This window comes from Mucilaginibacter sp. GW822-FHT03E02 (assembly GCF_058801545.1).
Genome location: NZ_JBXANJ010000001.1, coordinates 3,112,794 through 4,035,539, shown reverse-complemented (window position 1 = coordinate 4,035,539; position 922,746 = coordinate 3,112,794). Strand labels below are relative to the sequence as shown.

Below are 922,746 nucleotides of genomic sequence, written 5' to 3'. Positions count from 1 at the left end.
GGGCCTTAATGTCCGATGCGCACAGCGGTTATGGCTTGCCCATTGGGGGAGTACTGGCCACCCGCAACGCGGTGATCCCCTATGGAATAGGGATGGATATTGGCTGCCGTATGGCCTTAACTATTATTGATGCCGATGAAAAGTTCATGAAAAGGTATGACCATCAAATTAAACAGGCGATAGGCAAATGGACACATTTTGGCATGGAAGGCAGCCTGGCTGTACCGCAGGAGCATGAAGTACTGGACAGCCCAATGTTTAATGAAACACCACTGCTTAAAAAACTGCGCGGTAAGGCCATGCAACAGTTAGGTACATCGGGCGGCGGCAACCATTTTGTGGAGTTTGGTGTGATAGAACTGGCCGAGAATAATGCAACGGGCTTACCGGCAAAAACCTATATGGCTCTGCTTACCCATTCGGGCAGCCGCGGGTTGGGGGCAACTATTGCTCGTCATTATACACAGGTGGCTATGAATACCTGCAAGCTTCCGCGCGAAGCGCAGCCCCTGGCCTGGCTTGATCTGGATACCGAAGCCGGGCAGGAGTATTGGTTAAGCATGACCCTGGCCGGCAATTATGCCAAAGCCTGTCACGACCGGATACATAGCAACCTGTTAAAAGCCCTTGGATTAAAAGCCCTTTGTAAGATAGAAAACCATCACAATTTTGCCTGGAAAGACAAACTTACAGATGGCACCGAAGCCATCATTCACCGTAAAGGGGCAACGCCTGCTCATGTGGGCGAGTTGGGCGTCATCCCCGGCAGTATGGCTACTCCTGCCTATTTGGTAATGGGTAAGGGCAATGCCGATGCCTTATACTCGGCATCGCATGGTGCCGGCCGGGCTATGAGCAGGCATGATGCCAGGGGCAGCACCACCAAATCGGCAATGAAAAAAATGCTGGCCGGGGCTGATGTAACGTTGATTGATGGCAGTATCGAGGAGAACCCGGCAGCTTATAAGGATATTGAATTGGTAATGCAGGCGCAAACCGAACTGGTTGCCATACAGGGCAAATTTTGGCCGCGCATTGTACGCATGAATAAAGAATAGTAAAATGAAAAAATTAATCATACAAATAACAGCAGGCAAAGGCCCGCTGGAATGTTGCCTGGTGGTAGCCAAAGTACAGGATTTGATGCTGAAACAAGCCTCCGGTGCCGGGCTGGACTTATCGGTGATAGAAAACAAAAAAGCGGAATTGGCCAACACGTTATTATCATCAACCCTCCTGTTACAAGGCGATAATACAGATGGTTTTATAAACGAGTGGAACGGCCCTGTACAATGGATAGCGCAAAGCCCTTATCGCAAATTTCACAAACGTAAAAACTGGTTTGTTGGGGTTGGCATTTTTAGTATTGAGGAGCAGGTGAAGTTTAATCCCGGTGATATAAAGTTTGAAACCATGCGGGCATCGGGCCCTGGTGGCCAAAATGTTAACAAAGTAGAAACAGCCGTAAGAGGGACACATACCCCCACAGGATTGCAGGCATTAGCAATGGACAGTCGTTCGCAATTACAAAATAAAAAACTTTGTATTGAGCGCCTGGAGGCAAAGCTAACAGCCAAGCAAGCCGAAAAACAAATAGCCCTGCTGGAAAGCCAGTTGATAGCGCACCATTCGTTAGAGCGGGGCAATGCGGTGAAAGTAATCAGGACGGCATTGTAATTCTTGCAACCAACCGAAGAGGTTAAACCCAAATAGCCTCGCACAGATTTACGAAGTTTCAAAAACTTCGTAAATCCACTTTTCGCGAATTACTTTCCTCCCATCAACCCAACCATAAAATCTAAGGCTGCCTTATCAGGTAGCGACTTGGCTGCCGGCATTTCGCTCAATATCATTATTTGAGCATCAGTGGCATTATAGCTGGGCCATAGTGGTAACCCATTCCCATTGGGATCACCGGTTTTGGCAAAATTTGCCCAGTAGGTGGATATGGTTGTGGCCAATTGCTGGTCGATAGGTTCCCAGGGGCGATTGAGGAATTTAAGGTTGTCATAAGCATAAGCCACCTCGCCGGTATGGAATGCGCCGTATTTTACAAAATCGGGCGTGGCGGGCAGGCGGCGGGTAAAACGGTAAACATATACTTTTGCCTGCTTTTTATCGCTCTGCACATTTGCCCAGGTATAGTTTTGAATACCGAAGATTTGATCGCGGCTGATGTTTATTTGCGACCTCGCAGCTTCAGCGTCTGTCTTACCGGGATAATGCTGTAAAAAAGCCGCGGCTTTCCCTCCGTATTGTTCCGTTATCTGCTTGTTATATTCTTCGGCGGTTTTTAATTTGCCCACAAAGGCATCATCTTCATTCCAGCCGGTAAGTAAGGCTACTGGGTTTTCTTTATTCGCGGAAAAAGTACCTGCAATGGTTTCAGGCAATACATAGCCGTCAATAATGGGGCGTGCCTGCCATTTATTAAGCAAATCGGCGGCGGGAATATTCCGCATATCGGCAATGGTGTTTGCTTTTAATTGCTGTGCTAATTTTATTCCGCTTTGTTCGGCCTCCTGTAATGTTGGCGATCCGAACGGGCCGCTAATAAACATGGCCCCACTTTCGGCGATAGCCTTTTGAAACAATCCTTTTGCTAAAGGAGAGGCTACCAAACAATTCACACTCATGGCGCCAGCCGACTGACCGGCTATGGTGACATTGCCAGGATCGCCGCCAAAATTTTTAATATTTTGTTTTACCCACTTCAGCGCAGCCAGCTGATCCATCAAACCATAATTACCTGCGGCATCATGGCCCGATTCTTTACTCAGCTCCGGATGGGCGAAAAAACCAAAAATCCCCACCCTATAATTAATCACTACAAAAACAACCCCTTTTTTGGCTGTTGCTTCGCCATCGTAAATAGGGCAAGCCGCTCCACCCGATCCAAAACCGCCTCCATAAATATACACCAGCACCGGCTTTTGATCGGCGGATGATGTGGCGTTGGTCCATACGTTCAGGTACAGGCAATCCTCGCCGATGGGCTGATAGGGAATCAAAAACTCGCGGGTATAAACACCAAACTCATCGGGCCTGGCCTGCATAGGGCTGGCCGAAAACGCTGTGCAATGTTTAACACCCGCCCATGGTGTTACGGGCTGAGGTTCTTTCCAGCGCAAACTGCCAACCGGTGGGGCGGCAAAGGGGATACCTTTGAATATATGAACGGAGCCATCGCTATTAGCACTGCCGGATACTATCCCGGCATTGGTTTTTACTGTGTTGAGGCTATTGCTTTGTGCATAGCATAAGGCGCTACTTGCTAATATCAATAAAAGCAATGCAAAGTGGTTTTTCATATAGATTTTATTTATATTATGTTTTCAGCGCTCACAACTCCGTCATTGCGAGGTACGAAGCAATCTCCTACATGCTTGTAAGCAATTGCTATCAAATTCAATATCCGTCATTGCGAGGCACGAAGCAATCCCAGACATGCTAAGTCCCATATAGTTCGGGATTGCTTCGTACCTTATAATGACGCGCCTGTAAGCCACTGACTATCAACATCAAATATCCGTCATTGCGAGGCACGAAGCAATCCCCGACATGCTAAGTCCCATATAGTTCGGGATTGCTTCGTACCTCGCAATGACGGATGGAAGGTAGAGCGCCCCAATTACGGCTTTGCACTCACCTTATATTTTGCTGTGCGGGCATCGCTAATAACACCTTTCCAGTTTAAACCGTAACCAAAATCATAAACATGGCCCTGATCGTCGGTATAGCATTTCATATCATGGGGTACATCTTCAAACTGCTGCTCTACGGTTTTCATATCTGCAGGCATTTGCAGCGGTAATAATGCCGATGGTTCGGTTTTGCCGGTGAGGATATCTAATGTAGCCTGGCCCTGCACACCAAAATCTACCAGGATAGCATTCGCGTTTTTTTCAAATTCAGAAAACACCATTGGGTTGGCCATATTTATCGATACAATAACAGGCTTGCCTTTCATTTTTGCATAGGTATCATTCACCATAGCCAGGTCGGTAACGTTAATGGCTGTTGCTGATTTATCCTTGTAGGTCCGGTTGGTAAATTTTTCTAACGGGTCGCCGCCGGCTATGCTTGTGGCGCGGGCATCAACCGCTTTGTATTCGCCATATTGCAGGCTGATTGGCACATAGCCCGTGCCGCCGTTTTTGGCATCCTGGCTATTGTAGCCACCACCGCTATTGGGGCTGTTGATGAATACCAGGGCATAATCTGCTTCTTCGGGATTTTCGGTTACCTTGAAATATTTTTTCACAGTTTCCATATTAACCGGGTATTCTAATTTCTCGGGAGTTTCCATTCCCAGGAAATTGCGCCCGGCCGGCGTGAATTTTTTAGGTACGTAAACGGTTTTACCTGTTTGCAAGGGCAACACATTCCCTTTATTTTTAAGCATAACTATTGATTTAAGCTGAGCAGCATAACCCGCATTCATAAATTCGGGATTGCCTACCGCAGCTTTGGTGGCTTCGGGATCCAAATATGGATTTTCAAACAAGCCTGTTCTGAATATATTGCGCAACAAGCGAACGGCCGATTGCTCAAACCTTGCCCGCATAAATGCTTCTCCGTGGTCTTTCACGCCCATTTGGTAAGCTGCAATCACGGGTGCAACCTCGTTGTTGCCACCAAACTGATCAACACCCGCCATCAATATTTTGTAATGGCGCTGTGCAACCGACAAGCCCTCTACGCCCCACGATTTTCCCGAAAGGAAAACATCTACAGCTGTTTCGTCGCCGGTAACCAGCCAATCGGTACAAACCACGCCGTCGAATTTGTATTTTTTGCGCAGCAGGTCGTTTATAATATACGAGTTATAGTTGTTGGCAACGTTCTCTTTATTTTTGGTATCCTGATTAAAAGATATGGTATAGTAGGGCATAACAGAGGCAGCCATCCCCGTTTTGCCATTTAGTTTAAATGCCCCTTCGGTAAAAGGGATTAAATGCTGTTTAAAATTGTTACCGGGGTAAACCGCGTATTTACCATACCCATAATGGGCATCGCGGCCACCTTCACCCGCGCCGCCACCAGGCCAGTGTTTTACCATGGCATTAACGCTGCCATAGCCCCAGCCGCCATTAATTTCTTTATCGCCTGCGGATGTCTGGAAGCCATCAATGTAACCCCGGGCCATATCGGCGGATAACTGCGGATCTTCGCCAAACGTACCGCTCACTCTGGACCAGCGTGGCTCGGTAGCAATATCAACCTGTGGCGATAACGCGGTAGCAATTCCTAAAGCCCTGTACTCCAAAGCGGCTATATGCCCAAAGTTTTCAACCACTTTGGGGTCAAATGTAGCCGCAAAGCCCAACGAGCCCGGCCACATGGAAATGGCACCGCCTGCACCTGCATTATACTCGGCAGTGGCAACGGTACCATGGCGCGGGTCGGAACTGTTATTGTTGGGTATACCAAGCCCCAAACCCTCAACAAAAGCCTGGGCCTTATTATTCCATTGCGCTGCAATTTCGGGGCTTTGAACCGATGTGATGAGCACATGGCGTACATTATCTTTTTCTAAAAACTGTTTCTGCTGATCGGACAGGTCATAGGGGTTAGCACCGCTTTCGGCAAATACTTTACCGCCATAAGTACCTTTAAATGGCCCTGCGGGTGCTGCCGGTATGGGCTGGTGCCTGCTATATAACATTAACCCGGCAATTTGCTCCACACTCATTTGCGATGCCAGATCTTTGGCCCGCACATCAACAGGCAAGCGCCAATCTTCATACTTATCCAGCTTGCCGTTTTTATTCAGATCTTTAAAGGCCAGGCCATCAACTGTCAATATCTTTACGCCCGATGTGGTGGCATAACCCAGCTGTTGCCCGTCCGTATTGCTTACAAAAACAATATCGCCCGATTTTTTCTCCGTCCATTTTGTTTGGGCCATAGCGGCGGTTGCCGGCAGCAGCCAGAGCAACGCGATAAATTTGAATTGTTTTGCCATGAAGATTGTAATTGTTTGGTTTGTATTTATAATTGCCTTGTACCTGTAAAAGCCATTGCAACACGAGATTGCAATGGCATAGTTTAGATAGTTATTATGTGTGAAAAAACGTCATTGCGAGGCACGAAGCAATCCCCGACATGCTTAGTCCCACATAGTTCGGGATTGCTTCGTACCTCGCAATGACGGGAATATACCGCTATTTCAGCTTCAGCTCATTGATAGCAACCTCGGGCACCAAAGCCTTAACCACTTTTTCAACAGTGATATCTTTGGCCAGTTTAAACGAGGCTTTTTCTTCAATCTGTCTTGATGATGAACCAATCCTTACTTCATATTTACCGGCGTCGGCTATCCAGGCTTCGCGGCTGGTGTAAAAAGATGCCAGGTCGGCTGCTTTGATGGTGAAACTTAGTGTTTGCGATTCGCCGGCTGCAAGCAGGCGGGTTTTGGCAAATGCTTTTAACTCTTGCTCTGGTTTATCAAGGTCTTTTTTAGGCGCGCCCAGGTATAATTGCACAACTTCCTTGCCGGCAATATCTCCTGTATTTTTAACTGTCACGGTAGCGGTAATGCTGTGCATAAAGTTAGGAGCGCTTAGCTTTAAGTCGCTAAATTTAAATTTAGTGTATGACAGGCCGTAACCAAACTCATAGGCCGGTTTTACTTTGGCGGCATCATAATAACGGTAGCCAACATAAATTCCTTCTTCGTAAGTAACGGTTTCTGGTTTAGCTGCTGGTGTACCCGGGAAATTACCGGCCGATGGCACATCCTTATAATCCATTGGGAAAGTGGTAGCCAGTTTGCCCGATGGGTTAACCATACCGCTTAACACATCGGCAATAGCGTTACCTGCCTCAAGGCCTGGCTGCCAGGCCAATAAAACACCATCAACCTCATCGCGCCAGCTGGCAACATCAATAACGCCGCCAATATTTAACACAACAACAACCTTTTTTCCTTTGGCGTGGAAAGCATCGGCCACTCCCCTAATCAGGCCTTTTTCGGCATCATTTAAGTAGTAATCGCCTTCCAGTTTTCTGTCGGCTCCTTCGCCGGCATTTCTGCCGATGGTGATGAGTGCTTCATCGGCACCTGCAGCTTCGTCGGCCACAATGCTATTTACATCCATCTCCGGAATAGGGGCAGGGTGATCAAAGAAATTTTTAGGTTTTGGCTGTTTCAGCTTCATATCGGCCAGGTAAGCAGCGTAGCTGCCTGATAGCTTTTCCTGTACTTTAAAACCGGCGTTTGTTAAACCTTGCATCAGCGAAATGGTGTAAGCCTTATTAACATCGCCGCTACCTGTACCGCCTGCAATCATATCATAGCTGGTGTTGCCAAATACAGCTATCCTTTTTGCAGGATAAAATGGCAAAGCATGGTCATCATTCTTAAGCAAAATCATACCCTGGGCTGCTGCTTCGCGTGCTACTTTAGCATGGGCCGCCAAATCAGGAGCATCTGAGTATTTGTATTTGGTAAACGATGGCGACTTAACAATCACATTCAGCATCCGTTCCACATTGGCATTCAGTTGTTTGATGCTCAATGATCCAGCCTTAACAGCAGCCACTATAGCTTCTGACTGGCTTGGGCTGCCCGGCATTATCAAATCATTACCGGCTTTCATTTGCGCCACGGGATCTTTGCCGCCAAACCAATCGGTCATTACAAAGCCTTTCAGGCCCCATTCGTCTTTTAAAACGGTGGTTAACAGGTCGCGCCTTTCAGAAGTATAAGTTCCGTTTAATTTATTGTAAGACGACATTACGGTCCACGGTTGTGATTTTTTCACAGCAATGCCGAAACCTTTAAGGTAAATCTCGCGCATGGCCCTTTCGCTTACAATGGTATTGATAGAGTTACGGTTGGTTTCCTGGTTGTTGGCTGCGTAGTGTTTGATGGATGTACCAACACCGTTTGATTGTACGCCATTTACAATTGCAGCAGTCATGTTGCCTGCTACCAGCGGGTCTTCTGAGTAATATTCAAAATTACGGCCGCCCAGCGGATTACGGTGGATGTTCATGCCTGGCGCCAATAATATATCCACGCCGTATTCACGCACTTCGTTACCAAAAGCAACACCTACTTTGTTTACCAACTGGGTATCCCAACTGCTGGCTAATAAAGTTGCCACCGGGAAAGCTGTTGCGTAATAAGTTTTTGACTTATCACCATCGCGAATAGGTTCGATACGTAAACCTGCCGGACCATCAGAAACTGTCATGGATGGAATCCCCAAACGCGGTATAGCATGGGTACGACCAGCCGCCCCCGGAACTTTTTCGGGAATATTATAAGCATCAGGATCAGACGGAGGCAACTTAAACCCGCCAATATCTATGGCCTCGGGCTTTTTGCCTTTTACCGGCGGGGGCATTCCGGGCATTTTAAAGCCCATACCTACTACCAGTTTTGATTTTTCTTCCAACGTCATCGCAGCTACTATCTGCTTTACGTTGTTTGCCCGCAATTGCAGCGGTTGTTTTTTGGTTTGAGCTTGTACCGACGAGTTTAAACTCCCGGCCGCCCACATAATTACAATAGCAACACCAGATCTGTAGCTTATTTTCATGATTAAGGGTTAAAAAAGAAGGTGCGTAATAATTGGTTATAACTTGTTTATTAACAGCAAATAACAACATTGTGTCAATATTACACAATAGTATATATTATGTTTTGAAATAACAAGAGGCTACCCAAAGATTTTTCGAGTAAAAAAAAGGAAGTAAGTATTACTATGCAGGTTTAGGTTGCTTTGGATTGGAAAACCCGGAAAGTAAAAAAGACACCCGTTAGAGTATCTTTTCTTTAATTCTTATTCCTTTTTTTGAGATTTGATTCGTCGAAAGCACAATCCCACTTTTTTATTCGTCAATTTTTACCATTAAAAAAGAAGCTTGTTTTTCAACGGGGTATCAAACATCAGTTTCTCCAGGTAAGTGGTGCGTAAGGCATCTTTAAGGGCCATGGCGTGCCTTTCGTGGTGCATATCACTTGATATAAAATCTATCAGTTGATTATCTATCAGCGATTCTGCTTTTCTTTTTACATCGCTGCCGTAGTACCCTGTTAACGATATGGTGTTCAGTTGCATACTACAACCCCAGCCCTGAATGTTTTTGTATTGCTCCAAATCCATGTAAGGGTATCTTTCGGGATGTGCTAAAATGGGTTTATATCCCAAATCGTTCATTCTTTGCAAAACGGGTACAACATTGGGCGGCTGGTTGATAAATGAAAACTCAAACAGTACGTAATTATCGCCCATGGTCATTAACCTGCCCTCATTTACACGTGCCTCAAACGTTTCATCAAAATAATGTTCGGCGGCCGTTTCTATGGGGATATCTATATTTTCTTTTACCAGTTCGGCTTTCAATAACTCCAGCGATGCAGCAATTGTTTCGGGCGTGTTGCGATAAAAATCGATCATGACATGTGGCGTGGCTATAATCTTTTTTATGCCCAGGTCCATCATTTTCCGAATCAGGATTACCGAATCCTGTGGCGTTTGCGCGCCATCGTCAATTCCCGGCAAAACATGCGAGTGCATATCAACCATGATAGATTCATAGTTGAATGTTATCTCTTTTTTCCCTTTTTTACTTTTAAAAAAACCAAACATAGTTAACGGTTATTGTACTGCCCCTTGTAATATTGCTGGTAGCTACCCGAAGTTACGTGGTTAAGCCACTCCTCATTTGCAAGGTACCAATCTACGGTTTTTTCCAGTCCTTCTTCAAAAGTAATACTTGGTACCCAGCCAAGCTCCGTTTTCAATTTGGTGGCATCTATGGCATAACGCAGATCATGCCCCGCCCTGTCTGTAACATAGGTAATCAATTTGGCCGATTCTCCTTCGGCCCTGCCCAGTTTTTTATCCAGTATAGTGCAAAGCAAATTAATCAGGTCGATGTTTTTCCATTCATTATGGCCGCCAATATTATAGGTTTGGCCTGCTTTTGCATTGTGGAATATTACATCAATGGCCCTTGCATGATCCTCTACCCAAAGCCAGTCGCGAATATTCTCGCCTTTGCCATAAACAGGTACAGGTTTACTTTGTTTAATGTTGTTGATGGCCAGCGGTATCAGCTTCTCCGGAAAATGGAATGAGCCGTAGTTATTTGAGCAGTTGGATATTACGGCATTCATGCCATAAGTATCCTGGTAAGCGCGTACAAAATGATCTGAACTGGCTTTAGATGCCGAGTACGGCGAATGAGGATCATACGCTGTTTCTTCGGTAAACATCCCATCTTCGCCCAAAGTACCATACACTTCATCGGTTGATACATGGTAAAAACGGGTTTGATCATAGCGTCCTTGCCAGCTTTCACGGGCGGCATTCAGCAAATTTACGGTACCTACCACATTGGTCATTACAAACTCCAAAGGGTTGGTAATCGAACGGTCAACATGTGATTCAGCTGCAAGGTGGATTACGGCATCGGGCTTCTCGGCATTAAAAAGATTATTTATAAACTCAAGATCAACAATATCACCTTTAACAAAGCTGTAATTAGGCTCGTTTTCGATATCTCTTAAATTTTCGAGGTTACCGGCGTATGTCAGCTTGTCTAAATTGATGATCTTATAATTTGGATACGTTTTCACAAAGCGGCGCACCACGTGCGATCCTATGAACCCTGCGCCACCCGTAATAATGATTTTTTGCATTTGCTGAAATTTTAGTTTATAACGGGTTTTGAGCTATATACTTTTCCCATTCCCAGGCCGATGACATCATGGTTTCTAAACCCAATTCTGTTTTCCAGCCAAGTTTATTGGTCGATTTGGTTACATCGCCCCAAACCTTTTCCACATCACCTGCACGGCGCGCACCAATCTGGTAGTTTACCTTTACACCGGTCGCTTTTTCAAACGCGTGGATCACTTCTAATACGGTACTTCCCTGGCCTGTGCCCAGGTTAAACACATCGTATCCCTGGTAATCGTCGCGTTCGGCCAATTTCAGCGCGGCAACATGCGCCTTGGCCAAATCAACTACGTGGATATAGTCGCGTACACAGCTGCCATCCGGGGTGTCATAATCATTGCCGAATACCGTTATTTTTTCGCGTTTGCCAATGGCGGTCTGGGTAATAAACGGCACCAGGTTTTGAGGTACCCCAATGGGCAATTCGCCTATAAGCGCGGTTTCATGCGCACCAACCGGGTTAAAATATCTTAACGATACTACTTTATAACTGCTGGTGCCAGAAGCTATCATATCTTTCAAAATCTCCTCGGCTATTTGTTTGGTATTACCGTAGGGCGATTGGGCCGGCTGCACAGGCGCTTCTTCGGTTACCGGCAATTGCGCCGGCTGGCCGTAAACAGTGCAGCTTGATGAGAACACAAAATTCAATGGTTTGCTATAATAAGCATCCAGTAAATTGATAAGCGAGTAAAAATTGTTACGATAGTATTTCAATGGTTTTTCAACCGACTCACCTACTGCTTTGAATGCAGCAAAGTGAATGATACCGGCAACATCGGGCTCGGCAATGGCCAGGGCCTTTACACCAGCTTCGTCACATAAGTCAAGCTTATGAAAAACCGGTTTGTAGCCGATGATTTTGGCAAGCTGATCTAAAATTTTAGGGTCTGAGTTTGATAGGTCGTCAACAATAACAGGTTCGTAGCCTGCATTTACCAGTTCGACAACGGTATGGGAGCCAATAAATCCGAGGCCACCGGTCACTAATATCTTCATTTTTAAGTAGGGTATATAGTAAGCCATAAAGGTAAACAAATGGATGAATTTACATACCTCCTTTTACTAAACAACCACCTTTTACTTTACTAAAAGGTGGTTATCCGGATATTGTTTGTAGAAAGGACATCCTTTACTACTTATTATAGTAAGTAAAATCCTTATGATTTATTTCGGTTTCGGGCAACGATTTGAAGTAATCCAAAGTGATCTTTAAACCTTCGCTTCTTGATACCTTTGGCTCCCAGCCTAAAATAGCTTTTGCCTTGGTAATATCCGGGCGGCGCTGTTTCGGATCATCGGTAGGCAGCGGCAGGCTAATCAATTCCTGGTCGGTGCCGGTTAATTTGATAATCTCTTCGCCAAATTGTTTTATGGTGATCTCATCCGGGTTACCAATGTTCATAGGCTGTGCATAATCGCTGTGTAACAGGCGGTAAATACCTTCAACCAAATCATCTACATAGCAAAATGACCGGGTTTGCGATCCATCGCCAAACATGGTTAATGATTCGCCCCTTAGCGCCTGCCCAATAAAAGCGGGCAACACGCGGCCGTCGTTCAGCCGCATCCTTGGCCCATAGGTATTAAAAATACGCACGATACGGGTTTCCAAACCGTGGAAGGTATGGTAAGCCATGGTAATAGCTTCCTGGAAACGCTTGGCTTCGTCATAAACACCCCTTGGACCAACCGGGTTTACATTGCCCCAGTATTCCTCGGGCTGCGGGTTTACGTTCGGATCGCCATAAACTTCAGACGTGGATGCAATCAGCATCCTTGCGCCTTTTGACCTTGCCAAACCCAGCAGGTTATGCGTTCCTAATGATCCAACCTTTAAAGTTTGGATAGGGATCTTCAGGTAGTCTATCGGGCTTGCCGGCGAGGCAAAGTGCAGGATATAATGCAACTCGCCCGGAACAAATACAAACTTGGAAACATCATGATTGTAAAATTCAAAATTTTCAAGTTTGAACAGGTGCTGTATATTGCGTAAGTCGCCGGTAATCAAATTATCCATGCCTATTACATGGTAATCTTCTTTAATAAACCTGTCGCAAAGGTGCGAGCCTAAAAAGCCCGCCGCCCCGGTAATTAAAATTCTTTTACGTTCTGTCATTAACTAACTACTTTACGTCCGATGCTGCTGTAATAAAAACCATAATCTTTCATCCTGTCCAGGTCATATAAATTACGTCCGTCAAATATAACAGGCGCGTTTAACTTTTCTTTCATGAAATCAAAATCCGGGGTACGAAAAACCGGCCATTCGGTAACAATCAATAAAGCATCGGCGTTTTCAAGTGCCGAGTACCTGTCTTTAGCATACGCAATTTTATCGCCGAGTAATTTTTTAACATTTGGCATCCCTTCAGGGTCATATGCGGTTACCGTAGCTCCGGCCGCAATAAGGTCATCAATGATGTATAAAGCCGGTGCTTCGCGGATATCATCGGTCTCGGGTTTAAATGCCAATCCCCAAAGAGCGAAGTGTTTGCCTTTCAGCCCGTCAGCCCCATAATACTCGCGCAGCTTAACTACCAAACGCCTTTTTTGTGTTTCGTTAACTTCCATCACCGAGTTCAGGATCTTGAACTCATATTTATTTTCCTCTGCTGCTTTTGAAAGCGCCTGCACATCTTTAGGGAAACAGCTGCCGCCATAGCCAACGCCAGGGAACAGGAAGCGCTTACCTATACGGGCATCGGCACCCACGCCTTTACGCACCATATCCACATCGGCGCCTACCAATTCGCACATGTTGGCAATCTCGTTCATGAAGGTTATTTTGGTGGCCAGGAATGAGTTTGCGGCGTATTTTGTAAGCTCAGACGAGCGTTCATCCATATAAAGGATAGGGTTACCCTGGCGTACGTAAGGGGCATATAAATCGCCCATAATCTGGCGGGCTTTCTCGTCCATGGTACCAATAACTACCCTATCTGGTTTCATAAAATCTTCAACGGCCACACCTTCGCGTAAAAATTCGGGGTTTGATACCACGGCGAATGGCACATCGGTATTGGCTTTTAGCACTGCGGTTACTTTATCAGCTGTACCTACGGGCACAGTTGATTTGGTTACGATAACCTTATACTCGGTAATAAGCTTTGCAATATCTTTTGCGGCACCAAGCACATAGCTCAGGTCGGCAGATCCGTCGGCACCCGGAGGGGTAGGCAAGGCTAAAAATATAACCTTTGCAGGGGCTATAGCTTCGGCAAGGTTGGTGGTAAAGGTTAACCTTTCCTGGTTTATGTTCCTGTTAAATAACAAATCAAGCCCGGGTTCATAAATCGGCATTTCGCCCGCCCGCATCTTGTTCACTTTTTCTTCTACAATGTCAACACATATAACTTCGTTTCCGGTTTCGGCCAGGCAGGTTCCGGTTACCAATCCAACATAGCCTGTTCCGATTACAGCAATTTTCATAGTTTATTTTGTTTTTAAGTGTTTAGTATTTTGTTCCCGGGATAATGTGAAAGCAGACTTTAATAGCACGGGGTTATTAATTATTACAGTATTAGTTTTTGTTGTTAATTTTAACCTTTGCTAAGATACAATTCATACGCTAAAATGATATTATTATATACTATAGGATTACGGCTTTATTTTGTAACCGTTTACATGGCTTCGCTGTTTAATCAAAAAGCAAGCCAATGGATAAACGGCCGGAAAAATCAAAAGCTTATACGTATAGATAGCAGTATTTGGTTTCATTTTGCTTCATTAGGCGAATTTGAGCAGGGCAGGCCGATATTAGAGGCGATAAGGGCCTTATATCCGGGCAAAAAGATAGTGATTTCTTTTTTTTCGCCATCGGGGTACGAGATCAGGAAAAACACACCACTTGCTGATTTTGTGTACTATTTACCATTGGATACGCCCAAAAATGCCAAACAATTTATTGATGCCATACAGCCCGAAATGGCCATTTTTACCAAGTACGAGTATTGGTATCATTTTTTTAAAGAGTCGCATAAAAGACAAATTCCCCTGTACATCATATCGGGAATTTTCAGGCCGAAACAGATTTTTTTTAAATGGTACGGCGGCCTGCATCGCAAAATATTAAGCTTTGTAAGCCAGTTTTTTTTACAGGACGAGGCATCGAAACAGCTATTGCAATCTGTTGGAATAACTAACACCACGGTTAGCGGCGATACCCGCTTTGACAGGGTATGGGCCAATGCCCAACGTCCCAAAGAAATTCCCGATGTTGCCGAATTTATAAACGGCCAAAAAGTTTTTATTGCCGGCAGCACCTGGCCGCAGGACGAAGCCTTGCTTGCCGCCCTACCCGAACTATACCCCGACTGGAAATTTATTTTTGCCCCCCATGAAATTGGCGAAACCAGGATTAATAACCTGGTTAATTTGTTACCTGCAGGATCGGCAATTAAATACTCGGAGATAATTCAAAATTCAAAATTCAAAATTCAAAATTCTGGACCCGCCACCCACTACTCACTACTCGCCACCCTGGTTATCGACAATATCGGCATGCTCTCTTCCTTATATGCTTACGGCAGCATCGCTTATATAGGCGGTGGTTTTGGCGTAGGGATACATAATACATTGGAGGCGGCCGCATTTAGCTTGCCTGTTATCTTTGGTCCTAATTATCAAAAATTCAATGAGGCAAAGGAGCTTATCGCTTTAAAGGCCGGGTTTAGCATCAGTGATGGCAGCCAGCTCAAAGGCATTGTTGATACGTTGGTTAATGACGAAGCTTTTTACAATATTACAAGCAAAAAAGCAGGCGATTATGTAAGGGAGCATACCGGGGCAACCCAGATGATATTAGACCATATCATAACGCTGCCATCCGCCTGATAAGATAAGTCCTTTTATAAACCACATCGCAAAAAAAAGAGACCCGGCTCTTTTCAAAGTCAGGTCTCTTTTTTTACTCGGAATGCTCAGGAAATTACTTCGCCTTCTTTGCCAGATCAGCCAATGGCATGGTTGTCATGCGTCCAATTACTTTTTTACCACGATAGGTTATCACCCTTAATTGCGTTGCATCTTTGGGTGCATCAACAGGAGCAGTGTACTTAGGATAAAAATTATCAGGGAATGAGTTATCAAAACTGTAATAAATATCCAGGCCAGGGGCCTCGCCGGTAAGGGTTATTTTAAGTGTATTATCCGGATTTTTAGTAGCGCTGAACGAAGGGTCGTAAACACTTGGCGCATATTTGGTTTCGGCCTCATCAAAGCGTTCAAAATGTTTTTCAACCTTGCCAAAAAAGTATGGCCAGCTTTTTTTCTCTTTGGGCGACCATACCAGTTCGGCAATGGCCATACCACGCGGCCAGGTCATATACTCGGCCTGGCGTATGTTGTATACCTGCTCTGTCCACAGATTGGCTTGGGCACCTTTTATCAGTTTAGCATCTACACTATCGGGCACCGGCTCATATTCATAAGTTTTGTTCAGGCGTAGTTTGGCATAAACTTTGGTTTCGTTTACATCGCTTTGCATATAATCCAGATAGGCAAATGTTGTTGGGCTCATCACTACATCGTGGCCCATTTTAGCCGCTTCAATACCGCCTTTAACGCCCCGCCAGCTCATTACAGCTGCGTTGGGCCCAAGGCCCCCTTCCAGTATCTCGTCCCATCCCATAAATTTTTTCCCTTTTGATTCTACTATTTTTTCAAGGCGTTTTTCAAAATAGCTTTGTACCTCCTGCTGGGTTTTCAGGTTTTCTTTTACCATCAGCGCCTTAATCGCCTCACTTTGTTCCCAAAAGTTTTTAGCGCACTCATCGCCGCCTACATGGATATATCCAAAGGGGAAAAGCTGGGCAATTTCGGTCATCACCTTATCCAAAAAAACGTATACGTTTTCATTAGCCGGGCAAAGGGTATTATCTACAATGGCGGTGTTATGCGGCCCGTTCCAGTTCATAAAAGGCTCGCCGGAGTTTACTACGTATTTATCGGCACCCGGCGTACATGAAAGTTCAGGATAAGCCACTACTGCTGCAAGGCTATGGCCCGGAACATCAACCTCGGGCAAAATATTTACAAAACGGTCTTTGGCGTACTGTACAAGTTCCTTTATATCTTCCTGGGTATAAAAGCCGCCGTAGGTACGTGGCTCATCAGCAGCCGGCGGGGTAAATGTGCCAAACTGCCCAACTTTTTTTACATTATAAGCGCCCACAGTAGTTAGTTTTGGCAGGCTTTTAATTTCTACACGCCAGCCTTCATCGTCGGTTAAATGCAGGTGCAGCAGGTTAAGCTTGTATTTTACCATGTTATCAATATACTGCTCCACCTCGGCTTTGGTAAAAAAGTGGCGGGCAACATCAAACATCAGGCCCCGCCATTCAAACCTTGGGTAATCGGTTATATCAACCGCAGGGGCTGTCCATTTAACACCTTTCACAAATTCCTTACTTTCTATTTCCTTTGGCAGTAACTGCATAAAAGTTTGCACGCCATAAAATAAACCGGCGGGCGCATTTGCTTTTATCACCACTTTTTTTGCAGTTACCGATAGGTTATAACCTTCGGCACCAATCAGCGGATCATTTTTTTTATTGATAACAAATTTTATGGATGCCGTTGGCGCAACGTTTTTTACAGCTACAGCAGTACCTGCCGCGGTGCCAAGCTTCTTTTTCAGGTAAGCTATAACCGGAGCCACCCCAGGTTGGGTCCCTGTTTCCAACACAACAATTTTGGGCAATACAAATGTGCCCATCTTTTGGGTAACCTTAACAGGCTCGGGGATGATTGACAGGGCATTGTTAGGCGCCTGGCCAAACGACAAGGCGTGCAGGCCACAGCAACCGAGTAACATGATTAATTTTTTCATAAAGAAAACTTAGTTTTTTGAATGCGTTTATAATTGGAAACGTTACGCAAATTATACTTTTTAAATAATATTAAAAAGTGTTGCAGGTAAAAATTGTGTTTCACAACGCAGTGTCCGAAACATCAAAAAATGATGGAACATGGAATGCGAAACGTTTAGTTTATTGACGGTAAGAATTAAGAATGCCCTCTATATTGCAGTATTTTTATGCAATACTACAGTTGCGTTAATGCGGCAATTACATGCCCAATTTAAATCATAAAAAAACTATTTTATAATTAAGTAAAAAAACGACAGGGCAAATTCAATTGGGCTTTACATTAATATTAAGGGGCTGTTAATCTTTAGTTTGCACTGTATTTTTTATTTTTATTATGTACTTTACAAAAGTAAATTAACCTTGCAGGTACCATATAAAAATCATCAAACCAAATTAATCACCCCAAACAATCTTTTTTATGCAAAATGTTTCTTTTTACTCCACAGCAATTTTTGCCTGGTTAAGTACTTTCGGCATCAACTTATTGAGCGCCGCGCTTGTATTGGTTATTGGCCTTTATATTATTAAATGGATAGGCCGGTTGCTTACCGCATCAATGGCAAAAGGAAAAATTGATGTATCGCTCCAATCATTTTTAGGCAGCATCATGACGGCCGGCCTACGGGTTTTACTGTTGATAACGGTAGCCGGCATGCTGGGCATTCAAACAACATCGTTTGTAGCTATTATTGGTGCCTTAGGTTTGGCAGTAGGCCTGGCATTACAAGGCTCATTGGCCAACTTTGCCGGAGGCGTGCTTATCCTGATTTTTAAGCCCTTTAAGATAGGCGACATTATTGATTCGCAGGGCCAAAACGGCGAGGTTATCGAGATCCAGATTTTTAACACCATATTGCTTACACCCGATAACAAAACGGTTATACTGGCAAACGGTGCGGTTTCAAATAATACGGTTGTTAACTACAGCAGGCATGGCAGCATCCGTGTAGATATCTCGCTGGAAATTGAACCACAAAATGATCTGGACTTTGTGCGTAAAATAGCTATAGAAGCATGCCTGAGCCACCCGCTTATTTTAGCACAACCTGCGCCCATTGTAAACGTATTTAAAATAAATGAAGGCAAAATCGGGCTTGGCGTTTGCCCGTTTACTAAGGCCCTGGATTATTGGACAGTGCTTTTTGGCGCCCAGGAGCTTATCAAAAAGGCTTTTGATGAACATAAAATAGGCATTCACTCTCCGCACTTGTTCATTACCCAAGTTCCGGGCGCTACAACTACAGCGTAATTAATTTATAGCGCTTAAGCTTAAGCAGCCATATCAGGTATTGCATAACAAAGCCCGGCAAAAAAACTGCCGGGCTTTTGACTGATATGGTATAGGTATTGATTTTTCAATTGTTTATTGGCATTCCTCCAATGTTGTTAAGTTAGAGAATTACGACCGTTTTAAATATCGAACACCGAATGCCCAATGTCGAATAATGAAGGAAAGAAAAACTTCGGTGTTGGACATTCAAAATTCATTATTCGATATTTAATTGCACTTCTGTTTTTGAGCCCTCTACTCGTCACCTTTTGCGGCAAACTCTGTTTTGCTTAGCAGCTTGGCGCTTTCGGCCAGTTTAATAAATTCGGCGCGGTACCCTTCGGTGTCATCGCCTTTGGCGGCCCGGGCCATTTTAATGGCCTGGTCATACCCGGAATTTTGTTTAAACTTCGAATCGCGCAGCAGCATGCCGATTTCGGCAACAGCGGCGGCAAACCTAAAATCTGTTGATGTCGATTTCAGGTTGATTGGCTCGTCTTTAACCGTAACCTGGCTCAATTTGCTTTTTAACGATGTTGGCTCCTTGTACCTGAATTTGATGGTCATCATTTCATCAGATGCGTTTGAATAGGCAACAGGTTTAGGTTTCTGATATTTTAATGGATCCACGCTGGCCGAATAATCATCTTTTACCCCCGCGGGCACTATTTCATAAAAAGCGGTAACCGTATGCCCCGAGCCCATATCGCCGGCATCTTTTTTATCATCATTAAAATCCTCTTTGGCCAGTACCCGGTTTTCGTAACCAACCAGGCGGTAGGCTTGTACCTTGGCGGGATTAAACTCCACCTGTAGTTTTACATCTTTGGCAATGGTAAATAGGGTGCCACCAAATTCGCTCACCAGGGTTTTGCGGGCTTCGGTAATGTTATCAATATAGGCGTAGTTACCGTTGCCTTTATCGGCCAGGGTTTCCATCTTGCTATCCTTGTAATTACCCATGCCAAAGCCTAAAACCGATAACGAGATACCGCTTTCCCTTTCGTGTTCAATCAGCTTCTGCATATCATCGTCGCTTGATGCGCCTACGTTAAAATCGCCATCGGTAGCTAAAATCACCCGGTTATTGCCATTTTTCATGAAGTTTTGCTTGGCAATCTGGTAAGCAAGCTTAATGCCTTGTCCGCCAGCTGTTGAGCCGCCCGCGCTTAAATTATCAATGGCGTTATTAATGGTTTCCTTTTTATCGCCGCCGGTTGCAGGCAGCACTACGCCCGCCGCGCCGGCGTAAACAACCAGGGTAACCTTATCTTGCGCCCGCAGTTGGTTAACCAGCATTTTTAGTGACGATTGTACCAAAGGCAATTTATTAGGCTCGTTCATTGATCCCGATACATCTATTAAAAATACCAGGTTTGATGCAGGCAGTTTTTCGGTAGGTACCGTCCTTGCTTTAAGGCCTATACGCAGCAGGCGGTGTTTGCTGTTCCATGGGGCTGCAGATAGTTCGGTATGGATGGCCACCGGTCCGCCATCTGTTGGCCCCGGCAGGTTGTAGCTGAAGTAGTTTATCATCTCCTCAATCCTCACCGCGTCTGCCGGTGGTAACTGGCCGTTATTGATAAATCGCCTAACGTTGCCGTACGATGCCGCATCCACATCAACAGAAAATGTCGAGAGCGGCTCGGCCGATACCGCTTTGAAACCATTTTCTTCGATGCCTTTGTAACTTTCATCGGTAACTACCGGGGCAGGCATTTTAAAATCGGCATTAGCCGAATAACCGTAGACCGCAGATACTTTCTCTGCTGCTACAAGGCCGGATGCTTTGCCAATTAAGCCTTTTGCCTTGTATGATTTTGTAGATATAGTAGTCACACTTCCTGTAATTTCCCTCCGTTTTTGTACTCCATAACCTGTTACCACAACCTCACTTAGTTGGTTTGAACTTGCATGAAGGTAAATTTTCAACACTTTGCCTTTACCTGCTTTTACATCCTGTGTGGTATAACCAATAAAGCTGAAGGTAAGTACGGCGTTGTCGTCGGGTACAATAATAGAATAGTTGCCTTTGGCATCGGTTTGTGTTCCAAAACCGGAGCCCTTAAGCAAAACCGATACTCCCGGTATCGCTAAACTATCTTTGCTATCATATACGGTTCCGCTAATGCGGTGGCTGCTGTTCGGCTTAAACCCAGTTAAACCGGCAAACAATAAAATAATTAAAACTAACTTTTTCATCCCTGGTTGTTTTTTAATAAGGATGCAGGCGGCGGATAATTTCCATAAACCGTTAAAAAAATTTATTTTGCACCTTTTTAATGACCAATTTTATTAAACCAGGCAAAACAGGCACATCAACGGATGACGAACTGCTTAACATTTACCGTAAAAACGGCGATGTTGCGGTTTTAGGACAACTATATGAACGATATATGGGCCTGGTTTACGGTGTATGTTTAAAATACCTGAAAGATGAAGATGGCGCTAAAGATGCCGTAATGGGCATTTTTGAAGAACTGGTAGATAAAGTTAAAAAGCACGACATCAGCATATTCAGGAACTGGCTTTATGTATTGGGGCGCAATTATTGCTTAATGCAGTTAAGGGCCGGTAAAAAACTGGATGTAATTAATTTAGATGATGTTATGGAATTTACGCCATTACTGCATCATGACGACAATAACCGCGAAGAAGCCTATAAAGCTTTGGAGCAGTGCATTGATAAACTGGCCGGTGCCCAAAAACAAAGCATCGATTTGTTTTATTTACAAGAAAAGTGCTACAAAGAAATTGCCGAAGTAACAGGTTTTAGCCTGAACGAGGTAAAAAGCTATATACAAAACGGCAAACGCAATCTTAAAATTTGCCTGGAGAAGAGCAGTGAACACTAAAAAGGCCGACATATTGCAAGTTAGAAAGTACCTAAACGGGGAACTTGATGCCAAAGCTATGCACCGGCTGGAACACGATGCCCTTGATGACCCTTTTTTAATGGATGCGCTGGAGGGTTTTGAACAAGCCCCTAAAAACCAGCAAGCCAACCTTGCCGACCTTACCGCAAGGCTACAGCAACGTACCGAACAAAAGAAAGGCCGTGTGATATCATGGCAGGTATGGTCAATAGCGGCATCGGTTCTTATTGTGCTTACCATTGGCGGCTTGTGGATAAAAAGGACCTCGCCGGAACAAACAAAGCAACTGGCCGAATTACAAAAAGATAAAACACAGGTTGTCAATAAAGATACCGTGGCAACGCCGCCGCCTCATTCCACGCAGGAAACCCTAATGGCAAATAATGCGGCAAAACAACCCGTTTTAACCAGTGCCGACAAGCCGTTTACTCCCCGGAAATACACTGCCGGTAAATCGGTTTATCAACAGGAAATATCAGCCGACGATAATAAAAGCACCGCGCCTGCCGGGGATGTATTAAAGAAAGTCCCCCAGGTTACCGAACCGGCTGTCGAGCCTAAGCAAGAAAACAGCTCCATAAGCGAAATGGTGGTGATGAATTATAACGACAACAAAGCGAAAGCGGATAGCCTTGCGCTGCTTGCTAAAAAGGCCCGTGAAAAGGCATCCAAGCCCATTGAATCTAAACTAATGGGGAATATTGGCGGTTTGCAGGTAGTTACCTCTAAAGATGCCAAAACCCAGTTTGGCTATAGCAGTATAAATGGTGTTATAGTTGGCAAAGGTGATAACATGCCGGTTGTTGGGGCGGCCATACGCATTTCGGGCACCAATAAGAGTACTGTGACCGATGTAAATGGTTACTTTAGCATGCCGGTTACCCAAAATAAAGAAACGCTTGATATTGCATCCATAGGCTACCAGCCAAGGCAGGTGAGTGTAAAACGCGGCGATAGCCTTAAAGTAGTACTTAACCCGGATAATGACGCCCTTGCCGAAGTAACAGTTGCAGGAACCGATAAAGTATCAAAAACAGTTGCAGCACATCCGCAAGGTGAAATGGCAGGCTTAAAAAAATACCTGCAGGCAAACGCTATCGTGCCCGAAGGTGATGCCACCGGAACAGTATCGGTGCTATTCACCGTGAATACCGATGGTTCTTTAAGCGATTTCAAGATCAAAAAAAGCCTTTCGGCCATTGCCGATCAAAAGGCTATCGACCTGATTAAAGCTGGCCCAACCTGGGTAGGCAACAGCAATGGCAAACCAGAACAGGTTACCGTTAAGGTTAAATTCGCTACGAAATAGAATCAGGAGTCAAGAATCAAGACAAAAAAAATTCATATTTGATTTTATAGGTATCCGCTTAAAACAGTCCTTAATATTTCTATCAGTTCGGGGTCGTTAAATTGATAATTATCTTCAATATCCAGCACTTTTACCTGCTTGCCGCTTAGTTCCAGGCGTTGGCTCAGCAGCTGTTTATGCCTGCGCTCCATTACAAATATAACATCGGCCCGGTCAATCATTTTTTGGGTTACCCGGATACGGGCCGTGGCACCGATACCTGCCGAGTGGGCGGTATGTTCCGGATGGTTTTTAAACAGCAACTCGGCTGTAGGGCTGCGCCATTGGTTTTTACTGCAGATGAAAAGAAGGTTGGCCAATGGTAATTTAATTTCCGGTAAATGCCGGTGCTATGCGGTAAATAATGGCAAGTACAAAAACAGCTATGGATAAGTAAAAAATCCATTTCCCTTGCTTACGGTCGCTTTCATTGTAACCGTAAACCTGTTCGCCATCGGGGAGCGTTTTTTTGTATGTAGACAAGTGCCAACCTATAAAAACTCCTAACACACCACCCGCCAATGCAAATATGTAGCCCACAACTATCCATCCGCTTTGCGGCGGATCGGTTGCCCTTAGTTCTTCCAGGCGTTCGGTTTTAAGGTCGGTGAGTGTTTTTTCATTGATGGTAACACCACGTTCAAGCAATATTTTGCGGGCCAGCTGGTAATCAAAAGGGCTCCACTCATCGGCTTTTGCAAGCACATCTGTCAGTTCGGCATTGGTAAAGCCAAATAAATAATGATCCTTATCCACCTGGTTTACATTTTCCTGCTCTTTATCATTCAACAGCTGGTTTGCACGCTCAAAATCTTCGGGTTTTATTTTAATAGAGTATTCAACAGTTAAATTGGCGGCCCTGAAAGCTGGATCAAATACCGCACTGCTTTCCTTAACGTCGTATTCAATACCCGCTTCTTCAAGCACATCTACAAGGGCGTTGGCCAGGGCGGCATCATTAAAATGCTTATACTGGATTAATTCAGATTCCATAAGGTATGTTCAGGTTTAAATTACAATCCGTTTTTGGGTACCCAGGCCTGGCTTTTAATGAGCCATTTCCCGCTTACGTAACGAAACACGAAGGAAAACGCCCCTTCTTCGTTAAATGGGTCGCCGTTTACGGTGCCGGTGTATTCAACGGGTACAATCAGGTAGGCTACTTCTTCGGTTTGCTGAAAAATTTTGATCTTTTTTATGTTTACGGCAAAGTCGTGGATTTTAAAATCCTTAACCGCTTTTTGTACCGAATTTACCCACTGTACGCCGGCCAGCTGCCCGTTCCATGAATAAGGTTGCTGCTCGTCGGTAACAACAGCATTGGGGGCATAAACATCAGTAACCTTATCAATATCAAATGTAAAAGATGCTTTTAAAACCGTATTGATGGTTTGCAAAACCTCGGGGTTAATTTTCTTTACGGTATCTTCGGCGGCCATATCCGCAGCAATGGTTTTTTGGCTTGTTATTAAAATTAATAACAAGCTTGTGTACACCATTGTTAATATGCTTTTCCTCATCTTATGCTGTTAAAAATTGCTGCCCATGCGCTTTTTGGGCTTATAAAGTTAAGCATCAATCATCTATTTAAAGATAAATATCTTTTTAAATAGTAAACCATCCTTACTTCCCTTTAGCATTCATATAATCAAGCGTTAAATTGCACAATGCTTTTACACCCAGGGCAAAGCCATTTTCGTCGATATAAAAATCGGGCGTATGGTGCGATGGGGCTTTAAGCGGGTCGGCACCTTTGGGCATCCCACCTAAAAAAATGAACATACCGGGTACTTTTTCCTGGTAAAAGCTAAAATCTTCGGCCCCGGTAACAGGTGGCTTTAACATCACATTCTTGGCTCCTGCTGTTTTTTGCAGGCTGGGCAGCATCTGCTGTGTAAGCGCCGGATCGTTATAAGTAACCGGGTAATGGCTGCTGTACGGAATCTTTACCTCGGCAGTAGCGCCTTGTGCTTCAGCCGTTTTTGTTGCTATTTGTTTAACCCGCTCAACCAGCATTTTTTCATCGGCGGCTGTAAATGAACGCAGGGTACCCAGCATTTCAACGCTCTCGGGGATAATGTTCGACCGGTTACCACCTTTGATGGCGCCAATGGTTACCACTGCCGGGTTTTCGGTTATGTTTATATTACGGCTTACTATAGTTTGCAGGTTGTTGATAATCTCGGCCGAAACCACAATCGGGTCAACGCTCGACCATGGATAGGCCCCATGTGCCGACCGCCCTTTTACGATAATCTGCATATCGTTAACGCCTGCCATTGTACCTCCGGGGCGATAGGTTATTTTACCAACCTCGGTTTGCGAATTAATGTGCAGGCCAAATACTACATCAACTTTGGGGTTTTCAAGCACGCCTTCCTTCACCATTTCTTCGGCGCCGCCTTTCTGGCCGGGTTCTACCCCTTCTTCGGCGGGCTGAAAAATAAATTTAACAGTTCCGTGCAACTCGTTTTTCATGCCCGAGAGCACCTGCGCCACACCCATCAAAATAGCCATGTGCGAATCATGCCCGCAGGCATGCATTACGCCAACCTCCTGGCCGTTATACGTGGTTTTTACCTTTGATGCAAAAGGCACATCTGTACGCTCAACAACCGGCAAACCATCCATATCTGCCCGTAAGGCAACTACCGGGCCTGGCTTGCCACCTTTTAAAATGCCGACAACCCCGGTTGTAGCTACGCCCGTTTGCACCTGGATACCCAATGATTGCAGGTGTTTGGCAATAATTGCCGAAGTACGCACTTCGTGGTTGCCCAGTTCGGGGTGTTCATGAAAATCGCGGCGCCAGGCTATTACCTGGTCTTTAAGGGCATCGGCTTTAGTACTTACCTGACTTTGCTGGGCAAATACCTGTGTTGTAAACAACAAAAAAAAGGGAGCGATGCGTAATTTCATAGGCGCAAGTTTTGAACCGTTAATATAAGAACAAAACGCCGGATAATTTAATGTGCCGGTTTGAATTTGAGGCTGATGTCTTTTCAATTCAAAATTATTGTATCCCTGGTATCAGCCGGTTATTTTACCCCAGTTAAGTCAATATCAAAAATAAGCACCGAATTTGCCGGGATAGGCCCTAACGATGCCCCGCCATAGCCCAAAGCCGATGGCACAAACAGCACAATATTACCACCTGCTTTTATATGTGGTATACCTATTTGCCATCCCTTTACCAGCGCCGCCAATGGCGAAGAGTAACCATTTGCCGAATCAAATGGCGGCCCGTTAAGCAGCTTACCACGGTAATTTACCGTAACCGTTGAATTGATGGTTGCCACGGCGCCCGTGCCCGGCTTAACTACCTGGTAGTACAGGCCCGACGAATCTTTCACGGCCTTTACAACCGGGTTATTGGAAAGATAAACCCGGATAAGCGAATCATCAATACGGGCTTGTTTAACAGCATCCACCGGCGGTGCGGTTTTGCATGATGCAAAAGCAAATACGATGGCGAAGACAACTAATATGGTATTTTTCATGATGAAAGAAATAATATCCCTTTTTGAAATGGGCGATAAAACCGCGGAAATATAATAAATAATAAAGGCCCGGAAAGCGTGTTTCGGGCCTTTATATTCGTTATATCATGTCTCTTTCAATCGGTGTTCGATGTAGACAACAGGTCGATTGTAAATAGCAATACAGAATTGGCAGGTATAGCGCCGACGTTAACGTTTCCATAGCCATAGCGCGATGGTATGATAAGCAGGATACGGCCACCGGCGGCAACATGAGGCAGGCCAATCTGCCATCCGGATATCAGGTTTCCTAAAACCGACGTAAAATTGGTAGCCTTGTCAAACTGCGTGCCGCTAAGCAAACTACCTGTGTAATTCACCGTAACAGTTGCGCTAACTTTTGGGAATGAACCTGTGCCAGCCGTTAAAACCTGGTAATAAACGCCCGATGTATCTTTTAAAGCGTGTATATCGGTATGTGCTGCCAGGTAAGCTTGTATAGTGGCATCATCCGTTACAGCCTGCTCAGCCGGCGTTACAATTGGTGTATTGTTGGCATCGCTTGTTTTAAGACACGAGGATAGAACGACTAAAGGGAATAGAATTAAAAGTAAAAGTTTTTTCATTTTCATACAGATCAGTTAACATTAATAGGGTTAAAAACACTAAACGCTGCAAATTGTGAAAACGTATTCAGGCAAGTATTTCCATTTCAGCAAATACACAAGAGTAAATATACAATCCAAATCAATTTAAGCCGGCACAGGCAGGGATATTTTTTTACTCATCCCCCCGTAAAAACTGTAGCGCTAATTGGCTACCGCGGTTAAATTGACAGAAAATATCAGGACAGAATTTGCAGGAATAATGCCGGCCTGCGCATTACCATAAGCGTAGCGCGATGGTGTAATTATCAGCATTTGCCCGCCTGTTTTAAGGTATGGCAATGCAATTTGCCACGCAGGTATCAAGCCATTTAGTTTGTACACCAGGTTTGTGCTTGAATCAAAAATAGTTCCATTGGTTAACTTACCGGTATAAGCCGCCGATATTGTACTTGTTAAGGCCGGGGTAGCGCCTGTACCCTGCGTAATTATCTGGTAGTAAACACCGGTTGTATCTTTTACCGCATGAATTTCGGTATGTGCTGCCAGGTAAGCCTGGATGGTTGCCTCATCGGTAGCAGCCTGTTTAGCGCTATCAAAAGGCACCACATCATTATTCGATTTCAGGCACGATGAAAACATAGCAACGGGCAATAACAGTAACAGTAGAATTTTTTTCATTTTTATTCAGATCAGTTTAGTGCCTATACGGCGTAACTACCATAAACGCTACAATTAAAAAAACCTATACAAGCTATCGCTTTTAAACATCTCCAATAAAAAGGATAGCTTATTTCACGCAAAGACGGTAAGAAGCAAAGACGCAAAGAGATTTGCTTATTTTTCTTAGCTTCCTGGCGTCTTTGCGCGAGAAAAAATAACCGACTAATATCAAACCTGATATTGTAGCTTATACTGTTGTTTTAATATTAAGCTCTTTAAGCTGTGTATCGGCAATGGTTGACGGCGAATCGATCATCACATCCCTGCCCGAATTGTTTTTAGGGAATGCAATCACGTCGCGGATAGAATCCAATCCGGCAAAAATAGATACCAGCCTATCAAACCCAAGGGCTAAGCCACCATGCGGCGGTGCGCCATATTCAAAGGCATCCATCAAAAAGCCAAATTGTTTTTGCGCCTCTTCGGGCGAAAAGCCCAGGTGCTTAAACATCAATGACTGCATGGCGCGGTCATGGATCCTGATAGACCCGCCGCCAACTTCGGTACCGTTAATAACCAGGTCATACGCGTTGGCGCGTACCGCTCCCGGATCAGTATCCAGCAAGGCAATATCTTCCGGCTTTGGCGAGGTGAAAGGGTGGTGCATGGCATGGTAACGTTCGGTTTCTTCGTCCCACTCCAGCAGCGGAAAATCAAGCACCCAAAGCGGCGCGAATTTATTTTTATCGCGCAGGCCTAAACGGCTACCCATTTCAAGGCGCAATTCGTTAAGTTGTTTGCGTACTTTATCGGCATTGCCGGCCAATACCAGCATTAAATCGCCGCGTTCGGCTTCAAATGCGGCGGCCCAGTTGGTCAGCTCATCCTCGCTGTAAAATTTATCAACCGATGATTTCAAAGTACCATCTTCGTTATAACGGCAATATATCATGCCGGTTACGCCAATTTGCGGGCGTTTTAACCATTCGGTAATTTCATCCAGTTGCTTGCGGGTATAACTGGCACAACTTTTGGCGTTGATACCCACAACCAATTCGGCGTTGTCAAAAACACCAAAGCCTTTACCTTTTACTACATCATTCAATTCCACAAACTCCATCCCAAATCTTACATCCGGTTTATCAGAACCGTAAAGGCGCATAGCGTCGGCATATTGCATCCGCGGAAAATCGCCCAGGTCGATACCTTTGACGGTAGTAAACAGGTGGCGGGTAAGACCCTCAAAAATATTCAGGATATCCTCCTGGGTAATAAACGATAGCTCACAGTCAATTTGCGTAAATTCTGGCTGGCGGTCGGCACGCAGGTCCTCATCCCTGAAACATTTCACAATCTGGAAATAACGGTCGAACCCGCTTACCATCAGCAATTGCTTAAATGTTTGCGGCGATTGCGGTAAAGCGTAAAACTCGCCCGGGTTCATGCGGCTTGGCACCACAAAATCGCGTGCTCCTTCCGGAGTCGATTTAATCAGTACCGGGGTTTCTACTTCCAAAAAATCAATATCGCTTAAATAACGGCGTATTTCCTGTGCCATTTTGTGGCGAAGGATAAGGTTATTACGAACAGGCGCACGGCGCAAATCAAGGTAACGGTATTTGGCACGCAGCTCTTCGCCACCATCAGTTTCGTCTTCTATCAGGAACGGCGGAATTTTAGCCGCGTTCAATATCTCGATACCGGCAACGGCAATTTCAATTTCGCCGGTTGGTATTTTTGTGTTTTTGTTTGACCGTTCCAGCACCTTGCCGGTAACCTGTATCACAAACTCACGGCCAAGCTCGCGGCTTTTTTCGCGTAGCAGGGCATCAGTATCTGTATTAAAAACAAGTTGGGTTAAACCATAACGGTCTCGCACATCAATAAATGTGGTACCGCCCAAATCGCGCGATTTTTGTACCCAGCCGCACAATGTAACTGATTGGCCTAAGTTGCTGATATTTAATTCGCCGCAGGTATGAGTTCTTAGCATAACAATATTTATAAAAGTTTGCAAAAGTACGTTTTTGAGGTGAAAGGAGAAAGGTAAAAGGAGAAAGGTGGAAAATACGGTGCGATTGGTATTTATAATTTGAATTTTTTAGGATTCCGGCGGCTATCCCAAATGGTTAAGACATCAATCGCTTTTGCAGAAATGCGATAATATAATAGATAGTCCCGAACTATTTTTATTCTAACTGACGGATTCTTGGTAGACTTTCCCGAGTCTGGGAGCTCGGCAAGCGCTTCAACTTTTTTTATAAATAGCTTATTAAGCTTGTTACTGTAAACTGTTGATTTATTTCTATTCGCCCAGTATTCTAATATTGCTATCCTATCACGATCAGCCCTTACCGACCATCGAATTTCTTTAGCCATTCGTCTGCTCGTCTATTTGATTCTTCATGGGTCAGGTATTGGCCGTTATCTATTTGTTCTATGCCTTCGTTTACCGCAGCTATTTCCTCCTGGCTTAATTGATAAACGCCGCTAATTTCATCTTCCATCTCTGTAATCATCAATAACTCTCTTAGCAAATCCATGTTATCGGTATTTCTTATTGTGGCTATCAACTTCTTTTTTATCTCTGTATCGGTTAACATAGCAATGGTCTTTATCCAAATTTACAAATAACATTTTAAAAATCAGAAATGAAAGCGCGGCTCTTCAGGGAAATCGCGTTTAAGATTTCATGGTAAACTATATTGTGCTATACAGGTACAAATGGTATCATGTTATTAGATTTTTCGCGCAAAGTCGCTAAGCCGCAAAGGAAAAATAAGCAAATCACTTTGCGTCTCTGCGTCTTTGCGCGAAATAAATCTTATAAACTTTAAACGCGATTTCACTGGAGGGCTTTCCGGACTTCCCGACTTTTTTTGACTTTCCGACTAAAAAACTATCTTTGCCCCATAATTCTCAAGGGGTGCCTTGCTTTGGTATAACCAAAAACGAACTGCAGAGCGTTTTTAACCAAACTGAAAGACAGGCTGAGATCAAACCCATTGTTTGAGTCTTAAGTTCCGAGTTTAAAGTTCTAAGTCTTTTATTGACTTCCGACTACAGACTTCCGACTACAGACTTAAACATGCACCTGATCCGGGTAATGCCGGCGTAGGGAGAGGTAACAAGTTAAGTGTACTGCCATTGTACCCTGGTGAGCAGATGGTTTAACTAATTTTTAGTTTAAAAATTTTGAAAAATGTATTCGTGGCTATCATGGCCCTGCTGCTGCCTGTTTTGGCATCGGCCCAACTTTCCATATCCGGAAAAGTAACCAATCAATCGGGCGAAGCACTGCCCGGTGCAACCATCACCCTTACAAATCCGGCCAGAAGCGCCATAGCAGATGCATCGGGCAAATATCAGCTTAATGATGTTAAGCCAGGCAAATATCAGCTTAATGCCAGCTTTATTGGTTACCAAACCATCAGTAAAAATATCGTTTTAGCAGCCAGCCAGGTTATTAACTTATCCCTGAGCAATGGCACTTTCGCGGCCGAGGAAGTGACTATCAGCGCTACCCGTGCGGTTAAAAACTCGCCAACGGCATTTACCAACCTCAGCAAAAAGGATTTAGCAAAAAACAACTTCGGGCAGGATTTGCCTTACCTGCTTAGCCTAACCCCATCGGTTGTTACCACATCCGATGCAGGCGCGGGCATTGGCTACACCGGTATCCGCATCCGTGGCTCTGATAATACCCGGGTTAACGTTACTATCAACGGTATCCCCCTAAATGATGCCGAAAGCCAGGGATCATACTTTATCGACCTTCCCGACCTGGCCTCGTCGGTTGATAATATCCAGGTGCAGCGCGGTGTAGGTACCTCAACCAATGGCGCGGGCGCGTTTGGCGGTAGTATCAACATCCAGACAACCACCCGCCGTGATACCGCTTATGCCGAGATCAATACTTCGGCCGGCTCCTACGGTTCTATCAAAAACACGGTTAATGCCGGTACCGGTTTATTGGATGGGCATTTCAGTTTAGATGGACGTTTATCGCGCATCCACTCCAACGGCTATATTGACAGGGCTACGTCCGATTTAAAGTCCCTTTACTTAAGCGCTGCCTGGTATGGCAAAAACAGCACCATCAGGGCCAACGTAATATCGGGCCACGAGCGTACTTACCAGGCCTGGAACGGTATTGCCGATTATGTTATTGGCGATAATACCCGCAAGGACAACCGCACTTATAACGAACTTGGCCTGATGGACGATGCCGGTAATTTTTATAAAGACCAGGTAGATGATTACCTGCAAAACCACTACCAGTTACTGTACGATCAGAAGATAAGCAGTAAGCTATCTTTTAGCGGCGCATTGCATTACACCAAGGGCAAGGGGTACTATGAGGAGTATCGCCGGCAGGATGCTGTAGCCAATTATGGCTTAAACCCGGTAATTATTGGTACCGATACCATTAACAATACCGACCTGGCACGCCGCCGCTGGCTTGATAACGAATTTTATGGTGTTACTTATGCCTTAAAATATCAGCCCCAAAGTAACCTGAACATGACCCTGGGCGGCGCTTACAATCAATACTCCGGTGCGCACTATGGCAATGTAATTTATACCAAAGAAAGCGCCGGGATAGGCCCCAACTATGAATATTACCGCGATAATGCCAAAAAGAACGACTTTAATATTTTTTACCGCGCCGAGTGGCATTTAAACAAGGTTTTACTTTATGCCGATGCACAGTACCGCCATATTTACTATAGCTTTTATGGGATAGACAGGAACTTACAAGATGCACAACAAAGTGTTGAACTTAACTTTTTTAACCCTAAAATAGGTATTACTTACCAGCTTAATGAGCAAAACAATGTATACGCATCATTTGCTGTAGGCAATCATGAGCCAAACCGCGATGATTACGTAAACTCTACCCCGCAAGCCAGGCCAAAAGCCGAAAACCTAAAGGATTTTGAAGCGGGCTACCGCACTGTTGGCAAAATTTTTAGCGGCGGCATTAATGGTTTTTATATGTTGTATAAAAACCAGCTGATATTAACCGGGGCGCTTAACGACGTGGGCAGCGCTATACGCACCAACGTTCCGGATAGTTACCGTGCGGGTGTAGAATTGGATGGCAAAGTACGCTTAACCAGCCAGCTTAACTGGGGGATAACCGCTACCTGGAGCGCCAACAAGATCAAAAACTACCACCAGTTTTTCTCTAATTACGATGACGGCACTTTGGTTGAAGAATCATTTAAAAAAACAACCATTGCTTATTCGCCATCGCTTACCGGGGCCAGCATCATCAGCTATAGCCCGGTTAAAGGCGGCGAGATTGCTTTTATCAGCAAGTACGTAAGCAAACAGTATTTAGATAATACCATGAACCAAAACCCGGCAGGCTTTAATATAGCGCCGGATAACCAAAGCAACCCGTACGCTGCCAACCGTTACCTTAAAAGCTATTTCACCAGCGATGTAAGGCTGCGTTATAACTTCAGCATCAGCTCGGTTAAAAACATTGGTTTGGGCTTGCAGGTTAATAATGTTTTCAGCAAAAAGTATGAGGCTAACGGCGCTACATACCCGGATATTGAAGGCGGCAACATGGTAAACTACAATTACTATTTTCCGCAGGCGCCGCGCAATTTTATGGCGATGCTGAGTTTGAATTTTTGATACACACGAATGGTCTCGAATTGGGGCGAATTTCACGAATCTGGGCGAATATTCTGCCTGGGGTGGATTAGCAATACGGATTATTAAATTACATTAGTTAAAAACGCGTTTATGCATGATTTAATAAAGCTTTTTATTGATCAGATAAAGGAAACCACCTGGGTGCAATGGCTTGCCGTTGCCCTGGGTGTTGCAGAAGTTTTGCTGGCGCGAAAAAACAACATCTGGCTTTATCCGGCCGGTATTTTGGGCACCGCTATTGCTATTTATTTATTGCTGGATGTAGGCTTGTACGCCGAATCGATACTGAATGGCTATTATGTGATCATGAGTGTTTACGGCTGGTGGTATTGGATAAAACGGCGCAACGAGCCCCCTGTAGAAATTTCGTGGAGCACCAAAAACGAATGGGCGATAAGCATTGCCATATCTGTTATTGGCTGGGTGTTTTTTTATGTGCTGCTCAAAAACCTGCCTGCTAAATATTTTACGCCATCAAACGTACCTGTTTGGGATGCATTGATATCGTCAACTGCCTGGGCGGGCATGTGGCTTCTGGCCCGCCGAAAAATAGAGAACTGGATTTTTTTAAACATATCAAACCTGTTTGCCGTACCCATCCTGTTTTACAAACACCTGCCCATGTTTGCGCTGCTTACCATATTTTTATTTGTAGTAGCCATTTTTGGGTACTTTGACTGGAAGCGAAAATTAGATTTGAGATATGAGACGTGAGATTTGAGATTGATCAATCTTGCGTGTTGGTCGTAACTAAACTAATAATTTCGCCAGTCTTTTTCGGTCTCAAATCTCATATCTAACATCTCAAATCTATCTCATGCCCCATCCATCATACTTACTAAAGCCCGAATGGGTAAAAACAATCAGGGACGCTACGGCGGAGGCCGAAAAACTGGCCATGCTGCACCCTGATCAATTGAAACTGGTTTATGAGCAGGGTTGGTTTAAATTCCTGGTGCCGAAAGCTTATTCGGGCCTGCAACTGCCTTTGCCCGATATGGTGCGGCTTGAAGAAAGCCTGGCCTGGGCCAACGGCAGTTTGGGCTGGGTGGTTACCCTTTGCAGTGGTGCGGGCTGGTTCGGCGGGTTTTTATCGGCAGATATCGCCCCGGAATTATTGAACAATCCGGCATTATGCCTGGCAGGCAGCGGCGCATCAACAGGAACGGCAACTATTACCAATGGCGGCTACATCATTAATGGTACCTGGAAATATGCCAGCGGCGCGCACCATGCCACCCATATAACAGCCAACTGCATCATCAAAAATGGCAACGAATCTGTTTTAGACGCCGAAGGAAACGAACTGGTATTACCTTTTATTTTTGATAAAAAAGATGTGGAGGTTTTCCCCGCCTGGAAATATATCGGCATGATGGCCACCGGCAGCGATGCCTACAAAGTGAGCAACCTTTTTGTTAAAGCCGACAGGTGTTTTAAAATTGATCCGGAGTATGCCGTAATCAACGAGCCTTTATACAAATATCCCTTTTTACAATTAGCCGAGGCTACACTGGCGGCAAATATATCGGGCATGGCCGTGCACTTCCTTGACTTGTGCGCGCCGCTGTTTGATGAAAAACAGTTAGGCAAACGGCAACCCGGCAACCATCGCGATGCCACCAAACAACTACTGGATGAACTTACCATCAACCTAAATACAACCCGTGCCGAATTTTACGAGGCCGTTGACGCTTCCTGGCAGAGTGGCTTAACAGGCCCCGCCGGGTATTTGAACGAGGTGAGTACTACCAGCCGCAAGCTGGCCAAAACTGCGCGGGAAAGTGTAGATGAGCTATACCCTTACTGCGGCCTCCAAGCCGCCAACCCCGATACTGATATAAGCCAGGTATGGCGCGATTTGCATACCGCAAGCCAGCATAGTTTATTGAATAGCATCGCCGGGTAAATCACTATTTGGATATTTTTTCCATTTATCCTTAAAAAATGCCGCTATTTTTTGGTTCAAACACAAATACGCCGCCCGAAAGTTTTCTGTCTTGATTCTTGACTCTTAATTCTTGATTCTTATTTGTAACAAAACCTATACTTAACACAAACTTCACATCGCTTTTTAATTTCAATGCTGATATTTGGCGATCCAAAAACAAAAAAATGAAGCTTAAATATCTGTTGCTTTTACTTTTAGCCGCTGCCACCCTATCGACATCGGCACAATCTCACAAAAAAAAACATAAACATACCACCAGGAGGAACAGCGACAGCGAAGTTACCTACCACCGAGAGCGCACCATGCCCATGCCTACCGGCCTGCCACGCCCCAAACTGGTTATAGGTCTTGTAGTTGATCAAATGCGTTGGGACTACCTGTACCGCTATTTTGACCGTTACGAAGATGGCGGCTTTAAGCGAATGCTTGGCGAGGGCTTTACCTGCGAGAATACCAATATTGATTATATCCCTACTGTAACCGCTGCCGGCCATACCTGCATTTATACCGGGTCGGTGCCGGCTATTCATGGCATTGCAGGTAACGATTTTATAGTACAGGCCACCGGAAAATCGATGTATTGCACGGATGACAGCACGGTAACCGCCGTTGGCAGCACCTCAAAGGCCGGCCAAATGTCGCCACGCAATTTGCTGGTAACTACCGTTACTGACGAGCTTAGGCTGGCAACCAATTTCCGCTCGAAAGTTATCGGTATCGCCTTAAAAGACCGCGGCGGAATTTTGCCCGCCGGGCATACCGCCAATGCGGCCTACTGGTTTGATGACGCCAGCGGCAACTGGATAAGCAGCACTTATTACATGACCGATTTGCCTGCCTGGGTTAAAAATTTTAACAGCCAAAAAATTGCCGAAAAATACCTTAAACAGGATTGGAATACCCTTTACCCTATAGCCACCTACCTGCAAAGCGCCCCCGATAACAGCGGCAAATACGAAGGCAAATTTGCCGGCACCAGTGCGCCAACCATGCCGGTTAATACATCGGCATTGTACAACGGCCACTTAGGCATGATCCGATCTACCCCTTACGGCAATTCGATGACGCTTGATATGGCTAAGGCAGCCATAGCAAATGAACAGTTAGGCAGCAATACAGTTACCGACTTTTTGGCCGTAAGCCTGTCTTCTACAGATTATATAGGGCACCAGTTTGGCCCTAACTCTGTAGAGATAGAGGACACCTACTTAAGGTTGGATCATGACCTGGCGGCCTTTTTTGCTTATTTGGATGTCACCCTGGGCAAAGGCAGTTACTCGGTATTTTTAACCGCCGACCATGGCGCTGCCCATAACGCCAACTTCCTGAAAGACCACAACGTACCTGCCGGAACATGGGACGATGCCGCCGCGCAGAAAGAAATGAACGTTGCATTGAACGAAAAATACAAAGTTCAAAACCTGGTTATCAGCATGGATAATTACCAGGTTAACCTTAACAATGCCGCCATCAAAAAAGCAGGCATCAGCGAAGGGGCCATAAAACTTGACTGTATAAACTATCTGCAAAAACAACCCGCTGTTCAATTTGCCGTTGATATGCAAAACGCCAACGATGCAACTATCCCGGTTGATTTACGCAGCCGCATTATAAACGGTTATAACACCGAGCATAGCGGCGTGATACAAATTGTATTAAAACCAGGCTATTACTCAGGTCACGGAGCAACCGGAACAACCCATGGCACCTGGGCGCCATATGACACCCATATACCACTGGTATTTATGGGCTGGGGTATTAACCATGGCAATACCACACGCCAAACCCACATGACTGATATTGCCCCCACGGTGGCATCACTATTACACATACAAGCCCCCGATGGCTGTATTGGCAAAACCATTAGCGAGGTGATCAGGTAATTCGGGGGCGGGTTGCGGGGTTCGGGGGTCGGGGGTCGGGTTCTGGAACTTGATTTTACGGCAACACGCCTCTCGCAACCCGAACCACATAACCACGGAAATACTTGTTTATTTAAAATATCAATTAAGAGGCGCATATTTGCGTCTCTTTTTAGTTGATTAGCTACAGGCACCACGCAACACGCCACCGAAATGAAAAAATACGTCTCAAAGTTTCATTACATCACGCAGGACATGCCGCAGCGCAGCCATATACAACAGGTTGAAATTGCGTGCAGTGCCGGGGCCAACTGGATACAATACCGCTGTAACACCAAGCCAGAAAACGAGCTGATAGCTGAAATTAACCAGATAGCATCTATTTGTGATGATTGGGGTGCTACGCTTATTATTACCAATCATCATCACCTGCTTGATAAAGTTGATGCCCAGGGGGTGCATATCGAAGATGGGGGTGCCGATTTTAGCGTGATTCGCGAGGCGATTAGCGACGATAAAACTTTAGGTGCATCGGCCACTAACCTGGCCGGCCTGCTAAAAACCCAGGATTCAGGCGTAGTTGATTATTGTGTATTGGGCCCGTTCGCCCATACTGAAACCAGGCCGAGTAATTTCCCCCTGTTGGGTTACGATGGTTACCGTCAATTGGAAAAAGCCTCCGTTGAAATTCCGGTTATTGCAACCGGTGGAATCCAGTTACAGGATGTTGAATTATTACTTAAAACAGGCATTTACGGCATAGCGGTTTCATCGGCCATCAACCGTTCTATTGATCCGGCCGGAATGCTGAAGGAGTTTTACAGAAAGATATATTAACTTCTTATAACCCAACAGTGAATTTCATATTAATAGTGCTTAATAACAAAAACTCGGCTGCCTATGCCAAAAACAGCAGCAAAAATCGCAGGTCAAAAAAGGCAGAGCTTTGTTTCAGCAATGCACATTTAACTATAACAAAGAATATTTTAGTTCATTGAACAAAATGAGACATTGATTTTATATATTGCATGTAAATCCAACATATAACCTATATTTCTTTATGGAAACCTATAATAGACTGTGGCGGTTGTTCTTTGCTATTGCGTTAGTTTCAATTGCGGTTCAACAATTTATCTGCTCTGGTTTCAGGCCGGTTATTATGCCTCCCGAGCCAGCATTTATAGGCCAAAGCACCTTCTGCATGTGCATATCCGGCATTTTGCTTATACTGGTATCTGCCGCTATTATATCGGGCATCAACTCGCACATCGTTGCCGACTACCTGGGGGCATTCATGCTGTTGATGATTGTCCTTTCGCACGTGCCTTATAACATTAAAATAAACCATTTTTTTTTAGCGGGATGGAACGATGCGTTTAAACTGCTGGCTTTATGCGGCGGGGCTTTTATTGTGGCTACATCTATCCCATCGGATACCGTTAGCGGTATCGACGCCGTTACAGAAAAAATACGGCCGGCCGGGCCATACTTTTTTGCTACAACCATGATTGTTTTTGGTATAGAGCATTTTATATATCCAAAATTTGTTGCCTTGCTGGTACCATCATGGATTCCTTTTCATTTATTCTGGGTGTATTTCGCGGGTATAGCGCTTATTGCTGCCGGCGCCGCCATTATGCTTAAATTTAAAGTGAAACTTGCGGCCACCTTATTGGGCATAATGCTGTTTTTATGGCTTGTAATGGTGCACATCCCACGCGGGCTCGATACCTCCATAGTTGATAGAGCCAATGAATGGACAAGCGTTTTTGAGGCTTTGGCATTTAGCGGCATAGCGTTTTTAATAGCCGGCACTTATAAACCGACGCAAACGGCGGCCAGTCAATAATTGGTCAAATCAGTTGCGTGTGTTTTAGCTAAAATGGTTTTGTTGTATATTCACGCAAAATTTAAAACTCATGACAGCTCTTAGCTTTTTACAACATCTCCATTCGGGTTTCAGGTATATTGTACTGGCGTTAATTTTAGCAGCCATTATTGGTGCGTTTATTGGGCTGACAGGGAAAAAGCCTTATACCAATGGCAATCGTAAGCTTAATTTGTTTGCCATGATATCGGCCCATACGCAGCTGCTTATTGGTATAGTACTTTATTTTGTAAGCCCGCTGGTACAGTTTAACAGCGAAACCATGAAAAATAAAGTGACCCGGTATTTCACTGTAGAGCATTGGGTTATCATGCTGATTGCACTTGCCTTAATTACCATTGGTCATAGCAAATCAAAAAAAGCAGCTACCGGCGAAGCCAAACATAAAGCCATTGTTACCTTCTATTTGATAGCTTTAGTGATAATTTTAGCCGGTATTATACTTATCCCACGTAGCTAATAGGATTTAGCAACAAATAAACTTTCAAAAAAATTTGATAATTCATTTTTCTTTATAAATTTGTGCCCACGATGATTAAAAACACAAATAAAAATAGCTGGTGGCACCAATTAAATTTGGCAGCCGGATACGTTTTTAGTCAGCGATGATCTAATCAATTGTAAACCTAAGTGGAAAACCCGGCGACCCCAATTCGCCGGGTTTTTTTATTTATATATTTTTGAAAACATAACATGAGCACTTTTAAAATAACAACCACCTATAAAAAACTACTGGCCGATACCACCACGCCGGTAAGCATTTACTTGCGCCTGCGCGATGTATTCCCCAACTCCCTGCTGCTGGAAAGCTCCGACTATCACAGCCGTGAAAATAGCTTAAGCTACATTTGCTGTGAGCCAATAGCCGGCTTTGTGCTCAATAACGGCATACTAAAAAAGCATTATCCCGATGGCAGCAACGAAAGCCTTGAAGCGGGCAGCTTTGAACTGATTGACCAGCTTAACCAATTTGTTGGTAGCTTTGAAACCGACCCTAACCCATTAAAAATAATCTCGAACGGTTTGTTTGGCTATTTCACACATGAGGCGGTTGAGCATTTTGAAACCATCAAACTAAAACAAACCGACGACAATCCCAGGCAAATCCCGGTAATGCAATACCACATTTACCGTTATATTATCGCTGTAGATCACTTTAAAAACGAGCTTTACATTTTTCACAACCAGGCCGAAGGCGGGCCAACCAACGGCGGTATCGAAAAACTGGAATACCTCATCAAAAACAAAAACTTCCCCGAGTACAGCTTTAAAAGCAGCGATGTAGAAAAATCAAACCTTACCAACGAGGAGTTTATCGCCATTGTTGAAAAAATGAAGCAGCATATTTACCGGGGCGATGTTTTCCAGATAGTGCCGTCGAGGGCTTTCTCCCGTACCTTCCAGGGCGATGAGTTTAACGTGTACCGGGCTTTGCGTTCCATCAACCCATCGCCTTATTTATTTTATTTTGATTATGGCGATTTCCGCATCTTCGGCTCATCACCCGAAGCGCAAATCACTATCAAAAATAACGTGGCCAGCATCTTCCCCATCGCCGGCACCTTTAAACGCAGCGGAGATGACGTGAAAGATGCCGAGATAGCCCGCAACCTGGAAAATGACCCTAAGGAATCGGCCGAGCACGTTATGCTTGTCGATCTGGCCCGTAACGACCTGAGTCGCCATTGCGAGCAGGTACAGGTTAAAGCATTTAAAGAAGTACAATACTATTCGCACCTTATCCACCTGGTATCGCACGTAAGCGGTAAGTTATTGCCCGGCGTGTCATCCTTCAAAATAGTTGCCGATACTTATCCGGCGGGTACTTTGAGCGGTGCGCCAAAATACAGGGCAATGGAAATTATTGACGAAAATGAAAAAGCCAAACGCAGCTTTTATAGCGGCGCCATAGGCTATATGGGATTTAACGGCGAATTTAACCACGCCATCATGATCCGCTCGTTCCTAAGCAAAAACAACACCCTGCACTACCAGGCGGGGGCCGGCATTGTAGCGGGCTCTGTTGCTGAAAGCGAATTGAAAGAGGTAGATAACAAAATAGCGGCGTTGAGACGAGCTGTGGAATTGGCGGAGGAATTGTAGAAGTCCCCTAACCCCCTGAAGGGGGAACGATAGTGGGTAATTAAATAGTTGAGTAAGATATTTTCAAGATATAACCATGAACGAACATACAAACTCCCCCTTCAGGGGGCCGGGGGGCTTGAGCAGCATCCTGATAATAGACAATTACGATTCCTTCACCTATAACCTGGTGCATTTGGTTAATGAGCTTGGCCTGCAGTGCGAGGTTTGGAGGAATGATAAATTTGCTTTGGAAGATGTGGATGCTTATGACAAGATCATCCTATCCCCGGGGCCGGGCATACCGTCTGAAGCAGGTTTATTGCTGGATGTGATCAGGAAATATTCGCCAACCAAAAGTATTTTTGGCGTTTGCCTGGGGCAGCAGGCCATTGCCGAAGTATTTGGCGGCAGCCTGTATAACCTGAGCCAGCCCATGCACGGGATTGCCACCCCCATAAAAGTGACCGATGCCGACGAGCAATTGTTTCGCGATTTGCCTGGGAGTTTTAAGGTGGGGCGTTACCATTCATGGGTTGTAAGCGCGAATGATTTACCCGAGGTATTAAAAGTAACGGCTATCGACGAAGAGGATAATTCCATTATGGCACTATCGCACCGCGAATATGATGTACGCGGCGTACAGTTTCACCCGGAATCGATATTGACTGAGTATGGTAAGGAAATGATGGGCAACTGGTTGAACGGGTAATTAACAGATATTGATAACTTTGCGAAAATGTAATGAGATATAAACAACCGTCATTGCGAGGTACGAAGCAATCCCCCACATGCTAAGTCCCACATAGTTCAGGATTGCTTCGTACCTCGCAATGACGGTCCTATTATAATTTGATCTATGACGATACTTGATAAAATAGTTGCCAACAAAAAAAAGGAAGTGGCTTTTGCCAAAAAACGGACATCATACGTCGAGCTGGAGGAGTCTGAATATTTCCACAGGGAAACATATTCATTCAAGGATTTCCTGCTTGATCCTGCCCGTACAGGTATAATTGCCGAATTTAAGCGCAAATCGCCCTCAAAAGGCATTATTAACGATAAGGTAAGGGTTAGCAAGGTAACAACAGATTACGCTGCTGCAGGAGCATCCGCGCTGTCTGTTTTAACCGACCGCGATTTTTTTATGGGCCGCAAAGCCGATTTAAAAAGAGCCCGTTCTGTAAATAACATCCCTGTTTTGCGCAAGGATTTTATGATAGATGAATACCAGGTAATTGAAGCGAAAGCATTAGGCGCCGATATTATCCTGCTGATAGCCGCTATTTTAACTCCCGCAGAAATTGACAAGCTTGCCACCCTGGCCAAAAGTTTAGATCTGAATGTACTGCTTGAGGTACATAACCTGGAAGAGCTGGAACGCAGCATCCACCCAAAACTGGATGCCATAGGGGTAAATAACCGCAACCTGGCCGATTTTACGGTATCTGTAGAAACATCCTACCAGTTGGCCAAACATATTCCTGCCGAATTTATGAAGATATCTGAAAGCGCCATCAGCGATCCGGAAACCATCAGGCACTTAAAGCTGGCCGGTTTTAACGGCTTTTTAATTGGCGAAACCTTTATGAAACAGCCAGACCCTGGTTTGGCTATGCGGGATTTTGTAGGGCAGTTGTAAAGGAAAAAGGAACTGTGATGTATAGTGCTGGTGGTCAAAATTAATAGGCACTAATTCACGCAAATTAAAAGCGAATTCCACGAATTCAATGCTGTACAAAACAACATAGAAACTGTTTCTCGGTGCCAGCAAACAATACAAATTTACATGCTTTCTTTTTTAATTCAAAACCGCCTTTTATTCATGCATAAACAGCTAAAAACAAGGCAATTATTTGATATTTTTTAGCAATAACTGCGCTATTTATCGACACAAAAAGTACATTTATTCACACAAAAATAAAATGTGCTTTTTATTGCAAAAATCTCAAAAAAGCAGCCTGAATAATCTGTGGGTTTTTAGGTTTTAAAACCGTCGGCATTGCCACCATTTTGTTCCTGGGCTTAGGGGATAAAATAAACCCGGCCGATAAGATAATTTAAAACGGGTACCCATAAAACCTGCAATAGAACCGGAAGAAAAACCCATAAAAAAGCGGGGCTGCCAATTGGCAGCCCCGCTTTTTTATGGGTACTATAAATTAGTGTTTATCGAAAAACAATTTGGTGGTTACCAAATCGCCGCCTATAGCAGTAGCAGCTTTGTTATAGTTGGTTACATTCACGTTTTGTTCATTAACAGGATATGTAAAGCGAACAGGGAACGCAGTTTGAGCTGTTGACGGTGCTGTAAGCACAGGGTAATCAAGCCTTCTTGTTTCTGTCCATGCATCCCAACCTCTGTTATATAATGCAAGGTATTTCTGAAGCCCGATTTTATGCAAATCAGTACCACCGGTAGCTGTTACAAACGCAACAGTAGGTTGTAACAGATAGGCTGCTGCTGCCGCTGCAGAGGCACCCCAATAAGTTACAGAAGCTGTTACTGCACTGTTATAGTGCCCTGCAACTGAACCGGTAACCGCATAGCCTCTTGATATCGCCTCGGCAAGGTTAAACTCCGTTTCTGAGTAATCTAACAGCAAACCAGGGAAATCAGGGTTAGTTATTTTTCCGATTGAAGAGCTAACCAATAACGGGCCTGATGGCTTTGAAAACAAGCTAAAAGTTGCACTTGATCCAGGATCTGCACCAGTATAGGTACCGGTAGAATTAACTGTAAAATAATATGGAAGCCTTGGATCAGCAAATGCAGTTTGCGGTTTTAAGAAACCCATAGTAGTACTGCAGGCAACAAAATCCTGTCTTGCGCTTTGTACCAAGTCAACCCATACCGGGTTGGTATTTGGCGGGCTGGTTAAATATTGAAATTGAGCATTGTCGCTATTTGAGGTAAATACTCCGGTAGCAACTGCTGATTCAACAACCGTTTTTGCTTTCGCATTATCCAGGTCGGCTATGGTGATACCCATTTTTAGTTTGAGGGTAGCAGCAAATTTTTTCCATTTGGTAACATCACCTCCGTAAATCACATCTGCCGAGCCAAAGCTTGCCGCTCCTGTATTTAAAGCTGCAATATCAGCATCTAACCGGGTTAACAAACTGTAATAAACTGTTTTGGCATCATCAAACCTCGGGAAAGGCTTGCTTATATCCAAAGCATCGGTATATGGGATATCACCAAAAGTGGTTACAAGGTAATAGTACGTATATACCTGCATCACATCTGTAATAGCAATTTCGTTCTTTTGTATATCAGCACCGGTTACGTCAGTTGGTATCAGCACTTTTGTACGTTCGAAATTATAAAGCACATCCCGGTACAATGCATTCCATATACCATCAGGGATAGAACGGGTAGTGATATCGTAGTTACTCTCGTCGGTATATGTTGTTTCCTGCCATTGCTGCTCTATCAAACGGAATATATTTAAATTTACGTTTGATGATGTTACGGTGTTACTTAATCTTCTCTGAGCATTGGTAAACAAGGCGTAAGAAGGAACTATCGACGGATTCTTCGGGTCATTATTCAGACTCGTAAGATCCTTTTTACACGCCGAAAACAGTATCGACGTCAGTAAAAATACTCCTAATATTTTTTTCATAATTCTTTTACTTAAAAACGTAATTTCAAATTCAGTGAAATGGTGCGTGTAGTTGGATAAGCACCTACCTGGTAACCTTGTAAATTGCCGGATGTTAAACCTTCTTCAGGATCTGAGTAAGGTAAATTTTTATGTATTATCCACAAGTTTCTTCCAATAAGCTGGAAGGTAACTTCCTTAATCGGGCCAAGGGTTGATATCGTTTTTTGTGGCAGAGAGTAACCAATAAGGGCTTCTCTTAACTTTACATAACTTGCGTCATACACAAACGCTTTGTCGGGCAGGCGTGCATAACCAAAAGCGCCGTAGTTGCTTGCACTTACACGTACAGTATTTGGCGCACCACTTTCAGTTACACCTGGCCTGATAAAACCACCGCCATTAGCAAGTGTATTACGTACAGGGTTTCCTAAATCGTTGGTATAAACTGTTTCAGGATACAAACCTGTAGCTAAACCATAGTACATATCTGTTGAAAATACAGAACCGCCTTTCCTGATATCAACCAGGAAACTAAGGTTAAAGCCTTTGTAAGTAAAGCTGTTATTAATACCACCTATCCAATCAGGATTTGAGTTACCAATGTTTTCATTAGGGCCGCTTTGTAAATATTGGCCGTTAGCACCAACAATCTTCTGTCCGTTAGACGCGTATTTATAATCAGTACCCCTTATCATGCCAAAAGGCTGGTTTAAGCTGGCGTTAATTGATACACCACCCTGGTAGCTGTTCAGCTCCAGGTTTTTAGACTCTTCGCCTGTACCATCTTTAAATAACTCGGTAACCTTACTTCTGTTTCTTGTAAAGTTCAGGGTCATTTTCCAGTTAAAATCCTGTGTACGGATAGGGGTGCCGTTTAAGGATAGCTCGATACCTTTATTTTTAACTGTACCGGCATTTAAATAGCTGAAAGAATAACCTGTAGCTGTTGATACGTTTACAGGCAATATTTCGTCAAAGGTTGATGTTGCATAGTAGCTACCATCAAAACCTAAACGATTGTTAAAGAACGATAACTCCAAACCAACCTCGGCACTTTTTGTACGCTCTGGTTTTAAGTTAGGGTTGTTTTTGGTTGTATTAACAGCCGATTGCGGGCTTGAACCGAATGGCGGGATAATAGAATAAGTATCATTAACGCTATATACAGGGGCATCTGCACCTACCTGTGCGTAGTTGGCCCGTATTTTACCGTATGATAACCAGGTATATTGTTTCAACAATTCAGAGAAAATGAAACCACCTGCTATAGAAGGATAGTAATACGTGTTATTGGCCTTTGGCAGGGTTGAAGATTTATCTCTCCTGATAGTTCCATCTAACGTAATTAAATTGTTATAGGTAAGGGTTGCTCCGGCAAAAATACCATCAACCTCTCTAAGACCTTTGTACTCTACAGGGGCGTTAGGTGTATTTAAAGAGTTTGAAAGTGAGTATACACTCGGAACAATTAAACCACCATTAGTAACTGAATATACACTTTGAGTGTTTTCTTTCCTGATGTTTGTTCCTAACAAAGCTTTCAGGTTGAAAGATTTTGACAGGTTTTTATCAACGTTTGCTAACAGGTCATAGTTAGTTTCAGAAAAGCTCTTGTTGTTTCGTGAATAATATGGAACACCAACACTGCTTACATTTTTGCGTTCCTCATCTAATTCTGTGTAAGAATCTAATGATGTTCTGCCTGTAATAGTTAACCAGCTAACGGGTTTGTAAGTAGCATTAACGTTGCCAATATACCGGTTACGTGTATCGCTTTCAAAGTTTTGGTAACGTACATAATATGGGTTATCCCAAAATATCGGGCTTAAATTACCTGCCAAAGGATCAGCATAGTTCCAGGTAACGTTTTGCCCTGTTCTGTCATAAGCAGCTTTCAAGGCCTTAACATCATTATTTACTTCCCACCACTGCCTGAAGTTAGTCATAACGTTTCTGGCGCTTGCACCATCATAACCTGTTCCCGGGCGGCCAACACCATTAATATTGTAGTAATTAACGCTACCGCCTACAGATAATTTAGATGTAATGTTATAAGTTCCGCCTAAATCAACTATGTTCTTTTTGATGCTGCTATTAGGAATAATCCCGTTTTCATCATTACGGGTAAATCCTAATTTAAATGATCCTCCATCGGTTCCGTTGGTGATCATGATGCTTTGGTTATTTGAAACCGGTTTCACAAAAAACGAAGTAGGATCGTTTGTTGCTGCAACCCACGGCGTAGCTTTCTGATAATTTGCGGATGTTTTATCAAAAGCATCCCATTGGTAAACCTTCAGGTTTGGATCAAATTTAGCACCGTATGATGCATCCTCTGTTGTTGGCGTAACTAAATCATTTTTGCCATCTCCGTTTACATCTCCGTAAAAGAAATATCCGGTAGGGTCGTTGTAGTAATTACCATAACCTGCGCCATAGCTATGCTGATATTTTGCAAAGGTAGATTTATCTACCTCGCCAACGCTAACACTGCTGTTAATGGTAATGCCAACGCCTTTTTTTGCCTTTTTACTGGTGATTAGGATAACGCCATTACTACCACGTGAGCCATAAAGCGCACTGGCTGCAGCGCCTTTTAAAACCGTAACCGACTCAATATCGTCCGGGTTAATATCTGATGAAGGGCTTCCGTAATCGTAACCGCCGCCACCAGATTGCTGGGTAGAGCTATTGTTATTGCTGTTATTTACCGGCACACCATCAATAACAAACAACGCCTGGTTGTTTCCTGTTATTGATTTTACACCCCTTAATACAACATTGGTAGACGAACCCAGGGCGTTGTTTTGGCGGATCTCTAAACCGGCAACTTTACCCGACAAGCCATTAATAAAGCTTGAAGACCGTGTTTTGTTAACCTCGTCGCCCGATACTTGTTGTGCAGCATAAGATTGTTGGTTGCGGGTTCTGGAAATACCCAACGCACCGGTTACAACAACTTCGCCAAGTTGCTGGCTCGATGCTACCAGTACAACATCCATTCTGCTGCCGCTTACAGGCAAAGATTGTGTGATGTAACCAATAAAGCTAAATGATAATGTTGCGTTGTCGGGCACGGATAAGGAGTACTTCCCGCTTACATCGGTTTGGGTACCGGTTGTTGTGCCCTTAATGCTTACTGATACCCCCGGCACCGGTAAGCCATCTTCCCTGGCCGTAACCTTTCCGGTTACGGTATGGTTTTGCGCATATAGCTGTGTTGCAGCAAGTAAAAAGATGCACAAAGTCGTAAGTAGACTTTTTTTCATGAATAATGTGTTAGTTAATAGTTAAAAACTTTGAGAGGTTAAATCTATATGGGATTTATAAAAAATCAAATAAATAATTGTAACATTTCGTTTACATAAATATTATTTCACAAAAAGTATATTTTTCATAAAAAATTCATAAACATTTATTTCCTTTGCATGTTCTTATGCTATTACTAAATCATTTAGTTAATAATAAGACAGTTAATAAAGTTAATTAGAACAGGGAAGATGCGCGAGGCATTTTCCCTGTTTGCTTTTATTACCTATTCTACAAAATTAACCAAAAAACAGGCTTCAATCTTCATAAAAAGGTAAGACATACCATAGCCAATCAAAGCACCATTCGCAGGCAAACATTTTAAAGCACAATAAGTTCTTTATGCAAACATGCAAACAGAGCCACAAAAAAGCTTGGGAAAGCCGACTAAAAAGGAGTTATTAACCAATATCTATTATTACCAATAATTCATATTAAATAACACTTTCTTTAAAGTAAACAAAATGTTACAATTCATTAACTCGCTGAAAAATAAAAGATTAATAAAAAAGGGCCAGTGAAAACACAAGCCCTTTTTAAACCTATACAATATTGGGAATTATTTTTCGTTGCTCATCGAAAAAGGCACGTCGGCGTCTTTTGTGCCACGTTCTTTATTGGGGGTAGCAATCATATCAAAATTCAATTCGGCGCCGTTTAACAGGCCTTTGTGGCTCACCCAGTTATTGGTGTAGGGCTTGCCATCAATAGTAAGGCTGTTTACATATTTGTTGGCGGCACTGTTGTTGGGCGCGGTAATAGTCACCGTTTTACCATTCTCTAAATTAATGGTTACCTTTTTAAATAAAGGCGCTCCTAACACGTACTGATCGCTGGCCGGTGTTACCGGGTAAAAGCCCATGGCCGAGAAGATGTACCAGGCCGATGTTTGCCCATTGTCTTCATCGCCGCAATAACCATCGGGAGTGGCTTTGTACAATTTATTCATGGTTTCGCGGGCCCAGTATTGGGTTTTCCAGGGCTGGCCGGCATGGTTGTACAGGTAAATCATGTGCTGGATAGGTTGATTACCATGCGCATACTGCCCCATGTTGGCTATCTGCATCTCGCGGATCTCGTGAATAACACCGCCATAATAACTATCATCAAATGTTGGCGGCATGCTGAATACAGAATCCAGTTTGGCTGCAAATTGTTGCTTGCCGCCCATCAGGTTTATCAGGCCCTGTATATCATGAAAAACGCCCCAGCTGTAGTGCCAGCTATTGCCTTCGGTAAAGGCATCGCCCCATTTAAACGGATTGAATGGTGTTTCAAAAGTACCATCCTGGTTTTTACCGCGCATCAGTTTGGTTTGCGGATCGAAGATGTTACGGTAATTCTGGCTGCGTTTTTTATAAATCTCGATCTCTGATTTTGGTTTGCCTAAAGCTTTCCCTAATTGGTATATGGCAAAATCATCGTAAGCATACTCTAAGGTACGTGCAGCATTCTCGTTTATTTTAACGTTGTAGGGCACATAGCCAAGGGTATTGTAATATTGCACTCCCCTACGGCCGGTTGCGTTTGGCCCTTCGTTGTTGGCACCGTGTTTAAGCGCCTGGTACAATGTTTCAATATCATAACCACGCATACCCTTCAGGTACGCTTCGGTAACTACCGAGGCCGAGTTGTTGCCTATCATACAATCAGCATAGCCGGGGCTCGACCATTCGGGCAGCCAGCCACCTTCTTTATAATCATTAATCAGGCCTTCCTGCATCTCTTTATTGATAGACGGGTAAACCAGGTTCAGGAACGGGTACAAGGCCCTGAATGTATCCCAAAAGCCTGTACCGGCAAATAAATAACCGGGCATCACCTTACCGTTGAAAGGGCTGTAGTGAATTTTCTCGCCTTTGGCATCTATCTCGTACATTTTATTAGGGAAGAAAAGCATCCGGTACAAGCTGCTGTAAAATGTTTTGGTTTGCTCCACGGTGCCGCCTTCTACATTCAGCCGGCTCAGGGTTTTGTTCCAGGTATCCTTGGCTTTTTGGCAGGTAACTTCAAACTTATCGTCGGCCAGTTCACGCTTTAAATTAAGCTCGGCCTGTTCAATACTTACAAATGACGAAGCTACTTTTAAGTGCACCTGCTCGCCGTTGGTAGTTTTCAGGGTGATCACCGCGCCGGCGTGGTCGCCAGTGTATTCCAGCTGGCCGTCGTCTTTTTTCCAATCGTGCCATGCCGATGCCAGCGCGAAAGGTTTATCTACATAAATAACAAAGTAGTTTTTAAAGTTAGCCGGTACAGCGCCGCTGTTTTTGGTGCTGTAACCTACAATCTTTTGCTCACCGGGAATGATTTTCACGTATGATCCTTTGTCAAAAGCATCAATTACAATATGCGAGCTATCGCTTTTGGGGAAGGTAAAGCGGAAGCTTGCAGCACGCTCGGTTGGGGTAATTTCGGTAGTTACATCATAATCGGCCAGGTAAACGCTGTAGTAGTAGGGTTTAACAATTTCGGCCTTGTGCGAAAACCAGCTGGCGCGCTCTTTTTCGTTCAGCTTTAACTTACCGGTTTCGGGGAAGATGGAAAACATACCATAATCGTTCATCCATGGTGATGGCTGGTGGGTTTGCTTAAAGCCCAGGATTTTATCGGCATCATAAGTGTACTGCCAGCCATCGCCCATTTTGCCGGTTTGGGGCGTCCAGAAGTTCATGCCCCATGGCAGGGCGATGGCCGGGTATGTGTTCCCGTTTGACAAAGACGGCTTGGATGCTGTACCCATCAGCGGGTTAATCAATTCAACAGGGTCTGTTACCCTGGCGCTTTGCTGGGCAATTGCAGCTGCCGGTAAACAGGCCAGGGCCAGTAAAAGTAGTTTTTTCATTAATCGGAGTTTGTTTTTTTAAGGGTGATGAAAGCAACGGTGGCTATTATAAAAGCTGATGTTGATATCGTTGGATGTATTTGTTTTGTTATTTGTTCTAATAATTTCTTTCCGGTGCGAATATGGCAATCTGCCATAAGTAAAAATACTCCCGCGCATGAAAATTCACGCACGGAAGTATTAATCAACTTTCTCTCAAAAAGTATTTTTTCACCATTTCAACTCAACCTTTATACCATCGGGACTATTGGCGAAGCCCAGGTATAAGGTTTTTGACGAGGTATCCCACGATGTTTTAACATCAGTAATAATTTGCCCTTTGCTATCGGTTATAACAATTTGTTTTGGCTCGCCCGGCAATAAAACCCGCGCGCTGTTAAGCGTTTTTACCGGGCTTTTGGCTATAAAAGAATAGCTGCCGACTGCAACTTTTTCGTCATAGATCCTTGACGCCGAAGCCAATACCTGGGGTATGTTTTTATTGGCTACCCGTGCCTCATTGTATAACAATGCCTGCTCGCCGGGATTGATCACCTTTTCGGCCAGGATGGGCAACTGCGGATCGAACAGATCAATTACCGGGCCTTTTACGGTATAAGGTTTGCTATCGGCATTTTCATCCATTACAGCTACAATATCGTAGGGGCCACGGGCCAGGTACAGGCTATTTTTAAAGGTTAAAGCACCTGCATGGGCATCTTTTTCATAGGCTTGTTTAACGGTGCTGATGTAATTACCATCGTTAGCTGCCTGCAGTACGTATTCTTTTGGATTTTGCCTTAACACATATACCGCGCCTTTGCCAATGTTAAACTTTTGGCTGTCGCCGACGGGGTTTATCCCCAGCAGTTTAAATAAGTGTTGCGACGGCGCTTTGAAGTTATTGCCCTTTGTATCCCACCATTCCATTACTGATTGGTAGGGGTCATCATCCCGACCGCAATAAATGAGCACGCCACCCTGTTTTACCCAGGCAGCCAATTGCTGGTGAATTTGTGCCGATACAGGCTTCATATTAGCATAACTCATCACCAACACCTTGATGTTTTTAAGCGATGCCGCATAGCCCAGGTTTTCCATATGCACGGTTTGTACCGGCACGCCATGTTTTAGCAGCGGCAATGTTTGGCCGTAAAAGTTTGAGAACTGCGGATCCTCGAACCCGTTATGGGTAGGGAAACGCTGAAACATCAGTGTATTACTCATCAAAACGCCAATGCCGTTCACACCCGTTACTTTATTACTTGAAGATGGCATGCTGTTGAGGGCGTTAACCATCACCTGCATTTGGGTTGAGTAATATTGAGGGATCAGGATCTTTTCGTTACTATTAGCAACCTTGTAGGGATGCGTATAAATGCGCTCGGGCCAGGGCATCACCTCATAATCAGATACGGTTGGGTACAATAGTTTTGCCGTAAAGGTAGCCTGGTAGTTTCGTTTATAATCGCTCCAATCCTTTTGCCTGTCTTCAATCGGGTCGGTTAAAAAAAACATTTTGCGGCCGGTAGGCGCTGTCATGGATACCATCGACCCATATTCCAGGTAGGCGTTTTCAAATACGCGTTCTTTTTGCAGGCCGTTAAAATAAGTAGGCTCGCGCGAGGTACCCGTCCACACCTGGGCTATGTAACCATCAATACCGGGCAACGAGGCCAGGCTGGCCTCGGGACTAACAATTTGCCACGACGAATAGTTAACCAGCGAATGCGTGGCGATAAACACCTTTATATTTAAACCCTTGCTTTTGCCGTAGGCTTTAGCGTACGATGATACTTTTTCAATGGCATCATAATACAGGTGATACTTTAATTTACTGGACAGGTAAGTATTCTCGGCCGATGCATCCTGTGGCTTCCAGGGGAAACCGTAATAGCTTTGCCATTGGGCCTTGAAGCCAGCGCTATAGCCTGCACGTGCCCAAAATTCAGGTTCTTCTAAAAATATATTGATGATGCCAACATCAATTACTCTTTTAATAACCGCCGTTTTCATGTACTCGATGAACGAGGCATCGGGCACCACATATGGCATATCCCTGCCATGAAAAATGGTATCGCCCTTTTGGGTAACCTGCCCAACGCCCAGGTGGTTTTTGCCATCCCATTTACCCAGGAAATAATCTTTGTAGTCGCCCCAGGCTATGCCGGTCATGAAGTTGGTTTGATAACCATGGTCGCGCCAGGTTTGTACGCGCTGCTCAAAGGTCATGCCGGGATGGTCGTTGGTTCCGTAAACAATGGCTATGTCGCTGCGTACGTCAATCTCGGGCATCCAGGGGCTGGCGGTTTGGAAAGCAGTCTTCTCTTTTAACGGTGCCGGTGCCTGCTGCGCAAAAACGGCAGACGCCAGCATAGTTAAACAACAGGAAACAAAAATGTTTTTCATAGATAGGTGCAGGGCGGTAGATGCCTCGTATTACCACACAATAATAGGATAGGTGGTATTAAAACAAGGGTTAATAAATGGGTTAACCCGGTTTAAATTTCATTAACCCATTAAAATTAATCGCATTATTAACCGGGAATGATGGAAGGTCTTTAGTCGGAAATTTTAAGTTTTAAGTCAAAAAAATGAAAACTTTCAGCGACTTTTTAATTTGATATGATAAAATGTTATCGTGGATAGCTATCAAATTACCTTGTTGCTTTTTTAGATATCTATCAGGATTTGGCCCTGCATTATAAACATTCAATTGAACGCTGGCTACGACTCACCCGGTCGAGGCTACGCCCGACCACCCTCTCTTCACCTACGGTGGAAAGAGGGTTGATTTACAAAGAATTAACAATCAAGAACTTATTAAATATAAACTTCTAAAACCCTCTTTGCGGCGTAGCCGGAGAGAGGGTCGGCCAGCGCAGCGTAGCCGGGGTGAGTCGTCGTCACCATCCGATATACGACATCCCACACCTCTGCGTTCCGCCTGGCTTTAACAATCAATAATGGCCATTTCCTATTCGTTTTTTAACAGCCTCCTACGGGACTTTTAACCTAACACTTCTCGACTTTACCCGCCCCCCTATTTACCACAAATTTTATCAAATGGTATAGGGTAATCAATTCCTAATGATCTTTTATATTCGGCTACAAAATCATCATAGGTGCGGCGGGCGTGTTCAATACCCCTGGTGCGCCTGATGGCTTTCAGTTTATATTTGATGCCGGCATCGCTAAACGGGTCGATATTTAAAATCAGCCGGCTTATCTCCAGCGCCTTTTTAAACTGTCCCTCATCATAGGTGTTTTTTATTACAGGCTGCAATGCCGGCATTAACGCTTCTTCATACTGCTCCTTAAAATCATCCAGCCAAACATCGGGCATAGCAGGCAGCAGGCCACCGCGCGCAATCAAATCAAAATGCGGAACCTCCAATGCAGCTGCCCCCTGCCTGTTATTAAGGCTGGCTTGCACCACAAGATAGTCACAAAAAAAGGCGTCCGAAACAGTGAAGCTATAGGTGTCATTGATATAGGCCAGCTCAATCCCATCCAGGTCAGCAAGAATACTTCTCAGGTGATTTAAGGTAACGCCCCTGATGTTTTTTGTTTTGGCTACATCTTTATCGGCCCAAAGGGTGGTCGAAATACGCCTGGAGGTTACACCGTTTTTATCGCGGCTGTTCAGTAAAATCAAAATGAACAGCTGTTTAATTTTAGGGCTAAACAGGTAGGTAATATCCTTGCCGTTTTTATCATACACCGCAAATGCGCCCAGCAAATAAACCGCATTAATCTTGTTGCCAATAATTTCCAATTGGCTTTCATCCTGGGTTAAATCAGCAGTATCCGGCACCGGTTTGGCTTTTTTCCTTTTCAGGTAGATGAATGCTCCACCGGCTACAAGTAGTACCGCCGCCAACCCTCCAACATAGCTATACACACTGGTTGTTGTGCTTTTAGCCTGTTTTGATTTTAAATAAGCGGCATAACTTACCGGGGGAAATGCCAGCGAATAAATTTTGACACCCGATTTTACAGGCGAAGTAAACTCCTGCGTGGTGCAATAAAATTCGTTCGCGTCACTATTAAAAAACAGGTTAACATCGGTTTCAATCCGTTCAGATGTTACCGGAATCTCGCCGCTTACAACCTCGTATGATCCATCTTGAATAGAATACTTATAAAGCTTTAAGCTGGTTTTAGGCCGCTCATGCGGGTAACACAACACATAAAAATATTTCCCATCCTTTGATAGTACAAGGTTATTGGCGGGCACAAAAGCCTCTTCATCAGGCTTAATTTCCCATAGTTTTTTGATGGTGCGGCTGGTTAGGTTAACCCGGTACAAATCATAAAAATGCATACCACCTACAACCTGGCTGCCCGATTGATTGCCGATACCGCCAAATATATACACGTCGTTATTCGCGTCGGCAACGCTGCAGGCCGAAAAAAACCGCGGATCGATATGGTCGCCGGTAAAAACCACAGGCTGCCAAACCTGTTCCAGGGTATCAAACTTAAAAAAATCATTATAGTACCTGAACGACCCGTAGCCGCCAAATAAATAAAGATCGCGGTAATCTTTATCGTAAAACACATTATGGTGATGCCGTTGCGATGGCAAGGCTGCGTTTCCTTTAACCTCCCAGTTTAACCTCGAAAGATCAAGCGATACCAGGCCGGATGGGTTGCCCGGGGCGTTGTTAACCTCATACACATACAGCTTATTTTGCCTGGGGTTAACAATGCTTTTGCCCAGTAACAGGGGCATAGGCAAGGGGTTTTGATAGGAACCGGATGATTCCTCATCATTCCTGACATTATATTGCACTACCGAGTTGCTGCCAAACAGCACCATGCTTTGTTTTTGCTGATTAAAGTTTAGGCCCACAACCTCGTTAAAGCTTTTTGACAACCGCGGCTTCCAGAAGTACGATTCATTAATAAGCCAAACCGGGTTTTCAACAAAGCCAACCTCGTCGCCATTGCTGCTGTGCACGTTTTGGCCTTCCCATTCATCTAACGGGAACGAATAAGCCTGGGAGGCATCGCCAACTTCCAGGTTGCGGATGGCCATATTGGGCACATCGGAGTAACGCGAATTTTTGCCAAAGGTAATTACCGGGCTGATGCTGCCGGTGAAACTAAAGCCCGAAGCGCCATACGGTTTACCGTTAACCCACACTGTTGCTTTATCCCCACGCAGGTCCAGCTTGATTTTGATGGCTGTCCATGTCCTTTTTGATAGCTGGGCAGCGCTCAGCGGGATGGTGATTTTATTGCTCTTACTGTCTATATTGAAATTTAAGTAAGGGGTACCGTTCAAATAAATATAACTGAGGCTATAGGAGTTGTTTTTACCATCGGCAAGGTTTAAAACATAGCCCAGATGCGAATTATCCCACAAAGCCAGCTGGAAGGCGATGGTTAATTCATCATTAAATGTGGGGCTTTCCTGTTTAAAAACGGAATAGGACGTCCGTTTTTCCATTAAACTATCGTTCGAGTTGAACTGTAAGCCCTGCGCCTGTAATTTTAAGCACGAGCCAAGGACGGCAGCAAAAACCAAAATCCTATATACCCAGGGATGAAGTAATAAAATCCGGCTCGCTTTTGTCATTGAATACACTTGTCTAAAATCCCCGGGACCAGGGGAATCTTCCGCTGTTGAACGCAAGTGCTAAAATATGTTTTTTTTAAGTATGCTAAAACGGTTTTTGCAGCACCGGGAAGAAATCGTTTAAAGTTTAAATCAAGCCATCTGCCAACGCCCTTGTCTCATCTGAACAATCAAATTTTATTTCTTCTTTTATCTCATCTGGCAGCGCATCATTTTCAATCAGCAACTTCACAATACCCGACCGGCAGATACCGCAATTGGAGTTATTGTACAGTGCCATTAACGGGGCCTTACACTTTGGGGTTGGGTTGGCTTTAAATATCTCCATATAAACACTATTAAGGCATTCAATAACGTGTTCGTTTTTAGCCTTTTCTACCATTGATGCAAGCAACACCTCATCTCCGTCCTGGTAATTGGCTACAAAAGCCCAGGCAAAATCCTCAGGGTTCCGATCCGACTTTATACCCTCAATCGTAAACTCCCGTAGGGTATCACTTTTTAAAAACCGCATAGCACTCAGGGCTAATTCCCTGCTGCGCTTAGCCGAAGCAACTGTTTTAGTTGCGATATCTATTATAAACTGCGGATCGAGCGGAAACTTATACTTCGAGAAAATAGCCAGTAATTTCTGTTTCTTCTGTTTATTTTTTTCTACAAGTAACCGCTTTGCGATCAAGGTTAATTCCTCATCGTTTAAATTTCTCCTGTTAAAACGCCATACCTTGTTCGATAAAACCTCATCAATAACATCGTTGTAAACTACTTCCTTCCGCTGGTTGCTTACCCTTTTTTCCCTTGCAGCCGAAACTTCGTCGAAATACTTTTTTATAAAGCGGTTGTCTTTTGAGGCGTTTTCAAGCTCGTCCCAAACGTTTATCTTCGGATTAATATCCTGGAAAGACCTTACCAGTACATCATCCTGCCAATCTTCAGGATCATTTTCAAGGGCTTCCCCAAACCTTTCGGCAATAAATAGCATACCGGCCATTCCATCCAGTTCCAAAATCTCCCATGAACCTAAGAAATCAGAACCGGCTATTTGATTAGCCGAGAACCGGTCATAAATGGCTTTCCTTGCCTCGTAATCACCTTTCATTGCAAACGATTTGGCAAGATCAAAAAGCTGCGCCAATGACCATGTATCGTCCTGTTCGGTGGCAAGGCCGTTCAGTATGGCATCCCTTATTTTATCCTGCTTGCCAGATAACTTTATAAGTTCAAAAAGGTAACCGCCCCTGTTACTTTCACATTGCCCATCGCAGGCAAAGTTTTTGAGGCACGCCCGGATAATATCGCGGGAAAAATCAAGTGTTGGATGGCTTTGAATTAACAGGTATGCTTCCCCCGTGCCGCGCCCGATAGAACTTTTAAATTTTTGTTTGATGATAGTTGTTTGGGTCATTTTTTAATTACCAGGTTAGCTGTTTCTGCCGCAATGCCAATTGTGGCCACCGAACCACTATTAAACCGCAAAAAGTCGGCCTCAACACCATCGCTGAATATAATGCCGTTTGTAGGCATCAGCGATTCGATGGTTAAAATTTGCCGGCTTTTGATAACACCTGCTGCAATATCTGTTTTAGTACGGATGCTTTGAAATGGCTCGCGCACGGCAAATAACAGTTCGTTTGCTTTAATCTTTGGCTGTTTTGGTTTAAGGTTTTTCTCGAACAAACCTGTTACTCCATAGGCCATATTAAAAATAGAACTTAGCCACCCGGTTGAACCCGCTGGTGTAGAAACTATCAAACCGCTTGATGATTGCTCCTCGGTTTTTGCACCGTAAGAGATCTTGTACCGTGCCGATACATGCGATGCAGCGCCAATAAACAAATCATTAAAAGCCAGCAACCTTTGGCCATCATTCAGTTTGGCTTCGGCAAAAGCCATGGTTTGCAAATTGAATTGACCGGTGATCACGTTTTCTACCCCGCCTATAAAATTGCCCGTATCAAAAGGCAGCAGCACCCCATCATAACGTTGTTTATCGGGATTTACAGCCACAATCGGGACTCCCCGCGCATATTTGGCGGTATTGGCTACCAACCCATCCTGCCCTATCACAATGATGATGTTCTTCGCGGAAAAGATAAACGAGGGCACAAATGCCCGCTCAACAATTTTGTATTTAATGGTTTTGGAAAGCTGTGCTTGTAAACTGCTTAAAGCAAGGTGAAATGTTTCGTGTTCCGCTTCATAATCGTTAAAATCACCGCCAAGCCTTTCTATATAAAACTTGGCCTGGGCTTTGGTATTGAAACGCTCAATTAAAAACTCGAGCCGGGTTTTATTTTTTACGATGATGGCATATTCAACGCTCATTTTTTGCTCTCAGACTTATCTTTTAAAAGCGAATCCAATAATTCCGGGCTGATGTTCAGGTTGCCTATTTTATCGGCGTTTTCGGCAAGTTCTCTGAATGCCAGCGAGATGTTAAACCTTGGGTCAGGATTATTATTCAATGCGGTAAGTAACTTCCAATCCATGTCCTTGTAAGGTTTAAGTGTTGTTTCAATTACAAAACCCTGGGTTTCGGCTTCTTTTTTATCGTTGGCTGTTTTTTGCTCAATCAATAGTTTTCGTTGATTTTCAACCGCTATGTCGGCCTTAAGCTTCATCTCCCTGAGCTTCCTGTCGTTGTCAGACTTCTGCACTTCCGATTCCATTTTCTTTTCGGCTATCTGTTTTTGCTTTTCCTCAACAGCTATTTCGGTATTCAGCTCGGTTTCTTTTATTTTACGCTCCTGCTCAACAGCAAAGTTACGGCGTTCAAAAATGGCCTGGTCGGCCTCCTGCTGCAACTTCTCCCGTGTTTCGGTTTCCAGGGCACGGGCCATTTCGGGAGTGGCCGAAATGCCAAGGATATTAACCCCCATAATCTCTATCCCCATTAAGCCAATGGCAGCCGAAGATTTAAGCCCCTCCAGTATTTTCTCTTCAATAGCCTTTGCCGACCGGATAGCATCCTTCAGTTTAATCCCGTGAATGTAGGACGATGTAGAAGTTTGCGCTTCGTTAATAATGCGCTGGTTTAACTTCTCGATGTCGTTTTTCTTGTACATACCGTTATCATTCACGGTAAAATCAAGCACATCGGCAAGCGCTTTGGGTTTGCTTATCTTGTAACTTATTTGGCCTTGTATGGTTACCGATTGATAATCGTTGGTCGATTCGCTGAATATAAAGGGCAGATCGTTACTCCCCATAGGGATGGCCACAATAGAACTATTAGGCGAAAAATAGAAAAATGATAGCCCGCGCCCTTCTTTTACGATATCTCCATTTTTAAAATGAAGTACATAGGTCATAGCGTCGAACTTAATATGCTGAATTCCAAACATGATAATGGCTTATGGTTACGTAGTTATTGTACGCTAATATAAAACTTTTTTAATAATGAACTCACACAAGCTTCATCGCCATTTATTAACCCGCTCTGTATTATCATCAAATTGGGCCGATAGCGCTTTCATGCGCGATTTGAGCAGTAATTGGCGCCCTTCGATGCTGCGGGTAAAAATAAGTTCGCATGAGCCTACGTACTTTTTCCATTGTTCCATAAAATAAACTGCGGATGATTTGGTACGACCTATAATTTCGGGTACGGCGTGGTAATCCTTCTGCTTCACAAAAAGTAAAAAAATATTTTTCCTGACAATTACATAACGCGGATTATCTATCAGCCCGACTACCTCATGCAGCATATTGATAAAGGCCGACCGTTCAAACGTGGTGCCGCCATCCAGGAAACAGTATACATTACCAAACCTATCAACCGAGGAATCTATTGTCAGCTCCGCCCGGTTAGTTTTAATAACACCGGCCTGTGCCATTGCACTTAGCAGCGTGTTACCAATTTGCCCAACATCCTTTGATATATCGCGATATTTAATAAAAAGCCGCAAAGCTTTAAATGCCAGGCGGCCAAATAAAAGAAAGCCACCTACGGCTAATATTGTTAAATAAACATATAAATCCTGGATCGTACGCAAGTTCCTGGCAGACCGCCCCAATCCCTGCAATGCCCCCAAAATGTAATCTAAAGAACCAAATCCTAACGCGGCGAGCAGGTTGGCGATGGTTTTATTGAGGTACATGGTCTTAACAGCACTGTATTCATGGTCGCCCTCAAATGGTATCTTAATCTCTTCAATTAACGTAACGCCATTTTCCAGTGCAGTATTCCATTTTGCTTTAAGGGATTCCCTGTCGGCCGCGTAAGTAAACGCTCTGTTGTTTTGTTGTTCAACATCGTCCCGCAGTTTTATACCGGGCGGGATATTTAACCGGCCTACACCATTTTCAATACCGCCGCCATCTTTAAAAGAGATGCCAACAAAGCTTTTAAACCTGCGCTTAAGCATATCAAAATCTTCGCCGCCGGTGCCGGTAGTTGGGTCGATACAACATAGGTGCCAGATATTACCCGTTTTGCCCAGGTTACCTTTCTGTGTACGAATGGCGCGGCCACGCATTTGGTTGGACAATACAAACGAGCCAACAAAACTGGCCAGCACCAGCGAGTTAATTGCCGGTGCATCCCATCCTTCGCCCAAAAGCGATTTTGTACCGATCAGCACCTCTATTTCACCCGATTGAAAAATCTGTGTAATAAGATTAACAATATCGTTTTTTAACTGCTCGCTCTGTTCAACCAAAACATAATCGGCTGCAAATGGCACTCTTTCGCAATTAATTTCGCCCAATCCACAATGCCTCACTTTTTCCCGGAACACCAGGTAAGCCGAATACGGGACAATGACCAACGACCCCGTTAACACGCCAATTTTGATACCGGCAGCATTCTTGCGCCTTAGTTTTTCAAAAATGGTCATCACGCCAATTTTGTTCAGCTCAAATTCGTTAGTATCGGCATTGATGTAGAAATCTTTGCGGATATAATCTGTCAATACTACCATGCGAAGGTTATGGCCCAGTTGCTGGTATTCAAAATTGATAATGTGTTGTATGCTATCTAATTTGCTGATACTGGAAGTTAAAGCCCCGGTCACTTTTTTGTTTTGCGAGAAGCTGATCTGTCGTTTTTCGATAGCCCCATACCGGTGCAATTTGCCTTCGATAATTTTTTGATGGGCGGCAAAAGTTTTAAAATGTTCCTTATCCCGGTACAGGTAAAAATCCAGCAAAACCTCCATCCAACTGTTATCAAAAACCGGGATTTTCAGTTTTTTGTTATCTATAATGTCAAGATGATCTTTTGATATGACTCTTCCGTTGGCATTTAAAAAAATGAGCGAAGCGGAATAGTAAGACAAATTGGTATAAATCCAATCTAAACTGCCCTGCGGGTTTTGCCAGGCCGGATGATTTTCAATGGCATTGATTAAGGTTTCGTCGGCTTTGATCTCTGCAAAAAGTTCTTCGATACCCTGCCTGAACGCGGCTATCCCTTTAATTTCATCATCGGCGGGTAATGATAGGTACACATAGTCCTGGTGCGGGCACAAATCGCCTTCAATAATTAACTCCGGCACCGAAATTTCAATATTGATCGGCCCGTTTAATTCCAGGTAACGCTGCCATTCTGTTGCCGATACATCATAGGGCGGCGTAGCGGTTAATCCTATAATCATGGGATCTATCGCTTTTTTAACCTTATCAAGCGTATGCCACCATTCATTTTTTAAATGGTGCGCTTCGTCAACCACAATGTTTTTTACCTGTTGCTCCTTTAAACCGTTTACAATATTGTCGAGGTTATGGTTGGCCGATGTTACGGGTTCGTGTTCGTCAACTTCTTCTTCGCTCTCGCTTTCCGGTTCGGCAGTTTTCAGATCGTTGCAGGCCGCATGCAGCCCCTGGTAGGTTATCACGGTAAGGAAACCCGGCTTCCGGATATCGTGCGAAACCCAGGCAGGCGTTTGTTCCTGCTGTAAAAACATTTCGCAAAACCGCTGTATCCACTGGTTCCTGATGGCGATGGTTGGTGTGAGGATCAGCGTAGGCTGGTTAATCCTGATGGCAACTTCCAGCCCTAAAACGGTTTTGCCTGAACCCGGTGGTGCTATAACGTGTAAATGACCGTCTTTTAAATACTCGTCCAGTCCATCAAGCACGCGTTGCTGATATGCCCTCCAACCGTATGAAAATTTGATGTCAGCAGGAAACTCTTTCAATTATTACAGATACTTAATTTGCTAATTTATAATTAAAAAATTGAGCGGCAATTTTACAGATGATTTCTGATTTAAAATTCAAACAAACAGCCTTTACTTTGCAGGTCGCTGCATCCGCACAAGCTTATTGTAGGCATCAACAAGAATTGCCTCTTTATCGTGTATCGTATAATATTCCGCACCCAGGCTTAACCCGTTGTCAGTGCGCTCCAACATTACCTTGACAAAGCCATGCCGGGTGTCACACGAATACTCCAGTTTGGCTCCATTCAGAACTTCGCTTTCGGCGCTAAAACGCTCGTCATCGATATGGGCCACAGGATGCAGCTCGTCAAAACCACCTGCGCCGGCTACTATGTATGGCACGGTGATGCCATTTGGATAACGCTTGCTGATACGCTGGTAATTATGTACGTGCCCGCTAAAAACCATATTAGGCCAAACATTGGTTTTGGTAAATGCGCCCTCGAGGAATTCGATCATGGGTAAGCTGGAACCATGGTTAACATCGGCCGAGTATGGCGCGTGATGGATACAAACCAGCAATGCTTTTTTGGGATGGTTTTGTGCAGATGACTTTAATTCCTGCAGAAACCACTCCCGCTGCTCCGGCGTTATTATGCCATATTTGGGCACATTGCTATGCAAGCCAATTATAGTGGCGAGCGGCGTATCCAGCGTCCAGTAAATATTGGGCTGCACCATGCTTTTCCGTGGGCTCTCGCCGGCAAATAGTATTGCCCGTTGTTGAGTATCGCAAAAAACAGCAGCAAAAGCATCCAGACTTTGGTATGGCTCACCGGCATTGGGGTTTATGTCGCTGTCGTGATTGCCGGCTATGGCAAATACAGGGCCGGGGTAATTGTTATAGGGATCAAAAAACTGGCTTTTGTAATATTTTTCTTCTCCATGGCTATACACTACATCGCCCAGGTGATACAGGAACGAAGGTTTGTTTGCCGCCGCCGAAGTTTGATACTGGGCGGCCATGGCATCGGGCACCCTTTTCTGAAAATCCGGATCGCGAAAGCCACCAGTATCGCCCACTACATGAAATACCATGCGGTTATCGTTCATATCGGGCAATATGTCGTTAACATTTAAATGGTAGGGATACTTTCCGGACGGCGGGGGAGGCGGCAAAAACTTATAGGTATCGTCGGGCTGATCTTTTTTAAAAACGGGGGTGGTATATTTAGGGGATATTATCATTTAGCGTTAATCATCGAAAGACCAAACATACCAAACAAATATAAATTGAGGGTGAACAAAAGTTTAAACGCAGGGTACTTCCGGTTTATGGCATCAGGCTATTCATGCAGCACCAGGATAGCTTTCACTGATTTGTTCATTACCTGGTTTACCGTGCTTCGGGTAAATAGCCGGTAAACAATGTTATGATGATGTTTAACCAGGCAAAGGATGTCGGTTTCGTGTGTTTGGACAAAATCAACAATGCCGTTTATAGCGCTGCTGTTGTTAATATAGTTAAAATCAAGTTCGGCATTTTTTATTAAGCCGCTTAATTTGGCCTCTCCTGTTTTGATATGTTTATCGTCGGGCTTATCGGCTACATACAGCACCTGCATTTTAGCGGACGCAAATGCCTGCACCATCTCGTTCAACGCGTTTACATCTTCGGCAGACAAGCGGGTTTCAAAATCTGTGGCCAGCGTAATCACCGGCACCCTGGAGAACTTGCTTTCCAACGGAATGATTAAGGTAGGCGTTTTCACCCGGCTTACCATCATACTTGCATTACTGCCAACAATACCGGCAATACCTGTTGCACCGGTTATGCCCATCACCAAAAGCTCCACAGGGTTTTTATCAACGTAACGCGTTATTACGTTTTTCAAAAAACCAACATCGCAAAGCGTGCTAACCTTTACCGAAGCATAAACTTGCTGCCGGGTAAATTCGGCCGCCCACTCCTTTAAAGCCTCCCTTTTGTTGTTGTAATAATCTTCAATAAAAATAGCGTTGTAAGTGCTGTTGTTAATGCCTTCGGTAGGGTGTATGGCATGTATAACACAAACATCCCTGTTTAATACAACGGCCAGCTCCATAGCGTAAGCCATTGCGTTGGCAGCGCTTTTTGAAAAATCGGAAGCAACAAGAATCTGTTTCATTTTTGGCCTTTTAAATAAACAAATGGAAAAACATGAATAATAAAGATGCTAAAATTATTGCTACCGGTAAAGTGAGTACCCAGGCCATCGCAATATTTTTTATTGTTTTATTATTAAGATTGCCTTTACCGCCTGAAGCAACCATAGCACCGGCAATACCGCTTGAAAGCACATGTGTAGTACTCACTGGCAAACCAAATGCCGTACTAAGCCCAATGGTTGATGCTGCAACAATTTCGGATGTGGCCCCCTGCGCATAGCTTAAATGTTCGTTACCAATTTTTTCGCCAATGGTAACTACAATCCTTTTCCAGCCAATCATGGTACCCAACCCAAGCGATACGGAAATGATAGCGATAACCCATACCGGCGCAAAATCTGTAACATGCTCCAGCTCGTCAGAGGCAGCTGTAAGCATGGCCCGGTCTTTTGCCGGTAACTGCATCTTATTGTCTTTAAGCACTGTCCTGATTGCTTTTACCGTTCCTTCTACCTGTTTACGGTAATTATAGGTTTTGGCTACATCGGTTTCATTTTTTTCGGCCAGCGAAGCTTTTGCCTGGGAAATTATATCCGCAAGCTTTATAAATTCACTGTTGGGGGTATTGCTGGTTGTGGTATTTTTAGCAACCACGAGGCTGGCCTGATTAAACGCAGCCAAAACTTTATCATTACTAATATGATGATTAACAGCAAACCGGGCTGGTAAAAAGGCTATCAGGATTAGCATAAATAAGCCAACGCCCTTTTGCCCATCATTACTGCCGTGAAAAAAGCTAACCAGGGTACAGGTAGTAATGAGTAAAAGCCTGATGAGAATTGGCGGCCTGTCATTTTCGCCGGTTGGGATATGAAACAAGGCATGTGATTTAGTTACATGCTTTAAAAACAACATAAGCAGGGCCGCTGCACCAAAGCCAATAATGGGCGATAAAATAAGCGACATACCTATCTCTTCGGCTTTACCCCAGTTTACGCCCGGGCCGTGGTAGTACCAGGTAAAAGCAAGGCCGGCGCCAATCATAGCGCCAATCATGGTATGCGAACTGGAACAGGGAATACCCAGATACCAGGTGCCCAGGTTCCAGATGATAGAGGCAAGCAACACCGATAACACCAGGCAAGCGCCTACACTCACGGGCAAAGTCATCAAGGCATCAAGCGGCACCAGCTTTAAAATACCCATGGCTACCGTTACACCACCCAGAAACACGCCTAAAAAATTCCATAAGCCCGACCAGGGAATAGCATACACTGGTTTCAAGGCCCGGGTGTATATTACGGTAGCTACCGCATTGGCTGTATCATGAAAGCCATTCACAAACTCGAACCCGATAACGGCCAGGATGCAGACGATAAAGACAACCAGTAAATAACCGCTTAAATTAACCTGGCCAATAAAAGGAAGTGTGGCTGCAAGTATTGAAATATGCATATCAAATTATGTTTTATCCCGGCAGGCTTATTTAGCCTTTTTAACCTGCTCTCAAATAACAGCTTCAAACATTGCTTTAATACCAATTTCCGGTTAACTATTTGTTATTTAATTGCTTATCGCTTTTTATTAACATTTGATACCAAATAGCTACAGTTTGATCAGCTTGCCATTGTACACCACATGGCCGGCTAAAGAAATTATATATACATAAATGCCGGGGTTAAGGTTTACCGGTACTGTATTTTGCAGGTTATTGAGCGTTTGGGTTATGCTGAGCTTGCCGCTGGCATCGTATAATTTAAAATCATAATTATTGATATCGCCGCTTAAAATGGTAAATTGTTTGTCAACAGGATTTGGGTACACGGCGAACTGCTTGTTTTGCAACACAACGGCTTTAACAGTATCAGTATAAATAACCTGGTTATCGGCGGTGGTTAGTTTGGCCCGATAGTATTGTACCTGTTTGGGTGCGGCATCTGTAAATTGATAACTAAGCTGGTTTGTGATTACCGGCGATGTGCCGATTGATGTAAAGGAAGCCGGGGCGGTCATTTTTTCCCAGGTAATGGATTTTAGGTTTACGGTGCTGCCCAGGAAAAGATCTAACGAAACTTTATCGCCTGTAACGTTTGCCAGTAATGTTTTCACATAACAGCCAACGCCTTGCGTGGTAACATCAATGGTGTAGCTTTTTAGGCCTTCAAAATCATTCCCAGTGGCACTTACGGCAAAATATTGGGAGGTTTGTTGCTGGGCGGGGATAATAACCGAGGTGTCTGTTACGGTACTTAGTCTTTGCAAAACGTTACCTTTTATGGTGTAAACCGTATAGCCTGTACAGCCTTGCTGCGGCGACCAATGCAATAAAGTACCCTGAGTACAATTATAACCAACTCTTAACGCTATCGGGGCCGAGATACTGAATTCGGCACTTAAAAACGAGTTGTTGCCAATATCCATTTTCAGCATGGCCGTACTGAATACATCCGGGGCCTGCCAGTTATAATAATTATTTTTCAGCGTTACGTTATTAATGGCTTTCCAGGTAACTCCATGATCATAGCTGATGCTTAGCCTGCCTGTTGCCGTATCAAAGGAGCTTTGCCAGCGCAGGTAATTATCGTCGGCAGCAAAAAGCTGACTGGAAGCTACGGGATAAATCCATTCGAACTTATTTACCTGGATGGACTGATAAGCCACGTAAAACTTTTGCGGACCCAAGGGGACTTTCCGACCTTTTACGTGCACGGTGTAACTGCCGGCTACCGGATTTGCAATAGCTACCTGCTCGATATTATTTATGGTATCGGCACGCCTTTGAGCCGGCGCTTTCAGCGAGTCAAGCGAGGGATAGCTGCTTAGCGTCCATGGCAAAATAATTTTCCCATCGGGGCTTTTAACCGACAGATCCAGGTCGTTAACCAGGGCGCCGGGTGCATTTAGCGCGGCGGCGGGATCTGTCCAGGCTATTGACACCTTTAATTCTTTTGTGCCCGCGGATACATCTACCAAAAAATCGCTTTGGCCGCCATTACCAACTGCGCCACTGTTAAACCGGCTCTCCTGCATGGTACGCATAGCTTCAAGGCCGTTTAGTTTGCCGTAGCCGGTTTTAAAATCAACATATGCATTGCCAATATCATCGGCCGAGTTGATCAGTATTGTTTTAATTAAAGCCGCCGGGGGTAGGCTTCCGTGCCTTATTTTATAGGCTTGCTGCAACAGGGCAACAGTCCCGGAACCGAGCGCGGCGGCGCCCGAAGTTCCATCTTCGCCATCGGCCACCAACTCGGGCTTTACGCGGCCATCGTAGGCCGGACCGCCAGAGCTTAAATCTTCGGGCAGATTAGTGCGACCGGTACCGCCTATTACCAGCACATTTTTGGCCTGCTTAAAATCGCCCGATAAATTGGCTACGCCTGTTAAACCATTATAAACGCCCGTAGCCGGCGCGTTGAGCCCAACATTGCCCGACGAAAACACATGTACAATGCTGTCATTTGCCCATACCTGCTCATCATAAGCCACAGACTCGGCACCGTAGTAATTTTCAATTCCGGTACCATAGGAGTGATTTTGCAAACCAATATCAAAGGCTTTAAAAACAGCAATGCTGTCAGGAAACAGGTTGATGAAATCGGCAGAAGTAAAACGTACTCGGGGTGCAGCGCCAAGCCCTTTTATAAATGAATTGCCATTACCGCCAATAAGCGTGGCCATGGTGGTAGCATGCCCGGATGTAATAGTTGATGCAGGGAAAGATGCAAAAGTACGACCAAGCAGATCAAGATCATTATCATATTTATCTTCTTTAACACTTACGTTGATGCCCTGGCCGTTAATGCCTGGGTAAATGCTTTGTATTGTACTGATGGTATTTGCGCCCAGGTCGATATCGCTGATTGCCAGTTCGGCGTGTGCCTTGCGGGTGTTATCTGCAAAAACAACATATGGTTGCTGTAATAATTCATTTAGCTTATTAACGGGGATATTGGTTGTTACCCTATTGCCATATGTGCTGGTTATCCTGCCATACTTTCCCACATTTGCTATGGCCGACACATTCCTCAGGGTAATATCAACAGCAATCTTACTGCTGCTTTTGGGATGCTTTTGGGTAGTTAGGGCAAGGTTATCTGATGCCTTCCACAGGAAATTTGCAGGAGCTGCAATTTCAAAACTCTCACTTTGCAGGATGGACTTATTTGATGCTACTATATAGTAATTGTATGAAAGTCGTTTTATAACGCGCACATTCACGGGGGGTGCAAATGGCCGTTTATTGATCTTAACTACATAATAATTTACAGAATCGGCATTGGATGTTTTGTTTGCTGCCGAATAAAGGTCTTTGATCATTTTGTCGCCCACGGTTTGTTGCGACCACGAATACTTAAAACAAAAAATAAAAAAAATAATAGGCAATAACTTTTTAGCCATGCTTTAAGTTAAATAAAAATAAGGGAGGGCAATGCCCTCCCTTATAGTGAATAAGATAGTACCCGATTACTTGATAAATGTTTTAGTATAAATAATTTAAAGCTATTACATCATTTGGATTAAAAGTACGGTCGGTACCTGATGAACAAGCCAGCATCCATGAGCCCGCATCGGCTTTTGTTGGTGTACCGGGAATGTTAATGGCACCTATACCGGCACTGCCTTCGTTTGAGCGGCGGCCACCGCAGCTAAACGCGCGGTTCATATAATCGGTATGGCGGAAACCAATGCAATGGCCTATCTCGTGCTGCAAAACCGAAGTTAAGTAATTTACATCGGGATTAGCGCCATAAGCCTGCTCGTTGGTATTCATTTGAATTTGGTTATAAGGATCGCCGGCTGATGTTGGGAAGCCCGATGAGCCCAGGGTAATGTATCCCCCGCTTGGCCCTTCGTTAAAACCAATTACCTGGATATTACCGCCGCTGCTTACAATCTGGAAATGAATAGTAAGGTTTAATGCATTGTAACGTGCCACCGCATTGCTTGTTGCTGTTGCGTAAACCGTTGGCAGGTTTGATACCGATACGGTAATTGTACGGGGCAGGCTTTTAACCAGGTTGGTGGTTCGGTACTGCTCGTTTTCGGCAATCCTTAAATTGGGGCTTGTACTTGCTTCTGATAAATTAGCTGCTGTTAAAAGGATATCGCCTTCTACCAGGTAATTATCCCCCTGCTTTCTGACTTCATCGGTACTGAAACCCAGATCACCTATTTTTTTTAATACATCTGCCGAAACTGCTGTTGTTTGTTTTGCCGGCTGGCTGTTATTTTTAGTACAAGAAAACAGAACGGACGCAGTGACGCCGGCACAAAGGCCAATTGTTAATAATACCTTGTTTTTCATGTGTGTTTGTGTGTTATGTTAATGTTCGTAAGGTTTTCCTAAAAACTACAATCGGCTGGCCAGCATTTCAAAAAATATAACTTATCGGGTAATTATATTATTCGTTTAATTGTATACAATTACAATCTTAATTTTTAGTTAAGCGTAAATTAATTTATATTTTTCTAAAAAGCAAAAAATGGCAATTATTTTTCTGATGGTTAAATGTATAGCCCAATAGTTACTTGCGGATTTACTACTACATACCATGTAATAAAATGCAGCTTTCCGAATACCCATAAATTAAAAAAAGGCCTGTCTCTTTCGGGATGGCCTCTCGTTAACTTAGTTGTTTATTTGTTTTGCTGAGGTTTGGCCAGTCGCGATATTCGGGCCTCCTCCCAGTTAACTACTTGTTTTTTGGGTTATATTTTTAATCACTTCATCTAATTCATTTGCCGACGAGGCCAGGTACTCCAATACCTTTTCTCTTTCAGCATCATCGGGGGCCAGGTTTTTTATGATGGGGATTAAGCCCATTATCCGCACAAGCGGCGCCCTGATAATGTGCGATTGGATCCACGATATTTCTTTGAGTTTTTTGTTTTGCTTTTCTATTTCAATGATATGTTTCAATTGGTCGGTAATATCATGGGCAATGATTAGCTTGGCTTTTTTACCTCTATAATCCATGCAGTTACTCTGAATATCAACCTGGATAAGTTCGCCGTCTTTCTTTTTATGGGTAAAGGTCCCCCTTTTAGTCAGCCCATCATTACCCATAGGCTCTTTTATGAGTTCCTCCACTTTTGCAATATCCTCCGGCGGCCTGATGTCTTTTATCGTCATCGACAAAAATTCATTGCGGCTGTAGCCATATTTTTTTATTGCAGCGGCATTTACATCCAAAAAACGCAGCGTTTCTGTATCCACAACCCATTTGGGCAAGGGACTTAAATCAAATAAATCGCTGTATCTTTTTTCAGATTCAAGTAACAGCAGGTTTGCTATTTTACGCTCGGTGATATCTTTAAAAAATACCGAGAGGCCTTTATCTGCCGGGTAGGCGCTTATGTCGTACCATTTTTCCAATGGTGTAAAATAGTCTTCAAAGTGCACATATTGCTTCAGGGCCATTGCCTCATGGTACCTGTTATATGATTCAGAATTTACCGAGCTTTCAAATACCTCCCATAAATTCTTCCCTAAAATGGTATCCCTCGGCGTTTTCAGTACCTTTTCTGCAGTATTGTTCCAATAAGTAACAATCCAATCATCGGTTACAGCAAAAAAAGCATCGCCTATGCTTTCCAAAATCCTGTTTTTTTCTTCAGATAATTGCCTTCGCTCAAGCGAAAACTCTACTTCCTTTTGCATTTCTGCCATCTTTATGCTCTGAACAACTTGCAATTCGTTATACTTTTTTAGTTGAAATGCCCATAATGCGCAAATAAAAGAGATAACCGCAGTCAAAAATATATGTATCGCCAGTGTGCGAAGGTCAAAATAGCTTAGTTGGGTAAAGTATATCTCCGGGAGGCCGGCATCCTGAAGATAACTGAATAGCCCATGGTGAATAACAACCACCACAAGTATAGGAATTTGAAGTTTCCAGTTTTGATAGGTGATCATTGCTGTGCAACCAATGAAAGCAAAAAAATGCATTTCAAACATCCCGTGCATCTGGTAAATAAATTGTGCCATAAATAAACCAAATACAGCACTTAAAACATATTGATACAGTGTTGAGCCCGGCAAAAGTAATTTTGTAGAATAGTATGCAACTAAGCAAATACCCCCAACCCCAATAGCAATGAGCCAGGTATCGTAAAAGGTTGCTAAAAAAAGCCCTACCAGGAAATAAGCGACCAAAAAATAATTCATTATTTTATCTGATCGTTCTTTTACACCAAAAAGGAGTGCATCAGGCTGATCAGGTAATGAAAGTTGGTTATACATACTTAAATAATCATTTATTGCAATTGGGCAGCCGGCAACCGTATGCTCTGAGCGCAAGTTCGTTAAAAGCCAGCTTAGGCTGCGCACCTAATAATCCCTTTATAGCCATTTTTGCATAGTTTGTTTTTTCATCAGTACAGTACCTGCTCCGGTTATAGTTGCCCCGGTAATATAATTCATGCTGCGAATTTAGCAACACCGCCTGTGGGGTTGAATATACGCCGCAAGCCTTAGCAATGGATTGATCAAATGTAACCGGAATATTTAAACCCAGTTTATCCTGAATTTGCCCGGCCGTATAGCTGGCGTTATTTAATACTACCACCACAAACCTTACCTGGCTGCTATATTGATTTACCAGCGATTTGAAAACAGTTATGTTAAAACGGGAACACGCGCAATCCGGATTAAAAAAGTGCAGGAAAACAGGTTGCTTATTTTCCTTTTTTAATTGCCCCCCTAAGCTAACAAACTGACCCTGGTAAACCGGTGTATAGTTTTTGGGCACCGGGGTTGGTAATTGGTAAACAAATTCATTGTACCAAAATAAAGCCGCGGCCGCGCCAAATAAAAAAATTAACCAAATAGCCACCATCAGCTTTTTCATCCTGTTTTTTACGTAAGAGCCGCTTAAAAGTTACTTATTTATAATAAGATATGGTATGTGGCCTATATTTATAAATAGGGAACCGGGTAAGAAAGGCCCTTGCCTATACAGTATTTCCAATATCCGGAAAAATACAATAAGAATACTTTCTTTGACCAGGTCAGAGATTCTTCAGTTTCCTTAACCTCGAAAAATTTTACAAAAAAAAGATAAAAACAGTTTTTTTTCCTATCATTACGGATGCGATTTTATCTGGGAACCCTTACCCTCTTATTTTTCCTTATTTCGGCCAATGGCCCTGCGCATGCAACACGCCGCGCTGTTCGCAAAAATCATAAGACAACAAAATCTGCAAAAAGGCATAAACATTTTAGTGCATATACCAGGCCTGTTATTGATACAGCCATTTCAACGGGATGTGCCAGCCCCGAGGAATTGATAACTTTTGCAAAATCGCTGCAAGGCATCCGGTACCGGTTTGGATCAACTAATCCCGAAAAAGGGTTTGACTGCTCGGGCTTTGTTAACTATGTATTCAATCATTTCGGCATTTCTATCCCCAGGAGTTCGATCGACTTTACCGACGTTCAGGGTGGGGTTGATTTAAAAGATGCCAAATTTGGCGACCTGATATTATTTACAGGCACCAAAAAACATACACGCAGGGCCGGCCATATCGGCATCATTGTATCTATGCCCGGCGAACCAATCCAGTTTATCCACTCCACATCGGGCGAGGCAAATGGTGTAACCCTCACAACCATGAATGATTATTATATGGGCCGTTATATGCGTACAATCCGCGTATTTTCTGATAATAACCAGGCCAATACTTATCCTGAAACTGCTTCGCGTTAGGCTTGCGGCTATTGCCACGTGTAAGCATCCACTACGGCATTTTTCAGAATAATTAACAACCTCAAAACGAGCCAAATACAAACACCCGGGGTTATTATCGTTGAATTTCATCCTCAATGTCAAAAGTTATCATACCTTTGCAGCCCATCAAAACAGTGCGGGATGGAGCAGTTGGTAGCTCGTCGGGCTCATAACCCGAAGGTCGTAGGTTCGAGTCCTGCTCCCGCTACATCAAAAGCCTTTAGTGAAAACTAAAGGCTTTTTTATTATTTAAAAATCGCGGCAATAATCACCCTTTTAGGTGCAACCTGCTCAAAGGCGAATGTTCGTTTGGGCTCTCCCTTTTTCAATTCGACAGGTCATCATTCCTGATCTCGTTTTTGCTCTTTTTGATACCATCCCGCAAACCTCCAAAATTATAGTTCAGGCTGATGTTAAAGGACCGGAAATATTCCCTGCCGGTGCTGTATTGTGAAAAGTTGGGGCCAAAGGTCTGATTTTGATTGTTGCGGTATTTGGTGAATGGATTTTTGATCCCCGCAGCAAAACCCAGATTGTTTTTAATCAACTCTTTATTCACTCCAAATGCCGTACTTACCATCCCGTTTGAGGTACCCTGCAAGCCGTTAGGGTTTCGGCTTATTACATTCATATCAGCATTGATGCGCCAGCCGTTACCAACCTGGAAGGCGTTGGATAAAGCAAGGAAATAGATGTAACGGTTGTTATGGCTAATAACGCCATCATTGGGGCCAGATAGCCACAGGTACATCAGGTTGCCGTTTAAATTCACATTATACCATTTGCTTACCGGGTAACCCATGTTAAAGTTGGCACCCAGGCTTTGGGCCTTGCCCACATTGGCATAAGTGGTGCTGGTTACCTGCGTTGCATTGTTAAAATGAGTGACTTTAAGATCGAGATTGTTCATGAACGAATAATCCAGCCCGATATTTACCGACAGTTTTTTGTTGCTGCTATAACCCGCCTGTATATCATTTAACACCACTGGGCGAAGGTTTGGATTGCCGGTTGATTCAATGTTTGGGTTAGAGCGATCGATATATGGATTGAGCCTGTTTATTCCCGGCCTTCTTATCCGTTGAGAAAAACCGAAATTGACACTGCTCTCGTTCTTGAAATTTTTGCTTACTGCAAATGACGGAACAACGTTCAGGTAATTTTGATCGGCAACCGATCCGGATGAAATGAAATCGGCCCGTATCATAGTTTGCTCAAGCCGTACCCCGGCGCTAATGTTCCAGCTTTTTAGTGATACCTGGTAAGAGTTGTACGCGCTGTAAACATTTTGAGTGTTGGTATACAAATCTGACAACGATGGGTTCAATTCAAACTCGCCGTCGGCGGGGTTTAATGAGTTATATCTGAAATCGCTTGCATTGTTTCTGAATATAGCTTTTACTCCGGCTTCCATATTTACCATTTTTACCGGTGTCTCAAAATCCACCTGAACGGTTTGCTCCCTGAATTTTTCGTGATCATATTGTTTGTAGTTTGATGCTGCCTGGTTAACCTGGTTTAAAAAGCTGATATCAGTATTTTGATCGCTGGGGTTTGTACTGTATTGATAAGAAAATGTAAGGAAGCGGTTCTTTACAGCTTTAAAGCCCAACTGGTAATTAAGCGCCGCATCAATACCGTAGGATGTGCCAGTATTGTTATTCAAAAGGTCATAATGCTGTGGCGCAATATTCGCCCCATTTAAAGCAGAAGAAAGGCTGCTGCTACCGTTTGAACGGTTCCCATTGATATTGAACTGACCTGAGATGAGTTTAAGCGAGTCGATTTCATAACTTAACTGTGTGCCGAAATAGGCATTTTTATTATTTGATTTACTGAAACCCTCCTGTTGCAAATCCCCGGCTGATTCACCTGAACTTGTCCTGCTGTTGGAAAAACTGGTTTGCGGTGAATTATATATACTTGCCCCACCGAATGCCGACACACCAAATTTGCCCATTTTAGCAGTAAATGAACCGCCAACTCCCGGACCGCCAACCGGCCCGCTTTCATTCACATTCAGTGTTCCGTTATAGCCATCGTTCACTTTTTTATCGGTGACGATATTAATAATCCCGGCCAGGCCTTCGGCATCGTATTTAGCCGGAGGTATGGTTATCACCTCAATTTTCCGGATGGTAGAAGCAGGCATACTTCTGAGTATGGCTGTCAGGTTGCCATTCACCATGCTTGAGGATTTGCCATTAATGAGTACCTTATAACTGGAATTTCCTTTTAGCAAAATATTGTCGCTGCCATCTAACGAGATAAAGGGAATTTTATGCATCATGCCTAAAACACTACTCCCTTTGCTTTCCGGATCAGCCTTCAGGTCATAAACAACCCTATCGGCCTTTTGATTAATGATGGGCCTGTCGGCAGTAATCGCCACTTCTTTTAACGAGGTAACTTGTGCTGCAAGGTAAATGTTGCCCAGGCTGGTATTTTTAGCCAGATCAACAACAATGGCTTTTTGCCGATAGCCTACAGCCACTATGGTTATATGGTAACGCATTTTTTGCAATGCCGAAAAAACAAACAGGCCGCTATCTTTTGTTACCATAGCCCGCACCGGCTCGCCTTTTTCATCTTTTAACCTAACGGTGATAAATGACAACGGCTCATGACTAACAGAATCAATTATTTTACCGGATAAGCGATACGCTCCCGGGGTCGATTGCGCCAGCGCAGCTTTATTGAACATTAATAATGCGCTGATAATTAATACTATGCAGATGGAATTAAGTTTAGTTTTCATTGTGATAAAATTTTAATGGTAGAAAATATGGGATGTAGTTATCCATTAAGGGCTGTAACGCGCTTTTAAGGGATGTGAAAAATTAATTGGATGTGTTAGCCGGACTTATTGCTGGCTGCCTTTTTTTCTTTGAATGGCTAAATAATAAGTCAGGAACCCAGCGGATATAAAGATGGTTTCGACACCGTATGGCAGGGGCGAATCTTCGGCGCTGTAGGGAATGTATTGCATGGTTACCAAGCCAAAGCCGGCAAAAAACAGGATGATGCCCCACTTTAATGATTCGGTACCAAAGCCCGAGAGCTGTGCTAAAAATTTAACCGAGCTTTCATTCAGCGGCCCGGCATCCAGTATCCTGTTCTTAAGCCTGTAATTAAACAGAGCAACAATCAAAACTGCTAATATGATGAAAAACACTATGAGGATGATAAAGGGAAGTAACTGTTTCATGATGTTGTTATTTTAAATGATTTGATACAGTAGTCAGCAAAATAAGATAATCGGTTGCAATTATTTTTTATTATTTTTTGCAACCGTTTTGCGCCGCCGGCTGACTACTGTAATATGTTAAATGAAAGGGAAGTTATATCCAGGATAATTAAGGGAGATTTCCGCGCCTTTGAGCTATTGGTAAAAGAATATGAAAAACTGGTATTCTTTGTAACTAACCGCATTGTACAGGATTTGCAGGATAAGGAGGATATTTGCCAGGAAGTTTTTATTAAGGTACACCATAGCCTGCCCAAATTTAAGTTTGAGTCGAAGCTTTCTACCTGGATAGCCCGTATTGCTTATTTAACTGCCATCGATTACACAAAAAAATATAAAAACCAACGACAGAACGATTACCCGGAAAATTTAGACAGCTATTACTTTACCAATGAAACTCCTGAGCAGGTTTTAACGAAAAAGAACATTTCCGAATATATTAACCAACTGATAGCTCAAATGCCGCTGGCCTACCGAACAGTACTAACATTGTATCACTTAAATGAATTTTCGGTACAGGAAATAGAGCAGATTACCGGCACGCCCGAAGGTACCATAAAGAGCAATTTGTTCAGGGCGCGAAAACTGTTGAAGGAAAAAATAGAAAAAGACACCAAAAATGAGCCAATATGAAAGAGCTAAATGACGAAGAAATACAACGGTTGCTGGATGGTGACCTAAAATTACCCGGCGATTCGTTATCGGCAGATGAACAAACAAACCTGGGGCAGTACCAGCTGTTGTTTGAAAAATTGAAAGAAGAACCCAAAGAGGGTTTGCCATATAATTTTGCTTCAAAAGTTAAAGCACGTTTACAGGCACAAATCAACCGGAAAAAAGACATTCAATTTTATTTGGTGTCTTTAGTTGTATTGGCAACTGGTTTCGCGGCTTTTTATGAATTGCTGGCATTTGTTAATTCCGATGCAAGCAACCAGCTTTTTTCAGTTGCCTTTAAATTTAAATGGATTGTTATTTTAGGCGCAATACTGTTTTTAGGAATACTGTTTGGCGATCAAAAACTGGTAAAAGAAAAGATCATAAAAAACTAAAAGTGATAATCCCGTCCAGGTTCATAACATTAAGGCGCGGATTCGGGTGATGTTTCCCATATCGAAATCGGGCAAGCTTGAAAAATCAAGATTTATCCGATTTTTTTTGCTCCTTGCTTAGCGTTTGTTAAATAGCCTGAATGAAAAATACTGGGTTTGATGTAGTTTAACAGGCCAATCACGCGTTAAATTCTGTCGCAATACACCCCCCAAATTGTCACGGATGCCTATGCCCTGGCAACAAAAAATCATTTAATTTTGAGATAGTTAACAGCTGCCATTAAAAAAATTAATGCCGGCAAATTTTAACGTTTTATCACACCAAAATTATTTACCTATGTTACCCATCAAACCACACCTCTGGTTCGACCAGGATGCAAAACAAGCGGCTGAATTTTACGCATCGTTCATGCCCGATTCGGCCGTCAATTATGCCAATCACTTCCCAATGCCCGGTGGCGAATGTGAAGTAGTAGAATTTACTATTGCAGGCCAGTCGTTCTTCGGCATCAGTGCCGGGCACAAACTTGGTATCAATCCGTCCATTTCATTTATGGTCAATTTTGATCCCTCGCGCAACCCGGAGGCTGACAAACATATCGACGAAATCTGGAATAAACTTATCGAAAACGGCAAAATAATGATGCCATTGGATAGCTACCCTTTCAGCAAACGTTATGGCTGGGTTGAAGATAAATATGGCGTATCCTGGCAACTGATGCTAACCGAGCCGACCGGCGAAGAAAGGCCTGTAATAGTCCCTTCGCTGTTGTTTACCCCACCAGTTGCAGGTAAAGCCAATGAAGCAATCGACTTTTACTGCTCGGTATTTAAAGATAGCAAACGCGGTACCACAGCATTGCGCCCGGAAGATATGGGCCCGGATAAAGCAGGCACACTCTTATTTGCCGATTATTATATTGATAAAACCTGGCTGGCCGCTATGGATAGCGCGCATCCGCATGGTTTCAATTTTAACGATGCTGTGTCGTTATTAATCCCTTGTGAAACCCAGGAAGAGATTGACTACTATTGGTCGGCACTTTCAGCTGATGGCGAAGCCGGGCAATGCGGCTGGTTAAAAGACAAATTCGGCGTATCGTGGCAGGTGGCCTCTACCGTCATGTTCGATGCGCTCAAAAACGGCAGCCCTGAACAAATTGCGCGGGTTACAGAAACTTTTATGACGATGAAGAAAGTTCAAGTCGCAACCCTGCAGCAAGCCTATAATGGTGAGTGATGAATTGTCCTTACCAGGCTTATCTGTAGGTGCCGCGTGAGTAATTTGCCCTGTTATGGTCTGAAAAGGCAAAGCCGGTAAAACGGACAAAATAATTCGGGTTGAGTTTGGATGGCCGCTATTATGAAAATGGAAGCCCCAGGTTGAAAGACTTGGGGCTTTTTGAAATTTTGTGTGTTATTTAGCAAGGAAAGGCAAAGTTTATTCTTCCCGGACAAGAACCTGGCTCAATGCTTATCTGCTCTTTTTTGGGGTGTAATTGTTGCCGTACCTATCTTTAAATAACTCTGCAAAACCTTGCCGAAGAACAACAATGCCTGCTTTTCTTAGCGGCAAGTTGTTGGTAAAAGTAATAGACGAAGCATTACCATTAATTACCAACTCATTTTCCAAATTGTAGATCCCATTCCCAGCGGCGAAATAGTAACCACCGGTTGGCTCAATTCTTAAATACTCGAAGGGTATCTTGATTTTATCGGCTATATCTATTACTCCATAGCGCCCGTCTTTATTCATAGCGATGAAATTGTCGTTTACATATTGCATGTAACTATATTTGAATTCGTGCAATATTTTACCCGACTTCTCCACCAAAAAATATTTGCCATCTTTTTTCCCAAGGTAGTGCTTTCCTGCTTTGATGAAATCATCAAACTGCACCGGCACTCGTATTTTGTTGTTATAATCAATAAGCCCGTATTTATATTCACTAAAGGGCCTATCACTTTTTTGTTTCAATGCGCAGATGATTACCTGGTTGTTAGGATCAACTTCCAACTTATTATAAAAAAGGGCAACAGCAATCTTACCTGTCCGGCTATCTACCAGCCCCCGCATTCCATCTTTGCCAAAGAAAATAAAGCCACAAGTAATAGAGATGCCTACCTCGTCATAAATTGGCTGAAGAATTATGTTGCCCTGCTTATTAACCAATCCCATTTTATTGGCCGGGTCAGTCTCTGTTCTTAAATAGTTTGTGTTAGGTATATTATAAAAATCGCGGCAATATGGCTCAAGAATAATCTTGCCCTCCTTGCTCAACAATCCAAAGCGGCGTTCACCACCTACAGATGCCTGGATGTTCAGTACTCCATCAACCATAAAGGGAAAAACCTTGCCGCTCATTGGCGGGAACATCTCTTCTCCTTTCCTGTTTAAGATGGTTACAAGACTGCCTTTATTGACAATAAACAAATCAATCCCATTGGTATCCACCATACAGGCCTCGATATAATCGTATTTGGGGGTTATAAAAACATGCCCCAAAGTATCCGCAACACCATATTTGCTTTCTTTTTTTAAAAGAATAAAATTGGCCAAATAACTTTTTATCCATTGATAATCAGGTTGTAATATAACCTTATTGTCTGATTTTTTGATTAATCCATACAGGTCGCCGGCGTTGTTTTTTTGATATCGATCATCTATGTTGGATGTTAACTCATGATACTTTCTTTCGGCATCCTGGTAAGGCTTTCGCAGCCATCGTTCACGCGTTGCTATTATGTTTGCTATATCATTATATGGAAACTCATTACCATCCAGATCGAGGCAGTATGGCTTATCATCTTTCATTACAATAGCAAGAACTTTAATTTCTTGTTGAAAAGACAAGGAGTCAAACGCAGAAACGAGTTGATAATTTCGTTGCTTTATAAGTTCGCGAAATTCAGGAGCGGCCACATAGCCGTATTTATCCGCCTTAAATTTTTGTGCAAAGGATGGCAAGCCGTTAGTTATTAACATAAACCCTAAAACACAACCGATAAGGTTATTGAACTGAAGTTTATAACGCCGCTGCAAAGTTTCTGAAATTAGGATAGCTGCAAAAAAGGAACAAAATTTCATAACACCGATGTTTGACCACTATTTTTACTCAAATATATCAAACGAAATAAGACACCAGCAATCAAAATTTGTTCTGGTTGGTAGCTCGTCGGGCTGATAAAGCACCCGCCGTCAAAGAAGATAAATGAATTTCGGGAACGGAGGTCATAAGTATGCTGCAGGTCAAAAGCAAAATCACTTTGCAGAAATTACGCGACGAGGGGAAAATCCGGTTTACATCCGCGAATTTGGGCTAAAGCCCTCTTTCTGTTGGATTATAGCCCGTTGGCTGAAGCCAAACGGCAATGAACGGTTTAGTTCATTGCCATCCCTTTTAAGGGGCGGATAAGCATAAATTGGAAGCATAGGGGCTTTAGCCCAAATAACCCGTTAGCGACAATTTGATTAGTCGCCCATCATCAGATCAAAAATTTAAAACTTTTACCTATCATTGCGTCACAAAAACGCATAGGGTTTCCCCTGTTCATTAAACCGGTTATAACATTACATTTCTTCTTGTATCTCAATAAAATAAAGCATATTTATAATTCGTGCCGCGTTGGCACGGCCAAAGCCAAACAAAACCCTTAACACGCTTAAACTAATGACCCAAACTCCTGCGTACCTCGAATCAAAAAGCCATTATAAAATTTTAGACGGACTGCGCGGTGTAGCCGCCCTGTTAGTGGTAACCTTCCACGTTTTGGAGGCCAATAATGGTGGCAGCCGCTTTGCCCAGATCATTAACCACGGCTACCTGGCTGTCGATTTCTTTTTCCTGCTTTCGGGCTTTGTTGTTGCTTATGCTTATGATGACCGTTGGGGAAAAATGGGCCAGTGGGATTTTTATAAACGCAGGCTTATCCGGTTGCAGCCAATGGTTATCATGGGCAGTATTATTGGGGCCATATTTTTTTATTTGCAGGCATCGCCTACGGTGTTCCCGCTTATAAGCGCAACACCTGTTTGGAAAATGCTGCTGGTTATGGTGGTTGGCTTTACGCTTATCCCGCTGCCAATCTCGATGGATATACGCGGATGGCAGGAAATGCACCCGCTTGATGGCCCGGCCTGGTCGCTGTTTTTTGAGTACATAGCCAATATTTTGTACGCGGTAATTGTGCGCCACTTTTCAAAAACGGTGCTTGCCATATTTGTGGCCATATTTGCCGGCTTACTTATCAACTACCTGGTAACAGGGCCGCAGGGCGATGTTATAGGTGGCTGGAGCATCAATAAACAGCAAATGAGCATAGGCTTTATACGGTTGCTCTACCCGTTTTTCGCCGGGGTTCTGCTTTCGCGCTTAGGAAAGCTTATCCACATTAAAAGTGCGTTCGCGGTATGCAGCATACTCGTTTTTATTGTACTGGCTATCCCCAGAATTGGCGGTACCGGGCAGCTTTGGATGAATGGTTTATACGAAGCCTTTGTGATTATTATCATGTTCCCGCTTATTGTTGCCATTGGCGCCGGCGGCGAGCTTACCGGCAAAACAGCCACCAAAGTGTGCAAGTTTTTTGGCGATATTTCTTATCCCATTTATATAACCCACTACCCTTTAATTTACTGGTACACCGCCTGGGTTATTGATAATAAAGTACCCATGGGCTACAGCCTTTGCATAGGCTCCCTGGTATTGATTAGTAGCATTGCTATTGCCTACGCCTGCCTTAAACTCTATGACGAGCCTGTTCGCGAATGGCTGAGGAAACGTTTTTTGGTAAAAAAGGCAGCGTAATAAAACCGGGCTTTACATTTTGAATAATCAACAAAGAGAGTGTACCAGTATGGGGTGGTACGCCTTGGTAGGGGTGGTACACTACCTGCAGTTAATGTTTGCATGTAATTCAAATTAAAAAATATCCATTTCGCACAAAGACGGTAAAACGCAAAGCATTTCTTTTTCTTTACTTCTTGGCGTCTGTATAAATTGGGTTTACTAATGTTTTTATGCTTCTAATGAAACGACAACAACGTATTTCGCATGTCGGCTACGATTCACCCCGGCTACGCTGCGCTGGCCGACCCTCTCTCTGGCTGCGCCGCAAAGAGGGTTTTGGAATTTAAGTCCATATAAAACAAAACTCATTATCAAACAATTATCCATACAAACCCTCTTTCCATCGCAGGTGAAGAGAGGGTGGCGCCCCGATAAAATCGGGGTCGCCGGGTGAGTATTCGCCACCATGCGATATATGTCATTCCCCTTCAAAATTTCGCGAAATTTTACGACTATGCCTACCCTGCCAGCCTACAAGCAACTTTTTATCAACACTTTGCAAATGCTCTCTTAAAAATTAAATAGTTTTACCTTTTATTACCATTACGCTACAGCTATGAGCACAGTAAACATTCCACGACTTGATCTTAACGATTATATAAACGGCACGGCTGCCGACCGCAAGCAATTTTCGGACAGTATTGGTGCGGCCTTTAACCAAACAGGCTTTGTTACCATTACCAACCATGGCCTAAGCAAGCAGTTGATAGACGAGCTTTATGCGCAGGTTAAAGCCCTTTTTGCGCTACCCGATGATGTAAAGCAAAAATATGAGATACCCGGCCTGGCAGGCCAGCGAGGCTATACCGGCAAAGGTAAAGAAACCGCTAAAGGCTTTAAAACTCCCGATTTAAAGGAGTTTTGGCAAATAGGCCAAACCGTAACAGACGGCGACCCTATTAAAGATATTTACCCGGACAACGTAGCGGTTGATGAGCTACCCTCATTTAACGTTACTACCCTGGAGGTTTATAAAAAGCTGGAGGATGCCGGCAAGCACCTGCTGCAGGCTATTGCGATGTATTTAAACCTGCCCGAAAATTATTTTGACGATAAAGTACACAACGGCAACTCGATATTGCGTACCCTGCATTATTTCCCGATTATCGATCCCGATTCTGTTCCTGACGACGCGGTACGCGCCGGTGCGCATGAGGATATTAACCTGATTACGCTTTTAATAGGCGCCAGTGCCGATGGGCTCGAACTGCTTACCCGCGAAGGAGCCTGGTTCCCGGTTAAGGCTCATGGCGAGGATTTGGTGGTAAACGTAGGCGACATGCTGCAGCGACTAACCAATAACAAATTGAAATCTACCACGCATAGGGTAGTAAATCCGCCGCGCGAACTGATGAAGTATTCCCGGTTTTCGGTGCCCTTTTTCCTGCACCCAAAATCGGGGATGGATTTAACCAGCCTGGAATCGTGTATTGATGCCGATCACCCCAAACTATATACCGATATCACTGCAGGCGAATACCTGGACGAGCGGTTGAGAGAGATTGGATTGAAGATGTAAAACATGAAAAAAGCCCTCTCCAATCAGGAAAGGGCTTTTTTACTCCTTTATAATTTATTTTGAGGCTATAGTTACTTCGCCAGCATAGCCTTTCCGCCAATATTCCCTTCAATCCCTTGCCTTCTTTTATACAAAACAAAAACACCGGTTGCCAACAGGCCAATTGCGCCTTCAATAAAAACCGCTTGCCTTGGGCCAAGTTCATTGGCCAGCCAGCCCACCATCAGGCTGCCCACGGGTATCATTCCCTGGTAGGCCATTACATAATAGCTGATGGCCCTGGCACGCATGGCAGGTATGGCATGTGTTTGGATGTAGGTGTTAATGGCCGATGTTTGTGCCATCATCCCCAAACCGGTAAAGCTCATAAATATTAGCGCAAAGGGCAATTTGCCGGCATAGGCCACCATCAGCACGCTTGAGCCAAAAATAAGGCCGGCTACTATAATTATCCTGACCAGGTTTTTATCTGTTTTTAAATTGGCCAGGTAAACAGCGCTGATAACCGACCCAATGCCCGCGGCGCTCTCAAACCAGCTAAACGTTTTAGCATCGCCGTTAAAAATGTCTTTGGCAAAAATAGGCATCAAGGTATTAAAGGGTATCACAAACAGGCTGCTTACGGTAAGCATCAATATCAGGCTGCTCAGGTCGCGGTCGCCGGATACGTATTTGAACCCATCCTGCAACTCCTGCCAGATACCTTTTTGTGATTTGCCAATTACGGCGGTGTTCAGCTTCATCATAAACAAACAGGCCAGCACCGGTATATAGCTTAAAAAGTTGCCGAAGAAACAAACATCTTCGCCAAATGTGCTTAAAATGATACCTGCCACGGCCGGCCCTGCTATACGGGCAAAATTGGTCATGGTTGAGTTTAAGGCGATGGCGTTGGGCAGGTCGGCCTTATTGTCAACCATCTCGACCATGATAGACTGGCGGCAGGTTACATCAAAGGCATTAATAATACCCTGCACCAGGCTTAGGCCGATTATAGCCGGGATATTATAAAACTTAAATAATATTAAAAAGGCCAGCGCGCCCGCCTGCAACATGGATACTACCTGCGTAATAACCAATATGCGGTAGCGGTTATGCCTATCTACAATGCTGCCGGCATAAGGTGCCAATATTAATGAGGGGATAAGGCTAACAAAACTAACTATCCCGAGCAATAATGCCGACCCGGTGAGCCTGTAAACCAGCCAGCTAACAGCTGTTTTTTGCATCCAGGTGCCAATAAGGGATACGGATTGGCCGTAAAAAAACAGCTTGAAATTACGGTATTTTAAGGAGCGGAAAATGTTCATTTATTTAATCATAAAACAAAGCAAGTTCAGGGGAGATCTTAATATAAGACTATTGAAATTGTTTCTGATGCAAATATCGGCCTTAATGATATATTTGTAAAATAGATTGTTTTAATGAATTTAATAGATAAAAACGATTGATTATGGAAATAAGACAATTGCAGTATTTTGTTAAAGCGGCCGAGACGATGAACTTCACCGAAGCCGCTGCCGCTGTATTTATTACCCAGAGCACGCTATCGCAACAAATAAAACAACTGGAAGATGAGTTGGGTATGCTGCTGTTTGACAGGATTGGCCGCCATGTACGCATTACCGAAGCCGGCCATATATTTTTAACCCACGCCAGCAAAATATTAAACGAGGTACAAAAAGGAAAGCAGGCCATTACCGAGCTCAATAACGCCGCCACCGGCGAACTTAACCTGGGCGTTTCCTACGCCTTTACATCGTTGCTGCTGCCGGCCCTGGCCCCATTTTCCAATAAATATCCCGGCATTAAAATATTTATAACCTACGGGAGCCCCGAAGAGCTGGAAAAAAAGCTGCGCCTGGCCGAGCTGGATATGATCCTGGCATTCCACAATCAATCAGACGATGAAGACCTGGAGATGCAGGTACTTTTCAGCAGCAGCATTGTGATGGTAGTTGCCAAAAACAACCCGCTGGCCAAACTGGAACAAATAAGCCTGGAAGAACTGGCCCGGCAGGAACTGATATTGCCCGGCAAAGGCTTTAGCTCGCGCGACTTTATCAACGCCCTGTTTTATAAAAACAAGATAGTGCCCAATATCAGGATCGAGCTGAACGATGTGCACTCGCTGCTATCGCTGATACAAGACGGCCACTGGGCAACCGTACTTAACGAAAAAGCTTTAATAGGCTGGCACAAAGTGGCCGCGGTGCCTATTATCGCCAAAGGCATCAAAAGGCAATCATACATCCTGTGGCAAAAAGGCGTTTACCGCAAAAAAGCCGCGATACTATTTATTGAGCAATTGGTGGAGGTTATGGGTAATGAGGAATAGCCGTACATCGAATTGATGTTAACCATAAAAAAATACAAATTATTCATTATCATATAATTATAAATTAAATGCCTAAAATGTGTTAAGTTATGTTAACCCAATTTAGATGCGTTTGCCCTGATCTTAAGCCCTTGCCTGCCCCCAATTATCAATTATTTTTAGTATAATTGATAAAACAAGCCTAACGCCCCGATGACACAGTTCGCCACGAAAAACCCGCGTGTTACCATAATTTATGGTCTTATATTAAGTGCTGTTTTATTTCTGTGCTTCTCGGTAGGGTCAAAAGTTTTTTCAATTTTAGCCGGCCCGGGCTTGCCGTTAGAAACCAGGTTCGTTATATCCCGCTTATTTTTTTGGCTGTGTTTTGTAATTATCTTAGTATATGTCAGCAAAGCCGAGCGGCAGCGCCTCCTGTTGTGGGATGATGAGCGCTATTCGGCTGGTTATTACATTTTATCTGTAATTGTAATTTTACTAATCATCGTATTCGGATCGGCCATTATAGGCCTCACGTTAAAACGGCTCGATCTGTTAAAATTCAGCCCGGCTATTACATTAATGCGAAACATGGGCGCCCCGGTAAAGTTGTTGGGCATTATTACCGCGGGCGTTTTAGAAGAATTGATATTCAGGGGCTATATGATACCCCGGCTAAAGCTGTTTTTTAAAAGCGGGCACTCTCCGGTAATTATATCGTCGGTAATATTTGCCGCGGGTCATTGGGGTTATGGTACTTTAATAAATATATTGGTGCCTTTATTTATAGGTTTGGTTTTTGGCTATCATTATTACAAATACCGCAACATTAAAATACTTATTATTTGCCATTTGCTGATAGATTTGAACGCAATGTTTATAACAAGCCTCATCAAACATTAGCATAGAACGCTAAGCAATCCTGGATCCCGCTTTAAAATTTGTGCAATTCGAATAAATTCGTTCCTATTCGTGTGACTAAAATTCGTGAAATTCGATACAATCTGTGAAAATTAGTGTGCCTACTTTTTCATCTCTTCCCTTATAGCCCGCAAAAATTCATTTACATGCTGCGATCCTATGATGTATACCATACCATCCCTATCGGTTAAATGCACTGCATCGTTGCCGGCTGCGTAAAAGCGAATGGTGCCTTTGGTGTGCAGGTTGTATACCGGGTTATTAAACAGGTAGCGGCTGTATAAGCCCTTTTCGGCCTTTATAATGCTGTTAAGATCAATTTTTACCACGCGGGCAGTCCACAAACCGGCCAGGCGGATGCTCTTATTCTCCACGGTTGTACTGTAATGGAGTAAAAACCCCATGATAATGGAGATGATAATGATGGCGAAACCAACCAGCACCAGCAGGTTGCCGTTATGTTCGCTTTCGTCGGTAAAAAAGTACGCGGCAAAGCAAAACATGGCCAAAACAAGGCGTATGGTAATGGGGATAAACTCCCTGCCCAGGTATTGCTTTTCTACAAATACAGCTTTCTCGTTCATGATAGTTTGTACAATTCGAAGATAGTAACTTTTTTAGTGTTATTGTTTACTTTATACCTTTCATCTAAGCGGTATCCGCCCACCCAGATGATGTCGCCATTGCCGTTTACCAACAAGGGCACTTCCTCTTTTTGATGCAGCGACAATTTCTGGTTAATGAAATAATCGCTCAGCTTTTTACGGCCTTTCATCCCCATCGGAAAAAAGTAATCGCCCTCGCGCCAATTGCGTATAGTAAGCGGATACACCAGCAAAACAGCATCAACCGAGGTAGCCATTTTGTTATCCTTTACAATCAGCGGGCTATCGTCATGCAACAAATTCAGCTTGTACGTGCCAAAATGGGCTTCATGATCGTTTACGTCGATGATTACCTCCTCCGGCCCGCCTGCTTTTTTTTGTTTGATGATCAGCCTGTCGCGGTCAAGCACCAGCAAATATCCTGCTGATTCAAATACCCTGCCGGAGTGCTTATCCAAAACCGACAGCACATCATCAACGGTAGTTTCGTTAAATCCGTATTGCTGTAATAACTTAAACAGCAGCAAACGGGCGGGCTTTAATTTTTTAACTTCGGTAACCAGCAAAAATATTTCATCGGTGTCCTGTTGTAGCATCGTTTCTTTTAACCCTGCAACCTGGTTTTCCAACAGCAATTCCAGGTCGCGAAAATGTTTCAGGTTATTTTCAAACGTTTTTTCGAGCGATGGGTTAAGTTCTTTTAACCGGGGTATCACCTCGAGCCTGATTTTGTTACGGGCATATTTTGCTGATGCGTTCGAGCTGTCTTCAACAAAATCAAGTTTATCGTCGCTTACTGTTTTATTTATTTCATCGCGCGTTAAAAACAACAGCGGGCGTGCCAGCATGCCGTTTTTGGGTAGTATGCCATGCAAGCCGGCAATGCCGGTGCCGCGGGTAAGGTTTAACAATATAGTTTCGATAGTATCGTTTTGGTGGTGTGCCAACGCAATGGACTGGTAGCCATGCTGCCGGCTTATGGTATCAAACCATTGGTAGCGCAAATCGCGGGCGGCCATCTGGATAGATATTTTGTTTGCGGCTGCATAGGCCGTGGTATCAAAATTGATGGTATGAAATGGCACCCTTAATTTTAGGGCCAGGTTATTGCAAAACTCCTGGTCGCGCAGGGCTTCATCGCCACGTAACTGGAAATTACAATGGGCTATGCCGAAATTTATGCCGGCGGCCTTTAACAGATGGCTCATTAAAACAGAATCGGTGCCACCGCTTACAGCAGCCAAAACCTTAGTGCCGGGCGCAAACAGGGCATTTTGTTCAATAAAATTAACAAACCGGGCAACTGGTAGCATTCATCAAAATTATTAATTTAATAACCCCAACAAAAAACTAATTTTGCCCCAGTGAGAAAATACGTTTTAAGCTTTTTGTTATTGATGATGGCGGCTACCGTTATGGGCCAAAAAAAATCAATTGTAAACCTGATTCAATCAGAAAGTAGTACAGTTACAAAAGTTAACGGCCGCGATGTTATTAAGGTTTATAAAGGGGTTTTTAAGCAAGACTATTCTATTCTGAAATCAGATAGCGCTTATTTTTACCAGGCCGAGAATGCCTTTGATGCATTTAGCAACGTTAATATAAACCAGGGCGATACGCTCAACATTTTCTCAGACAAGTTAAATTATAATGGCAACACCAAAACAGCCATCCTAACCAACAATGTTAAAATGGTTGATAAGGACGCTACCCTTACCACCAACTATTTAACCTACAACACTGCAACCCGTATTGGTACGTATACCAACGGCGGTAAGCTGATTAATAAAGACAACGTACTTACCAGTAAAAACGGGTATTACTTTGCGCTCTCGCGCGATTCGTACTTCAGGTATGATGTGGTTTTAACTACGGTTGATGCCATTATTAAAACCGATACCATGAAATATAATACGGGCACCCGTACAGCTTTTTTTTACGGGCCAACCAATATTTACGGTAAAAAAGATAAAGATACTTTGTACACCGAAAACGGCTTATATAATACCGTTACCGAGCAGGCTTTTTTCGGTAAAAAAAATCATTATAAACAGGGTACCAAATCATTAAAGGGCGATAGTTTGTTTTATGATAAGCTAAAAGGATATGGCCGCGCGGTTAAAAATATCACCTTTACCGATAGGGAGCAAAAAATAACCATGAAGGGCGATTTGGCTACCTATTTTAAGGCCGATGAACGTACTATTGTTACCCAAAATGCTTACATGGTTTTGGTTACCGAACAAAAGGATACCACCAAAACAGATTCGGTGCCGCCGCCGGCGCCTGTTGCCAAAAACAAAGGCAAGGTGATGAAGGCCCCGCCAAACACCATGAAAATAACCAACATGGAAAACCTGGCCGGCAGCATTAAACCCAATGGGCTGGTTTCAAAAAAGGATTCGGCCCGGTTAGATTCCGCTGTACGTAAAATGGCGGTACCCGATAAAACAGTTACGCCAGACCAAATAAAAAATGTTGGCAACCTGGTAAACACGGCATCCCAAATAAAGCCAAACCTGACAAAAAAAGATTCGGTTAAAATAGATTCGGCGATAAAGAAAGCCTCTGCACAGGTCAAAAATATCAACCCGGACGATGCCAAAAAACAGCTGAATAACCTGGCGCAGGTAGCCGCTGCCATTAAACCCGGCAGTAAAGCCGTAAAGAGCTTACCGTTGCCTAAAGACACCGCAAAAGCCGGTAAGGTGAAGGTAGATTCGGTTTTCATGACTGCCGATACGCTGGAAACCCAGATATTGACCTATAAAGACCTGAAACTATACCAGGAAAAGCAACGCCTGGCTTATTCCTATGTTCGGGATACATCAGCGGCTGCCCGTAAACAGATCATTGAAAATAAAAAAAATGATAAAAAATTGGTTGCCCGAAGGTTATCAATTCCGCGCGATACTACCTATCGCCATAGCGACTTCTTCGGTCATCCTAAAATAAAGGTCGATTCGGCACAGATAAAAAAAGACAAGCTATCGGCTATACGCAAAGCCAGGCAGGACAGCGTTCGCAGGGAGGAATTGAAGAGAGACCCCGTATTTGCCCAGCGCGAAATTAATTTGAAGGATACCGCCCGGGTGAGAATGGTTATAGCCCACCACCACGCCAAATTGTTTAAATCGGATTTACAGGGCAAGGCCGATTCGATTTTCTATAGCAATGCCGATTCAACCATCCGTTGTTATGTACAGCCTATGTTTTGGACGCAAGGTTCGCAGCTATCGGGCGATACCATTTACGTGCAGATGCGGAACAAAAAGATGGATAATATGGAACTGTTCCCGTCGGCATTTGTGGTAAACCTGGAGAAAGACGATTCATTACATTTTAACCAGATGGGCGGCAAAAAAATGCGTGGTTTCTTTAAAAACGATAAGATGGATAAGTTGTATACCGTGGGCAATGCCGAAAGCATTTACTTTAAGCGGGATAGCGCCACCAACGTGGTTGAGGGGATTGAGCGATCATTAAGCAGCCGGATGGTAATATCATTTAAAAACAGTAAGGTTACCAATATACGGTTGCTTACCAAGCCCGAGAACAAATACCTGCCACTGAAAAAGGTGGTTGATGATGATAAGATATTGAAGGGCTTTATCTGGAAGCCCAAAGACAGGCCGGTATCTAAAGAATCCATCATTCCATCTCGCCGTAAAACACAGGCGAAGGCGGCCGGAAATAAGGCAAATGCGAAAGGTAAGCCGGCTAATGTAAAAGGCGCGGCGCTGGTTAAAGGTGCGCCTGCAGATAGTTTAAAAAAGCAATTGACAACCGGGAAGGATAGCTTGCTAAAAGCCGATACCACGAAGCTAAAGGGGCTTAAAACAAGCAAGGATAGCATTAAAGCTCCTGCGGTAACTAAACCTGCCGTGCCGCTGAAGACGGGTAAAGATTCGGTTAAAAGCGCTGTTAAAAAATCAGTGGCGAATTAGTGGGACAATAACTTGGTAAAAAGGGCTGTCATGGTGAGCTTGTCGAACCATAGTGGGCAAAGGCCTCTCCGCGCGACTCTTCGACAGGCTCAGAGTGACAGATCCACACAATCTACATAGAACACGTCATGGGTACGGTTTCACAGGTACATTCGATTGAACGCAGGCTACGACTCACCCCCGGCTACGCTGCGCTGGCTGACCCTCTATGCGGCGCAGCCGGAGAGATGGTGAACGCAAATTTTTTTTCTTATTTTTCTTCTTAGCACGTCTTTGCGCGAAGCTTCGTTGGAGGGGGCCTGTCTCCACCTAAATCTTAAGAAGCCGAGATCGCTTCAAAATAAATTATGAAAACTTTGTAATCGTCAATGTCAATTCCGCCGTCATTCTTCTGTTTTAAAAAAGAAAAAGCCTGTATTGCTTCGGACTTAATATCAACCGACCGGATCAAATTATTAAATTTATCAATACATTCATTTGCCGACCTTTCGCTATAGCCCTGCCAGTTCTCATCGCTTTCTTGAGATGCCGGATCATAAGTCAGCCAATATAATTCGCAGGTCCCGTCCGGGAAAAGGTATTGTACCTGTCCGCCAATTACAGCCAATGAACTTTCTGCAGCAGCATTTACCACGTCAATAAAATGCACCTGTCTCCATCCAAATTCGTTTCCGCTTTTTACCGCGATGGAAAGGAGATGCTTTGGTAATTGCTGCTCGGCTTCCATCGTCAATTACTCCTGTTCCCCTTTAACCTATACTTCGCCAGTTTCTGCCGCATATATCCCCGCCTGCGCTTATCTGCCTCGGCCAGCGTTGCGGCATCGGCATAGCGCCTTTGTGTTTTGGCAATCCCAATGCGTTGCGAACCGTAAATGCCGGAGTGCCCGCTAAAAAAATAGGCTGTAAAACAAGCCACCGCAAAAAATAATGCATACTGGCTGCCAAAAAGCTCAATCCCCATAAAGGTACAGGCCAGCGGGGTATTGGTTGCGCCTGCAAATACCGCAATAAAGCCAAGCGCTGCAAAAAGGCCCGCCGGGGCATTCATTAAAACGGACAGCGTGTTGCCCAGGGTTGCCCCGATATAGAACAGTGGCGTTACCTCGCCGCCTTTAAAGCCGCTTGAAAGGGTAACGGTTGTATAAATAGTTTTCCAAAGCCAGCTCCAGGTATCGGCCCCGCCGGCGTTAAATGCCGATGGTATGGTAATTGCCCCTGCATGTTCGGGGTCGATACCAAGGCCCAGGTAGTCAGGCTTGCCCAAAAGCGTGGTAAGGCCAATAATGATTAAGCCGCCAAGTACAGGGGTAAGCCAGGGTTTTGGAACAATGGCTGTAAAAAAAGATTTTAGCCCATGTACCAGGTAAGCAAACAGGTAACTGGCCAGGCCGAAGGCTACCGAAGCTAAAACGATTTTGCCAAGCAGTAAAAAATCAAAGGCTGTATAAGTTGCATACCAATGTGGCACGTTTGCAAACACATCAATATGATAGGCTGTATGGTGAATGCCCCAGGCGGCAACGGTAATATCGCCAATTATGCTGGCCATCAGGCAGGGCAGCAGGGCATTATATTGTATGCGCCCAATGGTTAAAACTTCCATTGCAAATATAGCCCCGGTAACAGGTGTGCCAAATACAGCACCAAAGCCCGCGGCTATGCCGGCAATAAGTATGGTGCGGGTATCGGCAGGGTTTAGCTTAAACCATTTAGCAAAGGCCTGCGCTATGCTGCCGCCAATTTGTACCGCGGTGCCCTCGCGCCCGGCCGATCCACCAAATAAATGGGTAATCACGGTGGTAAGCAATACCACTGGCGCCATACGTTTGGGTACGCCGCAATCGGGCTGATGGATCTCGTCGATAATAAGGTTGTTTCCTTTTTCCGACGACTTGCCGGCCAGCTTATATATAAAATGGATGCCCACCCCGGCAACGGGCAGTAAATATAAAAGGTAAGTATGGGCAAACCTGAAATGCGTGGCCCAGCTTAGCAGCCATAAAAACAAGGCTACCATGCTGCCTATAGCTACGGCAATGGGGATGATGAGCAGTGTCCACCTGAGCAGGTTTTTCACTATCGAAAAAAAATCGGACGTAAGAATGTTATCGTTCATTTTATTGCGACGCTAATTTAGTTTTAAAATTGATGGATTGTAAACGATGCAGCAAAACAACACCATAAAAGCATTGATGCTTACCGGTTGATACGCTGATAAGTGACAGAAAGGGGATACCCGCCGTGCCGGGCGGTGATATGTTTTTTGAAACGGGTTTGATCGGAAATTTTTTCACCTACAAAAAATTAGCGCGGAATATTACTCCACGGGTTAATTAATGCAGGTGCCATCAGCTTTTTAGGGCGGTTGAGTAGGAAGACACCATTTCCTTTGCAACAAATATAATCACAAAGCATTTAAAAAGGATGTGGCTTTTAGATTAATTTAACTAACTTTGTATATCAAAGTACTTTTATTCTCAATTAATCGCCTGGCGATTTTCATTTCATTTAAAAATAAATTGAACACCCATTATGCAAACCGAACCTCAACTCCGCAAAAAAGTAAAAACCTGGATCATAGTATTTATTATAGGCTTGGTATTAAGCGGGATAACCGCTTTCCCCATTGAAACTGAGCTGGCTTACCTGTCCAATGTAACCATATTTCCCGATTTTGTGCATCATTGGATAGCACAGGTTTACCAGGCTGTAAAAACCACTAATGAAAACTACCCCTACCTGAGCTATGGAACCGATTGGCTGGCATTTGGGCACCTGGTTATTGCCACCGCTTTTATTGGCCCCCTGCGCGATCCTGTAAAAAATATCTGGATAATTCAGTTTGGAATGATAGCCTGTGTTATGGTTTTCCCGCTGGCCTTTATTGCAGGCCCCATACGTGGTATTCCTGTTTACTGGCGGTGCATTGATTGTTGCTTTGGAATTTTCGGTTTTATCCCATTATACATTTGCTACTGCGATATCAAAAAGATAGAGGCATTAGCTAATTGAGCGCCGGGCAGTATTCTATACGTTGGCTAAATGGAATGCATAAGCTACATATTGGCCATGATGCGCCAATGAAACAGGTATAGTTGTTTCGGCCAGTCCATCATGTAAAATGGGGCAGCCTGACGGGGTTTTAATAATATTCAGCTGGTTGGATTCAAAAAAAGCGCCGAGTTTTTTTAAGATAAACTCTCGTACCTGGATTGATTGATATGTGGGGCTGCTATTGTCAATTGGCTTAACACCCCAGTACATATTTTCGAAATGATCACTGTTGTTAACTACAGTTACGATATAACGGTTGGTAATTATCGACCGGGAATAAAATGTATGCCCGTTAAAAGCGATGGTGCTGTTATAACAAAGCTGCATATCAAAGCCTTCGCCTTCAATTGCCTCGCAGGCAACATCAGCACACGCCGTACTCAAAGGGGGATTAATATGCCCGACAATAATTTTTGAGGGAGAAAAAACAAGATCAGGATTATCCCTTTGTTCAAATTTGTAAACCGACTCTTTAACCGACCACAGTAGCCATACAAAATTTGCAAACGGCATAGCAGCTAACTGGGGCAGGCTGTATAATTGAGTTTCGGGGCCGGTAATGAATTTTTTATAAAACCTGGGTTCATTTGTTCGCGCGGTGTCGATGGCCTGGAGGTCTACAATATCATTACCGGCACTTATTGTCATGTTTGCTGGTTGGTCTTTTCTTCAATCACATCAATACAGCCGCCTACGTTCACCATTTTATCCGCAGCATCATAATCTATTTCGATATTGTATTTGGTTTCGGCATCAATAATGATATCAACAAGATTGGCCGAATTGATTTTCAGGTCCTTAATAAGGTCGGTATTTTCGTCTATGCCGGCCAGAGCTTCTTTATCAAGGGTATATGGCGATAAAACTTTTTTTAGTTCAATTAAAATCTCTTGTCGTGTCATTAGGGTTAAATTTAGAAAATATTAAGCAGGAATTGACGTCGCCGAAGCCAAAATTAGCTTTCGCAACGATATTGATGTCTTTTTTGACTATGGAAACCGGCAAACGGTTTAAATTGATGTAGTTGCCGATTTCGGGATTAGGATCATCCAGGTTGATATTAGGATGAACAAATCCGTGCACTATTTGCAATATTGATGCCACTGCTTCGATAGATCCCGCCGCGCTTAAGCAATGGCCAATCATCGATTTAAGCGAATTCATCAGCGGAAAATCATCACCGCCCCGGCCAAGCGCCTTGCACCAGTTTTGAATTTCCTGCATGTCGGCATTGGTTGCAGTAAGGTGGCCGCTAATCAGGTCGATATCGTTAGCATTTATTTTTGAATTAGCTATTGAATCCTCAATGCATTTGATAACGCCCTGTGGGTTAGCCGCCGTCATGGAGCCGCCCATGCGCTGGCCGCCGCTATTGGTTGAGCCGCCTAAAACCTCTGCGTAAATTTTTGCGCCCCTGGCCAAAGCAAATTCCAGGTCTTCCAAAACCAGCGCGGCCGAACCAGAGCCCGGAACAAAGCCACCCGCGGTTATACTCATCGGCCTTGATGCCTTTTCGGGCTGGTCATTATACTTACGGGATAACACGCGCATGGAGTCAAACGAGCCGAACACATAGGTGTCAACATATTCGCTGCTGCCAACCAGCATTCGTTTGGCGTAACCATCTTTAATGGTTTCGTAGCCCATTAAAATAGCCTGTGTGCCGGTAGCGCAAGCCGCAGAGTTGGTAATTACTTTATTACCCAATCCTAAACGGCCCGATACATAGGAGGTAACCCCGCTGTTCATAGCCTGCTCTACCACGCGCGAGCCTAATTTTTTGGCTTCTTTGTTATCTACGCGGGTAATTACGTTTTTCATGGCCTCGGTATCTGATACACTGTTGCCAAAAATGCAGCCGGTTTCCCAGCGGGTTTCTTCGGTATCGTAATCCAGGCCGGCATCGGCCCAGGCATCAAGCGCAGCCATGAGACCATAGCCAATATTGGTACCTTTAAGGCCGTGAAAAACCACCTCAGATATGTAGTTTTTGGTTTTAAGATCTTCCAGTACAAAATCGGGTTTGCCCGCAACATGACAGCTAAATTTCAATTCCTCGTACAACGGCTGAAATTTAATGCCCGATACGCCCTTTTGTATGGCATCCAGGAACGTGCTGATCCCGATGCCGTTTGGCGATACCACTCCCATACCTGTAACAACAACGCGCCTGCTCATTTTAAGTCAATATGTTTAATAATACCGGCAAATGTGCCCCTGGCAACAATTTCTTTTTCGCTGTTCAGCATCTCCACAATGCATTTTAACTTACCAAAACGAAAATATTGTTTTTTAGAAATAACCGTAACCTTTTGGCCGGGTAAAACCATTTTGTAAAAAGAAACATCGGTTGAGGTAAGCACCGGGTACAGCGATGTATCACTGGTAAAATCATTGCCGGGCTCTTTCATAATCAAAAATATACCCAGCACAACCAAACCAATCTGGGCCATAATTTCGGTAATGATAACGCCTGGCGTAACCGGGTTTCCTTCAAAATGATCTTCATAAAAAAAGGCATCCTGTTTCAGCGTAAAATCGCCGGTAACCCCGTTTTCATTTAATGATGTAATGTTATCAATAAAGCGGAAAGTAGATTTGTATGGTAAATGATTAAGTATATGGTTATTCATGTTTCTAAAAATCAATATAGTTACAAACAATGTTCGCCACCGTCAACATGAATCAATGCACCATTTATCCAGAAGGCTTCGTCGGTACAAAGCATATATATTACGTTTGCAACATCTGCGGGCTTTGTTAACCGGCCCATCGGGTTGTTTGCCGTGGCCAGTTCAATTAATTTATCGCTGCCCGGTATTCTTTTTAATGATGCCGTTTCGGTAACCCCGGCCTGTATCAAATTGGTTTTTATCCCAAAGCGGCTGAATTCAACAGCCATGTATTTTGCAAGGCTTTCTAATGATGCCTTCGCAATAGATACCGCCGCATAACTTTCCCAATATTTGTGTGCCCCATCGCTGGTAAGGCCTATAATACGGGCATCGGCGTTAAAAAGCCCGGCGTTTAGCAGTAGCCTTGTCCAATCAAGCAAACTGTTGGCCATAGCATAGCTTGTGGCTTGTATATCATCAGTTGAAAGAACAGCGGTGCTGTCGGCATTTTCTGATTCGGCAGCCAGCGGTTTTAAATTGCCCCGGGCTATTGAATGCAGTAATAACTTAACACAATGTTTATGTACAGCAACTTCGGTAAATTGTTTTAAAAATAAATCGCGCCCGGTTTGTTCAAGCGCATTTATGTTAAACGGCAGTATGGTTACCCCATTTGTTTCAGCAATCTGCCTAAGTTTTATTTTGAGTGGTTTTTCGGTAATGGAGGTTTCCCGGTACAAAACCGCTACGTTCATACCATGTGCGGCAAGCTTTTGCAAAGCCCCAAACCCGAAGCCGCCAGACCCCCCTAAAATTACAGCCCATGAACCCGAAAACTGTTTAGTTTTATCCATGTAAATTGCTGATAGTTAATTTCGTCATTTATGGTATGGATTGTATAATTATTTTCGCTCTTAAATTTCCGAAAAAAATTCAAACCCCAAAGTAAGCGAAAGAAAACCGGATTTTAATGGTGCAACCGCTATTAATTGGGCGTTGTTAAACCATCACAGGCAAAAAGCATCATATACAGTGACACATGGGTTTAAGTTATTAAAAAAATTTAAAACTAAATGAAGCAAAAACGGTTGCGCTTATGCTTTATGAGTAAAGAGCAAAGCTGTTTGCAGGGCACATAATATTTATTACATTTGGTAAGCTTTATGAAGAATTGTATTGAAAAGCGCGTTGCTTTTGTTTGTTTTGTGCTGATAATTATAGCGGGCAGTAATACCACGCTGTATGCGCAGAAATTAGAAAAAGCTGCTTTTTATAAAGCAATGGCAAGCGATAATATTGACGAAATTAACCAGGAACTGGCCACATTTGCTGATGCCGGCACCGAAACAAAAAACGGCTATGAGGGCGCTTTATTAATGAAAAAAGCCAGCCTTGCCGGCAAGCCCAAAGATAAGCTGAGCTTTTTTAAAACCGGCCGCATTAAACTGGAAACAGCCCTACTGGCCGAACCTGATAATACTGACTTGCATTTTTTACGTTTGGTTATCCAGGAAAAAGCCCCTAAAATTGTGCATTACCGTACAGATATCGAAAAGGATAAAACTATGGTGATAAAAAATTTTAAAGCCTTGTCGCCTGTAGTACAGCGAGCCATAGTTGATTATAGCAAAACCTCAAAAGTTTTGCACACCGAAGACCTTAAACCTGCTGAATAATGAGTAAAAAGATATTAGCTATTTACTACACCCAATCGGGACAAATGCGCGATGTCATCGACTCATTAACGCAACCTATTATTGAGGCGGGAGCATCGGTTGAAAAAGTGGAGATAAAAATGGTAAACAGCTATAATTTCCCATGGACAGGATCCAGCTTTTTTGGTGTTATGCCCGATTGTGTTTTAGGTGTACCCGCCCAAATTGAGCCATTTATATTAAAGGAAACTAAATACGATATGATCATTGTGGGCTACCAGCCCTGGTTTTTATCGCCCAGCATCCCTTCAAATTCACTGCTTAACCACCCCGACTTTGTTAAAGTAGTACAAGATACACCGGTTGTAACCATCAGCGCAGCCCGTAATATGTGGCTAAACGCCTTTGTGCGGGTACGCAAATCTATACAGGATGCCGGCGGAAGACTGGTTGGCAATATTGCCCTGGTTGACAGGCACCTTAACCCAATAAGTTTTGTTACCATTTTTTACTGGATGCTTACAGGTAAAAAAGAAAGCTACCTGAATATATTCCCCAAGCCGGGTGTTGATGAACAGGAAATAAAGGACACCGCCAAATTTGGCAAGATTATAGCAGCCAGGCTTAATATGGTTGACTATTGGGACAGCCTCCAGGATGAACTGATGCACAACGACGCCGTAAACATTAAATACCCCCTGATGTTTATTGAAGGGAAGGCCAGGATTATATTTTCGGTTTGGGCAAAAATTATTTCGAAACGCAAAAATAAAGCAGCATGGCTTACAGCTTTTAAATATTATCTTTTTTTTGCCCTGTTTATTGTTGCGCCTATTGCGCTAACGGTTGATATGATCTTAATAAGGCCTTTTTTTGGTGACAGGATCCAGGAGAAAAAGAACTTTTACTTACAACTAATTTAAAAATATACATGTCTTTTAATCAGGTTTATATAAACGCCACATCTGCTTTTCTGCCCAACGAGCCCGTTGCAAATGATGATATGGAGCAGTATCTGGGTTATATCGACAATAAACCCTCTAAATCAAAAAAAATAGTACTGCGCAATAATGCCATAACCACCCGGTATTATGCTTTAGATAAAAATAAAAAGGCAACGCATACCAATGCCGAGATGACAGCATTGGCTGTTAAGGAACTGTTTAAAAATACCGATGCTAAAATAGAGGAAACTGATATCCTATCATGCGGTACCTCATCGCCCGATCAAATGATGCCAAGCCACGGGGTAATGACGCATGGCTGGCTTCCCGAGGCGGGCCCGATTGAGGTGGTATCGCCGGCAGGTGTTTGCTGCGCCGGGATGCATGCCCTTAAATATGCCTATATGGCCATTAAATCTGGCGAAGCCAGGCAGGCAGTGGCTGCCGGGTCTGAAAGATTTTCGGGCCTGCTGGTATCTGATGTGTTTGAAGAAGAAGCACAAAAGCTAAAGGAACTTTCCGAAAACCCGTATATCGCGTTCCATAAAGATTTTTTAAGGTGGATGCTTTCTGACGGGGCATCGGCATTTTTAATGACAGATAAGCCAAACGAAACAGGCCTGAGTTTGCGGGTTGACTGGATTGAAGGTGTATCATACGCCAACCAGATGGATGCCTGTATGTATATGGGGGCCGAAAAACAACCGGATGGCAGCCTGAAAGGTTTTATGGACTTTACGCCTGAAGAGATTAAAAATAAATCCATCTTTAGTGTAAAGCAGGATATTGGTTTGCTGAGCGATAATATTGTGCCATTGGGCGGAGCCAAGATTAAAGAGATTTTTGAACGCAAAGGTTTAACTACAAATGATATCGATCATTTTTTACCGCATATCTCCAGCGATTTTTTCAGGCCAAAGATTTATGATATGGTGGAGATTTATGGCGGCGGTATCCCTTACGAAAAATGGTTTATGAACCTGTATACCGTAGGTAACGTTGGCGCGGCATCTGTTTACCTGATGATTAATGAGCTGTTTCACAGCGGCAAACTAAAAGTTGGCGAAAAAATATTGTTGTTGGTGCCCGAAAGTTCAAGATTCTCGTATATGTATGCTATGCTTACTGTTGTTTAACGGGAAAAGCCAGTTTACAATGAAAAAAGAAAACGTACCCCAGGATCTGAGCTCGCTTGGTAAAATCACCAAAGAGGTTTGCTACGCTACCGATAGCGACGGGAAGTATGTAACCCAGTTAAGCGACGGATGGGATGTAAAAATAACCGCACTTGATGTGGCCTGGCAGGAAATTGATGGCCGCATTGCCAACGCTAAACAAAGGGTTTTAAACGGAGAGGCCAGTCCGCTGCTGTTTTTTATGGAGTTGCGGCTGATGGACCTGAGTATTTTGGCCGATTATACCGGTTTTTGGAAATGGCAGATAAAACGCCATCTGAAGCCCGGTGTGTTTAATAAACTATCAGAAAAGGATTTAAAAAAATATGCCGAAGCCTTTAATGTAAAGGTTGATGAGCTAAAAAGTATGGATGTGCATGAAGATTGATTTTGAACACGGACAAGCTGCACATTGCGAATCGGGGGTTACCAGTAATTTATTAAAAAAGATCTCGAAGGGCAAAATAACCGAGCCGCTGGCTTTTGGTATTGGTGCCGGGCTGTTTTTTGTTTACGTACCGTTAATAAAAATAAATAATGGGCCGGCAATTGCTTTTCGCTCAATGCCGGGCTTTATTTTTAACCGTACCTGCAAATCACTGGGCATCCCGGTGATACAGAAAAAGTTCAGTTCCAAAGAAAAGGCCGAGGCCGCTTTGATGGAAAGCCTTGAAGCCGGGCAGCCGGTTGGCGCGCAGGTAGGGGTTTATTATTTATCCTACTTCCCGAAAGAATACCGTTTTCATTTTAATGCCCACAACCTTATTGTTTTTGGCAAGGAGGGGGATAATTACCTGATTAGCGATCCCATTATGGAGCACGCCACTACACTAACCAGCTACGAGTTGGAGCGCGTGCGTTTTGCCAAAGGGGCTTTGGCACCAAAGGGACAATTATACTATCCTGCCAATCAAACGAAAATTACCGACGACCAGATCAGGAGCGCTATTAAAAGCGGCATCAAAAAAAATGTTTTTAACATGATCTCCATCCCCGGGCCTTTCGCTGGTGTAAACGGGATAAGATATACAGGCAATAAAATAAAAGGCTGGCGCGACAAGCTGGGCCTTAAAACTGCAGGCTTGTACCTGGCGCAGTTGGTGCGTATGCAGGAAGAAATAGGCACAGGCGGTGGCGGGTTCAGGTATATTTATGCCGCGTTTTTACAACAGGCTAATGATTACCTGCCAAACCCGGTATTGTTACAGGCATCAGAAATGTTTACGCAGGCTGGTGACATGTGGCGAACAGCCGCTGTACAAGCTGCAGGTATTTACAAAGGCCGCATAGGCAGCCAGGAAGATTTTAATGTAATGGGCAACTATTTGTTAGAAATTGCCGAAATAGAAAAGAAGGCTTTTACACTGCTGAAAAATATCAAATGGTAAGCAAAACATCCCTCGCCGTAAATATCGAAAACCTTTGTTTTCATTATCCGGGTAATTCGGGGGTGACTTATAATGGGCTAAATTTAAAGATTACCGAAGGCGAACGCTTTGGTTTGTTTGGGCCGAATGGCGCCGGTAAAACCACGCTCATGAATTTGATGACTGGCCTGCTGGTTGCCGATAGCGGCACGGTTGAATTGCTGGAGCATAAAATTGGCACCAAAAGCAAGGCTGTAAATAAGCTGTTTGGTTTTGTGCCGCAGGATTTTTCCTTTTACCAGGAACTTAGCCCGATAGAAAACCTGGAGTTTTTTGGGGCCTGGTACGGTTTAAACCGGAAACAAATTGCGCAGCGGTCGGCAGAATTACTGGAGATATTGGGGCTTACAGATGTAAGCCACAAAGCTGTTGAAAATTTTTCGGGAGGAATGAAACGCAGGGTTAATTTGGCCATAGGAGTTATTCATAACCCCAGGATCTTGTTTTTGGATGAACCTACGGTAGGTGTGGATGTGCAAACCCGCCACGCCATTATCGATTACTTAAAACAACTGAATAAACAGGGCACCACGTTGATCTACACCTCGCACCAATTAGCCGAAGCCGAGGGGCTGTGCGAGCAGATAGCCCTGGTTGATAAGGGCGAGATTGTTAAAGAAGGACAACTGGATAGCTTGCTGGAAGAGTATGGCCACCAGGATCTGGAGGAACTGTTTTTAAACTTAACTGGAAAGGATTACCGGAACTAATGTTTAAGCTTTGGGCCTCCATAGTAAAAGATGTAAGGATATTGCTGCGCGACAAAGTAGGCATATCGCTCATGTTTATCATGCCCGTTATTTTGGTTATTGTAGTTACGTTGATCCAGAACAGCACCTTTCAGCTGATGAACAAAAACAAACTCACGGTGGTGGTTTGTAATAAAGATGCCGGTAAACTAAGCAAGCAGCTCACGGGTACCATCAACAAAATTGGCATGTTTAAAGTGGTGCAGGCAGCATCAAATTTAAACGAACAGCAAATAGGCGATGCCATGCACAACGCCGATGCCATGCTGGCCATTACTATTCCGCCCGATTTTTCGGCGAAGATTGAAGCAAAAGCCAAATCATCATCAAATAAAGCGCTGAAAAGCTTTGGACTACAGGCCGATTCGGCTAAAGAAGAAAAGCTGGCCGCACCTACGCCATTAATATTACATTATAACCCATCCATACCCGAGTCTATCCGCTTTTCGGTAAACGGAGCCTTAACCAGCGCCTTACAGATTGTAGAAAGCCGGGAAACACTGCGCACACTTTACTTCGCCATAAACGAAAAGGAGATGCCCGAAAAGCTGGAACAGGAAATGCTGAACGGAAAGGCCGAAATAAAACAGGTGCCGGTATCAAAGGGCGGCAGCATAACCGCACCAAACGCCACCCAGCACAATGTACCCGCCTGGACTATATTCGCCATGTTTTTTATCATCATGTCGTTAAGTGGCAGTGTGGTGAGGGAAAAGGTTAGCGGCAGCTTTATCCGCCTAAAAACATTGCCTACTAATTTTGCTGTAGGCCTATTATCCAAGCAGATCACCTATCTGTGCGTTACATTGTTCCAGGCGCTGGTAATTTTTTCGCTGGGATTATGGTTTTTTCCGTATATTAATTTGCCCGCGTTAAACTTACCGGCAGATATTTTCGGTTTGGTATTGGTAACAGTGGCCGTTGGCTATTGCGCGGTAAGCTACGCCATTTGTGTAGGCGTATTTGCCCATACGCAGGAGCAGGCAAACGGATTTGGAGCGGTATCCATAGTGATACTATCGGCCATTGGCGGCCTTATGGTGCCTTCATTTGCCATGCCGGGTGCATTAAAAACAATAAGCTCATTATCGCCATTGCATTGGTGCATTGAAGCCTATTACGGCTTATTTTTAGAGGGCGCGGGATTAAAGGATGTTGTTATCAGCATTATTCCGTTGGTTGGAATTACATTTGTATTCCAGGCGCTAACATTTATTGGTTTAAAAAGAAAGAATTTAATATAGATACCAAATGGAAACTACAGAACTAAAAGAGAAGTTAAAAGTTCAGATCATTCAGTTCCTGAATTTAACCGATCTTACCCCGGCAGACATTAAAGACGATGAGCCGTTGTTTGGCGATGGCCTGGGGCTTGATTCCATCGATTCACTGGAACTTATTGTACTTTTGAAACGCGAGTACGGCATCAACATTCAAGACCCTAAGGAAGGCCGCAAGGTACTTGTAGACGTGAACACCATGGCAAGGTATATTGAGCAAAACGGGCAAAAATAAACACCGATAAAAATTGGACAGGATTGTAGTAACCGGGATTGGAGTGATCAGCGCTATTGGCCACTCGGTAGCTGAAAATCATACTGCATTGGTACAGGGCAAAACCGGAATTATTAAGGGAGGGGGCAATTTCCCTTCGCGCTATTCGGGACTTCTGCCTTTCGGCGAAGTATTGACCGGCACCCAGGAATTAAAAACAAAACTTGGCGTAACAGAACCGGGCGTTACCCGCACTACCCTGCTTGCCTTGCACGCGTTTAATGAAGCTATTGCCGATGCCCGGTTAACCCAAAATGAATTAACGGCCGCCGATACCGCGCTTGTGGGTGCTACAACCGTAGGTGGCATGTGCCTTACCGACGAGTTATACGCCAATACCCATGGCGATGCCGAACATATTGAATACGTAAAATCATACGATTATGCATCGGTAAACCTATACATACAAACGCGTTATGGGATAACCGGAGTAATTAATACCTTGAATACGGCATGCTCGTCATCAGCAAATGCTATTATGTACGGTTGCAGGCTGATTAAGAACGGACTGGCAAATCGTGTAATTGTAGGCGGGGCCGATAGCCTGGCCAAATTCACGGTTAATGGTTTTAACGCCCTGCGTATTCTTTCCGATGAACCTTGTGCCCCCTTCGACCAAAACCGTAAAGGCCTTAATTTAGGCGAAGGCGCAGCGTTTTTAGTATTAGAGAAAGAGGCCGATGCGGCAGGCAAAAAGATTTATGCCGAGGTGAGCGGTTATGGAAATGCCAATGATGCCTATCATCCATCTTCGTTATCCCCGGAGGGCGATGGCCCTTACCTGGCTATGAAAAATGCATTGGATAATGCCGGGTTAAAACCAGCAGATATCGACTTTATAAATGCCCACGGCACCGGCACCGAGAATAACGACGAGGTAGAAAGCCGCGCTATGCAGCGCCTGTTTAACACCCTGCCCGGTTTTGCATCTACCAAAGGCTTTACCGGGCATACGCTTGGTGCAGCCAGCGCTATCGAGGCGGTGTACAGCATCCTGAATATCGACAGGCAGGAACTATACCCTAATTTGAATTTTAATGTGCCGATAACTGATATTGGCCTTGAGCCGGTTCTGGCTTACAACACCGGCACTATAAAACATGTAATGAGTAACTCGTTTGGTTTTGGCGGGAATTGTACATCATTAATTTTTTCAAAAGCTTAATGATGAAGTTGTATATCCACAAAACCACATGTATTTCGCCGCAGCAAACCTTTGGAGACAACATCGACATTGAAACGCTTCGCCCTTCGGTTGAAAACAAGCTGTATGCCATTGAGCCTGCTTATCCGCAGTTTAAAGGCAATGCTTTACGCCGGATGAGTAAAAGTACCCGCATCGGCTCGGGAGCCGCCCTGCCGCTGCTTGCAGATGCCGTACAGCCCGATGGCATTATCATAGGCACCCAGGTAAGCGGAATGGAGGAGAACGGCAAGTTCCTGAACCAGATTATTGAGTATAATGAAGATATGCTTACGCCGGGAAGTTTTGTGCAGGGTACACCCAATACCATATCATCGCAAATAGCCTTTATCAGCAATAACAAAAACTATAACCTTACACACGTGCACCGCGGGTTGGCTTTTGAAAACGCGGTTATTGATGCAGCCATGCTGTTGAGTGAAAACCCCCAAAGCAACTATTTGTTGGGTGGCGTTGACGAAATTTCGTTTAACAACTATACCCTTGATACCCTTGCGGGCTGGTTTAAGAAAGAAGATTGCCTGAACAGCTACATGTACAGTTCCACAACCGATGGTAGTCTGTCTGGCGAAGGAGCGGCCATGTTTATGGTTAGTGGTAATAAACAAAACGCCATGGCGCAATTGAAAGCCATAACTACCATACATAGCGCCGATGTTGAGGTGATTAAAACCCGCATTGAAAAGTTCGTTGAAGAAAACCTTGCCGAAGGCGAAAAGCCAGAACTGCTGTTAACCGGCGAAAATGGCGATAAGCGCTCGCTCCCTTTTTATACCTCCTGCGATAGCTTGTTTGATCAATATACCACAATAGCCCGCTTTAAGCACATGTGCGGCGAGTATCCAACGGCATCGTCATTTGCACTTTGGCTGGCCTGCAATTTTGTTGGCGGGGCATTGGCCATGCCGCAGCATATGGTTAAGCAACAAGGAACAGCTACAGATTTCAAAAATATTTTGATTTATAACACGCACAAGGTGGGCCAACACGGCTGTATGCTGGTAAGTGTGCCCGCGTAAAATTCCGTTTTTTTGTAGAGACGCATAATTGCGTCTCCCGCATGCAAATCGCACGGGCAAATCTCATACAAATCTTCACCTCCCGCGAGGTTAGCGTAGCGTAACTCGTGGGTTAAACTGGTTTAAGCCTCCGGCTTAGTTCAGCTAAAAGCTGAAACCCGCAGTAGTCACGGGTTAAAACCCCGCGACGGAAAGAACAGAAGGATAATAACGCTTCATGCAACGCGCCAATATCCTATGCGTCTTATCTTCTGGATGATTTAACGTTATATCAGCCATTATCAACAGAAATATGCCGTCTCCAATAAAATACTTGGCCCTTATTTACTTCTTTCTATCCAATTGGGCACATGCGCAAACACATACTTTGTTAGATTCAATGACCCACGCCATCGAAAAGCAGGAATACACCGGAATCCACAGCATATTGATATCCAAAGGCGGCAAGCTGGCTTACGAGCATTATTTTAACGGTTACACGGCCGATTCGCTGCATGATTCCCGATCAGCGTTTAAATCGATAACCAGCCTGCTGATGGGCATTGCCATTGATAAAGGCTTTGTAAAAAATGCAGATCAAAAAGTTTATGCATTTTTCCCGGAGTATAAATCATTCGCTAACAACGACGCGCGGAAACAGCTTATCACCATCAAAAACCTTTTAGAAATGCGGTCGGGCTTTGATTGCAATGAATGGGATGATAACGGGAAGGATTGCGAAACAGAAATGGTTGAAACCAAAGACTGGGTTAAGTTCTCGTTGGATTTGCCTGTGAAAAACGATCCTGGTACAGTTTGGAACTATACATCATGTAACCCAATGATTATTAGTGGTATTATCAGTAATGCCTCCCATATGTCTGTTATGGCCTTTGCTAAAAAATATTTGTTTGATTCGTTGGGGATTACCAACTACCACTGGACTGTTGATCCTGCCGGACATGGCGCCACTGCCGGATCCTTTTTCCTGTTGCCAAAGGATATGATTAAAATTGGGCTGTTGGTAAAAAACAATGGCGTTTGGCAGGGTAAACGGATAGTATCGGCACAATGGCTCAGGGCGTCAACCACAGCCACTATTCCCATTCCCGGTTTTTCGTTTGTTAAACTGAGCAGAACTAAAGTGGCCACCCCGCAGCCTGCTTATTACGGCTACTACTGGTACAACGAAAAGGTAAAAACTCCGGGTTATACGGAAGACGTTGTTTTTGCATCGGGCAATGGCGGGCAGTACATCATGATCATCAAAAACCTTGACCTGGTGGTCGCATTTACCCAGGGCAATTACAATAACTGGAGGGCCAAACGGGCCTTTGATTTATTGGCGAAGTATATAATTCCCGGGTGCAAGTGAATTTCAATCCGATGACTGTGTCCCCACAGTCATCTTTCCGAGATGCGGTCGGTTTACCCTACCCTAACGTACTGCCATAGGAATAGCGGTTTGTGAGGACACAAACCGCGGGGAGAAAAGATTTAAATACCGAACACTGAATGTCCAATGTCGAATAATGAAGGAAAAATTTCGGCATTCAAAATTCATTATTCGATATTATTTGCCCTTCTGTTTTGTCAACTTAATGAAATTGCCCGGCATATGCCGGCAGCCCCAGCATCTTATCCACTCTTTCAACCCGGTAACCCATCGCCTTTACCTCCCCCAAAAAGTTTGGCAGCATAGCCACGGTAACCGGGCACCTGTCGTGAAATAAAAAAATTGCCCCTGGTTTAATTTGGGGAGTTACTTTTTGCAAAAGCGCATCAGCATCGGTAGCCATAGTATCATACGATCGTACATTCCAGCCTATGGGCAAGTAATTCCCTTTAACAATGGCATTTTTTAAATTAGGGTTCATCACCCCGTAAGGCGGCCGGAATAGCCTTGTTTTTTTACCGATTACATTATACAAGTCGCGGTCCACCTGCTGCATCTCGGCGAGCATTTTTTTTGAGGGAAAAAGATCGAACAGAGCGGCGTGCGTATAACTATGGTTGCCAATGATATGGCCACTTGCATCCATTTGCCTTATGATGGCTTCATTGCCAGCAATACGTTCGCCAATGCAAAAAAAAGCGACTTCGACGCTGGCATCTTTCAAAATTTGTAAAACCTGCGGAGTTCCTTCTGATACCGGGCCATCGTCAAAAGTTATCGCTATTACTTTATCGGTTGTTTTAGCCGAGCAGTACATCGGCATAAAAAAACCGGAGCTTACAAAATAGCAACCATAAGCAACAATAAGTGAATGCGCCAGGATAATTGCCCCATATGCCAGCCAGCTTACCCCATATGTTTTGTCGGCCCAGATGGTAACACCCAGCAGGATTAGGAATGCGATATTGGTGTTTCTGAATGTTAGCACGCCGATAGCAACATTAACGAATGACAGGTGTTTTGGTAATGGTTATAAACCAATATTTTTTTAATCGGGGTAATGGGTTCCGACCCCGGAATAGTATTTGTTTTAACAATTTGCGTAGCATACCATAACGCGAAGGCCGATGATGTGGGATACTCGCCACACAAGTGTTTATACCGGACAACATTACAGTAATTAAATAACGAACCCTCCAGGTAATCGTAAACGGCATCATTTTGGGCATCCCCGTTATTGCCTGCTACAACCAGGCTGATATCATACATGCTGAGGTCCTGTGCTGCCAGGAAAGCTTCAATTTGCTGTTCAACAGCTGCATGGCTGCCCGGTTTATAAAACGTGGCTACTGCATCCAGCTTGGCCAGGTCGTTTCCGGACGCTTCATTAGTTAACAGGAAAAATGCCGCACCTTCACCTGCAATGGTGCCTTTTGAATCGGCATTATAAAGGTTAGTATTGGAGACAGTGCCTTGTTTATACAGGCCAAACCGGCTTAGTATGCTGTGACTGATATCGGTTATCTCGTCGATACCACCTACCAGTATGTTTTGGGCTTCACCTTCCTGCAATAGCATCTGCGCGTCGAGCAGGGAGCATTCAAACGATGAGCCGCCATTTACAAACGTGTTGTTGTAATTGTTGCAATGCAGCAGCAAAGCCACCTGTGCGCCAATGGTATTGTGGGTTGATTGGATAAATGATGTTGGGGTAAGCAGCTCTTCGCCGCGTTCAACCATTTTACTTAAAAACACGCCGGTATCTTCCAGGCAGCCATAGGCCGTGCCGGTAATAATGGCATCGGGGTTGGTTACACCCGCATCCTGCAAACAGGCCATAGCAGATGCTACCCCCATTTTGATAATCCGGCTCATGCGGCGGATAAGCTTTGGATCGATGATCTCTTTGTAATCGGGCGTAACACAAGTAAGGCGATTGCCTTCATGCACTACTATTTCATCCAGGAACGGAATGTGTCCGAATGTTTTTTGGGGCGATATGTTTGCTGTTGAACGTATATACATATCAGGCCGGTAGTTTTGAAAATATTAATGACGAACAGTTACCCCCAAAACCAAAGGAGTTGGAAAGCACGTGCTTTAAATCTGCGTGTTGTGTAAAACTTGTTTCGGGCGCAAAAGGATGATCGGCAATCTGTGTCTCAAATCGCAGGTTGGGGTAAATAAATCCCTGTTGCGCCGAGAGCACCGAAAACACAGCCTCGATACCCGCGCTTGCGCCCAGCGTGTGCCCGGTGAATGATTTGGTAGAGCTCATTTTAGGAAAATGCGGATCAAATAGTCGATTTATAGCAGTCCCTTCGGAATTATCATTGTTTTGGGTGCCTGTACCATGCAGGTTAATGTAGCCGATATCTTCCGGCTTTAGCCCGCTCATTTTTAAAGCACCCTCCATCGCCATAAAGGAGCCCGTGCCATCGGGAGATGACGCGGTTTGGTGGTAGGCATCGTTGGCATTACAGTAACCGCTCAGCGTACAATAAGGCGCTTTTTGCAGCCCCGCCGCAACCCGTTCAGATACCAAAGTAATGTACCCAGCACCCTCGCCAAGGTTTAAGCCCCGGCGGTTGGCATCAAAGGGCTGGCAATATTGGTTGTCCAATATCATGAGCGTGTTAAAGCCGTTTAGGGTGAAGCGGGTAAGTGCATCGGTGCCCCCGGCTATAACTACATCAAGGATGTTGTTTTTGATGAGCCTTGCGCCATACATAATGGCATTGGCCGATGAGGAACAGGCTGTACTGATGGTACTTATATAGTTTTTTATCCCCAATTCGTCGGCCACCAATTCTGTTACCTTGCCGCACTTGTGGTTAACTACATTACGCAATTTACCTTTTGCCGGGTTGGCCATAAATTCCACAAAAAAATCCTCTGTTTTATCCATACCGCCCACAGTGTTGGCCGATATAAAACCCGTACGTAGCGATGCGAAATTTTGGATGCCTGCATCATTTTTTGCTTCCCTTGCCGCGATGAGGCTTAGCATAGCCGTGCGGCTTATATCGGGGCCATAGCCTGATAATAGGGCCAATTCATCATTGCTCAATTTAACTTCGGCAACCGGGAAGGTATCTTGATGAACGGTTTGCAGGTATTTAATTTTATCAATGCCCGCGCGGCTGTTCCGGAGCGCGTTAAGGCATTCGGCGGTATTGTTGCCAATACCCGAAATTACACCTACACCCGCTACAAAAACAGTTTTGCTCATTACTATGTCATTTGCCGGCTATTTAACCGGCAGGTAAATGTTATTTAAATTTTCTGCACTAAACGGCGCCGATGTTGGGCCTGCATCCTTTTCTACCAGGTATAAAACAGCTTTGTAATCTTCCCGCAGCACATCAACCCAGCCACAAATGCAGGCCTGCAATATATTATTATTTAGTAAATATGCTACGTACTGCTGTATAAACGCGGCATCAAAAGTTTCAAAGACAAAAAAAGCGTTCTCGCCTTTAAACTTGTTTTTTATGCTGATTTCGCCGATAACAATATTAGGCAAAGTATACACAAACAACGCAGGGCTTGCAATGGTTTTGGCCTGGTCGTAATATTTAATGTCGGCATCCAGGCTGGAATTGGAGTTTGCTAAAACGATACCAACTTCCTGCGCTTTATATTTTTCGCTGATGCCGCTATCCTTCAGCAATACCTCCGATGCCAGCAAACCCAATTTGGACAGGTTGTCCATTTTATAAAACTTGGGATACTTAACCTCTAAAAACTGGTAGGCCGAAAGTACAAATGCGCTAACATCTGCCCCCTTGTTTTCAAACACAGGAATGCCATTGCCATAAACAACATTATTGCTGATGATGCAGTGCGATGTAATATGTAGTGCTTCTGTCAATCTTATATCTATTATTTGCTTTTAGCTTTCCGCCTTAGGCTTTCAGCTTTTCTTCAGTACAATTGCCGCATTACAGCCCCCAAAACCCGATGCTGTTTTAAGACATGCTGTTAACGGTGTTTGTTGTAACGTTTTAGCCACGTTGAGTGGCTGGGTAACCCCCAACTCATTAAATCCCCTGGTGGGGATAATGGTGTTGTGCTTTAATGAATGGGCTGCTATTATGGCCTCGATAAGCCCCGAAGCGCCAAGTGTATGCCCGTAATATCCTTTTAAGCTATTAACCGGGATATGTTGCATGCCGGCCAGGTTTATGGCTTTGGCCTCCATCTCATCGTTGTAAATGGTAGCCGTGCCATGGGCCGATATAAAATCGATGGTCTCCGGTTCAACGCCGGCGCTTTTCAATGCTGCGTTAATGGCATCAAAAAGCTCTTCGCCGGTTTTTGATGGGCCCGAAATATGGTTGGCATCATTACTAACCGAGCCGCCCGCAAGTATAATATCGTCAGCTTTGTGCTGGTTTGCCGATAGGATAACCGTAGCAGCACCCTCGCCTAAATTGATACCATCGCGGTTTAAATCAAAGGGTTTGCAGGGTTGCGCGCTAATAGCCTGGAATGATTGGAAACCCGATAGCACAAACCGGGTGATCACATCGCCGCCAACCACAATAGCATTGTCATACTGCCCGGCCTGGATCAGGCGCATCCCGGTGATCATGGCCATTAAGCCCGAGATACAGGCATGAGATACAATCAACGGTTTATTTACGAAGCCAAACTTTTCGGCAACTAATCTGGCCGATGTTGGCAATGCAATGCGTTGGTTTAGGTCCGGGTTACCGGCATCCGTTTCCAGCATGCTGATATTGCCTTTGGTGGTGGAGATAATGAGAACTGTTTTTTTATCTGTGCTATTTATGCCACTATTTTTTAAAGCATCGGTAATGGATGCTATCAGCAATTGTTCAAATTTGGTGTATTCGCCGGCTTTGGTCAGCAGCGGATGATCATCGCTAAATAATGATGCATAAAAAGGAACCGCCGATCTATCGCCACCATGGTGCTCTTTAATCCCCGATATATTTTGGCTAAGCTTATCGAAATTTTCGGCAGAGGTATGGCCTATGGGCGACAAGATATTATCGGCTACAATAAAAACGGGCTTCATCACTTACAAACACTTCCTCTCATTACTTGTTTTATTGCCAAAAGTTATAGTAATTATACCATTGCTCGGGATACTTTTTCACGTATTTTTCCATCTCGCCCACAAAATCATTGGTCATTTGCGTTATCCCGGCTTCTTTGCCCAAATGTAAATATTCCTTAATTGTGCTGGCATAAAAATGATAGTGAAACTTAGTTTCTTTCATGGCAAAAACGTAGGCCACTGGGACCCTGAATTTTTGAGCCAGGATAAATGGTCCTAACGGGAATTTGGCTTCCTCGCCCAAAAAGTTTTTGGTAACGGTTTTATTACCCTCCAGGTACCGGTCGGCATGCATGCATACCAGTTCGTTATTCTGAAAAGCTTCGTTGATTTTGAAAATGTGCGAGATGTCGTCCTTAATTACAATAATATTAACGCTTAGCTTGCCGGTAACCCTTTCCATAAAGGCTTTTATCTGCTGGTCTTCGCCATCAAACATCACAATGTTAATGCGGGTGTTGATATGCTTCAGCAAATCGCCTGCAATTTCCCAGCTGCCAATGTGTGCGCTTAAAAGCAGGCCGCCTTTGCCCATGGCCGCAATTTGGTTCAGGTTATGCCGGCCATCAAACTCAAAGGTGAATTTGTTACGGATGCCCGACATCACTACCACCTTATCAATAATGCTTTGGCCAAAAATGAAGTAATTTTGGTAAACCTTAAAAAGTGATTTTATGCGCCCGTAGCTTAACCTGTTATGAAAATAGTAATAAATACTTTTCGACGACTTGTACGAGAAAACTACGTAGTAAAACGATACAAACCGTAACAAAAAATAAGCGGGACTAACCCCGCCATATTTTAAAATAGCCAGAAATACCGAATAGCCCCAGGGCTTCCCTTTTGATTTTCCTTTCCAGGACGACATTTAAACAAGCTCCTTCGGCTGTACTTTAGTTGCTACGTAATCGTAAAAATCCTGGAAGGTAACAATGCCGGTAAAATCTTCGGGCTGCACCTTAAACGCAAAATTGGTTTCAATAACCACCACCAGGTCTATATAGTCAAGACTATCTAAACCAAGTGTATCTTTTAAAACAGCATCGGGTGTAATGGTATCAACATCTACCTCAAATTCTTCAGACAGGAAGGAATTAATTTTTGCAATGATCTCTTCAGTTTGCATAATGGTTTAAATTAATTAGCTAACATTTTGGATGAATCAGGGCGACACCCAAGTGTTGTGTAATAGGTTGTAAAAGTTTTTAAATATGTTATTTATTTAGTGTACACGGATATACCTGTTAAAGGGTATTTTAAAAATAAATTAATTGCTGGTTTTTATAAAGAACGATTTAGGTTGTTACATTAGCCGCTACCTTGGCTTAACCAACGGCCTTAAAACTTATTCCTGCACTATATCTACACTCACCTTAGTTAATTCCTACATTTAGGAAAAAATCATAACACTTAATTAATAAAATTAATTAAAGAATTTTACAAAAATACAAAATAATAAAAACATTTGTTCATTTTTTGTGTATCGGGATAATAAAATATTTTAAACGCCCGAACCTTTGACCATACACGCTATATATCGTAAATCCATAAATTTCATCAATTTTAAACCGATTGTCCAGGCCTTCTTAAATATATCGTCCAAATCACAAACCAAATATTATTTTTGTAGATGACGAGCGAACCTGCAAAAAGGTTACGGCGTTTAAAAACAACTTAAACAAAACTGATTGATGGTTGCCGGTGTTGGGATAGATATGATAGAGATTGACCGCGTGGCTGTCAAAATTGAAAAGGGCAGTGGCTTTCGCGAACTGGTGTTTTCGGAAAATGAAATAGCTTATTGCGAACGTAAGGCTGATAAGTACCAGCACTATGCAGCACGTTTTGCAGCCAAAGAGGCGTTTTTTAAAGCATTGGGCACCGGTTGGCTAAACGGTACAGCTTTTAACGAAGTGGAGATTAGCAACAATGCCGATGGAAAACCCGAACTTACGCTGATTGGCCAAACCGGCGAATTATTAAGGGAGCAAGGCCCAATGAAAATTTCTGTATCATTAACCCATCTTAAAACTATCGCATCGGCCATTGTAATTATCGAAAAGTGACAGACCAATCTACATTTATATCGCAGGAGCAAGTAGTAACCATGCAGCAACAAAAGCTGCAGGAGCTGCTGGCTTACCTTAACATTCATTCGCCTTTTTATAAGGAGTTGTTTGATGCAAACAATATCAACATTGATGATATTAAAACGCTGGATGATCTGAAACTGATCCCTACAACCGTAAAGGAAGACCTGCAAAAGCGTAATGTCGACTTTATGTGCGTTAGCCGCGACCAGATCATCGAATATAGCTCAACATCAGGCACATTGGGCAGTCCGGTCACTATAGCCCTTACCGAGAATGACCTTTTACGGCTTACCTATAATGAATATAGCTCATTTACCTGTGCCGATGGCAAGGCCGAAGATGTGTACCAGCTGATGCTGACGCTTGACAGGCAGTTTATGGCCGGCTTAGCTTATTACTCGGGTATTCGCAAAATAGGGGCAGGCATTATTCGCCTGGGTCCCGGGGTGCCATCATTACAATGGGAAACCATTTTAAGGCTTAAGCCTACTGCTATTGTTGCAGTACCATCGTTTATTTACAAGCTTATCCAATACGCGCAGGAACATGGTATCGATATCAATTCAAGTTCGGTAAAAAAAGCGGTTTGTATTGGCGAGAATATCCGTAACACCGATTTTTCGTTGAATATTCTTGGTAAAAAAATTACCGATGCCTGGGATATTAAACTATACTCTACGTATGCATCAACCGAAATGCAAACGGCGTTCACTGAGTGCGGGTACGGTAAAGGCGGCCATCATCAGCCCGAATTACTGATAGTGGAGCTGCTTGATGAAAACAACCAACAGGTAGCCCCCGGCGAACCCGGAGAAGTAACCATTACCACGCTGGGCGTTGAAGGTATGCCTTTGCTGCGCTATAAAACCGGCGATATTTGCCTGTACGATGATGCACCTTGCCAATGCGGAAGAACTACCCTACGTTTATCGCCAATTATAGGCCGTAAAAAGCAGATGATCAAATTCAAAGGCACCACGCTTTACCCGCCATCGCTTTTTGATTTGCTGAATGGGATGGAAGAAATATTGGATTTTGTGGCCGAGGTTTACTCCAACGAAATTGGTATGGACGAAGTGCTGCTGCATATCCTGCCGGTAAACTATACCGATGAGTGCGACCGGAAGATCCGCGCCAATTTACAGGCAAGGTTAAGAGTAAGCCCGCATGTTACCTATGTGCAGTACGATGAAATTCAGAAGATGCAGTACAAGGAATCGGGCCGCAAACCGTTTAAATTTATCGATCGCCGGAAATAAAAGCATCTTCGGGCAATTCATCCGGCAGCTCTTCTTCTGATGGCGACTTGCCGAAGATTTTATCCAGCAGGTTTAATATTGGTACGGTCATAAAAGTGGTTACCAACGCCATGATTACCAATATGGCAAATACCTCTTTGTTTAGTACGCCCAGGTCGTAACCAATATTCAGTACAATCAGCTCAACCAGGCCACGGGTGTTCATTAAGGCACCTATGGATAGGCTATCCTTCCAGCTCTGCCCCACAAATTTGGCTGCCGATGCGCTGCCCACAAATTTGCCGGTAACCGCAACTAATATGGTTAAACCACAAATGCCCCAGAGGTACGCATCATTTAGCAAGCCAATTTGTGTACGCAGCCCGGTAAAAACAAAAAACAAAGGCAGTAATAAAAACAAGGCTACATCCTTTATGCGTTCCACAAATACTCCCCGGAAGGTAATATTATCGGGCATTACAATGCCGGCCATAAAAGCGCCAAACAGCGCGTGGATGCCGATACTTTCTGTGGCGTATGATGAAATAATGAGCGTTAAAAAAAACATAGCCACCGGCATACCCACATAACCCGGCCTGATGTTGCGGCTGTAGATGCGCTTTAAAAGCGGTTTTACACCCTTCAGCATAATCAATACATAGGCAATGGCCATTAGGGCTGTATAAACAAAACTCATTACCGAACCAGCCTTAACTACGGCAATCACAACTGTAAGCAGGCACCAGGCGGTGATATCATCGGCAGCGGCGCAGGTGATAACCAATGCGCCAAGGCGTGTTTTGTTAATACCCCGCTCCTGGCAAATGCGCGCGAGTACCGGGAACGCCGTAATGCTCATAGAGATGCCCATAAACAAACCAAACGAAAAAAACGGAACGCCGGTGGGGGCCAGCGAACGATAGATAAAATAGGCCAGCCCGATGCCCAATGTGAACGGAATAATAATACTGGCATGGCTAATGACAATGGCATCCTTGCTTTTGCTTTTAATAGCACGCAAATCAAGCTCCATACCTATCACAAACATGAAAATGATGAGGCCAATCTGGCTCAGAAACTGCAGGGAGCTTAACGAAGCTGCCGGGAAAACAGCATGCGAAAATGCCGGGAAAAACCGGCCCACCAACGATGGGCCTAACGCTATGCCTGCAAAAATTTCGCCGATAACGCGGGGCTGCCCCATTTTTTTGCACAGCCATCCTGCTATATTGCCTGCTATTATGATAACGGCTATTTGTGCCAGTAACGTAGCCAGCGGCCCGGTTAAGTTTTTAATTAAGCCATCGGCAAACTGATGTGCCGAACTTTTGCTGCTTGCCGCCAGTTTTACAATGTGGCGGCCTTTTTCAAGTTCGCTGCCGGCTGTTAATGCCAGGTAAATTAAAAAGGAAAACCCGCCAATAAGGAGGATGTAAAAAAATATATTCCTGAATTTCTTCATTTTTTAAATACCCCTTTAAATTTAAAAAAAGTGGAAGCCTCATGCTGAATGGTAGCATCTACCTTTAACGTATCATCATCGGTAGTGGTATAGGTTACCTGCATATCGGCTGTGCTGTTTACCTGCGGGTTTAATATGGCCAAAAACTTCATATCGCCCGCTTTAAGCAGTTTTGTTTTGGCGCCTACAATATGTTCCAGCACCTCCTTTACCATCTGCATCATACAAACCCCCGGCACAACCGGCTGACCAGGAAAATGCCCGTCAAAAATCTGGTGACCCGCATTCAGGGTGATGATAGTTTTTGAGGTATTACCATCGGTGTTTGGCGCGGTAAACTGAAAAAAGGATTCCTGGAGCATATGTTTTTAGCTTAAAGCTGAAGGCGGAAAGCCGAAAGCTGTTAACTTCCGGGCAAGGGCCTTCAACTCCTTATATTGTCAAAATTTCATTCTAAAGCATTCATCTGTCCGCCTTAAGCTTTGGGCTTTGAGCCTTAGGCTTTCTGCTTACCGCTCTATTTTTTTTAAACCGATGGTAAATTTAAAGTTTTTATGGTCGATACCTATAGTATCGGGTACGCCATTTTTATAGTTGGCCATGGTAGCAATAGCAACAGGTTTTCTTTTGGATGATTTTTCCATTCGCAAAAGGGTATCGCCGGCTATATTGGTAATGTAATAGTTGGCGCCCTTTTCCTGCGGAAGCACATAATATAAATGTGTGCTATCCTTAAGCATGTAATGCTCATGGCTGCCCTCCTGGCGCATCAATATCAAATCAAAATCTTTTCTTAATGTTTTAATTACGGGGCCTTTATCCATCTGCGGAATGATGGAATATATTTTAAAGCTACCATCTTTCAGGAATGCGAAATCAAAGAATTTTACACCCATCTCGCTCGAGAATACAATGCGGGTGCTACTATCGGGCATAACCTTCATCAACAGCAGGCCGCTTAAATGATGGGTTGTTACGTTGATTTCGGCGTTATACAGCACAACCGAAAATTTGGGGCGAAACCGGTAGATATGATCAAAATTACCCGTAGCAGGCTTCAGGTTTTTGTAAACCGAAGTGCAGCCGGCAAGCATAAGCATGCAACTACTTAGCAGCAAAAAGCGCATCCGGCAGGTTTGCATTGATCTCTTTATTTATAAAGTGAATGGTCGTATTATCGCCCGATGGCTCCTGCATATCAATATTGCTTACCGAGTTGTCTTTTTTATCAACCGAGATATTGATCGATTTAAAAAAATCTTTTATCCCTTTTGATAACGGCGCCAGCTCAACCAGGTAGCTCCCCTTATTTTCAAACACCTTTACTTTAAAATCGGGGTTGCTGAGGATAGATCCCTGCACGCAGTCGATAATGATTTTATTAATTTGCTGGAAGAGTTTGTTGGATTTGGTATTGATTTTATTTTCCTTCTGCTCATCCTTTACCAAAATATTGTCTTTGTTGATGATCATCAGGTATTTGGATGGTTGCGTATATTCCATCCGCACCATATTGTCCTTTTTAAACCAGAATTTTCCCTTAGATGTAATCTTTTCCGACAGCATGCTCAGATTTTTCTCCTGCACAAAATCACTTTTAATACTGGTTGTTTTTTGAGCGGTAGCCGTAAACTGGGCTTTAAATGCCGATAGATCGGTAAGCTGGGTATAACCGGCATGCTGCGCACTGGCGGAAAAGGCGGCGGCAAGTATGGCTACGGTAAGTAATAGTTTATGGGGTTTCATTATATAGACACGAATTTCACGAATGGAACGAATTTACACGAATCATTATTATTTAATTATTTAGCAAAATAGTGACTACACCAATTCGTGAAATTCGGTTTAATTGTAAACATCCTGCACATATTCGTGTTTTTTTAACTAAACACGAATTTCACGAATGGAACGAATTTTTACGAATCATTATTATTTAATTATTTAACAGAATAGCGCCTGTACCAATTCGTGAAATTCGTTTTAATTGTCGTCGCCCTGCACATATTCGTGTTTATTTATGCTGCCTGGTTAGCGGTAATGTACTCGGCCATGGTACGTACTGATTGAAATACTTTTGGCCCGTCTTCGGCTTTTGAAAGTTTAATTTTATAGATGGTTTGCATCAAAACTATCAGCTCCAAAACATCTATCGAATCTAATCCTAATCCATCGGCAAACAACGATTCATCATCGCCTATATCACCGGGCTTAAGGTCTTGCAGGTTTAACTGGTCTATGATCTGTTCTTTCAGATCATTCATTAATTTGTCCATTTTTATAATTATACAGGCGAGTTAATCTGCTCACCTAACTTAATAATCCGTGCTAATTTCTTTATGGCCGTACTGTGGTTTTTTACATACGGGTTCTGTTGGTCCCACACATATCCTGCCAAAACAGAGCAGATTTGGTTTTTGATCTCGGGTACAAAAGTGCCAGAAAAGAAGATGGTATCCAGCGTGCCCTCGTACCAGGCATTTACATACGACCGGAAAACATCCACGCCTTGCATTACCTTTTCGGTATATTCGGTTTCCCAGTCAATGTCTTCGCCGTTTAGCTTGCGAATAACCAATTTGGCGGCATTTTGGCTGGATACGGTCGCCAGCGTAACTCCCGATGAAAAGATTGGATCTAAAAACTCGGTTACATTGCCGGTAAGTACAAAGCCTTCGCCGTGAAAAGTATTGGTAGTGCTGCTCCAGGCCTGTAATATCCTTGGCTCAAAAACAAATTCAACATCTTTAAAGCGCTCGCTCAGGTAGGGCTCTGCCGCAATTAATCTGCGTAGCTTAGCTTCGTCATCAGCGCCTTCATAACCGGCAAAAAATTCCGGATCGCCCACAAACCCCAGCGAGGTTACGCCGCTGGAGAATGGAATTATCCAAACCCATACGCCGGGTTTATGCACTACAATAGTGATGCGGTTTGGTTCTTCAAACAGGTTGCGCTTTACATCTACCGTATGTGTAAATAAAGCTTTTCGCTGCGGCAGTCCCGATGGTTTATCCAGGTTAAATAATTTGGGTATAACCCGGCCGTAGCCGCTGCCATCAATAATAAAACGCGCTTCAATTTGGGTTTGGTTACCTTCAAGATCTTCAACGGTAGTAACCGAATCTGATCCGTTAAATTTAATATCGGTTACCGTAGTTTCGTAATGTACCGGGATACCCATGCTTTCGCAGGTATCGGCCAGGGTTTTATCAAATTCAGCACGGGGCACCTGCCATGTCCAGTTCCAGCCATCAGTAAACTGATCAGAAAAGAAGTAATCGCAGATAACACCGTTTTTTACAAACTTGGCGCCAAATTTTTTCTGAAATCCTTTTGCTTCCACTGCTTCAACAAAACCGGCGTCGGTTAATGCTTCCATACAGCGGGGCAACAGGCTTTCGCCAATTACAAAACGCGGAAATTTTTGTTTTTCAACAATTTTAACTTTAAACCCTGCTTTATTCACAATAGAAGCAGCCACCGTACCCGCCGGGCCGGCGCCAATTACCAACACGTCAACTTTTTCTGTATTCATCAATTTTACTCTTTTGTGTTCATTGTCAGTAAGCTTGCAGGCTGTCAATTAAACCCTAAAGCATTTATTATGTTATTAAGTTGCTGCTACCCGTGGTTTAAGCAAATCCATATTTCTTTTTCCATTCTTCAAAAAACACGGGATTGGTTAGTTGGAGCATAAAATTATCGCGCTGTAAAAATACCTGTACGGTTGAGCCTGTAACCACTACCTCGCCGGTTGCAGCGTTTAGCAGGCGGTAGTTAAAATTTAACCGGGCTGCCTCGCTGGGCACATATTCCGTTTCAATAATTACGTTGTCGCCATACCGCAAAACCTGTTTGTATTTACAATCAATGCTTACAATAGGGGTTACGTATTGGTTATTGTAGACTGTAAGGTAGTCAATACCGTATGCTTTTCCAAAAGCCTCCCTGCCATCTTCAAAATAGCGCACATAGTGCCCGTGCCACACAATGCCCAGCGAATCAACCTCGCTAAACTTCACACTTATCTCGGTGGCATTTATCAGTGTTTTTTGCAATTCTTCGTTCTGTTTACCGGCAACACAATTGTGCCGACGTCAATTTTTTAAAGGATGAATCTGTGCCTTTACCGGCACAGATTCATCCCCCGTTAGTACTTTTTATTTCCAGCTGTTATAATCAGATTTTACATCTTTCATTACGTTTAAAAACGCTTTTGCCCAGTAGTTTTTAAGCCCGAAACCGCCTGGTTTGCCTTCGTAATATTTGGTAAGCAACACCGTTTTTGTTTTCATATCAACAAAGGTTATCCAAACACCGGCTTTATCAATGCCTTTGTTCATACCGCTAACAAAAAATATATAGCCAATACCTTCCTTGTTCTGGAAATCATAACCTTTTACTATAGCGGTGATTTTTGCCTCATCCAATAATTTAAAGTCGCTTGGGTTGTCTGTGTAAAGTTTATCAAACTTTGCCTTTGCGTTTGAAGCTTTAGCTACATCAAGTGCATAATCAACAGAACTGTGGTGGATTGATTCGGCCACATCATATTTCTTTTGCTCGGTAACAAAAAGGCGGTTCCATCCTAAGGTATAGTCGTCTCTGAATTCCTCAGGCGTTATATCGTCTTTTTTTCCGATGCCCATTACCTTGGCTTCAGCTGTGCCTATAAATTTTGTTTGTGTAAAATCAAGTCCTAACCAGGTAATTTTGGCACTGCCCGAAAAAATATCGGCTTTTGTGCTTTGTGCTACAGCAGGCAGGCTGCTTACAACTGTTAGTAAAAAGGCTATCAGCCAGGTGTTTTTTGTAGGTTTCATTTTGTAGATTTAATTTATTTATTGTTGAATTATAAATACTTTCATCTGGCACTGTGCCAATGTTTCTTCCCCACGCTTTACTTTTCCCGATATCAGCGTTACATCAAATATTTGATTATCAATGATAATTTCCGTTTCTAAGATATCATTTATTTTAGGCAAAGAAAACACTTCGAGGTTTTTAATAGCGCCAATATAACCTATGGCATCGGCTTTTTGGCTGCTTTGCGCCAGGTATCCTGCACGGGCGGCAGCTGTTTGAGCTATATTCTCTACCAGCCCTCCCGCGCTAAACTCGCCATCTTCAACCAATACGTTATCTGCTTTTATACAAAATTGGGTGCGGCTGCTTTTCTCATCCGTCCAGGTCAAATGATCTATCATCACAAAAGGAAATTTTTGCGGGATAAGATCAGGTGTATTGGCAGGAGGTATAAACATATCAGCAGGTTTAATAGGTTTTAACAGCGGTTTAGGTAAAATCAGTAAAAGGTTTCGCAGATCAGGGATCTGCCGTATTGCCCAATTGTTACACCAATTCCCCGGCGTTCACCTTGGTATTAACATATTCATAAAAATCCTGGAAAGTGACTATGCCAACAAAATCTTCGGGCTGCACCTTGAAATTGAAATTGCTTTCAATTACAACAACCAGGTCAATATAATCCAGGCTGTCGAGTTCAAGGGTATCTTTCAGGATGGCTTCGGGCGATATTTTCGCCACATCAATTTCAAATTCTTCTGCTAAAAAAGCATTGGTTTTTTCTATAATTTCTAAAAACTGCATAAGGGTAGGTTAATCAATATTTTTTAATAATCAGCGACGAATTTGTTCCGCCAAAGCCAAAAGAGTTCGACAAAAACACGTCGAAATTCCGTTCGATGGTGGCAGTAGCGATGTTTAACTTAGCCGAATCCTCGTCGGGGGTTTCGAAGTTAATGTTTGGCGCGATAAACGAATTTTGCATCATCAGCATCGAGTATACAATTTCGCTTGCGCCGGCCATCCAGCACTCGTGGCCTGTCATAGATTTGGTTGAGCTTACCAGCGGCTTGCTCGATCCGAAAACCTCGTGAATAGCTTTAGCCTCGCTGGCATCACCCGCGGGGGTTGATGTGGCATGGGCGTTTATGTAATCAATATCGGCAGCAGTCATGCCGGCATCCTTCAGGGCCATAGCCAATGAGCGTACCGGGCCGCCAACGGTAGGGTTAGATATGTGGCCGCCGTTTGATGAAAACCCGTAGCCAATAACCTCGCCTAAGATAGTTGCGCCGCGGCGTTGTGCCGATTCTAAGCTTTCTAAAATTACCGTTGCTGCACCACCGCTTGGTACCAGGCCATCGCGGCTTTTATCAAAGGGGCGCGATGCTTTTGTTGGCGTACTTTCCAATGTTGAAAATGCCGAAAGCGCATCAAAGCTACCCATCGAAAAATGGTTAAGTTCCTGGGCGCCGCCGCAAATGATGCCTTCCTGTAAGCCGCTTTTGATAAGGTGATAACCCAGGCCAATAGCATGCGAGCCGCTTGCGCAGGCTGCGCTAACAGTAAGGTTGATGCCTTTTAATTTGAATATGGTAGCCAGGTTCATGCTCACGGTGGAGTTCATGGTTTGGAAAACCGCCCCTGAGCCTACCAGCATAGTGTCTTTTTTTACGCGGATGATATCGGTACAATCAATAACCGGCTTGGCCGAACTATCGTTACCGTAAAGGATGCCTATTTCGTTTTGATCAAGATAATCCATATCGATGCCAGCCTGGGCCAATGCCTCAATGGTGGCCATATAAGCGTACTCGCCCTGTTCTGGCAGCATGATGCGCGAACGCCTGTCGAGTTTTTCTTTTAAGTTTGGTCTGTCAACAAAGCCGGTTAAGCCAGACCGGTAACCAAACTCCTTACGCATAGAATCGAGCAGAATCCCCGATTTGCCGTGGAAAAGCGAGTCTCTTACCTCGTCCTGGGTTTTCCCAATGCACGAGTAAATCCCCATCCCTGTAATCACAACTCTATTCATAACGCTGATACCGGCTTAATCATTTAACAATTCCCTTAAAACTAAATAAATTTATTTAATCCCGAAATATTAATGTGTTTGTTTATGTGAACAAATGGTTAATTATGAATAAAGGCCGCCGTTAACAGAAATTACCTCGGCAGTAATATACGATGCCTCTGGCGACGCTAAAAAGCCAACCACGCTGGCCACTTCTTCGGGGGTGCCAAAACGTTTAATAGGTATCATGGCTTTAAGCTCCTTTTCATCCAGGCCTTCGGTCATGTCGGTTTTAATAAAGCCGGGGGCAACCGCATTAACGGTAACCCCACGCCGGGCAATTTCCTGTGCCAGGGCCTTGGTTGCACCGATTACACCAGCCTTTGCAGCCGAGTAATTAACCTGGCCGGGCAAGCCTTTTAAGCCCGATAAAGATACCACATTGATAATGCGGCCATATTTTTTAACCAGCATGCCGTTTAAAACAGCCTGGGTTACATAAAAAAAACCGCCTAAACTCGTATTTAATACACTGTCCCACTGTTCATCTTTCATCCACATCATCAGGGTATCATCCTTAATACCGGCATTATTTACCAGCACTTCAATATATTTTTCGGTATTGGCTTCAACCCAGCCGCCCAATACGGCGCGGATATCCTCCTTGCTGGCTACGTCAAATTTCATAACCTCGCCATCACCGCCGTTTTCTTTAATTGCAGCTAACGTATTGTTGGCCTCTGCCTGGTTGCTTTTATAATTAATAAGCACGTAGTAGCCCATAGTGGCCAGTTTATAGCAAACGGCGCGGCCTATTCCTCTTGATCCGCCTGTTACTAATGCACATTTCATTGTCCTGGTGTGTTAATTTGTTACGTAAAGTATATGCTTGCAATTATAAAATGTGGGAGTTTCTCTTTTTTATCAAGTGTACGTGCTCGGCTTTTTCAAAGTATTGTTTCACGTTCACCATATCTTTATACTTTGGCTTATCCTCAATAAACTTAGGGAATATAGCACGCAGATCGGTATAAACGGTATGGGTTGTTGGCGACAGCTTTTCGCTGCAATCCAAATGATCGATAGCTTGCAAAATAGCCATCATTTGTATGGCCAGCACTTCAAAAGTATTATCGATAACGCGCTTGGTCATCAATGCCGCGTTGCAGCCCATGCTTACAATATCCTGGTTGTCGTTATTATTAGGAATACTGTGCAGGTACATGGGGTACGATAGGGTTTGATTTTCGGCAGTGGTTGATGTAGCTGTAAACTGCATACCCTGCATCCCAAAGTTAAAGCCCAGCACACCCAGGTTAACAAAAGGCGGAAACTTATGGTTCAGCTTCTCGTTAAGCAGGTAGTTTAACTGCCTTTCGGATAGCATACACAGTTTGGTAATAGCTATTTTTAGCTTATCCATAGCAAGGGAAACATAATCACCATGAAAATTGCCGCCGTGGAAAATATTTTTGGCTTCATGGTCAATAACCGGGTTGTCATTTACCGAGTTCAGCTCATCAGTAACCACGCGCTCAACCTCAAAAATGGTGTCGTAAACGGGGCCTAAAACCTGGGTTACGCAGCGCAGGGAGTAGTACTCCTGCACCTTATCCAAAAATACTTCCTGGTTAAGGTTATCGGGGTTATATAAGTGCTCAGACCGGTCGCGGATCATTTTGCTGCCGGTAAGCACATCGCGCATAATGGCGGCTACTTCGTTTTGGCCGCGGTGGTGTTTTACCACGTTAAGCTCGTAAGAGTAGTGATCATCAAAAGCCTGCACCACTTCGTTTATCATAGATGATAATACGATTGACCATTCCAGCAGTTTTTTGGCCTGGATGATGTTTACCATACCAATGCCCGTCATGGCCGACGTGCCATTGATAATGGCCAAACCTTCGCGGATTTTTATAGATAGCGGTTCGATGCCCAGTTCTTTAAACAATTCGGCAGTGTCGTGCTGCTCGCCTTTGTAACTTGATTCTCCTTCGCCAATTAAAACCAGCGCCAGGTGGGCCAGTTGCACCAAATCGCCGGATGCACCTACACCGCCATGTTCAAATACATTGGGCGCAACATCCTTATTAATTAATTGGATAAGCAGTTCAGGCAAATCGGTATGTACGCCCGAACGGGCCTGCATAAAGCTGTTCAGCCTGGCAATCATCAGGGCTTTAACCAGCAGGGGCTGCATTAAATTACCACCGCCCGAAGCATGGCTGCGAATAAGGTTATACTGCAACTGCAGCAAATTTTCTTCGCTCACCTTATATTGGGCCATGGGGCCAAAGCCGGTGTTGATGCCGTATATGAGCTTGTTTGACGAGAAACCCTGCAAAAACTGGTAATTAACCTCAACATTCTTAACAACCGATGCATTCAAACCAACTTCCTCGCCATCAAACAGAATCTTAGAAAAATCATCGGCAGTAAGGTACCGCCCCCCGATATGTATCATGAACTGAAATTATTTTATTATTAAAAAGAGAAATTCATTAAAAATTCACACAAAAAACGTCCGAAAATAGGATAATTATTTCAGATATGATACTATTTACGTTCTTTATTGATGACTTAACAAAGACAAATACATTGCATAAAAGACCGGCTTAAAGTTATTAAACCTGTTTATTTAACTACGCAGACGACATAATAATTAAAAACGTTACAGGAAATTTGCGGGGAGGGATTTGGGGCATGAAAGCTACTCAAAGCAGACATCCTTACGAACCAATTTTAGGTGACGTGGAACTTTAGCCACCTTGTTTGTTGATTGAGGCTAATTTAAAATATCTAAACCGTTTTTAATTCATTCTTAGATAAATCGTATTTGCATTGAAGTAATTTTATACTTAAAGTTTATGCCAGTATACATCATTTACCTGCTGTTGTATACGATTAGTGGTAGATGTAATTATAACTTCAAATGAGATATTTTCTTCGATTTCTGTTTCAAAATGATCCAGATAGTTATTGGGGTCAAACAATTGCCGCACAGTAAGCTTATACCATCCGTTTTCAAGCTTGATTTTGAGGCCAGCATTATGAGCAGCAGGAATGCTGGCATCAGAGAACTGGGCTGCCATAGTCAAATCACTATAATTAGTTAAAAATAATTCCCCCGTAGTCACACTAATGGTTTGTTCAAATTGCCTGAACGCATAGGTACTGGATGGCTGCTCTTGAAATGACACAAGCCAATTTCCGCCTCCATCATTGCTGGTTTGCCAAACAATCAGATTCCCCACATTAATTTGGTCTACAAAGTGTGCCATCAACTGATCAAATTACCAATATTCGTCTACAAAGCTTTGGTAATTAGCACTATTTACAAGTGCAATAAATCCATCATCGTCAATAATTTTTAATTTCATAAATCAAGTATTTACCAACAAACATACTACTAAGGTCATAAATAGTACAGACAACAGGAGCAAAACCTTTGTGTATGCGTATTGCCGGCTTAAAACATAAAACATTTCAAAGATTTTCAGGTTTAAAAATTGGCCCTGTATTTAAGGGCCAACATAAATAGTTGGAATTTAAATATTTATTACCCTGATAGTGCAGCAAAGGAACAGAAGTAGCCGGTTTTTTATATTAGTAACGATTTTATTATTGCTTGTATTTGTACAAGGCTATGCTTACGGGCAGGAGGTAGTACCTCATGATACCCTGAAAACAGATTCAATAAAACATCATACCGATTCGGTAAAGTTTCAGAAAAAAGCCAACGATGTTTCAAAACAGTATGATTTTGGCAACCTGGTAACAGATATTCTTCACCCCAAAAAGAAGCCCGATTCTGTTTTTAAAAAGCCTTCGGGCATAACGGTTATTCCCAATATTGCATCTAATCCCAGTATCGGGTTTCAGCTGGGCATAAAGGCTGTAGCTGGGCGTAAATTAGGGGGCGACCCGAATACGCTATTATCGGTTGCTGCAACATCAATATCGTATACCACAAAAGGGATTCTTTATTTTTATATCAACCATAACGTTTATACGCCGGGCAACAAGTGGAATTTTCAGGGTAATATGGTGATAGCAAAAAGCGTTACCCCGGATTTTGGCTTAGGAATAGGACTGCCCGATCCCGGCGGCAGCGCTGCCGACCAGGCGCTTGTTAACGCCAATCGCAAAGGCCGGGCATATCATTCGATCTATTTAAACCTGCGCGAAAAGGTTTATAAGGAAGTAGAGAAAAACCTGTTTGTAGGTGCCGGGGTGTCATTTGATATCCGTACCAAAATTCAGGACAAGGCAGATACCACCAACCATTTAACCCCGTATAATATTTACAGTGACGAGCACGGATTTAAGCGGGATAGCTACCGGGCCGATGGTTTGCTTTTTAACGTTCAGTATACCACCCGCGATAACCAAAACCGTGCTTATAAGGGAATTTATGCCGATGCCGGTTTCCGGGTTAACCAAACCTGGATGGGCAGTACCAAAAGCGCTGTACAGTTTACTACCGATTTCAGGAAGTACTTTAGCTTGTCGTCAGAAAACCCGGAACATGTTATTGCCTTTTGGAACTGGGGTTCGTACCTCATTACCGGCGATATACCTTATCTTGAATTGCCGGGTACGGCCAAAGATGGCAGTTTTCGTAGTGGCAGGGGCTATACTACCGGTTATTTTAAGGGTACCAGGTTTAACTACAGCGAAGTGGAATACCGCTTCCCAATCCTCAAAAATAAATTTATCAGCGGGGTAGCCTTTTTTAACGAACAAACCGCGAATGACGAAGCCGGAACTAAGTTGTTCCAAAAATTTCAGCCCGGCGGCGGCGGTGGCTTGCGGGTATTGTTTAACAAAGCTACCCGCACCAATTTATGCCTTGATTATGCCTTTGGCAAGTTTGGTTCAAAAGGCTTCTTTCTGGGTTTGAATGAGGCTTTTTAAAAGAGTATTGCGTTTGATTAAAGTGGGGTGCGTAGTAGCGCAAAGATGCGGTCTAAAAACAAAAAAAAATCGTTATTGCTTCGTACGCGCGCATCATGTATGGAAATTTACAAAACATTCGCTTGAACGCAGGTTAAGACTCACCCGAATATTTATGCAACCCCAAACACGTAGCGTGAAACAATATAAACTGGTTAAAACAATTTTTGATTTAAACGTTTTATATTCTGCATTGTCATACATATGCGCATCAATTATAAATTGACTATCAAAACCTGATAAAAATGAAATATATCAATAGAATATGCGGTATAAGCTTAATAGCATTTTTGATAATGCTTGCCGCACCAAATATAAGCAAGGCCCAGGAGGGGGGCTACGTGTCTGACCAGGAGTTTTACGACAATCTTGACCCCTACGGAACCTGGGTTGATGACCCGCAATACGGCAACGTATGGGTACCCGATGCCGAAGATGGATTTAGGCCCTACGCAACACGCGGGCATTGGGTGGTTACCGATTATGGAAATACCTGGGTATCCGATTATCCATGGGGCTGGGCAACGTTTCACTACGGCCGCTGGCGCTACGATGATTATTACGGATGGGAATGGATTCCGGGCCACGAATGGGCACCGGCATGGGTAAGCTGGCGCAAGGGTGGTGGCTATTATGGCTGGGCACCGCTAACACCGGGTATCAGCATTAGTATATCATTTGGCAGCAGTTACCGCGTACCCGACTCTTATTGGGTTTGCGCACCGCAAAACTATATTAACAGCCCCAATATTTACAATTATTACGCCCCTCACGCCCGGGTAGTAAATATTATAAACCGTACCACGGTTATTAACAATACCTACGTATATAACAACCGTACCTATGTAACTGGCCCAAGGGTTACCGAAATAAGACGTGTTACCCACAATAACAATGTGCCGGTATACAGGGTGGGTAACGATAGCCGGCCAAATGGAGGCGGCCGGATTGTAAATAATACCGTTAATATTTACAGGCCCCAGGTAAAAAAAGCACCTGATGCCAGGCCGGCAAGGGTTGTAAACGCAGCCGAATACCGCAAAGCGAACCCTAACCAGGGCATTGCCAACCGCGCAGGCGGCCAGGCTACGGTAAACCGTAACAACGCCGCAAGATTGGCCCAGGTAGCCAAAAGCAATGATAATAAGTTTGTAAAGGTTAACAACAACCGCCCTGCTGCGGCGCCGGGACAACAGCCCATTAACAGGCCTGCGCAGCCAAACACAAGGCCAAACGACCAGCAAAACAAACAACAGGCTGCCGGGCAGGCAAGGCAACAACGCGACCAGCAACAAAACCAGGCTGCTCAACAACGCGATCAGCAGGTTAAACAACAACAGGCTGAGCAAGCAAAGCAACAACGCGGTCAGCAGCAAAACCAGGCTGCTCAGCGTGATCAGCAGGCTAAACAACAACAAGTTGAACAAGCAAAGCAACAGCGCGATCAGCAACAAAACCAGGCCGCTCAGCGCGATCAGCAGGCTAAACAACAACAAGTTGAACAAGCAAAGCAACAACGCGGTCAGCAACAAAACCAGGCCGCTCAGCGCGATCAGCAGGCTAAACAACAACAAGTTGAACAAGCAAAGCAACAGCGCGATCAGCAACAAAACCAGGCCGCTCAGCGCGATCAGCAGGCTAAGCAACAACAAGCCGAGCAGGCAAGGCAACAACGCGGCCAGCAACAAAACCAGGCTGCCCAGCAGGCTAAACAACAGCAGGCAGAGCAACAGCGCCAGCAGCAGGCAGCTCAGCAGCAACAGGCCCAGCAAGCTAAACAGCAGCAGGCTGTTCAACAGCGCCAACAGCAACAGCAGGCGCAACAACAACAACGCCAGCAGCAGGCAGAGCAACAGCGCCAACAGCAACAGCAGGCGCAACAACAACAACGCCAGCAGCAGGCAGAGCAACAGCGCCAACAGCAACAGCAGGCTCAGCAACAACAACGTCAGCAGCAGGCAGAACAACAGCGTCAACAGCAACAACAGGCTCAGCAGCAGCAACGCCAGCAACAGGCTGCGCAACAGCGCCAACAACAACAGCAGGCACAGCAACAACAACGCCAGCAACAGGCAGCTCAACAACGCCAACAGCAGCAGCAACCGCGTGAGCAACAACAACGCGAGAAAAAGCCCACCAATTAAGCATCGGCTTTAACTATTTTTTTAATAGCACATATAAACATCTTTTTAAGGTTTATATGTGCTATTTTTATTGGCGCTATAATTAGTTACACAATTATGAAACACGTACACAATCTGCATCGTTTTATTATATCAATACTCGTGCTCGCATTTTTAGGGGCCGGGCGTGCCAATGCACAGGATGTGAAAACCGGCGGCCAGATAAATTTTATCGAAAACTCGCTCAATGAAGCTATTAAACAAGCCGGAGCCAAAAACAAATATATTTTTGTTGATGCCTACGCCAGCTGGTGCGGCCCCTGCAAGATGTTAAAGGCAACCACTTTTAAAAACACTAAGGTGGCCGAGTTTTTTAACAGCAACTTTATAAACGTTGCCATTGATATGGAGAAAGGCGATGGCCCGCAACTCGCCGCCGCCTGGGGCTTGCGAGCCTATCCAACCCTTATTATACTCAACTCAAAAGGCAAGGCCGTTTATGGCACGGTGGGCTTTATAAAGCCCGATGAACTGATTAAATTTGGTGTACAAGGCCTCAATAAATAACGAGACACAAAAAATAAGATAACTTATGAAGGCCGGCTTGCATTTTTACTGCCCTTATTTTACAATAACCGAACCCATCAATAGCACCATTAGACGGGGTATGCTTAATGACTTATCGAATGATACGGTTGCAACAGTATGTTTGTAAAAAAGGCAACTAAAAATCTTTGAGGCGGCGCAATCAATAGCACTTAAAATAACGGGAATAAGGTTGTTTTAAATAAAAAAGACCGAAAGAACTCTCGCAGTTTTTTCGGCCCTACATCTACCTATGAAAAACAACCCTTTGAGAAGGGTATAATAGTTAATTCAAATGCGATGCCAAATATTAAAAGGGCTTAAAACACATAAAATATCGCTTTTAATTTAATTGCTTTCACGCTTTGTAGAAATACTTCCCCTAAATATGTAGACATTTTACTCAATACACTGGCAAATAAGCCGGTATATCTCTTTTTAACAACATACGATAAGGCATGCTATTTTTAATATAAATAAACATTGCAGAAACCATAAACCTCAAACATTGTTAAGCTTTTTATGGATCATAACGTTTATTTATTGGCAACCGACCCTAAAAATCCTTGCCGGGATATTATTCATTCAAGGGATACCCGTTTGAAGGTGAGGGTATTTTGCCTTGATGAAGAAAGTTTTAGTCCTGATGACAACGAAATTCAGTTATACGGATATGCCAACAGCAAGCTTTATGCTTTTGAAACCATAAATATAGCGGCCGAGGATGCTCTTGACCTGGTAGATGCCATACAATGGTATGCCGAATACGTTGAAGATCCAGCGATGGAAATATTCCCCGAAGACCCCAGACCGGGGGCTACCTTTAGCGATGTAAAGTCGAATTAAGCTACCCGATAAAATATAAAACACTAAATTATAGCACCTTAAAATAAAATGTAAAATATTTTTTGAAGAATAGATCAAAGCTTCTATATTTGCAGACCCAAACGCAAGGGGGTTGATCGAAAGATTAACACAAAACAAAAGGGAGTTTAGCTCAGCTGGTTCAGAGCATCTGCCTTACAAGCAGAGGGTCACTGGTTCGAACCCAGTAACTCCCACTTTTAGAAATCGCACTGTGTTATCATAGTGTGAGAATTAATAAAAAATATTAAAGCCTTCAGATTGTTTTCTGAGGGCTTTTTTGCATTTTAGCTATATATAGTATTTTTCATTTATATGAATGGTTTCATCACGTTAGAAAATGGCGAGAACTTTTCCATCAGATGGACCGGCTATGACGAAATTATTAGAATTGCGGTAAAAGAATTGTCGTTTTTAGACAATAGTAATGAACTGTCGGTATGGCTGGATACGCAAATCCCAAATGAGAATGAAGATGACGGAAATTTCGTCCCCTTTTACAAAGAAAATGGCGAAATGATATTGAGAATTATTGATGTGAGGGGATTAACAACAGCCAATAGGCGACTTTTTTGGACGGCACTTGAAAACGGAGAGGAAAAACTGTTAAGGTTGGGGAATGCCTATTCTGATTTAAATCCAATTGTGATAACCGACCTAATGAAAATGCATCAGACAATCCCCGATAACATTGAAATTTGTGAAGAAGATGCAGAATACATCGTAACGAATAATGACGTTATAAAAAAAATGGGCCCCGGTTGGGCTAACTGATGGCTGGTTGCTTCAGATAATTATCACATAAAATCCATATCAACTTCATTTAAATCCTCTTTAGGAAAGTTATATTTATCAATCATCTCTTCTTCGGTAAAGATTAGTCCTTTGGGATTAATGAAGCGTTCGATAACGGAGTCAAGTTCATTGTATTTTCCCGCCAAATTCTCGGCGATAGAATTAGTTAGATAAATCGAGAATAGAGAAACATCAGAACTTGCCTCTAACCATCCTGAATTGAATGTAAGCATGCTTCTGATTTGCTTTTTAAAATCAATTAAAACCGGAAAAATAAAGGCCAATTCTTCTATTCTGATTTCTCTTTTTCGATCCGCATCGTCAACCCTGGCTTTTACAAAATCTTTAATAAATTGAATAATCTCTGAATATTCATCTATGGAACGGGTTTTGATAAAATCTCCTTGCAAAAAAGAGGTTATCGTTATTTTTTGATTGTTAAAAAAGATAAAATTTACTTTGCTTAGCAAGTTTTCATTCTTGTTTGTAGCACAAAAAGCTGTTAATAACGATTCAATTTGCCGTAACCTTATTTGCCTGGGTGGATTTGCTTTCAATGATTTTAAATTCCACTCCGTTGAGTTTGGACTCATTTCCATAAACTCTAAAATCTTATCGAGCAAATTGATCCCTGAATATGTGTTGGTGCTTCTCGCCATGTTTTCACACTAAATATAGACTAAAAAATTAATAGTTCAAATCCGCTATTAAACGCAAATCAGAAAGGAAATGGTTCGATATATGTACAGTGGGGACCACAAAGCCTGGTAGAAATATCGGGCTTTTCCTGTTTATAACAATGTATTTCGTTTATATCCTTTACTCTTCGTCAAAAGATAAATTTTATGTTGGTGTTTGCCAGGATATGGATGAACGTGTCCGTAGGCATAACACCAATCACTCCGGTTTCACCGGAAAAACAGGCGATTGAATTATTAAATGGACGGAAGAACATCACGATAAAAATTCTTCACTAAAACGCGAAAAGCAAATTAAAGCCGTAAAAGCAGATTCGGCTAAATCCGTTGTCCCCCCCGCAACCGACATTTGTATCATCAAAAATTACTAAACTTATGAAAGTATTTGTTACAGGGACCACTGGCTTCATCGGTTCTGCCATTGTACAGGAATTATCAGCTACTGGTTACCAGGTTTTGGGCCTCGCCCGGTCCGAGATTATTGGCGGCGGTCGCCGCGGTGCATCACGGCGACCTGGAGGACCTGGATAGTTTGCGGCACGGTGCAACAGCCGCCGACAGCATAATCCACGCAGGTTTTATACACGATCTTAGCAAGTTTAAAGAAGTATGTGAGGTAGACAGGCTGGCTACCGAGGACATCATACAACAGCCCATTCCCGCGTTTCCCTGGGGCTTCGGATGAACTATAGTTTTGGATACAACAAACGCAGATATGGTTAAATCTATCCGGGTGGCGATGGCAACCTTTGTAATGTTAAATACACAACATTATGAAAATTATCATTACAGGTTCATTAGGGAACATTAGCAAACCATTGACAGAAAAATTGGTACAAAACGGGCACCAGGTTACCGTCATCAGCACCAGGCCGGAAAGACAGGCCAAGATTGAAAATATCGGCGCGAAAGCAGCAATTGGATCTATGGAAGACGTTGATTTTTTAACGGCCACCTTCGCGGCAGCGGATGCCGTATACTGTATGGAATCACTTGCACCAAATGCTTTTTTTGATAAAGACCTGGATGTAATGGCCGCCATTATCCAAATAGGCAAAAATTACCAAAAGGCTATTCGGCAATCAGGCGTTAAAAAAGTTATTCATTTAAGCAGCATTGGGGCTCATACCGACAATGGCGTAGGTCTTTTGGGGTTCCATCATAAAGCAGAACAGATTTTTAACGAATTGGCAGATGACGTGAGCATCAAGTTTATGCGCCCGGTTGGCTTTTACTACAACATGCTGGCATTTATACCTACCATAAAGGCACAGGGTACAATTGTAAGTAATTACGGAGGCGATAACAAAGAGCCGTGGGTTTCGCCGCTGGATATTGCCAGTGTTATTGCCGAAGAGTTTGACAAGCCGTTTGCAGGCCGCACCGTTCGTTATATTGCCAGCGATGAGGTGGCTCCGAATGAGGTAGCAAAGATTTTGGGCCAGGCGGTGGGTAAGCCCGATCTGCAATGGACAGCTATCCCGGACGATGAGTTTTTAAATAGACTCTTGAGCTTTGGCATGAACCCGCAGACGGCCAGGGGTTTTACCGAGATGAATGCCGCGAGACTGAATGGTATACTTTATGAGGATTATTATAAACACCGCCCGGAGTTGGGCCCGCATAAGCTGAACGACTATGCCAAAGAGTTTGCAGCAATTTACCATCAGCAATAGTATAGCTTTACTGGGCGTCAACGTACCAGCCTGTTCAATATGTTAGGGCGACAAAAGGGCGATATTGAAAGAATTTTGATTTTGCGTGTATCTTTTAAGTACGCCGGTTGAAAAACCCGGTGATAATGCCCCTTAAATTAAATGAAGTAATAACTACTGTTTTCAGCATGTTAATTACTTCATTTATTGCTTAAAGCCCGGTAGTGCTTCATCAGAATGTTTTTTGGATAGGAGGCAGGCCAATCGCTTTACGGATAGCAGGCATAACCCTCACTTTAATAAGGTAATTGCCGATAAATAACCCTTGCTTGAGTTTGTTTTTACCAAACATTGCCAGCATGTGTTTTAAAGCATTGGGTTGATGCATCCATTCGGCGTTAAATAAGGTATCCTGCCCAATCCTGGCGAACCGGGCGAACATTTGCTTTTCATAATGGGCGATAGCTTGCCGGGTATCGCCGAATTTGGCGTCTGTAAGCGCTTCGCTCAGTTGCAACGCATCCAACATGGCCATATTAACGCCTTCGCCTGCAAAGGGCGGCATCCAGTGGGCCGCATCGCCCAGTAGCGTAATGTTGGGTTTGGCGTCCCATTTTTGGTCAAGTGGCATACAGTACTGGGGGCGGGGGATGAACAACGTGTCTGCACTTTCAAACAGTTCCCACCAAACCGGGCTCCATTCTGCAAACTCCTTTTTAAACCAGGCCAATACCTGCTGGTTATCATTAAAGTTGATGCCGCTTTCCTTCGCCCAAAACTCATCGGATTTAAAGCTGACGCCAAACCCAAAACTTCCGTCGCCTTTTGAACTAACTATCAGCGTTTTTTGGTTTCCGTAGGCAAATATCTTTCCGCCCTTTAACAATTGATGAATTACCGGGGCTGTTTTTGCAGCATCTTTGAGGACTCCTTCCAGCATGGTGATACCGGTCCAGTAGGGTTTAATGCCGGTAACAAATGGCCTTATTTTGCTGTTCGCACCATCCGCGCCAATAACCAAATCGGCCATGATGGTGTTGCCGTTTTCAAAAACCAGCTTCCAGGTGTCCTGTATTTGTTCAATGGATACAATATGACTGTCCCAAACAACGGTGCCTGGCATTAACGAATTCAATAAAATCTCCCTGAGTGGCCCCCTGTCTATTTCGGGACGATAGTTTTTGTCGCCAAACTTTTCGTTATTTATTTTGGCGTGCTGATCGGCGTAAACGGCCAACTGGCTGTCGGTTACACGCACAAGTTCGGCTCCGGGGCGGTAGTGGGTTTTAAATTCATTTATCAAGCCTGCTTTAGTTAAAGCGGCCAGGCCCGACCCGGCATGCAGGTCAAGCGCGCCGCCCTGTAGCCTTACTGCATCATTGATGTCTCGTTCATAAACTTTCACGTTTGCTCCTTTTAGCTGCAGGAGCCGTGCAAGTGTTAAGCCGCCCGGGCCGCCGCCAATGATGGCGATGTTTTTGTGTTGAATGTTCATATGGGCAAAACTACCCCTTAGGCAAAGCTGATAATAGTATAAATCGGTCGTTTTGATTTTTGGCTAATTCTTTTGGCACCACGCCTGAAAACCTTTTAATCTCTTTAATAAAATGTGTTTGATCGGCAAAATTCTGCTCCGGGAAAAGGTTGCCGTCCCTGATCTGCTGCAGGGATGCCCTGAAACGGAAAATATTGCAGTACGCTTTTAAAGAAATGCCAAACTGCTCATTAAAATAACGGTTGATTTGCCTGCTGCTCCAACCTACGCTGCCGGCCAGTTCCTGAACAGTTAGCGACCCATTGGAAGCATAAATCAGGCGAAACAATTTCTGCTTGCGGCTGTCGATGCCGGTTTTAACAAGGCCAAGCATCGTTGCCGTGATCTTTTGACAGAAGGTTTCAAAGTTCTCCAGGTCATCGGCGGTGATATTCCAAAACCCAGGCGGTAAGCGCCGTCCTTCATTTAATACAGAGGCCATTTTAATATCCAGCAGATACTCAATAGCCAATAGTTTAAAACTGACAGCAAACATCACCATATGGGCGGAAATAGAGGCCTGATCGGGCAGGGTGTCAAGGCCCCGTAGCGTGGCATGAAAAGGCTGGTTAGCGGCAACAGCAAATATAATATCAAACCGCCCGTCGGGCAGCACAACAATTTCTCTGCCGTTCACCGACTCATTTCGGATCATCCAGAAGCTTTCCACAAAGTCGGCAAGTCCGGCGGCGGGCCGGGCGGTTTTTAATTCGAAACCCTCTTTTACCATTAATTCATCGGCATTGTTAAGCGACATCAAGTTAAGCATTATTCAACTCGGGGCAAATGCATGTACTTGGGTTAACATAACTTAACACATTTCAAACAATTTGTACATAATTAATTGAGAATCAATAATTTATATTTAATCATGGTTAACACTAAACTTGTCGCTCAACTTAGGCGCATCCTAATACTTGTGCCTGTTGTTGGCCAATTGGCGACCAAACAGACTATTATTCTAATATATGACACTCAAAGCCCAGGTCGGCCAATAGCTGAATAATATTCATCGAGCAAAATTTTTCACCCTTCACCCTCAGTATGTTATCGCAATCGTCCAGGTCGAAGTTTATTTCGGCAAAAGGCAAATAATGTTGCAGCACTACAACCAGTGCAGTTGCGTGCGCCGGGTTTTTAACATTAGTTTTAAAAATTTCAAACATGGCCGTTTTCTTGCGACGAAGCGATTAACATTAGTTTTCTTTATGAATTGGCTGGTTATATGTAAAGTGGCTATTAACCTTGCATTCATAGCCATCAAAGTTGAACGATATAAGGCCGGTTTAATAACAAAATATAGCCGAAACGGGCAAATTAAAGCCGGAAGCGGAATACGCCGGGGACAAAAAAGTTGAAAAAGTATAGAAAGTTTAGTTGGGAAACTGTAGCAAGCTAACAACGCCTATCAGCCTTTTGCAAGCCAGCTCAAAAATTGCGGGGCCTTGCCTTTACTAACAATAACCTTTTCGGCAAATGGCACATTGAGGTTTATGGAGAGTTTTCGCGAAAAAAAATTAGACACATCTTTTATAGCCTTCCGGCAAACCAGGTATTGCCTGTTTGCCCTGAAGAAGTAATTTCCGGAGATGCGCTCCAACTCGTCGAGGTTTTTATTGGGATAAAACGTTTTCCCCGAAAATGTAAGCAGGTGGGTAATTTCGTTGGCCAGGTAAAACATGGCTATATCGTCCAGGCTAACCGGGATGATCTTGTCCTGGTGATAAACCAGCACCGAGGCGGCCTTTTGTTTTTCTTTTCCCGCCAGCATCTGTATTAGGGCTTCATACTGTGGCGTTTGATCCGTAGAGAACAATTCTTTTAACCGCCTGTATTTTTGAAGAGCATCGTTCAGTGTTTTACTGGTGAATGGTTTTAGGATGTAATCTATCCCATTGGCCTTAAAAGCATCTAAGGCATATTCGTCATAAGCGGTGCAAAAAACCACGGGAACGGCAACCAATCCGGCAACAAAAATTTCAAAACTAAGCCCATCACCCAATTGGATATCGCTAAATATCAAGTCTGGCGCATCGGCTGTTTTAAAATACGCGAGGCCTTCTTTTACCGATTTAATTTGTACAATATCCACAGGCTCATCCATCAGTTTCCTGATGTTCAGCTCCAGGTCATCGGCAACCAGGCCTTCATCTTCAATGATTACGATGTTCATTCTTTAACAATTTTATAGATACCGAAAATGAGTTCTGTTCTTCTTTAATTATAATATCATCCCCCGACCATATGTGATATCTTTCGGCCAGGTTTGCCAGGCCATAATTGGTTGATGCAACTTTAATGTTTTTTACCTGCCGGTTATTGCTGATAACCAGCCAGTCATCCCGCTGGCTAATGGTTACGCAAAGCGGATCTTCGCGGGTAAAATTATTGTGTTTAATGGCATTCTCCAACAATGGCTGCAGCGAAAACGATGGCAGGTAGTATGCTTTTAAAGTTTCTTCGGGCAGCGTTATTGTGCAATTGAGCGCGGTTCCAAACCTTATCCGCTGCATTTCCAGGTAATCCAATAAAAGGCTCACTTCATCTTCCAGTTTAGACACGTTTGATGTATGATGAAATATGGATGCCCTTAAAAAATTGGCCATGTGCACAATATAGATGTCGGCAGTTTGCACATCCTTATGATATAACGCTTTCAATGTATTTAACGCATTGAACAAAAAATGAGGTTGTATCTGTTGTTTTAGCAGCAGGTTGGTAGCCTCGGCATTGGCTGCCTTTAGCCGGGAAAGCTCCAGCTCGCTGTATAGTTTATGTTCGTATAGCAAAACAGAATCGTGCAAAATCATAATCATCGTATTAATCACGATACCGGAGCCAACAAAGGCAAAAAATAAACCAACATCCCAAAACGACCATTTTTTATGGGCTACGTAAGCAAATACAGGCCATAGCGCCAGGTAAATAAATACACTTGCAGGGTAGGTTAACAGGCGGCGGTATATGGTAAATTTTTTTGACCGCAGCTGAAACCGTGGCAGTAAAAGAAGCATCAAACCCACATCGGCATAACCAACCACTAAAATTCCCGACATGGTTAGCAATGTATAGGGCAACACAGGTTCGGCAGATCCGCTGCGGGAAATGATAAGATAAAAGATAACGCCGATAATTACCGATAGCAACCAGCTTAAGCGATTTAAACGTTTTACGGGCAAACTTTCCTGCATATAAACAAATGTAGCTAATAGATTACACGTATGCATTTATCATGAACCGAAGCGGGCAAAACCAGCCCCCAACTGCCCGGGCGCCAGGCTAAAAAGACAACTAAATAGCTGGTGCCTGCAATTTCTGCAACCTCACCGGCAACTCCAAAATTAGCATTCCATCAACGCTGCCTGAATAAAGCTTTCTCAACCAATTCAGAACGCCTTATACTGTCAATGAGGTGGCCATTTGCATAAAGGTGTGTTTCATTCAGATTCATGAGCTTAATCTTCGGGCGCTATTATGCCCGTTTCGATGTGTTTTTAGTAACCCGCTATAGGCAGTACCAATACCTTCGCCTTCAAATAATGTTAAAATTAAATTTTACAACTATGAAAAAAACAACTGTATTCTGCCTTAACATGCTTGCAGGCTTGCTGTTTATCTTCCTTGCCTCCTATACACAAGTCCGGGAAACACCGGTAAAGGTTACCGGCATCAGGTCCCCCAAGGGCAAAATCATTCTTAATGTTTTTAAGGATAATGAAAGCTACGACAATGAGCAGCCTTACAAAAAACTCACATTCGATAAAAAAGCACTAAACAACGGCACGCTCACGGTAATGATTGCGCTGGAGCCGGGAACTTATGGAATAACCCTCATCGACGATGAAAACGAAAACGGGAAAATCGACAAGAATTTGATAAGAATGCCCAAAGAGGGCTTCGGCTTCTCCAACTTCTTTATGGAAAAGCTCAAAAAGCCGGCATTCGACGACTTTAAAGTCGATTTAAAAGCTACGGCTAAAGTTGACATAAAAGTAAAATATATGTAAGCCCAGCCGGCAAACGAAATCACAGAAACTATCATCCTACATGAAAAAAGCATTAAAAATCAATATGAAAACATCAGCAATTTATAAGAAAGTGTTAACGGGCATAGTCTTGCTCACGGCCACCGTATCTTTTTCGTCCTGCGAAAAAAACACTATCGATCCTTCGGGGCAATTCAACATCAAAGTAGTTAATGCGGCATCTACCTCGGGGCCCCAGAGTTTTACTATTGCCAACTCGGTACTGGTAAGCGGCGGGCTTAAATATACCGATGCTTCGCCCTACATCACCACCGCCTCCGGAAAAAGGCTGGTTATGGAATTCAAAGATGAAGGATCAAGCAATGTTTACGCATCCGGCGAGCTCTATACTACCAACGGCGTAAGTTTTACGGTATATATGGCGGGCAAAGGCTCATCGGCCAGGGTTAAATCTTTTGAAGATGACCTGGCCACGCCCAACAATGGCAAGGTAAAAATTAAGTTTATCCATTTAAGTGATAACGCGCCATCAGATATCAATATCAAAGATGCATCGGGCGACGACCTGGTAACCAATATCAGCAGGAACATTGCAAGTGGTTACAAATATGTTGATCCGGGAACATTATCGGTACAGCTATATGGAACCGCCTCCAGGAAAAACATAGGCAACTTTAATATAGCAGACCTTCAGACCGGTAAAATATACTCCCTCTATTTCAGCGATGCAAGCGATGGCAGCCTTAGCATAAATAAGGTGCTGCACAATTAACACATTCAATTACCTAAGTAAAAGCCGGATTGTGATAACATCCGGCTTTTTTATTGTAAACGGGCTATCCGGCATCAATTCATTCCAATCTGTCGTTTAAGCCTGAAATCAATATCGATTTAGCAGATTAAACCGATTCTTTAAATCCCGTTGCAACAGGTGAAAAAGCCTCAATATACTATTCCCTTACTTCATTATTGTTTAAATAACACTTAATTTTTGTAATTTTAAAACAATTCCCTGTCGTTTTTCCTACAATAGCACACCAATTTTCCGGGCCTCTCAGTTAAATTTGATTAGCAAAAGTGATTATAAAAACTGCTTTCGCAGCCGTATTTACCTTAAAATTTACAAAAAGGCAACTTACTCATCTTATTGATGCTCTTCCGCGCTCCTGATTCAGGCATTTCTTAACATTGCCACGCAGGCGCCCATCCAATTGGTAAGCAATAATAAATTATTTTCACGATTTTTATTTTAATTGTGTTTTTGACAATAATATTATATCTTAGCTTTCAATAGACGCCTGTCTGTTGATTTTTAACCAGTTAAAACCATTTCATGAAAATCCTGAATGATGCTCAAATTATGGAGCTATTAGTAATGGGCAACAAGGAGGCCTTGGAACTGCTATTCAAAAAATATTACAAACTCCTTGTTGTATCGGCCTTTTATATTTTAAAAGATGAAATGGAAGCAGAGGATATGGTTCAGGCTTTTTTTGTCGACTTTTGGGAGAGGAAATTATTTAACAATATCAATTCATCCTTAAAAGCGTATTTAACAACAGCCATCCGGAACCGTTGCCTGAAGGCAATTGAGAAGGAAACGCAGCGACAAAAAAAATTAGCCGATTATCAATATACCGTTTCGGAAATAGAAGAGGAACAGGAAGTTACCAGGTGCGAAATTAATGTAGACGAGATAATGGCCGATCTGTCGGTACAACGATTCCAGGCCGTAACTTTGGTACATTATCAAAATAAGAAGTATAAAGAAGCTGCCTATGAAATGGGAATCAGCATTAATTCGTTGAAAACCCACCTGAAGCTTGCCATTAAAACAATGCGCGATGGTATAAAAACCATAAGGTAGTTCACCCTTTTATTCATAATCTGGTCTTATATATAATGACATATAATAAAACATATATTCAGGAGCTAATAATTGACAAAATTGCAGGGGCGATAAGTGAAGAGGATGACTACATACTTCAGCAGGCAATACTTACAGACCGCCGGGTTGCAAAACTCTGGGAGGAAATGCATGATGCATTGGCTACTGATAAAGCACAATCTTTTTTTGATAGTATAGATGAAAATTCGGCCTGGGATAAAATTGAGCCTCAAATTGAGCAAGTAAAATCAATTCAATCCAAACAAAAAGGGTTTATAAACTGGATGTCGATTGCTGCTTTGTTGTGCATAACACTTTCGGCCATTTATTTTTGGCAGGCTAAGCCGGTTACCAACACAGTAGCTGTAAAGCAAAGAAAAAAACCGGCGATTGAACTACGTATGGCTAATGGGCAACAAATTAACTTATCCGATACTGCTAAAAACGTAATCAATACCCCCTTTGCCAATTTAAAAAAAGGCGCCAATGGTTTAAGTTATACAACAGGTGATGACAAAACCCAAAATTGGAATACCCTTACCATCCCGGCGGAATTAGACTACCAGATAGCCTTATCAGATGGCACACAGGTTTGGCTTAATTCGGCATCGAGCCTGCGTTTTCCATTTTCATTTACTGGTACCACCCGTGAGGTTTACCTAACCGGCGAAGCCTTTTTTAAAGTTGCAAAAAACGCGGCACACCCTTTTATTGTTCATACGGCCCAAACAAACGTGCAGGTGCTTGGCACCGAGTTTAACATAAATAGTTACCAGTCAAATATCACCACCACCTCCCTTGTTGAAGGCAGCGTAGCTACAAGTGGGCAGCACAACGAAAAACTCTTACTTAAGCCCGGGTACCAGGCTATTTACACGCCCATAACCGGCTTTTTAAGGCAGCCTTTTGATGCAGGCACAGAATTGGCCTGGATGCACGGCCAATATTATTTTCATAACCAAAAGCTGCGCGATATAAGCGAGGTATTACAGCGCTGGTTTAATTTACAGGTTGTTTTTGACGACGCCGCCCGGGCCGACAACTCGCTTAGCGGGGCTATCGAAAAAAATAAACCGGTGCAGGTTTTTATCCAAAACCTAAAATCATCTGCCGGTGTAGATGCTGTTATTAAAGACGGTGTTTTACACATAAAATAATAACGCACAAGGGTATCGCGGTGTTTTTAGGCCGGTAGATAATCTACCCGCATATTAATTAGTACCAGCCCGGCCTTCTGATAAGTCCGGTTTTGTCGGTTAATTAAGGCGGTTGATTCCCCTTTTTCGCCCGAAGGCATTTAGCAAAAATATTTTTTAATTTTTCGTTCACCCGTTTTTCCCGGAACCGGTCTTTAGTACAAACCCAATTTATAAACCGATAAACTATGGAGAAAATTTTATTTTACCGGCGGCTACTACTGCCTGTTTTTATTTTTTTATGGGGCACCCAATTTTGCCATGCACAAACGCAAAATACGGGCCCGATAACACTCAAAAAGGCTAATATCAGCTTAGCCGATGTATTTCAATCTGTTAAAAAGCAAACCGGGCTAACCGTTTTTTACAGCAACAATTTATTAAACGACCGGGAACTGGTTACTGTTGATTTTCAGAACGCCAGCGTGCAGGATGTTTTCACTTTTCTTTTAAAAGGCAAAAGCCTGCGCTATGTACTGCGCGACCAGCTTATTGTTATTGAAAAAGCCCCGGTGGAAAAACCGGCCCCCGCACCGCCCAAAAAAGAGCAGGCACAGGCGCCGTTGCCTGATGCTTTGAGGGGTACCATTACCGACGAGAAGGGACTTACCCTGCCTGGCGTAAGTGTCAAAATAAAGGGCACCGGCTTTGGTACCCAATCAGACCTTAATGGTAAGTACGCTCTTAATTTAAAGGGTACCGATAAAACTATAATCACGTTTTCATTTGTAGGATCTAAAACACAGGAATTTGATTTAAAAAACTACCAGCCATCAAATGGTGCTTATGTATTGGATGTAACAATTGGTACCGATAAAACCGCATTGGAAGAGGTTGCCGTTGTTGCATATGGTACCCAGAAAAAGTCGAGCTTAGTAAGTTCTATCACCACCATAAGCCCCAAACAGCTTAAAGGCCCTTCAAGCAACCTTACCACTATGCTGGCCGGTGTGGTACCGGGGATGATATCGTACCAGCGAAGCGGCGAGCCGGGTGCCGATAACGCCCAGTTTTTTATCAGGGGCGTAGGCACATTTGGCGCCGGTAAAGTTGACCCATTGATTTTGATTGACGGTATCGAATCGACACCAACTGATTTGGCCCGTTTGCAGCCGGATGATATTGCCGGTTTTTCGGTACTAAAAGATGCCACCGCGTCATCATTATATGGTGCCCGTGGCGCAAATGGTGTAATCCTGGTAACTACCAAACGGGGCGATATTGGTCCGCTGAGGTTTAACGTACGTGCCGAGAATTCAACATCGTCCAATAACAAAAATATCGACCTGGCCGATAACATAAGTTACATGACACTTGCCAACGAAGCCGTGCTTACCCGTAACCCATTGGGCGCACTACCTTACTCGCAAAATAAAATTGACCACACGGCCAACGGTGATGACCCATTGCTGTATCCCAGCAATAACTGGATAAAACAGTTGATAAAAACCAAAACCAGTAACCAAAGGTTCAACATGAATGCCAATGGCGGGTCCGAAAAAGCCAAGTACTACCTGGCCATGACCTATAATATTGATAACGGCAACCTGGCCGAAAATAGCCTGAACAGTTTTAGCAATAACATTAAGCTGCAATCGTATTCCATTTTATCAAACACCACCATAAACCTTACCAAAACTACCGAAGCCGTAGTAAGTTTAAAAGGTCAGTTTGATAGTTATCATGGCCCAATAGGCGGGGGCGGTTACACTTTTTTAAATGCGTTATGGAGCAATCCGGTAGCATTTCCGGCTATTTACCCCAGTAATTTATTGCCGTATGCCAACCACCCGCTTTTTGGTAATGCTATTATACCGGGTGGCGGCTTGTACATGAACCCATACGCGCAATCGCTGTCGGGTTTCCAAAACACAACCACAAGCACCCTGACGGCTCAGTTAAATTTAAACCAGAAGTTTGATTTTCTTACCCAGGGCTTATCGGCAAGGGTAATGGCCTATACAACGCGTTATTCATCCTTTGCGGTTTCGCGGCAATACAGCCCTTATTACTATCAATCAAACGTGCTCAACGGTCAATTTAATGGTTTAACATTAATTAATAACGGCCAGGCCGGCAGTATAGGTAATATTCCAACTGAGTATTTAACTTACAGCCCCGGTGGAAGCACAAGCAACGCTATTGCCTATGTAGAAACTGCTGTAAACTACAATCGCACATTTGCCGAAAAGCATGCCATCAGTGGTTTGTTAATTGGTACTATGCGTAATTATCTTACTGCCAACGCAGCAACGTTACAGTTATCGTTACCCTCGCGCAACCAGGGCGTATCCGGCAGGTTTACTTACGGATATGACAATCGCTACCTGCTTGAATTTAACTTTGGGTACAACGGATCGGAGCGCTTTGCAAGTAATCACCGGTTTGGTTTCTTCCCATCTGTGGGCGCGGGCTGGGTAGTATCAAACGAAAAGTTTTTTGAACCGATGCTATCAATCATTGATAACCTAAAATTCAGGGCCACTTATGGTTTGGTGGGTAACGACCAGATTGGATCGGCAAATGATAGATTCTTTTACCTGTCTGATGTTAATTTAAACAATGGCAGCCTTGGCCAGTTTGGCACCAATTATACTTACAGCAGGCCTGGTGTGGTTACCAATCGGTATGAAAACCAAAATATTACCTGGGAGCAATCAAGGCAAACCAATTTAGGTATGGATTTAACGATTGCAAAAACCCTTACTTTAGTGGTAGATGCATATCAAAATAAACGCGATAATATCTTAATGGTAAGGAGTACTATCCCTACCTCCATGGGTTTGCAGGCCGATATCTCATCAAACGCCGGTAAGTCATCAAGCAAGGGCGTTGATATCGCTATGGATTATAAGAAAAACTTCAGCAACTCTTTCTGGATCCAATCGCGCGGTACGCTTACTTATGCTAAAAGTAAATTGCTAAAAAACGAAGAACCTGTTTACCCTGCCAACCTGCAATATCTGAGTAAGGTAGGTAATTCATTAAGCCAGATATATGGCCTTGTTGCCGAGCGCCTATTTATTGACGATGTAGATGTAGCCAACTCGCCTGTACAAAGTTTTGGCAGTTACAAAGCCGGTGATATTAAATACCGTGATATGAATGGCGATGGCAAAATATCAAACTCCGATATCGTACCCATAGGTTATCCCCAGGTGCCTGAAATTATTTACGGCTTTGGTTTTTCTGTCGGTTACAAAAATTTTGATATCAGTGCGTTCTTCCAGGGATCGGCCCGGTCATCGTTTGTTATCAATTCGGCAGATATTTCGCCTTTTTACCTGGTAAATGGGTATCAGTCAAGTACTGGTCTTAACACTGGTAATCAAAGCGGCTTGCTTAGTTCAATTGCAAATGATCATTGGTCAGAAGATAGCCGTAACCCTTACGCATTTTGGCCCCGTTTAAGCAATACCATACAGCCAAACAATAGCCAGACAGCAACATCGCCAACATCAACATGGTGGTTGCGGAATGGTTCGTTTTTACGTTTAAAATCGGCCGAAATTGGTTACAACTTCACCAAAAAACAGCTTAAAAGTATCCACTTAAACAGTGCCCGCCTTTATCTGAACGGCCTGAACCTGTTAACCGTGACCGGCTTTAAGCTGTGGGACCCGGAAATGGGAACATCTGGCCTGGGATACCCAATTCAAAAGGTGTTTAACTTAGGCTTAAGGGTAGAATTTTAAAAGCTTTCAAATCAATTATATGAAAAGTAATTTTATACAAAAAATTAAGCATACAGTATTAAGCCCCGCACCTAAAGGGTATATCGCCCTGCTATCGGTGGCTTTAATGATAATTTTGCCGGTATCATCCTGCAAAAAATCATTCCTGGATGTTGTTCCTGATAACGTATCAACAATAGCCAACGCTTTTGTTTCAAAAACCGAGGCAGAAAAGTACCTGTTTACGTGCTACTCTTACCTGCCTACAGAAACCGACCCTACCTATAACGTAGGCCTTACTGCCGGCGATGAGGTTTGGGTAGAAGATCCGGCCGGGCACATCCGCCCAACAAACGTACTACAGCTGCCAAGGGGCTTCCAAAACTCGTCAGACCCAATTGCCAATTATATGAACGGCACTCGGGATGCTGCCGCGAATTACAAGGCTATACGCGATTGTAACGTTTTTATTGAAAATGTAAGCGATGTGACAAAGGTACGCGACCTGGATATTGACACCCGCGAACGCTGGATTGCCGAAGCGCAGTTTCTGAAAGCCTTCTATCATTTTCAAATGTTCAGAGCTTATGGCCCCATCCCTATTATCGACAAAAACCTGGCTATTGACGCATCAATAGACGAGGTGAGGGTAAAACGCCGCCCGGTTGATGAAGTGGTAAATTATATAGCCGGTTTATATGACCTGGCCGCGGCAAAACTGCCCCTAAGCATCAGGAATGAAGGCAGCGAACTGGGCCGTGTTACCAAAGGAGCAGCGCTCAGCATGAAAGCAAAGTTGCTGGTTACCGCTGCAAGCCCGTTGTTTAATGGTAACCCCGATTACAGTTCATTCAAGAATAAAGATGGCGAACAACTATTTAACCCTGCCTACAGTGCTCAAAAATGGCAGCTGGCGGCCGATGCCTGTAAAGCGGCAATTGATTTTTGCGAGGCCCAAAACATACAGTTATATACTTTCCCGGCGCCAACTACCCCGCTTAGCCAAACAACTATGACGCAAATGAGCATCAGGAACGCGATGAGCGAAAAATGGAACGATGAGCTGATATGGGGATTAACCGCAAATAATAACATCGGCTATAATTCATTCTTCCAGTCGATGTGCGCGGGTCAGTATGATTTTAATAATGCTGATGCCGCAAAATCGGCAAACCGCCCGTTGATGGGGCCTACCATAAAAATGGCCAAAATGTTTTATACCAAAAACGGGGTGCCTATTAATGAAGATAAAACGCTTGATTTTACCAACATAGCGCAATTGCGTGTGGGCACTCACGATGAGCGTTTTAATATCAAAGAGGGCGAAACCACCGCGCGGTTAAATTTTGACCGCGAGCCCCGTTACTATGCCGACCTTGGATTTGACCGCGGTGTATGGTATATGGCCAACAGCCCTACCAAAACCGACGAAAATACCTGGTGGATGAAAGCACGTGGTGCCGAAGTTGGCCAGTCGTCGCCAATACCAATTGCGGGCTTTTATATGAAAAAAGCGCTTAACTGGCACTATGAGTGGGCAACAGTTACCTACATCAATTATCCATGGCCCGAAATGCGCCTTTCTGATTTGTATTTGTTATACGCTGAAGCGCTGAACGAAGCACAGGGGCCGGTAGCCGATGTATATACTTACGTAAACCGTATAAGGGCAAGGGCTGGCTTGCCTACCGTTCAGGATTCATGGTCAAACTATAGCATTAATCCAACCAAATACACTACCAAAGACGGAATGCGGTCAATCATTCAGCGCGAACGCGCCGTTGAACTTTGTTTTGAAGGACATCGCTTTTGGGATCTTTTGCGCTGGAAAACTGCAGGTGTTGAACTTAACGGCAACGTAACGGGATGGTCGATTAGCGAAAATTCGCCCGAATTGTATTATCGTGAAAGGTCCATCTATTCAAGGCATTTTGTGATCCCGCGCGATTATTTATGGCCAATACAGGAAAGCGACCTGCTGGTTAATCAAAACCTGGTGCAAAACCCTAACTGGTAAATGTATAGCAACAATATGTTTAATATTAAAAACATTAAAATGGAAAAAATGAAATTACGAGTTGCCTTCTATATCGGCCTATTAGCAATAATAGTAACCGGCTGCAAGCAGGAAACCCTCAATAAACCTACAGTAACCAATAACAACGCCCCCGGCGTAGTTAGCAACGTACAGGTACAAAACCAAAACGGCGAAGCCAGTTTAACATATACGCTGCCCACCGATGCCGATCTTTTTTACGTAAAGGCTGTTTATGAAACCTCGCCGGGTAAAACACGCGAAGTTATTGCATCGCACTATACAAACACTTTAACGGTGGATGGCTTTGGCGATACCCTGGCACACGTTGTAAAACTATATGCCGTAAATTCAAGTGAAAAGGCCTCAGCACCTGTTACGGTTACAGTTAACCCCTTAACCCCGCCATTCATACTTGCGTTCCGGTCGCTTAAGGTTACCGCTACTTTTGGTGGTTTTAATGTAACCTGCGATAACCCTAACAAAGACAACCTTGCTATTGTACCTATGGTTGATACCGCTAATAACAACCAATTTGTGCAGCCAACGGGAATGGATAATATTTACAGTAACAGCGTTTTAATTAAAGCGGCTGTCAGAGGCCAGCCCGCTGTTGAACGGAAGTACGCATTTTTTGTAAGAGACAGATTTTTAAATCGTTCCGATACTTTATTTCTAACACTTACACCGTTTTACGAAGAGCAATTTTCAAAATCTGATTGGTCGCCATATGTATTGCCGGGCGATGCTACCAACCTGTATTCATATACCGATCTTACCAAGATTTGGGATGGCAACTTTACCGGCGGCTGGCCAAATTGTTTATTTACTGTTGAAAGCGCGGGCAGCCCGCAAATGGTAACGTTTGATTTAGGTAAGCAAAGGATATTGAGCCGCTTTATCATGAACCCGTTCCTGGAGATTGGTAACGTATACTATGTGAGGGGTAATTTAAAAGACTTTGAAATATGGGGATCAAATGCACCCAATGTAAACGGTGCACTGGATGGCTCATGGACCAAACTGCTAACCTGTAATATTATAAAACCATCCGGATCGCCATCGGGTACAGAAACAGCTGCCGATACCAAATATGGACATGATGGCTGGGGCTTTGATTTTCCGGCAGGGATAGGCGCTTACCGGTATATCAGGATCAGGAGCCTGCACAACTGGACAGGATCATACTTTATGAGTATCAGTGAATTTACCCTATTTGGAAAGTAGTAAATGTTTGCAAGCATTTTTTCAATTAAATTTTGATTATGAAACATTATAAAATAACATCATACTTCATTTTAGTGTTAACGGCATTTGTTATGGGTGCCTGCACTAAAATGGATGATTACAAAAAAAAATACGAGCCCAACGGCGCTATCATATACCCGGGCAAGCTCGACTCGGTACAGGTTTTTTCGGGAAAAAACCGGGTATTATTAACCGGACTTTTTACATCCGATCCCAAAATTGTTAAGTACACGGTGTATTGGAACAGCAAACAGGATTCGATAGTTACACCGGTAACCCGTACATCGGGCGTTGATACGGCGAGGCTATATATCCCCGGTTTACCCGAGGGTGTCATGACCTTCGAGATCCGGACGTATGATAATGCAGGGCACATATCTATCCCGGTTACCTTAGCCGGCAACGTATATGGCAGCCTGTACCAAAGCTCGCTCATTAACCGCGGCATAGCCAAGGCCGAATTACAAACAGACGGATCGGCCCTGATTAACTGGGCCGATGTTAATGCTGATGACGGTTTAATTTCGATGCAAATTAAATATACCGATGCTGCAAGCAAGCAACACGATACCTTAATAACATCGGTACCATCAGGCTTAAGCACATCCCTGCCTAAATTTAAAGCAGGTAGCTCTATTAGCTATCGCACAGCTTTTAAACCAAACAAAACGGCTATTGATACTTTTTATGTAGATTACCAAAGCCATAGTGTAAAGGCCGAGGTAACCAGCATATATTTATCAAATACATCAAGTTCTTTTCAAAGAGCTACCTTTGATGGAAGATGGGGAACACTTGCCGCGCCATGGATTACCAATGCAGCTGCTAAAAATAAAGACAATGGTGTTAACGGCGGCTATAGCTCAGATGCCGGAGGAGTTATTAACTGGGAAACCTGGGGCAATACACCTGTAGTAAACGGTATCATTTATCAGCCTACGTCTTCGGCATTGCCTGCAGGCGATTATATTGTATCATTTGATGCCTATTCAGAAGTTCAGTCCAATTCTTCTGTTTATTGTATAGCCGCGGCAGGCGGAAACGGCCTCCCGGTACTTGCCAACCTTTCTACCGCATTAGGGTATGTTGGTATGTACAATAGCGCCAACGTAGGCGGAACGAGCCCAAATTCAAGGGAAGTAAGAAGCTTTACGTTTACACTTACCACCCCGCAGGTGGTATCAATTGGATTTTTAGGAAACATTGTTGGCAATGGCAACCCAGGCAGCTATTTCCAGGTGTTTAACATCAAATTATATAAAAACTAAACTCCTAATTCCCCTTAACAAAAAGGCCGTCTCATATGTAAATATGGGGCGGCTTTTTATTTTATCTATTCCAAGCGCCAAATAGTTGTCTTTCGTTTTGTTGTTGCATTGGCCAACCTTATTGTTGGATGTGACGTTACCGGAACAAACTGAAAATATGACACTTGTATCTCCTTTAGCAGTGTTACACATAGTTAAAGATACCGCTAAAAATCATTTTTTTTTAATTTTATTACTAAGCATAATGTGCCATTGGACGATAATAATCAGCCACGGATAGCTTTCTTCCGCCAGAGCCTACGGGATTTTATTCCGACGAAAAATCATCTATCATATTAAATGTGGGCACAAAGTACAAACTACCTGTTTTGGCGGTGCTAAAATCTAATATCCTGTCGTAATTTCCAACGGGCGAGCCAATAAACATGTTATTCAACATTTTTTTAACGGTACTGAATGTGCTTGCATAAGCTATAAAATAAGTACCCATCTCATTGGCCGACATATTGCCAAAAGGCATATTATCACGAACAATTTTAAGCTCATCGCCAACATTGGCAAGGGCGATATGCGAGTTTGAAGGTTTTACATCGTCATCCATTTCTATATCATTTGATTTGGAGCGGCCAATTACTTTTTCCTGTTGTTCGGTCGACAGCCCTTTCCAGGCTGTTAAATCATGGATGTATTTTTGTACAAAAAGGTAGCTTCCTGCTTTATAAACAGAATCTTCATCCCCTATCATACTAAAAAGTTCCCTATCCGGGCCCTGCGGGTTTTCTGTACCATCAACAAAACCCAAAATGGAACGGCTGTCCCAATATCTGAAACCATGAATTTCATCGGTACTGACGGCCACGGGGCTTAAAACATCTGTTATTGCCGATGCCATATCATAACATATGCTTGTAGTATCGGCCCTGATATGAAAATGCAAATCTCCTTTGGTAGAAACCGCAGTATGTTTGGCGCCAACAATGGGAGCAAAAGTCGCCAGTTCTTTAGGTAAGGGAACCGGGAGCTGAAGCCGAAGCCAGGCATCATACCCAATACCCATTACACAACTTGCCCTGGAAACCGGGAAACGCACATTGGCAGAATTATTAAGATTGATAAGCAGCTTGCAAAGCTTTTTAAAAGTATCGCCAACCGCCGGGTTATCCTTAAACTCCCAAACCATAAATATGGTATTTTCATTGGTGTAGTCTGTTACATTCTGCGAATCTGGTTTCATCGGCTATAATATATCCTTGTTGTGAGTTACGAAAATAAAAAATCCCGGCTGCTTTAATACAGAATGACTATTACAATTTTTGATAAAAGATGAGATCTTTTATTGATGATATTTCCTTTTGTGGTCATGAGGCCGGAAACCCAGGGTCCTTTTATGGTGGGTTACATTGTGCCGTTAATTGCAAAAATTCTACATAGATATGGTCATTTCAAAAATATTTTCCAAATATTAATGTTGCCTTTTGCAAATTAAGCACGATTGCATAGATTTCCGGAACTTCAAAAATAGCGCGATAGCATCCCTTCTTATTCCTGCCATAATTCTATGCTTTCCGTTATCTTTGCGCACAATTCAATATTCCCATACTGTGATTAATGTTAACAACATCTCCGTTTCATTTGGCGGAACCACCTTATTCAACGACGTGACCTTCTCCATAAACGAGAACGATAAGATTGCCCTGATGGGTAAAAACGGCGCAGGCAAATCCACCATCCTCAAGATCATTGCCGGCGCGGCCAAACCTACTACCGGCAATGTAACCGGCCCCAAAGACGCGGTAATAGCATATTTGCCACAGCATTTGCTCACCCACGATAACGTTACCGTTTTTGAAGAAACGATGAAAGCTTTTGAAGAGGCCAACCAGATGCAAAAAGAGCTGGATGAGTTGAATGAGCAGCTCACTATCCGTACCGATTACGATAGCGATGATTACATGAAGCTGATTGAACGGGTATCGGAACTAAGCGAGAAATTTTATTCGCAGGAGGAGGTTAACTATGATGCGGAGGTTGAAAAGGTGCTAAAAGGCTTAGGTTTTGAACGCAAAGACTTTACCCGCCAAACTGCCGAGTTTTCGGGCGGTTGGCGTATGCGCATCGAGCTGGCCAAAATTCTATTAAAAAAACCAGACCTGATCCTACTTGATGAGCCTACAAACCATATGGATATCGACAGTATACAATGGCTGGAAGATTTCCTGATCACCTCGGCAAAAGCGGTCATCGTCATCTCGCACGACCGTGCTTTTGTAGATAATGTTTCCAACCGGACCATCGAGGTAACGATGGGCAGAATATACGATTATAAGGCCAAATACAGTCATTACCTACAGTTGCGTGCCGACCGCCGGGTGCACCAATTAAAAGCCTACGAGGAACAACAGCGTTTTATTGCCGATAACCAGGAATTTATAGATCGGTTCAGAGGCACCTACTCCAAAACATTACAGGTGCAATCGCGTGTAAAAATGCTCGAAAAGCTCGAGATCATCGAGATTGATGAGGTAGATACTTCGGCCTTACGATTGAAGTTTCCACCCTCGCCTCGTTCTGGCCAGTACCCGGTGATGGTTGAGGAGCTGACAAAAACTTATGGCGACCACGTAGTATTCCAGAAAGCAGCAATGGTTATTGAGCGTGGCGAAAAAGTGGCTTTTGTTGGTAAAAATGGGGAAGGCAAATCGACTATGATCAAAGCCATCATGGGCGAGATTGATTTTGAAGGAACATTAAAAGTAGGTCACAATGCAAAGATCGGGTACTTCGCCCAAAACCAGGCTTCTTTGTTAGACGAAAGTTTAACAGTATTTGAAACCATTGACCAGATTCCCTTAAGTGATGGCACAATAAAGATTAAAGATTTGTTGGGAGCATTTATGTTCAGCGGCGACGATACCACAAAAAAGGTAAAAGTACTTTCGGGCGGCGAGAAGACTCGCCTGGCCATGATCAAGCTGTTGTTGGAGCCTGTAAACGTGTTGATCCTGGATGAGCCAACTAACCATTTGGATATGAAGACCAAGGATATTATCAAAGATGCCCTGAGAGATTTTGATGGAACCCTGATTTTGGTATCGCACGACCGGGATTTCCTGGACGGCCTTGTAAAAAAGGTATTCGAGTTTGGCAACAAACGCGTTCGCGAACATTTTGAGGATATCAAAGGGTTTTTAGCCTACAAGAAAATGGATAGCTTAAAGCAAATTGAGCAAAGCTAAATGATACCGCTATTTAGGATTAATTGAAATACCCTTTTCCTCACGAATAAGTTGAAAAATGTGGTCTGGACGCACTATTACATAATCTTCATTAAGTGAATTAGCCACATTTTTAAAACTTGTTGGCGTTACACCCTGCCAGGGTTGCGCCTGTATGATCATGAAACGTGGCGAGGTTTTGTCCCAACCGGCGGAAGCCCGGGCGATATGATCTTTCATAGCCTGTTCATTTGTACAGTAGTTACAGGTAAGCGCCATTCCCGGTAGGCTGTCGTTATAAATAGTAAGCCCGCCTCCCGTGTTCTGGGCAGTTACACCAAGCAAGGATTTTGCCTGGCCTTCATAGATGTTCCCGACATTAGCATTAATACCACCAGTAATCGTATTCCAAATGGTGATTACCCTTAAACCGGCCCGGGCGTTATAATCTTCCGTTTTAGCAACAAACTGCTTCAGCAAGTTTTCATCTGTCCACGTATTAGGGTAAGTATAACCATAGCCGGAAGGACCCGAAATCAGGTTATCATTGCTGGTGGAAGTTTGCCAATAATAATTAAGTGCACCCGGCATTGCATCCAACATAGCAGGCGACACTGTCCATCCCATTGGAACGGCACCCCGGTCCGGATTATTCCAAAGCTTGCGCATCAAATGTTCTGTAAACTGCAAATTGTCTCCGTCACTCAATATAAATGCAACATAAATTTTATTTTTAAGCGCTGGCCTGGGAGGGATTGGTTTTATTTTTACATTTCTGGAAGTACCACTGTGTACCGTTAGGTTAGAGCACCAATCACTTGCAACGGTTGCAATACCATATTTTGAGGCCCTTTGCACCCCTGGTCCTTCCTGTGGCCACCAGCCCATAAAGATAGCCCCGGGAGACATTGAGGATAGAAATTTGTTTAGCAATTCACTTTCACCGGCTACGTCAGGATCGAGCCATACTACTGCCGAGCCCAACGCTACCGCATACTCACGAAGGGCTGCTTTATGCGCATTAGGGTTTAGCCCCATTAATAAACGGTGATCAATATTTGGCCAATATGTATCATATAGCGATTGATAAACTTCCAGCTTACTGCTAAATTTCCCCTGCAAATCAAGTAACACGGGCAAATTATAAGGGGGAGCAGTTAATTTGGCCAGCAACAACGGCGAGGCAATCAGTGCGCCTTTACTTTTTGCAATTACCGTGGCCAGGTTAATTGTATGTTCCTGCGCGGGATCATAAACAATCAAACCTGAAATTTCGCTCCGGTATTTAGCAATCAAATCCCATTTGTCTGCAGGTTCAGACCAGCTTAAACCCAGGGATTGCAACCAGGTATGCGGCCCTTCGGCGAAAGCATCACCCTCATAGGAGAATATACGTGGCTTAGTCTTGTTTACGATGCCCTTTAACGAAGCAAACAGGTACATTTCTGCCGAAGAGTAAGGAGAGTTTTCACGAAGCGTAATAAAATCCTGAACCTTTGCAGGCGCTGGGAAAGACGGAAGCAACTGATTAGCCGGCCATTTGACCTGGCCTATGGACGGCGCGCTAAACAAATAAAACAAAAGAAAGCATACTGCTTTAATTGTAAGCATTTTGATGGGGCTTTTCATATGGTAGGTATCATAGTAACGTAAATCACGTTTGCCGAAATTAACATATATTAAAGGTATTTACAACGTTCCTCTATTACGCAAAAAGCCCGGTAATTATGGTTAATTACCGGGCTCTGAGTGGTCCCGACGAATCTCTCTTGTAACATTTCATTTGTATAATGTTGTAAAAAGGAGCAAATAGCCAGTACATGGGTTACGAGACTATTTTAAGACATTTTGTTCATTTATAAAAATAAGTGAAAAATGAGTAACTAAAAGATTGTATGAAAATTTGTATGGCAACCTTTATTCCTTTTATCTCTATCGCATTTTCGATCAATAGATGATAATGTTTTATAAACCTTATTATTGCTTAACTTTCCATAATTTCAATTTAGACATTTACCTTAAGGTTATAATTTATTAATGCCAACAAAGTTTTTTACAAATCGAGAAGAGAAAAGCTTATTTAAAAAGTTTAAAGGAGCCGTTGAGCACATGGCTGATATTTATGCTTTTCATGCAGTAGTAGGCTATTTTCGGGCGTCTGGCTATTTCCCCATTCGCGAACATTTACACAAAGTACCTGAGGTAAAAATATTAGTCGGTATTAACGTAGACCAAATAAGTGCCGAATCTAAACGAAGGGGTTTGTTATTTTTTGGCGATCCCGAACGTACGCGAGAAGAGTTTGTTAAATTGATGCGCCAGGACATACGTGAGGCTGAATATAGTAAAGAAGTCGAAGACGGTATAATGCTTTTTATGGAAGATGTTATTGATAAAAAGATACACATCAAAGTACATAAGACAAAAAAGCTTCATGCTAAAATTTACATTTTTTTACCGAAGAACTTCAATGAATATAGTGGAGGTGAGGTTATTACTGGCTCGTCAAATCTGACCGATGCAGGGTTAGGAATAAAAAATGAAGGCAATTATGAATTTAACGTTGCGCTTAGAGATTATGAAGAAGTTGCTTTCGCTGAATCAGAGTTCCAAAAACTTTGGGAAGAAGGTGAAGATGTTTTGCCTATTGATGTAAATCGTGTTAAAGATGGTAGCCACATTGGACAATTATATAAACCATTCGAAATTTACATTAAACTATTAATTGAATATTTTGGGAAAAATATTGAGTACGACCCTGATTCGGTTGGAGATCTTCCTAAAAATTTTAAAAAACTAACGTATCAGATTGATGCCGTTAATCAAGGTTACAGCATGCTACTGGAGCATAATGGTTTTATGTTGGCCGATGTCGTTGGTTTAGGTAAAACTATCATTGCAACATTAGTTGCTAAACGGTTCTTAATATCAAACGGTACATTAAATACAAAAATATTAATAGTTTATCCTCCGCATTTAGAGCAAAATTGGAAAAGTACTTTTAGCCAATTTGGCCTCGACAAACATGTTCGTTATATTAGCAATGGAAGTTTGCATAAAATAATTGAACACAAAAACGATGACTATTGGCCAAAAGAGGATTATGATTTAATATTGGTCGACGAGGCCCATAAATTCAGAAATCATAAGGCTCAAATGTTTCAGCAACTTCAACTAATATGTAAAACTCCACGTGCAGTTGAGGGTAATGTATTAGGATTGCGAAAAAAGGTGATTTTAATTTCAGCTACACCTTTAAATAACCGACCGGAAGATATTTACTACCAACTCCAATTATTTACTGATGCCCGAAAATCAACACTTCCTGTAACTAATTTGCAAGGTTTCTTTGCTCCCCTAATAAAAAAATATAAAGAGGTACTAGCAGCAGCGAAGGTTACCGGAAAACCTGACATTGGTGAATTGAGAAAAATATATGGCCTTATTCGCGAAAAAGTTTTACAACCGATTACAGTACGACGTACTCGAACTGACGTTGAATCATACGGTGCTTATAAAAAGGATCTGGACGAACAAGGAATCAAATTTCCGGCAATTAATCCGCCAATATCAATAGAATATAAACTCGGCCCCCAATTGGGAGAGTTGTTTATTAACACAATTGATTATTTGGTTAATAAAATCGCTTATTATAGATATAGGGCGATAGAACATCTTCTGCCCGAGATTCAAAAAAAATATTATACGCAGGCGGAAACAGCATCAAAAACCCTTGCATACATCATGATGACCCAATTGGTGAAACGGTTGGAAAGTTCTTTTGATGCTTTTAAGATTTCCTTGGATCGCTTTCACCTTTCCACTGCGCGGATGATAGAAATGTTTGAGAAGGGGAAAATCTATGTCGCACCCGATGCTCAGATAAATGATTTAATGAACAAGGGTTGGGACGAAGAACAAATTGATGAGAAGGTGTTAGAACTTTCGATAGATAATCCCAAAAATCAAATATTTGTGCCGCAGGACTTTGATGATAAATTTTTAGCATTATTAAAGGATGACCTTGTAGCAATAGATACTATTTGTAAACAATGGAAAAAAACACATGCCGATCCTAAAATAGACGTATTTAAAAAATTATTAAATCAGGAACTATTAAGGAAGGACTATAACCCATCAGGTAAGTTGGTAATTTTCACTGAATCAAAAGACACAGCAAGATATCTTTTTAAAGAATTTAGCCAATGGGGTTACGAAGAGCAAACTTTAATGATTTCGGCTGATAACCGTAAGTCTATGCAACATCGGATTCTAAGTAATTTTGATGCTAATTTACCGGGTAAACAAGCCGATGAGATTAAATATCTAATTACAACTGAGGTATTAGCAGAAGGTATTAATTTACATCGGGCTAATGTATTGGTTAATTACGACACACCCTGGAACGCAACCCGTTTGATGCAGCGGATTGGTCGGGTTAACCGTATTGGCAGTACAGCCGATGTAATATACAATTACTCATTTTACCCAAGCCGTGAGAGTGATGCATTAATTAGCCTTTATAACAACGCTTACATTAAGCTGCAAGGCTTCCATTCTGCCTATGGTGAAGATGCCCAAGTATATACTCGTGAGGAGGTGTTGGAGCAAGTTACTTTACACATAAAAGGGCTACCGGAAGAAGAAGACAAAAGATTAAAATATCTTGAATTTATTAGGGACTTTAGAAATAAGAACGAAAAGGAGTTTAAGCGCATAGCCCGTTTGCCGTTGAGAGCCAGAACGGCCCGCGACACAGACCAAGCGAACAAACGACAAGTTAAGGGGCAAACTTTAGTGTTTTTAAAATCGGACTACAAAATGGACTTTTTTAAAATTGGTGAAAAAAAAATAGAACCTCTAAGTTTTGTCGAGGCAGCAGAGATTTTTGAAGCCAAACCTAATGAGTTAGCTGCCGATAAATTGCCGTCCTACCATCATCAACAGGTACAAATGGCTGTAAGAAAATTTGAGGAAGACTTGCTTACGCAGTCGGCAGATGCCCTGTCAGGCCCGCAAGCTGATGCTAAAACTAATCAGGCAAAGAAATTTATAAGGGAAGAAAAAGCAGCCAGCACCGACGATAAATTTAGAAAAGCTTGCGAATTGCTTTACAGCCTGCTTGAAACTGGCACATATACAAATCTAGCTACCGAAATTAATCAAATACGTTTAAAATGCGATAAAAATCAGCTATCTACGGCCAAAGCCCATAATCTGATGATGACCTACGCAGTTAAGTATGGCCACCAAGCGAATGAAGATAACGATGATGAGCAACCTGAACTGCCGTTAACTATTACTGACAAGCCCGCTATAATAATATCCGAAACCTTTACTTTATAAATCAAATGTTAAATTCAGAACAGATTAAACCTATTTTAGAGGCTAAATACAACCGCGACGATTGGTATAAAATATTAAGGCAAAATTTTAATGTAAATACACTACGAGAAAACCCTATTGTAAAAGTCTCTGTGACGCAAAATGATTTTGACGCTGTGGCTTATGAATTAGGAACTTTTGATACCTCTAATGGCCATTTGGTGGGTATTTATGAGGTTGATGTGCCCGCTGTAAAACAAATTTATCGTAACAAAGTGGGTTTGCGTAATTTACTAAATAACGTTTACAAAACGGATGTTGATGCCGCATTGATCGTATTTACCCAAGGCGACAAATGGAGATTTAGTTACGTAAGCGAGGTAACAACTCGTAACTCTGAAACCGGCGAACGTGAAAAATTAAAAACTGATCCGAAGCGCTATACTTATCTATTTGGGAAAGACGAGAAGGCCAAAACCGCTGCTGATCGTTTTGCTGATATACAGCAAGAAGATGTAGCTGTGGGCAGGGGTATAACGTTGAAAAGTCTTCAAGACACGTTCAATGTGGAAAAAATGTCGAAGGAGTTTTTTGACAAATATCGCAAGCACTACGGCGCATTCTTAACTTATTTAATTGGTGAAAATGAAGAAGGTAAAGTGTCAGGTATTGCTGCAGAACAGTTCAAAACCGTTTTTAATGCAGATGATAAAAAGGCGCGCGACTTTGTAAAAAAGATGCTCGGCAGGATCGTCTTTTTATACTTTTTAGAAAAGAAAGGCTGGCTTGGTGTGCCCGAACGTGAAAACTGGGGCAAAGGAGATCCGGACTTTTTGAGGAATCTTTTTTATAATAGTAAGGATCAGGAAGGCTTTTATCCACTGGTATTAGAACCATTGTTTCATAATACGCTAAATCAAGTGCGTGATGGGGACTTTTTTGCAATTGACAATAACTTATTTAATGGGATTGAATACAATAAATATAAAATTCCTTTTCTAAATGGCGGCTTATTTGAACCCGAAGCATACAATACAGATTTCTTGGTTTTTCCGGCTGAACTATTTAAAAACCTTTTTGTTTTTTTTGATCGCTATAATTTTACCGTTCATGAAGATAGCCCTCACGAACACACCGTAGCAGTTGATCCTGAAATGCTGGGCCATATTTTTGAAAACCTACTGGAAGATAATAAAGACAAAGGTGCATTTTATACCCCTAAAGAGATTGTGCACTACATGTGCCAGGAAAGCCTAATTGAATACTTATGTACTAAATGTGAAGCGGAAGCAGACGAGAATTTGCGTGCCGGTATTGAAGGATTTATTAAATACCAAGAACTTGGCGGAATTGCTGAACATGATGAAACTATATTGCAGGCCTTGCGCGATGTTAAGATCTGCGATCCGGCTATCGGTTCGGGCGCTTTCCCCATGGGTGTACTATTAGAGATTTTTCATTCGGTTGAAACTCTTTATTACGAATTTGATGCTACTAAAAGAATTTGGGATTTGGAAGATGGCTGGAACCCAGCTAAAGTAAAATTGAGTATAATTGAAAACAGTATCTATGGCGTTGATATCGAACCAGGTGCTGTTGATATTGCCCGTTTACGTTTCTGGTTGAGTTTGGTTGTAGATGAAGTTAAACCACAGCCATTGCCTAATTTGGATTATAAAATTGTTGTTGGCAACAGCTTATTAAGTAAGTTCGAAGAAGACGTTATTGATATTGATTGGGAAGTAAATGCGCGAACAGAAGCTACCAAGAAATTGCAGTTACAGATTCAAGAAAATCTTAAAAAATTGTTTGCAAAGCAAAAACGATTTTTTAGTTATAAGGGTGATAAGAAAACATTGCAAGCGGATATCCGTGACTTGAAAATAGACGTATTGATAAGTCAGCTCGAATTAGATAAATATAAATATGATCAAACTACTGCTAAAACTGGAAGTTTATTTGGAGAAACAAAAAAAGAAACTGTTAAAACCACAGAAATAGCGCTTCAACTTGCGGGATATAATACTGCGATAAAAAAATTAAGGGCGTTAAGGGCTCATCCTGAAAAGCCTCTTATGTTTTTTGATTGGAAGTTGGATTTCTCAGAAGTATTGAATCCTATGTTAAAAGAAAACGAGCGATTAAATTCGTCAATTGGCTTTGACATAGTGATTGGAAATCCACCTTGGGGAGGCGGACTTGATAAAGATCTTGATGCGTTGAAACAAGTGTATCCTGACGCAACCTCAGAACATACGGATAGTTTTAAAATCTTTGTTGATTTGTCATTAAGGTTGTGTAATAGCAATGCGTGTAGTTCCTTAATAATTCCCAACACCATTTTACGTCAGAAACGATTAAAAGATGTTAGAACTCTGATTTTAAAAAAACAAATTATTGCTATCGTAGATCTTGGAGAAAATATTTTTGAAACTGTCATTGCACCATCATGTATAATTCTTATAAAAAACAAAACAGTCGAAAAGTCTCAACTTCAATATAATGATATTTCCAAATGGCCACGAAGTAAAAAGGAAGAGTTACTCAAAAAATTAGACCGAAACTCTCTAATTTATCAAAATTGCTTTAGCTCCAATCAGGACAAGGAGTTTATCAGGCCTACCTTAAGCTTTTCTGTACCTATTATTTCGTTTGGAAGTTTTGATCATTTTACCCTAAAAGATGTGGGCTTGCAATGTCAAAGAGTTAATGTTGGCAAAGAGGCGCGCACGAAAAGTGATTTGGCAAAAAGAATATTTGTTAACGAAAGAATTGGATCCGAACCTGTAATGTATTGGAAAGGTAGAGACTTTGAAAAATATTATATCAAGCCAAATACAGATAGATATTTTAGAAAGGACTTTAAAAACTTTGTCAAGTCAAATGAGATTGTTTATTTTAATGAAACGGTATATAACAGCTCTCCTAAGCTTTTAATTCGCCAAACATCTGATAAAATTATAGCAGCTGTTGATCTAAATAGAAGGTGGTTTGATGGTAGCGTAATCGGATTGATTCCTACTAAAGAATCTGATTACGACATACTTTACATTTTGGGTTTATTTAACTCAACATTATTCCGTTGGTGTTATCAAGAAATAGTAAACGAGGAGGGAAGGGTATTTGCTCAGGTTAAATTATCCAAAGTCAAACAATTGCCCATAAGAAAAATTAATTTCAGCGATAGATATGAACGAAAAATTCATCATTCAATAACGTCGATTGTTTCTTACATTATTTTCGTAAAGACCCAATTTTTAAATAGTCTTTCAGACCAGTTAATCTCTATTTTTGAGCAGGTGCTTGACGGTGTGATTTACGAAGCCTACTTTCCAGAAATATTAAAAGAGCATGGCATAGAAATCATCCGGTTTTTAGATAATTGGCCGAAACTTTCAGACCAACTAATTGATGAAGAAAAAATGGAGATTTGTAAAAACGTATTTGAAAATTTGAAAGATCCACGTAACCAGATTAATACAAATCTCCTTTATATAAAAACGATCATTAAATTCAAAGTAATAGACGGGAAATATGACACCGCAAATGAATAATAAGCTTCTGTTTTTCCTGGTATTATTGCAATAGTAATACCGTTTATTATTCTATTTTTAAATCATGATATTCTTTTTCAGTAAATGGAAAATCAGGATTTATTATTTTAATCTCTTCAAAATTAAAATGGTACAATTTGTAGATAAATGTATTGATTTTTAATTGTAGATGGGCCCTGGCATCATTGAGGACTTCAGTAAATAACAATGATTCAACCAAGCTTATCAGTGCTTTTCTTGTGTATGTTGGTAAGATCGGTATTGGAATGCTTTTAATGATTTCATTATTGATATTTAAATAGCCTCCTGACATTTTTAGCGAATGATAGTTTAATTTTACAAAAAAAGACGCTATATCTGAATTAAGTATCGCGGTAAATATCTTTAAGTTATCAAGCGTGTCTAGAATTATTGTTGTTGATTTTCCTGCTAAATATTCTCCATCGATATCTAAAAAGGCCTCGATATCTGTGGACATCCCGGCGATAATTATTTTAGGGCTTCCGGCTTGAAGCAATCGCGACGGATTTATATTATTTAAATCCGAATTTAAGATGACGGGAAATATGTATGCGCTTTTGATATATTGTGTTCTTCTTGTTCCCCACAACGCAGTCCATTTATCAATCGTCCCTGTGTTGATTAATTTTTTTACATTTTTTTCCCCAGTATGTTCATGCAACTTTTCTTTTATCAAATACGCCTCGTTAACTGTTGCGGCACCCAAAATTGTTAAGCCAGCTATGTTTCCAAGTGTAGATTGATTAGCAATCTTGATTAATATTTTTACATAATCGGCATTGAAGAAATACTTGTCCCAAAATATGTCCTTATAAAACGTTTGGGCATTAATTAGATTTTGTGCTTTGAAAAAGGTAACCGACTCCATTGTAGTCATTGTTACATTTTTTTTAATGTCAGTTTTTCTTAATAAAAAGGTGATTGGATAAACATTCGCTGTTTTAAAAACGTTTAGCGTTGAATAATCTCTGATTTCTAAAATATTGAAACAGCTCAAATGTTTTCTTAAATCTATGGTATAAGTGGCGCTTAAAAGTTTATTAGGTATAATAAAACAAAAGACGCCGTTTTCTGAATTTAATGAAACACCGTTTTCGATAAATGGCACAAAAAGATCCCAATTCCCTTTAGTTGTTGTAAATCTGTTTTTCAGCAACTCCCGGAATTCCGGATCATTATTGACCATGTTTTCTGAATCTACATACGGTGGATTTCCAATCACTATGTCGAAGCCAATTGACGAATTTAATCGCTCGTTACTGTATTTGCAATAATCATATTTTTAATGTCATTGGCCAATTTTCAAATCATATATTGTCTATTTTAACTCACTAAAAAACTTAGACACTATGAAATATGGCTACATCCGAATTAGTACGGACAAACAAACAACTGAAAACCAACGGTTCGAGATTTTAAAATTTGCAAATCTTCGTCAATTAGAAATTGATGAGTGGGTTGAAGAAACAATCAGTTCAACCAAGCGGCTTGATATACGCAAGTTTGGCGAACTTTTACAGCGGATGAAGAAGGGCGACGTTTTAATAGTGTCTGAATTATCGCGGATGGGTCGTAACCTCATGCAGATTATGAAGATATTACATGACTGTATGGAAAAGGATGTAATGGTTTATACGGTAAAAGAAAACTACGAATTAGGGAATAACATTAACTCCAAGGTTTTAGCATTTGCCTTCGGCTTATCGGCAGAGATTGAGCGCAATTTAATTTCGCAGCGTACAAAGGAAGCTTTGGCCAGGCATAAAGCTGAAGGTAAAATATTAGGAAGACCAAAAGGTAGCAAATCACAAATCAGGAAACTGACAGGTAAAGAAGACGATATTAAGATACTGCTTGGCAAAAAGATTTCTCACAGTGCGATCGGACGCATTTTGGGAGTTCATCGAATAACAGTATCTTCATTCGTCAAAGAGTTTAAATAAAACCTAATAATGCCTAATATCTTACATACACGAGTTTTAGAGTTCCTACTCAAATACCGAGAATCAAATCCCTTATTTAAATTTTGGCTCCGTCAGCGCGATAAAAATAATAGATTAACAGATGGCTTGTGGTTTCAAGGAACTGAAGGTTATACGTTTGTTGGCTTATATAATCGCGGTGGCGGTACAAACATGACGCGAAGTTTTGGTGTGGTTTTCTGGGAGGCGGACGATGGTTCACTGGCAGCGAACATTGAAATTGTCTGGAACGAAGAAAAAGATAAAAAAGTCATAGAGTTCTATTTAAAGGCAATCGAATTACTGGGTGATTTCGTCCAGGAGACTTCAACTAAGTACCGTAAATATTTAGCCCCTAATAATGCGGAAAAAGCAGTACTGGATTTTTTTGAGAATGATAAACCTAAAGTTGATGCTTTAATTAAAAAAATGGGGTTATCAGAAATTCTTTTTTTGGATGAAGGCCAATTTAAAACACAGTTGGGTAAAGTTCTTTCAATTAAAGATGAGTACCCGATATTGAGCAGTAAAAAACAAACAACACTTACAACAATGTCACTAAACACAATCCTTTACGGCCCCCCTGGGACAGGTAAAACTTATAACACAATTAATAAAGCTGTTGAAATTGCAAATCCTGATTTTGCAGCAAACAATCGCGAAGAACTTAAAGCTGAATATCAGCGATTACGTGACGAGGGGCAAATAGTGTTTACCACTTTTCACCAAAGTTTGGGCTACGAAGATTTTATTGAAGGTATTAAACCTGTATTGCTCCAACCTGAAGATGAGGCAGAAGGAGTTGAAGCGATACTGCCGGGCACAGCAAATGCAATTGCTAATACTATAAATTACAAGATAGAACCCGGAATATTTTTCACGCTTTGTGAAAGGGCCCGGTACAAACCAGACGTTCAAATTAAACGTTTTCAAATAAGTGAGGATGAGTTTAAAAAAGCGCAGTTTTTTAAAATATCATTAGGTAATACCCTGCGCTCCGAAGATGATGAAATCTATAATTATTGTATAAAAAACAATTGCATTGCTTTAGGTTGGGGCGGGGAAAATGATTTTAGCAATTTAAGTGAATCTGAAACTAAAGCATTGGCTAAGGCCAAGGGCGAAAGTGATTTTGCAACATCGTGCATCAGCAAATTTATACATTACGTCAAAAAAGGTAATTACGTATTGATCTCTAAAGGTAACTATACTTGCCGGGCCATAGGCAGGGTTACTGGTGATTATTATTTTAAACAAACGGATGAAATTGATTATTGGCAATTTAGAAACGTCGAATGGTTGATTAAAGACGTTAATATCCCCATATCTAAAATCTATGATAAAGGGTTTTCTCAGGTAAGCATTTATAAGTTAGACCATCAAAAGTTAAAGCGCGATTTCTTTGTAAAAAGCGAAGATGAGATAAAAAAAGAGATCGCGGCTAAGCCAAAGAATCATGTTCTGATAATTGATGAGATTAATCGGGGTAATGTTTCACAAATTTTTGGCGAACTTATTACGTTGATTGAAGACGATAAGCGCGAAGGTTGCCCCGAAGCCCTGGATGTGACACTGCCCTATTCTAAAAAAAGTTTCTCTGTGCCTCCAAATCTTCATATAGTAGGCACTATGAATACGGCAGATAGGAGTGTCGAAGCATTAGACACCGCCCTTCGCCGGCGCTTTAGCTTTATAGAGATGCTACCGCAGGAAGACAATATAGGAATTATTGATTTTAAAGGCATTAACTTAAAAACCGTATTACAAAATATTAATATACGCCTTGAGACCCTATTATCACGAGATCATCTAATTGGTCATTCGTTCTTCCTCAATATCGATAGCGTTAGTAAGCTGCATAATGCATTCTTCAATAAAATAATTCCTCAGCTACAAGAATATTTTTTTGGAGACTATGGCAAAATTGGATTGGTTTTAGGCAAGAGCTTTGTCACCTCTGTCACTGATGTTGCAGGTTTTGCAGATTTTGAGTATGAGGACAAAGACCTCCTATTGGAAAAGAAAGTTTACCGGATTATCCGCTTTACAGATGAAGATCATCTTATAGACGAGGATCAGTTTATAGCTGCGGTTAAAGCAATTGTTGGTTAGGTATGAAAACACTTAAAGTTTTCGAACATCAAACTATATCTATCAGCCAAGAGTTGATTTTTTATTTTGGCGGACGACACCAAAAGTTACCGTTAGAAAAAAAATATATAGATGCTTTATGGAAGCTATATGATGCTAAAAAAAGGCCATTTTTCAAACCTACTCGCAATGGTATTTGCTTTAACCAATATGTGGGCGTTGTAAAAGTATTGGGGCTTACTATTGAGATTTTGCCCAAAGCAGATAATCAACGGATAAGCTTGGACGATTTTGAGGCAACTAAGCAACAGGAAACTAAATGGCAAAGTATATTAATTGACATGTTAAAAGTATGCCATTTAATAAATACCTCTTCCATATCCGATGCACACTTAAAAACACGCAGTAATAGTATTCTTGATTTATATATTGAACGCTTTATTAATGAAGTAAACTCCCTAATAAGGCAAGGGCTGATTAAAAAATACAGAAAAGTAGAAGGTAATTGTCATACACTTAAAGGAAAACTACTTGTAGGAAAACATATTCAAAAAAACCTTGTACATCAGGAACGTTTTTACGTAGCTCAAAGCCAGTATGACAAAAATCACTTATTACATAAAATACTTGCAAAGGCAATAGCGATATTGCCCGGTTTATGTAATAATAAAGCATTGCTATCTGAATGCTATGGTTTAAAATTAAATTTTCCTGAAGTTGATGATATACGAATAACGGAGAGTTTGTTTGATAAAATTAGCTTTGACCGGAAATCTAATTCATATCAAATATCCATTCAAATAGCAAAAATGCTTTTACTGAATTACCGCCCTGATCTGAGTACTGGTGTAAATAATTCCATAGCTATTTTGTTCAATATGAATCAGCTATGGGAAGAATACATTTTTAGAATTCTGCACAAAAACAAACCACAAAGTGTAAAAAATATTTATAATCAAAAATCTATCCGCTTTTGGGAAACTACAGCTTCAAAAAGATACTTAAAACCGGATATCGTAATTGAAACGACCGAGCAAGGGAATATAGTGATTGACACGAAGTGGAAAAACATAAATAATGATCCATCGAAAATAAGCATGGATGATTTAAGGCAGATGTATGCCTATCATCATTTTTTTGAAGCCAGCAAGTGTTATCTCTTATATCCGGGAAACGATGAACCAGTAAAAAATGGTGAATTTTGTAGGAAATATTTCTTCAAATCTGAAGAAGCACAAAAAAAACATTGTGGTTTAATAATTTCAAAAGCTTGGCATGAAAGAAATCTAACTGCTAAGACCTATTTAAATTCAGGGTTAGGCACCGAATTGTATAAATCTTTAAGTTTAATATAATACAATAGCGCGTTGCTATTCGTTGGTAACATCGATCCAAACCGTGGCATTATAGCTGTTTTTTTATTACTGGATAACACTATAATAAACAAGAAAAAAATCTAAACAGTAAAAACGGGCAGAATTTTCTCAAAAATTAACTACTTAATTAGTTTGAAAGGCCCTCTCCTAACTTCCCAACATTTGTAATATTAAATAGGTAGCAATTATAAATTTTATATAATAAAGATTTCAATACAAAATTTTATAAAAGCTCCAAATTCACAATCTGCTAAAAGTTTCCTAAAACGCCATTTCCCTTGTATAAATTACTGTAATGCACTCTCTTTACAAAGTTAGTCAGCGCTGATTTTACATCAACTAACAGAGTATTTAATTTTTAAAAAAGAAGAATGTCGTAGACAAAATTTTATGCAGAAAATGATAGAGGGCAAAGGTGTAGCGCCTCACTTCCAAATAGAATTTGGAAGCCTCGTCGAACAGCTTCTATTATGTATGACCCAAAATATTGGGGATTATGTAAAGAATGTAGTTAAGGAAACAATTGTCCAGTGCAATCAGCCCCTGGCTTCATCCAACGAAGTAGAAATAATAGATGGATTTCTGACCCGTTCGGAAACGTTGAAGTTTCTAAAAATCTCCTCACCAACATTACACCGCTATCAGAAGTCCGGGCTTCTGCCGTATCACAGAGTGGGGAGAAAGGTTTACTTTAAAAAGACCGATTTGGTTGAAGCAACTAAAGTCAGTTTGAAAAAGAAAGGAGCCTGGTCATGATTGATAACGCTGCCTTTTATATTGACAACTTTTCAAATCAGGAGTTTGAGTTGCTAACGGACCGGTTAGATGTAAATTGTTCTTACAATAAAAAACAAAATCGTAAGTGGTTTGACTTTGTGAATTTGAGGGTTAATTATTATCCCTAACAAGCATTTGTTAAGAATACAAAACTCCATGCATAAGTATTATAATGCAGTGCTTGGAGACCTAAAACAATATGTGAACCACAACGATTTCACGTTCTTTGATTTCCAGTTAGTATGCAAGGATTGGTCAAAAAATATATTTGAGCGACCCTTAGAAGACTTTAGGCTTTCCACAAATTTTGAAGTTGGTTTAAATATAGAATTGGCACAATACAAGCCATTCGATGTGCTAGCTCATTACATGAGCTATATAACAACATCCACAAACGAATTCTATACGTGCCCTCCGAAAAACCTAAAAGGGAAACCGATACAGCGTATGTGTTTTATAAGTGACTATAAAATAAAAGGATACGATAAGTCTAAGCAATCAGAAATGGTTGTAAAAGCAGACATATTGCGATACGAAGTAATTTATACGGAACTAAGAAAAATACGCAGCAGTCTGGGTCTTTCTAAAACCGCCGAAGTCAGTTTGCAGACCATAAACAATAAGGATGCCTGGGATAAGCTCTTTACTGACATAATAAAGATGTATGATGCAATTAAAAAAATCCCGCTAATCTCTGAAGGGTATCTTTTGGAAGACATTCCTAAAGTTCACGCCTACTGCAATAAAATGATGGCCGCGGATTTTAAGCGTAACATGAACATCAATACTTATAACAAGTTAAGAGCATCACATAAGAAAGTGTACAATCATTACGACCGACTGCCAACTAATTATCACATGGTTGTGCGGCGAAAAATGATTGACAAGTACAATTCACTAATTAATTACAATTCAGGGCCTGTATTGGCCCTGAATTAATTTTTACACCAGTTTCAGACCTTGTAATGAACCCTGAAACTTAATTCATAACATGATGAAAGACATTTCAACACTAATTATTACAGATAGTAAAGCAATATCAGAAATTAACAACAATGAATCAGTGTTTAACTACATGGAAGAAAGAAATAAAAAGTTAGATTATAATTTAAGTAACATAAGTTATTTTATTGAATTAGAAAAAACTCAGCAACTTATAAGTGGATTTTTAGATAAATTACTTGAGCAAATGGTCATTTTGGCGGCAGGAGGAAACAGGATGATTTTAGAAATCTTAACAGAAGAAGAGCTAAATGACTTTTTATTTGAAGAAATAATTCATGGATCAAATTCAACCTTACAAGAATTACACGTAATGTATGAAGAAATTATCTCGACATATTGCGGCTTCTCCTGTATCCTTAAAAGAAGTCATATTTTTAAAGATAAAGAAATTGATAATTTGGTAGAAAATATGGAAATAGAATAATAAAGATAGCCGGTTCGCGCCGGCTTTCTTGACTTCATACAGCCGCTATACAGTAAAACCCTTTTTGGATATAACCTTTATCGCGGATCAAAAAAAAGTGCCGTAGTACAGCCATAGATCACCTACCTCACAGTTAAGAAATCCAAAGTAAGCTGCGAAATTAAATTTTAATGACTACACCAGTTCATGGCCTCTATCTGCCGTGAAATTATAACATTACTTATATGTCTTTTATAAACACAAATTTAAAAATACATAACAATGCAGAATTAGAGAGCTTTATAAAGCCATTTACTAATTTAGTTAATGACTATTGTAGGCACCCACACAGAAAATATGCGAAGTTGATAGACTCGACCTATTGGGGTATAGTTATGAATAACACACCTAACTACGTAGACACTCTATTTAAACACGAGAAAGAACAAATGAATGTTATTCTAAAAATATTCCATAGTGAATATAATAAGTTTGCTGAAGTTAGAAATAAACATTTATCAAAATATCAAAGGAAAGTTGTTATGTAAATAATTAGTAAAATAAATCAAACCGGGTTTGCGCCCGGTTTTTTTGTTTCCATAAAGCCGCTACACGGCAAAATCCTTTTCGGATATAACCTTTATCGCAGATCAAAAGAAAATGCCGTAGTACAGCCATAGTACACTTACGTCGCATTTAGATCCCACATGTGAACTAAAGATCGAAAAAATCGGAAATTTTAATTTTTAAAGCTTGGGATAAGGCATTGATAGTGCTTAAAGTCGTATTAATTTCTCCTCGCTCAATCCTTCCTACTTGAGATAGTGGTATCTCTGCAATATTTGCCAACTGTTCTTGTGATAATTCAAGGGAGATTCTTAAATCTCTTACCCTCCTTCCGAAAGCCTTTATAACTTCGTCATTTTTGATATTTATCACATATCGAAAATGAGGCATATATGTGTTTTTTATTGACGCATATATGCGTTATTTGCTATCTTCCCACAAAACTTAAACAATTATGAAATTACCACTAACAATCACTTTAACTCTTTTAGCGTATTATTCAATTGCACAAACAAACACAACTGCTTTTTTAGGAATAAAACTGGGGCAAAACGAAGCTACTTTCTTAAAAAACTACCCCGATGCAACATCTGATTCTGAACACATGAGCTATATAAATAGCACAATAGATCATAAGAATATGGTTCTGCATAGCATCATGAAGACTACGTCATCAGGCGATCCAGTTAGCATTGACTGTTATTTTAAGCATAGAAAATTGGTAGTTATTGAAGTGGAATACATGAAATTTCAGTATCATAATTCTTTGTTGAAAGGCCTGGCAGCGAAGTATGGCATGTATAGCAAAAGTAATGTCTATAGCTATACTGATCCACTTAATAGCCAAGAGAGAACGGAAGTTGTAATAATTTGGAAAAAATTTAAAAATTCAATATTGGAGTACGACAACTTAGATGAACTTGGTCACCCGCACTTCACTATAGCAGATAATCAAATACAATCTGACGCTTTAGAAATAGCAAAAAAAAGAAATATTAATAAAATTGAATAATTTTTCATAATACCACTTAATTAAAGCCATCAGGTAATAACCTTTATTGATATAGCAAAAAAATCTCCACTGTCCCAATTCGCGCTCTCAAGCAGTAGGACATGGAACAAAATTTTAAAGAAAGAAGAAAAAAAGAATTTTGTCTTAAAAAATCTCCTTTTTACGTTCGCAGGGGAGCGTCTTTTTTTTGACGAAATAAATAATGATAAGGGCAGATTTTAGTAAATCTACAAACCTCTTTTTAGCATATCCAAAAGGGTTTTCAAACGAATATGAAAGTTTAGTTACTTTCTATGATCAATTAATAGAGTTGATACCACGTGACATCAACCTATTTATAATAACGAATACCAGAAAAGTAGAAAGGGAATTACGAGTTAAATTTAACCACAAGCCTAACGTTGATACGGTAGTTATAAATTACTTTGATGAAATATGGCTAAGGGATTGCATGGGAGTATTTGCAGGTGATAAGATATATAAATTTAATTATTCGCCAAACTACTGCACCTTAGGTAAAGAAACAAAGTATTACCAGTATTTAAATAAACTAACCAAACAGGCATTAGCTGCAACTTTTACTTCAAGCGTAATAGAAGTACCGTTAAATATTGATGGCGGCAACTTTGTACATAATACTAAGAAAGTATTTATGACAGAAAAGGTATATGAAGATAACCCCGGTAAGGACGTTGAGAAAATTATAAAGCAATACACTGGATTGGATGCAATAGTTATTGGCCGAAACTATTATGATGTTATAGGACATACAGACGGCTATATGGCATTCAAAGATGAAGGCAATATATTTATAAGTGAATACCCTAAACTGCCTCATTTAAAGAAGGATATTGAGTATGCTAAAATGCTTAAATCGGTGGCTACAAATAATGGATTGAAGGTGCTACCTATTTTCGATAATCCTGTAGACGAGCCGATACAATGCGCCTGCAAAAATAAAAAAACAAGAAGTTGTTTATTTTCAGCCCGAGGGGTATATGTCAATTACATAAGGTTTAATGATTGCATTATTATGCCGGAATATTCCTTGCCCATAAACAGCCCAATAGACTATAACTGGACTAATAAAAAGTGGTTAGAAAGTCAGGGATTCTATGTGCTGACCATTAATTGTGATCTTTTAGGTCAGTTCGGTGGGTCATTGCATTGTATCAGTTTTCAATCTTAAAGGACTTGTAAAAAAGCTTTAGGTTTTAAGGACTTGAAGGAAATTTTCAAATTTTCGGGAGAACTCAATTCTTAATCCAAAAGGCTTTGAATTTTTATCTTATTGCTGCATTCCATAATTCAGCAAGGCAACATCTATTGACTATTAATTACAATTCATTACATTTGTAAGTAATTGATTATTAATTAATTATAATAGAAAATTAAACATTTATATATTATAACAACAAAATTAAATATGGCTAATGCTACTCCAAAATTGGAAAAACGAAAAGACAAAACCGGCGAGTTAATCATCAAAAATGTTCCAATATTAATTGACTTTACTTTTGATGGTAAGCGCATGTGGCTGTCCACTGGCGAACATATTGACGCGAATAAGTGGGATGACAAAAACAACCGGGTTAAACCAAGTGTAACTGGCAGCATGGAAATGAATTTACTTATTCAGTCAAAGTGCGATGAAATTCAAAAAGTGTATAGAGAAGCAATTATTTCAAACAGGCAACCAACGCCCAGTTACATCCGGAATGTTTTAAATACCGACAAAACAGCAAATAAAAAATCTTTATTCGGTTTATATGATGAGTTTATTGAAGGGTATAAATTAAAAGCCACTAATGCTACTGTAAAGAAATTAAGCACTAACAGAAAGCATCTTTTTGAGTTTAGCCAAAAGACAAGGATTAGTATAGATTTTGATGTTATAGATAACGCGTTCTTTAATAAATATGTTGAATACTTTCAGGTTCAGAAAAAGCATATTAATAGTACTATATCTAAAAATATAAAAATCTTAAAATGGTTTTTGGATTGGGCAACTAAGTTAGGCTACAATAAGAACCTCGCATATAAAGCATTTCAGGTGAGAAATCAGGAATCGGAAATTATAATACTTACAGCTGAAGAATTATTCCATTTATATAATTTGGACATAGAACAAGATTATTTACGCCAGGTAAGAGATGTGTTTTGCTTTTGCTGCTTTACTTCACTTAGATACTCTGACGTGAAGAATTTAAAAAAGACTGACATAGTTGATAATTTTATAAATATCACGACTATTAAAACCAAGAGCCGCGTCAATATCCCTTTAATCCCTGAATCTATAGCCATTTTAGACAAATACAAAAATCTAATTGGCGCCAGGGCCCTACCAGTTATAAGCAACCAAAAAATGAATGACTACCTAAAGGACATTGGCAAATTAGCAGGGTTAAACAGATTAATAAGTAAGGTCAGATATAGGGGTAGTCAAAGGATTGAAAATATATATCCCCTCCATGAGCTCTTGTCATCACACATGGGCAGAAAAACGTTTGTATCCTATATGTTCAAAATGGGTATAGATTCGGAATTGATAAGGGCTATATCGAACCACAAATCCGTATCATCATTTGCGCGATACAATAAAATTGATGATGACCAAAAAGCATATGCAATGACTGTCGCTTTTAAAAAAGTGGGTTAAAAATGTTATGTTAATGTTCAATTTAGATCATGGTCATCTGTTTCTTGTCTTAATAGTCTAAGCCATTCTTCATTTATGTATATTATAGAAAAAGGTGTATTTGGATTATTCTTTTGATTAAAAACAAAAATTCGTGAGAAGAATTCGGCCTTGATTTCTAAGGCAGCCGCTTTGTCAAAATTTAATCTTTCCCAGTCCTTATATATGCCAAGAGGGAGATAAAATCGATAAGTAGATCTACTTTCTGGGAAATCCCTTTCATAAACATCCAAAGTCCAAAGATTGGCAGATTCATTTTCCCAATGTATTTCAGCTGTAAGAACGGATGAACGTCGAGATTCTTCCAAAATATTATTTGCTGAAGAATTGAAAAGAAATATCATGTTTCCTGTTTCAAGCAATCCGACAAAACACAAATTAATAGTCCTATTGGCCCATGTTATGATATCTCCAATGACATTATTTGACCTTAATAATTCGTTGGCCAAAGTATATTTTGATTGCTCAAGCTCTGCGTTTCGATCTTTCAAGAATTCATATAAGTTATTTACATGGCTTTGTGGTAGATGATCAATCAAATTTTGGTTTATCTCTGAAAAATTTCTAATTAGTGTTGGATTTAAAAACCAGCTCAGTGACAATAAGGGTATTTTATGATTGGCAGCAAACTCGATTGCTGGATTAGTAAACCCACCAATAACCGCTATGCCTACTTGGAAATTATATCTTCTACGATCTTCAATGGCGTATTGGGCTCGGCGATTATTACGTCTGCTTCGCAATGAATCTAAAGTAACTATCTCGAAGTCATTTAAATCATGGCGTAAACCATATGCATTACGGATTACAGGTAGCGACACTTTACTTGTGTAAGCTTTGCATTCAAATAACAATTGAGTAGGATATGTAAATGGCATCTGAATAGGCGGGTTCATTAAGACATCGGCGTCATGAGCAGCACCTTTACCATTAACAAAAAAAAGTCCATTTGATTCGTAGGTATAAATATTGTCAGGTTTAACGTTTGTAAACCCACAATTTCTCAATAAACCTCTTACTAAATACTCCAATAAAGCACCAGTAATGTGAGTATATTCCATGTGAAAAGATTTAAGCCGCGCTAAAGCTATAGATAAATGATGACGATTCAAGGTATTGAATTATCATTATATTCTTAATGTCTAAATTTCGGCATTAAATTACCAATTGAGATGTAATTGTATGGAATCTTGTATGTGCAAAAAGAAAATCCGCAAAATTACGGGGAATTTCGCGGATTTCGGTGAAAGTTAGTGGTCCCGACGAGAATCGAACTCATATCTAGAGTTTAGGAAACTCCTATTCTATCCGTTGAACTACGGGACCCGTTATGGCTGCTAAGAGGCAGAACCTTTAATCAGCTTGCAAAGGTGCAAATTATACCTGAAAAATCACATGCCTAAGCAGCAAATTTTTATCGGGTTAAAAACACAACCATTTGCACATCCAAAATCTACCTAATCACCGCCCCTGTATGAAAATCTTCCACCGGTGCAACAAAGCTTAATTTGCCTTCGCTATTTTCGGCCATCAGTATCATTCCTTGTGATACGATGCCTTTTATTTCACGAGGCTCTAAATTAACAAGTATGCTTACTTTTTGCCCGATGATGTTTTCCGGCTCATAATATTCGGCAATACCCGATACTACGGTGCGCTCATCGATACCTGTGTCAATCGTAAGCTTTAGCAGCTTTTTGGTTTTGGCCACTTTTTCGGCAGCCAGGATAGTCCCGGTGCGGATGTCCATTGCCGCGAAACCTTCAAAATTAATATTCTCTTTTGCAGGCGCCACAGTTATCGTTTTTACCGGTGCGGCGGCTTCTTTTTTATCGTTCAGCTTTTTCAATTGGTACTCAATGACATCATCCTCAATTTTATTAAATAACAAAGGGGCTACGTTCAGCTGATGGCCATTAGCGAAAGAGATTTCCTGGTCGTAATTAATAACCTGGTTTGGCAGGTTTAGCATACCAAAGATTTTTTTGGCGGTTGCCGGTAAAAATGGCTGCGCGGCAGTAGCCAAATGCCCCATAATGAGCAAACAGTTATGCAACGCCTCCCTTGCGCCTTCAGGATCGGTTTTAATAGCTTTCCATGGCTCATTTTCGGTAAGGTAGCGATTACCCAGGCGGGCAATGTCCATGACTGCCTGCAGGGCCTGGCGATAGCGGTAAGCCTCCAGGTTTTTTTCTATCTCGTCATAACAAATACCAATCTCGGTATTCAGGTATTCGTCCTGTAATTCAATTTTATCTGTGGCGGCTTCAATTTTACCGTCGTAAAATTTGTGCATCAGTGTCATTACCCGGTTCACAAAGTTGCCCAGTATGGCTACCAGCTCGTTATTTACGCGGGCCTGGTAATCTTTCCAGGTAAATTCACTGTCGCTGGTTTCGGGTAAAATCGAGGTTAATACATAGCGCAACTCATCCTGCCTGCCCGGAAACTCCTCCAGGTATTCATGCAGCCAAACGGCGTGATTGCGAGAGGTCGATAGTTTGTCGCCCTCTAAATTTAAAAACTCGTTGGCGGGTACGTTTTGCGGTAAAATGTATTCGCCATGGGCGTGCAGTATGGATGGGAAAATAATACAGTGAAACACAATATTATCCTTGCCGATAAAATGCAGCAAACAGGCATCATCCTGCTCATCGGCTTGTTTTTTCCAGTATAATTTCCAGTCCTTATTATTATCAATGGCCCATTGTTTGGTGGCCGAGATATAACCTATGGGTGCATCCATCCAAACATATAGCTTCTTGCCCTTGGCTTCTTCCAATGGTACATCAATACCCCAATCCAAATCGCGGGTCATGGAGCGGGGTTGCAAGCCCGATTTTAGCCATGACTTACATTGACCGAATACGTTGGTTTTCCAATCACCTTCTTTGGTATCTATCCATTGCTCCAACCAGGGCTGGTATTTATCCAGGGGCAGGTACCAATGTTTAGTAGGTTTCAATATAGGCGTTTTGCCGCTTAGGGTTGATACCGGGTTAATTAGGTCGGTAGGGTTTAATGATGTACCGCAACGCTCGCACTGATCGCCGTAGGCATTTTCGTTGTGGCAGTTCGGGCAGGTGCCTGTAATATACCTGTCTGCTAAAAATTGCTGGTAATCCTCGTCATAATACTGCTCGCTGAATTTTTCAACAAACTCGTCCTTTTCGTAAAGGTTCAGGAAAAACTCCTGCGACAAATCATGATGTATAGGCGACGATGTTCGGTGATAAATATCAAACGCAATCCCAAACACTTCAAAGCTTTCTTTTATCTGGGTGTGGTACTTATCTATGATAGCCTGGGGGGTAGTGCCTTCTTTTTTTGCCTTAATGGTAATGGCGGCACCGTGCTCGTCAGATCCGCAAACGTATAATACATCCTTTTTTTTGAGCCTCAGGTGCCTTACAAAAATATCGGCAGGCAGGTAAGCGCCCGCCAGGTGGCCAATGTGTAAAGGTCCATTGGCGTAAGGCAATGCAGAAGTAACCGTATATCTTTTATATTTGTTGAGTTGTGACATGAATAGAGCGACGTTATAAATAATTTGCAAAGATAGGTTTTTAGTCGGAAAGTCGGGGGAGGAGTCGGAAAGTCCGAAAGTCCGAAAGACGGGAAGACAGAACATTTTTAGTATATATATGGAATCATCTGCCAACCCCGCACCTTCGCCCGTCCAAACTTCCGGACCTTCCGACTTTCCAACTTCCGGACTTCCTCCTTACTTAAAAAAAGGCGATAAAATTGCCATTATATGCCCGGCAAAAAAACTGCCCAATCCAATGACAGATGCGATTGCCCTGTTACAATCATGGGGTTTGGAAGTTGTATTGGGCGAAACCGTAACAGCATCCTATCATCAATTTGCCGGCGATGATGAATTGCGGGCGAAAGATATGCAACGCTTTATTGATGACGACAGTGTAAAAGCCATTATAGCGGCTCGAGGGGGCTATGGCACGGTAAGGATGATTGACAAGGTAGATTTTACCTGTTTTGCTAAAAACCCAAAATGGCTTGTTGGTTTTAGTGATATTACTGTATTGCATGCCCACCTGTTTGCCAATTATGGCACACAAACCATTCATGGGCAAATGCCGGTTAACATTCCCGATGCATCGACACGATCGTTAGATACGCTGCGAAAGGCCTTGTTTGGCGAAGAATTGACTTACGAATTTACATCGCATACCGCCAATCGCGTGGGCGATAGCAGCGGCCTGCTTATCGGTGGCAATTTGTCGTTGCTTGTAGCAGTCTCGGGCTCGGTATCTGATATCGATTACACGGGCAAAGTGTTATTCATTGAAGATGTAGGCGAATATCTTTATAGTATCGACCGAATGCTGCGATGCCTTGACAGGGCGGGTAAGCTCAAAAACCTGGCAGGCCTGGTAGTTGGCGGGTTTACCGACGTGAAGGATAATGACATTCCCTTTGGTCAAACCGTGCCCGAAATTATTATGGATATTGTACAGCAATATAATTATCCGGTATGCTTTGATATCCCGGCAGGGCATATACCCGATAACTGCAGCCTTATACTGGGCCGCAACGTAACCCTGAATGTTGGGGAGCAGCACAGCCTTTTGAAATTTGTATAACGCTTCGGGCAATCAAAACTAAAATACCTTTAATCATTAGTACATGGCATTATTTAGCAATTTAGGCAATTACAAAAACTTTGGCCTTTTAATTATCCGCGTGGGTTTGGGCATTATGTTTATTTACCACGGCTATCCTAAGCTGATGGGAGGCCCTAAGGATTGGACCGGGCTTGGCGGATCAATGAAATACGTTGGCATTCACTTTTTACCCATGATGTGGAGCCTGCTTGCTGCGGCTACCGAACTGCTGGGCGGGTTCCTGCTAATTATAGGCCTTGCATTTCGCCCGGTATGCATTTTACTGTTTATCAACCTGGTTATCGCGGCGTTAATGCACTTACGCACCGGTGGCGGCTTGGGCGACGCGGCTCATGCTATTGAAGACGCCATCGTGTTTGCCGGCTTAATATTTATAGGCCCGGGCAAATACAGCGTAGATAAAAAGTAACCCCAAATTAGCAAGTGGGCGACAAATAATGTGTCGCGCTTGCTAACTTTATTGATTCAGATAACTGCCGAGGGCAACTAAAAACGCCTCGTTAATGTCGTCGTCTTTGTGATCAGTAAAGAAGGTTTTTACCTTTTCGGCATCTGCAGCAAAAGCTTGCTTAATTGCCTTGTTTTTTAAGCTGATTTTTTGTGGTGCCGGTGTTTTAGCATCAACTACGTAATAAGCAGGTTCATCAACATACTCATCATATTTGTTGCCGCTTGATGATATGCCATCGTTTTTATAATCGGCTTTGATAAACTTGGTTTTGGTAAGCTTATATATTTTGTACTTACTCCCGGCGGCCAACACTTCGCAATAATGGGTGGCATCAATTGTTGGCACGTATTCAAAAGCCATTGCCTTATCGGCCTTATTGTAAACTACAAAGTTTTTTACATGTTCTTTATCAACAGCAATGGCCGTTTGTTTATCCTGGCTCAGTAGCAATGCGCCGCCTATTTTATCATAGTTAAAGGTATAATTCTCGCTGTTAACTGCATTTCCTTTGATGTCGGTAACGTAACCTTTAACCCAGGTGTCAAATAAATACCGGCTGCCCTTGGTATCTTCGTTATTTACCAGGTTATAGGCCATCCCCGTACCGGAGGTTATTCCGGTTGCAGATATGCCGTTGGTGCCTGTCTGTGCCTTCAAAACGTTGCCTGCTATCATTAACAATGCAAGCGTTGCTATATATCTTATTTCCATTTTAAACCGGTAAAATTTTTACTTAAATTACAATAAAAAAGACCGTTAGGCTTTATGCTAACGGTCTTTTTTTTGCAATATAGTCTTATCTGTCTTCTTAATTCAATGAATCTGCAAGGTTGCTCAGGAAGGTATCGTTAATATCATCATCAGCATGGTCGTTAAAATAAGTTTTTACTTTATCAGCATCGGCAGCAAAAACCTGTTTAATAGCTTTGGCTTTTAGCTGAACTTTTTGCAAAGCCGAAGTTTTAACGTTAAGCACATAATAAGTTGGCTCGTCAACGTATTCATCATAATGGTTACCACTTGAGGTTAGCCCATCAGTTTTATAATCCGATTTTACAAAAGTGGTTTTGGTAAACTTATAAACCTTGTATTTGCTGCCATCTGATAACACCTGGCTATAATGCGTAGGGTTAATTGTGGTTACCAATTCGTAAGTTTCGGGCTGGTCAAGCTTGTTGTAAATGGTAAAAGTTTTTATCTGATCCCTGTTTACATCAACTGCGGCGCGTTTATCCTGTGTTAGCAACAACGAACCATTAATTTTATCATAGTTGTAGCTATAGTTGTCGTTTTTAATGGTGGCACCGCCTTTATCCACTACGTATCCTTTGCCCCACCCTTCGGGTATCAGGTACCTGCTGCCTTTGGTATCTTCTTTATGGCTGAAACTGAATAACGTACCATTAGAAGCTGAGACATTAAAATAAGTAAAGCCTTGTACTGCATTAGGTGCCTGTACTCCGCCAGTTACCTTATCAGGATCGTTCAGGTTAGCTCCTTTAAAAGCAGATTTACCAGGTTTTAGTACTACAACAATATTTTCTTTTGGTGTTACTTTCTCGTCCTGATAACCTTTGGCACTAACCAGAATGGTACCGTTACTTTTAATTGGGATGCTGAAAAAACCAAGAGAATCTGTATAAGTAGCGGTTTTGTTATCACTTTCCATTACCAAGGCAGAGGCAACAGCATCTCCTTTTTGATTTTTTACAGTTCCTGATGCGGTTATGGCTTGTGCAACTGCAAACTGATATGCTGCAACACACATAATTGTAGATAAGATGGTTTTTTTCATTACGATATAATTAAGTATTAAAGTTATAAATAAACACACTCAATATCAAATATTTAATATTTTTTAACAAAAAAGGCCGCGATAAACGCGGCCTCTATATTAAATTTACCTAAATCACGGTTTGTAATAATAGTCTACAAGATTCCTAGGCGCACCGGCGCTATTGGTAACATCATAAACAAACTTAAACAATCCATGTGTTGCCTCTGCGTAGGTATATGCATGACCTGGATCATACGATACAAAAGTTGCGTTATTAACGACATTGATGCCGTTAGCAGCATTAAATATATTTTTTACATCGTCCGAATTAAGCACCACTTTCCAATCAGTATAAGTTGCAGCTGCGCCAACACCATGCTTAACAAACGTAACTTCATATTTAACGCCCAAACCGGCATAACCGCTTCCTACTTCAAATTGACTAGGCGACACGGGCAGTATATTTACATCCTCACCTGTATAGTTACCACCAGCAGGAGTACGTATAAAGTCGGCTTTATAAGCTCCGGCAAAATCATTCCCAATAAAGTGCAGGTAATGCGTGTTTAAATTTGCACTCAACGAAACACCCCCACTTGCACTTTTTATAATAACTGGCAACATATAGCTTTTTGACAAATCCAATTTGTTTTTATAAAAGGTAGCTGTAACAGTCGCTAACCGGGTGCCCGCCTTTATTGTTACAGACGTTGCTGAAAGCTTGTACGCAGCAGTTGGCATTGTTGGTTCATAAGTAAGTGCAGGCGTATTAAACTGGGCTATCTGCGAGTCATCTGTTGCCAATGTAACTGTAATATCCTTGCTGGGCGCGTATTGACCGGTAATATTAATTGTAAAATCGCGGGTCACCGTGTCGCCTGCATCGGTTATCGCATCTGCGCTAAAGAAGCTCTTGCCGCTATGAGGGAATTCGGCAAAGGTTCCAATATTTGAAAAATCCACGTTTGGCTTATCTTTCAAACAAGATGTTAGCGAGACGGTAAGGACTCCTAATATGATTACTAATTTTTTCATTTCTTCGTTTTTTATTATTAATACAATGACAATTATGGCATCCAGAATATCTTGGACGTAAACAGGTCGCTTGCGCTACCACCTGAAGGTACATTTGCGCTGTTCAAGGTAGTTTCGTTAACGGGGTAAGGGAATCGCCATGGAATATGTGTTACTGTAACGCCAGGATATGCCGAAACCGGTAAAGTGGTAGGTATACCAGTTCTCCTCCAGTCGCTATATGACTCTAACGGATCAACGCTGTTCATTGCAGCCCATTTTTGAGTAAGAAGGGTATTTAGCTTATCTGTTGATGCGCCATAATTTGTAGTTGGGTCAGTCTGGGCTATGTAAGCACTTGCCTTTGCAGCATAATTTATTACACCCAAAAACTTAAACGACTCAGTAACTGCTGCAGCATACAATGTTGCAGCCGGGCTATAGCTTATATAACCGCGTTGTGCAGCTTCTGCCTGTAAAAACAAGCTTTCTGAGGCTGGTAACAGTACTGATGACTGCGACGGCCCCTTTTGAGCACCGGCTGAAGTGAAGCCAGTACCCAAAACAGCAGAAATAATTGTGTTTGATTCCAAACCATTTGTGCTGCCATATACACGGCCTTTAACTGGTGCGGTTTCATCAGGTGTGGTATATTTTACAGCATCTTTTCCTGATGGTGCATAAATATAATTTACACGCGGATCGTTATGTGCATGATAAAAATCAACAGCATAACTATTTGCACGCCAGTATGTAGTATTTAAACCGTTTGCACCTTGTGAGTTGGCAACTACGTCAAAATAGAAAGGATTAAGCTGTCCGTCAGCGGCATTGGAGTAACCAGGATTGGCGGCGGCGTCAACAGTTAAGTAATCGGCAGCAACTGTTGAGGCCAAAGATGCCTTACTATCTGTTCCTTTAGCGGTTTCGCGCATTAAAAGTTTCAATTTTAATGTGTTTGCAAATTGCCTCCATTTCGTCATATTTCCCTGGAATACGATATCGTAATTATCGGGCACAACTGCCGTGGCACCTGGCTTAATATTTACATCAAGTATAGCTACAGCAGAGTCGCATTTGGCGATTAGCCCTTTATAAATAGTTTGAGGATCATCATATTTATAAGAGAAAGTAGCATTAGCGCTTAATGCCTGCGAATAAGGAACATTATTATACAAATCAACAAGGCGCTGGTAAACATAAGCTTCCATAATCATACCAATGGCCTTAAAGTTTGACTGTAAGGGATCAGTGCCGGCTGTTTTAATCAACAAGTTATAGTTTACTAAATTAAGATATGCATTGTCAAAGTTACCGGTGTAGTTACTGCTGGTTATCTGGTAAATTACAAAAGTAGTGCTTGGTGTAAAGCCACCACTTTGAGTCCAGTAGCCCATCCAGTTTTCTAAAACATCAGCGTTGCCCCCCTGTACCAAATTTGCGGTACCAGATAATGCCGAACTTAATGTATACTTAGCAGGTGCAGCGGTTGGTGAATTGGGGTTTACATCGTTAACACTAAAAGTACCCTTCTGACAGCCTACAATACTCGTAAAAATAACAACAGAGAAAAGTAAACCCAGGTTAACTTTCCGCTTAAATATTGTTTTCGTTTTCATTTTCATCTAAATTTCTTTGTTAAAAAGTTACGGACAATGTGCCGCTGAATATTCTGGTTGGAGGAACCTGGTTAACTGATGTTCTACCAACAGCATTGCTGGTATCCTCGTTAAACTCTGGGTCGGTATATTTGTTTGTTGATGGACGGAACATTAACAAGTTACGGCCAGAAACAGAAACGTTTACACCTTTAATGAATTTAACATCTCTTAACCAGGCTTTAGGGAACGCGTAGCCTAAAGAAGCTTCACGTAATTTCCACGCTGCAGCGCTTATTACATAGTTAGCATCAACTCCTAAATAGGTAGTTGGCCAGAAATTAAAGTTAGCATCTTGTATAAGCACATTGGTATTATCAACATAATTGCCATTAGCATCTTTATATACCGAATTCGGGAATACAAAGCGCTGGCGGCCAGTAAGTGTTGTTGTTATACCAACACCCGAGTGATCCTGGGTATTACCAATTTGGTTAAATATTTTGTAACCTCCGCGGTAATCAACAGTTAAGTTTAAAGTAAAGCCCTTGTAGCTTACAGACGAGTTGATACCTAAAAGATCGGTAGGGTTAGCATTGCCTAAGAAGCTTGTAGCCCCAGCTCTTGTTGGAGTACCGGTGGTAGCGCTCACTATTACTTTTCCTGTAGCAGGATCCCTGTTCCAGTCATAGCCCTTAATTGAAGGATATGATTGACCAACAATTGCGAAGGTATTATTGCCAATCAACAATTCATGAACACCGCTTACAATACTTAATACTTTACTTGATTGTTTGGTATAGTTCACACCTAACGTCCAGGTAACAGATTGTGATTTAATAACTGTACCATGTAAATCTAACTCCAAACCTTTGTTCTCTGTGTTAGCAGCATTTAATAACGCTGATGTAAAACCAGATGCCCTTGAAACCTGAGCAGTTACAATACCGTCCTTTGTTGTCGATTTGTAAGCAGAAGCAGTTAATGTTAATCTGTCTTTCAGGAAGCCCAGGTCTAAACCAACCTCATCTTCCAACACCTTTTCCGGCTTAATATTAGGGTTAGCAATTGAAGTGCTTAACGAATAACCTGAGATGCTTGTGCTGCTGTAAGGGAAACCTGCAGCCAAACCAACCGTTGGTATAGTACGATAAGCACCGTTAGCAATGTATTGTGAGCCGTTAGCTAAAGGAGAGGCGTTACCTGTTAATGAGTGCGCATAACGTACCTTAACAAAATTTAGGTAATCACTTTCGGCAATGCCTTTAAAGATTTCACTGATTACAACCGAACCGTCAATATCATAGTAAGGAATATACTTATTGGCTTTTGATAACCTGGTATCTAAGTCGGTACGGTATGAACCGTGTATAAACGCGTAACTTTTATAACCTAAAGTTGCTGTACCAAAATAACCAATTTTACGTGCCTGAGCAGTTCCCTGACCAATACCCGGCACAGACGCAAAGTTTTGGGTATTGTAAGGTGTGAAATTTAATGGGGTTTGATTGATATTGGTTCCTGTAATTTTATTGTCTATGTAAGCAACACCCAATGTACCATCCAATTTAAAATTCTTCGGAAGTTTAAAATTGTAGTTAGCAAGGAAATCAGAGCTAAAAAGTATATTAGTAAAATCTCCTGTTCCGTATGATGGCAGTACGTTGGAACCATCAGCTTTTTTTCCGGCACCATCGCCTTCCACAACATCCAATTTCCCATCTCCGTCTGTATCAGGATAAATAATTGTAGACGAATTATTGTCTAGCGTATAAGCGCTATAAGTTCTACCCGCATCTTTAACTTCAGTTCTTTGACTTGTATTATCAAGGGCCGCCCGATACGAGAAGTTCAAGAAGTTTGCAACTTTGTAATTTAACTGTAGGTTGGCTTGAATGTGGTTTTCAACATTCAGGTACCTTGTTTGCTTAATAATTTGACCCGGGCTGATATAATAGTCGTTGTAATAAGTATCAGGGTTACCGTATTTGCTGTCAGGATCTCTCAGATCTACAACAGGTATAAATACAGGCGACTCGATCAGGTCATTATAAACTGCACCTGTATTGGTTTGGTTTTGAGTTTTGTAAGTGTAAGCAACAGAGTAGCTGGTTGAAAAGTTACCATATTTTTTATCGCCACCCACACGGAAGATGTCTCTGCGGCCTTCGTCTTTTGGCATAACAGATTTACTGTGCAAATCCTGGCCTGACATGTAGAAACTGCCGGTCTCATCGCCGGAATTGAAAGAGAAGTTGTGCTGTGTGGTGATACCTGTGTCGAAGAAATCCTTTTTCTGATTTTTAACAGCTCTGTAAGGAACCATTTCAACATTACCTTTAGCATCAGGGCGACCAACAGGAACTAATTGGCCATTAAACTCGGGACCGTAACTTTGATTTTCATAAGGGAAATAGTAATAGTTGCCCTTACCATCGCCAAATTTGCTAAAGTCAAGTACTTCACCTTCACCACCGTTACTACCAAAACGGGTTTGATAATCTGGCATGTAAGATATTTTTTCAGCTGATACCGTAGACGAAACAGTTAATGCAGAGGAGCCTTTTGTACCATGCTTGGTTGTAATTACGATTACACCGTTTGATGCATCAGAACCGTAAACAGCCGAGGCGCTTGAACCTTTCAATACACTGGTTTCCAAAATGTCTTCCGGGTTAAGCGTGCTGATATCGCTATAGAAGATAGCCCCATCAACTACATAAAGTGGCTGGTTGTTACCAAGCAATGACCTGTTACCACGTAATGTAACACGCGTTGCTGCAAACAAACCGTTGTTTACCGTTGTAACCTGCAAACCAGATACTTTACCTGTTAAGCCGTTAACAACGCTGATTGGTTTTGCCTGGGTAATGTCTTTACCAGATACCTTGGCTGTAGAGTAGCCTAACGATATTGCCTGGCGCTGAACACCCAACGCGGTTACAACAACCTCATTCAACTGGCTGTTTGAACTTAGCAGCACAACGTCAAATGAACTTTTTGTTCCAACAGCAACTTCCTGGGTTGCATACCCGATGAAGGAGAAGGACAATACTGCACCTTGAGGCACACTGAGAGAGAATTTACCGGCAGCATTGGTTTGGGTTCCGCTCGAGGTTCCCTTTACCTTTACTGATACTCCCGGGATGGGTAGGCCGTCATCTTTGGCCGTAACCGTACCAGTTACTGTACGGTTTTGCGCATAAACCTGTGTTAGGCATAACAACAGAAAGCACAAACTTGCTAGTAGAAGTTTTTTCATTTTGTTAATAATAAGATCAGTTAATAGTTAATTAATGTTAAAAGTAATGTTACGTTATCAAAAAGTCAAGTAAAATCTTTAAAAAGATGACTTTTTTTTAAAAAAAGCATCTTTTATAATAAATATTAATAATTTTAGTACTATGTATTGCATAATACAGTCTTAAACATATATCTTTGTATTATGATCGTCGAAAACACACAAACCCAAATGAGGAAGGGCATACTGGAGTACTGCATCCTATCCATCATAGCCAAGGGCGAAACATATGCTTCAGACATAATTGCTGAGCTAAAGAAAGCCCAACTACTTGTAGTTGAGGGTACTCTGTACCCGTTATTAACCCGTTTAAAAAACAATGGACTGCTCACCTACAACTGGGTCGAGTCGATTTCAGGGCCGCCACGAAAGTATTATGTACTATCAGACGAGGGCCGGAATGTGCTGGAACAGCTGGATAAAACCTGGCAGGAATTAGTTTACGCTGTGCAAACGGCCATTGGAGACAGAAAATAAAAAACCCTGAAATTACTACTCATCATGAACAAAACTATCATCATCAACATAAATGGCATCGTTTTTCACATCGAAGAGGATGCTTATGACGTACTTAAACTTTACATGACAGATGTAAAACGTCATTTTTCTACTTCGGCCGACAGCCTGGAGATAACAACCGACATTGAAAATCGCATTGCCGAAATGTTTAACGAAATTTTAGCAAGCCAAAGCAAGCAAGTTATTGTGGAGCAGGACGTAAAGCTTGTAATTGAGCAAATGGGCTCGGTTGAGGATTTTGAATCGGCCGAAAGCGATGCAAAAGCACCCGGAAACAATTCTTACGCCTATAACACCGAGCGCCGCCGCCTTTTTCGCGATCCGGACGATCACCTGGTGAGCGGTGTTGCAGCCGGCATTGCCAATTATTTTGATATCCCGGCCGTTTGGATCAGGCTGGCCTTTGTTATTTTCCTTTGTGTGGCAGGCAGCGGCTTCTTTTTATACGTTATATTGTGGATGGTGATTCCCAAAGCCGTTAGCCGCGCCGACAGGATGGCGATGAAAGGCGAGAAGCAAGACTTGAAAGGTTTTAAAAAGAGCTTCGAGGAAGAACTGAGTTCGGTTAAAGAAAACCTGCACAACTTTCAGCACGAGGCAAGGCCTTTTGTTTACAAAACCCGGGATTTTATCGGCGATTTTTTCGATCACCTTGGTGTGTTTTTAAGAGGCGCGGGCAGCCTGCTTGGTAAAATAATAGCCGGTGGCATATTATTAGGCTGTTTTGGCCTTGCTATCGCGCTTATTGTGGTTGTTATTATGTTCTTAGCGTTCGGTAAAACAGATATCTATCATATATTTCCGTTCAATATAGTTAACCATAATACAAACCTTGTGTTTATAGCAGGGGGCTTTTTACTACTGGCTATTCCTTTAACCGCTATTATATTACTCATTATTGGCTTTTTATTCAGGAATGCATCATTCAACCGTTCGGTTGGCACCACTTTATTATGTGTATGGCTGGCAGCGCTTGGTGCGGTAGTATATTACGGTGTAAGGGCATCTGTTGATTTCAGGGAAGGCGCAAGGCTAAACACCACCATTAACATTAAAGCCCCGGCAAACAATACCTACTACCTGCAGCTTAACGATGCCAAATACCTGAGCAACGAGGATAGTACCCGCCTGCGCATAAAAGAGCGTTTTAACGGCATGGTTATTTTAGACGACGACTTTAACGGCAACGACGAGATGGACGGCCCAAACCGGGTAAGCATCGATATCGAAAAAAGCGATGTACAACAACCCGTATTGGTTGAATCGTTTACCGCCCGCGGCCGCGATTATGAGGATGCGCTTACCAATACCAAAAACATCACCTACCGTTTTATCCAAAAAGATTCGGTGTTGAAATTTGACCGACACCTGGAAAGGACCGCCGGTACATTATGGCGTGGTCAAAATTTGCACCTTACCTTAAAAGTGCCATTAAATTCAAAATTGATCATTGATACCAGGCTGGATGTTAACATAGGCTTTAACCCTTATGATTGTCAGCAAAGCAATAAACCGCTTAACCCACTTGGCGCAAAATTTATAATGAAAGAAAACGGCATCGAGTGCGATATTCCGCCGGTGCCACAGGCAACTATCGACAGCCTGAGGAGGCAAGAGGTAGCCGATAGCCTAAAAAATGCAAATCAGCAATAAAACCACATCGTTATATAATATATAATGCGATCAGTTATAAAATACATAAGCCTGCTATTATTTAGCGGGCTTATTATTCCTTTTTATTACCTTACATTTACCCAAAACCAGCCATCTGCTGTTAAACTAAATTCTTTTGTTTCAGCTCAAACCCAACCCGATAGCAGCCAGTCGATAGGCCAGACCATTGTACTGAATATTGCTAAAAATTTATTCCCTGTGTTAAAAAGTTTAATTTCTCTGTAACCAAAGCACCCTATTGTGCATCTTAATATAAAAAGACACAATAATTACAGATCAGGCGCCCGGCGAAGACGCTTACCCTTTGGCCAGCCTTAAACTGACATACACTATGAATAAAAAGCTTATATCAAATAACTACTAAACACACTTAAGGCCACCGCCAAAACAGCTAAAAACTTATTTACAAATTTTAAAAGGAACTATTTTCCTTAACGGCATTGTATTGCCCAAACTTTTTAACAACACAATAATGAAAACTAAAATCAACCATATATTATACACACTCCTGCTTGTAGTTATCAGCTGGAGTGCGTCCTTTGCCCAAACCGGCAATACGGGTGCCGCCAAAGTATCAGGTTCGCTGGTAAATGACCAGGGCAAACCGCTTGACTACGCCAGCGTAAGCATCATAAAAGCAACCGACTCCACCGTAGTTAAAGGGGCTTTAAGTAACGATAATGGCGTTTACTCTTTTGATAAAATACCCGCAGGTAAATACCTGGTAAAAGCCACCGTTGTTGGTTATGTAAAAGCGGTGAGCAAACCTTTTACCGTTACCGAAGGCTCAACCAAAGTCGAGGTGCCTGTTTTAAACATGCAACCCGGCAACACAACTTTAAAAACGGTTACCGTTACTGCCACCAAACCGCTTATTGAGCGCAAAATTGACCGCACCGTAATGAATGTAGAAGGCAGTGTACTTGCCGCCGGTAATACCGCAATGGAAATTTTGGCAAGGGCCCCCGGCGTAACTGTTGATAAGGACGATAACATTAGCCTTAAAGGCAAACAGGGCGTAACTGTAATGATTAACGATAAGCTTACTTACCTTACCGCCGCGCAACTGGCTACACTGTTACGCTCGACTGACGGTAATACCATCAAATCGATCGAGATTATCACCAATCCATCAGCAAAATATGACGCTGCTGGCAACTCGGGCATTATCAACATCAAACTTAAAAAGAATACCCAATCGGGCACAAACGGAAGTATTACTGCCGGTATTGCCCGCGGCTGGTACTGGCGCGATAACAGCAGCTTAAACCTTAACCATAAGGATGGTAAGCTGAATATGTTTGGTACATTTAGCCATGGCGATAATAAGCGCGGGCATAACCTCGGCATTAAACGTGTTACCGATAGCGCCGGCTACAAAACATATTTTGATCAGCAATCATCAATGCCCGGATCAAATCATTATAATAATTATCGCTTAGGTGCAGATTATGACCTTACCGACAAGCATATCATCGGTTTTGTAGTGAGCGGTTATAACAATAGCGGTAATGACGCCAATGATACACACACCATTATTGGCAAACAATACGGCGTGGCCGATTCATCCTTGCATACGGTATCCACTATACCTCAAACCTATAAAAACTTTGCGCTTAACCTTAACGACAAATATAAAATAGATACCAGCGGACAGGAAATAAGCGTCGACCTGGATTACTCCAAGTTCAGAAACTTTTCTGATGCCCGCTACAATACCGATTATTTTTTAGCAGATGGCAGTCCGCAAAGGGCGTCGCAGATTTTGCTGAACCAAACGCCGTCAGATATCACCATATATACCGGCAAAGTTGATTACGCCAAACCGCTCACTAAAACCATCAAGCTTGAAGTTGGGGCTAAATTCAGCAGTGTTAAAACCGACAATGACCTGCGTGCGCAGATAGATAGCAACGGTGTTTTTATTAATGATAAAGGCCGGTCCAATCACTTCATCTATACCGAAAAAATTCAGGCCGGGTATTTGAATATCAACAAACAATTCAAAAAAACATCGGTACAGCTTGGCTTACGTGCCGAAAACACCCAATCGAACGGAAACCTGATGGGCAGCACACCGGTAAAACGCAGTTATCTTAACCTTTTCCCAAGCGCTTTTATCAACCATACCATTAACGATAAAAATGAAGTTAGCTTTTCATACAGCCGCAGGATTGACAGGCCCGGGTACGACAATTTGAACCCTTTTATTTATTACCTGGACCCATATACCTTTAGCAAGGGCAACGCGTTCCTTAACCCGCAATACACTCAAAATTTTGAATTAAATTACACTTATAAAAAAACAGTTAACGTGAGCCTGGGCTACAGCCACACTACCAATGCCATTACAGAACTGATATTAACCGAAGGTAAAAAGACGTTTCAAACTAATGCAAATTTGCAAACACAAACTGGTTATAACGCCAATATCAATACTCCCTTTACTATAACCAAATGGTGGGAAGGCAATATTAATGTAACAGCATTTTACCTGGGCTTTAAATCAGATACGCTGGCCGGCCAAAATTTTAAGGATGGACAATGGGCATACCAGGCCAGGATGACACAGACCTTTAAATTTGCGGGCGCTCGTTTAGAGCTCATGGGCGATTATCAATCGGCATTAACTTATGCCATTTACAAAATAAGGCCCCGCTACTCGGTAGATTTGGGCATAAGCAAATCATTTATGGATAAAAAGCTAAATGTTAAAGTTGCCTGCGATGACATTTTCAACATCCGCCGTAACGACCTTAGCAGTAACGCACTTGGCAATGAGTTCACCATTAAACAGAAAAACGACTCGAGGGTAGGCCGGTTAACCCTCACCTACAACTTTGGCAACAACTCCATCAAAGTACGCCAGCACCGCAGCGGCGCCGACGACGAAAAGGGCAGGGTGAAAGGGAACAATTAGTCAGATATGCAGATTTCAGATGTGCAGATATGCAAATGATTTTTAAATGATTTGCAAAAAACATCAGTCATTAATTAAAAGAGGCCGATCATCCAACGTACGATCGGCCTCTTTTTCATCTGCACATCTGATATCTGCACATTTGCACATCTGAAACTTACTGCCCCACCATAAACACAGCGTTGCTAAACAGCAGTTTACCATTTTCCCAGAAACTGCGGAACAGTGGATCGTCTGCCATATATATAACCGAGCCACGCCCCAGGGATTGTACCCCAAGCAATAAGCCGTTATTGATTTTCTGTTTGGCTTTGGCACCGGCAAAGCCCGATACATAGCTGTCTTTTTTAATGGTGCCCACATTCCAGCCATCACCATCGCCAAACAGCTCGTAGATATCGTCGTTCAGTTTAAGTGAATAGTAATAGTCTGGTAAACCGAAACCAAGCGGATGGGTATTATCCAGGTTAAGCTTGAAGATAGCACCCGGAATTTGCTCGCGGATGGCATCACGGTCGCGCTCGCCATAAATTTTAACGGTTTTATCTTTGTCCTTATCATCCTTTTTATCTTCTTTCTTTTTCAGCAGGATGCCTTTTTTATCAACCAGTGTTGCCACGGCATTATCAATAGCAATTAACCGGCCGCCATCGCGCACCCAGTTTTGCAACTTCTCGGATGGGAAATCATCGTAGCGTCCGTCCGGAAAAATAGCCACATCAAAATCGGCCAGGCGGGTGCGGGGAATATCCTGGTACCTGATCAGCGTAATAGGGTAGCCCAGCTGCGCTTCAAACAGGTGCCATACCTCGCCCATGGCTTCGGAGTTTACGCCATCGCCGGCAACCAGCATTACTTTAGGCTGGCGGATGTATTTAACTGCATCCGATCCCAGGTCCGATCCTTTATCCACAAAGCCCGATGAAAGCGGTGTAACCTCCTGGTTAAGTTCGGCAGCGGTTTGGGTAACCACCTGGTCAAAATCGGCCCGATCATTACCTGCCCGGGTTATTAATAACGAGCCGGGTGCAAAGGTTTTGCCGGCTGCATCGAATGGTTTTTCGGCGTAGCGCACTTTAATCTTCTTCTTAAACAAAGCCGCCAGGAATTTTACATCAGCTACCGAAGACCATGATGACACATAGGCATAAGCATGGGTATTCACCAGCGGCTTTGGCGCGGTAATACTCCACTCGGCACTTGCCGGCTTTAATGACTCTTTTACCCCATAAGCCTTCAACCCAAATGCATACGGGAGCGACCATGCCGTAATATCATACGTATTTGAATCGGGGATAATAGTTTTGGGCTCCAGCAGTACATGCAGCAATACCGCTTTAGGCTGATAGGCGTTTACCACCAGATCATTAGGCCCTACAGCGTAAGGTTCGGTTTTGCCGTTAATATAATCATACCCCGTAACCGATTTATTGGCCAAACCAAAACCATACTGAATACCGTTGCGGGCAAGCAGTTTGGCCATGGCGTTTATTTTATTATTGTTATCGTTTTTAATAACATAGGTTTTGTACTCGCCCGGCGGGTTGGCCCGGCTGTTATCATAAAACTTTTTAAACTCATCCTTGAATTTTTGCGCATTGGCCGATGCCGTTTCCACCGTGCTTAAACTGGTTGAGTGGTGGTGCGCCACCCGCTGTACCAACGTAAGCGTATCGCCGCTGCGGGTGGTAACCGCCAGGCCGCCGCTTATACCGCCCTGCTCATAAGTCATCCCTATCGACCCATTGTATAAAGGATAGGTATCGCCATAAGACGGGTAAAGCAAATCAAACTCGTATTTGGTAAAGTACATCCAGCCATTTTGGTCAAAGTATTTGGCGTTATTTTTACCAATCATCACCTGCGCATCGCGCTGCCATTGGGTAAGGTCTTTGTGATAAGGCTCGGCAGCTGGTGCAAAATAGTATGGGGCGTTGTAGCCCTGTTCGTGGTAATCTACATGTATTTGTGGCAGCCACTGGTTAAACAAACCAACACGGGCCTGGGTTTCTTTTTGCTGCTGCCATGCCCAATCGCGGTTAAGGTCAAAGTAATAATGGTTTACCCTGCCGCCCGGCCAAGGTTCGGCATGCTCGCGCGATGTTGGGTAGGCCTCGGGGCTAATGCCGTGTACCGAGTTATAAAAATTAACATACCTGTCGCGTCCGTCCGGATTTAGGCAAGGGTCAATAACCACCAGCGTGTTTTTAAGCCAGGCCTGGGTTTGGGCATTTGATGGGTCGACTAAATCATACAAAGTCCACATGGCGGCTTCGCTTGATGCCGGCTCATTACCATGCACGTTATAACTTAACCAGGTAATTACGGGTACGTTGGTAATAACAGGTCCGCTTTCTACACCGGCTACCCGCAGGTTATTATGGCGGATCTCCTCCAAACGGCCAATATTTTCATCCGATGCAATGAACATGGCCAGCAAGGGCCGGCCTTCGTTAGTGCTCCCAAACTGTTGCAGCTTTACATTTTTTGAAGCCTGGGCAACATATTTAAAATACTCCACAATACGGTAGTGCGGGGTAAACTGGGTACCCAGCTTATAACCCAGGAATTCATCCGGCGATTGTATTTTTTGGGCGAAGGATACCGTTGCCGAAACAACAGCCAATAGCACAACAAGTAGCTTTTTTATCATAAAATTGATACAGATAGTAGTAAAAGCTAAATATGCGGAAAATATGTGCAGATGTGCAAATTTCAAATGTGCAGATGTGCAGATTGTTACATTGGTTGGATGTGCAGATTACAGATTTCAGATGTGCAGATGATTTTATCTGAACTCGGATTCGTCAGATTAAGAGATTACCTCGATTCTTTAAACAATCGAAGTCTGAAAATCAAAATCCAAATAATCCGAAAAATCTGCTTAATCCGAGTTCAGACAAAATCCATCTACAAAAAATCTAAAAATTTTAGCAATCTCCCTGATAATTTGTAATTTGCCCCTGAAAAACAAAAATCAATCTGCATATCTGCACATCTATGAATTCTCTCCAGGCCCTGCAAAAATATTTTGGTTATAGCGCTTTCAGGCACCAGCAGGACGCCATTATCCAACATATATTAAATGGGCAGGATGTAATGGCGCTGATGCCAACCGGCGGCGGCAAATCATTATGTTACCAGTTGCCCGCGGTATTACTTAACGGGCTAACCATCGTTATATCGCCGCTTATTGCCTTGATGAAGGACCAGGTAGATAGCCTGAACGTAAGCGGTATCCCGGCAGCTTTCCTAAACTCGGCACAAAACCCCGAGGAGCAGCGCCAACTGGTAGAAAAATTGAGGAACAACCAAATCCGCCTGCTATACCTTGCGCCCGAGCGTTTGTTTGGTGCCGAGAACAAACTGGTTCCGTTTTTAAAAACACTGAATGTAGTACAGATAGCTATCGACGAAGCACACTGCATCTCGTCATGGGGGCACGATTTCCGCCCCGAGTACCTGATGCTGGCCCAGCTGAAAACCGAGTTCCCGAATGTGCCTGTCATCGCGCTTACCGCCACTGCCGATAAGCTTACACAAAAGGATATCCTCGAGAAACTCAATCTTAACAAGCCCAAAGTATTTGTATCATCATTTAACCGCGAAAATATCACCTACCGGGTTATCCCCAAAAAGAACAGCTTTCAGCAGCTGGTTAACTTTTTAAATGAGCGGAAGGACGAATCGGGCATTATCTACTGCCTGTCCCGTAAATCTACCGAAGACCTGGCCGACGATCTGAAAGCCGCCGGCTTTGCTGCCGAAGCCTACAACGCCGGCCTCAGCAACGAAACCAAGGTACGCAACCAGGAAGCCTTTTTGCGCGATGAAGTGAAGATCATCGTAGCTACCATCGCCTTTGGCATGGGCATCAATAAATCAAACGTGCGCTACGTGGTGCATATCGACCTGCCTAAAAACATCGAGGGCTATTACCAGGAAACCGGCCGTGCAGGCAGGGACGGCCTGGCATCCGAGGCATTGCTATTGTATTCGCCGGGCGATGCAGGTAAGCTGCAGCATTTTGCACGCATAGAGGGTAACGAGGCCCAAAGCCGCATTATGCTGAACAAGCTGAACGATATGGTACGCTACTGCCAGCTGCAAAGCTGCCGCCGCCAATACTTGATGAACTATTTTGACGAGGCTTTCCCGCCCAATTGTGGCTCCTGCGATGTGTGCCTTACCGAGTTTAAACGCTTTGATGGCACGCTGATAGCCCAAAAAGCCCTCTCGGCCGTGGCCCGGCTCAACGAGCGTTTCGGCATTAACTATGTGATTGATTTTTTACGCGGATCGAAATCTGAAAAGATCCGCGACGAACATAAACAGCTTAAAACCTATGGCATTGGTGCCGATATCAGTAAGCCCGACTGGCAGCGCTACATTCGCGAGCTGCTTACCATGGGCTACCTGCAAATGGGCGGCGATGAATACCCAATTGTAAAACTAACCGACCAAAGTGCCGCCGTGCTAAAAGGCCTGCAAAAGGTTGAGTTTATTGAAAGCGAAACCGTTGAAGAAACCCACACCCACGTACAGGCGCCACCGCACGAAGCCGAACTGCTGAGCCGCATCAAACGTGTACGCAACGATATTGCGCAAAACGAGAACGTGCCGGCCTACATCATTGTATCCGATGCTACCCTGGTGGAGATGGCCACCTACCTGCCGCAAAGCCTCGACGAGCTGCGCCTGATCTCTGGCTTTGGCGATGTAAAACTGGCCCGCTACGGCCGCGAGCTGCTGCAGCCCGTGAAAGATTACGCCAAAGAAAAAGGCCTCGAATCAAAAATTGCCTATAAATCGCCCAAGAAAGAACGCAAGGCAGCGTCCGTCCGGCCGGCACAGCCCATTAAGGCCCGCAAAACAAACGATACCCGTACCGAGTCGCTAAGGCTTTACCAAACCGGCAAAACAGTTGCCGAAATTGCCACCGAGCGCAGCCTCTCGCCCATGACCATCGAAAGCCACCTTGGCTTTTTTGTGCAATCGGGCGAGCTGGAGGTAGAAGCCCTGGTACCCGCCCAAAAAATCCCCGCCATTAAAGATGCCGTTGAAAGCTACGGCTCCCAAATGCTCTCGCCCCTCAAACAAATCCTCGGCGATAACTACAGTTACGGCGAAATTAAAGCGGTGATAAGTTGGATGAGTCGAGGGAATGTGTAACGGGCTCCCCCATGTTTTATAATTAATACAGCGTCGGCCTTTCCGGCGATCGCCCCCTGCTAAAACCCACTCGCCGACCCTCCAACCGGCGTACTGCTACTCTTTCGACGAGGCGGAACAGGAGGAAGGTGCCTCAATTTATATTTCTTGCCGGGGCGAGTCTCCGTCCTGTTAAATAAAATGTCAGGGCAAACGCATATAAACATGGTTAACATAACTTAACACATTTCAGATATTCTTTTATAAAAATATGATAATCAATGTTTTGTATTTTAACATGGTTAACACCGAATTTGTTGAAGAAATTAGGCATTCAAATATTTTTGCATGGTGTTAGCCAATACAAGTCTCTTCGGCACCCGGATCATTTATCCAGGATCAGCAATAAAAACAGGGTGTCGGTTGATGCTTATATCTCCTCATGCAATAAGCTTATTGCGGTTAACTGTTTACATGTTTGCCCAGAATAAAATGTCAAATATATTTGACATTTGTAAAGTTTGTTTTACATTTGGTAAATCAAACTTTACAGCAATGAAACCTTTATTCTTATTTCCGTACTGGGGGCGTTATTTGGGCTACTTCCTGGTAGTTGTGCATATCCCTATTGTGTTATATAAAAAACAATTGATGGGAATGCATGGAGATGGCATGGCCGATGGCATTTTTAATGGCAGGCACCTGTTTTTTATGTCGACAACCTTGTTGATGGCCATTGGCTTATTTATCGCAGCTTTCTCGAAAGAAAAAATTGAGGATGAGCAGATAGTGCGGCTCCGGCTCGATTCGTTACAATGGTCGGTTTATGTTAACTTTTTGTTTTTGATCGTCAGCCTCATTTTTTCTACAGATACCGAACATATTTTATTTTTAAATTTACTGGTGCCCCTTGTATTCTTTATTATCCGTTTCAGGTGGAAGATTTTCCAGAATAACCGTTTAATTAAGGAATAGCGATGAAAAACAACATAAGGGTTGAGCGCGCTATCAAAAACATAACCCAGGCCGATTTGGCCCAGGCTATTGGTGTATCGCGGCAAACCATTAATACAATCGAGAGCAACCGCTACGTACCATCTACCGTATTGGCCCTAAAAATAGCCCGCGTATTTGGCAAACCGGTTGAGGCTATATTTATATTAGATGATGAAGATTAATTAAACCTGATAACGATGAAAGATAAACCTGTTTTTGCCCCCGAACTGGCCATACCCAATGGCGTAAAAGACATTAGCTTTTATATTGATGCTTTTGGCGCAGAAGAACTCCGGCGTTTCAGCAACGATGATGGAACTATACATGTGTCCGAATTATCCATCAACGGAGCCATGTTTCATCTGCACGAACAAACGTTACACTCGGGCCTGCATAGCCTTACAGGCGGCAGGCATTCTGTAGTTATTGGGCTGTTTGTAGCGGATGTGCGTGCCGTTATTGAGCAGGCCGTTGCTGCCGGCGCAAAAATCACCTCGCCCGTGCAGGATTATGATTATGGCTACCGCCAGGGCAGTATTGAAGATCCATTTGGGCACCGGTGGCAGATACAGAAGTCGCTATAGAATCAAGACATTAGAATCAAGAGTCAAGTACTCATTCACGATCTTAAAATTAAATAACCATGGCAAACCAACCCACTTTTGGTAACGGCAAGATCTGTTATATCGAGATCCCGGCGAATAATATCGCGGTATCAGCGGCTTTTTTTCAAAAAGCATTTGGCTGGCATATCCGGCAGGATAACCAGGGGAACGCCTCTTTTGATGACGGCGTGGGCCAGGTAAGCGGCATGTGGGTAACCGGCCGCAAGCCCCAGGCAGAACCAGGCCTTATTATATCTATTATGGTTGATGATGCCGAAGCTACGGTGAAAACTATTGCCGCCAATGGCGGCAATATAGTACAGCCGATAGGTAAAGATTTCCCGGAGATAACCGCAACGTTTACAGACCCGGCGGGTAATTTATGGAGCATTTACCAGCATAGGGGGTAGAGGAGAATCAAGAATGGCAGAATAAAGGATCAAGAATCAGATATATTGATTTCTGCACCTTTTTGCTTACTTTTAGGTTCAACCCAATCACAATGAAACCCTCTTTGTTATTTTCCTGGCATTTTAAAATAATAGGGATTGCTATGGCTATCCCCGGCTTCATTTTGGGTGCTTTATTTCAGTTTGGCCATTATGTTATCCCTTTTCTGAGCTATGGTCCTGTTCGGCGTTCGGGATTTTTTTTAGCAACGGGGCATGATAACTTCACGGATGAAGTTGCAACCACCTTATTGATTGGAGGTTTGTTATTTATCGGATTTTCGAAGTTTAAAGATGAAAGCGCTCAAATTTATAAGTTAAGGCTGAATGCTTTATATTGGGCGGTATTGGTACACCTTTTTTTGATGATGCTATTGATAATCATATTTTTATCAGGAATTTTCAGGTGGCATAACAGTGTTGTTTCAGATATCGTTATTAACTATAACCTGCTTTTTCTGCTGATCATATTTATTGCACGGCTATACTATTTACGTATCAAAGGAGTAATGGGGCGACCATTTTACCTGCCTTATCTACCATTTAATATAGTAGGAAAATGGCTTACTTTAATTTTTTTAATTGGCGCAATAATCCTGATTGTTTTATCACGATGGAATATAAAAGTTCCGGAGATTACGCTGTATCTGATATTTCCATTTACCTTGATATGGATAGCTTCGAAGGGGAAAAACGAAGATAATATCAAAGAATCTATCAGGCTTACAGCGATGCTGATAAGCGTTTACATCGTTTATGCTTTACTTATTGTGTTAACCTGGGTACTATACAGCGTTGATTACTGGGTAGCATTATTATTGGGGCTGGTGGCTTTACAATTTGTTTTCATTGTTACTTTTGAATTAATGCGGTTTAAAACGCCCAAGTTTATCCAACATCTGAAATTTGCATATTTGCACATCTGAAATCAATAATCCGCATATTTGCACATGCGTTTTGATATTATTTCTGTTTTGCCGGGTTTGTTAGAGAGTCCTTTTGCACATTCTATTTTACAGCGTGCCCAAAAAAAGGGCATTGCTGAAATTCATGTGCATAACCTGCGCGATTACTCAACCAGCAAACAAAAAAGTGTAGACGATTACCCCTACGGCGGCGGCAGCGGCATGGTGATGACCATTCCGCCTTTTGCGGCCTGCATCGAAAAGCTAAAGGCCGAAAGGGAATATGATGAAGTGATATTTATGTCGCCTGATGGTGAGCGGCTTAACCAGGCTATCGCCAACCAGCTTTCTATTAAAGGCAATATCATTATTTTATGCGGACATTATAAAGGGATAGACCAGCGCATCCGCGACATTTATGTTACCCGCGAGATTAGCATAGGCGATTATGTACTATCAGGCGGCGAACTGCCGGCAGCCGTTTTGGTTGATGCCATTGTGCGCCTTATCCCTGGTGTGCTCAGCGACGAAACCTCGGCCCTTAGCGACTCGTTCCAGGACGATATGCTGGATGCCCCTGTATACACCCGCCCCGCCGACTGGAATGGCCACAAAGTGCCCGATATCCTGTTAAGCGGCAATACCCCCGAAATTGAAAAATGGCGCTTTGAGCAGGCGCTTGAACGCACAAAGCAGCGGAGGCCGGATTTGTTGGAATAGCCCCCGGCCCCCTGAAGGGGGAGCTTTTTAATAGCGATTGTATTGAACATAAGGAATCCAACCACTCACCAATTTTCTCTAAATTAGATTGCAACCAAACCGTGCATTTTGCATTACAGGTATGTTGTAATCATGAACCCCAGCCAGGAAGCCCAGCTTATTGAACAATGCCGAACGGACGCGGCTGCTTTTGGGCAGGTGTTTGACGCATGGTACAAACCTGTATTTGGCTATGTTATGCGCCGCACCGGCGACTATGATTTATCGAAGGATATTGCCGCCGAGACTTTTTTAAAAGCTTTTTTAAAAATCGGGGGCTTTCAATGGCGGGGCATCCGCCTATCGTCATGGCTGTACCGCATAGCTACCAACGAGCTTAATCAATATTACCGTAGCAGTAAGTACAAACCTCAATCGTTACAGCAGCTGATGGAAAACCCCCAGATGGAGAAACTGCTGCATGAAAATGCTGCCGACGAACGGGAGATGATGGAGCAGGAGCTTAAAGCCTATGACGATTATAACCGGGTACGCCAGAACCTGTTGAAGCTGGATATAAAATACCAGGAAGTAATATCGCTGCGCTATTTTGAGCAAAAAACCAATACCGAGATTGGCGAGATATTGGGTAAAAACGAAGGAACGATTAAATCGCTGCTGTCGCGCGGATTAGAGAAATTAAGAAACATGTTGTAGCAATGCAACCAAAATGAGTTAACGCATTATAGGGGTAAGTAACATGAAAAATAACGATGAATTTTTAAAGCAAATGGAAAATTTAAAAGTACCGGATGTAAACCCTTCGCAGCATCAAAATACGGTAAAAATGGCCATCATGAATGCCAGCCGCTCGGCCGCGCTTGGGGTGTGGCTTATAGCAGTGCCCTGCTATTTTTTATTATGTGTGTTTATGTTTTATTTCTTCCATGCCCGTATGGGCTGGTTCGCGGCTATGTTTAGCCTGATGTCGGGACTGGCAAAAGTTCCTTTTATCGATTTCCTGGGGCCGGTAGTTTTATTTGTACTGCCCATCGTTTGCATCATTATCAATGTGCTTTCCATACTGCACGTAGGTGTAAAAAACATCGACCCCGACAGGCGCAAGGTGAAGGAGGTGAGCATTACCATTAAAGTAAAGCTTTGGAACATAGTGCTCATCCTGATCAGCCTGGCTATTGTATTTGTTTTTATAAGTTATGTAATGACCGAAAGTATCTCCATTAAAAGTTAAGCTCATGAAATTAAACTGGTTTACCCGTAAAGGAATTTTTTATTTGCCCACCGCTGTTGCCGGCTGGCTCATATTCGTCATGGCATTTGCCTATGCTGTTTACACATTTATCGATATCGACAAACGCTCACACTCGGTAAGCGATACGCTCATCAATTTTGTTTTTAACCTGCTTATCATCGGCCTGTTTTATACCGTGATAGCCTATTTTACCGAGAAAAGGACTGTTGCCGACGATTTGGAGGATTAGTTTAGCGATTGCAAAAGCGATAAATAACCACTCACATAATCAACCCAATCAACCATTCACCACCCCCAAATTGTTAACAAATTACAAATTGTGGAAATTTTTAAAATAGGTTTTTATTTATCAAAAAAAAGCCCTATAATTGCAATCCGATTTTTACGGGCTAAAAATCGCTTTAAGAGCTAAAAATCATGGATTTAGTAAAATTTGTTGAAGAGCAATCAATAGAAAAAAGACAGTTTCCTTCCTTCAAGGCCGGTGATACTGTAAGTGTGCATTATAAAATCAGAGAAGGAAACAAAGAACGTATCCAGCTTTACCAGGGTGTTGTTATACAACGTAACAGCGCAGGTAACTCAGAAACATTCACTGTTCGTAAAGTTTCTAACGGTATAGGTGTTGAGCGTATCTTCCCTATTAACTCTCCAAACATTGATAAAATAGAGGTGAACAGCGTTGGTAAAGTGCGTCGCTCTAAATTATACTATCTGCGTGCCCTTACCGGTAAAGCAGCTCGTATCAAATCAAAAAGAGTTTAATTACCCAACCTCTTTTTTAAGAGGCATACACCAAAGCTTTCAAAAAAGGCCTTTTCTGATTCGTCGGGAAAGGCCTTTTTTATGGAAAAAATTGAGGAAAGGCACCTGAATCAATTTGCTGTCGCTCATTGACAGGTGAATGACTTTTAGCACTGCTTTTTGACTACTGTTGCGGTTTGTAAATTATGACAATTCGTAATTTGTTGATTATTAGACAAATGATCATTTTTGCTGTTTCACCTGTTGCGCAACACTACACTCTTTTAACAATATAGGGAATACCCTCGTCCATCATCGTTCAGCAGGCTGCCCATGACGTGTTGTATTTGTGAGGTAGGCGGACCTGTCAGTCTGAGCCTGTCGAAGACTCGCGCGTAGAGGCCCTGCCCGCTGTCTTTCGACAGGCGACCTATGACGTGCTGTAAAAGCGGCGTCATCCTCGTAGTGAAGGATCCCACAGGACAAGTAATCCGTATGATGTATACTTAGCACGTGGGGTGCTGAAATAAATTCAGCATGACATTGGGGGTTAAGACGATTGTCATTCCTCCTTCAGAGTTCCGAAAAATTTTCCACGCAGCAGGGCCACCAGCAATCAACAAAAAAGGCCCCGGTGAACCGAAGCCTTCAAAATCATAATATCTGATGTCTTAGTTAAGGTATTTGGTAATATCCTCAGACATTGGCGTTGTTGCCGACCTGAAACGGTGTACCAGTTTGCCATTTTCGTCAATCAAAAACTTTTCAAAGTTCCATTTGATGTCACCTGTAAAATCAGGATTTGGCGCTGTTGTAAGGTATTGGAATAAAGGATCAATATCTAAACCTAAAACGCTAACTTTTCCGCTCATCGGGAAGGTTACGTTAAAATTGTCATGACAAAAGGTCTTGATGTCTTGATTCGTCCCAGGCTCCTGGCTGCCAAAGTTGTTAGCCGGGAAGCCTACTACAACCAGTTTGCCTTTGTATTTTTCGGCCAATGCTTCTAAATCTTTGTATTGTTTGGTAAAGCCGCATTTTGAAGCTGTGTTTACAATCAATACCTTTTTGCCCTTGTATTTGGCCAGCGAAAAATTGTCGCCATCGATAGTTTTCAGCTTAAACTCATAAACCGAAGATGGAGCGGTCGTCATTAAAACGAAGCCCAATATTAAAGAAAGTAATTTCATGGTTTTAAATAATTGATGGTTAAACAAATATGCAGGTAAAATTAGCCAATAAAACTTCGCTTAGCTAAATACTCATCCTCTTTTTGTGTCATTTTTTTCTTTGTAACAACACTTTTATCTGTGTAGCCTACCAGGTGCAGCGCCCCATGAATAATAACACGATGAAGTTCTTCAGTTTCCGAATGCCCAAACTTGATAGCATTTTCGCGGATGCGTTCTATCGATATAAAAATATCGCCCACAATATCGCCTTCAACCTCACTGTTGTCAAAAGTGATGATATCCGTATACGTATCATGGTCGAGGTATTGCTGGTTAAGGCTAAGTAGGTAAGCATCTGAGCAAAAAATGTAGTTCAGCTCTTTTAATTTAAAACCCTCGGCAACAATGGTGTCTTTAATCCATTGGCGCACAAGGGTTTTGTTTTTTAGCTTATAGTTTATGTCTTCTTCAAAAAAGCTGATAGCGGGCATTATATTTTAAAATGTAGTTCAATTTCGTTGCCCTTTGCATTAAAAATGCACTGGTCGGCCAGGTGTTTAATGATAAAAACGCCACGGCCGGTAAGGCTCTCCAGGTTTTCTGGCGCTGTAGGGTCGGCCAGGTGATTATAATCAAAGCCTTCACCTTCGTCGGTAACCGTCCATATAACGCGCTTTGGGGCAACATCGGCATTAATAATTACCTTTTTGGTTGCGTCAAGTTTGTTGCCATGTATAATAGCATTTATAGCGGCTTCGTTTAAGCAGGTCATCATGTTGGCAAAGGTATCGTCTGCAACATGGTATTTGTCAGCAATCTCTTCTATCAGCGCTTCAAGCTGCGTTATGCTCTCCGGGTTCGACGGTAGCTGTAACGTGAATAATTCGCCGGTTTGAACATTTGCCTGTTCCATATTATTTGGCATTAAGTTGATCAAAGTAAGATTTAATTTTTTGCTTGTAATACAAATTAAGTGCCGGAGATACTGTTTTTACCTGTTCTGTCTGTTTTGCCCGTTGTTGCTGGTAACCCTGCAACGCTTTTATGTATCCCGGAGGTATATTTTTGCCGGCCTGGCTTTCTCGCTGCTGATCCTGCTCACGCTCCTGTTGCGCTTTTTCAGCTTCCAATAACCGGCTTTGTATTTGTTGTTGCCTCTTTAACGCCTCGTCTGTAATCTTCTTGTTTACGAGATCACGCTCAGTTTGTTCCATTTCTTGCGAAATTTTATCTAAATTACCTAATTTACCTGTACCATTCTTATTTTCTTCACGATTTATCTGCTCCAGCTGTTGTCTTATCTGTTGTTGCTGGCGCGCCATACGGGCCAATTGTTCGCTCATGTTGCCTTGCCCGGGTTGGCTTTGTCCTGGTTTATTACCTTGCTGCTGCATTTGCTCTCGCGCTTTTTGCATGTTTTTATTTAACTGCTGCTGCATTTTGTTTAGCTGCGATATTGATTGCGGCTTGCCTTTACCGCCCTTGCTTTTATTCATCATTTTTTGCAGCTGATCTAATGCTTCGCTCAACATCAGGGCCAGGTTGTTCATGGATGTCATGGCAAGCTGCTGGTTGCGGTTGGCTTCGGCCGTGCGCCTATCGCCCAGGTTATCCAGCGCCTGGTCTATACGGGAATTTATACTGCCAATTTCGGTATTAACGGTTGATTGAATCTGCGGGATTCGCCTGCTGAGTGCATACAAACTATCTTCGGCTGTTTTAAGGTTGTCTTTAATGTCCTTTTGGCTTTGCGACAATGTGATATAAGCAGGATCTGTAGGGCTGGTGGTCTTTAGCGTTTGCATCAGCTTTTCCTGGCTAAAGGAACTGTTCACCAGGTTTTTCAACAGCTCACGTAGTTGCTGGGCATCAACAGCGTTTTCTTTGCTTTCGCCCTCCTGATCTTGTTGCTGTAGCTTGCTGGCCAAATCCTTCATTTCGTCAGCAGCCTGCTTTTGCGATTTACTGGCTTTGTTTTTATCGTTTTTTTGTAAATCGCCGGCACTTTGTTCCATTTTTTGCGTTATGCTTTGTGTTTCTTTTTCGGGATTCTGGAAATCGCTTTTGTGCTCGGCTTGTTCATTTGTTTTTTGCAAATCGTCAAATCCTTTTTTTACCTCGTCAAATTCCTTTTTCAGGTTATCCTGCTCCTGTTGCAATTGGTTTTTATCGGCGCCTTGTTGCTTTGTTTGTTCAGATAGCTTTTGTTCTTTATCAGCAAGCTTATTCAGCTGATCAATTTGCTGGTTTAGTTTCTGATCAAACTCCAGCTTCTTATATAACTCCAGCATGCGGTCAAGCTCCTTTTTTAGCGACTTGTTGTCCATTTGCATTTTGGAGAGTTCATCGCGGGTGGCGTCCTTTTGTTGCTCGTTTAGTAATTGCTGCAGGTTTTGTAACAATTCCTTTGTTTTTTGGTCAAGCACGTTGTTAAACAAGTCTTCAATTTGTTTTTGTTTGGCCAGAATCTCTTCATTTTGCCGTTGATTTTCCTGCCTGTTGTATAGGTTTTTTTTGTTATCGTCTTTTATTTCCTTTACCAAATCTTCCAGGTCTTTCCGTTTTTGCAGCAGGTCTTCTACCTGTTTTTTTTCATCAAACGAAAGACTGTTTTTGTTCAGCAGCATTTGGTTGAGTTTCTGCGATTCTTTTTCAACCTGCCCGGCCAGTTTAATGGCCGATTGCATTTTTTGTTTGATAGCTTCGGTGCCCGCATTCAATTGCTGGTTTACTTCTTTAGCATCGGGTACATGAAGCGTACGTTCGGGAGTGCGGGCTTTTTTGGGTCCGTTTATGCCATCATTATCTGCTACTTCAAAAAAGTAGGTCACCTGATCGCCCGGGCTAATGCCCATGTCTTTTAAGTTCCAGAAATAAAAGAAATCTGCCTGCGTTTGTCCCATATCTGCCTCCACACGCTTTACAAACGTCTTTGTATTAGCCTTATTGCCGGATGACTGCACATTATAATGGAAATTCAAAGCCGAAAAGCCATGGTCGTCCTGAATTTTTCCATTAAAATATAGCGATTTCATGCTTACCGAATCAGGTTTTTCATCAACATTGATCACCGGTGGTTCATCCAAAATTACGTTGATATGGTAGGTAGCCGAGTCGCTGTGGTTTACCTGGTTGTTTACAGGGTTAAGCCTGTAAACCGCGTTTTTGTAAACCTTTTCGTCATGTACAAATAAACCTGGCCCATTTGCCACCGCCTGGCGTGGTTCATTATTCATAAAAAACTGCAGCCCGGTTGCATATTGGGTGTGCAACAGCCATTTGACTGCTGTTCCGGCTGGTATCACCAAATCGCCCGCATTTGCAAGAATTTCATTTTTTTTATGCAGATAGGCTGGGTAATTTAACTCTACATCAAAATGAAGTAACGCCGGTTTCTGGTTCACCTTAATCTCGTACAGGGCCGATGTAAAACCGTTGCCAATGAGCTTGAATTTGGTATTTTGCTGCAAATTTGTAAACTGGTAATGAAAGCGGCTTATATTCTCTTTATCAAGCTTAAAGGTATTGTTGGCGGTTTCTACATATACGTCGGCAGGTAATTTATCGCCATCCAGCTTCAAATCCAGCTTTAGGTCATCGCCTTGAACAACGGAAAGGGTTTTGTTGAGTATATTGAATTTGAATGGGGCAGCAGGCACAAAGAACTCATTATGCCTAATCAGCCTTTTTGTGCTTTCGGTTAAAACAGAGGGCGCGGCCAAAGCGATGATTAGGATAACGGCAACCGGTACCAGAACATACTTAAGATATTTACTATTCTCGCGGATGTTGATAGCTGATGGAAAGCTTACCGGCTTTAACGACTCTATTTTTTGATCGATACTGGCTTCGATGAGAGAGCGGTGTTTTTCGTCATCTGCAGCCAGTTTTTTTAGTTGTAGGGTGTTCAACAATTTGTCGTTTACATCCTGAAAGTGTTTACCGATAATTGCAGCTGCCTCATCATGCGTTAATGACTTACCTAATTTAAGCCATGACAACAACGGGGGTAATATGAGCCAGCACACCAGGGCCGCGTTGAGGAGAATAAAAAAATAAAAAAGAATAGTACGGAAGAGAATATTAAAATTTCCGAAATATTCGCTCAGTGTAATTATTACATAAGCCGAGAATAAACCTGCGCCCAAAAATATCAGGCCGCGCAAAAAATTATTAAAATAATACTTCCTTATAAAGATATTTATCTTTTCAATGAGTAATTCATAATTTTCGGCAGAAGTCATAGTTCAGCGCTAAAATATCAAATACATAATTAAACGAAAAATATTCGTAAATTATATTTAACAGGGTGTTAAGATAAAAAATCAAAATACAATAAAAGGCATCCGTTCGATATTTAACAATTTAATGTCAGAAACAGCTTTGTCAAAACTATAAACCAGCTTAAAAGTATCTTTTGCACTAAAAAAGGCGGTGATTTAATTTACAGTTTTGAATTAAATTCGCAAATTATATATTTGTACTCCTACATTATTCGGGATGTAGCGTAGCCCGGTATCGCGCCAGCATGGGGTGCTGGAGGTCGGAAGTTCGAATCTTCTCATCCCGACGAAAGAAAGAAGCAATAGAGCGCATATTTAAGAGGTTTTTGACCAATTGAATGTGCTCTTTTGCATTTGTTGACCTCGGTGTTGACCTTCATGTTGACCTCCTGATTCCGGTTACTGTCATAACAAATCAGTTATGGCTACAATAGCGATAGTTCTTAAAACCAAACAAAAGTTATCTAACAACGAATACGCTGTTGCTCTAAGAGTAACACATGAACGACAAAGTCGGTTCTTTGTATTAAACATGCTTGTAACAAATCAGTCTTTGCAATGGCGATGCAAGATTGAAGATTGGAAACCCGCGGAAGCCGAAGACAATGGGTTAGGTAAGTTCCGTAGAAGCTTTCAGTTCTACAAAGAGTGTAACGCGATACTTGAAAGCAAACTTACCGAAGCTCAAAAGCTACTCCAACGTTACGAATTAGAAAAGGAGCCATTCAGCTTTGATCAATTTGAAGCCGATTTGAAACATAAAGAGCGACCTAAGATTACATCACTTCAGGAATATTACTCCCTCCAAATATCTATCCTTGACGAACAAGGACGAGTTGGTCAATCCGGTTTAAGTTATGACGTTCGTAATATCTTAAAGAAGTTTCGACTTAATGCATTGCTTACAGATGTTAACGTAAGGTTTCTTGAAAGCTTTGAGTACTGGTTGAGAAACGAGCGCAAGAACAAGGACACGACCATTAGCATTAAGATGCGGAACATCCAAAGAATTCTCAACCAGGCTATTGAGGAAAAACTTCTGAAGCAAGAGGAGTACCCATTTGGAGAAAAGAAGTACAGTGTTAACAAACGGCTTGATCACAAAACAAAGAAGATTGCTATCGCACTTGACAAGATAGGGAAACTTAGAAATCTTGTCTTAGAACCAGGCTCTGCACTCCACTTAGCGCAGCAAATGTTTATGTTCAGCTACTACAGCAGAGGGATGAACTTTGTGGACATGACTTATCTGAAATGGAAAGATATCTCAGAAACGCACATCTACTATGTTAGGAAGAAAACAAGAGGACAATTCGAAATACCACTCAACGAGCACAACTTAGCTATATTAAAATACTTTAAAGAGAGCAACGCTGTATCGGATGGGTTCGTGTTTCCTATTCTTAACCTTAGTATTCACATAACATTAAAGCAACAGTACACGAGGAAGAAAACCGCATTGAAAGCAGTTAATGATAATCTAAAGAAGCTGGCTAAGTTGATAGATGAACCCAACCTGAAGCTTACTACAAACGTTGGTCGACATAGCTATGCAACCGGCTTAAAGCGTTCGGGAGCCAACACCAGTTTTATAACCGAGGCGTTGGGTCATGCAACGCAGGAGCAAACTCAAACCTATCTTGATGAATTTGAAAAGGGTGTAATTGAAAGTTGGGAGAATAAAATGTTTGATATGTAAATGGTTAGCAGGATGGTTCAACTGTCCTGCTTTTTTTACCTTAGCACCTTTTAAAGATAGCAACCATCAACGTTATACGCTTTCAAATGTCCGAGCCTCAATACTATTCTAAACCCATCTCAGTAACCAAAGATTTCCTAATCAATACACATGCTCATCCTTTATTAGCGGAAATTAAAGGGTTAGCAGCAAACGATGAATTCTATTTGAGCATGTGGAAAAATACTCCCGATCCTTACGTGAGTGCTTTTGGTGGGGTCTTTGGAACGCAATTCAAATCGATTGATGAATTACAATCTTTTAACAAGGCATTTGATGCAATGTTGACTAAACATAAAATTGGTCAGCAACACCGGAATCATTTACTCTACCTTATCAAATTCTATGGTGAAGATGCTCAAAAGGAAAGCATTTTTAATGCTAAACACAATCGGTTGTTGGACTACACCCGTTTCATTTTAGACCTCTATAAGAACTCTGAAGCTCACATTTCGAGCTACCGTAAAAACAAAGCGTAAAAACCGTTACATGACCCATATACGGTAGAAGACTTCTTTGCAAAGGTCACGTTACTTGATAAATATTCTGAGGAAGAAATTATTGAGTACAGAATACAAGAGAATCCTGGCGATATAATTTCTTATATTAGGATTGATGTTGGTGAAACAGAGTTGTATGTGCCGGAGGACTTATTATTTACGTTGACTGGAGATGGTGCATTGAAAAACTTTGATGGAGAGTCGATCACGTCTATTGCATTACCCCGACATATCCAGCCTGAATTGTTTAGGCAAACAATAAGATATATGCTCAAGGAGCACGAGGAGAATAATACCCCGTTCTACAAAACCATTTCAACAGCACCGTTGTCAGCAGATGACTTTAAAAAGCTTTACAGGCAATATAAACGAAATATCATTAAACAAAATGGTTCTTTATTACAATTAGGTGTGGTAGTGAGCGACTATCTAACTCAGCAACAATTATTTAAGAGCAAGCGAGCTATAGCTTCTTTCTTATTCGAATACTTTGCGGTCTTTAAGCTACTTAAGATAAGAAAGCCGAAGCCGTTCCCCAAGAATTACAGCGATTTAGTGCAGTATTATTTGGAAAATGGATTATCAAGCGAAACTGTCAGGTTAATGATGAAAGAAGCGGCAGAAGTTGGGGAAATTTGATTTGCAAGTGATAAATTATCGCATTGCAAAAGAAAATAAATCTGACTGACTATCAGGCACTTTAGTCCAATTAAGAAGCATATAAGTAACTCTCCTTTAACTCTCTTTTTCCCCTTTCAACCTTTGTACTGTCATCAGCGAGTAAGCATAATAGCTTACAAACTTTGAAAGATGATGGTCGCAAATTGTCTGTCTCGACGGTAATGAAAGATGGAATGAACAATATAATTTCTTAAGGATGAAACATCCCTTTTCTAAAGATGACTCGCATAATGAGTCATCTTCCAATCTCTTAACCGCCAGCATGTTCTTCGGACTAGAAGGCGAAAATCCATTTATACTCCCAGCTGCATTCCTCGAATGGGGAGAAGGTCTCACTCCTTATGAAGCGAAAGCTTCTGGCGTGGCAATATCTTGCATGTTTAAACGCATGAATATTGCAGGCAATCCTTATGTTAGTGACAACCCTAACATTAAAAACTATGAATGGCGCGTGTTTAGTCGAGGTAGAGCTACCTACGAGTGCAAAATTGTGCTTGGTGGCGGCATCGCGGAATTAATTGCCGCCTATGAAGATGGTAAAATCAATATCAACTTCACCCTTGACGAGTTAATTAAAGTAGCTAAGGAAGCTACGGCTGTCTAATTTATCAACCCGGCAGCAATTCAGTTGCCGGGTTACTTATCCAAACATTTTATTAGTCAACTGACCGATGTACAGCATCGACAGGCAATCCATTGTCCAAATGAAAACAACAACGATCAAATTATCCAAAGACCAATACTTGAGTGAAGTAGAACCATTCAAATCAACTGGCATACCTAATAACTGTATACTCTACAAGGAAGTGACCGGATGCGGTGCCACCGAATCAGAAATACGTTCAGAACGCAACAGTATAATTATAGTTCCACACCAACCGGTCATTAAGGACAAGGTAAAAGTTTGGAACAAGGCAAACCCTACATCTATGGCAATCTTAGGAGTATTGAAAGGTGTAGATGTTTATCAAATCGAAACCTATATCAATTCGGCAGCAACGTACAAAAAGATTCTTACAACGCCGGAGGGCTTTGCTAAGATACTGGATGTATTTGCAAATGATTTAGAAACGTTGTACTCCGAATACTTCTTACTGTTTGACGAGTGCGAGCGAATCATTACAGATGTGAACTACAGGGGGAAGATTACCGCTCCCATTGACCAGTTCGCAAAATTTGAGGGTAGAGCATTAGTATCAGCTACACCTTTAGAGTATTCACATCCATTGCTTTCACAATTGGACAGATACATAATAGAGCCGGATTACGATTACAAAAAGGCTATCAAGGTCATTGGAACCAATTGCGTTACCGATAGTTTACAACGGCATTTGATCGAAACAGCGTCTAAAACCCCAGTATTTCTATTCGTAAACTCTACTACCTGTATTGTTGATATCATTAATATTCTTGATATACGGGCCAAAAGCTTTGTTTACTGTGGTGAGAAGAGCGTTGCCCAATTAAAATCGCATAAGTTCGATAGAATGGATCATCAACTTGATTTGAAGCAACTTGATGATTATGTGTTTCTAACGAGCAGGTACTTCTCAGCCCTGGATATTAAACTTAACTTTAAGCCGCATGTTGTTATGGTAACAGATGTTTTTACTGCCAAACACAGTACATTAGACCCAACTACCGACATTGTTCAAATTGTAGGTCGTTTTCGAAATGGGATTAGTTCAATTACACACATAGCCAACTTCAAGCCCGAACTGCAATCAAAAACTATGGACGAAGCAAGGGCTTATCTAAATGGCGTGTTTGATACCCATAATCAAGTAGTAGGTCTTTTGAAGCGCTTGGATAGTGAATCAAGTAGCAATGTGCTTAAGTTCTATCTTGACGAGTCGCCAACCTCGGACTATTATACTAAAGCAGGTGAAGTAAATGATTTTATGGTTGATAACTATCATTACGAACAGCGTGTCAAAGGATATTATCAGCAATTCGATAATTTGCAAACGGCATACAGTTTGAAGGATAAGCACTTTGCTCCAACGTTTTTTCACGAAGACTATCAAATCGGCGATAAGGATCGGAATTATAGAGCCAATCGAATGAGTATCAAAGAAAGGCAAATGGAAACGTATAGGCAGCTTGATCTACTGGAATCAAATAAGCCCAGAAAGTTTGTATTACACAACAGTTACGATCTAATACGAAACCTCCGACGGTTATTTCCAGAATTGACACGTATTTATGACTTGATAGGTTATGATGGCATGCTCAAAGGAAACTTTAGGCAATCGGTTATGCAGCGATATGCCAAGTCAGCCCAGGAAGTCAAAGACACTAAACGCCTTCAACCTTTTGTTTACAATGAATTTGCTGCCGATTCTGAACGCACCGACGAGGAGATAAAAGCCATTATGCCAAAGCTGTGTAAAGAGGCTAATGTCAAATCAAAAGCAACCATATCGATGCTTGCCAAATTCTTTGAAACGACCAGAACAACAAGCTACGGCCAGCATATAACTGTTATTGGTGATAAGAAAGATTTAAGCAACCTATCGCCATTTGATTGATCAATCCGAAGTTAGAATGATATTACCCTTTTATGGGGAAGTGATAGTTTTGGATTAGTCAAACGTCAATCAATCTATCAATCCGACAAACTCAGAAATCCTACTCTATTAGTGGATGTTCGATGTTTGGATTGAGTGCAAAAGCTGCCATATGCAGCTTTTGTTGTTTCTATGGTTATCGTAATTGAAGGAGCGGAGTTTAGCCACATTTCTTAAAAGGTAGACTTCCCTAATAATTTGTTATCGAAGACAATCAGCACCTTTTAATACAATTATTAGACTTTTGAGTAGGCGAATAAAGTAGGCTGTCAGCCATAGATTCCAGGGAATATCGAATTAACCTTCAAGTAAGCAATGGTCAGTTCAACTAAATACTCCTTGTCGTAAGGACACTTTACAAAGTCTGTAATGTCAACCATATTTGGATGAGCGGGTCCTGAATCTTCAGCCAAGAGGTACCCAAAGGGCTGGAAGTTAATCTCTGCCCATTTCTGAATCCCAAGCCCTTCAACGTAGTTTACAGAATATCCTACCATTCTCTTAGCCGGCGATGCATTTGAATATATAAATAACTTCAGGCTCTTAGGTAGTGCCTGTGATTCCTTGGATAATAGGAACTTCACCAACTTTGCATTTGATTGAAAATATCCCGCTCTGTCCGCAGACATGAACATCGTTAGTATCTGCTTCAATACATTTAATGGTTTAATCTTATAATTACCACTTACGTACCCGGGCGTTTTGCTGTTTGTCAGGAAATCCATACCCTGTCGTGCAAAGCTGCAAAAGTCACCTCCGTACCAACCACCGGTATTATTATTACAACTGATACACAAGGTATAACTACCGAAGCCCTTATTACTCCTCATTTTCTTTCCGAAGACATTGCTTTTCTCATCAATTAAATGACTTGAAGACTGGACGTAAATGGGCTTATTATTAAAGGCAGATTGAGGAGGGACGTGTTCGAAGGTCAATTCCCCCACAACGCCACAAAGCTGGCATTTACCTATCTTATTCTTCTTCATAGTATAAAGTTATATTTTATGCGGATTATGTACAACTGTAGCGTCGGTTTACATGCTAATGGTGAGCAAAGTAGGTATAACATAGATAAAAGCCCCTCCCATGCCTAAACTAAAGTCCCCCCTCCCTATAGCCAATTTACTCCCCTAAATCCATTCACAAGTGTGTTTTAAACAAGTGCGGCGTCTCGATTTCACCCCCCGTCCAGTTCCTGACAAGAAAGCGATTTGTTTACTGCCTTAGAGGCAAGAACCCAGGTTCACAACGAGCAAAATCCGTCGGTGGCAAATGCTTCGTTTCGCATCGCGAAACTCATCAAGCATTGCTGCCCGAGTTGCTCTATTGAACTTGCCTCAAAACAGAAAACAATCAAATCACTCACCTCAAACACACATCAAACAACATGAACGGTAGCAAACAAACCCAACAAATTCCAATCCCACGCTGGATAGAAGCCGAATCCAAACAACACGTGAACCAAAGGCTAAAGCGGCAAAACAAGACAACCGAAGCGCAGTATCATGCAATACTCAAAGCGGTAAAAGAGCAATTCATGCCGCTACGCCCTGAAACAGCCTTTGAAAGGGACTATAAAAAGCACCCAGACAATGCCGGTATAGCAACCCACCTATTCATGACCAAGGGCTTTTCTTGGTATCTCTCATGCGGTGCATGCTCGGAGTTTAATCTCGACTACTCATTTGATAACTGTCCATTTGAAGCTGAGGTAAAAGCACTGATGGAGACCTTTCCACCAAACTATTACGTCAATGAATACAAATGCCAACCGGATTTACCAACAACATTTAAACGCCTTGGCCGACTTGAAGACAGCGACTACTTTACAACTGCTTGGTGAAAACTCACCAGGCAGTTGCCTAAATCATACCTAACCCAAGTAAACAAATGAAAGAACACGGCACTCCAACCCCAACCCGACCGGCACAGCCACCAGTACTTAAAGGTCGGGGCTATTCAATAGGCAAACGGTGGCGCAAAGTAAACTCGCTTACTCATGCGAACGACTTGAAAATGCTAAACGACAACATCGAGGCTAAGTACCATCGTGTTTTAAAAGCCATCAAAGACCTTTACTTGCCACCAACCACCCAATATTTTGAAAGGGATTATAAATATGATGGCCGGGAATCTCTGTCGCTACATACATTCGTTTGCGACCAGGTTTACTTGCATCTTGAATGTGATTACCATTGCGATATGCGCATCGAATATGCTTTTCACAGCTTCGAGCATGAGAATAAAGTATTAAAACTGCTGAGGTTTCCTATTTACCTTGAAAAGGCTACTAATAAGGTATCGGACGCTGATTTACCTGCATTCTTTAAGCGCATTATTGCCTTTCAAGAGCCTCGCTACATACATTTCCTATAAGGTACTACGCCCAGTTCCCTACAATTTACATCTTCAAACACATTCAAAGCCTTGGTCTAATCGACCAGGGCTTTTTGCTTTAACATCATTCTCAAACTCTTAAACCAAACAATATGAAACAGCAATCACCAGTCAATCAAGACAATGTACCTTATAATAAAATAGTTCAGAAGGCATATTATGCAATCTACAAGAACGCTAAAGCGCTGCTATCAACTCTTGAACACGAGGAACTTCGCTACTCACTTGAACGGGAGGACAGAACAACGGCCAAGGTTGGAACTATAATCCACGAGTTTATTAATCCGGTGCTTTACTTACGCCTCGAATGCCACCCAACGAACTGCTTTGCCATACATTACGGATTTGAGGAAAGCAACTCGTTTAACCAGTTCGCGCAGATCACATCGGCATTTGTCCGCAGCATTTACAAGCTAACTGCAAAGGATGAAACGGAGGTGAACATTGAGGATTGCGTTAGGACCGACTATTGCATTTACAGCTGCTCAGATGCTTACGAGCATATTGAAGAACGCAACAAGCACCATCAATTTAAGCTGATAAAATACAAAGCAGTGGTAGCTAAGCGAAAACAAATGCATGCAGTGGCGTAAAGAATAGGGGCCTGAATAGGCTCCTATTTAAAAGGCTTTTCAGGTATGAAGTCCTTCACGGAGCAATCGAATATAACAGCTAACTGATTTAGGTGGTTCAGATTGTATTTAGTTGGAGACTTTGAGCTTTCAGCTTGACCAATGAAGCCATTCGAAACATTTAAGCGTACAGCAAGCTCAGATTGAGATAGATTAAGTTGTTCTCTTTTCTCCTTTACCTTATTGATAACGTAAGCTTCAATATCCGATTTAAGGTTGGCTGCCATCAACCACTAAAGAATAAAAACAAAAGCTACATCTTGCTTAGCAATAACTAAGTATTTTATTAGTTTCGCAATACGGCAAGCCTACTGTATTGATTATTAAAACAGCCGAGTAAAGGCTACTCGGTGCCTTATCCAATAGATCATGCCAACAATGGAATTTAAGTGCCCATCATGCGGCAAGCCATGCAGGGCTTATGTAGATAAATCGACCTCTTTTAAATGCTCAGCTTGTGGTACCAAAATCAAACCGCACGAGAACGGCAAGGTCGATATTGTTACTGAGATTGAAAATAAACCAACGGTTGAGCCACTGAAAGCGCCAGCCTATACGCCACCTAAGTCTGCTTCTACACCTCCAAAACCTAAAGAAGAAGTAACAAATTTAAGAGCAGCGGCTACAAATGTAGTAGAACCTGAGCCTAAAAGGCCGATTGTACAGCCTACTCCCAGAAGCACCAATGACTCTTCTTATTCAATATGGCCTTACGTTGTCGGTGTGTTATTGGTAGTAGCTTATTATGGATGGAATGATTTCATTAAACCAAAGTCTGCCTCAAAACCACCAGTCGCTGCTAATCAAACTGTACAATATCCTCAACAAACTCAGGCTCCGGCTTATCAAACACCACCAACAGCAACCACCACACCAGCTTACCAAACACCAGTATCAAGCCCACCACAAACTACAGGACAGCAATCGTCTGAAAATGCTAATAGCGGAATAATTTATCTGCACACAGTTAATACTTACCAAGGAACCGATAAAATGGATAAATGCAGTTCCGTTTTGGACGAAACAAGCCACACGCTGACTTTGACATCTATTACACACCCGTCAAATAGTTTCAAAATAATCTATCAAGACGGAGGAGTTTGCAACTTCCAGTATTATTCCGATAACACTATGGAAGCGGAGAAGACCATTTACAGAAGGTCAGATTTAGAAACGGGAAACGGAACTTTGATTTACACAAGCCGTACAGGTGAAATAACAATTTCCATTTCTTACTAATCGCTCTATACGGACAAACCTCAAGCTAACACTTAATCTATAATACTAACCCAATCACAAGATCAACTATGAAACAGACTGTTATCATGGCACTGGCTGCCACAACTTTATTTCTTGCTTCATGCTCAAAGAAAAGCACAACTGACATTCAACCTCAAACTACCGACAAGGTAACTGTTAACGGCACCGACTATGCCACTGTTAAAATCGGAACGCAAACCTGGACTGCTGTTAATTACAATGGTACAGGTGGAGTGAATTACAATGGTGGCGCAAATGATGCGGCAACTGGTAAGTTTTATACCATTACAGAAGCTAAAGCAGTTGTACTACCAACAGGATGGCGATTACCTACAAGCAATGACTTTACTAAGCTTTATACTTCGCAAAGTTCAGATGCAAAGAAGTTAATGGCAAAGACAACCTGGACAGTTGGAGGCGGTACAAATACATCGACCTTTAACGCTATTGCTGCAGGCTATTATTCTAACAGTGCATTTGACGGAAAAGGGACCGATGCGGTGTTTATTACAACATCAACGCTTCCAAATACACCGAGCATACCGGCCTGCTTTAATATCTACCAGGAGGCAGGAACAACCACTGCAATCATAACGGACATTGTTGAATCTGCAACTGATAAGGGTTCATTGCGCTTCGTAAAGGACAACTAAGCTATTTCCTAAAAGGTACTATTTTAAAAAGAGCTTGCCGATTGGTAGGCTCTTTTACATATTTAACCAACCTCTATGACAATACAAATAATACTGGGACTTGTGGCCCTTGCTTGGTTTGTCTACTCAAAAGAAAATGGCAAACGGCAAAAGATTTTAGCACGGTTCATTGTAACCGAAGCCTGGATTAATGGAGTTAATCAATCTGATGTTTACGTTGCTAACAAAGCATACTTTGCGTTTTATAAAACAGGCTCCGAACCTATAGCAATGGGTGGTGTTTTAAACGATACAGAGCATCAAACCTTTGGCCATGTTTCCTACATAGCCGCCAAACGACTTAAACAAACATCAAGTGCAGGGCCAACGGATAAGCAGTCGTTCATCTGGACTTATGAAAACAACTTTGATGAAGGTCACAACACCGCTAATGTCGAATTAACAAAGCAATACACACCAAATAAAGTTGAGTTTGATTTGCTAATCGAAACGCAGGATCATAACCGTTTGCTGTTTAAGGGCTATATGGGCGACACATTGCGAACTTTGAAGTAAGCCAAATTCCCAGATATAAATGAGGGCAAAGGTCTTGTAGAAAACCTCCTGACCCGCATGGGGGATCAACAATAATAAAGTCTAAGCATCTGTTGGATAAACTGATAGTTGTAAATTTGCTAAACAAAAAAAACCTGAAGGTGTGAACTTCAGGGCCCGAATTGACCGTAACATTTGCAGTGTTACGTTTAGTCCGTACTTCTACCAGACTTGCCGGTCTGATCTTCAGATATGTTAGGGAGCTTCACGGCTCCCTTTGCATTTCAAAAATATACAAAAAAAAGTCGGTGACTGTTACTATTCTATCAACATAGTGTATCAAGATTTTAAGTTAATCATTCTCAGTTGGATAATTTGAGACGGTAAACGGGCTGAAGGATTTAAGCAATCTGTCGCTCGATATTTTATTTCATTGATTTCCAGGATCTTAAGTCCATGTTGATAAAGTTTTAAAATATTAGTAATTGCTTGCCATTTTGAGGCAATACATTGACCATTAACACATAAACCTTCGCTATCCTTTTCCCTAAGAAGTTGTTTAAGAGGGAAAGGATAGCTATCGAACAATCATAAACTTTAGTTATTAACTTTATCAAATGACCGGACCACAGATGTATGAGTCTTAGCGGTACTGGCTTTTGTAGTGCCTGCAATTATATAAGGTATTGTTAGAACGCATGATCTAACTGTTGAACTTAGTAAAAACTCAAGTGTTGTTATAGCTAAAATGAACAAGATTGAAGGGTCGAGTGGAGGTGACGACATATATATACTTTCGCCTCCATAACAAGCTGACTAACAGTTCTTATTTCGAAGCACATAGTGGTAGCGTTAGGGTTGGCAGTTGGGTGAGAGTTCGCGTTGCAGCTTCAATTCCTGAACATCTCCAATATATCGGGTTAAAACAATATTGATCTATAGCCTTGCTGTTTTATTACTTACGAATATAGTAGCGTTCGATTCAAAATTATTTTTCAATCTTTGTAACATTTGATGTATTACCAATGTCAAACAACAAAATAAATGTAAAACGTGCTTATCGGGAAGGATAAGCACGTTGAAAATGTTAATTTAGTGTAACTGCCAGGAAGTTCTTATGTAAATCACTTGTAGTGACCAAAAAACATAAGAACAAACTGGGCAGCAATTAAGATTAACAATCGGTTTTCTCTTAGGAAATCTTTAATTGTTTTCATTTTGCTACTTTTTTTTATTCACTATTTAGACAGTTAAGAGACACTGATGTTACAACAATTTCTTATTTTATCGACGATCAGAGAAACTTTAATTAAATAACCCCATTGGCCAGATTACAAAGTGAGAAGTAATTAGGCTGCATTTTTTTTAATAGGGATTGACGTTGGCATCGTTAGTACACAAATGAAAAGTAAAATTGGCAAGAACACAACTGTTTATCTTAGCCGTCAATAACAAAGGCAAGGCAATAAAAAGGACGCCGATACATATATTCATAACAGCACATTGGATTAGGCTAATTTTGATCCATAAGCCCACGCTTGCCTTAGCCCCCATTTGTTGCTTAAGAGAGCAAAGGCAAGCTATGCTTATGCCTGTCCGCGCAGTGGGCCTTTCACACACAAGGTCCAAAGGTGTGATTCACTTTTAAGCGCCGCACAATATCACGCCAGGCTTCGTATCGCTGCAATAAGCTTTCAGCACATTGCAGCTCACCGCATCAGTACCACCACTCAATTAAGATTCGCACATTTTTATTTCATTCCCTTACTCATAATACAACCCACAATAAAAATGTGCAGATCTTACCGGCCCTTACTGATGCTGCCTGTCATGCTATTTGAGGGCGCAAAGTCGTTCATCACATTCGCTGTATCTGTCTTTATATACCTTTCACTTATGCTGCACTTACACTTGGTCTGTCGACCAGGTGACGCTTGCAACGCTCAAAATTTATAAAGCCAGTCGCTCATATCGTTAGGCTCACCTGCGCCACGCAATCCGCTTCGAAAGCGTCACACCGTTTGAGAGCTAACGCATAGGCCATTTATCAAACGATCCGCCACTTTCTTGTGAAGCATTCTGTGAAGCCGCTGCTTTGCAGCTGTCTCTTCACAGACGGATTGCTCTATTCGCAGCTGGCTCGCGACATAAATAATTTATACCTTTAGAACTCAACGTAAATTAAAACATGATTAACCATATTATTGAATTCGACTTGTGGGAAAATGATCAACCTTTTGAGATACAATTAGAGCCAGAGTGCCTGATATTCAAAGTTACGCCCAATAACGAATTAAGGTTTGTGGCTATCTGCGATGACAATGATTTTACATGGGCTGTAAGGGGTAATCCCAAGGACGGTGGCATTCAATTATTTCCAGTAGGGAAAGGCGATTACGAGATAAACATATATGAAAACGGCATCTTACTAGAAGATTGGTTTAAATACATGCGTTAACTTTTTCACAAAACCTTGTTCTAACTCGCAGACATAACGCTCATTTGATTAAGATGTTCATTAAGACTACATTTACAATTACTTAACCCTTAATATATGAGTTACTTCAGCGATAGTCAATATATGAATTACATACTTTAGCAAGCCTTAGATGAAAGGTCTCGCTTACAAAAACACCAAAACGACTGTTCCAAGATGGACAGACGAACTGCATATCGAAAATCCATTAGGATATGCATATGAAACCGACACACATTTTGTTCACATGTACGGATGTGATACGGGGTTTCATCCTATACAAATCGGCCTAACTGCCATCGAAAGAAAACAAGGTGTATTAGATGATTGGGTTGTGAAAACGTTTGGCGCTATTGACCTTCAGCCATTAAGAGTGGAAATAGGTCATTCCGTTGAAGGGGTTTGGCGGCCAACATTATATTACACCGATGATGTCCATCAAGCATTAAATAATTCATCTGTTGAAATGCGATTAGCCCAGCAATCTTTACGCTTGTTGATTAGCAAATTGGATGAGTTATTCCTTTATATAGAGCCAGATCAACGATGTATTGACACTTTTAGTCATAAAACTAGAGAATTATTGATTCTCGCTTGTACCGAAGTTGAAAACAGCTTGAAATCATATTTTACTACTACAGGAGTCCTTCCGATTAATAAGCGAGCGCATACAACTAAGGATTACGTCAAGTTAGTTGATAAGTTATTTCTAAGAGATTATCAGTTCAAGTTAAGAGCCTATGATTCATTAGGATGGTTCAGACCATTCAAAAATTGGGATCCGGCAAATCCTTCAAACTCATTGGATTGGTACGATGCGTATAATAAAACAAAGCATGATAGAACATCCCACTTTGCTAAAGCAACGTTAAATCACTGTATAAGTGCGATTGTCGCCAACTTGGTTTTACATTGTGTGAAATACAGTCCTTGGCCAATGATAGAGGGCAATGATAATTTTTCATCATTAGTTAATCAACATTTCGTGGGGGAACTAACTGATTGTACAAGCAGTACATTCTATATTCATGAAATAGATATTAAAGCAGGTACCAGGGACGATTTGTTCATTTTCAGTCCAAGAAAAGAAGGGTGGACAAAGATGTTTGTAGTTGATCAATTAGCGCTTTAATCAAATCGTTACTTCTTCTCTCCACAAAGTTAGCTGATACATCAGCACATAGTTCAACTTCGTTTCAAGGTAGTATTTCGTAATTGGGTATTCCTACCGGGAGCCTCCGCAATTACTCAATCTCCACCTTGCCTTAGTGCTGCCTGATCAGCAGTGAGTCGCTCGAGAATTCACTCGACATAAAACTTACTGCTATGACAGACATTAAACAGCTACTTAAGGAATTTGAACGATTTGCTTATGGGCAATCACTTTCTACTGCATTTATTGACGTCCTGGACTGGATTCTGTTACCTTTTAGGAAATTCAATGATGCAGAATCGCAAAACGTTGCACTTGAAAAGTACCAAACTCACCCCAAAGTGAAACAGCTTGTTACCCTCGTCACCATCATTGGCGACCTTTCAGAAGGCTTCAATGACCCACTTGGGGAACTTTATATGCAAGCAATTTCGAATGGCCACAATGGTCAGTATTTCACCCCGACACCAATATGCGATATGATGTCTACTATGTCAGTTGGCGACAATTCACGGCCAGGACAAACAGTTGCCGATTGTGCTTGCGGTTCAGGTAGGATGCTATTGGCCGCTGTTAAGATTAACCGGCATCTAAAACTTTATGGTGCCGATCTTGATAATACATGTTGTAAAATGGCATTACTAAATATGTTGTTGAACTCTCTAACTGGTGAAATTGCACATATGAACTCACTCAGCAACGAGTTTTACACCGGCTACAAGGTTGATATAACATTGGTCAATACTCATTACTTTCCTTACTATACTGAGTTTACAGAGCCATCGCAAAGCAACATCTGGTTACATGATTTAAAAGGTACTGAAGCAAAACCTAAGTTTGATAAACCTTTTGAACCCGTTAGGGTATCACAGCCAATTAATGGCGTTCAGACAACTTTGTTTTAACACAGTTGTAAGCTATATTAGCGATCAAATCGAACAACATAATTGATCATTACCTAAACCAATGAAGAGAGCTATAATAGTCAAAGGTACTGCCAGTATTGGAAAGAGCACAATCATTTACTCAATTTATGATTGGATTGTGTCAACTTATTGTACCAAGCCAATTACGAATAGCATTTGGGCAACCAATGGTGTGCATGAGGTAAGGGCCGTACTAGAAATTGGAAAGCTAAAGATAGGTATCGCCAGCCCTGGTGATAACGCACAGGAAGTTGACCATAATCTTGATGAGTTCTTTAAGCACGATGTGGATATAATTATTTGTGCTTGCCGTACTCGTGGCTATTCATTTGATACTGTGAGAAAACGGCTTCCCTATCCCAAATACGTTACAAACTGGTGTGTCCCAGAATGGATATCTCCAAAAATTTCTGTTAGAGTACCCATCGCCATAGACGAACTCAAAGCTTTACTGATTGGGTTATCCAAATGAAATACCTGTTGAACAAGCTTTAAAATTGCTAATAAAGTCGCTGATTATGACTATAGTTGCCACTTGGGTTAACCTTGAAAGAATAGATGAGCCGTCCATTTGGACTGTCGCAGATACGAAGATTTCCGATTTTAACGATCATGACCAGCCTTTAACATTAGGCGGCGCAAAAGTGTTTGATCTTCCTATAGTTTGTAAAATGGCCGGTGGGAATAATTATGGCGCTACCTACTACCAAGCCTCAATGGGGTTTTCATATGCTGGCAGTTCAATAGTTGGACTTAATACTTTTGCGACTTTAAGCGCGGTGCTTTGCAACCTGGGCGGCGGCCCCAACGTCATTCCAGATCATGAAAACATTATTGATCTAGCGTTTAGAATACTTAGAGTCTATTGTTCATCTGTTCCTTACGATGTTGAAATAAGTTTATGGGGCTTCTGCCCAAAGTCTAAAATCCCTTTTATTGGCATTTTAAAAGTTGATCGGGGATCACAATCTCCATTTAGCAAACACATAGAAACAGGTTATTTTGATAAGTTAAGTTGCATCTTACTTGGCAGTCACAAGACCCATATCCTCGAAAAGATTACGAAGCTATGCGATGAGTTAACTTTGGACGCAAAACATGCCTATTGGCGAGTTCCATTAAAGGTTTTACATGAGGTAGTAGATAATCAACTTTACCCTGAAATTGGAGGCAACTTACAAGTTGGTATAGTATCGCAATTGGGAACTTTTGGCTACTTTGCTGTTTCCGTTCCACTGAAGGGAACCAACCCTGTGTTACATACTATTAAGTATCGCAACATCGATCTTTTTGAAGAATTTGGAAGGAATGTTGGCGATTGCATTATTAACCTTCCGGCTATTATTGTAGACTTTCCAGAGCGTTAGTAGGTAACATTGCGCAATCCAAACCCTTGGCAATTGCATCTTTGCTTAAGTTATAGTATATTCAATTACTTAACCAATTCACACATAGTTATGAGTCTACAATCTATATCATCCAATAACATTAAATTAAAAGTCAGAAAAGGAATTATCGGACATGCTGATTCATTAAATCAAACTAGCCAAGTCAATGCTAAAGAGTTTGGCGAGCAATATGCAAAAGGAGTTTTAAACAAACTTTTTCCAAAGAAAATAGAGTATGGAAACGTGGAAAGCCATTTTAACACAGAGAGGCTTAACTCTTTCAAGTTTTCAAGCTTTAGAGAAGGGGTAATAAGCATACACTACCAAAAGAAGAAGTTAACGACCGAGTTGCATCATATGTCGAAACAGGAAAATGCGCTAGCTTATGACCTCAACAAGCTTAAATCGTCAATGTTTAGCTTCTTATACAAGAAGAAAATTGCTGCTCAATCTGACCGGTTGAAAGAGTTGACCGAAGACGTAATTGCTTTAAGGGAATCTAATAAATCATCGTTTATCAATCTCTCATATGACTATGAGAATTCAGCTTTACCTGACGCTTATTCAGATTTGTTAAGTGCATTTAATACCATGAGATCATCTACTAAGATTTGGGATGTTACTACCACTCAAATGAATTTGGATACCAAAGCAGCAGCTGGAACTTCAATTGATCGGCACGAGGTTAAGTTTCATTTGGGCGGTTTAGACATACTTTCCACAACAGAACAAACTTTGCATGTTGAGAACTTTAATGGTGGTGACTTTTACTTCTATCCTCTTTTCATCATTTATTTTAAAGGCAAGGAAGAGATCGCAATTATTGACTATACAGATCTATATATCGAGTTTAAAGACCAGGAGTTCCTTGAACAGAAAAAGGATATCGTCAGCGACGTAAATGTGATTGGTGAAACTTGGTATAGGGTAAACAAAGACGGATCGCCAGACAGACGCTTTGTCGGCAATTACAAAATTCCTATAGTATTGTATGGTTCAATACACATTAAAAGCCCTTCTGGGATTAATGAACTCTATTACATTAGTGATCATAAGAAGGCAAAGCATTTCTATGAACAGTATATTAAATATCAAGGTCTGGCTCGCGTGTCCAACTACGAAATACTGCAGTGATAACTAAACCGTTGGGATTGTAACTTGTAATTTCCACATTGTTGTATAACTTTATCTTACATAACCGAATCGATCACGACATGAAACCTTTCCTACTACTATCTACAATTGCACTGTTAGCTATTTTAACATCTTGTGAACAAGCGACACCTAAATCAGAAGTTCAAAAGAAGATGGAATTGGATAGCTTTTCGCAAGCTAAATATGGCGAAAGTTCTGATGAACACGTAAAGAAGATGGTCGATGCCACTATGGCTAAAGCGTTGTTAGATACTATTGGACTATATAAAGCGCCAGTAAAGGTATTAAGCGCGAAGGTTGTAAAAGAGGAATATTCAACTTACCGAAACGTTTACATAAGATACAAGAATGTATCGGGTAAGGCAATCGCGGCAATTAAGTTTCGATGGTACGGAGTAAATGCTTTTGGTGACCCAGCCGATCTTGGAAATACGTACGCTGCTGGTTTTGGCGGGGGCTTTACAGATGATGCCTTAAAGCCTGGACGTTCTGACGATGGTACATGGAGTGTCCTTAGTAGGGATGCTAAAAAGATTAAGGTAGCGTGGCCAACCGAGGTGTCTTTTGCAGATGGTACCAAATGGGAGATTAAGTACTCGCAGACTGGCAATTAGCTTTTTCAATTGGTGTCGAGCAGTAATTCAACGATAGCATTAACATTCACGATAAGTTGGTTCTATGCTAAGTCATTCGCGAAGTCTACCTTTTAAATACATAGGATGAATGCCCACTTTACCGCAATCTCAAACAACTTAATCCAACATCTACATTACCTCTATAAAGTATAAATTCTTTGTTCTTATGGATTGATACCTGCCAAATTACATTGTTAATCCAATACATTAGTATCTCCTATAAACAACAAAGTTGGCTATTGTCTGGATTGAGTTTGAACATTTCTTGCATACCAATCCGAAGCTTTTGTATCTCCTATAATAGCTGTTATTAAGTATTGTTTGGATTAACGTTGTAGTAGCTACATCACTTCATTCATTTAAAAGGTTATAAGGGTAAGAAAGAGTGAAGATGAATTATTAAGCAAAGTTAGGGCTGGTGCTTCTGAAGCGTGCAAAAGATTGTCGAGCATAAACGCTCATTGCCATCACACAGGCTATTTATATCGTTTCCTTTTGCACTTGATCGCACCAAACCTGTATGGGCATCATAATTCATTCAATCACTTAAACTCTATGCTTATGGATAAACAAATGCGATTTTCCTATCTTTGATATGTTGTTGGCCTTCTTGTTGACCTCTTAAATGGTTTAAAAGGCAAAAACAGCGTTAATTAACTCAATTATCAACAATAAGACAGTATACTGGCAATCATGGGGTGCTGGAGGTCGGAAGTTCGAATCTTCTCATCCCGACTTGATTAAAGCCTTGGTGATTTTTCAGCAAGGCTTTTTTATGCCTTGGGATTGCAACGTCGCCTTTATTCAACGGAGGGAATCTGTCGCAGAAAACGAATGTCGGTTCATTTTGAAATAATTGGATAGTCGCCTCTCGTGGTCTTATCTGTGATATTTTTAATCAATTCGTCCAGCTCATTGGCCGAAGACTGTAGATATTCAAACATCCTTTCTCTTTCGTCGCTGTGCTCATATAATTCTTTAACCAATGGTAATAGCCCCATGATCCTGGCCAAAGGAGCGCGGACTACGTGCGACTGGATCCAGGATATCTCCCGCATTCTTTCATTTTGTGCCTCTATAGCGCGGATGTAGCTTAATCTTTCTGTAACATCTGTTGCAATAGTTACCTTGGCATCTTTCCCTTTACATTGGATAAAATTGCTTTGAATATCAACCTGGATAACTTCCCCGTCTTTCTTCCTGTGTTTATAGATGCCCAGACCTTCGTTATCCGGGTTGGTATTTAAAAGATCCTGTTCAAGCGCTGGAACCTCTTCCTGCGGTCGGATGTCTCTTAGGTTCATTTTTAAAATTTCCTCCCTTGTATAACCGTAGTGCTGAATGAAGGAATCGTTTACATCCATAAATCCTAACGTCTCCAGTTCAAAGACAAACATGGGTAAAGGACTCAGCTGAAACAGCTCCTGGTACTTTTTTTCAGATTCTGCCAGTGCGCCTACTATTTTTTTTCTTTCAGAACTGTAAAGGATGCTTTTATATAACGAGAGCGAGGTTAATTCATCCTTCAGGATATAATCGGACACCCCCAGGGCTAACGATTTAATACCGAATTGAAAATTGGCGTAACCCGTCAGCACGATGACCGGGGTATTTCTGCAGCTTTCAATGATTTCCAGTATCAGGGGCTCGCCGTTTTTGTCGGGTAAGGACAGGTCTAACAAAATGATATCGAACCGGCACTGGTTGTCGGATAAAAAGTCATTTGCGGCCTGGCAACTGGTGGCATTGCAGATAACAGGGTTCTCCAATTCACTTAATAAAAACTCTTCAACCAGGGCAAAATCCCCCGGATTGTCTTCTATTACCAGTATGCGGTAATCTTTTTGCTGTTGACGGGATTCCATATACTTTATTTTAAGGCATAGAAACGATATTGATCCAGAAATCTTCGATTTTGCTGATTGCCAGCATAAAGTCTGAAACATCAATCGGCTTGGTAATATAACAGTTCACATAATTCTGATAAGACGAGAAAATGTCTTTTTCGGATGAGGAGGTGGTTAGCATGATTACTGGTATGTGTTTGAATTTTTCATTTTGCTTAATATAAAGCAACACCTCGTGGCCGCTTATTTTGGGTAGGTTAATATCCAGTAAAACCAGATCGGGGTAAGCTTCCGTATCACTAAGTGTATCAAAAAAATCAATGGCAGATGCACCGTCCCTCATTACGCTTACCTCGTTAATGAGCCTGCAATCTTCCAGAGCTTCTGTGGTCAGCAGAATATCGCCCTCGTTGTCTTCAATCAATAAAATATGTATGGATTTCATCGCTGATGATGTTTTAAAATTGTAAAGTAAAACGTACTGCCCTTTCCTTTTTCGGATGCTACCCAGATCTTTCCGCCAAGGTTTTCGATAATCTTTTTAGTGATGGCCAACCCCATCCCGGTACCCGAGTAGTCTTCTTTATTATGCAATCGTTGGAAAATGACAAAAATCTTTTCAAAGTAAGCCGGGTCGATACCGATTCCGTTATCGCTTATGGCGATCACCCAATGGTCATTCTTTTCTTCGCCGGTGATATGGATTGCCGGCGCTCCGCCCGGCGGCTGGTATTTTAAACTGTTACCAATCAGGTTTTGTAAAGCCTGCCGAATTGGGGTTTTGTACGTTTGCAACATGGGTAAGCCAGCAAAGGATATCCTGGCTTTTTTTTCTTCAATCTGTTTTCGGTAAAGTATTAATATTTCATCAATAAGCTGACTAAAAGAGACTTGCTGCAGCTCGCTTCCGTCTTTACCAACCCTGGAATACTCCAGCAGGTCCAGTATGATCTGCCGCATTCGTTTGGCACCGTCAACGGCAAAATGAATATATTGCCTGCCTTTGTCATCTATCTTGTCGCCGTATTTGTGCTCCAGCCTGTCAAGAAAACTGGTAATCATCCGCAGCGGTTCTTGCAGGTCATGTGAGGCAACATAGGCAAACTGTTCAAGTTCGCCGTTTGACGCGGCCAGCTCTTTGGTTTGTTTTCTCAGGTTTTCATTCAATTTTATTAAATGGCTTTCGGTTGCCTTACGGCCGGTTATGTCCTTAAAATAAACCGACAGCCCCTTGCCCGTTGGATAGGCACTAATCTCGTACCAAACAGCGAGCGGAGGATAGTAATCTTCAAAATGAACTGCCTGCCCGGTTTCCAACACTTCATGATATTTTTGGTATGATAAAGAACCAGTCGAACCGGCAAATACCTCCCATAAATGTTGGTTTATGACCTTGTTTTTGGGCATTTGCAACACTTTTTCGGCCATAGTGTTCCAATAGGTAACTGTCCAGTTTTCGTCAACCGCAAAAAAAGCGTCGCCAATACTTTCCAGGATAGTGTTCCTCTCCTCTTCAACCAGCTTTCGCTTGGTGATATCTGATCTGATTGCCACGTACTGGTACGGCTTTCCACTACCGTCCACAAAGGGTACAATGGTAGTATCTACCCAGTAAAAAGTGCCGTCTTTGGCCCGGTTTTTCAGCTCGCCCTTCCATATCTTACCATTGGCTATGGTTCTCCAAAGTTCCCGAATGAATGCTTTGCCGTGGTACCCGGAGTTAATAATGCGATGATCGCAGCCAATCAATTCTTCGCGTTCGTATTTAGATATTTTACAAAAATTATCATTTACGTGCCTGATGATCCCTTTTGGGTCTGTGATGGCCACAATTGCCGATTCATTAAGGGCGTGCTTATAATCGGCATTTTCCTTAAGTGTTAAGTCCAGTTGTTGCCGGATGGCTGTTTCGGCCAGGCGTTGCATCTGCTCTACCTCGTCGCGCAGTACCATTTGGTCGGTTATATCTCGTGTAATCTTTACAAACCCCCGCAGGCTGCCATCATCTGCATATAAAGCGGTAAGTACCGTATCGCCCCAGAATGATGAGCCATCTTTCCGCATCCGCAGGCCGGTTGCGGCGCAGCTGCCGTTTGCCCGGGCCTGGTTTAAGCTTGCTTGAGGCATTTTAGTCAGAATATCTTCGGGTGGATAGAATATGGCGAAGTTTTTGCCAATAACCTCTTCCGCAGCATAGCCCTTGATGTGCTCTGCTCCTTTATTCCAACTTGTGATCGTCCCTTCGGCATCCAGCCGGATTATAGCATAATCCTGGATGCTATTCATGAGCAATAATAAATCATCATAGATAATATTATTCTGTATCGATAAGGATTTGGTTTTCATTAGCTTAGGGTTTCGCAATAATCAAATAAAGGTTGCGAATAAATATAACAAACTGAAATAATATTATGTAATTCTATTGAATGAGCCCCAATATCACCTCGGCTTTTTGTTAACTACCTGGTTTAATGGCCTGTATTGCTTAATGCACGTCGAAAAAAATATATAGAGCAACTAACCAGTCTCCTTTTAACTAAAACGGCAGCTACGCTAAACCTATGAGCAAGTTATTGCGTACAAGATAAGCAATGGCTTTTTTTACTGTTTCTGAGAAAAGAGCCATCATAGTGATTTAACCCAACGTGTTTTATTATCAATGAGTTTTTTAACCGACCCACTGTTCAAGGCTTTGTTTTTTACGGATACGCCCCGGATAATATTAAAGGCAGATGCGCCAAACTTTACCATATTAACCTATAATGAGGCTTATATGAAAGCAACCTATACGCATTACCGCAATATAATTGGTTGGTATCTTTGGGAGGCTTTTGATCCTAAACGAGCAGGAAACGACGGGGATAAATTTTTACTTGACACACTTACACGCGCAGTGGTAAGCAATGAAACTATTGTAACACCACCCTTTAATTATAACATCCCATCGGCCAATCCCGATGTAATGGTTGACAGCTGGTGGCAACTGGACATTATTCCTATTACCGGCAAACACAAAAAACCAGCGTATTTACTATTAACAACAAATAACATTACCGATAAAATATTAACGTAGTGAAGTAAGCCCCCGGCTATCAATTACGGTGTAAACAATCTTGATAAAAGAACTACGATTGGTATCCGTCGATAGATTTGGGCTGTTCATCGATGCCTGTCTTCATTTAATGATGGTTGTTGTATGTTAGCAGTGCAAATCGGGGCGCACGCCCTATTGTGATAAGGTTTAGGTAAAGGCCTCTGAGCTGCGAGAGCAAAGAGGCTTTTTTTATGCCTTGATTTCTCTGGCTAAAAAGCAGGCCCCGATACCTTAAATACTGTAATTTTACTGCCATGAAGCTGTATATAAAAAACATGGTGTGCAGTCGGTGCAAAATGGTTGTAAAAAGTGAGCTTGAAAAAGCCGGCCTGCAGGTGCTTGGCGTTGAGCTTGGCGAAGTAGAAATTAAAAACCCGCCAACGAATCTGCAGCAAATGAAACTGACAGCGTCGTTAAACCAATTGGGTTTTGAATTAATTGACGATCAGAAAAGCCGCCTGATTGAACAAATTAAAACCATCATCATTGGGCATGTACATTATACAGATGCGCCGGCGTCTTTAAAGCTTTCGGCTATACTGGCAGATATGCTTAATTACGACTATGGATACCTTAGCAACCTTTTTTCGGCAGTAGAGGGCTCAACTATCGAAAAATATTATATCAACCAAAGGATCGAAAAAATTAAGGAACTACTGGTTTATAACGAGCTTAGCCTTTCGCAAATTGCTTTCCAACTGGGCTATAGCAGCGTGGCGTATTTATCAAGCCAGTTTAAACAGGTTAGCGGGATGACTCCATCAGCTTTTAAAAAGCTGCAAGGCCACAAACGTAAAAATATCGAAGACCTGTAAATATTGTAAAACATAGCTATAATACCGTAACAGCGCGAACTGTTGGTGGCGGTAAATTTGTGTCAGTTAATTTATTAGCAATTATCATGACACATACCTATAATATTACCGGCATGACCTGTACAGGTTGCCTGGCCAAAGTTCAAAGCCTGTTATCGCAGGTCAATCATGTTCAAAAAGTAGATATTTCCCTTGCCGAAGGAACGGCTGATATTACAATGAACCGGCACATTGCCACGGCTGATTTGCAAAAAGCACTTGCCGCCTATCCAAAATACCAGCTAACAGATGCCGGGCCCCATCACCCGGAGATAATGGGACCAATTGACGATACCGGGAATAAAACCTGGTTGCAAACATACAAACCCATCCTGCTCATCTTTGGCTACATTACGGTGGCCGCCTTCATAGCTGGCTATAATGCTAAAAGCTTTGATATCATGACTTCGATGCGGATTTTCATGAGCGGCTTTTTCCTGGTGTTTTCTTTTTTTAAATTACTGGATATTGAAGGCTTTGCCGATAGCTATGCCATGTACGATGTTATAGCCCGTAAATGGCGCGGCTGGGGGCGCTTTTATGTTTTTATTGAATTGGGGTTAGGCCTGGCATTCGCGCTTAACTTTGCGTCATATATAATCAATATCGTTACTATTGTAATAATGTCTGTAAGCTTAATTGGCGTGTTAAAAAGTGTGTTCAGTAAGCGGCAAATCAGGTGTGCATGCCTTGGCGCGGTATTTAACCTGCCTATGAGCACTGTTACCATTATTGAAGATGGGTTAATGATAGTAATGGCCCTTGCAATGCTCCTGATTAAAATAACTTAATAGTAAAATGGATGTTTGATGAAGTAACACCAGGGGATAGTAGTGTTGGCCGTGTTAACTGCGGCTTTTTTTTGCTTCATGACTATTTCCGGATTACGGGCAGGGGGCTTGTGATTGCAGGGGAACTTATTGACGGAATCGTACACCCGGGCAACATGATCTGTGTTTGCCACGCGCATATTAAAGTTAAAAGCGTAGAATTTGTGAGGAGGTCGGGCGGGGAGCTTATCGGTTTGATGTTGGATATAGCCGACGATAAAGAGATAGAAAATTTGGTGGACAAACTAAAAGAGGAGCTTGGTCAAGAAAAACATCCGGCTTATTTAATATTAACTTAAAATCAGTCGTTTTTAATATTAATAACAGTATTTTCACGCTAATAAATCGTTTTGCAATCGATTTTATTTGCGATTGCATTTACCGCATATTTAAAACCCTGGCTTTTGTTGTCATGTTTACGGGGTGACAATAACCACACCTTTGATCGCTATAAGCGATAATTAAAATAAATTATCAATTTTATTAGCCGAAGCATGTATAGAGGGACAACCGATGAGCTTATTATCGCCAATAAAGAACTGGTATACCAAAATGCCGAGAAAGAGAAACGCACCGGCGAATTACTCGCGGCAAACAACGAATTAGCCTTTCAAAATTCTGAAAAAGAGAAACGTGCGGCCGAACTTGCCATTGCAAACAAGGAATTAGCTTATCAAAACGCCGAAAAAGAGAAACGGGCAGATGAACTGGTAATAGCCAATGAAGAACTGGCGTACCAGAACTCCGAGAAAGAGCAAAGGGCGGCTGAATTGGTGATAGCCAATAACGAGCTCAAATTCCAGAATCAGGAGAAGCAAAACCGCGCCGAAGAGTTAAACATTGCCAACCTTGAACTGGCTTTTCAAAATTCGGAGAAGGAGAATCGGGCGGCTGAATTGATCATAGCCAATAACGAGCTCAAATTTCAAAACCAGGAGAAGCAAAACCGCGCCGATGAGTTAAACATTGCCAACCTTGAATTGGCTTTCCAAAATTCTGAGAAAGAGAACCGGGCTGCAGAATTGATTATAGCCAATAACGAACTTAAATTTCAGAACCTGGAAAGGCAAAACCGTGCCGAGGAACTGGAAACAGCGTATAACAAAATAAAAAAAGCCGAAGAGTTTTTGAAAGAGTATATCCTTGGGCTGGAAAAAATGATGTTTTTGACTCATCATAAAGTACGTCAGCCTGTTGCCAATATTTTAGGTATCTCCAAAATTCTTAACCAGTTTTTGCGTTCGCCCGCTACCTTAAAAAAAATGGTTGGGTATATGGAGGTTTCAGCCATCGCCCTCGATGATTTTACAAAAGAGCTAACCGTTTTTGTGAGTGAACTGGAAAAGAAGGGAAAAAGCAACGGGGGGTAAGTTGTTTGTTTTACAATACCGTATTAAAAAATCTGGTTTATATAAAATTGTAGCCTTTTTCCTAAGGCGTTAAAACATAAATATCCGCAATAATGGCCGATAGTTCAAGCTAATTTGCGTTACATCCTAAATCTCAACGAAACCGATCTGCCTAAAGCCTGCGCCAGTTCAGGATCAATCAGCGGGCCGTTACCTTGCTGTATCCATACACTGCGTTCGTCTTTTTGAAGGGTGATTGTTTCGCCGTTCAGCAAAATTTCAAGTTCGCTGGTAGTCTTGTTTATTGGCGATGTATTGACCTGATAAACAAGGTCGGTATCGTTGTACGTTATTCTTAGTGGCAGTCCCATCTGTGTCTTCTCTCCGGGTAAATATACAAATCCAATAGTCCAAAAAAGCAAAAAGATGTCACTATGGCTTCATTATCATCATAAGTACCTAAGGCATAGTTTATTAAAAAAACAATAAGATACCGTCCGTCACGCTGCAAGCTGATATCCTACCTTTTCAATCAGGCTGTTTATGTCAAACGGTTTCAATAGCACATCATCGGGCGCACCTTTTTGGTTTAGCGCCGTGCCAACATCTTCACCGGGCAGGCAGATGATCACGGGCAGGTTTTTAGTATCCCGGTTAAGCTTTATCAACTTGCAAATTTCCAGGCTATCCAGGCCGGGTAACAATACGTCGAGTATCACCAGATCTGGGTGGGATGTCTTAATTTCGGCAAAGATATTGCCAGCATCGTGAAACGATACCACATCATATCCGCTTGCAGTTAAAATATAGGTCATCACCTCTATCATTAACTCGTTGTTATCAACTATTAATATTTTCTTCGCCATACTCGTTTCAATCCCCTTCGGGTTAACATGTGCAAACCGCATGCCATTGATTAACTTACAGTTAAACCCGGTTTTCGAAAGATGAAAGATGTATATATTATGGTATTATTGTAACATATTTTACACTAATTGCCCACAGTTTTTCGGGGCTTAATAGATGAGTTTTGTTACATTTGGCTGGATAAAAGATTTACGAGATAATAATGGATATTGTTAATATAAAGAAACTGGCGAAGGAACTCAATATTTCTACGTCAACTATCTCAAGGGCATTTAACGGAAGCCCCGATATTAATAAGGATACCAAAGAACGTATACTGGCCTTTGCCAAAGAGCATAACTTTTTGCCTAACCATTATGCCAGTAATTTAAGGGATAAAAAAACTAAAACATTAGCCGTTATTATCCCCGAAATAGCTAACGATTTTTTTTCGCAGGCCATAAACGGTATTGAAGAGGTGGCCCGTAAAAAGGGCTTTTATATTTTACTGTACCGCACAGATGATATTTTTGAAAAGGAAGTGTCGTTTGTAAATTACCTCAATAACGGCAAGGTTGATGGCATCATCATGTCAGTATCCGGCGAGGCCAATGACCATAATTACCTGCGCCAGCTGGAGTCGAAAAATGTTCCTGTTGTTTTTTTCGACAGGGTATATGAAGATATTGATGCAGCCAAGGTAACTACCAACGACTATGAAAGTAGTTTTGATGCCACAGAGCATTTGCTGCAAACCGGTTGCCGAAGGATAGCCTACCTGGTAGTAAACAAAAATATTTCTATTGGGCAGGTGCGTATGCAAGGTTATATGGATGCACTTAAAAAGCACAATGTAGCCTTTGACGACGAACTGGTGATTGATTGCAGTAACGACGAGAAGGTAAACTACAAGATATTGACCAAGGTGCTACAGGAAATAAAGCCCGATGGGATTTTTAGCTCGGTAGAGCGTTTGGCATTTGCTACCTATTACGTTTGTAATGACCTGGGCGTTGATATTCCGAAGCAACTAAAAATAGTTAGCTTCTCCAGTTTGGGAATCGCCCCTTTGTTAAGCCCTGCACTATCTACCATTACCCAGCCCGCCTACGAAATGGGCATTAAGGCCGCCAACCTGCTATTTGAAGCATTGGAGCACAAGGCTGCCACAAACCACAAACGGCACGTGGTTTTAAAATCTAAATTATTTATCAGGAGGAGTTCATCTGGTGAGTAATATTTGTTCATGGGTTATGGTTCATGGTTCATTGCCGGAATTAGCAATATAAGCAAACAGGCGACAGATATTGCCATCGTTTGTTTGCTTATCTCCATGATCTATGAACCATCAACCATGAACAAAAAATCAAACGTGTATAAACAACTCGCTTTTAGGCCTGCGCACTTTAATCATTTTGCTGTAAACGTCATCTTCGGCACGGTAGCCAACAGCGGCGATAACCGAGGTAGTTAAGCCTAATTCTTTTAAACCCAATATCTCATCAAATTGGGCGGCATTAAAACCTTCCATCGGCGCTGCATCAATGCCTAATTCCGCAGCTTCGGACACTAATACACCTAAAGCTATGTAAGTTTGTTTATGCGACCAGGCTAATTTTTGCTCATCTGTATTGTTGCTTAATCTGCCTAAAATCACTTCTTCAAATCCAGCAAGGCTTTCACGTTCCACATTACGAACATCGGCAACCAGGTCGATGAATTTTTTTCCAAACGCCTCGTCCAATGACGTTACTGAGGCAAAAACGAATAATGCCGATGAATCTGTTATTTGTGGTTGATTATACCCGGCTGCGCGCAGTTTTGCCCTTACTTCGGCGTCCCTTACAACAATCACTTTGAATGATTGCAGCCCGTATGATGATGGTGCCAGTTGTATTGCGCTTAGCAATTGATCTAATTGCTCGGCGGATATTTTTTTCGAAGGGTCGAATTTTTTTACTGCAGCCCTTTTTTGTAATTGATCTATTAGTGACATGACGATTTCTAATTTTGTTACGACAAAAATAGATGTTTAAACATTTAAATGCGTCATACCATCGTAAACTATAAATTGGCTTTGGCCTTCAGTTCGTCTTCTTTATCGCTTTCTTCTTTTTTAAGCCGTCGTTTTTCCTGGCGGATGTCTTTACGGGTTTTACCCGCTGTATCAATATTATCAATCCGGTTTTTATAATCCAGCTTAAGGGCTTCAATTTGTTCTTTAAGTTTTTCTTTGGCTGTTTTTTCTTTTTGCTTTTCTACCTGCTCTTTCTTTTGCTCTACACTATCCTTTTTACCAAACAGGCGCTGAAAAAAACTTGGCTTTTTTACAGGTTCTTCAATAACAGGTAATGTTTCATTATCATCGTTTCCACCCTGTTTCATCAGGCTATCTGCTTTGGCAGTATCAATAGGTGCAATCTTTTCCCTTAAGCTTTCTTTTAACCTTACATTATAAAAGCCGTAGGCGCTGGTGTCGCGTGCGGTTAGTCCTTTTTCGGCCATCAGCTTACCTATTAGGTTAAAATAGCCGTGCAGGCCGGGCCTCAGGCTACCATCGGGCTGAAAGGCGTATAAGCCACCTTTTGGATACGGAACTATGCTTGCCAGGTAAATACTTTCGCCCAGCGTAAGCTCCGATGGCGACTTACCAAAATAAAAATGCGATGCCTCGTCAATTCCATATATGTTGCGGCCCCATTCAATAATATTCAGGTAAACCTCCAGCATCCGGTTTTTGGTCATGATGCGGTTGTTTTCGATGATCCAAACAATCAATATCTCCTCAATTTTACGCACCAGGTTTTTATCCCGGTTTAAAAACGAGTTTTTAACCAGCTGCATGGATATACCACTGGCGCCGCGTTTAAACTTTTTGGTTTTAAAATCGGTTGCCAATGATTTGCGGAACGCTTCTTCTACAAAGCCGTGGTTGGTATAAAATGAAGGGTCTTCGGCAGTCATAACCGCGTTACGCAGGTTAGGGGCTATTTGCTCCAATGGCGTAAATTCGGGATTATCCGGGCCAATGAGGTGCGGCGCCAGCGGCTTCCCTTTTTCGTATGGGGTGTAAACAAACGGACTGTTCAGCTTACCCAGGTCGGTTTTACCGTACTTAATTATCCGGAAGCCATCCTTATCCAGGCGCGAATCAAATTGCAGGTCATCTATCTTAGTTGCATCCATGTAAAAATGCATGCTATATTTTAGTTTACCGGCAACCTTAATACCATCAAGGGCATCAAACATTCCCTGCGGAAAGGAGTCAAAAACATCGGAGGCGTTAAGCCAGTCGGTGTTCATTTTAAGCTCATATATTTTGGTTGGATTGAGCGTGTATTTAATAAATGGCCTGGCTACCAGGTTTTTTATATGAATTGTTGACGAGCTATCGATAGACACATAATTGCTGCCCACAAACAAATTGGCATCAATAGAGGCCTTAGGAAATACGATATCGCCGGGCGATAAGCCTGGATGGTTGATGAGTAGGTTACTTACCCCCCATGACCCGTAAATGCGGGTTTCGCCGCCGCTATGTTCAACCTTGGTTAATTTGGTTGATATGGTATCGGCATTTATTTTCAGGTGAAGCTTTTCCTGTATAATAGGCAATTCTATCTTTTTACCATCGGCATAAAGTTTCACATCGATGTTTTTATCAGATGGATGCATTTTACCCACAAAATGCCAGGTAGATTCGCCGTTATCAACATCAATGGTTGATGTAAGGTTGCCATCTTTTATCTGCGCAGTTTTTGCAAGTAGTTTTAGTTGGGTGCTATCGTCCTTAAAACTTACCACAAAATTGCTTAATGTAAGGTTATCCGGGATTTTATATAGTACCTCGTTAACCAGGTTGTTGGCCAGTACAGATAGATCGGCTTTGGTTGTTGATGTGGTATCGCGTTTCTTTTTAAACAAAAAATCAAAGTTTTTAACCCCTTTGATATTCGTGAGGTTGATAAAGCCATCCTGTAATAAAACATCCGATAATTTAATATTGCCCACAATAAGTGGTAACAGCTTAACGCTCACTACAAAGTTTTTGATGCGTAGCAGGCTGTCGCGCTGCTCGGGTACTATGGTAACATCCGAAAAAGAAACTGTTGCGGCGCCGGTAAAATGGGCCGAGCCGATTTTTACATCTAAATTATAATCGCGCTTTGCTTTTGCAGTAGCTTTGACAATAGCTTTTTGAAGCAGGGCCTCGCGTTTTGAATAGGCAATATAACCGCCTATTAACAATATGAGGAACAGCGGGATAAGGACAAATGCGGCTATGCGTATATATTTAGGGTTAAGGCGCTTCATAAGTAAATTTTTCCAAAACTAAACTAATTCTTATCCCCTGCAAACGGTTGTTTCTGTAATTTGTTTCCTACTTAAACACAAATCAACCACTCGTTTTCATAAATTTGCCATAATATTATGATAATCACTAAAGAACAAGTTTTACAAGCACTGGGCAATGTTGAAGAGCCAGACCTTAAAAAAGACCTGGTTACCCTCAACATGATACAGGATATACATATTGATGGCAACAAGCTTAGCTTTTCGGTTATATTAACCACGCCGGCTTGCCCGCTAAAGGCCATGATTGAAAATGCCTGCCGCAATGCCATCAGCTACTTTATTAGCAAAGAAGTGGTGGTTGATATCAACATGACATCGCGCGTTACCACACAGAAAAATACAGGCGTACCGGGTGTTAAAAATATCATCGCGGTAGCATCAGGTAAAGGTGGCGTTGGTAAATCAACCGTTGCTGCTAACCTGGCATTGGGCCTGGCAAAATCAGGTGCCAAAGTGGGGTTAATTGATGCGGATATTTACGGCCCATCTGTACCCATCATGTTTGGGTTGGAAGGCGCACGCCCCCAGGCAGGCGTTGTTGATGGCAAAACCCGCATTGAACCTATTGAAAAATATGGTATCAAGCTATTGTCGATAGGCTTTTTTACCGATCCAAACCAACCCGTGCCGTGGCGCGGGCCAATGGTATCAACAGCTGTAAAACAACTGTTTAATGATGCCGACTGGGGCGAACTGGATTACCTGGTGGTAGATTTGCCACCGGGTACGGGCGATATTCATATTACTATTACGCAAACCTTCCCGGTTACAGGAGCTGTCATCGTAACTACGCCGCAAAATGTAGCTTTGGCCGATGCCCGCAAAGGGGTAGGCATGTTTATGATGCCGGCAATCAATGTACCCATACTGGGCGTGGTTGAAAATATGTCGTACTTTACGCCGGCCGAGCTTCCGAACAACAAATATTATATTTTTGGCAAAGGTGGCGGGCAGAAACTGGCCGAGCAACTGGATGTGCCCTTTTTAGGCGAGATTCCGCTGGTAAAAAGCATCAGCGACTCGGGCGATGCAGGCACCCCGGCAATTTTGGAGGCTGATGGTGTAATGACCAAGGCATTTATTGATATGGCCCAGCGCGTAGCGCAGCAGGTTGCTATATCAAACGCGAAGGCATTTGAAGCGAGTCTTGAGTCAGAAGTTTAAAGTTCTAAGTCTTGAGTCAGAAGTCTCAAGTCAAAAGTTTCAAACCAACCCTTTTGACTTAGAACTTAAAACTTTGGACTAAAGACTTTGAGTATAAAATATATTGCAAATTATTAATAACTTTACTTTAGTTATAAATTGGTAAAAATGAGTTTATTAAGTCAGGTTGAAGCAGCTTTAGATACCATTCGTCCGTATCTGGAAGCTGATGGCGGGAATGTTTCAGTTGAAGAGATTACGCCCGAGGGTGTTGTTAAATTAAAATTACTGGGCTCATGCGGGTCTTGTCCTATGAGCATCATGACCCTAAAGGCAGGCATTGAGCAAGCCATAAAAAAAGCAGTGCCCGAAGTTACCAGTGTTGAAGCATTAAACCTTACCGACATTGATGATCCGAATGCGGTGCTGCCCGAGAATTTAAGATAGTGTTAAGTATTGTTAAATCCTGTTTATAATTTACGGCATTAGCTATTTTTGAGCAACTTTTTGAAACCATTTGGCGTTATTAAGGTAACATACAGCAAATAGGTGTTTAGGTATATGAAGTACTTGGTTGTTATATTTTTATTGTTTGCATCGGTTGCGGCATTTGCACAAAAACACGATGACAGGCCACTTGTGCAATTTACGGGGGTAGTGCATAATGCCGATAGTACAGATGTTATTGTACCCTATGTATCAATTACCAATACATCGTTTCATAACCAGGTATACTTAAGTAACTATAAGGGCTATTTTTCATTTGTAGCGCACGAGCAGGATACCTTGCGTTTTACCTGCGTTGGTTACGGACAAATACTGGTGGTTATACCATCAAATCTAAATACCAAAAGTTATACTTTGCAGGTAAACATTAAACCGCAAATTATTAACCTGCCTACATTTCACGTATTTCCGTGGGCTACTACAGACGAGTTCAAGAAAGATTTTTTAGCTATAAAACTTGCTGATGACGATCTCGAAATCGCGCGCAAAAACATCAGCAAGGCATCATTATCAGCCTTGTATAATACTTTGCCCAGGGATGCCCAGGAAATACAATCGGCAAACGCGCAATCAATGCACAACACCATCCTCAACACGCATTCACTTACACCCAACCCGCTACTTAACCCACTGGCCTGGGGCAGCCTGATCAAGCAGATCTCGGATGCGGATAGTAAGTAAGTCGTAAGTCCGGAGTATAAAGTCAAAAGTCTGTTTTGGTGCAATAAAAAAACCTACTGATGCAGGCTTGCTTTTATAAGATATGTTGACTTCTGACTAATGACTTAAAACTTCAGACTTATCTCCCCTTTTTAACAGCCGGGAATTTCATTTTGTATTCAACATTTACAACTCCCTTCGAAATATCGTTCAGTTTTTTCTCAATCAGGCGCTTGCGTAGCGGGCTTAGTTTATCAGTAAATAGTTTGCCCTCAATATGATCGTATTCGTGCTGGATAATGCGGGCGGCCATGCCTTTAAAGGTCTCTTCGTAGTGTTTCCAGTTTTCGTCGTAGTAGGATATCCTAATTACTGGTTTACGGTAAACATCTTCGCGTATATCAGGGATGCTCAGGCAGCCTTCGTTAAAGCCCCACTCTTCGCCGGTTTCCTCTATTATAGTTGCGTTTATAAATGCTTTCTTAAAGTCTTGAAGGTTGGGTTCATCATCATCAAACGGGGTGGCATCAACTACAAACAAACGCATAGACATGCCTACCTGCGGGGCTGCCAGGCCAACGCCACGGGCTCCGTACATAGTTTCAAACATGTTATTAACTAATTCTTTGATATGTGGATATTCATCCGGCTCAATGGCTGTTGCTTTCTTTCTTAAAACAGGGTCTCCGTAAGCGATGATAGGGTACTTCATTTTGCAAAAATACAGGTTTATTATTTAGGCTCAAACTTCAATGTAATAAGCCTGTCATTATCAAATATTTCGTTGCCTATTTCCAGCAATTGTTCGGCGGAAACGGCGTTTATTTTGTCGAAAATGTCTTCCAGCGTATCAATATGGTTAAAATCCAGCAGACTTTTGGCCATTGATATAATCAGGCTCATCCGGTTCTCTTCGGCAAGGGCTATTTGCCCAATAAACTTTTGCTTGGCCTGGTGCAGCTGCAGCGTGCCCAGTTTTTGATCGCGCAGCTTCTTCAGTTCTTTGTGTACCAGGCGCGATGCCTTTTCCGCCTTTTCGCTATCAGTTCCAAAATAAACGGAGAAAATACCGGTATCGCTAAACGGGGTATAGTTTGATTCGATGGTATAGGCGATGCCGTACTTTTCGCGGATCTCGAGGTTTAAGCGGCTGCTCATTCCCATGCCGCCCAACAGGTTATTAAGCAGCAATAAACCGTATTTATGCTGGTGTGATGAAGGGTAAGCCTGCCCGCCAATTATGCAATGCGTTTGCGATATGGGCTTTTTCACGATTACAATACCGCTGCTATTGGCTTTTGGTGCAATCCTGTTTTTTTTGGGGTGATGAGCCGGTATCCCGCCGAAATATTTCTCGCACAGCTTAACTACTTTCTTAAAATCGTAATTGCCATGTACGGCAAATATCATTTCAGAAGTGCTGTAGTTGGCTTTTATAAAGGCGCGCATGTCATCACTGTTCATACGGCCAACGGTTTCGGGCGTGCCCAAAATGTTTTTACCGAACGGATCATCCTTAAACAGTAACTCCTCAAAATCATCCTGGATAGCTTCTTCGGGCTGATCAAGGTACGAGGCTATCTCATCCAATATTACGCCGCGTTCCTTTTCCTGCTCATCTTCGGGAAAGGTGGAGTGGAACAGGATATCCTCAAATAAATCAATAGCGCGTTCCAGGTGCTGGTTAAGTAATGAGGCGTGAATGCAGGTATATTCTTTGGTTGTATAGGCGTTCAAATCAGCGCCAACAAGCTCCAGCCTGTTCAGGATCTGGTTGGTGTTGCGCCTTTCTGTTTCTTTAAACAGCAGGTGCTCAATAAAATGGGCAAGCCCCTCCTGTTGGTTGGCTTCATCGCGCGAGCCTGCGTTTACAATAAAGCAGCAATGCGTTATGGCAAATGGCGATTGCTTGTATAAAATACGGATGCCATTTGGTAAGGTGTGGGCCTGGTAGTCGATCATATAAGAGTGCAAAGATAACGTTATATATGTTACAATTATTTTACGTGTAATTTGCAAGCGATTTTACTATTTTAGTAGATTGATACCATACCGGCGAAAGCACCTATAGTGATGCGATTGTAGCCGGTAGTACCCCTTGTAAAAACGCACCAATGAAAATTAAAATTGCAGACCTTGAGTTTGAGCCCCTTATTAATGCCGAAACGATTGAAGAACGTGTAAAAGCTATTGGCCTACAGTTAAATGAAGATTTTAAACAGAGTGTTCCGGTATTTGTGGGAGTACTTAACGGAAGCTTCTTATTTATAGCCGACCTGATAAAACAAATCTCTATCCCCTGCGAAATCTCGTTTACAAAACTGGCCTCTTATTATGGCGGCACTACCAGTAAGCTAAAAATCCGCGACGATATTGATTTGATTGTGGATATAAAAGGCCGCGACGTGCTGATTATTGAGGATATTGTTGATACCGGTAACACGGTGCACTACCTGATAGATAAGCTGAAACAACGTGGCCCGGCTTCAATTAAAGTATGTTCATTATTGCTAAAACCGGCTGCACTGCAAAAGAAAATTGACGAACTAAAATATATTGGTTTCGAAATTGAGAATGAGTTTGTGGTAGGCTACGGGTTGGATTATAAGGAAATGGGGCGGAATTTGGATGCTATTTATAAGAAGGTATAACTTCCTTTTGGAGTAGAGAGATCGATTTCGGATTGACTTATGTTGCAAGATATAACAAACAATGCCCATGAAAAAAGCATTAAGAATTGCCGGCGGAATTATTATCGTTGCGGCAATTTTTCTTTCGGTAAAAGGGTATAATATTGTTATTCCCGTTTCTCAAAACGGCGATATCCTTCCCGTTCTTAAGCTGAAGAGCGGCGATACTATAAATGTTTTTTCGCAATTCGACTTTACAAAAGACGATTGGGTTGCTTATATTGTAATACCATCTTCAGACTTTGCCGGTCTTAACGCCCAAATCCCTCATCGCACCTGCCTGAAAACAACCGACAGGAATCTTTTAAAAAAAATGAAGCACGACTGGCGGTTTAAAATAACACCAGGAGATGTTGCAACTGTTGAAAGCGTTTTTTACCTATTAAAGAACGGAAAGGCAGTGTTTCGATCTGGTATAGTTTTAGATACCTATAGCCAGGTATTACAAAATTCTGTATACGGCGAGATGGTGCCTGTTGATAAGAACGCAATGATAAATACCTGCCAGGAATTCAGAAAGGTATATTGGCCGGTTGTTGTTTTTTAAGGTAGAGACCGCTTACGCCCCAACCAAACCCGCCATCTCATTCAAAAACACCAGCGCCTGGTCAATACTATGCACACCTTCAACACTCAACCTGAGCGTGTTTTTAACTTCTTTTAAATTGGTGCGCCTTGGGTTGGCCTGTACAAAAGCAAGTACATTATGGAAAGCCTCGGTCTCAAAGTACGATGATTGCTGGTTGGTGATAAAATAGCCGCGCAACACATTCTTTTTCAACGATATTTTTTCAAAACCGATTGCCTTGCCCATCCATTGCAGGCGCATGGTATTTAACAGATCATGTACCTGTGGTGGTATTGGCCCGAAGCGATCATGTAGCTGCTGTTGAAAAGCCGACAGCTCAACTTCCCGCTCCAGTTTAGATAGCTCGGTGTAAAGGTTGTAACGTTCGGACAAATTGGTTACATATTCGTCGGGGATCAAAATCTCCTGGTCGGTATCTATTTGCGTAAAGGAAATATATGGCCTTGGTTTATCATCCGGGAATACGCCTTTAAATTCGTCGTCTTTCAGTTCCTGGATGGCTTCGTCCAAAATTTTATGGTACATCTCGAAACCTATTTCGGCAATAAAGCCGCTTTGCTCGGCTCCAAGCAAGTTCCCGCTGCCGCGGATGTCCAAATCGCGCATGGCAACGTTAAAGCCGCTGCCCAGGTCGCTAAACTCCTCGATAGCGCTAAGGCGCTTGCGGGCTTCGCTGGTGAGCGTTGACAACGGCGGGCTCAACAGGTAGCAGTAAGCCTTTTTATTGCTCCTGCCCACGCGGCCGCGCATCTGGTGCAAATCGCTCAGGCCAAACATGTGGGCGTAGTTGATGATAATAGTATTGGCATTCGGGATGTCCAGGCCGGCTTCAATAATGGTGGTGGCCACTAACACATCGTACTCGTGGTTCACAAACTTCAGCATTACGTCTTCCAGGGCATCGCCCTCCAACTGGCCGTGTGCAATACCAATGCGGGCTTTAGGCACCAGTTTGTGAATCATGCCCCCTAATTGCGGCAAATCGGCTACGCGATTGTGGATAAAGAACACCTGGCCGTCGCGCTCAATTTCAAACTCAACAGCTTCTTTTATCAGTTTATCGTTAAATACATGCAACTCGGTAACTACCGGCTGCCTGTTGGGTGGTGGTGTTGATATGATGGATAAATCCCTTGCGCCCATTAGCGAAAAATGCAGGGTACGGGGTATCGGCGTCGCGGTTAATGTAAGCGTATCCACATTGGCGCGCATTTGCTTCAGCTTCTCCTTGGTACTTACGCCAAATTTTTGCTCCTCGTCAATAATCATCAGCCCCAGGTCTTTAAACTTTACATCCTTGCTCACCAGGCGGTGGGTACCTATAATGATATCTACCTTGCCATCCTTCAGCTTCTCTAAAGTATCCTTTATTTGTTTGCTTGTTTTAAAGCGGTTAATGTAATCTATATTAGCGGGGAAACCCTTAAGCCTATCGGTAAATGTTTTGTAGTGCTGGGCCGCTAAAATGGTGGTTGGTACCAATATGGCCACCTGCTTGCTATCGGCAACGGCTTTAAAGGCAGCGCGAACGGCTACTTCGGTTTTGCCAAAGCCCACATCGCCGCAAATGAGCCTGTCCATAGGGTGCGGCGATTCCATATCTTTTTTAAAGTCGGCGGTGGCTTTTTCCTGGTCGGGAGTATCCTCATACAAAAAGGAGGCCTCCAGTTCAGTTTGCAGGTAGCTATCGGGCGAAAAGGCATTGCCATGCTGGGCTTTGCGCAGGGCGTAAAGCTTAATCAGGTCGCGGGCTATGTCTTTAACTTTTTTTTTTGTTGTTTTCTTCAGGCGTTCCCAGGTATCGGTTCCCAGCTTGTTCATGCGTGGAACGGTGCCCTCTTTGCCGCTGTATTTGCTAATTCGGTTTAGCGAATTGATGTTTACATATAACAGATCGTTATCGGCATAAATGAGGCGGATCATTTCTTGCTGCTTGCCGTTTACCTCAACCTTTTCCAGGCCGGCATATTTGCCTATACCATGGTCAATATGGGTAACATAGTCGCCGGGCTTAAGATCGCGTAACTCCTTTAAGGTGATGGCTTGCGAGCGCTGATAGCCTTTTTTAAGCTTGTATTTATAATAACGATCAAAAATCTGGTGATCTGTATAACAGGCCAGTTTTTGCTCGTGATCAACAAAACCTTCGCGGATTGAGATACTTATTGGTGTAAATTTTACCGTTTTATCCAAATCATCCAGTATGGCATACAAGCGCTCCACCTGGCGCGACGAATCTGTAAGGATAAAATTTTCTATCTTTTCCGATTCGTTATTTTTGAAGTTATGGATCAGCAGCGTAAAATCCTTATTGAACGATGGCTGCGGACGCATGTCAAAGTTGATTGAGGCGCTTGGCTGATAAAAAAACTGTTTGCCAAACTCCACAACAGGGAAATCGAACAACTGGTCGGCAATCAGTTTCTCGTCGGTAAAGCCAAATTTGGGATCAATCCAATCCGGGTTTTGGGCTTTTTCGTCTGCAGATAATGCTTTCCACAAATTGGTAGCCTTTTTAAATCCACTTTGAATGATATCCAATGTAAACTGTACATCCTTAATCCAAACCTGGGTGCCAGGTTCTACATATTCCAACAGGGAAATATTGCTTTCTGTTAAAAATTTAGATTGTACATTGGGTACAATGGTAATGGTTCTCACCTGCTCTACAGACAGCTGGCTTTCAATCTCGAACGTGCGGATAGACTCAATGAAATCGCCAAAAAACTCCACCCGGTAGGGCAGATTGTGCGAGAATGAAAAGATATCTACAATGCCGCCACGAACAGAAAATTGCCCAGGCTCGTACACAAACTCAACGCGCTCAAAATCGTACTCAATTAAAAACTCGTTGATGAACTCGATACTGAGTTTATTACTTACTGCAATTTCAAGCGTGTTTTTTTCGAGGGACGCCCGGTCAATCACCTTTTCGGCCAGGGCCTCGGGATAAGTGACTATCAGCTGGCCAAATTCCGAAGCATGGTTAAGTTCGTTGAGTACTTCGGCGCGTGCCAGCACATTGCTGCTGTCGGGCTGGGTAAATTCAAATGGCTTGCGGTATGATGAGGGGAAAAGTAGTACTTCTTTCCCTGTAAGGTTTTCCAGGTCGGCCTGGAAATAGCCGGCTTCTTCGCGCTCGGGCAATACAAACACCATGTGCTTGTGCTGCAAAAAATATAATGCTACCGCCATGGCCGCATCACTCGATCCGACTAAACCACGCAGCTGTACCCTTGGATTTTTTGAAGCATTAAGCGCAAGGGCCAATGCTTTAATCCGGTCATCAGCTTTATACCTATCTAATATATCACGGATGTTCAAACTGCCGCAAATGTACGCAAAAAAGCCTTTTTAAATAAACAGCTATAAATAGTATAAAACATTGCAAACAATATGCTGGCTTATTTACTTTTTAATGATAAATTAGGGTATTATTTCTCCTTTTGCTCAACCTAAATTTTTTAAACCAAAATTTTAAAAACATGAAAAATGCTATTATTTGGGGCGTTATTATTGGTGTACTAAGCGGAATCTGGATGTATATTATGCACACCTCGGGAATTACGCCCACTGATGACAAAGTTGCCACGCTTGAATATTTTTCGTTTATTATCCCGGCCATTGGCTTATTAATTGGCATTTATAGTTACCGCCAAACTGATTGTAATGGCCAGATGGGTTTTTTAGAGGCCCTGATACAAAGCTTTAAAATATTGATTGCCGGCGGTATTGTAACAGTTTTTGCCACGATTTTGTATGTCAGCTACAGTGGTGTATCCATGAACGATATCCTTAAAGAATCATCCGGCCGCATTTTTGGAGCGTTGTTAGTTGGCGTTTTATTGGCGTTTGCGGTATCTTTACTGTTTACCAATAAATCAAACAAGGTTGATTAAACGGCTTTTTCGCAACTATTTTGAACTCATTTTCTGGATTACCGCAATGCTGTGCCTGGCGTTTACCTCGCCCAAAGCCACATCGCATTTTACTTTGTGCCCTTTAAAACTGATGGGGATAACCTGGTGCCCCGGCTGCGGTTTGGGGCACGCTATCATTTACCTGTTTCACGGGCAAATTTCCAATTCATTTCATGCACATTGGTTGGGCATACCGGCCGTACTGGTGATATTTCATAGGATTTATGTGCTGGCAAGGCCTCACCCAACCCTCTCCAAAGGCTACCCCTTACCCAAATTTTAAATAAAGTGGGTTAAAACTGATATTTGGAAAAATAATTCTATGCATCAGGTAAGTATAAAGGATTTCCCAGATTTGGATCTTGGCGATATTCGTCGGAATGAGCGTTTTGTATCTATAATTAATAATTTAAGCAGTAACCCTGGCAGCAGTATTCCAGGGCAGAATGGTGGCTGGTATTCTACGAAGGCTACCTATGAGTTTTACAAGAATGAAGATGTAAGCCTTCAGGCACTTGAGCAAATTATATCAAGTTATGGAAGCAGCCAGGTTGCTGGAACAGATAAAGTATTGGTTGCTCATGATTTTTGCCAGATTAGTTATAATGATAGTGCAGCATCGGGTCTCGGATATCTGGCTAATACGGAGGCAAGGGGCATTATCGCTTACAACAGTATAGCTATCAGCACCACAGGAGTTCCCCTATCATTACTTTATCAGCATAATTTCGTACGTCCATTAGAAGAATTGGGCAAGTCTAAAAAGAGATCATATACACCCTTTGAAGATAAAGAGAGTTATCATTGGTATAAGGGAATAACTACAGTCAACGAGCTTTTAGGGAATACCATACACAAAATACACATCGCAGACAGGGAAGCAGATATCTATGAATTGTTCTTTTGCGCTTATGAAGAAAATACCGATTTACTAATCCGGGCAAAGCATAATCGTAAGCTAAATGATAAAAGCCTGCTTTGGGATGCAGTTGCAGCGGAGCCCTTAGCAGCAAAAACAACATTGAATATCCCGGATAAAACAGGTAAAAAGACAGCTGCAATTGAAGTTGAAATCCGTTATCACCAAATAGAAATACTTCGTCCTCAGGGAAGCAGTAATCAATATGAAAGCGTGTCGATGTCAGCCATTGAACTTAAACAGATTTCAGCAAAGCAAGACTGGCAGGAAGAGGTGCTGTATTGGAAACTATTGACTACTTTACCGGTTAACACCGTAACAGAAGCTCTGCAATGTGTAAAATGGTATTGTTACAGGTGGCTGATAGAGCGTTTTCATTACGTGCTTAAAAGTGGTACACAGGTAGAAGAATTACAGCTAAAGAAAGCCTCTTCTTTGCAAAAAGCGATACACTTATACAGCATATCGGCTATGCGGATGATGCAGTTGGTTTATCAGTCAAGACAAAGCCCAAATGTGAGTTGCGAGCTTGTACTGACTAAAGACCAATGGGTTGTTCTGTACATGCTAATACACAAATCGAATAAAGTGACAAGCCAACCGCCGACATTAGCAGAAGCCGCCGCATGGATAGGTAAACTGGGAGGGCATCTGGGTAGAAAATCTGATGGACCTCCCGGTTTAAAAGCTATATGGACCGGTTACCGACGATTGATCGACGCTGTGAAAACTTATCAAATCTTGAATCAACAAAATTTGGGTAAGGGGTAGCTCCAAAGGAGAGGGTTCTGATTTGCATGCGGGAAATGTTAAATGTAGTTTTTAAGTCCTCTCCTTTGGAGAGGATTTAGGTGAGGCTCTTTTTCACCGTTAAAACCTACGGTTTCACCGACTTGTTAGCCCTGCTAACCTATATCCCGTAGGTGTTTATTATGTGCCGATGTACCTTTATATCATCAAAACAAACACAAAATTAATCATTACTAAAATGAGCACTTACCCAAATTCATATATGATGTTCGACGGAATGACTCCCGAAGAATTTTCTTTTGTACAACAGGCCACCGCCGCTTTAACCGAAAATCAGCAACGTTATTTTATGGGCGTTTACGCCAGCAAACGCCGCAACCCACAGGACATATTGCTGGCCACACTGGCGGGGTTCCTTGGCGTATCAGGTATTCAACGTTTTATGACCGACCAGATTGGAATGGGCATTGTGTACTTTTTCACCTTCGGTTTTTGTTGGATTGGTACAATCGTCGACCTGATTAATTATAAAGGCATTGCCAACGAGTACAATCAAAAAATGGCCTTCGAAAGCTTCAATATCGCTAAAATGACCAACTAAGTTTCCCGGTTACGGGCAAAGTTTCAATATACATATCAAAAAAATCCACCTTCTGTTACGGGGTGGATTTTTTAGCTTAATGGTTTTAGCAACAGGCAAAAATCCGGAACTCAATCGAATTATCCAATTTACCGGCTTTGCGCTTTGTGCTTAATTGTTTCAGCTCTCCTCCCCCAAATACTTGTTGTCAATTTGTTTATCGGCTTTTGCTCCCAGCTTTTTGATTTTTTCGGCTGTGTTGGTCAGGTTTCCGCGGCCGTCTGATAGTTTATTTACCGCGCTGTTATAGGCATTTTGGGTATAGGTAATGTTTTTGCCAATATTATCCATATCGCCTAAAAAGCCCACAAATTTATCGTACATATCGCCGCTAAGGCGGGCTATTTCTAATACGTTCCGGTTTTGGCGTTCCTGTTTCCACATGCTGGCAATGGTGCGCAGGGTAGCCAGCAGGGTAGATGGGCTTACTATCACCACTTTCTTATCCCAGGCGTAGTTAAACAGCTCGCCATCCAGTTGTACAGCTATGCTGAACGACGATTCTATCGGCACAAAAAGCAGCACAAAATCGGGCGAGTTTATTTTATACAGGTCGTGGTATTTTTTGGCAGATAAACCGCCAATGTGATTTTTAATCGATTCTACATGCGCCTTGGCAAATAGCTTACGGTCTTCTTCGGTTTCGGCGCTTATCAGCCTTTCGTAGGCTATCAGCGAAACCTTTGAGTCGATAACCAGGTGTTTTTCATCCGGCAGGTCGATAATTACATCGGGCTGATAGCGGGTGCCATCGTTGGCTTGCATGGCGGCCTGTATCCGGTACTCCTGGTCCTTCACCAGGCCCGACCGCTCCAACACCCGTTCCAGGATCACCTCGCCCCAGTTGCCTTGCTTTTTGTTGTCGCCTTTAAGCGCCCTGGTTAAATTCTGCGCCTCGTCGCTTATCTGTTTGTTAAGGTCCATTAATTGGGTTATTACACCTTTCAGGGTGTTGCGCTCGGCGGCTTCCATATTGTAAACCTTCTCCACCTTATCTTCAAAAGCTTTCAGGTTTTCTTTAAGCGGATTTAAAATCTGGTCAAGATTATTGCGGTTTACATCAATAAACTCTTTTGACTTTTCTTTCAACAGTTTTTCGGCCACATTTTCAAACTCCTGCTGGAACTGCTTGCGGATTTGTTCTATCTCCACTTTTTGCTCCTGCATTTTTTCCTGCTGCGAGGTATAGTACGCGCGGGCGTTCTCCAACGATTTATTGGCAGTGGCTAACTGGGTACGTTCGTATAGCAACTCGTCAAGCAGCCGGTTTTTCTCGTCCTTTAAAAATTGGGTAATGTTTTCTTTTTCGCCCGCCAGGCCGCTGGCTTTTTCTTCGGCCCTGGCCAAAGAAATTTTAAGCTGATCGCTTTCTGAGCGCAGCCTGTTTAAATCGTCTGCCGATATCAACTCAACGGCTTTGGGCTTTTTAATAAACAGCAAAACGGCTATCAGCAGTATAACAACCGAGGCAATAATCAGTATATCTGAATTCATTTTGATAAAAATATTAGCAAATTTAGGTTAATATTTTTAGTAATCGCAAAGGGGTTAGCTTAATGGCATGGCGGAGACGACTCACCCCGAACATCGCTACGCTCGTTCTGCCCCTCTCTCCGGCTACGTCGCATAGAGGGGCTCAAAAAAGAAAAGAAAAAAATGAGCTTCACCCTCTTTGCGGCTTCAGCCGGAGAGAGGGTCGGCCAGCGCAGCGTAGCCGGGGTGAGTCGTGACCGGCGTTCAAACCGATGGTTTCGGCATGAGCCATCCGTTTCAGCATTCCGACATCGGAAGTCCGCATTCCCTGGTGAAATCCCCCATTTTTTCCTTTCGCCCAATAACCGTATTTTTGCCGCCTATGCCATCCCGTAACAAACTTTATTTTGCTTCTGATTTTCATTTGGGTGCCGGGGCGCTCGGCAGCAGCCGCGCCCGCGAAGACAGGATAATACGCTGGCTGGATAGCATTAAAGCCGATGCTGCCGAACTTTTTTTAATGGGCGATGTATTTGACTTTTGGTTTGAATACAAAACCGTTGTGCCTAAAGGGTATATCCGTTTTTTGGGCAAACTGGCCGAACTTACCGATGCCGGCGTAAAGCTTTACCTGTTTAAAGGCAATCATGATATGTGGATGTTTGATTACTTTGAAAAGGAACTTGGCGCCACCATCGTTAGTAATGAATTGAAAATTGAGCGCGGCGGCAAAAAATTCTTCCTGCATCATGGCGACGGGCTTGGGCCTGGCGATAACTTTTATAAGCTGCTCAAAAACTTTTTTCGCAGCCGGTTTTGCCAATGGCTGTTTGCCAGGTTGCACCCCAACTTTGGTGTTGGCATAGCCAATTACTGGTCGACCAACAGCCGCATAGCCAATTCAAAAAAAGAAGAGCACAAACCAGGCGAACAGGAATGGCTGGTTACTTTTTGCCGCGAAGAACTGCAATCGAATTTTTACGATTACCTCATCTTTGGCCATCGCCACCTCCCTTTAGATATACAAATAACGCCCGGGAGCCGTTACATTAACCTGGGCGAATGGGTTAATTTTTTTAGCTACGCAGTATTTGACGGGGAGGAGCTGAAGCTGGAGTATTTTGAGAAACTGTGATGGAGAACCGATGATTAAACTGTCAAATCCTGAGTGGTAAAATCCGCGGATTCTGAAGGGGGGGGTATGACACTCAAAAATACAAGACTGTCATCCTGAGGAACGAAGGATCTACTCGCGAACTTTGTTGGCGGTTATGCATGGCGTACAATAGATCCTTCGCTATCGCTCAGGATGACAGAAAATGAAACTTGTCATGGGTAGGAACGAAGTATCTATTCGCGGACTTTTCTATCGGTCTGCACAACTGGTAGATCCTTCGTACCTAAGAATGACAGGAAAATTGGATATGTAATGGTACAAGGCATATGCTCGCAAACCTTGCAAGCTGTCATACATAGCGTAGAATAGATTTTGAACGTAACCGACCGGTTGTGCACCCTGTCCGTTGCAGACCTTGCAGGTAAATGAAGAAATTACTTCGCCTTCTCCACCCGTATCCCTACATCACTCACTTCGTGCAGGGGGTTGTCGCGCATGTTTTGCTCAATCTCAAAATGGTAAATGCCCTTAACCGGGAATTTGAAACCGCTTTGGAAAGGCACCTGATAGCTATATAAATTGCCCGATCCTTTGCCCAGCCACTGGCCATCTTTACTGGCCAGCTTCAACTCATAACGGGTGGTTTTAATGTAGCCGTTTGGGTTTTTTTGATGGATAAGTACAAACAGGTTAGCGTATTTGTAGGCATCGGTTACCCGCAGGTTAAAGTACAGGTTGTAGGCCGCGTTTTCGTCGTCTATCTTACAATCAAACTTAGCCCGGTTTACGTACGACCAGTTATGATCGGCAATTTGTGTGTTGGTATCTACAATTGCGGCGGGATCGGTACAGCTACCCAACAGCATGGTTATTAGTACGCATACTGCCGGGTAAAATATTTTGATAAACCGTTTCATTTTATTGGGGCGTATTATCCTGTGGCGGGTTATTGTTAGTCCGGTTTTGATTATTGGGGCGGTTTGGCCGGTGGCGCCTGTTATTGCCGCCACCTTCGGGCCTGCTGCCACCTTCCTGCGGCGGACGGTTACCTTGTTGCTGTGGCTTTGGGCCCTGCTGCGGACCGTGTTGCTGTTGTGGCCTTGGGCCTTGTTGCGGGCCATGCTGCTGTTGGGGTTTTTGCCCCTGTTGCTGTGGTGTACGGTTGCCCTGGTTTTGAGGCGGCTTATTGCCTTGCTGCGGAGGCCGGTTACCCTTTGGCGGGCGGTTACCCTCAGGGGCGCTGGCCGGGCGTTCTGCTACCGGGGCTGCACCTTGCGGGCGGGGCTGGTTTGCAGGCCTGCCTTCGGCGCCGCCAGGTTTTTGCTGCTGGTTACGGTTTTTATTATTGTTGTTTTTCTTTTGGTTTTTGGCGCGGTTACGGTCGTCTAAACGGGTAAGGCTGTCTTGCCCAACTACGTTTTCGTAGTCAAGCGCTTTTATTACCTCGGTTTCTTCCATCTCCAGCTCGCCCAGGTCGGCAGGGATAATACCTTCGCGGTTTTGCTGCTGAATTTCTTTAACCTTGGCTATGGGCATCGGTATCCACGCTTCCTCGCGCGGGTAGCTAAACCACATGATCTTTTTAAATATGTCGGTTTTTTGCAAACGGGCATCGCCTTTTTCGGTTTTAAGCACGTTTACATTATCTGGGATGTGCTTCAGCGCATCCATATAGGTATCCAGCTCGTAGTTTAAACAGCACTTAAGCTTACCGCACTGGCCTGCCAGTTTCAGGGTATTTAACGACAGGTTTTGGTAACGGGCTGCCGAGGTAGATACTGTTTTAAAATCGGTTAACCAGGTTGAGCAGCAAAGCTCGCGACCGCAGGAACCAATACCGCCTAAACGGCTTGCCTCCTGGCGCATACCTATCTGGCGCATCTCGATACGGATGCGGAAGGTTTCGGCCATTTTTTTGATCAGCTCCCTGAAATCCACGCGGCCTTCGGCAGTGTAATAAAAAGTAGCTTTGGTTTTATCGCCCTGGTAATCCACGTCGCTCAGCTTCATGTTCAGGTTTAAATCAAGGGCCAGCTTGCGCGATTTGTGCATGGTTTCCCACTCCAGGTCCTTGGCCATTTTCCATTTATCCACATCGGCAACGGTAGCACGGCGATAGATTTTTTTAACCACATCAGCCTCTTTTACATGGCGCTTGGTCATTTGCATGCGCACCAGTTCGCCGGTGATAGATACGTGGCCAATATCATAGCCGCCGGTGGTAGCTTCCACGGCAACCAGATCACCTGCTTCCAGGTAGATATTATCGTTATTGAGGTAAAATTCCTTGCGCGAGCCCTTAAATTTTACTTCGATAACAGGAAAAGGTTTATAATTTGTTGGCATATCCATGTGGGATAGCCAATCGTAAACATCTAATTTGCTGCAACCGTTGGTAAGGCATGAGCCATTACTTTTGCAGCCCGCAGGTGAGCATCCGCCCCCTGTTGAGCAACTTCCACATCCCATAATTAACTTGGTATATATTGACTCCCCGAGGGGATGGTTTTTAAATTTAATATTTTTATAATCTGTAAAGATACATCTAAAAATAAAATTTTAGGATTTGCATTTCTCTCTACGTGGTAGTGCGCTTTTTCAAGCTCGGTACTTATATATTGAGCCTTGTTAATATCAAGGACGTTGGTCATTTTTTGGGCGGTTTCCAGCTCTTTTGCAGGCAGGTGCACCAGGTTGCCGGCACCGGCCATCAGCAGGCAGCACTCGCGGATAAAACTGATGCCGTAGCGTAAAAAATTCTTTTGGTTTTCGCGCCCCATTTTGGCAAAGCTATCTACAAAGGTTAAAACCTCCAGCCCTTTGTTGCTGAAACACAGGCGTAGCCATTGCACAAAAAGTTCGTGGTAGCTTTTGGTATCCTGTTGCAGCATGGTAAGCGCCTCGGTTAAGTTGCCATTGGTAAGGTAGGCAATTTCGCCGGCGGCATCTTCGGTTTGGCGGTGCTCGGCCATCAGGTATTCTTTTACTTCTGCCGAATGCAGGCAGGGTATTTTGATGAGCTGCGTACGGCTCAGGATGGTATTCAATATCTGGTCCTGGTTTTGGGCCACCAATATAAACAGGGTATTGGGCTGCGGTTCTTCGATAATTTTAAGCAAGGCATTGCCCTCTTTGTCCAAATATTCGGGCAGCCAAAGAATCAGGATCTTGTAGGCAGATTCAAACGGTTTAAAGCTGAGTTTTTTGATAATCTGGTGGCACTCGGCAATGTTAATATTGGCCTGCTTGTTTTCGGCATCCAGGTAACCACGCCAGGCATCCAGGTTTAAATATGGGTTAGCACCAAAAGCCTCGCGCCACTGCTCAATAAACGTAAGGGCTGTATCGTCCTTGTGTTTGGCGAAGAAGGGGTACGAAAAATGGAGGTCGGGGTGCATTAGTTTGTTGTACTTGCGGCACGACGAGCATACGCCGCAGGAATCATCGGGCTGCTTATCTTCGCAACTCAGGTACTGGGCATAGGCCACGGCAAGCGCCAGGCTACCCGAACCTTCGGGGCCTAAAAACAATTGCGCATGACTTACCCGGTTCTCTGCCACCGAGTTAAGCAACCTTTGCTTAGTTGCTACTTGTCCAACTATTTCCTTAAACTGCATTTGGTGCAAAATAGTAAATAGATTTGAGATGTGAGATATGATGGGATCAGATTTGAGATGTGAGATATGAGATTTGAGACAGAGCAGCGCTTCTGGTCGACCTCCACTCCACTTTTTTGTTAAGAAAAACTCATTTTACCCAAAAGCAAAAAATCTCACATCCCATATCTCACATCTCCTATCTTTACGCAATGAAATCTCATATCTCACATCTCATATCTCACATCTAAAAATGAGAATCATGGCTTTCGATTACGGTACCAAGCGCATTGGTATAGCGGTTACTGATCCTTTGCAGATTATAGCCACGGGGCTGGATACCGTGCACCCGATGTATATTGTTGATTACCTGAAAACGTATTTAAAAACTGAGCAGGTGGAGCGGTTTATTGTGGGCGAGCCGAAGCAGATGGATAATACACCATCGCAATCGGCCATACATGTTAAAGGTTTTGTGGGGCTGCTCAAAAAAACTTTCCCCGAGGTCCCTATAGAAATGCTTGATGAACGTTTTACTTCAAAAATGGCATCGGCCACCATCGCCCAAAGCGGCATGAATAAAAAAGGCCGCCAAAATAAAGAGCTGGTAGATACCATATCGGCCGTAATATTGTTACAAAGCTGGATGGCAAAAGCTTATTAGAAAGCTGTCTGAAAATTAAAAAAAGACCGTCATTGCGAGGCACGAAGCAATCCCCGACATGCTAAGTCCCACATAGTTCGGGATTGCTTCGTGCCTCGCAATGACGGTAGTTTAAAACATTCGTTTAACTATATTGGTTGGGTAACCATATTTATAGCTCAGTAGGCGTAAGTTTTTTCGCCACGGGTAATCAGGTTTAAAACATCATCTTCGGTGCCGGTAAACGGGCCGGATGATTCAATTTTAAAACTTGCCATTGCTGCGGCAAACTCACCGGCCTGCTGAAAAGATGCGCCTTTTATGCGCTGGTACAGGTAGCCGGCCATATAGGTATCGCCGCAACCTGTTGCATCTACAACTGCAGATGGTTTGTAGGCGGGGATATTATAAAAAACGCCACCGGTGTAAATTACAGATCCCATACTGCCCAGGGTGAGTACAACTTCTTTAACACCCCAATCGGCCAAAATGCGGGCGCCTTCGTGGATGTCTTTACTGCCGGTAAGTACTTCGGTTTCGTGTTCGTTGGCTTTCAGGATATCAATGTATTGCAAGGCTTCGCGCTTATCGGCCCAATCTATGGCCACAACGTTTTTATCTTCAACCTTGCGCAGGTAGCCCTGCACATCCAGCGATACTTTGCCACGGCTGTTTAGTTCCTTGATCAGCTCAACAGGCATATCATCGGCAAGCAGCGGGCCTAAGTGGAAAATTTGAGCGTCAATTTCCTGTAATTGTTCAACAGTAAAAGGATTGGCTTTTTGCAATACTCGCTGGGTGCGGTGGTCCTGGTTTTCGGAGTAAATATTTTCAAAATAAACAGAAAGGCCGCAGGCGCAGGCATTTACGTTGATGCCCCTGGCGCGCAATTTTTCAACAACAACCATTTCGCTTTCGGCAAGTGTTGTTACCAGCGTGTAGCTAACATCCATATTGCGGATGGCATTTGAAAAGTAAAAAGAAGTGCCACCGGCCATGTGGGCAGTTACACGTGGTGTTACCACCTTATCTAACGTTATATGCCCAACGCAACAAATATCGTACATGCTGTTATTTTATTATTATCAATACCCCACCAGTCAGGATCGAGCCGCAAAGGTATATAATATCAATGTTTAATTAATGTAAGGTTTTTATTACCCATGATATAAAGCCTGTAATTGCCGGTTTGTTTGTACGTTTTGAACGATTTTTGATAGAAATAACTACATTATGTTAATCACGTAATGACGGATAGTCGTTAGTCGAAAGTTCTAAGTCAAAATAAATTCAACTTTTGACTCAAGACTTAGAACTTTCGACTTAATACCGCGTCAGCGGTTCCCGGCAGGCTATATTAATCTTTAAACGATATGATAAAGGTAGCCCCCTGGTTAGGTTTGCTTTCGATGGTAATCTGTCCGCCCAGGCTGGTAACATGGTTATAGACCAGATAGAGCCCAATGCCTTTACTATCATGATGATGATGAAACGTTTGGTGAAACCCGAATATTTTATCCTTCACGCGGTCCATGTCGAACCCTAAACCGTTATCGGCAAACAATATCTGCTTTAATCCTTTGTGAACCCTAAAGCTGATATTGATAACCGGGGCAATTTCAGGGCGGGCATACTTTATAGAATTGGTGATCAGGTTTAAAAATACACTTTCGAGGTACGATTTATTAAAGTTGATAATAAAATCGCCGGTAAAATTAAGGTTGATGGTAACACCGGAATCATGTATCAGGGAACTAACCGAATGCAGAACCGTATTTAAGGTATCGTTAACGTTGATGTCTTCCCGGTGAACGTTCAGGCTGTCTTTCCGGCTCAAAACATCTACATAGTTATTAAGTGTTTCTTTCAGGCTCTCTGATGCCGAGCGAAGCATGCCGATAAACTCAATGGTTTCGGGGTCCTGTATTTTTGAAAGATCAATAAAATTAAAAACCGACAACAGGTTACTTACCGGCGAACGCAGGTCATGCGATGTGGTATAGGTTAGCTGTTTCAGGTCGTCGTTTATTTGCGTGAGGTGGGTTATCAGGTCGTTTCGCTCAGCCTCCTGTTTTTTTGTGTGGGTAATGTTTTTGGCAATTGCAAAAACAAGTTGGTCCTGATCAACAGGCATCGATGTCCAGGCCAGCCAAACTACCTCTCCGCTTTTGGTTATATAGCGGTTTTCGAAATTTAAAAGTGGTACATCGTGCCTGATGTTATCGCGTTTTCTTTCGGTTATAAGTTGGTCGTCCGGGTGTACAAAAGAGTTTATTGGGCTCGAAAAAAGCTCTTCGTTGGTGTATCCCAAAGTTTTTGAAACCGCCGCGTTAACCCTTTTAAAGTAACCATCGTAGCCCGCAATGCAGAAAAGATCAGCCGATAAATCGAAAAAACGTTCGAAATTAAAATCGGCCCCGGTGTTTGTTTCAAAACGATTTATCATGTAGTATACAATTGGCATAGCTGTCAAGGGGAGTCAGCTATTATTGTGTTTTGGTTATACGGTAAGGCTGATGAAATAGTTTGCCTGCGAAAATTGAGAATTTGCTTTGGTTCTTAGGCTGATATTTTTTACGATGACTAAATCCCTGTAAAAAAATAAAAGCCGCCCAGACCTTGCGTCGGGCGACTTTCAACCTAAACCTTATCACAATTAAACCGGTAAGGATTACCAGTTCATACATACCTGTACAATTACTATACCAAAAATTAAAACTTCGTAAATTTTTTTAGCAAGTTGCCTTTATAGCCCTATACACGTTAAAAACGGAGGTTAAAAAATAAATATCAATTAAAAAAAAGCCGGTGTTAGTTAATTGTAAACTTTTGCGTACTACATGGTAAACACTTTAGGCCTGTTTTGTCGTTTTTTTTCTACGCAAATAACTGTCTGATAAAAATAAGGCCAATACAACATCAAACATGATAAACCATTTAAATACCGGGCTGGTAAAAATATTGGCGGCATTTGGCAGTTTTATAGCAGCCGGCACTTTAACTTTTACATCAAAGGCCGAAAGCTGCGAATGGGTGTTGGCAAAAGTGAACACCAGCAACGCCAGTATGGTAAAAATAAAGAAAACAGCTATACCCATAATAATACGTTTATCAATAGCCGCTTTAAGTGGTTGGCGTGCGTTTTCGGTACGGATGGTTTCCATCACGTTATAGGTAAATGCCATTGATGGTTCGTCAAGCTCCATGGCTGCAAATTCCAGGTTTAGCTGCAGCAGTTCCTGGTATTTTTTGCTGTAGGCCTCATCCTGCTCAATAAGCCGGGCAATAGCATCCTGCTCTGCCCGCGTGCAGTTGCCGTCAATATAGTTCCAGAGTTCTTCTTCTATGGTATTCATATCAGTTCTTTAACCTCATGTTTTAAATTGCGCTCCAGCTTATCTTTCAAACGCTGGCGCGCCCTAAATAGTTTTACCTTAACCGTATTGGCTTCCATCCCCAAAGTTTGGGCAATTTCTTCCAGTGATTGCTCGCCTTTATAAAACAAGGTTATAATGGTGGCATCATCGGGCAGTAACTGCGCAATGGCCTGGTTAACGTAAAACGACCGCGATTTATTTTCAACGTTGTAGGCATCATAAGCCGACTCGTTGTTTTCAACCTGGATAAAGGTAGCTTCGTCATCTATCGAATCGGTGGCTACTCTTTTCTTTCGTAAAAAAGTCATGGCTGTGTTATACACAATAGTGTACAACCATGTACTAAATTTTGACTGCCCGCCGTATGTCGCCAGCGCGCGGTACGCCTTTATAAAACAGTCCTGTGCAATCTCTTCGGCATCCTCGCGATTTTTTGAAAAACGCAAAGCAAGTGTAAACACAAACCGCTGGTGCCGCTTCACCAGGTCGGCATACGCCGATTGGTTGCCCGCCAGTGTTTGTTCTATAAGATCGATATCTGAAAGCTTGCTTTGCATGTGTTACAACCTCTCTGACAACAGGGCTTTTACTTAGGTTACAGTAAGGTAGGAAAAAATGTGCAGATGTGCAGATTCCAGATGTGCAGATTCGCTAAAAAGGGCGCCAAGCAAAAGGCCCTCCATTTGCGGAAGGCCTCTTTTGCTTTTCATCATCTGAAATCTGCACATCTGCACATCTGCACATCTGCACATCTGCACATCAAGGCCCTTCGGGCCTTTAATTCCGCCTGTTAAACAAAAACGATGCGTAATAAAGCAATGTTGCCAGCGAGCTAAGCGCGGCTACAACATAGGTCATGGCGGCCCACCAAAGGGCGTCTTTAGCCTGTTCATGCTCTTCGGTGGTTTGCATAATGCTATAGTTATTATTGAGCCAAACCAACGCGCGATGGCTGGCATCAAACTCAACAGGTAAGGTTATAAAACTAAAAAATGTAACCAATGCCAGCGCGGCCACACCTATGGCCAATACAAATGGATTATGCGAAAAAATGAGCAGCATTACACCAATAAGCAGTGTCCACTGCGTTAGTGTTGATGCAATATTAATAACGGGTACCATGGCCGACCGGAAACTAAGCCAGCCATAAGCCTGCGCGTGTTGTACCGCGTGGCCGCACTCGTGGGCGGCAACAGCGGCCGCGGCAATGCTGCGGCTATAAAAAACATCCTGGCTCAGGTTAACGGTTTTGGTTTCGGGGTTGTAGTGATCGGTAAGCTGACCTTCAACGCATATTACCTGTACGTCAAATATGCCATGAGCGCGCAGCATTTTAACCGCTACCTCCTGGCCCGACAGGCCGGATAGCAACCCAACTTCTGAGTAGTGCTTAAATTTACTCTTAAAACGCCATTGTACTATAAAGCTAACAATGGCAACCAGGATCATCAGGAACCAGGCAGAGTTATATCCGATATAGGCTGTTATAAATGATAAGTGATTCATTTGTTAAGTCAAAATTAAAAAGCCAAAATTGCGCAGCACTCTTGAACGCAAAAAAATAAACACATTGTGAAAAATTCAATAATGATTTGCATACAGCAAGCCGCTTAAGCTTAATGTGTATACGCACTTTCACATGCATTTATAACTTATCACATTCAAAAACCATTCCGCTCTAAATACATATGTCAAAAGTAAAATCCGGTAGATATGGTTTTTGAATTTTTACTTTTTAATTTTGACTTAAAAAAAATGTATTCCTACTGGGAGCGAACTTCTTTTATTGATAACGCCGATGTAATTATTATTGGCAGCGGCCTGGTGGGCTTAAGTGCCGCCCTGCATTTAAAAAAGCAGCAGCCATTGCTTAAAGTACTGGTGCTTGAGCGGGGCTTTTTACCAAGCGGTGCCAGTACTAAAAACGCCGGTTTTGCCTGTTTTGGTACAGTTAGCGAGCAAATTGAGGTCATAAACCGCTCGTCAGAAGTAGAGGCCATGCATTTGGTTGATTATAAGTGGCGCGGCCTGCAGCGCTTGCGGCAAAACCTTGGGGATAAGAATATCGACTATAACCAACATGGCGGGCACGAACTGTTTATGAATGATGAACCCCAGGCCGCAAGCATCGCGTTGGATCAGGTTGATTATCTTAATAAATTATTGCAGCCCATTATCGGGACCACTGACATTTATGCAGTTGCGAATGAAAAAATTGCAGATTTTGGCCTTAATAATGTAGCCAGCATAATTTACAACCGCTTTGAAGGCCAGATTGACACCGGTAAAATGATGCGGACTTTATTGTATAAAGTGTATGAGCTGGGAGTGTTGGTTTTAAATAATGTACAGGTATCGGCAATTGAGCACGAGGCCACCTGCGTTAGGCTGCAAACTACACAGGGTAACTTTAAAGCAGGTAAGGTAGTACTGGCAACCAATGCATTTGCCGGCCAGCTGTACCCGGAATTGGATGTGGTGCCCGGCAGGGGCCAGGTATTGGTAACAAAACCTATAGATGGTTTAAAACTGAAGGGCACCTATCATTTTAATGAAGGGTACTATTATTTTAGGAACATTGATAACCGTGTGCTGTTTGGCGGCGGCCGCAACCTGAATTATAAGGCCGAAGAAACCTGGGAGTTTGGGCATACAGATGAGGTTAAGGAAAAACTCTTTTCCTATTTGGCCGAAGTTATCCTCCCCGATCAAAAAACCGAGGTTGATTACTGGTGGAGCGGCATCATGGGCTTCGGCGAACAACTAAGCCCGATAGTGAAAGCTATACAGCCCAATGTTTTTTGCGCGGTACGCTGTAACGGCATGGGCGTAGCAATGGGGAGCCTGGTGGGCGAGGAAGTAGCAGAACTGGTATTACGCGATATTTAGCGCTTGCAATTACAAGTTCAATTACATTGTAAGCGATACGCTAATGACCGATGACGCGCAGCGAAGTGACTAATTAGCCAGAAAAGCGTACCTGTCATCGGCAAACGTGTTGCCTTGTTTTACATCGCCGGTTTCATAGCCTTTTTTAAACCAGTATACGCGTTGCGCGCTGGTACCGTGGGTAAAGCTGTCTGGTTCCACATGTCCCTGGCTTTGTTTTTGCAAACGGTCGTCGCCAATGGCGTTAGCGGCGTTCAGGGCATCTTCTATATCTTTTTCGTTAATTACTTTGTTGATGCTTTGCTCATAATGGGCCCAAACACCCGCATAAAAATCGGCCTGCAGCTCCAGCTTTACCGACAGTTTATTGTATTCGCGTTCGCTCATCCGGCTGCGGGCCTGGTCCATTTTTGCACTTACACCCAGCAGGTTTTGCACATGGTGCCCCACTTCGTGCGCTATCACGTAGGCATTGGCAAAGTCGCCACCCGCGTCAAAACGCGTTTTAAGCTCGTCGTAAAAACTCAAATCTATATAAACTTTGGCATCGCCGGGACAATAAAACGGCCCGGTGGCCGAGCTGGCATTCCCACAAGCCGATTGTACATAATCGGTAAATAAAACCAATTTAGGGTCCCGGTACTGCCGGCCCATATCTGCAAAGAGTTTGCCCCAGATATCTTCAGTATCCTTAAGTACCACGCGTACAAATTTTTTACCGTTGTCTTCAGGTGCATTTGGGTTTTGCGATTGTTCGGTTTGCTGTTGCTGGTCGCCGCCGCTCTGGTTAAGCAGCTGCGATGGGTTAATCCCGGTAAACATATAAATTACAGCCCCTATCAGGCCCAGGATCCCGCCGCCAATTGCTATACCGCGACCACCGCCGCTGCCACGCTGATCTTCTACATTATCGCTTTCGCCCCTGCCAAACCATTGCATAATTTTGTGATTTTTAGGGGTAACAGGAAAAGCGGTCAGAATGTTTGAGCCCCCTCTAAATCTCCCCCGGTAGGGGAGACTTTTGAAAAGGCTGGTAGCTTACTTTATCTCGAACACAGCCCTTACCTGGAAGCTTAATTTTATCTTTTTATAGTTGATGTCTGATTCGGCGGGTGCTGCGTTGGTTCGCATGATACTGTTCGTATACATTGATCCCGGGCTGCTGAAATAGCTGGTGATTGGTTCTGTTTCGTCGATAGTAACCGGTCGGCCTAATTTTTCGCCCAAAGCGTCAAGCATGTAGGTTGCCTTATCCCGCGCGGCGATAAGGGCGTTAATCTTGAGTTCGCGTTTTAATTCAACCCTTTTCGAATACTCATAGCTTTGTACCTCGGTAGATGAAACACCCTTAGGATTTAATGCTGCAAGAATTTGGTTGTATTTATCCAGGTTATGCACCCGGATGCGGTATTGTTTGCCGGCCATAAAATCAGGAGCCTTTTTCTTTTGGTAATAATAGTTCCATCCAGCAACATCATCAATGGTGAAATCTTCTTTGGGGATGCCGGCGTTTTTTACAGCATTTTCAAGTTCGGCCTCGAGCGTGGAAATGGACACATGCTTTTTACCATCCATATATTCCTGCAATGAAATGGACACATTGAGAATATCGGGCGTCACTTCGGCTTCGGCCATGCCGGTAACTACAATTGTGCGACGCGCATCGGTTGCCTGTGCAAATACCTGGCAGGTAAACGGGAGTAGAAGGGCAAGGATAAATAGCTTTTTCATTTGTGTAAAGTTTAATGGTTGTTAATTAATTAATGATACTAAGATAACGTACTATAGGGCAGATTTGTAACCGGGGGGGGACGAAATATCAGTAACAACAATATATGATGTAGCCATTACATGGGGAGAAAAATGAAAAAGGCCATCCTAAAAACTAAGGATGGCCTTTTATTTATTTTATCAATCAAAAAACGCCCCCTTCAGGGAGCCCGAGGGCTTACTTTATCTCAAACACCGCGTTTATCTGCAGGCTGATTTTAATCTTTTTAAAATCGATGTCGGATTGAGGGGCATCGGCAACGGCAGCTTTAAACATCATGGTGTTGTACTGGCGTGGCTGGGGGAAACTGCTGTTATCACTTTCGGTGATGTTAAGCACATCGCCCAGTTTATTACCAAGTCCGCTTAATAAAAATGAAGCCTTATCGCGTGCCGAAAGCAGGGCTTTAAGTTTCAGTTCGTTTTTCAGCTCGTTTATTTTTGAATAGTCGTAGCTGTCGATATTGGTTGACTGGATACCTTTGGGATCTATTTTAGACACAATCTGGTTAAACTTATTGAGGTCTTTTATTCGGAGCCCATATTGTTTGCCGGCTAAAAAATCGGGTTGTCTCTTTTTTTGGACGGCGTTGTTCCAGGCCGATACATTGTTTACAGTAAAGTCAGTTGCAGGTATGCCAGCATCTTTAACAGCTTTTTCAAGCTGATCTTCCAGGTCCGAGATCTGGATGTGTTTTTTACCATCCATATATTCCTGTAGCGATATGGTAACGTTGATGATATCGGGGGTAACTTCCTGTTCGGCGGTGCCGGTAACTTCTATTTTGCGGCGCAAATCAACAGCCTGCGCAAAGGCTCCGTAAGTAAATGTTAGCAGGGTGGCAATGATGAATAGCTTCTTCATGATGTAATGTGTATGGTTATTTTTTTGTTTGTATGACTGTAATGACGGGCAGATAGTTTAATATGTAACAGGTATAATGAACTATTGTTGGGGCCTTGAATACCGGGGTAAGGAAAAACCACAAGGATTTGTTTTGTTTTTTTCGCCCATGCCTGTAAGTCAATTATTTAAAAACCGTTTGGGTTTATGGTGGTTACATCATATGGTAATAACAGGCAAACGATAAATATTTTGATATGAGATCTATCTGGAAAGGTTCAATTGGTTTTGGATTGGTTAGCATCCCCATTAAGCTGTATTCGGCAGTGCAAACAAGTTCGCTTGATTTGGATATGCTGGATAGCCGGGATCATTCACGCATCAGGTATCAGCGGGTAAACGAGAAAACGCATAAGGAAGTACCCTACGATAAAATTGTGAAGGGCTACAAACTGGCCAATGACGATTATGTGATTGTAGAAGACCAGGATTTTGAGGATGCCGCCCCCGAAAAAAGTAAAATCATCGAGATTGAAAGCTTTGTGGATATTGCCGACGTAAACCCTATGTTTTACGAAACATCCTACTATACCGAGCCGGATACCAAAAGCAACAAGGCCTATGCCCTTTTGTTGAAAGCCCTCATCCAGTCAAAAAAAGCGGGACTGGCGCGCTTTGTACTGCGCAGTACCGAAAGCCTGTGTATTGTACACCCTGTTGATCATGCGCTGGTAGTTACCCGCATTCGTTTTGCACAGGAAATACGCAGTGCCGAAGACCTGGATATAGCCAAAGATGTAACCGTAAGTAAAAAAGAACTTGACGTTGGCCTTGCCCTTATTAACCAATATGCCGAGGATTTTGACGTATCTAAATTCAAAGACGAATACAACGACGAGTTGCTAAAAATTATTAAAGCAAAATCAAAAGGCAAACGGGCTACGGTTAAAAAACTTAAACCGCGTGAAACCGGTAGCGATGATCTGTACGATCAATTGATGAGCAGTTTGAAAAAGAAAGCCTGACGACCTTTTAGGGGATACAAAGCAAAAGTGCGCTTTGCTACAATGACCAGGTTTTGCGGTTTTTAGATATATAGAGACACAACAATTTGTGTCTCTATATAATATGTCTGTCTCAGTAAAATTACATCGATAAAATCTCAACCAGCTTCAACAGGTTGGGATTAATCTCTACATGGTGTTTAATAGCGTGCTCAAACGGTGTATAGGCAATTTCGTTGTGGATGATACCAATCATCTCATTGCGGTGGCCATCCCTTAACGCTTCAACAGCGGCTGCGCCTACCCGGCTGGCCAAAACCCTATCCATACAGCTTGGGGCGCCACCACGCTGAATGTGGCCCAATATAGATATACGGGTATCATAATTAGGGAAACGCTCCTGTACCAGGCGCCCTACCTCGAATGCGCCACCGGCCTCTTCGCCTTCGGCAACAATTACAATACGCGATGTTTTATCTTTACGGCCATGCTCAAGGCGGTTAAATAAGCCTTCCATGCCACCTTTATGTTCGGGGATAAGTATAGCTTCGGCTCCTGCGGCAATACCTGTACGTAAAGCGATCAGGCCCGAGTCGCGGCCCATTACCTCAACTATAAACAGGCGGTCATGTGATTCTGCCGTGTCACGAATTTTATCTACAGCCTCAACAACCGTATTAATGGCGGTATCATAACCTATGGTAAAATCGGTACCCATTAAATCGTTATCAATAGTACCTGGCAGGCCAATGATAGGCATATCATATTCGGCACCAAAAACCTTGGCCCCGGTAAATGTACCATCGCCACCAATACCTACAAGGGCATCAATATTGTTTCTTTTAAGATGATCATATGCTTGCTGACGGCCTTCGGGCGTGCGGAAGTTATCGCAGCGGGCGGTTTTTAGTATGGTACCGCCGCGTTGAATAATGTTTGAAACCGATTTGCGGTTCATGGGTACAAAATCGCCCTTAGTCATGCCTTCATAACCACGGCGAATGCCCATCACCTCGATACCATAATATATAGCCGTACGTACAACCGCCCTGATGGCAGCGTTCATGCCCGGCGAATCTCCGCCCGAAGTATAAAGTCCTATTTTTTTAATCTGCGTCATTTTTTATCCTGATATGGCCTGTAAGCCCTACCTTAAAAAATTCAATAATTTAATTAGTGGCTTTTAAACAACCCCGTAACCAAAAAACGCGGCAAACTTTTAAAAGTTGCCGCGAATTTACACTTAATTTTTTAACGCTGTATCACTTTTTATAAGCGGCTATACCACTATCTAAAAAATTGATATAACGGTCAATATGGTAGTCGGCATTATAGTGTGGCAAAACAGTTCCGTTTTTATCGGTCATTTCCTTGCCATCGCTATCAAGCATCACATATAATGGTTGCGAATTTGAGTTGAAACGGCTTGCTTCCAATTCGCTCCACTTATCGCCAATATTGGTTATCTTTTTAAAACTGTAAGTTGATGTGTACTGATCTTTAATATCTAAAGCCGCTTTATCATCTACCACAAGTTGCAAAAGAATAAAGTCGTTCTGCAGTTTACTAAATACCACCGGGTCCGACCATACGTTGGCTTCCATGTTTCGGCAGTTAACGCAGGCAAAGCCTGTAAAATCAATCAGTATTGGTTTGTGCAGTTCTTTTGAAACCTGCAAAGCCTGGTCGTAATCAAACCATGGAGCCAGGCCTTTTATGGTAAGGGCCGAATAATTTGCAGCATATTTTCGCTCTTTACCATCTTGTTTTGATGTTGTGGCAGTAGCACCTCCCGGTATTGGCGACAGATCAAAGTCCTGTGTGCCTATTGGTGGTAAAAAGGCCCCGATAGATTTGAGCGGGGCGCCCCATAACCCCGGGATCATATAAACAACGAATGCAAATACAATTATTGATAAAAACACCCTTGGGATAGACAGATATGGCGCATCGCTATCATGCGAAAATTTAATTTTGCCTAACAGATACAGGCCTACCATTATACCAATAGCTATCCAAAGCGATAAAAATACCTCCCTGTCAAACCAATGCCAATGATAGGCAAGGTCGACATTGGATAGGAATTTTAGAGCGAAGGCGAGCTCAAGGAAGCCCAAAACTACCTTCACACTGTTTAGCCATCCCCCTGATTTTGGTAAGCTTTTTAAGGCCGAGGGGAACAAAGCAAAAATAGTAAATGGCAATGCCAGCGCTAAAGAAAAGCCAAACATGCCCATTGCCGGCCCAAGCCTGTCGCCTTTTGAGGCGGCATCTACCAGCAGTGTGCCTATAATAGGCCCAGTACATGAAAATGAAACAACCACCAGAGTTGATGCCATAAAAAAGATGCCTGCAAGGCCACCCTTGTCGGCATTTTCGTCGAGCTTGTTGGCCAGTGAACTTGGCAATGTAATTTCAAATGCCCCCAGGAATGATATACCAAAAACAATAAGCAGCAGGAAGAAAAACATATTGAATATGCCATTTGTAGCCAGCTGGTTAAGCGCGCTTGAACCAAAAATTATAGATATCAATAATCCAAGCGTTACGTATATTACAATGATAGATACCCCGTAAATAGACGATTGCATAATTGCTTTACTGCGGCTGCCGCTCTTTTTGGTAAAAAAGCTAACGGTTAATGGCAACAAAGGGTAAATACAAGGGAGTATTACCGCAGTAAAGCCCCCAATAAGGCCCTCTATAAATATTTGCCAAAGCGTTTTTGGTACCTCGGGTTTTGAATGAGCCGCTTGTTTGGCCGCAACTACCGATTGTTTTGCCGCTGCTGCCGCTTGTTGCGAAAGTTTTTCTGCATCCTGCATTGCCGCCTTTTTACGTATGGCAATACTATCGGCCGCGGTAGGGATACTGGTAAATTGTATGTCGCCAGGCGCAGCTATTGTATCTTTGCCGCTTTTTTGCGCCGCGTAAACCGGTTTTGGCGCGTTTAAGCCAAATACAATAAGCAGGGTTACTACAGCTATTGACGTTGGTAACCAGTTGATCTTTTTAAATAGGTTCATCTTTTTATTCCCTGGTAATTATTTGCCTAAAGGAATGGTGAAATCTACATCATCTGGTGGAAGGCATTTTTTATCGTTACAGGTCATATAAGTAAGTTTGCCTGTTACACTGCCGGCCGTTGCCGACTTTAAGCTTATTTTTTGCGAAAAAACAACCTCTTTTTCAAAATAAGTAACATTCATTTTGAATGATTCCTCATATTTAGATAGTGGCTTTGGTTCGGTAGTTTTGCCAACCGGGGCAAAATCTTTCGATTTTGAAAACACAAACGAAGTAGCTATCGGGCCGCCATCGCCAACATTAAGCGAGTAAATGTGCCAGCCGGGTTGTATGGTTGCTTTTAAATATACAACGGCCTCTTTGCTGTTCAGCTTTTTTGCCGCGTATGCCCAGCGTACCGGTGTTTCAATTTGTGCATAGGCCCCGGCGCAAATAACCAGCGCCACCATCAATAACAATAACTTTTTCATGTATTATTTATTTAAAAATTCAATTTGTTTTAAGCTAAACTCACGGGTGCCCAAATTATTATGTTCAACCAAAAGTAACCCTTCATCTTTCACCCCAACAATGGTCCCCTTAAACGTTTCACCATCTGACCGGAAATCCCTTGCTTCGTTTAACCAGTATAGTCGGTTTAAATAAGCGTTCCTTACAAACAAAAATTTACCGGCTTTCAGCTTAAGATAGTATCCTTCAATATGCCCGCAAATTTCTAATAATAAAGCTCGTAAATCATAATCCTTTTGTAATATCTGCTTTACAGATATGGCATTGCCGGCGCCCGCCTCAAAATGCTCCTGGTTTATATTAAGGCCTATACCAATAATGGCATCTTTTATCCTGTCGCCCTGCAGGTGTGTTTCAATCAAAATACCGCCAAGTTTGTTATCGTCATAATAAATGTCGTTTGGCCATTTTATTTTTAAGCGGTCGCCCAGCAGCGGATTAAGGGCATCAATTACCCCCAGGCCAATCGCCCGTGTAAGGTCAAATTGTTGTAAAACAGGTAAAAATGAGGGAGTTAGCAAAATGCTGAAAGTTAGGTTTTTGCCCGGCTCGCTATGCCATTTGTTTTGTTGCTGGCCCCGGCCGGCAAATTGGCTTTCTGCCATAATGGCTGTACCTTCGGGCAATGGCTTGGAATTTGACAGTAATGTTTTAAGGTAAGTGTTGGTTGAATCAACTTCTTTAATTGTTACTAAATTTTGACCAACAAATAATGCCGAAAATATGTTATTTTGCAAAGTGTAATAATTTTTAACCAAAAAACGTTCAAAACTAATTCTTTTTGATGGTAAAAAATAAAAAGGTAGGACAATCAACCTATATTTCTGAACTTGCGATACACGGTATCCAGGAAAAAAAAGGTAATGAAATTGTAAGGTTAGACCTTCGTAACCTAAATAGTTCGGTAACAGATTACTTTGTAGTTTGCCATGCCGACTCAACCACGCAGGTAAAAGCGATAGCCAACAGCATTGAAGATGAAATTTTTAAAGCAACCCAAACCGAGCCCTGGCGCAAAGAAGGTTTGGAATATGGCGAGTGGATACTGCTTGATTATGTGGATGTTGTGATTCACGTTTTCCGCACAGACAAGCGTGAATTTTATGGCGTAGAAGAATTGTGGGGTGATGCCGAAATAAAATATTACAAAAGCGCTTAAGCGATAGTCACATAAAGGCTTGCAATAGCGTCATGGTAATAACCTTGTTTTTTAAATTATAGATAGTAAGTTTGAGCTCGTAACAAAGAGATGAAAGATAACGATAATAAATCAGAAAGTCCGAAACCGATCAGGAAGATCCTGAATAAAAAAACGCCGCCTAAGCCCCCTAAGTTTAATATTATGTGGATTTATGGCATCATTGTTTTAGCGTTCCTGCTTGCAACAACACTGTTAAGCAACGACACTGGCAAACGGATAACCTACCAGGAGTTTGAAACCAAAATGCTTAAGCAGCATGATGTTGAAAAAATTATAGCTTATAAAAGCGGCGATTTGATCATTGGGGAGGTATATATTAAAAAGCAAAGCCTTGATACCAAGCCAGAATATACTGCCCTTGGTAAAGAGCAGCACATGTTTGCAGGAAGCAGCGGCCCTCAGTATACTTTTACCGATGACTCTTTCGAGAGCCTGAAAAAATCAATTGCCGCAGCACAGGCTGCCGACCCATCTTTAAGTGATGTTTCGCTTGAATTGCAACAGGGCCGCGAAAGCTTTTTATCAAATTGGCTTGTACAGGGTGTAATTATGGTGATATTGTTTGCAGCAGTGTGGATATTTATTATGCGCCGTATGAGTGGTGGTTCGGGCGGTGGCCCGGGTGGCCAGATATTCAATATCGGCAAATCAAAAGCAACCTTGTTTGATAAAGAGGCACAGGTAACCGTTACATTTAACGATGTTGCCGGTTTAGAAGAAGCCAAGCAAGAGGTGATGGAAATTGTAGATTTCCTAAAAAATCCTAAAAAATATACCAACCTGGGTGGTAAAATTCCTAAAGGCGCATTGCTTGTAGGTTCGCCGGGTACAGGTAAAACTTTATTAGCAAAGGCCGTTGCAGGCGAAGCTCACGTTCCATTCTTCTCCCTTTCAGGATCTGACTTTGTGGAGATGTTTGTGGGTGTAGGTGCATCACGTGTGCGCGATTTGTTCCGCCAGGCAAAAGATAAGGCGCCATGTATTATATTTATTGATGAGATTGATGCCATAGGCCGTGCCCGTGGTAAAAACAATATTGTTGGTGGTAATGACGAGCGCGAAAATACACTGAACCAGTTGTTGGTAGAGATGGATGGTTTTGGTACCGATTCGGGTATCATTATCCTTGCCGCAACCAACCGCCCCGATGTATTGGATTCGGCTTTATTACGTCCCGGACGTTTTGACAGGCAGGTATCTATTGATAAACCCGATTTGAATGGCCGTGAGCAGATATTTAAAGTTCACTTAAAACCACTTAAATTATCTGATGATGTTGATGCCAAAAAACTATCGGCACAAACCCCAGGTTTTGCAGGTGCCGAAATTGCCAACGTTTGTAACGAAGCTGCCCTTATAGCGGCCCGCAAAAACAAAGAGGCGGTTGACATGTCTGATTTTCAGGATGCGGTTGACCGTGTAATTGGTGGGTTGGAGAAAAAGAATACCCTGATATCACCTGAAGAAAAACGCGTGGTAGCTTACCACGAAGCCGGCCATGCTATAGCGGGGTGGTTTTTAGAGCATACCGATCCGCTGGTTAAAGTTTCTATCGTACCGCGTGGTGTTGCCGCTTTAGGATATGCCCAGTACCTGCCAAACGAAAGGTTCCTGGTTGCTAAAGAGGAGTTGATTGATGATATGATATTATCAATGGGAGGCCGTGTTGCCGAAGATATTACTTTCGGCAAAATCACCACAGGTGCACTGAGCGATTTGGAACGCATTACCCGCCTGGCTTATGGCATGGTAAAAATATATGGTATGAATGGTAAGGTTGGTAACGTATCGTTTTACGATCCACAGGGCGAAAACCAGTTTAGCAAACCATACTCTGATGTTACCGCAAACCTCATCGACTCTGAAGTAAGAAGCCTGGTTGAAGATGTATACGCCAAAACAAAAGAGTTGCTGATTAAACACCGCGACGGATTAGAAAAGGTTGCGAAAAAGTTATTGGAGAAAGAAGTATTGTTCCAGGCCGACCTGGAAGAGCTTTTGGGCAAACGCCCCTTTGAGCACCGTACCGCTTATGATAAGTTTGTAAACGGCGAACCAACTTTAGTACCTGATAACAATGCGATACCCGAGAATGTGATCAATCCTGAGTTATCAAGGATGGATGAGCCGGATCCGAAGTTTTAATTAAATACTATATAAAAAAGCCATCAGCTTAGCTGGTGGCTTTCCTTTTTGTACTATGAGGGATATTACCACATCAAAAGAAAAACTGCTAAAGAAGATTCGCAAGGCGCTGCTGGAGAAAAGGGACAACCCATATCCCCAACTGGAAGACCTGCCGCTTTACGCAACTGATGATGAAATACCTGAAGTTGTTTTTGCCGAGCAATTTACTGCCGTTAACGGCCAGTTTATTTTTTGCGAAGACGAGGTACAATTTATAGAAACCCTGCTTACCCTGGCCGAAGAACGCAACTGGCACAAAATATACTGCTGGGAGCCCGGCCTGCAGGAGATACTTGCCCGCTTTGAATATCCCTTTTACGAGACCGATAAAGACTTTGACCTGGCCGAGGTTGGCTTTACCCTGTGCGAGGCTTTAATAGCCCGCAATGGCAGTATTTTGTTATCTAATGGCAACATGGCCGGCCGGCGCTTAAGCATCTATCCGCCAGTGCATATTGTACTGGCTTATACATCGCAAATGGTGATGGATATTAAAGATGGTTTTAAACTGCTGAAAAACAAATACGGCAACCGCCTGCCATCCATGATCACCAATGTAACAGGCCCCAGCCGAACCGCCGATATCGAGAAAACCCTGGTGCTTGGCGCCCATGGCCCCAAAGAGCTTTTCGTTTTTTTATTAGACGACTCGCACGGGGCATAAAATTTCAGTTATTTTTTTGAATTTATATGCCGGCTACGCCCGCACTGCTTCGGCTGTATTTTGTTGCCGGGCATTTAGCTAACACTTCCCGCGCGCTTTGGCAGCGGTACCACCGTAAATGATTAAAAAAAATATTATTAAAATATCAGATGGTGCGGATTTATAATTAAAATAAATTATACTTGTTTTTAATAACTCAATGCAGTTATAAACACGTATAACCCTAATTAAACCCCCTTATTGACATGAAGAAAATTGATTTAACCGAAGCAAAAAAAATGGTAGACCACTACCACGCCACCCGTAAAAACGTTATCGACAAAACACATGGTATTAATGATACCAAATCTGTTTGGTTTGATATCGACGCATTTAAAGATTTTGTAAACAAGCTACCGGCACATGCTACCGGCGTAAGGGTTCACTTGGCAGCTCATGACGAAAAACACCCAACTACCCCGGGCCAAACGACCGTGATGCTTGCTGGTACTGTTAATAAAGACAGCAGCCACGCTGACGCGTTATCGGATACTAGTGTGCTGGCCGAAGGACTGGATCCGGTGAATGAAGGGAAGCCTTGTCCTCCAAATTGCATCTAATAAGTTCGTGAATTTTAGTTTTAACATTCAATATTTATGCTGATTTTAGCAGACAGATTAAGGCCTCTTTTTATTGCTTTTTGTGTAAAAGAATCAAAAATATTGAATGTTATTATACTATCTTTACTTAATATCTCTGCCTATAACATTTGCTGTATGCCTGTACAGTTATAAACATTTTGCTCACAACTTTAAATGGTATTTACCCTATTTTGGTTTTATAACTATTTATGAAGTCGTTTGTTATTACAACTTACTTGTGATTAACCATAGCAATGCCTGGTGTAATAATTTGGTAGGCTTTATGGAATTTCCAATATTAATTTATTTTTTAACCTCGTTTGATAGTAGGCCGTCCTATAAAAAAACGGTTTACATACTTACTGGTATTATTGTGTTGTTTTCGTTGGTTGATATTTTTTTTATTCAGGGATTTTGGGAGCGAGACACAATAGCAATTGTAGTTCAGGCATTGTTTGTCTTGGGGTTAATTTTTATTTATTATCGTAATTTATTAGAAGATGCGCAGGAGGGTTTGGAGCTTATTAAGCACCCGCCATTTTTAGCAATAACGGGCTGGCTCTTTTATTTTTGCGCAAAAATAATGTTTTATGTATGTTTTAGTTATATGGTATATAAAAACAATTACCATTTTTCTATTCTTGCGGGAACCATTCCAGGGCTGTCAAACCTATTGTTAAACGGTATTTTGATTTATGCTTTTTTATGCTCTTCTAAAAACAGTAAAGTCTTTAGAAATGAACTTCAATAGACAAACTGGGGTGTATTAATACTATATGTTGTATAATGTTTATTGCGTATCGCTCGTTGTAGCTTTTCTGTATTGTAATATACCTATAGACAAATAGATAAAACCTTGAGAATTTTTCTAATTTGTTTATCAGTTGGGGTGCTGTATGAATCTGCTGACATGCTTGGTTGGACAAGAATTAATCGTACCAACGCCTGGCTGGCAAACTTCGAGGAGCTATTTGAGTTTATAATTTACACTTATTTTTTTACTTCGCTTGAAAAAAACCGATGTTATAAAAGCACCGTGTATAAATATGCATGCATTGTTATAGTAATAACTATTATAGGTAATCTTTTTATCCAAGGATTTTGGAAGCTAAATACATTGGCTATGGTAATTCAGTCGCTATTTGTTCTCTCGTTGATCGGAATTTATTATTATAAACTCTTGGACAAAGCAGAGGGGCAAATTGTTCTTTTAAGGCATCCTGCTTTTTTAGTCGCTACTGGTTTGCTTTTTTATTTTCTTGCAAAAACATTTTATTATTCTTGTTTTAGCCTAATGGCATACAAAAACAATTACTCATTTCTTATACTAACCCGCGTTATACTTGGCCTTGCTAATTTGATGCTTTATACTTTGTTATTATATGCCTTTTTCTGTTCTTCTAAAGCAACAAAGCTATCTTTACAACAGCCAGAAATGAAACCCAACCCATAAATGTCGTAAGTCTTTTTCGCCGGCTTTTGAGCTATATATAATATGAAAATAGCTGCCATTTTCTTATCCTTGCAAAAACGATCCCTGAAATTTCAAACCTATTGCTCAATCCTCCTTTAACTACTGCCTTGTTATGCTTTTCAAAGACGAAGAAGTTATCCTTATCATTATAGCCGGTACTGCGTTACTGCTTTTGCTGGGTTTTTTTATGGTCGGTTTTTTATTGATGTTTCAAAAAAAACAAAATAAAAATGCCATGGAAAAGGCCGAGCTGAAATCGTCGTTTAAACAGGAGTTGTTAAAAACCCGTATAGAAATACAGGAAGAAACCCTGAACTATGTAAGCCGCGAGATGCATGATAACATTACACAGGTGCTATCGTTTGTAAAACTCAATATGGGCCTGCTGGCCAACAAGCTCGGTGGCGAGGAAAAGGTAAAGTTGAACGACAGCCGCGAACTTATAGCGCAAACCATTACAGACTTGCGTAACCTTTCAAAAAGCTTAAGCTTTGAACATATCAACGCGTTAGGCCTGGTAAAAACGCTGGAATTGGAAGCGATAAGGGTGAACAAAAGTGGCCTTATTAATATGGATTTAAACGTTGAGGGCGAAATGTACTCCCTTGGCGAGCAGCGCGAATTGGTATTGTTCAGGATATTCCAGGAGGCGTTAAATAACGCGTTGAAACATGCGGATGCAGCAAACATTAAAATCGGTTTGTATTATAATGCACAAATGTTTAATTTGACCATCGAAGATGATGGCGCAGGTTTCCAACCCGAATTGCTGACCGACAAGAGCGGATCGGGATTGCGTAACATGAAAAATAGGGCGGGGTTGATTGGGGCAGAGACTGTTATAACCAGTTCGCTCAAACGAGGCTGTACTATTAAGTTATCACTTAACCCCCTGGTTGAAGAAAATTATGCTAACGAAACCCATTCAAATAGCCCTGGTAGATGATCATCGCCTTTTCAGGAGTGGCATTGCAGCGCTCATTGATAGCTTTGGCGGCTATAATATACTATTTGAAGCTGCGCACGGGCAAGAGTTAATACGAAGTATCGATTCAGGCCTTGTTCCCGATATTATTTTGCTTGATATTAATATGCCTGTAATGGACGGCATATCAACCGCCCAATGGCTTCGCAAATACCATCCATCTATCCGCATCATTATCCTATCTATGTTTGAAGATGCCGAGAAGGTATTATTAATGGTAAGGGCAGGCGTAAAAGGATATTTACTGAAGGATGCCGAGCCGGATGAATTTGAACGCGCACTGATTAAAGTAAGCGAAGGCGACCTTTTTTACCCGGATTTTGTTACCCGCCACCTGTTAAATAATTTCAATATTGATAAGGAAGCCCAGATACAGTTAAACCCCCGCGAAATTGAATTCCTGCGCCTTACAAGCACCGAGCTTACTTACAAGGAGATTGCTGACACCATGAATATCAGCGTGCGCACGGTTGATAGTTTCCGCGATCATCTGTTTGAAAAACTACAGATAAAAAGTCGGGTGGGACTGGTTTTATACAGCATTAAAAACAAGCTGATAGATTTGTAATTTGCTAATTAATTTAGCAAATTTGCCTTATGGCGCATGAGGACAACCCCGAATTTTTTAAGGGCAGAGGGGCACAGGTTAACACCCACAACAAATTTTTGAAAAGCAAATATGTGGCCGAGCATATGGAAGGGCTTGACGAGCCTTTGCTTGAAAACAGTGCCACGCAGCTTTTTGAAGAAACGCCTAAAAAGATTGTGAGCGAATCAAATAGTCCCGATTTAAGCCACATGTACTCCATAAACCCCTACCAGGGCTGCGAACATGGTTGTATTTACTGTTATGCCCGCAACACGCATGAATACTACGGCTTTAGCGCAGGCCTTGATTTTGAACGCAAGATTATCGTAAAGCGCAACGCTCCTGAATTGCTTGAGCAATATTTTAATAAAAAAAATTACAAGCCGGTATGCATACTGCTATCGGGCAATACCGATTGTTACCAGCCCATTGAACGCGATTTGCAAATTACCCGGCGGCTGCTGGAGGTTTTCCTGAAATATAAAAACCCGGTAGCCATCATCACCAAAAACAACCTGGTACTGCGCGACCTGGATATTTTAACCGAGCTGGCCGCCATGAATCTGGTTCATGTTAACGTATCAATTACATCGCTTGACGAACAACTTCGACAAAAACTGGAGCCAAGAACGGTTACCGCTACCGGCAGGCTGGCTGTTGTTCAAAAACTCTCGGAAAAAGGCATTCCGGTAAGGGTAATGGCAGCGCCTATTATTCCGGGCCTGAACAGTAACGAAGTGCCTAACATTATAAAGGCTGCAGCCGATAGGGGCGCTTTGGCAGCCGGCTTTACCATAGTGCGCCTTAATGGAAGTATTGCCGAATTATTTAGCGACTGGATCTATAAAGCTTTCCCCAACCGTGCCGAGAAGGTGTTGAACATGATTCGCTCCTGCCACGACGGCAACCTGAATGATAGTGACTTTGGCAGAAGGATGAGCGGCGAGGGAAAGGTGGCCGAATCTATCCACCAGATGTTCAGGATGGCTTGTAACCGCTTTTTAGATGGCCGGGAGATGCCGGAGTATGACTATAGCTTATTTGTGCCGAGGAAGGGCAAGCAAACGAGTATGTTTTAAGCTATTTTGCATCGTTTTTAAGTATGTAAAAGTCAATTACCATACCTATCGCCACACCAATCACGTAACATAGCAAATCGCTCCATAAAAAGCCTGCGCCCAAAACAAGCCTGCCAAATAGCGTGTGTCTCAAACCATTTATCCAGGGTGCTTTATAAAGCTGGCTAAACTCTATCGCGAAGCAAAAAAATAAACTTGAAGTAACTACGAATTTTATAGGCTTATTGATAAACAGGAAGCGCGAGATAAAATACACCATCAGTGCCCAAAGAATGTCGCCAATAAACAGCGGAATGCTATTAAAATGGCGGGAAAGCAGTCCTGTAATAATGGTAGCTATAATGAGTATAAAATAAATGAGCCTTGATCTTCGCATAAAAATTCAGTCAACAAAAAAAGGCACCCTTAAGATGCCTTTTATATTAATTTTATAAGTGGTTTGCTTATACAGTTTCGGCTTCTAAGGCCATCTGCTCATCAACCAGGATACGTCCGCAATGCTCGCAAACAATGATTTTTTTGCGTTGACGGATATCCGACTGGCGCTGAGGCGGGATCTGGTTAAAACACCCAGAGCATGAATCGCGCTGAATGGTTACTACTGCTAAACCATTTTTTGCATTTTGGCGCAAACGGGTATAAGCTGTAAATAAACGCTCTTCAATATTCGGGATAGCTTTTTCTGCCTGGGCAACAAGGTCGTTCTCTTCTTTTTCAGTTTCGGCAGTAATTACACCTAACTCATCTTTCTTGGCATCAAGATCGTTCTTGCGTGCTTCCAGATCGGCAAGGGCTTTTTCGTATACCTGGGTTTTTGAAGTTATCTCGAAACCATATTCCCTTATCTTCTTCTCACTTACCTGTATATCTAATCCTTGTATCTCAATTTCTTTTGATATCGCATCATACTCACGGTTGTTCTTAACTTCGTTAAGTTGCGCTTCGTATTTTTTGATGTTGGCCTGAGCATCTTTGATCAGGTTTTTGCGGGTTACAATCTCATCCTCTACATCATCCAGCTCATATTTGATTTTCTGTATGCGGGTTTCAAGGCCTGCAACATCATCTTCCAGATCGGCAACTTCCATTGGCAGCTCGCCACGTACCTGGCGTATTCTGTCAATTTTGGTGTGGATGGTTTGGAGTTCGTATAAAGCTTTAAGCTTCTGTTCTACGGTTTGTTCCATTAAATAAAATATTTGACGGGGTTTGTATTTACTTCTGTTAAACGGACGGCAAAGATAGGGAATTTTTTTCTAATTATTTCATACAATAATTGCACCGTAAATTGTTCACTCTCAAAGTGTCCGATATCGGCAATCACTATCTTTCCTTCGGCATCAAAAAACTCGTGATACTTGTAGTCGGAGGTGATGAAAATGTCGGCTCCGGCGGCTATGGCATGCTTCAGTAAAAAGCCTCCCGAGCCTCCGCAAACAGCCACTTTTTTGATGGGTTTGTGGGTAAAAGCGGTATGCCTTATCACATGTGTGCGCATTTTATCTTTTACATGAAACAGAAACGATTCCTGGTTGGTGGGCACTTCCAGCTCGCCAATCATGCCCGAACCTACCTGTTGGTTTTGGTTGGTTAAGCTGTACAGGTCATAAGCCACCTCTTCGTAAGGGTGGGCCAGTATCAGCGCCATGATTATTTTACTCTCCAGGTTGGCGGGGTAAACGGTTTGAATGCAAACCTCGCTTTCGCGGTGGCGCCTGCCCGGCTCGCCTACATGGGGTACCGTTAGCTCGTTTCCTTTAAAGGTGCCTGTTCCCTCGGCGTTAAAGCTAACTTCGCTGTAATTGCCAATATTACCCGCCCCGGCTGCAAACAAGGCCTCGCGCACGGCATCGGCATGGCTGTGGGGGACAAAGGTAACCAGCTTTTTGATCAGGTTATGCTTGGGCAACAGTATACGACAGTTTTTAAGGCCAAGGGTATCACATATGCGGCTGTTAACCCCGTGCATTACATTATCAAGGTTGGTATGAATGGCGTACAGGGCTATGCCCTTGCGGATGGCTTTTTCAACAACGCGCTCCACATATGTTTTGCTGTTAAACTTCTTTAACCCCCTGAAAACTATGGGGTGATGGGATATAATTAGTTGGCAGCCTGTAGCAATAGCTTCGTCAACAACCGCTTCGGTACAATCTAAAGATAGCAGCGCCTGGGATATTTCCTGGTCGGGATGGCCTATAATAAGGCCTGCATTATCATAATCCTCCTGGTAAACGAGGGGCGCAAGGCTTTCAAGGTAGGTGGTTAGAGCGGATAGTTTCATATAAATTGATATGCTAATATATCAAATATTCATTCTTAAAATAAAATAGTAAATTGGGTTATGGGAATTTTAATTGCACATCCGGAAAACAAAGAGAAATTAGCAGCACTAAAAGCCTTTATGAAGGCATTAAAGATCCGCTTTGAAGAAGGCGAATCTCCGTATGATCCAGAATTGTAGAGAAAATTAACCGTAGCAGGGATAATTTTAAGGCCGGTAAATTTAAAGCTATAAAAACCGACGATCTATGGAAATAATATATTGATGCCTCATTTATTATTTACGGCGTCATTAACGCCATCCGGTGGCTGTCATAAGCGGCATCCTTATTATACTTCAATACCAGCGATTTATTGTTTATCAAATCCATAATGGTGCCAACCCAACATAGGCCAAAGGTTAGCAAATAAGCAATACCCATACCAACCTGACCTAAAACAAAGCGGTGTATTCCTCCAAAGCCAACAAATCCCAACAGCGTAAACAACATAATTTCCTGTGCCGATTTCCTTTTGCTGCTGTAAACCATGTAAAAATAATTGGTTTGGCTTTCGTTGAGGTTTGCTGTAGCTTGTTGTAAAAAGGCCATCTCCTCGGGCGTCATATCCTGAAAGTTCATGTAATTGCCTTGTTGCATATTCATTGGGGCGTAGGGTTTGATGTTAGCGGTTTTTCAAATTTAATGTTTTTCTGCTAAAAACAATAGGCTATCCTGTATCTGCAGGCGATTTAATATCGAACGCCAAATATCCAATACCGTATAATGGAGGAAAAATTCGGCGTTGGATATCCTAAATTCGTTATTCGATATTTCCTTCCATTCGTATTTTATTTAAGTTCCCCCTTGAGGGGGCTTAGGGGGCTTTTTTTTATTATTTTTGCCCTCATGAGCGAAGAAAGATCACTGAACTTTATAGAAGAAATTGTTGAAGAAGATATAGCCAACGGCAAGCACGGCGGCCGGGTATTAACCCGTTTCCCACCCGAGCCTAATGGTTACCTGCATATTGGCCACGCCAAATCTATTTGCCTAAACTTTGGATTGGCCCAAAAATACAACGGCAAAACCAACCTGCGTTTTGATGATACCAACCCCGTTAAAGAGGATGTTGAATATGTAGATAGCATTAAGGAAGATGTTAAATGGCTGGGCTTTAACTGGGCCGAAGAACTGTACGCTTCCGACTATTTCGACCAGCTATATGAGTTTGCGGTAACGCTTATTAAAGCCAACCTGGCCTATGTTGACGATAGCACAGCCGAAGAGATAGCCCACCAAAAAGGCACCCCTACCGAGCCCGGCGTACCCAACCAGTACCGCAGCCGGTCTGTAGAGGAAAATTTACAGCTGTTTGCCGATATGAAAGCCGGCAAATACCCCGATGGTGCTAAAGTACTGCGAGCAAAGGTTGACCTTGCCGCACCCAACATGCACCTGCGCGACCCTTTGATGTACCGCATTAAACATGCCCATCACCACCGTACCGGCGATGCCTGGTGCATATACCCTATGTACGATTTTGCCCACGGCCAATCGGATGCTATTGAGCAGATAACCCATTCTATTTGTACGCTGGAGTTTATCCCCCACCGGGCGCTGTACGATTGGTTTATCGAAAAGCTGAACATCTTCCCATCTAAACAATACGAGTTTGCCCGCCTTAACCTCAACTATACCGTAATGAGCAAGCGCAAGTTGCTGCAACTGGTGGTTGAAAACCATGTTGACGGCTGGGACGATCCGCGCATGCCTACCATTAGCGGCCTGCGTAGGCGGGGGTATACGCCCGCCAGTATCCGCGAGTTTTGCGAACGCATCGGCGTAGCCAAACGCGAGAATATGATTGATGTTGGCCTGCTGGAGTTCTGCATCCGCGAAGACCTTAACAAAACCGCATGGCGCCGTATGGCCGTGCTCGACCCTATAAAATGTATCCTGACCAACTATCCCGAGGGCGAGGTGGAGATTATGCATGGCGAAAACAACCCCGAAGCCGAAGATGGCGACGGCAGCCGCGAGTTTCCGTTTAGCCGCGAACTTTGGATTGAGCGGGAAGACTTTATGGAAGTGCCCCCTAAGAAATTCTTCCGCCTGGGTGTGGGATTGATGGTGAGGCTAAAAAATGCCTACATCATCCGTTGCGACGACTTTGTGAAGGATGCCGATGGCAACGTAACCGAAATTCATTGCAGCTACCTGCCCGAGTCAAAATCGGGTAATGATACCAGCGGTATTAACGTGAAGGGCACCATCCACTGGGTGAGCGTACCACACGCCAAAACCGCCGAAGTGAGGCTGTACGACCGCCTTTTCCAGGTAGAGAACCCACAAAGCGAGGAAGGCGACTTTAAGGATTACATTAACCCCAACAGCCTGCACATTATACCAACCGCCTACATTGAACCCGACCTGGCCAACGCCACACCCGGCACCGCCGTACAGTTCATGCGCAAAGGATATTTTACACTGGATAAATACTCAACCGATGATAAGCTGATCTTTAACAGAACAGTGACGCTGAAAGATGGGTGGAAGAGCCCCCCAGCCCCCTAAAGGGGGAGTTTTTGATTTGCGGCTTTAACCAAATGGCCATTCACTTTTAGCGAATGGCCATTTTTTATATGCGCCATAGTTCCCCCTTCAGGGGGTTAGGGGGCATACTTCCTATACACATTATACAGCACATTTAAATCCAGCTGGCCCATGGTGGGGCTGTCTTCAATTTGTACAAAATGGCGTTTAAAGGCGGTTATGGCGGCGGGCAGGTTGCTGGTATCGTAGCCTATGAGGCGCAAGGCGGTGGCGTAGTCAAAGTTATCGGGGGGCAGTTCCAGCAGTTCGTCGGGCCAGTAGCCGAAGCCTTTGGCGGCCAGCAGTTTCCAGGGGAATAGCGGGCCCGGATCGGGCTTGCGGGCGGGGGCAATATCCTGGTGACCAATAAAGTTGGCCGTGGGTATGTTATAAGCCGTTTTAAGCTGGGCCAGCAGTGCCAGCAGGCTGCGAACCTGCGGGTCGGTAAAAGGCTCGTGGCCGTTGTTATCAATCTCGATACCTATCGAGCAGCTGTTCATATCGGTAATGCTGCCCCACTTGCTGATGCCGGCCTGCCAGGCGCGCAGGTAATCGTTAAGCATGTGTACCACTTTGCCATCCTTGCCCACCACGTAGTGGGCGCTCACCTGCGGTTTTACCAGCGTAAAGGTTTTGATAGTTTGCGCCAGCGAATCCTGTGCCGTATAGTGGATAATTACATAGTTGGGCTTGCGGGCGTTAAAGTTAACGGTGCCAATCCACTCGCTGGGGATGGGCAGGCCAAGGCTATCAACCAACATGGCGGGCTGCTCGCGGCCAAACACTTCCAGCAGCGAATCGGTTTGGTGGTTGTATACTTTGTTGGTGGCCGCGTAGGGCAGCACCTTGGGCGAGCAGGATGCCACGGTTATCAGAATAGCCAGGGCCAGTATATAATAAGCGGTATTTTTCATAGGCGAAGTAAGCTTAAAGCTAAAGTAAGCAAATAACCACCGAAGCCGGAAATAGTTGTGCCCATGTACAGGTGTTCGGTTTTGGGAGGGGATGAGTGGGGTGTTCGGGGGCGAACACTTAATTTGTTGTTAATTAATGGGTTAGGTGTTCGGGTGTGTGGAGTGGTGGATTTCGTTGACATTGAATATCAGCCACTTATGTTTTTTGAGGTGTTCGGGGTGAAAATTGGGGTGGGGGTGCCGGAGGGGTATTGGGGTGCGGCGTGGCGGGTGGTCAAAATGTTACCTTATGGGTACCTTCGGACTACCCGCCGGGCACCGCCCGACAACCGTTCGGGCACCTGCAACTTACCTGGTAACCACCACCGGGGACGCCATTTTAGGGATGACTGGATTTTGGCGGTCGGGTTTTACCGTTTGCGGATATAGTATCACAAAAAACATCAAATAATTTATAATTATACCGCATTTTTTGGTTGGGAAATTAAAAGGAAATGATATTTATGGGGCAATAATTCACACTTTTTTTTGGAGGTGGAAGGCGGGGCGGGGGCATTGGGAATTCCAATGGGCTCGGGACCGCAGGTTCCTCTACGAGAGAACCCCTATGCTATTGAGGCCAAATTAATATCGAACACCGAATATCCAATTTCGAATAATGAAGGAAAAACTTCGGTGTTGGATATTCGAAATTCAGTGTTCGATATTATTTTTTACTTCTGCTTCTCTTAATTTAATAGCAATAGAAAGCCCCCGAAGAGCCGGGATGGCATTTTTCATCTTCGTGACATCACGAAAATGATGGTTACTCGTCTTAATGGCACAAAGCATAAAATTCAGCACCGCTAAGCTGCCTTGTTCACTGGTTTGTGTTCCTCCGGGGCAGTGTTTTTTGTTGGTCGTTTTTTGCTAAACGCTTTTAGCTTTTCAGGGACGCCGCCGGGTGGATTCAATGCATTTCCACAACCAATTTACGGCATCGGCAATATGACCGGCACTTTCGTAACACCGTTTTTCTTGTACCATCGGTGCTAAACGCTTTTAGCTATTCGGGGCAACGCCGGGTTGATGCAATTGTATTACCGCCATCAATTTACCGGCATCGGTAATATGACCTGCCCGCCCGAAATCCCGGTTTTTATGCACCATCGGTGCTACCCGTTTGTAGCAACAATGTACCACAGTTTTTTTGCCCCGTAGCGGGCTACCCTTCCAACATGCGGGTAACCTGCAGGGCGGCGCGGGTAGCACCTACGGCGCACAAAAATGTGTCGGTAAAATGTTTGAGGGGAAGGGGCATTAACCAGGTTCCCATTCCCTCACTCCAGGAGGGGGTGCCGGAAACGAGCATGGTGCACAAAGGCGCTAAATGTTGAGGCAACTACACTTTTTTTATCTCGGCAGCAATAAAATCATGCAATTGTTTCTTATCGGGAAGTTGAAGCAGGTATCTGCTTACAAAAAGTTGATTGTCCATTCCGGCAAGTGCATATTCAACCAAGGGATTATTCTTATCGGCAACCATAAGGATACCTATAGGTGGATTGTCTGTTTCTTCTGTTACCTCCTTTTTGTAATAATTTAGGTATGTGTTAAGTTGCGAAATATGTGCATGATTAAACTTGTCTGATTTTAACTCGATAAGCACGTGACATTTTAATATCCGATGATATAAAACCATATCATTAAAAAAATATTCATCGCCTATCAATATTCGCTTCTGTCTTGCTTCTAAACAAAAGCCCCGCCCCATTTCCATTAAAAAATCCTGAAAATGGTCTAATAAGGATTGTTCTAAGTCGCTTTCTTCTATAATTGCCTTGTTTTTTATGCCAAGGAATTCAAAGGCGAAGTGTGATTTGATTACGTCAGCAGCATTTTGCTTATCCGTTTTAGATTGGACGTTGGTACTCATTTCGGTGGGGTTACTGCTTAGGCCCATACGTTCAAAATAAAGTGTATTAATTTGCCTTTTAAGTTCCTTAACACTCCATTGTCCTTTAATTGCTTCTATCTCATAAAAACTTCTTTTAAGCTGATCTTCTATTTCTATAAGTTCGGCAAGATGAGAGAAAGAAAGATTGTTAATAATTTTATCGTATACAACCAGGTTCGGCTCATTCTCGAATTCGGGGGATGCCGTACCCCGAATTAATTGGGTCGGCAATTTGGGGGATAGCGTACCCCAAATTGCTGTTTCGGAAAATGCAGATAACAAATAAGGATAAACATGATAAAATTGCTTATACCGCCTAAGTTCCCTCTCGTTGATATTCGATAACCCGTTGGTTTTCTGTACCCTCGGGGTCTCCTTGAAAAAGGGACCCCGAGGGTGTGATACAGCGAAAGCATTGGGATTTTCGATGGGCTCCGGACCTCAGGTTCCTCTACGAGAGAACCCGAGGAGACGGCAACAATTGTATTACCGCTATTAATTTACCGGCATCGGCAATATGGTCTGCACCCCCGAAATTCCGTTTTTCATGCACCATCGGCGCTACCCGTTTGTAGCAACAACATACCACCGGTTTTTTGCCCCGTAGCGGGCTACCTTCCAACATGTGGGTAACCTGCAGAAGGGTACAGGTAGCACCTACGGCGCACAAATCATTTTTGTTATCGGGGGCTACAAATGGGTAGCGCCTATGGCGCAGGCTGCACATGAGGGGCATTACACTTCTGTACCCTCGGGGTCTCCTTAAAAAGGGATCCCGAGGGGTTTTGTAAGGCGAAAGCATTTCGGTTCCCGATTGGCTCCGGGCCTCAGGTTCCTCTACGAGAGAACCTGAGGAAACGGAAAACGAACTATTACCCAATCGCCAACTTCCCGCTTTCTTTCCAAATGTAGGCTGGCATAGGCTCGTGCAATTGCCATTCAATATTCATGGGTTTGGCGCCGCTCGATTTGATGTAGTCGGCTTCGCCTAAGAAAACGTAGGGCATGGTAAAACCAAATTCATCATCGTTTTGCTCGCGCACAAATAGCAAAATTCTTTTGTGCTGCGAATTGTGGTTGATGTACGATAAACCCTTGGCCGATTCGGGCGTGGTTGCGTTTTGCGATTGCCAATGAAACAGGGTTTCGTTAATGGCATAATCGTCATACAAGGTAGATGGCGAATATTCTTTCTCCGATTTTTTGAGGGTGACAAACAGCGATTCGATGTTCAACTCCTTGTTGGCCGCAACGCCCTCCCGGTTTGATGATGCTTTATCAAACTGGTGCAAGCCCGTTGCTACCAATATCTCGCTTCGGTTGTACCTGCTGTGCACTTTAAGCGGCAACGGAAAGTTCAGGTCGATATCTTTTTCGATAAAGTCGACTTTCGAGATCAGATAATTAACCACCTCCAATAATTCCGATACCATCACCGGATTTTTGGCAACCTGTTTAACGCTATCCTGTATCGACTTGAAATCCAATTGCGGCCCGGCCTTTTGCCAAACATCGTAATGGAACATTAACAACATTAAATCCTGCTCGGCCGATAAATTGCCTACGTTAAATCCGCTTTCAATTAGTTGATGCAGAAACTTAAGGTAGCTGATAGAGTTACACCTCAACAAGCGTTTAATACAGCTTGTAATTTCGGTTTCATTGGGTTCGATGAAATTTGGTAATACGCCAGCTTCTACACATAGCCGTTTCCAGTTATCTTTTTTGTAGATGAGTTGTAGCTCGATATGCTGAAACTCGATAAAGTTTTTCAGGGAAAGTGATAGCGTGGATTGATGTTTAAAGCTTCTAATTTTAATTACCAACTGCCTGCGGTTAAAGCCAATGGCGGCCCTGATATTTTTCAGGATCACCTCCTTGGCTTTCTTCTCCAACACGATGGAACAGCCTAAAGGTAAATGCGGAAATTCGTCTTCAATCTCCTTAATTATCGAAGTCTGGGTTTTGCCCACCAGCGCCCTAAATTTGTGTTCAAAGTCGTACTCGGGCCGGGCGTTGCCCACAAAATCTAAAACGGTCAAACAGTCTTTATTGGGGGCAAGGCGTAAACCACGACCTAACTGTTGCAGAAATATGGTTAAACTTTCGGTCGGCCGTAAAAACAATACGGTATCAATTTCGGGAATGTCGACACCCTCGTTAAAAATATCCCGTACAAAAAGGTAATTGATCTCTTTATTCCGCAACCGTTCCCTGATGGTCTCCCTGTTTGCCGAGTTTTCGCTTGTCAGGTAATCCGCTTTAAGTCCCTCCATGTTAAACTTCTCGGCCATGTAGCGGGCATGTTCCATGCTTACGCAAAAGCCCAAGGCCCGCACATCGTGCACGTCGGTAAGGTATTTATCGCAGTTGGCTAAAATGTCGCCCACCCTACGGTCGCTTTCGGTATAAAGTTTGGTTAACTCATTAATTTCATACCTGCCATTTTTCCATGATAGTTTTGATAAATCAACACTATCTGATAGTGCAAAATATTGAAATGGCGATAGCAGTTTCCTGTTTAATGCTTCTGGTAATCGTATTTCGGCAGCTATTACGCCGCAAAAGTCTTTCAAAATATCTTCGCCGTCGCCACGTTCGGGCGTGGCCGTTAGCCCCAATAAAACTTGTGGATCAAACTGCGCCAAAATGGGGCGATAGCTTGATGCCGCTATGTGGTGTACCTCGTCAATGATAATAAAATCATAAAAGCCGGGCGATAGCGCCAGTTTGCTGATCTGGTTGGCAAGGGTTTGTACCGATGCAAATACAAACTCGTAATTGTCTGGCTCCTGCCCATCCACCCATAACTCGCCAAAGTTGGCGTTTTTTAATATGTGCTGAAACGTGTTTTGGGCTTGCTCCAAAATCTCTTTACGATGCGCTACAAATAACAGCCTTGCCCGTGGGTTATTGTTTTTAAAGTTGCGATAATCAAAAGCCGATATTACTGTTTTACCCGTACCGGTAGCCGCAACCACCAAGTTTTTATAACGGTTGTGTACAATCCGTTCCGATAGTAATTTCTCTAAAATTTCGTCCTGGTACGGAAAGGGTTTTAAATCGAAAAAGCTGGTAATGCTTTGTTTATCGTATGATTTTTGTTGCTTTAACGCGGCGCTTAATTTCTGTTTGTCCCGGCCAAACTCATAAGGCTCAAAATCCTTATCAACCCAATAGGTTTCAAAAGTCTTTTTAAACTTATCAATAATGTGGTTAATCTCTTTGGAGGTTACTTTCAAATTCCACTCCAGGCCATTGGTTAAAGCCGAGCGGGAAATGTTTGACGAACCAATATAGCCAGTAGTAAAGCCCGTATTCCTGACAAATAAATACGCTTTGGCATGCAAGCGTTCATGGTCCGAATTGTAGGATACCTTAATCTCGGTGTTTTTTAGGTTCGATAAAAACTCAATCGCCTTTACATCGGTGGCACCCATGTACGATGTGGTGATGATGCGCAACCTTTTACCGCTGTTGGTAAACTCTTCCAATTCTTCCTTAAATATGCGGATGCCCGAATATTTTATAAACGATACCAGCCAGCAAATTTCATCCGAGGAAAGGATCTCTTTTTTAATCTCGCTCTCTAACGAAATCCCTACATTATTGCCCGTAAATAATTCGCTTTGGCTTAGCCGTGTGTAAGGCGTAATTTCTTTTATCCGGTTATTAAAATCGGCAAAGGGCGAATCCAGTTTAGAGAAAACAGCATCCAATATTTTGCCTTCATTATCAATCAGGTTTTCCGAAAGGCTAACGCCGGGCAATTCTGTTATTAATAGCTGGATGATTTTATTGGAGAGTTCAATTTGTTTGAGTGTTTTATGCTCGTCCTTAATTTCATTTAAGGCGAATTTAATGGTCTCGGATAAATACAAACTTAAATACCTTGCTGCTTCCTCTTTATCCAGTTGGGTGCTTTTAATAAAAAAGGCTTCGTTACTCAACAGATTTAGCTTGTTGGCAATCAGTTTATTAATCAATTGCTCGTACAAGCCTAATTCAACTGCTGGCATTTTAAAGGTTTAAGTAATGTTTTACAATGGGCACATCGGCATCTGCCCAATCCAAAGCTAACAATTCATTTTTATGCAGCCACCTATATTGCGCATGTTCCTTTAACATTATTTCGCCGCTGGTATGTTTGCAAATAAAAGGGATCAGTTCGATAGTGATTTTAGGGTAGGTATGGGTGTTGGATGGTAGGGCTTTTATAATGCTGATTTCGATATTTAATTCTTCCCTAATTTCCCTGATCAAGCAATCTTCAGCAGTTTCTCCTGGTTCAATTTTACCGCCGGGGAACTCCCATTTTAAAGGCAGGCTCATGGCTTGGCTGCGTTGGGCGGCCAGGATTTGGTTGTGAGGGTTTATTATGAGGGCGCAGGTTACTTGGAGCATTTAACGGTATTCTACCTCGAAAATACATGTTTGCATTGAGAGTTTAGATATTCTTGGGGGGATAGTTCTGTGTAATATGAAAAATATCAGCAACAACGTCTTTTGGAGTTCCACAAATAGGACCGGTCAATTATCAAGTACTGGAAGAGCAAATATAAAAATATTTAATGCTTTTTTTAGGACTCCAAATGGGGTATACAGCTGCTTTTGGTTTGGATCTCCGGGGGGTGACGGACAGGAAATCATAGCCAACTAGTCAATAATGGCACTATTACTTAACAGATGGCAGATGACGATTACAACAAAAATCCCATGCCGATACATTAGATCGTTTGCGTATTCCTTAATGTGAAATTTCAAAACGTAATTTATCTGTCTCACAATTATATTTAATACTATATATTTAACTTTAAATTTGAAAAGATGGCAGTAAAAAACACATCGTCAAGATTAGCCGATAAGTTATTTCCCGAAGTAGAAGAACAAAACCTAGATATCTTAAACATCCCACCGGAAAAGCGACGGTTAAATACCGAAACGTACGATTTTACGGTGTCGACGTTAACCGATTATTTGAATGACAATCATATTATAATACCTGAATTCCAACGGGGATATGTGTGGAATAGAGCCCAAGCTTCAAGGTTGATTGAATCTTTAATTATAAATTGCCCAATTCCTGTAATTTTTCTTAGTCAAAACTCAGACGAAAGGTTGGCCGTGATTGATGGCAATCAAAGGCTAAATAGCATTAAATTATACCTTTCTAATGACTTTGAGCTTAGGGGCTTGACAGCATATCCGGAACTGGAGGGGTATAAATTCACTGACCTAGACCCAAGATTTCAACGGCACATTCAGAATAGGACAATAAGGTGTATCGTAATTTTAAAGGATACACATCCTCAAATAAAGTTCGATGTCTTTGAACGTTTAAATACGGGATCTGTAAAACTAAATTCTCACGAATTACGCCATGGGATTCATTCAGGTACGCTAATGGAAAAGCTGGAAGTTCTTGGCAATAATTCATTATTTAAAGATTTAACATTAAATAAAAATGATAAGAGAATGAAAGCAGATGAATTAGTGTTACGCTTTTTCGCTTTGCTTGAAAATTGGAGGAATTATTCTAAACCTTTAGTGTCATTTCTAAATACATACTCTGAGACTAACAGGAACCCGGGCTTAAAATTGCTCGATTTGGAAGATGATTTTTATTCTACTTTGGATAAAATTAATCGTGTATTAAATAAATATGCTTTTAAAACATATGATAAATCTTTAAAAAATACCAAGTTCAATGCTGCTCTTTATGATGCACAGATGATTTCTTTTTACGAGTTAAACTTATCTGTAGAAACTTTAGAAAAGCTCAGAGCTCTGAATTTTGTCCAAAAAAACCAAGAGTTTATATCGGGCGAAGATTTCAATAGATATATTTCATCTGGGACTACGGATAGGAATAGTATAATTAATAGAATAAATGATTATAAGGGATTTATCACTTCACTTATATAGCTGTCATGCCCTATAAAAGAAGCAAATCCAGAGTTGAATGTGAGAAAAAGGTCGATGATTTGTTAGAGTTGGCAAAGAACATTTCCTTTAAAAAAGTAGCTCTGTCCTATGATCACAAAAATCTAATTTATCAGTCCGCATTTGTATTGTTATGTTCCTCTATAGAAGAATATTTACGCGTATTAATTGAGGATCTTTTTTTTAACTACAGAGCTGCTAACATACCTCTATCAAACGTTCCAGTAAATTCAAGAACCTTTGCACTTTTTCATAAACAAAGGGTGATTTACGAGGCATTTATTCACAATCGTGATGAGGGTAAAGTTTTAGATAAATTAAATGTGAATAATACTTCGATTTATGGGCTAACAGATAGTAGCATAATTTTCACAAATCATATCGACGCGAAAAATATTGTAAACGATAAAAAGTATCCGTCCCCGAGAAATTTGAAAGTTTTGTTTAACCGAATTGGAATAAGAAACATTTTTTCAATTATAAACGGATTAGGAAAAAAGGATTATGAGTTGCTCTTAAGGTCGTTTTTAGATATTAGAGAAACGATTGCTCATCAGCAAGCCATAAATTTGACTTTTGATGACACCAAAAGAAATTTCGCAAACATTAAGGACTTATTAGATAAATTGGATCGAGCTTTATTTTCGCACATTTGTAAGGAGTCGGGAGTCAAATATTGGCGGTAAAAATAGATTTGATTTCTCAGCCCAAGAAATCTTCGCAATTAAGTACCAGTTCTCCAGAAAAACCATTCCGCCCTTCCATTATCCCCTTGAACGGCCCGGAATCATCGTTCTAATAAGCCACATGTCAAGCTTGTACAAAGGTTCCTTCTGTCTCTGATGATTAATGTATTTAATTTATCAAGTGCGGCCCAGAAGGAAATTAATATCGATCCGTGCCTGAGACCTATGTGAAATAAATTATCCAGCTTCTGCCAATACGGCGATACACCCGAATTAGGTTTTGCATTCGGCCACGCGGTTATTTGCTAAATTACCATCCTAAATCAATTCCAATGCCCGTTGCCGAACTTATCAGCCTATGTTAGCGGTGTTCCGCTATTAGGCAAAGCAATTTCAATGAAAACCATATTAACACTTGTATTAACGCTTTTTTGCACACTGGCTTTTTGCCAGAAAAAAGGTAAGGAGATAATTTTTCCGCCCCCCGTACTGGATATGCACTATCCCGATTTTATGAGCGCCTGCGAGCTGCCCGCTCATAAAAAAGAGTTGGTTTACACCCGCTTTATTTATAGGGGTACAGATGAGTATTGGAGCCTTGTGCCGGATAAAAAATGTAATGCCGTAAAAGCCGCATTAGAAATACCCGATAGCGTGGAAATGCGACAGGAATTTACAAGTCAATTTAAAAATGTACACGATAATTATTGGAATACCTATTTGCTTTTGGATGTTATTGGCGTGTATGAAGATGGGGACGCCAGTGGTTATGGCCATTTAGGCAGCAATAAAAGTAAATTCACCGTGAAGTATTTTATTGCCGTACAAACGGTGAAAAAGAAGAATCAAAAGAGCAGAATCAAGAATTAAGACGGCGTTCCGCCCTTTCGCGTTAGGGATTGAAATGGATACCGGCCCGAGCCTAAGGCCTTGCAGGCGTATGAATGTAAAGCCCGGCGACGCTTCTACCAGCGGCGAAACGCTATTTAGTAGCAAGTAGTTAGTATCAAGATTTTTTGGGATAGGGTAACACCAGTGGCTTGCATGAGTATACTTAGCATAAGGGGTGCTGAAACAAGGATGACATTGGGGGTAACGTAGCTTCAAATGCAACTACATTAAAAGCCATCCCCGGCCGTCGCCTAATCAAGTTTATTCAATTATTTGCTAAATTACCATCCTAAATCAGCCCCAATGCCTGTTGCCGAATCTTATCAGCCTATGTTAGCGGTGTTTCGTTATGGCCTGGTGTGGGGTTTGGTTTCGGTAGAGGAAGTAATTAGCTGGGCTGATGGTATTTTGGCGGATGAGGAAAGGCCGGATTATTTTTTTATCGAGTTGTCGATGGCCCCGAGGGTGGATGACCAGATTAGCATTATTGAACGCGAATGGAGGCCCGGTGCTGATCTGCTTTTTGCGCGGGTTTTAATGGGGCTGCTGTATCACCGGCTAAAAAACAGCCAGTTAGAAGCCAGCAAAGTCCGCGATATTTTAAGTGAAATTGAGCTGATGGATGTGTTGCGCCAAGGCGAGGGTAGCTATTTATACCAGCTGGAATTTGAAGAGCTGTTTGGCCATATTGACGAGACTGATGCCAGCGAAGAGTTGCTGGAGTTTTTGGCCATTTACCAGGGCTTTAACCTGCAAAACGCAGCAGAATGGCTGGCGCTAAACCACGCGGCCGACCAACATTTCGCCGGTTTGGAAATTCAGCAGGCGGAATGGTATAATACAACCGGCGTGCCTGCTTACCCGGTAAAAAAAAGGGTTAATGGCTTTGCGGTTGTTGGTGCAATTATTTTTACGGCAGCCGTGTTTAACGTGGTTTTTACTTACCTGGATAAAGGAAGCGGGGCTGCATATATTCAGTTTAAAAGCGAGGCTTATATTATTGGTTTCGCGGTTTTGTTTTTTGGCTTTTGCTTTTTGGTGGTAAAGGGGATATATTATTTGATGGGGTATTTGTTTGGCAAGTGAGTGGCAAGGGGGGGGGGTTAGGGATGGGCTTGTGGCTGGATAACCACCGTGTTGCTATCATTGCAGGGAATGAAGAAACCCCGGAACTATGCTTACGTTTGTTTGGGTAATGATGTTACTTTGTAGAGGCGACCGCATTGGCCCGCTCAATTGCCGCGGGAGGGCTGTTACTTTTGTCGCCACAAAAGTAACCAAAAAGGCTGTCAGCAGAAATGCTTCTTTACGCACGGGCCTTTGCCCTGCAAAACGGACAAAACCTGGGCTGGAATTATTTTGCCCCGAAGCGCCCAACTCCCCACGCACGTGCAAAAACTTCCTATGCCCTGCAGCCGCACAACCCCGCATTGTTTTGTCCGTTTTCGCCCGAAGCTGTTCTGCTGACGGTTTGGGGAAGACGAGTGCCTTGAGGATAAGGATGAACATTGGCTTTGAACGCCGGCGACGACTCACCCCGGCTACGCTGCGCTGGCCGACCCTCTCTCCGGCTGGCGCCGCATAGAGGGTGGAGCTCATTTTTTTTCTCTTTTTTGCCCCTCTATGCGACGCAGTCGGAGAGAGGGGCAGAACGAGCGTAGCGATGTTCGGGATGAGTCGTCGCCGCCATGCGATGAACGCTGTTTCTCCTTTGTAATTCCGGACTATCAAGAGTTTTTTGGGGAGGATGGGTGTAGGGGGTATATGAACATTGTGTTGAACGCTGGTCACGACTCACCCCGGCTACGCTGCGCTGGCCGACCCTCTCTCCGGCTGGCGCCGCATAGAGGGTGGAGCTCATTTTTTTTTCTTTTTTTTGCCCCTCTATGCGACGCAGTCGGAGAGAGGGGCAGAACGAGCGTAGCGATGTTCGGGGTGAGTCGTCGCCGCCATGCGATATACGCTGTTGCCCTTTGCAAATTCCGCCCTCGTTAAAACAGCTCCACCAACCGCTCCAGGGCCATGCCGCGCGATCCTTTGATGAGGATGGTTGAATGGGTAATGGGGCTGGCCTTCAATGCAGCAATGGCATCTTCGGCAGTGACGTAACAGGTGTTTTGGTCCATGGTCCATAGTCCATGGTCGATGGACTGCGCAGCAGCGGCAAAGTCTTTCCCGATAAAAATGCGTTCGTCAACCGGGGTATCCAGCGCTTTTTGGATCACGGAGGCATGCTCTGTGGCCGATTCGGGGCCCATCTCGAACATGTCGCCCAGGATGAGTACTTTGCGTGGGGCCTGCAGTTTGCCAACGTTTTCGATGGCTACAAACATGCTGCTGGGGTTGGCGTTGTAGTAATCGCAAATAAGGGTATTGCTTTCCGTTTTCACAATTTGCGACCGGTTGTTTTTAGGCTGATAGCCTTCAATACCGGCGTTTATTTGCGTGACAGGGATATTAAAATAGCTGCCTATGGCTATGGCCGCCAAAATATTATGCAGGTTGTAGGCGCCAGTGAGCTGGGTTTTAATAAACTGCTTTTTCTCATGGTGTTTAGCCCAGTATAACGAAAGGTACGGGGAATTCTCTGTCAACTGACCGTGTACGTAATTAATGACCGGATCGGTGCCGTAGTCATAGGCGCCTAAGCCACGATCAAGCTGCATTTTTATTAAATCGGGACTGTCTGTATTTATAAAAAGAATGCCATTGGTTTTTTTTAAATAATCGTACAACTCCCCTTTGCCCTTCTTCACGCCTTCTACCCCGCCAAAGCCTTCCAGGTGCGCTTTGCCTACATTGGTGATTAAGCCGTGCGATGGCTGGGCGATGGTGCAAAGCAGTTCGATTTCTTTTTGGTGATTGGCCCCCATTTCGATAACAGCCATCTGGTGGCTGGCGTCGATGGTTAAAATAGTGAGGGGTACGCCTATATGGTTGTTTAAATTGCCCTGGGTGGCCTGGGTTTTAAAGTGTTGGGACAGTACGGCGTTGATAAGCTCCTTTGTAGTGGTTTTGCCGTTGGTGCCGGTAAGGCCGATAACGGGGATGCTTAACTGGCGGCGGTGGTGGCGGGCCAGATCCTGCAGGGCGGTAAGCGCGTCGGCCACCAACAAATACTCGTCGCCCAGCTGGTACGCGGGATTATCAATTACCGCGTAGGCTGCACCTGCGGCAATGGCCTGTTGGGCAAAGGTATTGGCATCAAATTTATCGCCCTTAAGGGCAAAAAACAGGCTGCCGGCCGCAATTTTGCGGGTATCGGTACTGATAACAGGGTGCTGCAGGTATAGCTGGTAAAGTTGCTGGGTAGTAATCATACGTGAAGTAAAGGTAATAAGCCCCCTCTAAATCTCCCCCGGTAGGGGAGACTTTTTTTTAAAGCTGCGTTATTTTAAAGTCCTCCCTACCGGGGAGGATTTAGGAGGGGCTTGTTCCCCCGGCGGGGAAGAATTTTTAAAGAAGCGTTATTTTTAAAGTCTCCCAACCGGATACTACTACTTACTCCGATAAATACACATCCAGCAGGCCTTCGGGCAAATCGATGTAAATTTCGCTGGCTTCAATATCAATTCCTTTAATGATCTCGACATTGAGCGGGAAAAGCACCTCTTTGCCTTTAAACATCACCGTGGCTATCAGTTGCTGCGGATATTCCTGCACCTGGGTTATTTCGCCAAGTTCGCCGCGGGTTTCGTCGATGGCTATAAAACCTTCTACATCGTTCAGGGTAAATTCGGCCTTTTTCTTTTTGGGTTTCAGTTTGTTGGGCAGGTACAGGTCGCGTTTTACCAGCAGGCTTGCTTTTTCGATGGTATCCACATCTTCTAAAAACAAGTAGGCGTTGCTTTTTTGCAGGTACTTGATAGATTGTACAAAATAAGGGATCATTTTGCCGGCCATATCAATAAAAAGGGCGTCGAATTTAATAGCATCCAGGCTATCAAAATCAACATATATCTGCATTTCGCCCTTAAGGCCCTTGGTTTTCAGTATACTGCCAACCCTGAAACAATCTTCGGTTTTCATAAAATGTTGTTAAATAACAATGGCGAAGTTTTCGCTTCGCCATTATCTGTGGAATCAAGAGTTAAGAGTCAAGAATCAAGACAGAAGAATTATTCCTGACTCTTGATTCTAATTTCCTGGCTCTGGGTTAAATTATTCTGCGTCTTCAGCCGGAGCTTCTTCAGCAGCAACTTCTTCGGCAACAGGAGCATTTTTAGCAGCTATTGCAGCAGCTTTTTCTTCCTTCTTTTTAGCCTCGGCAGCCAAAGCCAATTTACGGGCTTCGTCTTTTGCAGTTACCAGGCTGGTTTTTTTGCCGGTGATTTTGCCTTCTTTAGCATCAGTCCAGGCAGCAAATTTCTCTGCAGCTTGTTCTTCAGTTAAAGCGCCTTTTTTAACACCACCTTCTAAGTGTTTTTTGTACAGCACACCCTTGTAAGAAAGGATAGCACGACAAGTATCGGTAGGCTGGGCACCTGTGTTAACCCACTCTAAAGTTTTGTCGAAGTTAATTTCAATAGTTGCAGGGTTGGTGTTTGGGTTGTATGAACCTAAACGCTCAATAAAACGACCGTCGCGAGGAGCGCGGGCATCTGCTACTACGATGTAGTAAAAAGGTTTTCCTTTTTTACCGTGTCTTTGCAGTCTGATTTTAGTTGCCATTTCTTTATTTTATGTATTCAACATGTCCCCGGAGTACTTTCTGCGGGGATGCAAAGGTATAAATTATTATGAAGAAAAAAACACCAATTGCACGAATTATTTCGAATGGCACGAATGAGGGCAAATTACTGCCAGTCAGCAACATGCAGGCAGCAACATTGGGCCGCTGAATATTATTATTACACAATTGATTTTACACCTAAAATTTTGCAAATTACCGGCATGAGCATCACCCGCAAACCCCGCATTGCCATTGATATGGATGAGGTATTGGCAGATACCATTGATAAATTTATCGAGCTGTATAAACAGCGCCACAGCCATGAAGTTATACTGGCCGATATGCACGGCATGGAAATTGGCCAGGCCCTGCCGCCGCACCTGAGCAGCACGGTAAGGCCTTATGTTAACGAGCGTGGTTTTTTCAGGGATATTAAAGTAATGCCCGGCAGCCAGCAGGTAGTAAAAGCGCTTATGGAGCAATACGATGTATACATAGCATCGGCAGCTATGGAGTTTAAGTATTCGCTGGAGGATAAGCAGGCCTGGCTGGAGGAACACTTCCCCTTTATATCGTGGACAAACATTATTTTTTGCGGGCACAAAATACTGGATGTTGATATTATGATTGACGACCGCATTAAAAACTTTGTAACTTTTAAAGGGCGCAAACTGTTGTATACATCGCCGCATAACGTACTGGTTGATGGTTTTGAAAGGGTAAACAACTGGCAGGATGTTGCCGATAAATTATTGAACGGATAGTTAATTACTTTAATATAAATACGTTAACTTTATACAATAAGCCAGAGGCCATTTCAAGCATGCCGAACCATATCTACGCTGCCACAATCGATTGTATAATTGTTTTTGATACCGATGAACAGAGATACCTCTTCATTAGCCCGGCTATTGTTAATATTTTAGGTATTACCGCTGCCCAGCTGCTTGGTAACAACCGGCTGTGGCCGGATATGATAAGCGAAACGCAGCGCGGGGACATCGAAACTGCGGTTGCCGGCCTGGGTATAAATGACTCGGTTGAACTTAATTACCTTATTAACACACCGCAAAACACAACCAGGGGTATTATTGATAAAAAAAGCCTGGTAATTGACGAGGCCACCGGTCATAAAGTTTTAGTAAGTACTATTAGTGTACAAACGCAGCTTACCGCCAGCGCTGCCGCAGAGGATAGCATTTTTAGCGATTTGTTTTACAAAAACGCAAATCCGGTGTGGATTATAGATGAAGAAACGCTGCGTTTTGTAAAAGTTAACCAGGCCGCTATTGCCCATTATGGTTATACTGAAGAAGAGTTTTTGTTAATGACTGCCAATGACATTAGGCTACCGTCTGAAGCTGCGAAATTAAAGACATATTTAAGCGAAAAAGGAAGTTTGGGGGTAAACCCTATCGATTTTAACCGGGCCGGGATATGGAAGCATTTAAATAAAAACGGCGAAACCATTTATGCCGACGTTAACTGGTTTGGTATAAAGTATAAGGGGCGCAATTGTATTTTATCAATTGCTACCGATGTTACCGCCAAGCTGCAATACCAGGACGAAGCCAGGCGGCGCGAGCAGTTTTTAAGCTCGCTGATTGATTCGCAAACCAATTTTCTGATAAGGGTAGATACTAAAGGTTGTTACAGTTTTATTAACAAACAATTTTTGAAAACCTTTGGCTATAAAGCAAATGAGCTGATAGGGCAGCATTTTTCAATTACTACCATACCGCAGGAACTGCATTTGTGCGAAGAGGCCTTTGTTAATTGTATAAGCAACCCCGGCAAAATTGTAAAATTACTGCACAAAAAACCGGATGTATGGGGCGGGCTTCATGATACAGATTGGGAGCTTATCTCTATTACCAACGATAGCGGCCAGGTTTGCGAGGTACAGGGAATAGGCCAGGATATTACCGCCAAGCTTAAAATTGAACAGGAAATAAAAGAAGCCGCCGAAAAGCTGGATGCTTTTATTGAAAGTATAACCGATTCGTTTTTTATTATCGACAATGAATGGCGGTTTGTTAAGGTAAACTCGGCATTCGAAAAAATGACCAACACCCCGCGCGAGGAAATGCTGGGCAATGTGCTTTGGGACGTATATCCCGAAATTATGGATTCGGGCTTTGGCAAGGCATATTATGAGATGATTGAAAAGCGCGAGAGCGTAAAATTCACCGAATATTTTGAACCGATTGACAAGTGGCTAAGCACATCGGCCTACCCATCTGCCGAAGGCATTACCGTATACGTTAAAGATATTAGTGATGAGCGCCGGGCCCAGGACGAAGCCCATTGGACAAAAACAAGCTTAGAGGCCCTGATAAACAACACACACGACCACATCTGGTCGGTTGACAGGGAGATGCGCTATGTATATATGAATGATGCTTACATCAGGGAAACAACACATTTAACCGGCGTTGAACCTATGGCCGGGGAGCATTCATACCTGAATAAAGGCTATAGCGACGAGGTACACAAACAGTGGATGGCCTACTATTCGCGGGCGCTGCTTGGCGAACAATACACCATCACTAATGAAAGCATTGACCGGCAAACAAAAACCCAATTATATTTTGAGGTAAGCTTTAACCCCATTTATACGCAGCAGGGCGATATCATTGGCGTTGGTTGTTTTGCCCGCGATATTACCCGGCGCCTTAAAATTGAACAGGAACTGATTGATCAAAACGAGCGCTTACGAAACATTGCCTCGCTCAGCTCGCATGAAATAAGGCGGCCCGTTGCCAGTATGATGGGCCTGATCAGCATAATGGATAAGGAAAACTTTTTTAACCCCGAAAACGAACTGATCATCCAGCATCTATTCACTGTAAGCGCCGAAATTGATGACGTTATCCGCTTAATTGTGGATAGCACTTTTACCAGCCAGGGCTAAGTAAATCAAGGATTGATGGTTTGGAAACGATTGTGTTTCGTTATCCAGGTATAATGAATCTGTGAACCTTGTATCGGCTGTACAGGGTAAACGGACAGTTTGCTCATTCCCTAAATTTTAAATTAGGTGGCCCTGTCACTCGGAGTGATAAATTTTCGCGAAACGCTAAAGGGGGATTGACATTTATCGCATGTCGGCGAGTCGACTCACCCCGACGAGGCTCCGCCCGTCTGCCCCTCTCTCCGACTGCGTCGCATAGAGGGGCGAAGGAAAAGAAAGGAAAAAAATGAGCTTCACCCTCTTTGCGACGCAGTCGGAGAGAGGGTCGGCCAGCGCAGCGTAGCCGGGGTGAGTAGTAGCCCGCGTTAAAAACCACCGTTTATGTAAACCCAAGTCATGTTTAGGCCCGTCTAAACATGACAGCCCTTTTTATAACGCCATCGGCCTTCAGGATTTCGAAAGACTTCACCCCCTGGATGAAAAAAAGACTGCTTTACTTAAACTTGTTTTTTAACGCGGCCAGCTTTATGGCGATGTCTGTCTCTGGCGCCTCCTGTGGTTTCCTATTAAAATTGGGTTTGTTGTTTCCGCCGGCTGGCCTTCGCTCGTCATTCCTCCTGGCCGTCGGCTCGCTTTTATCGTTTTCTTTCATCGATAAGGCAATCCGCTTGCGGTTAACATCAACCTCTGTTACGGTTACCTCCACTTTCTGGTGAACTTTCAACACTTCGTTAGGATCTTTTATAAAGCGGTTGGTAATCTGGCTCAGGTGTACTAATCCGTCCTGGTGAACGCCGATATCAACAAATGCACCAAAGTTGGTTATGTTAGTAACGATGCCTGGCAGCTTCATGCCCACTTTAAGGTCGCCAATTGCATTTACACCATCGGTAAAGCTAAAGGCTTCAAACTGCTCGCGCGGGTCGCGGCCAGGTTTGGCCAGTTCGGCCATGATATCGTTCAGCGTGGGTAATCCTACTGTTTCCGATGTATATTTTTGCAGCGGAATGCTTCTTCGGATAGCAGCATCACCCATTAAATCTTTCACCGTGCACTTCATGTCCTTAGCAATTTGCTCCAATAAGCTATAGCGCTCGGGGTGTACCGCGCTTGAATCCAGCGGATTCTCGGCATGGTGGATGCGAAGGAAACCTGCCGCTTGTTCAAACGCTTTTTCGCCCAGGCGGGGTACTTTTTTAAGCTGATCGCGGCGTTTAAAAGCCCCGTTCTGGTCGCGGTAATCCACAATGTTTTGCGCCAGTTGCGGACCAAGGCCCGATACATAGGCTAAAATTTGTTTTGATGCTGTGTTCAGCTCTACGCCAACCGCATTTACGCAACTCATTACGGTATCGTCCAGCGAAGTTTGCAGCTTGTTTTGGTCCACATCATGCTGGTATTGGCCCACACCGATTGATTTTGGGTCGATTTTTACCAACTCGGCCAACGGATCCATCAAACGGCGGCCTATAGATACGGCGCCCCTTACGGTAATATCTTTATCCGGAAACTCTTCCCTGGCTACATCAGATGCAGAGTAGATTGAAGCGCCGCTTTCGTTCACCATTACAATGGCAACACCGGGCAGGTTAAGGTTACGTACAAAAAGCTCGGTTTCGCGGCCGGCGGTACCGTTGCCTATGGCAATGGCCTCAATTTTATACCTATCAAATAAATGCTGAACTGTCTTTTCTGCCTCGCGCGCCTGTCCGGCTCCGGTGTGGGGGTAAATGGCGGTATTCTCCAATAATTTACCCTGTTCATCCAAACAAACCAGCTTACAGCCGGTGCGGAAACCGGGGTCAATAGCCATAACCCGTTTTTGACCAAGTGGAGCGCCCAAAAGCAGCTGACGGGCATTTTCGGCAAATACGCGGATAGCTTCTTCATCGGCTTTCTTTTTGGTAAACAGGCGTACCTCTGTTTCCATCGATGGCTTCAGCAGGCGTTTGTAGCCATCGGCAATGGCTTGTTTCACCTGGTCGGCAGATGGGTTGTTAGCCTTCACAAAGCTGTCTTCCAGTGCGGCAATGGCTTCCTCTTCAGCCGGTTTTATATCCAGCCAAAGGATTTCCTCCTTCTCGCCGCGGCGCATGGCCAATATGCGGTGCGATGGGGCCGACTTTACCGGTTCTGTCCAGTCAAAATAATCTTTATACTTAATGCCTTCCACCTCTTTACCATCAATCACTTTTGATTGAAAAGTGCCTTTCTCTATAAAAAGCTCGCGGATGCGGGTACGTACTTCGGCATTTTCGCTAATTGTTTCGGCAATAATATCCCTTGCGCCGGCCAATGCTTCTTCAATACTATTAACACCTTTTTCGGCATCAATAAAAACAGCTGCCTCTGTTTGCACATCGGCTTTGCGTTGTTCCAGCAGCAAATCGGCCAGGGGCTGTAAACCTTTCTCGCGGGCTGTGGTAGCACGTGTTTTGCGTTTGGGGCGATAGGGCAGGTAAATATCCTCCAGCGAAACCATGGTTTCGGCTTCGTTTATTTGTTTTTCCAGTTCGGGCGTTAGTTTGCCCATATCGGTAAGCGATTTCAGGATCGCTTCCCGGCGTTTATCCAGGTCGCGCAGTTGTTGGGCGCGGTCGCGTATCTCGGCCACCTGCACCTCGTCGAGCGTGCCGGTAACCTCTTTGCGGTAACGGGAAATAAACGGTACTGTTGCTCCTTCGTCAAGTAATGCCATTGTTGCACTTACCTGTTTTTCGGATATGGAAAGCTCGGAAGCTATTTTTTTAGAATGCGATATCATACATCAAATTTCGGACTGCGAAGTTGAGAGAATAGCCTTACAATTCAAAAAAAGATTGTTAACAAATAGGGGAAAGGTTAAGGGTGAAAGGTAAAAGGCAGCATGCAACAACTTCAAAGTATAAACCCGGCAAAGAGCTTCGTGTTGAAATAGCGATCTGGCTTGTGAAATAACAAAAATATCACCAGCCCGATACCAATAAATTGGTCGCTGCATTCACGCTGCATTTTTGATACTTTACGTAGGCAGATACCGCCCGTGTCCTGATTGCTTCATTTGGTTCATTTTTAATGTAACCGGCAATAGCATCATGTAAAGTGTATGCCTCGGGGCACATCAGGCCGGTTGTCCAAACCAGGGGGTTAGCTTTGGCCTGCGTAATAAAGCCGCTAAAGTATTTTTTGCTGATGCAAGCCAATATAATACAATCCCGGGTTTTGCCATCGGCGTTTTTAAACTTATTGGGCAGCCCGAAATCCATCAGCCCATCGTGCCCTATATAAGCCAGTAATTGGGCGTTGCCATCAATACCTATCACCTGTTTTTTATAATGAATGGTATCCTTTAACTGCCCGGCACAACTAAACAAAAAGTCCTCTGTTGTTTTTTCAATGGCCTGCCCGTCCCAGGCATCAGCAACCAGGAAAACGTTCTGAGTGCGGTGTTTAAATATCAGCCGTTCCATGATCATCTTTTTGCCCTTTTGTTTTTTAACCAGCCGCCAATCTTTGCTTCGTTTAAAATAGGTGCGTACTCCGTTATCGCAGCCCCAGTATAAATTGGTTTCAGGATCCTGCCCGTTGCCTATTTTGGGTGGTACGGGTACTATGCCCTGGTATTTGTTATCACATAACGCAACAAAAACATGAATTACTTTGCAGGACTGATTTGTATAAGCGATGTTTTTAGATTGTGGAACCGATGACTTTAAGGCCGGCGACAATGCTTTATCTGCCGGGTTTGCCTTACACCCAAAAACCGGCAAACATATCGCAACAATATAAAAGACATTTTTACAACACCTCATTGCCGTATAGGTTTAAAGCCATTTAATTAGATTTTCAGCAAGTTACACATTAGCCGCCATCCGGCGTGGAATTTTATAGCCGCTACACCTTTCTTCGTTTAAAAATTTCAACCCTGTATTTAAAACCGCAGCATTAAAGGATTCATCCGCTTGCTTGTTTAAAGTACTAAAGTGAATATTACCATATTGACACAGGCTAATCATCACATTGAATCCGGCATCGCTAAAATGCGGGGTAAATACTACACCATTGCACCGCACTAACCAAAACAGGTGCATCAAAAAAACGGGCAAGTGAAGTTCATCAACCTCAATAGCGCCATTAAAACTCTTGCTTATTTTGTGTTGCTCCAAATATTCAAGCGCTTGTTTTACCGGCTTATAGTCATGCTCCCGGAGCAGCCATGGCGATGTGGTATCGCCTAAAAAAAACATTTCATTAAAGCCCATGCCTTTGATTAAGGCAGTAGCACCTGCTGATATATTTTTGCATACCCCTATGGTCGACCGGCTCTCAGCATACAGTATATAGCTGTTGTACGTTTCGGGGAAGAAATATTTATTGCGGTACGGGCTCGCCACCGCAAAGTTTGGATAGTTTTTCAAAAAGCGTTTCCGCGAAACCTTTTTTATCATACCTATTCCTCAAAGTTTTTCCGTACTACTTTTTCAATCGCCTTGCCCCAAAATTCGCCCAAAACAATGGCTCCCGCTTTATTGGGATGCAGGTAAAATATACCTTGCTTCCCATTTTCGGGGATCAGCAACGTAAGGTGATGTTTTTTAAAATATTTGAATGCTTTTTTATCGCCGGTAAAAACGTGTTTAGGGTTAATAGCGGCGTAGCTTTGGGTAAGGCTATCTAATTTAGGCGCATAACTTTGCAATCGGGATAAGCCCTCCTGCAGGTATTTTGCCCCGTTTTGGGTGTTGGGGCTGTACCAGATAGGGTGTTGCAATATGACAACAGCTGCCGGGAAATCTGCAAGCAATTTATCGATAATGGTTTTTACATTCTGAATGTAATCGCCCGCAGATACAGGCGCACCATGCGGCCCCTGGATGGCACTATCGTTGGTGCCCAGCTTAACCGAAAATATCAGTAACGCGCTTTTATCGGTAAATGCACCGGCCGCTTCCTCCACTTTGGTAAAGGTGTTGGTACCAGGCAAAAAATCAAGGGTGGTGTAGCCGCTATGGCCCTGGTTGCTAAACTCAACGGCGCCTAAATCTTTTTGCCGGCGCAGATAAGCAATGGCTGTAGCCGGCGGCGCATCTTCAGGCGTAGCCAGCTGAACGCCCTGTGTAATGCTGTTGCCAATAAACACGATATTCAGGTTGGGCTTTTTATCCTGCGCAAACGCGTATGTAATGCCTGTTAAAATTAATACAAAAGCTAAACCAAATCTATTCATGTTACCCAACAACTAAAATGCTTTTCATATCAAACTCTTCACCAATGAACCAATGAACAAGTGAACTAATGAACCCCCATATTCCAAAACATAAAGGCCCATTTATCAACCTGTCCGCTTATTACCTGGGCGGTTGATTGGCCTGCGCCATGACCGGCATTGGTTTCAATGCGAATGAGTACCGGTTCAGTACCTTTTTGATATTCCTGTAGCCGCGAACCAAACTTAAAGGAATGAGCAGGTACCACACGGTCGTCATGGTCGGCTGTGGTAACCATTGTTGCCGGGTATTCACGCGGTGTAAGGGCATGGTAGGGCGAGTATTTGTACAGGTATTCAAACATTTCCTTCGAATCTTCTGCTGTGCCATAATCATAGCTCCAGCCCGCTCCGGCTGTAAATTTATTGTAACGCAGCATATCCATAACGCCTACAGCAGGGAATGCTACCTTAAACAAATCCGGGCGCTGGGTAAGCATAGCGCCGATGAGCAGGCCGCCGTTTGAGCCGCCGGATACTGCCAGGTGCTCTTTAGACGTGTATTTGTTTTTGATAAGGTACTCGGCAGCTGCAATAAAATCGTCAAAAACGTTTTGCTTTTTCATTTTGATGCCCTTTTTATGCCAGGTTTCGCCATACTCGCCACCACCGCGCAAATTTGGCACCGCGTAAATGCCACCATGCTCTAACAATATAATATTCGACGTGCTGAACGCTGGTGTTAAGCTCACGCCGAAACCACCGTAGGCATATAACATTAAAGGGTTCTGGCCATTTAACACCGTCCCTTTTTTATAAGTGATGATCATCGGGATTTTGGTTTTATCCTTCGACGCGTAAAACACCTGTTTCGATTCGTACTGTTCGGGATCAAACTGCACGCCCGATTTTTTATAGATACTTGATTGCCCGGTAGCTATATCCAGCTTAAAAATAGTTGGCGGGTATATGTAGCTGGTAAAAGTATAATAAGTTTCCTTTTCTTCTTTTTTGGCTGCAAAGCCACCGGCCGTTCCAACTGATGGCAGCGTGATGGTTCGTTCCAGCTTGCCATCCATATTATATTGCTGTACAAAGGAGGTGGCATCTTTCAGGTATTCGGCAAAAATTTTACCCCCGGCAGTACTGGCTGTTAAAACATTTTTTGTGCCCGGTATCAAATCTTTCCAATGGGTTATGCCGGGGGTTGCGGCATCAACGGTAACTATTTTAAAATTTGGCGAATAAATATTGGTTAGGATATACAGCTTGCTGCCTACATTGTCCAATACACTGTGCTGGTTATCAAAATTATCAACCACGGTTACTATAGGGCTATCGGGCTTGCTTAAATCCTGAATGTATAACTCATTGCCGGTGGTTGATGTGGCCGCGGTTATCACCAAAAAACGCTCATCCTCGGTAAGGTAAGCGCCAATGTACCGGCGTTTGGTTTTCTCGCCGCCAAATATCAGCTTATCGGTACTTTGCGGCGTACCCAGTTTGTGGTAAAATAATTTATGGTACTGCGTTAGGCCCGAAAGCTGGCTACCGGCTTTAGGTTTATCATAGCTGCTGTAATAAAAGCCATCGGTGCCTTTCCAGGCCAGGCCGCTAAATTTTACATCGATAAGGGTATCGCCAACCACACCTTTGTCGCTGGTTTTTATCACGATAACCTTACGCCAGTCCGATCCGCCTTCCGAGATCTGGTAGGCTGCCAGGTCGCCGTTTTTGGTAAAATCGATGCCTTGTAGCGATGTAGTGCCATCAGCCGAAAATTTATTGGGGTCTAAAAACACCTCGGGCTTACCGCTATCGCCAATTTGCCTGTATAAAACCGCCTGGCTTTGCAGGCCGTCGTTTTTATAAAAATAAGTGTACTGTCCCTCTTTAAATGGAGCGCTGTATTTCTCGTAATTCCACAATGTTTCCAGGCGTTTGCGGATGTCTTCGCGATAGGGTATCTGTTTCAGGTAATCCTGTGTAACCTTATTTTCTTCTTTTACCCAGGCCTTTGTATCTGGCGCCTGGTCGTTTTCCAGCCAGCGGTAGGGGTCGGGCACCGGGGTACCAAAGTATGTATCAACGGTATCAACCTTTTTTGTTTTGGGGTATGGTAGTGTTTTAATAGTCATTTGTTGCGCGTGGGAATAGCTGTAAAATAAAACAGCTAATGCAAGTAAGCAGGGTGTTCTTTTCATCTCCATTTAAATTACAGGGAACTAAAGATAGTAATTTGCACAACACGGGCACAAATGATTTAGGCCATTAAAGGTTAAAAGTTGTTAATTTTGCCCTTTGCTGCTGTTTAATTGACCGGGGCAAGCTATATTAGCGCCCTGTAACTAAAAGCGACTGTAGCCGTTGCCTTAACTGCGTTTGCGCGGATATGGCATGTATATTATCTGCTGAGGCCTGTTTTTTTAACATAAGCGTCATTGGCTATAATAATGCATTTTTTTAGGCGTTTGCTAAACCAAATAAGCAAGGTTTTGGCAAACCAGATTTATTTTATTAGGACTATTACAACATGAAACAAACTTTTACATTATTGGCTGCAGCTTTTTTTATGCTGATGGCATTTAAATCAAAGGCGCAGGATGTGCAGGATGACGAAACGGTTTCCGAAAAATCTAAAAGTTATTTAAGTTTGGGATTTGGCCAGTCAAGGCCATATGGCGATTTTAAATCAACCGATTACAGCAACAACAAATCGGGGTTCGCCAAAAAAGGCCTGGTATATTCTTTAGATGGTGCACATTACTTTTTTAAGCGCGCAGCATTAGGGTATACCGTAACCTACCAGGACCAGGGTAACCTTGTTTATGATGATGATCAAAAGATTTCGCAGGGGTATACAGACAGCTATGTAGCCGATGGATCGATAGTTACTGCCAACAAACGCTACCGCAGCCTCAATATATTATTGGGCCCGCAATATACCGTTGTATGGCACGCTTTTTCGTTCGATTTCAGGGCATCAGCCGGCGCCATAAAAAGCTTTGCCACACCAACCGTTGCTGTGCAGATACAGGGTGTTGATGCGCAAAGCGGCGAGTTTTTGCAACACAGTTCAACTAAATTTGCTTTTGCCTATGGCGGCAGCGCGGCTATCCGCTTAAATACAGGCGCAGGATGGGGACTGTTCCTGAAAGCCAATTACATTAACTCGAAAGGGCCACAAATTACTTATACTGACCGTACACTGGTACTTGGCCGTACGGTTACCAATCAGGCCATGACCGAGGGGCAGGCCATTTTTGGTTTATATAAAGAATTTTAAAGAAGAATCAAGAGTTTAGAATCAAGACAAAATATAAGAAGAGTCAAGAATTTAGAGTCAAGAATCAAGACAGAATAAAAAGGGATGTTTCATTAGTTTGAGACATCCCTTTTTTCATTTAAAAATTCATATCTGCTTTGCGGCCTGGCGTCTTGGCGCGAAAAACTAAGCGATTTAATAAAAAAACGTTTCGGATATTATCTTATCGTCTTTTACGCCAAAAACGGCTATCTCTGCTACTTGTAGCCTTTGGCCATTTTTCAGCGTCATATCCCTGCCCATGGCTACGCTAAAAAAGTTGCCGCCCACCACTGGCTGGCTGCAAAAAAAGCTGTGCACTTCGGCTATGAGTTCCTGCCTGGCTTTTGATTTTGCCAAAACAGCCTCAATACCCTTAGTAATGGTGGGTACGCCCATGGCCAAAGCGTGTTCCGGTTCGGTACAAACTATGTCGACACTATACAACTGTTGGTAAATTTCTGTTACTTTCCGTTGTTGAAAAAGTTCATTGTAGCTATCCGCTAATTCCTGTGTTGTCATTTTTTTCTGATTTTGATAACACAAAATTAACCCGCCACATCATACTAAAAGTATTGAATAGTGCTATATATTTGCTTAATCGTATCAATTTACAATGGACGCTTTAAGTACAATATTAGATGCAACCAGCCTGCGGAGTGTTGTTTACAGCAAAATCCCGCTTTCGGCCCCATGGGGACTGGATATTATTAAAGACGATAATTCGCAATTCTGGCGGTTGGTGAGCGGCAGTTGCAGCATTGGCACACCCGACGGCCGTATCATAGAAATGGACGAAGGAGACCTTGTATTTGTGCCTCATGGTAGTGCCCATTGGATAGCAGATAAACCTACAAGCCTGCGTATGCCATCGCCGGAATTTGTGAAGGCCCGCAGGGCGGGAATACCTGTTTTTAATACCAGTGGCGATGTAACCACCCTGATAGCAGGCCATTTTGAGTTTGACTACCAGGCCCTACATCCCTTTTTAAAGGATTTGCCGGCAGTTATCCATATCAGGCAATACGTAACCGAAAATCAGCTGCTGGTAAAGCAGGTTGCACAGTTAATGCTGAACGAACTCAACAACGAGAAGCCGGGGAGCAGGGTAATGCTGAAGTGCTTGTCAGAAATTATGTTCGTGAATATCATCAGGGCATATTTAGAACAGGATGCGCCCCAAAGTGGCTTTCTTTCGGCATTAAACAACCCGAGGATCAGCAAGGCACTGACACTGATGCAGGACTCGCCACAAAACAATTGGACGCTTGATTCTCTTGCACTGGAGGTTGGGATGTCGCGGTCGGTTTTCTTTAACCAATTTAAAAAATTAGTGTACGAAACGCCGTTAAGCTACCTTACCAACTGGCGCATAAGGCAAGCTCAAAAGTTGTTACTGATGGATAAGAACAATGTGGCCCAAATAGCGGCAAACGTGGGTTATCAATCAGAAGCGGCCTTCAACCGTGTATTTAAATTAAAAACCGGGCAAACGCCCGCGGCCTACCGGAGAAGTAAGCTTAACCGGTAATTTTTCCCGCCATGCATTTTTTTTCTTAACTCTTGATTCTAATTTCTTGATTCTTGCACTAATGCACTTCAATTTGCTCAGGGCGGCTGGCTACTACTTCGGGTTGATCTTTAAACATTTCAAAAACCCCGGTAACGCAAATCGCTTTGCGTTTAATATTCGGGAGGTCTAAGGTTACCTTATTCCCCTTTATGGCGATGGTGTATTTTTGATGCGGATAGATACCGCCCATGTTAAGCAGGGTAAGTGTATCGCTTACTATTTTGAGCGAGTAAACGGTATCGCATAACGTGCCGGTTTTACCCAGGCCGGCCTTAAAATCAGCAGCGTTGAATTTATTTTGGGCTTTTGCCGTACCTGCTAAAGCAGTTGCCATCAAAGCGGTTAATATCAGTTTTTTCATATAAACACTAATTTCACGAATGTTTCGAAATAGCACGAATACCGGCCTGGCGACTTAAAAATTATAAGAACACTAATTTCACAAACAGCGCCTAATCAAAATTCGTGAAATTCGATACAATTGCTAAACACCCTGCAAGTATTCGTGTGTATTGAAATTCGATACAATTGCTAAACACCTTGCAAGTATTCGTGTGTATTAATATTCGATACAATTGCTAAACACCCTGCAAGTATTCGTGTGTATTAATATTCGTGTCTAATCTTCGTCCTCATCAACGTCGGGCGTTAAGCCGTCTTCTACATTTAAGGTAAATGCCGATTCGGAGGCGCGGGTGGCAGCTTCTAAAGCGGCAATATCTGCAACGTCCGCATCTAAACGTTCGTTGCCGGTGTCCTGGCCTTCGTTTTGTTCGTATTCGTTGCCTGGATCTTTTTCGTCCTGGTTATCGTCAAGATTGGGGTTTTCTGGAAGTGGCATAATGTGCTTGTTTTTTATTGAATAACAGCATTAACGCTTATTAGGTTTTAAATTAAAGTTACATAAATAGCGGCCAAAACAACTTACAATCCGCTGAAATAATATATCCCCGAAAATACGTATTTTTGTGCGTTTTTTGGAGCAAGCCTGTAAACCGACCGAAACGTAACGCCTTTTGTAGCCGGACCATCATCAAGCAAAGCTGCTTTGATTAGCTTTTGAATACACCGAATATGTTAGAGAAATTAGAACTGATATTTCAACGCTGGAAAACCGTTGAAGGCGAATTAAGCAATCCTGAAGTAATGCAGGATATGAAACGCTATGCCCAGCTGAATAAAGAATATAAAGACCTTGCTAAAATTGTTGACGAGTATAACATATACCGTAACATTATGAGCAACATAGATAGCAATAAAGAGATCCTGGCTACCGAAAAAGACGAAGAGTTTCGTGAAATGGCCAAAATGGAACTGGATGAGTTGTTGGGCAAACAGGAAGAGATGGAAGAAGTCATCCGCCTGATGCTGATCCCTAAAGATCCGGAAGACAGCAAAAACGCGATGGTTGAAATTCGTGGCGGTACAGGTGGCGATGAAGCCGCTTTATTTGCCGGCGACCTTTACCGCATGTACATGCGCTATTGCGAAAAACGCGGCTGGAAAACCGAACTGGTTGATTATACCGAAGGCACCAGCGGCGGCTACAAGGAAATTGTATTTAACGTAATAGCCGAAGACGCTTACGGTACCTTAAAATATGAATCGGGCGTACACCGCGTTCAACGCGTTCCTGATACTGAAACCCAGGGACGGGTACATACTTCGGCCGCATCGGTTGTGGTATTGCCCGAGGTTGATGAGTTTGATATCGACCTGCAGGTTAGTGATATCCGTAAAGATTTATTCTGCGCATCGGGCCCGGGCGGTCAATCGGTAAATACCACCTACTCGGCCGTAAGGTTAACCCACTTGCCTACCGGTATTGTGGCGCAGTGCCAGGACCAAAAATCGCAATTAAAAAACTACGATAAAGCATTACAGGTATTACGCTCACGCGTGTACGAAATGGAGCTGCAAAAGCACCTGGAAGAAACATCCAAAAAGCGCAAAACCATGGTATCAACCGGCGACAGGTCGGCCAAGGTACGTACCTACAACTATCCGCAGGGGCGTTTGACAGAACACCGTATCGGCCTTACCATATACAACCTGCCCGGTGTTTTAAACGGCGATTTGCAGGAGATAATGGAAGCTTTACAGTTTGCAGAAAATGCAGAGAAACTGAAAGAAGGAACCGTAGTTTAAGGTTAAAGGAGAAAGGTCAAAGGCAAAAGGTTTTCCTTAAATCATATCAAAAGGCTTTTAGCAATATGCTAAAGGCCTTTCTTTTTGTGCCAAAAATGGTGTTTAGCCCTTTTGCTTTAAGCGCCTTTACGGTTTCGCTGTAATTTTTGCCGATTGCTCCAGCTCGCTGCTTACCGAATCGTCAAAATACAGGCGGTAAATTACCCATTCGTTTTTAGGCTTGTAAAACATAAATGTAAACCGCAGGGGTTGGTTTTGATGTTTTACCAGGTAACTGTATAATACCAGGCTATTGGATGCTTTACGCTGAACGATAAGATCTTTACCAGTATAAGCGCCGATAAGGCTTCGGGTAGTATCTATTTTGGAGATAAGCTTAACCAGGCTATTGGAATCAATAAGCGGATTGGTTTTAAATATATCAATCATCGCTTTAGTGGTGCTCTCTTTATCGTAACTCCTGAAAAACTTTTCTATAAGGGTTGTAGGCGCTATAATTCCTGCTGCTGTTGGTGTTTTCGCGGCAGCTTCAGGTTTTGCTGTTGTAGCTGTGGGTTTGGTTTGTGCTGATAAATTGCTGCCGATAGCGCCTGCAAGCATAATTAAAACTATAAGCCTTGTGGCTTTAAAACGGGGGTTTTGCATACTGATGGTATTTGTGTGCCTAAAATAGGGAATTTATACAAAAAGGCATTAACCGGCAGGCTATAAAAATAGTTTAAAGCGACCCAACGACAACTTTTAGACACATTTATTATAAAAAGCAGGAAGCTACTCCATAACGAGGGTAGGCTACTTTGAATTAACCTGGCGTATCGGTACAGTAAGTGTTAAAAACACTTTTCATCGTGGTGAAAAGCTAAAATGCTAACAATCAAGCCAAAAAATTCAAATAAATTCATTTTACAGCAAATAAAATACAAAATCATTTGAAAAAAGAATAATTATGTGTTAAATTCGCAATGATGGCACTCACAAAAAAAATATTCTTTGTATTATTTTTTTTCCAGCTTTCTATAGCTGTGGCTGCCAATGCGGATACAATTTTAAAACATTATAACCGCTGGGGTTCAACAGCCGATGATATCTCCAGGCTGCACCATAAGCTCATTAACATTGCCCAGCAACAGGAAGTAAGTGACGACACTTCGGAATCTGGCAGCAGCCAAAACAATCGTGCCTGCGTTTACGTAAGGTTTGTGCATGCCCGCACCAACTATTCGGCAATTTTACAGCCGGCCAATCAATCGTTACCGGGCATAATTACAAGCTTAATAAAGCTGGAACCCAAGCAGAACCTTGTCAGGGAAGCCTTTCTTCCGGCATATTATAGCTTCCTGTTCCGGCTAAGTCCCTTCTGATCTTTTCTCTGATGCGATGCATCCGCTGCGGTGCATGATAACCTCTATTTAAAAGAATTAATAACATAGCCATTTTGGTACGTGAACGTTACCACTATGCTTAACGCTATCAGAAAAATGAAAACAGTTAAAGCACTACTGCCTCTACTGGCAATTATTATAGCTATATATGTCACGGGTTGCTCCTCAAAAGCACAAACCACGCAAGACGAAACCACCGATACCCTACAACTACCTATACTTACATTAACCACGCGCGATACGGTTATCCAAAAGCCATATGTTGCCGATATCCAGGCATTAAAAAACATTGATATCCGTTCGCGCGTTCGTGGTTTTTTAGAAAAAGTATTTATCGACGAAGGCGCGTCAGTACAAAAAGGCCAGCTGCTTTTTAAACTCAACGACCAGGAGTTTAAGGTAAACCTCACCAAGGCCAAAGCAGCCCTAAGTAATGCTGTTGCCGCCGCCAAGGCGACCGCCCTGGAGGTTGACCGTGTTAAAATGCTGGTTGATAAAAAAGTGATCTCCAAATCGGAACTGGACGTGGCCGAATCAAAGTTGAGCGCCGATAAGGCAACCATAGAAGAGGCCCGTTCCATGGTGCAAAGCGCCGAAGACCAGCTGGCCTATACCTACATTCATGCGCCCTTTGATGGCATTGTGGATAGGATTCCCCTTAAATCGGGCAGTTTAATTGATGAGGGCACCTTACTTACCAGCCTGTCTGATATCAGCTCGATGTACGCGTATTTCAGCTTCCCCGAAAACGAATACCTGCAATACGTACGCAAACGCAAAACCGCGCCGGGCAAAACAAGCGACAAAGTGCGGCTGGTATTGGCAGATGGCCTCGACTTTCCGTACGAGGGCGATATTGAAACTGTTGAAGCAGAAATTGAACAAAAAACCGGGTCCATTAATTTCAGGGCTCGCTTTCCCAACCCGCAAAAGCTTTTGAGGCATGGTGCCACCGGCAAGCTGTTTATATCAACCAAGGCCGATAATGTTGTTATGGTGCCGCAACAATCGGTATTTGATATTCAGGATAAAAGCTATGTTTATTTAGTTGATAAAAACAACCAGCTGCACATGCGCGCCTTTGTACCCCAAACCCGTTTTTCTAACTACTACATTGTAAAAGACGGCTTAAAGCCCGGCGACAAAATATTGCTGGAAGGCACCCAGAACGTACGCGACGGAATGATCATTAAACCAAGAAAACTCAGCAGGGATTCGTTACTGGCCATGAAGTAATTTTAAGTCTTAAGCCTATAGTCGTGAGTCAGAAGCCGGGCTGCGTAAATGTTTCGACCTGAAACTAATGCGATTGCTTTTTTTGACTCAGAACTCTTGACTCAAGGCTTACCCCTTAGTTTATTGTATACAAACCCCACGCGCTATGTTCGAAACATTTATAAAGCGGCCAGTGCTGTCGCTTGTGATATCTTTAATAATTACCCTGCTGGGCGTGCTGGCATTAATTACTTTGCCGGTTACCCAGTTTCCTGATATTGTGCCGCCATCGGTAACCGTTACCGCCAACTATACCGGTGCCAATGCCGAGGTTTGCGCCAAGGCCGTGGCCACCCCGCTTGAACGCGCCATTAACGGCGTGCCGGGCATGACTTATATGACCACCGTTTGCAGTAACGACGGGCTTACGGTGATACAGATTTATTTTAACGTTGGGGTTGACCCCGACCAGGCTGCTGTAAACGTACAGGGCCGTGTTGCCACTATTATTGACGAAATGCCCGAAGAGGTGATTAAAGCCGGGGTAACCACCGAAAAAGAGGTGAACAGTATGCTGATGTACCTGAACATCATCAGCGAAGATCCCGGCATGGACGAGAAATTCATCTACAACTTTACCGACATTAACGTACTGCAGGAATTAAAACGGATTGACGGTGTTGGCCGTGCCGAAATTATGGGTGCCAAAGAATACTCTATGCGGGTATGGTTAAAGCCCGATAGGATGATGGCTTACAAAGTATCAACCGATGATGTTATTGATGCAATCCGCGCACAAAACGTGGAGGCGGCCCCAGGTAAAACCGGGCAAAGTTCAGATAAATCGCCACAAATGCTGCAATATGTTTTGCGCTATCCGGGCAAGTTTTTTGAGCCCAAACAATATGAAAACATTGTTATCCGCGCCGAAGAAGGCGGCGCTGTATTAAAACTGAAAGAAATTGCCGATGTTGAATTTGGCTCGCTTACCTATAGCATGGTATCCAATACCGATGGTAAGCCATCAGCATCTATCATGATAAAACAACGCCCTGGCTCAAACGCACGGGATGTTATCAACAACATTAAAACCCGCATGGCCGAGCTTAAAAAAAGTTCGTTCCCGGCGGGCATGAGTTTTAACGTAAATTATGATGTGTCGCGTTTTTTGGATGCATCTATCCATGAAGTATTGCGCACTTTGGTAGAGGCTTTTATACTGGTGTTTATTGTAGTGTTCATTTTCCTGCAGGATTTCCGCTCAACGTTAATACCTGCTTTGGCTGTACCCGTAGCGCTTATTGGTTCGCTGTTTTTTATGCAGTTGCTGGGCTTCTCTATCAACCTGCTAACCCTGTTCGCGTTGGTGCTGGCTATTGGTATTGTGGTAGATAACGCTATTGTGGTGGTTGAGGCCGTGCACGTAAAAATGACCGAAGAGCACATGAGTGCCATGGAAGCAACCATAACCGCGATGAAGGAGATTAGCGGGGCTATCGTGGCCATTACGTTGGTGATGTCGGCCGTGTTTGTGCCGGTAGCTTTTATGTCGGGCCCTGTAGGCGTATTTTACCGGCAGTTTTCGCTCACGCTGGCCATATCAATTGTGATATCCGGTGTAAACGCGTTAACGCTCACCCCTGCACTTTGTGCGATTATGCTAAAGCATAACCCCGCGCCTAAAAAGAAAACCATTACCCAACGTTTTTTTACCGGCTTTAATAAACGGTACGATGGATTGCAAAACAAATATTCGGGCTTCATGACCTTCCTTTCACCCCGCAAAGGAATAACCATCGCTTTACTGATAGGCTTTTTTGTACTTACCTGGGGCACCAGCGCCATATTACCAACAGGTTTTATCCCTACCGAAGACCAGGGGATGATTTACGTAAACGTAACCACCCCGGCCGGCGCAACAGTTGAGCGTACCGAGCAGGTTTTAAAAGAGATAGCCAATAAAACCAAAAGCATCAAGGCAATTGAGTCGGTATCCACTTTATCGGGGTATAGTTTGGTAAACGAAATTGCGGGTGCATCCTATGGCATGGCCATGATTAACCTGAAACCATGGGATGAGCGCAAGGAATCGTTAGAGGATATTATTGCCACGCTGACAGCGAAAACCAAAAACATAGGCGATGCATCTATCCAGTATTTTCCGCCGCCAACGGTGCCGGGTTTTGGCAACTCCAGCGGTTTCGAGATCAGGGTACTTGACCGTTCCGGCCAGGGCGATCTGCAAAAAGCTGCCAAAGTAACTAAGGATTTTGTGGACGCGCTAAATGCCTCGCCCGAAATTTCGGGCGCATTTACCAGTTTCGATCCAAACTTTCCGCAGTACATGATCTCTGTCGATCAGCAAACAGCGGCCCAAAAGGGAATTACGGTTGATAAAGCGATGTCGACCCTGCAAACCTTAATGGGTAGTTTTTATGCATCCAACTTTATCCGCTTTGGGCAAATGTACAAGGTGATGGTGCAGGCCGCGCCCGAGTACCGTGCCCGGCCCGAGGATGTTTTAAACCTGCAGGTTAAAAACGATAAAGGCGAAATGGTGCCCTTTTCCACCTTTGTTAAAATGGAAAAAGTTTTCGGCCCCGAGCAGCTTACCCGCTACAACATGTATACATCGGCCATGGTTACCGGCGATGCGGCCAAAGGCTTTAGCAGCGGCGATGCCAATGCCGCTATTGAGCGGATAGCGAAACAAAAACTGCCTAAGGGCTATGCTTTTGAATGGTCGGGCATGACGAGGGAGCAGATCTTATCGGGCAACCAGGCTATTTACATTTTCATCATCTGCTTAATATTTGTTTACCTGCTATTAGCCGCCCAGTATGAAAGCTTTTTGCTGCCGCTACCCGTTATCCTGTCGTTGCCTACCGGTATTTTCGGCGCTTTTTTCTTTTTAAAGATATGTGGATTGGAAAACAATATTTACGCCCAGGTAGCCCTGGTAATGCTCATTGGCTTGCTGGGCAAAAATGCCATCCTGATTGTGGAATTTGCCATCCAGCGGCAAAAAGAGGGCTTAACCATAGTTAAAGCGGCTATTGAAGGCGCTGTATCCCGCTTACGGCCTATCCTGATGACATCGCTGGCCTTTATTGCCGGCTTAATTCCATTATGCATTGCTGATGGCGCAGGGGCCATGGGCAACAGGTCAATAGGCACAGCGGCCGCAGGAGGCATGCTGATGGGCACTATCTTCGGGGTGATATTGATCCCTGGCCTGTACGTAATATTTGCCGGTATGGCCGCGCGTAAACACAAAATGCCCGAAGAGCCCCTTACCGAAATGCACCATGAAATGGAAATTGTTAACTAATGAAAAAGCTACTCATGCTAAAAAAAGCAAATTTATATATCCTGAATACCGCGTTTTTATTGATTTTAATGACAGGCTGCAAAACGTATACGCCCGTTACCGGTTCGGATGCGGCCGCTAATTTACCCGACGCCTTTGGCAGCAGCAAGGATACTACAACCATCGCAGCCTTACCCATCAACCAGTTTTTTACCGATCAAAAACTTATCAGCCTTATTGATACCGCGCTAAAGGCCAGCCCGGATATACTCACGGCATTGCAACGCGTAGAAGCGTCGCGTGCCAACCTCAGGTTCAGCGCGTCGAAATTATTACCAACCGTTAACATCGCGGCGAATGCCGGGCTGGAAAAATATGGTGATTATACGCAGAACGGCGTTGGTAATTACGATACCAATTTTTCGCAAAACATTAACAGCAACCAGCACATCCCCAACCCAACGCCCAATTATTTCCTGGGTTTTCAAAGTTCATGGGAGGTTGACCTGTGGGGCAAATTAAGTAACCAAAAAAAGGCTGCCTTTGCCAGGTTCCTGGCCAGCCAAAGCGGGTACCGGCTAATTACAACCCAGCTTACGGCACAAATAGCCGGGCTATATTACCAGTTGCTGGCGCTTGATGCCGAGTTGGCTATCATCAAAAAAAACATAGCGCTACAGGATAACGCGCTGGAAATTGTAAAAATTCAAAAACTGGGCGGCCGGGCAACCGAGCTTGCCGTACAACAATTTGAGGCCCAATTGGCGCGGACCAAAGGCCTGCAATACACAACCCTGCAGCAAATAACCGAAACCGAGAACCAGCTTAGTTTTTTATCGGGCAGTTTTAAAGGAAAAATTACAAGGGATACCGCTATCATGAAAATTGCGTTGCCGGTAATTATCGGGGCCGGTGTACCCTCACAGTTATTACTTAACCGCCCAGACATCCGCGCCGCCGAGCTGGAACTCGCGGCCATGAATGCCGATATTAAAGCGGCCAGGGCCAGCTTTTTCCCAACACTCACCTTAACGCCCTACGCGGGCTATAATAGCTTTAATGCGGGTTTACTATTCAACCCTGCCTCATTTACCTATGGATTGATTGGCGGGCTTACAGCGCCTGTATTTAACCGCAAGGGCATAAAAGCCGAATATGAACGTACCATTGCCGAAGAAAAGATAGCGGTTTATAATTACCAGAAAACTATCCTATCGGGTTTCCAGGAGGTTAATAACAACCTGAGCGGCATCAGCAATTACAAACAGGCTTTTGAATTTAAACAACAGGAGCTGCAAGCGCTCAATAACGCCCTATCGGTAGCCAATGATCTTTACCTGGTTGGCCGCGCCAATTACCTCGAGATTATTACCGCCCAACGCAGTGTACTGGATGCCGAACTGGAGTTAACAAACATTAAACGTAATATATTCCTAAGCTCGGTGAATTTGTACCAGGCAGTAGGAGGGGGATGGCGGTAGGCTAAATAGCTGTGTAAATTGCGTTGAGGCGGAAAATCCTGTAACCAAACTGCCCTCAGAAAATGTTCAATTTCCCTGTCATCCTGAGTTGTAAAATTTCGCGAAATTCTGAAGGGAGAATGACGTATATCACTTGGCGGCGACTCGACTCACCCCGACGAGGCTACGCCCGTCACCCCTCTCTCCGCTTCGCGCATAGAGGGGCCAAAAAACAAAAAGGGGGGTTACCCCCTATGCGGCGTAAGCCGGAGAGAGGGTCGGCCAGCGTAGCGCGCAGCCGGGGTAAGTCGTGACCAGCGTTCATGCTAATGTTTATGTAAGTTCCAACATGTCATGCGTAGGCCTGTCACCCTGAGCCTGTCGAAGGGTCGCGCGGAGAGGCCTTTGCCCGCTATGCTTCGACGGGGCTCAGCATGACAGCCCATTTTATGATGTCATTCCTCCTTCAGAATCCGCGGATTTCAACACTCAGCATGACAGTCTTTTTATTTTCAAATATCGTTTTCTCTTCAGAATCCGCGAATTTTATTACCCGACATGGTTGTTGAGACGTAAATCCAACACGTAATCTCATTTTTTAGTTTTACCTAATTGACACCCGACGGTAATTTTGGCTTTCTCCGGTTATCAGCAATTACCTTTTTTTCAAAAATTCCGTTTTAAGCACAATGCTCATACCGTCAATTTTGCAATCAACTTCTTTATCGTCATCCGTAAGGCGGATTTTTTTTACCAGCGTACCTTGTTTAAGCGTTACGCCGCCGCCTTTAACTTTTAAACTTTTTATCAGCGTTACCGAATCACCATCGTTCAGGATGTTGCCGTTGCTGTCTTTTACAATTGATTCTGCCATTGTGTATTTGTATTAAATTAAAAAGCCCGATACAAATACCGGGCTTTTTGATATTATTTAAATTTTAAAAGCGACAAGAAAAAATCCTGTCAATCCTGTAAAATCCTTAAATCGTGTTATTATTTAGTAACGTACATTACCTCTTTAACCGCTTTAATAACCCTTTCAGGGTTTGGCAGGTATTCCTGTATTAAAGTTGGCGCATAAGGCAACGGAACATCGCCACCCATAATACGCAGGATAGGCGCATCAAGGTAGTCAAAGGCATCTTTTTGCACTTTAAAAGCAACCTCGGTAGCAATTGAACCTAAAGGCCAGCTTTCTTCGATAATTACCAAACGGTTTGTTTTTTTAACCGAGTTAATTACTGTTTCATAATCAATAGGGCGTACAGTACGCAAGTCGATAACTTCGGCGTTGATGCCTTCTTTTGCCAGTTCGGCAGCAGCGGCAATAACCACTTTCATGATTTTACCGAAACCTACCAAAGTAACATCGGTACCTTCGGTTACCACTTTGGCTTTACCCAATGGGATATAGTAAGTTTCTTCAGGAACTTCGCCCTTATCGCCATACATTAACTCCGACTCCATGAAAATAACCGGATCGGGATCCAATATTGCAGATTTTAACAGGCCTTTTGCATCGTACGGGTTCGACGGAACAACAACCTTTAAACCCGGGCAGTTGGCATACCAGTTTTCAAAGCACTGTGAGTGCTGCGAACTAAGCATACCCGCATTACCGGTTGGGCCGCGGAAAACGATTGGCACAGAAAACTGGCCGCCGCTCATCGACATGATTTTGGCCGCACCATTGATAATCTGATCGATGGCCACTAACGAAAAGTTAAAGGTCATGAACTCGATGATCGGGCGTAAGCCATTCATAGCCGAACCAATGCCAATACCGGCAAAGCCTAATTCAGAGATGGGCGTATCAATAACGCGTTTTGCGCTAAATTCGTCCAGCATGCCCTGGCTTACTTTGTAGGCGCCATTATATTCGGCAACCTCTTCACCCATCAGGTATATGGTATCGTCGTTGCGCATTTCTTCGACCATGGCCTCACGTAGCGCTTCTCTGAATTGTATTTCTCTCATTATATTGTATAAAATGATGTTTTTTGCGACCGCAAATATAATCACTAATGTGTTAAATGCAATTGCTGCCCATGCACTTTGCATTTTTAGTACAGTTATTTTACAAATTGTACTTACATTGCCTGTATAAACCCTGTCGCAATGAAATTCCCATCCATTAAAACACTCGCCGAAGGCTTTCTGTCCACTATAAGGCGCTATCCCTTTGAAATGTTTTTTGCCCTTGCCGGGACCATTGCAGGTACCATCGAGGTGGAACTGCGCCACCTGGACCGGGTACATGAAGGCTGGCTGATGCGCGGAGTGATGACGGCCAACCTGGGCCTACTTTTAAGCCTGTCGGCAACGCTGTTTACGCAAAGCCGACCCTTTAGTAAACAAAATAAACTCATTATAAAAATCATAGCTGCGCTTTTTGCAGCCTCCCTCATTTTCATCATAGACCCTACCGCCCGCGAAGCCGATTATATCCGGTTTTTCCTGTTATCGCTTTCGTTTCATTTGCTGGTTGCCTTTGTGGCATTTACGGGTAAGGGACAGGTTAATGGGTTTTGGCAATTTAATAAAACATTGTTTCTTCGTTTTTTAACGAGCGTATTGTATGGTGTGGTTTTGTTTTTAGGGATAGCTGCCGCCATTGCCGCTACTAACTTTTTATTCAACTTTAAGTTTGAGTGGGATACTTATGCCATACTTTGGGTTTGGATAGTGGGCTTGTTTACCACTACCTTTTTCCTGGCTGGCGTACCCGCCGATACGCGTGCGCTTAACGACGATTTGAGCTACCCCAAAGCATTGAAAATATTTACCCAGTTTGTATTGATCCCTCTATCAACCATATATGTGCTTATTTTATTAGCATACGAGATTAAGATCATCTCACTTTGGAGCCTGCCAAAAGGCCTGGTATCAAATCTTATTTTAAGCTATGCGGTGTTTGGAGTGCTGTCATTGTTGCTGATATATCCCATTCGTGAACATGATGGCAATAGATGGATCAAAATCTATTCGCGCAGCTTTTATTTTTTATTGATCCCCTTGTTGGGCCTCCTGTTTGTGGCAGTAGGCGCAAGAGTTTTCATGTATGGCATTACCGAATGGCGCTATTTTTTAATCGCGCTTGCCTGCTGGCTGTTGTTTATTTCCGTTTACTTTTTAGCTTTTAAAAAGCAGAATATAAAGCTTATCCCTATCTCTTTATGTATAGTAACCATTTTATCCGTGTACGGCCCGCAAAGCGCTTTTACGGTTAGTATGTATTCGCAAAAGCGAATTATAATTAAGTTTTTTGAAAAGCACAATGCGTTGAAAAACGGCAAATTCATCGCGGTTGATAGTACAAAGGTGAGCGAAAAAGACGGCAGTAAAGCTGTGGCATCTTTAAATTATTTCATTTATAAATACGATATCACACCCTTGCAGCCTTATTTTAATAAGGATCTTACCGCATTGTCCGATTCGTTAGGTAGGTTGAAAAGCCGGGACTGGCGCACTTCGGGCGATTATGGGCGGAGAGAGTTAAGGGAAAGTAAGTATGAGTGGGCCCGACTTTCCCTTGGCCTCCATCATTTTGAAACCTGGTACAACGAGAATGATAACGCTATGACCTATTACTATACATTTAGCAAAAAAGAAAAAATAGTAGTTGTAAAGGGCTATGATATAACACTCGTCGCCGATGAGTATGCTGATACCCTGACTAATAATTTCAACGGCATTCAAATTAAGCAAACACAACCGGCGAACGGGTCATTTACCTTAAAACTCAATAGCGAAACTTTTAATTTCAGACCTTTTGATGTTGCCCATAAATTGTTGGCAGATACAGCAACCCTTAATAAATATCACACGCCTACAGAGTCTGAATATTATAAAAATTACGATCTACCGGCTAAAGAGACTTTATTTACTAAAGAAACGACTACGTATAAAGTAGCCTTTCAGATCAACAGTATAAATTTTAATATTACCGGAAAAGAGAAACCAGCCGACATAAAAATATCGGGCACCTATTTAATCAAAATCAAGTAGGTGCCCATAGCATCAATTCACCTGTATTACCACAGGCCGCGCCTGCATTTCTTTAACAGATTTGGCCATCCGCTTAATAAACAAATAATTGGTTGTACCGCCGATAACAGCGCCAACAACCGGCACAAGGCGCTCGGCGGTGCGAACGCCCAGGTTGAGGATTATTTTTTCGGCCACGCTTTCCATCATGGTTTTGCTGAGGGCAATACCGGTTTCTACTTTAAAAGATATAGCTACCAGTTTCATAAACTCGTCGAACCCCATTTGATAGCTGCCCCTGTTATGGTACATAATAGCCATAGTAACCCTAAATTGCTGAGTTATCAGGTTAAGTACATCAACAGGCATACCTATTACCATGGTTAAAACACCGCCGCTACCCGATATGGCACCGCTACCGGCAGCCATAATTGCACATTGGTTTATAAATTTATCAAGGCCCAATTTGTCGACGCCCTTTTTTACGTTCAATTGATCGATATGATCAAACACCTGCTTAAACCCATCGTACGATAATTGTTCGGAATAGTGTTTTATATCGGTGCCTATTTGCTTTAATGATTTCATTTCTAATTGGTTTATGTAATAAAGGGCAAGCCCTTGTAACATACTAAGCTATTCTCGTGCCAATTAATAAAGCGGGTAAATATGGCAGTAAGCTAACGGCTTTTTGCCACCGCACCATTATCATCCAGGGTTTCAATTACGGGTTGATTTTGTTTGTTAATATATATCCTCAGCTTTGGCTTACCATTGGCATCGCTCAAAAATAAGCCCACATCGCCCCCTGCGTTTTTACCAACAAAAAGCCTTTCTTTGGTTACCCGGCCAGAAGCGTTAAGCTTGTCAATTCCTGTTTTATATGCAACAGTATCATTTAATTTGTTCAGTGAATCAATATAAGCCAAAACCTTTGATGAAGGGAAATTATCGTACTTATCCCAAAGTTTCAGGCCATAGCTTCTTTGCAATTGCGGGCCATTGTTTTCCTGGCTATATTGAAGCTGCATAATCTGGTCGTTCTTATACTGATCGATGGAGTAGGTCATACTCGCGCTTTTTTTATCGCCATCATATACCAACCCGCCGCACTCATTGCCATCATCATTAAAAAATATCATGCCGGCGGGGCGGTCGCGTTTGGGCAGTTGTTTGCCGTCAATGGTGCCCGGGTGCTGGCTTTGGCGATTGCTTATGGCCATGCGTATTTTACCATCAGGCTCAACAATGTCAATCCGCTCGGCGGTTATTTGTTTAAAGTGGGCTTGATTGCTTATCAGCCTTATAATAAAGCCAAAGCAAACAATTATAGCTACCGTAAGTAGGGCCAGGTATAATTTTAATGTTTTTATTTGTTTAGGTAGATTTTCCATCGCTTCAGTAGGTTTAAAATTGCAATGTAAATATATTTAAAGCGTAAAAATGAGCAAAACCGTAAAATGCTACGCATTAATAACCTATGTGTTTGTAAATTCGCCTTTTATAAAAAAATTACTGACGAGTTGAAAAATAACATTCTTATTGTTGATGATGTACATCCCATATTTATGGAGCAGGCCGAAGCCAAGGGTTATACATGCGATTACAGGCCAACCATAAAAACCGAAGAAGCTTTACAAATTATAGCCAATTACGCGGGCCTGGTTATCCGCTCAAAATTCCAGGTAACCAAACAAGTTTTTGATTTGGCCACAAACCTGCAATTTGTGGCCCGCGCGGGCGCCGGCATGGACAATATTGACGAGGCTTACGCCGCCGAAAAAGGCATTAAACTGATTAACGCGCCCGAAGGCAACTCCGATGCCGTTGGCGAACATGCTATTGGGTTATTGCTTTCACTAATGAATAATTTTAACCGGGGTGATGCCGAGATAAGGAATGGCAAATGGGAGCGGGAGGGCAACCGCGGCTACGAACTGAAAGGAAAAACCGTAGGTATTATTGGCTACGGCCACATGGGGCATAGCTTTGCCCGTAAGCTATCGGGTTTCCAGGTTGATGTAATTGCTTACGATAAGTATAAAACCGGCTTTAGCGACCGCTATGCGCGCGAAGTAAGCATGGAGCAAATAGTAAAACTAAGCGACGTGCTAAGTATACACGTACCGCTGACATCAGAAACCAACGAACTAATTGACGACGAATATTTGTTTCACTTTAAAAAGCCGATATTTTTTATCAATACCTCGCGGGGCAAAACAGCAAAAGTAAGCAGCATATTGAAAGCCATTAAAGAAGGCAAAATATTGGGAGCGGGCCTGGATGTGCTTGAAGTTGAAAAGTTCCCTACCCTGGCCGAGCAGGCCTGGTACGACGAGTTGCGCCAAAGCGGCAAGGTTATCCTAAGCCCCCACGTTGCCGGCTGGACGTTTGATTCGTACCGGAAGATAAGTGAAGTGATGGCGGAGAAGTTGGTTGCTTTGCGATGATGTGCAAATTTCAGATTTCAGATGTGCAGATTAAAATGGATATTTTGACTAAATGCTTACCTTATTGCGGGTAGACCGGCAATAATTTCCCTTCATCTGCACATCTGAAATCTGCACATCTGCACATCAAATAAATTTGCATATTAAAACTTAAATCACTTATCTTCGTTTAATACTAAACAAGACTATGTAGGCATGGCCCATATAGTCTTGTTTGTTTTTATAGTCGTTGCGTCCTTCTTAAAAAAGGGAGGGCGGTTTTTTTTGGACAACCAATAGGATAAATAATAATTAATTTACGTGTTATGGCAGAGGTATCATACTTTACCAAGGATGGTTTAGAAAAACTTAAAGAAGAATTACAAAGGTTAAAAACAACCGGCCGATCGGATATATCAAAACAAATTGCTGAAGCGCGCGATAAAGGTGACTTGTCTGAAAATGCCGAATACGATGCCGCTAAAGAGGCGCAGGGCTTGCATGAAGCTAAAATTTCGCAAATGCAGGAAGTGTTGGCCAACGCCCGCTTGCTGGATGAATCCAAACTGGATACATCAAAAGTATTGGCACTATCTATCGTTAAAATCAAAAACCTTAAAAACGGCGCCACCATGAGCTACCAGCTGGTGGCCGAAAGTGAGGCCGATATGAAAGCCGGTAAAATTTCGGTAGCATCGCCCATAGCCAAGGGCCTTTTAGGCAAAAAAGTAGGCGAAAAAATTGAGATCACGGTACCGGCAGGTAAAATTGAATTTGAAATACTGGAAGTGAGTCGGTAAGTTTAATTTGAGAATTTGAAGATTTGAGGATTTGAAAATATCGAATCGCCAGGTCATCTTCAAATTTTCAAATCCTCAAATTTTCAAATAATTAATCATGAACATCTTTTCGAAAATTATCGCAGGCGATATCCCGGCGTACGTTGTTGCCGAGAGTAATGAGTTTTTAGCTTTTTTAGATATCAACCCACTGGCCGAAGGGCATGTGCTGGTGATTCCGAAAAAAGAAGTTGATTACATTTTCGACCTGGATGATGAAACTTATACCGGTTTGCAAATATTTGCCAAAATTGTGGCTACGGCGATAAAAAAAGCTATACCATGTAAAAAGGTAGGGGTGGCTGTTATCGGCCTCGAAGTGCCGCATGCACATATCCACCTTATCCCCATGAACCGGGTTGATGATCTTAATTTTTCGAGGCCTAAACTAAGCTTCAGCGCCGAAGAATTGAGTGTTACAAAAGATAAGATCAAAGCAGCGTTTTAAATACTTACCTGCATTGATTTGAAAGAAAACTTAACAGGGTATTGCTTAAAACAATACCCTGTTTTTATTTGGCCCCTGAAGGCAAAACCACCCATGATTCGCTTTGCTTTAATTAATAAGGAAATATCAGCAATGGTATTGTAATATGCCCCGGCAGTGCTTCGGTCAAATAATCCCCGATGATTTCTTTAAAATGATAACGGTGGTTAACAAGCACCAGCACATCGTTATGCATTCCGTTAATTATAACATCAACCGCCTTGTTAATATCTCTTTCCCTGATATTGTTAAAACCAATTGGGTAACTATGTACATGGCTTCCAACCTGTTCGGTAAACAGCCGCTGACCATAACTTTCCTCAATATCCGGAATTCCTTTAGCCGACAAATGTGCTACAGATACGCTCGCCTGCATAGGCTCGGCCAGTTGAACAAGGTATTTTACAACAGCAGCGCGACAATACCGTAAATCGGCCATATAAGTTATATGTTGTATGTTTTTTAATGTCCAGGTTTCGGGCACTATTAGCAGCGGACACTGCACTTTATTTAATACGCTTTGGAGATTTAATAAAGCTTGTCGCGACCCATCTTGCAACGTGGTGCCGCTTCCGCTCACTATTAACCAAATGTTTTTTTTGATTATCAAGGCGGCTAATTGCACTGCATCAAAATCCACAATATCCACTGTTGACATGTCAGGCTGGTAACCCTCTGGCTCGGGGTTGAACGTATTTAGTATTCTCGCCAAACGACCTCTTACAACCAACGCTTGTTGTTCAATATTATGACCAGCCACAACTTTTGCCATTGTGTTAACCTTATAGGTGTTGGCCACTAAAATATTGGCCTGTACCGCCTGGGCAATAGCAAAAGCCTGTTTTGATGCGTGCGCTGCAGATGGTGAGCCATCGTTAATTACAATAATCGTTTTCATGGTGTCGGGTTTATAATTTTCTTTTGTAAATTTCACAAATGCTTTTCACAGGAAACATGACGCCGGTCACGCTATAAATTGCTTGTGATCAAACACTTATTATCTTTGTTGCAATATCAACGGATGGGCAACTGTTCTGTTAAAATGCAACACGAAGACCATCAGGAGATGGTGATGATAACACAGATTGGGCCCTTGCAAAACGGAATCATCGCTTGTCAGTTTTTTTCGAACCGTCCTGTTTTTTTATCAAGATTGATCTTGTAAATAATCAGTTCCACTTTTTCACCCACATCGCTGTCGTTCTCGGTTATCCCATGCGAAGGATGATTGGCCGGGTGGTTGGCCAGGGGCATTATGCGATGTATAATTCCCTGCATCAGGCAGGCCTTCTCGTCCATGTCGGTCACTTCTTCAAAACGCCCCCAGGCCACAACGCTTTTCCAGTTAAATATGCTTTGGATGTCATCAACTTCAAAACATACCTCTGGGTTCTGACGCATCATTTCAATCTTTTTACCATTTGCCGAATGGCTGTAGATATATGGCGCACTGTAAACGTAATTTATCGGTACAATATAGGTAGTTCCTTCAGCATGACATGCTAAACGACCGGTAACCTGCTGTTTCAGCAAACTTTCTATCTGTACGTCTGTAAGTGCTCCCAACATGATCTTAAATTTTAAACGTTATGGAATAATTAGTAACGTCAAAAGTAGACACCGGGTATCTGTTTAAAAATGATCGTTTTATTATTAAAAAGTGATGCGCGTCACTATCTATGGCTAAAAGCGGCTCAAGTAAAATTCTTATGTGGGAATAAAAAAGGTATTTGTTTATGCATCCCCACGCGTCAAGCAAGGAACACGTGAGTAAATATGGTTCAAGCAGAATAATTGATAAAAACCAAAAGCCTTTAAATCATATGATTTAAAGGCTTTTGAACATTTTTTAAATGCTTTTGGCGGAATGGACGGGATTCGAACCATTTCGATATAACGCTAAATAACAGGTATTTATAAAATCTAAAAACCATTAGTCACCGATTAAGACACCGGATAACTTGAGGTATTTTGAGTTGTTTTAAAGAACTTTTGATACATCAAATTTACAAAAAAGGAAGCAAACTTCTGGACTATTTATTAAAAAACAGCCAAGATTCGATATTTCGATTTACATAATTATGTAATTATAGAAATACAGAATGCTATAATAGGTCGAGTGCGCTTACCGGAATAATTCTGTGGTCTTCTCTTTCATGTGCTTGCTACATCTTTAAAATTCTTCAAAATTGGCTGTACTTAATGAAAAATGTTTTGTCAAAAAAGCAATAGCAAAACGACCTTTTAGACACTGAAAGGTCCTACGCCATTTTGATTAAAATCGAAAACAACGGAATCGATTTCGATAGTGGAGAATGCAAAGCTTGCAATTTTGGAACTGTGCCATCATAGCGAGCCTGCTACACGTATGAAAAGTCCACAGAAACTAACCTGAAGACTTTTATTATATTAACAATGTTGGAATTATAGATCTGCCAACCCATTCGGAAACATTCCTTTTGCTACTTTGATCATATCCAAAGCTTCGCGCAATAGCTTGATCTTACCATTTTCGGCGACAAGTCTGCCCATATATAACTGAGGGTATGGCCTTCCGGTCGAGTTCACAGTTGCATTAACTTGATATTCGCCGAATGCCTGCTCCGGGGTATCGATATGAATTTGAATATTCTTAAATTTGAAGTCTGCAAACGTGTTCGGCAAATTCTTAAGGAAATTATAAATTACCTCTTTACCGGTCATTTGGGAATTCAAACCCAAACTTGCAAGGTAAGGGAGCTCTATGATGGCGTCTTCGGCAAAAAGCTCAATGGCTTTATCAGGGTTATCTATATTTTCCAGGTATCCGAGTAGTAATTCTTTAGCTGTTTTCATTGCTTTAATTATTAAATTGTTCTTGATCGTTGATTAATGGTTGTTATAAATCAGTTATTGTATTTAGCCAGCCATTTTGCTTTAATAACAGCTCTGGCATCAATAAATTCCTGGTCGGTGCCTTGTGCTACCGCATCCAATGGGAAACGTAACGGACGTGAACCTTTTTTCATTTCAACCAGCTTTAGTATACCGTCTGCAATGGTCTGGGGATCCATCTTGAATTCAGCCATTTTACTGAATAATGCGGTACCCATAGCATTGAATTTTTGTGTAGCCGCGTCTCCGTATTCTGCAACGATGGCTGCTTTGTCTGCATGTACACCTGCTTTGCTGCCGTTGTTCATTTCTGTGGGATATACCCCTGGCTGGATGCTCACATTTTCGATACCGTATTCACTCAATTCATCCTGCACCCCTTCTGTGATACTTTCGACACCGAATTTAGATGCTAAATAAGGGATCATAAATGGCAGGGTATGTCCGCTTGCTCCCGAAGTGATATTAATTATCAAACCGTTTTTGGCTGCGCGCATGCTGGGCAGCACTGCCTGGTAAGTGCGAAGCACTCCGTAGAAATTTACTTCGAACATATTTTTTACCTGGTCTATAGAGTAGCCTTCCAGTAAACCGAAGCCGGATACCGCGGCATTATTGATCAGTACGTCGATATGGCCATATTTGGTCAATACCTTTTCAAAGGCTTCTTTAACTGAATTGTCGCTGGTTACATCTATTTCAACCACTTCAATATTTGGCAAGGCTGATAATTCTTTTGCTGCGGCTTCATTACGTCCGTTTATGGCGCGCATACCGGCCACTATACTGTGTCCTGCTTTTGCTAAAGTAATGGCAGTTAATTTGCCAAATCCGGTGCTTGTTCCTGTGATAAAAATTGTCTTTGACATGATCTTTAATTGTTTAAATGTTATTGCTTATTGAACAATACAAAGTTGCAGAGACCGAAAATTCTGCACATTGACATATCGTAAGAAAGAAATTGATATATGTCAATAAAAAATGGACATTGGGCAGCCGGAAATAAATGCGAAACAGGTAAGAGGAGTTATTTTTTAGCCGACAGGCTACGCACCCGGCTTAAGGTTTCGGGGGTGATACCAAGATAAGATGCGATCATGCTTTGAGGTATCCGGGTGGCAAAACCCGGATATTTATTCAGAAAATTCAGGTATTTTTCTTCGGCAGTGTAACTGATGGCGGCCTGGATACGGTTTTGTGAGTTAGCAAAGCTTCTCTGTAGGATATTGTTTATCATATCATTAAAAGCAGGTATTTCTTTGCAGGCTAAATTGAAATTAGGGTCGGTAAATAAAACCACTTCGCTGTCTTCAACCGCATCGATATTATATTTGCTTGGCTGGTTGAAGGTCAGGCTTTCCTTGTCGCCGATCCACCAATTTTCTATACCGAAATAAATGATGTGCTCCAACCCCTTTTCATCAATGGAATAAGTGCGCATACAACCTTTTGTAATGAATGCATGATATTTCCAGGTATCGCCTTCCTGTAGTAAGTACTGCTTTTTGCGCAGTTTTTTAATGATACTAAGGGCCCGAATACGCTCAGACTGCTGCTCGGTCAGAGAAATCTTAGTATCAATGTATTTTTTAAAAACCTCGAACATGTTTTGATTAATTGCCTAAAAATAGTAAGAATTTAAGTAAAAATACCTTGTATGTACTTGCCATTTTATTATATCCGGGCGTGTTGTATGTCCAACATTTCACTATAAAATTAAGAATTCGGTATTTCCTACGGTCCATAGATTTAACGCAAATGCATTCATTATTTGAATTTTATTGACCCCTATAATACGAAAAAACTCCACAAGTAAAAGAACCACCAAAGAGCTCAAACCCATATACTTCAGGTCTGTGCTTTGTTGAATATTGTTGCCATATAATCTATTATTATTTCTTCATTTTATTCAAAAACACTAAGTCCGTTTCATTTTGAATACTATGAATTGAATTAAAAAAACAGATATCCGACTCGGATAACATCGGAGCATTTTGCTTTTGGTTACTCCCACCTTTGCTATGTAATTCTCAAAATACAGAATTACATAAACATGTATTTACAGCAATTTAGAATTATGTAATATGGCAAAGATCATCACCATTGCCCACCAAAAGGGTGGCGTAGGAAAAAGCACGATGGCAATAAACCTGGCATTATGCTTCCAGGACCAATTAAAAGTTGTATTGATCGATTCGGATTTACAAGGGATCATACACTAACCAATTGATTGCCATTTAGTTATCGTTAATTTGTGGCTAAATTAGTTATTAGAAACAGGCCCCGAATAGGGGATCAAGCGGAATTCTTGTGGGGGGGGATAAAAAGTTAGGCATAGATATTAGCAAGTCTGAATAAGAAGAAAGAAGTATCCCTTACACCTCTTAAAGTAGCTCTGAAAGCCTTGACTTTAGCGTTGAAAGATTCTGCAGATGCGTTGGTACTCTTGTTATCGAAGAAGTTTAAGATAGATTCATAATGCGTTTTTACAGATCTGGCAACAGTTTTAAAAGCATCAATACCTGCGTCTTCTACATCATTATACCAGATTGCCAGTCTTTTAAACGCCTGCTGCTTGTCTTTACAGATAGTGAAAATCTGCCCCAGCCGGATTGACAGGTTGTAGGCTTTGAGCAACAAGGGATACCTTGGAAACAACAAATCAGCTCTTTCTTTCTGTGATACGGTCCATTTAGATGGGTGTTTAAATAGTAGATACCTGCTTCTGGCCAGTAATTGTTTTAAAGTATCCCCGTTGCTAAATACTTCAGGCTGATAGCTTTGCTTGTTCTTTTTAGCGTCCTCTATTGCTTTGTTCTCTTGCTCTAATGCTTCCCAGCGATATTTGATCCTAGCTTCCTGTGCAGCATCATAAGCCAGCTTTTGTACATGGAACCGGTCAACAACCCGCACAGCATTATTGAAACACCTGCGGATAGCTTTGATCATGTTAGCAGCCATATCCATCGTCACTTCCTTAACTTTATTCCTTTTACGGACAGGTATTCGCTCCAGTACAGCCATGATCTGTTCGGCCTGTGTGCCTTTGATCATCGCTACGATAGCCTTTTTACCCCCTTTGGCTGCTTTATTGGTAACAATGGTATACAGTTCTCCGTTGCTCAAGGCGGTTTCATCTATACTAAGGTAAGGGCCTATATTATCTGCAAACAGCATCCACTCCTCTGCATGCTCTTTCTGGCCCCAGCTCTGAAAATCACTCAGGTGATCTTTATATTGCTGACCGAGCTGCTTGCCGTCCACCTGATATAACTTGCCTAATAAATGGCTGCTAATAGGATGATTATCCAAATATACCTTTTAAAAAAGTGCCGAATTCTGTTGTCATTCGCGCACCTTTTCTTACTAAATCCCAGTCTCTTGTGATGATCTCTCCACTTGTTTTTACTTCCCACCTGCGTCTTTTGATACAAAGAGCTACTTTATGACCGCGGATGGGAAAGTCCTGTATAGCTGTTTCCGGTAAGAAACCTTTTGATTCAAGTTGTGCCTTTTCATACCCCGATGGAGCGAGGTTCTTTTCTTCCAGGTAAATGTTTAGCTGCCCATTTTCTGAAGAATTAACATTTATAAGCTCAAAATATGCTAAGATACCTTCTGGTAAGATTAAACGGACAAGGGTTTCGTATGCTGCTGACAAGGGTATTCGTATTTGTTATTCCTGCCGCAAAACAAATACTTTTTTTATTCGCCCACAACTTTTCGGACTGATCCCGAATAGGTCACCTGGGTGAGTTATAAAACCTGAGTAGTTATGCGATTTTTTGAGCAAAAAAAAACGCTTAAACCAGATGATTTAAGCGTTTAAAAAAGATTTGAGGTCTTTTTAGCGGAATGGACGGGACTCGAACCCGCGACCTCCTGCGTGACAGGCAGGCATTCTAACCAGCTGAACTACCACTCCGTTTGGGTCTGCAAATATACGCACCATTTTGGTTTACACAAGTGGTTTTTTAAAAAACATTGGCTTAATCGCTTTTATTAGCTGTTTCGACTGTTTCACAATGATAGGCACGGCCTTTTGTTTCGCCATAACTATCTCAATATCAAAACAAAAAGGAGCTGACCTAATGGACCATCCTTTTTAAAATTTTCTTAAAATTTATTTTTTTATTTTACCTCAAAGCTAAAATACTGGGCGCCGGCGTCGCCTTCTTCGCTTATTCCCTGCACGGATACAACGTATTTTCCCTTCTGATCCGAAGTATAAAAGGATACCTGACCCTTTCCAACCGTATTTGTATTTACATCTGGTGACCAAAACAACAGGCTCCTAAAGTCGGGCACACGACTGTTGGCCGCCTTTTCGGTATCATAAACCGGTGAATAAAACTCGCGTTTTAACTGTAAGCCTTCGTAGTCTAAAACCACGGCATGGGGGTCTATCTCTACGCCTCCAAGGTCCCCTTTGTATGTGGTAAAGCTAAATATCCCTTCGTTTACAGTGGGGCCGTAAAAATATCTGTCTCTTACTACCTCAAGCTTTCTCACCTTCAACGGATCAATTGCCATCACTTTATCAATATTAAATACGGGCACATCATCAAGCAAAACAATAGGGTCGCCGTCTAAAAACCCTTTTTCGTTCAAGACTTTAATGTGGTACCGCCCCCTGGAGCGCACTATATTGTCTTCCCTCACATACTCGCGCAGCACTTCTTCCATTGTGGTAAAGCGGGTGTAGTTATCCAGCAGATAGGTTTTATAGGGCTGGGCAAAAAAGCCGGCGCTATCTACACCCGGATCGTAAAACCGTTTGATTTTATTAATAGCATATATGTTTTGCACCTGCATACCCAGGCTATGCTGCTCTATGGCCTTTTGCAAATCGGCAGACAAGATTAATGGAGCTATCGTACGTTTGCTGTATTGCTCCGAAAACGGGCTCAAAACATCAATCCGGTAGGTTGAATCTTTCTCCGAATTAGTTTGGGCAACTACTTCGCCCGGACCAAATAACTGCTTGGTATTAAATACAAGGTGCCCCAATGAATCACTTCTGGAGGCATACAATTGTACCCTTTTGCCTGGCACACTCAAATAAGCTACGATATCCTTTGCGGGCGCGCCTGTTAGCGTGTTGGTTATTTTCGCGTTTATCAAGTGGTCGTTATACTCCGGTAAAAAAATAAATGACTGCGGCCCGCTATTTACAATATTATTCCACTGGAACCTGCGCCAGCCCTGCGATAGCATCAGGTTATCGATAGCGGCATCAGCTTCGGCATTTTGATTTTTGAAATAATAGCCTGCCGATTCTATATTGCCTCTCAAATCCGATCGAAGCCACAGGTAGTTAAATATATCATCAGCATCCATTTGCTGCAATGAATCGACGCGGTAAACAGAAAGTGATAAATTTGCCAGCACAGCAGTTCCTTTTGCCCCTTTGGTACCCACGTTAATATTTACTTTTTTTCGTGTCGCATATTGAGGCTGATCGGCAGCCGCATCTATTTGTAATAGCTGTTTGGGGCGTTTAAAATAAAGCCGCTCACATACCGGCTGTTTAGCGCTGTTAAAAATAGTTATATGCGATACCCCTTCGCCCAGTTTGCTTTTATCGATGTTAAACGTAGCTACTCCGGAGTTAAGCGAAGCGCTCAAAGCGGCTTTAACCAATTGCCTGGTGTGCGCAAAAAGGAATACTTCGCCGCCACCAGTGTTACTGTTTACGGTAACCTGTAAGTTAAGTCCGTTATCTTTTAGCTGCATTACATAGCCCTGATTGCTAACCAATGGCAATTCCTTAACCAATTTATTACCCTGGCTGGTTTTAACAATGGCCTTATAGCTGTTATTTGCTGCTGGCGTAAATGTAAAACTGCCTATACCAAACTTTAGGGGCTCAAAACGCGCTACCGTATCGTTATGCTGATCAATAACAGCACCCCGGTATACCGCCACACCATTGCCATTTGGCGCGGTAACTTTAAAGGCCACCTTACTGTTTAAGCCGGCTACAAGGCTACCTCCTTCGGGAAAAAATTGCAGGTCGTAAGCAGCAGCAGTTTCTTTTGCCGGGGCGTCCGGCGACTTCAATGGATTTACAATGGTAATGTTCTTTTCGAAATAGTAATCGGGGCTGAAATTTTTCATCCAGTTGGTGTACGCCCGCAGCGTATAATTTCCGTTGCTTACCGATACAGGGATGTATAGCGAGCCATTACCGGTGCCATAACTCGTGGCTATTTTGGCCTGCATAATGGCATTGTGGGCGTTATCTATAACGTCAACATAAACCACCTTGCTCAAGTTTAATAATTGATGAAAGGAGGCATCAAGGCTATAAATTTTAAACCAAATAATTTCGCCCGGCAGGTACACGCTTTTATCGGTATGTACATATATTTTTTCCTGCACATTGCGCTGCCGGTATTGGTTAAAGCCGCTTTTTACCTGCTCAATTACCTGTGCAAAGCCCACTGTTTGTGCAAGCAATAAAATCAAACCCGACGAGACTATAATTTTAGTAGTTCTGTTGTGTGTTCCCATAGCTAAAAGCTGGTTTGTTTAATATTATGTAAGCGGCTTTCCATTGCCATTATTGTTTCTGTTTGAATGCTATGGCTTCCAAAATGGGGGAGGTAATAACTTCCCTCTTATCCGGCAATCGGTACATTCAACTGTTGAATATGTATAGCCAATTAAGACATTCATATTTACAATTGACGAAACCGGTATTGCATTACCGTCAATTATAATTAGCTGCACTTCGCGCTGCATTGTTTTAGGGTTATAAAAAAGCGCTGTATCTGCCGAACAATTGTATGGATAAACAGGGTACCACTCTGCTGGTAACTGATTATTGTTGATAAAAATCCGTTTGCGCTGAATATTGGTAATGGTTACGAACCCGATAACCGGCTCATTAGGGTTGGTTATACTGTGAATATTACCCTGCAGCTGGGATGGCTGGGCATCAAAGATACTTCCCAGTTGCTCGGTGTTTTTCCGGATGTTTTCCCAAAACTCATATGCTTCTTTTGTTAAGCCGTACTGGTTTAATAAAATGGAGTACCGTATCGAAAGTTTCTCGGCCGTAGAAGGTATTTGTATTATCGGGGTTTGGAATATAACATCTGAGCTCAGCTTGGCGGATGATGCTATAACCGTGTTACTTGAGGTATCGCCCGTATAACAATAATACATCGCTTCATTCTGCCTTCTGGTCCTTACCCCTTTAGTATCAGAATCCACAATAAAGCCCGATTCATACCGGGCATGAAACTTCCATGCCTCCGCATAATCCCAGCGGTAATAGCGTGTATTATTAGTTGCATCATGGGTATTAACATAAATGTTAAGGTTGTTGCCCTTGGGTGCAAAACCGATGCTGTCAATAGGAGGGGTCTTTTTCACCGCGATGTAGTCAGAGGCGTACTCCTTACTATTGCCCGAAATATGTAGCCGGTATTTCTTTGTTTGGTCAAGGGTTAGTACTGCCGATGAGGCGTATTTTCCACTTTGACCGGGCACCTCTTTCAATTCGGCAATAGTTGCACCGCCTTCATCCTGAATATTAACGGTATAGCCCGCCAGTCGCGATGTTTTTACATTATCACCAAGGTTCACGGTCTCGCTAAGCTTAATCACGGTAACGCTATCGCCTACATCAATTACTCCTTCTACCACCATGTAGTGGTTGGGGCTGCTTACAACCGATGGGTTATAGGGCTTTTTACACCCCCCGGCTATTCCGCCAAGCAACGCCAAAAACAATATATATTTACGCTTAATCATATTATTAATTATTTCCAAAATTGAGGAGGTAGTGACTTACCCCTTATCCGGCAATCAGCACATTCTCTTGAGGAATACGTGTAACCAATTAACACGTTCTTAACTATGATAGCCGAAATTGCTACTCCCCCCCCATAATTTATAATTGACATTATTTCGCTTAGTTTGGCGGTGTCTGCCTCGCAGTTGTATGGATAAACAGGGTACCAATCTGTCGGCAACTGACTGTTATCGATAAAAATGCGTTTCCGCTGTACGTTTGTTATAATCATAAACCCAATAACTGGCTCGGCAGGGTTAGATATACAATGGATGTTACCCTGCAACTCCGACGGTTGAGCATCAAATATACTCCCGAGCTGTTCTGTATTTTTCCTGATATTTTCCCAAAACCCATAGGCCTCTTTTGTTAAAGCATACTGGTTTACCAAGATAGAATATCGTATAGAAATTTTCTCGGCGGTAGACGGCATGATGGTTACCGGTGCCTGGTATATGACATCAGAAGTTAGCTTTGCCGAGGATGCAATAACTGTTGCGCTTGATATATCGCCTGTGTAACAATAGTAAACGGCCTCATCCGGCGTTCTGGCCCTAACTGCATTTGTGGACTGGTCACCAATAAAGCCCGATTCATATTTGGCATGAAATTTCCAGGCCTCGGTGTAATCCCAACGGTAATAGCGCGTATTATTGGTTGCATCATGAGTATTAACATAAATGTTTAGGTTGTTGCCCTTTGGCGTAAAGCCAACGCTATCAATAGGAGGTGTTTTTTTGACCCCAATATAGTCTGATGCGTATTCTTTGCCACCGCCTGAAATATGCAGCCTGTACTTCTTTGACTGATCGAGGTTTAACGGCCCTGCCGATGTGTACTTTCCATCCTGCCCGGGTATCGGCTGCAATTCGGCAACAATGGCTTTTGCCTCATCCTCTATGGTTATCGTATAGCCGGCCAACGCCGATGTTTTTACATTATCGGCCAGATTCACGGTTTGGCTAAGTTTAATTACCGTTACACTATCGCCAACATCAATAACCCCTTCTACCACAAGGTAGTGGTTTGGGCTGCTTACTACTGATGGATAAAAAGGTTTTTTACATCCCACTATAGTCAAACCCAATACGATTAAATATGCTATATATTTATTCTTTGTCATTCTTATTATATTACTTGTAAAAAGAGCGTGCTCTTTTGTTTACTTATTTTGTCATTAAAACTCCCAATAAGGTGGCGCCGTTGTTTTTCCTTTTAATGTGCAATCGGAACATTCAACTGATGCGGCTTTATAACCAATTATCTGCCCGGTAAACGGATTCAGTATAGCTTCCAGGGGATTCAGATGAAGCTTAATAATAAAAAGTTCAACGTCATTCTCCCCGTCATTATTTAACAAGTAGCCCAGTTTTTCGCACAAACCGTCGTCAGGAACGTACCAGGTATAAGGCACACTGTGGTTATCAACAAAAATGCGTTTGCGCTGTGTTGTGCTTATGCTTACAAACCCAATAACCGGTTCATCGGGGTTTGTTACGTTATGAATATTTCCCTTTAACTGCGAGGGCTGCGCATCAAATATGCCTCCCAACTGTTCAGTGTTTCTTCGGATGTTTTCCCAAAATTGGTATGCTTCTTTTGTAAGCGCATACTGTTTTACCAGGATACTGTATTTTATGGTGAGTTTTTCTGACGATGGCGGCACCACGGTAATCTGAGTATTGACAATTACGTCCTGCGTCAGTTTTTCTGATGATGCCAAAATGGTATTGGCCGATTTATCGCCCCGGTAACAATAATAAACCATCTCATCTTCCCGGCGTGGCACTATTTCACCGTTTTTTACAATCAATCCCGAGTTAAACCGGGCGTGAAACTTCCAGGCCTCTTCATAGGCCATCCGGTAGTAACGGGTACTATTAGTAGCATCATGGGTGTTTGAATTGATTTGCAGCCCGCTCGGCGTCACTTTATAAGTTACACTATCGATAGGAGGGGTTGGTTTAACAGGCACATAATCTGATGCGTATTCCTGCCCGCCGCTTGTTCTGATATGCAGGCGATATTTTTTTGTTTTATCAAGGTTTAACCCCATAGCAAGGTAGCGCCCGGCCTTAAATTCGTCTAACGAATAGCTTGTGCCTCCCTCACTTTCAACTGTTAAGCGGGCATTGGTTTCCGTTGCCAGCGAAGTGGTATCTGAAAGGTGCACAGTGTTACTCACAGTAATAATCGTCGAATCGGCGCCGGGGTCAATAACGCCTTCAACTACCAGGTAACTACCGGCGGCCGATACGGGGTTTGGCGCATAAGGTTTACGACAGGCCGGCGTGGTTGCGGTAAGTAATATCAAATAAACCATATAGTTGCCCCCCCTGCACATATTGTTTAAAACCTGATGTTATAGTTGATAAACGGAATTGGCCTGGCAAAAATAGACAGCTTGTACCCGCTTATTATACCTCCCTGTTCGGTAAAATAGGTAGAGTATGCATTTTGTCTGCCGGTTAAATTATACACCCCTATGGTGAACGAGTTGTGTGTACGCTGATGTACTTTGTGATTACCCTCAATGTTCATTGAAAAATCTGAACGGAAGTAATCAGGGATGCGGTACTGGTTCCTGTCAGAATAATATACTCGTTCCGATCCGCCGTACTCATATTTTGCCACCGGCAATGTAATAGGCCTGCCGGTGCTATAAGTAACATTTAACGATACGCTAAACCTGTGCGAAAAGCGGTAATTGCCTATGAAGTTAAAAGCATGCGGCTTATCAAAATTGGCCGGATAGTATGAGCCGCCATTAATCAGCTCGCCCTCATTAGGGTTGGTTTGTCTTAAAAAAGTACGCGAGTAGGTGTAGGTTATCCAGCCATTGGCCTTACCTGTGGTTTTCTTCAGCAAAAATTCAATACCGTAAGCTTTGCCTTCGGTACCCAATACGTCGTTTTCAATATGGTGGTTTAATACCAGGTTGGCGCCGCTGCGGTAATCCAGGTAGTCTCTTAGCCTTTTATAATAAATTTCGACAGACGTTTCGATGGTGTTTGCCTTCATGTTGTGGTAAAGGCCAAGTGATACCTGGTCGCCGTATTGTGGCTTAATATTGGGGTCGCTCAGCTGCCAAACATCGGTGGGGGCAATGGCTGTTGTGTTTGATAATAAATGAATGTATTGCCTTAACGTATTGTAACCACCCTTTAAAGAAGTATTATCGCCCAGCTGGTAACGAGCCGACAAGCGGATCTCGGGCCCCGAATACGTTTTAATGAACTTCCCACTGCTGTAATTGGTACTATCAAGCAGATTGGAGCTTGTTTTTGGTAAGTTGGGAGCGTAGTTGTAAACCAGCTGTGGCCCCAGAAAATTATAAATAGAATACCTGATGCCGCCGCTTACCGAAAAGTCTTCGGTAAAATCGTATTTATCGCCAAGATATAAAGCGCTTTCTAAAGCCTGTTGTGCCGGGATTACATCAGGCGCAACTAATGACTTGGGGCTATTGGGCTGAAAGTTGCCGGGATGAAGCTTATAAAAAATAGAGCTTAAGCCAAAATCGATGGTGTTTTTGCGGTTGAGGTAATAGGTAAAATCCGCTTTAAAATTGGTTTGGTTAATGTCGAAATTAAGCTTGTAGGCGTTAACCGGGTTATCATAGCTGGCAATATTATATTGATACCTGTCTATCCCTGCGCCTATTACACTAAACAGCTTATCGTTAAAATTATGCTTCCATTTAATATTGGCGTTGCGGTTGCTGTAGCCGTAAGATGTATCGCTGTTTAACTTAAATTTATCTTTGCTCAGGTAGGTTGTTACATAAATATTGTTCTTCTCATTTATCTGGTGACTGATATCCAGGTTCAAATCGTAAAAGGATGCCTGGCTGTGTTTATAGGCCTCGGGCAGCAATTTCAACAACCAATCGGAGTAGGTGGTACGGCCGCCAAATGAAAACGAGGTTTTATCTTTAAAAATAGGCCCCTCTATATTAAGTCGGCTGGTTATTAAACCAATGCCCGCCGAGCCTGTAAATTTCTTTTTATTTCCTTCGCGATTGGTAACATCCAATACCGACGACAGGCGTCCGCCAAACTTTTCCGGGATACTGCTTTTATAAAGTTCAATATCTTTAACGATGTCGGGGTTAAATGACGAGAAAAACCCAAAAAAATGCGATGGGTTATATATTGTGGCATCATTCATTAAAATAAGGTTCTGGTCGGCCGACCCGCCGCGTACGTTAAAGCCGGTTGTGGCCTCGCCTACTGATTGTACGCCAGGCAGTGTTAATACAACCCTTAATACATCGGCTTCGCCAAATACGGTTGGCACCTGTTTAATGCTCTTGATGTCGAGCCTGTTTACGCCCAATTGTACGTTACGTACATTGGCAACTTTCTCGGCCGATATTTTTACTTCTTTCAGGCTGGTAACCTGTTCTTTCATTTCTATAATCAGCTTACCGTCAGAGTAAAGTACAATTTGCCTGCGGGTATCACGCATGCCAAGGCCACGGATACTCAAAATCTGGCGGCCTTTGGGCAGACTAATGGTAAAATAGCCAAACTGGTCAGTCGCTACACCTGTTTTGGTATTGGTAACAAAAATACTCCCCCCGATTACCGCCTCGCCAGATTTACTATCACGAACATAGCCAGATAGCGTTGCATTACCGGCGCCAATCGTGTTCGTTTTATTCCCAATTTCATATAATTTATTTTCTGTAGTTGCCTCCGGAATAACTTTTTCTTTTTGATCGGTAAATTCGGCTACAGTTGTAGTTGCGTTGTTCTTTACGGTTTCCGAGCCCGGTTTAATTCCAAAAAAGCCGGAGGCAAGTGATGGTTGTATTTCGCGGCCTTTGGTCAAAAACACCTGGCCATCTGCGGTTATCGCGTAACGAAACACCGTGTTTTTGAATGCCGCATCAAGCACGGCGTTAACCGGTTTATTATCTAACTTAACGGTTACCTTTAAACTATCAAATAAGGCGGGTTCATAATAAAAGTGATAGCCGGTTTTGGCTTCAATGTCGGTAACAAACTGCTCAATAGTGGCTTGTTGTACGTTTACGCTTATTGTTTTAACCGCCGCTTGCTGGGCATTGCCAACCTTCATCAGGATCAAAAAACAAAAAGTAAAAAAGTAAATTTTTTTCATTCGCATATTTATTTCTCGCAATACCTGGCAAAGGTTTTAACAGACGTCTTTTAGTTAAATACTACAACATATATAAAAAGCCCTTTATTTCGATAACTGGTCGTACCGCGCGGCTATTAAAGACATCGCTTTTTCCGGGTTATCATTAAACTTAATTTTGTTGGCCCTTATATACTGCTGTAGTTCTTTTTTCTTGTCCTTCAATGCATTCAGGAAAGCGCCTTGCCCGCCTGTACTATAATAATTGCTGCCCTTTTTTAAATAGTAATGCTTTTTGGCTTCGGTAAAAAAAGTTTCGAGTGTAGTTTGTGTTGATATGCTTTGAATGCTTTTTGTCCACCTAATTAATACCTGCAGGTTGCCACTGTATACCTCCTCATACACGCCGCTGCTTATTGATGATGCAAGGTTTGTTGAATCGGCCGCGACGTACACAAAGTGATGGTTAAGTAAATCAAAGCTCTGGATCCTGGAGTTTAACAACGAGTATTTAGAAAAACCGTTATACAGCAAGGTTACAACCAGATCTTTATTGATGTCGTATATCAATGGCACATTGGAATAATATATCCCATCGTAATTGACCGTACCGCGTTTAAACTCGTTTACGTCTAAGAAAAACGCGTTCCCTTTTATTAGCGGATCATAAAACTCATATTCGGGACCGTTATAAAGACGTGACATTTGCCCTATAGAAGTATTATAACCGTCAACTGCGTGGGCAATGGCAATTTTTTGCATGGTACTATCGTCGGTTACCGTTTGTCCAAAGGCACGGCCACTTAAATAAATGAAGACGATAAAAAAGCACAGGAGAGGTTTGTTTATCATTTAGGTTTTATAAAAAGGAAATGTACATCACTTTTAATTAATAATCAAACCGCTCAGCCCAAAAGGCCTGCTACATTAATAATGTATTGATTATGTTACAATTGCAAATACAACAATATATTACGGAAGTATTAAACTGATTGAAACAAGGGTTGTTAAATATTTATATACCCAGCGATGGATGATGCTTGCCGGTTGCATCCATACCTATTCTAATAAAAGCTACATCGCCAGGGCACATATTGCAAAACAAGTTGGTTTTCTTTTCATAAAGGCTTTCAGTAAGATTAAGTTTTTTGGTTGGCCAAAAGTATACACCAATATTAATGGACACAAATAATAATATGGAACATTTGTTAAACAATAGGGGGGCATATGTTAAAAAGAGGGGGGGTATTGGGACTTTACGTTCCGCGGCGGGCATATTCGGCAGTGACCGTTTATCGGCCGCCGATCGCCGGGCAAAGGGTTAGCTGGGATGATTTCCGGGTTTGGTTTGCGATACTCACATACACGGTCTGTCATGAGTTAACGCTTCCCGCTATCGGGAATTAACCGGATTTTATCTTTGTTTGAACTCCGGGCGCATCAATAAAAAAGGGCCAATCTTCAACAGATTGGCCCTTGTATTTTTAAGGAAGCTGATGTTATGACAACTTCCGTTTAACTTCCACATTTTCGTAAGCTTCAACAATGTCACCTACTTCAATATTATTAAAGTTCTGGATGTTCAAACCGCACTCGTATCCGGTTAATACTTCTTTAACGTCATCTTTAAAGCGTTTCAGTGAAGCCAGCTCGCCGGTGTAGATAACCACGCCATCACGAACGATACGGATTTTGCTGTTGCGGTTAATTTTACCATCCAGTACCATACAACCTGCAATGGTACCCACCTTGCTGATCTTGAAGGTTTCGCGGATCTCCACATTTGCAACAATCTTCTCTTCAAAGGTTGGTGCAAGCATACCTTCCATCGCTGCCTTAATCTCGTTAATGGCATCGTAGATGATAGAGTACAACCTGATGTCAATCTGCTCAGCCTCGGCAAGTTTACGGGCACTTCCCGAAGGACGAACCTGGAAACCAATGATAATCGCATCTGATGCAGAAGCCAGCAATACGTCGGATTCAGAGATCTGACCCACCGCTTTAGATATAATATTAACCTGTATCTGCTCAGTAGATAGTTTCAATAATGAATCTGATAACGCCTCGATAGATCCATCCACGTCGCCCTTAACAATAATGTTAAGTTCCTTAAAGTTACCAACTGCCAAACGGCGGCCAATTTCATCAAGTGTAATGTGTTTCTGCGTACGTAAACCTTGCTCGCGTTGTAATTGTAAACGCTTGTTGGCAATTTCACGTGCTTCAACTTCACTTTCCAGTACGTTAAATTTATCGCCCGCTGTTGGCGCACCCTGCATACCCAATACCTGTACCGGTGTTGATGGGCCAGCCGATTCAACTCTTTGGCCACGCTCGTTAGTCAATGCCTTAACACGACCGCTGTAGCAACCTGCTAAAATAGGATCACCTACTTTTAAACGGCCTGCCTGTACCAATATAGTGGTTACGATACCGCGGCCTTTATCTAATGCAGCCTCAATAACGGTGCCTACAGCGCGTTTATTAGGGTTGGCCGTAAGTTCAAGTAATTCGGCTTCAAGCAATACTTTCTCTAACAGCAGTTCGATATTTAAGCCGGTTTTAGCCGATATCTCCTGTGTTTGATATTTACCGCCCCACTCTTCAACCAAAATATTCATGGCCGATAGTTGCTCGCGGATCTTATCCGAGTTAGCGCCTGGCCTGTCAATTTTGTTGAAAGCGAAGATGATTGGTGCTCCTGCAGCCTGCGCGTGGTTTATGGCCTCACGGGTTTGCGGCATCACGCTATCGTCAGCGGCAATTACAATAATTACAATATCTGTTACCTGTGCACCCCTTGCACGCATGGCGGTAAACGCCTCGTGACCCGGTGTATCCAGGAATGTTATTTTTCCTTTATTATCCGGCAAGGTTACTTCATAGGCGCCAATGTGCTGGGTAATACCCCCGGCTTCGCCCCCTATTACGTTTGTTTTGCGGATAAAGTCAAGCAATGATGTTTTACCATGATCCACGTGACCCATGATGGTTACGATAGGAGCACGGGGAACTAAATCTGCCGGATCATCTGGCTGGTCAAGGTTGGCCTCTTCATCCTGTGGCTTCACAAATTCAACCTGGTAGCCAAACTCGTCGGCCACAATGGTTAATGTTTCTGCGTCAAGCCTTTGGTTGATAGATACGAACATACCCAGGCTCATACAGGTAGATATAATCTGGGTTACAGATACATCCATCATTAATGCAAGCTCATTAGCAGTTACAAACTCGGTAACCTTTAAAACTTTCGATTGCAATTCCTGCTCCATTGCCAATTCATCGGCACTGGCGGCAACGTCATCGCGTTTTTGACGGCGGAATTTGGCCCGCTGTGCAAATTTGCCCGACTTACCGGCACCGCTTAAACGGGCAAGTGTTGCTTTAATCTGGTCTTGTATATCTTTTTCTGACGGTTCTTCCTTAGGACCGGTATTTTGCGGCGCATTGTTACGGTTGCCTCTGAAATCAGGGCGGTTTCCACCACCTCCTCCTTGCTGAGGGCCTCCGTTTCCTGGTGCACCATTACCCCGGTTCCTGAAATCCGGACGGTTAGGGTTAATAGTACCGCCACCTGATGGGGTATGCGGAGGATGGTTGCCGCCACCGCCTTGCTGGTTTTGCGGATGATTACCACCGCCACCTTGCTGCGGATTGCCCTGGCTATCTTTACGTTTTCTTTTGCGCTTATGATCGGCGCTGTTTGAATTTGATGAAGATGCTATAGGGTTACGCTTAGGCGCATTAACCGGCAATTGTATTTTACCAATAATATTAGGGCCTGTAAGGCGCTCTGCCTTGGCCCGTATTACGTCATCATCGCCATCTGCCGGGGTTTCGGCCGGGGTTTCAACAACCGGGGCTTGTACAACAGGTGGTTTTGGCGCCTCTACTTTGGGTTCTTCTACCTTTGGTATTTCAACAACAGGTGGTTTTGGTGCTTCAACTTTAGGAGTTTCGGCAACAACCGGTTTTGGTGTTTCAACAACAGGCTCTGGTTTTGGTGTGTCTACTACGGCCGGCTTTTCGGCAACAACCGGTTTTGGTGCTTCCACAACAGGCTCTGGTTTTGGCGCTTCAACTACAGCTGGCTTTTCAGCAACAGGCTGTGGTTTCGCGTTCAGATTATTAAGGTCAATTTTCCCAATTACCTTAACTCCGGGCAATACATCACTGCGCTCCTCGGTTTTAACCGGGGCAGCAGGGGCAACAGGCTCAACCGGTTTCGGTTTTTCGGTCTGTGGTGCGGTATATTGGCCGGCATTTTTGATCAGTATCTCTTCGTTCTCAAAATCGCGCGAACGGCGATTTTCGATTGGTTTTTCAGGCAGCGGCGCAGTTTCCTCTTTCCTTATCTTACCGATACTGATCTGCTTGGCTTCCTCTTTAATACTTTTATCAAAGGCAAATTCCTTCAACAATGCGTTGTACATGTCGCCATTTAGCTGGGCCATGGGGTGCTTGTCAACCTTATAGCCTTTAGTCGCCAAAAAATCGACAATGGTACCCATACCAATGTTGAGCTCTTTTACCGCCTTAATTAATTTTATTGATTTGTCTTCTGACATTTATTATATTTTCTCTGCTAATTATCGCAAAAATACGATTTTAATTTTGGTTATTATGCTTATTCAAACTCAGCATTCAATATTGATAGCACTTCTTTTACCGTTTCTTCTTCCAGATCGGTACGTTTTACCAACTCGCCAACAGTTAAAGCCAATACCGATTTTGCTGTATCTAAGCCAATGCGCTTAAACTCATCAATAATCCAGCTATCAATTTCATCTGTAAATTCTTCAATATCCACATCCTCATCATGCTCATCGGCCTCGCGGTAAACATCTATCTCATAGCCGGTTAACTTACCAGCCAGTTTAATATTGTGACCACCACGACCGATAGCTAAAGAAACCTGGTCGGGCTTTAAGTAAACGGCTGCTGTTTTTTTCTCATCATCTAATTTAATAGACGTGATTTTGGCAGGCGACAATGCACGCTGAATATAGAGTTGAATATTGTTGGTGAAGTTAATCACATCAATATTTTCATTTTTCAATTCGCGAACGATACCATGTATACGTGAACCCTTCATACCTACGCAGGCACCAACCGGGTCAATACGATCATCGTATGATTCTACTGCAACCTTGGCCCTTTCGCCCGGCTCGCGTACAATTTTTTTAATGGTGATCAAGCCATCAAAAATTTCGGGCACTTCCAGTTCAAACAAACGCTGTAAAAACTCGGGTGCCGTACGCGAAATGATAATTTTAGGATTGCTGTTCAGCATATCTACTTTATGTACAACAGCTTTTACGCTATCGCCTTTTTTAAAGTAGTCGGCCGGTATCTGCTCTGTTTTTGGAAGCAACAACTCATTGCCTTCATCATCAAGCACCAGGGTTTCTTTTTTCCAAACCTGGTAAACCTCGCCGGTAACAATTTCGCCAACGCGATCTTTATATTTTTTGAAGATCTCGTCTTTTTCCAGTTCCAGAATTTTTGAAACCAGTGTTTGGCGTGCCGCTAAAATAGCACGGCGGCCAAAGCTTTCCAGGGTAATTTGCTCAATTTGCTCATCGCCTACTTCCAAATCCGGATCAAACAACTTTGCTTCGGCCAGCTCAACCTCCAGGTCATCATCTTCACTAAACCCATCTTCCATAACCTTACGGGTGCGCCAAATTTCTAAGTCACCGTTGTCGGTATTAACAATCACGTCGCAATTTTCATCTGTGCCGTATTTTTTCCTGATCATGCTTCTGAAAACGTCTTCCAAAACGCTCATCATGGTTGGGCGGTCAATGTTCTTGAAATCTTTAAATTCCTGAAAAGAATCAATTAAATTAATATTGCTCATTTTCTACTTGAATGATATTAAAACTTTTGTTTCTGTTATTTTATCTAATGGGATAACGCTCTCAACAGTTTCGGCCTTTTTCCCTTTTTCTTTTATTTTTTCTTCAATTACAATGGCATCCTCGGTTAATGCCGATAAAACGCCCTCCCGTTTTGCGCCATCGGCCATCTTGATGCCCAACGTGCGCCCAACATTCTTGGCATATTGCCTTGGCGACGAAAGCGGAAAATCAATCCCCGGTGATGATACTTCCAGATTGTAGGCGGTTTCGATTACGTTTTCTTCCTCTAAATGGAAGCCCACATGCCTGCTCACGGCCACACAATCATCAATGCCCACACCCTCATCGCCATCCAGCAACACAATGAGCTTTCCGTTTGAGTGCATTTTAACATCCACCAAAAACAAATTCGGCTTATCGGCTATCTTCTCTTCTACCAGTTCCCTTACTCTTTTTTCAATGTTCATTACCCGCCCGTTTTTGATTGATAATTTTTAATTGATAAAATAAAAGAGGGGGCTATTTGCCCCCTCTTTTATTAATTGACTGCAAATATAATCAAATTTATTAATTTTTCAACTATCAAACAGGGTTATTGCTTAAAAATCAAATCTGTATAGTGCAAACTGCCCAGTTTGTTTTTTCCTAATATAAAATCCGAGGCTTTGCTGTTAGCATCGTATTTATAGTAGCGTACAAAATAAGTTTGCTGCGCGATAAAAGGTGTATCGGGCGTAAACATTACTACGCTATCTGTAACCACATACTTGCCCGGTTGTATGGGCTGATAGTTTTTCAGGTCGGTATCGGCGGGCATTTTGTAAACAGGCACCAGGCTTTGCCAGTTACCATCAGTTGAATCGCGGTTGATATCCTGAACAATCAGCGGATCGAGGCCGGTTATTTTGAGGGAATGTTTATCGGGGGTAAGGTTTATTTTGACTTGCCGGATTTCAGTTTTGTTGCCGGTACAGCCAAATACCAGAAATATAAAAAGCGGAAACATTTTTATCCCCTTTGCCTGTTGCGATTTTGTTTCGGTTTTCATTTTATGACAATTTGTAATTTTCAGATTTTCAGACAGATGCAGTTTTGTACTGTTTCACCTGTTGCGCAACGCAACAGCTTCGGGCTTCAACGTTTGCTCAAACAGTTTATAAATCCGTTTATACTCATCCGTCCAGCTGCTGGGTTGTTCAAAGGCGTGGTCTTCTACGGGGTACGATGCCAGTTCCCAGTTTTCTTTATGCAACTCAATTAGCTTCTGGGTCAGGCGAATGATATCCTGGTAGTTCACGTTCTGGTCTATCATACCGTGCAGCATCAATAAATTGCCTTTTAAGCCATTGGCAAAGTAAATGGGCGAGCTTTTGCGGTAGGCCATTTCGTCGGTAAAAGGTTCGTTCAAAATGTTGGAGGTATACTCGTGGTTGTAATGTGCCCAATCGGTAACCGAGCGGATAGCACCACCTGCAGCAAAAACATCCGGTTCGGTGAACATGCCCATCAGCGTAATAAACCCGCCGTATGATCCGCCATATAAGCCAACGTGTTTGGGGTTTACGCCATATTTATCTATTAAGTACTTTACACCATCAACCTGATCTGTCAAATCTTTGCCGCCCATGTGGCGATAGATGCCAGTACGCCAGTCGCGGCCATAGCCCGCGCTTGCGGTGTAATCAACATCCAACACGGTATAGCCGTTATCCGCCAGCATATTGTTAAACATAAATTCGCGGAAGTAATAGCTCCAGGAATACGTTACGTTTTGCAGGTAGCCTGCACCATGCACAAATACCACAGCCGGTTTTGCGGGGTCTGCCTTTTTGGGCAAGTACAAACGGGCGTAAACATCGCTGCCATACCTGTTTTTAAAGGTGATAATTTCCGGCGCACGCCATGGGTACGATTCGTATTCTTTGCTTATGGATTTGGTAACCTGCACCGCCCTGGCACCGGGCTTATTGGCCTGCACATATAGTTCCCATGGTTTGTTGGAATAGGAGTAGCGGATAGCCAGCCATTTTTCGTCGGGCGATAGTGTTACATCGTTGCCGCCTTTTAAGCCTGTGATTTTTGTTGGCGTACCACCATCAACCGGCAGGCTGTAAAAATCCGTTAACCCGGGATGGTCGATATTAGCGGTGAAGTAAACCCTTTTTTTATCGTTGGATAGCTGCAGGGTTTGCACTTCCCATTTACCACTGGTAATTTGCTTTTTTACACCGCTATTAACATCAACTACATAAATGTGCGAATACCCGCTGGCCTCGCTCTGAAAATAGAAATGATCGTTATCAATAAAACCAACGTTCCCCGCCGCCGAGTTTTCAATTCCGGGACCACCAATCCAGGCTTCATCGCGCTGGCGGTCGAGCAGGCTAAGTTTGCCGGTAAGGGCGTCCAATCGCATAATCCAGCGATCCTTATTATCCTGGGCTGATATTATCACTATGGCATTGGCCGAGTTTTCGCTCCAGAATACGCCTTCGATAGTTACCTGCCTGTCGGCATTAGCCTTTTTATAAGCCTCCTGCTCCTTTGGGTAGTCTTTTAAATAATCCGGCGCGTCTTTAATGCCCGGCAGGTCTGATGTTTTTATCCGGTAAACGCTATCGCGCTGCCTGTCGTAAATAAACGTTTCGGATGTTGATGATGGGCGGCCCACTTTTGACCGGTTGGGAATATCCTCCGTGAAGCCCGATTCGGTTACATAATTAGGAACGATGGCATTTTTAACATCGTCTGCTGGTTTTGTGAGCCGGTAAGTAACAAAGCGCTCATCGGGACTAATTTTAACCCGCTCAACCCGTTTAGCTCCAAAAACCAGTTCTTTCAATCCCTTCGGCACTAAATCTGCTCTTTCGGCCGAGTCTTGTTTTTTCTCTTTCTTCTCCACCTTAACAATATCAAACAACTCCTGCTGCTGCCTTTTAAGCCATTTTTCTTCTTCGTTAAGTTCATCGATGCCCTTTTTACTTTTTGATTTAACAAAATTAGTTAGCTGCTCCAACCCATTTCCGTTAAGCTTCATCGAGAACAGGTTACTGCCTTGCGAAAATATGATTTGATTTTCATCGCCATTAAAAACAGGTGAATTTTCCCGCTCCTCCGTATGGGTAAGCTGGGTTATTTTGCCCAATTTGAGGTCCTCTAAAAATAGGTCTCCATTTTTTTCAAAAACTTTTTGGGTTCGCTTTTTATTCCAGGTACCGTTTTCGGCTGGCAAGCTGCGCTGATCGGCGATACTCACTTTTTGAGGCGCTGTGTTAGCCGGGGTAATGGCAAACAATTCGTCGGGCCCTGTTTTATCGATGTTCCACTTAAAAAGAATTTTTTTGCTGTCATCGCTCCAATGAATATCTGACGGTGATACACCAATCCACTTTGGGTCGCGCATAATTTTTTCGACAGTAAGTGTATCCAGTTTTTGGGCAAAAGCTGCTGTGGTATTGGCCAGCAATAATAGGGTAATAATTTTTTTCATGAGTCAGTCTTAAATCGCGCAATAAATTACACGCATGCAATTTAACAGTTTGGGTTTGGTTTGCTAATTTTAGGCGTTTTATTGTTACAAATGGAAATTAAAGGAGACGGTTTTATTTTAAGGGAATTGCGGTTGACGGATGCCGAACCGCTGCAAAAGCATGCCGATAATCCCGAAATCATCAATGCCCTTTTTGATCGCTTTCCATCACCATACACCCTTGCCGATGCCATCGATTTTATCCGGCGTAGAATAGCCGACATCGTGCAAACCAAATTCGCGATAGTTATTAACGGCGAACTTGCCGGCGTAATCGGTATTGATTTAAGGGACGATATTTACCGCAAATCCGCGCTAATTGGATATTGGCTGGGCCAGGAACATTGGGGAAAAGGCATAATGCCAAAAGCCATAAAACTGGTAGTTGATTACGGGTTTGCCAGCCTGGATATTGTAAGGCTGCAGGCAGGGGTATTGGGCAATAACCCAAAATCGATGCGGGTATTGGAAAAAGCGGGGTTTGTAAAAGAAGCTATCTGCAAAAATGCCATTATTAAAACCGGCCTTATTTTAGATGAGCATTTATACGCTACACTTAAGCCTTCTGTCTAATTTACAAACCTACCCGATAAATCCACCGTTCGGGCAAAAGGGTTTAAAAACTGGTTAACCAATATAGCAAACTCCCTGCGGGTTATCGGCCGGTTAACATCAAAATCCGATTGGAATTTATATTGATTTTTCCAGGCTTTGGCCATGGAGATGTGCAGCGTTTTAGGATCCGTTAATGTTATCTCACTTATAAGCGATAGTGTGTTTTCTACTGTAAATTCCGGCTTGGGTTTTTCCCTGTTAAACCATAAAAATGTACGGGTATAAATATCATTTAATACCGGCTCAATCTCGGCTGTATTTACTACAGAATCGGGCATAAACACCATCTCCGGAGTATTCCTATCCAATTTTTGCACCCCCTTTAATAACCCGGTTGCCGCAACCTGTTGCACCGACCTAAAATAACGATCGTTTTGGTTTACATCGGCAAATGGAAGCAGGTAGCTTTTAAAATCTAACAGTTCGCCCTGCACGGTGCGTGCGTTCAATTTGTGGGTGTTAGTTTTAAAAAATGCGCAAAATGCCGCGGCTGCGCCTGCGCCCTGGCCCAGCATAAGTTGGTTGGGCAGGTATTGTATATCATCTTCAGGAAAAAGCTTGCCTGTAACTAACAGGTTCTCGGCTCCCGGAGCCACAATAGCGCTCAGCGGAATACAATATGATGGCAGTTGCGGGTAGCTGCCGGAAGGGCTTATTTTGTCCCCATTTTGCCCCGGATAGCCATCGCCTGTTGCAATGCTGGTTCGGTATGTGGCCGATTGATGATTATCGGCCATTAAATCAAACGGTTTAAAATTGATGCTCAATTTTTCGGCTATTGCAGCATTTGGTGTGGCATCTATAATCAGCTTTGCTTTTATTTGTTGCGATTTTGCATCCTGGCTAACAGTTACCACCCAGCCGTCCCCATCTTTTTTTACCGAGCTAACAATAGTATTTAGTTTTATGGTTAGATTTTTAACCGTATCGGCCATTTTTTTTATAATAGCCGCTCCGGTGTATGGCTCTAAGCCAAGTGGGGCATTATACGTGGTGTCATACCCTGGTGTTTTTTTGTAAAACACTGTCACCCATTTTCGGAATTCGCCCCAGATACCTGATTGCAGGTTACGCCCGTTACCGATAGTTATCATTGTTTGAGCCTGCATTGATGGGCATAATTGCGGGCCAGCTTCAACCAATACTGCTTTAATTTTGCTGCGGGCTCCCTGTATGGCCGCCGAGGCGCCGGCAGGACCACCGCCAATTACAAGGATATCGGTTTTAATGGTTTGGGCATATGTAAAGGAGCATTTTAACAGCAGCAGTACTAAAAACAGTTTTTTTATCATCGTTTTAACTAACACGTACAGAACGCTAATTTAGGCTAAAGCTTGCTGTACTATAAAATTATACCTAATTTAATTTTTTTTAACATTTATGACAGACGAACAAATGAGGTTCCCGATTGGGAAATTTGCACCACCGGCATCTTACACCGACGAAAACATCCGCGAATGGGTAGATGATCTGCGCACATTGCCCGGCAAATTGCGTAATGCCATAGCCGGTTTAAACTACCAGGAACTGGATACCCCGTACCGTACCGGCGGCTGGACATTGAGGCAAGTAATCCATCACCTGGCCGACAGCCATATGAACTCTATCACCCGTTTTAAGCTGGCCCTAACCGAAACCAACCCAGTTATAAAGCCTTACGAAGAGGCTGACTGGGCTTTACTACCCGATTATCGCCTGCCGGTAGAATCGTCATTAAAAATATTGGAAGGTATTCATATTCACATGGTAGCCTTATTTGAAAGCTTTACCGAAAACGAATGGGAACGCACCTTTGTACATCCAGCATCCGGTGATACCGTTTCGCTTAAAAAAGGGTTGGCGCTGTACTCCTGGCACAGCAAACACCATTTGGCACATGTTACGGAAACGGTGAAGAAATTCGCGCGGGATTAGTTGAAAGGATAAAGGTTAAAGGCGAAAGGTAGCTGTTGGAAAGGTAAAAGCAGCCGCAATCTCAGATAAAAGGAGGGTGTTTGCTTCACAATAAAACACCTTTCGCCCTTTACCTCAAATTATGCGGACGGAAAACTCAGGTAAAAAGTTGTGCCGATGCCAATGGTTGTCTCAAACCAAATTTTGCCGTTGGCATTCTCGATGGAGTTTTTCACAAAGGCAAGCCCAAGTCCCGTACCAGAACTTTTGGTAGTGAAATTGGGTTCGAATATTTTTTCGCGCATATTTTCTGGAATCCCGTTACCATTATCTTTTATGGTAAGCAGCACATTTTTGCTGGTTATAAGATAATTGATATTTATCAGCCCTTTTCTTTCTGCCGGCGTGGCCTCAATCGCGTTCTTCAATAAATTATTAAAACACCTCAATAGCTGATCTTTATCGGCATTTATTATAAAAGGAGCTTCGGGCAGTTGGTATACTATGTGCATGTTGTCCATCTGCTTAAATATGGTTACGGCCTGGTTAAGCATTTCAAAAACATTCAATTGCTCAATGCGGGTATCGGGCATTTTGGCAAAAGCCGAAAATTCCGATGCAATGGATGACAAACTTTCTATTTGTTCAACAAATGACTTGCTAAAACGCTCAAACTTTTGATCAAACTTAGGGTCCTTATCCCGCCATGATTTATCAAGTAGCTGCAAACCTAATTTGAGTGGCGTTAATGGATTTTTAATTTCATGGGCCACTTGTTTGGCCATTTCGCGCCAGGCACTTTCCCGTTCAGATTGCGCCAATCTGGTTGCACTATTCTCAAGGGCCGATATCATTTTGTTATACTCTTTAACCAATGCCCCAATCTCATCATTTCGCTGCCATTTTATGGGCTCGTTCTTTTTACCGTAGATGGTTTTACTCAACGTTTCCTGTATAAAGCTCAATGGCGCGGTAATTTGTCTGGCAATAATAATGGCCAATAAGCCAATAGCTAAAAACACCAATGCGTAAACATTTATCATCACATTCAACAATGAACTTATGCGTTGTTTATAATCTGCTTCATTTGAAAAATAGGGCAGCTGGATGTAGGCAATAACCTTTTGCCCCGAGCTTACTATGGGAGCATAAGCGGCCTTGTAGTTCAATTCTCCTATCTTTTCATCATTCACAAATTCTGTTTTTTGCAGCCTGCTCAGGTAGATAAAAGCGCGGGAGTTCATTTTTTTAGCCACCAGGCCCGCCTCATACATTTTAGGCTGGGTTGTAACCAGCGGCACGCCATTGGTATCAAACAGGATAAGATCGGTAGAATATGTTTCGGCCAGTACGTTAAAATCAACCTGGTTTTTCTCGTTTACATTATATATATACCGGTTTAGCGCGCCGGTTTGAAAGGTTTCGGCTATCCTGGTTATTTTATCGCGGATTTGTTTATCTTGCTGTTCGTGGTATTGGCGCCCTATTGATACAAAAGTAATAAAGCCTACCACAATCAGCGTAACCACAACCGCAAATATCATTACAAACTGGATGCGGGTTCGATAAAGAACCTTGTCAAAATTAATCCTAAATTTCCACCGGATTTTATCATCCTTAATACTCAAAATCCTTACACGTACCCATGCACCCCTAACTATAATAATAATGGCACTAAATATCAACAAGGCCATAAAAAAGAAAGTAATCGAGGCTACCCCATTATAGAGGGGGTTTGTTTCTTTACTTACTACTATGATATTGCGTTTGTTGGGTTTATAAATCAGGTGGTCGTATTTTGTAAAGGTATTGTACCATTCGGGATTATTGAACCGGGTGGTTTTTATAATATAACTTTTTAGGACCCCTTTAAAATCTGGGTTATTAAGGGTGTAAACATAACTTCCCCGTTGGCTTTGCAAGCGATTATCATAGTAATAAGCATATGAGTAATCTTTAAATTCATCTTCGGATTGTAACGATCCTTCGATCAATAGATCGGGGAAAGCTCCAAGCACCTGAACTGGTTTTGATGTAAATTCAATGGCCAATGTTCCTAATTGCTTATTTCCGTTTTTTATAGGCAGTATCGCAAAATAACTCTGACGCCCAAACGATGCTGTGCCCCGGTAAAAATAAGATGTTGGTACAACCTTATATGAATTATATACAACCTGGTCTTTAAACCCGGTTATCGGGATGTCGTCATTGGCCAGGGGCTGGTCATTGGCATCATACTCGTGTATTTTAATAACATATTTTGACAGGTATCCATCAAAATACAGTTTCTGAAAACGGGTTAACAGGTACTCGTTGTTATGTATATTTTCCTTAAAGTAGCGCACAATAGTTGTGTCAACAAGAATCCGCTTCTCAATCTTTATAAATGCGTTTTCGGCATAATGGTCAATTGGGTCGCCTAACCGTTGCAGCAACTTTTTGCGTACAGACTCCTCTTTAATGCCTTCAAAGTGGTTTAACTTAATAGCCGAAATTAACGAACAGATTAAAAGCACGCCCAAAAAGGCGCTTGTTGTAAGCTTACCGCCCTGGTAAACAAATCCAAATGCCCTCATCACTACCAGCAGCATCCACAACAAGTAAAACAAGCTAAAATCGTAATGCCGTGCAAAAACAATTGTACTTATAACAACGCCTACTACCAGCAGTAATAACTGGTGCAATTTTGGTACATCCAGCTTGAGGCATATAAAAAGAACCACCTCATCAACAAGATAAAAAATGAGAAAACTAAAGCACAACATTAAAACACCCAGAATACTGAATGATGACAGGCCAAGCACATTGTTCACATTAAAATTGATGCCCGAATGGATAACCAGGTCATAAAACAACCTTAACAATGATGTGGATATCCCTATCAACAAAAGAATGCAGCCAACTACAATAAAATAGCCCACTGAGTTTTTGTAAACCGCTGTAAACAACCTTCGCCGTTGCAGATAAATAAATACAACAAACCAAAAAACACAAAGCAGGTTAATACACAGGTCGCCAAAAGACGGATACAAAATTCCAGAATGGAAAATGGCGGGGTCAAACAATTTAAGCATCCCCCGAAAATCGGGCAGGTGATAATATAAATTAACAACGCGGAACACGATTATGTACAAACCCAGGAAAACCACGGACAACCAGCCATAACCCTTTGCCGCCATATGGCAGCAAATATTATGAATTAATATACAAAGCGTTATGATGGTTAAAATCCAAAAAACAGCCTGATAATATATAAATGCATAATTGACGCTGCTGGCTTTTTGTTTTACAGAGAAAAGATAATCGTTGTTGACGCTGTGTACATCGTAAGCATTTTTATCGCCCAGATCAGCAAGCTCAATATTGTCTGTCGTTATTAAATCTTTAGCAAAAGTGTTTTGAAGATACTGATTGGTAAAGCTGTAATTGATTTTTACCGGGATGAAAAATATTACTGAAAAAGCCCCCTCTGTTTTCTTAATCGCCTCATAATACCCATTGGGCTGCTTGATAAAAGAATTACCCTCTCGGATATTGCCTATGCTATCTGGCAAAATTTTAATGCCGCTCCAAAAACTTAAATGGTTATTGTACGCTGTTATAAACCAGGTGTTCCTTTTGGTAGTAAACTCCTCTATCCTGTTAATGGCCTCCTGGTCATTATCGGCCAGGGTTTTAAATTTGTTAAGCTGTTCTTTATCTTTTAGCAGTTTATCAATGTAGGCTTCCTTATTGTGCAAGTTAGCCTCAAGAGCCAGGGCCGATTGGTCGAGGTTGTTGACCGGCGTATATGTTTTTTGGATAAAAATAGCCGTAAACAACAGCCCTATACCAATGAGGGTTAGCAACAAACGTATTTTTCCCGAGGTTGTCAAATTGCTGTCAGATATTTTACAGGGTTAAAACGAAAGGCACTATTAAATAGTGCCTTTTTAATTATTATTGAGGTAATGCAGCGCTTTGTGTAACTATTGCCCTATCAACCTTTTTAACAAGCCCCTGCAATACATTACCTGGCCCAACCTCGGTAAACGAGGTAGCGCCATCCTCCAACATATGCTTCACGGTTTGTGTCCACCTTACGGCGCCGGTAAGCTGCGCTATTAAATTTTGTTTTATAACAGCAGGATCGATATATGGTTTGGCATCAATATTTTGATAAATAGGACAAACCGGGGCTTTAATTTCGGTAGCAACAATTGCCGCCTCTAATTCAACCCTCGCCGATTCCATTAATGGCGAGTGGAAAGCGCCGCCAACTTTAAGTTTTAAAGCCCTTTTTGCACCCGCGGCCAGCAGTTTTTCGCAGGCCTCGTCAATCCCTTCAATACTACCGGATATAACCAATTGGCCGGGGCAGTTATAGTTTGCTGTTACAACAACGGCACTTGCCCGCTGGCAAACATCTTCCACAATAAAGTCATCCAGGCCTAAAATGGCGGCCATTGTCGATGGTTGTATTTCGCAGGCTTTTTGCATAGCGTTAGCACGGGCGGCAACCAGGCGTAAACCATCTTCAAATGATAAAGCGCCTGCAGCAACCAGGGCCGAAAATTCGCCAAGGGAGTGGCCGGCAACCATATCCGGTTTAAATTCATCACCCAAAACAGTCGCTAAAATTACCGAGTGTAAAAATATTGCCGGCTGGGTAACGTTGGTTTGTACCAAATCTTCGGCTGTGCCATCAAACATTACATCGGTAATCCTGAAGCCCAATATTTCATTGGCTCTTTCAAATAACTCACGCGCTTTGTCAGATTGCTCGTAAAGATCTTTACCCATACCCGGGAATTGGGCACCCTGCCCTGGAAAAATATATGCTTTCATTGCTTTGGTTTATTGGTTGATTGAGTTGATTGGGTGAGTGTTTTTATTTTCCGAAACCACTCACCCAATCAACCATTCACTTAATCAACTTAATTTGGAACTTATCAAATTTAAAAATTCGGTGCGGGTTTTTTCTTTTAAAAACTCGCCGGTAAATGCCGATGTGGTGGTTACCGAGTTTTGTTTTTGCACACCGCGCATACTCATACACAGGTGGCGGCATTCAATAACTATCCCTACACCAACCGGATTTAGGGTTTCCTGGATACAATCGCGAATCTCGTTGGTTAAGCGCTCCTGCACCTGCAGCCTGCGGGCAAAAGCGTCAACTACGCGTGGTATTTTGCTTAACCCAACCACATAGCCATTAGGAATATAGGCAATGTGTGCCTTTCCGAAAAAAGGCAGCATATGGTGCTCGCACATCGAGTATACTTCAATATCTTTTACAATTACCATCTGGCTGTATTCCTCTTTGAACATGGCCGAGTTAAGGATGCTTTTGGCATCCAGGTCATAGCCATGAGTTAAAAACAGCATTGCCTTGGCTATCCGTTCCGGCGTTTTTAACAAGCCTTCCCTTTGGGGGTTTTCGCCAATTTGTTTTAAAACATCAAGGTAATGGGCCGATAGGTTTTCAATCAGTTGTGGGTTATACCTGTCTATTTTGGTGTAACCGTCAATATCATCATCGCGGTCGGGGATGTGGTTTTTATCAATCATTTTATCCGGTTATCCGCCAAAATATTCCGCGGAATTATTTTCAGTTTCATATAGTTTTACCGAGTGTAAAAACACCCCCTCATAAGCCTCAATAGGCGCCTTAAGCTGGTTAAAAATTTCGATGCAAAGTAACTCCGTCGATGCCATTTTGCCAGCCATGAATTCAACATCCAAATTGATGTTTTTATGATCAAGCTTTTCAATAACGTGCTCGTTAATAATAACCTTAAGCTCTTTCAAGTCCATCAGATAGCCGGTTGCGTGGGTAACTTCGCCCTTAACCGTTACAAATAAATTGTAATTATGACCATGCCAGTTGGGGTTGGCACATTTGCCAAATACCTCATTGTTTTTTTCAGCGCTCCATTCCTCACGGTACATCCGATGAGCGGCATTAAAATGTTCTTTGCGCGTTATATGTATCATCATAATAATAAGTGGGTGCAAATATACAAAACAAAAACAGGCGAGTTGTTTTATATTCGTGGTCAAAAATCTGTAAATAAAACCTACAAAAAGCAAGATGCTTATATTAGTTGTTGCTGCTACGGCGCCCGAAGTTGAACCATTAGCCAAATACTTTGGTAATAAAATAGATGTATTAATAACCGGCGCCGGCATGGTGCCCACTGCTTTTGCACTCGGGCGTCATTTTGTTCATGGTAAATATGATCTGGTAATAAATTTAGGCATAGCCGGCAGCTTCGACAAGAGCATTGAGCCTGGCTTTGTAGTAGAAGTAACCGACGATACCTTTGCTGAAACAGGTGCGGAAGACGACGAAAAGTTTATCCCCATGAACGTTTTGGGCTTTGGCGAGGTAACCTATAAACCCACAGCTACATTAGATGAGGTTGAAAGTAATTTCTATTTGAAAAAAGCCAGGGCCATTACAGTAAATACCGTTCATGGGAATGATGCATCTATCAAAAAAGTGCAGGAGCGTTTAAATCCGCAACTGGAAAGTATGGAAGGCGCGGCTTTCTTTTATGCCTGTCAGCAGGTTAATGCGCGATGCATCCAAATCAGGGCTGTGTCAAATTATGTCGAAAAACGCAACCGTGACAACTGGCAAATAGGGCTGGCTATAAAAAATCTGAATACCTTTGCCATTGATCTGATTGACGCGATCATTCGACTTTAATTACGGTTGAGGTTTGACGTCGTACGTTATACGTAGGCTTTCAATTACTTAACACGTACAACTTAAAACGTAACACGTACAACCCATATGAAATTAACCCTCGGCTTTTCTCCCTGCCCCAACGATACTTTTATTTTTGATGCCCTTATTCACCATAAAATTGACACCGAAGGCCTGGAGTTTGAGGTTTTTTATGATGATGTAGAAACCCTGAACCAAAAAGCATTTCGCGGCGAATTGGATGTTACCAAGCTTAGCTACCATGCCTTTGCCTATGTAGCCGATAAATACGTGCTGTTAGATTCGGGCAGCGCATTAGGATTTGGCGTGGGGCCAATGCTGATATGCAAATCAGATCCGGAAAAACTACTCTCGCAATTCGAAACCGGCAACCCAAACCTCAGAATAGGGATTCCCGGCAAATACACAACCGCCAATTTTTTGTTAGGCAACGCTTTCCCCAACGCTATCAATAAAGTAGAACTTGTTTTTTCTGATATCGAGAACGCGGTATTGGAAGGCCGGGTTGACGTAGGATTGATCATCCACGAAAACCGCTTCACCTACCAGGATAGAGGCCTAAAAAAGATCATCGACCTGGGCGATCATTGGGAAAAGCAAACCGGCTGCGCTATTCCACTTGGCGGCATTGTGGCCAACCGTAATTTGTCGGCAGATATTCACCACAAACTGAACCGGGTGCTGCGTAAATCAGTTGAGTTTGCTTTTGCCAACCCTAAATCGGGCCTGGAGTTTATCCGCTCGCACGCCCAGGAGATGAGCGAAGAAGTAATGTACAAACACATTGACCTGTATGTAAATAAATATTCTGTAGAGCTTGGAGAGGAAGGAAGGAAAGCGATAAAGCTGCTTTTTGATACGGCTTTGAAGAATAATTTTATACCTGCAATAAAAGAGGATTTGTTTTTGAGCCCCTTAACCCCCTGAAGGGGGAATCATAGTTTAAAAATAAAACGGCCCTTCTTGCATTATTGGGGCCGTTTTATTTAGCGACTTAGCGAATCAAAAGTTCCCCTTTCAGGGGGTTAGGGGGCTTCGCCGCTTAATACAACAAATGATCATATGGATAACGCTCGGTATGTATCGCTTTCACCTCCTCATAAAGTAAATTCCTAAACTCATCTACATTTTCTCTTTTTGTGGCCGATATAAATATGGCCGGGCTGTTGTTTTTCGCCATCCAGCTGTGTTTAAAATCATCCAGCGTTAGCGGCTCTTCCTGCTGCTCTATCTGGTGATCTTCTGGTTTAAAGGCATCTATTTTATTAAATACGGTTATCATCCGTTTATCAATAGCACCAATATCTTTCAGGGTTTCGTTAACAGTACGTATCTGATCCTCAAAATTAGGGTGCGAAATATCTACTACGTGCACCAGAATATCTGCTTCGCGCACTTCGTCCAGGGTCGATTTAAAACACTCTACCAGTTGGTGTGGCAACTTGCGAATAAAACCAACCGTGTCTGATAACAGGAAGGGGACATTTTCAAGCACCACTTTCCTTACTGTAGTATCTAATGTGGCAAACAGTTTGTTTTCGGCAAACACTTCCGATTTAGATACCATGTTCATAATGGTCGATTTGCCAACGTTGGTATAACCCACCAACGCAGCACGTACCATCTGGCTGCGGTTTTTGCGCTGGGTTTCGTTTTGCTTGTCTATTTGCTTTAATCTCTCTTTCAGCAAGGCTATTTTATTCAAAATCAAACGCCTGTCGGTCTCAATCTGCGATTCACCCGGTCCGCGCATACCAATACCACCTTTCTGGCGCTCAAGGTGGGTCCACAAACGGGTAAGGCGGGGCAGCAAATATTGTAGTTGGGCCAGTTCAACCTGGGTTTTGGCCTGGGCGGTTTGCGCGCGATTGGCAAAAATATCCAGGATAAGGTTATTCCTGTCAAGTATCTTTACCTGTAGTTCGTTTTCAATATTACGCAATTGCGATGGCGACAGCTCATCGTCAAACACCACCATATCAATCTCTTCTTCAATAACAAAAGCCTTAATATCTTCCAGCTTGCCGCTGCCCACAAAGGTAGCCCTATCGGGCCTTTGTAGTTTTTGGGTAAAATGAGTTATTGTTTCGCCGCCTGCCGTAGCAACCAGAAACTCCAATTCCTCTAAATATTCTTTCTCCTGCTCATCGGTTACGTGGGGTGTCATCACGCCAACCAAAACAGCTTTTTCCTGCTTCACAGCAGTATCATAAAATTTTTGCTTCATTAACTATGGTATATCAATCGCGGTGCCAATTTACTAATATAGCACAAACGGAGCTATTTAACGCCAAAATAGCACATACAAAGGTAATTGACTGTCATTACTAATAAAATATGTTTTACAAAAAACATAGGGCAAACGCATCTAATAGGGTTAACATAACTTAACACATTTCAGACATATTTTTGATAAATACTTCACAATAAACGTTTTGAATTTTTAACATGGTTAACACTAAACTGATCGCCGTTAACTATTTAAATGTGTTTGCCCAGCCAAAAACATGTGGCCCAATTACAAACAATTAAATAAATTGTTTTATTTATTTTAACAAGAATCGTTTTCCTATTATTATATTCGTCTGATTAAACCTTATTGACATGAACAAAATCTTTTCCCTGCTATTGCTGGGCTCTTTAACTATTACCGCGAACGCACAAACTGCCACCCCCTTACCAACAGCTCAATCATTCGGTAAAGTTGATAAGGCCGATCTGGAAATGACAAAATGCGATTTTGAACCTGATGCCAACGCCGAAATTCTTTTTGATAAAGGCGATACGTATTTTGATATGCAATACAATATCAACACCGACAGGCACAAACGCATCAAAATTTTTAACGATAACGGCAAAGACGAGGCCAACATCCGCATCGAATATTACAGCTACAATCGCATTGAATACATTACCGGTTTACAGGCTCAAACTATTAACTTAACCAATGGCGCCGTTGAAATTATTAAGGTTGATAAAAAACAGATATTTACCGAAGTTGTTGACAAGTATCGCTCGGCCATGGTGTTTTCGTTTCCTAACGTTAAACCAGGTACAATTATCGAATACAAGTATCGCTTAACAAGCCAATCAATTGCAAACTTTCCCGATTGGTATTTTCAAACAGATTTGCCAACCCGGTATAGCGAGTTGAATACCAATACCCCGGATATATTAACTTATAAAAGGCTTTCAAACATTCATTCTCCTTACGCCGTTGATAAAACAAGTTCATCAAACACGCATACCGAGGCAATGGTGAATATCCCCTCGTTAAAAGATGAACCGTATATGGATGCCCGCAATGACAATTCCGAACGGATCCTTTTCCAATTATTAAGCATCCGCATACCCGGCTATTTTGCACCAAACTTCCAGGATTCGTGGACAAAAGTTGGCCAAAACATGGTAGATGATGAGGATTTTGGTGGCCAGTTTAACCGGAAACTTACCGGCGAAGAAGTAATTATTAATAAGGCAAAAGCACTTAAAACCGACGATGAAAAAATTGCCTATATTTTTAACGAGGTTAAAAATACCATGAAATGGAACGATTACTATGCCCACTATACCAACGACGGAACACCAAAAGCATGGGAAAAGAAGATTGGAAACTCGGCCGAAGTAAACCTTATCCTTTATCACCTGCTTAAAAAGGCAGGCTTAAATGTTTATCCGATGATGGTGAGCACCCGCAAAAATGGCCGTATAAACCCCAGCTATCCATCAACCACCCAGTTTAACAGTACTGTTGCATATATCCCGGTTGATAGCGCCAAATATTATGTACTTGATGCTACCAACAAATATAATTTGTACAACCAGGTGCCCGAGGTATTTTTAAATTCATTTGGCCTTATGCTTGATAAAGAAAATAAGGTGTATGACCTGCCCTTTTTGCAACAACCGGACCCTATACGCCAGGTTGTTTTATTGAATGCCGAAATTAAGCCCGATGGCAAAATGAGTGGCACTGCCGATATCAGCAGTTTTAGCTATAACAAAATTTACCTCACCAAAAAGTATAAAACCGATGGCGAAAAAAAGTATAATGACTACTTACGCGAAGACAACAACAGCTTAAAAATATCGGGCCTTACCTTCGAGAATATGGATATTGACACGCTGCCGTTACGTCAAAAGCTCAATTTCAACCTCGACCTTACCGGCAGCGATGATAATTACATCTACTTTAATTCAAATCTGTTTACCGGCCTTAAAACAAACCCGTTTTTGGCCGAAAACCGCTTTACCGATATTGATTTTGGCTACCGCGATAACTACGCCATAACCGGCATTTTTAAAATTCCGACAGGGTATAAAATTGATGCAATGCCCAAAAGCATCAGCATGGCCATACCCGATGGAACTGTAGTTTTTAAACGCATGGTTGCCGAGCAGGATGGGTCAATAATGGTTCGCTTTAGCATCGATCATAAAAAGTCGATGTATTTTAAGGAGAACTACCCCGAGTTCCGTGAGTTTTGTAAAAAAATGTATGATATGCTTAACGAGCAGATTGTACTTAAAAAAGGCTAATAAGATTATGTGTATTAAACATTACACCAGGCTGCTGCTCACCACAGCAGCCTTATGCGCACTGTATAACCAGAGCTTTTGTCAGGATAAAAATATTCCTAAAGATTTATATGTCGCAGCAACTATTCCTGATTCGTTAAAAGATGAGGCCAATTCTGTAGTACGGTACTCAAGCGATGAGGTAATTGTGAAAGGCCCTGGTAAAATGGTATCAAAACACCATAGCATTGTTACCATTTTGAACGAAAAAGGCGACGATGAGGCAATCCTTGAAATGGGGTACAATAAAAAGTATGATTATTATTCGGGACTGGAAATTCATGTGTATAATGCGCTTGGCGTCCCAATAAAAAAATACCACAAAAGCGATATGTACGATGGCTCTGCTGCTAACGACGAAACAATGGTTACCGACGAGCGCTTTTTGGCTATCAAGCATGCCATCGCTTCATATCCGGTAACGGTTGAATTTGAATATGAAGAAACCATCAGCAGCTTTATTGGGTTAGGCGAATGGTATATCCAGGATAAGGTTGAGCAATCTGTTCAGCATGCTTCCTATAAGCTTTCATGTAATCCGGCTATCGGTTTCAGATATAAAAACCGCAATTGCTCGCTCATTCCTGAAAAAGGAGTTGTCGACGGATTAGATACCTACACCTGGACTGTTAAAAATATTAAAGCGATAAAAAAGGAGCCCCATGTTCTTTCATGGAACATATTGCCAAAAGTTTCATTCGCAGCAAATTCATTTGATTGTTTTGGCTATCCCGGTGATTTTACTACCTGGAAATCATTTGGCAATTGGATAAAGGGGTTAAACAGCGATGTTTGTTCGTTAAGCCCGGAACGTATTGCCGAGATAAGGAAAATGACAGATACCATTAAAACAGATAGAGAAAAAGCACGGTTCCTGTATAACTATATGCAAAAAGGCATGCGTTATGTAGGGATACAACTGGGTATTGGTGGCTATAAACCCTTCCCGGCAACCTTTGTTGATCAAAAGAAATATGGCGATTGTAAAGCCCTTTCAAATTACATGTATTCGTTACTGAAAGCCGTTAATATAAACGCATATTATGCTATCATCAGGGCCGGCAATAATGAAGAACCCGTTGATTCGGCATTTCCTAATAACTCTTTTAATCATGCCATCTTGTGCATCCCATTCAAAAATGATACTACCTGGCTTGAATGCACCAGCAGTACCACAGCATTTGGTAAACTTGGTCCATTTACCGAGAACAGGAATGCGTTGCTGATTACTGACGATGGCGGAAAACTGGTAAGCACGCCCAAAAGCATAGCGGCCGACAATACCTTTGATAGCGAGGTTCATCTTACATTAGATGCAGATGGCGGCGCCAAAGCGATTATAAAAATTTCAAGCTCCGGCGAGTACCGGCGCATTTTTGTAGATCGCCTTCCAAATTATAAAGTTGATGAACAAAAACAGTATTTGCTTAAAGAGCTCCATATCAAACAGCCATCTGTTTTTAATTATAACCCGTTGGGCGACAGGAATGGCGTAAAAGATGTAACACTTGAACTGGATTATGATAAGTTTTGCGACATGGCCAGTGGCGATAAGCAATTTTACAGGCCTCTTGCTTTTTCGTTGTGGGACGTTACCGTTCCAGACCAGGAAAAAAGAAGCACCAGCTATTACTTCAACAGCCCTGTTCAAAAATCATGTGTTACCACAATTGACTTACCTGCCGATTTTGAAGTTGAAACTTTGCCAACAAACCAAAGTTTAAAATTTAGCTACGGCAATTATGATATCAATTACACCTATGATGCCTTAAAAAAACAAGTTAAAAGTATAGCCCGGTTCAACTTAACCAACCAGGTAATCCCTGCAGCCAAATACAACGAAATGCAAACCTATTTTGACGCCATTGCCAAAGCGCAAAATAAAAAACTGGTGATACGCCGCAAAGCTTAAATTTGCGCCTGATGATATTCAGGCTCGATGAACGTTTACTTTTTCCTGAGCCCGATCTGGCCGAACCAGACGGGCTTTTGGCTGTAGGCGGCGATCTATCATCCCAAAGACTGTTGTTAGCTTATCAAAATGGTATTTTCCCCTGGTATAGCGACGATTCCCCTATCCTTTGGTATTCGCCCCATGAGCGTTTTGTGCTGTATCCCGATGAATTAATAATTTCCAAATCGATGGGCCAGGTACTCCGTTCAAACCGGTTCAGGGTTACAACTAATACCTGTTTCGCCGATGTTATAAAAGCCTGCTCGACCGCGCCGCGCGAAGGACAGGACGGCACCTGGATTACCGACGACATGCAGGCTGCCTACATCAACATGAATGCCGAAGGCTACGCCCACTCTGTTGAAGTATGGGAACAGGGCCAATTGGTTGGCGGGCTTTATGGGGTATGGGTTGGCGATGTTTTTTGTGGCGAAAGCATGTTTAGCAAAGTAAGTAACGCATCAAAAACAGCATTAATTTACCTGTGCCAAACCAATAAATTTAAACTAATAGATTGCCAGGTGCATACCAGCCACCTGGAATCCATGGGTGCGCGAATGATATCGCGGGAGCAATATATAGCCGTTCTGCACAATAGTTTGCTTTGATTGGTTACCTTTGAGGGGTATGCAGCAGGCCAACACAAAAGAGCGTATTATTTTAGGAATCGACCCCGGAACCGCAGTTATGGGTTATGGCCTGGTTAAAGAAACCGGCCCCAGGATAGAGCTTATTGCCCTTGGTGTGGTAAAGATGGAAAAGCTTGACGACCATATGCTCAAGCTGCAGCGCATATTTGAAAAAACCGTAGCCCTTATTGATAATTACCACCCAGACTGCCTGGCTATCGAAGCTCCGTTTTATGGTAAAAACATCCAGGTAATGCTCAAACTGGGCCGTGCGCAGGGTGTGGCTATCGCGGCGGCGCTATCGCGCAATTTAGATATTACAGAATATGCTCCCCGCAAAATAAAACAATCAATAACCGGCAACGGAAATGCCACTAAAGAGCAGGTTGCGGCCATGCTGCAAAACTTGTTAAAGTTTAAAGAAACGCCCGATTTTTTAGATGCTACCGACGGCTTGGCTGTGGCTGTTTGCCATTCTTTTCAAAGGATGGGTACAAGCACAAAATCGGCCTCAGGCAGTAAAAAATCATACTCGGGCTGGGATACATTTGTGAAGGATAATGCAAAACGGATAGTTTAAATTCCGGCTATTAGTGTATTTATAAAAATCTATCTGGCTGCCGTAACTTTTTTTATTTTCCACCGTACAAGTCTCCATGACCAACGCGAATTAACCTTTGGGCAACACCAATTAACCCAAAAGAAACCCCGTGTCTGTTCGCCTATTAAATTTGTAACAAACTATACTTTTTTGCATTATTTTTTTAAAATAAGCAATAATTTGTTGACAAAGTGCACTTTAACAATTACTTTTAAGTCCCCTTAATTGATTGATCATGATCCGAGTACGGTCTAAAAATGTGCTATTGGTTGCTCCCGATACTTTTTCGGTTGAGTTATTGCCGAATAATAAACAATTTAAGCATATTTCGTCAACGAGTCATATTTTCCCATCCATTCACGAGCAGAAACCCAACCTGGTAATTTTTGACTACGATCATTTGAACGCAGACATAGAAAAGATATTGCGTCGCTTACAATCAAACCCGGCTTACAATAAAATAAAGATTTGCTGTTACAAGCAAAAAGAGCACACCAAGGTTGATAGCCTTTTAAAAGTGCTGGGGGTTGATTACATTTTTTATCCCGAAGATTTTAAAAACACCGAAAAGGGCAACAGCTTTGTAAATGCCTTCGCCAATATTTTCGACGCCCCGGTTATGGCTTTGATGGCAAAGGCATCAAGTTAATATACATTGTTGCATACATATATGTTATTCGCATTTTAATAAATTGTCATTGCGAGCGCAGCGCGGCAACCTCGTCGCCAACCTTGGCCACATGCATATCGATCATGAAGGTTCACGAATACTATATCTACATCTTATCAAATAAAGCCAACACGGTCTTCTACATTGGCGTAACCAACGATTTGCAAAGCCGCATTGACAACATAAGCAAAAAGTTAATAATGGCTTCACCGCTCAATATAAATGCGACAAGTTAGTTTATTACGAAGAATTTCAATGCATACAGGATGCTATTGCGCGGGACAAACAATTAAAAGCGGGCTCCCGGCAAAAGAAGATCGATTTGATTGTGGGCTTTAATCCATCGTGGAGTGACTTGAGCAATGGGTGGTATGATTAGCTGTCTGACCGGCACATTCGCCTGGTTTGGCGACGAGATTGCCACGCTATCGCTTATAATGACGTGCTTGTAAGTTACTGATTGTCAATATCAAATATCCGTCATTGCGAGGCACGAAGCAATCCCCGACATGCTAAGTCCCACATAGTTCGGGATTGCTTCGTGCCTTATAATGACATCATTATAATATATTGATTATTAATGTTTTTTTGTAGAGACGCATCACATGCGTCTCCCACATGCAAATCGAAACCGGTCTGGCGGGAGACGCATGTGATGCGTCTCTACATGAATTCCGGTCGCAGCCATGTCATTACTTCTTTTTTCAGCATAGGCTGATGGTCACTCGCAATGACAAAAGGGCGTAAGTGCTTTGCGAGAATAGGAGAGACGCATGTGATGCGTCTCTACATGAATTCCGGTCGCAGCCATGTCATTACTTCTTTTTTCAGCATAGGCTGATGGTCACTCGCAATGACAAAAGGGCGTAAGTGCTTTGCGAGAATAGGAGTGCTATGGATAAATGTCATTGCAAGCGCTTTACCTCAATTTGCGACGAGGTTGCCGCGCTGCGCTCGCAATGACATTATTTTTGATGTTGCAAAAGTTAATCAATCCATTCAAACTTAGTATAAGGTACCAATACTTCTGGTATTTTAATCCCCTTTTCAGTTTGGTTATTCTCTAATAAAGTAGCTACAATGCGTGGCAATGCCAATGCGCTTCCGTTTAAGGTGTGTGCTAATTGTGTTTTGCCTTCGGCATTGCGGAAACGCAATTTTAGCCTGTTGCTCTGGAATGTTTCGAAGTTTGATACGGATGATACTTCCAGCCAGCGTTGTTGTGCAGCGCTCCAGGTTTCCATATCATAAGTTAAAGCCGATGCAAAGCCCATATCGCCGCCGCATAAGCGGAGCACGCGGTATGGTAAGCCAAGATTTTGCAGCAATCCCTGTACATGGGCACTCATTAGCTCCAATGTTTCGTATGATTTATCCGGATGTACCACCTGTACAATCTCTACCTTATCAAACTGGTGCAGGCGGTTTAGCCCGCGCACATATGCGCCGTAAGAGCCTGCCTCGCGGCGGAAACATGGTGTGTGCCCACAATGTTTAACCGGCAAATCATCTCCCTTTAATATTACGTCGCGGAAGATGTTGGTAATAGGCACTTCGGCAGTGGGGATTAGGTATAGTTCGTCCTCATTTACAAAATACATCTGTCCTTCTTTATCGGGTAACTGCCCGGTTCCAAAACCAGAGTCTTTGTTAACCATTAGTGGTACGCTCACTTCGCTGTAACCTGCTTTTTCGGCTTCGTCGATAAAATAATTGATGAGCGCCCGTTGCAGTTTGGCCCCTTTATTTTTATAAACGGGGAAACCAGCGCCGGTTATTTTAACGCCCAGTTCAAAATCAATCAGGTTATATTTTGCAGCCAGTTCCCAGTGTGGCTGGGCATTGGCGGGTAATTCCGGCTTCGCGCCATTCTCCAAAACAATTTCGTTTTCTTCGGGCGTTAAGCCTTTGGGCACCGAACTATGCGGCAGGTTGGGTAGCAATACCAGTTTTTGGTAAAGCTCTTCTTCTGTTGCGGCCAGCTGATCGCCAAATTTTTTGATGTCTTCTTTCCATGCACCAGTTTTGGCTTTAATCTCTTCCGCCTCGGTTTTTTTGCCGGCACGCGTCAGGTCGCCAATTTGTTTTGATGCTGCATTGGCCTCGGCCGAAACGTTATCCATACTGGTTTGGGTGGAGCGGCGTTTGTCATCCAACCCTATTAACTCATCAACCAGTTCGGGCTGTTTAAAATTTTTTACAGCCAAACGTTCCAAAACCTGTTCCCGGTTATCCCGGATATAACTAACTTGCAGCATTATTTTATTTTTTAGGCAAAGATATAATTAGTTCATAGTTTATGGTTCATAGTTCATAGCTGTTTTGTGAATAAGTTCATGGCATATGGTTCATAGTTCATGGCTGATTTACGACAACTGAACAACGGCCTTTACACAAAACATCTATGAACTATCATCTATGAACCATGAACGAAAGAGGCAAATTATATTTAGTTCCAACACCAATAGGTAATTTAGAAGATATCACCCTTCGGGCGCTTCGCGTGTTGAAGGAAGTTGACCTGATTTTGGCCGAGGATACGCGTACATCGGCACCGCTGTTAAAACACTTTGATATTCACCAGAAGGTATTTGCCCATCATCAGCATAATGAGCACCAGTCGTCAAACGAGATCATTAAGTTTTTGCTGCAGGGTAAAAACATCGCGCTGATATCTGATGCCGGTACACCGGCGATATCCGATCCGGGCTTTTTCCTGGTGCGCGAGGCTTTAAAATTCAATTTGGACGTGGAATGCCTGCCCGGCGCTACTGCATTTGTGCCGGCACTGGTAAATTCGGGCTTCCCTACGGATAAATTTTGTTTTGAGGGTTTTTTACCGTTGAAAAAAGGACGCCAGACCCGCTATAAGTTTTTGGCCACCGAAGAGCGTACGATCATACTATATGAGTCACCGCACCGTTTATTGAAAACGCTGGACGAGATGGCCTTGTATTTTGGTGCCGACAGGCTCATTTCGGTATCGCGCGAGCTCACTAAAATGTTCGAAGAAACTGTGCGCGGAACTGTTGCCGAAGTAAAATTATATTTTGAAACACATCCGCTAAAAGGCGAGTTTGTAATGTGCGTGGCCGGTGCCGAACCGAAGCCGGCAAAGAACAAGTACAAAGACGACGATAACGACGACGAATAGCCATGGATATTTATTTGAAGAGTGCCATCACACAGTTTGCCTATTACAAAAAGTTAGGCGAAAAAACATTTGCGCAATTAAATGATGCCGACCTGTTTTGGCAGTTTAATGCCGAAAGCAACAGCATTGCCATTATCATCAAGCACCTATCCGGAAATATGCTGTCGCGATGGACCAATTTTTTGATCACCGATGGCGAGAAAGAATGGCGAAACCGCGACGCAGAATTTGAAGAAACCATTAACACCCGCGAACAGATCATGGCTGCCTGGGACCAGGGCTGGGCTTGTTTGTTTAACGCCCTAAACTCGTTAACCGCCGAAGACTGGGAAAAAACAGTGAAAATCCGCAACGAGCCACACCGTATTGAGGATGCAATAAACCGGCAGCTGGCCCATTATCCCTATCATATAGGCCAGATTGTTTTTATCGGCAAAATGATAACAGGGTCAAAATGGCATTCGCTATCTATTCCGAAAGGAAATTCCGACAAGTACAACGCCGATAAATTTGCAAACCCCGGCGATACCTTTAAATAGATCTTCTTTACCCTTATTAATGAAAAAAAATCTTCCCTTAGCCATATTTTCCGGTTTATTGTTGTGGATAGCCTGGCCGCCAACACCTTATACAACGTTCCTACTTTTTATTGGCTTTGTGCCCATGCTGCTGGCGATGGAGAACATCATCCAATCTACATCAGCAAAAAAAGGGAAACTGATTTTCAATACTGCATTCATAGGCTTTTTTGTATGGAATGTAGGATCTGTATACTGGGTTTACAACGCCTTGAAACAGGTTGGCAACGTGGCAGCCATCCCGGTTACGCTAATACCTTATTCATTAGGCCCATTGCTTATGGCTGCTGCCTGTTGGCTGTATTATCGCTTACGCTTGTTAACCAGCCGCGGCTGGGGCTTAGCCGGCCTGGTTTGCTTGTGGGTAGCTTACGAATACCTGCACCAAAGCTGGGATTTAAACTTTCCGTGGATGACCCTTGGCAATGGTTTTGCAGTTAGTCACCAATGGATTCAATGGTACGAGTATACCGGCGTTTATGGCGGCACTATTTGGATTTGGGTAGTAAACATCCTGGCCTTTTTAATTTACGTCGGCCTGCGCGAGGCGCAAGCCAAACAATTGCGCTTAAAGCAGCTTATCTGCGGGTTTGTACTGGCTATCGTTGTGCCCCTCAGCTTCTCGTTATACACTTATTATAACTACACAGAGCAAAGCAATCCATCAAATATTGTTGCTGTTCAGCCCAATATCGATCCGTATGAAAAGGAGGGAACCATTCCAACGGCCACCCAGATTGACATTATGGTCAACCTTTCAAAGGGTATAGCACAGCCCAACACCGAGTTTATTTTATGGCCCGAAACGGCCATTCCCGATTATATAGATGAAGACCGGATACAGCAAAACCCTTACTACAGGCAGGCACATGCCTTTTTGCACAGCTATAAAAACGGCAACCTGATAACCGGGGCCGAAACCTATAAGTTATACAATACCCGCAAAACGGCTACTGCAAGCCCAACACAGCAACCCGGCGTTTATGCAGATAGTTTTAGTACTGCATTGAATATTGAAAATGGCGACAAAGTGCAATTTTACCATAAATCGCGGCTGGTGCCCGGGGCCGAATCTTTGCCTTTTGGTAAGGCATTATCGTTTTTAAAGCCTGTTTTTGAGCATCTTGGGGGAGCAACCGGGGCTTACGGTAGCCAGGCGGATGCCGATGTTTTTTATTCGCAAAGCGGTATCGGCGTCGATCCGGTTATTTGTTATGAATCTATTTTTGGGGGATATATTGCTCGTTCGGTAAAAAAGGGAGCGCAATTTATAGCCATTATTACCAACGATGGCTGGTGGGAAAATACATCTGGTAAAGACCAGCACCTGGATTATGCCAAACTGCGCGCCATTGAAACCCGCAGGTGGGTAGCCCAATCGGCCAATACGGGAATTTCGGCATTTATTAACCAGCGGGGCGATGTTGTGCAGCAAACCAAATGGTGGACCAAAACTGCTATCAAACAAGATATCAACCTAAACTCCGACCTCACTTTTTATGTGATGCACGGCGATTACCTGCCTATGGCCGGCAGCGGCATAGCCGTTTTACTCATCCTGTTTATCATCATAAAACCCTGGATTAAAAAGAAACCTGTAACAGCTTAAAACATCTATAAGAACAAAAAAGGCCTTCCTGATTAACAGAAAGGCCTTTTTTGTTCATTTGACTTAAGTACAATTATTTCTCCGCCCTTGCGTCTTCCTTATCCAACACTTCCTTTTTTTCGATCCTGTATGACAGGAACAAGCCGCCACCGCCAAATATGGCTATAAGTGAAAAGTAAAGCGCTGCTACATCATCGTCAGATATGCTGCGGAACATGGTATGGTCTAAAACAAAAGCTAAAAACAATCCTATGCCAGCCCCAACAAGCAACAAGCCCCATTTTAAGTTTTGATACGGCGCAGATTGCGGTTTGTAAGCACGTGGGTCCATGCCCCGTTCTATCATCGCCATGCGCTCGCGTTTGTGTAAGTAAACTATGGCAAATATCATGGCAAAAAAGCCTGTGGTAATAATAATGCCTGCTAATATTCCTAAATTCCCGGTATCCATTTTATTTAAGTTTTAATAAGTTAATAAAGTTCTTTTTTTCAATCACCCTAACTGGTGTATTTGTAAGCTGTGACAACATGGCTTTGAAGCAGGTTACAGGCCGCGCTAAAAAAAATTAAAAATAGGTGTTCGCTTTTGTACAAGAATAGGAGGGGTGTTCGGGGCAGCACCTGTAATCGGCTGTTAATTAACAACTTAAGTGTTCGAATTGTAAAAGGCTGTTTTTAATTATATCTCACTATCAACACATTAACTATTTTAAGCCCGTTCGGGTCCCATGTTACCCGAACACTGACAGGATCTTGTCAGTAGGGCTAAAAAAACTGCCTTTAAAAGCATCCCGTTACTACCCTCCTGTTACCTGTTAGCACCCATTGTCATCCCCCCGGTGCCCCGTTATTAACCGTTTGATAACCCTACAATTTTGTGGCAGAATTAAACAAGTTATCACAAATTTTGGAGCTGTATTTTCCAAAAAGCCGCAGAAAAAAAACAATATATTGTAACTAATACCTGGCAGCGTTTCAGTAATAAAACCCCTCCCTGCAATTTATCAAAGCGTACTATTTTCTTACCCCGGAAACAGAACTGTTTAAGCGTATGATCAAAACATATTCTTATAAGCAATTTTTTTAATAATCAATTTTTTGCCTATTTTCGGGGAAGAATTACAACCTTATCATATTCTGCGAAATGTGTAGAAAATATATACTCCTGTTGTTCACAGTGTGTTGCTGTGTTAACATTTCTAATGCCCAGAATTTTCTTAAAAATTTTACTTCGGTAGGGCCGCTTACCAAATACAACAATTTATTGCTTTTTGCTGCCGATGACGGGGTGCATGGCCTTGAACTATGGAAAAGCAACGGCACCATTGAAGGCACCGTTATGGTAAAAGATATTGCCCCTGGTAACCCGGCATCAAGCCCCAATTATTTAACCGTATATAATGGCAAAGTATATTTTGCCGCTACCGACGGTGTAAACGGTACCGAACTATGGAAAACCGACGGTACTGCGGCGGGTACAACCATGGTAAAGGATATCAACCCCGCGCGTATTGGCTCTAATGGTTCGATGCCGGCAAATTTAACAGCAGTAAATGGCGTGCTGGTATTTACCGGCACCGATTCAGACAGTACGCCTACCTCGGCATTATTTAAAACAGATGGCACTGCCGCCGGAACCATCAGATTAACTGATCTGGACTATTTTGGGTCGGGCCAGCTTACTGTAGTAAAAAACAACATTTTCTTTATCCGCCAGGGTTTATGGAAAACCGATGGAACAATAGCGGGCACAAAAGCCGTAGCTGTTGATGATTATTATACCGTTGATGCCCTGCGTGCAGTAAGCGACGGATTGGTTTTTATTACCAATACTTCATACAGGCAAAGCATCCGCCTGTATCATCTTGGGGCCGATGATGACAAACCTGTTTTGCTGCACCAATATGATGCTGTAACCTACGGATCAAACGATATTGATAACATAACAGCCGTAGGCAGTGGCTTTTTCTTTTCCATCAGTACAGTTGATGCCAACGACAAGGGTTTTAATTATTTATGGCACAGCGATGGCACGCCGACTGGTACTGTTAGCTTAAAAAGTTTTGACTGGCAACGGTATTCAAGCGGTTCGCAAATGCAGGATTTTGTGAGTTATAATAATAAGCTATATTTTGCTGCCTCGTCAAATTTTGCGTTATGGAACAGTGATGGCACAGCAGCCGGTACAGTTAAAGTATCTGATGCTGCTGTTACAACCACCACATTGCCGGTTGTTTCAAACAACAAGCTGTTTTACAACTCGGCAGGTAGTTTATGGGCGGTTGATGCTTCCGGAACAATCAAAAGTCAGTTTAGCTCGCCGGCAAACCCGGCCACTTTATTTGATTTTAATAATACACTTTATTTTACCTCAAAGCTTAGCTATAACGCTGTTACCGGGCTTTGGAATAATGTTTCCGGTCCGTTAATAACGGTAACTGCCGATTACACCTCGCTTACATCGGGCGATAAACTGAGCCTGAACTCGAAAGTGGATAGCACCGTTGTAAAATCATTCGTGCTTACAAACGCAGGCACTACCGACCTGGTATTATCAGAGATAAGCGTTGCGGGCACCCCTTTTTATGTAAATGGTACGCCCACGCAAATTATAAAACCAGGCAAGCAAACAACTTTTAAGCTGGCATATTTGCCGGCGAAAGAAATACAGGATAATGGCAGCCTGGTGATCAGGAGCAATGACAGTTTCCAGGGTAATTTTGTGGTTAACCTTGCAGGCACCAGCCAGGGCAAAGCCGATATTAAAAGGCAACTGCCCGGCGGGGGTTTATTAAAAAGCATCAGCTTTACAGATACCGCCGCTATGATAAATTTAAGCGCTGCAGGGGTTAATGAAAACCAGGCAAAAGCTACTGCGGTTGGTACATTTTCGGTCAAAAACACCGCCAGGGCTTTTACTTACCAGCTGATAAGCGGAACTGGATCGGCCGATAATAAAAGTTTTATCATCGAAGCCAATGTTTTAAAAACTAACGCTGCTTTTAAGTATGCTGATAAAAACACCTATACCATCCGCGTAAAAGCCAGCAGTGATACCACCAGCTATGAGCAGGTATTTGTTATAAGCGTTAACCAGCCTGCCGATGTTACAGCAGCTACCAATTGCAGCGCAGTGGTTCAAAATATGGCCTATGCCTTATATGGTGCCGACTTTGCAGGCACCCGTATAGTTGTGGCCGGCAATGATGGCGTTATCCTCAAATCCGACAATAATGGTAAAGATTGGGCAATGGCCAATAGCAGCTACAAGGGGCCACTTAATAAAATACAATTTACCGATAGTAAAACCGGTTACGCATCCTACGAAACTAACTACAGTTTTCAATCGATATTATTAAAAACCGAGGACGCCGGCGATAACTGGTTCCCTATTAATGTAGCAGACGAGGCGGTAAAAAACACCTTTTTTGTAACCAGCGATATTGGTTACGCGTTTACCGACCAGGCATCATTTAAAACAAAAGATGGCGGCCGGTCATGGAAAAAAAACACGTCGACATATTTTGGCTCCATTAACTCGTTTTTTTTTATTGACGAACAAACCGGTTTTGCATGCGGCGATGACCTTACCTTGATGCGCACAAAAAATGGCGGGGATACCTGGCAAAAAATTAATAATCTGCCTTTAGACCAATTTGCAAACCTGTATAAAATATTGTTTACCAGTGCCAAAACGGGTTATATGGTCAGCAAGGCCGGCGACGTGCTTAAAACTGTCGATGGCGGCGATACCTGGATAAGAGTAAGCGTTGTAAGTAGCTACATAGGCGAATTTTATTTTACTGATGATAACACCGGCTATGCTGTTGGAGGCTCCGCCGGATCTGCATTATACAAAACCACTGACGGGGGCGTAACCTGGGCCGAAGACCTGCAACCCGGATATTTGGCACTTACCCGAATAAAATTTAACAAAAGTAAAACTACCGGGATAATGGTAGGTTCGGGCAACGGTTATGGATCTGGTCCGCAGGGTCGTAATATCTGGATAACGCAAAATAACGATAGCTGGAAAAACCTATCGATGCTTGCAAGCGACGACTACCTCAGTATTAACTTCACCGATAGCAAAAAGGGCTATATTTTTGGACTCTATAAAAACGAGAAAACCACAGATGGCGGCTTAACCTGGCAGGAAATGCCGCTAACCGGCACCTATGGCCTAAGGCACAGCGCATTTATTAACAATACCGGTTACGCGGCCGACCTGGTTGATTTGTATAAAACCACCGATGCCGGCAGCAGCTGGACTAAAATATTAACCGGCGATAGCCCTGACCAGATAAGAAGCGTTTATTTTTTAAATGCTGATACCGGTTTTTACACAACATTTTCGGGCAGCGGACTAATAGCCAAAACTACAAATGGTGGCGCCACCTGGACTAAAACGCAGATCTCGACATTTGATTTTGTTAACAACCTGGAGTTTTTAAACTCCCAAACTGGCTTTGCCGTGGGCAGCCAGGGTTTAATTTTGAAAACAACCGATGGTGGTACTACCTGGAATAAAACCGCAGGAATAGATAATGAGTATTGGTTTACCAGCGTGCACATATTTGATGCAAACACTATAATTGTTGGGGGCCTAAAGGGTGTATTGCTGCGGTCAAAAGATGGCGGCGCAACCTGGCAGTTAATAAAATCAACTATACAACAGGGAGATATCAGTCATATCAAATTTGTTGATAAAAACCACGGATATGTTTTTATGGGTAACTACGGAAACTCCTATAACTACGTTTCTGAAACGCTCGACGGCGGGGCAACATGGAGCAATATGGCGTATTTAGGTAATGAAAGCAGCGGTGTTACCAGCTATGGCAATGTGGTATACCTGGCCGGGAACGGAGGCGCAGTTAGTAAAATAGAAGTCCCCGTAGTTTCTCCTCAATTGGGCTACATAACAGGCGAGAGCACCGTTGCCGAAAAAGTTAACAACCAATATACAGTAGCATTAACTGATGGCGCCAAATGCAAATGGGCTTTTACAGGCGATGCCAAAATGACAACCTCGGGCAACACGGCAACTGTACAATGGAACACCCCCGGCAAGTATCAGTTACAGGTAAGCGCTTATAGTGATTGCGGGCCTGGTAGTGTGCGTTCACTTGATATTACGGTAGATTCGGCCTTCCAAACAAAAATAACCGGGCCCGATACGGTGCTGGCACACACGGCCAACGTGGCCTATACCGCGTTGTTACACAGCAATAACACTTATAACTGGGTAGTTAGCGGCGATAGTACTTATACAGCAACCGCTAATAAAGCTGGCATAAGCTGGGGCAAGGCAGGCACCGCCAAAATTGAGGTTATTGAAACCCAGGTAAGTACCGGCATTAAAACTTCGGCATTGTTAAATGTAGTTATCAAAAATCCTCCTTTCTCGTTACCACAAACCAACTTTAAAATAAAAGCCATCGCGGCATCCTGTAAGGGAAGCAATAACGGGCAAATTAAGATCTCGGCCGATCGTACGTTAAATTATGTGGCAGGCATACAAATGGGCAACACGGTTACTTCGGTTTCATTTAAAGATTCTGTTTCTGTAAACAACCTTGCGCCCGGCACATATCATGTTTGCATCACCGTAACCGGACAGCCCGGTTACCAGCAATGTTTTGATGTTGTAATCTCCGAACCTAAAGACCTATCGGTATACGCCACATTAAACAAGATAGACCGCACTATAACACTGGCCTTTGATGGCAGCAGCAGTTACAACGTAAACCTTAACGGAACCGTTTATACAACTCCTGCTGATCATATTACGCTTGAACTTGCAGGCGGCACCAACACGGTTACAGTTACAACCGGCAAAGAATGCCAGGGCAACTTTAAAGAGGTATTTGTATTGCCCCAGGATGTTGTGGCTTACCCAAATCCGTTTGTTGATAAGGTAACACTACTGCTAAATACCCGCAACGCAACAAACGCGGCAGTTGAAATACGAAACCTGAATGGGCAGGTTGTTTATTCGGGCAGCCCGGCAATAAAAAATAACCAGGTAAACCTGGCTCTTGATTCGCTGGGGTCTGGTCTTTTTATTTTAAAACTAACCCTGGATAACAAGCAAACAGTGATTAAGTTATGGAAAAAATAAAGTATAACAGCCTCATATTGGTGCTTGCATTGATTGTAGCAGCATGCGGCAGCAAAAAGAACACCCCTGCGCCTGTAATAAACCCAACAGCATCGTTGCTGGTATTTCCGGATAAAGATGCCGCTTGTATAGTTGGAGGCAATGCATCCGCAACGCAAAGCACCATTACGTTTAAATGGCAAAGCGCCGAAACCGCCGATAGCTACGATATCACTATAAAGGACCTGGTAAGCGGTACAATTATTACAAAAACCGTTGTATCAGCCCAGGCAGATGTGGCCTTGGCATTAAATACGCCTTACTCGTGGTTTGTCACATCAAAAGTTAAAGGCAATAATAACACGGCTAAAAGTGACACCTGGCGGTTTTATAATTCGGGGCCAGGCGTGAGTTCATATGCCCCGTTCCCCGCCGAAATAATAAGTCCGGCCAATGAACAACAAACCGATGCCGTATCTGGTAAAGTTACCTTAAGCTGGAGCGGGAAAGACATTGATAACGACATTGTTGACTATGATGTTTATTTAGGCGCCACCGCAAACCCCGTTTTATTGAAAGCCAATGTTACCGATAGTAAATTAGCTGTTAACGTAACTTCTAAAACAACTTACTATTGGAAAATTATCACACGCGACTCAAAAAACAACAGGTCCGATTCCGGCGTTTTTAAATTTAGCGTTAATTAACTGTTGCTATCGGTGGGTAACTTCAGCAAGTGAAAGGGCTTAGGCAGTGCGGGTCCTCGGGTTATTGTACACCGTTTTATATGAGATAATAAATCTTCCGAACACCAGCAAGGGCAGAGCCATTGCTAAACACGGCACCACAATCATTATGGCGTAACCCTCCTTTGGTCGGGTCGCGCTATACACTTATACGCCTGCAGGCATTAGGCGCGGGGCCGGTATTCGTTGCTATCCCTTACGCGAAGATTGGGGAATTTTAGGCTTACCCCTTTACAACGCGGATGTTGGGGTTGCCGGAATAGGTGTTCGGATGGTTTTTTAACACTCTCACCCCCGGCTACTGTGTATGCAAATAATAATTTCAATTTACCCCATAGGGGTTACCTGTTTGTAGAAAAAATATACATAAAATTAGTTTGCCCCGTATGGGGCTACCCAACGCCGTCAGGGTATGTACGTTTGGGGTAGCACCTACGGCGCATAGATGTGTATACACAGTTGTCTAACGGGAGGGGAGCGAAAGCAGGGAATGGTTGCACCGTGTGGCTATAAAAGGGCAGAACAATAAATTTAAACGATTATAACAGAATCATTGTAGCTTTATACAAATACTATAACTATGCCTTTTCCTCGTAAACGATTATTGTTTATATCACCGGGCTTCGTGCGGGCACGCGCGCGCCAGTCAAGACGATAAATAAAACAGAACAATGCGCTATTTAACCGACGAACAATTTAAATCCAATTTAAAACTTGGAAAATCTGTTGAGCAGTGGATAAATCATGAAAAACACGATGATTACACTGTTTTGAAATGGCTAAGAATTGATAAAGAAAGAAACCCGACATATAGTGTATGCTATATTGAATGTTTTGATGATGGCAATGAGCTCTTTACAGATATTTACCATTTTGATCCGTTAGACCCTGATGAACCTTATATTCTCAATAATTTCGAATCCATAGATGAGGCACTGGCGTTTGCAATAAATAATTATGCTGCCTCAGAAACCAGGTTTGTTTCGGCCGGAATGATTCAGGAAGAATATAAAGATTTTCTTAATTCAAAATAAAGCGGTTGGCATGGAGAGCTGTTTTTGAGTTGTCTGAGTCGGTATTCGGGGTGGGGGTAACTTCCTCACCTTGGGTTACTGTGTGTACACCAACAATAATTTCAATTTACCCCGTTGGGATTACCTGTTTGTAGAAAAAGAAAGAAAATAGTTTGCCCCGTATGGGGCTATCCAGCGCTGTCAAGGCATGTATAGTTGGGGTAGCGCCTACCCCGCACAGTTCTTTCCGAGACAATAAAGCCTATTCGAGCGTTCTTTTTCTGATTATGTATGTTGTGGCTTTTCTAATGTTTTCGCTATCTTCTGTTGTGCACTCATTACAGACATACAGGTCAAGTAAAATTGATTTCTTACGTGTCCCTATTTCCTGTAAGCAATTTGCCAAAAACTTCATGCCTTTTAACGAGTGTGAGTCTTTCAGCCATTCTTCAATTGCTTTAAAGGCACGAGACATAGGCAAATCTCTTTTTCGCAATGCTTCCAACCAGTGGTGCGCAATAAAAGGGTTGTTGATTTCAAGTTGTTTTTTGATCTCCGCGATTAAATCCGCTGTATCAGGTTGGTAATAATGTTGATCTTTAATCGTCAGGTGTGGTAGCAATACGCCATATAGCCAGCCCTGAAAGTTTGACCGAAAACATTGCTCGGCAAATTCTTTGAGTGCAATAGGGGCAAACAAATCTAAATAGGGTTCAATCGCTTGAAATTTTTCCAAAGTCAATCGTTTTTCCCTGTCCGTATCGAAACATCCAAAACGCTGGTGGACGTAAGTAAATAATTCTTTAGGTTCGGTCGTCATTTGTATCGTTTCTGCGGCAAGTTTTTTTGTCGAATCAGTAGCGATGTACAGTGCGGTTTGGACACCTGCCTGATCATCCTTAAAAAGATGCCAATTTTTCACGAGCAGTTCTTCAGCATCTGCATCCGGTATTTTTCTTAGTACCTTCGCAAAATCTTCTAAAATATCACGATTCCGAAATTCTGTTTGATGCTGATCAAGCAGGATTTGATAGTGATTTTTGCACTGATCATTCCATATCCTGTCAATCACCCTGATCCAATGAAATTTCACATTAAGCACGTTCAAAAACTCATCCGTTATTTGCTGATCGCCAAGTAAAACCCGGTGCCAAGTCATATCGTTCGAGAAATCAGAGGCGTCTATACTCAGACTGCGTAATTTTGTTATGGCATTTTCCGTAGGCACATTATCAGTCCAGAATTTCAATGCAACAGTCCTTTGTTTAGTGGTTCGGTTGGGATCAATCCAAATACCTTCCAAACAATCCAGTGACGCTTGTGACAATCTGTAACCATTTCTTTTATAGCTCCAGCGATCATCAGGCATACTAATGGCATATGAACTGTGGGGATGTGCTTTTGCGAGACCGTCGCCGATGTCTTCTACCGTCCGTAAAATTGCCGTTGGATGATCGAAATGACCGAATAAAGTCGAAATAAGTTGCTCATAATCTTCATAAAAACTGTTCAATAACTCGATCAGTGAAGCATCTAACCGCCATTGCAATTTTGTAAATGCGTAGAGCATCGTATTACGTGCACCTTTCGGATAACCGCTTTCTTCGCGACCTTCGTTCGGCAATTGTTTAAAGTATTCTAAACTTGTTTTTAGTTCTGCTGCATCGGCGGGAGTACAACAGTGTAACATGGCCCAAATAAAATAAGGATAAATTTCCTCATCGGGTGCCGCGTTCCAATCCTGAAACAAAGCCGAAGCTAAGGCTTGGTAACCCAAATAGCCCGACAGCAAATAAGCGCCTTTTTTACCACCGGTTGTTAACGTTTTGCCATCTAAGAGTTTAATGATGCTTTTTTGAATGTCGGGATGATTCGACTGGACATGCGCAATAATCGAGTTTCGAAGATGATTGTTAAAATACGGCTCAAAATCTTTAAAACTTCCGAAATACTTAATGCCGCCCATTACATCGCCATTGCGCAGTTCTGCTAAGAAAAGTATATGATCCTGCGGTAACTTTTTCGTAATCAGTTCGATCTTTTTAGTGTCTGTGTCGAGCAAATCCCATAGGATACCATCTATTATGGAGTTGTGTTGCTCAGTAAATTGCGCGGAGTTTTTCCAATCGCTGATCTTTGCAATGATTTGATTTAAATAATCGGACTGCTGCTCTGCTTGCAGGTATCTTAATGTGTAAAAGATAGCTTCCGGATTAATTTTTAACAAAAAATCAATACCTTGTTCATTAATCACGTCCTGGCTTATGGCCATTGCAATTTGGCCGATAAAAAATGGTTCAGCAAAGCTGTTCTCGTGAGTAAGCATATCAGGGAGTAATTCTTTGATACCCTCGACAATGAAATAATTTCTGATTCGGTCATGCCTAAACTGCAAATGCCCATTTTCTTTTATAATAAAGAGATTTCCATCCAGCGCCAACTGGTCTGCAATCCTGGTACTATCGTTAAAATGTTGCAGCCAATCAATTAATTTAGGATAACTAGGGGAGATTTCTTTTTGGGTAAACATAAATACACCCAACCGACGTATGAGCATTTGTAAACGGTAGCTGGGTATCGATAGAGCGCCCATGGCGTGGTTTAGCTTGTCATCAACAAAATTCTTGATGACCGTACTGCTTTGGGCAATCGTAAAAAAACCGTTTGTTCGGATAAGTGCAGCATACAGGCTGATCAATAAAGGATCGTATCCTGCGTCTTTGACGACCGCATCCTTTTCCAATGTGCTGAGCGGTATGTTTAAGCCATGTAGATTTTTATCCAGCATTTGTATGGCCAAGGGGTGTTTTGGCTGGCGGAGATAAAAAGTATCGTATGCTGCATCTTTTTTTTTACGATTAGGAATTTGCTCGAAATATTGTGGCCAAACCGGGCAGATAAATCTGACCTGATGTTTTACACCTGTAGCGTTGATGTTCCAGGAAATCAGTTTATCTAATATCCGCAGCGGATTGTTGAAATTGTTCAGATCGTCAACAATAATCTGTAGCGGCTGATTAAGGATAATATCGTCGGCTTCTTTATTCCAGAAAATCTTCGGGCGGTAATAGCTGATATAGTCCCGGATCAGATGTTTGACATCGCGGGCGTTATCAACCATTTGGGGGCTTACCCAAATCGTATTATTACTTTGTATCTGTTGTTCGGCTATATAAGAATAACAAAGTGTGCTTTTTCCAAGACCGGATTCAGCTATGACGAGTAACAGGTCTTTGGAAGATTGTTTGAGTTTTTCCCGTAACCGTTTTATACTATCTGTGCTTTCAATCGCTTCGGCATCAATAAATCCATCTGCTGCATACTGCAGCAGATTTTCTTTCTCTATTTCTTTAATTACCCGAATAGAGAGGAGTTCATAATCAATTCCAAAATATGTTTTTCGTAAATACTGTCCTTGGGGATTATTGTTGAGATGGTCTTGAATATTAGTTAATTCGAGTAACTTGACCGATACTCCACCTGCTGCCGCCGCTGTAATTACTTTCGACCAAAGATTAGTATCAACCAGATTATTACTGGTTAGATAGACCGTAAATGTCGCATCAGAAATTTTCTCTTTTATTTCGGCAGCATGCTTAATTGCCTTGATCAGATCCCCGTCGTCTTGATCAGGCTTCTCTTTTTTGCCGCTATAGGTTTTAGTGTCATAAAGCCATTTTCCTTCAAGACTGGAATCGTTTGTCGTATGTTCGATCAGTGCGTAGTGCTTAGGCGAAATTTCAGTAAAGGCATCCAGTTTTCCTTTAATTGTTTCGCCTTTTTCATTGATACCTCCAGCAATCAGGCCTTCAAGGTCAGCATATTTCTGTCTGAGTACGTCATTTGCCATTCGCTCAAATAGCGCACTGTCTGTAATATTTTTTATTTGTTCACCTAACACTGTGATAACAGTAAGATATCAAAGATATTAATTTCGTGCTATATTTTATATCGCAGAATTTACCCCGCCCAGTTGGCGCGCGCGTATGCAATCTGGTATATGAACGCTATCCAACTCCCTTGCTGTTCGAAGTTTCCGACTTCGAACGCCTATGCCTGTAGTTTGCAACTACTGTAACCACTTCATATATTCCCAAAACACCATGTTTCAGAAAAAGGTTAGCTTACCTGTAGCCTGGGGACTACAAGCATAGTGGGCGTTAAATAAACTACTTCGTTCGATTTCGTTTTTTTATCTCAAAATAACATTCATCACAAACAACTTTAATATCTGCAAAAGCCATTGATTCATCATTCCATTCGCCCTCTTTTAATCTAACTTTTTCGCATTCATTGCACCATGCCTGGTAATCGTCATCTTCTTCAATTGATTGATCTGATTCAAAGGCCTCATTAAATCCCTGATTGTCATTATTAATTAAATGTCGGCAAACAAATGCTGCCCGGCCGCTATTGTGTGCATCACATGCTATATATTTATCTTCAAGTGCATCATATTGCTCTGGGGTAAACTCATTGATGAATATGAAGTATATAAAAAGATGCCCCTGCGGAATACGATACATACCCATTGCACTCAATAACTTCGCTGCTATAGCGGTCATTTCCCAACCAGTGTATTCATCTCCGTTAAATAGTCCTGTTGTTAGCCGGTTATAGTTACTTACCACACCATACGCCCTCACTTTTTCAAGTGCTCGTTTCACATGCCTGGGTGTGGATTGATTATCCCACGACCAATTCCAGGTATTGGCCTTAGTTGAAAAAGAGCCTACATCAACATATTTAAAGTACAGGTTTCGACCATCGTCTGCTTTAAAATGAAAAGCACCGATGCCGTGATCATAATACCATTCTTCGTAACTGTTGATATCATATAGCCGCATAAATTCATCTTGCAGAGATGACATTTCACTTAGGCAACTATTTGAATAAACTTCAAAATCTTTTTCTGAGGTACTCATATATACGAACATACAAAATACAAACAACAGTAACCACTTCATTTATACTCCTGTAGTCTCGATACTACAGGCATAGTAGTTCGGAGGCTTCCGAACAGCGTAGGGTAAACACCCTGCTAAGTAATAAATATGCAAATCCCGGTGCCCGTTCCCTCCGGGATTTTGTATTTTTAACCGGAGCAAAAGCGTAATACAAAAGAGCATACGTTTTTATACCTATATTTGAACAATACAAATAATGATGAAACGCCTAATCTTATTACTATTACTGGTTGGTTGCTTCCAGGCAGTTTTCAGCCAGGTATATATTCCGTACCGTTCCGGCAAACTTTGGGGACTGGCAGATACGCTCGGCCACATTGTCGTTCAGCCCGTTTACGATGAAATGCAAACGGTGTCATGCCAGCAATCTGGCACCGGCCATTACTTTGAGATTCCTGCAGCATTTTTTGTAAAAAAAGATGGTAAGTACGGCATGATACAGGGCACACATGTTATAATGCCGGCTGTTCATGGCAAGCTTTACTGTATAGATTCCTTATTTATTATTGACCATTACAGTATAGACGATCAGCCTGTGGCAGGCAGTTCGCGCGAGATTGTTTATAATTTAAAGGGCGAACGGTTAATTGCCGATACCGTAAATATGATCGAAGCACTTCCACACGCTATGGACAAAAACCCGTTGTACACCATAACGGCTCCGCATGAAAAGGCCGGGCTTATTTGGTATAATGTTAAAGATCAAAAAATACAACAGTGGATAGTAAAAGACATGAGCTGGGTGAACTACGGCGGAAGCTACCAAAAAGATAAGCTATTCTTATTTCTGTATAAAGGCCAGGCTAAAACACCCCAAAACTACGATCTGAAATTTAACACACAAACCAACCTGTACGAAGTACTGCCGCCTAAAGGCGCACGCGAAGAGCCACAACTGGTACTGGATGATGGCATGGGCCGCGGCTTCCAAACCATCAAAAACAATTACGTGGTACGCCAGTTTGGGTTTGCAATTAACGGTGGGGAGGTAGATATCACGATGAAGACCCAACGCTACCACGAACGCACACAAACAACCGCTAAATTATCTTATGAGTTGAAAGGCGGTACTGCCACGGTACAAAAGTTCATGTATAATGCCACAAATTCGCAATGGTACAATACCGAGCCATATAATGCTTTTGAGAAAGAGAAGGTAGACACCGTTTTTATGTATGAAAACTTTGTACTGATCAGAAAGAATAAAAAGGTAGGCATCATTTGCGGAAAAACTATAATTAAACCCATATATGATAGTGTTGGCACCTTTAAAAAGGTTGGATACAATATTCCGTACTTCATGGTGGCGCAACGCTCGCCTGCCGACCGTAAGCTTAAGTGGGGCATGGTAAGCGCCAATAACAAAACAATAATTCCGTGTATTTACGATGAATTACGCCCAAGCCCTGGTGGTTTTTTATGGATAACATTGAAGGGTGGTCGGTACGGCCTCATTAATGGAGCCACGGGTAAAATAACCGCACAACCAGTTTACGATAAAATTATCCCTGTTAATCAGTTTGGCAATTACCGGCTTTTGTTAAACGGCAAATACGGTTATGCAGATGAAAGGCTATTTTGCAGGCCCAAATTTGCCTTCCCCGTAGATGGTTGGATAGATTTTCAAGGATATAGGGTACTTTACATAAAAAACGCTAAAGACGAATTTGACCGCTATGCAGACCTGAAGGGGTTTAGCTATTTTAAAAATTAACTCCCGGCTGGCGCACGCATGCTAAGTATTCGCCATGCCTTTAAAACAATCAATTATGTTGATCGTTACGCCAATTCCTTTCGTATTAAAATCATTTCTCCTCACCCCCTGCACAAAATCCAGCCGGTTCGTTCGAAATAACGACCGGTTTTATTAATTGATAAGATCCAAAAGATGTGGGTGCACGGTAGCCTGTTTGCCGGGTTTTGCATCATACACAACACCGTGCCCGATTAATTTTTCCTGAAAATATTTTTACGATATTTCTTTGTATTAAATTATTGATTAGTTAAGTTTGACTAAGCGCTTCTCCCCTGAATTGCTTGATTTACAACACCTAAGCATAATATTTAAACCTTGATTGAAAATCATTAAAAAATATTAACGCGGTATCTTATTTATTAACCTAAAACTTTTTTTTCACGATGAGCGGGTTCCCTATCCTTGACCTTGTAATAGGTTTATTTTTTATCTTTTTCCTTTTAAGTATAATTTCAAGTTCGATAGTCGAAATAGTTTTAACCGTCACCATGGTGAGGGCAAAAATATTAGGCGAATGGCTGCTGCGTATTTTCGATACCGAAATAACCGACGCAAAGGGAATTAAAACACCGCTGGGGCAGGTGATCATGAACCACTGTGCTTTAACAGCATTGTCGCCCACAGATAAGGCCCCCTCATATATCGATGCTAAGAATTTTGTTTCTGCTTTGTTAGATAAGATTTTTACCTTTTCTACAATTTCCGGCCCTAAATCTATCGACGAGATCATTTCTTCCATCAGCAACTCCACCGCTCTTTCCGACGAATTAAGGCGTACTTTCCTCATCTACGCCACCGAAGCAAAAGATACCTTTAAAGCCATGACCGTTAAAACCACCGGAGCAATTGAACTATTCCGGTCAAAAATGGAAAACTGGTACGATAGCAATATGGACAGGCTTACCGGTACGCTTAAACAACAATACACCCGCAGGTTTACCCTGCTTACCGGTGCAGTTGTATGTATTGCATTAAATGCCGATACCATAGAAATTGCCAAATACCTTTATAATAACCCCCTGGCAAGGACAAACCTTGCAATAAAAGCGGATGCTGCCATTAAGGATAGTACTTATATAAAACAGGTTGCCCACATTAACAAACTTGCCACAACGGTTAAAGATACCGCCACAAAACAAAAACTGGAGGTTTCGGCCCAACAACTGGCAAAAACTGTGAATGAAAAGGTTGCCGATATTAGTGCAACCAAAGCAGTTTTGCAAGATTCGCTGCCCCTGGGCTGGAATGCCAATGAATTTAATTTACAGGGATGGGGTATTGTTTTCTTTGTGCTTTCCAAACTTGTTGGGCTGTCTGTTACCGTTGCGGCAATTATGATGGGGGCGCCGTTTTGGTTTGATGTACTCAATAAAATTTCGAACGTGCGCGGCGCCGGCACCAAGCCTAAAGAAAGCGACAAATAAGTTTTCCTGCATCTGCTAACATATCCACGGGTCCGTCTGGCACGCACCAGGCGGACCAAACCGCAGCTGTCTCAAATCTCACATCTAATATCTCAAATCTACCTTACCCTACCGTCAATGTTTTTAAAAACCTGTCGTATATGTTTTTTGCGGTGTAAACGTTCCTGGGTTCGCCGCTGTTAACCAGGTCGGCATAAATAAGCAGGGGAGGCACGGTATCGGAGGGCCGGTTAAACTTCCAAAATTTCCTGTAGATTTTTAGCGGCCCTTTTTCGTCGGGCACAATGTTGTATTTTTCAATTAGTTCGGCTATGGTTTCGGTGGCGTAGAGCGCTAACTGTACCGGTTTAAAATAATCGGTGATGATATTGGCTGCAGGCTCGCTGCCCCATTGGGTTTCGGTGTTTTTTACCAGCATATTGCGCCAGGGCTGCTCAGTTCCGCCAGGCAATCTAAAGCTACCCACAAACAGGTTCGGTTTTAATTTTTGGTCATAGGTATTTACCCATTTCTCTAAAAGCGCTTTCTTGCGCAGCAGCTTCAGTTCTTTTTTGGCTGTTCTTACCAAAAAACCCTGTTCTGTTAAACTGGTAACAATATTGTTGATATTCCCCAGCGCAGTGCCATAATCTTCGGCCATTTGCCGGTAGGTTGATTTGATGTACCGCTCGTCAACCAGGAAATGAAAAACAAGCTGAAGCCCCGTTTTTGTAAATGCCCTGTCTTTATTAACCGATACCGGCTTTTCTGCTTTCTGGCCTTCAATCAAAAAAAGCCAGTCGTCTTGCTTTATATAACAGTTACCGTTGCTGTCGGCATAATTCAATCCCAGCTTTCGTAATTGCTCCCTGATGGCCGGGTAAATAATTTTCGCGATAACGATGATACCTGGAAAGTTTTCATTCAGGTGCACAAAATGAACAAGGTGACTGCTTTTTACCTCTTGTTTTACAACAAGCGGAAAGGTTTTTTGCTGCGTGCCATTGCTCAATTCTATTTTGCCACTCGTTAACTTGTCCCGAACGCCGGCAAGCCAAATTCCTTCCAGCCCAGTCTTACTTTTCAGCGCCTGCAGGTTTTTGTAGATGACTCGTTCGGACATGTTCATTTTATATTAGTGTTCACAAATAAGTGAACACTAATATAAAATGAACAATCGGTAAAAACAAATGGACCGGGCCTTTTGCTCATTAAGAGCTAATAGTATTGTTTAATAAGTTCCGCAACAATGCTTATCTTCATAGCAGCAATGAAACGTTACCTTATCATCCTCTCTTTTTGTGGCTTATCTAACATGGTTTGCGCCCAGTCGCCATTGGCTGCCGTTGACAGCCTTGTTAAATTCCAGGTAATATCGGCAAAACAGGTGTCGGCGCTGAAAACAGACCTTAAAAGGTATAAAAATGATGTTTCTTACCGTGTTGCCATTCTTGCGGGTCTGCACGGCATTATGCTGCAAAAAGTATTTCATGTAAACCCTCGTAAAACGGGTATTTCTTTTTCTTATAGCGATAGCTATATAAAGCATATAAAAAACAAGGACAGTATTAATACATCCCTGCGCACTTTATTGAATAAAATTAATAAAGCCGGTTTGCTTACCGATAGGGTTTATACGCATACGCGAAAAGATATAGATAGCGGCCTTTACGTAGCCGAGGTACAATTGACCGGTAGTTTGGTAGAAATGAGTTCGCGGCTGGAGTGGCTGGCTCCGGGCAAATTGATGCCGGTTGCAGAACAATTACACAAAAGTGGCATAGTAAGCGATTCGTCCTTCGTGCGGCTGCAGAGCGATATCCGGACTGGCAAAATAGAATCGGCATTTGAGCTGAACAACTATTGCAAGCTGGACCGAACACTCGACCTTAAAAAATATCCTGATGACCCGCACCTTTGGCTGGAGCAGATGCACCGGGACATTGCATCTATACTGCCGGGGCTTAATTTTACCAACTTTAGTTATACCACAACCCGTGATTCGGCTTCATCAATACAAGGCATGCCCGAAATTAAATATAAGGTGAGTTTAACCTGCAACGGACGTGTTTATAAGCATACCAGCACTACTTTCGATTATGGAAATAAGAAAGGAATCCAGCCCGCTGATGCATTTACCGCCTTCCTTTACCGCATTTTCAATAAGGTTTTGGCAGATCAGCAATCGCCATTCAGGCTGCATGATATCATGTTCAGCATGGGTACCCGCCATGACGACAGTTACCGGCACATCGCTATCATTGCACTGCGGGCAGAGCAAGCCGAAATTACCAGCATGTCTTACATGCTTGTTAGTATGGATAGCTATGACAACACTTTAACTTCGGGCAGAATTGATAGTACCATAGCCGGCTGGAGAAAAATTGGCCTTTTTGCACACCTCTCGGAAACTGAAATAGTAAAGGCCGTTGATGATGCCGAAGCGGACGACCGATATTCGATCAATAAATTGCTATCAAATTTCCCGGGGGTAACCTATTCTTTACGCTCGGAAATGATGAGCCCCCAGGCTCCGTATTTAAAGAGCCTTGCAAGGATTACGCATGGTGCATTTAATCCAACCAAAATCACTCAGAAAAAAATAAAGGGCGGCATTAAACTGCAATATTTATTTAATGGAAGGTTGCATGCTCACACATTTGATACAGCAAACGGATGGCTGGGCGATGCGTTTGCCTCATTCATTAAGCACTTAGGCCAGGAAAACAATTTAGCGGGGCGTTTCTACGTACTTCCGTACGAGGACGAGGTTGTTTATTTAACGGATGAGCAGCATGCAGATGCAGTAAGGAATAAATTGCTGGACTTTGAAGGGAGGGCGGAAAGAGCTAAATAAAAGCGGGACTGTCGATAGTTACTGATTGTTCTGTAATTAATTTTCTTTTCTCATTTTATCTATCATGACGTAATTTATTGCTGTCGGCCAAATTCGGCTCGACTAAAACACATCAACTTACTTATCAATAGGTGGGCTTACTTCCGCCAGGTTTTCGTTGAGCCAAATATGTTTTTGATTTAAAACTGCATTGTATAAATGATTTGGCATTGCCTCAATCCTATCATAGATAAATGGTTTAATAGTGTTTCCAGATAGGTCGATTATGCCATAGTGGTTATTCTTTGCGGCTATTAAAAAACACGTTTGCCTATCCTTATCTAACCTTATTTTGCTATAAATACAAGCGATCCTCACTTTGCCCTCACTATCTAACAGGCCCACACTACCTTGCCTTTTAACAACAAACCAGGTATCGTTGTCAAAATAATATGGAAGCCGTTTTAACTCATCATATATTACAGGGACTTCTATTTTTCCGTTGGTGTTCATCATGCCGTAATGGCTTCCTTTTTTCAAAATAAACTTTGTGGGTTTTCTGGGTTCATCGTCGCGTTTAATTGCATCGCAGGTTTCGGCTAAAACATCTTGCCCATAAATATTTATAGCTCCTTGTTTGCCATTGGCGCTATAAATATAGAGATCGTTGCTGCTCTTAAACCTGGGGGCCAAATTGAATTTAAAAGAAGTTAAAGCATTGCCGCATTGATCTAACATCCCCCAGGTCTTATCTATCCTGGCTGCAAAATAGTAATCGTTTTGGTTTATTATCTCGTCATAATCACGATTATTGGGGGAGTTGTAAAGGCTATGTGGTCTATAATTTAACAGTATTTCATCATATGCAAATGGCGTAATCGCTTTTAACTGTTTGTTGAAAATACCGTATTTATCCCCCTTTCTTACAATTAGCCCAAAGGTTGCCACGTGTATTTCATCGTATCCGCAATTTAATATACACTTGCCGCTATTGTTTACAACCCCCCATTTGTTATGGATTTTTACTGCTGTATAGTTCCGATAATAACCGGGGTAAGTAGTAAAGTCTACATCATCAAATATAGCTCCCGTAACTTCTGTACCATTTGTGTCTATTAAACCCCATTTATTAGCCCTGTAATAAATTATGGCGGTATGGTCATCAAAATTGTTCCCAATCTTTTTATATTGTAATTTGGGGTAATTATGAAAAATCTTGTCTGTTTTGTTATAGATTAAAAAGTCATTATCTATTCCCTGGTAAAATGCACGAGGTTGGTCGTCATAAAAATTGCCCACTAAATCTGTTATTTGTTTGCCATCCCCATTAAGCAATCTTTTCTTACTGTCACCATCAAGGTAATTACTAACTACATAGCCACTGCCAAATTTTTCAATAACATAGTTGCCCATTGGCACAATCATTTGGTTTTGGATATTTACTATGCCATGCATCCCTTTGTTGCTCGCCAAAAAAGCACTATCGTTTATTCTTTTAATGTCGTCATATTTAAAAGGGATCAGCACATTATTCGATGTGGATAATAACCCCATTTTTCTTCCTCGGGATGCCAAAACCAAACCCTTATCTATTACATGTACACTAACATATTTTGGCGGGATAATAACATTACCCGCGGTATCTATAACACCCTGTTTTTTTCCGATGCTGAACGGTGCGTATTGGTTATTAAATCCCCCTATCCAGGTAAGCCGCTTGCGCATAATCTCGTTGCCGCTGCTATCAATAATAGCCCATATTTTGCCTGCTTTAACGCCTATAAACTTCTTAAAATTAATGTGGTAATTGTTGTTGAGCAAAGTCCAGTTAAAAGCATATCCGGTACCGCAAACACTACTTATTGTTGTAAACTCCGGTTCGTGGGCAAGGCCTTCGTATTTTCCTGGTGGCACAATTATTTTGCCGCCTGCCGTTACTAAGGCTATTTTATAATTCTTGTCAAACAGCAAGTATAAACCATTATCGCATGGCGCAATGCCATTGTAAATTACAGGTATAATTATTTTTCCGTATTTATCGATTAACCCATAATTAAGCAAAGAGTCTTGTATTACCGCATATCCGTGATAAAAATAGCTGCAATTTAAGTAGCTGGTTTTCATTACAATATGCATATTGGTGTCTAAAAACCCAACTTTATTATTGTAATTATCCCGTGGGTTTCCGCCGTGTAACATAAATGGGGCAAGACCATCTATAAAGGGCATCATTATAATGTTTTTACTTTTGGGAATTAGCTTGCCAAAATCATCAAAAACACCTTCCAGCTTTTGCTGAGCAATAACCTGCAAGGTGCTTGACAGCAACATAAAAAAAATAATTTTTCGCTTCATTTCTCTCTGATGCATAAGCTGGTGCAATTCCACAAAATGATTTGGGTTTTTCGGGCTGCACAATGCTCAATAGTAACCATAATGGCTGTCTATTAAAAATTTAGCCCCCCAAATGTTTTTTTACAAAAAAGCCCGGACAATCACTCATCCAGGCTTTATATTTTCTTCCTCCCCCTTCAGGGGGCCGGAGGGCTTAATTCATCCTATACGGCGCTATCAAATAAAATTCCGGTATTTGCACATTAAAGCTGGCGTTATCCATCAGGCGGGTCATCTGGTATTCGCCTTTCATGCTGCCCATATCGGTTTTAAGGTTACAGCCCGATACGTACTCGTGGGCGTGGCCGGGTTCTATCACCGGTTGCTGGCCTACCACACCTTCGCCTTCCACTTCGCGCTTGGCGCCGTTGGAATCAAAAATATACCAGTGTCGGCTAATTAGCTGGATAGCATAATTGCTCATATTCTCGATGCTTACCTTGTAGGCAAACATAAAATGATCATTAGCCGGGTTAGAGTACTCGGGCTGATATATGGTTTCTATGGAAACCTTAACACCGTCTGTAATAGTGGTAACCATGAGGATTTTGTCTCGTTAAATTCAAATATAATGAAAGCGAACAAATATTAAGCCATTTCTACGGCATATTTTTCGTCAATCTCGGCCAGTATCTGGTTAACCTCCTCTAAATTGCCTGCCGTTACCAGCCTCATCCGGAATTCTTTAAAGTGATCAATCCCTTTAAAGTAGTTTGAATAGTGCCTGCGCATTTCAAAAATGCCCGTTTTAGGGCCTTTCCACTCTATAGATTTTTGCAGATGGGTTGAGCAGGCTGCAATACGTTCGGTAATGGTTGGTTTATCTAAATGCTGGCCGGTGTTAAAAAAATGTTTTATTTCCCTGAAAATCCAGGGGTACCCAATGGCTGCGCGGCCAATCATCATGCCGTCGACGCCAAATTCCATTTTCCAGTCGGCTGCTTTTTCGGGCGAATCGATGTCGCCATTGCCGAAAATGGGGATTTTTATACGCGGGTTTTTCTTAATATCCCTTATCAGCGACCAATCGGCTACGCCTTTATACATCTGTGCACGGGTACGGCCATGAATAGTTAGGGCTTTTATACCTACATCCTGCAGTCTTTCGGCCACTTCGTAAACATTTTTGGTATTATCATCCCAGCCTAAACGGGTTTTTACAGTTACGGGCAGGTGGGTGGCGTTAACAACCGCTTTGGTCATGGCTACCATTTTATCAATATCCTGTAACAAACTGGCTCCGGCGCCACGGCAGGCCACCTGTTTTACCGGGCAGCCGTAGTTAATATCCATTAAATCGGGCCCGGCAAGGGAGGCTATTTCGGTAGCTTCGCGCATGTGGTCGATATCGCTGCCGAAGATCTGGATGCCAATAGGCCTTTCGTATTCAAAAATGTCCAGTTTCTGGCGGCTTTTCGCTGCATCGCGGATCAGTCCTTCGCTCGAGATAAACTCGGTATACATCATATCCGCACCGTTTTGCTTGCACACGTAACGGAAGGGAGGATCGCTCACATCTTCCATCGGCGCCAGCAACAGCGGGAACTCCCCTAAATCAATATTTCCTATTTGTACAGACATGCTTATCTTTAGCCCTGCAAAAATACGAAAATTACCCTAAATGATACAAGAACCTATAAAACAGTACACTCCGCAAACAAATAGCATTAATCCTTTCCTGCAGTTTTTAACCATTACCGGGGTAACTGTTGGCCTGGTGATCGTTTTTTCGGCAATAGCCGCGGGCGTTATCATGACTGTTTTTGGGATGAAAACGCTTACCGATACCTTTGCATTTAATACCGGCAACCCTCATCTTGGTTCGGCGTTGTGGATATTGCAGATAGTAAGCACAACTATCCCGCTATTTTTGGCTCCGGTTATTTTCGCCCGCCTGATCATGAACAATACCCGCGATTACCTGAAGCCCTCCTTCAATTTCAACCCGGTTTTTTTGTTGCTGATATTTACTATCATGCTGTTTTCAAACCCCATAATGGAGGCTTTAACCAATATTAATCAAAAGCTGGTTTTACCTGCTTCGTTAAAAGGACTGGAAGAGTGGATGCGGGCTGCCGAGCAATCGGCACAAAAAGCTACCGAGGCTATGCTCAGCATGAAAAATATCTGGAGCATGCTTTGGGCGGTGTTTGTGGTTGGCCTGCTTACCGCCATTGCCGAAGAGTTTTTGTTCCGTGGTGTTATCCAAACCATTTTTGTGCGCCTTACCAAAAACAAACATGCTGCCATCTGGATAACCGCCATCCTGTTCAGCGCTTTCCATATGGAATTTTTTACTTTTTTGCCAAGGGTATTCCTGGGTGCCATATTCGGCTATTTTGTTGCGTATAGCGGCAGCGTCTGGACGGGTGTTTGGGGGCATTTTTTAAATAACGGGTCGGCTGTGGTTATTACTTACCTGTATAATCAAAAAATAGTTAAGCTTAATCCCGATGATCAGCACGTATTTAATTTATGGGCTTATGCTTTTAGCTTGATAATTGTATTATTTTTGCTTTTTATATATAGAAATGTATCGATGCAAAAAAAACCGGCGCTGAGTAATTAATGGAAAAAAACTGGGTCAAAATTTTTAGTTCATCCAATTTTTATCAATCAGAGATTGTTAAACAAGTACTTATCCGCCATCATATCGATACCGTTTTATTAAACAAACAAGATTCATCGCACCGTGCCTTCGGCGATATTGAAGTTTACATTCACCAGGAGGATTTTAGCAAGGCCATCGAGATCATGATCCTCAATCAACTTAATTTATGAAATTACGCGCCATCACCGGCTTCTTTTTTATTATCGTGATGATTGCCTCAAACCTGTTGGGGTCATACGTTTTCAGCGGGTTTTACCTGTTATTATCCGCCTTTTGCCTGTTCGAATTTTATAAACTGGTGCGGGAGGGAGGCATGACAGCCAGCCGCGAAACCGGCATTATCAATGGCGCCTTGTTTTTTTTGCTGGTTGCCGCCAATTTTTACTTCCCGGCCTGGCGTTTAATATTTTTACTTCCCGTAACTTTCAGCGCCATTTTTATACAGGAATTGTATAAAAAAACACCCGCCCCGTTCACTAATATCGCCTTTACTTTTTTGGGGATCATATTCGCGGTAGTGCCCTTCATGTTTTTTCATGCCATGGCTTTTATGGGCGCGGGCGCCGTTTTTAACTTCCATATCCCGCTGGCCTTCCTGATCATTTTGTGGAGTAACGATACCGGTGCTTACCTGGTAGGCAGCAAAATGGGTAAAACCAAGTTGTTTGAACGTCATTCGCCCAAAAAAACTTATGAGGGTTTAATCGGCGGTATCATCATTAGCGCCGTTGCCGCTTTAATACTGGGCCACTTTTATACCGAACTTACCTGGAAACAATGGGTTACTATAGCCATCCTGATTTCCTGCTTCGGTACCCTGGGCGATTTGGTTGAATCGATGTTTAAACGCAGCATCAACGTAAAGGATAGCGGCGGCATTTTACCCGGCCACGGCGGCTTGCTCGATAGGTTCGACGGGTTATTAATGGCCGCGCCTATTGTTTATGCATACTTATACTTCATTTCAAATTAGTAGTTTTGTAATAAATCATCTATAATATGACTTTTCATAAAGAAGGATACACCTCATTGGCCTTAACAGTACTGTTTATTTTTGTACTGAACGCGGTTGTACAGTTTTACTTTCCGCAGGCGCATGCGCTTAAATGGTTTATTTATATTTTATCGGGATTTTTTTTCCTGGTTATCGTACAGTTTTTTCGCAGCCCGTTTTTTGACATCAATACCGACGAAACTACTGTACTTTGCCCTGCCGATGGAAAAGTTGTAGTGATTGAAGAAACCGAAGAAACCGAATTTTTAAAAGACAAACGCATCCAGTTGTCGGTATTTATGTCGCCGGTAAATGTGCACGTAAACCGTAACCCAATTGCGGGTGTGGTAAGCTATTTTAAATACCACAAAGGCAAATACCTGGTGGCCTGGCATCCAAAATCGTCAACAGAAAACGAGCGTACTACCATCTGCGTACAAAACAGCGAGGGTGTATCTGTTTTGTTCAGGCAGATAGCAGGCGCTTTGGCCCGCCGTATTGTATGGTATGTAAAAGAGGGTGATATTGTTGAGCAGGGCCAACAGTTTGGCTTTATCAAGTTTGGCTCACGCGTGGATGTATTTTTACCTTTGGGAACCAAAATATTGGTAAATATTGGCGACGTGGTAAAAGGCGGCCGTACCATACTGGCCGAACTGCCAACCGGTTTAGCCGCGGTTGCCGAAGAACAACAGGCAAAAATAAACAGGCCCGAAAGCTTTGATGATGAACCCGCCGAAATAGTTAACGAAGGCCATCAGCAGGAATTGCCTTTAGTTATTGACCATCCCGAAGTTGAAAAAACCGAAAAACCGGCTAAGAAAGCTGCACCCGCTAAAAAAGCACCCGCTAAGCCCAAAGGGGATGCGTAGTTACCTGGGTTAAAAATATGAAAAAGGGGATGTCAAATTGGTGACATCCCTTTTTTTGTGACTGTCACTTCGCTTTCAACAAACCTTCAAAAAATGGTTTAAGCTCTTCGGCCAGTATTTGATGATCGGCCACGCTGGGATGGCCCGAGCAACCGTGTGCATCCATCGCTTTAAAAAAGAAGGTGGCTACTGGTTTATCATTAGGGTAAAAGGTATCTATTTGTTTTTTGATGCTGATAAGGCAATGCTGTAAAATAGTGTTCGATGTATCCCGTATCATAGGGCTGCTCAGCAAAGCTATTTGTGCTTTGGGATATTTGGATTTTACCAGCTGCACAAATTTTACATAATCGGTCACAAACCGGGTTGTATCAAAAGAGTCGCGTGCGCTGCCATCACCTTTACTCATATCATTTGTACCTAAAGCTATGCTCACAATTTTAGGGCTGTAGATACTAAAGTCCCATTTCTGCTGATTGTTTATCTGGAAATCGACATGCTCATATACCTGCGGCATCGAAGGACCGTTCCTGTTCCAGGTACGATAAATACCAATACCGCTTACGCTGGCCAAAACAAAATTGGCATTTAATGCCCGGCTTACCCTTGGCCCGTAAGCCATATAGGCGTTGTGATGGTCATGGTATTCGCCAGTTCCGCAGGGTATTTCCGAATCATCGGCTGCAGCGCCGCAGGTAATACTGTTACCGATAAATTCAATTAACGGAAGTTTGGGTATCGCCAGGCTTTTTATACCCGGGGCGGCTATTTTTGAAATTATTATTGCGCCGGTATGTGCTTCGGTTGCTTTATATATCCAAACACTATGCTTACCAGGGCCATCCGCCTTTATGGTAACCGGTGTGGTTACACCACCATCAATTCTGACCCTCTTTTGGTAAACACCATCCAACTCATATTGCAGGTAGTTATGCTGCCCGGCTGCAGCAATTGTGGCATATACCGCGCATTCGGTCCCCTTAAAGCTAAAGCCAAAATGTGCTGCGGATGTAATCAGTTCCAATTGATGCTGCTTGTTGATTATAGTGCGCCCGATAGGTTTTAACTGCGCCGCAAAAATGGTATCTGTTGACTTTGCGTAGCCGTAGCTTTTGCCAAGTACCAGACCCATGAACACTATTACTAATCTTATTTTCATAAAGGTTGTATTGAACAGGCAATATTGGTCATATTTTGGTGAAATGCAATATTGGTCAATTTATTGGCATAAAAGGCTATAAAAATACCAGGGCGAAAAACCGCCGGGCCGGGAAATGTGATATCCGCCGAAGGCGGGAAAATTTTTTTTGGAATAGGGGGATCATATGGTCATTGAGAATATTCATCAGGTAAAACCTAAAAAAATATGTCCTAAACTACCGTCATTGCGAGTATCTATCAGTTAAACCCCGAAAAAAATGTTATGACGCGCAACGGATATAGTTAAACTAATGCACTAAACTACCGTCATTGCGAGGCACGAAGCAATCCCAAACTATGTGGGACTTAGCATGTAGGGGATTGCTTCGTACCTCGCAATGACGGATATTTGATATTGACAATCAGTAACTTACAAACACGTCATTATAAGGCACGAAGCAATCGCGAACTTTGCAAATCCGTTAAGCATGCGAGGAGATTGCCACGCTATCGCTCGCAATGACATATTTTTATTCTCCCTAAAACACCGTATCGTTAACCTCCTCCGCATGTACCGGGTAATCGGTAGTATAATGAAGGCCACGGCTTTCTTTCCTCAGCATGGCCGATTTTACTACGATGAATGATACCTGGATCAGGTTACGCAGTTCGCAGAGCTTTACAGATAGCTTGGTTTTTTTGTAGAATGATTCCGTTTCTTCATACAATAAACCTAAACGGCGCATGGCGCGTTCCAGCCTGAAATCGGAGCGGACGATGCCCACGTAATCATTCATCAGCTTTTGCATTTCGCGCACGTTGTGGGTTACCAGGATGTCTTCGTTTGATAGTTGTACGCCATGCTCATCCCAATCAGGAATGTTTTCCGGTATTACAAAACTTTCAAATTTTCCTATCGCGTCTTCATAAATACGGTGCGCAAATACCAAAGCTTCTAATAATGAATTGGAGGCCAACCTGTTGGCGCCATGCAGCCCGGTTGATGAGCATTCGCCGCAGGCATATAACCTTAATATAGATGACTGGCCAACATGATTAACCATAATACCACCACACATATAATGACAGGCCGGCGCAACGGGGATCATATCCTTGGTCATATCTATCCCAATCTCCAGGCATTTGGCATATATATTAGGGAAATGATTTAAAATATCTTTTTTACTGCGATGGCGGATATCCAGGTACACAAAATCCTCGCCCGATTTTTTTATCTCGGCATCAATGGCCCTTGCCGTTATATCCCTTGGTGCCAATGATTTACGCGGATCGTACTCCTGCATAAACTCTTCGCCGTTGGTACGTTTTAATACACCGCCAAAACCACGCACCGCTTCGGATATCAGGAACGAAGGATATTCGCCGGGGTTATATAAAGCAGTTGGATGAAACTGGATAAACTCCATATTTCTTACTTTACCCTTGGCGCGGTAAACCATGGCAATACCATCCCCGGTAGCAATGGTAGGGTTTGTGGTGATAGAATAAATATGGCCGGCACCACCCGATGCCATTACGGTTACCTTCGAGAGGATCTTTTCCACAACATTGCTTTCGGTGTTGAAAGCGTAAATACCATAACAGGTAATATCGGTGCTGGATTTACCTACCAGCTGGCCCAAATGGTGCTGGGTAATCAGGTCGACAGCAAAATAATGTGTTAATATCTCAATATTCGGGTTCTTGTGTATCTCTGCCAGTAGCGATCTTTCAATTTCCAGCCCGGTTACATCCTTATAATGCAATACCCTGAATTCGGAGTGGCCGCCCTCTTTTGCCAGGTCGTAAAAGCCTTCGTTCGTCTTGTCAAAATTGGTTCCGTAATCGATAATTTCGTTAATCCGCTCGGGGCCTTCTTTAACAACCGCTTCCACAACTTCGCGGTCGCAAAGGCCGTCGCCGCTTATTAACGTGTCTTCGATGTGTTTTTCAAAAGAATCTTCCTTTTTATCAACAACTACTGCTACACCGCCCTGGGCATACTTAGTGTTCGATTCGTCTTCGTTTGATTTTGTAACTATCAGCACCTTACCGTGTTTGGCTGCCTTAAGGGCAAAACTTAATCCGGCGATGCCTGATCCTACGATCAGAAAATCAACATTTCGGGTCATATTTTATGTATATATGTGTAAAAGTACACTTTGTGTTAATAACCGGTATAAAACATGTTAATTTCGTGTAAACAAATAGCTAACAAATAATCAAAGTGTGGAGAACTCCACTTTTGATGCTGAAAGTGATAAATTTTTCAGCGACTTTTGCGCAGTTTAAACACTAAAGCTAACATTTTACAGGTTACCTAATTATTAACAAATAACTTTTTAAATTAATATTTGATTGTCATACAAATCACAGGATCAATTCAATAGAAAATAAAAACCTGTGGAAAACTGTTAATAAAAAGTGAAAAATAACTTTTAAAGCATTTTTTTAAATGACTTTTGCACATAACTAACACCATAACAAACAATAGTTTTATTTATATATAAAATTAGTTGTTATTAATTGATTTGTTGAAATGGATATCTTCGAAGAAATAAATGTGACAGGATTTGTGGACGAATACATCGACCCAACCCTTGACTTGTTTGATGAAATTGAAAAACTCAAAAAGGAAAAAAATGCAGTCATTTTGGCCCATTACTACCAGGATCCCGATATACAGGATATTGCAGATTATATTGGCGATAGCCTTGGGCTATCGCAGCGGGCTGCCAAAACCGATGCCGACGTTATCGTTTTTGCGGGAGTACATTTCATGGCCGAGACTGCCAAAATACTTTCGCCTGCAAAGAAGGTTTTACTACCCGACGTGAAGGCAGGATGCTCATTAGCAGATAGTTGCCCGCCACATTTATTTAAAAAATTTAAGGAAAATTATCCCGATCACCTGGTGATCACCTACGTAAACTGTACTGCCGAACTGAAAGCTTTAAGTGATATTGTGTGTACATCAAGCAATGCGGTGCAAATTGTAGAGAGCCTGCCGAAAGATCAGAAAATCATCTTCGGCCCAGATAAAAATCTGGGCGCATACGTAGCCAAAAAAACAGGCCGCGACCTGGTATTATGGAATGGAGCCTGCATGGTGCATGAAATTTTCAGCCGCGAAAAGATTACCAAACTGAAGGAGAGGCACCCCGGCGCAAAGCTGCTGGCCCATCCCGAGTGTGAGGAAGTGATATTGCAAATGGCCGACTATATAGGCTCTACAACGGGTATTTTAAAGTACGCGGGTACTCACCCCGACAAAGAGTTTATAGTGGCTACAGAGGCCGGAATACTACACCAGATGCAAAAAGAGAACCCGGATAAGATATTCATCCCGGCGCCGCCAAATAACAGCTGTGCCTGCAACGATTGCCCGCACATGAAACGCAACACACTTGAAAAATTGTACCTGTGTTTAAAGAATGGATTGCCAGAGGTTACCGTACCGCAGCATATTATTGAAAAAGCTGTAAAACCTATTGAAAGGATGCTGGAGATATCGGCAAGGCTGGGATTGTAATTTGGGATTTCACTGATTTTTTGAAGATTTCACCGATTTTGGGAAAAGTTAGTGTTGGGGATAAGATAAAGGATGTAAAAAAGTAGTGGAGGTTTTGGTAATATAGCTCGGGTTATGTCAGTGTATTTGGTAGGTATCATGTATCACGATACTGAAAGTTATCATAGATGGAATAAGGGATTGATGGAGGATTACGAATCATCTACAGGAATTTTTATAACTGCAGAATCCGAGGCTGATGCTTTAGCTTGGGGCAATCAGATTTCGGCTATGCTTTTTAAGAAAATAAATCCGGGTGAAACGGCTGATTGGAAATCATTTGGATATGATTCTTGGATAGAAAATACTGAAGGCAGCCATTGGAAGCAGAACTACGGTTTCTTCCAAAGGGTGAATTATGGAGAATTGCCAAATTTCGACTTGATGGGCGATGACCCTTATGAAAAATGGATACTTAACAGGAATACAGAATAACTTTATTTTAAGAAATATTTAAGCGTTAGGGATCGTCGCGGATACCGGCCAATTGTGGCTAAGGCCTGTGCAGTATGAGCAAAGAGCCCGACCGCCGCTTCTATCAGCGGTGGTAACGCCATGTTGAAGCGATAAGAGCGGAAAACGGGATTCGAACCCGCGGCCTTCAGTTTGGGAAACTGATGCTCTACCAGCTGAGCTATTTCCGCTAATGGTATGCTAAAGTAAAAAATAATATTCGGGTCAAATAGGTTTTGGATTTTTTATTTTAATAAATTTTAAAATGAATATTAACAGGCAATGTATTTTAGCTTTTCTGCTTGGTTTGAATATTTCCTGTGTTGTAACTGTTGATGGATTTTCTCAAATAAGGAATGTGGATGGTCAACAGAAAAAAGGTAAAAAGAATATTCCTGTTGTTCCAAAATCTATTAATAAATCAGTAATAGATTCTACAGTTTTTTATGAATATCACCCCGAAGATAGTACGCTTAACGTTTATCGCTCAGCAGAAGTAATAGCGGAGTTTGTGGGTGGGTCAAAGGCATTCAGTAAATTTGTGTCTGATAGTACACGATATCCTTTGGATGAACGAGAACGTGGAATTAGTGGTGAAGTTATTGTGTCATTTATAATTGAGAGAGATGGGAGTTTGTCTAACATAAAAATTAGAAAAGGTGTTTCGCCTGGGCTGGACGAGGAAGCTGTCCGGTTATTTAAATCCATGCCTAAATTTTCTCCTGCCATGCAGGATGGAAGAAGAGTTCGTTTTCATTATTTGGTACCTTTGAATTACGGGTTAAAGTATTAATAACTCGATAACCGATTAATTATATAATTACAATTATGCCGCTGATATTACCTGTAAAAGATAAAAGCCCAATCTGGGGTGAAGATTGCTTCATTGCCGAAAACGCGACCATTGTTGGCGATGTGGTAATGGGTAGTAATTGTTCGGTTTGGTTTAATGCGGTTATCCGGGGCGATGTGCATTATATCAGGATAGGGGATAACACCAATATCCAGGATGGCGCGGTGATACATGCTACGTATTTAAGGGCGCCTACCAATATTGGCAGTAATGTATCAATAGGACATAATGCCCTGGTGCATGGCTGTACACTGCATGACAATACCCTGGTGGGTATGGGCGCCATCGTGATGGATCACGCGGTTGTTAACCAGTTTGTGATCATAGCTGCCGGCGCTGTGGTATTGGAAAATACTATTTGCGAATCGGGTTTTTTATATGCCGGTATGCCCGCTAAAAAAATAAAACCTCTCACAGATAAGCAAATAGAACTGCTTAAGCAGCTTCCCAAAAACTATATCATGTATTCGGGTTGGTTTATGGAGTAAGTGGCTCCCTGGGCACTACAATAGGCTCCTCGGCCTCCCAGTTGGGCCTCAGGGTAATCTCTTTTTCATTTACCCAGGTATTTTCGGGTTGCTTTTTTAAGTGTACGTTACCACTGTCCCAACGGCCATTTTTATTTTCATCGTAAATTACCCGGATGAAGTACTTGCCGGTTAAAATAGTTTTATAAGCTACAGGTCCGCTTCGCCTGATAGGGGTTGTTTCCAATACTACCTTTTGATCGTTCAGCAACTCAACCACGTAGGCTTTTGAGGTATCGGGCAAGGTAACTTTCAACGTAAGCGAGCTATAGTTTTCAGGCTTATCGGGCTGGAATTTTTTCGACGCGAATTTATTTTTATCGCCGTATATATCCGTGAATGCACCGGCGTTAAAAATAAGCTCGTATTTGGCGTTTTGTCGCCAGCGGTATTTAAGCGTTAAACTCTTGATATTCCCCGTATCTTTTTGTAAAGTATAATCGGATGAGCCCAGGCCAATAGAATCCTCCTTTAGTGTGATCTGCGCATTGTCAATAACATCTACAGGCAGGTTGCTGGTAATTTTAAGATCGTTACCCGGTTTTAACTTATCGTTTGATATATTGTATTTAAAATTGAATACCCTGGTGAAGGTTTCTTTTTTCTGTTTTAGCAGGTAGGTGGTATCAACCGGTTTGTTGTTATCATAGACAGCAACCCGGATAGAATCGAAGTTCATGTATTTTACAAATACCGATGCGGTATCCTTGGTCTTACTAAACTCAACATATTTCTGGTTATTGATATCTGCCGGGTAAATTATTTTTAGCGATGGGTTTTGCAAAGCCTTATTAAAAACAAATAGCATTTTGCCGTCAACGTCAAATCGTTTTTCCGAGAACCTGAATTTTTCGGGGAATTGCTTAAACAGGTTTAGTTTGATATTTGCTGTATCTGATTTAAGGTTGATGGGTTTCTTTAAAAAAGCGATGAGCTCATTATCGTTATTGAAAATTTTATCAGGGCTTGCTTCTTTTAACGCGTAGATGCGGTACTGGTCTTCATGTAAATTATTCAAACTAAAATTTCCCGATGAATCTGTAGTGGTAAAAATTGATGGCTTCTTTTTACCAAACAGGAGGGAGTCTTGTTTTAGCGGGAAAAGCATTACGGTTACGTCTTTTTCATTTTCCCTGGTGAGGGTGTTAGTAACGGTTCCAGAAATGCTGAGCGAATCGATATGCGGACCGGTTGAAAAAACGTAGGTGAAATTTTTCATCACGTTACTTTCGTTTACATCCTGGATGCCTTTTCCAAAATTGATAACGTAGGTAGTATTTTTTTTAAGGCTGTCTTTAAAAACTATGCGCAGGTGTTTTTTATTGGCGGTGTACTCCGGTGGTTTTTCCATGGTGGGGCTCATGGTAATTTCGGTGTACTGGTTGGCCAGTTTTATAAACTCGTCAAATTCCAGGTTAATTTCTTTGGCGGCAAAATTTCGGGTCTTGTTGGCCGGCAAGGCCTTCACCAAAACCGGCGGTGTTACATCCCTGGGGCCTCCCTGCGGTTGTTGCTGGGCTGCGCAGCCAAAAATGACCAAAGCGACAAAAATATAGAAGAAAAAATTGTAAAAATTAGCCGGTTTTTGATTTAACATAGTTTTTAGGCGATATAAGCGATTTTTATATTTTGACGAATCCCACTATTAAAAATCTAAAATAATTGATTTAAAAAGACTTTTTGTAAATTATTAATTATCAGTTAGTTATAAATTATCGAGACACATGAACCAGTAAAACCGAAATATCCGACGGCGAGACGCCCGAAATTCGGGATGCCTGACCTAAAGTGCGTGGTTTTATCTTCATCAATTTTTCGCGGGCTTCTTTTGATAATGAAACTAAAGTGTGATAATCGAAATTTGGATTGATCTCGCGGTCTTCCATTTTTTTCATCCGGTCAACAATTTCCATTTCTTTTATAAAGTAACTCTCATATTTGATTTTTATTTCAGCCTGCTCAATTGTTTCTTTGTCATAGGCCGATAATAATTCTTCCAACCCGGTATCGGCTTTTTTAAGGTCGTTAAAACCAACCTGCGGGCGGCTTAACAAATTGAAAAGTTTGGCGCCCTGGCTAATGGCCGATGTACCCAACTCATCCAGCAAACCATTTACTGTTGATGGGTCGATAGATTTGGTGCGGGTGTAAGCAACAATATCATCCGAGTTTTTAATCTTCTGATTTACCTTATCCAAACGCTCATCGCTTATTAATCCTAAATCATGGCCCATAGGGGATAGGCGGATGTCGGCATTATCCTGGCGTAACAACAAGCGATGCTCGGCCCTTGAAGTAAACATGCGGTATGGTTCTTCGGTGCCTTTGGTTACCAGGTCGTCAATCAACACGCCTATATATGATTCAGATCTTTTCAGGATCAGCTCATGTTTATCATTGATTTTTTGATGCGCGTTGATACCTGCTATGAAGCCCTGCGATGCTGCTTCCTCGTACCCGGTGGTGCCATTGATTTGGCCTGCGAAGTAAAGGTTGCTGATTAGTTTGGTTTCTAAAGTAAGGCCTAACTGGATAGGCGGGAAGTAATCATATTCGATGGCATATCCCGGGCGGAACATTTTGGCTTTCTCGAAACCGGGTATTTGAATCAATGCTTTATACTGTACATCTTCGGGCAGGGAGGTTGAAAAACCATTTACATAAATCTCTACCGTGTTTAATCCTTCAGGCTCAACAAAAATCTGGTGACGGTCGCGCTCTGCAAAACGGTTTATCTTATCTTCAATAGATGGGCAATACCTTGGGCCCAATCCTTTGATGCGGCCGGTAAACATTGGCGATTTTTCGAAGCCTTCTTTTAAGGTTTCGTGTACATTGGTATTGGTATAAGTAATCCAGCAGCAGCGTTGCTGTTGTATCATTTCAACATCGGTGTACGAGAAACGCCCGCGTTCCTCGTCGCCCCATTGCTCTTCCATCAGGGAGTAATTAAGGCTGCGTCCATCGATGCGGGGAGGGGTACCGGTCTTCATCCGGCCTGAGTCGAAACCTAATTCAACCAGTTGTTCGGTCAAGCCGGTTGCCGATTTTTCGCCGGCACGGCCACCACCAAATTTCTTCTCGCCTATGTGGATGATACCATTTAAAAAGGTACCGTTAGTAAGCACAACTGCGTCGGCTTCTATCTCGACACCTAATGAAGTACGTACGCCTGCAATGGTATTTCCTTTGATTAAAAGGGACGAAACGGTATCCTGCCAGAAGTCGACATTAGGTGTACGCTCCAATGCTAAACGCCATTCTTCGGCAAACCGCATACGGTCGCTTTGCGCTCTTGGGCTCCACATAGCAGGGCCTTTTGACTGATTGAGCATCCTGAATTGGATAGATGTTTTATCGGTTATAATACCCGAGTAACCACCCAATGCATCAATCTCGCGCACTATCTGTCCCTTTGCAACACCGCCCATAGCGGGGTTGCAACTCATCTGTGCAATCACGCCCATGTTCATGGTGATGAGTAAAACAGACGATCCCAGGTTGGCTGCTGCCGCTGCTGCTTCACAGCCTGCATGCCCTGCACCAACCACAATAACGTTATATTTCTTAAACATTTTATACCTCCATGTTCCACGTGGAACAGTTAAATTTATCACACTAATTGGAACGAATTTTTCGAAATACACGAATAAAACCCGAACGGTTTATATACTGCAATTAGCTTTAATTAGTGCCAATTAGTATCTATTTAAACTGCAGTTATTACTACTTTTTTTAATTTATCACACTAATTGTCTCGAATTTTTTCGAAATACACGAATAAAACCCGAACGGTTTATATGCTGCAATTTGCTTTAATCGGTGCCGATTAGTATTTATTTAAACTACAGTTATGGCCTCTTTTGCGAATACCGAGCTAATGATGGTATTCTTTTTATGTTCCACGTGGAACATAAAACAATAAAGATTGAACTGAATATATGGTGATAGGATGACTCTTTTTTATAATCATGTTCCACGTGGAACATGATTATTGTATCAGCCTATCGTTTGTAATACTTGTATTAAAAAGTATCAGTTTATTACATAAAAATGTAACTTTATTGTTTATTAGTATCTCATTTGTATAGCATTTGTGTGTTAAAATAGCTATAAATAATCTCCTTTTAAACTGACGTTCCACGTGGAACCCGCAATAAAGACACCAGTGCTACAGTGCCCCAAACACCCTCTAAAACAACAAAAGGGTAGAAGCTTACCATGTACGATGCATAGCAACACGTGCCTGCACCAATCAAATTCAATAACATATAAAGCCTGTTTTTGGACGATAGTTTACCGGTTAAATTAAGCACAAAGGCTATCAAAAGAACGATGACCCCTATAGATGCTATGATATCTGATAGTTTCATTTTATACTCCGCTTAATTCTGTTAGTTCCATCCAACGGGCGCTTTTGGCATCCAGTTTTTTATTTAAATCGGCTATCTGCGCTATGGTTTCATTAAGCTTTGCCAACTCAATACCCACCTTGTTTAACTCGTCGGTTTTAGCTTTTATGCTGTTTTCTATAACGGTAATTTCCGCTTCTATAGTTTCCAGTTCCTTGGCTTCTTTAAAGCTTAATTTGCTTTTTTTAGCTATAGGAGCGGCAACAGGGGTAGGGGCAGTATTACCTTTTTTATTCTGCTGTTTGGCTTCATCCAGTTCAACCCGGTATGATGAATAGTTGCCGTTATATATGCGCACCTTACCTTGGCCTTCCATTATAAATAGCTGGTCGGTTAGTTTATCAAGCAAATACCTGTCGTGTGATACCATCATTAATATACCCGAATAGTTGGTTAAAAACTCTTCCAATACATTCAAAGTGTCAATATCCAAATCGTTGGTAGGCTCATCCAGGATCAGGAAATTGGGGTTCTTCATCAGTATACTCATCAGCTGCAAACGTTTCTTTTCGCCACCGCTTAGTTTGGAGATAAAGCCATACTGCTTGGCAGGAGGGAACAGGAACAAAGTGAGCAAGGCAGAAGCCGAAATCATTTTGCCATCGGCCATGGTGATAAACTCGGCCACGTTTTTTACCACGTCTATCACGCGATCGTCCTCTTTAAATACAATTCCCGATTGGTGGAAGTAGCCGATAACCGTGGTTTCGCCTTTTACAATGGTTCCTTTATCCGGCTGCAAACCCCCGGTAATTAAGTTTAACAGGGTTGATTTACCTGTACCGTTTTTACCGGCTAAGCCAATCCTGTCGCCTTTTTTAAATACGTAGCTAAAGTTTTCGATATAAGTATTTCCATTGAAGCCCTTATAAAGGTGCTCCATCTCCATGATCTTGTTGCCCTGGCGTGCTGTTTTAACACTTAGTTCAACCTTTTCGCGGGCTCCGCCCTGTTTGGTTTTATCCTCCAGGTCGTAATAAGCATCAATACGCGCTTTTGATTTAGTACCACGAGCCTGTGGCTGGCGGCGCATCCATTCCAATTCTTTCCTTAAAAGATTACTGTTTTTCTGGAACGATGCTTCGTCTGCCGCATCCCGCTCGGCTTTCTTTTCAAGGTAATAAGCATAGCTGCCGTTGTAGGGTACTATCTTACCACGGTCAATCTCCAGTATCTCGTTACAAACGTTATCCAGGAAATACCTGTCGTGCGTAACCATCAGGATAGTTTTTGATCCATCGGTCAGTAACTTTTCCAGCCATTCAATAGTATCAATATCCAGGTGGTTGGTAGGCTCATCTAAAATATAGATGTCTGGGTCTTCAATCAGTAGCTTAGCCAAAGCCAAACGTTTCTTTTGTCCGCCCGATAGGGTGTTGATGTGCTGGTTAAGATGATGGATATCCAACCGGCCCAAAATGGTTTTTATTTTGTACTCATACTCCCAGGCATCAACCTCGCTCATCTCTTCCATGATCTTTTCAAGCGCCTTGGCGTTGTCAGGGTCGTTTTCCAGCAGTTCCTCGTATTTACGGATCATTTGCTGCTGTACATCATCGGCATGAAAAATATAATCGCTGATGGTAACGGCATCCTTAAATCCGGGGTCCTGCTCCAGGTAGCCCATATTAAGGTCGCGTGCCTGTACCACTTTGCCCTCGGTTGGTTTAATATAACCGGCCAGCAGTTTTAATAAAGTTGATTTGCCTGCGCCGTTAACACCAACCAGTGCAACCCTGCGGCCGCGGTTAATGCCTATGGTTATATTTTTAAATAACCAGTTGTCATGAAATTGATGGCCAAGGTTCTCGGCAGATAGATAAGTACTCACGATAGTTGCTTTATTTGATCAGACTCGTACATAAACGTGCCCGTATTGTTTTTTGTTGATTGTTTGTACATGGCCATAGCCACCGTTTCGCCGGCTATGCTCCGGTATTTCTTCCAGCTGCCCAATAACAGGGGATCTATTATTTTATAGAAATCGATCAGCGCTTTTTCCATTGATCGTTTTTCCTGCCTGTTGCCGGTTAACATTGATGGGCGGTAGATATATAATTCAGGTAACCCTATTTGCCGAATATCAGCCTCTGTTTCGCCCTTGGTTTTAGTGTAAAAAAACGACGAACCAGTATCTGCGCCAATTGATGATATTAGGTGATACTGTCCGATACCATTCTTTAAGGCCAACTGTGCCAACTGAACCGGATAATCATGATCGATATGCCTGTAAACTGTTTTGTCCGGCGTTTTGGCATTGGTTGTACCCAGGCAACTAAATAAAGCATGCCCCGTTAGCGCATCGGCATAGCTATCCAACTGGTCGAAATTGACCACCAGCTGCGTTAATTTTTTATGATCGAGGTCTATTTTTTTCCTCACAAGGATCAAAACTTCGTCGTAAAAGCTTTCACGCAGCAAAATTTGGAGCAATTTACTGCCAATAAGTCCTGTTGAACCTGCAATAATAGCTTTATTTGCCATTGATACTTAATTTTTTGCAAAAATACACATAATTAAATGAGTGCAATTTGTGTTTCGCGCAAAGACGCTAAGGCGCAAAGATTTCTTAAGAATGGTTTAGTTTATTAATTATTTGACTGTTAATTAATAAAAACAAACCTTTTTCCCGGGAAATTCATGCCTTGTGGAACTTAAGTCCCTTTGCGCCTTAGCGTCTTTGCGCGAGAACTAATAACGTATTGGCACATCTATTGATGTTTAAACATATAAAAAGGAAAGTACAACAATGAAAACAATATTTTATCCCGAAAACGAACGTGGAAAAAATGATATAGGCTGGTTAAAGGCAAATTTCTCTTTCAGTTTTGGCCCTTACTATAACCCCGAACTGATGAGTTTTGGAGCTTTGCGGGTTTTAAATGATGATACTATAGCTGGCGGCAGGGGTTTTGGCCTGCACCCGCATGATAACATGGAAATTGTGACCATCCCACTGGAAGGCGGCCTTGAGCACCAGGATAATATGGGCAATAAAGGTGTTATTAATGCCGGCGATGTGCAGGTAATGTCGGCCGGAACCGGTGTTTATCACTCAGAGTATAATGCATCGAAAACAGATGCCGCTAAAACGTTACAGATATGGTTGTTTCCGAAAGAGCGAAATGTAGCACCAAGATACGATCAAAAGAGTTTTAGTGGTCAGTTTAAGTTAAATGAACTAACCGTGCTGGTATCACCGGATAGGAGCGAAGGTAACCTTTGGCTGCACCAAGATGCCACTTTTAGCATGGGTACTTTTGAGGCGGGGAAGGCTTTAAATTATGCTATAAAAACGCCCGGTAATGGCGCTTATGTGTTCTTGTTAGACGGCCTTGCTAAAATAAATGGCACCCTACTAAACAAAAGGGATGCTATAGGTGTTTATGATACCAGTTCACTTACAATTGAAACCGAAGAAAAATCCCGTTACCTGATCATTGACGTACCGATGTCATAAATCCTGCAAGCCGACCGCCAACGGTCAATTTTCCTGAACTGCAAAACATTTTGACAATACGTTGTTGTATGTCAAATTATAACCTAATATATGGCAGAACAGGTAATTACCGGCTGGCGAAAGTGGATGTTGAGCATTGGCGAACAATGTGTTTTCTTCGGCAGATTTTTCAGAAATATTTTTGCCGGCGGCTTCGAATGGTCGGAGTTTGTGCGGCAGTGTTACGAAATAGGCTACAGGTCCATGATGCTGGTAGGTATAACCTCCTTCATCATGGGCTTTGTGCTTATATTACAACTCAGGCCATCGCTTGTTGCCCTCGGCGCAGCAAGCATGTTGCCTAAAACCTTAGCGGTATCGTTTGTGCGCGAAATGGGCCCGGTTATTACCGCCATTATTTGCGCCGGTAAAATAGCCTCCAGTATTGGCGCCGAACTGGGTAGTATGAAAGTTACCGAGCAAATAGACGCCATGGAAGTATCCGGCGCCAACCCTATCCAATACCTGGTGGTAACCCGTATTATAGCAACCAGTTTAATGGTGCCGCTTTTATCGGTAATTGGCGATGTAATTGGGTTATTGGGGGGCTTTCTGTCGCTTAATATCAACGATAAAATCAGCTTTACCCTGTATTTTCAAAAATGTATTGGCTCCCTTGATTTCTCAGACTTTTTACCGGCGGTTATAAAAACCATATTTTTTGGCTTCGCGATAGGCTTTGTAGGATGTTATAAGGGCTATCACTCCAATAAAGGCACCGAGAGCGTGGGTATTGCCGCAAATTCTGCCGTTGTAACCGCTTCGCTCTGGATTTTCGTTATCGATGCCATTGCTGTACAAATCACCAGTTTATTATATTATAGGTAAGATGGCAGCAACAAAGGAAAATATCGAAAAACCGGAAAAACCATCGACACCAAAGGATGAAGTGGTTATACATGCCAAGGCACTAAAGAAATCATTTGGGGATAAAGAAGTATTAAAAAAGATCACTTTCGACCTGAAGAGGGGCGAAAATATGGTGGTGCTTGGCCGATCGGGCCAGGGTAAATCGGTTACGATACAATGCGTGGTTGGCATGTTAAAACCCGATGGAGGAGAACTAAAGGTTTTTGATAATGAGGTAGCAGAAATGGGCGACGAAGAGCTTAAACAGCTTCGCATTAAAATAGGTTTCCTGTTCCAGAGCGGCGCATTGTACGATAGCATGACCGTACGCGAGAACCTGGAATTTCCGCTTACCAGGGTGCTTAAGCTAAAAGACCAGGCAGAAATTGACGAAAAGGTAGAAGAGGTGTTGGATAACGTGGGATTGCTTGATGCGATTGATAAACTGCCGTCTGACCTGTCGGGCGGGATGCGCAAAAGGGTAGGTCTGGCCCGCACATTAATTGTGAACCCCGAGATTATGCTGTATGATGAACCTACCACCGGATTAGATCCAATAACATCCCGGGAGATCAGTGAGCTGATACTCCACATGCAAAAAAAATATAAAACATCGTCTATCATCATTACCCACGACCTGGAGTGCGCCCGCATTACGGCAGACCGGATTATGATTATGAATGACGGAGAATTTATTGCCGAAGGCAGCTGGGCAGCGCTTCAAAAATCAGAAAACGAACTTGTCCGATCATTTTTTAACAAAACAACATGAAAACCACATCATCACAAAAAATAAAAATTGGCCTTTTTACTTTTCTTGGCCTGGTAATACTGGCATTGGCCGTTTTTTTTATAGGCAGCCAAAAAAGCCTGTTCAATTCTACTTTTACCGTTTACGGTACCTTTAAAAATGTAAACGGCTTGCAGGTGGGCAACAATGTTCGGTTTGCGGGCATCAATGTAGGTGTGGTAGATGCTATTAACATTGTGACAGACAGCTCGGTAAGGGTTGATCTCACATTGAATGATAAAGTAAAAAAGTTTGTAAAAACCGATTCAAAGCTTAGCATCGGCAGCGATGGTTTGATGGGCGATAAACTGGTTGTTTTGGCCCCGGGCGGCATTACCAGTAACCAGGAAGTGCAGGACGGCGGCAGGCTGGCCTCGGTTAACCCGGTTGATGTAGACAGGATAATTACCAAACTAACCAGGGTGGCCGATAATGCCGAAGAGATGACCGGCGACTTAGCAGAAATTGTGAGCAAAATAAACAGTGGAAAAGGCAGTTTAGGCCGTTTATTGAATAGCGACAATTTATCGCGAAGCCTGGAAAGTACTGTGCGGCAGGCCAAAACAACGATGCAAAATGTGCATGCAACCACCGGCACTTTAAATGAAGACCTGAAAGCGGCGCAATCAAATTTCCTGCTAAAAGGTTTCTTCAACAAAAAGAAAAAGGCGGCTAAAGCCAAACAGGATTCCATCAAAAAAGCGCAGGAAAAATTGCAAAAGGGCCAGGATAAGGCCGCGAAAGAAAAGGCAGACGATAATAACTAAAAAAGATTCAATTAAAAGGGCTGTGTTGTACTGTAAAAGACATTAATTGGGAAGGAACCTATTTCAGATATGTTGCGGCAATCGGAAAGTGTTGCTATAGGTAAAAAGCCTTTACAATGCTATTGTTTTTAGTATCTTCGTTTAAACCTTGAGCGGAGATACTAATTCATGGACGATAGCAATATTATTATATATCAAACCGAAGACGGCAATACAAAAATTGAAACGCGCCTGGAGGGCGAAACCGTTTGGCTTACGATTGATCAAATGGTCGAACTTTTTCAAAAATCGCGATCAACAATTAATGAACATATTTTAAATATTTTTGAAGAACAGGAACTCAATAGTGAGTTATCTATAAGAAAAATCGGAATTTCCGATTTTTCTACCAAACCAACTAATTACTATAACCTCGACGTAATCATTTCCGTCGGCTACCGTGTAAAAAGTCACCAGGGTACCAAATTTCGTCAATGGGCCACTGCCAGGCTACGGGAATACATTGTAAAAGGTTTTACAATGAACGACGATATGTTGAAGCAAGCCGGAGGCGGAAACTACTTTGAAGAGTTACTTGCCCGCATCCGCGATATCCGGTCGTCCGAAAAGGTATTTTGGAGTAAGGTACTTGATATTTACGCTACCAGCATAGATTACGATCCCAAACTCGAAATATCAATCCTCTTTTTCCAAACGGTACAAAATAAAATGCATTGGGCTGCCCACGGCCATACCGCAGCCGAAATTATTTATCAGCGTATTGATGCCCAAAAAACAAACCTTGGCCTTACCCATATCAAGGGGAACAAACCAACACGGCAGGAAATAGAAGTTGCAAAAAACTACCTTAACGAAAATGAATTGAACGTACTTAACCGCATGGTAACAGCCTATTTAGAATTGGCCGAGCTGCAGGCGCTTAACCGGAAACCCATGTACATGAGTGATTGGATAGCACGTTTAGACGAATTTGTAAGAATGACCGGTAACGACATTTTACAAAATGCCGGCAGTATCAGTCACGACCAGGCCTTAAAAAAAGCGAAAGAGGAATTCGAAAAATATAAAGAGCAAACCAAAAATGGCCTTTCTGAAGTCGAAAAGCATTTTTTGACCCAGATTGACAAGACCATTAAAAAAATAAAACCTAAAAAAACCGGATAAGCACGGTGTTATCCAATTAAGGTATGCAAACAACCCCGCTTTTATTTTCAATTAAAAAAAGGGCCCATCCTTTATACTATACTGTTAGTTAAAGTAGGCCCTCTTTTGTGTTTGTGGATATTGTTACAGGTTATCTTTTTTAGTTTCTACGGCATCCTGTACCGCTTGCGGCAGGTTTGATAGCAGATTATAACCGGTGGCTTTCTCAATGTCCCGCACGGTTACGCGGTATTGTTTCCAGTCGGCATTAATGGTGTTAATGTTTGGTGTATTAACAGCTATTACCCTTGTGGTTGCTGTAATCCTGTTAACATCGCCGTCGCCGGTTGGCACAACAACAGCCACTTTCCAAACATTACTTGGCACCGTTACATGGCCGCTGGTAATAGTACTTACGGCGCCGTTTGAGCCCGTTCCGCCGGTTCCGTAACTCCCCATTATTATGTATACTTCATTCCCGGCAACAACCTGCTCGCGTAGGTAATTTTCAAGGTTTGCCCAGGTTTGCTGGTTGTTTTGCGGCGCCTGTGGTATCATATTGGTCATCAGGAATGTAGCCGAATTGGCATTAACCGAGCTTGTACGGTCGGCCGAAGGACAGTTATGCCCCCTATCGAACCCGGAGCCAGAATAGCTGTTGCTTTCTACCTCGTAAAACCCTGTAGGCAAGCCGTTAAACCCGGCAAAATTATCCAGGCGGGCGGTGGCATTGGTAATATTGGTAGCATCAAGATGCCAGCTTACCCAATTTGGCGTGCCGCGCGTGCTGTTATATGATTCCTCATAATATTTTTGATCAATGAGGTAGTTGTTCGCCATAACAATAGCAGGCTGTGCATCTGATGGATTGCCCAGCAAAATGTTGCTGTTGTCGCCGGTTGTTGGCTGTGCATCGGTGCCGGCAATAACCCCTCTGTCGGGCGCTGCTGTACCGGTATTGCCTGTAGTATCGCTCCCGCCGGTATCGGGCGGGCCAACAATAATTCCCGGATCGCCAAGGCCCTTGAAGGTAATATCATCAATGTTTATACGGGTTGTCCCCAGTTTCCTGATCTGGAAACGCACTTTTGCCGTTGTCGTCACCTTAAATGAGTCGGTAACCAGGCTGGTGCTGTTTTCGGCGATGTCTGTACCCAACTGCGTAAAAGTAGCTCCGCTATCTGTCGACATCATCAGTTGCCAGGTTGATGCAGCGTCATTACCGTACTTGGCATGTTTGATGCTGATTTGCTTTAACCCTTTTACATCAAATTTCATAGTGATATCGCCGGTGCGCAGCCTTACTGCTTTATTGCCATCTTTAACATCAGCGGCCAGGCTGCCTATCAATGCATCGTTAAAACTCCACAAACCAGTACTTAGCTGAACGTTTGCAATAGCATAGGCCGTTTTGGTGCCGTTTTCAAAAGTTTCAACAACCGTATAAGGCACCGGCTGTTGTACAACCGTGGTATCGCCGGGCGGGATGTGCGGGTTTTGCAGGTCTTTTTTACAGCTGGCCATAGCCAGCATTAAGCCAATGCAGATAAATAAATTTCTTAATTTCATAGGATAGTTTTTAATGAGGCAATAATCGGCAATTAATATTAACTAAATATTAATAAACTATAGCAATACTATATTGGCGGGTTGTCTAAGTATTTAGCGCGATGAACCGTTATTTAATTGTAGTTAACGGGATAAGCTTAGGAGGTGAAGAAAATATAAGCATCAAACGATAACTTGCGTTATACCCTGATTCTGATTAAAGGATCCATGTCCATTGGGCACCTGTTTTAACCAACAACAGGCGCGAATATTTGTATACGCTTAAATTGGATAAGACATCAGTTTAATGTTAACCTTGCAAAAAAGTTAAAATGTTTATTATCAAATATTTATATAGAATTTTACTTGAAATGTGTTAAGTTATGTTAACCCAATTTAGATGCGTTTGCCCTGAAACCCTTACCTTCTATCGCTTTACCTAATGGGAATAATTGTATTTTTGCTGATTGATGGCAAGATGCCGGTGTAATTACAAAAAATATGTTTGAAAATCAGGAAAGAACAAATCTGGAAGAATTAGGCGAATTTGGCCTGATAAGCCATTTAACCAAAAATATAAAGCTAACACAGCCAAGTACCAATAAGGGAGTAGGGGATGATGCCGCTGTGCTTGATTTTACAGGTAAAAAAGTGCTGGTAAGCACAGACATGCTGCTGGAGGGCATTCATTTTGATTTGGCTTACACACCCTTAAAACATTTGGGCTACAAGGCAATACAGGTTAACCTGAGCGATATTTACGCCATGAATGGCACAGCTTCGCAGGTTACAGTGTCTATCGGTATGTCGAGCAAATTTCCGTTGGAAGCCATTGAAGAACTGTACGAAGGCATTTACATAGCCTGCGAGAAATATAATGTCGACCTGGTTGGGGGCGATACCACATCATCAAAACAAGGGCTGGTAATCAGCGTAACATCAATAGGTTATGCCGACGAAGCTGATGTTGTTTACCGTAACGGGGCAGGGGAAGGTGATTTGATTTGCGTATCCGGAGATTTGGGCGGTGCTTACATCGGCCTGCAATTGCTGGAGCGCGAAAAGCTGATTTATTTGGAAAACCCCAATATTCAGCCCGACCTGGAAGGTAAAGATTACATCGTGGAGCGCCAGCTAAAACCGGAAGCGCGCCGTGATATAGTGGAACTGCTTAAAAGCATCGAGGTAAAACCTACGGCAATGATAGATGTATCTGACGGCCTTGCCTCCGAAATACTGCACATTTGCAAACAAAGCGACAAAGGCTGCAATTTATACGAAGAAAAGATCCCGCTTGACCCGATGACTTACGAAACAGCCCGCGAGTTTAACCTTGACCCTACCGTTTGCGCTTTAAGCGGCGGCGAAGATTATGAACTGTTGTTCACCGTAAAACAAACAGACTACGATAAGATAAAGTTTAAAATGGATATCACCATTATCGGGCACATTACCGAGGCTTCTGCCGGGTGTAACCTGATCACCACATCAGGAAATTCGCACCCACTAAAGGCGCAAGGTTGGAACGCGTTTAAAAAAGCAGAATAAATGTTGGGCCGACTTTTAGATTTGTTTTATTTAAACCGACACCCTGAAGGGGAAGTTCCTTTATGGGTTAGAAGGGGCGTTGGGCTGCTTTATGTAGCCTTTGTAATTCAAATGGTAAATAACTGGCTTGAAGGCTTGCGCCCTATCGAATTTATAATGCACCTGCTTTTTGCCGGTTATATTGTTTTTGCTACAGGAGAAGGCCGTAAATGGGCGCGGATTGTGGTGCTGGTATTTACAGTTATAAATGTTACGTCGTTTACATGGGCCGCAGTAGTTGTCATCGGCAAAAAGCCTGAACTTCAATTAACTCCGGTTGTAATGAGTTTGTTTTTAGCAGAAACTGCTATGGAAATTGCGGCTACCGTCATGCTTTTTTCAAAGGGCGCGTCCGTTTGGTTTAACAGGCCAAGAGTTGCCTTATAAATATAAAATGGCCGGATGCTATTGCGCCCGGCCATTTTATGTTGCTTTAAGCCTTTCAAGCTTATTTAGCCATAGTTTTATCTCTTATCGCTTTAAACTCCGAACCAGGCTTCCAGCCAGGGAAGGTGCTTTCATTACCCAGTTTGGTACCTATCCTGAAAAGAATATCGGCAATCTGGGCCATGCCTGTTGCGTCCATATCCGGCGTGTAATTATCGGCCTGCTGATGATAGCGGTTTTCGTTATAATCTTTTTCTTTATCGGCACCATAGGTGCCACCATGTAACTTGCTGATGCTACCTATATTAATATCAAGTGCAGGTACACCCAGTTTGGCAAAATTGAAATGATCTGACCGGTAATAGCTTCCAGAGCCGGGCGTACGGTCGCCAACCGTGGTAAGGCCGTCCTGTTGTGCAATAGCACCAACATAATCTTCCAGTTCATTTTGCCCTTTGCCGGTTATGGCAATGTCTTTGGTTTCGCCATAATCGCCAACGGCGTCGATGTTTAAATCGGCAACGGTTTTGTTTAGGGGATAAATAGGGTGCGTTGCATAATACTCAGATCCTAATAAGCCCTGTTCTTCGCCAGTAACCGCTAAAAACACAATGGAACGCTGCGGCTTTGCCGTTGCTTTTTTAAACGCGTTGGCTATGCCGATAATTGAGGCCACGCCATCGGCATTATCAATTGCCCCGTTGTAAATGCTATCTCCCTTCGCGTTAGGTTTGCCAATTCCCAAATGATCCCAATGGGCGGTATACAACACGCATTCGGTGGGCCTGGCGCTGCCTTTCAAAATGCCAATGACGTTATGAGATGTAGAATATTTTAGTTTGGTGTTAACGGTTAAGTTAACAGCCCTGTTAAGCGGAATAGCCTTAAAATTTTTATCGCGGGCAATGGCGCGAAGATCTTCGTTGATGCCGGCATCTGCGAAAAGTTTTTTGGCGGCATCTTCGGTAATCCAGCCTTCAACCTTACAGCGGTTCATGTGCTTGTCGGGTTGTGTCAGGTAAAGTTTTGCCCCCGAGTTGCTGTTTGAAACAACGTTCCAGCCATAGCTTGCCGGCGCTGTTTGGTGCACAATGATAACCCCGGCTGCGCCCTGGCGGGCGGCTTCTTCAAATTTATAGGTCCAGCGGCCATAATAGGTCATGGTATCGCCCTTAAACAAATCCTTGCGCCCCGATTTAAAGCCCGGATCATTTACCAGCACCACTACCGTTTTGCCTTTTACATCAAGCCCTGCGTAGTCATTCCAATGATATTCAGGCGCTACAACACCATATCCTGCAAAAACCAAAGGAGAGTTTTTAAGCTCAACAGTAGCCACCTCGCGGCGGGTGAAAGCTACAAAATCGCTGGTAACATGCAGGCTTAACGGCGATTTGCCTCCGCTAATCTCCATGGTTGGCGATGGCGTGCTGGTAACCTCAACCATAGGAACATCCTGGTAATAGCTGCCATTATTTCCCGGCTCTAACCCGGCTTTTTTAAACTCAGATGAGATGTAGGCGATGGCTTTGTTCTCCCCGGCGGTAAAAGGCTTGCGGCCCATCATCGAATCGGCTGCCAATACCGCTATTTTTTCTTTGATTTCTTCGGGGCTGATGGCCTTGGCCGCCTCTTCCGTTTTTTTATCGTGTTTACAGCCCGTAAATACAACGGCGCCGGATAATAATAAAAAACAAAATTGTTTAATATTCATATGGATGGTGTTTTTTCAAATGTAATTAATTGGGCCTGATTATAAAAGCAGGCCCCTATGGCTTAATGACGTCTTTACAAAGCAAAAAGGCCCCTGGGCTTTTTCTACCGGTTTCTTCTATACCATCGTTTTAGCCAGGCAAAAAAAGCAATGCGCTGCCAGGCAACCTCGGCGCTAAGCAGGGCTATGATGGCGAATACAGAAGCCTTTACCGCATCGCCCTCTGAAGAAAACGTTCCGGCCAGGGCTATTACATATACCAAAACGGGTAGCATTAAAAGGATACAAAGCCCCGGCACACCCAGGGGTATCTTGAATGGCCTTGCCCTGTCGGGTTCTGTTATGCGCAGTTTTACCAGCGAAATATACTCTAACGAAAGGCCTGCCCCATACACGGTTACGTCGATAATAAACAATTCGCCCAGTTTCCATAATATCATAAAGCTCACCACCAGCGAGCAAATAATGATGGATACAAAGGGCGTGTTAAACCGTTTATGTAAACGATTGATTCCTGCGGGCAGCAACTTATCCTGGGCCATTACGTGCGGCACCCTCGAAACAGATAACAGCACGGCAGCATAAATACCTAAGGAACTCGCCATACCACCTACGGCAACCACAACGCCAAGCCAATGCCCGGCTATCAACACGCCCAGGGCAGGCATCCCTTCGTCGGTAAATCTGGTATGGTCGATGCCCGATTGCTGGGCTACCCAGGTTATGAAAAAGTAGACGACGATAACCAGCGTAAATGCAATCATTATAGATAGGATATAGGAGCGTATGGGCTGCTCTACTTCCTCGGCATAGGTTGTTACGTTGTCCCAACCCAGGCAATTCCACATCACCGCATACAAAGCCATCCCGAATGATGGAAAAGTAAGGCCTTTGAAAGAAGGAGCAGGCAGCGTTAACGGCCCGGTATGGTGATGAATGGCCAGCACAATTACAATAACCACCGGCGCTAATACAACTGCGCTTAAAAACAAGCTTGCTTTACCCACCGGTACAATGCCCAAAATGTTTAAGCCCGCCGACGCCCAGATGACGAGTAAGCAAACCTGTATTTTATATTGAGCCAGTTCGGGATAAAAAAAGGAGGCATACATTACAAACAGTACGGGGTAAATGGCCAGGTCTACAAATGTATAAAGCCAGGTCCACCAGCCTTCATAAAAACCCCAGCGGGTGCCAAGGGCGTGTTTTACCCATTTATAGTAGCCGCCGTTTACGGGCATCATGCTGTTTAATTCCAATACAGTTAATATGGCAGGCACATCCCACAAAAGCGGCGTAATTAACAGGATAATCAATGCGGCATGATCGCCGGCATAGCTTAACAAGGGCTCCAGGCCGTAAGGCCCACCGGATACGGTAAAGAAGATAACAGCAATAAGCTGTATAGGCCTTATCTTTTTTAATGCGGCGGGTGATGGCATAGGGTATAAAAATATAACTTAAGCGTTAATAAGCATATTTTTAACTACAACTTCTATCTAAAAAATAAAAATGAATGAGTTTATAAGTGCTGCCGGTAAACCTACTATCAAATAACAGGCTCGAGCAGGAACCGTCCGGGTAAGAAAAGACCCTGCTTATTCGTAATGACCACGAAGAGAATATATATTTATAATTTCATCCACCACATCGTATATTATTCGATGTTCAGAATTTATGCGTCTCGACCATCTGCCGGTTAGCTTATATTTAAGGGGCTCTGGTTTTCCGATACCCTCAAAAGGATGAGCTTTCATGTCATCCAATATCTGTTGAATCTTTTTCTGAACAGCTTTGTTGCCGGACTTTTTCCAATATTCGAAGTCCGGACGGCTTTTTCATATAAATCTATTTCCATAGATTATCGGTATCGATCCTAACACCCTTTTTTCCGGCTTTTCTTGCAGCTACACCTTCCAGTACTTGTTCTACAAAAGCGGGATTGTAAGTGTCTTTATCATGTTTCTCAAAATTAATTTTGAGGGCCTTTAAAAACGCCTTGATTGCTGCAGATTGTTCTTTGTTTTCGGGATGCACAACAATTGTTTCCATAAACAAATTTAGTTAAATTAATATGTAAATACCATTCAGGGATATCACAAAAAAGCCCCGATATCCCGGGGCTTTCAATAATCTAAATGGCGTAATTACAAACTCAGCCACTTCGCGCGCACGGCCAGCTGCTGTGCCGATGGGCTGTCAACAGATACTATTTTATATTTTACCCTGTTGCTTTTCAACAGCGTTATGGGTAAGGTAACAGATTGCCCGTCGCGGTTAACGGTTGCCTGTATTTTATCGCCGGGGTTTTTGCCGGTTATCAGGTTGGAGCCATCGGATATGGGGTTGCCGTCAATGGCTGTTATTTCGTCGCCAACGTTAATGCCATCTATATAGGCCGCGGTGCCGCGGGTTACGCTGGTGACCATTACTTTTTTGGCTGCGGTAGTGCCGGTGGTAATACCCAGGGCGGCATCGTTGTTATCGGCCAGTTCATCAACTATTTTGTAGCCGGCATAGCCCAGGTATTTGTTGTAGTCGACAGGCTCAAGGCCGTTTATGTATTTTTTATAAAAATCATCCAGCTTTTTGCCTGCAAACAGTTCAAATCCTTTTTTAAACTCAGCATCGGTATAGCCACGTTTTTTGGTTTTGTAATAGGTTACATACATGTACTTCATTACATCGTCAAGATTGTGTTTTTGGGCCGAGTTGTTGATGATCTCCAAATCCAGCATCATGCCAATTATAGCGCCCTTGGTGTAATAAGAAATAGTGGTATTGTTTGAGTTTTCGTTGGGGCGATAACCTTTTATCCAGGCATCAAAGCTCGATTCGGCTACGGTTTGTACGTTTTTGCCCGGCAGGTTTTCTAACACGTTAAACTCGTTGGCTATCTGCTCCAGGTAGTTTTCGGGCGGATAAAGATTGGTGCGACGAACAGCTATCTCCTGGTAATATTCGGTGAAACCTTCGGCGATCCAAAGATTGGTGGTATAATTTTCGTTATCGTAATCAAAGGGGCCTAAAACAATAGGTCGCAAACGCTTCACGTTCCAAAGGTGAAAGTGCTCATGCGCGACCAGGCCCAGGAAACCCTGGTAGCCTTTTTCGCTGCCATAATTATCGCGGCCAATGCCCAAAACAGTAGAGCCAAGATGCTCTATCCCGCCTCCGCCACGCAAATGGTTATGGATAATAAACGTGTAATGTTTATTGGGGTTTTCGCCAAATATGGCCGCTTCCTGCTGAATAATGGCATGCATGTCTTTTTTAATGCGCTCCTTATCGTAGTTGCCGCCACCGTACATACATACTTCGTACTTAACACCGTCAACATCAAAGCCAAAAATGTCCTGGTTTCCCACTTCGATAGGCGAATCAAACAAAATATCAAAATTGGGCGAGTGGCGTACAAAAGGGTTGCCGTTAACCATCTCCAAACTGGTTGAAACTTTAGCCCAGTCTTTATATGGCGTAATGGTGATAGTTGCCGGCGAGTGCAGCATATTAGCAGGATAAATAAATATCCCGGATGTTGACAGGAAAGCATGTGTTACATCAATATAGCTGGTACGTACCGACACCTCATTGGCATAAACGCGGTATTTGATGGTAACTGCGGCCACTCCTTTTGCAGCAATGCGCCAGGTGTTTTTATTGATTTTGGGCGAGGCTACTATTTTGCCGTTGATGGATGCACTAAAAGCTTCGATGTTTTTGGCAAACTCCCTAACCAGGTATGATCCGGGTGTCCAGACAGGCATTTTAAGATCGAGCGTGTTTTGCTTAAGCCCGGTGATATTCATCTCTATTTCGGCATAATGGGCCTGGGCTTCGGGGAAGGAAACAGTGTACGATATATTCGACGTGGGTTGCGCCTTGCTGGCGTTTACATTCATAAAAAGTAAAATTAATGATACAGTCGCGGTCAGCTTAATTGGTTTCATGCGTGCAAGTTATAAAAATTATATTTTTTAAAAATACCGGCCTTGTTTACACGTGTAAAATGGTTGATACATGCAACTAATTAACCTTGTGGGTCATTATGTTTGCTGCCGCTTATTTAAAATGCAGCTGATAGAACCCATATCCCGGAAACTGATACGTTTAGGTAAGTTATACCTGAGTGTACTGGCAAAGCATACCGCCCACCTGGATGTTACCAGGTACCATTTTATTCTGTCGCTTATTTACTACCACGACGGGCAGCTTACACAGAATGCGCTGGCGCAAATACTGGATAAAGACAAATCGGCAATGGTAAGTATTATTAATATGCTTACCGCAAAAGGGTTTGTTTACCGCGAAAGCAATCCTAACGACCGCCGCGAGCATTTGTTGAGGGTTACCGAAAAGGCAAAGCTGGCCGTGCCGCAGATTGTAGAAACATTTGAGCATATCAACGCCGATATCACTAAAGGAATTTCGGCGCATGAAATGAAAATATTTGAAAATGTACTGCAAAAAATGCAGGTAAACATAAAGCCCTTTACAACCCATCCCAATTTAAAGATCACAAAATGATTGTTGATTAAATATGAAAACAAAATATATCATTTACACGGCACTGGCCCTACTGGTTGCTTATTTAGTTTACAACAAGTTTTTTAGCAAAAACGCCAAAGAAAGCGCGGCAGCACAAGCCGGCGGCAAAAGCGGCAAGAAAAAGAACGGTCCTGTAAACGTTAACATAATGATTGTGAAAGATACCGCCGTAAACAATATTATTGATGTAACAGGCAGTATTGATGCTAATGAAAAAGTGAGCCTGGTAAGCCAGACAGCGGGTAACATCACCAGGATTTATTTTAACGAAGGCAGTAAGGTGCAAAAAGGGCAGCTGCTGGTTAAGGTATATAACCAGGATTTGGAAGCATCATTGGCCCAAAACCAATACCAGGTAACGCTGGCCAAACAGGTGGAGTATCGTAATAAGGTATTGCTGCAAAAGGAAGCCATAAGCCAGGAAGAATATGATACTTCGTTAACCTCGCTAAACTCGTTAAAAGCGGCTGCCGATGTAATTAAGGCACAAATATCCCGCACCGAAATCAGGGCGCCGTTTTCGGGCACCATTGGGTTGCGTAATGTGAGCCCCGGCAGTTATCTGTCGCCGGCATCGCCTATTGCGCAGCTGGTAAATATCGACCCTGCAAAAATCACCTTCTCGGTTCCGGAGCGATACCTGACTATACTTGGCGTAGGCAGCAAAATCAGGTTTAATACCGAAAGTTCAAGGGAAAACTTTACGGGAACGGTTTACGCCATTGAGCCGTCTATAGATGTTAATTCGCGCACTATAACTGTGCGTGCCAAAGCGCCAAATCCCAAAGGCTTGTTAACCGCAGGCAGTTTTGCCAAAATTAATTTAACGCTCGACCAGATCCCCAAAACTATCCTGTTACCAACAGAGGCTGTTATCCCCGATCTGAAAAGCAGCATTGTTTACGTTGCCCACAACGGGATTGCTGTTGCCCGTCCGGTAAAAACAGATTTGCGTACAGATACCAAAATTCAGGTGATAGATGGTTTAAAGCCCGGCGACAGCGTAGTGGTTTCGGGCTTGATACAAATGAGGGCGAAAGTTCCTTTAAAAATTATTAAAGTAATAAAGTAACGCCATGAGTTTATCCTCAGTAAGTATAAAAAGGCCGGTTTTGGCAACAGTAATGTCGGTAGTTATTGTTGTGTTTGGTATTATCGGCTATAAATTTTTAGGGGTGAGGGATTTCCCTTCAGTCGATCCGCCAATTATTTCGGTATCTACCAGTTACTCGGGAGCTAATGCCGATGTAATAGAATCGCAGATAACCGAGCCGTTGGAAAAATCAATTAATGGTGTGCCGGGTATCCGTAATATATCATCAACAAGCTCGGTTGGATCAAGCAATATCACGGTAGAGTTTGACCTTGATGCCGATTTGGAAACGGCGGCTAATGATGTGCGCGATAAAGTATCGCAGGCACAGCGCCAGTTGCCACAGGATATTAATGCCCCGCCGGTAGTAACCAAAGCCGATGCCAGCGCCGACCAGATCATCACCCTTACCGTGAGCAGCGACAAGCGTAACATTACCCAGTTGGATGATTACGCCGAAAACGTATTGCAGGAGGGTTTGCAAACTATACCTGGTGTAAGTACTATTAATATACAGGGCCAGCGCCAGTACGCCATGCGCTTATGGATAGACCCTAACAAACTGTCGGCCCTTGGCCTTACGGCTACCGATATTGGTGCTGCACTGGCCAAAGAAAACGTGGAGCTGCCTGCAGGTAAAATTGAGGGAAATAACACCGAAGTAACCATCAGGGCGCTGGGTAAACTATCAACCGAAAAAGATTTTAACAACCTCATCATCCGTGCCGATAGCAGCCGGGTTATACACCTGAGCGATATTGGCTACGCGGTTTTAGGATCGGCTAATGAGGAAACCATATTTAAGGAATCGGGCGTACCCATGGTGGGCCTGGCCATTGTACCACAGCCGGGAGCCAACTATGTGCAAATAGCCAAAGATTTTTATGCCCGTTTAAAACAGATTCAGAAAGATTTACCCCCTGATATTAAGGTAAAGGTGGCTTTAGATAATACGCGGTTTATTAATCAGTCTATAACCGAGGTGCAGGAAACCTTAATTATTTCCTTTGTGCTGGTGGTTATTATTATTTACCTGTTTTTCCGCGATTGGCTTATTGCCTTCCGCCCGCTGATAGATATCCCGGTATCATTAATCGGTGCCTTTTTCATCATGTATGTGTTTGGCTTTTCAATCAATATTTTAACCCTCCTGGGTATTGTACTGGCAACAGGGCTGGTGGTTGATGATGGTATTGTGGTAACAGAAAACATCTACAAAAAAGTAGAAGCAGGCATGGCCATCCGCAAGGCAGCCTTTGAAGGATCTGCCGAGATCTTCTTCGCTGTAGTATCAACTTCGGTTACCCTGGCGGCAGTGTTTTTACCCATTGTATTTTTACAGGGATTTACCGGCAGGTTGTTCCGCGAGTTTGCGGTGGTGGTGGCCGGGGCGGTTTTAATATCGGCCTTTGTGTCGTTATCGTTAACCCCGATGCTGAACGTGAAGCTGATCCGTAAGAACAATAAAAAATCGAAGTTTTACGAGCGAACCGAACCGTTTTTTGTGAACATGACCACGTCGTACACCGAAACGCTGGTTAAGTTTATGAAAGTACGCTGGGTTTCGTTTGTGATCCTGGCGGTATCGTTGCTTATTATAGGGATACTGGTTAAAGTTATTCCATCTGAACTGGCCCCGCTTGACGACAGAAGCTTATTGCGTTACAGCGTAACCGGATCTGAAGGCGCGACATACGAGTACATGACCCGGTATATGGACAAGGTATCTAACATGGTGGCCGATTCTATCCCGGAAGCCAATATTAACCTCGAGATCGTTTCGCCGTCATTTGGAGGCGGAGGCGCAGCAAATACAGGTTTCGGCCGTGTTGGTTTGGTTGCCCCCGACGAGCGTACGCGTACCCAGCAGCAACTTGCCGACTGGATGAACAAAAAGCTGAGCAAAATGCCCGATGCCCGTGCCATTGTTGTGCAGGAGCAAACCATAAGCGGTGGCGGCAGCGGCGCGCGTACATCATTGCCGGTACAGTATGTTATACAAAACCAGGATTTTGAAAAGATAAGAAAAGTACTGCCACGGTTTTTTGCCGAAGTTTCCCGCAGCCCCGTTTTCCAGGGAACGGATGTGAACCTTAAATTTACCAAGCCCGAATTAAGGGTGGTAACAGATCGCGACAGGGCACGTGATTTGGGTGTTTCTGTAGATGACATAGCCCAAACACTGCAATTGTATTATAGCGCCGGACGTTTGGATTACTTCCTGATAAACGGGAAGCAGTACCAGGTAATAGCCCAGGTTGACAGGGCCAACCGCGATCAGCCGCTTGATTTGAGATCGGTATACGTGCGCAGTACCAAAGGGAACCTGGTGCAATTAGATAACGTGGTTAAAACCACCGAAGGGGCCACGCCGCCGGCTATTTATCACTTTAACCGTTATAAATCGGCAACAATTCAGGCTGGCTTAGCCCCGGGCAAAACAGTTGGCGATGGTATTGCCGAGATGGACCGCATCTCCAAAAGCCTGCTTGATGAAACATTTAGCACCGCCCTTAGCGGCCCATCGCGGGATTATGCCGAAGGATCATCAAATATCTTATTTGCCTTTGGCTTTGCCCTTTTGCTGATATACCTGGTTTTGGCAGCCCAGTTTGAAAGCTTTATGGATCCCTTCATCGTGATGCTCACCGTACCGCTGGCTATTTCGGGTGCATTTTTATCGTTGTGGCTGTTTAATCAAACATTGAATATTTTCAGCGAAATAGGTATCATCACCCTGGTGGGGCTGGTAACCAAAAACGGGATTCTTATTGTGGAGTTTGCCAATCAGCGCATGGAACATGGTGTGGCCAAATACGAAGCCGCTATTGAAGCCGCGACAGCGCGCCTGCGCCCAATACTTATGACCAGTTTGGCCGTTGTATTAGGCTCGGTGCCTATCGCCTTCGCATTGGGCTCAGGGGCAAAAAGCAGGGTATCGTTGGGTATTGTTATTATGGGCGGTATGCTGTTCTCGTTAGTATTAACACTTTATATTATCCCGTTGATGTATGTGATCTTCGCATCAAAAACCCGCCGCGACCCCGAAGAAGAGCCTGAAGAAGAAACAGAGCCAGAAAAAAAAGAAATAAAATTGATTGAAAATCTTTAACCGATATGATCATTAAAAAAACAGCCTTCCTGCTTTTTTGCTGCACCCTGCTGCGGATGCATACCTGGGCGCAGGAAGCCCCGCTGCTTACGTTAAAAGATGCGGTAGAAATAGCTTTAAAAAACAACTATAACATCAAGCTTTCGCAAAATAACAAAACCATTGCGGCTAATAATGTTACGCTTGGCAACGCCGGCGTTTTGCCAAAGGTTAACGGTAATTTTGCATCAACCAACAGCCGCTTAACAACCAAACAAACCCGTTCAGATGGCTCGGTTAATAATATCCATAATGCCCCCAACACCGGCATTAATTACGGCGTTGCCCTTAACTGGACAATTTTTGACGGCTTTAACATGTTTGCCACTTATGACCAGTTAAAGCAACTTGACCAGCTGGGTTCGCTGCGCTTGCAGGATACCATCCAGCGAACGGTAGCCAATGTGATCACTACTTATTATGACCTCATCAGCCAAAACGAGCAGATAAAGGCCCTGAAAGGCGCGATAGAAATTTCGCGCACGCAGCTGCGCTATGCCAATGATAAATTTCATGTTGGTCGCGCCTCAAAGCTTGATGTGTTAAACGCCCAGGTAAATTTAAATACAGACACCGCCAACCTGGTTACCCAATACCAGGTATTTAAAACAAGTAAAATCCAGCTTAACCAAATCCTCATCCGCGATTTGCAAACCGATTTTTCGGTTGCCGATACCATCGTGGTTGATGATAAATTGTTGTTGGGCAATATTTTAAGCAGCGCGCAATCGCAAAATCCAACCATATTATCAACCCAGATAAACCGCCGCCTGGCCGAAATTAACCTTAAGCAGGTAAAATCAACCCGCTATCCGCAGGTGGCCGTAACAACGGGATATACTTTCAGCGATAATAAAACACCGGCGGGCTTTACCCTGCAGCAAAACCAGCATGGGTTAAATTACGGCCTTACTGCAACCATCAATATTTTTGATGGCTTTAACCAAACCCGCAAGGAGCGCAACGCGAAAATCCAGATAGATAATGCCAACATCAGCGCAAAACAGGTGCAGCTAAATATCGAAGCCCAGATAAATAGTTTATATGCCTCATACGTCTCGGGCCTTGATCTGATAGCGTTAGGCCAGGCAAACGTGGTGATAGCTAAGAAGAATCTCGACATATCCTTAGAAAAGTATAAGCTGGGCAATATCACGCCGCTCGAAATCCGGGAAGCGCAGCGCAATTATCTTGCTGCCCAATCAACTTTTTTTGCTGCCCAATATCAATCAAAACAGGCAGAAATTACTTTAAAACAGATAACAAGCAGTATAAATATTCAGTAGCGGGATTATTTTATTTTAAATATAAAAACACATATATTTGAAAACATGTCCAATCCCTACAAAACCTGTCTGTTGATTGATGATAACTACATCGACAACTTTGTTACGCGCAAGGTTTTGGAGGCAAGTAACTTTGCCGAAACGATAGTTGTGCGCCAATCGCCAACAGAAGCGATTGATTCCCTGCGATTTGGAATTATTACACCTGATGTAATTTTCCTTGATATCCGCATGCCTACTATGAGCGGTTTTGAGTTTTTAAGGGAGTTTGATTTGCTGGATATCGATAAAAAAAACATCAAAATATTCATGCTTTCGTCGTCGCTTGACCCTGTTGATATGAAACAATCGGCAAACAACAAATATATTACCCAGTTTATCCATAAGCCATTAACTTTAAAGGCCCTCGAAGAACTTAGTGCATGATTTTAGTAGCCGATAGCGGATCGTCAAAAACAGACTGGTTACTACACATTCCTGATCAGCAACCGGTAGCATTTAAAACAGCAGGGTTAAACCCATACTTTTTAGGCGAAAAAGAAATAGCCAAAATAATTGCCGACCAGGCGCCCGCGATGCTGGCATATGGCGACACGATTGAAGAGATTTATTTTTTTGGTGCGGGCTGTTCCAGCCCCGATAGGCACGAGATTGTTTCCAATGCCATCAGTCAGCATTTTCCCAAGGCATACATATGTGTGGATAGTGACCTTTTGGGTTGCGCATACGCTACCTGCGGCCACGAAAAAGGGATTTGTTGCGTAATGGGTACCGGGTCAAACATCTCGTTTTTTGATGGCGAGGAGATTTTTGAAGGGCAGCACGGCTTAGGCTATGTGTTAGGCGATGAAGGATCAGGTACCTGGTTTGGTAAAACCCTTATAACCGATTTTTTGTATGGTCGCATGCCTGCCGAAATTAATTCGAGATTTGAAAGGGCCTATCATCTTAACAAAGATATCGTTATAAAAAACGTATACCAAAAGCCCAACGGCAATACCTACCTGGCCTCGTTTTCAAAATTTGTAAGCGAGGTAAAAGCAACTGCATATGGCCAGGAGATATTGGAACGGGGCCTGTTGGAGTTTATCCAAACCAATATCAAATCTTATCCAGAATACCACAAATACAAATGCCATTTTGTGGGATCGATAGCTTTCTTTTTTAAGGACGAGCTCGCCACACTCTGCCATTCGCAAGGTGTAAAAACCGGCAAAATCATCAAACAGCCAATTAATGACCTGATGGCTTTTATTTTGAAGCGGAACGAGGGATAGGGTTCGAAGCCTATAACCCCATCGTCATTGCGATGGTACGAAGCAATCTCTTTAGATATTTATTAAACTATTTATTCAGTTTTACCAGGCGTGGAGATTGTTTTGTACCGACCCATGACATATCCAATTTTCCTGTCATCCTGAGGTACGAAGGATCTATCAGCTGTGCATGACCGATAGAAAAGTTCGCGAATAGATGCTTCGTTCCTACCCATGACAAGTTGAAAAACGGAAGTCATCCTGAACTTGTTTCAGGATCCCACAGGACAGGTGACCCGCGTGAAGTACACTTAGCATGTGGGGTGCTGAAACAAGTTCAGCATGACATTGGGGATTAAATCGTTGTCATTCTCCCTTCAGAGTTTCGCGAAATTTTTCCACTGCCCATTACATGTTATAAATAGCCCCTCTGTCATTCTGAACGGAGTGAAGAACTACCTCTTGAACGAAGTGAAAAATCTGTTAGCCAACATGCATCGCCGACGGAAAGTTCGCGAATAGATCCTTCACTACGTTCAGGATGACAGTTCTCTTATTGTATGTCATTTCCCCTTCAGAATTTCGCGAAATTTTACCACTCAGCATGACAGTCTTTTATTTTTGAATGTCATTTCCCTTCAAAATTTCGCTGATTTTACCTCTCTTAGCAAAGCTACCCAATCCCGTACCTATCCCTAAAAATATTTAAATGATGCAATTCGTGCCCGGCCAGCATATATACAAATGCCCGCACGGTAAAACGGCTGCTGCTGGCAATGCCATCGCGCAATAGCTGATCGTCACTAAATCCCTTGATCAGGTAAATATTTGACAGCCGGGTGGCTTTAAATTCTTCGGCCAGGTCTTTAATACTAATGTGGCTTACATCGGTATTGGCTACATAAACGTCCTGGTCAAAGCCAGGCAACTCAACATGGTTACGCGAGAAAACCATGGCGCGGTAGGCAAAGGTGCGTTCGGTATCAATCATGTGCCCAAGCGCCTGTTTAACCGTCCATTTACCAGGGGCATAGGCGTAGGCGCCCTGTTCTTCGGTCAGGCCGCTAAACAACGTATAACTTGATGCCATTAGCTGTTCCAGCTTTTCGATCACATTTTCATCGGGCACCAGCCCCACGTAACCGGCGGCAAATGGTGAATATTCATCACTGTTTGGTCTGCTTATCATTGCGAGTGTTTCTTAATACAATTCTAAAAGTTGTGCCCTTGCCCAGTTCCGAGTCTTTTACAAATATTTGCCCGTTATGATAGTTTTCTATCATCCTTTTGGTGAGCGAAAGACCCAGCCCCCAGCCGCGCTTGCGGGTTGTATAGCCTGGCTGAAATACGGTATCAAATTTAGAGCGGGGAATACCTTTACCGGTATCGGTTACATCAATAAATATCTGGTTTTTTACTTTGTTGCCGCTAATATCTACTTTAATGCTGCCTTTGCCGTCAATGGCGTTAACAGCGTTTTTTAGCAGGTTTTCAATTACCCAATCAAATAGCGGGGCGTTAAGCCCGGCTTTTAGGTGAGGGTTGCCACTCATTTCAAAAGTTATATTTTTGCTTACGCGGACTTTAAAATAATCAACAAAATCTTTCACTACGGCATAAACGCCATGCTCTTCCAACACGGGCTTCGAACCGATTTTTGAGAAACGGTCGGCAACAATTTCCAGTCGCTTCACATCGTTTTCCATTTCGGCAACCAGCACATCGTCCTCGGCGTTAAACTTCTCCTTCATCAGCTCAATCCACGCCATTAGTGATGATATGGGCGTACCCAGCTGGTGGGCCGTCTCTTTGGCCAACCCCACCCAAACCTGGTCCTGCTCCGATTTTCGCGACGAGCTAAACGCGGTATAAGCCATCAGCAAAAACACCGCGATAACAGAGAGCTGTACATATGGAAAAATTTTTAGCTGCGTTAACAGTGGCGAATCTTTATAATAAACGAAGTTTTCTTCGCCCAGTATTTGCAGCCTGATAGGTTCATGTTGCCCTTTCATGTATTGCAACTCATCCTTAAAATATTGTAAGTCGTATTTTTTACCTGGTGAAGGCAAATCGATATACGTTTTGGTGGTATCCAGCCCGCGGGATAAGCGGATATCTCCTTTGGCATCGGTAACAATGGCCGGCACCACCAGACTATCGCGAACGGCAATGGTGTATTTTAAGAAATCATTGTCGTCGGAGTTCAGGATCTGCCGCATGCTCATGGCCCAAACCTGTGCACGGGTACGCTCGGACCGGGCTATGTTTTTAACCAGGTAGCTGGTGTAAAATAACGAACCGCTGGCAATAACAGTCGCAAACGCGAGCAGTAAATACTTCCACCTTTTTTTTTGCTGATACGGGTTCATGCTGGCCACGGTTCAAATAACGTGATTTTTTTAGATTTCAGATGTGCAAATATGCAGATGTGCAAATTTCAGGTATGCAAATGTGCAGATGGAGGAGCATTTTTTCATTCATTTTCGTATTGTAGCGATGCAAAAGAAGCTGTAAAACAGCTGCCCATCCGAAACCGCAGACGTGCAGGTATGCAAATTTCAGATGTGCTGTTGCGGTTTTGTTTCGATTTTAATTTTATGACAATTCATAATATATTGATTTTTAGCGAGATGTATTTTTTTGCTGTTTCACCTGTTGCGCAACGCAACACTTTGCATCGGGCCATCTTGAAATAACCTTATCTTTGCCCCTATGACCGATAAAAAAGTAAGGGTTCGTTTTGCACCGAGCCCTACAGGTGGTTTGCACCTTGGTGGTGTACGCACCGTATTGTTTAATTATTTGTTTGCCAAAAAACACCAGGGCGATTTTGTTTTGAGAATTGAAGATACCGACCAAACCCGTTATGTGGAAGGTGCCGAAGAATATATTTTAGATTGCCTTAAATGGTGTGGTCTGCATCCCGACGAAAGCCCGGTTGCCGGCGGCCATTATGCCCCCTATCGCCAAAGTGAACGCAAAGCCATTTACCGTGAATATGCCGAACGCCTGGTAATGCAGGGCCATGCTTATTATGCCTTTGATACTGCCGAAGAGCTGGACAAAAACCGTAAGGAGATCCCCAACTTTCAGTACGGGCAGGCATACCGCCAAACATTGCGAAATTCTGTATCGTTGCCGCAGCATGAGGTTGATGCACTGTTAGATGCACACACCCCGCATGTTATCCGCATAAAAATGCCGGCCGATGAAACGGTAAGTTTTACCGATATGATTCGCGGACATGTAAGCTTTGAAACCAACCTGGTTGATGATAAGGTATTGCTGAAAGCCGATGGCATGCCAACCTACCACCTTGCGGTTGTGGTTGATGATTACCTGATGAAAATTTCGCACGCTTTCCGCGGCGAAGAGTGGCTGCCATCTGCACCGGTGCATTTGCTGCTTTGGGAGTATTTAGGATGGAAAGCCGATATGCCAAAGTGGGCCCATTTACCGCTGATATTAAAACCGGATGGCCATGGCAAGCTAAGCAAACGCGATGGCGCCCGCCTTGGTTTCCCGGTATATGCCATGAGTTGGTTTGATGCCAAAACAGGCGAATTAACACCCGGTTTTAGGGAGCTTGGCTTTTTGCCCGAAGCTTTTTTAAACCTGCTGGCTACCCTTGGCTGGAATGATGGTACAGGCCAGGAGTTATTTACGCTGGATGAACTGGTAGAAAAGTTTTCGATAGACCGCGTGAGCAAAGCCGGCGCTAAATTTGATTTTGAAAAGGCCAAATGGTTCAATGCCGAGTGGATAAAACGATCTGAGGTGGGTAAACTGAGGCCGGAGGTGAGTAAGATTTTGGCGGATAAAGGCGTCGTTGTTACCGATGATACAAAGCTGGAAACGGTTATCAACTTAGTAAAAGACCGTTGTGTTGTGCTGCCTGATTTTTACCAGCAGGCCGGTTACTTTTTTGAGCAGCCGAAAGAATATGACCTTAACGCCGTAAAGCCTAAATGGACAGATGCCAAAACCGATTTTTTTAACGCGCTGATTACTTTATTGACAGCCGAAGCCGGGATAGAAGCCCACGACTTTGAAATCAAATTTAAGGCCCTTGCCGAAGAAAAGGCGCTGAAAGTTGGCGATGTAATGCTTCCGTTCCGTATTATGCTGGTTGGCGGCAAGTTTGGCCCGCATGTGTTTGATATAGCGGCTTTGTTGGGGAAGGCAGAAACCATCAGCAGAATAGAGAAGGCTTTGGAGGCGTTTACCGCGTAGGGTGATGCTTTGAATTAAACGCAAGGATATTAAAGGAATAACACCTGTTGCCGGAAAAGAAGAAAAATTTGCCATCTATACCCTGTAAGCTTACCGGATATAGATGGCAGAATAACTTACCGGATGTCTGGCTGTAAGGCAGTCCCCAAATCCAGCACAATTGCATCCCCTTCTGGCGTCAAGCGCCAGGCAGAACCGTTGGCCGGTTTCGAAAACTTTCCTTGCAAAGCCTTTAATTTATAATTTGTGTTTTCAAACCTGCAGTTCAGTTGTTTAGGGTTGATGTTAGTATAGGGCGCTGTTGCACCGGGGGCTACATCCATATCCAAACACCAATTATAGCGGGCCTTGTTATCCATGTATATTTTAATTTGCTTCTCTGTCAAATCCATTTCCAGCCAGCCGCCTTCATCCAGTCGCCATGATATATGCAGGCTGTTTTTGCCGGTGTTTTTAAATATGGGCGATTGCCCGGTTGCCAGGATCTCTTTTCCATGTTCCACTCGTTTAAGCCGTAAGCCGGCAATATGATCGGGTTTACTCCAGATGTAGCCATCTACCACAGGCAGGGTAAAAAAGGTGCACTCATTTGATGTAGCCACCTGTTTTTCATAAACCGATGGGAATTTTTCATCAAACAAATGGATATCACGAATGCGCAAACTGCCCTTTTCCCAAAGCAGGTTAATGCGGTAAAAGCGGCTGTTATACCAAACGGTTTTCAAATCGCTGCCGGGTATATCCTTAGTTACCGTAAATGAAGTGGCCGGTGTAACCGGGTATTTCATTTTAAACCAACGGCCCGATTGCTCCAGGGTTTCAACCCTTACTTTATGCTCATCGCGTAGCTGGGCAATCAGTGGCATTTGTATTTCTAAGCCTTTGGCCATGGCATCCCAGGTAAATGAGTTTTCCTGCCCGGCTTGTGTATAATTAAAGCCGAGCGAAGGATCATCCGTAAATGATTTAAAAAACCAGTTTACCCAGGTTGAATCGCCGCCGCCAAATTTGTAAACAGGCTCCAGTGTAACTACGCCTTGGCGGGTTGTGCCAAGGCCGTTATCGTACTGCCGTACCGGATCGCTGCCCAGCATCCGGAAGATGGGAACAGGAATCTGATTTTGCGCGTGCTGGGCGGGCATATAAGAGTTTATTTTGCTTGGATAATAGGCCTGGTTCCAGTAACCACCCCAAAGGGTGTAGCCATCGGTGCCATACTGGTCTTTACAGTTTGCCGAAGCCACAATATGGTATTTTTGATACATGTAGTTAATGCTATAAGCATCAATAAACCATGAAGCCACCGATTTGGGGTAATAGCCAAAAATCTTTTTAAAATCGTGGAAGTATACATCAATCAGCTTTTCGCGCTCCCTGGGGGTATAGCCGGTAGAAAAGCCAATGTTGGCCCGCCAGTCCCAGGGATAACGGCCGCGCCATTTAAGGCCTGCGTTTTCTACCATTGGCTGTGGTATCTCCCACCAGGCGCCAATCTCAAATGTCCCCTTTGGCAGGGTTGCCAACAGTTTTTGATATCGTTTATCCATCAGCGCATCGTACTGTAAAAGGAATGTGCCACCCAGGTGATACTTTTTCATGATCTCCACCTGTTTTACCACAGTTTGGTACAATACATCTTCGGTAATTGCCGGATCCCGTGGCTCCAGCAGGCGAATGAAGTTAACAATGTTAACAATCTTGGGCGTACTATCGGCGGGTATTGGTTTTTTATTTTGGGCGATTGCAGTTATCGCCATGGAAATAAACAAAGCGCAAAAAATGAATTTGCAGGCTGCTTTAGCTTTTGTAAAAATCATAGGGTAGGTAATATATGGTCAAATTGGAAATCAACTCACTAACGTAGTGAATTGATTGGCGTTTGGCATCCCTATCTGTCTGATGTTGGAAAACAGTTATATATGAGAGAGTAACGTTCAGCTGACGGCTAAGGAAATATGTAACCGGTTTATATAAAATCAAAATAGCCCCTTTTGAATATAACTACTGATTGAGGAATAGCGTTTTCTTCGTCAGGATCGTCAATTGTATTGACTCCGATACCATATTTGAAAGAAGTAAATTCATCGTAGTTAATTGTTAACTCAGAATCGAAATGAAGAAACAGGGAGACCAGATCACGGTAACGGGTTTCTAAAATATTAACATTATTAAAAACAGGATTGGGCCTGAAATACTCGAATGCGTTTATATTTCCTTTTTCATCATAGTAAACAAATAATTCGCTTTGCTTAAAGTAATCGTAATAATCCTTGTAGTTATCTTTCCCCTTAACGCCCGACGTGAATTTTTCATTTAGTTTTTTCCTTACATCTTCCCTGGTATCAGAAAAATGCAAGCTGCCAACCGATTTAAAAGGAATAATTATCATAACTCAGCGAATTATTTGCAATCGAATTTATCATTTTAACACTAAAAACAAGTAAAGATACACCCACAAAATATCTATAAAATGCCAGAAGGTGGTGCTCATTTCCATGCGGTATAAAATTCTGTACCGGGGCTTGTTTTTTAACGAGCCGGATAAGGTATAGCCCAGCAACCCAATGCCGGTTATAATGTGTAAAAGGTGAACGGCCACAAAAACATAAATGAACGATTGGTAGCTTTTGTGCATATCAAAATAAACTTTTTGATGAAGCAATATACCCCAGGCAACAGCCTGCAGCAACATAAACAGTAGCCCCAAGACAATCGTGAGCTTTAGATACAGGTGGAATTTAGCATTTTGCAATTGCTTTAAACTTTTACCGGCGATATGTAAAGTTCCACTGCTACCGAGTATAACAACCGTACTGATGATAAACACAACCGGCAATTGGGTATGTATGGCATCGCCTGCAGAGGTTGAAATAAGGAACACGCTGGTTAGCCCGGCAACCAGCATAAACGACGATGCTATGGCCAGCCAAACCATAAATTTGCGGGCATTCAGGTTTTGCATATCCTTACGTTCATCCATGCCGAAAATTAGTGAATTGTTGTGTTAAAATTAACAGCCGGGTTGTGTAAAAGACCAGGGCATAAGAAAATGTTTTTAGAAAAACACCGTCATCATAATGGCATCGGGATAATTACTTAAAAGTGTTAAAACAAATTAGGTTTTAATGGGGCAACTTACCTCGCAACAAACCATAAAGGAACGTGCCTGCCAACGCGCCGATAATCACAATGATAAAGGATAAATAGCCGTAGCCGATATTAACAAACATAGGGCCGGGGCATGCGCCGGTAAGCGCCCAGCCAAGGCCGAATATCAGCCCGCCGATGATATACTTTGTCCGGCTTTTTTCTTTATCGGCAAATATGATAGGGTTGCCCTGCGAATCTTTGATGTGAAACTTTTTAATGAGGTAAACAGACAATGCGCCTAAAATTACAGCGGTGCCAATAATGCCATACATATGAAACGACTGGAAACGGAACATCTCCTGGATGCGGTACCAGGACACAGCCTCAGACTTGGTCATGATGATGCCGAAGATAACGCCGGTGATAATAAATCTTAATCCTTTCATATCGATAATATCAGCGGCAATAAAAAGTGCGTCATGATAAGCCCGCCGGCAAAAAAGCCGATGACCGCTATTAATGAAGGAAATTGCAGGTTTGACAGGCCACTAATGGCATGCCCCGATGTACAGCCGCCAGCATACCTGGAGCCAAAGCCTACCAGTAAACCACCGAATAAGAGGATGGCAACGTTTTTAAAAGACAAACTATGTACCCCAAAAAGCAGCGCAGGATTTAGCTGCCCGTCAAAATTTACGCCGATGGCTTTAAGGTCGGTTACGGTAGCGCTGGCCAGCTTTAGCGGCGCATCATTTTTTAATAGGGTAGCAGATATCAGTCCGCCCAAAATCGATCCCACTAAAAACAAAAGGTTCCATTTTTGTGCCTGCCAGTCAAAATCAAAAAACGGAACTTTTTTACCTACGCCGGTCATAGAGCAAATGGTGCGCAGGTTTGATGAAAAACCAAATGATTTTCCGAAATAAAGCAATAAAACCATGATAGCGGCAATTGCAGCCCCCGAAGTATACCAGGGCCAGGGTTGTTTGAGCAAATCAAGCATCGTTGTATATGTTTTCTTATTATAAAATTACGGCATTGTGCTTGGGCACACGTAAGCGCTCACATTAAACCTGCCGGAATCCTTTATGGCTTTAAAGCCGCCCTGAACATCAACCAGGTTTGTAAAGCCCCGTGCCCTCAGCATCGAATTAAATATCATTGAACGATATCCTCCGGCACAATGCACATAATAGGTTTCATTTTTATCCAACCGGGCCATATTGCTGTTGATGTCATCCAATGGCAGGTTTTCGGCGTCTACTATATGTTCGGCATAGTACTCTGGAGCTTTACGCACATCAAGAATTTTTACCGGGCTATGGTTGCTTACTTTATCTGCAAGTTCATCAGCAGTTAAAGATACAATGCTGTCTGTTTCGTTACCGGCAGCCTGCCACGCCGCAATGCCACCCTTTAAGTAACCAATGGCATGGTCATAACCTACACGCGCCAGGCGGGTAACTACCTCTTCTTCGCGTCCTTCTTCGGTAATCAGCAAAATTTGCTGGTTAATATCCGGCACCAATGCGCCAACCCAGGGGGCAAAGCTCCCATCGATACCAATATTGATGGAGTTAGGCACAAAGGCCTTCGCAAAAACCAGGGGATCGCGCGCGTCAAGCAAAATGGCGCCAGTGCTGTTGGCCGCGGCTTCAAACGCGTCGGGGGTTAATGGCTGGGTTCCCTGGCTCAGTACTTTTTCAAAGCTTTCGTAACCTTCCCTGTTCATTTTAACATTCAGCGGGAAATATACCGGCGGGGCGGTTAATCCACTGGTAACCTCAGTTATAAATTCTTCGCGCGTCATGTTGGGGCGCAAGGCGTAGTTGTATTTTTTTTGATTGCCTAAGGTGTCGGTGGTTTCCTTGCTCATGTTTTTTCCGCAGGCAGATCCGGCACCGTGGGCGGGGTAAACAATAACATCATCGGGCAATGTCAGGATGCGGGTGCGCAGCGAATCGAACAATAAACCTGCCAGGCCTTCCTTTGTCAACCCGGATGCTTTTTGTGCCAGATCGGGCCGGCCAACGTCGCCAATGAATAAAGTATCGCCAGAGAACAAAGCGGTTTCTTTGCCAAATTCATCGCTTAAAAGGTAACAGGCCGACTCCATGGTATGGCCGGGTGTGTGCAGCACTTTTATGGTGAGTTTGCCAACTTTAAAGGTTTCGTTATCTTTAGCTATATGCGCTTCAAAGCCGGTTACCGCATTTGGCCCGTATACAATCTGTGCGCCGGTTTCCCGCGCCAGGTCAATATGGCCAGATACAAAATCGGCATGGAAATGAGTTTCAAAAACATACTTGATGGTGGCCCCTGCCGCATTGGCTTTAGCTATATAAGGCTCCACCTCTCTTAGTGGATCAACAATGGCAACCTCATTTTCTGACTGGATGTAGTACGCCCCCTGGGCCAGGCATCCGGTATATATTTGTTCAATACTCATGATATTTTCTTTTACTTTAACAAAGGTGCAGTTTAGCAAGCAAGCGGGTGGTGACCAAAGTCACCACCTCATCAAAATTATTTAAAAAACAGTTCTTTAGCCAATATATAAATACCCATTACCAGTACAAACCAGCCAAAACCCTTTTTTAGTTTGTTGCCGTCAATCCGGCGGCTAATTAACCCGCCTGCAAATATACCGGCTATCGCTATAGCTGTTATTTTTAACAGGAATACCCAGTTGATTGCAAAGTGGCCCAGATCGCCGGTAAAGCCGATGAGCGAATTCATGGCGATGATAAGCAGCGAAGTACCAACAGCTTGTTTCATGGGCAGGCCTACTAACAAAACAAGGGTAGGTATTAGTAAAAAGCCGCCTCCTGCACCTAAAAAGCCGGTTGCCAGTCCTATACCTATGCCATAAAGCAATAGTTTGGTAATGTTGAGTTTTTTATCGCCGGTGTGATTCGGCGTCTCCATTTTACTGCCGCTTTTGATCATGGCTGTTGCTGCGGCCACCATTAATACCGCGAAAAACACCATGGTAAGGATGTTTTGGGTGAGTTGAAAGCTGCCGATTCGCAAAATGTTATGAGGTATCAGCGGCACCAGGAACTTACGCGAAATAAAAACAGTGCTGATAGATGTTAAACCAAAAAGCATGGCTGTTTTAATATTCACCAGGCCCTTGCGGTAATTAGTAAAAACGCCCACCATGCTGGTTGAACCAACAATAAATAAAGAATAGGAGGTTGCTAAAAGCGGGCTGGTGCCAAAAAGGTAAACCAGCACCGGAACCGTAAGGATAGAGCCGCCGCCGCCAATAAGGCCAAGCGAAATTCCAATTAAAGCCGATGCGAGGTAAGCGAAAAACTGCATGTTTAAATAATTAACAACGCAAAAGTGTTTGTTTTACCCGCGCGCAACGGTGACTTATGTCACCCCGGTTTTTTATTTTTTCCACTCAATAAAATTGCGGTTCAGCACGATATCGCCGCGCTGTTCCATTTTTTTTAACAGGCGGGAAATCACCTCGCGCGAGGAGTTCAGATCGGCGGCAATCTGGCCGTGGGTTATCTTTAGTTCGCGCATTTTTAGTTTTTGATATTGATTTTGCAGGTAATAGTATAAACGATCGTCCATGCCCTTAAAAGCGATATGGTCAATTACTATCAGCAGTTCTTCGTACCGGGAGCGGTAGGTTTCCAATACAAAATAGTACCAGGTTTTGTAGCTGGTCATCATTTGGTCCATTAAGGCTAAAGGCACAGCCAAAACGGCGGTATCCTCAATGGCTTTACCCATCACCTCGCTGGTTTCCTGTTTGGCGGCGCATATCATGGTTAGGGCACAGGCATTGCCCGGTTCCAGGTAGTACATAAAAAACTCGCCCCCGTCATCGCCTTCGCGGTATAGCTTAACCCGGCCATCTAAAATCATCATGGTTGATTTGATATATTGGCCGGTGCGCAACACAACCTCGCCGGCGGGGATATGAATAACCGACGCATTTTGAACTAAAAAAGCCTTTAACCCGGGCTCAAATTGAGGGAACAGGCGGTCTAAATAGTCCTGGATAACAGATTGGTCTTTCATAAAAACGGGTAAAAACAAGAATGATGTTTAGTTTGCCGAAAGGAGAGGGGGGCGGCTTAGGGGTGTATAGTCGCCCATCCATCGGCCTGGCGGATAATAATTTCGCCGTTGCCGCTGGGTACATAGCTTATAAACGGAAAAAGCGTAGCCTTGTCAATGTGCCGCTCCCTTACGGTATTGCTGCATTGCGCCAGTATCACTCCTTTTTGCAGCAGTTTTTGCAGCTCGGCTTCGTACGGCCCAGCTTTATCGTAAACGGCAACGCCATCAGCAAAAGCAATAAGCTCCATTTCCAGCTTGCCTTTTAGCCGGGTGTCTTCCAGGGCGTTGTCCATATTACGCAGGGTTTGTTTAATCTTCTTCGGGTCCGATTCATCAAGGTAATAAAGCGCTTTATAGTGGGCTTGGGTGGCTTCAGCGCCTTTAAATTCCGATGCGGCTGTTTGGGCGAAAGCTGGTTTAATAAAAAGCAAACCGGCAAGCACGAAGAGTAAGGAAAAACGATTTTTCATGGCTATAGATTTAAAGAGGTTAATTTATGCTTTTTTATGATGGAATTGCTGAATGGGGCCAAATGGTCCGTATTTATGCTGACGGGCGGTAAAGCCATCGGCATACGGCCCGATGGGTAAATCTATGGGCTTTTGCTTTAAGTCGGGATAATCTTTGTGTTGATCTTTGTGCGGCCGGGGCTGCGAGTTGATGTACGCCGCCACATCCCAGCATTCTTTATCCGTTAACTGCGGGCTTTGGTAGGTAGCACCAAAAGGCATATTGGCCTTTACAAAACCAGCCAAATTGCCTATCCTGTACATGCCCGCGCCATCGTTATAACTGCCTGGCCCCCATAACGGCGGGTAGGTATATGATTGTTTATCTGCCGCCAGCAACCCCTCGCCGTTTGCGCCGTGGCAGCTGCGGCACTTTTGGATGAAAACAGCCCTCCCGTTCAACGGATTGGCTGCGCTATCCATAAATGTTAAACGTGGCGTAGCATTACCGAACAGCACCTGTCCCTTTTTTGCATTTTTGCCCAGCCAATGCATATAAGCCATTATCGCTTTAATTTCTTTAGTACCGGTATCGGGCATGACGCCATTCAGGCTGCGCTCAAAACACTCCGAAATCCGCACTGATGCCGATATAACCACGCCGCTGCGGGTGCTTTTTTTAGGATAGGAGGCCGTAAACCCGGCGAAGTTGTTGGCAAACAGTCGGGTGCCCGCATCAAGGTGGCAGTTTTGACAGTTCATTCCGTTACTGATGTGGGCAACAGATCCATTGGGGCCGAAATATAAAGCCGTTGAACTAATTAACATGCGGCCATACCTTATCAAATCGCCTTTTTTACCTACGGGAATACTTTGTGTTTGCGGCGGCAGCCCGGCACCAGCTATATTTTCCTGTTTTTGGGCAGCTTTGAAAACGGTGCCAGTTGCAACACCTTTATAAAGTTTTTTTTCTCCCTGCTCATTGTGTAACGAAACAACCAGCAGCACAATAGCCACAACCAGTAGTAATGAAACCCATACCAGGTAACGTGAAACTTTAATCATAGCTTTTATGGTTTCTTTTGTGGTATCGGTGTTCATATGGGGCTTTATACAAAACTGCACAATTTACAAAAACATGTTGGTGATTTAAGTCACCAAAAACAGTGTACGGCACAGAAATAAATCGGACATTTTTTTGATCTCAATTTTCTTTACATTAGGAGGGCTGCTTTTTATTTGGCAGCCCAAGAATTACTAATTTCATGATATGATAAGAAGGCTCATTATAATTGCTTCGATGTTGTTTTTGTCGTGCAACAACCATAAGGGCGCTGCAATCACAAAACAGGTAGAAAAAATAAAACCGACTAACGATCAGGCCAAACGCCGCCGCCAATCTGAAGCTTATTGCAAAGCACATCACATACCCCTTTATAGTAATCCCAACGCTTTATTTGTAGATCCGGAATCGCGGGCAGCTATACGCACAAAAGATGAAGTGACAGACAGAGCGCTGGCATTGCTATATGTGGGCTTAAAAAGCGAGGGGATAGGCCAAAAGGACTTAGACGAAATAAATAAGAACCTGGATGCGCTATCAAAACTAACCACGGCCGAAAGCGCTTATATTACAAATCCCCGGCCAACAAAGCAACAAACCACCGATGCCAACTGGCGCTACGAAGATTTACATGTGATGCTTTGGGCATTAGGTTTTATTGACTCGCTGGCTTACCCCGATCAATTGTGCAATGTTGCCCAGGATGCAAAAATATTTCGGGACCTAACCGGCAGACAGTTTAAACAGCGAGCCCGGTTACGAACAAAAAAAGAGATTCTCGACCAGGCCGATCTGATCCTGCGGCTGGACTGGGCTTGTGTAGATGCCCGCACCAAAAAGCAGCCGGCTCCCGGAAAGCTTGATAGTGGCGTAGTTTATGAAAGACACTACGCTTTAAACTGGCTGATAAACTACATGAATCAAGAATGGGATGATATAACGACAGATACGTAACAGCATTAGCGCACAATGGGCTTACATTAACAGGTATTTATTGAATGCCCAACCGCCTTATGAGTGTACGCTACTTAATTTCTACCACGCCCGCAGCCACAGCCGGAAACCTGGAAAATACGGCGGCATCATGCCCCGGAACGATGAACCTTACATCGGTAACCATGGTTTTCATTCTTTGCATCGCTTTTACATAGCCTGCCGGGTCGAGCGTTCCTCCGTCTGCCGGTGGCACCAGGTGGTCGAGGCTGTAGTATATCCAGATATTGTCGGATGCCAGGACAATTTTGTTATTTCCGGTATTCACCAGCACGTATTCTGAATTAAAGGTATGCCTTGATCCGGTGAATACTTTTATGCCGGGGATGATTTCTTTATTGTCGCCATCTACCAGCGTTACCTTTCCGGCTAAATTTAAATCAACCATCATGCGTACATCTCTTTTGTTAAATCCGCCGCTCCCTTCGCCTTTTTGCCAGGCCGCTCCCACGAAATAAGTAAAGTCATCTTTTTGGATCCAAACATGGGCATTGGGGAATAACCCCACCCCGTCTATATGGTCCCAATGTGGGTGAGACATGATAACGTCTGTGATATCGCCTGCTTTTAAACCCAGTTTATATAGTGCGCTGTCGGGCCGGATGTAATTAATTACTTTAAACTCTTTGGCATCTTCAATATCACTTAAAAAGCCCGCGTCAACCAAAATGTTGCGGCCATTGCCTTTGATAAGCCATACCATAAAATTGAATTTCAGGCTATCGGTGGCCGGCGCCCCCTTGGCCCAGTCGGCAGCGGTAAAAGGGTATGCCGAACCAGCAAATTTAATGGCATAAACCTTATAAACCGGGGTTTGTGCACGGGCGCCAAGCACGCCCGACAATACTACCAGAGAGAGCAGGAAAAGCTTTTTCATCCCGTAAAGATAGGCCCTAAAACGAGAAGTTAAAAGCAGGGATTGATAATAGTAATGAGGAGAAAACAAGAAATTTCCTCAGCAAGTTATTTTCATTTTTTTCTTGCATTTCGAACATTAATCGTAATATTGCAATATATATTATGGGCTTAACAAAAACAGAAATATTTACCGGCGAGCAAAACAGACTGGCTGTTATGCTTAAGGCGATGGCTCATCCCGCACGTATTGCCATTTTACAACAGATTATCAAAGCGAATGCCTGTATTTGCGGCGACCTGGCTGACGAACTTGGCCTGGCCCAGCCTACCATTTCACAGCATTTAAAGGAGTTAAAAATGGCGGGTTTGATACAGGGAACCATTGAAGGGGTAAGCGTTTGCTATTGCATTAACCCCGATGTATGGAATACACTCAGCAATGAACTAAAGGGCTTTTTTGCGGCTTACGAAACCCCTAAGTGCTGTTAAAAAAATTTGACCGAATCAATCGCAATATTGCAATAATAAAATTAAAGATCATGGATAAGATAGAACCCATCACCTGGAAAACGTTTAAGGATACATTGGTACAACACCACGATTTAATCCTGCAGTTTCAATATGCAGAAAACCAATGGGTGAATGCGGCCTACCATATCACCGAAATAAAACAGGCACCCATCACATCGGTAGATTGCGGCGGTGTAATGAATGCCTGGACAGAAATTATTGTACAACTATGGGAGCCCGAAGGCCAGCAGCAGGATAGAGCCATGAAAGTTGGCAAGGCCCTGTCAATTGTTAACCTGGTAGAAAAAGCGTTGCCTTTAAATCCCAACGGCATTGTGAAAATTGAATTTGGCAACTCCGAATTTGATACCCGCCAAATGCTGCCGAAAACGTTATTGATAAATGGCGATAACCTAATTGTTGACTTAAGGCCAGATGCCGTACAGTGCAAAGCTATAGAAAGAGGCGGCAGTTGCGGCACCAATGATAAAGGCGAAGAGTGCTGCGAATCAACAGTTGCGGCAAAACCCAAAATTCAATTAAAAAACCTGGTTGCCGATGCCGCCTGCTGTACCCCAGGTTCCGGCTGTTGCTAATGGAGCTAAAAGCAGAAGGCGGAAAGCACAAAGCTGAAATACTGTTCGATACGAATACTTAGTTAAAAAGCCATGCAAATAGAAAAAGCAGAAAACCATAGGGCAAAAGTGATTGCCCTGCTGGCAACTGAGAAACTCCCCACAAATGACTTACCGCAAATACTTGACAAATTTGTGGTAGCCAAACAGGGCGAAGAGATAATAGGCGTTGCCGGTATCGAAATTTATGATAGTTGCGGCTTGCTGCGCTCTGTGGCGGTATCTGCTGCATATCGTGGTAAAGGCATAGCCAACCAACTGCTTGGTTATTTGGAAAAGCAGGCAGCCGCCCAATCGCTGCAGGCAATCTTTTTACTTACCGAAACCGCTCCGGAATATTTTGGCAAAAAAGGCTATCGGGAAATTACCCGGGCCCAGGTTCCGGCCGAAGTTCGGCAATCAACAGAGTTTAGCCATGTGTGCCCGCAATCGGCTATTGTTATGAAAAAAATATTATAAAAAGCATGAAAAACATTTTAGTATTATGTACCGGCAATAGCTGCCGTAGCCAGCTGGCCGAAGGTTACCTTCGTTTTTTTGCCGGCGATAAAGCCAACATTTACAGCGCGGGGATAGAAACCCACGGGGTAAACCCCAAGGCCATACAGGTAATGGCCGAAGACCATATTGATATTTCGAAACACACCTCAAACCACGTGGATGAGTATATCAACATCCCGTTTGATTACGTGATAACCGTTTGCGATAACGCCAACGAGGCCTGCCCGTTTTTTCCAGGCAATGTACAACGCTTTCACCATAACTTTCCCGATCCGGCAAAAGCCAAGGGTACGCCCGAAGAGGTTTTAAATGAATTCAGGAGCGTAAGGGACATTATCAAAGCTTATGCAGCCAATTTTGTAAAACAGTATGTCGGGTAAAACCGACGCTCCCCTCACTTTTAATATCATCCCTCGCATAAAATCAATATGTCAGCAAACAACTGTGCCCCCGTGGCCGAACGTAAAAAATTAGGTTTCCTTGATCGTTACCTTACCCTGTGGATCTTCCTTGCCATGGTCGTTGGGGTTGGCGTGGGATATTTTATCCCTTCGTCATCAGGCTTTATCAATTCGTTCTCCAGCGGGACAACTAATATTCCTTTAGCCATAGGGTTAATTCTGATGATGTACCCACCGCTTGCCAAAGTGAAGTACGAAAACATGGGCGAGGTATTTAAGGACACCAAAGTATTAAGCGCATCCTTAATTTTAAACTGGATAGTTGGCCCTATCCTGATGTTTGTTTTGGCCATAACCTTACTGCGCGATCATCCTGCCTATATGGTTGGGCTAATCCTGATAGGCCTGGCCCGTTGCATTGCCATGGTGGTAGTTTGGAACGAACTTGCCGAAGGCAACCGCGAATACGCCGCCGGGCTTATAGCGCTGAATAGTATTTTCCAGGTATTGCTTTACAGTGTTTACGCCTACGTTTTTATTACCGTATTGCCGCCGCTATTCGGCCTAAAAGGCCTGGCCGTAAATATTACTATTGCCGAAATTGCCAAAAGCGTGGGCATTTATTTAGGAATTCCCTTTGCCGCCGGTATCATCAGTCGTTATACCCTTATTAAAATTAAAGGCGAAGCCTGGTTTCAAACCAAATATGTACCCTTTATATCGCCTATAACACTGGTAGCCTTGTTGTTTACTATTGTGGTGATGTTTAGCCTTAAAGGCAACCTTATTGTTCAAATTCCTTTTGATGTTATCCGCATAGCCATGCCATTGATTATTTACTTTACCATTATGTTTGTGCTGAGCTTTTTTATCGGCAAATCATTCGGTGCCGATTACTCGCGGAGCACGTCTATAGCCTTTACTGCTACCGGTAACAATTTTGAATTGGCTATAGCAGTGGCTATCGGCGTTTTCGGCATTAATTCTGGCGAGGCATTTGCCGGGGTTATTGGTCCGCTGGTTGAGGTACCGGCGCTTATTGCCCTGGTTAACCTGGCTTTTTATTTCCGCAAAAAATATTATACCGCTAAAGTACCAGCCCCCGTACAATAATGAAAATTGCGCTTTTTTCAGATGTTCACGCCAATTTGCCTGCGTTTGATGCCATGCTGAGCGATTTGGACAGCCGCCAGGTCGATGCGGTTTACTGCCTGGGCGATTTGGTGGGATACAACGTTTGGCCCAATGAGGTAATTGCCCAAATACGCAAACGCGGCATTGCAACCCTTGCCGGCAACCATGATCTGAAACCGAAAAAAATGGTTACCACACCCCAAAGCCTAACCGAACCGGGGAAAAGCCACGCCTATCATTTGATTAATGACGAGAACCGCAAATATCTTGCAATACTCCCGGCACACATCCGGCTTGAATTTAAGCTGACTGATGGGCCGTTAAATGTGGTGCTGGCCCACGGCAGCACCCGCAGTGTCGACGAATACGTTTTGGAAGATTTGGACGAGGCTTATGTGTTGGAAATGATGGAGGAAGCCAATGCCGGTATATTGTGTGTTGGCCATTCGCATAAGCCCTATCATCGTGTTATTAAAACCAGCAATCAAAAATTCAAACATGTTATCAACATCGGTTCGGTGGGCAAACCAAAAGATGGCAACCCCGATGCCTGCTATGTCATATTAAGCCTGAACGAAAATAGCAGCATCAGCAACAAAGATGGCGTCCAAGTGGAATTTGTCAGGGTTGCATATGATGTTGAGAAGGCGGCGGCTGCGATAGAAAAAAGCCTCCTGCCGGATGAATTTGCGGATAGACTGAGAAAAGCTTATTGAAGGGCCGCTATGTTCAACACGCCTGCGTATTCATCATAAACCATCCAGTTATCCGGTCATAGACAGTTTCCTCCCCTAAGATTATCAAGCTTCGGCGGGTCATGCCGCAAAACGCAACTCATCGATATAAAAGGCCTGTTCGCCGATATTTACTGTTTTACGAATTCACTTTAGCCTATTTTCACTGCTGAAAATTAAAACGGCTAATTAACATTGCATGAATAAACTAATACTATAATCCCAAAGGGAGGTTTGCTTTGGCAAATCATCACACTCTCGTCGTTCTTTACCAGTTTCTTCATTGTTAAGAAGATACGTTCAGTTAATAGTTAATTAATCAGCGCCTGCTCAGAGTGCGGCGCTTTTTATTTCTCTCCGCGCAAACAGGTCGTGTTGGCGCTTTTCCTATAAATCCGGCGTCCATGTTCAAACAATCCGCAACAATCAATAAACACCTTATTTTAGCAGGTACATCATTAAAATAACAGATGATACATGTTTAAGGCAAACTCTGAGATGTTTTAAGGCAACTGTAATCTGGTTTTCGACGGTGCGTTTTGATATGCCCAACTGGCCGGCAATTTCCTGGTTCGAGAGTTGCCTTACCCGGCTTAAATAAAATATTTCCTGGCAGCGCCTGGGTAGCTGTACCAGGTATTGGTCCAGCTCTTGTTGAAACTCCTGTATCATAATATGACTTTCGCCTGCGTTGTTATCCAGGGGCTCGCTTATATCCAATCCTTCGGGCGCTAAAATAACGGGCGATTTTGCCGACCGCATCCGGTTATAAACCTGGTACCTGGTGGCAGTAAGTAAAAAGGCGGGGAATAATTCGATCTCGAGCATATCCCTGCGGTTCCAGATATTCAGGAAAACATCATGAACAATTTCTTCGCTTACCTCGTGATCTTTAATGTAAACCTGCGCCGTTTTGTAAAGCCTTACCCAGTACCGGTCAAAAAGAGCGGTAAAAGCGGCTTCGTCATTATGGCGGATAGCAGCCCAAAGTTCAGCGTCGCTAAGCGTGGAGTTAAACATAATTGGTTGGGTAAAAGTATGAAAAGCAGGCAAATAATGTCAAGGTTTTACTTGCTGCAAAATAAAAGTTACAAAAGTATGTGTGTGACTAAATGTTATCTACACATATAGTGTATAAACCTGTAATACATTCCTGATGATAACCAAAGATGAATTTGTGGTTTTGTACCAAAAGTACATGAACGGGCAATGCAGCCCCATGGAAAAGGAACTGCTTGACGCCTACAGCGACGAAATGAAACTGCTGGACGACACCTGGGCCGATGATTTGGTTAATGAACAGGATGCCCGCGACAGAATTTGGCAAAAACTAAGCGATAGCCGCAAAGTGGTTGAAATGGCACCGCGCAAAAACATCCGTTACCGCTGGATGGCCGCTGCCGCTGTTTTACTGCTTGCTCTGCTTGCCGGCTTATTTTACATGAAAAATGAAAAGCCAGAACAACACGCATCTGCGGTGGTAACCAAAGTGAACCCCAAACCAATAGTGCCGGGTGGCAATAAAGCCTACCTTACGCTGGCCAATGGCGCCAACATCATTCTTGATGATGCTAAAAACGGCGAGATTGCCGCAAAAACCGGAGTTAAAGTAAGCAAAACGGGCAACGGTATGCTTGTGTATCACTTTGAAAATAAAGGAGGTGAAACCGCTGTAAATGCAGCGCCCGAGTTTAACACCATAACCACTCCACGCGGGGGGCAATACAAAGTTGAACTGGTAGACGGCACCAGAGTTTGGTTAAATGCAGCATCATCAATAAAATTTCCGCAGGCTTTTACAGGCGCCGACAGGGAGGTTGAATTAACGGGCGAGGCTTATTTTGAGGTGGCGAAAAACAAGGCAAAGCCTTTTATAGTAAAAGCCAATGGTACGCAGGTACAGGTATTGGGCACCCATTTTAATGTAAATGCCTATAGCGATAATGCCAATATAACCACAACGCTGGTGGAGGGATCGGTAAGAATGTCGAACGCCGGATCGGCGGTAATGCTTTCACCCGGGCAACAAGGAACGACAACCGACAAAGGAGCGGGCATTAAAGTTAGTCGGGCAGATACCGAAGAAAACCTGGCCTGGATAAAAGGCTTTTTTGTGTTTCACGACGAAAGCATAGTAAACATTATGAAACAGGTAAGCCGGTGGTATGATGTGGACGTGGAATACCGCGATGATGTACAGCAAAACGAGTTTGGAGGTACCATATCCAGGTACAAAAATATAACCGAACTATTGAATAACATGCAGTTAACCCGAACTATTCACTATAAAATTGAGGGAAGGAGGGTAATCATTATGAAGTAGTTATATCTGCCAATAATGTTAACCTGTATATAATAACCAGGAGCGTTCGTACCGCCCCTGGTATTAAGCTGTGAAGCTGCCAGGTAAAAACTAATGATCATTTTTCTCATAACCAATTATTTAACCTAACATTCAAATGTATAAAATTTTCGCTGCAATTAGATGCAGGGAGCTCCCCCGCGTCCAATCTAAATTATTTCTGATTATGAAATTGTCGGTCTTTTTATGCTTGATTTCTATACTGCAGGTTAGTGCCGCCACTACCTATGCACAAAAAATCAGCATGAACAAAAGCAATGCTTCGCTATCCGAAGCATTAAAGGAAATTCACAGGCAAACCGGCTTTAGCGTGCTGTACAATGCCAAAATGCTAAAAAAAGCTGTACCTGTAAATGTAAACCTGCAGAATGCCGATCTGGAAGATGCTTTAAAAAAATGTTTCCAGGACCAGCCGTTTACCTACATAATCAATAATACCACTATTGTGGTAACACCCAAAACCGAAGAAAATAAACCCGTGACGGTAATAACCATTACCGGCCAGGTTAAAGACAATAAGGGCCAGCCCTTACCCGGTGTTACCATTAAAATAAAGGGATCTGACCTTGGCACCCAAACAGGAATTGATGGTAATTACACCGTAAGCGTGCCCGATAGCAAGGCCATATTGGTGTTTAGCTTTATTGGTTTTGTTACCCAGGAAATACCCGTTGGTGGCCAAACAAAAGTTGATGTGGTTTTAAAAGAACAAACGTCGGCGCTTAACGAGGTTGTTGTTGTGGGGTACGGTACGCAGAAAAAGGTAAACCTTACCGGCGCGGTTTCGTCTGTTAGCGGCGAAACGCTGAACAAGCGCCCGGTGGTTAATCCCGCCTCGATGCTGGAAGGGCTGGCGCCTGGTGTGCAGATAAATACCGGCTCCGGCGAACCAGGTAACGAGAGCGTATCTATCCGAATCCGCGGTAACGGAACATTCAGCGGCGCGGGATCAGACCCGCTTATATTGATTGATGGTGTGCCGGGGAATTTCAGCGATATTAACCCTACTGATATTGACAATGTGTCTGTTCTTAAAGATGCAGCCTCCGCCTCTATATATGGTTCAAGGGCGGCAAATGGCGTAGTACTGGTTACCACAAAGCAAGGGAAAGCCGGGCAATTGAAGGTGCAGTACGACGGCAATGTGGGGATATATAAGCCAACCAAGCTTTTTAAGCTGATTACAAATTCGGCCCAATACATGGAGTTGTATAACGAAGCCCGTATCAACACCGGGTTGAACGATCCCAATGACCCCACCAAGCTATACGGCCTTTATCCGCAGGATCAGATAGAACTGTACCGTAACAGTACAGACCGCGTTCATTACCCTAATACAGACTGGTTAAGCCTGATATTTAAAACCGCACCTACGCAAAATCATAACCTGAACTTCAGCGGGGGTAATGACAAAACCACCTACAACGTATCATTAGGTTATATTGACCAGAATGGTATCATGAAAGGGTTTAACTATAAAAGATACAATGCCCGCATAAACTTAACCTCCAGGGTTAACGATCATATAAAATTCGGGACCAACGTACTGCTAAAATCGGGGACAAAAGATGCTGTGGCAGGCAATCCTTCATCAGCCAGCCAATGGGATGGATCTTCGATGGACCTTTTTCTTTCGGCCATGTCACAAGCGCCTACTTACGGCCCATATTTAACTGACGGCAGCGGACGCTACACTTATAAGGCCTACGATTTTGAATACAACAACAAAAACCCTGTTGCCGTACTGGATAAAAACTTTACACGTGTTACAACAGACTATGCAGTAAATGCCCAGGGCTGGTTTGAAGTGCAGTTTACCAAGGATTTTTCATGGTATACCAAAGGCGCGGTAAACGTTAACATGGATAAGTACAAAGACTATAAATCTGTGCTCGACGAGTATAATTTCAGGACCAATGAGCTTGCTACCTCATTGGATTTGGGTAAGGGATTAACCGACCAGGATGAGCAAACCGTTTATTCAAACTTATACAGTTACTTAAACTATAACCATGCATTTGGCGGCAACAATATAAAGGCCCAGGCAGGTTACAGTGTTGAGCAAAGCAAGTATTCATATTTGCAGGGTTATCGCCAGAATTTTCCGGATGAAGACCTGCGCGAATTAAATGCCGGCGGACAGGATATACAACGGGCCAGCGGCACTGCCAACCAGTGGGCTTTGATGTCGTACTTTGGCAGGCTGAATTATAATTATAAAGAAAGATACCTGCTGGAAGGTAACGTACGCTATGACGGAAGCTCGAAATTTTACGGCAGTAACAAATGGGGCGTATTCCCTTCGTTTTCTGCAGGATGGCGCGCTACAGAAGAGTCGTTTGTTAAAAAATTGAACCTAACCTGGCTTAATAATTTTAAATTAAGAGGGTCGTGGGGCAAGCTTGGTAACCAAAACATAGTGATTGGCGGTTACGGGGCCAACTATCCTTACCAGGCGCTGTTAAACCTTACCGGCAATTATTCGTTTGATAATTCGGCCCTTACAACCGGTGTTGCCCAGCAATATTTAAACAACCCGGATATTAAATGGGAAACAACCACCATGACCGATGTTGGCCTGGACCTTACGCTTTTCAAAAACCTCAATTTAACGTTTGACTGGTATAAGAAAAGAACATCGGATATTTTAAGGCAATCGCAGGTTACAGCGGCTGTGGGCCTGTATGCGCCAACCATAAACGATGGGGTGGTTGATAACACCGGCGTTGAGCTTGGTTTAAACTACAGTAACATGATTCGTGAAGGTGCACTCACCGGGTTTGCCTATAGCCTTGGCGCCAATTTAGATCACTTTAAAAATAAACTTGTAAAATATGGGCAAACAGATATTTATGATTATACCATAAATCAAAACGGACAACCTATAAGCTCATTTTACATGTTGCAGGTAACCGGAATTTTCCAGTCGACGGCAGAAGTAAACAGTTCGCCCAAACAATTTAATGATAACACCCTTCCCGGCGACCTGAAATACAAGGATGTTAATGGCGATGGCAAAATAGACGCCAACGACCGGGCTATTGTAAGCGGAGTATACCCTAAATTAAATTACTCTTTTAACCTGTCGGCAAGTTTTAAAGGGTTTGATCTTTCGGCTATGATGCAGGGCATTTACGGGGCCAAATCATACGTATCCAACTGGGGTGCAATTCCATTTGTCCAGGGTTCGCCGCCAACAACCGACTGGTTAAACCGTTGGACGCCCGAACACCCCTCAACCACATTGCCGCGCATTTACTGGGGATGGAGCGCACCGCAAAAGCTCACCCGCCCATCAACCTTCTTTTTACAGGATGCATCATACCTAAGGCTTAAAAACCTGGTGCTGGGCTACACGCTGCCCGATAAATTAACCAAAAGGATAGGGATAGACAGGTTGAGGGTATACTTTGCCGGCGACAACTTATTTACCATAACCAAGTTTAAGGGACTTGACCCCGAACGTTATGGAAGCGGCGACTTAGTGCAGTACCCGCAAAATAAAATATACTCTTTTGGTGTAAACGTTACCTTTTAATCAGTCCACATGAAAAATCGTATTATAACAACTATATTGATTACATCACTGTTTTTAGGTGCGTGTAAAAAAACACTGGATCTGAACCCGCTGGACCAGATCTCCACATCTACCTTTTATAAAACCAGGGGCGATTTTGACAAAGCTCTTGCCGCCGTTTATGCCTCGTTACAACCCAATGAGTTTACCGAAGAATTGCCCATTCGTGATTGCCTTACCGATAACGGCTATGCCCAGTTTAACTCGGGCAGCGTTAATGACGTTGATCAGGGTAACTTAAACCCAACCACAGGGGGCTACGAAACCGGCATTTATAACGACAGCTACATAGGTATTGGCAGGGTGAATTTGTTCCTGCAAAACCTGGCCAATTATAAAGGATCGGATATTTCTGATGCCGACAGAAAGGCCTACGAAGGCGAAGTAAGGTTTATAAGGGCATTTTTTTATTACCAGCTATATACCATTTATGGCGAGGTGCCTTTAGTAGTGCAGCCACTTGACTTAAGCACTCAAAAGCAGCCAAAAGTAACCGCCGATAAAATACTGGCCCAAATAACAACCGACCTTGATTATAGTATCGCAAACCTTAATACCGCTCCCTATTTTTCAAACGGTGGGCACGCGGCAGCTTCATCGGCCAAAGCTTTAAAAGCCCGGGTGCTTTTGTTTGCAGCTTATGGCACTACGGGTACACCCGATGCCACAACATTAACCCAGGTAAGAGACTTGTGTAAAGATGTAATTACACAGTATACGTTAACAAAAAATTTTGAGGATAACTTCAGAGACGCCACACAGAAAAACAATACCGAAACAATTTTCTCAATCAATTTTCTGGCGCCTAATAATTTAGCTTATTGGGACAGGGATTACGGCGACTGGTGTTCTGCAAGCCCGCTTCAAAACTTTGTAAACACGTTTGAATGTACAGATGGCTTAGCTTACGGCACATCGCCACTTACCGATACCCAGCATCCGTTTAACAACCGCGATCCGAGGCTAAGCAAAACAGTTTATGTAGATCACCCTGACTTTGGCGGGGGTAAAATACATAACCCATCAAATCCGCGCCCTACGGGCTATGGTGTGCTCAAATTTCTCGATCCGGCCAATCTTCCGTTCGGGTTCTCAACCCTGAGTGGGCAGGATGCTATTGTATTACGTTTGGGCGAAGTATTGTTGATGTACGCCGAAGCGCAAAACGAAATTGTTGGTCCCGATGCCTCCGTTTATAAAGCCATGGCCGATTTGCGTAAACGTGTAAATATGCCAGCCTATCCCGCCGGTTATACCAAAGAACAAATGCGCGAACGGATAAGACATGAACGCCGTGTTGAGCTGGCCTTTGAAGGTTTGCGCCATTACGATTTGATGAGGTGGCATATTGCCGATGATGTGTTAAACAAAGTAAAGGATAGCCTGATCCCTTACCACTTTGAAAGTAAATTTTATAAATGGCCGCTGCCACAAACAGAAATTGATAAAAGTGGCGGTGTATTAGTACAAAATCCAGACTATAAATAATCGGTCTTTAACTTTTTTATTTTAGATGATTGCAAAGCGGCGGGTATATTTCCTGCCGCTTTGTTTTTATCAACGCCTCTATTATTTCCACGGATACGGCTCGCTTTAAAAGCACAAATGTTGCCGGCTGTTATTTTCAATTGTAAAAAGGGAATAGCTGTAGAAACATAAACATTCCCACACTGTTAAAGTATTTAAAGAAATGAGTAATTTGTGATCGCCAAATAAACTAAACAAAACTTTAAAAATAACATCAGCACTTCAATTGGGATCGATTTCCGACTTTATCGGCATCGAAGCCAAAGTCTCCCCTACCGGGGGAGATTTAGAGGGGGCTTTAAACAACCTGGTTATGAATTCACGCCGCGACTTTTTACAAAAAATTGGGCTATCGGCCTTAGCATTGCACCTTGCACCAATTTCGGGATGGGCAAATGGTGCAGATCATCATAACGAAGCCTATGACGGGCCGGTGCTGCGCGTGGCCATTATGGGCCTTGGCAGCTACGGAACCCGCGTTGCCGAAGCCATGCAGGCCTGTACCAAGGCCAAACTGGTTGGTGTAATTAGTGGTACCCCCTCAAAAATTAAGGATTGGCAAAGCAAGTATGGGATACCCGGGAAGAACTGTTACAATTACGAAAACTTTGATAACATAAAAAGCAACCCTGATATAGATGCAGTTTATGTGATAACACCAAACGGGTTGCACCACGATCAGGTAATACGTGTGGCCAAAGCCGGCAAGCATGCTATTTGCGAAAAGCCAATGGCCGTGAATGCCCGCGAAGGGCAGGAAATGGTTGATGCCTGTAAAAAAGCAAACGTGAAATTACTTGTAGGCTACCGGATGCATTTTGAACCCAAAACGCTGGAGGTTATCAGGATGAGAAAAGCCGGCGAATTTGGAAAAATTCTTTTCTTCCAGGGCCTCTGCGGGTTTACCATAGGCGACCCCACGCAATGGCGGCTGAATAAGCAACTATCCGGCGGAGGATCTATAATGGATATTGGCATTTATGCCATTAATGGTTCGCGGTATATGACAGGCGAAGACCCGGTTTGGGTTACCGCGCAGGAAACTAAAACAGATCATGCAAAATTTAAGGAGGGTGTTGATGAAACTATTCAATTTCAGCTGGGTTTCCCCGGTGGTGCTGTCGCGTCCTGCTTATCAACATACACCATGAATAACCTCGACCGTTTTTTCCTGAACGGAGAAAAAGGATTTGCAGAGTTATTGCCGTCCACCGGCTACGGGCCTATTATGGGGCACACACACAAGGGCGAACTGACCCAGCCCATCACCGTTCATCAAACCGTGCAAATGGACCAAATGGCCGGCATCATTTTCCAAAACAAACAACCCGTTGTACCAATAAATGGCGAAGAAGCGGTAAAAGACCTTAAGATAATTGACGCCATTTACCTGGCGGCTAAAACGGGGACAAAAGTTGATATTAAGCTTTAGCGCGTTGGCTCATAAACAAATCGTCTTGTATTTTACCGGGCATTCGAGTCTATTTTAATAGGGCCATTCTGAACCTCCAATTTATAAATAAATATAGTTGGGCAACACAGCAGGCGGGAATTTATTTACTCAATAGTTAAACGTTATCCCGGTATCCACACATTACATCAACAAATCACGCTTAAAAACAGGTATATTTAAATTGGTTCGCTTTTTGAATTTAAGGTTAACATGTATGATTTTAACCTTGCTTGTGTAATTGACGACGACAGCATCGCCCGCCTGATGTCGGAGATTATGATCTTCAATTATAAGATAGCTAAAAAAACGGTCACCTTCGAAAACGGGAAGGCCGCGCTCGACTACTTTAAGTTGTTTAAAGATAAACCTGATATGTTGCCTGAGCTTATCCTGCTGGATATCAATATGCCTATACTTAACGGGTGGGGATTTATTGAACGGTTTGCCCGGCTGGCCCCGGATTTGGCCAGGAAGGTTGTAATTTATTTAGTGAGCGCATCTATCGACCCTCATGATCACCAACGGGCAACCGATCTTGAAATGGTTTCGGGCTTTATTATTAAACCTGTTAACAAAACAGCTTTAGAACAGGTTGTTAAAGCGGCTATGGCCGATAGGCTGCCCGTTTATTTTAGCAAATAATACTTTACAACAGGCACATAAGGCCGGGCTGTAGCCGGGGTGCATGTTTATGTTTTCATATCTCTCTCCCAATTCCTGGTTTTTACCTGTCTATAGGGTTTTTTATACGGCTGGGGTATTATTCCCGGCAAATCACCTTAAAACGTAAGGCGCCTGGCCACAATGCTGCGCAAAGCGCTCGCGTCGAATAAATGGAGGTATCCATCGAATATAAAAGCAACCCGGTCGAAAGTATTATTGGAGCCGGGTTTTAAATGACAGCTTTGATCAACCAAAAAAGCAATGTCATGAAAAAACAAACCAACGCCTTAAAAAAAGGCTTTTTATTAGTTGCGCTGGCCTTTGGTACAATGCCGGCGTTTTCGCAATCCAAACTACTTGTGGGTACCTGGCGCCTTATCGCGGCCGAAAAGATACTTGCAGACGGTATCCGGCAGCCTGACTATGGGCCCAATCCCCACGGCATCGCCATTTTTACTACCGATGGGCATTATGTGGTAGAAATATTTCGGTCGGACCGGGCCAAATTCGCCTCGGGTGACCGGGCGAAAGGCACTCCGGAAGAGTACCAGGCGGCCCTTTTAAGTGCCAGCTGCCATTTTGGAACCTACGCCGTCGACCCGGTAAAAAACACCATCACTTTTCATACCGACCGGGCTTCTTTCCCCAACTGGGACGAAACCACCCGCGTAAGCAGCTTTACCCTCGAAGGCGATAAATTAACCTGGCATGTGCCGCCCCGTCCCGATGGCGTTATCCCGGTATCTGTTTTCAGCCGGGTGCCATGATAAGTGGCCATGCTTTGTGTCGTGCTCATTGTGGGGCAATCTCAATCAGCATAATGATGGCGTTGTTTGATAGTGCCTCCAGTTCGGCCTCCTCCAAATTCCATAAAACCAGCCCGTCCCTGGCGTGCATCAGGCGGTACTGAACTTCAAACGCCCCTTCAATAACGTAGGCAAACAAGGCGTTTCCCGGTTTGCTTACGCGAAGGGCGGTTTCGGCGCGGCCATCAAACTGGCCCATGTAACCAATGGTGTTGCCAAGCCTGAAAATCTCGGTCAGCTGGTTCCGGTTTGCAGGTAAATCGAAACTGAAATCCTGGTTTGCCGGGGTTTTTATTTTGATCCAGAGCTGCAGAAAATTAACCAGGTCGGTTGCTTTTTTGTACGGATTATTAACCTGGAAACCCGATCCGGGCGGAAGTGCAAGTAGTTGCACCATGCCGGGTTCTATCATGTTGTGGTCGCCATTGTGGTCACGGCAACCTATGGCACCAACAACCGGGATGAGCAAAACGGCCGAATGTTCTTTCACACTCATCCTGATGCTTTCTTCGGCGGCCAGTGTATCGTCATTTAAAACATACAAATCGCTGAATGGGTGCTTATGGTCGTTATTATAATTGCCGAAATTGAAAGTGTGATAACTGCGGTACCAATCATGTTGGGTTAGTCCGCGTTCGTCTGATAAAAACATCTTGCCTTTGGATTGCGGGATCATATGGCTTTGGTGCTAAGTTAAATGACTGATTAAGAAATAGGTTTTTAGGTTGTGTATGAATAACCCTTCCAGGCGATTGCATAAATCATGCAATCGCCTCTTTTGGGGCTGCAAACAGGTCGCCTGTTTTAAAATTTACCGGTAATCAGGCGGCAACGCCAATGCTTATAGTAAGCACGTAGCCGGCCGAAACGCTGCCCGTAACGGTTGATAACTCGGTTGCAAGCGAATCGCTGAAAACCATATCTGCGGTGTTTGCCGTATCCTGAACCCCGCGCGCCTTATAATCAGTTGCGGTGGTATAAACGGTATTGCAAACATCTGTAGGGAAAGCAATCTGCGTGATGAGTAACGACGAGCCCGACGAGTTATATACGTGCACATGAATGTGCGGAGCCCGTGGAGAGTACCAGCCCGGAAAAATACTGGTAAAGGTAACCAGCCCATTACTATCGGTAGTTTGTCTTCCGCGCAAAAAATGCGACGATGTATAATCAATAGTAGCATAGCCGCCGCCGGGAGTATCGGTGTATTCTGAGTAGTAACCCAGAGAGGTACAATGCCATATATCTACCAGGGCCCCTGTTAATGCCGCGCAGCTGCTGTTGGTATTGGTAAATGTGAGCTTAATAGTTAACGGCACCCCCGACTGCCCATCAACAATATTGCTCCTGACGTAGCTTGACGGCGTAATGGTAGGATAGGGCCCGGCTGTTTCTGAAGCCCCGGTAGTACAGGTCCCGCTGGTTGTTGTGGTTGTAGTTGTTGTGCTGGTTGTTGAAGTGCTTGTGCTTTCCTTTTTGCAGGAATTGGCAAGCGGGGCAATAGCGGCGAAGCCTAATGCCGCAAGCCCGCTGGTTAAAAAAGTTTTTCTTTCCATGATATGGTAATTATTTGAGCGTGATTATTAGCTGAAAGTATCCATACGCAAGCTTCCGGGCTAAAAAGTATCGCCCAATTGTTGATATCTGTCGACGAATGTAAAAAACGGGAGCTCCGGTACATGGCGCACCAAAGCTTCCGGGTCATTTAAAAACGCATCCGGTTCTTCCTTTGATGACAGTACGGGCAGGGTGCTTTTTTTGACTTAAAGGAGGGCGTAACCCTGCCGATAGAAGCAGGGTCAGGCTATACACTCATACTGCACAGGCCTTAATCACGGGCCTGTATCCGTTTCTATCCTTTACGCGAGCTGTGGGTATGCAAAAACGGTCGACTGAAATTAAACATCCGGGCGGGTGCAATAATCATTACTTTGCACGTTGTTTACCTATTAAGGGGGTACACGCAACACGTGTGCGCCAGCAGTGGGGTGATTACTTAGCGTGAAATTCACCTATCAGCGGGGGTACACGCGAGACGTGTGCACCAGCAGCAGGAATTTACGTCCACTAACTCAAGATTTGCGCTAAATTGATTTACCCACATCTTCAACAATCTTATACCCCCCTTTTTTATCTACGATTAAATATAGTCCGGTACCCAGGTCTGTCGTAGGTATTGAAAGAGAAACCTGTAGCGCAATTTGTCCCTTGTCCGGGTTTTTATTCGAAAGATAAAAGTCTAATATGTCGCCATATTTTTTTAGGTTTCCTTCAAAGTTATCCTTAAAATAGGAATTGAAATCACTCGCTTTAAATCGTCTTTTCAATACGGTGTCTTTTCTGTTTAATAGCCATAGGTCGATAACAAACGGATGCGTCACAAAATCCTTTTTCTCTTTATTAATATCATAGTTTTGGGGCACAACCAATTTTTGATCTTTGAGGCAATAAAACTTTGAATGAAAATGCAAGCTATCGCCGCCATCAATAAACACCGTGTCAATAAACTTCACATTGTCATATTCTTTCCTGATACGCTCACGTTCTTCATCTTGTGTGGGCGGTAAATCAGGAAGACTATCCGGACTGAGTGCGCCAACCCGAATCATTGAATCAACCGTTTGTTTATTATAAGGAGATCCGTTTACATCTTTCTTTAGCAATGAATCATCGGTACTGATGTGAGATTGCTTGTGTTTGCAGCCTGTAAACACAATTAATACCAATAATATCGACAATAAATTTTTCATGTTTTCGCTTACAAATAAGCAACCTTTCAATTGTTTTTGAACCTCTTTATTGGTCGCTTGTACTTCTTTAATAAGTTGCGCCAACATTTAAAAAAAAATCACCGCCATTGCCGCCTCCATTCAATTTTTCAGCTCAGATGTTTTCAGCATCAGGCTTCGGCATCAAATCTTCAAAACTGCGGCATTTTAAAGCGCATTACTATTTCGCCGGTTTCTTTGTCGACTTCCATTTTTTGGCCTTCAAAGCCCAGGTCTTTGCCGGTGGCCATTTTAAACATGCCGGATAAAAATTCCATGCCCTGGTTCATCACTTTTGCCATTGTTTGCATCTGTTCGTGCGGGTCGTAAGGCAATGTGGTATGGTTTGCCGTCGCGGTTTCGGTGGCGGCAGGTGCCGGGGCGGTATTTTCGTCGGCTACAATGGTGGTTATGGTTTCTTCAACAGCTTCCAACTCCAACGCGGGGCTATCGGCTACGGCTTGTTCGGCAGGGGCGGCAACAAAGGTCTCCATGATGTTTTCCAGTTCTTTCAGGAACTGGGCTTTGCCCGAGGCCGAAAAATCTACCACATCGGGGCCGTCTTCGTTATTGAGCACACCATCAAAAAGGCTTTGCTTTAGCGTAAGGCCCGATGCTATTTTGGTTTCGATAGAGCCTTTTGTAATTAAATTAATTACGGTTAGGTGTTTGCTTAACTGACCCAGGCGGTCGATACGCCCTATGCGCTGGTTTTTTTTGGCCGGGTTCCAGGGAAGCTCGAAGTTAATAACGGTATCGGCTACCTGCAGGTTAAGGCCGGCACCGCCCGCTTCGGTTGATAAAAAAACCTGGCAGTCTTCGTCGTTTTCAAATTTTTTAACCAGCTTATCCCTGTTTTTAATGGCCACCTGCCCGCTTAACTGGGCAAAGCCAATGCCGCATTCGTGCAGCATTTTGCCTATCAGGTGCAGCATGGTAACCCATTCAGAAAAAATGATGACCTTCTTTTTGTTGTTTTTAAGGTCGAGCTTCTCCAGCATAATGTGTTTAAGCTCGTGCAGTTTGGGCGAGGTGTTTGATTCTTTATCAACCAGGAAGGTAGAGTCGCATACCATGCGCATATTGCTCATGAGCAGCATCAGCTTTTGCAAATCAAACGGCGAAATGAATTTTTTACGTAAAATAGCGGCAATGCCTTTTGCATAGTTTGCGTGATAGGTAGCCTGGTCAATGTGCATTTCAACAGGCACCGTAATTTCTGTTAGCTGCGGCAGGTCTTTAATTACCCGCCGTTTTTCTCGCCTGATGAGGATGGGTTTCAGCCGTTCGTTTAGCTGCTGCAGATTATAGTAGCCGGTAATTTTATCTGTTTTGCTTTCGTCAAAATAGCAATGCTGGTATGAAAACTCCCATAAGGGGGCCAAAAACTGGGGGTTAATAAACTGAACGATGGAGTAAAGATCGATCAGCCTGTTTTCGATTGGGGTGCCGGTAATTACCAGAGCGTGCTTTTTCTCTAACAGTTTAATGCTTTGGGCGGTAATGGTCGAGAAGTTTTTAATCTTCTGGGCTTCGTCCAAAATAATAAAATCGGTTTCCATGCGGTTGATGGCACGCCAGTCGCGCAGTACGGTTTCGTAATTAACGATGATAAAATAGGCTTTGCTGTCGCGATAAATAGCTGCCCGTTCATCGGGGAAGCCATCGGCGATAGCGGCTTTTTCGTAACTGAATTTTTCTATTTCCTGTTTCCACTGCTCTTTTAACGAAGCCGGGCAAATGATGAGTGTGCGCCTGAAACCAAACAACTTCTTTTTCATTACCGCCGTGGCAATGGCCTGGATGGTTTTACCCAAGCCCATCTCGTCGGCAATAATTACCCCATCCCTAAAAGCGGCAAAGGCCACGCCATCCTGCTGGTAAGGGAACAGGGTGGTTTTCAGGAGGGAAAAATCTAACGGCTCTTCCCTTTGGGCCAGTTCCAGCATTTCCGCGTCCCAGGCCTGTTTTACTTTTTCTTCTACCTCGGGCCGCACCATAAACTGCGGATACTGACGGGCGCTTACTATAAAATTCAGGAAATCCTTTACGTTGTCTTCTTCTATGTATTTTTTTTCGCCAAAATAAGCAGTAATCAGTGCCGATATTTCAGGCTTTAGCGGGTGTGGGTGGTGCCAGGTAATGCGGTAATTGTTAAGCGGATCGAGGTAGATCTCGACAAATGGGTAAAACTTACTTAAGTTATTGTAAACTTCGGGCTGCGATTTAATGGCAGCGAAGGCAAACATTAAATGCTTGGTAGTACCCAGTTTATTAGTTTTTAAATCGGGGTTGTTAATATAGCCGGTTTCGTTTTCAAAATCACGAAGCGTTATTTTGTAGCTGTTGCCTTTTTCGTCGGTAAGTAAATGCTCGCCATAAATATTAGCGGCAAAGGTTATGGTATATTTTGCTTTTAATGCTTTTGCCCGGCGTTCGTCCAAAACCCTTTTCATCATACCTTCGCGGGTATAGGCCTTGCCTTCCAAAAGGGGTTTTAGGGTTGGTTTTTCCAATTCTTCTCCAATTTGCATTAGCGCGGCCAAACCGTAGGCGTCCCATTTTACAGGCTTGCCTTTTAATAAATATTGTGGGTTATCATCTTCGGGCGTTATAATCTTTGCCTCTACATCTTCTCCCTCATCGTCAAAAACCAAAACATCAAACCCTCGTGCCGACTGGCTTAATACCTGGCAATTTCCGCTGATGTACATCGCTTGCGCCTGGCGGTATATTACATCGGTAATTTCGGGGAGACTTTTAAATTCGGTTATATATTCTTTGACGGATTTTTGCATGTGTAAATTTTTTGCGTATAATCTGTTTCAAGTTTAATAAAGTTTATCAAATCATCCAACCAGCCGGCATAAAAATTGGGGTAAACATCAGAGACTTTCACGTATATTACTTATTACTTTGCATGTCGATGACAACGAAAATTATCGGGTCGGCAAAAAAACGTGTATGCTGACCGGGAAGTTTCAAAAACGATTCCCACACCTGCATGTTTTTTGCAGCCTGTTTAAATAATACCTGTTAATTTTACAGCATCATTAATAAGATATGGCGTTAACGCTTAAAAACTACGCTGCCACGTTACCGGCAGACCTACTACTGCAGGCGAAGAAAAATACCGTACGGGAATGTGACGAAACAGAAAAAGGCCACTTTGTAGCCTATGTTGACGACGGGAACGACAGTTTTGATGTTTCATTAACATTAAAAGCGGGCAATGAAATTACCCGGCACGGCTGCGAATGCAAAAGCACAGCCGGTTTTTGCAGGCACAAAGCGGCTTTAATAATGCACATTGCCAATGGGAAAAAGGCGAAAGAGGTTGTTAAGGTTAGTAAAAAGGAAAGTATTGCAGATGCGCTGCTGGGCAATGTTGACCCGGACAAACTGAAAGAGTGGGTAAAAGGGGTAATTGGTAAAAACAAGGACCTGGAGCTATCGTTTGTTCATCATTTTTCGGTTAAAGCCTTACCCACACCGGCCAAAGTGGTAAAGATAGTGAACGAGGCTGTTAAGGCCGTTGCCGGGAATAAGCGGACGATAGACCAGACGCAGCTAAAAAAACTGGTAGAGCTGTGGTGGGATATGCTGACCCCGATAGTGGAGCATTACCAGGCCAACGTTACCGACGAAAAATCGTTTGTTAACCTGCACACCATGCTGGAAACGTGTATAGCCTTTCAGTTTAAAGTTGACTCGGCAAGTAATAAGATTCCTAAATTTATTGAAGAGTGTTTACTAAAATCGGTAGAACATGTTAATATGCTGGAAGTGGAAGCCGCCTGGGACAAAGCCCTTAGCTATTTTGTAAACCATGTTCCGGATAGGATAAACAGCATCTGGCTGCATTACCTGGTGCACCTGCAAAATATTATTAATGCAAGTACACCGGAGCGAAAGGTAAAAATAATTGACTGGCTTGCCCGGCAGCTTGAAAAAAGCAATCCCGATACCTTAATTAACGGGGATAAGTATGTTAAATTTATTTTTGCATTGGTTGTTGAGGATGACCTATTTGCTAAATACAGCAAGATATTTAAACCCATTCGTTTTGATAACGAGTATAACAAAGCACTGCTTATCCTGTTGATTGCGCAAAACGAGTTGAAGCTTGCAAAAGAATTTTGCCATGAACAGATCAGTTACAACTACAGGGACGAGTACAGTGTAATTTATTGGGCGTTTTTAAAAGAAATTGCTTTAGCCGAAAAAGACGAGAAGTCGCTTGCAACTGTTTCGGCAGCTCTTTTTCCATGGACATTTAATTTTGACGACTACCTTTTTATTTCGCAGTCGCTGCCCGAAGAGGAGCGAAAAAAATGGCGCACCAAAATGCTTACTAAAGCGCGAAATACGTCGGGTACTTATAAAATGAACGCGGTGGCGTTTTATTTTAAACTGGCCGACACCGAGAAAACATATCGTAAAATGATAGAATACATTCGTTATAATACGCCGTACCCTATCATACTTCAATATTTTGAGCCGATGGCGATGACAGAAAAAGACAGGTTTTTAGAGGCTATGCTCAACAAATCTGACGATTACGGATGGGGTTGGAAAACAGACGATGATAGCGCCTGTTTTCCCGAATTATATAAGTTGTTTGTAAAACATTACACGGCCGATTATTTAAAAATGGTAATCAAAAGCGCCGAAAAAGAGCGGTATTATAGGCAAAATGACATCATCAGTTATATCAGGAAGCAATTGTATTTGTAGTTGATGGTGCCCGTGATCATCTGGCTTTTGCAAAACGTATGTTCGGGATGTTAATAATTGCCGGTCCGATGTTACTTCTGTATTTCATATAGATCATTGTAGAAATACTTTGCGCCTTAAAGGTATAAGCGTTTAAAACGTTTTAAAACTATTGGTTTTGGCATCCTGCTTGGTATTCAATGAATAAAACAAACTCAAAACGTTAATAAGTTGATTACCGTTTTTTATGTTAAACAATTGGTCGTTTTTAAAGTTTTTACCTACCGAATAGGATGCTGCAATTTGATCTGTGATTTTGTAGGTAAGTTCAAACCCATATTTATTGTCCCAGGCTTTTTTAGCTGCGGTATACGTTACCCCATCCACCACCAGTTGCGGCAGGTTGTTTGAACTTCGCCGTAACACTCCCCATAATGAGAGGGTAAATTTTTGCCGGGCATCTGTCGCATAGTTGACCCTGAAAATCCCATCGAAATTATTGGCGGCACTTACAGAATCGGTTTTAAACGCGCGGACATAACGCAAGGCTGCCGTACCGTCAAGGTGCCAGCTTTTAACAATATCGAAAGAATAATCTGACCATATAGCCATGTTTGAGTACCTTGAATAATTGAATTTATTGGTAGGGAATGCAATTGACAAAGCGCCGCTTACCTCCCAGTTGCTGGATTGCCGCAGGGCAGATGTTATGGAGTCTGTAGCTGCTTTGCCTATGGGTTTGTTCACTATCGTAAAATAAGCTGCCAGTACTTTACCAATATCCGCTTTTTTTGATGCCAGGCTTTGGCCGCTCATGCCCTTGAGGGATTGCTGCAATGTGTCTGACATGATTTTCAGTATTTGCGGCGCTTGGGTTTTCCATATTCCCGGCGGTGGTGTTTTTAAGCTGTCCAGGATGTCGTTCAGCAGGCCATCAACCGTTGCGGCCTTATTTGTAAGGATATAGAAAGTGAAATCATTTTGAAATGCCAGCATGTTATTTTGAATGGCAGAAAGGTAAGCTTTCAATTCTGCCTGTACCTTATTCCTCTTTTTTAGTCCTGTGAGTATGGGTATCCGAAAACCAAATCCCATGCTTTGTGCCGAATCCTTACCGTAAGGCGCTTTTGCCGACGCGAAGGACACCGAAAGGTTACGAAGGCTGAATCCGCTCTGATTAAGATAATCTTTATAGGTAAATTTAGGGTGATTGGAAAGCCAGTATGGCTTAAATTCAAATGCAAAGTTTTTGAGCAAACCAGTAGAGCCATCACCCGAACTTAAACTTTGGTAGGCGGCAGCCTGGAGCGCGCTCCAGGTATTAGGCTTTGATATTTCGGTGGGGTTTGTACCCAAAATGGTAAACGCGGGGGCCGACGAGGGTACTATAGACGAAACATCCTGCTCCTGGGCAAACAACCGGCCGAAGACAAATATTAAAACAAAAAGCGCTAAAATTTTTCGTTTCATACTTCTGAAAATGTAAGGGTTGTATCAAAAATCAGGCTTTCATTGGCACCTGGCGCAGCTGCAGAATCGCCTGCTTTCATATCGTCTGTAAGGTCATCCGTTGTACCAAGTGTTTTATCGGTAACATAATAGGTGATTATCACAGAATCGGTATCAGGGTTAATTTCCAGTACGTTTGAAATGACATCGACGCTTTTATCTTTAATATCGCTGCCTTTGCCGATAACAGCGTTAAATACCTCGGGTTTATAAATCTTGCCTTCAAAATTTTTAAATGTTGTTGCGCCTGCCTGTCCGTTACCTATCAATACGTGGAGATAATAACTGGAATTAATAGCTATCGTGATATCAATCTCTTTAGGAATGTAGTTGGATGCCATAACGATAAGAGTTTTAAGTTGTACCAATGTAGCAAATATTCCCCTAAGAAGTAAAAAAAGTTTTATTCCATCACTTTATTAGTGTTTTCATCGCCGATAAACAAAACATCAAAAAAATTAAACGAAATCAAGGGGGCTACCAATGGGGAGCAAGTAGCTAACAAGTATGTGGCAATAGATTGAGAAGGTGTTACATGGTAGCGGGGAGGGAGTAATGATGGGGCTTACTTTAACCCTTGCTAAAAGCCCTAAAATGGCCATGGCAGTGTTCTGATTTGCACAAAAAAGGTGTTCGGTCAATTCAAGTCCCGAATTTCTGTAAATGACTAAGTGGCTGATTGTCAACGTCGATAACTTATACCCTAAAATCAGCCCGAACATTTAATGGGTTGGTTAATAATCAATTAAGTGTTCGGATATTTTCATACATACTTATGGGTTCTCAAAAGCGAACACATGGTTACTACATCCCTTTATTGATAGCCTCATACACCACATCCTGTATCCTTGGCCTGATGTTGAGGCTGCCCAGCTTACTGCCCACATTGGGATGCACCCGGTTACTCAGGAAGATATATACCAGGTTGTACTTAGGATCAACCCAAACGCAGGTACCCGTAAACCCGGTGTGGCCAAAAGTTTGGTCGGAAGCCAGTTTGGATGGGTAGTGCCTGTCGGCAATAGGGTCCCATCTGTCGAACCCCAACCCTCGCCTGCTCACCGGCGATTGTTTGGAGGTAAACAGGTCTACCACCTCGGGCTTAAAGAATTGTACGCCGCCGTACGTGCCTTTGTTCAGCAGCATCTGGTATAGTATGGCTACATCATTGGCGCTGGCAAACAGGCCGGCATGGCCGGCAACGCCGCCTTTGAGTGCGGCAGTAGGATCATGCACGTAACCATCCAATAAACTCATGCGGTATTCCTGGTCGTTTTCGGTAGGGATGATCTGCGCCTGGCTAAACCTGTGCAACGGTAAAAAACCAGCTGTTTGCATACCCAGCGGGGTATAAAACTGCTGCTGCACATACACATTCTCGGGGATGGAGGTAATGTTTTCTACCACCTCCTGCATAAACAACATACTTACGTCGCTGTACACGTACTGTCCCCGGGTTTTCAATGGCGAGTTAAGCATATCAGGCAACATTACGTCTTTAAAATAATCCTTCCGCAAAAAGTAATGTTCAGATACCCTGGTAGGGTAGGCGGCCGAGGAATCGGTACTATGGTCAGATGGTTTTACCTTTTCGAACGATTGGATATCCGGAATAAATCCTGCCTGGTGCAATAATATTTCGCGCAGCTTTACATCGTTTTTATTGCTGGTACGGGCCAGCGGCAGGTAATCGCCTAAGGTATTTTCAACACTTAGTTTGCCCTGGTCAACCAGTTGCATGGCCTCTACCGTGGTAGCCGATATTTTGGTCATGGATGCCAGGTCGAAGATATCGGTCAGCTTATCCGGCATTACGTTATCGTAGGTATGGTAGCCATAGGCTTTATTAAATATCACCTTGCCATCTTTGGCAACCAGTACTACACAGCCTGGAGTGGCATGTTGGGTAATGGCCTCGCGGGCTATCTGGTCAATCTCCTGTAAGTTATTGGAGTTGATGCCCACATCTTCGGGTACGCTGTATTGCAGCCTGGTTTGCTGGGTAACAAACCCCATACCACTGCTATAAACTGGCGAATAGGTTTTGGCCAGTTTTTGTGTAATGGCTACCCCTCCGAATATGGCCTGGGCCGCATACGAAGCCGATACCGGCGATACCCTTTCGGACCAGATCACCGGCACTGTTACATTATTTAGCTTGCTTAATAGTGCGCCATTTCCAAATGCGGCAATAACCACACTCTTTAGTTTTTGATTGGTGCTGATAAAATCCAGTAGTTGCGGGTTACTCAGGTCGGCATCATTTACCTGTAAAACAATGGTGTTGTACCACTTTAAATCGGCAGCAAGAGCGTTCAGGTTTTTACCTGAGCCATCAAACACCTGCACTTTGCAGTATTTATTAAGCAAACTATCAAAAACGCCGGCGTATTGGTTGGTAAAATGCACGCTGGCAATTTTTAAATCTTCCAGCTTTTGCAGCGGAATAGTATATTGAGCGTTGTTGAGCAAAACGGTTGAGTTTTGAACCAATCGTTCTTCGGCAACATAGGCACGCCCGGTAAAAGGTGGATTTTGAGCGCAGGCGGTATTAAATAATGCAAACCCCAACAGTACTACAGAGACACAGCCCCATTTATTTTTTATCATATACTTTAACTCCGTTTATATAGGTTTGGGTTACTTTGGTAGTTGGTAATTCGGCGCCTTTTACTTTCATGATATCTTTATCCAGTATTACAAAATCGGCATACTTGCCCGGTTCAATACTGCCTTTTTCTTTTTCTTCAAAGTTGGCTTTTGCGGCCCATATGGTTATTCCTCTTAGTGCTTCGGTACGGCTTAAAGCATTTTCCTTTTGGAAACCGTGTTCAGGAAAACCCTTCAGATCTTGCCGCTCTACCGCTGCATAAAACGTATACATGGGGTTAATGTTTTCTACCGGGAAATCTGTTCCAAGCGGGATCCATCCGTTTTGTTGTAGCAGCGTTTTATAAATGTAGCCCGATGATCTCAGTCGTTTATCACCCAGGCGCTTGCCGGCCCAGTACATATCTGATGTAGCATGCGTGGGTTGTACGGATGGGATAATGCTGTTATCGCCAAAAAGTTTAACATCCTCCGGCGCAACAATCTGCGAATGCTCTATCCTCCAGCGGCGGTCGTTTTTGCCTTTTAAAACAGATGCATATATTTTTAACATTACCCTGTTGGCCGAATCGCCGATGGCATGGGTGCACATCTGGAAGCCTTTGGCTGCAATTTTTTTTGCTACCTCCTCAAAGTGGGCCTGGCTGCTCAATAAAAAGCCACTCCATTTTGGCTGGTCGGCATAGGGTTTCAGTAAACAGGCCCCCCTGGAGCCCAAAGCGCCATCGGCATAAACCTTAAACGCGCGAACATTTAGGCCCGGCGTTTTAAACGCGCCACGTTTAAACAGGTAATCGTAATTCTCAGGCCTGTCTGATAGCATGACATACATGCGCATTTTTAATGATCCTTTATGCTGCAAATCGGCAATGGTATTAATCATGGTATAAGGCAGCCCACAATCATCAACTGTGGTTAAGCCAACCGCAAAACAGTTTTTTTGTGCCGATAACAGGGCGCTCTCCACAACCGGGGCACTTGGCTCAGGTACCTTACGGGTAACAATGCCCATTGCATTATCAACCATAAGGCCGGTAAGCTTCCCATTGACGGTTTCTATCTCGCCGCCGGTTATGGCTTGCCCTGGTTTTACGCCTGCAATGTTTAAAGCAGCCTGGTTGGCAATAATAGCATGCCCGTCAACCCGGCTCAATATTACCGGGCGCACCGGGAACAGGCTATCCAGTTTGGCTTTGTCCGGAAACTGCTTTTTAGCCCAATCGTTTTGGTCCCAGCCCCGGCCAATAATCCAGCCATCGGGATTGCGTGTGGAGTAGGCCTGAACAGAATCAACTACCTCGCCCCAGCTTTTGGTGCCATCCAGGTTTACTTCCTGCAGGCCTAATCCATATTCATAAAAATGGGCGTGGGCATCAATAAAGCCAGGATAAACGGCAGCGCCTTTGGCATCAACCACTTCGTGAGCCAGGTATTTTTGCTCTAACGTATCGGCGTTGCCAACGGCTACAATTTTACCTTTGCTTACCACAAATGCGTTGGCTGTAGTAAAAGCGCTATCAACGGTATAAACAACCGCGTTTTTTATTAACAAATCGGCATTATACTCTTTTTGTTTGCAGGCTGCAGCCAGGAGCAGCAGCGCCGGCAATAGTTTTTTCATAAGCTTTTAAAAGTATCAAGTATTAAGTATCATGTATCAAGAACGCTCGCAATGTTGAATAGTTTGCAAATTACCTGTAGATACTGATCAATTACAAAACTAATGTATTCTCAGCCAAATCTTGATACTTACTACTTGATACTACAAAACCATAAAGTTATGCCTTCAAATATTTAATTTAGCATCGAAAACGAAATTGAAGGGAATTTTTTTAAATGTCAGATATAATTCAGCTTTTACCAGATGCCGTTGCCAACCAGATTGCCGCTGGCGAGGTGGTACAACGACCGGCATCGGCGGTAAAAGAATTGGTGGAGAACGCTATTGATGCCGGGGCGGGTAAAATACAGCTTATTATTAAAGATGCCGGAAAATCATTGATACAGGTTATTGATGATGGTTGCGGCATGAGCCTAACCGATGCCCGCATGTGCTTTGAGCGGCATGCTACCTCCAAAATTCGCAAGGCCGAAGACCTGTTCGCCATCCGCACTATGGGTTTCAGGGGCGAGGCCATGGCATCGATAGCCGCTATTGCGCAGGTGGAATTAAAAACCCGCCGATATGAAGATGAGCTGGGTACCTGTATTTTTATCGAAGGGTCGGAAGTGATTAGCCAGGAGGCCTGTTCGGCTAATACAGGGACATCCATATCCATCAAAAACTTATTTTATAACACCCCCGCCCGCCGTAACTTTTTAAAAAGTAACCCGGTAGAAATGCGCCATATCATCGACGAATTTCAACGGGTTGCGCTGGCCAATCCACAAATATTTTTTACCCTGCACCATGATGGTCAGGAAGTTTATCATTTGCCCGGCGCTGCTTTAAAGCAACGGATAGTGCACCTGTTTGGCAATAACTATAACCAGCGCCTGGTGCCGGTTGAAGAAGATACAACCATTATTAATCTGCGTGGTTTTGTTGGCAAGCCTGAGTTTGCCCGTAAAACACGGGGCGAACAATTCTTTTTTGTAAACTACCGCTTTATCCGCGATGCGTATTTGAACCACGCCGTACTTACAGCCTTTGAGGAGTTGTTGCCCGATGATTGTTACCCGTTTTACGTACTGTTCATCGATATCGATCCATCAAAGATTGATATTAACGTACATCCTACCAAAACCGAGATCAAGTACCAGGATGAGAAGGCCATTTATGCCATCATCCGCTCGGCAGTAAAACGGTCTTTAGGCAGGTATAACATTACCCCAAGTTTGGATTTTGATCAGGAAAACAGCATTGAACACCTGATAACGCCGAAACCATTCGAGGAGATTATTGCGCCAACAATTTCATTCAACCCGGATTTTAACCCGTTTGCTGCCGAGAAAAAAGCGGCAACGCGCGAGCAACACCCCTTTTTGAGGGACAGCAACGATTATCGCAACACCCCTATACCCAATAACTGGGATACCCTGTACGAGATAAGCAAAAAGGAAACCAGCCTGCAGCAACAGATGCACGAGGAAAAAAGCATTGCTGTTGATGAGCAGGAGGTAAGCAAACCCAGCGAACGGCAGTTGTTTCAAATCCATAACCGGTTTATTTTGTCGCAAATTAAATCGGGCTTTATGCTGATAGGGCAGCAGGCCGCTCATGAGCGTATTTTGTATGAGCGTTTTTTACAGCAACTACAGCACCATTCGGGCGTAAGTCAGCAAAGTTTATTTCCGCAATCGGTAACACTAAACGGCAGCGATTTTGAGTTATTGAGGGAGCTTTTGCCCGATATTAAGGCCCTGGGCTTTGACATTCGCGAGTTTGGCAAAAACACCGTGGTTGTTGACGGCATACCGGCCGATTTGAGCAATGTTGACGAACACGAACTTTTAGAACATTTACTGGAAGGGTTTAAAAACAATATGGCCATTTTAAAAGTAGATAAGCGGGATAACCTTGCAAGGTCATTAGCCCGTAATGCTGCGCTTAAAACAGGCACTAAATTATCGCTGGAAGAGATGAACCAGCTTATCGACCAGCTTTTTGCCTGCCAATCGCCTAACCAGGCATTGAACGGTAAGCCCGTAATCAGTACATTTACGCTGGCCGAACTAATGGAACGCTTTGAAAAATAGCCCCAGGGCTTTAACTATACTATGAACGGATACAATCAATCGCCTTTTGCCAATATCACACCAGTAGTAAAAAACCTGCTGATTATAAATATTTTGTTTTTTATAGGAGATCTTACCATCGGGAAATATATTCCTAAGATAATGCAGGTTTTACCTGTTTATTATTTTAATTCTCCATTTTTTAGGCCCTGGGAAATAATTACCTACATGTTTATGCACGCGGGTATCGGGCATATCTTTTTTAACATGTTCGCGCTGTTTTCTTTTGGCCCTATCCTGGAGTATGCCATGGGATCAAAAAAATTTTTCAATCTGTATTTTTTATGCGGAATAGGTGGGGTTCTTTGTAATTTTGCAGTTCAGGCGTGTGAAGTACATGCTATAACAGGCACATTTACCATATCGCATCCAGAACTTCAATCAACATTTGATCAATATCTTGGGGGAGGCGACAAGCTTGCAGCTATTTACTACACACCAACAGTAGGAGCATCAGGTGCGATATTTGGTTTGCTGGTGGCCTTTGGCATGTTGTATCCGAACCTTGAATTAATGATCATGTTTATACCTGTGCCCATCAAGGCAAAATATATTATACCAATATATGTTGTTATAGAGCTATTTATGGGATATGAAAAATTTTCATGGGATCCGGTAGCACACTTTGCCCACCTTGGCGGCGCATTAATTGGTTATATTATGGTAAAAATTTGGCGATTGCAACATAACTAACAATTTTTAACAATAAACAGGAGTTATCAAATTAATAAAGGTTTTATTATGAGCACCCTTTGGCAAAATATCCAATACAAAATGTTGCGGTCGGGCAATAAGCTCAACCTGCTTATTGGTATCAATGTGATTGTTTTTTTGGCGATAAATCTAACGGCAATTGTCGAGCAGCTTTTTACAGGTTTCGGCAATAGCGCGATCCTGCGATACACCAACGAGTACCTGCTGTTGCCGGCAAGCCTGTCAAAACTGTTAATTCATTCATGGACGTTGCTTACTTACATGTTTATGCATGCCGGTGTATTGCATATCCTGTTTAATATGCTTTGGCTATATTGGATGGGGCAGATTTTTGAGGAATATTTGGGCAACAAGCGAACTATAGGTTTATATATCATGGGTGGCCTTGCCGGGGCTTTTATGTATGTGTTATGCTTGAATGTGTTACCAGCGTTTACAGCCTTACATGCTGCCGAGGGTAGTACAATTGTTGGTGCATCGGCAAGTGTAATGGCCATTGTTGTGGCAACTGCTACACTTTTGCCAAACTATACTATATCATTGATACTGATAGGGCCGGTAAAACTAAAATGGCTGGTGCTGTTTATACTTGTTATAGATTTCCTTGGTATCATAGGCCCTAATGCCGGTGGCGAAATAGCCCACCTTGGAGGAGCGCTACTCGGTTTTATCTACATTAAACAACTGCAGCGTGGCCACGATTGGATAACCGGCATTGCCAATATCTTCAAATCAAAGTCAAAATTAAAGGTTGTATACAGCAATACCGGTAAAAACAGCGCTGAATATCCCCGCCAGGACGAAATTGACCGTATATTAGATAAAATATCACAAACAGGCGTTGATAGCCTGAGCAGACAGGAGAAAGAGACATTATCCCGCGCAAGCAAGAATGAAAAATAAAAAAAGTGGATTAGGTTTTATTGATAAAGTATTTTTATGGATAAACCTGCTGCTTTGCGTTGCTTTATTGCTTAGTTATCTTGCACCCTCCGTTAACCCCAAAACTTTTTGGCCGATTGCTTTTTTTGGCCTTGCCTACCCGCCAATACTTTTGCTTAATGTAATCATGATGCTGGTTTGGCTGTTGCGCTGGCGCTGGCCGGCGGCGCTTTCTATGATCACAATTTTGATTGGCTGGGGTGTGCTCAATAACAATGTGGGATTGAGTACGGCATCAACATTTTCGCCGGCACCGGGTATCAACTCGGTAAGGATGATGACCTACAACGTTCATAACTTTAAACATTATGGGTCAAAAAATGATGTATCTACCAAGCACGAGATCCTGGAACTCATTAATGATCAAAAGCCGGATATTATCGGTTTCCAGGAGTTTTATACCCGCTATAAGGGCGAGTACGATATGCGCGACTCTATTGTAAAAATAATGGGCGCCAATAATTACTATTTCGAGCCGCTTAATTTCAATAGTTCGGAGGCAATCGGGATGGCTGTTTTCTCAAAGTATCCCATTGTAGCCAAAGGCTTAATCCAACTGGCTGCCGATAGGTCATCGGCAAACCAGTGTTTGTACATCGATGTAAAAAAAGGCGAAAAAACATTCAGGGTTTACAGCCTTCATTTACAATCAATAAAATTTAACCCCGAGGATTATAAATACCTTGATAGCGTATCAAAAAAAGGTAAAACAGATATACAATCAACCAAAAGGCTGGGCGGTAAATTGAAGACGGCATTTATAAAGCGTAGCGAACAGGTTTTTAAAATAAAAGCCCATGCTGCGCAATGCCCATATCCCTATATTATATCCGGCGATTTTAACGATACGCCAACATCTTTTGCGGTAAACCAAATGGCAAAAGGCCTTAAAAACGCCTTCCGCGAAAAAGGTGCCGGTTTTGGGCGTACCTACAATGGCGACTTCCCCAACTACCAGATTGATTATATTATGGTGAGCCCGCAGTTTGATGTGGCATCGTACCTGATTATCGAGAAAAAGCTTTCTGACCACTTTCCGCTACGAAGCGACCTGGTTTTAAATTAAATATCGGACATGAAAATTCTGGTTACCGGTTCATCCGGTCAGTTAGGTTCGGCCACCGTAAAACATTTAAAGGCGTTTGGCCATCATGTTACAGGTATTGATCTGATACCCGCGGCTACTACGAATGATATTATCGACATAAAAAACAAAAGCGAGACCGAAAGCCTTTGCCGCGGGTTTGATGCCATTATTCATACTGCAGCCGTACATGGCAAGCACTATGAGCTTAATTACCCAAGGGAAGCTTTTATACAAACAAATATTATTGGTACGCTTAATTTACTTAATGCCTGTGTTAAACACGGTGTAAACAGGTTTTTGTATACCAGCACAACATCCATTTATGGGAGCGCTTTAGTTGACCACGCGAAGGCAGTTTGGGTGGATGAAAATCTGCCCGAAAAACCACGTGATATTTATGATATCACCAAGCAAACAACCGAGCAGCTTTGCAAAGATTTTTTTTATAAAGAAGGCCTGCAAACATCTGTATATCGGGTTGGGCGGTTTTTGCCCGAGGAAGATAACCTTAAAATAAATCACCGGATTTATAGAGGCCTGGATGAGCGCGATGGTGCCGAGGCTTTACGATTGGCATTGGGTATAACATTTTCCGATTTTGAAATCTTTAATATATCCAGCGGGTCGCCATTTGGTAAGGATGATCTTGTGCTGCTTAAACACAACCCTGAAGGAGTTATCCTTAAATATTTCCCCCAAGCCAAAGATATCTATCGCCGTAAAAACTGGGTATTCCCCGGAAGTATTGATCGTGTTTATGTTTGCGATAAAGCAAAACAGGTTTTGGGCTATCGGCCCAAATTTGATTTCGAACATTTATTGCATCAATAAAGATAGTATCACTGGGGTGTAAGCTTTAATAATCGGGCTGCCCGCATTAGCTAAAAATTGAAAAAATCGTAAGTTTGCCCTCATGAAACAAAAATTGTTTGTTTACAATACTTTATCCCGCAAAAAAGAAGAATTTAAAGCCCTTAATGCCCCGCATGTGGGCATGTACGTGTGCGGCCCAACTGTTTACAGCGATGTGCATTTGGGTAACTGCCGTACCTATATATCTTTCGATCTGATGTTTCGTTACCTTAACCATTTAGGCTACAAGGTGCGCTATGTACGTAACGTAACTGATGCCGGCCACCTGGAAGGGGATGCGGGCGACGAAGGCGAAGATAAAATATCGAAAAAAGCAAAACTGGCCCAACTGGAGCCTATGGAAATTGTACAAAAATATACCGTAGGTTTTCATGACGTAATGCAGATACTGAACACGCTGCCGCCAAGTATTGAACCAACGGCTACCGGCCATATTATTGAACAGATAGAGATGGTAAAAGTTATTCTGGAAAAAGGATATGCTTACGAAGTAGACGGATCGGTTTATTTTGATGTTGAAAAATATAACAAAACCAAAGATTACGGCGTGCTGAGCGGCCGCAACCTGGAAGATTTACTGAATAATACCCGCACGCTGGGCGGTCAGCAGGAAAAACATGGCAAGCTTGATTTTGCGCTGTGGATAAAAGCCAAGCCAGAGCATCTGATGAAATGGCCATCTCCCTGGGGTGTGGGCTTCCCGGGCTGGCACCTGGAATGCTCAGCCATGAGTCAGAAATATTTGGGCGATCAGTTTGATATTCATGGAGGCGGGCTCGATCTTGTGCCAACTCACCATACCAACGAGATAGCCCAGCATGTGGCCTGCTGCGGTAAAAACCCGGCCAATTACTGGGTGCATACCAATATGCTTACGGTGAACGGCCAAAAAATGTCGAAATCATTAGGGAACAGCTTTTTGCCCCATGAACTTTTCAGCGGCGAAAACTCTATCCTGAATAAGGGCTACAGCCCCATGACGGTGCGCTTTTTTATGTTGCAGGCACATTACCGCAGTACGCTTGATTTTGGCAACGACGCGATGGAGGCCTCTGAAAAAGGGTTTAAGCGATTGATGAACGCCTATGCCCTGTTGGACGGCCTAAAGGCATCAGCCAGCACCGAAATTGAAATAGAGCCCCTGCTGGAGCGCTGCTACGCTGCAATGAATGATGATTTTAACAGCCCGGTATTGATTGCCGAACTGTTTGAGGCATCACGGATCATCAATTCAGTACATGACGGCAAAATGAAGATTAACGAGGTTAATCGGGACTTGCTTAAAAACCTTATGAAAACGTTTGTACAGGATGTTTTAGGGCTTAAAGATGAACAGGCGGATAACGATGATTTGCCTAAAATACTGAACCTGATAGTCGAACTCAGGAACGAAGCCAAGGCAAATAAAGATTACGCCACCAGCGATAAAATCCGTGAAGGCCTGTCAAAAGTTGGATTTCAGTTAAAGGATAGCAAAGAGGGTACGCTCTGGAGTAAAAGTTAAAATAGAGCCAAGAGATAAGAATCAAGAATTAAGACTTTTTTCGTTATAGGAGCATAACGAACTAAACCATAGATAGCAATAAAGGTTTTCCCTCTTGACTCTTGATTCTTATCTCTTGACTCTTCTTCCTACAAAGAGTTATAGTACGTAAACAGTTTGGCCAGGTCGCGGTCGCTTTTAAAATCAATTTTATTGGTTTTTATGAAGGTTTGTAGTTGGTCTGTTTTGTCGGCCAAAACAGCAGCGACTGCCTTTTGTGTAGGTTTAAGCCGGGCTATTTTATTATCGGCCAACAAGTAGTAAACAGCATCGCGCAAGGCAAATGTTTTGGTGGTAGTTGCAGAGTTGAAGGCCTGATTGGAATGGATTACTTTTTTATACCGCTTTAATACTTTTACTTTTCCATCGGCAATTACCTGGTAAAACGAAGCTTCGGATTGTTCGTCAATAGCCGGGTAACCGTTGCTGAATATAAGCGGAGCAAGAGAACATTCATCTATAGAGCCAATATCAAAACGGAAGCTTTTAACCGGTGCAACAAAGGCAAGGGGCATAGAATCCATCGGGCTTTGAAATAACAACTCGTCCTTTACCAAATCGTATTTTAATTTCGCAGAAATTGTTTTGCCGTTTGCCAGGCTAACAATACCGGGGAGCCAGTTTTCCGTCAGGTATGGGCTGCCTTCAACATCTATGTAGCCTTGTTCCATTACCGGTTTGCCCTGGTTGTCGTTCAGGATTTGGTTTTGCGCCCTGGATATTGTTCCGTAACATATCAATCCGGCCACTATCAAAGTAAAAAAATGTATTTTCATAATTGCGTAAATTTATAAGGTAAAGGCGTAACATGGCTTTTAAACGAAACATTATGCATATTATTGGGTTAATAGTTTTTGCACTTATGCAATAGCGTTAAGCTTCAAAGCTTGTTAACTGATACAATAATCAATATGACCGAACAAATTTTTATACGTATAAACCCGCCCCGGCCACAATTAAATATAACGGTTTTCGTTTCACATTAAGCAGATAAGTTGCAAATAGTAAACAGCTATTCATATTTAAAGCAATTTGTAATTGCATAGCCGACTTAAAATTTATTACTAAATTGCCTCCCCAATATCCCATTAAAACATGAAGAAAGTATTATTAGCCGCCACATTTATGAGCTATAGCGTTTTAGCCATGGCTCAGTCAGCACCGGTTAAAGTAAGTAAAGTTGTAAATGCCGAAGAAGCATTTAATAAATTAGTTGAACGTAAAGGGATAAAAGACGGCTTTTTAGCCGTTGCCGCACCCGATGGTATTGTATTTAAACCAGATGCAGTTAAAATAGTTGATTTTTATAGTAATATTGATAAACAGGCCGGTAAACTAAGCTGGCAGCCAAAATTTGCGCGGATATCTGCCAATGGCGATCTTGCCTTTACCGCAGGCCCCTACGTTTACCAAAATGGTAAAACCGAGGATGATAAAGTTTTTGGCGATTACGTATCCATTTGGCGCGCCGACGTTGACGATAACAATAAATTAAAACTACTGATAGATTTGGGGATACAACATCCCGAACCCGAAGGCGAAGTTGTTACTGATTTTAAAGAACCGGACGCTACCACAAAATCGGCGCCAAGTAAAGATCCCTTTACCGCCAAAAGCGTTATTGTAAACACCGACAAGATATTTAACCATTCGCTTACCATATCAACAATGGCAAGCTATAAAGAGTTTTTGAGCGCCGAAGGCCGTTATTATTTCCCCGGTTTTGAGCCAATGACCGGCCCGGATGTTATCATGAAGTTTATTAACAACGAAGCGATAAGCATAACCGCCGAAACCACCGATGCCGGCAGGTCGGTAAGTAACGACCTGGCGTATAGTTACGGCCACGCGCGCATAACCAAAGGTAATGTTGTTGGTAATTATAACTATGTACGCATTTGGGAAATAGACCAAAACAAGAAGTGGAATATTTTACTGGAAGTTTTTTCGGCTATTGAAAACGAATAAACACCAGAACTTTTTCGAAACAAAAACAGCGATGGGGTAAACTCATCGCTGTTTTTGTTTTTATAGAACCAGCATCTGCCAGAGAGGGGATAGATTTCTGGCGAATGCCGATTTAAAAGCCGGCATTTAATTCCTGTTGTAGCCGCTTGCCAAAAGCCGCAACCTGGGGCTCGTCAAACAGGGTGAGGTGGTGGCCGTCAATAGATATGGCTTTGATTTTTTTTGCATGGGGTTTCCAGCCCAGGTATTTAAAATCATCCATGTAAAATGTTTTTTGTTTTGCCTTAAAAATAACCAATCCTCCATCGTATTTATCAATCACGTATTTTATGTAGAGAGATACGCTCAAGTCAAAAACACTAAGCTCAAATGGGCTGGATTCCGAATTGCTACTTAACTCCGCTAAAGTGCTGTTATTCGCATTACTCTTTAACGGTTCAATGTTCCGCGATCTTATTTTTGCCATGGCAGCTTTTAAAACCAGCTTGCTATAATTTAGCGCAGGTTTTAAGCCGTTACCAAGCATACGGATGTTAAACGCCATCAGCCGCAACACGGTGTAAAAAGAATATTGGGTTTTTATTAAAGCGGGGTCGCGGGTTAAACTATCAATTATGGCCAATAATTTAACTTCTTTGCCTAATTCCTTTAACTGCCGGGCCATTTCAAAAGCGAACACTCCGCCCAGAGAATATCCTGCAACAGAATAGGGGCCGTAGGGATTATCCTTCAAAATACTGTTTACATAATGAGTTGCAACCTCTTCAATACTTTCAAATTTGTGACCCTTGTTATTAAACCCGTTTGATTCAAACCCGTAAACGGGCTGATCTGGATCGAGGGCCGCGGCCAGGGCAAAAAAGCCATCACCGGCCTGGTCGCCTCCATTTACCAGGTACAATGGGGCAAGGTTACCGCCAGCTTTAAGTGGGATAAGGGTATTTGATTTTTGCACTGCTCCCGGCTTGCTTAAAAAATCAGCCAGTGATGAAATTGTGGGGTAATGATGCAGGGTAATGTAGTTAATGTGCCGCTGCGTATATCGCCGTAAAAACGACAATAACTTAACAGCAAGCAATGAATTACCGCCTAAGTCGAAAAAATTATCCTGTACGCTTATATTTTCTGTTTCAAAAAGAGATTTCCAAAAAACAAAAATGGCATTTTCCAATTCATTTGAGGGTTCAATAATCTGGTGTCCCTGATCTCCGGGTAGTTCGGGATTTACCAACAAATGCTTGTTGATTTTACCGTTGGATGTAAAGGGGATTTCGGTTACCGCTTTGATGCTTGCAGGCAACATATAACCGGGCAGTTTAGTGAGTAAATAATCCCAGATATCGGCAACGGAAACACCGTTGTTTAAAACAACAAATACGATGATATTTAAACTGCCCGACGATGTTTTTTTTACCGCGGCAACAGCATGCTTTGCCAGCCCGCTTGTTTTAAGTACCGCTTCTATCGATTCCAGCTCAATCCTATTTCCTGCAATTTTAACCTGGTCATCAACCCTGCCTAAATATTCTATGGTCCCATCGGGCATTTGGCGGCCAAAATCTCCGGTTTTAAACAAACGCCCCGGCTTTTCGTTATTGAATGGGTTTACAATAAATCGGGTTGATGTAAGCTCCGGCTTATTCAGATAGCCCCGCGCTACACCAATGCCGCCGATATATAACTCTCCAATGCCGCCAGGGGCTTGCTGCATTCCCTGTTCATCAAGTAAATAAAGCGAAGTATTGTCAATAGCCCGGCCAATTAATACTTTATCTGAAGTGCCAAAATTATCAGGCACCTGCCAGTAAGTGGAATGGATAGTGGTTTCGGTAGGGCCATATAAGTTGTGTATGTAAACATTGGGCAATTTGTTTTTTAACAAAACAACCTGGTATGTGCTTAAGGCTTCGCCACTGCATATGATAGTATTTATTTCCCGGTACTCATCAACTTTGCAATCCAATAAAAAGAACTCCAGCATGGCCGGGATAAAATGGATAGTGGTTACGCGGAACAGCTTTATAGTTGCTTTTAGCTTTTCGCTATCGCGGTAGTCATCTTTGTTGATGATGATTAACCGCGCGCCCGAAAGCAACGGCCATAAAATTTCCCATACAGAAACGTCAAAACAAAACGTAGTTTTTTGTAAAACAACATCACTCTCGCGCAGTTTAAAATACCGGTGCGACCACATTAAATTATTGGCCATGCTGCGGTGTTCAATGATAACCCCATTGGGGTTGCCGGTTGTGCCGGATGTGTACATTACATACGCCCGGCTTTCGCCCGAAATAATGATGTTTGGGTTGTTTTCGGAATACTCCGGGCTATTGTAATCAAGCCGATCAACCAATATTTGCCTGGCATTGGCGTCCCCTTGCAGCCGGTCCTGGCATTCTGTTGTGGTAAGGATCAGCCCCGGCTGGCAATCTTTTAATAGGTAATTAATCTGGGCGGCCGGGTAATCCGGATCGATAGGCACATAAGCCCCGCCTGATTTTAATACACCAAGAATCGCAACTATCAGCTCGATGCCCTGGTTTAGGCATACCGGGATTAAATCGTTGGGCTTTATCCCCTTGCTTATTAATAAATGGGCCAGTTTATTGGCGCGCATATTTAACACCGCAAATGTTATGTATTCGCCATTAAATACAAGAGCAACGTTGTTTGAGTATGCTTCAAAACTATCGTTTAGCACCTCGATGATTGAATTTTCGATTTTAGGGGAAACAGGGGTATTCAAATTGTATCAATAGGGGCAAGCAGGTGAAAAATTGATAGTGAATTGTTCGGCGAATTTACTAAAAATCAAAGGGTTTTGGTTGCAAAGAGGCGCCTGGTAGTGTAAATTTTACAGAAAAACCCAATCGGGGGATATTGAACACTATTTAACTATGGGGGTGTTTATTTTGTCTTTTCCAAGCACTTCTTAATCTGTATCCTGATATGCTCTTCTTCTTTTTTGGTGGCTATTACTTTGCTTAGTGCCCTTTGATAATATCCCAATGCTTTCTTATAATCTTTCAGTTTAAAAGTATAATCGCCGGCTATCACGTAAGCAAAGTAATATTGTGGGTTTGTAGCTACAAGGCTATCAGTATTAATGGTTTCACCGTCAAGCACGCGCTGGCGCATCCTGCGAAAATTTACAAAATCTTTGTATTGTGAGGTAGAAAGAAAAGTATCTGCCGGTACGGTGAGGTGTTGCTCGTTTATTTCGTGGTCCTGCTTCATACCACGCAGGCCGAACACTTTTTTCAGGTCGTAGCACACATATTCGCCAAGCTGCCATGGCGAAGTAGATACCCACACCAATAGCTTTTTGGGCTCGAATACAATGCTGTGGTGGCTCATCAGTTGGTTGATGGCCTTCTCGTTGCCCATGCCAATGTTTTGGCCGTGCATGCCCTTCTGATCGCGCAGGATGGCTATGGCTTTTTGCACGGTATTTTTGCCGTTGGCGTTCAGCAATTCCATCAAACGGTTATAGCGGTATGGCGAGGCGCTTTCGGCCATCTGAACTTTATTTTCTTTAGATTGACTGAGGCCCTTACTCTGAAAATGATTGGCGCAAACAATATAATCCTGGTGCGGATCATACATATCCAGCGTATCTGGTGTTTTTTCAATTACAACAGCTTTATTATCGGCGGCAGAAGCTACCAGGAAAGCCTCGGATACAAACATTTTGCGTTTTTTGGCAATGGCATAAGCCTCGTGTGTGTTTTTGGCATACTGCAAAATTTCGCGGGCTACCAATGATACCGGGGTTGCGGCCCCCGTTGGGATATTGGTTTTATCGGCATTAATGGTAACGCTTACGCCCTTTTCGTTCATGCCGCTTACCGCGCCTATAAAGCCACCCCAGGTAACTGTCATGAATTTATAGCCATCGGATGGGGCAAAGAAGGCTACAATTTTATCCTGTGCGAATTTATCGCCCACATAAAAATCAAAATTACGGCCGATAATCATGGTGCTGTCCTCGCTCTTTACCCCCCAGGTGCCAAAAGATGTACAGCCTACCAAGGCCATACTTTGCAGGGCATGACCGATATCATGCGCGGCGTGGTAGTTTAAAATACGCTGATAATTAGAGCCGATGTATTGGTATTTATCCGACGCAGATTTAGAGATGCCGTAAATCTCCTCTTTATATTCTTCGGTAACGTTTTTATCGAGGTTGCGGTTAAACCAGGCGATGAAGTATTTTAAAAAGTGGCGGTAAAAGTTAGATGGTACAATGCGGCTTATCTGCTCCACAAAGTGATCTTCCTGGGCTACCACCAACTCCTGGCTCAGTTTGCCGTTGATGACGCCGCGCTCAAAGGGTTTACCCTCTACATACATTTCGAACAAGCCGCTTTTACTTTTGCGGAACCAACTGTTATTGATGGTGTAAAATCCCTTGCTTGGCTGCTCTCGTTTGAGGTTAAGACTGCTTTGGTCTTTAGGCTCGGGCGGATAATCAATGGCTACAATGTACAGATACACCATGCCGATAATAATAAGCCCCACAAAGCCAAGGAATGCGTATAACGTCCTTTTACCAAACTTTTTCCAGCTAAATTTTTTGTGATTTTTCAGTTTGAAATTATTTAGGGTTTATATAAATGTTTGATACATCAACGCCGGGACAAAGTTACCCTTAGAATATTCAACCTGCAATCTTTTGGGCGGGCATTTTACAGCCATTTTTGAATATTAAGGCTTGCCCCGGTAGGGGCAATTCATTTGTAGCACCTAACCATTATTTGTTTGTGCCCTGTAAGGACGCTTCATTATTCGTCCAACAATTCGTGAAAAATATATTTTTCGTCGTATTCTATGGCGTAACCCTCTAATATTTCCAGGTATTCTTCCCTGAATGTCTTTTTTAAATGAGTATAGGTATTTGGCATGGGGTTAGGTTACATCCATTTAAACGTGAATTTAATGAAGCGCTCCTATGGGGCACAAACTATTATCATTGTTTTTTCTACAAATGAATAACCCCTAAGGGGTAATTGTCTATTATCTCACTCTTGAAAATCACTTATTACGCATTCCGAATTTTTCCTATAATGGCATCGTCGCCAAGTAATGTGGTGCAGGTAACAATAGCGCTCATGGCCGTGCCTAAAATACCATGCAGGTTAAGGTTTTGACCGGTAAAATACAGGTTTGGTATTTTGGTGCGCGGCGATATAAATGTTTTTAGCGTGTGCTTATAATCTTTTACAATGCCGTAAAGCGAACCATCGCCATTGCCGATATAATCGCGGTAACTAAGCGGCGTGGCCGAATAATAAGATTTAACATGACTCCTGAAACCGGGGAATTTCTCTTCCACCATATCCAGCAGCTTCTCGCTTTTGCGGATCTTAAACTCCTCGTAAGTTTCGCCCCGTTCATTAACGTTTGATACCGTGTTAAAGGTATCCTCCCAGGGCTTCATCTCCTCAAAGCGCATGTAAGTAAGGATTGACGCGCCGTCGGCAAAGTTTGGTGATTTTGATGATGGTGCCATAAAATAGGCAAAACCCAGCGGCCAATTTTCTTCGGTATATTCGGCAATATCCCAAACGTGGCCTTCTTTACCGATGTAATAGTTGGTGTTAAAATAAGGGAAGCTATCCTTTTTAAAAACCACATTTAAGGTAAACGACGATACGGAGTTTTCAAGCCCTTTTAACCGGTTACGGTAAGCCAGCTTAATGATATCACTATCGGTCATCTCCAGCGTTTGTACCGGGTGAATGTTGCTAATAAACTGTTTGCCATAAATTTTACCACCGCCGGCTATCTCTACGTGCGATACCTTGCCATCTTCTATCACGATGCGTTTTACCTCGCAATTGCGTTTAATAACACCGCCACGTGCACGGATATTTTTGGCAATGTACTTGGCAATCTGCGAACCGCCGTCTACGCATTTATAAGAACTTTCAATGTAGCTGTTCAGGATCAGCGCGTGAACATAAAACGGCGTTTTATCGGCCTGGCCAGCGTAAAGCGCATTGTTGCCGGCAAGTACAGCCTGCAAACGCGGGTTATCGGTTACCGATTCAATAAAACCTTTGGTATCTATTTCCAGCACGGCAGATTTCTCATTAAAATCGTCGCCGCTTTGCAGGTTGTAGAGCGAGAATTTACTGCAAACCTCTTTAATCTTATCGCAATAAGCATTTAGCGCCGCCTCTTCGCCGGGGAAATGTTTTAATATATGGCTGATGAAGTTGTCGTAACCCTGCGCGTATTCGTATTCAATGTCCTCGCTGTGGATCCCTATCTTGTCAAAAACAACGTCCTGTTTTTGCAGTTTCAGCTTATCAATAATGTCGATGTATTTGAATATCTGGTACAGGTTTTGGCCCTCATCCAACCCGCCAAGGTAATGCACGCCCGAATCGAAGATCACTTTATCGCGCACATAAGTTTGTAAAGAACCGCCTATCTGTTGGTTTTTTTCGATAACGCAAACTTTAAAACCTTCTCTGCCTAATAAATCGGCGCTCACCAATCCACCCATGCCACTGCCAATAATTACGGCATCAAAAATCTCCATTTATCTAATCCCTGTTTTATATATTCAGTTTAAATCCGTTATGGTTTAAAACGGGTACCGGGCGAGGGATCCCCTCTTGAGAAGGGCAGGGGTGTGTTATTGCGCGTTTAAACACACCCCCGCCATTTCGCTATCCCGGCCCGCCCCCTCTCAAGAGGGGAGTTGAAACCAAATCGTCATTATTCAATTACAAAAATAATATTTGATGTGAACTTTGTCTCATCTATTATTTTGCAACTCATGTTGTTAGCCGCTGCTATATCCTCCACCAGTTGTGCTGATAAAAACGATAGCCCCCGGCTTGCTTTGTTAAACTTGATGAACCTGGTCGAGAAAAACTCGGTCAGCTCGGTGCCGCGGTGCTTTTCTTTCAAATCTTTATTGCCATCGCGGATGATCAGTTTGCCGCCATCGTTCAAGCTTTTCATACATCTTTCTATGATCAGCTTTTGCTCATCGGGCTGCATATAATGCAGCATGTCGGCAATAATAATGGCATCGTATTTTTCAAATTCAAAGCTTAATACGTCGGCGTGCTCAAAATGGATTTGTGTATCTCTACTAAAGTTGTTATTCGCGACCTCTATTTTATCCTCATCATAATCAATACCCGTAAACTCGCGCTGCGGGGCGGCAAAGTGCAGCATGTAGGGCATAAAGCCATAGCCGCAGCCAATATCAAGCATTTTGCCTTTTTGGGGCAGCAGATCATGAAATTGCTGGTAGTTTTTCTCTAAACTTACTTTTATCCGCATGTACCATTCCAGCACCGGGCCTTTGTACAGGTAATTGTAAATCAGTTGCTCGCGATAATAACGCGGCTGTTGTATCTCTGTACTAAGCTGTTTAAACTCTGCTTTAAAATATTTGCTGATGGCTTTGGTCCGCTCGGCGTAGCCGGTTCCAAAACCGGTATCGGCGGGTTTGATGCGGGGTAGGTATTTCAGGGTGATCTTGCCGTTTTTCAGCAGGAAATCGCCCTTGGTCATGCAGTATCCTGTGCCGTGAATCAGTATAGGTTGGATATCCATTTTCAAAGCCTCGGCCAGGTAAAAGGCTCCCTTATGGAAGCGCTTAATTTCGCCGTCTACTGATCGGGTTCCTTCGGGAAATATCACGATAGAATAGCCTTTTTTTACCCTGTCGGCCAATACATCGATACTTTCTTCGGTGCCCTGCGCTACCGGGAAATAATCGGCCATGCGCACTACGGCACCAAATACCGGCGAATTCCATACCCAGTTATTGGTAAATAAAATGAGCCTTGGGTTCAGCATCACCAAAATCAAAATATCTAAAAACGACTGGTGGTTGGCGATGATAACTGATGGGTTTTTAAAATCGGCCAGTTGCTTGTTGATGATCTCTTTTTTTACATTCCCCATAATGTAAATCATCGACCAGGAAAACCGGGCCAAAATGGCATGGTATACCAGCTTACCTTTTTCTTTGCTAAATGGATTCAGCCGGAATATAAAACCCAATGCCGATAAGATCAAACACCCGGTAACAAAATAAGTAAAGGCAAAAATGCTGATCACAAAGCCGCTGATGGTCCATGGAAAACGCTTCTTAGCCGCCCGGTTTTTAATGAGGATATTGAACAGGAAGGGAATCAATATCTGCGACATAATAACCACGCAAACAATCCCGATGATGGATATGGCCGCTATCGACCGCAATGCCGGGTGCCTGGCAAAAATCAAAACCCCGAGCCCGGTTATAGTAGTTATAGCCGATAAAAATATAGACGATTTGTAGGACGACAATACCTTTTTGCCGGTTTTATACTCCTGCAACAAGCCATCCATAATGTACAGGCTGTAATCATCGCCCAGGCCAAATATCAGTGCCGAAATAATGATGTTTACGATATTAAAACCGATACCGAAAATGCCCATCAACCCCAAAATCCAGATCCAGGAGATAGCCATGGGGATAAAAGAAACCAACGCCAGCTCCATGCGGCCGTAGGTAAGCAGCAACACCACAAATACCAATAATGACGACATTACTGCTATTTTGGTAAAATCGGCATTGATGATCTCCACCAGCTTATTGGTAAGGTATTGTTTATCAATAACGGTAACGTTCGGATCGTTTTCAAAAGCTTTGTATATGGCGGCTTTTTTTTCGGGTGATGTTTGCACCAGCGTTACTACCGTGGAATGGCTTGGATATTCGTTGATAAAATTATCCAGGAAGCTTTTCCTAATCTCGGCAACGTCATCATCGTTGGTATGCGAAAAATCCTTGTTCAATAATACTTTAAACTTTTCAAACGCCGATGCGCTAAACCCTTTTAGCTTGCCTTCGTTTTCGAGCGTGGCAAAAAGTTGTTGTTTCTTCTCGGCGGTCCAATAAGTATTCCAGCGGTTAACCCGCTCTTTTTGCAGCGAATCGGAGATAATGAAGGAGGATACATCTGATGATTTTTTGACGATGCCCTGCGCCTTCAGTTTTTCAATCTGCCCGGCGAGTTTTTCGTTATTGATAAGCGCCCTGTCCAAAGTTTTTCCTTCAGATACCAGGTAAACCGATTGCAGTGCGTATTGGTTAATGCGGTTGAGTTTGTTTTGCGATTGCAGTAACGCGGGCGGCATGTAGTTCATTTTGGCTACATCAAACTCAAAAGTTACATCGTTGGCCTTATAAAAAAACACGCCCGTAAGCAGTATAATGCCGATAACAATGTACTTGTTGTACTCCGGATTAAAGGAGGCCAGTTTATCAATCCACGATAGTTGGGTAAAAGTGTGGTTTTCCTGTTCTTTTTTTGTGGATATAAACTGCGGCAAAAATACCAGCGAGCAAATGGACGCGCCTATCAAACTAAAAGCCGCAAACAAACCCAGGTCCTTCAACATTTCCGACTCTACAAACTCCAGGCACAGGAAACCACCTATTGTTGTAAAACTGCCCACAGTAAGTGGTAGAGTAAGATCCCTGATAACCTGCTCCACGCTTTTGGTGTGCCGGTAATGGTTAAACACATGCAACGAGTAATTGATGGCGATACCCAGCACCACTGAACCGGTGCCCAATGCAATAACGGAGATACTTCCCTTTAAAAAGTAAATAGCCGTGAGGGAGAATAGCGAACCAAACAGCACCGGGATAAGAATAATAACCGGCGCCCTTTTTTTGCGGAAGTACAAGCCTAAAAACAAAATGAGCACAACAACCGTAGCACCTTGTGTAAGCGCCGTATCACGTCTTAGCTGCTGCGCGTTGCCATAATAAACGGCCGCCGAGCCAAAGTAGGTTGCAGTTGCGATGCGTTTGGGCCTGTTGCCAAGGTTGTCAATCAGCTGGTCGAGCCCTTTTATCAGTACCGAATTTTTCCCCGTATTATTTGGGGGATAGGCCGGGGTGATAAACATCAAGAGGGTTTTGTGGTCTTTGGTAACCACATAGTTGTCGTACAGTTCAAAATTTTTATCGTACTGTAGCTGCTGTAATTTTTTAAGGCCTATAAAGGAGATGCCAACCGGGTCGTTACTGATAATGCTTTTGAGCGCTATGCCCGCCGGCGATGTGAGCGTGCGGTAATCATAAGCCAGGGTTTGTTTAACTTTCTCTGGCGTTATAAGCGTATCGATGGTTTTGTAATCCTTCTCCGTTAAATAAATGGGTAAACGCTGGCTTATAGTGCCAAACAATTTCATCACCACATCATCATCTACCTTAAAATTGGCTTTGCCTATATAGGGCTTTAGTTTTGGCTCAATAGCGGTGGCAAATTCATCGGCGTAAGCAACAAGGCTATCCGGGTTGGCAGCGGCTGTGCTATCTTTAAGCGATACCATGATCACCAGCTTGTCCAGGAACTTGGAATTTTGAAAAACCTCGTTGAGCTTGGCAATCTTTTTATCCTTTGGGATAACCTTGCTGATATCTTCCTCAAATTTTACGCGCGACGCGAAGTAGCCCATGGCCAAAAAGCATGCGGCGAATACGGTATAAAAAACAAGCTTGTGTTTAGAAAAATAATGATATATGAGGATCAGGCCTTTTTCCATTTAAACGGGAACTATAATGCAGCAGGTGATTTTTTAAGCAGTTTTAATAACCCATAAGTTATCAGCCCAATACTTAACGAAGCCACAACAGCTAAGGTTAAACTGCCATAAATATACTGCTCTAAATGCGCCCCGATAGATTTAAAAGAAATATGCGAACTGAAAGCGATATTGGCAACCCTGTCGCCCATCCAATACTCGCCGGCCTTATAGCTTAAAAAGAGGATGACCGGGATCATGGGCGGGATACTGATATGTGCCGAGAACACCACCAGCGCCTTGTTTAGTTTAAATATTATAGAGAGGAATATGGCCACCGCCAGCTGAAATCCCCAGATAGGCACTATGCCCATAAAAATACCGAAGCCGATAGAAAGGGCCTTGGTCTCATCCGAATCGTTAGGGTTATAAAGGGTAGCTAATATTTTTTTACGGCCTTTTTTTTTAAAAAGGTTGCGAAAAAAGTCGCCCGGTTTGATCCAGGCAAAGGCGATAACTACCAAAAAAGCGTTTAATACACCCACCCGCGAAAAATCTGTAAACGGGCGAAAGTGCGATACCCGGGTTTCTTTGGGCGCATAGTAAACCGTAACCGGTACCGAATCCATATGCACGCCACGCCAAACGGCCCGAACGATCACTTCGATCTCAAACTCATACTTTACGGTGTAAAACTTCATGCCCTCCAGCATGTACAATGGATAAAGCCTGAAACCCGATTGGGTATCGGGGCAATGGATGCCGGTTTCTACCCAAAACCAAAAGTTGGAGAACTTGTGGCCAAAGCTGCTTTTACCCGGCACGGCCGCCTGGTCCATATTACGGGAGCCAATGATGATGGCATCGCGTACGTTTTCCAGTTTATTTAAAAAGTTGGGGATGTCTTTGGCGAAATGCTGCCCGTCGGAGTCGATGGTTAAAGCGTATTTGTAGCCTTTTTCCATGGCGTAAGCAAATGCCTGGCGCAGTGCCCAGCCTTTACCTACATTTTGGGGATAGCTGATGAGTTGAACCTGCGGGAATGATTTTACAATCTCTTCGGTATTGTCTGTTGAGCCATCGTTAACTACGATGATGTGGTTACTATAGGCCGCTACATCGGTTATTACACCACCCAGGGTAAAGTGGTTATTATAGGTAGGGATAATAACACAAACCTGCAATTCCTCAAAGCGTTTACTGATACCCTTAAATTCCATTAATTACCCCTGATCTGTAATAAATTCAAAACAACATTTTTATACATAACAAAATTAGTGTTAATGCTGACAAACCAATTAAATAGTTTCAAATTAATAAAACGGAAACTTTTGAGTAACATATGAAAGTTATACCAGAAGTAATTAATATACAAAAACATATATTACCCACAGTTGAAAACGGCAATATATAATTATATTTTTTTTCGGCACGCCGCTTGTTGCCTATATTATGGATATTTAATAATTAGAAAAATGAAAATTATTTTAACCATGATATTATTGAGCGCCCTGTTAAGCGCCTGCGAAAATGGAAGCGGAAACCCACCGGTAGATATTGAAACTAACGGCGGGTTAAACGGAGTTGAAATTGTGGAAACCAGCGATAAATATGATGTTACCGAAGGCTTGTATTATGTGCAGGCAACTATAAAAGCAACTGGTAAACAGGTGTTTAGAAATGTTTATGTAGATGCTACCTATTACAATGCCATGGGCCACGTGGTGGCGCAATCAAAAGGCGAAGCCGATTTGGTATTAAACCCGGGCGATAAGGACGTTGTTGAAACGGCTTGTTTTTTTCCAACATCATCAGATATGCCTACCAGGGTGGTGTTAACTACCAGGGAAGAGTACTCGAAGTAATTTTTCCTGTTGGGTTTGGCAAAGCAACCGGCGCTTGCCCGGGGAAATTTTGCCCGAGAAAGTCGACTTTTCGTTGGTTATTTCCCTCCCCAAAATACCCCAAAGATGTGATGGCCTATTTTTAAAAACCAAGGTAACTTGCAAATAGTTTATACCGGATAATAGGCGCTGCTCCTTTGTTTAACGGGCCGGTTGTTTGGTATGCTCCATAGCCAAATAAACACCACAGTACCATGACCGCCACAGCAGTAAGCCCGGTAAAACAACGCATAGCATCAATTGATATTTTACGCGGCGCGATCATGCTGATTATGGCGATTGACCATGCGCGGGATTATTTTCATTTGGGCATTCCAGATGCAACCAACCTGGCTATCACTACGCCGTTTTTATTTTTCACCCGGTTTATAACTCATTTTTGTGCGCCTACCTTTGTGTTCCTGAGCGGCATATCGGCTTACCTTGTGGGTACCCGGCGTACTAAGCGCCAGCAAAGCTCCTATCTCATTAAACGGGGGATCTGGCTCATTTTTGCGGAGGTTGTTATTATAAACTTCGCCATGACGCTCGATGTTGGTTACCATACCCAGGTGTTCCAGGTAATTTGGGCTATTGGCGGCAGCATGATAATCCTGGGGCTGCTGGTATACGCGCCACTGCCGATTATCGGCATTATTGGTGCAATCATATTTTTGGGCCATAACATACTTGATATAATAAATGTGGGCCCTGTTGGCCAAACACTCTGGTTTAAACTGATCCTATCATCAAATGGATTTGGCAACTGGTGGCCTTACGGCGCTGGCCGCAACCTGATTTTGGCCTACGCCCTTTTACCATGGACGGGCGTTATGCTTATAGGCTATGTGTTTGGCTCGTTGTACCAAAAGCAGGTGGATGCTTTCAGGCGGCAAAAAGTATTGTTTTTTACAGGCTTAGGGCTGTTATTATTGTTTGTGATATTAAGGACATTCAATATTTACGGCAACCCGGCCCCATGGTCGGTTCAAAAAACAATGGCTTTGACTATTATTTCGTTTTTAAACGTGAGTAAATACCCCTGCTCGTTGCTATACCTGTGCCTAACTTTAGGCGTATCGACAATTGTATTGGCGTTTACAGAAAATGTAAGCAATAAGGTTACATCCATATTGATGGTTTATGGGAACGTGCCATTTTTTTACTATGTATGCCATTGGTACCTTCTCCGTATAATCAGCCTTATTGCGTTTCCTTTGCAGGGGTTTAAATTAAAAGATGTGATAAGTTTTGATCCCCCTGCAACCTTTGGTTATTCGCTTGGCGGCGTTTACCTCATCTGGCTTTTTGTTATTGTTGTTTTATATTTTCCCTGCCGGTGGTTTGGCAAATACAAAAAAACGCACACGCATTGGTGGCTAAGCTATTTGTAAAAGATTCTTTTTTTGTAGGGCGCATCACATACGTAAATCCATGCCACCTTGATGGGCTTCACCATCATCAGGGCAACCGCATCTAAATAGCTAATGGAATGAGCTTATGGCGTCGGGAAGAAACTACACCTTTGTTTTTATTTGGCTGGCCTTGGTTAAATGATACAGCTACCAAAGAACCTTGTATCTACCAACAGCAGGCACAAGTATTTGGATTCGTCTAAATTGCGCGCTCAGTTTAGTGTTAACTATGATGAAATATAAAATATTGACTATCAGTGGTTTGTAAATATTTATCTGAAATATGTTAAGTTATGTTAACCCAATTACATGCGTTTGCCCAGGCTCCACCAGCCGGAATGGTTTGTTGTAAATATCATTCAGTATATTAGTGCCTCGTAATATAATATGTAGTGTCTATCAACAAACTCCTTTCCTGTTTCGATAAATACCTGCCCCTTGATGAGGAAGAAAAGGCCGACCTTGCCCAACGGGTAACCGAACGGAAAATTAAACGTCGCCAATTTATTCTGCAGGAAAACGACATCTGCCATCATTATACCTTTGTTGCTGAAGGCTGTTTCAAAAAATTTCAGGTTGATAAAAAAGGGACTGAGCATAACCTGCAGTTTGCGGCTGAAGGCGACTGGCTAATGGAGATAGATAGTTTTTATTTTGAAAAACCCAGCCGCGTTTATATTGAGGCCATTGAGCCGGCTGTTATTTACCAGTTAAACAAGGCCAACCTTTTTCACCTGTTCACCAACAACCCCAAATTCGACAGAAATTTCAGGGTAATTGTAGAGGATCGTTTTGTTGAGCAGGAAAACCGTATCCTGCAAACTATCAGCTCAACAGCTGAAGAGCGTTACCTGTCGTTTATTAAGCAATATCCCCATTTATACCAGCGCCTGCCAGGCACGCAGATAGCCTCGTACCTGGGCATTACCCCCGAGTTTTTGAGCAAGGTGCGTAAAGACATCGCCAGAAAATAACGACATCCTTAAACTACATTAAGGGTATTTCTTAAGCTACTTTATAGGCAAATCCCCGCTTGTACCGCCACCTTTGTGCAGCAAAAGCGAAGAAGTTACCAGGACAAGTATCGGCATTTAAACGCTCCTAAAAACTAACAACACATGAAAGCAGCAGTAACCCTACAACCCGGCATGCCCGGAGTTATACAGATACAGGATTTACCCATACCAGCAGCAAAAGAAGGCTGGGTGTTAATTAAAATAAAGGCCTTTGGCTTAAACCGGTCGGAGTTGTTTACACGGCAGGGCCACTCGCCGGGTGTTATGTTCCCGCGCGTACAGGGTATTGAATGCGTAGGCGAGGTGGAGCATGATCCATCGGGTACTTACCAGAAAGGCCAGAAGGTAGCAGCCATAATGGGCGGTATGGGCCGCGAATTTGACGGCGGTTATGCCGAATATACCCTTGTTCCCCAAACCATCGTTTTTCCGTTTGAAAGCGATTTGCCATGGGTGGTGCTTGGCGCCATCCCTGAAATGTTTCAAACCGTTTCGGGCTCGTTGAATGAAGCGTTGGAAATTAAAGCAGGAGAAGCATTGCTCATTCGTGGTGGTACATCGTCTATCGGTATGCTGGCCTGCCAGCTGGCGAAAAGTATGGGGCTGACAGTGATTTCAACTACCAGGGATGAAGCTAAAGTTCTCCACCTTAAAGAAAACGGCGCCGATCATGTGATCATCGACGATGGCGATGTTAATTCAAAACTTCAGCAAATATATCCGCAGGGCGTTGATAAGGTGTTGGAACTGGTTGGTATTGCCAGCCTTAAAGACTCGCTGAAATGCATCAGGCCCAAAGGCATAGTTTGCATGACCGGGATACTGGGCGGCAGCTGGACGATGAATGAATTTACCCCGATGGGCGATATACCGTCACTCGGCCGCCTCACAGTTTATATGGGCGATGCCGCCAACCTGCATAAAGACCACTTACAGGAATTTATAGATGCGGTAGCCGGCGGAAAAATTAAACTCAACGTTGATAAAGTGTTTAAGCTTAACCAGGTTGCCGAAGCGCACACCTATATGGAAAGCAATCAGGCAAAAGGGAAAATTGTGGTAGAAATTTAAAGCGATATGGCTGTAAAGCAGGCTGATAATTGTAAATTAGGTGGTATGTTTTAACCTGAAGCTTTATGAGTAACACCAGCGATTTCCTTGCCAAAATCCCGTTTTTTTACGAGCCTGAATTTAAGGCCGAACTACAGGAACATGCCAAAGTGATGAGCTTTAATAAGGGCGATGTAATTGTGCGCGATGGGCAGTATGTAAAGTTTTTGCCTATTGTTATTAAGGGCGCCATCAGGGTATTTCAGCAAAAGGAGGATAGGGAGTTTTTGCTTTACTATGTAAAGGCCGAAGAAACCTGTACCATGTCGCTTGCCGCAGCTTATTTCAATAATAAAAGCACATCGCACGGAGTAGTTACCGAACCAACGGAGGTGCTCATATTCCCGGCCGGTTTGATAGATCAGTGGCAGCTCAAATACCCGTCATGGAACAGGTACGTAATGAATATTTTCAGGAAGCGGTATGATGAGCTGATCAGTAATTTTGAGGTGACCGTTTTTGAGCATATTGATGTACGGGTGATGGAATACTTAAAAAGCCGGGCGCGAGATGAGGGCAGCAATTCGGTTCATTTTTCGCACCAGCAACTGGCCGATGAATTGGGCACAACCAGGGTAGTAATATCACGGATATTAAAGGAATTTGAACGGCAGCAAAAAATAAAGCTATACCGCGGCCGTATAGATATGCTTTAAAATAAATTTTTGCCTGTGTATCTTTTGATACCGTTTTGAGGGAATGTACGCTTGTAGTTTTGGTGTAATAAATAATCACCCTTAAAACAATCAAAATTATGAAAACACTACACTGTGCCGATGCCGGCTTTACCTGCGATGCTGTTGTAACTGCAAACACCGACGAAGAAGTATTAACAATTGCCGCCGAGCACGCCCGCACCGTTCATGGCACCGAAGTAACACCCGAAATGGCCGAACAGATAAAAACGCTTATCAAAGAGGCTTAACAGGATACGCCCTTATTGATAAATGCCCCGTTTGGGTAGACAACCCATTCGGGGTATTATTTTTTGCGCCGGGCGCTTTAAAATCAAGCAATTATCGATATTGCATGTAAATAAAATCCTGGCAAATGAAAAACTCTCCTGCGGCAACTGAAACGGCAAAAACCGGCGGCGGCCGGCTAATTTCGGTTGATGCATATCGTGGCTTTGTGATGATGCTGATGATGGGCGAGGCACTATCATTTAAGGAGGTTTATAGCAAACTGCCCGGCAGTGCGTTTTGGAGTGTGCTGGCTTTTAATCAGGATCATGTTGCCTGGGCCGGTTGTTCGCTACATGATATGATCCAGCCCTCGTTTTCGTTTTTGGTTGGCCTTGCTTTGCCTTTTTCAATAGCCGGCCGCATGGCTAAAGGCGATAAGTTCCTGGCATTGTTAAAGCATGCTTTGCTGCGCTCGGTTATACTTATTGCCCTGGGCATTTTTTTGCGGTCCATGTGGTCTAAACAAACGTATTTTACTTTCGAAGATACCCTTACCCAGATAGGCCTGGGATACACCTTCCTTTTTTTACTGGGGTTTTGCAGGCAACGGATTCAAATTATTGCGCTCGTTGTAATTCTTGTAGGGTATTGGGCGGCTTTTGCAGCATACCCTTTGCCTGGCGGTGGTTTTGATTACGCGGCGGCGGGTGTACCCCAAAACTGGGAACATAATTTTACTGGCTTTGCGGCGCACTGGAATAAAAACACCAACCTGGCCTGGGCTTTTGACCGCTGGTTTTTAAACCTGTTTCCCCGCGAAGCCTTCTTTACTCACAACAATGGCGGTTATGCAACACTCAGCTTTATACCCACCCTTGGCACCATGATTATTGGCCTACTTGCCGGCAACCAACTGCGTAAGGGCACTGCGCCGTTTGTAGTGGTTCGCCGTTTTGTGTTAACCGGGATGGGTTTTATAGCCATTGCTGCCTTATTACATTTTACCGGTATCGCTCCCATTGTAAAACGCATCTGGACACCCGGGTGGGTATTGTTTAGCGGCGGATGCTGCTTTTTGCTGCTTTCCTTTTTCTACGGTGTTATTGATGCAGCAGGGCACAAAAAATGGCCGCTGCTGCTGGTGGTGATAGGCACAAACTCCATAGCGGCCTACGTGCTGGCCGATGGCTTTGGCTCCTTTATCAGGCAGAGTTTATATATTCACCTGGGCCGAAACTACGATGTGATTTTTGGCGATGCTTACAGTACAGTCATTAAAGGCGCGCTTGTGTTGCTTATACAATGGCTTATCCTGTTTTGGATGTATCGTAAAAAGATATTCATTAAAATTTAACCAGGATTTTGGTAGTTGCCCGTGTTAATAAAACTCCTGCATGCACTGTGCGTAAGTAGCCCCAATGGGTATGCTGTGCTCGTTGATATTGATTTGCGCCTTGTCAAATCCACTGATTTTATCGCGGGCTACTATAAAAGCCCGGTGTGTGCGGATAAATTTTTTGGCAGGCAGCATCAGCAACATATCGGTAATGGTTATCCGGGTACTTAGTGAGCCGCCGCCCTGCAGGTATATTTTGGTATAGTTGCCGGCGGCTTCAATAAATAAAATGTCATTCAGTTTAACTTTAATTTGTTCGTACCCATCTTTTATAAATATAGAAGCTGATTCTTCTTCACCTCCGCTGGTTTTGTTGCGCAAAACATACAACTCGTGGACTTTATTACAGGCCTTTAAGAAACGGGGCAACGAAAACGGTTTAAGCAGATAGTCAACTGCATCCAGCTCAAAGCTTTTTACAGCATGTTCAGAATACGCGGTTGTGAAAATAACCATAGGCGGGTTGGCAATGCTGCTTAAAAAATCAATTCCGTTGATGTCGGGCATTTTAATATCAAGGAATAGTAAATCTGTTTTGTTTTTTTGCAGATAGGTTAGCGCATCAAATGCATTGGTAAATGTTTCCTTCAGCTCAATAAAGGGAACTTTGGCTGCGTGCGCTTTTACTACGTCGAGCGCTATGGGTTCATCATCAATGGCAATGGCTATCATCCTTTAAAATTAATTATTATATAGCAGCTAAAGCAGCATGCGCAAACAGGGAAATCGCGTTTAAGATTTCATGATCAACTATATTGTGCTATACAGATATCAATGGTATCAAGTTAATAGGTTTTTCGCGCAAAGACGCTAAGCCGCAAAGAAAAAATAAGCAAATCACTTTGCGTCTCTGCGCGAAATAAATTTTATAAGCCTTAAACGCGATTTCCCTGAATGCACAAAGTTTAAAGCTAACACTTGATTTTATATTTGATAAAAGGAATATATGTGAAATTAATGAATAGATTCTATATAGTATCCAGCTGCACTGTCAGGTGAATAAAAAACTCTTTGGCGTTTTCGCGGATAACCAAATCGTGCCGGTTGGGGTAAAGTAGCGAAAGCCTTTGTTTTACGTTTTCCAATCCAATGCCGCTTTGCCCTTTTTCGGGGTCGTTATCATGGCGTATGTGGATGCTGTTGTGTACATCAAAGTAAAGTGTGTTGCTATCGGTTTGAAGGGTAACTTTTATATGCGATGGGTTTTGCAGGCTTATGCCATGTTTAAAAGCATTCTCCACAAACGGAATCAGCAGCATGGGGGTTATCATGAGCATGCCCTGGTAGTCCTCAATCTGGCTTTCTATGATTACGGCCGATGAGGTAGATGTACGCAGCTTTTGCAGCAGGATATAATTTTTAAGATAGTCAATATCCCGCGATAGCAGGATCTTGTCGCGCACGTTTTCTTCCAGCATAAAACGCATCATATCGCCCAGTTTCTGAATGCCTTCGCTGGTGCGTTCGGCATTTTCCTGCAGGGCGGTGCCATACAGCGTATTTAGTGCGTTGAATAAAAAGTGCGGGTTAATCTGCGATTTTAAAAAGTTAAGGTTAGCGTCGGATTGACCAAGTTCGGTTTTAAGGGTTTTAATTTCTTCGTCTTTTTTAGCGTTGCGCCTTTTGTAAATATTACGGGCCAGCGGCATTACAATAAACAACTGTGTTAAAAAATTAAGGAAAACCAAAGTTCCGATATTTCCTCCGTCGCCAGTATCAATAACCAGCACATAGATGGCCTCTGGCCTGCTTAATCCGCTGCCGCCACCTCTTAGGGACGAGCTCATAAAATACACCACAATGGACGATAGTAATGCAAGCAAGAACATGCGGAGGAAATAATAAAAAATATTCTTGTTTTTTAATTTTTCGTTTGGCAATAGCACATATACGGCATATAAGTATAATACAATAGCCACGGCCACATCAAACAAAATATAAAAGCGCAGTATAACCGGAGCGGATACATACAGCAAACCATTGGTAATCAATATCCACGATGCGGTGAGCAAAGCCGCTTCATAATACAAGGCGCTTTCTGTGTTTTGGCGGTTTCGGTTAAAATAAATGAACAAAATTTTAAACGCCAGTAATGCTGTAAAATAAATGCTGGTAATACCCACCAGGTAGCAGAGCACGATAAAAATAAATATGAACAGCGATCCGTTTAATGCCGATCCGCCTTCGCCTTCAAAAGCCGGGGCGAGGTAAAAGCAAAGCAGCAAATAGATAATAAATGTTACCAGATAACTAAACAGCACCGGCATAAGGGTATTGCCCAATTGCGGTGGAGTGCCAACCTGTTGGCCTGCCCCAATCATGTTATTTACGGCTATTATTTGATTTTCCCGAACGATGTCAAATATCGAAAGCAGCAGCGCTACAATAATACAGCCGGTTACCACCCAAAACTCAATCCGGGTTACATCGTTTTTAAACTTGAAGGTTATTTGCTTAAACATTGCTTTTGTGATTTAAGGTATACGTGTTTACCGGTACAATGGTACAAAAGCTATTTTGCCCAATTATTAAAATGTGATAAACCATCCAAAAAATGTGACGAACGCCGTTGCCCGGCCGGCTTTGGAGTTGCCGCCCCGTTATAGTACCCCCTCCCCACTACCTTCGCGACTCGGTTTAGTGTAACATTTACACCCGTTAAAAATCTTTTAAAGCATTGTTAATCATTAGTTAATGCTGGCCGCTTGCAAAATGCTTGTATTTTTTTGCATTTATCTAAAAAACAGCTATAAATTCATTTATTTTGCTTGCACAACCAATTATTTACCTGGCCTCCATTTGCCGATAAGTTAACAACAATTTTATCTCATGCTAACAACATAAGCGTTTTTTTGCACAAAAATATCGCCGGCTAATATTCTTTGGGCCGGCAATCATCTTACACAAAAGGGTATAAAATTAAATCAAGACTATGAAAAAAAACTACAGATTCATTTTAAGGCTATTTTATGACGCACGGCAAGTGGCCACACTGCTGCTTTTTATGCTGATAGCCTCTGCAAGCGCATTTGCTCAAAGCTCTCCAATCAGGGGTACCGTTACCGACGAAACAAATGCCCCCCTGCCCGGCGTTGTGGTAACTGTTAAAAGTACAGGCAAAGCTACCACAACTAACAGTAACGGTGTTTACCAGGTAACTGTAAGCGGCGCTGATGACGTTTTGAAATTTACGTTTTTAGGCTCGGTGCCTAAGGAAGTAACCGTAGGCGGCAAAACCGTTGTAAATATTACTTTGGTAACCGATACCAGACAGCTTAAGGATGTTGTGGTTATTGGTTATGGTACAGCAAGCCGTAAGGATGTAACCGGAGCCATTACATCGGTAAAAGCCGAAGATTTTAACCAGGGTGTATTAACCACTCCTGCCGAGCTTTTGCAAGGTAAGGTGGCCGGCTTAAACATTACCAAAAGTGGTGACCCTAACAAACAGCCTGCAACTATTTTAAGGGGACCATCTACCCTGCGCGAGGGTGCTGCACAACAGCCGTTTTATGTGATTGACGGTGTGCCCGGCGCTTCTATCGATTTGCTTGCGCCAGCGGATATCGAAAGCATTGATGTGTTAAAAGATGCATCGTCAACAGCTATTTACGGTTCGCGTGCTGCAAACGGAGTAATTATAGTTACTACCCGTAAAGCAAAGGCTGGCCAAACCAGGTTAACCTACAGCGGTTACGGCGCTATGGAAAATGTATCAAAAAATATCAAAATGCTTACCGGCGATGAACTACGCCAGTACCTGGCAGATAATGGTGTAAAAGCCCTGGCCAAGCCTATTGATGACGATGGTTCAAATACCGATTGGCAAAAACTTGCCGAAAGAACAGGTTATTCGCAAAACCACAACCTATCATACGGTGGCGCGGGTACCAGCTCTGATTATGGTGCAAGCGTAAACTATTTGAAAAACAACGGCATCCTGAAAAATACCAGCCTGGAGCGTACTATTTACAAAGGCTATATTAACCAGCGCTTTTTTGATGACAGGCTTAAACTAAGTTTAAACCTAACCAACAGCACAACCAAAAGCGATGATATTATTCAAAGCCAGGTGCTATCGGCCATTTTGTTTTACCTGCCTACGGTAAGCCCTTTTAATCCGGATGGCAGTTACAAAGAAAACTACACCCGTACGGGTAGCGGTACATTAAACCCGTTATCGTTAATTAACAACAACTTTACCAAGACCAACGATAGCAAAACCCTGATAAACGGTAGCGCCCAGGTTGACATTTTAAAGGGACTGAAATTTACACTGAGCGGATCGACCCAAAAAGATCAGAACAATGTAAACCTTTATTACAACAGCAAATCGGGTTTGGCCGTTGGTGCAAATGGCGTAGCCAACCGCAGTGCTTACACCAATACCAGCAACGTGGTTGAGGCTTATTTTAATTACGATAAAGTTTTTGGCCAGCACTCCATTAAGGCATTGGCGGGTTACTCGTACCAGCAGGAGCGTACCAACGATGGTTTTGGCGTGCAAACCCAGGGTTTCTCAAATGACAATTTAACGTATAACAACCTGTTCCTGTCAAACCCTTCCAACTTGTCTCAAATTCAGTTTAACCCTAATTATATTTCAACATTAAGGTTAATATCTTACTACGGCCGCGTGCAATACCAGTTTGCAGAAAAATACCTGTTACAGGCTTCTATCAGGGAAGATGGTTCATCGGCATTTGGTTTAAACCAGCGCCATGGTTATTTCCCGGCAGCATCAGTAGGGTGGAAAATAAGCAGCGAAGATTTCATGAAATCTATACAGGTTATAAGTGATTTGAAATTAAGGGCAGGTTACGGCGTATCTGGTAATAGCCTTGGTTTTGATGCTTTTACCGCGCAGTTAATTTACGGTATCCCTCCGGGCGGCGGCAAGTTTTTAAGTAATGGTAACATAACCAACCCTATTGGTCCCGTACGTAATGATAACCCCGATTTGAAATGGGAAAGTACCGCCACTACCAACATCGGTTTGGATTTTGGTTTGCTTAATAACCGCATTACAGGTTCGGTTGATTATTACATCAAAAAAACATCCGATTTGATTTATACCTACCCGGTATCAACAACACAATATTTTTACCCTTTGTATACAGCCAACGTAGGTAAAATAAAAAACAGCGGTATCGAGGTTGTGATAAACGCTATCCCCGTAAAAACCAGAGATTTTACATGGCGTACATCTTTCAACGTATCGCATAATAAAAACGTGGTAGAAAGTTTATCAAACGATAAGTTTGCCATAAACTATATCCAAACCGCGCAGTTAGGTGGTAAAGGCCAATCGGGCAATTTCAGCCAGATTGTTCAGCCTGGTTATGCAATTGGTACCTATTACTTATGGCACTACTTAGGTAAAAATGCCGATGGCGTAAGCACTTACCAAAAGGCCGATGGCACAACCACTGCATCGCAGCCGCTTACTACAGATCAGCGTATTACCGGCAACGCGCAGCCTAAACTGGTTTATGGTTGGAGCAATAGCTTCTTTTACAAAAACTTTGATTTAAACTTCCTGGTTCGCGGCGTGTATGGCAACCAGATTTTAAACGCTACACTGGCATCGTTAAACAACCCTACCGATTCAAAACTGCAAAACATACCACAATTTACCAAAGGCGAATCATTTAAAGATATTAATGGTTACCTGGTATCTGACCGTTTTTTGGAAAGCGGCTCATACCTGCGTTTAGATAATGCTACTCTGGGTTACACTATTAAACCGCATGTCCAGGCCATTAAAAGCCTGCGTTTTTATGCATCGGGCAATAACATTTTTATCATCACCAAATACCGTGGAGTTGACCCCGAAATTAACATTGGCGGCTTAACCCCCGGCATTGATAATAAAGATTTTTACCCTAAAACACGCACGTTCAGTTTAGGTGTAACAGCATCATTTTAAAAAATTCAGCTAAATATATACAGATGAAAAAGATATTCATATTATGCGCGGCGGCAATTGCCATTATGGGCGCATACTCATCATGCACAAAATTAGATGTACCAGTCGAGTCGCAGTACGTTAAAACAAATTTCCCGGTTACCGATGCCGATTATAACGCCTTGTTGGGTACCATTTACTCCAACCTGTCATCGCAGTACGCTGTGCCTTACTGGCGCATGCAGGAGTTATCAACAGACGAGGCAATTTTACCCGCCCGCGATGGTAACTTTGACGATGGTGGCCAATACAGGCAATTACACTACCACAGCTGGACGTTTGATCATCCAAACGTTACCGGGATATGGCAGTGGGGCTTTGGCGGTGTAAATACCTGTAACCGTATCATCAGCGTAATTAATGCCTCATCATCGACACCGGCAAAAAAAACAGCCTCAATTGCCGAAGTAAAGGCGATGCGTGCTTTGTACAATTACTACATGATGGATTTGTATGGCAACGTACCTATAATTGCCGATTTCCCTGTTACTACTTTACCCGCTACGCAAACCCGCGCCAAAGTATACCAATACATTGAAAGCGAATTGTTGAGCATTGTACAGCAATTGCCAGCTAAAACAAGTAGTAACGCCACGTTATATTATGGCCGCCCAACCAAAGCCATGGTTTTTGCATTGTTGGAGAAGATGTATTTAAACGCCCAGGTTTACACAGGTACCGCCAACTATACCGGCGCGGTTGCCATGGCCGATAGCGTTTTAAAGAACAACAACTACAGCCTTGATTTAAAATATCGCGATATATTTTTACCAAACAACGGCCCGCAGATTAATGAAACCATATTTGCTATCCCTTATGATCAGCAAATTCCGGGTAACCAGTTTACAAGGTTCGGCTTTTTTTACTACCTGGTAAATGCCTACGGCTTTAACGTAGGCTTAAGTATAGCCATGAGCACCACGCCCGAGTTTTACAATAGGTTTAACCTGCCTAATGATGTGCGTTCAAAAACATGGCTGGCCGGCCCGCAGTATTACCCTGATGGCAGTGGCGGTTTCACCACGCAGCCGGTTTATTACCCCGGCACAACCACCCAGATTTACCTTGAGCCAAAATTAACTTTGGTACCTGGTAAACCGATGGATTTAGGCAACACAATAGCTAGCCAATCAGAAGGTGTGCGTTCATTAAAGTACTATCCGGATGTTAACATTATACAAGCCACACGCTTAAACGGTAATGATGTACCTGTTTTGCGTTTGGCCGATGTTATATTGATGAAAGCCGAAGCCATTTTGCGTGGCGCACCTGCAACCGTAGTTAACGGCGAGTTGCAAACCCCCGATGTTTTGATAAACAAGATTCGTACACGTGCAAACGCGCCTACAGGTGCGGGCTTTACTTTAGATGATTTATTGGACGAGCGTGCCCGCGAGTTTTCATGGGAAGCATGGCGCCGTAACGACTTAATTCGTTTTGGTAAGTTTGAGGTAGAGTACCCGCTGCCAAATGACGTGCTGAGCATGAATAAGGATATAACCCGCAGGCTTTACCCAATACCTGCCACAGAGATTAAGTTAAATCCTAACCTGGTTCAAAACCCTGGTTATTAATATTTGTTGATAGATAATAAGCGCAAGGGACACGTCTTTTGCGCTTATTTCGTTTTAATTTGATAGCTAAATAATATAATACTATGAAACTCATTAGAGGCTTACTGATTAGTCTTTTATTTCCCTTAACCATTTTAAAAAACGATCCCGACGATATTACCATCAACAAAATACAGGTAATCGGATCGCACAATAGCTATAAGCGGGCTATCGACCCCAAATTATTTAAATTTTTGCAGCAGCGCGATTCTGTTGGCATGAGCAAGATCGACTATGAACATGTCAGTCTTTCAGATCAGCTTAATTTAGGCTTGGGTGCATTGGAGATAGATGTTTATGCCGATGCTAAAGGCGGCAAATATGCCCACCCCAAAGGATTGGACTGGGTGCCGGGGCAGCCGGCTTATGATACTGAAGGCGTAATGAAAACTCCCGGCTTTAAGGTTTTTCACGTGCAGGATATTGATTACCGCAGCAACTGTTTAACCTTTAAACTTTGCTTGCAGGAATTAAAAAAGTGGAGCGATGCACATCCCGGCCATAACCCAATTTTTATCACCATGAATGCCAAGGATGAGCCGATGAAGAAACCAGGTTTTACTATCCCTGAAAAATTCAACGCGGCCACGTTCGCAGCCTTAGATAAAGAGATTTTGGATTATCTGGGCAAACAATATGTAATAACCCCCGACGATGTTAGGGGCAAATATAAAACCCTTGAAGCTGCAGTATTACATAATAACTGGCCAACGCTTAAAGCAGCCAAAGGGAAGTTTATATTTATCCTGGATGAAAAAGGCAAAAAAAGGGCTACTTATATTGCCGGCCACCCATCATTAAAAGGCAGGGTATTATTTGCCGATGCCGTGCCCGGTACGCCTGAAGCCGCTATTCATATTATGAACGATGCCAAAAAAGATCAGAACGCAATAAAAGCATTGGTAAAAAAAGGCTACATCATCCGCACCCGTGCTGATTCGGACACTGAGGAAGCCCGCAACAATGATAAAAGCTCATTTGCCGCGGCACAAAAATCAGGCGCTCAAATTATCAGCACCGATTACTATAAAAAAAGCACTCACTTTAAATCAGATTACATGATCAGTTTTGCTGATGGCTCCTATTTTAAAGTTGATCCGTTGTTTAAGGCGACGGCAGATGTTGGTGCAAAATAATAGTGATATACATAAAGGATGTCACTTCAAAATGCTTGATCGTGCCTAAATCCTAAATAAGCGCTATTTGTTACATAAAAAAAGCACCTTCAGATAACCTGGAGGCGCTTTTTTGTTGGAAAAACATAGCTGTAGTTACATGACGGTTACATAAGAATTACACCCAAAAAGGAACATATTTTGCATACTTCCTTGATTTGTTTTCCGGGTCATAATCTTTAATTAGTCCTTCATTCATTGTGTCTGAAATAATTCTTGAAACCATTGGGTAGTTTTTTTCCGAAATACCGAATCGTTCCCTTAAAGATTGGTTAGTCATGTGTTCGCTTGAAACATACTTAAGACAGGCATGTAAGTAGCAGCTTCTTATTTTATCTTTTTTATCCATTTCCTTTACTGCCTGTAATCCATAAAGAATAATTCTGGTATAATTATCTCCAACAATTATTTCTGGAGCAGGCAATTGATTATATTCACATTCTTCAATAACTTTATCTATCTCGCTTCCTCTTTCTTCACAAATGTTTAGCCGTCTCATAAATCCGGCCATCATTTCGTTCCTGCTTTCAGGACTATGATCAACAAACCTTAACGGATCTATAAGAGGTGAACCGGGGTTTGTAATTTCTATTCTATTCGAAAATACTTCTACCATCGGTGAACTTCCTTTTACGCCCAAGTCCTGATGAATTAATGCATTAGCAACAAGTTCTCTAATTGCTAAAATTGGATATGCAGAAACTTTTCCTCTTAACGCCTTCCCCATTATTTCATTGGTCGGCAGTTGGTCTTCTAAATATTTGATCAATCCTTCAAAGCCGGATGCATATCCTTTCTTACCGACTTGTTCTTTAATCGTTTTTATTCTGTTTTTTCCATCGTAAAAAATAACTCTTAAAGCTTTTCTTGATAGCTCTTCAAATAAATTAATATCTTTTGCGAATAGCAATCCACCCAAATTGGTTATATCGAAGTTGCCGGCTTTGTTCAAGATTAGCTTTTCTTCTAAAAATCTATCGAGGATTCCCTTTTTATTGTTTGGTAGAGGAAGGTTTAGTAAATCAAACAGTGATGGATAATCCAGATATTGTAATACCAGATCTGAAGAGACATCATGCATGCAAACTTCCTTTTCATAAACAAAATAGCTTTCTCTGCTCCAAATTATTTTAGCCCTTTCTGGATGATCACCAAGGAGTTTTTTATAACTACCTATCCGTATGTAAGCCTCGCCTTTAAAAGTTACAGGGATGAATCTCGTACATTGTATTTTAAAAATGACAAAATTCAACCCTTGTTGACTAAACTCATATATTGAAGTCTATTCTTGGCGTAAGATGGCAAGCAAGCCAGTTTTCTAATTCCTGCCCATTGGTCTTTGTGGAATGGGGTTTAAAGTCGGTCCCAATTAACCTATGTGTCGAATCCTCTACTCCAAAAACCAAATATCCATAATGTTGTTTTTTATAGCATGCGCCATTGCTTAATGCTGATAAATACTCGCCAATAGTGTCGGGTTTAGAGTTGTTAGCCTTAAACTCCACCCATTCACATTCTTTCGGGAGCGATTGTAAGTCTTTAAGTAAGATTTCCAGTTCTTGTTGGTTCATTGAGACCAAGTTACAAAAACTATAGCAGTCTTGCTTTGTCCGGACTATATAACGGCCCTTCACAAATAATTATCCCCGCCTCTGCAACGATTCCAGCCCGACCGCTGTCTTATCTACACAAACCAAACAAAACAACATGAAAGCATATATTCTCTCGGCATTGCTGGCCTGCCAAACCATGGCGGCTATAGCGCAGGATAACGATGGCAAAACGCCATACATGACAAAATCCCTGGCAAGTGATGCCATCAACAGCGTTGTGGTAAATACATCGGCCGGCGGCATTGAAGTAAGCGGGCGCGCAGGGCAGGCACCGAGAGTTGAAGTGTACATCAGGGGTAATAACGGCCGCGATCTATCTAAAGAGGAAATAAAAAAACGCCTTGACGAAGATTACGACCTGAGCGTAACCGTGACCGGCCACGAAGTACGGGCCATTGCCAAAAACAAGCACGAAAACCAAAACTTCAACTGGAAAAAATCTATCAGCATCTCGTTTAAAATATTTGTTCCGCAACAGGTTGCTACCAACCTGAAAACCAGCGGTGGCGGTATCCGTTTGGATAACTTAAAAGGCAGCGAAACATTTACCACCAGTGGCGGCGGATTGGAAATAGACAGGCTTTACGGAACCATCAAAGGTACCACATCAGGTGGCGGAATAAGGGTTGCCAACAGCGGCGATAACATTAACCTGCAAACCAGCGGCGGCGGTATTGAAGCTAAAAACCTCACAGGTAAAATCAGCCTGGAAACATCGGGCGGCGGCTTACGCCTCGAAAATTTAAAAGGCACTGTAAATGCCCATACCAGTGGCGGTGGGGTAGAAGGCAGCAATATTGAAGGGGAGCTGGTTACCAGCACGTCTGGCGGCGGCATCGACCTTAAAGGTATGAACTGCAGCCTTGACGCATCTACAAGCGCTGGCAGCCTGCGTGCGCAAATGGTTAAAGTGGGCAAGTTCCTGAAACTGAATGTAAGCTCGGGCAATATCGATTTGCGGCTGCCTGCAAACCAGGGTCTTAACCTGGATATCCGTGGCGATGGTATTAATCAGCACCCATCAAAAATAAGTGGCTTTACCGGGCAGTGGGACAACGAACATATTAAAGGCACCGTAAACGGCGGCGGTGCGCCGGTAACAGCCGAAGCGTCAAGTGGCAACATTAGCCTAAGGTTTAACTAAGTAAACAAACCAATCAACCATATAGTGAAAGCTCCGGGTCGGAAGATCAGGGGCTTTTTTAGCTTTGCCCGATAGGAAATAAAAAGCAATAAGAAAGCCGGAGATACAATAATTGAACAGCGGTAAACTCGATAAAAAGGGTGCCCAATGGCTATCGGAAAGAGATTGACAAGGGGGAGTAAAGGGTAATCAACGGTGTGCGAGAAACTCGTCCGTCCACTGGTAACATGTAAATATATTGCTGTTTTTATTGGCCAACGGTCCATTGATGAGTTGTATGCCTGCATCAATGGGATAATCATATTTTGCTAATTATTTTTATTTATCAGCTTACGCCCTTTACTCATTATTTTTAACCGTTGCCGTTTTAGCGATATGGATAATGATGTTTTATCGGCCTCGTTATTATGCAATCCGTAGGCGGCTATAATTTCTTTGTAGGATAGGCTGCCAATAATTTTGTTTCCGGCCGAAGTAACCGGTACCAGTTCGGCATTATGTTTTGCCATTAATTCGGCAGCCAGGCGTAACGATGTGTTGCCGGTTAACATTAATGCTGAGGGGTGTGTAATATCCCCAAGATTCAGTTTTTGAGCCTGGCTGTTATTATATATATCGCCCAGCTTGGACGTCCCCATATAATCGCCTTTTTTATCTACCACTATAAAATCGTGGGCAGTTGAGGTGTGGGCAAGTAGCCAGGCTTTTACTTCATTAACCGGGTTGTCGGCACTTAAAATAACAGCCTCTTTGTTCATAACGTCAAGTACAGATAGTTTACCCAATACGTCGGGTTCAAATGATACGGGAGTGGCAACGCCTCTGCGGGCAATTTTCTCGGTCATGATGGTATTCTCCATTAAAAAGAACGACACCAGGTACGATGCGGTGCAGGCGCCAAGTAAAGGCAACAAAGCGTTTGATTGCATGGTAGATTCGAGCGCGAACGTAATACTGGTTAAATAGGCCCTTGAAGCCCCCGCAAACATAGATGACATGCCCAGCAACGCCGCCATAGGTATGGTTATGTCCGAATTGGGAAAAAACATTAAAATAACCGCACCGATGATAGCCCCCGCCGCGCCGCCAATAGTTAACAAAGGAGCAAGGGTACCGCCGGAAGTGCCGCTGCCCAATGCAATAGCCCACGACAGGAATTTAAAAAAGCATAACCGCAAAACAAGCAGCAATGGAATGGTGCCCGATAAAATACTGATGATATTATCGTATCCTACGCCCAATGTATGAGGCGCAAAATAACCAATTACCCCAACTGCAAGGCCGCCTAAGGCAGGCCACCACATCCAGTGAATGGGGAGTTTATCAAACCAATCTTCAATTAAATAAACAATTTTGGTTATCCCCAATGACAGAAAACCGACAAGTAAACCGATGCCGCTGTAAATGGCTAATGCCTCGTTAGTTGGCACCGCTAAATTGGGCATAGGAAAAACCGGTCCCGATTCAAACAACAGGTGATGGCCTGCTGCTCCCGTAATACAAGCCAGGGCAACGGGCAAAATAGATTTTGGCGAAAACTCAAACAAAAGCAACTCGATAGCCAGCAACACAGCCGCTATGGGTGTACCAAATATGGCCGACATACCTGCTGTTGCACCGGCTGCAAGGATAACCTTACGCTCATTGGCGGTAATTTTTAATAACTGTCCCAGGGTTGATCCTAAGGCTCCGCCGGTTGCAATTATTGGCCCTTCGGCGCCAAATGGGCCGCCTGTACCAATGGCAATAGCCGATGATATGGGCTTTAAAAAGGTAATGGAAGGCTTTATTTTGCTTTGGTTGGTTAGTATTTGCTCCATGGCTTCGGGGATACCATGCCCCCTAATGGCTTTTGAACCATACAAGGCCATTAACCCAACAATTACCCCGCCAATGGCCGGCACTATAATAACCCACAGGCCGAGGTGGTTAGCGGCAGGGCTATGGAAATGTACATCCAGTATACCGTAAAAAGATATGTTGGTTACAATATTAATGAGGTAAATAAGCCCCTTGGCTATAATGCTGATGGCTATTGCCACCACAACAGATAGTGCCGAAACATATAATAGCCTGTTTTTTATACTTCGGGTTAAGGCTAATTTATCCTGGTGATTATTGATGGCGTTTAAGGAAGGCGAGATGGGGATGCCTGTTTCTTTTTGTTTCATGATGAATATTACACGAGCCTGCACTTATAAATCGGGTGTTAGTTTTGTTGCAAAAGTAATACAAAATAGATTTTTTAGAAAATATATTGCAATAAAATATTGCATGTGCAATACTTTATTGCAAGTTTTGCTGCCGAATCATTGAAAACATTACGAGGATAGTAACATGAAAAAATTCAGTTATGCATTAATGGCGATAGGGGTTATCATCATTATTATTGGTTTTTTAACTTTTACCAATTTAAAAACAGTAAACGCGGTTGATTCACACAACTGGACAATTTACATCAACGGCGCAAAATCATTCTCCTGGCCGGTATTTGGAGGCTCGGTAATTGCCATATTGGGAATTATTTTTAACATGGCAACCTGGGAGCAGCCAAAAGGCCGGTACTTTTAATAATTTCGCAAAGGCGATTGCCAATAATAAAACAGTATTCATACATGGCAAAAAGTAAAAGTGTTTGTGATTTAAAGAGTTGCTTTTTGTGCATGCACTGCTTAACAGACTGGATTCCGGTTATTGATGCGCAGCGGAAAAATTATGCTGTAAAAAAGGGGGAAACAATATTTAAGGAAGGCGACCCGGTTACAGGAATTTATTTTGTTTACGAAGGCAAAATAAAAGTGCATAAAAAATGGGATGCCGAAAAAGAACTGATATTGCGTTTTGCGCAAAAAGGCGATATTGTTGGTCACCTGGGGCTTGGCGATACGGGTTATTATCCGGTATCGGCTACGGCTATTGAGGCCGGCGTAATCTGTTATATCAGCATGGATTTCCTGGAATCGACCCTGAAAATTAACAATAACTTTGTAATTAAGCTTATGCGCTTTTTTGCCAACGAGCTGCAGGAATCTGAAAAGCGGATGCGCAACCTGGCGCATATGCCTGTTAAGGGGCGGGTTGCACAGGCGCTTATTTCTCTTAAAAATAAGTTTGGCATCAATGCCGGTGGATATATTGATATCGATCTGAGCCGGCAGGATCTGGCCGCATTTACCGGTGCTGCATACGAATCACTTTTTCGTACTATAAATGACCTGGTTGAAGATAACATCATCGAAATAGCTGGAAAAAGCATACTTATTAAAGCCGAGGATTTACTGCTTAAGCTAACAGATGAAGCTGGTGCATAGCCGGCTGCTTAGCGCTGGTACCTGCGCCATACCATAAACCACTTTTTATTATTGGGATATTTGCGATGGCCGCTTACGTTGTTTACCAGCAAAGCCACCAGCAGCAATACTGTTGCGCCGGATAACACCGGGCTTAATACATATAAATACCCCAATGCCTGTATTTTGGCCGACCCGATATTGGCAATGAGTGCTGTGGCGCCGCCCGGCGGATGCAGCGTTTTGGTAATTTGCATTAATACGATGGCAATTGATACAGCCAGGGCCGATGATAGCCAAACCTCGTGCGGAATAAGCTTATGCATAGTTACCCCAACAATAGCGCAGATTACGTGGCCGCCAATTAAGTTTCGGGGCTGGGCGAGGGGGCTGTTTACGATGCCATAAATTAATACCGATGAGGCACCGAAAGAACCAATAAGGAATAAATTATCCGAAGGGCTAAAATACCGGTTGCTAAAAAAACCGATTAAGCCTATACCAAGGAACGAGCCGATAAACGTCCAGAAATGTTCTTTATAATCAACCAGCGTTTCTTTATAAACAATATAACGGGCGGTGCGAACGTGGCGATGTATCCTTCTGATCATAATAATTGGTGGGCGCAAAAATAGGCACTTTAATCATGATAATAAACCACCGGGCTAAAATCAGAAACGAAAGGGCAAAATATTTGCAGGAAACGAAAAGGCCTCGGATTCTTTCAATCCGGGGCCCTTTGTTATTAAAGCATCATTAATCCTGTTTGCTTTGCACCAAAAGGTGTTCGGCAATACATACGCGCTATTTTTGTTTTGGCCAGCGTTTCTTTGCGGTAGTTAGCGTAATAATCAACGGTCATCAAATCAACCTGGTATTTATAGGTTTTATCTTTGGCAGCGCCTGCATATAATTTGCTGACAAATACCTGCGCAAAATCGGCCGACGTGTATTTTTCAAGTTCGGCATTAGCCGCTCTTTTTCCGTTAATCCAGATACCATAGGTGTGTGCATCCGTAAAAACGCTCAATTGCTTTGCCGTTGGGAAGGCGCGTGGTAGTATAAGCCCGTTACCCATCATAAAACCTACCATTTGTTGAGCCTGCTGCTCTTTACTCATCTGTCCATATATTTCTTTAAGCCGGGCTTTATCCTCATCCGAAACTTTCATGATCTTTCCATCTGGCGAGATCTTGTTTTTGCCGTGGCTGCTTAGTGCCGCCGAAAAATAGGGCTCATATTTATCAGCTATGGTTTTATACTCGGCCAATAACTCCGGCGATACACCATTTGCAGTATGCTTATAATTGAGCTCGGCAAAAATAAAGTCGCGTTGTACTTTGCCCGGCGGGCTATTTTTCGGCGATGGTTTGGGTTGGAGTTGTTCGGCTTTTCCTTTAGCCGCTGGCACTGCAAATTGTGGCTGCTGCGCTTCGGTTTTGGTGGTGAATAACAAAAATGCCGCAATGGCGAAGGGCATAACGGCCAGCCGGCTTAGCCAGGCGTTAACGGTGGTGGTGGTTTTAGTCATCATGATCAATCTTTTTTTGGTAATAGCGTAGTTGAATTGGCTGGTTATGCCTAAACCGTTAAGGCCGGATAAACTGTGAATAAGCAGGTTTTGATAGTTGGCAGTATCGTAATGCGCACTTAATACCGCGGCATCGGCCAAAAATTCGTGGTTTAGCTTAATATACCTGCGGTATATTAAGATGAAGGGGTTAAACCAGCAAATGGCTTGTACAAGCTCGGTAAATATGATATCAAAGGAGTGTAACTGGCGGGCGTGTGCAAGTTCATGATATAAAACGCCAGCGTCAATTTGTCCGTTTTGATAGTCGTCACGGTTTAAAAACATGTACTTTAAAAAGGTATGCGGCGTTTGTTTTTGGTCGATTAGCACCAGTTTTGCATTTTCATACTGGGCGCTATAGTTTTTATCTATAGTTTGTTTGATGTTATATAGATTTTTGATAAACCGCAATAAAAGCAATCCGGTAATTAAAATATAAATGCAGGGCAACAAGTAAAACAGATAGTTGATATGTTCTGGAGCCGCTATTGTAGCGGCCGGTGTTAATGTTGAGGGAGTTGCCGACGCATCCAGTATTTCTGCCTTAAAATAAGGTTGTTCAACAATCGTTGCAGCACGTTGCTGTATGCTGATTAACGGTACCGCGAGTGAAAACACAATGCCGAACAAAAGATAGAACCTGTTGAAAGTATACATCGCTTTATTTTTAAGCAACGCAACATATGCAAGCAGCAACAAGACGCTGCAAAGCGTAAAGTTTAGCAGGTAGGCTGTCATGGTTTTTTCTTGTTTAATTGTTGATCTATAATCTTCTTAAGGTCTTGTAATTCGGCTTCGGTAAGGTGGGTTTCGGTTGTAAAAAACGAAGCAAACTGCATGGCCGAATTGCCAAAAAAGTTTTTGATAAGCCCGTTAACATGGGTTGCAAAGTAATCGGACTTTTTGACCAGTGCATAATACTGCCTGGAATTACCCATCAGGTTGTAGGCTACAAAACCTTTATCCTGCATGCGTTTCAATAAAGTGGCTATAGTAGTTACTGCGGGTTTGGGTTCAGGGTAACTATCTATCAGGTCTTTCAGGAAAACTTCCTCGCCTGCCCAAATCAGTTCCATTAGTTGCTCTTCGGTGTTGGTTAGCTTCATGCTCTACGACATTAGAATTTACTCTACAATTGTAGAGTAAATAAATCGTAAATGCAAATACCCGCGATTATTTTTTTCGCGGGTATTTACTAAAGGTCTTAAAAGACGATTAAAGCATCGTGATTATATTAATTTACGCGCTCAAACCGCGCAGCCCAGCCACCGCCAGGTGCAAGTTTTACAGATAGCTTGTCTTTCGCGGTAACGTTAATAACGGTGCGTTTATAATCGGTAGCGTCTTTATCGGCATTTACGCCATCCTCAAATACAATGGCCTTATAATTGCCATCGCCCAAAAATGCTAAATCGATATTTAAATCCCTCGCATCCCAGTTGCTCATGGCGCCGGCATACCATGTGGTGCCTTTGCGGCGTGCAATGGCTACATATTCACCCACTTTACCATCAAGGGCAACGGTTTCGTTAAAGGTGGTAGGCACAGCAGCTATAAAATCGGTGCTCTCCTGTTCTTTGGTATAAATGGTTGGGTTGTCGGCCATCATTTGTAAGGGGGCCTCAAATATGGTATACATGGCCAGCTGGTGGCAGCGTGTTCCCTGGCTCATGGGGTTGCTGTTTACCGGGCGAAAGTTTGCTTTTGTGGCATTGCGCATAGCCCCAGGTGTATAATCCATAGGGCCGGATAGCATACGGATAAACGGAATACTTACATCATAACCCGGGTGGTTGGTTACACCCCATTTTACATTCTCCAGCCCTTTTACACCTTCAAAATTCACAATATTAGGGAAAGTGCGCTGGATGCCGCCGGGCTTGTACATGCCGTGGTAATCAACAATCAGGTGATGATCGGCAGCCTTTTGGGCTATGTCATATAGCGATGCAACCATTTTCTGGTCGTCCCGGTCAATAAAATCTATTTTGAAACCTTTTACGCCCATTTTGGCAAATTTGTCAAAAGCTAAATCGGTTTGGCGGGTAAGGGCATACCAGCTGGTCCACAAAATGAGGCCCACGTTTTTTTGTTTAGCATAATCAAGCAGTTCCTGCAGGTTGATTTCGGGCGAAATCTGGGTAAGGTCTACAATGCTCGACCAGCCCTCATCCAGCACCACATATTCTATTTTATTGGCCGATGCAAAATCGATATAGTATTTATAGGTTGGGTTATTAATGCCGGCCTTAAAATCAACGTGGCTGATGTTCCAGTCGTTCCACCAATCCCATGCTACTTTGCCTGGCTTAATCCATGACAGGTCGGTTAGCCTTGATGGCTCTGCAAGCTTTTGTACCATGTCGTTATTAGCCAGTTGCTTGTCATCGGTGCTGATAATCACCACCCGCCACGGGAAGCTGCGGGCGCCCGCGGTTTTGGCAATATAATCGGCCCGGCCGTTCACCACATAGTTCATATTGGCATAACCGCCGGTGTGTTCCACTGTAGGATATCTGGCAAATGCCCCTTTCAGGTTTTTGCTGCCGCTACCATCGCCGGTTAAATACATACCAGGATAATTGTTTAGGTCCGCCTCTAAAATGGCTGCTTTTTTCGGAGTGCCAACATCAACCAATACGGGCAAAAATGCCAGGGTGTCTTTTTTTACGGCAGAGATGTTGATGTTATCATAAAGTGCCTCAAAAGAGGTTGTCCATTTATCCTTGTTCCTGAAATCGTTTACAAAAGGCAGATAAGCTTTATCATCATCCTTAAAATTGAAGTTGGCTTCCTCGTCAACAACGGTAATTTCACCCTTCTTTTGCGTGGTAAAGCGGTAGGCAACACCATCGTCATAGGCACGGAATACAACCGCGTAATCGCCTTTAAAGTTGATGATGACCTGGTTGTATTGGTCATGAACCCTGTCTTTTTTATAAATAGGGGTACTAAACCAGGTATCGGCCGATGATGTTTTGGCCGATTTCACTACCGCGTTTTTGCCCAATACCTCATTGCCGGCTAATGTCATCGATATAGCTGACGGGGCGATGATCGCTGTCCCTTCATGCTTTACTGCCCAACTAATGGTATTGCCGGCAATGATATTCAAATCTATCTTGCCATCGGGCGATTTTACGTGATAGCTTTTATCGGGCTGTGCATATGCAGCATATATTGAAAAATACAGGCAAAAAAGGAGCAAAAGTTTGATCTTCATCAGGAACGCGTGTTAGAGTTTAAATAGGGTGGTTTATGTTATCCGAAACTAAACATAAATCCATATACCAGATAATGCATTCCGCACAAATTACGATGAGAAATAAACAAGTATCAGATGGTTTTAATGAAAAAACAAGCAAAAAAGCGCCCGCAAACTGCTGTGCTGAGCAGGAAACGTAATTAAAAAACAAAAAATCCTTTCAATTCCCCCAAATTCTGATTACGTTTGAATTTTTTGTTGATGTAGCTTCTATTAATTTTTTATCAAAAGTTAATGCTACGAGTAGACAGTACAAAACCCTGCCAGATTATTTATGCCATTGCAAAGCATGATTACCTTGGCTATGTAATTGAGCCACACATCGTTCAGCTTAACCCCAACGGCGAATTTTCATTAACCCACCAGCGCTTATTTTCTAATACGGCAAAGGAGTTTATTCATTGTATTGATGAGGTTGATATTAAGCTTATCAAGATTTTGGAGGAGATGGAACAGGGCAATGTGATTAAACGCTTTTATAAGAAGCCCATCCGTCCGTTTGAATTTTTTGCCAAGATATTTAACGAAGCATTATTTGATACCATTCGCCCGAAGCTGGAGAAACGAATGGCCGAAGCGCTGAACCTGCTGATGCAAACCGGCAAAAAGGTTTACCAGATGAGTAAGGAGGGCTATCCGGGAGAGCGAAAGCTGCAAATAGCTACTGAGCCGGCCAGCGTGCTATTCCATTTTAGGCGAAATGAGGAGGAGATAAGGTATTTCCCGACGATTAAATACCAGGGAATGCGCATTGAATTCATGTTTAAAAATGCCGAAATTATTTGTAACCACCCGGCCTGGATGCTGCTGGACGATACCCTGTATTATTTTGATAAAGAGATAGAGGGTAAAAAACTGGTGCCGTTCCTGAATAAGCGCTTTATCGCAATCCCCAGGTCGTCGGAGCAATCCTACTTTGAAAAGTTTGTTGCGCCGCTGATTGAGAAGCACAATGTATATGCCGAAGGATTCACGATAAATACCGAAAAATACGATGCACAGCCGGTTATAAAACCTATTTATGTAGAGGGTGGCACATCCCAGCTGCAATTGTATTTTAAATATGCGGGCTATATTTTCCCTTACGGCGACGGGCGTACGGTATCGGTAAGGATGGAAAAAAACGGCGACGATTACCTGTTCCACCGTATTAAACGCTCGGGGACCTGGGAAAAGGGCAAGATGGCGCAGTTGGAGCAATTGGGCCTTAAAACCGTATCCAGTTTGTTTCAAAACCTGGAGGTTGATAATAAACATGACGAGGATGCCGATCATTCCTTCTCGGTATTTGAATGGCTTAATCAGCACCATAACCAGCTAAAAGAACAGGGTTTTGAAATAGAACAACCCGAAGGACAAAAGCGGTACGTTTTTGGAAACAGTAAAATAGACCTTGAGGTATCTGAAAACAACGATTGGTTTGATATTAACGCCATTGTTTGGTTTGGGCCATACCGCATTCCGTTTATACAGCTAAAAAACCATATCCTTAACCATAAAAAGGAATTTACTTTGCCATCGGGCGAGATTGCTGTTATCCCCGAAAAATGGTTTTCGCAATATGGCAACCTGCTGCATTTCACCGAGGGGGGCAATGAGTTACGACTTCGCCGCCACCATATAGGCCTGGTTAACGACCTGGCCGAAGGCGAAATGGCCAACGTTACCATGACCCGCAAGCTACAAAGGCTGACCAATTTTGAGGAACTGGAGGAAATTGAGATGCCGGTAAATTTTGATGGTAACCTGCGGGCCTATCAAAAAGCAGGCTATAACTGGTTTCACTTTTTAAAGCAATACCATTTTGGTGGTTGCCTTGCCGATGACATGGGGCTTGGTAAAACCATACAAACCCTGGCACTGTTGCAAAAACATAAAGAGTTTACCGAAGCAGAGGGCAGCAAGAGCACATCGCTGGTTATTATGCCAACATCGTTGATATACAACTGGCTTAACGAGGCAAAAAAATTTACACCGCAATTGAGGCTGATGGTGCATACAGGCACATTACGATACAGGTCGGCAGATGTGTTTGCCAACTATGATGTGGTTATTACCACTTATGGTATCAGCCGGATAGATATTGAAATGTTTAAGGAGTACTTTTTTGATTATGTGATATTGGATGAAAGCCAGAACATCAAAAATCCATCGTCAAAATCATTCCAGGCAGTTAAGCAGCTCAAGTCGCGCTTTAAGCTGATATTGAGCGGTACGCCGGTTGAAAATTCGGTTAATGACTTATGGACGCAGATGTCGTTTATAAACCCCGGCTTATTGGGTAACCAGCAATTTTTTCAGAACGAATTTGTTACCCCGATAGAAAAGAAAAAGGACGAGGATAAGGCCCGCAAGCTGCAGGCGCTTATTAAACCTTTTGTGCTGCGCCGCACCAAAGAGCAAGTTGCCACAGAGCTGCCGCCAAAAACAGAAACGTTGCTTTATTGCGACATGAGCGAGGAGCAGGGATCTGTGTATGAAAAAATAAAATCAGAATACCGTAACGAATTACTGAAAAGCCTGGAGGATGGCACCTTTGCCAAAACCCAGATACAGGTATTGCAAGGGCTGATTAAGCTGAGGCAGATAGCCAACCATCCTATCATGATTGATAAAGATTACGAGGGCGATAGCGGGAAATTTGAAAACGTTGTACACACCCTGGCCAGCGTTTTGGATGGCGGGCACAAGGTGTTGATATTCTCGCAGTTTGTAAAGCAGCTTGCCATTTACCGCGAGCACCTGGAACGCGAAGGAATATCATATGTTTACCTTGACGGCAGCACCCAAAACCGGGGCGACGTGGTTAAACAATTCCAGGAAGATAAAAAAACCAGGGTTTTCCTGATCTCGATAAAGGCCGGAGGCGTAGGGCTTAACCTCACCGAGGCCGATTATGTATTTATCCTTGACCCGTGGTGGAACCCCGCCGTAGAGCAACAGGCTATTGACCGTACCCATCGTATTGGGCAAACCAAAAACGTGTTCATTTACAAATTCATCACCAAAGATTCTGTTGAAGAGAAGATACTTGCCCTGCAGCAGCGCAAATTAAGCCTGAGCCGCGCTTTAATTACCACCGAGGAGAGTTTTATCAAATCGCTTACTGCGGATGATATAAAGGAGATATTGGGGTAGGTGTGCGGATGTGCAAATTTCAGATGTGCAGATTTAACATAAAAGGTCAATCGCAAAACGATTGGCCTTTTTTATCATCATCATCCGTCATTGCGAGGTACGAAGCAATCCCGAACTATGTGAGATTTGGCAAGTAGGGGATTGCTTCGTGCCTCGCAATGACGGGAGTTTAGTGCATTGATTTCACTGTATTTCTTTGCACGCCATAACGATTTTTTTCGGGTTTTATCCGATGGATACTCGTAATGACGGGTGGGTGAAGTCTGTTTTAAGATTACTGCCCGCTTTTTTTCTTATCAGCAAAAGAGAATACTTTTTGAAGCAACGGCGTTGTGCGTGCGCTCAGGTTCTGGCGGATGTTCAGCTCCTCTTTAGCTATCTCTACAAATAAGCCGGCAATGGCTTTCTGGGTTACGTAATCGGTAATGTCGGGATTTATTTTTGATACAAAAGGCACCTTGTTATAAGCCTGTGCTGCATCGGTATAATATTTTGTAGCGCCAACTTTGTTTAAGCTTGCCTGTATCACCGGTTTAAACTGCCCGGCCAATTGTAAAGTTGTGGTTTTTTTAAAGTACTGGGTTGCCGCATCCTGGCTGCCTAACAAAATATTTGTTACATCCTGCAAAGTCATTTGCTTTATGGCGCTGATAAATATAGGTTTTGCTTTTACTGCGGCATCTTCGGCAGCGTGGTTAACGGAGGTTATTACATTATCGCAAAGGCTGCCCAGGCCTATGCTGCGAAGCGTTTTCTCGGCTTTTTGTGCCTCGGGCGGAAAAAGTATTTTAACTTCGGCGTTCTTTAAAAAACCATCAACAACAGATAGCTTATCTGAACTTTTGCCGGTACCTATTTCAAGGGCCTGCCTAAGGCCGTTACCTATCTCAAACGTAGTAGGCGTTCCCTGCGCATTGGTTGTTGCGGCCTGTGCTACCTGGTTTAATGTATCGCAGCTGCTTAAGGTTATAAAGGACAGCAAAGCAGTAAGGATTAATATCTGTTTTTTCATAGTGGCTAAAATTAGCAAAAATGAAGCCAACTTATCAGTAAATTATTCCAACACTTTTAACAGGGCAAAAACACCTGCCGCAATTAAAGCAGAAATTGGAATGGTGATAATCCATGCCCAAACAAGGTTAATGGTTACACCCCAGCGTACAGCGGATACGCGCTTGGTTAAACCAACACCAATAATGGAGCCTGTAATAGTGTGGGTGGTAGAAACCGGGATGCCAAACCGTTCGGTAATAAACAGGGTAATAGCGCCCGCTGTTTCGGCACTTACGCCCTCAAGTGGTGTTACCTTGGTTATTTTTGAGCCCATGGTTTTAACAATTTTCCAACCACCGCTCATGGTACCTGCAGCAATAGCGGTGTAACAAGCCAACGGAATCCACTCCGGCATTTCCGAACCAGGCTGTATAACCTTGCCGGCAATAAGGGTTACATACAATATACCCATTACCTTTTGCGCATCGTTACCTCCATGTGCAAAGCTTAGTGCAGCAGCCGATACCAATTGCAATCTTTTAAACCACCGCTCGGCCGTTGAAGGCTTGGCACGCTTGCAAATATTTAATATTAAAATAGTAATAACATACGCTATGAACAACCCTATAAATGGCGCGAGTACAATATAGGCCATAATGGTTAGTACATACTGCATTTCGATGGCCTGCAACGGATGAACGCCCATATAAAGGGCGTTGGTCATACCGGCACCGGCAAATCCACCTATAAGCGTATGGGATGAACTTGACGGGATACCAAACCACCAGGTTATCAAATTCCAGCTGATGGCCGCAACCAAACCGGCAAGTATTACATGAAGGGTGACAAAATGTTCTAAAACAATTTTTGAAACAGTTTTTGCAACTGTGTGCTCCTTGATAAAAAAATAGGCGGCAAAGTTAAATACAGCTGCCAGTAGTACAGCCTGAAAGGGGGTAAGCACTTTGGTTGATACAATGGTGGCAATTGAATTTGCAGCATCGTGAAAGCCGTTGGTGTAATCAAAAACGAGTGCAAGTAAAACTATAACAACAAGTAGGGAAGTAACCATTTAGTGATGATTAGGTATGCTTAAGCGTTTTTAACTAAAATAGATTCCATTACATTGGCCGCGTCTTCGCACATATCGGTTGCAGTTTCAAGAGCGGCAAGGATTTCTTTATACTTTATCAGGCGGATAGCATCTTTTTCGTAAAGGAACAAATCGGCCACTGCGCGGTCAAAAACATAATCAGCCTGATTTTCTACACTGTTTATCCTGATGCACGAATCGGCAATGTTACGTACGTTGCGCAGGTCTTTTAACTCGCGCACTGCTTTTTCAAGATCGATGCTGGCCTGAAGGATCAGGTCAGATAGTTTGCGGATGTGCTCATTAAAATCATCTATCCGGTAAAGGCTCATCCGGTTGGCAGCACCCTGGATATAATCGGCAACATCATCAATAGCTGTGGCTAACGCGTGAATATCTTCGCGGTCAAAAGGGGTAATAAAATTTTTGCCCAGTTCCAGGTATATCTGGTGGGTAAATTCATCGCCTTTATTTTCAAGCTTGTCAATTTGTTTAAACAGCTCTTCGCGGGTGGTGGCGTTATTGGAGTTAACAGCCTCTACCAAAATAGTAGCCATTGCTACTACGTTGTTTGCTGCCTGCTCAAATAAAGGAAAAAATATTTTTTTGTCCTTAGGTACAAAATACTGGAAAATGCTGTTTAATGACATGATGCTTAAAATTGGTGTAAAGGTACGGTTGCTATGTTAAATTAGTGTTAACTTTTTAACACTGGTATATTGGGGAAAGGTAAAGTTTGTTTTGCTCTTTGCAAAGTAAACCCAAAAGTTGATCCCAAACCCTCGGTACTGCGTACATTAATGGTTTGCTGGTGCGCTTCGATAATGTGTTTTACAATGGCCAGGCCCAGCCCCGATCCTCCAATTTGGCGCGACCGGCTGGTATCTGTGCGGTAAAAACGCTCGAACAGGCGAGGCAAAAACTTTTCTTCAATACCAATACCATCGTCGGTAACCTCAACCAAAACCTGGTCGTCAAGCACAAAAAGGCTTAATGATGTGCTTCCTTCTTCTTTGCCGTACTTAAATGAGTTATCAATCAGGTTAACCAATACCTGCCTTATTTTTTCCCTGTCGGCGTATACGATGATGCCCTCATCATATTTTTGTTTAAAAATCAGCTTAATTTTATACTGCTTGCCTTTTATTTCCAGCGATTCAAAAACTTCCTTAATGAGGTCGTTGATTTTGAATTTGCTATAATTAATAGGTATCTCGCCCGATTCCAGCTTCGAAATTTCGTCCAGGTCTTTGATCAGGTAACTCAGGCGATCTACATTTTTTGATGCTTTATCTAAAAACTGGCGGGCCAGCTCGCGGTCGTCAAAGTCATCATCCTGCAGCGCTTCGATATATCCCTGTATGGCAAAAAGCGGTGTTTTAAACTCATGCGAGATATTGGATAAAAAATCGCGGCGAAATTTTTCCTGCTTACGCAAGTCATCAATCTCCGATTTTTTTTGTTTTGCCCATTCTTTTACCTCCTGCTCCACATCATCAATGGGGTTGGCGGTTACATGCTCGCCGAGCGCATCGCGCAAATCGCGGCCAAGCTTTAAATTGTGGATGAGCTTATAAATAAGTTTGATGCGCGAGTAAATATACTTTTCTATCAGGTAGTAAAACACAAAGTAGCTTACCGCTATGGTAATGGTGAAAGTAACCATCACATCATACCATTTATGCTGAAAATAAAAGTTAACCGCCGACAGGGTTATGGCAACCCCGGTTGCGGTAATTAAAACCAGTACACGCAAATTCATAGCGTAAAGCTACGATTTATAGATCACTAAAGCCCAGCGGAATGGCCACTTCCACGTTAATTTAAAGTTATCAATTTGTGCCTTTTTTAGCAGTGTTAATAATTCCGGCTTTTTAAAACCCCGCTTTACTGATAGCGGCCCGTCGTAACGTACCATTTTATTACGGGTTAAAACATGTGTAATGAAAATAACCGCATAATATAGCGCCCAATGGCGGTGCAAATCGGTAATGATTATTCCTTTTTGGGCGGATGCATACATGTTTTTAATCATTTTCACCCAGTGTTCATCATCAAAGTGATGCGTAAACAAATTGCTGATAATGATATCGTGCTTGCCTAAAAGATGGGTATCGTTTATTACATCGGCCTGCACATAGCCAATGCCGGCTATCTCTTTAGATGCATTGCGCGCATAGTTTATTGCCGCGGGGGCAGCATCAATACCTGTAAGTTTTAGGGCCATCGGTTGTTGCTTTGCCCATTTGGCAATGGCAATCAGCGTATCGCCGCCGCCACAGCCCCAATCGCATATGGAATATCCTTGCTTTACCGGGAAGTTTTTTAATGCCTCTATTGCTTCCTTATGCCCGCCGAACCATGAATTTACCTTGCCCAAACCTTCCAACACAGGGGCTATCTCACTGTCGGGCAAGTTCAGGTCGTCCATGATTTCGGCATCAAAGGCGCGGTGTTTTAAATTGGCCATGGTATCAATACAATAACCTTATGAAAAAGGTTTTCCGTGAGTTTTACTAATCAGGTACCTGGATAATGGCGGTAAGCCGTTTAACAGGCTAAGTGTAAGGGCGGTTGTGTTGTTATTGCCAAACAGGCGCTGCAATTGCCGGCCTACCCAAAGCCGTTGTGCAAATTGCCGGTTCCAGGCACCGGTATAATCGGCCTCTAAAGCTACACGGTTATCTTCATAAAATTTGCCGGTTTTATAATGGCTGATAATTTTTTCTGACAGGATTTTGGCCGAGTGGATAGCCATGGTCATGCCGTTGCCGCATAATGGCGCTATCATTCCGGCGGTATCGCCGCTCATTAAAATATGGTTATCAACCGGGGCTTTCTTTTCAAAAGAGATCTCGTTAATTACCTCGGGCTTATCCAGTAAAAATTCGGCATTGGCAAAAATATTGTCGAGATATGGGTTTTTGCGGATAACGTTCTGTTCCAACTCTTGCAGGCTGCCGTACTTGCGCAGGTCATCGCGGTGCGCCATGTAGCACATGCAGTACCTGTCGCCATCGGTTTTGCTTACGCCGCAATAGCCATCTTTATAATTGTTAAGCTGGATAAGGTCCTGCGGCAAATCCATTTTTATATGGAATTTTACGGCCAGGTAGGGGCTGCGTTTATAAAAGAAGGGCCGTTTTAGTTTTTGATCGAGGTTTGACCGCTTGCCGAATGAGCCGATTACCAGCGGGGCTGTTAACACTTCGCCGGGCGTAACCACCTCAAACTGATTGCCGGCGTAGCGTACGTCCTCCACCCTTGCACCTGTCATGAAATTTACGCCTTCTATTGTCGCTTTATGGTATAAAAAATTATCGAAGGTATACCTGCTTAACCCAAAGCCGCCCAGATCAAGCTTTTGAGCAAATTTAACACCAGAGGCAGCGGTAACCTCCAGCCTGTTAATGCGGGCAACATTCAGCTGATCGAGGTTGATATCTAAAGTATTTAAAAACGGGATTACTTCGTTGGAGATGTATTCGCCACATACCCGGTGCATGGGGTATGTTTTTTTTTCGATGAGGGTAACGTTTAAGCCGGCACGGTTTAATAGTATCGCGTTAAATAATCCCGCAAGGCCACCGCCAACTATAATTACATCGTTCATATGCTTTAGCAAGACATTTCTAATATCATACCCTCAACCGTTAACCCCGGCCCAAAAGCAAAGCTCATAATCTTTTGATCAATCAAATTTTCGGCCTTAAGCATTTTTTGTAGTACAAACAGGATGGTGGCTGATGACATATTACCGTACTGCTGCAAGGTTTCATAAGCAAAGGCGTTGCTTTCTTCCGGCAGTTCCAGCGCTTCCTCTACAGCCTCCAGTATTTTGCGGCCGCCGGGGTGTACAGCATAAGCGGTTATTTCATCTGCATTAAGTTTTGCCTTTTGCAAAAAGCGGCCTGTTAAAGCCTTGATGTTTTTTTTGATTTGTTTGGATACCCGTGAGGTTAATTTCATCTCGAACCCCGTGTTACCTACATACCAGCCCATATCGTCGCGGGCTTCGGTCACAAACTCCGAGTAAAAGTTTTTTAAGGTAAGGCTGGTGCCAGTCCCCATACGTTGCGAAGCATTCTCTACCAGTACCGCGGCGGCACCGTCTGAGAACAGGGAGTTGGCCACCCAGTTGTCCAGTGTATTATCTTTTTGAAAATGGAGGGTGCATAATTCCACACTTACTACCAAAACCTTGGCTTCGGGATTGGCACGGCAAATGTAATCGGCCACTTTAAGGCCGTTTATGGCGCCGTAACAGCCCATAAAGTTGATGCAGGTACGCTCGGTATCGCGGTTAAGCCCCAGTTTCTCTACCAGTTCAATATCAATACCGGGTGCATGCATGCCCGTGCAGCTAATGGTAACCAAATGGGTGATTTGTTTGATAACACCGGCTCCAAAACCTGCAAGGCAATTTTTGACCGCATTTATGGCAATAGCGATAGCCTCATCCTGGTAAAGCTTTAAGCGTTTGCGGGTATCCGGAAAAGGGGTAAAACTTCCGGATGTGTCAAAAAAAGTATAGTTGGATGGGTCGGTTTCGCCAAAATCCGGGATCACCGAGTAGCGATAATCGATACCTGAATTATCGTAAATGCTTTTTAATCGCGCGGCGTTAGTTGCATCCAACCCAAAAGCATTCACCATAAAATGGTAAATATCCTGCTGGGCTATCCGGTTATGGGGATTTGCTATCCCGATGGCACTGATGCAACTCTCCATTTATATTTAGCTTTATTTAAGTCTGAAGTCCTAAGTCGTAAGTCTCTTTCGACTTAGGACTTCAGACTTAACGACTTTATTTGCTGATCTCGGTCACTATCGAAACATTGGCCTCGTTGGATAAAATCACGTTTTTGCCACCGATGCCAAAATCTGTCCTTAAAACCTGGAAATCACCTTTAAACGTCGCATTGCTACCCGCTTCAACATACGTAAAAGGTATTTCTATCAGTTTTGTTTTGTCTCTGATAGTTACGTTAAAACTGCCGGTATAGTTGCTTCCGCTTTTGTGTTTAAATGAAACCGACTTTAAAATGATCTTTGGATATTTAGCCGCATCAAAGTAGTCTTCGCTCTTCAGGTGGTTATCGCGGCTTTCATTATCGGTATTAACTGTGTTTGATGCCACAGAGGCCTCGATTGAACTTGTTGTGAGGCTGGTTGGCTTAAAATTAATATCAGCGTTAAAGCCCCCAAAAGAGCCTTCGACATTAAAGCCCAGATTTTTGATTTTGAAAGTAACCGCCGATTTGGTTACTTTATTTTGCGCAAACGTGTTGGTTGCTAAAAAAAATAGAATTGCAATGCTAAATAGTTTCCTGGTCATACTGTTGCTAAGGTGATTTTCAAACATAATAATTTATCTGTAACTAATTTTTACATTAGTAAGATTAAGCAACCTGCTGCAGGTTTAATACGTTTCAACAAATAGTATTGGTTGCTTTTACCTATGGATATAAATCTGCCCGCATGAAATTGAAACAATTAATCCCCACACCATCGGCCTGGGCCCACATGCGTTTTGTTTTCTCTGTTTTTTTGTTGCCTGTTTATTTGTTTGCTTTTAGCCAGGCTACATTTGTGCAGCCGGGGCAGGCTGTGCTTATATTTTTTATCTGGCATTTTCTGGCGTTCCCGGCAAGTAACGGGTATAACAGTTATTTTGATAAGGACGAGGATAGCATTGGCCTGTTAGAGAAACCGCCCGAGGTTGATATCAGCCTGTACTATTTTTCTATCCTGCTGGAGGCGCTGGCCTTTGGCCTGGGTTTTTTAATTAGCTGGGAGTTTGCGGTGGCGGTGCTTATTTATGGCGTCATGTCTAAATTGTATAGCCATCCGGCTACACGGTTAAAAAAGTACGCCATTATCAGTTTTTTAACGGTGTTTATTTTCCAGGGATGCTTTATTTATTATGTCACCTATTCGGCATTAAGCGGGCTCAGCCTGTTCAGGCACTGGGATACCGGGTTTATTGTAGCCGGGGCAATTTGCTCGTGCCTCATTGGCGCATCGTACCCGCTCACCCAGGTTTACCAGCACGAAGAAGACAGCCGCCGTGGCGACAGGACAATTAGTTTATTATTGGGCTACAAGGGATCGTTCATTTTTTCGGGCGCTATGTTTGCGCTGGGGATAGCCTGCTCATTTTATTATTGGCATTTGGAGGGGAAAATGGTCAACTTTTACTTTTTCCTGGTATGCGCGCTCCCTATATTTTTATTTTTCAACTACTGGTTTTACAAAGTAGGAAAATCGACAGCTAATGCCGATTTTAAAAACGCCATGCGCATGAACTTTTTAAGTTCGGGTTGTATGCTGGTTTACTTTGGTACGCTGGCGCTGATGAGCTAAAAGGTTGAAATATGGATGGCATGCGAATTTATAAATACAATCCATACTTCATTTTGCCCATTGTACTGTTTGTGCTTTTAATAAGCCAGCCGGTGAATTCGGTTTTTAATAAGCTTTTGATTTATAAAGATTACCCGGGCGCGGTAATATTGGTGCTGGTTGTCGATTATTTCCTGATGTTTTTTATCCGGCACATTTATGATGTGCTAAGAGGCACTCCGGCTATTATAATCACCCGCGAATTTATTTTTATCCAGAAAAACGGCTATACGATTGCCTGGCGGGATATTGAAAGTATAGATAAGGTACAGGGGTTAAAAATGTCGCTTAGAAAAACGTGGCGCAACTGGCCCCAAATAAAAAACCCCATAGTTAGGATTTACTACGGATATATAGCCTGCGGAATTTCGATACCCGGTATTTTAATTGCCGGCGATGCCGAGCAAATGAGCATCACCATCAGGGATTATTATTTTAAGTACCGGTACGATTAACGGTGTTACATCGACAATTATACCCATAATCCGGCACTCCGTACAACATAGCCATACTTATCTTTGAAGCGACAAAACACCCATCCGCGGGATTAAGGCCCTGCGCTACGCCGCTTAACTTTAGCCGATAAAATATTAATTGCACATTTGCGCTTAGGCCACTACATTTATAGCCAAACATTATAAAAAACATGCGCAAACCCTCCTTAATATTATTGTTCTCCTTATTGGTATTATCTGCTGATGCGCAGCTGTTTAAAACATACAATCCCGGGTATTATGTGGATAAAGATGGTAATAAAATTACCGGGGTGTTAAGTTTCAATGTATGTGACAATAAATTTTTTTATAAGCCGGATGCTGGAGGAAGTTCGCAAAAGATAAAAATAGAAGACGTACGAGCCGTTGTCACGGCTCTACCCAGCGATAGCCTTACCGTTATGACCGAAGATGGTAAGGATAATAAACGGTACTTTGCCCACCTGCTAATTGCCACACCAAACACTAATTTTTATTATAAGTATCAATTTGTGCATTGGGGACCAGGCTCAACTATGTCTACAACTACTACGCCAATATTAGGCGCTACAGGCTCTTCCCCACGCTTTAGGAGCAATATGGTATTTACTTCACCAGTTCCATATCAGCAAACTAAGCAAATACTTATGTACCAGGATGGAAATACCACATTTGAACTTACCAAAGCAAACTTCGTGGCTGTACTGAGCAAGGCTTTTGCCGATATGCCCGAATTGGCGCACCGTATCCAAAGCAAAGAATTTCCTTTTAAAAAATTGGAAGAGGTATTTGATCTGTATATCAAGAAAACCAGGGGATGGTAAATTTAGAGGGTAATAGCCAACTCTCATGTACTGCTTTCACCGACATCTTCCCTCCCCTAAAACTCTACATGCACCCTTAACGAAAACACATTCACCGGTCCCCTGTCTTTATTATAAGCCGGGTTTACAATAAACTGGTAATCGGGCGAAAGCCAGAATTTTTTTTGATAGGCGTTAATCTTGTAATACAGCTCGGCAATCAGCTCGTTGCTGTAATTTAACTTGCTATCGCCTATAATGAAGCCGTAACCACCTGCAGCCAGGTAATCGCGGTGCGGGGCAGATAGGCCGTTTGCCACAAATGCCAGCCCAAGTTCGTCGTCGCTGCGCTTCCAGGAGTTGCCTTTTAATACGCCTCCAAAGCTTAACGAGCGGTCTATCTCGGTAAAATACCAGGTTTCGGTGTGCCCGTTGTTATAGCTTAACTTGGCAAACACACCAAAATCTTTACTCAGGTACTGGTCGGCGCTAATGCCGAAGCCATACTTGTGTTTGCCGTAAACCAAATTGGTATCTACTACAGGGTTAACAGCACTTATGGCAAGGGCATCGCGGTAATTGCCCATTTTGCCATTATTGCGGAATCCTAAAATGCGTAAGGTTCCTTTATTGCCATTAATTGTATAGCGCCTTTCATACTCCATTGTTTGGGTGTTGGCTTTGCCAACTTTGGCATCCCAGATAGCTCCGTTGGCGGTAGTTGTCGACATGGTGAAGGCAAACCTCAGCGTCCAGTTGGGCATGCCCAATTCGGTATGGATCCCCATGGCATAGCCCCGGGTGTTGGCAGGGTAGTCCCAGGCGCCGTTATCCATCAGCGACCAGTTTATGAACTGTGAGCGTGGATCGTGGCTAAATTCGTTGCCGTCATAAAAATCGGCCATGCCAAATTTACCTGCAGTTACCGAAAAATAGCGTTTGCTTTTTAAGCCGGCAAGCTGGTTATTATCGTCCTGCAGGGTATCTTTCTCTTTTCCCCATTCAAAATTTTGGGTAAAGTATAGGCGGGCAATATAAATTTTAGGTTCCGAGCCGCCAACGCGAAACGTTTCGCCATTGGGGAAACCAGCAACGCCCAAGGTTTTACTCAAGCCCGATCCGCCGGATAGTTCGGGGTTAAAAAAAGCAGACGCCCCTTTCCAAAGCCTGGCCCCGCCAAACAACGTGGTAGTGATAGAACTTTGGGTTTCTGACTGGGTAAGCAAACTATTATCGCCGGTATAATTGGCCCCGAAGGATGGTTTATACTGGGTAATAACCGTTTGCTGGAAATGAAAATTAAACCGTTGCTGTTTAAGCGTATCCTGTGCCTTTGCTGTAAGCATGGTACACAACAGCGGCGTTATAAAAAGTAAAGATTTTTTCATGTGTAAAAGTTGATCCTGAAACGATTATCGGGGCTTATGGTTTGCACTCCAGGTAAAATTGCTGTAAGTACGCTACCATAAACTGATGACGCTGTTCGGCCAGCTGGCGACCGGTAGGGGTGTTCATCTTATCTTTCAGTAATAATAATTTTTCGTAAAAGTGATTAATGGAAGGCGCCGGCGAATTTTTATACTCGTCCTTACTCATATTTAAATTGGGCTCAATTTCGGGATTGTAAATTTCACGCCCTTTAAAACCGCCGTAGTTAAAAGCCCGCGCTATGCCTATGGCGCCAATGGCGTCAAGCCTATCTGCATCCTGTACAATAGCCAGTTCGGGCGAGTGGAAGGTTTGCTTATCAAAGCTTGATTTGAACGACATGTGCCGGATAATTTGCTGTACATGTTCAATGGTAGCCGCATCAACACCCTGGCTCAGCAGGTAGTCGCCGGCAGTGCGCGGGCCAATTTCCTCATCGCCGTTGTGAAATTTACTATCGGCAATATCATGAAGCAATGCGGCAAGTTCGACAATGAGAGGATCGGCTTTTTCGGTTTGCGCTATCAGTTTGGCGTTGGTCCAAACGCGGTGTATGTGCCACCAGTCGTGGCCACCTTCCGCATTTTTTAACGTTTCACGTACAAATTGTACGGTGTTATCGATTAGTTTTCCTGTTTCCATCCGGCTGCAAATATACATTCCCCAACGAAAAAGGAGGCTAATTAAAGCAGATTATGCAGCGACCGTTTTTTCTGTGGCGATCAGTTCGTGCACATCAACCTCCAATATAGCGGCTATCTGGAAAAGTCTTTCTACCGTTATCTTGGTATAACCAAGTTCGATTTTACTATATGCATTTTGCGATATCTTTAGCTTCGCAGCAAGGTATTCCTGGGTATAATTTAACATTTCCCTTGTTCGCCTGATATTTGCCGCAATCGCTTTAACTTTGTTATTCAGCGTGTCTTTCATCCCTATTAATATATTTACTATCTAACGATATTAATAGATCTTTGGATTTTTTGTTTTAAATTTTTTATCTAACCAGCTCAAAAAGAGGGCCCACCGGCTATTTTGCCGCTAAAAGATGATCCATAATGGTCATTCGTATAACCGGAGGTTTAACCCGTTTTTAACTTTTACGAAGCCCAGGGAAATCGCGTTTAAAGGTTATAAGATTTATTTCGCGCAAAGATGCAGAGATTTATTTCGCGCAAAGACGCAGAGTGATTTGCTTATTTTTTCTTTGCGGTTTAGCGTCTTTGCGCGAAAAATCTAATCCCTGATACCCTTGTTACCGTAATGGCACAATCAATATAGTTGATCGTGAAATCTTAAATGAGATTTCCCCGTCACGAAGACGTTACAAGGCCATCTCATTATTTCTTATTGATGGCTTTGCAAGTTTTTCGCTTAAAAACCGGCTACATAACGATAGTGAATAATGCCCGGTTGACTATTAAAACTCGTATTTAGACTCTGAAGAGATTACCCGCTTTCGCCGCTCTACGTCGGTTTCCAGGCTATGATCGTAAGTGTTGTCGGTAACGCTGATATTCAAATCTTTATCCCTGTCGGCCATGTACATATTGGCCTCGGCGATTTTGGCAACGGCCACATCGTATGGCCCTTTGGGCGACATTAGTTTAACAAATACCGGTAAACATTCAAATAAAATGAACAGGTAGCCAATAAATGAGATGGCCATATAGGTATCCAGATCGCGCGTGCCGTTTTCATTGTATGATAGCTGGCCCAGCGCCCAGTTCCGGTCAGAAAAACCGGCCACATTGGCCAGGCTATCCAGCTGATGATCGGTAAACAGCCTGGTGCTGTTTAGCCCTTCATAATCTTTGCGGTGGCCCAGATATTCATCAAGCTGCCCCAGGTTATCGGTTACAGTTTTCAGGCGGGCTTCTTTTTCTTCCAGTACGGCTTGCTTTTGCTTGGCGTAGGTGCCGTAGCCGGTTATGCCCGATGTTTGGTTGGTTTTATCGCCAAAAACCTCCTGGTTAAGCAGGAAACGGGTCCGGTTAATGTCTTTTTCGAGCGAATCTTTCTCCTTTTTCAGATCGCCGGTTTTACCCATTTCCATGGCATACTTTTGATTGTATGTTTTTTCGAGGGTGTCAATTTTACGGTGCTGGCCTTTCAGGTACGAGAGTTTTAATTTTTGACGGATCTCTTTGTCAAATATCTTCAGTTCCAACGGGCGCGATATTACTATCCCAATCATTATGGCCAGTAATATCCGGGGAGATGCCTGTAGTATCTGCTGATTGGTTGTTCCCTCTTTATTAATACTGGATACAATGTACCTGTCCATGTTAAAAATGGCGGTACCCCATAATAAACCAAACAGTATTGCAAAGCCAACGGCAAAGGCGTCGCCGTTAAAAACAAAGTACATGGCATAGCCTCCCGAAAGAGATGCAAACAGTGCCGTGAAAAATATGGTAGCCCCGATGCCCACATACTTATTATGCTCGATGGGGTATTTTTTAAGTGTATCTATATGCGCTCCTGAACAAAACCAGAAAAAGCGGGTAATTTTTTTCATGTATGTAGTTTTTTAAAATAGATGCCGGTTAATATTTATGTCAAATTATCAATCAGGCTATCCGCTATTTGCCGGGCAAAGATGGTTAAAAAGTATATTGTACAGCAAATCATATAATAAACGCTCTTAGGCATTGATTGTTACAAAAATTGCGTCTAATTATTTGCATTGGAAAAAAAGCTACCTTTGGATTATAATTTTATTGATCATGAACGAGATAACCGTACAGGAGTTAAAAGAAAAAAAAGAAAAAGGCGAAGATTTTCAACTGATTGATGTTAGGGAAGATTTTGAATATGAAACATCAAACCTTGGTGGATTATCTATCCCCCTTGGCGGCATTTTAATTGAGAGCGAAAAAGTATCTAAAGATAAACCGGTAGTGGTAATGTGCCGCAGCGGCAAACGCAGCGCCGCTGCAATTATGCAGCTGGAGCAAAGAGGTTTTACCAACCTGTATAACCTGCGCGGCGGAATTTTAGCTTGGGCGGCCGAGATTGATCCTGACTTAAGCGTATATTAATCATGGCTTTTAAGTTAATACTTAACGTACTATATACCATTGGTTTGGTGTTATGCGCCTTTGTGGCTTACCAGCAATTTATGGCCAAAAGCTACCCGGTTATGGCTGCCGCGATAGCGGTGGGCCTGGTGGTAGTTTTCTTAAAAATAAGATTGTTAAAAGACGTGAAGAACTCGCAGAAAAAGGTGTAACTTCATTGCATGTTTATAGCAATTTTAGGAGTTATCGTGCTCGTGGTGGGCATCGTACTCAAACGCTCGCCTGAGCCGGCCAGCCATTTTAGTAGTACCATAAGTATAGTTGGCGGGGCAATGGTGGTCATTGGCCTGTTGCTATCCAGTTTCAAGGTTATTGAGCCGGGAAAAGTGGGCGTACAAGTACTTTTTGGCAAAGTGCAGGACCATATATTAGAAAGCGGCCTGCATATTGTTAACCCCGTTGTCGAGATCACAACGTTTGATGTGCGCTTACAAACCTACACGATGAGCGCCGTTCATGACGAAGGCGCAAAGGAAGGTGACGATGCAATCCGCGTATTATCTTCAGATGGTCTTGAGGTGGCTATTGATCTTTCTGTTCAATACAAAGTAAATGCCGATAAGGCGCCTTTTATTATGCAAAACATTGGCGAAGACTACCTGGAAAAAGTAGTGCGCCCCGTTTCCAGAACGGCTATCCGTGATAACGCCGTGAATTATGCAGCGGTTGACCTTTATTCAACCAAACGGCAGGAATTTCAGGATAGGATAAACAGGTTTATAACGGCCAACTTTGCCAAACGCGGCCTGGAGTTACAGCAGATCCTGGTGCGGAATATCACCCTGCCTGCTTCGGTAAGGGCCAGTATCGAGTCAAAAATAAACGCGGAGCAGGATGCCCAAAAAATGCAGTTTGTATTGCAAAAAGAAAAGCAGGAAGCCGAACGTAAGCGTGTAGAAGCCCAGGGTATTGCCGATTATCAAAAAATCCTTTCAACCGGTTTGTCGGATAAGCAATTACAATACGAGGCCATTAAAGCCCAGATTGCTATAGCCACTTCGCCAAACGCCAAAGTGATTATTATGGGTGCCGGCAAGGGAAACCCGATCATGCTGAGTGATAAATAATACACACGAATTTTGCACACGAATTTTTCGAATTGAATCGAATTTCACGAATGATAGGCAGACTTCCGAAGTTTTTAAAACTTCGGAAGTCTCCATTTTATGCGCTATATGATAAATCCAACAGATAAACTTGAAACTAAATGGCAGCCAATTGTTATGTTTTATGGATTTGCCATCTTATTGATCATTATTGGTGCATCCATTTCGCCGACCAATTTAGCCGGGCCTGGGGTGGATTTATTGTTCATTCTGATTGCTATCGTCGGTAACATCGTCCTGCTTTTCCGATCGGTATTTAAACTGATAAAACAAGGCAAAATCTTCCGGGTGGCTGTAACAATTCACGCCGTAGTATTTATGCTGTGGTTCGGGACAATAATGTTTACTATTATCTACGCTGCCATAACATCATCAAAATAAAAAGCCACCCAATCCGGGTGGCCCTTATCGTTTTCAGGAAGGTAATATAAATATCGTTGTGGGCAGCCGAATCAATAATTCGTGGAATTCGAATAAATTCGTCCGCATTCGTGTGAAATTATTCGTTTGCCTTATGATGCTGCGATACCAGCTTGTCTACCGGATAGCCCATCGCTTTACATTTGGCTACAATTTTGTCGAATTCAACCTGCGGCATGGTTGGCTTGCGGCTCATGATAAACAGGAACTTATAATCGGGGTGACCAACAACTGCATAGGAGTAATCGTCGGCAATATCAATAACCCAGTAATCAACCTTAATTGGCCAAATAAACTGGGCTTTCATTTGGGCCGCATTATCATCTTTGTCGGGGAAAAGCTTTGATTTATAGGTTTTCAGCTCATTATCCTCTCCCTTTTTGGCCATTGTTACTACATTATAATAGCCATCCTTATTCAGGGTATAATTGGTAGTGGTTTCTTTGGTATCCTTATCAAACAGGGTTGGTATTGATGACAACGAATACCATTTACCCGAAAACTTGTTCAGATCGACCTTAACTACCGGCTTATTAGCTGGTCCGGCCAGGCTGGTTATCAATAATATAAGTGCTGTGCAAATCGTTTTCATAACTAAAAAAAATTAAGCCCCGTTTATTCCAATTACGGAAAAACGGAGCTTAAAGATTTTTTTAGTGGATAGCGGGTGGTTGTAACCGCTATGTCATTGCGAGCGATAGCGTGGCAACCTCGTCGCATGGCGAATTTGCATTGGCTACGAGATTGCTTCGTTCCTCGCAATGACAAGAAACTACCTTACCAAGGTACCAATCGCTTCGCCGCTGGCTATTTTCATGAAGTTGCCTTCTTTGTTCATATCAAATACAATGATAGGCAGCTTGTTTTCCTGGCAAAGGGTAATAGCTGTCATATCCATTACGTTTAAGCCTCTATCATATACTTCCTGGAAGCTGATCTCGTCGTAACGGGTTGCTGTTGGGTCTTTTTCCGGGTCGGCGGTGTAAATGCCGTCAACGCGGGTGCCTTTTAATACCACATCGGCTTTAATTTCAATGGCACGTAACGATGCAGCAGTGTCGGTAGTAAAATATGGGTTACCGGTACCGGCACCGAAGATTACAATTTTACCAACCTCTAAATGGTGCATAGCGCGACGGCGAATATATGGTTCGCAAATTTGCTCCATTTTAATAGCCGACTGCAGGCGGGTTTCCACACCAATACTTTCTAAAGCATTTTGCAGTGCCATACAGTTAATAACGGTGGCAAGCATGCCCATATAATCGGCCTGTGCACGTTCCATGCCCGATTTTTCGGCGCTCAGGCCCCTAAAAATATTACCGCCGCCTACAACTATCGCAATTTCCATTCCTGTGTCGTAAACACTTTTAATATCCTGGGCGTATTGCAAAACCTGTGCATTATCAATGCCATATTGCCGGGTACCCATAAGCGATTCGCCCGAAAGCTTCAGTAAAATTCTTTTGTACTTCATTTGGTGTGATTTGTTATTAACAGAAATAAAGGGAACTTGCTTTTGTAGATATCATGAATTGATAAAGCGTTGTTCATATGAGGTGTCGTTTCGCAAAAATAGCGAATAAAAATTAGTGTTAAAATTTTATGTTGTCTTTGTTAATAAATGACCGTTAAGGTAAGTTGCTTCTACCTCAAAATCAGTGTTAAAAACAACCATATCGGCAATAAAGTTTTTCTCAATTTTGCCTTTTTTACCTTGTTTTGCCAATTCGGCGGGGTACAATGAAGCCATGTTAACAGCTTCGGCTAAATCAATACCCACTTGCTTTACGCAGTTTTCAACAGCTTTTAACATCGTAAGCGACGAGCCCGAGAGGGTGCCGTCGGGCATTACATATTTATTGCCTACTAACTGATGCTGGTACGCGCCCTCGTTAGTTGAGGTAACCGCATCGGTAATTAAAAACAGTTTATCGCCCAGTTCGCGTTTGGCCAGGCGTATCATGGCCCAATCCACGTGGTTACCATCGGCCACAATGCTGGTATACGGCCGTTCTTCAAAAATAGCGGGGATATAGCCCGGTTCGCGGTGGTGCATTTGCGGCATGGCGTTAAACAGGTGCGTTACCGCAGGGATGGGTTTGTTTAAAAATGCTTTACCCTCGGCATAAGTAGCATTGCTGTGCCCCGATGATATGATAACGCCCGCGTTGTGCAGGTAATCAATAACTTCCTGGTCCTGCAGTTCGGGCGCTATGGTAATCATTTTTATCTCACCTTCGGCGCGTTCTACCCAGCCTTTTACCTCGGCAAGGGTGGCTTTTTTAATATATTTTTCGGGATGCGCGCCTTTTTTGGCTGGGTTTAAATAAGGCCCTTCCAGGTGCAGGCCCCAGAAAGCACCCTTCGCCTGTTTGCGAAACTCCTTAGCCGCTTCAATTCCTTTTTCTACAATTTCGTTTGTATTGGTGCCTATCGTAGCAAAAACGCCTGTGGTGCCCTGGTTAAGCAAATCGCTCTCCAGCCGCTCCAAAGCAGCTACAGTTGGTGTGCCCGCGAATAATAAGCCGCCGCTGCCATAAATCTGTAAATCAATAAAGCCAGGGGCAAGGTATGAGCCTTTTAAATCATGCTTATCGGTATCAACGGGAATGGCGGTATCATCAATAACATCGATAATGGTGTTGCCTGAAATTAAAACGGCTTTGCCATGGGTTATTTGCCCATTGGAGATTAGTTTGTGGTTGTGTAGTGCAGTTATCATAAGCCCCCTCTAAATCTCCCCCGGTAGGGGAGACTTTTGTTTGATTATAAATTATCCCTTTCATAACAAAGCCCTCCCTACCGGGGAGGGTTGGGTGGGGCTATACAAAAAAAATCCCCCTCGCTAAAAACGAGGGGGATAATATAATTAAGCTCCTAAAGCTATCCGCTTAAAGGCGGTTACTGTGAGGCCTTTTTCAACGGTGGCCAGGAACTGGGCAACGTTTTTAGATGAATCTTTTACAAACTCCTGGTTTAACAGGGTTGAATCTTTGTAGAACTTGTTCAGTTTACCTAAGCTGATTTTTTCAACCATTTCTTCTGGTTTACCTTCAGCACGGATCACGTCTTTAGCAATTTCAAGTTCACGCTCAATAACTGTGGCATCAACACCATCTTTATCAACCGCGATAGGGTTCATAGCTGCAATTTGCATAGCAACGTCTTTACCAGCTTCTTCAACGCCTTCAGGGTTTGAGTTTAAAGCTACCAATACACCTAAACGGAAGTTACCGTGTACATAAGCGATAACTTTTTCGCCGGTGATGATCTCTAATTTAGAAACACCAATTTTTTCGCCGATTTTACCGGTTTTGTCAATAACAGCTTCACCAATAGTAGTAGTGGTGTTTTCTGTATCGATAGAAAGCGCGTAAAGTTCTTCGATGCTTTTTGGCTGGTTTTCAACTGCTTTGTTAGCAATTTCGTTAGCGAAAGCGATGAACTCAGCGTTTTTAGCTACGAAATCAGTTTCGCAGTTAAGCTCGATGATAACACCTGTTTTGCCATCGGCGCTTGTGCGCGATATAACAACACCTTCGTTTGATTCCCTGTCCTGACGGCTTGCTGCAACTTTAGCACCTTTTTTTCTTAAAAAATCGATAGCTGCTTCAAAATCACCGTTAGTTTCGGTTAATGCTTTTTTGCAATCCATCATACCGGCACCAGTTTGCTGGCGCAGTTTATTTACGTCGGCTGCAGATATTTGTACTGTAGACATCTTTTTTTGTTTTAAGTGGTATGTTATGAGTTATAGGCCACCGGCAAATTTAATATGCCCCTGTAACCTGTAACTGTATTTAGTATTAAAAAATACAGGTTGTAAAGTATCGGTATATATACCTTAATTCTACAACCTATATGGAAAAAGTCGTAAGTATTAAGCCTAAAGCCTCAGAGTAATTCCAGACTTAGTACTTAGTACTTACGACTAAAATATAATTACTCTTCTGTTTCGGCAGGTGCTTCAGTGTCAGCGTCGGCTACAACGTCTGCAACTTCGGCAGTTTTCCTGGTTCTTTTACCGCCTTCGTTTTCGCTGCGGTCTTTTACTTCAGGAGCATCAGCTTTTGATTTAGCAGCTACTGCTTCTTTTTCTGCTTCGTCTTCTTTATCGCGCTTGCGTTCTTCCAAACCTTCTTCAATCGCTTTGATGATAATGCTGGTAATCAATGAAATTGATTTGGTTGCATCGTCATTCGCAGGGATAGGGAAATCGATGTTTGAAGGATCGGAGTTGGTATCAACCATAGCAAATGTAGGGATGTTCAACTTCAAAGCTTCAGATACTGCAATATGCTCTTTCTTAACGTCGATCAAAAATAATGCTGCAGGTAAACGGTTCAAATCAGCAATACCACCTAAAAGGGTTTCTAATTTGATACGCTCACGTTGTATCATCAGTCTTTCTTTTTTAGAAAGGTTGCTGTAGGTACCATCTTTAGTCAATTTATCGATGTTTGACATCTTTTTGATCGACTTACGTACGGTAGCAAAGTTGGTTAACATACCACCCAACCAACGCTCGGTGATGTAGGGCATGTTTACACTTTTTGCATAATCAGCAACGATATCTTTCGCTTGTTTCTTTGTAGCTACGAATAATACCTTACGGCCTGATTTTACTATTTGTTTGATAGCTGCAGCAGCTTCTTCAACCTTAGTTAAGGTTTTATTTAAATCGATAATGTGGATACCGTTACGCTCCATGAAAATGTACTGTGACATTTTCGGATCCCATTTGCGGGTAAGGTGACCAAAGTGTACACCTGCATCCAGTAAATCCTGATATGTTGTTCTTGCCATTGTGTTGTCCTCCTGTGATTAACGTTTACTGAATTGGAATCTCTTACGTGCTTTCTTACGACCTGGTTTCTTACGCTCAACCATACGGTCATCGCGAGTCATAATACCTTTAGCGCGTAATGCTGGTTTCTTTTCAGGATCCAGTTCAACAATGGCTTTAGCGATAGCTAAACGAACAGCTTCTGCCTGTCCTTTTACACCACCACCTGCAACATTTACTTTAACATCAAATTTTCCGGTGCTACCAGAAACCTCAGTGCTCTGAGTTACGATGTACTGTAATGGCAATGTTGGGAAGTACTCTTTGTAATCTTTACCGTTAACGATGATCGCACCACTTCCTTCTGTAAGGTAGATGCGGGCAACGGCTGTTTTTCTTCTGCCTGAAGTGTTAGTTGTTGGCATTTTTTTTCTCCTTTGAAATTAAAAAGTTAAATGGTTGTTGGATTTTGGGCCTCATGTGGATGCTCGCCACCTGCATATACATACAGGTTACCAAATAATGCTTTACCCAAACGACTTTTAGGTAACATACCACGAACGGCTTTTTCAATTACGCGTTCAGGATGTTTTGCCATTAACTCCTTAGGAGAAATGAAACGCTGACCACCTGGATAACCAGTGTAAGAAACATACTGCTTTGCGCTGAATTTGTTTCCGGTCAACTTTACCTTGTCTGCATTGATAACTATTACATTATCACCGCAGTCTACGTTCGGGGTGAAATCTGGCTTGGTTTTACCACGAATGATCATTGCGATCTTAGTGGACAAGCGCCCCAAAATCTCGCCTTGTGCGTCAACAACAACCCATTGTTTGTTAACGGTTTTTTTGTTGGCTGAGACAGTTTTGTAACTTAACGTATTCACTTGCTTTAAATTAAATTGTTTAAACGTTTATTATACCCCGCATTTTCGGGACTGCAAAGATACAGCTTATTATGTTATTAACAAATAGTTTTGCACTAATTTTTAAGCCGTTATTCGTCCTGTTGTTCAGGCAATTAAAACCAAGGGCTTTTGTTAACAAGTTAGCTGCGACTGCAGATGTTTACCGGTATTTCTCTCGCAAAGAAGCTAAGACGCAAAAAGACGAGATCGCGTTGCCGCAAGGTGCTCCCCAATGATATTAAGTTAAGCGTTTTTTCGCGCAAAGACGCAGAGCCGCAAAGTGATTTGCCCGCCCTTTGTTGGGGTTGTCTTCAACAAACTCGTGGACCGTTACTATCTCGCAATAGCCAAAGCCATCTGTATTCTGCTGTTATCGTTACCAATCGGCAATTGATTATCTAAAAGGAATTGGCATACGGCTTACGTTTTAACGGCTTTGCCTCCAATAACGGCTCAAGAAATAACTATTAGCGTTTTGTGAATAGTGCTGATTTAATTCAACTAAATTGTAGAATTAATTTATAATATATTAGCGTATAGATATTTCAAGTAAAAACACATGGAAACAAGGGAATGGATAACTTTAATCGTACTGGTTGTTACTATTATTTCGTCTCACTGGCTAGCATCCAAGCAGACAAGGAAAAATAAACGGGCGAAGTGGATCGAAGATCTGAGATTGGAAGTTGCTAACGTAATTTCATTTTCACAACAGGTTGAAAAAAGAGATGTTAAGACGCTCTTTGCTTTTTCTAAGAGTGGATATGTTGTAACTATGTTATTAGATCAAAATAAAAAAATACAAGAGGATTTGCTTTTGGAAATTCAAGGGTTTGGGCTTTTTATGACTGATAAATTCGATGTTGGCCATATGCAAGAATATAAGGACAGGGTCACTAGAATTACAAACCAGACTAAGTTTATTATTAACCAAGAAGAGAAGAAATTGTAGTCTTACATCTGTAATAACATAGAGGAGTCCCCGCGCGCCCCGCTGTCGCAATTATCCTCACTTTTGGCCCGCATGCTAAATATGGGCCGTGCTTTTAGGGCAATCAACTATGTTTCTCGTCCACCTCAATTCTTTCCCTTTGCAAATTGAGAATCCGTTTAAAAATTCCAAATCCCGGATGAAACAAACATCCTGGATTTGCATATTTATTACTTAGCCTGTCAGTGGGCCAAAAGCCTGGAGACCGGGGCAGCGAAAAATGCTTGCGGTAGCTGGGGGGTAAATAATGGTAACTGTCAGATTAAATTATGACTATCCCAATTACTTGCTCCAATATTGTTTCAACACCTTACGCGAAAAGTTATTATCCGGCCACAATTCTATTTTATAATAATCATCACCCATTTCACCACCTTCAACACTATCCAGATTAGATGAATATATCCGTACACGGTACCCGCCTGAGTTTAGTTTCATTTTCAATTGAACAGTCGATGTAGGGCAATCCAATATCTCAAGATTTCCCGATCCAATTTTGACTCCACCCTCTACAATATGATCAAACTTGGTAATGTCAAAGTTTTCATTTTCAATGTCTAATATTTCTAATTCCCCTTTAACAGGGCCATGACATTCTGTACCTATACCCAATATTCCTTCAGCTATCGCTAATCTTTCGTCATAAGCTTCAGGGCTCCAAAAATCCACACCCCAAGTTTCCCCAGGCGATAGACTATCTGCAATATAAAATTGATTGTATTGAGTGTTGAACGCAAAATTTAGTTTCATGTTGTTTTTTAACTTTTCAAAACATTACCGTAATAGCTGAATTATTAAATATAAAATCAGCCTTTCCTTTTAAAGCGCCGGTCTTGCAACCCAGTTTAATTTAGTCAGAATTGCACCAAGTGCCCTGCTGCCCCGGCTGCCGCAAGTGTCCTCACTTGTGGCCCGCATGCTAAGTATGCGCCGTGCCTTTAGGACAATCAACTATGTTTCCCGTCAACCTCAATTCCTTCGCTTTGCAAATTGAGATTCCTTTTAAAAATACAAAATCCCGAATGAAACAGACATCCGAGATTTAAATATTCATTACTTAGCATGACGTTTACCTATCAGCGGGCCACAAGCCTGGAGACTTGCGACAGCAACGCGAGCAAATCACTTTGCGTCTTGGCGCCTTTGCGCGACATTTTTAAATTTAATTGGCCCGTCACTATAACCCTACTTCTTTTTAAACCACGGCACAAATACGCTGGTGCTTGCCTGGTATTCTTTAAAGGCCTCGCCTTTAGACCGGAGGGATTGTTCTTCGGTGGCGGGGATGCCGGTAACTTTTAATAGCAGGTACAAAATAACGGCCGGGCTAATGATAGCCAAAAATCCCCATGGCGAAGCTAACGCGAAAACGAAATAGGAAACCCACATGAGCCACTCAAAAAAGTAATTGGGGTGGCGCGAGTAGTTCCAAAGGCCTACCTGGCAAATTTGGCCTTTATTGGCCGGATCGCTTTTAAAGGTGGCCAGCTGCCTGTCGGCAATGGTTTCGCCGGTTACACTGATAAACCAAAGGATAAAACCGGCGTACTCCAGCGGGGATAATACAGTTTTGGTGTTAAGGCAAGAGATAAAAAAGGGAATGGCCAAAAGCACATTTGAAATAGCCTGGAACTGGAAGAAAAAGAAAAACTTCTTTTCGGCATTGGGTGCCCACTCTTTACGCAACTGCTGGTAGCGGCCTTCTTCCTCATCCAAATGCCGGGTAATGCGGGTAGCCAGGTGGGTGCCTAAGCGCACACCGGCTATTATTACCATAGCACAAAATAATACCTTGCGATCGTGATAACCGGGGGCTAAAAAAAACAGGATAATGGCAATAACCGGGAAGTTGTACGACCAAAAGATATCAACAACGCCGGCATTTTTAATTTTATGCGCCCAAAGCCATACCAGCACCATAATGCCGCAACAGGCCAAAAGGCAATAAATCACCAAACACAAAAGCGAACTGTTATCCATTTTTCTTCCCGAATAATTCTTTTACCCCCTCGCCCGGTTTAAGCCTAAAAAGCTGGATGAGCACAAAAGCACAGCTGGCAATACTGCCCAGCGCAAATAATAAAATGAGCCAGGTAATTTTAACAAGCAGGTACTTCTCTTTATAGCATACCCAAACAAATATAACCAAAACATTAGCGTAAAAATCCCATAGCGTAGCCCGCATCCAGAGGATGGAACCCAGGTAATCCCAATTGGTAAACAGATTGCTGTTCAGACTGGTTGTTATCACTACATAACACATCCACACCAAAACAATGCTAAACAGAATTTTTAAGGCATTGATCATGGCCTGTGCTTATTTGGTTTTTGCTGCCTTGATAAATGCAAGCGCATCGTCCGAGTGTTCTTTACCCTGCATCATGGCTTCGTGGGTGTAAACTATTTTGCCCTTCAAATCAACAATAAAAGTTTCGCGGCCGGTCATAAAAAACTTTTTGTGGATGCCAAACTTATTATAAACCTTGTTGTCGGGGTCGCTTAGTAAAGTAAACGGCAGTTTGTAGTGGTCGGCAAAGCCTTTGTGGCTGGCAACCGTGCCGCCGTTTATGCCTATCACCATAGCGCCGGCTTTGGTAAACTGGTCAAAACTATCCCTAAAGGCGCAGGCCTCTTTGGTACAAACCATGCTTTCATCTTTCGGATAAAAATAAATAACCAAAACCTTTTTGCCCACGTAGTCGGCAGTTTTAAAGTCCCTGCCATTTTGGTCAAGCAGCGAAAATGACGGCATGGCGTCGCCGGTTAATAATTCTTTACCGGTTTGGGCCTGTGCCGCGCAGGTAAACAGGAAGGAGGCCCCTAATATAATAAGCAAATATTTTAGCATGGTGGTGTTCATTTCCATAACCTACGAAATTTTTGAGCACAAGCGATTTAATTATCGTAAAATAAAAAGGCCATCACTTTGTTTTATGGTGACGGCCTGTATTTTATGCTTGTAACAAAGATTTTATACCAAATTCTTTTTGATATAGCTGATACTTTTGCCAATACTATCAAACGGATCGCCGGGGCATATATCCTGTTCAACAAAAAAGTATTTTACGCCTGCCTTTTTTGATTGGGCCAGGATCTTTTTAAAATCGATAACGCCATTACCTACTTCGGTAAATTTCTTTTCGGGCGTATTATCCATGTCCTTCACGTGTAGCAGCGGGAAACGGCCCGGGTATTTGTTAAAAAAGGCAATAGGGTCTTGTCCGGCTTTAGTCATCCAGTACAAATCCATTTCCATTTTTACATTGTCGGCATCAGTGGTTGTTAACAGTATTTCGTACGGGTATTGTCCGTTATCCTGTATAAATTCAAAATCGTGGTTATGGTAACATAACTGGATGCCCGAATTTTTACATGTTTGGCCGGCAACATCAAGTAAACCGGCTACTTTTTTATAATGCTCCGCGTCGCCCCGTTCTGATTGTGATAAGTAGGCGCAAACCATGTACTTGGCACCAACAGCGGCGGCGTCATCAACGGCTCTTTTCCAGTCGTTAAGGATGGTTCCTATCTGCGATGCGCCATTAACCTGCTCCTCGCCAAGGCGATAATGCGCGCTTGGCATTGCAAGACCTTCCTGCGCCAATAAGCTGGCAAATCCCTTGGCATTCATGCCGTAAAACAACTCGGTGCCTGTGTAAGTAGCCCCTTCAACCGTGTTGTATCCTAACTTAGCTACTTTAGCTAATGCGGCGGCCGGGTCTTTCGCCATGGCATCGCGTATGGTATATAATTGCAGGCCTATCTGTTTTTTGTCGTAAGCAAATAAGTTTGGTGCTGCTAAAAGTCCGGCAGTAAGCACAGCCGAAGTCTTAATAAATGAACGTCTGGTAGTCATAATTATATTTTATAATTAGTGAAAATTGGTGGTGTTTATGATTGGTGATGTAAATATACTGTATAAACCATACCAAAAGCAAAGACTTGATTTTATTTGAATAGTTTAATTAAACCAGGCGATTAAAAAGCAGTCATATTGTTACAAACGGCCTTGCACCTTTTGCTTTTACACCTGTCACAATACAAATATGAAACTCCCTGCAGGTTTGGTTTTAGTGTTTTTGTTTTGCGTTACGGCGGTAGTGCATGCCCAAACGGATAGCGACGTTGTTCGTATTCGTGCTATGAAACCTGCACGGGAATTATTTGACAACGCGGTAGATAAAGATTCGTTCGGGCTAACGCTTGGCATCGGGGAGGTTTTTCACCGGGGGCGGGTTTGGTTTGATGTAGGCGCTTTCGCCGATTTAACGAACTACAACTTCGATATCGATAATGACAAACGTTTTAGAGGCTCAATTTTATGCCTGGGACCAGGCTTCGGCACCCGGTATTGTTTTAACCCTCAAAATAGTTTTCGATTTTCTGCAGGGCTATTACTCAAAGCGGGTTATAACTGGGGTACCGGCGATGTTTATAAATATGACAGTCAGCACAATAATTACGGCGACAGATTGGAAGACAAATCAACTAAAAGCAATATCAGCGTAGCTGTTTCGCCGTTTATTTCCTTATCCACCAATGGCAACCCGGGCCCTATTGCTATAGAATTGGGATACGATAGCGCTAATTATGCCAAACAGATAAACAATCTGCGATCAGCTTATTATTCCCCATTAAACTATCATTCGGGGTATTTATTTGTTGGTATAGCCTTAACATTCGGAAAATAGTAGCTGATCTGCCAATATCGAAGATATCATCTATTCTATTGGTTTTATTTGTTGGTGGGCTTAAACTAAACCGATAATAAATAGTCTGCTATACGGGGCGCGGGCCTTGTCATCCTGATTTGCAGGGCCTTCTGCTTCACACCTATCACAATACGAATATGAAACTCCCTGCAGGTTTGATTTTAGTGGTTTTGTTATGCTGCGCCTTAAAAGTGCGCGCGCAATCAAGCGGTTTGCTGATCAGGATTGGCACTATGCAACCAACAGCCGATCTGCTCGACAGCAATGTAAGCAAAGGCTCGTTCCGGGTTAATATCGGCTACGGGAAAGTTTTTGCCGGCGGCCACTCCGGGTTTGATATAACCGGTTTTGCCGATGTAATGAACTACAATTTTTATTTTGATGACGATTACAAGCGCTTTGAAGGCACAACCCTGTATACCGGTATCGCTATAACGCCCCACTATTGTATCAATCCCGAAAGTGATGTACAAATAGCCGTTGCCCTCTCCATAAAAGGAGGCTATAATGTTGGTTATGGCGATGTATTCCGCTACAGCGAACCACGTGATGATTATACCGAAAAGCTGGAGGGCAAATCAACAAACGCGGGCTATACTTTTGCTTATTCGCCCATGATAACCTTTTCCATTCCAACCGAACATGCCAGCGTGGGGCTGGAACTGGGTTATGATAGTTCAAACTATGGTGCAGGCATCAACCGTTTACGGTCAAAATATTATGCTCCTGTAAAATATAATTCGGGGTACTTATTCATCGGGGTATTTTTCAGGCTGCACCATTAGCATTTTTTCAATACAAAAATCATTAAGCCCATCAATTAAGTAGCCATTTTTACATATAAACAACATTCTTTTCCCTAAACTTGCAGTACAAAACGATTGTTGCTCCTCAACAGCGTATTATAAAACATGAGTGAAGAATTTTACGGGCAAATTTTTACCAAGCAGCAAAAGCTTGAGTACGTGCCGTCTAACAAGGAAATTACCCGGTGGGCGCTGCGCGTTATTCATTTGCTATATCCGGAGCAAACAGCAAAGGTGTTTTCGACTGTTGACGAACTGAAGTCTGAATTTGCGTTGCTGGAAGCCGAACTTTACAAAATTATGGAGGCCACCAGCGCTTGTGCCGATTGCGACAACAAGAAACGCGCTGCCGGCTTTTTTGAATCCCTGCCGCACCTTTACCAGGTTTTAAATACCGATATACAGGCTATATTCAACGGCGATCCGGCTGCCCGCAGCGAGTTTGAGGTTATCCGCACCTATCCGGGCTTCTTTGCAATTTCGCTTTACCGGCTGGCGCACAGCTTATACACCCGCGATATTCCCTTGATCCCGAGGATCCTGACCGAATACGGCCACTCAAAAACCGGTATCGACATTCACCCGGCAGCTGTAATAGGCGATTATTTTTACATTGACCACGGCACCGGTATTGTCATCGGCGAAAGCTGCACCATCGGCGCGCATGTTAAATTATACCAGGGCGTTACACTTGGTGCACTAAGTGTTGATAAAAGTATGGCATTTACCAAACGCCATCCAACGGTAGAAGATAATGTGGTTATATACTCCGGCGCTACCATACTTGGGGGCGAAACTGTGATAGGCAGCAACAGCGTTGTTGGAGGAAATGTGTGGCTAACCAAAAGTCTGCCGCCAAATTCAAGGGTGTATCATACGCCAAGCATCCGTATCCTGAAAAAATTAACGCGGCGTATTTTTGGCGAGCAAAAATAATTGACCGATAATTATTACCCTTTTACCGAAATTTTCCCCTTGCCTGCCGGTTTATGTAGGTAAGCAAATTCGTTTTTTCTTGATTTTGCAGTTATATCATTCAAAATATACCATCTGCAAAAATGAAATCACTTAGCCTGTTTGCAATTACCTGCCTGTGTTTTATCAGCTTAAATGCAACCGCCCAAAACAACATAAAAATATTGAGTGATAATCAGCTCAAGACCAAACTCGATTCGGCAGTTGATAAAGGAGCGAGGATTTATATGGATACGCCCAATACCGTTGGCATTTCCATTGGAGTTTATAAAGACGGCAAGGCCTATACATATAATTACGGCGAAGTAAAAAAGGGAACGGGCAAACTCCCCACAGCCGATAATTTTTATAACCTTGGCTCGGTAGCCAAAACGTTTGTAACTACCATGCTGGCCCAGGCTGTTATCGAAAAAAAAGCCAGCCTTAATGACGACATCAGGAAATACCTGCCAGGCAGCTATCCAAACCTTCAGTATAATGGACAGCCTATCAGGCTTGTTAATTTGGCCAACCACACATCGGGATTGCCAGGGCAGGCGCACCCGTTTCCTAAAACGATAAAAGACAGTTTAAGAAAACTGACCTTGCCAGAACAGCTTCATTTTTATGATGTGTATAGGGCCGATAGCCTGCTAAAGGACCTGCACAACTTAAATCCGGATACCATCCCGGGTACAAAATTCAGGTACAATGGTAATGGTATGATGGTTTTGATATTATTACTGGAGCGTATTTATCATCAGCCTTATGAGCAATTGGTAACACATTATTTAAAAACGCATTTAAATATGGCCGATACCAAAACACAAATTGATATACATTCTGATAGGTTGGCCCAGGGTTATAGCAGCAACAATCAGCCCCAGCCATTTTTAAACTTAACCGACTATTACAACGGCCCAAGCATGAACTCGACTATAAACGATATGCTTAAGTATATCAAAGCCAATTTAGCCGAACAAGACCCGGCCATAAAACTAAGCCACCAACTCACCTGGAAAAACCCCGACAATACCGGCATCGGTTTAGGGTGGATGATGGATGTTGATTATAAGGGCGCACCAATTATTTATCATGACGGGCATACCGGTATCGGCTTTAATACCATGTGCCTGTTTTATCCCGGTAAAAGTCTGGGCTATATTATTATTGTAAACGACAACATCGATCAGCAGCGCCTTACCGATTTGCAAACAAATATTCAAAAGGTACTTGATAAGTAATAAAGTAGTTTTAAAGTCAATTCGGGAGCTATTGGCTCCAATTTAAATATTACTGCTAATTTTGTTTCCCGGTAACCAGGAGCAACCCTGCTTACATCTACCCAAAACAAAACAACAATGGCCACACTGATTGATTTAATAGGCAACACGCCTATGGTTGAAATAAAAAAGCTAAACCCCAACCCCAACGTGCAGATATTTGCCAAGCTGGAAGGCAACAACCCCGGCGGCAGTGTTAAAGACCGCGCATCGCTCAACATGATCCGTAGCGCTATTGAGCGCGGTGATATTAAACCCGGCACCAAATTGATTGAGGCAACCAGCGGCAACACAGGTATAGCACTGGCTATGATTGCGCGGTTGTTTGATTTAGAAATTGAACTGGTAATGCCATCAAACTCCACCCGCGAACGCACACTGACCATGGAGGCATTCGGCGCCAAAGTTACCTTGTTGGAAGGCATTGAACTTTGTCGCGATTACGCCGAAGAAAAGGCGGCCACCGGCGAATTTTATTTGGTAAACCAGTTTGCCAACCCCGATAATTTTGGCGCGCATATTAAAAGTACCGGCCCCGAGATTTGGCGCGATACGGAAGGCAAAATAACCCACTTTGTAAGCGCCATGGGCACTACCGGTACTATTATGGGCTGCTCCATGTACCTTAAACAGCAAAATCACGATATCCAGATAGTGGGCTGCCAGCCTACAGAGGGTTCGTCTATCCCCGGCATCCGCAGGTGGCCCGCGGCTTATCTGCCAAAAATATTTGATGCATCAAGGGTAGATAGGGTGATGGATATTTCGGAAGAAGAAGCTACCCAAAGCGCTCGCGAACTGGCCAAAGTGGAGGGTGTGTTTGCCGGTATGAGCAGTGGCGGCGCCTTATCTGCAGCTATAAAATTAGCATCTGAATTAACCGAAGGCCTAATCGTATTTATCTGCTGCGACCGTGGCGACAGGTATTTGAGCAGCGAGTTGTTTGGGTAATGCCTTATTTCCCCAACTCGTAACTAATAACCACAGTTGGCAATAACGTAGCGTTATCAAGCGGAATTTGATTATCTGTAATTATTGGCTTACGTTGGGCATAAAAATCAAACATGTGCTTCTCCAAACTCTTGCCCGGTACAGCCGGGGGAATGAAGCCTACAGAGAAGGGCAGCACAAAATCATGAACCTTTTCATGATCAGGAATTATCCATTTATGGTTTGATTTTTTTAAAGCTTCAATAATAGGCGCCGTTAAAACATAATCATCAGCATAATAAATCACTATTCTTGTTATCGTGCCCTTCGTATCGGCGGTAAATTTAAAAACCGCTGTTCCGGCGGCCCTTTTCTTAATTATTTCGGGCGACACAACAACGCTGTCTTTAAAAAAAGTACTCATCACCGGTGCGCCTCCCTGGAAAGGGAACGCAAGCTGTGTTTGCGCCATAGCGCAAGCTGATGATAATACTGCTACGGCTAATAATATGATCTTTTTCATTAATGTGTTCTTATGTTAACTGGTTACTTGGGCTGTGGGCGTTCACTTGGGTCGCGCTTGCTGCCGTCATATAACTCATACTCAAATAAACGGCAATCCAGCTTGCCATTGTAAAACTCAATTCTGCGCGATGGGCGTAAGCCTATTTTTTTCGCAAGGTCGGGATTTCCTGTAAAAACATAGCCCCTGTAACCAAGGCATTTCTTTTTCAAAAAATCGCCCATTCTTTTATAGGTAACTTCCAGTTTGCTGTGCACACCCAGGCGTTCGCCATATTCCGGGTTAAACATTACTACTCCAGGTTCCTCAGGTACTTCGGTATCTTCAAAGTCACAAACAGCAAAATCAATTAAATGTTCTACTCCCGCAGTTTTAGCATTTTTTTGGGCGATATCAATAGCATCTTCAGATATATCTGTGGCGATGATTTTAAAGCCTGTTTCCTTTTTAGCCTTATCCTTTAACTTACGGCGCTCTACAAAAAATACATTTTCATCGTACCCCATAATATGCATAAAGCCATAGTTCATCCTGAATAAGCCGGGATGCTTATCGGTAGCCAGCAAAGCTGCCTCAATAGCCAAAGTACCAGATCCACACATCGGGTTAATAAATGTGCTCTTCCTGTCCCAGTTGGTAGCCATAATGGTTGATGTGGCCAAAGCTTCAAGCATGGGGGCTTTGCCGGGTATTTTGCGGTAGCTGTGTTTGGCAAGTGTTTCGCCCGATGTATCCATAAATATATCGGCCTCATCATCCTGCCAGTACAAGTGCACCAGGGTTTTATTGGCTTCGGCGCCTGAGTTAGGGCGAATGCCTTTAACCTCCTTGATCCTGTCAACAATAGCATCTTTCACCTTTACGTTGGCAAACAAAGGCGTAAGTATATGCTCGTTATTAACGTTTGATGTAACCGAGAAGTACCCGCTGAAATCGATCAGTTTTTCCCATTCAATGGTCACTAACTCGTCGTATAGTTCTTTAGGGTCGGCGGCTTTAAAACTTTTTATTAAATAAAGCACCTGGCTTGCGCAGCGCAGGTTTAAGTTAAGCGCTATGGTATCTGTAACTGTGCCCTTAAGCTCTACCCCGGTTTGAAAAACGCGGACCGGTGTATAGCCCAATGCTTCTACCTCCTGTTGAAGATAGCCTGACAATCTTTTATTGCAGGTAATTATTATTTTACTTTCGTTGTGGAAAACTTGCATGATATTTTGCGAAATTAAGCATTAAAAACGCCCTATTTTAATTTCTTATCTATTAACTTTACATTTTAAATTATTTGAAGATTATGGAAGTTAAAGGTAAAGTACATGAAGTGTCGCCAACACAACAGGTAACCGACTCACTAAAGAAGCGCGAATTGATATTAGAATATATTGAAAACCCTCAATATCCTGAATATTTAAAGTTCGAAGCTATACAAGATCGCTGTGCTTTGATTGACAATGTAAAGATAGGCGATGACGTTGAAGTTTTCTTTAACCTGCGTGGCCGCCCGTGGACTGATAAAACAGGCAAAAAAAGCTATTTCAACTCGTTACAGCTATGGAAAATTAACGTTCTTGCAGGTGCAGGCGCAGCATCTTCACCGGAGTATGCAGCACCGGCCGCAGACATCAGCTCATCAAGCGATGACGACGATTTGCCTTTTTAATTGGTTTGTCATTTGCATAAAATATAAAAAAGGCCTCAAATGGGGCCTTTTTTTATTGCCTTTCCTTCCCTGTTTAAGCTACCGGCAATAGGTTAAATTTCAAAGCGTTATTATTAATTGACAATTGTTAAATTTTGTTAAATAGCCCCTTTGTTGGGTTATTTAAAATATTTTTGTTTGTTGACAGATGAAGAAACGTAGTATTGGCTTAATTATTGGCTTAATGGGGCTTGCACTTTTGGGTGTAATGGCTATGCAATTGTATTTTTTAAGACAATCATACCAAATGCAATCCGAGCTTTTTGACCGCTCTGTTAACGAGGCCCTTAACAACGTGGTATCAAGAGTAGCCAAACAGGATGCCAACAACTTTTTAAATTCAAAAGCCCAGGTTAGAGCAGCCGAAATAGACGACGCGGGAATAAAGGTTGTAAAAAGCGCTGAAAACAAACCCTTCACTCCTAAAGTGGGTAAGCGGCAAACCCTGAGGCAAAAAAAAATAGCCCTGCTGCGCGATAGTCTTGAACGCATGATTAAACATCAAAAACTTGATGATGAGTTAAGCGATTTACTACAGCAGGAAGGAACCGTGGATATTAAAGTTACCATGGCACAATTTACCGATGATGCGGGCATAGTGCATGCCAGCTACAAACAGCAGGTAATTGGCACGCACATTACCCATACCGCAAAAATACCCCATAAACTCCGCAAATATGATACGCTGCGTTACGAATACCCCGATCCGCAATTTGGCAAGCAGCTGATTTTGATACCGCGCATTAACCCCCTTTGGCAGCGCGAACAAGTGCGCAAGCAAAAGGAAAGGCAAGTTGCCCAGATCAAAAAAATGCTGGAAACCGATTCGATCCAAAACGTAAGCGTAAACACAAACCCTGGCAAGACAAATGTTATAGCCAACCTGGCCGAAGAGTATAGCAGATCGGGACAACCACTCACCAAACGTTTAAACCTGCTTTGGATAGATACACTTTTACGTTTTGAACTGCATAACAAAGGGATATCTTTGCCCTTTAGCTACGAAGTAAGTACAGCCAGCAGCGATTCGCTTATATTTTCCAGTGCCAATGACCTGGAAGGTAACAAACCCGTGTTTATTCCTGCCAATACCTATCAAACTGCTATTTTTAGCCGGGATGTTATTAACGATCCGGGGAAGATCAAACTATCGTTTCCGCAAAAGAACTCACTCATCTTAAGCAAGATGACTGCCACCATGGGTACTACCGGCGGTTTGCTTATCGTTTTGATATTTTGTTTTGGATATACCATTTTCTCTATCCTGAAACAGAAAAAGGTATCAGAGATGAAAATAGACTTCATCAATAACATGACCCACGAGTTTAAAACCCCGGTATCAACCATCATGATTGCCAGCGAGGCTTTAAAGGACAGGGAAATTACAAACGATCAAAATAGGGTATTGCGGCTGGCCAATATAATTTTTGAAGAAAACGAACGTTTAGGTAGCCATATAGAGCGGGTATTAAATATTGCCCGCATTGAAAAAAATGATTTTAAGCTTGATAAAAAGCCGCTTGATGTAAACGATATGATTGCGGTTGTATTGGATAGTATGGCACTTAAGCTGCATAAATGCAATGCTAAAACAACACTTGAACTGGAGGCCGAAAACGCGGTAATTGTGGCCGACGAACTTCATTTTTCAAACGTGTTATATAACCTTATCGATAATGCAATAAAATATAGCCATGAAAACCCCGAAATAACCATCAGCACTTTTAATAAAAACGGGCAGGTGTTAATTAAGGTGGCCGATAAAGGTATAGGCATGAGCCGCGATCAGCAAACAAAAATATTTGAACAGTTTTATCGTATTCCTACAGGTAACCTGCACGATGTTAAAGGTTTTGGACTGGGCTTAAGCTATGTAAATACCATTGTAAAACGATTGAACGGCAGCATCAGCGTAAAATCTGAAAGAGAAAAAGGATCGGAGTTTGAATTGAAATTCGCGGTGGCTTAGTTAGTTCGGGGAGTCAGAGAGTCCGGAAGTCGGAAAGTCCGAAAGATGTTGTGTGATAAACCTTACTATCTATTTAAATAAAAAACTGTCGGGCTATCTGACATCCAAACTTAAAAATAAAAACTTCCGGACTTTCGGACTTTTCCGACTTCCGGACTAAAAAACAAAAAAACTTTCCGACTTCCGGACTTCCGGTCTTTCGGACTATCAAAGCAAATGAAAAAAATACTACTGGTTGAGGATGATGCCAATTTAGGTTTACTGCTACAGGACTACCTGCAGCTGAAAGGGAAATTTGATGTTATCTTGTGCAAAGATGGCGAAGAAGGGCTGCGTACATTTACCAAACATGTATTTGATTTGCTGATACTGGATGTAATGATGCCCAAAAAAGATGGCTTTACCCTGGGCAAAGATATCAGGAAAATAAACCCCAACGTACCCATCATTTTTGCCACCGCCAAAGGCATGATCGAAGATAAAACCCAGGCCTTTAACCTTGGCGGTGATGATTATATTACCAAGCCATTCCGGATAGAAGAGCTGTTGCTGCGCATAAACGCCTTGCTAAAACGATCCAGCGGTACCGAAAAAACTGAAGAGGAAAAGCAAACCAGTTTTAAAATTGGCCGCTATACTTTTGATTATACCTCGCAAATCATTACCATAGGCGAAGCACTCCAAAAGTTATCTACTAAAGAAGCCGAACTATTACGATTGCTATGCATGCGTAAAAACGAAGTGCTTACCCGCGAAGAAGCCCTGCTGAATATATGGCACGACGATAACTACTTTAATGGCCGCAGTATGGATGTGTTTTTAAGCAAAATTCGTAAGTATTTAAAAGATGACCCCAATGTCGAAATCATTAATGTACATGGCAGGGGCTATAAACTACTAATCAATTAGCGGCAGCCCGATAGTATTATTGAGATGGCTATAAAATTTTAATAGAAGCCCGTGGTCGTCCCGTGTGCGTTTTTGATTGATTTTTTAAACTATAAAGAAATTTTATTTTGTCTTATTATCAATACTTTAGCAGATGCCGTATTACGCGAATACAACATTATATCCCCGCGCTCCGTTAAATCCACTTATCAAATAAATGAGGCTGGTATTTCCCGCTTTTAGGGTATTGATTAACTGGCTTTTATAATTATATTTGTTTACTGATTAATTTATTAAACTCAGACAAAAGGCTCAATGAGGTATCTTTTACTAATTATCTTATGCTCGGCAAGTATAACCGCATCGGCACAATGGTGGGTAAAACCGGCTAAGAGCATAGGTAACGTATTTAAAAAACACGAACGCTTTCCGTTGATTGCTGATGTAAAAGACCACTCCATTGGCCGGCTACCTGCGGCTCAGTTAGCTAAACATAAAATTACAACTGTTAAACTTGATCTTGCCTCCTATTCGCTTTACCTGCAGGAGATGGCGGTAATGAAAACCGCCCAACATAATATGAGGTTCCGGGTATACAACGCAGCAAGCTACAATTTTAGCGATCTGGCACAAATGTACCTGAAGCAAAACCGCTTATCTGAAGCTAAATGGTATTGGCTGCAAAGCCTCCTGATATCGCGCCAGCAAAACGACGACAAGCACACCATTACCAGCTTAATGGGGCTGGCAACCTGCAAAGCAGGCTATGGCGATTTTACCCAGGCCATGCAGGATTTGAACGAAGCCCGCGATATGGCCAATAACCGCGGCTTTACGGCCGATGTTGCCAGCATTAACAAACAAATGCGCTACCTGCAAGACAATAAAGATAACCCTAAAGCCGAGATCCGTTATGCGGAGACCGCCGAGCAGGAGCCAAAAAAGGTAATTAAATAAATTTTTTATGTAACAATAGCGTAAAATGCCATTGCTTGTATACTACAAGCAAAACATTATCGTATAATTGTTATTGTTATTAAGAGACAGCATTTTGACTGTCTCTTTTTTTTACATTAGCAATAATTTATTAGGCACAAGTATTGATGTTTTACACCACTCCCGATTTAACTACAGTAAAAAATATGTTTAAGAAAGTATATTTATTAGTATTACTGGCCGCCGCACTCGCATGTAAGGCATCGCCATCAAAACCAGTTAAGGTTGCAGCCTCAGATTTGCAGCCCGATGAGCAACAGGTTATCGTTTGCAAAAAAATAGCCGAACTGATTACCAATTACAACTATAAAAAGGTGGAATTGAATGATTCTATATCAACAATTATATACAACCGGTACATCAAATCATTAGATGAAAACCACAGCTATTTTTTAGCATCAGATGTTAAAGATTTTGAAAAGTACAAAACGGTGCTTGATGATGATATTAAAGAAGGTAACCTCAATGATGCTTTTTATATTTTCAATGTGTTTCAAAAAAGGTACATTGAACACGTAAACTACTCGCTGGCGCGCTTAAACAAAAGCTTTGATTTTGATAAAAAAGAATCATTTGTTTATGATCGTGATAAACTGCCATGGCCTGCCAATCAAGCCGAAATGGATGACATGTGGGGACAGCGCGTTAAATACGACCTCCTGAACCTGAAAATAGCCAGCCCGGACATGGCTAAAAATAAAGAAACACTTAAAAAACGTTACGAAAACTTATTGTCACAAGCCAATAAGCTCTCCAACCAGGATGTTTTTCAATATTTTATGGATGCCTTTACCGAGGCTATCGATCCGCATACCAACTACTTCAATCCCTCGAACGCGGCTAATTTCAATATCGAAATGTCTCGTCAGTTAGAAGGTATAGGTGCTTCCCTGTTAGTTGAAAACGAATACGTAACTATCAAATCAATAGTACCGGGTGGCCCCGCTGATAAAAGCAAACAAATTACTATCGACGATCGCATTGTTGGTGTTGCACAAGGCAAAGAAGGCGAGTTCCAGAACGTAGTTGGCTGGAGAGTTGAAAATGCTATCGCCCTTATTCGCGGCACTAAAGGCACTACTGTAAGGCTTGAGATTTTACCGGCAGGAGCTGGTGCAGGAAGCAAACCCAAAACTGTGGAAATGGTGCGCGAAAAAATTATTTTAAAAGATCAATCGGCCAAAAAAGAGATTCGCAACTATAATAGTAATGGCAAAGCAGTTAAAATAGGGGTAATATCTATCCCTGCATTTTATATCGATTATAATGATTACAAGGCGGGCAACCCCAACTATAAAAGTACCACTCACGATGTTAAATTATTGCTGGATAGCCTGAAACAGGAAAATGTTGATGGTGTAGTGATTGACTTACGCGAAAATGGCGGGGGCTCGTTAATGGAGGCTATCGAGCTTACTGGTTTGTTTATCAAATCGGGCCCGGTAGTACAGGTTCGCGATACCAAAGACCAGGTGGATGTAGAGAAAGATGAAGATCCAACGGTTACTTATTCAGGTCCGCTGGGTGTACTTGTTGATCGTTTTAGCGCCTCTGCATCCGAAATTTTCTCTGGTGCTATACAGGATTATGGCCGCGGATTAATTCTTGGCACTCAAACTTATGGTAAAGGTTCGGTACAAAACGCCATTGACCTTGACAGGATCCTGGGTTCGCCAATACGCGATAAAATAAAAGATTTAGCTGGAAATGTTGCCGGAACAAAAAAGATGAAGGTTTCAACCGGTAGCCAGAGTACCTATGGTCAGTTAAACTTAACGATAGCTAAATTCTACCGTATCAGTGGCAATTCAACCCAGCACAAGGGTGTTATGCCCGATATCCAGTTCCCATCATTAATTCCTTTGGATAAATATGGCGAAGACACCGAGCCTTCGGCAATGCCTTTTGATGTGATTGAGAAAAGCGATTTTACCAAAGCCGGTGATTTTACTGCGGTATTGCCACAGCTTAAAAAAATGCATGATCAACGTATGGCTACCAGCGATAGCTACAAATATATGCTGGAAGATATTGCCGACTTTAAAAAACACGATAAAGAAGGTAGCGTAACCTTAAACGAGGCTGATTTGAAAAAACAGCGCGATGCTGATGAGCAAAAAGCACTGGAACGCAACAACCTGCGCCGTGTAGCATTAGGCCTTCCTGCACTCAAAAAAGGCGACAAACGACCTAAAGACGAAGATCTCGACTTTGTAAAACGCGAGGTAGGCCAGATCATGACTGATTACATCAGCTTAGGGTCGAAGTTTACGAGTGTGAAACCGTAAACTATATATGCAAATGTGCAGATGAATGAAAAAGAAAAAGGCCTTTCAACAATGGAGAGGCCTTTTTCTTTTTGTCTTTTTTGCGATTAAACTAAAAAGCCTGTCGGGATATTTGTTATCCGACAGGCTTTTTTACTCCCCCTTCAGGGGCTGGGGGGCTTCCTACTTCGGCCCGTAAGTCACAATAGGTATAATCATCTCCTCTAACGAAATACCTCCGTGCTGGAAGGTTTCATTATAAAAATTAACAAAATGATTGTAGTTATTGGGGTATACAAAATAGCTGTCCTCCTTGGCAAATACAAAGCTTGAACTTAGGTGCAGCTTGGGCAGCATGGCATCGTGCGGGTTACGGATATGGAACACTTCTTTGGCGTTATAATTCAGGTTTTTGCCTTGCTTGTAACGTAGGTTGGTGTTGGTATTCCTGTCGCCTACAATTTTGCTTGGGTTTTTTACGCGGATGGTACCATGATCGGTAGTAATCACTACACGCACCTGTTTCTGGGCCAAAAACTTCAACAGATCAAACAGGGGCGAATGCTCAAACCACGAGAGTGTTAATGACCGGTAAGCCGCATCATCACTTGCCAGCTCGCGGATCATCTGCATATCGGTACGGGCGTGCGATAGCATATCCACAAAGTTGTAAACAACCACATTCAGTTCGTTGTTCATCAGGTTGCTAACCGACTCATTCAGCGCACGACCTTCGTCGATATTCAAAATTTTATGGTACGAGTATTTACAGTCGCGGCGTAAAACACGCTTCAAATGATCGGCAACAAACTCCGATTCGAAAAGGTTTTTGCCACCCTCGTCCTCGTCGTTTTGCCACATTTGCGGGTAACGTTTTTCCATATCCAAAGGCATAAGGCCGCTAAAAATGGAGTTACGGGCATATTGCGTTGCTGTAGGTAAAATACTGTAGTAGGTATCTTCTTCCTCCATCCTGAAATACTCGGAGATGATAGGGTTGATGATCTTAAACTGATCGTACCGCAGGTTATCTATCAATATAAAAAACAACGGCCCTTTGCCATCCATTTTAGGGAACACCTTCTTTTTAAACAATTGCGGCGAACTTGTAGGCGCCGACTCGGGATTTTTTATCCAGTTTAAATAGTTGCGTTCAATAAATTTGCAAAACTGCATGTTGGCTTCGGCCTTTTGCATGGTCAAAATCTCGTGCATGCCGGCATCTTCCAGTTTCTCCAGCTCCAGCTCCCAGTAGATGAGTTTTTTGTAAACATCAACCCATTCCTGGTGGCTCAGGTTGTCATTAAGCGTCATGCCCAGTGTACGGAAGTCCATTTGGTAGGCCATGGTAGTTTTTTCGGTTACCAGGCGCTTATTTTCCGTGAGTTTTTTAATGGTAAGCAGTATCTGTTTGGGGTGCACCGGCTTAATCAGGTAATCGTCTATTTTTGAGCCGATGGCATCTTCCATCAAATATTCTTCCTCGTTTTTGGTTATCAGCACAATAGGGACATCATTATTGATGTTTTTTATTTGCTGTAGCGTTTCCAACCCGGTTAGGCCCGGCATGTTCTCATCTAAAAAAACAAGGTCGAAGTAGCCACTTTTGAAAGTATCAACAGCATCGTTGCCATTGGTTACAGTGGTAACTTTATAGCCTTTTTCGCTCAGGAAAAGTATGTGTGGTCGTAACAGGTCAATTTCGTCATCAGCCCATAAAATGGTGGTATCTTGCATAGTATCTGGATTAAAATTATTCTGAATCAGAATTTTCAGGATTTGAGAATTTTCAGAATTGTTGAATAAGATTAAGTTGATTCAAATACGCTACTTTTAAATAGCGACATTCTGTTAATTCTTTAATTCAGAAAATTCTGATTCTGACTTGTAAACCCCAAAGGGACGCTTTTGTTGTTGATTAGTAAAGGTATTAACAAAATTTAACAAACATCACCGGCTTATTTTACCTTTGTTTTACATTTTTGCACTTTACTTAATCCATTGAACAAAAAGAAAATAATAAACGATCCGGTTTACGGTTTTATCAGCATTCCAACCGAACTGATATTCGACCTGATTGAGCACCCTTACTTTCAACGGTTAAGGTACATTAAGCAATTAGGGATGACGCACCTGGTTTATCCCGGCGCGCTGCACACTCGTTTTCATCATGCTTTGGGCGCCATGTACCTGATGGATACCGCTATAGAAACCCTGCGCAACAAAGGCCACAACATAAGCGACGAAGAGGAAGAGGCTGTTACCATTGCTATATTGCTGCACGATATTGGCCATGGCCCGTTCTCACACGCCTTGGAGCGCACCATTATTGAGGGGATTGACCATGAGGATATCTCATCCATGCTGATGAGTAAACTTAATGAGCAGTTTGATGGCCGCTTAACCATGGCTATCAGTATATTTAACAATACCTTCCCCCGTAAATTTCTGCATCAGCTGGTATCAAGCCAATTGGATATGGACAGGCTGGATTATCTTAACCGCGATAGCTTTTTTACAGGTGTATCCGAAGGGGTGATCAGCTCCGAGCGGATCATCAAAATGCTGAATGTTAAGGACGATCACATTGTAGTTGACGCTAAAGGCATTTACTCCATTGAGAAATTTTTGATTGCCCGCAGGCTCATGTACTGGCAGGTTTACCTGCATAAAACTGTAATTGCCGGCGAAGAATTGTTGGTAAAGATATTTAAACGCTGCCGCGAGCTTACCCTGAAAGGCGAGGATCTTTTCGCCACACCTGCGCTAAAGCATTTTATAAAAGGCGGTATTAGTAAAGATGCCTTTATGAACCAGGACCATCACCTGGAAACTTTTGCCAGTTTGGATGATACCGATATTATGGCAGCAGTAAAAGTTTGGGCCGGGCACAGCGATTTTATACTATCAACCCTATCGCAAAACCTGGTTCAGCGCAAGTTGTATCATGTAGATATCAGCAATAAGCGCCCTGATAAGGAGTTTGTGAACTCGCTTATAAAAAAGGCGATGAAAAAATACGGTATAAGTGAGCAGGAAGCCGGGTACTTTGTTTTTACCACATCCATACGTAATAATGCCTATACCGCCGGCGATGGCAACATAGGTATATTAATGAAGGATGGCAACGTGCACGATATTACAACGGCCAGCGACAACTCCAATTTGGAGGCATTAGCAAAAACCGTAAAAAAATACATACTTTGCTATAGCAAGAATTTAGTATCAAGTAGTTAGTATCTGAAGAATAGTAGTAAGTAGCAAGTATCAAGTATCAAGATTTTTTGTGTAGCGGAACGATCCTAATTCAATGCAGCTGTCTTGATACTTACTACTTGATACTAATTATTGCAGCTATCTTGATACTAAATACTTGATACTTGATACTCAATTAATAATTTGCTGCTTTAATTATAACATTTAAATTTGTCGATGCAATTTACTGCCCAGGATATAAGTTTTCTGCTTAACGGAACGGTGGAAGGTGACCCTTCGGTTACTGTTAATCAGTTAGCTAAAATAGAAGAAGGGGCCGCCGGTAGCCTTTCTTTTTTGGCCAACCCCAAGTATGAGCAGTATTTATATACTACCAATGCCTCTGTAGTTATTGTTAATAACGATTTACAGCTTAGCGGCCCGGTAGCGGCCACGCTTATCCGGGTTGAGAATGCCTACAGCGCGTTTTCGGTATTGTTGGAGAAGTACAACACTTTTAAGCTTAACAAAAAAGGTATCGAGCAACCTTGCTTTATCCACCCAACAGCCCAGATTGGTGCCGAGCCTTATATAGGGGCATTTGCATACATTGGCCTTAACGCAAAAATTGGCGATAACTGCAAAATTTATCCCAATGTTAACATATCAGATAATGTAACCATTGGTAACAACGTTACCTTATTTTCGGGAGTTACGGTTTATTTTGATTGTGTGATAGGCGATAATGTTATTGTACACTCCGGTGCCGTTATTGGAAGCGATGGCTTTGGTTTTGCTCCTAATCCTGATGGTACTTACACTAAAGTAGCCCAGATAGGGAATGTAATCCTGGAAGACGACGTTGAGGTTGGCTCAAATACCACTATCGACAGGGCAACCATGGGATCGACAGTGATACGCAAAGGGGTAAAACTGGATAACCTGATACAGATTGCCCACAATGTGGAGATAGGTGCAAATACTGTAATTGCAGCGCAAACCGGCGTTTCGGGGAGTACCAAAATAGGCGAAAATGTAATATTAGGCGGACAGGTAGGGCTGGTGGGGCATATCAGTATTGCAAATCGTACACAGGTACAGGCACAATCGGGCATTAGCCGTAATATAACCGACGAGGGAAAAAAATGGGCCGGCAGCCCGGCTACCCTTTACAGCGCAAACATGCGCTCGAACGTAGTGATAAACCGCCTGCCCGAATTGGAGAAACGAATAAACGAATTAGAAAAAATAATTGCAGAATTAAAGAAGGACGTTCATTAGTTCATTAGTTCACTGGTTCATTGGTCTTTTGCGCAGGTAAACAATGAACTTAACTAATGAACTATCCACCAATGAACTAATGAACCAGTGAACCAATGAACTAAAAGAAATGAATGTAAAACAAAGAACTATTAAATCACCTGTATCGGTTTCGGGTACCGGCCTGCATACCGGCCAAAGGGTTACCATGACCTTTAACCCGGCGCCGGAGAACCACGGCTATAAATTCAGGAGGATTGATATACCAGGCTCGCCAATAATTGATGCCGATGTTGATAATGTAACTGATACATCGCGCGGTACCACCATTTCGCAAAATGGGGCTACTGTTAATACTGTTGAGCATGTACTGGCTGCTTTGGTAGGTATGGAGATTGATAATGTGCTGATTGATATGGACGGCCCCGAAACGCCGATTATGGATGGCAGCTCTATCCAGTTTGTTGATATTATAACCGAAACAGGCTTTACCGAGCAGGATGCCGACCGCGAATATTACCACATACCATACAATATCCATTACTCCGAGCCCGACCGTAAGGTAGAAATGGTTGCAATGCCCTTAGACGACTACCGCTTTACCTGCATGGTTGATTACAACTCACAGGTATTGGGTAGCCAGCATGCCAGTATCTCGAGCATAACCGAGTTTAAAAAGGAAATAGCATCATGCCGCACCTTTTGCTTTTTGCACGAGCTTGAAATGCTGTTAAAGCACGACCTGATAAAAGGCGGCGATTTAAACAACGCCATTGTAGTTGTTGATAAGGAAGTAGACGAAGAAGAACTTGCCCACCTGGCCAAACTATTTAACCGCAAGGATATCAGCGTAGCCCCGCAAGGTATTTTAAACAACGCCGAACTACGCCACCAAAACGAGCCTGCAAGGCACAAACTGCTGGATATGATTGGCGATTTGGCCCTGGTAGGCGTGCCACTTAAAGGCCATATTATGGCTGCCCGCCCCGGCCATGCTGCTAACGTTGCCTTTGCTAAAAAAATAAAAACCCTGATTAAAAAGGAAAAAAGCCGTAAGCAGGTTAAAGTTTACGATGCCAATGCTAAACCGGTATATGATACCGTTGAGATTATGGGCTTATTACCGCACAGGCAACCTTTTTTAATGATTGATAAAATATTGGAGCTGACCAAAAGCCACGTGGTGGGTGCTAAAAACGTAACTATTAACGAGGAGTTTTTTAAAGGACACTTCCCGGGCGCGCCAATATTTCCTGGTGTGCTGCAAATTGAAGGTATGGTACAAACGGGCGGTATATTGGTGTTAAACACTGTGCCCGATCCTGAAAATTACCTGACCTTGTTTTTAAAGATCGAGAACGCGCGCTTTAAAAGTAAAGTAGTGCCCGGCGATACAATTATTTACATTTGCGATCTGCTGGCGCCCATCCGCCGTGGTATTGCAACCATGAAGGGGGTTGGTATGGTAGGTAACCGGGTTGTTGTTGAGGCCGAGTTAATGGCACAAATTGTAAAAGTAAAAGGAAACGAAGCATGATCCAGCCTTTAGCATATATACACCCACAGGCAAAAATTGCCGATAACGTGGTGATTGAACCCTTTGTTACCATTCACAAGGATGTTGAAATTGGCGAGGGTACCTGGATCGGTTCCAACTCCGTAATTATGGATGGCGCCCGGATAGGCAAAAACTGCCGCATTTTTCCCGGTGCCGTAGTATCGGCGCCGCCACAGGATTTAAAGTACAAAGGCGAGCAAAGCACCGTTTCTATTGGCGATAACACCACCATCCGCGAATGCGTAACCCTTAACCGCGGTACCGCCTTAGATAAAAACACCACCACCATAGGCAGTAACTGCCTGCTGATGGCTTATGTACACGTAGCGCATGATTGCGTTATTGGCGATAACGTAATTATTGCCAACGCCGTGCAGCTGGCAGGCCACATCAACGTGTATGATTATGCTTTTATCGGCGGATCATCGGCCGTACACCAGTTTGTTGAAATTGGTGCGCATAGCATGATCTCGGGCGGATCGTTGGTGCGTAAGGATGTACCACCGTTTACCAAAGCAGGCCGCGAGCCGTTATCATACGTGGGTATCAATTCTGTAGGGTTACGCCGCAGGGGCTTTTCAGCCGCTACCATAGCTGAGATACAGGAGATTTACCGAATACTGTTCCTTAAAAAATATAACGTAAGCAAGGCACTTGATATCATCGAAGCCGAGTTTACCCCAAGTGTTGAGCGCGACGAGATCATCAACTTCCTGCAAAACTCGCAAAGAGGGATCATGAAGGGGTTTGGGAATTCGTAATTTGGTTAATGGTTCATAGATCATGGTTCATGGCCGGACAGGGATTCGAAGCATATAGCCTTCCATGGCTTACAATTTCGTAATTATGGGCTTCGTACCATGATCTATAAACCATCAACATCCTGCCATGATCTATGAACTATCAACCATGAACAACAAAATGACCATCACCCTAAACAACATTGGCCGCCGCTTTAACCGCGACTGGATTTTCAGGGGAGTTGATCATACTTTCACTCCCGGCGAATCATACGCTATTCTTGGTCCTAATGGGTCGGGAAAATCTACTTTATTGCAGGTTTTAAACGGGAGCCTGTCGCCCTCTATCGGTACAATAAATTATACCCACCAGGATAAACCTATCGAGATTTCGCAGGTGTTTAACTATCTGAGTCTTGCTGCTCCATATTTGGAGGTGATTGAGGAATTTACACTGAGAGAAATGGTCGATTTTCATTTCAAATTTAAAAACTACAAACAGGGGCTTGATAAAAAGCAGCTGATTGAGTTGTTGAACCTTCCCAAAAGCGAACATAAGCTTATTCGTTACTTTTCATCGGGCATGAAACAGCGCCTTAAACTTATCCTTGCCTTTTGCTCCGATACGCCGATGCTGATGCTTGATGAGCCCACATCAAACCTGGATGCCCAGGGTGTTGATTGGTATTTAAGCCTTGTGGAGCGTTTTGCTACCGGCCGGCTCACTATCATTTGCTCCAACCAGGAGCATGAGTATGGCTTTTGCAAGCACAGGTTAAGTATCTCGGATTATAAGAGTTAGATAAACCCAATACCCAAAAGTAGCGTCATAGCGAGGAATGAAGCAATCCCGAACTATGTGCGACTTATTATGTAGGGGATTGCTTCGTTCCTCGCAATGACGGTCAATTTATTGCACGAGTTATTCAGGGGGAAAGGGGATAGCCCTAAACATATTTTTGTCATAATGCTATAACTACTTTAACAAATCACAAATCTCCTATCTAACATCTCAAATCAATTCCCGTACCTTTAGGTAATCAAAAATAACAACTACTTATGATACCAGTTAAAGGATACGCGGCGCAATCGCCAACTACTAATCTTGCCCCATGGGATTTTGAGCGTCGTGAGGTTGGGCCTCATGATGTGCAATTTGATATTTTATTTTGCGGCGTTTGCCACAGCGACCTGCACCAGATTAAAAACGATTGGTTCCCGGGCATTTTCCCGATGGTGCCGGGGCACGAAATTGTTGGCCGCGTTGTAAAGGTTGGCGACCATGTAAAAAACTTCAAAGTTGGCGACCTGGCTGGCACCGGCTGCCTGGTTGATTCATGCCGGGTTTGCGAAAACTGCAAACAGGATTTGGAGCAATACTGCTTAAACGGCAGCTCACAAACCTATAACGGCCTGGAGCAGGATCACAAAACACCAACTTACGGCGGCTACTCAAACAGCATTGTTGTTAACGAAGATTTTGTGCTTCATATTTCTGACAAACTTGACCTTGCCGCCACTGCGCCATTGCTGTGTGCAGGCATAACCACTTATTCGCCGTTAAGGCATTGGAAAGTTGGTAAAGGGCATAAACTGGCTGTTTTGGGTTTAGGTGGATTGGGCCATATGGGTGTTAAATTTGGTGTTGCCTTTGGTGCCGAAGTTACTGTATTAAGTACATCGCCAGCTAAAGAGGCCGATGCAAAAGCTTTAGGCGCTCACCATTTTGTTGTTACCAGCGACCCAAAACAAATTGAAGCTGCCAAAAACTCTTTTGATTTTATTTTGGATACTGTATCGGCCCCGCATGATTTTAACATGTACCTGTCGCTGCTACGCACCAATGGTGTACATATTTGCGTAGGCGTACCGCCGGAGCCAGCCAGTGTGCAGGCATTTAGCCTGTTGGGCGGCCGTAAAAGCCTTGCCGGATCGGGCATTGGAGGCTTGGCCGAAACCCAGGAAATGCTTGATTTTTGTGCCGAACATGGAATAGTTTCAGATATTGAAATGATAGATATCAAAGATATCGATACAGCTTATGAGCGGATGCAAAAGGGCGATGTAAGATATCGTTTCGTGATTGATATAGCTACGTTGTAGATTTGAGATATTAGATGTGGGATTTGAGACAGCTGCGGTTGCGCTGTTCAAATCTCATTTTTTATGAAGAACAAGATCCTCCTCCGTATCTTGATTATTGCCTCTTGATACCAGGCTCTTTGTTCCTGCTGTTGCGGTTTTGTTTCGATTTGTAAAATATGGCAATTTGCAATTGGTTGATTATTAGATAAATGATATTTTTTGCTGTTTCTCCTGTATCGCAACACTACAGTTTTGAATGACATTAAAAGCTCAGATTTCTAACGCATCTCACCAATGCTGTTAAGTTAAGAGGTTTTCGTGCAAAGGAGCAAAGTGATTTGCTTATTTTTTCTTAGCGCCCTGGCGTTTTTGCGCGAAACCGAAATTTTGATATCTCCCGCAACTTAATAGAATTACGTGTTTCTCATGACCGGTTTTTCATTGATCCTTATTCGGGAAGCCCGGTCTAATGTGTTGACTATCTTCCCGGTAAAAATCTCACATCTCATATCTCACATCTCAAATCTAATTTTTAGTTTTGCGCCTCAATATTATTTTATGGCCAAAGCATCAGATGTTAAAAATGGAAATGTGCTTCGCTTTAATGGCGAGTTAGTGCAGGTAGAGGAATTTTTGCACCGTACACCAGGTAACTTGCGTGCATTTTACCAGGCTCGTATGCGTAACGTAAAATCAGGAAAATTGGTTGAATACCGTTTCCGTACCGACGAGGAGGTTGATATAGCCCGTGTTGAAACCAACGATTATCAATATTTATATGAGGACGGCGATTCATTAGTAGTAATGGATAATGCCACTTACGATCAGCATAACGTACCCAAAGCTTTATTTGGCCCGGCGGTTAAATTCTTAAAAGAAGGCATGAACGTCATCGTAGCCTTTGAAAGTGATGAGCCAATCATGGGTTCAATTCCCGGATCGGCCGAGTTGGAAATTACATATACCGAGCCTGCCGTTAAAGGCGATACCTCGAGCGGCGCCCAAAAGAACGCCACTGTAGAAACCGGCGCCGAGATTCGTGTGCCGCTTTTCATTAACATTGGCGATAAAGTAAAAGTTGATACCGCAACAGGAACCTATGTAGAAAGAGTGAAGGGTTAGTCCCCTCCGCCCCCTGAAGGGGGTACTTTTTGATTAGCATCATCACTAATATTTATTACTAAACACCAACGCCCGGTTTCTTTCGAACCGGGCGTTGGTGTTTATGCAAATCAAAGGCTCCCCCTTCAGGGGGCGGGGGGGGCATTAAACAACCCGTTCCTTTCCTGCTCCTGGTAGTTTTGTACCGTTTCAATGGCGTTATCAACTACATCGCTAAGGGCGGTTATAAAACTGCCTGGTTTGGCCATGCTCATGGCGTGTTTAATGGCGTCAATTTCTTTTGATACCACTTCGCAAGGCTTATTGGGGTCAACTGAGTAAATACCTTCTTTAAGCAGGGTTAATATATTTTCTTCGGTACGGCCACGCAGGTGTTTTTCTTGCCGCAGGATGATGTAATCAAACATTTCGGCTGCTATTTTACCAACCTCGCGGATGTCGTCATCGCGCCTGTCGCCGGTGCCGGCAATGATGCCTATTTTCATCGGCGAATCGATATGCCTTAAAAACTCCTTGATGCCGTTAAAGCCATCCGGGTTATGCGCAAAATCAATCATGAACCTGAAATCTTTAAACTCAAAGATGTTCATACGCCCCGGCGTTTGCGCTGCAGAAGGGATAAATGTCTCTAACGACATTTTGATATCTTCAGTCTTGAAACCCCACAGGAAGGTAGCCAATGTAGCCGCAAGTACATTCTCGATCATAAATGGCACCGTACCTCCAAAAGTTAAGGGGATAAGGATGGTGCGTTGTACGCGGATCTTCCAGTCGCCTTTTTGGATGGTGATGAAGCCATTCTCGCAAATGGCAGCTATCCCGCCTTTTCGGCAATGCGCCTTGATGATAGGATTGTTTTCGTTACGGCTAAAATAGGCTATGTTACAATCGGCCTTGTTGCCTAAACGAACGCAATACTCGTTATCGGCATTTAAAACGCCCCAGCCATCTTTTTTTACTGAGTTTAAAACGGTTCCTTTTACTCTTGCCAGGTCGTCAAGGGTATGGATATCGGCCAGGCCAAGATGATCTGCCTGGATGTTGGTAATTACACCGATATCGCAAAAGCCAAACCCCAGGCCCGAGCGCAGGATGCCACCACGGGCGGTTTCCAATACGGCAAAATCAACGGTTGGGTCTTTCAGGATAAACTCCGAACTTACCGGCCCGGTAGTGTCGCCTTTCAGCATCATGGTATTTTGCACATAAATACCATCAGATGTGGTAAAGCCCACCCGGTGCCCGTTATTTCTTACAATATGCGCTATCAGGCGGGTTGTGGTGGTTTTTCCGTTGGTGCCGGTGATGGCAATAATAGGAATGCGTGCCGACTTGCCCGGAGGATAAAGCATATCTAATACATGCCCGGCAACGTTGCGCGGCAGGCCCTCGCTTGGCGCAATGTGCATCCTGAAGCCAGGCGCAGCGTTAACCTCCAGTATCACACCGCCATTTTCGGTAAGGGGCTCGTGCAGATTTTCGGCCATAATATCAATGCCGCAAATATCAAGGCCTATTATTTTTGATATACGTTCACAAATAAAAACGTTTTGCGGGTGCACATGGTCGGTAACATCAACAGATGTACCGCCTGTGCTTAAGTTGGCAGTCGATTTTACGAATACTTTTTCGTCTTTAGCAGGAACAGTATCAAGTGTATACGCCTTTTTTTCAAGCAGGTCAAGTGTGTCCCGGTCAATTGAAATCAGCGTTAATACATTCTCGTGTCCGTATCCGCGGCGTGGGTCGGTGTTTTCTTTGTCAATCAGTTGTTGTATGGTTGATATACCATCGCCCGTAACATGAGCCGGATCGCGCAGGGCGGCGGCAACCATTTTGTTATCAATTACCAGTACCCGGAAATCATAACCGGTAATAAAGCGCTCCACAATAACCCTTCGCGATATTTTGGCGGCATGCTCATAGGCTGCAATAGCTTCTTCTTCTGTGCGGATATTGATAGAAATTCCCCGGCCGTGGTTACCATCCAGCGGCTTAAACACCAGCGGGAAGCCCACTTTACGAATAACTTCGGCTACGCCGGCAACAGATGATATGGTCATGCCTTTGGCAACCGGGATGGCTTGCTCCTGTAGCATGCGCTTGGTTTCATCCTTATTGCTGGCAATATCAACGGCAATGCTGCTTGTTTTCTCGGTCATGGTGGCGCGGAAACGTACCTGGTTTTTGCCATAGCCCAACTGTACCAATGATTGATTGTTGAGCCTGATCCAGGGGATATCCCTTGCAATGGCCTCTTCTACAATTGATCCTGTGCTTGGCCCTAAACGGGTGTTTTCACGAATTTCTCGCATCTCCTGTATATCGGCCTCCAGGTTATAGTCCTCGCCTTTTATCAGGGCTTCGGCAATCCGCACGGCCGATTCGGCCGCAAAGGCGCCCACTTTCTCTTCAATATAAGCAAAAACAACATTGTAAACGCCTTTGGTTTTGGTTTCGCGGGTGCGGCCAAAGCCGGTGTCCATGCCGGCAAGGGTTTGTATTTCAAGGGCTATGTGCTCAATAACGTGTCCCATCCAGGTACCGGCAATAACCCGTTGAAAAAAACCGCCTGGTACGCCGGGCGAACAGCGGTGCGAGTATAACGAGGGGAGCAGCTTTTCTAAACGCTCATAAAAGCCATCAATCTCGCTGGTTGGCTTGTGTTCCATCTCCTGCAGGTCAAGCCGCATCTGTATTAATTTTTTGCGGTTTATGCTCCAGATGTTCGGGCCGCGCAACACTTGTATATTCTCAATCTTCATAGGCTTGTTACAAAATTCTTTAAGGGCTTAATTTCTTTAAAACTATAAAACTTAATAGTGTAAATAAAACTTTTATGGCTAGAAAGGCATTATTTGTTCATAACAGACTGGGTTTTTGGTTCATTTTATCGTAATTTGTGATATTCTTAGTTGATTGGGTTGGATTAAGTTGATTGAGTAAGTGGTTTTGCTTTCGTTTTTGGTGCAGGCCTGGTTAATCAACTTAATCCAACCTAATCAATTTAATCAACTTAATAAAAAAAGCATGATTGTCCCGAAAGGAAAACTAATAATTATAGGCGGTGCGGTTGATATGGGGAGCAACGTAACCATACAGGAACACATTTTGCAGCCTGATTATATTAAATTTTTTGAACAGGGCATTTTAAAGCGGATTATCACCGAATCGGCCAAGCACCATGGCTCGTTAGTTGAGGTTATTACCACAGCGTCGCAAATTCCGGAGCTGGTGGGCGAAGAGTATATTAAAGCATTTGGGCAGCTTAATGTTACCCATGTTAATGTATTGCATATTAAAAGCCGCGAGGACGCTACAAAAAAAGAATATTTAGACCGCATCCGCAAAGCAGACGTGGTTATGTTTAGCGGCGGCGACCAATTAAGGCTGACCGCTATTTTTGGTGGAACGGAGTTTTTGCAGATCCTGAAAAAGAGATATCTGCATGAAAATTTTGTGATAGCAGGCACATCGGCAGGGGCGGCGGCAGCATCAACGCATATGATTTACCGTGGCCAAAGTAACGAGGCGCTTATTAAAGGCGAGGTTCAGATAACAGCAGGATTGGGTTTTGTTGATTCTGTAATTGTAGATACCCATTTTGTACAACGCGGCCGCATAGGTAGGTTAATGTACGCCGTAGCAACAAATCCCGGCATTTTGGGTATTGGCCTGGGCGAAGATGCCGGCCTGCTGATAACCGAAGGTAACATCATGGAGGCCATTGGTTCGGGCTTAATTATTTTGGTGGACGGCAGGAATATTGTAGCAACCAATATTTATGATGTAGAAATTGGCTCGCCGGTTTCTATCGAAAATTTGAAAGTACACGTCATGTCTATCTATGATAAATACGATTTGGCACAACACCGCTTATTGATTAAAAAGACAGTTAAGGTTGAAGAGGGTGTGTTTATACACGCGCCCGATAGCGACCTTTTGCAATAAAGCCTCACCCAACCCTCTCCAAAGGAGAGGGCTTTAGCCGGGTCGTTTTCAAATAAACCTATCCCAAAGCGTTTATATTACGCTAATTTTTGAATCATCTAAATTATTCAAAATGAAGATCATCATTCACGGCGGTTTTTTTAGCGAATCGCAAACCAACCAGGAAGTAAAGCAGGCCAAACAACAGGCGTTGAAAGATATTGTACAGGCTGGCCATAAATACCTGTTAAGCCATACCGCGCTGGAAACCGTTGTTTACACCGTTAGGCTGCTGGAAGATTGCGACCTGTTTAATGCCGGTACCGGTTCGCAGATTCAGAGCGATGGCAAAATTCGCCTGAGTGCTTCATTAATGGATGGTAAAACGCAAAAGTTTTCTGGTGTTATCAATATCGAGGATGTAAAAAACCCCATATGTATAGCCGAAAAGCTAATGGCTTATGACGACCGTGTTTTGAGCGGCAAAGGCGCCAAAGACTTTGCTACTGACAATGGCATAGCCTATTATAACCCCGAAACCCCGCAACGCAGACATGAGTACGAGAAAAAGTTGAGTGACTCCATCAGGTTAGGAACTGTTGGCTGTGTGGCGCTTGACCTTTATGGCAACCTGGCAGCCGCGACGTCAACCGGCGGCAAAGGCTTCGAAATTCCGGGCCGGGTAAGCGATTCTGCAACTACGGCCGGCAACTATGCCAACGGTTTTGCAGCAGTATCCTGTACCGGTGTTGGCGAGGATATTGTAAGTGGTTCGGTAGCCACGAAGATTGTTACACGGGTTACTGATGGTTTGCCGATTTCGGTTGCTGCTGAGAAAACCTTAGACGAAATGAAACCCTACGATGGTTTTGCCGGCATTATCGGCATTTCTGCCGATGGCCATATTTACCATGCCGATACCCACCCCTATATGGTTTGGGCGCTGCATGATGATGATGTGGAGGTTTTTGATTAACGTTCAGCCTGCTTTTATACTTCGCCCGAAGTATCCTCTCCAAAATGAATAATATTACCGTTGTTATCCAAGATGCTAAACTGGCGCCTTTTCCAGGGCATGTTTTTAAGCTTGCCATTGGGGTGAACTACGCCTTGAGGTGTATATTCTGCGTATAGCTTATCAACCTCGGTTACGTTGATGTAACAGCCGGTATTTTTAGGAAGTTCGGGGTCATCAGCAGGCCAAAGGTGAATGGTGATTTCATCCCGGTTAAAAATGACATATCCGTCCCAATTAGCCACCAATACAAAGTTTAGCTTTTCGGTATAAAATTGTATCGTTTCTGCTGCATTCAATGATGCCAGGATGGGGATGGCTTTTTGTAACATGGCGATGTAAATTAACTATTTGATGTTGTTGCGTTATTTTCCTTCATCCTCATGCTAAAAACAGGTTTATCCATTTTAGGAGGATCATTCTCAGGATAATTATAAACGATGCTGTTTAAATAATTAGCTATTTGCAATCTTTCCTGCCAGGTAAATTGGAGATAGTAACCTTTGCCGTTTGCCGCTTCAGCTGCAGCTCTGGCGTTAAATGGAACATTATCTAACTTAAAATCGCTCATAACTCAAATATACCTCAAAAAACTTTTACATGTAACAACTTTGTTAAAGCGTGGCTGCGGTTTTTTGTTGATTAATAAATAGGTTTGTTATTAACTGATCTTATTAATTATTAACTATGAAACTAAAATTACTTTTTTCATGCCTGCTTTCTGCTGGCATAAGTGCACAGTTGTTCGCACAGGAAACCGTTGATCCAGCCATGGTTCAAAAAATCCGCGAAGAAGGCCTTAACCATTCTAAGGTAATGGAAACCGCTTTTTATTTAACGGATGTATCCGGCCCACGCCTGTCGGGTTCGCCGGGTTTAAAACGCGCTCAAAACTGGGCCGTTGAACAATTGAAAACCTGGGGCATAGCCAATGCCAAGCTGGAATCGTGGGGTAAATTTGGCAGGGGCTGGGAAGTTCAAAAAAACTACGCTGCTATTACCGTGCCATACTATCATGCCATTATAGCTATCCCTAAAGCATGGACCCCAGGAACAGGTGGCTTGATAAAAGGTGACGTAATGGTAGTAAAAGCCGATTCGGCCGCCGAACTGGAAAAGTACAAAGGTAAGCTGGCTGGTAAAATTGTAATATTTGATACCAAACCACTTACCGAACGCACATTTAAATCAGATGCAGCGCGTTACACCGATGAGGAGCTTGATAAGATGGAAAAGGCTACCATGGCCCCTGCACGCCAGCGTACTGCATTTGATCCAAATTCGCCGCAGTTTGCGGCTATGCGTAAGCAACGCGCATTCAGAGCTTCATTAGGTGCATTTTTACAGGCCGAGAAAGTTGCCCTTGTACTAAGCCAGGCCCGCGGCACAGATGGTACTGTATTTACCACCAACGGCGCATCATATGCCGATACCGCAAAGGCCGTTGCGCCTGAACTGGAAACCAGCAGCGAAGATTTTCAACGTATTTTACGCCTCGTAAATGCAGGCAAGCCGGTACAGCTTGAAGCCGATATTAAAACCCAGTTTTTTACCGATGACCTGCAAGGTTATGACGTAGTTGGCGAGATACCGGGTACCGACAAAAAATTAAAAGAACAGGTGGTAATGATAGGTGGCCACCTTGATTCATGGCACGCCGGTACCGGTGCAACAGATAACGCGGCGGGCAGCGCGGTAATGCTGGAGGCTATGCGCATCCTGAAAGCTATTGGTTTTAAACCCAAACGTACTATCCGCATTGCATTATGGAGCTCGGAAGAACAAGGGCTGTTTGGCTCGCGCGGTTATGTACTTAATCACTTTGGCGATCCTAAAACAATGGAATTGAAACCTGAGCAGGCCAAACTATCGGCTTATTATAACCTTGACAATGGTACCGGTAAAATAAGGGGTATTTACTTACAAGGCGACTCTGCCGCCGGGCCGATATTTAAATCGTACCTGGAGCCGTTTAAAGACCTTGGTGCCACTACAGTTACCATTAGCAATACAGGCGGTACCGATCACCAATCGTTTGATGCGGTGGGCATTCCCGGTTTTCAGTTTATACAGGATGCCATTGACTACGGCTCGCGCACGCACCACAGTAACCAGGACACCTATGATCGCCTGATTGAAGATGATTTGAAACAGGCGGCTATCATTATAGCATCGTTTGTGTACAACACCAGCCAGCGTGCAGAAATGATACCACGTAAAGAATTACCTAAGCCACAACCGGCGCGGGGATTTTAATTGATTGAATTATATCAAACAGCAATAAAAAAGCGATGGGATATCCCATCGCTTTTTTATTTGATACTAATGCAGTTCGATCTTTTGGTGCTGGTAGGGTATTTCAACCTGTTTAAAACCTTTGTCCTTTAGTTTGTTGCTAAAATGTTGTTGAACGTCATATTCCCCATGAACAAGAAATACCTCTTTTACTTTCGCCGGATCCTGGCAGGCCAAAAAGTGCAGCAAGTCGTCGTAATCGCCATGGGCGCTCATTGATCTTATCGAGCGCACTTCGGCATCTACCGGGTACATTTCGCCAAAAATGCGTACCTCATGGTCGCCGGCAAGCAGGTGCCCGCCAAGGGAACTTGGTTCACAGTAGCCTACCATCAAAATGGTGTTTTTATTATTGTTGATATTGTTTTTGATATGGTGCTTAACACGCCCGGCCTCGGCCATGCCCGATGAGGAGATGATAACGCATGGTCGCGGGTCATCGTTCAGCGCCTTTGACTCTTCGGTTGACTGGATAAAATGCAGGCCCTTAAAACCGAAAGGATTGGCATCAACTTTTAGTACCGATTTAACCTGTTTATTATACACTTCGGGATGGTTCATTAAAACCTCCGTCGCTTTTTCTGATAAAGGGCTATCTACATAATAATGCAAATCGGGCAGCGTTCCTTTCAATTCCAGGGAGTTTAGTGCATAGAGCAGTTCCTGCGTGCGGCCAACGCTAAAAGCCGGTATAATAACTTTGCCGCCCTTAACCTCGCAGGTTTGTTTAATAATCTCCAGTAAAGCCTCCTCGATTGGCCCCTGGTCCTTATGCAGCGAATCGCCATAAGTGGATTCAAGTAAAATATAATCGGCCTGCTCAAACGGTTGCGGATCATTCAGCAGCATATCATCATAGCGGCCAACATCGCCACTAAAGGTGATATTGGTAACTTTGCCATACTCGGTAATTGCCAAATGCACGGCCGCACTGCCCAAAATATGCCCGGCATCGGTAAGCCTTAGTTTTACCTGCGGCGTAATCTCAAACTCTTCATTATATTCAACAAGCTTAAAAAGCCTTAGCGCGTCCATAGCTTCTTTATCTGTATAAAGAGGCTCAATCAGGGGCAGGCCTTTGCGCGCGCGGTGCTTATTGCTATATTCGGCATCCTGCATCTGGATATGTGCCGAATCCATCAGGAGGATGCGGGCAAGATCCATAGTGGCGGGTGTGCAATAAATGGGGCCATCATAGCCTTCGGCAACCAGCCGGGGTATTAATCCGCAATGATCAATGTGCGCATGCGATAATACCATATAATCAACCTTTTTAGGGTTAAACCCGAAATGCTCGTTCAGGTTGTCAGATTGATCGCCCATGCCCTGGAACATGCCGCAATCCAATAATATGGAGGTGTCATCTTTTAGGCGAATAAGATGCTTGCTGCCGGTAACGTTACGTGCAGCGCCATGAATGGTTATATTCATTTATAATTGGGTATAAAGTAACATAACGAAGATGAGGATTTAATGTTTAATAAAACAAAACTAAGCTTTTAGTTGTTATTTTGGTTTATAGTTTCTAACTTAGATTAACCAATTGATAGCCGGTGTGATTTAAATAAACATTGGCATTTTTTACACAACGCACATGGAAATTAAAGAATTAACCCGCGCCGAAGAACAACTAATGCAGGTATTATGGCAGCTTGAAAAAGCTTACGTAAAAGATGTTATTGACATGCTGCCCGAGCCAAAGCCGGCTTACAATACGGTATCAACCATTATCAGAATACTGGAAACAAAGGGCTTTGTGGGGCACACCGCATTTGGCAAAAGCCACCAGTACCATCCCATAGTAAGTAAAGACCAATACCAGGATTTTGCATCGGATAAATTACTGAGTGGATATTTTGATAATTCGGTTAACCGGATGCTTTCCTTTTTTGTAAAGAAAGAGAAAATTGACCTTAAAGAGGCTGATGAGATCATGAAACTGATTGAAAAACTTAAAGACAAATAGTTATGAGCTGGTGGCAATATTTATTACTGGTAAACATTTACCTGGTTTTATTTTATGCGTTTTATGTTTTGTTGCTGAGTAAAGAAACCTTTTTTCAATTAAACAGGATTTATCTTGTCACGGCCGCTCTTCTATCGTTTTTTATACCTGTTATACAGGCCGACTGGGTTCAAAATCTTTTTATAACCCAGCAGGTAAAATATACCATTTATAACCTTCCTGCTATCCAATACCAGCTTAATACAACGGAAAGCAGCCACATTAAAATGGGCGAAATATTGGCCTCCCTGTATTTACTGGGTATTTTAATTTTATCGGCAAAGCTTACCCTGCAGCTGTTTAAACTACGCCGGGTTATGCGGATGCCCAAAGCCGAGGTGCCCTATTCTTTTTTTAAAACGGTAAAACTAAGTGAAGATAGCACGGATAATGCCGTTATTGAAGCGCATGAACAGGTACACGCGCAGCAATGGCATTCGGCGGATGTGCTGCTTGTAGAAATGGTGATGATCATTAATTGGTTTAACCCGGTTGTTTACCTGTATCGTATTGCAATTAAACACATTCACGAATACATTGCCGACAGGCAGGCCGTACAGGCCGGCACCAGCAAAGCCGAATACGCTTTATTATTATTAAGCCAAACGTTTAACGCACCAACCCACCGGCTGGTGAATCCCTTTTTTAACCATAGTTTATTGAAACAGCGTATTATGATGCTGCAAAAAAACAAATCGCAGCGTATCAGGCTTATTAAGTATGGTTTATCTGCACCACTGTTTATTTTAATGTTGATCCTGTCTTCTGCTACTATCAATAATAGCCAGGCCGTTACGGCTATCAACAGCAAAGCCCAGGAGATTTTTATTACACCGGCCACACAGGTTGATCTATCAACTGTACTTGGCGAAAACGAACCGATAAAAGGTGCCGAAATCAAAAGCCTGGCCGATACTACAAGCGATGATGTGTTTTCATCGGTAGAAACATTGCCCGAGTTTCCGGGAGGTATTGGAGCTTTTGGTAAATTTATAGCATCAAATATCCGGTATCCTGCAACAGCCAGGGAGCAGCACATCCAGGGAAGAGCAATTTGTACCTTTATTGTTGAAAAAGACGGTAGCCTGTCAAACATCAGGGTACAGCGCAGCGTAAGCCCCGAAATTGATGAGGAGGCTATAAGGGTTTTAAAGCTGTCTCCAACCTGGAAAGCAGGGATACAAAATCACCATAAAGTACGCACACGGTTTTCTGTACCTATAGCTTTTACTTTAGATAAGAGCGATAAAACAGCAGGCGCAGGCCAGCAAGACTATCCGCCACCTGTAATTGAGCAATTACCGCCAAATTCAACCAATAGCGTGTTTGCTTCCGTTGAGCACTTGCCCGAATTTCCCGGAGGGATTGAAGCATTTGTCAAATTCCTGGGATCAAATATACGTTACCCTAAAGACGCCCGCGAAAAAGGAATACAAGGCCGGGTGATTATTACATTTGTGGTTGAAAAAGACGGCTCACTATCGGGCAATAAAATTGTCAGGGGAGTAAGCCCCGATATTGATGCCGAAGCGCTTAGAGTGCTGGCAATGTCGCCCAATTGGTCGCCGGGTACGCAAAAGGGCAAGCCTGTGCGGGTACAATATTCTGTCCCTATCAGCTTTAAATTGGCTGATGATAATAAGCCTGCTAAAACCACAGAAAATAAAACCGGCAAAGTAATACCATTAAAAGATAATGCCCCATCCTACACCGGAGTTGTAACCCAACAGGATACATTTAAAGGGCGTATTGCAGGCAATGCCGATTACAAAGGCTATTTCACGATGAGAAGAGACAGCAAGACCAACGAGCCGCTTTATTTGCTTGACGGTAAAGAGATAGCAGCAGCCGGTGTAAAAAACATCGCTGTAAACTGCATTCAAAGTATTGATGTGTTAAAAGACAGGTCAGCGATCGACATCTATGGCGACAAAGGCATCAATGGCGTGGTAAAAATTACTACTAAGAAGTAGATGTTTTGATGTGCAAATGTGCAGATTTCAGATGTGCAAATGATTTTTTTCTGAACCAAGATTTTTCGGATTTATCAGATTTTTTGAATTTTGATTTGTGCATATGATTGATTTGTAAAAAATGGAAAGCAATCATGAAAAAGGGGATAACGATTTGCCAATCAAATCATCATCCCCTTTCCTTTTTTTCATCTGCACATCTGAAATCTGCACATCAAAGCATCTACTTCGTATACCGGTTAATAATATCCACAATCACTTTGTTTTTTTGTAATTGAGGCAGGTAATCAAACAGAATATAGTGCTTTTCCGGGTCGCTGGTCAGGGCCATTTCCAGGTGGTTTAGCGCTTCGTTGTATTCGCCTTTGGCAAACAGGTAGGCTACCATCCTGTAGTACAGCTCTGCAGCTTCAGGGTTGTTTTTTATGGCTTGTGATATAATTTCAATAGCGCCAACCAATCGCTGCTGCTCATACAATATAGATGAGTAATCCAGCCAGGCGTCAATATCCAGCGGGTTTAGTTCAACTACTTTTTCATAAGCTTGTTCGGCTTCGGTCATGTGGCCCAGTTTATACTCGGCATCGGCAATGGCAAACCAGTAGTCGGCATTGGCAATATCCAAATCAAGGGCCTTTTTGTAAAAGTGCAGCGCCTCAAAATAGCGTTCCTCAAAATCAAGTGTAACCCCGATACCAAACCAGGCATCTGCCAGTTTTGGATCCATTTTTACCGATTTTTTATAGAATGCACGGGCGTCATCCATCTGCTCCAGCTTTTCGTAGCATTCGCCTATGGCGCAATAAGTATCGGCATTGGGCTGCTCGTACTCAAAGGTGTGGCGGTACACTTCAATAGCTTCGGCATATTTTTCCAGGTTAACCAGGGCATTACCCTTGTTAAAGTAGGCCGATGCAAAGCTATCCTTAATCAGGATGGCATAGTCATACGCATCAATAGCTTTTTCAAACAAGCTCAATTTGGTATAGGCATTGCCCAGGTTGTACCATGCGGCGTAGCTATAAGGCTCGTTGTCGATGTATTGCTGGTAAAACTGTACGCTTTCCTGCTGGTTGTCCATTACATCGTAGCAAAAAGCCAGTTCGTAAAGGGCATCCTGGTTTTCCATATTTTGCTTAAGGCACAACTTAAGATAACTTATGGCGGTATCGTAATCGCCCATGTTTTGGTAAACGTAAGCTATATGCAGCAGTATTTCGTCGGTTTCCTCGGCCAGGCCAAGTGCTTTTTCGTAATTTTCCAGGGCCTCGCTAAAACGCTCCATACTCTCGTACAGGTTGCCGCGGATGATGTAAATATCGGCATCTGAGGCCTCCAGCATGGCTGCTTTTTCAAGCGCTGCAAAAGCTTCGGGTACCTTATTGCCTACTACCAGTAACTGGGCCTGTTTAATTAAAAATACCGCTGCAAATGGGTGCTGATTGCGCGCATACTCTGCTACCTGTAGCGCCCTGGCCGGATCATTCTTTTCGATGTAATAGTCGATAATGTTCTCAAACGCCTGGGCATCAAAAAAGTACTGGTCTTGATTTCGAATCATTTCCTCGTACCGTTCTACCGAAAATTTGGGATCTTCAGTAAAACCAAATTCAAATTCTTCTTCCATTCAATTTTGTTTGCAGAACATCCGCTTTAGGTTAACAATTGTAATTGTCTTGTAAAGACTTATTGAAGTCAAAATACAAATAAGTAAGCAACCAATTTGCAAATAAGTTTTCAACATTCAAACATTGTTAACAACCGTTAATTACAAAGCATTGATAATTAACAGTAATCATTATAAACCCGCAATTCAAAAAATTGCTTTAAAGATTTCTACCTTTGGCAAAAGTAACAATTATGGGCCTTAATATAACAGACATTCTAAAACGTTTACATATAAACGATGTAAATGATGCTTTTAGTACAGGCAGCAACTGGGGCAGCAGCGCCGGTGCAGCAATAAAAAATATTACATCGCCGGTTGACGGCCAAAAAATAGCTTCGGTTAAATTTGCTACCGAAGCCGATTATAACCAGGTAGTTGAGCAGGCTGCCGCAGCGTTTAAAACATGGCGTACAACGCCGGCGCCCAAACGCGGCGAGATTGTGCGCCAGATAGGCGAGGCCCTGCGCGCTAATAAACAGGACCTGGGTACCCTGGTATCTTACGAGATGGGTAAAAGCCTGCAGGAGGGCCTGGGCGAAGTGCAGGAAATGATTGATATTGCCGATTTTGCCGTAGGCCTGAGCCGTCAGCTGTACGGCTTAACCATGCACAGCGAAAGGCCTGAACACCGCATGTATGAGCAGTACCACCCGCTGGGTATTGTAGGCATTATATCGGCCTTTAACTTCCCGGTAGCCGTTTGGAGCTGGAACTCGCTGCTGGCAATGGTTTGCGGCGATGTAAGCATATGGAAGCCATCTGAAAAAACACCTTTAACCGCTATTGCCTGCCAGCGCATAGCGCAGGAGGTTTTGAAAAACAACAACATAGCCGATGGCGTTTTGAATTTAATTAACGGCGACCGTAACATTGGCGAACTGATGGCCAATGATACCCGGATACCGCTGGTATCGGCCACGGGATCAACCCGGATGGGTAAGGCTGTTGGGGCGGCGGTTGGCGCACGGCTGGGCAAAAGCCTGCTGGAACTTGGTGGTAACAACTCCATCATCATCACCGAAAATGCCGACCTGGATATGTCATTAATTGGCGCAGTATTTGGCGCGGTGGGTACTGCAGGGCAGCGCTGTACCAGCACACGCAGGCTCATTATTCACGAAAGTGTTTATGATGCCTTTAAACAAAAACTGGTAAGCGCTTATGGCCAGATACGTATTGGCAACCCGCTGGATGAGCATAACCATATGGGGCCGCTTATTGATACCGATGCGGTAGCGCTTTACCTTGATTCGATTGAGAAATGTAAAGCCGAAGGCGGAAACTTTGTGGTAGAAGGCGGTAAGCTGGAAGGCGATGCCTATGCTTCGGGCTGTTACGTAAAGCCTTGTATTGCCGAGGTAGAAAATCACTACAAAATTGTACAGCACGAAACCTTTGCCCCCATACTGTACCTGATTAAATATTCAACCATCGAGGAGGCTGTTGAGCTGCAAAATGGGGTGCCGCAGGGCTTATCATCGGCCATTATGACCAATAATTTACGCGAGGCAGAACAATTTTTATCCTACGCTGGTTCTGATTGTGGAATTGCCAACGTAAACATTGGTACATCAGGAGCCGAAATAGGCGGCGCTTTTGGCGGCGAAAAAGAAACCGGCGGCGGCCGCGAATCGGGATCTGATGCATGGAAAGTTTACATGAGGAGGCAAACCAATACTATTAATTATTCAAAAACGTTGCCTTTAGCTCAGGGGATCAAATTCGACCTCTAATTTTTTTTATTTTCTAATACTTGTACATGTTCAACTTTCGTTCATTTATTTTAAGCGGCCTTTTATTTTCGTCATTAGCAATAACTACAACGTTAACGGCCCAGGAGGCCGTGAAAAAGTCCGATCCCGAACCGCCAAAGTTCTGGCACCTGATGGATCTTAAAACTGATGGCTACTTTGGCATCAGCTTAAAACAAGCTTATCTTTTTGTAAAAGGCAAGCAAAGTAAAACAGTGGTGGTGGCTACCCTGGATAGTGGTATTGACACCCTGCAAAAAGACCTTAAAAGTATTTTATGGGTAAATAAAAAAGAAATTCCGGGCAATGGCATTGATGACGACCATAATGGTTATGTGGATGATATACATGGCTGGAATTTTTTGGGCGGTGCCGGAGGTAAAGCAGACTTTAACGAAACTACCGAGGAGGTGCGCGAGTACAATAAGCTGAAAGGCAAGTACGCAAATGTTACCGATAGCACCGCTACCAACAAAAAAGAATTTGCTTATTGGCAGCGCGTTAAAACTATTTATGATACAACCCTAAACAAGGCAACTACCGAAACCTCGCAGCTACAGCCTATTATGAACGCGCTGATGGCAACCAGCGGGTATATTAAACAGGCGCTTAAAATAGGGGCAAGCGGCACTTTTAGGGAAACGGATCTGGTAAACCTGAAAACGGCCAACGACACTTTGAGCCAGAGTAAATATGTTTGGACAACCATATTCTCGCAGGAAGGCGGTAATAAAACCAATGCCGAAATTATTAAAGATTTGAGCGAATACCTGGCCAAACTGAACAATGACCTTGCGCCCGACCTGGAAGCCCGAAAAAGAATTGTTGGCGACAATGTAGATAGCATGGATCATAAGCCTTACGGTAATAACTTGTTAAAATTTGCCGATGCATCGCACGGTACAGGCGTGGCCGGGCTTATTGGCGCGGTACGTAATAACGGTTACGGAATTAATGGCGTGGCCGATAATGTGCGCATTATGGCCGTTAAAACTGTGCCAAATGGCGACGAATACGATAAAGATGTTGCCAATGCCATCCGTTACGCGGTTGATAACGGGGCCAGAATCATTAACATGAGCTTTGGCAAAAAACTATCGCCGCATAAGCAATGGGTTGATGATGCGTTTAAGTACGCTGCCTCAAAAGATGTGTTGCTGGTGCTGGCTGCCGGAAATGATAACGACGATATGGATAAGAACCCCGATTATCCGAATGATTTATTTGCCGATGGTTCATCAACAGATGCAGATAACCTGATCAACGTGGGCGCTTCATCTGCAAAATTGGGCGATCACCTGGCCGGCGACTTTAGCAACTACGGTAAAAAGATGGTGGATGTTTTTGCCCCGGGTGTAAAGGTTACCACTGTTGATACTGATGCGGAGTTTAACACCGAAGATGGTACCAGTTTTTCGGCACCTATAACATCAGGCATCGCGGCTCTTTTGCTGGAGTATTATCCTAATCTGAGTGCCAAACAACTAAAGCAGGTGATCCTGGCATCAGCCACCCCGCTTACCGGCACCATGGTTTACAAACCCGGCAGCAAAACAGATAAGGTTGATTTTACAACCCTGAGCAAAACCGGCGGTATTGTAAACGCCTATAAAGCATTGCAGATAGCAGCAACTTTGCAGGGCGAGAGGAAATAGTGATTTGTTTAAAGGTGCAATGAAAATTATAGGCGATAAGAGTTTATTTGCATACCAATGGGAACCTGTAGATCATGGAAAAAATGATTACTGGGGAAATTTTTGTTTTTGGATAGGTGGTGTTGAAGTTGGTATTTATGAAGAACTTACTACATTATCTATTTCTGTATATTATCTGAAGGAGTTTCTAAAGAAATCGGAAAGTCGCATCTATTTCAAATCTGAGTTGATTCCCAAAGATAAACTGTATTATGACTTATATGAAAAGTATTTCGATAGGGATTATAAAGGGGATTCGTCAGCCTCTTTTGGTTATTTTAGCGACACATTTTGGTTGGATGAGATTGGAGAAGATAGCATAAGGGATAAAATAGGGCTTATACTACTAAATGAACCCAATGAAAATCGACAAAGAGTTATATGGAAGTACCATGAAACGAATCAAATCGAGGAAGCATTTATACCTCAAGGGTATTTTGAATTGGTTTCTCATCAATTTGTAGAAGAATTATCTGCTGAAATTGATGCTTTACCTATGACGAAAAAGATAGGCGATTCAAGAATATTTGCTTTCCATTGGGAACTTACAGACCATGATAAAGCAGACTATTGGGGGAACCTTTGTTTTCGGATAGACGGTATTACAGTGGGTATTTATGAAGAACGAACAACATTATCAAATTCCTTATTTCATTTAAAAGGATTTTTGAAAGGGTCTGAAAATCGCATCTATTTCAAATCTGAGATGATACCGAAAGAAGAATTGTTTTATGACCTGTATGAAAAGTATTTCGATGTGGATTATAAAGGGGATAAGACAGCATCTTTGGATTATTGTAGAGACACATTTTGGTTGGATGACGTCGGAGATGGCTGTATAAGGGGTACGATAGGGCTTATTCTAATAAATGAACGAAATGAAAACCGCCAACGATTTATATGGAAAAATTATAAAACAAATCAAATCGAAGAGGCATTTATACCTACGAATTATTTTGAATTCGTTTCCCGGCAATTTATAGAGGCACTGTCTGCTAAGATTGATCCTTTGGTGTAGTCTACCTATCAGCTATATCTCCACAGGCGATGAGTAAATACAAAAGTTGGCTATGGTGCCGACACATCCAACGCATGCAGAAATGACGAAATAAACCATGTCATTGCGAGGTACGAAGCAATCGCAAACGATGCAAATCCCCTATGCATCCGACGGGATTGCCACGCTATCGCTCGCAATGACATAATATAATGGTCGTGATAATGCTTGTGGGCAAATTGTTCCGAGACCCTCCGCACTTTTTACTTTCGGAGATCCATCGTCCGAAAACCTTTGCCCGCTAAAAAACTACTTTTTCTTATCGGCATTAATGGGTTTTACCACATTGGCTTTGCCCGATTGATAATCAGATGGTGCTTTTTTACCGCCCTCGGCGGCAGGTTTCTTTTTTTCTTTTACGGCTTGTCTGTCCTTGCTCATGATGATTCTGTTTTATAGATATTAATATTAGGCCAGCAAATTTGGCAGCCCGGTTTAATTTGTATTGGAAATGGTACTTAGCCGGGAGTTTCTTTTGCCCCGCCATTAAAGGAAGAAAAGGAATTGCTTTATTTTTTAAAACGCTTATCTTTGAATCGAATTGCTAAAGCAATTAATTAAAGGTACTTGTTTTAAGTAATATAAAACGTTACAGCTGATTTTAAATATCAAAAAACTGTATAAATGTTTAACTTTGGAACGGTTTTTAACATACGCACATTAATATAATTACAACACAACAATAGCTACAACAATGAAAAGCTTCATTCCTACAACAACTTATGCAGTTTTAAATTATGTAATTGCCCTTTTACTAATTTCGACACTGTGGACATTTGATACCTTGCACATTGGTGGCGCGGCGTTATTTTTACCATTAATTATAGGATGGCTGCAATTGATCATGGCTATTTTTGCTAATAACAAACTGGGCTTTTTAAAAGTATTTCCGATGAGCATGCACAATGTTAACGACGTAATTATGGGTTCGTTTTTAATGTGCTCGCCATGGGTATATGATTTTCATTCAACAATCTGGATTCCGCAAGTGCTTTTTGGAGGCGCGTTATTTATCATGGGCATCTTTACGCAAGGTTCTCCGCTACTTAATAAAGAGCACACCTTACAACAAGGCGGTCTCACTTCAACAGATTCATTGTAACCCCAACGGGTTTGATTATAGGATATAAAAAAGGGGCGCAATTTGCGCCCCTTTTTTATTAGAGATTTTTTTGTGCTTGCGCTTGTTCCCTTTCGCGCAGGTTGCGCATGATCTTGGTATATCCGCGATGTTTGTGCTGATCGTCATATAGCGGAAATACCAGCCCGCTGCCCCAAAAACGGGTGCCATCTTTACGCATATGATAGCGTTCGTCAATAGCGCGGCCCTCTCTCAGGGCGGTTTTTAATTCCTGCTCAGGCACGTCGGCGGCAACGTCCTCGGGAGTAAAAAATACATCGGCGCATTTGCCTAAAATCTCAAGCTCTTTATAGCCCAAAACCTTTTCGGCGCCGGTATTCCAGCTGTTGATATCGCCATTGGTATCGGTAGTAATTACCGCGTAATCTTCCAGGCTTTCCAATACCTGCCTGAAAAAATCTTCGCTCATCCTGAAATAACGGTCGTCAAATAACTCGTCCTGGGTGATTGTATTATCAATGGTATGATACTCAATAAAAATGTTGTTGCTATCTACGCCACAAGCCAGTTGCATCGGTTCGCGGGTAATTTTATAAAAGGTCTCGTAACCATCGGGCAGGTTGTTTAATGCCGGTTTTTGTTTTACCGGCATCATGGTAATGGTAACGGCCTCGTCGGTAAGCTGGCTGTTAATATTTACTAAAAGATAACCATATCCTTTTTCTATCAGGTTGCCAAGCAGCTCAGGTGTAAATGGAACGCGCATTTTTGTTAAGGTTAAAACTGTTCGCTTTTCCCTCGCAAAAATGAAACCATTTGTGGTCTATAGGAGACAGAAGTATTTTATATGCAGATAAAGTATCTAAAATACTTCGTTAAGCCCTAAAAAAAAGCCATTGGAGCCGTAGCTGCCGCGGGCGTAATCAAAGCACATGTTCGATCGGGTATATTTGTTAAACAGCAACCGTAACCCAAAACCCGCCCCCGGCTCCCAGTACCTGAATAATTTGATATCGCGCTGGTTATTGGCCGATTCGATATTTACAAAAGTAACGCCGCTTAAAAGCTTGTTTTTAGTTAATGGGAACCGGTATTCGGCCTCGTTGTAAACAAAGGATGGCCCTTTAAACCGCCCTATTATAAAAGCCCGGCCAATGCGGCCGTAGGCATCGCTTGCGGTGCCAGGCAGCTCAAGGTAAGGTATCGATCCGCTCAGGAGGTAGTTGGCCCAGTGCCAAAAAGCCAGCACGTTTTCGGGGTCGGTATCGCTCAGGCTCCAGTATTTCCTGAATTCGGCTTTTAGTTGTACGGCATTATGGTTGCTGCCCAGCCAGCCCTGGTTGGTACGCAAAACTACATCGGCATAAATACCTTTAAATGCCCGGTTGGGCTGATCGCGGCTGTTATATTGAAAGTTTAGCAGGATGCCGTTTGCATTGTATTTAAAGGGATAATAACCTTTGCGGATACTATACCTGTAGTTGTGCGTTTCTTCAACCGGGATGTTTTTGCGGTTGTCGTCAATGTTGTTATAAAAGTTAAAGCTAAGACCCGCGCCCACATAAATATGGTCGGTTATTTTCCGGTAAATACGTTCGTTTATTTTTAAGTAAGTATACCTGATAGGAAACTCGTCGGGGTTATCACCAAAATGCCTGTCGCCCATATGAAAGGGGCCGTCGCCAACACTACGCCGCCCGGTGCCCAGGCCATTATCTTTGGCTATGGTTTTGCCAACCTGTAAGGTACCCTGCAGGTTCCAGCTATTTTTTGAAGTAAAGGCGTTATGTTTAAATTCAAGCGTGGATAGCCCATTTGTAGAAATATAGGCCCCGGCATTCATGACCGATAATATGGTATTGCGCCTGTCGCCAAAATATTTGCCCGCGGCCGACGTTGCGCCTATGGCAAAGCCCACACTTGGGTTGTAGGCCGCGGATGGTAATACCGCCCAAAAAAAGTTTTTTTCCTGGAGGCTGGTATCTGCGGTAGCCGGTTTTTTACTGCTGAAAAAGGAGTTTAAAAGACCATTGGCGTCACTTTGGGTTTTTAGCGAATCCTCTAAACTCATCCTGGTTTGTGCACGAATGGCAGTTGTGGTTAGGGTAAGAAAAAGTAGCGCAAGGGCAAACCTGCAAATTAGTGAAATCAATTTAGGGCATTAATTAGTGATTGCTAATATAAACTTATCATTTTGAAAGTGCGCATTTTAAGCGGGATTTTGTTTGATTTTTAGAGAGATATTAGTGCCGTTAAAAATTAACAAACGGTCCTGAGGTAAAGTAAAAAGTCGAGATAAATAATAAAAATAGTTGCGGCGAAATCCAAGTTATAACGTACAACGTATACCTCTTAAAAATCAACTCAACAAAAAAACGTATAACTTAACACGTTAAACGTACAACCTAAAATATGTGGTACGATAAACTAATTGAACAAGACAAAGTTCCGGACCTGCTTTTAAGGCAGGGGATCCGGAAATTATTAAAGCAACGCCTTGCCGATGAAAATAAAGGTGATGTAGAGGCTCAGCAGGAACATTTAATGTCGTTGATTGCCCAGCTAAAGGCATCGCCTATAGCGGTTAATACTGCCGATGCCAATGAACAGCATTACGAAGTACCAACCCAATTTTACCAGTACTGCCTGGGCAAAAATTTAAAATACTCAAGCGGTTACTGGAAACCTGGTGTTACCGATATTGATACGTCCGAAGATGATATGCTGGAAATAACCTGCAAGCGGGCAGAGTTAGCCAATGGGATGAATGTGTTGGAACTGGGTTGTGGCTGGGGCTCGTTATCGTTATATATGGCAGTTAAATTTCCGCAGAGCAATTTTACGGTGGTATCCAATTCCCGTACACAAAAAGCCCATATTGATGAGCAGGCCGATAGGCGTGGAATAAGCAACCTTACCGTATTTACTGCCGATATGAATACTTTTACGATAGCCGATAAATTCGACAGAGTGGTATCGGTTGAGATGTTTGAGCACATGCGTAATTACCAGTTGCTGATGGCCAAAGTAGCTTCGTTTTTAAAACCTGATGGCAAGCTGTTCATTCATATATTTACGCACAAGGAGTACGCTTACCTGTTTGAGGTAATTGACGAAACCGACTGGATGAGCAAGTACTTTTTTACCGGTGGCATTATGCCCAGCGATGACCTGATGTTTTATTTTAACGATCACCTGCTGGTTGAAAAGCACTGGCATGTAAACGGCACGCACTACGGCAAAACATCCGAGGCATGGCTAAGCAATATGGATAAACACAAAACCGAAATTATGCCATTGTTTGAGCAAACCTATGGAAAAGACCAGGCTGTGAAATGGTGGGTGTACTGGCGGATATTTTACATGGCCTGTGCCGAACTGTGGAACTATAATAACGGTAACGAATGGATTGTAAGTCACTATTTATTTCATAAAAAAGCAGCATGATCCGTTTTGTAATCTGCATTATATTATTGCTGATATCCTTACTCACTATTTTTAAAGCTTTTGAATACACCATGTGGATGGCATCTATCATCGCCACAGAGTTTTGCTGGGTGTTTATCTTGTTTACTTTAGCCGCGCTTTTGTCGGGATTTTTTTCGGCAAAATACCAGCTGGCCGGAACGATTACGGGTGTTTTGGCCCTTATTTTATTTACCACACCAATAATCAGGGCCTATAATGTAGCCGCAAATCTTAAGCAGAATTTTACCGCTGAGTTTGGGCCAGACAGCACTATTGTTGATGGTGCCAATACACAACCACCCTATAGCTTTTTCAATATGTTCAGGGGAAACAAGGAGGTCGCCTATAAAACCTATATCTACAACCAATACCCGGATTTAAACCTTACTATGGACTATTTCCCATCGCAAAAAGCGGGTAACCGGCCCTGCGTGGTAGTTGTACATGGCGGTTCATGGAATAAGGGCGATAACAAACAGCTGCCCGAATTAAACAGCTACCTGGCAACCATAGGTTATAATGTAGCGGCCATAACTTATCGCTTGGCACCCAAATACCAAACGCCTGCGCCGGTGGAGGATGTGCATGCCGCTTTTGCTTACCTGCGTGCACATGCGGAGGAGTTAAATATCGATACTAACAATTTTATTTTGCTGGGCCGGTCGGCCGGGGCGCAGATAGCTTTGCTGGCTGCTTACACCTTGCATGAGCCTGGTTTAAAAGCGGTAATTGATTATTATGGCCCGGCAGATATGGTTTGGGGATATTCCATACCTTCAAGTCGGTTGATCATGGATTCGCGTAAAGTGATGCGCGATTACATCGGGGGGGCCTATCAGCAGGTACCGCAAAAGTTTGCGGCTTGTTCGCCACTGGAGTTTGTGGATAAGCAAGCTTTGCCAACGCTCATCATCCACGGCGAAAACGACGTATTGGTATCGCCCGAGCACAGCCGGAGGTTAAACCTGAAGCTGGAGCAAAACGGCATCAAACATTTTTACTTAAAACTGCCCTGGGCCACCCACGGGTTCGATTTTAATTTAAACGGGCCAGGCGGGCAGCTGGCTACCTATACTGTTGAACGCTTTTTAAATACGGTAACAAAATAACATGTTAAAAACGGCTATTATAGGCACCGGTATTGCCGGCATGGGCTGTGGCCATTTCCTGCACCCCAACAGCGACCTTACTTTTTACGAGCAAAATAACTATGTTGGCGGCCATACCAATACCGTAACGGTAGACGAAGATGGCAAGCCCGTATATGTAGATACCGGCTTTATGGTTTTTAACTACCATACCTACCCCAACCTGTGCCGCCTGTTTGCCGAGATTGGAGCACCTGTTAAAAAAACCGATATGTCGTTCAGCGTGCAGCATATGCCTACCTGGCTGGAGTATTCGGGTTCGAGTGTTAACCACTTGTTTGCACAGCGCAAGAACATTTTCAATATTAAATACATTAAAATGCTGATGCAGATTGGCAGGTTTAATAAAGAGAGCGTTAAAATTGTTGACGACCCGAAGTATGCCAATTATTCGATAGGCCGGTATGTAAAAGAGTTTGGTTTTGGCGAAGAAATGCTGTGGAAGTATTTGGTGCCCATGAGCTCGGCCGTATGGTCTACCCCGATGGAGCAGATGCTGGATTTTCCGGCGGTAACGCTTATCCGTTTTTTTCAGAATCATGGCTTTTTAGGGCTCGATACCCAGCACCAGTGGTATACGCTGGAGAAAGGAAGTCAATCATACCGGGAAATCCTGATCAGGCCGTTTAAAAATCGTATTCACATAAACCGTAAAGCCACCAAGGTTGTGCGTACCCCGGATGGCAAAGTAACGGTTCATGCAGCCGACGGCTCGCAGGAAACATTCGACAGGGTGATCATCGCCACCCACGGCGACCAGGCTCTTGCTTTGCTGGATACACCTACACCGCGTGAGCACAGCCTGCTATCCTGCTTTAAATACCAGTACAACAAAGCCACCCTGCATACCGACGAAAGCATTATGCCCAAAGCCAAACTGGCCTGGGCCAGCTGGAATTACCGCATCCAAAATGAAAACGGCAAGCTTAACCCAAGCACCATTTACTGGATGAACATGCTGCAGGGCGTATCAGATAAAAAGAACTATTTTGTATCCATCAACCCGCACGATAACATCGACCCTAAAAAGATCATCCGCGAAATTGATTACCACCATCCGTTGTTTGATGTGCCCGCCATAAGCGCGCAGGAGCAGTTGTATAAATTAAACCTCGAAGGACCGGTTTACTTTTGCGGCAGTTATTTTAAATACGGCTTCCACGAGGATGCCTTTACCAGCGCCGTTAAACTTTGCTCGCAATTGCTGGGCAGGGCGGTGTATGATGAAAGTGTGGCGATACGGCCGGCGGTGTAAGTATCTATAGCGCGTTCCCGGAAAAACAGGTAGATCCTACGGGTCAAAGGATGGATTTTGGACTCTGCGCTACAAACGGGTAGCCTCTACGAGGCAATAAACAATCTGTTAATACACAGTAGGATTATCTAAAAACTGTAAACTTTTTTAGGACTATGTATTGCGCTTTTGCCTCGTAGAGGCTACCCGTTTGTAGAAAATATTGTCTCTCCCTTTTTTGCCTCGTAGAGGCTACCTGATTCTTTCTGCTGCTTATAATTTCCGAAATTTAAAACACCTGATTTTTCGGTAGCCACCGGCCTTGCTAAACCAGTTGCCCATTTATTCCGTATATTCATACATGGCAAACACCGCTGTCAATTCCTGTTTATACAAGGCAAAAGTGATGCACCACCGGCTTGCGCCAAAGGTGCATAGCTTTCACTACGAGGTGTTTATGTTTTACCTCGATCTGGATGAGATTGATAGCCTAAGTAAAAGCCTGAAGCTCATGAGCCGTAACCGGTTCAATCTTTTCAATTTCAGGGATAAAGATCATTTGCAGTTGCCGCGCGAAAATCCGGATACTTCCAAAAATATCCGCCAGCATATTACCGCTTATCTGCAACAAAACGGCATGGATATTGGCACCGGCCGTATCATGGTGCTTACCAACCTGTGCACTATGGGTTACCAGTTTAATCCGGTATCGTTTTATTTTTGCTATCACGAAAACGGGCAAATTGCCTGTTCAATAGTGGAGGTTTGCAATACCTTTCTGGAGATGAAGCCATACTTTTTAAGCGCCGGTACTATGCAAGGCGATCAGTTTAAACTGAACACCGAAAAGTACTTTTATGTATCGCCGTTTATCGATATGGATACCAATTTTGATTTCGACCTGCACATTCCTGGCGAAAAACTGCAGGTAAAAATTGATGATTATGATAAACAAGGCAACCGTTTTTTTATCAGTACGTTAAAGGGAGTAAGAAAACCCCTTACCGATGCCAACCTGTTGCTTTATTTTGTCAGCTTCCCGCTCATCACCCTAAAAGTAATTACGCTTATACATTGGCAGGCTTTGAAGCTTTGGCTTAAAAAAATACCCTTTCATAAAAAAGAAGATCAAAAAGAACTGCAAAAAGAAGTATTCAGACCTTTTGGAAGAGAATCAAGAGTCAAGAATCAAGAGTTAAGACAAAGACAGTAGAAGGGGCCTAAACATACGGGCTATCGGCTTACATGTCTTTTCCTGATTGAAACCAAGTATGACAATTGATCATTGTTTTTGTCTTTCTTGATTCTTGAATCTAATTTCCTGACTCTTTCATTTGCTTTATTTCAATTTTTTGTAAATTGATAAAACCTTGCACCAATTAAATTACGTAACTATTACAAATAACCATACCAGCATAATAGTTTTCTGAACCATGGCCAGCACGCTTACAATCACAAAAACCAATAGCTTTTACCAGGATATTGTTTTGAATATCCTATCCAAAATGGATAAGGGAACCCTTTACCTTACTTTGCCCGATGGCGGACAAATGGTTTTGGGCAATGGCACGGGTAATGTTACTGCAAGCGTTACCATAAACCACAGCGAATTTTATAAACGCCTTATTTTATTTGGCGATATAGGCTTTGGCGAGGCCTATGTTGATGGGCTTTGGGATACCGATAATATCACTAATGTAATTAAATGGTTTCTGCTGAATATTGAAAATACACCGGGCCTGTCGGGCAGCAAAGTGCAAACGCTGTCGCTTAACGTTATGAAGTGGTTTAATAAAATATATCATTTTAAAAGGGCCAATACCGTTGAAGGCTCGCGTAAGAACATCTCGGAACACTACGACCTGAACAACGATTTCTTTGCCAGTTTTCTTGATCCTACCATGACCTACTCGGCCGCTTACTTTTATAAAGATGGCTTAAGCCTGGAAGAAGCGCAGATAGCCAAGTATGACAGGCTGTGCCGCCAGTTGCATTTAAAACCAACCGATCATGTACTTGAAATTGGCAGCGGCTGGGGCGGCAATGCCATTTACATGGCTCAAAAATACGGTTGTAAGGTAACATCGTTAACTATATCCGAAGAGCAGCACAAACTGGCCGTTGAGCGTGTTGAGGCTGCCGGTTTAAGTGATAGGGTAAGCATCCTGGTAAAAGATTACCGCCAGATGCATGGCACTTTTGACAAGATAGTATCTGTTGAAATGCTGGAAGCCGTGGGCTTTAGCTATATGGATGTTTACTTCCAAAAATGCCACGAGCTGTTAAAGAAAGACGGCATCCTGGCCATCCAGGTAATCACCTCGCCCGATTCACGCTACAAAGCCCTGCGTAAAGGGGTTGATTGGATTCAGAAACATATTTTCCCGGGCTCATTATTGCCATCGGTAGGCGCCATTAATGAATCTATTAACCGTACCGGCGATATGACAATGGTTGATTTGAAAGATATCGGGCTGGATTATGCCCAAACATTAAAATTATGGCACGAAGCCTTTAACGCCAACGTGCCTAAAGTAAGATCATTGGGCTTTGACGATAAATTTATCCGCAAATGGAACTATTATCTCTGCTATTGTGAAGCCGCCTTTGAAATGCGCAACATTAACGTAATGCACCTGGTTTATACGCGGCCTAATAATATTGGGAGGTAGTTTTTGGTGAATGGTTGATTAGGTGAGTGATTTTTCAAATCTTCTATTGATGGGGCTCGCGCCGCCACTGCGAATTGGCCGGAGTGTGTTACACCGGCGATAATGGATCGATACCCACCTCTTGCAAACATTTTCAAATTTTCAAATCCTCAAATTCCCTCATCCACTCACCTTCTGCTCCCTGAACCGGCTAAAAAATACTATAGCCAACAGGCAGAGTACGGCACCGCAAATACCGTTAAGGCGTAAGCCGTAATCGTGGCCCGGATCTTTACCATATACGGTTAAAAAAGCAAACAGGGCTATACCCAGTGTTTGGCCTAATTTTACAAACAGGTATTTAACAGCAAAAAACATCCCTTCGCGGTTTTCACCCGTACGCAGGGCCTCGCTTTGGGCTATCTCGGCAAGTATCGCATTCGGGAGGATCCCTAATGAAGCCAGGGGAAATGACGCACTTAAAACCAGGATATAAATTTGTACCTGCGGCGCGAACGGGAATTTACCCAGGAAAAATATCGCTACAAAAATGAGGCTCAACAGGCCAAATGAAAAAAGCACAATAATTTTTTTACCGATTTTTTTAGACAGGAGATTAACGATAGGATAAAATACCAGCGAAAACAACACCATTGATCCCATTAAAACCCCGCCCATTGATTCGGGCAGGTTGAGCAGTACGGTTAAAAAATATAACAAGCCGCTTGATATGATACTGAGCGACATGTAGTACGAAAAATCGGAAATGAGGTAGTACTTGAAATTTCGGTTTTCAAACGTTTTTCTGATGGCCGGAATCAGCCGTAAATGCGTTGGCTTGCTGCTGGAGTATTTTTTTTCATCAATACTTAAAACGGGCACCAACATTATTAACCCTGCAAAGCCGCACAAGCCCCAGATGGTATACTGTACTGCCGAGTTGCGGTCCAATATGTGGAAGCTATGCTGCACCAGGTCGGCAAAATTATTTACCATGGCCGATATGATAATACCGATAACAAAACCCACCTGTTGAAATGAGGAGAGCTTTACTTTTTCGGCGGCGGTATCGGCCATCTCTGGCAACAGCGCGTTATAGGGAATTATATAGCTGGTGGCAGCCATAAAAAAGCAAACAAGAGTAAGCGTGATCCAGGCCGCATTTTTCATGCTTTCCATTCGGGTCGCCGGGTGAAAAGTAAGCGCGCAAAAAACAACCGCCGGCAAAATAGCCCATTTCATGAAGGGGATACGCCGCCCTCGCGGGTTTTCGCTTTTATCGCTGAGTGAACCAATGAAGGGATCAAAAACGGCATCAACAAACCTGCCCGAGGCTACTATGATTGACATGATATTGAGCACCCCAAACACCAGCAACTGCGGCACCAGCGGAATTAACCCCGAGTTGGATGGAGGCAGGTAAAAGTAGGGCAGCATCACGATAATGATATTAGTCATCACGCTCCAGCCTATCATCCCGCAGGCATAAGCAAGTTGTTTTGAAAGTGGAAGTTTAGCTGCCGGCATGTATTGCAATATGCAAATATTAACTCAATGCCGCAAAGGGTGGAGGGAAAAGGTAAAAGGCGAAAGGTAAAAGGTAGCTTCGGCGGCGGCGGGGCAGGTAAAAGGTAGCTGCGGCTGAGGGGGATAAGCTACCGGAGAAAGGTTATTTGAGGGATAAAGGCGAATCATTCACCCTTTCGCCTTTTACCTTTCGCCTTTCACCTTTCACCTTCAACCTCCTTAAAGTCCCGAGTAATAATCATAGCCTTGCTCGGCCCAGTAATCGGGCGGGCGGCTATCGCTAAAAGTCATGGTGCCTATACGTTTTAGGTTTTTGATGCCGTATTTAACCGGGATAATGAGCCTCAGCGGCGCGCCGTGTTTTGGCGGCAGGGGCTGTTCATTTACCTCGTAGGCCAGCAGGGTTTGCGGATGCATGGCGCTTGGCATATCAATACCCACATAGTATCCTTTATCGGGCGTTGCCAGGCCTACGTATTGTAATTTTGTCTGATCGTCTAATTTAAAATGACTTATAAAATCGCTGAATTTTACGCCGCCCCAATGCGATATCTGGTCCCAGCCCTCTACGCATTTAAAATCATAAACGATATCTGTTTTTGGCAGGGCTTTAATATCATCAATGGAAATGCTCAGCACTTCGCCCGAGTGTTTTTTTACCTGCAACCGCCAGGCGGCTACATCTATTTTGCCTTCGCTGCCAATATCTTCATTGTGGCGTACATTTTTCGCCGCCATTTCTTTAGGGTAAGTTTTAACCAGGTTACTATTGCTGAATACCCTGCGGAAGGCAAGCTCGGTTTTGTTTAAAGCCCGGCGCAAAGAAGCCCGTGCCCCTGCTGTTACGGTTGCCGTTTCCTCGGGCGAATTATAAAGCCATTTCCATCCGCCATAGGCAGCCCCGGCAGCTATAAAAAAGGTGCCAAATGATATAAAATTGCGGCGGGTAATTTTTTGCTCAACCGTAAGGGTTTTTTTAGGGCCTTTATTTTTTTTATTGAACGGGGTTTTCATCGGTAGTGGGGGTTGGGGTTTCGGTAATAGGTTCAGGATCTTTTACTGCGATAACTTCAAATCCGGATATCACCGAACGGAAATTATTCCAGCCGGCAAGTATCACCTGTATAATATGGATCAGGAAGAAAAACACATAGCCAATGGTTAATGCAAAGTGAAGGATGCGTGCAAAATGGTAACCGCCGCATAGCCAGGTTAAATAATAAAACTGCACCGGTTTGTAAATAGCCAGCCCGGTTATCAGCGAACCAAACCCCATTACAATAATTGCGGTATAGGCAATGCGCTGGGCCGCGTTGTACTTGTTTTGCGGCGGCGCCATTTTGCGGACGTGGAGATCATGCAGCAACACCAGCCAGGCTTCTTTAAACGATTTTTTTTGCGGTACCAGTTCGCGCCACTCGCCCGATATGATGGTGTACAATACATAAACCAGGCCGTTAAGCGCAAAAGCCCACATAAACAAGAAATGGAAAGCCATTCCCTCAGATAGCCGGTGGGTTATGTTAAAGGCATGGTAAAACCACTGCGGAAAAAAACTGAAAAAAGTATGTCCAAACAGGGTAATGCTGTACTCATCATTGGCCCAGTAAATAAGCATCCCGCTCCATATCATAATTGTAAGGATGGGGAAATTTACCCAATGCGTCCACCGCATGGCCAGCGGGTGTTTTTCTTTTATTATTTTCATTTAGTGTTGGTTTGGTGTTTGACTTGGAAAATTAAAGCGTTGAATGTTCAAAAGAGCGCCGGCTTGTGCGATTCCTTCCTTGGGGAAGGAGGAGGTAGGGGTTAAATCAGGCATTCAAGCACCATTCAGCTTGTCACTCGTATAACCCCTCCCTGCCTTTGCGCTCATTGTCAGCCGCACCCCTCCCATTGGGAGGGAATTAAAAAAACTTTCTGAAATTCCTTGTTTGTAATCCACAACCCGTTTGTGAACAACAAAGCTTTCTCTTTTATTATTTACTTACACCAGTATCAAAGCCCGATTTTGCCGCAGCCAATATAGCACCATTGCCGGTGTTTTGTACAAAGCCAATAACCTCATAGCCGGCAGCGCTAAAACCATTTGGCAAAGCAATATTTGCTGTGCCGGCGCCGGCTGTGTTTAATGGTACGCTTTGTAGGTTACGTACTATTTGCACATGCGATAGTGTACGGCCGCCGTTTTCGCCGCGCTGCACTTTGGTTTGCCCGTTTTTTTGCACCAGGGCCAATAGTAATGTAGTGTTCTTGCCCGCGCCTTCGGCCTTGTATTGCACGGCAATATGGCCTGCGGTATTCTGCGCGTTAAGGGTTAGGCCGCCCGCCGGGGCAGCGCGTAAGCCGGCGGTAATAGCATTACGCAAAGTACCTTCTTCCGATCCTACAAATTCCTTATGCCCGTTAACTACTATCTGCGGCGTATAAACCGATTGTAGGTTTAGCCAGTTAGCATATTGGTTTTGGCGTTTCGAATAATCGGCACTGCTAAAAGGATCTTTCCAGCCCAGGCGGTTCCAGTAATCAACATGGAAAGCCAGAATGTAAACCGGTTTGTCAACGTCTTCTTTCTGTATCCGTGCCACCAGCTCATCGGCCGGCGGGCAGCTGGAGCAACCCTCGGATGTAAAAAGCTCAATTACCGCAAATCCGTTGCCTGTAATTTGGGGGTAAGTTTTTTTTGCCGCGTTACCAGGGATAGTAAACGCTGTTGTTGCCAAAGCCGCTACTGTAAGGCCGGCAGCAATGGCCAATATTTTAAATCGTTTCATAATTTTTATCAGTTTGATATACGTTTTTATGGCTTAGTCGGCTTGTTTTGGATATCCTTACAAAAAAAAATTTTTTATTTGGCAGGCCCGGTAACAGGCAAATAATGCGTAATTGAAATATAATCAACAGGATATACGTAAATTTAAGCAATTATAAACCGGTTTCGGGCAAGTAAAAAAAGCAATATTATATTGTAAGGATTGGACGACATAAACGACTAACAGAATAAAGGTTTTATGAATATACTTATTTAATGGCTGCTGATAACCAACTTTTAAACCCCAGGCTTTGGGTTGAAACCCATGCCGATTATCTGTATGGCTATGCGCTGTCGCGATTGAACGACGAAGAACTGGCTAAAGACCTGGTGCAGGAAACTTTTTTGGCGGCTTTACAAAGGGCCGATAAGTTTGAAGGCAAAAGCTCCGAACGCACCTGGCTGACAGCTATCCTTAAAAATAAGATCATTGATGTTTACCGGAAAAAATCATCGGGCTTAAAAAACACCGATGTTAAACAGGCCGAAGAGGAGCAGCAGGATTTTTTTGACGAAGACAACGGGCATTGGAACAAAGCCTACCAACCAAAGCCTTTTGGTATTGAAGACCATGACCCGCTGGCAGGCAAAGAGTTTAACAGCATTTTACAAAAGTGCATGCAAAAACTGCCCTCTCTTTGGATGGCTGTTTTTACCATGAAACATATTGATGATGCTACTACAGATATTATTTGCAGCGAGCTTAAAGTTACACAGGCCAACTTTTGGGTAATTATCCACAGGGCCAAATTGAACCTGCGTGCCTGCCTTCAAAAAAACTGGGTTTAAAAAATTAGCTATATGAGTCCACTAAAACATATTATATACAATTGCAGGCAGGCTACATTTTTGATTGAAAAAAAACAATACAAAAAATTAAGCTTCCGCGAGTTTATTGAACTGCGCATCCACCTGGCCGGATGCTCGGTTTGTACATTGTATAACAAGCAAAGCCGTGTTATTAACCAAATGGTGCAGCAGCTTTTTCATGACTCGATGAAAAACGAAGGGGCACATCTTGATGAGGGTTTTAAAAAAGACCTGCAACACCGTATTGACGAGGAACTGAATAAAAATTGAAATACTTTGTAAGGTATCATTAAGCCGCCCGACTAAGGTTGAAATGTTGGTATAAAACAACATGAAAACTAAAAATCAAAGTATGAAAACAATTATTTCAGGCGCATTGGCAGCAACAGTAGTTGCACTATGTTTAACCCTTAACGTGCAGGCTAAATCATTAACTCCGGCAAATTTAAAAGCACCGGTTACCGCAGTAAGCGATACCGGCAAAATGGCCAAGGGCAAAATGAAAATGGCTAAAATGGAAAAGAAAAAAATGGCCAAAATGGAAAAAAGCAAGATGAAGATGGATAAAATGAAAAAAGACACAGCAGGTAAAATGTAACCTGGTTTTGGTTTGTTGATCGTTTAGAGGGAGGTGATGCTCCCTCTTGTTTTTTATGAGATTTTAAATCGGGCTCCCTATATTTACCAAACCATGAAAAAACTATTACTAATTGCATTGCTATATAGCACAGCAGCCTTTGCCCAGGAAAAACTTAACCCAACACAAAAGTTTAGCATTACCGGGCAGGTTGTAAAAGAATCGGTTATCACTATTGATTCCATTATGCAATACAAGGTGCAGGATATTGGCGAAATGAACGTGACCAACCATTTAGGTGAGTTTAAACATAAAGACGACCAGTTGAAAGGCGTTTTGCTGAAAGATATTTTAAGCCATACTATATTTAAAACTGCCAGCCCCAAACTGCTGAGTACGTTTTATTTTGTTTGCCAGGGTAACGATGGCTATAAAGTGGTTTACTCCTGGAACGAGCTGTACAATACCGAAACAGGCAACCATGTTTTTATACTGACAGAAAAGAATGGCATAAAAGCCGATAAGATGCCCGAAAGCCTGCAAATGAGTTCGGCTGCCGATTTTAAAACCGGCCGGAGGTATCTGCATAACCTGGATAAGATCATTGTAAAACAAGCCGAATAACATCAATGTTCGGCCGGTTTAACCATACCAATTATCATCAAATTTGTGATGAACTTGCTTTAGCCGATCCTGATTTGGCTGATATCATCGATGCATATGGCTATCCGCCGCTTTGGTCGCGGCCCAACACGTTCGAAACCCTGGTACATATTATCCTGGAGCAACAAGTTTCGCTGGCATCGGCGCTATCCGCATTGAACAAAATACGTGAGCGGGTACAGGAGATTACGCCGGCGAGGGTGCTGTTACTTACCGATGAGGAATTTAAAGCCTGTTACTTCAGCAGGCAAAAAACCAGCTATACCAAATACCTGGCCGAGGCTATCATCAGCGGCCAGATCGATTTAGCAGGTCTGGAACAATTACCTGACGATGTTATCCGTGCCAAACTTACCGCCCTGAAAGGCATCGGTAACTGGACAGCTGATGTATACCTGATGTTTGTACTGCAGCACGCCAATATATTCCCCATTGGCGACCTGGCCGCTGTAAATGCCTTAAAGCGGGTGAAAAAATTGCCAAAAGATACCAGCAGGGAAGAAGTACTTGCCGTAGCAGAACAATGGGCGCCCTATAAAACCATGGCGAGTATGCTGTTGTGGCATTATTATTTAGCCCCCCGGCCCCCTAAAGGGAGAGCTTTTTGATTGGCTCGTTTTTAATAAAACAGGCCAGTATGTTTTAGTAAGTTTATTGGTATATTTGATTTGTTGTCAATTTTAAACCTGATCCCTTGTTGCGATGAAAAGCATTTTACTTAAATTAAACTGGAGGCTAATTACCATTCATATGGTTGCATTGTGGCTAACTGCCGGGGCCGTCGGCTCGGTAGTTACCTTGAGGGATATTGATTTTCTTTTTAGCTCCTTATCAAAACCAAATTTAAAAGGAGTTGATACCGCCCGACTTGTGTCAGATACGAATTGGATTTCTGTTGCTCCATTCATAGAGCTACCTATATGCTTGATTGTTTCATTGATAATTGCAAAAAAAAAGCATTGGTTTTGGCTAAATCCACTGTTGTCTTTTTTGTTTGCCTACCTGTTCATAAGATTTGTAAGTCGTTGGAACCCCTCATTCTTTTTTTTCTATCTTCTGAGGGGAAAAATGAATGTTTACTTCGTATTTGGTTTGAGCGGATTATTGATGCTTTCCCTCGGATTGACGTTGCTATTTTCAAAAAAAATATCAGGTCTTATAGATGCTCAATAGACCACAGTTCGATAAGGGTGTGATTTTTCTTATGTAAATGCATCGGCGAACTATTCCTAAAACCGACAAGGCTTTAGGATAGTAAAATAAATTCGTCAAAAGTTCCCCCTTCAGGGGGTTAGGGGGCTAAAACTCCAGCTCCAGTAACACTGGGCAATGATCCGAGTGCCTGGCTTCGGGTAAAATTGCGGCTCGTTTGATGTTGGCTTCCAGTTCTGTACTGGCCATGGCGTAATCAATGCGCCAGCCTAAGTTTTTTCCGCGTGCGCCGGCCCTGAAACTCCACCAGGTGTAGTTATGAGGTTCTTTATTCACATGGCGGAAGGTATCTATAAAACCACCTTCGATGAATTTTTCCATCCATTCGCGCTCTTCTGGTAAAAAACCGGATGAGTTGGCGTTTGATTTTGGGTTATGGATGTCAATAGGGCGGTGGCAAATGTTATAATCGCCGCAAACTACCAGGTTAGGAATTTCTGATTTTAAGAGCGTCAAATACCGGCCAAATTCATCCAGGAAACGGTATTTAAAAACCTGCCGTTCATCGCCGCTTGAGCCGGAAGGGAAGTAAGCGCTCATGACCGACACCTCGTCAAAATCAACCCGGATGCAGCGGCCCTCGCGGTCAAAATCGGGGATGCCACAACCGTACTCTACATGCCTGGGCAGTTGTTTGGTAAATATCGCGGTACCACTGTAGCCTTTCTTTTCGGCCGGGAACCAGTAGTGTTGGTAGCCCATCTGGTCAACCAGCCCAAGGTCGGTAAGTACATCGGGCGTAGCCTTAATTTCCTGCAGGCAAACAACATCGGCGTCAGTAGCCTGCAGCCAGGCCAGCCAGTTTTTGCTTATTGCCGACCGGATACCATTAACGTTATAAGTGATTATTTTCATTTCGGATTTGGGATGTTCGATTTCGGATTTAAAATTAAGATTAGTAAAGCGTACAATTTTAGATTTTTTATTTTATCAATCGTCACATCTAATGATAATTCAAAAAATAAAAAATCCGAAATCGAACATCCCAAATCCGAAATCAAGAACCCTGGCTCAGCAGCTTATCCAGTTGCTTACACTCCTTTTTACTTAGCACATCTACCTTCATCGGGATATCGGTAAGGGGGCGGTCCCTTTCATCTTTTTTTACCGCGGCAATATGGTCAACCATATCAAAGCCACTCACAACCTCGCCGTAAACGGTATAACTATGATCAAGCTGTGCTGTGCCGCCAACTGTTTTATAATATTCGCGCTGCCAGGCAGGTATTTTATAACCTTTTAGCCGTCCGTTTTCCAACGAATCCATTTTGGCATCGCTAAGGCGTTTGCCTTCCACAATATAAAACTGACAACCACTTGATGCTTTCTTGGGGTTATCATCGCGGGCGGCGGCCAGCACCCCGCGTTTGTGAAACAGGCTGTCCCTGAATTCGGCCGGGATAGTGTAGCCAACATCGCCATTACCCAATTCGGCACCAGGTTTGGCTTTGGCCGGGTCTTTCGAATCCGGGTCGCCCCCCTGGATCATAAAATTCTGTATCACCCGGTGAAACAATACGCCATTGTAAAAACCTTTTTTGGCCAGTTTGATAAAATTATCGCGGTGCAAAGGAGTCTCGTTATACAGCCGGATAATCACGCTCCCGTAGGTGGTGCTGATGCGCACGTACTGGTTTTTGGGAGGCTTTGCAAAGGCAATGGCAGTGACGAATAAGAGTAAAGTTAGGGTAAGGATTTTTTTCATACATCGTCTGAAATCAGAATTTTTCGCATGTTGTTTTTTGGCGGCGCTCAAGAGTGCTACGCAGTTTTCCGAATTTAAGAATTAGCAGAATATCTGAAAAACCAGAATTTTTCACTTGGTGTTTGTTTTCAAAGGTGTTCAAGAGAGCTACGCCGTTCGTCGAATATAGGGATTTCCGGAATTTTTGTAATAATAATCTCGATGACCTAATTGAAACGAATAACAAATATTGTTTAACTAACCACCCGCCTAATCAACTATTCACCATCCTATATCACCCCCAGTTCTTCAAAATAAGTTATGATTAATGATTTTATGAGCATTTCCTGCTCCAGCATGGTATAATTAGGAATAACTTTAACAAGTTTCCAGTGCGGCCAGCCATCCTGGTCAAGGCCTTCCAGCTCGTAAAAACCCATCATGCTCATGAGTTTGCAGTTGGCAATATGCATCAGTTCTTCTTTTTGGCGTTTGCTGAATTTGCGCGGCCCCTGGCCAAGTTCCTGAACGCCAATTAAAAACAATAGTACTTTTATATCGGGTTTCTCGTTATCAAAATCTTCGGCAATACGGTTTTGCAACGCACCCCACTTTATATTAATTTCTGCAGGTTTCATATCGGCAAAGGTAGTTCATTAGTTCACTGGTTCATTAGTTCATTGGTCTTTTCTGTTTGACGTTCATTAGTTCATTGGTCCTTGATGGCGGAGCAGTTCAACGGCCTTCTCTCTTAGCTTAAGGGCTTGTTTTGGAGGTTGTTTTATATAAGAATTTGCTAATCTAACCTACCATCCACCAATGAACTAATGAACCAGTGAACCAATGAACTAACAGTATTGTTACAATGTTGCATTAAATTGCCCGTTTAAATGCTTACTTTTGCTTTATCCTGCAAAAAGGGTGTTGACGTGAAGAAAAACAAGGTAAATATCATTTACTCGTGGCTGTTACTGATTTGCTTTATTGCGGGGCAGTACATGGTTTATACGCACCAGCACCATTTGTTAAAGGGTTTTTCAAAATCGGTATCTGTATCTAATACCCATCCACAGCAAACAGTTAAAGAAAAATGCGATATGTGCGATGCCATGCACCACAACTTCGCAGTAATTGACAATGCTTTATATGCAACGCACCAAACGGCGGTGATGCATGTTTTTAAGGCATGTGATTATGATTTTGTAAGCTTTTCGCTCGTATTGGCTGCCGGTCGTGCTCCACCGGTGCTTTCGTAACAATTCCACTCTGTTATCATTTTTTATTAAGAACGCCGTTTTATAAGCGGTATTTATTGATTTACACCCCATTCTTGTTATGAAATTAAAGCTGATTAGCTTCTATATATTATTATTTGTAGGTTTTGGCGCGCAGGCACATATTGCTACACTTGTTCTTAACAGCCCGCCCCCAGAAGATGTTGTTGGAACATTATCTGGCACCATTACCGATAAGGCCGATGGCAAACCCATTATTGGCGCCACTATTACCATTCCCGATTTGCGTAAAGGCGCCGTTACCGATGCCGACGGTAAGTATACGTTTAACAATATTCCCAAAGGTATTTACCTGGTGCAGGTAAGCTATATTGGCTACCTAACCATTAACCAACGTGTTGATTTTTCGAAAACAAAGGTGTATGATGTAAAAATGCAAACATCATCTGTTGAGGCCGGCGAGGTTGTTATTACCGGCGTAAGCAAGGCCACCGAAATAAAGCGGAGCCCGGTGCCTATGCTGGCTGTTGGCAAGGCTTATTTAGAGCAGCGTGCGGCATCGGGCAATATTATTGACCAGATAGCTACGTTGCCTGGTGTAAGTGCTGTTACCACGGGGCCAAACGTATCCAAGCCCTTTATTCATGGCCTGGGTTATAACCGGGTAATTACACTGATGGATGGCATACGCCAGGAAGGCCAGCAATGGGGCGATGAGCACGGCATCGAGGTTGACCAAAACTCGGTTGACCGGGTGGAGGTAATAAAAGGCCCTGCCAGTTTAACTTACGGTTCGGATGCCATTGGCGGGGTGGTGAATTTGATTTCGCCGCCGCCCGTTCCCGAAGGTACTATAGCCGGTTCGGTTCAAGGGATTTATGGCACCAACCAGGGCTTGTTGAACGGATCGTTCCGCTTGCAGGGCAACCAAAATGGCTTTGTATGGGGAACTGTTGTATCGGCCAAAGAGGGCAAAAACTACCAAAATGAGCACGATGGCCGGGTTTACGGTACCAACTATAAAGAAAAGGATGCCCGTGTAATGGTGGGCTTAAATAAATCATGGGGTACATCGTACCTGAATGCCTCGGTATTTGATGACGAGCAATCCATCCCCGACGGCAGCCGCGATTCGCTTACCCGCAAGTTTACCCGCCAGATAACCGAGGATGATGCGTTTAGGCCTATCGTACCCCAATCTGTGCTAAATAGTTATGCAATTCCTACCCTGCACCAGCATGTGCAGCTTTATCGCATTTACAACAATAGCAACTTCAGGCTGGGCGATGGTAACCTGATTGTAAACCTGGGCTACCAATACAGCCACAGGCGCGAATATACCCACCCCGAGGCTGGTGACATTGCCGGGCTTAACCTGCATCTAACTACTTATACCTACGATGTTAAATACAACTTTAACCTGGGTAACGATTACGAAACTACGTTGGGCATCAACGGGCAATATCAAAACAATACCATTGGCGATGCTACCGATTTTCCTATCCCCGCATATCACCAGTTTGATATAGGCCCGTTCTTTGTAGTAAAGAAAAGTTATGGCAAGCTTGATCTGTCGGCAGGAGCAAGGTTTGATAACCGCTCATTTAACAGCAGCGCCGCTTATGTGGATACTTTGGGTGCAAATGGTTTTCCGCAGTTATATACCGGCGCAAATCCAACATCTGCGCCAAATATCAAAACACAGTTTGACGCTTTCAGCAAAACTTTCCGGGGTTTTTCGGGCAGTTTTGGCGCTACTTACAATGTATCTGATGCGTTTTTGGTAAAGGCTAATATATCACGTGGCTTCAGGGCGCCAAGTATTGCAGAGATATCGGCCAACGGGCCAGATCCAGGCTCGCAGATTTACCATATCGGCGATAAAAGTTTTAAACCGGAATTTAGCTTACAGGAGGATATAGGCACCTTTTTAACGCTGCCCAATGTAACGGCCAGTATTGAATTGTTTAATAACGATATCTCCAATTATATTTACCAGCAACAGGTGTTAAACCAGGACGGTAGCCCCGTTTACACCCAGGGATATACCACATTTACCTATGTACAAAGCAAGGCCCGTATTTATGGCGGCGAGGTAAATGTAGATCTGCACCCTATTTCGTGGTTGCATTTTGAAAATGCTATGAGCCTGACCTATGGCGAAAATAAAGGTAACGGGGGGCCTGTTGCCGATAGTTTGAAATACCTGCCATTTATACCGCCACTGCATACCCACTCTGAACTGCGCGGCACCTTCAATGGCGGCTTTGGCGATCTCAAGAACCTATATGTATTTGTTGGGTTCGACCACTACAGCGCCCAAAACCGTTTCTTTTCGGCTTATGGAACAGAAACCTATACGCCCGGCTATAATTTGCTAAGCGGCGGTTTTGGCGGTAACATTGTGAACAAAGCCGGTCAGCCGGTAATTAAATTATTTATTGAGGGCACCAACCTGGCCAATGTTAATTATCAATCAAACATGAGCAGGTTAAAGTATTTTGATAATCCAACCGTACCGGCAGGCGTTCGCCCGGGTATTTTTAACATGGGGCGTAACATCAGCTTTAAAGTGGTTGTTCCGTTTGGGTTTAATACGGGGAAGAAATCGTAAGGTAGCTTTAAACCCGGAAGGCATTTAGAAAATAAAGGCGAACTATGCGGGTAAACCCAAGGTAGTTCGCCTTTATTGATTAAGGTTGCTGCAGGCCTCGTGGCAGCAACAAGCTTAATCCTGCGTAACTGGCTGATGGTGTTCATGACAAGCTTCGGCACAAACCAGGCAGGGCACATTGTTTACAATGATCGTGTTGATGTTTATCACATTCGGCTGCGCAAAGACGGCAAATCTCTTCGCATAGCACCAGGTACTGATGAGCTATCACCGAATCCCGCTGTAATAGGCGTGCACCCCCGGGCGCAAATATCGGCACAGTCACGGTCGAGCCGGATTCAATCTGCCATCATTTGTACATCGTCTTCACTTAAACGCGCTGTTGCACAGTTTTCGCATGCTGCTACGCAATTCAACAACTTTTGAATGATTGCGTTGTGATCATGATTTTCCATATCGGTATAATTAAGTTTGTTTAATAACAATGCCGATAGGTTGATAAATGTTTTGAGAGATTTAAATTGCCCGGAAAATGCAAGGACTGCTCAATTGATAAGTTTAAAGCAAAACAGGCTGCCTCGTTACCGAAGCAGCCTGTTTTTATAGTATTTGAATTTTTATTATTGTTGATCGGGCTCGTCAGATGGAGTGCCAACAATTTTGTAAATGGTATCGCCATTGTTGTTTTTGCTTTCCTGGTAGTAAAAACCATCGGGAGAAACAAACAACTTTTCGCCATTAATCTTGATCTTGCGGCAGTCATCTGGCAACTGTGTTACAATATCGCCAATTTGCGGGCCTTGCTGTACATCGCCGTTACCACCATTGTCGGTATTTAACTCACCATCTTTACCGGCAATTACATAAACCTGGGTGCCATCATCTTTTGTATAGGGCTGATAGTACACGCCGTTTGATTCATAATATTGCTCGCCATTAATCATGATAGATTTGGCATCTGACGGTAAGTTTTTAACCTCGGCGCCAACAGGAGGCTCAACTACAGTATACTGATCATTATATTGACGGTAGTATAAACCATCGCTATAAAAGTACTGGTAATCGCCATACCAGAATGGATAGTATCCGTAAGGCAGGAAGCCTATGCTAAAGCCGATACGTGGATAATAATATGAATTATAGTAGTTGTGGTATGGGTAATAAACATGGCTTCCAAAATAACCACCGCGACCGCCGTAACGATATCCGCCTGTGTAAACTCTTTGGCCATAACCGGCACCGCCGCCATAGTAATTACCACGGCCGCCGTTATAGGCGCGCCTGTCAAGGCTGTTATAGCTGCGTGTGCCGCTGTATACACGTTGCCCTGCGCCGTTAACGCTGCTGCGTTGAGGTGCAATGGCCACGTTATTTGATCTGTTGCCGTAACCATAGTTGCCGCGTTGCGGTGCAATTGCCTGGCTGCCACGGTTAACACTGCCGTTCCCGCTAAAGCCACGTGAAGGCTGTGCTACAGAAACGCCCTGATTGCCACCACCGCCATTATATGATGGGCGCGCAACTCCTATGCTGCCGCCACCACCAGAAGGGCGTGAAACACTAACACTGCCGCCGCCACCACCGCCGGATGAACGGGAACCGCCGCCTCCGCCACCACCGCCAGATCTTTGGCCTCCGCCACCACCACCACCACGTTGGGCGTTAGCAGTAAATGCTAAAGACAAGCTTAACAAGCCGGCTAAAGCGAATGAAAATAAATTTTTATATGTCCTTTTCATGATTGAAAGATTTTTAACTGTTCGGCAGGTTTCTCTGCCTTGTATAAATATATAGACTAAAAAATGTTTAAACGGTTTAATTGATGTTTAATATTATTTTATATAACAATGCAAAAAACGCACCAATAAAAAAATTACCTACACAACACCCTCAAAATCCCCTTTTTATTGCTTTGTGCTTACTAATTTAAAGCCTCGGCAATCACTAAAAATGGCTCCTCAAATTGCAGGCTGAAAAACCCATCTGCAATAGTTTGATAGTTGTTTCCGCCATTGTCCTTCAAACCGCTATATCTAAGCACTTTTGTTTTCGACAACACTTCAATTTGCTCGCCTGCCGGTTTCCACTTGCTGAACCCCGATGTTACCGGGTAAATTTTTTGCCAGGCATTAAAAATAACCAGGTTAATTTTATCGGCATAAGGCAAAAAATCGCTCAGTTCCAGCTCGTCGGCTATCACGTTAACAGCGGGATAATTATTAACCGTAAGAAACTTTAGCGCTGCCTGTGTTATATTGCTGTTTCCGGCAGCAATCAACTTTACGTCAGACTGAGCCCAAGCCGTTCCGTCATCATCGGTAATAATCCAATCTATTTTAATGCCAAAACTGTTCAGCTTTTCGGCGGTGTCGGGTGTTGTTATCACCGTCGGACTCCATTCCAATAACTGCCCCAGCAGTTCCTCCTCAAAATTATCTATCCCCAATACAAGTAAAGCAGGCTCCTGTTTCTCGCGAACGATATGATGCGACGACATTTGATAAAGTTAAGGCGAATAAATGAATATTGGATGAAAAGAAACCGGCCCGAAATGTTAAATCAGATAATTTAACATTTCGGGCCGGTTAAACAGGTTATTTGCCCAGGCCATCGGGCTGAAAATCCAGCGATATCGAGTTCATGCAAAAGCGTTTGCCGGTAGGCGGTGGGCCGTCATCAAAAATATGGCCCAGGTGCGAATCGCAGCGGGCACAAATTACTTCGGTACGCTGCATACCCACGGAGTTATCTTCTTTATAAACTACGCTGTTTTTGCGCACCGCCTGGTAAAAACTGGGCCAGCCACAATTGCTGGCAAACTTGGCATCCGACCGAAAAAGCATGTTACCGCAAACGGCGCAATAGTACGTACCCCTGGCGTTTTTGTCCCAGTATTGGCCCGTAAATGGCCTTTCTGTAGCCTGTTCACGCGCTGTAGCATATAAAGCCGGTGACAGGATCTTTTTCCACTCCGCATCGCTCACTGCTAAATGTTTGGTATCGGTATTGGAGTAATAGGGGTTGTTCTCGTGCCTTTTGTTTGATTTTAGATGCTGGGCATTGGCGCCACATGCTGTGCCGGTTAAAATTGCAAATGCTATTATCGCTGCTCTCATTTTTTTAATTTTCCTTTAAATACACTCCTGAACTTTTCCAACTCGGGCTGTATCACATATTTGCAATAAGGCTGCTCGCCATTCTGGTTAAAATAGTTCTGGTGATAATTTTCTGCCTTGTAAAATACGGTATAGGGGTTTACCTGGGTAACTATTTTATTGGGATAAACCTTTTCGGCATTCAGCTTATTGATGTAATACCCGGCCTTTTGCTTTTGGGCCGCATTGTGATAAAATATAGCCGACCGGTATTGTGTACCTACATCATTACCCTGCCGGTTAAGCTGTGTTGGGTCATGGGCTACAAAAAACGCGGCTAACAATGCATCATAAGTTACTTTAGCCGGATCATAAATAATGTTACAGGTTTCGGCATGGCCGGTTGTGCCGGTGCAAACCAGTTTATAGCTGGGGTTGGCCACGTGGCCGCCGGCAAACCCGGATACAACTTTTACAACACCCTCAATCTGTTGAAACTTGGCCTCGGTACACCAGAAACAACCGGTGGCAAAAGTGGCGGTATCAAGTTTTGGAGCGTTTGAATTATTGGGATTGATGGCCGGTTTGGCAAACGCAGATGCCCCGGTAATGATGAATAGCAGTACTTGAAATGTTATTTTTTTCATGTTTTAATCGATCGGTGCAGCTTTTGTTTTTGCCGCTAATGTTACTAACGTAAAAAACAGATGTTTGGTAACCATGTAGTCGGGATTTCGGGGATATCCTTACAGATTTTTACTCAAAGGTGATAATTTGTTAGCAAAGCCAGATGCATATACAAATTTACAATAACGAAATAATGACACCTTAATTTATCAGATTTCAATTGATACGCCCTATTTATTATGTAAGAGACGGCAATTCATTTGCAACCACTATTTTTAGTAAATGCACTTCCTGGTCTACTTATTAAGGAGTGCATAATTTTAATCCAAGATCCATAATTATCGCGGATTGGTCAATTGTAACTTTAGCAACTCGTCATTTAAATAGCGAAAATCCGGCCTCAATAAAATATCCTGCACCATACATGCATCCCTGATAATGCCGATTTTTGCCTGGATATCGTTGCTTTGTTCGCTGCTCAGATTAAGTAAGTCGTCCAGTAAACAACCAAAAGCCCTTACCTCAAGCCGTTCAAGTGCCGGGGCTAAGTCGCTGTTGTTTTTGTCATAAAAACAAGCAGCTCCAAAATCGCCAAACAGGGTGTTTGCATCATCATCAACCAGGGTGTTATGGGCGTACATATCGCTGTGCATTATGCCTCTGTTATGTAGCTGGAGCGCAACGGATGCAATTGTAACGGCAATTTTTACTATTTGCGGGGTTGTGAGCGAGAGGTGTTCTTTAAAAACATCCCGAGTGCAGCTTTGTAAGCTGGGGGGCAGGCCGAGATTATAAAAAGACGGGGGAATTAAGCCCATTACAAGGCCTTTTTTGTCTTCGGGGTGTGCTGTTATTTGCCCGATGAGCTGTACCAACCCGGGGTGAGCACCGGCGGCAACACAAGTATTCATTTCATCCTCTGGCGAACCATCGCTTGTAACAGCACCTTTAAATATTTTTATGGCAACTTCCGGCGTTTTTGTCACTTTGCGCCAGGTGGCTTTGTGTATAACGCCTGACGCGCCTTCACCAAGGTGCTCATTCAATTCCAGGTCGTCCCAATGGATAAGATCAAGTGACTGTGCCGGAGGAATTGCACAAAAAGGGTTTCCCGAAAATGCCAGCCAGGAAAGCCTTGGCATATATAAAAGCCATTGGGGCAATTCGCTTAGCTTATTGGCAGAAATTCGCAGCAACTCCAGGTTGCTGCAATTGCTAAGCTCCGGCGGTAACGTGGTCAATTGGTTACCGGCAAGCATCAGTTTTTGCATCCTTTTGCAGTTGCCAATAGTGGCAGGCAAATCCGCAATCCTGTTGTTGGTGAGTATTAGCCATCGCAGGTTGGGATTAAGCGATTTTGAAGGAACAGCGGCAATTTGGTTTGATTTAAAGCCTGCAATATCCAGCAAGGGGCAGTCGGCCAGAACTTCAGGTAAAACGGTAAACGGATTTTCTGAACAAAAAAAGATTTTCAGCTTTTTCAGCCTGCCAAAGTCTGCAGGTAGTGCGCTGATGTTGTTATAAGATAGATCAAGCCTTTCTAAAGTATCTGCCAGTTCGAATATCTCTTCCGGGAAATGTGAGAGTCCCTCAGTAAGCGTAAGCGAAGTGGCGCCTTTTAGCTCGCCGTTTTGTAATTGTAATAAAGTTTGCATGACAGGGTTTCCTTAAAACAGCCCCTCAATGATATTGGCGGCAGATAAACCCTCCGCTTCGGCGTGGTAACTACGTACAATGCGGTGGGTTAAAATGGGTTTGGCAACGGCTTGTACGTCCTCAATATCGGGCGAATATTTTCCGTTGATAACAGCATGGCATTTTGCTCCGAGTATCAAAAATTGTGATGCCCGCGGGCCGGCTCCCCATGTTAATAAACGGTTTACCTGCGGTGTGGCAAACTGGGTGTTAGGGCGGGTTTTTGATACCAGCTTTACCGCATATTCCATCACATTATCGGTAACCGGGATGTTGCGTACCAGTTGCTGAAAATAGATGATTTGCTCTGCGTTCAGTATTTTTTTAACATCAGCCTTTAAGGTGCTGGTGGTGTTTTTAACAACTTGCAATTCTTCTTGAAACGAGGGGTAGTTTAATGTTACGTTGAACATAAACCTGTCCAGTTGCGCTTCGGGTAGGGGGTAGGTACCTTCTTGTTCAATTGGGTTTTGGGTGGCTAACACAAAAAACGGCTGGGCCAGTTTATGGGTAATCCCGGCGGCCGTAACCGCTTTTTCCTGCATAGCCTCTAATAAGGCAGCCTGCGTTTTTGGCGGGGTACGGTTTATCTCATCGGCCAGGATAATGTTGCTAAAAACCGGGCCGGGTATAAATTTAAAATTACGGTCTTCGCCTAAAATTTCAGACCCTATGATGTCAGATGGCATCAAATCGGGAGTAAACTGGATGCGTTTAAAATCGAGGTCTAATACCTGCGATACTGTTTGTACCAATAGTGTTTTGGCCAAACCGGGTACGCCTACCAGTAAACAATGGCCGTTGCTGAAAATAGATATCAGCACAAACTTAACAACCTCATCCTGCCCGATTATTACTTTGCCAATTTCGGCACGTATTTGCTGGTAGGCCAGCTTTAAAGCATCTGCGGCTTCAACATCAGAGCGGTGTGGCATAGGTTGTATATTATTTAGCTTGGGCAGTTGTTGTTACGGGCGGAGTTAACCACTTTTTTAATATGTCGCAAGTTTGGTATTCAGGGTCAATTTTGATGAACGTTTGTTTACGGCGTTTATCAAACCATTGGTTTACTACCCTTGTGTTTTTATCCTGGTAAGCAAAATCCTTCAGCTTAGGAAAATCCTGCGCCAGGTTGGCTTTGTGCGCATCGGTTGCCGATTTAAGGAATAGTATTTTATAACTCTTTTTACCATCGGCGCCGGTAAATACATCAGGTTTTGATATGCTGCCAACTTTCATGGTATCAACAACCAGGGCAACCTTAGGGTCAAGCTTATCGGTAGGGATAAAGGTTGTACGGGTTTGCACGTTTTCGGCATTCAGCATCATACCACCGTTAAATTTGGTTTCTTTATCGTCCGAATAAAAATTCGCGGCAGCAGAAAAATCAAGGTCTTTTTTATGCGCAATCATCAGCGTATATATGCTATCGGCTTTTGCTTTGGCCCTATCCAAACTGGCCTGGGTTGTTGCCGGCGCTATCAGGATATGCCTTACGTGTACCTGCTCGCCGCGGCGCTCAATAACCTGTAAAAAGTGAAAACCAAAGTCGGTTTCAAATACAGGCGAAATCTCTCCGGCTTTAAGCTTAAAGGCATTGGCTGTAAATTCTTTTACAAATGTAGTACGATCGGCAAAACCAAGATCACCACCTTCAACTGCCGATTGCGGGTCTTGCGAGTACAAACGTGCTAAAGTTCCAAAGTCCTCGCCTTTTTTTACGCGGGCAAGCAGTTCTTCGGCCTTTTCTTTATACAGCTGTTTTTCTTCTTTACTTAGTTTGGGCTGAAAAACAATTTCGCCAACCTCAACCTCTTTGTTGAATGACGGCAAGCTATCCTTAGGCATTTTGTTAAAATAATCTTTAACATCCTGTGGGGTAACATTTAGCTTTTCGGTTATTTTTTGCTGCATTTTTTGAGCAATCATTTGCTCTTTCATGTCGGGGCGAATCTCGTCCTTGTACTGAATTATTGATCGGCCTAAAAAGGCTTCCAGTTTATCCTGGCCACCTGCACGCTGCATCATTTCGCGCATACGGCGGTCAACACTGGCGTCAATATCATCATCCTTAACATCTATACTATCTATAATAGCCTGTTGTGCCAATAGTTTTTGGGTTAATAACGATTGCAGTATCTGGCATTTTACAGCCGGGTTTGGCTGCATGCCTTCAACCAGGTAACGGGCGTACGATAGTTCAATATCCGACAATAAAATAGGGCTGTTGCCAACAATAGCGGCAATTTTATCTAATGTTTTTCCTGGTGTTCTGGCCGTGTTGGTATCTGGTTTGGCTGCTGTGGCGTCTAATGTAACTTGTGCCTTTGCAACTGATATTATGGAGATAAACCCTAAAACTAATAACCCTAACTTTCTCATGTAATGCTTTATGTACTAAATAAAACGGAAATAACAATTCCGTTAAAACTTCAAATTTCGGTAAAATTTATTAATTATAGCGGTACAATTAAACTGAATAAAAAACAGCGTATTAAGCCGGTAGTGTTTAGTTTAAAGTCAGAGGTCGAAACACGTCTTTTTTTTGACTTAAAACTTAGTACTTCGGGCTTCAGGCTAAGGCCATGCTATAATTGTGCTAATATGGTTATAATGCTTCAAACGGTTTAACTACTTTTGGTTAAAATTTGTTAAAGTGAAAGTTGAAAACCCGGTCGCCCTCCGCTTTATTTTACAGGATGAGCTTTATTTGCTAAAAACAGATAAGGCCATGTATGAAAACGTTGCAATGGCCCAACCCGAAATTGAAAGTATTGCTCCCGCCGTAACCGTGATTGTTTCGCCCTCGTCAATAACCAAACAACCGGAACCAGCGGCTCAACCACCAGCACCTGAAGTTAAAACGCCTGTAATAAGCTTTAATTATTTAGGTAAAAACTTAAAACGCTTTTTGGTACTGGTACACTATCCCGAATTAGAATTTATTGATGATGCCCACTTGACCGCGCTTACCAACATTATTAAACGGAAGGATTTAAGTATAGACGATATTGTAATTTTAAACCTGGCCAGGCATGCCACCGTGCAATATAATGAACTGGTTAATTTTTTTAAACCAGCCAGGCTGTTGGTGCTGGGTAAAAATGCAATGCCACAAGGCATAGCCCCTCTGGCGTTAAATGCTCCCAGGGCATTGGGAGATATTGCAGGCTTATATAGCTTTAGCTTTGGCGAAATGATGGACAACGTAGAGTATAAGAAAGCTTTTTGGGAACAGGTAAAAGGGTTTTAAGGAAATATTTTTAATTCGATAATGCATTGTTATGGTGACTAACTATCCGGAATTTAGCGACAATCATATAGAGTTTAACCGGGAGATAATAAAAATTCTTGCGGCGCATATTGAAAATTATCCATCACAACGGTTTGGTCAGATATTGTTTAATTTGGGTATAAGCCAGTTTAAAGATGAAGATGATCCGGCTGCTGCCAATTATGCTGTAAGGGATATTTATAACGATTCGAGTGAGGTTATCTTAAGCAGAGCCAAGTATAGAGCCGCAATAAATAACAAGGAGTAGCCTTTTCGTAATTTTAATCTTCATGTCCAATAATTTAACTGCCCGGGAATCCACCAAAATGCAATTAGTATTCGCAACAAATAATCGCCACAAACTGGAAGAAGTAGAAGCAAAACTTCAGGGTAAAATTAAACTCCTTACACTTAACGATATTGGCTGCTATGATGATATTGAAGAAACCGGTACTACTTTTAAAGCAAATGCATCTATAAAAAGCCGATACATTTACCAGAAATATGAGCTTAATTGTTTTGGCGATGACAGTGGCCTGGAAATAGATGCCCTGAACGGCGAACCAGGTGTTTACTCGGCCAGGTACGCTGGCGAACATGGGAATCATGCCGCCAATATTAAACAGGTACTGGATAAATTAAAGGACGAAACTAACCGAAAGGCAAGGTTCCGTACTGTGATATCATTAATGTGGGCTGGTGAAGAATATTTTTTTGAGGGAACAATTGAAGGAACTATCCGCACGGCACCCAGCGGAACAGACGGCTTTGGGTACGACCCAATATTTGAACCAGAAGGCTACGCTATAACCTTTGCCGAAATGACTATGGACGAAAAAAACCAGATAAGCCACCGGGCGAAAGCCATGGAAAAACTCATTGGTTTTTTAAGCATTGCTTAAAATAAATATTCTCAGTTAACTTTCGTAACCTTAATGGCCTGTTATCCGTAAAATAGTGCTATAAGGAATATACCTATGAATCTTATTAATAAAATCAGCCACTCGTTATTCTCAAAGGATACCGACCACCGTTTTGCCAAAAGCCTTAAAAACGTTAAGGAAGCCGACCTGGTAGTAGCATCAATTAACCAACGCTTATTCGAACTTGAAAAGCAGCTTAAATCAAACACGGTTAAGTATAGTTAAGCTTTTGGCAGGATTTATGCTTATATGCATTAAATAACTTCTGTCATGAAAAATGTACTAAAAACACCGATAGCGATCCTATCCCTTATTTTTTTATTTGCGGCCTGTTCAACCCCGCAAAATGCAACTACAACCAACGTATCCCGCGGTAAATTTACCGGCACCTGGACATTGAACAATGTAAGTTACCAGGGCCTTGTACAAGGCGCCGTTCAAAATGTGTTTGATCAGGCGGCCCCCGAAGCATTTGTTGGCAGCACCTGGAAACTAACTAATAGTGGCAACGGCATTTACACCTTAAGCAATGGCACAACTCAAACTATTTTCTGGTCGGTTTATAACGGTGGTACAACAGGTACCCAATTTCAGTTCAAGAAAATTTACCAGGGAGATAAACCTAAAAACGTAGCCGAAGGCTATCGTTTAGATATTGCCAGCAACGATGGCACCGCCATGGTGCTTAAATCAGCTGTTGATGTAGGCGGCAGCACCGGGTATATTATTTATTCATTCACTAAAAATTAGGTGAAAGGGTAAAGGTAAAAGGTTTTTTTACCTCAAAGAAAAAGGGTAAACACAATTTGTAGTAGTGCTTACCCTTTTTTGTTTTTACCAATGGGCTCCTTTCGCCTTTTACCTTTCGCCTCAAAACTATTCTGCCGACGTAAATTTCAAACAAACGGGATTGCCAATTTCTATCTTAATGCCTGTTTGGGTAAGCTTACCTGTATTTTGGTCTATTTTAAATACAAACATACTATCGCTGCCCTGGTTGGCTACCACCAGGTAGTTACCCGATGGGTCGATGGCAAAATCGCGTGGGTTTTTACCATAGGTTGATTGGCGCGATACAAAGGTAAGTCCGCCAGTTTCCTGGTTAACCGCATAACAAATAATTTCGTTAGTCTCTAAACGGTTTGATACATACAGAAAACGGCCATCAGGCGATAAGTGGATAGCTGCAGCAGCTGTTTTGCCTGTAAAGCCATCGGGTAGTAATGTTATTACCTGTTTCTGTTTAAACTTGCCATTGTCGTAGTCAAACACAAATACATTCGATCCCATTTCGGTGGCCAGGTAAACATGCTTTTTATCCAAAGAATATTCCAGGTGGCGGGGGCCTTCTCCGGGAGTAACACTTACAAACGTAGGATCGGTTAATGGAGATGTCTTACCCGCACGATAACGATAGATGTTTATCCTATCGGTACCCAAATCATTATAAAACAGGTATTTTTCATCGGGCGATAATATACTCATGTGGGCATGCGGGCCTTCCTGGCGTTCTTTGTTGGGGCCTTTGCCTTCTTCATTGCGTACAGTTTCAATGCCGTTGCCCAATGAACCGTCCTTATTAACAGGTAGTACAGCAACCTGGCCACTTGAATAATTGGCTACAAAAACATTTTTTTGTGCTTTATCTACCGCAATATAACATGGGTCGGCGCCTAAAGAGGATTGTTTGTTGATAAAATCTATTTTGCCGGTTTTGGCATCAAATGAAAATGCGCTTACCTCGCCTTTGGTAACTTCGTTTACGGCGTAAATAAATTTATTGTTTTTGCTGATGGTAAGGTACGATGGGTTGGTAACGCCATCTATCTGGCTTAAATAAGCCAGTTTGCCGCTTTGGGTATAAAAGCGATAAACCATAATACCCTTACTGGTACCTGTTGTATACGTACCTACAACCAAATCAAATGATTTTGGAATTGGCTTTTTATCCTGGGCGTAATTAAACAAAGGCGATAGTATCGCTATGATCAAAAGAACTTTTTTCATGTGGGTACAAATTGATTATGGAGCGCAAGTTAACAAAATAGACAAAAAAAACGCCCCGATGTTTAGCGGGGCGTTTTATAATTATTTTATCAGGTGTTTAAGCTGGATGATCTCGCTTTCTTCCAAATGGCGGTAGCGGCCGCGGGGAAGATCTTTTTTGGTGAGGTTGGCGTAAACCACCCTATCAAGCTTCACAACTTCGTAACCAAGGCTTTCAAAAATGCGGCGTACCACACGGTTTTTACCGCTATGAATCTGGATGCCCACTTCTCTTTTTGATGCACCGGCAACGTACGATACCGAATCGGGTTTAATTAAACCATCTTCCAGCTCGATACCATAGGTTATCTTGTTTAGATCGCCTTGTGATAAAGCTTTACTTAATTCAACCTGGTATAGTTTGCTGATGTTGCTGCGTGGATGCGATAATTTATCGGCAAGGTCGCCATCGTTGGTCATTAATAATAACCCGGTGGTGTTCCTGTCTAAACGGCCAATCGGGTAAATGCGCTCTTTGGTCGCTTTTTCAACCAGGTGCATTACAGTACGGCGTTCTTGCGGGTCTTCGGTAGTGGTAATGTAATCCTTTGGTTTATTTAACAAAACGTAAACCATTTTTTCGCGACGCAGGGTTTCGCCGTTATATTTGATCTCATCCTTACGGGGATCAATTTTGGCGCCCAGTTCGTCAACCACTACGCCATTTACCGATACTACGCCTGCAATGATCAGTTCATCGGCCTTACGGCGAGAACAGATGCCTGCATTTGATATATAACGGTTAAGGCGGATAAGGCCATCATCCTTGGTTTTGGTTTCGGCTGGTTTTTTACGGCCACGCATGGTCCTTTCGGGTGCGCTGGTGTCTTTAGTTATTTTATCGTAGGTGGGTTTACGCTGTGGCTTGTCGGCATTGTAAGCCGGTTTATCTTTTGAGAAACTGCCTTCGCGCTTTTTAAATCCGCCTTCGGGCCTTTCGCCAAATTTTTTATCTGTTGATCTTTCTGCACCTGCGCCAAAACTTCTTTTGGGCTTATCACCAAAATCGGTATTTGATGTACGGGTGCGTGGAGAAGAGTATGGTTTCTTTTCGCCGGCACTGCTGCCGCCAAAGTTTCTTTTGGGTCTTTCTTCACCTTCGCCCGAAGTTGGCCTGCCGGAGTAGGGTTTTCTTTCGCCGCTGGCTGATGAGCCGGCACCGAAGCTTCTTTTTGGCCTGTCTTCAAAATCGCCGCCTGCTGGCCTGCCAGAGTATGGCTTGCTGCGTGGCGAAAAGCTTTTTTTATCACCAGATGATGCCCCGTCTCTAAAGTTGCTTTTAGGCTTGTCGTCACCTGCAGATGGCCTGCCGGAGTATGGCTTTGACCTGCCCGACGATTTTTTGTCGCCAGATGATGCGCTGTCCCTAAAATTGCTTTTGGGCTTATCGTCACTGAACCTGTTGCTTTGGAATGGTTTATCCGGTCTGGATAGTTTTTTCTTTTCTCCGTCCGGAGTGGCTTTACCTTTTGCGGTTGCCGGTCTTTTTGGCTTATCGTCGCCTCTTGAACTTCTGCCAGTTGATTTTCCTGGCCTGTCATCGCGACTACCTGTTGGTCTCTTAAATACCATATTTTTTTGTTTAGCGCTTTCGCAGCGTGAGGGTCAAAGTTACGCTTTTTTGGCACAGTTTAATCAAAAAAAATAAAAAAATGTCGGCAAACAAAATCACGGTTTAAACGGTTTTAAACACGGTTTTTGAACCGAAAACCCATGCTAAAAAAGTTGGCAAAATCCTAAGTATTTGATTATGTGATTTGTATGACATACCTTTGCAGCACATTTTACCTAATGTATAGTTAATGATAAAAAAAGGAATGATTAAAAAACACTTACTTACGTGCTCCGTAATCCTGGTGCTGGCCCTCATTTCAAAGCTTAATATCTACGGCACAACAATTGCCGAAACGGTTGCAAAACCGGCCAAATTAAGCCATCGGACCTCGAAATTTATTTTTATTAAAAGCACTACGGCTGCCTATAATTTTGCCGACGAAGCTTTACCTGTTAACGATGCCAGGGTTACCAAAAAACTCAACAAATCGCTTAGCCAACATTCTTTTAAAAGTGTTCAGTCAACCTTGCTGCACCGCAAGGCCGAAGTGCTGTTCCCTATTATTGAGCCAATTTTAAAGTTTTACGGTATTCCGGATGATTTTAAATACATCCCGTTGGTTGAATCGGGCCTTAAAAGCGGCACTTCATCAAAAGGTGCATCTGGCTTATGGCAGTTTATGGCGGGTACCGCGCGTACTTATGGCCTAAAGGTTGGTCATGGTGTTGATGAACGCCAAAATGTGCGCAAATCGACAATCGCTGCCTGCAAGTACATCAAAGAACTGTATGGTGAGTTTAACAGCTGGACGCTGGCTGCAGCAGCTTACAACAATGGCTCCATTAAAATGGAACGCGCCATTAATAAGCAAAACGAGGATAATTACTTTCGCATGAGCCTGAACCGCGAAACCGGTTCATACATCTACAAGCTTATTGCCATGAAAGCAATTATCGAACAGCCTAAAAAGTTTGGGTATAAGGATTACATTGTTATCCCACCCACAACACAACTGTTAGCCTTTAATTGATATCAATTATTGAATTATTGAATTATTGAATTATTGAATTATTGAATTATTGAATTATTGAATTATTGAATTATTGAATTATTTCTTTTAGCTAAATCAATAATTCAGACACTCAATAATTCAATAATTAAAATTTACGGAGCACTTGAAAGCCGATTTTCCTGGATGGAAGGTCGGCTTTTTTTATGTTTTGCTATCCAATAATATACCTGCTCAATATCATAGTAATTTGCTCATTGAGCTTTCTGTTTTAGGCTTTCTGCCTTAAGCTCTCTATTAAAACAAGTTTAAAAAACTACGGTTACAATAGGGCTGTTATTTTTAAGTCAAATAACGTTTCGGCTTGTTGCATATCTTATAAAGCATCAGCTTTTTACATATATTTGCGAAAAATATTAGTATAGTTGGCGGGCTTTTTTAAACCGGCCAAACTATATTGTTTTTAAAAATACATATGATTGAAAAAACCATCGACCTGGGCGAACAAAGCGAAGTTGAAGTTTACGGGGCCAGGGTACATAATTTAAAAAACATTGATGTTTCTTTTCCGCGCAACCAGCTGGTGGTAATTACCGGCTTAAGTGGCAGCGGCAAATCGTCATTGGCATTTGATACCATTTATGCCGAAGGGCAGCGCCGTTATATGGAAACATTTTCGGCTTACTCGCGCCAGTTTATGGGTGGTATGGAGCGGCCGGATGTGGATAAAGTGTCGGGCTTAAGCCCGGTTATTGCTATTGAGCAAAAAACAACCAGCAAAAACCCACGATCAACAGTGGGTACTATTACCGAGATTTACGATTTTATGCGTTTGCTTTTCGCCCGTACCGGGGATGCCTATTCCTATACAACAGGCGAGAAAATGGAGCGGATGAGCGAAGATCAGATCCTGAAAACCATTACCGAAAAATTCGACGGTCAGCCGGTAAACATCCTTGCACCGGTTGTTAAAGCCCGCAAAGGTCATTACCGCGAGCTCTTTGAATCTATCCGTAAGCAAGGCTACCTTAAGGTATGGATTGATGGCGCTATGGCCGACGTGGAGCCAAAGATGCAGGTAGACCGATACAAGATACACGATATCGATATTGTGGTTGACAGGCTGGTAGTGACCGAAAAAGACAGCAAGCGTTTATACACCTCGGTACAAACGGCGCTTAAAATTGCCAAAGGCATTATCCGCGTGGGCGATAAGGATGGTAATGTAGCCTATTACAGTAAGTATTTGATGGACCCGGTTTCGGGTATCTCGTACGATGAACCGCAGCCAAATACATTCTCGTTCAACTCACCTTATGGCGCCTGCGAAAAATGTAATGGTTTGGGATATATTTTTGAGGTTGATGAAGCATCGGTTATCCCTAATCCTAAGTTGACTATCATGAACGGTGGCCTGGCACCGATAGGTGAATACCGCGAAACCTGGATTTTCCAGGTGCTGAAGGCACTGGCTAAAAAGTACGAGTTTTCATTAACCACGCCGATAGAAAAGTTAAGCCGCGATCATTTAGATATTATACTTAATGGAGCGCCCGATACCATCAGCGTTTCTGTAGAGTACAATAAATGGAATGTGCAAAGCTATACCATTACTTTTGATGGTATTGTGCGTATGCTGGAAGAGCAGCAGGAACGCCGGAATGACGAGGGCATGGACGATATGGAAAACTATCGTGTACTTAAAACCTGCCCGGTTTGTGAGGGCGCAAGGCTGAAGAAAGAATCGCTGCATTTTAAGGTAGATAACAAGAATATATTTGAGTTAGCCTGCATGGATATCAATCATCTGCAGGAATGGTTTAACGGTTTGGAAGACAGGCTGAGCGAACGCCAGAATGTTATTGCCAAAGAGATTTTGAAAGAGATCCGCGCACGTATCGTGTTCCTGCTGGATGTGGGATTGAGTTATTTAACGCTTGATCGTACGGCCAAAACCCTATCAGGCGGCGAGGCGCAGCGAATCCGTTTGGCTACGCAAATAGGCTCGCAACTGATGAACGTCATGTATATTTTGGATGAGCCGAGCATCGGCCTGCACCAACGCGATAACGAGCGCCTGATAAACGCCCTTAAAAACCTGCGCGATCTGGGTAATACCGTTTTGGTAGTTGAGCACGATAAAGATATGATACTTGAAGCCGACCATGTAATTGACATGGGCCCGGCAGCCGGCGTGCACGGCGGGCAGATTGTTGCGCAGGGCACGCCTGCACAATTAATGAAAGAACATACACTCACTACATCCTATATCAATGGCGAGCGTTCTATCGCTGTACCTGAGAAACGGAGAGAAGGCAATGGCAAAACGCTAAGCCTTAAAAAAGCAACCGGTCATAATTTAAAAAAGGTTTCTGTTGATTTTCCTTTAGGTAAATTAATTGGTGTTACAGGGGTATCCGGCAGCGGTAAATCAAGCTTAATTACCGAAACGCTATACCCTATATTAAATCATCATTTTTTCAGGGCCAAAAAGCACCCGCTGCCATATGAAAAAATTGAGGGGTTGGAGAACATCGATAAAGTGATCGAGATAGATCAAACACCTATCGGCCGTACGCCACGATCAAACCCGGCTACCTATACCGGCGTGTTTTCAGATATCCGGAACCTTTATGTTGCACTGCCGGAGTCAAGGATCAGGGGATATAAGCCCGGCCGTTTTTCATTCAACGTAAAAGGTGGCCGTTGCGAAACCTGCCAGGGCGCTGGCATGAAGGTTATTGAAATGAACTTTTTACCTGATGTGCAGGTACCATGCGAAGAATGTGGTGGCCGCCGGTACAACCGCGAAACACTGGAAGTGCGCTACCGTGGTAAATCCATCAGCGATGTGCTGGATATGAGTATTGAAGATGCCACGCCATTTTTTGAACATATCCCTTCCATATACCGTAAGGTAAAAACTTTGAATGATGTTGGTTTGGGTTATATCACTTTGGGCCAGGCGTCAACAACTCTATCGGGCGGCGAGGCGCAGCGTGTGAAGCTGGCCACCGAATTATCTAAAAAAGATACCGGCAACACTTTCTATATTTTAGATGAGCCTACAACCGGCTTACATTTTGAGGATATTAACGTGCTTTTAGGTGTGCTTTATCAACTGGTTGATAAGGGCAATACGGTTTTGGTAATTGAGCATAACCTGGATGTAATTAAAGTGGTTGATCATGTGATAGACCTTGGCCCCGAAGGTGGCTCTGGCGGCGGTAAAATACTTTTCAGCGGTACACCCGAAGGGTTATGTAAAGTGAAGGAAAGTTTTACAGGCCAGTTTTTGAAAAAGGAAATGGGCGTCAAATAAAATATCGATATATTGTGGATAGAAACTAATGCAGATCGAAATGAAAAAGAGCAGGAGCTTTCTATCCACCGTTATCATCCTGCTGGCTGCTGCGGTTGCGTTGGCTTTTAGCCGGACACATCAAGACGAAGACCGTTTTCTTAGCTACGAGGTAAACCCCAAAAAACACGAACTGAAACTTTATTGGAAGGACGATAGAAACTCGAATTTCGGCAGTATCCAAAATCTGAAGCTTTGGCTTGATAATAATAAGCGTAAGTTGGTATTTGCTATGAACGCAGGGATGTACAAACCGGATGGATCGCCGCAGGGGCTGTATATCGAAAATAAAAAAACATTATCGCCATTAGATACGTCATCAGGTAATGGTAATTTTTACCTGAAGCCTAATGGAGTTTTCTATCTTACAGCAACCAATACTGCGGTTATTTGCAGCACAGCCTCGTTTAAAGATCATGATGATATCAAATACGCCACCCAATCAGGGCCGATGCTGGTGATAGGCGGGCAAATTCATCCATCATTTAAAGCAGGGTCAACAAACCTGAATGTCAGGAATGGCGTTGGTATTTTACCATCAGGCGAAATTGTTTTTGTAATCTCTAAAGTGGCCGTAAACTTTTATGATTTTGCAGTGTATTTTAAAAACATGGGCTGTAAAAATGCTTTGTACCTGGATGGTTTTGTTTCCCGGGCTTATTTGCCCGAAAAGAATTGGATACAGACAGATGGGAACTTTGGGGTGATGATTGGGATAACCGAACCTAAATAATATTTGAGCAGCGGGTGCCGAAAAGAGGATAGAATGTTATATTGCATGTATGAAAAACCTATTAACCTGCATGCTGCTTTCTTTTTTGATGTCGGGCGTGTTTGCCCAGCAAAAAATAGTCACAAAAGTATTCCTTATTAATAAAACAGAATTTAATAAGCACTTGCCTTTTAATGATCTTGTTATAAAAACGAGGATTGGGTATAAGGCTAAAGGTATAATCAAAATAAAAACAGTCAAAAAAACTATTGTTTTAAAAGATGACGGCGAGATGCGGGAATACCGCTGTGAAGGCGAACTTAAGAGCAGTCAAATGGTTGTAATTCATGAGCTGGAACCCAATACAGAAGAATATTACCTTATAGATAAACAAACCGGTAAAATTGATACACTGCTGGATAAGCCAAATTTCTTTAGCAATAATAAAGATTTCATTTGCCTGGAAGGTGCCGGCACCGATGTAAAGCAAAGGATTCAGATAGGCAGGATTGTAAATGGTAAGCTGGTAAAAAATAAGTTTATCAATTTGCCGGATAATATTATTTCTGGTCGAATTTATTGGTTTGACCAACTCACTTTGATGATTGACGATAATAAAGTAAAATATTATAAAATAAGGCTTTAAAACACGACCTTAATAAGCTATATGAAAACAATAAATTACCTGCTATTTCAAAAGAAACTAAGATCGTGTTTGAATATTGTGCGAAACAAACACGAGCCGTTGGTAGTAGATTGCGGAGCCGACGAAGACATTGTCATTATTTCTAAAGTAAAGTATGACAATATGGAAGATTTTTTTCTTCGGTTTAAAAAATCGGTTGATAAAAACTAAGAAAGTGTTTCCCTCAAAACATCAACAAGTAACTCACATGTTTCAGCGTTTGCCTTAACTTCTCTAAGGCAATATTCACCTGGCGTTCAACCGTTTTGGGCGAAAGGTTGAGCTTGCTGGCAATTTCTTTATACTTCATATCGCTAAAGCGGCTCAATACAAAAATTTCACGGCATTTTTCGGGGAGGGTGTTTATGGCTGCTTTTATCTGGTGGGCCAGTTCTTTTTCTTCGTACCCGTTTTCAACGGCGCTGCGTACTTCATCAAGCAGGTTGTTTTTTTGCAGGTAATTCACGTAAAGGTTTTCTATTTTTTGGTGCTTCAAATAATTGAGGCTCCGGTTTTGCGCCATTTTATACAGGTACGAACTTACCGATGTTGAAAAGGTAACTTCATGGCCTTTCTCCCACAAATCAGTAAATATTTCGGCAACTATCTCCTCGGCCACCGGCAAATCATTCACAAAACGATTGGCGAAAAGCGTAAGGCGGGTATAATGAAGTTTAAATAAAACTTCAAACGCGCCGGCATCACCCTGTGTGAGTTTTGTTATTGATGTGTTGGTTTTTGGGGTAATCATTTATTCATAGGATAGGTAAAAAAGAATTACTTTTTAAAAAACTTTAACAAGTTAACGATTAAATTTTGAAAGCATCAAATTTAATATGGAAATATTAACAAATCCGCTTGCGAATATTTTGCATAGTGGGCATAATTCGCAATTAGCTGGGTGAAATTTTGTCTTTATCCGAATTTAATAAAGAAATATTTTAATCCTGTTTGAGGGTACGGCGTTTTTCAGTTGTCTTGCTAATAAGAACACGAATGGACAACGAGGAAATAAAACTGTTACTGGTAAAATACATAACCCGCGAAGCCGATGAAAAAGAGGTGGAACAAGTGAAAGAATGGGTTAATGCGCACCCCGAGAATGAGCAGTACTTTGCCCAGCTATATGAAACCTGGCAAAACATGCTATACCTGAAGCCCGATGTTATTAATGAGGAGAAAGCATTCGCCAAATTTTCGGCGGCAACTATCCCGCATGTGCCAAAATACAGGGTGCTTGCAGTATGGAGTAAAGTAGCTGCAGCCGTGGCCCTGTTTGGTTTGCTGACAGCTTTGCTTGTAAACCATTATTCAAAAAATGTGCAGAACACAAGGATGGTATCTGTTAATAATGGGGGCATAAAAAAAATAGTTTTAAGCGATGGCACACTTGTTTGGCTAAATGCAGGCAGCAAGCTTAAATACAATACTGATTTTAATAAAACAAACCGGACTGTTTACCTGGAGGGTGAGGCTTTTTTCGACATTGCCCCTGGTAGCAAAACTATCCCGTTTTTGGTTAACACTAAAAACTATACCATAAGGGATATCGGCACAAAATTTAACCTGAAGGCTTACGCCAACGACTCTTTTTTTGAAACTACGGTTGTAAAAGGCGAGGTAGCGGTTGAAGGCAATATAGATAACAACACCCGCGAGATGAACCGCATCTACGTTAAGCCGCACCAGGTGCTCAGGATATATTATCCCGGTGCCGAAAAATACGCTGTAAAGCAGGATGATAAAGAATTGAAAAACCTTAACGAGATACAAGTATCAGAGGTTGATTCGGCAAAAATGGACCGCTACGACGGCTGGAAGGATGATTTACTTGTATTTGATGGTAATACGCTCGACGAGATCTCTAAAGTATTGGAACGCAGGTACAATGTGAAAATTATTATGGACGATGCCGAACTGCAAAACATCCGCTATTCGGGCAGTTTCAAAAGCATATCCAGTATAGATAAGGTTTTGGAACTGATAAAAGGCAATACAGCAATCAACTATTCTATTACAGGCAATACAATAAACATCACAAAAAACAATAAAAACTAATCTGTTAACCCTTTAAAAACAAAATAACTTATGGCGAAAAACTAACGCTCTCTTTATCAAAATAAAAAACCCGGTGTGCGCTAACACTCCGGGCTTCAATAAAATCAATAGCTAATACCCTACGCTTGGGGAAGCATCGTATTAACTGATTAACAAACAAATTTATGATAAATTTTGACAGAAAATCTGTAATGGCTGCGCGCGCGTGGCAAAAAACGATTAAAATTATGAAGCTTGTAACTGTTTTACTCTTAACGGGAATAATGCAAATACACGCAGCTGCTTTTTCGCAAAACGTTTACAACTTTAATGTAAACAATATATCTGTTAAACAGATGTTTAAGCAGATTGAAAAAAACAGTAAGTACTCGGTTTTTTACCGGTTGGATCAGGTTAACGTTGATAAAAAAATCAACGTTGAGCTGCAAAATGCCAGTATTGAAACGGTAATGAAAAATGTGCTTAAAAATCAGCAACTCACCTTCCAGGTGGTTGATAACATCATTATTATTAAACCGGCTGATGGAAAAACCATAGCAACCGTTACTGTAACCGGTACCGTTACAGACGCTGCCGGGCTACCGCTACCCGGTGTAAGCATAAAACTTAAAGGGAGCACATTAGGAACAGTAACCAACATCGACGGAAAATATAGCCTTACATTGCCCGATGGCACAGGCACGCTCCTTTTTAACTTTTTAGGCTTTACACCACAGGAAGTGCCCATTGCCGGCCAAACCGTGGTAAACGTAAAGCTTGTTGAAGAATCAAAAGCCCTGAACGAGGTTGTAGTGGTTGGTTATACCACTCAAAAAAAGAAAGACCTTACCGGTGCCGTAGCCGTAGTTAATGTTAAGGATTTGAATAAACAAGCGTCATCATCGGTAAACAGCCAGTTACAGGGGCAGGCATCGGGCGTTACAGTAACCGGATCGGGCCAGCCGGGGGAAGAGCCCCAGGTACACATCCGGGGTTTTAATACGTTTGGCGATAACACCCCATTATATGTGGTTGATGGTATGGAAACCTATGATGTAAGCACCATCAACCCAAATGACGTTGAATCGTTACAGGTGTTAAAGGATGCAAGCTCCGCGTCAATATATGGCGCCAGGGCTGCAAACGGGGTTATCATCATTACCACCAAAAGGGGCAAGGGCAAAGTGAGCATTCAGTATGATGCTTATTATGGTTCGCAGGTGCCAAAAGGGGGTAATGTTTGGCATACATTAAATCCGCAGCAAGCGGCTAACCTACAGCTCATGGCTGAAAAAAATTCAGGTATTACCGATTTTACAGACCCGTTATATAATCCAACAGGGGCAAACTCCACTTTTACTTTGCCCGATTATATTACACCTGCCGGTGCTAAAGAAGGCGATCCTTCCGTAAATCCCTCAAAATACTATGTTAACCCTAACTATACCTCGCCTGATGATTTTAATAGCTTTTATCGCATAACAAGGGCAAATAAAACAGGTACCGATTGGTATCATGAATTATTCAAATCGGCTCCTATAACCAGCCATAATTTAACCTTAAGTGGCAGCAGCGATCAGGCAAGCTACCTGTTCTCGCTTAATTATTTTAATCAGCAGGGAACATTGATTGATACTTACCTAAAACGGTACACCCTGCGCTCAAATACCACCTTTAATATTACCAAACATATCCGTATAGGCGAAAACCTTGCTTATTCTATCACCAAAACGCCCCAGGTGGCTGCCGCCAACCATGCGCAAATAAGCGCCAACAATCCCGATGGCGTAATAGCTATGGGTTTAAGAGAGCAGACAATTATACCTGTTTATGATATAATGGGTAATTATGCCGGCACTTATGGTACAGGCCTGGGCGATTCTAATAACCCTGTGGCTATACAGCAGCGCACTAAAGTAAATGGCGCTATAGCTTACAGGCTGCTGGGCAACATGTTTGCCGAAGCGGATATTTTTAAGGGCCTTACCCTGCGCACCAGTTTTGGCGGAGACATAATAAACAGTAACGACCACGCGTTTACCTACCCGACATATGAAAACGTAGAAAACTCCCAAACAAACAGCTATAACGAAAATTCGGCAAATAGCTATAGCTACAACTGGACAAATACGCTTACTTATCTGAAAACTTTTGGTAAGCATAATTTGAACGTGGTTATAGGTACCGAAGCTGTTGAAACTTATGATAAAAGCCTGGGTGGTAGTATACAGGGCTTTTATAATTTTGATCCTGATTATGTTAGCCTTTCAACAGGTACAACAAACAAAAACACTTACAGCAGTAAAAGCTCAACGTCGCTGTTATCTGAATTTGCCCGGCTGGATTATGTTTTTGATAATAAGTACCTGTTTAATGCTACAATCCGCCGCGATGGTTCCTCAAAATTCCCGGTAACCCAGCGTTATGGCTATTTCCCGGCTTTTAGCGCCGGCTGGCGCGTATCACAGGAGAGTTTTTTAAAAGAAGTAAAATGGCTTACCGATCTTAAAGTACGCGGCGGTTGGGGTATTATGGGTAACCAGATTAATATGGGGGCAAAAGACGCTTACACTACTTTTGGTACCAATATTGGTCAGTCATATTATCCTTTGGATGGTAATTCCGCGTTGTTGCCTGGCTTTTATCAGGATCAGATAGCTAACCCTAACGCATTGTGGGAAAAAGATATCAACTCCAACTTCGGTTTTGATGCTACCATCCTTAACGGCAAAGTAGCTATAACGGCCGATTATTACCGCAAGGATATAAAGGACCTTTTGTATGCCGCAAGGCAGTTAGGTACCGCCGGTAATGGAAATGTACCTGCGCAAAACGTGGGCAAAATGAAAACGGATGGGCTTGATATATCTGTAACAAGCAATATAACTGTAAATAAAGACCTGAGTTTTAATGCCACAGGAACCTTAACAACCTATAATAACAAAATACTAAAAGTATCTGACGATAGGGACTATTTTGTTGGCGATGCCACAAGCCGTTTTGATAGCCCTATAACCAGGAGTGCTGTTGGTCATTCGCTGGGCGAATTTTATGGTTATCAAATAGCTGGCTTTTGGAACAACCAGGCACAGATTGACGCCGCAGATGCCAGCGCCCAAAAAGTAACCAGCGACCCAAATGCTGTTTATCAATCAGATACCAAAGTGGGGCGTTTCAGGTATAAAGATGTAAACGGAGATGGTGTAATAACTGATGCCGATCGTACTTTTATCGGTAACCCTAATCCGAAATTTACTACCGGATTAAACCTGGCTGTAAACTATAAAAACTTTGATGCCAGTGTGTTCTTTTACGGCTCATTTGGCAACAAACTATGGAACAGCGTTAAGTACTGGAGAGATTTTTACGCTTCATTCGGTACTGCCAAAAGTAATACTGCACTTAATGATTCCTGGACACCAACCCATCAAAATGCAAAAGCCCCTATCCAGGAGTTGGATGCATCTACCAGCAGCGGCGCAACACCCAACTCATACTTTGTTGAAAACGGAACATATGTACGTATGCGTAACGCTCAAATTGGCTACACCTTTAAAGTCGCCGGTTTAAAAAAGGCAGGGATTCAGAAATTGCGGGTATATGTATCGGCAACTAACCTGTTCACATTAACCGGTTATAGTGGTGTCGATCCGGAATTGAGTGGTAACACCAAAGATTTTGGCATTGACGAAGGTAGTTATGCCAGCCCGCGCACATTCTTATTCGGAGTTAATTTTTCATTATAACAACAGCATTAAAAGTATTACAATGAAAGCAAAAAAATATTTCAGTATTATGTTGCTAAGCGTTTTTGCGCTTGGTGCATGTAAAAAAACGTTTCTTGATAAATCAATCAATGGCGCGCTGGAGCCTAAGTTTTTACAAACCGAAGCAGGCGCAAACGAACTGCTTGTGGGCGCTTATGCAGCGTTAGACGGCCAGCAGGGCGGAGACGCCGCTTTTGGTGGTGGCAGTTCATGGGAGGCATCGCCCGATAACTGGATTTATGGCGGTGTTGCCGGTGGTGATGCTTCAAAAGGAAGTATAGCCGGCGATCAGCAACCCATCGAGCCAATCATGAAGTATAACCCCGACGCCAGCAATGGCTTTTTTGATAGCAAATGGCGGGCCGACTATGAAGGCGTTTCGCGCACGAATAATACCATTATAATTACAAATAAGGTGCCCGGTATTACAACTGCTGCCAAAACCAACATCATAGCACAGGCCCGGTTTTTACGCGCTCATTATTACTTCGACCTGAAAAAAATGTTCAATAATGTGCCTTACATTGATGAAACTACAACCGATATCAATCAGCCAAATACAACGGATATATGGCCCAAAATTGAAGCAGACTTTTTGTATGCCTATAATAACCTGCCCAATACCCAGGCAAATGTGGGCAGGGCCAACAAGTGGGCTGCTGGCGCATACTTAGCAAAAACATATTTGTATGAGCATAAGTACACTGAGGCAAAAACGGTTTTCGATGCTGTTATTGCGCAAGGGGTAACAGCATTGGGGCTGAAATATGAGTTGAATGAAAAATTCAATGATAATTTCAGGACAGCTACCAACAACAGCGCCGAATCAGTATTCGCCGTGCAGGCAGCCGCCAATACCGATCCCAACGGCCCGTCAAACGCCAACGATGGCGATATGCTGAACTTTCCGTACGGTAACAGCAGCCCATTTAGTTGTTGTGGTTTTTATCAGCCATCAATAGAGTTAGCCAATCATTACCGTACCAACCCGGCTACCGGCCTGCCCTATTTGGATGATTATAACAGCCACGCTTTAAAAACAGATATGGGGGTAGCGGCAGGGGCTAATTTTACACCCGATGCCGGAACCATCGATCCGCGGCTGGATTGGACAGTTGGCCGCCGCGGCATACCATATCTTGATTGGGGCTTGCACCCTGGCGTCGATTGGATCCGCGATCAGCAATACGGAGGCCCGTACTCGCCAATTAAAAATGTATATGGCCAGGCCGAGCAAAGCACCAATGGCGATAATACTTCCTGGGCGCCGGGATCGGGTATCAACGTTAACCTCATCCGTTATGCCGATGTGTTGTTGATGGCAGCCGAAGCCGAAGCACAACTGGGTAATTTTGATAAAGCCGAAAGTTATGTGAATATGGTGCGTAGCCGGGCAGCCAATACATCGGGCTGGGTTCATAAGTATAAAAATGAGGATAATCCTACTGCCGGTTTTACTAATACACCTGCTGCCAACTATAAAGTTAGCGCTTACCCTGCAGGGGCCTTCGCCAGCAAAGATTTTGCACTTAAAGCCATTTATTTTGAACGCAAAATAGAATTGGCTATGGAAGGCCATCGCTTTTTTGACCTGGTAAGGTGGGGCATTGCCGATACCGAGCTTAATGCTTATGTAGCTTACCAAAGCGCATTTACCAATGATGTTAAAGGAGGCAAGTTTTTAAAGAGTAAAAACGAATATTATCCTATTCCACTTACTGAAATTGATTTGAGTGCGAAAGGCGGTACCCCTGTGCTCAAACAAAATCCGGGCTATCATTAATAAATTATATTTATCTCTGCCGGGGTTTTCATATCCCGGCAGATTTTCTCAAATTGCCGCTAATTACCTCCTGCTGTAAACCGGCCAACAATTATAAACCAAGATATGAACACATCATCGACACGATTTTTATCGCTGGATGTATTTAGAGGGATGACATTATGTTTTATGATCATCGTGAATACACCCGGGAGCGGAGCGGATGCATTTTCGCCTCTCCAACATGCGGCCTGGCATGGCTTTACCCCAACCGACCTGGTATTTCCATCGTTTTTATTTGCGGTGGGCAACGCCATGAGTTTTTCGATGAAGCGCTATATCGAGATGGGCAATGCTGCCGTACTTGCCAAGATATTTAAACGCACGCTACTGATATTTTTAATAGGATACCTGATGTATTGGTTCCCTTTCTTCAATTTTGATAGTGGGCATTTTGCCTGGTCGCCGATAAGCCATACCCGTATTTTTGGAGTTTTGCAGCGTATCGCGTTGTGTTACTGTTTTGCGTCGCTCATGATCCATTTTTTATCAAAGAGATCGGTTATTATTTTATCCATCCTGTTCCTGGTAGGTTATTGGATTATCCTGCTTGTTTTTGGCGATCCGCTAAACCCGTTAAGTATGACCGGAAACGCGGGCTATTATCTGGATAAGTTTGTACTTGGTGCCGATCATATGTACCACGGCGAAGGGAAAGCCTTTGAACCTGAAGGTATGCTGAGCACCTTACCGGCTATTGTAAACGTGGTTGTGGGCTACTACGCCGGTAAATTCATCCAGCAAAAAGGTAAGGGTTACGATGTGATATCAAAAATGCTGCTCATGGGCTGTCTGTTCATTTTTATCGCCCTGTGCTGGAACATGGTGTTCCCCATCAACAAAAAGCTGTGGAGTAGTCCGTTTGTGCTGATAACTACGGGGCTCGATCTGGTGATCCTGTCGTTCCTGGTGTATACCCTGGAGATTAACGATTGGAACAAAGGCAACTGGACAAGGTTTTTTACCATCTTGGGCAAAAATCCACTTCCACTTTATGTATTGTCGGAAACTTTGGTGATTTTCTTTTACATGTTTACCGTAAAGGGTAACAGTTTATACAATTGGATAAATACCAATGTCTACCAGGCTATAATACCCGGTGCAATTGGCTCATTGCTGTTTGCCATCAGCTATATGCTGGTTTGCTGGTTTGTAGGTTACCTGCTGGATAAAAAGAAGATTTATATCCGCGTGTAAGCGTTAAACCTATAAATAAACCGAAAAGCGCTGTCATGAGAATGGCCGCGCCTTTCAGTTTTGAAAGAACTACAGATTAAAAAAGTTATACTCCAGTCTAACCAGGTACATGTTTTTGGAGTTACGCTCCATGGCATTGTACAGTGGTGTGCGGTACGAAAAATCCAGCCGGCACAAACTGTTAAAAATAAACTGCACAGCTGGTGCAACATCCAGGTAGCTTTGCGCATGCCCCGGATTGGTTTTGCCTAACAGTTCTACGTACAGGTTCATGTTTGTCTGGCTATAGTCGCGGTAGTGCCGGGGTAATAGCAGGTAACCGGCCGATAGCGTATAGGCTGCGGCATTTCTGGCCTGCAATGCTGGTAGCGTATGTCCACCGGCATTATCAAACGCCCTGATATAGCTTGCCGAGCCCGCTATAGCCAGTTTATGTAGCAGTTGCGTAAATACAACGCCGCTTTGCAGGCCGCTGTTATCGCCCTCTAAAGTTATTTCCTGATTAGGCGCAGGGTTATTGATGCTGGCCAGTTTAACAAAAGCGGCGCCCCTAAAATGCTGCTGAACGGTGTCAATCGAAAGGAATCGATATTTGGCGTATAAGCTGCCCCCATCAAAATGTTGATTGTTGCTGTAATAATCAGACATGTAAACAGAGCCATGTACCATCAGATGGCGGCTTACGCCATACATAGCCTCAATAGTGCTGCGGTTTTTGTAGGTAGGGCTAAAAAAGCCCTGATTTTCTACCCGGATACCTAATGAATTGGTGGCCATGTTACTGGCTGGCTCGGTATTTACATACAACTCCTGCGAAAAAACAGGGCATGCCATAGCCGTTAGGCAAATAGCCAGAATTAAGTTTCTCATAAAAAATGATTAAATGAAAAACTATATAGCTAAATGATAAACACGGCCCGATGCAGGTGCTGCATCTGTTACCTGGCCCAGGTATTTTTTTGATACCGACTTTGGCGCAAATCCCTGGTCAACAACGGTAACATTAACTGTGCCGCTGGTTGGTTTATTGGCAGGATTAAGCAGCTTGTAGGTGTCGCCTCCGTAGCTGAAATTGTTATCAGCTACTTTGGTGTTATCAAAGTTGTAAGTGGCTTTCAAGCTGTTTACCGAAAATCCCGAGCCTTGTACTTTTTTGCTCATTAACTCAAAATTTACAGGCACATCGTTTTTAAAAGTGATGAGGTAAGTATTACGAATCAGGTCGGTTTTAATGTCGCCTATAAAAGGCAGGGTGCGGAGTGCTTTTTCTGTTGATTTTGCGCAAAGGGCGCAGGTAAGTCCGCTAACCTGTAATTCAGCTTTAGTAAATTGAGCTCTTGCGGCAGTAGCAGAAAGAGAAAATATAATGATGAATATTTTAAGCGTTTTCATTTGAATCTTTTTTAAATTAATATTGAATTAAACTATGGTAAAATACCGGGTTGTTAAGCGTTCAATTAATTTATCAGATCCGGAAAATACAATTTTTGATAAACATTGCTATACTTTGTACCGGCTCATCGGGAGGTGCACGGTCAAAATATTTTTCAAGCGATGGCTCCTGTGAAAAAAAAGAAGAGTTGCCAAATGTAAGGTGAGGTAATTCAAAACCAAATATTTGGCTTAAAAAGGATGTTTCTTCGGCCTGGTGTACATCTTTAACCTTTACCTGCAAATGGCTGTTTTTACAGCATTTTATTTTGCCCGTAACCTTATCCATGCCGCAGTCAACAGCAGGGGCGTTTAATTTAACAGATGAGATGTAGCTGCCGCAATAATGCAGGTTAAGCGCAAAGCCTAATACTGTAACAACGTACAGCATAGTCAACAATACCGCTCCTGATTTTTTTAGCATATAACAAAAGTAGTTGTTTAACTTGTTGATTACAAATTGTTTTTGGAGAGAGAAGGTTGATATAATGATTATTGCTATACTTAATGGTAACGTTATAGTTGGAATGGGGTTCCGTGCATGGCCAAATAAGCCATTTGTAACAACCGGGAAAAGAGTTTCCGGGGCTAAAACAAGAAAACCCGACCCTCGCGGCCAGGTTTTTCTGATTAACTTGATCTTAAAAAACTATTAAATTATATTTTATTGAGCCGACTGTTTGGCCTGGTTTTTCATGGTTGAATTGGCAACAATTACAATTTCTACCCGGCGGTTTTTTGAACGGCCATCTACTGTTGTATTGTCGGCAATTGGTTCGGTTTCGCCCTTGCCCGAAGTTTGTAGACGTGAGGCAGGGACATTTTGAGCCGCGATGTACGATTTTACAGATTGTGCCCTTTGTATTGATAAATCCATATTGTGTGCGTCACTTCCTGTATTATCAGTATGGCCAACAATTAAAATATTGGTTTCGGGGTTGTTTTGAAGCGATACTGCCAGTTTTTGCAAATTGCTTTGTGCTTCTGCTTTTAAGGCGGATTTGTCGGTATCAAACAAAATGCCCGAGTCGAATTTCACCAGGATACCTTCGCCCTCGCGGGTTACAGTAGCGCCGGGTACGGTTTGCTTAATTTCGGCAGCTTGCCTATCCATATTCCGGCCAATAAATGCACCTGCTGTACCACCTACAGCACCACCAATAATGGCACCTAAAGCAGTGTTGCCTGCCGCTTTGCCAATAAATGCGCCTACAGTACCACCGGCACCCGCGCCAATTGCAGCCCCTTTTTGTGTTTTGGTTAATGAATTACAGCCCGAGCCTAATATTCCAACCGTAGCTAATGCTAAACTTAAAGTTGCTACCTTGATTTTTAAAGATTTCATAATAGTATAATAGTATATATAGATTACCATTTGCAAAGCAGATGCCAAAAGCCCAATTGGCATAAATCAAGCAGATATGCCGATAAATCCACACTGCGGCTATATTTTTTTAACAATTAAGAAACCAGGGATTTGAAAAGAGAATAGCGTTTAGTCCTAATCAAAGAAGCTGACTAATTTTTAGTACATAAATGTAAAAATCCAGATACAAATAGAAAGCGAAAGGAAGCCGCTTAGCCAACTATAATTAACGTAGCCGGGAAGATGAGTTTGAAGGTGCTGCCCACATTTTTTTCGGATACCACATCAATGTCGATATCATGGAATCCGGCTATCGACTTTACAATAGGCAAGCCAAGGCCGAAGCTGTCCTGCTGTAATGACTGGCGAAATTTTTTAAAGCGGTTAAATATAAGAGGAATTGCTTCAGCATCAATACCTATGCCGGTATCGGTTATGCTGATTAAAAACTTATCGTGAACCGCCACTGCGGCAACCCGTATACTGCCCCCTTCGCGGTTGTATTTTATGGCGTTATTGATTAGGTTGAAAAACAAGTTAAATAACAGGAATTTGTTGATATTAACCATGTACCAGTTATCCGGGACTGAAATTTCATAACTTATGTTTTTATCCTGCAGGCGGATGGAGATTTCGTCATAAACATCTTGCAACAGTTCGGCAACCGAAATCCTGTCCTCTTTTAAAAACTGCTCATTTTCAATCTGCGATATCAGCAGCAGGGTTTTGGTGATACTTTTAAGCCGGTTAAGTATCTTCTGCATCTCCAGCAAACGCACCTTTAGTTCGTCATTGATATCCTCTTCCTCAAACATGTTTTCAATTTTTGATTGAAGGATAGATATAGGCGTCATCAGCTCATGCGATGCATTGGAAATAAACTCGCGCTCCCGGTGAAACTTATCGGCAATAGTCTCAATCATTTTATGGATGCTCAGATCAAGATGCTCAAAATCAGATGTGGTAGTGCGCACTTTACGGTACGACTGGAAATTAGGGAACTTTTGACCTACCAGCTTGGTTTTTATAATGATGCGTAGTGGCTTAAGCACATAATTGGAGTAAACCTGATCGGCGAGTACAGTAAGTAATATCATACCTAACAATACTTCGAAGGCCAGGTTTTGCAAGGGGACACTGGTTTCGTCGAGTGTATCTACGCTTTTGCCAATCTCCAGCAGGTAGTTTTTGTTTTTAACTTTAAAGGTGTGGCTCAATATGCGGTATTCAAGTGTATCGCCCTCGCTAAAAAGGCGTTTGCCGCGTTGGATGGTGTCTAAAAAATATTTGGAGTCAACTTCATCAAGGCTAATGTATTCGTCTTTAAGGGGCAGGTAGCTGCCATACCCTTCGCCGTTTACAATATAGGTTTCAATACCCTGGCTTTTTACAATTTGGAGTAGCTTGTTTTTTTGCTTTATCAGCTTGCTATCAACATAGCTGCTGCTGATGTTTTTAATCAATACGGGTACCAGCAATACAAACAGTATCACAATCACCAATTTTGATATGGCGTTAAAAAGCGTAAGTTTTGTCCTTAATTTCAAATATTTAGGCGTTTATCTTTACTTTATACCCCAGCCCGCGCACGGTTTCCAGCCAATCGGGCGATGCAAACGCATTTAACTTTTTCCTGATATTTTTAATGTGCGCGTCTATGTAATTGGAGTCGTAATCATTATTAACTACACTGCCCCAAATATGTTCGCTTAACTGCATCCTGGTAAGCGTACGGTTTTTATGCAGAATGAGGTAAGCAATCAGGTCAAATTCCTTTTTTGTAATGGTATTAACCATGCTGGTGCCGTATGAAATGGTGCGGTTGGTTAAATCAATAAGGAAACCATCAAGGTCAATAATGTTATTTTTTACCCCAAACTTGCGGCGGATAATGGCCTGCATCCGACTTTGCAGTTCAAGCAGCGAAAACGGTTTGGGCAGGTAATCATCGGCCCCTAAATCAAGCCCTTTAATGCGGTCATTAATCTCGGTACGGGCGGTTAGTATAATACAAGCCGCATCTAAGCCCTGTTTTTTTATCTCTTTTAACAGGTCAAGGCCATCGTAATCAGGCAAACCGAGGTCTATCAGGATAAAATCATATAAATTGACGGCAATTTTTTCTGATGCCGAAGCGCCGTCATAACAAACCTCGCAGATGTAATTATAGTTGGTCAGGAATATTTCCAGCTCATGTGCAAGCGCCTTTTCGTCTTCGATGATCAAAACATTCATGCGCAGCTACTAATAAAACAAGTAAAAAAATGTAAGATTAAAAAACGATTCTTTGTGATTTTCCAGCACCCCCTCTACGTTAACAGGGATTGAATAACGCCATGAGGCCTCAAGAGTATAATGAGGCCGGTTATAAGCAATAGGCACTTTAAAGCTGTAGTTAAGCATTTTAAACTTACGGTTATAACGTGCCGAGTTTGGGTCATCGTACACATAAATATTGTCAATCTCCTGCTTAAAACGATGATCTACCGAGTAGCGCTGCACAAAATTTTGCGTGCCTGTTATAAAATTAAACGATGGATTAAATGAAAGGTAATCCTGGTCGTCAAAAATGCTCCAGCTGGTTTCAATGTATTTGGAGTTTGTAACGGTAACAAAAAAATCGTTTGATTTGCCAAAAAGATAGTCGGCTATAACGCTGGTTTTCAAAAACTTCCAGTCATATGAGTTTTTCAGGTTGATATCATTTGACGAGGCCGACTTGATAACATTGGCCTGTTTATTAAAAATAAACCGGGTATAGCTTACCGCTCCTGAAAACTGTTTAGAAAATTTATAAAAATAGCCGCCGCCAACATCAACTTCGTCAACCGGCGCATACCCTAAAACCTTTAAAATGGAGCCATAAGCAAAAAAACCTTGCTTAGTGTTATAAATAACATCGCCCGTAACAAAGGGATATTTAACCGGGCTGGTGCGCCCAAAAAAGAGCGCGTCGCTGCCATAGTTTACCCCTACCGAAACAGACTGTTTCCTGATGATGGTATCTGTATCGGCCACAATGTGGATGTTGCCACCGGTAAAAAGCGTATTGTTAATACCCGTAGCATATAAGGCATTACTGCCGGCAATAAAAAAAAGTAAGCAAAGGTACTTCATCAAAAATTGGTAAATTGTTTGTTAACCACCTGTTTAATCGCCATTTCTTCGAGGTATTTCTGGCGGACGCTCCAACCCTTCGGGGCGGCGCTGTCTTTTAGGCTTAGGTTTGGGTGGCGCTGGTGGAGTGTTTTCATCTACCTTTGCCGGCTTGGCCTGCCGTTTTGCTTTAGCTACCTCTTTAATTTTATTTTTTTCTTCCTGCTCCTTTTTACTTTTTAACGTAGTATCGACCGGTAAATTATGATACTGCAACTTAACCGCATGATGGTATTCAACAGGATGTGATGGGCTGTTTGTAGTACCGGCAGCTGATAATCGTGGCGTAAATATCAATAACAGGACAATATACGCAAACCACTTTACCATTGAGAGGAAGAAAAACTTAAAATTATATTCAAATATCGGTCAATATAAACAGTAATACCCAAAGTGGGGGTACTGTTGATAACAATTATTACCAGTTTATTTAAGCAAGGGGACAATGCTTAAATAAACTGGTGATTATACACATGCCGGAATAATTATGATTGGTTTAAAATTAATGCAGTTAAAGCTGTATTATATAATAACACCCTTTGAAGTGTAAACGCGGTTTTGGTCATCAACAATAACGCAGGCAATTTGGTTTAGCTGGTTAATTAAGTACATGCCGGCGTTAATACCAATGCTTATAATAGGAGATGCCATAGCATCGGCCAGTTCGGCAGTGGGGCTAAGTATGCTTACGCTTTTAATTTCGCTAATCGGAAAACCTTTACCGGTATTGGCGGTACTTTGAAATTTTTTCTTGCTGATGCTGGCATATTTTTCGGCATTTACCGATGTAGCAAAAGCCATGTTGCTGATGTTAAGATGGGCGAAAGGTTGTTTCCTTTGTTCAGGGTCGGCAGTGCCTACAGTCCACGGTTTGTTGTTGGGTTGTGTACCCCAGGTTAACAGGTCGCCGCCCGAATTGATAACGCCGCTGCTGACACCATTCATTTGTAAAACAAACTTTGCCCTATCGGCAGCATAGCCTTTACTGTTGGCGCCAAAGCCAATACGCATACCTTTTTCTTTTAAAAAGATAGTTTGTTTGTTGGTATCAAGCACAACATTTTGATAGTTGGTTTGCATCACCGAGTAAGGGGCCGTTTTAACAGTCACGTTTTCAACCGAAGTAGTATCGTTACCGGTATTACCTGTAAAATAGGTGATATCAAAAGCACCGTGTGTAAGTTCAGATATCTGTAAAGCACGGCTAATTAACCTGAAAATTTCGCCATTAGCCTTTACTGGCGCAACGCCGGCTTCGCGGTTAATTTGTTTAATATTGCTGTGATCGCCAAAAGCCGAAAGTAGTTTTTCAACCCGGTTGATCTCGTCGATAGCAATTTCTATTTGTTCATTGGCCAATAAAGGATCATTCCCAACTACACTAATCTCAAATTTATCACCCATAGCGTGTACATTACGTTTGTAGGTGGTTAAATTGTTACTTAAAGTTTTTACTGCCAGCATAAAATAAATTTTTTATCGTCAAAAAATCAAACTACTCAAATCCCGCTGTAGGATGATTTTGTTTATAACAAAAATGTTACCTCTCACCTCTACAACAACTAAAGTAGATTGCTTGTATGAAAATAAGATGAAAACAAGATTGCGAATAACGTAAATCGACGATTTAGCTGTAAATTGGAGCAAAGAGTAAGAAATAAAGACAATAAATTGACAATTTTTTTAAATAGACCTGAGGGCAATTTTTTTTGCGTAAAGACGCAAAGATGGTATGACGAAAAGTAACTTGTTTGTTTTTCTTTGCTCCTTAGTGTCTTGGCGCGAAAAAAAATCCGACGCTCAATCAATCAAAATATTCTCGCCAAATTTTTGCGATACGGTAGTGTTTTCTTTACCGTTAATGCTTATCACGAGGGAGTTATCGAAGGGTATTTTTTCGACGAGCTGGATGCGGGTACCAATGCCAATATTGAGCTTAATGAGGTATTGCAAAAACGAGTTGCTGGTATCGCGCACGGCAGCCACGCGGCATGCTGTACCTGGTTTAAGATCGGTTAACGTTACCGAATATGATTTAGGGACCTTTCCGTTGGCTTTTGGAATGGGATCGCCGTGAGGATCGTATTCGGGGAAGCCCAGGAACTTGTCAAGCCTGTCGGCCAGTGTTGCATCGCTGATGTGTTCCAGTTCTTCGGCAATATCGTGGATCTCGTCCCAGTGATAGCCCAGTTTTTCTAACAGGAAAACCTCCCAAAGGCGGTGCCTGCGCACAATTAGCACTGCATCTTTTAAGCCTTGTGGGGTAAGTTTTACGCCCACTTTTTTATCATAGGCTATCAGCTCCTTTTCGGTTAGCTTCCTGATCATATCAACTACCGAGGCGGGGTTGTTGCCCAGCGCTTCGGCTATAGCAGTTGGCGTTATTTTAACGTCCTTTTGCTGCGCGATACGGTAAATGGCCTTTAGATAATTTTCTTCTGATAATGTATACATCCGTTGTTGCACTGGAAACATACAAACATAAATAAAAACCAGCCGGTTTGTAATAGTTAGGGATGCCTAATTATTGCGAACCCGCTTTAAACAAAACAGGCCTCCATGTTACCGGAAGCCTGTTTTGTTATTTTATCTGGTTATTAATGATGGCCATGACCACCGCCATGTTCTCCACCGCCACCATGGTTGCCGCGACCACCGCCGCCACCGCCATGGTTACCATGATCGCCACCACCGCCGCCGCGGTTACCACGATCTCCACCGAAATGACCGCCGCCGTTGCCGTGAAATTGTGGCCCGCGGCCACCATGGTTTCCATTATCAAAGTGGCCATTACCACGGGTGTATGCTACCCTGCGGTCATGATTACCTCTCCAGTAATTGGCATACCTAACATCGCGGCTGTTGCGGATAACAACCTGGTCATGACGGCCTCTGTAACCGGCATATCTTGTTCTGTAAACATCGTTTCTTACCCAGGGGTTGCGATCATTTATAACCACTTTATAGCTGTGGTATAAATCATAGTTGCGGTACCGTACCGGTAAATAGGCGCGATGCACCCACACATTGTTATCAAAATATACATACTGGTGTGTTGGCACATCATAGTAAGTATCAATATCGGGCATGTAGTAATAGTTGGCATAATCGTATCCAACCGGGCCCCAGGCAGGTTGGCTGCCAATGTTTACCCCAAAGCTTACGCTTACCTGGGCACTGGCTGTTTTAACAGCGAAGCAGCTTAATAATATTGCTGCCGACAGGATGATCTTTTTCATTTGTTTTCTTTTTAAGTAGTGCCCCATTGTTTGGCGACCAATAGACCGCCAAACGGTAGCATTGTTTGGATGTATGACAATATTTAATCAAAAAAGTTTAAATATTAAAAAAAAAACACTTTCGCACGCGCAGCCGACGCAAAAAAAACAGGCCCCAGTGTTATCCGAAGCCTGTTTTGTATAAAAATTAACAATCAAAAATTAATCTCTGTGGCCGTGGCCTTTATCATCGTGACGGTCATCTTTGCGATCATCACGACGATCATTGCGTACCTTTTTGTGTACAATTACCTTGCGGGAGTTGCCGCGGCCGTTGCCATTCCAGTGGTCTTTGTATTTAACCTCACGGCTATCGCGAATAATGGTTTGGTCATGATGGCCCCTGTAGTTTGCATATTTTGTGCGGTAAACGGTGTTATGTACCCACGGTGTGCGTTCATTAACTACCACTTTGTATCCGTGGTAAACATCGTAATTGCTGTAACGGGGCGGTAGCGCCGCCGAATGGATCCATACTTTGTTGTTAAAATAAACATACTGGTGCGCGTTTACATCGTAGTACGAATCAATGTCGGGCATATAGTAATAGTCGGCCCGGTCATAGCCGGTTGGGCCCCATTCGGGCTGGCTGCCAATGTTAATGCTTAAACTAATTTGGGCGCTTGCAGGTTTTATTGCTAAACAGCCTAAAAATATCGCGGCTGTTAAAATGATCTTTTTCATAGTGCTATTGTTTTGTTTGGATGTATGACAATAACCAGCACAAAAAGTTTAGTTTAAAGCATAGGCGGGCGGGTAACTAATCAGTTACAATAATCACAGCGGGGCTAACTGTCAGTTGCTGAGTTGTGCTTAGTTGTTGTCGTCGTCGGTGTCTTTCTCGGCGGCAACCTTTTTACCGGCCATGGCCAGCATAGGTTTGCCAATTACTTTATAATTGCCTTCGCCTTTAAGGATGGACGCCAGCTGGGTTTTATCCTGCATGGTTTTTACGGCCTGGGCCAGTTCCTTATCGTACTTAAAGTTTACTTCGTAACGGCCTTTTTCATAGTAATAACGGGAGGCTATCTCGTTTTCGAGTACCTGTTTTATTTCGTCCTTGTGCAGCTGCAGGTCGTTCTTTTTGGTAGTCATCAGTTTGGTTTTCAACACATCGTATTCGGCCTGTATGTCGGTAAACTGTTTTTCTTTGGTGGCTTCTGTTTTCAAACTGTTCAGCACCTTTTCTGATGAGGTGGTGTAGTTATAGTTTTTATCGGCCAGGTATTTTACAAAATCATTGTAGTCGCCCTCAGATAAAGCGAATGATTTAGTATCGGCTATTTTAGGGTGTTTATCGCGATAAACAGTAGCATAATCAAATATCAGCAGCTTGCCAACAAGAGCCTGGGTTACGTTGGCAAATTTTTCCTGTTTAATAAAAATATCGGGGTAAATAGCGCTGCCGTCGTAAACCGAGCGGCCATTTTTAGTTTTAAACTCGTGGATTAATGAATCGGCCACTTTAACTACACTGCCATCATCTTTACGGTGCGTATAATCCAGCTCCTGGATACAACGGCCCGATGGGATGTAATATTTGGCAATGGTAATTTTAACCAGGCTGTTATAAGGCAGGTTAAAAGTTTGCTGTACCAGGCCTTTGCCATAGCTGCGCTGGCCAATAATAATTGCACGATCGAGATCCTGTAACGAACCGGCAACAATTTCTGATGCAGATGCCGAGTGGCTGTTAACCAACACCACTAACGGCAGGCTTGGCTCAAGCGGAGTGCTTACGGTACTGTAAGTAAAATTCTTTTCTTTTATTTTTCCTTTTTGTGATACAACCTCCACGTCTTTTTGAACAAAAAGATTTACGATTTTTACAGCCTCCTGCAAAATACCTCCGCCGTTTGAGCGCAGATCAAGGATGATGCCGTTAGGGTTATTCTTTTTTAGGCTTACCAGGGCGTTGGTTACTTCGGCGGCCGAGTTTTCTAAAAACTTATCCAGCTTAATATAACCCATATTGCCCTGCACCATACCAAAGTATGATACGTTTGGTTGTTTAATTTCGTCGCGCACCAGGTTTTTTTCAAAGGGCTGGGGCACGTTATCGCGTTTGATGAATAGCTTAATGGCTGCACCTTTTGATCCTTTGAGTAAAAGGCTCACCTGGTCGTTGTTTTTTCCGTTAAGGTCAATGTCGTTTATTTTAAGCACCTGGTCGCCGGGGTGTACATCACCCTTTTGTGCCGGGAAGCCTTCAAATACGTCAGATACAAATACTTTATTGTTCCGGGTAAAAATACTTGCGCCAATACCGCCGTACTGGGTACTTACATAGTGCAGCTTATAATCTTCAATTTCCGATTCGGGTACAAATTCGGTATAGGGATCCAGGCCATCAAGCATAGCATCCACGCCGGTTTTTACCAGCTTGGCCGAGTTGACATTATCAACATAGTTAATGTTTACCTCTTTATAAACCGATGCAAAAACATCCAGGTTTTTTGATATCTGGAACAGGTCATCGTCAAAAGCCGCAACACCAACAGCCAGCATTACAACGCCGGCACACAAACCTATCTTTCTGTATTTTTTTGAGATCACCATACCCGGTACAACTTTAAAGCATATAAAAATACGAAAAGCTATCGATTTTTTACAACTAAACGCTTATTTACAGCCTGTTATTGTCAATATTCACCAAAGCTTTTTTTAGGGTGAATACCACATATTCCCTGTTACGGTTTACAAGCTCCATAAGTTTGGTTATCAGTGCCTCTTCCTGTCCTTCGGTATATTTTAGCTGCTCATCGCTAAGGTTGTTATATTTACGTTGAACTTTAATTTTTACACGTTCCCAATCTTTATTGGAGATACTGATTTCGGCCATTGTTAAATTATTTTAAGCAAAAATATAAAAAATACACGTTGGCTGAATTAAAAATGAGGCTATACACCCTTTTTAGCACTAAATAGCAGCAAGATGAGGCGGCAATGGCAATCCTTCGCTCAGTTTATCGGGGATGGGAGTCAGTCGTTTGGTTTGCAGGGGGATAAGGCCCGACCATATAGGCAGTTCCAGGTCGGCATCATCATCAACCGGCATGCCGGTGCGTAACTTGGCCGATGCCTCATCAATTTTAAATGCAAGCGCTGTGGTTTTAAGTACCTCCCTGTCGGTTATGGGGCGCAGGTAATCCCAGCTGCCGGGCACAATTTTTTCGGTAAGCCATTTAAAAGCTTCGGTTTTATCGGCCACACTTTCAATTTTTTCTGCCTGCGCAAATATCACTACCGACCGGTAGTTTACCGAGTGGTGAAATGCCGATTTGGCTACCACCAGTTCGTCCATCAGGGTAACGGTGATACAAACGGGGATGCCTTTTTCCAGTTCGCGCATCAAATGGCTACCTACCGAGCCATGCACATAAATACGGTTACCATACCGCACAAACGCGGTAGGGATTGCGTATGGTTTGTTATCTGCCGAATAGCTGATGGTGCAATATAATGCTTCATCCAGGATACTGTTGATGGTTTCGGGCTCGTAATTTGCTCTTTTTGCTGCCCTGCTGGGGATAAGATGTGCCGGTGGATTTGCCATGATTTTGTTTTTTGGTAAAATTATGCGTTTATTGGATGGCGACAATGCTCCAGATAATACAAAACGGATAGTCCAATTTATGCAGGTATATTCATCAAGCTTAATAATCGATAAACAGGCGCTGCAGCCGGTTTATATTCAACTGGCCAATCAGCTTATGGCGATGGTAAAAGCAGGTACGTTACAGCCCGGCCACCGGTTGCCCAGCACCCGCCAGCTGGCCAACTTGCTAAGTCTACACCGTAAAACAGTGATAAGGGCTTATGACGAGTTATTGGCCCAGGGCTGGCTGCAAAGCCATACCGGCAGCGGAACTTTTGTGGCCGGCCATTTACCGGTTACAAAGCCCCGGCAATTGTTAAATAATAGCCCCGATGTAGCTAAGGTAGCCGGCTTTAGTATAAAGGAGGCACCGCATCTGCAACGCAGGCTTGTCGATTTGAATACCGATCTGCACCTTGATGATGGTTTCCCCGACACCCGCCTTGCACCCGTAACCGAACTTTCGAGGGCTTACCGTACACAGCTTTTAACAGGCAACCCCTATACCCGTTTGGGTTACGCCGACCCAAAAGGATCGGAGTGGTTGCGTACGGAGTTGGCCACTTATTTAAATATCACCCGCGGCCTGCGGGTTGCGCCGGCCAATATCCTGATAGTACGGGGTACAGTTATGGGCCTTTATTTAAGCTGTACCGGTCTGCTGCAACCCGGCGACACGGTAGTTACTGCGGAACCCGGCTGGGCTGGTGCCGAAGCCAATTTTTTACAGGCCGGCGCAAACCTGTTAAACATATCTGTTGATGAATACGGATTGAATGTGGATAGGCTCGACGAACTTTGCAGCACGCAAACCGTGCGCATGGTGTATGTTACATCGCACCACCATTACCCCACAACAGTGGCACTGCGGCCCGATAGAAGGGTGCGCCTGCTTGAGCTGGCCCAAAAACATGGCTTTATTGTTTTTGAGGACGACTATGATTATGATTTCCACTACCAAAACAAACCGCTGATGCCACTGGCAAGCGCCGACGATGCGGGGATGGTGCTGTATTGCGGCGCTTTTTCCAAAAGTATTTCGCCGGCTATAAGGGTTGGGTATTTGGTAGGCCCCGAAAACGTGATTGAACATTTGGCCCAATTACGGCGCACCATTGACCGCCAGGGCGATAGCATGCTGGAGAATGCCATGGCCGAGCTTTTACAAAACGGCGTGATACAACGCCACTTGCGCAAATCATTACGGATATACCAGCAGCGGCGCGATTTTTTTTGTGGATTACTGAATGATAACCTAAAAAATTACGTGCAATTTAAAGTACCAGAGGGCGGCATGGCCGTGTGGACTTATTTTGATTCGGGGATAGATTTGAACAGGCTTGCCCAAAATGCCTTAAAAAAAGGACTGTATTTCCAGGGCGAAAACAACCCCCTGGCACCAAATTTTACCAGGCTGGGCTTTGCCTCCTCCACACCGGCCGAACTGGAACAATGTGTAGCAATACTAACCAAAGAAATCGGTTTTAAACATTTCTAATAAAAAGCAGCCAAAGAATTTATTTCGCGCAAAGACCTAAGCCGCAAAGATTTACTTGTTTTTTTTCTTGGCGTTTTGGCGTCTTTGCGCGAGCAACTTCCCAACTTAATATCAAATCTTTGTTAAATTATTTTAGTCGGATTATAAAAAACGGGGCAAAGCAACGTTTAAAGCTTTGGCGCGTCAATTGATAGGCTGTAAAGCAGGCTATCAATACAGCCGTATTGTAAACTAACTATGTAAACAAGGGGTTTAGCTATATTATGTTGAATATTTATAGCTTCGCCCCGCTAAAAATTAAAATTTATGAAAAAGTATCTATTAAGTGCAGCATTACTGATAGCAGTGAGCATCAGTGCGCAGGCACAGTTTTCTTTAGGCGTTAAAGGTGGTGTCAATTTTTCAAAAATAAGCGCCGATAATGTAAAAGAATCAACCTTAGCCGGATATCAGGCAGGTTTATTTGCCCGAATAGGCAGTGGTCTTTATTTACAGCCCGAGTTATATTTAAGCGGAACAGGTGGAAAATTTGATTCTGGCGACAATTCTCAATCATTTAGCGGAAAAGTGAGGTTCACCAATTTAAACGTCCCATTATTGCTGGGTAAATCATTTGGAGGAAAAGATTTGAATTTTCGTGTAATGGCTGGCCCAATTTATACCTACCAGTTAGATAAAAGCGAAAGCCTGACGGCTAACGGCTCTGGCGCTATCGCAGATTTTGGTAACTACAACAAAAGTACATTAGGTTTCCAGGCGGGTGCCGGTGTTGACATTGGCTCCATCACTGCCGATTTGCGTTACGAGGGTGGTTTATCTAAGGTAAACTCCAACTACGGTCAGCGCCAAAACCTTTGGGCTTTAAGCGTGGGCTTCAAGATTTTCTAAGCTGATATAGATAGCTATAATAATTATTTGAACAAAGCCTGGTATGCTTAATGGTCAGTATACCGGGCTTTGTTGTGTTAAAGGATTTCTTTTTTTAACGTAGAGACGCAATACTTTGCGTCTCCCGCATGCAAATCAATCTTGAAAATCGGTTTAGCATCGCTTGTACAATTAGATGTGATATACTATATAAAATCGGTTTAGCATGTTTTGAATGTCCTGTTGGAGACGCAAAGTATTGCGTCTCTACAAAAAAGGGGCTTGCCGCCATTTTTTAACACCCCCATCCCCCAACATTTATTCCTTTATTTGTATTTAACAAAAAACGGTATTGTTAATACAAATGAGCAATCTGAAAAAGGAATTATATGATTTGTGCATAGCCCACGTTCGCAGGAGCATGGATGCCGCCGAACTGGCCATCAGCGAAGCGCAAAAATCATCAAACGATGATACTAAAAGCAGTGCCGGCGATAAATACGAAACCGGCCGCGAAATGGCGCAGCAGGAAACCAACCGCAACCTGGCCCAGCTTAACGAGGCCAATAAATTACTGGTTGCTTTAAACCGTATAGGTACCTCCGGTACATCGGCCATAGCCGAAGCGGGCAGCGTGATTATTACCAATAATGGCAATTTTTATATGGCTATAAGTGCCGGTGCTTTATCACTTCATGGCAAAAATTATTTCGCAGTATCGCCGGGTTCACCGGTGGGGATAAAACTGACCGGAGCCAAAGCAGGCGATAGCTTCACATTGAATGGTAAAATGTATATAGTTGAAACGGTATACTGATTATAAACGTTTGTAGATGGGGCTTAAGTCAACAGTACTAAGTAAGTCTAAAGTTTTTCTTTTTTGATAACTAATAAGCAATGTTGAATCTGGAGATTTGTAATCTGCTTCAGGCAAGGCCCCGGCTGGTTGCTTATCCAATAGTTGTGCCTCTGGTTTGGGCAAAATACATAAAATCAAATAATACACTAACCACGGCGGCTGGCGCATATATCAAATACACATGCCGGTTATTTTCAAGGTATTGGAAATTATTTGGTTTGAATTTGCCAAATCTAATCAGCGCGTTCATTTTTAAATAATAAACGGTATTGCTTTTATAAATTATTATATAAATAAGCTTCGATTTAAATAGCCGGCGGCGTCAAAATTTATTTAATGGTTAAAAAGGGCGTTTTTTTAACCCAAAATCAATAAAAATCAACTTTTTTTTAAAATAAAACCCTCCATTCATGAAATCATGCAGTAATCATCAAATATCTATTACTATATTTGATGTTAACAAAACTGGGCAAATAAAACAACCTTGCCTTTTATAAATTAAAGATTGATGAACATATTTGTAGGAAGCCTTCCTTTTCAATTAGAGGAAGCCGATTTAAAAGAGCTTTTTGAAGCGTACGGTGAAGTAAGCACTGTAAAAATTATTATTGACCGTGAATCTGGCAGAAGCAAGGGTTTCGGATTTGTTGAAATGCCTGATGATGAAGCTGCACAATTAGCAATCACTGGTTTAAACGGATCAGACGTAAGAGGAAGATCAATTGCTGTTAGCCAGGCTGAAGACAAAAAACCACGCGACAACCGTGGCGGCGGTGGTTATGGCGGCAACCGTGGCGGCGGTGGTGGCTATGGCGGCGGCGGTAACCGTGGCGGTGGCGGCGGTGGTTATTCAAAAGATAGCCGTGGCGGCGGCGGTGGCAGCCGTTGGTAAATTATAAATAAACAAAGTGCCGGGTATTGGTACCCGGCACTTTGCTGTTAATAATACATCTACTTACTGTACTTTGTGGGATTGGTTTAGCAGGTTTTTTTACCTGCTGTGATAGTACTATATCAAAAAACCATGCTTATGTTATTTTTCCGGCGATGATGCCTGCGGTAGCTTTACCTCAAATGTGGCGCCCTGTCCCGGAACCGAAAATATATTAAACGTTCCCTTAAGGCTTTCAACCAGGTGCTTTACAAGCGCCAAGCCAAACCCATACCCATTTTCGCCGCCGGTACCATTTGTTGATATGGCATTGCCCTGCAATATGTTGGCTATGCCGCCTGCATCCAGCCCGACACCCGAGTCGGTTACTTTTATCTGCAATACATTTTCGTTTTTATCTTCAATCAAATCCAGGTCGACAGTAACAAAACCATTATTCGGCGTAAATTTGATGGCGTTAGATATCAGGTTGCCGGTTATTTGCAATAATTTATTTTTTGAAAAAGGAATGGTTTCTGATGCCGATGATGTATTTACTGTAAACGTTATATGCTTGTTCATGGCCTGCGGCACATAAAGTTTTTGCAGCTTATCTTTAAATACCACCTGGTTAAACTCATTGCCCTTCAATTCGGGCACTTTTTTGTCTTTTTTATCCGCACTCAAAATCTCGTCTGCAAGTTCCAGTATAGATCGGCCACTTCTGTGTATCAGGTTCATAAACTCCAGTATCTCGTCCATCTGGTTTTCATCGCCTTGTTCACGAATGAGCTGTGCCAGGCCTATAATACCGCTCAAAGGGCCGCGAATATCGTGCGCTACTTTCTTCTGGCTTTGTTTAGCTTCGGATAAATTGCTCCGCAGGTCCTCAATTACTTTGATGTATTTAAGCCTGTTCACAATTTCGCCGGCAATGATCTTTAACAACTCTACCTTTTCGGGGTTAAGGTTTTTTGACGAATGCGCGTCAACCACGCATAATGCGCCTATGTTGTGATTATCTACATTTAGTGGGATACCATAATAATAGCGCAGATGTGGCCCGCCGGTAACGTAGGGCCTGTCTTTAAACCGCTCGTCAGCACTCAGGTCGGCAACTTCCATATTGTCATCACTCATTAACAAGTACTGACAAACAGATTCCTCGCGCGGCATTTGCTCCAGGTCCAGGTTATGGGTAGATATGGTCCATTGGGTATAAGAATCAATGAGGTTAACCAGCGACATTTCGGTGCCGGCAACTTTGGCCGCAAGTTTGGTAAGGTCTTTAAAACTATCGGCATGCGCGCCATAGTCCAAATCAAATTCCGACAGGGTCATTACCCTGTCCATTTCATTTTCGGGGATTGGGGGAGTAAACATACAATCAATTAGTTACGCCCTTGTACGGTCGTTTATTGCCAATTGTTTTATCGCAATATCAATAACTGCCAACATGGAAAATGTCCGGGGGGGCAAAACATTATTTTCGGTTGCAGCATTTTATTAAAAAAGCGTAATTTAACATTCCTAAAAGCCGATTATTTATGGAAAGCAAAAAACCTTGTTCGGGGTCTGATGAAGATCTGGATGTGAAGGATAGTTCGCGCAGGAATTTCCTGAAACAATCAACACTGTTAACCGCCGTAGCCCTTACACCAGGCACTGCCATGAAAGCTGCTGCCGGCCATGTAGATGAGCAAATTGCCGCTGTTTTTGAAAAAATGTCTTTAAAAATGCAGGTAAACGGCAGGTCGCAAAGCCTGTCGGTTGAGCCACGATCAACCCTGTTGGATATTTTACGCGAGCAGCTTGACCTTACCGGCACCAAAAAGGGCTGCGACCACGGCCAGTGCGGCGCATGTACCGTTCATGTTGACGGGCACCGCATAAACTCATGCCTTACATTGGGCATTATGATGAATGGTAAAAAAATCACAACGATTGAAGGCCTTGCCAATGGCGATAAGCTGCACCCTATGCAGGAGGCTTTTATAAAGCACGATGGTTTCCAGTGCGGGTATTGCACACCGGGGCAAATCATGTCGGCGGTGGCCTGCATCCGCGAGGGGCACGCCAACTCCGAACACGAAATTCGCGAATACATGAGCGGTAATATTTGCCGCTGCGGCGCGTACCCCAATATAGTAAATGCCATACAGGAAGTAAAAGATGGAGGGATGGCCGTATGAAACAATTTCAATATGTAAAGCCAACTACATTACAGGCAACATTGGATGTAATTGGCAAACCCGGCTCAAAAATTATTGCGGGTGGCACCAACCTGATTGATTTGATGAAACGAGGCGTTACCGAGCCTGATAAACTGGTTGATATTAATCACCTGGGGGTAGTTAATCATGTATCGCTAAAGGCTATAACCGCAAACAAATCAGGCCTGTCTATAGGTACGCTGGCGCTTAACAGCGTGGTATCAGAAAACGATATGGTAATGCAGCGGCAACCGCTGTTGGCCATGGCGCTTAAAGCGGGCGCATCGCCGCAATTGCGCAATATGGCAACCGTTGGCGGTAACATGATGCAACGCACCCGTTGCGGGTATTTTTACGATACCACGATGCCTTGTAACAAGCGGGTGCCGGGCACAGGCTGCGGGGCCATGGAAGGCCTTAATCGCATGCATGCTATTTTTGGCGCAAGCCCACAATGTATTGCCGTGCACCCCAGCGACATGTGCGTAGCCCTTGCCGCGCTGGATGCTACCGTGATAATAGCAGGCAAAAAAGGCGAGCGATACATTCCTTTTACAGCATTTCATCGCCTGCCGGGAGAGCATCCCGAACTGGATAACACCCTGGCCAAGGATGAGTTGATTCTTGGTATCGAGATTCCGGATAATAACTTCGCCAAAAATAGCTACTATTTAAAAATCCGCGACAGGCAATCATATGCCTTCGCGCTGGTTTCTGTAGCGGCTGCGCTTGAAATAGATAATGGGCTGATAAAAGATGCCCGGCTGGCTATGGGCGGTGTTGCCCATAAACCCTGGCGGCTTTTTGATGCCGAAAAACTGCTTATTGGCAAACCTGCAACCGAAGAGAGTTTTGCCAACGCGGCACAGTTGGCTATGAAGGGCGCAAAAGGTTACGGCAATAATTCATTCAAATTAAAACTGGCACCGGCCACCATTACCGAGGCTTTAAAACATGCAGCAGGCTTAGTTTAACATCACCATGAAAACAGCGATAGACAAAACGATGCCCTCATCGGCAGAAGGCATGGGCCGGGTAGACGGAAGGTTAAAAGTAACCGGGGCAGCAAAATACTCGGCCGAATACACGCCAGCGGGTTTAACTTACGGGGTACTGGTAGGCAGTACCATTACCAAAGGCAGCATTACGGCGATTGATACCAAAGCCGCTTTAAAAGCAGCCGGCGTGCTGGCCATACTTACCCATTTAAATGCCCCGAAAGTACCTGGCGACCAGCCCGAAAAGGACAAGAAAGCGGGCGATAAGGGCGCTTTAAAGGTTTTTTATGATGATAAAATATATTACAACGGCCAGCCGGTTGCCATTGTAATAGCCGATACTTTTGAGCGCGCCCTGTTTGCAGCATCATTGGTAAAAGCGCAGTATAAGGCCGAAAAGCATATGACCAGCCTACCCGATAACCAGGATAAAGGCTTTGCACCACGCGGCGAGGGCGGCTACAAGCGTGGTACCGAAGATGCCTGGAAAACTGCCCCCTTTAAACTGGAGCAGGAATATATTGTGCCTACGGTAACCCATAACCCTATGGAGCTGCATGCCATTATTGCCCGTTGGGATGCTGATAATAAATTAAGCGTATGGGATAAAACCCAGGGCGTTAAAGATACCCAGCAGGACTTGGCGCGCCTGTTTAAATTGCCTGTACAAAATGTACAGGTGCACTCGCAGTTTGTAGGCGGCGCATTTGGCAGCGCTTTACGCACCTGGCCGCATGAAGTGGCCGCCATACTTGGTGCCAAAGTGGTAAAACGACCGGTAAAGGTGGTTTTAAGCCGTGCCGATATGTTTACATCGGTTGGGTACCGCCCTTTTACCTGGCAAAAAATTGGCATAGGCGCTACTGCCGATGGTAAGCTTACCGGCATTACCCACGAAGCAGCGGGACAAACATCAACCTACGAAGATTTTACCGAAGGGCCTACCGGCGTAAGCCAGAATTTATACGCCTGCCCCAATGTAAATACCAAATACAGCATTGTTCCGCTTGATATTGCGACACCTACCTGGATGCGCGGCCCCGGCGAAGCCACCGGCTCTTTCGCCTTGGAATCGGCGCTGGACGAGCTATCTTACCAGCTCAAGATAGATCCTGTTGAATTGCGGATCCGTAATTACGCCGAAAAAGACCCGGATAGCGGCAAACCCTTTTCGAGCAAGTTTTTGAAAGAAGCCTACGAGTTAGGCGCAGATCATATAGGCTGGAAAAACCGGAAGGCAGAGCCTGGCTCGGTAAAAGAGAATGGCTGGTATGTTGGCTACGGAATGGGCGGCGGCATGTTTGGCGCCTACCGCGACAGGGCAACCGTAAAAGCCGTGATGAAAGCCGATGGCACGCTGTTGCTACAAAGCGCGGTGAGCGATATTGGCCCCGGTACAGGAACTGCTATGGTGCTGATAGCTGCAGAACAAATGAAGATGCCTGCCGAAAAGATAAAATTTGAGCTGGGCGACTCGTCATTACCCAATGCGCCCACGCAGGGAGGCTCGGCCACAACGGCCAGTGTTGGCTCGGCAGTGTATAAAGCATGTGCCGATTTAAAAGAGAAATTTCAAAAGCTGGTTGGCAATGGCGGTACCGATAACCCCGATTATGCAAAAATATTAAAGGAACACAACCTGGCATCGCTGGACGTTACTACGGAGACTGACGGCGGTAACGGGATGCAAACGTATGCCATGAATTCCTGGTCGGTGCATTTTGTGAAGGTTTTAGTAAATGCCGCAACCGGCGTTGTTAAAATTGACAAGGTTGCCTGCGTAGCCGATTGCGGTCGTATTATCAGCCCTAAAACAGCACGCAGCCAGGTTATAGGCGGTGCGATAGGAGGGCTTGGGATGGCTTTGATGGAGGAGTCGGTGATTGATCATAGGTATGGCCGTTACATCAACAATAATTTTGCCGACTACCACGTGCCGGTAAATGCCGATATCCCGCAAATAGATGCCCTGTTTGTGAACAAACCTGACCCCATCATCAATCCGATGGGTGCCAAAGGCATGGCCGAGATAGCCCTCATAGGCATGGCCGCCGCGGTAGCCAATGCGGTATACAACGCCAGCGGAAAACGGGTACGGGAGCTGCCCATAACACCGGATAAGGTAATGGGATAGCGATCCCCCACCAACGTTCCCGGGAATCGAGGGTCCAAAAGTCGAATCCCGTTTCAGCAGGGATATTTAAAAATGAGTTGGCAACGCAAGTCAATTAGCCAACGTAATTGTTATTGAAAATAATTCAAAAATCAACCCATGAAAAAACTGATCATACTTACGCTGCTAATCGCTTTTAGCTCATTCACCTTTGCTCAAAGCAAAAAGGTGGTTTGCTGCGCCAATCCATCATCAACCCAGCGCTTTGCCATGCTGGCATCCAACCCCGAATTCCGGATGGCGCATTTAAAGCCACTGCCAATCCACTTTCAGAGCAGTATAGGCACCAATATTACCTACCAAACACCCGACGGAAAAACGTCTACAGCCTATTTGCTGAAAGCAAAAAAGGCTACCAATAACTATATCCTGGTTATTCACGAATGGTGGGGACTGAACGATTATGTAAAACGCGAATCGGAAAAAATTTATAATGATTTGGGCAATGTAAACATCATCGACCTTGACCTTTACGACGGCAAGACTGCCACCGACCCTAAAGATGCCGGCAAATTAATGCAAGCTGTCGTTGAAGACAGGGCCAAAGCCATCATTAACGGCGCTATTACTTATGCAGGAGCCAGGGCGCATATTGCTACCATTGGCTGGTGCTTTGGCGGCGGCTGGAGTTTACAAACCGGCCTGCTTGCCGGCAAAAAACTGGCAGGCACCGTAATGTACTACGGCATGCCCGAACAGGATGTGGCTAAATTGAAAACGCTGAACGCCGATGTGCTGGCCAATTTTGCCAACAAAGACCAATGGATAAACCCTAAAGTAGTGGGTAAGTTTAATGATGATATGAAAGCTGCCGGCAAAAAACTATACCTGCACCAATACGATGCCGACCATGGTTTCGCCAATCCCAGCAGCCCGGCCTATAACAGCGATGCCACCAAAGATGCTTATGCCAATACCATAGCGTTTTTTAAAGCGAGGTTAAAATAAACAAAAATGCTAAAGTTACGTTATTGGGGGGCAAGTTAATCCTTGCTCCATTTTTCGTAACATTGCATAAATTTTTAACCATTTGACCACCTCTACTAAAAAAAAAATTTCCTATCTACTAAAAGCCGGTATAGTATTAGTAGCTGCATGGTTTATTTACAGGCAATTTTCAAAAAAAAGTACCGAGTTACAGGAGTTTGAACTATTAGCATCGCATTTAAGCGTTTCTAAGGTGGTTTTTACGCTGGGCATTGTAGTATTACTCATGTTTTTAAACTGGTTTTTGGAGGCATTAAAATGGCGTTACGTTACCAAAACCCTGATAGCAATTTCCTTATGGGAGGCTGTGGAAGCTGTTTTTTGCGGGCTTACCTGGGCCGTAACCACACCCAACCGGGTGGGCGAGTATGGTGGCCGTGTTATGTTTTTGCCAAACCGAAAAAGGATTCCTGGTGTTTTTGCTATGGGTGTAGGCTCATTTAGCCAGGCATTAATCACCAATGTATTGGGTATCATTTCGTCAGTTTGGTTTGTGCTTAGTTTTATTGATGATAAAAAATGGGCTTATATAACTGTTGTGGCCATTCTGGGCGCATTGGTTTTGCTGCAGCTTATTCTTTACTTCCATATTAAGTGGATGGTATATTTATTTGATAAGATTGCCTTTATCCGTAAATATCATCGTTTTTTTGATGTGTTGAGCCGTTACAAAACCCATGAGCTTCTTAAAACCATGGCCTTTAGCCTGGCAAGGTACGCCACTTTTACATTTCAATATTACCTGGTATTCCAGCTGTTAGTACCGCAAGTATCCATTATTCCTATGCTGCTGGTGCTTATGGTGTTTTTCTTTGTCACGTCAACCCTACCCTCGCTCGATTTATTTGATATCGGGGTGCGCGGTTTTACAGCGGCACACCTGTTTGTATACGTTACCGAGCAAAAATTGGCTGTTATATCCTGTGTTTCGCTCATATGGCTAATAAATTTGTTTATTCCTGCTATTTTAGGTTCTTTATTTGTTTTTAAACTCAAATTCTTTGATCGCAACGCTTAGTATCATTTCGTTACTGTTTACCTTCCTGTACGTGGCGTTAATCATGTATCTGGTAAAAGGATGGTTTAACGTTAAAACCACACAACTTTCGCCTACAAGCTTTAATACCAGGGTTACCGTACTTATTGCCGCCCGTAACGAGGCCCAAAGTATCCATTTAACCATCGGCGACATCCTGGCACAGGATTACCCCAAACACCTGCTGGAAGTTATCATTGTAGATGATCATTCTACAGATAATACCGCCGATATTATTGCAAGCTTTGCCGGCCAGGGTATTACGTTACTTAAGCTTAACGAAGACCGGCCTTTAAACTCTTATAAAAAGAAAGCTATTGCCGAAGCGATAAAACTGTCATCGGGCGAGTTAATGGTAGCTACCGATGCCGACTGCCGCATGGGCAGCCAGTGGCTATCAACCATTGTTGGCCACTACGAAGCTTTTAACCCGGTAATGATATCAGCACCGGTTACATTTTTTGAGGAAAAATCGCTTTTTGAATTGTTGCAAACCCTGGAATTTGCTTATTTAATTGGAATAGGCGCTGCATTTATAGGTAATGGCCGGGCATCAAACTGTAACGGTGCTAACCTGGCCTACCGCAAGGATGTATTTAATGAAGTTGGCGGCTTTACAGGTATTGACGAACTGGCATCGGGCGATGATGAGTTGCTGCTGCAAAAAATTGCCGAACATTTTCCTGGCAAAATAGCTTTCCTCAAACAGTCCGAAGCGGTAGTTTACACCCACGCCAAGCCCAATTTTAAAGAGTTTATGCAGCAAAGGCGGCGCTGGGCATCCAAATCAACAAAATATAAGAATAAAAAGGTAGTGGCATTGGGCTTCGCCTTTTGGGGGTTCAATGTGTTATTGTTGCTCAACTTATTGCTTGGGTTATTCGACGTGTATTTTTTAAAGCTTTTTTTAGCGCAGATACTCCTAAAAATTTTTGTCGAGCTTTTTTATATCATCCCCATTACTTCTTTTTTTAAGCGCAGCTACCTGGTTAGTTTGATTTTATTATTAACACCATTGCATATTGTTTATATTGCTGTAATAGGCGTAATAGGCGGTAACAAACAATACCAGTGGAAAGGTCGCATGGTAAAATAATCCTGTTTTTAATATCAATGTAATTTGTAGCACCGCCAATTGCTTATTGTGCCTATTTAAGCGATATTTAGCCAAACGGAACTATTAACTATTGGCCCAGCTTACCCCCTCAAAACGCACCTGGAACGCATTTAAGCGTAATAAAATTGCCATGGCCGGCCTTGTTTTCATTGCGATAACCTTATTGGTGGCTATTTTGGGGTATTTGATAATGCCCGACAACACCCCGCAAGCCAATAATATGACAATACAGCTAAGTATTAAAAAGCCCGGCGCAAAATTCACGATGCTGCTTATACGCAAAGCCGAGCAGGTGGACACGGTGGGGTTTTTTAGGCGGATGTTTTTTGGGCAGCCCTCATTTTACCGGGAAGTGCCTATTACAGGGTATTACTTCAAACAGGATTCTATCCATGTAAACGAATATATTGGCAATGAGGATAAACCCGACCCCAAAGCCTACAATATTTTTGAAGTGGTAACCGGGATTAAACCACGCTACCATTTCAACAAAGTATTGTTAAGCCCATCTTTCTCCTGCGAAAAAACGGCGGAGATATACAAAAATTTCAGTGATAAAATTAAAGGCGAACAAATAACCACCAAAACTTTTTGGCTGGGTACCGATGTTTACGGGCGCGATTTACTGAGCCGCCTGCTACTGGGTACCCGCATTTCATTGGCAGTTGGGCTCATGTCGGTAATAATCAGCATGTTTTTAGGGGTAACCATTGGTTCCATAGCCGGATATTTTGGCGGTTGGGTTGATGGGGCGTTAAGCTGGGTGATGAATATATTATGGTCGTTACCGGCGTTATTGCTGGTTATTGCTATATCATTTGCCTTGGGCAAGGGGCTTTGGCAAATATTTATTGCAGTAGGCCTATCCATGTGGGTTGAGGTAGCCCGCCTGGTACGCGGCCAGGTAATGAGCCTGAAACAGGTTGAATACGTAGAAGCGGCCCGCGCCCTCGGTTTCAATAACAGACGTATCATTACCAGGCATATTTTACCAAATATTACCGGGCCAATTTTGGTACTGGCCTCCTCAAATTTCGCATCGGCCATTTTGCTGGAGGCCGGGCTTAGTTTCCTGGGTTTTGGTGCACAGCCGCCAATGCCAACATGGGGCGGTATGATTAAAGAGCATTACGGGTACATCGTCATGGATTCGGCTTTCCTGGCCATTATTCCGGGCCTTGCCATTATGCTATTGGTATATGCTTTTAACCTGGTTACGGTTGGCTTGCGCGATGCTTTCGATATAAAATCACAAAGTACGCGCATTTGAAAATATTTTTTTTACTTTAGTCATGCGACTAAAAACAAATGCAATACAAAGACGATAGTTCTGGCGAAGACGAATTAATAAGGCTGTTGCTGAAACGGCAATCCGAGTTGAATTCCTTATTGGAGATCACCAGGGCCATTAATAAGAATACTTCTACCCCAATACTTATACAAATGCTTGAGGTTATCCTGCAAAACTATCTGCAGGTTGGTAAGCTTCGTTTCCTGATAGAAAAGGAAAATAAGTTTGTATGTATCTCTAAATACGGCGGCGAAACAGAGTCGGCGATGGCATTGAGCAGGGCATGTGATAAATTAAAGAAGGTTAAATCGCCTGTGGCGATAGCCGACCACCAGGATATTACCCTGCGTAAATACAATTATTTTATTCCGATATACCACAAAAGTAAGGCCCTGGCTTACGCGCTTATCGGCGATTTTGACACATCGGGCGAGATGTTAAGCAACGATCTTAACTTCATCCAAACCCTGATGAATGTGATCATAGTAGCGCTGGAGAATAAGAAACTATTTAAAGAGCGCTTACAATCAGAACGTTTTCAGCGCGAGATGGAGCTTGCCGTAGAAGTGCAGAATATGCTGATACCGCTGAGGATTCATAAAGATGATGCGGTAGAAGTTGGCGCTAAGTACCTACCCCATCAAAACATAGGAGGCGATTACTTTGATTTTATTCGCCTTAATGAAAACGAATTTTTATGGTGCATTGCCGATGTATCGGGTAAAGGAATATCGGCAGCGCTGCTGATGGCAAATTTTCAGGCCAGCCTGCATGCCTGGGCCGCGGTGGAAGACGACCTGACCAATATTATTGATCGCCTTAATAAAATAGTGCTTAACAATACCAAGGGCGAACGGTTTATTACCCTGTTCCTGGCCCGGTACAACCAAAAGAAACGCAAACTCAATTATATTAATGCCGGCCATAACCCAACCATCCTTTTTGCCGATGGTGAAGCTATTCCGCTAAAATTGGGTACCACGATGATTGGCGTTTTTGAAGAATTGCCTTTTTTAAATGAAGGAGAAGTTGATATTGAACCCGGCAGCCTTATTGTAAATTATACCGATGGTTTGATGGATTTTGAATCAACCAGCAACAAGGTTTGGAATGAAGATAAATTACTTGCTTTTGTAAAAACACACGGACACTTGTCGCCCGATAATTTTAACGACCTTCTGTTAGATCACCTGAGCCTTGGGCATAAAAGCAAGCCGATAGATGATATTACCCTGCTTACGCTTAAGATATTTTAAACACACGAATTTATTGAACACGAATTTCACGAATTGGGTCGAATTGACACGAATCTTAAACAAGGGTCAATTTATATTCACTATTATTTGCGATAATTCGCTTTAATGGGTGGAATTCGTGTATATTAAATTCGTGTGTCTATCTTTGCCATATGTTAGCAGCAAGGTACCAGTTTGAATTGATTGAAGCGGGATGTGATGAGGCAGGCCGTGGCTGCCTTGCCGGGCCGGTGTTTGCAGCGGCAGTTATTCTGCCTCATGATTTTGATCACGACTTACTGAACGACTCCAAGCAGGTATCTGAAGAGATACGGTATCAGCTGCGCACAGTAATTGAAGAACGGGCAATTGCGTATGCGGTTGCATCGGTTGATAATTTTGAGATTGACGAAATCAACATCCTCAATGCCTCTTTCCTCGCCATGCATCGCGCCATCGAAAAATTGCACATTGCGCCGCAGTTTTTAATTATCGACGGCAACCGGTTTAAAAAATACCCAAACGTTCCGCATGAGTGCATCATTAAAGGCGATGGCAAATATTTCAGTATTGCAGCGGCATCAATATTGGCCAAAACCTACCGTGATGATTATATGTTAAAAATTGCTGCCGAACATCCGGAATATGATTGGCATACAAACAAAGGCTATCCAACTATAAAACATCGCGAAACAGTTATGAAAATTGGATTTACGCCATATCATCGTAAAACTTTCAGGGTGAGCGACCCGTAGCTGAGTATTTTTTAAAGATACTTTGGGCATATGTTTTGATAACCACTTTCTGGTTGGTATTTTTGTGACAAACCCATCAATCATTTGAAGATCCTTATTTTAACACATCGTGTCCCATTTCCGCAAAATGGCGGATATGCCATAGTGGTGTGTAATACCATAAAAGGATTAATTACCCTGGGGCATGAAGTGTCGCTGGTGGCGTTAAATGCGCAAAAGTATAGCAGCAGTTATTATGAAAAAGACGAACTGGAAGATAAAATAAACTATAGCTCATTTAAAATCAACATCAACGTATCTATGTTTGATGCTGCCGTGAACCTGTTTCGCAAAAAATCAAACAATGTAGATAGGTATTATGATGCCGAGTTTGAAAAATTGCTTGTCCGGGAGTTAAAGCAAACGGCTTATGACATTATCCAGCTTGAGGGTTTGTTTGTAACGCCCTACCTGGCATCTATCCGCAAAGTATCAAAAGCCAAACTTATTTACCGGTCGCATAATATAGAACACCAGGTTTATGAGCGGCTTGCACACCAAAAAACCGACCTGCTTAAAAGGTGGTATCTGCGTATGGTTGCCCGCCGTATTAAAGATTACGAATTGCAACAGCTTAATAAGTTTGATGCAATTGCTGTATTTACAGCCGAAGATCAAAAAACCGTGCTGTCGTACGGCGCTACTATCCCAGTCGAAATTTTCCCGGTTGGGATAGATCTTACCCGGTACCGGCCCGATTTTAAGAAAACAGAATTCCCCAGCTTGTTTTTCCTTGGTTCGCTGGATTGGCTGCCCAACCGCGAGGGGATAGAATGGTTTATTGATAATTTTTATAAAGACCTGACAGAAGGCGACCTGCGGGTTAAATTTTACGTGGCAGGCCATAACATTCCCGAGCGTTTTGACGATTACGAGGTAATGGGTAAAATATTTATCCAGGGCGAAGTTGACGATGCTTTTGATTTTGTAAACAGCAAAGCCATTATGATTGTTCCGCTTTTATCAAGCGGAGGTATGCGGGTAAAAATTGTGGAGGGGATGGCCATGCAAAAATGTATTATATCAACCGCCTTAGGAGCCGAAGGTATAAACTTTACCAATGGCGCCAACATCATGATAGCCAATGATCGCGCCGAGTTTTACCATGCCATAGAACGGTGTATAGCCGATGAGGAATTTTGCAAAAGTGTGGGTCTTAATGCGCGCAAATTGGTTGAGCAGCAGCATGATGTAAATAAAGTGGCAAAAGATTTGGTTAAGTTTTACAAGAAGCTAAGTAAAACGGATAGTTGAGTCAACACGTTGCCATACAACCACTTTCTTAATTTCCAACCCAGCTTAATTTTCCTCACCAAAATAATTACCTTTGCGGCTGATTGAACTGACCGCATGAAGAATACTGCTTTAACCGATGTACATATAAAAGCCGGTGCCAAAATGGTACCTTTTGCTGGCTACAATATGCCCGTGCAATACGTGGGTATTAACGCCGAACACGAAACCGTACGCAAGGCGGTAGGCGTGTTTGATGTAAGCCACATGGGCGAGTTTATTTTAAAAGGCGATAATGCGCTTGACCTTATCCAACGGGTTACAAGTAACGATGCTGCTAAATTATACGATGGCAAAGTGCAATACTCCTGCCTGCCAAACGAAACCGGTGGCATTGTCGACGATTTGCTGGTTTACCGTATTGACGAGAAAACCTACATGCTGGTAGTTAACGCATCAAATATTGATAAAGACTGGGACTGGATCTCCAAATACAATACCAGGGGCGTTGATATGAAAAACATATCTGACCGTACATCATTACTGGCCATCCAGGGCCCCAAAGCAGCCGAAGCACTACAAAGCCTTACAGATGTTGACTTGGTATCCATGGAATATTATACCTTTAAAAAGGGAAAATTTGCAGGTGTTGACAATGTGCTTATTTCGGCTACCGGTTACACCGGTGCAGGCGGTTTTGAAATTTATTTTGATAACCAATACGCAGAACAAATCTGGGAGGCAATTTTTAAGGCCGGTGAGCCATTCGGCATAAAACCAATTGGTTTAGGCGCCCGTGATACCTTGCGTTTAGAAATGGGTTTTTGCCTTTACGGTAATGATATTGACGATACCACATCGCCATTAGAGGCCGGCCTTGGTTGGGTAACCAAATTCAACAAGGAATTTACCAATGCCGAAGCTTTGCAGCAACAAAAACAAGCCGGCATAAGCAAAAAGCTGGTTGGTTTTGAAATGATAGACCGCGGTATCCCGCGTCATGATTACCCTATTGTTGATGCCGATGGCAATAACATAGGCAAAGTAACATCGGGCACGCAGTCGCCATCGCTACAAAAAGCCATTGGCATGGGTTATGTTGACAATGCTTTCGCTAAAGAAGGTACAGAAATTTTCATCAGCATCCGCGATAATAAAATAAAGGCTAAAATTGTAAAGCCGCCTTTTTACAAATAGGAAGCCCCCTAACCCCCTGAAGGGGGAACAAGAGTCTGCACTCTAAATTTATTGTTAAAACAAATGTCTGAAAGTATCGATAACCAAACTCCCCCTTCAGGGGGCCGGGGGGCACACGTTTGCCTTACGCCGGCTTTGCTGCCACTTTTTAATGTGGAAGAATACATTGTAGTGGTTATTGATATTTTCAGGGCAACATCATCTATATGTTATGGTATTGAAAACGGTGCTGAGGCTATTATCCCGGTATCACAGGTTGAGGAGTGTTCCGCGTATAGAGAGAAAGGGCTGGATTACCTTTTGGCAGCAGAGCGCGACGGGAAAGTAGTTGAGGGTTTTGATTTTGGTAATTCGCCATTTTCATATACCGCCGAAAAAGTTGCCGGTAAAACAGTAGTGCTCACCACCACAAACGGTACCCACGCGCTGCATTTATCGCGTGCATCTAAAAAAATCGTCATCGGCTCGTTTCTGAACCTCACTGCATTAAGCAACTGGCTTAAAACGCAAGACGATAACGTGCTGCTGGTATGTGCGGGGTGGAAAAATAATTTTAACCTGGAGGATACCCTGTTTGCGGGTGCTGTCATCGACCAGTTAAAAACTGTCGGTTATGTTTTGGATGATGCCGCGCTGGCCGCCAATGATTTGTACCAGTTGGGTAAGCATGATATTAACGACTATCTCAAAAAAACATCCCACGGCGAGCGGCTTAAAAAATTAGGTATCCAAAAGGATATCGATTTTTGTTTGCAGGTAGATATTGCAACCGCTATCCCGGTTTTGGATGGGGAGCGGCTGGTGAAGCTGCAGCAATAAAATTAGCAGACTGTTAGTGCGCTTTTATTCGACATCCTTTCCCAATTTTCTTTTTCTGGTCCATCTTTTGAACCACAAAAACCCTATTAGCGCGACAACTAAAACCGGCCACAGTGTTATGATGGTAAAAAACAAGCTTTGTACAATATCCCAGCTTTGGGTTATTGCCTGTTTAAACCGGTAGCTAAAGCCATTTTCGTTATTTGTTCGTTCGCCTTGTTTATTGTAAAACGTGATATCAAGCGAGCTGAAAGCAACCTGGCGTGTCATATAATTTAGCAAATTATAATTGCGCTCCGTGTGGTAATTAATTTGCTGTCGGCAACACGTTCTCTATTTTCAATAAATTGTTTTCAAAAAGAATACCACATCGTTGCCTGGCACTTGTTAACGATATGCTATCAGGATTCAATCAAAAGATAATAACAGTATTCTACTACTGTTCAAAAAGAAACCGTTCGTTTATTACCGGCTTTCTTGGCAGTAGTTTAGCACGGTTAGCGGTCTGGTACACAAACGACGCTATAATGATTGCTGCTTGTTTTAAATCGTCTATTTGCAGGTGGTCGTAATTATCCATGTTTTTGTGATGGGTGCGCGTTTCATAATCAATGGGGTCCTGGATAAATTGGAATCCCGGAATTCCCGCCCAGTCAAACGAAACATGATCAGTTTGCCCGGTGCTGTTAAGTGTTATTGTTGTAGCGCCCAGGTCATGAAGCGGGAGGAGCCATTGTTCGAATATGGGTTTAATCGCGGCATTTTGTTGCGTGTATACGCCCCTAATCTTACCGCTGCCATTATCTAAATTGAAATAGGCTGATACCTTAGCCTGCTCCGGTTTTATTTTCCCGTCGGCGCTCCTGAAATGGTTTTTAGCGTAATTAAATGACCCATAAAGGCCCTGCTCTTCGCCATCCCATAGCGCAATGCGAATGGTGCGTTTTGGCTTAAGATTCAGCGATTTCAATAACCTGACGGCTTCCATCATCACAGCGCAGCCTGCCGCATTATCAGTAGCGCCGGTTGCGGTTGTCCACGAATCGAGATGCCCGCCCAGCATCACAACCTCTGATTTGAGTTGAGGATCTGATCCGGGAATCTCGGCAATAATATTGTTGCCTTCGGTATGCTTCAAATCGAACATAGCTTTGATGTTTAAGTTCAGCGTTACAGCTTGCCCCGATTGGATTATTCTTTTGATTTTCTGCCCATCTTCTAATGCCATGCTGACAGAAGGTAAACCATTGGGTACGGAGAGTTTATAACCATTGTGTCCCTGCACGAATAATGCGCCGTTATTGCTACTTCCGGAAGCATTGATCACGGCGAGTGCCCCGGATTTTTTTAGCAACTGATCTATCTTGTTTAGCAGTTCGTCGAATTTGGCATGCCGTTCTACAAACGCACGGTCTACCATATCGCTCTCCGGCATATTCGCCAGCTCTTCCGCAGTGTAACGCCGGGCGGCCGGTTTAAAAATGGCTTCGGGATCATGTAAGTCTGATACGACCAGGATAAACTTGCGTTTAAATTGATGCAGGTTTTTTCTTAGGTATTCAATATCTATTGAGTGCTGCGGACTAACCAGCACAACCAAGGCTTTTTGCGGCCCATTGGTTGATGAACTCCAGGGATTGGGGTAAGCAATCAGGGGCTGGTAATAGGGGGCATCCATGGCAATGCTGAACGCCTGTAGGTCCCATTTTAGTGTTAACCATGCTTAAATATAAAGCCATTATTATCAAGTGCTTATAAAAAAATATATCTGAAATGTGTTAAGTTATGTTAACCCAGTTAGATGCGTTCGCCCTGGATTTGACTTCGATTTCTTGTTGACCTTTCGATGAAGAGTTTATAATATTCGAGAGCGTATGGTATTAAAGCTCCGCGTTATTCACCTTATTCCTATACAGTCATCCAAAAACTGCCTGATAGTAACAGCCGGAATTGTTACAGTGCTGGTACGGCTCAGTCTGGCAATATTGATACCCATAAAATATCCCCTGTCATCAAATAACGGGCCGCCGCATTCCTGTGGTTTTATTGGGGCGTCGTTAATAAATACGTGGTCAAATCCGTCTCTTCTGAGGCTTTTACCGCCTGCAAACTGTTCGGCGGGATGATTGAACACCTTTTGGGGCGGATACTTTAAAACCACCGCTTTAGTATATTTGTTGCCATCTCTCATAATACCAACTACGGTGGTATCGCCAGCGCGGTATTTTTGCAGGGCTTTGATAAAATCAAGCGGATCTTCTGCCACATGCCCGTCAACAGTTAATACCTGGTCGTCAATTTTTAAACCGGCGGCCTCGGCCGCGCTATTTGGCTGGATATAGGTGAAAACAAGATGATCAGCCTTAATATTGGTAACGGCTCCTATATATCCATAACTGGTTACTTTAGGGAGTTTTGTTAACATGCTTCCCAAAATGCTGACCCGGCCGGACGAGTCTGGTCTTGGCGCTATTAATAACCTGCCCAGATCATTAAAAGTTATGCTATCGGCCTTTAATAAACTGTATTTTATTCCCTTACCTATATTTTGGGCCGGCAGCAGCAATACCAGGTCATTGGCCCGGTTTCTGGCGATTATTGTGGCACCTATGGTTTGGCCATTGGCCAATACAATTGTGGGGTCGTCCCCAACCATCGAGCTTTTGCTCAGCAAAACTGCTTTCCCGGCAAATTGCTTCTTTGTCGCGCCGCCATCTAATAAGAATACCGTGCCCGAAATTAATTGTTGTTTACCATCAACAAGGCTTTTTATTTTTACACAGGTCAACTTTGTCTCCGTGGCGACTTTATTAAAGCCGGAATTTAAATTATCGCCTGAAGGAATGGCACGCAAAGCGACCGTTTCCACATCGCCTGTAAAAGCATCGGTATCTGCCGGTAATGATGTATAATTTTCTGCGCGGCTTAAGGCACTCCAATACTTGCGATAGGTATTAACGGGAACCTCGTAATTAACATCCTCGGGCACTTCAATACCACTGTGTATGCCTATAACACGGCCAAGCAAATCACACAAGGGACCACCCGAATCGCCAGGTTCCATAATACAGGTTGATTCTACAAAACCGTGTTTGTTTTTTAAAACACTGATATGCCCAAATCTTACATCTGGCCTGCGCTGCTCCACGCTTTCGGGATAGGCAATGCTAATGCAGGGTTGGCCAACAGTTAATGACGATGACCAGCCCAACGTCGCGAAAGGCCATGGCCCCTTATCCACAATTTTTAACATGGCCGCATCGGGAAGCATAAACGTGGGTGGTATTGATATGCGACCTAATCCCCTGGCCGTACATTCCTTTCCATCAGGAAACATTACTTTATATGTTTTACCGGGCATTACAACGTGCGCCGCGCTTAAAACATCACCATCTTTGCTCACCACCACACCGCTAAATTGCGCGCTCATCCGGTTACCCGATTCGGCATCAATTTCCCACATCAATACCGATGCGGCGTAGCTTTTGGCAATGGCGCTTGAAATGTACCCTTGTAAGGTTTTTTTAGCCGCAACAGGCTTATGTATCTCAGGCTGCTGTGCGTTTACAGTTATTAACAGGCAAAGCTGCAAAAGCGTTACCGATAAAAATTTATACATATTCATTAGAAGGATTAAAAACCGGTTAAAAAAGGAAGCCGGTAACAAGCCGGCTTCCGGGTAACTAAATTAAACTGATCATTGTGCCCAAAAGGCTTCTTTAAACCTGGCTTGCGGTAAGCTCCAGGGTTTGTTATAACTTATATCCTCCCGTTAGGGGTTAAATTGCTTTGCCAAAAGTTCGTCTACTTGCGCAGCATCAGGGTTTATCAACATCACCTTTCCGTCTTTACCTAAAATGATAGCAAACGGCACTGAATAAATCCCCAATGCATCCATCAATACCGACGCTTCTTTCCCATTTTCGTATTTATCAATAGCCTGTAGCCAGGGCATCGCTTCTTTAAGCATTGCGGTTTTCCAGGCTTTACTATTCTGGTCGATAGATACGCTTAAAATATCAAACCCCTTGTCACTATATTGCTGATAAAGTGCTTTCAGATGCGGGATTGATGCCCGGCATGGCATACACCACGACGCCCAAAAATCAACAAGTACTATTTTACCTTTTAATGTTGCCAGGTTAACGGTTGCCCCATCGGCAGTTTGCAGGCGCAAAACCGGTAGCGGTTTTCCAATTACCAGGTTATCATTTTGTTTGATAACGGTATCGGCCCTGACCATAACATCACCTTGCGCTTCTTTTGCTAAACCAGGCAGGCAAAGCAGTAACAGGCAACCTATAAAGGGCCTACAATAAAAAATAAGTTTAATCATATCACCATTATTTCAACAATTTTCTTTTTTGGCGGGAAACATTTATTGTTATCGCAAACCTGGTAAAACAAGCCACATTTAATAACCATGCCCGGTTTTAATGCCGCTGCATCTACTGCCGTTTTGAAGCTGGCCTTATTTTCCCAAACAAAGATCCCCTCTCCACCTGTGAACGGAATCCCCGCAGAGCTTTGCCATTCGCCGCTTTTAACGCCATCTGGTAGCTCAATACTTGGTTGTGTTACAATAAAAGGGCTATCCTGTGGTACATAAGCGTAAATGTGCCATCCTCTCAATATAGCAGCATCAATTTCTATGTTTCTTTTCCCATCATCGCCAGTTACAATTTGCGCGCTTACGGCAACCGGATCGGCCAGTGTGGGTACCTCGGTGTTTACCAGCTTAATAGCTGTTGAAGGAGCTGGTTTAACGGCCGAGGTTTCGGTTTTGTAGGTATTCACCATAAATTTAAAACCGCCAGACTCGGTATAGTACAGGTTTGGCTTGTTTTTGGTTAACCATGCTTTCCATTCGGCAGCGGTTGCGAACTTTTCTGTAGTATACCGCTCTAAAACTCTTTGCGCAAGGGCAGTGTCGTCGCCTTTCTCCAATAATTGAATGCATTTTTCGAGCAATTCAATTTTACGGTTAGATATGCCAAGTTTTTTGGCATCAACATCTACCTGTAACGAGTATGGGTCGGCCGGATAAAAGTATTCTAAGTTTTCCCTGTAATACTGATGGTAGGCAGTGGTGTTGGTATCAAATTTAGCTACCATATCACTGCCTGTCCAGTCTTTCAAATAATCGGCAAAGCTTTCTACATCATTGGTTACCGGCATGTGCAGCAAACCTTCGTTGCCCCTGCCAATATTCTCACCTTTAGCTTTCCTGCTTCGCAAATCTTCCTGCATTTTAAGCAGGCGGGCGTTGCCTTCCTTGCGGGATATCAAAGCCTTATCGTATAGGTTTTTATCGGTGCGGTAAAGCATTTCATCAACCCATTCCCTGTTCTCTATCTGCACTTTTTTCATGATAGGTTGCTGAAGGTCAAACTTTTTGATATAGCAAACTGCATTCACAAATACATCCTTAGCTTCATCGGTCATGTGATCAGGCGATGCCGAAAACCCCCACATAAAGTAATTACCATGCCTGCCCAAAGCAACCGCTTCGGCATTTTTAAGGCAAACACCACCAGAGATCGATTCGGCATCCGGCGAATCGTTAAAACCTTCGCCATGGGCAACCATACCTATAATGTATTTTTCCTTTGATGTTGGATCGTCTTTGATCACCTTCCACATTGGCATTTCCTTTGGCGTATGAGCGCCCTGAAAACCGTTATAAAAAGAACCGGGCGTAGGCCTGTTTACCAAAGTAAGTTTTACCTTAACCGGTGTATTAAATATGGGGTGATTTGTCTTTATGTTCAGCGCATCATCTTCCAGGCATTGGCAATACCAATCAAACTTTAAGCCTATTGGCATGCCTACGTTTGGAGCCATCTCGTGCATCAGTATCACTGGACGATTGAAACCGGCCGGTAACTTTACCGGGCCGGCATCTATAATGGTAACATCAACCTTGTCAGACATTGCTGCATTGTAGTTCCTTACATCTACTGCTTCAACTTTGCTAAAACGTGTTAGCAAAAAAGCTTTAAAATCGGCCATCCGGGTTTTCCAGGCATCGTCAATAGCTGCCGCCGAGGTGCTGTAATAGTTAATATGCTCTGGCTTGGGTTTTGCAGGATCATAACCAACGTACAACACACTAAGCGACATTTTATCTGCGCCGCCTCTGGTGTTTTTTGCATAAGACATGCCCTGAATAAGCGTCAGCAATAAAGGGATCAGCAAGATCTTTTTCATCGGCGTAATTAATTTTTAAATATTTCGGCAAGCCTGGCGTTCAGCGTTTCGTCGCGCAGGGTGTTGCCTATTATCTTTCCATCTTTATCCAATAAAAAACTTTGCGGCACTGCCCTTACGCCGTACAGCCTGCCTACAGCGTTGTTCCAGCCCTTTAAATCGGACACCTGGATCCACGGCAAACCATCTTTTTTGATGGCGTCAATCCATTTGTCTTTTACATTATCAAGCGACACCGATATAATTTCGAATCCTTTATCTTTATAAAGCTGGTATTGCTTAACCAGGTTGGGGTTGCCCGCGCGGCATGGCGAGCACCAGCTTGCCCAAAATTCAACCAGCACGTATTTACCCTTCAAATCGGCCAGCGAAACGGGTTTGCCTTCAACATTATTCTGTGTAAAAGCAGGTGCCTGTACCCCAATGCCTGTAATGCCGGCCGCCTCAATCCGTTGTTGCAGTTCCTTACCCATATCGGTATTGCGTAAATCGGCGTTCAGGGCATTAAAAACAGGCCCAACCTTTTTTACATCAACATGAGCGCCTGCCGACTCGGACAGTGCCACCAAACCGAAATACGAGTTGGGGTTATTTTTGGCAAACTCAAACTGTTTTTGGTCCCTTTTGGCAATATTGCGACGATACCTGGCATCTACAGCCTTTACAAAGGCGGTATCCTTTTGCTGCTCTGGCGTTGCTGCCGAAAACTCGGCGTTAACCGCTTTGGTAAGCGCCATAATGGTACCTCCTACTTGCGCGTTATACGCCTCAAATTCGTCATAAACCTTTGAGCCGGTTACTTTAGCATTGATTAATGAATCGGCAGAGGTAAATACCATATTTTCTTTACCAAAATAAATGTAAACCACATCGGCCCCCGGCGCATAAATGGCGTGCGGTTTACCTTGACCGGTATGGTCAAAAGACATGCGCGAAGTAACAATGCCACTAACGGTGCCTGTAAACTTAAAACTGCCGTTAGTAACTATGCATGAATCTTCGTGGCTTGCACCGTTGTCCATGTAATCAAGATAAACTTTGGCAGGTTTATCCAGTTTACCTATCTGGCCGCTTACACTAAAATTTGAGTTTTGCGCCATTGCCATAGCCGGCAACAACATGGCAATTGTTAATAATTTGATTTTCATTTTGTATAGTTGGCTTTAATTGAAATTCCGGCCGCTATTGGCAGGATAAGGTATTTTATATTTTGAGGTACATTTTCCATAATAAGATCGGATTGCTTTATTTAATAACAATATCAACAGGCGCACCGGGAATACCGGTTATGGTGTTAACGATGTTACCCATTTTGGAAGTACTTATATCAAGAGTGTAAACAGCGCCGCTTACACCAACTGTTAAAGTGTTATCATTCAAACTTATCTTCATCATAGTTACTGTTTTACCACCCAGGTTGGCATCCAATACCCTTAAATCCTCATTGATGGGATTGTAACGGTAAATTTTATCGTTTGATGAAAAGTAAAAAACATTTAGGCTATTGGCTACCCATAGGGTATTATCGTTAACTAATGAAGCGCCTTTGAAAGCCCTTTTACCTAAACCTTTAAAGGTCCTGTCGTTACCCATGGGGTAGCCAAAGTTTAACTCGGTTATGGTGGTGCCGGTTTTAAAGAACGCATAAGACGAGCCGCCTTCTGTAGCTTTCATAAAAACTAAGTTATCCAGGCCTACATTGGTAGGGTCGAAGCCTTTGTTCAGCGTATCAATTTTATAGCTTGTGCCGGCGTAGGTACCGTCGCCGCCAAAGGAGATAAAGGCTTTTTTAGTAACATCATATCCCAGGAAATAGGAGCCACCGTGGTAAAAATACTTTGCCATATTATAACTGCCGGCCTGCTCATTGGCAAATTTGCCGTAATCATCGGCAAATGGGGCTGTAGATTGTACACCAACATATAACTTGCCGTTAATAACCCCGGTAGGCACGGTGCCCATTTGCACAGGCCCTAAAAATGGCTCCAGGTAGCCGGTAGTTATTGATGCCGGCGGGGTGAAAAACTGCGTCGAAAAATCTGATTTGTACAGCAATGTACTGGCATTAACCACCACGCCGCTTTTGCCGGGCTCGTTACAAAGTATCCAATACTCTTCCTTGGTGTTGGGCTGGTATGGCAACGGCTTTGAGTAATAAAGCTGCACCGCTGTTGTTGGTAATGTTTGTTTATTAAGTGATTGGTAAATATCTGTTAGTACGGTTTTATCCGGCTTAACAAATGATAATTTGGTTACCCCGTTATCATTACTCAGCACAATATTACCGGCCGAAAACTGGGTGGTCCCCGTAATTTTAAACGCGTAGTTGTAAAACAGCCCATTTCGTTTATCGGTAATGGTAAGTTTGCAGGCCCTGTCGCCGGGGCCAAGGTTATAAACCGTTTTAAGCGGGTAACCTTTGTAAGCCACCTCGGTTAATAGTTCCTGTACAGTGATATGCCATTCAAAATCCAAATCCTTCAAAGGGTCGGCGCCGGCAAGGGTTACCGTGGGCTTAATGGTCAGGGTATCGCCTACTAAAGCGGCAAAGGTTTTGTTGGCTATCCCGGTAACTACGGGCTCAGATGGTGGCGAATAATTATAGTTGCCCAGGTCCTTTTTGCAGGATGTATAAATAGCTGCAACTAAAGCCAGTACGTATATTATTTTAAATTTCATGATCGTTTTATTTAATTTATAGTGATCTGGTTGCCGTTTTCGTCTACAAAGAAGTAATTATCAACCTGTTTATAATACCTGAGATAGAACTTTTTGTCAGGCGAGGAAGAGCTGTAAAAATCATAATCCTTACTGCCATCTGTGCGTTTAGTTAAAACATAGCCTTTTTCGGTATGGCGGGTAACCCATGCAAACGGATCGTTTATAAATGTGCGGGTATTATCAATGTAATAAAGCGTTCTGGGAATCTGCAGGTAAGCGTTTGGTTTAGACATATCAACCAAATCAATCGTGCCGGACGAGATCAGGAAAAGTTGGTGCTTAACCCGGCTGTAATCGCCCAATTGGCCCTGCCAGTATATCCACCAGCTGGGTTTTTCTAAACGTGCCGAGTAATAAACAGATTTTGACCGGAGCGCCAAGGGCAGCGACGAATTAAAATCGGCACCACCAGATACGCGCAACGCCAGGTTTACAGAACTGTTGGCCAGCGCCGGATCGGTATTTTTTATAATTACCGGTACACGCGTGGTGCCCGAATCGGCAGGCATTACGTAAAAAGGCTTTAGTGCTTCATAATGAACGCCAACCCTGGCTGTAGTAGTGGAATCTACCACGCTTAGTACAAACTGACGGCTATGGTTAACCCTTATGCCCGAAATGATAACCGGTACCCAAACGGTATCTTTTGATAGTGTTGGGTTGTAAGCAAATGAATAAGTTAACGCCGAAGTGTCCTGGTTGCCATCTTTATCCTTGTAATTCAAATAAACGTTATCCTTTGAATTATATACCAGCTTAGCATCCTTTTTACATCCAAAAAGTATGGTGGCAGCAAGTAAAACGTAAAATATATTTCTTTTCATAGTCTATATCGTTTTCAATATTATGTGTTGTTTAAACTGTAGCCGGCCGGGCAACTGAATGCCCAGTTGGCTTTTAAAATCAATGATTATAGGTTAACTCATCATCGGGTACAGGAAACACGAATATGTTGTTAGACGCCGGATAGACAAGACCGCTTGGTGCGATGATATCCAGATTTAAGCGTTTGTACATAAAAAATATCTGGCTTTCTCCGTAAAACTCCTTGCGGCACTCCTTCACTAACTCAGTGATAAAATTTGTTTTGTTTAACGTTGTAGGCAGTAAATCAATAATACCACGGTGCGTGCGTACGGTATTTAAATAACCAATAGCTTTTGCCGGGTCGGTATCATAGGTAGCCTCTGCTGCTATGTAGTACATTTCTGTTAGCCGCAGCGCCGGCGCGATAAGCGGATGCAGGTTAATAAGCGGCGTGGTGTTGGTAGTGTATTTTATTAGATAGCTGCGGTTTGGTGTTACATCCGTAGCTGTTAAAAACCATTGCCTGTAACGCCAGTCTTCGGCGCCAATTGTGCTTTTTTCGTAAATATTATCTAACTGTAAGGGTGTTGGCTGGTACGGCGCTACATTGGGGTTTGTAAACAGAGCCACCATCATGTTAACCTCGTCTGTTGTTTGGATATACCAGCCAAAGGTAAGCTCGGGATAAAAAACCTTATCTCTTTGCTGCGCACTGGTATTAAAGGCATCCTCCTGCGCCGTCCATGGAAATTTGTTGGCGGTTATTACATCGGTGGCGTTGCTAAGGGCGTTAGGTAAATCACCTTTGTACAGGTAAACCCTGGCCAGTTCGGCACAAACCGCGTAATAATTGAGCCTATGCCTTCTGTTTTGCAAAAACAAAGTATTGCTGCTTGTCTCCGTTTGCCTGGTTCCATTAAATCCGTTCGGGTAAGTTTTGTTAGGGTAGCCAACTACGTAACCGGCAGAAATAATTGGATCGGTGCTGCTTAACAATGTACGGGCGTTACGTAAGTCAATAATGGCCATATTAAGCGCATCCTGTACAGATGAAAACGGTGTGCTTTTGATACCAACCGTTGTTACATACGGGATACCCCTGCCGGCCGGGTTGTACTTATAGGAGTTGGCAAACATCCTCAACAAATCAAAATGAAGATATGCGCGTAAGGCTAACGCCTCGCCTTTAATTATGCCGTAGTTATTACCTGAGAAAATTGCCTTTTGCTTATCTACCTGTTCCAATATCTCATTACAGTTGCCTATAGCACTATATGCGGCCGTCCATATAGTGCTGTTTTTATCCTTTAAAACATCCTCCTTATATTTAAAAGAGGCTATTTTCTGATAATTGACATCGCTAAACGTGTAGTTTTGCGCCATAATATCAAGGTTGCTAACAGTTAAATTACCACCATATAAATTGCCGCCAGCGCAAGCGGTATAAACACCGTTAAGGGCTTCCTGGAAACCCGTTTCGGTGCTAAACAACTGTTCTTTGGTAACATCAGACTCTGGCTGCACATCAAGAAACTTTTTACATGATGTAAATACCAGCAATGGAATTATAAATATTAAATATCTTTTCATGTTTGTGTTTTTAAAATGAGCCCTGTATTGAAACTGTTAAACTCCTGGCAAACGGGTAGTTGATACCCCGTTCTATTTCGATAGTAGATGCCCTGAAAATGTCATTGGCGGTTGCAGAAAACCTTAAGTTTTGCAAACCAAACCTATGAATGGACTTAGGGTTAAAATCATACGAGAGGTAAAGCGATTGCAGCTCGACCAAATTATCTTTTTGTACAAAGCGCGATGATACGTAGGTATCGCTCAGGTCGGCAATATTTTTAAAGAAAGTGTGGTCGCCAGGCTGTTTCCACCTTTGTTCCAACACGCGGCTATCTACGTTAAAGCGGGGATCGGCATTCTCAACCCTGTCAATAAGGGTTTGGTTAAACGATTGGCCTCCAAAACGGTAGTGGAAGCTAAAGCTTAGCATAAACCTTTTGTAGGTTACGGTACTACCAAAAAAGCCTTCGGCCTTTGGCGTGGTGTTACCTACATCCTGGATGTCTTTTACATCCCAGGTGTAAGTTAGGGTCCCATCCTTTTTTACCAGTATCTCTTTACCGTTCTCAGGGTCGATACCTAATGATTTTACGGCGTATATGGTATTTAACGATTTACCTTCTACATAGCGGGTTAGCGGGGTTGAGAAAGCGTTATTATCGGTATTGGTTTGAAAATTATCAATATTGCTATTAAATGCCTTCAATGCATCCGAGATATGAACAATCTGGTTTACATTATGGGCCAGATTACCGGTAACGTTAACATTCCAGTCTTTAGCACGAAAAACGTTGGCCACTAAGTAAAGTTCATAGCCCTTGTTTGACATATCGCCCAGGTTATCTTTATAGGTTGAAAACCCTGTTGATGGCGCAAGGTTAATATCGGTGATAAGGCCCTTGGTTAATTTATAGTAATACCTGGGAGATATCACTACCCTGTCCTTAAACAAGCCCAGATCCACACCTACATCGTAGGTTTTTGTTTTTTGCCATTCCAGGTTGCTGTTGCCATAACCCATTATTGTGGCGCCAATACCTGTAGAATACCAGTTTGACGTTTGATACCCGTAAATTGACCTTGATTGGTAAGCCGGGAAACTGATTGAACCCAGCGTAGCTATGCTTCCTTTTAACCTTAACTGGCTAATAACATCAGATCCTTTCAGAAACTCCTCCTGGTGAGCGTTCCAGCCTGCACCTACCGACCAGAAGGGAGCAAACCGTTTATCGGCACCAAATGCCGAAGAACCATCAACCCTTGCAGATACATCCAGCAGGTACCGGTTTTTGTAAGAATAGTTACCGGAGAAAAAGGTGCCCGCGGTACGTGATTTGATTACATTGCCGCCTGGCCCTGAATTTTCTTTATAAATGCGGGCAAAGCCAATGTTGCTAAACCTGTCATTAGAGAAGCCTTCGGCCGAGAATGATTTGGCATCAGACTTAGCGGCTATAATATTGGCGCCTAATACAAGGTTAAAAAAATGATCGCCCATTTGCCTGTTATAGTTGATGGTTGCGCTTCCATCCAGGTTAAGGTTACTATTGTTGGCATAATCATAAGTTCCGCGGTTGTTCAGCTTATCTGTCGGCGTGTTATAAAACACACTGCTTAGGGGCGAAACATAATGATCGGCAGATGAACTGGTTTTGTTTACACTCATCAAAGCTTTAAACCTAAGGCCTGTTGTTATTTTATAATCGGCAGAGAATGATTCAAGGATCTCGGTATAGGCCGATTTATCAAAGCTGCTCAGGCTTGCTTCATATAACGGGTTAAATACGTTTTCGGTAATGTACTGGTCGCTCCCCTGCCTGCCTGTGTTTATGCGCCAATTGGCCAGTTCCTGCAATAACGCACCTGTGCTATCCCGCATCGGGAAGTAAGGGTTTGCATTTACATAGGTAGCAAAATTGCCATAGGGCGAATTAGCCTGGTTAACCTGGGTAATGGTAAGGTCGTTCCTGATAATCAATCTTGAATTGGGGTTATAGGTAAAATCAACTCCCCCGCTGTACCTGGTATTGTCAGACCCTTTCATTACACCAGGCTGCGTTTGATAGCGCAAATCTATCCCGTACCTGAAAGACTGATCGCCACCTTGCGCATAAACGGTGTGCTTTTGCTGGTAGGCGTTTCTGAGCGGTTGCGATAACCAATAAGTATTAACACCACTGGCCACATTTTTTAAACGGGTAAACAACTGCGCGTCAAGATCGGCTTGTTTGGTATCGCCGCTACTTGAGGTTGATGTGCTGTAAAGGCCTACTAACTGCTCATAATCAATCTTTTGTTTAGCGTTAAGTACATGATAATCTGACAGATCGGGCCCGTTAAAAGTTAACTGGTAATTATAAGAAAGCTGAAGTTTGCCGGCTATGGGGGCCTTGGTAGTGATAACCATTACACCGTTGGCGGCCCTTGAACCATAAACCGCTGTCGCGGCACCATCTTTTAGTAAGGTAACAGATTCTATCCTGTTTACGTCCAGGTCCACTACTTTTTGGAGCGACACCTCAAAACCATCTAATATAAAGGCTGGCAGGTTGTAGTTGCTGGATAAGTTGTTGCGGTTAAGGATGTCGTCATTAATAGATGGGATGGCAGTTGCCCCGCGCACATTTATTTTAGGAAGCTTGTTAGGATCAGATCCCGTTAGGTTATCATCCAAAACCTTAAAAGAAGGATCAAAAGACTGGATACTTTTGATCAAGTTTTGAGGGTTGTTACGAATCAGATCGGCGCCGCTGATGGTAATGGCGTTACCTGTATAGTTATCTTTTTTAATTACCTGGTAGCCAGTAACTACAACATCTTTAATGTTATTGATATCAGGTAAAAGCTTTACTGTAATTACGGCAGCCCCGGTAACTTTAACTTCTGTTGATTTATAGCCAATGAAAGTAAAAACCAGCGTTTGGCCAGGGTCTGCAGTTACACTAAACTCGCCCTTGCCGTTACTTTGCCCGATGATGCCTTTGCTGCCCTTTAAAGAGATGTTTACACCAGGCACGGTAGCCTTGCTTACCGAGTCTACAACCTGGCCGCTTATCTGGACTTTGTTGATGATATTATCGGGTTTTTCTTCGGCGACTTTGTTTTGAATAACAATTGTTTTATCAACAATGGTAAAACTAAGACCGTTATCTTTAAGACAGATGCTAAGGGCTTCGGCCAGGGATACGTTTTTAACGTCTACATTGGCTGTTTTACCTTTGATATTTACTTTTTCGTTATAAAAAAACAAATAACCGGTTTGTTGCTTTATCTCCTTAAAAACCGTTTCAAGGCTTTTATTTTTGCCATACAGACTTACTGTTTGAGCATAACTTGCCGCGGATACATGCATTACGCCAACAAGTAACATGATAGTAATGAGTTTCAATACTAAAAGGAATTTGCACTTTACGTTCCGTATTGCGCATACGGGGTTGTAAAGAAAAGTTAATTTCATATTTTTGATTAAATGGGGTTAAATAAATGCAGCTTCTGGCTTGAACAATCTGATGCTGCTGACCTTTTTTACCGGGGGCGGTGGAACGTTCCCGGTTTTTTCACGTCAAAAATCTGCTGGGGTTAAAGTAATTTTTTACTCATGCTGGTGATGTTTTAGGGGTTAAGTTTTAATTAATTTGTTATTGTATATAGTTTAGGGTTGAAATTGAAACCGGGTGTTATTTTTTATAGGAAACCGTTACCGTTTTGCCTTCGATGTTGAATTTTACGTTATTGAGTTCCAGTATTTTAAAAACATCGGCAAGGCTGCTTGTTCTCGATATTTCGCCGAAGTATTTTTCTGAGGGCATGCTGCCATCATAAACCACATCAATATTGTACCAACGGCCCACCTGCCGCATAATAGATTGAATATTTTCGCCATCAAAAGAAAACAAACCATTTTTCCAGGCAACTTCCTTATCAACATTTATCGGGTGGGTTGTAATGGTTTCATCCCCTGCCCTGTTAATAATGGCTTGCTCGCCTGGCGCAATGAACGCGGAGTTTGAGCCGGAAATAACTTTTACAGAGCCTTCCAGCAAAGTGGTTTTTACCTCCGCTTCATCAGCATAGGCATTGATGTTAAAATGAGTGCCTAATACCTGGATTGTTTGCAAGGCCGATTTAACCTTAAAAGGCATCAGCTTATTTTTTGTAACTTCAAAATAAGCCTCTCCGGTAAGGCTAACCATGCGCTCGGTACCTTTAAATACAGTAGGATAGGTTATTGATGATGCAGCATTGAGCCAAACATTGGTACCATCGGGCAAGATAACCCGATACTGCCCGCCTTTAGGAGTCGAGATTGAATTTTGAAGTGAGGCATCCCCGCCGTTATTATCCGATACAGCTTTGTAAATAATTTGCCCATCGGCGGTTTTAGTAATACTCACACCGGCCTGCCTGGCTACTTCGCCTTTTACGGCATCGTCAAGCGAGATTTTTGTTCCGTTGGCAAGGGTTAAAAGCGCCTTATTCGCACCGGGAACTATGCCATTATAATTATGTGCGGCAATATTGTTTTTACCATCATCGCCGCGAATAATAAAGTACGCTCCAAATGAAATGAAGAAAAGAATTAAGGCCGCTGCTGTGTATCTTATCCAAAGGGACTTTACTCCGGTAAAAACAGGCTTTTTTTGCAGCTCTTCAATCCGTTCGTCTATCGCGTTTTTAATGCGCTCCTTTAAATAAAAATAATCCTGCTCATTTTCATCGGTGATAACATCGTCATTTAAATCAAACACATTATAATAAGCTTCCAGAAACTTTGTTTCTTCATCGGTAGCTTCTCCTAACCTGTATTTTGCAAGTATTTGTATAAAATATTGCCTGCTTAGCTCGTCCATTTATATCTTTTATACTTACATGAGTCAAAAGATTTAAAATAGCCCACAAGAATTTAAAAAAAAGTTATTTTTTTTATCAAATTTTCATCCAATGCGCTATTTATCCACGATAATGCCAATAAAAATGACTTTTAAATAAAACGCGCCGATTTTAATGGATTAAAATGAAAAAAAACAATCGATTACGTTTTTTGATAAAAATAAAGCAGCACATGGATTAAGAAAAGCGACTTGCGAAGTGCGGTAAGCGCCCTGCCCATTTGGTTACGCACTGTTTTTGGCGATATCTGTAGCTGATCTGCTATTTGCTGGCTTGATAGGCCCTCATTAAAACGTAAATTGAATATTATTTGCTGCTGGGGGGGCAGGGTAGTTATGAGTTCATTAAAAGCTTTTAAAAATTCATCATGGAGCATATCGGCGTCAGCACGGCCAAGCGGACTTTCCAATTCTTCGACACCATCGGGCAGGGCTGCATATTTAGCCTCCTTTTCCATATACTTGAAAACGCCATTGCGGGCAGCAACAAGTAAGTAGGCCGGTAAATTATCTATTGCCGATTTTGAGCCGCGGGTCCACAACTGAACAAATACGTCCTGGGCTATGTCCTGGGCGCGTTCGGTATCGCTTAGCCTTTTGTAAGCTGTGTTATAAACCTGTTTCCAATATTTATTATACAGCACGTCAAAAGCAGGTTTACTCCCCTCGCTTAAAAGCAATAAAAGTTGGGCATCATCTGCGTTTTGTAAATCCTGACTCATGGGACTGCAATATAAGTTTATTGATGATAATGATGAATTTTCGCGAGTAAAACCTCGTGATTAGCTTAAGAGTTTAAAAACGCACTTTCATCTCAATACAAGGAATCAAACGTCCCGGAATATAACTCACCACATGTAGATGGCGATTAATACGATGTAAATTCTCATTTATACCTGCTCCCACATCTATCCTCATCTCATCAACAGTTAACGTGACTAACTTTAACCAGTAGTTGGTATTAAAGAAATTGAATTATGCTTTAGCAGCAATAGTACAAAGATGCTGCTTTGTAAGGGAGTTTAACGAAAATGCAAAAATTCGACTTATTACAGATAGTCCATGGAAATTATAGACAATTCGAAAATATAGATGTTCTTTATCAAATCAAAATATTTAATTAAGAAATGTATTGAGCGCCTTCGCCGCCCAGGGAAATAATTATGGATTTGTAAAATTTCTTTTTTAATTGATTGTAAAGCACATAAGAAGACAGAGCAAAGGATTGAAAAATGATTGACTTTCCGATTGTCGTTCCTCCATACGAAGATGAAGAAATGCAGTTTGTCAAACGTCAGCATGAACCTATTATTCCGAAGGTTTGTTTTATGAAGTTCAGGACGTTTTAAACGGCAACAAAAAGAAATCGGCTACCAAATTCGCGCCGACAGGTATGCTGCCACTAAGGGGCCTTTTGGAATGCCCTGATTGTCATAGAATGCTTACCAAGAGTGCATCAAGGGCAGGCACGGCAATTACTTTCGCTATTATCACTGCACCGGGAATTGCAAATGCAGGTCGATAGCAGCTAAAGATATCGTGGGGAGATATGCCAATTAGCCACAATGTATAAATAATGACTTGGTGATAATATTAAGTGATTGTTTAATGCATTTGGTCATTAAATTTTATTAGTATTGTGGTGACCTGAATTTCATTTACCAATGAACACGTACCACATCTTACCTACTCTAATTGTTCGTACACCCAATTTTAGTTATACTAAGTATAACATAAAAAATTGTCCCGAAGTTATCAACGATTCCGATTTTCAATTGGCGTTATATATTGCTAACCCCACATTTTACGGGGTTCTTAAAACTAAGAAATTTGAATGGGAAGCTTTAAATGATAAAGAGCAACTTACGGTAACAAAGTATTATAATAGGATGTCGTTTAGAACCACTCCTTTTGGAGCGTTTTCGTCTACAAGCACAGCCGAATGGAGTGAAATTAATAAGGTTTGCATACTCAACGATTTTAAGCTGCATTTGGTGCCCGACCAAGAATTGCTGATAAATATACATGGTGCGTTGCCACGATCTAAAGACGGTTATATAATAAACTCGACATTGTATAAAGCTTACAAGGATTTTAGATTTGTTAAAACAAATTTCGATCCTGTTAACAGGAAAACTTTTTATTCTTTAGACTCCTATGAATACAATGGGTTCAGCAAAAAATTAGTTGGGTTTTTAAAATCGGGGGTAGAGTCGAAGCAAAAGCTGGTTGATTTTTTATTGCAGGAAACCAGTTATAATACAGATGAAGCACATACCTACATCAATTTTTTACTTGATGCTCAATTGATATTTGCTGCCTATCATCCATATATTATAGGCCCCAATGAACTCCCCTACCTGGCCGAACTATACAGCAGTGAAAAGCAAATAGCCGATGCTTTCACTAAATTTCAAAACCTGGCCGCTGTAAACATACCTCAAGTGCGCGCGCTTGAAGATATTGCATACGAATTTAACACATGGTTTATTGATAAAAATTTACCCACTCCTAAAAGTTATTACTACGCTAATGCTGAACAAAGTGTGTGCAGCGGAGGCGTCGATAGCCGATATCAGAAGCAGTTGGCAAAAGTTGTAAAAATATTAAGTTACTTATCGCAACCGTCATATAACGGGCAGATGGAAACCTTCATAGAGCGATTCAGAAATCGCTATGAGCAAAAGAAGGTTAACCTTTTATCAGCCCTGGACCCCGATTTGGGGATAGGGTACGCTGATTCTGCTGCTCACTCAGAGCAAAGCTCGCTCTTAAAAGATATGGGCTTTACCAATTCTAATTCGGCCGTTTCTTTGCAATGGTCATCTGCGCATCAATTGTTATTAAAGGCTTGGACGCAACAAACGGGCAGAAATATTTATGCCCCAATTCACATAAGCTATAAAAGTTTGAACCCGGATATTGATCAGCATGTAAGCACGCTTCAATCTCCATCTTTTCCGGTAGTTTTTAGAGTAGTAGATAATCGAATTATTATAGATAACGCGGGCGGGGTTACAGGAACAGCTATTTTGGGGCGTTTTAACTTGTTTAGCGATACAAATTGGCAGCTTGGAAAAACATTAGCTCAGCATGAGCAAAGCGCTAATCCCGATGTGCTTTTTGCTGAGTTAGGCCAGCTTTCCGACCCTCATGTAGATAATATTAACAGGCGCCGGCCAATTTATGACTTTGAAATCCCAATTAACAGCAGGTCTGTATTGGAGAAGGATAATGTTTTAGCACTATCTGATTTGGCTATAAGCTTAAGAGGGAATGATTTAATTCTCGAATCAGGTTCAAAGCATAAACGGGTAATTCCAAGGTTAACAACAGCTTACAATTACCGCCACAATGATTTGGCTATATTTCAGTTTTTATGTGATTTACAATACCAGGGCTTGCACTCAAATTTATCATTTGACCTGGCCGCATATTTTCCCGGCCAATCTTTTTATCCTCGGGTAGAGGTAGATGAAATAGTTATTTCTTTGGCCACCTGGCATCTAAGTAAAGAGGACCTGCTTCTGTTGCAGGTTAAAGATTTGCTCCAAGCCGAGCAACAGCTAAGGTTGATAAAACAGCAATTACATTGGCCCGATATAGTTGCCCTTACACGCCATGATCAACAATTGATATTTAATCTTAACGATCAAAATGAATGCAATATGTTTCTGAAATCGTTAAGTGGATTAATCGCTGCAACAATTCAGGAATACCTGCTCCCGCTGACCCAAAATGCCGTGGTAAAGGTAGGCGATGACCCGGTTAACAGCCAGATGATCGCTTTCTTTTATTCTCAAAATACAGTATTGAATCCCTTATCTGATGGCAAGCAAGCCGAAGCTAAAAACATTAAGCGGAAATATATGCTGGGCTCGGAGTGGCTGTATCTCAAAATTTATTGTACACCGGCATCTTCAGATTATTTACTCACCAACAAGGTATTTCCGCTAATAAACCGTTTTATGAAAACCAAAATGTACAAATGGTTTTTCATTCGTTATAATGACGCTGGTGGTTATCATATCAGGTTGCGGATGAAGGTAAAAGACCAATACATAGGCGAGATTTTAAATGCGTTTAGACGTTATATGGATGATAGCTTGAAATGTGGTATTATCCACAATTACCAGGCTGATATTTATTTTCCGGAGTTGGAGCGTTATGGGCCGCAAACAATGAATGAAACCGAAGATGTATTTTTTACAAGCAGTAAATTGGTTGCGGCTTTTATAGAAAAAAAGAGGCAATTCCCAGAGTATTACTTCGATCATCAGTTAGCTTTGATTTCGGTTTATTATATGAGCGCCCTTGCATATTCAGACAAAAAAGAGCAGAGTCACTTTCTTAAAGCCATGGCTAACCAATTTTATGCTGAATTTTCAACAGACAAATTGCTGCGGATAGATTTAGATACAAAATACAGAGAAATGAAGGATGAGATTTTGTATACACTATCGGCCACAAATCATAAGCTGCTGGCAGAGTTAGGCGATGGTACCGGAGAAATGTTAGCAAGTTTAGAGGCGCTGATAAATAAGGTAAATACTTCTGACCGTGACCGTAAAGCACAACTACTTGCTGATATTATACATATGCACTTAAACCGCACTTTTAAAGCCAAACAGCGGCGACAGGAAATGGTAACTTATTATTTGGCAAGCAAGTTTTGTGCATCTCAGATAGCCCAGCTATCCCAAAAGGAACATAATAAAGCCATTTCCGAAGAGCTGAGTAACTAAGGCAATGATAGTATTAATATAAATAAAATTGATACTTTGGCACTAAATGGCAAAGAATTGGGTAATGCTAATTTAACCAATAGCTAATTTAAAAAAAAAATTTAGACCTGTTGGCTAAAATAATTCCGGAGGCCGGGGTTTGTATTTATTGGGCGAATTTGCAGGTGCGCGAAGGGGTAGATTTAAATAAAAGGCAGATAAATATATATTTATCTGCCTTTTAAAAAGACGGCAATATAATTAATTGCCAGGGTCAGATTAGTTGATTTCTGACTTCGATGGCTTAGAATAGTTGGAAAAACCGCCTGTAACGGTAGTTAGGGTTAAAGTTGTTGGGTCTAACATTGGTTTGTTCATACCACCTGTACTGGTAGCAAAGTTGTACAATGTTTTGATGTTGAAGGAAGGTGCGGTTGTTTGTAAAGTTTTCATAAAGGTTGTTTTTTTTTTAATAAAGAACGGGACAATCAAAACAGTTTTAAAATTTTTTAGGTCAAATGAGGTTATCTAATGGTTAAAAGTGAATTTAGCGTGGTTAGAAATATAATTAATAAGAAAATTATAATCAATCATACCATTTTTTGGTTTTTCTTTATTCTGTATGAGATGGGTTTGTTCTTTATTCTGAACGCCCTTACCAGTTCATTTGCTGATTACCTGGTACATTATATTTTAAATATTGGGTTGTTTTATGTAAACACATACCTTGTTTTAAAATGCAATACTTTTAAAAAGAGATACTTCTTTCTGATTGTAATTTTATTGTTAGAAATTTTGGGCTACCTGGTTGTTAATTATGGGGTTGATAAATACTTCGAAATACACCACATCCCGGTTTCTAAGCTGGTACATCCTTTAAAATTGTTTATAGTGCCGGTAGTTTGGCGCGCAATATATTTTCTTGCGTTAAGTACCAGTTATACCTTTTATGTATACAACATTAACTTTAAGAAGCAAATAATTGATTTGCAGCAGGATCAGTTGAACTCTTTAAGTTCAAAAAATCAGTTGGAAAAAGAACTGTTGCAATCACAAAATGCGAATCTGAAAATGCAGGTAAATCCGCATATGCTTTTTAATACCCTTAATTTCATATATAACAAAGTGCGGAAAACCTCTGCGGAGGCCGGGGAAGCAATTATGTTATTATCAGAGGTTTCAAGATACACCTATATAGCTACCAGTCATGAAGAGGCATCAAGCCTGATTGATGAGGTTGAGCAGATCAGGAATTTGATTCGTCTTAATCAAATTCGATTCGATCATGAATTATGTATCTTTCTTAACACAACCGGAGATCTGGACGGCCATATGATACCTCCGTTATCATTGCTAACCTTTGTAGAAAATATTTTTAAATACGGAAATTTGAGAAACGCTGATTTTCCGGCAATAATAAGTATTGACGTTTTGGATAAGGAAATACATTTTAAAACTTTAAATCAAATTATAACTACTCCTTTAGAACGTAGTGGTGATAAAGTAGGTATAAAAAATACCGAATCAAGACTTAGAAATTATTATAAAAACAAATTCAAGTTGAGCATTATAAATGGCAACGATAATTTTGGGATAGATTTAAAAATACAGCTATAAATGGAAAATAAGAATTGTATAATTATTGATGACGAAATTCATGCAATAGAGCTATTATCTGACTACATATCAAATGTACCCGAACTAACGCTTCTGGGAGCTTACCAGGATTCTACCGAGGGCTTAATGAACGTTAATAACCTTGCACCTGACTTTTTATTTCTGGATGTAGATATGCCCAGGCTAAATGGTATTGAATTAAGCAAGTTAATAACTACCGATACTAAGGTGATTTTCACAACAGCTTCGCCTGATTTTGCCATAGAGGCGTTTGAGATAAACGCGTTTGATTATTTATTAAAGCCTATTTCAAACTCCCGGTTTTATAGATGTATTAATAAGCTGGCAAAAATTAATGAGAAGAGTACAAAACCTGCAACAAGCAGCGATGAATACTTCTACATTAAAAGTGAAAATAAGGGTAAAATGATAAAAATTAATTACCAGGATATTTTGTATGTAGAATCAAACAACAATTATGTAACCATCGCCTTGCTAAACCAAAAATATAACGCTTACTTAACACTAACTGAAATTGCTACCCAGTTGCCTGCCAATTTGTTTCACAGGGTGCACAAATCTTTTATTATCAATCATAGTAAAATAAATTTTATTGATGGCAACCAGATTATTTTGATTGATAAAACCGTGTTACAGATAGGCAATACATATAAAGAGGCTTTTTTGAATCTAATTCAGAATCATACCATGAAAAGTTCGAGATAAGTATTGTTCACCAGGCTATTTATAGCCAGTAACGGTATGTTATAAAAGGAACGCTATTCTTATTTAAGAGAGAGGCCGGCCAATTATTGGGCGGTTTTTTTTTGTGCAATACACTGAAACTGTTAGCAAAGGAAGAGTTTTCGGTATTGAAAATCCTACAGCCTTTAAAATAGTATCACTTTACCGAAGAGAATTTTACTAAAAAAAGGGAAAATCATATTTTGACCCTGTGAATAGCCTCGTTCACCTAAAATCTTTTCAGTTAGCAACCCACCACGCTACATTTATAATATCAAAGGAAACGCCAGCAAAAGCGCGATTTAAGATTTGAGTGTTAACGCCTCCTTTGTAAGGTTTACCAACCAATGTTAAACCGCCATCTAAATTTTAAAATAGTAAGAATATGTTAGTTGCGGTAGCGATAGCTCTGCGCAAAGCTGAACAAACAAGTGAAAAAGACAATTTAACCAAATATATCATGGTTGCACCGAGTTGAAATTAAGCGGCAACAATGCAGTGATTAACCCTGGAATGCTACATGTTTTAAATAAACAGGTTATGATGAAGAAAAACGAATGGTATTTAATTTATACAAGATCAAAGCACGAAAGAAAAGTGGCTACTTTTTTAGATTGGAAAAATATCAAATCTTTTTTACCGCTTAACCAGGTATTAAAACAATGGCATGACAGGAAAAAGCTTATTGAGGAGCCGCTATTTCCAAGCTACCTTTTTGTGTATCTGCAAACAGTAGATGACTATTATGAATGTTTAAACTGTGAGGGGGTATTCACCTTCGTAAAAACAGGTAATGAAGTAATAACAATAAAGCAGTCGTTGATAGATCAATTACAAATATTGGTAAATAACGTGCAAAACATAAAAGTATCAGGTTCTCAATTTATTCCCGGCCAAATGGTAACTATTATAGATGGGCCGCTTGCCGGTGTTTCCGGAAAAATTATAACGGCCAATAAAAAGAATTCAATTATTGTCAACATCGAAATGCTTGATCGGAGCCTAACCGTAGATCTTGATCAATGCCAGGTAACAAGCTTTAAAGAGCAGCAAGTATTAACCATTTAACTTTATCTAAATGCAGCAAATAAACCTTTTCTGCTTTCCTTATGCGGGTGGGTCAGCATCTATCTATAAAAATTGGAAAAAGCACTTACATCCGCAGATAAACTTAATGCCGGTGGAGATAGCAGGCAGGGGAATGCGTATGAATGAAAAGCTATACGCTGATATTGACGAAGCAACAGAAGATGTATTTGATTTTGTAACCAAACATACTGTTAAGGGCCAGCCTTATGCGTTTTTTGGACATAGCATGGGTAGCCTTTTTTGCTATAGACTGGTTCAAAAACTGGCAAGCTTAAACTTACAAATGCCCCGGCATATTTTTTTTTCTGGTCGGGGAGCACCACATGTTGAAAGGCCGGATAAAGTAAAATATCATTTACTTAACCCCAATGATTTTGAGCGGAAAGTGTTGGAATTGGGCGGTACGCCGCCAGAGTTTTTTGAATATAAAGAACTGATGAACTTGTTTCTGCCCATTTTAAAAAACGATTTTAAAATGGTTGAAACGGCTGAAGTGAGTAAAAATATAGTGCCTTTAGATGTTGATATCTCCATTTTTAACGGTAAAGACGATGATTTAATTCCAGAGCAACACACTGGTTGGAAATTGCACACCAAACGCTTGTGCAAGGAATACTACTTCGAGGGCGGCCACTTCTTTCTTCATCAACAAACTGAAAAAATCATACAAATTATAAATGCTATGCTGATTGCAGAAAACTGCTACAGCCTGTAACCTATCATACTTACTTATATGTTAAAATATTCAAATCTTACCGAAACAATAAAAGATAAAATAAACCAGCATCATATTGGTATTACTTTTATTGACAGTGCCAGCCACGAGCATTTTCTTTCGTATGCGCAACTTTATGATGCAGCTTTAAACGCACTTTTCTTTTTGCAAACTAAAGGGCTTAAACCTAAAGATGAACTGGTGTTTCAAACAGAAAATAATAAATCATTTGTTATTACTTTTTGGGCATGCTTACTTGGAGGCATTATTCCGGTACCGGTTTCGGTAGGGCAAACAGATGATCATAAGCAAAAACTGTTTAACATATGGAAAGTATTGACTAACCCACACCTGTTAATATCATCAGCCCATCTAAACGCCATCGGGGCTTTTGCAGGGCTGAATGCCGAAACAAATAATTATATTGATATGCAGGTTAAACATATCGATGAGGATGTGCTTTTTGTTCAAACAGGTAACCCGGTAATTTACCAGGCCAATCCAGACGATATTGCTTTTATTCAATTTTCATCCGGATCAACAGGTAATCCTAAAGGCGTAATCCTCACACATAAAAACCTGGTAACTAATATAGCGGCAATAGGTGCCGCCGGCCAGTACAACACCAGCGATTCATTGATGAGCTGGATGCCGCTAACCCATGACATGGGTTTGATTGGTTTTCATTTAAGCCCTTTATATCATAACATTCAACAATATCTTATACCTACGGGGCTTTTTATTCGCAGGCCCGCTTTGTGGCTTGATAAAGCGAGCGAGCATAAACTAACAGTACTATGTTCACCTAACTTTGGCTATCACTATATAATAAAGCATTGTGCTGCAAAACAGCAGGCAAACTGGAATTTTAGCCATATAAGACTGATTTACAATGGCGCCGAACCGATATCATTAAAGATTTGTAATGAATTTAACACTTTCCTCAAACCCTTCGGATTGCGTGATGTCGCTATGTGCCCCGTTTATGGTTTGGCCGAGGCCAGTTTGGCAGTTAGCACTTCTGGCCTTACAGATAAGGTTGATTGGGTTACGCTTGACCGTAAGCAAGTTAGCTATCTGGATAAGGTAAGTATAAAAGAGTATTCGGACAGCGATGGTATCGACTTTGTAAATGTTGGAAAGCCGGTGGACAATTGCTCCGTAAATATTTTAGATAACGACGGAAATGAATTGCCTGCAAACACAGTTGGCTGTGTAACAATAAAAGGAGCTAACGTAACGCAAGGATATTATCATAACGAAGCTGCAACAGCAGCGCTGTTTGTTAACGATGGATGGCTAAAAACCGGGGATCTGGGGTTTATTAAGGATGGAAACCTGTACATTACCGGAAGGATTAAAGATATCATCTTTGTAAACGGGCAAAATTTTTATCCTCATGATATTGAACGGATAGCGGAACAAGTAGAGGGAATTTCTCTTAACAAAGTTGCCGTTGGAGGAAGCTATAATTATGAAGCCGGTAAAGACGAAATTGTTGCTTTTGTATTTTACCGTAGCAGCTTAAATGAGTTTATTGCTACAGAAAACCGATTAAAGGAAGTAGTTAATTTAAATATTGGCCTACAGATAGATAAAGCCATACCCGTAAAAGATATTCCGCGCACTACAAGCGGCAAACTTCAGCGCTTTAAACTGTTGGAACGCTACCGGGCCGGAGAGTTTAACGACATAGAGCAGCAATTAGCTAAAATTAAAGCAACTGCCTTTGTTAATGAAGATGTTTTTGAGTTGCCTCAAAATGATACAGAGCAACGCTTGCTGAACTTATGGAAAAAAGTGCTTAAAACAGACAATGTAGGAGTAACAAACAATTTTGTGAGCGCCGGTGGTAACTCACTTAAGGCGGCGGAACTGGCCATGTATATTGAAAAAGAATTTGAGATAGCGTACTCCATCGCAGCGCTATACCGCAATCCTACGATACGACAACTATCTAACAGTATCGGTGATTTTAAACAACGGGCTTATACACCAATTCCTAAAACGGAAGAACAAAAATATTATGCGCTATCGCCCGGTCAGCGGGCGATATATTATCAGTGGGAAATTAACCCGCAATCGGTGGCCTATAATATTCCAACGGCATTACAAATATCCGGAGAACTGGATGTTGTACGATTGGAGGGTTGTATGCGCAGGTTGCTGCAAAAGCACGAGGTTTTCAGATCTGTATTTTTAATGAGAGAAGAGCCCGTTTTTAGCGTTTTAGAAGAAACAGTATTTCAATTAAAAACTGATTACATTAACGATGAGGAGCTTGATGAAAAACTAAAGGCACAAATACAACCTTTTAATTTAACCCTTGCTCCATTGTTTAGAAGCACAGTATTTTTAACAAACAAAGGAAAAACTTTCTTATTCGTAGACTTCCATCATATTATTTCTGATGGACTTTCGGTTCATAATTTCCTATATGAGTTACAGGTTCTTTATACAGAAAAACATTCCGGGCTACCAACTATACAATATAGCGACTATGCGTGTTGGGCAAATCAAAATGCAACCCCCGAAAATTTAAAAGATAAGGAGGCTTACTGGACAAATAAACTCGCAGGTGACCTGCCTGTTTTGGAACTTCCTGCAGACTTTAAACGTCCGGCTGTATTTAATAATAATGGTAGTAAATTAAATTTCAGCATCAACGAAACATTAACCAGTGATTTGCAGCAGTTGGCCACGCAAAACAACGTTACAATGCATGTGTTGCTGCTGAGCATTTACAATTTGTTTTTGCTAAAATCAACTGGTCATAAACGGATAGTTACCGGTATCCCGGTTGCAGGCAGGCAACACCCGGATTTATTCCAGCTACAGGGTATGTTTGTAAACAACCTGCCAATCATTACCGATTTTTATGCTGAAAACACTTTCATTTCGCTTCTTGCAGCCACAAAAGATGATTTTGATAGTTCATTACAAAATCAGCAATATCCATTTGATCAAATGATATCGGGCCTGGCAAGGCAACGCGATGTAAGCAGAAACCCACTGTTTGATACCATGTTTGTTTACCAGAATATGGGCCTTCCGCAGGTAAAAGATTGTGAGTTTAGTTACACTAAACATTTTTTTGATCCGGGAAGTACCAAGTATGACTTCTCCATGGAAGTTTTTGAACATTCAAATTTTATTGAATATAATTTTGAATATGCTACATCGTTGTTCCATAAAGATACTATTGTGAAGTTGGCTTCGCAGCTGCATAATTTAGTGCAAAACATCATTACCAATCCCAATGAAAAACTAAAGAACCTATCATGCTTAGATGCGGAGGATTATAAAAATTATGTCGAGGATTTTAATGACAGTAAACTAAGTTATCCCAACGATGCTACAATTCATGAGCTTTTTGAAGAGCAGGTAGTAAGGAGCCCGTTAAATATCGCACTTGAATATGGCGAGATTCAAATAACGTATAAAGAACTTAACGATCAGGCAAATGAACTGGCGCGTATGCTGTCAGCACAAGGCGTTAAACCAGATAGCACAGTGGGCATATTGTTGCCTCACTCGCCCGAATTACTGATAGCGATATTCGGTGTGCTTAAAGCTGGGGGCGCGTATCTGCCTATTGACACAAGCTTACCTGAAGAAAGAATAAGCTACCTGCTTACAGATAGCAGAACAAATATTGTGATAACTGATATCAATAATAAGCAACTGCTTGCAGCGGCTTGCAGCACAGCACCTGAGCAGCCATTGTTAATTATTGATATTGATAATTATCAAACCCTGAATAGTTTGGTTAATACGCATACAGCAATTAAACCTACTGCCCGCCATTTGGCCTATGTAATTTATACATCAGGTACTACCGGTATGCCTAAGGGCGTAATGATTGAACATCGGTCATTAATAAATTATACTTGCTGGGCAGCACACACTTACTTGAAAGATAATGCCGGCGCATTTGCTCTGTACAGTTCTATTTCATTCGACTTAACAATTACCTCCATTTTTACGCCGCTTATTACCGGCAATAAAATTGTGATTTACCAGGACAATGATAAAGAAGTATTGATTGAAAGGGTAATTACTGATAGCAAGACAGATGTAGTAAAACTCACACCATCGCATCTTAAAATTATAAATGAAAGTAAAGCAATATCTTCTAATGAAGATTATAAAGTAAAAACATTTATTGTAGGTGGCGAACAATTGGAAACATCACTGTCAGAAAACATATGTAAAAAGTTCAATAACAACGTAACCATATATAATGAATACGGCCCTACCGAAGCTACAGTAGGATGTATGATTTATGAATTTAAGCCTGGCGAAGCATCTGTTTATGTGCCAATAGGTATTCCGGCTGCCAATACCCAAATTTATGTACTTGATAATTATATGAATCCGGTACCAATTAACGTAGCCGGCGAAATGTTTATTTCTGGCGATAGTTTGGCAAGGGGCTATTTATACAAAGATGAGATAACAAACGAAAAATTCATTCCCAATCCTTTTATTGAAGGAACAAGAATGTATAAAACAGGTGATATTGCCAAGCGTTTATTATGTGAGGAATTAGAGTACATAGGGCGCTTCGATCAGCAGGTAAAAATAAACGGGCATCGTATTGAACTGGCCGAAATTGAAAATCAGCTAATAAAGCATACAGCTGTTTCCAAAGCTTTGGCGATAGTAAAAACCAACAAAACAGGCCAAAATTTGCTCTGTATTTACTATACTGGCGCTGTAACAGATACCGATATTTTAAGAATGTTTATGGCAAAATACCTGCCATATTACATGGTACCCGGATATTATATACACCTTGAACAAATTCCTTTAACGGGTAATGGCAAGATCAACTATAGCGCGCTCCCTGATATTAATAGCAACCTGACACACAAGCCGAGGGTGCAGCCCAAAAACTATGTTGAAGAGATGCTTTTAATGGTATGGGCCGACGTATTGAAAATGACTGATATTCATGTAGACGACAATTTTTTTGAATTGGGCGGAGACTCAATTAAAGCAATACAGATTGCTTCAAGGTTATCTGAACATTGTATTGAAGTTAAAGCAAAGGATATTTTAAGGTATCATACCATTGCGCAGATTAGCTCGTACGCCACTTCAACTTTAGGCGAATCTACTTATACTCAAGGTGTAGTTGAAGGGACTAAGGTTAAAACGCCCATTGATAACTGGTTTTTTAATCAATATTTTGCAAAACCGGGGTATTACATGCAATCGATATCCCTAAGCCTTAATAAAGCGGTGAATATTGATACTTTGGAACACGCTTTCAAAATATTAATTAGCCATCATGACGGCTTGCGGATGAATTATGATGTCGTAAAAGAACAACTATTTATAAATAATAATCACTTAGGATGTGATTTTAAAATCATAGAACAAAGTATAAGCTCGTTGAATGGTCAGAACTCAGTAGCCTCCGATCTTTCTTTTTACAATATAAAATCGGGGCTTGATTTGGGTAAGGATTTGCTAATGAAAGCAGTGCTTATCAAAAACGATAGTAGAAGGAATCCTAATGGAATGCTTTTTATAACTGTGCACCACTTATTGGTAGACGGAGTTTCCTGGAGGATACTATTAGAGGATTTGTATAATATATATAACGCTTTAGCGAGGAATATCCAACCTCAGTTGCCGTTAAAAACAGCAAGTGTTATAGAATATGCCGAAGCTCATTATAGCTATGCAAAGACCTTTGAAGTAAACGACGTAGACAATAAATATTGGCAGTCCATTGATGATATCAGCTTTAAATTACCGGTTGACCAGTTAACCACTGATTGGCGTGTAATAAACTTAGGAAAAGCTACAGAAACACTCGGAGAGGAAGAAACCGGATTTTTACTGAGAGAGGCTAATCAGATTTATAAAACAGACGTGGCAATTTTATTAAATACAGCATTGGCAGCTGCATTAAGTAATTGGACGGGCTTAAGCACCCTGGTTATCGAACAAGAAAATAAGGGCAGGCACCTGGAAGATATAAACAGCACAAGAACTGTTGGCTGGTTTACCACAATGTATCCACTGGCTTTAAGTTTAACAGGTACTGATACCGCCGTAAGGATAAAAGCAGTTAAAGAAAAATTTCGAAGCACACCTAATGATGGGGTAGGTTACGGAATTTATAAGCAGGATAGTCAGAATTATCCGCATCCCAAAATTTCAGAGATACGGTTTAACTATTTAGGTGAATTTAACGAAGAGTTTGACAATGACTTATTTTCTTTCAATTATCTCGATACCAGTTTTGAAAGTGATCCGGAAAACCACCTTACAGCTATATTGGAGTTCAATTGTCTTGTTATTAACGGAAAATTCCAACTGGAAATACAATATAACAAACTGGCCCACCTTAAAGAAACGATTGAGAATTTAAAAAGCGATTTTATAAGCGAATTGCGGCTCATCCTTTCTCACATCAAAAACGAAAAACAAATACACTTTACCCCTTCTGATTTTGATATGGTAAGCCTGAGCGAGGAAGATTTTGATGTTTTGTTTTAGTTATTGATCTTCAAAAACTAAACTCATTTATTTTTTAATCGGGCCTATGCATTCGCAGCCCCGTGTAACTGCTGTATCCGCAGTAAAAAATACTATACGCTGTTTAATTAGTCAGAAATATAATCGCTCAACTGATTATCGGCTTTTTTATTACTTCATACTGCCGGCTATTGCCAGAATAACAACCGGCTAACAATACCAGTACCAAATATCCAAAAGTTTAAATATGAGCACCCAGCCAAAAATTGATAAAAACAATATTGCTGAAATATGTAGCCTCACATCGTTACAGGAGGGAATGTTATTTCATCACCTTGAGCATCCCGATAGCAGGGCTTACAGTGTGCGTATGGCATTAGATATAGCCGGAAACATGAATCTTGAAAAATGCCAGGATGCATGGCTATCCGTTATTAATAAATATGAGGTATTAAGAACAGTTTTCAGGTGGGAAGAGATTACATCGCCTATTCAAATTGTGTTAAAAAACATTGCATTTGTAGTAACATACAAGGATTTTTCGGCCCTTGAATTGCAGAATGAGCAATTGGATAAGTTGATGCCAAAATTCAATAATGATGTAAACCTCAATCTAACAACCACACCATTCCTGGTTTTTCTATACAAACTTTCAGATCAGCGTTTCATTATGGAAATATGCCATCATCACATACTGTATGATGGCTGGAGCAACGGGATACTTATAAATGATTTTTTTGCGGCTTATATTAATGTTGATCAGCCTGCTGCCGCAGTAGTTGCAAAGCCATCATTGAAAGATTATTCAACGGCTATATTAAAACAAAACAACACAGCCGGACTAAATTATTGGAGCAGTTATGTGAAAGATTATATTCATGAAACAGGCTTGTCGGCAAATTTACAATCCCAACCGGGCAATCACAATTACGCTGATTACAAATATTTGCTCCCCGAAGATCTTGGCAATCGTCTTACTTCATTCGCTAAAAACAACAACATCACCATTGCCGCTATTTTGTATGCAGCCTGGGGCTTAATGCTACAAAAAAGGCTAAACAGCAACATGGTTGTTTTTGGTACAACAGTGGCTGGTCGTAATTTGAAATTGCCAAATATTGAACAAGCGGTAGGGCTTTTTATCAATACGCTTCCATTAAAAATTTCGGCCGATAATGGTAAATCTTTAAAACAGCTTTTAATTGAAGTCAACGGCCAGCTACAGGAACGGGAAAGCTTTGAAAATTTTCCGTTGGTAGAGATTAAAAGGTTATCTCTTGGTAATACCCCGGCAGAGTTATTTGACTCTATTATGGTAGTAGAAAACTATCCGCTTGACAACGATAAACTTAAAAACAACAACCAGGTAAACGTTACCGGCTTTAAAGTAATTGAAAGCACACATTATAACCTTACTGTTACCTTTAGCCTTTTTGAAAAAGCTGAATTGTGTTTCAATTACAACCTTCGGCATTGGTCAGATAAAGCCATAGGGCAATTAAATGAGCAGTTTATTACAGTTTTAAACGCGTTAGTAAATACGCCCGAAATGTTATTCGGTAAATTGAGGCTGGTAAGCGACGAACAAAAGCACCTGCTGCTAAAAGCGGCCGTAGATATTGAAAGTAGCGGCCGTATAAAAAGTGAAACTATTATTGATCTATTTAAAAAGAATGTAATTGCCAATCCTGCAGATATTGCCGTTACGTATAATAATGTTGAATTAACGTATTGGCAGTTACATGACAGGGCGCGCCAAATTGCTTCCTGGATATTAAGTGAAACAGGTTTATCTCCGGGGAGTAAAATCGGATTTATGCTTGAGCGGGATGAACACATGGTTCCTTTGGTGTTCGGCTTACTGGAGTCTGGTATGGTTTACGTGCCAATAGTTCATAATCTGCCTTCAGACGTTATTAATTATATTATTAAAGATGCAGGGATCGAGATTTTGTTAGCCAGTGGTAAACTATTGCCAAAAGGTTTAACTCCCTCAGTACGTGTTGTTGACCTTGACAAACAGGTAAACATTATCAATAATTATCAGGGCTTAATAAATAATTTCCCGGTTCATCAAGACAAACTTGCCGCGATAATTTACAATACTAATTTTCAAAATAAGGCTAAGGGCGTAATGATTACTCATGCGCAATTGTCGGCTGGTATGATACAAATGCAGCATGCCTGTCCATTAAAAAGAGACGATGTAGTATTGCTAAAATCTCAACCAGATTCTCATTTTTCCCTCGAAGAGCTATTTGGGTGGGTTATAGCGGGTGCATCTGTTGCTATACTTCCATCGGCATCTGATTTTAAGATTGCCGAACTGATTAACTGCATTGCCCGGGATAAAGTAACCGCTGTAAATTTTACCCCAGCAATATTAACTAAATTTTGTACCGCGCTTTCCAATAATATTGAGATTACAAAGCTCCAATCGCTGCGGTATGTATTTACAGGCGATGGCGCGTTGTATCCTAACCAGGCAGAGTTTTTCAATAAAACAGTTTCAGCAAGTTGTAACGCTGTTTTGATAGCCAAGTACGGCTGTCTGGAAACCAGCGGAACAGTGGCCTTTTATAAATATGCGTTTGCGGAAGAAAATAACACTATCCGCATAGGTAAAGCTGTTGAAAGTACGCTGCTATATGTACTAAATAGCGATGGTGAGTTGGTTTCCGAAGGCGTAGCAGGCGAAATTGCGATATTGGGTTTAGGTGTAGCAACAGGATACCTGAACAATGAAATGCCTGGTTATGATGAAAAAATCATGGCGGCCCCTTATTTAAATGGACAAAAACTGTTTAAAACGGGCGACCTGGGCAAGTGGCTGCCTGATGGTACTATCCAATATTTGGGCACCACAAATGATATAGTTAATATCCAAAATTTACGTGTAAATCTTAATCGGGCAGAACAACAACTATCAGTCTTTGATAAGGTATTGGAATGCGTGGTATTATTAAAACATACAGCAGGTAAAACTCACATTATAGCTTATTACAGTGCTGCACAAAAACTTAAACAGAGCGAACTTAAAAAGTACCTCTCCGATACGTTGCCAGACTACCTGGTTCCGGCGCATTTTGTTCATCTGTATGAAATGCCGCTAACTGCCAACGGGAAAATAAACAAAGCCGCGCTTTTAGAAATGCAGGTGAACATCAGCGATCAGTTTACCTCACCGGCTAACGAAATGGAAACAAGCCTGGTTGCATTATGGGCCAAAGTGCTAAAAATTAAGGAAGAAGTGATAAGTGTAACAAGCAGTTTCTTTGATTTAGGCGGACATTCATTAAGGGCAACAACAGTACTTAATAATATCAGAAAAGAGTTTGGCATAAAAATCTCTTACAATGACTTCGTCAAAAATCCAACAATAAGGGACCTGGCAAGCCACATCGGTACCACTGAGGATAGTAGTTATACGCCTATTTTACAGGCTGCCGTTCAGTCCGGATATCCATTGTCGTTGGCACAAAGGCGCTTGTTCTTTTTGTACCAACTCGATAAAAATCAAACGGCGTATAATATGTCGTTTATGGTAAGGTTCCATCAGGTACCTGATGTTGAAAGGCTTACCCAAGCGTTTCAAGCGTTAATTAACCGGCATGAAATTTTAAGAACATCTTTTGAATTTGTTAATGAAGAACCCCGGCAAACAGTTATTCCTTTTGTAAAATTCGCACTATCCCACCGTAAAATGGTTGAAGGCCCACTTCAGCAGGCAATACAAGAATTTATTAAACCATTTGATTTAAACAGCGGCCCGTTATTCAGAGCCGGAATTATTGAAACTACGGATAACCAATACTTTTTGATTACCGATATGCATCATATAATTTCTGATGGTGTATCGGGCAGTATCATTTTGCAGGAGCTGGCAGCATTTTACAATAATTTGAGATTGCCCAAACTAAAACTGCAATATAAAGATTATGCCGTATGGCAAGCTGATAGTACTTACAAAGCGCGTTTAAAACAGCAAAGAGACTTTTGGTTGAACGAATTTGAGGAAGTACCGGCACCACTCGAATTGCCTTTGGATTTTTTGAGGCCGGTTGTAAAAAAATACACAGGCAACCGTGTAACACTGGAGCTTACCGAAGAAGAATCGCTAAAAATAGCCACTATAAGCGAAAAGCACAACTCAAGTATTTTTATAGTGCTGCTATCGGCCTACAGCATCTTGCTTTCTAAACTTAGCGGCCAGGAAGATCTGGTGATAGGTTGTCCGGTAGCCGGGCGCCGTCATGCCGATCTGGAAAATATGCTGGGAATGTTTGTTAATACACTTCCATTACGCAGCAAACCGGCTGGCCACATAACAATCAAATCTTATATTAACAGGTTGAAAGACCTGGTTTTAACATCTTTAGACAACCAGGATTATCCTTACGAGGATTTAATAGATGAACTGGGATTGGAGCGCGATACAAGCCGTAATCCTTTATTTGATGCCGTGTTTTCTTATGAAAACTTCGAGGAAACTAATCTTCATTTGAATGGTAATATTATATCCGAAGAAAACTTTAACCGGGGTATTTCAAAATTTGATCTTACGCTATCCGCTACCAAAAAGGATAACCTATTGACTTTAACTTTTGAATATGCAGATGCACTTTTTGAAAATGAAACTGTAAAAAGGTACCTGGTCTATTTAAAAAGAATTGTTTTAGCAATGTATGCTGATACAGATGCAGTTTTGTCATCAATACAACTTATTGATGAGGCAGAAAGGTTGGCCATTGTAGCATGCCTGGACAATACACAAGTAAATTATCCTGCCGAAGAAACTATATGCTCATTATTTGAAAAACAAGCATTGCAGAATCCCGATAGGATAGCTATTAGTTTCGGCAAAAAGACAATCACTTACCGGGAAGTTTTAACACAATCAAACATGGTTGCCGCCGCTTTGCGCAAACAAGGCATAAAACCAAATACAATTGTTGCTTTATTAATGGACCGGTCTGTTGAAACGGTAATTGGCATGCTCGGAATCCTTAAAGCGGGTGGAGCATATTTACCAATAGATACTGATTACCCGGAAGACCGCATTAATTATTTAATTGAAGACAGCGGCGCAGATGTTATATTAACGTCAGGTAGGTTTAATAAGGTATTCAAAGGCCAGGAAATTGTAATTGAAATAGAAACCATACTAAACAGCAATGATGCTACACACAACCTGCAAATTGTAAACAGGCCACAAGATGCCTGTTACATTATTTACACATCCGGCACTACAGGTAAACCAAAAGGTGTAGTTATAGAACACAGGAATGTGGTTAGGCTATTTTTTAATGACGCTTTCCAATTTAAATTCAGCGAATCGGATGTATGGACTATGTTTCACAGCCATTGTTTTGATTTTAGTGTTTGGGAAATGTACGGCGCATTGCTGTTTGGCGGTAAGTTGGTAATTATTTCTAAACACGACGCTATTGATACCGGTAAATACCTTGATATTTTATTAAATGAAAAGGTAACAGTACTTAATCAAACCCCAAGCGCCTTTTATAACCTGGTTCATAAAAGCATGGAAACAAATGCAGATTTATCTGCATTGCGCTACGTGATTTTTGGCGGTGAGGCTTTATCTCCCCCAAAATTAAAGCAATGGAATCAGCGCTATCCTTATGTAAAGTTGATTAACATGTTTGGCATAACTGAAACTACGGTGCATGTCACATACAGGGAAGTTACTAATGTAGATATGGATACAGGTATCAGCAATGTGGGCACCCCAATTCCAACACTTTCGGTATACCTGTTAGACAAATATCAAAATATAGTTCCACCAAATGTAAACGGTGAAATTTATGTTGGTGGCATGGGCGTAGCAAGGGGCTACTTAAAAAGAGATGCTTTAACCGCCGAACGTTTTGTGGCGCATCCCTTTAAACCGGGAGAAAAAATATACCGGTCTGGAGATATGGCGCGGCTATTAAACGACGGCACCATTGAATACCTTGGAAGAGCAGACGAACAAGTTAAAATAAGAGGGTTCAGGATAGAGCTGGGTGAAATTGAAAGTAACGTCATTGCTCATCCACAGGTGCAGGAGGCCGCTGTAATTGTTAGGGAATATAGTGGGGAAAAATACATAGTAGCATATTATATAGCAAGCCAACAAATTGAGGCGTCATCTTTTAAAAACTTTTTAAGGGCGAAGATTCCGGAACATATGATTCCGTCTTATTTCCTGAAAGTTGAAAAATTGCTGTTGAATCACAATAGCAAACTGGATAAAAAAGCCCTGCCCGACCCCACCTTTAAGGTAGCTGAGGCATCAGAAAAACCTAAGAACCAGGTTCAAAAGGAACTGATTAAAATATGGTCAGAAACGCTTAATATCCCCGAAGACAGGGTAGGCATTCAAACAAATTTTTTTGATATAGGCGGAAATTCATTAAAACTGGTAAAAATGGTTAATAAAATAAACAATCATTTTTCCTCAAATATTCCGGTTATTAAAGCATTTACTTATCCTGTAATCTCGCTGTTGGCCAATTATCTCGAAACCGAGCTACCAGGAAATACAACTTACAACACTGCCATTATTGACAACGATGTTGAACAAATGACAGATACTATCAACTTACTAAACCGCTTTCAAGATTAAATCATGACAAAATATTCAGGCCTAGAAATTGCAGTAATCGGTATGTCTTGCCGGTTTCCGGATGCAGATAATATTTCAGAATACTGGAATAATTTACAAAATGGCGAAGATTGTATCAGCATACTCACAGATGCCGGCTTGCTGGCAGAAAAGGAGTTGCCTGCGGCGCTTAAAAATAAGCAATATGTAAAATCAAACGCTTATTTAAAAAGTAAAGGTTTTTTTGATTCGGCTTTCTTCGGATACCGGGATGAAGAGGCCAGCCTCATGAATCCGCAAACCAGGTTATATCATGAGTGCTGCTGGGAGGCAATTGAAGACAGTGGGTACAGCCTTGATACCAATAAACACAAAGTTGGCATTTTTGCAGCCGGTGCAACAAATGTACCCTGGATACTACATGCTGTAGCCGATAATAAAGATGGCCGGGTAGATGATTTTACAGCCATGCACCTCCGCGATGTTAACTTCTTATCATCAACCATAGCGTACAAATTTAATCTTAAAGGGCCGGCGGTTATGGTACAAACAGCCTGTTCATCGTCGTTGGTAGCTGTACATGAGGCTTGTAACAGTTTGTTGCTGGGTGAGTGTAACCTTGCACTTGCAGGTGGTGTTAATGTTCAGCATTATTCGCAAAAAGGATATGTTTATAAAGAAGGGGCAATATTGTCGCGCGATGGTAAATGCCGCCCTTTTAGCAGTGATTCCAGCGGTACGGTAGTAGGTGAAGGGGCCGGTGTGGTTGTATTAAAAAGGCTTAAAGATGCCATTAAAGATAATGATCATATATATGCTGTTATTAAAGGAACCGCTGTAAATAACGATGGTAATAATAAAATTGGATACACTGCACCAAGTGTAAATGGCCAGGTAGAAGTACTAAAAAAAGCACAAAAAGTAGCCAATGTTGATCCGCAAACTATAAGCTATGTCGAGGCTCATGGCACCGGCACTTCGCTTGGCGATCCGGTTGAGGTAGAGGCGCTCAATATAGCTTTTAACAATAATCCTGTTAAACACTGTGTACTCGGATCAGTAAAGTCAAACATCGGTCATGCCGATACTGCCGCCGGCATAGCCGGGTTTATTAAAGTAGTACTGGCACTTAAGCATAAAAAAATACCGGCTACATTACATTTTGACTCTCCTAATCCTAAAATTGATTTTAATAGCGGGCCATTTTATGTAAATAATGAACTGATTGAATGGAACGTTTCTGAACACCCTTTAAGGGCAGGAGTTAGTTCGTTTGGTATAGGCGGTACCAATGCGCATGCAATTTTGGAACAAGCGCCCGTAGCTGCCGCATTGCCGGCCGGCAAAGGAGGTAAACTGTTAACATTATCTGGAAAAACAAAGAAAAGCCTTGATAGGAACATGTTAGCTTTACAGGCACACCTGGCAAAAAATCCGGATGCTAATCTTGATGATATTGCTTACACACTGCAGGTTGGCCGTAATAGATTTGAACACCGCGGAGCATTAACTTGTGAAACTATTGACGAAGCTATTTCAAAAATAGCTAATAATGAATACCAGTATTTTAAAGGAAACGCAATCGAGGAAGATTTGCAAAACACGGTGTTCCTTTTCCCCGGCCAGGGCACACAATATAGTGATATGTGCAAAGGGCTTTACAATAGCAATTTAACATTCAGGCAAGCCATTGATAACTGTTTGTTAATTGCAGGTAGTTATTCTGATCGTGATTTTAGAGCGGCATTATTTCCCGGAAACAATCATAAAAATGAAACAGCAACCATTAATGATACTGCTTTTGCTCAGCCATTATTGTTCGCGGTTGAGTATGCACTGGCAAAGGTGCTTGAAAGCTGGGGTATAAAACCCGATTACATGATTGGCCATAGTGTGGGCGAATATGTAGCAGCTTGTATAAGCGGTGTATTTAGCCTGCAGGATGCAATAAAATTAGTGGTACGCCGGGGCGAGTTAATGGGTAGTGTGCCACATGGCGATATGCTAAGTGTAACCATCAACTATGCAGAATTACAGCCTTTGCTTGCTAAATACCAGGGAGTGGATATCGCGGTTATAAATACCGAAACTTCAGTTGTAGTAGCTGGTACCAGTGATGCTGTAACCCAATTAGCAAAGCAGTTAACGGCTCAGGGTATCCAAACTAAAAAGCTGCATACATCGCACGCATTCCATTCATTCATGATGGATCCAATTTTGGCAAGTTTTGAACAGGAAATAAATTCTGTTACAATAAACCAGCCTCGGATACCATATATATCAAACACAACCGGCCAACTGGTTACTTATGAGCAAATAAATAAAGCGTCCTATTGGAGCGGCCATTTACGCAATGCGGTACAATTTAGCAAGGGTGCAGAAACATTACTGGGTTTAGGCGGTGCATGTTTTATTGAACTGGGGCCTGGACGAACACTTAGCAATTATATTGCAGACAACGGCAAAAAAGGTGAAAAACATAACTTAATAAATACCGTACGCCAAACCAGGCAAGCTGTAGATGATTGGCAGTATTTAGTAGAGAAGCTTGGCGATTTCTGGCTAAAGGGTTTAAAAGTAAACTGGGACAGTTTTTATAGTGAAAACACTGTAAAAAAAGTATCGCTCCCAACTTATTCATTTGAGCACATACCTTACACTACCGATTTTAACCTGGATGACTTATTAAATACAAATGTTTTATTGAAAGGTGCCGAAGCTGATTACCGGGGTACAGGGATATATACAAGTGATTGGAAAAAATCTACTTCGCCAAACCAGGCAAATGAACAGGATAAAAAACATACAAGTTTTATTGTTTTTTCAGGAAACGAAACAATTGGCAGTTCAGTTACCGAACTATTAACCGCATCAGGGCAGAATGTAATTGAAGTAAAGCACGGAAATGAATTTGAAGTATCAGGTAACAAAGGTTTAATACTAAACTACAACGATGAAAATGATTTGACCCTCTTATGGGCTTATCTCGATAAAAATGAAATAAAGGTTGGTAATATCATTCACTGTGCGTCATTAACAGGTAAAGCCGAATTGGTTTCATTTGATACAATGGAGCCTCGTTTGGCAAATCACTACACGCAATTTGCGCTGTTCGGAAAGTCAATAGCGTTGTGGAATCCCGAAAATACTATCGAAATTACGTTAGTAACTAATCACCTGGCAAAAGTTACAGCCAATGACAGTATTGATCCGTTTAAGGCAGCCATCCAGGCGCCTGCAGCCATCATGCCATCTGAAATTGATAATATTTACTGCCAGGTTATAGATATACCTTATGCTCCCGAAACGTCTTTTGCGACAGGTAACTACGCACAACTGATTATTAACGAGGTGTTTTATCATGCCGAGGATCATTTGGTAGCCTATCGCCATGGCGAACGCTGGACCAAGCATTATGAGCCTATAATCAGCAATAACAAAATAAAATCCGGTGTTACCCTATCCAAAAACGAAACCTACCTGGTTACCGGTGGCTTTGGTGGCATGGGTTTTACTGTCGCTCAGGATATTGCTCATCGTTATGGCTCAAACCTCATTTTAATACACAGGTCATTTTTTCCGCAAAGATCAGATTGGGACACCTGGCTTGTAGCCAAAGGTATGAATGACCAGGTCAGCAAAAAAATTAGCGCTATACAGGCAATTGAAAAGGCAGGAAGTTCGGTTGATCTTTACCAGCTTGACGTAGCCAACGAGCTGGAGGTAAAATACTTTGCAGAAAAAATTGTCGATAAGTACCCAACTATAAACGGCTTGATATGGGCAGCCGGACAAGTGGATTACGGAGGTATAATGATGAATCGCAGCAGCGATGACTTTATTAAATATACAACGTCAAAAGTAGCTGGCTTAATGCTTTTTCAAAAGTATTTAAACTTTAATTCCTTTAATTTCATTGCATTGTTTTCATCTATCGGGAATGATTTTTACCAGATGAAATTTGGGCAGGTAGCATATAATGCCGCTAATGAGTTTTTAGAAAGTTATGCTAAGTATGCGCAGTCGGCTATTAAACCCCATGTTTTCTCGATTAACTGGTGCGATTGGTATAATGTTGGAATGACTGTAAAAACGCTGATAACTGATACCAATGATATTAATTTGGATGATATTAACGCAAAAATAAATGACGGGATTTACCCGGAGGAAGGTGTTGAGATATTTTATGATTGCCTGGTTAATAAAATGCCAGCCTACAGCATACACAAAGGGGATATACAACAGGAAATTAAAAAGAACCACAGCGCCCTTAAAGATCTACGGAATAACAAAAAACAAAGCACCGTGGCTTTGTCAACCGGGATAAAAACAGATGAAAACTTAGCGCACACCTTGCTTGAAATTTTCCGCCAGTTTTTTAGCAACAGCGATATTAGCGAAAAAGACAACTTTTTTGAACTCGGTGGCGACTCCTTAAAGGCAATGACCCTTGCAGGTCGGATTAATCAGGCGCTGGGTACCAGTATTTCCATTCGAGATCTGTATAAAAACCCGGTTATTGCCGCGTTAGCAAAAGACCTTGACAAGCAGGAAGCCAAGGCAACCGGCCGCGCCATACCGGCGATAGCAGAAAAGGACTTTTACGAGATTTCGTCTGAACAAAAACAGATGTTTTTTCTGCAGATGTATAATCCTGAAAGCGTAGCGTACAATGAAACAGAGATTTTACAGGTAAGCGGAAATATAGATTTCGAAAAAATAAAACAACTTTTTACGCAGATTCTGCAAAATAACGAAATTTTACGAACTGAGTTTGTATTTGAAAATGGCGAACCAAAACAAAGAGTATTGCAGTCGTTTGAACTCGATATTCAACGTTTAACAGCAACCGGCGATTGGAGCGACGCGGCTTTACAATTTATCAGGCCATTTGATTTAGGAAATGGACCTTTATACAGGGTAGGTGTAATAGAAAAAGAACCGGGAAATTATACGGTTATAATGGATTCGCACCATATTGTGGTAGATGGAACATCAAAACATCTTATAACAGAGCAGTTTAAAGCTTTGTACAATAACGAAACACTATCCCGGTCGCCGGTTCAATATAAGGAATATGCGGAGTGGCAACAGAGCGCGGAGCGGCGTATTGTTATTGAAAAGCAGAAACATTTTTGGTTAAACGAATTTGCAGAGGAGCCGCAAAAGCTTGATATGCTGACGGACTATCCAAGAAACGATAAATCGGACAATCGTGGAGGTTCCTTTCAGTTTGACTTGTCGCTTGAAACAACCAATGCATTAAAAGCTATTGTCAGTACTCAAAACACCACACTTTATACTGTTTTACTTGCAGCATATTATGTGTTTTTAAATAAAATAAGTAATCAGGATGATATTGTGGTGGGCACCCCGGTTTCGGGCAGGTTAAACGCCGATCTTGAACACGTAGTTGGCATGTTTGTAAAAACATTGCCTTTAAGGAATGCTGCAAACCCCCAACTGCCATTTAAAGAGTTTGTGGCAAATGTAAGTGCTAAAACACTTGCCTGTTTTGAAAATCAGGAATATCCTTTAGGTGAGCTGGTTGATGCGTTGAATTTGGAAAGGGATTTGGACCGAAACCCGCTTTTTGACGTATTTTTTGTATATCACCAGGCTGATGGCCTTAATAAAGATACGCCAGGCTTATCCATAACATTAGAACGCAGTAAACAACTTTGGGCAAAATTAGATCTCACTTTGTCGGCTGTTGAACTTAATGGCAAACTAAATCTTGAATTTGTTTATTCCAAAGCCTTGTTCAGCGAAGACCTGATCAAACGTTTTTCATCATATTTCAAAAAGATTATTGCCGCTGTTGTTAAAAACAGCAGCGTACAAATATCCGCTATTGATGTACTTTCCGCTAACGAGAAAGGTACCTTATATGAGCGGTGTAACCAAACCAATGCCTATTATAATGAACAAGACACGGTGTTGTCACTGTTCTTAAAACAGGTACAGATACAGCCTCAAAACCTGGCAGTTTCGTGTGCCGGCGAAGAACTCACTTATTTACAACTTAACCAAAAAGCTAATACAGTAGCTCAAATTATACGGCAGTACACTAATAACCAAAAATTACGTATAGGCTTACTTTTCCAATCATCTACAGAGATGATTATAAGTATGCTTGCAGTTTTAAAAGCTGGCTGTGCTTATATCCCCCTATCTGCCGAAGCACCTGTTGAACGAAATCGGTATATCATGGAAAATAGTTCGGCAGCGCTGTTGCTTATACAAGAAGAATTGTATAAAAAACAGCATCCGGATAATCTGCTTACTAACAACATTGAAACCGTACAAATACCATTGGGTACATTAATACCCCAAACTACAGCATATGAAGGTATAACCGTTAATCCCGAAGATTCGGTATACGTTATCTATACTTCCGGAACAACGGGCAATCCTAAAGGTGTGGATGTAATGCACGAAGGATTGGCTAACTACGCGCTTTGGAGCGCCAATCATCACTCACTTACCAGTGCCGATGTGGCTTTACAGATGGTGGCTTTTCACTTTGATGGATTTGGTGCCAATCTTTACCCTGCATTGGTATCTGGGGGGGCGATCGTGTTAATTCCGGATGAGCATAAACTGAATACATTTTATATTGCCAATACGATCAAGCAAAATAAGGTAACAAATTTTGCAATGGTGCCAAGTTTTTATGGCGAGTTGCTTAATGAGTTGGAACTATTGAAGCCAGATTTGCAATTACGATACGTAATATTGGCAGGAGAGCTTACCAGTAAAAAACTAATAGAAAAAAGCTACAGTATCCTGCCTGGCCTATGGTTGCAAAACCAATATGGTCCTACAGAAACAACCATTGGGTCAACACAAAGCAGTAAGCTTACAAGTGAAAACAATACATCAATAGGTTTACCAATATGGAATACAGATATATTCATTTTAGGTAAATGCGGAGAGTTATTACCTGATGGGGTAATTGGCGAAATGCATATTGGCGGTAAGGGTGTTGCCCGTGGCTACATAGGTAACGCGCCGCTTAGCGCCGAACGTTTTATTGCGCATTTAAATAAAAGTGGCCAGTTACTTTATCGGACCGGGGACTTAGCCCGCTGGGACAGGGAAACGGGTGCGCTTGAGTTTTTAGGCAGAAATGACCACCAGGTAAAGCTACGTGGTTTACGGATCGAGTTGGGTGATATAGAGAGCCATTTAGGGAATTACGTGGGTATTAGTGCGTGCGTGGTAAGCAAAGTACAGGACAGCAGTGGCCCCTACCTGGCGGCGTACTATACGAGCCAGTCGGCGATAGATGAAGAACAGCTACCGGTATATCTGGGGGGCTTATTACCGGGTTATATGATACCGGGGGTATATATAAGGTTAGAGGCGATGCCCTTAACGTCGACAGGGAAACTGGACCGGAAGTGTCTTCCGGTACCAGCAGAGCGTAGTGGCGGCGGACATGGCCCGGACTCTGGGCAATCACCGGAAGGCGAACGCGAGCAGCTGCTGGCGGGCATCTGGAGCCAGGTACTTGGCGTTACAGCGCCGGGCAGGCATGACGACTTTTTCATATCAGGAGGCGACTCGATCAAATCGATACAGATCATCTCCCGCCTGCAGCGGTCAGGCTACCGGCTTACGGTAAAAGACATATTTGCATTCCGTACGATCTCGCGGTTAGCGGGCATACTGGAACCGGTTGCTACAGGCAACCCGGTGAGCCAGGAAATAGTAAGCGGCGCGGTAGCATTAAGCCCTGTACAACGGTGGTTTTTTGCATCGGGGATCAAAAAGAAGGAACAATTTAACCAATCGGTGCTGCTGGATTTCCCGGGCGGCCTGGAACGCGTCGCGGTTGATCGCGTTTTCAGGAAGCTGGCCGAACACCACGATGTGTTGCGGATGCGCTTTGAGCCGTTAGAAGGACCGGCGGGCGTATGGCAACAACATTGCCGGGAAACAGCAGCTCCTTTGGAGATAGAGGAACACGATTTAAGGGGCCTGACGGCGGATGCAGTAACCGCCGCGATGGAAACAGCGGGCACGGCGCTGCAATCAGGGATAGAGCTGGAAAGCGGCTCGCTGCTCAGGCTTGGCCTTTACCACCAGGCAGACGGCAGCCAGCTGCTGATAGCGATCCACCACCTGGTAGTAGACGGGATCTCCTGGCGGATCCTTTTTGAAGACATAGAAACACTATATAGCCAATACCTTGAAGGGGCAGTATTAACGCTTCCCGCCAAAACAGACTCCTACCAGCGCTGGAGCGCGTCCCAGGAGTCACGTATAGGAACAGCAGGCTATGAGCAGAACAAAGCCTACTGGGAATACAACCAGCCCCAGGCAGTTTTAACCCTGCCGGGCCTGTTACAGGCCGCCGGCGGGGAAGCACAAGCGGTAGATACACTGGAGCACGCCTCAGCGCAAAGCTTTAAGCTGAATGCCGGCGAAACAGCGGCCCTGCTGGGGCCGGTTCATGGCAAACTGGGCACAGCGGTAAATGACCTGCTGCTGAGCGGGCTGATGCTGGCCTTAGAAAGCAGCTTCGGCAGCAAAGAGCTGTGGATAGATATGGAAGGTCATGGGCGTGAAGACACAGAACCAGGGCTTGACATCAGCCGTACGGTAGGTTGGTTTACCAGTATATACCCGGTACAGTTAAAAGTAAGCGAAGGAGGCCTGCTGGACAAAGTACGGCAGATCAAGTCGCAGCTGCGGGCAGTACCGCGTGGCGGCCAGGATTACCTGTTATACCGTTACGGAGAGCAGGCGACAACACAACAGCACAACAATAATAATAACAACAATAACAAACCGAAAGTAAGTTTCAATTACCTGGGGCAGTTTGATGCAGATACACAAAACGAGCACTACGGGATGAGCAGCCTGCCCCGTGGCGAAGAGATATCGAAAGAAGAAAACCGGCTGTATGACTGGGAGATTTCGGGTCTGGTAAGCGGCGGGGAACTGGAACTAAGCCTGCGTTACGGCAGCAAACATTACGATGGAGCAGCATTAACAGGGCTGATGGAATCCTACCGCCGGTCATTACAGGAACTGATAAGCACAGCAGAAACGTACGACGGCTCGCGGCTGCTAAGCCCGGCCGAGCTGAGCTACAAGGGACTATCGGCAGGGCAGCTGGCCCGGCTGGAAGAGCAGTATGCAGTAGAAGACGTTTACGAACTGTCGCCGATGCAGGAAGGCATGCTGTTTCACGCGCTGATGGACAGCAGTTCAAGCAACTACTTTGAACAGATGCGGTTAAGGATCAGCGGTGCGCTGAATATAGAGGCGATACAACAAAGCATGAATACGCTGGCCGGCCGCTACGCGGTATTGCGGACACTGTTTGTACATGAAGGCTATGATCGGCCGCTGCAGGTAGTACTGACAAGCGGCACGATAAGCGTAACAGCAGAAGACCTGAGGGGGCTTAGCCCGGAGGAACAGGCGAGGTATGTATCCGGGTGGCAGGCAGCAGACAAGGCCCAAGGCTTTGACCTGTTTTCGCCCGGCGGGCAGATGCGCCTGGGGGTACTGCAACTTTCGGAAAACAGCTATGAACTGATCTGGAGCCACCACCACATCCTGATGGACGGGTGGTGCATGGGCATCATCCTGAACGAGTTCAGGCAATTATACAGCAGCAATGTAAAAGGCAAAACACTATCGCTGCCATCAACCGAACCCTATTCGGGCTATATTAACTGGCTGCAGCAACAGGATACCCGTTCGGCGCTGGGGTACTGGCGCGACTACCTGCAGGATTATGCAGGGGGGCATCAGCTACCGGTACGGCGTGTGGCCGGGCAGGACCAGGCATACCTGCAGAGCAGCATAGAACTGGAACTACCGGCAGCACAAACGAGCCGGTTAACAGTATTATGCAGCCGTTTGGGCATTACGTTAAGCACGCTGCTGCAGGGCGCCTGGGGCTTGCTGCTGGGCAGGTACTATGGCGAACAGGACGTCGTGTTCGGTTCGGTGGTATCCGGCCGTGGGGCACCGGTCCAGGGGATCGAGACGATGATAGGGCTGATGATCAATACGATCCCGGTTCGGGTACAGGCGTCAGGAGAGATCACAGTAAGCGAGCTGTTACAGGACCTACAGGAAAAGGCGCTGGCATCAGAAGCCTACCATCATTGCCCGCTGGCCCATATCCAATCCCTTACCAAAGCAGGGAACCAGCTTTTTGACCACCTGTTGGTATTTGAAAACTTCCCCCTCGAAATTGATCAAAATGAAAAAATAGATTTCGATGCCGAAGTAGAAGAAATTTTTGAATCTAACCATTATAACTTAACCATATTTATTTACCCGGGAGAAAAACTGAAATTTCAGTTCATATACGATGCTAATAAGTATGATGAAAAAGTAATAAAATGTTTTCCTGAATATTATGAGAGTGTCATAACTCAAATTATTGCCAAGGCAGAACAACGCGTAGGCGCAATTGAGTTAGTGACAGAATATGAAAAACAACAGGTATTTAATAAGGTAACCGAATATGCCGGGCATCCACTTGTATTGAGTGATTCAATGCCGGCATCTTACCACCAGGAGCGCTTGTGGTTTATAGATAAATTTGAGTCGGGGTATTTGTATGACGCCAGTCCGGTTTATCATAACATGCCTTTGATATTAGATTTAGAAGGCACGGTTAATTATGAGTTGCTCCAAAAAAGCATAAATTATATAGTAAACAAATATTCAATTCTGCGTACTCACATTATTACTATAAATGAACGGCCATTACAGCAAGTAGCAAAAGCGGTTTGGATTCCTTTGCAATTGGCAACGCTATCAACAGAATATCCGGCAGAAACTATTATCGATCAACTTATAAATGAGCCGTTTAAACTTAACGAAACACTTATCAGGGCATCGTTACTAAAAAAAGCAGCAGATAGCTATGCATTGGTGCTGGTTGTGCATCATATACTTGCCGACAGGCCTTCAATAGCCGCGTTGGCACATGAGATATTAACTGTTTACCAGGCATTACTGACTGGCAATCTGATCAATAGCGACAAAGATAATGTTTTGCCTTACCAGGCATTTGCGTTATGGCAGCAAGAAGGACTTGGAAAATTAGAACCGCAACTGCTTGCTTATTGGCGAAAACAATTAGGTAATGAAATTAAACCTTTGGAAATACCTACCGATCGCCAACGGGTAGCTGTGCATATTTACAAAGCAGCTTCTTCAAACGTTGTTATTCCGAAAGCACTGACTCAAAAAGTGAAAGTGCTTGCAGGTGACGCAGGGGTAGATATTGGTGTATTTTTAATGGCGACATTCAAAATATTGCTGCACAAATACGCCGGGCACGAAGAAATTGTAATAGGAACAAGTGCTGGCAACAGGCAACACCATACTGCCAATCTTATTGGCCCTGCATCAAACCTAATTGTTATTAAAAGTAATATATCGCCTGATGCCGGCTACAATACATATCTGCAGGAGTTGAATCACATTTACAAAAGCGGGTTAGCTCATCAGCAAATGCCATTTGATAAACTGGTAACCATACTGGCTCCCAAAAAAGATATGAGCCGCACAGCATTGTTTGATGTGCTTTACCAGTATGAAGATGCAATAAAACGCATGCCTGCAACAACCGGGCTAAAAGCGGTTTTGGAAGATGTTAACCGGGGACATGGTAAATACGACCTTAACTTGTTTTTACAAGGTGCAGATGAGTTCATCAAAGGTAAACTAATATATAATCAGGAATATTTTAACGCCGGCACTATTGATAAATTCATTAATCATTACTTGAATATATTGAACCAGGTATGTGAAAATCCTACAATATCAATAGCCAGTTTAAATCCTGTTGGGGCACAGGAGCAAAAGGATATTATCAAAATCTTAGATAACTCTGAAGTAGAATACCCTAAAGACAAAACCATAGCCGATCTTTTTGATCAACAAGTGGGGCTTACACCTCATAAAGTTGCTGTAAGTTTTGAGGGGCAGCATATTACCTATGATGAATTAAACAGGAAAGCCGAAAAGTTAGCCTATTTACTACAGCAAAAGGGAGTGGTTGCCAATCAAATAGTTGGCTTATTTACCGAGCGATCAATCGAAACTGTAATTGGAATGCTGGCTATTGTAAAAGCAGGCGGCGCTTATTTACCTCTTGATATTGATTATCCGGCAGACCGTATTAACTATATCATAAAGGATAGCGGCATCGGGTTAATGTTAACAACACATAACCTGCTAAATAAGGTAGACGGCGGAATAGAAAAAATTTGCATTGAAAATGCTGAACAAATCGTTCAATCAGGAAAAGTGTTAAGGCTGGCAACGCCGGCTGATTTATGCTATATTATTTATACCTCTGGTACAACGGGTAACCCGAAAGGCGTAATGGTTGAACATCATAATGTGGTGCGTTTGTTATTTAACAATGCATTTCAATTTAACTTTAATCAAGATGACGTGTGGACGATGTTCCACAGCCACTGCTTTGATTTCAGCGTATGGGAAATGTACGGCGCGTTGCTATTTGGCGGACGCGTAATTGTTATCCCTAAAGTTAAAGCGATAGATACTAAAGGCTTTTTAAAGCTTTTAAAAGATGAAAAAGTGACAGTGCTAAATCAAACACCAAGTGCTTTTTATAATCTGATAAAAGAAGAGCTTGCATTATTTACTCACGACCTTCATTTAAAGTACGTCATTTTTGGCGGCGAGGCACTGTTCCCGGCTAAATTAAAAGGCTGGTACAACAAATATCCCGAAGTACAATTAATTAACATGTTTGGTATAACAGAAACTACCGTACATGTTACCTACAAAGAGATAGGAAGCTTCGAAATTGACAATAACATCAGCAATATTGGAAAACCCATCCCTACCTTGTCAGTTTATATTTTAGATCAGCATAAAAATATAGTTCCTAAAGGAGTGGCCGGCGAATTGTATGTTGGTGGTGAAGGCGTTTCCCGAGGCTACTGGGGTAAAGAGAAGCTAACCAGCGAAAAGTTTATAGCCAATCCCTTCAAGCCGGGCGACAGGTTATATAAATCAGGCGATGCGGCGCGAATGCTCGAGTCGGGAGATATTGAATACATAGGCCGGATAGATAACCAGGTGCAACTTAGGGGCTTCAGAATTGAATTGGGCGAAATAGAAAGCCGCCTTTCTGAGCATGCTGACATTGAAAAAGCGGTAGCGATACTTAAAGCCAATGATGAAAACAGCTATATAGTAGCTTACTACGTTGCCAGTCAGCCTATTGCAAATGCCGCCTTACGGCAGTTTCTTACAGCCAGGTTGCCCGACTATATGGTCCCTTCACATATCATTTATCTTACGCAACTGCCTTTAACGGTTAACGGTAAGCTGGACAGAAGCGCTTTGCCAAATCACGAAGTAAAAATTGACAGCGATTTTGAAAAAGCGCAAAATGATATACAGCAGCAACTTATTTCAATATGGTCCGATGTGCTTCAATTGGACGAAGATAAGATTAGCGTTAACATTAACTTTTTTGAGTTAGGTGGCCACTCAATCAACATTATCAAACTCAATAACAAAATCAATGAACTTTTTGATGCTGAAATAGCCATCGCAGAGATGTTTAGGTTACCAACTATAAAAATGATAGAAGAACATTTAAGAAAAGGCGACGTGGGCCTGAAAGATATTCAGCAAAACGTTGCAGAAACCATTGACGATGCTATGGCTAATTTAAGTTTACTGGGCACATTTACCAATAATTGATACAATGCAAAACTATACCGGATTAGAAGTTGCCATCATAGGAATGGCAGGAAAGTTTCCTGGAGCTGGTAATATAAACGAGTTTTGGGAAAACATAAAAGGCGGTGTTGAATCAGTTGCTTTTTATACTGAGGACGAGTTGCTTGCAGGCGGCGTTGACAAACAAACACTAAGCAACCCGAATTACGTAAAGGCAAACGCGTATTTAAGCGGCAAGGAATTTTTTGATGCCGGTTTTTTTAATTACCGCCCCGAAGAGGCAAAGTTGATGGATCCTCAAATGCGCCTGTTTCACGAATGTGTATGGGAAGCGCTGGAGGATGCCGGCTGCAATCCACAGGATGTTAAAAATAAGATAGCGATTTTTGCCGGCTCTGCTACCAATGCAAATTGGGTTATATACTCCGAATTGATGAACCGCGAGGGCGGTGTTGATGACTTTACCCTTTCGCAGCTTAATAATGCGCGTTATGTTGCTTCAAAAGTAGCTTATTGCCTTGATTTTAAAGGTCCTGCGGTTTTGATGGATACTGCATGCTCATCATCCCTGGTAAGCATACAATATGCCTGCAAAAGTTTGCTTTTAGGCGATTGTAATATTGCCCTGGCAGGCGGCGTATCAGTAAACAATAAAGCTGCAGAAGGTTATTGGTATGCAGATGGTATGATCCTTTCAAAAGATGGCCACTGCCGCACATTTGATAATGAAGCAAGTGGTACGGTGGGCGGTGAAGGGTGTGCCGTAATAGTATTAAAATTATTAAAAAATGCGATTAAGGATAGGGATCATATTTGGGCTATAGTTAAAGGCGGTGGCATCAATAACGATGGGCATAATAAGGTTAGCTTCAGTGCGCCTTCGGTTGACGGCCAGACAGAAAGTATTTTGATGGCTCAAAAATGGGCAAAAGTAGAGCCGGAAAGTATATCCTATATTGAAACTCATGGCACGGCCACAAAATTAGGCGACCCCATAGAAGTTGAAGCCTTGAAACGGGCCTTCGGCAAAAGCGACAAAAAGTACTGCGCCTTAGGTTCTGTAAAATCAAACATCGGGCACCTGGACTCGGCTGCCGGTGGTGCAGGTATTATAAAAGCTGCTATGGCTTTAAAGCATAGGCAATTACCGCCTGCCATTAATTTCAGGCAGCTTAGTTCAAAAATCAATATTGATAACACCCCTTTCTACATTAATTGTCAATTAAAAAATTGGGATCGTGACGGGCATCCTTTAAGGGCCGGAGTAAGTTCCTTTGGCGTAGGCGGCACTAACGCGCACCTGATATTAGAAGAAGCTCCCGAGGCATCTCCTGCATCCGCAGGCAGGCAGCAGCAAATGATATTATTTTCTGCTAAAGACCACTGGGCTCTAAAGCAGAACATAGACAACTTTAAATCATATTTAGCTACTAACCCTAATGTATCTGTACCCGACATCGCTTACACATTGCAAACTGGCCGTGTGGCTTTTCCATATAGGGCAGGTTTTGTTTGTAGTTCCGATGCTGATTTAAGCACTTTGATTAATCAGGAAGATTTTAAATATACCGATTTGCCGGTTGCCGAAAGTGATAGGCCGGAATTGGTTTTTATGTTCCCCGGCCAGGGCGCGCAATATGTAAATATGTGTGCTGGCATTTATCATAACGAACTCTTTTTTAAAGAAAAAGTAGATGAATGTTTACAACTTATCCATAAGCAAACGGGAAAAAATTTAAAAGATATTTTATTTAGCCATAATGTTGATGAAAATGATATCAACGCTACGCAATTTACCCAACCACTACTTTTTACTGTTGAATACGCGCTTGCATCATTGCTTATTAATTGGGGTATTCGCCCTGATCGTATGATAGGGCATAGTCTTGGTGAGTATGTAGCGGCTTGTATCAGCGGTGTTTTTTCTTTAGAAGATGCATTGGTGCTTGTAACAAAAAGGGCTGAATTAATGCAAGAGGTTAAACCTGGGTCAATGCTTGGTGTTTCAATTTCGCCGGATGCTTTAAAAGTATTGTTAATCGATTTTCCGCAGCTGTCGATAGCCGCTGTTAACAGCGACAAACAATCCGTAGTAGCAGGAGAAAAACAAATCATCGCTGAATTTAAAACTTTTGCAGAACAACAAGGATTCTTAACACGGCCAATTCATACTTCGCATGCATTCCATTCGGGCATGATGGATGTAATACTCGAAAAATTTAAAGATCAGTTGCTGAAAGTTAATTTTAGCAAACCGGTAATTCCATTTATCTCCAACCTTACAGGTAAGACTGCCACAGCCGAAACGGTTACCGATCCGCGATATTGGGTAGCACATTTGCGGAACACTGTAAACTTTGCCGATGGTATAGAAACAGTTATGGAAAAGGGAAACACATTGTTTATTGAAGTTGGCCCTGGCCGAACATTGTGTACCAATGTGCGTAATAACAACAAATTTGGGCACAGGCACCAGGCATTTCAATTGGTGAAAACTGTTAAAGAAACAGAAACCGACTTATACTATTTGCATACAGGCATAACACAGCTTTGGTTAAATGGTATAGAACCAGATTGGACGGCATTTTATTCAGACGAAAAGAGAAATAAAGTTTCATTACCGGCATATTCATTTAAAAAGATCAGCTATCCTGCCGCGGTGGATGTACGTGGCATAATGTCGTCACTTCTCAATGGTGATAATGGGAACACCGCTGCCTCTGCCATAAGTAAATGGACAGAAAATCATAATGCATTAGCTGTCGGGGATGATCAGTTTACATTTACTGCAACACAAGATGACAAAGTTGTTTCGGAAACAGAGCAACAAATGCTTGAGTTGTGGCAGGCCTTTTTTGGTAAGGCAGCCATTACCATAAACGATAACTTTTTTGATTTAGGCGGCGACTCATTAAGGGCGACAACCTTAATTGCCCGTATTAACAAAAAATATCTTTTGAATTTATCTACCGGAGATATGTTTCAAAGCCCCACCATAAAAAAATTAGCCAATTGCATAAATACCGCGAAGAAAAGCACAGGCGACTTTGAAGATACAACTATTCAGCCAGCCGGGATAGCGGATTATTACCCGTTAAGTGCGGCTCAAAAGCGATTGTATTTTTTGTATGAACTTGACAGAACTTCATTAGCATACAATATGCTTACCGCGTTTGAATTAAAAGGCTCACTAAATAAGGAAAGGTTTGTTGCTGCACTGAATAACATTGTTGCAACACATGAAATTTTCCGTACCACTTTCGGAATTGTAAAACATGATGTAATTCAAAAAATAGCGCCGGTTTTAATACCGGATATGGAGCAATACAATGCTTCGGCGGCAGAGCTGAGCACGGTAGTCAAAAAATTTATGCGTCCTTTTGATTTGCATAACGGGCCTTTATTTAGGTTTGGACTAATAGAAGTAGCCGGTGACGAACATGTATTTGTTTTTGATACTCATCATATCATATCAGACGGTATATCGCAGGGGATTTTCATCCAGGAGCTTATCAAACTTTACGGCGGCAACCAAATCTCCGAACCAAAACTCCAATATAAAGATTATGCAAACTGGCAGCAAAATCAATTGAATTTATCTGACCAAAAGGCATTCTGGCTTAATGAGTTTTCAAACAACTACCCTGTATTGGAATTGCCGGTTGATTTTAAAAGGCCCGATTTTAAAAGCTATGAAGGAAGTACTTTAACTTTTGATATCCCAATCAATGAAGTGACCAGGCTTAAGAACCTGGCAGCTAATGAAGGAGTGACCGTTTACATGCTGATTCTCGCTATTTATAATATTTTACTGGGAAAATTAACTAACCAGGACGATATTATAATTGGCACTACGGTTTCGGGAAGACAAGACGCGGCTACCGAGAATATGCTGGGTATGTTTGTAAATACCCTGCCTGTACGCAATTTCCCGGTAAACGAGGTTGATTTTAAGACATTTTTGCAACAGGTAAAAACAAAAGTCTTGGCTTGTTTTAAAAATCAGTCCTATCAATATGAAGAATTGGTAGATGAACTGAAAGTAAAAAGAACTACAGATCGCAACCCGCTTTTTGACGTATTGTTTACTTATCAACGTTTAGATGAAGCTAAAGTTGAAGCTAACGGTTTGTTATTTAAACCCCATGCTACAACGCATGATTTGTCGCAATTTGATCTCACCCTTTGGGGGCTCGAAATTAATAATCAATTAACCTTCCGGATTGAATATTGTACAGCACTGTTTAAAACAGAATCGATTCGAAAATTTATCCTATACTTTAAAAATATATTAAGCGCTGTTTTGGCCGAACCTGCTATTGCCATTGGGAAAATAGCAATAGTGCAAGGCGAAGAACGCGCTAAGATATTGAATGAGTTCAATCAAACTAAAAGCAACTACGCCTATAACAGCACAATTCACAGCCTGTTTGAAAAAACTGCCGAAGCCTACCCGTATCAGCCGGCCGTAACTTTTGATGACAAGTCATTATCATACCAACAGCTTAATCAAAAGGCAAATCAAATTGCGCATACGCTTTATGCCGCTGGCGCGAGGCCCGGAGATGTGGTAGGGTTACTGCTTTCCCGCTCGCATGAATTAATAGTCGCGCTACTGGGAATACTAAAAGCAGGTTGTGCCTATTTACCCATCGACCCGGAATATCCGGCCGAACGAATCAAATACGTAGTTGACAATACCGCACTTAATTACGTGCTTACACAGCCCGAACTTAAAATTATATGCCATCAACTGGGTTCTGATTTACAAATTATAGATGTTACAAATGAGGCTTTAAATTATCAGCCGGTAACAAATCCTTCAATTATAATTTCTCCACAGTCACTTGCCTATGTGATATATACTTCGGGTTCTACAGGTTTACCAAAAGGAGTAATGATTACACACAATAATGTGGTAAACTTTATCCATGGCATCTTAGAAAAAATACCATTTAAAACAGGCGACACCATTTTGTGCCTTACAACAGTATCGTTCGACATTTTTGTTTTGGAAACTTTGTTGCCTTTAGCAACAGGTTTGCAAGTAGTAATGGCAAGCGCCGACGATCAGCGCGACGCCATGGCATTGGAATGCCTTATTACAGATAAAAAGATTAATATGCTGCAAATGACACCTTCACATCTAAGGATGTTACTATCTGGTGGTGATGGTGAAACAGTATTAAAGAAAGTAAAGGCGCTAATGATTGGCGGCGAAGCGTTTCCTGCAGACTTACTTAACGAAGTACAAGAAATTTATTCGGGCGAAATTTATAATATGTATGGGCCAACCGAAACTACAGTATGGTCTACAGTGCAAAATTTAACTGGAGCGGCTGTTGTTGACATTGGAAAACCAATAAGTAACACTGTTATTCGCATACTTAACGACGGGTTGCAGTTACAACCTATTGGTATACCAGGAGAATTATATATTGGAGGCGATGGCGTGAGTCGCGGGTATTGGAACAATGTACCGTTAACCCAGGAGCGTTATATTGTCGATCCTTACAGTCAGGATTCAAAACTTTACCGTACAGGCGATATAGCCAGATGGCTTCCCGACGGCAATATAGAATGCCTGGGCCGAGCAGATAACCAGGTTAAGCTTCGAGGCTTCCGGATAGAACTGGGAGAAATTGAAAGCAAACTGGCAAAATTTGAAGGCATAGAAGAAGCGGTTGTATTATTAAAGATAACCGACGGCGAAGCCTATCTTGTAGGCTACTATCGGGGAGAAGAAACAATTGACGTTGCCGACCTGCGTGACCATTTGTTAGATTGCTTGCCAAACTATATGGTTCCTTTGGTTTACAAGCGACTTGATTCATTTCCGATGACCCCTAATGGGAAGCTCGATCGGAAGTCTTTTCCCGATCCGGAACCACAGCTATCAGAAATAGATTTTAAAGCGCCTGGAAATTCAACCGAATTGACTTTAACTGAGCTTTGGGCCGAAGTTTTAAAGCTGGATAATACATCAATAAGCATCAATCAAAACTTTTTTGACCTTGGCGGCCATTCGCTTCGTGCAATGGTGCTCATTAATAAAATCAATCAGCTTTTTAATATCGAACTACCACTAAGGGTGCTTTTTGATAAACAAACGATTGAAAATCTGGCCGACTATATCATAGCTGCCGGCTTATCAGATAACAATATAATGTTTAATGAACAGGTAATTGAAATTGCAATATGAAAGCAGACGAGTTTATAACCTGGCTAAGAAAAGAGCAAAAAATTGTGCTTCATGCCGAAAATGGAGAGCTTAAAATAAAAGGCAATCCACAATCGCTTACCCCTCAAATTATTGAGCAAGTTAAATTGCGCAAAGCTGAGGTGCTTGATTTTTTTGCATCAGTGAAGCCTTTGCCTGAACAAACTATTCCGACGGCGGCGCTTAAAGTTGCGTATGATTTATCAGCTGCTCAAAAGCGTATATTTCATGCTTGTCAACTCCATAAAAATTCAACAGCATATAACATAACTACCGGGATAGAACTATTTGGGAAAGTAAATGAAGATAAGCTAACAACCGCATTTAAGCACTTAATTGACCGCCATGAAAGTTTGCGGACAAGCTTTGAACTTACAGATGACGGCCCGGTGCAAAAGGTTGCAACACGGGTAGATTTTTCAATCTCAGGCTATTCGGCCGCAGGGAAAACTACTCCGGATATCATAAATGATTTTGTTCGCCCGTTCAACCTGGTTGAAGATCCATTGATTAGAGTCGGGTTATTTGAAATTAGTGAGGAGCACTTCATCCTTATTGTTGATTTGCATCACATTATCGCCGACGGCTCCTCAGTTCATATTTTGATAAATGAATTGATGGTTCTATATACAGGTAATGCGTTGCCACAAATTACATTGCAATACAAAGATTTTGCAGAATGGCAGCAAACCGCCGATCGGCAGCAAAAAAAGTTTTTACAAAAAGAATTTTGGCTGAGTGAATTTTCAGGTAACATTGAACCTTTGCAATTGCCCCTGGATTTTGAATATCCTGTTGTAAAAACTTATGAAGGCAATGCCGTTGAATTTGAACTGGACAATTCAACAATCACAAAATTAAAAGATCTGGCTACTAACGGAGGCGTAACATTATATCACCTTTACCTGGCTATCTACAACATATTTATTGCAAAACTCGGCGGCCAGGAAACGGTGGTTATCGGCAGCTCAAACGCCGGAAGAAACCATGCCGAGCTACAAAATATTGTCGGAATGTTTGTTAATACGCTTCCGATCAAAAACTCAGTGAAAGGTGATTTCACTTTTCGCGAATTCCTGGGCAATGTTAAGGAAAAGACCTTAAAAGTGTTGGAAAACCAGGAATACAGTTATGCAGATTTGCTAACCGATTTGAAAATAGAAAGAGATCCGGCAAGAAATCCATTGTTTGATGTGGTTTTTGAATACCAAAACAGTGGCGAAAATGAATTTCAACTTCCCGGTGTACGCTTAAAGCCACTTAATTTAAAGAGCAACACTTCTAAGTTCGATCTTACATTGGTAGTAGTAGATGGTGCTGAAAAAACAGCATTCCAATTTCAGTATGCTACTGAACTGTTTACAGCGGAGACAATAAATAGATTTATCAGTTTCTTTAAAAATATTGTGAGTGTTGTTTCGGATTCGCCGGCGTGTTTATTATCGAACATTGATTTGATGAGTGCAGCGGAATCGGCTTCGCTTGTGAAAGAATTCAACGACACATCGGTTTGGTACGATACAAAAGCGACACTTGTATCGGTATTTGAGCGGCAGGCATTATTAAGCCCGGGATCGTTGGCAGTAGGTTATACCGGGGGCTCGTTGAGTTATGGAGATTTGGATAATGTTTCCCGTCAGATAGGGCTTTATTTACAGCAATATCATGGGATAGGAGAAGGCGACTTGGTAGGCGTACTACTGGGGCGTGAGTCAAGCCTTCTTCCTGTGATCTTTGGAATATTACGCTGCGGCGCAGCGTATGTACCTATAGATGTAAATGCGCCCTGGGCGCGGCAGCAGGCCGTACTATCAGATGCAGAGCTGCGCGTGGTAATAGGCCGCAGCAATAGCAATCCGGAACTTTTGGACGACAAACGGTTACTGGAAGCAGAAGTGCTGATGTCGGCCATAGCAGGCTACCCTTTAAAAGGCGAATTGCCTGTAGTAGACAGCCATAGCCTTGCTTATGTAATATATACCTCGGGTACTACCGGCAGGCCTAAAGGAGTAATGATAGAACACCATTCGGTAATAAACCGGCTGATGTGGATGCAAAAGAACTATCCGCTGGATAGCGGGGACATTATCCTGCAGAAGACACCAGTGATTTTTGACGTATCGGTATGGGAATTGTTTTGGTGGTCTTTTGTAGGGGCATCCGTATACCTGCTGAACCCTGATGGAGAAAAAGACCCTGCAGAGATCATCGGTGCGATATCAGCTCAGGGCATCACCACGATGCACTTTGTGCCATCGATGCTAAGTCCATTTTTGGAATATGCAGAACAGGAAGATTTACCAGGCAAACTGGTTAGCCTAAAGCAGGTTTTTGCCAGCGGCGAAGCGCTCCCTGCGGCGCAGGTAAACAGTTTTGGCCGATTGCTACGCGCTCAGGGCACCAGGCTCATTAATTTATACGGGCCCACAGAAGCAACTGTGGACGTATCCTATTATGAATGTGACCTGAGCGGGTTAACAACCCGGGTACCAATTGGCAAACCGATAGACAATACCCGGTTGTATGTACTCAACGGGCAGGGCCAGCTTTGCCCTGTAGGTATGGCAGGCGAGCTGTGTATAGCGGGTGTAGGGTTAGCCCGTGGTTACCTGAATAACGCAGCATTAACAGCAGAAAAATTCACCTCAAATCCGATAGACAATGATGAGCGGATTTACCGTACAGGCGATCTGGTACGCTGGCAGGCAGATGGCAACATAGAATACCTTGGGCGTATGGACCACCAGGTAAAGCTACGTGGTTTACGGATCGAGTTGGGTGATATAGAGAGCCATTTAGGCAATTACGGGGGTATTAGTGCGTGCGTGGTAAGCAAAGTACAGGACAGCAGTGGCCCCTACCTGGCGGCATACTATACGAGCCAGTCGGCGATAGATGAAGAACAGCTACCGGTATATCTGGGGGGCTTATTACCGGGTTATATGATACCGGGGGTATATATAAGGTTAGAGGCGATGCCCTTAACGTCGACAGGGAAACTGGACCGGAAGTGTCTTCCGGTACCAGCAGAGCGTAGTGGCGGCGGACATGGCCCGGACTCTGGGCAATCACCGGAAGGCGAACGCGAGCAGCTGCTGGCGGGCATCTGGAGCCAGGTACTTGGCGTTACAGCGCCGGGCAGGCATGACGACTTTTTCATATCAGGAGGCGACTCGATCAAATCGATACAGATCATCTCCCGCCTGCAGCGGTCAGGCTACCGGCTTACGGTAAAAGACATATTTGCATTCCGTACGATCTCGCGGTTAGCGGGCATACTGGAACCGGTTGCTACAGGCAACCCGGTGAGCCAGGAAATAGTAAGCGGCGCGGTAGCATTAAGCCCTGTACAACGGTGGTTTTTTGCATCGGGGATCAAAAAGAAGGAACAATTTAACCAATCGGTGCTGCTGGATTTCCCGGGCGGCCTGGAACGCGTCGCGGTTGATCGCGTTTTCAGGAAGCTGGCCGAACACCACGATGTGTTGCGGATGCGCTTTGAGCCGTTAGAAGGACCGGCGGGCGTATGGCAACAACATTGCCGGGAAACAGCAGCTCCTTTGGAGATAGAGGAACACGATTTAAGGGGCCTGACGGCGGATGCAGTAACCGCCGCGATGGAAACAGCGGGCACGGCGCTGCAATCAGGGATAGAGCTGGAAAGCGGCTCGCTGCTCAGGCTTGGCCTTTACCACCAGGCAGACGGCAGCCAGCTGCTGATAGCGATCCACCACCTGGTAGTAGACGGGATCTCCTGGCGGATCCTTTTTGAAGACATAGAAACACTATATAGCCAATACCTTGAAGGGGCAGTATTAACGCTTCCCGCCAAAACAGACTCCTACCAGCGCTGGAGCGCGTCCCAGGAGTCACGTATAGGAACAGCAGGCTATGAGCAGAACAAAGCCTACTGGGAATACAACCAGCCCCAGGCAGTTTTAACCCTGCCGGGCCTGTTACAGGCCGCCGGCGGGGAAGCACAAGCGGTAGATACACTGGAGCACGCCTCAGCGCAAAGCTTTAAGCTGAATGCCGGCGAAACAGCGGCCCTGCTGGGGCCTGTTCATGGCAAACTGGGCACAGCGGTAAATGACCTGCTGCTGAGTGGGCTGATGCTGGCCTTAGAAAGCAGCTTCGGCAGCAAAGAGCTGTGGATAGATATGGAAGGTCATGGGCGTGAAGACACAGAACCAGGGCTTGACATCAGCCGTACAGTAGGTTGGTTTACCAGCATATACCCGGTACAGTTAAAAGTAAGCGAAGGAAGCCTGCTGGACAAAGTACGGCAGATCAAATCGCAGCTCCGGGCAGTACCGCGTGGCGGGCAGGACTACCTGTTATACCGTTACGGAGAGCAGGGGCCAACACAACAGCATAACAGCAGCAACAAACCGAAAGTAAGTTTCAATTACCTGGGGCAGTTTGATGCAGATACACAAAACGAGCACTACGGGATGAGCAGCCTGCCCCGTGGCGAAGAGATATCGAAAGAAGAAAACCGGCTGTATGACTGGGAGATTTCGGGCCTGGTAAGCGGCGGGGAGCTGGAACTAAGCCTGCGTTACGGCAGCAAACATTACGATGGAGCAGCATTAACAGGGCTGATGGAATCCTACCGCCGGTGGTTACAGGAACTGATCAGCGCGGCGGCAGGGTATGAAGGCCCGCGGCTGCTAAGCCCGGCAGAGCTGAGCTACGGAGGACTATCCATGTCGCAGCTGGCCCAGCTGGAAGAGCGCTATGCGGTAGAAGACGTTTACGAGCTGTCGCCTATGCAGGAAGGCATGCTGTTTCACGCGCTGATGGACAGCAGTTCAAGCAACTACTTTGAACAGATGCGGCTGAAGATAAGCGGCGCGCTGAATATAGATGCGATACAACAAAGCATGAATACGCTTGCCGACCGCTATGCCGTATTGCGGACACTGTTTGTACATGAAGGCTATGATCGGCCGCTGCAGGTAGTATTGACAAGCGGCACGATAAGGGTAACAGAAGAAGACCTGAGGGGGCTTAGCCCGGAGGAACAGGCGAGGTATGTATCCAACTGGCAGGCAGCAGACAAGGCCCAAGGCTTTGACCTGTTTTCGCCCGGGGGGCAGATGCGCCTGGGGGTACTGCAACTTTCGGAAAACAGCTATGAACTGATCTGGAGCCACCACCACATCCTGATGGACGGCTGGTGCATGGGGATTATTCTGAACGAGTTCAGGCAATTATATAGCAGCAATGTAAAAGGGAAAACACTATCGCTGCCATCAACCGAACCCTATTCGGGCTATATTAACTGGCTGCAGCAACAGGATACCCGTTCGGCGCTGGGGTACTGGCGCGACTACCTGCAGGATTATGCAGGGGGGCATCAGCTACCGGTACGGCGTGCTGCCGACCAGGATCAGGCATACCGGCAGGGCAGCAGGGAACTGGAATTGTCGGCAGGTCAAACCAGGCGGCTAACAGCCTTGTGCGGCCGTTTGGGTATCACGTTAAGCACGCTGCTGCAGGGCGCCTGGGGCTTGCTGCTGGGCAGGTACTATGGCGAACAGGACGTCGTGTTCGGTTCGGTGGTATCCGGCCGTGGGGCACCGGTCCAGGGCATCGAGACGATGATAGGGCTGATGATCAATACGATCCCGGTTCGGGTACAGGCGTCAGGAGATATCACAGTAAGCGAGCTGTTACAGGATCTACAGGAAAAGGCGCTGGCATCAGAAGCCTACCATCATTGCCCGCTGGCCCATATCCAATCCCTTACCAAAGCAGGGAACCAGCTTTTTGACCACCTGATGGTATTTGAAAACTTCCCTCTCGAAATTGATCAAAATGATAAGTCGATAGGAGAAGAATATGATTACGTTGTAAAAGAAATCGAATTATTTGAGCGTACTAACTATGCTTTTAACTTAATGGTGTTTCCTGGCGAAACAATTAAAATAAAAGCGCAATACGATGAAAATACTTGCGACCTTATATTGGTAAAGCAACTGTTATCCCAATTAAGATATATAATTGAACAGTTTTCGGTATCACCGGATTGCTTATTGTCAGACATTGATTTGATGAGTGCATCGGAATCGGCTTCACTTGTGAAAGAATTCAACGACACATCGGTTTGGTACGATACAAAAGCGACACTTGTATCGGTATTTGAGCGGCAGGCATTATTAAGCCCGGGATCGTTGGCAGTAGGTTATACCGGGGGCTCGTTGAGTTATGGAGATTTGGATAATGTTTCCCGTCAGATAGGGCTTTATTTACAGCAATATCATGGGATAGGAGAAGGCGACTTGGTAGGCGTACTACTGGGGCGTGAGTCCAGCCTTCTTCCTGTGATCTTTGGAATATTACGCAGCGGCGCAGCGTATGTACCTATAGATGTAAATGCGCCCTGGGCGCGGCAGCAGGCCGTACTATCAGATGCAGAGCTGCGCGTGGTAATAGGCCGCAGCAATAGCAATCCGGAACTTTTGGACGACAAACGGTTACTGGAAGCAGAAGTGCTGATGTCGGCCATAGCAGGCTACCCTTTAAAAGGCGAATTGCCTGTAGTAGACAGCCATAGCCTTGCTTATGTAATATATACCTCGGGTACTACCGGCAGGCCTAAAGGAGTAATGATAGAACACCATTCGGTAATAAACCGGCTGATGTGGATGCAAAAGAACTATCCGCTGGATAGCGGGGACATTATCCTGCAGAAGACACCAGTGATTTTTGACGTATCGGTATGGGAATTGTTTTGGTGGTCTTTTGTAGGGGCATCCGTATACCTGCTGAACCCTGATGGAGAAAAAGACCCTGCAGAGATCATCGGTGCGATATCAGCTCAGGGCATCACCACGATGCACTTTGTGCCATCGATGCTAAGTCCATTTTTGGAATATGCAGAACAGGAAGATTTACCAGGCAAACTGGTTAGCCTAAAGCAGGTTTTTGCCAGCGGCGAAGCGCTCCCTGCGGCGCAGGTAAACAGTTTTGGCCGATTGCTACGCGCTCAGGGCACCAGGCTCATTAATTTATACGGGCCCACAGAAGCAACTGTGGACGTATCCTATTATGAATGTGACCTGAGCGGGTTAACAACCCGGGTACCAATTGGCAAACCGATAGACAATACCCGGTTGTATGTACTCAACGGGCAGGGCCAGCTTTGCCCTGTAGGTATGGCAGGCGAGCTGTGTATAGCGGGTGTAGGGTTAGCCCGTGGTTACCTGAATAACGCAGCATTAACAGCAGAAAAATTCACCTCAAATCCGATAGACAATGATGAGCGGATTTACCGTACAGGCGATCTGGTACGCTGGCAGGCAGATGGCAACATAGAATACCTTGGGCGTATGGACCACCAGGTAAAGCTACGTGGTTTACGGATCGAGTTGGGTGATATAGAGAGCCATTTAGGCAATTACGGGGGTATTAGTGCGTGCGTGGTAAGCAAAGTACAGGACAGCAGTGGCCCCTACCTGGCGGCATACTATACGAGCCAGTCGGCGATAGATGAAGAACAGCTACCGGTATATCTGGGGGGCTTATTACCGGGTTATATGATACCGGGGGTATATATAAGGTTAGAGGCGATGCCCTTAACGTCGACAGGGAAACTGGACCGGAAGTGTCTTCCGGTACCAGCAGAGCGTAGTGGCGGCGGACATGGCCCGGACTCTGGGCAATCACCGGAAGGCGAACGCGAGCAGTTGCTGGCGGGCATCTGGAGCCAGGTACTTGGCGTTACAGCAGAGATTATTGGCGTTGATGATAACTTCTTTACGTTGGGCGGCCATTCCATAAAAGCGATCCAACTTATTAACGAGATATACAAAAGTTTCGCTGTGCGGGTAAAGTTAAGTGAGGTTTTTAATAATCCTAATATAAGGCAACAAGCAGCATTAATAACCAAAAGCCCCGGGCACAAAAATAGCACACTTAAAAAGGTGGAGAACAAGGACTATTATCCAATCTCCTCTGCGCAGGAACGCCTGTTTTACGAGTATCTGCAAAATACCGAAAGCCTTTCATATAATATTTCCAGTGCTTTTAAACTTGAAGGACAGGTAGACAAAATCAGATTAAAACATTCGTTTCAAACCTTGGTTAACCGGCACGAAAGCTTACGTACCTGTTTCACATTTTCAGAAACTGGCTTTGCAGCAATGATTAAGCCAGCTATTGAAATGGAGTTAATTGAAATTGATGAAGAGGCCTTTGAAAGTGTAAGCCAGGCATTCAGCAGTTTTGTACGGCCATTTAATTTGTATGAAGCACCATTAATGCGGTATGGCTTATTAACAGGAGCAAAGTTTGGTAATATTTTATTTATAGACGTTCATCACATTATTTGTGACGGCCTTTCATTGAATATACTAATTAATGATTTTATAAAAATTTATAAGGGAGAGTTGTTAACGCCGCTTAACCTAAGGTATGTTGATTACGCAGCCTGGCAAAAGGAAGCGGTGAAAAACATACCGGAACAAGTAAGTTTTTGGGAGCAAAAATTAGCAGGAAAACTGCAAAAGCTTGATTTGCCTCAGGTGCAATGCGAAGGATATGAGCATATAAATGAAGCTTCAGTAATTGAACTGGTAATAGATGGCGATTTATATAGCACACTTAAATTATATAATACAAAAGCCGGTGTTTCAGACTTTATGTTGTTGCTATCTGTTTATTATATTTTACTGTCAAAAATTGCAGGTGCCACCGATATAATAATAGGTACAGATGTTGTTGGCAGAACCCATCCGGAATTAAATGATATTGTAGGGACATTTGTTAATATCCTACCACTTAGAGTTGAGGTTGATCCATGCTACAGTTTTGATGAGTTTTTACAAAAGGTAAAATCATGCGTATTGCTGGCTTTTGAAAATCAAGATTTTCAATATGATGAAATGGTTGCAATGCTTAATAAAAATGGTGCAAGTGCTTATAAATCAATTATTGACGTGCATTTTGCTTTCGCAAATTACATTCAAGATACCAAAGAAATAGAGGGTGTTAAAATTTCGCCCATAAAGTTAAGTGATTCAAAAACCACGCAGTATAGCTTTAAAATTGAAGTGTTTGAGAACGATGGCAGGATGACCATTCAGTTTATTTATAGCAAAGCGTTATACAGTGCCGACACAATATTGATGTTAAGCGATTATTATAAAAATATTCTGATAAACATCATTGCTAATGGTACGGTTCTAATTGACGACATTGAACTTGATGCCGAACAAATAAGCTGTGAACCAATACAGCTTTAAGCTGCATAGCGCCCAGCTTTTATTCCTCTAAACAGTATCTTAAAAAGATGCAGCGTTTATAACGGGCTTTGTATTAAATCAACATTATTAACTAACAATATTAAATTAAACACACAACTTATGTGCGGTATTTGCGGATTTATAAATTTCGCCGGTAATGTATCCGGCGAAGACAGACATATTGTTCAAAAAATGAATAGCAAACTTCTTCATCGCGGTCCCGATGAACAAAATGTTATGCTTTTTAATAATGTAGCATTAGGTTTTACGAGGCTAAGCATTATTGGTTTAGGAAATGGAATGCAGCCTATTAGCAATGAAGATAACAGCCTTGTTGTTCTTTGTAATGGCGAAATATTTAATTATATAGAACTGAAAGAAGAATTGCGTCAAAAGGGGCACATTTTTAAAACAGAATCAGACGTAGAGGTTATTGTACATCTTTACGAAGAGTACGGAATCCGGTTCATCAATAAAATGAACGGTCAGTTTGCCTTTGTTCTCCACGATAAAAAAAGGAATACCATGTACTGTGTAAGGGATCAAATGGGTATCATTCCGCTATTTTACACCTTTACAAATAATACTTTCGTTTTTGGTTCAGAAATAAAAGCAATCCTGGCACATCCCCTTGTTAGCAAGCAGGTAGATTTAGTTGGGTTAGACCAGGTTATGACATTTGCGGGCTTAATAAGCCCCCGGACCATGTTCAAAAACATAAATAGCCTGGAAAACGGGCACTACCTTACAATTTTACCTAACGGGCAGCATACAAACACTGAATATTGGGATTTAAATTATCCCAAGGGCACCATTGATATGGGTGGCAGAACAGAAGACGATTACATTGATGAGTTAGAAGACCTGTTTGAAAAGGCAATAAAACTACGGTTGCGCGCCGATGTCCCTACGGGACTTTACTTAAGTGGCGGCCTGGATTCATCAATGATCACTATGAAAACCAGCCAGTTGCAGCCAGGCATTTCAAAAGAGGCATTTTCAATTGATTTTATTGAATCGCAACACTCAGAATCGGTTTATCAAAAACTTATCGCTAAGGAAAGTAATTCAAACCTAAATCAAAAAACCTTTCTGTATGAAGATATTATAAACAGGCTACAGCAATCAATTTATTACAGCGAATGCCCTATTAAAGAAACATATAATACAGCCTCTTTATGTTTATCCGAAGCTGTAAGAGCCAAAGGGCTAAAAGTGATACTATCAGGCGAGGGCGCTGATGAGTTTTTTGCAGGGTACGTTGGTTATCGTTTTGATAAAATGAGGGAAATGAACGTTATTCAAAACTTTGCCCAAAAAGATGAATTGGCGTTACGTGAGAAGCTATGGGGCGACAGCTCATTTTTTTATGAACGCAATTTTTTGGAATACGACCAAATTAAAAAGAGCCTTTACTCGCAGGATTTGAATGCTTCATTTGACCAGATTAATTGCCTCAATCATCCTGTTATCGATAAAAATAAGGTTCAGGACCTGGATATATTAAACAAACGGGCTTACATAGATTATAAGATAAGACTCGTAGATCATTTGGTGTCAGATCATGGCGACAGGATGGCAATGGCAAATTCTGTAGAAGTGAGATATCCGTTTTTGGATAAAGATTTGATCGATTTTTCTACCCGCATACCATCTGATCTTAAGTTAAACGAATTCACCGAAAAATACATTTTAAAAAAGATGGCAAGCCGGTTTGTGCCCAAACAGGTATTCGACAGGGAAAAATTTCACTTTATCGCTCCGGGTAGTCCTTATCTGCTCCAGAAAAAAACGGAGTATGTAATGGATATTCTTTCTTATGACCGAATTAAAAGAGAAGGTTTTTTTAACCCAGATGAAGTTGAAAGACTTAAAAAAATATACATGCGGGATGGCTTTACAATTAACGCGCCTTACGAAAATGATATGCTAATTGTGGTCATCACCTTTGGGATCTTTTTAGATAAGTTTTTTAACTAACACCGGGAGCCGTCTGAAGCTCTTTGTGAGTGATTTCATCAACTATAGTTTAAATAAATATTAATCCTATTTATCACATCATTATGAATTTTAATACTATTCAAAATCAATTACTTAATAGCTTTGCTATAAATGCAAACAGGGTTGCTATTGAACACGATAATCAAAAGATTTTGTATGCCGAATTGCAGCAAAAAGCAAATTCAATTACCATATTTCTGGTAAACCAACACTTGCCAAAGGGCACCTTTATTGGTATATCGCTGTTTAATCGTGAAGATATTATTGCTTCAATGATCGGCGTTATGAATGCCGGCCATGTTTTTGTGCCAATTGACGGAACTCAGCCTCAAACACGCCTGGGGGCTATTGTAAACGACACTAATCTTGAACATTTAATTTCTTGTGCGGCAATACAGTACAATAAATTTAATGCCATTAAGCATGTTTACTTGTTGGATGATATTGCATTGAATATAGCCCCTGACGATAATGTTGAGCAGCCTCATTTTGATGCCAATGATAGCATTTATGTATACTTTACTTCTGGCACAACAGGTAAACCCAAAGGCATAATTGGTAAAAACAGCAGTTTACAGCATTTTTTAAATTGGGAAATTAATGAGTTTAGTATTACCGGTAAAGACAAATTCAGTCAATTTATTAGTCCTTATTTTGATGCTTTTTTAAGAGATGTTTTTGTTCCGTTATTAACGGGTGCAACTATTTGTATCCCGCCGGCATCGGAATCATTTTTCTCTCCCGAGAATATAGGTGATTGGATCGAGAGCTCAAATATTACAGTTATCCATTGCGTACCAAGCCTTTTTCGCAGCATAAATACACCGGATGTTCACAACAATAGTTTCACCAGTTTAAAATATGTGCTCTTATCAGGAGAGCGTATTGTGCCTGAAGAACTAACGCATTGGTTTAATGTGTTGGGCAACAGGGTGCAGCTGGTGAATTTATATGGGGCGTCAGAAACAACTATGATCCGTTCTTTTCACAGAATTCAAGCAGAAGACGTTAAGCAAAAACGTATTCCTATCGGAAGGCCAATCGCCGATTCGGAGCTACTTATATTAAAGGAAGACCTTAAACCCTGTAGTACATTAATTACGGGAGAAATTTATATCGTTTCTGACTACATGACCAAAGGATATCTTAATGATCCGGAGCTGAATAGCAAAAAGTTTGTAAAAATTACGCTGCCATCAAAAAAAGAAGTTGTCGCTTTTAAAACAGGCGATAAGGCAAGAATCCTGGCCAGCGGCGTTGTCGATTTAATTGGCCGCGAAGACCGGCAGATTAAGTTACGTGGAATACGAATTGAACTTGATGAAGTAGAAGCTTTGCTTAGGCAATCCAATTTGTTAAAGGACGTAATTGTAACATCAACTGTAGAAGAAAATCATGATCAATCATTAATTGCTTTTGTAATAAAAAATGAAGCCGGATTACCGAACGATCAGTTATTAACTGCGTTGGAAGATTATAACAAACAATACATTTCTTCCTATATGGTACCTTCAAAAATAGTTGTGCTTGAGGCCTTTCCCCTTTTGAGTAACGGAAAAATTAATTACAAACAACTATCCGATTATAAAGACGACGTGGCGCTTGTTGGGCCACAAGGTGAAATTGAAATAAAGTTGTTAGCCATTTGGAAAGAATTACTTGGCGACAAGGCTATCTCTGCAGATGCAGCTTTTAATAGCCTGGGCGGAAGCTCGTTAACCATTATGAGATTGATTGCTAAAATTTACAAAGAATTTGACGTAAGGATAGGTCTGAACGAGTTATTTAAAAACATGACTATTCAGAAACAGGCCGTTTTTATCGCGGCCTCTAAAAAGGACGATAGTTTCACAATATCCGCTGCACCATTAGCGTCAGCTTATCATTTATCGGCAGCGCAGGAACGAATTTATTATAACTATACTTTAAACCCGGCAAGCACAGCATATAATTTGCCTATGGCCTGGGAGTTAAAAGGTAACATCGATATAGGGCAAATAAAAGAAGCATTAAACGGTTTAATACAACGGCACGAAAGCTTACGCACAACATTTATAGTTGAGCGGGGCGAACTGTTACAGATAATTGCCGATAAGGCGGATGCAATTATTGAGAAAATAGTTAGTAACGATGAAAACCCTGCTGAAGCTATTAATTCCTTTATAAGGCCGTTTGATCTTACATCAGGGCCACTGCTTCGTTGCGGTATAATTATGTCGGCCTCGGGTAGTAACATTTTGGTAATGGATATACACCATATCGTATGTGATGGCATATCACAAACCTTGCTGTATGCAGATTTCTTAAAAATATATAACGGTGAGCTTTTGCAGCCACTCAATATTCAATATAAAGATTATGCCGAATGGGAGTTTAACATCAAAAAAGCGCACAGCTATATTGCCCTTAGGGAATTTTGGCTAAAAGAATTTGAAACACAGGTGCCTGCCCTTAATTTTCCCTGCAATTTTGAACATAACGAGGATGATAGCAAAGGCGGCGGCAACGTAATATTCAGTATAAGCAAACAAACTTACCAGCCGCTTTTTAATTTTTTGAAAGAGAATGGTATAAGTACTTTTTTAGGCCATTTTGCCATATTTAATATATTTCTGTCGCAACTAACGGGGCAGGATGATATTGTGATTGGTGTTAATACCGCCGGCCGTATACAAGACGAGGTTGACAGGGTTATCGGCATGTTTGTAAAAACTTTACCGATAAGAAATAAAATAAATACCGATTCTACATTTAAAAGCTTCGTGCAGAAAGTGCATAACCACTTTTTAAAAGCAAGCAGCAAGCAATTATATGACCTTGCTGATATTGTAAGCGAACTAAATAAAAGCAAAGCCAATGTTATCAGAGATTTGTTTGAAACCATGTTTGTTTTTCAGAACTATGAAAGGGAATTGGTTAAAACAGATGGTTTGCAATTTGTTCAGCATGAGTTTGAAAACAAAACATTCAAGTATCCAATTACGCTATTTTGTAATGAAGGGGAAGATGCATTCCATTTTAGATTAGAATATGCATCAAAATATTTTACAAAATCTGACGCTGAATTTATTGCAACCCAGTTTGAAGAAATTACGCATAAAATCACGATTAATCCGGAAGCACTTATCAATGAATATTTCGATATAGATTTAGTCCAGGCAGATAAAGAAATAAATACTCCTCAAGTACATCAATTTAGCTTTTGATTGTTGTCGGTAACAATAATTTCCTTTCAAAATTTACAAATTTTATCCAGGCTGTTTTCAAAATTCAGCATGCGGCAAAGCTGTTGCTGCCTTAAAATAAGATCTTATTATTAAATAAATAAAGTTTAACCATGGAATCAAAGCTGAACCTGAAAGCATTGAATGCGAACAAAAATGTCAGGATGCGTAGCTATTGGACTAACCGTTTACAAGGGTTCGAGTTCAGTAATTACTTTCAAGACAGCGTTATAACGGAGATAGCTCAAGGAACAGCTGTACATACTGTGCCAGTTCCTGATGTTATTTCGCAAAAACTGGACCTGATAACTAATTATTTACCGGCTAAACGGATTGTTTTGTTGGCGGCACTTGGCGTACTAACACAAAAGTGCTCTTCCATTACTGATATATGCATTTTTATACCCGGAAATGATGGTAACGGTTTAACGGATGGCAATGATATTATTCCGGTAAGAATGGACAACTTTGCCGGCCTTACTTTCCCGCAATTTGTTGCCTGGATAAACCAACACACGAGTGAAGACTGTAAAAATGGTAATTACCCGCTGCAAAATATACCAAACTTCAATGTTCATGACTTGAAAGGGATTTCAAAAGTAGGGTTACAAATTGAAGAAGGGCAACAGTTTTCGACTGATGCCGCGTTAAAAATGGAATTACTTTTTAGCTTCAGTTTTAACTCCGGAATAGAATTAAAAGTTAATTACTCAAGGAGTAACTTTAGCGATAGCTATATTCAAAAAATAGCAGAACTCTACATAAACCTACTACAGCGATTATTAAATAACAAGCTTGATGTTATAAAGGATATTGAAATCATTTCATCCGAGGAGAAAAAAAACATTGTTGAGTGTTTTAATAACACGGAAATGCCAATTCCGGGCGATACAACAATTCTTGATTTTTTCCGGGAACAAGTAAAAAATTATCCAGATCGGATTGCCGTACAGTTTAATAACCGGCAACTAACCTACCGCGAATTGGATTTAAGATCAAACAAAGTCGCAAATTATTTACTTGCTAATGCCGATTGCTGCCAACAACCAGTTGGTATATTGCTCCACAGATCAACAGAACTAATAGTAGCCATATATGGTATATTAAAAGCCGGCGCTATTTATTTGCCCCTGTCAAAGACTTTTCCTGCCGATAGGGTTGCCTATATGTTGGCAGATAGCAAGGCGCAAATAGTATTTACCGACGAGGCAAATACTGTAATGCCGGATGATATCAGGGCGGTTAACGTAAGCGAGACAGATAATTCTTCCGATGCGTCATGCTGTTGCGCAAAACCTGACGACACGGCCTACATTATTTATACTTCCGGTTCAACAGGCAGGCCAAAAGGTGTGTTAATTAAACATATATCTCTGCTAAACCGTCTTTGCTGGATGCAAAACAAATACCTGTTGCAGCCAGGGGATATTATATTGCAAAAAACCCCGCTTGTATTTGATGTTTCGATATGGGAATTATTCTGGTGGTCAATGTATGGGGCAAAACTTGTACTTGCAAATCCAGGAGCTGAAAAAAGCCCGGAGGCCTTGTGCAAACTTATTCATGACGAAAAGATAACCGTTTTGCACTTTGTGCCAACTATGTTAAATATGCTGCTTGTTTATCTTAAAGAGCGTAATAAAAGCTATCCGTTGGGTAGCATTAAACATTTATTTGCCAGTGGCGAAGAACTTAAGGTAGTTGATGCGCTGCAGTTTTTGGATTACTACCCACATGCCAGAGTCCATAATCTTTACGGCCCTACCGAGGCTACAGTTGACGTATCGTACCACGAAGTACAGGCTTCGGCCAATTATCATAGCATACCTATCGGTAAGCCGATTGATAACACTGTTTTATACATTTTTAGCAAAGAACAGCAACTGCAGCCGGTAGGCATACCAGGGGAAATTTATATAGGAGGAATTAATTTAGCAGTAGGCTATTTGAACAGAGCCGAACTTACCCGGGAAAAATTTGTGGTTAACCCTTTTGATAACAAGTTGCGTTTGTATAAAACAGGAGATTTGGGTAAATGGTTGCCGAACGGTGAAATAGAATACCTTGGACGAATTGACAATCAAATAAAAATACGTGGTAATCGTATTGAAATTGGTGAGGTAGAGTATGTTATTACATCGTTTGATAATATTAAAAACGGAGTTGTTTTAGCAAAAGAAACTAATGGTGCATTTCAATTGGTTGCTTACCTGATAGTAAATCCCGGCTTTATTGAAGATGAATTTATTGCCTATCTGTCTTCAAAATTACCCGACTATATGATCCCTTCCTCTTTAATATATGTTGACCAGATACCTGTAACCCCGAACGGAAAAGTAGATAGGAACGCTTTGCTCGAGGTGAAAAGTGCTGAATTAGTAAGCAGCGTTAAGCCCGAAACCGATTTGGAAGTATTACTATTTAAACATTGGACCGAAATATTAAATAAAAAGGAAATAGGTATAAACGATAATTTTTTCAGGATAGGTGGCGATTCAATCCTGTCTGTAAGGCTTGTAGGAACCATCAATAATTATCTTAATATCAATTTGGCGCTTGCTCATTTATATGAACACAACACTATAAAACGGCTGGCTGCATTTATAGCAGATGCTGGATTAATGAATATGGTTGATGAGTATAGTCGTGTAGAAAATGAACTTGTCAGATTTGAGCATAATTACCTTCAAAAATTTGTTAACCCGAACATTGAAGCGGTTTATCCGATGAGTGATACCGAAAGATACATGTGCTATGCTGATAAATCGCGGCCGGAGGAATTGCTGTATTTTAAGCAAAATATGCAACCTGTTACCTATACCAATTTTGATATTGAAATATTACAAACGGCTATTGATATAATGATTAATAGGCACCCGATTTTGAGAACGGGGTTTAATGTTGAAGAGAATGCGCATATTATATACAGGGATATTAAAGTAAAGATTGATTATAGGGACCTTAGCGAGTCTGATAACAAAACCCAGCATTTGATTATAAATAAGTATTTAGAGCAAAGTCGAAAAAATCATATCAACCCCGATAATGTGCCTTTATGGAGGTTGATTGTATACAAAATGGCACAAGATCACCACGAATTGCTTTTTGAATTCTATGGTGCAATGCTTGACGGCTGGAGCATGAGTGCCGTAATTGCCGAGCTTAATGAAATATATGGCACCTTGGTAACGCAAGGCGAAGTTTTGCACACGATAGATAATCCCGGGTACAAAGATTTCATTATCCAGGAATTGATAAACAAGAATAACGAAGAAGTTCAAACTTATTGGAAGAATGAACTTGCCGGCTACAAAAAATTGCAGTTAAATAACAACACCGGGCCAAGGAAATTTAAATCAATAAGGCAACGATCTTCACAAGAGCTGGTTAAAAGTTTGGAAACGACAGCTATTAGAGAAGCTACTACCGTTAAAAATTTGCTTTTCACAGCTTATGTACACGCCATGAGTTTGCTATCCGGAGAAACAGATGTTTTGGTGGGCCTATTAAGCTTTAACCGCCCACTGAAAAAAAATGGCGAACGTTTATTAGGCTGCTTTGTAAATACACTTCCGGTACGCATAAAAATACCTGGGGTTGTAACATGGCGGCAACTGATTAGTTTAGTTGACCAAAAACTATTGGAATTTAAAAAATACGACACCATTTCAATAGCAGTTATCAACAAAATTATAAACGGGACAGAGGCGTTTACCAATGAGTATTTTGACACCGTTTTTAATTTTGTAAGATGGCATTTAATGGAAGGCATGGAGCTTCAACCCATGAGCGAAGCCCAAATTAACCGGGTTGATTTCGATAACTTCGTCAGAACAAGTACGTCATTTAACGTTAATTATAATTTGAACAGCGAGCGATTGCTAAACATGCATGAATACGCTACGCCTTATATTGACAATGACACTTTTGAGCTGTACACTTCCATATTCAATAATACCTTGTCTAAACTGATTAATAACCCAGACGAGCTAATAGAAACCGAGAATGTGAATACTGCGTTAAGCGGTGCTGGCTGCGGGTTATCGGTTCTTTAAGCACGGCAGTAATTTTTACCTGTTTATCAACAGGTTGCAGTAAGCAAAAATTGAGTCAGTATTTGCTTAAATACAAATAAAACATCCATTCAAAATTCAACATTCGCTTTTTATCCAAAGCGTCAATGAACCATTGTCAGTTAATTTTTTCAAACAACTAAAAAACCATATCAAAAATGAAAATCATTCAAAGTTTTTGGACAAAACCCTTTTTGCAATCCGGCGATTCATTAAAAGACTCGCGAATGAACGGAGGATGGCCGGCAAGACGGTATAATTACTTCAGCCTGGCGTTAAGCTGCCTGCAGCTTAGAAAGTTTTATGATGAGGTTGAACTGGTGACAGACGACCTTGGCAAATATTTACTTATTGATAAAATGAAGCTTCCTTATACAAAGGTGTCTTTAGAACTCAATAACTTAAATGAATACCACCCGGGTTTATGGGCACTGGGAAAAATAGAAGCTTATCGCATTCAGGATACTCCCTTTTTACATGTTGACAACGACATATTTATCTGGGATGCTTTTTCTGAAGAAATTGAGAATGCAGCCCTTGTGGCCCAAAATTTTGAAACAACGGTAAAAGATGCTACAGCAACCTTCAATGAGATATATGGCGGGCTAAACTACATACCTGATTGTTTACAAAAGCTGAAAGGGGTAGATAATATTTCATATAGTAATGCTGGCGTACTGGGCGGAACCGATGTAACCTTTTTTAAAAACTACACGCAAGAGATATTCAGCTTTCTGCATGCCAATGAGCAGTACATCAATGAAAATATCAAAAACCTCAACTCGGCTTATATTAATGTGATTTATGAGCAAATGGTTTTTAATCAATTAGCCGATGGAGCTAATAAAAGCATTACGCACCTGTTTCCAAACGAAGTTGATATTCCGCGCGATATCGGGTTTTTTCATGAGGCCGGCAAATACGGAGGGTATATGCATTGTTGCGGTACTTTTAAAAAGAACCGGTTAATTTATGAATTGCTTGAATTGAAGTTGAAGGAGCATTATCCCGAATACTATGAACGCATTAATTATCACCTAAACGCAATAGAAATCTAATACAATTATGAACACATTTACAAATTCAGTAAAAGAGCTTGCTTTTGAAGTTTTTTACAAAATGCAGGACTATCATGATAATTTAACTATTAGTCATGATGCTAACGATATACGGGCCGACAGTATTTATGATGGCAGAGTAGGCGGGTTATTTTTTATGCTTGAATTGTATAAAATAACGCACGAAAAGTCAATTTGGAACAATATAGTAGATGAAGTTAAATGGATTGAAAACTATTCGGCCGAAAATCCTACTAATAACTATAGCTTGTTTAAAGGAAAATTAGGGCTTGGCATGTTTTATTTAAAACTTCATGAATTTACAAGCCAGGAAGAGTATTTAAACAAAGCGGTTGCCCTGGCAAAAGAATATTACACAAGCAACGCCTACTTTAATGGCATCATTAGCAAGTATGGTTTATTTGACGGTATTGCAGGTGTGCTGCTATTTACGCATGAGCTATATATTCAAACGGGCCATGCATGGTTGCTTGAGCATGTGGAAAAATACACTTTAAAGTTATTATATAATTGCAACCAAGGCGAGAGCGGCATTTTTTGGGGCGGCATTACCAACCGGAATTATAAAAACAATGGCTATGCCGAAGGTAATGCGGGTATCGCTTTTGTATTAAACTCGGTTGGCAGTAGTTTTAATAATGCTTTTCTAAAAAACATTGCGCAAAAAGCGCTGGCCTATGAAAAAGATCAGTTGGATAAGCGGGCGAAAGACCTGGTGGCTATCGCTCCTCAGGTATTGTTGCTGTCGTTGGGATATGGTTCTTTTGGTTATAGCCTTGTGCAACTATTTACAGGCAATTACAACGATAAACAATTACTGGAAAATATAAAAAATGATGCTTCAACAGCAGAGCAATTGTGCAATAATATAAATGAATATAATTATTGCGGAATTTTTTCCGGACTATCAGGTATTGGTTTTTCGGTTATGCAGGCGGGATATCTTACAGGAGATGATAGCCTTAAACAATCAGCACAGCGTATTGCCGAAAAATTAGTTGATGCTTTTCATCAACTAAAAGATCACCTCGATTTTACGTTAAACAGCGCGTTAGGTATAAGTAGCTTCCTGCTTAAATTTATTGATTCAACTAAACAGCACCCGGAATTTTGGATAATGCCAGAATGTATTAAAGATCCAGATTTGTTAAAACTTCCTGAATCGTCAATTTTTAATTTATCTAACAAAGAATTGATAGAAACCTACATCAGTAGCAACTATAAAAAAACGTTACCGGCTATTAAATCTCTTTTTCCGGATTCCTACGCAACGTTTATTAACTCCGGAGATATTGAAATGGGTAGTTTTTTCGCTTTTGCAGCAAAAGCTATTGATAGTTTTGATGGTTCGGTAGCACCTGATATTTTAACCGGATTAAATAAGGAAAGTTTTCTAATCACCGCAATAAGGCAGTTAAGTACAAGTGATATTTATAGTGAAGCAGACATAAAGAACATTGATCGTGTTATGAGCCTTACTCCTGATAAATTCCAGGATTTAAAGCTGGTGCAATCAAAAAAAGTAATTGTTTTCAGCGACGAAGATATTGATATTGAGTCAGTAAAATTTGATAAAGAGTCATTTATCAATTTCATGCAGTTTTATGGCGTAAACAGTTGTTTTTATGCATTATCAAGCGTAGATAGCTTGCATATGGCCCCATTAAGCATGTTGAAATTTATTTATGATAGATTTCATACCCCTGCGGATATTCGCGAAGTATGCAAAAAAGTTATGGAGTTCTTTAACAAGCAAGATCAGGAACTTATCGACTTGTTGAAGATGAATTTTAAAGTTACAGATGAGGATCATTTAAGAATGGTGATTCAGGAATATATAGTAGAAGGTGCCAGGTATTGCATGACGGAAGGCTTACTGGAAACCCTGCCACAATAATAATATAAAGGGCAAACCAGTATCTAATACTACGCAAAGCACATTTCTCCGGCGCTAATTAGCAGCGTAATAAACGCTACCAATAAAATTATTGCCAGGCTTTTCTGCCATATAAAAGTGTGGCCAATCTGCCTGTGCTCTTTAAAAATTAAAAGTAAAATATTTTTAAAAGGTTATGAAAAACTTGATCACAAAAAAATATGCATCCACATTTAAGCTATCAGCGGTGAGTGCATTTGCATGCCAGGCCCGTAACTCAAAAAGTGATGTAACTAACGGCCTGCTGAAGGCAATTCTTTTGTTTATCGGCATTGCACTATGCTCCGCTTTAAAAGCCCAGCAACCGGCGTCATTTGTATCCAATCATCACCGCGTATACGCAACGGCTTTTGATAACGAAATAAATAAAATGATGCTTGAAGTGGGCGTTCCGGGAAGTTCAATAGCAATTATAGAAGATAACCGGGTAGTCTATGCAAAAGGTTATGGTTATAAACAGCTTGAAAATAAAAATTTGGTTGATAATGCTACTGTGTTTGAAGCATGTTCACTATCAAAAATGCTATTGGTGTACGTGATACAGCAACTTGCCGATCAGAAAAAAATTGATTTGTACAAGCCATTGTATCAATATCTTGACTATGAGCTACTTAAGCATGATTCGCGTTACAAGCTAATAACAGCGCATATGATTTTAAGTCATTCTTCCGGAATAGAAAACTGGCAATGGGAAAATGATTCGAAAGTGTTGGAAATTGTAGCCGACCCGGGCACCAAGTTTGTTTACTCAGGCGAAGGGTTTCAGTATTTGGCCAAGGTGGCCGAAAAAATCCTTAATGAACCTTACGATACTTACATAAGCAAAATGGTGCTAAATCCACTCCTGCTTAAATCCACCTATCTTAAATATACAGACCAAAATGACAGCCTTCACAGGCGGGCGTTTCCAACTAATTACGCCACAGGCTATACAGATATGGAGGTGCCGGTAAAAAAATGGAAAAACACCGACGCCGTTCCGGCGTCGGGCATGCACACTACCGCGGCAGACTATGCCGGCTTGATTGTGGGCATGTTTAATGGAAAAAAACTTTCTTCGGCTGGTTTGAAACGTATGATAACGCCGGTTATTAAAATGAACGAAAGCAGCGATGCTATTCGCCTTGGTGAAGGCTTCTTTTTACTTAATACACCTGATGATACGCTTGTTTTTTTTAACGGAATAAACAATGGCTTTAAATCGGAAGTGTTTTATTCCGTTAATAAAAAAAGGGGATTTGTGCTTTTAACGAATTCCGACCGTGGCGAATTAATGACCGGGTATCTGAGCAATTTAACTACAAAATTTAATCTGAGCGGCTTATTCTCAACTTCATTTTATACGGTTTATCCAAGCCAGGCTATTAGTTTATTGAGGATATATCGTGAGAAAAAAGCCGATGCGATGCTTGCAAAAATACAGGACCTGAATAAAGCTGGTGCACTTATGCCTAATTCGCTTAATGAACTGGGCGATACTTTTATGTCGCATGACCTGGAGTTGTCCCGTAAACTTTTAGAGATGAATATCGGCTTGTTTCCCAATTCTTCATTGTCTTATTGTCTGTTGGGCGGGGTTTATTATCAAACAAAGAAATACGCCCTGGCGTACGCCAATTTGAGTAAAGCGAAGGCGTTAAAATTTGATATGTGGGATATTGATACGCCCCTTAAAGATTCAAAAGACAATTTAAGCAAACTCAAATAACCAAGACCATAGTAGTATCAATAAAACCTTTTTTCGGAAAATTATTTTAACTAATCAGCATTTAAAATCACAAAATTATGGAAACATTACTTAAACCGGTTGCAACCGATGTACTTGAAGTTATAACCCTGCCAAACTTAAATCCTGACGAATTTATAAGCTATTATAAAGCAAATACCGTTGCCATTAACAATGTTTTATTAAGGGCTGCCGTAAAATTTAAAGGTGTTCAAATAGATACACAAGATAACTTTAAACACATTGTAGACTCCATCTCTGAAAAGTTTATGAGCTACATTGATGGTAATTCGCCGCGCACAAAATTATCATCAAACATATACACGTCTACCGAATATGATCAAACTCAAAAAATCACCATGCACAATGAGTTGTCTTATTCAGCTAAATGGCCCAACAAACTTTTTTTTAGCTGCCTGCAGCCAGCCTCCCAGGGAGGGGAAACGCTTATTGCCGATAGCCGGGCAATTCTAAGAGAGATGAATTCTGATATTGTTGACGAGATAGCCGATAAAGGCCTCATTTATATCCGAAACTTACATGGGGGTACGGGGGTGGGCCCTTCATGGCAGGAAACTTTCGAAACGGCAGATAAAAACGAACTGGAAGCTTATTGCAAACTTTACGGAATAGATTTAGAGTGGGATAAGAGCGAGAGCGTAAAGCTAAAACAACATAGTAAGGGGATCATTAATCATAGGATTACTGGAGAGCGCGTATGGTTTAACCAGATAGACCAGTTTCACCCTTTACAACTTGGCGAAGACATGCGGGAGATATTGGATATACTCTATAATTCTCCCGAAGAATACCCGATGTACGTAACCTTTGGAGACGGAAAACATATTAGTGAAAACACTGTCGTCAGGATATTAAATACCATTGAAAAAGTAACAGTAGCGCCGCTTTGGGATAGAAATGAGTTGCTGATAATGGATAATGAATTGATAGCCCATGGCCGTAGCCCTTACGCCGGCAATCGAAAAGTATTAGTATCAATGTCTGAATAACAAGTTTGTCATGACAATGGAAACCAAAAACAAAATAATAGGGATTGTAGGCGGCATGGGCCCCGAAGCGGGTTTGAACCTGATGCAATCGATTTTAAATCAAACCCAGGCCTCCTCTGATCAGGATCATCTACCGGTAATGCTGATGTCTATGCCTGATGCAATTTCAGACCGCACTTCTTTTTTGGAAGGCCGCACTCAAATTAACCCCGCATATTCAATTTCGGCTATAATTAAAAAGCTTGAATTGGCCGGTGCAGAAGTGATTGGTCTTGCCTGCAATACCACTTATGCCCCCCGGATTTTTAACGTAATTAGACATGAAATGAGGCAAATGGGTTGCAACATGCAGATAATTAACATGCCATTGGAAACCTGCAGGTTTATAAAAGAAAATTTTAAAGGTGTAAAACGTGTGGGCCTTATGGCAACAAACGGAACTTACAAATTTGGAATGTACAAAAGTATTTTACAGGATTTGGGTTATGAAGTTGTACTTCCCAGTGCTCAATTTCAGCACAATATAATCCATAATATGATTTACAATCCTGTTTACGGAATTAAAGCGAATACAGGTAATACTTCTCCCGAGGTAATATCGCTGATGGAGTGCGCACTTGATTTTTTTGAATCCAAGCAAACAGATGTTGTTATTCTTGGCTGTACCGAACTTTCATTGTTAGTAAAAAGTCTTAATATAAAAACTTTACCCCTTATTGATGCTTCAGAAGTGCTTGCAATTGCACTATGTAAAGCATCAAAGGAAACTGTAACGCCATTTTTTAAAGGAAATGATAGGGATCAGTTGTGTCAATTATCTTACGCGCCGTATTTATAAACTCTTATGCCCTACCAGGCTTACTCACGCATTTAAACTTATAAGTGATGATTTACAAAAAATTACATGTACTGGCGGCAAAGCTGTTGCTGTTTCTTGCTCTTATATTTATTGAGCCCCTAACTGGTTTTGCAGGCGAAACGCTTCCAATAATCAACAAGCGTATCGATTCGCTCATTAGTAAAATAATGGAGAATAATTATGTTCCTGGTTTAAGCATCGTTATTGTAAACGGGCAAGAGCAGCAAATAAAAACATATGGTTACAGTAACCTGGAGCGTAAGTTAAGGGTAACCCCCGAAACGTTATTTCAAATTGGTTCATGCAGTAAAGCTTTTACAGCTTTGGCAATGGTAAAACTGGCAAATGAAAAACACATCAGCCTGGATGCGCCTATAGCTAAATATCTGCCCTGGTTTAAACCTACCTATAAAAACGTGCCGGCGTCTGTTACAATTCGGCAGTTGCTGCACCATACAAGTGGAATTCCATGGAAAACCATTTCAAACATACCTCAGCGTAATGATAAGGAAGCATTGGACCAAACGGCAAGGACCGTTTCAACAATTGAGCTTCACAATTTACCCGGTACACGATATGAGTATGCAACCATTAACTATGATATTATAGCGCTCATTATACAAACTATAACAGGCGAGACATTTGAAAGCTACATACAACACAATATATTAAACAGTTTGCAGCTTAACAATACAGTTATTGGCGTACCTGCAAATTCCAGCTCAATTGCCCAGGGCTACAAAGTATCGTTTTTAAATGCCCGGGCATATAATGCCCCGATATTTAAGGGTAATAACGCGGCGGGCTATATCATATCAAATGCTAATGATATGGCTAGATGGTTACAGTTTCAAATGGGTTTAACTGCTTCTGCGCTGTATCCTTATGCTTATTTAACTCATCAACGTAATGAAACAGTTGCTCCTTCCGGATTGCTATCATATGCTATGGGATGGGAAGTATCTATTAGTGGTAATGGCCAGATAATGCATGATGGCGTAAATCCCAATTTTACATCATATGTAGCTTTTATTCCTGGTAAACAACTGGGGGTAGTTATTTTAACTAACTCCAACAGCAACGCTGCTCAATACCTGGGTGCCACAATTATGGCAATGCTTTCGGGAGAGAACCTTAAAAAACTACCTGAGCCAGATAATAGCAGTGATAAAATTTTTACAATAGTTGGCGCCACATTAGCAGTTTATATGCTTGCAGTTGCCGGATTGATTGTTTTTGTTCAAATAAGAAAAAGAGACAAAAACAGGAAATTGCAATTGCCCGATGGTAAAAGCATTTATCAGTTCCTGATTGCTGTTCTTCTGGTGTCTCCGGTTGTTTACAGTATATACCTTTTGCCCAATGTATTTGGTTTTTCGTGGAGCGCTATAAGGGTTTGGAGCCCCGATAGTTTTATAGTGATGATAAAACTCATTATTGCAGCTGTATTTATGAGCTATCTCTCCTACTTTATATCGCTTTTTTTGCCTTCGGGATATAACGTTAAAAGTAAAATACCTTTAATTTCTTTAATGAGTATACTATCGGGCTTATCAAATATGGGCATGATACTGCTTATCACCTCATCATTAAGAGAAAGCATAGAAGTAAGATACCTGGCATTTTATTATGGTGTAATGTTGCTGGTATACTTACTTGGCAGGCGTTACGTACAGGTGAGTTTGATTAATACCACACGTAAAATAGTATACGATGTACGAGTAAAACTTATTAAAAAGATCTTTTCTACATCTTACCATAAATTCGAGAAAATTGATAAAGGGCGTATATATTCTACGCTTAACGATGATGTGAGCACTGTAGGCAATGCCGTAAATATGATTGTTGCACTCGTTAGCAGTACCGTTACAGTGGCCGGTATTTTTTTATACTTGGCAACGCTTGAATTGTGGGCCACTGTGCTTACCATAGCGCTTATTATTTGCATCTCCATACTTTATACAACTATTAGTAAAGCCACGCATATTTATTTTGAAAAAGCGAGAGACAGCCAAAATATTTTTATGACTTTGCTAAGCGGTATAATTGATGGGTATAAAGAGTTGAGTTTACACCAATCAAAAAGGGTTGCTTACGGTAATGATATTGCTAATACTGCTCATGAGTTTAGCGAGAAAAGCAATATTGCCCAAACTAAATTATTGTACGCTTCTTTGCTTGGGGAGTTGTCTCTTATGGTTTTAATGGGGCTTTCGGCCTTTGGCATACCACAGCTATTTCCAAATATTGAGTTGTATAAAGTTGCAAACTTTGTAATCCTGTTATTGTACTTAAATGGTCCGTTAAATGTTATTTTAAATTCTGTGCCGGGTATAATGTTATTGAGGGTTGCATGGAATAGAATCCAAATGTTTATTAGTGATATACCAGCCGATTTGAACGGAGGTACCCCACCATCAATAATTGATAAACAAAACGTATTAAGAATTAAAGCGGAAGGCGTAAGCTATTGTTACAACGATAATAAGAGTGGCGAAGCGTTTTCCATAGGCCCGATAAACCTTGAAGCGGAGCGGGGAGAGATTGTATTTATTATTGGCGGTAATGGAAGTGGTAAAACTACCCTGGCCAAATTACTCACCGGATTATATCCTCCAACTTCGGGAAAAATACTCATCAATGGGAAAAAAGTGGAATCGGCTACTTTAGGTGAATATTTTTCTACAGTATTTAATCCTTGTCACCTTTTTGCAAAACTTTATGGCGCTGATAATGAGTTGGATGCTGAGGAGGTAGACAGTTATCTTGCTATGCTGGGGCTAACCAACAAGGTAAAAGTTCAAAACAATCAATATAGCACTATTGATCTATCTGCCGGGCAAAGAAAAAGAATAGCACTGTTACAATGTTTTCTTGAAGATTCTCCTATTTATTTATTCGATGAATGGTCGGCCGATCAGGATCCGGAATATAGAAGATTTTTTTACAAAGTAATACTTCCGGAAATGAGGGAGCAAGGTAAAATTGTAATTGCTATTACTCATGATGATCATTATTTTGATGTAGCAGATAAGATATTAAAAATGGATTCGGGCAAGGCAGAATATGTTTCTAACCAATACAAAATAGATAATATGCTTGCCGGCATCCAGCTATAACTCCCTTTAAAAAAAATAGTTAACCTAATACATAACCGCCAAACACCTTTTAAAATGAATAACTCAGCCTTAATTGAACAAGAAATGGACGAAATGGAAGAAATGAGTAAATCCTTTTTTTGCATTGTACCAGGTATAGAAAATGCCAGGGGCGTTCCGGTGTTAAATGCCGAAGATTTAAGCAGAGATGCTTTTATAAAAGATTGGGTAAATAATAATGAGCCTTGTCTTATAAAAGGAGCCGTTAAGCACTGGCCGGCATCATATAAATGGAGTAATATCGAATATTGGAAATCGGCCTGTAGCAACTTTCAGCTTTGTGCCTACCCTCATCATAATCATGGGCGTATTAAGCATAGGAAGGGCGAAAATATGGAGTTTTATGACGCGATTGATAGGTTATTTAGCGGCAACGACTATATATTTAGTATGCCGTCCGAACCGATATCTTCCGGTAGTCGTTTTGAAAAGCTAATTGACGACCTGCCCGGTTTTAAATTTTTTCCAAATCCCCCAAAGTCCAGGTTATATGATCGGATGAGAATATTCATGTATCGCCGGGCTGCAACTACCTGGCATTATCATGATACAGATGAAACGTTGATGTGTCAAATAAAAGGAGGAAAAAAGGTAGCTTTGTTTTCACCGGGAATTAAAAACCCTATGCATGTTGCCGCATTTATGCAGCAGGAACTGCACCTGGAAGGGCAATCCTTAAATCCTGATATTAGCCTGGATCCATTTATTGCATATGTTGAAGAAGGAGATGCCCTATACATTCCGCCTTACTGGCATCATGGCGTAGTTCCTACGGATGGTGAAGTGGGATTTACTTTAGCTTATTGCTGGGCAAGCCCGTTTCACAAGTTTGGTGATTTTTCAAATGCCTTTGTGCGTAAGCTATATAAAGATGCTTTAACACCTATCAGAAAAGTATCATTTTTTATGCCCGTGATAGCTTTTTGTGGCATTGCAGCCAGCCTTTTCAGAAAACTTAAAAAGTAAGCCAAAACCAGGAAATTGTTTAATTATATTCAATTGCATTCTCATTCATTATATTATGACCTCATTATATTATTATTTGATTAATGAGCCGTTAATCTTGCCGCTTTTTATGGAAAAGCTGAAACTTTTACCCGCTGAACAGCAGGAAAAGATAAAAAGATTCAGAAGGTGGCAAGATGCACACGCCTCATTGTTTGGAAAACTCCTGCTAAAGCAGGGGTTGGAAGATTTTGGTATTGCGTTAGATTTAAACGAAATTAAATATAATGCCTATGGAAAGCCTTATTTTGAGAATGACTTAATAGGGTTCAATATAACACACTCCGGAAATTTTGTCGCCTGCATTTTATCAGATGAAACAACCACGATAGGCGTTGATGTTGAAGTTATAAAAGCACTGGATATTGACGATTTTCAAGACCTTTGGTGCCCAGCCGAGTGGGCTGATATTAAAAGGAATGGTATAGATATTTTTTATAATTATTGGACCTGTAAAGAAGCTGTAGTTAAAGCAATTGGGAAAGGCCTGAGTATATCACTTAATGAAATAATGATAAATAATGATAAAGCACAAATTGACAACGATACCTATTATTTAACAAACGTAAATATCTTTCCGGAGGTGATAATAAACGTTGCAAGCAAAAGCAGGCTAAGCAAAATAGTTATTTACAGGTTTCATGATGAGCAAGAATTAACTTCAACCCGGAGTTAGGTTGTAATAGTCACAAATTCAACACCTAAATTTCAGACGCCTGTTTAAAATTTTTAGTAAAATTTGGCAGTATCTTACAACATTCCCATTTTAACAAAATTACTTAACAGCAAAATGGAGGCGTTTCCCTTACATTTTCTACCATGTTCAATACAACCTAAACCCTTGCTGCTATTACTTTTGCCAGGCTGGTCAATCGAAAATATATTCACCAGGAACTCGTATACGTCTACATTGCCCTATAAGGCACGCCTGCCTGTGCTTTTTATTGCTCCCTGTATTTTGGCGTTCCAAAGCCAGGTATTCCGCTGCCGACAGCCAAGTTCTTTGGTAAGTTTATAACTTGACATACATTTTTTTTCTTGTCGCATGCGAAGCGCAATCTCTAATGCCTTCAGCAATCCAATTTACATCTATGGAACAATGTTCTGGCTATTGCCGGTGTGGCATAGCCACATTTTGCAGCGCAAGTAATCCCATTTCCTGCGTTTCCATATTGATCGCCCTCGCATTGCAAGCGAGAAAGCTTCCTCCGCAACTTCTTATCTAAAACATACAGGATACAATCATCCTCCATTTTAATTTTTCTCTGAATTTGCTGGTACTTAGTACGCCAAGTATACTGATTATTTAGCTTGCTATTCTGCGTAATTGCTTTATTTACAATAAATTACATACAAAAAAGGCTTGCTGATTAAAAGCATAATCTTATAACTTAAATATGCTTTTGGCTTAAAACAGGATATTAAGAATGCTATGATGAATGTTGCCGCGTTTTGACTATGCAATGCAAAACGCCCATTTAACCCCTTGAATTGGCTGTTATATGTAAATTTTTTTAACCATTCTATTGCACAAGTTAGATTTGTTCCCAGGGTAATTGTACACTACAACCTAAATGATGAAGAAAAAAGGCCTGCCATTCATCAGATTTAATAAGTAAACGTGTATAAAAGCAAAAACACAAACCAAGTTAAGCATCATCACAAATTGATGTCGAAAAGTGCCAGTTACAAATTTAATATATTCAAGATCATGATTAAAAATATTTTTCAATCAATAGGGTTAGTGTCCCTACTATTATGTGCCAGTGAGCATATAATATATGCACAAGCGCAATTAGGCAAAGTCAAAATTACAGGTAAAGTAATAGATGAAAGCCACAAGCCTGTTAGCTACAAAGCAATAACCTTAGTTAACGCAAAAGACTCGGTAACCGTAATTAAGGGCACCTTGACTTCTGACGAAGGCGAATACGTATTTGATCATATTAGTAACGGAAATTATTTTTTGACGATAAGCGCCGCCGGGCACAAGCGTATTTTGAAAGGCCCTGTTGTAGTAAGCGATACCTCTACAATAATCAGAATGAATGATATTGATATAGTAACTGTGCAGGTTTTAAATCAAGTTAACATCGTATCAAGAAAGCCCTTAATTGAGCAGCAAACGGATAAAACAGTGCTAAATATAGAAAATAGTAGCCTGGCCGCCGGCAACTCGGTGATGGATGTTTTACAAAGATCGCCCGGAGTAACAGTTACCGACCAGGGAAATATTGTAATGAAAGGAAAAGCTGGCGTAACTGTAATGATTGACGGCCGTTTAACTTATTTATCTGGTGATCAACTGGCTTCTCTTCTCAAGTCAATGCAGGCAAATTCGGTGCAGGCTATTGAGTTGATCACCAACCCGTCATCTAAATACGATGCTGCCGGTTCGGCGGGTATAATTAACATTCGCTTATTAAAAAACCGTAATTATGGTTTTAACGGTAACGTTACTTTAGGTGCTGGATATGGAAAAAACTTTAGAGACAACGCGGGAATAAATCTTAATTACAGGCAACAAAAGGTGAACTTGTTTTTTAATTATAACTACGATAACAGCAAGCTTTCCAGGTATCTTCAAATAGATAGAACCAACAAATCTGGTAGCACATTGACCAGTTTTGATGCAACCACACAGGCTTTAATGCACAGTGAAAACAATACTTACAAGGCGGGGATGGATTATAATATTAATAGTAAAAATGTAATTGGTGTGATGGTAAACGGATATTTAAATAATGGAGATAACCAAACCAAAAACAGCACTCTTGTAAGCAGCAACCTGAATTCGGTTGATACTAATGTGGTTGCCAATAATCCCGAAACCAGGAAGTTTCAATATACTGCAATAAATCTTAATTATCATTCCAAGTTAGACTCGCTGGGTCGCGAATTAAGTTCTGACGTGGATTATGCCTATTATAACAACGATGTTAAAACGATTTATAACAACTATTTTTATGATCAAAGTGGAACTGTAACTTTAAAAGACCCGGATATTTTCAGAAATAATACGCCTACAATTGTAAAAATATTCTCGGCTAAAGTTGATTATACCCACCCCTTTAGCCCTAAAACAAAATTAGAAACTGGATTAAAAACAAGCTATGTGCGTACAGATAACAACATAGTTTTTGAAAACTTTATAAACAATGGATGGGCGAACGATATCACTCAAAGTAATCAATTCAAATATACCGAAAACATTAATGCAGCCTATGTTAACTTTAGTACAAGCACCGGTTTTATAGATATTCAGGCAGGTTTACGTGCCGAACAGACAAACTCCCGCGGAAACTCTATAACTATTAACAATATAGTTGATCGTCACTATGTTGATTTGTTTCCAAGCCTGTTTTTGCATAAAAAGTTGACTGATGATAATGTTATCGGGTTCTCATATTCAAGGCGCGTTGACAGGCCCAACTATGCTACCCTTAATCCGTTTGTTTATAATTTTGACTTATATACATTAAATAAAGGTAATCCATATCTTAACCCGCAGTTTACTAATTCATTCAGTTTTTCTTATAGCTATAAAAACACGTTTTTTACATCTATTTCCTATAGTAGAACTAACGACGCTATCACAGAAGTTTCATTGCCAGACACTATACATAGAACATTATATGTAACTCAGCAAAACCTTGCCAAACAACAAAATTATTCTCTAAACATCAGTTATCCTTTAAATATTGCAAAGTGGTGGGTTATCTACAATAATGCCAATGTGTACTACAATAAATTTAGTACACCTAATCTTTTGGGGGCGCCATATTCGGTTGGGAGGTTTGCATTTGATTTTAATGCCAACCAATCTTTTGTCATAAACAGCACAACAAGCGTTGATTTGTCTTTTGTTTACCTTTCACAACGTATTTATGGCACTTATTTTATAAACGCCATGAAATGGCTTGACTTAGGTGTGAAGAAATCATTTGCAGACAAACGATTGGTGGTTAAATTATCGGCAGATGATTTATTTAACTGGCACCATGAAAATATTCATACGGTAATACCAGGGCAGGATTACCGCATTTATCAAAAGTTTGAAACGCGTATATTCAGGATTTCATTAAATTATCGCTTTGGCAGTACCCAGATACAAGGCGCGCGCGAGCGTAGTAAGGGCTCTTCTGATGAAGAGAATCGCGTAAAAAAATAAGATTAACTAAACACCAAACAAGCCCGAAAACAAAGTAGCTACTGTGAAAACAGTGGCTATTTTGTTTTTAAGTTAAAATTAATCCACTAAGGTCTTATCTCTTTTCAACTTAAAACCGGAACGTAACACCTAATTCAGCGTGCAGGTTATAGTAGATATTATTAGGAATGTAATTTGTTCTGAATTATAAAGGGCATAGTATCCTTTAATATATAAAATTCCAAATTCACTTTTATACGTTAATGTTTACCATCTACGGTAATGCGCAGGTAGACGGCCATAGGGCCGCCTTTGTAGTTTTTTGCTTTCTCAGGTAAAAAAGCAAGTGGAAATTACTTTTCACAATTACAAGCTTAAAAGTGAAACAAAAGTAAGTTTGCAGCCTGCTATTATCAAGGCATTTAATATCTAAACATATTGATAATCAAATAATTATGATATGCAGCGTAGTATATTTTCATTTTAGTAGGCATCGAATTTGGGGGATAAATGGTATTTTGATAAAATACAAAAAAAGCCTTCAATTATTTGATTTGCAGGTATTTAGCATCTTTTGATCTTGTTTCCTTAAGTAGCCCCAAGGGGAAATTATTAGAACACTTATTTGAGTTTTTGGAGGCTGTTGAACCTATTTTGAAAAATGAAAACAAGATTGCAAATGCCTGAAATTTTCAAATGTTGATTATCGATTTTTTGTGGTTCGAGTCCTGTCTGCGGAGCAATAGGTCTTAGCATGCCCGCTAAGGCCTATTTTTATTTTAATCGAAATTTCGGTCTTCGTTTAAATCAAATGGAGGCGCATTTTGGTTCGAACCTATTCTCCCAGGGACACTGGGTAAGATTTTCAATTTTATTTTTTAGCTTATATAACTCGTTGTTTTATAGTTGATTGTTTTACTTTTTAAGCCTAAAATATGGTTCGAGCTTTTCGGATTCGTCCAATGTCTCGTTTTTGGAGGAAATAAAGTTTTGTTTAACCACTTGCTTAGCCAAAAAATACAGTAGACTAAGATATTTTTCAGCGTCCGATTTAGATAATTCAATACCTCTTTTCTTAAAGTGAGTAATTACTCGAGAGGTGCTAATAGACCGTTTTAAGTCTTCGTGTATTGTTTTCATGATTTATAAATTATAGTTTGTAAACACTAAAATAAACTGATATTTGAATAGCTTGATGTAATGAGTTCAGAGTGGTAAATGAAAGATGATCGACTAAACTTATATAAATCCCTATTCAAAGGCAGAGAGGATGTATTTGCTTTAAGATGGGAGAAAAGTGGCAAAAGTAGCTATATGCCCGCTTATAGTTTCGATCACAACCGATACCGGCTCCATCAAATGAAAGGCGGCACGTTCCAAACCTTCACCGATAAAACTTACCTGGCGCTAACGAACGACCATTTAATTAAACATCTTAAAGGAGAGCAAGTTGTTGGACTGTACCCATTGTTGCAAGATAATACGTCCTGGTTCATTGCGGCCGATTTTGATGAAGCTGATTGGATTGAAGAATGCAGGGCATTTATAAAGGTTTGTGAAGAACATGATATACCAGCCTATTTAGAGCGTTCACGATCCGGCAAAGGCGGCCATGTTTGGATATTTTTTGAAGAGCCTTACGAAGCATTCAGAAGCAGAAAGATAATCACGTCCCTGCTACAGAAGGCAGGTTTAATTTCGGTGTTCGATAAAAACTCAAGTTTCGACCGGCTTTTTCCTAATCAGGATTACCACTCAAAAAAAGGCTTGGGCAACCTCATTGCTTTGCCTTTAAATAAAACCAGTTTAAATAACGGCAATAGCTGTTTTATTGACCCTGAAACGCTACAGCCCTTTGATGATCAGTGGGCATTTCTAAAAATAATCAACAGGATCACAATAAGCCAACTCAATTATATCTACAAAGAGCAAACTAATCAAGAGGAACTTTCTACCGGTTTATTTCAAAAAGAACGGCCTATGGTTGGTAAGTTGGCAATTCTATTAAATAGTGTAATTCATATTAGCCGTGCAGGTTTGCCTGCTTCTCTTATTGCTTTTCTGAAAGAGGAACTAAACTTTGCCAATAATGAATACCAGGTAAAAAAGAACATCAATAAAAATACATTCGGCATAAAACGTTACTTTAAGCTGTTGAATGAAACCCCGGAATCCATTTCTGTTCCACGTGGTTTTATTGGCAGGCTGTTACGTTTTTGTAAAGAGCAACAAATCGACTATGCCCTCGAAGATCAAAGAAAGAAAATAGATCGGGTTATATTTAAAGGCGCTATAACTTTGAGGGAGTATCAATTGCCCGCACAGCAAGCTGCTGCAAAAAAAGATTTTGGAATTATTGTCGCTCCGCCTGGTTCGGGTAAAACGGTATTGAGTTTGGCTATTATAAAAGATAAACAGCGACCGGCACTCATTTTAGTCCATCGTAAGCAGTTGGCAGATCAGTGGATGGAACGCATTGAATCCTTCTTGGGCATTCCGAAAAAAGAGATTGGACGTATTGGTCAAGGAAAGAACAAACCCGGTAAACACATTACCATCGCCATGATCCAGAGTATGGAAAAAGCGCTGAACTCATCAGAACCCTCAGAACTAATGAATGCTTTTGGCACTGTTATCATTGACGAATGCCATCACATACCAGCAGAAACCTATCAGCGGGTTGTCGGGAAGCTGAATAGTTACTATATGTACGGGCTTACGGCTACACCATTTAGGAAGTACAATGATGGCAAATTGATATTTATTCATTTAGGGGAGATCATCCACGAAGTTAAAGCGCCGGAGGTAAAAAATCAATCAGGTACGCAGATCATAATTAGAGAAACAGACTTATTTGTTCCGTTTAATATCAAAACAGACAAATTCGAAACGCTTTTTAAGATTTTAATACACGATTCGGCACGCAATCAACTCATTTTAAATGATGTGGTTTCGCAACTGAATACTGGCAAGAAAGCCGTTATTATTACAGAGCGGAAAGAGCATATTACTTCTATCCAACAATATTTAAAGCATCATTATGATACCATTGCGTTAAGTGGTGAAGATTCCGACTTAAATAAAAAATCTAAATGGGCTGCCATAAACAAAGGAGACTTTCAGGCTCTGATTACAACGGGCCAATATTTTGGTGAAGGAACCGACATTCAAAATATAGAATGTTTGTTTTTAGTTTACCCATTCGCTTTTGAGGGTAAACTGATTCAATATATCGGCAGGGTACAACGATCTGAAATCTCACCGGTTATATACGATTATCGCGATCAAAAGATCGGCTACCTTGAAAGGCTGTTTCAAAAAAGAAACTTATACTATAAAAAACTTGATCAAATTGGCTTAACAAGTCCGGTAGATGAAAGTGAAATAGTAAGCGGGCAAATCAACGAAAAGATTGAGGTACCAATCGAACAATTGGAGTTTAGGTTTGGCAGCATTGTTTTTAAACATAACATTGCCGATTTTAATGGCAAGGAGGTAGAGTTTGAAATCGAAAACTTAAATATCAGGCCAGAATTTACAGTACTTAAACCATACTTTATACGCTTTTTAAAAAGCGCCTCGGTATTAGTTAACATTAGGGCAACATTTCAACATAACAGGTTAGTGTTTAAATCGGCATCCTCCAATGATCTTGATAAAATAAACCGCGAGATTATCGAAAGTGTAAAGTTCCGTTTCTTGAATAAAGAAATCATTAAACGCGTTCCTGAAGGTAAAGAAAATTTATTGGACGTCGGACAATTGCAAAGTGGCGGCGAACAACTGATTTATGCAAATGAAGATGACTTATTGGAAAATATCCTGGCACTTAAACAATATAAGCACCATCGCCACCTCCGATATCTTTCTCAAAAACATGAACGAGCGATATTGAAACTTCGTTTTGTATTGGAGCCTTTCTCATTTGTTTTTTTACTCGCCGGTATTAATCAATACCATTTGATCTGGGAAACATTGGATACTGAGGAAGCGACCTATATATGGCACATCGGGAAATCAATTTATGAACTTGAACAAAGTGTAAAGAAGATAGATAGGTTGCTTGGACAAATAAAAATAAAAGGGCGGCAACAATATCTTGAAACTAACCCCGAACAATTTAGCCGTATTGTACATGATTATTCTGATGATGTTAAAGGCTTGATTATTTGGAAAGACATTTTAGAGGAAAGGCTATTTTAAGTTGATTATCGTAATCTTCTACTTCTAATTTGGTGTCTTGCTTATCATTCTTTAAGTTTATCATTAAATCATTTCCGGGTTACTATGGATATTAAAGATTATCAATCTTTGTTAACAGACATAAAGGCAAGAATTCGCAACGCCCAAACTAAAGCGGCTCTTGCGGTAAATGCCGAATTGATTATGCTTTATTGGGATATCGGTAAAACTGTAAAGCAACTTCAAAGCGAACAAGGGTGGGGAGCTACGGTTGTCGCACGATTAGCCAATGATATTAAAAATGAGCTGCCGGAGGTAAAGGGTTTTTCTGAACGAAATCTATTATTTATGGTTCAATTTTATAAGGAATATGATACCGAAGATCTAATTGTGAAACGGCCTGTTTCACAATTAGAAAATTCTAATCACGCTAAGATTGAATTTATGAAACAAGTCGTTTCACAAATTCCATGGGGGCATAATATTTTGCTAATGCAAAAGGTTAAGGAAAAAAAAATACGTCTTTGGTATGTGCAACAAACGCTTTTAAATGGCTGGAGTAGAGATGTTCTTTCATTAATGATAAAGAGTGATCTTCATCTTCGACAGGGAGAAGCAATTAATAATTTTTCAAAAACCTTGCCCAATCCACAATCTGATTTGGTAAAGGAAACGCTAAAAGACCCATACATATTTGACTTTATTACAATTGCGCAGCCTTTTACGGAACGAGAGTTGGAAACTGAACTGGTAAAACATGTAGAAAAGTTTCTATTAGAATTAGGTGCCGGCTTTGCTTTTGTCGGTAGGCAATACAAATTAGTTGTTGGCGACCAGGATTTCTATTTAGACCTCTTATTCTATCATCTTAAAATGAGGTGTTTTGTTGTCGTTGACTTAAAAAGAGGCGACTTTAAGCCCGAATATGCGGGCAAAATGAATTTCTATTGTTCTGCAGTGGATGACCTAATAAAACATCCGACTGATAAACCTACCATTGGTCTTATTCTTTGCCAAACAAAAAATAAGGTTATGGCAGAATATGCTTTAAGGGACATGAATAAACCAATTGGGATTTCGGAATTTGAATTAACCAGATCATTACCGAAAAACCTGCATTCAAGTTTACCAACTATTGAGGAAATTGAAAATGAATTAAAAAATGGAGGGGACTAATGAGCTAAATTCGTCCATTGCAATTTTGTCAATATTTTACTTCAAAAAGCAATGGATTATAGACGGCTCTCACCTAAATTTCCAATTCTTCTCAATTTTTCGATGAATTGGTTCGAAAATAAACCACCGCCCGGAGCAAAAACTTCGGTACTACCGAACACAGTATTGAAGAAAATTTAAAAATGTTTTAAAGCCTGTTGGAACAATCAACAGGCTTTAATTTTGCAGGTCAATCTGTTAAGGAGACTTTATACTAATTTTAAATTGAGGCTATTTTTATTCAAATTATTGGACAATGACGTTTTTTCGGAGTTCAATTTCCTGTTCAGGCTATTAACACCGCAAGTTAAACAGTGGTCAGATCTAAGCCGGCAACTTAATTTTTGTTTTTCTTGCTTTTATCAAATGGAAAGGCACGTTCGGAAAAGTCCGGGCATCATTCATATTTTTCGAATTAAATGTGCGGCCTTATTTAACAAAGGACAACTCAAAAACCTGACGTTGAATCAGCACAGAATAGATTGGTCAGATATTTCAGGGCGCCCATGTATGCTTGAGGTTCGCGCTCTACTACCGAAGATTTTAATATTTCATAACGCCGGGAAACAAATCCGGCGTTATGAAAATGTAAGGACACCCGCAACGCTTAAAAACCAGTATTTTTATTGATATTGGGTTGGGCCGCTGCTACGTAAAAGGCAGCTTTTTTATGAAAAGCCTATTCGAAATAGACGCGATGCTTTCGGATGAATTCCCTTATGCCCAGCGGCTCGTGCCCGGTAATATCTTTTACCGCTGAATTAGTCCCTGCAAAAACGCCGTCCCGGCAGTCTTGCGCCACACTGGATATATGCTGAATAAAGTGCGGATGGTAGCCTTGCTTAGGGGCTTCGGCCCGATAGGTTTCGATACTTATCGGTTCATAAGTAATTTCCCTGCCCAGTTCTTCACTCAAAATACCGGCAAGATCAAAAACGTTGTACTCAACCGGCCCGTAAAGCGGATAGATCTTCCCTTCGTGCCCCTCCGGGTTTACAAGTAATTCTGCGATCACTCTTCCCTGATCCTCTGCTGCTATGGGTGCATAACGGCCCTCCCCAAATGGCAGGATCACTTTGTCCTGTGTTTTGATCGTGTCGCTGTATATCAGCCACTCGGCAAAGAACGTCGGGCGAATATGGCTCACTTTAAGACCCGAGAGGTCCAACATACGCTCTGCAACCCAGTGATCCCTTGCTCCGTTACTTTTTGCCTCACGGCGTGCCGAGATCTGTGACATATTCACGATGTTGCGAACACCATTCTCCCTTGCAGCCTGTATCAGGTAACTCGTACCGGTAAGTATGCCGGGTGTAAGGATCGGGTACAGGAAATAGACACCGGTAATACCCTTCAACGCATGGCTTACCGCGTAAAAGTCATTGATGTCACCCTGTACAATTTCAACGCCCTGTTCTTCCAGTTTTTTGGATCGTTCGTCAATTTTGTGTACCAGGCCACGTACCTGTACACCTCTCTTTAGCAGCTCAGGTATAACATAACCTGCTGTGTAACCTGTTGCCCCTGTAACCAGAAATTTTTGCTGATTGCTCATAAGATTCATTTAAATGTTTATTACTATTTTGTTTTTCCGGATTTGTTAAGCCTTGCCATCCAGGAATAATCTGGCCTGCAATACGAAATGTTCATGAAACTGATAATGTGAGGCGTGGTTCGAATCCGGGTACAGGATCAGTTGTGCATTGGGTAGGTTCTGCTGCAGCAGGTAAGAGTTTACGGTTGGAAAAATAATGTCATGCTTACCATTTACCACCAGTACCGGATGCGTTATTTTTTGCAGATAGTCAAAAGAGCCCTCGCTTTTCTTACCCCATTCTGCGATTGCAGCCAGCTGCGCCGGTACTACTTTATCATTGATGGCAATGTCCCGGTCATCTTTTCTGGCCCTGATGCGTTCCAAAAACTGCCAGCCGGCAGCCTGGCTGCTCTCTGTTGGTAAAAAGAACGTATCCAGTAACAGCTCATCCGGTTGATTGTAAGGTTTGTCGAATAAGGCCCACACCTCCGGCAGGAAGGTTTCCAGGCCTTCTCCGCCTCTTGGGCCTGAGCCCACCAGGATGATGCGGTTAACCAATTCAGGGCGATCCACAGCTACCTGCTGTGCAGCAAAGCTGCCCATCGAAAAGCCAAACAGGTCGACCTTTTTAAGTCCGAGGGCGTCAATAAAGTCTTCAGCATCTTTGGCGATTTCGGCGATGGTGTGCTTTGGGTCGCCGCCTGATTTAGCGATTCCCCTGGTGTTAAAGATAATGATCTCCCGGTTTTCCGAAAGCGGGTCCAGGACAGCCGGATCCCAGTTATCTAAGGTTCCGGTAAAATGCTGGAAAAATACGAGAGGCAGGCCGTCTCCGTCTCCAAATCTGCGATAGGCGAAGGATATGCCATTAACATCTGCGAACTGCGTTGGTGCAGTATTATGGGTGTAATTATTCATGTTTTTTTATTTAGACTGTTTATATTAATTTGGATCAGGCTTGTTGCAGGAACTCGTTTACCTGTTGCAGGAATTGTACGGGGTACTGGTAATGCGGGGCATGATTGGTATCCGGATAAATGATCAATGAGGCATCAGGCAGATGCTCTTTCAGGATCACGGCATTAACGGTAGGACAGATAATGTCCTGGTCGCCGTGTATGATCAGGGTTGGCTGTTTGATCTCCTTGAGATAGTCAAAGCTGTTTTCCGCGGGTTTGCCCCAGCTAAAGATAGCGGCCAGCTGTGCAGGCGCGACTTTGTCCGTCAGCGCAGGATCTTTTTTTACCCGCGCCCGGATCCGGTTCAAATAACCCCATCCGGCTTTCTGACTTTTTGCAGTCGGCGTGAAGAAAGTATCCAGCAGTAGTTCATCGGGATGCGGATACAGCTTTTTGAACAGCGCCCAAACCTGCGGAGAATAATCGGCCATCCGCTCACCTCCGCGGGGGCCGGTTCCCAATAAGATCAGTTTGTGAATGAGTTCCGGGCGATCATAGGTCAGTTGCTGGGCCACCATTCCGCCAATAGAGAAGCCGAACAAGTCGATCTTCTTCAGGCCAAGCGCATCAATAAAGGCAGCTGCATCCTTTGCCATTGCGGCAATGGTATCAGGTGTTTTTCCTGCTGAAGCCGCCACACCGGCATTATCGAAAATGATCACTTCCCGGTCCTTTGCAAAGCCGTCAATAACGGCCGGATCCCAGTTATCCATAGTGCCGGTCAGGTAATTGGTAAATACGAGCGGGAGCCCGCCTTTTTTACCATACCGGCGATAGGCAAATTTCAGCCCCTGTACGTCGACAAAGCTGGTAGGTACCGTTCTGGCCGTATAAGGGCCAACGGAGCTGGCTAACAGCTTGCTTTTTGGCAGCAGCGTAAGTCCTGCGGCGGCGATTGAGCCAAGTTTTAAAAATTCTTTTCTTTCCATATGAGTAAGTATTTACCATCCGGATAGTTGATCAAGCTGTCCGGATGGGATGCGGCCTGAGCCACGTTATTGACTATTTAATTATGCGTTCATGCTAGCCACGATCGACGGGACAAATATAAAATGAACGATTGTTCATTATGAATAACCGGGATTGATGTTTACTTATTAATGACAAAAATGAACAATCGTTCATTGTATATTTGCTTTGAATTAATACGCAAAGAATGAACAGGGCGGAAAAAACAAGACAGTTTATCATTGAAAAGACCGCTCCGGTCTTTAACACCAAGGGTGTGGCGGCAACGGCTGTGACAGATATTATGGAAGCCACTAAAATGGCCAAGGGAAGTCTGTATGTGCACTTTCAAAACAAGGAAGAGCTGAGCCATTGCGCGGTTGACTGGAACCTCCGCCAGTTGACGGATAAGTTTAAGACTGAGGCAGAAAAGTACACAGGAGCAAAAAATAAGTTTTTTGGGCTACTGGATTACCTGAGCGATCCGCTGAATCCGCCGGTACAAGGTGGCTGCCCCATGATGAATTTCGGGATGGAAGCCGACGATACCAGCCCGGTGATCCGGGACAAAGTGTACCAAACTATATGTGATGTTCAGCAGGGCATGATTGACATCCTGGAAAAAGGTATTGAAGACGGCGAATTTAACTCCAATTGGAACTATAAAGAATTCGCGATGAAAGCCTATGCGATGATTGAGGGTGGAATCCTGGTAGCCAGGGTATCCCAGGACATTTCCCAAATGAAAATGCTGATGGACATCCTCAAACGGGAAATTAATGAGCAGGCCGCTGAAGTATAAAATATAAGTTACAACAATTGAAATGAACAGACATCCACTAAGACAATTCAAAGAGTCACCGGGTGCGACATTGGAGGGACTAAAAGCGCTGCTTGCAGATGATGTAGTTTTCTCGAGTCCTATATTTTCCAGGGAAGTGAAGGGTAAAGACCTGGTGGCGCAGGTTATGCTTACATCGACATCAGTCAGAGACGGTCGGTTTACGCACGAATTTAGGCAGGATCATGACACGGTGCTGATCTGGGAAGGCAAGATTGATGGGCATAAGCTGGTCAGTTTTGAGCTGATTGAGGATGATCAGGAGGGAAAGATCAAGTACCGATCTGTTGCTTTCAAGCCATTTCCCGTAACCGGACTATTTAGGGATGCCATGTATGAGCAGCTAAAAGATATTATTCCGGAGGATATGTGGCATCTTCAGCCGGTAGCTGAGGGATAAATTGTTTGATTTGGTGTGATTGATGAAATGGCTGCTGAATATTCAGCAGCCATTTTTATTTATTGAGATAAGCCGGAAGGTTTAAAAATAAAGAAATGGAAAAAATTGAGCGATTGGAAAACGTGGTGAGGGGAATTTCGAGAATGTCCGCAAGTGACTTTGCGATATCAAAGCCGTTCTGGCAGGAGAAAGATTACAGGAAGGGCGAATTTTACAACGAGTACAAAAACATATGTAAGTATCTGGGCTTTGTGCTGTCTGGTGTTTTCAGGATCTATAAATAAACCAGATTCAGTAAGTATCCTTTTGATAAAAATCGGCAAATAAATTAATCAAGTTAACTATTGATCCTGCCCTTAACCGGTATCCGCCACCAGTGAGGGATCAGGATTTTAGAATGCACAGCAATGCATACACTAACAATTAGAGTCATTTTGCTATTGCGCTACTCATAGAGTAAAGGGCACTTAGAAATGTGTGTCATGGAATAACGGTGTTTCTTGACCAAACAAAAAATAAGGTTATGGCAGAATATGCATTAAGAGATATGAGTAAACCCATTGGAGTTTCGGAATTTGAATTAACCAGATGACTGCCGCAAAATCTAAGATCAAGTTTACCAACTATTGAGGAAATTGAAAATGAATTAAAAAATGGAGGGTACTAATGAGCTAAATTCGTCCATTACAACTTTGTCAATATTTTACTTCAAAAAGCAATAGATTATAGATAGCTCTCGCCAAAATTTCCAATTCTTTTTAATTTTTCGATGAATTGGTTCGAAAAAACGCCACTGTGGGAACGAATTGGATGCCTTATGACGCGCGACTGGTCAATACGTTTTCACCAGTCCTTGTCTGCAGTACGATCTGCCAGATGATGATTCACTTTGATTAGACCAGTATTTTTAAATAAAGGCGCAACTTAAAATTCCCTTCAGGTTAAAAGCCAAATTATTTTAAAGAAAAATCACGGAAAATTTGTTTTTATAAATATTTTCCATTTACTTTGATGGAAAATATTTCTCAAAATATATTTTCCGACCAATTATAATTATGAAAACCGAAATTCTTGAAGTTTCACTTCGGCAATTCCTGCAATACGGAATCCGGGACACCTCCATTCAAAAGATTGTGGATAGCCTTGGCATTTCGACCAAAACATTTTATAAATATTTTAAGAACAAAGAGGAGCTTCTGACCGATGCTCTTACCCTGTTCTTTAACCAGCAGTACCAGGATTTCAGGAAATTAGATGTAGCTCAAAATGCCGCTGCGCGCTTTTTTGATATCTGGTTAACATCTATTGATGTTTCGTACCGGGTCAACAAGATTTTCTTCCATGACCTGTATTACTATTATCCGGATTTAGCCGCTAAGAGCGATGCGGCCAACAGCGGCAGGTTTACGCCGGAGTTCTTAAATGTCATCAACCGGGGTATTCAGGAGGGGCTGTTCAGAAAGGACATTGTTCCTGAAGTAGTACTTGAAAGCATTTTTGTATTGTATACCGCTGTTGTGCGAGCCGAGCATTTTAAACGATTTGATTTGACGCCTTATGATTTGCTGCTAAACACCATCGCTTTGGCTGTCAGAGGTATTTGTACCCATCAGGGGATTATTGCGCTTGATGAACAGATCAGGATAAGAAGTATACAGGCTACAAATAAAGAATCATAAAAGAGTATTCACTTAAACCGATAATATGGATAAATAAACACTCAAAAAAAATACCGGTAATGCGGCAAACATTACCGGCGATATTTTTAATCAACCAAATAACCGATTATTTTATTAATTAAAATTTCCTAAAATTATGAAAAAAACACTTACTCACAAACGTGTTTGGTGTAAACTCGCGAAAAAAATACTGGTGCAGGCAATATTCTTAATGTTCTGCTGTATTCCGGTATTCGCCCAGCAACAAGTAAAAGGTACGGTTACTGATGAGAAAGGCAATCCACTGCCCGGGGTAACCATCCATGTAAAAGATGGAAAAAGCAGCACGACTACAGATTCTAAAGGAAACTTCACCGTTTCCGTGCCTTCCTCATCCTCGGTATTAGTATTTTCTATGGTCGGATTTAAGAGCGCTGAACAAACCGTTAAAATCGGCAGTTCAATGACTATAACGCTTACAGATAACGTAAGTGAGCTGCAGCAGGTAATTGTAACCGGCGTATTTGATTCAAGGAAGCGGCTCGACGCGTCTATAGCGATTTCTACAATTAGTGCGCAGCAGATAAAAATACAGACACCGCAAAGTGCGGCTGATTTGTTGAAAAATGTTCCCGGCGTTTACGTCAATTCATCGGCAGGTGAAATCCGTAACCAGGTTGCCGTCAGGGGTACACCTACCTCAAACGATGTTTCAATTGGTTATTTCTATGTTTCCATGCAGGAAGACGGCTTACCCGTTACCAATTTTACCGGGGCTAATTATGGGCCCGATTATTTCCTGCGTGCCGATGCCACAACTGCAAGGGTGGAAGCCGTTCGCGGCGGATCAGCTTCGATTACAGGTTCTGATGCCCCTGGCGGTCTTTTTAACTACACCTCTAAAACAGGGGACAATAAATTCGCGGGCGAAGCAATAGTTAAATACGGCCTGGAAGGAAATTCTAATCCATATTACCGTGCCGATCTGAACATTGGTGGGCCATTAAATAAAAAGGGCGATCTGACTTATGACGTGGGTGGTTTTTACCGCTATAGCGATGGGGCAAGATATGCAGGCTATCCCCTGAATAAAGGTGGACAGTTGAAATTCAACGTGGTTAAAAAGTACGGTACCGGACGTATCAAACTATATGGTAAGTTCCTTGACGATAAGAATGGCTATTTTGACTTTCTTCCTTTTACAAGCTATACCAACCCACGACCGGCTGCAGATTTTTCCAACAACGTTACTTTGGCCGGCCCATCAAGTCAAACGCTCGATTTTAAGTATACCAGTGATGGCAATGTTAACCAGTTTAGACCATCCAACCTCATTCATAACCTGGATAGGGCAATTGGGCTTGAATATCAGCAAAACCTCGGGGGTAATTGGTCAATCACGAATAATTTTAAATACAGCAATAAGGAAGCGACGTGGAACGCTGCAGCGCCTCTGGGCATCCTTTCTGCTGATGGCGTACTCTTTTATGGATTGCAGGGCTTAGCCGGAAAATTCGGAACCTATAATTTTACAGATCTGACCACCGGGCAAAAAATGCTCACGGTAGTACAGTCTCCGAACATCTCGCCGACAGGTCAGTTTTTAGGCATCAATTTCATCAAGACCTATAATCAGCTTCCTAACGGTCAGGTGCAATCGGCCCCTGTTTTGTTTGAATTAGCCAATGCGCTCCATAATAAAGTTAAGGAGGTGATGGAACAGTTCAGTGTTCGCAAAGTGGTTGGGAAAACAACTTTCAACGCGGGTGTTTATATCGGCCATTCCAACATCAGCTTTGTAAAAGGTTATGCAGGACAGTCCTTTACTACCCTTGAGGATAAGCCGCATCCTTTGGGTTTAACCTACACCAACTTTTCGGGAGTTGTTACACAGGTAACTGATGCAAACGGTTTTACCGCTTACGGCACGGGATATGGCAATAGTAACATTTCCAACAATAGGTTCGATGCCTTCTTCGGCCAGTCATCCCCACTAACGGACCGCCTTACACTTGACTATGGTTTCAGGTATAACTATAATCAATTTACCGGATCATCCAACAACGCTGTAATTGACCCCAACGCCACGGCAGCGGGCGGTTATGATAAAAACTTACTCACCTACTATGATAATAACGTTTACGTAAGCAATACACCGTTTCACATTAACAAAACAGTAAAAAGCTTGTCTTATTCGGCAGCGTTAAATTATAAATTTTCTGAAGAGCAAGCAATTTATGTACGTTACTCCGAGGGTCGCAAAGCACCCGATCTCCAATCGGTAACAGCAGTAAGCTCACAGGCACAGGCGGATGCGGTATCATTTATCCCGATCCACGTAGTGCAGGCCGAACTTGGATATAAGGTTCAGAAAGGAGGTTTTACCGGATATTTTACACCATTTTACAGTGACATCTCTAATAAACCGACCTTCGACTATACACAGGATGTGCAAGTTAATACCTACTACTACACAAAGGCCGTGTTTAGTGAACAACGCACGATTGGTGTGGAAATGGAAAGTGTTTTTAACATAGGCAGCCACATTAATGTCCGCGGCGCTGTTACACTGCAACATGCAACTTCGGTGGTAGAAAGACACTGGAATGTAGGCAAACCAGGGCCTGCTGATGACCAGGTAGCAGAAACCCGCGGCGGACGAGTAGGTCTGACACCTGCCGTACTGACAAGCATAACCCCTTCCTATAGGTTAAACAGGTTCATGACTTCTCTGGGGTGGAGGTATGTCGGCTCCTCGGCTGCGAATGCTGCAGATGCGTTTGACATACCCGGATACAGTACCTTCAACTACCAGGCAGGGTATCAGCTTTCGTCCAAACTATATGTTAATTTAAATATTAATAATGTTTTTAATTCTATTGGTGTTACAGGTTGGTATGCTCCCGGAGGATTTCCCGGTAACTTATCGCCCGAGGCTTTAACTAAAGCCCAGGTTGCTGCCAATCCGAATGCAGTTTATGGTGCAAGGCCAACCCAGCCCAGGTCATATTTTTTAAGCCTTTCCTATAATTTTAACTGAATATAAATATTAGCAACGAGCATATGAAAGTAAAAGGAAAGGTAGTAATGGTTACCGGTGGTGGCAGCGGTATTGGCCGCGAAATAGTGTTGAATCTTATTTCAAAGGGAGCAAAGGTTATTGCTGTTGATATCAATTGGGCTGCTTTGCAGGAAACTTTAAAGCTTAGCGGAGCGTGTGAAACCAGCTTAAGCTTTTTCGCCGTAGATATTACCGACAGTACCGCGGTTGATGAATTGGTTGGGCACGCTATTGCAAAAAATGGCCATGTAGACGCTATTATCAATAACGCAGGGATAATTCAACCGTTTGTTGATTTAAAAGATCTTGACTATAAGACAATTAAAAGGGTAATTGACGTCAACTTATATGGTACACTGTTTGTCACCAAGGCATTTTTACCACACTTATTGAGCAGGCCTGAGGGACATATTGTCAACATTTCCAGCATGGGCGGATTTCTGCCGGTTCCTGGCCAAACTTTCTATGGCGCAACTAAGGCAGCTGTAAAGTTGCTTACCGAAGGCCTGCACTCAGAACTGCAACATACCAATGTACATGTCACAGTTGTTTTCCCCGGCGCTGTAGCTACCAATATCACGGCAAATTCAGGTGTCACGATGAAGATGGCACAAGAAGGTAAGGTGCCTGACCAATCTAAGATCCTGACGCCGGCGAAAGCGGCGGAGATAATTGTCAGGGGGATAGAAAATAATGAATACCAGGTATATGTGGGTTCTGATTCCAGGTTTTTTGGGATTTTTAACAGAATTAGTCCGAAAACGGCAGCTTCCTTTATCAATAAGCAAATGAAAAAGTATGGGATTACCAGTCAGTAACAAAGTGCTTTATATGAGGCTACTTACGGTGTAGATACACTTTACTTGAAGAGCCGTAGAGTAACCACAACGGCTATCATTTATAAACATTAAAAAACTATCAGAAATAACAATTATGAAAAAGTTAATGAGAATACTACCGGGTATAATAATTTTAGTGCTCCTGACAATCTTTGAGGGACATGCACAACAGAAAAACTACTCCATTATACCCAAGCTTCCTCCGGCTCCGAAGCCGGAACCATTTGAGGTTATGACTATACCACTTCCGGCAGATGTAAGTGATGCTGTCCTGATTAATTATCTTCCCGATGCAAAGCATCTGATCATGGAGATTCACATGGCCGGGAAAAAAAAGGCGGACCTTGCGGTTATGTCAGATGACGGGAGCGGTTTCAGGTGCCTGACATGTGAGCTAAAAGAAGAGATTGGTGGCGAAATGCCGGTACCTCTTCCAGATGGCAAACGGGTTTATACCCCTACAGGAATTTTGGAATGCACACCATCGATAGTGGACTGCAAAGAAGCCAGGATTCTGCCACTGGTATATCCGGCAATACCAGGTGCACGTACGCTCATGCGGATTGCTTCTAATATGTCGCCGGATGGGATCCATGTTGCCGGTACGCTGGTAACTACAAAAGGGATGCTTGTTCTGGTAAGTGAGTTAACCAGGGTTGCTGACGAAAAAGGTGAACGTTACGAACTTGCCAAACCTAAGGTAATAGTGGGAGATCAATCAGACACTGATCCGTTCAGGCCCTTCCTGCACGGCGGTGGCGAAGTCAAAAGTTTTGCAGACATGGGACGCGCTCTGATATGCAGCTCTTTATTTGAAGGCAACAACTTTGACCTGGCAAAAATTGATCTTACAACAGGTGAAGTGACCAGGCTTACCAAACATTTCAGCTATGATGAGGGCACCTATCCTTCACCGGATGGCAAATGGGTCATATTTCAGACACACAGGCAAACAACAAGAATGGACGCGTTTGAATTAATCCCGCGTCCGCTTATCGCCGGTGCGCCTCAGGTGCCCGGAGTGGCCGAGTCGCGGAATGCGCCATTTGAAGGTTTTGAGCCTCCTAAGCGGTTTTATGGCCTTAGTATGGTCGATCAATATGGCGACCGGGCAAGACTGCCTGAGGATGGTTACACGGGCCAGGATCTGACCATTGCCAAAGATAACTTTACGCTGTATAATCATTTTGGAAACTTAACCTGGGACCCTACCAGTACACATGGCGTATTCTGGGAGCAAAAGGATCCAAAGCAGGAAAAACCGGGAGAGCAAAGGGGCCGCCTGAGGATGATCAGGTTTACCTCCAGGAAGCCTACGATTCCCCTGAAGCCGTTTAGTCCGGAAATGAAGTGGGCTACCGATCTGAAAGATATTAAGTGGCCTGACAAGACCATCCCAGAACAAGGAAGGCTTAAGGGCTACGTTTCAGGATATGCAGAAATAAGCACTGTAAAACCGGCGGCAGGAACACCCGGGGAGCCGCGCCGCGTTGTTAAATACTTTAACTTTTCAGATGACGGAGTATATGTTCTGAATGGGAGCGAATCTTCTACTACCGGACCGTATGGACGTGATGTGTCCTGGGATGCAAATATCCAGGTTTCGGGAAAAAGGAAAGGCTTTCTGAAGGCACAGCATGTCATATTCCGCGCCACCAGTATGTCCTCTGGTACGATAGAAGCAGAATTGGGAAAACATAAAATTTCGGTAGACCTGGCCAGTGGATTACCTACAGGGGTACCGGGAGTGCTCCGGTAAGTGCTTTTGCCACACATAAAACGAAATATTAAATAAAATAGTAAATGACATTTAACATTAGGGATTTTGCGGTTAAGGTTTGTATAAGCATCGCGTTTTTAATGCCGGCTTCTGCAGCCGCACAAAGCAGAAAAGTACCTAATGACAGCCTTTACAAAGGTTTTGTACATCCGGATAATGCCGCCAGGCCGCGGGTCTGGTGGCATTGGATAAATGGGAACATTACCCAGGATGGTATTCGCAAAGATCTGCTATGGATGAAGCGTAGCGGAATTGGCGGCCTCCAAAATTTTGATGCAGGCGTTGTCACTCCGCAAATTGTTGCGAAGCGCTTATTATACATGACACCTGAATGGAAAGATGCTTTCAGGCTGGCTACCAAACTGGCCGACTCTTTAAAACTGGAAATGGCCATAGCCGGCTCTCCGGGCTGGAGCGAAAGCGGAGGGCCGTGGGTATCTCCTAAAGATGGGATGAAGAAACTGGTTTGGAGTGAAGTCCGGTTAAAAGGAGGGCATGCCTTTAATGGTACATTACCTAAACCGCCTGCTACGACAGGGGATTTCCAAAATCTGTCTATCCCAAAGGAGACATCGGTCATCCGTTTAAAAACAGCTGCGCCACCTGAGTATTACGAGGATGTGGCAGTGGTAGCATATCGCTTGCCCGCCGCGGATATCGCATTAAGGGATTTGACCCCCAAAATCACTTCCAATGCAGGCAGTTTTAGCTTGGACCAATTAACGGACGGAGATTTGGAAACCACCAATCTGTTACCCTCCGATCCGGCAAAGGGATATTCCTGGATCCAGTATGAATTTTCAAAGCCTCAAACCATCAAAGCAGTTTCGGTGACAGGAGGTGGAAGCAGGTCACCTTTCGGACTACTCGGGCCGTCTGAAGAACGCAGTTTGGAGGTAAGTGATGATGGCATTAATTTTCGCAGGGTGGCTTTTATTCCACTTAGTGTTATTCTACAACAAACCGTTACTATTCCGCCAACAACTGCCAGATATTTCAGGTTAAAATTTGAAAATCCTAAAGCCCACCCCAATCTTATTGCAGCGCTGACCGGCGGCGGAATGGTTTCTAAACCACCTGCCGGAAACGACATTGCCGAACTGGTGTTATACCCTGCCACACGTATCAATCACTTTGAAGAAAAGGCTGGTTTTGTTGCTTCTGCTGATTTGTTGAAATATCCGACACCAAATACCCCGGATGTGATTGCACAAGCCGACGTAGTTAATTTAACGGGGAAGATGGATACAAACGGCACACTTAACTGGACGCCCCCTCTGGCCGACGGAGAATGGAAAATAGTACGCTTTGGCTATTCCTTAACCGGGAAACAGAACCATCCTGCGTCAGTGGAAGCAACAGGACTGGAAGTAGACAAAATGGATGCACGGGCGGTGAAAGATTATTTTACAACTTACCTGAACCAATATAAAGATGCAACAGGCGGCTTAATGGGCAGCAAAGGCCTGCAATACATGATAACCGATAGCTATGAAGCGGGACAGGAAACCTGGACTCCCGGAATGATGAGGGAGTTTCAGAAGCGTAGAGGTTATAGTTTATTGTCCTGGATGCCGGTACTGACCGGCCAGGTTATCAAGAGTGCAGCAGCGAGTGAGCAATTTCTCTGGGACTGGCGTAAAACTATTTCGGAATTGATAGCCGAAAATCATTATGACCAGCTTACCGGTATTCTTGCGGTCTATGGCATGAAGCGTTATTCTGAATCGCATGAGAACGGCCGTTTGTATGTCGTAGATGGTATGGATGTAAAGCGTACAGCAGCTATTCCGATGTCGGCCATGTGGACACCGGGGCTTGGTGGTTCTCCACCGAACATGGCCCAGGCTGATATTCTTGAATCCGCTTCGGTTGCCCACATATACGGGCAAAACATGGTCGCTGCTGAATCGTTTACCGCAATTGGCTTTGGGACTAATGGCGCTTGGTCGTATTCGCCGGAAAAATTAAAACCCACGGCTGACCTGGAGCTGGCCAGCGGCGTGAACCGTTTTGTGATCCATACTTCTGTCCATCAGCCGGTTGATGACAAGATCCCTGGTCTTGGCCTAAGTGTATTTGGTCAATGGTTTAACCGTCATGATACCTGGGCAGATCAGGCAAAGGTATGGACCGATTACCTGGCCCGTAGTTCCTATATGTTGCAGCAGGGGAAATTTGTAGCTGACGTGGTATATTATTACGGGGAAGACAATAATATTACCGGACTGTTCGGAAACAAACTACCCGATGTTCCACCAGGCTATAGCTATGATTTTATCAATCCGCATGCGCTTGTTAATCTTTTGTCAGTAAAAGATGGAAATCTTATCACACCCAGCGGCATGCATTATCGTTTATTGGTGCTTGACAGCAATGCGAGGCGAATGTCGTTGCCGGTGCTTCGCAAAATAGCTCAGCTGGCAAAAGAGGGGGCTACCATCAGTGGTGTAAAGCCTGAAATAATAGCCGGTTTAAGAGATGATCCATCAGAATTTCAGCACCTTGTAAATGAAGTATGGGGCTCTGGTCGAAACAATGTGCACACTGGAAAGGCAATTGCTGAAGTGCTTTCTTCTTTGAATATCACCCCTGATTTTGGATATAGTCAATCGCAGAGCAAGCCACAATTACTTTACGTACATCGCAAAGTGACAAACGGCGACATTTATTGGGTAAATAACCGCAACGACCGCAATGAAACCATTGATGCCACATTCCGTGTCGTTGGTAAGGAGCCACAGATCTGGCATCCGGAGACGGGAAAAACGGAACCTGTTTCATATAAAACAGCAAATGGCTTTACAACCGTTTCCCTGAATTTTACACCAAATGATGCATTCTTTGTAGTGTTTCTGACGCCTGCGAAAAGAAATATTGTTACCCTCCCAGCAAGGACGGAAAGGATTATAACAAGAGTAGATGGCCCCTGGAACGTTGCTTTCCAGCCTGATCGTGGCGCACCACCAGCGGTTACCTTTGAGAGCTTGATTTCTTACACAGCGCATACCGACCCGGGCATCAAATACTTCTCTGGTACGGCCACTTATACAAAGGCCATTAATATTCTTGCAAGCACACTTGTTAAAGGTGCGACGGTCCGTTTAGATTTGGGTGATGTAAAGAATTTGGCGGAAGTAGTGGTGAACGGAACATCATTGGGTACAGTTTGGAAAAGACCTTTCGTCGTGGATGTAACCAGCACCTTGAAACCAGGGGAGAATACGTTTGAAATAAAGGTCACTAATCTTTGGGTAAACAGGTTAATTGGAGACCAGCAGGCTGATGCGAGGCAAAAAATAACCTACACCACAATACCATTTTACAATGCAAATTCAAAATTGCTGCCTTCCGGTTTGTTGGGGCCTGTAAAGTTGGTATGGGTGAAGATAAAGAAATAGATGTGGCTTTTCCCTGAAGGTTTTCTAAATAGGTTTCCGTTCACCCTTTGTAAAGAGATAATATACGCTACTAAACTAAACTAAACCAACCACCTGCTTATTTTTTCAAAATCCAGATAAACAATAACTTTATTTTAAAAATCTTAAAGGGTCTTCGCCAATATTTCCAATTCTTCTTAATTTTTCAATGAATTGGTTCGAAAAAACGCCACTTTCGAGGGGGGATTCAAAATCAATGATTTAACCCCACTATAGCGAACATGTTTTTTTATGTGCATAGAATTGATTGTTCATTCAAACCCGAAGTGTTTTGCAGTACTTTTTGTCTGTTTAAGCATTATTAAAAGGAAAGCCATAAAAGCCAAATGATAATCCCGAAAATTAAATAGCGGCAACATACAAGAGCCTGTTTAAGTAATAAGCTCTTTGTTTAAAGTTTTATGGGAAATGAAGGAGGTATAAGGGTTTTGGCAATCATTGTTTATTCACCATGTGTATGGATGGTTCCGGGCTTGTGGGGAGCCAGAATGGGCAAGCACGCTTTACTGTCGCTTGCTCACTTTTTATCATCACGTAACGAGCTGTTAATCTGATAGATGAGTTGTAGTAAAAAGTCAGCCTCAGCAGTTCGATGTTGTAAATTTTCAAAAGGGAATTTTTCGTGATACATCGAACCAATAACCTCTCTTTGAACGTAGGAGTCAAGATTAGAGTAGATTACATCGATTTGAGTTAGCTTTTAAAATGGTGGTTTTTATTAGTGTGTCTTTTTTTTAAATTTGGTGTTAACAAACTGATCTGATGCGAATAAGTGACTACGATAAAGTTGAGGACAAGCTATTGCTTCTTAAATTAAAAGAGGGGAATAGTGACGCTTTTGATGCACTTTACGAAAAGTACTGGCAAGGTATTTATACCACGGTCTTTAAACGTTTACAGAATCCGGACCAGGCAAAGGACATTACCCAGGATGTTTTTCTGCAATTATGGTTAAAAAGAGAAGATAATCACATAGATAATCTGAGCGCTTATTTATTTACAGCAGCCAAAAACATGGTGTTTAACTGGATGGAAAGGGAGCGCAGGTATACGCCGGTTCCTGAATTACTGCTGCAGCTCACGACCGCCCGCGATCAGACAGACGCAGAAATATTACGGAAGGAATTCATGTCAGCTTATGAAGCTTTGATCATGTCCCTGACTGCATCACAGCAGCAAATATTCCGCCTGCATTACCAGCAGGATCTTTCTACCAGCCAAATCGCGGAACAACTTGAAATATCCCGTAAAACCGTTCAAAACCAATTAGGCAAGGCTGTTAATCAACTTCGCGCCTCCCTGACGCTAATTTCATTGTTGCTTGTCCTTAAAAATTATTGACGACGTTTTTTTCTTAAAACGGTCCATTTTTTTGCCTGATAAAAGTCTTTGTTGATTGTTTTAAAGGAACGCCGTATGTTTTTCAAAATTTTTAAAGAAAAAGTTTAAAAAATCATGGGACTTTTTCATTTTCATCTGTCATGTATTAAAAGAGACGGGTAATTCGAATGGAAAAGGCAGAATTTCTAAAAATTTTAAAAAAATATAACACAGGTAATGCTTCCGAACAGGAAAAATCATACCTGGCTGCTTACTATAATTTATTTGAGACAGATTTTGAAATAGCAGAAGCCCTGACCCCGGAGGAAAAGAACGCTTTGAAAGAACAGATTAAAGCCGGAATTAAGCAAAAGATAAAATCAACTGAACCCCAAAAGGCCTCTAAAACTTATAGTTTATTCCGCAGGATTGCCGCTGCCGCTATTATTCTGCTCATGCTCTCGGCTGGAATATACATTTATGAGCAATGGCAAAACGGGTATATATATCCTGCACACTATTATGCTAAACATGATTTACCTCCGGGAAGCAATAAAGCTATTTTAACGTTGGCAAACGGGAAAAAAATCACACTGTCGGGTGCGGGAAAAGGACAAGTTGCAGTACAGGGTAAAACTCAGGTATATATAACAGCCAGCGGGCAATTGGTGTACAACGGATCGGCCGCCGGTAAATTAATTCAGACAGCGCCCGTTACTTATAATTTGATCACTACTCCAGGAGGTGGACAGTACCAGGTTATCCTTCCCGATGGCAGTAAAGTTTTCCTTAACGCAACCTCTTCCTTGCATTTCCCGACCGCTTTTGCCGGCAATGAACGAAAGGTAGAACTAAGCGGCGAGGCTTATTTTGAGATAGCACATGATAAGTCAAAGCCATTTCGCGTGGTTACGCAAGCTCAGACTGTCGAAGTTCTGGGCACCCATTTTAATATTAATGCCTACCAGGACGAAAATTCGGTCAAAACCACATTACTTGAAGGGAGTGTAAAAATTTTTGCCGGCCACATGAATGCGATCATAAAACCAGGTGAACAGGCTCAGACAGATAATAGAACTGCCGTGATTAATACAGTTCGAAATGCTGATACGGATATGGCAACAGCCTGGAAAGACGGGATGTTTCAATTTAAGGATGCCGACTTAAAAACGTTAATGAAAGATGTTTCCCGGTGGTACAATGTAGATATTGAATATGAAGGGGCTGTTTCGCAACGAAAATTCTCAGGAAAAATATATCGCAATATAAGCTTAGCGCAGCTATTGGAGATTATTAACTATTCGGACATTCATTTTCGTATTGAAAAAGCTTCCGGTGAGCAGAAGAAGAGTAAACTTATAATAACACCCTAATAGATAAATTATTCACTTACATTAAACTCAAAAAAATGATAACACAATTACGAACATAGCAGATAACACAACTTCGGGCACCAATAAAAAACCGCAGAAGTGTTACCAGCACCTCTACGGAAAATATTTGGATTAACCCGACAAGCGGCAAAACAATTCGGACGAACTATTTCATGTATTAATCCAAACTTCACAAAAGTAATGAAATTTAATGCTATTACCAGGGCTATGTGCAACGCATGGCTTCCCCCCAAATTATTATTGGTTATGAAACTGACTACACTCATGTTAATCATAGCCCTGTTGCAGGCAAGTGCCAAAGGATACAGTCAAAATATTAATCTTAATGAAAAAAATGCCTCGGTTGAGCAGGTTTTTCATGCTATAGAAAAACAAACAGGTTATGTGTTTTTCTATGATATCTCGTCTGTTAGGAATTTAAGCATAAGCATCCAGGCTAAAAACGCAAGCATTGATGATGTGTTAACTAATTATTTTAAAGAGCTACCCTTATCTTTTAACATAGTTGATAAAAAAAATATTGTTGTAAAAAACAAACAAGAATCAATTTTTGCGGCATTGGCCAACATGTTAACGATCCCTTTTACCCTAACCGGAAAAGTAACCGATGAAAACGGTAAACCTTTGCCGGGTGTAACCATACTGGATTTAAAACGAAAGCAAGGAACTATCTCCGATGAAAATGGTAATTATTCCATAGTAACCGAAAAGGGGAATGTGCTTACGTTCAGATTTATTGGTTATAAAGTCAGGGAAGTAACTGTTGGCAGCAGCGATGTTTTGAATATCACTATGGAAGTTAATTTCTCTAATCTCGACCAGGTAGTAGTGGTGGGTTACGGAAGCACTAAAAAGAAGGATCTTACCGGTGCCGTATCTACCATAGACGTAAAAGATATTGAAGATGTGCCCTTTGCTACGGTTGATAATGCGCTTGCGGGTAAAGCGGCCGGTGTGCAGGTTACCAAATCAGATGGTACGCCGGGTGGCGCAGTGCGTATCCGGATACGTGGTTCAAGTTCGATTTTGGGAGGAAACGATCCTTTATACGTAATTGATGGTGTTCCTCTGCAGGTTCAAAGTAATTTCCGGTCTCCCGGTTATGATGTAAGCAGCCCTGTAGGTAATGATGTTACGGCTTCAGGCGGGGTTAGTGCAGGTTTATCAACGGCCTTTGTAAACGGTTTAAACAGCCTGGGTGGTTTAAATACAGATGATATCGAATCTATCAGTATACTAAAAGATGCTTCTTCCACCGCAATTTACGGCTCAAAAGCGGCCAACGGTGTAGTTATAATAACTACAAAAAGAGGCAAAAAGGATATGAAGCCATTAATTACGGCAAGTTATTACACCACTGTTACCAGGCCTATAACCCCCGATGTGTTAAACGCGGCGCAATACAAAATGCTGCTTACCGAGGCTGCTCAAACTAATTTTGATGCACGCAAGGCTGCAGGCTGGGATATTCCGGGCAATGTAAATTCGATATTGAATACCCCTGGATTATTTTTTGGCGATGGCGATACCGATTGGATCAAGCTGGTTACACGCAATACGGTTTCACATAATGCCGAACTTGCTGTACAGGGTGGTGGGGCGTCTTCCAAGTATTTTAGTTCAATCTCTTACAACAGTACTCCGGGTGTTGTAGATGCTACAGATTACCAGCGGATTGCAGGTAAAATAAACCTGGAGAGTGAGATCGGCAAGCATTTCAGGTTTATCACCAATATGACATTGGGTTACACCCAGCAAAATATTGGCGATGGTGCATACGGCCAGGCACTAAGGGCAAGGCCCGATTACAAGCCTTTTGACGCTTCAGGTAATCCTACAGATTTTTCGCAGGTAGGCGCTTCGTACCAGGGTTTTCAAAATCCGGTTGCATTGCTTACTGCTACCAACAATGCCAAAACGTTTAGCTTGCTGGGTTCCGTTTCAGGAATTTATGATATTACGCATAACCTGCAATTTAAAAGCACGGTTTCCCTGAACTCACAGGCGTATAACCAACGTAACTACACCCCCAGTTATTTAGACATCGGCAGTTTTTATGGGAATGTTTCTAACGATGGTGGTATTGGCAGCAACAGTAACAGCAGGCTTACCAACTGGTTTCTGGAAAATACACTTTCTTATAATAAAACCTTTGGTAAACATGCCATAGATATGGTGGCAGGAACATCCTATGAAACCAGGAAAACCAGCTTTTTCAGTGCAACAGGTACGGGTTACCCTAATGATAATGTGTTAACCAGTTTATCATCGGCTGTTACCCCATTATTTGTAAAGGGAGATGATCCTACCAGGCCACAAAGTTATTTATTGTCGTTTTATATAAGGGCAAACTATAGCTACATGGATAAATACCTGCTAACATTTACAGGGCGTACAGATGGTTCTTCCAAATTTGGCCCTGATAATAAATTCGGTTATTTCCCTTCAGGTGCGATTGCCTGGCGCTTATCACAGGAAAACTTCCTTAAAAATGTCAGCTGGATAGATGATATTAAACTAAGGGGAAGCTACGGATTGACGGGAACGCAAAATATCGGCGACCAGATGTACCGCACCCTGTATACGCCCTATGCTTATGGTGGCAGCAGCGCCCTGGTCCCTACACAACTGGGTAACCCGGCCATTAAATGGGAAAGTACAAAAGAAGCAGATGGGGGCTTTGATGTGTCGTTATTTAAAAGCAGGTTACAGCTAACGGTTGATTATTATAATAAAAAAACAAGCGGTGCATTGCTCACATTGCCTCTTGCTCCAAGCAGCTCATATACCTCACTGCTAAGCAATGCGGTAGGGATCAAAAATACAGGTTTGGAAATAAGTTTATCCGGCGATATCATTCGCAGCGGGAATTTTAAATGGAATGCCTCTGTAAATGTAACCTGGAATAAATCATTGGTAACCAAGTTTGATAAAAATGCCGATCTGGGCCAACTGGGTAACTTAACCGGTTTAGAGGACGGTAATACCACCCTGGTGCAAGGCAAACCTTTGGGTTTAATCACCGGCCTCACAATTACCGGCCTTATCAAAACCCAGGCACAGCTTGATGCCTATAAGAAACTGCTCGGTTCTAACGCGGCATATTTCCCATTTCTATCTATCGGCGATCCCATGTATCAGCTGGATAATAACTACCCTGATTTTAATACCATTATTGCCCAGGCTGCTCCAAAATATTTTGGAGGGATGACACAGGGATTTAATTATAAGGGCTTCGAGTTACAGTTTTACTTTACATTTTCGCAGGGTGGCAAGCTTTTTTGGGGCGATCATGTATCAAGTGTTGAATTTACCGGTACTTCAAATGCCAATGTGGCCATGCTAAACAGGTATACGCCTACAAATACCAATACAAATCAGCCGCGGCTGATGTTAAATGACGAACTATATTATAAATCAAATTTAGATGTATTCAGCTCTTCATACCTCAAGTTGCGCACGCTTACATTTAACTATCATTTAAGTAAAAGCAGCTGGATGAAAAAGCTCGGTCTGCAAAGCGCCACCCTATTTGCATCAGCAACCAATGTTTTCACGATTACCAAATATCCCGGTAATGATCCTGAAACCTCTAATGATCCGTACAGTGTAGGCGGCGGTTATTTTGATGTGAGCAATTATCCTACGGTGCGGGCCTTTTCATTGGGCTTAAAAGCAGGTTTTTAATTTTTCACCCTTTAACAAACAGTAAAATGAAACATAAAAATATTAAATATCTGCTATTTCTTTCTGTTAGCTGCTTTCTTTGGGCATGCAAAAAGGAATTAAATGTATACCCTACCACATCGGAGATTGACGGTAATGTTATTGTAGATGCAAAAAGTGCTTCTACCGTATTAAACGGGGTATATTATCGCTTTGCCAATGCCGGTTTTGATTACAATAATATACCATCAGTAAAATGGGTAGATGTTAATGAGTCGATTCCTTCTGAGCTGGCTAATACGTTAATCATACCCGGTTATGATGATTTTAATGGGTTTACATTTAATTCCAAAACTTATGGCATAGATAACGTTTGGAACTATGGTTATGCACTGGTAAACGCAGCAAACGGGTTCCTGAAAAACGTTGCACCGGTTACCTCCATTCCTGACGCGGCCAAAAAACAGATGATAGCCGAAGCCAAATTTTTAAGGGCATTTGGCAACGAAGAACTATTGCTTTACTACGGCCAGTATAATAATACGGGCAGTAGCTACGGTATCATATTACATGATGAATTTGTAACAACCGATAATGCAAGCCAGCCCCGTTCAACCGTAGCTGCCGCATATACTTCTATCCTTGCAGATCTGGACGCCGCTATATCCGGTTTGCCTGCGCAAAACACGCAAACATTTTATGCTAATACCACAGCTGCCAAGTTGTTAAAGGCGCGGGTTTTAATAAATCGTGGTGCAGCCGGTGATTATGCGCAGGTGGTAACGCTCACGAAGGATGCTATCAATAATGGCCCTTTCGTATTGGAAGCGAATGTCAAAGACCTCTTTTTAAGTAAAGGTTTTACCAGTCAGGAGGTGGTACTAAGCGTACAACCATTTTCAACAGAAAACTACAAGTTTCAGGATTATCAATATTATCAGCAGTATGTTGCCACAGATAAATTAAAAAGCCTCTTAGCCAATGATCCCCGTAACCAATGGTATTATAAAGATTATCAAAGCCCGTATTATGGCACGTTACCTGAATTAACCAAATACTATTCAGGTGATGTTAATAATATAGCTCAAACGCCGCTGTCAGAAAACTGCTATGCTTTCCGCCTTACAGAAGCATATCTGCTGCAGGCTGAAGCCATCACTTTGGCCGGAGGGAACCTTTCCGATGCCAAAGCATTATTAAAAACTGTACTGGGTCATGCCGGTGTCAGTGATTTTTCTGCTGTTGACGGGGCAACCACGCCGGCCGCATTACAATTGCTGATTGTACAAGAAGAAATGAAAAGTTTTGCAGGCGAAAATGGTGCTGACTGGTTTGCCTTACGCAGACTGCCATTTGCAACCATAAAAACACTGCAGCCCGCTATTGCAGCTGCTAATCAACTCATCTTACCTATCCCCGACAGCGAAATAATCACCAATAATAAAGTTATTCAAAACCCAGGTTACGGAAATTAATCTGTACCGGCATGAAAAAAACGTGGTATTGTACTGGTGGCGATGTTGTGGTTTACGGGTATAGGCAGCAAGCGCTGCGCACAAAAAATAATATTAAAGGAAACCTATAAGGTATCTCTTCGGGCAATAAATAGTGTTAGCGGCCACAGTACGGCCGCTAATTAATTGCTCCATCAATAGTTTAATCATACAAAATTAAAAGCACTGGATTTATGAAAACAAAACAAATAGGGTTTACGCTAATAGCGTTGCTATCAATGCACCTTGGATTCGCGCAGGTGAACAAACCTGCAGGTCAATTCACCTTAAAAGGTAACCTCAGTGGTGCGCCTGTTGACTCCGTTTTACTTTATTATCCCGGTAATGGAGATAATTACGAACACCCATCCAAGCCTGTTTTAAATAATAAATTTATAATAACCGGCCGCATAAACCAGCCCGTTAATGCCACACTGCTGTTCAAAAATAAAGGCGAGGTCATCCCTCCCGAAAAGCAGGAAGACCGGATGCGCGGTTTTTATATTGAGCCAGGGCTGATGACGATTAGCGGCAACCCGGAGAATATCAAAAAGCTAATTTTAAAAGGCTCAAAAACCCAGGCTGAATATGAAGAATTAGAGGCTAAAACTTTGCCTATACGTGCAGAAGAGCAACCGCTTATTGATGCATTGTATAAAGAGAAAGACCATGAAAAAGCCGCGGCCATACATGAGCAGCTTGAACCGTATAATGACAGAGTCAAAAAAGTGGCCTACCAGTTCTTTTTGAACCACCCCAACTCATACGTAACATTAGATAGGATGAGGTTTTATGTTGCGCAAACCAGTCTTGATTCTGTAAAAAAGGTTTATAGCAATTTTAATCAGAAGCTGAAAGAAACTGCCCGGGGTAAAGAACTGGCGTCGGAAATTAAAAAGATTGAAGCCGGTTTACCGGGCCGGTTTGCTGCGGATTTTACAACGGTTGATATTAACGGCAAGCCTTTGTCGTTAGCCGATTTTAAAGGTAAATATGTAATGCTCGATTTTTGGGCAAGCTGGTGCGTGCCTTGCCGCAAGGGCAATCCGCATATGATAAGCCTTTACAACAAGTATAAAGACAAGGGCTTTGATATAATAGGGGTGGCGGATGACGATGGCAAACCTTCGGCATGGCAAAACGCCGTGGCCAGGGATAGTATTGGTATATGGCATCATGTTTTAAGGGGGCTTGATTGGAACCTGATCCGTAAGCATAATGCTAATCCGAAAGATATCAGCCAAAAATTTGGGATCAACTCCTTACCTACAAAAATATTGATTGATCCGTCTGGTAAAATCATAGGCCGCTATGGCGACAGCTTTGGAGGTACTGATGATGATATGGATAAAATGCTTGCTTCAATTTTTAATAAATAAAACACAATCAAATGAAAAGAAATATAATTTGGGGGGCATTAGCTATGGCGATGGTACCTGCTGCGTTATTCGCGCAGAACAATAGTTATACCCTAAACGGAAAGATAGGGCATTTGATAGCCCCGGCGAAAGCTTACTTAATGTATAGCACCGCTGCCGGCAGGCAAACAGATTCTGTATTGATAAATGACGGGGCTTTTAGTTTTAAAGGGGCGGTTGAAAACCCGCTAAGTGCTTATCTTATTATCAACAAACAGGGTACCGGTCTTCGCTCCAATGCATTGAATGTTAGGCAGCTTTACCTGGAACCGGGGACGATTAATGTGACCAGTCCAGACTCGTTGGATAATGCCGTGGTTAAAGGCGGACTGATCAATGTTGATAATGAAAAGCTAAATCAATTATTGGCCCCGGTTAGCGAAAAAATGACGGCATTAAATAAAGAATATGATGCCGCATCTGATGAGAAAAAAAAATCAAAGGCGTTTAGTGATGACATTGACAGCAGATATGAAAAACTGGAAAGTGAGAAAAAGGCTACCAGCATTGCTTATTTAAAAAACAATCCAAATTCACTGGTAAGCCTTTTCGCACTTCAAAGTGTTGCCGGTGCTGTTCCGGATGTAAATGAAGTGGAACCGCTTTTTAACACACTTTCAGCTGCTGTAAGATCAAGCAAATCGGGAAAGGACTATGCCGCTGAAATTGTAAAAATGAAAAAAATAGCCATAGGTGCACTTGCGCCGGATTTTACACAGGCTGATACGGCCGGCAAAGCCGTTTCCCTTCACGATTTCAAAGGCAAATATGTATTAATTGATTTTTGGGCAAGCTGGTGCGGACCCTGCAGGGCCGAAAACCCTAATGTTGTGAAAGCATTTAATCAATATAAAGAAAAAGGGTTTACTATTTTAGGCATATCGCTTGATCAGCCGGGGGGCAAAGATAAATGGCTTAAAGCTATACATGATGATCATCTAACCTGGACACAGGTATCAGATCTTAAATCCTGGAAAAATGATGTTGCACAGTTGTATGCTATTCAATCAATCCCGCAAAATTTCCTGGTAGGCCCCGACGGAAAGATAGTTGCCAAAAACATACGGGGCGAAGATTTGCAAAATAAATTAAAAGAGGTGCTGGATAAATAGTATATACGCTTATTCGGTACAAGTTGTAATTAAACGTTGCCAGGGTCGGAGATTATGCTGGACACGGAATAGCAGAACAATAAGAAGACAAGAACTATATCTTGGTTTTTAAGTAGGTATTCTCGCACGAGCTTCATCGATTGGGTCATGTGGCTGTTGACGGTTGGTACAGAGATACCCAATTCTAAACCGGTTTCTTCGTAGGTTTTGCCTTCGATCTTGCAGCGGGTGAAAACCTCGCGACGCTGTGGCGATAACTGGTCAATGGCTTTTTGCAGAAGTTCACGGCTTTCTTTGGTTTCCAGCAGGATGTCTGAATGCAGGTAAAAATCTGTGGCGTTCAGCAGTAATCTGGCAGCCAGTCGCTTGTCTTTGGCGATCCGGCGGAAATGATCGTAAACCAGATGCTGTGCGATAGTAAACAGGTAGGCTTCAAAAGATTGTTGGAGATCGATATCTTCCCTTTTTTGCCATAATTTAAGAAAAAGGTCTTGAACGAGTTCATCGGCTATGGCTTCGTCTTTAACCAGGGAAAAGATGCGGCGATAGATTGGGCGGAAGCAGGTACTGTATAGTTTGTTAAAGGCGCGTTCATCATTGTTGTGGAGTCGTGCCAACAAGTACTGTAGTTCCGTATCCTCAAATAATTTCACGCTGCCAATAGTCTAAAGAATTTACTAATGTAACAATAATCGGTTATTTCTCAACTACTAACGGTTTCAGTTCAATAAAAATATTTTATTTTTTATGAATTTTTATCTTTGATTATCAGCATATTATGAAATAGTTGAAGATTATTCGCCTTTTGATTCATTGTTTTTTTTTCGATTGACGTATTACCACAATAAACGCTTGAATTATGGATGGAAGCCAACGGGATTTATGGGAACGCTTTATTCGAAACGAATGCACGACAGCAGAAATCGAAGCTTTATTGGCACAATTTAACAATGCCGACAATGAAACCGATTTGCTTATGCTGATTGAAGCAGAACTGCATAAAGAGGCAATCCTGATTGATCCTGCCTTACCTGACCTGGAACAGAAGGAGAAAGAAATATATGCAACCTTATTGCCAAATATCCGGATGGAACGCAAACTATCGTTATGGCCGCGCATTGCTGCCGCAGCTTCTATAGTAGTATTATTAGGATTTGGCGGTTATTTTGCGTTACACAAGAAGCATACATCGGTACGATTAGCGCAAAATCATATACAAATTATTGCTCCGGGACAAAATCGGGCAACGCTAACGCTGGCCAATGGCCAAAAGATCGTTTTGGCTAAAGGTTTGAAAGGGCAATTGGCAGTACAGGGCGGGACGGTTATTCAGGCCAGTGACAACGATATTACCTACAGTATCACTGATAAAGAAGAGACAGTTAGTTATAATATCTTATCCACAGCGAAGGGCGAACAGTCTCCCTATCCATTGATTTTGGCAGACGGTACCAAGGTGTGGCTGGACGCGGCTTCTTCAATCACATTTCCAACGGCTTTTACCGGCAAACAGCGTAAAGTCCAACTCTCTGGACAAGGTTATTTTGAAGTAAGTCATAATCCTGCTATGCCATTTATTGTGAAAACATCCAAGTCTGAGGTGCAGGTATTGGGTACACACTTTAATGTATCGGCGTATGACGATGATCAGGAAACTAAAACAACGCTGTTGGAAGGTTCGGTGAGAATAAAAGGCAAAACTGCAACCGGCATACTAAAACCTGGAGAACAAGCTGTATTAACGGACAATGACCGACTGTCAATAATTAAAGACGTAGATACTGAAACGGCGGTTGCATGGAAGAATGGATTGTTTGTCTTTAAAAATGCGAGTATCGAGCAGGTTATGACGAATGCTTCTCGCTGGTATGATATAAATGTTAAATACGAAGGAAACGTTCCTAAAAGAAAGCTTAATGGAAGGATGTCACGTGCAGCGGATATCTCAGAGTTGTTGGGGATATTACAATTTGGCGGCATTAAATATCGGATAGAAGGAAAAAATATCATTGTCGCTAATTAGATAAAGGCAGGCTCATGGGAAGGCCAATCTATTGAATATCTGATATAGTAACGGATTTAATAAACAACCAATTATTCACTTAAAAACTAATTATGGAGAAAGAACTACGAACAACCAACTAAAAACTGATACCCTTAATGATTATGTATAGCCTATTAGTGTAATATCCTTATTACACAGTTGGCCTGTATAAATAAAAACCGGGGAGTGCTGTAACACTTTCCCGGCTTATATCTGGGTATCCAATCATCAGAAGTAACCAATTTAAATCTAACGTTTAACCCAAACTAACCAAAATTATGAAAATTAATTTAAAGTGCGCGGAAGCGTCATGGCGCACTATGTCCCAAATTTTTCTAATTATGAAGCTAACGATTGTCATATTGATTATAGCATTTGCACAAGTAAGTGCAAAAAGCTTTGGTCAGCTAATTACTCTTCATGAAAAGAATGTGTCTGTAGACAAGGTTTTATCATTAATAGAAACCCAGACAGGATATCATTTTGTATACTACGATAATCTTGATGTTCTTAAATCAAAAACTTTAAATATTAATGTAGAAAAGCAGACCATTGCCAATGTTCTTGACCAGTGCCTCAATGGTATGCCGGTAAGTTATAAAATATTCAAAAAGACCATCGCTTTAAAGGAGACTGAGCCATTACAAACTGAACAGCCGGTTATTGCTGTTCAAAAGATCAGCGGAACTGTTACCGACGACAAAGGTGCGCCATTGCCCGGAGCATCTGTAATATTAAAAGATACTAAAAAAGGTACTGTGACCAATGCAGAGGGACAATTTTCAATTGATGCCAAACCTGGCGACGTGCTCGTTATTTCTTTCATAGGTTTTCAAACCAGGGAGGTTGTAATTGGCTCACAATCGAATATTGAAGTCAGAATGACCGCTTTTGCCAACTCATTAAATGAACTGGTTGTTGTAGGATACGGCACGCAAAAAAAGGTTAATTTAACCGGGGCAGTTGCCAGCGTAGGTGCGGATAAACTGGAAAGCCGGCCAATAGTTAACCTTGGAGATGGTTTAAACGGCTTAATCCCTAATTTGAATGTTAACCTTAACAACGGACAGCCTGGCACCGGGGCCAGTTATAGCGTAAGAGGGTATACAACCATAAGCGGGAGCCCAAATCCGCTGATATTGGTTGATGGGGTACAGCGGGACCCCAACCTGATAGACCCTAATGATGTGGCGAGTGTATCGGTATTGAAAGACGCCGCTTCAGCGGCTATTTACGGGGGGCGGGCGGCTTTTGGCGTGATCCTGATTACCACCAAAACCGGCAAAAAAGGCGCTACGCAAATTACGTACTCGGGCTCCTACACTTCATCTCGGCCAACCAAAATGCCTGATTATATCAATTCCAAGGATTACCTGAATATGTTTAACGCCGCCCAAAGATCGGGCGCGAAAAGTGGCGGTTATACGTCCAACGATCCTTTTACCGCTCAGGATTCCACTAATATCATGGCTTATTTTAACGATCCTGCCCATAACCCTTCGGCTTACATCGATCCGGGAAATCCGCAGCGTTACCGTTATGTAGGCAATACCGACTGGATCAAGGTATTATATCCCGGCTGGGCACCTCAGCAACAGCACTATTTGTCGGTATCCGGTGGCGAGGGAAAAACAACGTACTCGGCCAATATGGGTTATTTTACCCAGAACGGATTGGAAAAAGTAGCCAACCAGGTATATAAAAGATATACGCCAAGCTTAAAAATTGTATCGGATGTTACCAAATGGCTTACGTTCAATTTCAATATGTCGATGACGCATACGGATAATAACCAAAGCGCCTATACTAACCAGTCCAATCAGGGCGGTGCATGGATCCCGAACGACCTGCGTCCTTTAATGCCCGTGTATAACCCCGATGGAAACTATTCAGGCCAGGGTAATTATACCAATCCTGTAGCGGTTATAAAGCAAAATGGGAGGGATATCAACTCCGAAAATGATTTCTGGACAACCGGCCGCATTATATTAAACCCGGTTAAGCACCTTACAATTACCACAGATTATACCTGGAACAGCTACACTGCGTTTGACAGGGAACAGGTTATCCCTTTTAACGAATATGGTGTCGACGGCGCTTTTTTAAATATATTCCCGCATACCAATCCATCAAGGGTATCTGAATACCGGCATAATGATAATTACAATGCCTTTAACACTTATGCTACATATGAAAACACTTTTGGAGCTAAAAACTATTTTAAAGCGCTTGCAGGATATAACCAGGAGTATTTTCATTATGTACTAAGCAATGCCACTGCACACAACCTGATAGACCCTACGCTGCCGGCAATTGGCACCAATAATGATCCAAAACCTACAGTAAATGGAGCCGAAACACAATCTGCCTTAATAGGCACTTTTTTCAGGCTGAACTATATATATGATAAAAGATACCTGTTAGAGGTAAACGGCAGGTATGATGGCACATCACGTTTCCCGGCTAATAACCGCTATGCTTTTTCACCATCAGTATCGGCGGGCTGGAACATAGCCGGGGAAAGCTTTATGGAGGGGCTTAAAAGTACCATTGATGAATTAAAGATCAGGGCTTCTTATGGCCAGTTACCCAATCAACAGGCATCAAACGGAGTATCGTCATCGGCGCAGTATCCTTATATAGCCACGCAAGGCACAGGAACGGTTAACTATTTATTCAATAACCTGCCGGGTGTTACTGTAGGTGCGCCGGGCCTTATCAGCACTACCCTCACCTGGGAAAAAGTGCAGACAAAAAATATAGGTTTAGATTATGCCTTGTTAAATACCAGGCTAACCGGCAGCCTTGACTACTTTATTACCGATACTAAAAACATGCTGGTTGCCGGCCAGCAATTGCCGGCAGTTTTAGGTACGGGTGCGCCTCTAAGAAACGCCGCCGATCTGAGGACAAAAGGCTGGGAGTTGAGTGTGAGCTGGAAAGACCGCATGTTTGATAAGCAGCTGTTTTACAGTGTCAGCCTTGGTCTGTCTGATTCCAGGAGTACCATAACCAGGTATGACCTTAACCCAACATTAAGCATAGGTGATCATTATCCGGGCGAGAAGCTGAACAGCATCTGGGGCTTTGTAAGCGATGGTTTTTATAAAACTGATGCGGATGCCGCAAAAGTTGATAACAGCGCGCTTGCGGGCTATACCTGGCTTGCAGGAGATGTTAAATACACCGATTTGAATAACGATGGAAAGATTAGCTACGGCAACAATACGGTAACAAACCCGGGCGATCAAAAAATTATAGGCAATACTACCCCGCGCTACCGGTTTGGGGTTAATTTAAACCTTGCATACAAAAGTTTTGATTTCGCGGCTTTTTTCCAGGGGATCTTAAAAGGCGATTTTGTACCTAACGACTACGTTTTTTACGGATTTAAAGGTAATGAGTGGAATATCCCCTATGGGTACGCAACAGACTACTGGACGCCACAAAACCCAAATGCCTATTTTTCGCGTCCGAGGTTTAATGGTTCAGGAAACCAGCAAACCCAAACCATGTATTTGCAAAATGCTGCTTACTGCCGCGTAAAACAAATAACCCTGGGTTATTCGCTTCCGGCACAGCTTATTAATAAACTAAGCCTGCATAAGGTGCGGGTATATGTTACCGGCGCCAACCTTTTTACCATAACGTCCATGTTTAAAGGTTACGACCCTGAAATTGTGAGCAATGGCGGCAATTTTGGCACATATCCCATCAATAAATCGGTATCGTTTGGCCTGCAGGCCACTTTATAAACTAATTTAAATCGTTAAATAAGATGAAAAATAAGCATATTATATTCATGACATTTTTTGCTGCGCTAATATTGGCATCATGCAAAAAAGATAGTTTTCTTAACCGCTATCCGTTGAGCGACATCAGTCCGCAAAACTTCTTTAAAAACGAAAGCGATTTGCAGGTTTATTGCAATCAATATTACAGTACTTTACCCGTGCAAAGTTTTGTGACTGCCGATGACGATTCTGACGATAAGGCAAATGCCTCTATTAATTCATTCCTTGCGGGCACATCTACAGTACCCACAAGTGGGGGCGGATGGAATTTTGGCTTTATCCGTACCTGCAATTTTTTCCTGGCCAACTATTCAAAAGCGACTATAAGCAATGATATCAAAAACATTTATGTAGGCGAAACACTGTTTTTCAGGGCTAATGATTTTTGGGGCAAAGTAAAAACATTTGGCGATGTACCTTACGTTAATAAATATATTGTTGATACATCTAAAAGTGTTTTATTCGGAACCCGCATGCCGCATAAGCAGGTGATGGACTCGGTACTCAAGGACATTAACTTCGCTGTTGCCCACCTGCCTGTAGATGCCCCCGATGGCCGCCTGAACAAGTATATGGCACTTGCGTTAAAGGCCAGGGTATGCTTGTGGGAAGGAACTTACCGTAAATATTTTGGCGTAGGCGACGAAACGATTTACCTGCAGCAGGCTACCGATGCAGCAGAACAGCTCATGGATTCGGGGCAGTTTGATATTTACAGCACGGGGAACCCCCAAAGCGATTATTACAACCTGTTTATACAGGATGAGCTACAAGGTAACCCTGAAGCCATTATGCCTATGCGTTACTTGACAACAGTATTAACCAATAATTTCGACAGGCAGCTTGGCGAGGCCGGTGACGGATATTCCAAGGATTTTGCCCGGTCGTTTTTATGTACCGATGGCAAACCAACCTCGCTTAGTCCGCTTTATAAAGGTGATAATACGCCCGATGATGAAGCAACCAACCGCGACCCCCGTTATAAACAACAAATTGCGACAAGGGGTTTCGATTTTTTAAATGGGGATATCATTACGCTGCCCCGTATCGGTACATCAGTTACTTCTACCGGTTATCAGCCAATAAAGGGGCGTTCATCAAGCCTTGCCGCCTGGAATGCAGGGCAATCTACATTTGATGTATTTATTTTCAGGTATGCCGAAACGTTGCTGATAGAAGCAGAGGCTAAGGCCGAACTGGGGCTTTGTACGCAAACAGTTTTGGATAATACAATTAATAAACTGCGCGATAGGGTCGGCATGCCCCACATGATCATTGCCAGCCTGGTTAAAGATCCAAAATCGGATTTTCCGGCATTACCGGTACTCATTGATGAGATCAGGAGAGAAAGAAGGATTGAACTGGGATCAGAGGGATTTCGCTTTGATGATATGCACCGCTGGCACGCCGGTACGCTCATCAATAACTCCGAAACAGCGCTGGGTATGAAACTTACGCCTGCACTCAGGGCCCAGTATCCCGCAGACCAGGTAAGCAATATTGTTGTTGACGGTAATAATTATATCAAAGTTTACCCGGGTATTACCCGCACGTGGAACGATAAATTATATTTAAATCCTTTACCTATACAGGAGCTAACCCTGAACCCTAACCTGAAGCAAAACCCCGGATGGTAGTAAGGCTTAATTTATTAAAGTAACATCAGTTTTTAGCCACAACCTTATTTGCTTCGGGTAAGGTTGTGGTTATGAAATAATTTAATTGGAGTGTTTTATTGGTCAATAATAAACAAAGCCCGATTGGATATACAGAATTTGTTGAGGCGAATGATATCAGGATCAAAGTTTATTTTGAAAGGCATTACGAATTTTTGCAAAAAACGGTGTCCTGATATAAGTGGGGTAAAAAGGCGGTCTTTAAGCAAGCCAAACAACTAAATTATTAACATTATTTATTCTAATGGATTTTAAAAGATTACTGACGTTTTGTTTCGTGTTAACCGGTTTAAACCTGGCTTACAGCCAAACCCCCGACTGGGAGAACGAGCAGGTTTTCGGCATCAATAAAGAGGCTACCCACGTAACCTATATCCCTTATGCCAGTACTGAACAAGCTTTAAGAGACGTTGCCGAAGCCTCGCCGTATTATTTTACCCTGGACGGGCAATGGAAATTCAACTGGGTAAAGCAGCCCTCAGAAAGGCCGGTCAACTTTTATCAGCAGGAATTTGACGATGCCGCCTGGAAAACTATCCCGGTACCCTGCAATATGGAAATGCAAGGCTATGGAACGCCAATTTATACCAATATCACCTATCCCTTTAAAACAAACCCGCCCAAAGTAATGAACCCTGCGCCAGCTGATTGGACGGTAAGCAAGGAGCCCAACCCGGTGGGCTCATACCGGCGCACTTTTGATATACCTGCCAATTGGGATGGCAAACAGGTATTTGTACATTTTAATGGTGTGCAAAGCGCCTTTTACATATGGGTTAACGGGCAAAAAGTAGGTTATAGCCAAAACAGCATGAGCCCTGCCGAATTTAATATCACCAGATATGTAAAGCCAGGCAAAAATTTAATCGCCGTTGAGGTTTATAAGTATAGCGATGGCAGCTACCTGGAAGATCAGGACATGTTCCGCTTCAGCGGAATTTTCAGGAGCGTGTTTGTATATGCCACGCCAAAACTGCACCTGCGCGATTACTTTATGCAATCGGATTTATCGGCCGATTTTACTTCGGCGAAATTCTCGGTTAAAGCGGCCCTCCGCAATTATGCAAAAAAAGCAGCAGGAGGTATCCTGGATGTTGTCATTTACCAGCCGGATGGGACATTATTAAACAATAAAATATTTATTACACAGAATATAGCATCGCTTAATGGTAATTCAGAAAAAAGCTATCAACTGGAAGGCAATATCACTCATCCGTTATTGTGGTCTGCCGAAGAGCCCAACCTGTATAAAGTTGTGTTTACCCTGAAAGATAAGAAAGGTACCATACAGGAGGTGCTGGCATCTGAATTTGGTTTCCGTAAGGTGGAAATAAAAGACAGCCGCCTGTTTGTAAATGGCAGGCCTATATTACTTAAAGGTGTAAACCGCCACGAAGTACACCCCAAGTATGGTAAAACCATACCCATGGCCACCATGATCCGCGATATAGAACTGATGAAACAATATAATATCAATACTGTACGTACCTGCCATTACCCTGACGACCCCGCCTGGTACAAGCTGTGCGATGAATATGGTTTATATGTGATTGATGAAGCCAACCTGGAAACCCACGGGATGGAAGATAAGCTGACCAAAGACCCCAAATGGAAACCCGCTTATGTTGACCGGGAGGTACGCCTGGTTGAACGGGATAAAAACCATCCGTCAGTAATTATCTGGTCGATGGGCAATGAATCATGGGGAGGCGAGAATTTTGTAGCCGGACGTGCGGCTATTTTGGCACTCGACCAGTCGCGTCCTATCCATTACGAAGGACAGAATGATGTTGCCGACATCGAATCAAGCATGTATCCATCTATAGGCGAGTTGACCAAAGAAGGGGAGAAACAATCACCCAAACCATTTTTCATGTGCGAATACGCGCATGCCATGGGTAACGCTATTGGCGACCTGAAGGAGTATTGGGATGCTATAGAATCGCACAAGCGATTAATAGGCGGCTGTATCTGGGAATGGGTAGACCAGGGTGTAAATAAAGCCATTCCCGGGGATACAAGCGGCAAAACCTTTTTTGCCTATGGTGGCGATTTTGGCGATAAACCTAACGACGGAACATTCAGCATTAAAGGGCTGATAACTTCGGACCGGCAAATAAAGCCCGAAATAGAAGAAGTAAAAAAGGTTTACCAGTACATTGGTATAAAGGCCGAAGACCTGCTGCAGGGCAAAGTAAGCATCACCAATAAATACGCTTTTATTAATCTTAATAAGTTCGATCTTACCTGGGCTTTGGCTGCCGATGGCAAAGTGGTTCAAACGGGTACCATGCCTGCTTTAAACCTTCCGGGCGGGCAAACAGCAGTAATTGATATCGCATACCAAAAGCCGGCACTGCTTGCCAGCGCGCAATATTGGTTAACAGTATCTTTGAAGCTTCGCGAAGATAATCTATGGGCCAAACGAGGGCATGTAGTGGCCTGGCAGCAAATGGCTGTGCCTTTTGAGCAAACAGCAGTGCCGGTAATAAACGCGGCTACGCTTCCGACCTTAACAGTAACACAAGACGCTAAAAAATTAAACATAGCAGGTAAGGTATTCACATTGGCCTTTGATAAGCAAACGGGAACCATCAGCTTCCTTACTTATGCAGGTAAAACAATAATAAGCAATGCCCAAAACGGCCCCATGTTTAACCTTTACCGTGCCCGGATGGATAATGACCGCACACAAGAACGCGGCCCTTACATTGAATGGATGAAGGCTGGCTACGATAGCTTGCAATACCAGCTGACAAGCTTCGAAGTAAATAAAACAGATAGTAAATACGTGCAGGCCACCACCGTTACCGATGCAGTAACCCGTTCGGGGTTTAAAGTAACCACCACCATAACATACACCGTTTATGGCAATGGGTTTATTAACGTAGATGCCAGGTTTAGTCCCGGCAAAAACGACCTGGATATACCACGCCTGGGCCTGCGGTTATTTTTAAACGAAGGGCCGGAACATATAGAATGGTATGGCCGCGGTCCGCATGAAAACTATTCGGACCGTAAGGAGTCGGCTGATTATGGGCAATACCAAAAAACGGTAAACGAAATGCTGGAACCCTATGAACGGCCGCAGGGAATGGGTAACCGTGAAGATGTACACTGGCTTAAAATAACTGATGATGAAAATAATGGTGTGATGATAGTTGCCAATGGCAAGCTGAATTTTACTACCCTTCATTACACAGATCAGGACTTAGCGAAGGCAGAGCATTTGTACCAGTTAACGCCGCGTAAAGAAACCGTTTTAAGCCTTGATTTTAAACAATTGGGTATAGGTAATGCAAGTTGCGGGCCTATATCGCTGCCTCAATATTATATTCCGGACAGCCCCGCAGGTATTTCATTCACGATCAGGCCATACGCAACAACTGATGGCGCTGCAGATGAATATGCCAGGTATATGCTAAAATGATAATCAGAACAAAATATTTAACTCAATTTCTTAACTATCAACCCATATGGATTTTAAACAAATTATTAAACCGATAAAAAAGCAACTCGGATTAATCGCTATGACGTGCATCTTAATGCCATTGGCGGTTAATGCGCAAACGGCCCCCGCTCCTGTTGGGCCGGTACCCAACGCCAGGCAAATTGAATGGTACCATCGCGAAATTATAGCCTTCTTTCACTTCGGGATGAATACGTTTGCCAACGTTAATGAAGGTGATGGCACAGCAAGCCCCCAACTGTTCAATCCTACAGCATTGGATTGTAACCAGTGGACAAGTGTGCTTAAAAGCGCCGGGATTACAACGGCCATTTTGGTTGCCAAACATGCCGATGGTTTTTGTAACTGGCCAACCGCGCATACCAATTATTCGGTAAAAAACAGTCCCTGGAAAAATGGTAAAGGCGATGTTGTAAAAGAATTTACAGATGCGTGTAAAGCCTCGGGAATAAAAGCAGCAATTTACCTGGGACCGCATGACAGGCATGATTCCAGGTATGGCACACCTGATTACAGCGATTATTATGCGGACCAGCTATCGGAATTACTAAGAAATTACGGGCCCATTTGGGAAATATGGTGGGATGGTGCCGGCGCCGATCAGATTACCACATCTTTTTACGATCGCTGGGCCGATACCGTGCGTAAATTACAGCCTAATTGCGTTGTTTTCGGAACAAAGAACTCATACAAGTATGCCGATTGCCGCTGGATGGGCAATGAATCGGGACTATCCGGCGATCCCTGCTGGTCAACCATCAATCCGGTTTCTATCCGCGAGGAAGCCAGCCATATTACACAATTAAACCAAGGTGAAGTTGACGGTACCGCATATGTGCCGGCCGAAGTAGATGTATCCATCCGCCCAAGCTGGTTTTATCACCAGGAGGAAGACGCCCATGTTAAAACTGTTGCCGCTTTGTGGGACCTTTATTTCAATTCGGTCGGCCACAATAGTGTGCTGTTGTTAAACTTTCCGCCTGATAAACGAGGGCTGGTTTCTTCTATCGATTCCGTAAGGGCCGCGGGTTTACATAACCTGATCAACGGCACATTTAAAAAAAATCTTGCTGCTGGTGCTGCTATCACATCACTTCATCCGCGCGGCGGAAAATATATGCCAGCTAATATGGTGGATAATAGCGAAAGTACATACTATGCAACAAGCGATAACGCGGTTACAGATACCATAACTTTTAACCTTGGCAAAAAGAAAACATTTGACGTATTGATGTTGCAGGAGGTTATCGAACTGGGCCATCGCACCACAGGCTGGTCTGTAGATTATTCATCTGATGGAAAAGATTGGACTCCTATTCCTGAGGCAACCGGCAAGCAGACTATCGGTTATAAATGGCTGATTAAATTTAAGCCGGTAACAGCATCAAGAGTTAGGTTGCGTGTTACTTCCGGTAAAGCCTGTTTAGCCCTTCATACTTTTGGCATTTATAAGCAGCCATAGTTACTATGAAGGTCTGATCAGAGCGAACATTCAATAGTCATTCGTCCGCTCAACTGAATTTTATTGTTGGACAGGTAATGGTTCTGTCCATTATACGCGAAAATTCCCGATTTTTTCAAAGGGTTCCTCTGCAATCCATGAACAGGCGGAAAGCGCTATTCTCATGGCTTTTAGTGTTGGGTTGGCTATATTTAACTTTGAACTAATATCACTAAAATGAAAAAAAAGACCAGCCAAAAGAATTGCAAAAAAAGAAACATCAAAATTTGATAACAACGAAGCTGAATTAATAGATCTGATCGCCCAACTTATAGTAGATGATGATGAAAATGATAAAGATTTAGACTCGGAAATTTAAAGAGTATTTGAAACAAATCCCCAAAAGGGATTAGAATACCCTTAAGTCAACATAAATACCTGAATATTAGACAGCTGTATTATTCAGCAAAAGCATGATCAAGAAAGCACTTTAGCTAAAAAACAAGTAATCCTATAACAATCAAATTGTTATAGGATTAAATTTGTAGTAGTAGCCCAGAAGGGAAATTCTTTGAACACTTATTGGAGTTTTTAGAGGTAGTAGAGCCAATATTAGATGAGCCAGCCTAATAATATTAAAATGATTAATCTATCTTCATTTGGAGGCAATGAAGCTATTTCAGGCCACAGTATATGGCATCATACTGACTACCTGTAGAATTTGGATGTGTATAAAACGCCAATAAATATTTAAGATAGAAAGTTAGATTTACCCCCTCCCAAGCACCGCCGCGGATAGCAAACCTAATAAAGTGGTAAATGCAGTTTTTGATCCAGTCTTGTAACAAGTTTTGGATGTTTTACAGCCAAAGAAATCTGATTGTCTACTGTTCTTTTTGATACGCCTAAAATAGTTACTATTTCTTCATTGGTTAAATGTTTATTCCTGCTCATCTGAAAAATAAGGTTACAGCGTTTAGGTAATTGTTCAAGATATCGATTTAAATCATGCTGCAGTTCCCGTTGCTGGATACGCCAGGCATGTACAAGCTATCATGGTATTGGTTATTGTATTCCTCAATTACAAGCTTGCTGTTAAAGGGCCGGTTGTTGTAACAGCATTTACAGTAAAAAATACAGCCAATTGGCGTGATTATGTTTTCGACAAGGGGGCCCCCCTTGCCTCCATTAGGCGTTTGTCAACAAAAACTCCACCTGCCCGAGGTGCCGTCAGCAGCACAGCTTGCCGAAGAAGGCCTGAACCTCCTTTATTACACTCTTTGCCTGCCATCAATTGTCGATTGCACAATGGACAGCAATCGGTACCATTATTTATTATAATGGCGGAAAAGTTGGTATTGGTACGGAAACGCCAGACTATACACTCGCTGTAAAAGGACTTTTCCAAAGCGCAAAATTTTTCTTACAGTCACGAAGCACCTTTGCTGACGTCTTTTTAAACGGGATTATCCGAAGGTAAACACCGGTATAGCTTCTTTTCTGCCAGTTGACAGGTCAATTGTAAACAATTGTTTTTGGGTTGCAGGATTACCAGCAGTAAATGAAACCATAACTGAGAAGCTTATCACAAAGCTTCTAACCCGGCACCCAATATAAGCAAAAAGCCCCCGGAAATTAAACCAAAGGCGGTTAAAAAACCGGTGGGCTTTAAAGCATAACCAAACTATCACAATAGCAATAACAAAATAAATCATCGATATTCCATAAAATGTGGCCCACTGCAGCCAGTTTACAAATTCCTTTCCCATTTGTACAATAGGGTCGTCCGTATCCTTTATAATCAGGTAACTGTTTTTTCTGATTTTCTCTGAGTGTATCCTTTTTTCTTCGGGGCGATATGGTTAACATTGATTTGGTGCGGCCCGCGGCTGACCGGTTTTTTTTAAAAGAAATTGCCGTTATTGCTGATGCCCTTTAACGCGCAACCACCCTTAAATAAACTTTTGTTGCCGCATATGTCTGTCACATGGCGATAGGGCCGGGAACTTTAAATCCCCAATTTGTGCAAATGCTATTTTAACCGCCTTCTATTACCCTTAAAATAGCTTTACAATAAGCTGTTTTCACCCTGTATTTCGCTGTGGGTATCAATGATATTTGACATATCGGAATAGCAGATTATCGGCCTGTTATAAACCATTAACAGCCATTACAGAAAGCCAATTAGTGAAAGGGAAGCTGTTTAAGTGCTCCGAAATTAATTAAGCGTGATACCCGGCGCTTAAAGCGTTGAATACTAAACATACACACTATTAATCACTAATTGCTATGTCTATATTGACCGACAACAAGTTAGCTGACTACGTTATCCGCGCCAACGCCGAGGCGTCGGCGGCACTAAGCCCTCAAAAAAGAAAGAACTGGCGGGGCAGGGATTTTCCGGCTATATGTGCTACTCTTTCATCGAGACTGCTAAAACCACCAGCAGCATCATTTTAAGCCGGTCGCCGGGTGATGCCGGTACCGACCTGATAGAAAAGGGTTACGACCTGAAGGGGTTCCACATCAAGGCCAAATCATGTAACTGGGGCCGGTTTATGGTTCATTGAGCGATAACTTGCCCAACTATACTTGGTTTGAAATCAGGTTAACCGGTATTAAGGCGGTACATCCAGACGAATTATCGACGCTGGAGCTTAGTTTTTATGATGACAACAATGCCGATACCGAGTACGGCGCGCATCCCGTGGTGCTGCGCTATAAAGTAGAGGCGGTACCGGCAAACCCTTTAACTATAACATCATTTACTGTAAACGATTCGGGCAAAGAGCTTAAATTTAAGTGGGTCATAAGCGGCGATAATTATAATTATACGATAACAGATGGTGATAACAGCAAAATTATCTACAGTTCGCCATTAATACCGCAACAACTTTTACGTATCCTGATGTGCCATCAGGTAACCACGCCTATATATTAATGGCAACCCAGGGTACGTAACCGTAAAAGCAACAGTTATGGTGCGGGCTTTGGTCAATTCAGGATGTTATGCGATAAGGAGCCCTATCGTTGCCGGTAAATCTGGTTATACAACTGGAAATATTTGTGCCGCCAATGATTTGTCGGCGCTTTTTAGTTTAATGCTTAAGCACACAAGCGGTGGCGTGGGGGGTATTGACTGTATTGGTTATACCAACGAAGGCCTCTCGGGCAACTGGCAGGCTATTAACCTCAGCGAAGACGATAAAACAGCGCTCAGGCCCTTTGCCTTATCGCCAATGGTACATATAAAAGAAACAGGCCAGGCTTTGGGCCGGTTGCTGTTTATTGGAGGCGACAGGGTAAAACCCACTGAAAGTTCCAACCGCATAGCAACAGTTAATCTGGAGCAGGCAAATAATCCTAATTGTACCAAACTTAAAAAAACAAACAAATGAAAAATCCTTTTAAAGTCTTATTCACGTTAATTGCATCGGTATCGCCTTTTTTGCTGTTTGCACAAACAGATGCCCTCTATATTAATCCTAACGGTAATGTAGGTATCCACACCACTGAGCCAAAAGCGATTTTGCAAATAAATGGCGGTGAAACAGAGACTAACAATCCGGTATTATTAAATTTATACCTGCCACATTTTCGCTTTCCAGCGGTGGATTGGGCAGGCCAGTATGAAAGTTTCCGTTTCTTGCAAACAAATATTGGTAATGAACTTAAAAAATATGGCTTCAAGCCATTTAACGTTGGTGCAGGTGGCGTTTCTATAGGCTATGATGTAACTCCGGGTGCTAAATCGGCTGCTGCACTTTATGTAAATGGCCTGGTTGGTATAGGCACAACAAGCCCGACATCGCCCTTGCAGATTGCCAGAACGTCTGACCTGGCTCAACCGATGCTTAGCTTAGATCAAATCACCCAAACCTGGGAAACAACTACACGGTTTGATAACTACCGTTACCTGCAAACAAATTTTGCAGGCACTCAAACCGACGGCAATTTCAAGCAATTTAACGTAGGGCCTGGCGGAGTAGGCATCGGTTATAATCCGCCTTCTTACAATTCTAATAGTGCACTTTATTTAAGTGGCTACCTTGGTATCAAAACTGATGCGCCGGCATATCCACTCGATTTACACGGCGTGGCACACTTTTACGGCAATACAACAGATGTACCTTCCACCGGATTCGGGGGGCTTGTTATTTCCTGGAACAAATCTCAGGGTGCTGGCGAAACCAACTTTTACAATACCACAGGGCCACAAGGAACCAGAGGGGGGTTCACATTTATAAACATTAATAAAACAGAGGTTCAAAAAGAGCTCATGTCCATTACGGAAGATGGCCGTGTCGGCATCGGCCACTTGAACCCCGATTACCCTTTAGACGTACACGGCATGATAGTGGTTAATAACCCTAACAGGAAGGATGTAGGCGAAAAAGACGTGCCAGGCAAGCCATACGGCTACAACCATGAAGAGAAACCTATCACTATACATTCAGAATATGGTGTGATGGCGGGCTATGGTTATTACCTGACTTCTGACCGCCGGATAAAAAAATCAATCACTGCCGCCAATAACTTTGCAGATCTGGACTTGCTTAACCAATTCAAGGTGGTTAGTTTTCAGTATAAAGACTCGCTGGGATACGGCAACGGCTTTGTAAAAGGGTTTATAGCGCAGGAGGTTGAAAAGCTTTACCCCCGGGCCGTTAATACCGTTCAAGACTTTATCCCAAGCGTTTACCAAAACTCGCAGCAATGTCTCCTTATCAACGGCAGGCTGACGGTTAAACTGGAAAAACCGCATCAGTTGGCAAATGGCGATGTAGTGCGGCTTATCACCAATGAGCAGAAAGTAAAGGAAATGCCAATTACCCTGGTTGATGGTAAAACCTTTACCGTAGCTGGCTGGGATGGAAACGCCGATAAGGTTTTTGTTTATGGTAAGCGGGTGAACGATTTTAAATCTATAGACTATCAGCAAATTTTCGCGCTCGGGATCAGCAGCATCCAGCAACTTTCAAAAGAAATGGATAACCTGAAAGCAAAGAACGAAATGTTGCAAGAGATGGTAAAAAAAATGGAGGATAGGCTTTGGTCCCTTGAAAAACGCTTGGACGTATCCCCTATAGTCGCAACGCGGGCTGCAGCAACAGACAAATAGGATTTTCAAAAACGACTTCATAATGATAAAAGGTGCATTTTATGTGCTTTTTTTCGTAACCGGGGAGGAGGAATTTCCGTAAATTTTTTTAAAGCGCTTTAAAAGCTGAGCAGCATATAGTTTTCACGGGCATCAAAGTTTAAGGAAATGTACATGGCATTGGTCTTGACCTTAGGCTTGGGCCTGGTTAGATGGTTGAAGCGTTGCAGCTTGTTTTGAAAATTCTTGTTTTCAATTTCGCCGGCAAAGCGCTGGCCATAATCAAGCCGGCTTCCCCGGCGGTTACTTTATTCTCCTTGTAATGTAGAATCTCCTGGGGGATTATTAGGTGGTTGAATTGGATCAAGCGGAATTCTTGTGGGGGGGGGATAAAAAGTTAGGCATAGATATTAGCAAGTCTGAATAAGAAGAAAGAAGTATCCCTTACACCTCTTAAAGTAGCTCTGAAAGCCTTGACTTTAGCGTTGAAAGATTCTGCAGATGCGTTGGTACTCTTGTTATCGAAGAAGTTTAAGATAGATTCATAATGCGTTTTTACAGATCTGGCAACAGTTTTAAAAGCATCAATACCTGCGTCTTCTACATCATTATACCAGATTGCCAGTCTTTTAAACGCCTGCTGCTTGTCTTTACAGATAGTGAAAATCTGCCCCAGCCGGATTGACAGGTTGTAGGCTTTGAGCAACAAGGGATACCTTGGAAACAACAAATCAGCTCTTTCTTTCTGTGATACGGTCCATTTAGATGGGTGTTTAAATAGTAGATACCTGCTTCTGGCCAGTAATTGTTTTAAAGTATCCCCGTTGCTAAATACTTCAGGCTGATAGCTTTGCTTGTTCTTTTTAGCGTCCTCTATTGCTTTGTTCTCTTGCTCTAATGCTTCCCAGCGATATTTGATCCTAGCTTCCTGTGCAGCATCATAAGCCAGCTTTTGTACATGGAACCGGTCAACAACCCGCACAGCATTATTGAAACACCTGCGGATAGCTTTGATCATGTTAGCAGCCATATCCATCGTCACTTCCTTAACTTTATTCCTTTTGCGGACAGGTATTCGCTCCAGTACAGCCATGATCTGTTCGGCCTGTGTGCCTTTGATCATCGCTACGATAGCCTTTTTACCCCCTTTGGCTGCTTTATTGGTAACAATGGTATACAGTTCTCCGTTGCTCAAGGCGGTTTCATCTATACTAAGGTAAGGGCCTATATTATCTGCAAACAGCATCCACTCCTCTGCATGCTCTTTCTGGCCCCAGCTCTGAAAATCACTCAGGTGATCTTTATATTGCTGACCGAGCTGCTTGCCGTCCACCTGATATAACTTGCCTAATAAATGGCTGCTAATAGGATGATTATCCAAATATACCTTTTAAAAAAGTGCCGAATTCTGTTGTCATTCGCGCACCTTTTCTTACTAAATCCCAGTCTCTTGTGATGATCTCTCCACTTGTTTTTACTTCCCACCTGCGTCTTTTGATACAAAGAGCTACTTTATGACCGCGGATGGGAAAGTCCTGTATAGCTGTTTCCGGTAAGAAACCTTTTGATTCAAGTTGTGCCTTTTCATACCCCGATGGAGCGAGGTTCTTTTCTTCCAGGTAAATGTTTAGCTGCCCATTTTCTGAAGAATTAACATTTATAAGCTCAAAATATGCTAAGATACCTTCTGGTAAGATTAAACGGACAAGGGTTTCGTATGCTGCTGACAAGGGTATTCGTATTTGTTATTCCTGCCGCAAAACAAATACTTTTTTTATTCGCCCACAACTTTTCGGACTGATCCGTTGAATTGTTTTAGCAAAAGCAAGATCGAAAAAATATCTTAGCTAAAAATAAGTAAACCCCTAACAATTTTATTGTTAGGGGTTTAAACTTATTTTAGTAGCCCGTAGGGGAATCGAACCCCTGTTTCTAGAATGAAAATCTAACGTCCTAACCCCTAGACGAACGGGCCTTTTTTTATTTTTGTTTCCCTTATTTTGGGAATGCAAAGATATAGCTTAATTGATAAATTAAAAATAAATTTTAAACTTTTTTTATTTGGTGCTGATTATGAATGCTATATATTTAATTGACAAACAAAATAAGTCAATTGCATTGTAAATCTGCGCGGGTTAAGGCTATCTTTATCGTAAAATCTATTCATATTATGAAAGCTATCTGGAACGACCAGGTCATTGCCGAAAGCAATGACACTATTGTTGTCGAAAATAATCATTATTTCCCTATTGAAAGTGTAAAAGGCGAATACCTGGAAACTACCGATACCCATACTACCTGCCCATGGAAAGGGCTTGCATCTTATTACACCCTTAACGTTGACGGGAAAAAAAATCAGGACGCCGCATGGTATTATCCGCAGCCAAAAGATGCCGCAGCAAACATTACCAATTATGTAGCGTTTTGGAAAGGTGTTAAAGTAACTCCATAAGGATGAAAAAATTTGATGCCATTGTTATAGGTGCGGGCCAGGCGGGGGGGCCGCTTGCCAAAAAGCTGGCGCAGGCCGGAATGAAAACGGTGATTATTGAAAAACGTTTTTACGGCGGCACATGTGTTAACGATGGCTGTACCCCAACCAAAACCTGGGTGGCATCGGCTAAGGCTGCTTACATGGCCGGCAAAAGCGCCGACTTGGGTGTACCGGTAAAGAAATTTGCCATAAACATGCCCTGGATAAAAAAGCGAAAGGACGATATCGTAATGCAATCGCGCATTGGAGGTCAGCATGCGGCCGAGAAGATAAAAGGGCTGGATGTTGTATTTGGCGAGGCAACATTTACCGGCGATAAAACCGTTTCGGTAAAACTTAAAAACGGTAAAAAGCAAAATATCCAGGCCGATCAGATATTTTTAAATGTTGGCGCCAAGCCATTTATTCCCGAAATTGAGGGATTGGCCGAAATCAAATATCTTACTTCAACAACCATTCTCGATCTGGATTATGTGCCGGAGCATTTATTGGTGCTGGGTGGTAATTATATCGGCCTGGAGTTTGGCCAGATGTTTCGCCGGTTTGGCAGCAAGGTTACTATTTTGGAGAAATCTGAAAGAATAGTTTCGCGCGAGGACGAGGACGTATCTGCCGAAATGCAAAAGATTCTGGAGGCCGAAAAGATTAATGTACTCACCAATACGCATGCTACAAAATTTAAGCAGAAAACCGGCGGTAAAATAACCGTTACTACAACCAGTAATGGCCAAGAAAAGAAGATAAGGTGCAGCCACGTATTGGTAGCAGTTGGGCGCACACCGCAAACTGAAACGTTGGGGTTAGATAAGGCCGGTGTAGAAACAGATGAAAAAGGCAACATCAAAGTAAACAGCAAACTGGAAACAAATGTGAAAGGTATTTACGCCCTTGGCGATGTAAAAGGCGGGCCTGCTTTTACACACATTTCGTATAACGATTATACTATAGTTTACCGCAACCTCATTGAAAAGCAAAACCTGAGTATTACCGACAGGTTGGTGCCTTATTGCATGTTCACCGATCCGCAACTGGGACGGGTGGGTATTGACGAGACTGAAGCAAGGAAACAAGGATTGGAATACAAAGTGGCCAGGCTGCCCATGAGCCACGTAGCCCGTGCCATTGAGACCGGCGATACCCGTGGTTTTATGAAGGCCATTGTTGATGTTAAAACCCAAAAGATTTTGGGCGCAACAGTTTTAGGCCCCGAAGGCGGCGAGATTATGACCGTGCTGCAAATGGCTATGGAGGGGGGCATTACTTATGAGCAAATTCGCTATTTTATTTTTGCTCACCCCTTATATGCCGAATCACTAAATAACTTATTCCTGGGACTCGAAGAGTAGTTTTACCGCATGATTAAAGTTGACGGCATAAGCAAACAGTTTGGAAAGGTTAAAGCCGTTGATAGCATCTCGTTTGAGGTGCAGCCCGGAGAGAATTTAATTTTGCTGGGTACCAGCGGCTGCGGTAAAACTACAACGCTAAAAATGATTAACCGGTTAATTGACCCTACCGGCGGCAACATTTACATTAACAATCAAAATATATTTGATCAGCAGCCCGAAGTTTTAAGGCGCGGCATCGGCTATGTGCTGCAAAACAACGGTTTGTTTCCGCACTATACCGTGGCCGAAAATATTGCCATAGTGCCGCAGCTACTAAAATGGGATAAAAAGAAAACTGAAAACAGGACTGCGGAATTGATGGAGAAACTGCACCTGGACAAACGTTATCTGCATGTTTACCCCAACGAGTTAAGTGGTGGTCAGCAACAGCGCGTGGGGCTGGCCAGGGCCCTGGTGTCAGATCCTCCCGTTTTGCTGATGGATGAGCCCTTTGGCGCGCTTGATAATGTTACCCGGTCAAACATTCATAAGGAGTTTAAAGCCCTTGATGAATTGAAGCGTAAAACCATCATTATGGTTACCCACGATGTGCAGGAGGCTTTTGAACTTGGCGACAGGATTTGCCTGATGGATAAAGGCAAAATTGTTCAATCGGGTACACCTGCCCAACTATTGTTTAAGCCAGCCAATGAATTTGTGGAGAATTTTCTGAAAGATCAACGCCTGCAACTGGAGTTCAGGGCCGTGCGTTTATACAATATTTGGGGGTTACTGCCTAACTCGCACAAAAAGGCAGATGGTATGTCATTAGCTGCTAATGTTGATGTGTGGTCGGCGCTCGAGGGGTTTAAGTTTAATGATCACGAAACTATCAACATAAGCAACAATACCGGCGAGCATAAACATATAAGCTTTGAACAGTTGATAGCAGCCTTTTATCAGTATAAAAACAAGCAGGGGCATGAATGAGCATCAGCAAACCTTATTTGAATTTATGAGCCAGCAGGGCGATAAGCTTGCTGCGCAAACGCTGCAGCACATTGGCCTTACTTTTATCTCGCTTTTTATTGCTGTAATCATTGGTTTGCCATTGGGTATTTTCATTACCCGTAAAGTAAAATTATCCGGCGCTGTGCTGGGCATAGCGGGAATATTGCAAACCATTCCAAGCATCGCGCTATTGGGGTTCATGATTCCTGTACTGGGTATTGGTGCCAAACCGGCCATTGTAGCCTTGTTGCTTTATGCGCTGCTGCCAATCATTCGTAATACGTATACGGGCATTACCGGGGTTGATACTTCAGTGAAGGAGGCGGCCGTAGCCATGGGGATGAATAAATGGCAGGTTTTGTTTGAAGTAGAGCTACCCCTTGCCATGCCAGTTATTTTGGCCGGCATCCGCACCGCTACCGTGATAAATGTAGGCGTGGCAACATTGGCTTCATATATTGCCGCAGGTGGCTTAGGCGAGTTTATTTTCGGTGGCATTTCGCTCAATAATACCAATATGATATTGGCGGGCGCTTTACCGGCCGCTCTACTCGCCATCATATTTGATTTCCTCCTGTCGCGGCTGCAGAAACTCAAATTTAAAAAGATAAAAACAAGCACTTACGCATTGCCAATTTTACTGGCGGTGCTATCATCGTTGTATTTTATTCCATCGGTCTATGGTGGTAAGCTTACAGCGGGTTTTACGCCCGAATTTATGGGCAGGCAGGATGGTAACCTGGGGCTTCAAAGCAAATACGGCTTAAAAATCCATACCGTGGTTATCAGCGATGCGGTGATGTACAAGGCCGCATTTGAAAAACAATTGGATGTAATTAGTGGCTACTCTACCGATGGCCGGTTAAAGGCTTATGATCTGGTGGTTTTAGATGATGACAAAAATATTTTTCCTCCCTACTATGCTGCCCCTATTGTGCGCGATGGATCCCTGAAAAAATATCCTGACCTGGAAAAGACATTAAACCTGCTTTCGGGCAAAATAAATGATTCCATTATGACGGAATTAAACTATCGTACAGACTATCTTCACCAAAGCCCCGAAAGGGTTGCAAGGGATTTCCTGGAGGCAAATAAACTGTATAAACCATCCCGCGAGGGGGCTGCCGGGATCATTCGTATTGGCTCAAAAATATTTGGTGAGCAATACATCCTGGCTAACATGTATAGCATGCTGATAAAGGGTTATACCAATTATGATGTTGCCACTAAAACGGGCCTGGGGGGAACAAAAATTTGTTTTGATGCCTTAACTAACGACCAGATAGACTTTTACCCGGAATACACGGGTACCGGCTTGCTGGCCATTTTGCAGGCATCGCCAAAAACGGTTGCCGAGGTATCAAAAAGTAAGGATAGTACGTATGATTATGTGCAGCAGGAGTTTGAAAAACGTTACCAGGTAAAATGGCTCAAGCCTATTGGTTTTAACAATGCCTACGCATTAATGATGCGCAGGCAACAAGCAAAAGGGTTAAATATTAAAACAATTTCAAACCTTAAACGATATTTGAATAGGAAGTAATTAGATGGATTTAGCTGATTGTTATAAAAAAGTCAGGCTGCGAACGGAGCAGATTTGCAGCCCGCTGCAAACCGAAGATTACGTGGTGCAGCCTGTGGTTGATGTTAGTCCGCCTAAATGGCATATAGGGCACGTTACCTGGTTTTTTGAAACCTTTATCCTGAAGCCTTATTTCATGGGCTACCAGGAATTTAACCTCAATTACAATTACGTTTTCAACAGCTACTATGAAACGGTAGGCAATCGCGTTATCCGTACCGACAGGGGTAATTTAAGCCGCCCTACAGTTGCCGATATTTACCGGTACCGGGCCTATGTGGATGAGGCAATGGCTAAATTCCTGTGCCAGGAACCATCCGCAGAAGTGAGGGAATTGCTCATTCTCGGTTTTAACCACGAGGAACAGCACCAGGAGCTTTTATTAACAGATATTAAATACATTTTAGGCCATAACCCGCTATTTCCGGCTTATGACGATAGTTATGTATCGCCCAAAATCTCAACGGATGAAAGCGCCGGTTTCATTAAAATGGATGAAGGTGTTTACGAGATAGGCTATATTGGTGAAGGCTTTTGTTTTGACAATGAACTGAACCGGCATAAGGTTTATTTAAATGCATACGAAATTAGCCCCAATTTGGTAACCAATGCCGAATACCTGGATTTTATTGGCAGCGGGGCATATCATGATTTTCGCCACTGGCATGCCGAGGGTTGGGATTGGGTGAATACCCATAAGATTGAAGCTCCGCTTTACTGGCACCTGATTGACGGCGAATGGCACAATTATACTTACCATGGCTTAAAACCGCTTAGTTTAGAGGAACCGGTTTGCCATATCAGCTATTTTGAGGCCTATGCTTACGCTTCATGGAAGGGGTTAAGGCTGCCTACTGAATTTGAGTGGGAGGCCGCGGCAACTAAATTTAGCTGGGGCAAAAGTTGGGAGTGGACAGAAAGTTCGTACCTTCCTTATCCCGGGTTTGCAAAAGCACCGGGTGCAATTGGCGAGTATAACGGCAAGTTTATGGTAAACCAAAAAGTATTGCGCGGCGCATCAGAAGCAACATCGCCGGGCCACAGCAGGATAACTTACCGCAATTTTTTTCAAACACATTTACGTTGGCAGTTTACCGGCATCAGGCTTGCAAGGTAACCGCACAAAACAGGAAGATATGGACTCAACCTTTGCACAAACAAATTTAACGGCGGCATCAACCACAAAAACAAATTCGTTTTATAATGATGTTATAACCGGCTTGCGCGGAACACCCAAGCGTTTAAATTCAAAATATTTTTACGATGCCAATGGCGATAAGCTTTTTCAGGAACTGATGAACTGCGAGGAGTATTATCCAACCAATTGCGAGCTGGAAATATTTTCGGAGAAAACAGGCGAGATTACCAGCGCTCTTATTGCCGATGGAGATGCTTTTGACCTGATTGAACTGGGCGCCGGCGACGCCACGAAATCAACCTACCTGCTGAAAGACTTGCTGGCTAAAAAGGCAGAGTTTACCTACCTGCCTATTGATATATCGGATAATGTAATTTCGTACCTCAATATTACCTTGCCTGTTACTTTACCCGGCTTAAATATAAAAGGGCTTAACGGCGAGTATTTTGATATGCTTAAAAAGGCAGCTTCCATATCATCAAGACGAAAAGTGGTGCTTTTTTTAGGATCAAACATTGGCAATATGCCGGTTCCAGAGGCCATTGAGTTTTGCCGGGAATTACGCAATCATCTTTCCGAAGGGGATATGGTGCTGATTGGGATGGACCTTAAAAAAGATCCTAAAGTGGTATTGGCCGCTTACAATGATAAAGAGGGCATCACCAAAAGATTTAATCTTAACCTGCTGGAGCGTATTAACCGCGAATTAGAGGGCAATTTTGATGTTGCCAAATTTGATCATTATCCAACCTACGATCCGGAAACCGGTGCATGCAAAAGCTACCTTATTAGTCTGGAAGATCAACTGGTAACCATCGGTGGTAAAGAAACAATCCATTTTCAAAAAGATGAATACATCTATATGGAGATTTCTCAAAAATTCACCATCATGCAAACAGATCAAATAGCCATAAATGCCGGATTTGCACCGGTAACCCAGTTTTTTGATGGTAAAAAATGGTTTGTTGATGCTGTTTGGGTTGCGGCATAGGCTTTGGTAATTGCCTTGCTTTTAAAGGTATATATTTTATAAACCGTGTGGGTTGTTGGTATTAAACCGGCAACCTTTTTTTGTATTTAAACCTGTAAAACCGGTTTCGGAGATTGTAATTCGGCACAAAATAAGTTAACTTTTTAGCAATGCATACGGCTACAGATTTGAGTTGGGGCTTGCCGAAGCCAAACGCTTTCAAATGAATAGCTATAGTTGTTATTAACACAATTATTAATCACTCTATCTCACTCCATTTTTGTTAGGTATATCCTGTTTTATTGGTAAAATAATATTATATTAATGTTAATTTTTGTTTGTTGCTGTAAATCAGCTATATATTTAGATTTTAAAGTGTAGTATTTACACTAATTAAATAATAAATATTTTTTCAATTTGTTTCATTTTGATGTTTATTTAATTATAATTGTTAAATAAACACTAATAATTTCCTGCAGGGTTTTATTGATACTACCAATTAAAGACGAAGCCGAAAATCTAAAAGAGTAGGCAATTACCATTTATTCTAAATTTTTTATGAAAAGATATTTTTCACTGGCCGCGCTTTGCATAATTCTCGCTGCGGGAATAATAATAAGCTGCAAAAAAACCGAAAAGCTTAATAATACTACACAAACAGAAGTGCCGCTGGTTAGTAAGGCCAAAACCATCAATGCATTAGCCGGTGCCACCGGCATTCACGATCCTTCAACCATAATTAAGCGCAACGGGGTTTATCATATCTGGGGTACCGGTAATCAGATATATCACCTTACCTCAACCGACTTAATAAAATGGACCACGGCTTCAACCGTTTTCGCTTCAGGTACCTGGCCCAGCTGGATAAACACATACGTTTCTAACTTTGGAGGCAATTTTTGGGCACCGGAATGTATTTACATGGGCGGCAAGTATTATATGTATTACTCTGTTTCGATGGGGGCAAGGCCTTGCGCAATAGGCGTAGCAACCAGTACCGATTTAACTACATGGACAGACCAGGGGATGGTTGTTTACTCAGATAATAATACCGTATACGGTTCTATCGATCCTTCGGTCTTCGCTGATGCCAGCGGTAATTACTGGATGACATTTGGTTCGCACTTAACCGGCATCTGGATAGCCCAGATAAATCCAGCAACAGGTAAAAGACTTAACAGCACGGTTAAAAACATAGCTGGTAGCAGCAGCAGCGAAAATGAAGCATCGTACGTAATCAGGAATGGTAGTTATTATTACCTGTTTTACAATAAGGGTATTTGCTGCAACGGAACCAGCAGCACTTACTATGTGCAAATGGGTCGGTCGACCAGCCCTAATGGTACTTATGTAGATAAAAACGGTGTAAACCTGCTTAGCGGCGGCGGCACTACGGTATTAAGTACATCGGGCAAGTATATTGGCCCGGGGCAGGTGGGCTATTATACCGAAAACGGGTTCAATTTTCTTACCTATCATTATTATGATGGCAATAACAATGGTACGCCTACATTGGCAGTTGGCAATATGGGTTGGTCGGGTGGCTGGCCTTTTATAACCCAGGATTGGATAGCCGCCGGTCGGTATAAAATTATAAATAGCAACAGCGGTAAAGTTTGGGACGACTGGGGCTGTACGGGGGCTTCGCAACAAGCTATAGCACAAAATACAAATAATGGGCTTTTATGTCAGCAATGGGATTTTACTGCTCTTGGAAACGGTGTTTTTAAAATAACGTGCGCACAAGGCGGTTTAGCTGCAGATGTTGTTAATTGCAATGCGGCAAATGGGGCTCCGCTGGACCTTTATGCCTATCTCAATAATAATTGCCAGAAGTTTGATTTGTCAAGGGCCGCTAACGGCAACTTAGTGTTTACTCCTTTGAATGGCAACAGGGTAGTAGAGGTGCCAAATGCTTCAACGGCAGATGGGGTGCAGCTTGCGTTATTTGATTATAACGGATCGACATGCCAGCAGTGGACAGTGGCCGCTCCGTGACAAATAGCGATGGCATATCTATTATATAAGCAACATCGGCGAACGCTGTCCAAAATGGCGTAGCGTGCCAAAAACAAAAAGCTGTTTTTATAAATAAGACAGCTTTTTGTTTATTACAACAGCCTTGGGTTCAGCTCAGAATCTACCAGCCCGCCAATTGGTTTGTTCATCAGCCATTTGTGGTGGTCGCTTTTTTGCCACTCATTTTTATAAGGTGTAATGCGGGCACCATCGGCAATGTAAATTACCGTCATCACTTCGCGCATTTTATTGGAGTTGTTACCGGGTGCATTGTGAATGGTAAAGCCCCGGTGCCAGGTGGCATCGCCGGCTTTCATGGTTTGTGCCCTGCTTATCGGGAAGTCTTTCTCCTTTACATAATCGTCAAATGCTGATTCGGATTCATCGGATATTTCATGATTAAATACTGCACCGTTGGTATAAGAGTTTGATGCAAAGGTGAGCATGCCCATATCTACGTCAATATCAACCAGCGGCATCCACATGGTTACCGTGTTATTGGTATCTATAGGCCAGTAATATTGGTCCTGGTGCCATGGGGTAGGGCCTCCGCCGGCTTCTTTAAACAGGGCCTGGTCATGATATAAGCGCACGTTTTCAACTCCCATCAGGTCAGCGGCAATTTTGGCCATTCGTTTGGCAAAAACAAACTGTTTTACGTCGGCATCTACCTGCCATAAGTTCATAATCTGCAAAAATGCTTTGCCGTAGGTATCCCGGTCTTCCAGTTTGCGTTTTTCGGTATTGTATCGCTCAACAGCGTCAACAATAACCGGGCGGTAAATTGCTGTTTCTTCTTTTGAGAGTATATTTTGAATTAAGGTATGCCCCTTTTCACGGAACTCCAGAATGCTTTCTTCCGGTAATTTTATAAAATCATCCAGCGTTAACAGATCAGAAACCTTTGTATTCATATTTTTTTTAGTTTATATTCAAAGTAAGTTTAACTTTAGCTGACAAAAAATGAAATGAGTGGTGTAATTATGGATTATTTTATCCACAGGTTAACTTTTTAATAAATTATACGTTAAAATATGCAATGATAAAAGCCTCGTTCGAAATTCTTCAGCCCTCCATTAGTCAATCGTTCCTTGTCAAAAAATTCGATAAGCTGGCATTTGACGCGCCGTACCACTTTCACCCGGAATATGAGTTAACCTGTATTTTAAAAGGGAGTGGCAAACGGTATGTGGGCAGCCATATGGAAGATTTTGTAACTGGCGATTTGGTATTGCTGGGCCCAAATTTGCCCCACTGCTGGAAACTGGATATTGCCACTGTGTTGCCCGAGGATGCAAGCGCCATTGTAATTCAGTTTAATGACGCGTTTTTGGGCGATGACTTTTTTAACAAATTTGAATTACTGCACATTAAAAAGCTTTTTCAGAAAAGCGGTTGCGGGGTATCATTCCATTCAGAAACGCAGCAGGATGTAAAGCAAATGCTGCAGAGCCTGGTTGAAGAAAAAAGCAATTTCAGGGTATTGATAGGCTTGCTGGAGATATTGCAGCGCCTGGCATCGTCTGACGAATATATTTTGCTTGATCAGCACCGCATTATAGCCGAGCGTTCAACAGCCGAGCAGGAACGCATTAATCCCGTATTTGCTTACCTGGTAGAAAATTTCAGGAAACAGGTATCATTAGATGCCGCAGCGAGTATTGCCAACATGACCACCAACGCTTTTTGCAAATACTTTAAAAAAGTAACCCGCAAAACGTTTATGGAAACTATAATTGAGTACCGGCTTAATTATGCCATACAGCAATTGGTACAAACCGATAAGCCGATATCAGAAATATCTTACGAGAGTGGCTTTGGCGATGTATCCCATTTTTACAAAATGTTTAAGGCCAAAATGAACCTAAGCCCGCTTAATTACCGCAAAAGGTTTATGCGTAACCTTGCCAGCAGCGCCAAAAAGCTATCGGCCTAAAATCAGGTTACATTAATTATACCGCGTTTTATGGCGTATATCACCAGGCCCACCAGGTTTTTTGATCCCGTTTTTTCAAATAAACGCGCCCTGTAACCTTCAACGGTACGTACGCTCAGAAAAATTTTATCGGCTATTTCCTGGTTGGAGTATTCCTGGCAAACCAGTTTCAGTACTTCAACCTCGCGTTCGTTTAAGTCGGCTTTGTTTGTGGCAATACTTTCGGAGTGATCGTTCCCTACCAGCTGCTTAATAAGGGTGATGGACAGGTGCTCGTTAAAATAAAACCCTTTGTTATGCACCGTTGATACAGCCTCAATAATTTCCTCCGGTTCGGCATTTTTTAGCAGGTAGCCAGATGCGCCGGCTTTCATCATATCAACAATATACTTGTCTTCATTAAACATTGATAGCGCAAGTATTTTGATGGTTTTATGATGCTGATGCACCAAAGCTGCCGTTTGAATGCCGTCCATTTCGGGCATTTTAATATCCATTAAAAGCACATCGGGGGTTTGGGTGGTTAATAAACCCATCAATTCTTTACCGTTTGAAGCTTCAAGTATCAAGTCAAAATCTTCACATTCTTCAAGGGTGGCTTTTAAACCGTTCCTGAAGATTTTATGATCATCTACTATACCTAATTTAATTGTACCCATTGATTAACAAATAGTTGGCTAAAGATAGATTAAAGATACAAAACTAAACTATTTTTAATTTAATAGTAGTAAGGCTGCCACTTAATGGTTTGCTGTAAATGTTAATTTCACCGTTGATGAGCTGAACCCTGCTCTCGAGGTTTTTGATGCCAAAGCCTCTTTTTACTTCGGGAAGGTTAAAGCCAACGCCATTATCTTTAAATTCCATCACCATAAAATTGCCTTCGCGGTTAATGGAAAGGTGAATAACCGAAGCATCGGAGTGTTTAATGGCGTTGCCAAAAAGCTCCTGTGCTATGCGGTAAAGCGTAAGCTCAATCTCTTGCGGAAACCGCTGATCGGGCATGTTTTTGCTAAACTTTACCTTGATGTGGGTAGTTTGCTCAACCTTGCTTGCCAGGGCTTCAACAGCCACCAGCAGACCATAATCGGTAAGTACCGGCGGCAAAACGTTGTGGATAATATTGCGTATTTCCTGTATGCATTCGTCGGTAAGCCTACGGGTATCGGCCAGTAATGGCTGGGTGGTATCGGTGGTGCAGTTTTTATCCAGCCGGTGCAGGTTAAGCTTTATAGCCGATAACACCTGGCCTACGCTATCGTGTAAATCTTCGGCCAGGCGTTTACGTTCGCTTTCCTGGGTTTCAAAAACGGCAGCCATCAGGTCGCTTTGGCGCGCGTCATGCAAGGCCCGCAATTCAACCTGGTTTTTGATCATCTTACGCTGGTAAATAATCACGAAAAAAAATAAGCAGGTGATTAATACAACCACCACAAGCGTACCGATTATTAATATCGGAATTAAGCCGCTTTCTGTAGCCGGTAAAGTAACCTTACTGATTTTTAGTATCGGGATCAGGCTGTTTTTTGTGGTTTGCAAAGTAATCCTATTGAAAATAATATATTAGCGATAATATTGGATATGCTATTGATAATGTAATAGCTGGCCCGGTCATCAACTGGTATGTGCGTAAGAAGCATAAACAGAAAAATATTCACTGATGAATAAAAAAGTGCTCCTGCATTTATCCAAAAAAGCCCCTGTTTTTCAATGTCAATATATTTTAGCGGATTGAGTAGCTGATAAAAATAAGTCAGTGATAATATGATCACCAATATACTTAACGATGTGTTTGAAACTGATGGATAATCGTAAATATTTTTATCGAATAAAATGGATAGTAAAACAGTTATGCCAGCAAGAGCAAGCGTAATCCTTTTGAGGATAGGCTTATTGAAAAGATGGTAATATATTAAGGTATAAAACACCATTGACACCCAAATGTTAAAATGAAAGATAGGCATGTTGTTTTTTTCTCCGGAATTGTTCCAAAGCCAGGTTATCGGATCAAAAAAAGATGCTACAAGAAAAAATAAGGCTGCAATTTTTAATACCTTGTCCAGGTGCTTATAATTATAAAATGCCGCCAACACAGGAACAAATCCTGATATTGTGGAAAAATAAATTAAAGCCAGTTTTATATCCATGTCAATATACCCTTGTAATCGTACCTTATATATCGCCTGATAACATATTTTTAGGACATCCGGGCGAGCCTGGACACGGATAAGATTGGTTTCCAACCACATTCGTTGACGGGGCAGCAGCAGATAACTTAAATGTCTTTATTTCGGTAGATACAGCCGCAACTTCCTTTTTTACATCGCTTGGTAATTGATCTTGCCCGTCAGCTTGTACGCCTGTTATTACAAAACGTTTTTCGCCTTCGGCGTTAGCTACCACCCTGATAAAGAAATTTCCGACAGAAACCCAGAATTGTTGCCAGCCTGTAAGATGTTGCTTGTTAGCATAATAAATGCGAATGCCTAAGCAACCATCCTGCTGCAATATGGTATTCAATATTTTTTGTCCGAAAAATTGAGACACAACTGCGTCTGGATGCCTGTGCCGGTGGTTTTTTGTCCATTGAGCAGCAAGCTCAAGGTCGATTGCGGCACCTTCGTCGCCGGTAATTGGGTTGGTGTCTCTTGTTGGTTTGGTTTCCATTGTTGATTTAGTATAGAGGGTTAGGAATTAGTTTGGCTAAAACTAAGATTAATAAGTTGTTATTTCAACAGGAGAGCGAGTTTTGACTGCCATAGCAGCGTTTGAGGGGTGTTTGTAATGTGCTCATTTACAGCAAATAATAAACTTTTTTGTTTTTTACACCGGGAGTATATTACGTATTTCTACGCAGCAAAAACTGTAGTAGTACGTGGGGGCATATTTGGCTATGGAAAAAGCTAAAATAGCGGCCCCGGAACTTGATTTTAACAAATATTAACAACTTTATTATGGAACAATATGTGTATTATAATAAATATATTTTATATTGCCTTTGTATTAATATACCTCCATAAGTAATTAATCAAATTTAAAACCATAAACCAATTAAAATGAAAACAGAAATGTTAACCACCTTGCCCGACCCTACTCTTGTAGGTGAATTTATTACCGAAAGCTTTTACAAAGAACTAACAGAAGACTTTCAACGAAAGTTTCCGTCCGAAATTCGTTCGGTAAGCCTTAGCCGCTTAGCTGTAGAAGCGGTTTTAAAAGAAGACAACGTATCCGGCATTAAATTTATGAATGGCCTTGAAAACGCAAATGATCCATCGTCGAGGATACTGGTGTTAATTCCAGCTAATCACACAGTTATAAACAGCTTACCCAACTCCATTATTAATAAAAACGGGTTCATGACCAATACCGGCGAGCGGATCTCGCTTGAAAGAACATGGCAGGTATTATTTAACCATGTATTGAATTTCAAGAAATTGGAGCCGGCCGCCCATTATACCAAAATTAACCGCGGTTCATTCATGGGGCAGTTTCGTTTAAATGAATTTTTGAACGCTACAGATTGCAGTACTTTTATATATCACTTTGGCTACTTAAAGGGCGAAGACCTCCCTTATAAACTTATTATCCAGCCATCGGATGGAATGAATATGTATATTGAACAATCAATGCCTTGCCCTGGTTCAGCAGGTTGCCCTGCTTCTACCAGTTCAGAGCCTTGCGCCCTTACCCGTATTGCAACCAACTTTGCTGGCAAAGAGGCTGATGGCCAGTTAAATGTGCTTAGGGGTTTCAGGGATAAAATATTACAGGAAAAATTCAATGGTGCCGAGATTGAAAAATATTATACAATTTCTGCATCTCTGCTTGAGGCCATTGATAAAGAACAAAACAAGGCCGTTATATTTAAAGAGATTTATGACAAGTATATCCAAACGTCAATTGCTTCCATAAACAATAATGATGAGGCAACTGCTTATGGCCTTTTCCTGGAAGCAATGCAACATTTAACGGATACCTATTTATATCAATAAGGTTTATATCAGTAAGGGTTTCTTCCAGATAAAGAGAGCGTCTTTTCCGTAGGAGAAGGCGCTTTTTTGCGTTTGTTAAACTATCCTTTTTTAAATATCACAAATTCTGTTGCTTATTTCTACGCAGCAAAAAACTGTAGTAGCACGCAGGATGATATTTGGGGCTAATCATAAAATTGAAATAACAGCCTGGACTTTGATTTAAACAAATATTAATAACTTTATTAAGGGGCAATATGGGTGTCGTAATAAATATATATTATATTGCATTTGTATTAATACATCAATAAGTAATTAATCAAATTTTAAACCATAGACCAATTAAAATGAAAACAGAAATGTTGAGTATCGTGCTTGACCCTACCCTTGTAGGGGAGTTCATCACCGAAAGCTATTATCGCGAACTTGCTCAGAACTTCAGAACTAAATTCCCATCAGAAGCCCGTTTTGTAAACTTGTCTAAGTCTGCCGTTGAGACGGTTCTTAGTGACAGCAGCGTATCGGGCATTAAATTCATGAACGGCCTTACTGATGCAAATGATCCTTCATCAAGGATACTGGTACTTATTCCTGCCAATTATACTGTGAATGACAGCCTTCCAAATGCTATTATTAAAAAAGATGGCTTTATCACCAATACAGGCGAGGTAATCTCGTTAGAAAAAACCTGGCAAGTGCTTTTTAACCATGTGCTTAACTTTAAGAAGCTGGATGCCAGCATGCATTACACAAAAATTAACCGGGGATCGTTTTTTGGCCGTGTTCGGTTAATGGAGCTTCTAAATGCAACCGAATGCAAAAGTTTTATCTATCATTTTGGGTATATAATTGAGGAGAATTTACCATATAAACCAATGATTCAACCTGAAAATGAGATGACAATGTATTTGGAGGAAGCGTTGCCTTGTCCTGGTTCGCCGGGTTGTCCGAAGACCGGTAGTTCAGACCCATGCGCCCTTACCCGGATTGCAACCAACTTTGCCGGTAAAGAAGTCGATGGCCAGCTAAATGTGCTTCGGGGTTTCAGAGATAAAATTTTGCAGGAAAAATTCAACGGTGCCGAGATTGAAAAATATTATACAATTTCTGCATCCCTGCTTGAGGCCATTGATAAAGAAGAAAACAAGGCCATTATATTTAAAGAGATTTATGACAAGTACATCCAAACGTCAATTACTTCCATAAACAATAATGATGAGGTAACTGCTTACAGCCTTTTCCAGGAAGCAATGCAACATTTAACGGATACTTATTTATATCAATAAGGAGTTTCCAGGTCAAAAAAAGCGTCTTTTCTTTATGGGGAGGCGCTTTTTTGCATTTAAGGGGGTTCGCGTAAAGTCGCCGAGGCGAAAATTGATTTGCTTATTTTTTTGTTAAAAGCTGTCTAAATTTGATTTGTGCATGTTTCAATAATTCTAATGAAGCACAAACCCGCGCGTCATTGCGAGTATCCACCAGCCTATGCTTGAAAAAACAGTAATGACATAATTGTAAACGGGGCTTTTGTAGAGACGCAACATTTTGCGTCTCCCGCATGCAAATCACACATGCAAATTGAGCCTGTAAATTTTGAATGTCCTGGGGGAGACGCAAAGTATTGCGTATCTACATTAAAAAACAACTCTGATAATTAACAGCTTACAATCATGTCATTATAAGGTATGAAGCAATCCCAAACTATGTGGGACTTAGCATATCGGGGATTGCTTCGTACCTCGCAATGACGGTCTGTTTTTTTTCTTTAGGAACCTCTTAGTGATCCAGGCGGCCTTTGCGCGAAATTAAATTTTCAATATTCCCCCAAATCCAACAACATCGTTTCAAGTATCATACCCCCCCCGCGTATTTCTACGCGACAAAAACTGTAGTACTACGTTTTCAATCGCGTACAATCATAGGGCCTAAAACAGTAGTAGCAACGTTGATAGGGGCTTTTTTTAGTGAAACCTTTGACATAACAAAACAGCAGGGCTGTAAAAAGTTATGGAGGGTGCCGAAAATCCAATCAAAGAGTAGGCGGGAAGAAAAATCTAAAAACAAAAACCTATGAGCTTTACTATTAAAGGCAACCTACGCGGTTTGCTATGTTCTGATTGCGAGCTGCCGGTATCGGGCAACTCGGTAAAGGTTTACAAAACCTTTGATAGGGCCAACGAAACCCGCCTGGCCGTAGCCGATGCCAAACAAACGTTTCACCAGGTTACCGATGCCGAACTGAAAGAAAAAGAAAAACTATTTATAGCCGAAGGCAAACTCCAGGATAACGGCGATTTTGTGATTGAGATAGGCGACAAAAGCGGCTACGATGGCGGTACGCTTGATGTTGACTGGTATTGCGGCAATACCCCTATAAAAATTGGGCCACACCACGCTAAAGATCTTTCGCTACAGTTTCATATCACCACCCTGCAACCGGCTTTTAAGCAAACCGAAAGCGGGCAGGTCGCTTTTTTTGAATACAGGATAGACCCTAAATGGTTTTGCCGCATCCTTACCCTGTTAGATATCTGGGTGGTTTGCGGAATAGTATCCGACTGCGAAACTAAAAAGCCACTATCAGGTGTTAAAGTATTTGCCTACGATGTGGACTTGATACAGGACGATACCTTGGGCAATGCCTATACAGATAGCAATGGCAAATTTACCATCGTATATCCGGGCGCCAATTTCAGGCAAACGCTGCTTTCGCCATTTTTAAATGTAGAGTGGCCAGCCGGCCCGGATTATTATTTCAGGGTGGAATCGTCATCAGGTGCCGTTTTATTACAGGAAGATCGTACCCGCGGCCGCCAAACCGACAGGCATAACGCGCATAATTGTTTCTGTGTAAAACTTTGCATAAAAGATGGCGGCATTTATACCAGCGATGTGCCCTGGTTTACATCGGTTGGTAAATTCAATATCACCTCAGATATTGATGCCACCGGCAAAACGCTTACCACAAAATCGGGCGTTGGAGGCGTAGGTTATGGTTTCTTTAACTCGGTAAACCTGGTTGGCTACGCAACCAAAAAAGTACCCACAGCACCAGCAAGTGCGTTACATTACCGCTTTTTATACTCGCTGGATAATGTGAATTACAGCCCCGTTACCAGCGCCCAGATGGACCCAACGCAACTTAAGGTTGCCACCCGCCAAATTACCTGGAACGGAGGCCCTGCGTTTCAAAATGTGGTTATTGATTTGGGGCAACCAGCTTCGGTTGCGGATAGTATCCCGGCAGATAATTTCCCCAGCCCAATTGCCGATCATGTACTTCACCCCGATGCCAATGGCTGGATAAGGGTTGATCAGCCTGCATTGGACAATGGTTTTTACGGTCCGCTGGTTTTACTAAATACCAATACCATTATTGGCGGCGGCGATGCCAGCGCCGGTTTAATCCCCGGCAGCGCGGTTAGCGCGGCCAATCAAAAAAATGGCACTATGCTGTACCTTAAGTTTCAAACAACCGATGATCCAACCAACCCTGCATCTACCAATTTAAAAACACAATCTATCATCGGTAAAATATACGTAAACAACTGGAACGAGGTAAGCCTGCTTAAACTGGAAGAGCTGTTTGCCGGTGGCGGTAGCGGTTGTACACCCGTACAATCACAAGCCCATGTTGATTATACAGTTGATCATGAATTGATAGGCAGCTGGAACATCGGCATATGGTCGAACGCGATAGGTAGTGTATCGGGTTTACCATCGGGCAATGTGCCAAGGGGAGATGCCGCGGTATATAACCTTGCAACTGCGGCCCTGTCGCCGGCATTTAATACCTGGCCGTCATGCGCTTACAGTTTAACCCTAAACACTGTACGTAAGTTAACCACAGGCGACTGGAACGATTATGTAAAAACAAACCAGGTTATTTTTTGCAAGTAATTAAATCTATCTATACATAAGGGTATCGCTTAACCGGGATACCCTTTTTGTATTAAAACAATCGTAGTATATAGGAAAACTCATATACCAGGAACACAATTACCAGCACGGAGTGGAATACCTTATTATCCACCTTCATAGCAACCATACATAACACAAAATGACTGATGTTACGAATGGGGTATTCCAACGTATAGTGGCTGTAATAAGCCTGTCCTTTTATAAAAGTATCCACCATATCTAACAGGTAGCTTGCCCCTAATATGCCGAATATCCATTTGCGGCGCGAATAAAAGTAATCTTTGTAATCTTTATAATCGTTCAGGTCTTCGGGGTAAAGCAGGGCGCACACGCTGTAATAAATTACAATGTAAAATATCACGAAGAAATACTCCAGGAACAGCCAGTGTTTAATATCGTGCAGGTTAAACTCCCACCACCAAAAATGCAGCAATAACAGGAACATGTAAAAGGCCCACAGGGTGTGCACCCAATAAGGTTTGTTGCGCCCCGGATGCTGAATTTGCTTAGCAGCCCCTTTGAGTAAATGGGTAATGCTAAGGCCAAGTATAATACCAATAACAGACTTGATGTGGCTGAAAAAATCCATAGATAGTAACGTGGATGGTAATAGTTAAATGTAGATATTTGATAAATAGCTTTTAAGAAAAACATTAAATATACCGTCCCCAATGACACAGGAACTGAAAGACGAGGCTTTAGAGCAAATAGAACTGGATATAAAGTTTGGATTTGAAAATGAGCAACAGATTTTTGAAGGGTTAGAAGATATGTTTTATGAAGAGGATGACATTGACGAAGACTGGCTAAAACAAACCATCCATCAAAAATACAATCGGCATCAAAAGGAAGCTTTGCAGTGGACAAAACCAACCGGATTTGATAAGCTGGCCAAAGCATTTGACCAACTGATTGCGCAAAAGATAGTATGCCTGCACAACGCCGGTTATACCAAACAAGATGGCGAAGGCGATTGCATGGAGACCATAGAACGCTTGGATGAATTAGGTGTTAATGCTATTGGCTTTTGCTATTATCACTCGCAGGATTTAGCCAGGGCTGTTGAGCTTAATACCCGGAACTTGTATTTAGGTTTTGATAGCGTTACGCAAAATGATGATGAGGCCCTGCAGGTTGCCCAAATGATTGTTGCAGCGCTCAAGGAAAACGGCCTCCAGATAAACTGGCCAGGCACAGTTACCCAACGGATAGAAATTGTAAACATCGACTGGAAAAAAATACCCGACAATGAAGAATGGGGAGCAGAGCGGGTTATACAAATGTTGACTAAGCCTCAATCAAATCAGAAGCCTTTTTGGAAGCTATGGTAGGTAACTATAACATTCTTAAACAAACAACCTTATGTGGACTATGAGTTTCGTTAAGCATTTTTACCTGCCATTCGCATTAATAATGACTTTATCGGCAACGGATAGTTCTGCCAATAATATAGATTCCATTAAAACCGACAAAGATGTATTCACTTTTGTAAAAGTATTTTTTACCGATAGGAAGAGTAATGGAAAATTTGATGAATACTATAATGATGCGGTAAAGGTTGCTGACTCTTTAAAAACGAAACATTGGTTTAAAGCCGATATAGATAATAATGGAGAAACCGACCTTCTTGTTTTTAGAGCAAATGGTTTACCAGAAATATTCGCAATTCTTTCAATTAATGGAACATACAAAAAAGTAGTTGCCAACTATTGGTGCAAATATCAATTTATTTATCCTGTTATTACGAATATAGAAGGCCAAGATATAGTACTGCTTTACAGTCAAGACCAAATTAATTATGACCCGGTCTTGAAGAAATTTATTTACACCAAATTGGAGTGCGATACAATAACGTTAATGAATAATAGATTTATTAACTACGTTAAATCATCCAGGCACTACGATATAGAAAAAATAGAGATTAATAATGATGGCATATGTGAGGAGCGTTGCCCAAGAATAAAGATTTCCATCAATCCCAAAAAGCTCAGCAGTTCTTGTTTAAAGCAACAGGATTGGGACAATTCAGTTAAAAATTATATTGGGCAGCTAACTAAAATCGAGATAAAAAATATTTTAGCATTGCTTCAATACTCCAACTTTGGCGACTTAAGAAACATCTATAAAGTGCGTTGCTCTGATCAAACTACAACAACATTGACAGTTGTTTTTAACGGCGGTAAAACAAAAAAGATCGAAGATTACGGCTCGTCGGGCAACTTTACATTATCGGAGATATACAATATAGCATTCAATACTAAATGGATGGAAGTGAAGGAAAAAAGGACTAAATTTTTTGAATAAACAAAAAAAGATGCCCTTACTTTAGAACATCGTTTTCCTAATAGGACATTTATATTCCACTAAAAAATCGCCTCCGCTATCCTCTTAGTCGGCCCGGCATTGCTCATAGTATAAAAATGCAGTACCGGTACCCCAAAAGCCATTAACTCACGGCACTGGTTTATCATCCATTCTACACCAATATCCCGCACATCTTTTTCTGATTTGCAGCCGTTAACAGCGTCGCATAAATCTTCGGGCATATCAATATGGAAGGTTTTTGCTAAACCGATTAACTGTTTTGAATTGGTGACAGGTTTTAACCCCGGTATAATAGGCACATTGATACCGTTAGCCCGGCAGTTATTTACAAAATCGAAATATTTCTGATTGTCGAAAAACATTTGGGTAACAATAAAATTTGCGCCCATATCAACCTTTTGTTTCAGGTATTTAAAGTCGGTTTTAAGGTTTGGAGCCTCAAAATGTTTTTCGGGATAACCGGCAATACCAATGCAGAAATCGGTTTTCAGGCTATCGTCATTATGCTCATGCAGGTATACACCATTGTTCATGTTTACTACCTGTTGTAATAAATCGGTAGCATAGTTATGTCCATTAGGGGTCGGCACAAAAGATGCATCTCCCCGCCGTGCGTCGCCCCGCAAAACCAAAACATTCTCGATGCCTAAAAACTGCAGGTCAACTAAGCCATTCTCTGTCTCATCCTTGGTAAAGCCACCGCACAACAAATGCGGAACGGTATCTACCTTGTACTTATTCATAATGGCCGCGCAGATGGCGATAGTACCCGGGCGTTTGCGATAGCTCAGCTTCTCCAGCAGTCCATTATCATGCTGCTTGTAAATAAAATCCTCGCGCAGCGATGTAACATCAATAAACGGCGGCTTAAACTCCATTAGCGGGTCGATAGCATCGTAAATACCCTGAATGCTCTGTCCTTTTAAAGGAGGAATGAGTTCAAAGGAAAAAAGTGTTTTGCCTTTTGCATTAGCAATATGTTCCGTTATTTTCATTGTTTGTTCTGGTACGAGTTTCTTATTATATCCGTCATTGCGAGGTACGAAGCAATCCCCGATTTGCAAATCCGCCCTGTATAGTTCGGGATTGCTTTGTACCTCGCAATGACGGTTTGTTGTATGTTACTATCAATAATTAATGTTAGGACCAAGCCAACGTTCAACGTCCTCAAGCGACATTTGCTTCCTAACCGCATAGTCCTCCACCTGATCTTTACTTATCTTCCCTAATCCAAAATACCTGGCCTGCGGATGTGCGAAATAAAATCCGCTTACAGCTGCTGCAGGTGTCATAGCTAAACTTTCAGTAAGATGCATTTTGGCATTTTCCTCGGCTTTCAATAACTCGAACAAGGTTGTTTTCTCAGTATGGTCCGGGCAGGCTGGGTAGCCTGGGGCCGGGCGGATGCCCTGGTATTCTTCCTTGATCAGATCGTCGGTGCTTAGCTGTTCGCCTTTGCTGTAGCCCCAGTATTCTTTACGTACCAGTTCGTGCATTTTTTCGGCGAAGGCCTCGGCAAGGCGGTCGGCAAGGGCTTTGGCCATAATGCTGTTATAATCGTCATGATCGGCCTCAAATTCGGCAACCAGCTCGTCGCAGCCAATACCGGTTGTTACCGCAAAGCCTCCAAAATAATCTGGTACTCCGCTCTCTTTTGGCGCGATAAAATCTGACAAAGCATAATACGGGTCGCCCTTAACTTTCTCGGCCTGTTGGCGCAGGGTATGGATGCGGGTCAACAAGGTGGTTCGGCTTTCGTCGGTATACAACTCAATATCGTCCCCAACACTATTGGCCGGCCAAAAACCAATCACACCATTGGCATGCAGTAGTTTTTCTTTCACTATCTTTTTTAACAATACCTGTGCATCGTCATAAAGCTTTTTGGCTTCATCGCCTACAAATTTATCAGCAAATATCTTAGGATAGCTGCCACGCAATTCCCAGGTGTGGAAAAATGGTGTCCAGTCGATATAAGGAACTAATTCTTCCAACGGGTACGATTCAAATACTTTGGTACCCGTAAACGTTGGTTTTGGTGCTACATCGCCATCCAAACTGATCTGGAAGCGGGCCTGCCTTGCCTGGTCGATGGTAACAAAACGCTTGTCCGATTTTTTATTCAAATGCGCTTCGCGCGATTTGGCGTATTCTTCTTTAATATTTTTGATATAGGCATCCCGGCCATCACGGTTCATCAAGCTGCTGCAAACGGTAACACTGCGCGATGCATCAAGCACATGGATTGCGGCACCCGAGTAATGCGGATCGACCTTAACGGCCGCGTGGATACGCGAGGTAGTAGCCCCGCCAATAATCAGCGGAATAGTAAAACCTTCGCGCTCCATTTCTTTAGCAAAGTGTACCATCTCATCCAGCGACGGCGTAATCAAACCACTAAGGCCAATGATATCTACATTTTGTTTTTTAGCTTCTTCAATAATGCGTTGCGCCGGTACCATTACGCCCAGGTCAATCACCTCGAAGTTGTTACAGGCCAAAACTACGCCTACTATATTTTTACCAATATCGTGCACATCGCCTTTTACGGTGGCCATCAATATTTTACCGGCGTTTGCACGGCTGCCGCTGCTGTCTTCGCCGGCATCAATAACCCGTTGTTTTTCCAGTTCGATGAATGGCAGCAGGTAAGCCACCGCCTTTTTCATTACACGGGCCGATTTTACCACCTGTGGCAAAAACATTTTGCCTGCGCCAAATAAGTCGCCTACTATGTTCATGCCGTCCATCAGGGGGCCTTCAATAACCTCCAGCGGTTTGCTGTATGTTTGGCGGGCTTCTTCCACATCGTCATCCAGGTATTCAATAATGCCTTTTACAAGCGCATGCGATAATCTTTCCTGTACAGTTCCTTTGCGCCATTCTTCATCGCGCACTACCTCTTTGCCTTTACTTTTTATGGTATCGGCATATTCAACAAGGCGTTCAGTAGCATCGTCGCGGCGGTTAAGCAGTACGTCTTCTACCAGTTCAAGCAGAGTTTTATCTATTTCCTGGTAAACTTCCAGCATGCCTGCATTCACGATACCCATATCCATACCGGCGCCAATGGCGTGGTACAAAAATGCGGAGTGCATGGCTTCACGCACCACATTATTGCCCCTGAAAGAGAAGGAGATATTACTTACCCCACCGCTTACTTTAGCATGTGGCAGGTTTTGTTTTATCCAGCGGGTGGCTTCAATAAAATCAACCGCGTAATTGTTATGCTCCTCCAAACCTGTTGCAACGGTTAGGATGTTGGGGTCGAAGATGATGTCCTGCGGAGGGAACCCCACCACATTAACCAGTATATCATACGATCTTTTACATATCTCAATACGGCGTTGTAACGAATCGGCCTGGCCGGTTTCGTCAAAGGCCATTACAACCGTGGCTGCACCATAGCTAAGGATTTTGCGGGCCTGCTCTATAAATTTTTCTTCGCCCTCTTTAAGCGATATGGAGTTTACGATACCCTTACCCTGGATGCATTTTAATCCCGCCTCAATAACCGTCCATTTTGATGAATCGATCATGATAGGCAGTTTGGCAATATCGGGTTCGGATGCTACCAGGTTCAGGAATTTCACCATTACCGCTTCCGAATCAATCATGCCTTCATCCATGTTAATGTCTATGACCTGCGCACCGCCCTCTACCTGTTGCAAGGCAACAGCTAAAGCAGCCTCATAATCCTCGGCTAAAATAAGTTTCGAGAATTTTGGCGATCCGGTGATGTTGGTACGCTCGCCCACGTTTACAAAAATGCTATCGTGTTTTATGGTAACCGCTTCCAGACCGCTCAGGCGCAAGTCGGGTTCAATTTCGGGGATAAGTCTTGGTGGGTATTTGGCTGCTTTTTCGGCAATGCATTTGATATGCTCGGGCGTAGTACCACAACAACCACCAACGATATTAACCAACCCGGCTTTAATAAAATCATCAACCTGGTGTGCGGTTTCATGCGCGGTTTCGTCGTACTGGCCAAACTCGTTGGGTAACCCTGCGTTAGGATATGCCGATATAAATACATCAGCTTTTTCAGAAAGTTCGGCCAAATGCGGCCTCATTTCTTTGGCACCCAAAGCGCAGTTTAAACCTACTGATAACAGGTTGGCATGGCGGATAGAATTCCAAAAGGCCTCTACCGTTTGCCCGGAAAGGGTACGACCAGATGCATCGGTAATAGTGCCCGAGATCATGATAGGCAAATGCTTGCCCGACTCGTGGGCGTATTTATTGATAGCGAACAAGGCCGCCTTGGCGTTCAGGGTATCAAATATAGTTTCAACTAATAATAAATCCGATCCGCCATCAACCAAACCCCGTACCTGGTCATAATAAGCATTGGCCAAATCATCAAAGGTAACGGCGCGATAACCGGGGTCGTTAACATCTGGCGATAAGGACGCTGTACGGTTGGTTGGCCCGATAGCACCTGCTACAAAACGCGGCTTTGATGGATTTTTTTGGTTGTATTCGTCGGCCACTTCGCGGGCAATACGGGCACCTTCGTAGCTAAGTTCGTAGGCCAGCTCTTCCAGCTTATAATCGGCCAGTGAAATTATTTGTGTGCTGAAGGTATTAGTCTCGATGATATCGGCGCCGGCATCTAAATACTCGGCATGAATAGCTTTGATAATATCCGGGCGTGTAATATTCAAAAGGTCATTATTCCCCTGCAGATCGCTGATGTGATCTTTAAACCTTTCGCCACGAAAATCCTTCTCGGTAAGCTGGTACCGCTGTATCATGGTACCCATAGCCCCGTCAATTACAAGGATGCGTTTTTCTAATTCTTTTCTAATGTCCATTTTTATGATTTCACCGATTTTTTTTGTGATTTCACTGATTTTGACTTACACCAGATAAAAATCGGTGAAATCATAATTAATCTGTGAAATCAAAAAAACGTAGCTTACATCGAAAAGTCGGGTGTTCAATTGACTTTCGCTTATCTTTCCCAGGGCTGTTTAGCCGGCTGAGTAGAATGTAGCACCTTGTGAAGCACAGGTTGCTAAGACATCGCAGGGTCTAATCCCTCCGTCTTTCTCCATAAGCACTGCAAAGGTGCATAATAAAGCGGTAAAATGCAATAGTTTATATGGCCGGCTATGTGTACGGTAAGTAAATTTATGTGCATAAAAAAAGCTGCCTTTGCGGGGCAGCTTCTAAATAATAAATATTGGTTGCTTATTATCTTCTTCTGCCAAATAAACGCAGGATCATCAGGAAAAGGTTGATGAAATCAAGATATAAGGTTAAGCCGCCCAATAGCGCCATTTTTCCCGCAGAAGCATCGCCATATTCAAGGCCGGCGCCAATGCGTTTCAGTTTTTGAACATCATAGGCGGTTAAGCCAACAAATACTGCAATGCCGATATAGCTAATAATATATTCCAATTGGGTGCTGCCTATAAACATGTTAAATAACGAAGCAACGATGATACCTATCAGGCCCATCATCATTAGCGAGCCGAATTTTGTTAAATCGGTATTGGTAGTATAACCTGCTATTGCCATGATGCCGAAAACAACCGAAGTTGTCACAAATACGCCGATTACCGAGCCGGTGGTGTAAACAATGAGTATATAGCTTAAACTGATACCCATTACCGCCGAGAAAGCTACAAATAGCAAGGCCGCCACAGCATATGAAAGGCGCTGAAAGCCAAAAGAAATGATTAAAACAAATGCCAGCGGAGCAAACATTACTAATGTGCCTAAACCTGTATTACGGCCGGTTTCCGGGTCCCTGAGCATTTGATATAAGGCTTGGTTTTGAGAAAACACATACGCGCAAATGGCAGATATGCCCAAAGCCACAAACATCCATAAAAATACATTGGCTATAAATTTACGCGATGCGTCTTGTTCTGTTATTTGGATTACGTTTTTGTATTCGTATCCAGGATCTTTAATTTCCATTTTTTGATAATAAATTACTACACGAATATACGAAGAATTGGTGAATATATTGTGAAGGGCAGTATCAGGTAGTTAGTATCGGGTATCAAGATAGCATATTGAATTAGTCCAAAAGTCTTTTGTCCGAAAATCCGGAAGTAAAATCTTGCTACTAACTATTTACTACTTTCTTTAATTTCTTCCTTTTTCAAATGCCCCTGCAATTGCGGGTTTTGGGGTGGTAAGCTTTTTACATGGCGTTCCACCTCTGTTTGCTGTACCGATACCGCGTAATCTGCCGGTTCAATGTGGCTGCCAATGGCCTCGGCATATACTTGGGTAAATTCAGCGCCGATGTATAGTATGGCCGATGTATAATAGATCCAAACCAGGATAACTATTATCGACCCGGCGGCGCCGTAAGCCGAGCCCTGGGCGGTGTATTGGATGTATAAGCTGATCAGGTATTGCCCCAGCATAAATAGCAAAGCGGTAAAAAAAGCGCCGGTGCGCACATCTTTCCACCTGATTTTTACATCGGGCAAAAATTTGAAGATAATGCCAAACAAGGTGGTTATCACAATAAGGGTGAGCGCGAGGTTGATCCCTTTCAGCAGAAACCCCGTTACAATTGGAAAAAAATGTGCTATCCTTCCCTTTAAAGCATCAAGTACAAGGTTTATGGTAAGCGTTGCCAATAGTAAAAACCCAAGGCTTATAATTAGTGAAAAGGATACAAAACGATTTTTAAGCAATTGGACCCAACCACTTTTAGGTTTTGCTTTTACCCGCCAGATGGTATTCAATGAATCCTGTATCTCGATAAAAATACTACTTGCACCTAATAATAAGGTAACTGTGCCAATTACCACAGCCAGGCCCGATTTACCCGAAAGCGCTAAGTGTGTTAAAGCATCTTGAATTTGCCGCGCCGGTTCTTGGCCAACGTAGTGAGCTATTTGTGGATAAAGCCTGTGGGTTGCAGCATCCTGGCCAAAAACAAGACCCGCTACTGATATTATAATGATTAGTAGCGGGGCTATCGAAAAAACAGTGTAATAAGCCAGCGAGGCGCTTAGTTTCAGCCCGTTATCACTTGCAAAACCTTTGAAGGTAGCTATTAACACTTTCCAAAACTGTTTTAAATATTCTGTGCTGATAACTTTCATGTTTACCATATTAATCATTTTACTCCCCTCCTGCGATTGGCGAGCAATTATAATGCCTTTGTCGCTTTAAATGGATTTTGGTTGAATTTATAAGGCCGAAAACGGAATGTCGGCCAATTGATAATTACGCCATCCGTCAAAATCATAATGCCACCACTCGGTGGGTAATATCGTAAAGCCATGTGCGTGCATAATTGTTTTAAGTAACTCGCGATTGGCGGCTTGTAGCGGCGTGGCTCCGGGATTGTTAGTCGATGCTTTTTTGCTAAAACTATCAAAACCTGTGGGCATATCCAGTTCTTTCTCCGTTTTAAGGTCGATCAATGTGAGGTCGATAGCGCAGCCCCGATTATGTTTGGAACCGAATTTGGGGTTGGCCACAAAATTGGTATCGGGCGTGGTTTCGTAAAATGCTACGGTGACCGAATATGGCCGGTAAGCATCAAATATTTTTAGGCCAAGTCCCTGTGTTTTTAAATCAGCCTGAATATCCTTTAAAGCTTTTACAACCGGCAGCCTTGCGTATGCCTTAGCTTGTCTGTACATAACCCGATGCATAAAGTTGTTGGTTGTGGCATAGCGGATATCCAGTTTTATAGCCGGGACGTATTTTATAATTTCAACCAGGCGCTTATTTGAATCGGCCTTTAGTTGTGCTTTATACCCTGCAATGCCGCAAACGCGGGCGCTGTCAATATACTTATAGCGCTGGGCACCGGCATTAAGGCTAAGTAAAACAAAAGCAAGCAGGCAATAACGCATCATACTATTACCTGTGCGATACAATGAGCAGGTCAAGATCTTTACATGGAATTGAAAACCGCTCGCCAATGTACTTATTGGTAAGCTGGCCCTGGTAAATGTATACCGCGTTACGTACGCCCGATTTTTGCCATATCACGTTTTTAATACCGCCCTGCTCGCCTATATCCAGCAAAATGGGAGCAAAAATATTAGTGAGGGCATAGGTGGCAGTACGGGCAACCCTCGAAGCGATGTTGGGTACGCAATAATGGATAACATCGTATTTGCGGAAAACCGGGTGCGTATGGTTGGTAACCTCCGAAGTTTCAAAACAACCGCCCTGGTCAATACTCACATCTATGATAACCGAATCGCGTTTCATCCGGCTTACCGTAGCTTCGGATATGATACAAGGGCTGCGGCCATCTTCGGCACGGATTGCGCCTATAGCCACATCGCAGGTAGTAATGGCTTTTTCTAACACAATAGGCTGAACCACTGATGTGAATACCCTTGCGCCAATGTTATTTTGCAAGCGGCGCAGCTTGTATATTGATGGATCAAAAACCTTTACTTCGGCACCTAATGATATGGCTGTACGGGCGGCGTATTCGCCAACGGTACCTGCTCCTAATATTACAATCTCTGTAGGCGGCACACCGGTAATGCCTCCCAGCATTAGGCCTTTACCTTCAAAAACATTGCTTAAATATTCGGCGGCTATCAGTATTGATGTGGCCCCAACTATTTCGCTCATGGCCCTTACCACGGTTAACGAGCCGCCTTCATCAAGCAAATGCTCAAAACACAGGGCGGTAACATTTTTTTTCATGAGGGCATGCAGGCTGTCGGCTTTTAGTGTAGCCAGCTGCAGGGCCGAGATCAGGATTTGGCCATGTTTCATCATTTCAATTTCCTGCACCATTGGCGGGGCAATTTTAATGATGATGTCGGCTTCGTAAACCGTTTTGGTATCATAAACAATCAGGGCACCTTGTTCGCTGTAATCCTTATCGCTAAAATTGGCAGCCTGCCCGGCATTGCTTTCCAGCATTACCCGGTGGCCATTATTCACTAACAGCGCAACCGAAAGCGGTGTTAGCGGAATCCTGTTTTCCTGGAAGGAAATTTCCTTGGGAATACCAATAAATAATTGATTCTTTTTGTTTTTGACCTCCAGCATTGATTCCTGGGGCTGCATCATGGCCTGTTTGGCAACATCCGAAAACCCGCTGTATTTCCCTGAACTCATGTATATGTTTTTTTCTGGCTGATGAAGATAAGAAAAAAGGATGTATCCTGAAAACTAAATATTTTCCACGTCAACCTGCCTTGCTCCATCGTCCAACACTTTAATAGTTATGTTTGAATAATGTTGAGGCAATAGGTTCGGTATCTTTTCGGGCCATTCAATAAAGCACCAGGCACCGGCGTAAAAATATTCTTCATAACCCATATCCAGCGCTTCGGTTTGATCTTTAAGACGATAAAAATCAAAATGATAAATTTTATCCTTGGCCGTATGGTACTCGTTAACTATAGAAAACGTAGGGCTGCTGATATTATCAGTAGTGCCCAGCACCTTGCATAATTCTTTGATCAGCGTGGTTTTACCCGCGCCCATATCGCCATAAAATAAAAAAATACGGTTATTGCCGGCATGCTCAATAATTGCCTGGGCTGCCTGGGGTAAGTTGGATATGGATGGAATGGTTAGTTGCACAATGTATAATTTAAATCCGTCATTGCGAGGAACAAAGCAATCCCCAACTATGCATTTCGACCTTGCAAGTCGCCCGGTATAATCGGGGATTGCTTCGTTCCTCGCAATGACGGGTGGCCAATGTTCTCCATATAGGCTACGACATTCCAAAATTAATCAAATATCTTCAACCAAAAATTTCAAAAATCTATTGAATACTTTAATCAACTTGGCTCTCAAAAATATTTTCAAAAAAACTCATCAATCCATAACAAAACCTGTTGTTTTGTATATAACCACGCTACTATGAGCAATATCCTTCATATCCTTAATGGCGATTCAACATGGCATAGCTTTAACCAAACCGGCCTTGATGGCGATGTGATGGTTTGGCGCGAGGTTTTATCAGAAGGTCCCTTGATGGAAAATATCTCGTCGGGCACTTTCTGGAGCAATCGATCCAGGTGGATCAGAGAAACTTTTAACGAGCCGGAAGAAGAATATCAGCATAAGGTGATTGACGAACTGGGCAAACTAAACGGCCAATACGACGAAGTGAACCTTTGGTTTGAGTTCGACCTGCATTGCCAGGTAAACCTGCTGGGCGTAATGTGCATGCTGAACCAGCAAACCAATATGTCGGCGCCTGCTGTATTCCTGATTTGCCCCAATGATTTTCCTGGTATCGACGATTTTAAAGGTATCGGCCAGTTAAATGGCGATCAGCTGGAAGACCTGTATGACAGCCGTGAACAACTGAGCGACTGGGAATTCGAGCTGGCGGCCGAAGCCTGGCCTTTATACGTTAACGGTAATGCCGATGAATTGGAACAATGGCTAAATGAAAATTCCTTTTGGGGTGCCTTACACCTTTTGAAGCCGGCGCTGCTTGCTCATTTAAAACGCTTACGGGTAAATTCGGAAGGGCTAAATCACATTGAGCAAAAACTGCTTGACATTTATAACAGCGGTATAAAAACCAAGCCCGAAATGTACTATGCATTCTGGTCGACAGAGAAAATATATGGCATGGGCGATAGCGAGATTGATGTTTATCTTAAACGCCTGAGCGAAAAACAGCTCATAAATTAATCTACCGGTGTGCCCGCAATGTTATCAAGTTAAGAAATTACGAGCGATTTAAATATCGAACACTCAATGTCCAATATCGAATAATGAAGGAAAACTTCGATGTTGGACATTCGAAATTCGCTATTCGATATTATTTGTGCTTGCTTTTTTAGGCCTCCCCCCTACGGTACCGTGACCGCTATGGTTGGCGACCGCTCACTTTCATTCTTCATCCTGTCAAGCGCCGTTACTACATAAAAATAGGTTTTGCCTCTTTGGGCCGTATTGTCATCATAGCCAGGGTTGGCGTTGTATTGAATCTTGAGGATGTTTTTAGGATCGTCTATATTTATTTTCTCGTTATCAAAACGGTATATCACGTAGCCGTAAACAGGCTCTTCGTCTTTAGCCAAAAGTGGTGTCTGCCACCTTACCGCTACGCCTCCTCTTAGCCCTGGGCGGGCAGTAACGTTTAGCGGGGCATTGGGGCCTATAGAATCGCGCCAGAGCATCACCGGTGGCAAGGCGGGATACCGGTAATAATTATCCCGCAACGAATCGGTTATCCCCAGGGGGTTATTGGTAAGCGAACTGGAACTGAAATACACACTTCCCTGTACCCTCGGGTTATTCCTGATGAGGGTTATCTGGCCGGGCAGCTGGCCGGGGTTTTTAAAAGCCAGGGTTTTACGTTCATTAATACGGTAAGCGGCCTGGCCTATATAAAGGTGCCGGCCATAGGTGTTTTCGCTCCACCATGTTAGCAGTTTATCAAAAGCGGCAGCCCGGTTACCAATAGGCCAGTATAATTGCGGGTTTATATAATCAATCCAGCCTTCCTGCATCCATTTGCGCGAGTCGGCGTAGTTTTCGTAGTAGGATGATCCGCCATTGGTTTCAGATCCCCCGTCGTTTTGCGCCTTATTAGCCCAGATACCAAACGGGCTGATACCGAATTTAATATTAGGATCATGCGCATGCACGCTATCGGCAATCATTTTAATCAGCAGGTCAACATTATGGCGGCGCCAGTCTTTTATATTATCAAAGCCCTGCCCGTATTTGGCGTAGGTATCCTCATCGTTTATTTTTTGGCCGGCAATGGGGTAGGGGTAAAAGTAATCGTCCATGTGTACACCGTCAATATCATAGTTATCCACCACATCTAATATTACCTGTACTATATAGTCGCGCACTTCGGGCAGGCCGGGGTTAAAGGTTTTGATGCCGCCATAGGTAAAAAACCAGTCTGGCTTTATCCGGGTGATGTGCTGAGGGCTAAGCGATGCAAAGTTGCCATCAAAAGTTGCCCGGTATGGGTTAAACCAGGCATGCAGTTCCATACCGCGTTTATGGGCTTCGGTAATGGCAAATTCCAAGGGATCGTACCCCGGATTTTGGCCTTGCCTGCCGGTTAAATATTTTGACCATGGTTCGCGGCTTTTGGCATAAAGGGCATCGGCGGCGGGCCTTACCTGTAGCATAATGGCATTAATCCCGGTTTCCTGGTGCGAGTTTAGGATATCCAGCAATTGCTGCTTTTGCTTTTCCATGGTAAGTTTAGTACTTGTTGGCCAATCGATATTTACAACAGTAGCTATCCAAACGCCCCTGAATTCGCGCTTGGGTTGGGTTTTAACAGCGGTTGGGGCATTAGCCGGTTCGGCCGGCTGGGCCTTAACGCTTGTTATGATAAACAGGGTAAATATCAATAGTAAAATATGGCGGGATATATGCATTAAAGCCGATTTATTAAAGCTGCAAAGATATAAAACTCACATTGCAGGTGTTTTATTATAACTCATAAAAATTGCTTGTATGTTGTGTTTTTGGCATTTTGTGCTTAATTTTAGCCGTCACCAATACATTTTTCAACCTGCATTTTTTTGAAAATCATATTTTTAACCTTTTTACGTTTAATATCGCTAAAGAGTTAACCACTTAAAAAAACAGTTAGAATTGCAATAAAAGCATGTAATATCAATTAATATGAATATGCTTGTACATTAACATCCCGGTAAAACGGTAAATTTTTAAAACACCAGCCGTTTTAAACTGTATTTAAACTTTAAATAATTAATTGCTATGGAAAATCAATATGGGCAACCACCTAAGAAAAACTCAAACGTAATTTATTTTCTGATTGTGGTGGTTTTGGCTTTGTTAGGTACCGATGTGTATTTGTACTTGCAAAAAAATAAGTCGGACGTACGGATAGTTACACAACAGGATGAACAAACCAAATTAAAGGCAGACCTGGACAGTCTTGAACACCAGGTTGAGTTGGTAAATGCGGGCAAGGCCAAAATGTCGGCCGAAATGATAGCCAAAAACGATTCATTAAAAGAAAAAATTAAAGTTTTACGGGTACAATTGGCAAAAGGCAAGCTTACCAAGGCCGAATTGGTAAAAGCCGAAGAAGATGTTAAGCAACTGCGCTATTTTGTAACCAAATACACCGCAGATATTGAAGAACTGCATAAACAGAATGTTACGCTTACAACAGAGCGGGACACACTGAAGAACAACCTGGCCACGGTATCTAAAAAAGCCGATACCCTTACCAAGCAAAACCAGGATTTGGATGCCAAGGTAAAAGTGGCGCAGGCCTTAAAGCTGGCCACATCAAATATTGTAGCCTATAAAATAAAGGGCAGCGGTAAAGAAGTTGACGTAACCCGCGCCGGACCTGCCAAAAAGATAAAGATTAACTTTACTGTTGCCAGCAATACATTGGCCAATAAAACCATGCACGATATTTATGTGCGTATTATTGACCCTACAGGCAACCTGATAACCGCGCCCGATGGCGGAACATTTAGCGCCGACAACGCCGACCTGCAATACACTTACAAAACAGCTATCGATTTTAAAGATGATGGCACCGAGTATACTATTGACTGGGTTAACCCAACCCCACCGTTTGTAAAAGGCACTTACACCGTGTTGCTTTATGCCGATGGCAGTACTATGGGAAAAACAGGTTTTACACTGAAATAAAATTATTCGATTTAATTAATGAAAGCCCTGTTCCGGATGATGGAACAGGGCTTTTTTTGTTAGCAGTAGGGTATAAACAATAGGGAGTTGCCCATGACAAGTTCTATTTTAGATTGTGCGGGCCTGTTACCCTGAGCCTGTCGAAGGATCGCACGGAGAGGCCTTTGCCCACTATGGTTCGACAAGCTCACCATGACAGCCTTTTTTACGATGTCATTCCCCCTTCAGCGTTTCGCGAAATTTTACCACTACCCATGACAATCTCTATTTTGGCCGCCCCTTTCTCCCAATAAATCTTTAATTATTGCTATAGCCTAATTTTTATTATTTTTGGGCACATAAAATTTAACGACATGAATTTTCCCGCTGAATTAAAGTACACTAAAGACCACGAGTGGATAAAAGTTGAAGGCAATGAAGCTACAATTGGCATCACCGAATTTGCTCAAGGCGAGCTTGGCGATATTGTTTATGTAGATATTGCATCCTTAGGGAAAGAAGTTGCTAAAGATGCCGTTTTTGGCACGGTTGAAGCAGTAAAAACGGTATCAGATCTGTTTATGCCTGTTACCGGAACAGTTACCGAAATTAACGCCGCCCTTAACAACCAGCCCGACCTGGTAAACTCAGATCCTTACGGCGAAGGCTGGATGGTGAAAATAACTATTGCCGATGTTTCGGAAATTGAAGGCCTTTTATCTGCCGATGACTATAAATCGGTTGTTGGCGCTTAATGAAAGCAACACTAAAATATCACGGGCCCGCAATATTGTGGGCCTTATTTGTTTTGACAATCTGCTCCGTTAATCTCGGGTCGGCAGGCGACTCCCCCATGTTTTTTAAGGGTTTTGATAAGCTTACGCACACCGGTTTGTTTTTTACATTGGTTGTATTGTATTGCAATGGTGTAATAAGGCAACAAAAACCAAGGCCGTTTTCGTATACACAGGCGTTGATAATAGTAATAGTCGGGATTGCTTTTGGCGGCTTGATAGAATTATTGCAATGGAAATTTTTTACGTGGCGCAGCGCCGATTGGGACGATTTTTTTTGTGATGGGCTGGGTGCATGTATGGGAATTTTTGGTGTTATGCTAACAGTAAATGCAACTGGCAATGAAAAAAAGTAAGCTTGTCATTATAATAGCAGCAATCCTGCTAACCGGTTTTTCATCATGCGGCATCTTCAAAAAAGGCTGCGGTTGCCCCACCTTTGGTACGAGGAAAGTTGCCGTGCCACAAAACAGGGCGTAAAGCTATCTTCCGTTTTTGCGTAATTTTAAATTATGTGATCCTTGTCATATTTCGCCATTCTTATTTGGATTTAATATAAATAAGCTTACATTTGCTCAGGTTAATTTTATACGATGAGACTTTCACAACTTGAAGTAGGCGAAATAGGGATTGTTAAAGAATTTACTGACCTTGAAATGTCGGTTAAATTGATGGAAATGGGATGTTTACCGGGTGAAGAAATTAAAATTTCGCGCATAGCGCCCCTTGGCGATCCGATAGCTATTCATGTTTCAGGTTATCAGCTAAGCCTTCGTAAATTTGAGGCCTCCACTATTATTTTGCAGTAGTTTTTGTAACCATTGAAAGCCGATATAAGAGTTGCGCTTGTAGGAAATCCAAACACCGGTAAATCAACTCTGTTTAATATACTAACCGGTCTTAATCAAAAAATAGGAAATTTCCCTGGGGTTACTGTCGACAAAAAAACGGGTTTTTGCCAGCTGCCCGATGGCCGCACTGCCGAAATTATCGACCTGCCCGGTACCTATAGCATCTACCCCAAAAGTAAAGACGAGTCTATTGTATTTTCTGTTTTAGCCGATAAAGCTAAAGACATGGTGCCCGATTTGATCGTGGTGATTCTGGATGCATCCAACCTTAAACGCAACCTGCTGCTGTATACCCAGATAGCCGATCTGAAAATTCCGGTTGTTATAGCCCTTAACATGATCGATGTATCGGAAAAAGCCGGTATCATCATCGATGTTAATTTGTTTGCTCAAAAGCTGGGGGTTCCTGTGGTTCCAATATCCGCCCGGAAAATAAAGGGGATCGATCAGCTTAAAACAACTATAGCCTACGCTAATAAAATTGCCCTGCAGCAGGATACTATTGATGTAGATACGATTGCACCAAAACTGGTAGCGCAAATTCAGGCCGAATATAAAATTGATAATCCTTACTTAGCACTACAGTTGGCGCACCAGCACGAAACACTCGGCTTTTTAACGCCTGCAGAAAGCGACCGTATTGAGGAGCTGGAAAAAGAGCATGCTTTCCACTCGCAAAAAGCCCAGGCCGCCGAAACTATTGCCCGCTATAACTTTATAAACGACCTTTTATACGATACCGTTAAAAAACCCGAAACGGCGCATGACGAAACCGTAAGCAATAAAATAGATAAAATACTTACGCATAAGGTATTTGGCTTTATCATTTTCTTCGCCATACTGATGTTTATTTTCCAGGCTATATTCTCCTGGTCGGCTTACCCCATGTCGCTTATCGAACAGCTTTTTATAAAACTGCAAAGCTTAATAAGTAAAACCATGCCGGCCGGGCCTTTAGTTAGCCTGATAAGTGATGGTATTATTGCCGGCTTAAGCGGGGTGATGGTTTTTGTGCCCCAGATAGCCATACTTTTTGCATTAATATCTATACTGGAAGATACGGGCTACATGTCGCGCGTTACGTTTATGATGGATAAGGTGATGCGTAAAGTGGGGCTTAACGGCAAATCGGTGGTGCCGCTTATTGGCGGCTTTGCCTGCGCGGTGCCATCTATCATGAGCACCCGCAATATCGAAAACTGGAAAGACAGGATGATTACCATTATGGTTACCCCATTGGTAGCCTGCTCGGCCCGCCTACCGGTTTATACCTTATTGATTGCGCTGGTAGTGCCCGACCGTAATGTTTGGTGGGTGTTTAACATGCGGGGGCTTGCGCTTACTGCCATGTACCTACTCAGCATTGTATCGGCTATTGTAGTAGCCTTTGTCATGAAATTTATCCTGAAATCGCGCGAACGTGGTTACTTTATTATGGAGCTGCCTGTTTACCGGATGCCGAGGTGGAAAAATGTGGCATTTACCATGTACGACAGGTCTAAAACTTTTGTTTTTCAGGCAGGTAAAGTAATTATAGCGGTATCCATCATTCTTTGGGTGCTAAAATCATACGGCCCCGGCAATAGGTTTGCACAGATAGATAAAACTTTTAGTCAGCCCAAATACACTAAAACCATGACACCAGATAGCCTGGATAAAGTTATCGCATCAGAAAAGCTCGAAAACTCCTATGCCGGCGTATTTGGTCATGTAATTGAACCAGTTATTAAGCCTTTAGGGTTTGACTGGAAAATAGGGATAGCCCTCATCAGCTCGTTTGCTGCCCGCGAGGTTTTTGTAGGCACTATGGCTACCATTTACAGCGTAGAAGGCGATGCCGACAAGATGGAATCGGTACAACAAAAAATGCATGGTGCTACCAATCCTGATACAGGTAAGCCGGTGTTTACTTTGGCCGTGGCTTTTTCACTGATGATGTTTTATGCCTTTGCCATGCAGTGCGCCAGTACTGTGGCAGTGGTTTACCGCGAAACTAAAGACTGGCGCTGGCCCGCTGCCCAGTTTGCCTACATGACAGCCCTGGCTTATTCGGCCAGTTTTATGGTGTATCACTTGTTGAAATAGGTTTGAGTTCATGGTTGGTTGATCATGGTTCATGGCCTGGTTCTTCCAGACTACCGTAAAGTTCCTTTTTAAAGAAACCTGAGGGTAAGAACTTTCGAAGTTTTGCATTATTCAATGCCGGGTGCCCATAGTTTAGCTTGCGGGTTTTATAGATTAAATCGTTAAATTTGTTGATAAACAATCACCGCAGCATTGCATCATGAAAGAAGTAACCATAAAGTATAAAAACAGCAAAACGCTGGATGCTTTAAAAGATCTGGGGAAGTACCTTGGATTTTCTGTTTCTGAGCAACGCCCTGCTGTCAAAAAAAAGCAGGAATTTTATATAAATGGGGTTACCGTGATACCTGGCGACGAAGCGATAGATGTTTCGGAACTGCACGAGGTTTTTACCGGTAAAGGAATGGATGCAGCTGAATTAAGGAAATCTGGATGGCAGCGGAAAAGATAATTTGCGATACCGATGTTATCATTGACTATTTTGATACCCGTAAATCCCGTCACGAAGAAACCCGGATTATACTCGAACAAAAATAGGCTTTCAGCATATATTGATTTCCTCCATCACAAAAATGGAACTTATTTCGGGCGCCAATAACAAAGCCGATCTGCATAAAATAAGTAAAGATATCAACAGGTTCGGTGTCCTTTTAATTAACCCCGAGATAAATTTACGAGCCATAGATCTTGTTCAATCCTACAGGTTAAGTCATGGTCTTGCAATTGCTGATGCCATGATTGCCGCTACCGCTATTCAAACAGAGCTAAAGTTGTTTACCTATAATATCAAGGATTTTAAATTTATATCTAAGCTAACTTTGTATAAACCGTAACAGGGTGGTTTAAAAACAATTGGCGCTTTGTTGTAATCTAATTCCCCAATTCGCTACCGGCACTGACTATGATCTATGAACCATCAACCATGAACAATAATAATCTCTTTGTAATTACTTAAAAACTTCGGGCTATCATCCATTGGCTGTTACCTGTGGAGCTGATGAAATCATTATATTTGTGTTGAGGTAAAAATTGGATAAAGTAAAAATTTTAGAAAAGTATCTTCCGCCCGATGCTGCCCCGCTCATCGGCCGCTGGATTGACTACTTTAAATGCGAGTTTAAAATTTCGCGCAACCGCGGCACCAAATTTGGCGATTATCGTTCGCCTTATGCCGGTAAAGGTCACCGTATATCGGTTAACTATGACCTTAACCCCTATGCTTTTTTGGTAACCACCGTACATGAGTTTGCACACCTGCATACCTGGAACGAGCATAAACAAAAAGCCAAACCACACGGCACCGAGTGGAAAGGCAATTTTAAAAGAATGATGCAGCCTTTTTTCGAAAAGGATATTTTCCCGCCCGATGTTAAGCACGCCATCACCAGTTACCTGGATAATCCGGCGGCTTCCAGCTGTTCGGACTTGAACCTGTACAGATCACTCCGTAAATATGATGCACCCAAAGAGGCGATGCTGACTGTCGAAAAAGTCCCGTTTAAAGCCCTGTTTAAAATAAAAGGCGACCGCGTTTTCAGGAAGGAAGAGCAGCTGCGCAAGCGTTTTAAATGTGTAGAGGTAAAAACCAAACGCGTTTACTTGTTTAGCCCGGTTGCCGAGGTGGAATTGGTAGAGGAGTGACAACGTGAAAAAGGGCTGGCATGCTGAGCTCGTCGAAGCATAGCGGGCAAAGGCCTCTCCGCGCGACCCTTCGACGGGCTCAGGGTGACAGGCCCGTTTTTTGAGAGAAATATATGACTAAAACAAATAAGTCATAGTTAAATACTATGCAATTTACGATTCTTACCCGCGTTTTAAACTCATCCCCGCCCAACAAATTAAATCCGTACTTTTACCCCATGGCAAAAGTTATATCATTTGAGAACAACCCTTACCAGGAGAATACTTACATTTTATATGATGAAACCGGCGAATGTGCAATTATTGATCCGGGAATGTATACCGCTACAGAGCAAAATGTGGTGGCGAATTTTATAAAGGATAATAATTTAAAACCCGTTTTATTACTAAATACTCATTGCCATATTGACCATGTACTGGGTAATAAATTTGTATTTGATAAATACGGGCTTAAACCCAAATTTCACCAGGGTGAGTTGCCGGTGCTGACTGCCGTAGTATCGTACGCCCCTCAAATGGGCATCAGGTATGAGGTATCGCCATTGCCGGATGAGTATTTGGCCCAAACAGGTAGCATTAAGTTTGGCAATACCATTTTAGAGCTCATCTTCGCCCCCGGTCATTCGCCCGCGTCATTGTGTTTTTATGATAAGGAGGCCAATATTTTAATTGGCGGCGATGTGCTGTTCAGGCGTAGTATTGGCCGTACCGATTTACCCGGCGGCAATTTTACCCAGCTAATGGATAGTATTGAAAAAAAGCTGTTTGCCCTGCCCGATGATTGCACCGTTTACCCAGGCCACGGCCCCGAAACAACTATCGGTTACGAAAAACAAAATAACCCTTTCTTAAGTTAAAAGTCAAAATTAAAAAGTCAAAAAAAACTGCCTAACTCATCACTCAAAACTGTTAACTTAAAACTTACTTGAACACCTCGGTATACATAGCAAAACGATACTTGTTTTCGGGCAAGAAGATGCACGCCATCAATATCATCTCGGGCATATCCATGCTTGGGGTGCTGGTTGGTAGCGCCGCGCTTATTATTATTTTATCGGTGTTTAACGGGTTCGAGAAGGTGATCCTGTCGCTTTACAGCAATTTTACGCCCGAAATTAAGATAGAAACACGCCTGGGCAAAACGTTCGACCCCAATACGCCTTATTTTACATCGCTGCATACCGATCCGCAGCTGTTTTCATTTACCCAGGTGCTGCAGGAAAAAGCTTTGATAAAATATGGCGACAAGCCGTTTTTAGGGACAATAAAAGGGGTAAGCGACGATTTTTTAAAAAATGAACAATTGGACAGCACTGTACAAAACGGCTCCTTTACGCTGAAAAGCGGCGGGCGCAACTTCGCGGTAGTTGGTGCAACCATCCAGGGCAACCTGGGTATTAATGTACATGATGCGCTGCTGCCTATCCAGATATTTTCGCCGAGCCGAACCGCGGTAAACTCCGCAAATCCGTTGGATGAGTTCAGGGTACGGTCCATAAATCCATCGGGCGTGTTCGGTATCCAGCAGGATTTTGACGATATTGTGGTAACACCCATTGAGTTTGCCCGAGATCTGCTCGATCAGCCTAAGGAAGTAAGCTCGTTGGAGCTTATTTATAAAAAAGGCACCAATCTTGAATCGGTTCAAAGCAAAATAACAGATGCCATAGGCAAAAGCTTCACGGTAAAAAACCGTAAGCAGCAAAATACCGAGCTTTATAAAACCCTGAACTACGAGCGCTGGAGTATTTTTATGATACTAACCTTTGTGCTTATTATAGCAATATTCAATATCATTGGCTCGTTAACCATGCTGGTTATTGATAAGCGTGCAGATATTGCCATTTTAAGTAGCCTGGGGGCCAATAAAATGCTGATACAGGGCATATTCTTTTTTGAAGGGATGATGATATCGATATTTGGTTGTATTGTTGGTATTGCCCTGGGCCTGGGCGTTTGCCTGGTGCAGCAACACTATGGCTTAATAAAAATGGGGGCAACGCTATCGGTGCTCGACGCCTATCCCGTAGATTTGGAAATAGCCGATTTTGGGTTGGTTTTTTTAACAGTAGGAGCTATTTCTGTAATCGCATCAGGAATAAGTGCACGATTAAGCATTAAAGGATTGGACGAAATCAAACAGGATTTGTAAATTTGTTATATGAGGATAAGCTATTTTCGGTATTTGGCCTTTTTATTTGTTTTTTTTATAGCGGCATCCTCATGCAACAGGAAACCGGATAAGGCAGATAAACCAGTTATTTATAAAGGTTTATATAGTTTTGGTCCCGAGATAAAATCATTTAAGGATTGTGATAACAGTCAGGAATTTTGGGTGGTAGACAGCTCGGCACGGCTGGAGTTGCAATACTCTCAAATGAATTTCGAAAAACCTTATGAGCCAGTTTATGTTGAGGTAGAGGGGGTAAAATTAAAATCGGGAAAAGAGGGGATGGGCTCGGAGTATGATAGCACCCTTGTGGTAAAAAAAGTAGTAAAAATAACAAAAGAGATCCCGCAGGATATGTGTAATTAGCTTTAAGTCCAAAGTCGAAAAGTCCAAAGTCGAAAAGTTTATTTCTCTTTTCTACTTTTAACTTAAGACTTCCGACTAAAGGCTTCCGACTTCCTAAAGGGAACCAAATAAATAAACATCTGCCTCAATTGGCGTTAACTTATCAACATGGAATCAAAACGTCAGCAAAAATTTGCAGGGGTAATACAGGAAGACCTGGCCGCCATTTTTCAGCGCGAAGGCATGAATTATTTGCCTAATACCCTGGTAACCATAACCAAAGTACGTGTAACCCCCGATTTGGCCATCGCCCGTATTTTTTTAAGCTTTTTTGGCAACACTAATTTGCAGCTGGCCTTGCAAACCGTTAAGCTACATGCCTCCGAAATTCGTTACAAACTGGGTGCCCGCATTAAAGACCAGGTAAGGATTATCCCCCAGCTGGAGTTTTTTGTGGATGATACCAGCGAATATGTAGAACGTATGGATAAGATCTTCGACAAAATAAGCAAGGAAGAGCGCCAGCCTGATACCGAATAGCAATCAAGTCTTAAGTTCTAAGTCGGGATGAGTCTTGAGTCAATAAAGATAAAACCATTCTTAAGGCTTAAGGCTTGGGGCTAATGACTTAAAATGATCAATACTTCATGCACCGGCACCAACAGCTGAAAGCTTATTTACAAAACAACTCCGATGCCATTGGCAAAGTGGTTGACTATAATGCCGGTACCGACCGGCTTTTTCCGTTGGATTTTACCGCCGCCAATACCGGGTTGAGTACCGCCATCATTGGCGATACCCAACGGTTTACCAATTGGGTAAGCGATAAACTGAAAGCAAATAATTGCCGTTACGGCATTGGCGGCTACCTGGAACACCGCACTATTTACGCCGCAAGCGCCCACTTTGATACCGAAGACGAGCCACGTCGCCTGCATTTGGGTGTTGATATTTGGGGGCCGGCGGGTACGCCTATTTATACGCCATTGGCAGGCAAAGTACATAGCTACCAGGATAACAACAACCCGGGCGATTATGGGCCATGCATTATACTGCAACATAGCCTTGATGGTTTAATACTATATAGCCTCTACGGCCACCTGAGCCGCAAAAGTTTAGAGGGACTCACTGTAGGTATGTCGGTTGAAAAAGACCGGCAAATAGCCACCCTTGGCGATAATACCGAAAACGGCCACTGGCCGCCTCACCTGCATTTTCAACTGATGTTTGATATGGAAGGAAAGTTTGGCGATTACCCAGGTGTATGTAAATACTCCGAGATGGAAAAATATAGGGCTAATGTGCCTGATCCGGGGTTGTTGCTGGGGTTTTAAGGATATTTTTTAATAAAAAATTGTCCTCTGGAACTAAGGCTCTACCTGCTGTGTACGGCCGATGGAAAAGTTCGCAAATGCTTGATATTCTTCTCCCCATTACATATTCAATTTTCCTGTCATCCTTCGTTCCCCGGGATGGCAGTCTTGTATTTGAATGTCATCCTAAGGAACTTGCAGGTTTTACAGCTCAGCATGGTTTAGGTTTCTTCAAGTAAGTTTACTTGCATATCACCGAACATTCTTTATCGCTCAAAACATTATTCCCGTTTTATTGTCGATATTTATAGTATGATAAAGTGCCCGCTCATCAGTATAATCGCATTAACAGCTGCATTTACCGCAGGTGCCCAGCCTGCGTTTAAGGGCGGACCGCGTGCCCTGGATAATTTTCTGAAATCAAAAATAGTTTACCCGGAATATTCGAGCCGCAACTGTATTTCAGGCACGGTAAACGTAGCTTTCCGGCTGGATAAGCAAGGCCGGGTAACCGATGCCAAAGTACAACAAGGCCCCGGAATTGACCTGGACGACGAAGCCCTGAGGGTTATTAAACTTACATCCGGGTTATGGGTGCTGCCTGCCGGTTATAACCCCACAACCAACCTGGTGCAGCCCATCAGGTTTGATCCCGATCAAACACGATGTGGCCAGTCAACCATCAAGGATATGCAGGCCGCCATTACCGATTATAAAAACAGGCAGGAGCTGGAAAACGCGGTTACCAACTACTACATCAACAAATACCAGGGCAAAGCCGATCTATCCAAAGAAAACACCATCGTCGCGCTTAAAAAACAACTGGGCTTTGATGACGAGCTGATAGACGATATCCTTAACAAGGCCGCCGAGAAATTGAAACAACATGATATAGACGGCGCCTGTACCGACTGGAACTTTATCCATAATATAGGCAGCGATAAGGCCGATAGCTTTATCCAAAAGTATTGCAGCAAAAAGCCCTGACCAGCGTACTGATCAGGGCTCCCTGAGTTTGTGTGTGAAACAGATGTTGTTGGCTAAATTGCCAACTCAACCTCTCCGATGGCCAGCAGCATAAGGCGGCCCTGGTATTCAACCCATACATCGGCAAAACCATTACTATCATAGCCTAAAAATTTCATGATAGGGCTGCCAATGTCCAGGTTTTTCCACCTTTTACCAATGTACTTAAGTAACTGACCTCGTTTAAGAGTGGTGTGCTTTGCCATAAGTTTGATTTTTAAGGGTGAAACAATAAACTAAGTTAATTAACAATTGAGAAAATATTTAACCTTTAGAAAATAATTTTTCTTTTGTATCGGGTTTATTACAAAATAAACCCGCGTTGCATATATTGATAAATGGGTGCTTTTTGTAAGCGATTGCTTGTCAGTAGCTTAGCTTAAAAAGCGGTTTATTTGGTTTTATTGTAACTTTTTGGGTCAAGTGCCTCTGGCGACCAACCTTTAAAAAACTCCAGTATTTTATTCTTGTTATACCCTTTGCCCTCCTCCAGGTATTCGGAATTTTGGGTATGCAGCCTGTTGCCCTTATCATCCAATATAATAAAAACAGGGAAGCCAAAACGCTGAGGATAGCCAAGGCTTGCCATTAAAGCGTCATTGGTATTTTCCTGGCTATAATTTACATGCAAAACTATGTAGTTTTTGTTCATGTAGGTGTTAAGTGTAGTATCGGCAGTTACCTGGTTATTAAACCTGATGCACCAGCTGCACCAGTTGCCCCCAATTTGCAGCAGTACATTTTTATGCAAGCTGGCAGCCTGTTTTACTGCCGCAGCAATTTCGGCCCTGGCATTGGCAGCTGGGTTGTACAAATTGGGTTTGTCCTGTGCATTGGCTCCAAAAGCAAATAACAATACAAGGGCAATTAAAAACAGTTTTTTCATAGTAGTTATGTCAAGCCCAATTTACAAAAAAGAAAATTCAACTATCAGTTGATGTTGAAAATTATTGCGGTAAATCAACAAAAAAATGCTAAAACAGGCACTTGTGAACATATTGTGGAAAACTCTAAAATTGAATGACAGTTTAAGAATAATAAATTTGATATAAGATACCCTAATAACACCCATTTGTAGCTTTACCTTTGAATATCGATACGTGCAGGCGCTTATTTAAACTTGAGTTTTTTCAGTTATAAATAGTTAATATGTGTGAAAGCCCTGCGCCATGCGGGGCTTTTTTTGGACAGGATTTAAGGATTGGGCAGGATTTACAGGATTTTTTTGGATTTTCAAATCCTCAAATGGTACTCCATTTGCACGTCTATTTTTAATTTAACATTTCCTTCATTTTTCCTATGAATTTTTTTACGACCTTTGCCGGCATTAGTACTTTTAGTTATAGGCTATAACCAGAGCAGAGATATGAATTACACCATCAATAATTTACCCGAACGTACAGCTAAACCCCGCGATAAAGGCATTACCATGGTAATGGACAAAGGTTTAAGCTTAAGGCAGGTTGAGGATTTTATTGAGGTTGGCGGCACACATACCGATATTGTAAAACTGGGTTGGGCAACATCATACGTTACCCCCAACCTGGATGAGAAGCTAAAGTTATATAAGCAAGCCGGAATCCCGGTATATTTTGGCGGCACTTTGTTTGAGGCCTTTATTGTGCGTAACCAGTTTGATGATTATTGCCGCCTGCTGGATAAATACCAACTGGAGCATTGCGAGGTATCAGACGGTTCAATTACCATTGAGCACGATGTTAAATGTGATTACATCAGCAAACTGGCCAAACAGGTTACAGTAATATCCGAAGTAGGATCAAAGGACGTGCAAAAGATCTTCGCTCCCTATAAATGGATCAAGCTCATGAATGCCGAGATTGAAGCCGGTTCATGGAAGGTTATTGCCGAAGCCCGTGAAAGCGGTAATGTAGGCATCTACCGCGATTCGGGCGAAGTAAGACAGGGCCTGGTTGATGAGATACTCACCCAAATACCCGAAGGCTCCATTATTTGGGAGGCCCCGCAAAAAGCTCAGCAAGTTTGGTTTATTAAGCTTATAGGCGCCAATGTAAGCCTGGGCAACATAGCCCCTGCAGATATTATCCCGTTGGAAACATTACGACTGGGTATCCGAAGCGATACTTTTGATCATTTTTTGAGTCTATAATTAAACAGAGTAGAGTCAAGAATCGGGATAAAACTCATTGAGCTCATTTGCAGCGGCCTTGATTCTACACTCCTGGTTTTTTTCGGCCTGTTTCCCTTACATTATCCTTTAGTTATTTTGATATGGCACTTATCATTTCTGTGTATATCTTTAGGCTTTTATTTTAGGCGATACTAAATAAACTATACATGAAACACTACGGGCTTATAGGCTTTCCGCTTTCGCATTCATTTTCGAAGAAATATTTTACCGAGAAGTTTAAAACCGAAGGCATTGAAGATGCAGTTTACGACGTGTATCCGCTGGAACATATTAAAGATTTACAAGACTTGCTGGATGAACACCCTAACCTTGTAGGTTTAAATGTTACTATCCCCCATAAAGTTTCCATTATACCATACCTGGATTGGGTTGAGCACGATGCCCGTACAGCAGGCGCGGTAAACTGTATTTGCATAAGTGCCGAAAGCCCCCTGCAGGCAGCATTTACAGGCGAGGTAGGCATTACCGGGCACGATTTCAGGCTGGAAGGCTATAACACCGATTTATATGGTTTCGAGATGTCGATAAAGCCACTTATCAAGGATACGAATGACGAGGCTCTGGTTTTGGGCGATGGCGGCGCGGCAAAAGCGGTAAGGTGTGTATTGGAAAATATGGGCATTACTTACAAAACCGTTACACGCAAACCACATCGGGATCATTTATTATTCAGCGATTTGAAACCACACCATATCAAACAGCATAAAATCATCATCAATACTACACCGGTAGGCACATCGCCCAATATTCACGAATGCCCACCAATACCTTACGAGGCCATTACCGATGAGCATTTACTGTACGATTTGATTTACAACCCCGAAGAAACGCTGTTTTTAAAACAAGGTCGCGAACGTGGCGCCACCACCAAAAATGGTTACGAAATGCTGGTATTGCAGGCCGAAAAATCATGGGAGATATGGAATACTAAAGACTTGCGTGTATGAGGTATTTAACATTACTGGTTTTAGCCTTATTTGTTTTAGCTGCCTGTGGCGGCAATCATGATTACTCGCCCAAACCCCGTGGCTACTCCCGCATTGTTTTTCCCAAAAAGGAATACCAGGAATATGATGGCGGTTGCCCCTATAGCTTTACGTATCCTAAATACGCTGTTATTGAGCCAGACAAGAGCAGTAACGCAAAGCCGTGTTGGGTAAACATGCAATTTCCTGATTTTCATGCCACGCTGCATTTGAGCTATCAGCCTGTAACCACAAAAAAAGAATTTAACCAGCTAACCGAGGATGCCCGCACCTTCGCTTTCAAGCACACCATAAAGGCAACATCAATTGATGAGGGCATTATTGCTTATCCGGAGCGTAGGGTATACGGCATTTACTATACCATTGATGGCAATGCGGCATCGTCGGCCCAGTTTTTCCTTACCGATAGCACAAAAAATTACCTGCGTGGAGCTCTTTATTTTAACAACGAGCCACGGCTTGACTCGGTACAACCAGCCTTAAATTTTGTTAAAAAGGATGTGGAGGTTTTGATCAAGAGCTTGAAGTGGAAGTAACGGAGCGTTCCGTACCTGTTTCCCCGGTAGGCGTTCAGCTTGTGTTAATGCCCGGCAGCTGCTTGCATATTACCGGTAATTTACCAATTGCGTAGCCTTGGTATGCTCTGCGTTGATGCTGTGCACCTTTGTATCATCCAGTTGGCCTATCGCATTCTATTCAAATTCCCTCAAATGCAGCAACCAGGAATTGTACGCCGACGTTGTACTGGTGTCCGACCGGATTCCTCAAAAAAACATGGTCAAATAAAAAAAGCCTCAAATTTTTCAACCTGAGGCTTTCATTTTAAATGTAGCGGGAGCAGGACTCGAACCTACGACCTTCGGGTTATGAGCCCGACGAGCTACCAACTGCTCCATCCCGCACTGTTATTCTTATATGTTGCATTCCGTCATAACCTCGGAAAGGTGCTTCCAATTGTCAAAATGCAATTTTGCACTCCGTTTTAATTGGACTGCAAAGATATAATTCGTTTCTTTGCAGTCCAAATATATTTTTAATTATTTTTATATGAGTCACCAGGCAGGTTTTGTAAGTATAATTGGTAAGCCCAATGCCGGGAAATCAACCCTTATGAACGCCCTTGTTGGCGAAAAAATGTCAATTATCACCCCAAAAGCGCAAACCACCAGGCACCGTATTTTGGGAATTGTTAACGACGATAATTACCAGATTGTGTTTTCGGACACGCCGGGGGTTATCAAACCACATTACGCATTGCACGAAAGTATGATGCACCAGGTAGACGGATCAATTGTTGACGCCGACCTGATTTTGCTGGTTACCGACATTTACGAGGAGTTTGACGAAACCGACGTTTTAAAGAAACTGGAAGGTTCGCTGGCGCCAATAGCTGTGCTTATCAACAAGATTGACCAAAGCGACGAGGAAACCGTAAAAAAGAAAGTGGAGTTTTGGCAGGAGAAATTAAACCCTAAAGCCATCTTCGCCATATCGGCGTTGCTGGGCCATAACATTAAAGCCATTATGGATTTTGTGATCGGCAATTTGCCCGAGCACCCGGCTTATTATGAAAAGGATCAGCTAACTGACAGGAACGACCGCTTCTTCGCTTCAGAAATGATTCGTGCTCAGTTGCTTAAACAGTACAAGAAAGAGATCCCTTACAGCGCCGAAGTAATTGTTACCGCTTTTGTTGAAGGAGAAAAGCTGCACCGCATCAGCGCCGAAATTATTGTAGAACGCGATTCGCAAAAAAATATCATTATAGGGCAGGGGGGCAGCATGCTTAAAATAGTAGGTACTTATGCCCGCCGCGATATGGAAGAGTTTTTTCAGAAGAAAATTTTCCTGGAGATGTTTGTAAAAGTGATTCCCGACTGGCGCAGCAAAAAAAATTACCTTAAAAAATTCGGATACGAATCATAGACCGAAAGAATCAAGAGTCAAGAATCAGGATTTTGTCTTGACCCTTTAATAAAATTTCATTTATATATAGAACAGGAATTTTAAGATAGATAGATTTGCATAAAATCTTGACTCTTGGTTCTTGATTCTTGACTCTAATTTAAAAGCATGAGTAACATAGTAGCCATTGTTGGCCGCCCTAACGTAGGCAAATCAACTTTATATAATCGCTTAACCGAAACCCGAAAAGCCATTGTTGACGATTTTAGCGGTGTAACCCGCGACAGGCACTACGGTGTTTCTGAATGGACCGACCACCAGTTTACCGTAATTGATACAGGCGGCTATGTAGCCAACTCTGCTGATATTTTTGAGGCTGCCATTCGTGAGCAGGTAGAAATAGCTATTGAAGAAGCATCGGTTATTTTGTTTATGGTTGATGTTACTACAGGCATTACCGACCTTGACGATGAAATTGCCACCATGCTGCGCAAAAGCAAAAAACCGGTTTTTGTGGTAGTAAACAAACTGGATAACAACGCGCTATTATCTGACGCTACCGAGTTTTATAGCCTTGGCCTGGGTGAGATTTACAGCATCTCATCCATGACCGGCTCCGGCACAGGCGAGTTGCTTGACGAAGTTGTAAAGCATTTTGACGACGAAGTACTGGAAGAAAATACCCGCCCTAAATACGCCATCGTTGGCCGCCCAAACGTGGGTAAATCATCCATCATCAATTCACTAATAGGTAAAGACCGCAACATAGTAACCCCGATTGCCGGCACCACCCGCGATTCTATCCACATCCATTACAACCAGTACGGGCATGATTTTATGCTGATTGATACTGCCGGGATGCGTAAAAAAACCAAGGTTAAAGAAAACATCGAGTTTTACTCGGTAATGCGTACTATAAAGGCTTTAGAAGAAGCCGACGTAATTATCCTGATGATTGATGCAGTTGAAGGCATCGAATCGCAGGATATCAACATCTTCCACCTGGCCGAAAAGAATAAAAAAGGCATCATGGTTGTGATTAATAAGTGGGATTTAATTGAGAAAAACAACAAAACCGTTAAGGTTTTTGAAGAGATGATCCGCGAAAAAATAGCGCCCTTTACCGATGTGCCTATCGTATTCACCTCTGTTACCGAAAAACAACGTGTGCTAAAAGTAATTGATGTGGCCAACCAGGTTTACCAGAACCGCGCCCGCAAAATAGCTACCTCAAAACTCAATGAGGTGATGCTCCCTATTATCGAAAACTATCCGCCGCCATCCATCAAAGGCAAATACGTAAAAATCAAATACATTACCCAAATTGCAGGTTCATCGCCCATGTTCGCTTTCTTCTGTAATTTGCCGCAGTATGTTAAAGAGCCTTACTATCGCTTTATTGAAAACAAGCTAAGGGAAAATTTTGATTTCAGCGGAGCGCCGATTCAAGTATGGTTTAGGCAGAAATAAACACGATTTTCAGGATTAGACAGGATTGACAGGATTTTGATTGTCTGCTTTCAACCAGGACAATCAAAATTCTATTAATCTTACCCAATCCTGTAATTTCGTTTTATTGTCTGGAATTATGGAATTTGCCTTTGAAGCTCAAAAAAATAGACAAATTCAGGTTTAAGACCAATTCGCCAGGACAATAAAAATCCTGTCAATCCTGCCAAATCCTAAAATCGTGTTATTGCTCCAGCGCTTTTTTATAAGCCACATCATTGGTGTTCATCACTTCCTGGAAGGCGTTATCACCCCATTTAAACCGCGCTGCGCTGGCTTTCAGGATGTTCTTGATATAGTCTCTTGATTGCAATAACTCGCGCGAATCCATCTCTTTTAGTGTACGGGATGAGTATAGGATGAAATTGCGATAATCATCATCGCTAACGATGTAATGTTTCATAAAATCTTGGCCGGTGTTGTATTTGCCAAGTAGGGGTTGCATTTTATCAATCACAAAGGCCGAAAACAGCTGTAGTTCGCCAAGGTTTTGCACTATCTGGGTGTTTTGCGACGTATCAGCAGGTACAAAAACATCGGGCATAATGCCGCCGCCACTGTAAACTTTGCGCCCACCGGTGGTATGGTATGATGATCCTTTGAAAACCGTGTCGTTCCGGTTACTCTGTTCAGAAAATAGTTCGCCTTTTTGCATGCGCTGGGCCAGCTCGTTCCGGTAGCTGCTTACACCCTCTTTGTATGATTTTTGTATCGACCTGCCCGATGGCGTATAGTACCTTGCCACGGTTAAGTTAATGGCCGAGCCATCGCCAAACGGAAATTGCTGTTGTACCAATCCTTTACCAAACGAGCGGCGGCCAACAATGGTAGCCCTATCCAAATCCTGCAAGGCCCCGGCCAGTATCTCGCTTGCCGATGCCGAATATTCATCTATCAGCACAGTAACCTTTCCTTGCTGAAACACGCCAGAGTCGGTAGCAAAATAATCGGTGCGGGGTTCGTGAACACCCTGGGTGTATACAATCAGCTTGCCTTTACCCAAAAACTCATCGGCCATTGATGTTGCCGCGCTTAGGTAGCCGCCGCCGTTGCCCCGCAAATCAAGCACCAGCTTATTCATGCCATCTACCTTAAGCTTTTTAAGCGCCGTGCGGAAATCAACATCGGTAGTAGCGGCAAATTTGCTTATTTTAATATAGCCAGTATTGGCATTGGCCATATACGCCGCATTTACACTGCTTATATCAACCCGGCCACGTTTCATGGCAAATGCCTTGGTGCCTTTGCCATCAGCGTTTGCCACATCCATTACAATGGTGGCATCTTTTTCGCCCCTGAAAATATTATTAACCTTTTCGGCTGTTAGTTTTGTGCCCGAGAATTTTTTATGATCAACATTAACAACCTTGCTACCCACGGGCAAGCCCGCTTTGGCTGCAGGCCCGCCGGCGTATACCTGGGTAATTATCAGCGTATCGCGCAGCAACTGGTACTCAATACCAATGCCGTTAAAACCACCTTCTAAACGTTCGTTGATGTTTTGCGCCTGCTGTGGTGGCAGGTAAAGTGAATGCGGATCGAGGTTTTGCAGCAGCTCGTTGATAGATGCGCCTTCAATACTGTCAACATTAACACTATCTACATAACTTTCGCCAACCAGGGTTAGCACTTTAGATAGTTTATCGTCGCCAGAAAATGAAAAACCAAGGTTACGGTCGCCATTGTTCCTACTAATGTATAATCCAATAGTAATCCCCACCAGCAACAGGATCAGCGTCCTGAAAATTACACCCGCAGTCTTTTTCATATTCGCAAACAAAGTTAATCAATGCATTGCCAATAATTTTTATCGGCAGCCTTGCATTTGATGTTTTTTAACGAATTTTGTTATAAATTATTAAAAATTAATGGAACGTACCACCGAAAGGGAATCGCATTATAAAAACCTGGAGCTGCAATCGGTAAAAGAAATCCTGGAAAACATAAACCGGGAAGACCAAACCGTACCGCTTGCGGTGGCCAAAGCATTGCCCCAGATTGAGGCGCTGGCCACCATAACTGCCGAACGGATGAAGCATGGCGGCCGCCTTTTTTACATTGGCGCCGGCACCAGTGGCCGTCTTGGTGTAGTTGATGCATCAGAGTGCCCGCCAACATTTGGTGTTCCGTTTGATATGGTAGTTGGGTTGATAGCCGGTGGCGACGGAGCAATCAGAAAAGCGGTTGAATTTGCCGAAGACAATACCGAACTTGCCTGGCACAACCTGTTGGAGTATAACGTAACCGAAAAAGACGTAGTGGTGGGTATTGCCGCATCGGGCACTACACCCTACGTAATTGGGGGCCTTAAAGCGGCCAACAGCCATAATATGGTTACCGGCTGTATAGTTTGTAATAGCGGTAGCCCGGTTGCGGCCGTTGCCCAATACCCGGTTGAAGTAGTTACCGGCCCCGAGTTTTTAACCGGATCGACCCGGATGAAGGCAGGCACGGCCCAAAAGCTGGTTTTAAATATGCTGAGCACCAGTGTAATGATTCAGCTGGGCAAGGTAAAAGGGAATAAAATGGTTGATATGCAGTTAAGTAATGATAAACTGATTGACCGTGGTACCCACATGGTAATGGACGAAACCGGGCTTGCCGAAGCCGAAGCCGCCACCCTGTTAAAAAAATATGGCAGCGTAAGAGCTGCTGTTGATAATTATAAAACTGCAATTTGAGGATTTGAGAATTTGAAGATTTGAAAATGAAGAGGGATAGGATTCTGTTAATTCTTAAATTTTGAAAATTCTGGTTCAGACAAAAATGTGAAAGAAACATGCACGAGATAGAGCCATATTACCGCTGGAGGGATGATTACATAGCAGCCGAAGACGAATATTCGCCTTTTTATGCTACGGAGTATAGCGAGTTTGAGTTTGATAAGCAGGTATACAACTACTTGTTGCATCCGCAATGGGATTCGTTCGGCTCCAATACGCTGTACATGAAAGTACTGTATGCCGATTATGAAAAAGGCTATACCATTATTGAGTTTATAGGCGAGTGGAATGATGCCATTAATAATGACATCATGATGCTGAAACGCGAGATACTGGAGCTAATGATTGATAACGGCATTAACCATTTTATACTGATAGGCGAAAACATCCTCAACTTTCACTCATCAGATGATTGTTATTACGAAGAGTGGTTTCAGGATGTTGAAGACGGCTGGATAGCGGGCATCAACTTCCGCGAGCATGTGATTGACGAATTTAAACGCAATAACATTGATTACTACATCAACTTTGGCGGCCAGTTAGATGATCTGGGCTGGCGCAGCCTTAAACCCATCCAGGTGTTTAAAAAGGTTGAGGAGCAAATGGTGAGGAGGCTGAATTAGTTTCGGAGAAGAATCAAGAATTAAGAGTCAAGAATTAAGATTTTTGTAGCGTTGCGCTACATGCGGGATAGCATAAATCCCTATTTGCTTAGCTATCAATAAATTGAATAGTGCCATAAAATGGAAGATAGCAACAAAACCGCAACGCCTTTACTGTTTAAGGAAGCCTATTGCCCTTCAAACTCCTCGTCTACACTCTCGCGAAGATCATATAACAGCCATTGCTTGTTGGCTATGGCCTGGGTTTTTGATTGCAACAGCTTGATAAAATCGTTAACGCCGGTAGGTTCGTTGCCATTGCCATGTATCAGTACAATACTGCCAGCCTGGGGTTGCTGGCCTTTGGCCAGCCAGGCATCCGTTCCAACCGGGATCAATCCAAAATCAGTTATCTTGTAAACCAATTGCTGATCAGACACCAAACCGGGGAACCTGAAAAACACCGATGGTAAAAGTCCGTTTTTGAGCATGGCCTTTTCGGTTTCCAACACTTCGTAGCTAATATCGGTACCAGGTTCAAGCAAAAAGTTTTCCTTAAGCGGCGCCTTGAGGCTTACACGATGGTTAAAAGAATGATTTATCCAGGTGATGTAAATTTCGTGTTTAGCCTGCATCTCCTTAAGCCACTCCAGGTCCTGCGGGTGCTGCCGCATCCAGATGCCGGTTACTGATAAAGCAACGGGTACCGGTCGCTCCACTTTTTTAAACTCGTTGAAAATATCTGTAAAAATACGTTTATCCAATGGCCTGTGCGATGGGCAAAGGTCGGCTGTAAGGCTGATGCCCGTTTCTTTGGGCACCCCGCTTTCAATGCCCGCATCCTGTATGGTTACCGATTGTTTTTCGGCCTTGCGCAGCGCCTTTTGATAAGGGGTGTTTTTAAAAAAAATGCGGGCATCGGTTAGGCTCATTGGCTTTACCTGGTAAAAATTGGGCTCTTCAATTTTTGTTTCCAAGGTTTGAGGATTGACCAGCAGGTAATAGCTTTTACCCTCGTTTTCAAACGAGCGGATAATCATCCAATCTTGCGGATAATGGTGCGCCCAACCGTAAAAGGCTTTATAATTTTCTATTTTACGATAAAGGGCCTGGGCATCGGCATTTTTGTATAGGCCTGTGAAAAATAAAAAAACGAGGGCGATCGATCTAAAACTTTTGTAATTCATGTTTATTAACATTCCAGTTTTTGCCGGTTAAAACAGCACATGTAACCAGTAAAACTAAAACAACGACTAAAATAATAAATATAACATGGCTGAAAGGTGCGGATTCCTGAATGTGCTTTACCGGCTTTTGAACATCTTTTAACGCTGATAATGGAGGGTACAAGGTGACGCTACCTGAAGCGGACGACATTATCATATTTTCAATCGCCAATAAACTTTTATAAATCCTTAATAACAGCAAAATATTAAAAAAAAGTCCGGCTGTGAGTACCACGTTCACGATCCTGTTAGTAAAACGACCGGCTATAGCCCGTATCAAATAGATCAATACCACTAACACAAAAAACGGCGGAAATACAAATATCCACCATGAAAACTTACCTACAAAATAGGTGCCATGCAGGTTGATATCGAGCGCTGCATTGCCAAATAACGTACGGGTAAACAACAATGAAAATGCTGTAGCGAGCATGAATATGCCTAACAGTATGGCCAGCTCTGTAAGGATAGGTTTCCATTTCATGATTTAAATATAAACTTATCCCTTAATAATAGGTTTATTTATATATAAATGATGTATTAACTTTGCCCCATGACCCGTTTATCTGTCAATATCAATAAAATAGCTACCCTGCGTAATTCGCGCGGCGGTAACAACCCCGATTTGGTACAGGTTGCCAAAGATTGCGAACGTTTTGGCGCGCAGGGAATCACCGTGCATCCCCGTCCCGATGAAAGGCACATCCGCTACCAGGATGTTTTTGATCTGAAAGGAATAGTTACCACCGAGTTTAATATTGAAGGCAATTGCCAGGAACAAAAGTTTATCGACCTGGTATTAGCCAACAAACCAGAGCAGGTTACCCTGGTACCTGATGTATTAGGACAAATAACATCTAACCATGGCTGGGATACTATCACCAACTATCACTACTTAACAGATATGATAGCCGTTTTTAAAGAAGCCGGCATCCGTGTATCTATTTTTGTTGACCCGATTGCTAAAATGGTTGAAGGGGCCGCCAAAACCGGCACCGACCGTATTGAGCTTTATACCGAGGGTTATGCTACCCATTGTCACCAGGGTAAAGAACTGGCTATAGCACCCTATATCGACGCCGCGAAGGTAGCTCACGAGGCTGGCCTGGGCATTAACGCCGGGCATGATCTTGACCTGCACAACCTGAAATACTTTGCCGAAAACATACCAGCTTTGGATGAAGTAAGCATAGGCCACGCCCTTATTTGCGATGCGTTATATTATGGATTGGAGAATACCATCCAGATGTATTTAAGGCAGTTGGTAGTAAATAATTAGTCTGAAGTTGAAAGTCTTGAGTGAAAAGAAATTGTTTTGATTTTAGATTTGCTACTATCGACTTAAAACTCCTGACTTAAGACTTAGTACTATCTCAAAATAGTTAAGCTTCCCGATAGCAGGTTACAGTTTTTATTCAGGTTGATGATATAGTAGTAAGTGCCTACGGGCAACGCTTTGCCAATATAGGTACCGTTAAAGGGCGTTGCATATCCTTTTGATTCAAAAAGCTTTTGGCCGTTGCGGTTAAATACCTGAACCACGGCGGCAGGGTAGCTTTCGATGTTGTTTATTTTCCAATAATCGTTATGGCCATCGCCGTTGGGGGTAAAGGTGTTGGCAATATCGATAGCCGAAAGGCTTACAGAAATTTGCACGGGTGCACGCGCGCTTTCACAAAGACCGTTTAGCTGCGAAACATAAAAGGTGCTACCCGCAACAGCATTTATGGTAAACCCTCCACCTGCCTTTTCGGCAATGGGGCTTATAGCGGTTGCCGTGTTATAAAGCCGGTACACAGTGGTGGGCGACGCATTATTCACCAGCAGTAAAGCCTCGCCCGGCGAACATAATTGTAAGGGATTTACTACAGGTGCCGCAACCGTAACGGCGTCATTATTAATGGTAAAATTTTGCCGTGCCGGCAAGTTACAGGAACTAACATCGATTACCTGAACCGTGTAAGTGCCTTCGCCCACGTTGAGCAGATCAGGCGATGTAGATATCGTTTTTCCGTCGGCATTATACCAGGTAAAAGTGTATGGTAATGCCCCGCCCAAAACCCATATATTTTTGATACTCCCGGTTTTTGATCCGCATTGGTCATTCTGCTTTTGTTCGGTTCCCTGTATTATTTGCAAAGGCGCAATAAAGCTTACCGTGTAGCTTTTATAAAAAATTTCGCAGCCGTTTTGGTTGGTGAGGTACAATTTGTAAACCCCCGCCGGCAAATTGCTTATGGTTGTACTATTGGACGGCATGTTTTGCCCCTGGCTATTTACCCATCGTGCCGATTTTGCCAGCGCATCAGTCTGCACGGTTATTGAACCATAATCACTTCCCGGGCAAATATCAGTTACTTTATAGGAATAATCGGGGTAAATTGTTGCGGGCTGCCCGTCAACGTGAATAAAACTGCTGTTTAATATAGCACCGCAATCATCCCATACCCAAAATTGATAGTCGCCCCCTCCAATATTTATCAAATCCTGCTTATCGCCAACAGTGTTACCCGCTTTATCTGTCCATTTATAATGAATAGGCGATTCTTTATGTATTAATGAAATTGCTTTTACATCAGTAATTGCGCCGTTTGCTTCGCCACATGTTGCATTCACAACCTTTTTATGGCTATCGTCATAAGAAATACCGCTGCTTTGGTCTATATCAACCGGCTTTGAAGATATGGGAGGGCAACCCGAACCATCGGTTACCTGCAATGTATAGCTGCCTTTAAGTTGCCCGGTAAGATCTTTAGTAGTGGCAACTTCTACCCCCTGTTCATTTTTCCAGCTGTATTTTAAATCGCCCTGGCCACCAGCAATGATAATATTTTTTATTGCACCAACAGAAATACTACATCCGTTTGGCTCAATCTGCATTTGTGAGTAATTGAAACTAACGCCGGCTGTATTTTTAATATTTACTACGCCATAATTTTTAGTACAGTCATCGGTGGTTAAAACGGTTAGCGAGTAAATTCCGGCTGGCAAATGATCAACATCTACAGTATTACCAACCACCTTGCCTGTCTGATCTGCCCAGGTGGTGGCCTTAATCTTATTTTCGGGGTCATAAATAAAAAGACCTTTTATCGAACCGTTTGCTATGCCGCAACTTATATCGGTTGTTTTAATACCGTTATCAAAAATTTGCAGCCTATCATCGGTAATCTCAAACCAATCGCTGGTAATGCAGCCCTCGCCTAAAACCAGCTGATATTTGCCGGGTTTGGTAATCTTAAGGTCAAGATCATCCGATACTTTTTTACCTCCTTCATCAACCCAGTAGTAAGATATTCCGGATGGGACTTTTAAACCTGCTATGTAGCCAACATCATCGCATCGCAAGGGTTTTATCTTAATATTATCAGCATTTACCTGAAATGTTTTGAACTCGGATGTTTGGTTGTTCAGCGTGGCCGAGGCATAAAAAATTCCGCTCAGATTTAATATATCCGTTTGCCATTTACCTGAATTATCTGCAGTTACCGTTTGCGTATAACTCCGGATACTACACTGTACCTGGCAACTCTCTGAAGAATAAATATCGATAGTAGCGTTTGGCGTTGCCGTGCCATCAACGTGTGTGTTAAGGCCATTTTTGCTGACTGAGTTAATAACAACATCAGGTAAGGTATACTTAGTTGCAAATATTTGATTTTTGTAAGCATATTCTAATACGCACTTAAAATCGTTATATCTCAAAAATACATTAGGGTCGCCGCTTACCCTTACCCCTTGCTGAACATTGTAAAACAGGTTCCTTTTAGTTTTATCATTTGTACCAATATTAAACTGAGCTTTGCAATCGCTAACTTCTATCGGGATTTCGAGCGAAGCTATTCCCTGGGAGGAGCCAACAATGGTGCTGCCGTCCCGCGCAACGTCGAAAAAGTTATTTGTAAAATTTGTTGTGCCTGCGATAAGGTTGAAACGAAATAATTCAAGACTGCTGCCGCTTACATTGTTACTCACGTCCATATTAACATTTGCTTCAACAGTTCGTGCTTGTTCATCGTTCTGAATTTCGCCCGTCAGGATGGTTGAAACCATAATTAAGGGCCGGTAAAATTCAGCCAGGGAATTCACGGTACTAACCCCATCCTTGTAAACCAAAAAGTTGTTTGATTTAATGTTAACGGTAACATTGCTAAGCTCGGTAAACTGGAGATTTATGCCTGTGAAAATTAAATTCCCCTGGCTAATATCGCCGCCCAGAGTAATATGATCGCAATTTGCAAAATTGATAAGCCCGGAGGCGGCATCATATGATCCGGCATCCTCCCCCTCGTTCCCTACCTTATTAAATTGAGTTACTCCTATTACGTTTGCCTGCAGAGTTATATGATCGGCCTTTTCAAAATCAAGGCTATAATAACTAAAACCACGTATGAGGTTTCCTTTGTTTACCGCTCCTATGATTATATTGGTACAGTTGGTAAATTTTAATCCATTCCGCACAGCCAATGCCGGGCGCGAAAGTACGATATCGGTGAAATCATAAATATAAAGGCCATATATTTCAACGTGGGCCGCGTTTTGCGCTTCAAATACAATGATTTTGTTGTCGTCATACGATTGATAAAGTGTTGAAACCTTAACCCGTGCATCACTTTGGCCAAAGACAACCCCGTTTTGCGTGGTCCCGTCAATCACCACGTTTGATGTAATCATGGGCAGGGAGGTGGCTATGGCTATTGTCCTTGCGCTTTCACTGGTTCCCGGCAAATTAAAATTGATAAAATCCTTCTGGCTGCTTCCGTTGGCCGCTGCTAATGTCAAAGCTTCGCGCAGGGTACCGGGCCCGCTATCGGCATTGCTGGTTACTACAAATATTGCACCTGCCGCCATATTTGAGCACAGCAACAACGGCAAAATAAAAAGGAACAACCAGTTGCGCATATTATAAATCACTCAAATTTGTCAATATAGATCTCAGACGTGAATTCATTACCTCAAAATAGTTAAGCTTCCCGATAGCAGGTTACAGTTTTTATTCAGGTTGATGATATAGTAGTAAGTGCCTACGGGCAACGCTTTACCATTATAGGTACCGTTAAACGGTGTTGCATATCCTTTTGATTCAAACAGCTTTTGGCCGTTGCGGTTAAATACCTGTACTATGGCGGCAGGGTAGCTTTCGATGTTGCTAATTTTCCAGTAATCATTGCTTCCATCGCCATTGGGGGTAAACGAATTGGCAATGCTGAGCGGAGACAAGCCTACCGATACTTTTACTTGTGTTTTTGGGCTTTCGCAGGTGCCGCTTACCTGGCTTACAAAAAAACTGCGATTTGCGGTTACAGTTATTTTGAACCGCCCACCTGTTTGTTCAGTTAACGGTGAGGCGCTATCAGCCTGATCGTATAAACGGTAAACGACATCGGCTCCGGCGTTGTTTACCAAAAGAATGGCATCCCCCGGACTGCAAACCTGGATATCACTTACCGATGGCGCCGTCAAATCCTGCGTAATGTTTTGAATTTGGTAGTTAACATTTATGCTCCCGCATCTGCTATCCGCAATATTTAATGTATAGATACCTGCCGAAAGATTGGCTATGCTGTTTGTGGATCCTATTGATGCTCCGTTGGCATCAAACCAGGTGTAGGTATAGGGCGGTAATCCTCCGGCAACCGTTACGTTACTTACGTAACCGCTTTTCAATCCGCATTGTTCATTGCCTGTTTGCCCGATATCTGTAACTTTTAACTCGGGCAGCTGATCTACCTGGTAGGTGTTATAATAACTTTCGCAATCGTTTTGATCCGTTAAATAAAGCTTGTAGTTACCGGCGGGCAAACCTGTTGCGCCGTGGTGCATGGCAACGTCAACTCCGGCGGCGTTAACCCACCTAACAGCCTTTATCAGGATATCCTGGTTTACCTGTAATGCGCCGTTAGCTTTCCCGTAACAGGCATCAATATGGTTAACGGTATAGGTTGAGGGGAATACGGTGCCCGACTGTTCGGTTACCTGGTATACCTTTGATTGTTTTTGGCAAAAAGTGTTGGATACGGTTAGCTGATAGGCCCCACCCGGTACGTTTTTTAAATCGGGGCTGCTGCCCACCAAGTTACCATTAACATCGCGCCATTCATATTTAGTGCCACCTGTTGCCGTAACACCGGTTACCGCACCGTTTGCTTTACCGCAACTGGCAGGTGTTGTGGCATTAAGCGATTCTGTAATGCTTATGCCGTTAACTTCTGTTATTTCAATTTCTTTACTGTAAATGGGGCCGCATTGGCTATCGTCTGTTACCTGCAAGGTATATTTGCCTGCTGGTTGGCCGGTTAAATCCTGCGTGTAGGCCACCTCCTGCTGCTGGGCGTTTTTCCAGGTAAAGTGGCGGGTGCCGGTGCCGCCGGTAACAGTTATGTTTTGAATAGCGCCTATTGTTTGGCCGCAGTTGGTGTTGATGATGTTGGGTTTTGAGTCGTCAATATTAGGGCCAGTGGCATTTTTAAGTACAACCGGGCCATATTTAACCTCGCAGCCATCACCAACCTTAACTGTTAACGTGTATTCTCCTTCTTTTAAATCATAAATATCTAAATCATTGCCAACTATATTTTGTGCTTTATCGCGCCAGGTATAAGTTGTTGCAGGGTTGCTACCATTTAAATATAATCGTGTTATAGCGCCTCCCTGGCCACAGGATGGATTTGTTACCTCTACATAGTCGCTGTTTATCTTTGGTGTAAAATCGCCAATGGTAATATCACCCGTTTTGGACCAGCACCTGTTGTTTGATCCCCGCGCATAATAAGTACCCGGGCCTAAACCTTTTATTTCCGGACCTTCTCCTACTTTTGTATTTGTACTCGCGTCAAACCATTCGATTTTTAAAACCTGCCTGGTTGTTTTAATTTTTATTGATCCATTTTTTCGGCCACATGTAGGCGATACAATGTCGTCGGGATCATATCCAATGGCAGGCAGCGTGTATTCGGATGAATTTTGTTTCAATGTTGCATTAGCCAGCAATTTTTTTTTGCTAAAATCTCCGGTAATTTTCCAATTTCCCGTGGCGTCGACAGTGACTTGTTTATAAAATTCAACCGGGTTACATACGTCGCAATCTGTGTTATCGTTGTATATATATATTTCTGAACCCGGTGCCGCCGTGCCCGAAAACTCGCTATCGTTACTTACCAGCAGCTTTATATCAGGAATATCAGTTTTGGGATTATAAATAGTGTATGGCCAATAGGTACAAATAATGCTGTTCTTTCTGAGCTCGATATTGGAGCATTGATTCGACGTTATAACAGTTTTTTTCAGATCGTTTAAAAGGCTTACATCGTCGGTACCTATCGTTCCGTTATGGCAGTCGTACATATCCATTACACCACCTTCTGCAGCCTTGTTAGAAATAAATTTGAAATCAAAAGCTCCAAAAAGATCTACCTTTATTGTACCCCAGGTATTGTTTGCAACCAGCATATTGTTTCCTCCTCCTTCAATTATGGGGAGTATCACAATGTCTTGCTGATGTACAGGATTTCCATTAAAATCAAAGTCAAACGCATTGTGGGTAATCCGGTTGTTTTTTCCGCCTACTATCCAAACCGCCCCCAATACGTGGTTGCCTTCTGCGTCATTTTCGCCGCCAAATATTAAATTGTCACCAAAATAAGCTATACTGCCCGGGTAATATAATCCCTTATCATCCAGACATCCCATGTAATTGCTTTGTACTGTTACATCTGAAGGGAAGTCGCCAGTAGTATAATCCGTTTCGCTTGCAAATATATCTGTTGGGTTATCTCTAAAAATATTCCCTTTTCCGGGTGCTCCAATATTGATATTTTTAGAACCATAAATTATAATGCCGGAGTTTACAATAGAACCAGAACCGGGGTAGTTGTTTTTTAAATAAGCAAAATCACGTATAAAAAAGCCATAAATGGCAACGTTGCTGACACCTTTAATAACAAATGCGCCTGTATCAAAAAAAGGGACTACATAATTTTCGTGATTGGGGACGATGGCTATTTTAGCATCACTTACCTGGAATTTTGAACCCGTTTGAGTGGTGCCATCAATAATCAGGTTTGAGGAACAATAAGGCAGTTCACTTTCCAGGGTGATCGTCCTGCCCGCCTCGCTCACATTCGGTAAATTAAAATTGATAAAATCCTTCTCCGTACTGCCATTAGCAGCCGCCAAGGTTAAGGCCTCGCGCAGGGTGCCCGGCCCGCTATCGGCATTGCTGGTAACCACAAACGTGGCAGCAACCGATCTGAAGCAGATAAACAGAAATAAAAGTAGTAGTAATGCCCGCCTGCCCATGTGTTTAGGTAATCGCATCTAAAATACATTTTTTCCTTGTAAATGCTTTGTCAATATGATATTACCTAATTGTTACTCATATTGTAAAACCGTACCTTTGCGGTAAATTTAAGGGGACGACTACTTCATGAAGCTAAACGCAGATTATCAGGAACAATTCCAGTCAAGGCATATTGCTCCGAATGAGGCCGACACGGCAAAAATGTTAAAAACCATCGGTGTTAGCTCACTTGATGAATTGATTGCGCAAACCATTCCAGACCAGATCAGGTTAAAAAAACCACTTGATTTGCCCCCTGCGAAAAGCGAGTTTGACTATCTCACCACACTTAAACAAACATCATTAAAAAACAAGGTATTCAAGTCGTTTATCGGCAAGGGTTACTATGATGTAATTGTGCCTGGCGTTATTCAGCGTAATATCCTCGAAAACCCCGGATGGTACACCCAATACACCCCGTACCAGGCCGAGATTGCGCAAGGCCGTTTACAGGCACTGTTAAATTTCCAAACCATGGTTATCGACCTTACCGGTATGGAAATTGCCAACGCATCCCTATTGGATGAAGGCACAGCTGCTGCCGAGGCTATGTTTATGCAATACAGCCTGCGTAAAAACAATGCTGCCAACGTATTCTTTGTATCCGAAGAACTGTTCCCGCAAACTATAGATATTTTAAAAACCCGCTCGGAGCCTTACGGTATAGTGCTGCAAATAGGCGACCACCGCACAGTTGAATTAACCGACAATATGTTTGGCGCCATTGTACAATACCCTGCCGGTAAAGGCGCGGTGTACAACTACAAGGATTTTGCTGCCGCCGGCCACGAAAAAGGCATTAAACTAACCGTTGTTGCAGATATCATGAGCCTGGTATTGCTAACCCCTCCGGGTGAATGGGGTGCCGATATTGTTGTTGGCACTACACAACGCTTTGGTGTACCAATGGGTTTTGGCGGCCCCCATGCCGCTTTTTTTGCTACTAAAGAAGAATACAAGCGCTCTATCCCCGGCCGCATCATCGGTGTAACTATCGATAGCGCGGGCAACTATGCCTTACGTATGGCTTTGCAAACCCGCGAGCAGCATATCCGCAGGGATAAAGCCACTTCAAATATTTGTACCGCGCAGGCATTATTGGCTATTATGGCCGGTATGTATGCCGTATACCATGGCCCTAAAGGGGTTAAATTAATAGCCGAGAGGATTCATGGCTTAACCATCCTGTTAGCTAAGGCACTTGGCGAATTAGGTTACAAGCAACTGAACGAAAATTATTTTGATACCCTGAAGTTTGATGTGGCCCACTTAGCAGGCCCTATCCATTCTGAAGCGTTAAACAACGAAATGAACCTGAACTACGAAGGTTCGGTTGTTACCATTTCTGTTGATGAAACCACATCGCCCGAGGATATCAAAACCATTGTGAGGTTCTTCGCAAAAGTATTGGGTAAAACCATTAACGATGTTGATTTTGACGGATTGAAAGCCAGCCTGGAAACGGTAATCCCAACCGAATTACAGCGGACATCTACTTACTTAACACACGCGTTATTTAACTCGCACCATTCAGAACATGAAATGCTGCGTTATATTAAATCGTTGGAGGCTAAGGACCTTTCGCTTTGCCACTCCATGATAGCATTGGGTTCTTGCACCATGAAGCTGAACGCTACTACCGAAATGATCCCGGTTACCTGGAACCATTTTAGCAAAATTCACCCTTTTGCACCAACCGACCAGGTTGGCGGCTACATGCAGCTGTTTGACGAGATTAACAACTGGTTAAGCGAAATCACCGGGTTTGCAGCCATGAGCTTACAGCCAAACGCCGGCGCACAAGGCGAATACGCCGGTTTAATGGTTATCCGCGCCTACCATCATGACAGGGGCGATACCCACCGGAACATCGCGTTAATACCATCATCGGCACACGGCACCAACCCTGCATCTGCAGCTATGGCAGGTATGAAGATAGTGGTTGTTAAATGTGATGATAATGGTAACATCGACGTTGCAGATATGCGTGCTAAAGCCGAGCAATATAAAAATGAGCTATCGTGCTTAATGGTTACCTACCCATCTACACACGGTGTATTTGAGGAGTCGATCATCGAGATCTGTGAGATCATTCACCAGAATGGCGGCCAGGTTTATATGGATGGCGCCAACATGAACGCGCAGGTAGGCTTAACCAGCCCGGCCAATATTGGTGCCGATGTTTGCCATTTAAACCTGCACAAAACCTTCTGTATCCCTCACGGTGGCGGTGGCCCCGGTATGGGGCCAATTGGTGTAGCTAAACACCTGGTGCCTTACTTACCAGGTCATGCTGTGGTTGATATTGACAGGGGTAAATCTATCCACGCGGTATCTGCAGCACCATGGGGTTCTGCATCTATCCTGATCATTTCACACGCTTATATAGCTATGATGGGCAGTGAAGGCTTAACCAATGCAACCCGCTACGCTATCCTGAATGCCAACTACATTAAAACCCGCTTAGAAAGTCATTTCCCGGTATTATACACCGGTGCCAATGGCCGTTGCGCGCACGAAATGATATTGGATTGCCGCTCGTTTAAACCGTTCGGTATCGAGGTTACTGATATAGCCAAGCGTTTAATGGACTATGGCTTCCATGCACCAACCGTATCGTTCCCGGTTGCGGGCACGGTGATGGTTGAGCCAACCGAATCGGAGCCTAAGCACGAGCTTGACCGTTTCTGCGATGCGATGATAGCTATCCGCCATGAAATTGCTGATGTTGCCAGTGGAGTGTTAGATAAAACTGATAACCCGTTAAAAAATGCACCACACACGGTGGCCGTAATTACCGGCAACGAGTGGGAACATCCATACACCCGCCAAAAAGCGGCATTCCCGCTGCCTTATGTAGCAGCCTTTAAATTCTGGCCATCAGTAGGCAGGGTTAATGATACTTATGGCGACAGAACGCTCATTTGCTCATGCCCGCCGTTAACAGATTACGAGTTTGAAGAAAGCGAAGTAACCACGCCCGAATACGGAACCTGAGACCGGAATTAAAAACCGGAGGATACGATAAAAAAGAAAAAGACTGTCATCAAATGGAAGGGCACTGAAAAAGTCTTTCTGAAAACAGGGGGATAAAAAGGAGTAGGAATTACGGTTTCTGCTCCTTTTTGTATCTTAAAGGTATAATCGGCAGCCTTTTAGATGTTAACTCAACAACAAAAAATTCAGCTCAGTCCCTATTCCTGGCTATATGATCTGGTCGTTCCCAAGGACAATCTGCTTCGCAAGATCGGCGAGCTGATAGATTTCACCTTTATTTATGATGAGTTGTTAGCCAAATATTGTTCTAATAACGGGCGTATGGCAGAAAGCCCGGTACGCATGTTCAAATACCTGTTGCTGAAAACGATCTATACCATTTCGGATGTAGATGTCGTTTAACGCTCACAATATGATATGTCCTTCAAATATTTCCTCGATATGGCTCCCGAGGATGAAGTAATTAATCCCAGTTTGTTGACCAAATTCAGGAAGCTTCGTTTGAAGGATGCAGAACTGTTGAACCTGCTAATGAGCAAAACTGTTTCTATAGCGATTGAAAAGGATATTATTAAATCCAAATCCATTATTGTTGATGCAACCCATTCGCTATCCAGGTCAAACCACATTCAGCACTTGAAGTTCTCAGAGAACGTTCAAAACTGTTGCGAAATGGCTATAAAAAAAGCACGTCGAGGGAAAAATAACCGTGGGAAGAACCAAGCTCTCGTTTATTATTTTGATGTTGAAAAATATAAAACCTGCCCATTAAAAGATAATTGTTATAAAACAGGCGCAAAGACCAAAACATATTCCATAACTATTAAATCGGACCAGCACAGCCAGCAGATGGCTTTTCAGGAAACAGACTACTATAAAGAGAAAACTAAGCATCGATACAAGATTGAGGCGAAAAACAGTGGGTTAAAAAATGTTCATGGTTACCACAGAGCGATATCTTATGGGATTGAAAATATGCAGATGCAGGGAGCATTGGCAATTTTTACTGTTAACCTAAAAAGAATTATCAAACTAACCAGCTAAAATCGAAAAGCAAGAAAGCTTAGGCTGAATCATCCTTGCTTTGCCTTCATTCGACACCAGTTCGTCCTGAAGCATAGCTGGAAATATACAGGAAATAAAAAAGCGATTTAATAAAAGATGATCCTTTATTAAATCGCTTTATAAATGCCGCTCATTAAAGAGCTACTTTTTCAGTGTCCTGGTAGTTTGCCGGGGGCTTTATTTTTTTGAGTATAAAACAGCCCGGCCCTCATAGCTCTTGGGTGCCCGTAAACTGTTCCCTTTTTTATACGTTGATAAGCTTTTCTTGTTTTTTGTATAGTATTTTATACGAAAAACACACAATGTTCGCACTATTTGGGCTTTATTTGGCCAATGGCATACCATTTGTCTACATAATGTCATGAGGCCGGTATAATAATCCGGCATGTAAACGACAAATTTAATAGATAGATATTATGAAAACTTTAGTTAAATCAGTATTAATTACGGCGGCTTTATTCGTAGCAAAATCCGGCATTGCACAAGTTAACGTAGGTGCTGCAACAGCAACAAAAATTGTTACACAAACTGCATTACCATCTGTGAATGCCGCTACTGTGGCTCAAAAAGCCGCAACTGCAACTACCAATGTCAGCAACCAGGCGGCTGCACAGGCCCAAAGCGCTGCTGCCCGTACCGCTGCGCAAACTCAGGCAGCAACTAACGCGGCAGCCACTCAATCGCAGGCAACTGCGAGCCAGGCAGCCAACGTAAGCGGAACAGCTAACGCTGCCGCCGCAACAAATGCCGATGCAGCAGTTAACAAAGCCGACGCTGCCGCAAACCTTACCGGTTCGGGTAGTGTAAGCGGCTCGGCATCGGCAGATAAAGCCGCAACAGCCGCAAGTAGCGCAGTTACAGCATCAAAAGACGCTGCAAGCAATGCATCAGCAGACGTTAGCGCTAAAGCAAACAATGTTGCAGCGAAAGCTACAGCAGCTAAAACTGCTTCGGTTAATGCCGCATCTGCAGTGGGCAAAAAAGCAATAGCCGCCAGGAAAAATGTGAGTGTTAGCAACAAGGAAAGCGTAAGCAGTTCCGGTAGTGCAGCTACAACTACGAAAAGCGCCAAAGCAAGCTTATCACACAGTGGGGCATCTGCAACCACAATAAAAGCAGGTAAAAAAAGCGCTTCTGTTAGCGCTTCGGGCAGCAGCTCAACTAAAGTAAGCGCAGCTAAACAATAACATCAAATTATAGCAACATCATTAGCAAAAGGGCCGTTAGCGGCCCTTTTGTCGATTTAAAACATATGCTAAGCATATCAAACCCTTTATGAAAACTATCAAACTTATCGTACTGCTTGTTATTATGGGCAGTTGTACAGCCTCATTTGCCCAGCGAACCGTTACCGATACGGCATCCAAAAAGCCGCAAGTGAAGGAGCTGTTTGTAAATGCCGGACTACAATATATCTCCAACTTAACCTACGCCGGCCGCCGCGACGATAGCAGTGTACCATTACTGCTGCCAACACTTACATTGGTGAGCAAGCATGGTTTTTTCCTGAGCGCCATAGGTTACTTTGATCTTAACGGGTCAAAATCGGGCGCCGAAGGGCTAAGTGTAACCCCCGGTTATGTTTTTGGGTTCGATAGTAAAAAGTATTATGGTGGTACAATATCAGCTACCAAGTTTTTTATTACAGGCAGCAGCCCTATCATCCTATCGTCTTTTAATGCCACGATTGATGGTTCACTGTACGCCAACCCCGATAACATTGTAAAGCTTAGTATCGGTGGCAGTTACCGCTTTGATAAAAACAACAAGAATGACATCATCAACACTGCCGAACTATCTAAGGAAATATTTGCGGTTAAAACCGGGGCTACAAAATTAAATGGCCTTAAGTTTACGCCAACCGCATCCTTGTATGCCGGTACACAATCGTTTTACCAAACCTATTATACCGAATCACAGGTAACCCGGTCGGTAGAGTCACCTCAACAGCAAACGCCTATTAACATATTGTTTCCCAATCAGCCTAAACAAACTATCATCACCCAAACCGTAACCCAGGAAAATCAAAAGGAAGTGAGGAAATACCAGCTGCTTGCCTTTAGCGGATCGGTACCGGTTACGTATGTAATAAACAAAGTACAAATAGTTTTTACGCCATACCTTATAAAACCATTTAACCAGGTTGATTATGTGAGTAATACATCAAAAAATGGCCTTTACTTTTTATTCTCGGCAGGTGCAAGCGTAACTTTTTAATATAATTGCGTTTTTTCTCACGTAAAAATATTAACATATGGTTTAAATGCTGTGGTTTTTTATAAACTTCGCATTTAAACCGTTTTGTATGCGTTCAATCCTCTACTATAAAAAACTATTTCCTGCGGCTTTTGCCTTTTTTGCATTCTCTGCCCATGCCCAGGTTCCCGGCTCGGCTATTGATGTGCAGCACTACAATTTTGCATTACAGCTTAATGACGATAACAACAATATAAAAGGCGAAGCCACCATAGCCATAAAATTTATAAAGGATGCTACCTCCTTTAGCCTGAACCTGGTGAAAAAGAATACCGGTGGCAAAGGGATGACCGTATCTTCAGTAACCGAAAATGGCAAAAGCCTTAAATTTGAACAGGATAGCGATATTGTTAAAATTTATACCCTTGTAAAGGCCCCCAGCAGGCACAACTTTGTAATTAGCTACGAAGGCATACCCGCCGATGGATTGATCATATCAACCAACAACTTTGGCCACCGTACCTTTTTTGGTGATAACTGGCCAAACCGGGCGCATAACTGGCTTCCCTGTGTTGACGACCCGGCAGATAAAGCGACCGTTGACTTTGAAGTAACCGCACCTGATCATTACCAGGTGGTGGCTAACGGTTTACAACTGGAAGAGAAAGCGTTGGATAACCACCTAAAACTTACCCATTGGCAGGAAAATGTTGTGCTGCCTACCAAAGTAATGGTTATTGGCGTTGCTGAATTTGCCATTGACCATCCCGGCGATGTAAGCGGTATCCCGGTTTATACCTATGTGTTTCCCGAAAACAAGGAGGCCGGTTTTAAAAACTATGCCATTGCCAAAGATATACTGCCGTTTTTCATCAAAAAAGTTGGCCCTTACAGTTACGAGAAACTGGCCAACGTACAATCGAAAACCATATTTGGCGGGATGGAAAATGCAAGCGCGATATTTTATTTCGAAGAGTCGGTTACCAGCAAGGGCATAGAAGAGTTAATGGCGCACGAAATAGCCCACCAATGGTTTGGCGACGGCGCAAGCGAAAAAAACTTTGCCCACTTATGGTTAAGCGAAGGTTTTGCCACCTACATGACCAACCTGTACCTCGAGAATAAATATGGTGCCGATACCTTAAAAAAGCGATTAATTGAGGATAGGCAAACAGTTATTGATTTTGAAAAGAAAAGGCTGAGCCCCGTGGTTGATACCGCTGTAAAAGATAAATACATGCAATTGCTAAACGCCAATAGCTACCAAAAAGGCGGCTGGGTACTGCATATGCTTAGGCGCAAGCTGGGGGATGTTATATTTTGGAAAGGCGTAAGTAATTATTACACCATGTACAACGGCCGCAACGCTAACACAGCCGACCTATGTGCCGTGATGGAAAAAGCCAGCGGCCAAAACCTAAAACCATTTTTTAAACAATGGTTAAGAACTGCCGGCCATCCTGATTTAAAGATAACATGGATGCGGCGCGCAAATAGTTCTGTTGTTGAAGTATCGGTAACACAAAAACAGGCATCGCTTTACGATTTCCCGTTGGAGTTTACTGTTAACGGCAAGCCTTACACCCTTAACATCAAAAATAAGGAAACCGGGCTTAAAGTACCCGTGGCTGCCGGCGATGTCAAGGTGATAATTGACCCTAACGTAAATTTACTGGCATCTTTTAGCCTGGAAGGCATTACTGTGCAAAAGTAATAAGCTTGTGACTATCTGCTAAATAAATCGACAGCCCTGTTGATTTATAAAATTTTATAATTATCATTGTGTAATACCTACACAATGATAATTATTGGTTTATTGCCCAATAAATCATGGTGATGGTATATGTTATTCAGCCCCCGGATAATCCATAAACCAATTATATTAAACCAGATAACCATGAATAAAAACTCAACATTTTGGGCTTTGCTGGCCCTATGCCTGTTGCCATTATTTGGCTACAGCCAAAGCAGCGATGCCATTATTGCCGGCGAAAGTGTAGCCGTAACCAGCACCGATGCAGGGCAGGTACGCGGGTACATCCACAACGGTACCTTTAATTACAAAGGCATACCTTACGCAACTGCCAAACGTTTTATGGCACCCGAAAAGCCCGCGCCGTGGCAGGGTGTCCGCGCATCGCTGGTATACGGCGCTGTTTGCCCTATCGACCCAACTACCACCGTTAACGACCCAATCGAGTTTGGCTTTCAGCACAACTGGGGCTATATGAATGAGGATTGTCTGAAACTCAACGTTTGGACTCCAGGCATTAATGATCAAAAGAAACGCCCCGTAATGGTTTGGCTGCATGGCGGCGGTTTTGCTGCCGGCTCAGCCATTGAACTGCCATCCTATGACGGCGAAAACCTGAGCAAAAAAGGCGATGTTGTGGTGGTATCCATTAACCATCGTTTAAACCTGCTGGGCTTTTTAAACCTATCGGCCTATGGCGATAAATATAAATCGTCGGCCAATGTGGGTATGATGGATATTGTTGCGGCACTGCAATGGGTAAAACAAAACATTGCCAGCTTTGGCGGCGATCTGGACAACGTAACCATTTTTGGCCAGTCGGGCGGTGGCGGCAAGGTTACTACCTTAATGGCGGCGCCATCAGCAAAAGGCTTGTTCCATAAAGCTATTGTACAAAGCGGCAGTTACCAGTCAAAATTTATGGATAACGATGTATCAAAAAGAATTGGCGCGGCTATGCTGGAAGTATTGAACCTGCAACCCAACCAGGCAGATTCATTACAAACCATATCGTACGAACGCCTGAGCGCCGCCGCAAAAAAAGCATTACCTAAAGTTGCCCAACAATTAAAAGCCGAAGGCAAGCCCGTTGCCGGTTTTGGTCTTGGCTGGGAACCAGTTAACGATGGCGTGTTTTTACCCTACCAGTTAAATGACCCGGCCGCTGCCGAACTATCAAAAAACATTCCCTTACTGGTTGGCTCAACTAAAACCGAGTTTATGGCCTCGCTGATAAACCCGGCCATCCGCAACTTTAGTATGGACGATGTTAAAAGCTACCTACAAAAAAAATATGCTGATAAAACAGATGCCTACATGGCCGAGGTTTTAAAAGCCTACCCGGGCACTGTAAAACCATCCGATTACCTGGATATCGATTTAGCAACTTTCAGGCCGGGTGTTATCCGCCAGGCCAACGCAAAATCGGCAGTAACGGGCGCGGCGCCGGTTTATATGTATATGTTTACCTGGCAATCACCAGTGGCCGATGGCATGTTTAAATCCATCCATTGTATCGATATCTGTTTTGAGTTTGATAACATTAAACGCTGCGAAGAAATGACCGGCGGTGGTAAGGATGCCTATGCCTTAGCCAATAAAATGAGCCAGGCCTGGATAAATTTTGCCCATACCGGCAACCCTAATGCCAAAGGCTTGCCCAACTGGCCGGCTTACACCGCTCAAAGCGGCGCGGCCATGTTATTTGATAACAAAGCCGAAGTAAAATACCATCATGACGCTGCCCTGCTTCAAATGGCTTCGGCAAAATAAAATTTTTCGACTTTAATAATATAAAACAGCTGCCTTTTGGTGGCCGTTTTTGTTTACCAGGAAGACAGCCTATCCCGGTTTATTTAAATTAGCCGGGCGCGCAAATTTTTATATGGCGATCTTGAAAAATTTGGATTTTTTGCATAATATAATTTTGTAGTTTGCGTTATCAACCAAACAATCCATTCCGGTGGCTCGTTTAACTACCAACTATTAACCTTTAAACCATTAACATCATGAACACAGCAGCAATTAAATCCATTTATGTAACCGCTTACAGATGGAACGCCAGAAATTTCGGACAAGGTGGCCTACCCAAATTCAACTCACTTTTTGGCGTTAGTTTCCTGTTAATCCTTTTGCTAACCAACCTGCTGATGTTTACCCAACTTTGTTTACATCAACAATGGTTTAACATTAACCAGGTAACCGCAACCGTAATGCTGTTGGCCGCTTCGGGTGCGCTGCTGCTCAATTACTTTATACTGCTAAACAACGGCCGGTTTAAAAAATGGAATATCGCGTTTGAAAAACTGAGCAAAAACAACCAAAAAGCATGGTCAATTATGCTGATGGCTTATGCCGTGGTATCCTGCATCTTTTTCTTGTTTGTAAACACCATCTAATAATTAAAATATCGGCTTGGTTTTGAACTTGTTGCACATAGAGCAACAAAAATTTAACAGCCAGGTTATTTTACAATTATGCTAATTACATGAATTGTGCATTATTTTGCATTACCTGCCGGTAGCGTCGGCAGGTAATATCAAGCATACCATAACCATGAAAGTGATCACAAAATTTAGCTGTTTTATTACCCTAATTATCTGCACATCGGTAAGTATTGCCCAGGCACAAACCAAAGCCGACGTGTTTAACCCTAAAGTACCGGTTACCTGGCTGGGAATTGACTTTTCGCAGGCAAGGTTTATTGGCTCTGAGGCGGGATACAAGGCTACTGGCGAACTATTAAACTCGGAATTTGTAAGCAAGTATATCCCCGCCTGGGCAAACCTGTTTATAACGGAGCCCAAAACATACAACGTGCCCCGTGCCTCGCACCGCGATAGCGTACACTTCGCTTTTAAAGTGACCGAAGCGGCAAACAATGCTATCACCAAAAACTTTTTTACCGAGAAACCAAGCGATTTTAGCACGCTTAAAGAAAAGGACATTGTTGATTTGGTAAAGAATTACGATTTCCAGGGCCAGAAAGGCTTGGGAATGATGCTATTTGTTGAAGGCATGAATAAAGCAACACACGAGGCCGGCGCCTGGGTAACCTTTGTAAACATGAGCGATAAAACGGTATTATTTACCGTTTATAAAACCGGAAACAGCCGTGGTTTTGGCTTCCGCAACTACTGGGCACATTCATGGTACAACATCCTGAAAGATTTTGCGGCCGATTTTGATACGTATAAACAACGGTTATAAGTATTTAACAGCGGCGCCCAAAAGGCGCCGTTTTTTGTTGGATGACATTTTTATTTCCCCTTTTACAATAACCAAAAATATTTATCTTACGTGCTGATTAAATTTTATCACAGTGTTGGTTAAAACTTTTGGCAGTGCGGTTTATGGGATACAGGCTATCACTATTACGGTTGAGGTAAATATAAGTGGTGGAAAACCCAATTATTTTATTGTAGGGTTGCCCGATAATGCGGTTAGGGAGTCAATGCAGCGAGTTGAAACTGCATTGCAAACCAATAGTTTCCGAATGCCAAGGCAACGGATTATTGTAAACATGGCCCCTGCCGATATCAAAAAAGAGGGATCAGCCTATGATTTAACTATCGCAGCTGCTATCCTTTCGTCCTCCGGCCAAATTGTGACAGATGAACTGGATAAATACATCATCATGGGCGAGTTATCGCTCGATGGAAGCTTACAACCCATAAAAGGTGCATTACCCATAGCTATACAGGCCCGTAAAGATGGATTTAAAGGTTTTATCCTCCCTAAACAAAACGCCCGCGAGGCTGCTATTGTAAATGATCTGCAGGTTTATGGCGTTGAAAGTATCAAAGAAGTGGTAGGCTTTTTTAATGGCGATATTAAGCTCGAACCTGTAATTGTAAACACCCGCGAGGAATTTTACGACAGCCTGTGCAACTATGATAGCGACTTTAGCGAAGTGCGCGGACAGGAAAACATCAAACGCGCGCTGGAAATTGCCGCCGCCGGTGGCCATAACGTCATCCTGATAGGTCCGCCGGGAGCCGGCAAAACCATGCTGGCCCGCAGGTTGCCATCCATTTTGCCTCCGCTAAGCTTATACGAAGCCTTAGAGACCACCAAGATTCATTCCGTTGCAGGTAAGCTTGCCGCGGCCGATGCATTGGTTACGATAAGGCCATTCAGGAGCCCGCACCATACCATCAGCGACGTAGCCCTCGTGGGCGGCGGAAGCAACCCCGCCCCCGGCGAAATTTCGCTGGCCCACAATGGTGTTTTGTTCCTGGATGAATTACCCGAGTTTAAACGCAGCGCCCTGGAAGTAATGCGCCAGCCGCTTGAAGAACGACGGGTAACCATTTCAAGGGCGAAGTTTACGGTTGATTATCCATCAAGCTTTATGCTGGTGGCGAGTATGAACCCCTGCCCCTGCGGCTATTACAACCATCCCGAAAAGGAATGCATTTGCCCGCCTGGGATGGTGCAAAAATACCTGAGCAAAATATCGGGCCCGCTGCTGGATAGGATAGACCTGCATGTGGAGGTTACCCCGGTGAATTTCAACGAGCTATCGTCAGACAGGTTGGCCGAAAAAAGTGAAAACATCCGCGAACGCGTAATCAAGGCCCGCGAAATTCAGATAGAACGTTTTGGCAACCGCCCCGATTTACATGCCAATGCCCAAATGAGCCCCCAAATGGTACGTGACCTGTGCAAAATAGATACAGCCGGCCAAACCCTCCTGAAAAAAGCCATGGAAAAACTTGGCCTGAGCGCCCGCGCCTATGATCGCATCCTGAAAGTAGCCCGCACCATTGCCGACCTTGCCGCCAGCGAAGAAATTAAACTGGAACATTTGGCCGAGGCTATACATTTCAGGAGCTTGGATAGGGATGGTTGGGCAGGGTAGGTGTGGCTGAGACGGAGTTTCAGGGCTTAGTAGTATGAAGTCGGAGATTTTAGACAGCGTGGTAAATCGAAAACTAAGAATTAAAGAATGGTAGTACTAATAATACAAATCATAAGTAGTATTCTCGCAGCTTATATTTCGCTTATAACGATTAAAAGAGATTTCAGAGCGAAGACTAAGGAGTTGAATAAAGAGGCTTCGCAAATCCGTAACGTTGTGATTGCGGTTACTGTAGTATCTATCCTTAATTTTGCCGTATCATTTATTAAAGCTCGTAACGATACTTACGATTTAAAGTCTGAAAAATTAAGGTTAACTAACAGCCTGACAAGGCTACAAACCCAAAACGATAGTTTACGAAAGCAACTTAATCAATCAACAATTAGTCAATCCAAGCTGATTACAGGAAGCCAAGTAAAATCCGCTGAACAACTAAGTAAAGCCGCAGATAGATTATCAACACTTATCAACGGTAGCGAGAATGCACCGTTATTTTATTTTATCGTTAAATCGGATGCGGTAACTGACGGGGTAATTAGAAACCTCGATAGTAAACCTATTTATAACGTGATGTTTAAAATCACTAATTATAATAATTTATTAAACTGCCCTATAACAAATAATCTTTTATACAACTATTCCTGCTACACAGAGAATACTTTTGAAATCCCTTTATTGCCATCATTCAACGCTAAATCAGGACAAAGAATACAGTTACCTAAATATAATAACAATATCCGGGTCGGAAAATATTTAGTAATGGTTACGATGAACAACAAGACATATTATGAACAAGCCATCTATACCATCTCAGATAAAAATCGGCTATTCCAAGCTCTCCGAATTATTTTAGTAAAAAACAAAAGGGTTATAGCTACAAACGTTGTTAGCGGCAAGGAATTTGAACTTAAAAATGTTAACTGGAAAAAAGAGTTTCCGTTGCCGTTATTAATTAATTTCAGTAACTAATAAAAAAATTGTGCATTCTTTTGATATTCCCATGTGATGATACTTATATTCATACAGATTTATTTTAGCCTCATCACTGTGTTTTAACTAAATTTGGTTGTGAGGGCTAAACTTGTTATAAATCAAATAAGATTTAGTAAATTTTTAGAATTTTATAATTTTTTGTACGGGTATTCTTTCCAACCTTAACATTAATAGCAATATTGAACCGAAATGACCTCCGTGATTGATAGAGCGAGCGATGTTGCCCTTGTAGGAGGAGGAAGCAACCCTGCTCCCGGCGAAATTTCGCTGGCGCACAATGGTGTTTTGTTCCTGGATGAATTACCGGAGTTTAAACGCAGCGCCCTGGAAGTAATGCGCCTTCGGCTGGTGCGCGCGTGCCGCGCGTAGCCAACATGATAAGTAAACCGCATGCCCAATAATATGCACGTAACTCCCGATCAGTTTTAATAAGGCCGTAGTTCGCGTAAAGGATTGAAATGGATACCGGCCAACGCGCGTAATGCCTGCAGGCGTATAAATGTAAAGCCTGGCGACGCTTCTACCAGCGGCGTACGCCCAACTAATAAAGCCCCGCAATATTTCTATTAACGGGGCTTCTCCCCTAATTATTAACCTAACGGCCAATTTCTTTTAATGACAGCGCACGCTAAATTTAGCGGTGATGTTTAAGGTATTGCTGCCGGCATCATAAATGGCCGAGCCATTTATACCGCTTGCTGATGGCAAAGTAAAGTTTCGCGGCGCCATGGTAAACACCGAGGTTTGGTACCACATGTAGCTGTTATAAGCATACATGTAATATTGATCGCCATTAAATAATTTAATGCTGTATTTGCCCCGGCTGCCTGTAATGCCGGTGCCAAAAGCATACTGGATAACGCCACGGCTTACGTAGGCGTAAGTCCATGCGTTTTGATTAAGCCGCGCCGCGCCAATGTCGTAAAGGAAAAACCATCCCGAAGGCAGCAGGTTAATATTTTTATTACTGCAATACCCCTGCATATTAAGGGTAACATTGATGAGCGAAGGCGTAGCCGGGTTGCCAAAATTTAAATCGACCGAACCCTGGCTGCATGGATTAAACAGGCCGGTTTGCGCAAGTATAGGTAGCCGCGGGTTAAGGTATAAGTTAAAGCTGCTGATAACAACCTTACATTGCGCAATGCTGGGCACATACGGAAATACTACCACATCTCCATCGTGTACAAATTCGCCATGGGCGCCGGCCAGGTATTGGTTGTTGGGTGTAACTATGGTTACATCATAAACACCACTGTTGCCTGCGCCGCAATGAATGCGCACGGTTAGCGGCGTAAAACAAGTGCCGTATGGGTGCCCGGCTACCGCCCAACTCCAATCAAGGTTAAAGCAGCACAGGTGCGAGGTTTCGAAATTAGCGGTAAGGTTGCCATTGCCATCATTGGCTATGGTAACATCGCCCTCGCTTTTCCATTGCCCGGTTTCTTCGGTAAGGCTCCATAGCGGTACGGTGTCGCCGGCTTTAATATTGTTGCCGGTAATAAAGTTTGTGGTGTTGGGATCCAGCTTCATGCTTACCTGTATGGGCTGCGAAAAATGCCTCACCTGTGTACCGGCAGCCGACATTTTAATGGATAGCAAACCGGCAGATACAAAGTTGATGGCATTGCCGCCATTAACCTGGTTGCCGGCCTTATCAATAACGTTGGTAGGGCTAAAGCCCCCGGGGAAGGCCCCGTACGAAGTGGTAGAAACGGCGCTGAAATCAACAATGTTGGATGTTAGCGCCGATGCGTTTATAGCCGATCCATCTGCATCAAGCATTTGTGTGCCGGGTAAAATTTTGATCTGCGCGGTTTCAACCATGCCCGACCGTTGCGGCAGGTTAAGGGTTGTACCGGCCGATACACCGTTTGCTAAGGGTGTGGTAGCCGCCAAAACAGATGTACCTGCGGGTGGGTTGGCATATTCAACCACGCCAACATCAACAATTTTCGCGCTATCTGTTGTAATGGTAATGGTTTGGGTGATGGGCGCATAACCCGGAATATCGGCAGATACATTGAATGTTACCGGCGACGAAACCGAGGGCGCTGCATTGGCGGTAAGCGACAGTGGTAAAAAACCATGCGAAGCCTTGAAATCGCTGGTAGAGCCTCCGTCCATTTGTACCAGCGCGGCATCCTTGCCGGTTATTTTAACGTCAAAATCGCCGGGCTGATTGCTTGAAGTTGCATTGGCATTGGCAAAACGCAATAATACGGGCGCTTTGGTAAGCGTGGTTTCGTTGATGGTGAGCGCTATGCCCTCATTAGGCTTACGGCAGCTATTCAGGGTTAGTACCAGTACCAGGCAGGCTATCATTAAAAAAATATTAATAAGCGCGCCGCCCTGTTTTGCCGGGCCAATTTGTGAATGGAGTTTAAAGGTGTTTTTCATGGTGATATTTTATCTGATTCGTAAATTAAAATTGAGCTGAACAACAGGCATCCAACGGTAGCCCTGCATGTTTTTATTGAACTGTATATTATTGGCGTCGTTATCTGATAGTAGCTTTGTACCCGTAAATGAAGTGCCGGGGCTGGATAGGTAATAGGTGCCAACATCAACGTTTACATTTAAAAGCTGGCCCGGGAACCCTTTAAAAAGGGCGATGCCCAGGTAAGGCGCAACACCTTTCCATGTTACATCGGCCTGCAGCACACCTATCTGATCTTTGGTGAGCGACTGGCTCCCGATGTTATAGCCGCCCATGGGCGAAATAAGGGCTGTTGCCTTGCCTTGTGTAATGTACGAGGCGCCGCCAACCAGGCGGATGCTGTTGGTATTAAAGGGTGAATAATCGGCCAGCAAATGAACATTGGAGAAACTGGTTGAAAACTGGCCTTGTACCGCGAAACCAAAAAAATGGAAATCTTTATTTTTGTTTACGGGGATGATGCCAAAACCAAGCCGGCCCGATAATTTGGGTAAAAAACCATATTTTACATCGGCCCCTATGCCCTGGCTGCCAACAAGTACCTGTACGGATATGGGCGAAACAAACTGTGCGGCATTGCCGGTTACAGGGCTTTCGGTATTGCTTTGCTGTGCATAGGCAGCGATGTAAAAAAGCATTGTTAAAAGAGTGGAGATAAAGTTTTTCATAGGTATTGAGTTTAATAAGTGTTTTTATTTGGCCGTGCAAGCGCCGTAATGCATATCAGCATTATGGCTATTGTTACAAGGAGATATTCCATGGTTATGGGGTTTAAAATGTGTTAGCTGTTTATGTATATTGTACCGTTTATTACAGCCCTTTGCCGGTTTTAGCAGCGTTGCTTTTTGCGGCTTTTTTTGGTTGTTTTTAACGATACAATTTTATGGGACGGCCGCAAGGCACACAATACAAAGCTGTTTGTATTTTTTAAAACGGTAATAAAGCATAGGTTTACAAGTAATTAGTACGATGGAAATGACAACTGAAAAACTATCAGTGATCATAGCAGATGATCATACATTATTTATAAACGGGCTTAGTATGTTATTGCAAAACGAGCCGGATATCGAGATTATGAATATAGCAGCCAACGGCAAAGAGGTGTTGGGGTTGTTACATACCCATACGCCCACACTTGTGCTGCTTGATATTAATATGCCGGGCATTAATGGCTTCGAGGTGCTTAAACGGATAAAAGCCTACTATCCAAAAATTAAAGTGGTGATGCTATCTACCTATAACGAGGAGCACCTGATTGAAAAAGCAAAAGCCACCGGTGCTGATGGCTACCTGTTTAAAAATACCGAAAGGGATGAGCTATTGAGGGTAATGCGCCTGGTAGCCCAGGGGCAGCAATGCTTTCCGTACAAACCGCCTGTTGTTAACTCAACCTTTGATGACAGCGATCCTTTTTTAAAGCAATTCCAGCTTACAAAACGAGAAACCGAACTGCTACAGTTTATTAAGCAGGACTACACCAACCAGCAAATGGCTAACCACCTGCACCTGAGCATTTATACGGTTGAAACCCACCGCAAAAACATTATGCAAAAGCTAAACCTGAAAAACCCCGTGGAGCTTACCAAGTTTATACTGCAGTATAATTTGTAATGGGATGGTTAAAGTTTGAAAATGCTGAAGGAAGAATGAGGCCGTAAAAGGGAATTCTGACGCTATGACATTTAGTATAGATATACCTCATAGATGCCCAAATCATCGTTAGATAAAAATTGGTTAATGTCTTTTTTTAGAAGAATTAATAATTCAGCGATCTTTTGAGTGCCAACGTTGCCGGTGCGCAACCAAATTACTTTAGGAGGGTGGGAGTAAAGGTTTTGTAATTCGCAAAAATCCTCGTCAAAAGTTAAAATTGTGTAGTTGTTTGTTTTGGCGAATTGCCAGATCATAAAATCGCTTAAACGATCATTTGCCTGAATTTCATTTGTAGGCAGAATCTCCCAATCTGACAGGAGTTTTTTTAAGCGCCATGAAATATTTTCGTCAGCGATGAGCCGTATCATGCCACTTTAATTATTCGCTCTTTGTTAGCTGCATAAGCAAGGCATGCAAATATGGCTTCGGATGTTAGTTGTGGGAAATCGCTTAGAATTTCTTCATAACTCAAGCCAGATGCCAGCCATTGCAAAACATCATATACAGAAATCCGCGTACCCTTAATAACTGGTTTGCCAAACCTTATTTCGGGGTTAAATTCAAGATATTCTTTATAATCAATTGGCTGCATATACAAATTTACCTAAATTGTCATCAAATCCCATCACATGAAAAAGATATTCTTTCTGAGCATCATCCTTTTTGCATCCTTTAAAACCTTTGCCCAGCAAACGGATAAGGAGGCTGTAAAGCAAACCATTAATACCATGTTTGACGCCATGCGCAAAGGTGATAGTACCATGTTACGGTCGGCTTTTCATAAAAACATCGTTTTTGAAGGAGTAGCCAATAAAAAGGATGGCACGGTTGAGCTGGAAATGGAAAATCCCAATGACTTTATAAAAGCCGTAGGCACGCCTCACAAAGAAATATGGGACGAGCAAATCACCTTTAGCGACATTAAAATAGATGGCGACCTGGCCAGCGTTTGGACACCATACAAATTTTACCTGGGCAAAACCTTTAGCCATTGCGGGGTTGATGTTTTCCAGCTGATGCGCACCGCGGCGGGATGGAAGATTATTTATGTTGTTGATACCCGCCGTAAAGGCAATTGCCCGGAATGATCTTTATGAAAGAATAGATGAGAGAGAAGAGATTATGGGTGCAAATTAACCGAAGATCGGCGGAGGAGCCGATAGATTATGTACGATGTTCCAACCTGGTAGGTAACCTGTTTACTTTTAAATTGCCACCGATTACCGTAAAGGGAATAAGAAAAGTAAATATTGACTTCGCCGATCATGATGATGCATTGCTGATAGGGGGACTCGATAGCATTTTGACGATTGTGGAAACATTTCCATTTGATTTATTCGACACGGCTGATTTGCATGGAAAGATTGCCTTGTTAGCTGAGAGAACTTATAAATGCCTGGTACTTGTTTACCAACATCTCAACTTAGATGTAGAACAGCTAAAGATTGGATACAAAAAAATACTGGACGATGATTTTGTTTTGACCCACATCTTATTCGGTGGGCCAAAACAAAACAGAAACCGAAGTATTAAAGCCACAGTAAAAGCAGATTTTCTTATTGATTGTACTTCACTAAATATCATTTTCCTAAATAAAAATGATATTGTTATCAATGAAATTCCATTGTTTAAAACCATACCGGGCTGGCTATTCTATAGTTTGTTACTAAAGACGTGTAAATGGATTGACGGCGAAACCTTCGAGATGTCTAACGGTAGTAAAGAGATTAACTTCCGAGTCAATATTAACAGGCAAATAAGTATGCACTACCTGCCTGTTAACAGAGATGTTGACGGTATTAAGGAAGAAATTCGATTTCTTACTTTGGAAAGGTACTTTGATCTTTAGTTATACTTAATGCCTTAACTAATTACAGGGCTCCCAACTTAACCATCCCATAAAACAGCCCGGCGCAATGCATGGCTTGTGTTATTTTATTATCAAGCAGCAGTTGTTTTATTTCCCCGATGGTGTACTCTTCTACAATAAGCTCTTCGTGAGCATCCAGTTCCTGGCCCTGTACCTTTTTGCCACCTTTGGTAAAATAGGTAAAAGTTTGGTTATTGGCGGTTGATGGGTTGCCGTATACGGTGCAAATCAGTTCAAATTCATCAAACTGGTAGCCGGTTTCTTCCAGTAGCTCGCGGCGGATGGCATGAATGGGTTCTTCGCCAGGGTCAACTACGCCACCGGGAATTTCGAGCGAAATAACACCCGCCGCATGGCGGTACTGTGTTACCATTAATATTTTATTGTCTTCGGTAACGGCAACTGCATTAGCCCAGCTTGGGTACTCTAACACATAGTAGTCTTCAACAATTCGTTTATCAGGCATTTCGCAACGGTCAACCCGTAACGTGGCCCATGGGCCTTTATGAACATAGGTAGATGATAATAGTTTCCAGGTTAAATCCTTACTCATAGTTTGTTTGTAGAAATTGATAGATGGTATTACGCTTGTTAATGTTTTCAAATGATTGCCGGTGATATTGTTGCTCCAGCACATCGTAAACTAACAAAATCTTTTTAAATGACAGCAAAAGTTCGGCATTTGCTGTAAAAGGGAGGCTATAAATGTATAGTAATTGCGCTAAGGCATCCAGCTTGTCGGCACTGTAATTTTCATTTTCAAGCAATAACTTAAAAGCATCAATGTCAAGCTCAAGTATTTCATCAAGCTTAATTTTGTACTCATTTAAAAGTGTGCTATCGGCAAGTTTTATAAACTCATCGGTTTTACCAGCCTCCTTAAAACCCAACAGTCTGGCAATAACCAAGGTCATTTTTTCTATTTCGGTAAGTATATAGTCTTTCCTATACATGAGTTTAATAAATCAATAAATAAATTGCAGCTCAAATCAATAATTCAGTCATTCACTAAATCAATAATTAAAACCTACCAGCTGCCGCTTGATCCGCCACCGCCGCCACTGCCGCCGCCGAAACCGCCAAAGCCCCCACCGCCGCCGCCCCCACTTCCTCCGGAGAAACCGCCCCAGTCAGAGCCGCTGCTGCGGCCGCTGCCGCCAAGCATGCTGCCGGCTAAAAACCACCAGAAGGGGCTTGCACCACCCCTGCGGTCGATAATTTGCCGGCCGCCACCACCGCCTCGGTTACGAAATATGATAATTAATATAACAACTACTATCACAATCAGGATGATAATACCCGCGCCATCTCCGCCGCTGCTTTGGTCGTTTTCCTGTGGTTCGGCCTTGAATTCGCCTTTGGTGGCTTTTATAATATCGGTGGTTGCAGCATTCAGTCCGCCATAATAGTCGCCCGCTTTAAAGTGGGGTTTCATGTCGTCCTGTATAATGCGCTGGGTTAGCACATCGGGCAATGGTCCTTCGGCGCCGTAGCCGGTTTGGATAGCCATTTTACGGTCGTTTATAGCAACAATTACCAGGATGCCATTGTTCTTTTCTTTTTGGCCAATACCCCATTTGCGCAGCAGTTGCTGCCCATAGTCGTTTATATCATAACTGCCGGTTGATTTCATGATCACCACAGCTATTTGCGTGGATGTAGAATCGTGAAACGCAACCAGTTTGCTTTCCAGCTTTTGCTTATCATCGGCCGATAAAGTATTGGTATAATCGGTAACCAGCGTGGCCGACCGTTCCGGGAAATCCTGTGCAAATGCCATCGCGGAGCAAAGCAGCAGGCTAAAAAATATAGTGAGTTTTTTAAACATGAGGTTTATAGGTTATTCGCCATCCATAAAGGCGATATCATCGGGTAGTTCGTTAACATCGCCGGCATGGTGGGGGAAGTATTTTTGCAATTGTTCGCCGGCAATTTGCAGGCCGGTTACAATACCTTCAACAATATCGCCGTATTTAAAATGCTGCAGCATATCCTCTTTGGTTGTATCCCAAAAATCGGCAGGCACAACCTGGTTAATGCCGGCATCGCCAATAATGGCAAACTTCCGGTCAACAGTGGCTACATATATCAACACCCCATGCCTGAGGGCTGTTTTGTGCATATTAAGCTGAAAAAAATATTTCGCTGCCCGGTCAAGCACATCCTCGGCGCATTTCTTTTCTATACAAACCCGTATCTCGCCACTGCTGCGGCTCTCGGCCTGCTCAATAGCCTTACGGATGCGTTGCTGTTCTTCTTCGTTAAATACCGCCATCTTTTTGATTAGATTACACTGATTTTTGGGATGATTACACCGATTTTTTTGATTGGATTACACTGATTTTTAGGGTGATTTCACCGATTTTTTGTTGATGATTACACCGATTTTTTGATTGGATTACCCCGATTAGGGTGGTTCAGTTCTGTCCAAAAAATCAGTGAAATCACTCCCCCAATCGGTGAAATCCCAATAAAAATTAAAATTCCACCTTCGGTGCTTTGTCGCTTCCGGGTTCGGCGGTGAAATATCCTTTTTCGGAGAAGCCAAACATTTTTGCAGTGATATTAGCCGGGAACGAGCGGATTTTGGAGTTATATTCCATTACAGCACCATTAAAATCCTTACGGGATACGTTGATCCTGTTTTCGGTTCCTTCCAACTGAACGGATAGGTCGCGAAAGTTTTCGTTCGCCTTTAAATCCGGGTATTTTTCTGATACAACCAGCAGCCTGCCAATGGCTGAGCTTAACTCGCCCTGCGATGCCTGGAACGCTTTGATAGATTCGGGTGTAAGTTTGGTAGGATCAACCTGCACCGAGGTTGCTTTTGCGCGGGCTTCTATTACGGCGGTTAATGTGCTTTTTTCAAAGTTTGCGGCACCTTTAACCGTATTTACAAGATTGGGTATCAAATCGCTGCGGCGCTGGTAATCACTTTGTACGGCGCCCCATTTAGCTTTAACGGTTTCGTCGAGCTTAACCATGCTGTTATAGCTACATGAGCTTAAGCTCATAGCCGCTACTGCAATTAATATTACTGAAAGTAACTTTTTCATAGGTTGATTTGTTTTACAGGTATGTTTTTGATTTAGATTACAAAACGCATACCGTTGTTACAATGGGTATGGTTTAATGACATTATGTCAAGGTACAGAATTTATCATGGTAAGCGAAACATTTAACTGTTATAGCCTATATTTGAGGCTTAATGTTGACATCGACCCACAAAATGAAGAAGACACTCTGCCTTTTTTTTACTGCTATTTCGCTTGGCGCAGCCGCACAAACTAAAACTGCCGAAAATTTAGTACAATATGTAAACCCTATTATAGGCACCCAGCGTATGGGGCACGTATACCCGGGCGCTACAGTTCCTTTTGGAATGGTACAGTTGAGCCCGGAGACTGATACCCCAAGCTACGAACTGAACGGCAAATACAACCCCGATGTATATAAATACTGCGCCGGTTACCAGTACGATGATAAAACCATAGTTGGCTTTAGCCATACCCACTTTAGCGGTACCGGCCACTCAGACCTGGGCGACTTTTTAATAATGCCTACCGTTGGTGCTTTAAAACTAAACCCCGGCACCGCCGATAAACCGGGTAGCGGTTACCGCTCGGCATTTTCGCACCAGAACGAGGTAAGCCAGGCTAACTACTACAAAGTAAAACTGGACGAAAGCAATATTTTGGCCGAGATGACCACCAGCGCACGTGTTGGTTTTCACCAGTACACGTTCCCTAAGTCCGATCAATCGCATATTATATTAGATCTGATGGCCGGGATTTATAACTACCCGGATAAAAACGTGTGGACTTATCTAAGGGTTGTTAATGATAGCACCGTTGTGGGTTTTCGCCAAACCAATGGATGGGCACGTACCCGGTCGTTATATTTTGCCATGAGTTTTTCAAAAGCATTCTTTCAGCATGGCTACAAAAAGTACGATCAGCGCGAAGTATATGGTGGCTTTTGGGGCAAATTTAACAGAGTAAAAAACTTCCCCGAAATTGCGGGCAAGCAAATAAGGGCTTACTTTGATTTTAAAACTGAAGAGGGCGAAAAAATAAAAATCAAGTTTGCCTTATCCCCGGTGAGTATGGCCGGCGCGCTAAACAATATGCAAACCGAAATACCTGGCTGGGACTTTGAAAAAGTAAAAGCCGACGGCCAACAACTATGGGAAACCGAACTGCATAAGATAGAGATAGCAGGTAACAAAGAGATAAAAGAGAACTTTTATACCGCCATGTACCATGCCATGATTAACCCCACAGTATATATGGATGCCGATGGGCAATATAAAGGCCTTGATCAAAATGTACACAAAGCCGAAGGGTTTACCAATTATACCACTTTTTCGCTTTGGGATACCTACAGGGCGCTGCACCCGCTGTTTAATATTATTGAACCGAAAAGAAACGCGGATATGGTACAAAGTATGCTGGCCCATTTTGATCAAAGTCCGGAACATATGCTGCCCATCTGGTCAAACTCAGGGAACGAGAACTGGTGTATGAGCGGGTACCACAGTGTAGCCGTACTGGCCGACGCCGTTGTAAAGGGCAATATAAACTTTGATGCCAACAAAGCGCTGGATGCCTGCGTAGCCACCGCAAAGCACCGCGATTATGAGGGTATAGGCGATTATATAGATAAAGGGTATATCCCCGACGAAAAAAGCGGCGTATCTGTATCATCAACACTGGAGTATGCCTTTGACGACTGGGCCATTGCCCAAATGGCTAAAAAACTGAACAGGACGGATGTTTATAATGAGTTTATCAAACGATCAGAAAATTACAAAAACGTATACGATAAGGCAGCCGGGTTTATGCGCCCCAGGCTGGCCGATGGCACTTTCCGCCAAAAGTTTGATCCGCTGAGCACCATCAACGAAGGATTTATAGAGGGCAACAGCTGGAACTATACCCTGTTTGCGCCGCAAGATCCTAAAGGCCTGATTACGCTCATGGGCGGTAATAAGCGGTTTGTTGGCTACCTCGATTCGCTGTTTACCATGAACCTGCCCGATAAATACTTTGCCGAAACGGAGGATATTACCCGCGATGGCATCATCGGCAACTATGTGCATGGCAATGAGCCATCGCACCACGTAGCTTATTTATACAACTGGACAGATAAACCCTGGAAAACACAGGAACGTATCCGGATGATATTGCCACGTATGTACAAACCAACCCCGGATGGTTTGGGGGGTAACGATGATACCGGCCAGATGAGCGCCTGGTACATTTTCAGCACGCTGGGCTTTTACCCGGTAGCACCGGGGTCTGATCAGTATTCCATAGGCAGCCCGGCTGTGGATGGTGGTGTTATCAACCTGGATAACGGCAAAAAATTCACCATCAACGTAAAAAACCAAAGCGCCAAAAACGTGTATGTACAAAAGATAACGCTTAATGGTAAACCCCTGGATGGTTTATTCATTAGCCATGCCGATATCATGAATGGCGGCGAGATCACTTACTATATGAGCAGCAAACATAAATAGATGTGCAGATTTCAAATTTCAGATGTGCAGATGAAGTGAATTTGAAAATTTGAGTATTTGAAGATTTGAAAATGAAATTAAACAGATGTGCGGATTCCAGATTTCAAATGTGCAGATGAATTTACGTGCAACAAATGCAGCTAAAGTCTCCCCTACCGGGGGAGATTTAGATGGGGCTCAGGGGGCTGATTGTTTAAAGGGGGCGTGGCATTTGGTTTTGTTTTTGGGATTATTACTCTTCGCTTCATGCGCTGAATCGTTTAAGCAAATCCCTCCGGATAAGTTTAATGATACGATAGCGAAACGAAAGGATATTAAAACATCCGACGAACTGATTAAAGCTTATTACCAGTACCGGCAGTATTACAGTGAAACCGATGCGAGGCCGCGATTAAATATCACTTCAAGAAAACTGGATTCGGGCGACTATGAAATAACTGCTATAGACACGATTACGAATGACGATGCCCTGGCAGCCGAGAAGATTGTGATGATAGCCAGCCGGAAAGCTGAAACCTGGAAAGCTTTAGATATTAAATACAACTGGAAAGCCCGTGATGGTTATGGTAACTCAGAGTGGGGCACAGGGAATTAAATTTTACTTTGCCTGATTGGCCACCCCGCTAATCAGAACCCTCTCCTTTGGAGAGGGCAGGGTGAGGCTGGAGGTTTTTACGCGTAGCAATGTTCCTCGCGGGTAGTAAGTTTACCAATCATTTCTTTTAAGGCGGTGCGTGCACGGTGTAAAGTTGTGCGCGACAGCAATTCACTCATCCCCAGCGATGTGCCAATTTCCTGGTGCGAGTATCCTTCAATGGCGTACATATTAAATACCGAGCGATAAGTTTTAGGGAGTTTTTGAATCAGTTTCATCAAATCTTTTGCTTCAAGTTCATTATCATTATATGCTTTGCTGATAGGCATATCACTATCGGCAGCAAAATCCTCAACCAATACAACCGGGCGTAACTTGCGGTAGCGCGAAATAGCCGCGTGCACCATAATACGGCGCACCCAACCTTCCAGGCTGCCATCGCCACGGTAGTTTTGCATGTTCCTGAATATTTTTATAAAACCTTCTTGTAGTATATCCTGCGCTTCGTCTTTATCGGTAGCATAGCGCATGCAAACAGCCAGCATCCGCGATGCAAATAGTTTGTAAAATTGTTCCTGGCTTTTACGTTCGTTGCGTAAGCATCCTTCCCAAATTGTCTGTAAACGTTCGTCGGCAGTAGTCATTGTATTGTGTGTTTATTTGTGAAGCCTATGCCAATCCAAGTGCCATTTTGTAATTAATTGATTTTTAGATATTTATAAATTTACGATATTTTAAAACTGTTCGCTAGCGGACGGTTGATACGCACAGGCGAACACAAAGCCCCTAACCCCCTGAAGGGGGAACGATGGTTTAATATGTATAAAAATTATTCTACCGCTTATAAAAGTCTCCCCTTTCAGGGGGAGATTTAGAGGGGGTTTTGGCCGTGTTTTCTTACCTTTGCCCTAATCCGGGATAAAAACCCGGCGAGCGTATGACAAAAGAAATTGAAATAGTATGCCCTCCCGGGCAGCATGAAGATGAGGCAGTAATTAAACGCCTTGCGGCCGCAGCTTTAAATATGCAGCCGCAGAAGTTATCGGCCGTAAAAGTGTTAAAACGATCTATAGATGCCCGTGGCCGTAAAGTGGTTTACCGCATGATGGTGCAGGTGTTTATTGATGAGCCGTACAAACCCGAAATTTTTACTGTAAATTATCCCGATGTACAGTTTGGCCGTCCCGTTATAATAGTAGGTGCAGGCCCGGCAGGTATTTTTGCTGCATTGCAATGCATTGAGCTGGGATTAAAACCCGTGATACTGGAGCGGGGCAAAGATGTTAAACAACGCAGGCGCGATTTGGCCAATATTAACAAGCAGGGCCTGGTTAACCCCGAATCAAATTATTGCTTTGGCGAGGGTGGGGCCGGTACCTACTCTGATGGTAAGTTGTACACCCGGTCTACCAAGCGTGGCGATGTAAACCAGGTGCTCAAAATGTTTGTTGCACATGGGGCAGATGAAGATATATTAATAGATGCCCGCCCGCATATTGGTACCAACAAGCTGCCCCAGATTATTACCGCTATGCGCGAAACGATATTGAATGCAGGCGGCGAGTTTTTGTTTGATACCAAAGTGACAGCCTTACTGGTTGAGTTTGGCAAGATAAAAGGCGTAAAACTGGCCAGCGGCGAAAAAATGACCGCTGATGCCGTAATCCTGGCAACGGGCCACTCGGCAAGGGATGTGTTTGAAATGCTGCATCATCAAAATATACTGATTGAAGCCAAGCCATTTGCTTTGGGTGTACGCATAGAGCATCCGCAGGAAATAATTGACCGCGCCCAATACCATTGCGAAAGCCGTGGTCCGGATTTGCCGCCATCCTATTATAATTTGGTTGAGCAGGTAGAGGATAGGGGCGTATTCTCGTTTTGTATGTGCCCCGGTGGTATCATAGCGCCCTGTGCCACTGCCGAGAACGAAATTGTAGTGAACGGCTGGAGCCCGTCAAAACGGAATAACCCATTTGCCAATTCAGGTACAGTAGTACAAATTAATATGGAAGATGTGGCCGGCGATGACGGCGATCCATTCAAGATGCTCAACTTTCAGCATGAGGTGGAGTGCGCCGCTTTTAAAGCAGGCGGCGGCAGCCTGGTTGCACCGGGGCAGCGCATGGTTGATTTTGTGGAAGGGCGTTTGTCAAATGATCTGCCCGTAAACTCCTACCTGCCGGGCACAAAGAGTACCGAACTGAAGGAGGTGTTACCCGGTTGGATTCATAAACGTTTGCAGAAGGCATTGCCCGCTTTTGGCCGGAAGATGAAGGGCTATTATACCAATGAGGCGATTTTGGTAGGAGTAGAGTCGCGCACGTCATCTCCGGTAAAAATCCCCAGGGATAAAGAAACTTTGCAGCATCCACAAGTTAAGGGATTATTTCCCTGTGGCGAGGGAGCCGGTTATGCCGGTGGCATTATTTCTGCTGCTATTGATGGTGTTAACTGCGCACTGGCCGCTTTAAAAATATTAGCATGACAATTTCTGAAAAATTGAGTACCGAATTGCAGAAGATACTATCGGGCGATGCCTGGTATGGTTCGCCTGTTTATGATATAGTAGAAAGCATCAGCTTTGAGGCTGCCTATGAAAAGCCGCCCGGCTCCGTCCATAACATAGCCGAAATTGTTTTGCACATGATAGCCTGGACAGAAGAGGTGATGGACAGGATGAACGGCCTTACCGCCGGCATCCCCACCAGTGGCGACTGGCCCGAAACTGGCGCGCCCGACGAACAAAAATGGCAAAACTATGTTGATGATTTAAAGCTGGTGAACGTAAATTTGATTGGCGTTATCCAGAACTTCCCGCAGGAACAATGGGACGAGCCAATAAAAGACGAACGGAACCGCGAGATGGGAACAGGTGTGAGCTATGAAGAATTGATTAACGGACTTATCCAGCATCATATTTATCACTCCGGCCAGATTGCTTTATTAAACAGGATTTTAGGATTTTAATGAAGATGATTTCGCCGATTGGTTGTGATTTCACCGATTTTTGAGGGAGAATTACACTGGTTAATTTGTATCTAATCTTTTTCAATCAACCTTAAGTAATCGGTGAAATCATCTCATAATCGGTGTAATCCACAAATAAAAATGAAAAAGACACTTATATTAGGAGCAACGCCCGATACCGGCCGATACGCAAATCTTGCAGCCAACAGGTTGGTTGGTCATGGGCATAGCATAGTTAATGTAGGCATAAAAACAGGCGAGGTTGCCGGTGTGCCCATTGAGAAGCCCGAAGTTATTCATAACGATATAGATACCGTTACTTTGTATGTTGGCCCGCAAAACCAACCTCCACTGTACGATTATATTTTGAATACACACCCCAAACGTATTATATTTAATCCCGGTACCGAAAATTCCGAACTCAGGCGCATGGCCAATGAAAAAGGAATTGAAACAGAGTATGCATGTACACTGGTGTTATTATCTATAGGGCAATATTAAGATGCAAAAATCAGAACGCGGCGCGCAAATAAGGTCGGCCATTCTTTCCGGCTTTTCTTTCGCAGTATTTATGGGCTTGTTTTGGGCATACCAGGACGGATACAAAATGGCGCTTATAAGTGCGCCGATTGCCGGTGTTGTTTTTGGTTTGACCATGTATCTTTTCGCCAGGTCAAAGTGGATTAAACAACAAACTGAAGTTAAAGTGAGCGAGGATAATGCCATTTTGATGAGCGGGGCTGCCAATCATTTTTTAAACAGGGAAGCTGTGGGCGGCAAATTATATTTGTTTGGCGATAAGCTGTTGTTTAAATCCCACAGTTTAAATATTCAAAATCATGAACTCGAAATATCCATTGGCGATATTGCCGGGGTAGATTTTTATAATACACTGGGGCTGGTACCCAACGGCTTGGTGGTTTCTAAACGTGATGGCACGCAGGAAAAATTTGTGGTTAACAACAGAAGTACCTGGAAGCATGAAATATTAAGTGTAATAGATGCGGGCGTAGTTAAAGTTATTTGATTTACCAATGAGCAAAGACGAGCTTATTGAACTTGGGTATAAAATCAGCAATGGCGAAGGCAACGAACAGGAGCTGGACGATTGGTATGATTTGTTCAATAAAAATGTACCCTACCCTGTAGGAGCAAACCTGTTTTTCTATCCGGAAAACTACGACGCACGACGCGACAATATTGTGGGCTACAATCCCTCAGTTGAAGATGTTGTTGAGAAATGTTTAAGTTATAAGCCGATAGCGCTTTAATTCCAATTGTGTAGATGGCTGGCGCGAGCCGGTATTTATTGTTAGCTAATTTCCGCTTACTTTTTTCACACTTACACTATTGTTTCTTAGCGTTTTTTTCTTTTATATTGAAGTGTGAAGTATTGTACCTTATCTCTAATTATACTCGTCACGATGATAATCTCGTGCGGCAATCCCAAACACTCATCTACTGTTAAAACTCCGAAAAGTGTGTCCTCCATATCTGCATTGAAACGCAAAAGAGACAACATTGAAGCGTATTCACTTCAACACAAAAATAACATGCTGGTATTTGCCAAAGTGCCAGGCAAAGATGTACTGCTGAAAATTGAAAATGAAAAATGGCCGAACGAGGTTGAGTATTCATATAATGTTTTAAAAGATGATAATGGAAAAATTATCATGATAGATGCTTCGCCAGTTAGCGAAAGTGGCGATTGGGATGTATCGCATACCCATTATTTTTACGGCGATGGAAATACTTTTCTTTTTGAGCGAAATGCAAATGCTTTTAACGGTTGCCTTACCAATGATTCTGTAGTTTATGAAACCGTAAAAAAGTACTTCGCCTCTTCGTTCAAATTGCTAAAGCAGCAGGATATCGTAGTTGACAAAAACGGCAAGGCGCTGGATAAAATCAAGTGCGCTGTAGATGTTGCTATAGAAGATGCAAAGGTTTATCCAAATGTGAATG

The 922,746-nt window shown here is 42.7% G+C and carries 755 protein-coding genes, 8 tRNA genes, 4 pseudogenes and 2 riboswitches (2 of these 769 running past the window's edge); of the genes and pseudogenes, 414 read left to right on the top strand and 353 right to left on the bottom strand.

What is annotated here, in order from left to right:
- Positions 1-1,058, top strand: partial view of an RtcB family protein gene (locus AC1RM2_RS16850; protein ID WP_492986356.1) — the 3' portion only. 343 nt of this gene lie to the left of the window's left edge; only the last 1,058 of its 1,401 coding nucleotides appear in the window; the start codon falls outside the window, past its left edge; it ends in the stop codon at positions 1,056-1,058.
- A gap of 4 nt (positions 1,059-1,062) precedes the next feature.
- Entirely contained in the window at positions 1,063-1,677 is a 615-nt protein-coding gene (gene prfH, locus AC1RM2_RS16845) for a peptide chain release factor H (protein WP_492986355.1), read from the top strand.
- Between the two features lie 89 nt (positions 1,678-1,766).
- On the opposite strand, the gene AC1RM2_RS16840 is transcribed toward prfH, so the two are convergent.
- The 8 genes from AC1RM2_RS16840 to AC1RM2_RS16805 form a co-directional block, all read right to left on the bottom strand.
- Complete coding sequence (locus AC1RM2_RS16840; protein WP_492986354.1) at positions 1,767-3,311, bottom strand: carboxylesterase/lipase family protein; 1,545 nt, start codon at positions 3,309-3,311, stop codon at positions 1,767-1,769.
- A 320-nt stretch (positions 3,312-3,631) separates the two neighbouring features.
- Entirely contained in the window at positions 3,632-5,968 is a 2,337-nt protein-coding gene (locus AC1RM2_RS16835) for a glycoside hydrolase family 3 protein (RefSeq protein WP_492986353.1), read from the bottom strand.
- A gap of 199 nt (positions 5,969-6,167) precedes the next feature.
- Complete coding sequence (locus AC1RM2_RS16830) at positions 6,168-8,552, bottom strand: beta-glucosidase (protein WP_492986352.1); 2,385 nt, start codon at positions 8,550-8,552, stop codon at positions 6,168-6,170.
- A 312-nt stretch (positions 8,553-8,864) separates the two neighbouring features.
- Positions 8,865-9,605 carry a tyrosine-protein phosphatase gene (locus tag AC1RM2_RS16825; RefSeq protein WP_492986351.1) on the bottom strand — a complete coding sequence of 247 codons (741 nt, stop codon included), beginning with the start codon at positions 9,603-9,605 and terminating at the stop codon, positions 8,865-8,867.
- Between the two features lie 2 nt (positions 9,606-9,607).
- Entirely contained in the window at positions 9,608-10,660 is a 1,053-nt protein-coding gene (gene rfbB / locus AC1RM2_RS16820) for a dTDP-glucose 4,6-dehydratase (RefSeq protein WP_492986350.1), read from the bottom strand.
- A gap of 16 nt (positions 10,661-10,676) precedes the next feature.
- A complete protein-coding gene (gene galE, locus AC1RM2_RS16815) occupies positions 10,677-11,699 on the bottom strand; it encodes a UDP-glucose 4-epimerase GalE (protein WP_492986349.1) in 1,023 nt (340 codons plus the stop codon).
- A 136-nt stretch (positions 11,700-11,835) separates the two neighbouring features.
- On the bottom strand, positions 11,836-12,819 hold the full coding sequence (locus tag AC1RM2_RS16810; protein ID WP_477362386.1) for a UDP-glucuronic acid decarboxylase family protein: 984 nt from the start codon (positions 12,817-12,819) through the stop codon (positions 11,836-11,838).
- Complete coding sequence (locus AC1RM2_RS16805; protein ID WP_492986348.1) at positions 12,819-14,132, bottom strand: UDP-glucose dehydrogenase family protein; 1,314 nt, start codon at positions 14,130-14,132, stop codon at positions 12,819-12,821. Before AC1RM2_RS16805 ends, AC1RM2_RS16810 begins: the two co-directional genes overlap by 1 nt.
- A gap of 144 nt (positions 14,133-14,276) precedes the next feature.
- Between AC1RM2_RS16805 and AC1RM2_RS16800 the strand changes: the two genes are divergently transcribed.
- Positions 14,277-15,536, top strand: coding sequence for a 3-deoxy-D-manno-octulosonic acid transferase (locus AC1RM2_RS16800; RefSeq protein ID WP_492986347.1), 1,260 nt, complete (start codon positions 14,277-14,279; stop codon positions 15,534-15,536).
- Between the two features lie 94 nt (positions 15,537-15,630).
- Here AC1RM2_RS16800 and AC1RM2_RS16795 read toward each other — a convergent pair whose 3' ends face one another.
- Positions 15,631-17,532: a beta-N-acetylhexosaminidase gene (locus AC1RM2_RS16795; protein ID WP_492986346.1), complete on the bottom strand. Its 1,902-nt coding sequence runs from the start codon at positions 17,530-17,532 to the stop codon at positions 15,631-15,633.
- Between the two features lie 458 nt (positions 17,533-17,990).
- On the opposite strand from AC1RM2_RS16795, the gene AC1RM2_RS16790 reads away from it, so the two are divergent.
- Positions 17,991-18,821, top strand: a complete 831-nt coding sequence (locus AC1RM2_RS16790) for a mechanosensitive ion channel family protein (RefSeq protein WP_492986345.1) — start codon at positions 17,991-17,993, stop codon at positions 18,819-18,821.
- A 276-nt stretch (positions 18,822-19,097) separates the two neighbouring features.
- Here AC1RM2_RS16790 and AC1RM2_RS16785 read toward each other — a convergent pair whose 3' ends face one another.
- Positions 19,098-21,044, bottom strand: coding sequence for a vWA domain-containing protein (locus AC1RM2_RS16785; protein WP_492986344.1), 1,947 nt, complete (start codon positions 21,042-21,044; stop codon positions 19,098-19,100).
- 80 nt (positions 21,045-21,124) lie between these two features.
- Here AC1RM2_RS16785 and AC1RM2_RS16780 point away from each other — a divergent pair, with 80 nt between their 5' ends.
- Both AC1RM2_RS16780 and AC1RM2_RS16775 read left to right on the top strand, forming a co-directional pair.
- Positions 21,125-21,697 (top strand): RNA polymerase sigma factor, encoded by a 573-nt coding sequence (locus AC1RM2_RS16780; protein WP_492986343.1) that lies wholly within the window; start codon positions 21,125-21,127, stop codon positions 21,695-21,697.
- Positions 21,687-23,027: a carboxypeptidase-like regulatory domain-containing protein gene (locus AC1RM2_RS16775; RefSeq protein WP_492986342.1), complete on the top strand. Its 1,341-nt coding sequence runs from the start codon at positions 21,687-21,689 to the stop codon at positions 23,025-23,027. Before AC1RM2_RS16780 ends, AC1RM2_RS16775 begins: the two co-directional genes overlap by 11 nt.
- A gap of 44 nt (positions 23,028-23,071) precedes the next feature.
- Here AC1RM2_RS16775 and AC1RM2_RS16770 read toward each other — a convergent pair whose 3' ends face one another.
- The 10 genes from AC1RM2_RS16770 to AC1RM2_RS16725 all read right to left on the bottom strand — a co-directional run bounded on the left by AC1RM2_RS16770 (position 23,072) and on the right by AC1RM2_RS16725 (position 30,416).
- Positions 23,072-23,386, bottom strand: coding sequence for a low molecular weight protein tyrosine phosphatase family protein (locus AC1RM2_RS16770; RefSeq protein ID WP_492986341.1), 315 nt, complete (start codon positions 23,384-23,386; stop codon positions 23,072-23,074).
- 7 nt (positions 23,387-23,393) lie between these two features.
- A complete protein-coding gene (locus AC1RM2_RS16765; RefSeq protein ID WP_492986340.1) occupies positions 23,394-24,059 on the bottom strand; it encodes a hypothetical protein in 666 nt (221 codons plus the stop codon).
- Positions 24,060-24,079: 20 nt separating this feature from the next.
- A complete protein-coding gene (locus AC1RM2_RS16760) occupies positions 24,080-24,586 on the bottom strand; it encodes a nuclear transport factor 2 family protein (protein WP_492986339.1) in 507 nt (168 codons plus the stop codon).
- 103 nt (positions 24,587-24,689) lie between these two features.
- Positions 24,690-25,985, bottom strand: coding sequence for an amidohydrolase (locus AC1RM2_RS16755; RefSeq protein ID WP_492986338.1), 1,296 nt, complete (start codon positions 25,983-25,985; stop codon positions 24,690-24,692).
- A 119-nt stretch (positions 25,986-26,104) separates the two neighbouring features.
- Complete coding sequence (locus tag AC1RM2_RS16750) at positions 26,105-26,566, bottom strand: FKBP-type peptidyl-prolyl cis-trans isomerase (protein WP_492986337.1); 462 nt, start codon at positions 26,564-26,566, stop codon at positions 26,105-26,107.
- A 116-nt stretch (positions 26,567-26,682) separates the two neighbouring features.
- Positions 26,683-27,171 (bottom strand): FKBP-type peptidyl-prolyl cis-trans isomerase, encoded by a 489-nt coding sequence (locus tag AC1RM2_RS16745; RefSeq protein ID WP_492986336.1) that lies wholly within the window; start codon positions 27,169-27,171, stop codon positions 26,683-26,685.
- Positions 27,172-27,354: 183 nt separating this feature from the next.
- On the bottom strand, positions 27,355-27,831 hold the full coding sequence (locus tag AC1RM2_RS16740) for an FKBP-type peptidyl-prolyl cis-trans isomerase (RefSeq protein WP_492986335.1): 477 nt from the start codon (positions 27,829-27,831) through the stop codon (positions 27,355-27,357).
- A 229-nt stretch (positions 27,832-28,060) separates the two neighbouring features.
- Positions 28,061-29,806 (bottom strand): aspartate--tRNA ligase, encoded by a 1,746-nt coding sequence (gene aspS, locus AC1RM2_RS16735; protein WP_492986334.1) that lies wholly within the window; start codon positions 29,804-29,806, stop codon positions 28,061-28,063.
- A gap of 92 nt (positions 29,807-29,898) precedes the next feature.
- Complete coding sequence (locus tag AC1RM2_RS16730; protein WP_492986333.1) at positions 29,899-30,192, bottom strand: type II toxin-antitoxin system RelE/ParE family toxin; 294 nt, start codon at positions 30,190-30,192, stop codon at positions 29,899-29,901.
- Positions 30,165-30,416 carry a hypothetical protein gene (locus tag AC1RM2_RS16725; RefSeq protein ID WP_492986332.1) on the bottom strand — a complete coding sequence of 84 codons (252 nt, stop codon included), beginning with the start codon at positions 30,414-30,416 and terminating at the stop codon, positions 30,165-30,167. The genes AC1RM2_RS16730 and AC1RM2_RS16725 overlap by 28 nt, the downstream gene beginning before the upstream one ends.
- Before the next feature lie 592 nt (positions 30,417-31,008).
- On the opposite strand from AC1RM2_RS16725, the gene AC1RM2_RS16720 reads away from it, so the two are divergent.
- From AC1RM2_RS16720 to trpC, 10 genes are all read left to right on the top strand, one after another.
- Positions 31,009-33,465, top strand: coding sequence for a TonB-dependent receptor (locus AC1RM2_RS16720; protein ID WP_492986331.1), 2,457 nt, complete (start codon positions 31,009-31,011; stop codon positions 33,463-33,465).
- Positions 33,466-33,576: 111 nt separating this feature from the next.
- A complete protein-coding gene (gene pnuC / locus AC1RM2_RS16715; protein ID WP_492986330.1) occupies positions 33,577-34,200 on the top strand; it encodes a nicotinamide riboside transporter PnuC in 624 nt (207 codons plus the stop codon).
- A gap of 103 nt (positions 34,201-34,303) precedes the next feature.
- Positions 34,304-35,395, top strand: coding sequence for an acyl-CoA dehydrogenase family protein (locus AC1RM2_RS16710; protein WP_492986329.1), 1,092 nt, complete (start codon positions 34,304-34,306; stop codon positions 35,393-35,395).
- A 206-nt stretch (positions 35,396-35,601) separates the two neighbouring features.
- Entirely contained in the window at positions 35,602-37,320 is a 1,719-nt protein-coding gene (gene pafA, locus AC1RM2_RS16705) for an alkaline phosphatase PafA (protein WP_492986328.1), read from the top strand.
- A 192-nt stretch (positions 37,321-37,512) separates the two neighbouring features.
- Positions 37,513-38,136, top strand: a complete 624-nt coding sequence (locus tag AC1RM2_RS16700) for a thiamine phosphate synthase (protein WP_492986327.1) — start codon at positions 37,513-37,515, stop codon at positions 38,134-38,136.
- 223 nt (positions 38,137-38,359) lie between these two features.
- The gene (locus AC1RM2_RS16695) at positions 38,360-39,148 is read left to right on the top strand and encodes a DoxX-related protein (protein WP_492986326.1); all 789 of its coding nucleotides are present in this window, start codon (positions 38,360-38,362) and stop codon (positions 39,146-39,148) included.
- A gap of 70 nt (positions 39,149-39,218) precedes the next feature.
- The gene (locus tag AC1RM2_RS16690; protein ID WP_492986325.1) at positions 39,219-39,647 is read left to right on the top strand and encodes a cytochrome B; all 429 of its coding nucleotides are present in this window, start codon (positions 39,219-39,221) and stop codon (positions 39,645-39,647) included.
- A gap of 233 nt (positions 39,648-39,880) precedes the next feature.
- Complete coding sequence (locus tag AC1RM2_RS16685) at positions 39,881-41,290, top strand: anthranilate synthase component I family protein (RefSeq protein ID WP_492986324.1); 1,410 nt, start codon at positions 39,881-39,883, stop codon at positions 41,288-41,290.
- Positions 41,291-41,366: 76 nt separating this feature from the next.
- Positions 41,367-41,981, top strand: a complete 615-nt coding sequence (locus AC1RM2_RS16680; protein WP_492986323.1) for an anthranilate synthase component II — start codon at positions 41,367-41,369, stop codon at positions 41,979-41,981.
- A 147-nt stretch (positions 41,982-42,128) separates the two neighbouring features.
- Positions 42,129-42,911 (top strand): indole-3-glycerol phosphate synthase TrpC, encoded by a 783-nt coding sequence (gene trpC / locus AC1RM2_RS16675; RefSeq protein ID WP_492986322.1) that lies wholly within the window; start codon positions 42,129-42,131, stop codon positions 42,909-42,911.
- Positions 42,912-43,431: 520 nt separating this feature from the next.
- Here trpC and AC1RM2_RS16670 read toward each other — a convergent pair.
- The 16 genes from AC1RM2_RS16670 to AC1RM2_RS16595 all read right to left on the bottom strand — a co-directional run bounded on the left by AC1RM2_RS16670 (position 43,432) and on the right by AC1RM2_RS16595 (position 72,702).
- Entirely contained in the window at positions 43,432-44,898 is a 1,467-nt protein-coding gene (locus AC1RM2_RS16670; RefSeq protein WP_492986321.1) for a SusD/RagB family nutrient-binding outer membrane lipoprotein, read from the bottom strand.
- Between the two features lie 11 nt (positions 44,899-44,909).
- Entirely contained in the window at positions 44,910-48,149 is a 3,240-nt protein-coding gene (locus tag AC1RM2_RS16665; RefSeq protein ID WP_492986320.1) for a SusC/RagA family TonB-linked outer membrane protein, read from the bottom strand.
- A gap of 599 nt (positions 48,150-48,748) precedes the next feature.
- Positions 48,749-51,031 (bottom strand): GH92 family glycosyl hydrolase, encoded by a 2,283-nt coding sequence (locus tag AC1RM2_RS16660; RefSeq protein ID WP_492986319.1) that lies wholly within the window; start codon positions 51,029-51,031, stop codon positions 48,749-48,751.
- A gap of 210 nt (positions 51,032-51,241) precedes the next feature.
- The gene (locus AC1RM2_RS16655) at positions 51,242-53,419 is read right to left on the bottom strand and encodes a hypothetical protein (protein WP_492986318.1); all 2,178 of its coding nucleotides are present in this window, start codon (positions 53,417-53,419) and stop codon (positions 51,242-51,244) included.
- Between the two features lie 634 nt (positions 53,420-54,053).
- Positions 54,054-56,468, bottom strand: a complete 2,415-nt coding sequence (locus AC1RM2_RS16650) for a Kelch repeat-containing protein (protein WP_492986317.1) — start codon at positions 56,466-56,468, stop codon at positions 54,054-54,056.
- Between the two features lie 256 nt (positions 56,469-56,724).
- Positions 56,725-58,002: a hypothetical protein gene (locus AC1RM2_RS16645; RefSeq protein ID WP_492986316.1), complete on the bottom strand. Its 1,278-nt coding sequence runs from the start codon at positions 58,000-58,002 to the stop codon at positions 56,725-56,727.
- A complete protein-coding gene (locus tag AC1RM2_RS16640) occupies positions 57,999-58,922 on the bottom strand; it encodes an NAD(+)/NADH kinase (RefSeq protein ID WP_492986315.1) in 924 nt (307 codons plus the stop codon). Before AC1RM2_RS16640 ends, AC1RM2_RS16645 begins: the two co-directional genes overlap by 4 nt.
- Positions 58,919-59,941 carry an SPFH domain-containing protein gene (locus AC1RM2_RS16635; RefSeq protein ID WP_492986314.1) on the bottom strand — a complete coding sequence of 341 codons (1,023 nt, stop codon included), beginning with the start codon at positions 59,939-59,941 and terminating at the stop codon, positions 58,919-58,921. Before AC1RM2_RS16635 ends, AC1RM2_RS16640 begins: the two co-directional genes overlap by 4 nt.
- A 72-nt stretch (positions 59,942-60,013) precedes the next feature.
- Entirely contained in the window at positions 60,014-62,737 is a 2,724-nt protein-coding gene (locus tag AC1RM2_RS16630) for a DEAD/DEAH box helicase family protein (RefSeq protein WP_492986313.1), read from the bottom strand.
- 93 nt (positions 62,738-62,830) lie between these two features.
- Positions 62,831-63,949 (bottom strand): metallophosphoesterase family protein, encoded by a 1,119-nt coding sequence (locus tag AC1RM2_RS16625; RefSeq protein WP_492986312.1) that lies wholly within the window; start codon positions 63,947-63,949, stop codon positions 62,831-62,833.
- Positions 63,950-64,047: 98 nt separating this feature from the next.
- Positions 64,048-64,869: a universal stress protein gene (locus AC1RM2_RS16620; protein ID WP_492986311.1), complete on the bottom strand. Its 822-nt coding sequence runs from the start codon at positions 64,867-64,869 to the stop codon at positions 64,048-64,050.
- 10 nt (positions 64,870-64,879) lie between these two features.
- Positions 64,880-66,304: an inorganic phosphate transporter gene (locus AC1RM2_RS16615; protein ID WP_492986310.1), complete on the bottom strand. Its 1,425-nt coding sequence runs from the start codon at positions 66,302-66,304 to the stop codon at positions 64,880-64,882.
- A 150-nt stretch (positions 66,305-66,454) separates the two neighbouring features.
- On the bottom strand, positions 66,455-69,250 hold the full coding sequence (locus tag AC1RM2_RS16610; RefSeq protein ID WP_492986309.1) for a S8 family peptidase: 2,796 nt from the start codon (positions 69,248-69,250) through the stop codon (positions 66,455-66,457).
- 82 nt (positions 69,251-69,332) lie between these two features.
- The gene (locus AC1RM2_RS16605; RefSeq protein ID WP_492986308.1) at positions 69,333-70,157 is read right to left on the bottom strand and encodes a M57 family metalloprotease; all 825 of its coding nucleotides are present in this window, start codon (positions 70,155-70,157) and stop codon (positions 69,333-69,335) included.
- Between the two features lie 384 nt (positions 70,158-70,541).
- Positions 70,542-72,095 carry a PAS domain-containing protein gene (locus AC1RM2_RS16600; RefSeq protein ID WP_492986307.1) on the bottom strand — a complete coding sequence of 518 codons (1,554 nt, stop codon included), beginning with the start codon at positions 72,093-72,095 and terminating at the stop codon, positions 70,542-70,544.
- A gap of 10 nt (positions 72,096-72,105) precedes the next feature.
- Positions 72,106-72,702: a TlpA family protein disulfide reductase gene (locus AC1RM2_RS16595; protein WP_492986306.1), complete on the bottom strand. Its 597-nt coding sequence runs from the start codon at positions 72,700-72,702 to the stop codon at positions 72,106-72,108.
- Between the two features lie 240 nt (positions 72,703-72,942).
- Here AC1RM2_RS16595 and AC1RM2_RS16590 point away from each other — a divergent pair, with 240 nt between their 5' ends.
- Both AC1RM2_RS16590 and AC1RM2_RS16585 read left to right on the top strand, forming a co-directional pair.
- The gene (locus AC1RM2_RS16590) at positions 72,943-73,560 is read left to right on the top strand and encodes a C40 family peptidase (RefSeq protein WP_492986305.1); all 618 of its coding nucleotides are present in this window, start codon (positions 72,943-72,945) and stop codon (positions 73,558-73,560) included.
- Between the two features lie 156 nt (positions 73,561-73,716).
- A tRNA-Met gene (locus AC1RM2_RS16585) sits at positions 73,717-73,789 on the top strand.
- Positions 73,790-73,906: 117 nt separating this feature from the next.
- Here the strand turns inward: AC1RM2_RS16585 and AC1RM2_RS16580 are convergent.
- The gene (locus tag AC1RM2_RS16580) at positions 73,907-76,339 is read right to left on the bottom strand and encodes an outer membrane beta-barrel family protein (protein ID WP_492986304.1); all 2,433 of its coding nucleotides are present in this window, start codon (positions 76,337-76,339) and stop codon (positions 73,907-73,909) included.
- 105 nt (positions 76,340-76,444) lie between these two features.
- The gene (locus tag AC1RM2_RS16575; RefSeq protein WP_492986303.1) at positions 76,445-76,789 is read right to left on the bottom strand and encodes a hypothetical protein; all 345 of its coding nucleotides are present in this window, start codon (positions 76,787-76,789) and stop codon (positions 76,445-76,447) included.
- 114 nt (positions 76,790-76,903) lie between these two features.
- On the opposite strand from AC1RM2_RS16575, the gene AC1RM2_RS16570 reads away from it, so the two are divergent.
- The 3 genes from AC1RM2_RS16570 to AC1RM2_RS16560 all read left to right on the top strand — a co-directional run bounded on the left by AC1RM2_RS16570 (position 76,904) and on the right by AC1RM2_RS16560 (position 79,120).
- The gene (locus AC1RM2_RS16570) at positions 76,904-77,461 is read left to right on the top strand and encodes an RNA polymerase sigma factor (protein WP_492986302.1); all 558 of its coding nucleotides are present in this window, start codon (positions 76,904-76,906) and stop codon (positions 77,459-77,461) included.
- Positions 77,458-77,880 (top strand): hypothetical protein, encoded by a 423-nt coding sequence (locus AC1RM2_RS16565; RefSeq protein ID WP_492986301.1) that lies wholly within the window; start codon positions 77,458-77,460, stop codon positions 77,878-77,880. Before AC1RM2_RS16570 ends, AC1RM2_RS16565 begins: the two co-directional genes overlap by 4 nt.
- 337 nt (positions 77,881-78,217) lie before the next feature.
- On the top strand, positions 78,218-79,120 hold the full coding sequence (locus AC1RM2_RS16560) for a VOC family protein (protein WP_492986300.1): 903 nt from the start codon (positions 78,218-78,220) through the stop codon (positions 79,118-79,120).
- A gap of 234 nt (positions 79,121-79,354) precedes the next feature.
- On the opposite strand, the gene AC1RM2_RS16555 is transcribed toward AC1RM2_RS16560, so the two are convergent.
- The gene (locus AC1RM2_RS16555) at positions 79,355-80,866 is read right to left on the bottom strand and encodes a WG repeat-containing protein (protein ID WP_492986299.1); all 1,512 of its coding nucleotides are present in this window, start codon (positions 80,864-80,866) and stop codon (positions 79,355-79,357) included.
- 685 nt (positions 80,867-81,551) lie between these two features.
- Between AC1RM2_RS16555 and AC1RM2_RS16550 the strand changes: the two genes are divergently transcribed.
- A complete protein-coding gene (locus AC1RM2_RS16550) occupies positions 81,552-82,688 on the top strand; it encodes an acyltransferase family protein (RefSeq protein WP_492986298.1) in 1,137 nt (378 codons plus the stop codon).
- A gap of 598 nt (positions 82,689-83,286) precedes the next feature.
- Positions 83,287-84,249: an isopenicillin N synthase family dioxygenase gene (locus tag AC1RM2_RS16545; RefSeq protein WP_492986297.1), complete on the top strand. Its 963-nt coding sequence runs from the start codon at positions 83,287-83,289 to the stop codon at positions 84,247-84,249.
- A gap of 71 nt (positions 84,250-84,320) precedes the next feature.
- On the opposite strand, the gene AC1RM2_RS16540 is transcribed toward AC1RM2_RS16545, so the two are convergent.
- Entirely contained in the window at positions 84,321-85,559 is a 1,239-nt protein-coding gene (locus AC1RM2_RS16540) for an MFS transporter (RefSeq protein ID WP_492986296.1), read from the bottom strand.
- A gap of 143 nt (positions 85,560-85,702) precedes the next feature.
- On the opposite strand from AC1RM2_RS16540, the gene AC1RM2_RS16535 reads away from it, so the two are divergent.
- Together AC1RM2_RS16535 and AC1RM2_RS16530 are read left to right on the top strand one after the other, a co-directional pair.
- A complete protein-coding gene (locus AC1RM2_RS16535; RefSeq protein ID WP_492986295.1) occupies positions 85,703-86,587 on the top strand; it encodes a LysR substrate-binding domain-containing protein in 885 nt (294 codons plus the stop codon).
- Positions 86,588-86,779: 192 nt separating this feature from the next.
- Positions 86,780-87,469: a CPBP family intramembrane glutamic endopeptidase gene (locus AC1RM2_RS16530; protein ID WP_492986294.1), complete on the top strand. Its 690-nt coding sequence runs from the start codon at positions 86,780-86,782 to the stop codon at positions 87,467-87,469.
- A gap of 119 nt (positions 87,470-87,588) precedes the next feature.
- On the opposite strand, the gene AC1RM2_RS16525 is transcribed toward AC1RM2_RS16530, so the two are convergent.
- Together AC1RM2_RS16525 and tilS are read right to left on the bottom strand one after the other, a co-directional pair.
- Positions 87,589-88,071 (bottom strand): hypothetical protein, encoded by a 483-nt coding sequence (locus AC1RM2_RS16525; protein ID WP_492986293.1) that lies wholly within the window; start codon positions 88,069-88,071, stop codon positions 87,589-87,591.
- Positions 88,068-89,405 carry a tRNA lysidine(34) synthetase TilS gene (tilS, locus tag AC1RM2_RS16520; RefSeq protein WP_492986292.1) on the bottom strand — a complete coding sequence of 446 codons (1,338 nt, stop codon included), beginning with the start codon at positions 89,403-89,405 and terminating at the stop codon, positions 88,068-88,070. The genes AC1RM2_RS16525 and tilS overlap by 4 nt, the downstream gene beginning before the upstream one ends.
- 51 nt (positions 89,406-89,456) lie before the next feature.
- Here tilS and AC1RM2_RS16515 point away from each other — a divergent pair, with 51 nt between their 5' ends.
- Positions 89,457-92,039, top strand: coding sequence for an OstA-like protein (locus AC1RM2_RS16515; protein ID WP_492986291.1), 2,583 nt, complete (start codon positions 89,457-89,459; stop codon positions 92,037-92,039).
- Between the two features lie 316 nt (positions 92,040-92,355).
- Here the strand turns inward: AC1RM2_RS16515 and AC1RM2_RS16510 are convergent, their stop codons facing one another.
- Positions 92,356-92,766, bottom strand: a complete 411-nt coding sequence (locus AC1RM2_RS16510; protein WP_492986290.1) for a hypothetical protein — start codon at positions 92,764-92,766, stop codon at positions 92,356-92,358.
- A gap of 2 nt (positions 92,767-92,768) precedes the next feature.
- On the bottom strand, positions 92,769-94,157 hold the full coding sequence (locus tag AC1RM2_RS16505) for a voltage-gated chloride channel family protein (RefSeq protein ID WP_492986289.1): 1,389 nt from the start codon (positions 94,155-94,157) through the stop codon (positions 92,769-92,771).
- A gap of 216 nt (positions 94,158-94,373) precedes the next feature.
- Positions 94,374-94,438, bottom strand: a riboswitch (Fluoride riboswitch).
- Between the two features lie 135 nt (positions 94,439-94,573).
- Between AC1RM2_RS16505 and AC1RM2_RS16500 the strand changes: the two genes are divergently transcribed.
- Positions 94,574-95,053 (top strand): hypothetical protein, encoded by a 480-nt coding sequence (locus tag AC1RM2_RS16500; protein ID WP_492986288.1) that lies wholly within the window; start codon positions 94,574-94,576, stop codon positions 95,051-95,053.
- Between the two features lie 15 nt (positions 95,054-95,068).
- Here AC1RM2_RS16500 and AC1RM2_RS16495 read toward each other — a convergent pair whose 3' ends face one another.
- From AC1RM2_RS16495 to AC1RM2_RS16475, 5 genes are read right to left on the bottom strand one after another with little or no spacing between them, the layout of a single operon-like run.
- Positions 95,069-95,743, bottom strand: a complete 675-nt coding sequence (locus AC1RM2_RS16495; protein WP_492986287.1) for a 4'-phosphopantetheinyl transferase family protein — start codon at positions 95,741-95,743, stop codon at positions 95,069-95,071.
- Entirely contained in the window at positions 95,740-95,997 is a 258-nt protein-coding gene (locus AC1RM2_RS16490) for an acyl carrier protein (RefSeq protein ID WP_090637967.1), read from the bottom strand. Before AC1RM2_RS16490 ends, AC1RM2_RS16495 begins: the two co-directional genes overlap by 4 nt.
- On the bottom strand, positions 95,972-97,273 hold the full coding sequence (locus AC1RM2_RS16485) for a beta-ketoacyl-[acyl-carrier-protein] synthase family protein (RefSeq protein WP_492986286.1): 1,302 nt from the start codon (positions 97,271-97,273) through the stop codon (positions 95,972-95,974). The genes AC1RM2_RS16490 and AC1RM2_RS16485 overlap by 26 nt, the downstream gene beginning before the upstream one ends.
- Positions 97,270-97,728 carry a 3-hydroxyacyl-ACP dehydratase FabZ family protein gene (locus AC1RM2_RS16480; protein WP_492986285.1) on the bottom strand — a complete coding sequence of 153 codons (459 nt, stop codon included), beginning with the start codon at positions 97,726-97,728 and terminating at the stop codon, positions 97,270-97,272. The genes AC1RM2_RS16485 and AC1RM2_RS16480 overlap by 4 nt, the downstream gene beginning before the upstream one ends.
- A 20-nt stretch (positions 97,729-97,748) precedes the next feature.
- Positions 97,749-98,564, bottom strand: a complete 816-nt coding sequence (locus AC1RM2_RS16475; RefSeq protein WP_492986284.1) for an SDR family oxidoreductase — start codon at positions 98,562-98,564, stop codon at positions 97,749-97,751.
- Positions 98,565-98,873: 309 nt separating this feature from the next.
- Here AC1RM2_RS16475 and AC1RM2_RS16470 point away from each other — a divergent pair, with 309 nt between their 5' ends.
- The 11 genes from AC1RM2_RS16470 to AC1RM2_RS16420 all read left to right on the top strand — a co-directional run bounded on the left by AC1RM2_RS16470 (position 98,874) and on the right by AC1RM2_RS16420 (position 108,791).
- On the top strand, positions 98,874-99,386 hold the full coding sequence (locus AC1RM2_RS16470; RefSeq protein ID WP_492986283.1) for a hypothetical protein: 513 nt from the start codon (positions 98,874-98,876) through the stop codon (positions 99,384-99,386).
- On the top strand, positions 99,386-100,288 hold the full coding sequence (locus AC1RM2_RS16465; RefSeq protein ID WP_492986282.1) for a hypothetical protein: 903 nt from the start codon (positions 99,386-99,388) through the stop codon (positions 100,286-100,288). The genes AC1RM2_RS16470 and AC1RM2_RS16465 overlap by 1 nt, the downstream gene beginning before the upstream one ends.
- An 8-nt stretch (positions 100,289-100,296) precedes the next feature.
- Positions 100,297-101,445, top strand: a complete 1,149-nt coding sequence (darB, locus tag AC1RM2_RS16460) for a dialkylresorcinol biosynthesis protein DarB (RefSeq protein ID WP_492986281.1) — start codon at positions 100,297-100,299, stop codon at positions 101,443-101,445.
- A gap of 19 nt (positions 101,446-101,464) precedes the next feature.
- Positions 101,465-101,872: a flexirubin biosynthesis protein DarG gene (gene DarG, locus AC1RM2_RS16455; protein WP_492986280.1), complete on the top strand. Its 408-nt coding sequence runs from the start codon at positions 101,465-101,467 to the stop codon at positions 101,870-101,872.
- On the top strand, positions 101,862-102,872 hold the full coding sequence (gene darH / locus AC1RM2_RS16450; protein ID WP_492986279.1) for a BtrH-related acyltransferase DarH: 1,011 nt from the start codon (positions 101,862-101,864) through the stop codon (positions 102,870-102,872). The genes DarG and darH overlap by 11 nt, the downstream gene beginning before the upstream one ends.
- The gene (locus tag AC1RM2_RS16445) at positions 102,866-103,621 is read left to right on the top strand and encodes an ABC transporter ATP-binding protein (RefSeq protein ID WP_492986278.1); all 756 of its coding nucleotides are present in this window, start codon (positions 102,866-102,868) and stop codon (positions 103,619-103,621) included. The genes darH and AC1RM2_RS16445 overlap by 7 nt, the downstream gene beginning before the upstream one ends.
- Positions 103,621-104,904, top strand: a complete 1,284-nt coding sequence (locus AC1RM2_RS16440) for an ABC transporter permease (RefSeq protein WP_492986277.1) — start codon at positions 103,621-103,623, stop codon at positions 104,902-104,904. Before AC1RM2_RS16445 ends, AC1RM2_RS16440 begins: the two co-directional genes overlap by 1 nt.
- 7 nt (positions 104,905-104,911) lie before the next feature.
- On the top strand, positions 104,912-105,175 hold the full coding sequence (locus AC1RM2_RS16435; RefSeq protein WP_090638009.1) for a phosphopantetheine-binding protein: 264 nt from the start codon (positions 104,912-104,914) through the stop codon (positions 105,173-105,175).
- Between the two features lie 13 nt (positions 105,176-105,188).
- Positions 105,189-106,379, top strand: a complete 1,191-nt coding sequence (locus AC1RM2_RS16430; protein ID WP_492986276.1) for a beta-ketoacyl-[acyl-carrier-protein] synthase family protein — start codon at positions 105,189-105,191, stop codon at positions 106,377-106,379.
- The gene (locus tag AC1RM2_RS16425) at positions 106,379-107,437 is read left to right on the top strand and encodes a beta-ketoacyl-[acyl-carrier-protein] synthase family protein (protein ID WP_492986275.1); all 1,059 of its coding nucleotides are present in this window, start codon (positions 106,379-106,381) and stop codon (positions 107,435-107,437) included. The genes AC1RM2_RS16430 and AC1RM2_RS16425 overlap by 1 nt, the downstream gene beginning before the upstream one ends.
- A 379-nt stretch (positions 107,438-107,816) precedes the next feature.
- Entirely contained in the window at positions 107,817-108,791 is a 975-nt protein-coding gene (locus tag AC1RM2_RS16420; protein ID WP_492986274.1) for a serine hydrolase domain-containing protein, read from the top strand.
- A 223-nt stretch (positions 108,792-109,014) separates the two neighbouring features.
- Here the strand turns inward: AC1RM2_RS16420 and AC1RM2_RS16415 are convergent, their stop codons facing one another.
- The 7 genes from AC1RM2_RS16415 to AC1RM2_RS16385 are packed head-to-tail and all read right to left on the bottom strand — an operon-like array spanning position 109,015 to position 115,027.
- Complete coding sequence (locus AC1RM2_RS16415) at positions 109,015-109,800, bottom strand: polysaccharide deacetylase family protein (RefSeq protein WP_492986273.1); 786 nt, start codon at positions 109,798-109,800, stop codon at positions 109,015-109,017.
- Positions 109,794-110,837 carry a beta-ketoacyl synthase N-terminal-like domain-containing protein gene (locus tag AC1RM2_RS16410; protein ID WP_492986272.1) on the bottom strand — a complete coding sequence of 348 codons (1,044 nt, stop codon included), beginning with the start codon at positions 110,835-110,837 and terminating at the stop codon, positions 109,794-109,796. The genes AC1RM2_RS16415 and AC1RM2_RS16410 overlap by 7 nt, the downstream gene beginning before the upstream one ends.
- A 1-nt stretch (position 110,838) precedes the next feature.
- Complete coding sequence (locus AC1RM2_RS16405; protein WP_492986271.1) at positions 110,839-112,044, bottom strand: beta-ketoacyl-[acyl-carrier-protein] synthase family protein; 1,206 nt, start codon at positions 112,042-112,044, stop codon at positions 110,839-110,841.
- 18 nt (positions 112,045-112,062) lie between these two features.
- A complete protein-coding gene (locus AC1RM2_RS16400; protein WP_492986270.1) occupies positions 112,063-112,686 on the bottom strand; it encodes a beta-ketoacyl synthase N-terminal-like domain-containing protein in 624 nt (207 codons plus the stop codon).
- Between the two features lie 42 nt (positions 112,687-112,728).
- On the bottom strand, positions 112,729-113,859 hold the full coding sequence (locus tag AC1RM2_RS16395) for a beta-ketoacyl synthase N-terminal-like domain-containing protein (RefSeq protein ID WP_492986269.1): 1,131 nt from the start codon (positions 113,857-113,859) through the stop codon (positions 112,729-112,731).
- A gap of 31 nt (positions 113,860-113,890) precedes the next feature.
- Entirely contained in the window at positions 113,891-114,769 is an 879-nt protein-coding gene (locus tag AC1RM2_RS16390) for a lysophospholipid acyltransferase family protein (protein ID WP_492986268.1), read from the bottom strand.
- The gene (locus tag AC1RM2_RS16385) at positions 114,770-115,027 is read right to left on the bottom strand and encodes an acyl carrier protein (RefSeq protein ID WP_147053885.1); all 258 of its coding nucleotides are present in this window, start codon (positions 115,025-115,027) and stop codon (positions 114,770-114,772) included.
- A 565-nt stretch (positions 115,028-115,592) separates the two neighbouring features.
- Between AC1RM2_RS16385 and acpS the strand changes: the two genes are divergently transcribed.
- Together acpS and flxY are read left to right on the top strand one after the other, a co-directional pair.
- Complete coding sequence (gene acpS / locus AC1RM2_RS16380; RefSeq protein ID WP_492986267.1) at positions 115,593-115,967, top strand: holo-ACP synthase; 375 nt, start codon at positions 115,593-115,595, stop codon at positions 115,965-115,967.
- Positions 115,964-117,253: a flexirubin biosynthesis putative acyl-CoA ligase FlxY gene (gene flxY, locus AC1RM2_RS16375; RefSeq protein ID WP_492986266.1), complete on the top strand. Its 1,290-nt coding sequence runs from the start codon at positions 115,964-115,966 to the stop codon at positions 117,251-117,253. Before acpS ends, flxY begins: the two co-directional genes overlap by 4 nt.
- Here flxY and AC1RM2_RS16370 read toward each other — a convergent pair.
- From AC1RM2_RS16370 to AC1RM2_RS16305, 14 genes are all read right to left on the bottom strand, one after another.
- Positions 117,234-118,694 carry a cation:proton antiporter domain-containing protein gene (locus AC1RM2_RS16370; protein ID WP_492986265.1) on the bottom strand — a complete coding sequence of 487 codons (1,461 nt, stop codon included), beginning with the start codon at positions 118,692-118,694 and terminating at the stop codon, positions 117,234-117,236. The genes flxY and AC1RM2_RS16370 overlap by 20 nt on opposite strands.
- Positions 118,691-119,056: an ApeI family dehydratase gene (locus tag AC1RM2_RS16365; protein ID WP_090638072.1), complete on the bottom strand. Its 366-nt coding sequence runs from the start codon at positions 119,054-119,056 to the stop codon at positions 118,691-118,693. The genes AC1RM2_RS16370 and AC1RM2_RS16365 overlap by 4 nt, the downstream gene beginning before the upstream one ends.
- Before the next feature lie 147 nt (positions 119,057-119,203).
- A complete protein-coding gene (gene lolB2 / locus AC1RM2_RS16360; protein WP_492986264.1) occupies positions 119,204-119,836 on the bottom strand; it encodes a flexirubin biosynthesis protein LolB2 in 633 nt (210 codons plus the stop codon).
- Complete coding sequence (gene lolA2, locus AC1RM2_RS16355; protein WP_492986263.1) at positions 119,799-120,440, bottom strand: flexirubin biosynthesis/transport protein LolA2; 642 nt, start codon at positions 120,438-120,440, stop codon at positions 119,799-119,801. Before lolA2 ends, lolB2 begins: the two co-directional genes overlap by 38 nt.
- Positions 120,441-120,709: 269 nt before the next feature.
- Entirely contained in the window at positions 120,710-120,967 is a 258-nt protein-coding gene (locus AC1RM2_RS16350) for a phosphopantetheine-binding protein (RefSeq protein ID WP_090638092.1), read from the bottom strand.
- Between the two features lie 8 nt (positions 120,968-120,975).
- Positions 120,976-122,226 (bottom strand): NAD(P)/FAD-dependent oxidoreductase, encoded by a 1,251-nt coding sequence (locus tag AC1RM2_RS16345; protein WP_492986262.1) that lies wholly within the window; start codon positions 122,224-122,226, stop codon positions 120,976-120,978.
- A gap of 97 nt (positions 122,227-122,323) precedes the next feature.
- Complete coding sequence (locus AC1RM2_RS16340) at positions 122,324-122,749, bottom strand: acyl-CoA thioesterase (protein ID WP_492986261.1); 426 nt, start codon at positions 122,747-122,749, stop codon at positions 122,324-122,326.
- A 102-nt stretch (positions 122,750-122,851) separates the two neighbouring features.
- On the bottom strand, positions 122,852-123,514 hold the full coding sequence (locus AC1RM2_RS16335) for a hypothetical protein (RefSeq protein WP_492986260.1): 663 nt from the start codon (positions 123,512-123,514) through the stop codon (positions 122,852-122,854).
- Between the two features lie 18 nt (positions 123,515-123,532).
- Positions 123,533-123,955: a hotdog family protein gene (locus tag AC1RM2_RS16330; protein ID WP_492986259.1), complete on the bottom strand. Its 423-nt coding sequence runs from the start codon at positions 123,953-123,955 to the stop codon at positions 123,533-123,535.
- A gap of 88 nt (positions 123,956-124,043) precedes the next feature.
- Positions 124,044-124,301, bottom strand: a complete 258-nt coding sequence (locus AC1RM2_RS16325) for a phosphopantetheine-binding protein (protein WP_477362469.1) — start codon at positions 124,299-124,301, stop codon at positions 124,044-124,046.
- 13 nt (positions 124,302-124,314) lie between these two features.
- Positions 124,315-125,532 (bottom strand): beta-ketoacyl-[acyl-carrier-protein] synthase family protein, encoded by a 1,218-nt coding sequence (locus AC1RM2_RS16320; protein ID WP_492986258.1) that lies wholly within the window; start codon positions 125,530-125,532, stop codon positions 124,315-124,317.
- A gap of 102 nt (positions 125,533-125,634) precedes the next feature.
- Positions 125,635-126,363 (bottom strand): flexirubin biosynthesis SDR family reductase FlxB, encoded by a 729-nt coding sequence (flxB, locus tag AC1RM2_RS16315; RefSeq protein WP_492986257.1) that lies wholly within the window; start codon positions 126,361-126,363, stop codon positions 125,635-125,637.
- A gap of 43 nt (positions 126,364-126,406) precedes the next feature.
- Positions 126,407-127,975 (bottom strand): flexirubin biosynthesis tyrosine ammonia-lyase FlxA, encoded by a 1,569-nt coding sequence (gene flxA / locus AC1RM2_RS16310; RefSeq protein ID WP_492986256.1) that lies wholly within the window; start codon positions 127,973-127,975, stop codon positions 126,407-126,409.
- Positions 127,976-128,369: 394 nt separating this feature from the next.
- Positions 128,370-128,792 (bottom strand): hypothetical protein, encoded by a 423-nt coding sequence (locus AC1RM2_RS16305; protein WP_492986255.1) that lies wholly within the window; start codon positions 128,790-128,792, stop codon positions 128,370-128,372.
- Between the two features lie 343 nt (positions 128,793-129,135).
- Here AC1RM2_RS16305 and AC1RM2_RS16300 point away from each other — a divergent pair, with 343 nt between their 5' ends.
- The 6 genes from AC1RM2_RS16300 to AC1RM2_RS16275 all read left to right on the top strand — a co-directional run bounded on the left by AC1RM2_RS16300 (position 129,136) and on the right by AC1RM2_RS16275 (position 134,813).
- Positions 129,136-130,428: a BamA/TamA family outer membrane protein gene (locus AC1RM2_RS16300; RefSeq protein WP_492986254.1), complete on the top strand. Its 1,293-nt coding sequence runs from the start codon at positions 129,136-129,138 to the stop codon at positions 130,426-130,428.
- 284 nt (positions 130,429-130,712) lie between these two features.
- Positions 130,713-132,611 carry a DUF6600 domain-containing protein gene (locus tag AC1RM2_RS16295; RefSeq protein ID WP_492986253.1) on the top strand — a complete coding sequence of 633 codons (1,899 nt, stop codon included), beginning with the start codon at positions 130,713-130,715 and terminating at the stop codon, positions 132,609-132,611.
- Between the two features lie 96 nt (positions 132,612-132,707).
- Complete coding sequence (locus tag AC1RM2_RS16290) at positions 132,708-133,157, top strand: thioredoxin family protein (RefSeq protein WP_492986252.1); 450 nt, start codon at positions 132,708-132,710, stop codon at positions 133,155-133,157.
- Positions 133,158-133,697: 540 nt separating this feature from the next.
- The gene (locus tag AC1RM2_RS16285) at positions 133,698-134,021 is read left to right on the top strand and encodes a hypothetical protein (protein ID WP_492986251.1); all 324 of its coding nucleotides are present in this window, start codon (positions 133,698-133,700) and stop codon (positions 134,019-134,021) included.
- 140 nt (positions 134,022-134,161) lie between these two features.
- Positions 134,162-134,236: transfer RNA gene (locus AC1RM2_RS16280), tRNA-Val, on the top strand.
- A gap of 118 nt (positions 134,237-134,354) precedes the next feature.
- The gene (locus tag AC1RM2_RS16275) at positions 134,355-134,813 is read left to right on the top strand and encodes a hypothetical protein (protein ID WP_492986250.1); all 459 of its coding nucleotides are present in this window, start codon (positions 134,355-134,357) and stop codon (positions 134,811-134,813) included.
- Positions 134,814-134,836: 23 nt separating this feature from the next.
- On the opposite strand, the gene AC1RM2_RS16270 is transcribed toward AC1RM2_RS16275, so the two are convergent.
- The gene (locus tag AC1RM2_RS16270) at positions 134,837-135,493 is read right to left on the bottom strand and encodes a hypothetical protein (RefSeq protein ID WP_492986249.1); all 657 of its coding nucleotides are present in this window, start codon (positions 135,491-135,493) and stop codon (positions 134,837-134,839) included.
- A gap of 140 nt (positions 135,494-135,633) precedes the next feature.
- Here AC1RM2_RS16270 and AC1RM2_RS16265 point away from each other — a divergent pair, with 140 nt between their 5' ends.
- The 3 genes from AC1RM2_RS16265 to AC1RM2_RS16255 all read left to right on the top strand — a co-directional run bounded on the left by AC1RM2_RS16265 (position 135,634) and on the right by AC1RM2_RS16255 (position 137,208).
- Positions 135,634-135,765, top strand: coding sequence for a GIY-YIG nuclease family protein (locus AC1RM2_RS16265; protein ID WP_492986248.1), 132 nt, complete (start codon positions 135,634-135,636; stop codon positions 135,763-135,765).
- Positions 135,766-135,907: 142 nt separating this feature from the next.
- Positions 135,908-136,063 (top strand): NAD-dependent epimerase/dehydratase family protein, encoded by a 156-nt coding sequence (locus AC1RM2_RS16260; protein WP_492986247.1) that lies wholly within the window; start codon positions 135,908-135,910, stop codon positions 136,061-136,063.
- A 242-nt stretch (positions 136,064-136,305) separates the two neighbouring features.
- Positions 136,306-137,208 (top strand): NmrA family NAD(P)-binding protein, encoded by a 903-nt coding sequence (locus AC1RM2_RS16255; RefSeq protein ID WP_492986246.1) that lies wholly within the window; start codon positions 136,306-136,308, stop codon positions 137,206-137,208.
- Between the two features lie 211 nt (positions 137,209-137,419).
- On the opposite strand, the gene AC1RM2_RS16250 is transcribed toward AC1RM2_RS16255, so the two are convergent.
- The 5 genes from AC1RM2_RS16250 to AC1RM2_RS16230 form a co-directional block, all read right to left on the bottom strand.
- Complete coding sequence (locus tag AC1RM2_RS16250) at positions 137,420-138,682, bottom strand: FAD-dependent oxidoreductase (RefSeq protein WP_492986245.1); 1,263 nt, start codon at positions 138,680-138,682, stop codon at positions 137,420-137,422.
- Between the two features lie 10 nt (positions 138,683-138,692).
- Positions 138,693-139,478, bottom strand: a complete 786-nt coding sequence (locus AC1RM2_RS16245) for a DUF6597 domain-containing transcriptional factor (RefSeq protein ID WP_492986244.1) — start codon at positions 139,476-139,478, stop codon at positions 138,693-138,695.
- Between the two features lie 199 nt (positions 139,479-139,677).
- Positions 139,678-139,887 (bottom strand): hypothetical protein, encoded by a 210-nt coding sequence (locus AC1RM2_RS16240; protein ID WP_492986243.1) that lies wholly within the window; start codon positions 139,885-139,887, stop codon positions 139,678-139,680.
- Between the two features lie 242 nt (positions 139,888-140,129).
- Positions 140,130-140,894, bottom strand: a complete 765-nt coding sequence (locus AC1RM2_RS16235) for a LytR/AlgR family response regulator transcription factor (RefSeq protein WP_492986242.1) — start codon at positions 140,892-140,894, stop codon at positions 140,130-140,132.
- Positions 140,875-141,912, bottom strand: coding sequence for a sensor histidine kinase (locus AC1RM2_RS16230; RefSeq protein WP_492986241.1), 1,038 nt, complete (start codon positions 141,910-141,912; stop codon positions 140,875-140,877). Before AC1RM2_RS16230 ends, AC1RM2_RS16235 begins: the two co-directional genes overlap by 20 nt.
- 372 nt (positions 141,913-142,284) lie before the next feature.
- Here AC1RM2_RS16230 and AC1RM2_RS16225 point away from each other — a divergent pair, with 372 nt between their 5' ends.
- The 8 genes from AC1RM2_RS16225 to AC1RM2_RS16190 all read left to right on the top strand — a co-directional run bounded on the left by AC1RM2_RS16225 (position 142,285) and on the right by AC1RM2_RS16190 (position 154,016).
- On the top strand, positions 142,285-142,728 hold the full coding sequence (locus tag AC1RM2_RS16225; protein ID WP_492986240.1) for a DUF2141 domain-containing protein: 444 nt from the start codon (positions 142,285-142,287) through the stop codon (positions 142,726-142,728).
- 40 nt (positions 142,729-142,768) lie between these two features.
- A complete protein-coding gene (locus tag AC1RM2_RS16220; RefSeq protein ID WP_492986239.1) occupies positions 142,769-143,479 on the top strand; it encodes a DUF4397 domain-containing protein in 711 nt (236 codons plus the stop codon).
- A gap of 561 nt (positions 143,480-144,040) precedes the next feature.
- A complete protein-coding gene (locus AC1RM2_RS16215) occupies positions 144,041-144,574 on the top strand; it encodes an RNA polymerase sigma factor (protein WP_492986238.1) in 534 nt (177 codons plus the stop codon).
- Between the two features lie 35 nt (positions 144,575-144,609).
- Positions 144,610-145,752: a FecR family protein gene (locus tag AC1RM2_RS16210; RefSeq protein ID WP_492986237.1), complete on the top strand. Its 1,143-nt coding sequence runs from the start codon at positions 144,610-144,612 to the stop codon at positions 145,750-145,752.
- Between the two features lie 227 nt (positions 145,753-145,979).
- Positions 145,980-149,486, top strand: a complete 3,507-nt coding sequence (locus tag AC1RM2_RS16205) for a TonB-dependent receptor (protein ID WP_492986236.1) — start codon at positions 145,980-145,982, stop codon at positions 149,484-149,486.
- A 19-nt stretch (positions 149,487-149,505) separates the two neighbouring features.
- Entirely contained in the window at positions 149,506-151,482 is a 1,977-nt protein-coding gene (locus AC1RM2_RS16200) for a RagB/SusD family nutrient uptake outer membrane protein (protein ID WP_492986235.1), read from the top strand.
- Between the two features lie 48 nt (positions 151,483-151,530).
- Positions 151,531-152,727: a DUF5000 domain-containing lipoprotein gene (locus AC1RM2_RS16195; protein ID WP_492986234.1), complete on the top strand. Its 1,197-nt coding sequence runs from the start codon at positions 151,531-151,533 to the stop codon at positions 152,725-152,727.
- A 38-nt stretch (positions 152,728-152,765) separates the two neighbouring features.
- Positions 152,766-154,016, top strand: coding sequence for a DUF4998 domain-containing protein (locus AC1RM2_RS16190; RefSeq protein ID WP_492986233.1), 1,251 nt, complete (start codon positions 152,766-152,768; stop codon positions 154,014-154,016).
- Positions 154,017-154,323: 307 nt separating this feature from the next.
- Here AC1RM2_RS16190 and AC1RM2_RS16185 read toward each other — a convergent pair whose 3' ends face one another.
- Positions 154,324-155,250 carry a Dyp-type peroxidase gene (locus tag AC1RM2_RS16185; protein ID WP_492986232.1) on the bottom strand — a complete coding sequence of 309 codons (927 nt, stop codon included), beginning with the start codon at positions 155,248-155,250 and terminating at the stop codon, positions 154,324-154,326.
- 367 nt (positions 155,251-155,617) lie between these two features.
- On the opposite strand from AC1RM2_RS16185, the gene AC1RM2_RS16180 reads away from it, so the two are divergent.
- Positions 155,618-157,252: an ABC-F family ATP-binding cassette domain-containing protein gene (locus AC1RM2_RS16180; RefSeq protein WP_492986231.1), complete on the top strand. Its 1,635-nt coding sequence runs from the start codon at positions 155,618-155,620 to the stop codon at positions 157,250-157,252.
- Positions 157,253-157,261: 9 nt separating this feature from the next.
- On the opposite strand, the gene AC1RM2_RS16175 is transcribed toward AC1RM2_RS16180, so the two are convergent.
- Positions 157,262-158,860: a hypothetical protein gene (locus tag AC1RM2_RS16175; RefSeq protein WP_492986230.1), complete on the bottom strand. Its 1,599-nt coding sequence runs from the start codon at positions 158,858-158,860 to the stop codon at positions 157,262-157,264.
- 408 nt (positions 158,861-159,268) lie between these two features.
- Here AC1RM2_RS16175 and AC1RM2_RS16170 point away from each other — a divergent pair, with 408 nt between their 5' ends.
- Both AC1RM2_RS16170 and AC1RM2_RS16165 read left to right on the top strand, forming a co-directional pair.
- Positions 159,269-162,577, top strand: coding sequence for a helicase-related protein (locus tag AC1RM2_RS16170; protein WP_492986229.1), 3,309 nt, complete (start codon positions 159,269-159,271; stop codon positions 162,575-162,577).
- A gap of 5 nt (positions 162,578-162,582) precedes the next feature.
- A complete protein-coding gene (locus AC1RM2_RS16165) occupies positions 162,583-166,110 on the top strand; it encodes an Eco57I restriction-modification methylase domain-containing protein (RefSeq protein ID WP_492986228.1) in 3,528 nt (1,175 codons plus the stop codon).
- Between the two features lie 46 nt (positions 166,111-166,156).
- On the opposite strand, the gene AC1RM2_RS16160 is transcribed toward AC1RM2_RS16165, so the two are convergent.
- Positions 166,157-167,368, bottom strand: coding sequence for an Eco57I restriction-modification methylase domain-containing protein (locus AC1RM2_RS16160; protein WP_492988256.1), 1,212 nt, complete (start codon positions 167,366-167,368; stop codon positions 166,157-166,159).
- Between the two features lie 112 nt (positions 167,369-167,480).
- Here AC1RM2_RS16160 and AC1RM2_RS16155 point away from each other — a divergent pair, with 112 nt between their 5' ends.
- From AC1RM2_RS16155 to AC1RM2_RS16130, 6 genes are all read left to right on the top strand, one after another.
- Entirely contained in the window at positions 167,481-168,074 is a 594-nt protein-coding gene (locus AC1RM2_RS16155) for a master DNA invertase Mpi family serine-type recombinase (protein WP_492986227.1), read from the top strand.
- Between the two features lie 9 nt (positions 168,075-168,083).
- The gene (locus AC1RM2_RS16150; protein WP_492986226.1) at positions 168,084-170,204 is read left to right on the top strand and encodes a DUF8426 domain-containing protein; all 2,121 of its coding nucleotides are present in this window, start codon (positions 168,084-168,086) and stop codon (positions 170,202-170,204) included.
- A 2-nt stretch (positions 170,205-170,206) separates the two neighbouring features.
- The gene (locus AC1RM2_RS16145) at positions 170,207-171,538 is read left to right on the top strand and encodes an McrC family protein (protein ID WP_492986225.1); all 1,332 of its coding nucleotides are present in this window, start codon (positions 170,207-170,209) and stop codon (positions 171,536-171,538) included.
- 411 nt (positions 171,539-171,949) lie between these two features.
- Positions 171,950-172,315 (top strand): helix-turn-helix domain-containing protein, encoded by a 366-nt coding sequence (locus tag AC1RM2_RS16140; RefSeq protein WP_492986224.1) that lies wholly within the window; start codon positions 171,950-171,952, stop codon positions 172,313-172,315.
- 177 nt (positions 172,316-172,492) lie between these two features.
- Positions 172,493-173,275, top strand: a complete 783-nt coding sequence (locus AC1RM2_RS16135) for a hypothetical protein (protein WP_492986223.1) — start codon at positions 172,493-172,495, stop codon at positions 173,273-173,275.
- A gap of 52 nt (positions 173,276-173,327) precedes the next feature.
- The gene (locus AC1RM2_RS16130; RefSeq protein WP_492986222.1) at positions 173,328-173,765 is read left to right on the top strand and encodes a hypothetical protein; all 438 of its coding nucleotides are present in this window, start codon (positions 173,328-173,330) and stop codon (positions 173,763-173,765) included.
- A 693-nt stretch (positions 173,766-174,458) separates the two neighbouring features.
- On the opposite strand, the gene AC1RM2_RS16125 is transcribed toward AC1RM2_RS16130, so the two are convergent.
- Positions 174,459-174,701 carry a helix-turn-helix domain-containing protein gene (locus AC1RM2_RS16125; RefSeq protein WP_492986221.1) on the bottom strand — a complete coding sequence of 81 codons (243 nt, stop codon included), beginning with the start codon at positions 174,699-174,701 and terminating at the stop codon, positions 174,459-174,461.
- Between the two features lie 64 nt (positions 174,702-174,765).
- Between AC1RM2_RS16125 and AC1RM2_RS16120 the strand changes: the two genes are divergently transcribed.
- The 3 genes from AC1RM2_RS16120 to AC1RM2_RS16110 all read left to right on the top strand — a co-directional run bounded on the left by AC1RM2_RS16120 (position 174,766) and on the right by AC1RM2_RS16110 (position 177,982).
- The gene (locus AC1RM2_RS16120; RefSeq protein ID WP_492986220.1) at positions 174,766-175,323 is read left to right on the top strand and encodes a hypothetical protein; all 558 of its coding nucleotides are present in this window, start codon (positions 174,766-174,768) and stop codon (positions 175,321-175,323) included.
- Positions 175,324-175,525: 202 nt separating this feature from the next.
- Positions 175,526-176,512: an agmatine deiminase family protein gene (locus AC1RM2_RS16115; RefSeq protein ID WP_492986219.1), complete on the top strand. Its 987-nt coding sequence runs from the start codon at positions 175,526-175,528 to the stop codon at positions 176,510-176,512.
- Positions 176,513-176,749: 237 nt separating this feature from the next.
- A complete protein-coding gene (locus AC1RM2_RS16110) occupies positions 176,750-177,982 on the top strand; it encodes a site-specific integrase (protein ID WP_492986218.1) in 1,233 nt (410 codons plus the stop codon).
- Positions 177,983-177,999: 17 nt separating this feature from the next.
- Here AC1RM2_RS16110 and AC1RM2_RS16105 read toward each other — a convergent pair whose 3' ends face one another.
- The 3 genes from AC1RM2_RS16105 to metG all read right to left on the bottom strand — a co-directional run bounded on the left by AC1RM2_RS16105 (position 178,000) and on the right by metG (position 181,547).
- Entirely contained in the window at positions 178,000-179,082 is a 1,083-nt protein-coding gene (locus tag AC1RM2_RS16105) for a hypothetical protein (protein WP_492986217.1), read from the bottom strand.
- Positions 179,083-179,275: 193 nt separating this feature from the next.
- A tRNA-Arg gene (locus AC1RM2_RS16100) sits at positions 179,276-179,347 on the bottom strand.
- Positions 179,348-179,474: 127 nt separating this feature from the next.
- Positions 179,475-181,547 carry a methionine--tRNA ligase gene (gene metG, locus AC1RM2_RS16095; RefSeq protein ID WP_492986216.1) on the bottom strand — a complete coding sequence of 691 codons (2,073 nt, stop codon included), beginning with the start codon at positions 181,545-181,547 and terminating at the stop codon, positions 179,475-179,477.
- 118 nt (positions 181,548-181,665) lie between these two features.
- On the opposite strand from metG, the gene AC1RM2_RS16090 reads away from it, so the two are divergent.
- Positions 181,666-182,628: a S66 peptidase family protein gene (locus tag AC1RM2_RS16090; protein WP_492986215.1), complete on the top strand. Its 963-nt coding sequence runs from the start codon at positions 181,666-181,668 to the stop codon at positions 182,626-182,628.
- Positions 182,629-182,671: 43 nt separating this feature from the next.
- Positions 182,672-183,079: a DoxX family protein gene (locus AC1RM2_RS16085; protein ID WP_492986214.1), complete on the top strand. Its 408-nt coding sequence runs from the start codon at positions 182,672-182,674 to the stop codon at positions 183,077-183,079.
- 48 nt (positions 183,080-183,127) lie between these two features.
- Here AC1RM2_RS16085 and AC1RM2_RS16080 read toward each other — a convergent pair whose 3' ends face one another.
- From AC1RM2_RS16080 to AC1RM2_RS16060, 5 genes are all read right to left on the bottom strand, one after another.
- Positions 183,128-183,832 (bottom strand): hypothetical protein, encoded by a 705-nt coding sequence (locus AC1RM2_RS16080; protein WP_492986213.1) that lies wholly within the window; start codon positions 183,830-183,832, stop codon positions 183,128-183,130.
- A gap of 97 nt (positions 183,833-183,929) precedes the next feature.
- Positions 183,930-184,916 carry a hypothetical protein gene (locus AC1RM2_RS16075; RefSeq protein ID WP_492986212.1) on the bottom strand — a complete coding sequence of 329 codons (987 nt, stop codon included), beginning with the start codon at positions 184,914-184,916 and terminating at the stop codon, positions 183,930-183,932.
- A gap of 114 nt (positions 184,917-185,030) precedes the next feature.
- Positions 185,031-185,933, bottom strand: a complete 903-nt coding sequence (locus AC1RM2_RS16070) for a DUF1735 domain-containing protein (RefSeq protein ID WP_492986211.1) — start codon at positions 185,931-185,933, stop codon at positions 185,031-185,033.
- A gap of 32 nt (positions 185,934-185,965) precedes the next feature.
- A complete protein-coding gene (locus AC1RM2_RS16065; protein ID WP_492986210.1) occupies positions 185,966-187,531 on the bottom strand; it encodes a SusD/RagB family nutrient-binding outer membrane lipoprotein in 1,566 nt (521 codons plus the stop codon).
- A gap of 19 nt (positions 187,532-187,550) precedes the next feature.
- A complete protein-coding gene (locus AC1RM2_RS16060; RefSeq protein WP_492986209.1) occupies positions 187,551-190,772 on the bottom strand; it encodes a SusC/RagA family TonB-linked outer membrane protein in 3,222 nt (1,073 codons plus the stop codon).
- A gap of 183 nt (positions 190,773-190,955) precedes the next feature.
- Between AC1RM2_RS16060 and AC1RM2_RS16055 the strand changes: the two genes are divergently transcribed.
- The 4 genes from AC1RM2_RS16055 (at position 190,956) to AC1RM2_RS16040 (ending at position 195,924) form a co-directional block, all read left to right on the top strand.
- Positions 190,956-191,288, top strand: a complete 333-nt coding sequence (locus tag AC1RM2_RS16055) for a PadR family transcriptional regulator (RefSeq protein WP_090639171.1) — start codon at positions 190,956-190,958, stop codon at positions 191,286-191,288.
- Between the two features lie 24 nt (positions 191,289-191,312).
- Positions 191,313-192,983: a PspC domain-containing protein gene (locus AC1RM2_RS16050; RefSeq protein ID WP_492986208.1), complete on the top strand. Its 1,671-nt coding sequence runs from the start codon at positions 191,313-191,315 to the stop codon at positions 192,981-192,983.
- 24 nt (positions 192,984-193,007) lie between these two features.
- Positions 193,008-193,229 carry a hypothetical protein gene (locus AC1RM2_RS16045; protein ID WP_492986207.1) on the top strand — a complete coding sequence of 74 codons (222 nt, stop codon included), beginning with the start codon at positions 193,008-193,010 and terminating at the stop codon, positions 193,227-193,229.
- Positions 193,230-193,476: 247 nt separating this feature from the next.
- On the top strand, positions 193,477-195,924 hold the full coding sequence (locus AC1RM2_RS16040) for a TonB-dependent receptor domain-containing protein (RefSeq protein ID WP_492986206.1): 2,448 nt from the start codon (positions 193,477-193,479) through the stop codon (positions 195,922-195,924).
- A 157-nt stretch (positions 195,925-196,081) separates the two neighbouring features.
- Here AC1RM2_RS16040 and AC1RM2_RS16035 read toward each other — a convergent pair whose 3' ends face one another.
- Positions 196,082-198,577, bottom strand: a complete 2,496-nt coding sequence (locus tag AC1RM2_RS16035) for a M14 family metallopeptidase (RefSeq protein WP_492986205.1) — start codon at positions 198,575-198,577, stop codon at positions 196,082-196,084.
- A gap of 347 nt (positions 198,578-198,924) precedes the next feature.
- Between AC1RM2_RS16035 and recQ the strand changes: the two genes are divergently transcribed.
- From recQ to rplS, 11 genes are all read left to right on the top strand, one after another.
- Positions 198,925-201,096 carry a DNA helicase RecQ gene (gene recQ, locus AC1RM2_RS16030; protein WP_492986204.1) on the top strand — a complete coding sequence of 724 codons (2,172 nt, stop codon included), beginning with the start codon at positions 198,925-198,927 and terminating at the stop codon, positions 201,094-201,096.
- 534 nt (positions 201,097-201,630) lie between these two features.
- Positions 201,631-202,050: a hypothetical protein gene (locus AC1RM2_RS16025; RefSeq protein ID WP_492986203.1), complete on the top strand. Its 420-nt coding sequence runs from the start codon at positions 201,631-201,633 to the stop codon at positions 202,048-202,050.
- 2 nt (positions 202,051-202,052) lie between these two features.
- A complete protein-coding gene (locus AC1RM2_RS16020; protein ID WP_492986202.1) occupies positions 202,053-202,253 on the top strand; it encodes a helix-turn-helix transcriptional regulator in 201 nt (66 codons plus the stop codon).
- Between the two features lie 15 nt (positions 202,254-202,268).
- On the top strand, positions 202,269-202,655 hold the full coding sequence (locus tag AC1RM2_RS16015; protein WP_492986201.1) for a VOC family protein: 387 nt from the start codon (positions 202,269-202,271) through the stop codon (positions 202,653-202,655).
- 59 nt (positions 202,656-202,714) lie between these two features.
- Positions 202,715-203,086, top strand: coding sequence for a VOC family protein (locus AC1RM2_RS16010; RefSeq protein ID WP_492986200.1), 372 nt, complete (start codon positions 202,715-202,717; stop codon positions 203,084-203,086).
- A 92-nt stretch (positions 203,087-203,178) separates the two neighbouring features.
- Positions 203,179-204,051 (top strand): hypothetical protein, encoded by an 873-nt coding sequence (locus tag AC1RM2_RS16005; protein WP_492986199.1) that lies wholly within the window; start codon positions 203,179-203,181, stop codon positions 204,049-204,051.
- Between the two features lie 24 nt (positions 204,052-204,075).
- Entirely contained in the window at positions 204,076-204,750 is a 675-nt protein-coding gene (gene trmD / locus AC1RM2_RS16000; RefSeq protein WP_492986198.1) for a tRNA (guanosine(37)-N1)-methyltransferase TrmD, read from the top strand.
- Positions 204,751-204,882: 132 nt separating this feature from the next.
- Positions 204,883-205,446 (top strand): RNA polymerase sigma factor, encoded by a 564-nt coding sequence (locus AC1RM2_RS15995; RefSeq protein ID WP_492986197.1) that lies wholly within the window; start codon positions 204,883-204,885, stop codon positions 205,444-205,446.
- A gap of 43 nt (positions 205,447-205,489) precedes the next feature.
- Positions 205,490-205,981, top strand: coding sequence for a hypothetical protein (locus tag AC1RM2_RS15990; RefSeq protein WP_477382595.1), 492 nt, complete (start codon positions 205,490-205,492; stop codon positions 205,979-205,981).
- Between the two features lie 4 nt (positions 205,982-205,985).
- The gene (locus AC1RM2_RS15985; protein ID WP_492986196.1) at positions 205,986-206,231 is read left to right on the top strand and encodes a hypothetical protein; all 246 of its coding nucleotides are present in this window, start codon (positions 205,986-205,988) and stop codon (positions 206,229-206,231) included.
- A 188-nt stretch (positions 206,232-206,419) separates the two neighbouring features.
- Positions 206,420-206,767 (top strand): 50S ribosomal protein L19, encoded by a 348-nt coding sequence (gene rplS, locus AC1RM2_RS15980; RefSeq protein WP_090651474.1) that lies wholly within the window; start codon positions 206,420-206,422, stop codon positions 206,765-206,767.
- A gap of 650 nt (positions 206,768-207,417) precedes the next feature.
- On the opposite strand, the gene AC1RM2_RS15975 is transcribed toward rplS, so the two are convergent.
- From AC1RM2_RS15975 to AC1RM2_RS15960, 4 genes are read right to left on the bottom strand one after another with little or no spacing between them, the layout of a single operon-like run.
- Positions 207,418-207,936 (bottom strand): glutathione peroxidase, encoded by a 519-nt coding sequence (locus tag AC1RM2_RS15975; protein ID WP_492986195.1) that lies wholly within the window; start codon positions 207,934-207,936, stop codon positions 207,418-207,420.
- Positions 207,937-207,977: 41 nt separating this feature from the next.
- Complete coding sequence (gene ybeY / locus AC1RM2_RS15970; RefSeq protein ID WP_492986194.1) at positions 207,978-208,409, bottom strand: rRNA maturation RNase YbeY; 432 nt, start codon at positions 208,407-208,409, stop codon at positions 207,978-207,980.
- Positions 208,409-208,831: an ATP-binding protein gene (locus tag AC1RM2_RS15965; protein WP_477446020.1), complete on the bottom strand. Its 423-nt coding sequence runs from the start codon at positions 208,829-208,831 to the stop codon at positions 208,409-208,411. Before AC1RM2_RS15965 ends, ybeY begins: the two co-directional genes overlap by 1 nt.
- A 1-nt stretch (position 208,832) precedes the next feature.
- Positions 208,833-212,162, bottom strand: coding sequence for a DUF4175 family protein (locus AC1RM2_RS15960; RefSeq protein ID WP_492986193.1), 3,330 nt, complete (start codon positions 212,160-212,162; stop codon positions 208,833-208,835).
- Between the two features lie 252 nt (positions 212,163-212,414).
- Between AC1RM2_RS15960 and AC1RM2_RS15955 the strand changes: the two genes are divergently transcribed.
- From AC1RM2_RS15955 to AC1RM2_RS15930, 6 genes are all read left to right on the top strand, one after another.
- Positions 212,415-212,488 (top strand) — tRNA-Pro (locus AC1RM2_RS15955).
- Between the two features lie 134 nt (positions 212,489-212,622).
- On the top strand, positions 212,623-213,900 hold the full coding sequence (locus AC1RM2_RS15950) for a site-specific integrase (protein ID WP_492986192.1): 1,278 nt from the start codon (positions 212,623-212,625) through the stop codon (positions 213,898-213,900).
- 86 nt (positions 213,901-213,986) lie between these two features.
- A complete protein-coding gene (locus tag AC1RM2_RS15945; RefSeq protein WP_492986191.1) occupies positions 213,987-214,418 on the top strand; it encodes a hypothetical protein in 432 nt (143 codons plus the stop codon).
- A 159-nt stretch (positions 214,419-214,577) separates the two neighbouring features.
- Complete coding sequence (locus AC1RM2_RS15940) at positions 214,578-215,078, top strand: hypothetical protein (protein ID WP_492986189.1); 501 nt, start codon at positions 214,578-214,580, stop codon at positions 215,076-215,078.
- Positions 215,079-215,316: 238 nt separating this feature from the next.
- Complete coding sequence (locus AC1RM2_RS15935; RefSeq protein ID WP_492986187.1) at positions 215,317-215,724, top strand: hypothetical protein; 408 nt, start codon at positions 215,317-215,319, stop codon at positions 215,722-215,724.
- Positions 215,725-215,824: 100 nt separating this feature from the next.
- On the top strand, positions 215,825-217,651 hold the full coding sequence (locus tag AC1RM2_RS15930; RefSeq protein WP_492986185.1) for a hypothetical protein: 1,827 nt from the start codon (positions 215,825-215,827) through the stop codon (positions 217,649-217,651).
- Between the two features lie 308 nt (positions 217,652-217,959).
- On the opposite strand, the gene AC1RM2_RS15925 is transcribed toward AC1RM2_RS15930, so the two are convergent.
- Complete coding sequence (locus AC1RM2_RS15925) at positions 217,960-218,679, bottom strand: hypothetical protein (protein ID WP_492986183.1); 720 nt, start codon at positions 218,677-218,679, stop codon at positions 217,960-217,962.
- A 401-nt stretch (positions 218,680-219,080) separates the two neighbouring features.
- Here AC1RM2_RS15925 and AC1RM2_RS15920 point away from each other — a divergent pair, with 401 nt between their 5' ends.
- The 3 genes from AC1RM2_RS15920 (at position 219,081) to AC1RM2_RS15910 (ending at position 220,683) form a co-directional block, all read left to right on the top strand.
- Positions 219,081-219,536, top strand: coding sequence for a hypothetical protein (locus tag AC1RM2_RS15920; RefSeq protein WP_492986181.1), 456 nt, complete (start codon positions 219,081-219,083; stop codon positions 219,534-219,536).
- 47 nt (positions 219,537-219,583) lie between these two features.
- Complete coding sequence (locus AC1RM2_RS15915) at positions 219,584-220,069, top strand: hypothetical protein (protein WP_492986179.1); 486 nt, start codon at positions 219,584-219,586, stop codon at positions 220,067-220,069.
- 113 nt (positions 220,070-220,182) lie between these two features.
- Complete coding sequence (locus AC1RM2_RS15910; protein ID WP_492986177.1) at positions 220,183-220,683, top strand: hypothetical protein; 501 nt, start codon at positions 220,183-220,185, stop codon at positions 220,681-220,683.
- Between the two features lie 23 nt (positions 220,684-220,706).
- Here AC1RM2_RS15910 and AC1RM2_RS15905 read toward each other — a convergent pair whose 3' ends face one another.
- On the bottom strand, positions 220,707-220,949 hold the full coding sequence (locus AC1RM2_RS15905; RefSeq protein WP_492986175.1) for a helix-turn-helix domain-containing protein: 243 nt from the start codon (positions 220,947-220,949) through the stop codon (positions 220,707-220,709).
- A gap of 142 nt (positions 220,950-221,091) precedes the next feature.
- On the opposite strand from AC1RM2_RS15905, the gene AC1RM2_RS15900 reads away from it, so the two are divergent.
- The 10 genes from AC1RM2_RS15900 to AC1RM2_RS15855 all read left to right on the top strand — a co-directional run bounded on the left by AC1RM2_RS15900 (position 221,092) and on the right by AC1RM2_RS15855 (position 230,881).
- On the top strand, positions 221,092-221,961 hold the full coding sequence (locus AC1RM2_RS15900) for a hypothetical protein (RefSeq protein WP_492986174.1): 870 nt from the start codon (positions 221,092-221,094) through the stop codon (positions 221,959-221,961).
- Between the two features lie 68 nt (positions 221,962-222,029).
- Complete coding sequence (locus tag AC1RM2_RS15895; protein WP_492986172.1) at positions 222,030-222,635, top strand: FISUMP domain-containing protein; 606 nt, start codon at positions 222,030-222,032, stop codon at positions 222,633-222,635.
- A gap of 75 nt (positions 222,636-222,710) precedes the next feature.
- Positions 222,711-223,190, top strand: a complete 480-nt coding sequence (locus AC1RM2_RS15890; protein WP_492986170.1) for a hypothetical protein — start codon at positions 222,711-222,713, stop codon at positions 223,188-223,190.
- Positions 223,191-225,357: 2,167 nt separating this feature from the next.
- Complete coding sequence (locus AC1RM2_RS15885) at positions 225,358-225,627, top strand: hypothetical protein (protein WP_492986168.1); 270 nt, start codon at positions 225,358-225,360, stop codon at positions 225,625-225,627.
- Between the two features lie 151 nt (positions 225,628-225,778).
- Positions 225,779-226,777: a hypothetical protein gene (locus AC1RM2_RS15880; protein ID WP_492986166.1), complete on the top strand. Its 999-nt coding sequence runs from the start codon at positions 225,779-225,781 to the stop codon at positions 226,775-226,777.
- Between the two features lie 194 nt (positions 226,778-226,971).
- Entirely contained in the window at positions 226,972-227,703 is a 732-nt protein-coding gene (locus tag AC1RM2_RS15875) for an N-6 DNA methylase (protein ID WP_492986165.1), read from the top strand.
- Between the two features lie 61 nt (positions 227,704-227,764).
- Positions 227,765-228,196 carry a hypothetical protein gene (locus tag AC1RM2_RS15870; protein ID WP_492986164.1) on the top strand — a complete coding sequence of 144 codons (432 nt, stop codon included), beginning with the start codon at positions 227,765-227,767 and terminating at the stop codon, positions 228,194-228,196.
- Entirely contained in the window at positions 228,180-229,091 is a 912-nt protein-coding gene (locus AC1RM2_RS15865) for a hypothetical protein (protein WP_492986163.1), read from the top strand. Before AC1RM2_RS15870 ends, AC1RM2_RS15865 begins: the two co-directional genes overlap by 17 nt.
- A gap of 90 nt (positions 229,092-229,181) precedes the next feature.
- Entirely contained in the window at positions 229,182-230,246 is a 1,065-nt protein-coding gene (locus AC1RM2_RS15860; protein ID WP_492986162.1) for a hypothetical protein, read from the top strand.
- Positions 230,247-230,326: 80 nt separating this feature from the next.
- A complete protein-coding gene (locus AC1RM2_RS15855; protein ID WP_492986161.1) occupies positions 230,327-230,881 on the top strand; it encodes a hypothetical protein in 555 nt (184 codons plus the stop codon).
- An 863-nt stretch (positions 230,882-231,744) separates the two neighbouring features.
- Here the strand turns inward: AC1RM2_RS15855 and AC1RM2_RS15850 are convergent.
- Genes AC1RM2_RS15850 through AC1RM2_RS15840 form a run of 3 tightly spaced genes read right to left on the bottom strand, consistent with a single transcriptional unit; the run spans position 231,745 to position 235,095 of the window.
- Positions 231,745-232,767 (bottom strand): PAS domain S-box protein, encoded by a 1,023-nt coding sequence (locus tag AC1RM2_RS15850; protein ID WP_492986160.1) that lies wholly within the window; start codon positions 232,765-232,767, stop codon positions 231,745-231,747.
- A 10-nt stretch (positions 232,768-232,777) separates the two neighbouring features.
- Positions 232,778-233,194 carry a response regulator gene (locus tag AC1RM2_RS15845; protein WP_492986159.1) on the bottom strand — a complete coding sequence of 139 codons (417 nt, stop codon included), beginning with the start codon at positions 233,192-233,194 and terminating at the stop codon, positions 232,778-232,780.
- Complete coding sequence (locus tag AC1RM2_RS15840) at positions 233,191-235,095, bottom strand: PAS domain-containing sensor histidine kinase (protein WP_492986158.1); 1,905 nt, start codon at positions 235,093-235,095, stop codon at positions 233,191-233,193. Before AC1RM2_RS15840 ends, AC1RM2_RS15845 begins: the two co-directional genes overlap by 4 nt.
- Positions 235,096-235,408: 313 nt before the next feature.
- On the opposite strand from AC1RM2_RS15840, the gene AC1RM2_RS15835 reads away from it, so the two are divergent.
- The 5 genes from AC1RM2_RS15835 to AC1RM2_RS15815 all read left to right on the top strand — a co-directional run bounded on the left by AC1RM2_RS15835 (position 235,409) and on the right by AC1RM2_RS15815 (position 238,897).
- A complete protein-coding gene (locus tag AC1RM2_RS15835) occupies positions 235,409-235,822 on the top strand; it encodes a hypothetical protein (RefSeq protein ID WP_492986157.1) in 414 nt (137 codons plus the stop codon).
- A 275-nt stretch (positions 235,823-236,097) separates the two neighbouring features.
- Complete coding sequence (locus AC1RM2_RS15830) at positions 236,098-236,658, top strand: helix-turn-helix domain-containing protein (RefSeq protein ID WP_492986156.1); 561 nt, start codon at positions 236,098-236,100, stop codon at positions 236,656-236,658.
- Between the two features lie 86 nt (positions 236,659-236,744).
- Positions 236,745-237,488 (top strand): heavy-metal-associated domain-containing protein, encoded by a 744-nt coding sequence (locus AC1RM2_RS15825; protein ID WP_492986155.1) that lies wholly within the window; start codon positions 236,745-236,747, stop codon positions 237,486-237,488.
- Between the two features lie 11 nt (positions 237,489-237,499).
- Entirely contained in the window at positions 237,500-237,826 is a 327-nt protein-coding gene (locus AC1RM2_RS15820; RefSeq protein WP_492986154.1) for a hypothetical protein, read from the top strand.
- 195 nt (positions 237,827-238,021) lie between these two features.
- The gene (locus AC1RM2_RS15815; RefSeq protein ID WP_492986153.1) at positions 238,022-238,897 is read left to right on the top strand and encodes a diguanylate cyclase; all 876 of its coding nucleotides are present in this window, start codon (positions 238,022-238,024) and stop codon (positions 238,895-238,897) included.
- A gap of 119 nt (positions 238,898-239,016) precedes the next feature.
- Here AC1RM2_RS15815 and AC1RM2_RS15810 read toward each other — a convergent pair whose 3' ends face one another.
- Positions 239,017-239,247 carry a hypothetical protein gene (locus tag AC1RM2_RS15810; protein ID WP_090652238.1) on the bottom strand — a complete coding sequence of 77 codons (231 nt, stop codon included), beginning with the start codon at positions 239,245-239,247 and terminating at the stop codon, positions 239,017-239,019.
- Between the two features lie 129 nt (positions 239,248-239,376).
- Positions 239,377-239,742 (bottom strand): response regulator, encoded by a 366-nt coding sequence (locus AC1RM2_RS15805; protein WP_492986152.1) that lies wholly within the window; start codon positions 239,740-239,742, stop codon positions 239,377-239,379.
- 203 nt (positions 239,743-239,945) lie between these two features.
- On the opposite strand from AC1RM2_RS15805, the gene AC1RM2_RS15800 reads away from it, so the two are divergent.
- Complete coding sequence (locus tag AC1RM2_RS15800; protein WP_492986151.1) at positions 239,946-240,959, top strand: LacI family DNA-binding transcriptional regulator; 1,014 nt, start codon at positions 239,946-239,948, stop codon at positions 240,957-240,959.
- Positions 240,960-241,088: 129 nt separating this feature from the next.
- Here the strand turns inward: AC1RM2_RS15800 and AC1RM2_RS15795 are convergent, their stop codons facing one another.
- Together AC1RM2_RS15795 and AC1RM2_RS15790 are read right to left on the bottom strand one after the other, a co-directional pair.
- Positions 241,089-241,718, bottom strand: coding sequence for an NAD(P)H-dependent oxidoreductase (locus tag AC1RM2_RS15795; RefSeq protein ID WP_492986150.1), 630 nt, complete (start codon positions 241,716-241,718; stop codon positions 241,089-241,091).
- Between the two features lie 68 nt (positions 241,719-241,786).
- Entirely contained in the window at positions 241,787-244,036 is a 2,250-nt protein-coding gene (locus tag AC1RM2_RS15790; RefSeq protein WP_492986149.1) for a transglycosylase domain-containing protein, read from the bottom strand.
- Positions 244,037-244,153: 117 nt separating this feature from the next.
- On the opposite strand from AC1RM2_RS15790, the gene AC1RM2_RS15785 reads away from it, so the two are divergent.
- The 3 genes from AC1RM2_RS15785 (at position 244,154) to AC1RM2_RS15775 (ending at position 246,409) form a co-directional block, all read left to right on the top strand.
- Entirely contained in the window at positions 244,154-245,242 is a 1,089-nt protein-coding gene (locus tag AC1RM2_RS15785) for an Mrp/NBP35 family ATP-binding protein (protein ID WP_492986148.1), read from the top strand.
- A gap of 147 nt (positions 245,243-245,389) precedes the next feature.
- On the top strand, positions 245,390-245,668 hold the full coding sequence (locus AC1RM2_RS15780) for a NifU family protein (protein WP_477448477.1): 279 nt from the start codon (positions 245,390-245,392) through the stop codon (positions 245,666-245,668).
- Positions 245,669-245,782: 114 nt separating this feature from the next.
- Positions 245,783-246,409, top strand: a complete 627-nt coding sequence (locus tag AC1RM2_RS15775) for a hypothetical protein (protein WP_147053989.1) — start codon at positions 245,783-245,785, stop codon at positions 246,407-246,409.
- A 118-nt stretch (positions 246,410-246,527) separates the two neighbouring features.
- Here AC1RM2_RS15775 and def read toward each other — a convergent pair whose 3' ends face one another.
- Both def and AC1RM2_RS15765 read right to left on the bottom strand, forming a co-directional pair.
- Positions 246,528-247,100, bottom strand: a complete 573-nt coding sequence (def, locus tag AC1RM2_RS15770) for a peptide deformylase (RefSeq protein WP_492986147.1) — start codon at positions 247,098-247,100, stop codon at positions 246,528-246,530.
- Between the two features lie 20 nt (positions 247,101-247,120).
- Positions 247,121-248,347, bottom strand: a complete 1,227-nt coding sequence (locus AC1RM2_RS15765; RefSeq protein WP_492988255.1) for a M16 family metallopeptidase — start codon at positions 248,345-248,347, stop codon at positions 247,121-247,123.
- Positions 248,348-248,502: 155 nt separating this feature from the next.
- Here AC1RM2_RS15765 and hpt point away from each other — a divergent pair, with 155 nt between their 5' ends.
- Both hpt and AC1RM2_RS15755 read left to right on the top strand, forming a co-directional pair.
- Complete coding sequence (gene hpt, locus AC1RM2_RS15760) at positions 248,503-249,039, top strand: hypoxanthine phosphoribosyltransferase (protein WP_492986146.1); 537 nt, start codon at positions 248,503-248,505, stop codon at positions 249,037-249,039.
- A 67-nt stretch (positions 249,040-249,106) separates the two neighbouring features.
- Complete coding sequence (locus AC1RM2_RS15755; RefSeq protein ID WP_492986145.1) at positions 249,107-249,625, top strand: hypothetical protein; 519 nt, start codon at positions 249,107-249,109, stop codon at positions 249,623-249,625.
- 12 nt (positions 249,626-249,637) lie between these two features.
- On the opposite strand, the gene mfd is transcribed toward AC1RM2_RS15755, so the two are convergent.
- Entirely contained in the window at positions 249,638-252,991 is a 3,354-nt protein-coding gene (mfd, locus tag AC1RM2_RS15750; RefSeq protein ID WP_492986144.1) for a transcription-repair coupling factor, read from the bottom strand.
- A 161-nt stretch (positions 252,992-253,152) separates the two neighbouring features.
- Between mfd and AC1RM2_RS15745 the strand changes: the two genes are divergently transcribed.
- From AC1RM2_RS15745 to AC1RM2_RS15730, 4 genes are all read left to right on the top strand, one after another.
- Complete coding sequence (locus AC1RM2_RS15745; RefSeq protein ID WP_492986143.1) at positions 253,153-253,566, top strand: DUF4199 domain-containing protein; 414 nt, start codon at positions 253,153-253,155, stop codon at positions 253,564-253,566.
- Positions 253,559-253,870: a DUF2752 domain-containing protein gene (locus AC1RM2_RS15740; protein ID WP_492986142.1), complete on the top strand. Its 312-nt coding sequence runs from the start codon at positions 253,559-253,561 to the stop codon at positions 253,868-253,870. The genes AC1RM2_RS15745 and AC1RM2_RS15740 overlap by 8 nt, the downstream gene beginning before the upstream one ends.
- A 39-nt stretch (positions 253,871-253,909) precedes the next feature.
- A complete protein-coding gene (locus AC1RM2_RS15735) occupies positions 253,910-255,277 on the top strand; it encodes an IS4 family transposase (RefSeq protein WP_492985013.1) in 1,368 nt (455 codons plus the stop codon).
- Positions 255,278-255,494: 217 nt separating this feature from the next.
- Positions 255,495-255,857, top strand: a complete 363-nt coding sequence (locus tag AC1RM2_RS15730) for a TM2 domain-containing protein (RefSeq protein ID WP_492986141.1) — start codon at positions 255,495-255,497, stop codon at positions 255,855-255,857.
- A 159-nt stretch (positions 255,858-256,016) separates the two neighbouring features.
- On the opposite strand, the gene AC1RM2_RS15725 is transcribed toward AC1RM2_RS15730, so the two are convergent.
- Positions 256,017-257,390 (bottom strand): DNA recombination protein RmuC, encoded by a 1,374-nt coding sequence (locus tag AC1RM2_RS15725; RefSeq protein ID WP_492986140.1) that lies wholly within the window; start codon positions 257,388-257,390, stop codon positions 256,017-256,019.
- 361 nt (positions 257,391-257,751) lie between these two features.
- Here AC1RM2_RS15725 and AC1RM2_RS15720 point away from each other — a divergent pair, with 361 nt between their 5' ends.
- Complete coding sequence (locus AC1RM2_RS15720; protein WP_492988254.1) at positions 257,752-258,504, top strand: UDP-2,3-diacylglucosamine diphosphatase; 753 nt, start codon at positions 257,752-257,754, stop codon at positions 258,502-258,504.
- Positions 258,505-258,920: 416 nt separating this feature from the next.
- On the opposite strand, the gene AC1RM2_RS15715 is transcribed toward AC1RM2_RS15720, so the two are convergent.
- Genes AC1RM2_RS15715 through AC1RM2_RS15705 form a run of 3 tightly spaced genes read right to left on the bottom strand, consistent with a single transcriptional unit; the run spans position 258,921 to position 262,103 of the window.
- A complete protein-coding gene (locus AC1RM2_RS15715) occupies positions 258,921-259,403 on the bottom strand; it encodes a gliding motility lipoprotein GldH (protein ID WP_492986139.1) in 483 nt (160 codons plus the stop codon).
- Position 259,404: 1 nt separating this feature from the next.
- Positions 259,405-260,955 carry a PSP1 domain-containing protein gene (locus tag AC1RM2_RS15710; protein ID WP_492986138.1) on the bottom strand — a complete coding sequence of 517 codons (1,551 nt, stop codon included), beginning with the start codon at positions 260,953-260,955 and terminating at the stop codon, positions 259,405-259,407.
- Between the two features lie 2 nt (positions 260,956-260,957).
- The gene (locus tag AC1RM2_RS15705) at positions 260,958-262,103 is read right to left on the bottom strand and encodes a DNA polymerase III subunit (RefSeq protein ID WP_492986137.1); all 1,146 of its coding nucleotides are present in this window, start codon (positions 262,101-262,103) and stop codon (positions 260,958-260,960) included.
- Between the two features lie 232 nt (positions 262,104-262,335).
- Here AC1RM2_RS15705 and ruvX point away from each other — a divergent pair, with 232 nt between their 5' ends.
- On the top strand, positions 262,336-262,746 hold the full coding sequence (gene ruvX / locus AC1RM2_RS15700) for a Holliday junction resolvase RuvX (protein ID WP_147054002.1): 411 nt from the start codon (positions 262,336-262,338) through the stop codon (positions 262,744-262,746).
- A 158-nt stretch (positions 262,747-262,904) separates the two neighbouring features.
- Here the strand turns inward: ruvX and AC1RM2_RS15695 are convergent, their stop codons facing one another.
- The 5 genes from AC1RM2_RS15695 to AC1RM2_RS15675 form a co-directional block, all read right to left on the bottom strand.
- Positions 262,905-263,792: a PfkB family carbohydrate kinase gene (locus tag AC1RM2_RS15695; RefSeq protein ID WP_492986136.1), complete on the bottom strand. Its 888-nt coding sequence runs from the start codon at positions 263,790-263,792 to the stop codon at positions 262,905-262,907.
- A 290-nt stretch (positions 263,793-264,082) separates the two neighbouring features.
- On the bottom strand, positions 264,083-265,171 hold the full coding sequence (locus tag AC1RM2_RS15690; protein ID WP_492986135.1) for a PAS domain S-box protein: 1,089 nt from the start codon (positions 265,169-265,171) through the stop codon (positions 264,083-264,085).
- A 406-nt stretch (positions 265,172-265,577) separates the two neighbouring features.
- Positions 265,578-266,081 (bottom strand): hypothetical protein, encoded by a 504-nt coding sequence (locus AC1RM2_RS15685; protein WP_492986134.1) that lies wholly within the window; start codon positions 266,079-266,081, stop codon positions 265,578-265,580.
- Positions 266,078-266,659 carry an RNA polymerase sigma factor gene (locus AC1RM2_RS15680; RefSeq protein ID WP_147054005.1) on the bottom strand — a complete coding sequence of 194 codons (582 nt, stop codon included), beginning with the start codon at positions 266,657-266,659 and terminating at the stop codon, positions 266,078-266,080. Before AC1RM2_RS15680 ends, AC1RM2_RS15685 begins: the two co-directional genes overlap by 4 nt.
- A gap of 220 nt (positions 266,660-266,879) precedes the next feature.
- Positions 266,880-267,608, bottom strand: a complete 729-nt coding sequence (locus AC1RM2_RS15675; RefSeq protein ID WP_492986133.1) for a zinc metallopeptidase — start codon at positions 267,606-267,608, stop codon at positions 266,880-266,882.
- Between the two features lie 249 nt (positions 267,609-267,857).
- Here AC1RM2_RS15675 and AC1RM2_RS15670 point away from each other — a divergent pair, with 249 nt between their 5' ends.
- The gene (locus AC1RM2_RS15670; protein ID WP_492986132.1) at positions 267,858-268,991 is read left to right on the top strand and encodes an NAD(P)/FAD-dependent oxidoreductase; all 1,134 of its coding nucleotides are present in this window, start codon (positions 267,858-267,860) and stop codon (positions 268,989-268,991) included.
- Positions 268,992-269,060: 69 nt separating this feature from the next.
- Here the strand turns inward: AC1RM2_RS15670 and ypfJ are convergent, their stop codons facing one another.
- The 3 genes from ypfJ to AC1RM2_RS15655 all read right to left on the bottom strand — a co-directional run bounded on the left by ypfJ (position 269,061) and on the right by AC1RM2_RS15655 (position 271,626).
- On the bottom strand, positions 269,061-269,930 hold the full coding sequence (ypfJ, locus tag AC1RM2_RS15665) for a KPN_02809 family neutral zinc metallopeptidase (protein ID WP_274210995.1): 870 nt from the start codon (positions 269,928-269,930) through the stop codon (positions 269,061-269,063).
- 99 nt (positions 269,931-270,029) lie between these two features.
- A complete protein-coding gene (locus AC1RM2_RS15660) occupies positions 270,030-270,722 on the bottom strand; it encodes an SIMPL domain-containing protein (protein WP_492986131.1) in 693 nt (230 codons plus the stop codon).
- A gap of 217 nt (positions 270,723-270,939) precedes the next feature.
- On the bottom strand, positions 270,940-271,626 hold the full coding sequence (locus AC1RM2_RS15655; RefSeq protein ID WP_492986130.1) for an SIMPL domain-containing protein: 687 nt from the start codon (positions 271,624-271,626) through the stop codon (positions 270,940-270,942).
- A gap of 236 nt (positions 271,627-271,862) precedes the next feature.
- Here AC1RM2_RS15655 and ku point away from each other — a divergent pair, with 236 nt between their 5' ends.
- Positions 271,863-272,630: a non-homologous end joining protein Ku gene (gene ku, locus AC1RM2_RS15650; protein ID WP_492986129.1), complete on the top strand. Its 768-nt coding sequence runs from the start codon at positions 271,863-271,865 to the stop codon at positions 272,628-272,630.
- Between the two features lie 121 nt (positions 272,631-272,751).
- On the opposite strand, the gene pfkA is transcribed toward ku, so the two are convergent.
- The 4 genes from pfkA to AC1RM2_RS15630 form a co-directional block, all read right to left on the bottom strand.
- The gene (gene pfkA, locus AC1RM2_RS15645) at positions 272,752-273,729 is read right to left on the bottom strand and encodes a 6-phosphofructokinase (protein ID WP_492986128.1); all 978 of its coding nucleotides are present in this window, start codon (positions 273,727-273,729) and stop codon (positions 272,752-272,754) included.
- A gap of 142 nt (positions 273,730-273,871) precedes the next feature.
- Positions 273,872-275,635, bottom strand: a complete 1,764-nt coding sequence (locus AC1RM2_RS15640) for a protein-disulfide reductase DsbD family protein (protein ID WP_492986127.1) — start codon at positions 275,633-275,635, stop codon at positions 273,872-273,874.
- Between the two features lie 18 nt (positions 275,636-275,653).
- On the bottom strand, positions 275,654-276,106 hold the full coding sequence (locus AC1RM2_RS15635; RefSeq protein ID WP_492986126.1) for a protein-disulfide reductase DsbD domain-containing protein: 453 nt from the start codon (positions 276,104-276,106) through the stop codon (positions 275,654-275,656).
- A gap of 3 nt (positions 276,107-276,109) precedes the next feature.
- Complete coding sequence (locus AC1RM2_RS15630) at positions 276,110-276,883, bottom strand: biotin--[acetyl-CoA-carboxylase] ligase (protein ID WP_492986125.1); 774 nt, start codon at positions 276,881-276,883, stop codon at positions 276,110-276,112.
- Positions 276,884-276,930: 47 nt separating this feature from the next.
- On the opposite strand from AC1RM2_RS15630, the gene rsfS reads away from it, so the two are divergent.
- The 9 genes from rsfS to AC1RM2_RS15585 all read left to right on the top strand — a co-directional run bounded on the left by rsfS (position 276,931) and on the right by AC1RM2_RS15585 (position 284,945).
- Positions 276,931-277,305, top strand: coding sequence for a ribosome silencing factor (rsfS, locus tag AC1RM2_RS15625; protein WP_274211159.1), 375 nt, complete (start codon positions 276,931-276,933; stop codon positions 277,303-277,305).
- A gap of 90 nt (positions 277,306-277,395) precedes the next feature.
- The gene (gene ftsH, locus AC1RM2_RS15620; RefSeq protein ID WP_492986124.1) at positions 277,396-279,492 is read left to right on the top strand and encodes an ATP-dependent zinc metalloprotease FtsH; all 2,097 of its coding nucleotides are present in this window, start codon (positions 277,396-277,398) and stop codon (positions 279,490-279,492) included.
- A gap of 55 nt (positions 279,493-279,547) precedes the next feature.
- Positions 279,548-280,198 carry a LutC/YkgG family protein gene (locus AC1RM2_RS15615; protein WP_492986123.1) on the top strand — a complete coding sequence of 217 codons (651 nt, stop codon included), beginning with the start codon at positions 279,548-279,550 and terminating at the stop codon, positions 280,196-280,198.
- A 245-nt stretch (positions 280,199-280,443) separates the two neighbouring features.
- A complete protein-coding gene (locus AC1RM2_RS15610) occupies positions 280,444-280,797 on the top strand; it encodes a hypothetical protein (protein ID WP_492986122.1) in 354 nt (117 codons plus the stop codon).
- 304 nt (positions 280,798-281,101) lie between these two features.
- Positions 281,102-281,569: a hypothetical protein gene (locus tag AC1RM2_RS15605; RefSeq protein ID WP_492986121.1), complete on the top strand. Its 468-nt coding sequence runs from the start codon at positions 281,102-281,104 to the stop codon at positions 281,567-281,569.
- A gap of 105 nt (positions 281,570-281,674) precedes the next feature.
- The gene (locus AC1RM2_RS15600) at positions 281,675-282,271 is read left to right on the top strand and encodes a hypothetical protein (protein WP_492986120.1); all 597 of its coding nucleotides are present in this window, start codon (positions 281,675-281,677) and stop codon (positions 282,269-282,271) included.
- A 133-nt stretch (positions 282,272-282,404) separates the two neighbouring features.
- Positions 282,405-283,238, top strand: a complete 834-nt coding sequence (locus AC1RM2_RS15595; RefSeq protein WP_492986119.1) for a sensor histidine kinase — start codon at positions 282,405-282,407, stop codon at positions 283,236-283,238.
- The gene (locus AC1RM2_RS15590; RefSeq protein WP_492986118.1) at positions 283,201-283,845 is read left to right on the top strand and encodes a response regulator; all 645 of its coding nucleotides are present in this window, start codon (positions 283,201-283,203) and stop codon (positions 283,843-283,845) included. The genes AC1RM2_RS15595 and AC1RM2_RS15590 overlap by 38 nt, the downstream gene beginning before the upstream one ends.
- Before the next feature lie 29 nt (positions 283,846-283,874).
- A complete protein-coding gene (locus AC1RM2_RS15585; RefSeq protein ID WP_492986117.1) occupies positions 283,875-284,945 on the top strand; it encodes a PA0069 family radical SAM protein in 1,071 nt (356 codons plus the stop codon).
- Between the two features lies 1 nt (position 284,946).
- Here AC1RM2_RS15585 and AC1RM2_RS15580 read toward each other — a convergent pair whose 3' ends face one another.
- The 3 genes from AC1RM2_RS15580 to AC1RM2_RS15570 all read right to left on the bottom strand — a co-directional run bounded on the left by AC1RM2_RS15580 (position 284,947) and on the right by AC1RM2_RS15570 (position 287,229).
- The gene (locus AC1RM2_RS15580; RefSeq protein WP_492986116.1) at positions 284,947-285,321 is read right to left on the bottom strand and encodes a ribosomal maturation YjgA family protein; all 375 of its coding nucleotides are present in this window, start codon (positions 285,319-285,321) and stop codon (positions 284,947-284,949) included.
- Between the two features lie 67 nt (positions 285,322-285,388).
- Positions 285,389-286,132: a zinc ribbon domain-containing protein gene (locus AC1RM2_RS15575; RefSeq protein ID WP_090652193.1), complete on the bottom strand. Its 744-nt coding sequence runs from the start codon at positions 286,130-286,132 to the stop codon at positions 285,389-285,391.
- The gene (locus tag AC1RM2_RS15570; protein WP_492986115.1) at positions 286,132-287,229 is read right to left on the bottom strand and encodes a Nif3-like dinuclear metal center hexameric protein; all 1,098 of its coding nucleotides are present in this window, start codon (positions 287,227-287,229) and stop codon (positions 286,132-286,134) included. Before AC1RM2_RS15570 ends, AC1RM2_RS15575 begins: the two co-directional genes overlap by 1 nt.
- Positions 287,230-287,289: 60 nt before the next feature.
- On the opposite strand from AC1RM2_RS15570, the gene AC1RM2_RS15565 reads away from it, so the two are divergent.
- Together AC1RM2_RS15565 and AC1RM2_RS15560 are read left to right on the top strand one after the other, a co-directional pair.
- The gene (locus tag AC1RM2_RS15565) at positions 287,290-287,409 is read left to right on the top strand and encodes a DUF2683 family protein (RefSeq protein WP_492986114.1); all 120 of its coding nucleotides are present in this window, start codon (positions 287,290-287,292) and stop codon (positions 287,407-287,409) included.
- Complete coding sequence (locus tag AC1RM2_RS15560; protein WP_492988253.1) at positions 287,403-287,486, top strand: DUF2683 family protein; 84 nt, start codon at positions 287,403-287,405, stop codon at positions 287,484-287,486. Before AC1RM2_RS15565 ends, AC1RM2_RS15560 begins: the two co-directional genes overlap by 7 nt.
- Positions 287,487-287,509: 23 nt before the next feature.
- Here AC1RM2_RS15560 and AC1RM2_RS15555 read toward each other — a convergent pair whose 3' ends face one another.
- Positions 287,510-287,872 (bottom strand): TM2 domain-containing protein, encoded by a 363-nt coding sequence (locus AC1RM2_RS15555; RefSeq protein ID WP_090652190.1) that lies wholly within the window; start codon positions 287,870-287,872, stop codon positions 287,510-287,512.
- 243 nt (positions 287,873-288,115) lie between these two features.
- On the opposite strand from AC1RM2_RS15555, the gene AC1RM2_RS15550 reads away from it, so the two are divergent.
- Positions 288,116-289,783, top strand: a complete 1,668-nt coding sequence (locus AC1RM2_RS15550) for a glutamine--tRNA ligase/YqeY domain fusion protein (RefSeq protein ID WP_492986113.1) — start codon at positions 288,116-288,118, stop codon at positions 289,781-289,783.
- Positions 289,784-289,878: 95 nt separating this feature from the next.
- Here AC1RM2_RS15550 and AC1RM2_RS15545 read toward each other — a convergent pair whose 3' ends face one another.
- Complete coding sequence (locus AC1RM2_RS15545) at positions 289,879-290,715, bottom strand: N-acetylmuramoyl-L-alanine amidase (RefSeq protein ID WP_492986112.1); 837 nt, start codon at positions 290,713-290,715, stop codon at positions 289,879-289,881.
- Between the two features lie 289 nt (positions 290,716-291,004).
- Here AC1RM2_RS15545 and AC1RM2_RS15540 point away from each other — a divergent pair, with 289 nt between their 5' ends.
- On the top strand, positions 291,005-291,166 hold the full coding sequence (locus AC1RM2_RS15540) for a hypothetical protein (RefSeq protein ID WP_492986111.1): 162 nt from the start codon (positions 291,005-291,007) through the stop codon (positions 291,164-291,166).
- 930 nt (positions 291,167-292,096) lie between these two features.
- On the opposite strand, the gene AC1RM2_RS15535 is transcribed toward AC1RM2_RS15540, so the two are convergent.
- The 4 genes from AC1RM2_RS15535 to AC1RM2_RS15520 form a co-directional block, all read right to left on the bottom strand.
- The gene (locus AC1RM2_RS15535) at positions 292,097-292,933 is read right to left on the bottom strand and encodes a PDDEXK nuclease domain-containing protein (RefSeq protein WP_492986110.1); all 837 of its coding nucleotides are present in this window, start codon (positions 292,931-292,933) and stop codon (positions 292,097-292,099) included.
- Positions 292,934-293,102: 169 nt separating this feature from the next.
- On the bottom strand, positions 293,103-293,387 hold the full coding sequence (locus tag AC1RM2_RS15530; RefSeq protein WP_492986109.1) for a hypothetical protein: 285 nt from the start codon (positions 293,385-293,387) through the stop codon (positions 293,103-293,105).
- Between the two features lie 136 nt (positions 293,388-293,523).
- The gene (locus tag AC1RM2_RS15525) at positions 293,524-296,670 is read right to left on the bottom strand and encodes a DEAD/DEAH box helicase (RefSeq protein WP_492986108.1); all 3,147 of its coding nucleotides are present in this window, start codon (positions 296,668-296,670) and stop codon (positions 293,524-293,526) included.
- A 1-nt stretch (position 296,671) separates the two neighbouring features.
- Entirely contained in the window at positions 296,672-297,055 is a 384-nt protein-coding gene (locus AC1RM2_RS15520; protein WP_492986107.1) for a (deoxy)nucleoside triphosphate pyrophosphohydrolase, read from the bottom strand.
- A 423-nt stretch (positions 297,056-297,478) separates the two neighbouring features.
- Here AC1RM2_RS15520 and AC1RM2_RS15515 point away from each other — a divergent pair, with 423 nt between their 5' ends.
- The 5 genes from AC1RM2_RS15515 to AC1RM2_RS15495 all read left to right on the top strand — a co-directional run bounded on the left by AC1RM2_RS15515 (position 297,479) and on the right by AC1RM2_RS15495 (position 301,664).
- Complete coding sequence (locus tag AC1RM2_RS15515) at positions 297,479-298,576, top strand: GmrSD restriction endonuclease domain-containing protein (RefSeq protein WP_492986106.1); 1,098 nt, start codon at positions 297,479-297,481, stop codon at positions 298,574-298,576.
- 5 nt (positions 298,577-298,581) lie between these two features.
- Positions 298,582-299,280: a HEPN domain-containing protein gene (locus tag AC1RM2_RS15510; protein ID WP_492986105.1), complete on the top strand. Its 699-nt coding sequence runs from the start codon at positions 298,582-298,584 to the stop codon at positions 299,278-299,280.
- A gap of 396 nt (positions 299,281-299,676) precedes the next feature.
- A complete protein-coding gene (locus AC1RM2_RS15505) occupies positions 299,677-300,150 on the top strand; it encodes a hypothetical protein (RefSeq protein WP_492986104.1) in 474 nt (157 codons plus the stop codon).
- A gap of 324 nt (positions 300,151-300,474) precedes the next feature.
- Complete coding sequence (locus AC1RM2_RS15500) at positions 300,475-301,257, top strand: hypothetical protein (RefSeq protein WP_492986103.1); 783 nt, start codon at positions 300,475-300,477, stop codon at positions 301,255-301,257.
- A 212-nt stretch (positions 301,258-301,469) separates the two neighbouring features.
- Positions 301,470-301,664, top strand: a complete 195-nt coding sequence (locus tag AC1RM2_RS15495) for a hypothetical protein (protein WP_492986102.1) — start codon at positions 301,470-301,472, stop codon at positions 301,662-301,664.
- Between the two features lie 498 nt (positions 301,665-302,162).
- Here AC1RM2_RS15495 and AC1RM2_RS15490 read toward each other — a convergent pair whose 3' ends face one another.
- From AC1RM2_RS15490 to AC1RM2_RS15480, 3 genes are all read right to left on the bottom strand, one after another.
- Positions 302,163-303,491: a UDP-N-acetylmuramoyl-tripeptide--D-alanyl-D-alanine ligase gene (locus AC1RM2_RS15490; protein ID WP_492986101.1), complete on the bottom strand. Its 1,329-nt coding sequence runs from the start codon at positions 303,489-303,491 to the stop codon at positions 302,163-302,165.
- Positions 303,492-303,672: 181 nt separating this feature from the next.
- Complete coding sequence (gene rimM, locus AC1RM2_RS15485; protein ID WP_492986100.1) at positions 303,673-304,200, bottom strand: ribosome maturation factor RimM; 528 nt, start codon at positions 304,198-304,200, stop codon at positions 303,673-303,675.
- Positions 304,201-304,332: 132 nt separating this feature from the next.
- On the bottom strand, positions 304,333-304,842 hold the full coding sequence (locus tag AC1RM2_RS15480; protein ID WP_147054056.1) for a 30S ribosomal protein S16: 510 nt from the start codon (positions 304,840-304,842) through the stop codon (positions 304,333-304,335).
- Positions 304,843-305,064: 222 nt separating this feature from the next.
- Here AC1RM2_RS15480 and AC1RM2_RS15475 point away from each other — a divergent pair, with 222 nt between their 5' ends.
- Both AC1RM2_RS15475 and AC1RM2_RS15470 read left to right on the top strand, forming a co-directional pair.
- Positions 305,065-305,607, top strand: a complete 543-nt coding sequence (locus AC1RM2_RS15475) for a 5' nucleotidase, NT5C type (RefSeq protein WP_492986099.1) — start codon at positions 305,065-305,067, stop codon at positions 305,605-305,607.
- Between the two features lie 59 nt (positions 305,608-305,666).
- Complete coding sequence (locus tag AC1RM2_RS15470; protein WP_492986098.1) at positions 305,667-307,757, top strand: PAS domain S-box protein; 2,091 nt, start codon at positions 305,667-305,669, stop codon at positions 307,755-307,757.
- Positions 307,758-308,250: 493 nt separating this feature from the next.
- On the opposite strand, the gene AC1RM2_RS15465 is transcribed toward AC1RM2_RS15470, so the two are convergent.
- From AC1RM2_RS15465 to AC1RM2_RS15445, 5 genes are all read right to left on the bottom strand, one after another.
- Positions 308,251-310,521 (bottom strand): Tex family protein, encoded by a 2,271-nt coding sequence (locus AC1RM2_RS15465; protein ID WP_492986097.1) that lies wholly within the window; start codon positions 310,519-310,521, stop codon positions 308,251-308,253.
- Positions 310,522-310,702: 181 nt separating this feature from the next.
- The gene (locus AC1RM2_RS15460) at positions 310,703-311,548 is read right to left on the bottom strand and encodes a hypothetical protein (RefSeq protein WP_439695458.1); all 846 of its coding nucleotides are present in this window, start codon (positions 311,546-311,548) and stop codon (positions 310,703-310,705) included.
- A 42-nt stretch (positions 311,549-311,590) separates the two neighbouring features.
- Positions 311,591-312,184, bottom strand: coding sequence for a hypothetical protein (locus tag AC1RM2_RS15455; RefSeq protein WP_492986096.1), 594 nt, complete (start codon positions 312,182-312,184; stop codon positions 311,591-311,593).
- Between the two features lie 2 nt (positions 312,185-312,186).
- A complete protein-coding gene (locus tag AC1RM2_RS15450; RefSeq protein ID WP_492986095.1) occupies positions 312,187-312,963 on the bottom strand; it encodes a GDSL-type esterase/lipase family protein in 777 nt (258 codons plus the stop codon).
- A gap of 65 nt (positions 312,964-313,028) precedes the next feature.
- On the bottom strand, positions 313,029-315,146 hold the full coding sequence (locus AC1RM2_RS15445) for a prolyl oligopeptidase family serine peptidase (protein ID WP_492986094.1): 2,118 nt from the start codon (positions 315,144-315,146) through the stop codon (positions 313,029-313,031).
- A gap of 329 nt (positions 315,147-315,475) precedes the next feature.
- Here AC1RM2_RS15445 and AC1RM2_RS15440 point away from each other — a divergent pair, with 329 nt between their 5' ends.
- Positions 315,476-316,228: a hypothetical protein gene (locus AC1RM2_RS15440; protein ID WP_492986093.1), complete on the top strand. Its 753-nt coding sequence runs from the start codon at positions 315,476-315,478 to the stop codon at positions 316,226-316,228.
- Between the two features lie 174 nt (positions 316,229-316,402).
- Here the strand turns inward: AC1RM2_RS15440 and AC1RM2_RS15435 are convergent, their stop codons facing one another.
- The gene (locus AC1RM2_RS15435) at positions 316,403-316,768 is read right to left on the bottom strand and encodes a SnoaL-like domain-containing protein (protein ID WP_492986092.1); all 366 of its coding nucleotides are present in this window, start codon (positions 316,766-316,768) and stop codon (positions 316,403-316,405) included.
- A gap of 94 nt (positions 316,769-316,862) precedes the next feature.
- Between AC1RM2_RS15435 and AC1RM2_RS15430 the strand changes: the two genes are divergently transcribed.
- Positions 316,863-317,777 carry an AraC family transcriptional regulator gene (locus AC1RM2_RS15430; RefSeq protein ID WP_492986091.1) on the top strand — a complete coding sequence of 305 codons (915 nt, stop codon included), beginning with the start codon at positions 316,863-316,865 and terminating at the stop codon, positions 317,775-317,777.
- Positions 317,778-317,835: 58 nt separating this feature from the next.
- On the opposite strand, the gene AC1RM2_RS15425 is transcribed toward AC1RM2_RS15430, so the two are convergent.
- A complete protein-coding gene (locus tag AC1RM2_RS15425) occupies positions 317,836-318,180 on the bottom strand; it encodes a hypothetical protein (RefSeq protein WP_492986090.1) in 345 nt (114 codons plus the stop codon).
- Between the two features lie 258 nt (positions 318,181-318,438).
- A complete protein-coding gene (locus AC1RM2_RS15420; protein WP_492986089.1) occupies positions 318,439-318,660 on the bottom strand; it encodes a hypothetical protein in 222 nt (73 codons plus the stop codon).
- Positions 318,661-318,893: 233 nt separating this feature from the next.
- Between AC1RM2_RS15420 and prfA the strand changes: the two genes are divergently transcribed.
- Positions 318,894-319,967, top strand: a complete 1,074-nt coding sequence (prfA, locus tag AC1RM2_RS15415; protein WP_492986088.1) for a peptide chain release factor 1 — start codon at positions 318,894-318,896, stop codon at positions 319,965-319,967.
- Positions 319,968-320,093: 126 nt separating this feature from the next.
- Here the strand turns inward: prfA and AC1RM2_RS15410 are convergent, their stop codons facing one another.
- The gene (locus tag AC1RM2_RS15410) at positions 320,094-320,612 is read right to left on the bottom strand and encodes a hypothetical protein (RefSeq protein WP_492986087.1); all 519 of its coding nucleotides are present in this window, start codon (positions 320,610-320,612) and stop codon (positions 320,094-320,096) included.
- 317 nt (positions 320,613-320,929) lie between these two features.
- On the opposite strand from AC1RM2_RS15410, the gene AC1RM2_RS15405 reads away from it, so the two are divergent.
- From AC1RM2_RS15405 to AC1RM2_RS15390, 4 genes are all read left to right on the top strand, one after another.
- Positions 320,930-321,328 carry a hypothetical protein gene (locus tag AC1RM2_RS15405; protein WP_492986086.1) on the top strand — a complete coding sequence of 133 codons (399 nt, stop codon included), beginning with the start codon at positions 320,930-320,932 and terminating at the stop codon, positions 321,326-321,328.
- Between the two features lie 117 nt (positions 321,329-321,445).
- A complete protein-coding gene (locus AC1RM2_RS15400; protein ID WP_492986085.1) occupies positions 321,446-322,585 on the top strand; it encodes an efflux RND transporter periplasmic adaptor subunit in 1,140 nt (379 codons plus the stop codon).
- 145 nt (positions 322,586-322,730) lie between these two features.
- Positions 322,731-325,895, top strand: a complete 3,165-nt coding sequence (locus AC1RM2_RS15395; protein WP_492986084.1) for an efflux RND transporter permease subunit — start codon at positions 322,731-322,733, stop codon at positions 325,893-325,895.
- Positions 325,895-327,355, top strand: coding sequence for a TolC family protein (locus AC1RM2_RS15390; protein ID WP_492986083.1), 1,461 nt, complete (start codon positions 325,895-325,897; stop codon positions 327,353-327,355). Before AC1RM2_RS15395 ends, AC1RM2_RS15390 begins: the two co-directional genes overlap by 1 nt.
- Positions 327,356-327,989: 634 nt before the next feature.
- Here AC1RM2_RS15390 and AC1RM2_RS15385 read toward each other — a convergent pair.
- Entirely contained in the window at positions 327,990-328,208 is a 219-nt protein-coding gene (locus tag AC1RM2_RS15385) for a zinc ribbon domain-containing protein YjdM (RefSeq protein ID WP_492986082.1), read from the bottom strand.
- Positions 328,209-328,327: 119 nt separating this feature from the next.
- Positions 328,328-329,395, bottom strand: coding sequence for a pyruvate dehydrogenase complex E1 component subunit beta (locus tag AC1RM2_RS15380; RefSeq protein ID WP_492986080.1), 1,068 nt, complete (start codon positions 329,393-329,395; stop codon positions 328,328-328,330).
- A gap of 57 nt (positions 329,396-329,452) precedes the next feature.
- Between AC1RM2_RS15380 and AC1RM2_RS15375 the strand changes: the two genes are divergently transcribed.
- The gene (locus AC1RM2_RS15375) at positions 329,453-331,342 is read left to right on the top strand and encodes a DUF4153 domain-containing protein (RefSeq protein WP_492986079.1); all 1,890 of its coding nucleotides are present in this window, start codon (positions 329,453-329,455) and stop codon (positions 331,340-331,342) included.
- 12 nt (positions 331,343-331,354) lie between these two features.
- Here the strand turns inward: AC1RM2_RS15375 and AC1RM2_RS15370 are convergent, their stop codons facing one another.
- Entirely contained in the window at positions 331,355-331,909 is a 555-nt protein-coding gene (locus AC1RM2_RS15370; protein WP_492986077.1) for a hypothetical protein, read from the bottom strand.
- 92 nt (positions 331,910-332,001) lie between these two features.
- A complete protein-coding gene (locus tag AC1RM2_RS15365; protein WP_492986075.1) occupies positions 332,002-332,715 on the bottom strand; it encodes a hypothetical protein in 714 nt (237 codons plus the stop codon).
- Positions 332,716-332,844: 129 nt separating this feature from the next.
- On the opposite strand from AC1RM2_RS15365, the gene AC1RM2_RS15360 reads away from it, so the two are divergent.
- The 3 genes from AC1RM2_RS15360 to AC1RM2_RS15350 all read left to right on the top strand — a co-directional run bounded on the left by AC1RM2_RS15360 (position 332,845) and on the right by AC1RM2_RS15350 (position 335,037).
- Complete coding sequence (locus tag AC1RM2_RS15360) at positions 332,845-333,771, top strand: 2-hydroxyacid dehydrogenase (protein WP_492986073.1); 927 nt, start codon at positions 332,845-332,847, stop codon at positions 333,769-333,771.
- A gap of 305 nt (positions 333,772-334,076) precedes the next feature.
- On the top strand, positions 334,077-334,550 hold the full coding sequence (gene greA / locus AC1RM2_RS15355) for a transcription elongation factor GreA (protein ID WP_477382542.1): 474 nt from the start codon (positions 334,077-334,079) through the stop codon (positions 334,548-334,550).
- Between the two features lie 94 nt (positions 334,551-334,644).
- Entirely contained in the window at positions 334,645-335,037 is a 393-nt protein-coding gene (locus AC1RM2_RS15350) for an HIT family protein (RefSeq protein WP_492988252.1), read from the top strand.
- Between the two features lie 112 nt (positions 335,038-335,149).
- Here AC1RM2_RS15350 and AC1RM2_RS15345 read toward each other — a convergent pair whose 3' ends face one another.
- The 5 genes from AC1RM2_RS15345 to AC1RM2_RS15325 all read right to left on the bottom strand — a co-directional run bounded on the left by AC1RM2_RS15345 (position 335,150) and on the right by AC1RM2_RS15325 (position 339,556).
- Positions 335,150-335,974, bottom strand: coding sequence for a universal stress protein (locus AC1RM2_RS15345; RefSeq protein ID WP_492986071.1), 825 nt, complete (start codon positions 335,972-335,974; stop codon positions 335,150-335,152).
- A 218-nt stretch (positions 335,975-336,192) separates the two neighbouring features.
- Positions 336,193-336,645 (bottom strand): pyridoxamine 5'-phosphate oxidase family protein, encoded by a 453-nt coding sequence (locus AC1RM2_RS15340; RefSeq protein WP_492986069.1) that lies wholly within the window; start codon positions 336,643-336,645, stop codon positions 336,193-336,195.
- 855 nt (positions 336,646-337,500) lie between these two features.
- Positions 337,501-337,911 carry a nuclear transport factor 2 family protein gene (locus tag AC1RM2_RS15335; RefSeq protein ID WP_492986067.1) on the bottom strand — a complete coding sequence of 137 codons (411 nt, stop codon included), beginning with the start codon at positions 337,909-337,911 and terminating at the stop codon, positions 337,501-337,503.
- 50 nt (positions 337,912-337,961) lie between these two features.
- Positions 337,962-338,819: an SDR family oxidoreductase gene (locus AC1RM2_RS15330; RefSeq protein ID WP_492986065.1), complete on the bottom strand. Its 858-nt coding sequence runs from the start codon at positions 338,817-338,819 to the stop codon at positions 337,962-337,964.
- Between the two features lie 158 nt (positions 338,820-338,977).
- Positions 338,978-339,556, bottom strand: a complete 579-nt coding sequence (locus tag AC1RM2_RS15325; protein ID WP_492986063.1) for a Crp/Fnr family transcriptional regulator — start codon at positions 339,554-339,556, stop codon at positions 338,978-338,980.
- Positions 339,557-340,034: 478 nt separating this feature from the next.
- On the opposite strand from AC1RM2_RS15325, the gene AC1RM2_RS15320 reads away from it, so the two are divergent.
- A complete protein-coding gene (locus AC1RM2_RS15320; RefSeq protein ID WP_492986061.1) occupies positions 340,035-340,172 on the top strand; it encodes a ParA family protein in 138 nt (45 codons plus the stop codon).
- Between the two features lie 106 nt (positions 340,173-340,278).
- On the opposite strand, the gene AC1RM2_RS15315 is transcribed toward AC1RM2_RS15320, so the two are convergent.
- The 14 genes from AC1RM2_RS15315 to AC1RM2_RS15250 form a co-directional block, all read right to left on the bottom strand.
- On the bottom strand, positions 340,279-341,262 hold the full coding sequence (locus AC1RM2_RS15315; RefSeq protein ID WP_492982900.1) for an ISAon1 family transposase: 984 nt from the start codon (positions 341,260-341,262) through the stop codon (positions 340,279-340,281).
- Positions 341,255-341,611, bottom strand: a complete 357-nt coding sequence (locus AC1RM2_RS15310; protein WP_492982898.1) for an ISAon1 family transposase N-terminal region protein — start codon at positions 341,609-341,611, stop codon at positions 341,255-341,257. Before AC1RM2_RS15310 ends, AC1RM2_RS15315 begins: the two co-directional genes overlap by 8 nt.
- A 190-nt stretch (positions 341,612-341,801) precedes the next feature.
- Positions 341,802-341,875, bottom strand: a tRNA-Asp gene (locus AC1RM2_RS15305).
- Between the two features lie 206 nt (positions 341,876-342,081).
- Positions 342,082-344,466, bottom strand: a complete 2,385-nt coding sequence (locus AC1RM2_RS15300) for an MG2 domain-containing protein (RefSeq protein WP_492986060.1) — start codon at positions 344,464-344,466, stop codon at positions 342,082-342,084.
- Positions 344,467-344,535: 69 nt separating this feature from the next.
- Entirely contained in the window at positions 344,536-345,714 is a 1,179-nt protein-coding gene (locus tag AC1RM2_RS15295) for a DUF4249 domain-containing protein (protein WP_492986059.1), read from the bottom strand.
- A gap of 8 nt (positions 345,715-345,722) precedes the next feature.
- The gene (locus AC1RM2_RS15290; protein ID WP_492986058.1) at positions 345,723-346,877 is read right to left on the bottom strand and encodes a DUF4249 domain-containing protein; all 1,155 of its coding nucleotides are present in this window, start codon (positions 346,875-346,877) and stop codon (positions 345,723-345,725) included.
- Positions 346,878-346,931: 54 nt separating this feature from the next.
- Positions 346,932-348,077, bottom strand: a complete 1,146-nt coding sequence (locus AC1RM2_RS15285; protein ID WP_492986057.1) for a DUF4249 domain-containing protein — start codon at positions 348,075-348,077, stop codon at positions 346,932-346,934.
- Between the two features lie 26 nt (positions 348,078-348,103).
- Positions 348,104-350,881, bottom strand: a complete 2,778-nt coding sequence (locus AC1RM2_RS15280) for a carboxypeptidase-like regulatory domain-containing protein (protein WP_492986056.1) — start codon at positions 350,879-350,881, stop codon at positions 348,104-348,106.
- Positions 350,882-350,965: 84 nt separating this feature from the next.
- Positions 350,966-351,712 carry a hypothetical protein gene (locus tag AC1RM2_RS15275; protein ID WP_492986055.1) on the bottom strand — a complete coding sequence of 249 codons (747 nt, stop codon included), beginning with the start codon at positions 351,710-351,712 and terminating at the stop codon, positions 350,966-350,968.
- Positions 351,713-352,359: 647 nt separating this feature from the next.
- Complete coding sequence (gene infB, locus AC1RM2_RS15270) at positions 352,360-355,431, bottom strand: translation initiation factor IF-2 (protein WP_492986053.1); 3,072 nt, start codon at positions 355,429-355,431, stop codon at positions 352,360-352,362.
- Positions 355,432-355,490: 59 nt separating this feature from the next.
- The gene (nusA, locus tag AC1RM2_RS15265; RefSeq protein ID WP_147054170.1) at positions 355,491-356,726 is read right to left on the bottom strand and encodes a transcription termination factor NusA; all 1,236 of its coding nucleotides are present in this window, start codon (positions 356,724-356,726) and stop codon (positions 355,491-355,493) included.
- 3 nt (positions 356,727-356,729) lie between these two features.
- Positions 356,730-357,194, bottom strand: a complete 465-nt coding sequence (rimP, locus tag AC1RM2_RS15260; protein WP_492986052.1) for a ribosome assembly cofactor RimP — start codon at positions 357,192-357,194, stop codon at positions 356,730-356,732.
- A 125-nt stretch (positions 357,195-357,319) separates the two neighbouring features.
- On the bottom strand, positions 357,320-357,775 hold the full coding sequence (locus AC1RM2_RS15255; RefSeq protein ID WP_492986051.1) for a hypothetical protein: 456 nt from the start codon (positions 357,773-357,775) through the stop codon (positions 357,320-357,322).
- 54 nt (positions 357,776-357,829) lie between these two features.
- Complete coding sequence (locus AC1RM2_RS15250; protein WP_492986050.1) at positions 357,830-360,217, bottom strand: S9 family peptidase; 2,388 nt, start codon at positions 360,215-360,217, stop codon at positions 357,830-357,832.
- Between the two features lie 90 nt (positions 360,218-360,307).
- Between AC1RM2_RS15250 and AC1RM2_RS15245 the strand changes: the two genes are divergently transcribed.
- The gene (locus AC1RM2_RS15245) at positions 360,308-360,829 is read left to right on the top strand and encodes a GNAT family N-acetyltransferase (RefSeq protein WP_492986048.1); all 522 of its coding nucleotides are present in this window, start codon (positions 360,308-360,310) and stop codon (positions 360,827-360,829) included.
- Here AC1RM2_RS15245 and AC1RM2_RS15240 read toward each other — a convergent pair.
- Positions 360,826-362,163 carry an FAD-dependent oxidoreductase gene (locus tag AC1RM2_RS15240; RefSeq protein WP_492986047.1) on the bottom strand — a complete coding sequence of 446 codons (1,338 nt, stop codon included), beginning with the start codon at positions 362,161-362,163 and terminating at the stop codon, positions 360,826-360,828. The genes AC1RM2_RS15245 and AC1RM2_RS15240 overlap by 4 nt on opposite strands.
- Positions 362,164-362,251: 88 nt before the next feature.
- Between AC1RM2_RS15240 and AC1RM2_RS15235 the strand changes: the two genes are divergently transcribed.
- The gene (locus AC1RM2_RS15235) at positions 362,252-362,785 is read left to right on the top strand and encodes a YfiT family bacillithiol transferase (protein WP_492986045.1); all 534 of its coding nucleotides are present in this window, start codon (positions 362,252-362,254) and stop codon (positions 362,783-362,785) included.
- Between the two features lie 119 nt (positions 362,786-362,904).
- On the opposite strand, the gene AC1RM2_RS15230 is transcribed toward AC1RM2_RS15235, so the two are convergent.
- From AC1RM2_RS15230 to AC1RM2_RS15215, 4 genes are all read right to left on the bottom strand, one after another.
- Positions 362,905-366,639 carry a sensor histidine kinase gene (locus tag AC1RM2_RS15230; protein ID WP_492986044.1) on the bottom strand — a complete coding sequence of 1,245 codons (3,735 nt, stop codon included), beginning with the start codon at positions 366,637-366,639 and terminating at the stop codon, positions 362,905-362,907.
- A gap of 64 nt (positions 366,640-366,703) precedes the next feature.
- Positions 366,704-367,591: an ACP S-malonyltransferase gene (gene fabD / locus AC1RM2_RS15225; RefSeq protein ID WP_492986043.1), complete on the bottom strand. Its 888-nt coding sequence runs from the start codon at positions 367,589-367,591 to the stop codon at positions 366,704-366,706.
- Positions 367,592-367,675: 84 nt separating this feature from the next.
- A complete protein-coding gene (gene folE, locus AC1RM2_RS15220) occupies positions 367,676-368,314 on the bottom strand; it encodes a GTP cyclohydrolase I FolE (protein WP_147054189.1) in 639 nt (212 codons plus the stop codon).
- A gap of 9 nt (positions 368,315-368,323) precedes the next feature.
- Positions 368,324-368,740, bottom strand: a complete 417-nt coding sequence (locus AC1RM2_RS15215) for a 6-pyruvoyl trahydropterin synthase family protein (protein WP_147060976.1) — start codon at positions 368,738-368,740, stop codon at positions 368,324-368,326.
- A gap of 97 nt (positions 368,741-368,837) precedes the next feature.
- On the opposite strand from AC1RM2_RS15215, the gene mqnB reads away from it, so the two are divergent.
- The gene (mqnB, locus tag AC1RM2_RS15210) at positions 368,838-369,458 is read left to right on the top strand and encodes a futalosine hydrolase (protein WP_492986041.1); all 621 of its coding nucleotides are present in this window, start codon (positions 368,838-368,840) and stop codon (positions 369,456-369,458) included.
- An 87-nt stretch (positions 369,459-369,545) separates the two neighbouring features.
- Complete coding sequence (locus AC1RM2_RS15205) at positions 369,546-370,406, top strand: menaquinone biosynthesis family protein (RefSeq protein ID WP_492986040.1); 861 nt, start codon at positions 369,546-369,548, stop codon at positions 370,404-370,406.
- 115 nt (positions 370,407-370,521) lie between these two features.
- Here AC1RM2_RS15205 and hflX read toward each other — a convergent pair whose 3' ends face one another.
- Entirely contained in the window at positions 370,522-371,706 is a 1,185-nt protein-coding gene (gene hflX, locus AC1RM2_RS15200) for a GTPase HflX (protein ID WP_477355439.1), read from the bottom strand.
- A 377-nt stretch (positions 371,707-372,083) separates the two neighbouring features.
- Here hflX and AC1RM2_RS15195 point away from each other — a divergent pair, with 377 nt between their 5' ends.
- From AC1RM2_RS15195 to AC1RM2_RS15170, 6 genes are all read left to right on the top strand, one after another.
- The gene (locus AC1RM2_RS15195; protein ID WP_492986037.1) at positions 372,084-374,018 is read left to right on the top strand and encodes a DUF3857 domain-containing protein; all 1,935 of its coding nucleotides are present in this window, start codon (positions 372,084-372,086) and stop codon (positions 374,016-374,018) included.
- 7 nt (positions 374,019-374,025) lie between these two features.
- Positions 374,026-375,969, top strand: a complete 1,944-nt coding sequence (locus AC1RM2_RS15190; protein ID WP_492986036.1) for a DUF3857 domain-containing protein — start codon at positions 374,026-374,028, stop codon at positions 375,967-375,969.
- An 11-nt stretch (positions 375,970-375,980) separates the two neighbouring features.
- The gene (aat, locus tag AC1RM2_RS15185) at positions 375,981-376,619 is read left to right on the top strand and encodes a leucyl/phenylalanyl-tRNA--protein transferase (RefSeq protein ID WP_492986035.1); all 639 of its coding nucleotides are present in this window, start codon (positions 375,981-375,983) and stop codon (positions 376,617-376,619) included.
- A gap of 19 nt (positions 376,620-376,638) precedes the next feature.
- On the top strand, positions 376,639-377,220 hold the full coding sequence (ruvC, locus tag AC1RM2_RS15180; RefSeq protein WP_492986034.1) for a crossover junction endodeoxyribonuclease RuvC: 582 nt from the start codon (positions 376,639-376,641) through the stop codon (positions 377,218-377,220).
- Positions 377,221-377,476: 256 nt separating this feature from the next.
- Entirely contained in the window at positions 377,477-377,890 is a 414-nt protein-coding gene (locus AC1RM2_RS15175) for a hypothetical protein (RefSeq protein ID WP_492986033.1), read from the top strand.
- 104 nt (positions 377,891-377,994) lie between these two features.
- Positions 377,995-378,147, top strand: a complete 153-nt coding sequence (locus tag AC1RM2_RS15170) for a GIY-YIG nuclease family protein (protein ID WP_492986031.1) — start codon at positions 377,995-377,997, stop codon at positions 378,145-378,147.
- Between the two features lie 750 nt (positions 378,148-378,897).
- On the opposite strand, the gene serS is transcribed toward AC1RM2_RS15170, so the two are convergent.
- Entirely contained in the window at positions 378,898-380,169 is a 1,272-nt protein-coding gene (serS, locus tag AC1RM2_RS15165) for a serine--tRNA ligase (RefSeq protein ID WP_492986030.1), read from the bottom strand.
- Positions 380,170-380,336: 167 nt separating this feature from the next.
- On the opposite strand from serS, the gene rsmI reads away from it, so the two are divergent.
- From rsmI to lnt, 3 genes are read left to right on the top strand one after another with little or no spacing between them, the layout of a single operon-like run.
- Positions 380,337-381,065 carry a 16S rRNA (cytidine(1402)-2'-O)-methyltransferase gene (gene rsmI, locus AC1RM2_RS15160; RefSeq protein WP_492986028.1) on the top strand — a complete coding sequence of 243 codons (729 nt, stop codon included), beginning with the start codon at positions 380,337-380,339 and terminating at the stop codon, positions 381,063-381,065.
- A 2-nt stretch (positions 381,066-381,067) separates the two neighbouring features.
- Positions 381,068-381,604, top strand: coding sequence for a DUF1572 domain-containing protein (locus AC1RM2_RS15155; RefSeq protein WP_492986027.1), 537 nt, complete (start codon positions 381,068-381,070; stop codon positions 381,602-381,604).
- A 19-nt stretch (positions 381,605-381,623) separates the two neighbouring features.
- The gene (gene lnt / locus AC1RM2_RS15150; RefSeq protein ID WP_492986026.1) at positions 381,624-383,252 is read left to right on the top strand and encodes an apolipoprotein N-acyltransferase; all 1,629 of its coding nucleotides are present in this window, start codon (positions 381,624-381,626) and stop codon (positions 383,250-383,252) included.
- A 73-nt stretch (positions 383,253-383,325) separates the two neighbouring features.
- Here lnt and AC1RM2_RS15145 read toward each other — a convergent pair whose 3' ends face one another.
- Entirely contained in the window at positions 383,326-383,703 is a 378-nt protein-coding gene (locus AC1RM2_RS15145; RefSeq protein ID WP_492986025.1) for a DUF6249 domain-containing protein, read from the bottom strand.
- Between the two features lie 693 nt (positions 383,704-384,396).
- Here AC1RM2_RS15145 and AC1RM2_RS15140 point away from each other — a divergent pair.
- From AC1RM2_RS15140 to AC1RM2_RS15130, 3 genes are all read left to right on the top strand, one after another.
- Positions 384,397-389,376, top strand: a complete 4,980-nt coding sequence (locus tag AC1RM2_RS15140) for an ELWxxDGT repeat protein (protein WP_492986024.1) — start codon at positions 384,397-384,399, stop codon at positions 389,374-389,376.
- Positions 389,364-390,062, top strand: a complete 699-nt coding sequence (locus tag AC1RM2_RS15135; RefSeq protein ID WP_492986023.1) for a hypothetical protein — start codon at positions 389,364-389,366, stop codon at positions 390,060-390,062. Before AC1RM2_RS15140 ends, AC1RM2_RS15135 begins: the two co-directional genes overlap by 13 nt.
- Positions 390,063-390,772: 710 nt before the next feature.
- On the top strand, positions 390,773-391,135 hold the full coding sequence (locus AC1RM2_RS15130) for a hypothetical protein (RefSeq protein ID WP_492986022.1): 363 nt from the start codon (positions 390,773-390,775) through the stop codon (positions 391,133-391,135).
- Positions 391,136-391,376: 241 nt separating this feature from the next.
- Here the strand turns inward: AC1RM2_RS15130 and AC1RM2_RS15125 are convergent, their stop codons facing one another.
- Entirely contained in the window at positions 391,377-395,015 is a 3,639-nt protein-coding gene (locus AC1RM2_RS15125; protein ID WP_492986021.1) for an NACHT domain-containing protein, read from the bottom strand.
- Positions 395,016-395,283: 268 nt separating this feature from the next.
- Positions 395,284-396,039: a DUF6882 domain-containing protein gene (locus AC1RM2_RS15120; protein ID WP_492986015.1), complete on the bottom strand. Its 756-nt coding sequence runs from the start codon at positions 396,037-396,039 to the stop codon at positions 395,284-395,286.
- Between the two features lie 238 nt (positions 396,040-396,277).
- Here AC1RM2_RS15120 and AC1RM2_RS15115 point away from each other — a divergent pair, with 238 nt between their 5' ends.
- Positions 396,278-397,795, top strand: coding sequence for a WG repeat-containing protein (locus tag AC1RM2_RS15115; RefSeq protein WP_492986012.1), 1,518 nt, complete (start codon positions 396,278-396,280; stop codon positions 397,793-397,795).
- A 425-nt stretch (positions 397,796-398,220) separates the two neighbouring features.
- Positions 398,221-399,261: a hypothetical protein gene (locus AC1RM2_RS15110; protein ID WP_492986011.1), complete on the top strand. Its 1,041-nt coding sequence runs from the start codon at positions 398,221-398,223 to the stop codon at positions 399,259-399,261.
- A gap of 103 nt (positions 399,262-399,364) precedes the next feature.
- Here the strand turns inward: AC1RM2_RS15110 and AC1RM2_RS15105 are convergent, their stop codons facing one another.
- On the bottom strand, positions 399,365-400,363 hold the full coding sequence (locus AC1RM2_RS15105) for a type IV toxin-antitoxin system AbiEi family antitoxin (RefSeq protein ID WP_492986009.1): 999 nt from the start codon (positions 400,361-400,363) through the stop codon (positions 399,365-399,367).
- Positions 400,364-400,510: 147 nt separating this feature from the next.
- Here AC1RM2_RS15105 and AC1RM2_RS15100 point away from each other — a divergent pair, with 147 nt between their 5' ends.
- Positions 400,511-402,097, top strand: a complete 1,587-nt coding sequence (locus AC1RM2_RS15100; RefSeq protein WP_492986007.1) for a hypothetical protein — start codon at positions 400,511-400,513, stop codon at positions 402,095-402,097.
- A gap of 117 nt (positions 402,098-402,214) precedes the next feature.
- On the opposite strand, the gene AC1RM2_RS15095 is transcribed toward AC1RM2_RS15100, so the two are convergent.
- The 3 genes from AC1RM2_RS15095 to dusB form a co-directional block, all read right to left on the bottom strand.
- On the bottom strand, positions 402,215-404,431 hold the full coding sequence (locus AC1RM2_RS15095; protein ID WP_492986005.1) for a WG repeat-containing protein: 2,217 nt from the start codon (positions 404,429-404,431) through the stop codon (positions 402,215-402,217).
- Positions 404,432-404,624: 193 nt separating this feature from the next.
- The gene (gene apaG / locus AC1RM2_RS15090) at positions 404,625-405,011 is read right to left on the bottom strand and encodes a Co2+/Mg2+ efflux protein ApaG (protein WP_147054231.1); all 387 of its coding nucleotides are present in this window, start codon (positions 405,009-405,011) and stop codon (positions 404,625-404,627) included.
- 47 nt (positions 405,012-405,058) lie between these two features.
- A complete protein-coding gene (gene dusB, locus AC1RM2_RS15085; RefSeq protein ID WP_492986004.1) occupies positions 405,059-406,051 on the bottom strand; it encodes a tRNA dihydrouridine synthase DusB in 993 nt (330 codons plus the stop codon).
- 40 nt (positions 406,052-406,091) lie between these two features.
- On the opposite strand from dusB, the gene AC1RM2_RS15080 reads away from it, so the two are divergent.
- From AC1RM2_RS15080 to AC1RM2_RS15065, 4 genes and pseudogenes are all read left to right on the top strand, one after another.
- Entirely contained in the window at positions 406,092-407,039 is a 948-nt protein-coding gene (locus AC1RM2_RS15080; protein ID WP_492986002.1) for a CPBP family intramembrane glutamic endopeptidase, read from the top strand.
- Positions 407,039-407,251: a putative signal transducing protein gene (locus tag AC1RM2_RS15075; RefSeq protein WP_477445891.1), complete on the top strand. Its 213-nt coding sequence runs from the start codon at positions 407,039-407,041 to the stop codon at positions 407,249-407,251. Before AC1RM2_RS15080 ends, AC1RM2_RS15075 begins: the two co-directional genes overlap by 1 nt.
- A complete protein-coding gene (locus AC1RM2_RS15070; protein ID WP_492986000.1) occupies positions 407,248-408,054 on the top strand; it encodes a phosphatidate cytidylyltransferase in 807 nt (268 codons plus the stop codon). The genes AC1RM2_RS15075 and AC1RM2_RS15070 overlap by 4 nt, the downstream gene beginning before the upstream one ends.
- A gap of 26 nt (positions 408,055-408,080) precedes the next feature.
- Positions 408,081-408,734 (top strand): annotated as a pseudogene (locus AC1RM2_RS15065) (phosphatidylserine decarboxylase family protein); the annotation flags it as partial.
- A gap of 277 nt (positions 408,735-409,011) precedes the next feature.
- On the opposite strand, the gene AC1RM2_RS15060 reads toward AC1RM2_RS15065, so the two are convergent.
- Both AC1RM2_RS15060 and nadB read right to left on the bottom strand, forming a co-directional pair.
- Positions 409,012-410,106 carry an SGNH/GDSL hydrolase family protein gene (locus AC1RM2_RS15060; protein WP_492985998.1) on the bottom strand — a complete coding sequence of 365 codons (1,095 nt, stop codon included), beginning with the start codon at positions 410,104-410,106 and terminating at the stop codon, positions 409,012-409,014.
- A gap of 520 nt (positions 410,107-410,626) precedes the next feature.
- Positions 410,627-412,219, bottom strand: coding sequence for an L-aspartate oxidase (gene nadB, locus AC1RM2_RS15055; RefSeq protein WP_492985996.1), 1,593 nt, complete (start codon positions 412,217-412,219; stop codon positions 410,627-410,629).
- A 407-nt stretch (positions 412,220-412,626) separates the two neighbouring features.
- Between nadB and nadA the strand changes: the two genes are divergently transcribed.
- Together nadA and AC1RM2_RS15045 are read left to right on the top strand one after the other, a co-directional pair.
- Positions 412,627-413,619, top strand: coding sequence for a quinolinate synthase NadA (gene nadA, locus AC1RM2_RS15050; RefSeq protein ID WP_492985995.1), 993 nt, complete (start codon positions 412,627-412,629; stop codon positions 413,617-413,619).
- Positions 413,620-413,802: 183 nt separating this feature from the next.
- A complete protein-coding gene (locus AC1RM2_RS15045) occupies positions 413,803-414,093 on the top strand; it encodes a hypothetical protein (RefSeq protein ID WP_492985993.1) in 291 nt (96 codons plus the stop codon).
- 136 nt (positions 414,094-414,229) lie between these two features.
- Here the strand turns inward: AC1RM2_RS15045 and AC1RM2_RS15040 are convergent.
- A tRNA-Gly gene (locus AC1RM2_RS15040) sits at positions 414,230-414,302 on the bottom strand.
- A gap of 74 nt (positions 414,303-414,376) precedes the next feature.
- On the opposite strand from AC1RM2_RS15040, the gene AC1RM2_RS15035 reads away from it, so the two are divergent.
- Together AC1RM2_RS15035 and AC1RM2_RS15030 are read left to right on the top strand one after the other, a co-directional pair.
- Positions 414,377-414,904 carry an energy transducer TonB gene (locus AC1RM2_RS15035; protein WP_492985991.1) on the top strand — a complete coding sequence of 176 codons (528 nt, stop codon included), beginning with the start codon at positions 414,377-414,379 and terminating at the stop codon, positions 414,902-414,904.
- A 35-nt stretch (positions 414,905-414,939) separates the two neighbouring features.
- A complete protein-coding gene (locus AC1RM2_RS15030; protein ID WP_492985989.1) occupies positions 414,940-415,452 on the top strand; it encodes a gamma carbonic anhydrase family protein in 513 nt (170 codons plus the stop codon).
- Here AC1RM2_RS15030 and AC1RM2_RS15025 read toward each other — a convergent pair.
- From AC1RM2_RS15025 to AC1RM2_RS15005, 5 genes are all read right to left on the bottom strand, one after another.
- Complete coding sequence (locus AC1RM2_RS15025; protein WP_492985988.1) at positions 415,442-417,088, bottom strand: Ig-like domain-containing domain; 1,647 nt, start codon at positions 417,086-417,088, stop codon at positions 415,442-415,444. The two genes, AC1RM2_RS15030 and AC1RM2_RS15025, sit on opposite strands and share 11 nt — an antisense overlap.
- Before the next feature lie 115 nt (positions 417,089-417,203).
- Positions 417,204-419,066, bottom strand: a complete 1,863-nt coding sequence (gene mnmG, locus AC1RM2_RS15020) for a tRNA uridine-5-carboxymethylaminomethyl(34) synthesis enzyme MnmG (protein WP_492985986.1) — start codon at positions 419,064-419,066, stop codon at positions 417,204-417,206.
- 552 nt (positions 419,067-419,618) lie between these two features.
- The gene (locus AC1RM2_RS15015; RefSeq protein ID WP_492985985.1) at positions 419,619-419,864 is read right to left on the bottom strand and encodes a CBU_0592 family membrane protein; all 246 of its coding nucleotides are present in this window, start codon (positions 419,862-419,864) and stop codon (positions 419,619-419,621) included.
- A 1-nt stretch (position 419,865) separates the two neighbouring features.
- On the bottom strand, positions 419,866-421,734 hold the full coding sequence (locus AC1RM2_RS15010) for an ABC-F family ATP-binding cassette domain-containing protein (RefSeq protein ID WP_492985983.1): 1,869 nt from the start codon (positions 421,732-421,734) through the stop codon (positions 419,866-419,868).
- The gene (locus AC1RM2_RS15005; RefSeq protein WP_492985982.1) at positions 421,731-422,387 is read right to left on the bottom strand and encodes an NAD(P)H-binding protein; all 657 of its coding nucleotides are present in this window, start codon (positions 422,385-422,387) and stop codon (positions 421,731-421,733) included. The genes AC1RM2_RS15010 and AC1RM2_RS15005 overlap by 4 nt, the downstream gene beginning before the upstream one ends.
- A gap of 265 nt (positions 422,388-422,652) precedes the next feature.
- Between AC1RM2_RS15005 and AC1RM2_RS15000 the strand changes: the two genes are divergently transcribed.
- The 5 genes from AC1RM2_RS15000 to AC1RM2_RS14980 all read left to right on the top strand — a co-directional run bounded on the left by AC1RM2_RS15000 (position 422,653) and on the right by AC1RM2_RS14980 (position 426,972).
- The gene (locus AC1RM2_RS15000; protein WP_492985981.1) at positions 422,653-423,363 is read left to right on the top strand and encodes a pirin family protein; all 711 of its coding nucleotides are present in this window, start codon (positions 422,653-422,655) and stop codon (positions 423,361-423,363) included.
- Between the two features lie 90 nt (positions 423,364-423,453).
- Positions 423,454-424,230 (top strand): MlaE family ABC transporter permease, encoded by a 777-nt coding sequence (locus AC1RM2_RS14995; RefSeq protein WP_492985979.1) that lies wholly within the window; start codon positions 423,454-423,456, stop codon positions 424,228-424,230.
- A gap of 1 nt (position 424,231) precedes the next feature.
- Positions 424,232-425,023 carry an ABC transporter ATP-binding protein gene (locus AC1RM2_RS14990; RefSeq protein WP_492985978.1) on the top strand — a complete coding sequence of 264 codons (792 nt, stop codon included), beginning with the start codon at positions 424,232-424,234 and terminating at the stop codon, positions 425,021-425,023.
- Complete coding sequence (locus AC1RM2_RS14985) at positions 425,020-425,808, top strand: MlaD family protein (RefSeq protein WP_492985976.1); 789 nt, start codon at positions 425,020-425,022, stop codon at positions 425,806-425,808. The genes AC1RM2_RS14990 and AC1RM2_RS14985 overlap by 4 nt, the downstream gene beginning before the upstream one ends.
- A 168-nt stretch (positions 425,809-425,976) precedes the next feature.
- Entirely contained in the window at positions 425,977-426,972 is a 996-nt protein-coding gene (locus AC1RM2_RS14980) for a virulence RhuM family protein (protein ID WP_492985975.1), read from the top strand.
- Between the two features lie 123 nt (positions 426,973-427,095).
- Here AC1RM2_RS14980 and AC1RM2_RS14975 read toward each other — a convergent pair whose 3' ends face one another.
- The gene (locus tag AC1RM2_RS14975) at positions 427,096-428,520 is read right to left on the bottom strand and encodes a DNA/RNA non-specific endonuclease (RefSeq protein ID WP_492985974.1); all 1,425 of its coding nucleotides are present in this window, start codon (positions 428,518-428,520) and stop codon (positions 427,096-427,098) included.
- A gap of 480 nt (positions 428,521-429,000) precedes the next feature.
- Between AC1RM2_RS14975 and thiL the strand changes: the two genes are divergently transcribed.
- On the top strand, positions 429,001-430,047 hold the full coding sequence (thiL, locus tag AC1RM2_RS14970) for a thiamine-phosphate kinase (protein ID WP_492985973.1): 1,047 nt from the start codon (positions 429,001-429,003) through the stop codon (positions 430,045-430,047).
- 111 nt (positions 430,048-430,158) lie between these two features.
- Positions 430,159-430,473, top strand: coding sequence for a hypothetical protein (locus AC1RM2_RS14965; protein WP_492985971.1), 315 nt, complete (start codon positions 430,159-430,161; stop codon positions 430,471-430,473).
- 61 nt (positions 430,474-430,534) lie between these two features.
- On the opposite strand, the gene AC1RM2_RS14960 is transcribed toward AC1RM2_RS14965, so the two are convergent.
- The 5 genes and pseudogenes from AC1RM2_RS14960 to AC1RM2_RS14940 form a co-directional block, all read right to left on the bottom strand.
- Positions 430,535-432,187 carry a M28 family metallopeptidase gene (locus AC1RM2_RS14960; RefSeq protein WP_492985970.1) on the bottom strand — a complete coding sequence of 551 codons (1,653 nt, stop codon included), beginning with the start codon at positions 432,185-432,187 and terminating at the stop codon, positions 430,535-430,537.
- A 104-nt stretch (positions 432,188-432,291) separates the two neighbouring features.
- Positions 432,292-433,629: an APC family permease gene (locus AC1RM2_RS14955; RefSeq protein ID WP_492985968.1), complete on the bottom strand. Its 1,338-nt coding sequence runs from the start codon at positions 433,627-433,629 to the stop codon at positions 432,292-432,294.
- Between the two features lie 156 nt (positions 433,630-433,785).
- A pseudogene (locus AC1RM2_RS14950) lies at positions 433,786-434,007 on the bottom strand (Txe/YoeB family addiction module toxin); the annotation flags it as partial.
- Positions 434,008-434,035: 28 nt separating this feature from the next.
- Positions 434,036-434,239 carry a DUF2683 family protein gene (locus tag AC1RM2_RS14945; protein WP_477445977.1) on the bottom strand — a complete coding sequence of 68 codons (204 nt, stop codon included), beginning with the start codon at positions 434,237-434,239 and terminating at the stop codon, positions 434,036-434,038.
- A gap of 95 nt (positions 434,240-434,334) precedes the next feature.
- Positions 434,335-436,137, bottom strand: coding sequence for a M61 family metallopeptidase (locus AC1RM2_RS14940; RefSeq protein WP_492985967.1), 1,803 nt, complete (start codon positions 436,135-436,137; stop codon positions 434,335-434,337).
- 121 nt (positions 436,138-436,258) lie between these two features.
- Between AC1RM2_RS14940 and AC1RM2_RS14935 the strand changes: the two genes are divergently transcribed.
- From AC1RM2_RS14935 to AC1RM2_RS14910, 6 genes are read left to right on the top strand one after another with little or no spacing between them, the layout of a single operon-like run.
- Entirely contained in the window at positions 436,259-436,714 is a 456-nt protein-coding gene (locus AC1RM2_RS14935; protein WP_492985966.1) for a MarR family winged helix-turn-helix transcriptional regulator, read from the top strand.
- A gap of 13 nt (positions 436,715-436,727) precedes the next feature.
- Positions 436,728-437,807 (top strand): efflux RND transporter periplasmic adaptor subunit, encoded by a 1,080-nt coding sequence (locus AC1RM2_RS14930; RefSeq protein ID WP_492985964.1) that lies wholly within the window; start codon positions 436,728-436,730, stop codon positions 437,805-437,807.
- 4 nt (positions 437,808-437,811) lie between these two features.
- Positions 437,812-440,940 carry an efflux RND transporter permease subunit gene (locus AC1RM2_RS14925; RefSeq protein WP_492985962.1) on the top strand — a complete coding sequence of 1,043 codons (3,129 nt, stop codon included), beginning with the start codon at positions 437,812-437,814 and terminating at the stop codon, positions 440,938-440,940.
- Between the two features lie 5 nt (positions 440,941-440,945).
- The gene (locus AC1RM2_RS14920; protein ID WP_492985961.1) at positions 440,946-442,265 is read left to right on the top strand and encodes a TolC family protein; all 1,320 of its coding nucleotides are present in this window, start codon (positions 440,946-440,948) and stop codon (positions 442,263-442,265) included.
- 45 nt (positions 442,266-442,310) lie between these two features.
- Positions 442,311-442,691 (top strand): response regulator, encoded by a 381-nt coding sequence (locus tag AC1RM2_RS14915; protein WP_477355291.1) that lies wholly within the window; start codon positions 442,311-442,313, stop codon positions 442,689-442,691.
- Positions 442,688-443,542, top strand: a complete 855-nt coding sequence (locus tag AC1RM2_RS14910) for an N-acetylglucosamine kinase (RefSeq protein WP_492985959.1) — start codon at positions 442,688-442,690, stop codon at positions 443,540-443,542. The genes AC1RM2_RS14915 and AC1RM2_RS14910 overlap by 4 nt, the downstream gene beginning before the upstream one ends.
- A 652-nt stretch (positions 443,543-444,194) precedes the next feature.
- Here AC1RM2_RS14910 and AC1RM2_RS14905 read toward each other — a convergent pair.
- Entirely contained in the window at positions 444,195-444,710 is a 516-nt protein-coding gene (locus AC1RM2_RS14905) for a DinB family protein (protein ID WP_492985957.1), read from the bottom strand.
- The gene (locus tag AC1RM2_RS14900) at positions 444,688-445,893 is read right to left on the bottom strand and encodes a sensor histidine kinase (protein WP_492985955.1); all 1,206 of its coding nucleotides are present in this window, start codon (positions 445,891-445,893) and stop codon (positions 444,688-444,690) included. Before AC1RM2_RS14900 ends, AC1RM2_RS14905 begins: the two co-directional genes overlap by 23 nt.
- A 343-nt stretch (positions 445,894-446,236) precedes the next feature.
- Between AC1RM2_RS14900 and gltX the strand changes: the two genes are divergently transcribed.
- Positions 446,237-447,757 carry a glutamate--tRNA ligase gene (gene gltX / locus AC1RM2_RS14895; RefSeq protein WP_492985954.1) on the top strand — a complete coding sequence of 507 codons (1,521 nt, stop codon included), beginning with the start codon at positions 446,237-446,239 and terminating at the stop codon, positions 447,755-447,757.
- Positions 447,758-447,873: 116 nt separating this feature from the next.
- Here the strand turns inward: gltX and AC1RM2_RS14890 are convergent, their stop codons facing one another.
- The 10 genes from AC1RM2_RS14890 to AC1RM2_RS14845 form a co-directional block, all read right to left on the bottom strand.
- On the bottom strand, positions 447,874-449,574 hold the full coding sequence (locus AC1RM2_RS14890) for a DUF3863 domain-containing protein (RefSeq protein WP_492985952.1): 1,701 nt from the start codon (positions 449,572-449,574) through the stop codon (positions 447,874-447,876).
- A gap of 149 nt (positions 449,575-449,723) precedes the next feature.
- Positions 449,724-450,146: a hypothetical protein gene (locus tag AC1RM2_RS14885; RefSeq protein ID WP_492985951.1), complete on the bottom strand. Its 423-nt coding sequence runs from the start codon at positions 450,144-450,146 to the stop codon at positions 449,724-449,726.
- Between the two features lie 30 nt (positions 450,147-450,176).
- Complete coding sequence (locus tag AC1RM2_RS14880) at positions 450,177-450,737, bottom strand: cytochrome c oxidase subunit 3 (protein WP_492985949.1); 561 nt, start codon at positions 450,735-450,737, stop codon at positions 450,177-450,179.
- A gap of 142 nt (positions 450,738-450,879) precedes the next feature.
- A complete protein-coding gene (locus tag AC1RM2_RS14875) occupies positions 450,880-451,293 on the bottom strand; it encodes a YeeE/YedE family protein (protein ID WP_492985947.1) in 414 nt (137 codons plus the stop codon).
- Positions 451,290-451,850 (bottom strand): YeeE/YedE family protein, encoded by a 561-nt coding sequence (locus AC1RM2_RS14870; protein ID WP_492985945.1) that lies wholly within the window; start codon positions 451,848-451,850, stop codon positions 451,290-451,292. Before AC1RM2_RS14870 ends, AC1RM2_RS14875 begins: the two co-directional genes overlap by 4 nt.
- A gap of 27 nt (positions 451,851-451,877) precedes the next feature.
- A complete protein-coding gene (locus tag AC1RM2_RS14865) occupies positions 451,878-453,296 on the bottom strand; it encodes an MBL fold metallo-hydrolase (RefSeq protein ID WP_492985944.1) in 1,419 nt (472 codons plus the stop codon).
- 77 nt (positions 453,297-453,373) lie between these two features.
- On the bottom strand, positions 453,374-454,174 hold the full coding sequence (locus tag AC1RM2_RS14860; RefSeq protein ID WP_492985942.1) for a sulfite exporter TauE/SafE family protein: 801 nt from the start codon (positions 454,172-454,174) through the stop codon (positions 453,374-453,376).
- A 72-nt stretch (positions 454,175-454,246) separates the two neighbouring features.
- Positions 454,247-454,891, bottom strand: a complete 645-nt coding sequence (locus AC1RM2_RS14855) for a Crp/Fnr family transcriptional regulator (protein WP_492985941.1) — start codon at positions 454,889-454,891, stop codon at positions 454,247-454,249.
- A 56-nt stretch (positions 454,892-454,947) separates the two neighbouring features.
- On the bottom strand, positions 454,948-455,403 hold the full coding sequence (locus AC1RM2_RS14850) for a DsrE family protein (RefSeq protein WP_492985939.1): 456 nt from the start codon (positions 455,401-455,403) through the stop codon (positions 454,948-454,950).
- A 24-nt stretch (positions 455,404-455,427) separates the two neighbouring features.
- The gene (locus AC1RM2_RS14845) at positions 455,428-456,483 is read right to left on the bottom strand and encodes a c-type cytochrome (RefSeq protein WP_492985938.1); all 1,056 of its coding nucleotides are present in this window, start codon (positions 456,481-456,483) and stop codon (positions 455,428-455,430) included.
- A gap of 169 nt (positions 456,484-456,652) precedes the next feature.
- Here AC1RM2_RS14845 and AC1RM2_RS14840 point away from each other — a divergent pair, with 169 nt between their 5' ends.
- On the top strand, positions 456,653-457,399 hold the full coding sequence (locus AC1RM2_RS14840; RefSeq protein WP_492985937.1) for a DUF4272 domain-containing protein: 747 nt from the start codon (positions 456,653-456,655) through the stop codon (positions 457,397-457,399).
- Between the two features lie 70 nt (positions 457,400-457,469).
- Here the strand turns inward: AC1RM2_RS14840 and AC1RM2_RS14835 are convergent, their stop codons facing one another.
- Complete coding sequence (locus AC1RM2_RS14835) at positions 457,470-458,315, bottom strand: N-acyl homoserine lactonase family protein (protein ID WP_492985935.1); 846 nt, start codon at positions 458,313-458,315, stop codon at positions 457,470-457,472.
- Positions 458,316-458,458: 143 nt separating this feature from the next.
- Here AC1RM2_RS14835 and AC1RM2_RS14830 point away from each other — a divergent pair, with 143 nt between their 5' ends.
- The 6 genes from AC1RM2_RS14830 to AC1RM2_RS14805 all read left to right on the top strand — a co-directional run bounded on the left by AC1RM2_RS14830 (position 458,459) and on the right by AC1RM2_RS14805 (position 462,193).
- Entirely contained in the window at positions 458,459-458,785 is a 327-nt protein-coding gene (locus tag AC1RM2_RS14830; protein ID WP_492985933.1) for an ArsR/SmtB family transcription factor, read from the top strand.
- Between the two features lie 50 nt (positions 458,786-458,835).
- Positions 458,836-459,402: a DUF6428 family protein gene (locus AC1RM2_RS14825; protein ID WP_492985931.1), complete on the top strand. Its 567-nt coding sequence runs from the start codon at positions 458,836-458,838 to the stop codon at positions 459,400-459,402.
- Between the two features lie 72 nt (positions 459,403-459,474).
- Positions 459,475-459,900, top strand: coding sequence for an arsenic resistance N-acetyltransferase ArsN2 (arsN2, locus tag AC1RM2_RS14820; protein WP_492985929.1), 426 nt, complete (start codon positions 459,475-459,477; stop codon positions 459,898-459,900).
- 5 nt (positions 459,901-459,905) lie between these two features.
- Positions 459,906-460,322 carry an arsenate reductase ArsC gene (locus AC1RM2_RS14815; protein WP_492985927.1) on the top strand — a complete coding sequence of 139 codons (417 nt, stop codon included), beginning with the start codon at positions 459,906-459,908 and terminating at the stop codon, positions 460,320-460,322.
- Positions 460,323-460,370: 48 nt separating this feature from the next.
- Entirely contained in the window at positions 460,371-461,456 is a 1,086-nt protein-coding gene (gene arsB, locus AC1RM2_RS14810; protein WP_492985925.1) for an ACR3 family arsenite efflux transporter, read from the top strand.
- Positions 461,456-462,193 (top strand): metallophosphoesterase family protein, encoded by a 738-nt coding sequence (locus AC1RM2_RS14805; protein ID WP_492985923.1) that lies wholly within the window; start codon positions 461,456-461,458, stop codon positions 462,191-462,193. The genes arsB and AC1RM2_RS14805 overlap by 1 nt, the downstream gene beginning before the upstream one ends.
- A 456-nt stretch (positions 462,194-462,649) precedes the next feature.
- Here the strand turns inward: AC1RM2_RS14805 and AC1RM2_RS14800 are convergent, their stop codons facing one another.
- Positions 462,650-463,231: an RNA polymerase sigma factor gene (locus AC1RM2_RS14800; RefSeq protein ID WP_492985922.1), complete on the bottom strand. Its 582-nt coding sequence runs from the start codon at positions 463,229-463,231 to the stop codon at positions 462,650-462,652.
- Positions 463,232-463,367: 136 nt separating this feature from the next.
- On the opposite strand from AC1RM2_RS14800, the gene AC1RM2_RS14795 reads away from it, so the two are divergent.
- The 3 genes from AC1RM2_RS14795 (at position 463,368) to AC1RM2_RS14785 (ending at position 469,638) form a co-directional block, all read left to right on the top strand.
- Entirely contained in the window at positions 463,368-464,534 is a 1,167-nt protein-coding gene (locus AC1RM2_RS14795; RefSeq protein WP_492985920.1) for a FecR family protein, read from the top strand.
- A gap of 283 nt (positions 464,535-464,817) precedes the next feature.
- A complete protein-coding gene (locus AC1RM2_RS14790; RefSeq protein ID WP_492985919.1) occupies positions 464,818-468,111 on the top strand; it encodes a TonB-dependent receptor in 3,294 nt (1,097 codons plus the stop codon).
- Positions 468,112-468,120: 9 nt separating this feature from the next.
- Positions 468,121-469,638: a RagB/SusD family nutrient uptake outer membrane protein gene (locus tag AC1RM2_RS14785; RefSeq protein ID WP_492985917.1), complete on the top strand. Its 1,518-nt coding sequence runs from the start codon at positions 468,121-468,123 to the stop codon at positions 469,636-469,638.
- Here the strand turns inward: AC1RM2_RS14785 and AC1RM2_RS14780 are convergent.
- Positions 469,629-469,778, bottom strand: a complete 150-nt coding sequence (locus AC1RM2_RS14780; RefSeq protein WP_492985916.1) for a hypothetical protein — start codon at positions 469,776-469,778, stop codon at positions 469,629-469,631. The genes AC1RM2_RS14785 and AC1RM2_RS14780 overlap by 10 nt on opposite strands.
- A 212-nt stretch (positions 469,779-469,990) precedes the next feature.
- Between AC1RM2_RS14780 and AC1RM2_RS14775 the strand changes: the two genes are divergently transcribed.
- The 3 genes from AC1RM2_RS14775 (at position 469,991) to AC1RM2_RS14765 (ending at position 472,560) form a co-directional block, all read left to right on the top strand.
- On the top strand, positions 469,991-471,109 hold the full coding sequence (locus tag AC1RM2_RS14775; RefSeq protein WP_492985914.1) for a Gfo/Idh/MocA family protein: 1,119 nt from the start codon (positions 469,991-469,993) through the stop codon (positions 471,107-471,109).
- A gap of 231 nt (positions 471,110-471,340) precedes the next feature.
- A complete protein-coding gene (locus tag AC1RM2_RS14770; RefSeq protein ID WP_492985912.1) occupies positions 471,341-471,772 on the top strand; it encodes a response regulator in 432 nt (143 codons plus the stop codon).
- 287 nt (positions 471,773-472,059) lie between these two features.
- Positions 472,060-472,560 (top strand): lipocalin-like domain-containing protein, encoded by a 501-nt coding sequence (locus AC1RM2_RS14765; protein WP_492985910.1) that lies wholly within the window; start codon positions 472,060-472,062, stop codon positions 472,558-472,560.
- 25 nt (positions 472,561-472,585) lie between these two features.
- Here the strand turns inward: AC1RM2_RS14765 and AC1RM2_RS14760 are convergent, their stop codons facing one another.
- From AC1RM2_RS14760 to AC1RM2_RS14745, 4 genes are all read right to left on the bottom strand, one after another.
- Positions 472,586-473,275, bottom strand: a complete 690-nt coding sequence (locus AC1RM2_RS14760; protein ID WP_492985909.1) for a pirin family protein — start codon at positions 473,273-473,275, stop codon at positions 472,586-472,588.
- 145 nt (positions 473,276-473,420) lie between these two features.
- Positions 473,421-474,155 (bottom strand): dioxygenase family protein, encoded by a 735-nt coding sequence (locus AC1RM2_RS14755; RefSeq protein WP_492985907.1) that lies wholly within the window; start codon positions 474,153-474,155, stop codon positions 473,421-473,423.
- A 528-nt stretch (positions 474,156-474,683) separates the two neighbouring features.
- Complete coding sequence (locus tag AC1RM2_RS14750) at positions 474,684-475,349, bottom strand: hypothetical protein (protein ID WP_492985906.1); 666 nt, start codon at positions 475,347-475,349, stop codon at positions 474,684-474,686.
- A 170-nt stretch (positions 475,350-475,519) separates the two neighbouring features.
- Positions 475,520-478,165 (bottom strand): DEAD/DEAH box helicase, encoded by a 2,646-nt coding sequence (locus AC1RM2_RS14745; protein WP_492985905.1) that lies wholly within the window; start codon positions 478,163-478,165, stop codon positions 475,520-475,522.
- Between the two features lie 265 nt (positions 478,166-478,430).
- Between AC1RM2_RS14745 and AC1RM2_RS14740 the strand changes: the two genes are divergently transcribed.
- Positions 478,431-480,104, top strand: coding sequence for a hypothetical protein (locus AC1RM2_RS14740; protein ID WP_492985903.1), 1,674 nt, complete (start codon positions 478,431-478,433; stop codon positions 480,102-480,104).
- A 132-nt stretch (positions 480,105-480,236) separates the two neighbouring features.
- Here AC1RM2_RS14740 and AC1RM2_RS14735 read toward each other — a convergent pair whose 3' ends face one another.
- The 4 genes from AC1RM2_RS14735 to AC1RM2_RS14720 all read right to left on the bottom strand — a co-directional run bounded on the left by AC1RM2_RS14735 (position 480,237) and on the right by AC1RM2_RS14720 (position 485,823).
- Complete coding sequence (locus tag AC1RM2_RS14735) at positions 480,237-481,553, bottom strand: hypothetical protein (RefSeq protein WP_492985901.1); 1,317 nt, start codon at positions 481,551-481,553, stop codon at positions 480,237-480,239.
- The gene (locus AC1RM2_RS14730) at positions 481,550-481,933 is read right to left on the bottom strand and encodes a hypothetical protein (RefSeq protein WP_492985900.1); all 384 of its coding nucleotides are present in this window, start codon (positions 481,931-481,933) and stop codon (positions 481,550-481,552) included. Before AC1RM2_RS14730 ends, AC1RM2_RS14735 begins: the two co-directional genes overlap by 4 nt.
- Positions 481,934-482,396: 463 nt before the next feature.
- Positions 482,397-484,202, bottom strand: a complete 1,806-nt coding sequence (locus AC1RM2_RS14725) for a serine hydrolase domain-containing protein (RefSeq protein ID WP_492985899.1) — start codon at positions 484,200-484,202, stop codon at positions 482,397-482,399.
- Positions 484,189-485,823: an amidohydrolase gene (locus tag AC1RM2_RS14720; RefSeq protein WP_492985897.1), complete on the bottom strand. Its 1,635-nt coding sequence runs from the start codon at positions 485,821-485,823 to the stop codon at positions 484,189-484,191. The genes AC1RM2_RS14725 and AC1RM2_RS14720 overlap by 14 nt, the downstream gene beginning before the upstream one ends.
- 215 nt (positions 485,824-486,038) lie before the next feature.
- On the opposite strand from AC1RM2_RS14720, the gene mutL reads away from it, so the two are divergent.
- The 6 genes from mutL (at position 486,039) to cysS (ending at position 493,060) form a co-directional block, all read left to right on the top strand.
- Positions 486,039-487,901: a DNA mismatch repair endonuclease MutL gene (mutL, locus tag AC1RM2_RS14715; protein WP_492985895.1), complete on the top strand. Its 1,863-nt coding sequence runs from the start codon at positions 486,039-486,041 to the stop codon at positions 487,899-487,901.
- Positions 487,902-487,922: 21 nt separating this feature from the next.
- Positions 487,923-488,633: a rhomboid family intramembrane serine protease gene (locus AC1RM2_RS14710; protein WP_492985893.1), complete on the top strand. Its 711-nt coding sequence runs from the start codon at positions 487,923-487,925 to the stop codon at positions 488,631-488,633.
- 48 nt (positions 488,634-488,681) lie between these two features.
- Positions 488,682-489,557 carry a rhomboid family intramembrane serine protease gene (locus AC1RM2_RS14705; protein ID WP_492985891.1) on the top strand — a complete coding sequence of 292 codons (876 nt, stop codon included), beginning with the start codon at positions 488,682-488,684 and terminating at the stop codon, positions 489,555-489,557.
- Complete coding sequence (locus AC1RM2_RS14700; protein WP_492985890.1) at positions 489,547-490,662, top strand: endonuclease/exonuclease/phosphatase family protein; 1,116 nt, start codon at positions 489,547-489,549, stop codon at positions 490,660-490,662. The genes AC1RM2_RS14705 and AC1RM2_RS14700 overlap by 11 nt, the downstream gene beginning before the upstream one ends.
- Before the next feature lie 9 nt (positions 490,663-490,671).
- On the top strand, positions 490,672-491,514 hold the full coding sequence (locus AC1RM2_RS14695) for an NAD-dependent epimerase/dehydratase family protein (protein WP_492985888.1): 843 nt from the start codon (positions 490,672-490,674) through the stop codon (positions 491,512-491,514).
- 82 nt (positions 491,515-491,596) lie between these two features.
- Positions 491,597-493,060, top strand: a complete 1,464-nt coding sequence (gene cysS / locus AC1RM2_RS14690; RefSeq protein WP_492985887.1) for a cysteine--tRNA ligase — start codon at positions 491,597-491,599, stop codon at positions 493,058-493,060.
- Between the two features lie 128 nt (positions 493,061-493,188).
- On the opposite strand, the gene AC1RM2_RS14685 is transcribed toward cysS, so the two are convergent.
- Positions 493,189-493,875, bottom strand: a complete 687-nt coding sequence (locus tag AC1RM2_RS14685) for a hypothetical protein (protein WP_492985886.1) — start codon at positions 493,873-493,875, stop codon at positions 493,189-493,191.
- 319 nt (positions 493,876-494,194) lie between these two features.
- On the opposite strand from AC1RM2_RS14685, the gene AC1RM2_RS14680 reads away from it, so the two are divergent.
- Positions 494,195-495,067: a Cif family virulence factor gene (locus tag AC1RM2_RS14680; protein ID WP_492985885.1), complete on the top strand. Its 873-nt coding sequence runs from the start codon at positions 494,195-494,197 to the stop codon at positions 495,065-495,067.
- 112 nt (positions 495,068-495,179) lie between these two features.
- Here the strand turns inward: AC1RM2_RS14680 and AC1RM2_RS14675 are convergent, their stop codons facing one another.
- The 5 genes from AC1RM2_RS14675 to AC1RM2_RS14655 all read right to left on the bottom strand — a co-directional run bounded on the left by AC1RM2_RS14675 (position 495,180) and on the right by AC1RM2_RS14655 (position 506,838).
- Complete coding sequence (locus AC1RM2_RS14675) at positions 495,180-497,813, bottom strand: non-ribosomal peptide synthetase (RefSeq protein WP_492985883.1); 2,634 nt, start codon at positions 497,811-497,813, stop codon at positions 495,180-495,182.
- A gap of 161 nt (positions 497,814-497,974) precedes the next feature.
- Complete coding sequence (locus tag AC1RM2_RS14670; protein ID WP_492985881.1) at positions 497,975-499,567, bottom strand: C45 family autoproteolytic acyltransferase/hydrolase; 1,593 nt, start codon at positions 499,565-499,567, stop codon at positions 497,975-497,977.
- Between the two features lie 541 nt (positions 499,568-500,108).
- On the bottom strand, positions 500,109-501,617 hold the full coding sequence (locus tag AC1RM2_RS14665; protein WP_492985880.1) for a phytoene desaturase family protein: 1,509 nt from the start codon (positions 501,615-501,617) through the stop codon (positions 500,109-500,111).
- A gap of 179 nt (positions 501,618-501,796) precedes the next feature.
- Positions 501,797-505,639, bottom strand: a complete 3,843-nt coding sequence (locus AC1RM2_RS14660; protein WP_492985878.1) for a 1-acyl-sn-glycerol-3-phosphate acyltransferase — start codon at positions 505,637-505,639, stop codon at positions 501,797-501,799.
- An 11-nt stretch (positions 505,640-505,650) separates the two neighbouring features.
- Positions 505,651-506,838, bottom strand: coding sequence for a DUF2062 domain-containing protein (locus AC1RM2_RS14655; protein ID WP_492985877.1), 1,188 nt, complete (start codon positions 506,836-506,838; stop codon positions 505,651-505,653).
- A 255-nt stretch (positions 506,839-507,093) separates the two neighbouring features.
- On the opposite strand from AC1RM2_RS14655, the gene AC1RM2_RS14650 reads away from it, so the two are divergent.
- The 7 genes from AC1RM2_RS14650 (at position 507,094) to AC1RM2_RS14620 (ending at position 513,301) form a co-directional block, all read left to right on the top strand.
- Positions 507,094-507,483, top strand: a complete 390-nt coding sequence (locus AC1RM2_RS14650; RefSeq protein WP_492985875.1) for a hypothetical protein — start codon at positions 507,094-507,096, stop codon at positions 507,481-507,483.
- Between the two features lie 233 nt (positions 507,484-507,716).
- Positions 507,717-508,895: an acetyltransferase domain-containing protein gene (locus AC1RM2_RS14645; protein ID WP_492985874.1), complete on the top strand. Its 1,179-nt coding sequence runs from the start codon at positions 507,717-507,719 to the stop codon at positions 508,893-508,895.
- A 413-nt stretch (positions 508,896-509,308) separates the two neighbouring features.
- Positions 509,309-509,890 carry a Crp/Fnr family transcriptional regulator gene (locus tag AC1RM2_RS14640; RefSeq protein WP_492985872.1) on the top strand — a complete coding sequence of 194 codons (582 nt, stop codon included), beginning with the start codon at positions 509,309-509,311 and terminating at the stop codon, positions 509,888-509,890.
- Between the two features lie 144 nt (positions 509,891-510,034).
- Entirely contained in the window at positions 510,035-511,003 is a 969-nt protein-coding gene (locus AC1RM2_RS14635) for a zinc-binding alcohol dehydrogenase family protein (RefSeq protein WP_492985871.1), read from the top strand.
- Positions 511,004-511,068: 65 nt separating this feature from the next.
- Positions 511,069-511,698 carry a Crp/Fnr family transcriptional regulator gene (locus AC1RM2_RS14630; protein WP_492985870.1) on the top strand — a complete coding sequence of 210 codons (630 nt, stop codon included), beginning with the start codon at positions 511,069-511,071 and terminating at the stop codon, positions 511,696-511,698.
- A 98-nt stretch (positions 511,699-511,796) separates the two neighbouring features.
- Positions 511,797-511,967 carry a DUF1059 domain-containing protein gene (locus AC1RM2_RS14625; protein ID WP_147054390.1) on the top strand — a complete coding sequence of 57 codons (171 nt, stop codon included), beginning with the start codon at positions 511,797-511,799 and terminating at the stop codon, positions 511,965-511,967.
- Positions 511,968-512,092: 125 nt separating this feature from the next.
- A complete protein-coding gene (locus tag AC1RM2_RS14620) occupies positions 512,093-513,301 on the top strand; it encodes an acyltransferase family protein (protein WP_492985868.1) in 1,209 nt (402 codons plus the stop codon).
- A 24-nt stretch (positions 513,302-513,325) separates the two neighbouring features.
- On the opposite strand, the gene AC1RM2_RS14615 is transcribed toward AC1RM2_RS14620, so the two are convergent.
- Positions 513,326-514,015 (bottom strand): LytR/AlgR family response regulator transcription factor, encoded by a 690-nt coding sequence (locus tag AC1RM2_RS14615; protein ID WP_492985866.1) that lies wholly within the window; start codon positions 514,013-514,015, stop codon positions 513,326-513,328.
- A gap of 296 nt (positions 514,016-514,311) precedes the next feature.
- Entirely contained in the window at positions 514,312-515,805 is a 1,494-nt protein-coding gene (locus AC1RM2_RS14610) for a sensor histidine kinase (protein ID WP_492985865.1), read from the bottom strand.
- A gap of 470 nt (positions 515,806-516,275) precedes the next feature.
- Between AC1RM2_RS14610 and AC1RM2_RS14605 the strand changes: the two genes are divergently transcribed.
- The 3 genes from AC1RM2_RS14605 (at position 516,276) to AC1RM2_RS14595 (ending at position 522,060) form a co-directional block, all read left to right on the top strand.
- Positions 516,276-519,272: a SusC/RagA family TonB-linked outer membrane protein gene (locus tag AC1RM2_RS14605; RefSeq protein ID WP_492985864.1), complete on the top strand. Its 2,997-nt coding sequence runs from the start codon at positions 516,276-516,278 to the stop codon at positions 519,270-519,272.
- Positions 519,273-519,295: 23 nt separating this feature from the next.
- Positions 519,296-520,885 (top strand): RagB/SusD family nutrient uptake outer membrane protein, encoded by a 1,590-nt coding sequence (locus AC1RM2_RS14600; RefSeq protein WP_492985863.1) that lies wholly within the window; start codon positions 519,296-519,298, stop codon positions 520,883-520,885.
- Positions 520,886-520,968: 83 nt separating this feature from the next.
- Entirely contained in the window at positions 520,969-522,060 is a 1,092-nt protein-coding gene (locus AC1RM2_RS14595) for a phosphatidylinositol-specific phospholipase C1-like protein (protein ID WP_492985861.1), read from the top strand.
- A gap of 157 nt (positions 522,061-522,217) precedes the next feature.
- On the opposite strand, the gene AC1RM2_RS14590 is transcribed toward AC1RM2_RS14595, so the two are convergent.
- Complete coding sequence (locus tag AC1RM2_RS14590; protein WP_492985860.1) at positions 522,218-523,351, bottom strand: ATP-binding protein; 1,134 nt, start codon at positions 523,349-523,351, stop codon at positions 522,218-522,220.
- A gap of 16 nt (positions 523,352-523,367) precedes the next feature.
- A complete protein-coding gene (locus AC1RM2_RS14585) occupies positions 523,368-523,670 on the bottom strand; it encodes an AlbA family DNA-binding domain-containing protein (protein ID WP_492985858.1) in 303 nt (100 codons plus the stop codon).
- A 136-nt stretch (positions 523,671-523,806) separates the two neighbouring features.
- Here AC1RM2_RS14585 and AC1RM2_RS14580 point away from each other — a divergent pair, with 136 nt between their 5' ends.
- Positions 523,807-524,856: a DUF4097 family beta strand repeat-containing protein gene (locus AC1RM2_RS14580; protein ID WP_492985856.1), complete on the top strand. Its 1,050-nt coding sequence runs from the start codon at positions 523,807-523,809 to the stop codon at positions 524,854-524,856.
- A gap of 308 nt (positions 524,857-525,164) precedes the next feature.
- Here the strand turns inward: AC1RM2_RS14580 and AC1RM2_RS14575 are convergent, their stop codons facing one another.
- Positions 525,165-527,027, bottom strand: coding sequence for a chloride channel protein (locus AC1RM2_RS14575; RefSeq protein WP_492985855.1), 1,863 nt, complete (start codon positions 527,025-527,027; stop codon positions 525,165-525,167).
- 166 nt (positions 527,028-527,193) lie between these two features.
- Between AC1RM2_RS14575 and AC1RM2_RS14570 the strand changes: the two genes are divergently transcribed.
- Together AC1RM2_RS14570 and AC1RM2_RS14565 are read left to right on the top strand one after the other, a co-directional pair.
- Positions 527,194-527,427, top strand: coding sequence for a hypothetical protein (locus AC1RM2_RS14570; RefSeq protein WP_492985853.1), 234 nt, complete (start codon positions 527,194-527,196; stop codon positions 527,425-527,427).
- 92 nt (positions 527,428-527,519) lie between these two features.
- Positions 527,520-528,167 (top strand): Crp/Fnr family transcriptional regulator, encoded by a 648-nt coding sequence (locus tag AC1RM2_RS14565; RefSeq protein WP_492985851.1) that lies wholly within the window; start codon positions 527,520-527,522, stop codon positions 528,165-528,167.
- 8 nt (positions 528,168-528,175) lie between these two features.
- Here the strand turns inward: AC1RM2_RS14565 and AC1RM2_RS14560 are convergent, their stop codons facing one another.
- From AC1RM2_RS14560 to AC1RM2_RS14545, 4 genes are all read right to left on the bottom strand, one after another.
- A complete protein-coding gene (locus AC1RM2_RS14560) occupies positions 528,176-528,757 on the bottom strand; it encodes an HPP family protein (protein ID WP_477382641.1) in 582 nt (193 codons plus the stop codon).
- Between the two features lie 134 nt (positions 528,758-528,891).
- Entirely contained in the window at positions 528,892-530,457 is a 1,566-nt protein-coding gene (locus AC1RM2_RS14555) for a M56 family metallopeptidase (protein WP_492985849.1), read from the bottom strand.
- Positions 530,454-530,825, bottom strand: coding sequence for a BlaI/MecI/CopY family transcriptional regulator (locus tag AC1RM2_RS14550; protein ID WP_492985848.1), 372 nt, complete (start codon positions 530,823-530,825; stop codon positions 530,454-530,456). Before AC1RM2_RS14550 ends, AC1RM2_RS14555 begins: the two co-directional genes overlap by 4 nt.
- A gap of 128 nt (positions 530,826-530,953) precedes the next feature.
- Complete coding sequence (locus AC1RM2_RS14545) at positions 530,954-532,942, bottom strand: retaining alpha-galactosidase (RefSeq protein WP_492985846.1); 1,989 nt, start codon at positions 532,940-532,942, stop codon at positions 530,954-530,956.
- Positions 532,943-533,218: 276 nt separating this feature from the next.
- Between AC1RM2_RS14545 and AC1RM2_RS14540 the strand changes: the two genes are divergently transcribed.
- Complete coding sequence (locus AC1RM2_RS14540; protein WP_492985844.1) at positions 533,219-536,122, top strand: DEAD/DEAH box helicase; 2,904 nt, start codon at positions 533,219-533,221, stop codon at positions 536,120-536,122.
- Between the two features lie 274 nt (positions 536,123-536,396).
- On the opposite strand, the gene AC1RM2_RS14535 is transcribed toward AC1RM2_RS14540, so the two are convergent.
- From AC1RM2_RS14535 to AC1RM2_RS14500, 8 genes are all read right to left on the bottom strand, one after another.
- Positions 536,397-537,134, bottom strand: coding sequence for a DUF4197 domain-containing protein (locus AC1RM2_RS14535; protein ID WP_492985842.1), 738 nt, complete (start codon positions 537,132-537,134; stop codon positions 536,397-536,399).
- Between the two features lie 42 nt (positions 537,135-537,176).
- Complete coding sequence (locus AC1RM2_RS14530; protein ID WP_492985841.1) at positions 537,177-538,187, bottom strand: inorganic phosphate transporter; 1,011 nt, start codon at positions 538,185-538,187, stop codon at positions 537,177-537,179.
- A 20-nt stretch (positions 538,188-538,207) separates the two neighbouring features.
- Positions 538,208-538,858: a DUF47 domain-containing protein gene (locus tag AC1RM2_RS14525; RefSeq protein ID WP_090638703.1), complete on the bottom strand. Its 651-nt coding sequence runs from the start codon at positions 538,856-538,858 to the stop codon at positions 538,208-538,210.
- Positions 538,859-538,905: 47 nt separating this feature from the next.
- Entirely contained in the window at positions 538,906-539,970 is a 1,065-nt protein-coding gene (locus AC1RM2_RS14520; RefSeq protein ID WP_492985840.1) for a sensor histidine kinase, read from the bottom strand.
- 9 nt (positions 539,971-539,979) lie between these two features.
- Entirely contained in the window at positions 539,980-540,678 is a 699-nt protein-coding gene (locus AC1RM2_RS14515; RefSeq protein ID WP_492985838.1) for a methyltransferase domain-containing protein, read from the bottom strand.
- A gap of 18 nt (positions 540,679-540,696) precedes the next feature.
- Positions 540,697-541,821 (bottom strand): NAD(P)/FAD-dependent oxidoreductase, encoded by a 1,125-nt coding sequence (locus tag AC1RM2_RS14510; RefSeq protein WP_492985836.1) that lies wholly within the window; start codon positions 541,819-541,821, stop codon positions 540,697-540,699.
- A 5-nt stretch (positions 541,822-541,826) separates the two neighbouring features.
- The gene (locus AC1RM2_RS14505) at positions 541,827-542,939 is read right to left on the bottom strand and encodes a type III polyketide synthase (protein ID WP_492985835.1); all 1,113 of its coding nucleotides are present in this window, start codon (positions 542,937-542,939) and stop codon (positions 541,827-541,829) included.
- A 76-nt stretch (positions 542,940-543,015) separates the two neighbouring features.
- A complete protein-coding gene (locus AC1RM2_RS14500; RefSeq protein WP_492985833.1) occupies positions 543,016-543,546 on the bottom strand; it encodes a YceI family protein in 531 nt (176 codons plus the stop codon).
- A gap of 143 nt (positions 543,547-543,689) precedes the next feature.
- On the opposite strand from AC1RM2_RS14500, the gene AC1RM2_RS14495 reads away from it, so the two are divergent.
- From AC1RM2_RS14495 to AC1RM2_RS14485, 3 genes are all read left to right on the top strand, one after another.
- A complete protein-coding gene (locus AC1RM2_RS14495; RefSeq protein WP_492985831.1) occupies positions 543,690-544,574 on the top strand; it encodes a UbiA family prenyltransferase in 885 nt (294 codons plus the stop codon).
- A 20-nt stretch (positions 544,575-544,594) separates the two neighbouring features.
- Positions 544,595-545,068 carry a hypothetical protein gene (locus tag AC1RM2_RS14490; protein WP_492985829.1) on the top strand — a complete coding sequence of 158 codons (474 nt, stop codon included), beginning with the start codon at positions 544,595-544,597 and terminating at the stop codon, positions 545,066-545,068.
- A gap of 191 nt (positions 545,069-545,259) precedes the next feature.
- Positions 545,260-545,910 (top strand): hypothetical protein, encoded by a 651-nt coding sequence (locus tag AC1RM2_RS14485; RefSeq protein WP_492985827.1) that lies wholly within the window; start codon positions 545,260-545,262, stop codon positions 545,908-545,910.
- Between the two features lie 56 nt (positions 545,911-545,966).
- Here the strand turns inward: AC1RM2_RS14485 and AC1RM2_RS14480 are convergent, their stop codons facing one another.
- The 4 genes from AC1RM2_RS14480 to AC1RM2_RS14465 form a co-directional block, all read right to left on the bottom strand.
- A complete protein-coding gene (locus AC1RM2_RS14480) occupies positions 545,967-547,277 on the bottom strand; it encodes a carbohydrate porin (RefSeq protein ID WP_492985826.1) in 1,311 nt (436 codons plus the stop codon).
- Positions 547,278-547,311: 34 nt separating this feature from the next.
- Complete coding sequence (locus tag AC1RM2_RS14475) at positions 547,312-547,959, bottom strand: HD domain-containing protein (RefSeq protein WP_492985824.1); 648 nt, start codon at positions 547,957-547,959, stop codon at positions 547,312-547,314.
- Positions 547,960-548,010: 51 nt separating this feature from the next.
- Positions 548,011-548,250 carry a helix-turn-helix domain-containing protein gene (locus AC1RM2_RS14470; RefSeq protein ID WP_492985823.1) on the bottom strand — a complete coding sequence of 80 codons (240 nt, stop codon included), beginning with the start codon at positions 548,248-548,250 and terminating at the stop codon, positions 548,011-548,013.
- Between the two features lie 487 nt (positions 548,251-548,737).
- Positions 548,738-549,838 carry a DUF4407 domain-containing protein gene (locus tag AC1RM2_RS14465; protein WP_492985821.1) on the bottom strand — a complete coding sequence of 367 codons (1,101 nt, stop codon included), beginning with the start codon at positions 549,836-549,838 and terminating at the stop codon, positions 548,738-548,740.
- 208 nt (positions 549,839-550,046) lie between these two features.
- Between AC1RM2_RS14465 and AC1RM2_RS14460 the strand changes: the two genes are divergently transcribed.
- The 4 genes from AC1RM2_RS14460 to AC1RM2_RS14445 all read left to right on the top strand — a co-directional run bounded on the left by AC1RM2_RS14460 (position 550,047) and on the right by AC1RM2_RS14445 (position 551,887).
- A complete protein-coding gene (locus AC1RM2_RS14460) occupies positions 550,047-550,361 on the top strand; it encodes a rhodanese-like domain-containing protein (protein ID WP_090641589.1) in 315 nt (104 codons plus the stop codon).
- 2 nt (positions 550,362-550,363) lie between these two features.
- Positions 550,364-550,552 carry a DUF6358 family protein gene (locus tag AC1RM2_RS14455; protein ID WP_492985818.1) on the top strand — a complete coding sequence of 63 codons (189 nt, stop codon included), beginning with the start codon at positions 550,364-550,366 and terminating at the stop codon, positions 550,550-550,552.
- A gap of 9 nt (positions 550,553-550,561) precedes the next feature.
- On the top strand, positions 550,562-551,467 hold the full coding sequence (locus AC1RM2_RS14450) for a prohibitin family protein (RefSeq protein WP_492985817.1): 906 nt from the start codon (positions 550,562-550,564) through the stop codon (positions 551,465-551,467).
- Positions 551,468-551,575: 108 nt separating this feature from the next.
- Positions 551,576-551,887, top strand: coding sequence for a hypothetical protein (locus AC1RM2_RS14445; RefSeq protein ID WP_492985815.1), 312 nt, complete (start codon positions 551,576-551,578; stop codon positions 551,885-551,887).
- A 118-nt stretch (positions 551,888-552,005) separates the two neighbouring features.
- On the opposite strand, the gene AC1RM2_RS14440 is transcribed toward AC1RM2_RS14445, so the two are convergent.
- The 7 genes from AC1RM2_RS14440 to rplM form a co-directional block, all read right to left on the bottom strand.
- The gene (locus AC1RM2_RS14440) at positions 552,006-552,518 is read right to left on the bottom strand and encodes a lipocalin family protein (RefSeq protein ID WP_492985814.1); all 513 of its coding nucleotides are present in this window, start codon (positions 552,516-552,518) and stop codon (positions 552,006-552,008) included.
- Between the two features lie 180 nt (positions 552,519-552,698).
- A complete protein-coding gene (gene pyrH / locus AC1RM2_RS14435; RefSeq protein WP_492985813.1) occupies positions 552,699-553,403 on the bottom strand; it encodes a UMP kinase in 705 nt (234 codons plus the stop codon).
- A 126-nt stretch (positions 553,404-553,529) separates the two neighbouring features.
- Positions 553,530-554,651 (bottom strand): N-acetylglucosamine-6-phosphate deacetylase, encoded by a 1,122-nt coding sequence (nagA, locus tag AC1RM2_RS14430; protein WP_492985811.1) that lies wholly within the window; start codon positions 554,649-554,651, stop codon positions 553,530-553,532.
- Positions 554,652-554,798: 147 nt separating this feature from the next.
- Positions 554,799-555,650: a translation elongation factor Ts gene (gene tsf, locus AC1RM2_RS14425; protein WP_492985810.1), complete on the bottom strand. Its 852-nt coding sequence runs from the start codon at positions 555,648-555,650 to the stop codon at positions 554,799-554,801.
- A 221-nt stretch (positions 555,651-555,871) separates the two neighbouring features.
- Positions 555,872-556,735, bottom strand: a complete 864-nt coding sequence (gene rpsB, locus AC1RM2_RS14420) for a 30S ribosomal protein S2 (RefSeq protein WP_492985808.1) — start codon at positions 556,733-556,735, stop codon at positions 555,872-555,874.
- 18 nt (positions 556,736-556,753) lie between these two features.
- Positions 556,754-557,140 carry a 30S ribosomal protein S9 gene (rpsI, locus tag AC1RM2_RS14415; protein ID WP_477365584.1) on the bottom strand — a complete coding sequence of 129 codons (387 nt, stop codon included), beginning with the start codon at positions 557,138-557,140 and terminating at the stop codon, positions 556,754-556,756.
- A 26-nt stretch (positions 557,141-557,166) separates the two neighbouring features.
- Entirely contained in the window at positions 557,167-557,604 is a 438-nt protein-coding gene (gene rplM / locus AC1RM2_RS14410; RefSeq protein WP_477365581.1) for a 50S ribosomal protein L13, read from the bottom strand.
- A 580-nt stretch (positions 557,605-558,184) separates the two neighbouring features.
- On the opposite strand from rplM, the gene AC1RM2_RS14405 reads away from it, so the two are divergent.
- The gene (locus AC1RM2_RS14405; protein ID WP_492985807.1) at positions 558,185-558,577 is read left to right on the top strand and encodes a hypothetical protein; all 393 of its coding nucleotides are present in this window, start codon (positions 558,185-558,187) and stop codon (positions 558,575-558,577) included.
- Positions 558,578-558,898: 321 nt separating this feature from the next.
- On the opposite strand, the gene AC1RM2_RS14400 is transcribed toward AC1RM2_RS14405, so the two are convergent.
- The 5 genes from AC1RM2_RS14400 to AC1RM2_RS14380 all read right to left on the bottom strand — a co-directional run bounded on the left by AC1RM2_RS14400 (position 558,899) and on the right by AC1RM2_RS14380 (position 562,472).
- Positions 558,899-559,366 carry a hypothetical protein gene (locus AC1RM2_RS14400; RefSeq protein ID WP_492985805.1) on the bottom strand — a complete coding sequence of 156 codons (468 nt, stop codon included), beginning with the start codon at positions 559,364-559,366 and terminating at the stop codon, positions 558,899-558,901.
- A gap of 435 nt (positions 559,367-559,801) precedes the next feature.
- Entirely contained in the window at positions 559,802-560,596 is a 795-nt protein-coding gene (locus AC1RM2_RS14395) for a DUF1295 domain-containing protein (RefSeq protein WP_492985803.1), read from the bottom strand.
- Entirely contained in the window at positions 560,589-560,924 is a 336-nt protein-coding gene (locus AC1RM2_RS14390) for a DUF1475 family protein (protein ID WP_492985801.1), read from the bottom strand. Before AC1RM2_RS14390 ends, AC1RM2_RS14395 begins: the two co-directional genes overlap by 8 nt.
- Positions 560,925-560,933: 9 nt before the next feature.
- Positions 560,934-561,482 carry a peroxiredoxin gene (locus tag AC1RM2_RS14385; RefSeq protein WP_492985800.1) on the bottom strand — a complete coding sequence of 183 codons (549 nt, stop codon included), beginning with the start codon at positions 561,480-561,482 and terminating at the stop codon, positions 560,934-560,936.
- Between the two features lie 105 nt (positions 561,483-561,587).
- Complete coding sequence (locus tag AC1RM2_RS14380; RefSeq protein ID WP_492985798.1) at positions 561,588-562,472, bottom strand: sugar phosphate isomerase/epimerase family protein; 885 nt, start codon at positions 562,470-562,472, stop codon at positions 561,588-561,590.
- Between the two features lie 190 nt (positions 562,473-562,662).
- Here AC1RM2_RS14380 and AC1RM2_RS14375 point away from each other — a divergent pair, with 190 nt between their 5' ends.
- The 5 genes from AC1RM2_RS14375 to cysM all read left to right on the top strand — a co-directional run bounded on the left by AC1RM2_RS14375 (position 562,663) and on the right by cysM (position 567,322).
- Positions 562,663-563,307: a hypothetical protein gene (locus AC1RM2_RS14375; RefSeq protein WP_492985797.1), complete on the top strand. Its 645-nt coding sequence runs from the start codon at positions 562,663-562,665 to the stop codon at positions 563,305-563,307.
- A gap of 158 nt (positions 563,308-563,465) precedes the next feature.
- Complete coding sequence (locus tag AC1RM2_RS14370; protein ID WP_492985796.1) at positions 563,466-564,113, top strand: hypothetical protein; 648 nt, start codon at positions 563,466-563,468, stop codon at positions 564,111-564,113.
- A 126-nt stretch (positions 564,114-564,239) separates the two neighbouring features.
- Positions 564,240-565,070 carry a serine O-acetyltransferase EpsC gene (epsC, locus tag AC1RM2_RS14365; RefSeq protein WP_492985795.1) on the top strand — a complete coding sequence of 277 codons (831 nt, stop codon included), beginning with the start codon at positions 564,240-564,242 and terminating at the stop codon, positions 565,068-565,070.
- A 122-nt stretch (positions 565,071-565,192) separates the two neighbouring features.
- Complete coding sequence (locus tag AC1RM2_RS14360; protein WP_492985793.1) at positions 565,193-566,332, top strand: serine hydrolase domain-containing protein; 1,140 nt, start codon at positions 565,193-565,195, stop codon at positions 566,330-566,332.
- Between the two features lie 117 nt (positions 566,333-566,449).
- Positions 566,450-567,322 (top strand): cysteine synthase CysM, encoded by an 873-nt coding sequence (gene cysM, locus AC1RM2_RS14355; RefSeq protein ID WP_492985792.1) that lies wholly within the window; start codon positions 566,450-566,452, stop codon positions 567,320-567,322.
- A gap of 4 nt (positions 567,323-567,326) precedes the next feature.
- Here cysM and AC1RM2_RS14350 read toward each other — a convergent pair whose 3' ends face one another.
- On the bottom strand, positions 567,327-567,824 hold the full coding sequence (locus tag AC1RM2_RS14350) for a hypothetical protein (RefSeq protein ID WP_492985790.1): 498 nt from the start codon (positions 567,822-567,824) through the stop codon (positions 567,327-567,329).
- 23 nt (positions 567,825-567,847) lie between these two features.
- Positions 567,848-569,032 carry a THUMP domain-containing class I SAM-dependent RNA methyltransferase gene (locus AC1RM2_RS14345; RefSeq protein WP_492985788.1) on the bottom strand — a complete coding sequence of 395 codons (1,185 nt, stop codon included), beginning with the start codon at positions 569,030-569,032 and terminating at the stop codon, positions 567,848-567,850.
- A gap of 83 nt (positions 569,033-569,115) precedes the next feature.
- On the opposite strand from AC1RM2_RS14345, the gene AC1RM2_RS14340 reads away from it, so the two are divergent.
- The 5 genes from AC1RM2_RS14340 (at position 569,116) to AC1RM2_RS14320 (ending at position 575,661) form a co-directional block, all read left to right on the top strand.
- Entirely contained in the window at positions 569,116-569,481 is a 366-nt protein-coding gene (locus AC1RM2_RS14340; RefSeq protein ID WP_477365536.1) for a DUF3127 domain-containing protein, read from the top strand.
- Positions 569,482-569,668: 187 nt separating this feature from the next.
- On the top strand, positions 569,669-571,489 hold the full coding sequence (locus AC1RM2_RS14335) for a sensor histidine kinase (RefSeq protein WP_492985786.1): 1,821 nt from the start codon (positions 569,669-569,671) through the stop codon (positions 571,487-571,489).
- A 216-nt stretch (positions 571,490-571,705) separates the two neighbouring features.
- Positions 571,706-572,398, top strand: a complete 693-nt coding sequence (locus tag AC1RM2_RS14330; protein ID WP_090638958.1) for a response regulator transcription factor — start codon at positions 571,706-571,708, stop codon at positions 572,396-572,398.
- Between the two features lie 294 nt (positions 572,399-572,692).
- A complete protein-coding gene (locus AC1RM2_RS14325; RefSeq protein WP_492985784.1) occupies positions 572,693-573,334 on the top strand; it encodes a tetratricopeptide repeat protein in 642 nt (213 codons plus the stop codon).
- A gap of 185 nt (positions 573,335-573,519) precedes the next feature.
- Positions 573,520-575,661, top strand: coding sequence for a carboxy terminal-processing peptidase (locus AC1RM2_RS14320; protein WP_492985783.1), 2,142 nt, complete (start codon positions 573,520-573,522; stop codon positions 575,659-575,661).
- A 162-nt stretch (positions 575,662-575,823) separates the two neighbouring features.
- On the opposite strand, the gene porX is transcribed toward AC1RM2_RS14320, so the two are convergent.
- Complete coding sequence (gene porX, locus AC1RM2_RS14315; RefSeq protein WP_492985782.1) at positions 575,824-577,377, bottom strand: T9SS response regulator signal transducer PorX; 1,554 nt, start codon at positions 577,375-577,377, stop codon at positions 575,824-575,826.
- A 264-nt stretch (positions 577,378-577,641) separates the two neighbouring features.
- On the opposite strand from porX, the gene AC1RM2_RS14310 reads away from it, so the two are divergent.
- The 7 genes from AC1RM2_RS14310 (at position 577,642) to efp (ending at position 585,600) form a co-directional block, all read left to right on the top strand.
- Complete coding sequence (locus AC1RM2_RS14310; RefSeq protein ID WP_492985780.1) at positions 577,642-578,877, top strand: HD domain-containing protein; 1,236 nt, start codon at positions 577,642-577,644, stop codon at positions 578,875-578,877.
- Between the two features lie 195 nt (positions 578,878-579,072).
- A complete protein-coding gene (gene lpxD, locus AC1RM2_RS14305) occupies positions 579,073-580,116 on the top strand; it encodes a UDP-3-O-(3-hydroxymyristoyl)glucosamine N-acyltransferase (RefSeq protein WP_492985778.1) in 1,044 nt (347 codons plus the stop codon).
- Positions 580,117-580,225: 109 nt separating this feature from the next.
- Positions 580,226-581,632, top strand: a complete 1,407-nt coding sequence (locus AC1RM2_RS14300; protein WP_147054530.1) for a bifunctional UDP-3-O-[3-hydroxymyristoyl] N-acetylglucosamine deacetylase/3-hydroxyacyl-ACP dehydratase — start codon at positions 580,226-580,228, stop codon at positions 581,630-581,632.
- Positions 581,629-582,414 (top strand): acyl-ACP--UDP-N-acetylglucosamine O-acyltransferase, encoded by a 786-nt coding sequence (lpxA, locus tag AC1RM2_RS14295; protein ID WP_090638506.1) that lies wholly within the window; start codon positions 581,629-581,631, stop codon positions 582,412-582,414. The genes AC1RM2_RS14300 and lpxA overlap by 4 nt, the downstream gene beginning before the upstream one ends.
- A gap of 160 nt (positions 582,415-582,574) precedes the next feature.
- Entirely contained in the window at positions 582,575-583,195 is a 621-nt protein-coding gene (locus AC1RM2_RS14290; protein WP_492988251.1) for an ABC transporter ATP-binding protein, read from the top strand.
- A 257-nt stretch (positions 583,196-583,452) separates the two neighbouring features.
- Positions 583,453-584,496 (top strand): NAD(P)-dependent alcohol dehydrogenase, encoded by a 1,044-nt coding sequence (locus AC1RM2_RS14285; protein ID WP_492985776.1) that lies wholly within the window; start codon positions 583,453-583,455, stop codon positions 584,494-584,496.
- Between the two features lie 540 nt (positions 584,497-585,036).
- Positions 585,037-585,600: an elongation factor P gene (efp, locus tag AC1RM2_RS14280; RefSeq protein WP_147054535.1), complete on the top strand. Its 564-nt coding sequence runs from the start codon at positions 585,037-585,039 to the stop codon at positions 585,598-585,600.
- 125 nt (positions 585,601-585,725) lie between these two features.
- Here efp and cphA read toward each other — a convergent pair whose 3' ends face one another.
- Positions 585,726-588,365 (bottom strand): cyanophycin synthetase, encoded by a 2,640-nt coding sequence (cphA, locus tag AC1RM2_RS14275; protein ID WP_492985774.1) that lies wholly within the window; start codon positions 588,363-588,365, stop codon positions 585,726-585,728.
- Between the two features lie 265 nt (positions 588,366-588,630).
- Between cphA and AC1RM2_RS14270 the strand changes: the two genes are divergently transcribed.
- Entirely contained in the window at positions 588,631-589,551 is a 921-nt protein-coding gene (locus tag AC1RM2_RS14270) for a cyanophycinase (protein ID WP_492985773.1), read from the top strand.
- Positions 589,552-589,663: 112 nt separating this feature from the next.
- Positions 589,664-590,506 carry an isoaspartyl peptidase/L-asparaginase gene (locus AC1RM2_RS14265; RefSeq protein WP_492985771.1) on the top strand — a complete coding sequence of 281 codons (843 nt, stop codon included), beginning with the start codon at positions 589,664-589,666 and terminating at the stop codon, positions 590,504-590,506.
- Positions 590,507-590,520: 14 nt separating this feature from the next.
- On the opposite strand, the gene AC1RM2_RS14260 is transcribed toward AC1RM2_RS14265, so the two are convergent.
- Together AC1RM2_RS14260 and AC1RM2_RS14255 are read right to left on the bottom strand one after the other, a co-directional pair.
- Complete coding sequence (locus tag AC1RM2_RS14260) at positions 590,521-590,877, bottom strand: bleomycin resistance protein (RefSeq protein WP_492985769.1); 357 nt, start codon at positions 590,875-590,877, stop codon at positions 590,521-590,523.
- 11 nt (positions 590,878-590,888) lie between these two features.
- Positions 590,889-591,116 carry a hypothetical protein gene (locus tag AC1RM2_RS14255; protein WP_492985768.1) on the bottom strand — a complete coding sequence of 76 codons (228 nt, stop codon included), beginning with the start codon at positions 591,114-591,116 and terminating at the stop codon, positions 590,889-590,891.
- Between the two features lie 116 nt (positions 591,117-591,232).
- Between AC1RM2_RS14255 and AC1RM2_RS14250 the strand changes: the two genes are divergently transcribed.
- The gene (locus tag AC1RM2_RS14250; RefSeq protein WP_492985767.1) at positions 591,233-592,801 is read left to right on the top strand and encodes a M28 family metallopeptidase; all 1,569 of its coding nucleotides are present in this window, start codon (positions 591,233-591,235) and stop codon (positions 592,799-592,801) included.
- Positions 592,802-592,867: 66 nt separating this feature from the next.
- Here the strand turns inward: AC1RM2_RS14250 and AC1RM2_RS14245 are convergent, their stop codons facing one another.
- Positions 592,868-594,271, bottom strand: coding sequence for an MBL fold metallo-hydrolase RNA specificity domain-containing protein (locus AC1RM2_RS14245; RefSeq protein ID WP_492985765.1), 1,404 nt, complete (start codon positions 594,269-594,271; stop codon positions 592,868-592,870).
- Positions 594,272-594,434: 163 nt separating this feature from the next.
- Between AC1RM2_RS14245 and AC1RM2_RS14240 the strand changes: the two genes are divergently transcribed.
- Entirely contained in the window at positions 594,435-594,806 is a 372-nt protein-coding gene (locus AC1RM2_RS14240; protein WP_090638409.1) for a BlaI/MecI/CopY family transcriptional regulator, read from the top strand.
- A gap of 2 nt (positions 594,807-594,808) precedes the next feature.
- Positions 594,809-596,818 carry a TonB family protein gene (locus AC1RM2_RS14235; protein ID WP_492985764.1) on the top strand — a complete coding sequence of 670 codons (2,010 nt, stop codon included), beginning with the start codon at positions 594,809-594,811 and terminating at the stop codon, positions 596,816-596,818.
- Between the two features lie 223 nt (positions 596,819-597,041).
- Here the strand turns inward: AC1RM2_RS14235 and AC1RM2_RS14230 are convergent, their stop codons facing one another.
- The gene (locus AC1RM2_RS14230; RefSeq protein WP_090638257.1) at positions 597,042-598,445 is read right to left on the bottom strand and encodes a tetratricopeptide repeat protein; all 1,404 of its coding nucleotides are present in this window, start codon (positions 598,443-598,445) and stop codon (positions 597,042-597,044) included.
- Positions 598,446-598,678: 233 nt separating this feature from the next.
- Between AC1RM2_RS14230 and amaB the strand changes: the two genes are divergently transcribed.
- Genes amaB through AC1RM2_RS14215 form a run of 3 tightly spaced genes read left to right on the top strand, consistent with a single transcriptional unit; the run spans position 598,679 to position 602,950 of the window.
- Positions 598,679-600,220 (top strand): L-piperidine-6-carboxylate dehydrogenase, encoded by a 1,542-nt coding sequence (gene amaB / locus AC1RM2_RS14225; protein WP_492988250.1) that lies wholly within the window; start codon positions 598,679-598,681, stop codon positions 600,218-600,220.
- 26 nt (positions 600,221-600,246) lie between these two features.
- Entirely contained in the window at positions 600,247-601,893 is a 1,647-nt protein-coding gene (locus AC1RM2_RS14220; protein ID WP_492985763.1) for a S8 family serine peptidase, read from the top strand.
- 19 nt (positions 601,894-601,912) lie between these two features.
- Entirely contained in the window at positions 601,913-602,950 is a 1,038-nt protein-coding gene (locus AC1RM2_RS14215) for an Imm42 family immunity protein (protein WP_492985761.1), read from the top strand.
- A 288-nt stretch (positions 602,951-603,238) separates the two neighbouring features.
- Here AC1RM2_RS14215 and AC1RM2_RS14210 read toward each other — a convergent pair whose 3' ends face one another.
- On the bottom strand, positions 603,239-603,370 hold the full coding sequence (locus tag AC1RM2_RS14210) for a hypothetical protein (protein ID WP_262713510.1): 132 nt from the start codon (positions 603,368-603,370) through the stop codon (positions 603,239-603,241).
- Positions 603,371-603,683: 313 nt separating this feature from the next.
- On the opposite strand from AC1RM2_RS14210, the gene AC1RM2_RS14205 reads away from it, so the two are divergent.
- The gene (locus AC1RM2_RS14205) at positions 603,684-604,091 is read left to right on the top strand and encodes an SPW repeat domain-containing protein (RefSeq protein WP_492985759.1); all 408 of its coding nucleotides are present in this window, start codon (positions 603,684-603,686) and stop codon (positions 604,089-604,091) included.
- Between the two features lie 58 nt (positions 604,092-604,149).
- Here the strand turns inward: AC1RM2_RS14205 and AC1RM2_RS14200 are convergent, their stop codons facing one another.
- Together AC1RM2_RS14200 and AC1RM2_RS14195 are read right to left on the bottom strand one after the other, a co-directional pair.
- Positions 604,150-604,836, bottom strand: coding sequence for a PAS domain-containing protein (locus AC1RM2_RS14200; protein ID WP_492985757.1), 687 nt, complete (start codon positions 604,834-604,836; stop codon positions 604,150-604,152).
- Positions 604,837-604,932: 96 nt separating this feature from the next.
- Positions 604,933-606,222 (bottom strand): BamA/TamA family outer membrane protein, encoded by a 1,290-nt coding sequence (locus AC1RM2_RS14195; protein ID WP_492985755.1) that lies wholly within the window; start codon positions 606,220-606,222, stop codon positions 604,933-604,935.
- 260 nt (positions 606,223-606,482) lie between these two features.
- Here AC1RM2_RS14195 and AC1RM2_RS14190 point away from each other — a divergent pair, with 260 nt between their 5' ends.
- The 5 genes from AC1RM2_RS14190 to AC1RM2_RS14170 all read left to right on the top strand — a co-directional run bounded on the left by AC1RM2_RS14190 (position 606,483) and on the right by AC1RM2_RS14170 (position 612,592).
- Positions 606,483-607,517, top strand: coding sequence for an SAM-dependent methyltransferase (locus AC1RM2_RS14190; protein ID WP_492985754.1), 1,035 nt, complete (start codon positions 606,483-606,485; stop codon positions 607,515-607,517).
- A complete protein-coding gene (locus AC1RM2_RS14185) occupies positions 607,514-608,647 on the top strand; it encodes an alpha/beta hydrolase fold domain-containing protein (protein ID WP_492985752.1) in 1,134 nt (377 codons plus the stop codon). The genes AC1RM2_RS14190 and AC1RM2_RS14185 overlap by 4 nt, the downstream gene beginning before the upstream one ends.
- 1 nt (position 608,648) lies before the next feature.
- Positions 608,649-609,941 (top strand): NAD(P)/FAD-dependent oxidoreductase, encoded by a 1,293-nt coding sequence (locus tag AC1RM2_RS14180; RefSeq protein ID WP_492985750.1) that lies wholly within the window; start codon positions 608,649-608,651, stop codon positions 609,939-609,941.
- Between the two features lie 340 nt (positions 609,942-610,281).
- Entirely contained in the window at positions 610,282-611,133 is an 852-nt protein-coding gene (locus AC1RM2_RS14175) for a DUF1365 domain-containing protein (protein ID WP_492985749.1), read from the top strand.
- A gap of 220 nt (positions 611,134-611,353) precedes the next feature.
- Complete coding sequence (locus AC1RM2_RS14170; protein WP_492985747.1) at positions 611,354-612,592, top strand: class I SAM-dependent methyltransferase; 1,239 nt, start codon at positions 611,354-611,356, stop codon at positions 612,590-612,592.
- A 159-nt stretch (positions 612,593-612,751) separates the two neighbouring features.
- On the opposite strand, the gene AC1RM2_RS14165 is transcribed toward AC1RM2_RS14170, so the two are convergent.
- The 4 genes from AC1RM2_RS14165 to AC1RM2_RS14150 all read right to left on the bottom strand — a co-directional run bounded on the left by AC1RM2_RS14165 (position 612,752) and on the right by AC1RM2_RS14150 (position 616,872).
- Entirely contained in the window at positions 612,752-614,098 is a 1,347-nt protein-coding gene (locus AC1RM2_RS14165) for an MFS transporter (protein ID WP_492985745.1), read from the bottom strand.
- 219 nt (positions 614,099-614,317) lie between these two features.
- Complete coding sequence (locus AC1RM2_RS14160) at positions 614,318-615,112, bottom strand: molybdopterin-dependent oxidoreductase (RefSeq protein ID WP_492985743.1); 795 nt, start codon at positions 615,110-615,112, stop codon at positions 614,318-614,320.
- A complete protein-coding gene (locus tag AC1RM2_RS14155; protein WP_492985742.1) occupies positions 615,093-615,806 on the bottom strand; it encodes a cytochrome b/b6 domain-containing protein in 714 nt (237 codons plus the stop codon). The genes AC1RM2_RS14160 and AC1RM2_RS14155 overlap by 20 nt, the downstream gene beginning before the upstream one ends.
- A gap of 271 nt (positions 615,807-616,077) precedes the next feature.
- The gene (locus AC1RM2_RS14150) at positions 616,078-616,872 is read right to left on the bottom strand and encodes a DUF1223 domain-containing protein (RefSeq protein ID WP_492985740.1); all 795 of its coding nucleotides are present in this window, start codon (positions 616,870-616,872) and stop codon (positions 616,078-616,080) included.
- A gap of 254 nt (positions 616,873-617,126) precedes the next feature.
- On the opposite strand from AC1RM2_RS14150, the gene AC1RM2_RS14145 reads away from it, so the two are divergent.
- The 6 genes from AC1RM2_RS14145 to AC1RM2_RS14120 all read left to right on the top strand — a co-directional run bounded on the left by AC1RM2_RS14145 (position 617,127) and on the right by AC1RM2_RS14120 (position 620,133).
- Positions 617,127-617,699, top strand: coding sequence for a sigma-70 family RNA polymerase sigma factor (locus AC1RM2_RS14145; protein ID WP_492985738.1), 573 nt, complete (start codon positions 617,127-617,129; stop codon positions 617,697-617,699).
- Positions 617,700-617,711: 12 nt separating this feature from the next.
- Positions 617,712-617,990: a hypothetical protein gene (locus AC1RM2_RS14140; RefSeq protein WP_090638303.1), complete on the top strand. Its 279-nt coding sequence runs from the start codon at positions 617,712-617,714 to the stop codon at positions 617,988-617,990.
- Positions 617,991-618,072: 82 nt separating this feature from the next.
- Entirely contained in the window at positions 618,073-618,318 is a 246-nt protein-coding gene (locus tag AC1RM2_RS14135) for a hypothetical protein (RefSeq protein WP_143065338.1), read from the top strand.
- 93 nt (positions 618,319-618,411) lie between these two features.
- Complete coding sequence (locus tag AC1RM2_RS14130; protein ID WP_492985737.1) at positions 618,412-618,921, top strand: molybdopterin-binding protein; 510 nt, start codon at positions 618,412-618,414, stop codon at positions 618,919-618,921.
- A gap of 5 nt (positions 618,922-618,926) precedes the next feature.
- Positions 618,927-619,568, top strand: a complete 642-nt coding sequence (locus tag AC1RM2_RS14125) for a DNA-3-methyladenine glycosylase family protein (protein WP_492985736.1) — start codon at positions 618,927-618,929, stop codon at positions 619,566-619,568.
- A gap of 94 nt (positions 619,569-619,662) precedes the next feature.
- Positions 619,663-620,133: a hypothetical protein gene (locus AC1RM2_RS14120; RefSeq protein WP_492985734.1), complete on the top strand. Its 471-nt coding sequence runs from the start codon at positions 619,663-619,665 to the stop codon at positions 620,131-620,133.
- Positions 620,134-620,259: 126 nt separating this feature from the next.
- On the opposite strand, the gene AC1RM2_RS14115 is transcribed toward AC1RM2_RS14120, so the two are convergent.
- The 3 genes from AC1RM2_RS14115 to AC1RM2_RS14105 form a co-directional block, all read right to left on the bottom strand.
- On the bottom strand, positions 620,260-621,027 hold the full coding sequence (locus AC1RM2_RS14115) for an exodeoxyribonuclease III (protein ID WP_492985733.1): 768 nt from the start codon (positions 621,025-621,027) through the stop codon (positions 620,260-620,262).
- Between the two features lie 142 nt (positions 621,028-621,169).
- Positions 621,170-621,877 carry a peptidylprolyl isomerase gene (locus AC1RM2_RS14110; protein ID WP_492985731.1) on the bottom strand — a complete coding sequence of 236 codons (708 nt, stop codon included), beginning with the start codon at positions 621,875-621,877 and terminating at the stop codon, positions 621,170-621,172.
- Between the two features lie 269 nt (positions 621,878-622,146).
- Positions 622,147-622,494, bottom strand: a complete 348-nt coding sequence (locus tag AC1RM2_RS14105; RefSeq protein WP_090638594.1) for a hypothetical protein — start codon at positions 622,492-622,494, stop codon at positions 622,147-622,149.
- A gap of 252 nt (positions 622,495-622,746) precedes the next feature.
- Between AC1RM2_RS14105 and AC1RM2_RS14100 the strand changes: the two genes are divergently transcribed.
- Both AC1RM2_RS14100 and AC1RM2_RS14095 read left to right on the top strand, forming a co-directional pair.
- Positions 622,747-623,112 carry a hypothetical protein gene (locus AC1RM2_RS14100; RefSeq protein ID WP_492985729.1) on the top strand — a complete coding sequence of 122 codons (366 nt, stop codon included), beginning with the start codon at positions 622,747-622,749 and terminating at the stop codon, positions 623,110-623,112.
- Between the two features lie 79 nt (positions 623,113-623,191).
- Positions 623,192-625,705: a TonB-dependent receptor gene (locus AC1RM2_RS14095; RefSeq protein ID WP_492985728.1), complete on the top strand. Its 2,514-nt coding sequence runs from the start codon at positions 623,192-623,194 to the stop codon at positions 625,703-625,705.
- 338 nt (positions 625,706-626,043) lie between these two features.
- Here AC1RM2_RS14095 and AC1RM2_RS14090 read toward each other — a convergent pair whose 3' ends face one another.
- From AC1RM2_RS14090 to AC1RM2_RS14055, 8 genes are all read right to left on the bottom strand, one after another.
- Positions 626,044-626,160, bottom strand: coding sequence for a four-helix bundle copper-binding protein (locus AC1RM2_RS14090; protein ID WP_492985727.1), 117 nt, complete (start codon positions 626,158-626,160; stop codon positions 626,044-626,046).
- A 165-nt stretch (positions 626,161-626,325) separates the two neighbouring features.
- Complete coding sequence (locus AC1RM2_RS14085) at positions 626,326-627,444, bottom strand: DUF6515 family protein (RefSeq protein ID WP_492985726.1); 1,119 nt, start codon at positions 627,442-627,444, stop codon at positions 626,326-626,328.
- Between the two features lie 182 nt (positions 627,445-627,626).
- Complete coding sequence (locus AC1RM2_RS14080) at positions 627,627-628,202, bottom strand: thiamine pyrophosphokinase (RefSeq protein ID WP_492985724.1); 576 nt, start codon at positions 628,200-628,202, stop codon at positions 627,627-627,629.
- 97 nt (positions 628,203-628,299) lie between these two features.
- Complete coding sequence (gene msrB / locus AC1RM2_RS14075) at positions 628,300-628,821, bottom strand: peptide-methionine (R)-S-oxide reductase MsrB (RefSeq protein ID WP_492985722.1); 522 nt, start codon at positions 628,819-628,821, stop codon at positions 628,300-628,302.
- Positions 628,818-629,447, bottom strand: coding sequence for a peptide-methionine (S)-S-oxide reductase MsrA (msrA, locus tag AC1RM2_RS14070; protein WP_492985720.1), 630 nt, complete (start codon positions 629,445-629,447; stop codon positions 628,818-628,820). The genes msrB and msrA overlap by 4 nt, the downstream gene beginning before the upstream one ends.
- A gap of 318 nt (positions 629,448-629,765) precedes the next feature.
- Complete coding sequence (locus tag AC1RM2_RS14065; RefSeq protein WP_492985718.1) at positions 629,766-631,082, bottom strand: leucine-rich repeat-containing protein kinase family protein; 1,317 nt, start codon at positions 631,080-631,082, stop codon at positions 629,766-629,768.
- Between the two features lie 12 nt (positions 631,083-631,094).
- Complete coding sequence (locus tag AC1RM2_RS14060; RefSeq protein WP_274211130.1) at positions 631,095-632,057, bottom strand: AAA family ATPase; 963 nt, start codon at positions 632,055-632,057, stop codon at positions 631,095-631,097.
- Positions 632,058-632,067: 10 nt separating this feature from the next.
- On the bottom strand, positions 632,068-633,504 hold the full coding sequence (locus tag AC1RM2_RS14055; RefSeq protein ID WP_492985716.1) for a peptidylprolyl isomerase: 1,437 nt from the start codon (positions 633,502-633,504) through the stop codon (positions 632,068-632,070).
- Between the two features lie 274 nt (positions 633,505-633,778).
- Here AC1RM2_RS14055 and AC1RM2_RS14050 point away from each other — a divergent pair, with 274 nt between their 5' ends.
- From AC1RM2_RS14050 to AC1RM2_RS14030, 5 genes are all read left to right on the top strand, one after another.
- Complete coding sequence (locus AC1RM2_RS14050; protein ID WP_492985715.1) at positions 633,779-634,375, top strand: hypothetical protein; 597 nt, start codon at positions 633,779-633,781, stop codon at positions 634,373-634,375.
- A gap of 31 nt (positions 634,376-634,406) precedes the next feature.
- Positions 634,407-634,664, top strand: a complete 258-nt coding sequence (locus tag AC1RM2_RS14045) for a hypothetical protein (RefSeq protein WP_492985714.1) — start codon at positions 634,407-634,409, stop codon at positions 634,662-634,664.
- Positions 634,665-634,722: 58 nt separating this feature from the next.
- Positions 634,723-635,298, top strand: a complete 576-nt coding sequence (locus tag AC1RM2_RS14040; RefSeq protein WP_492985712.1) for a non-canonical purine NTP diphosphatase — start codon at positions 634,723-634,725, stop codon at positions 635,296-635,298.
- A gap of 75 nt (positions 635,299-635,373) precedes the next feature.
- A complete protein-coding gene (locus AC1RM2_RS14035) occupies positions 635,374-635,544 on the top strand; it encodes a hypothetical protein (RefSeq protein ID WP_492985711.1) in 171 nt (56 codons plus the stop codon).
- Positions 635,545-635,589: 45 nt separating this feature from the next.
- Positions 635,590-636,069 (top strand): hypothetical protein, encoded by a 480-nt coding sequence (locus AC1RM2_RS14030; RefSeq protein ID WP_492985710.1) that lies wholly within the window; start codon positions 635,590-635,592, stop codon positions 636,067-636,069.
- 126 nt (positions 636,070-636,195) lie between these two features.
- On the opposite strand, the gene AC1RM2_RS14025 is transcribed toward AC1RM2_RS14030, so the two are convergent.
- Together AC1RM2_RS14025 and AC1RM2_RS14020 are read right to left on the bottom strand one after the other, a co-directional pair.
- Positions 636,196-637,326 carry a lactonase family protein gene (locus AC1RM2_RS14025; protein WP_492985709.1) on the bottom strand — a complete coding sequence of 377 codons (1,131 nt, stop codon included), beginning with the start codon at positions 637,324-637,326 and terminating at the stop codon, positions 636,196-636,198.
- An 81-nt stretch (positions 637,327-637,407) separates the two neighbouring features.
- Entirely contained in the window at positions 637,408-638,937 is a 1,530-nt protein-coding gene (locus AC1RM2_RS14020) for a pseudouridine synthase (RefSeq protein ID WP_492985707.1), read from the bottom strand.
- Between the two features lie 245 nt (positions 638,938-639,182).
- Between AC1RM2_RS14020 and AC1RM2_RS14015 the strand changes: the two genes are divergently transcribed.
- From AC1RM2_RS14015 to AC1RM2_RS13995, 5 genes are all read left to right on the top strand, one after another.
- Positions 639,183-639,950, top strand: a complete 768-nt coding sequence (locus tag AC1RM2_RS14015) for a lytic transglycosylase domain-containing protein (RefSeq protein WP_492985706.1) — start codon at positions 639,183-639,185, stop codon at positions 639,948-639,950.
- 454 nt (positions 639,951-640,404) lie between these two features.
- Positions 640,405-643,251, top strand: a complete 2,847-nt coding sequence (uvrA, locus tag AC1RM2_RS14010) for an excinuclease ABC subunit UvrA (protein ID WP_492985704.1) — start codon at positions 640,405-640,407, stop codon at positions 643,249-643,251.
- Between the two features lie 40 nt (positions 643,252-643,291).
- Positions 643,292-644,023, top strand: coding sequence for a phosphodiester glycosidase family protein (locus AC1RM2_RS14005; RefSeq protein WP_492985702.1), 732 nt, complete (start codon positions 643,292-643,294; stop codon positions 644,021-644,023).
- 49 nt (positions 644,024-644,072) lie between these two features.
- Positions 644,073-644,648: a hypothetical protein gene (locus AC1RM2_RS14000; protein WP_492985701.1), complete on the top strand. Its 576-nt coding sequence runs from the start codon at positions 644,073-644,075 to the stop codon at positions 644,646-644,648.
- A gap of 21 nt (positions 644,649-644,669) precedes the next feature.
- Positions 644,670-644,858 (top strand): hypothetical protein, encoded by a 189-nt coding sequence (locus tag AC1RM2_RS13995; RefSeq protein WP_492985700.1) that lies wholly within the window; start codon positions 644,670-644,672, stop codon positions 644,856-644,858.
- 13 nt (positions 644,859-644,871) lie between these two features.
- Here the strand turns inward: AC1RM2_RS13995 and AC1RM2_RS13990 are convergent, their stop codons facing one another.
- Positions 644,872-645,438 carry an RNA polymerase sigma-70 factor gene (locus AC1RM2_RS13990; protein ID WP_492985698.1) on the bottom strand — a complete coding sequence of 189 codons (567 nt, stop codon included), beginning with the start codon at positions 645,436-645,438 and terminating at the stop codon, positions 644,872-644,874.
- Positions 645,439-645,683: 245 nt separating this feature from the next.
- Between AC1RM2_RS13990 and AC1RM2_RS13985 the strand changes: the two genes are divergently transcribed.
- The 4 genes from AC1RM2_RS13985 to AC1RM2_RS13970 all read left to right on the top strand — a co-directional run bounded on the left by AC1RM2_RS13985 (position 645,684) and on the right by AC1RM2_RS13970 (position 653,510).
- Entirely contained in the window at positions 645,684-646,745 is a 1,062-nt protein-coding gene (locus tag AC1RM2_RS13985) for a FecR family protein (protein WP_492985697.1), read from the top strand.
- A gap of 227 nt (positions 646,746-646,972) precedes the next feature.
- Positions 646,973-650,470, top strand: a complete 3,498-nt coding sequence (locus AC1RM2_RS13980; protein ID WP_492985696.1) for a TonB-dependent receptor — start codon at positions 646,973-646,975, stop codon at positions 650,468-650,470.
- Positions 650,471-650,492: 22 nt separating this feature from the next.
- Positions 650,493-652,274 (top strand): RagB/SusD family nutrient uptake outer membrane protein, encoded by a 1,782-nt coding sequence (locus tag AC1RM2_RS13975; protein ID WP_492985695.1) that lies wholly within the window; start codon positions 650,493-650,495, stop codon positions 652,272-652,274.
- A 105-nt stretch (positions 652,275-652,379) separates the two neighbouring features.
- Positions 652,380-653,510 carry an acyltransferase family protein gene (locus tag AC1RM2_RS13970; protein ID WP_492985694.1) on the top strand — a complete coding sequence of 377 codons (1,131 nt, stop codon included), beginning with the start codon at positions 652,380-652,382 and terminating at the stop codon, positions 653,508-653,510.
- Between the two features lie 69 nt (positions 653,511-653,579).
- Here AC1RM2_RS13970 and AC1RM2_RS13965 read toward each other — a convergent pair whose 3' ends face one another.
- The 15 genes from AC1RM2_RS13965 to AC1RM2_RS13895 form a co-directional block, all read right to left on the bottom strand.
- Positions 653,580-654,380, bottom strand: a complete 801-nt coding sequence (locus AC1RM2_RS13965; RefSeq protein WP_492985693.1) for a hypothetical protein — start codon at positions 654,378-654,380, stop codon at positions 653,580-653,582.
- A 21-nt stretch (positions 654,381-654,401) separates the two neighbouring features.
- On the bottom strand, positions 654,402-654,902 hold the full coding sequence (locus tag AC1RM2_RS13960; protein ID WP_492985692.1) for a heavy-metal-associated domain-containing protein: 501 nt from the start codon (positions 654,900-654,902) through the stop codon (positions 654,402-654,404).
- A 73-nt stretch (positions 654,903-654,975) separates the two neighbouring features.
- Positions 654,976-655,365, bottom strand: a complete 390-nt coding sequence (locus AC1RM2_RS13955) for an HYC_CC_PP family protein (RefSeq protein ID WP_492985690.1) — start codon at positions 655,363-655,365, stop codon at positions 654,976-654,978.
- 240 nt (positions 655,366-655,605) lie between these two features.
- Positions 655,606-656,286: a YiaD family glycine zipper/OmpA-like lipoprotein gene (locus tag AC1RM2_RS13950; RefSeq protein WP_492985689.1), complete on the bottom strand. Its 681-nt coding sequence runs from the start codon at positions 656,284-656,286 to the stop codon at positions 655,606-655,608.
- 233 nt (positions 656,287-656,519) lie between these two features.
- Positions 656,520-657,854: a sensor histidine kinase gene (locus tag AC1RM2_RS13945; protein WP_492985688.1), complete on the bottom strand. Its 1,335-nt coding sequence runs from the start codon at positions 657,852-657,854 to the stop codon at positions 656,520-656,522.
- Positions 657,855-657,858: 4 nt separating this feature from the next.
- Positions 657,859-658,542, bottom strand: coding sequence for a response regulator transcription factor (locus AC1RM2_RS13940; RefSeq protein ID WP_492985686.1), 684 nt, complete (start codon positions 658,540-658,542; stop codon positions 657,859-657,861).
- Between the two features lie 9 nt (positions 658,543-658,551).
- Complete coding sequence (locus AC1RM2_RS13935; protein WP_492985685.1) at positions 658,552-659,424, bottom strand: hypothetical protein; 873 nt, start codon at positions 659,422-659,424, stop codon at positions 658,552-658,554.
- A gap of 33 nt (positions 659,425-659,457) precedes the next feature.
- The gene (locus AC1RM2_RS13930; RefSeq protein ID WP_492985683.1) at positions 659,458-659,793 is read right to left on the bottom strand and encodes a hypothetical protein; all 336 of its coding nucleotides are present in this window, start codon (positions 659,791-659,793) and stop codon (positions 659,458-659,460) included.
- 192 nt (positions 659,794-659,985) lie between these two features.
- Positions 659,986-660,927: an FAD:protein FMN transferase gene (locus AC1RM2_RS13925; protein WP_492985682.1), complete on the bottom strand. Its 942-nt coding sequence runs from the start codon at positions 660,925-660,927 to the stop codon at positions 659,986-659,988.
- 336 nt (positions 660,928-661,263) lie between these two features.
- Entirely contained in the window at positions 661,264-661,938 is a 675-nt protein-coding gene (locus tag AC1RM2_RS13920) for a metal-dependent transcriptional regulator (RefSeq protein ID WP_492985680.1), read from the bottom strand.
- Between the two features lie 122 nt (positions 661,939-662,060).
- The gene (locus AC1RM2_RS13915) at positions 662,061-662,702 is read right to left on the bottom strand and encodes a hypothetical protein (RefSeq protein ID WP_492985679.1); all 642 of its coding nucleotides are present in this window, start codon (positions 662,700-662,702) and stop codon (positions 662,061-662,063) included.
- 201 nt (positions 662,703-662,903) lie between these two features.
- Positions 662,904-663,425 (bottom strand): hypothetical protein, encoded by a 522-nt coding sequence (locus tag AC1RM2_RS13910; protein WP_492985678.1) that lies wholly within the window; start codon positions 663,423-663,425, stop codon positions 662,904-662,906.
- A gap of 129 nt (positions 663,426-663,554) precedes the next feature.
- Positions 663,555-665,300, bottom strand: coding sequence for a S41 family peptidase (locus AC1RM2_RS13905; RefSeq protein ID WP_492985677.1), 1,746 nt, complete (start codon positions 665,298-665,300; stop codon positions 663,555-663,557).
- 67 nt (positions 665,301-665,367) lie between these two features.
- Positions 665,368-665,583, bottom strand: a complete 216-nt coding sequence (locus AC1RM2_RS13900) for a hypothetical protein (protein ID WP_090638442.1) — start codon at positions 665,581-665,583, stop codon at positions 665,368-665,370.
- A gap of 78 nt (positions 665,584-665,661) precedes the next feature.
- Entirely contained in the window at positions 665,662-666,297 is a 636-nt protein-coding gene (locus AC1RM2_RS13895; RefSeq protein WP_492985676.1) for a pyridoxamine 5'-phosphate oxidase family protein, read from the bottom strand.
- A gap of 22 nt (positions 666,298-666,319) precedes the next feature.
- Between AC1RM2_RS13895 and AC1RM2_RS13890 the strand changes: the two genes are divergently transcribed.
- The 4 genes from AC1RM2_RS13890 to rbp all read left to right on the top strand — a co-directional run bounded on the left by AC1RM2_RS13890 (position 666,320) and on the right by rbp (position 670,455).
- Complete coding sequence (locus tag AC1RM2_RS13890) at positions 666,320-667,837, top strand: aminotransferase-like domain-containing protein (RefSeq protein WP_492985675.1); 1,518 nt, start codon at positions 666,320-666,322, stop codon at positions 667,835-667,837.
- A 306-nt stretch (positions 667,838-668,143) separates the two neighbouring features.
- Positions 668,144-668,725, top strand: coding sequence for a porin family protein (locus AC1RM2_RS13885; protein WP_492985673.1), 582 nt, complete (start codon positions 668,144-668,146; stop codon positions 668,723-668,725).
- Between the two features lie 343 nt (positions 668,726-669,068).
- Positions 669,069-669,521, top strand: a complete 453-nt coding sequence (locus AC1RM2_RS13880) for a 3-oxoacyl-ACP synthase (RefSeq protein WP_492985672.1) — start codon at positions 669,069-669,071, stop codon at positions 669,519-669,521.
- Positions 669,522-670,071: 550 nt separating this feature from the next.
- A complete protein-coding gene (rbp, locus tag AC1RM2_RS13875) occupies positions 670,072-670,455 on the top strand; it encodes an RNA-binding regulator (RefSeq protein WP_090638138.1) in 384 nt (127 codons plus the stop codon).
- Between the two features lie 141 nt (positions 670,456-670,596).
- Here rbp and AC1RM2_RS13870 read toward each other — a convergent pair whose 3' ends face one another.
- Positions 670,597-671,817, bottom strand: coding sequence for a GAF domain-containing sensor histidine kinase (locus tag AC1RM2_RS13870; RefSeq protein WP_492985670.1), 1,221 nt, complete (start codon positions 671,815-671,817; stop codon positions 670,597-670,599).
- 164 nt (positions 671,818-671,981) lie between these two features.
- Here AC1RM2_RS13870 and AC1RM2_RS13865 point away from each other — a divergent pair, with 164 nt between their 5' ends.
- The 12 genes from AC1RM2_RS13865 to AC1RM2_RS13810 all read left to right on the top strand — a co-directional run bounded on the left by AC1RM2_RS13865 (position 671,982) and on the right by AC1RM2_RS13810 (position 685,527).
- Entirely contained in the window at positions 671,982-672,626 is a 645-nt protein-coding gene (locus AC1RM2_RS13865) for a (2Fe-2S)-binding protein (protein ID WP_492985669.1), read from the top strand.
- Positions 672,623-673,621, top strand: a complete 999-nt coding sequence (locus AC1RM2_RS13860) for an FAD binding domain-containing protein (protein WP_492985668.1) — start codon at positions 672,623-672,625, stop codon at positions 673,619-673,621. Before AC1RM2_RS13865 ends, AC1RM2_RS13860 begins: the two co-directional genes overlap by 4 nt.
- 7 nt (positions 673,622-673,628) lie before the next feature.
- Complete coding sequence (locus tag AC1RM2_RS13855) at positions 673,629-675,779, top strand: xanthine dehydrogenase family protein molybdopterin-binding subunit (protein ID WP_492985667.1); 2,151 nt, start codon at positions 673,629-673,631, stop codon at positions 675,777-675,779.
- A 138-nt stretch (positions 675,780-675,917) separates the two neighbouring features.
- A complete protein-coding gene (locus AC1RM2_RS13850; RefSeq protein ID WP_492985665.1) occupies positions 675,918-676,766 on the top strand; it encodes a dienelactone hydrolase family protein in 849 nt (282 codons plus the stop codon).
- 82 nt (positions 676,767-676,848) lie between these two features.
- Positions 676,849-677,823 carry a hypothetical protein gene (locus tag AC1RM2_RS13845; RefSeq protein ID WP_492985664.1) on the top strand — a complete coding sequence of 325 codons (975 nt, stop codon included), beginning with the start codon at positions 676,849-676,851 and terminating at the stop codon, positions 677,821-677,823.
- Positions 677,807-678,937: a glycosyltransferase family 2 protein gene (locus tag AC1RM2_RS13840; protein ID WP_492985662.1), complete on the top strand. Its 1,131-nt coding sequence runs from the start codon at positions 677,807-677,809 to the stop codon at positions 678,935-678,937. The genes AC1RM2_RS13845 and AC1RM2_RS13840 overlap by 17 nt, the downstream gene beginning before the upstream one ends.
- A gap of 91 nt (positions 678,938-679,028) precedes the next feature.
- The gene (locus AC1RM2_RS13835; RefSeq protein WP_492985661.1) at positions 679,029-680,228 is read left to right on the top strand and encodes an ABC transporter permease; all 1,200 of its coding nucleotides are present in this window, start codon (positions 679,029-679,031) and stop codon (positions 680,226-680,228) included.
- 38 nt (positions 680,229-680,266) lie between these two features.
- Positions 680,267-681,505 (top strand): PP2C family protein-serine/threonine phosphatase, encoded by a 1,239-nt coding sequence (locus AC1RM2_RS13830; protein WP_147054692.1) that lies wholly within the window; start codon positions 680,267-680,269, stop codon positions 681,503-681,505.
- 152 nt (positions 681,506-681,657) lie between these two features.
- Positions 681,658-682,239, top strand: coding sequence for a ribonuclease HII (gene rnhB / locus AC1RM2_RS13825; protein ID WP_492985660.1), 582 nt, complete (start codon positions 681,658-681,660; stop codon positions 682,237-682,239).
- Between the two features lie 84 nt (positions 682,240-682,323).
- Positions 682,324-683,532 (top strand): glycosyltransferase family 4 protein, encoded by a 1,209-nt coding sequence (locus tag AC1RM2_RS13820; protein WP_492985659.1) that lies wholly within the window; start codon positions 682,324-682,326, stop codon positions 683,530-683,532.
- 96 nt (positions 683,533-683,628) lie between these two features.
- A complete protein-coding gene (gcvT, locus tag AC1RM2_RS13815; protein ID WP_492985657.1) occupies positions 683,629-684,708 on the top strand; it encodes a glycine cleavage system aminomethyltransferase GcvT in 1,080 nt (359 codons plus the stop codon).
- 63 nt (positions 684,709-684,771) lie between these two features.
- Entirely contained in the window at positions 684,772-685,527 is a 756-nt protein-coding gene (locus tag AC1RM2_RS13810; protein ID WP_492985656.1) for a 2-phosphosulfolactate phosphatase, read from the top strand.
- A 24-nt stretch (positions 685,528-685,551) separates the two neighbouring features.
- Here AC1RM2_RS13810 and AC1RM2_RS13805 read toward each other — a convergent pair whose 3' ends face one another.
- The 12 genes from AC1RM2_RS13805 to AC1RM2_RS13750 form a co-directional block, all read right to left on the bottom strand.
- Positions 685,552-685,797 carry a DUF4349 domain-containing protein gene (locus tag AC1RM2_RS13805; protein ID WP_492985655.1) on the bottom strand — a complete coding sequence of 82 codons (246 nt, stop codon included), beginning with the start codon at positions 685,795-685,797 and terminating at the stop codon, positions 685,552-685,554.
- Between the two features lie 166 nt (positions 685,798-685,963).
- Complete coding sequence (locus AC1RM2_RS13800; protein ID WP_492985653.1) at positions 685,964-687,205, bottom strand: M20/M25/M40 family metallo-hydrolase; 1,242 nt, start codon at positions 687,203-687,205, stop codon at positions 685,964-685,966.
- A gap of 219 nt (positions 687,206-687,424) precedes the next feature.
- Entirely contained in the window at positions 687,425-689,146 is a 1,722-nt protein-coding gene (locus AC1RM2_RS13795; protein WP_492985652.1) for a S1C family serine protease, read from the bottom strand.
- 153 nt (positions 689,147-689,299) lie between these two features.
- Entirely contained in the window at positions 689,300-689,863 is a 564-nt protein-coding gene (locus AC1RM2_RS13790; protein WP_492985650.1) for a TlpA family protein disulfide reductase, read from the bottom strand.
- Positions 689,860-691,737 carry a protein-disulfide reductase DsbD domain-containing protein gene (locus AC1RM2_RS13785; protein WP_492985649.1) on the bottom strand — a complete coding sequence of 626 codons (1,878 nt, stop codon included), beginning with the start codon at positions 691,735-691,737 and terminating at the stop codon, positions 689,860-689,862. The genes AC1RM2_RS13790 and AC1RM2_RS13785 overlap by 4 nt, the downstream gene beginning before the upstream one ends.
- 8 nt (positions 691,738-691,745) lie before the next feature.
- Entirely contained in the window at positions 691,746-692,885 is a 1,140-nt protein-coding gene (locus AC1RM2_RS13780) for a redoxin domain-containing protein (protein ID WP_492985647.1), read from the bottom strand.
- A gap of 97 nt (positions 692,886-692,982) precedes the next feature.
- Complete coding sequence (locus AC1RM2_RS13775; protein ID WP_492985645.1) at positions 692,983-694,416, bottom strand: PKD-like family lipoprotein; 1,434 nt, start codon at positions 694,414-694,416, stop codon at positions 692,983-692,985.
- A gap of 11 nt (positions 694,417-694,427) precedes the next feature.
- A complete protein-coding gene (locus tag AC1RM2_RS13770) occupies positions 694,428-695,282 on the bottom strand; it encodes a DUF4843 domain-containing protein (protein ID WP_492985644.1) in 855 nt (284 codons plus the stop codon).
- Positions 695,283-695,361: 79 nt separating this feature from the next.
- Positions 695,362-696,855 (bottom strand): RagB/SusD family nutrient uptake outer membrane protein, encoded by a 1,494-nt coding sequence (locus AC1RM2_RS13765; protein WP_492985643.1) that lies wholly within the window; start codon positions 696,853-696,855, stop codon positions 695,362-695,364.
- Between the two features lie 10 nt (positions 696,856-696,865).
- Complete coding sequence (locus AC1RM2_RS13760; protein ID WP_492985641.1) at positions 696,866-700,294, bottom strand: SusC/RagA family TonB-linked outer membrane protein; 3,429 nt, start codon at positions 700,292-700,294, stop codon at positions 696,866-696,868.
- A gap of 220 nt (positions 700,295-700,514) precedes the next feature.
- Positions 700,515-701,687: a FecR family protein gene (locus AC1RM2_RS13755; protein WP_492985639.1), complete on the bottom strand. Its 1,173-nt coding sequence runs from the start codon at positions 701,685-701,687 to the stop codon at positions 700,515-700,517.
- Between the two features lie 182 nt (positions 701,688-701,869).
- Entirely contained in the window at positions 701,870-702,448 is a 579-nt protein-coding gene (locus AC1RM2_RS13750; RefSeq protein WP_492985638.1) for an RNA polymerase sigma factor, read from the bottom strand.
- Positions 702,449-703,390: 942 nt separating this feature from the next.
- Between AC1RM2_RS13750 and AC1RM2_RS13745 the strand changes: the two genes are divergently transcribed.
- Complete coding sequence (locus tag AC1RM2_RS13745; protein WP_492985636.1) at positions 703,391-706,471, top strand: lantibiotic dehydratase; 3,081 nt, start codon at positions 703,391-703,393, stop codon at positions 706,469-706,471.
- Between the two features lie 258 nt (positions 706,472-706,729).
- Here AC1RM2_RS13745 and AC1RM2_RS13740 read toward each other — a convergent pair whose 3' ends face one another.
- Positions 706,730-706,903 carry a hypothetical protein gene (locus AC1RM2_RS13740; protein WP_492985635.1) on the bottom strand — a complete coding sequence of 58 codons (174 nt, stop codon included), beginning with the start codon at positions 706,901-706,903 and terminating at the stop codon, positions 706,730-706,732.
- Between the two features lie 174 nt (positions 706,904-707,077).
- Here AC1RM2_RS13740 and AC1RM2_RS13735 point away from each other — a divergent pair, with 174 nt between their 5' ends.
- From AC1RM2_RS13735 to AC1RM2_RS13625, 23 genes are all read left to right on the top strand, one after another.
- Complete coding sequence (locus AC1RM2_RS13735; protein WP_492985633.1) at positions 707,078-708,067, top strand: sensor histidine kinase; 990 nt, start codon at positions 707,078-707,080, stop codon at positions 708,065-708,067.
- Positions 708,068-708,793: a LytR/AlgR family response regulator transcription factor gene (locus AC1RM2_RS13730; RefSeq protein WP_492985631.1), complete on the top strand. Its 726-nt coding sequence runs from the start codon at positions 708,068-708,070 to the stop codon at positions 708,791-708,793.
- Positions 708,794-709,351: 558 nt separating this feature from the next.
- Positions 709,352-709,879 carry a transcription termination/antitermination protein NusG gene (nusG, locus tag AC1RM2_RS13725; protein ID WP_492985629.1) on the top strand — a complete coding sequence of 176 codons (528 nt, stop codon included), beginning with the start codon at positions 709,352-709,354 and terminating at the stop codon, positions 709,877-709,879.
- Between the two features lie 10 nt (positions 709,880-709,889).
- Positions 709,890-710,615 carry a thioesterase II family protein gene (locus tag AC1RM2_RS13720; RefSeq protein ID WP_492985628.1) on the top strand — a complete coding sequence of 242 codons (726 nt, stop codon included), beginning with the start codon at positions 709,890-709,892 and terminating at the stop codon, positions 710,613-710,615.
- 18 nt (positions 710,616-710,633) lie between these two features.
- Positions 710,634-717,131: an amino acid adenylation domain-containing protein gene (locus AC1RM2_RS13715; protein ID WP_492985626.1), complete on the top strand. Its 6,498-nt coding sequence runs from the start codon at positions 710,634-710,636 to the stop codon at positions 717,129-717,131.
- A gap of 226 nt (positions 717,132-717,357) precedes the next feature.
- On the top strand, positions 717,358-723,738 hold the full coding sequence (locus AC1RM2_RS13710; RefSeq protein WP_492985624.1) for an amino acid adenylation domain-containing protein: 6,381 nt from the start codon (positions 717,358-717,360) through the stop codon (positions 723,736-723,738).
- Positions 723,739-723,741: 3 nt separating this feature from the next.
- A complete protein-coding gene (locus AC1RM2_RS13705; RefSeq protein WP_492985623.1) occupies positions 723,742-737,448 on the top strand; it encodes an amino acid adenylation domain-containing protein in 13,707 nt (4,568 codons plus the stop codon).
- Positions 737,449-737,452: 4 nt separating this feature from the next.
- The gene (locus AC1RM2_RS13700; protein WP_492985622.1) at positions 737,453-743,629 is read left to right on the top strand and encodes an amino acid adenylation domain-containing protein; all 6,177 of its coding nucleotides are present in this window, start codon (positions 737,453-737,455) and stop codon (positions 743,627-743,629) included.
- Positions 743,626-752,898, top strand: a complete 9,273-nt coding sequence (locus tag AC1RM2_RS13695; RefSeq protein WP_492985621.1) for an amino acid adenylation domain-containing protein — start codon at positions 743,626-743,628, stop codon at positions 752,896-752,898. Before AC1RM2_RS13700 ends, AC1RM2_RS13695 begins: the two co-directional genes overlap by 4 nt.
- Before the next feature lie 120 nt (positions 752,899-753,018).
- Positions 753,019-754,878, top strand: a complete 1,860-nt coding sequence (gene asnB / locus AC1RM2_RS13690; protein ID WP_492985620.1) for an asparagine synthase (glutamine-hydrolyzing) — start codon at positions 753,019-753,021, stop codon at positions 754,876-754,878.
- A gap of 83 nt (positions 754,879-754,961) precedes the next feature.
- Complete coding sequence (locus tag AC1RM2_RS13685) at positions 754,962-758,105, top strand: amino acid adenylation domain-containing protein (protein WP_492985619.1); 3,144 nt, start codon at positions 754,962-754,964, stop codon at positions 758,103-758,105.
- Between the two features lie 131 nt (positions 758,106-758,236).
- Positions 758,237-762,178, top strand: coding sequence for an amino acid adenylation domain-containing protein (locus AC1RM2_RS13680; protein ID WP_492985618.1), 3,942 nt, complete (start codon positions 758,237-758,239; stop codon positions 762,176-762,178).
- Between the two features lie 176 nt (positions 762,179-762,354).
- Complete coding sequence (locus tag AC1RM2_RS13675; protein ID WP_492985617.1) at positions 762,355-763,254, top strand: DUF6734 family protein; 900 nt, start codon at positions 762,355-762,357, stop codon at positions 763,252-763,254.
- A 7-nt stretch (positions 763,255-763,261) separates the two neighbouring features.
- Entirely contained in the window at positions 763,262-765,172 is a 1,911-nt protein-coding gene (locus AC1RM2_RS13670) for a lanthionine synthetase LanC family protein (protein ID WP_492985616.1), read from the top strand.
- Between the two features lie 175 nt (positions 765,173-765,347).
- Positions 765,348-766,919, top strand: a complete 1,572-nt coding sequence (locus tag AC1RM2_RS13665) for a serine hydrolase domain-containing protein (protein WP_492985615.1) — start codon at positions 765,348-765,350, stop codon at positions 766,917-766,919.
- A 77-nt stretch (positions 766,920-766,996) separates the two neighbouring features.
- Positions 766,997-767,947: a TauD/TfdA family dioxygenase gene (locus AC1RM2_RS13660; RefSeq protein WP_492985614.1), complete on the top strand. Its 951-nt coding sequence runs from the start codon at positions 766,997-766,999 to the stop codon at positions 767,945-767,947.
- 10 nt (positions 767,948-767,957) lie between these two features.
- Positions 767,958-768,785: an aspartate/glutamate racemase family protein gene (locus tag AC1RM2_RS13655; RefSeq protein WP_492985613.1), complete on the top strand. Its 828-nt coding sequence runs from the start codon at positions 767,958-767,960 to the stop codon at positions 768,783-768,785.
- A gap of 47 nt (positions 768,786-768,832) precedes the next feature.
- Positions 768,833-771,925 carry a cyclic peptide export ABC transporter gene (locus AC1RM2_RS13650; RefSeq protein ID WP_492985612.1) on the top strand — a complete coding sequence of 1,031 codons (3,093 nt, stop codon included), beginning with the start codon at positions 768,833-768,835 and terminating at the stop codon, positions 771,923-771,925.
- A gap of 54 nt (positions 771,926-771,979) precedes the next feature.
- Positions 771,980-772,930, top strand: coding sequence for a cupin-like domain-containing protein (locus tag AC1RM2_RS13645; protein ID WP_492985611.1), 951 nt, complete (start codon positions 771,980-771,982; stop codon positions 772,928-772,930).
- Positions 772,931-773,039: 109 nt separating this feature from the next.
- The gene (locus AC1RM2_RS13640) at positions 773,040-773,645 is read left to right on the top strand and encodes a 4'-phosphopantetheinyl transferase family protein (protein WP_492985610.1); all 606 of its coding nucleotides are present in this window, start codon (positions 773,040-773,042) and stop codon (positions 773,643-773,645) included.
- 1,035 nt (positions 773,646-774,680) lie between these two features.
- Positions 774,681-777,140, top strand: a complete 2,460-nt coding sequence (locus AC1RM2_RS13635) for an outer membrane beta-barrel protein (RefSeq protein ID WP_492985609.1) — start codon at positions 774,681-774,683, stop codon at positions 777,138-777,140.
- Between the two features lie 1,197 nt (positions 777,141-778,337).
- The gene (locus AC1RM2_RS13630) at positions 778,338-781,322 is read left to right on the top strand and encodes a TOTE conflict system archaeo-eukaryotic primase domain-containing protein (protein ID WP_492985608.1); all 2,985 of its coding nucleotides are present in this window, start codon (positions 778,338-778,340) and stop codon (positions 781,320-781,322) included.
- Between the two features lie 84 nt (positions 781,323-781,406).
- Positions 781,407-782,477: a PDDEXK nuclease domain-containing protein gene (locus AC1RM2_RS13625; RefSeq protein WP_492985607.1), complete on the top strand. Its 1,071-nt coding sequence runs from the start codon at positions 781,407-781,409 to the stop codon at positions 782,475-782,477.
- 718 nt (positions 782,478-783,195) lie between these two features.
- Here AC1RM2_RS13625 and AC1RM2_RS13620 read toward each other — a convergent pair.
- Genes AC1RM2_RS13620 through AC1RM2_RS13610 form a run of 3 tightly spaced genes read right to left on the bottom strand, consistent with a single transcriptional unit; the run spans position 783,196 to position 785,941 of the window.
- Positions 783,196-784,071, bottom strand: coding sequence for an NmrA family NAD(P)-binding protein (locus AC1RM2_RS13620; RefSeq protein ID WP_492985606.1), 876 nt, complete (start codon positions 784,069-784,071; stop codon positions 783,196-783,198).
- A 45-nt stretch (positions 784,072-784,116) separates the two neighbouring features.
- Positions 784,117-784,971, bottom strand: coding sequence for an alpha/beta fold hydrolase (locus AC1RM2_RS13615; protein WP_492985605.1), 855 nt, complete (start codon positions 784,969-784,971; stop codon positions 784,117-784,119).
- 34 nt (positions 784,972-785,005) lie between these two features.
- Positions 785,006-785,941, bottom strand: a complete 936-nt coding sequence (locus tag AC1RM2_RS13610; RefSeq protein WP_492985604.1) for an alpha/beta fold hydrolase — start codon at positions 785,939-785,941, stop codon at positions 785,006-785,008.
- Positions 785,942-786,168: 227 nt separating this feature from the next.
- Here AC1RM2_RS13610 and AC1RM2_RS13605 point away from each other — a divergent pair, with 227 nt between their 5' ends.
- From AC1RM2_RS13605 to AC1RM2_RS13540, 14 genes are all read left to right on the top strand, one after another.
- On the top strand, positions 786,169-786,762 hold the full coding sequence (locus AC1RM2_RS13605; RefSeq protein WP_492985603.1) for a TetR/AcrR family transcriptional regulator: 594 nt from the start codon (positions 786,169-786,171) through the stop codon (positions 786,760-786,762).
- A gap of 70 nt (positions 786,763-786,832) precedes the next feature.
- Positions 786,833-787,201 (top strand): nuclear transport factor 2-like protein, encoded by a 369-nt coding sequence (locus AC1RM2_RS13600; protein ID WP_492985602.1) that lies wholly within the window; start codon positions 786,833-786,835, stop codon positions 787,199-787,201.
- A gap of 95 nt (positions 787,202-787,296) precedes the next feature.
- Complete coding sequence (locus AC1RM2_RS13595) at positions 787,297-787,485, top strand: hypothetical protein (protein ID WP_492985601.1); 189 nt, start codon at positions 787,297-787,299, stop codon at positions 787,483-787,485.
- A gap of 771 nt (positions 787,486-788,256) precedes the next feature.
- Complete coding sequence (locus AC1RM2_RS13590; protein ID WP_492985600.1) at positions 788,257-788,880, top strand: TetR/AcrR family transcriptional regulator; 624 nt, start codon at positions 788,257-788,259, stop codon at positions 788,878-788,880.
- Positions 788,881-789,016: 136 nt separating this feature from the next.
- Positions 789,017-791,899, top strand: a complete 2,883-nt coding sequence (locus AC1RM2_RS13585) for a TonB-dependent receptor (protein ID WP_492985599.1) — start codon at positions 789,017-789,019, stop codon at positions 791,897-791,899.
- Between the two features lie 23 nt (positions 791,900-791,922).
- Entirely contained in the window at positions 791,923-792,738 is an 816-nt protein-coding gene (locus tag AC1RM2_RS13580) for an SDR family NAD(P)-dependent oxidoreductase (protein WP_492985598.1), read from the top strand.
- A gap of 253 nt (positions 792,739-792,991) precedes the next feature.
- Positions 792,992-794,518 carry a TolB family protein gene (locus AC1RM2_RS13575; protein ID WP_492985597.1) on the top strand — a complete coding sequence of 509 codons (1,527 nt, stop codon included), beginning with the start codon at positions 792,992-792,994 and terminating at the stop codon, positions 794,516-794,518.
- Positions 794,519-794,562: 44 nt separating this feature from the next.
- Positions 794,563-797,940 (top strand): glycosyl hydrolase, encoded by a 3,378-nt coding sequence (locus AC1RM2_RS13570; RefSeq protein ID WP_492985596.1) that lies wholly within the window; start codon positions 794,563-794,565, stop codon positions 797,938-797,940.
- 801 nt (positions 797,941-798,741) lie between these two features.
- The gene (locus AC1RM2_RS13565; RefSeq protein ID WP_492985595.1) at positions 798,742-799,320 is read left to right on the top strand and encodes an RNA polymerase sigma factor; all 579 of its coding nucleotides are present in this window, start codon (positions 798,742-798,744) and stop codon (positions 799,318-799,320) included.
- A 167-nt stretch (positions 799,321-799,487) separates the two neighbouring features.
- Entirely contained in the window at positions 799,488-800,672 is a 1,185-nt protein-coding gene (locus AC1RM2_RS13560; protein WP_492985594.1) for a FecR family protein, read from the top strand.
- Between the two features lie 267 nt (positions 800,673-800,939).
- The gene (locus AC1RM2_RS13555; protein ID WP_492985593.1) at positions 800,940-804,380 is read left to right on the top strand and encodes a SusC/RagA family TonB-linked outer membrane protein; all 3,441 of its coding nucleotides are present in this window, start codon (positions 800,940-800,942) and stop codon (positions 804,378-804,380) included.
- Positions 804,381-804,406: 26 nt separating this feature from the next.
- Positions 804,407-805,834, top strand: a complete 1,428-nt coding sequence (locus tag AC1RM2_RS13550) for a RagB/SusD family nutrient uptake outer membrane protein (RefSeq protein WP_492985592.1) — start codon at positions 804,407-804,409, stop codon at positions 805,832-805,834.
- Positions 805,835-806,046: 212 nt separating this feature from the next.
- Positions 806,047-807,231: a TlpA disulfide reductase family protein gene (locus AC1RM2_RS13545; RefSeq protein ID WP_492985591.1), complete on the top strand. Its 1,185-nt coding sequence runs from the start codon at positions 806,047-806,049 to the stop codon at positions 807,229-807,231.
- A gap of 11 nt (positions 807,232-807,242) precedes the next feature.
- Positions 807,243-808,382 (top strand): redoxin domain-containing protein, encoded by a 1,140-nt coding sequence (locus AC1RM2_RS13540; protein ID WP_492985590.1) that lies wholly within the window; start codon positions 807,243-807,245, stop codon positions 808,380-808,382.
- Positions 808,383-808,411: 29 nt separating this feature from the next.
- Here AC1RM2_RS13540 and AC1RM2_RS13535 read toward each other — a convergent pair whose 3' ends face one another.
- Positions 808,412-809,035 (bottom strand): RNA polymerase sigma factor, encoded by a 624-nt coding sequence (locus AC1RM2_RS13535; RefSeq protein WP_492985589.1) that lies wholly within the window; start codon positions 809,033-809,035, stop codon positions 808,412-808,414.
- Between the two features lie 206 nt (positions 809,036-809,241).
- On the opposite strand from AC1RM2_RS13535, the gene AC1RM2_RS13530 reads away from it, so the two are divergent.
- From AC1RM2_RS13530 to AC1RM2_RS13510, 5 genes are all read left to right on the top strand, one after another.
- On the top strand, positions 809,242-810,405 hold the full coding sequence (locus AC1RM2_RS13530) for a FecR family protein (protein ID WP_492985588.1): 1,164 nt from the start codon (positions 809,242-809,244) through the stop codon (positions 810,403-810,405).
- A gap of 362 nt (positions 810,406-810,767) precedes the next feature.
- The gene (locus AC1RM2_RS13525; protein WP_492985587.1) at positions 810,768-814,181 is read left to right on the top strand and encodes a SusC/RagA family TonB-linked outer membrane protein; all 3,414 of its coding nucleotides are present in this window, start codon (positions 810,768-810,770) and stop codon (positions 814,179-814,181) included.
- A 23-nt stretch (positions 814,182-814,204) separates the two neighbouring features.
- A complete protein-coding gene (locus tag AC1RM2_RS13520) occupies positions 814,205-815,857 on the top strand; it encodes a RagB/SusD family nutrient uptake outer membrane protein (RefSeq protein WP_492985586.1) in 1,653 nt (550 codons plus the stop codon).
- Positions 815,858-816,140: 283 nt separating this feature from the next.
- Positions 816,141-819,326: a beta-galactosidase, LacZ type gene (lacZ, locus tag AC1RM2_RS13515; RefSeq protein ID WP_492985585.1), complete on the top strand. Its 3,186-nt coding sequence runs from the start codon at positions 816,141-816,143 to the stop codon at positions 819,324-819,326.
- A 100-nt stretch (positions 819,327-819,426) separates the two neighbouring features.
- Complete coding sequence (locus AC1RM2_RS13510; RefSeq protein WP_492985584.1) at positions 819,427-820,827, top strand: alpha-L-fucosidase; 1,401 nt, start codon at positions 819,427-819,429, stop codon at positions 820,825-820,827.
- A 783-nt stretch (positions 820,828-821,610) separates the two neighbouring features.
- Here the strand turns inward: AC1RM2_RS13510 and AC1RM2_RS13505 are convergent.
- Positions 821,611-821,823, bottom strand: coding sequence for a sigma factor-like helix-turn-helix DNA-binding protein (locus tag AC1RM2_RS13505; protein ID WP_492988249.1), 213 nt, complete (start codon positions 821,821-821,823; stop codon positions 821,611-821,613).
- A 1,364-nt stretch (positions 821,824-823,187) separates the two neighbouring features.
- On the opposite strand from AC1RM2_RS13505, the gene AC1RM2_RS13500 reads away from it, so the two are divergent.
- The 4 genes from AC1RM2_RS13500 (at position 823,188) to AC1RM2_RS13485 (ending at position 825,928) form a co-directional block, all read left to right on the top strand.
- Entirely contained in the window at positions 823,188-823,376 is a 189-nt protein-coding gene (locus tag AC1RM2_RS13500; protein WP_492988248.1) for an anthrax toxin-like adenylyl cyclase domain-containing protein, read from the top strand.
- An 8-nt stretch (positions 823,377-823,384) separates the two neighbouring features.
- Positions 823,385-823,747, top strand: a complete 363-nt coding sequence (locus AC1RM2_RS13495) for a hypothetical protein (protein WP_492985583.1) — start codon at positions 823,385-823,387, stop codon at positions 823,745-823,747.
- Between the two features lie 160 nt (positions 823,748-823,907).
- Positions 823,908-824,204, top strand: coding sequence for a hypothetical protein (locus tag AC1RM2_RS13490; protein WP_492985582.1), 297 nt, complete (start codon positions 823,908-823,910; stop codon positions 824,202-824,204).
- Positions 824,201-825,928, top strand: a complete 1,728-nt coding sequence (locus AC1RM2_RS13485) for a tail fiber domain-containing protein (protein WP_492985581.1) — start codon at positions 824,201-824,203, stop codon at positions 825,926-825,928. Before AC1RM2_RS13490 ends, AC1RM2_RS13485 begins: the two co-directional genes overlap by 4 nt.
- Before the next feature lie 376 nt (positions 825,929-826,304).
- Here the strand turns inward: AC1RM2_RS13485 and AC1RM2_RS13480 are convergent, their stop codons facing one another.
- The 3 genes from AC1RM2_RS13480 to AC1RM2_RS13470 form a co-directional block, all read right to left on the bottom strand.
- On the bottom strand, positions 826,305-827,288 hold the full coding sequence (locus tag AC1RM2_RS13480) for an ISAon1 family transposase (RefSeq protein WP_492982900.1): 984 nt from the start codon (positions 827,286-827,288) through the stop codon (positions 826,305-826,307).
- Positions 827,281-827,637 (bottom strand): ISAon1 family transposase N-terminal region protein, encoded by a 357-nt coding sequence (locus AC1RM2_RS13475; protein ID WP_492982898.1) that lies wholly within the window; start codon positions 827,635-827,637, stop codon positions 827,281-827,283. The genes AC1RM2_RS13480 and AC1RM2_RS13475 overlap by 8 nt, the downstream gene beginning before the upstream one ends.
- A gap of 173 nt (positions 827,638-827,810) precedes the next feature.
- A tRNA-Glu gene (locus AC1RM2_RS13470) sits at positions 827,811-827,882 on the bottom strand.
- 195 nt (positions 827,883-828,077) lie between these two features.
- On the opposite strand from AC1RM2_RS13470, the gene AC1RM2_RS13465 reads away from it, so the two are divergent.
- The 7 genes from AC1RM2_RS13465 (at position 828,078) to AC1RM2_RS13435 (ending at position 836,428) form a co-directional block, all read left to right on the top strand.
- Positions 828,078-828,359 (top strand): DUF427 domain-containing protein, encoded by a 282-nt coding sequence (locus AC1RM2_RS13465; protein ID WP_492985580.1) that lies wholly within the window; start codon positions 828,078-828,080, stop codon positions 828,357-828,359.
- Positions 828,360-828,361: 2 nt separating this feature from the next.
- Positions 828,362-829,747 (top strand): mercuric reductase, encoded by a 1,386-nt coding sequence (locus tag AC1RM2_RS13460; protein ID WP_492985579.1) that lies wholly within the window; start codon positions 828,362-828,364, stop codon positions 829,745-829,747.
- A gap of 9 nt (positions 829,748-829,756) precedes the next feature.
- Positions 829,757-830,719: an ABC transporter ATP-binding protein gene (locus AC1RM2_RS13455; RefSeq protein ID WP_492985578.1), complete on the top strand. Its 963-nt coding sequence runs from the start codon at positions 829,757-829,759 to the stop codon at positions 830,717-830,719.
- Positions 830,712-832,283 carry an ABC transporter permease/substrate-binding protein gene (locus AC1RM2_RS13450; protein ID WP_492985577.1) on the top strand — a complete coding sequence of 524 codons (1,572 nt, stop codon included), beginning with the start codon at positions 830,712-830,714 and terminating at the stop codon, positions 832,281-832,283. Before AC1RM2_RS13455 ends, AC1RM2_RS13450 begins: the two co-directional genes overlap by 8 nt.
- A 4-nt stretch (positions 832,284-832,287) precedes the next feature.
- Entirely contained in the window at positions 832,288-833,439 is a 1,152-nt protein-coding gene (egtB, locus tag AC1RM2_RS13445; protein ID WP_492985576.1) for an ergothioneine biosynthesis protein EgtB, read from the top strand.
- Between the two features lie 19 nt (positions 833,440-833,458).
- Complete coding sequence (locus tag AC1RM2_RS13440; protein ID WP_492985575.1) at positions 833,459-834,451, top strand: L-histidine N(alpha)-methyltransferase; 993 nt, start codon at positions 833,459-833,461, stop codon at positions 834,449-834,451.
- Positions 834,452-834,988: 537 nt separating this feature from the next.
- The gene (locus AC1RM2_RS13435) at positions 834,989-836,428 is read left to right on the top strand and encodes a family 43 glycosylhydrolase (RefSeq protein ID WP_492985574.1); all 1,440 of its coding nucleotides are present in this window, start codon (positions 834,989-834,991) and stop codon (positions 836,426-836,428) included.
- A 113-nt stretch (positions 836,429-836,541) separates the two neighbouring features.
- On the opposite strand, the gene AC1RM2_RS13430 is transcribed toward AC1RM2_RS13435, so the two are convergent.
- Entirely contained in the window at positions 836,542-837,363 is an 822-nt protein-coding gene (locus AC1RM2_RS13430; RefSeq protein WP_492985573.1) for a phytanoyl-CoA dioxygenase family protein, read from the bottom strand.
- Positions 837,364-837,488: 125 nt separating this feature from the next.
- Here AC1RM2_RS13430 and AC1RM2_RS13425 point away from each other — a divergent pair, with 125 nt between their 5' ends.
- Positions 837,489-838,385 carry an AraC family transcriptional regulator gene (locus AC1RM2_RS13425; RefSeq protein ID WP_492985572.1) on the top strand — a complete coding sequence of 299 codons (897 nt, stop codon included), beginning with the start codon at positions 837,489-837,491 and terminating at the stop codon, positions 838,383-838,385.
- A gap of 2 nt (positions 838,386-838,387) precedes the next feature.
- Here the strand turns inward: AC1RM2_RS13425 and AC1RM2_RS13420 are convergent, their stop codons facing one another.
- From AC1RM2_RS13420 to AC1RM2_RS13405, 4 genes are read right to left on the bottom strand one after another with little or no spacing between them, the layout of a single operon-like run.
- Positions 838,388-839,044, bottom strand: coding sequence for a response regulator transcription factor (locus AC1RM2_RS13420; RefSeq protein WP_492985571.1), 657 nt, complete (start codon positions 839,042-839,044; stop codon positions 838,388-838,390).
- A 43-nt stretch (positions 839,045-839,087) separates the two neighbouring features.
- Complete coding sequence (locus tag AC1RM2_RS13415) at positions 839,088-839,924, bottom strand: sensor histidine kinase (RefSeq protein WP_492985570.1); 837 nt, start codon at positions 839,922-839,924, stop codon at positions 839,088-839,090.
- Complete coding sequence (locus AC1RM2_RS13410) at positions 839,900-840,628, bottom strand: hypothetical protein (RefSeq protein ID WP_492985569.1); 729 nt, start codon at positions 840,626-840,628, stop codon at positions 839,900-839,902. Before AC1RM2_RS13410 ends, AC1RM2_RS13415 begins: the two co-directional genes overlap by 25 nt.
- The gene (locus AC1RM2_RS13405; protein WP_492985568.1) at positions 840,558-841,052 is read right to left on the bottom strand and encodes a hypothetical protein; all 495 of its coding nucleotides are present in this window, start codon (positions 841,050-841,052) and stop codon (positions 840,558-840,560) included. Before AC1RM2_RS13405 ends, AC1RM2_RS13410 begins: the two co-directional genes overlap by 71 nt.
- A gap of 389 nt (positions 841,053-841,441) precedes the next feature.
- Here AC1RM2_RS13405 and AC1RM2_RS13400 point away from each other — a divergent pair, with 389 nt between their 5' ends.
- From AC1RM2_RS13400 to AC1RM2_RS13390, 3 genes are all read left to right on the top strand, one after another.
- The gene (locus AC1RM2_RS13400; protein ID WP_492985567.1) at positions 841,442-842,380 is read left to right on the top strand and encodes a hypothetical protein; all 939 of its coding nucleotides are present in this window, start codon (positions 841,442-841,444) and stop codon (positions 842,378-842,380) included.
- Positions 842,381-842,706: 326 nt separating this feature from the next.
- Positions 842,707-843,645, top strand: coding sequence for a hypothetical protein (locus AC1RM2_RS13395; RefSeq protein ID WP_492985566.1), 939 nt, complete (start codon positions 842,707-842,709; stop codon positions 843,643-843,645).
- Positions 843,646-844,429: 784 nt separating this feature from the next.
- The gene (locus AC1RM2_RS13390) at positions 844,430-846,259 is read left to right on the top strand and encodes a transthyretin-like family protein (RefSeq protein WP_492985565.1); all 1,830 of its coding nucleotides are present in this window, start codon (positions 844,430-844,432) and stop codon (positions 846,257-846,259) included.
- A 52-nt stretch (positions 846,260-846,311) separates the two neighbouring features.
- Here AC1RM2_RS13390 and AC1RM2_RS13385 read toward each other — a convergent pair whose 3' ends face one another.
- Positions 846,312-846,869, bottom strand: a complete 558-nt coding sequence (locus tag AC1RM2_RS13385; protein ID WP_492985564.1) for a hypothetical protein — start codon at positions 846,867-846,869, stop codon at positions 846,312-846,314.
- An 82-nt stretch (positions 846,870-846,951) separates the two neighbouring features.
- Between AC1RM2_RS13385 and AC1RM2_RS13380 the strand changes: the two genes are divergently transcribed.
- The gene (locus tag AC1RM2_RS13380) at positions 846,952-847,611 is read left to right on the top strand and encodes a DUF6891 domain-containing protein (RefSeq protein WP_492985563.1); all 660 of its coding nucleotides are present in this window, start codon (positions 846,952-846,954) and stop codon (positions 847,609-847,611) included.
- 31 nt (positions 847,612-847,642) lie between these two features.
- The gene (locus AC1RM2_RS13375) at positions 847,643-848,584 is read left to right on the top strand and encodes a DUF6438 domain-containing protein (protein ID WP_492985562.1); all 942 of its coding nucleotides are present in this window, start codon (positions 847,643-847,645) and stop codon (positions 848,582-848,584) included.
- A 59-nt stretch (positions 848,585-848,643) separates the two neighbouring features.
- Here AC1RM2_RS13375 and metF read toward each other — a convergent pair whose 3' ends face one another.
- The 7 genes from metF to tsaE form a co-directional block, all read right to left on the bottom strand.
- A complete protein-coding gene (gene metF, locus AC1RM2_RS13370; RefSeq protein WP_492985561.1) occupies positions 848,644-849,600 on the bottom strand; it encodes a methylenetetrahydrofolate reductase [NAD(P)H] in 957 nt (318 codons plus the stop codon).
- Between the two features lie 132 nt (positions 849,601-849,732).
- Positions 849,733-853,422 carry a methionine synthase gene (gene metH / locus AC1RM2_RS13365; protein WP_492985560.1) on the bottom strand — a complete coding sequence of 1,230 codons (3,690 nt, stop codon included), beginning with the start codon at positions 853,420-853,422 and terminating at the stop codon, positions 849,733-849,735.
- Between the two features lie 137 nt (positions 853,423-853,559).
- A riboswitch (SAM riboswitch) is annotated at positions 853,560-853,670 on the bottom strand.
- Positions 853,671-853,804: 134 nt separating this feature from the next.
- Entirely contained in the window at positions 853,805-854,536 is a 732-nt protein-coding gene (locus AC1RM2_RS13360) for a Bax inhibitor-1/YccA family protein (RefSeq protein ID WP_492985559.1), read from the bottom strand.
- Positions 854,537-854,691: 155 nt separating this feature from the next.
- Positions 854,692-855,684, bottom strand: a complete 993-nt coding sequence (locus AC1RM2_RS13355; protein WP_492985558.1) for a YihY/virulence factor BrkB family protein — start codon at positions 855,682-855,684, stop codon at positions 854,692-854,694.
- Positions 855,685-855,771: 87 nt separating this feature from the next.
- Positions 855,772-856,449, bottom strand: coding sequence for a M15 family metallopeptidase (locus tag AC1RM2_RS13350; RefSeq protein ID WP_492985557.1), 678 nt, complete (start codon positions 856,447-856,449; stop codon positions 855,772-855,774).
- A 4-nt stretch (positions 856,450-856,453) separates the two neighbouring features.
- Positions 856,454-857,680 carry an alanine dehydrogenase gene (locus AC1RM2_RS13345; RefSeq protein WP_492985556.1) on the bottom strand — a complete coding sequence of 409 codons (1,227 nt, stop codon included), beginning with the start codon at positions 857,678-857,680 and terminating at the stop codon, positions 856,454-856,456.
- Positions 857,681-857,734: 54 nt separating this feature from the next.
- Complete coding sequence (gene tsaE / locus AC1RM2_RS13340) at positions 857,735-858,151, bottom strand: tRNA (adenosine(37)-N6)-threonylcarbamoyltransferase complex ATPase subunit type 1 TsaE (RefSeq protein WP_492985555.1); 417 nt, start codon at positions 858,149-858,151, stop codon at positions 857,735-857,737.
- Positions 858,152-858,436: 285 nt separating this feature from the next.
- Here tsaE and AC1RM2_RS13335 point away from each other — a divergent pair, with 285 nt between their 5' ends.
- Complete coding sequence (locus AC1RM2_RS13335; protein WP_492985554.1) at positions 858,437-859,222, top strand: DUF1835 domain-containing protein; 786 nt, start codon at positions 858,437-858,439, stop codon at positions 859,220-859,222.
- A 161-nt stretch (positions 859,223-859,383) separates the two neighbouring features.
- On the opposite strand, the gene AC1RM2_RS13330 is transcribed toward AC1RM2_RS13335, so the two are convergent.
- Positions 859,384-860,940: a glycoside hydrolase family 10-like protein gene (locus AC1RM2_RS13330; protein ID WP_492985553.1), complete on the bottom strand. Its 1,557-nt coding sequence runs from the start codon at positions 860,938-860,940 to the stop codon at positions 859,384-859,386.
- Positions 860,941-861,286: 346 nt separating this feature from the next.
- Between AC1RM2_RS13330 and AC1RM2_RS13325 the strand changes: the two genes are divergently transcribed.
- From AC1RM2_RS13325 to AC1RM2_RS13260, 14 genes are all read left to right on the top strand, one after another.
- Complete coding sequence (locus AC1RM2_RS13325) at positions 861,287-862,201, top strand: DUF8428 domain-containing protein (RefSeq protein ID WP_492985552.1); 915 nt, start codon at positions 861,287-861,289, stop codon at positions 862,199-862,201.
- A gap of 353 nt (positions 862,202-862,554) precedes the next feature.
- Positions 862,555-862,935, top strand: coding sequence for a glycine cleavage system protein GcvH (gcvH, locus tag AC1RM2_RS13320; protein ID WP_492985551.1), 381 nt, complete (start codon positions 862,555-862,557; stop codon positions 862,933-862,935).
- A complete protein-coding gene (locus AC1RM2_RS13315; protein WP_492985550.1) occupies positions 862,935-863,330 on the top strand; it encodes a VanZ family protein in 396 nt (131 codons plus the stop codon). Before gcvH ends, AC1RM2_RS13315 begins: the two co-directional genes overlap by 1 nt.
- A gap of 237 nt (positions 863,331-863,567) precedes the next feature.
- Positions 863,568-863,783 (top strand): FeoA family protein, encoded by a 216-nt coding sequence (locus tag AC1RM2_RS13310; RefSeq protein ID WP_477362556.1) that lies wholly within the window; start codon positions 863,568-863,570, stop codon positions 863,781-863,783.
- Positions 863,784-863,795: 12 nt separating this feature from the next.
- A complete protein-coding gene (gene feoB, locus AC1RM2_RS13305; RefSeq protein WP_492985549.1) occupies positions 863,796-865,910 on the top strand; it encodes a ferrous iron transport protein B in 2,115 nt (704 codons plus the stop codon).
- Between the two features lie 199 nt (positions 865,911-866,109).
- The gene (locus tag AC1RM2_RS13300; RefSeq protein WP_492985548.1) at positions 866,110-866,361 is read left to right on the top strand and encodes a hypothetical protein; all 252 of its coding nucleotides are present in this window, start codon (positions 866,110-866,112) and stop codon (positions 866,359-866,361) included.
- A gap of 100 nt (positions 866,362-866,461) precedes the next feature.
- Positions 866,462-866,743: a type II toxin-antitoxin system VapC family toxin gene (locus AC1RM2_RS13295; protein ID WP_492985547.1), complete on the top strand. Its 282-nt coding sequence runs from the start codon at positions 866,462-866,464 to the stop codon at positions 866,741-866,743.
- A 196-nt stretch (positions 866,744-866,939) separates the two neighbouring features.
- Positions 866,940-867,551 (top strand): SprT-like domain-containing protein, encoded by a 612-nt coding sequence (locus AC1RM2_RS13290; protein WP_492985546.1) that lies wholly within the window; start codon positions 866,940-866,942, stop codon positions 867,549-867,551.
- 218 nt (positions 867,552-867,769) lie between these two features.
- A complete protein-coding gene (locus tag AC1RM2_RS13285) occupies positions 867,770-868,408 on the top strand; it encodes an MBL fold metallo-hydrolase (RefSeq protein ID WP_492985545.1) in 639 nt (212 codons plus the stop codon).
- Between the two features lie 68 nt (positions 868,409-868,476).
- Positions 868,477-869,703, top strand: coding sequence for an ABC transporter permease (locus tag AC1RM2_RS13280; RefSeq protein ID WP_492985544.1), 1,227 nt, complete (start codon positions 868,477-868,479; stop codon positions 869,701-869,703).
- A gap of 9 nt (positions 869,704-869,712) precedes the next feature.
- Positions 869,713-870,087, top strand: a complete 375-nt coding sequence (locus AC1RM2_RS13275) for a hypothetical protein (RefSeq protein ID WP_492985543.1) — start codon at positions 869,713-869,715, stop codon at positions 870,085-870,087.
- 147 nt (positions 870,088-870,234) lie between these two features.
- Positions 870,235-870,606 carry a 30S ribosome-binding factor RbfA gene (rbfA, locus tag AC1RM2_RS13270; protein ID WP_477362545.1) on the top strand — a complete coding sequence of 124 codons (372 nt, stop codon included), beginning with the start codon at positions 870,235-870,237 and terminating at the stop codon, positions 870,604-870,606.
- Positions 870,607-870,713: 107 nt separating this feature from the next.
- Positions 870,714-871,400, top strand: a complete 687-nt coding sequence (locus tag AC1RM2_RS13265; protein WP_492985542.1) for a peptidoglycan DD-metalloendopeptidase family protein — start codon at positions 870,714-870,716, stop codon at positions 871,398-871,400.
- 291 nt (positions 871,401-871,691) lie between these two features.
- A complete protein-coding gene (locus AC1RM2_RS13260) occupies positions 871,692-872,366 on the top strand; it encodes an energy transducer TonB family protein (protein WP_492985541.1) in 675 nt (224 codons plus the stop codon).
- 53 nt (positions 872,367-872,419) lie between these two features.
- Here AC1RM2_RS13260 and AC1RM2_RS13255 read toward each other — a convergent pair whose 3' ends face one another.
- Entirely contained in the window at positions 872,420-872,611 is a 192-nt protein-coding gene (locus AC1RM2_RS13255) for a hypothetical protein (protein WP_147054918.1), read from the bottom strand.
- A gap of 185 nt (positions 872,612-872,796) precedes the next feature.
- Positions 872,797-873,291 carry a thioredoxin family protein gene (locus AC1RM2_RS13250; protein ID WP_492985540.1) on the bottom strand — a complete coding sequence of 165 codons (495 nt, stop codon included), beginning with the start codon at positions 873,289-873,291 and terminating at the stop codon, positions 872,797-872,799.
- Positions 873,292-873,771: 480 nt separating this feature from the next.
- On the opposite strand from AC1RM2_RS13250, the gene AC1RM2_RS13245 reads away from it, so the two are divergent.
- The 3 genes from AC1RM2_RS13245 (at position 873,772) to gldD (ending at position 876,097) form a co-directional block, all read left to right on the top strand.
- Positions 873,772-874,533 (top strand): phosphosulfolactate synthase, encoded by a 762-nt coding sequence (locus AC1RM2_RS13245; protein ID WP_492985539.1) that lies wholly within the window; start codon positions 873,772-873,774, stop codon positions 874,531-874,533.
- A gap of 188 nt (positions 874,534-874,721) precedes the next feature.
- Positions 874,722-875,522, top strand: a complete 801-nt coding sequence (locus AC1RM2_RS13240) for a shikimate dehydrogenase family protein (RefSeq protein ID WP_492985538.1) — start codon at positions 874,722-874,724, stop codon at positions 875,520-875,522.
- Positions 875,519-876,097, top strand: coding sequence for a gliding motility lipoprotein GldD (gene gldD / locus AC1RM2_RS13235; protein ID WP_492985537.1), 579 nt, complete (start codon positions 875,519-875,521; stop codon positions 876,095-876,097). Before AC1RM2_RS13240 ends, gldD begins: the two co-directional genes overlap by 4 nt.
- Before the next feature lie 293 nt (positions 876,098-876,390).
- Here the strand turns inward: gldD and AC1RM2_RS13230 are convergent.
- Positions 876,391-876,463 (bottom strand) — tRNA-Met (locus AC1RM2_RS13230).
- Between the two features lie 145 nt (positions 876,464-876,608).
- On the opposite strand from AC1RM2_RS13230, the gene era reads away from it, so the two are divergent.
- Both era and der read left to right on the top strand, forming a co-directional pair.
- Positions 876,609-877,487: a GTPase Era gene (gene era / locus AC1RM2_RS13225; protein WP_090652119.1), complete on the top strand. Its 879-nt coding sequence runs from the start codon at positions 876,609-876,611 to the stop codon at positions 877,485-877,487.
- A 147-nt stretch (positions 877,488-877,634) separates the two neighbouring features.
- Positions 877,635-878,936, top strand: coding sequence for a ribosome biogenesis GTPase Der (gene der / locus AC1RM2_RS13220; protein WP_492985536.1), 1,302 nt, complete (start codon positions 877,635-877,637; stop codon positions 878,934-878,936).
- A gap of 223 nt (positions 878,937-879,159) precedes the next feature.
- On the opposite strand, the gene AC1RM2_RS13215 is transcribed toward der, so the two are convergent.
- On the bottom strand, positions 879,160-880,743 hold the full coding sequence (locus AC1RM2_RS13215; RefSeq protein WP_492985535.1) for a S41 family peptidase: 1,584 nt from the start codon (positions 880,741-880,743) through the stop codon (positions 879,160-879,162).
- A 100-nt stretch (positions 880,744-880,843) separates the two neighbouring features.
- Here AC1RM2_RS13215 and murQ point away from each other — a divergent pair, with 100 nt between their 5' ends.
- On the top strand, positions 880,844-881,656 hold the full coding sequence (gene murQ, locus AC1RM2_RS13210; protein WP_492985534.1) for an N-acetylmuramic acid 6-phosphate etherase: 813 nt from the start codon (positions 880,844-880,846) through the stop codon (positions 881,654-881,656).
- Between the two features lie 98 nt (positions 881,657-881,754).
- Positions 881,755-882,321, top strand: a complete 567-nt coding sequence (locus AC1RM2_RS13205; RefSeq protein WP_477354707.1) for a hypothetical protein — start codon at positions 881,755-881,757, stop codon at positions 882,319-882,321.
- Between the two features lie 167 nt (positions 882,322-882,488).
- Here AC1RM2_RS13205 and AC1RM2_RS13200 read toward each other — a convergent pair whose 3' ends face one another.
- Together AC1RM2_RS13200 and AC1RM2_RS13195 are read right to left on the bottom strand one after the other, a co-directional pair.
- Complete coding sequence (locus AC1RM2_RS13200) at positions 882,489-883,487, bottom strand: polysaccharide deacetylase family protein (RefSeq protein ID WP_492985533.1); 999 nt, start codon at positions 883,485-883,487, stop codon at positions 882,489-882,491.
- Positions 883,468-884,010 (bottom strand): hypothetical protein, encoded by a 543-nt coding sequence (locus AC1RM2_RS13195; protein ID WP_492985532.1) that lies wholly within the window; start codon positions 884,008-884,010, stop codon positions 883,468-883,470. The genes AC1RM2_RS13200 and AC1RM2_RS13195 overlap by 20 nt, the downstream gene beginning before the upstream one ends.
- 69 nt (positions 884,011-884,079) lie before the next feature.
- On the opposite strand from AC1RM2_RS13195, the gene AC1RM2_RS13190 reads away from it, so the two are divergent.
- Positions 884,080-884,805, top strand: a complete 726-nt coding sequence (locus AC1RM2_RS13190) for a pyridoxine 5'-phosphate synthase (RefSeq protein WP_492985531.1) — start codon at positions 884,080-884,082, stop codon at positions 884,803-884,805.
- Positions 884,806-884,894: 89 nt separating this feature from the next.
- Here AC1RM2_RS13190 and AC1RM2_RS13185 read toward each other — a convergent pair whose 3' ends face one another.
- Entirely contained in the window at positions 884,895-888,428 is a 3,534-nt protein-coding gene (locus AC1RM2_RS13185) for a T9SS type B sorting domain-containing protein (RefSeq protein WP_492985530.1), read from the bottom strand.
- A gap of 48 nt (positions 888,429-888,476) precedes the next feature.
- Positions 888,477-891,842 carry a T9SS type B sorting domain-containing protein gene (locus AC1RM2_RS13180; protein WP_492985529.1) on the bottom strand — a complete coding sequence of 1,122 codons (3,366 nt, stop codon included), beginning with the start codon at positions 891,840-891,842 and terminating at the stop codon, positions 888,477-888,479.
- 109 nt (positions 891,843-891,951) lie between these two features.
- Between AC1RM2_RS13180 and gcvP the strand changes: the two genes are divergently transcribed.
- The 11 genes and pseudogenes from gcvP to AC1RM2_RS13125 all read left to right on the top strand — a co-directional run.
- The gene (gene gcvP, locus AC1RM2_RS13175) at positions 891,952-894,861 is read left to right on the top strand and encodes an aminomethyl-transferring glycine dehydrogenase (RefSeq protein WP_492985528.1); all 2,910 of its coding nucleotides are present in this window, start codon (positions 891,952-891,954) and stop codon (positions 894,859-894,861) included.
- A 162-nt stretch (positions 894,862-895,023) separates the two neighbouring features.
- Positions 895,024-895,905, top strand: a pseudogene (locus tag AC1RM2_RS13170) (transposase).
- Positions 895,906-896,342: 437 nt separating this feature from the next.
- Positions 896,343-897,113 (top strand): hypothetical protein, encoded by a 771-nt coding sequence (locus AC1RM2_RS13165; RefSeq protein WP_492985527.1) that lies wholly within the window; start codon positions 896,343-896,345, stop codon positions 897,111-897,113.
- Between the two features lie 88 nt (positions 897,114-897,201).
- Entirely contained in the window at positions 897,202-898,143 is a 942-nt protein-coding gene (locus AC1RM2_RS13160; protein WP_492985526.1) for a hypothetical protein, read from the top strand.
- Between the two features lie 88 nt (positions 898,144-898,231).
- Entirely contained in the window at positions 898,232-899,836 is a 1,605-nt protein-coding gene (locus AC1RM2_RS13155; RefSeq protein WP_492985525.1) for a M1 family metallopeptidase, read from the top strand.
- Positions 899,837-900,019: 183 nt separating this feature from the next.
- Positions 900,020-901,648, top strand: coding sequence for a carboxylesterase/lipase family protein (locus AC1RM2_RS13150; RefSeq protein ID WP_492985524.1), 1,629 nt, complete (start codon positions 900,020-900,022; stop codon positions 901,646-901,648).
- Between the two features lie 236 nt (positions 901,649-901,884).
- Positions 901,885-902,274, top strand: a complete 390-nt coding sequence (locus AC1RM2_RS13145) for a hypothetical protein (protein ID WP_492985523.1) — start codon at positions 901,885-901,887, stop codon at positions 902,272-902,274.
- A gap of 157 nt (positions 902,275-902,431) precedes the next feature.
- The gene (locus AC1RM2_RS13140) at positions 902,432-903,085 is read left to right on the top strand and encodes a hypothetical protein (protein ID WP_492985522.1); all 654 of its coding nucleotides are present in this window, start codon (positions 902,432-902,434) and stop codon (positions 903,083-903,085) included.
- 112 nt (positions 903,086-903,197) lie between these two features.
- Complete coding sequence (locus tag AC1RM2_RS13135; RefSeq protein WP_492985521.1) at positions 903,198-904,739, top strand: YifB family Mg chelatase-like AAA ATPase; 1,542 nt, start codon at positions 903,198-903,200, stop codon at positions 904,737-904,739.
- 87 nt (positions 904,740-904,826) lie between these two features.
- On the top strand, positions 904,827-905,708 hold the full coding sequence (locus tag AC1RM2_RS13130) for a hypothetical protein (protein WP_492985520.1): 882 nt from the start codon (positions 904,827-904,829) through the stop codon (positions 905,706-905,708).
- A 237-nt stretch (positions 905,709-905,945) separates the two neighbouring features.
- Positions 905,946-906,071: pseudogene (locus tag AC1RM2_RS13125) on the top strand (ATP-binding protein); the annotation flags it as partial.
- Between the two features lie 273 nt (positions 906,072-906,344).
- On the opposite strand, the gene AC1RM2_RS13120 reads toward AC1RM2_RS13125, so the two are convergent.
- Both AC1RM2_RS13120 and AC1RM2_RS13115 read right to left on the bottom strand, forming a co-directional pair.
- Positions 906,345-908,132, bottom strand: a complete 1,788-nt coding sequence (locus tag AC1RM2_RS13120) for a hypothetical protein (protein ID WP_492985519.1) — start codon at positions 908,130-908,132, stop codon at positions 906,345-906,347.
- A gap of 9 nt (positions 908,133-908,141) precedes the next feature.
- Positions 908,142-908,840: a hypothetical protein gene (locus AC1RM2_RS13115; RefSeq protein ID WP_492985518.1), complete on the bottom strand. Its 699-nt coding sequence runs from the start codon at positions 908,838-908,840 to the stop codon at positions 908,142-908,144.
- A gap of 301 nt (positions 908,841-909,141) precedes the next feature.
- On the opposite strand from AC1RM2_RS13115, the gene AC1RM2_RS13110 reads away from it, so the two are divergent.
- Positions 909,142-909,783 carry a response regulator gene (locus AC1RM2_RS13110; protein ID WP_492985517.1) on the top strand — a complete coding sequence of 214 codons (642 nt, stop codon included), beginning with the start codon at positions 909,142-909,144 and terminating at the stop codon, positions 909,781-909,783.
- Between the two features lie 71 nt (positions 909,784-909,854).
- On the opposite strand, the gene AC1RM2_RS13105 is transcribed toward AC1RM2_RS13110, so the two are convergent.
- Together AC1RM2_RS13105 and AC1RM2_RS13100 are read right to left on the bottom strand one after the other, a co-directional pair.
- Positions 909,855-910,193, bottom strand: coding sequence for a DUF5615 family PIN-like protein (locus AC1RM2_RS13105; protein WP_492985516.1), 339 nt, complete (start codon positions 910,191-910,193; stop codon positions 909,855-909,857).
- On the bottom strand, positions 910,190-910,417 hold the full coding sequence (locus tag AC1RM2_RS13100; protein ID WP_147055044.1) for a DUF433 domain-containing protein: 228 nt from the start codon (positions 910,415-910,417) through the stop codon (positions 910,190-910,192). Before AC1RM2_RS13100 ends, AC1RM2_RS13105 begins: the two co-directional genes overlap by 4 nt.
- Before the next feature lie 37 nt (positions 910,418-910,454).
- Here AC1RM2_RS13100 and AC1RM2_RS13095 point away from each other — a divergent pair, with 37 nt between their 5' ends.
- Together AC1RM2_RS13095 and AC1RM2_RS13090 are read left to right on the top strand one after the other, a co-directional pair.
- Positions 910,455-910,913 carry a nuclear transport factor 2 family protein gene (locus AC1RM2_RS13095; protein ID WP_492985515.1) on the top strand — a complete coding sequence of 153 codons (459 nt, stop codon included), beginning with the start codon at positions 910,455-910,457 and terminating at the stop codon, positions 910,911-910,913.
- Between the two features lie 17 nt (positions 910,914-910,930).
- On the top strand, positions 910,931-911,674 hold the full coding sequence (locus AC1RM2_RS13090; protein WP_492985514.1) for a hypothetical protein: 744 nt from the start codon (positions 910,931-910,933) through the stop codon (positions 911,672-911,674).
- A 22-nt stretch (positions 911,675-911,696) separates the two neighbouring features.
- On the opposite strand, the gene AC1RM2_RS13085 is transcribed toward AC1RM2_RS13090, so the two are convergent.
- The 5 genes from AC1RM2_RS13085 to AC1RM2_RS13065 all read right to left on the bottom strand — a co-directional run bounded on the left by AC1RM2_RS13085 (position 911,697) and on the right by AC1RM2_RS13065 (position 914,751).
- Positions 911,697-912,248, bottom strand: a complete 552-nt coding sequence (locus AC1RM2_RS13085) for an NUDIX hydrolase (RefSeq protein ID WP_492985513.1) — start codon at positions 912,246-912,248, stop codon at positions 911,697-911,699.
- Positions 912,241-912,648 (bottom strand): hypothetical protein, encoded by a 408-nt coding sequence (locus AC1RM2_RS13080; RefSeq protein WP_492985512.1) that lies wholly within the window; start codon positions 912,646-912,648, stop codon positions 912,241-912,243. The genes AC1RM2_RS13085 and AC1RM2_RS13080 overlap by 8 nt, the downstream gene beginning before the upstream one ends.
- A 74-nt stretch (positions 912,649-912,722) precedes the next feature.
- On the bottom strand, positions 912,723-913,523 hold the full coding sequence (locus AC1RM2_RS13075) for a TPM domain-containing protein (protein ID WP_492985511.1): 801 nt from the start codon (positions 913,521-913,523) through the stop codon (positions 912,723-912,725).
- A gap of 12 nt (positions 913,524-913,535) precedes the next feature.
- Positions 913,536-913,970, bottom strand: a complete 435-nt coding sequence (locus AC1RM2_RS13070) for a TPM domain-containing protein (RefSeq protein WP_090651620.1) — start codon at positions 913,968-913,970, stop codon at positions 913,536-913,538.
- A gap of 202 nt (positions 913,971-914,172) precedes the next feature.
- Complete coding sequence (locus AC1RM2_RS13065; RefSeq protein ID WP_492985510.1) at positions 914,173-914,751, bottom strand: LemA family protein; 579 nt, start codon at positions 914,749-914,751, stop codon at positions 914,173-914,175.
- 173 nt (positions 914,752-914,924) lie between these two features.
- Here AC1RM2_RS13065 and AC1RM2_RS13060 point away from each other — a divergent pair, with 173 nt between their 5' ends.
- Positions 914,925-917,216, top strand: coding sequence for a GH92 family glycosyl hydrolase (locus AC1RM2_RS13060; protein WP_492985509.1), 2,292 nt, complete (start codon positions 914,925-914,927; stop codon positions 917,214-917,216).
- A 115-nt stretch (positions 917,217-917,331) separates the two neighbouring features.
- Complete coding sequence (locus tag AC1RM2_RS13055; protein ID WP_492985508.1) at positions 917,332-917,811, top strand: hypothetical protein; 480 nt, start codon at positions 917,332-917,334, stop codon at positions 917,809-917,811.
- 77 nt (positions 917,812-917,888) lie between these two features.
- Here the strand turns inward: AC1RM2_RS13055 and AC1RM2_RS13050 are convergent, their stop codons facing one another.
- Positions 917,889-918,455, bottom strand: a complete 567-nt coding sequence (locus tag AC1RM2_RS13050; protein WP_090651624.1) for an RNA polymerase sigma factor — start codon at positions 918,453-918,455, stop codon at positions 917,889-917,891.
- A gap of 293 nt (positions 918,456-918,748) precedes the next feature.
- Between AC1RM2_RS13050 and AC1RM2_RS13045 the strand changes: the two genes are divergently transcribed.
- The 6 genes from AC1RM2_RS13045 to AC1RM2_RS13020 form a co-directional block, all read left to right on the top strand.
- On the top strand, positions 918,749-920,299 hold the full coding sequence (locus AC1RM2_RS13045) for an NAD(P)/FAD-dependent oxidoreductase (RefSeq protein WP_492985507.1): 1,551 nt from the start codon (positions 918,749-918,751) through the stop codon (positions 920,297-920,299).
- Positions 920,296-920,781, top strand: a complete 486-nt coding sequence (locus AC1RM2_RS13040; protein WP_492985506.1) for a DinB family protein — start codon at positions 920,296-920,298, stop codon at positions 920,779-920,781. Before AC1RM2_RS13045 ends, AC1RM2_RS13040 begins: the two co-directional genes overlap by 4 nt.
- Positions 920,782-920,922: 141 nt before the next feature.
- Positions 920,923-921,282 carry a CoA-binding protein gene (locus AC1RM2_RS13035; protein ID WP_492985505.1) on the top strand — a complete coding sequence of 120 codons (360 nt, stop codon included), beginning with the start codon at positions 920,923-920,925 and terminating at the stop codon, positions 921,280-921,282.
- A gap of 1 nt (position 921,283) precedes the next feature.
- The gene (locus AC1RM2_RS13030) at positions 921,284-921,808 is read left to right on the top strand and encodes a hypothetical protein (protein WP_492985504.1); all 525 of its coding nucleotides are present in this window, start codon (positions 921,284-921,286) and stop codon (positions 921,806-921,808) included.
- Positions 921,809-921,815: 7 nt separating this feature from the next.
- Positions 921,816-922,052, top strand: coding sequence for a bacteriocin immunity protein (locus AC1RM2_RS13025; RefSeq protein WP_492985503.1), 237 nt, complete (start codon positions 921,816-921,818; stop codon positions 922,050-922,052).
- A gap of 228 nt (positions 922,053-922,280) precedes the next feature.
- A protein-coding gene (locus AC1RM2_RS13020) for a hypothetical protein (RefSeq protein WP_492985502.1) crosses the window boundary here: on the top strand, positions 922,281-922,746 show its 5' portion. Its footprint extends 32 nt past the window's final position; only the first 466 of its 498 coding nucleotides appear in the window; the start codon lies at positions 922,281-922,283; its stop codon lies beyond the right edge, outside the window.

Bases quoted from the DNA above. Each gene is read 5' to 3' on its own strand.
- AC1RM2_RS14220 (WP_492985763.1), top strand. From the start codon at position 600,247: ATGTTCAACTTTCGTTCATTTATTTTAAGCGGCCTTTTATTTTCGTCA.
- AC1RM2_RS15365 (WP_492986075.1), bottom strand. From the start codon at position 332,715: ATGGAAAATCTACCTAAACAAATAAAAACATTAAAATTATACCTGGCC.
- AC1RM2_RS13885 (WP_492985673.1), top strand. From the start codon at position 668,144: ATGAAAAAGTATCTATTAAGTGCAGCATTACTGATAGCAGTGAGCATC.
- AC1RM2_RS16385 (WP_147053885.1), bottom strand. From the start codon at position 115,027: ATGCAAACTGAAGAGATCATTGCAAAAATTAATTCCTTCCTGTCTGAA.
- AC1RM2_RS15735 (WP_492985013.1), top strand. From the start codon at position 253,910: ATGCATCAGGTAAGTATAAAGGATTTCCCAGATTTGGATCTTGGCGAT.
- AC1RM2_RS16480 (WP_492986285.1), bottom strand. From the start codon at position 97,728: ATGAATAACCATATACTTAATCATTTACCATACAAATCTACTTTCCGC.
- cysM (WP_492985792.1), top strand. From the start codon at position 566,450: ATGGCCACACTGATTGATTTAATAGGCAACACGCCTATGGTTGAAATA.
- AC1RM2_RS14235 (WP_492985764.1), top strand. From the start codon at position 594,809: ATGAGCTGGTGGCAATATTTATTACTGGTAAACATTTACCTGGTTTTA.
- AC1RM2_RS14910 (WP_492985959.1), top strand. From the start codon at position 442,688: ATGATTTTAGTAGCCGATAGCGGATCGTCAAAAACAGACTGGTTACTA.
- AC1RM2_RS13550 (WP_492985592.1), top strand. From the start codon at position 804,407: ATGAAACATAAAAATATTAAATATCTGCTATTTCTTTCTGTTAGCTGC.
- AC1RM2_RS13865 (WP_492985669.1), top strand. From the start codon at position 671,982: ATGGAAAGCAAAAAACCTTGTTCGGGGTCTGATGAAGATCTGGATGTG.
- AC1RM2_RS16240 (WP_492986243.1), bottom strand. From the start codon at position 139,887: ATGTTTGAAATTTTTAAAACTAATGTTAAAAACCCGGCGCACGCAACT.
- ypfJ (WP_274210995.1), bottom strand. From the start codon at position 269,930: ATGCAATGGTTTGGCAGGGGCGAAAGCGATAATGTAGAAGATCAGCGT.
- AC1RM2_RS15835 (WP_492986157.1), top strand. From the start codon at position 235,409: ATGAGTTTTTTAACCGACCCACTGTTCAAGGCTTTGTTTTTTACGGAT.
- AC1RM2_RS14960 (WP_492985970.1), bottom strand. From the start codon at position 432,187: ATGAATATTAAACAATTTTGTTTTTTATTATTATCCGGCGCCGTTGTA.
- AC1RM2_RS15100 (WP_492986007.1), top strand. From the start codon at position 400,511: ATGAAACGTTACCTTATCATCCTCTCTTTTTGTGGCTTATCTAACATG.
- AC1RM2_RS16195 (WP_492986234.1), top strand. From the start codon at position 151,531: ATGAAATTACGAGTTGCCTTCTATATCGGCCTATTAGCAATAATAGTA.
- arsN2 (WP_492985929.1), top strand. From the start codon at position 459,475: ATGCAAATAGAAAAAGCAGAAAACCATAGGGCAAAAGTGATTGCCCTG.
- AC1RM2_RS13050 (WP_090651624.1), bottom strand. From the start codon at position 918,455: ATGACTACTGCCGACGAACGTTTACAGACAATTTGGGAAGGATGCTTA.
- AC1RM2_RS13540 (WP_492985590.1), top strand. From the start codon at position 807,243: ATGAAAAGAAATATAATTTGGGGGGCATTAGCTATGGCGATGGTACCT.
- nusG (WP_492985629.1), top strand. From the start codon at position 709,352: ATGATGAAGAAAAACGAATGGTATTTAATTTATACAAGATCAAAGCAC.
- AC1RM2_RS15405 (WP_492986086.1), top strand. From the start codon at position 320,930: ATGATGGCACTCACAAAAAAAATATTCTTTGTATTATTTTTTTTCCAG.
- AC1RM2_RS14145 (WP_492985738.1), top strand. From the start codon at position 617,127: ATGGCTGCTGATAACCAACTTTTAAACCCCAGGCTTTGGGTTGAAACC.
- AC1RM2_RS16665 (WP_492986320.1), bottom strand. From the start codon at position 48,149: ATGAAAAAAAGTCTACTTACGACTTTGTGCATCTTTTTACTTGCTGCA.
- AC1RM2_RS14995 (WP_492985979.1), top strand. From the start codon at position 423,454: ATGGCAGAACAGGTAATTACCGGCTGGCGAAAGTGGATGTTGAGCATT.
- AC1RM2_RS14095 (WP_492985728.1), top strand. From the start codon at position 623,192: ATGAAATTAAAGCTGATTAGCTTCTATATATTATTATTTGTAGGTTTT.
- AC1RM2_RS13920 (WP_492985680.1), bottom strand. From the start codon at position 661,938: ATGTTTCCAGTGCAACAACGGATGTATACATTATCAGAAGAAAATTAT.
- AC1RM2_RS13965 (WP_492985693.1), bottom strand. From the start codon at position 654,380: ATGAGAAACTTAATTCTGGCTATTTGCCTAACGGCTATGGCATGCCCT.
- AC1RM2_RS13765 (WP_492985643.1), bottom strand. From the start codon at position 696,855: ATGAAAAGATATTTAATATTTATAATTCCATTGCTGGTATTTACATCA.
- AC1RM2_RS13355 (WP_492985558.1), bottom strand. From the start codon at position 855,684: ATGAAAGTTATCAGCACAGAATATTTAAAACAGTTTTGGAAAGTGTTA.
- AC1RM2_RS13985 (WP_492985697.1), top strand. From the start codon at position 645,684: ATGGACAACGAGGAAATAAAACTGTTACTGGTAAAATACATAACCCGC.
- AC1RM2_RS15675 (WP_492986133.1), bottom strand. From the start codon at position 267,608: ATGAATCACTTATCATTTATAACAGCCTATATCGGATATAACTCTGCC.
- AC1RM2_RS16565 (WP_492986301.1), top strand. From the start codon at position 77,458: ATGAAAGAGCTAAATGACGAAGAAATACAACGGTTGCTGGATGGTGAC.
- AC1RM2_RS14710 (WP_492985893.1), top strand. From the start codon at position 487,923: ATGAACGGATACAATCAATCGCCTTTTGCCAATATCACACCAGTAGTA.
- AC1RM2_RS13955 (WP_492985690.1), bottom strand. From the start codon at position 655,365: ATGCTAAAAAAATCAGGAGCGGTATTGTTGACTATGCTGTACGTTGTT.
- AC1RM2_RS16575 (WP_492986303.1), bottom strand. From the start codon at position 76,789: ATGAAACAGTTACTTCCCTTTATCATCCTCATAGTGTTTTTCATCATA.
- AC1RM2_RS16840 (WP_492986354.1), bottom strand. From the start codon at position 3,311: ATGAAAAACCACTTTGCATTGCTTTTATTGATATTAGCAAGTAGCGCC.
- AC1RM2_RS14475 (WP_492985824.1), bottom strand. From the start codon at position 547,959: ATGGAAACAGGAAAACTAATCGATAACACCGTACAATTTGTACGTGAA.
- AC1RM2_RS13140 (WP_492985522.1), top strand. From the start codon at position 902,432: ATGAAAGTGATCACAAAATTTAGCTGTTTTATTACCCTAATTATCTGC.
- AC1RM2_RS15830 (WP_492986156.1), top strand. From the start codon at position 236,098: ATGAAGCTGTATATAAAAAACATGGTGTGCAGTCGGTGCAAAATGGTT.
- AC1RM2_RS14795 (WP_492985920.1), top strand. From the start codon at position 463,368: ATGATAACCAAAGATGAATTTGTGGTTTTGTACCAAAAGTACATGAAC.
- AC1RM2_RS15440 (WP_492986093.1), top strand. From the start codon at position 315,476: ATGAAACAAACTTTTACATTATTGGCTGCAGCTTTTTTTATGCTGATG.
- AC1RM2_RS16545 (WP_492986297.1), top strand. From the start codon at position 83,287: ATGAGCACAGTAAACATTCCACGACTTGATCTTAACGATTATATAAAC.
- AC1RM2_RS13300 (WP_492985548.1), top strand. From the start codon at position 866,110: ATGAAAGAAGTAACCATAAAGTATAAAAACAGCAAAACGCTGGATGCT.
- AC1RM2_RS14770 (WP_492985912.1), top strand. From the start codon at position 471,341: ATGTATGATTTTAACCTTGCTTGTGTAATTGACGACGACAGCATCGCC.
- AC1RM2_RS13990 (WP_492985698.1), bottom strand. From the start codon at position 645,438: ATGATTACCCCAAAAACCAACACATCAATAACAAAACTCACACAGGGT.
- AC1RM2_RS15550 (WP_492986113.1), top strand. From the start codon at position 288,116: ATGAGCGAAGAAAGATCACTGAACTTTATAGAAGAAATTGTTGAAGAA.
- AC1RM2_RS13385 (WP_492985564.1), bottom strand. From the start codon at position 846,869: ATGGATTTTTTCAGCCACATCAAGTCTGTTATTGGTATTATACTTGGC.
- AC1RM2_RS13325 (WP_492985552.1), top strand. From the start codon at position 861,287: ATGGAAAATCAATATGGGCAACCACCTAAGAAAAACTCAAACGTAATT.
- efp (WP_147054535.1), top strand. From the start codon at position 585,037: ATGGCCAAAGCATCAGATGTTAAAAATGGAAATGTGCTTCGCTTTAAT.
- AC1RM2_RS13745 (WP_492985636.1), top strand. From the start codon at position 703,391: ATGAACACGTACCACATCTTACCTACTCTAATTGTTCGTACACCCAAT.
- AC1RM2_RS15580 (WP_492986116.1), bottom strand. From the start codon at position 285,321: ATGCGAAGATCAAGGCTCATTTATTTTATACTCATTATAGCTACCATT.
- AC1RM2_RS13195 (WP_492985532.1), bottom strand. From the start codon at position 884,010: ATGAAATGGAAACCTATCCTTACAGAGCTGGCCATACTGTTAGGCATA.
- AC1RM2_RS14750 (WP_492985906.1), bottom strand. From the start codon at position 475,349: ATGAAAAATTTATTGTCGATATTATTGGTATTAATTGTGTTTACAGGC.
- AC1RM2_RS15890 (WP_492986170.1), top strand. From the start codon at position 222,711: ATGACAATACAAATAATACTGGGACTTGTGGCCCTTGCTTGGTTTGTC.
- AC1RM2_RS15915 (WP_492986179.1), top strand. From the start codon at position 219,584: ATGAAAGAACACGGCACTCCAACCCCAACCCGACCGGCACAGCCACCA.
- AC1RM2_RS14030 (WP_492985710.1), top strand. From the start codon at position 635,590: ATGAAAAATGTACTAAAAACACCGATAGCGATCCTATCCCTTATTTTT.
- AC1RM2_RS14390 (WP_492985801.1), bottom strand. From the start codon at position 560,924: ATGATCAATGCCTTAAAAATTCTGTTTAGCATTGTTTTGGTGTGGATG.
- greA (WP_477382542.1), top strand. From the start codon at position 334,077: ATGGCAGAGGTATCATACTTTACCAAGGATGGTTTAGAAAAACTTAAA.
- AC1RM2_RS13115 (WP_492985518.1), bottom strand. From the start codon at position 908,840: ATGAAAAACTTTATCTCCACTCTTTTAACAATGCTTTTTTACATCGCT.
- AC1RM2_RS14160 (WP_492985743.1), bottom strand. From the start codon at position 615,112: ATGAAAACCCCGTTCAATAAAAAAAATAAAGGCCCTAAAAAAACCCTT.
- AC1RM2_RS13790 (WP_492985650.1), bottom strand. From the start codon at position 689,863: ATGATTAAACTTATTTTTTATTGTAGGCCCTTTATAGGTTGCCTGTTA.
- AC1RM2_RS14505 (WP_492985835.1), bottom strand. From the start codon at position 542,939: ATGGAGAGTTGCATCAGTGCCATCGGGATAGCAAATCCCCATAACCGG.
- AC1RM2_RS14115 (WP_492985733.1), bottom strand. From the start codon at position 621,027: ATGAAAATAATCACTTATAACGTTAATGGTATCCGGTCGGCAATAAGC.
- flxB (WP_492986257.1), bottom strand. From the start codon at position 126,363: ATGAAATGTGCATTAGTAACAGGCGGATCAAGAGGAATAGGCCGCGCC.
- AC1RM2_RS14520 (WP_492985840.1), bottom strand. From the start codon at position 539,970: ATGAATTTGCGTGTACTGGTTTTAATTACCGCAACCGGGGTTGCCATA.
- rsfS (WP_274211159.1), top strand. From the start codon at position 276,931: ATGGTAAAAAATAAAAAGGTAGGACAATCAACCTATATTTCTGAACTT.
- infB (WP_492986053.1), bottom strand. From the start codon at position 355,431: ATGTCAGAAGACAAATCAATAAAATTAATTAAGGCGGTAAAAGAGCTC.
- AC1RM2_RS13895 (WP_492985676.1), bottom strand. From the start codon at position 666,297: ATGGCAAATCCACCGGCACATCTTATCCCCAGCAGGGCAGCAAAAAGA.
- AC1RM2_RS14725 (WP_492985899.1), bottom strand. From the start codon at position 484,202: ATGATAAAAAATAAATGGGGCTGTGTCTCTGTAGTACTGTTGGGGTTT.
- AC1RM2_RS14935 (WP_492985966.1), top strand. From the start codon at position 436,259: ATGCAGCTGATAGAACCCATATCCCGGAAACTGATACGTTTAGGTAAG.
- AC1RM2_RS13360 (WP_492985559.1), bottom strand. From the start codon at position 854,536: ATGGAAATTAAAGATCCTGGATACGAATACAAAAACGTAATCCAAATA.
- AC1RM2_RS14815 (WP_492985927.1), top strand. From the start codon at position 459,906: ATGAAAAACATTTTAGTATTATGTACCGGCAATAGCTGCCGTAGCCAG.
- AC1RM2_RS14000 (WP_492985701.1), top strand. From the start codon at position 644,073: ATGAAAAACCTATTAACCTGCATGCTGCTTTCTTTTTTGATGTCGGGC.
- ruvC (WP_492986034.1), top strand. From the start codon at position 376,639: ATGCAGCAGGCCAACACAAAAGAGCGTATTATTTTAGGAATCGACCCC.
- AC1RM2_RS15555 (WP_090652190.1), bottom strand. From the start codon at position 287,872: ATGAATATGCAACAAGGCAATTACATGAACTTTCAGGATATGACGCCC.
- AC1RM2_RS13110 (WP_492985517.1), top strand. From the start codon at position 909,142: ATGGAAATGACAACTGAAAAACTATCAGTGATCATAGCAGATGATCAT.
- AC1RM2_RS13710 (WP_492985624.1), top strand. From the start codon at position 717,358: ATGAGCACCCAGCCAAAAATTGATAAAAACAATATTGCTGAAATATGT.
- AC1RM2_RS16120 (WP_492986220.1), top strand. From the start codon at position 174,766: ATGAAATTACCACTAACAATCACTTTAACTCTTTTAGCGTATTATTCA.
- AC1RM2_RS15725 (WP_492986140.1), bottom strand. From the start codon at position 257,390: ATGAATTCAGATATACTGATTATTGCCTCGGTTGTTATACTGCTGATA.
- AC1RM2_RS13805 (WP_492985655.1), bottom strand. From the start codon at position 685,797: ATGACACGCCAGGTTGCTTTCAGCTCGCTTGATATCACGTTTTACAAT.
- AC1RM2_RS15515 (WP_492986106.1), top strand. From the start codon at position 297,479: ATGGCAGTAAAAAACACATCGTCAAGATTAGCCGATAAGTTATTTCCC.
- AC1RM2_RS13685 (WP_492985619.1), top strand. From the start codon at position 754,962: ATGAATTTTAATACTATTCAAAATCAATTACTTAATAGCTTTGCTATA.
- AC1RM2_RS16410 (WP_492986272.1), bottom strand. From the start codon at position 110,837: ATGTATATACGTTCAACAGCAAACATATCGCCCCAAAAAACATTCGGA.
- AC1RM2_RS15900 (WP_492986174.1), top strand. From the start codon at position 221,092: ATGCCAACAATGGAATTTAAGTGCCCATCATGCGGCAAGCCATGCAGG.
- AC1RM2_RS13950 (WP_492985689.1), bottom strand. From the start codon at position 656,286: ATGAAATCTTTAAAAATCAAGGTAGCAACTTTAAGTTTAGCATTAGCT.
- der (WP_492985536.1), top strand. From the start codon at position 877,635: ATGAGTAACATAGTAGCCATTGTTGGCCGCCCTAACGTAGGCAAATCA.
- darH (WP_492986279.1), top strand. From the start codon at position 101,862: ATGAAGATTGATTTTGAACACGGACAAGCTGCACATTGCGAATCGGGG.
- AC1RM2_RS14485 (WP_492985827.1), top strand. From the start codon at position 545,260: ATGCGCAAACCCTCCTTAATATTATTGTTCTCCTTATTGGTATTATCT.
- AC1RM2_RS15495 (WP_492986102.1), top strand. From the start codon at position 301,470: ATGCTTCTTTACGCACGGGCCTTTGCCCTGCAAAACGGACAAAACCTG.
- AC1RM2_RS15825 (WP_492986155.1), top strand. From the start codon at position 236,745: ATGACACATACCTATAATATTACCGGCATGACCTGTACAGGTTGCCTG.
- gltX (WP_492985954.1), top strand. From the start codon at position 446,237: ATGACCGATAAAAAAGTAAGGGTTCGTTTTGCACCGAGCCCTACAGGT.
- AC1RM2_RS14335 (WP_492985786.1), top strand. From the start codon at position 569,669: ATGAAGAAACGTAGTATTGGCTTAATTATTGGCTTAATGGGGCTTGCA.
- AC1RM2_RS16265 (WP_492986248.1), top strand. From the start codon at position 135,634: ATGTATTTCGTTTATATCCTTTACTCTTCGTCAAAAGATAAATTTTAT.
- AC1RM2_RS13675 (WP_492985617.1), top strand. From the start codon at position 762,355: ATGAAAATCATTCAAAGTTTTTGGACAAAACCCTTTTTGCAATCCGGC.
- AC1RM2_RS14945 (WP_477445977.1), bottom strand. From the start codon at position 434,239: ATGGAAACAATTGTTGTGCATCCCGAAAACAAAGAACAATCTGCAGCA.
- AC1RM2_RS16225 (WP_492986240.1), top strand. From the start codon at position 142,285: ATGAAAAAAACAACTGTATTCTGCCTTAACATGCTTGCAGGCTTGCTG.
- AC1RM2_RS13380 (WP_492985563.1), top strand. From the start codon at position 846,952: ATGACACAGGAACTGAAAGACGAGGCTTTAGAGCAAATAGAACTGGAT.
- AC1RM2_RS15585 (WP_492986117.1), top strand. From the start codon at position 283,875: ATGGCGCATGAGGACAACCCCGAATTTTTTAAGGGCAGAGGGGCACAG.
- AC1RM2_RS13255 (WP_147054918.1), bottom strand. From the start codon at position 872,611: ATGGCAAAGCACACCACTCTTAAACGAGGTCAGTTACTTAAGTACATT.
- AC1RM2_RS15720 (WP_492988254.1), top strand. From the start codon at position 257,752: ATGCCATCCCGTAACAAACTTTATTTTGCTTCTGATTTTCATTTGGGT.
- AC1RM2_RS16570 (WP_492986302.1), top strand. From the start codon at position 76,904: ATGTTAAATGAAAGGGAAGTTATATCCAGGATAATTAAGGGAGATTTC.
- AC1RM2_RS14185 (WP_492985752.1), top strand. From the start codon at position 607,514: ATGATCCGTTTTGTAATCTGCATTATATTATTGCTGATATCCTTACTC.
- AC1RM2_RS13055 (WP_492985508.1), top strand. From the start codon at position 917,332: ATGAATTTACGTGCAACAAATGCAGCTAAAGTCTCCCCTACCGGGGGA.
- nusA (WP_147054170.1), bottom strand. From the start codon at position 356,726: ATGAGCAATATTAATTTAATTGATTCTTTTCAGGAATTTAAAGATTTC.
- folE (WP_147054189.1), bottom strand. From the start codon at position 368,314: ATGATTGATAAAAACCACATCCCCGACCGCGATGATGATATTGACGGT.
- AC1RM2_RS13180 (WP_492985529.1), bottom strand. From the start codon at position 891,842: ATGCGATTACCTAAACACATGGGCAGGCGGGCATTACTACTACTTTTA.
- AC1RM2_RS14060 (WP_274211130.1), bottom strand. From the start codon at position 632,057: ATGCCACACCGCTCTGATGTTGAAGCCGCAGATGCTTTAAAGCTGGCC.
- AC1RM2_RS13700 (WP_492985622.1), top strand. From the start codon at position 737,453: ATGCAAAACTATACCGGATTAGAAGTTGCCATCATAGGAATGGCAGGA.
- AC1RM2_RS13435 (WP_492985574.1), top strand. From the start codon at position 834,989: ATGAAAAGATATTTTTCACTGGCCGCGCTTTGCATAATTCTCGCTGCG.
- AC1RM2_RS14545 (WP_492985846.1), bottom strand. From the start codon at position 532,942: ATGAAGATCAAACTTTTGCTCCTTTTTTGCCTGTATTTTTCAATATAT.
- AC1RM2_RS15280 (WP_492986056.1), bottom strand. From the start codon at position 350,881: ATGAAAAAAATTTACTTTTTTACTTTTTGTTTTTTGATCCTGATGAAG.
- AC1RM2_RS13880 (WP_492985672.1), top strand. From the start codon at position 669,069: ATGAGCAATCTGAAAAAGGAATTATATGATTTGTGCATAGCCCACGTT.
- AC1RM2_RS16085 (WP_492986214.1), top strand. From the start codon at position 182,672: ATGGCATTATTTAGCAATTTAGGCAATTACAAAAACTTTGGCCTTTTA.
- AC1RM2_RS14440 (WP_492985814.1), bottom strand. From the start codon at position 552,518: ATGAAAACGATTTGCACAGCACTTATATTATTGATAACCAGCCTGGCC.
- AC1RM2_RS13395 (WP_492985566.1), top strand. From the start codon at position 842,707: ATGAAAACAGAAATGTTGAGTATCGTGCTTGACCCTACCCTTGTAGGG.
- AC1RM2_RS16465 (WP_492986282.1), top strand. From the start codon at position 99,386: ATGAGTAAAAAGATATTAGCTATTTACTACACCCAATCGGGACAAATG.
- AC1RM2_RS13100 (WP_147055044.1), bottom strand. From the start codon at position 910,417: ATGCAGCCAATTGATTATAAAGAATATCTTGAATTTAACCCCGAAATA.
- AC1RM2_RS14215 (WP_492985761.1), top strand. From the start codon at position 601,913: ATGAAAATTATAGGCGATAAGAGTTTATTTGCATACCAATGGGAACCT.
- AC1RM2_RS14165 (WP_492985745.1), bottom strand. From the start codon at position 614,098: ATGCCGGCAGCTAAACTTCCACTTTCAAAACAACTTGCTTATGCCTGC.
- AC1RM2_RS14775 (WP_492985914.1), top strand. From the start codon at position 469,991: ATGAATTCACGCCGCGACTTTTTACAAAAAATTGGGCTATCGGCCTTA.
- AC1RM2_RS16580 (WP_492986304.1), bottom strand. From the start codon at position 76,339: ATGAAAACTAAACTTAATTCCATCTGCATAGTATTAATTATCAGCGCA.
- AC1RM2_RS14025 (WP_492985709.1), bottom strand. From the start codon at position 637,326: ATGAAAAAAGTTCTTTTGATCATAGCGATACTATCGCCTTTGTTTAAT.
- AC1RM2_RS13085 (WP_492985513.1), bottom strand. From the start codon at position 912,248: ATGAGTAAGGATTTAACCTGGAAACTATTATCATCTACCTATGTTCAT.
- AC1RM2_RS16055 (WP_090639171.1), top strand. From the start codon at position 190,956: ATGATCGTCGAAAACACACAAACCCAAATGAGGAAGGGCATACTGGAG.
- AC1RM2_RS13400 (WP_492985567.1), top strand. From the start codon at position 841,442: ATGAAAACAGAAATGTTAACCACCTTGCCCGACCCTACTCTTGTAGGT.
- AC1RM2_RS14270 (WP_492985773.1), top strand. From the start codon at position 588,631: ATGATTGTCCCGAAAGGAAAACTAATAATTATAGGCGGTGCGGTTGAT.
- AC1RM2_RS13655 (WP_492985613.1), top strand. From the start codon at position 767,958: ATGACAATGGAAACCAAAAACAAAATAATAGGGATTGTAGGCGGCATG.
- AC1RM2_RS14135 (WP_143065338.1), top strand. From the start codon at position 618,073: ATGAAAACAATTATTTCAGGCGCATTGGCAGCAACAGTAGTTGCACTA.
- AC1RM2_RS16235 (WP_492986242.1), bottom strand. From the start codon at position 140,894: ATGAACATCGTAATCATTGAAGATGAAGGCCTGGTTGCCGATGACCTG.
- aat (WP_492986035.1), top strand. From the start codon at position 375,981: ATGATATTCAGGCTCGATGAACGTTTACTTTTTCCTGAGCCCGATCTG.
- AC1RM2_RS15520 (WP_492986107.1), bottom strand. From the start codon at position 297,055: ATGCTCCAAGTAACCTGCGCCCTCATAATAAACCCTCACAACCAAATC.
- AC1RM2_RS15275 (WP_492986055.1), bottom strand. From the start codon at position 351,712: ATGATAAACAAACCTCTCCTGTGCTTTTTTATCGTCTTCATTTATTTA.
- AC1RM2_RS16635 (WP_492986314.1), bottom strand. From the start codon at position 59,941: ATGTTTGGAATTCAGCATATTAAGTTCGACGCTATGACCTATGTACTT.
- AC1RM2_RS15340 (WP_492986069.1), bottom strand. From the start codon at position 336,645: ATGTTGGGAGCACTTACAGACGTACAGATAGAAAGTTTGCTGAAACAG.
- mqnB (WP_492986041.1), top strand. From the start codon at position 368,838: ATGCTTATATTAGTTGTTGCTGCTACGGCGCCCGAAGTTGAACCATTA.
- rbp (WP_090638138.1), top strand. From the start codon at position 670,072: ATGAACATATTTGTAGGAAGCCTTCCTTTTCAATTAGAGGAAGCCGAT.
- AC1RM2_RS15455 (WP_492986096.1), bottom strand. From the start codon at position 312,184: ATGATAAAAAAGGTTTCGCGGAAACGCTTTTTGAAAAACTATCCAAAC.
- AC1RM2_RS15505 (WP_492986104.1), top strand. From the start codon at position 299,677: ATGAAAACCATATTAACACTTGTATTAACGCTTTTTTGCACACTGGCT.
- AC1RM2_RS14720 (WP_492985897.1), bottom strand. From the start codon at position 485,823: ATGAAAAAACTATTGCCGGCGCTGCTGCTCCTGGCTGCAGCCTGCAAA.
- AC1RM2_RS14255 (WP_492985768.1), bottom strand. From the start codon at position 591,116: ATGAGCGATTTTAAGTTAGATAATGTTCCATTTAACGCCAGAGCTGCA.
- rbfA (WP_477362545.1), top strand. From the start codon at position 870,235: ATGGAATCAAAACGTCAGCAAAAATTTGCAGGGGTAATACAGGAAGAC.
- AC1RM2_RS16740 (WP_492986335.1), bottom strand. From the start codon at position 27,831: ATGAAAAAAATTCTACTGTTACTGTTATTGCCCGTTGCTATGTTTTCA.
- AC1RM2_RS16245 (WP_492986244.1), bottom strand. From the start codon at position 139,478: ATGTCGCTTAACAATGCCGATGAATTAATGGTAAAAGAGGGTTTCGAA.
- AC1RM2_RS13565 (WP_492985595.1), top strand. From the start codon at position 798,742: ATGCGAATAAGTGACTACGATAAAGTTGAGGACAAGCTATTGCTTCTT.
- AC1RM2_RS13250 (WP_492985540.1), bottom strand. From the start codon at position 873,291: ATGAAAAAACTGTTTTTAATTGCCCTTGTATTGTTATTTGCTTTTGGA.
- rpsB (WP_492985808.1), bottom strand. From the start codon at position 556,735: ATGGCAAGAACAACATATCAGGATTTACTGGATGCAGGTGTACACTTT.
- AC1RM2_RS13630 (WP_492985608.1), top strand. From the start codon at position 778,338: ATGAAAGATGATCGACTAAACTTATATAAATCCCTATTCAAAGGCAGA.
- def (WP_492986147.1), bottom strand. From the start codon at position 247,100: ATGAAGTACCCTATCATCGCTTACGGAGACCCTGTTTTAAGAAAGAAA.
- AC1RM2_RS15895 (WP_492986172.1), top strand. From the start codon at position 222,030: ATGAAACAGACTGTTATCATGGCACTGGCTGCCACAACTTTATTTCTT.
- AC1RM2_RS13190 (WP_492985531.1), top strand. From the start codon at position 884,080: ATGACCCGTTTATCTGTCAATATCAATAAAATAGCTACCCTGCGTAAT.
- AC1RM2_RS13580 (WP_492985598.1), top strand. From the start codon at position 791,923: ATGAAAGTAAAAGGAAAGGTAGTAATGGTTACCGGTGGTGGCAGCGGT.
- AC1RM2_RS14990 (WP_492985978.1), top strand. From the start codon at position 424,232: ATGGCAGCAACAAAGGAAAATATCGAAAAACCGGAAAAACCATCGACA.
- AC1RM2_RS15460 (WP_439695458.1), bottom strand. From the start codon at position 311,548: ATGAGGTGTTGTAAAAATGTCTTTTATATTGTTGCGATATGTTTGCCG.
- AC1RM2_RS13795 (WP_492985652.1), bottom strand. From the start codon at position 689,146: ATGTATAAATTTTTATCGGTAACGCTTTTGCAGCTTTGCCTGTTAATA.
- AC1RM2_RS16110 (WP_492986218.1), top strand. From the start codon at position 176,750: ATGGCTAATGCTACTCCAAAATTGGAAAAACGAAAAGACAAAACCGGC.
- AC1RM2_RS16210 (WP_492986237.1), top strand. From the start codon at position 144,610: ATGACATATAATAAAACATATATTCAGGAGCTAATAATTGACAAAATT.
- AC1RM2_RS13855 (WP_492985667.1), top strand. From the start codon at position 673,629: ATGAAAACAGCGATAGACAAAACGATGCCCTCATCGGCAGAAGGCATG.
- AC1RM2_RS14825 (WP_492985931.1), top strand. From the start codon at position 458,836: ATGGATAAGATAGAACCCATCACCTGGAAAACGTTTAAGGATACATTG.
- AC1RM2_RS14695 (WP_492985888.1), top strand. From the start codon at position 490,672: ATGAAAATTCTGGTTACCGGTTCATCCGGTCAGTTAGGTTCGGCCACC.
- AC1RM2_RS14350 (WP_492985790.1), bottom strand. From the start codon at position 567,824: ATGAAAAAGATCATATTATTAGCCGTAGCAGTATTATCATCAGCTTGC.
- AC1RM2_RS14985 (WP_492985976.1), top strand. From the start codon at position 425,020: ATGAAAACCACATCATCACAAAAAATAAAAATTGGCCTTTTTACTTTT.
- AC1RM2_RS15290 (WP_492986058.1), bottom strand. From the start codon at position 346,877: ATGACAAAGAATAAATATATAGCATATTTAATCGTATTGGGTTTGACT.
- AC1RM2_RS15120 (WP_492986015.1), bottom strand. From the start codon at position 396,039: ATGAGTACCTCAGAAAAAGATTTTGAAGTTTATTCAAATAGTTGCCTA.
- AC1RM2_RS14080 (WP_492985724.1), bottom strand. From the start codon at position 628,202: ATGTCGTCGCATCATATCGTTCGCGAGAAACAGGAGCCTGCTTTACTT.
- AC1RM2_RS14490 (WP_492985829.1), top strand. From the start codon at position 544,595: ATGCGAATTTATAAATACAATCCATACTTCATTTTGCCCATTGTACTG.
- darB (WP_492986281.1), top strand. From the start codon at position 100,297: ATGTCTTTTAATCAGGTTTATATAAACGCCACATCTGCTTTTCTGCCC.
- AC1RM2_RS16020 (WP_492986202.1), top strand. From the start codon at position 202,053: ATGAAAAACAACATAAGGGTTGAGCGCGCTATCAAAAACATAACCCAG.
- AC1RM2_RS13585 (WP_492985599.1), top strand. From the start codon at position 789,017: ATGAAAAAAACACTTACTCACAAACGTGTTTGGTGTAAACTCGCGAAA.
- AC1RM2_RS15990 (WP_477382595.1), top strand. From the start codon at position 205,490: ATGAAAAATAACGATGAATTTTTAAAGCAAATGGAAAATTTAAAAGTA.
- trmD (WP_492986198.1), top strand. From the start codon at position 204,076: ATGCGTTTTGATATTATTTCTGTTTTGCCGGGTTTGTTAGAGAGTCCT.
- AC1RM2_RS14205 (WP_492985759.1), top strand. From the start codon at position 603,684: ATGAAAAGCTTCATTCCTACAACAACTTATGCAGTTTTAAATTATGTA.
- ku (WP_492986129.1), top strand. From the start codon at position 271,863: ATGAGATCTATCTGGAAAGGTTCAATTGGTTTTGGATTGGTTAGCATC.
- AC1RM2_RS15385 (WP_492986082.1), bottom strand. From the start codon at position 328,208: ATGGCAGAATCAATTGTAAAAGACAGCAACGGCAACATCCTGAACGAT.
- recQ (WP_492986204.1), top strand. From the start codon at position 198,925: ATGAATTCTCTCCAGGCCCTGCAAAAATATTTTGGTTATAGCGCTTTC.
- AC1RM2_RS14760 (WP_492985909.1), bottom strand. From the start codon at position 473,275: ATGATCCCGCAATCCAAAGGCAAGATGTTTTTATCAGACGAACGCGGA.
- AC1RM2_RS16785 (WP_492986344.1), bottom strand. From the start codon at position 21,044: ATGAAAAAGTTAGTTTTAATTATTTTATTGTTTGCCGGTTTAACTGGG.
- AC1RM2_RS16475 (WP_492986284.1), bottom strand. From the start codon at position 98,564: ATGGATAAAACTAAACAGTTTTCGGGTTCATGGGCTGTAATTTTAGGG.
- AC1RM2_RS14680 (WP_492985885.1), top strand. From the start codon at position 494,195: ATGAAGAAAGTATTATTAGCCGCCACATTTATGAGCTATAGCGTTTTA.
- AC1RM2_RS14340 (WP_477365536.1), top strand. From the start codon at position 569,116: ATGGAAGTTAAAGGTAAAGTACATGAAGTGTCGCCAACACAACAGGTA.
- AC1RM2_RS16485 (WP_492986286.1), bottom strand. From the start codon at position 97,273: ATGAGCAGGCGCGTTGTTGTTACAGGTATGGGAGTGGTATCGCCAAAC.
- AC1RM2_RS14555 (WP_492985849.1), bottom strand. From the start codon at position 530,457: ATGACAGCCTACCTGCTAAACTTTACGCTTTGCAGCGTCTTGTTGCTG.
- AC1RM2_RS14700 (WP_492985890.1), top strand. From the start codon at position 489,547: ATGAAAAATAAAAAAAGTGGATTAGGTTTTATTGATAAAGTATTTTTA.
- AC1RM2_RS13925 (WP_492985682.1), bottom strand. From the start codon at position 660,927: ATGCTGGCAGTAAAAACTTTAAGTAACAATTTAACCACCTACAAACGT.
- hpt (WP_492986146.1), top strand. From the start codon at position 248,503: ATGAAAATTAAAATTGCAGACCTTGAGTTTGAGCCCCTTATTAATGCC.
- asnB (WP_492985620.1), top strand. From the start codon at position 753,019: ATGTGCGGTATTTGCGGATTTATAAATTTCGCCGGTAATGTATCCGGC.
- AC1RM2_RS14380 (WP_492985798.1), bottom strand. From the start codon at position 562,472: ATGACTACCAGACGTTCATTTATTAAGACTTCGGCTGTGCTTACTGCC.
- AC1RM2_RS14265 (WP_492985771.1), top strand. From the start codon at position 589,664: ATGAAGATCATCATTCACGGCGGTTTTTTTAGCGAATCGCAAACCAAC.
- AC1RM2_RS15080 (WP_492986002.1), top strand. From the start codon at position 406,092: ATGATACAAGAACCTATAAAACAGTACACTCCGCAAACAAATAGCATT.
- AC1RM2_RS16145 (WP_492986225.1), top strand. From the start codon at position 170,207: ATGAAAACACTTAAAGTTTTCGAACATCAAACTATATCTATCAGCCAA.
- AC1RM2_RS14480 (WP_492985826.1), bottom strand. From the start codon at position 547,277: ATGAAAAAATCTTTACTTTTTATAACGCCGCTGTTGTGTACCATGCTT.
- AC1RM2_RS16295 (WP_492986253.1), top strand. From the start codon at position 130,713: ATGAAATATATCAATAGAATATGCGGTATAAGCTTAATAGCATTTTTG.
- AC1RM2_RS14890 (WP_492985952.1), bottom strand. From the start codon at position 449,574: ATGATTTTTACAAAAGCTAAAGCAGCCTGCAAATTCATTTTTTGCGCT.
- AC1RM2_RS13785 (WP_492985649.1), bottom strand. From the start codon at position 691,737: ATGAAAAAGATCTTGCTGATCCCTTTATTGCTGACGCTTATTCAGGGC.
- AC1RM2_RS15370 (WP_492986077.1), bottom strand. From the start codon at position 331,909: ATGAAATCATTAAAGCAAATAGGCACCGATATAAAACACTATTCCGAA.
- AC1RM2_RS14395 (WP_492985803.1), bottom strand. From the start codon at position 560,596: ATGGATAACAGTTCGCTTTTGTGTTTGGTGATTTATTGCCTTTTGGCC.
- AC1RM2_RS13800 (WP_492985653.1), bottom strand. From the start codon at position 687,205: ATGGATGCCCCCTATTACCAGCCCCTGATTGCTTACCCCAATCCCTGG.
- AC1RM2_RS15875 (WP_492986165.1), top strand. From the start codon at position 226,972: ATGACAGACATTAAACAGCTACTTAAGGAATTTGAACGATTTGCTTAT.
- AC1RM2_RS14655 (WP_492985877.1), bottom strand. From the start codon at position 506,838: ATGGAATTTAAGGGTATCAGTAAACGCTTTGAGGAATTGCAGGTTTGT.
- AC1RM2_RS15575 (WP_090652193.1), bottom strand. From the start codon at position 286,132: ATGGAACAAACCGTAGAACAGAAGCTTAAAGCTTTATACGAACTCCAA.
- prfA (WP_492986088.1), top strand. From the start codon at position 318,894: ATGTTAGAGAAATTAGAACTGATATTTCAACGCTGGAAAACCGTTGAA.
- AC1RM2_RS13730 (WP_492985631.1), top strand. From the start codon at position 708,068: ATGGAAAATAAGAATTGTATAATTATTGATGACGAAATTCATGCAATA.
- AC1RM2_RS14685 (WP_492985886.1), bottom strand. From the start codon at position 493,875: ATGAAAATACATTTTTTTACTTTGATAGTGGCCGGATTGATATGTTAC.
- pafA (WP_492986328.1), top strand. From the start codon at position 35,602: ATGAAGCTTAAATATCTGTTGCTTTTACTTTTAGCCGCTGCCACCCTA.
- serS (WP_492986030.1), bottom strand. From the start codon at position 380,169: ATGCTGCAAGTTAGTTATATCCGGGATAACCGGGAACAGGTTTTGGAA.
- AC1RM2_RS16025 (WP_492986203.1), top strand. From the start codon at position 201,631: ATGAAACCTTTATTCTTATTTCCGTACTGGGGGCGTTATTTGGGCTAC.
- AC1RM2_RS16050 (WP_492986208.1), top strand. From the start codon at position 191,313: ATGAACAAAACTATCATCATCAACATAAATGGCATCGTTTTTCACATC.
- AC1RM2_RS15450 (WP_492986095.1), bottom strand. From the start codon at position 312,963: ATGAATAGATTTGGTTTAGCTTTTGTATTAATTTTAACAGGCATTACA.
- AC1RM2_RS15780 (WP_477448477.1), top strand. From the start codon at position 245,390: ATGAGTTTATTAAGTCAGGTTGAAGCAGCTTTAGATACCATTCGTCCG.
- AC1RM2_RS16755 (WP_492986338.1), bottom strand. From the start codon at position 25,985: ATGAAATTACGCATCGCTCCCTTTTTTTTGTTGTTTACAACACAGGTA.
- AC1RM2_RS15175 (WP_492986033.1), top strand. From the start codon at position 377,477: ATGATCCGAGTACGGTCTAAAAATGTGCTATTGGTTGCTCCCGATACT.
- AC1RM2_RS16605 (WP_492986308.1), bottom strand. From the start codon at position 70,157: ATGAAAAACAAGGTATTATTAACAATTGGCCTTTGTGCCGGCGTCACT.
- ruvX (WP_147054002.1), top strand. From the start codon at position 262,336: ATGAGAATCATGGCTTTCGATTACGGTACCAAGCGCATTGGTATAGCG.
- AC1RM2_RS15070 (WP_492986000.1), top strand. From the start codon at position 407,248: ATGAAATTACGCGCCATCACCGGCTTCTTTTTTATTATCGTGATGATT.
- AC1RM2_RS13830 (WP_147054692.1), top strand. From the start codon at position 680,267: ATGCAATACAAAGACGATAGTTCTGGCGAAGACGAATTAATAAGGCTG.
- pnuC (WP_492986330.1), top strand. From the start codon at position 33,577: ATGCATGATTTAATAAAGCTTTTTATTGATCAGATAAAGGAAACCACC.
- rpsI (WP_477365584.1), bottom strand. From the start codon at position 557,140: ATGCCAACAACTAACACTTCAGGCAGAAGAAAAACAGCCGTTGCCCGC.
- AC1RM2_RS16800 (WP_492986347.1), top strand. From the start codon at position 14,277: ATGATATTATTATATACTATAGGATTACGGCTTTATTTTGTAACCGTT.
- AC1RM2_RS13850 (WP_492985665.1), top strand. From the start codon at position 675,918: ATGAAAAAACTGATCATACTTACGCTGCTAATCGCTTTTAGCTCATTC.
- AC1RM2_RS14190 (WP_492985754.1), top strand. From the start codon at position 606,483: ATGTGGTACGATAAACTAATTGAACAAGACAAAGTTCCGGACCTGCTT.
- AC1RM2_RS15480 (WP_147054056.1), bottom strand. From the start codon at position 304,842: ATGGCAACTAAAATCAGACTGCAAAGACACGGTAAAAAAGGAAAACCT.
- AC1RM2_RS13610 (WP_492985604.1), bottom strand. From the start codon at position 785,941: ATGGAAAGAAAAGAATTTTTAAAACTTGGCTCAATCGCCGCCGCAGGA.
- AC1RM2_RS15295 (WP_492986059.1), bottom strand. From the start codon at position 345,714: ATGATTAAGCGTAAATATATATTGTTTTTGGCGTTGCTTGGCGGAATA.
- AC1RM2_RS15805 (WP_492986152.1), bottom strand. From the start codon at position 239,742: ATGGCGAAGAAAATATTAATAGTTGATAACAACGAGTTAATGATAGAG.
- AC1RM2_RS14210 (WP_262713510.1), bottom strand. From the start codon at position 603,370: ATGAGCAAGGACAGACAAGCCGTAAAAGAAAAAAAGAAACCTGCCGCC.
- AC1RM2_RS15660 (WP_492986131.1), bottom strand. From the start codon at position 270,722: ATGAAAAAGCTATTTATCCTTGCCCTTCTACTCCCGTTTACCTGCCAG.
- AC1RM2_RS15945 (WP_492986191.1), top strand. From the start codon at position 213,987: ATGTCCGAGCCTCAATACTATTCTAAACCCATCTCAGTAACCAAAGAT.
- AC1RM2_RS16645 (WP_492986316.1), bottom strand. From the start codon at position 58,002: ATGACCCAAACAACTATCATCAAACAAAAATTTAAAAGTTCTATCGGG.
- AC1RM2_RS15205 (WP_492986040.1), top strand. From the start codon at position 369,546: ATGAAATTAACCCTCGGCTTTTCTCCCTGCCCCAACGATACTTTTATT.
- AC1RM2_RS13960 (WP_492985692.1), bottom strand. From the start codon at position 654,902: ATGAAAACGCTTAAAATATTCATCATTATATTTTCTCTTTCTGCTACT.
- AC1RM2_RS16330 (WP_492986259.1), bottom strand. From the start codon at position 123,955: ATGTTTATACCTCCTGCCAATACACCTGATCTTATCCCGCAAAAATTT.
- AC1RM2_RS16495 (WP_492986287.1), bottom strand. From the start codon at position 95,743: ATGACAATAAGTGCCGGTAATGATATTGTAGACCTCCAGGCCATCGAC.
- AC1RM2_RS16405 (WP_492986271.1), bottom strand. From the start codon at position 112,044: ATGAGCAAAACTGTTTTTGTAGCGGGTGTAGGTGTAATTTCGGGTATT.
- AC1RM2_RS13605 (WP_492985603.1), top strand. From the start codon at position 786,169: ATGAACAGGGCGGAAAAAACAAGACAGTTTATCATTGAAAAGACCGCT.
- AC1RM2_RS14705 (WP_492985891.1), top strand. From the start codon at position 488,682: ATGAGCACCCTTTGGCAAAATATCCAATACAAAATGTTGCGGTCGGGC.
- AC1RM2_RS13310 (WP_477362556.1), top strand. From the start codon at position 863,568: ATGAGACTTTCACAACTTGAAGTAGGCGAAATAGGGATTGTTAAAGAA.
- AC1RM2_RS15110 (WP_492986011.1), top strand. From the start codon at position 398,221: ATGAGCGGGTTCCCTATCCTTGACCTTGTAATAGGTTTATTTTTTATC.
- AC1RM2_RS14755 (WP_492985907.1), bottom strand. From the start codon at position 474,155: ATGGAAAGAAAAACTTTTTTAACCAGCGGGCTTGCGGCATTAGGCTTC.
- AC1RM2_RS16795 (WP_492986346.1), bottom strand. From the start codon at position 17,532: ATGAAAAAATTAATCATGTTACTCGGTTGCTGTGGCCTGCACGCCTTG.
- AC1RM2_RS16525 (WP_492986293.1), bottom strand. From the start codon at position 88,071: ATGAACGAGAAAGCTGTATTTGTAGAAAAGCAATACCTGGGCAGGGAG.
- cysS (WP_492985887.1), top strand. From the start codon at position 491,597: ATGAAACAAAAATTGTTTGTTTACAATACTTTATCCCGCAAAAAAGAA.
- AC1RM2_RS14645 (WP_492985874.1), top strand. From the start codon at position 507,717: ATGACCGCCACAGCAGTAAGCCCGGTAAAACAACGCATAGCATCAATT.
- AC1RM2_RS16710 (WP_492986329.1), top strand. From the start codon at position 34,304: ATGCCCCATCCATCATACTTACTAAAGCCCGAATGGGTAAAAACAATC.
- metH (WP_492985560.1), bottom strand. From the start codon at position 853,422: ATGGACATTAGAAAAGAATTAGAAAAACGCATCCTTGTAATTGACGGG.
- AC1RM2_RS14360 (WP_492985793.1), top strand. From the start codon at position 565,193: ATGAAATCACTTAGCCTGTTTGCAATTACCTGCCTGTGTTTTATCAGC.
- AC1RM2_RS16105 (WP_492986217.1), bottom strand. From the start codon at position 179,082: ATGGAATATACTCACATTACTGGTGCTTTATTGGAGTATTTAGTAAGA.
- AC1RM2_RS16530 (WP_492986294.1), top strand. From the start codon at position 86,780: ATGACACAGTTCGCCACGAAAAACCCGCGTGTTACCATAATTTATGGT.
- AC1RM2_RS16370 (WP_492986265.1), bottom strand. From the start codon at position 118,694: ATGAAGAAATTCAGGAATATATTTTTTTACATCCTCCTTATTGGCGGG.
- AC1RM2_RS15790 (WP_492986149.1), bottom strand. From the start codon at position 244,036: ATGAAGCGCCTTAACCCTAAATATATACGCATAGCCGCATTTGTCCTT.
- AC1RM2_RS16670 (WP_492986321.1), bottom strand. From the start codon at position 44,898: ATGAAAAAAATATTAGGAGTATTTTTACTGACGTCGATACTGTTTTCG.
- AC1RM2_RS16440 (WP_492986277.1), top strand. From the start codon at position 103,621: ATGTTTAAGCTTTGGGCCTCCATAGTAAAAGATGTAAGGATATTGCTG.
- AC1RM2_RS14830 (WP_492985933.1), top strand. From the start codon at position 458,459: ATGGGCTTAACAAAAACAGAAATATTTACCGGCGAGCAAAACAGACTG.
- AC1RM2_RS14740 (WP_492985903.1), top strand. From the start codon at position 478,431: ATGGCGTTAACGCTTAAAAACTACGCTGCCACGTTACCGGCAGACCTA.
- AC1RM2_RS16270 (WP_492986249.1), bottom strand. From the start codon at position 135,493: ATGGCGAGAAGCACCAACACATATTCAGGGATCAATTTGCTCGATAAG.
- AC1RM2_RS14450 (WP_492985817.1), top strand. From the start codon at position 550,562: ATGTTTATAGCAATTTTAGGAGTTATCGTGCTCGTGGTGGGCATCGTA.
- AC1RM2_RS13555 (WP_492985593.1), top strand. From the start codon at position 800,940: ATGAAACTGACTACACTCATGTTAATCATAGCCCTGTTGCAGGCAAGT.
- AC1RM2_RS14495 (WP_492985831.1), top strand. From the start codon at position 543,690: ATGAAATTGAAACAATTAATCCCCACACCATCGGCCTGGGCCCACATG.
- AC1RM2_RS15375 (WP_492986079.1), top strand. From the start codon at position 329,453: ATGAAATTCCCATCCATTAAAACACTCGCCGAAGGCTTTCTGTCCACT.
- AC1RM2_RS13980 (WP_492985696.1), top strand. From the start codon at position 646,973: ATGAAGCTTGTAACTGTTTTACTCTTAACGGGAATAATGCAAATACAC.
- AC1RM2_RS13390 (WP_492985565.1), top strand. From the start codon at position 844,430: ATGAGCTTTACTATTAAAGGCAACCTACGCGGTTTGCTATGTTCTGAT.
- AC1RM2_RS13345 (WP_492985556.1), bottom strand. From the start codon at position 857,680: ATGAGTTCAGGGAAATACAGCGGGTTTTCGGATGTTGCCAAACAGGCC.
- AC1RM2_RS14745 (WP_492985905.1), bottom strand. From the start codon at position 478,165: ATGCAAAAATCCGTCAAAGAATATATAACCGAATTTAAAAGTCTCCCC.
- AC1RM2_RS15635 (WP_492986126.1), bottom strand. From the start codon at position 276,106: ATGAAAAAGTTATTGTTATTGATGGTGGCGCTGGTTATTTGCGCCGGG.
- AC1RM2_RS13890 (WP_492985675.1), top strand. From the start codon at position 666,320: ATGCGTTTATTGGATGGCGACAATGCTCCAGATAATACAAAACGGATA.
- AC1RM2_RS15800 (WP_492986151.1), top strand. From the start codon at position 239,946: ATGGATATTGTTAATATAAAGAAACTGGCGAAGGAACTCAATATTTCT.
- metF (WP_492985561.1), bottom strand. From the start codon at position 849,600: ATGAAAATAACGGAACATATTGCTAATGCAAAAGGCAAAACACTTTTT.
- gldD (WP_492985537.1), top strand. From the start codon at position 875,519: ATGAGGTATTTAACATTACTGGTTTTAGCCTTATTTGTTTTAGCTGCC.
- AC1RM2_RS14735 (WP_492985901.1), bottom strand. From the start codon at position 481,553: ATGAAACGAAAAATTTTAGCGCTTTTTGTTTTAATATTTGTCTTCGGC.
- lnt (WP_492986026.1), top strand. From the start codon at position 381,624: ATGAAAAAAAATCTTCCCTTAGCCATATTTTCCGGTTTATTGTTGTGG.
- AC1RM2_RS13080 (WP_492985512.1), bottom strand. From the start codon at position 912,648: ATGTATAGGAAAGACTATATACTTACCGAAATAGAAAAAATGACCTTG.
- AC1RM2_RS14470 (WP_492985823.1), bottom strand. From the start codon at position 548,250: ATGAAAGACACGCTGAATAACAAAGTTAAAGCGATTGCGGCAAATATC.
- AC1RM2_RS15060 (WP_492985998.1), bottom strand. From the start codon at position 410,106: ATGAAAATAAGATTAGTAATAGTGTTCATGGGTCTGGTACTTGGCAAA.
- AC1RM2_RS16060 (WP_492986209.1), bottom strand. From the start codon at position 190,772: ATGAAAAAACTTCTACTAGCAAGTTTGTGCTTTCTGTTGTTATGCCTA.
- AC1RM2_RS13065 (WP_492985510.1), bottom strand. From the start codon at position 914,751: ATGAAAAAGTTACTTTCAGTAATATTAATTGCAGTAGCGGCTATGAGC.
- AC1RM2_RS16075 (WP_492986212.1), bottom strand. From the start codon at position 184,916: ATGAAAAAAACCATCTTATCTACAATTATGTGTGTTGCAGCATATCAG.
- AC1RM2_RS15465 (WP_492986097.1), bottom strand. From the start codon at position 310,521: ATGATATCGCATTCTAAAAAAATAGCTTCCGAGCTTTCCATATCCGAA.
- AC1RM2_RS13935 (WP_492985685.1), bottom strand. From the start codon at position 659,424: ATGAAGTACCTTTGCTTACTTTTTTTTATTGCCGGCAGTAATGCCTTA.
- AC1RM2_RS16590 (WP_492986305.1), top strand. From the start codon at position 72,943: ATGCGATTTTATCTGGGAACCCTTACCCTCTTATTTTTCCTTATTTCG.
- AC1RM2_RS16005 (WP_492986199.1), top strand. From the start codon at position 203,179: ATGAAACCCTCTTTGTTATTTTCCTGGCATTTTAAAATAATAGGGATT.
- AC1RM2_RS16510 (WP_492986290.1), bottom strand. From the start codon at position 92,766: ATGGAAGCCGAGCAGCAATTACCAAAGCATCTCCTTTCCATCGCGGTA.
- AC1RM2_RS16610 (WP_492986309.1), bottom strand. From the start codon at position 69,250: ATGGCTAAAAAGTTATTGCCTATTATTTTTTTTATTTTTTGTTTTAAG.
- AC1RM2_RS13635 (WP_492985609.1), top strand. From the start codon at position 774,681: ATGATTAAAAATATTTTTCAATCAATAGGGTTAGTGTCCCTACTATTA.
- AC1RM2_RS15215 (WP_147060976.1), bottom strand. From the start codon at position 368,740: ATGATACATATAACGCGCAAAGAACATTTTAATGCCGCTCATCGGATG.
- AC1RM2_RS14405 (WP_492985807.1), top strand. From the start codon at position 558,185: ATGGAAACAAGGGAATGGATAACTTTAATCGTACTGGTTGTTACTATT.
- AC1RM2_RS13200 (WP_492985533.1), bottom strand. From the start codon at position 883,487: ATGAATTACAAAAGTTTTAGATCGATCGCCCTCGTTTTTTTATTTTTC.
- apaG (WP_147054231.1), bottom strand. From the start codon at position 405,011: ATGGTTACCACTATTACAGACGGTGTTAAGGTTTCCATAGAAACCATA.
- AC1RM2_RS14800 (WP_492985922.1), bottom strand. From the start codon at position 463,231: ATGTTTAACTCCACGCTTAGCGACGCTGAACTTTGGGCTGCTATCCGC.
- AC1RM2_RS15910 (WP_492986177.1), top strand. From the start codon at position 220,183: ATGAAACAGCAATCACCAGTCAATCAAGACAATGTACCTTATAATAAA.
- AC1RM2_RS16335 (WP_492986260.1), bottom strand. From the start codon at position 123,514: ATGAAACCTACAAAAAACACCTGGCTGATAGCCTTTTTACTAACAGTT.
- AC1RM2_RS16260 (WP_492986247.1), top strand. From the start codon at position 135,908: ATGAAAGTATTTGTTACAGGGACCACTGGCTTCATCGGTTCTGCCATT.
- AC1RM2_RS13560 (WP_492985594.1), top strand. From the start codon at position 799,488: ATGGAAAAGGCAGAATTTCTAAAAATTTTAAAAAAATATAACACAGGT.
- AC1RM2_RS13150 (WP_492985524.1), top strand. From the start codon at position 900,020: ATGAATAAAAACTCAACATTTTGGGCTTTGCTGGCCCTATGCCTGTTG.
- AC1RM2_RS13510 (WP_492985584.1), top strand. From the start codon at position 819,427: ATGACGTGCATCTTAATGCCATTGGCGGTTAATGCGCAAACGGCCCCC.
- AC1RM2_RS16805 (WP_492986348.1), bottom strand. From the start codon at position 14,132: ATGAAAATTGCTGTAATCGGAACAGGCTATGTTGGATTGGTAACCGGA.
- AC1RM2_RS13715 (WP_492985626.1), top strand. From the start codon at position 710,634: ATGTTAAAATATTCAAATCTTACCGAAACAATAAAAGATAAAATAAAC.
- AC1RM2_RS15840 (WP_492986158.1), bottom strand. From the start codon at position 235,095: ATGAAAACCAAATCCTTATCGATACAGAATAATATTATCTATGATGAT.
- AC1RM2_RS14130 (WP_492985737.1), top strand. From the start codon at position 618,412: ATGAAAAAACTATTACTAATTGCATTGCTATATAGCACAGCAGCCTTT.
- AC1RM2_RS14530 (WP_492985841.1), bottom strand. From the start codon at position 538,187: ATGGTTACTTCCCTACTTGTTGTTATAGTTTTACTTGCACTCGTTTTT.
- AC1RM2_RS15785 (WP_492986148.1), top strand. From the start codon at position 244,154: ATGATAATCACTAAAGAACAAGTTTTACAAGCACTGGGCAATGTTGAA.
- AC1RM2_RS15930 (WP_492986185.1), top strand. From the start codon at position 215,825: ATGAAAACAACAACGATCAAATTATCCAAAGACCAATACTTGAGTGAA.
- AC1RM2_RS14180 (WP_492985750.1), top strand. From the start codon at position 608,649: ATGTTAAAAACGGCTATTATAGGCACCGGTATTGCCGGCATGGGCTGT.
- AC1RM2_RS14730 (WP_492985900.1), bottom strand. From the start codon at position 481,933: ATGGCATCCAACTACATTCCTAAAGAGATTGATATCACGATAGCTATT.
- AC1RM2_RS14105 (WP_090638594.1), bottom strand. From the start codon at position 622,494: ATGAAACCTGCAGAAATTAATATAAAGTGGGGTGCGTTGCAAAACCGT.
- AC1RM2_RS13490 (WP_492985582.1), top strand. From the start codon at position 823,908: ATGCTTAAGCACACAAGCGGTGGCGTGGGGGGTATTGACTGTATTGGT.
- AC1RM2_RS16780 (WP_492986343.1), top strand. From the start codon at position 21,125: ATGACCAATTTTATTAAACCAGGCAAAACAGGCACATCAACGGATGAC.
- AC1RM2_RS14200 (WP_492985757.1), bottom strand. From the start codon at position 604,836: ATGCGCGTTCCATTTACACCTGAGCTGCTTGGCAACCTGATAGAAAAA.
- AC1RM2_RS15490 (WP_492986101.1), bottom strand. From the start codon at position 303,491: ATGATTACTACCCAGCAACTTTACCAGCTATACCTGCAGCACCCTGTT.
- AC1RM2_RS14650 (WP_492985875.1), top strand. From the start codon at position 507,094: ATGAAAATTATTTTAACCATGATATTATTGAGCGCCCTGTTAAGCGCC.
- AC1RM2_RS13425 (WP_492985572.1), top strand. From the start codon at position 837,489: ATGATAAAAGCCTCGTTCGAAATTCTTCAGCCCTCCATTAGTCAATCG.
- AC1RM2_RS15470 (WP_492986098.1), top strand. From the start codon at position 305,667: ATGCCGAACCATATCTACGCTGCCACAATCGATTGTATAATTGTTTTT.
- msrB (WP_492985722.1), bottom strand. From the start codon at position 628,821: ATGAGAGCAGCGATAATAGCATTTGCAATTTTAACCGGCACAGCATGT.
- lpxD (WP_492985778.1), top strand. From the start codon at position 579,073: ATGCAATTTACTGCCCAGGATATAAGTTTTCTGCTTAACGGAACGGTG.
- AC1RM2_RS16115 (WP_492986219.1), top strand. From the start codon at position 175,526: ATGATAAGGGCAGATTTTAGTAAATCTACAAACCTCTTTTTAGCATAT.
- AC1RM2_RS15240 (WP_492986047.1), bottom strand. From the start codon at position 362,163: ATGATAAAAAAACTGTTTTTAGTACTGCTGCTGTTAAAATGCTCCTTT.
- AC1RM2_RS15705 (WP_492986137.1), bottom strand. From the start codon at position 262,103: ATGCAGTTTAAGGAAATAGTTGGACAAGTAGCAACTAAGCAAAGGTTG.
- AC1RM2_RS16810 (WP_477362386.1), bottom strand. From the start codon at position 12,819: ATGACAGAACGTAAAAGAATTTTAATTACCGGGGCGGCGGGCTTTTTA.
- AC1RM2_RS13330 (WP_492985553.1), bottom strand. From the start codon at position 860,940: ATGCATATATCCCGCCATATTTTACTATTGATATTTACCCTGTTTATC.
- AC1RM2_RS16655 (WP_492986318.1), bottom strand. From the start codon at position 53,419: ATGAAAAACATTTTTGTTTCCTGTTGTTTAACTATGCTGGCGTCTGCC.
- lpxA (WP_090638506.1), top strand. From the start codon at position 581,629: ATGATCCAGCCTTTAGCATATATACACCCACAGGCAAAAATTGCCGAT.
- gcvH (WP_492985551.1), top strand. From the start codon at position 862,555: ATGAATTTTCCCGCTGAATTAAAGTACACTAAAGACCACGAGTGGATA.
- AC1RM2_RS13695 (WP_492985621.1), top strand. From the start codon at position 743,626: ATGAAAGCAGACGAGTTTATAACCTGGCTAAGAAAAGAGCAAAAAATT.
- AC1RM2_RS16290 (WP_492986252.1), top strand. From the start codon at position 132,708: ATGAAACACGTACACAATCTGCATCGTTTTATTATATCAATACTCGTG.
- AC1RM2_RS13590 (WP_492985600.1), top strand. From the start codon at position 788,257: ATGAAAACCGAAATTCTTGAAGTTTCACTTCGGCAATTCCTGCAATAC.
- AC1RM2_RS15745 (WP_492986143.1), top strand. From the start codon at position 253,153: ATGAAAAATGCTATTATTTGGGGCGTTATTATTGGTGTACTAAGCGGA.
- AC1RM2_RS15250 (WP_492986050.1), bottom strand. From the start codon at position 360,217: ATGAAAAAAATTATTACCCTATTATTGCTGGCCAATACCACAGCAGCT.
- AC1RM2_RS13530 (WP_492985588.1), top strand. From the start codon at position 809,242: ATGGATGGAAGCCAACGGGATTTATGGGAACGCTTTATTCGAAACGAA.
- AC1RM2_RS15500 (WP_492986103.1), top strand. From the start codon at position 300,475: ATGCCTGTTGCCGAATCTTATCAGCCTATGTTAGCGGTGTTTCGTTAT.
- AC1RM2_RS15960 (WP_492986193.1), bottom strand. From the start codon at position 212,162: ATGACTTCTGCCGAAAATTATGAATTACTCATTGAAAAGATAAATATC.
- AC1RM2_RS15390 (WP_492986083.1), top strand. From the start codon at position 325,895: ATGAAAAAGCTACTCATGCTAAAAAAAGCAAATTTATATATCCTGAAT.
- AC1RM2_RS15030 (WP_492985989.1), top strand. From the start codon at position 414,940: ATGCCGCTGATATTACCTGTAAAAGATAAAAGCCCAATCTGGGGTGAA.
- AC1RM2_RS16320 (WP_492986258.1), bottom strand. From the start codon at position 125,532: ATGAATAGAGTTGTGATTACAGGGATGGGGATTTACTCGTGCATTGGG.
- AC1RM2_RS15510 (WP_492986105.1), top strand. From the start codon at position 298,582: ATGCCCTATAAAAGAAGCAAATCCAGAGTTGAATGTGAGAAAAAGGTC.
- AC1RM2_RS14595 (WP_492985861.1), top strand. From the start codon at position 520,969: ATGAAACTCATTAGAGGCTTACTGATTAGTCTTTTATTTCCCTTAACC.
- AC1RM2_RS13460 (WP_492985579.1), top strand. From the start codon at position 828,362: ATGAAAAAATTTGATGCCATTGTTATAGGTGCGGGCCAGGCGGGGGGG.
- AC1RM2_RS14120 (WP_492985734.1), top strand. From the start codon at position 619,663: ATGAAAAGCATTTTACTTAAATTAAACTGGAGGCTAATTACCATTCAT.
- fabD (WP_492986043.1), bottom strand. From the start codon at position 367,591: ATGAAAGCATATATTTTTCCAGGGCAGGGTGCCCAATTCCCGGGTATG.
- AC1RM2_RS15810 (WP_090652238.1), bottom strand. From the start codon at position 239,247: ATGGGACTGCCACTAAGAATAACGTACAACGATACCGACCTTGTTTAT.
- AC1RM2_RS13045 (WP_492985507.1), top strand. From the start codon at position 918,749: ATGACAAAAGAAATTGAAATAGTATGCCCTCCCGGGCAGCATGAAGAT.
- AC1RM2_RS16835 (WP_492986353.1), bottom strand. From the start codon at position 5,968: ATGGCAAAACAATTCAAATTTATCGCGTTGCTCTGGCTGCTGCCGGCA.
- AC1RM2_RS14975 (WP_492985974.1), bottom strand. From the start codon at position 428,520: ATGAAATTAAGAAATTTATTTATCTGCATTGGCTTAATGCTGGCTATG.
- AC1RM2_RS16745 (WP_492986336.1), bottom strand. From the start codon at position 27,171: ATGAAAAAACTTTTACTTTTAATTCTATTCCCTTTAGTCGTTCTATCC.
- AC1RM2_RS15985 (WP_492986196.1), top strand. From the start codon at position 205,986: ATGAAATTAAACTGGTTTACCCGTAAAGGAATTTTTTATTTGCCCACC.
- AC1RM2_RS13545 (WP_492985591.1), top strand. From the start codon at position 806,047: ATGAAAACAAAACAAATAGGGTTTACGCTAATAGCGTTGCTATCAATG.
- AC1RM2_RS13750 (WP_492985638.1), bottom strand. From the start codon at position 702,448: ATGAGTCAGGATTTACAAAACGCAGATGATGCCCAACTTTTATTGCTT.
- AC1RM2_RS15005 (WP_492985982.1), bottom strand. From the start codon at position 422,387: ATGGCAAATAAAGCTATTATTGCAGGTTCAACAGGACTTATTGGCAGT.
- AC1RM2_RS13205 (WP_477354707.1), top strand. From the start codon at position 881,755: ATGCACGAGATAGAGCCATATTACCGCTGGAGGGATGATTACATAGCA.
- AC1RM2_RS15135 (WP_492986023.1), top strand. From the start codon at position 389,364: ATGGAAAAAATAAAGTATAACAGCCTCATATTGGTGCTTGCATTGATT.
- AC1RM2_RS16600 (WP_492986307.1), bottom strand. From the start codon at position 72,095: ATGTATAACCAACTTTCATTACCTGATCAGCCTGATGCACTCCTTTTT.
- AC1RM2_RS15025 (WP_492985988.1), bottom strand. From the start codon at position 417,088: ATGTTAAATCAAAAACCGGCTAATTTTTACAATTTTTTCTTCTATATT.
- AC1RM2_RS15595 (WP_492986119.1), top strand. From the start codon at position 282,405: ATGCTTTTCAAAGACGAAGAAGTTATCCTTATCATTATAGCCGGTACT.
- AC1RM2_RS13760 (WP_492985641.1), bottom strand. From the start codon at position 700,294: ATGAAATTAACTTTTCTTTACAACCCCGTATGCGCAATACGGAACGTA.
- gcvP (WP_492985528.1), top strand. From the start codon at position 891,952: ATGAAGCTAAACGCAGATTATCAGGAACAATTCCAGTCAAGGCATATT.
- AC1RM2_RS14500 (WP_492985833.1), bottom strand. From the start codon at position 543,546: ATGACCAGGAAACTATTTAGCATTGCAATTCTATTTTTTTTAGCAACC.
- AC1RM2_RS13040 (WP_492985506.1), top strand. From the start codon at position 920,296: ATGACAATTTCTGAAAAATTGAGTACCGAATTGCAGAAGATACTATCG.
- AC1RM2_RS13910 (WP_492985678.1), bottom strand. From the start codon at position 663,425: ATGAAAAAGATCATTTTAACAGCCGCGATATTTTTAGGCTGTTTAGCA.
- AC1RM2_RS14855 (WP_492985941.1), bottom strand. From the start codon at position 454,891: ATGAAAGACCAATCTGTTATCCAGGACTATTTAGACCGCCTGTTCCCT.
- AC1RM2_RS14600 (WP_492985863.1), top strand. From the start codon at position 519,296: ATGAAAAAGATATTCATATTATGCGCGGCGGCAATTGCCATTATGGGC.
- AC1RM2_RS14300 (WP_147054530.1), top strand. From the start codon at position 580,226: ATGAATGTAAAACAAAGAACTATTAAATCACCTGTATCGGTTTCGGGT.
- AC1RM2_RS14585 (WP_492985858.1), bottom strand. From the start codon at position 523,670: ATGAACCAACAAGAACTGGAAATCTTACTTAAAGACTTACAATCGCTC.
- AC1RM2_RS15320 (WP_492986061.1), top strand. From the start codon at position 340,035: ATGGCAAAGATCATCACCATTGCCCACCAAAAGGGTGGCGTAGGAAAA.
- AC1RM2_RS15525 (WP_492986108.1), bottom strand. From the start codon at position 296,670: ATGCCAGCAGTTGAATTAGGCTTGTACGAGCAATTGATTAATAAACTG.
- AC1RM2_RS16560 (WP_492986300.1), top strand. From the start codon at position 78,218: ATGTTACCCATCAAACCACACCTCTGGTTCGACCAGGATGCAAAACAA.
- rsmI (WP_492986028.1), top strand. From the start codon at position 380,337: ATGAACGAAAGAGGCAAATTATATTTAGTTCCAACACCAATAGGTAAT.
- AC1RM2_RS15170 (WP_492986031.1), top strand. From the start codon at position 377,995: ATGAAGGTTCACGAATACTATATCTACATCTTATCAAATAAAGCCAAC.
- AC1RM2_RS14785 (WP_492985917.1), top strand. From the start codon at position 468,121: ATGAAAAATCGTATTATAACAACTATATTGATTACATCACTGTTTTTA.
- AC1RM2_RS16200 (WP_492986235.1), top strand. From the start codon at position 149,506: ATGAAAAGTAATTTTATACAAAAAATTAAGCATACAGTATTAAGCCCC.
- AC1RM2_RS14240 (WP_090638409.1), top strand. From the start codon at position 594,435: ATGGAAATTAAAGAATTAACCCGCGCCGAAGAACAACTAATGCAGGTA.
- AC1RM2_RS15285 (WP_492986057.1), bottom strand. From the start codon at position 348,077: ATGGTTTATTTGATATTACTTACCGCAACCACGCCGGCCTGTCGTAAA.
- AC1RM2_RS15155 (WP_492986027.1), top strand. From the start codon at position 381,068: ATGGATATTTATTTGAAGAGTGCCATCACACAGTTTGCCTATTACAAA.
- AC1RM2_RS15590 (WP_492986118.1), top strand. From the start codon at position 283,201: ATGCTAACGAAACCCATTCAAATAGCCCTGGTAGATGATCATCGCCTT.
- AC1RM2_RS14610 (WP_492985865.1), bottom strand. From the start codon at position 515,805: ATGTTTAAGCAAATAACCTTCAAGTTTAAAAACGATGTAACCCGGATT.
- AC1RM2_RS14005 (WP_492985702.1), top strand. From the start codon at position 643,292: ATGAAAAAGAGCAGGAGCTTTCTATCCACCGTTATCATCCTGCTGGCT.
- AC1RM2_RS16190 (WP_492986233.1), top strand. From the start codon at position 152,766: ATGAAACATTATAAAATAACATCATACTTCATTTTAGTGTTAACGGCA.
- AC1RM2_RS13645 (WP_492985611.1), top strand. From the start codon at position 771,980: ATGAATAACTCAGCCTTAATTGAACAAGAAATGGACGAAATGGAAGAA.
- AC1RM2_RS15695 (WP_492986136.1), bottom strand. From the start codon at position 263,792: ATGTACGATATTTGTTGCGTTGGGCATATAACGTTAGATAAGGTGGTA.
- murQ (WP_492985534.1), top strand. From the start codon at position 880,844: ATGGAACGTACCACCGAAAGGGAATCGCATTATAAAAACCTGGAGCTG.
- AC1RM2_RS13720 (WP_492985628.1), top strand. From the start codon at position 709,890: ATGCAGCAAATAAACCTTTTCTGCTTTCCTTATGCGGGTGGGTCAGCA.
- AC1RM2_RS16250 (WP_492986245.1), bottom strand. From the start codon at position 138,682: ATGAACATTCAACACAAAAACATCGCCATCATTGGCGGCGGCCCGGGC.
- AC1RM2_RS14170 (WP_492985747.1), top strand. From the start codon at position 611,354: ATGGCCAGCACGCTTACAATCACAAAAACCAATAGCTTTTACCAGGAT.
- AC1RM2_RS16790 (WP_492986345.1), top strand. From the start codon at position 17,991: ATGCAAAATGTTTCTTTTTACTCCACAGCAATTTTTGCCTGGTTAAGT.
- AC1RM2_RS16825 (WP_492986351.1), bottom strand. From the start codon at position 9,605: ATGTTTGGTTTTTTTAAAAGTAAAAAAGGGAAAAAAGAGATAACATTC.
- AC1RM2_RS15190 (WP_492986036.1), top strand. From the start codon at position 374,026: ATGTGTATTAAACATTACACCAGGCTGCTGCTCACCACAGCAGCCTTA.
- AC1RM2_RS15565 (WP_492986114.1), top strand. From the start codon at position 287,290: ATGGGAATTTTAATTGCACATCCGGAAAACAAAGAGAAATTAGCAGCA.
- AC1RM2_RS16215 (WP_492986238.1), top strand. From the start codon at position 144,041: ATGAAAATCCTGAATGATGCTCAAATTATGGAGCTATTAGTAATGGGC.
- AC1RM2_RS15715 (WP_492986139.1), bottom strand. From the start codon at position 259,403: ATGAAACGGTTTATCAAAATATTTTACCCGGCAGTATGCGTACTAATA.
- AC1RM2_RS14230 (WP_090638257.1), bottom strand. From the start codon at position 598,445: ATGGAAGAAGAATTTGAATTTGGTTTTACTGAAGATCCCAAATTTTCG.
- AC1RM2_RS13755 (WP_492985639.1), bottom strand. From the start codon at position 701,687: ATGGACGAGCTAAGCAGGCAATATTTTATACAAATACTTGCAAAATAC.
- AC1RM2_RS14665 (WP_492985880.1), bottom strand. From the start codon at position 501,617: ATGGAGATTTTTGATGCCGTAATTATTGGCAGTGGCATGGGTGGATTG.
- prfH (WP_492986355.1), top strand. From the start codon at position 1,063: ATGAAAAAATTAATCATACAAATAACAGCAGGCAAAGGCCCGCTGGAA.
- AC1RM2_RS14965 (WP_492985971.1), top strand. From the start codon at position 430,159: ATGGTAAATAACTGGCTTGAAGGCTTGCGCCCTATCGAATTTATAATG.
- AC1RM2_RS14260 (WP_492985769.1), bottom strand. From the start codon at position 590,877: ATGTTACAAAAAGCCATCCCCATCCTGGCATCATTGAATGCAGCAGAA.
- AC1RM2_RS14575 (WP_492985855.1), bottom strand. From the start codon at position 527,027: ATGAAACAAAAAGAAACAGGCATCCCCATCTCGCCTTCCTTAAACGCC.
- AC1RM2_RS13265 (WP_492985542.1), top strand. From the start codon at position 870,714: ATGCACCGGCACCAACAGCTGAAAGCTTATTTACAAAACAACTCCGAT.
- AC1RM2_RS14580 (WP_492985856.1), top strand. From the start codon at position 523,807: ATGAAAGCATATATTCTCTCGGCATTGCTGGCCTGCCAAACCATGGCG.
- AC1RM2_RS14245 (WP_492985765.1), bottom strand. From the start codon at position 594,271: ATGAATATAACCATTCATGGCGCTGCACGTAACGTTACCGGCAGCAAG.
- AC1RM2_RS14015 (WP_492985706.1), top strand. From the start codon at position 639,183: ATGATTAAAAAACACTTACTTACGTGCTCCGTAATCCTGGTGCTGGCC.
- amaB (WP_492988250.1), top strand. From the start codon at position 598,679: ATGGGCCTTAATATAACAGACATTCTAAAACGTTTACATATAAACGAT.
- AC1RM2_RS13335 (WP_492985554.1), top strand. From the start codon at position 858,437: ATGAGCAATATCCTTCATATCCTTAATGGCGATTCAACATGGCATAGC.
- AC1RM2_RS16625 (WP_492986312.1), bottom strand. From the start codon at position 63,949: ATGATAATATCCCCTAAATATACCACCCCCGTTTTTAAAAAAGATCAG.
- AC1RM2_RS16830 (WP_492986352.1), bottom strand. From the start codon at position 8,552: ATGAAAATAAGCTACAGATCTGGTGTTGCTATTGTAATTATGTGGGCG.
- AC1RM2_RS16620 (WP_492986311.1), bottom strand. From the start codon at position 64,869: ATGAAACAGATTCTTGTTGCTTCCGATTTTTCAAAAAGCGCTGCCAAC.
- AC1RM2_RS13485 (WP_492985581.1), top strand. From the start codon at position 824,201: ATGAAAAATCCTTTTAAAGTCTTATTCACGTTAATTGCATCGGTATCG.
- AC1RM2_RS16205 (WP_492986236.1), top strand. From the start codon at position 145,980: ATGGAGAAAATTTTATTTTACCGGCGGCTACTACTGCCTGTTTTTATT.
- metG (WP_492986216.1), bottom strand. From the start codon at position 181,547: ATGTCACAACTCAACAAATATAAAAGATATACGGTTACTTCTGCATTG.
- galE (WP_492986349.1), bottom strand. From the start codon at position 11,699: ATGAAGATATTAGTGACCGGTGGCCTCGGATTTATTGGCTCCCATACC.
- AC1RM2_RS16185 (WP_492986232.1), bottom strand. From the start codon at position 155,250: ATGAAACCAGATTCGCAGAATGTAACAGACTACACCAATGAAAATACC.
- AC1RM2_RS13930 (WP_492985683.1), bottom strand. From the start codon at position 659,793: ATGGTAAAGTGGTTTGCGTATATTGTCCTGTTATTGATATTTACGCCA.
- AC1RM2_RS13455 (WP_492985578.1), top strand. From the start codon at position 829,757: ATGATTAAAGTTGACGGCATAAGCAAACAGTTTGGAAAGGTTAAAGCC.
- AC1RM2_RS16040 (WP_492986206.1), top strand. From the start codon at position 193,477: ATGAAAACTAAAATCAACCATATATTATACACACTCCTGCTTGTAGTT.
- AC1RM2_RS13780 (WP_492985647.1), bottom strand. From the start codon at position 692,885: ATGAAAATCAAATTATTAACAATTGCCATGTTGTTGCCGGCTATGGCA.
- lolB2 (WP_492986264.1), bottom strand. From the start codon at position 119,836: ATGCAAACCTGCCGGATGCGCTTTTTGCTGCTAAGTAGTTGCATGCTT.
- AC1RM2_RS14370 (WP_492985796.1), top strand. From the start codon at position 563,466: ATGAAACTCCCTGCAGGTTTGATTTTAGTGGTTTTGTTATGCTGCGCC.
- AC1RM2_RS13405 (WP_492985568.1), bottom strand. From the start codon at position 841,052: ATGGAAACCAAACCAACAAGAGACACCAACCCAATTACCGGCGACGAA.
- AC1RM2_RS13770 (WP_492985644.1), bottom strand. From the start codon at position 695,282: ATGAAAAGAAATATATTTTACGTTTTACTTGCTGCCACCATACTTTTT.
- AC1RM2_RS16285 (WP_492986251.1), top strand. From the start codon at position 133,698: ATGGATCATAACGTTTATTTATTGGCAACCGACCCTAAAAATCCTTGC.
- dusB (WP_492986004.1), bottom strand. From the start codon at position 406,051: ATGTCTGTACAAATAGGAAATATTGATTTAGGGGAGTTCCCGCTGTTG.
- AC1RM2_RS13130 (WP_492985520.1), top strand. From the start codon at position 904,827: ATGGTAGTACTAATAATACAAATCATAAGTAGTATTCTCGCAGCTTAT.
- AC1RM2_RS16150 (WP_492986226.1), top strand. From the start codon at position 168,084: ATGCCTAATATCTTACATACACGAGTTTTAGAGTTCCTACTCAAATAC.
- AC1RM2_RS14565 (WP_492985851.1), top strand. From the start codon at position 527,520: ATGCACTGCTTAACAGACTGGATTCCGGTTATTGATGCGCAGCGGAAA.
- AC1RM2_RS14090 (WP_492985727.1), bottom strand. From the start codon at position 626,160: ATGGAAAATCATGATCACAACGCAATCATTCAAAAGTTGTTGAATTGC.
- AC1RM2_RS16435 (WP_090638009.1), top strand. From the start codon at position 104,912: ATGGAAACTACAGAACTAAAAGAGAAGTTAAAAGTTCAGATCATTCAG.
- DarG (WP_492986280.1), top strand. From the start codon at position 101,465: ATGAAAAAAGAAAACGTACCCCAGGATCTGAGCTCGCTTGGTAAAATC.
- AC1RM2_RS16035 (WP_492986205.1), bottom strand. From the start codon at position 198,577: ATGATAAAAAAGCTACTTGTTGTGCTATTGGCTGTTGTTTCGGCAACG.
- ybeY (WP_492986194.1), bottom strand. From the start codon at position 208,409: ATGCCCGCTATCAGCTTTTTTGAAGAAGACATAAACTATAAGCTAAAA.
- AC1RM2_RS13035 (WP_492985505.1), top strand. From the start codon at position 920,923: ATGAAAAAGACACTTATATTAGGAGCAACGCCCGATACCGGCCGATAC.
- AC1RM2_RS14860 (WP_492985942.1), bottom strand. From the start codon at position 454,174: ATGCAGTTTTTCGCTTACCTCGCATCGGCTTTAATTGGAATTTCGCTT.
- AC1RM2_RS16490 (WP_090637967.1), bottom strand. From the start codon at position 95,997: ATGACACGACAAGAGATTTTAATTGAACTAAAAAAAGTTTTATCGCCA.
- AC1RM2_RS14140 (WP_090638303.1), top strand. From the start codon at position 617,712: ATGAGTCCACTAAAACATATTATATACAATTGCAGGCAGGCTACATTT.
- AC1RM2_RS15530 (WP_492986109.1), bottom strand. From the start codon at position 293,387: ATGCCCCTCATGTGCAGCCTGCGCCATAGGCGCTACCCATTTGTAGCC.
- nadB (WP_492985996.1), bottom strand. From the start codon at position 412,219: ATGACCCGAAATGTTGATTTTCTGATCGTAGGATCAGGCATCGCCGGA.
- AC1RM2_RS16170 (WP_492986229.1), top strand. From the start codon at position 159,269: ATGCCAACAAAGTTTTTTACAAATCGAGAAGAGAAAAGCTTATTTAAA.
- AC1RM2_RS15345 (WP_492986071.1), bottom strand. From the start codon at position 335,974: ATGAAAACGATTATTGTAATTAACGATGGCTCACCATCTGCAGCGCAC.
- AC1RM2_RS14955 (WP_492985968.1), bottom strand. From the start codon at position 433,629: ATGCCATCACCCGCCGCATTAAAAAAGATAAGGCCTATACAGCTTATT.
- AC1RM2_RS13970 (WP_492985694.1), top strand. From the start codon at position 652,380: ATGAACACATCATCGACACGATTTTTATCGCTGGATGTATTTAGAGGG.
- uvrA (WP_492985704.1), top strand. From the start codon at position 640,405: ATGATTGAAAAAACCATCGACCTGGGCGAACAAAGCGAAGTTGAAGTT.
- AC1RM2_RS14980 (WP_492985975.1), top strand. From the start codon at position 425,977: ATGGACGATAGCAATATTATTATATATCAAACCGAAGACGGCAATACA.
- AC1RM2_RS13620 (WP_492985606.1), bottom strand. From the start codon at position 784,071: ATGAGCAATCAGCAAAAATTTCTGGTTACAGGGGCAACAGGTTACACA.
- AC1RM2_RS15015 (WP_492985985.1), bottom strand. From the start codon at position 419,864: ATGAAACTATCAGATATCATAGCATCTATAGGGGTCATCGTTCTTTTG.
- AC1RM2_RS15255 (WP_492986051.1), bottom strand. From the start codon at position 357,775: ATGAAAACCGAAACAAAATCGCAACAGGCAAAGGGGATAAAAATGTTT.
- AC1RM2_RS13420 (WP_492985571.1), bottom strand. From the start codon at position 839,044: ATGGGTACAATTAAATTAGGTATAGTAGATGATCATAAAATCTTCAGG.
- AC1RM2_RS13640 (WP_492985610.1), top strand. From the start codon at position 773,040: ATGGAAAAGCTGAAACTTTTACCCGCTGAACAGCAGGAAAAGATAAAA.
- epsC (WP_492985795.1), top strand. From the start codon at position 564,240: ATGAGTGAAGAATTTTACGGGCAAATTTTTACCAAGCAGCAAAAGCTT.
- nadA (WP_492985995.1), top strand. From the start codon at position 412,627: ATGGATATCTTCGAAGAAATAAATGTGACAGGATTTGTGGACGAATAC.
- nagA (WP_492985811.1), bottom strand. From the start codon at position 554,651: ATGATAACTGCACTACACAACCACAAACTAATCTCCAATGGGCAAATA.
- AC1RM2_RS15145 (WP_492986025.1), bottom strand. From the start codon at position 383,703: ATGGATACCGGGAATTTAGGAATATTAGCAGGCATTATTATTACCACA.
- AC1RM2_RS15435 (WP_492986092.1), bottom strand. From the start codon at position 316,768: ATGACAACACAGGAATTAGCGGATAGCTACAATGAACTTTTTCAACAA.
- AC1RM2_RS15880 (WP_492986166.1), top strand. From the start codon at position 225,779: ATGAAAGGTCTCGCTTACAAAAACACCAAAACGACTGTTCCAAGATGG.
- AC1RM2_RS16325 (WP_477362469.1), bottom strand. From the start codon at position 124,301: ATGCAGTTTTTAGAAATTATAGAAAAAACCAATGCTTTTTTAGCAGAA.
- AC1RM2_RS14930 (WP_492985964.1), top strand. From the start codon at position 436,728: ATGAAAACAAAATATATCATTTACACGGCACTGGCCCTACTGGTTGCT.
- AC1RM2_RS14285 (WP_492985776.1), top strand. From the start codon at position 583,453: ATGATACCAGTTAAAGGATACGCGGCGCAATCGCCAACTACTAATCTT.
- msrA (WP_492985720.1), bottom strand. From the start codon at position 629,447: ATGAAAAAAATAACATTTCAAGTACTGCTATTCATCATTACCGGGGCA.
- AC1RM2_RS15395 (WP_492986084.1), top strand. From the start codon at position 322,731: ATGTTCGAAACATTTATAAAGCGGCCAGTGCTGTCGCTTGTGATATCT.
- AC1RM2_RS15670 (WP_492986132.1), top strand. From the start codon at position 267,858: ATGTATTCCTACTGGGAGCGAACTTCTTTTATTGATAACGCCGATGTA.
- AC1RM2_RS16725 (WP_492986332.1), bottom strand. From the start codon at position 30,416: ATGTTAACCGATACAGAGATAAAAAAGAAGTTGATAGCCACAATAAGA.
- AC1RM2_RS14840 (WP_492985937.1), top strand. From the start codon at position 456,653: ATGATAAGAAGGCTCATTATAATTGCTTCGATGTTGTTTTTGTCGTGC.
- AC1RM2_RS13615 (WP_492985605.1), bottom strand. From the start codon at position 784,971: ATGAATAATTACACCCATAATACTGCACCAACGCAGTTCGCAGATGTT.
- cphA (WP_492985774.1), bottom strand. From the start codon at position 588,365: ATGAAGATTGAGAATATACAAGTGTTGCGCGGCCCGAACATCTGGAGC.
- AC1RM2_RS16230 (WP_492986241.1), bottom strand. From the start codon at position 141,912: ATGCAGGAAAGTTTGCCCGTAAAACGTTTAAATCGCTTAAGCTGGTTG.
- AC1RM2_RS14905 (WP_492985957.1), bottom strand. From the start codon at position 444,710: ATGATAAGCAGACCAAACAGTGATGAATATTCACCATTTGCCGCCGGT.
- AC1RM2_RS13215 (WP_492985535.1), bottom strand. From the start codon at position 880,743: ATGAAAAAGACTGCGGGTGTAATTTTCAGGACGCTGATCCTGTTGCTG.
- egtB (WP_492985576.1), top strand. From the start codon at position 832,288: ATGGATTTAGCTGATTGTTATAAAAAAGTCAGGCTGCGAACGGAGCAG.
- AC1RM2_RS13025 (WP_492985503.1), top strand. From the start codon at position 921,816: ATGAGCAAAGACGAGCTTATTGAACTTGGGTATAAAATCAGCAATGGC.
- AC1RM2_RS14465 (WP_492985821.1), bottom strand. From the start codon at position 549,838: ATGAAAAAAATTACCCGCTTTTTCTGGTTTTGTTCAGGAGCGCATATA.
- AC1RM2_RS16305 (WP_492986255.1), bottom strand. From the start codon at position 128,792: ATGGCACACTTTGTAGACCAAATTAATGTGGGGAATCTGATTGTTTGG.
- AC1RM2_RS14915 (WP_477355291.1), top strand. From the start codon at position 442,311: ATGTCCAATCCCTACAAAACCTGTCTGTTGATTGATGATAACTACATC.
- AC1RM2_RS14040 (WP_492985712.1), top strand. From the start codon at position 634,723: ATGCAATTAGTATTCGCAACAAATAATCGCCACAAACTGGAAGAAGTA.
- AC1RM2_RS16640 (WP_492986315.1), bottom strand. From the start codon at position 58,922: ATGAGCGTTGAATATGCCATCATCGTAAAAAATAAAACCCGGCTCGAG.
- AC1RM2_RS14835 (WP_492985935.1), bottom strand. From the start codon at position 458,315: ATGAAAAAGCTTTTCCTGCTCTCTCTGGTAGTATTGTCGGGCGTGCTT.
- AC1RM2_RS15000 (WP_492985981.1), top strand. From the start codon at position 422,653: ATGAAAACAATATTTTATCCCGAAAACGAACGTGGAAAAAATGATATA.
- rimM (WP_492986100.1), bottom strand. From the start codon at position 304,200: ATGAAAACCGAAGATTGTTTCAGGGTTGGCAGTATACTGAAAACCAAG.
- AC1RM2_RS15195 (WP_492986037.1), top strand. From the start codon at position 372,084: ATGAACAAAATCTTTTCCCTGCTATTGCTGGGCTCTTTAACTATTACC.
- AC1RM2_RS15615 (WP_492986123.1), top strand. From the start codon at position 279,548: ATGAGGGATATTACCACATCAAAAGAAAAACTGCTAAAGAAGATTCGC.
- AC1RM2_RS15475 (WP_492986099.1), top strand. From the start codon at position 305,065: ATGAGCATCACCCGCAAACCCCGCATTGCCATTGATATGGATGAGGTA.
- AC1RM2_RS14635 (WP_492985871.1), top strand. From the start codon at position 510,035: ATGAAAGCAGCAGTAACCCTACAACCCGGCATGCCCGGAGTTATACAG.
- AC1RM2_RS14845 (WP_492985938.1), bottom strand. From the start codon at position 456,483: ATGAACACCGATACCACAAAAGAAACCATAAAAGCTATGATTAAAGTT.
- AC1RM2_RS15925 (WP_492986183.1), bottom strand. From the start codon at position 218,679: ATGAAGAAGAATAAGATAGGTAAATGCCAGCTTTGTGGCGTTGTGGGG.
- AC1RM2_RS16445 (WP_492986278.1), top strand. From the start codon at position 102,866: ATGGTAAGCAAAACATCCCTCGCCGTAAATATCGAAAACCTTTGTTTT.
- AC1RM2_RS15775 (WP_147053989.1), top strand. From the start codon at position 245,783: ATGAAGTACTTGGTTGTTATATTTTTATTGTTTGCATCGGTTGCGGCA.
- AC1RM2_RS13160 (WP_492985526.1), top strand. From the start codon at position 897,202: ATGAAAACTATCAAACTTATCGTACTGCTTGTTATTATGGGCAGTTGT.
- arsB (WP_492985925.1), top strand. From the start codon at position 460,371: ATGTCAGCAAACAACTGTGCCCCCGTGGCCGAACGTAAAAAATTAGGT.
- AC1RM2_RS15685 (WP_492986134.1), bottom strand. From the start codon at position 266,081: ATGAATACCATAGAAGAAGAACTCTGGAACTATATTGACGGCAACTGC.
- AC1RM2_RS14155 (WP_492985742.1), bottom strand. From the start codon at position 615,806: ATGAAAATAATAAAAGAAAAACACCCGCTGGCCATGCGGTGGACGCAT.
- AC1RM2_RS15445 (WP_492986094.1), bottom strand. From the start codon at position 315,146: ATGAAAAGAACACCCTGCTTACTTGCATTAGCTGTTTTATTTTACAGC.
- AC1RM2_RS16555 (WP_492986299.1), bottom strand. From the start codon at position 80,866: ATGTTAATAACTAACGGCTTGCCATCCTTTGCACAAAAATTTAAGGCG.
- AC1RM2_RS16695 (WP_492986326.1), top strand. From the start codon at position 38,360: ATGGAAACCTATAATAGACTGTGGCGGTTGTTCTTTGCTATTGCGTTA.
- AC1RM2_RS14550 (WP_492985848.1), bottom strand. From the start codon at position 530,825: ATGAAGCTAACCAACACCGAAGAGCAACTAATGGAACTGATTTGGGCA.
- AC1RM2_RS15820 (WP_492986154.1), top strand. From the start codon at position 237,500: ATGTTTGATGAAGTAACACCAGGGGATAGTAGTGTTGGCCGTGTTAAC.
- AC1RM2_RS13060 (WP_492985509.1), top strand. From the start codon at position 914,925: ATGAAGAAGACACTCTGCCTTTTTTTTACTGCTATTTCGCTTGGCGCA.
- AC1RM2_RS14805 (WP_492985923.1), top strand. From the start codon at position 461,456: ATGAAAATTGCGCTTTTTTCAGATGTTCACGCCAATTTGCCTGCGTTT.
- trpC (WP_492986322.1), top strand. From the start codon at position 42,129: ATGACGATACTTGATAAAATAGTTGCCAACAAAAAAAAGGAAGTGGCT.
- AC1RM2_RS14020 (WP_492985707.1), bottom strand. From the start codon at position 638,937: ATGGTATTTAAGAGACCAACAGGTAGTCGCGATGACAGGCCAGGAAAA.
- lacZ (WP_492985585.1), top strand. From the start codon at position 816,141: ATGGATTTTAAAAGATTACTGACGTTTTGTTTCGTGTTAACCGGTTTA.
- AC1RM2_RS16070 (WP_492986211.1), bottom strand. From the start codon at position 185,933: ATGAAAAAATTAGTAATCATATTAGGAGTCCTTACCGTCTCGCTAACA.
- AC1RM2_RS16065 (WP_492986210.1), bottom strand. From the start codon at position 187,531: ATGAAAACGAAAACAATATTTAAGCGGAAAGTTAACCTGGGTTTACTT.
- AC1RM2_RS16535 (WP_492986295.1), top strand. From the start codon at position 85,703: ATGGAAATAAGACAATTGCAGTATTTTGTTAAAGCGGCCGAGACGATG.
- AC1RM2_RS13375 (WP_492985562.1), top strand. From the start codon at position 847,643: ATGTGGACTATGAGTTTCGTTAAGCATTTTTACCTGCCATTCGCATTA.
- AC1RM2_RS14535 (WP_492985842.1), bottom strand. From the start codon at position 537,134: ATGAAAAAACAGATATTAATCCTTACTGCTTTGCTGTCCTTTATAACC.
- acpS (WP_492986267.1), top strand. From the start codon at position 115,593: ATGGTTGCCGGTGTTGGGATAGATATGATAGAGATTGACCGCGTGGCT.
- AC1RM2_RS14455 (WP_492985818.1), top strand. From the start codon at position 550,364: ATGGCTTTTAAGTTAATACTTAACGTACTATATACCATTGGTTTGGTG.
- AC1RM2_RS15975 (WP_492986195.1), bottom strand. From the start codon at position 207,936: ATGAAATTACTTTCTTTAATATTGGGCTTCGTTTTAATGACGACCGCT.
- AC1RM2_RS16345 (WP_492986262.1), bottom strand. From the start codon at position 122,226: ATGAATACAGAAAAAGTTGACGTGTTGGTAATTGGCGCCGGCCCGGCG.
- era (WP_090652119.1), top strand. From the start codon at position 876,609: ATGAGTCACCAGGCAGGTTTTGTAAGTATAATTGGTAAGCCCAATGCC.
- AC1RM2_RS16760 (WP_492986339.1), bottom strand. From the start codon at position 24,586: ATGAGGAAAAGCATATTAACAATGGTGTACACAAGCTTGTTATTAATT.
- AC1RM2_RS16540 (WP_492986296.1), bottom strand. From the start codon at position 85,559: ATGAACATTTTCCGCTCCTTAAAATACCGTAATTTCAAGCTGTTTTTT.
- AC1RM2_RS16680 (WP_492986323.1), top strand. From the start codon at position 41,367: ATGAACGAACATACAAACTCCCCCTTCAGGGGGCCGGGGGGCTTGAGC.
- AC1RM2_RS16615 (WP_492986310.1), bottom strand. From the start codon at position 66,304: ATGCATATTTCAATACTTGCAGCCACACTTCCTTTTATTGGCCAGGTT.
- AC1RM2_RS16010 (WP_492986200.1), top strand. From the start codon at position 202,715: ATGGCAAACCAACCCACTTTTGGTAACGGCAAGATCTGTTATATCGAG.
- AC1RM2_RS15680 (WP_147054005.1), bottom strand. From the start codon at position 266,659: ATGCAAAGCAAGCTTTCAGATATCGATCTTATAGAACAAACACTGGCG.
- rfbB (WP_492986350.1), bottom strand. From the start codon at position 10,660: ATGCAAAAAATCATTATTACGGGTGGCGCAGGGTTCATAGGATCGCAC.
- AC1RM2_RS14920 (WP_492985961.1), top strand. From the start codon at position 440,946: ATGATCATTAAAAAAACAGCCTTCCTGCTTTTTTGCTGCACCCTGCTG.
- AC1RM2_RS16080 (WP_492986213.1), bottom strand. From the start codon at position 183,832: ATGGAAATAAGATATATAGCAACGCTTGCATTGTTAATGATAGCAGGC.
- AC1RM2_RS13465 (WP_492985580.1), top strand. From the start codon at position 828,078: ATGAAAGCTATCTGGAACGACCAGGTCATTGCCGAAAGCAATGACACT.
- AC1RM2_RS16365 (WP_090638072.1), bottom strand. From the start codon at position 119,056: ATGCTCCAGGAATCCTTTTTTCAGTTTACCGCGCCAAACACCGATGGT.
- AC1RM2_RS16090 (WP_492986215.1), top strand. From the start codon at position 181,666: ATGGAATCATCTGCCAACCCCGCACCTTCGCCCGTCCAAACTTCCGGA.
- AC1RM2_RS13245 (WP_492985539.1), top strand. From the start codon at position 873,772: ATGAATTACACCATCAATAATTTACCCGAACGTACAGCTAAACCCCGC.
- pfkA (WP_492986128.1), bottom strand. From the start codon at position 273,729: ATGACGCAGATTAAAAAAATAGGACTTTATACTTCGGGCGGAGATTCG.
- AC1RM2_RS14175 (WP_492985749.1), top strand. From the start codon at position 610,282: ATGGCAAACACCGCTGTCAATTCCTGTTTATACAAGGCAAAAGTGATG.
- AC1RM2_RS13030 (WP_492985504.1), top strand. From the start codon at position 921,284: ATGCAAAAATCAGAACGCGGCGCGCAAATAAGGTCGGCCATTCTTTCC.
- AC1RM2_RS15815 (WP_492986153.1), top strand. From the start codon at position 238,022: ATGTATAGAGGGACAACCGATGAGCTTATTATCGCCAATAAAGAACTG.
- AC1RM2_RS14620 (WP_492985868.1), top strand. From the start codon at position 512,093: ATGAAAAACTCTCCTGCGGCAACTGAAACGGCAAAAACCGGCGGCGGC.
- AC1RM2_RS16550 (WP_492986298.1), top strand. From the start codon at position 81,552: ATGACCCAAACTCCTGCGTACCTCGAATCAAAAAGCCATTATAAAATT.
- mnmG (WP_492985986.1), bottom strand. From the start codon at position 419,066: ATGTTTAAGAAATATAACGTTATTGTGGTTGGTGCAGGGCATGCAGGC.
- AC1RM2_RS15430 (WP_492986091.1), top strand. From the start codon at position 316,863: ATGGACGCTTTAAGTACAATATTAGATGCAACCAGCCTGCGGAGTGTT.
- AC1RM2_RS14035 (WP_492985711.1), top strand. From the start codon at position 635,374: ATGAATCTTATTAATAAAATCAGCCACTCGTTATTCTCAAAGGATACC.
- AC1RM2_RS15610 (WP_492986122.1), top strand. From the start codon at position 280,444: ATGAAGAAAATTGATTTAACCGAAGCAAAAAAAATGGTAGACCACTAC.
- AC1RM2_RS16660 (WP_492986319.1), bottom strand. From the start codon at position 51,031: ATGAAAAAACTACTTTTACTGGCCCTGGCCTGTTTACCGGCAGCTGCA.
- AC1RM2_RS14345 (WP_492985788.1), bottom strand. From the start codon at position 569,032: ATGCAAGTTTTCCACAACGAAAGTAAAATAATAATTACCTGCAATAAA.
- AC1RM2_RS15140 (WP_492986024.1), top strand. From the start codon at position 384,397: ATGTGTAGAAAATATATACTCCTGTTGTTCACAGTGTGTTGCTGTGTT.
- AC1RM2_RS14850 (WP_492985939.1), bottom strand. From the start codon at position 455,403: ATGAAAAATCGTTTTTCCTTACTCTTCGTGCTTGCCGGTTTGCTTTTT.
- AC1RM2_RS14540 (WP_492985844.1), top strand. From the start codon at position 533,219: ATGCTACGAGTAGACAGTACAAAACCCTGCCAGATTATTTATGCCATT.
- AC1RM2_RS13240 (WP_492985538.1), top strand. From the start codon at position 874,722: ATGAAACACTACGGGCTTATAGGCTTTCCGCTTTCGCATTCATTTTCG.
- AC1RM2_RS16750 (WP_492986337.1), bottom strand. From the start codon at position 26,566: ATGAAAAATACCATATTAGTTGTCTTCGCCATCGTATTTGCTTTTGCA.
- AC1RM2_RS15965 (WP_477446020.1), bottom strand. From the start codon at position 208,831: ATGGAACAGGCAAATGTTCAAACCGGCGAATTATTCACGTTACAGCTA.
- AC1RM2_RS16700 (WP_492986327.1), top strand. From the start codon at position 37,513: ATGAAAAAATACGTCTCAAAGTTTCATTACATCACGCAGGACATGCCG.
- AC1RM2_RS15755 (WP_492986145.1), top strand. From the start codon at position 249,107: ATGAAAAAAGCATTAAGAATTGCCGGCGGAATTATTATCGTTGCGGCA.
- AC1RM2_RS16140 (WP_492986224.1), top strand. From the start codon at position 171,950: ATGCAGAAAATGATAGAGGGCAAAGGTGTAGCGCCTCACTTCCAAATA.
- AC1RM2_RS15115 (WP_492986012.1), top strand. From the start codon at position 396,278: ATGATGAAACGCCTAATCTTATTACTATTACTGGTTGGTTGCTTCCAG.
- AC1RM2_RS13275 (WP_492985543.1), top strand. From the start codon at position 869,713: ATGAGGATAAGCTATTTTCGGTATTTGGCCTTTTTATTTGTTTTTTTT.
- ftsH (WP_492986124.1), top strand. From the start codon at position 277,396: ATGAAAGATAACGATAATAAATCAGAAAGTCCGAAACCGATCAGGAAG.
- AC1RM2_RS15935 (WP_492986187.1), top strand. From the start codon at position 215,317: ATGAAACATCCCTTTTCTAAAGATGACTCGCATAATGAGTCATCTTCC.
- AC1RM2_RS13430 (WP_492985573.1), bottom strand. From the start codon at position 837,363: ATGAATACAAAGGTTTCTGATCTGTTAACGCTGGATGATTTTATAAAA.
- AC1RM2_RS13570 (WP_492985596.1), top strand. From the start codon at position 794,563: ATGACATTTAACATTAGGGATTTTGCGGTTAAGGTTTGTATAAGCATC.
- AC1RM2_RS14045 (WP_492985714.1), top strand. From the start codon at position 634,407: ATGGTGACTAACTATCCGGAATTTAGCGACAATCATATAGAGTTTAAC.
- AC1RM2_RS13105 (WP_492985516.1), bottom strand. From the start codon at position 910,193: ATGATACGGCTCATCGCTGACGAAAATATTTCATGGCGCTTAAAAAAA.
- AC1RM2_RS13705 (WP_492985623.1), top strand. From the start codon at position 723,742: ATGACAAAATATTCAGGCCTAGAAATTGCAGTAATCGGTATGTCTTGC.
- AC1RM2_RS14625 (WP_147054390.1), top strand. From the start codon at position 511,797: ATGAAAACACTACACTGTGCCGATGCCGGCTTTACCTGCGATGCTGTT.
- AC1RM2_RS13520 (WP_492985586.1), top strand. From the start codon at position 814,205: ATGAAAAATAAGCATATTATATTCATGACATTTTTTGCTGCGCTAATA.
- AC1RM2_RS13090 (WP_492985514.1), top strand. From the start codon at position 910,931: ATGAGAGAGAAGAGATTATGGGTGCAAATTAACCGAAGATCGGCGGAG.
- AC1RM2_RS16505 (WP_492986289.1), bottom strand. From the start codon at position 94,157: ATGAACGATAACATTCTTACGTCCGATTTTTTTTCGATAGTGAAAAAC.
- AC1RM2_RS16165 (WP_492986228.1), top strand. From the start codon at position 162,583: ATGTTAAATTCAGAACAGATTAAACCTATTTTAGAGGCTAAATACAAC.
- pyrH (WP_492985813.1), bottom strand. From the start codon at position 553,403: ATGAAGTACAAAAGAATTTTACTGAAGCTTTCGGGCGAATCGCTTATG.
- AC1RM2_RS16015 (WP_492986201.1), top strand. From the start codon at position 202,269: ATGAAAGATAAACCTGTTTTTGCCCCCGAACTGGCCATACCCAATGGC.
- AC1RM2_RS15380 (WP_492986080.1), bottom strand. From the start codon at position 329,395: ATGCAAAGTGCATGGGCAGCAATTGCATTTAACACATTAGTGATTATA.
- AC1RM2_RS15095 (WP_492986005.1), bottom strand. From the start codon at position 404,431: ATGAAGCGAAAAATTATTTTTTTTATGTTGCTGTCAAGCACCTTGCAG.
- AC1RM2_RS14375 (WP_492985797.1), top strand. From the start codon at position 562,663: ATGAAACTCCCTGCAGGTTTGGTTTTAGTGTTTTTGTTTTGCGTTACG.
- AC1RM2_RS13900 (WP_090638442.1), bottom strand. From the start codon at position 665,583: ATGGCCGAAATCAGTATCTCCAATAAAGATTGGGAACGTGTAAAAATT.
- tsf (WP_492985810.1), bottom strand. From the start codon at position 555,650: ATGTCTACAGTACAAATATCTGCAGCCGACGTAAATAAACTGCGCCAG.
- rplS (WP_090651474.1), top strand. From the start codon at position 206,420: ATGGATTTAGTAAAATTTGTTGAAGAGCAATCAATAGAAAAAAGACAG.
- AC1RM2_RS13185 (WP_492985530.1), bottom strand. From the start codon at position 888,428: ATGCGCAACTGGTTGTTCCTTTTTATTTTGCCGTTGTTGCTGTGCTCA.
- AC1RM2_RS13525 (WP_492985587.1), top strand. From the start codon at position 810,768: ATGAAGCTAACGATTGTCATATTGATTATAGCATTTGCACAAGTAAGT.
- AC1RM2_RS13665 (WP_492985615.1), top strand. From the start codon at position 765,348: ATGAAAAACTTGATCACAAAAAAATATGCATCCACATTTAAGCTATCA.
- AC1RM2_RS16765 (WP_492986340.1), bottom strand. From the start codon at position 24,059: ATGGAATCTGAATTAATCCAGTATAAGCATTTTAATGATGCCGCCCTG.
- AC1RM2_RS16650 (WP_492986317.1), bottom strand. From the start codon at position 56,468: ATGGAAAAACGGACGTCCTATTCCGTTTTTAAACAGGAAAGCCCCACA.
- AC1RM2_RS15425 (WP_492986090.1), bottom strand. From the start codon at position 318,180: ATGAAAAAACTGATATTAACCGCTTTGATGGCAACTGCTTTAGCAGGT.
- AC1RM2_RS14085 (WP_492985726.1), bottom strand. From the start codon at position 627,444: ATGAAAAGGACATATAAAAATTTATTTTCATTCGCTTTAGCCGGCTTG.
- AC1RM2_RS15730 (WP_492986141.1), top strand. From the start codon at position 255,495: ATGAGCACTTACCCAAATTCATATATGATGTTCGACGGAATGACTCCC.
- thiL (WP_492985973.1), top strand. From the start codon at position 429,001: ATGTTTGAAAATCAGGAAAGAACAAATCTGGAAGAATTAGGCGAATTT.
- AC1RM2_RS13120 (WP_492985519.1), bottom strand. From the start codon at position 908,132: ATGAAAAACACCTTTAAACTCCATTCACAAATTGGCCCGGCAAAACAG.
- AC1RM2_RS14100 (WP_492985729.1), top strand. From the start codon at position 622,747: ATGCTTACTTTTGCTTTATCCTGCAAAAAGGGTGTTGACGTGAAGAAA.
- AC1RM2_RS16125 (WP_492986221.1), bottom strand. From the start codon at position 174,701: ATGCCTCATTTTCGATATGTGATAAATATCAAAAATGACGAAGTTATA.
- AC1RM2_RS16595 (WP_492986306.1), bottom strand. From the start codon at position 72,702: ATGAAAAAGCTGATGGTGGCTATTTGGTTAATTTTTTTATTTGGCGCG.
- gcvT (WP_492985657.1), top strand. From the start codon at position 683,629: ATGAAGAATACTGCTTTAACCGATGTACATATAAAAGCCGGTGCCAAA.
- AC1RM2_RS16420 (WP_492986274.1), top strand. From the start codon at position 107,817: ATGACCCACGCCATCGAAAAGCAGGAATACACCGGAATCCACAGCATA.
- AC1RM2_RS13625 (WP_492985607.1), top strand. From the start codon at position 781,407: ATGGATATTAAAGATTATCAATCTTTGTTAACAGACATAAAGGCAAGA.
- AC1RM2_RS13315 (WP_492985550.1), top strand. From the start codon at position 862,935: ATGAAAGCAACACTAAAATATCACGGGCCCGCAATATTGTGGGCCTTA.
- AC1RM2_RS14865 (WP_492985944.1), bottom strand. From the start codon at position 453,296: ATGAGTATTGAACAAATATATACCGGATGCCTGGCCCAGGGGGCGTAC.
- flxA (WP_492986256.1), bottom strand. From the start codon at position 127,975: ATGATACATATCGGGGGGCGGTACCTTACTGCCGATGATTTTTCTAAG.
- AC1RM2_RS14515 (WP_492985838.1), bottom strand. From the start codon at position 540,678: ATGGCCAATTTAAAACACCGCGCCTTTGATGCCGAAATCATGGACGAC.
- AC1RM2_RS14560 (WP_477382641.1), bottom strand. From the start codon at position 528,757: ATGATCAGAAGGATACATCGCCACGTTCGCACCGCCCGTTATATTGTT.
- AC1RM2_RS16220 (WP_492986239.1), top strand. From the start codon at position 142,769: ATGAAAAAAGCATTAAAAATCAATATGAAAACATCAGCAATTTATAAG.
- AC1RM2_RS14055 (WP_492985716.1), bottom strand. From the start codon at position 633,504: ATGAGAAAGTTAGGGTTATTAGTTTTAGGGTTTATCTCCATAATATCA.
- AC1RM2_RS15690 (WP_492986135.1), bottom strand. From the start codon at position 265,171: ATGATAAATCGTTTTGAAACAAACACCGGGGCCGATTTTAATTTCGAA.
- AC1RM2_RS16045 (WP_492986207.1), top strand. From the start codon at position 193,008: ATGCGATCAGTTATAAAATACATAAGCCTGCTATTATTTAGCGGGCTT.
- AC1RM2_RS14615 (WP_492985866.1), bottom strand. From the start codon at position 514,015: ATGATAGCCATTGCCATTGATGATGAACCCATAGCGCTCGACGTAGTA.
- AC1RM2_RS13260 (WP_492985541.1), top strand. From the start codon at position 871,692: ATGATAAAGTGCCCGCTCATCAGTATAATCGCATTAACAGCTGCATTT.
- AC1RM2_RS15540 (WP_492986111.1), top strand. From the start codon at position 291,005: ATGGGTACCTTCGGACTACCCGCCGGGCACCGCCCGACAACCGTTCGG.
- AC1RM2_RS16255 (WP_492986246.1), top strand. From the start codon at position 136,306: ATGAAAATTATCATTACAGGTTCATTAGGGAACATTAGCAAACCATTG.
- AC1RM2_RS15855 (WP_492986161.1), top strand. From the start codon at position 230,327: ATGAAACCTTTCCTACTACTATCTACAATTGCACTGTTAGCTATTTTA.
- AC1RM2_RS13145 (WP_492985523.1), top strand. From the start codon at position 901,885: ATGAACACAGCAGCAATTAAATCCATTTATGTAACCGCTTACAGATGG.
- AC1RM2_RS13650 (WP_492985612.1), top strand. From the start codon at position 768,833: ATGATTTACAAAAAATTACATGTACTGGCGGCAAAGCTGTTGCTGTTT.
- AC1RM2_RS14445 (WP_492985815.1), top strand. From the start codon at position 551,576: ATGATAAATCCAACAGATAAACTTGAAACTAAATGGCAGCCAATTGTT.
- lolA2 (WP_492986263.1), bottom strand. From the start codon at position 120,440: ATGAAACCCCATAAACTATTACTTACCGTAGCCATACTTGCCGCCGCC.
- AC1RM2_RS13915 (WP_492985679.1), bottom strand. From the start codon at position 662,702: ATGAAAAAGATCATCCTGTCGGCAGCAATATTATTAAGCTGCTTCGCT.
- AC1RM2_RS13165 (WP_492985527.1), top strand. From the start codon at position 896,343: ATGAAAACTTTAGTTAAATCAGTATTAATTACGGCGGCTTTATTCGTA.
- AC1RM2_RS13810 (WP_492985656.1), top strand. From the start codon at position 684,772: ATGTCTGAAAGTATCGATAACCAAACTCCCCCTTCAGGGGGCCGGGGG.
- AC1RM2_RS13860 (WP_492985668.1), top strand. From the start codon at position 672,623: ATGAAACAATTTCAATATGTAAAGCCAACTACATTACAGGCAACATTG.
- AC1RM2_RS15045 (WP_492985993.1), top strand. From the start codon at position 413,803: ATGGAGGATTACGAATCATCTACAGGAATTTTTATAACTGCAGAATCC.
- AC1RM2_RS14870 (WP_492985945.1), bottom strand. From the start codon at position 451,850: ATGCTTGATTTGCTCAAACAACCCTGGCCCTGGTATACTTCGGGGGCT.
- AC1RM2_RS15400 (WP_492986085.1), top strand. From the start codon at position 321,446: ATGAAAACAGTTAAAGCACTACTGCCTCTACTGGCAATTATTATAGCT.
- AC1RM2_RS15545 (WP_492986112.1), bottom strand. From the start codon at position 290,715: ATGAAAAATACCGCTTATTATATACTGGCCCTGGCTATTCTGATAACC.
- AC1RM2_RS16275 (WP_492986250.1), top strand. From the start codon at position 134,355: ATGAATGGTTTCATCACGTTAGAAAATGGCGAGAACTTTTCCATCAGA.
- AC1RM2_RS15640 (WP_492986127.1), bottom strand. From the start codon at position 275,635: ATGAACCTATTTAAAAAGATCAACTGGTTACCAACGTCAATAGCTGTA.
- AC1RM2_RS13870 (WP_492985670.1), bottom strand. From the start codon at position 671,817: ATGTTTACTCCCCCAATCCCCGAAAATGAAATGGACAGGGTAATGACC.
- AC1RM2_RS16135 (WP_492986223.1), top strand. From the start codon at position 172,493: ATGCATAAGTATTATAATGCAGTGCTTGGAGACCTAAAACAATATGTG.
- AC1RM2_RS14325 (WP_492985784.1), top strand. From the start codon at position 572,693: ATGAGGTATCTTTTACTAATTATCTTATGCTCGGCAAGTATAACCGCA.
- AC1RM2_RS14510 (WP_492985836.1), bottom strand. From the start codon at position 541,821: ATGAACGATGTAATTATAGTTGGCGGTGGCCTTGCGGGATTATTTAAC.
- AC1RM2_RS15105 (WP_492986009.1), bottom strand. From the start codon at position 400,363: ATGTCCGAACGAGTCATCTACAAAAACCTGCAGGCGCTGAAAAGTAAG.
- AC1RM2_RS13775 (WP_492985645.1), bottom strand. From the start codon at position 694,416: ATGAAATTTAAAATAATATACGTACTGGCTTTAGTTGCAGCTATTTAT.
- rimP (WP_492986052.1), bottom strand. From the start codon at position 357,194: ATGAACATTGAAAAAAGAGTAAGGGAACTGGTAGAAGAGAAGATAGCC.
- AC1RM2_RS15420 (WP_492986089.1), bottom strand. From the start codon at position 318,660: ATGCCACTTCCAGAAAACCCCAATCTTGACGATAACCAGGACGAAAAA.
- AC1RM2_RS14065 (WP_492985718.1), bottom strand. From the start codon at position 631,082: ATGCAAACTTTATTACAATTACAAAACGGCGAGCTAAAAGGCGCCACT.
- AC1RM2_RS13350 (WP_492985557.1), bottom strand. From the start codon at position 856,449: ATGATGCGTTATTGCCTGCTTGCTTTTGTTTTACTTAGCCTTAATGCC.
- AC1RM2_RS14330 (WP_090638958.1), top strand. From the start codon at position 571,706: ATGAAAAAAATACTACTGGTTGAGGATGATGCCAATTTAGGTTTACTG.
- AC1RM2_RS15920 (WP_492986181.1), top strand. From the start codon at position 219,081: ATGAACGGTAGCAAACAAACCCAACAAATTCCAATCCCACGCTGGATA.
- AC1RM2_RS15410 (WP_492986087.1), bottom strand. From the start codon at position 320,612: ATGCAAAACCCCCGTTTTAAAGCCACAAGGCTTATAGTTTTAATTATG.
- AC1RM2_RS16390 (WP_492986268.1), bottom strand. From the start codon at position 114,769: ATGTCGTCCTGGAAAGGAAAATCAAAAGGGAAGCCCTGGGGCTATTCG.
- AC1RM2_RS13450 (WP_492985577.1), top strand. From the start codon at position 830,712: ATGAATGAGCATCAGCAAACCTTATTTGAATTTATGAGCCAGCAGGGC.
- AC1RM2_RS13670 (WP_492985616.1), top strand. From the start codon at position 763,262: ATGAACACATTTACAAATTCAGTAAAAGAGCTTGCTTTTGAAGTTTTT.
- AC1RM2_RS15845 (WP_492986159.1), bottom strand. From the start codon at position 233,194: ATGAAATCCATACATATTTTATTGATTGAAGACAACGAGGGCGATATT.
- AC1RM2_RS16395 (WP_492986269.1), bottom strand. From the start codon at position 113,859: ATGAAGCCCGTTTTTATTGTAGCCGATAATATCTTGTCGCCCATAGGC.
- AC1RM2_RS13440 (WP_492985575.1), top strand. From the start codon at position 833,459: ATGGACTCAACCTTTGCACAAACAAATTTAACGGCGGCATCAACCACA.
- AC1RM2_RS14385 (WP_492985800.1), bottom strand. From the start codon at position 561,482: ATGGAAATGAACACCACCATGCTAAAATATTTGCTTATTATATTAGGG.
- AC1RM2_RS13095 (WP_492985515.1), top strand. From the start codon at position 910,455: ATGAAAAAGATATTCTTTCTGAGCATCATCCTTTTTGCATCCTTTAAA.
- AC1RM2_RS13155 (WP_492985525.1), top strand. From the start codon at position 898,232: ATGCGTTCAATCCTCTACTATAAAAAACTATTTCCTGCGGCTTTTGCC.
- AC1RM2_RS13940 (WP_492985686.1), bottom strand. From the start codon at position 658,542: ATGAATGTTTTGATCATCGAAGACGAAAAGGCGCTTGCACATGAGCTG.
- AC1RM2_RS13595 (WP_492985601.1), top strand. From the start codon at position 787,297: ATGGAAAAAATTGAGCGATTGGAAAACGTGGTGAGGGGAATTTCGAGA.
- AC1RM2_RS13995 (WP_492985700.1), top strand. From the start codon at position 644,670: ATGAAAACAATAAATTACCTGCTATTTCAAAAGAAACTAAGATCGTGT.
- AC1RM2_RS14880 (WP_492985949.1), bottom strand. From the start codon at position 450,737: ATGGATGAACGTAAGGATATGCAAAACCTGAATGCCCGCAAATTTATG.
- AC1RM2_RS16175 (WP_492986230.1), bottom strand. From the start codon at position 158,860: ATGAAAAGCCCCATCAAAATGCTTACAATTAAAGCAGTATGCTTTCTT.
- AC1RM2_RS15130 (WP_492986022.1), top strand. From the start codon at position 390,773: ATGCGCTATTTAACCGACGAACAATTTAAATCCAATTTAAAACTTGGA.
- AC1RM2_RS13070 (WP_090651620.1), bottom strand. From the start codon at position 913,970: ATGGCGGTATTTAACGAAGAAGAACAGCAACGCATCCGTAAGGCTATT.
- AC1RM2_RS15335 (WP_492986067.1), bottom strand. From the start codon at position 337,911: ATGAAAACAGCTAAAGAATTACTACTCGGATACCTGGAAAATATAGAT.
- AC1RM2_RS14940 (WP_492985967.1), bottom strand. From the start codon at position 436,137: ATGAAACCAATTAAGCTGACCGCGACTGTATCATTAATTTTACTTTTT.
- AC1RM2_RS13975 (WP_492985695.1), top strand. From the start codon at position 650,493: ATGAAAGCAAAAAAATATTTCAGTATTATGTTGCTAAGCGTTTTTGCG.
- AC1RM2_RS14250 (WP_492985767.1), top strand. From the start codon at position 591,233: ATGAAACTAAAATTACTTTTTTCATGCCTGCTTTCTGCTGGCATAAGT.
- AC1RM2_RS15655 (WP_492986130.1), bottom strand. From the start codon at position 271,626: ATGAAGAAGCTATTCATCATTGCCACCCTGCTAACATTTACTTACGGA.
- AC1RM2_RS15300 (WP_492986060.1), bottom strand. From the start codon at position 344,466: ATGGGAACACACAACAGAACTACTAAAATTATAGTCTCGTCGGGTTTG.
- AC1RM2_RS14525 (WP_090638703.1), bottom strand. From the start codon at position 538,858: ATGTCATTAAACAGCATTTTCCAGTATTTTGTACCTAAGGACAAAAAA.
- AC1RM2_RS14110 (WP_492985731.1), bottom strand. From the start codon at position 621,877: ATGAAAAAAATCCTTACCCTAACTTTACTCTTATTCGTCACTGCCATT.
- AC1RM2_RS16690 (WP_492986325.1), top strand. From the start codon at position 39,219: ATGACAGCTCTTAGCTTTTTACAACATCTCCATTCGGGTTTCAGGTAT.
- AC1RM2_RS15710 (WP_492986138.1), bottom strand. From the start codon at position 260,955: ATGGGATGTGGAAGTTGCTCAACAGGGGGCGGATGCTCACCTGCGGGC.
- porX (WP_492985782.1), bottom strand. From the start codon at position 577,377: ATGCAAGATACCACCATTTTATGGGCTGATGACGAAATTGACCTGTTA.
- AC1RM2_RS13905 (WP_492985677.1), bottom strand. From the start codon at position 665,300: ATGGTGATCTCAAAAAAATACAGAAAGATAGGTTTGTGTGCCGGCGTT.
- AC1RM2_RS14670 (WP_492985881.1), bottom strand. From the start codon at position 499,567: ATGGTGTATCTGTACATTGTAGCCATTGATTATCCGCCCGAGCCTAAA.
- AC1RM2_RS14125 (WP_492985736.1), top strand. From the start codon at position 618,927: ATGTTCGGCCGGTTTAACCATACCAATTATCATCAAATTTGTGATGAA.
- hflX (WP_477355439.1), bottom strand. From the start codon at position 371,706: ATGAAGCAAAAATTTTATGATACTGCTGTGAAGCAGGAAAAAGCTGTT.
- tilS (WP_492986292.1), bottom strand. From the start codon at position 89,405: ATGCTACCAGTTGCCCGGTTTGTTAATTTTATTGAACAAAATGCCCTG.
- AC1RM2_RS14900 (WP_492985955.1), bottom strand. From the start codon at position 445,893: ATGAACCCGTATCAGCAAAAAAAAAGGTGGAAGTATTTACTGCTCGCG.
- AC1RM2_RS13740 (WP_492985635.1), bottom strand. From the start codon at position 706,903: ATGAAAACTTTACAAACAACCGCACCTTCCTTCAACATCAAAACATTG.
- AC1RM2_RS13575 (WP_492985597.1), top strand. From the start codon at position 792,992: ATGACTATACCACTTCCGGCAGATGTAAGTGATGCTGTCCTGATTAAT.
- AC1RM2_RS14875 (WP_492985947.1), bottom strand. From the start codon at position 451,293: ATGAAAGGATTAAGATTTATTATCACCGGCGTTATCTTCGGCATCATC.
- AC1RM2_RS14630 (WP_492985870.1), top strand. From the start codon at position 511,069: ATGAGTAACACCAGCGATTTCCTTGCCAAAATCCCGTTTTTTTACGAG.
- AC1RM2_RS14290 (WP_492988251.1), top strand. From the start codon at position 582,575: ATGACCATCACCCTAAACAACATTGGCCGCCGCTTTAACCGCGACTGG.
- AC1RM2_RS15885 (WP_492986168.1), top strand. From the start codon at position 225,358: ATGATTAACCATATTATTGAATTCGACTTGTGGGAAAATGATCAACCT.
- AC1RM2_RS15245 (WP_492986048.1), top strand. From the start codon at position 360,308: ATGGAAATTAAAGGAGACGGTTTTATTTTAAGGGAATTGCGGTTGACG.
- AC1RM2_RS15235 (WP_492986045.1), top strand. From the start codon at position 362,252: ATGACAGACGAACAAATGAGGTTCCCGATTGGGAAATTTGCACCACCG.
- AC1RM2_RS16730 (WP_492986333.1), bottom strand. From the start codon at position 30,192: ATGGCTAAAGAAATTCGATGGTCGGTAAGGGCTGATCGTGATAGGATA.
- AC1RM2_RS15605 (WP_492986121.1), top strand. From the start codon at position 281,102: ATGGAATTTCCAATATTAATTTATTTTTTAACCTCGTTTGATAGTAGG.
- AC1RM2_RS15860 (WP_492986162.1), top strand. From the start codon at position 229,182: ATGAGTCTACAATCTATATCATCCAATAACATTAAATTAAAAGTCAGA.
- mutL (WP_492985895.1), top strand. From the start codon at position 486,039: ATGTCAGATATAATTCAGCTTTTACCAGATGCCGTTGCCAACCAGATT.
- AC1RM2_RS14320 (WP_492985783.1), top strand. From the start codon at position 573,520: ATGTTTAAGAAAGTATATTTATTAGTATTACTGGCCGCCGCACTCGCA.
- AC1RM2_RS14765 (WP_492985910.1), top strand. From the start codon at position 472,060: ATGAAAAAACAAACCAACGCCTTAAAAAAAGGCTTTTTATTAGTTGCG.
- AC1RM2_RS16155 (WP_492986227.1), top strand. From the start codon at position 167,481: ATGAAATATGGCTACATCCGAATTAGTACGGACAAACAAACAACTGAA.
- AC1RM2_RS15795 (WP_492986150.1), bottom strand. From the start codon at position 241,718: ATGTCACTAATAGATCAATTACAAAAAAGGGCTGCAGTAAAAAAATTC.
- AC1RM2_RS14570 (WP_492985853.1), top strand. From the start codon at position 527,194: ATGAAAAAATTCAGTTATGCATTAATGGCGATAGGGGTTATCATCATT.
- AC1RM2_RS15075 (WP_477445891.1), top strand. From the start codon at position 407,039: ATGGAAAAAAACTGGGTCAAAATTTTTAGTTCATCCAATTTTTATCAA.
- AC1RM2_RS14925 (WP_492985962.1), top strand. From the start codon at position 437,812: ATGAGTTTATCCTCAGTAAGTATAAAAAGGCCGGTTTTGGCAACAGTA.
- AC1RM2_RS15330 (WP_492986065.1), bottom strand. From the start codon at position 338,819: ATGTCAAAGACAATTTTTATCACAGGAACAAGCACCGGATTTGGCAAA.
- AC1RM2_RS16130 (WP_492986222.1), top strand. From the start codon at position 173,328: ATGATGAAAGACATTTCAACACTAATTATTACAGATAGTAAAGCAATA.
- AC1RM2_RS15905 (WP_492986175.1), bottom strand. From the start codon at position 220,949: ATGGCAGCCAACCTTAAATCGGATATTGAAGCTTACGTTATCAATAAG.
- AC1RM2_RS15325 (WP_492986063.1), bottom strand. From the start codon at position 339,556: ATGTTCGAGGTTTTTAAAAAATACATTGATACTAAGATTTCTCTGACC.
- AC1RM2_RS13680 (WP_492985618.1), top strand. From the start codon at position 758,237: ATGGAATCAAAGCTGAACCTGAAAGCATTGAATGCGAACAAAAATGTC.
- AC1RM2_RS15950 (WP_492986192.1), top strand. From the start codon at position 212,623: ATGGCTACAATAGCGATAGTTCTTAAAACCAAACAAAAGTTATCTAAC.
- AC1RM2_RS14400 (WP_492985805.1), bottom strand. From the start codon at position 559,366: ATGAAACTAAATTTTGCGTTCAACACTCAATACAATCAATTTTATATT.
- AC1RM2_RS14790 (WP_492985919.1), top strand. From the start codon at position 464,818: ATGAACAAAAGCAATGCTTCGCTATCCGAAGCATTAAAGGAAATTCAC.
- AC1RM2_RS14660 (WP_492985878.1), bottom strand. From the start codon at position 505,639: ATGGAAAAAGGCCTGATCCTCATATATCATTATTTTTCTAAACACAAG.
- AC1RM2_RS15035 (WP_492985991.1), top strand. From the start codon at position 414,377: ATGAATATTAACAGGCAATGTATTTTAGCTTTTCTGCTTGGTTTGAAT.
- AC1RM2_RS13735 (WP_492985633.1), top strand. From the start codon at position 707,078: ATGGGTTTGTTCTTTATTCTGAACGCCCTTACCAGTTCATTTGCTGAT.
- AC1RM2_RS16350 (WP_090638092.1), bottom strand. From the start codon at position 120,967: ATGGACAAATTAATGAATGATCTGAAAGAACAGATCATAGACCAGTTA.
- AC1RM2_RS16425 (WP_492986275.1), top strand. From the start codon at position 106,379: ATGATGAAGTTGTATATCCACAAAACCACATGTATTTCGCCGCAGCAA.
- AC1RM2_RS16470 (WP_492986283.1), top strand. From the start codon at position 98,874: ATGAAGAATTGTATTGAAAAGCGCGTTGCTTTTGTTTGTTTTGTGCTG.
- AC1RM2_RS13075 (WP_492985511.1), bottom strand. From the start codon at position 913,523: ATGTTTAAAAAACTCACTATATTTTTTAGCCTGCTGCTTTGCTCCGCG.
- AC1RM2_RS14605 (WP_492985864.1), top strand. From the start codon at position 516,276: ATGAAAAAAAACTACAGATTCATTTTAAGGCTATTTTATGACGCACGG.
- AC1RM2_RS16685 (WP_492986324.1), top strand. From the start codon at position 39,881: ATGAGCACTTTTAAAATAACAACCACCTATAAAAAACTACTGGCCGAT.
- rnhB (WP_492985660.1), top strand. From the start codon at position 681,658: ATGTTAGCAGCAAGGTACCAGTTTGAATTGATTGAAGCGGGATGTGAT.
- AC1RM2_RS13285 (WP_492985545.1), top strand. From the start codon at position 867,770: ATGGCAAAAGTTATATCATTTGAGAACAACCCTTACCAGGAGAATACT.
- AC1RM2_RS15870 (WP_492986164.1), top strand. From the start codon at position 227,765: ATGAAGAGAGCTATAATAGTCAAAGGTACTGCCAGTATTGGAAAGAGC.
- AC1RM2_RS13660 (WP_492985614.1), top strand. From the start codon at position 766,997: ATGGAAACATTACTTAAACCGGTTGCAACCGATGTACTTGAAGTTATA.
- AC1RM2_RS14885 (WP_492985951.1), bottom strand. From the start codon at position 450,146: ATGATAATTATTCCTTTTAAATCGGTTGGCAGCTTGCATTTTTCTGAT.
- aspS (WP_492986334.1), bottom strand. From the start codon at position 29,806: ATGCTAAGAACTCATACCTGCGGCGAATTAAATATCAGCAACTTAGGC.
- AC1RM2_RS15570 (WP_492986115.1), bottom strand. From the start codon at position 287,229: ATGAAACTATCCGCTCTAACCACCTACCTTGAAAGCCTTGCGCCCCTC.
- AC1RM2_RS14460 (WP_090641589.1), top strand. From the start codon at position 550,047: ATGAACGAGATAACCGTACAGGAGTTAAAAGAAAAAAAAGAAAAAGGC.
- AC1RM2_RS15995 (WP_492986197.1), top strand. From the start codon at position 204,883: ATGAACCCCAGCCAGGAAGCCCAGCTTATTGAACAATGCCGAACGGAC.
- AC1RM2_RS14150 (WP_492985740.1), bottom strand. From the start codon at position 616,872: ATGAAACGATTTAAAATATTGGCCATTGCTGCCGGCCTTACAGTAGCG.
- AC1RM2_RS15850 (WP_492986160.1), bottom strand. From the start codon at position 232,767: ATGGAATCCCGTCAACAGCAAAAAGATTACCGCATACTGGTAATAGAA.
- AC1RM2_RS16500 (WP_492986288.1), top strand. From the start codon at position 94,574: ATGCAAACCGAACCTCAACTCCGCAAAAAAGTAAAAACCTGGATCATA.